The sequence below is a fragment of the Pseudomonas sp. BIGb0176 genome (assembly GCF_024810175.1).
GTDB lineage: Bacteria > Pseudomonadota > Gammaproteobacteria > Pseudomonadales > Pseudomonadaceae > Aquipseudomonas > Aquipseudomonas protegens.
Genome location: NZ_JANUEC010000001.1, coordinates 114,958 through 1,032,662, shown reverse-complemented (window position 1 = coordinate 1,032,662; position 917,705 = coordinate 114,958). Strand labels below are relative to the sequence as shown.

The window sequence follows — 917,705 nt, the reverse complement described above, 5'->3', positions numbered from 1 at the left end:
CTGGACATGCTGCTGCGCGACCGTGACGGCGTGCACCACCTGGAACTGGCGATCAAGCTGTACCTGGGCCCCCAGGCCGGCAATGGCCAGGACAGCGCCCAATGGCTGGGCCCCGGCTGCCATGACCGCCTGGACCGCAAGCTGGCGCACCTGGATGGGCACCAACTGCCGATTTCCGCCCGGGACGAAAGCCGCGAAGCCCTGGCGGCACTGGATATCCACCAGTTCAGCGCGCACCTGTGGCTGGGGGGCTACCTGCTGTACCCCTGGCCGGGTCGCGCCGAACCGCCCCAGGGCGCCCACCCGCAACACCTGTGCGGGCGCTGGCTGCATCAGCGCGACTGGCCGGCATTTTTCGCCCAGAGCGCCCCGGGGCGCTGGCAGCCCCTGCCCCGCCACGCCTGGCTGGCGCCGGCCCACTACCCGGCCGAGCAGGCCTGGACCGCCACGCAACTGCAGCAATGGCTGGCGGAACTTGCCCCCCAGGCCCCGGCGCAGTTGCTGGTACGCCTGGAGCAAACCCCTGAAGGCGGCTGGGAAGAAGCCGAACGCCTGTTCCTGGTGGCCGATCTCTGGCCCCACGTCCCCCCGCAGCCCTCCTGACAATCAGCCGCAGGAGCGGACTTGCCGGCGAAGACGCCCCTATGCGGCAAGCCGGCGCCTACATCAGAGACAGGCGCAGCGCCAGGGCCGCCAGGGTCGCCAGCAACACCGGCAGCGTCAGCACGATGCCGACCCGGAAGTAGTACCCCCAGCCAATGTGAATACCCTTGCGCTCCAGTACATGCAGCCAGAGCAGGGTCGCCAGGCTGCCGATGGGGGTGATCTTCGGCCCCAGGTCGCTGCCGATGACGTTGGCGTAGATCATCGCGTCCTTGACCACCCCAGTGGCCTGGCTGGCATCGATGGACAAGGCGCCGATCAGCACTGTCGGCAGATTGTTCATCAGCGATGACAAGCCCGCCGTGAGCAACCCGGTGCCCAGGGCCGCGCCCCAGATCCCGCCGCCGGCAAAGGCATCCAGCCAGCCGGCCAGGTACGCCGTGAGCCCGGCATTGCGCAGGCCGTACACCACCAGGTACATGCCCAGGGAAAAAATCACGATCTGCCAGGGCGCTTCCCTGAGCACCTTGCGCGTGGAGATCCGGTGCCCGCGGGCGGCAATCGCCAGCAGCAGCGCCGCGCACACCGCGGAAATAGCGCTGATGGGAATGCCCAGCGGCTCCAGGGCAAAACAGCCCAGCAGCAGGATCAGCAACACCCACCAGCCGGCCATGAAGGTCGCCCGGTCATGGATGGCGCTGGCGGGCTCGGCCAGTTGTCGGGGGTCGTAATCCAGCGGGATATCGCGGCGGAAGAACCACAGCAGCACCACCAGGGTGGCAGCCACGCTCACCAGGTTGACCGGCAGCATCACCAGCGCATAACGGTTGAAGCCAATCTTGAAGAAGTCCGCGGAGACGATGTTCACCAGGTTCGAAACCACCAGCGGCAGGCTCGCGGTGTCGGCAATGAACCCCGCGCCCATGACAAAGGCCAGGGTCGTGGCCGGTGAAAAGCGCAAGGCCAGGAGCATGGAAATGACGATGGGGGTCAGGATCAGCGCGGCGCCGTCATTGGCGAACAGCGCCGAGACCAGCGCCCCCAGCAATACCATGAAGGCAAACAGCCGCCTGCCCCGCCCTCGCCCCCAGCGCGCCACATGCAGCGCGGCCCAGGCAAAGAACCCGGCCTCGTCCAGCAGCAGGCTGATGATGATCAGCGCGACAAAGGTACCGGTGGCATTCCAGATGATCTGCCAGACCACCGGGATATCCGCCCATTGCACCACCCCGAACAACAGCGCCAGGGTTGCGCCGAACACGGCGCTCCAGCCAACGCCCAGGCCCTTGGGCTGCCAGATCACCAAGGTAATGGTCAGCAGGAAAATCGATACGGCAATCAACATGAGAGAGGGTCTTGAGTATGCAGGAGCCGGCTTGCCGGCGAAGGCGCCCCACGGGACTCAAGGGCCTCTTCGCCGGCAAGCCGGCTCCTGCGACAGCAGGGAATGGTGGGGAATCAGGCCTTGCGTTGCTGCTCGACCCACTGCCCGTAGGCGTTGATGAAGCCCTGCAGGAACGGCCGGGTTGCTTCGGACAGTTTGCCGGCCTCGTCGAATGCCGAGCCAGCGCCACCCAGGTAGGCCTCGGGCTGCTGCATGCAGGGCACATTGAGGAACACCAGGGACTGGCGCAGGTGGTGGTTGGCGCCAAAACCGCCAATGGCCCCCGGAGAAACGCTGATCACCGCCCCCGGCTTGCCGCTCCAGGCACTTTTACCGTAGGGCCGCGAGCCGACGTCGATGGCATTTTTCAGCGCCGCCGGTACCGAGCGGTTGTATTCCGGGGTAACGAACAGCACCGCGTCGGCGCCGCTGATCTGTTCGCGAAAACGGGTGTAGGCCGCCGGTGGCGTGGCATCGATGTCTTCGTTGTAGAGCGGCAGGTCACCGATCTCGACGATGTCCAGCTGGAGGCTGGCAGGCGCCAGCTCGGCCAGGGCCAGGGCGACCTTGCGGTTCAGGGACTGCTTTCTCAGGCTGCCGACCAGTACTGCGACCTTGTAGACATTGCTCATGGGAGTTTCCAACCGTTGGCGTAAAGAAGGTGTTAGTTATAGATGACCCGAGGTGATGTCTGCTACCCCACCCCGATAATTCCCAAGCCATGGCCTGTTGCCAGCGAGCCCGCGATAACGAGGCTGGCACCGGTAGCGGATTATTTTTTTCCCGGGGTAAAACTTCCCCTGGGGACACCGGGTCTACACCACCGAATTTGCGTGTTTTATCTCCAGAGGCTCTAAAGAATGGCAGCAGTACTTGTCGGACAATTCCATGCAAGAGATGCCGAGGGACGGGTGTACTCAGTGCACGAATTCCAGGAATCCATGCCCCCGGAGGACGGCGCGGCCGGATCGGAGCCCGTGACCACCTACCGCCTGGCCATCGGCGACCGGGTCAAGAAACTCGATGACAACCAGTTCCTGCTGGTGCAGTCGGATGTAACCATCGTGCGCGAGCCCGAGACCTATGTAGCTCAGTGATTCTTCGCGAGCATCATCGCCAGCTGTTGTGTCGCCATACTTGGGTTAGGATTCGTTGCTTGACCCCTCGACGGCTGGAGATGGACTTCAAGCATGCGTTTACGTCATATCGAAGTGATTCAGGCGCTCCTGCAAACCGCTCACCTGGGCACTGCCGCCGAACTGCTGCAACTTTCGGTGGCCGAGGTCGAGGCCCTGCTGCGCGACGCCGAGAGCCAATTGGGCTTCATGCTGTTCGCCAGTGTTCGCGGCCGTTTGCAGGCCACCCGTGAAGCCCGGGAGCTGCAGGGAGCCATCACCCGGGTGTATGACGCTTTCGAGCCCGTGCAGCGCCTGGCCGACAGCCTGAGGTTCCACCAGGCGCCACCGCTGCGCCTCGTCGGCATCCCGCCGCTGGTTCAGCAACTGCTACCCCAGTGCATCGCCGCCCTGCGCCGGCGCTTCGCCGACACCCCTTGCAGCCTGCTCGGCCAAAGCACCCGGGACATGGTCCACAGCCTGCTGCTGCGTGACTGCGATCTGGGCCTGAGCCTGCACGATCCGCAGCACCCGGACATCCACAGCCAGGCCCTGGCCCAGGGCAAGCTGTTTCTCCTGGCGCCCCACGGCTGGCTGCAACCCAAGCAGAAATACGTCGCCCTGCAGGATCTGGCCGGCCAGGCCATGGTCGGCCTGGAGGGCCAGGACCCGCTGAGCGTGATGCTCGCCAGCAAATTGCAGAACCTGCGCCCCAGCCCGGTGATCCAGACCCGGGTGCAGACCTATCAGATGATGCGCAGCCTGGTGGAAGCTGGCGAAGGTCTGGCCATCGTCGACCCCTTCACCGCCGTCGGCGCCCGCAGCGCCGGGCTCGATGTGTGCCCGCTGTCGCCCCCCATCAGCGTCACGCTGTACGCCTTGCGGCGCCACGGCAGCGACAGCTCGCCGCTGACCACTGCCCTGCTGGAGCTGCTCACGGAACAGGCCGAGGCCCTGCTGGCAGGTTAAAGCGCCGGCCCCTCCAGCTCATTGGCGAACAGCCGGTACCAGAAGATCGCCACCTCGGCGGTCTGCGGGTCGATACCGCGGTAACGCAGGTGGTCCACGCCCCCTACCACATAGCCGCATTGCTCGTAGAGGCGGCAGGCCCCCAGGTTGTTGTTCTGGGTTTCCAGCATCATCCCCGGCAGTTTTTTCCTGCGACTCCAGAACTGCGCCACATCCAGCAGCGCCCTGGCTACCCCGTGGCGCCGCGCCGGCGCATGCACCGCCAGCTCATCGATATGGGCGTAACCGTTCCAGTTGGTGCTGACCACCACATGGCCCACCGGCTGGTCGTCCAGATAGGCCATGAAGATCTCGCTGTCCGCGGCATTGCGGTAGCTGCTGAACTCCTCCGGGTCGATGCCATAGCATTTGCGATAGGGCACGATCCGTCGCAGGGCCCAGTCCGCCACCGGCACTTCGCGTTCGGCCACGGCATAGGCGCTGACCTCGAAGCTGAAGTCGCTGCCCCAGATATAAGCGGCAAAGCCCTCATCGGCGACTCGCACCGCCAGGCCCGGATAACGGGGATTCACAACAGGTTGCATGGCCGGGAAACTCCTCATGCCTTGATGCAATCGACGGTGTACTGGCGCCCGTCGCCCAGATCGTCATGCTGCAGCCCGTGCACATCGGCGACAAACCCCGGGAAGCTGCTGTCAAAGGCCCGGGCGAAGGCCAGGTAATCGATGATCGAACGGGTGGAATCGGTGAAACGCTCGCCCGGCATGATCAGCGGAATGCCCGGCGGATAGGGCACCAGCATCACCGCAGCGATACGCCCCTGCAACTGATCGATGGAAACCGCCTCGACCTCGCCCCGCACCAGATGGTCATAGGCATCGGCAGGCTTCATGGCCACCTCCGGCAGCACCGTGTACATGCGCTTGAGGTGCTTGGCCGTGGCGTTGCTGCGGTAGCAGGCGTGCAACTGGTCGCACAGGTCCTGCAGGCCCATGCCCTGGTAGCGCTGCGGGTCCTGCCCGGCCACGCTGGGCAGGCAGCTGGCCAGGCTGACATTGGCGTCGTAGTTGCGTTTGAACTCCAGCAGTTCGGTGAGCAGCGTGCTCCACTTGCCCTTGGTGATGCCCATGGAGAACAGCACCAGGAACGAATAGAGCCCGGTCTTTTCCACCACCAGCCCGCGCTCCCAGAGAAACTTGCTGACCACCGCCGCCGGGATCCCGTGCTCGCTCAGGGCGCCGCCCGCGGTCAGGCCGGGCATGACCAGGGTCACCTTGATCGGGTCCAGCAGCACATAGTCATCGGTGACCCCGGCAAAACCGTGCCACTCGCCCTCAGGTTCCAGCAGCCAGTCCTCGGTGCGCACCTGGTCGATGCCCTCGACCCGCTCCGGTTGCCACACCGAGAACCACCAGTCATCGGCGGCGATGTTCTGCCGCAGGTTGGCCAGGGCCCGGCGAAAGCTCAGGGCCTCGTCGAACATTTCCTGCAGCAGCGAGCGCCCTGCCGGCCCTTCCATCATCGCCGAAGCCACGTCCAGCGAGGCGATGATGCTGTACTGCGGCGAGGTGGAGATATGCATCATGAAGGCTTCGTTGAAGCGGTCGCGGTCCAGTTGCCGGGCGCCGCCATCCTGCACGTGAATCATCGAGGCCTGGCTGAAGGCCGCCAGCAGCTTGTGGGTGGAATGGGTGGTGAACACCAGCGGGCTGTCGGCGCTGCGGGACGTGCCCATGCCGTAGCGCCCGGCGAAGAACTCATGAAAGGCCGCATAGGCGTACCAGGCTTCGTCGAAGTGCAGCACCTCGACACTGTTGCCCAGGCTCTGCTTGATCAGCTCGGCGTTGTAGCACAGGCCGTCATAAGTGGAGTTGGTGACCACCGCCAGCTTGACCCTGGGCGGCCGGCCGCGGGTCAGCGGGCTGGCATCGATCTTGGCCTGGATCGACTCGGCGCTGAACTCGCTCAGGGGAATCGGCCCGATGATCCCCAGTTCGTTGCGCTCCGGGCACAGGTACAGGGGAATGGCCCCGGTCATGATGATCGAGTGCAGCACCGACTTGTGGCAGTTGCGGTCCACCAGCACCAGGTCATCGCGACCGACCATGGAATGCCAGACGATCTTGTTGGCGGTGGAGGTGCCATTGATCACGAAAAAGGTGTGATCGGCGCCAAAGTTGCGCGCGGCACGAGCCTCGGCTTCCGCCAGCGGGCCGGTGTGATCCAGCAGCGACCCCAGCTCCGGGACCGACACCGACAGGTCCGAACGCAAGGTGTTCTCGCCAAAGAACTGGTGAAACGCCTGCCCCACCGGGCTCTTGCGATAGGCCACGCCACCGCCGTGCCCCGGGGTGTGCCAGGAATAGTTGGAGTCGGCGGTGTGCTGTACCAGGGCCTTGAAGAACGGTGGCAGCAAGCCATCCAGGTAGCCCCGCGCGGCCCGGGCCACTTGCCGGGCCAGGAACGGCACCGTGTCCTCGAACAGGTAGAGAATGCCCCGCAGCTGGTTGAGTTCGCTCATGGCGTCGGCGGGGGCGTTTTCCAGGGTCACCTGCTCGCCCAGGGCAAAGATCGGCAGCAGCGGCGCACGTACCCGCGCCAGGCGGATCAGTTCCACCATGTTCTGCAACAGGTGCTTGTTTTCCCCGGCCCCTTCGGCGGCGATCAACATGCAGGCCAGGCCGTGATGGGTCGAAGCCACCAGCCGCCCTTCGGCATAGTCCACCGCAGAAAAGATGCTGAACCCGTCCTTTTCCAGTTCCCGGGCGATCCCCCTGACCCGGTCCCCCGCGACCGTATCGGCCTTGATGTCGCGATGCACGATCAGGATCGGAAACTGCAGGTCTTTATACATGGGGCTCAGTGTCCTGAAACGGCGGGCAGGCCCCGCCAATCAACTCAGGGTAGAAGCTGCGCACGCTTCGTGTCACCCCAGGCATGGGCTGGGTGTAACAAAACGTCGCTCTGGAACAATTGCCGGTCCATTCCCAGACACGCCCCAGTCACGCCTGTAGCCGCTGCTGAGCCTGCGAAGCTGCGAAAAGGACCGAAGGGCCTTGCCTGGCGATCTCCCGCCAGGCCCCTGCGGCCCTCAATATCGCGGCGCCTCCTACGGCGCCGTTAGCCGCCTGCGGCAGCGGCTACAGCAAAGGCTTACTGCTGGGTTTCGAGCAACTGGGTCCAGAGGGCCGGGGCGCCGGCGGACTTGGCGATGATTTCCAGGCGCACCTGGTGCTCGGCCAGTTCGGCCTCGCTGGCCTGGATGATCCGCCCGCGCGGGCGATCGGCCGGCAAGCGGCGGATTTCCGAAGCCTGGCCGGCCCCCTCGCCAGAGCCGTTGCCGTCCGAGGCATTGCCTGCCAGGGACAGGCTGGTCTGGCCACCGGTCATGGTCAGGTAGACGTCGGCCAGGATCTCCGAGTCGAGCAAGGCGCCGTGCAGTTCACGGCCGGAGTTGTCGACGCCGTAGCGTTTGCACAGGGCGTCGAGGCTGTTGCGCTGCCCCGGGTGCCGCTCGCGGGCCATCATCAGGGTGTCGAGGATGGTGCAGTGCTGGGTGATGTCGGCCCGTTCGTGCTGGCCCATCAAGGCGAATTCGTTGTTGATGAAGCCAACGTCGAACGCCGCGTTGTGGATGATCAGCTGCGCGCCCTGGATGAAGTCGAAGAACTCGTCGGCGACTTCGGCGAAACGCGGCTTGCCCACCAGGAATTCGTTGGTGATGCCGTGGACGCCGATGGCGCCCTCATCGCTCTCGCGATCCGGTTGCAGGTAAACGTGGAAGTGCCGGCCGGTCAGGCGCCGACCGATCAACTCGACGCAACCGATTTCAATGATCCGGTGGCCGTCGGTCACCGGCATGCCGGTGGTTTCGGTATCGAGTACAACAGATCTGTTGGCCATCAGGGGTCAGTTCTCAACGGTGGAAGTGTTTCAAAGCGCGGGATTTTAGCACGCTCTGGCGGCAGGACACCCATGGCGGATTCATCAGCCCCAGCCTGTGCAGTTTTTAACAATCCTTAGCAAAGCTGCTGCAGTTCGTTGCAACGCAAAGCGCTAGGGTGCCCGACGATATTTTCCGCCGGACCCAGCCCTGCCATGACCCCCAGCAAAACCCGACTGGCCTGCGTGCTCTGCGCCTGCCTGTTCGCCGACCTCGTCCAGGCCAGCGCCCTGGTGATCAGCACCGACATCAGCATGAGCCTGACCCTGAGCTCAACCGAGGGCAGCTCCAAAGCCAGCAGCTCATTCAAGGACGACAAACTTGTGCTCGCCGCCCAGAGCGATGCCGCGGCCTTCGTGGCCAGCGCCGGCGAGATCCGTGGCGCCCGGTTGGAAGCCGCCCTGATGCACATTCGCCAGGTGCTCGGCGCCCCGCCCTGTAGCGACCTGCAACTGGCCAGCGCCATGCTTGCGCTCTAAGCCCCCAGGCGCATCCGCAGCTAATTCATCGCGCGCCCCAGCCGTTCCTTTATGCGAACAAGGCTATTGCGTTACCGTGCGGCCTCACCCAGGCGCGCGGGTGCTGATACCCGGCGTTGCACTCACCCCACAGGAACCGCCCTCCCATGCTCAAGACTCGACAGATGCTCCCACTGCTGCTGGCCTTGGCCTGCATCAGTGGCTGCTCTTCCCTTGCGCACACCGACAGCGACAGCCGACAACGGCCGCTGATCGTTGCCCATCGCGGCGGCGCCGCGGACTTTCCCGAGAACACCCTGCTGGCCATCGACAACGCCCTGCGCAATAACGTCGACATGCTCTGGCTGACGGTGCAGCTCAGCCGCGATGGCGTACCGGTGCTGTACCGACCGGCCGACCTGAGCGCCAATACCCAGGCCACAGGCGCAGTCAACCAGCACACCCTGGCGCAGTTGCAGGCACTCAATGCCGGGTGGAATTTCAAGCAGACAGCAGCCGATGGCCAGGTGAGCTTTCCCTATCGCGCCCAGCCGGTGAGCCTGCCGTCGTTGCGTCAGGCGCTGATGGCGATCCCCGAGTGGGTGCCGGTGATTCTCGACATGAAGGCCCTGCCGGCTGCCCCCCAGGCCCAGGCCGTCGCCCGCTTGCTGGAACAGCTGCACGCCTGGAACCGGGTGCTGATCTATTCCACCGATGCCAGCTACCAGCAGGCTTTCGCGCCCTATCCCCAGGCCCGGCTGTTCGAATCCAGGGACAGTACCCGGGACCGGCTGGCCAGCGTCGCCCTCGCCCACCACTGCAACGCACCACCTGCACCCGGCAGTTGGGTGGCTTTCGAGTACCGGCGCCCGGTGCAACTGGTCGAGACCTTTACCCTGGGCGAGGCGCGCTCCCAGGTCGATGCCCGGCTGTGGACGCCCGCTGCGGTGGATTGCTTTCAGTCACGGGGCAAGGTGCGGATGCTGGCGATCGGCATCAATACGGCCGAGGACTACCAGGCGGCCACTTGCCTGAAGATGGATGCGGTGCTGGTGGATTCGCCCCGTGCGATGGGGGAAATGAAGCAGCGGCTCGAACGGCCGCTGCCTTGTCGCTGATTGGCCGCTCAGGGCATCAGGGCTGCTTGTAGCCGCGGACCTCGTCGACACCGCGGTTGGCCAACTGGTCGGCCCGCTCGTTGCCGTGATGGCCGGTGTGGCCGCGCACCCATTTCCAGGTGACGTTGTGGCGGTTGACCTGTTCGTCGAGCTGCTGCCACAGGTCGGCATTCTTCACCGGCTCCTTGGCGGCGGTCTTCCAGCCGCGCTTCTTCCAGTTGGCCATCCACTCGTTGATGCCCTTCATCACATACTGCGAGTCGGTGACCAGTTGCACATCGCACTGGCGCTTGAGCTCTTCCAGGCCGCGGATCGCCGCCATCAGCTCCATGCGGTTATTGGTGGTGTTGGCTTCGCCGCCCCAGAGCTCCTTTTCGACGCCCTTGCACACCAGCAGCGCGCCCCAGCCACCGGGGCCGGGATTGCCCTTGCAGGCACCGTCGGTAAAGATTTCTACGCTATCGCTCATCCACGCCTTCCATCAGAAAATTGCCATTGGCCCGCCGACCGCCATCGACCGGGCCCAGGGCCGGGCTACGCCGGCCGGGAGTGTATAAAAAGAGGGTTTCAACAGTTCATCAAGGCTCGCTGTTGCGGCGGTTGACCTTGGCCATGGGCAGCGGTACCAGCTTGCCCATCGGCTCGCGCCGCACCTGGCGCACCGGGCGCAGGCCCACGGCGATCTTGCGCGCCACCAACAGGTAGAAGCCGCCGCCGGACAGTTGCCAGTGCCCGGCCCTGCGCTCCCAGCCGGCCAGCCGCGCCTGCCATGCCGTTGAAGCAAGCGGCGGACGATAGCACCCGAAGCGGCGTTTCTCCAGCGCGAAGCCCAGCAGGTTGAGCCAGTCGCCGACCCGCGACGGGGAGATGCAGCGGGCCAGGCGCAACGCATCATGGGCGAACACATGGCGCAGGCCCCAGGTGCTCCAGGGGTTGATGCCGACAATCAGCAGATGCCCCCCAGGGCGCACGCTGCTGGCCGCCTCGCGCAGCAGGCCATGGGGCGACAGGCAGAAATCCAGGCCGTGCTGCAGCACCACCACATCGGCGGCGTGCTCGCTCAGGGGCCAGGCCTGCTCCTCGCAGACGATCTCCACCCCGGGCAAGGGCGCGCCGAGACGCACGTTGCGTTGCACCTGGGGCGCCGCCGGCGGGGTTTGCGCCGAGGGCCCGTAGTGCACCAGGTAGCCACCGAAGAAACGCCCCAGCTCCTCTTCGAGCATGCGCCGCTCTTCATCCAGCAGAAATTGCCCCAGGGGGCCGGACAGCCACTCCCGGGCCGCACTGATCAGGGCCAGCCAGTCGGGATCTGCCTGAGCGAAGGCTTTATCGGTCATTGCATTCTCCAACACGCCAAGAAGCTCTAAGATGCGCCATTGTTTTCCGCTTGGCGAATCCGAAGATGATACAGATCAGTGCCCTGCCCGCCTTCACCGATAACTACATCTGGTTGTTACAAGATCATCGCAGCCAGCGCTGCGCAGTCGTCGATCCGGGGGATGCGGCGCCGGTACTGGCCTGGCTGGAACAGCACCCGGGCTGGGTGCTCAGCGACATCCTGATCACCCACCATCACCACGATCACGTCGGCGGCGTCGAACGCCTCAAGCAGCACAGCGCGGCCACGGTCTATGGCCCGGCCCGGGAAAAGATCCCGGCCCGCGACATCGGCCTCGAAGACAACCAGCGGGTCAGCATCCTCGGCTGGGAGTTCGAGGTGTTCGCCGTGCCCGGCCACACCCTGGGGCATATCGCCTACTACCACCATGGCCTGCTGTTCTGTGGCGATACCCTGTTCGCGGCCGGTTGTGGCCGGCTGTTCGAGGGCACCCCGGAGCAGATGCACCACTCCCTCGGCCGCCTCGCCGCGCTGCCGGAAGACACCCTGATCTACTGCACCCACGAATACACCCTGAGCAACCTGCGCTTTGCCCAGGCGGTGGAACCGGCCAACCCGGACATCGCCGAACGCCTGGCGAAGGTCACGCAGATGCGTGAGCAAGGGCGCATGACCCTGCCCTCGACCCTGGCCCTGGAGAAATTGACCAACCCGTTCCTGCGTACCGGTGAAACATCCGTTAAACAAAAAGCGGACGAACGGAATGGCCAGGATAACCAGTCGCAGAGTGCGGTCTTTGCGGCTCTGAGGGCTTGGAAAGATAAGTTCTAAGCAGGCTATCGATTGGTACAAAAATTCTGAATGGTTGACCGCACCCCGGGTGCTTTCTAGAATCGCCCGACATTTTTGCCCGGAACTTACTTCCAGCCAATGTCGTCATCTATTCGTTATTCCATCAGTTCAGACGCATTGACGCGCTTGGCCCAGGCCATCGCGGTAGCTGTGTCAGCGACTCTTGCGGGCTGCCAAAGCACCGGCCATGCCCCGCAGAGCGACGCGACACACACACAGAATTTCAACGCCCGCATCAAGCAGAAACCCATCTGGCTGAGCAACCAGCCCAGCCCGCAAGTACCCCAGGACGTCTGGGAACGCATGCGCCAGGGGTTCCAATTGCAAGAAGGCCTGGGCGTCAACCCGCGTATTGAACAGCAGCGCCTGTGGTTCGCCAGCAACCCTTCCTTCCTGGAAAATGCCGGCGAGCGCGGCAGCCTTTATATCCACTACATCGTCGAGCGTCTCGAAGAGCGCAACATGCCGCTGGAACTGGCCCTGCTGCCGGTCATCGAAAGCGCCTACAACCCCCTGGCCTATTCCCGGGCCGATGCGGTGGGGCTGTGGCAGTTCGTCCCGGCCACCGGGCGCTACTTCAACCTGCGCCAGACCCGCTTCTACGATGGCCGCCGCGACATCACCGCGTCCACCACCGCGGCCATGGACTACCTGAGCCGCCTGCACGACATGTTCAACGGCGACTGGCTGCTGGCACTGGCCGCCTACAACGCCGGTGAAGGCACGGTGAGCCGGGCCATCGAGCGCAATGAAAAGCTCGGCCTGCCCACCGACTACTGGAACCTGCCGCTGCCGGCCGAGACTCAGGCCTATGTGCCCAAGCTGCTGGCCCTGTCCCAGGTGGTGCTGGCCCCACAGGCCTACGGCGTGAACCTCAACCCGATCGCCAACGAACCCTACTTCCAGGTGGTGGAGATCAACCAGCGCATGGACCTGTCCAAGGTCGCGGCGGTGGCCAACATCGACGAGGACGAGCTGTTCCAGCTCAACCCGGCGTTCAAGCAGCGCACCACCATCGACGGCCCCCAGCACCTGCTGGTGCCGACTTCCAAGGCACAGTTGCTGACCACCAGCCTGTCCACCATGAAACCCGAAGAACTGATCAGCAAGCGCTCCCTCAAACCGGTCTTCGACCGCGACGAAGGGCGTGATTCGCTGCGGGCCAAGCGCATCTACCGGGTCAAGAATGGCGACAACCTGACCCTCATTGCCAAGGCCAACAAGGTCAACGTCCAGGACCTGCAGCGCTGGAACAAGCTCAGCGGCAAGAACCTCAAGGTCGGCCAGACGCTGGTGATGCAGGACACCCGCAAGGTGGCCAGCAAGAAAACCAGCCTGGCCAGCAACAAGAAGAAGTCGACTCAGTACAAGGTCAAGCAGGGCGACTCGCTGTACATGGTGGCCAAGCGCTTCAATGTCGAGATGCAGCACCTCAAGCGCTGGAACCCCCGCGCGGCCCAGGCCCTCAAGCCCGGCCAGATGCTGACGGTGTACCTGCCGCACTGAAATCTGCCCTGTAGGAGCCGGCTTGCCGGCGAACAGCCTTCGCCGGCAAGCCGGCTCCTACAGGAAATTTCAATTGCACGAAGCGCGCGCCAGCGAGCTTTTTCCTGCTGATACAAGCTGTTACTGTACGGAGCACAAAGCCCAAGCCGCCTGGATCGGATCTCTGTCTCGATGCGTCCCCTGCTCCTGCTCTTCATCAGCCTGGCCTTGAGCTTTCCCGCAAGCGCGACGATCACCGAAAGTCACGGTTACGCGCAGTTTGGCACGCTCAAATACCCGGCAAAGTTCACCCATTTCGATTGGGTCAACCCCGCTGCGCCCAAAGGCGGCACCTTGCGGGTCATGGCCTTTGGCACCTTCGACACCCTCAACCCCTACACCTTCAAGGGCACCAGCCCGGTCGCCACGCCGAATTTCCTGCAATACGGGGTCAACGAGCTCAACGAACCCTTGATGGTGGGCACCGGCCTGTATGCGCCTTCCGGTGATGAGCCGACTTCCAGCTACGGCCTGATCGCCCGCTCGGTGGAATACGCCGAGGACCGCAGCTGGGTGGTGTTCAACCTGCGCCCCGAAGCACGCTTTCACGATGGCAAGCCGATCACCGCCTACGATGTGGCGTTCTCCTATCGCCTGTTGCTCAAGGAAGGCCACCCGCAATACCGCACCAACCTGCAGGAAGTGCAGCGGGTGGATATCCTCGGCCCGCAGCGCATCCGCTTCGTGTTCAAGCGTGCCGGCAACCCCTTGCTGATCCTGCGCCTGGGCGAACTGCCGGTGCTGCCTCAGCATTACTGGAAGGATCGCGACTTCAAGGCCACCACCTTCACCCCGCCCCTGGGCAGCGGCCCGTACCGCATCACCCAGGTACAGCCCGGGCGCCAGCTGGTGTTCGAACGGGTCAAGGACTACTGGGGCAAGGACCTGCCAGTCAACCGCGGCTTCAACAACTTCGACCGGGTCGAAGTGGAGTTCTACCGGGACAGCGACGTGGCCTTCGAAGCCTTCAAGGCCGGCGAGTTCGACATCTATATCGAGCACCAGGCCAAGAACTGGGCCAACGGCTACAACTTCCCGGCGGTCAACCGCGGTGAGGTGATCAAGGCCCAGGTGGCGCACCAGATCCCGACCCAGACCCAGGGCCTGTTCATGAACACCCGCCGTACCACTTTCGCCGACGTGCGGGTGCGCGAGGCGCTGGGCATGATGTTCGACTTCGAGTGGACCAACCGCACCCTGTTCAGCGGCGCCTACCAGCGCGCCCTGAGCTACTACCCCAACAGCGAGTTCTCCGCCACCGGGGTACCGCAGGGCCATGAATGGCTGCTGCTCTCGCCCTACCGCGAGCAACTACCCGCCAGCCTGTTCAGCCAGGCCTTCAGCCTGCCGCGCACCGACGGCCGCGGCATCCCTCGTGACACCCTGCGCAAGGCCCTGGGGCTGCTCGGCGAGGCGGGCTGGAAGCTCAATGGCCAGCGCCTGCAGAACAGTGCCGGGCAACCGCTGCGCTTCGAACTGATGCTGGTCAACCCCAACCTGGAACGGATTCTCCAGCCCTACGTGGAGAACCTCGCGAGCATCGGCATCGACGCCCGCCTGCGCACCGTGGACCGGGCGCAATACAAGCAGCGCCTGGACCAGTTCGACTACGACATGATCCTCATGACCCTCAACCAGACCCTGAGCCCGGGCCTGGAGCAATGGCAGTACTTCCACTCCAGCCAGGTCTCGGTCAAGGGCAGCAAGAACTACGCAGGCATCAACAACCCGGTGGTCGATCACCTGCTGGAACAGCTGCTGGCCGCCCAGACCCGCGACGACCAACTGGCCGCGGGCCGGGCCCTGGATCGGGTGCTGCTGTGGCAGCACTACATGATTCCCAACTGGTACCTCAACTATCACCGCCTGGCCTACCGTAACCGGTTCGCCTTCGTCACCACGCCGCCCTACACCCTGGGCCTCGGCGCCTGGTGGCTGAAGTCCATGGAGAACGCCCAATGATGCCCCTGCGTGCCCTGCTCCTGCGCACCAGCGGCCTGTTGTTCAGCGCCATCGCCTGCTATGCCCAGGCTGCGCCGCAACACGCCGTGACCCTGTACAACGAAGCGCCGAAATACCCGGCGAACTTCCAGCACTTCGACTTCGTCAATCCCGACGCGCCCAAGGGCGGCACCTTCCGCATGGCCGGCTTCGGCAGCTTCGACAGCCTCAACCCGTTCATCAGCAAGGGCGTGCCGGAGCTAAACATCGGCCTGGTCTACGACACCCTGATGGCCCAGAGCCTGGATGAGCCGTTCACCGAGTACGGCCTGGTGGCCAGCAAGATCGAGAAGGCCCCGGACAACAGCTGGGTGCGCTTCTATCTGCGCCCCGAGGCGCGCTTCAACGACGGCCAGCCGATCCACGCCGAAGACGTGGTGTTCAGCTTCCAGACCCTGATGAGCGCCGGCTCGCCGCTGTACCGCGGCTACTACGCTGACGTCGACCAGGTGATCGCCGAAGACCCGCAGCGGGTGCTGTTCAAGTTCAAGCACACCAACAACCGCGAGCTGCCGCTGATCCTCGGCCAGCTGACGATCCTGCCCAAGCACTGGTGGCAAAGCCGCGACTTTGCCAAGAGCAACCTGGAGATTCCCCTGGGCAGCGGCCCTTACAAGGTCACCGAGGTCAAGGCCGGGCGCTCGATCCGCTACGAGCGGGTCAAGGACTATTGGGCCAAGGACCTGCCGCTCAACCGCGGCTTCTACAATTTCGACGTGATCACCAGCGACTACTACCGCGACAACACCGTGGCCCTGGAAGCGCTCAAGGCCGGCCAGTTCGACTACTGGCTGGAAATGAGCGCGAAGAACTGGGCCAACGCCTACAACATTCCGGCCGTGGCCCAGGGCCGCCTGATCAAGGAGCAGATCGCCAACGGCAACCCCACCGGCATGCAGGGTTTTGTCTTCAACACCCGCAGGCCGATGTTCCAGGACGTGCGAGTGCGTCACGCGCTGAGCCTGCTGCTGGACTTCGAGTGGAGCAACAAGCAGCTGTTCAACGGTGCCTACACCCGCACCCGCAGCTACTTCGAGAACTCGGAAATGGCCGCCACCGGCCTGCCGGGGCCCGAGGAACTGGCCATCCTCGAACCGCTGCGGGGCAAGATCCCCCCGCAGGTATTCGACCAGGCCTTCTCCCCTTCGGTGTGCGACGGCAGCGGGATGATCCGCGCCCAGCAGCGCCAGGCCTACCAGCTGTTGCAGGAAGCCGGCTGGCGCATCGTCGACGACAAGATGGTCGACGCCCAGGGCAAGCCGGTGGTGATCGAGTTCCTGCTGGCCCAGACCGAGTTCGAGCGCGTACTGCTGCCGTTCAAGCGCAACCTGGCCGACCTGGGCATCGACCTGGTGATCCGCCGGGTCGACGTGTCCCAGTACATCACCCGGGTGCGCTCGCGGGACTTCGACATGATCGTCGGCAGCTTCCCCCAGTCCAACTCCCCGGGTAACGAGCAGCGCGAGTTCTGGATGTCCTCCAGTGCCGACAAGCCCGGCAGCCGCAACTACATCGGCCTCAAGGACCCGGCCATCGACAGCCTGGTGGAAAACCTGATCAACGCCGATTCCCGCGCCAGCCTGGTGGCCCACGCCAAGGCCCTGGACCGGGTCCTGCAATGGGGCTACTACGTGATTCCCAACTGGCACATCAAGACCTGGCGCGTGGCCTACTGGGACCATATCGGCCACCCCAAGGTCGCGCCCAAGTACGACATCGGCGTCAACACCTGGTGGATCAAGCCCGGTGCCAAGCCGGCCGTTGAACCGACCCCGGACAACCAGGCGGCCCCGGCCGAAGCGGTGTACTGACCATGCTGGCCTATATCTTTCGCCGCCTGCTGCTGATCATCCCCACGCTGCTGGGCATCCTGCTGATCAACTTCGTGATCATCCAGGCCGCACCCGGCGGCCCGGTGGAGCAGATGATCGCCAAGCTCGAAGGCTTCGACGGCGCCACCAGCCGCATCGCCGGCGGCGGCGCCGAAGTCTCGGTGGCCGGTTCCAGCTACCGCGGCGCCCAGGGCCTGGACCCGGCGCTGATCAAGGAAATCGAGCACATGTACGGCTTCGACAAGTCGGCGCCGGAACGCCTGTGGATCATGATCAAGAACTACGCCACCCTGGATTTCGGCAACAGCTTCTTCCGTGACGCCAAGGTGGTGGACCTGATCAAGGAGAAGATGCCGGTGTCCATCTCCCTCGGGTTGTGGAGCACCCTGATCATGTACCTGGTGTCGATCCCCCTGGGGATCGCCAAGGCCACCCGCCACGGCAGCCACTTCGATGTCTGGACCAGTTCGGCGATCATCGTCGGCTACGCGATCCCGGCCTTCCTGTTCGCCATCCTGCTGATCGTGGTGTTCGCCGGCGGCAGCTATTTCAACTGGTTCCCCCTGCGCGGCCTGACCTCCAACGACTTCGACCAGCTGAGCTGGGGCGGCAAGATCCTCGACTACTTCTGGCACCTGGCGCTGCCGGTCACCGCCCTGGTGATCGGCCACTTCGCCACCATGACCCTGCTGACCAAGAACAGCTTCCTCGACGAGATCAACAAGCAGTACGTGGTCACCGCCAAGGCCAAGGGCCTGACCCAGCGCCGGGTGCTCTACGGCCATGTGTTCCGCAACGCCATGCTGCTGGTGATCGCCGGCTTCCCCTCGGCCTTCATCGGCATCTTCTTCACCGGCTCCCTGCTGGTGGAAGTGATCTTCTCCCTCGACGGCCTGGGCCTGATGAGCTTCGAGGCAGCGATCAACCGCGACTACCCGGTGGTGTTCGGCACCCTGTTCATCTTCACCCTGCTGGGGCTGGTGGTGAAACTGATCGGCGACCTGACCTACACCCTGGTCGACCCTCGCATCGACTTCGACAGCCGGGAGCATTGAGATGAACCTGTCCCCCCTCAATCGCCGGCGCTTCGAGCGCTTCAAGGCCAACAAGCGCGGCTGGTGGTCGCTGTGGCTGTTCCTGGTGCTGTTCGTCCTCAGCCTGGGCGCCGAGCTGATCGCCAACGACAAGCCGCTGGTGGTGCACTACGAAGGCGGCTGGTACTTCCCGGCCCTCAAGCGCTACCCGGAAACCACCTTCGGCGGCGAATTCCCCCTGGAAGCCAACTACAAGAGCCCCTACATCCGCGAACTGCTGGCGCAGAAGGATGCCTGGGTACTCTGGGCACCGATCCCCTTCAGCTACCAGAGCATCAACTACGACCTGCGGGTGCCGGCCCCGGCGCCGCCCTCGGCGGACAACCTGCTGGGCACCGACGACCAGGGCCGCGACGTACTGGCCCGGGTCATCTACGGGTTCCGGGTGTCGGTGCTGTTCGCCCTGACCCTGACCATTCTCAGCTCCATCATCGGCGTCATCGCCGGCGCCCTGCAGGGCTTCTACGGCGGCTGGGTGGACCTGGTGGGCCAGCGCTTCCTGGAGATCTGGTCCGGCCTGCCGGTGCTCTACCTGCTGATCATCCTCGCCAGCTTCGTGCAACCCAACTTCTGGTGGCTGCTGGGGATCATGCTGCTGTTCTCCTGGATGAGCCTGGTGGACGTGGTGCGGGCCGAGTTCCTGCGCGGGCGCAACCTGGAGTACGTGCGCGCGGCCCGGGCCCTGGGCATGCAGAACGGCGCCATCATGTTCCGCCACATCCTGCCCAACGCCATGGTCTCCACCATGACCTTCATGCCCTTTATCCTCACCGGCGCCATCGGCACCCTCACCGCCCTGGACTTCCTCGGTTTCGGCCTGCCGCCGGGGGCGCCATCCCTCGGCGAGCTGGTGGCCCAGGGCAAGTCCAACCTGCAGGCGCCCTGGCTGGGCATGAGCGCCTTCGCCGTGCTGGCGATCATGCTCAGCCTGCTGGTGTTCATCGGCGAATCCGCCCGCGATGCCTTCGACCCGAGGAAATGACATGACCCAGGACAACCTGATCGAAGTCCGCGACCTGGCGGTGGAGTTCGTCACCGGCGAGCACCGCCAGCGGGTGGTGCAAGGCGTCAGCTTCGACATCAAGCGCGGCGAGACCCTGGCCCTGGTGGGCGAAAGCGGCTCGGGCAAATCGGTCACCGCCCACTCCATCCTGCGGCTGCTGCCCTACCCTCTGGCGCACCACCCCAGCGGCACCATCCAGTATGCCGGGCACGACCTGCTGACCCTGAAAGAGAAGACCATCCGCCATATCCGCGGCAACCGCATCGCGATGATCTTCCAGGAGCCCATGACCTCGCTGAACCCGCTGCACAGCATCGAGAAGCAGATCAACGAAGTGCTGGGCATCCACAAGGGCCTGACCGGCAAGGTCGCCACCCGGCGCACCCTGGAACTGCTGGAGCTGGTGGGCATCCCCGAACCGCACAAGCGTCTCAAGGCCCTGCCCCACGAGCTGTCTGGCGGCCAGCGGCAACGGGTGATGATCGCCATGGCCCTGGCCAACGAGCCGGAACTGCTGATCGCCGACGAGCCCACCACAGCCCTGGATGTCACCGTGCAGCTGAAGATCCTCGAGCTGCTCAAGGAACTGCAGGCGCGCCTGGGCATGGCGCTGCTGCTGATCAGCCACGACCTGAACCTGGTGCGGCGCATTGCCCACCGGGTCTGTGTCATGCAGAAGGGCTGCATCGTCGAACAGGCATCCTGCGAAGATCTGTTTCGCGCGCCGCAGCATCCCTACACCCGGGAACTGCTGGCCGCAGAACCCAGCGGCCTGCCGGCGGCCAACGAGATTGGCCCGCCGCTGCTGGAGGTTAACAACCTCAAGGTCTGGTTCCCGATCAAGAAAGGCCTGCTGCGCAGCACCGTGGATCACGTCAAGGCAGTGGACGGCATCCACTTCAGCCTGCCCCAGGGCCAGACCCTGGGCATCGTTGGGGAAAGCGGCTCGGGCAAGTCGACCCTGGGCCTGGCGATCCTGCGCCTGATTGCCAGCCAGGGCGGCATTCGCTTCGAGGGCCAGCAACTGGACAGCCTGACCCAACAACAGGTTCGGCCGCTGCGGCGGGAAATGCAGGTGGTGTTCCAGGACCCTTTCGGCAGCCTCAGCCCGCGCATGAGCGTGAGCCAGATCGTCGGCGAGGGCCTGCGCATCCACAAGATAGGCAGTGAACAGGAGCAGGAGCAGGCCATCATCGAAGCCCTCAAGGAGGTCGGCCTGGACCCGGACACGCGGCACCGCTACCCCCATGAGTTCTCCGGCGGGCAGCGCCAGCGCATCGCCATCGCCCGGGCCCTGGTGCTCAAGCCGCGGCTGATCCTGCTGGACGAACCGACTTCGGCCCTGGACCGCACGGTGCAGCGCCAGGTGGTGGAACTGCTGCGCACACTGCAAAGCAAGTACAACCTGACCTACTTGTTCATCAGCCACGACCTGGCGGTGGTCAAGGCCCTGAGCCACCAGTTGATGGTGATCAAGCACGGCCAGGTGGTGGAACAGGGGGACGCCGGGGGCATCTTCGACGCCCCGCAACACCCTTACACACGGCAATTGCTGGAAGCCGCCTTCCTGGCTCCGGCAAGCGCCGAATAACCTGAAACAGGAGTAGCAACATATGGGTTTTCTCGCTGGGAAGCGTGTCCTGATCGTTGGTGTCGCCAGCAAGCTGTCGATCGCCTCCGGCATCGCTGCCGCCATGCATCGTGAAGGCGCCGAGCTGGCCTTCACTTATCAGAACGAAAAACTCAAGGGCCGGGTCGAGGAGTTCGCCGCAGGCTGGGGCTCCAGCGCCGAGCTGTGCTTCCCTTGCGATGTGGCCAGTGACGAGCAGATCGCCCAGGTCTTCACCGCGCTGGGTAAAAAATGGGACGGCCTGGACTGCATCGTCCACTCCGTGGGCTTCGCCCCTGGCGACCAGCTCGAAGGCGACTTCACCGATGCCACCACCCGCGAGGGCTTTCGCATTGCCCACGACATCAGCGCCTACAGCTTCGTGGCCCTGGCCAAGGCCGGTCGGGAAATGATGAAGGGCCGCAACGGCAGCCTGCTGACCCTGTCCTACCTGGGCGCCGAACGCACCATGCCCAACTACAACGTGATGGGCATGGCCAAGGCCTCCCTGGAAGCCGGCGTGCGCTACCTGGCCGGCTCCCTGGGCCCGGAGGGCACCCGGGTCAACGCCGTTTCCGCCGGGCCGATCCGCACCCTGGCGGCCTCGGGGATCAAGAACTTCCGCAAGATGCTGGCGGCCAACGAGGCGCAAACCCCGCTGCGGCGCAACGTCACCATCGAAGAAGTCGGCAACGCCGGCGCCTTCCTCTGCTCGGACCTGGCCTCGGGCATCAGCGGCGAGATCATGTACGTGGACGGGGGTTTCAACACCACCGCCATGGGCAACCTCGACGAGTGATCTGCGGCGGTGGCGAGGGGGCTTGCGCCCTCGCCACCCTGCCCCTTCCTGCTCATTGGAAAGGCCAAACATGAAGCTGTGCTATCTGTTGCTCGCGCTGTTTCTAGCCGGCTGCGACAACACCCAAGATACCGCCTCGAATAAAACCCGGAGCAGCGTCGCACGCCTGCACATCTCCTTGGGCACACCGGTTGCCGAGTTCCTGGAAAAGAGCCCGGTGAGCTTTACCGCCGACTGCCTGGATGCGGTCCACCTATGTTGGTATGAGGCGGATCGTCAGGGAGCACTCCTTGACCTGAGCCTGGCCCAGCCCGAGGGCACGCTTGAACTGGATCAGGTGGCCGGGCTGCTGATTGCCGTTGATGGCAATACCTCAAACACCATCCAGGCATTGAACATCGACCTTCGCGGGCTGCCGGACAACAGCACTCACAAGGCCAACAAGGCGCTTGTCTATAACCTTCTCAGGACGTTGAAGAACGCTGGATGGCAAAAATACTACTTCCCTTCCGACCCCCGAATAGCCGCTGGCGAGTTGCACAAGCTGGACTGGAAGGAAAGCCTCCTGGGTACCCAGCCACTCAGCCACCCGCTGTTCGATGCCAACCATGAGATGAGCCTTGAGCAGTGGCTGGGCAACAACATGTTCTATGACTGGTATCTCTATCACGGCAACTACATTGCGCATGTCCGAGCCCTGCGCTACGACTCGAAAAGCGCCCCCCTGCAAAGCGCTGTCTACTTGATAAGCCTGAACCTGATGTCCCTGGACACGTTCTGGACCCGCGACTTTGCAGAGGCACAAAGAGCCCAATGGAGGACCCTGTTCCCTGCGCATTTGAAAGAACGGCTGCAACGTCGCTCAGAAGTTGAAAGCCGGGCCAGGGCGGCCGGGGTCGACATCGAGGAAAGCTATAGCCCACCGCTGATGGAGCGCGGCCAATAGCGCCCTGCCACTGACGCCCTTCCCTGCCCCGCGTCACCGGGCAGGGCTTGGCGGCAGCAACCCTCAGCGAGCCCGCTTGCTCGCCTGCTTGTGCAGGTACATGGCCTTGTCGGCGTCCGCCAGCAACGCCTCGATGTCGGGATGGCGTTCGGCGTCGTATTCGATCTGGCCGACGCTGAAGCGGATGTCATAACCCCGCTTCAAGGTGGCATTGCGCTCGTCGAGAATCTCCCGCAGGCGCGCCATGATCGCCGAAGTCTCGATATGGTCGGCAGCGGTCAGCAGGGCCACGAACTCATCGCCCCCCAGGCGGCCGATCACATCGCTCTCGCGAAAGGCGATGCGCAGCACGTCGGCGAAGGTCTTCAGGGCGCCGTCGCCTTCGGCATGGCCGTAGGTGTCATTGATCTGCTTGAAGTCGTTGAGGTCGAAGAACAGCAGGGTCGCCGGTTTTTCCAGGCGCTTGCACACCCCCAGGGCATGCCGGGCCAGGGCCTCGAAGCCGCGGCGATTGGACAGCAGGGTCAGCTCGTCCATGCTGGCCATCTGCACCGCCGCCAGTTCCTGCTCGGCCATGCGCGCCAGGTCCCGTAGCAGTGCCCGATCCTCGTCGTCCAGGTCGCGGGGCTTGATGTCGATCAGGCACAGAGTGCCGAGCTTGCTGCCATTGGTCACCGTCAGCGGGCAACCGGCATAGAAGCGGATGCCCGGCGCGCCCACCACCAGCGGGTTGTCGTGGAAGCGTTCGTCCAGGCCGGCGTCGGGCACGGTGAGGATCTGGTCGCCGAGGATCGCGTGGCCACAGAAGGAAATGTCCCGCGAGGTTTCGCTGACGTCGAGCCCCACGCAGGACTTGAACCATTGCCGGTCGGCATCCACCAGGCTGACCAGGGCAATGGGCACGTTGAACAGACGCTTGGCCAGCCGGGTCAGGCGGTCGAAACGCTCCTCCGGTGAGGTGTCGAGCACATTCAGCTCCCGCAGGGTCTGGATTCTCAAGGCCTCATTGTTGGGTTTGCTGGGATACAACATCGCTGACTCCATTCGCGGCTAAGATTCCAAGCGTAGTCCAGAATAACGACGGCTTATCATCTAAAGCGGCGCGGCAGGAGCCAGTGGGCAGGTGGCCCTCACAACCGGGGGGCCAACAGAATCCTCCCGTAGCCAGCCACGAACACGGCAAACGCCAGGCCTGCCAGCAGCGCTGAAAGGCCCAGCCCCAGGCTGCTGAACGGCACCAGCAGGACCCGGCACAGGGCCGCCAGGAACAGCAGCGCAAAGCCACCGGCCATGGCCCGCGAAGCCTGCAGGGGCCGGCCACTGTGGCCGAGGCTGACCCGCGCCACCATGCCCAGCACCAGCCCGCCCAGGCCACCCACCGCCAGGGCATGGGTCACCAGGCTCTGGGGTATCGACCAGCCCAGGTGCCAGAGGGCCATGCCCAGGGTTGCCAGGGCCAGCCACCCGTAGGCCAGGTACAGCGACCAGAGCAGCGGCACCCGCCACACCCCCGGCCGGTGCCAGCGCCACAAGCGCCAGCCTTGCAGCCCCGCCAGCAGGGCGAACAGCGGCGCCAGCCACCCGCGGGGAGCGTCACCGCCGCCCAGGGCCATGGACAACGCGGCCAGCAGGCTGCCCACCAGCAACACCCGGGTCGGCCAGGGCGATGTCGGCGCCTGGGGGGGCAGTTGCAGCCCGCGCTGGATGAAGAAGGGAATCACCCGGCCGCCGATCACCGTCATCAGGGTCGCCACCAGCCACAAGGCGCCCAGTTCGCCGCGCCGCTGCCAGCTGTCCTGGTGTTCCAACAGGCCCCACAGGGTCAGCCCCTGAAACAGCGCCAGCAGCCCCAGGACCAGGACCATGGGGTAGTTCTCGCGCTTGCCGGCGCACCACAGCTCGCGCCCGATCACCGCCGCCAGCAACGGCATGAACGCCAGTTGCACCACAACGAACAGCGGGCCCGGCAGCGGCAGCCACCAGGCCAGGCGCCCCGCCAGCCACAGCAGCCACAGCAACAGCAACGGCGTACGGCTCAGGCCCGGGCGGCCGGTCCAGTTGGCCACCGCCGTCAGCAGGAAGCCGGCAACGATCGCCACGGCAAAGCCGAAGAGCATTTCGTGACGGTGCCAGGCCAGCATCCCGGCTACCGGTTGCAGGCCCGCCAGCGCTCCATGCAGCCACAGGCCCCACCCCACCAGGGCAAGGCAGGCGAAGCCGGCGCCGGCGAGGAAGAACGGGCGGAACCCCAGGCTCCAGAGGGGCTGGCCGGTCCAGCGGTGCCAGGCTTCAGGCAAAGACACAGGCAGCCCTCCCCTGGCACTGGGCCATGCGCCGCTGGGCCAGCAGGCGCATGACATAACCGATCTTCAACAGGGTCGGCCCGATAATCACCAGGCTGTGCATCAGCACCAGGGTGGCGATAGGCAAATGGCCGGAATGGACATAGGCGGCGTACACCCCCAGGCCCAGCAACAGGCTGCCCGACCACAGCAGCGCATTGGACAGGTGCAATACATGCAGCGGCGAATCGAAGTAACGGCTCATGTCGACAACTCCTCGAACACACAATGGCATGACTGGCCCTTCACGTTTCATGCCAGCGCGCAGAGCCCATAAAACCGGGCCCTGCCACCTCAAGAGTCTTTATGACCAGATAAAGAAGAAGTCATAAAGACCGCCAACGCAGTCAATATGACTGCATTTTTCCCCGCTGCCCTTTTTCGCCGGCAAGGGCTGATTGCCCCTCTTGAGCCAATCCCCCCTCTGCAGGAGCGAGCTTGCTCGCGATGCATCGGAAAACGTCGCGCACTTCCTTTAGACCCGCGTTATCGTTGACGCCCATCGCGAGCTCGCTCGCTCCCATACAAGGATGTCGCCGATGCCCGAAGCTTCCTCCCCCGCATCCGAAAAGAGCCTGTCACGCCTGTTGCTGGAGTTGCTCTGGCAGTTGGCCGCCCTGCTCATCCCGATCTTCTTCGTCACCCTGCTGCCGCCCCCGGCGGCCCTGGGGGTGTTGCTCGGCTGCGCAGCGGCGATGACCCTGGCGGCGCGCCTGGGCTGGCCTAAAACCGCCCGCGGCCTGGCGCGGCTGATGATCAGCGCCGCGTTCGGCCTGGGCTTCAGCCTGGGCCGGGCCCTGCCGGCCTACTGGGATATCGCCGCCGCCTTCACCAGCATCTTTGCCGGGCTGGCAGCGGTCAGCCACCTGGAACGCCGCCTGGGGCTGGTGCAGCCGAGCCCCACACCGATCAGCGCCTGGGGCGGCAACGAACCGCAACAGACCCCGGAGGGCCAGCCGATCCGGGTGTTCAACCACGGCGAGATCGCCATGGGCGGGCCCACCTATTGCGACTACCTGTTCCCCGATGGGGTGCTGCTGCAAGGGCTGGGGTCCTCGGCGCGGTTTTCCAGTGACGGGCGCTACTTCGCCGCGCCGCTGCCTTCCAGGCAACACTGGGGGCTGGCCATCCTCGACCGTGAACAGCGCCGCCTGTACCGCTGCAACCGGGAACACTTCTGGGAGCTGGATGCCTTCAGCGCCGACACCCTCAGCGGCCGCCACAGCCCGCTGGTGGACAACGGCCAGCACCAGGCCAGCCTGAACAGCCTGCTGCAGGAGGCCGAATGCGTCGAACTGGTGGCGGTAGCCGATCTCTGGCTGGAGCCGGGCCAGTGGCTGGAGGCCCTGGCTCGCCAGGATTTCGAAGAAAGCGCACCCCACGGCAGCCACCGGCTGCACGCCAGCCTGGCGCTGCCGGCCAGCCTCAGGGCCCTGGAGCAACCCCTGGAACCCCTGCGCACGCCGCCCTATCGCATAAGTATCGACGGCCAGCCCAGCGGCTTGCTGCTGCGGGCGGACGCACCCCGCATCTGGCGCGACGACGGCCGGGCCCTGGCCTGCATCGCCCACGAGCAGGCGCAGCCTGAGGCCGCGTGCTGCTGGCTGTGGCAGGCCGACAAGGGCTGGCGGGCATTGCCCGCGCCCTGGGTCGCCAGCCATGCAGAACCATCCTTCTACCCTGGCCCGCTGCTCAGCCTGGATCGCCACTGGCTGGGCTACAGCGCATACCTGGACCTGGCCGAGGCGGACCACGGGCGCTACGGCTATCGCTTGCACAGTACCCACAGCGACAGCGAAACCGGCGTCGGCCATGACCGGCAAGGCTGCCTGCAAGTGGCGCCACTGCCGCTGACCCGCACCCAGTTGCTGCAGCCCCTGGACGGCAGCGGGGCCCGGGGCGAAAGCCGGATCCAGTCCCAGCCCCTGCTGGGCGAGCAGCGCGCGCTGTTCAGCTGGCTGACGGACAACCCCCGGGGCCTGGGTGCCTACCGATGCCAGATCGGCACCTGGCAACTGCCCGGGTGCTGGTTGCTGGACCATCGGGTTTCCGATTGCCAGCGCTACCTGGCCCTGCTGCCCTGGAGCGAGACCCTGGATCTGGCCCCCCAGGTGGTGGTGGTGGACCTGCAACAGCAGCGCCTGATCTACAGCCCGGCACTGCTGGCGGCGCGCCTGCTGGACTTTCGCCAGGGCCGCCTGAGCCTGGCCGTGCTGGTCGGGCGCCTCGACCCGGACCACGCCAGCAGCCCGCTGCAACGCTTCAACCGGCCGGCGCCCGCACCTGAACACGCCGCGGCATTCTGCACCGAAGGCCCGGCCTCGCAGCCCTGCTATGAGCGCCAGGACTGGCAGGTGATCGATGACCAATTGCAGCCCGTGGCGCCCTGGCGCCTGGTGGATCGGCCTCAGGCCGCGGTCGCCGAGGGTGACTTTATCCAGCCTGCCCCCGATGGCCGCGACGCCGCGTGGCTGTTTGGCAGCGAAACCGAGTACGCCGACAGCTGGCTGCGGGAAACCAGCCCGCGGCTCGGCGGCCACCTGCTCACCGCCTCCGGCTGTGCAGTAGGCGATCTGGCCCCGTCGCTGATCTGGTCCAGCGACGCCCGCTACCTGGCCTTGACCCGGCTCCGGCTCGGCGCCGGCGACCCGCAGCAGGGCTACCGCGTCTGGCAGTTGCTGCTGCTCGATGTGCAGGAACGCAGCCTGCGCATCGCCCCCGACTGGCTGCGCCACCGCCCGCTGTTCCAGCACTTCGATGCCCGGGGCCTGGCGCTGCAGCTGTTCGAGCGGGATTGGCAGGCGGCGGACGATCCCGATCCGGGCCGCAGCCTGGAGTGGGCACTGGAAGACCTGTTGCGCCTGCCTGCCGAACCCTTGCGTGAACACCAGGGGCTGTGGCTGAGCGCCACCGACTGGCCCCAGGCCCGGGCGTGGCAGGCGCTGCGCCGCCCGGCGCACCCGGCCTTCCGCGCCGAGGCTTGAGCCCCGGGGTCAATCGGCCTTCAGTGCCTGGGCGTCCCGCGCGCGCTGGCTGACGAAACCGGGGATCTGCTCCCCGGGCAGGGATTTGCTGTAGTACCAGCCCTGGATGGTCAGCTCGGCACTCGATTGCAGGAAATCCAGCTGCTCGCGGGTTTCCACCCCTTCCACCACCACTTTGAGCTTGAGGGTTTCGCAAAAACGCAGCAGGCCGTTCAACACCTGGGCGCCCTTGGGTTCACGCTGGGCGAGGACAAAGCTGCGGTCGATCTTGATCCCGTCCACCGGGAACTGGTGCAGGTAGCTCAGGGCGGAAAAGCCGGTGCCGAAGTCATCGATATAGACCCGGGCGCCCAGCGCATGGAGCTTGCCGATCCATTGCTGGGTCAGCAGCGCATCGCCCACCAGGGCATCCTCGGTAATCTCCACCGACACCTGGCCCTGGGCCCGGGCCAGAATCTCCAGCAGGCGCTGGCCATGTTCCCGGGAGGCCAGGGTGGCGCTGGAGATGTTGATGGTGATGGGCAGCTCGAAGCCGACCTTGCGCCACGCCAGGTGCTGGCGCACCGCCTGGGACGCCACCCAGAAATCCACCTCGGGCATCAGCTTGGCCTGGCCCAGCCACTGCAGCAGTTCCCAGGGCGACTGCACCTTGCCCTCGCGGTCACGGGCGCGGATCAGCGCTTCGCAACCGCTGCACAAGCCGCTGTCCTTGATCACCTGGGGCTGATACTCCAGGTGGAAGTCGTAGTCGCTCAACTGCTGGATACGGGCCAGTTGCAAGGACTGCTGGGCGGCCTGCTGGTAGGACGCCACCATCGGGTCCAGCTCGAACAGCCGGCCCCGCTCCTCCAGGCCATGGAAGGTGGTGTCGAAGGTTTTCAGGTAGACCTGGGCACTTTGCTCGCCCTGGCGCTGGATACTGCGCACATAGGGCATGTAGATCAGGATTCCGACCCCTAGCAGCAGCCCTTGCAGCAGCACCGCGCCCCAGTCGCCCTGGGTGCTGAGGTAGGCATTGAGCAGCACCGGCGAGGTAAAGGGCAGGCTCACCAGCGCCGGGCTCACCCACCCCAGTTGCACCACCAGCAGCGCCAGGCAGGCATTGACCATCGGCACCAGCATGAACGGTACCAGCAGGCGCGGGTTGAGGATGATCGGCACACCGAACAGCAGCAGTTCGTTGACGTTGAACAGCGACAGCGCCAGGCTCGCCAAGGCCAGCAGACGCATGGAGCGGTTGCGCGAGAAACCGAGGATCGCCAGCACCAGCGCCAGGGAACCGCCAGAGCCGCCAATGAAGGCAAAGCAGCCCAGCAGGCCGCTGTTCAAGGCATAGCGCAATGGCCGGCCAGCGGCCTGATCCGCGGCGTTGAGCGTCACGGCCTGGTCCATCACATCCATCAGCGGCTGCATGGCATGGGCGCCATGAATGCCGAAGAACCACAGCAGCGAATTGGTCGAGGTCAGGAAGATCGCGTTGAGGTAGGGGTTGTCCAGGTCGTCGATATCGATCGGCCGCTCGACGTAGGCAAAATCATGGAACTGCAGCAGCAGTTGCAACACGCAGACCAGCACCAAAGAGGTCACCATCCCCGGCAGCACCATGTTGATGGTGCCCTTGAGGTTGTGCCCCACCAGCCCCTCGTCCACCAGCCGGGTCCAGCGCTGGCGGTGCAGCCGGGCCATCAGCGGCACATTGACCAGGGGCGAGGCAATGGCGATGAACAGCACGAAGGTCGCCGCCGCCCGCGGGTAGTCGCGCAGCAGGTAGATGGCGATCACCACATGGGACAGGCAGAGGAAGGCCACCGGAAGTTGGGGCAGGCGGTATTTGATCGCCAGCATGTAGCCGATGGACGCCGCCACCAGCAGGGGAATGATCGAACTGATGCGGTTGTGCAGGCCGGTCAGCAGCTCCACCAATGCTGGCGGCGCACCCAACGCCTGGGCGCACTGGCCGAGGATCAGCAGCAGCGCCGAGACCAGCAGGCACGGCAGCAGCCACAACAGGCCTTCGCGGATCGAGCGTAATGACTCGGCACCCGCCAGGAGTGCCAGACGATGGGTGAAAAACAGCTTGAACCCCACGTTTCGCATAAGCCCCGCCCCTTTGCCGCTGCGCGTCCGATACCCCCCGGACGTTGCCGCCCGCCCCATGGATACGCAATGCAGCGCCAGGCCATGACAAGCGAATACCGGCGAAGATACCACTGAAGAAACCCCATTCAGCAAGCACTGAATGGCCCCGATCCCAGTCTTTTATCGTCCTGTTCGCGCCAGGCTTGACTGCCCGCGCGGCCACCCGCTCAAGCACGGTCGATTGCGCCAGGGCGCGGCGATATCGTTTGCAGGGGTCGATGGCTTTTGTTTTAATCGCGATCAATTCCCATTTACAACCAGATCGCCAGCGGACACGCCTCCTTGCCCTCCACGCCTCTCGCCAGCCCGGACTCGGTCCACAGCCTCTACGACGCCCATCACCGCTGGCTCTACGAGTTGTTGCGCCGGCGCCTGAATCACGCCTGGGACGCTGCCGACCTGGCCCACGACATCTTTGTCCGGGTGCTCAAGCGCCCGCCGGTGCTGCGTGACGAGGTCCACCAGCGTTCCTACCTGGCCACCGTGGCCCGGGGCTTGTGCATCGACCACTGGCGGCGCCGGCAACTGGAGCAGGCCTGGCTGCAGGCGCTGGCTGCACGCCCGCAGGCGGTGCAACCCTCGGCGGAGCAGCAGGCAATCATTGTCGAGACCCTGTACGAAGTGGACGCCATGCTCAGCCGCCTGCCGGCCAAGGTGCGCTCGGCCTTCATCCTCGCTCAACTGCACGGCCGGCCCTACCAGGCCATCGCCGATGAGCTGGGGGTATCGGAGCGCATGGTGAAGAAGTACTTGGCCCAGGCCCTGCTGCATTGCGCACTGCTGGAGGCCGAACTCGACGGCCTGCTGGTGGACTGAACCATGGACCCTCGACCCGGCGGCCGGCTCAGCCACGCCTGCCTGCAACAGGCCGCGCACTGGTACGTGCAACTGCAGGACCAGGGCAGCAGCGACGAACAGCGTCGCCAGTGGCAGGACTGGTTCGAGCAGAGCGCGGAACACCGCCAGGCCTGGAGCTATGTCGAGCGGGTCAGCCAGCGCCTGCTGCCATTGCAGGAGGCCAACACCCGCCCATCCGCCAGCCGCGCCCTGAGCGCCGCCCGACGTCCGGCCCTGGCACGGCGCCAGGTACTCGGTGCACTGCTGCTGGCTGGCCTGGGCTGGGGCACCTGGCGCAACAGCCCGCTGCCCCAGGCCCTGAGCCGCTGGCGTGCCGACTACGCCACCGGCACCGGGGAAGTCCGCGACACGCTGCTCAGCGACGGTACGCGCCTGTGGCTCAATGCCCTGAGCGCGGTGGATGTGCGCTACAGCACCGAGCAGCGGCTGCTGGCGTTGCACCTGGGGGAGATCCTCATCGACACCGCCAAGGACCCGCGCCGGCCATTCCTGGTGCAGACCGAACACGGCCGCCTGCGCGCCCTGGGCACGCGCTTCAGCGTGCGCTGCGGCGCCAGCGACAGCCTGCTCAACGTCTACGCCGGCGCGGTGGAGGTACGCAGCGCCAGTGGCTTGCAGGTGCAGGTGGTGAATGCCGGCCAGCAGCTGCGCTTCGATGGCCGCACCCTGGGGCCGCTGCAGGCCGCCAGTGCCGCCCGCGAAGCCTGGAGCCACGGCCTGCTGCTGGCCGACAACCTGCCCCTGGAGCAACTTCTGGAGGAACTGGGGCGCTATCGCAACGGCCACCTGGGTTGCGACCCGGCCATCGCCCAACTGCCGGTGATGGGCTCTTTCCCCTTGCACGACTCCGACCAGGCCCTGGCCCTGCTGGAAGCGGCGTTGCCGGTGCGGGTCAAGCGCCTGGCGTCCTGGTGGGTGACCCTGGAGCCACGTACCTGAAGCCGGAAAAATTTTTTCACCTGGCAGGTTCCCTTTTTCCGACGCCCTTCGGTTAACCCGGTAACAGTCCTCACATTGCCGACCCACAAGGGAACCCCATGCCATCACCCCGTCGTTCGCGCCTGCCCTTTCATACCCTGCCCCTGTGCACCGCACTGCTGTGCGGCGCCGCGCCCTGGGCCCACGCTGCTGCCGATGCGGGCCAGAACCAGCCCCAGGCTGAACGGCGCAGCTACAGCATCGGCCCCGGGCCGCTGGTCACGGTGCTCAACCGCTTCGCCGAGCAGAGCGCGGTGTTCATTGCCGGGCACAACGACCTGGCCGTCGGCAAGCAGAGCCCCGGCCTGAACGGCCGCTACAGCGTCGCAGAGGCCCTGCAACTGCTGCTGGCGAACTCCGGGCTGCAAGCCCAGGCGGTCAGCGGCGGCTATGTGCTCAAGGCACTTCCCGCCACCAGCGGCCCGCTGCAACTGGGCACCACGCAGATTTCCGCCCAGGGCCTGGGCAGCGTCACCGAAGGCAGCCAGAGCTACACCACCGGGGCCAGCGCCTCGGCCACCGGCCTCAACCTGTCGCTGCGCGAAACCCCGCAAACGGTGACGGTGATCACCCGCCAACAGATGGACGACCAGGGCGCCACCAGCATCGCCGACACCCTGCGCCGGGCCCCCGGGGTCAGCGTGCAGAACTACGACAGCGAGCGCTGGGAGTTCTCCAGCCGCGGCTTGCCCATCACCAATTTCCAGTACGACGGGGTCAACGCCACCTACGACGGGGTCTACGACTACGGCACCACCAGCACCGACATGGCGACCTTCGACCGGGTGGAAATCATCAAGGGCGCCACCGGCCTGATGACCGGCTCCGGTGACCCGTCGGCCACCGTCAACCTGATCCGCAAGCGGCCGACCAAGGAGTTCAAGGCCTCGGTCACCGGCACCGTCGGTTCCTGGGACAACTACCGCAGCGAAGGGGACATTTCCGGCCCGCTGACCGAAACCGGCAACCTGCGCGGGCGCTTTGTCGGGGTCTACCAGGACCGCAGCTCCTACCTCGACCACTACCAGAACACCAAGGACATCGCCTACGGCGTGCTGGAGGCCGACCTGACCCCCGACACTCTGCTGACCCTCGGCCTGGACCAGCAGAACACCCGCTCCCGGGGCGCCACCTGGACCGGCTTCCCGATGTACTTCAGCAACGGCTCGCGGACCCACTTCTCCCGCTCGTTCAACCCGGCCACCGACTGGAGCCGCCGCGACTTCAAGAACCAGACCCTGTTCACCTCCCTGGAACAGCAACTGGCCAATGACTGGACCCTGAAGGTCAGCTACGACCACCTGCGCCGCCAGCACGACACCCTGCTGGGCTCGGCCAGCGGCGGCAACCCGGACCAGGCCAGCGGCGACGGCATGTTCATGTACATGGGCAAGTTCAAGGGCGACCAGCGCCAGGACAACCTCGACATCAACCTGCACGGCCCCTTCAGCCTGTTCGGCCGCGAGCACGAGCTGATCGCCGGCTTCATGCTGATGAACGCCAGACAGGACATCCCGGTCCACGGTTCGGTGTACCCGCCAGTGGGCGGCAGCATCTACGACTGGCGCGGCGAGTTCGCCAAGCCGGACATCCCGAAGATCGGCGACAACGACATCCTCCAGCGCCAGACCGGCGCCTACCTGGCCACCCGCCTCAAGCCCACCGACGACCTGGCGGTGATCCTCGGCACCCGGGTCAGCGACTTCAAGGGCATCGACAACACCCGCTACCTCGACCCCAACAGCCCCGACGCACGCCAGCGCTACCAGCAGACCGGCGTGGTCACCCCCTATGCCGGGCTGGTCTACGACCTCAACGATAGCTACTCGCTGTACACCAGCTACACCAGCATCTACCAGCCGCAGATGAGTAAGGACATCGACGGCAAGATCCTCGACCCGGTGCAGGGCGACAGCTACGAAGCCGGGATCAAGGCCGAGTACCTGGATGGCCGGGTCAACGCCAGCTTCGCGGTGTTCCACACCGAGCAGGACAACGTCGCGCAACTGGTGGACGGCTGGGGCATCGACGCCATCTACCGCCCGACCAAAGGCGCGACCACCAAGGGTTTCGAGGTCGAGGTGGCTGGCGAGCTTAGCGAAGGCTGGAACCTGTCGGCCGGCTACAGCTACAACCACACCCGCGACGCCAATCACGACTACGTCTACGGCTCGGTGCTGCAGAGCACCGAACCGCAGCAGGTGGCGCGGCTGTTCAGCACCTACCACCTGCCCGGCGCCTGGGACCGCCTGACGGTGGGCGGCGGGGTCAACTGGCAGAGCCAGTTCTTCGGCAAGGTGTACCAGCCCGACCCGAGCGATACGGTCAATGGCGGGCATGACTCGCGCATCACCCAGGACGGCTACTTCCTGGTGGATGCCATGGCCCGCTACCAGTTCAGCCAGCACCTGAGCTCGACCCTGAACGTGAAGAACCTCTTCGACAAGAAGTACTACACCGGTATCGGCAACTTCAGCACCGGCTTCTACGGCGAGCCGCGCAGCCTGCAACTGGCCACCCGCTGGGACTTCTAGCCCCGCGCCGATCCACGGTAGCCCGCTCCGGCTGCGGGTTGACTACGCTTGTGCGAGCGTGCTCAACCCGCAGAGGAGCGCCCCCATGCAACGCATCCAGACCATCACCCCGTGCCTGTGGTTCGACCATCAGGCCCACGAGGCCGCACAGTTCTACTGCTCGATCTTCGAGCACTCGCGCATCACCCACGTCAGCCACTACGGCAAGGCCGGCTTCGAGTTCCATGGCCGCGCCGAAGGCTCGGTGATGAACGTGGCGTTCGAGCTTGACGGCCAGGGCTTCAGTGCCCTCAACGGCGGCCCGGCGTTCACCTTCAACGAAGCGGTGTCGCTGCAAGTGCACTGCCGCACCCAGGCCGAACTCGACCACTACTGGAATGCCCTGGGGTTTGGCGGCCCGAAACAGGCCCAGCAATGCGGCTGGCTCAAGGACCGCTTCGGGCTGTCCTGGCAGATCGTGCCGCAGACGCTCGCGCAGATGATGTGCGACCCCGACCCGGCCCGTTCCGAGCGAGTGATGCAGGCCCTGCTGGGGATGAAAAAACTCGATATCGCGACGCTGCAACGCGCCTTCGACGCGCGAAGCTAATACACTCGTGGCCGGTCCTTGAGCGATGGATATGGCCTTGACGAAAACCGCCCCGCCCTCTGCAGACGCCCCCCTCTTCTGGCGCGATGCGGCCCTGCCCTTCATCGAGGCCCGCTCCATCGCCGACGGGCGCAAGGTCTGCTATTGCGCTCATGCCCATGAGCAGTTCTCCATCGGCTGCATCACCGCAGGTGTCAGTACCTACGTCAGCGAGCAGACGCAAAGGCAGGTGGGCGCCGGCACCGTGGTGCTGATGAACCCCGGGGTGGTCCACGCCTGCAACCCCATCGACGACCAGCCCTGGTCGTACCGCATGCTGTACGTCGACACGCCCTGGCTGACCCGCCTGCAACGTGAACTGGGCGTGAGCCCCGAGTTGCAGTTCCAGCCCTTCGAAGAAACCAGCAGCGACGACCCGCAACTCTTCGCCGACCTCGAGCAGCTGTACCACGCCCTCGTGGACCCACAGGCCGAGACGCTGCACAAGCACAGCTGCGTGGTGGCGTTCTTCAGCGAGCTGCAACAGCGCCTGAACCCAGCCAAGACCCCGCCCCGGGAGAACAACCACAAGCTTGAGCGGGCCGCGCAGTTCATCCGCCAGCACTGTACCGAGCCCCTGGACCTGGAACAGATCTGCCAGGCTGCGCAGCTTTCGGCCTCCTACCTGATCCGCGCCTTCAAGCAGCAGTACGGCATGGCGCCCCATGCCTACCTGGTCAACCGGCGGGTGCAGTTCGCCCAGGCCCGCCTACGCCAGGGCGTGCCGATCGCCGAGGTGGCGCAGGCCGCGGGCTTCGCCGATCAGGCGCACTTGCAGCGCGCGTTCAAGCAGCATCTGGGGGCCACCCCGGGCCAGTACCAGGGGCCGCGACGGGCCAGGCGCGGCGAACCCCAGGCCCACTGACGCCCAGTTGCATTCAAAGCAGCAGGCAGGCCGCGCTGATTGCCAGCAAGGCGGCCATGGCCCGGTTGAACAGGCGCATGCCCGCCGGGTTGCCCAGGTAATGGCGCAAAAAACTGCCGGCATAGGCCCAACAGGCCACCGACAGGTAGCAGATGACTAGGTACACCGCCGCGAACAGCCACACCAGCCGCGCCTCGCCATCGGCGGCGAAGGCCCCCATGCCGGCCACGCAAGCCAGCCAGGCCTTGGGGTTGAGCCACTGCATCAGGGCGCCATACCAGGCCGACGGCGCCCGAGGCTGGCCCTCGGTATCCAGCCGGCCATCGTCCCGGGCCAGCTTCCAGGCCATGTACAGCAGGAAGGCCACGCCGGACAGGCGGATACCCTGGGTCAGGGCCGGCCACTGGCGCAGCAGTTCGTGCAGCCCCAGGCCGACCAGCACCAGCAACAGGACAAACCCCAGGGTGGCCCCGGCCACATGGCGCAGGCTGGCCCGGAAGCCGAACCGCGCACCGCTGCCCAGGGCGACGATGTTCACCGGCCCCGGGGTAATGGAGGCCGCCAGGGCAAAGGCCGCCATGGAAAACACTACGCTCATCACTTGCCTCTTTGTCTCTGTGGGTTGGAGCCGCACAGACTACGAGGCCGGGGTGAGGCGGTATTGAACAAAACTACCCTGCCGGTGACGGGCTGTCGTGACACCGCGCAGGCCGCGACGAACTTGTGGATCGCGCCCGGCAATCAACTATTGAATCGGGTCACCAGTGCATTGAGTTCATGGGCGGTGGACTCAAGGTCGCCACCAATGCTGCAGGAGTGCACGGCAATATCGGCATTCTGGTCCGAGACCCGGGCGATATTGCTGATCTGCTCGGAGATTTCCTCGGCCACATGGGCCTGCTGCTCCGACGCCGCGGCCATCTGCTGGCTCATCTGGTGAATGCGCTCCACCGCCGAGTTGATGCCGTCCAGCGCCTGCTGGGTGCTGACTACCTGGGTCACCCCGGAGCGCGCCTCCACGCTGCCCTGGCGCGCCACTTCCACGGCCTGGCCCGCCACCTGCTGCAGGCTCTGGATGATGCGCTGGATGCTCTGGGTCGATTCCCGGGTCTTCGACGCCAGGGCCCGCACCTCATCGGCGACCACGGCGAACCCCCGGCCCTGCTCGCCGGCCCGCGCCGCCTCGATGGCTGCATTCAAGGCCAGCAGGTTGGTCTGCTCAGCGATCGAATGGATCATGTTCGCCGCCACCTGGATCGACTGGGTTTCCTGCGCCAGGCCTTCCACCGACTGGCTAATCGCATCCACCGTATCCGCCAGTTTCTCGATCACCACCCGGGAACGGCGCGCCTCCTGGGAGCCCACCTGGGTCAGCTCGTTGACCTGGTCGGCCGCGGCGGCGGTGTCATGGATGTGCACTGAAACCTCGGCGATCGACGAAGCCATCTGGTTCATCGCCGTGGCCGCCATGTCGGCTTCGTCGCGCTGCTTGCCCAGGGCCGACTCGGCCTGGCGCGACAGGTTCTGGCTGGTGGAAGCCAGTGACGCCGCCTGGTTGGCGTAGTCCCCCAGGCGGCTGAGGGCGGTACGGATCTTCGCCGCCTCGCTGATCAGGATCATCTGCAGGCGTGCCACCGGGCCTCGCTCATCGGTATAGGTGCGGGCAATCAGCTCGCTGTCGAAACTGCCCAGGGACACCGCGCTGATGCGCCCCAGCAACTGCCCGGTGCGGTAGGCGCCGTGGGCCTGCACGGCAAAGAGCCCGAGCAGCGCCACTCCCAGCCCGGCCCAGGGCCCGGCCAGCCAGCCGGCCATGGCGCTGGCCAGTACCGCCAGCAGCGGCGGCAGCACAAACACCCCGGCGCCCAGCAGCCGATGGCGCCAGGGCGTGGCCAGGCGGGTGCTGCGCAGGTGCGAGTACAGGGCGGCGGCGCGCTCCACCTGCTGGCGCTCGGGCTTGACCCGCACCGATTCGTAGCCGGCAATCACGCCCTGGCTGAATATCGGTGTGACATAGGCGTTGACCCAGTAATGATCACCGTTCTGGCAACGGTTCTTGACGATGCCCATCCAGCTCTTGCCGTCCTTGAGGTAGGACCACATATGGCCGAACACCGCTTCGGGCATGTCCGGATGGCGCACGATGTTGTGCGGGCTGCCAATCAGCTGTTCGCGGCTGAAACCGCTGACCGCAACGAACTCGTCATTGCAGTAAGTGATCTTGCCATGGGTATCGGTGGCGGAAATAAGCCGTTGTTCGGCAGGAAACACCCGCTCACGCTGCGTCACCGGGAGATTGTTTTTCATTTGAAAAACCTCGCAGGAAGTCTGGTAATTGCTCGTCATGATCAAACAGCAACTGGCGCATCCTGCGATTACCCGAAGACTTCTTCTGCGTACCTGCAGAACTTTCCCGAGCCTGATGAGCAATCCACTACAACAACTGCCCAGCGCCCGACCGAATCGAGTTTAGATAGCACTTTTAATCGCGCTATTGCCTCCAGGGAAATAACTTCCCTGGCAACGGAACTAGATTCAACACTCTTGACCTGGATCAATACTTAGCCTGGCAAGCAATGCCCCGGCCGCCCCTGGTTGAGAACCGATGGCCCATCACCTACCTTCTCCAGGCCCCTAAGCCATAGAGCCGCGCCAATGCCTGCCTCCTGCCAAGAAACTGCCCGCCTGCTACTGCGCGCCCCGACCCTGGACGACCTGCCCCAGGCCTGTGCCATCCATGGCGACCCGCAGACCAACCGCTTCAACCCCAACGGCCCGATCAACGCTGCCGCCTGCGCCGACAAGCTGCACGGCTGGATCGAACACTGGCAGCAGCACGGTTTCGGCTACTGGGCCATCGCCCTGCGCAGCGACCCGCAACGGCTGATCGGCTTCGGCGGGATCATGCAGGGCTTCTTCGGCCACGAGCCGGGGCTGAACCTGTACTTTCGCTTGCGCCCCGAGGCCTGGGGCCAGGACTATGCCGCGGAAATGGCCCGGGCCGCCCTGCACCTGGCGTTCAGCGAACTGCATGCACCGCGGGTCACCGGCCTGGTGCGCCCCGACAACCTGCCCTCGCGGCGCGCCCTGGAGCGCCTGGGGCTGAGCCTGGACGGCGAACTGGATGATTTTCCCGGCCAGGCGCCGAGCCTGCTGTACCGCATCAGCGCGCCGGACAACCCAGGCCCGGGCTAAGCCTCAGGGCAGGCACCCTGACAGCCTGCGCGGCGGATTCAACGGATTCGAGGATTGACAAAGCGGTCGCCGGCTTTTAAAACTGGGCGCCTGATTCTTGAGCCTGCAGCGACCATGTCCCCAGCCACGCCCTTCATCCTTCGCACCATTGGCCTGTCGGCCAAGGTCGAGGCGCGCGTGGCCTGCAGCTCTAAATCGAAGAAACAGTCGCTCATGTGACCGGGGCGCTGTGTCCCGTCAGATGAGCTGACAGGACCTCAAGCGCTACGGACACCCTCCCCCTGCTTACCGCCCTTCTACTCTTCTGACGACGACCCGACGGTCAACCATCAGGAGAACACGCATGTCATCGTTTCAAGGTATCTGGGTCCCTATCGTCACCCCTTTCATCGACGGTGCCGTCGATTTCGCCGCCCTGGGGCGCTTGACCACTCACCTGCTGGAAAGCGGCGTAGCCGGGCTGGTGGTTTGCGGCACCACCGGCGAGGCCGCGGCCCTGGACAAGGACGAGCAGTTCGCGGTGCTCGATGCGGTGCTGGAGCGAGCCCCCGCCGGGAAGGTGATCATGGGGCTGGCGGGCAATAACCTGAAGTCGCTGCTGAGCCTGCAGGAACAGATCCTCGAGCGTGCGGTGGCCGCCTTGCTGGTGCCCGCGCCCTACTACATCCGGCCGTCGCAAGCAGCCCTGGAGAGCTTCTTCGCCACCGTGGCCGACGCCTCCAGCGTGCCGCTGATTGTCTACGACATTCCCTACCGCACCGGGGTGAGCCTGGACACCGCTACTTTGCTGAACATCGTGGCCCATCCACGGATCGCGGCGGTCAAGGACTGTGGCGGCAACCTGGAAAAGACCCTGGCGCTACTGGCCTGCGGGCAGATCGAAGTGCTGTGCGGCGAGGACCTGCAATTGTTCAACGCCTTGTGCCTGGGCGCCCATGGGGCCATTGCGGCCTCGGCGCATATCCACCCGCAACGGTTCGTCGCCTTGCTGCAACAGGTCCGGGCACAGCAACTGGACGCGGCCCGGAGCACCTTCATGCAACTGGTGCCGCTGATCAAGGCGCTGTTCGCCGAACCCAACCCGGCGCCGGTCAAGGCACTGCTGGCCCACCAGGGGTTGATCGGAACGCAGTTGCGAGCACCGATGCAAGATTGCAGCCGCGCTCTGCAAACCCTGCTCCGCACCCTGTAGGAGCGGGCTTGCCGGCGAAGAGGCCGCCACGGCTTGCACCCGCCCCAGGTAGGCTTTCGCGGGCAAGCCAGCTCCTACAGCGATGCGACATCGGTGGGGTTCTTGCAGGTGCCTTCAGCGGATGGGCGGAATGCGGATCTGCCCGGCGCGGCACTGGTTCTTCACGCCTTTGCCGCAGGCGCCGAACTCCAGGTCCTTGGTCAGGCAAACACGAACTTCGGACAGCTCGGGGCCGCTGCACAGAATGGCGATGCCGTTCTCGGCAATCCCCGGGTTGCTCTGGCGAAACTGCTGGGCAATCTGGCTGGCCTCGAAATAGCGCACCGTGGTCGAAGGCTGCAGCGCCTCGGGAATCTGTACCCTGGCCAGGGCCTTGTCCGCGGCATCCAGGTACCCCATGGGCCCCAGGCCGCTGCAGGAGCCGTGCTTGCTCCATTCATGATTCATCAGCTTGGCGGTGGGAAACAGGGTCAGGCCCTTGGCCCGTTCCTGGGCATTGAGCTGGGTCAGGGGTGGGCAGGACTCGGGCCAGCCACCCTTGGCGTATTGCGGCCACAGGCCGTGCAGGACAAAACCGTAGCCCTTGCCGGTGCACTGCTCGTTTTCCGGGTGCATCAGGCAGAAGGTCGGCGACCAGGACAGGGTCAGCAGGTAGTAGTCGAAGGTACCCGCCACCGAGTCGCGCTGCTGCTTGGGCTGACGTGCGTCGCTGATGCCCACCATCCCCAGGGTCAGCACCAGGGCTGCCATCAGGGTAAAAAACTTTCTCATCGTGACCTTCTCCTTGGGGAAGCGCATCGTCCTGGCCCCGCCATCGGGGTGGAACGGATTGAAAACAACCTGATCTTTCTGGCAGGCCGGCGTTGCCGGAACATGACAGCAATTGCCCGGTGTCCCGCAGAAGCCGGTCAGGCAGCGGCCCGGAGAATACCCGCCAATGCCCTAGGCGGCAGCGCCCTCACTGCGCCGATACAGGCCGACACCCAGCGCCAGCACCGCCAGCAGGCCGGCACAACTGCGGTTGATCCAGCCCATGACCCGGGCGGAAAAGCGCGCCATGGCCCGCCGGCCACCCACGGCATAGAGGCTCATCATCAGGCAGTCCACCAGGGCGCTGACCACGGCCAGGATCAGGTACTGCTCGGCCACCGGCTGCTCCGGGCGCACGAACTGCGGCACGAAGGCGGAGAAAAACAGCAGGCCCTTGGGGTTTGACAGCCCCACCAGCAACGCCCGGCGAAACGCCGACCAGCCGCTGGCCGAGGCCCCGCCCGCCGTACAGGCCAGGGCACGGGTCGGCGCTCGCCACAAGCCCCAGGCCAGATACAGCAGATAGGCCGCGCCGCAGCTCTTGACCACCACGAACAGCTCTTGCGAGGCCTGCAGCAACGCCCCCAGGCCGCAGCCCACCGCGCCGATCAGCAGCAGGTCGGACAACGCCGCGCCGGCGATGCCCCAGCCAGCCACCCGCATGCCATGCACCGCGCCATTGTTCAAGGCCAGCAACATCGAGGGGCCGGGGGTAATCATCACCGCGCTGACGGTGACGATGTACAGCAGCAGGGTTGGTATATCCATGGGTTCGCTCCAGGGTCATCCGCCGCGATCCGAAATCGCCCGGAGCACCTCAGGGCGCCCACTACGCGGGGGGCAAAATATGACGGATCACTGCGGCACCGGGCAAGCACGACGGACCGCACACGCCACTCAGGCGTCGGGAACGCTGACGAAGATGCTGTAGCGGGCCCCTTCCATGGCTTCGAAGGCGATCAGTTTCTGCACCAGCGGTTCGCTGAGCACCTTGCCGGCATTGAGCAGCAACATGCCGTTGTCGGCATTCAGGTTGCGCCGCAGGACCATCCCGGCCTGCAGCTCCCGGGTTCCCAGGACCCTGACCGTCGGATCATCGACGGTGACATCGCTCTGGTAGGCGGCACAGACCTGGACAAAGTCTTCCACCAGATTCGGGTCGTACAGGCGGCCCGCGTACTTGCGAATGAACAGCAGGGCTTCATCGCTGTTCATGTGCCGCTCCAGAATCAGCCCGCACTGCAACTCGATGAAATCCACCGCCAGCTTCAACAGCCGGGAGCCCCAGGGAATCGCCTCGCCCTTGAGGCGCTGGGGAAAGCCGCTGCCGTCCCAGCGCTCCTGGTGATGAAGGATCAGCCGCGCGGCATCCTGCATCGGTTCCAGTGCCATCAGCACCGATTCGCTCTGCTCGGGGTAGGCGCGGTAGCGCGCCTGATCGGTATGGCGCAACAAGTCCGCCGGCGCCAGCAGCATGGCATCGCTCCAGCTCAACTTGCCGATGTTGTACAGGGCCGCCGCCATGGTCAGGTCGCGGCTGCTGGCCTCGTCCAGGCCGTGCCTTTTGCAGCAGGCACGCACCAGTTCGATGATCTTGCGGTTGGTTTGCTTGTCCGCGGGCAGCCGCAGGTTGGCCAGCAGCGAAAACACCTCGGTGGCGGTCACATAGCTGTGCTTGAGTTCTTCGTAGGCCAGGTCGAGCATGTCGGCAGTCTGCTGCAGCTCCGCGGTCCGCGAAGCCACATGCCGTTCCAGGCTGGCGTTGCTGGCCTTGAGTTGCTGGTTCTGCTCCAGGACCAACTGCTGCAAACGCTTGAGCTCACGCTCGGCGAGCTGGTGCTCCAGGGTCTGGCGCAGAATCAGCAGCAGCTCTTCGTCATTCCAGGGCTTGCTCAGGTACTGGTGGATCTGCCCGTCGTTGACGGCCTTGATGATGGTGTTCAGATCGGCATAACCGGTGAGCAGGATTCGCCGCACCGCCGGGTACTTCTCCCGCACCCGGGCCAACAGGGCCGCGCCGTCCATGCCGGGCATGCGCGCGTCGCTCATCACCAGGTCGACGGGGCCTTCGGCGAGGATCTCCAGCGCTCTGGCGCCGCTGTTGGCCAGCAGCACTTCATAGGGCTCGGGACGCAGCAGGCGCTTGAGACTGTTGAGAATCGACTCCTCGTCGTCCACCAGCAACACACGTGGACGCCTACCTGGCTCAACCGGCTGCGGATCTTCCATGGGGCTCTCCCTGTGCGGCATAGGCTGCCCCGCTCCGTGCTCACGGACGGCTCGGCAGCGGCGGTTTTTCCCAGACAATCCTAGATGAGTTTTTTATTTTCACGCCATTGCCCCCCGCGAAATAAATTCGTCAACCGCGGCACTGCGCAATGACTATGCTGACAACGTTGCAAGGCGGGCTCAGGGTACTAGGGAAGGTCTATGGACGCTGGCAGTGACGCACAGACAAAGGCACAAGACGCCTCGGACCAGCCCCCAGGGCGGGCCAACCGACGGATCCTGATTGTCGATGACAGCCCGGCAATCCATGAGGACTTCCACAAGATCCTGGCCCCGCGCCAGGCCCCGGACCTGAGCCTGGCCGAGCAACAGTTGTTCGGCCACGCCACGATGCCAGCGCAGCAAGCGCCCTTCTGCCTCGATTCGGCGTTCCAGGGCCAAGAGGCCCTGGCCCGGGTCGAAGCGTCCCTGGCCATGGGCCTGCCCTATGCCATGGCGTTCATCGACATGCGCATGCCCCCCGGCTGGGATGGCCTGGAAACCATCGAGCGCTTGTGGAACGCCGACCCGGACCTGCAGATCGCCCTGTGCACCGCCTATTCCGACTATTCCTGGGAAGCCATGGCGCAACGCCTGGCATTCGGCGACCAGTTGCTGATCCTGAAAAAGCCCTTCGACAGCCTGGAAATCCGCCAGATGGCCAGCGCGCTGACCTGGAAGTGGCAGATGGCACAGGACGCCCGGCAGAAACTCGACGACCTGCAACAGACCATCGAAAGACGGGTGGCCGAACTGCTCAAGGTCTCCCACCTGCTGCACTACGACGTGCTCACCGGCCTGCCCTCCAGCACCTTGCTGGGAGACCGCCTGGGCCAGGCCATGACGCGGGCCCGCCGTTATGAGCAGCGGCTGGCGGTGATGTTCTTCGGCCTGGACCGGTTCAAGCGGATCAACCATGCCCTGGGATACCCGGCCGGGGACGAGTTGCTCAAGAGAATCGCCCGGCGCCTGGAACAAGGCATGCGCGAGTCGGACTCGCTGTTTCGCTACGGCTCCGACGAGTTCGTGGTGGTGCTCCATGACCAGCAGCATCCGGCGCAGATACGCGCGCTTGCGCAAAAGCTGCTGGCCACCGTGAGCCAGTTCGATGACATCGCCGGGCACGACCTGCAGGTGACGGCCAGCCTGGGCATCAGCCTGTACCCCGAGGATGGCCAGGATGCCCTGGCGCTGATCAAGAAAGCCGAGATGGCCATGCGCACCAGCAAGGAGCAGGCACCGGGCAGCTACTGTTTCTTCACCGATGACATGACGCACCGGGCCCGGGAGCAGCAATACCTGGAGTCGGGGATTCTCCAGGCCCTGGAACGCCGGGAGTTCCACCTGCATTACCAGCCGAAAATCCACCTGGCCTCGGGCAATGTGGTAGGCGCTGAAGCGCTGATTCGCTGGCAACGCCCGCAACAGGGCTGGATCAGCCCCGAGCTGTTCATTCCAGTGGCCGAAGACAGCGGCTTGATCACCCGCATCAGCCAATGGGTCCTGGGGGAAGCCACTCGCCAGTGCCGGGCCTGGCAGAACGCCGGCCTGCCCCCTGTGCCGTTGTCCATCAACCTGTCGGCGGCTGACTTCAGGCAGCCGCAACTGCTCCAGCAACTGCGCGACGCGCTCAGCGACAACGCCCTGGACCCGGCCTGGCTGGAACTGGAAATCACCGAAGGCGTACTGCTGCAGAACGTCGAGGTCACGCTGGCTACCCTGCTGGCGATCAAGGCCCTGGGCGTGCGCCTGGCCGTCGATGATTTCGGTACCGGCTATTCGAGCCTGAGCTACCTGCGCAAGTTTCCCGTGGATGTGCTCAAGATCGACCAATCCTTCATCCACGGCCTGAGCCACGAACACAAGGACGCCGTACTGGTCAGCGCCATCATCAACCTGGGGCGCAGCCTGAACCTGAAGGTCATCGCCGAAGGGGTGGAGACGCACCAGCAACTGACCTTTCTCCAGCAGCAAGGCTGCGAGGAAGCCCAGGGCTACTACTTCAGCAAGGCCCTGCCCGCCGAAGACTTCGCTCGCCTGCTGGGCAAGCACAGGCCGCAGTTCCAGGTGACGGACCATGACCACTGAACAACCGCGCCAGCCGCTGCGCCGCCGCGCACGGGTACTGCTCCTGCTGCTCTGGGCAGGGCTGGGCGCCACCAGCCCGAGCGCTTTCGCCGCGCCCCTGGACGAACCGCTCAAGCCGTTGCCCGCACCGCCGGCACTCGACCCCCAGCGGGTCGAGCTCGGGCGCCAGCTGTTCAACGAACCGCGCCTGTCCCAGGACCACAGCCTGTCCTGTGCCAGCTGCCACCGGCTGGACCAGGGCGGGGCCGACTCCCAGGCAAAATCGTCGGGTTTCAAGGGGCAACCCACCCGGGTCAACACCCCCAGCGTGTTCAATGCCGCGCTGAATTTCCGGCAGTTCTGGGACGGGCGCGTCGAATCCCTGGAAGCGCAGATCGACAGCGTCGTGCAAAGCCCCAGCGAGATGGGCAACACCTGGTCGGCGCTGATCCGCACCTTGAGCGATGACAGCGCCTACCAGAAGTCCTTCGGTGCCCTGTACCCGGACGGCATCACCGCAGCCAACGTGCAAAATGCCCTGGCCACCTATGAAAAGACCTTGCTCAGCGCCAACTCGCGGTTCGACCAGTACCTGCAAGGCAATACCGACATCCTCAGCCTGGAAGAAAAATACGGTTACCAGCGCTTCAAGGATTACGGCTGCATCGCCTGCCACCAGGGGGTCAATATCGGCGGCAACATGTTTCAGAAGTTCGGCGTGATGGGCGACTACTTCGCTGCCCGGGGCAACCCCATTGACGCCGACCTGGGGCGCTTCCTGGTCACCGGCGACGAACAGGACCGCAACGTGTTCAAGGTGCCCAGCCTGCGCAATGTCGCAGTGACTGCGCCCTACTTCCATGACGGTTCGGCGCCGACCCTGGAGCAGGCAGTGGAAGTCATGTTCAAGTATCAGCTGGGGCGCCCGCCCAATACCCAGGACATCAGCCTGATCGTCAAGTTTCTCAAGACCCTGACCGGCGAATGGCAGGGCAAGCCCTTATGAAGCTGTCCCGACGCGTGCCGATCATGCTGCTGTCGCTACTGACCCTGAGCCTGGTGCTGGGGCTGGCCTTTCTCTACTTCAAGACGGTGATCGGCCAGCCCTCGAACTACGTACTGGCGCGGGACCTGATCAGCCATATCAAGCAGTTGAATGCCCAATGGGAAACCGAGGTGCTCAAGGCTCGGATCGCCATCACCCACGACTACGATCCACTGGTCATGCCGGTGCAAGAGATCAACCAGCTGTGGAACCGCTTCGATCAGCTTTCACAACAGAACCACAATGACCCGGCCGCCTGGACGGCCGGCCACCAGGCGTTCATCGAGGCCTTCCAGGAAAAGGCCGGCCTGGTGGAGCGTTTCAAGACCCACAACGCGGTGCTGCGCAACTCCCTGGCGTTCCTGCCCACTGCCGAAGACGATATCCAGCGCCGCCTGGCCGGCCTTGACGACCAGGCGCGGCTGTCAGAGCAGACCATTGCCATCGATACCTATGACCTGCTGCTCAGCAGCCTGGAGTTCGCCCAGGTTTCCAGCGACGACCGGGCCGCAGACATCCTGGTGGGGCTGAACAAACTGGCGGTCAACAAGGAGCGCCTGCCCGAACCCATGCATGAGCCGGTGGAGATCCTCAGCAACCACGTCTCGGTGATTCTGCGGGAGCAGCCGGTGGTCAACGACCTGCTGGAGCGCATCACCTCGATCCCCATCGCCCAGCGCCTGGACGACATCACCCATCTGCTCAACGCCGATCAGTCGCAGGCCGACCTGCAGGACCAGAAGGCCCACCAGTACCTGCTGCTCTTTGCCGCCTTGCTGGTGATACTGATTCTCTACCTGGCCGTCAGGCTGGTACGCAGCTACGCGGTCATCCGCCGGGTGAACACGGCCCTGCAGAGCGCCAACGAGCACCTGGAACACCGGGTCGAGGAACGCACCCGGGAGCTCAAGGAAGCCCAGAGCGAACTCATGGACAGCGCCCGCCAGGCGGGCATGGCGGAAATTGCGACCAACGTCCTGCACAACGTCGGCAACGTGCTCAACAGCGTGAATATCTGCAGCGAAATGCTCAGCCGCACCCTGCGCTCCAGCAAGGCACAAGGGCTGGGCAAGGCCATGCAGTTGATCAACCAGCACCAGGATGACCTGGGGCGTTTTTTCACCGAAGACGACAAAGGCAAGCTGCTCCCCGGCTACCTCAATCAATTGGTCGAAGCCATAGCCACCGAGCAGCAGGGCATGGGCGAAGAACTGGCTCAGTTGGCCCGCAGCGTCGACCACATCAAGGAAATCGTCGCCACCCAGCAATCCTATGCCGGAGCCTCTCGGCTGATAGAACCCCTGCGGGTCGCCGAGCTGATCGAAGACGCCCTGCGCATGAACTCCGGCGCCCTGGCCCGGCATCAGGTCACGGTGGTCAAGGACTATGGCCCGTTGCCTCCGGTGATGGGCGACAAGCACCGCATGCTGCTGATCCTGATCAACCTGATCAGCAACGCCAAGTACGCCATGTCCAACCTCGATGATCATTCACGGACCCTGACCCTGAGCGCCAGAGTGCTGGACGGCCAGACCCTGAGCATCAGCGTCAAGGATGAAGGCGAAGGCATCCCCGCGGAGAACCTGACGCGGATTTTTTCCCACGGCTTCACCACCCGCAAGGACGGCCACGGCTTCGGCTTGCATAGCTGCGCCCTGGCGGCCATGGAGATGGGTGGACAATTGAATGTGCACAGTGATGGCCCCGGCCTGGGCGCCACCTTCACTCTGGACATCCCGCTGATCAGCGCAGAGGACCCATGATGGACCAGTTGAACAATCGCCGGATCCTGCTGATCGACGATACCCCGTCGATCCACGAGGACTTTCGCAAGATCCTCACCCCGCCCGAGGCAGACGACAACGGCCTGGATGACCTGGAGGCACAGCTGTTCGGCGCCACGGCCAAGCCCCGGCAACAGCCTTTCGAACTGGATTCGGCCTACGGCGGCGAGGAAGGCCTGGCCATGGTCTGCCAGGCCCAAGAGCGGCAGCGTCCCTATGCCCTGGCGTTTGTCGACATGCGCATGCCCCAGGGCTGGGACGGCGCGCAGACCATCGAACGCCTCTGGCAACAGGACCCGCGGCTACAGGTGGTGGTGTGCACCGCCTACTCCGACTATTCCTGGGAAGAGCTGCTGGAGCGCCTGCAGGGTCATCACCGCCTGCTGATCCTGAAGAAGCCCTTTGACAACATCGAAGTCCAGCAGATGGCCAACACCCTGACCAGCAAGTGGGAAATGACCGCCCGCGCGCTTTTGCAAATGCATCACCTGGAGCACCTGGTGCAGCAGCGCACCGAAGACCTGAGGCAGGCCGGGGCGGCGCTGCAACTGGAGATCGACGAACGCAAGCAGTTGGAAAACCAGCTGGTGCAATCGGAAAAACTGGCCTCCCTCGGGCAACTGGCCGCCGGGGTCGCCCACGAAATCAACAACCCCATCGGTTTCGTGTCCTCCAACCTCGGCAGCCTGGCAGGCTACCTGCAGCAGCTCGACCAGATGCTCAGCGCCTATCGCCAGGCCGAAGAAGCCATCGCCGCGCCGGAACTGCGCAAGCACCTGCAGAGCCTGCGCGAGAGCATCGACCTGGACTTCCTCCAGCAGGACATTCCGGTACTGATCAGGGAGTCCAAGGAAGGCATCGGCCGGGTGGCGCAGATCGTCAAGGACCTGAAGAACTTCTCCCGGGTCGACAGCGACCAGCAATGGCAGCTGGCGAGCCTGCAACAGGGCATCGACTCGACCCTGAACATTGTTGCCAACGAACTCAAGTACAAGGCCGACCTGGTCACCGACTACCAGCCGTTGCCGGAAATCGAATGCCTGCCCTCCCAACTCAATCAAGTGGTGATGAACCTGGTGGTCAACGCGGCGCAGGCCATAGGCCCCGAGCGCGGCACCATTACCCTGCGCAACGGCGTGGACGGCGAGCGGGTCTGGCTGGAGGTCAGCGACAGCGGCTGCGGCATCGACCAGGAGCACCTGGCCAAGATCTTCGACCCCTTCTTCACCACCAAGCCGGTGGGCCAGGGGACCGGCCTGGGCCTGTCGCTGTCCTACGGCATCGTCAAGAAGCACGGCGGGCAGATCAGCGTGCAGAGCCAGCCGGGCGTCGGCAGCACCTTTCGCGTGGAACTGCCGATCCGGCAGGCGCGTCAGGAGTTGCCCGCACAACCCTAGCCAAACCGCCCCCCTACCGCTAAGGCCTGGCACAGGAGCTGTCCATGAACCGCCCCGACGATTCGATCAAGCTCGGCAAGCAAGCCCGCAAGGACTGCCCCCGCAGCTCCCATTCCGATCCCGGGCAGATCAAGCGCGACCCCTTGCCGTTGATCGAGGCCTCCAGCCAGGGCCGGGTCCAGTCCCTGGTGGCACTGCGCTACGGGCGCATGCTGGTGTCGCCCTTCACCTTCTACCGTGGCAACGCCCTGCTCCAGGCCCACGACCTGGCCAGCACCCCGGACATGGGCCTGCGCTCGACCATCTGTGGCGACTGCCACCTGATGAACTTCGGCGGCTTTGCCACCCCCGAGCGCAACCTGCTGTTCAGCGTCAACGACTTCGACGAGGTCCATCCCGGCCCCTGGGAGTGGGACCTCAAGCGCCTGGTGGCGAGCTTCCTGATTGCCGCCCGGCACCTGCGCCACGGCCCGGGGGTCGAAGAGGCCCTGTGCCGCGAACTGGTGGGCGCCTATCAGCGCAGCATGGCCACCTGCGCCGGGCAAAGCGCCCTGGAGATCTGGTACGACGCCCTGACCTACGAAGACCTGCTGCACCAGGCGCGCTCCAACAGCGACACCCTGGAGCATGTGCAACGGGCCATCGACAAGGCCGCCCGGCGCACCCATGCCGAGCTCCTGCCCAAGATCAGCGAACGCGACGCCCGGGGCCGCCTGCTGATTCGCGACGACCTGCCGGAAATCTTCCACCTGCACAACACCACCAGCCTGCTGGACCCCGACGATGACTGGATGCGCCTGGAAGACTGGCGGCCGCTGTACGACACCTTCATGCGCGACTACCGCGGCACCCTGCAGGCCGACCGCCGCGACCTGCTGGCACGGTTCCAGCCCAGCGACCTGGCCTTCAAGGTGGTGGGGGTTGGCAGCGTCGGCACCCGCTGCCTGGTGGCGCTGCTCACCGACGCCCAGCAGCGGCCACTGTTCCTGCAATTCAAGGAAGCCCGGCGCTCGGTGCTCGCCGACTATGTGCGCGAACGCTCAAAGCCAAGGCACAACGGCCAGCGGGTGGTGGAAGGCCAGCGCCTGATGCAGTCCGCCAGCGATCTGTTCCTGGGCTGGACCACCGGCCCCAACGGCCGTCATTTCTATGTGCGCCAACTGCGCGACATGAAGGTCTCGGCGGAACTTGAGACCTTCGACGAGGACACCTTCGCCGCCTATGCCAGGATCTGCGGCCGGGCCCTGGCCCGGGCCCACGCCAAGGCCTCGGGCCAGGCCGCGCGGATCAGCGGCTACATCGGCAAGAGCGAAACCCTGGCCGAAGCCCTGTGGCACTACGCCCAGGCCTATGCCACGCAGAACGAACGGGATTTCGAGCGTTTCCAGCAGGCCTGCCGCAAAGGCCGCCTGCAAGCGCGCTCGGAGGCCGACTTCGCCGCCGACCACCTGCCCTGAAACACAGGCTCAGGTGATCGGGCGCGAGGCCCGGGCGGCTTCGCCATAGAGTTTCAGCAGGGCCTCCTGGTCCAGCGGCGGGCTCAGGTGCGGGCCCTGCACCTCATCGCACTGAATGTCGCGCAAGACCCCGAACTGCTCTGCGGCCTGCACCCCCTCGGCGACCACCCGCAAGGACAATGCATGCCCCAGGTCGACAATCGCCTCGACAATGGAGCGCCCGGCATCGTTGTGGTTGAGCCGGGCGATGAAGCTGCTGTCGATCTTCAGGCCATCCAGGGGGAAGGTCTGCAGGTACTGCAGCGCCGAGTAGCCGGTGCCGAAATCGTCGATCAGCAACTGCACCCCCAGCGCCTTGAGCCCCTGCATGATGGTGAGCACGTGGCGGCTGTCGTCCAGCAGCACCTTGTCGGTCATTTCCAGCTCCAGGCGTGACGGCTCCAGGCCGCTCTGCTTGAGCACCGCCGCGATCCGCGCCACCAGCTGGCCGCGCAGGAATTCCGCCGGCGACAGCTTGACCGCCAGCAGTCGGCCTTCCGGCCAGGCTCGCGCCGCACGACAGGCTGCGTGCAGTACCCAGTTGCTCAGCGGCAGGATCAACCCGGTGTCCTCGGCAATCGGCACGAACACGTCCGGCCCCAGCAAGCCATGCTGGGGATGCTGCCAGCGCACCAGGGCCTCGGCGCCCATCAATTGGCCATCGAGCACGCGGTAGCGCGGCTGGAAATGCAGGAGCAGCTGGTCCTGCTCGATGGCATGGCGCAGGTCACGCTCCAGGCGCCGCCGTTCGATGATCCGCACATTCATGTAGGGCGCATAGAAACGCCAGGTGCTGCGCCCCGCCGCTTTCGCCTCGTACAGGGCGATGTCGGCAAAGCGCATCAGTTCTTCGGCCTGGGAGGCGTCGCCCGGGGCCCGGGCAATGCCGATGCTGGCGCTGATGAAGACCTCGTGCCCGGCGATATAGAACGGTTCCTCGATCCGCTCGATCAGCCGCCGGCACAAGCCTTCGATCTCGTGGCCAGCCACCTGGCCGGTGACCACCAGGACAAACTCGTCGCCGCCGACCCGGGCCACCAGGTCCTCGCTGCGCAGGCATTGGGCCAGGCGCTGGGACACCTCGTGCAGCACCTGGTCGCCAGCGGCGTGCCCCAGCAGGTCGTTCACCGGTTTGAAACGGTCCAGGTCGACGCTGAGCATCAGCAGGGGTTCCTGCAGGGTCGGCGGGGCCTGCAGCCGGCCTTCGAGAAACTCCTGCATGCGGGTGCGGTTGGCAAGGCCGGTCAAGGCATCGTGCTGGGACAGGTACTCGACCCGCCTTCGAGCCGCGACCTCCTCGGTGATATCACTGGCGGTGCCGCGAAAGCCCCCGGCGGCCATGGCCCGCACCGACAGGCGACAGACTCGCGCCTGCCCCTGGCCATCCCGGTACAGGCACTGCTGGATCGCCTGGGAACGCCGCTCCGGGGCCGCCAGCCACTGGCCCAGCGAACCCTGTTCGCAGCTCAGCAGCTCGGTCATCGGCCGCCCCAGGGTCGACTCCCGGGTCAACCCGGTGACCGCCTCGAAACGTTCGGACAGGTAGGTAAAGCACAGCTGCCCGTCGACTTCCCAGATCCAGTCGGACGCAGCTTCAGCCACATCGCGAAAGCGCTCCTCGCTCGCGGCCAGGGCCCAGCGGTTGGCGCGCAGCGCCTGGACCTGCCGGTCCATGACCTGCGCTGCAGCATCGGCGCGGCGCAACAGGAACGCCGCCATCAGGCCCACCAGCAGGCCGGCCAGCAGCAACAGCGGCATCACCAGCACCAGCAACTGGTGCCCGGGGCGCGCCGGCCGCCATTGCAGGGTTCCGGCGCCGTCGGGCAAGTCCAGGGTCGGCAAGCTCTGGTCCGTGGCGGCACGGGCCACCTGCAGATGCTCGATGTCCAGGCCTTGGCCCAGGGCCAGTAACCGCGCCGGGTCGAAACGGGCGACGAAGATCAGCACCGACTGCGGCCCGGCATCAGGGCGCACTTGCGGGTCGTTGCCCGGGCCTATGACAGCGGCGAGCACCAGCGCCGGGGTGCCGGCAATCGACTGGTAACGGTCCACCACCTTGCCGCCGGCCTCGCGCGCTGCGCTGACCAGGGGCGGCAACGCCTCGCCCAGCCAGTCGCGGGCATCCATCTCGCTGAGGTCGCCGGCCACCAGGGAGTACACGGTGTGGCCGGCCGGGTTGATCACGAACACCCCGTCAAAGCCCAGGTCGCGGTACAGCGTGGGGCCGAAATTCTGCCGGTTGAAGGCCCAGTCCAGGTCGACCTTAAGGTGCAGGTGCTGGTAGGCATCGCCCCAGAGGGCGTAGTCCTTGAGGGTGGTGCGGGCATTGCCGGCAAAGGATTGCAGGGCCTTGTCGATGTCCAGGCGGTTGTGCTGCTCGGCCTCGAGGTTCTGGTCGAGGGCGATGTATACCAGCAACACACCGGTGAAGAGAAACAGCGCCAGCAGCAGCCCCGAGCACCCCAGCAAGGTGGCGCGGGTCAGCGCCTGATTGGAGGTGCTGCGCCCTTGAGACGGATCAAGACCGAAGTTTTCCATAGTGCTCCAGGCGCCATAACGACAAACCGACCGGTGCGACCCTCCCTCACGCGGCCTTCGACGAAGCTCCCGCTTGCCTATTGACGATAGACAGTTTTTCCCCGCAGGGCCTGAAGAAAAGCCCCTGGCGGGGCCTGTGCGGGTATTCCTCCGGCGCCGATTGCCGGCGCCGGGGCATCCTGGAGCGGCGCGTCAGCCTGTGCCGCCGGGCACCACCGGCAGTTGCTCCACCCGGTGATAGAGGGCCAGGCCCAGGCGCTGGCCGATCTCGACCATGGCATCGCAGCCCGCCGACGGCCCGCCGATGCGCAGCACCGCATCGCAGCGTTCCAGCAGGCGCTCGGCGTAGGCATGAAAGCGCTGGTTGTAGATCCCGTCGCCCACCGCCCGGGAACCCGCCAGCCGGGTCATGGGCAACGCCACCCATTCCCCCAGTACCGGAAAGTGCCCCGCCGCCAGGACCTGCGCCGCGCAGTGCTCCATGGCCTCGACATTGCGCGCCAGCAGCGCCGGGTCATCGTCGGTACCAGAGCGATAAGGGCCGGCCACCAGCACCATCAGGCTGCGGGGCTTGAGCACATGCAGTTGCAGGTATTGCAGGAGCATGATGGTCTTGCCGTCGGCGATCTCCCCGCTCTTGATCATGCCCAGGGCCTGGTCGATATCCAGTTCCAGGACCTCGATGTCCTCGCCCTCGTGCTCCAGCCCGCCGCCTGCGTCGATCCGGTCTTCGGCCTGGTAATGGCCAATGAAGAAATGCACCCGCTCGGTCACCGAACCCGGGCTCATGAAGGCATCGAAGACCTTCTGCACCTCGCCGACCCGGTAGCCGGTTTCCTCCTGGGCTTCCTGGCGGATGCGCACCTCGGGGCTGGCGTTGTCCAGGAGCCCGGCAGCGGTCTCGATCAGGTAGCCGCTGTGGCCGTTGACGAAGGCCGGCATGCGGAACTGCCGGGTCAGCAGCACCGTGCGCCGTTGCAGGTTGTACAGCAGGATGGTTGCGCCATTGCCCCGGTCGTAGACCTCGCGGTCCTGGGCCTGCCAGCTGCCGTCGCGGCGGCGCAGCTCGAAACTGTACTTCTTCAGCACGTACCAGTTGTCGGAGAGGGTCTGTTCGGCGGTGATGCGGATGGTTTCCTCGCTCATGGCTGCTCCTGGGCGTGAAGGGGTGCGGGGCGAAACCCGGCCAGTTGTTCCAGCAATTGCGCCTGGTAGGCCGGGGCCAGGGCGAACCCGCCCGCCGCCTGCCGCAGTTGGCCGCCTGCCAGGCGGTTACGGAACCAGTCGCGGATGAAGTCCGGGGCGTAGCCGCCGGTGCCGAAGCCCCTGGCGAAGGCGATCATGTCCTGATAGACCTGCAGGTACGCCTCTTTGTCGGGGACCGGGTAGCGATTCTGGTACAGCCAGAACTGCAGGTCATAGAGCAGTTGCGACAGTGGATCGGCATGCAGGGCGAAGTAGCGCTTCTCATGGACGATGCGCAAGGCGATCTGGCGGATCAGCGGCCCCAGGTCGGGGACTGCGCTGAAATGGCCGAGCAGTTCCTCCAGCAGGGGCGAGAACGGCGCGTGGGCGACCTTGTCCAGATCATCCAGGTAATCCTGTTCCGAGGTGTCGTAGACCTCGGGCGACACCAGCCCGCGGACAAAGGCCTCGAAATCCGCTGCCAGCACTGTCACCGCGTAGTCGGCCTCCTGGTCCACATGCACCACCCGCGGCTCGCCCTCGGGCCCGCACTCGCTGTAGTCCAGGGCAACCATGTCATGGCCGGCGGAGGGGCAATCGCAGATGTACACCCCCAGGTCCGGGTAGCCCCACTCCTCGATCATGAAACGGCTGCCCAGGCCACCGCCCAGGGAATAGTCGCCATCGCAGCCGATGCTCAGAAAGCTGTCGATCGCGCAGTGGTCCTCGGCCCAGGAGGTGCCCTGCTCGGTGGGGAAACAGCTGAGGTGCGGGCGCCCGCCGTTGTAGCGGTTCATGAAGGCCACGTAGGACAGCGGCAGGCGATAGCCCAGTTGCGCCTGCAACTGGGCTATGACGCCAGGGCTGGCGGGGGGCTGGTTGATCTTGCTGCTGGTGGCCCGGTCCCAGAACGCGTCCAGGTCGATATCGTGGGGAAATTCGCTCATCCGATGCATCCGTTGCGGTTGAAGGTCGGCCGGTGCCGAAAGCTGCACAGGCTACCGCAAACGGCCCTCAGAACCACCAGCGCAGGAGGAAAAAGAACCCCATGCTCAACAGCATGCTGAGCAGGGTGTTGCGGGTGTAGATCACCAGCGCAATGGCCACCAGGGAGCTGAGCAGGTAGGGGTTGCTCCAGTGCAGGTTCAGCTCGTGGTCGGGCATGAACACGATGGGGCCGCAGATCGCCGTGAGCATGCCCGGCACCGCAAAGCCGAGGAACTGCCGGGCATTGCTGCTCAAGCGCAACGGCAGGCGCGGTTCGAGAAACACGTAGCGATTGAGAAAGACCAACAGGCCCATGCCGAAGATGACTGCCCAGACCATCATGCTTGCCCCCGATAGAGTTTGTTGCAGACAAAACCTGCGGTCATGCCCGCCAGCCCCGACAGCACCAGCGCCGATCCCCAGTGCCAGTAGCTGAACAGCACCGAGCAGAACAGCGATACGGCAACGCAGACCACGGTGGGCACATTGCGCACCAGTGGCGTGATCAGGGCGATGAAGGTGGCGGCGATGGAGAAGTCCAGGCCCAGGTGCTCAAGGCCGGGAATGCTCTTGCCCAGCACGATGCCCAGCAGGGTGAAGAGGTTCCAGGCCACGTAGAAGGTCAGGCCCACGCCCAGGGCGTACCAGCGGTCGAACTGCTGCTTGTCGTGGGCGCTGGTCAAGGCGAACAGCTCGTCGGTGAGCAGAAAGCCCAGGCCCACCCGCCAGCGGCCCGGCAAGGGCGAGATCACCGAGCGCATGCTCATGCCGTAGAGCAAGTGCTGGGACGTGAGCAGCAAGGTGGTGAGCAGGATCGAGAAGATCCCCGCCCCGCCCTTGAGCATGCCGATGGCCACCAATTGCGCGGCCCCGGCGAAAACGATGCTCGACAGGCCCTGGCCCTGCAGCGGCGTGAGATTGGCCTCGATGGCCATGGAACCGGCCAGCAGCCCCCAGGGCGCGGTGGCCAGGGACAGCGGCATGATGGCGATGGCGCCACGGATGAACGCGGCACGGGGTAGGAGAACGCTGGACATAGAACCCTGCACACAAGTAACGGACGCTGACTGTGCCATCTGCCGGCGCCCCTGGCTTGAACGATCTTGCGCAATTGCCCCGCCCCGCCCTCGTAGGAGCTGGCTTGCCAGCGAAGGCGCCTCCAAGCACAAGACCTGCGGGCCTCTTCGCCAGCAAGCTGGCTCCTACGGGAAATAGGGGGATGCAAACGACAGCGCCCCTCACGAGGGAGGGGCGCTGGCTGATGCTACGAGCGGATTACAGCTGGATCAGGTTGCTGATCTTCACGTCCGGATCGACGTCGGCTTCGTAGTCGACACCTTCGATCTCGAAACCGAACAGGCGCAGGAACTCTTGCTTGTAACCGACGAAATCGGTCATCTCGTAGAGGTTCTCGCTGGTCACCTGGTCCCACAGCTGCTTGACCCGGTCCTGGACCGCCGGTTGCAGTTCCTTGTAGTCGGCACGCAGGCGGCCTTCCTGGTCGATCACCGGCTCGCTGTTGTACAGGCTATCCTTGTACAGGCCGTAGACCTGTTCGATGCAACCTTCGTGGCTGCCCTGCTCCTTCATCACCTTGAACAGCAGCGACAGGTACAGCGGCATGATCGGGATCGCCGAGCTGGCCTGGGTCACCACGGCCTTGAGCACCGACACCCGGGCGTCGCCGCCCAGGCCGGCCAGTTGCTGGCGCATGCCGATGACTTTCTGGTCCAGGTCCTTCTTGGCTTCGCCAATGGAACCGTTCCAGTAGATGTCGTGGGTCAGCTTCTCGCCCAGGTAGGTGAAGGCGGTGGTCTTGGCGCCTTCGGCCAGGACACCGGCTTCGTGCAGCGCGTCGATCCACATCTGCCAGTCTTCGCCGCCCATCACCGCCACGGTGCCGTCGATCTCTTCCTGGGTCGCTGGCTGCAGGGTGGTTTCCTTGACGATTTCCTTGTCGGTGTCGACACCGCGCAGGGTCACGGACTTGCCCAGTGGCTTGAGGGTCGAGCTCAGCACTTCACCGGTCTTGGGGTGGGTGCGGCGCGGTGCGGCCAGGCTGTAGACCACCAGGTCGATCTTGCCCAGGTCGCGCTTGATGGTCTCGATGGTCTCGGCCTTGACCGCATCGGAGAAGGCATCGCCGTTGATGCTCTTGGCGTACAGGCCCTTTTCTTCGGCGAACTTGTGGAACGCCGCGGTGTTGTACCAGCCGGCGGTGCCCAGCTTGCCGTCAACGCTGCCGCGCTCGAAGAACACCCCGAGGGTGTTGGCGCCACAGCCGAACGCTGCGGTGATCCGCGCTGCCAGGCCGTAGCCGGTGGAAGCGCCGAGTACCAGTACGTTCTTCGGCCCTGCGTCGATGGCGCCCTGCTGGGTGACGTAATCGATCTGTTGCTTGACGTTGGCTTCACAGCCGACCGGGTGGGTCGTCACACAGATAAAGCCGCGAACGCGGGGTTTGATGACCATACATACTCTCCCAATTTCAAAGTGCCAGGCGCCGATGACGGCGGCGGCAGTGTCACTTGCACTAGTCGTAGACGCTCATATTCGCTTCGCGTCACCAACCTGAGGAATTTGCCCGTCAGGCCCCGGTTCCAGGGGGCACGGCGGTGGTGTTGCGCGCCCGCCAAGCGCGATTGCGCACAGCCCGGGGCGAGACTCTAGCAGGTGCGCCGACGCTGTTGCCTGTCCGTCCGGCGAAATCTCTTGCGCGCCCTGCCCCTGGCCGCTCGCCGCGCCGGCTCAGGGCATCATGTCCAGCGGCAGCTGCTTGTCCTTGCTGCGCGCTTCATACCAGCTCTGCACCACATCCGGCAGGCTGTGCTTCCACTCAGGCTCGGTGGTGTAGTAACGCACCCGCACTTCATCCTTGGGCCCTGCCACCACCAACAGCGCGACCCACAACTGGCCCTGGGTACCGCGCACGAAAATCGCCGCATTGGTGGTGGCCAGGCCCGGCAGCCACATATCGGTGACCTCGGCGCCCTTGAGTTCGGCCGAGGTATCCGCGGAGAACGACGAGCCACTGTCGAGCAGGGTCTGATAGTCCTTCTTCAGCAGTTTCCGGGCGCGCCGGTCTTCTTCCTCGGTGCGCACCAGCGCCGTGGACAGCAGGTCGTAATGGCTCTCCAGGGCTTGCTTGGAAGCCACATAGAGCCCGTCGTAATACACCCCTGAACCGGCGCCGCAGGCAAAGGAGTCGCCCTCCTGGCTCACCTGCAACAGGCCGTTGCGCTGCGTGAAGCGCAGGTTGCAGCCCTCGACGCTGTAGCTGGCCTCACCGCCCTTGATCTGCGCCTTGCCCGCGAGCGAGCCGGAGTTGGCGCCGCCCATGGCCGACAGATCGAAGCTCAGGCGATCCTCGCCAGTGCGCCGGATCACCAGATCACCGGTGTAGAACGGGCTGACCGAGACCCGCTGCCAGGTTCCCTGCCACTCGAACGGCACATTCACATAACGCAACGCGACCAGGCGGCTCAGGTATTTGCTGCGCAGGCAACCCAGGTCGGCTGCGCACTGATCCCGCTCCTTGAGCCATTCACGCTGGTCCAGGCGCAGCGCCTTGGGGTCCTTGGCCTTGGCCAGGGTCGCCTTCCAGGCATTGCCCAGCTGGCTGTCCAGCGAGGCGGTATAGGGGTCGGCACACAGAGCCTTTTCACTGCTGCTGGCGGCCTTGGTGCAGTCGAAACTGCTGGCCTGCACGCCCTGGGAACAGGCCAGGACCGCGAACAGCAAGCCAGTGGCTCGCAAGGGACGAACAAGGGGAGCGAACATGGGGCGATTCCATTCTGAAAAGGCGGCGCAAGAATAACTGCAGTGGAGTGTTTTCAGCGATATCCCGACGAAAAAAGCCCCCGGGCAACCCCCTCTGAAGCCTGGCACGGAGCCGGCAGCTTTTATCGCGACAGGCGGCAACCAGTCGTACTAAGCTCTGCGTTTTCAAACTCCAAGGGCACTGCATGAAATGGATGCTGCAGGCACTGTTGCCGCTATTGAGCCTTGCGGCCCACGCTGGCGAGTTGCGCATGCTGACCGACAACCACCCGCCGCTACACTTCCAGCAGGGCGAGCGGATGGTGGGGTTTGGTGTCGATGTGGTGCAGGCCCTGGCGCAGCGCAGCGGCGACACGGTGAACGTGCAGCTGCGGCCGATGCTGCGGGCCCTGCGCGATGCCGGAAGCGATGACGACACGGCGGTGTTCACCATACTGCGCACCGCCGAGCGCGAGTCGCGCTACCAGTGGGTAGGCCCGTTGATGCGCACCGAAACCGCCCTCTATACCCGCAATGGCGACAGCACACCGGTCACCGACCTGCACCAGACCCGGGGCCAGATTGCCGTGCCGCGCAAATGGCTGGTCTACAGCTACCTCAAACAGCAGGGGCTGGACAACCTGTGGGGCGTCGACAGCCCGGAAATCATGATGCGCCTGCTGCAGGTCGGCCGCGTGCAATACGTGGTGGCCGACACCATGAGCGTCGGCACCTTCGCCGCCGAAGAGGGCCTGGCCCTCGACCAGTTGCGCTACCAGATGGCACTGATGCACCAGGACGCCTACATCGCCTTTTCGCCCAAGGTCGATGCGGCCCAGGTGGCCCGCTGGCAGCAGGCCCTGGACGGCATGAAGCGCGATGGCAGCCTGCAGCAGCTCAAGCAACGCTGGCATATCGACCAGGCCACGCCACAGGTAGATTGATTCACCCATGACCAGCCTTGCCCCCTGGAGCCCCATGCCCCATCAGTTGGCGCTCAGTTGCCCGCAGTGCGCAGGCCAGGCCTGCTTCGACTTCGTCGTGGCCAGGCCCATCGAACGCAAGGCCGATGTGCCGTTCTTCCAGGCCCACCCGCTGCTGGAGTACTGGAAAGAGCAGGACAACTGCGGCCACTATCACCACTACGCCCTGTACTTTCCCGGCCTGCATGGCGACCCGATGCAGAGCCTGGGTCCGTTGCCCGATGGCTACAGCCCCAGCCACTGGCAGCGTTCAGCCTACTGGTACCGCGATCACGGCCTGGACCTGGGGTCGGTACGCTGCGAGCACTGCCACTACGCGGCGCGCCACCATCTGAACTGGCCAGGCGAAGCCTATTTTTCCGTACTCTACAAAGGCCAGATGCTCTGGGCCTTCAACCGCGAATCGGCCCTGGCCCTGCATGATTACCTGGGTTCCGCGGAGCGCAATCCCGGTGGCTACCCCTGGCGCAGTTTCCTGCGGCACATCCCAGGGCCGTTCAAGAGCCGCAAGGCACGCCAGCCGCTGACCCGCTCGCTCAAGCGCCTGTTGACCCCGGGCTGAGGCCCCTGACCTGGAGTTCCCCTATGCCGACCTTTACCCCTGCCCGCCCTTTGTATCGCCTCAATTGCACCGGCTGCGGCTGGGACCTGGCAGTACTCGGCCAGAACGATGCCACCGTGCGCAAATGCCCCTGGTGCGGCTGCAATGAATTCAGCGAGCAACAGCCGAACCGCAGCGGCGCCGGGCAGATCCTGGAATGCAGGCACCATGGCCCGGTGGTGGTACAGGTGCTGGACGCCAACATCGACAGCCAGGACTTTCTCGACAATCTGTATTGCCCCTTCTGCCCCTGACCGATGGCCATGCTTTCCTGACTTGCACACGGCACTAAATCTCGTCCGCGGCGGCTACTTTCGCTACTATGGCGTGCCGATTCCTGCCTTTGCCGACCCGCCAGACCGGAGCTTCAATGCCTACCCCCAAGGACCTTGCCAGTGACAGCGGCGCACCGATGATTCCCGAACAGCGCCGCGAGCAGATCCTGCGCCAGTTGCGCAAGCACCAGGTGCTCAGCGTGCATCAGTTGATGGAGATGTTCGACTGCTCGCACATGACCGTGCGCCGGGATATCGCCCTGCTGGAGCAGGAAGGCCGCGCCCACTCGGTCACCGGCGGGGTGCGCATCGCCAGCCAGTTGCACAGCGAGCCCAGCCATCAGTCCAAGGCTGTGGTGGAGCTGCCGCAGAAGCAGGCCATGGCCAAGCTGGCGGCGAGCCTGCTGCACGCGGACATGACCGTCTACCTGGACGCCGGCACCAGCACCCTGGAAATCGTGCCCTACATCAAGGCGCTGTCGGGGATGACCGTGGTGACCAACGATTTCGGCGTGGCCCAGGCCCTGATGGACGCGCCCCAGGTGACGGTGATCCATACCGGCGGGCAATTGGACCACTCCAACCACTCCTGTGTCGGCGGGCTGGCGGTGGCCACCCTGCGCCAGGTGGTGACCGACGTGGCCTTTATCTCCACCAGTTCCTGGGACCTGCGCCGGGGCATCACCACGCCATCGGCGCTGAAGGTCGAGGTCAAACAGGTGGCGATGCAGTCGGCGACCCAGGTGGTGCTGGTGGCCAGCAGCTCCAAGTACGGCACCTTCAGCATGTACAAGATCGCCGGGCTGGAACAGTTCGACATCATCATCAGCGACGCTGCACTGGCCCCTGCGGCAGCGGACGGGATCCGCAAGCACGGTGTGGAACTGCTGCTGCCGGCGCAAGCCTGAGCCAGCTATAGCCCCCTGTGGCGAGGGAGCTTGCTTCCGCTCGTCTGCGCAACAGGCGCAATCCCTGCCCCCCATCACTCCCTGAAACACCGCGCCGTCCGAGTTTGGAGCGGCGCGCCGCCCAGCCGGGGCTTGCTCCCTCGCCACCAAGAGCGCGCAGTGGCCGCTAGCGGTTTTTCTCGGTGTCGGCCATGAACTGCCCCAGCTCGCGGGCGTAGAACCGGGCCATGCCGGTGGTGCCGTGGCCACGGGTTTCGGCGCTGGCGGGAATCAGCAGCAGGCGGGCATTTTTCACCTGTTTGAGCGCCGCTTGCAGGGTGCCGGTTTCCGGCGGGTTGCGCTCGTCGTCCGCGGCGTTGATCACCAGCACCGGCGCCTGGATCCTGCCCAGCCCCGGCATGGCGTTGTAGTCCGCCGAGGACTGCCACTGGTAGATGAAGTCATTGGCATCGGCGCCCTGGCTGGCCTTGAGGCGCTCCTGCACCAGCTGATCAGCCTGGGCCCGGGTCGGCGCCAGGGCCTGATAGGCCAGGGTGCCGCCGCTGGTGCCGGTGGCGAACAGCGCGTTGGCCAGGCGCAGCGACGGCGGCTGTTGCCGGTAGTTGCCCTGCTCCCAGGCCGGGTCCTGCTTGATCGACTCCACCAGCAGGCGGCGCATCATCCAGTTGCGCGAAGACATTTCCCCCGGCTGGGAGGCCATGGGCACCAGGGCGTCCATCATCTGCGGCCACTTCTGGCCCCAGATCCAGGCCTGCATGCCGCCCATGGAATTGCCGATGATCAGCCGCAGGTGCTTGACCCCCAGCCCTTCGGTCAGCAGCCGGTACTGGGCCTGGACCATGTCCTCGTAGTTGTACTGGGGGAACCGCGCCCGCAGGCCGTCCGAAGGCTTGCTCGACTGGCCGACGCCGATGCCGTCGGTGGCGATGATGTAGTACTTGCTGGCATCCAGGGGTTGCCCGGGGCCGAACAGTTCACCGCCAAAATCCTTGCTCAACAGGTCGCTGGCCGGCCGATAGGTGCCATGCAGATAGAGGATCGCCGGGTGCTTGGGGTCCCCCAGGGTGATGTAGTGCAGCTTCAGGTTGGCCAGCTGCTCACCGTTGTGGAAGGTGAATTGCGGGGCCACCCAATCCCCCTCGGTGGCCGGCGGCAAGCTCGCGGCCGCGGCCAGGGACATACCGCCCAGGGACAAAATCAGGCCGAGCGCGGCCCGGCAGGCAAAACGCTGCATGGGAAAACTCCTGTGTTTATCGCTACGTATCATCGCGAGCCGTTCGCGGCCTTCGCATCATCTGTAGCCGCTGCCGCAGGCTGCGCAAGGCACCGCAGGGGCCTCGACGGCCGGGGAGTCGCTGCGAGCCTGCGGCTCGTTCGCAGCCTGCGGCAGCGGCTACATAAAGCGATGCGCGAAGGCCCCCAGGGCCTTGCGCGACGCTCCCCAGATACCTTTTGCTTCGCAACCTGCAGTGGCGGCTACACCGCCGAGCCTTAGCGCGCCTGCCAGTCCCGCAGCCACTGCAGGCCGGCGGAGGTGTTGCCGCGCGGGCGGTATTCACAACCGACCCAGCCGTCGTAGCCAAGGTCGTCCATCAGCTGGAACAGGTAGGGATAGTTCAGTTCGCCCAGGTCCGGCTCGTGACGATCCGGCACCCCGGCGATCTGGATGTGGCCGATCCCGGCCAGGTCGCGGCGCAGTTTCACCGCCAGGTCGCCTTCGACGATCTGGCAGTGATAGCAGTCGAACTGCACCTTGAGGTTGGCCGCGCCGACTTCCTTGCAGATGGCCTGGGCCTGGTCCTGGCGGTTGAGGAAGAACCCCGGCATGTCCCGGGTGTTGATCGGCTCCAGCAGCACCGTGACCCCGACCTTGGCCGCCTGGGCCGTGGCGTGGGCCAGGTTCTCCAGGTAGACGCCGTGGTGCCGCGGGCGATCGTTCTCGGACGGCAGCAGGCCGGCCATCACGTGGACCCGCGAGTTGCCCAGCACCGCGGCGTATTCCAGGGCTTTGTCGAACCCCTGGCGGAACTCCTGCTCGCGCCCGGGCAGGGAAACGATGCCCCGCTCCCCCGCCGCCCAGTCGCCGGGCGGAGCGTTGAACAAGGCCTGTTGCAGGCCGTGGTCGTCCAGGCGCTGTTTCAGCTCCTGGGGGCTGTAGTCGTAGGGAAACAGATATTCCACGGCCGTGAAGCCGTCGGCCGCCGCGGCGGCGAAACGTTCGAGAAAGTCATGTTCCGGGTAGAGCATGCTGAGGTTGGCAGCAAAACGAGGCATGGGAACTCCTGGGACAAAGGGTCAGACAAATGGCCAGATCAGCAGGGTAATACAGAACCCCAAGGTGCCGAGCAAGGTGGTGATCACGGTCCAGGTACGCAGGCCGTCCGCGACGTTGAGGCCGGCCAGCTTGGTGAAGATCCAGTACCCGGCGTCATTGATATGGGACATGGCCAGCCCGCCACCGCCCATGGCCAGGCACAGCAGGGCCATGTGGTTGGGGCTCAGGTTGAGGGTGGCGATCAGCGGCGCGATGATCCCGGCGGTGGTCACCAGGGCCACGGTGGTGGAGCCCTGCACGGCGCGCAGCAGCATGGTCAGCAGAAAACCCAGGGCCAGCACCGGCAGGCCGGTGGTGCGCAGCAGGTCGGAGACCACGGCACCGATCCCGGTATCTACCAGCACCTTGCCGAACACCCCCCCGGCCCCGGCGATCAGGATCACCATGGCCACCCCGGGCAGCGCTGAGCCGATCACGTCGGACACCTGGCTGCGGCTCCAGCCGCGGCGCGAGCCCAGCAGCCAGGCACACAGCAAGGTGTCCAGCAGCAGCGCCACCAGCGGCGCGCCAAGTACGGTCAGCACCCCGCGCAGGGTGGACTCCAGGGGCAGCAAGGAAGTAGCCAGGGTGCCCAGCAGGATCAGCACGATGGGCAGCAGGATCAGGCTGACGATCAGGCCGAACCCCGGTGGTGGTGCCGGTGGCAGTTTCGCCGCCAGGCTGCCGGTGGATTCTTCCAGGCCCATGTGCGCCACAGCGGCCACCGCCTGGGGGCTGGCAGGCTGCTCGGAACCGTTGTTCCAGGCGGCGAGGTCTTCATTGGTGACGTGCGGGCCGTAGACTTCGGCGCGGATGTCATCGGTCATCGGGTAGTTGCGCCGGGTCATGCGCCCCGCCACGCGGTAGCCCACGTAGCACAGCAGCGCGGTCAGCGGCAGGCCGAACATCAGCACCCGGCCCAGGTCCGCGCCCAGCTGGCTGGCCGCGGCCACCGCTCCAGGGTGCGGCGGCAGGAAGGCGTGCACGGTGAGCAGCGCGGCGCACATCGGCAAGGCGAACACCAGCAGCGGCTTGCGCGCACTGCGGGCCACGCCATAGGCCAGGGGCATGAGGATGATCACCCCGACCTCGAAGAACACCGGCACGCCGATGATGAATCCGGCCATGGTCAGTGCCAGGGGCGTGCGCCGGTTGCCGAAGCGCTCGATCAGGGTCTTGGCCAGCGCCTCGGCGCCGCCGGAAAGCTCGATGATGCGGCCGATCATCGCGCCCAGGGCGATGATGATGGCGATGTGGCCGAGGGTCTTGCCCATGCCGCCCTCGATGGTGGCCACCAGCTCCGCCGGTTTCACTCCGGCCACCAGCGCCACCAGGATGCTTACCAGCATCAGCGCAACAAAGGGCTGGAACTTGTACTTGAGCACCAGGAACAGCAACAGGGCGATACCGGCCCCGGCGGTGATCATCAGAATCAGCGGGCTCATTGCACAAGCCCTCCACCCAGTGGCTGGCAGGGGGTGCTGGTGGTGCGGGAACCCGTAAAGCAAATGCAGTCATTCATCTCGGGAAATCCTGTTGTTATTGTTTTTCAACGGCAAGCCGCTCCCCGCGAAAGCCTCATGAAGGCTTCCGTGGACTGGCGTGCATGAAACGCTGGCAGTGTCGCGGGCTTACCAGGTGGCGCCGAAAGCGTCCCGCAGCTCATCCAGGGCGGCCTGATCCAGAGGTGCCGGGCGCGGCTGGCTCATCAGCCACAGGCGCGCGGTTTCCTCCAGCTCTTCCAGGGCGTAGCTGGCCTTGGACACACTGCTTTCCCAGACCACCGGGCCCAGGCGTTCGAGCATCACCCCACGCACCTGGTTGGCCAGTTGCGCCACCTGCTCGGCGACCTTGGGCGAACCCGGGCGCTGGTAGCCGATCAGCGGGATGTGCCCGACCTTCATCACCTGGTACGGGGTCAGCGGCGGCAGGATGTCGTCCTCGCGCCAGACCCCGGCCAGGGTCAAGGCCACCAGGTGGGTGGAATGGGTATGCACCACCCCGCCCACCCCGGGATTGCGGTCATACACCTGGCGATGCAGGGCCAGGGTCTTGGACGGTTTGTCGCCGCTGACCCACTCCCCCGCCAGGTTTACCTTGGCGATGGCTGCAGGGTCGAGCCGGCCCAGGCAGATGTCGGTGGGGGTGATCAGCCAGCCATCATCGAGCCGCGCACTGATGTTGCCGGCGCTGCCCACGGTGTAGCCGCGCTGATAGAGGCTGCGGCCGACATCACAGATTTCTTCGCGCAGAGCGTTTTCCCGGCTCATGCCTGACCTCCCGCCAGTTGACCCAGGGCCTTGCTGAAAAAGTCGCGACCACCGAAGTTGCCGGACTTCAGCGCCAGGGCCAGGGGCTCGCCGCCACTGCTGACGGTGGCCGGGACCCCGGGATCGATCTGCGCGCCGATCTGCAGCAGGCGCACGTCCAGGGCCTTGACCACGGCGCCGGAGGTTTCCCCGCCAGCCACCACAAAGCGCCGCACGCCGCTGTCGCGCAGGCCCCGGGCGATCTCGCCCAGGGCATTCTCCACCAGCGCTCCGGCACGTTCGGCACCGAGCTGACGCTGCACCGCCTTGACCTCTTCCGGCGTGCTGGTGGCGTAGATCAGCACCGTGCCCTGCTGCTCCCGGGCAAAGGCCAGGGCCTGTTCCACCACCGCCTCGCCGGCCGCCAGGGCCAGCGGGTCGATGCGCCAGGCCGGGCGCTCGGCTTCCAGCCAGGCATCGACCTGAGCATTGGTGGCCAGGGAGGCACTGCCGGCCAGCACCACTTCGCCACCGGCTACCTTGGGCAGGCTTGCAGCGTCGAGGTCGCGCAGCTTGCCGGCGCGACGGAAGTTTTCCGGCAGGCCCAGGGCCAGCCCGGAACCGCCAGTGAGCAGCGGCAGGTCGGCGCAGGCGGCGCCGAGGGTATAGAGGTCGGCATCGGACAGCGCGTCGGCAATCGCCAGGGCAACACCCTGCCCGCGCAGTTCGGCGATCCTGCTGCGCACCGCCTCCACGCCCTGGGCGATGCTGTCGTAGCGCAGCAGGCCCACCGGCAGCCGGGTCTGGGATTGCAGGACCCGCACCAGGTTGGCATCGGTCATCGGCGTCAGCGGGTGATGCTGCATGCCCGATTCGCTGAGCAACTGGTCCTGGACGAACAGGTGGCCACGGAAAATGGTCCGGCCGTTCTCCGGGAACGCCGGGCAGGCCAGGGTGAAATCGCTGCCCAGGGCCTCGAGCAAGGCCTCGCTGACCTGACCGATGTTGCCCGCCGCGGTGGAATCGAAGGTCGAGCAGTATTTGAAGAAGATCTGCTCGCAGCCCTGGTCCCGCAGCCATTGCAGGGCGGCCAGGGATTCGGCCACTGCTTCGCTGGCCGCAGTGGTGCGCGACTTCAGCGCGATCACCACGGCGTCGGCGTCCAGCCCGGCAGCCACTTCAGCGCTGGGAATGCCGATGCTCTGCACAGTGCGCATGCCACCGCGAACCAGCATGTTGGCCAGGTCCGTGGCCCCGGTGAAATCGTCGGCGATGCAGCCCAGCAACGGGCGTGGATTGGAAATCGTCATCACGGGCTCCTCACTCGGCATCGGGCTTGGCCACGGGCAGGTCGATGCCCGGGAAGATCTTGATCACCGCCGAGTCGTCCTCGCGGCCAAAACCGGCGCTGGAGGCCTGCATGAACATCTGGTGCGCGGTGGCCGACAGCGGCAGCGGGAATTTGCTGGCCCGGGCGGTATCCAGCACCAGCCCCAGGTCCTTGACGAAAATGTCCACCGCGGACAGCGGTGTGTAGTCGGCCTTGAGGATATGCGGAACGCGGTTCTCGAACATCCAGGAGTTGCCCGCGCTGTGGGTGATCACCTCATACAGGGCATCGGCGTCCACCCCTTCGCGCAGTCCCAGGGCCATGGCTTCGGCAGAGGCGGCAATGTGCACCCCGGCCAGCAACTGGTTGATGATCTTGACCTTGGAGCCCAGGCCATGGGCATCCCCCAGGCGATAGACCTTGCCGGCCATGCCCCCCAGAATCGCCTCGGCCCTGGCGTAAGCGGTGGCCGGGCCGGAGGTCATCATGGTCATCTCGCCGGCGGCAGCCTTGGCCGCGCCCCCGGAGATCGGTGCATCCAGGTAGAGCAGGCCCAGGGCCTCCAGGCGCTGGCCCAGGTCCACGGCGTAGGTCGGGGCCACGGTGGCGCAGCCGATCACCAGGCTGCCGGGACGCAGTGCCGCTGCCGCCCCGCCCTCACCGAACAGCACACTTTCGGTCTGCTCGGCATTGACCACCACGGTGACAATCACATCGCATTCGCCGGCCAGTTGCGCCGCCGAGGCGCAAGCCACGCCGCCTTCGCTGGCGAACTGCTCGGTGACCGCAGCACGGACGTCACAGGCATGCACCTTGAAACCGCTGCGCAGCAACGACCGGGCGATGCCCAGGCCCATGGCGCCAAGACCGATGACACCGACATTGTTGTTATTCATGGGGGACTCCAGAAATAGACCAGGACTGTGCCGCGCCAGACAGGCGCCGGGCAAGAACCGGGCAGGACAGGGAAATCCGGATTGCAGGTCCGGCAAATGCAACACAGGCAGCAACAGGCGCAGCGCCAGACGGCAAGCCCGGAAGGTGCATGGCACCGTGGGCAGGTGCCGAGAGAGGCAGGAGCGAATCGATCATCATGGCCATCCTGTTGCTGTTGTTATCAGGTTGAGCTTTGGCTGTGAACGATCATCCACCAATGAACGGATTATGTGAAGAAGTTTTTCAATCTAACATTTTTTAACATCACCTTGAGCGCCCGGCCCCGGCCAGCCACTGGTCGGAAGCCGACGGCCGGTGCCCCGTGGGCTGCTACAACCCTTCACAGCCCTGATCTGGATCAGCATGGCCCGGGGTGACCTGGCCGAGGCTGAATGAACGAGGGCTGCTGACTGGCGGTAGCACCCTTCATCGCAACCCCGTTGACGCTCCCCCTGGCGGAGAGCTCAATGGCCTGTCTGGTTATGCTTGGATAAGGATGATTCAACATGGCAAAGATTGAGGTTTTATCAGGTGATTTCCTGCAAGGCGCCGGCGAGTACCGGCACGGCACCTTCAGGCTCAAGACGGTATTCAACAGCAACGGCGTCGAGGTCAAGGCATCGGCCTTCAAGACACTGGAGATCGCCAGCGAAAGCCCCATCACCAACAAGGACGCCCTGGGCTACGGCATTGCCGGCGCCATGCTGTTGGGCCCGGTGGGCGCCCTGGCCGGGTACCTGATGGCGGGTACGGAAAACGAAGTGACCTTCATCGGCACCCTCAAGGATGGCCGGCAGTTGATGGCGGCCACCGATAGCGCGACCTACAAGGATATCTCCCAGCACTTGCTGCACTGATAATCCTCGTCGCTATATTCAGTGCTCATGACATCCCCATCTGTCATGGGCACTTTCTTTATATGAAACTTATATATATCCGCCTCTCGCATCAGCTAATTCCCACCCTTAGCTGAACCTCACCTGAAACTTCGTAACTGACCAATGATTCAGGGCAATTTAACCTTGACTCCAGCACCCCTCCTGAGTAAATTGCGCGGGCCGGTAATTACGGCCCTTTGTTTAACTCACTAAAGAAGCCAATGGACACAGTATCTAGACGCTGTCTGGTCACTGCCGCTGCGCAGAGCCAGGCACTTAACCCTGAAAATGACGGGACTCGACTACGCGGTCGGGTAAGCTGCGCTAGGGCTTGACGCTCCAACGTAACTTGCCTCCCCCGGAACCAGTCCGGTCGCGAGGCAAATGTTATGCACTTCACTTCCTCTGTAATGCCAGGCGTTCGCGCCTTCGCCGCCACCATGCGGGTCAAGCTGTGCCGTGAGCCCAAGGTTCTGGCGCGCTCGCCGTTTTCTCGTGCCGCCCCCACCCCCTCGACTGCCCTGCGAGCCAATTGGCGCGTCTGCCCGATGACCGGGCAGTTGCAGCAACGCTGGTGCTTCGACGATAGCCAGGACCCGCAGAGTCGGGGCGCTGCCCTGCTCCTGCAGCAGGCCGGACTGATCTTCGGCCTGTACCTCGGGGCACGCAGCTCAGCCTGAACCAGCGGTAACTTTCCGTTGTTTGCAAACGAACTTTAAAAGTTGAAGTTCGGCGGCGCGCTAGTGCCTGTCAGTTAATAAAGTTACTGGAGAAAGTTATGGAAGAGGCCAGTAGTAGGTTCGCTGCCCATACAACTTCATTGTTTGGGCAGCGAACGTTAAAACCTGAAAAACGCCAAGATCAAAATCGATCGCTAACCTGCGGCTCGACATGTTTTCGCTCGCCTTTAATTAGTTGAGTGTTGCTGTGTCGTGCCGCAAGCAGGCGGCAGGAGCACAGACCATGACTGTAAAAACCCCAACTTCCCGCAACACCAGCGCCACCAGTGACAGCAACAAGCTGTCGATGCGTGCCGCCCGCGAAGCCCAGAACGGCCTGGCCGTCACCCTGGCCAACGTCAACTCCACCACCGCCGGCCTCACTGAACTGGATGCCGAGGGCCGCCTGCAACGGGACGGCCACAACGAGGTCGCCCACGACCGTCCGCCACACGCTCTGGTGCAGTTGCTCCAGGCTTTCAACAACCCTTTCATCTATGTGCTGATGACCCTGACCGGTATCAGTTTCTTCACCGACTTCTGGCTGCCGCTGCAGGCCGGCGAAGAAACCGATCTCACCGGGGTCATCATCGTCCTGGTGATGGTGCTGGCCAGCGGCCTGATGCGTTTCTGGCAGGAACACCGCTCGGCCAAGGCCGCCGAAGCGCTCAAGGCCATGGTACGGACCACCGCCGCCGTACTGCGCCGCGAGCAGATGGGCATGCAGGCCCGGGTGCGTGAAGTGCCGATGCGCGACCTGGTGGTGGGCGACATCATCCAGCTGTCCGCCGGTGACATGATCCCTGCCGACATCCGCCTGATCGAATCCCGCGACCTGTTCATCAGCCAGGCGGTGCTCACCGGCGAAGCCTTGCCGGTTGAAAAGTACGACACCCTGGGCGCCGTCCAGGAAAAGTCCGCCACCGCCCAGGCCGCCGATCAGCAAGACCTGCTGGACCTGCCGAACATCTGCTTCATGGGCACCAACGTGGTCAGCGGCACGGCCACCGCCGTGGTCGTGGCCACCGGCTCGCGCACCTACTTCGGTTCCCTGGCCCGCTCCATCGTCGGCTCGCGCACCCAGACCGCCTTCGACCGCGGGGTCAACAGCGTCAGCTGGCTGCTGATCCGCTTCATGCTGGTGATGGTGCCCATCGTTCTGCTGATCAACGGATTCGCCAAGGGCGACTGGGCCGAAGCCTTCATGTTCGCCCTGGCAGTGGCCGTCGGCCTGACCCCGGAAATGCTGCCGATGATCGTCAGCGCCAACCTGGCCAAGGGCGCCTCGGCCATGGCCAAGCGCAAGGTGGTGGTCAAGCGCCTCAACGCGATCCAGAACTTCGGCGCCATGGACGTGCTCTGCACCGACAAGACCGGCACCCTGACCCAGGACCGGATCATCCTCGAACATCACGTCGACATCAGCGGCAGCCGCTGCGATGAAGTGCTGCAACTGGCCTGGCTCAACAGCTACCACCAGAGCGGCATGAAGAACCTGATGGACCGCGCAGTGGTCAGCTTCGCCGAGGAGAACCCGCACTTCACCCCGCCTGCCGCCTGGCGCAAGGTGGATGAGCTACCGTTCGACTTCGTCCGGCGGCGCCTGTCGGTCATCCTCGCCGATGCCCGCGGCCACCACCTGCTGGTGTGCAAGGGCGCGGTGGAAGAAATGCTGGAAACCGCCACTCGGGTCCGCAAGAACGGTGTCACCCATACCATCGACGCTGCCCTGCGTGCCGAGTTGCTGCAACTGGCCGAAGACTACAACCGCGACGGTTTCCGCGTGCTGCTGGTGGGCACCCGTGACATCGCCCGGGACCAGATCAAGAACCAGTACAGCGCCAGCGACGAACGCGAGCTGGTGATCGAAGGCTTCCTGACCTTCCTCGATCCGCCGAAGGAAACCGCCGGCCCGGCGATTGCCGCCCTGCGCGACAACGGGGTCACCGTGAAGGTACTGACCGGTGACAACGCCATCGTCACCGCGAAGATCTGCCGCGAGGTCGGCCTGGAGGTCGGCGAGCCGCTGCTGGGTCGTGACATCGAGCGCATGGACGACGAAGTGCTGGGGCGCCTGGTGGAAGAGCGCACGGTATTTGCCAAGCTCACCCCGCTGCAGAAGTCCCGGGTGCTCAAGGCATTGCAGGCCAACGGCCACACCGTGGGCTTTCTCGGCGACGGCATCAACGACGCTCCGGCGCTGCGCGATGCCGATGTCGGCATCTCGGTGGACAGCGGCACCGACATTGCCAAGGAATCGGCGGACATCATCCTCCTGGAAAAGAGCCTGATGGTGCTGGAGGAAGGGGTGATCAAGGGTCGCGAGACCTTCGGCAACATCATGAAGTACCTGAACATGACCGCCAGCTCCAACTTCGGCAACGTGTTCTCGGTGCTGGTGGCCAGTGCCTTCATTCCGTTCCTGCCGATGCTGGCGATCCACCTGCTGCTGCAGAACCTGATGTACGACTTCTCCCAGCTGGCCCTGCCGTGGGACAAGATGGACAAGGAATACCTGAGCAAGCCACGCAAGTGGGACGCCAAGAACATCGGGCGCTTCATGCTGTGGATCGGGCCGACCTCGTCGATCTTCGACATCACCACCTTTGCCCTGATGTGGTACGTGTTTGCCGCCAACAGCGTGGAAATGGCCGCCCTGTTCCAGTCCGGCTGGTTCATCGAAGGCCTGCTCTCCCAGACCCTGGTGGTGCACATGCTGCGCACCCGCAAGATCCCGTTCATCCAGAGCACCGCGGCACTGCCGGTCATGCTCGCCACGGGCCTGGTGATGGCACTGGGTATCTATGTGCCCTTCTCGCCTCTGGGCAGCATGGTCGGCCTGGTGCCGCTGCCATGGGAATACTTCCCTTGGCTGGTGGGTACCCTGCTCAGCTACTGCGTGGTCGCCCAGACCATGAAGACCCTGTACATCCGCCGCTTCAAGCAGTGGTTCTAAGGGCCTGAGCCCGGTGCGACCGCCCCAGGGCGGTCGCACCAGATACAGCAAACCAACGATGCCACCGTCGGCGCGGCCAGCGCCCTGTCGACGGCGACGCTGTTCGCCCGAAAGGAGCATCGCCATGTTTTTCAAAGCTTTTTCGCTGTTGCAACGCGGCCTGAAGGCCTTGCTGGTCTGCGGCCTGTGCGCCTGCGCCAGGCTGCTCGCCCGCCTGAGCATCCGCCTCTATGTGCGGGGCCTGCTGAGCGCCGTTGAAATGCGTTTCCTGCTGGGGTTCAGCGCCGCCATCACCCGCGCCTCGCTGCGCCTGGCGATTGCCTGAAACCTGTCACAGTCCCGGGAGAATACTCATGTCGGGCACTACTCTTCTGATCAACCTGGCCGGCGCCATCGCGCTGTTGCTGTGGGGCTCGCAGATGATCTGCGGCTCACTCCTGCGGGGCTTCGGCAGCCCGCTGCGGCACTGGCTCGGGCAACACCTGAACAACCGCTGGCTGGCGCTGCTGTGCGGCGTCGGCATCACCGGCGTGGTGCAAAGCAGCACTGCGGTGAGCCTGATGGCCAGCTCCTTCACCGCCGCCGGCACCCTGGGCCTGGCCCCGGCGCTGGCGGTGATGCTGGGGGCCAATATCGGCTCGACCCTGGTGGTCCATCTGCTCAGCCTCGACCTCTCGCTGGCGGCACCTGTGGCATTGCTGGCGGGCTTCCTGTGCTTTCGCCTGCGGGACGATTCGCGCTTTGAAAGCATCGGCTGCGCACTGATCGGCCTGGGCCTGATGCTGCTGGCCCTGGGCATGCTCGGCGCGACCCTGGGGGCGGTGGAAGGCACCCCGGTGTTCCAGCTGGTGATGACCAGCCTCGACGGCGACCTGCTGCTGGCCCTGCTGGTGGCGCTGCTGCTGACCTGGATGTGCCACTCCAGCGTTGCCGTGGTGCTGCTGATCGCCTCGCTGGCCGGCACTGGGCTGCTGTCGCCGGCCACCAGCATGGCCCTGGTGCTGGGGGTCAACCTCGGCAGCACCCTGCCCTCGCTGCTCAGCGCCAGCGGCAACGTGGCCCGGCGCCTGCCCCTGGGCAACCTGCTGGTGCGCCTGTCGGGAGCGGCGCTGCTGATGCCCTGGATCGCCACCCTGGGCCAGTGGCACGTCATCGAGCAACTGCCTCCGGCACTGCTGGTGGTGGCCCTGCACACCGCCTTCAGTCTGGTGCTGGCGCTGCTGTTCATCGGTTTCACCGGGCCAATGGCCAAGCTGCTGACCCGGCTGCTGCCGGCCCCGGCCGCGGTGACCGACCCGGGCATGCCGCTGTACCTGGACGAAGCCGGCCTGGAAGTGGCCAATATCGGCCTGTCCAACGCCGCCCGCGAAGCCTTGCGCATGGCCGACATGCTCTCGGGCATGCTCGACCGGGTGCTGCAGCTGTTTCGCACCGCCAACCAGGCCAATGCCGATCAGGTGCGCCATATCGATCAGTCCCTGGACCTGCTCAGCGCGGCGATCCGCGCCTACCTGGCGGATATCGGCAAGGAAGGCATCAGCGACCAGGATGCCGACCGCTCCCAGGAAATCCTGCTGCTGGTGATCAACCTGGAACATGCCGGGGACATTCTCGCCACCAGCCTGGCGCACCTGGCCGCGCGGCGCTTGCGCCGTGGCGAGCCGTTTTCCGAGTTCGAGCTGAGCACCCTGTACCCGCTGCACCAGGAACTGCTGGACAGCCTGAGCCTGGCCATCACCGTGTTCCTGCGCGAAGACCTGCCCACCGCCCACCAACTGGTGGCGCGCAAGGAAAACGTACGGCGCCTGGAAGCCGCCGCCAGCCGCGAGCACTTTCGCAAGTTGCGCGAAGACCGTGGCGCCTGGGCCGAATCCGGGGACATTTTCCAGCGCTTGCTGCGCGACTACCGGCGGGTTCACCACCACATCGCCGCCCTGGCCTACCCGGCCCTGGAGCGCGCCGGTGAACGGGACATCGAGCACGCTTACCTCAACGAACCGCTGCCCGGCGAGACCAGCATCAGCCCGGTAAAGGAGAACAGCCCATGCGCGTCCTGATCTGCGCCGGCCGCTACTACGCCGACGACCGCCGGTGCCGCCAGGTCCTCGACGCCTTTCAGCGCCTGCATGAAACCCGCGTGGTGATTCATGGCGGCAGCCAGTTCCTCGGCGCCCATATCGAGGACTGGGCCCGGGACATCGGCGCCGACATCGTCCGCTACCCGCCCAACTGGCAACGCCATGGCAAGCACGCCGAACGCCTGCGCAACGCCTTCATGCTGGCCGACAGCCGCCCCGACATCGTCCTCGCCCTGCCCGGTGGGGAAGACACCGAAGAACTGCTGGCCCAGGCCCGGGCCCGGCAGATCCAGGTTCTGTCGATGGCCGACCAGTAAGCCTCCCAAGCCGCCACCCTCTGCACCGGCCCGCACGCCAGATGCACCGGTGCCCCAACCCAGAACGAGATCCGCCATGTCCAAGCACACCCCACATCGCCCCTCGCGTTCCAGCGCCTTTGGCCACCCTCTGCCTGCCGCGAAAAGCCGCATGCTCAAGCGCAACCTGCTGTTCCTCGCCCTCACCGCCAGCGCGACCGCCACCCTGGCCCTGTGCTCCAAGGCTCAGGCCGCCGGCGGCGCCTACGTGGTGGACGACGGCGCCATCAACGCTCCCGGGGAATGCAATGTCGATGTCTGGTACCAGAGCACCCGCCACCAGGGCTCCAGCCACACCAGCGTGGTGGCCCCGGCCTGCACCTTCAGCCAACTGCCCTGGGTGCAACTGGGGGCCGCGATGCAGCGCCAGCAGGCCGACGGCCAGGGCGAGACCCAGCTCAGCCCCCAGGTCAAGCTGGCCCTGCTGGACCGTGAAGACCTGGGCCTGCAACTGGCCCTGGCCGGCTCCGCCCACTGGGCCCTGAACCGCAGCCACAGCTTCGACGGTGGCGACCTCGCCCTGCCACTGACCTTCAGCCCTGTTGCCAGCCTGCGCCTGAACCTGAATGCCGGCTGGGCCCACGCCTATGACGACGGCGACCAGAGCCACCGCTGGGCCTGGGGCAGCGGGCTGGAGTACGACCTGGCCCAGAGCCTGACCCTGATTGCCGAGCGCTACGGCCAACGCGGCGGCGAACAGGGCTGGCAGGCCGGCCCGCGCCTGCACCTGGGCCAGCACCTGGACCTGGACCTGATCGTTGGCCAGCACCTGACCGAAGACCGCGATCGCTGGCTGACCACCGGCGCGACCCTGCGCTTCTAACCCCCGAAAGCGCCCCACCTCTGTAGGAGCTGGCTTGCCAGCGAAAGCGTCGGCAAGGGCGATGGAAGACTCAAGGGCCTCTTCGCCGGCAAGCCGGCTCCTACAGGGCCAGGAGTTGCGCGGTGCACTGGGCGATGCGGCGGCAGGCTTCGGCCAGCCGTTCGCGGTCCAGCACCAGAGCAATGCGGATGTGCCCGACCACGCTGGGGCCGAAGGCTTCGCCCGCCAGCACCGAAACCCCATAACCCTCCAGCAGTCGCTCGGCGAACGCCTGGGCGCCCAGCCCGGTGCGGCGTACGTCGACCATGACGAACATGCCGCCATCGGGCAGCACTGGCCGCAAGCCCGGGCACTGCCCGAGCAGCGTGCACACCAGGTCGCGGCGCTGGCGGTACTCCTCGCGCATCCGTGGCAGTTCCGGCAGTTCACGGGTCAGCGCCACCACCGCCGCATTCTGGATGAAGTCCGGCAGGCCATAGAGCATGCACAGGGCCAGATTGCTCAGGTGCCCGGCCAGCACCGGCGGAGCGATCACCCAACCCACCCGCCAGCCGCTCATGGCATGGGACTTGGACAGGCTGTTGATGGTGGCGGTGCGCCCGCCCATTCGCGGCAGACCGCCCGGGCTCAGGTGCTGGCCTTCGTACAGCAGGTCGCCGTAGACCTCGTCGGAAACCAGCCACAGGTCATGCTCCATGCACAACCGCGCCAGGACCTGCCAGTCATCAAGGGACAGGCTGGCCCCGGAGGGGTTGTTGGGGCTGTTGATGAGCATGGCCCGGGTCCGCGGGCTGATGCGCGCCGCCACTTCCTGCGGGTCCAGGCGAAAGCCCTGTTCGGCCCGTACCGGCACCGGCACCACGGTGGCGCCACAGGCACCGAACACCCCTTCGTAGGTGACGTACATGGGCTCGGCCACCAGCACCTCGTCCCCAGGGCCCAGCAGGCACTGGGCCACGGAGAACACCGCACACTGCGCCCCCGGCAGCACCACCACGTGCTCGGCATCGACGATCTGCCCGGTGCGCTGGTGGTGGCAACGGGCGATGCAACTGCGCAACGCCAGGTTGCCGCGCACGTCCGAATAGTGGGTGTCACCGGCCAGCAGGCTGTCGATGGCCGCCTGGACCACCGGCCGGGGGGTGTCGAAATCCGGATCGCCGATGGTCAGCAACAGCACATCGCGCCCCTGCTCGCGCAAGGCCAAAGCTCGGTAATGGATATCCCAGGCGGCGGAACCTTCTCCGGCAATCCGTTGGGTCAGGGCTGAATAGCGCATCGCTTTCTCCATGAAAGATGCTTCAGCCAGAACCCTAGGTGCTGGCGCGGCACTCGTCGAGCGAGCGCCAGCGCCGTTGGACGCTTAGATCACAAAACGCGCCACCAGAGCGTTCAGGTCCACCGCCAGGCGCGACAACTCATGGCTGGCGGCGCTGGTCTGGTTGGCCCCGGCCGCCGACTGGGTGGCCAGGTCGCGGATGTTCACCAGGTTGCGGTCCACCTCGCGGGACACCTGCGCCTGCTCTTCGGAGGCGCTGGCGATCACCAGGTTGCGCTCGTTGATCTGGTTGATGGATTCGGCAATCTGCTCCAGGGCCACGCCCGCGGCACGGGCCAGTTCCAGGGTGCTCTGGGTACGCTGGTTGCTCTGCTGCATCGACTCCACGGCGTCGCCCGTGCCGTTCTGGATGCCGGCCACCATCTTCTCGATTTCCTGGGTCGACTGGGCGGTGCGATGGGCCAGGGCCCGCACCTCGTCGGCCACCACCGCAAAGCCGCGCCCGGCCTCGCCGGCACGGGCCGCTTCGATGGCCGCGTTGAGGGCCAGCAGGTTGGTCTGCTCGGCGATGGCCCGGATCACGTCCAGCACCTTGCCGATATCCCGGCCCTGGGTCGCCAGGCCTTCGATCATCACCGAGGTGCTCTGCACATCGTGGGTCATGGTCTGGATCGCGTCCACGGTTTCCACCACCCGGTCGCGACCTTCGCGAGCGGCCTGGGTCGACTGCCGGGAAGCCTCGGAAGTGGACACCGCGTTGCGTGCCACCTCCTCCACCGCGGCGGTCATTTCGTTGACCGCGGTGGCCGCCTGTTCGATCTCGTTGTTCTGCTGCTGCAAGCCGCGGGAAGCCTCTTCAGTGACCGCGCTGAGTTCTTCCGAGGCCGAGGCCAGCTGGGTCGCCGAGCCGGCGATCTGCTCGATGGTGCGGCGCAGGCTGGCCTGCATCTCGGCCAGGGCCTGCAACAGCCGCGCCGGCTCGTCCTTGCCATCGACCTCGATGGCCTGGCGCAGGTTGCCGCCGGCGATCACCTGCGCGGCATTCAGGGCCTTGTTCAGGGGGGTGACGATGCTGCGGGTGAGCAACAGCGCCAGAACAATGGTCAGCAGCGCGGCAAGCACAGCCACCGCCACAATCCCGGCGATGGCGCTGCTGTAGTGCTCGCCGGCAGCCTTGGAAGCGCTCCTGGCATCAGCAGCGTTGATCGCGATCAGTTGGTTCAACTGCTCGCCCATCTGGTCTGTGCCTTCCTTGATCCGCGAATTGATCAGGCTGCGCATTTCATCCAGCTTGTTCTGGCGCGAAAGTTCGAGCATCTCGTTCTGCGCCTGCAGGTAGTTGTCCAGGGTCGTAGCGAAGGTCTTGTACAGCGCCGCCTCCTGCGGCCCCGCCGGCAAGGCCGCATAGCTGGCCTGGGCCTTCCTGGCGTTGTCCACCAGCACGCCGATGCGCGTCTGGGCTTCTGCCAGGCCTGCCGGCTCGCGGTTCACCAGCACACGAAAGGAAAGAATCCGCAGGCGCAGCACGTTCTCGGTGAGGTTGCCGAGAAAGCCGACACTGGGCAGCTGGTTGCTTTCCATGTCCACCGAGGCTTCGCGGATCACCGCCATGCGATTGACCGCAAACACCCCCAGCACCACGACCAGCAAGGCAATGAAGGCAAAACCGAGGAAAGCACGAGGGGCGATATTCAGGTTACGCAAGGACATAGGACGACTCTCGAGGGAGAACGGGCGACGGGCATCCATGCCGTTGAGCCGTCGGCGCATCAGGGGCTGTGCCGACGTGGGGCGCCGCGCTGTTGGAAGTCCGCGGGCCTGTCAGAGATATCGGCCGAACTTGAGCTTTCATATGGCTGATTGTTAAAAATATTTCTGAATGTGACCGGTGTATCACTGCTGATACAACACAACGAGAAGTGAATCGATAAAGCGCTCCAGCATCGTCCTCAGCCACCGTTTTCGACCCTCGCTCCGGCCACCCGCCTCCCTATGAAAAGTGCAATTCATTCGCCGGAAAAGCCATTTAGTCCATTCCCGCGGCTGCCCATCATGGCCCCAGTCAATAAAAACAACGCTGAGACTGGATATGAAACCTGAAGACTTTCGTGCCGCAACCGACCGCCCGCTGACCGGTGCCGAATACCTGGCCAGCCTGCGCGACGACCGTGAAATCTACATCTATGGCGACCGGGTCAAGGACGTCACCACCCACCCGGCCTTCCGCAACTCCGCGGCCTCCATGGCCCGCCTGTACGACGCCCTGCACGACCCGGCCACCAAGGAGCAACTGTGCTGGGACACCGACACCGGCAACGGCGGCTACACCCACAAGTTCTTCCGTTCGGCGAAAAGCCCCGATGAACTGCGCCAGCAGCGCGACGCCATCGCCGACTGGTCGCGCCTGACCTATGGCTGGATGGGCCGCAGCCCCGACTACAAGGCCGCCTTCGGCAGCGCCCTGGGGGCCAACCCGGAGTTCTACGGGCGCTTCGCAGACAACGCCCGCACCTGGTACAAGCGCATCCAGGAAGCCTGCCTCTACCTCAACCACGCCATCGTCAACCCACCCATCGACCGCGACAAACCGGTGGATCAGGTCAAGGACGTGTTCATCTCGGTGGACGAGGAAGTCGAGGGCGGGATCATCGTCAGCGGCGCCAAGGTGGTGGCCACCAACTCGGCCCTGACCCACTACAACTTCGTCGGCCAGGGCTCGGCCCAGTTGCTGGGGGACAACACCGATTTCGCCCTGATGTTCATCGCGCCGATGAACACCCGGGGCATGAAGCTGATCTGCCGCCCTTCCTATGAACTGCAGGCCGGCATGACCGGCTCGCCCTTCGACTACCCGCTGTCCAGCCGCTTCGACGAGAACGACGCGATCCTGATCATGGACAAGGTGTTCATCCCCTGGGAAAACGTGCTGATCTACCGCGATTTCGAGCGCTGCCGCCAATGGTTCCCCCAGGGCGGGTTCGGCCGCCTGTTCCCGATGCAGGGCTGCACCCGGCTGGCGGTCAAGCTGGATTTCATCACTGGCCTGCTGGTCAAGGCCCTGCAATGCACCGGTTCCCTGGAGTTTCGCGGGGTCCAGGCGCAGGTTGGCGAAGTGGTGGCCTGGCGCAACCTGTTCTGGTCCCTGACCGACGCCATGCATGGCAACGCCAGTGAATGGATGAACGGTGTCTACTTGCCCAGCACCCAGGCGCTGCAGGCTTACCGGGTGCTGGCGCCCCAGGCCTACACCGACATCAAGAAGATCATCGAGCAGGTGGTGGCCAGCGGCCTGATCTACCTGCCCTCCGGCTCCCGCGACCTCAAGGACCCGGTGCTCAACCAGTACCTCGGCACCTACTGCCGGGGCTCCGGGGGCATGGGCCACGAGGAGCGGATCAAGATCCTCAAGCTTCTGTGGGACGCCATCGGCACCGAATTCGGCGGCCGCCACGAGTTGTACGAGATCAACTACGCCGGCAGCCAGGACGAGATCCGCATGCAGTGCCTGCGCCACGCCCAGGCCAGCGGCTCAATGAAAGCCATGACCGACCTGGTGGACAAGTGCCTGGGGGACTACGACCTCGACGGCTGGACCGTGCCGCACCTGAGCAACCCGGATGACATCAACATGCTGGACCGCATCCGCCAATAGCCCACGCCACATGCAGGAGCGGGCTTGTGCAGGCGCTGGCTTGCCAGCGAAAACGCCCGCCAGAACGCCACAAGGCCCAGGCCCCTTCGTCGGCAAGCCGGCTCCTGCAGCGCAATGCCCTGCGTCCACGAGGAATTCGTCATGTCTGTACTCGATCCCAAGCAACTCGCCTTTCGCAACGCCATGGCGCACATGACCGCAGCGGTCAACGTCATCACCAGCAACGGCCCCGCCGGCCGCTGCGGCATCACCGCCACGGCGGTCTGCTCGGTCACCGACAGCCCGCCGACCCTGATGGTCTGCGTCAACCGCAACAGCGCCCTGAACCCGGTGTTCAAGGGCAACGGGCGGTTGTGCGTCAACGTCCTCAGCGGCGAACACGAAGAAGTGGCCCGGCACTTTGCCGGCATGACCGGCGTGGCCATGGACCAGCGCTTCGGCCTGCACCCCTGGCGCGACGGCCTGCAGGCCCTGCCGGTGCTGGAGGGCGCCCTGGCCAGCCTGCAGGGGCGCATCACCGAGGTCCAGGAAATCGGCACACACTCGGTAATGCTGGTGGAACTGGATGAAATCGGCGTGCTGGAGCACGGCGACTCACTGGTGTACTTCAGCCGTTGCTTCCATCGCCTGGCCCACCCTTGCCGGGCGGCCTGACCCCTTCCCTCCTGGCCGTCATTTCCCGCGCCTGGATGCCCGCCGGCATCCGGGCCAAGGGCCACCTCCTGCATCTGTAGGATGGCGCGGCTCTTCCAAGCCATCGATACTCGAACCAGGCCCTGCCCACGTCCCCTGACGTACCGGTCCCAAACCCCTTCCGTGACGAAAACAATAACAACGTCGCACAGAGGTACAGACCCATGAACCACCCCGAGCGTGCCCCGGCCAGCCTGTTGCAGGCCTTTAGCGAACTGACCCTTGAACTGCAGCAACTGGCGCAGAACAGGGACATCGAAAACCTGCACCAGCATGCACTGGCGCGCATCAGCAGGCTCCTGCCCTTCGACAGCGCCTGGTGGGGCCGTGCCGCACTGGTGGATGGCCTGCCGGATGAACACAGCTGCTACCTGTACCGCCTGCCACCGAGCTACCTGCCGGATTGGCAATCGATCCGCCACATCGATGTCACGGTGAGCCGGGTCCATGAGGTGCCGGGCCGGGCGGTGATCGTCGACATGGCCGATCCGGACAACGGCCCCGGCCTCAACTGGCTGGGCCGCCAGTACAACATCGGCGAACTGCTGTGCGTGGTGCACATCGACCCCCACACCCACCTGAACAATCACCTGGCGCTGTACCGCGCCCCGGGAGCGCCGCGCTTCAACCAGGGCGACTGCCACCTGCTGAACAACCTGATGCTGCACCTGGTGGCCGCAGTGTCGGCCAACCAGATCCGCACCCTGGTGGCCATGCGCGAGAAACTCACCGGCCCGCGCAACCTGGCCCTGGCCGTGTGCGACCAGCGCGGCGTGCTGCAATGCGCCGAACGCGGCTTCGTCGACCTGCTGCTGCATGAATGGCCGCAGTGGAGCGGCCCGCAACTGCCCATGGCGCTGGACCCCGGCGGCTTCGAAGGCAAGTCCCTGCAGGTGGAATCCTCGGCGGTAGGCGACCTCTGCCTCCTGGCGGCCCGCAGCCGCAACCTGCTGCCCCGGCTCAGCCCACGGGAAAATGCCGTCGCCCAGTGCTTCGGCGAAGGCAAGACCTACAAGGAAGTGGCCCGGGACCTGGGCATGTCGCCCAACACCGTGCGCCATCACATTCGGGCCATCTACAGCAAGCTCGGGGTCAAGGACAAGGCCCGCATCGCCCAGTTGCTGCATGCCCCTCCCGGCTGATTCCGCCCCCTGACCACCCTTGACCAGTGCCGTCGAATGTGACGGCCACGGGCAGCCTTTGCCCTTTTTCCAGCCCCTGCCGTGTGCCGGCGAGCCGTTCGCCGAACAACAACTCCCACAAGAGACGCACCGCCCATGACCACGCCCGTGCCCCGCATCACCCTGGCCCTGACGGCTACCCTGGCCAGCCTTTCACTGAACGCCGCCGACCTCAATGCCCGGGACTTCTTCGCCGCCCCAGCGGGCACCAGCCTGGGCGTGCTGTACCTGCCCGCCACCCGCGCCGGTGATTTCCACGGCCCGGCCGACAGCACGGGCAAGGCCGAGCTGCGAGTCAATGCCATGGCCTACCGTCAAGTGTTCTTCAGCGACCTGTGCGGCACCCTCTGTACCCCGCAGTTCATCGTGCCCTTCGCCGATATCGACGCGCGCCTGCCCGGCGCCGAACGCCACACCGGCGAAAGCGGCTTTGGCGACCCCCAGGTGGGCGGCACGCTGTTCTTCATCAACCAGCCGCAAACCCGCACCTACAGCGGCCTGCTGACCCTGATCACGCTGCCCGTGGGCGAGTACCACGGGCGCAACCCCGACGTCTCCCCCGGGGCCAACCGCTGGGGCGCGACCTTTGTCTACAACTACACCCAGGGCCTGGGGGAAAAGTGGGTGCTGGAGGCCAACCTGGAAGCCCAGCTCTATGGCACCAACGACGACTACTTCGGCAGCGACCTCAAGCAGGACCCGCTCTACCGCCTGCAGGCCTTCGCCTCTTACGACTTCACCCCCGCCACCTATGGTGCCCTGCGCCTGATCCACGCCGATGGCGGCGAACTGCGGATCAACGACCGGCGCATCGACGACACCCACAAGCGCTACACCCAGGTCGGGTTCGAGCTCGGCCACTGGCTGGACAAGCAGAACCAGCTGATGTTCGGCCTGTCGCAGAACGTCGCCACCCAGAACGGCTTTGCCGGCACCGACGCCCTGCTGCGCCTGGTCCATGTGTTCTGACCCCCTTGCCTTAGGAGCCTGTCCATGAACACCCAGAACCCCGCCTTGAGCCAGAACCCGCCGATCACCCGCCAGCCCCTCGGGCTCCAGGCGGCCATCGTGCTGTTCGCCGCCATCACCCCCGCGGTGCTGCTGACGGCCCCGGCCATTGCCGCGCAACTGGCCAGCCAGTGGCAACTGAGCCCCTCCCAGATCGGCGACCTGTTTTCCGCCGAGCTGGGGGCCATGAGCCTGGCCACCCTGCCCGCCATCTGGTGGCTGAAACACATCGACTGGCGCCGCGCGGCGCTGTGCAGCGCCCTGCTGTTCATTCTCGCCAACCTGCTGTCGATGCTCGCCAACGACTATTCGCTGCTGCTGATCGCACGCTCGTGCAGTGCCCTGGCCGGCGGCTCGCTGATGATCATCTGCCTGGCCAGCGCCGCCGCCAGCCCCAACCCCAGTCGCGCCTACGGCTTCTGGGTGATGGGCCAACTGGTGCTGGGGGCCATCGGCCTGAGCCTGCTGCCCATGCTCTTCGAGCGCTTCGGCCTGGGTGCCTGTTACCTGATCATGGCGCTGCTGATGCTGCTGTGCCTGCCCCTGGCTCGCAGCTTTCCAGCGGGCGCGGCGAAGGCGGCCAGCCATGAAGCCAAGGCCCCGCCGGTTTCCAGGGCCAAGGCCACCCTGGGGATTCTCGGCATCCTGACCTTCTACATCAGCCTCAGCGGGGTCTGGACCTTCATCGGCGCCATCGGTGGCCAGTCCGGCCTTTCGGCACAGACCAGCGGCGACGTGCTGGCCATCGCCACCCTGATGGGCATTGCCGGCGCCCTGTGCGCCACCCTGTTCGGCGATCGCCTGCCCCGTAGCGCCCTGCTCCTGCTGGGCTACGGCCTGATGGCCGGCTCGGTGCTGCTGCTTCTGGGCCAGCCGCAACTGGCGCGCTTTGCCCTGGCGGCGCTGGTGTTCAAGTTCACCTGGACCTTCATCCTGCCGCTGATCCTCGCGCGCATGGCCGAAATGGACCGCAGCGGCCGCCTGATGAACGCCTCCAACCTGGTGATCAGCGCCGGCCTGGCCATAGGCCCGACCATCGCCGGGCGGCTGATCGAAGGCAGCGGCGGCTTCCGCGGGCTGCTGCTGGCGGGCGCCGCAATCACCCTGCTGTCCATGGCCCTGGTACTCAGTTGCCGGCCTGCACGCTAACGCTCTCGGTGCCCTGGTGCCCCTGGCACCGAGGGCCTGGGCCAGCCGCTGTCGCGTTGTAAATTCCACCCTGAAAAATGGATATCACCATGACCTGTAAAAGCGCGTTTTTCTTCGACGAACTCAGCCTGTGGCACAGCGGCGGCCCCCACGTCCTGACCCTGCCGGTGGGGGGCTGGGTACAGCCGCCAGCCGCCGCCGGGCACGCCGAATCACCGGAAACCAAACGCCGTTTGAAAAGCCTGATGGATGTCTCCGGCCTGACCCGACAGTTGCACCTGCGCAGCGCCGCAGCGGCCACCGAAGACGACCTGCTGCGGGTCCACAGTGCTGCCTACCTGCAGCGTTTCAAGGCCTTGAGCGACGCCGGTGGCGGTCACCTCGGCGACGAGGCGCCGGTGGGCCCGGGCAGCTATGAAATCGCCCAGCTGTCCGCCGGGCTGGCCATGGCCGCCGTGGACGCCGTGCTCAGCGGCGAAGCCGATAACGCCTATTCCCTGTCCCGTCCACCGGGACACCACTGCACCCGCGACCAGGCCATGGGCTTCTGTTTCCTGGCCAACATCGCCATCGCCATCGAGGCCGCCAAGGCCCGTCATGGACTGGGCAAGGTAGCGGTCATCGACTGGGACGTGCACCACGGCAACGGCACCCAGTCGATCTTCGAGGAGCGGGCCGACGTGCTGACCCTGTCCCTGCACCAGGACGGTTGCTTCCCTCCGGGCTATGGCGGTGAACAGGACCGCGGGCGCGGCGCCGGCCTGGGCTGCAACATCAATATCCCGCTGCTGCCGGGCAGTGGCCACGACGCCTACCTGTACGCCATGCAGCGCATCGTGATACCGGCCCTGGAGCGCTTCGAGCCGGAACTGATCATTGTCGCCTGTGGCTATGACGCCAACGCCGTGGACCCCCTGGCGCGGATGCTGCTGCACAGTGACTCGTTCCGCGAGATGACCCAGTGCCTGAAGGATGCTGCCGAGCGCCTGTGCCGAGGGCGCCTGGTGCTGGTGCATGAAGGCGGCTACTCCGAGGCCTACGTACCGTTTTGCGGGCTGGCCACCCTGGAGGCGCTGTCGGGAATCCGCACCGCCGTCGCCGACCCGATGCTGGAGTTCGTACGCCTGCAACAGCCCAAGGAGCCATTCGTGACCTTTCAACGCCAGTTGCTCGACCTTCAAGCCCAAGCCATGGAGGCTGCCGGGCGCTGACCCCCGCTCTGGTGCCGGAACGGGCAAGCCCCGCCACCCGAGCGGCGGCATCCACCAACGGCGTTCCCCGGAGCCCGGGCTCCAGCCAGCGGAACGCCGCTCTGCCCAACCGGCCATCCTTCCCCCGCTCCCCTGGGCTACTTGCTGCAACAGTGTGGCCCGGGTGGGTCAGTTGTCTTGCTCCAGGCCCCGGAGATTGTCGCCACAGGCGTGACCGACGCTTTCGGCTGCCGGGCTTGCCAGGGTTGCGGCTAACCCCAGGGCGCGTGCCTCACTGGGAGTTTGCTGGAAGCGGCTCTTGAAGGCCCGGGCAAAATGCGCCTGGCTGGCAAAGCCGTGCCGGTAGGCGATCTCGCTGATATCCAGGCCCGCTCCCTGGCTGCTGCACAGCAGTTGACGGGCCTGTTGCAGGCGTTTTTCCAGGATGAAGCGGCTGGGTAGCGTTTCTTCCAGGGCGAACAGCCGGGCCAGGTGCCGGGTGGAAATGCCGGTCTGGGCCGCCACCCGCTCGCAGCTCAGGGTCGGGTCGGCCAGCTGTTCATGGATGCATTGCTTGGCCGCCAGCAGGTAGGAGGCGCTCAGGGCGTTGATTGGCCGTTCCCCCACATGCCCGGCAATGATGCTGGCCAGAAGCTCGAAGGCCTGCTCCTGATAAGCCTCGGCCTCGGCGCACAGGGGTTGCTGGAAAAAGCCCCGGGTACGTTCGCCCAGGGTGCGCAGCAACAGGCGCTGGACCCCGCTTTCGACGCTGATCCGCAAAGGCCGGTCGAAGCGTTTCAGGCAGCGTTCGGCGAACTGCTGCTGGGGAATGTCGAAGATGAACTGGCGCATGGCCCCGGAAAAGCCGAACAGATAGGGCTTGTCGGTGCGGTAGACCACCAGCTCCCCCGGCTCCAGCACCTGGCAGGCGCCATCCTGGTAGAAGAACGAGCCGCTGCCGGTGACCAGGGACACGAAGATCGACTCCTTGGGCACGCCGCGGATCATCGAGGTGTCGCGCTCCACCACGTGTTCGTTGCCGACGATGCGGGCCAGGCGCATGGCGCTCAATTGCAGGTTGTCCTGGCTGGCGGCGAAACCGCCCTCGGCGTAGGAGTTGCACTTGAGCCCCACCAGGGTGCTGGCGTTGTAGTCCTCCCAGAAGGCCAGGCGTTGGTCCAGGTCGACGGCCTGGGTGCTGGCATGCCGGGTTTCGAGCAAGGCGCATGGAGACATTGTTGTTCTTCTCATGGCGGCGGGATGTTCCCCGGACGGCAAGGCAGTGTCCGGACACCTGGGGCCGCAGGCACTGCGGGCTGCGGCCATTCATTAACATCTGAACTATATAGCCTGTCAACTTGAAACGCAGTGGGGCCCGGTCGCTTTGAGTGCGTCATCGGCTCTCTATCGGCCGTAGGAAAAAAGCCGTCCGAAACAGACAAACAACCAGTCCGATCCGTGCAAACCCTTGCCCCGCTCCCGACCTAAAGTCTGCGCCGTACCCCCATGGCCGCCCTGCCCGGCTGCCCAGGCTCCTCCCATAACAACAACCGAGGCCCACCATGCCCGAAGCCGCCCACCGTGAATTCTGGAAAGACCTGCAACCGATCGCCAACTGCTTCAAGCCCGACGCCAAGCCGGAGGTCTACCTGCCCGACGCCGCCAGCGACGACCTGAGCCTGTACGTGCCCTTCACCGAGACCGTGTCCTCACGGCCACTGTGGATCTCCCCCAGCGAAAACCGCTGGTGCGACATTCTCCTGGCCCGCAGCGCCGGGCTGGTGAACCGCCACTACCACCCCCACGAAGTCTTCGCCTACACCCTGTCCGGCAAATGGGGCTACCTGGAGCACGAGTGGACCGCCACCGCCGGGGACTTCGTCTACGAGACCCCGGGCGAAGGCCACACCCTGGTGGCCTATGAGCATGAGCAGCCGATGCGGGTGTTCTTCATCGTCAAGGGCCCGCTGATCTGGCTCGACGAACAGGGCGAGCCCGACGGCTACTTCGACGTGCACTCCTACATCGCCATGTGCCGCGCCCACTACGAAAAGATCGGCCTGGGCGCCGCCCATATCGACACCCTGTTCCGCTGACCGGCGCTGCCCACGCCTCCTTCGGAGAACCACCATGGCTTATAAAAACAACAAGGCCGGTTACGAGAACACCTTGCTGGGGGTGCTGTTCCTGACCTTCGGTTTCGTCTTTTTCGATCGTCTGGCGCTGTCCTTCCTGTTCCCCTTCATGGCTGACGAGTTGCAACTGAGCAACAGCCACCTGGGCATGCTGTCGTCGATCCTGGCCCTGTCCTGGGCGGTGTCCGGGGCCCTGGTGGGTGCCTGGTCGGACCGCCGGGGCGTGCGCAAGCCGTTGCTGATCGTCGCGGTGATCCTGTTTTCCCTGTGCTCGGCGCTGTCCGGGCTGGTCACCGGCTTTCTCAGCCTTTTGCTGTTCCGCGCCATCATGGGGCTGGCCGAGGGGCCGATCCTGCCGCTCTCCCAATCGCTGATGGTGGAAGCCTCCTCGCCCCATCGCCGGGGCCTGAACATGGGCCTGCTGCAAGGGTCGGCGGCGGGCCTGTTGGGCGCGGTGATCGGCCCGCCGGTGCTGATCGCCCTGGCCGAAGCCTACGGCTGGCGCCACGCCTTCATCATTTCGCTGATTCCCGGGCTACTGATCGCCCTGCTGATCTGGCGCTACGTGCAGCCCGACCCACCGCGACACGAACCGCGAGCGCACACCCCGTCCAGCCCGGGTGGCAGCCATCGCCTGGCCCTGCTCAAGAGCCGCAACATCGTGCTCTGCACCCTCATCAGCTGCGTGTTCCTGACCTGGTTCATCATCCTGATTTCCTTCACCCCGACCTTCCTGGTCAAGGTTCGCGACTACAGCCCGGCCAGCATGGGCACGGTGATGAGCTGCCTGGGAGGCGCCTGGGTGCTCTGGGGCTTCGGCGTGCCGGCAATCTCCGACCGCCTCGGCCGGCGCCCGACCCTGGTGCTGTTCTCGCTGATTGCCGCTTGCTGTCCCATCGCCCTGCTCTACGCCTCGTCGCCCTGGATGCTCGGGGTGCTGATGCTGCTGACCTACACCGGCCTGGGCTGCTTCACCCTGTTCATGGCCACCATCCCCGCGGAAACCGTGCCCCGCGAAGTCATGGCCACGGCCCTGGGCATGATCATGGGTATCGGCGAGCTGGTGGGCGGCTTCATCGCTCCGACCATTGCCGGCTTCGCCGCCGACCGCTTCGGCCTGTCGATCGTCATGTGGATGTCCTGCGGCGGCGCATTGCTGGCCGCCGTGCTGGCCCTGTTCCTCAAGGAAACCGCCCCCGCGGTACTGGCCCGCCAACAACGCCGGCACCCCGGCCCCAACCCTGCACCCAGCCCGAGCCTGGGAGGAAACCCATGATCAAAGCACTGCAATGGCATGCCGCCCGCGACCTGCGCCTGACTCAGCTGGAACCGCGCCAGCCCGGCCCCGGCGAGGTGTTGCTGCAAGTCGCCTACTGCGGCATCTGCGGCAGCGACCTGCATGAGTACGTCGATGGCCCTCACTCCATACCTCAGCAGGTGGCTCACCCGCTGTCCGGTTGCCGGGCGCCGCTGACCCTGGGCCACGAGTTCTGCGGCCAGGTAGTAGCCCTGGGCCAGGGCGTGGATGCACGGCTATTGGGCCAGCGGGTTGCGGTGGAACCCGAATACCGCTGCGGCGAGTGCTCGTACTGCCAGATGGGCCAGTACAACCTCTGTGAATCCATGGGCTTTATCGGCCTGATGGGCGACGGCGGCTTTGCCGAACAGGCGGTGGTACCGGCCTACATGCTGCACCTGCTGCCGGACAGCGTCAGCTTCAAGCAGGCGGCCGTGCTGGAGCCGGCAGCGGTGGCCTACCACGCCTTGAACCAGAGCAGCCTGATGGCCGGCGACAGTTGCGCGGTGTTCGGCCTGGGGCCCATCGGCCTGCTGCTGGTGCTACTGGCACGGTTGCGAGGGGTGGAACGGATCTACGCCGTGGACCTGGACCCCGAGCGCCGGCGCCTGGCCCTGGAGTTCGGCGCCTCTGAGGCCCTGGACGGCGCCGACCCGCAACTGCAGGCACGCCTGCGGCAGCTGAGCGCCGGTGGTATCGACAGCGCCTTTGAGGCCGCCGGCAGCCAGCAGACCCTGAGCCATGCCCTGCACTGCCTGCGCAAGGGCGGCGAAGCGGTGCTGGTGGGCTTGATGGGCGACGTGCAGTTCGATGCCTTCCACCTGGTGAACAACGAGTTGCGCCTGCTCGGCAGCGTCGGCTACCGCCACGTCTACCCCGAACTGATCCAGCTGCTGGCCAGCGGGCGCCTGGACCTGAGCCGGGCGGTCACCCGCTGCGTGGCCCTGGAACAGGCGGTGGAGCAAGGCTTCCAGGCGCTGTTGCAAGACAAGAGCCAGATCAAGGTGCTGGTCAACCCGACCCCGGCCCTGGCCCTGGCCGATGCCTGAACAAACGATGTGCAACCGACACTCAAGACAAAAACAACAAGAAACGAGTACCCGACATGAATGCAACCTATGCGCTGTGCCCGCTGCTGGCCGCCTTGCTGCTGCCCCTTGATTGCCTTGCCCAGACGCCGCCCACGCCGCGTACCGGCCCGCTGTCCGGCCTGGGGGACTACCTGGCCGACCGTGGCATCACGCCCCATGTGCAGTTCCTCAGCCTGGCCATGAAGAACCTGGACACGGGCCCCCGGCCCCACAGTTTCGGCAACAGCGGCGACCTGTTCGTCGGCGCCGACATCGATCTGGGGACCTTCGCCGGCCTCGACGGCGCGACCCTGCACTTCGAGCAGACGCTGTTCATCCTCGACCACGAGACCGGCGTGCCCACCTCGCGCAACTGGCAGGGCGCCGCCGGCAGCTACTTCGGCGGCGCGCCGATCCACAACGACCTCACCAGCAACCAGTTGAGCCTGCTGACCTACCAGCAGACCTGGCTCGACGGCCGGGTCGACCTGAGCCTGGGGCGGACCAACGCCCGGCGCTACTTCTATATCTACAACTGCGAAAGCACGGTGACCTGCAACGACCCGATCATCGACTCTTCCACCGGCATCCTGCCGCCGCCCTACGGCAGCTGGGGCGGCTACCTGAAATACCAGCTGACGCCCCAGTGGTACGTACATGGCGGCGCCTTCGAGTCCAACCCGGTGGACTACCTGAAGGAGCGCAAGGGCCTGGATTTCAGTACCGACGACGCCAGCGGCACCAGCCTGCTGCTGGGCATCGGCAGCCAGAACCGCGATGCCTACAGCTCCCACTACGAGCTCAACGGCTACTACAACACCTCCAAGCAGATGGACCCGCTGACCGGGGCCATGGACTTCGGCACCGGCGGTGCCTTCTTCAAGTTCCAGCAGGCACTGTGGCGTGCCGACGCCGGTACCGGCAGTGCGCCCCAGGCCCTGCTGCTGTTCGGTTCGCTGTCGGCGGCGGCCGATGACAAGCAGCCCTTCAGCCAGTTCGCCGAGGCCGGGCTGACCTACCTCGCGCCCTTCGACCGGCCCCAGGACAAGCTCAACCTCAAGGCCAGCTACCTGCGCCTCAACGACCACCAGCTGCGCTTCCAGCAGCAGGCCCGCATCGCCAACGGCGGCGACCCGCGCCTGGGCGAACGCAATGTCTACGCACTGGAAGCCAACGCCCATATCGCCCTGACCCGGCAACTGGCCCTGGAGCCCAGCGTCCAGTACCTGGTCAACCCGGACAACTTCTACAACCCCGAAGCCCGCGAGCTGAGCGGCAACGGCTTTGTCGTCGGCCTGCAAGTGACCCTCGACGTTGGCTCGCTGCTGGGGCTCTGAGATGGATTTCTGTGACTGCCCAAGAGGTATCCCCCATGAGTGAAAACACCACGCAGACCTTCGACTACATCGTGGTGGGCGCCGGTTCCGCCGGTTGCGTGCTGGCCAACCGGCTGTCCGCCGATCCCAAGGTCCAGGTGTGCCTGATCGAAGCCGGGCCCAGTGACCGCACCTTGCTGCCCGCCGCCTATGTGCGCACTCCGGCGGGGATCATCCGCCTGATCGCCAACCCGCGCTGGAACTGGATGCACCAGTTCAGCCCACAGGCCAGCAGTGGCGACGTGCCGATCCCCTGCCCCCGGGGTCGGGTCTGGGGCGGCTCCAGCGCGATCAACGGCATGATCTATATCCGCGGCCATCGCCTGGACTTCGACCGCTGGGCCGCCGCCGGCAACCAGGGCTGGAGCCATGACGAACTGCTGCCCTACTTCAAGCGCTCGGAGCATTTCGAACCCGGCACCTCGCCGTGGCACGGCCAGCACGGCGAGCTCAACGTCGCCGAGCAGCGCAGCCCGAGCCCGGTCAATCAGGTGTTCTACCAGGCCGCCACCGAGCTGGGCTGGAGCTACAACCCGGACTTCAATGGCCCGGAGCAGGAAGGCTTCGGGCCCTTCCATGTCACCCAGATCAACGGCGAGCGCTGCAGCGCGGCACGGGCCTTCCTGCACCCGATCCTGCACCGGCAGAACCTGACGGTACTGAGCAGCACCCTGACCCACCGGGTGTTGCTGCAAGGCACTCGTGCCAGCGGTGTGGAAATCAGCCAGGACGGCCGGGTCTGGCAACTGCAGGCACGCCGGGAAGTGATCCTGTGCGCCGGGGCGATCAACTCGCCGCAACTGCTGTTGCTCTCCGGCATCGGCCCGGCCGAGGAGCTTGCGCGCCACGGGATCGTTTCCCGCCACCCGCTGCCAGGGGTCGGGCTCAACCTGCAGGATCACCAGGACATCGTGCTGATGTACCGCAGCGACCCCGAGCTGGGCTACGGCATTTCCGCCAAGGGCCTGCTGCCCCTGGCCCGCTCACCCTGGCAGTACCTGACCCGGCGCCAGGGCCCGCTGACCTCCAATACCGTCGAGTCCGGAGCCTTCCTGCGCCTTGCGCCCGAGGACCCGGTGCCGGAACTGGGGCTGATCGTCGCCCCGGCCCTGAAGAACCAGCCCCAGCGCCTGATCCCCGTGGGCCACGGCATCAGCCTGCATGTGGCGGTGATGCACCCGCAGAGCCGCGGCCGGGTGCGCCTGAATTCCGCCGACCCGCACGACAAGCCGCTGATCGACGCCAACTTCCTCAGCCACCCCGAAGACCTGCGCAAGCTGGTGGCCGGCTTGCGCCTGGTGCGCCAGCTGGCAGCGACCCGGGCCTTCTCCCAACGCCTCAAGGGTGAGCTGGTACCCGGGCCGCAGGTGCAGAGCCAGGAGCAGATCGAGCAATGGATCCGCCAGCACCTGGGCACGGTGTTTCACCCGGTGGGCAGCTGCAAGATGGGCCACGACGAACTGGCGGTGGTGGACGACCAGTTGCGGGTCCACGGCCTCCAGGGGCTGCGGGTGGCGGACGCCTCGATCATGCCGAGCCTGATCACCGGCAACACCAATGCGGCGGCAATCATGATCGGCGAAAAGGCCGCGGACCTGGTGCTGGGCACGGCACCGGCGCAACCGAGCAACGTGCTTCAAGGCGAAGCTTGCACCTGATGCCGGGGCTCAGGGGCGCTTGGGTGCCTCGGCGCTCCAGAGCACCGGCCAGTCTTCGTAGCCCAGGCCGCTGCAGGTGGGCATGCGCCGATAATCGGTGAGCTGGAAGGCCTGGCCATCGAAGTGCCAACTGGCCATTTCACCGCAGTCGCCTATCCCGCGGCCCATGAGGAAACTGCTGAGCTCGCCGGTCTCGGGGTAATAGTTGAGGCCCCCGGCATGGTCGACGCTGCCGGCCGGCAACGCCTGCATCTGCAGGGGCTGCAGCGCATAGGGCGCCGTGCGCGAGCGGCTGCTGATATCGAACAGGCAGATGTAGGCACCGCAATCGGAGAACTCGAAGACCAGCGCCTGCTGCGCGGTCAGGGGATAGACCTCGATCCTCGGTGGCATGACGTAGTCATCGGCATCTTCGGTCTTTGCCGGCGGCAAGGTTTTGCGCACCGCCGCCAGCAGCCCGGTGCGCTCTCGGGCGCCGAGGGGCTTCACCCCGGGATAGGGGCGCAATGCCGCGGCCGGCTGCACCCCGGGCACCGCGCTGGCCGGCTGTTCGCCGAGTGCCGCCAGGGCGCTGACCGTGCCCAGGCGTTGCTGCACCTGGTCCACCCGTTGCAGCAAATCCGGCAGCCCCTTGAGCAGCACCTGGGCCGGCTCCTCTCCCGGCAGTTCCAGCACCTGCGCGGTGCGCAGGCGCGCCAGCCATTGCCGGGCCAGGGGCTGGTCATCAACCCGGTAGTACTGTTGTTCACGGGTGCTGTCGGGGGCTTCCACTTCCTGGACCAGCGCCGCCAGCAAGCCGGGCTCCAGCGGCTGGCCATCCAGGCGCAATGCACCGAGTTCCAATGGCGCGCCCTGGTGCTCCAGTTGCAGTTGCAACAGGCCTTCGGGGCCGGCCTGGCTGCGGATTTTCAGGGTCAGGTGGTTGACCCGTTCGGCAAAATCGATGTTCGGCGCGTAGAGCAGTTGGCAGTCGCGGCGGTTGTCGCACGCGCCGATCCAGCCCTCCTGTTGCAACCACAGCGGCGTCAGCTCCGGCAGCTCCCGGGCCAGGCACGGCAAGGCGCCAAACACCAGCAGGGGCAACACAACGGTACGCAGCATGACGACGCTCCTTGTCGGGCAAAGGCGCGGATTCTGCCACGCCCGCCAGACGGCGAATACCGCCAGGGTCAGTTGCCTGGGCGCGGCTCCATGGCATCAGCCCTGCCCCAGGGATCAGGCACCCGGCGCATTTGCGCCAGGGGCAGGCGCCTGCCCCTGGCGCAAGCGGTATTCCCCCGGCGCGGTCTTGGCGTAACGCTGGAAAAACCGGCTGAAATAGGCCGGGTCCTTGAAGCCCAGCTGGTAGCAGATTTCGTTGATCGAGCTGCCGGTGAACAGCAGCAGGCGCTTGGACTCCTGCATCACCCGTTCATGCACCAGGCGCTTGGACGGCAGGTCGGCGATGCGCCGGCAGACATCATTGAGGCGCGCCTCGGTCACTCCCAGGCTGCTGGCGTAGCGGCCCAGGGGCCAGTGCTCCAGGTAGCGGGCCTCGATCAGCTCGTTGAAGCGGTGGAAGATCTGCAGGTCTTCATGGCGTGCCGGGCGCGCCGTCAGGGAGTTGGCCGACAACCGCAGCAGGCTGATCATCAGCAGCCGGGTCAGGGCTTCCAGCGCCGGCTCGCGCCCCGGGCCCTGCCCGGCAATCTCCCGCTGCAATTCATGGAACAGGCCCTCCAGGCGTCGTACTTCGCCGGCGAACTGCGGCCCCAGGCGCGCCAGGGCCACGCACACCGGCGGCACCTGGGGCGCCGGGGCCAGTGCCGGGTCGGCGCCGATCAACTCCCACACCAGTTGCTGGCGCACGGTCAGCACATGGCCTTCGCTGTCGGCCTCGGTGACGAAGGCGTGGGGAATGGTCGGCGGGGTCAGGAAGAACATCGGCCCCGACTCCAGATACTGCTGATCGTCGAGGTAGACCCGCACCGCGCCGCTCTGCACGTAATGCACCTGGAAGAAACGGTCGTGGCGATGCACCGGCATGTTGCGACCGAAGAAGCCGGCCAGGTTGCTGAGCTTGTCGTAGTGCACCTGGGCATCGGCGTAACGCTGGTCGTAGACCTGGCCGATGTTGATGTTGGGAATCGGTTGGCGTGGGTTCATGGCGCCCTTCTGTTTTTATTTTGATCCACGCGGACCCTGCGCATCCTGCGTGATTCGCGGCTTGCCCGCCACTGCGGGATGGAAGCGGGCAGTCCATCGCTTGACGATCGTTAACATATTAAATATAACGTTAACACATTAACGAAATCGACCCGCCAGCGGCAAGCCGCTACGGGTACGGACACCAGGAGAGCCCGATGAGCCGTGCACTGAACGATCACGCCGGCGGCACCCTGTTCGGCGTTGCGCTGAACTACCAGGGGCTGCTGCAGAGCCATCTGCAGAGCTTCACCCAGCCGCCCTACCAGAAGCCGCCGGTGAAGCCGGTGCTGTTCATCAAGACCCCCAACACCCGCAACAGCCATGAGGCGCCGGTGGTGTTTCCCCAGGGTGTGGAGCGCCTGCAGCCCGGCCCGGCCCTGGGCGTGGTGATCGGCAAGCGCGCCAGCCGGGTGCGCCTGGAAGACGCCCTGGAACACGTGGCCGGCTACACCATCGTCAACGAATTCAGCCTGCCGGAAGACAGCTACTACCGCCCCGCGGTCAAGGCCAAGTGCCGGGACGGCTTCTGCGCCCTGGGCCCGGAGCTGGTACCGGCCGCCGAGGTGCCCGACCCCCATGCCCTGAGCCTGGAGCTGTGGGTCAACGGCGAGCGGGTGCAGCACAACAGCACCGCCAACCTGGTGCGCAGCATTCCCCAGCTGATTGCCGAGATCAGCGAGTTCATGACCCTGCACCCCGGTGACGTGCTGATCACCGGCACTCCGGAAGGCCGGGTCGATGTACGCCCCGGCGATCGGGTCGAAGTGCAGATCAGCGGCCTGGGCCGCCTCGCCAACACCATCGTGGCCGAATAAGGAACCGACATGAAACATGCACGCATTCGTTATCAGGGCCAGGTCCACCAGGCCCTGGTCACCGGCCCCAACACCCTGCAACTGGAAGACGGCCGGGTCCTGGCCGAAGACCAGGTGCAGTGGCTGCCGCCGGCCACCGGGACCATGTTCGCCCTGGGCCTGAACTATGCCGACCACGCCGCCGAGCTGGCCTTCAAGCCGCCCACCGAACCGCTGGTGTTCATCAAGTCTCCCGGCACCTACACCGGCCACAAACAGGTGACCTGGCGCCCGGACAACGTCGCCTACATGCACTACGAGTGCGAGCTGGTGGCGGTGATCGGCAAGACCGCGCGCAACGTCAAGCGCGAGGATGCCCTGGACTACCTGGCCGGCTACACCCTGTGCAACGACTATGCGATCCGCGACTATCTGGAGAACTACTACCGGCCCAACCTGCGGGTGAAGAACCGCGATGCCACCACCCCGGTAGGCCCGTGGATCATCGACGCGGCGCAGGTACCCGAACCCAACAACCTGACCCTGCGCACCTGGGTCAACGGCGAGTTGCGCCAGCAAGGCAGCACCGCCGACATGATCTTCGACATCCCCTACCTGATCGAATACCTGTCCGGCTTCATGACCCTGCAACCGGGGGACATGATCGCCACCGGCACCCCCGAAGGCCTGTCCGACGTGGTGCCCGGCGATGAGGTGGTGGTGGAAATCGAAGGCATCGGCCGGCTGGTCAACCGCATCGTCAGCGAAAGCGAATTCTTCACCCATCACGCCCACCCGGAGCCCACTGCCGTGGCCAAGGAGCACGCATAAATGATCAAGCACTGGATCAACGGCCGCGAAGTCGAAAGCCGCGAAGTGTTCACCAACTACAACCCCGCCACCGGTGAAGCCATTGGCGAGGTGGCCAGCGGCGGCGCCGAGGAAATCGCCCAGGCGGTAGCGGCGGCCAAGGACGCCTTTCCGAAATGGGCCAATACCCCGGCATCGGTGCGCGCGCGGCTGATGCGCCGCCTGGGTGCGCTGATCGAAGAGAACGTGCCGCACCTGGCGGAGCTGGAAACCCTGGACACCGGCCTGCCGATCCACCAGACCCGCAACGTGCTGATTCCCCGGGCCTCCCACAACTTCGATTTCTTCGCCGAGGTCTGCACCCGCATGGATGGCCACAGCTATCCGGTGGACGACCAGATGCTCAACTACACCCTGTACCAGCCGGTGGGCGTCTGCGCCCTGGTGTCGCCATGGAACGTGCCGTTCATGACCGCCACCTGGAAGACCGCGCCGTGCCTGGCCCTGGGCAATACCGCGGTGCTGAAGATGAGCGAACTGTCGCCGCTGACCGCCAATGAGCTGGGCCGGCTGGCGGTGGAAGCCGGGATTCCCGCCGGGGTGCTGAACATCGTCCAGGGCTACGGTGCCACCGCCGGCGATGCCCTGGTGCGCCACCCGGACGTGCGGGCGATTTCCTTCACCGGCGGCACCGCCACCGGCAAGAAGATCATGCAGACCGCGGGCCTGAAGAAGTACTCCATGGAACTGGGCGGCAAGTCGCCGGTGCTGATCTTCGAGGACGCCGACCTGGAACGGGCCCTGGACGCCGCGCTGTTCACCATCTTTTCCCTGAACGGCGAGCGCTGCACCGCCGGCAGCCGGATCTTCATCCAGGAAAGCGTCTACCCGCAGTTCGTCAAGGAGTTCGCCGCCCGGGCCAGGCGCCTGATCGTCGGTGACCCGCAGGACCCCAAGACCCAGGTCGGCTCGATGATCACCCAGGCCCACTACGACAAGGTCACCGGCTATATCCGCATCGGCCTGGAAGAAGGCGCAACCCTGCTGGCCGGCGGCCTGGAACGCCCGGCCAACCTGCCGGCGCACCTGGCCCGCGGGCAGTTCATCCAGCCCACGGTGTTCGCCGACGTGGACAACAAGATGCGCATCGCCCAGGAAGAGATCTTCGGCCCGGTGGTGTGCCTGATCCCGTTCAAGGACGAGGCCCAGGCCCTGCAACTGGCCAACGACACCGAGTACGGCCTGGCCTCCTACATCTGGACCCAGGACATCGGCAAGGCCCATCGCCTGGCCCGTGGCATCGAGGCCGGCATGGTGTTCATCAACAGCCAGAACGTGCGCGACCTGCGCCAGCCCTTCGGCGGTATCAAGGGTTCGGGCACCGGTCGCGAAGGCGGCGAATACAGCTTCGAGGTCTTTGCCGAGATCAAGAACGTCTGCCTCTCCATGGGCAGCCACCACATACCGCGCTGGGGCGTGTAAGGTTCAGAACCGTCCCGGATCACCCCAACAAGAAGATGTTTCAGGAGAAGCACCATGGGCGAAGTCGTCATGGCCGCCAAGGTCTGCCACGTACCATCGATGTACCTGTCCGAACTGCCGGGCAAACACCACGGCTGCCGTGAGGCGGCCATTGCCGGGCACAAGGAGATCGCCCGCCGGGCCCGGGAGCTGGGGGCCGACACCGCGGTGGTGTTCGATGTGCACTGGCTGGTCAACAGCGGGTACCACATCAACTGCGGCGAGGCGTTCAACGGCACCTACACCAGCAACGAGCTGCCGCACTTCATCAAGAACATGACCTACGACTACCAGGGCTGCCCGGAGCTGGGTGAGCTGATCGCCGCCGAGGCCAATGCCGCCGACGTGCGCACCCTGGCCCACAACATCCCCAGCCTGGAACTGGAGTACGGCACCCTGGTGCCCATGCGCTACATGCACATGGACGTGCCCGCTGCCGAGCACTTGAAGGTAGTGTCCATCGCCGCCTGGTGCGCCTGGCACCGCCTCGAAGACAGCTTCACCTTTGGCGCCGCGGTGCGCCGGGCCATCGAGAAGAGCGATCGCAAGGTCCTGGTGCTGGCGTCGGGTTCCCTCTCCCACCGTTTCTCCAACGACCGCGAGGCCGAGGCCAACATCCACAACTGGACCCGGGAATTCGACAAGCAGGTGGACCAGCGGGTGGTGGAGCTGTGGCAGCAGGGCCGCTTCCGCGAGTTCTGCGCCATGCTCCCGGACTACGCCAGCAGCTGTCATGGCGAGGGCGGAATGCACGATACGGCCATGCTCCTGGGGCTGTTGGGCGGGCCTGAATACAACCGCCCAGCGGAAATCGTCACTCCGCTGTTCGGCAGCTCCGGCACCGGCCAGATCAACGCCATCTTCCCTGTCTAGGCCCAGCTGCCACCCTGACTCGCAAGCGGCCGGGTTCCCGCCGGCCACTTGCGAAGGAGTTCCCCATGCCGCATTTCATCGCTGAATACACCGACAACATCGAACAGGCCGCCGACCTGCCGGGGCTGTTCGAAAAGGTCCATGACTACCTGGGCGCCACTGGCGTGTTCCCCCTGGGAGGCATCCGCAGCCGCGGGGTGCGCCTGGACACCTGGCGCATGGCCGACGGCAAGCACGACTACGCCTTCGTCCACATGCGCCTGCAAGTGGGAGCCGGCCGCGACCTGGCCACACGACGCCAGGTCGCCGAAGGCCTGTTCGAGATCATCAAGGCGCACTTCGCCGAGCTTCAGGGCCAGCGCCTCTTGGCCCTGTCGTTCGAAATGAGCGAGCTGGATGCCGAGCTGAACTTCAAGCACAACAACGTGCACGAGTTCCTGCGCGGACAAGCCTGAGGGTAGCCGCCGGTAGGAACCGGCTCGCCAGCGAAGCGGCCCTCAGGCCTTGTGCCAGCCCCGGATCCGCCTTCGCCGGCAAGCCGGCTCCTGCAGGCCGGCCACCCACACAAGAACAATAACGAGATCATTGCCATGCCCCACTCAACCCTTGCCACGGCGCCGGTCGCCGAGGTCGATGACTGCTATCGCAAGATCACCTGGCGGCTGATGCCGCTGTTGTTCGTCTGCTACATCTTTGCTCACCTGGATCGCATCAACATCGGTTTCGCCAAGCTGCAGATGACCCAGGACCTGGGCTTCAGCGACAGCGTCTATGGCCTGGGTGCCGGGCTGTTCTTCGTCGCCTACGCGCTGTTCGGGGTGCCCAGCAACCTGGCCCTGGACCGGGTCGGCCCACGGCGCTGGATCGCCTTCCTGATGCTGGTCTGGGGCCTGCTGTCCAGCGCCCTGATGCTGGTGGACAGCGCCTGGGGCTTCTATGTTTTGCGCTTTCTGCTGGGGGTCGCCGAGGCCGGCTTCTTCCCCGGCATCCTGGTGCTGCTCAACCGCTGGTTCCCGGCCAGCCGCCGCGGCCAGGTCACCGCCCTGTTCGCCATCGCCGTGCCCATGGCCGGAGTCATTGGCGGCCCCCTCTCCGGGTGGATCCTGGAAAGCTTCCACGACTTCGGCGGCCTGCGCGGCTGGCAGTGGATGTTCCTCATCGAAGGCCTGCCGGTGGTGCTGCTGGGCCTGGTGGTGCTCAAGGCCCTGCCGGAAAGCATCGAACAGGTGGGCTGGCTGACCCCGGCGCAGAAGACCTGGCTGCTGCAGGCCCTGCAACAGGAAGAACAGCACAAGTCCATCACCCGTTTCAGCGGCATCCTCAGGGACCGCCACGTCTGGCTGCTGGTGTGCATCTACTTCGCGGTGATGCTGGCGGTGAACACCATCGCCTTCTGGATGCCGACCCTGATCCACCACGCCGGCATCGCCCGGGACAGCAATGTCGGCCTGCTCAGTGCCCTGCCCTACCTGGCAGGCTGCCTGTTCATGCTCGGCGTCGGCCGCTCCTCGGACCGCCTGCGTGAACGCCGCTGGCACCTGGGGGTGCCGCTGCTGATGTCCAGCCTGGGGCTGATCCTCACCGGGCTGGCCCCGGACAACCCCTGGCTGGTGATGTTCGGCCTGCTGGTGGCGGGCATGGGCGCCAGCGCCGCCTTGCCGATGTTCTGGCAGTTGCCGCCGGCCTTTCTCGCCAGCAGCACCCAGGCCGCGGGTATCGCCCTGATCAGTTCCTTCGGCAGCGTCGCCGCGTTCCTTGCCCCTTACCTGATCGGCGTGGTGCGCGACGCCACCCAAAGCGCCAGCCTGGCCCTCTACGCCCTGGCCCTGCTGATTGCCTGCGGCGCCTGGCTGGTGCTCCAGGTACCGGCTCATATCGTCAACCCTCGGGAGAAATAACCATGCTCAGCCCCTCGGATATCCAGGAAGCCGCCGCGCGCCTCAACGCCGCCGAGCGCAGCCGTGAACAGATCGGCCAGCTGTCCCTGCAATACCCCGCTATCAGCATCGAAGATGCCTACGCCATCCAGCGCAGCTGGGTGGAACAGAAAATCCGCGACGGGCGCAAGCTGGTGGGCCACAAGATTGGCCTGACCTCACGGGCCATGCAGGTTTCCTCGAACATCACCGAGCCGGATTTCGGCGCCCTGCTGGACGACATGCTGTTCGATGAAGGCAGCGACATTCCCTTCCAGCGCTTCATCGTGCCCCGGGTCGAGGTGGAACTGGCGTTCATCCTCGGCAAGCCGCTCAAGGGGCCGCACTGCACCCTGTTCGATGTGCTGGACGCCACCGACTGGGTGATCCCGGCGCTGGAGATCATCGATGCGCGCATCCAGCAGGTGGACCCGCAGACCCAGGCCACCCGCAAGGTCTTCGACACCATCTCGGACAATGCCGCCAACGCCGGGGTGGTGATGGGTGGCCGCGCCGTGCGTCCAGGGGATGTGGATTTGCGCAAGGTGCCGGCGGTGCTCTACCGCAATGGCGTGATCGAGGAGTCCGGGGTCTCTGCCGCGGTACTCAACCACCCGGCCAAGGGCGTGGCCTGGCTGGCCAACAAGCTCGCGGCCTATGACGTCGGTCTGGAGGCCGGGCAGATCATCCTCGGGGGATCTTTCACCCGGCCGGTGGCGGCGCGGCCCGGGGATGTCTTCCACGTGGACTACGACCAGTTGGGCAGCATCGCCTGCCGTTTCGTCTGAGGAGAAGCACATGCACATGCCGCAGAACCTGTTCAAGCAACGCCTGCAACAGCGCGAACCGCAGATTGGCCTGTGGCTGGGCCTGGCGGATGCCTACTGCGCCGAACTGGCGGCCAATGCCGGTTTCGACTGGCTGCTGCTGGACGGCGAACACGCGCCCAACGATCTGCGCAGCCTGCTGGCGCAGTTGCAGGCCATTGCCCCTTACCCAGCCCAAGGCATCATCCGCCCGCCCATTGGCGATACCGCGCTGATCAAGCAATTGCTGGACATCGGCGCCCAGACCCTGTTGATCCCCATGGTGGAAAGCGCCGAGCAGGCACGCCAGCTGGTGCGCGCCATGCGCTATCCGCCACTGGGGGTTCGTGGTGTAGGCAGCGCCCTGGCCCGGGCGTCGCGCTGGAACAGCATCGCCGGCTACCTGGATCAGGCGGACGAGCAGATGTGCCTGCTGGTGCAGATCGAGAACCTCGAAGGCCTGCGCAACCTGGATGAGATTCTCGCGGTGGACGGGGTCGACGGGGTGTTTATCGGCCCGGCGGACCTGTCGGCGGCCATGGGCCAGCGGGGCAACCCCGGGCACCCGGACGTGGTGGCCGCGATTGAAGACGCCATCGTGCGGATTCGTCGGGCGGGCAAGGCCGCAGGGATTCTCAGTGCCGATCAGCGACTGGCGCGGCGTTGCATCGAGTTGGGGGCAAATTTTGTCGCGGTGGGCGTGGATACCACCGTCCTGATGAAGGGCCTGCAGAGCCTGGCCGGCCAGTACAAAACCCTGGACGCCCCCACCAGCGAGGGTGGGGTTTACTGACGGGCGATTGCCGTAGGAGCCGGCTTGCCGGCGAAAGCGTTCTTGCGCGCGGCAAGGCTTGGCGGACTCTTCGCTGGCAAGCCAGCTCCTACACGGCGTTGCGGGCCAGGCGCCAGAGGCGGGCGATGTCGGCGGCGCGTTCGCGCAGCAGGCGCGGAGCTTCGCGGCAGGCCTGTTCCAGGCTCATGGGGCCTGAGGTCAGGGCGAAGGCCGCATCCACGCCGTGGGCGTACATCTGCTGGTAACCCTCGCCCAGGGTGCCGGCAATAACAATCACCGGAACCCCCTGCTCACGGGCGATGCGCGCCACGCCAAAGGGGGTCTTGCCGCGCAAGGTCTGGGCGTCGAAGCGACCTTCACCGGTGATCACCAGATCTGCACCGCGCACCGCCTGTTCCAGGCCCACCAGTTCCGCCACCACTTCCACCCCGGGACGAAATTGCGCGCCGAGAAACGCCTTGGCGGCAAACCCCAGGCCACCGGCCGCGCCGCTGCCGGGTTCATCACGCACATCCTTGGGCAGTACCTGGGCGCACAGGTCGGCGAAGTGTCCCAGGGCCTGGTCCAGTTGCTGCACCTGCTGCGCCGAGGCGCCTTTCTGCGGGCCGAAGATGGCTGAAGCGCCGTGCTCGCCGCACAGGGGGTTGTTGACGTCGGCGGCGATGTCGAAGCGCACCTGGGCCAGGCGCGGGTCCATGGCATCCAGCTCGATGTGGGCGAGGTCGGCCAGGGCCAGGCCGCCGCGAGGCAGTATCCGGCCCTGGCGGTCCAGCAGTTTGCCCCCCAGCGCCTGCAGGGCCCCCGCGCCGCCGTCGTTGGTGGCGCTGCCGCCGATGGCCAGGATGATGCGCCGGGCACCGGCCTCCAGAGCGGCCTGGATCAGCTCCCCGGTGCCGAAGGTGCTGCTGTTGCACGCATCGCGCTGCTCCAGCGCCAGCAGTTGCAGGCCACTGGCCTCGGCCATTTCGATGATTGCCGTGTGGCTCTGGGGCAGCCAGCCCCAGCGCGCCTCCACGATCGCTCCCAGCGGCCCCTGGACCCGGTTGCTGCGCAGTTGCCCGTCACAGGCGGCGAGAATCGATTCCACCGTCCCTTCGCCACCGTCGGCCATGGGGCATTGGCACAGCTCGGCGTCGGGCCACACATCCGCCAGTCCCTGGGCAATGGCCTGGGCCACGCCTTCGGCACTCAGGCTGTCCTTGAACGAGTCGGGGGCGATGATGATCTTCATGGGTTTTCTCCGGTTCTTGTGCCGCCATGCTGCCATCTGGCGCAGGCGCTGACCCCGGGCCACTGCACAAGTCCGAGGGCGCTTTATTGTTCATTGCTACAACCGCGCAACCTCGCCTAGCGTTGAAACCGCTGCCGCAGGCTGCGAACGGGCGCGTAGCGCTCGCGAAGGTCTTGGAAGCGATACAGGTTTAGCTGGAGATTGCCAAGCAAGGCCCTGCGGGCCTTTGCGCAGCCTCGCCAAGGCTCGGCAGCGGCTACCACCCCTGTTGGATCGGGATAGGCGATGGTGGAGATCGGCGCGATAAATCAGGCCGGCTCGCTGCGGTGGGGCAGCAGCTGGACGCCAAGATAAAGAGCCAGCATGCCGTCCAGGCGCAAGGGGTCGACGCCGCTGAGCTCGGCTATCCGTTCCATGCGGTAGCGCAGGCTGTTGCGGTGGATGCCCAGGGCATCGGCGCAGGCCTGGCTCTGGCCGTCGTGGTCGCACCAGCTGCGCAGGGTCGCCAGCAACTGGCCGTTGCTGTCCTTGGCCAGGACCTTGCGCAACGGCGTCAGCAGTTCGTCCAGGGCGTCATCGTTGCGGTGGCGCCAGAGCATCACCGGCAGGCGGTAGCGGTTGAGGGTGAGCAATCGCGCATCCGGCAGGATATCCCGGCCGTAGGCCAGCAGGTCGCCGACCCGGCGGTAGCAGCGGCGCAATCCGGCCAGGCCCTCGGCCTGCCCGCCCACCGCCACCCGCAGGATGTTCCAGCCCTGACCGTCGAGCTTTTCCAGCAGCCGCGGGTTGTCCAGGCTCAGGCTCGCCGGGCGGCACCAGAGCAGGGAACTCTTCGACGAGCTGACGCACCAGCTGTCCGGATAGCGGCTCAGCAACCAACTGCTGAGGCTATCCACGCCCTGCCCCGAGGCCGGTTCCTGGGCCAGTTCGAACAGATAGGGCGTACGCGCCAGCTGTGGCTTGAGGCCCATCTGCTGGGCTTCATCCACCAGCCGTGGTGAGTCGCCGCCGTCGCTCAGCAGCAGGGCCAGCAGGTCGTCGCAGCGCTGGCGCCGCCATTGCTGCTCGGCCTGCTGGTGGCGCTGGCCCACCAGCATCTCGGCGGTCATGCGCACCAGTTCGGCATAGGTGCGCAACTGCGCCGGGTCGCCGGTAATGCCCAGCACCCCGATCAGCCGCTGGTCATGCAGCAACGGCAGGTTGATGCCCGGCTGCACGCCCTTGAGCTGGCGCGCGGTGGGTTCGTCGATCTCCACCACCCGGCCGTTGGCCAGCACCAGTTGCGCGCCTTCGTGCCGGGTGTTGATACGCTCCGGCTCGCCGCTGCCAAGGATCAGGCCCTGGCTGTCCATGACGTTGACGTTGTAGGGCAGGATCGCCATCGTGCGGTCGACGATATCCTGCGCCAGGTCATGATCCAGTTCGAACATGGGGGGATGATCCTTGACGGCTACAGCTGCGGGGACGGGCCGCGGGGTACGCGGCGTTGTTCAGTGGCACAGGGCCCGGGGCCAATCGCTGTGCGCCGGCACAAAGACAGGCCCGCGCCGGTGACCGAGACTCTCAGGGCGGTCAACGTTACCCTTGCACCGCAAAAAATCATAATAAAGAGAGACACACCATGTCACAGAGCGCCGCTGCCCCACTGGCCCAGGCTGACGACAAGAACGCCGTCTACAAGCGCATCACCCTGCGCCTGATCCCCTTCATCTTCGTCTGCTACCTGTTCAACTACCTGGACCGGGTCAACGTTGGCTTCGCCAAGTTGCAGATGCTCGATGCCCTGAAATTCAGCGAAACGGTCTACGGCCTGGGTGCCGGGATTTTCTTCATCGGCTACGTGCTGTGCGGCGTGCCGAGCAACCTGGCACTGAACCGGTTCGGCCCGCGGCGCTGGATCGCGCTGATGATGATCACCTGGGGCACCTTGTCCACCTGCCTGCTGTTCGTCACCACGCCGACCCAGTTCTACACCCTGCGCCTGTTCACCGGGGCCGCCGAAGCCGGCTTCTTCCCCGGCGTGGTGCTGTACCTCTCGCAGTGGTTCCCGACCTTCCGCCGTGGCCGGATCATGGCCCTGTTCATGTCGGCGATCCCGGTGTCCGGCCTGCTGGGCAGCCCGTTTTCCGGCTGGATCCTCAACCACTTCGCCGCCGGCCAGGGCGGCCTCGCCGGCTGGCAGTGGATGTTCCTGCTGCAGGGCATTCCTACCGTGATCCTCGGCGCCCTGGCGTTCTTCCTGCTCAGCGACAGCTTCGCCCATGCCAAGTGGCTGACCCCGACTGAACGCGCAGTGCTGGAGGCCGACCAGGCCAGCGACCTCGCCAACCAGCCCAAGACCGCCAGCGACTCCCTGGCCGCGGTGTTCAAGAACCCGGCGATCTGGGCCTTCGGCCTGATCTACTTCTGCATCCAGAGCGGGGTCTACGCGATCAACTTCTGGCTGCCGTCGATCATCAAGAACCTGGGGTTTGCCGACAATCTGGTGATCGGCTGGCTGAGCGCCATTCCCTACCTGCTGGCGGCGGTGTTCATGCTGCTGGTGGGGCGCTCGGCGGACCTGCGCAAGGAGCGCCGCTGGCACCTTGTAGTGCCGATGTTGATGGGCGCCGTGGGGCTGCTGATCGCGGTTAACTTCGCCGCCAACCCGGCCATCGCCATTCTCGGCCTGACCCTCGCCACCATGGGTGCCCTCACCGGCCTGCCGATGTTCTGGCCGGTGCCCACTGCCCTGCTCAGCGCCGGTGCAGCTGCCGGTGGCCTGGCGCTGATCAACTCCATGGGCCAGATGGCCGGTTTCCTCAGCCCCTATATCGTCGGCTGGGTCAAGGACAGCACCGGTTCCACCGACGCCGCGCTGTACCTGCTGGCCGGGGTGATTGTCGGCGGCAGCCTGCTGGCGCTGCGCATGACCCGCACCCTGAACCGCTAAGCCGCGGCACTACACGGCCCCGGCCACGACAAAAGCCCGTTCGAACCTCGGCTCCAACGGGCTTTTTCATGGCTGGGCTCAGGCCGGTGCCCCACCTTGTCGGGCGTAGTCGTGATTGATGCTCAACGCCCCCATCGCCGGAGCATCCAACTCCAGCACCAGGCCGCCGGGCAAGCGGACGAAGATCTGCCAGATGCCGTCTTCCGGCACCTGCGCCACTTGATGCTCCAGGCCACTGGCCTGCACCCGGCGCAACACGGCTTCGGCTGCCTCCTGGGTACTGAAGGCGATGTGGCTCAGTTGCGGCTCAGGGCAATGGGCCTGTTCGATGACGTGCACCAGCGCCGCCTCGCCCTGGTACAACCAGCGCCCGGGAAAGGGAAACGGCGGCCGCCGGCCCGTTTGCAGGCCCAGCAGATCGGCGAAGGCCTGCTGCAACGCCTCGCCCTCGGCGCAGTTGAACGCCAGGTGATCGAAGCGCCAGTTCATAGCAAGCCTCCACCATCGACATCGATCAGGCTCCCGCTGATAAAGCCGTTCTCCATGGCCAGGATAAAGGCCGCCGCCACCTCATCCGGCTGGCCGACGCGGCCCACCGGCAGGTTGGCACCGGTGCGGGCGAACATGGCTTCGCGGGCGTCCTCGGGCATCCCGGCATAGGCTTCGGTGGCGGTGACCCCGGGGCTGATGACATTCACCCGGCGTGGCGCCAGCTCCTTGGCCAGGTGCTTGCCCAGGGCTTCGAGGGCGGCGTTGAGGGTGGTCTTGAGCACTTGCCCGGGGACCATTTTGCGCGACAGCAGGCCCGAGGTCAGGCTGATGCTGCCTTGCGGCGCGAGTGTCGGCAGCGCCGCCTGGACCGCGCGCCACACGCCCCAGAACTTCACCTCAAAAGCCCGCTGGGCATCCAGCAGATCGGTGTCGGCCAGGGGCTTGGCGGCAATGGCCGGACCGGCGCTGATCACCAGGTGATCGAAGGCCCCCACCCTGGCGAACAAGGCCTGGAGACTGGCGGTATCGGTAATGTCCACGGCGATGCTGCAGGCCGATTCCGGCAGCTGTGCCTGCTGGCGCTGCAAGGCCTCGAGGCTGCGCCCCGCCAGTACCACCCGAGCACCTCGGGCCGCGGCCTGGCGCGTCACCGCAGCGCCGATGCCGCTGCCGGCGCCAATCACCACCAAGGTTTGCCGGGCCAGGCTTGAGTTGGAAAGAGTCATTGCGATCACCTGCTGCGATTGAAAGTGATTGCATCTTCCCAGCTTGCCAATCGAGGAAAAATCCAGCTAAAACGCAAAGATCTTTAAAGGATTTTTATTAATGAGCTCGATACTGGACCTGGAAATCTTCGTACGCACCGCCGATGCCGGGAGCATTTCCGCCGCGGCCCGCTCCCTGGGCCTGACCGCCGCAGCCGCCAGCATCGCCCTCAAGCGCCTGGAAACCCGCCTCGGCAGCCGTCTGCTGGCGCGTTCCACCCGCAGCATGAGGCTCACCGAGGAAGGCCGCCGCTACCTGGAAAGCGTGCGCCTGGCCCTGGCCACCCTGGAGGACGGCGAGCTGGCGCTCAAGCAGCAGAGCCAGGGCCTGGCCGGGGTGCTGCAGTTGTCGGCGCCCTCGGACTTCGGGCGCAATGCCCTGCTTCCCTGGCTCGATGAATTCAAGGCCGAGCACCCGCAACTGCGCCTGCAACTGCGGCTCGATGATCGCCACGCCGACCTGTTCCGCGACGCTGTGGATGTGGCCCTGCGCTTTGGCGTGCCCGAGGATTCCAGCCTGGTGGCCTTGCCGATTCTCCCCGGGCACCGGCGCATCGCCTGCGCCAGCCCGGCCTACCTGGCCCGTTGCGGGGTGCCGCAAAACCCCGAGGCGCTGGCCGGGCACAGCGCCCTGCTGTACCTGCGCAATGGCCAGCCCTATGACCGCTGGCGTTTCAGCCGCGACAGCGAAACCCGCGAAGTCCTGGTGCGTGGCGATTACCTGTGCGACGACGGTGAGGTGGCCCGGCGCTGGGCCCTGGCCGGCCACGGCATTGTCTACAAGGCCCGGCTGGATGTGGCCGAGGACATCCGCGCCGGGCGCCTGGTGCCGCTGCTCGGCGACTGGCAAGGGGAACCGGCCCCCTTCAACTTGCTGTGCCCCCATCGCCTGCAGGTTTCCCAGCGGGTGCGCCTGCTGCACAGCTTTGTGTTGCAACGCTGCCGGGCGCTGTGTCCCTGACCCGGTGCGGCCCCGGGGCGGTTGGCCGCTGCGCGGTTCGCCGGCAAGCCGGCTCCTACGGAACCTCCTTGCAGGAGCTGGCTTGCCAGCGAAGGCGACCTCACGGGCACCTATGCCGGCAAGGAGGCGCCATTCAGGCATTGCAGAGGCCCGGGGTTGTGGTATTTGATGGTCGCCCCAATGGCCGGAAATGCCCTGGCCAGCCCTCTAGCACAAGGATTCCGCCCATGAGCTATCGCATCCTCGGCCATTCCGGTCTCAAGGTTTCCAGCCTGACCCTGGGCACCATGATGTTCGGCGAGCAGACCAGTACCGAAGACTCGCTGCGTATCATCGACAAGGCCTGGGACCAGGGGATCAACTTCATCGACACCGCCGACGTCTATACCCAGGGCCGCTCCGAGGAGATCGTCGGCGAAGCCATTGCCAGCCACCGCCATGAGTGGGTGCTGGCGTCCAAGGTCGGCTTCGGTCCGGTGGACGGCGTGCCCAACCGCAGCGGCCTGAGCCGCAAGCACATCTTCAACGGCATCGAGGCCAGCCTGACCCGCCTGGGCACCGATTACCTGGACATCTACTACCTGCACCGCGAAGACCACAACACACCTCTGGAAGTGAGCATCTCGGCCATCGGCGACCTGTTGCGCCAGGGCAAGATCCGCTACTGGGGCCTGTCCAATTATCGGGGCTGGCGGATTGCCGAGGCGATTCGAGTCGCCGACCAGTTGGGGGTGGACCGCCCGGTGATCAGCCAGCCGCTGTACAACATCGTCAACCGCCAGGCCGAGGGCGAGCAGATCACCGCCGCCCGCGCCTATGGCCTGGGCGTGGTGCCCTACAGCCCCCTGGCCCGTGGTGTGCTCAGCGGCAAGTATGCGCCGGACGTCACCCCGGACGCCGCCAGCCGCGCCGGGCGCCAGGACAAGCGCATCCTGGAGACCGAATGGCGGGTCGAATCCCTGCGCATCGCCCAGCAGATCCAGGAATACGCCCAGGAGCGCGGGGCCGGGATCGTCGAGTTCGCCATTGCCTGGGTACTGAACAACCAGGCGGTGAGCTCGGCCATTGTCGGCCCGCGCACTGAAGCCCAGTGGGACGCCTACACCCGGGCCCTGGAGGTGAAGATCAGCCCTGAGGACGAAGCCTTCATCGACGCGCTGGTGACCCCGGGGCACGCCTCGACACCCGGTTTCAATGATGTCGGCCATTTTGTCTCCGGACGTTTTGCGCATCTGGGCTAAACACGGCCCCTGGCCGCGCAAACCCAGCGGCCATCGCAGTCCGGCCTTTCCCTGGAAGGCCGGGCCGCGCCACAAACGAGAAATTTTCCCGCCGGGGTGTCGCAAACAGAGCAAAAATCCCGGGGCAAACCCTCTATATTCCCCCTCGCTCCACTCTCCCCTTCTTTTTGTGCATCCCGAGCGTTCGGGTTCTACGAGGACTGCGTGTCTAAAGGTATTGCGTTATCGGTTCTGGCGTCGGTGCTGTTTGCCGTCATGTATTTCTACACCTCGCTGCTGACGCCCCTGACCGGGGTGGAGATCTTCGGCTGGCGAATGTTGCTGACCCTGCCCTGCATGACCCTGTTCATGCTGCTGGCCGGTGAATGGCACCGGGTCGACGAAGTGCTGCGACGGGTGCGCAGCAAGCCCGTGCTGGGCCCGGCGCTGCTGCTGTCGTCGGCGCTGGTCGGGGTGCAGCTCTGGCTGTTCATGTGGGCACCGCTCAACGGCCACAGCCTGGATGTATCCCAGGGCTATTTCCTGCTGCCGCTGACCATGGTCCTGACCGGGCGCATCGTCTATGGCGAACGTCTGTCGCGGCTGCAGAAGCTGGCAGCGGTGCTGGCCTGCATCGGCGTGCTCAACGAGCTGTACCAGGTGGGCAGTTTTTCCTGGGCGACCCTGGTGGTGGCCCTGGGCTACCCGCTGTATTTCGTCTTGCGCAAGCGCCTGGGCACCGACCACCTGGGCGGCCTGTGGGTGGACATGGCCCTGCTAATGCCGGTGGCGCTGTGGGTGGTGCAGAGCGGCGAACAGGGCATTGCCGTGGTCGCGGCCCAACCCTGGCTGTACCTGCTGATTCCCGTGCTGGGGGTGATCAGTGCCTCGGCGCTGGTGTGCTACATCATTGCCAGCCGCTTGCTGGCCTTCAGCCTGTTCGGCCTGCTCAGCTATGTGGAACCGGTACTGCTGCTGTTGGTGGCGCTGCTGCTGGGGGAAAGCATCAAGGCCGGGGAATGGCTGACCTACGTGCCGATCTGGCTGGCGGTGCTGGTCCTGGTGCTCGAAGGCGTGCGCCATCTGCTGCGCCAGCGCCGGGGCTGAGCCCGGCTGCGGAGGTATCTCGCGTGCATCAAGGCCTGCAGTACGGGCTCAGGGCTTGATCTGCTTCAGTTCGTTGAGCAGGGCCAGCAAGGCTTGCATCTTGTCTTCGCCGAACTGCTGCTGGATCTTCTGGTAGTTGATTTCCATGTCGCCGCTCATGGATTCGAAACAGGCCTGGCCCTTGTCGGTCAGGGTGATGAACAGGCGGCGCTGGTCTTCCGGAGACTTGCGCCGGCTGACGTACTGGTCGCGCTCCAGGCGGGTCAGCACGCCGGTCATGCTCGGCGGCAGGATGCAGGCCATCTTCGCCAGCTGATGGCTCTCCAGCTCGCCGTTCTGGCGCAGGATGCGGATCACCCGCCATTGCTGTTCGGTCAGGTCGTGCTGGTTCAGCGAGGGACGGAAAAACGCCATGGCGGCCTCACGGGCCTGCAGCAGGGTCAAGGTCAGGGAAGGTCTGGGTGTGTTCATCGAGGCATCGGTCAGGGGCTGGGAATCGGGGGCGAAACATTAACACATTCACAATCGCCAACCGACAGGCAAAATAAAGCCCGACCAGAAACCTCCTGATCGGGCCTTGGACTCAAGCGTGCCGGGGCTTACTCGGTGGCGAGTACGCCACGACGCACCTGGTCGCGTTCGATCGATTCGAACAGTGCCTTGAAGTTGCCCTCGCCGAAGCCATCGTCGCCCTTGCGCTGGATGAATTCGAAGAACACCGGGCCCATCAGGGTTTCCGAGAAGATCTGCAGCAGCAGGCGCTTGTCGCCGGCTTCCGAAGAACCGTCCAGCAGGATGCCCCGCGATTGCAGCTCGTTGACCGGCTCGCCGTGGTTCGGCAGGCGCCCTTCAAGCATTTCGTAGTAGGTGTCCGGTGGCGCGGTCATGAAGCGCATGCCGATCTTCTTCAGGGCGTCCCAGGTCTTGACCAGGTCGTCGGTGAGGAAGGCCACGTGCTGGATGCCCTCGCCATTGAACTGCATCAGGAACTCCTCGATCTGCCCGGCGCCCTTGGACGATTCCTCGTTCAGCGGGATGCGGATCATGCCATCCGGAGCGGTCATGGCCTTGGAAGTCAGGCCGGTGTACTCGCCCTTGATGTCGAAGTAGCGGATCTCGCGGAAGTTGAACAGCTTCTCGTAGAAGCCGGCCCAGTAGGCCATGCGCCCGCGGTACACGTTGTGGGTCAGGTGGTCGATGATCTTCAGGCCCGCGCCCTTGGGGTTGCGGTCCACGCCTTCGAGGAACACGAAGTCGATGTCGTAGATCGAGCTGCCCTCGCCGAAACGGTCGATCAGGTACAGCGGCGCGCCGCCAATGCCCTTGATCGCCGGCAGGTTCAGTTCCATCGGGCCGGTCTCAATGTGAATCGGCTGGGCGCCCAGTTCCAGGGCGCGGTTGTAGGCCTTTTGCGAATCCTTGACCCGGAACGCCATGCCGCACACCGACGGGCCGTGCTCGGCCGCGAAGTAGGAAGCGACGCTATGGGGTTCGTTGTTGAGGATCAGGTTGATCGCACCCTGGCGATACAGATGCACGTCTTTGGAACGATGGGTCGCGACTTTGGTGAAACCCATGATCTCGAAGATCGGTTCGAGGGTGTTGGGGGTAGGCGATGCGAATTCGATGAATTCAAAGCCCATCAGGCCCATTGGGTTTTCGAAGATATCTGCCATGGTTGGCGCCTCATCATATTTTTAGAATTAACGGATCGTTAGTTGCTAGCAATGCTGAGGAGGGACGGTGGCGCACAGGAGATACCGCGCACGCTGCGGGCGAGGAAGTCACCATAGATCAGTTGAAACCCGAGAATCTTCATTTCGACCCTGTCTTGCAGGCTGGGGGGCGAGGCTTCTGCTGCCAGAAGACTTTATTATTGTATGCGTAACCGGATTCTACACAGCGTAAAAGCCTTTGTCCGCATTCTCTATAAAATCGCCTTTTTTGCCCCGCCCGCAAGGGGTTTGTTGCACTGGTAGATACCGCCGAGAATCAGCGCCCCGCCCACCCCCATCACCGGGCTCAACTGTTCTCCCAGCACGAGCGCGCCGAGGATCACCGCCGTCAGCGGATTGAGGGCGATGAATACACCGCAACGGGTGGCACCGATCCGCCGCAAGCCGTCGTAATACCAGATATAGGCCAGCGCCGAACCCAGCACGCCCAGGTACAACAGGCTCAAGCCCTGGGCCAGGTTCAGGCGAGCCACCGCCTGCAGGTCGAACTCGCCACGGATCAGGGTGGCGGCGCAGAGCATCAGGGTGCCCAGGAGGATCGAGCAGGTCACGGTTTGCAATGAGCCCAGGCTGTGGTTCAGCCCCCTGGAGAACAGCGAGTACACGCCCCAGCCCAGCACGCAGCCAAGAATCAGCAGGTCGCCTTGCCAGCTCCCGGCCTGCGCCGCCAGGGCCGAAGGGTCACGGCTGCAGATCACCAGGGCCGCGCCACAGAGGCACAGGGCAATGCCCAACAGCTTGCGCCGGCCCAGGCGCTCCTTGAATAGCGCCCAGGACGCCAGGGCAATCACCGCCGGGTTCAGGGCCACGATCAACGATGCCCGAGAAGCCTTGACCTGCTCCAGGCCGAGGAAGAAACACAGGTTGTAGAAGAAGATCCCGAAGAACCCCAATAGTGCCAGTTGGCCAAACTGCCTGAGGCTGGGCCGCACCAGGGGAATGCGCGCCACGGCCATGAAGCCGAGCAAGGCCAGGCTGGCCAGCAGGAACCGCAGGCTGGCGGCCAGCAAGGGCGAGAGCCCGCCGGCCAGGTAGCGCCCGGCAACGAAGGTGCCGCCCCAGATCATGGTGACTGTCGCCAGGCGGCCATACACCGCCAGGTCCCGGTATTCGCCCGCCAGGGGGCCGCTGATATTGCTTTCACTCATGGTCAAGACGCTCTGAGGCAATGGGTTTGTACTGCACGACCATTTTTTGTCTAATGCCTGATCATCGTAAAATGAGCTTTTACTCATGACCCTGACCCAGCTGGAGATCTTTTCCCTGGTGGCCGAACTCCAGGGCTTTACCAGCGCCGCCACGCGCCTGGGCATCACCCAGTCGGCGGTGTCTCATGCCATCAAGTCACTGGAGCAGGAGCTGCAGGTGGACCTGTTTCGCCGGCACCAGGCCCAGGTCGAACTCACCGACATCGGCACCCAGTTGCTGCTGCGCGCCCGGGCCATGCTCGGCCTGGCGGCGACCCTGGCCCAGGAGGCCGCGGATGCCCGGGGCATGAAGCGCGGCACCTTGCGCATCGGCTCGTTCGGCCCCACCTCGTCGATCCGCCTCCTGCCCCGGATTCTTCACGACTACCGCCGCGAATATCCGGACATCGAAGTGCATATCGACGAAGGCCCCGATCGCCAGGTCCTGCAATGGCTGGAAGAACGACGGGTGGACCTGGGCTTCGTGGTGTTGCCCCAGGAGCGCTTCGACACCGTGCCTGTGGTCGAGGACCAGTTGCTGGCATTGATTCCAGCCAGCCACGCCCTGGCCAGTGAAGCGCAACTGCGCCTGGACCAACTGTGCCATGACCCCTTCGTGCTCACCGAAGCCGGCTCGGCGGAGCTGGTGTCACGCCTGTTCATCGGTGCCGGCCTGCGGCCCAATATCCGCTACCGCAGCACCCAACTGCTGAGCACCCTGGAAACCGTGGCCCGCGGCGATGCCTTGAGCATCGTTGCCGAGTTGTCCCTGCCCCAGTCCGCGGACCCGCGCTACACCAGCCGCCCCCTGGAGCCTGCCGTGCGCCGCCAAGTGGGGATCGCGGTGCTCGACCGACGCCAGGCGTCGCCGGCGGCCCTGGCCTTCATCCAGCACGCGCAGCGCCTTTATCGCCGGTAAAAGCCGGCTATCCTGCGATGATCAAGACAGCCGCAGGGGCCATGCCCCCCGGTGCCATCCTCCCCCTCGCCCGCGCACAGGTCCGATCCATGCCCCTGACCGCCAAAGGTCCATTGAAGCGCTCTACCCGTACCTTCTGGACATTGCTGGCCATGCTTCTTCCCATCGGGCTCGGCGCCCTCATCCTCTACGCCCAGGCCGAACGAACACTGATGCACAGCAGCCTGGAAACCGCCGAAGAGGCCATCCGCCAGTTCGACCTGATGCTCGATAACACCGACATCGCCGCCAGGGCGCTGCTGCCCCAGGTGGGCCGCGATTGTGATGAAGTCCGGCAACTGGCCCTGCGCGAACAGGTCACCCGCCGGCCGTTCGTGCGCTCGACCAACCTGGTGTGGCGCAACAACAACTATTGCAGCTCCCTGCTCGGCAGTTTCGCAGTCCCGCTCAACCCCCTGGACTACGTGGACGGCCGCCTCTGGCTGATGAGCGGCAACCCTGTCACCCCCGATACGGCCCTGCTGGTCTATCGCTGGAGCGAGGGCGATCGCGCCGCCCTGGCCACCATCGACGGCTATCACCTGACCAATGCCCTGCGCCTGATCAGCCGCTTCGCCGACCTGCAATTGCAGGTCGGCGGGCATTGGCTGTCCAGCGACGGCCGTGTCCACGAGGGCAGCCCGCCACTGGCGGCCGTGGCCAGCCAGCAACTGAGCTCATCGCGCTATCCCTACAGCGTCAGCTCAGGGTTTCCCGAGGGCGACGTGTGGAACTACATGAAGAGCCAGTACCCGGCGCTGTTCAGCCTGCTGGTGTTTTTCGGCGCGGCGGCGGGCGTACTTGCCCACTGGCTGCAAAAGCGCTCCGCCTCCCCCACCCACGAGCTGCAACGGGCGCTGGGGGCCCAGGAGTTCATTCCGTACTTTCAGCCGGTGGTGCGCGGGGACACCCTGGCGTGGGCCGGCATCGAAGTCCTGATGCGCTGGCAGCATCCGAAAGAGGGGCTGGTGCGCCCGGACCTGTTCATCCCCTTCGCCGAGCATTCGGGGCTGATCGTGCCCATGACCCGCTCGCTGATGCAGCAGACCCAACAAGCCCTGGCGCCCCATGCCGCGCACTTTACCGACGGTTTCCATATAGGTATCAACATCACCGCCAGCCATTGCCACGACCTGCAGTTGCTGGAGGACTGCCGGGAGTTCCTCGCCGGCTTCCCCCCAGGCAAGGTGATCCTGGTGCTGGAGTTGACCGAACGCGAACTGATCGAGCCCACGACCACCACCCACCAGCTGTTTGCCGCCCTGCACGAACTGGGTGTGATGATCGCCATCGACGACTTCGGTACCGGGCATTCCAGCCTGGGTTATCTGCGCCAGTTCAATGTGGATTATTTGAAGATCGATCAGAGTTTCGTCGCCATGATCGGTGCCGACGCACTGTCCCTGCATATACTCGACAGCATTATCGAACTCTCGGCCAAACTCGATCTGGGCATTGTCGCCGAAGGTATTGAAACTGCAGAACAGCGGGATTATCTAGCAGCTAAAGGGGTGGATTTCCTGCAAGGTTATTTATTCGGACGGCCCATGCCCAGTGCCGAATTTGTTGCAGCCCTGGCGCGCCATTAAATAGCCATACCCGAACAAAAAGTGCTGGATCTAACAACTCGGGGCTTGCACCAATTTGAATCAATTGATCAATTTCGCATTTGACAAGAACAACCTGATTTACTCTTGATGCATTAACTACTACAATTTTTCCCGCCTGTACAAGATTCACAGGTAGGCCACTTAATCGAGCCTTAATCGGCTCATGGCTTATAGCTTTGTTTGTGGTTTGTATCAGCCAAATAGACTATTGGAGTGAAGATATTGTCCAGACTTGCTGAGTTTCGTGCTGCAGAAAAAGCACTTCAAGAACAGCTCGCGCAGCTTGAATCCCTGAAAAACGACGCCGGGCTCAAGAAGGAAATCGAGTTCGAAGAAAAGCTCCAGGCCCTGATGAAGTCCTACGACAAGAGCCTGCGTGACATCATCGCCATCCTTGATCCCAACCAGGGCAAGGCCGGCCTGCCACAGGCCAACGCCCCCAAGCAGCGCCGTGCCCGCGTGGTCAAGGTCTACCAGAACCCGCACACCGGCGAACTGATCGAAACCAAAGGCGGCAATCACCGCGGCCTGAAGGCCTGGAAAGAACAGTACGGTGCCACCACTGTGGATTCCTGGCTGCGCGCTTGAACAAAGCCGCACCCCGAAAAAGGCCCTGCATATGTAGGGCCTTTTACATTGAATAAGAAAATTCTTATTACGACTTGCATCTAAGGGAAGAGCCGAGCGAGATCCCCCCCCTCTCCCTAGCTGATACATCGTGCAATAACGTCTGATTCCCAAGCAACTTCAGGCTTAATGCCTTTTCGCTAACGAACGGGTAACCCGCAGAAAGCGAACCGATTGGTTCAGATTTTTCCTTAAAGTTTAAGGCCGTTTCGTACAGCGAGTATTTCATCCTGGCTCTCGGCAAAAGCCGCAGCCTGGCCAGCGTATGAAAGTACATAAGCCTTATCCCCATTCAGTGCCGCCACCAATGTTTGCGAGAGCACATGCCGGCCATTCTGGGTAATGGTGCAAGTAGTCTCCAGCGCCTCGAGACGACTCAACTGCGCGGCATGAATCTTGTTACAGACACTCTGATAACCGCCCTGGGCAAAGTCCTTTTGCACCGACTTGCGCATCTCCAGCAATACCCCCTGCAGATTGACTACATGCCCACTGTCCACCTGAGTCATGGTCAACTCCATGACCATGAGTGGATTGCCAGCGGTATCGCTCTTGACCGCTCTCTGCCGGGACACCTTGGCGGCCTCTTCGCCTTCTTGGGCCGGCAGCGGTTCCACCGTCCAGCCCTGGGGCCAGGTCACTTGCGGCTCGGCCTCTGCAACACCGGCCAGCGCCAGTAGCAACAGAGCTGCGGCGCGGAACTTAAAAGACTCGATCATGCGTTTGCACACTGAGGTAAAGGGGCCTGGAAGTCTGAGCCCGGCGCCAGGAATGGGCAATAGATCAGGAGCTTTGGGTTTGGCGCCAGCCGACCCACTTGCGTATCATTGCCCGATCCCAAGGATGTCCGAACCATTGCCAGCCAAGGCTGCTTGCCCCGGCAAGCAGTCTTGGCCGCACTTTCTTCTGGAGGGCCCATGAGCCTCAACGAACTCAATACCTTTCCCGGCGTGACCGCCCAACCGGATGCGGCCACTGCCCGTTTCGTGTTCAACCACACCATGTTGCGCGTCAAGGACATCACTCGCTCCCTGGACTTCTACACCCGGGTCCTGGGCTTTTCCCTGGTGGAAAAACGCGACTTCCCTGAAGCCGAGTTCAGCCTGTACTTCCTGGCCCTGGTGGACAAGGCACAGATCCCGGCAGACGCTGGCGCACGAACCGAGTGGATGAAGTCGATTCCCGGCATTCTCGAACTGACCCACAACCACGGCACCGAGAACGATCCAGCCTTCGCCTACCACAACGGCAACAGCGACCCGCGCGGCTTCGGCCACATCTGTATCTCGGTGCCGGACATCGTCGCCGCCTGCGAGCGCTTCGAAGCCCTGGGCTGCGATTTCCAGAAGCGCCTGAACGATGGCCGGATGAAAAGCCTGGCCTTCATCAAGGACCCGGACGGCTACTGGGTCGAGATCATCCAGCCAGCACCGCTGTAAACCTATGCAGGTGCGAAGCCGGCCTGTGTAGAAGCTGGATTGTCAGCACTTCCTTTCTCAAGGGCGGCGCAAGACCCAGCGGCCACTTCAGCGACAAGCCGGTGCCTGCCGGCACAGCAATAAAAAACCCCATGAGCCAGGCTCATGGGGTTTTGTTTTTCTAAGCGACCGATCAAGCCGGTGCTGAGGTACGGATCAAGTGATCGAATGCACTGAGGGAAGCCTTGGCGCCCTCGCCCACGGCTATCACGATCTGCTTGTAGGGCACCGTGGTGACGTCACCTGCAGCAAATACCCCAGGCAGCGAAGTCTCGCCGCGGGCATCGACGATGATCTCGCCACGAGGCGACAGCTCGACGGTGCCCTTGAGCCAATCGGTGTTGGGCAACAGGCCGATCTGCACAAAGATGCCTTCCAGGTCCACCGTGTGGAACTCGCCCGAATCACGGTCCTTGTAGGCCAGGCCGGTGACCTTCTGGCCGTCACCCTTCACTTCGCTGGTCAAGGCGCTGGTGATGACTTTGACGTTGGGCAGGCTGAAGAGCTTGCGCTGCAACACCGCATCCGCCCGCAGCTTGCTGTCGAACTCCAGCAGGGTCACGTGGCTGACGATACCCGCCAGGTCGATGGCCGCTTCGACACCGGAGTTGCCGCCGCCAATCACCGCCACACGCTTGCCCTTGAACAGCGGGCCGTCGCAGTGCGGGCAGAAGCACACGCCCTTGGCCTTGTATTCCTGCTCACCCGGCACGCCCATCTCGCGCCAGCGGGCACCGGTAGCCAGGATCACCGACTTGGCCTTGAGGCTGGCGCCGCTTTCGAACTGGATCTCGTGCAAGCCGCCGACTTCCTTGGCCGGCACCAGGGCACTGGCCCGCTGCAGGTTCATGATGTCCACGTCGTACTGCTTGACGTGCTCTTCCAGGGCGGCGGCCAGCTTCGGCCCTTCAGTTGCCTGCACCGAGATGAAGTTCTCGATCGCCATGGTGTCCAGCACCTGGCCACCGAAACGCTCGGCAGCCACACCGGTACGGATGCCTTTGCGAGCGGCATAGATGGCTGCCGAAGCACCCGCTGGACCACCGCCGACCACCAGCACGTCGAAGGCTTCCTTGGCGTTGAGTTTCTGCGCCTGCTTCTCCACCGCACCGGTGTCGAGCTTGGCGAGGATTTCCTCCAGCCCCATGCGCCCCTGGCCGAAGTTCACGCCATTGAGGTAGACACTGGGCACCGCCATGACCTTGCGTTCATCGACTTCGGCCTGGAACAGCGCGCCATCGATGGCCACGTGACGGATGTTGGGGTTGAGCACCGCCATCAGGTTCAGCGCCTGGACCACGTCCGGGCAGTTCTGGCAGGACAGCGAGAAGTAGGTTTCGAAATTGAACTCGCCCTTGAGCGAGCGGATCTGCTCGATCACCTCGGCACTGGCCTTGGATGGATGGCCACCCACTTGCAGCAGGGCCAGCACCAGGGAAGTGAATTCGTGGCCCATGGGAATACCGGCGAAACGCAAGCTGATATCACTTCCCGGGCGATTCAACGAGAACGAAGGCTTGCGCGCGTCGCTGCCGTTATCGAGCAAGGTAATCTGATTGGAAAGACTGACAATGTCTTTGAGTAACGCGAGCATTTCCTGGGATTTCGCACCGTCGTCGAGGGAGGCTACGATCTCGATCGGCTGGGTGACCCGTTCCAGGTAAGACTTCAACTGAGCTTTAAGATTGGCGTCCAACATACGGGCGATCTCCTGTTTTGATTCGGTAGAAAAAACAACGCCCGAGCGAATCTCGCCCGGGCGTTGTTTGAGGGCGGTGCAGCTGACTTAAGTGCGGATCACCGCCCTTGGGTAATGCATGGACTTAGATCTTGCCGACCAGGTCCAGGGACGGAGCCAGGGTGGCCTCGCCTTCTTTCCACTTGGCTGGGCAGACTTCGCCTGGGTGAGCAGCGACGTACTGAGCGGCCTTGATCTTGCGCAGCAGCTCGGAAGCGTCACGGCCTACACCGCCGTCGTTGATTTCAACGATCTTGATCTGCCCTTCAGGGTTGATCACGAAGGTGCCGCGGTCAGCCAGACCGGCTTCTTCGATCAGCACATCGAAGTTGCGGGAGATGGCCAGGGTCGGGTCGCCGATCATGGTGTACTGGATCTTGCCGATGGCTGGCGAAGTGTTGTGCCAGGCAGCGTGGGCGAAGTGGGTGTCGGTGGAAACGCTGTAGATCTCGACGCCCAGCTTCTGGAATTCGGCGTAGTTGTCGGCCAGGTCTTCCAGCTCGGTTGGGCACACGAAGGTGAAGTCAGCCGGGTAGAAGAACACGACAGACCATTTGCCTTTCAGATCGGCGTCCGACACTTCGACGAATGCGCCGTTTTTGAATGCGGTAGCTTTGAAGGGTTTAACTTGGCTGTTGATGATAGGCATCGTTGACTCTCCATCAGTGGTTGAGAACATTGGGTGAAAACTTGATGGGGAGAATCCTAACCAATGAATCGCCCCTTGGCTCATTGGCAAACCTGATGCTGCCGATTGGTTTTGACTATCAGCCAACAGTATTAATAGAAGAAACCTTAATCTACTGCTGTACCGGCTTCTCGCCGATGCGCGCCATGCCCATGAACGGGTTGGCCTCGACGTAGCGCATGGCGGACTGCATGTCCTTCCAGCCGACATAGCTCATCAGTGATTTCAGATCCCAACCGCTGCGGTGCGCCCAGGTGGCGAAGCCCCGGCGCAGGGAATGGCTGGTGTAGTGTTCGCCAGCGATACCGGCACGCTCCAGGGCTTGGCGCAGCAACGCGATCACGCTATTGGCATGCAACCCCTGCTCGCTCAGGCGCCCCCAGCGGTTGATGCCGCGAAACACCGGCCCGCGCACCAGCGCCGCGCTGTTGATCCACTCGATATAGGCCTGCACCGGGCACAGGCGCAGCAAGGCCGGGGTGTGAAAGGTCCGCCCAAGGTTGTCACGGTCACTCTTGCTGCGGGGCAGGTAGAGGCTGATGCCCGACCCGGCCATCGCTTGCACATGCTCGATCTGCAAGCGGCACAGCTCATCACTGCGAAAGCCGCGCCAGAAGCCCAGCAAGATCAGCGCCCGATCACGCCGGGCACGTAACAGATCCCCCTGGCGCTGTTCAGTTGCGGCACTCGCGACCTCCTCATCTAGCCAGGCGACGACCTGTTCCAGGTGCTGCAGCTCCAAGGGTTGCGCCTGTTTTTCCTGTACCGGGTGCAGCGCACGGATGCCCTTGAACACCTGGCGCACCACCGGTGCCTTGGTCGGGTCGGCAAAGCCCTGGCTGCTGTGCCACTGGGCCAGGGCCGACAGGCGCAACCGCAGGGTATTGATCGACAGCTCACCGGCATAGGCGGCCAGGTAGCGGGCCACGCTTTCGGCCGTAGCCGGAAGGAAACCGCCCCACTGCACTTCGAAATGCTCGATGGCCGCCCGATAGCTGCGACGGGTGTTGTCGCGGGTGGCGGCTTGCAGATAACGATCCAGCTCGCTCATGGCAGCTCAACTCAGGCAAATGTACGGCGATGGCTGGCGAAAACCGCCCTCAGCGCCTATCACACGGGGTAATACCATAATATCCCATGTCAGTTTCAGGCTTTTGATAAATTCACATCTGCTGTACAATTCCATGTAATTACATACTACGTAACACAGTACCAAATCGTCGGAGGATGCATGGCTCGCGGAGGCATAAACAAGGCGGTGGTGAAGAAAGCGCGTCAGGCGATTCTTGCCCGCGGCGAACACCCCAGCATCGACGCAGTACGCATCGAAATGGGTAATACCGGCTCGAAAACCACCATCCACCGCTATCTCAAGGAGCTGGATGACGGCGCCAGCCGGCGTGACAGCGGCCCTGCGCCCCTGGACCAAGAACTGGGCGAACTGGTGGGGCGCCTGGCGCAACGTCTGCAGGAGCAGGCCCAGGAACCCCTGGAGCAAGCCCTCGCCCACTTCGAAGAACAGAAGCAGGTGCTGGAACACCAGATGAACGAAGCCCACCAGCTTCAGGAGCAGTTGCAACAGCAGTTGCAGATTCAGGCCAGCGCCCTGGCCGGGGAAAGCGCCGCCCTGCAAGACACTCGCTCCATGCTGCAGAGCGAACAGACCCGCAACGCCGAACTCAACCAGGCACTCAAGGGCCTTGAGCTGCGGCTGGAGGACAAGGAGCGGCAGATCCACTCCCTGGAGGAAAAGCACCTGCATGCCAGGGACGCCCTGGAGCACTACCGCGCGGCCAGCAAGGAACAGCGCGAACAGGAGCAGCGCCGCCACGAAGGGCAGTTGCAACAGATCCAGATGGAGCTGCGCCAGGCCCAACAGAGCGCGCTGGTACGCCAGGACGAGATCACCCAACTGCATCGCGATAACGAGCGCCTGCTCAGCGAACAGCGCGCCATCCAAAAAGAGCTCAAGCAAGCCCAGGATGCCGCCAGCAAGAACTCGGCGCTACAGGCCCGCCTGAGCGAACAGGTCGCCCGCCAGGACAGCGAAAGCACCCTGCTCCAGGAACGCCTGCGCGTTGCCCAGGAAGAAGTTCAGGCACTCAAGGAACAAACCAGGAAACAGGCTCGATCGAGCAAGGAGATGGAGTTGCGCGCCACCAAGGCCGAGGCCGGCCTGGAGGCGTTGCGCCTGGCTGCTGCCACCAAGGCCCAGCCAGACGCACCTGCGAAGGCTTGATCAGCCCGCGACAGGCGTACGCATGGTGACGAACTCTTCGGCGGCCGTCGGGTGCACGCCGATGGTTTCGTCGAAGTCGCGCTTGGTCGCCCCCGCCTTCAGGGCAATTGCCAGGCCCTGGACGATTTCACCGGCATCCGGGCCGACCATGTGGCAACCCAGGACCTTGTCGCTGTCGGCGTCCACCACCAGCTTCATCAGGGTGCGTTCCTGGCAGTCGGTCAGGGTCAGTTTCATCGGCCGGAAGCGGCTCTCGAAAATCTGCACCTTATGCCCCGCTTCTCGCGCCTGCTCTTCGGTGAGGCCGACGGTACCGATGTTCGGCAGGCTGAACACCGCCGTAGGAATCATCTGGTAATCCACGGGACGGTACTGCTCGGGCTTGAACAGGCGCCGAGCCACGGCCATGCCCTCGGCCAGGGCCACCGGCGTCAGTTGCACGCGGCCGATGACATCGCCAATCGCCAGGATCGACGGCTCACTGCTCTGATACTGCTCGTCCACTTCGATGAAACCGCGCTTGTCGAGCTTCACGCCGGTATTCTCCAGCCCCAGGTTGTCCAGCATCGGCCGGCGCCCGGTGGCATAGAACACACAATCGGCGGCCAGCTTGCGACCATCCTTGAGGGTGACCTCAAGACTGCCGTCGGCCTGCTTGTCGATGCGCTCGATGTCGGCATTGAACTGCAGGCCCAAACCACGCTTGGTCAGTTCCTCCTGCAAGTGCTTGCGCACTGCGCCGTCGAAACCGCGCAGGAACAGCTCACCGCGATACAACAGCTGGGTATCGGCGCCCAGACCATGGAAGATCCCGGCAAACTCCACCGCGATGTAGCCACCGCCCACCACCAGCACGCGCTTGGGCAGCTCCTTGAGGAAGAAGGCCTCGTTGGAACTGATGGCATGCTCACGCCCCGGGATATCCGGGATCTGTGGCCAGCCGCCGGTGGCAATGAGGATGTGCTTGGCGCTGTAGCGTTGGCCGTTGACCTCTACCTGCTGCGGATCGATCAGCTTGGCGTGGCCTTCATGCAGTGTCACGCCGCTGTTGACCAGCAGATTGCGGTAGATGCCGTTGAGGCGATTGATTTCGCGATCCTTGTTGGCGATCAGGGTCGCCCAATCGAAATTCGCCTCACCCAGGGACCAGCCGAAACCCGAGGCCTGCTCGAAGTCTTCGGCGAAGTGCGCGCCGTACACCAGCAGCTTTTTCGGCACGCAGCCGACGTTGACACAGGTACCGCCCAGATAGCGGCTTTCAGCGACCGCGACCTTCGCGCCAAAACCCGCCGCGAATCGCGCGCAGCGCACACCGCCGGAACCGGCACCAATTACATAAAGATCAAAATCGTAGGCCATTTCACTCTCCCAGGCAGGCTGACAAGCATAACCGCAGATGGCGATCGGGTCAGCGCAGAGGTCTACATAAGGGCGACAAATGAAAAAGCCACCCGAAGGTGGCTTTTCCGAAAAACCCGTGCAGCGGCTATCAGTAAGCCTTGCCGGTCTTGTAGAAGTTCTCGAAGCAGAAGTTGGTTGCGTCGATGTAGCCTTCGGCACCACCGCAGTCGAAACGCTTGCCCTTGAACTTGTAGGCCATCACGCAACCGTTCTGCGCCTGTTTCATCAGGGCATCGGTGATCTGGATCTCGCCACCCTTGCCCGGCTCGGTCTGCTCGATCAGGTCAAAGATGTCCGGAGTCAGGATGTAACGACCGATGATCGCCAGGTTCGACGGTGCGTCTTCCGGCTTTGGCTTCTCGACCATGCTGTGAACGCGGTAGATGTCGTCACGGATCATCTCGCCAGCAATCACGCCGTACTTGTTGGTTTCCTGCGGATCGACTTCCTGGATGGCCACGATCGAGCAGCGGAACTGCTTGTACAGCTTGACCATCTGGGTCAGTACGCCGTCGCCTTCGAGGTTGACGCACAGGTCGTCCGCCAGTACCACGGCGAAGGGTTCGTCACCGATCAGCGGGCGGCCAGTCAGAATGGCGTGGCCCAGGCCTTTCATTTCGGTCTGGCGAGTGTAGGAGAACGAGCACTCGTCCAGCAGCTTGCGGATACCGACCAGGTATTTCTCCTTGTCGGTGCCCTTGATCTGGTTTTCCAGCTCGTAACTGATGTCGAAGTGGTCTTCGAGGGCGCGCTTGCCGCGGCCGGTCACGATGGAGATTTCATTCAATCCGGCATCCAGCGCTTCTTCAACGCCGTACTGGATCAGTGGCTTGTTCACCACCGGCAGCATTTCTTTAGGCATGGCTTTAGTCGCTGGCAGGAAGCGAGTACCGTAACCGGCTGCTGGGAACAAGCATTTCTTGATCATATGAGTCCTTAAAAAGGCTGTGTGTACGAGTTTCGGCGCAGTCTAATGAGGGCGCGAGCGCCTTACAATGCCCCGCGCTGGCTAACCGCTGCCATCATAGAGAAATAAAGTGCCAGATAGTTCCGCAGCATCCTCCAGATAGCCTGCCAGGTAAACCTCCATCACCGCGCAGCGCTTGTAAACCGGCACCTGCACAGGGTTGCCGGAATGCCCCAGGCATCGGCCAGGCACACCCTCGACTCAACGGCCAAGGCGGGCCATCCGGACTCCATGATGGCACCGTTTTCGCCCTGGCGATGTTCACCCGCAGGCACCACAACCCCCTCACCCAGAGGGGCTGCGGCACTTTTGCAGGCCCGCGGAGGACTAAGGTGACGTGCTGTACCGAAATGGCCATTAGCTATAGCATCGCCACTGGCATGCACGGCCACTTCACCCCCTCCCCCTCAGATGACGAAATCCCCCATGAACAGACTTTTCACTGTCACCGCAGTACTGGCCCTGAGTGGATGTGCCACCGCCTCCAATACCTACCTGGCCAATGGCGAACAAGGCCTGAGCATCGATTGCTCTGGCGAGGCCAGCTCCTGGGCCAGCTGTTACGAGAAAGCCGAGGCGTCCTGCGCCGGCACCGGCTATCGGATCGTCAGCACTGTCGGCACGCCCGCCACCAAGGAAAGCGACAAGACCCTCGGCGTCGATGTTGGCAACTATAAAAGCCGCAGCGTGGTGGTGGTCTGCAAGTAGAAGGCGCACGCCCTCTACATATGAATTTCGGCGAACTTGATGCCCAGGCCACGAATGGTTTCGATCAGGTCGTCGAGACGGCAGAAAGATTCCACCTCGTCGCTGTCGTCCACCAGAAAATAGCTGCGCCCGGCGCTCTTCTTGAAAAACACAATCCATTCCCCTGAATTGGCCGGGTTCTGGATCACGTGGGTGGCAGAGATCAAGCCCTCTGCATGCTTTGCCCTGACATCTTCCCGCTTCATGCTTTCTCCCAAAAAATCGATGCCGCCCAGGCGTGAGCCCGGGCGGCACCGGCAACAATGGGCGCTAGTTTATCGGATGCCCTGGCCTATCAGCACGCCTTCTACCGTCTGACCGTACAAATTCACCCCGTCATTGGCGTGGAACTTGACCCGGGTCTTCTCGATGGAGCCCTCTACCAGGCGCGGGTCCTGCGGCCGCTCGTGGCTGTTGACGAACGCCGCCACGTCCCAGGCCTGCTGATCGCTCAGGCTGCCGCCCTTGCCCAGAGGCATGTTGTGCTTGATGAAGGACGCCGCAGTATTGATCCGGTGCATCCCTGCACCCCAGTTGTAGGAATCCTTGCCCCAGAGTGGCGGCATCACGTAATCCGCACCGGCCTTCTGGCCCTGGCCGTTGTCACCGTGGCAAACCGCACACTGCGCCTGATACACCGCCGCACCCTGCTTGAGGTCGTAGCCTTTGGCGGGCTGCGCCACGTCGGGATACCCGCGCCCGGGCAGCTCGACGCCCAGCGGCGCCTTGCTCGCCAGCCAGTAGGCATACACCGACAGCGCGGTAATCTGCGGACTGTCCGCCGCCGGCGGCTTGCCACCGTTCATGCTGAACTGAAAACAGCCTTGCAGGCGCTCGGCAAAGGTATTCACCTTGTCGTTCTTCTTGCGATAGGCCGGGTACATCGGGTACGCGCCCCACAGTGGCGCCGAGTTGGCCAGGCGCCCCTGGTCAAGGTGGCAATTGCTGCAATTGAGGCCGTTGCCAACGAACTGCGGCGCCAGGCGCTTGGTATCGACGAACAGGGCGTAGCCTTCGCGTACCAGCTTGCCGTAGGCGTTGTCCGGCAGCTCGCTTTCAGCCGGCGGCTTGAAGTACTCGACATGGGCGGAAGCGCTCGGCGCCGGGATCTGCGACTGGTCCTCCATGGCGATGGTGGCCGCCTGGACCTGGATCGCGAGCAGGCTCAGCAGCGCCCCTGGAATCAATAGTTTCATGGGCGCGCCTCCTGGGAGTTCAAGGTTGCAAAGTAGTCCGCCACGGCAGCCACTTCTTCGGCGCTCAGGGATTTGGCGATGTGCCCCATCAAGTCATTGGGGTCGTTGTGGCGGGTACCTTCACGCCAGGCGTTGAGCTGTGCCACCAGGTAGCTGGCAGGCTGCCCGGCCAGGGGTGGGAAGGCGGTACCGACGCCCACGCCACCCGGTCCGTGGCAACTGACGCACTCGGGCACTTGCCGTTCCCAGGCACCACGCAGGGCCAGGCGCTCACCGACACCGGTGGCCACCTGGCTACGGCTGACAGGAGCCAGCTTGGGCGCAGGCATGGCGGCCAGGGTCGTGGTGACCGCGGTGATTTCCTCTTCACTCAAGGCCTTGGCCAGCGGTTGCATCACAGGGCTGGTGCGGGCGCCGCTGCGAAAGTCGTGCAACTGCTTGCCCAGATATCCCGCTGGCAACCCGGCAAGGCGTGGAAACCCGGCCGGAGCCAGGCCCATGCCATCGGCGCCATGGCAGGCCAGGCAAGCCGTCGCCCCCGGCTGGGCGCCTCCCTGGGTAAAGACTTTCTGCCCCTCCACGGCATGGGCAGTTTGAACCAACAGCAGCATCAGGCCACTCAATAGCATTCGATCCAGTGGGATCATATGAACTCCATTATTCTAGTTATATGCTTAGACCTGCATGGCATAAGCACACAAATAGTAGGTCAATTGATCCACCGGGACAACGCGAAATTGCCCCGCGCCTATCGAATACCGAACAGCAAAACAAGGTTTTACCAGGCGAAAAAAAGCGGCTAATCGCCGCAGTGCAACAAGGCTTCTGCCCACGCAAAAGCAGCCCCGGGCGGCGCTTGGCGGCGCTACCCGGGGCCTGGGGCAAAGTCTGGAGAAGGGATGCAAGCGGGTAACCGGGGCCGGTCACCCGCAGGGAGCAACGGCTTAGCCGGAGATACAGTCTTCACCGGCCTTGCGCACATCCTGAGGGCGCAAGGGGTTGTTGCTCATCTGCTCGTGCAGCTTGATGCTGCTGCCACCGGAACGCGCCTCAATGTAGAACACTGCAGCCGGGGCCGGCGACAGGCTCTGGGGCACTAGTACCCGAAAGCCGTCCTTGTGCGGCTCGACCTGCAGCGCGCCGCGGCTGCCGGAGAGCTTGTCGGCCAGGCACTTGGCGTATTCCTGAGGCTTCTTGCCGGAAATCACGCTCAGGGTTGGCGGTGTCTGGTTGATGTCCGAGACGCTTGCGCAACCGCCGATGGCCAAGACCAGAACCCACACCCAGCGCTTCATATAAAAATCTCCAATAAAGTCCCTCCGACAGCAAAGGCGCCGTTTTTCTCCGGAGGCACGGCTTTATCGCCGATAAAAATCCAAATAACTGTTTTAAATTGTCAAAGCTCGACGCCGGGGCCGAATAATACTCCTTTGGGCCTGATAAACTGCGCCACCGCCCACGCAAACGTTTTTTGCTTTTGTAGCTATAGCCCTTCTGGAGGCGCCCATGAAATTCATCCACCAGCGCGAGCACCTGAACGAAGACGATATCGTCGTCATCGAATGCTCCCAGGTCTGTAACATTCGCCTGATGAGCGACGCCAACTTCCGCAGTTTCAAGAACGGCGGCCGTCATACCTATCACGGCGGCGCCTTCGACAAGTTCCCGGCAAAGATCACCGCCCCCAGCACTGGCTTCTGGAACATCACCATCGACACCGTCAACCGTCGGCCCATCAGCGTGACCCGCAAGCCGAACCTGACGCATTCGATCCGCATCATTCGCCGCTCCAGCTCGAAACTGCGCTAAGCCCTCCCCTCGCGACAACAGGTAGCCCCGTGCCCCAGACCACCAAGTACGTCATCAAATACAAGCTCAACGGTGAGCGCCGCTTCGAATTCGCCCAGTTGCAGACCGGCTCCGAGGAAGAAGCCCGGGCCGCCCTCGAGGCGCTGCATGGCCAGTCCGACGATGTCATCAGCGACGTCAGCGTCAGCAAGGCCTTGTAGAGCGCCGCTGCGCACCACCGATTCAAGCGCAAGCAACGGAGTGTTCCGCGGCCAACCGTGCCGCAGACTGACCGGGTTCCCTACCGCCCAGGACACTCCAGCCATGCCTGCCCCCTCGCTACACGATCGCCTGCAACAACTGGATTGGGCCCGCATCGAGCAGGCCCTCGACCAGGACGGCTGCGCCCGCCTCGAAGGCCTGTTGACCCCAGCGCAATGCCAGGCCCTGAGCCGGCTTTACCAGAGCCCCGAGTTGTTTCGCTCGAAAGTGATCATGGCCCGCCATGGTTTTGGCCGTGGCCAGTACCAGTATTTTGGCTATCCGCTGCCGGAGCCCGTGGCGCAATTGCGCCAGTTGCTCTACCCGCGCCTGGTGGACCAGGCCAACCGCTGGAACCGCCTGATGAACATCGACGTCCAATATCCGATGCAACACGCCGCCTTCATCCAGCGCTGCCACGACGCCGGGCAGATGCGCCCGACGCCCTTGCTGCTGCAATACGGCCCCGGGGACTACAACTGCCTGCACCAGGATCTGTACGGCGAGCATGTATTCCCCTTGCAAGTGGCCTTCCTGTTGTCGCAGCCGGGAAGCGACTTCAGCGGCGGTGAACTGGTGCTCACCGAACAGCGCCCACGCATGCAATCGCGGCCGCAGGTCATTGGTCTGAAGCAGGGTGATGGGCTGGTTTTCGCCGTGCATCATCGCCCGGTAGCCGGAGCGCGCGGGCACTATCGGGTGACCTTGCGCCACGGTGTCAGCCGCGTTCACAGTGGCCAGCGCCATACCCTTGGAGTGATTTTTCACGATGCACTGTAATGATGGCGGCCCAGCCACCCTCGGGCTGTTCAGTGACAGCGACCTGCAGCAGCCTGCCCGCGTCGAGGTCCTGGGCCCACAATCCCGGGTATTGCGCGGCTTCGCCCTGCCCTGGGTCGAAGCGCTGCTGCCGCAACTCGATGCCGTGCTCGCCGCCGCACCCTTTCGCCAGATGCAGACGCCCGGCGGCTTCACCATGTCGGTGGGCCTCAGCAGTTGCGGGCAACTGGGCTGGACCACCGACCGCAGCGGCTACCGCTACAGCCCCATCGACCCGCAAAGCCAGCGCCCCTGGCCAGCACTGCCCAAGGTATTCCAGGAGCTGGCCGAAGCCGCGGCCGAGGCGGCCGGCTTTCCCGGGTTCGCCCCGGACTCCTGCCTGATCAACTGCTACCGGCCGGGGGCAAAGATGTCACTGCATCAGGACAAGAACGAGCGCGACTACTCGGCCCCTATCGTGTCCCTGTCCCTGGGCCTGCCGGCGATCTTTCTCTTCGGCGGCCGGCAGCGCAGCGACAAGAGCCAGCGGGTCGCGCTGCTGCATGGCGATGTGGTGGTCTGGGGCGGCGTCGACCGCCTGCGCTATCACGGAGTGCTGGCCCTCAAGGACGGCTACCACCCGCTGTTGGGCCAGCAACGGATCAACCTGACCTTGCGCCGGGCCGGCTGACGTTGAGAATTCAAGCGCAAGGCCCGGAGTGCCGAACGGCCCCAGCTTGGTTAATCTGGCCGCCACCGCTTACCGAGTACCGACCATGACCGCCTTGTCGCGCAAGCACCGCATCGAACAGGACCCCCGCTGGCAAGCCGTGCTCAAGCGCGATGCCAGCGCCGACGCCAGCTTTGTCTACGCCGTGCGCACCACCGGCGTCTATTGCCGCCCCAGCAGCCTGTCGCGCTTGCCCAAGGCCGAGAATGTCGAATTCTTCGACAGCGCCGAGCAAGCCGAAGCCGCCGGCTACCGCCCGAGCAAGCGCCTGGCCAGTGACCAGACCCAGGTCGCGGCGCACCATGCCACGCTGGTGGCGCTGGCCTGCCGGCAGATCGAGGGCGCCGAAACACCGCCCAGCCTGGGCCAGCTGGCGCAGCAGGCCGGCATGAGCAGCTATCACTTTCACCGAGTGTTCAAGGCCGCCACCGGGCTGACCCCCCGGGCCTATGCCAACGCGCAACGCTCACGCAAGGTACGCTCCCACCTGGAACGCGGCCAGTCGGTCACCGAAGCCCTGTATGACGCCGGCTTCAACTCCAACAGCCGTTTCTACGAAGCGGCCGACCAGTTGCTGGGCATGACGCCCAGCGACTACCGCGCCGGCGGCCCCAACACCGATATCCGCTTCGCCCTCGGCCAGTGTTCCCTGGGGGCAATACTGGTGGCGCAAAGCGCGCGCGGTGTGTGTGCGATTCTCCTGGGGGATGAACCCGGCCCGCTGCTGGAGCAACTGCAGGACAAGTTCCCCCGGGCCAACCTGATCGGTGCCGACCGCGATTTCGAGCGCCTGGTCGCCCAGGTAGTGGGGTTTATCGAGGCCCCGGCCATTGGCCTGGACCTGCCCCTGGATCTGCAGGGCACGGTGTTCCAGGAGCGGGTATGGCAGGCCCTGAGGAGCATTCCTCTGGGCAGCACCGCCAGTTACGCCGAAATTGCCCAGCGCATTGGCGCGCCCAAGTCCATGCGCGCCGTGGCCCAGGCCTGCGCGGCCAACAGCCTGGCGGTGGCCATTCCCTGCCACCGGGTGGTACGCAGCGACGGCAGCCTTTCAGGCTACCGCTGGGGTGTGGAACGCAAGCGTCAGTTGCTGGAGCGCGAAGCGGCCTGCGAGGCCTCGATGCCGATGTAGATCGCCACCGAATCGGCACTGGTGTAGACCTCGAAATCCGTGGCGAAGGCGCGCCGGACCTGGGGGTTGTCCTGGAAGTAGGCCCAGATCAGCCCCCAGGTCTGGATCACGCAATCGGGCATCGCGCCCTTGGCACTGAACACCAGGTAGTCCCCGCCCTGGACAGCCACGCTCGGGTAGTCGGCGCAGGCACCTTCCAGCGCCACGCCGGCGGTCACGTCGAAGTGCCCGCTGGCATCGGACTCGTAGTTGGAATAGACGCCGTAGACGAACGAATCAGCCTGGCGAGGGCTGATCTTGTCGAACAGCCCCTCGACATAGAAGCGCTGCCACATCGGCCCGATCCGGGCGCTGTCGGCCTGTTGCTCGGCGGCGTTGAGGGTCCTTACTTGCAGGCCTGCAACGCTGAACGGCAGTACTTCACGCAGTTTTACATCCATGGCCAGCCTTCCTTGAGGGGTGCGATGAGGAAAAATATCCGCCGCAGTCTAGCGCCGGATCGACGCCGCCGACAGCCGTCGGCAGCGGCCGCTGTATCGGTTGCAAAGGCCTGGAATCGAGCCCCGTGGAAAAGTCAGCTGGCCTCGGGGCGCCATCTCCTGATAAAAACCACGGGCTGCATCGTCTAAACCTGCCGACGGAGAATTCCCGCAAATGAGCCAATGGACTGATCGCCGCCTCTTAGACCTGCTGGGTATCGCCCTGCCCATCATCCAAGCGCCCATGGCCGGCCCCTCCGGCTCCGCCATGGTGATCGGCGCCTCCCGGGCCGGTGCTCTGGGCTCCCTGCCCTGCGCCATGCTCGACGCCGGGCAGATCCGCCAGGAAGTACAGGTGATTCGCTCAGCCACGCAGAACCCATTGAACCTGAATTTCTTCTGCCACCAGGTGCAGCCCGTCGATGCCGAACACGAGCAACGCTGGAAGAACGCCCTGGAGCCCTACTATCGCGAGCTGGGCGCCGACTTCGATGCTCCGACCCCGGTCAGCAACCGCGCGCCCTTCGATGAGAGCACCTGCCAACTGGTGGAAGAGTTGCGCCCTGAAGTCGTGAGTTTCCACTTCGGCCTTCCAGAGCCTTCGTTGCTGGCCCGGGTCAAGGCCACCGGAGCCAAGGTGCTGTCCTCGGCCAGCACCGTCGATGAAGCGCTCTGGCTGGAGGAGCGCGGCTGCGACGCGATCATCGCCATGGGCTACGAAGCCGGCGGCCACCGGGCAATCTTCCTCGGCGACGATCTCAACAGCCAGGTCGGCACCATGGCCCTGGTGCCGCAGATCGTCGACGCGGTGCAACTGCCGGTGATTGCCGCCGGCGGCATCGGCGATGCCCGGGGCATCGTCGCGGCGCTGGCCCTGGGAGCCTCGGCGGTGCAACTGGGCACCGCTTACCTGTTCACCCCGGAAGCCAAGGTCAGCGCCGCCCACCACCATGCCCTGCGCCACGCCAAGGAAAGCGAAACCGCGTTGACCAACCTGTTCACCGGGCGCCCGGCCCGGGGCATCGTCAACCGCGTCATGCGCGAAATCGGCCCCATCAGCCCGTTGGCGCCGGCCTTCCCCCGGGCCGGCGGCGCCTTGATGCCGCTGCGTGCCAAGGACGAGGCGGACTTCGCCAACCTCTGGTCCGGCCAGGCCCTGCGCCTGGGGGTGGAACTGCCCGCCTACGAACTGACCCTGCGCCTGGCCGAACAAACCCTGGCACAACTGCGCAGACGCTGATTCACTAGAGCCGCGATCACATCGCGGCCCGGGCAACAAGCGCTGGCAACAGAGTTCCGTTCATCGACAAATCGCTATATATTCCGCTATATAGCGATTCCCCCTCGCCTTGGTGCAGGCCCCTTCCAATAACTCACTGCCCAACGCATCCGTCCCCCCAATGGAGCTGTTTGATGAACCTTCGCGCCTCAGGTTTTGCCCCGACTTGCCTCGCCGCCCTGCTCGCTGTCTTCGCCCTGGGTTCGGCCCAGGCCGATGAAGTCCAGGTCGCGGTGGCCGCCAACTTCACCGCACCGATCCAGGCGATTGCCGCCGACTTCGAGAAAGACACCGGGCACAAACTGGTGGCCGCCTACGGCGCTACCGGGCAGTTCTATACCCAGATCAAGAACGGCGCGCCTTTTGAAGTCTTCCTCTCCGCCGACGACAGCACCCCGCAAAAGCTCGAAAGCGAAGGCGACATCGTCAAGGGCTCGCGCTTCACCTACGCCATCGGCACCCTGGCCCTGTGGTCGGCCAAGGACGGCTACGTTGACGCCAAGGGCCAGGTGCTCAAGGACAACCAGTACCAGCATCTGTCCATCGCCAACCCGAAAGCCGCACCTTACGGCCTGGCCGCAACCCAGGTACTGGCCAAGCTGGGCCTGACCGACAAGGTCAAGGACAAGATCGTCGAAGGCCAGAACATCACCCAGGCCTATCAGTTCGTTTCCACCGGCAATGCCGAGCTGGGCTTCGTTGCCCTGTCGCAGATCTACAAGGACGGCAAGGTCACCAGCGGTTCGGCCTGGATCGTCCCGGCCCAGATGCACGACCCGATCAAGCAGGACGCGGTCATCCTCAACAAGGGCAAGGACAACCCGGCCGCCAAGGCACTGGTGGACTACCTCAAGGGGCCAAAAGCCGCCGCGGTGATCAAGTCCTACGGCTACCAACTGTAAATGAGCCTGTCGAGTGCCGATTTTTCCGCCATCTGGCTGACCCTCAAGCTGGCGTCCCTGACCACGCTGATCCTGCTGGTGGTCGGCACTCCGATAGCCCTGTGGCTGTCGCGCACCCGCTCCTGGCTGCGGGGGCCGATCGGCGCCGTGGTGGCTCTGCCCCTGGTGCTGCCACCCACGGTGATAGGTTTCTACCTGTTGCTGGCCCTGGGGCCGAACGGTTTCTTCGGCCAGTTCACCCAGTCCCTGGGGCTGGGCACCCTGACGTTCAGTTTTGCCGGCCTGGTGCTGGGCTCGGTGATCTACTCCATGCCCTTCGTGGTACAGCCGTTGCAAAATGCCTTTTCTGCCATTGGCAGCCGTCCCCTGGAAGTGGCCGCAACCCTGCGCGCCAACCCCTGGGACACCTTTTTCACGGTGATCCTGCCCCTGGCGCGGCCAGGCTTCATCACCGCCTCGATCCTCGGCTTTGCCCACACCGTCGGCGAGTTCGGCGTGGTGCTGATGATCGGCGGCAACATCCCCAACAAGACCCGGGTGGTTTCGGTGCAGATCTACGATCACGTCGAGGCCATGGAATACGCCCAGGCCCACTGGCTGGCCGGGGCCATGCTGGTGTTCTCGTTCCTGGTGCTGCTGGCGCTGTACTCCAGCCGCAAGACCAAAGCCGGCTGGAGCTGAGCCGATGAGCATTCACGTCAAGCTGCACCTGGGCTACCAGGACTTCGCCCTGGATCTCGACCTGCAACTGCCAGGGCGCGGGGTAACAGCCTTGTATGGACATTCGGGCTCGGGCAAGACCACCTGCCTGCGCTGCATCGCTGGCCTGGAAAAAGCCGGCCGCGGGCGCATCCAGATCAACGACGAAGTCTGGCAGGACAGCCAGCGCAAGCTGTTCGTCCCGCCCCACAAGCGCTCCCTGGGCTATGTGTTCCAGGAGGCCAGCCTGTTCGCCCACCTGTCCGTGCAAGCCAACCTGGAATTCGGCCTGCGGCGCATTGCCAAGGCACAACGCCGGGTGGACATGGCCCAGGCCAGTGAACTGCTGGGCATCGGCCACCTGCTGCAGCGCCACCCGCAGCACCTTTCCGGCGGCGAGCGCCAGCGCATCGGCATTGCCCGGGCACTGCTCACCAGCCCGCGGCTGCTGCTGATGGACGAGCCCCTGGCGGCCCTGGATTCGAAACGCAAAAGCGAGATCCTGCCCTACCTGGAACGCTTGCACGACGAGCTGGATATCCCGGTGCTGTATGTCAGCCACTCCCAGGATGAAGTGGCGCGCCTGGCCGACCATATCGTCCTGCTCAGCGATGGCCGGGCCCTGGCCAGCGGCCCCGTGGGCGAGACCCTGGCGCGCCTGGACCTGCCCCTGGCCCTGGGTGACGACGCGGGCGTGGTGGTGGAAGGCCGGGTCAGCCATTACGACCCGGACTACCAGTTGCTGACCCTGCAACTGCCCGGCAGCCAGCTGACTATCCGCGTGGCCCACGAGCCTCTGGCACTGGGCAAGGCCTTGCGGTTCAAGGTCCAGGCCCGGGACGTCAGCCTGAGCCTGCAGGACAGCGAGCACAGCAGCATCCTCAACCGCCTGCCGGTAACGGTGCGCGACGAAATCCCCGCGGACAACGCCGCCCATGTGCTGGTGCGTCTGGACGTGGCGGGCAGCCCGTTGCTGGCGCGCATCACCCGCTTCTCCCGGGACCAGTTGAGCCTGCACCCCGGGCAGCAACTCTGGGCACAGATCAAGGCAGTGGCCGTCCTGGCGTAAACCGCAGAGAAAATCGGCACCCTTGGCCGAGGCCGCGGTCCATGGTCTACCGGCCCGCACTTTGCCCAGGACCTGCCGCCATGCCCGACGCTTGCGATACCCCCGCCCTGCCCGCCGACCTGCACTACACCGACGACCGCCAGCCGGGCATCCGGCGGCGCAAGCTGCGGGGCAAGTTCGTCTACTACGACGCCCAGGGCCAGCGCCTTACCCAGGCCGCCGAGGTACAGCGGATCAACGCCCTGGCGATTCCCCCGGCCTACGCTGAGGTGTGGATCTGCCCCGACCCCAAGGGCCATCTGCAGGCCACCGGCCGCGACGCAAGGGGCCGCAAGCAGTACCGCTACCACCCGCGCTGGCGCGAAGTGCGCGACGGTGACAAGTACGCTCGCCTGCTGGCGTTCGGCAACGCCTTGCCCAAGCTGCGCCGGCAGTTGCAGGCGCAATTGGCGGTGCCCGGCTTCAGCCGGGAAAAGGTCATGGCCACCTTGATCCTGCTGCTGGATGAAACCCTCATCCGCGTGGGCAACAGCCAGTATGCCCGGGACAATCGCTCCTACGGCCTGACCACGTTGCGCAACCGCCATGTACAGGTCAGCGGCAGCGCCATCCACTTCCAGTTCCGTGGCAAGAGCGGGGTCGAGCACCAGATCACCGTCAAGGACCCGCGCCTGGCACGGGTGGTCAAGCGCTGCCTGGAGTTGCCTGGGCAGCAGCTGTTCCAGTACCTGGACGAAGACGGTCAACGGCACCACGTCAGCTCGTCGGACATCAACGCCTGCCTGCAGCAACTGACCGGAGCCGACTTCACCGCCAAGGACTACCGCACCTGGGCCGGCAGCGTCCTGGCCCTGGAGCGGTTGCGCCAGCAGCCTTGGGAGCCCCAGGCCGAGGCGAAGAGACACATAGTGGCAACGGTCAAGGAAGTGGCCCGGGAACTGGGTAACACTCCGGCGGTGTGCCGCAAGTGCTACATCCATCCGGCGCTGCTGGAGCGCTTCGTCCTCGGTGAGTTGGCGCAGCTGCCCAAGGCCCGGGCCCGCCAGGGCCTGAAGGCCGAGGAAGCGGGCCTGGCGAACTTTCTGCGGCGCCTGGCAAAGGAGGCCCAACCGGGCTGACGACGGCCACCTTCGAATTTGCGTACTTGTCAGCCAGAGAATTCTGAGGTTAGGCTACGCACCTTCTTTCCCGTCCAAGGACGATTGCCGACGTGAACAACTAAGCCTTCCAAAAATGTATCCGCGATGAGCACTGCTAGCGCTCATTGGCCTGTTGCCACATTTTCCGGAGGTGCTGATGACTCACGTCACCCGGCTGCCCGCACTGGTTTCCCTGAACCAGCTGACCTATCAATTCGCCAATGGCGAAACCCTGCTTGATGCCCTGAACCTGAGTTTCGATCGCCTGCCCACGGCCATCGTCGGGCGCAATGGCGTGGGCAAGTCCCTGCTGCTGCGCCTGATCGCCGGCGACCTGCAACCCTCCTCCGGGAGCATCAGCCACACTGCCAGCGTGGCCTATGTGCCTCAGGACCCGCAGGTACAGCCGGGGCAGAGCGTGGCCCAGGTCGCCGGCCTCGCCGAGACGCTGGGCGCCCTGCAGCGCCTGGCCGACGGCAGCGCCAGCCTGGAAGACCTGCACCGGGTGGATGATCGCTGGGACCTGGCCCAGCGCCTGCGCCTGGCCCTGGATGAAGCCGGCCTGGAGCACGTGGAACCGCAGGGCCCGGCGGACGTCCTCAGCGGCGGCCAACTGGCCCGGGTGGTGCTGATCGGCGCCCTGCTGGGCAACGCCGACCTGCTGCTGCTCGACGAGCCCAGCAATCACCTGGACCGCCACGGCCGGCGCTGGCTGACGGAACAACTGCAAGGCTGGCGTGGCGGGCTGATCCTGGTCAGCCATGACCGCCAGTTGCTCATGCAGGTGCAACGCATCGTCGAACTCGGCCCCCAGGGCGCCCAGGTCTATGGCGGCAACTATGCGCTGTACCAGGCGCAGCGCCAGGCCCACAGCGAGGCGGCGCAGGCGGCGCTGGACCATGCGCGTACCCAGCGCAGCCGCGAGCACAAGCGCCTGCAACGGGAACACGACACCATCCAGCGCCACGCCGCGGCCTCGCGCCGGCACGCCAAGACCGCCAACGTCTCAGGCTTCGAACGGGCCAAGCTGCTCGGCGCCGCGCGGGACATCATGGGCCAGGTACGCCACGCCCATCAGGGGCACAAGAGCGAGCTCGACGAGCAGGTGCGCGACGCCTTTGCCCGGGTCGGCGCGCAGTCACCGACCTTGCTCACTCTGCCCGCCACCACCTTGCAGGCCGGCCAGCCGGTATTCAGTCTACTGCAGGCGCAACTGCCCTGGCTGGACCCGCAAGCCCCGGCCAGCCGCCTCACCTGCAACGTCGTCGGCCCGGCACGCATCGCCCTGGTCGGCCCCAATGGCTGCGGCAAGTCCACCTTGCTGAAGCTGCTGGCCGGCCAGTTGCAGCCACTGAGCGGCGAATGCCGAGTGGCGGTAGCCAGTGCCTATCTGGATCAGCATCTGGCGCAACTCGATCCCGCACGCTCACTGCTCGAACAACTGGGCAACGCCGCCACGCCCCTGGAGGAAAGCGCCTTGCGTACCCGCCTGGCACGCCTGCAACTGGATGCCCGGCGGGTGCTGCAACCCTGCGCGCAACTGAGCGGCGGCGAGCGCCTGAAAGCCGCCCTGGCCCTGGCCCTGTGGGGCGGCAACCCAGCCCAACTGCTGTTGCTCGACGAACCCACCAACCACCTGGACCTGGAATCGGTGCAGGCCTTCGAATGCGCCCTGCGGGACTTTCCCGGGGCCCTGGTGGTGGCCTCCCACGATCAGGCCTTTCTCCAGGCCCTGGCGCCGACCCATGAGCTGCAATGCTCGGCCCTGGGCTGGCACCTCAGGGAGCAGCAGCCATGAAACAGCGGCTTACAACGACGGGCCCTGCGCAGCCGCAGGCCCGTGCTAGATTCGCCGCCTCACAATCCATGGACAGGAGCGTCACGCCATGCAGTTCGGATACACCATCATCTACGTACCCGAAGTCGAAGGTTCCTTGCGCTTTTTCGAGCAGGCCTTTGGTTTCAAGCGGCGGTTTCTCCACGAATCCGGCACCTATGGCGAGCTGGAAACCGGCAGCACTACCCTGGCCTTCGCCGACCATGACCTGGCAGAAATGAATTTCCCGGCCGGCCATGTGGCGGCTCACTCCTCGCCCAAGCCCCTGGGCATGGAACTGGGGCTGGTCACCGCAGACGTGCAGGCGGCCCATGCCCGGGCCCTGGAGCACGGTGCCCGGGAACTGGCGCCCCCCACAAGCAAGCCCTGGGGGCAGACGGTGTCCTATGTGCGCTGCCCGGACGGCACTTTAGTGGAGCTGTGCACCCCGGTCGCGCCCTGAACGCCCGGAGGCGTTGAACGCTACTTGAGCCTGACGGCGGTGCCGGTGGCGAAGACCACTACCATGCCACCGCGCCCTGCCGGCATGCTGATCTCGAAATCCACGCCGACCACCGCATCGGCGTTGCATTGCCGGGCGCGCTCCTTGATTTCATTGGTGGCCTGTATCCGCGCTTCCTTCAGGGCGCGCTCCAGGGTCTGGGAGCGGCCGCCGAAAAAGTCGCGCATGCCGGCGAACAGGTCACGGACCACGTTGATGCCGTGGACCGATTCAGCGCTGACGATGTCCAGGTAGCTGGCAATTTCCCGGCCTTCGATATGGGCGGTGGTGGTGACAATCATGTGTTTCTCCCTTGAACGGACCACTCGCCCCGGCGCTTCGGGGCGGCAAAACCGGGGATGGTAACAGAGCCCGCCCAAGGCTTTGCCACAAACGACAGCCCCGCTCTGGAGCGGGGCTGTGGGTCACGGTTTCAAGGGACGTTCTTCATCCAGTTCCGACAGGCTTTTGCCATCATCCGGATGCTTCCAGGTCTGCGGAGGCGGCTCCTTGTGTTCAACCTCGTAGGGTGCCGTCTCATCGCTGCGTTCCTGCTCGTAAGGGCGTTGCTGTTGCGTTGCCATGCCCACCTCTCTTCCTGAAGGGATTTTTCACTTGCTTTAGCAGGTTAGAACAGATCTGCCGGTGGCTCGGGGTTTGCCGACAAAACAACGAACGTCACCAGTGCCCTGCGGTCGTAAAAGTATGGAGACGCATCGAACACACGGCGCGTGCTCCGTACTCACTCCGAAGGAGAAACGCGATGGTTACTCACTTCAAGGTCGCCGGGCACCTGGCCTGCGGTCATCACGGCACCCAACTGGCCTCCACCGGCGAGCTGAACCGGGTCAAATGCCGCAGTTGCCGAAACACCGAGGTCTACAAGGAGGCCCGACGCAACCAGCGCAATGCCGCTCGTCGGGCTGCACGCAAGGCCAAGGCCAGCCATGGCGGCCAACTCTGGCGTAACGCCTGGACCGAACGCCTGACCGCCCTGCCGGGCCTGCAGCGTCTGCCACGGGGCTTTCACGGCCAGCCCTTCGTCTGAAACCGAAGCACGCCAGCGTGCCGGCCGAGTACGGGACTGGGCAAGGTGTGCGCCCCTGAGGCGCCAGATGAAACTTCTTTCACCCAGCATCGAAAAAGCGCTGTGTATAGTCGCCTCGCTCATTCAAGCAACTACGTTCGCCCGCACTCCCCGCGGGCTTTTTTTTGCCCGCGGGAAAGTGCGTTGGCGTTTTTTCAGTCCTGCTCGAGTTCCTTGCAGTCCTTGAGCAGGGTTTGCTCCGTGGCGGTGTGGTCCGCCTCCAGGAACGAGAGCACCCCCATCTTGCCCTTGGTGTGCCAGCGGAAGCTGTTCTGCTCGTCGTCCGCCACATACAGGGCGCCGGAAGCGGAACGCGCGATGTGCATGGGGATCAACTGGTCCTTGTAATACAGCGTGGCAAACGAGGAGCCGTTGTCGATGTTCAGGTAGGCGGCGTCGATGCGCACCTGCCCTTCACACTGGTAGCGTGCTACCTGGCTCTGGTAGGCCGGCTCGGCGGTAGTGGTCTGGGCAGCCTGTGCCAACAGCGCCTGGCTTGAAGCCAGAACCGCGGCGCAGAGCATTGCAGGATGAGTTTTCATGGTGTTCCCCCAGTCGTTCAAAGATGCCCAATGGGACTGGCAGGGGCTTTTTTAGTTCAGGCTGATCAAGCCCCTCGGACCATGGTGCGGCAAAGCTCGAGAGAGAACTGCGGGTCGGTGAGGAACGGGGTCGACAGTCACATCGGCACCGCGGTCTAGCGGCTCCGGGGGCGCTCCGGGAAACAGCTCCCGCTGATGCCGCGGTCCCGCAGCCGCGAGCATCGCCCTGGACGCTGGCCCACCGACCGCCCCGACAAGGAAACCTCCACATGCCGGTAGACATCAGCACACTCGACATCGCCACCCCACTGCCCACCTCGGCCAGCACCCCTCTGGCACTGGAGCTCAACGGCAACCTCGCCCTGGCCCAATGCCCGAGCGTGATCTCGCGCCTGGCAGATGGCTCGATACAACTGTGCGCGCCGACCCGGGGCGCGGCGAGCAAAAGCACCCATCGAACCCGCTGCGAGTGGAAGGAATCCCGCTACTGGGCCCTGAGCAGCGCCGCCGATCATTGGAACCGCCAGCAGATGACCCTGACCAAGGTCAACTCGGCGCAGAAAGTGGTGGTTGCGCAAATGCATGTACGCGATGACGTGAATCCGGCCGTCAAGGTGTTCTGGGACAAGGGCACCCTGACCTATGCCCTGCGCCAGAGCTTCAACGGCGCCGACCCCAGGCCGCTACCGCTGCTCGGCGGCGTCCCGCTCGACGCGCTGTTCCAGCTCAGCATCCACTGCACCTACGCTGGGCTGATCACCATCGGCGCCAGTTGCAATGGTCAGCAAGCCAGCTCTCCCCCGCACGCCCTGGACTCGACCTGGGATGGCCAGGTATTCGACTTTCATGGCGGGATCTACAACCAGATCGATTTCACCCCCAGCACTCCGGCGGAGGATGGCTCGGCCTGCATCATCAGCCAGCTGTCGCTCAGCCACGCCTAGCACCTGGCTGGGGGGGTTGCCTTGCGGTAGTCACGCCGTCCGGGTGCTCCTGGCACCTTGTCAGGAAGGTACCTGCTCCTCGCTGCGATCACGGGGCATCAGGGCCAGGTAGTCGGCCAGCGCATCCCCGGCCAAGGGCTTGATCATGATCCGCACCTGGTGCTGCAAGCGTCCCAGCTCGATCCCGTCACGGGTACGCACCTGAGCATAACCGCAGGCATTCCAGAAGCCCTGTGCCCGGGCATTGTCCTGGACCACGCTCAAGCGCAGCCAGCGTGCGCCCTCGCCCGCAGCCCAGGCCTCCAGCTCAGCGTGCAACTGCCGGGCAAGGGAGCTGCCATGACAGGGGGTAGCCAGCATGAACAGGCCTATGTGCCAGACCCCTTGTGCCAACAGGTCGGTGACAATGCTGACGAACGCCAGCAGGCGCCCTTCACTGTCGAAGTAACCGATTTTCCACTTGTGGGTGTAGGACCAGCCCGCTGGCAGTGCATCATCGATCTCGTCGCGCGCCTCGTCCGGCTGCGGCGCTGCACCGTGGACGATATGGAAATACTCCGGGTTCTCGACAAAGAAACGCTGCAACAGCGCTGCGTCATCCAGGGTGATTTCCCTGGGCGCGAGCCCGGTTGCTGATGACGGCAGTAGCCTTGATTGCATGCTGTGGAGCCCCTGGAAAACACTAGGCCGGCAGGTCGGCGACGGATCCTAGCGTCCGGTCAGGCCCTGAGGACAGAGTTTATTTGTTGGAAAAATGTGTACCGCCCAGCGCTCGCTTCACAGCGGGCCGCCCTCGCCGCTTTGTTATGATCGGCCCTCACCATGCCCAGCGTTTATCCAGCAGGCCCGCGCCTGCGTTACCCGCGGAACCCAGCCCATGTCCAATCCCTTGTCTTCCCCTGGCTACCAGCGGCTGCTGGCCCTGCAGCAACGCATCCATGAGTTCACTCGGGAGCAAGCCGCCGAGCACGACGACACTGGCGAAGACCCGGCCGGCCCATTGTGGGCCAGCGACTACAACTACCTGGCCCTGGCGCCGATGCGTGACGGCCTGCATCTGGAGTACTACGGCGAGCTATGGGACGAGCCCTTTGCCTGGACCCTGGAATGCCTGGCAGAGCAGAGCGTGGCGGACACCCTCAGCTCGCTGCTGTTTTCCGGTGCCGATGAAGGCGCGAACGGTACCCGCGAGTGGGAGTTCAGCCCCTTGCTGGACAGTGCTGTGCAATTTCCCCGCCTCAGGTCATTGGCGATTCGCCCCACCGAACCTCAGGACCATAACGCTTCGTTGATCCAGAAGGCCGGCACCATCATGGAAGAAGCCGGTGAAATCGCCCGCTGGGTAGCAAAGACCCCGTACCTCAGCGAACTGACCCTGCCCAATGCCCCCAACGCGGACTTCTTCCAGGTCGACCTGCCACACCTTGCGCAACTGCGTATCGGCGCCCATTTCGACACCCAGGGTTTTATCGACAACCTCGCAGGCTCCAGCAACCTGCCGCGGTTGAGCAGCCTGGATTTCAGCGAATCCAGCGCACTTCAGCAAAGCTGGGCAAAAGACCGCGAGGAGCACGCCATCACGTCTTTTGCCAGCTATGAAAGATTGTTTGCCAGCCACGCGTGCGACCCATTGCGGGCGCTGCGCTTGCGCAATACCTGCCTGAGCCTGGAACAACTCGAAGCCCTGCAGCGCCAGCGACCCAAACTGCCGATCATGGTGATCCAGGCCACCACTGGCGGTTACGTGAAGAATTTCGCCCGACAGGTATTTCCCTGGCAGCACCTGGTGCAGCCCGACCCGGGCAGCGATGAGCCTCAAGGCTAAAGCCAAGATTGATTGGCCACCGTCGCGGAGCAAGTGGCTCTTGGAACGCTATGCCAGCGCATATGAAGAACTCATCGAGTCTTTGAAATCACGTCACTCATGTATTGATTCAAATCGCGAAAATCCTTAACGCTCCAAGCATGCGGGGGCACCTTCACACCGTTCTCCCGCAAAGTTCTGGGAATCAAGTCTCCATTGGGGCGCAGTATTACCGACGACACAATCACACCCGGATACTCATTGAGTCGCTTTTTAAAAGCAGGGGTCGTCAGATCGGGTGTAGGAGGATTGCTCTTATTGGCCAGCGGCCCAGTTCCCTTGATATCGGCGCCGTGACACATGGCACATCGTTGCACATAGAGACTCTTGCCATTGGTGTTGTCCGCAAAGGAAAGCGTTGCTTGAATCAGCAAGAGCCCCCCCAGCGAAGCGATGAGCAATGCTTTTATTTTCATTTTTGCATCTGGCCTTGTTGTAGAAATCAGATCCCGGAGGCGGCGCAACAACGCTCTGGGTCACATCTGAACCGAGAGTGTTGGTCAGCAACAGGCATGTGTTTGCCGGAGGTGAACTTCAGCTCAAACGCAGTTCCGCATTTCCTATGCACCCGCGGAGTGGGAAAATACCCCCAAAAAAACTGTGTATGCAATCAGCGCTATCTGTGCGGCGCTCTATCTCTCCTGCACAGAAAGACCCAGACCCGCGCCAGGAAGAACAGCCTCCGCATCGCACACGCGGCCTGGAGCAATCGATGCCTGGCTTGTAGCGTCCAACAGACGAATACATCCGTTAAGTACTACTGGGGACTTCTCGAAGGTGCTCCTCCATAGGCTTAAACCGCTCCGCGAACCTTGATCTCGGCACCTTCGAGCCGGTACTCCCCAGCAGCAGACTCCACCAGCCCCAGTCATAAGGACTGGAGGGGCAATGGAACCGTGAACGCGTTGGAGGATTACTGTCGGAGGTTAGGCTGGGTGGGAATCAGGTCCTGAACTTGAGCGCAAGAGTAGGTGTTGGAGTAGTCATGGAAACGTGGTTTTATTTCGGCGCCATAGGTCACGCACTGGAACGCCGACGAACCTTTTTGCAAGATCAGAAAGTGCACCAGGCCGACCCGTGCTGGCGCCTGGTAGGCCGCCTTGACTTCATAGCCGCTACGCAGCAACTCGCTGACCGGAGTGGTGTCGTCCGCCAGGGAAAATGGGCTAGCGCCTACGAGGCCCAGCAGGGAGATGCTCAGAGAGATTTTTGCAATACGCTTGGTGATTGGCATGAATCCGTCATCCATGAATGGAAAACGCCAAGTTACCTAAATTCAGCAACCCCGTCACGATCCCGGCCCTACCGAATTGCAGAATTTGGCGACCTGAGGAGCAGTTTGAACAATCAGCACCCTATGAAACTCCATGCCTTCCAGAGAAGCGCCCTCGGCCAATCGATAGACGAACTCCTTGTGCCTCGCACACGACACTAAAATGGCCATCGCGGTCATAACTGGCGAGCACGTAAGGGCAGATACAAATGGTTTCGCTAAATGGCACCTGCACTTCGGCGGTCTTACGAGCGCGACGGGTGACCGTGAGGGGCGCAAGCCCTTCTCTGCCGCAAGAGCATGCCAAGTATTCGAGCGCTGAGTTGAATTACCCGCCTACTCGACAACGAGTGACAGTGTGATCTATCAATCAAGATCAAGTTGCCGACATGCTATCCGGCACACGCTCTTGATCGCCTGATCAAGTAGTAGGCGATCCCCAAGGCAATGATTGCGGGCCCCACGTTATCGAGCTTTGTAGCACCATCGGCCAAATGTCGCCCGGCCTGCACGACCATGAGGGCAGCACCGACATACAGGATCGCCACCTTAAAACGCTTCCAGCTCATTTAGTCCTCCCGTTTTGGAAGTGAACGTACCAGAACACCTTCACCCTTCTAAACGACCCATTAGTTTGCCGCCAGCACAAAAGGCTGCACCTGCATGGAAGATCACCACGAGCCACAACTGCGCATACGCCCGGTGCCACTTCCAAGTGCGTGTCGAAACTGATCGTGGCAGAAGATGCCCCCCGATGACGGAGGCGATGTTACGCAGGAGGTTTCATATGGCCAGAACGGCCACTGGAGTTGAAAAAGCCTACTCAAGATGCGCGTTTTGCGCGCCAAGGCTGGCAAAGACAACGCTGAATCGAGCGACAATATCATGCACGCCAAAGATCAACTTGGAGATACCACCGTAGTGATGACCCGAACAGTACACGCGCACCCGTAAAGGCAAGAAGGTCTCACCCTCAAAGTGAATTGCGGAGCAGTATTTGAAATTGCGGAGCAGTTCAGGATAAGGCTCACTCAAAAAAACCGTGCAAGCCCTTGAAATAGATGGTGCCCGAAGCCGGAATCGAACCGGCACGCCCTTACGAGCGGGGGATTTTAAGTCCCATGCGTCTACCAGTTTCGCCATTCGGGCGGTAGCGCGATAACGCGGCACTGGAACATTCAATCGGCATCAGGCCGTCCAGTGCTTGAAGCAGGGAGTGGAATATATACATCCAGTCCTTGTGAAGCAAGGTCGAAGCCGGCAAAAAAGCCCGGTTCCCGACTCACTATCGAGGGTAAAAAAACACGGTAAATCAGAGATCTACAGCGTCATTCCGAGGTTCAACCAGGGGCCGCACGGCCTCTCGCCAATTCCCTCCGCGGCGGCAAGACTAACATGGCGCCATAAGCCAACCAACTGATTTTTAAAGACTTATCCTGAAGTGACAGCCTCGGACGAAGCTCCTGCCAGCAATGTCCAGCAAGAGCTTCCTCCCCGGGCAGCCCTCAAGCTTGCGCGGAAAAACTCAAGGAGAGCTTGAGCGCGTCGTCCTTGGCGACCGCCTGCTCGGCCTCCAGATGCGCCGCGAACTCCTGCTCCACAGGCGCCTCGGGACCTTTGACTTGAGCAACCGAGCGGTTGTGTTCCAGTACTTTCGAGAGTTGGGCGTAGCTGTAGTTGGCGGGAGGCGTATTGCCGATGTTCATGAAGACCTTCCTTGAATGGGTAAAGACCAAGCCAGGTGCAGAAAGCCTCGAGCACCGCCCGAGTTGCGCACCCTTGGGTGAAAATGGCGAGGGAGGTTAACAGCTATAACCAGAAAGACGTACATCAAGCGCCTGTGGAGTTCGCCCAGTACAGATGACCTCGCCATCCATGAACCGGTAAAGAGTCATAGATACTGGGCGAACGCTGTAACGCTATGCCCTCGCAATGACATGTTCAACTGTCAGCAATACGCGCCTCCCCGCCCCCTCAGCCGGCGTAGTGGGTGAAGGCCCCGGCAAAGGCTCGGCGCCCTGCCCGCAATTCGGTACGCAGCTCGCCAATCAGATTGGAAATGTCGCGCACGCTGGTGAGTTCGGCAGTGGAGACACCGGTGAGCAGCAAGTCCACCCGGCCCGACTCTGCATCGTAGATCTTGATGGTCAGCGAGCCGTTGGGGTTCAGGGCGCAGGCGCAGGACAGCGGGAGAAAGCCGGACTCCAATATGTGGCAAAGCTCGCTGGTAGAGAGCATGGCTTCTCGCCTGTATGGGGGAGGTGAAGTTCGCCCGTTCAGGATAGGCCTGTATGCGCTTTTGTGTATCAGAAAAAACACAGAGAAATGTTAACTGCCCCGCAGTTATCGAATGCCTGCGCAATGCCTCAGCGCTTCGAAATGATGAAGGCTTGTGCATGGCCGGGCTGTTTTTTTTCGTGGCGACTCTGTAGTTTCCACAACATGAACCCGATCCCCCGGCCTGGCCTCGCAGCGATTATTACCCCCTTCATCAGCAAGGTGGGCTAGCGGCCGTCCAGGCTGTCAAGAACCCGCCTCGGAGGCGGGGTTGACCACCACTCTTCTGAGGCAACTACCCCAGGAGAAAACCATGAAGCACTCATCACCCGCCGTACTGCATTTACTGTGCGGCAAGATCGCCTCGGGCAAGTCCACCCTGTCCAGGCAGCTGGCAGAGGCGCACGGTAGCGTCCTGATCTCTGAAGACCAGTGGCTGGCAGGCCTGTATCCGGAGCAGATTCATTCGATCGCCGACTACCTGCTCCACGCCCAGCGCCTGGCAAGTGTGCTGGAACCACTGGTGATCGCCATGTTGCGCGCTGGAACCTGTGTCGTCCTGGACTTTCCCGCCAATACCGTCGCCCAGCGAACCTGGCTGCGAGCGCTGGCGGACCAGGCCGGCACCCCTCATCAATTGCATGTACTGGATGTGGATGAAGCCCAGTGCAAGGCAAGGCTGCGCGAGCGCAATCGTCTGGGCGATCACCCGTTTGCCGCCAGCGACGAGCAGTTCGAACGGATTAGCCGCTACTTCGTGCCGCCTCAGGAGGAGGAAGGGCTGCACATCGTCCGGCACTAGGCGTATCGGCAGTCACGGTCGGGTGAGCCAGGTGCCCGATCGTGAATCCTGTGCATCCAGCTCATGGGAAAAGTGGCCCGTGACAAATTCCAGGCAAAAAAAAGCCCAAGTAGCTGATGGACACTTGGGGCTAAAAATGCATAAACCGTGGTAGGTGAACGCAGGGCTATAGTAACGGAATCGTACATTCTGTAACAACATATTTTGAGAAAAAAACCACAAATAAAATCACCTAAGTCATTAAATATCCACACTTTTTTTGAGTCTTTGGATTTCAGGACAGATTTCTGGAAGGCCTCCATCAGTGTTGGAGCCGCGAAAAAAAGGTGCCAGCCATGCACCTGCAATGCTTCGTGAAGCATTCAACAAAATAGCGTTGAAAATTCACAGAATCGCAACAGACAGATAACAGCAGCCACCTTAAATTGCTGGCACCCGTCCGAATGGAATGTGCCGGTATGAATGAATTTCTTGATGCCCTGCCCTTGCTGCTCTGCCTGACGACCTTCGCCTGGTGCTGCTGGGGCTAGAACCAGCCCGATCTTCGACCGCGACCACCGCCCGCCCCCCTTCCCGCCCTCCCCCTCTGGATATGCCTGGCAAAGCCTTACACCGGCTCGGCGAGCCTGTGGGCGCTGAACAAGGCCTGCCCGATAGCCCGGGCCCTTTGCAGATTGGCGGCTTGGGCGCCGGACTCCGACTCGTACAGCAACTGCGACGTCAGCACACTGGCCCCGCAGTAATCGAAGATCCCGTGATCAATCTGAGCCTGCATCGCTTCGAGGTAGCGGTGACGCTCATAGGTACCGGCATCAGCCCCAGCCACCCCCACCAGATGCACCCGAAGGCGCCCCAGCTTTTTCACCAACCTGGCATCGGCCTGGAAATCAAACGCCCAGCCATTGCTGAACACCCGGTCGATCCACCCCTTGAGCAGCGCTGGCATGGACCACCAGTAGACCGGATAGACCAGTACCAGAGCATCAGCGCGATCGATCCGGGCCTGCTCGGCGAGAACGTCCACAGGAGGGGTGACCTGGGTTCTGTGTACCGCAATATCTGCAGCGCCGAAACGCGGCTCGAAGCCTTCGCTCCAGAGATCGGCAAGCTCGAAGGAGTGCTCCGCAGACTCGGCCAGGCCTTCGGCAATCTGCCGGGCAAGGCTGTGGGTCAGGGACCTGGGGTCGTGATGGGCAAAGACAAGAAGTGCGTGCATGGCGACTACTCTCACAAGCGCATTGCGCTGATTGCAGAGGATTTATATACTTTTAGTAAGTTACAACCAATAACCTACCTTTGGTATATAAGCATGTCAAGCCGCCAGAACACCGATACCTCACCGCGCCGCCGCCTGACACGGGAACAGCGCCTGCAGCAGTTGATGGGCGTGGCCTGGCAGATAGTTCGCGAACAAGGCACCGAGGCCCTGACACTGGGGCACCTGGCAGAACAGGCCGGTGTCACCAAACCCGTGGTCTACGATCATTTCGACACTCGGGCGGTACTCCTGGCGGCCCTCTACCAGGACTACGATCAGCGTCAGACCGCACTCATGGAGCAGGCGCTGGAGACTGCCAGCCCCACGCTGGCGGCTCGCGCCGATGTGATTGCCGCGTCCTATATGGATTGTGTGCAACGCCAGGGCCGCGAAATCCCTGGGGTGATCGCCGCCCTGGCCAGCTCGCCGGAGCTGGAACAGACCAAGCGTGAATACGAGGCCACCTTCCTGGAAACCTGTCGAGGTGCCCTTGAGCCCTTCGCGAACGGCGCCGTGATAGGCACCGCGGGCCTGCGGGCCATGCTCGGCGCCGCTAAAGCGCTGTCCCATGCCGCCACACTGGGAGAGATCAGCTTCGGCCAAGCCCAGGAAGAGCTCTGCGACACCATCGTAGCCATGGTCGAAAGAGCCCGCGCCAGGCAACGCACGCCGGCATCCGGCGCTTCCCGTTAATTGTGAACCGACTCTTGAAAACACCCCCCGAAGGGGTACCGCAAGGACGCTGCAATGCTATTGGCCCAACTGGAACTGCTGGACGAACTGCTGCAACGCTATCGCGGAGAGCTGGGCAAGGATTTCACCGGCTATCGCAACCATGTGTACCGGGTCATCAACTTCTGCCACCTGCTTACAGGCACTGATGCCCTGCAGTTGCAGAAACTCTCCATTGCCGGAGCCTTTCATGATCTGGGGATCTGGACCGCCGGGACCTTCGACTACCTGCCACCCTCGTTACACCTGGCCGAAGCCTATCTGGAGGAAATCGGCAGGCTGGAATGGGCAGCCGAGGTGCTGCCAATGATTGAACTGCACCACAAGATCACCCCTACTGCCGAGCAGCCGGGTAGCCTGGTGGAAGGCTTTCGCCGCGCCGACTGGATTGATGTCTCCCTGGGCATGCTGAGCTTTGGTCTATCGCGCCAGGATCGGCGTCGAGTGTTTGCCGCATTTCCCGATGCCGGCTTTCATCTGCGCCTGGTTCAATTGTCCGCCAGACAGCTGTTGACCCGTCCCTGGAACCCCCTTCCCATGCTGCGTCTGTAGACCTGTAGCAGAAGCATCCACTCGGAACGCGTAGACTGCAGCAATCCCAGGCAAAACCGGCTGCGTATCCACGGCCGCCATCAATGAGAACACCCATGCCGCCCCACCCGCCAACCGGCCCCCTCGCCCCCACGGGCTTGCCATCCCAGGCACCACAATCCGTAGCCCAGGCGCTTGCCCCGGACACCATCGGGATCAACCCCGATGCCAGCCAGGTGCTCTCGGTGTTCGATTTCGACGGCACCCTGACCCGCCATGACAGCTTCGTACCCTTTCTCAGGTTTGCCTTCGGCCACCGCCAGTTCAACCGGCGGATACTCGGCCTGGCCCTGCCCAGCCTAAGGTTCCTGGTACGCCGGGTCGATCGCGACCAGCTCAAGGCGCAACTGATCAGCACCTTCCTCACAGGCGTCGAGGCCGCCTGGCTCCAGCAGCGGGCAGAAGCTTTCTGCCAGCAGGCCTGGAGCCGACTGATGCGCCCGGCGGGCCTGCAGGCGGTGGCCCAGGAGCTGCGCTCAGGCGCCCTGGTAACCCTGTGCTCTGCCTCCCCGGCCCTGGTCCTGCAACCTTTCGCCACACGCCTGGGGATCAGCTTGATCGGCACCGAACTGGAGGTGGTCGACGGCATACTGAGCGGGCGTATCACCGGCAACAATTGCCGTTGCCAGAACAAGGTCCTGCGCCTGGAAAGCGTCTACGGTCCGCTGAACCAGTATCGGCTCCGGGCCTGGGGCGATACCCGCGGCGACCGTGAGCTGCTGGCTGCAGCCCAGGACGCCCACTGGCGGCACTTTCACCCTTCATGGCGGCGCGGGCAGCGAGCACGCTGAGACGCCGGCCAGCCTGCGGACGATAACGCCCTGGCAGCCACCAGCCAGAATCTGCTGGATACCCAGAACCTGGCCGCCGCACAGCAACCCGCCGCACCCGCGGCATCGAACCAGGCGCCAGGGCTCAGTCAGCCGTAGCCCCCAGGCGCTGGCGCATGCTGGCACTGGCCGCGGGCCCGGCTTGCACCGTGCACGCCTGCAATGCCACCAACCGGCCGCTGGCGACCTCCGCCATAACAGGCTGTACCGCAAGCCCGGTTTCCCGCTCGACAAGTTGCACGCTCTCACCTTCGGGAGCGTAGTGACGATTGCCCCAGGCCACGAAAGCCATGAGCACCACGCGAAAGTCCTCGCCCTTGGCCGTGGGCACATATTGATAGCGCAGAGGGCGCTGGCTGTAGGCCTCACGTACGAGCAACCCATCCTCCACCAGGGAATTGAGACGCCGGGTCAGCATGTTCGGGGCGATCTCCAGGCTGCGGGCAAACTCGTCGAAGCGCCGCAAGCCATGCAAGGCATCGCGCATGATCAAGATGCTCCACCACTCCCCCACCCGCTCCAGGCCTCGGGCGATCGGACACTCGGCTTCAATCAGACTCTTTCGTTGCATGGCTGGCTCCTGCACTGCACCTCGGTAATTATGGATTCGGATGTTACTTTCATGATGATAGTATCGTCCACGTTTCGTTGTTCCCCAATCACGTACGCTGAAGGAGCAGGATCCGCATGAGCAAACGCATCGTAGTCACCGGCATGGGCGCAATCACGCCACTGGGTTGTGGAGTCGAACAGGTATGGCGGCGCCTGCTGGCAGGCCAGTCCGGCATCCGCTCGTTACCGGAAGAACTCATCGGCGAGCTGTCGACCACCATCGGCGGCCAGGTGCCCGACTCGCTCCAGGACCCGGAGGCCGGCTTCGACCCGGACCAACTGCTGGCCCCCAAGGAACAGCGCAAGATGGATCGCTTCATCCTCTTCGCCCTGGCCGCGGCCGAGGAGGCTCTGGCCCAGGCCGGCTGGAAGCCGGATACGGCAGAAGCCCAGGAACGCACGGCCACCATCATCGCCTCCGGGGTGGGCGGCTTCCCGGCCATCGCCGAAGCGGTACGCACCACCGACAGCAAGGGCCCGCGCCGCCTGTCGCCGTTCACCATTCCCTCGTTCCTGAGCAACATGGCCGCCGGGCACGTGTCGATCCGCCATGGTCTCAAGGGCCCCCTGGGCGCGCCGGTGACCGCCTGTGCCGCCGGGGTCCAGGCGATTGGCGATGCCGCGCGGATGATCCGCGCCGGGGAAATCGACATCGCTGTGTGTGGCGGTGCAGAGGCGGCCATCCACCGGGTCAGCCTGGGCGGCTTCGCCGCAGCCCGCGCCTTGTCCAGCGAATTCAACGACACCCCGGAACGCGCTTCCCGTCCGTTCGACCAGGCTCGGGATGGTTTTGTCATGGGTGAAGGCGCCGGCCTGCTGGTCATCGAGGAACTGGAACATGCCCTGGCCCGCGGCGCCCGGCCCATCGCCGAGCTGGTGGGCTACGGCACCAGCGCCGACGCCTACCACATGACGGCCGGCCCGGAAGACGGCGACGGCGCCCGTCGCGCCATGCAGCAGGCCCTGCGCCAGGCCGGTATCCAGGCATCCCAGGTGCAGCACCTCAATGCCCACGCCACCTCCACCCCCGTGGGTGACAAAGGCGAGCTGGCTGCTATCAGAACGGTGTTCGGCACCAACAGTGGACTGGCCATTAGCGCCACCAAATCCGCCACTGGCCACCTGCTGGGTGCGGCCGGAGGAATCGAGGCGATCTTCACCATCCTCGCCCTGCGCGATCAGATCGCCCCGGCCACCCTCAACCTGGAAAACCCGGACAGCGCCGCCGCAGGGCTGGACCTGGTCAGGGGGCAGGCTCGCCAACTGGCCATGCAATACGCACTGTCCAATGGCTTCGGCTTTGGCGGGGTGAATGCCAGCGTGCTGTTCAAGCGCTGGGAATAGCCCTTCGGGCCAGGGCTCCCTGCCGGGGTTTGAGTTGCGATTGGCTGAAACCCCGGCAGCCCCATCAGTTCAACACGTCATTCAGCACTTCGTAGATGACCCCGCTGGCAATGGCCACCAGGATCAGGTCCGTACCGGCCTGCCGCCACTCATACCCCTCATAGCGTGGCAGTTGCCCGAGCAGCCGGCTGTCCAGCTTCTTGGCGATGCCTGGTGGAAGGGGCTTGCCACGGGCCAGGTTCTTCTGGATACCGGGAGGCAACGCCGGTCCCGGGCTCCAGTAATCACGGTGCCCACCCAAGATGCCGAGCACGTTGCCACGATCGATGCTCGGGCCATGGCTCCAATCGTCAGCAGCAGGTTTCTTGCCCTTGCCGTGGCCCTCCCGGTTGCCCTGGCCACGATCATCCTGGGCGCCCTGCTTGGAATGGCCTTGCCCCTTGCCCCCGCCCGGATCGGCCAGTACCAGGGGGGAAGCCACAGCCAGGAACAGGCAGGCAAGAACGGTAACAAGCGGACGCGATGTGTGCATGGTGGTTCTCCTCAGGCAGCGATTGCCAGAATCAACTCTAGACGGCCTTTCTATCCTGGGGTCGCCCCCGCCCCTGAGCACGGATCGGCCCGCCCACTCACCTGACCGTTCAGCCCAGCTGAACCTCGAGAATCAAAGGCTGCAACTGTGCTGGTATTCAAAGGGAAACATCAGCGTATCCACCACCCCGGAAAACGGCGCATCCAGCGCCAGAAACGGCCAGAGCACGCCGTTGTTTTCCTTTGCCAGGGCCCAGTCCATGCGCACGCCGATATAGGGACAGGTGTAGGGAGTGGTTCGGGTCATCAATGCCGTGCACCCGCTCAGCCCCAGGGTCAGCACCAGCCACAACAGACTACGCAACACGTAACGTCCTTATTACTTGCATCGGCAAGCACCATGGGTGCTGCATGACCAACGCTTCAGAGATCGAGATCAAGCCTTGTAGTCGCAATGGATCTGCAGGCTTTCGGTAGGGTTGCGATGAATCTGAAAACCGCACTGCCCCAGGGTGGCCTTGACCTCCTCCACTACCGCCGAGTAACGCGCCTTGCGCTGTTCCTGGCGGGCCGGCGAGGTAAACACACCCAAGGGCAGAAAGCGCAGGCGCTTGCCATCGAGGACGATGGACAGGTCGACATGAGTGCCGTCCACGTCATGGCCATTGGAGCCGAAAATATCCTCCAGCTCCTGCTTTCGCCGCGGGTAACACAGGCAGAAAAGCCGGATGCCCAGCCAGCGCGACAGGGTTCTGAAAAACCCCAGGCAACTGCTGTTGGGTTCGTAACCCCGGGTTACCAGCAGTTGCACGGAGCGAGGCAATCTCGACTGGACCTCAAGCAGTTGGGCAAAGACCCGGGCATCTATCGAGACCTCTGAAGACGGCCAGCGTGGCCCTATCCTCAAGCCTTGGTGATCACCCTTTTTCAAAATCAGCATGCAGATCAAATCTGGTTTCCAGGCGGACCAGAATGGTACACAGAGCGGCCCCTGAGCGCTGGAAAATCGCCGTACAAAAAACCCGCTCACCGGCGCAAATCCCCCCTTTTCTCCCCGTGACAGCCCACCGACGGTTTAGTTAAACTGCTAGTGGCTCATAGCCATTACCCTTCATCACAGTGACCGCAGGGGCTGTATGTACGACTTAACGAATCTGGTCATTGTCGATAGCCGCTTCGGCTTGAACGTCTTGCAGGTCACCGCGGACCTGGTTGCCGGCGCACTGGAAGAACTGCTGCAAAATTGCGCAAGCGGCGCGAACATCACCCAGAAACTGGATTACTCCATCCTGAGCATCTACCAGGACAAGCTTGAAGCGGCCATCCGCGATATGAGCCTCCCGGTCCTCCCCATGCTCAGTGCTGCCGACAGCCTTTGCTGACAAGCCGCCAACAGGGGATGGCCGGGCTGAGGTTTCCTGGCAACGCCTGAGCAAACCCTTTACATTGCCCGCCGGCCCCTCCTCTTGATTAAGGACAGATCAACATGAAGCTTGTTTACGCCCTCTCACTTGCAGCGCTGGCCCTGGTTGGATGCGACAAGAAACCCGAGCCGGTGGCAACCGGCCAGGCAGGCGCTGCCGCCCAGTGCTTCAAGGACACCGATTGCAAGGGTGATCGGATCTGCGAGACCGGCAAGTGTGTATCGCCACAGGCGGCTCCTGCCCTCGGCGAGCGCCCCGCCCCGACAGTCGCCACCCAACCGGCCCCAGAAGCGCCCCGGGTCAGCTACGTACCGCTGATCATCAGCGGCGACGACATCGGTGGCGTATTCACCACCAGCACCCGCGAAATGGGCGGTTCGGCCATCAACTATGTATCCCGCGCCGGTGTCGTCAACGTGATGGACTATGTGGTTGAAGACCCGGACCTCACAGGATACGTCGCCGTCGAGAAAGCCTATGCCTTCGGTGGCAAGTATCTGCTGGTGGTCTCCACCGGAGAAGGTGGCGCCAGCTGCCCCGCCACCACCTACGCCTTCACCTTTGACAGTGCCTCGGAATCGGTGACCGGCAAGATGGAAATCAACAACTGCTCGGAGCTGGTCGAAAGCCTGGCCGATGGCAACAAGCTGATCGTCAAGAAAGAAGACGTACAGCACGTTTTCTACAATGGCGATGTGAAGTAGGACCTGCACGGCTGGCTGGCCAACCTGGTGCGCTGAGAGGGCTGCTCGCCCCCTCTCAGCGCCGGAGCGCGTACGTCAGCCAGCACTCGCTTTCGATAGCGAGCGACCTGTTACAGACATCACCCTGGGAATGTTCAGGAAATTCCCGCATGGGCAGCCCATTTCGTCATGTCTTGAAGGGATATGTTCCCACCACAGACGACAAGACCAATAACCGCGTCGGCAGGCAGCCTGGGCGCGGTGGCAATGACCGCGGGCACAAGCGCGCCAGAAGCCAGCTCAACCCATTGCCTTGCCCCTTGCGCAAAGGACAGCATGCCCTTGATCGCCTCTTCGTCAGGGACCACAACCATGTCTTCGACATAGTGGCGAGCGTGGGCAAACATCAGCTCGTCGATAATCGGAACGCCAAGGGTGGAGACGATCGAACTGACGTCGATATCCACCGGCCTGCCCGCCTGCAAGGCCTGGCTCATGGAGTGTGCGCCGGCGGTCTCTACGCCCCAGACCCGGATCCCGGGCTTGATTGCCTTCAAGGCCGTGGCCACCCCCGCCAGCATCGCCCCGCCGCCGATCGCGACAAACACGTCGGTCAGGGACGGGCAGTCGGCAATGAACTCAAGGGCCAGTGTTCCATGCCCCTCGGCAATCAGCGTGTCGGCGCAATCGTCGATCACCACATAGCCCTCTGCCTCCAGGGTCTTGGCCCGGGCAAAGGCAGCATGCACATCCGCTTCGACAATGACCGTACTGCCGGAGGCGCGAATGCGCTCGACCGACGAAGACGGCGCGCTCTCGGGCATGATCACCGTCACCCTGGCGCCGAAGCGCTTGGCCGCCTCGCCGATGGCAATGCCGAAGTTACCCCCACTGACGGCGACGAAGTGGCTATCGCTCAGGCCCTCCTGCAACGCCGAGAACTTGTTGAGTACCCCGCGGGCCTTGAATGAACCACCGGTCTGCAGGTTTTCAAGCTTGAGAAAGACAGGTCGTTCAACCATGCCTGCCAGCATTGAACTTTCCACCGTCGGCGTACGAACTACCGATCCATCTATCCGCTGCGCTGCTGCAACGATGGATTTGAAATCAATCAGCTGAGTCATCTGGGGCCAATATCCTTGGTCTGAATGTGTGCAGGACTCCCAACGTCCGTGCCTGGCCAGCTTCGCCAGCCGCGATGAACGCTACAGGACAAACCGGGGAATGCGCCACCTATTCAAGAGTTATGGACAGCCGGTGAGCAACCTGGAGTAGCTCATGGATCATCGCTGCAAAAACAGCGTCGCCCAGTGGTAGGCTAGCGGCCCTCCACCACCAGGAAGCCTTCCCAGTGACGCCCATCATCTGCGCCAACGAGTTCGACATCTGTGTTTCCATGCCTGACTTCGTCACCTGGGCGCAGGACGAGCCTGTTCCCAACGCCGATCTGGCGGCGGCATTGAACACCCTGGGAATCGCTCTCGACATTCGCAAGCTGTACACCAGCTACTTCGACGAAACCCCGGTTGGCGCTGGCGACGTCCACATTTATCCGGGTACCGAAAGTGCAAGCCTACTGGTCATCGATCTCTACCGAGACCCCACCGACCAACTGGATATCGTCAGTATTTCGTTGAAGATAGAACCTCTGTTGCTGCCCTTGGTCCTGCCTCATCTACGAGGTTTTTTTGATGCTGCCAAGTGCCAGGTCGCCTTCAGGCAGTCCAGCCATTCACAGCAGTTGCGCGCGCTGATCGATGAAACCCGATACCCCGCCCCAGCCGATGAAAACGGCTATCGGCAGCAGCTGATTGCCCATCTTTGAAGAACCGGCCACAGGCCCTTCGGCACCTGCCGATCAAGCCCAAGGCAGAAGCAGGCCCGACCTGGGCCGGGCCTGCCATTGGCAACTAGCTCAAGGGCATTCGCAGGTGGACGGACCGAATACCGGGCCGCTGCACGGATCTTCGGACGGGCCGAACACCGGGCAAGAAGCCTGGGCCGTCAGGGTGAAGCCCCACAGCAGCAATACCGCCAACATCACTTTTTTCATTTGCGACCTCCTGGTCAGTCATCCAGTCACCCATGCCCCCTGACGAGGGCACGGACATTCATCAAGGGCATTCGCAGACCGTAGGCCCGAGCACCGGGCCAGCGCACGGATCCTCTCCCGGCCCCAGCACCGCGCAGTCGGCTTGCGCCGTCAGCGAAAACATCCACAGCAGCAGCGAAGCCGCCAGCATTTTCCTTTTCAACCTGACCTCCTTGGTCGAGACCTCGATAGTGTTCTGTGCCCTGCTCTGTCACCAGAGTCGGACACAGGCCCCCTGTATGGCATGACGCAGGCTCAGTCCGCGCGCCCTGCCGCCGGGCCCGAGACAGCAAAGACCACTGCCGGCGATTGCGCCAGTGTGGCGTGTTGTCGCGCCTGTATGGCCGGCGCAAATCAGCGCACGGCGACTCTTCAGCACAATCTTGCACTGGCCATGCCGATATTTTTCAGATTATCTTTTGCCGAAAATCCAGGAACACAAGGAATCTGTGTCATGCCTTCACTCAAGCTCGTATGCCTTGCCCTCACGGTTCTGACCATCAGCGCCTGTGCCATCCCAACAGCCAAGACCGAACCCAACGACGTCGAGATCGCCGCCCAGAAACTGGTGGGGCAGCCGGCCAAGAATGCGTTTCAACTGTTCGGCAGGCCCGACCAGGGCATGGGGCCTTCTTCCTACGGCAGTGGAGGTTTCTACCTGTGGAACCGGGTGCAGACCCATACCACGCCAGAGAAGGTCTTCGTGCAGACCGGCGTCGAGTACGTCGGCCAGAAGGAGACCTGGGTAGGCATTGGCGGTGGCGGAGTCGGCGGCATGATGCCGGTGGGGAGCGAAGCGGTCTATCGCAAGACCGGGTATGAGGAAAACCGGACAGTGCTCGATTACTTCTGCAGCATCACCCTGTACACCGATAGCCAGAACATCATCACCGATGCCAGCGTAATCGACTGCAACAGCAAGAAGTGATCGGGTGATCCAGCTAAACAGGGCCGCCACCCACTCTTGTGCCACCAGGGTTCACCCCGGGTGGCCGGCCTGCCCCCCTTAGCTGATATCATTCGGCAACTTACCCGCCGAGTCGCACACATGAATCGCCGCAAGAAAATCAACCAACTGCTGAAGGCCAACGCCAAGAAGGCCAGTGCCAAACTGGCACCGAAGAAGAAGTGCACCTACATCAGCAAGGCCGATCGCTTGAAGCTGGCGGCTGAAGCCGCTCAAGACCCGATCATCGCACCCGAAAACTGATCCAGCCCCCCCCAACAGCCTTGGCCGCCGTAGCACACTGCCCCCCTCCCTGAGCGGCCCTGGCCTTTACCTGAATTCACCCGGCCCCCTCGGGCCTGAGCGCTCCATCGACCTCCTGCGGCCTGCCCTGGGAAGCTGCCCGCCGCAGTTTCCGCGGCTCTGCTCGATAGCGGCAATACGCCATTAGCACATTTGCCCTAATCGACCCACGACGCCCGGCGCACCTATATTTCTACCCTTGAGCGGCCCACCTGCTGCCACGAACAAAAAACTCGAGGAGCGCCCTCTGGTCATGGCAGCCACTCACCAGAGTCCGCCCTGCCCATCGCCCGATACAGCCCCTGAGCTTGGCCACTCACTGTCTTGCCAACGGACTGAGTTGATTTTTCTTCACCCGCAAGCACCGCCTCCAGGTGCCCACCACAGCAAAGGATTGTTGCCCTATGCTCACCTCCCTCAGACCCTGGCTGCCCGCCTTGCTGCTGTGCAGCCCGCTGGCTGCACAAGCGGAAAGTGCCCCGGCCGGCGACTTCTGGATGATTCATCACCAGGGCAGCCTCAACAAGAACGAAGCCTTCATCGTCGACGGTGAACCTTCCAACATCTTCCTGCGCAAGGGCGGTGTCCGTTCGCTGGGCGTCTATCAGCTCTACGAAGAAGGCGGCAAGCCAACGATGACCGCGTATGACGTCGAAGTCGACTGCGCGAAGAACCGGGTGCGCCTGAACGGCGCGCAGAACTACAGCAAGTTCTTCAACGACTTGCGCCCGAAGAAGGTTTCCACTCAATGGCAAAAGCAGCCCGAGCCCTGGATAGCCCAGACCCGGGACTTCCTCTGTCATCCGGAGCAGCGCCAGGCGAAGCAGATGTATCCGCTCGGCAAGATGCCTACCTCGCAGATGATTTCGGCCGCTCCGGGGCTGTTCCAGTTAATGAATCACGAGCACACCAAGACGGCCATCCTGAAGATCGTCGACCAGGCATTCGATCAGATGCCCGCCAAATGAACGCACTATTTATGGAGAACGTGCGATGAAAAGACTGCTCGCACTGGGAATAGCCGCCATCCTGCTCAGCGGATGCTCGGCCATTCCGACCCTGCCCGAAGCCCAGGCTCGCAACTACTGGAAGAACCGCCCGGTTGGCGAGGCGATCGAGCACTTTGGCGTCCCCAACCAAGTCGCCACCGCCCCCGAAAAGGACTGGGTGGTACTGATCTATAAACGCGACACCTCGTACACCTCACGCGAAGCGCTCGGCACCTACACCGGCCCACAGAATGGCCAACTGGTACACGCTGAATACTGGGGCGACGTGACCAACTCAGCCAGCTGCGAAATCCGCGTCGCCATCAACCGCGCCAGGCAAGTGGACTACCTGCTGACTCGAGGCCGATGCGCCGGCATAAAGCTCAAGCCAGAAGCCTGACCCTCCTTGACCCGCCCCGGGTGGCCAGAGCCACGCCGGGCCAGGGGTCTGCTCCTGGCCCATGGCCAACCTCCATAGCGGCGGCACCAGATGATCTACTGGGCGGTATAGCTCGCGTGGCATCGAACAACCATTCCAAATTTGACCTGTCACCACTGCTACAGCACTATCCGCCTGCCGAAAAACGTGTAGGGGTCGTGCTCGATGGCAGGGCGGCGAATTACGCTGCCACGAGCTACTCCCGCAGGTTCAAATGGCGGGCTACCGGCTGATCAATCTGCAGTCACCCCGGACAGCGCAGGGGTGGCTCGCAAGACCCAAGGTTGGCTTGGCCAGTGTCGCCTTGCCCGGCACGGTAGCGGGCGAACACTGCAAATGATTGTTGGGAGCTGTACGTGGGCGACAGTTACCTGGCAACAGTTTTTATGACAAGTTGAGCCCCCTAGGCCCCAGGGTGTTCACGTACTAATCATTTATTTACGGTGCCTGGAGTCCGGGCATTTAGTGCCGAGGTATTTATGGGATTGCTTGATAGAGATTTTAGGTTGGACAGTGGTGAACGACTCACCGCATTGCACCCGGATGCACTCCCGCCCGATGCCATCGCTCGCTATGAATTCGCACGCGAGGTCCTCGCCGACCTGCCGGGGCCGCTGCTGGGCGCCGATATCTTTTGCGGCAATGGCTATGGCACTCATCTGCTGGCGCAATCCCTGCCCTGCTTCATGCACGGCATCGACGGCTCGGCCGAGTCCATTGACCTGGCTAACCGCAATTATGTCGATTTGAACGTACTGTTCAGCCAGAAATTTTTTCCGTTTTCACTGCCAGCCAACCACTTTGATTTCATTGTGTCGATCGAGTCCATCGAGCACGTCGAGCAGGGCGAAGCGTTCTTTGGGCTGATGGTCCATGCATTGAAGCCCGGCGGCCGATTGATTATCTCCGCACCCAACTCACAGGTTGTGGACCTGAGCAAAAACCCCTACGCGTGGCACTACAAGCACTACACCGTGGAAGAGTTCCTGAGCTTGGGCGAAAGGCATGGTTTGACCCTGATGACCTGGCTGGGGGCCGACTGCACGTTGGTCAATCCAAGTAGCGGAAAGGTGGTCTCGGGCAATTACTACAGCCCCCATAGCGGTGCTTTGACCGCAGGCCGTATCGGCGATACGCAAACTTTTTACTTCCAGAAACCACAGTGAGCCCGGCATGACTGTTCGCAAGAAACTCTACTTTATCGGTTGGGATTACAGTACGCCGCGATCAGTGCCCTTCAAGCGCGCGTTGCAGGATCGGGACTTCCCTTGGGAACCGGTGGCGTTGGTGCACGACAAGGTACTGATTGATGCCGTTGATGGCATTCAACTGATGACCACTGAAGACTTCCTGGCGCAATGCATTCCGGGACAGACGACAGCCCTGCTGTTCTCTCACGATGAGCAGCAACGCAGTCGGTGGCAACGCCGTGGTCGTGACCACGGTATTCAATGGGTCGACCAGGGCGAGTTGCTGATGGACTACGCCGCGCTGTTGAGCGACAGCGGGCGATCCCGGGATCTGGGGACGATGATCCTGCCGCAGGCATTCGACTCGGCAGCCCGTGACGCACTCAGGGCTTTTTGCGGGTGCTGGCCTGACGCGAAGTCCAACCAGACCTTCGAGGCGTATCTGAGCTTTCTTGATACCGGGTTGGCCACTCGGCTGTCCGAGGTCATGCAGCCCCTGAGTGAGCATCCGTTTTATCAGGCTGCCGCTCAAAGGCAGTCCATGCAGCCTTGCGAAACTGAAAACACCCTGGTTTGGGAGATAGCACCCAAGCGTACGGCCTTTCTTGAGCAAGCCGTATTGCAGTCCCCGAGCAAGCGCGTCAATTACGCATTCTCTGCCATGAATGCCGCAGGCATTGCCGGCGAGGCTGCCAGGCTTAAATTGCTACTGCAGGGCCTGGGTATTTCACCTGCTGCGTCCTCCGTTCACAGCGAGGGTGGGGAGCTGTTCCAGACAGGCGTCGACGGCTTCGATTTGCCGGATATCGCGGCGCCGCGCAAATGGCTGCATCTGCAGGTTGATGATCCCGCCACCCTGCTACAAGCGCTGTCTCAGCACACTCGCGAGTTGCTGGCACATGTGCGAGTAGGTCTGCGACCGACGCAACTGCTTCAATTGCTGGAGCGTCATCCCATCGGCAGCATGACATTGATCTGCGACAGGCCTGGCCCACTGGGATTACAGGTGACAATCAATATAAAGGGGCAGTGAGCGAACTCCCCGCTCTGTGCAAATCTCACCCACGGGTCGACAGTCACTATGGCTGTAATCGTCCGGCCTGATCCCAACGTTCAGGGAAATGGTGTCCACCTAATGAAGTGGGCACCATTTAGCCTGATTCAGACATACCTGACGGCTATTAATGAATGCTCAACGCTATCGCGCAGAGGGTTCAACGTACCGCACACCGGCTACCCTTCGAAAAGCGTTGTTCGCATTGGCCGTCTTATGGGGCACGACACGAGCACACTCATCACTGCTTGAGCAAATCACTCGGTTTCCAGCTCTGGTCAAAGAATGCCTGCTTGGGCCCGTAAAGCCGCACGATCACCAGGAAGCCCTTGTCCGGTACGGTCTTGATCCAGTTCTTGCCCTCGCCCGGAGATTTCGGGCCAAAGTAGATATCGGTGGAGCCGTCGCTGTTCTGCACCGGCTTATCCATCTGATTGAGAGACGGGAACGGCTGGCCGTTGTCCAGGCCCGAGGCGGTCAGGTTGTCGTAGGCGGTCACCGACCAGAACAACGCCGCAGGTACATTTGCCGGCAGGTTGAGCTTGTAGGTCTGGGCACCGTCGAGGAACTTGCCGTCGGCATCACGGGTGGTCGCGGGATACTTGGCACCGGCACCGACCATGTTCATGACCATGCCGGGGCTGTCCGAGTAGGCCGAAGTGAAGAACGCCACCCGCTGCTCAAGATTGGTGAAGCTGCCACTGGACTGAAACTCGGTGTTCTCCCCGGCGAAGGTATTCACGTATTGCCGATCTTTGTAGTACAAGCCGCCCGGTTCCTTGAGCAGCAAATGGCTGGTCACCACCTTGCTCATCTTGAACGCGGTGCGCGCCGCTTCATCGAGCAATTTGCGCCTTTGCGCATCCGGAGCGAAGGGCTTGCCCTTCTCGATGCCCAAGGTGTGCAGGAAGCCACGCATGTCCATGTCTGCCGGGTCCACCGCTTCGGCGTCAATGAAGCGCGACAGCATGTCGAAATAGCGACCATCCTCGGGAAACAGCATGTTGATCGGTGCGCCGGTGGCATCGGGGAATTGCATCGGCAGCGCCTCATCCTTTTTGCCCAGCGGATAGATCTTGGTGCGCTCGACTTCAGCCACCGGCACGCTGAGGTCTTTCGGATCCTTGAAAAAGGTGCGCCAGAACAGGAACACGTTGTTGGTGCGCGAACGATAGACGTATCCCTCGGTCGGCTCCGGCCCCTTGTAGTCCGGCGGCAACAGCACGTAGGTGCCGCCCTTGCCCTTGTCAGGGCCGGCCAGGCCGACGTCGCCGCGCCAGGTCTTGCCGTCGATGGTCGGGCCAACGATCGGGCGCTGGAAAAAATCGTCGAACATGCCCTGTACACCGGGCGGTGCTTCGACCACCAGGGGGCCGTACTTCTGCAGGTCCAGATAACTCATGGCGTAGACCAGATCGGAGTTCGGCGTGGTCACCAGCGTCTTGGCATTGATGCGCTTTTTCCAGGTGGGCAGGATGTTGTAGCCGGCGCCGAACTCCTTCTCCGAAGCCTCCTTCATCGACCAGATGTTGATCGCCGGCAAGGCCCACAGGTACGACTGCACAGCGCGCTGGAACACCAGCTCATCGATCAGGGTGCGTGCAGCTGTCTCAGTCGGGAAGCCCTTTTCAAAGGGCTGGTTGGCCAGTTCCTCATAACGCGTCGCAGCATTGGCCAGGCCGCTCAGGGTAATGGCTGCGGCCAGGGCCGTCAGGGAAGTGCGCAAACGGTTCATGGGCTGTCCTTATGAAACGCAGTTGGAAAATCGGTTCAGTTGACCTTGACCACCGCCGGTGGTGTCCACTGGCCGTTCATCGCAGCGGCTTCCGGCCAGTAGGCGCGAACGTATAGCGAGAAGTCGGCGCCCTGGGGCGCGGGGAGCCAGTTGCTTTCCTTGTCCGCGCCCGGCGAGTCGCTTTGCACATAGAGTGTCAGCGAGCCATCGGCATTGCTCTTGAGCGCTTTGTTCTTGGTGCCGAGGGAATAGCGTCCCAACGGGTTTTCGGCGAAGAAATGCTGTTGGTTGTACAGCGTCAACGACCAGAAGCCCTTGACCGGCGGCAGCGCACCTTTGGGGAAGGTCACGCTATAGCGCTGGGCGCCATTGAGCCGAGCACCGGTCTCGTCCAGGTCCTGGTAGAAATACTTGGTCTCGATCTGCTTGTTGACGAAGATATTCGACCGGGCGACTGCCGTGCGCAGGAAGTAATCGGTACCAAACGCCGCGCCGTTGCTGATGGTGCTCCAGTGATGCGGCAACTGCTGGCCGTAGTTGCGAAACTGCAACAGCGGCTTGACCACCTCGCTGTCAGCCTTTTGCGCTTCGTCGATCATGGCTTTTTTCAGCTCGGGGTCGCGCTGGGCGATTTGCGCCAGCACCGCCAATTGCGCATAGCGCGCCTCTTCACCCGGTAGCGGCCTGGCGTCCTTGAGAATCGCCGGCAGTTCATCAAAGAACTTTTCCGGGAGCACCCAGCGGGTCTCCTCGTCTCCCGATGCCTCGGCAGGGAATTTCGGCGACTTGCTCCAGTCACGCTGCTTGAGTTTGCCGTCGTACTTGGACAGCGGGTACATATCGATGCCTGACAGATAGGGCTGAATGGCCTTGCGATCTTCGGCGGTATCGTCCTGGAATACCCGCGGGATCACGAAACCGGTGTTGGTCTTGGCGCGAAACACCTGGGCAATGCCTTCCGGTACCTTGCCGTTCCAGTCCGGCCCCACCAGTAGATAGAAGCCCGGCTTGGTACCGTACATCTTGCCCAGTTCGGCGAAGCTGTCGGAGCGCAGGTCCACCAGTTGATACACCCAGAAACGGTCGCCGAAGTCCGGCACCTGAATCACCACAGGCTCGATATCCAGGGCAATGCTGCCCGCACCGTAGACCACATCCTGGTTCGGGCAGGCCACCAGCCGCTCGCCAGGGGAAATGTAATCGGTGAGCATCGACAGATGGTTGATCGGTGCTACGGGCACGATACCGCCCATCAGTCCCGGCTCCGGCAGGTCCTTGAACTTCTGCCGACGGTTGAAGATATTGGCCATCGGCCAACCCCAGAAATACGCTTCCCGCGCCATCATCCGTACGTAAGATTGCGTTACCTTCACATCGGCTTCAGGCCCGGAGACCTGCGCCATCGGCGAGGTTTGCGCCTGCACAAGCATCGCGGCGAGCATCACTGACGTAGCAATCAAGCCACTGATGAATACGGGGGCTTTCTTCATGCGGCTGCTTCCTTGCTTGAGTGTTTTTTTGGCGAGCGAATCTTTTGCGGCAAGATTGATCGTTGAAAAAAACTAGCAGAGGATCCGGGTTCTGCCAGAGAAACGGACAGCAATTCGGCCCCTCCCTGCCTCTACCTGCGCAGGTCGTTATGGGCCTGCGAAGTCGAATTCGCACAGCGTTCAGAGTTCGATATGTGAGGTGAATCACAGCGTATTCTTGCTCTTTGCGCATGCCATCGGACCGGCCTTCCTAAATATTGCGCTCTACCCTCAAACCATTAATATTGATGTTCAACACCTCCCGCCAACGCCCATCAAGGATTGATACATGAAACTGTTCCGGCAGCGCTCTGCCCTACCCGCCGCGTTGCTCCTCGCTCTTTCCCTCTCCGGTTGCGTCTCCGATCTCGATTCGGGTGCCTACGGCAGCATGGACGATCCGCGCTACGCGCAGCTGTTGGACCAGGTGGACGCAGCACTCAAGGCGAACATGGCGGTGGTGCTGGTGGCGGACGTGATGCCGCACAAGTCGCTGAGCGATGCGCTGACCATGACTCAATGGACGCCGACGGTGATCTGGGAATACGAGAAGGATCCGAAGGTGACCTTCGGCCGCAAGTTCCAGACCAACGCGCTGCAGAGGCCGCCTGGTGAAACCTATCTGTTCAAGGCCTTCGAGGTGCACATCCTGCCACCAGGCAAATACTTGCTGACCGGCGGCGACGACTACCAGATCCACGGCTTGCTCGACCAGGTCGGCGCCCGCAGCGGCCCACCCGGTTCGGGCCATGGCGCCAACGGGACTGCCTACCTGTCCCCCGAGCTGTATCGCGAGTACTACAGGGAAGAGGTCTGGAAGGACGCGACCTATGGCAGCGAGACCAAGACCGAAGGTGTCTGTACCGCCGTGCTCAGGGCTTCGGGTGCCTGCGTGAGCTGGGGTGAACAGCAATATACCCAGACGACGGCGCTCTCCCCGGGCGGCTATTACCAACAGACCGATTCTCGCGACGTTCCCGCGATCAAGGTCCAGGCACGCCTGCCGGTCGACAAGGCGCTTGCCAGTTTCACCATCCAGGGCGGCCAATTGCTGCTGGCCCCACGCATGCACCTGAAGACCCCTGGCTACAAGTACCAGCAGTCGAAGTGCCGGGCGATCGACCCGAAGAAAATCGAGTGCCCTCTCGACAACCTGACCGTCTATACCTGGCCGGCGCCCATGAGCTTTACGCAGAATCTCATCGAGCAGCGCAACCTGAGCGAGAAGCACCGGCAGTTGCTGTCCAGGCTCCAGCCCATGCAAATCACGCCGCTGGGCAAGCAAGGCATGGAAGATCCCATCTGGGGCGTGCCGTTGTCACTGGCCAAGTAAGACAAGTCCGGGGGTATGGGCGTCTCATCGAATACCGTGTCGAGCATGCGCTCGGGGGCCTGTTTGCCTGAATTCGGCACGCCCCCGGTGCAGGCCGGCCGACTGCCCACTTGCCCCTCCTGGCAATTGGAACGCTGCTATGAATAAACGTGTCCCCGCCCTGATTTTCTCATCCGCCTTGCTGGCCGCATGCGGCCCCAACAAAATTGTCTACGACCTGCCTTCACCCAGCGGGAAATATCATGTGCAAGTACGCCAGTGCCCGCAAAGCGGATCCATCACTTGGAGCGAGAAGCTCCAGGTCTCGGTACTGGAATCCGGCGTATCGGCAGCCTGCCAATCTGCGGTGCAAGCCTTAGCTCAGTTCGACGCCAATACGGCCGCAAGCCAGCTCCAGCTCGAATGGATTTCAGATACTGAACTCAGGGCCTGGCTGCCAGGCTTCAACCTCGACTACGGGCCATCATCGGCAACCTACAAACACGACAATCCGGTCAAGGTGACTTTCTCGCCCAAATAATGAGCGGTAGGTTTGCCAGGTATCGACTCACATCGAACGCTTCTCTACCCAACGTCGATATTGGCGGGGGCGAAAGGCCATGGCGAGTTGTTGCAGCACCAGCGCACGCAACGGCGACACGCTCGGATCGGAGGTCAACGCCGCGCCGATCCCCACCATATCCATGCCACTTTGGGCGGCCATTTCAGCGATCGGCCGTCGGCGCACTCCCCCGTTGACCATGACCGGCATCCTGGCGACGGTGCGGATGTCACGCGCAAACTCAACGAAATAGGCCTCGCGCGCCAGGGTACTACCGTCACGGACTTCGCCCTGCATGGCGGGCGCCGAGTAGCTGCCGCCTATGCAAAGGCACACTATGACGGGATCGTGGCGTTTTCTCAGACCGACTTCACCGAGGATTTGAAGAGCATAAAGATCCCCGTACTGGTGATGCACGGGGACGATGACCAGATCGTGCCCTATGAAAATGCCGGAGTTCTGTCCGCCAGACTTCTGCAAAACAGCACCCTGAAAATCTACCCCGGCTTCCCCCACGGAATGCCGACAACTAACGCCGATACGATTAACGCTGATCTACTGGCGTTCGTGCGTAACTAAACCACTGGGGCGGGTAAAGACCCGCCCTTGCTGGCTTAAAACCAGTAAATCGCCGGGGCAAAGACCGAGTCGCCGCCCTCGCACGCGAGCCACGCTCAATGAAGTTGCAAGGCAGCTAAATAGCCGCCCTCGGAAAACACTAGACTACGAAGCACCCGCCGAACGATTTAGCCAATCTGTTGCATCGACCGGTTGAATCCACAGCCAGAAGCGGTCACTGCATAAACTCGGCGCACGCGAACCGGCAAACCGGAACGCCTGCGGTGTCCACGCTCTGGAAAAAGACTCAGTTGCCCAAGCACTTTAACAACAGGGCCAACACCCAGTCTTCTTGCGAGGCTAATGCCGTGCTGATCTCCTCGCATCTCCCATTCAGAGACAGCAGGTTGCCAGCCAGTACTTCTCCACTGGACATGCACATATCCAAAACAATACTAAAAACCCCGTTACCTACCTGCTTGCTTTCAAAAACAAGCTCAACCTCTTTAGGGAAGATCGTCACGTAGACGAAGAGTATTCCATTCGCGTATGTGTAGTGGCCATGGTTTCTTTTGAGTAAAACATTCTGGCTTTTCGAAGCCTTCACATAAACATTATCTAGAAACCTTTGAAGGATGAGCAAAGGCTCTGGCTTTTCAGTGCTCATTGGGTTTCCTTGCGAGCAGTAGACTTCAACACGCCATTCTAACCAACATCGACGGCGCACGAGCTGCACGATGCGCAGGGGCGGCCATCTGCGGGTCATTGCCCTCTGTGATGAGTAGTTGTTCTTAGCTATCAGCTTACCAGCCCAGGGCCTCGCCCCCCCCAACAACCAGCTCGCCAAATGCAACCAGGGTAGGGAGAATAGGAACTCGAACCCCTACCTGAATCTGCACTGACCGCTTTCGGCCGATTGCTGCTGCAGGATAAGAGTAAAAGATGGAGCTGTATGATGATTGATAGCCTGGAGGTTCAAGAGTTCGATTACCTTGAACAGGCGTTACTTGAAGCAAACGTGCCTTTCGGTAAAATAACACGTCAGTACGCACGCTATTTGCTCAGTCTGATCGACGGCGGTGTACTTGCTAGCGTTTCCACCCCTAAGTTGAAAGTTCTGATTCCATATATCGAAAAAAGCATCCAGCGAGAACCTATAGAAAGCGATGGGGATCTCCGGAAAAGGCTTGCGCTAGAACTCTGGACGGTAGAGCAACAGCACCGTAAATCAGATGAAGACTTTGCGAACCTCATACGCTGTGTACTTTTTTGCTTTGCAACAGAAGAGTGCTGGATAGAGGAAGGCACTGGGGACGCGACGCCTATCTATCTTTATTTTCTGGCTCTAAAAAAAATACTACCTGGCACAAGAAAAGCCTTTATCAAAAGCTTTCAAGATTTTATTGCAGCCAACGGAAAATAAACGTTTCACGAATAGATTGGCCCGGCCGGGCATCTTTAGGTTCACTGCGCTGAAACGCCGCCAGACGGGCCTTGGCGGGCCGAAACTCTCGAAACCGCCCCAAAAGCGAGTTCGGCCACATGATCCAAAGCACTGAAACTGTTACGCCCGGTCATGCCAGGACATCCACATACATCTGATGGAGCAGCCTGCGGCGAACCTCTGGACCGGATCCTGGGGCAAAACGATGGTTTCCTCGAACACGCCGGGATGTTCGCCATTCCTCGCGGTATATCTTAAAATGCGCGGTTGCCGAAGAACCGTCATGACCATAGCCATGAAAGGCTTCCATTCTTTACAGATAAGTGTGGTCAAGATGAACAAGCCTTTCATTACACTGTGCCCTGAAATTACTCGGGCGCACGCGCTGACATTGATGGATTGGTTGGAGGATGAGCGCGTTACCTGCTTTCTGAGCGATTCGCGTCACGTCTCCCGCTCCATCGAACAAGTCATCGATCGGACTCAATTGCCGATCCTGACCCATCTATTCAACCGGGACGGCCGGTTCTTCATGGCCTATGACCGGCATGACGCCCCGGTGGGCTTTGTCCGTCTGGTCAAGACCGGCTCCAATTGCGAGATAGTCCTGGTCATCGGAGACAGCGACAAATGGGGCCGGAACCTGGGCGCCCGCACCATCCGCGAAGGCATGAAACTGGCCTTCCTCGACATGCGGGCCGAGAAGCTCATCGCCAAGATCCACCCGGACAACACGCGCTCGCTGAAAGCCTTTCAGCGCAGCGGCTTTGTGCTTGAAAGCGAAACGCCGACATTGAAATCATTTTCCATGACGGCCGAGCGCTATCTCCAGTTCTTGCGCGAAGGTACCGTTGTCGACTCCACCGAGATCTACATCACTGAAATCGACAAGGCCAGGCTCGAGAGCCTGATCGTGTTCGAGCAAGGCCCGACGATTGTTGAACTCGAACATGAGCTTGAGCGAGCCATTGTCGTCAAGCCCCAGCAGGTGGCGCGCAACGTCATCACGATGAACTCCAGGGCCTTGCTGCAACTGGACGACGAAGAGATCGAAGTGGCCTTGGTCTACCCTGAAGACGCGGACAGCACCGCAGGGAAGCATTCGGTGTATTCCGATATAGGCGCCGCCATCCTTGGCTATCAGGAGGGGGACACCATCGACTGGCGAATCTCTGATCGCACCCGCCGGATTGAAATCAGGAAAGTGCTTTACCAGCCGGAGGCTGCGGGGGATTTCCACCTGTAATTGCGAACTTTGCTTAGTGTTCGGCCATCAAGCGCGAGGATTCCCCAAAGGAGAGTGCCGCGCTTTTCGTGCTTGAGCGGCCCGCTGATTTGGTCAAATGCAGGAGGCGGTAGAACAGGTCTAGCCGGCTATCGGTGTTGATGACTCAACCAAAGATAAAATAAGCCGCCGCCGCGATCAGTCCCACACTCAACGAAACAAACGACACAAAAGACACCCATTGAAATGCCTTGGTGGTCTCCACCGTAGTGGAGAACGCCATGGGCACAAACGTCAGCGGATTGACCACGCCACCAAACATCACCAACGCAACGACCCAGTCGGGAAGCTGAGGATTGGCAAGCGCGGTGACCGCCATCACCGTCCCCATGATGATCCAGTCCAGATGCGCCTGCCGCACGCGCATCGGGTTGACCACACCTAGGGCACGGAGCTTAGCTGGGTAGTCGACGGAAGCCAGAACGGCAAAGCCGGAGAGTGCACCCAACATGATGGATAAGAGCGCTGTAGCCAAAAGTACATGAACCATGAGTTAGCCTTGATGATTCCGGGCCGGCCTATGCACGGCCACCCGGAATATAGGGTTGAGGAGATATTCAGTCGTCGCGCAGCGTTAAACCTGTACGTACGCGTCGATCAATCGAGAGCTCGAAGACATCCGGGCGCAAGTAATGACCTGCCACATCGAGGTCATGGTGCTGGGCATCGATCTGCGCAAGGTCGATGGTTGCCAGGACAATTCCAGGCTCCCCAAAGAGCGGTGCCGTCACCCAGGAACCATCTGGAGCGACCACACCAGATCCACCATTGAACAGTAAACGCTCCTCCAGTCCGTTGCCGCCAACCCCAAGGCGGTAAGCCGTCAGTAACTCGGCTGGCACATCAGCAACGTTCAGGTACTGGCCAGCGCAAAGCACAAAACAGCGCCCTTCGAAGGCATAGGAACGGGCAGCAACATGGTGCATTTCCGTCATGTCCGGCCATGCCGCCACATGAATCTGTTCGTCTTGTGCATGCAGGGCCTGGCGCGCCAGCGGGTGCCAGTGCTCCCAGCACACCAGCCCTCCCACGCGACCAACCGCGGTATCGACCACCCGTAGACCTGCGGCATCACCGTTGGCCCATACCGTGCGTTCGGTGTGGGTCGGCGTCAGTTTGCGGTGCACATTCAAAATGGTCCCCTCCGGGCCAATAGTGACTAGAGAGTTGTAGAGCGAGCCGCCGTGGCGCCGAGAGCGCTCGTTCATACCCATCACCACGGTGACTGCGTTAACACGCGCAGCCTCGCGAAGCACCGCAAGGTCATCGTCCATGTCGTCAGGCCGGCCAATAACCGGGCTGTCCGCCAGTAGCTTGGCGTACCAGAACTTGGCTTGCGCATCGTCCCAGCCCGCCATTCCAAATATCCATGCGGGGTAACAGCTCAACCACGTTTCCGGGAATACCACGAGTTGCGCCTCCTTGAGCGCAGCACTCTTGATATGTTCGGCTGCCAGGCGCATCGATTCGGCTCGATCAAGAAGAGCCGCAGGCATTTGCACAATAGCGACTGTTTTTTCGCATTTTCTGATCATCTAAAAACCTTTTTCTGATGGTCGTTTATCGGTGAGCGTTCAGCTGGCAATACCTTCAAGCACGAGCTGACTTTGGCGTTGCGCTGCGATCTCCGATGAGCGTTCGAGGTTGCGCGCCAACCCGAGATACAGGCCGCCGGAAATCAACAAGCCGGGGATGAATGCGATATCCGCACCGCCCAGTGCCGCAGCTACTGGGCCAACGAAAAACGGAAGCGAGAAGAACGGCACCATTGCGACAAAACCAACCAGATAGGCCAGTACACCTCGCCAGGCCCAACGGCCATATACGCCGTGCGGATTGAATATTTCGGCGATGGCGTATTCGCCTTTGCGAATCGCATAAAAGTCGACGAGGTTGACCGCCGTCCATGGGATGAGGAAGTACAGCATAAGCAGTACAAAGCCATTGAAGCTGGCCATATAGGCATCCGGTAGCGCCAAAGCGATCACCAGTGACAGCAGGCCCACTACGCTCAGGCCGATCACTCTCACGCGGACACCGGGGCGTACTGGATGGAAGCCGTCCACCGCGCTGATTCCAGTGAGCATGGCGCCATAGCTATTTATGCCGGTGACCGACAACTGCGCGACGGCCCCCACCAACGCGACGAATATGCCAAAGCCAGGGAAGAAATAATTACCGGTTTGCACCAGCGAAACGATGCCATCGGCGCCCGGTATATAGCTGGACAACACCGCTCCCAGCGACATCAGCCATATCGCCGACGCAGTCGCGCCCAAATACGTCCAGAAGATCAGCCGGGGGCTGGACGAGTCTTGAGGCAGGTAGCGCGAATAATCGGAGACATACACCGAATAGCTGATGTTGTACCCAGCAGCAAGTGACAACTGCACGAGAAACGCAGTGGTGTTCCAACCCGAGTTCACCGGTATTGGAGCTGCCGCGGGCAGTGCAGTAACAGCCATCAACGTCACGATGCCAAACACGGCAATTAGCAGATACGTGAGCCAACGTTGCACAAAGTGCAACAGGTCATATCCCACCAGTGCAATCACGATGCTGATCGCAATCAACATGGGGTACCAGAACCACGTCGAGCCCGGCAGAACCAGCTGTATGGCCTGAGTGACCAAAATGACGCCGAATACTATAAAACCGATGTAAACAAAGATGGTCGCCGCAAACGGCACAACGGCACCGCGGCTACCGAATTGCGCACGAGACTGAATCATCTGCGGCAAGCCCATCTTGGGGCCCTGGTTGGCGTGCAAGGCCATGAACACGGTGCCGAAGCCAGCACCTATTGCAATCGCCAGTACACTCCACATTATGCTGAGCCCCATGCTTGGCCCAACAAAGCCGACCATCATGGTGAGAAACACAAAGTTGCCGGTAAACCAGAACGGGCCTTGGTGCCAGACCTTCCCGTGCCGCTCTGCACGAGGCACATAATCGATTGAGCGAGCTTCAATGGCGGGCCTGCTCGATCCGCTACTTCGTTGAGTTGCCATACCGCACTCCGTAATCGTTATTTTTGTTCTGGGTGAAGTTTTGCTTGTGTGGGCCGCGGCAGTGGCTCCCCTCCCCGCAACACTGCCGACCAGCAGCACCGCGAGTATCGGAAGAAAAAAATGGCTGGTAAATCCTGCAGTACGGAACCTGACTTACTCGAAATCGCAACTAAAAAACGGCCTCTTTCGGTGCAGTTCAGTCGCATTGATTCGCAAGGTAAATTTGCTGGTATAAGGGCTGTCCCTATAGCGTTTGTGTCTCTGCATCGGAGGTTTTGATGCTCACTAATCTCTCAGACGTGGATCTGCGCAAACTGCGCATCTTTTGCACCATCGTCGAGGCTGGAGGCTTCACTGCCGCGCAGGTACGCTTAAATACCAGCCTGCCTCGCTTGAGCACATTGGTGCGAGATCTGGAAATTCGCCTCGGCTACTCCCTCTGCCGTCGTGGCAAGAGCGGCTTTCAACTTTCCGAACAAGGCGCCCAAACTTATGCGGCGGCGCAGGAGCTGTATGCTGATATCGACCGCTTTCATCGGCGGGTAGTCATGCTTAACGAAAAGTATCCAGAGTTCTTGCAGATTGGCAGCGTCGATAACCTGCTTTCGCTAGACCAGGCACCGCTGCCGCAGGCCCTCGCTTCCTTTCGCCTGGTTTCGCCCAGTACCCGCATCGACCTGCAGGTAATGCGTGCCGACGAGCTTGAGCAAGCCGTGCTCGAAGGGCGTCTGCACCTCGCCATCGGTTGTTTTAACCACCAGCTCTCAGGCCTGCATTACCAAGCGCTGTTCGAGGAAGAACAAAACCTGTATTGCGGGCGTGGTCATCCTTTCTTTGCACGTCCCGACGAGCATTTTACGGACGAGGAGATCGGTGCCGCAGATTACGTAGACCGTGGCTACATGCTCGAAAGCCGCCGGCCGCACAAATTGCGCTTCGGCAACTCGGTAAGCGCTTTCTCCATGGAAGCCATTGCCACACTGATCGCTTCCGGCACCTGCATCGGCTACCTACCGACCCACTACGCCGATATCTGGGTAGCACGTGGCATGTTGCGTGTAATTGCACCGCAGCGGCTGAGGTATAACGCAGCATTTCACAGCATCACCCGACAAGGGCAAGTCCCGACAGAGTCACTGGCCAAGCTGATGCAAGCGTTGCAGGCCGCAAAGCACTCGGTGACAGTGAAGTCGAGCACGCAAGTTTGAAAAATGACAAACAAACCCGTCCGTCGAAAGCACTTTTCCATACCCTAGGCAAATAGCTGTCGAATACAGCGCCCTTCATTCGCTCATGATTATTTCCTCCACTTAAGTGGAGGACTACAGAACAGTAATAAGTCCACGCAAAGCGGTACGTTGTGATCGGCTGCTTTTAGCCGAAAGCGGTCGTTCCTAAGAACCTAGCTTGAATTCCGCTTTGACTAGGGCTCAAAGCAGCTCATCGCAAAACGGCAAGTGTATTAGCCAATCTCCACCATCAACTCGTACCCAATGGAGCGAAAGGACTTTGTCAGTTCGATGCTAAAAACAAACGAATTGCGGAAGCGATCGCCCAAATCCCAGGCAATAAAAAACCCCGTAGACGTTAATCTACGGGGTTTTCAAGGGTGGAGGCCGAGGTCGGAATCGAACCGGCGTAGGCGGATTCCGTCCGGTACCAGTTGGTCGCAATACTGAGAGATCCGGTAGAGCTCCCACTTGTCCACCATCCACGGTTTGATGCGGCGGCCTAGACCGAAGCGGTCACTGACAGTGATGTCGTAGGTGATCCAGGTTGGGTTGTCAGTCCAGGCCAACTTGAAGCTACCGTCCCAGATACCGGAGTAGGTCCTAGCCACAGGGTTGTAGTTGGCCGGCACAAGGACCCTCTCAGCTTGGTCTCCACTGTGACGGCTGGGATGCTACGGAACTGCTCGGCCGAGAACTCGATGTAGAGCAGCGCGGTGTTCGGGTAGCGCAGCTTTGCATCGATGACCTCGGTGAAACCCGCGATCTGCATGATGTCGGCAATTTTGTTGTTGTTCTGGTTCGGGGTGATGCGGGTCACCCTGAGCAGCCAGCCGCTGGTAGCTGCCGGCAGATTGATGCGTAGGGTACCGAAGTCGGACAAATCGGTTAGCTCAAGCAGTGAGAGGGGAGGCACAGGCCTGTTCATTCGCTCACCTTCGCGATTCCTACATGACCTCAATGTGGCTCTTGAATGCAACCAATGCCGAGACGATCTGCTTACTGATCTCTGGGCTCCCTGCGATGTCCGCCTCATTCATTCCTTTTGCGAGCAGATTCACAGTTATCGACGCAGGCTCGACAACTATTGCGGACATGCTGTTCAGCACCAAACGAAGCGCCGCTTGGGCATGACTCGCACGAGGTGACGCGTTAAACAGTGCAACCGGCTTACCAGGAAATTCATGGCTGGCCACAAGCCAATCTAAGGCATTCTTGAAAGAACCAGGTATTCCACGAGCATACTCAGGGCACGAAATAAGGATGCCATCTACCTTACCCACCAAAGCCCGTAACTCTCTGACGCTCTGCGGCGGATCATCAGCCAGGTCCGGATCGAAGTGCGGCAATTGACCAACCGCCAGATAGTGCTTGATCGACACCCCCTCAGGGCTCAACACCTCAGCCGCACGTAGCAGTGCAGAGTTAGAAGATGCTGCGCGAATGCTTCCGGACACCGCTAACAATTGGACCATTTGTAAACATTCCATTCCCTAGTGAGATAGCACAGTGTCGCATACGTGAATCAGGGCGTTCACAGACATGACTGGAGCCCTCTCCGATACCAGGCCCTGGGCGGTGCGAATACTCATACCCTACAAGCAGGCAATCACGCACCAGACCCAGGCGGCACACCACATATCCTCGCGAATTCCAGTATTCGGCGCTCCACCCCACGCGAGTGCGAACGCCTCCAAGGCATGCCCGAGGACTACACCCTAATCCCCTGGCGCGGCAAGCCTGCCGGCGAATGCCCAGACGGCCCACGCTACAAGGCGATCGGTAACAGCAAGGCAGTCACCGTCGTCCGCTGGATCGGCCAGCGAATCCTGCAACAACTCTAAACACCCCACTCAACAATCGGAAAGCCTGCCGGCGATGGCGGGCAAAGCAACCCGCCCGCTGAAGTCCCCACCTGGAACTTTGATTTGTCGCGAGTGAGATGAAATGCGCCCAAGGAAGACCCATAGGTACATGCGCGACATCATCCCGAAAAAGTCGGAGCGCACTCAGAAGGACAACAAGGCCGAATTGAGGCAGCTAAGGCCAGTTTTTGACGAGATACCGGTGGATGCGATTACGCCATCGATGATTGCTGCCTATCGCGATAAGCGATCCGCGAAAACCAGAGCCAACAGAGAAATCGCCTTACTGTCTCACGTCTTCAATATTGCGCGCGAATGGGGTTTGACCAACAGAGAGAACCCCTGCCAGGGCGTTCGTAAGAACAAGGAAACGCCGCGCGACTATTACGCAAACGACGCGGTATGGAAGGCGGTCTACCAGAAAGGCGAAATTGAACTGCAGGAGGCAATGGATCTGGCCTACCTGACCGGCCAGCGCCCAGCCGATGTCCGACTAATGCGTGTCGATGATGTGGAGGGAGTGTATCTGCGCGTTGGCCAAGGCAAGACTTCCAAGAAGATCCGAATCCTCATGGAGGTCGATGGCCAGAAAAATAGCTTGGGCCTGCTCATCGAGAGAATTATTGCCAGACCGAAAAAAATAAACTCTGGCTATTTGATCGTGAGCAAGTCGGGGAAGAAGGTCTCCGAGCGCATGCTATGCCAGAGATGGGACGACGCCAGGTCAAAAGCCGTGGCTGAGGCTATCGAACAAGGCGACCAGGGCCTGGCTAAGAAAATCGCAGGGTTTCAGTTCCGTGATATCCGACCGAAGGTGGCATCTGAAATTCTCGACCTGGACGACGCGAGCCGGCTTCTCGGACACTCAAAACAGGAGACCACAAAGAAGATTTACGTTCGAGTTGGCGCCATCGCAAACCCGACGAAATAGGAAAGTTTTGGTACGCCAGCCTTAAAGTTTTGGTACGCCAGCACTTTCATACAGGCAATAAAAAACCCCGTAGACGTTAATCTACGGGGTTTTCAAGGGTGGAGGCCGAGGTCGGAATCGAACCGGCGTAGGCGGATTTGCAATCCAGATAAAATATCAATACTTTCAAATAGTTAATGATAGATCTGTTCCGCAAGCGCCATCTCTTAGAAAGCCTGCAACCCACAGCCTATGCGGGTCATTATTTTGATTGCGGAACTGACTTTACTGACGTCCCTAGCGGTTCAGAGCCCAGTGACAGTCGCAGTCCTCAAGGCTCCGCTACCCTTTCCTTCTGGACCCTGCAAGCTCAGTCGATCCGATGATGGATCGGGCATACTGAATAAAAAATTACTTATAAATCATTAAGTTAATGTAACTTAATTTTTTCTGTAGCAAAAAATAAGCAAGCTAATGAAAGCATCCCACCCTGACTGATGCCCAATCTCCTCTCAGAAAGCACAACGGATTGGGCTGCCTTTCCCGAAAGGCTTACATCATGCAGTCTCAGATCAGACAGCCTTCAGTAAAGAACGCCCGCCTCTTCTCTACCTCTATACCAAAAGCAAGCGCTTCAGTGGCATACTGGCATTTAGCCAACAAGTCATAGCAATGGATCGCCATGCATATAATCATCGAAAAAAATATTGAAGAACTGAAAAAAGAATACCAATACCCCAAAAAAACAGCCGAATCTAAACTATTTGAATACTTCTGTAATTATTGTATTACCTCAAAGCATTACCTCGGCAGATTCAACCCAAAAGACATCACCACAGATGAAGATGATGCCTCAATTGATGGCATTTCTATCATTATCGATGGTGACTTAATCACAACGCTAGATGACGCTCAGAAAATCTTTAAAACTCACAAAACAAACTTAAGCGCCGACATCATATTCTCTCAATGCAAAAGCGGCGAGGCTTTCAAGAAGTCAGAAATAAACAATTTCAGCGTTGGCCTTGAAGATTTTATTACTCTTAAACCTCAATACCCACAAGGCAAGCTCAACAACAACGCATTAAAAATCATCAAAGAAGTTTTTGACAATTTAAAAAAAATAAAAAATCGGCTCCCTAACTTCCATGCTTACTACTGCACCAGCGGAAACTACAAAGATGAACGAGAAATAAAGGCATCCTTTAAAGCACTTAAGATCAAAATTGAACAAACGGATCTTTTTGGAGAAGTGCATATAACGCCACTCGGGCGAGCCGAACTTCTAAAGTTATATGCGAATGCGACTGAGAAAAATGAAGCTACTCTTAGGCTAATCGATTACTTTGGCATGCCTAAGATATCTAACATCCCACAGTCATATATTGGAATTGCAAACGCAAAAGAGTTTGTAATCAATGTTCTATCAGATGCCGATGGAAATCTCAACCATCGAGTATTCGAAGAAAACGTTAGATCTTTTTTAGGCGAAAGCAATCAGGTCAATAACAAAATCAAGTCCACTCTTGATGATACCGAAAAAAAGAATTTGTTTTCCGTACTCAACAACGGAATTACGATCGTTGCACCCGAACTCACACTGACTCCTAACACCAAAGAAATCAGCTTAACAAACTACCAAGTTATCAACGGATGTCAAACCAGCAATACATTATTTATAAACAGCCATCTCCTGGACGACTCTGTAAATATAATCATAAAGTTTATCGAGTCAGCGAACACAGATGTCTCTGAAGATATAATTTCCGCCACCAACAACCAGACAGAAGTAAACACAGAGTCTTTCCATGGTTTAAAGGGCAAAGCAAAACTTGTTCAAAAGTATTTCGATGCAAAGAACACTAAGTCCGCACCAGAGAATAGAATTTACTTTGAACGCCGCGAGAGTGAATACAAACAAGCTGGCTATCAGTTCACGCGAATTTTCGACGTTCGAGAACTAGCTCGCTGTTATGCAGCGATGGTATTAAACCAACCGCATCATTCAGCCAGATACGTCAAGGAAATATTTTCAACTAGTGCAAAGGATCTTTTTTGCGACAACGACCATGAGTCGCTCTATTACGCTTCCGCCCTTGCCCTGTATAAATATAACACGCTAGTAAATGGCCGAAAAAACGGAGCTCAGAATTTCATAAAACTTCGCTGGCACATTATTCAAGTCTACAAATGGGTAGTACATGGAAAAACTGAAGTACCCGCTGCGTCCTCAAAAGCCGCCGAAGAATATGCGAACAAGATAATTCTGTCACTCACCGAGGAAGCGAAGCCATACATGGAGCACTTTATAACTTGCCAAGAAATTATCACTTCTACTGGCACTCCATCTACCGACTCTTTGAAGCGCGGAAAGTTCACTGCCGACCTAATTAACAAAGCTAATGAATATTTTGCGACAAAACTAACTCAAAAGTAAGCACTGACCAACACATACGCCAATTGCACTCGGGTACTAATGCAAAAAGCCCTACGACCTCGTACAACAAGGGCCGTAGGGCTTAGAGATGGCGCTGCCCGAAGTTAACTGACATAGATTGACGTACGATTTGCACCGTTTTCCCGTACGCCAGGTAACGAGGATAGGGATTCGTCCTACTTTTATCCTAAACATCCCAGCGCTTTCAGCTACGTATTTCTATCGGACTTGATCATCATCAGGCTAGCCTTGACAGGTAAAAATCGCCCCATGGCGGCCTTTCACAAATGCAGCTACCAGCCAATAGCAGTCACCCAAAATCTTTACAAGATCTGGGCTGTCTATAGTGACGCATTTTATTCTAGAGCAATCAGAAACCTACTATAAACAATGAGATATAAAAATGTTGAGCTTCAAGGAAAAAGTCAGAGCAAAACAAATTTCGGGGCCCACTGATCGAAAGTTTACATTGGCTTTGTGGCAGACGGCATGGGAAAACGAAAAAGCTCATAGCGCTGACGAACAGAGTTTTTTTGAGGCGGGTAAGGTCTTTCATAAAGTTTTCAGCGAAATTCGTACGGCACTTACATCGCTTTACAACGACAAGGCTCCAGCTATATCTCGAACAACACACCTAGAGTTGCTTTGCGCAATTTCCAATCGAGATATATCAGTATTAAAAAGCATACAACAAACAGATATCAGGGCGGGGCAGAGTATTCACAGTGCTTCGAGCAAAGCAAACCGACATGGGGCTGAAATATACCTAGAGGAAATTGCTCATGGTGCTGTTGATGGGCTTGAGCTCGCTATTTTTGAAAGCATTAAGGCCATCAAAAAAAGTCTTCTAATACCGCCTGGAGGAAATCCTATTTCCGTTCTGAGTTTCGCTCAAATGGAGGCTGATCTTTCCCAGCTCTACGGCATGTACGATCAGTATTGGAAAGCTCTCTTGTGGGGTGACTACGAATTTTTCGTGCAGGATACCGATTACAGTGTTTATGAGATCCGCCAGTTATCTACTGATAGAGAGATATCTTACGAACTAACAAATTTGCGCAAGAACAGACTTGGCATGCAGTCTATTATGATTCATAACGACCCAGCAATACTTGAACTCAACAACAACGGCTCATACATTAAGCCAGTCAGATCCGGAAAGAAAAAAACGCTTAAGACTTCTCTATTGAAACATGCCTCAGACGAAATCAGGTTCTTTAACTCAAAAATAAAAACCGATATACTTTTACTGAGTGATGAATTTCCAAGTAGTCTTATCGAAAGCCAACTACCTGCTGGTTTCTCAATCAAAGAAGCCTTAGATGTTTTTAGATTACTCATATTATTATCCAAGCAATTTCAAGATAAATACCCAGAAAACAATAGTGTCTACAACCACAAAAAACTCGCAGAATTTAGTTCCAAAACCAACAAACAGGACTTGTTGCTAGCCATAATCAAGGTTTCTGGAATAAAATACGCCAAAGCCAAGCTCATACTAGAATTTTTAATTTTCAACAACCAGGCTAGGGACTTATGGAGTCATCCGATTCTCGAAATATCACACGACAAATTGATATTTTTAACTAGCGCACTATCAAGCCCGGTTTTAGTTCGAGTTGTTGAGCATTGGCTTGTCGAGCTTGAAGTAGATCTCACGAGGAAAGGTACGCATTACGAAGAGATATCTTTAAGTGAGATAAATCAAGACTTGCTCTCTAACAAAATTTTGCCTCATCCTATTTCAGCATTTTCAAAGCGATTGAGGCTTAAATCAGGAGCAGAGGAGGAGATAGATCTAATTCTAAAACTTGGCAACGTGATTTTGATCGGAGAGGCTAAGTCCATTGTAACTACGGACTCATCCATCTCCTATTATCGTACATATAGTACGTTAAAAGGGGCTGCCGCCCAAGCCAAAAGAAAATCTCTTTTCTTCTCAAGTAATATCGCAGAAATATTTGATGTATTTGACTGGACTTATGACCCAAGCATCTCATACCAGCTTCTTCCAATAGTGCTAAACAGTAATAAAATTCATTCTGGATTCCCCATAAATGGCATTCCCGTTGTGGACGAACAGATCCTAGCCAGATACTTTAGCTCAAGTACATTTCCACTAATATCAATGAAGCATGACAACAAGTTTCATAATCTGGCGTGGTTTAACTTATACGACAACTACGAAGATCTACAAAAAAATATTAGCTCCTACCTGATGCATCCACCGCAACTTTCGGAAGGCCGAGAGATTCTTGTATATAAAACCATAAAGATACCACAACTGACCACACTCTCCCCAAAAATACAATACACCAGACTAGTCCCTGGAGACTTCCCTTTAGAGCGTAAATTATATAAAAATTATGAATTCCCCCTCCATGTAAGCGACGATATTATGAGCAAAATAATGGAAATGATTGCAGTCATTTAATGTTCCAAATAGAACCTCCCATTAACTGGAGCTGCTCGCCATTGGCGGAAGTGTTCAGTACTCGAAAATTGATTTATGAACGCCCCATACCTCCGTAATCGGGCGAAAGGAAAAACTCAAACGCCGATTGTGCTGGGGTATTAACGCAAAAAAGCCCTACAGCCCCGAATAACAAGGGCTGTAGGGCTTTTCCTACAGAGTAGGAAATCGCGCCGTTTGGCATTAAATGGCATTGATTGGCGTACAGATTGCCCCATTTTTGCCCCACGACATCCTCACGTCCAAAACTGAGCGCGCATCGAGAAAGTGGCCCATGGCCCGTTCTTTCGGCAGATTTGGCCGCATCGGGGTGAACTTCGCGTCTTCCAGCTTGCGGCTCTGCCGCCTTGATGTGTTCCTGGCCTATATGCGTAATCGAGGGTAAACCTGGGCGTGGATGCTGCCCTTTTCGATGGGCCAAGATAACTTTTCGCGGCCCTAATCGATAACGGCAATGGGCCACTAGCACATCCGTCCTATGTTGACCGCCGCAGCTGGCATACCCAAACTATTTTTCTGAACGACCTTACGCAGGCCAGGACACCAGCCCTTAAGACGATCAGCGTTTGGTGATACATCCCGGACCACGAGAAAACGCATCGGGCGAGGTAGTGCGCAAACATGAGCTCTGCGTGAAACTGAGGAGTATATGAAATTGTCTATGTTTGGCGCCGCACCGCTGCACTGGGCCAATTTGCTTTTGCTATTGGCTCTTGCCTTTCCGGCAATTGCAAATGCGGAGGGGAGATGTCCTGCTGGGCAATATCCCGTCGGCGATCAAGGGGTTGGCGGCTGCGCTCCGATTCCAGGCGCTGGCGGGAGCCCCCGCGAGCAGGAGCCCGCTGGGCAGTGGCATAAGACCTGGGGCGCAATCGCTTCATCTGGAGCAACCGCAGATGCAGGTGTTGCCGTCAACAGGCCCAGCAAGGAGAGTGCCGAGAAGTTTGCCTTGTCCGAGTGCAGCAGGCGGGGGGCAACTGATTGCAAAGTGATTTTTACGTATCGAAACCAATGTGTCGCATGGGTGGTTCCCAGCAGCAAGGATGGGCCGTCCCGCTCTGGCCTGGGCAGTGCCAAAGACCCTGAAGAAGCCCGCATGGTGGCTCAACAGTCATGTGTCGACACGGGAGGCAAAGCTTGCCAGGTGGTATACGAAGACTGCAGCAAACCCGTATATGAAGCATTTTGAGAGTGAGTAACTCGTGTTTACCGGTCCCCAGCTTTCGTGCTGGAACCGGAGATACAATCGAGCCAGTTCGTTTAGGTCAACATCCCCGCCCACTACTGCGGTATGAGTATTGGCGGGGATTGTCTGAAGGTGCATTTTGCCGGGTACAGCGGCTGGGTTAGATGTTGAGGCAACTGGCCCGACCGCTCTTTTTCACTTCGTTGAAACGATATCTTTGACGTAGCTCTGGCAGGCTGCCAAGGCGATCAATCCTTGATCGCCGTCACCGGTGATGCCGACAATTCGTTGAGCAGCCGCCGGGTCAAGCTCGGCTCGCGCGCTTCCATGAACCACGCCGCAGGTGCCGGCGGTGGCTGGCAACCCACCGCCACCACCCGAGGCGGCGGTGTTGAGTAGGACTGACAGCCGGAGATCAGCAGTAGCCAGCCGATCACGCAGGCGAGCTTGGTTCGTTTGAGCATCGCGCAATTCCTTGTAGTGGGTTTCGTCATTCGCCTGCAGGCGGTCCTCCAGGGCCCGACGGGCATCCTGTTGGGTTTCCTGCCAGTTGATCACCGCCGTGGCGGCCTGCTCGCGATCAGTGCTGTACGCCTCGGCCTGATCAGCGAGATCCTTGCCGTAGGCGTTGGCCTGCCACGTCCAGGCCAGCCAACCACCCAGGGCGAACCCCAGCACCAGGGCCAGGACCGGCAGCAGCCAGCCCGGGGCCTTCAAGGCAGCACCCTCAATGCACGCTCATACAACGCCTCGCGATCCGCCAGGCCGTTGGTTCCGCCGTTGATGCGCTTGGTGATGGTGAGGAAGTCGCCCTTATCGGCCAGGTTGTTCAACCCCGCCCGCTGCCAGAACCAACCCGCCGACAGCGCGGCATAGACCGGGGTTTCCAGCAGCTCCGGGGTGTTGAGCAGTCGAGCATCGCTGAACAGCGCTTCGCTACAGGCTTCATAGTTCGCCCGGCCCGTGACCTGAATCAGACCCCGCCCCCGGTACTTCTGGCCGTCGCCATCGGCCTCTGGAGTGTTGCCCAAGCGCTTGGCCAGTGGGCCGGTGTCGTACTTGCTCAGGTACTGGTCGCTACCCAACTCGCGTACATACTGCAGTTGCCCGGATTCGTGGCCGATCTGCGCGATGAACGCCGCGATTCGCAGCCGAGTGATGATCCCGTACTTGCTCATGGCCGCGTTGAGGGCCGGAACAAAAATGCCCGCTTGGCGGCGGGCGTTGGGAAGGATCTTAAGCAATTGCTGTTCTGTAATAGGCATAGAAAATCCTCAAGATTAGAAATGAAAACGCCCCGTCAGTGCGGGGCGTTTATTGGGTCTGCTCAGCGATCCAGGGCGGCGCTGCAGGGCGGTGCTGAACATCAGGGAAATCTGCAGACTGGGGCCAGTCTCGAAGCGCTTGCCGATACGCTTGCAACTCCTTGTACTGATCCCCTAGTAGCGTCGTTGTAGCTCCGGCCTCGACTTGATCGCGATGGCGCGCCACTACTCCATCCGTCGCGTACAACTCGGCGCTTCTCCATCCGCGCTCTGCTGCAGCTACGAATTCAGGATCAGGGACAGCTACGGGTGCTGGGCTTTTAACGAATGTATTGCCATCCCACGTCCAGAGACTGGATCGCTCCTGAGTAAGGTTGAACCAAGTTTTATGATCAACCGGCACCGCGCCGTCCGGAATTTTGTGAACACCCTCAATCAAACAAAGGTCCAGATCCCCTTGCGCGTCAAGAGTTGCAAAATATTTATCTGCCATAAATCCCCCATCAACAATCAATAACCAAAAAAGTACACACGCGGTTGACTGACACCGGAACCACTTGAAACAGGATTTGCCACCGTCACACCAACTTTTGAATTATTAAGCCCTGATGCCGATTCATAAGAGACAGTCGTCACCCCAGATATGTACTTGCTAGTAACGAGCCCACCCAAAACAGCATTGGGAAATGGAATAGGAAACTGTATATCTTGTGAAGTTAATCCGCCGCCGCTCACTGCCGCATTCACACCCGACGCCCACTGAACAACGAAACCTCCAAGCCACCATGGGAAAACTATATATCCATTATTGGCGAGCAGAATTCTAAAGCCCCCCGCAAGCGTTTTTGGAGTAACAAACGACTCACCGTCAACCCCAGAATTTACCGCACCTTGTGAAGCAACCTTTGCGGTTCCCCGACTATTCTCCGTGGCTTGGTTAACCAGAGCTGCATCTGCCTTGGTCGCAGGGTTAAAATTCCCGGAGTGCCATGCGGCATTATCGAAAAAATAAACAACCTTTTCTGGGACATTAACAACCATAGGAAAAGTCGTAACACCATTATAATTTGCAAACACCCTGAACCACCTGTTTGCAACATCCATAAAAACTTCAACCTCTGGCGTTTTCATGGCAAACTCAGGGGAGTCATTGGTCCCATTATTAAGATATATAGGGCCTGAAACCACACCGCCCGCCTTGGGCAATAACTGGCGCGCAAGGTCATCTACATAAGTCCTACTAGCACCATCCGTAATACCGTAGCCGCCGAGTGTAGTTGCCTTGTCTGCTTTTTTATTGAGGTCTTCTTTTGTAACACCGCTCCCAGCAATAATTTTAGTAATCGCTTCAGATAACTGATCAGTGCTTTGTTCATCGGGCTCTATTGAGGCTGCACTTAGAACATTAAGGATTTCAGAAGTAACCGCATTCCCCCAAGCCGCCGGAATCAGAGAGCCGACTTGCCCGGTGGTAGTGTTCTCGTCAACAAACTTGCCATTGACCAGGCCAACGTTAGGTACGCTTTTCGGATAGTCCATCTACACACCCACCCCATAATTGATTGTTTCCAGTGCATGCGCCGGGGCGCTGCGACGAATCACGCACTCCAAGGCGCCGCTCGGGTTGACCCCGAACCGTTCGCCCCAGTAGCTGGCACCGAAGCGCCGACCCAGGCGGCGGCGCGGGCCCGTGTTGAGCGTCCACATAAACTGCGCGGACCAGGTACCGAAGTGGGCTGCGCCAAATCGGGAGCGACCAAACCGCGGCGCCCGGCGTTCCGTGATGGTGGCCTCGGGGTAGCCGAGGCGCACCGCGATCTCGATGAAGTAGCCACAGGATTGCCCGCCGACAGCCGTCAGCCGTTGACGCACCGCCAGACGGCGGTCCTCAAATACCGGTTCAAGCCCAATGCAAGGATCTGGCAGCCCCATGACGCGCTCCCAGTCCGGCACCAGCTCATTCACGCCACCGGCATCCATCTCATTCAGCAAGGCGAAGGCCCGGGCTTCGATGCGCGCCAGCTCCTGCGACAAGCCAGTCAGCACTGACGCCAACTCAGGGACGCGCTCAGGCTCCCAGGCCGGCCCCGCTGGGAGCAGCGCCCTCAACTGAGCCCGGTATTGGTCCGCTGTTCTTAAGCCAGCCATAGGCAGCCCCCATACGTCAGCAGCTCGTTAGGTTCTGCCGCCACATCAGCAACCGGCGCCACCAGTTGGTGGTCCCGCTCACCAGCGGATCCACTGATGGCCTCGGCGATGTGAGTCAGCAAAAGGGGCTCACCCAGGGCCGCCTCTCGCGCATGCAGATCACGCAATTGCGCCTCGACTGCCGCCCGAACTGTAGAGGTATCCGGGTTCAGCCGGACGCTGTACACAACCGATTTGCGCGTGGGGGCCAAGACATACACCTCAGCCGTTACCGGTCGCCGGGGTTCGATGTACTGCTTCACCTCCGCCAGCTGTTCAACCGTTGGCACAGAATCGGCATCGTCATCGCGCATCACAAACACCGCCACGGTGCCCGGCCCCAGATACAGCCGCCGGGTCCAGGCCCGGGTAATTCCGGGGCACTCCAAGGCCCAGGTTTCATAGTCATCCGCTGAGCCGCCATGAGGTATCACGCGATAGGACTGAATGACCCGGGCCCGCAATGACTCAACGCTTTCCTGGGCCACACCGCCCAGCAGGCCGGGAGCTAGGACGGTGAACGAGTCCGCTACCCCCTGGACCGGCTGAACGAGGCTCAGTACCAGACCTGCGTCAGCGTTGCCCAGCGCTCCAGCGTCCACCGCTTCAAGCGCTGCGGTGTTGGTTCCGGCAACCGTGGTTACTCCTGCAGTGACGCGGTAGGCCCGGCCATCACTGGCTTGCAATACAGTGTCAGCGTCCAGCACAGCACCTGCAGCTGCGGTAAAACTGGCCATACCTTGGGCCGGCTGGGCAGCTTTCCTTGGCTGATTGAGGCGAAGGGAGGCGATCCGCTCCAGCGTTTCGACTTCAGCCGTGTCCGGCAGAATCTGCTCGGCGATCCAGCCCAGGTAACCGTACAGGCCGAAGGCAGCACCGCTCAGCGTTCGGGCTAACACCTGAGCATCGGAGCGCCGCAACGCATCGCCGGCCAGGTCGCTTTGCGTGCGATTGACCAGCACGGGAAGCGTGGGGGTTTCAAACGGCATAAATCACCTGCCATAGCTCTGTTGGGTGGATCTCCAGGCGCTCGCCCGTGGAGATGGTAAGAATCACACCGACGTTCAGGCGGCTGTCCGTGACCCGTTCGCTGCGGATCTCGATGCGAATGACCTCGCCATCGTCGAGCAGCCATTGCAGGGCCTCCCGAGCATAGAACTCGGCATCGAGCTGGGTTTCTCGGGTGAGCTTCACCCGGCGTAACAGCCAGAGGCGAGAGCCGATCCGGTCATCGACCACCGCCGGGAAGCTGTCGCCCCACCAGCCGAAGCGCTCGTCATCGTCAATCGGGTCATCTGTCGCGGCGCGACGCCAGGTAAACAGGCTGATCACCACAGCCCGAACAAGCGAGGTTTCAAGGGTTCCCGATATGATCATCGTCAGCCCCCTGGAACAGGCACAGCTGTCTGGCCCGGGCCCGGCATGACGCCGCCGTGAACGTGATTGATCTGGCTGACCCCACCGGCAATCTGGTCACCCTGTGAAACGATCTTCCCTGTCTGCGTGAGCAGCGGTGTATCGATGTTCACGGCGCTACTGGCGGTGATGTTCAGCGTCTCGGTGACAACCTCGATCACCCGTCCGCGCTTGAGGTGCACCTTGTCGCCTTCGTCGCTGTAGATCGCGACCTCGCCGGACTTCAACTCCTGCACGCGGTACCGGCGATCTGAAGCCACCAGTACCACCCCATGGGACCGATCCCCACCGAGGAACGCGGTCAACACTTCAGCCCCCGCCAGTGGGTTACTGGTGAGGCCATAGGGTTCGAAGTGTTCAACCTTGTCCTTCACCTCTCCAGCCGTCAGCCGCACCTGCAGGGTTTGCAGCTTCTTCGCCGCGTCGGCCAGTACCACCGTGCCGCGGGCAAGCATCTTCATCAGGCTCATTTTTTAGGCTCATAGTCAGCGGGAATCAGGTATTCGAAGTTGTCGCCCTTGCCGCCCTTTTTCAGCTTGCGGTTCTTGTGGGAGTCGTCCGGCTCGGGCTCGAAACCATCCGGCGGGCCAACCAACATTTTCGTGGTCATACCCTGGTCGCTCAGGCTGTAGGTGATCTCGGCGATCAGCATGTCGCGGTCGAAGCCAATGATCGGATCCAAAACACGGACGATCATGTTGTGCTTCCACAGCTGGCCGTTCGATTGCCGCCAGCCCTGCACCGTGTAGGTAGCGGAAAGCGCCTTGCCCATCCGCGTGCTGCGCTCCCAGTTGGCCCGGGCCTGGGCCAGCTCCTGGGTGACCTGTCCAGACTCCTGAATGATCTTCACGCGCCGTCGGGTCGTTCGCTCGTCCGTAACCTTGGCCGACACTTCCGCCGCTGCTTCACCGAACTCTTCGTCGGTACCGGTCTTTTGCCCCAGCACCTGGTACTCCGAGTACACCCCGGAGAAGTCGAGCGGAGCATCACCGGCTTTGATGTTCCCCCCTACAGCCAACGCATCGAAGGCCCGCCCCTCGCTGCCCGGTTTCGCGAGCACCGCCATACCGCGGGCATCATCCGTAGAGAACACCCGGAACAGCGTCAACAGCCGGTCAATGGACTCAAACGCCGACTCGCCGGGCTCGACGGTGTGGTCAGACAGCTTTGAGCTTTCAGGGATCTCGCTGCGCACGGCGATCTTGTAGGGCGCGGCCAGCGCCTTGACGATCGACAGCACGCCCTGGCTATTCCACTGCCCCGGCTTGTTCACCGCGGCGCAGTCCACCAGATCCGCCGGCAGCGACCGCCCGGTGACCGACCGAGTGATCTGCTTGTCGTCATAGCTGATCGGCGTACCGAACACCCAGCCGGTTAGCACCAGGTCATCACCGATGCTCACCTGACACTTTGCACCCTGTTTGATCGGCACCTCGATCTTCTGATCGCCCCACTTCCAGGTAATACCCAGGTTGAAGTCCCGGGCCTGGCGCTCCAGCCCTGCCGAGATCTCCACTGATTTCCAGCCGCTGTAATCCACACCGTCAACCGTGAGGCTGACGACGTTCTGTGTATCGAGCATGGGTTACTCCCGAGCGATCTTGAGCGGGACCGGCGGCACAAAGCCGGGGTGTTGAATGCGGTTGCGCTGCACCACCTCCCCCGCCCGCGTGGCGTCGCCGAAGCGCCGATAAGCCAGCACCAGGGCCGGCAGCGCTTCGGCGGGGGTGATCTCCACCAGGCGCACGCCAGAGTGGGCTACGGCGGTCAGGTGCTTCACCAGCGTCTGGCGTAGGTTGGTCAGGGCCTGATAGTGCTGCGGGTCCGCCTTGAGGGAGGCTTCATAGATCGCCTCGCTCAGGCTGTCCCGCAGCTCAATGACATCATCCGCCACGGGCACCTCGGGCCGTTCAACTGGCTGCACAGCCTGCTGATCAACCGATGGGGTGGAGTCGTTCGATACCGGCTGACTCGCCACCGGCATCTCGCTGACGATCAGCGCCACCTGTACCAGCAGCGCATCCTGCACCAGGTCAGCCGTAGCCTGTGCGGCAGCGTTCGTGTCAGCCCCTGCGGCCTGGCTCACCGTGTTGATACCCGTCACCGCCTCGCTGTGCTGCGTCGCGGAAGCAATGGAACCGCGATAACTGGATCCAGGGCTTGAGAAGTCCAGGCCGGTGAAGTCGCTGAAGTAGCTGGAGAACAGCGCCCCCAGCGCACCGGGCGAGTTGATCAGCGACTGCACAAAGCCACTGAGGTTCGTGAACAGACCCACCAGCGGCGCGAACTGCTGCTGAATCACGCTGTAGACGCTCGACAAGCTATTGCGCAAACCGATGATGCCCAGGCGGGCCTGGTCAACCTTCGCCATCGCCGCTTTGTACCGGGCCAGCGCGGAATCCAGCAGACCTTCCGACGACTTGACCACCTGCTGCTGGGTGTTGACCCGGGCCACCGGGAATTGCAGCGGCTTATCCGGATAAAACACCACGTCGAAGGCGACCAGGCCGCCCTCGCGCCGGCTGTGGTTCATCTCACATTCGCCGGCCTTGACCTGCATTCGCCCGAGCCAGGGGTGCACCAGCTCGCCAGCGCCCCGGGTCTGGACTGCCTCAAGAAACTTGTCACGCCGCTCGAAACAGTCGTCACCGATGATCCACACCGTCAGGGCGTGAACCTGCGACTGCCGGCCCAACTGCTCAAAGTACGGATCATCCCGCTGGGGGAATTCATGCAGCTGGCCTTTCATGCCCACCGGCACCGCGGCCCGGTCAACCAGAAAGCTGATGCCCCTGAATGACGCCGGCAGCAGTTCGTCGCGCCATGTCCTTTCCATTCTGCTACCTCTCTGCGCCGACAGTACGCCGCCCAACGTTCGGCTTGATGTTCAGGCCGCGCTGGTTGCTCTTCGACTCTTCGACAGTGGATCCGGGCGGCGCGCCGTTGAGGTTGATATCGATCTGGCCCTTCAGGCTTTGGGCGTTGGCTGCGGCAGTCTGCTGCAGCAGGCTACCCGGCGGCGGAACCTGGCCCGGCGCCCGCAACAGATCGCCGGCACTGGCCCCGCCCTGGGTCTTGTTCAAGAACGATTGCCGCTCTTGCATGACCTTCGCAGCGTCCGAGCGTAGGAAGTCACCGGTACCGCCGCCCTCCCCGGCATTGCGCTTGCGCTGTTCCTCAGCGAAGGCGTTGGCCTTATCGGTCGCGGTCTTGATGATTCCGTCGCCACCCTCCCCGGCGCCCATGAAGTTCAGGATCGGCTCAATGATGGGTTTGATTTTTTCCCACAACCCCTTGAACCAAGCGGTGATCGGCTCCCAGTTCTTGATGATGATCCCCAACGGGGACCAGTCGAACATGTGCTTTATGAGATCCCAGGCCGGGCCCGAGATCGCAACCAACACACCCCAGATGGCCTTGAAGAACTCGGTCAGCGGCCCCCAGTTTTCGATCACCAAGCCAAGCGGAGTGAAGGCGAAGGCTTGTTTAAACCAGCCCCACAACACCATGGCCGGGCCTTTGATCTTTTCCCACAGCGCCTGGAAATACGGCCCGACGGTGGACCAATTGGCGATCAACAACCCCGCTGCCAACGCAATCCCCCTCACGATCAGTCCCACGGGAGACATGGACGTAACGGCACCAAAGACCTTCATAGCGACCGTACTGGCCAACACCGCCAAGCGAAGGACACCAAAGGCAATACCCGCCCCGAGAACGCCCTTGATCACCTCGGGATGTTCCGCCGCCAGGGCGGACACCTGGGAAATCAGCGGGCCTATCACTTTCAAAGTATCGTTGAGCGGCGGCACCAACGCGCCACCGATCTCAATACCCAACCGGGTAGCGCGGTTCTGCAACTGAATGAGCGCGTTTTCAGTAGTCGCCGCCCTTGTCTTGAACTCCTGCTCCATCGATTTCGCATAGATCTTCGAATCCCCGACGGCAGCAAAGTTGACCTTGAGAATGTCGAGACTGGTGAGCAACTGAGAGATCGGCCGAATCGACTCTTTACCGAACAGTTGAGTAAGTAGGCCCGCCTGCTTTGAAGGATCGACCTTGGCAATGCGGTCCAGAACGTCTTCGATAGTGCCCTGTGCATCTTTCTGCATACCTTTGGCAAGTGCCTTGGTATCAAGCCGCAACGCCTTAAACGCTTGCTGCTGTTGCTTTGTCGCAGCCGCTCCGGCCGTCAAAGTCAACATGAAGTTCTGCAAGCCTGTACCAGCAACGTCCTGAGATACACCTACCTTGTCGAGCGTCGCCGCCATAGCCGCAACTTGCCCAGCGGCTAAACCGGCAACACCACCCAACGCACCGACAGAGGTAACAATATTGGCGACCGTACTTGCCTTGGCACCAGTATTGCCCAGGTAGTTAACCTGATCCGCCAGAGCAACAACCTCGGTCTGGTTCATCTTGAAGGCGGCTCGCCACTTAGCCATCATCTCGCCCGATTGCTCAGCGGTTTGATCAAACGCGATCCCCATCTTCACGGCATCGGCCGCGAACGCCATCAGTTCCGCACGCGGGATCTTCGACTGACCACCTGCAGCAACAATGGCAGCGATACCATCAGCAGCCATTGGCAACTGTTCAGACAGGTCAAGCACATCCTTAGTCATCTGCTTGAACTGCTCAGGTGTATCGAAGTCAACAACCTTGTTGACGTCGGCCATAGCTGACTCAAGCTTGATCGCAGCCCTGGCGCCTGCGATAAAAGGGGCAGCGAAAGCGCCACCCTGCAACAAGTCCTGAAAGTCAATCTTGCCCAGGCCGGAGCTTTCCATCTGTTTGCGAAAGCCCGCGACATTCTTGCGGATCCCGGTGAGCGTTGGCGACAGCTTGTCAACGCCCGTGATCAACGCCTTGAGCTGGAACTTGTCCGCCATCACTGCACCTGCTGGGTTTGGTTTATCCGCTGGGCGTGGCTCAGCGATTCAAGAATGAGATCCAGGGGCCTGGCCATCATCTGTTCGGGGTCGATCTTCCAGAACCAGGCCAGGTCGTAGGCCAGCGCGATCAGGTCGTCGATGGCGTGGACGCCGCAGTCATGAAAAAACTGGCCACCGCCCAGCTCAAAGCGTTCAGATCAACCAGATCCAACTGGTTGACCGACGAAGGTGGAATACCTGCGCACACCGCGATGTATTTGGCGGCGATATCCATGTCGAGGCCGACCTCTTCGCTTTTGTCGATCTTGTAGGGCAGCGCCTTGATGGCCCGCACCTCCTGCACCGTCGGGCGGCGCAGGGTCAGCTCGGCCAGCGTTTCACCGTGCGCCTCAATCGGCGCCTGCAGCTTGATTGCTTGACTCATTGCCAGGTCCCCTTGATGCCGTTGAATTCAAATTCGGCGGTACCGTCATCGCCCTTGTAGGAGGGCTCACCGACCAGATAGGCCCCCGCCAGCACGTACACCTTGCCGTTCTTGAACTCGCTGGTGACTGTCATGTCACGTCCGTTGGCGATCTTCTTGAAGTCCAAGTCCGGCGCCAGAACGGCAGTCACCTTCAGGTAGGCCGGCAAGTCTTCTTCCTTATAGAACCCCGGCACGACCGTCTCACGCTTCACCGCCATCAACGGGGCTTCCGCCCCACCGGTGACAGTTAGCTGTGCACCATCGACTTTGACGTAGACGGTACCCGCTACTAATTGACCCATGGTCTTCTCCCGAATGAAAAAGCCCGCTCATGGCGGGCTGTAGGTGCAATGGCTGCGTTACGCCGCAGCGTCGTACTGCAGGCGGAACTGATTGAGCAGCGCGAAGATACGCAGACCGTTGATGTAGTCCGGCGGGAACAGGACGTTCACGCGGCTCGGGTCACGCGAATCACGCTCGACCACCAGGTGTTCGGCAAACAGCTCGGCGTTTTCCACGTGCCCTTCCAGCTCCAGCTTGGCGTACTGGGCAATCAGCTCACCGCGAATAGTGCTCGGCGTGACAATCGGCTGGCCGGCGCCAAACTGGGTGCCGTCGTTCGCCAGCTTGTGGCGCCCATATTTACTGGTGATCACGCTTTGCATCCGGCGGATGATGAACGCCGACTGATGCATGGTTTCACTGTCCAGGTAGGAGTTATCCGCCTGGCCGTAGGCGTTCTTCTGGTAGGTGGTGATTGAGCGCTGAATGCGCACATAGCCCCCCTCGTAGTACGCCGTAGCGATCCCGTAGCTCAGCAGCGACTGACGCTCAGTGAGGGTGAAACGCTCACTGGCCGGGGCCGGATCCAAACCCGGCAGCGACCCGCTTTGCGTGGGGCGGCTGGCATCGGCGGAAATGAAGACTGACGTCCGTGCCGCCAGGGCCGCGGCCTGGACCCACACCGGCTGCGGCACACCGTTTTCCAGGGCCTGGATGGTGATGTGCTGATCGTTGCGCGCCTGACCGGCGGCCACCAGGGTACCGACGGTGCCCCGCTTCGCGCTGTACACATGACCGAACAACTGCTTGGCCCAGCTCCAGCGCCCCACGTTGTCATCCATGACCGCCTGCCACTGATTCAGCGTGGTGGTATCGGACCAAGGCACGCAGATAAATTCGAAGGGCTCATCACCCAACGCGGCAATGGCGTCTACCTGATCCGGAACGCCCGCGCCACCCAGCATCTGGGTCAGCTCAACGGTCAACCCCGCCGGGGTAAATTCGCCATTGGTCTTGCCCAGGCGGTTCAGGACGATGCTGATGTCGTTGCCGCTCTCACCCGACCATTTACAAGTGAGCGTCACAACGCCGCCAGCAGCGCTGGCAGTCACTGGTAGATCGGCGGCTGCGTTGATTTTTACCGCGAGTGCCGAGGCAGCCACCGCGGCAGTTGCTGCCGCTGTGACGGTGGACTGAACACGAACACCGCCTACATACAGGCTCAACAGACCGGCCTCGGTGGCAGTGCCGGACAGAGTGACCTTGGCCGCTGCCTTGACCCCCTCAGTGCTCAGCAGCGGCAAACACCAGATCTCGCCAATGGGATCTGCCTTGCGCCAGGTGTCGTACATCGCGGCGAGCATCGACCCTTGGCCGCCGATGCTTTTCGCCAATGCCACGCTGGGCACCAGCACCAGCTTGCCGGCACCTTCGCTGGGGGCGTTGTCGTTCACCTGGGCGACGATCAAGCGGCGCATGGCCGAGGCGGCAGTGTTTGCTGTGGAGTTGTCCATTTCCGCATAGAACAGCGGAACGCGGATATCCGCGGGGATGTTGCTGAATCCGATAGCCATTACTTCGGCCCCTCTTGAGTCGCCGCGGCGACAGCCTTGGCGGGTTTGGTTGGCTTGAGCGTCACGTCGTCATCCAACAGGCGACGGCGCCACCAAGCGTTATCCGGAACTTCCCGCCCCTCAGCCGGCAACAGATCGCCGGCTTCTGGGTCAGGCACTGCACGGCCCGGGGCCGGTACCACTGTGATGCGCTGGGTCATGGTGTTGCGTCTCCTGAAAATTTGACTTCAATGCGCCCATCCGGGCCGGGCTGGCGCAGGTTGGGATCCGCCGGATCGATGCAGTCCATATTGAAATTCGCCCCCTCAAACGGCACCAGGCCATCCGCCGCCAGCTCGGCCCAGGTTTCGGCAGGCTCATGGGATAGATTGCGGCCAAGCTGGAAGGCCGCGACGAAGGTCATCTGATACACGACCCGAGCGCGGCTGATGTGGAGCAAGGCGCCCTTGCCATACTCCAGGGGCGTGTACTCGGGCGCCGGCTTCCAGCCAATCAGCGAACGCCACAACTCGGCCCTGATGTCGTGCAACAGGTCGTTGGCTTCCTGCCCTCGTTCGTCCGTGGCCTCAAGAACGACAACAACAGCGAACTGGTCCGTGATTCGCTGAAGCACTGTGTTCTGTGCCTGGTTATCGTCTGCCGCATCGGCGGATGCGATCACGTAGGCGGCAGGCAAATCCAACTTCGCGCTTTCTGCCACGGCATCCCAATCAATACCGCCCGTGACCCTTTGGGCAAAGGTCGGACAGGTCGCCCGCAACTGGGCAACAACAGGGTTTAATTTCATTAGGGGTAAACTCCGCGCATAAAAAAGCCCCGCTTGTGCGAGGCTCTTTTAAAAAACTGTTATCGCCGTCCTGAAGAATCTGAAACCTCTCCTAAAGCATTCTCAGGATTGCTTACAGATTGAACGTCAACAGTCTGCGATGTTTTTTGAGTCTGTAAGAATTCCTTATCTTCAGGTTGCTGGTCACTCTCTTGGGGCTGTTTGGAATTAGCTCGGTATGAAACCAGTGCCATAAAAATCTTCATTGACTCCAGTCCTGCCATCCCTCCTGCCAACTCAACAGGCTGCGCATTACCATCTGGCGACTCCCGTTGTCGCTGTAAGCGCTCCTGAGCCTCCAACTGCCGAACGCCTTCGCGGTAAGCCTTATAATCAAGCGCATAAGGTGCCGCCATCATACAAACCAGCGTAGCTGCCACACCCGCAACTCCGCCCGCCAACAGATTTGCCCAAAAGATAGGAATGCGGCCACGGAAACGAATGACCAGCATTGTGACCAGAGCCCCAACCCAGACAAATAGAATAAATGGGATAGAAGCTATTACAAGTGACTCCCCCCACGCTTCCCAATTGAGCAAGACCCACAACGTCTGTAACACCGATATCTCTCCAGAATCTAGAAGCCAAAGAAACCCAGAGTCCGCTGGATTTCCTTTTCAACCGAGCAGCAAACTTCAGTAGACGTTCATCTCAAAGGGCACGTACTGGGTTTTGATCTTGTTGAAATAGAAGGCCATCTCAAATGGCTTTTGCTTCGACAAGGTCCACGCACGAGAAGAGCTTTTCAGCGCAGCTTCTGACGACTCAAGGTCAGGCTGCAAAGTCCGCATGACCGCGTAGGTCGAGCACATCATAAGACGAAGTTCGGGATCGTCCTTTGCTCCCTTGCTACCCAGGAACTTGGCATTACCTACCTTTCCAGCACTGTTGATTTCAACAAACATCTCCAGCTGGGCCCCCTTCAAGCTCAAGGTTTGGTAAATCACCTCACCATTCTTCATAGCTTGGGCCTTACCAAACGCAACGCCTGAACATTGCGGAACCTCCTTGAATCTCTTCCTCATGCCAGACTCAAGTTCCTTCGAAGTCAGTGGCAAGCCGCCGACAGGCTTAGCCTCATCCTTTTTTGAATCCCAGTCCTCCGGGATCAGATACTCAACCTCATCCTTGGCCGCGAATGCAGGCAACACTTGCATAGCCAGAAGAGCGCACACTACTAAACGACCGATCATTCCTTTTGACCTCCTTCCAATGGACCGCGGATCGTAGCGCATCTTCGGAGCAGGCATCACCCGCTTTCAGCGCAAGGCGCTAGCGAACGCCGCACTGAGAATCCCCCTCACATCAGAACTCGAGTCCTGCAGCGCATCAGCCATGTAGTTGTCACGCGGCTTGATACGCCACTCCCCCGCCGCACGTTCAGCTATAGCGGCCGCACGTGTACCAGCGGCTCGCCGGTTGGACTTTCCTTTGCCCTTCCCTGGCGCCAGCTTGCCCAGGCGCCTGCCGCGCTTCACCCCGTAGTGCAGGTAGGCTGGGTAAAACTCAGCCATGGCCGCAGTTTTCCGGGGTGCGATCTTCACCAGAAAGCCCGAGCGAGACACCTTGAAAGCAATCGACTCCAAGGTCGCCCCGGTACGATTGACCGGGTAGCCTTCCTGGCCCTTTCCTAGGGCGAGGTTCATCTGCGCTCGTTGGGTGACCAAGCGGCCAGCCTTGCGCATCCCGGCGCGGATCGCCTTCTTGTCGAAGGCATCACGCAGGAAGTTGTCGAAGCCTTCGAAGTGCAGGTAGCCCTCGACCGAGGCAGAGTTAGACATAGATGTTGCCTCCTGCCTGAGCCTCGCCCAGCTCCTCCACCTGCAGCAGCGTAAAGCGATGGCTGCCGTTCATATCGGCACTGCGCTTGACCCGGTAGAGGGTGCTGCCGTGTACTACCTCATGGTCACTGGTGACCCCCTTCAGGAACCGCAGGGTTATCCAGTGGGTGAATTTATTGTCGGTCTGGATGCCATCGACATACACACCCGTTCCTGCCGGAACGATCATCGCCCAGCGCCATTTGCTTTCGGAGAAAACAGAGTCGAGTCCAATATTGTCGGCGGGCAAATCCGACCGGCGACGGACGCGCACCCGCCGATTCAGCTCTCCCGCACCAGGTTCGCGTAAGGCCATATCAGATCCTCGGCGGAACGGTGATACCCGCCAGCAAGGTCAACAGGTAACGGTCTGGCAACTCGTTGAGGGTTTGCCCAAGTACCAGCAACTCGCGATGCCGGTAAGCCCAGGCGGCGGCCAGGAGTAGATAGTGCCGAACAGAGGGGTGGTCCTCTATCTCGATGCCCGCCTGATAGGTGACCATCAATCCCTGAGGGCAGCTACCCACCACATCCCGCCACGGCAGGCCCTGCTGGGTGTAAACAAACGACTCCTTACCGCCGTTGACCAGGTAGGCCGCAGCAGGATCAAGCAACGCCGCCCCCGCCGTGGCACCAAGGGCAATGCTCTGCAACTCGAAAGCCTGGCCCTTGGTGGCAGCAAAAGCACTGCCTGCGGGGACTTTCGGCAGATGTTCACGATACTGCCCCTTGCGGATCGCTGCACCGGTTGCCTCCTCTGCCAGTCCACGGGCCGCAGGGATAACAATCCGTTCGATCAGATCACGCTCGGCGGTGTCATCGTCGTCGGGATCCAGCCGGCACTGAGCGACCACATCGTCATACGTCAGCGGCTCCGGCCCGGTGTAGCTGATCAGCAGGGCCATGACTAGGGCTTCTCATCGTCGGCAGACTCATCCTTCTCAGGATCAGCATCGCCAGCGTTGTCAGCCCCGCCTGCCCCCTCATTACCAGACTCTGTACCGGGGGCTGCTGAGTCAGGAGCGCCTTCAAGCTTGTCCTTGGTCTGAGGCTTGGACTTCGCCGGGGCTTTGGCCCGAGTAGAAGACTTGCCACTGGCTGCGGGCGACCGACCCTCCGCGCCGGTATATTCCTCTGCAAAACCGCCCTGAATCAGCCCCTCGGCAGTCTCTTCATTGAAGCCGGCAATTTCGCCTGGGGCGTAGCCGCGCCAAGCTTTGATGAACAACACGATGATTAATGCTGCAACGGACATGAGCTGAACCTCGAATCGGGAAAAGGGTTGGCCCGGCACGCCGGGCCGAGAGGGTTAAAGGGTGCTGCCCCATTTGACCTTGGTCATGACCGCCACCGACTCGATATGGCGCGGGCCGAAGTCGTGCTTGGCAATCACACGCACCAGGGTCTGATCCCGCTGGAAGGCGCTCACCAAGTTGCCGCCGGCATCCTTGTAGGTAGCCTCCTTGCTGAAGTCGATGACCATCGCGTCATCCTCACCAATGAAGCAGTCGGCGAAATCAGCAAAATGGATTTCCGACTCATCACCACCAGCCCCCAGATTGATCGGCACTTGCGTGGTAGTCGCCACCGGGAAGCCCTTGAGCTTGCCTTCTTCCAGCTCCGGATAGGCTTTGGCGCCCTTGCCGTCGTCACCTACACGCAGCGCCGACAGCCAGCGCTTGGTACGAGGCGCCATCACAAACCCCGGCGCCAGCATGTTGGAGTTGGCGTTTTCCAGACGCAGGATCAGGGCAGAAAGCGCCAGCTCGACCGCAGCGACGGTCTGATCAGTGGGTGCATCAAACACGTTGAAAGCAGGCGCCCAGAACCGCAGCCCTTTGGGCAGGTTGCCGGTGCCAGCACCTCGCAGGAAAGAGAGATCCTCGGCCAGGCCCACGGCGCTGGTCAGGTCGTTCACCACCAGACGATCCACATTCGGGTTTACGCCCGAGTAGCTCAACAGGTCGTTGCTGATGGGCACCAACGCGGCCAGCTTTTTCGCCGACAGCTTGAGGTCATCGAACTGCATGCCGGTGGCGGGCATGTCCTCTTCACTGCCGATATAGCCGACGATTGCCCCGCCCTTGATGCGCGGAATAGTCAGGCTGCCGTTCTGCAGCGGTAGCGAAACCGCGCCCATGCTGCGCACCACCGACTTCGGTCGCAGCAGTTCGATCACCTCGCTGGAGAAGCCCTGCGGCACCAGTACACCGCCAGCCCCCGGAGTCACAGTGCTGAGGGCCATAGCAATTTCGGGGTTCATTCCGGAGTCGTGAGCCATCTTGGCCGCGGCGTGCTGATCGCCCCGAGTGGCGGCCAGTACCCGCACCATTTGCGCCATGTTGGCCCCAGGGACAGGCTTGGCTGCATAGGGGCCAGCGACACGGGGCGGGCCGTTGATGCCTTGAGCCCCCTCCTCGACCGGAGTCGCACTGGCCGCGGCGGCACGTTCGGCCGACTCGGCGCGAGCGATCTTGTCGCCCAGGGCATTGAATTCGGCCCCGAGCTGAGTGAACTGAGCAAGCTGCTCGACAGACAGCGAACCACCATCGGCTTCGATCTTGGCCAGCGCCTGAATCTCGCCGTTGAGCCGGGCGCGTTCGCTACGCAGTTGTGTGACTAAGGACATGCTGTTGCCTCCTGGGCAATAAAAAACCGCCGATTGGCGGTTGGGTATCACTGCCGCGAACGCGGTCAGAGTGAGTGAGACTCAAGCCTGGGCTTGGATTGCAAAAGCCGCGGCCTGTACGGCGATGCGTTGCCGCGCTTGGGCGACGGGCGAGCGCTGGGCACGGCTGAGCGCAACCGCACGGGCGATGCCATCCACCGCCATCTGCGGCGACTCCAGCCGGTCCGCAAGCCCGACCTCGACAGCGGCCTGCCCCCAATAGCAGGCGGCCTCAGTGGCAATAACCTGGGCCACGTCGAGGTTGCGGTACTGAGCAACCGCCCCCGTAAACAGTTGATAGTTTTCCTGCACGACGGCATTGAGAAACGCCAACGACTGCTCGCTCAGCGGCTCGTTGGGGTTCAGGTCGTTCTTGTGGGCGCCGGCATAAACCGTGGTCACTTTCACCCCAGCCCCTTCAAGCATTCGGGAGCGGTCCATGTGGCTGGCAATCACGCCAATCGAACCCACCCCCGAGGTCTGGCTCACCACCACCTCGGTGCAAGCCGCCGCAATGAAATAGGCCGCCGAGTACGCCGAGAAGTTGACCAGGCCCGTGATGGGTTTGATCAAGCTGGCAGCGCGGATATCAGCGGCCAACTCGAAACAGCCCACCGCACTGCCGCCAGGGCTGTCGATGTCCAGCACGATGCGCTCGACCATAGGGTCGGCAACTGCCTGCTTGATTGAGGCGCTCAGCCCGTCGTAGCTGGTCATGGTTTCGCACACGTTCAGGTGATTGGCGCGACTGACCAGAAAGCCGTGAACCGGAATCACCTCCACGCCGGTCTGAGCAACAGCGGAGCGCCGCTGCTCTTCAAGCCGCTCGGCAGGACTCGGCCCGTCGTCATCGTCGTAGAACCCTAGCTTCGGCCCCGGATCTGCTCCAGCTCCGGACAGGTTGAGGTTGACGATATTCAGGCTCATGGTTTGGTTGGCCCAGCGGACAGCCAGATCAAGCATGTCCGGGGTAATCAACAGCGGCTGATTGAACAGCAGACTGGCGGCGCGCAGATGTTGTTTCATGCGGCAAGCATCCTCACTATGTCGTCGCGCTGCTGTTCAAGCTGGGCACGGACGTCGGGGTTGTGCAGATTCGGCAGCCCGTGGGCCACGTCGGTCATGTTGAGCGGTTGCAGGTAGCTGTCACCGTTGGCCACTGGCGGCATGTTTTCCAGGCGGCGGATGTCGTTGATCGACAACCAGCCCCACTGGCGCCCCACAGCATAGGAGTCGTAACGACTCTTCTGGTCACCGCGCAGCAGGCCAGACAGGTTGTGTTCAATGAAGTATTCACGGCGCTCGGCCGGCAGCAGGAAGTCGCGCATCATTGCTTCCTCATGCCGCTTGACCCAGGGCAGCAAGGCGAAGATCACGTACTGGATCAGCAACTGCTCCAGGCTGTTGTAGCTGGCCTTTTCCAGGTCGTTGATCATGTGCGGGGGGATCTTGTAGATCCGCGCCAAGTCGGTGCCCGTCACCTTGAGGATGCCCAGCAGCTCGGCATCGACGTTGTTCATGGACACCGGTTTGAAGGTCATCCCCTCCTGAAGCATCGCGACCTTTTTGGCGTTGTCGATGCCAGAGAACTTGCTCCCCCATTGATCAAGAATGTGATCAATCGCGGCCTGACTCTTGATCGCCACGGCCTCCTTTGGCCGCTCGATCACACCGCTGACAGCCGTGCCGTTCTGGAAGGATTTGCCGGCGTACTGCCGTACTGCCTGGGCCAGCCCCACAGCATCAGCATGCAGCTCAATCGGCGACATGCCCGTGTAGTGGTTCTTGGTGTGCCAGCGAACATGGTGAATCAGCCGCATGGGCACCGGATCCTGCGCTCCGATCCGGTAATACGGCATCAAGTCAGCCCCTTTCAGCACGCTGACCTTATCGTTGTGCAGGGGGTAGAGCCCCTTCACCGATCCGTCGTCGTGCCGGTCGATGAAGCTATAGGCATTGCCCCGCAAACCCACCGCAAGCTGGCTGCACTCCCGGTATTCATAAGGCGTTTGCCAGGGGTTGGGCTGGTAGCGCAGCACGTCATACAGCGGATGATTCAAGGCGGCTTCACGCTTGCCCTCCCCCATGCGCCGGTACATCTCCAGCGGCAGCTGCGCCACACTCTCGGCCAACAGCGTGACGCAGTTCTGCAGGACGGTAATCGCCAGCGCGCTCTCCGCGGTGACCTTCACCCCCGCCGAAGACCGGACAGAGCCAATGAGGCTGCTCCACAATCCGGCACCGTCATTGACAGTAAGCCCGTCACGGGGCCCCAGTAGATTGCTGAAGAACATGATCAGCCACCTCCGGGGGATTGTTTGTTGTGTAAGGCCGCAGCGGCCTTATCAGCAATGTAGGCCCAGAACAGCAGGCAGAGCCCGGCCGCGATGAACGCCGCCGGAATGTGGATCAACGCGATACCGGCAATGAGCAGGCCAAAGCCCAGCACGCCAGCGAGCCACGCGGCCCATGCGATAAGAGTCAAATGCTTACTCCTTCGTCGTAGATGGATTTACCCGAGGAAGCCACAGGGACCGACCCACTGATGCCCGTCGCCATGATGCTGGCGACAATGCCGTCAATACGCCCGATGGCCTTGGACTTGTCCGCCTTGCGGTTGTTGGCCGGGTCGGCGGTGATGACAGCGTTGCTCGCGCACCAGGTCATGACCGGGTTGTCGTCGTGCCGGAGTGGCTCAACCAGATCGGCCACCGTGGCATCGCGGATCAACTCGGCGTCTTCGGCGTCCGGATCAAGCACAGGTGGCGCACGCTCGATGTTGCCCAGCAGACGCCGCTCGAACTCGTCCACCGCGGGGCCCATGTCCTTGTAGCCCTGACCAAAGGGCGCGATCTCCGGCAAGCAGATGTCGTGCTCATCCATCAGTTGCTGGAGATCCTCGATACGCCAGCGGTCATAGGCGATCTTGCGCACGTCGAAGTAGCCGCAGATGGTCTGCAACCGCCGCAGCACAAACAGCTTGCTGATGGCCTTGCCCGGCGTTGTTTCCAGCTCCTTGGCCTTGATCCAGGCCAGGTACGGCACCTTGTCGCGCTTCTCTCGATCAGCCAGCTGGAAATCCGGGATCCAGAAATACGGCAGCATCCGCCAGTGCGGATCCTCGTATGTGGGGAAGAACAGCAGCACAAAAGCCGTCAAGTCCGTGGTACTGGACAGGTCAAGTCCGCCCACACAAGGGCGGTTACGCAACACCGACATCCGCACCCGCTGCGCGGCCTGACTCCAGACGTCCCATGAAATCCAGGGCGCAGAGGCCTGTGTCCACTCGCAGAAATTGAGTCGCCGGACCACCGCCTCTTTCGAGGGCATTCCGCGGGCTTCGGCGACCTGTTCACGCAAGTACTTGCGACCCGGGATCCCATCGACCTGGCCGTCGAGGGCAAACTCCAGACTTGGGTTCACCTTGGGCCAACAGCTTTCGTCCTTGAACGGGTCGTCGCCCTTGTCCAGGCTGCAGATGAAGGCGAAGACACTGTCGTTTTCTTCCTTGCCCGCACAGATCCGCGAGCCCAGTTCGTGGTGCTCCCAGCAAACGCTGGTCTTGTCCGAGCCACTGTTGGTGATCATCACGATCAGCGCCTGCTTCCGGTGCTTGGTACCAGCGCGCAGCATGTTGATGACCGTCGCGGTCTTGTGCTCGTGCACCTCATCCAGCAACCCGATGTGCGGACGCGGGCCGGATTGGCCATCGTCGGCACTGATCGGTTTGAAGAACGACCCCGCGTTCGGGTAGTACAGGTTCCAAACCTTGTCCCCGGTACCCGACCGATGTAGCCGAGCGTTGAGGTGCGGCGACATGTCGACCATCGACACCGCGTCACGGAACAGGACCATGGCCTGATCCTTTTTCGTGGCTGCAGCGTAGATTTCAGCCCGGGCCTCGCCGTCCGCAACCAACCCATACAGACCGATGCCCGCCGCCAAGGGCGACTTGCCACTGCCTTTGGCCGTCTCGATGTAGGCGATCCGAAAACGCCGGTAGCCGTCCTCGGTCTTCCAGCCAAACAGGCTGCCCACGACGAAGGCTTGCCACGGGGCCAGGGTGAAGGGCAGCCCTTCATACTCGCCGCCGTTTAGGCAGAGGACCTCCTCAAAAAAGCCAATGGCCCGATTGGCTGACTCCAAGTCGAAGACCAAGCCACGCTTGTGCCCGCTACGCAGGTCGCGCATGTGCCGGCGACAGGCATTGCGAACATCGGGGCCAGCAACGATTTGCTTGGCAATGACCGCCCGAGCGAACTCGGTGGCGCGATCCAGATCAGCTGAAGTACTTGCTGGCGGCGTCTTTTGGCTCATTAGGGAACAGCTCACCTTGTGGCGCCGTGACTTTCAGATTGCGACGCGCCATAGGCGAGAATCCGAATTGCGCCCCGGCGGCGTTGGCACGTTTCTCGGCGTCGTTCGCCAACTGGCGCCAGATGGATATCTGCTTGGCTCCAGTGGCGAACGTTTGGATGTCGCCTTGTTCCAGGCCTGCGTGCTGAGCATTGACCTCTGCAATCCGGCGACGAAAGCCCTGCCAATCGGCGACGGCTTCGCAGTAACTGGCGAGCGCCATCATGTCGAGCTTGGTCACCAGTCCCAGGACCAGCAGGTCTGGAACCAGGCGTTCCCACTCGGCGACCGCACCATCAGAAAGGCAGTCAGGCATCGGCGGGGCCTGAACCGGAATCGCCGGGGATGTCAGGTCATCCATCAGGGCGCTGAAATTCTTCTTACTCTTGTTGCCGTCCAACACATGCAGCACTGTCGGTTTGGGCGTCCGACCTGAATTGCCGTTTCCAGCCATGTGAACCTCCTTGAAAATCGGACCTTAACCCCCGAACCTCTTCATCCCCCCCTTGCCATTTTTCCCGGCGTTGCACAGAGAGAGGGGCGAACGGTCTAGAACGTTTTCGGGAAAGGATTTTTTGCCCCCCCTCCCCAAAAAATGATTATTTTTTGCACAATTTTGGTGCGCGCTCACCGATTCCAGTGATGGCCCGGATCCAGGGGCTTTCCGCCCTGATCGCAGCCAACCTCGCGCCCGGATTTCTCCAGTCGCTGCTTGTAGGAGTTGTGGCAAGGGATGCAGAGCGACTGCCAGTTGTTGCGGTCCCAGAACAGGGTCATGTCACCGCGGTGAGGAACGATATGGTCAACCACACCGGCCGCCTCGACGATGCCGCGGCGCTCGCAATTGCTACACAGCGGATGCTTGCGCAGAAAACCTTCACGCGCTTGTTGCCACCGGTAGTTGTAGGGGCTGATGACCTTCGTTGGCATTGCAGGTGCGGGCATCAGTTCATCCTCCTTTACCAACTCAAGCCCGAAAGCCGCGGTTATGGACCACAGCGACGTTCAGACCGCTCCATCGCCGGAGGGCGGTTGCGAAACTCCAATCCGTCTAGCCGCCCAGCGCTCGTACAAGCCAATGGCAACATCCGCCCCAGCCATCGCCGTCAGGCAACCGAAGGCGCCCGCCGTCCAGATCGAAACCCCTGCACCAATCAGCAACATCATCGCCGCCATCCCGCAGGCGATGCAGGCACCGGAACGCAGCGCGAGACGCCGAACCAATGCCCAACCTCGCGCCCCTTCCTTGTCTGCCCGCCACATCTCCCCGGACACGCCGCCCACCAGGGCCAGGACGATCACTAACCAGATCGGCATCTCTGCCAGCGCTTGTTGCTCGTTCGTCATCGCCTGCCCCTTAAACGCAAAAACCCGGCGCAAAGGCCGGGTTTGGTGTGTGGGTGCCTGCCGCTCTCTGCGGTCGCACCTATCGAAGATGGCTACTTTTTACAGGTGGATTCCGGTGGCAGCAACCCTGTTTTAACGCCACCCGGTGAATGTCGGGTGAACGCCTAGGCAATGTCGGCGAATATCTTTATTTCGGCTTTCAGTGCCTTTGGCGCTGTCCTGCCTGTCCCACTGATAGTGAGTCAGGCAGGACAGCTACAGGCCCCGAAATACAAGGCTCTGCCCTACTGTCCTACCTTTATCTTTCCTTTCTCGCCTGTAAGAAGAAATTGAAAGACACGCGTGCGCGCCCACGGCGCGTAGTGTGTGCCCGCTGCGCTCATGTGTGCGCATGACGCGCTTAGAGGTTGGACAGTAGGACAGCCCAGGAATGACAAGGCCCGCGCTTGTCCTGCTGCGTTAAAACGCGGTCGGACAAGGCGAGCCAGTAGGACAGAGACAAGCGCACCGAGGGTAAGCGTCAAGCCACCTTCCCCATCAGCATGCCCTCGATGAACACATGCGCCTGGTGCAGGCGCTGGTAGTAAGTCTCACGACTGCAACCACAGTGCGCGTACTTCTGGGCCAAGAAGCTGTCGTGATTGCAGTAATGCTCCATCACCACCAGGGCCAGCTCGGGCGGCAGGTGCTTGTTGACGATCAACTCGATATCGGCCGATTCATCCAGCAGCACCCGGCTGCCCCGGGTGCCCCGTATCAGCTCGCCTTTGCACTCCATCAGCATGGCGATCATGTTGCCGCCACCCGCACTGCCGATGGCCAAGGTCGTGGGCATGTGCAGATCCTGGGCCCAGAGTTTGAGCATCTCGTCGATTCGCTTAATCAAAGCAAGGCTCCTCCTCCATCGACGCCACCTGCAAGGCAGAGCCGCGCCCCCAGTTGGTCGGCTTCTGATAGGCCCATGGCCGTATACCACTCTTGGCCAGTGCCGGCATACGCCTCTTGCGCCACCCCAGCCGATGCATGATCGCACCCACACGCATCTGCTCCGGCTTCCCCCAGTGACTGGGATCGATCTTCAGAACCTCGGACAGGATCTGACTGCCAGTGGTGGTCTCCCCCAAGTGCGACTCTTCCAGCCACTTCAGAATCGGCACCTCCCATTCATCCACCACAAAGCGCTCTTCCTGCGCCTCGGCGAACAACGGCGCTTCATCACGAATCACCCACCAGATATCGCCAGCCTGATAGCAGAACATCGCCTCGGCCCAGAGCTGGTCGCGGATCTGTCGCAGTTGCTCCAGGTCGACCTTGGTGCAGGCCACAGGCCAATAACGCCGGTTGCCGGTGGCGTCCTTGAGGTATTCATCCTGGTTGGTGGTGCCCACGAAAACACACTGGCGTGGCACATCCATGGTTCTGCGACCGTAGCTCTCGCGGTAGGTATCCACCGAGGCCGAGAAGAACTGTTTGGCCTTGGTCGATTCGGCTTTGTTGAAGCTGTCCAACTCGCCCAGCTCGATAATCCACTTGCCCCGGATCGCCTGGAACGCATCCTTGTCGCCCAGGGTAAACGGCGTGTCCATAAACCACGAACCGCCGAGAATACTCATGGCCGTTGACTTACCGGCGCCCTGGGCGCCTTCCAGAATCATCACCGAGTCCGCCTTGCAACCCGGCGCCATCACCCGGCCCACCGCCGAAACCATCCAGCGCTTACCGACCTTTGAGCTGTAGTCGGTCGGTTCCACGCCCATAATCTCGGTGAGCCAGGAGTCGAGGCGGGGCACGCGGTCCCACTCAAGGCCGCGCAGGTAATTGCGCACGGGGTGAAACGCTCGATAGTGCGCCACCACGCTCACTGCCTCGATCACGTTGCCGACCTTGACCCGCAGGTTGTACTGCTGCGCGAGCCACTTCATCACCAGCATGTCGTCGATGTCGGCCCAGTCGCCGGTGTCGCCGCCATAGGGCGGTACCCGCAGCTTGACGATCTTGGCGCTGAACGAACAGAAGCCAATCACCCCGGCCCAGCGCTCATCATTGCTCAGGATCAGTTCAACGTTCTGCATGTGCGCGATTAGCATGCCACTGTCGCTGCGGGCCAACAGATCCCGCCAGCCACCCGCAGCGGGTGGCCTGACCACCGCCAGCACCTGACGACGCACTGCCTCCAAACCTTCGGCGCAATGCAGGTCGTTGAAGTCGGTCCACTTGATCTCTCGCTCGCCGGAAAAGATCGGCGCCACCACCTGGCCGCCGACCACCGCCGCTGCGTTCTCCGCTCGTTCCTTGCCGGGATTCCAGGGTTCTCCGTTAGGACGCGTTGTCTTCCAGTCATCATCCCCACAGACAATGATCGGACGACCCGGAAAGCGCTCCCGCATCGCCTTGGACACCTGCATGAGGTTGCCGGCATCAAAGGCAATGGCCACAGTCAGCGAAGTCGCCATATGCAGGCTGACGCCGGTCGCGTACCCCTCACAAACCAGAATCGGCTCACCCGGCTCCGGGTGTGGACCGACCAAATGAAAGGCCCCATCCTTCGACATCCCGTAAGGCCAATAGGACTTGTCGCGGCCAGTGTTCTGCAGCTTCTCAGGATAGATAACCTGCAGGCCCACAATCTGGTCGCGCACGTTGCTCATGGGCACCAGAAACGCCCCCGAGCGCGGTGCATAGCGCACACCGAAACCAACGATCTGCTTTCGGTCCAGGTAAGCGCTTTTGCCCTTCTCCGGCATACGCTTGAACAACCCGGCGGCACGCCTTGCCGCACGACGCGCCGCATTGGCCGCCACTTCCGCCGCCCGGCGTTTCGCCTCTTCCTGCCGGGCGCGCATCACCTCACGCTCCTCAGCACTCATCCGCCCGGGTTTGACCTTAATCTTCTGCGTCACACCCGAACGCCAGTCGCCAAAACTACCGAAGATCAGGGTCTCGCCCTTCTCGGTGTAGTGCTCATGCACCACGTACCAGCCGTTTTTCTCCTTGCCCTTATCCTGCGCCGTCTTGCAGCGGGTGAGCTTGCCGAACACCAACGGCTGCGCGGGCTCCAGGCCGTAATCGGCGAACTGCACCAAGACCTCATCAAGCATGGCGGGCCCTCCGCACATCATCGATCTCCTGACAGGTCACACACATGGTGCAACCCGGCTGCGCCAAGCGGCGCGCTTCGGGAATAGGACCGTCACAGTCTTCGCAGATGAGGAAGGAATGCGCCGCCAGCTCAGGTCTCAGCAACTGACGCGCCGCAAGCGCTTGATCGAGGCGCTCTTGCACCAGATCGTTGGCAAAATCCGCAAGGTCAGCCATGGTCCGCCCCCCGAGTGGTCTGGTTGACGTAACTGGCGCGGTTAAACATGCCCAGCAGCCCCTGTATGCCGCGAAACACCTGCAGGCGGATTTCGGCCAACTCGGCATCACTTACCACGCCATCGCCGATGCTCTTGGCCCAGGTGTCGGCCAGGTCCGCAACCTGACGGAAATACACCGCAATGCCCGTGGTTAGCGTCTCCGGCATGTCATTGGTGTAAGCCTCGGCCAACTCCTGCCAGATCGTGTCCCCTACCAAGGCATGCACCGCATCGAGAATGCGCCGGTCCTTGGTCAGCTCCAGAATCTCGCCGAATTCTTGAATGTTGATGCTGTGGCTGGGATGGGTGGGAGACAGCTTGTGCTGCAGCGTGGTCGGGTTGCGGCCGGTGGTGGCGGCGATGGCAGCGGCGCCACCGGGATAGTCCCGGGCAGCATGGTAAAGCGCGAGATCGAGCGGCAAGACTTCCCGCTTGGCCCGCTCAACAGAGTTCAAAGCGATACGGCTCATGGCATTAATCCTTAAAAGTTGCCAGTGCCGCGCAGCATGCAGTGGTGATACATTTGCCGCGTGGCTTGAAAGGGCCCAAACGCCGGCTAGATCCGCAAGATCGACACCGGCACCGTGCCGAGGCGAACAATCCGTTGTTCACCTCTGGCGCAACAGCTGCCCTATCTGTGGTGGAGAAGGCAGCAACCCAAGGCTTCCGAGCCTTGAAAGCGCGGTTGAAGTAGACGTTTTTGCATGTGGTGTGCACGCCTACCTAAACCGCGACCCGGCGACACTGTGGTGGTGTGTGCTGGGAGGAACTGGGCGATCTTCGGATCGCCTTTTTTCTTTTTTATTTTGCAGCGGGTTTAATAGGTATTCCTGCTGTCAGTAACCAACCTGATTCAAGCGGAACCCCCTGCTTAAAGGCTGCACTAGCAAGAAGCTCTGCGTATTGTGTCTCGCCGGTATATTCGGTACGTGGCCAGCGGCCTGATTGACGCCACTTGCTAAGCGCCTGACTACTTCGTCCACAGATCTGTGCCGCAACGCCAATCCCACCAACAGCCTTAAACGCAAACGCAATAGCATTTTGCTCATAAATATGGTGCACGATCATGACCTCAAAAAATCAACGTTCAGTTGATATTAAAGATCAACTGACTATTGTGCAAGCTTTATGCAACCATCAACCAATGGTTGACAAGAACGATTTGCGATCCGCTTTTTCTGCACGCCTCCATGAGGCACTAAACGACGCTGGCGTTAGATCCAGAGGGCGGGGTGTGGACATCCACCGCCAACTACGGTACCTGGGCGTTCATAAAACACCTCAAGCGATCAGTAAGTGGCTGAACGGAGAAGCTATTCCAGAGGCCGACAGCATGGTCGTCCTGTGCTCTTGGCTGAATGTGAGAAGGGAATGGCTGGAATACGGGGTCGAACCGAAGTCCTACGTTAATCATTTACCTCTTTCAGAGGATCTGGTGGCCAATGCGCATCCGATTACCAAACCCTTTGAGAAGGTACCCCTGATTTCCTGGGTACAAGCTGGAGCGTGGTGTGAGGCCGCATCTAATGTTGACCATTATGATGCTGAAGCTTGGCTGTCTTGCCCCGTTGCAATCAGTAAAAATGGTTATGCGCTGAAAGTACATGGAGATTCGATGACGAATCCTGGGTCTGGTAGAAGTTATCCGACTGGTTGCATCATTTTTGTCGACCCAGAAGCAGAAGTGATAACTGGGGATCGAGTTATTGCAAGAATCCCCAGAACAAATGAAGCCACCTTTAAAATATTAGTAGAAGACGCTGGTAGTCTTTACCTTCGCCCTATAAACCCCCAGTACCCAATTATTCCTATTACTGAGGAAACTCAAATATGTGGAAAGGTGGTAGGAACCTTCGTCCCCGAATAATTCAAACCAACAACTCCCCTTTCTTGAAGTAACTATTTCCGCTCACTGATTCCCAAGTAGCAAAATAAACTTTAAATCCTTCTTTACCAAGATGACTCGAAAACTCCCTAAGCACATCTATAGAGTTTGAAAAGTCACCTAAACCGAAAATCTGACTACCTAGCGCCGTCACTTTATACCCCCTCAAGGTTGTAGTCTTTTGGGGGTCATCATGCTCTATGATTAAACCTTGACCATTGTAAAGAGCCATCCCTGAAACCCAACGATTTTGCTCGGCTGACCTCAACATCTGGCTCAGCCCACCTGTAACACCTGTCAACACCCCTAAGGCCTCAAGCTCAAGAAGCTGATTAAAATTAAGATCCATTTCTAGTAGCTTGCTATCTGCCCAAATCAACCCTTCAAAATTAAATTTAGAAAGCTGTTGAATTAGAGAAGCCTCAACTGAAGACAGGTTCCTGACAAAGTCTAAAAATCGCAAACTGAAAGCTCCCGGAGATTTTAGCTCTCCGGCCAATAACCGCCCCCAGAGAAGTTGAAGCTGTTCTTTCGACACTCCGCCGGCGTACTCTTTCCATCGAGCAAACCAGTCATCATCAACTTCACCATCCGGTTCACTCTCGGCGCCTTGAGAAAGGTCATCTTCAGCATGGAAGAGTGCTTTCGTAACATTGATCCCTCTACTCAACCTTTCACAACGCGCCTCATGATTTACATCTTCCATAATTGCAGAGAGATCGATAACTGGCTCGACTCTTTTACCAAGCAAATTTGGCCGCTGCTCGTCAGCAAAGCCTATCTTTAGACGGATATCAGATACGTTCTTCTGTCCCGATCTGATCTCCTCTGCCTCCCGCTCAGTCTGTGCCAGAAGTAACCGTTCACGGCGTTGGATCTCAGCTGTCGCCATACCTTCACGTCTCATTTGGTACGGCTTCCAAAACCCTCCTACTCCTTTTTCTGCGACGGTCTTCCATAAGGCAATGATGAGCTCCTCTCCTGGCACTTTCATGCTACGACCTCCTTGCTAGCTGACGAACGGTGAATTTAGCCATCCAATCTTCAAAGCGCAATATATAAACCATCAGTTGACATTGTGAAATCCATGGTTGATATTCCGCCTCACTCTCCCACCACAGAGCGAGGCAACACCATGCACACCACGGCATCCCTGCACGCCCACCCAGCAGCCGCAACCCCCCTGCGCATCTTCGAAATTCGCCGGCTTGCACAAGAATTCGGGTGCATCTTTGTCCCATCCAAGCCCAAACCTAAACGCTACGCAGCTCCTCCACCCGTCTATCCCAACGGCGGAGGTAACGCGGCATGAGCAAGTTCAGAGTCGACAACCGCACGCTGCAACTGCTCAAGGCCCAGGTCAACCTGAGCGAAACCTTCCACCACACCCTGCGCGATTTACCACAGCGCACGGCGTTGAAACTTCGGCTGAAGGTTGATCGCAACCCGACAGACACCACTTTTGTTGTCGAGGTCGGCAGCGAACGCCACACGCTGACCCTGGCCAACGACAAGAAAGCCCACTTGAAGCTGGCTGACTTCATCGAAGAAATCGCCAACGGCCCAATCGATCCTAACGCCGAGCTGGCTCCACCACGGCACGCCGAGCGCGTGTTCGGAGCCTTCAGCGCCCAACAGCGCGAACAGGTGTTTGGTGTGGTGTGCCTGGGTGGCTTCCTCGATCTGGATCTCGGGTTTGAACTGCCGATTCGTCTGGCCATGCACCGCACCCGAACGCGCAAGGACGTCACTGTTATCCTGAGCATCGGCATCAAAAGCCCACGGACCAAGTGCTTCACCGTCTCGGGCAGCGACGTGCAGATGTACCAGGATGTCTGCGAATCCATCCTTCACTTGGCAGCGCTGGCGACTCCCGCCGCGCACGCTGCTTAGGAGGCCACCATGGATCGCAACCTCAAGGAAACGGCCCGGTACTTCGGCATCACACGACCGCACCTGATCGGCCTGATGCAAGAGAAAGGCTTGCTCAACGCCGAGCGACTGCCGGCCTATCCAACGCGCGACCGTGAGTACCTGGGAACCAAGGAAGGCAAATGGTTCCACCCGGAGCTGGGCCTGCAATACAGCCAGTCAACGCGGGTTCGACAGGCCGGCATTCCCTGGCTCGCCGAGCAACTGGGCCTCGCCCTGCCCGCTATCCCGGCAGATCGCCGTGACGTGGCCTAGGGAGTACGCCCGCCAGATCATCGCCTTACGGACCAAAGAGGAGCGCAACGCTGCGCTCCTTGAGGTACCCGAGCATCTGCGCGAGCTGACCAAAGCCCACTGCCTGATTACCTGGAACCACCCGAAACGCCGCCAGCGCATGGAGAGCCAGCAAGCCAATGAGTAACGCCAACCAGACCCCGCTGCGCCTGATGCCAGCACCGGAAACCGCCACCGTCGAACTGCTGTATCGCACCTTCGGCGATGTATTGATCCCGCTGGAAAAGATCCGCGTGCAGTACTTCCGCAACCTCAACGAACAGTCGTTCGCCGCCGAGATCAGCAGCGGCCGCATTCAACTGCCCGTCACCACCCTGGACAGCAGTCGCAAGGCGCCGAAGTACGCACACATCCGCCACGTTGCCGCACTGATCGACATCCGCGCCTACCGGGCGGATGAAGAACACGCCAAGCAACTGGCCGACGCCAACGATCATGACCAATAACCCAACGGCTGCCACCACCAGCCAAACCCACCGGAGCACACCACATGACCCACATACAGATCATTGCCCTGATCGGCCTGATACTCACCGTCGCCCTGCTCTACTGGGCCGGCTACCTGATAGGCCGAAGCAATGGCCGAGCAGCCGGGATCGAGGAAGGCAAAGCCGTTGCCGAAGCGGACAACGCGAGAGCACTGCGCGAGTTGAAAACCGCCCTCAAGTTCGTTCGAGCCGATAACCAAAGGCTGGCTCAACTGCAAAAGCACCTGCAGGACAGCCAAGCCCTCAAGCCAGCACATCGCCAGACCTTACTGGCCATCGCGGATCTGCTGCGCATCGCCGCCGACACCTTCAGCGCCTTCAAAACCGGAAAAAAACTCGAAAGAGATTCGCGCTCGCTGCGCGATCAAGCCCTGGCCATGGCCGCCCTAGTGGAGCCAGTAGCAAAGGAGGAAGCGGCATGAGCCAGCAGATCGATGGACCAGCCCGCTATCAGAAACCGGAGGAAAGCGGCATGCCGCACGCTAAGCCCACCGCCCAAGCCATGACCGCTTTGCTCCGCAACGCCGCCAGCGTCGACGCGCAGAAAACAAAGAGCCTCTGCTGCGTAGCAGCAGGCATTACTGCTCTTGCCCGCAGAACCACCGAGGTACGTATACCCCACGCAAAGCTGCGCGGGGCAGCCACACCTGGAGCAACGCTGAACGCTCAGAGTGGGCCGCTCGCGCAGCTTGTGGAGGGGTACAAGTACCGTCCAAATTCAAAGCTATTAAATAATCAAAAATCCATTTTTCTCGCAGAAATCCTCAAGAAAACCATGTGTTTTAGAGAGCACATGCGCAATAGGAGTGCTATCCCCCTTAATACGAACCATCAAAGTTTTCGAATACTGAACAAGAGGCTCTCCTGCTCTGGTGATACCTGCCATGGCCGGCACAAAAGACTCGAACAAAGGCACGTCAGTCCGCACGCTAGTGTCTGTGTGCTGATCATCAGCGAAGTGCTTGAAGGAGTTTGCTATTTCTCTGCACACACCAAACTCGGGACATTGTGTTTTCAAGCCAACTTGAAATCGCGTTTTCCCCTTGGTCTTAGAGGCCGAAGGTGCCGCCAGCAGCCAGACATCCCTTTGTTGCGGCGTCCCGGCATGCCATATCCACTCGCAAAGATGAAAAGCCGTGATCGCAGCATTGATGGCGTGATAGCTCAAAGTCTCCACCGTATCGATGCTCTGAGAAAATTGAGCCTTTTGAAGTTGCTCGATCTCCCAATCAAGCTTTGCCAGCACATCGCTTACAGCTTTGATTTGGAACGTTCGAACGGTTTGAGGCGCAGTGGCACTACCATTGGGGCTTCTAGTCGTCATAAAGATTTTTTCCCTTTTCAATTGCACACGACTCCTTCTCTGCCCGTTAAATCCGGAAGGCAAGTACTGCAGCGTGCATCACTGCGAGGCTACCGGTATGAGTAAAAGAACAGGGTCTATCGAATCTGTCGCGCTGCCAAGCGAAACACTCAACCAGGAGGAGCTCGTCGCCATTACGGGCTATCAGATCCCCTCCCGACAAATCCAGTGGTTGACCCGCAACGGCTGGGAGTACGTTCTGACCGGGGCCAGACGCCCCATCGTTGGTCGTATTTATGCCCGTCTCAAATTGGCGGGCGTAAAAGCCTCAACGACAAACGCAGTCGCAGAGACCTGGACCCTCGACTTGTCGAAGGTAGGCTGACACATGCGCCATAGAACGCTAGAAAACCGGGACCTGCCGCCTCGAATGCTCAGGCGTACCCGTAAAAGAAAGAGCGGCAAGATCTGGGTCGGGTACTACTACTGCGGGCGCAATGCCGATGGCAAGCGCGTCGAGATTCCACTGGGTAGCGACCTTGATGAGGCAAGGATCGAATGGGCCAGGTTAGAGCGCACCGCGCCACCGAAACCTGCGCACCTGATGGGAGCTCTCTTCGACAAATACGAAGCGAAAATCATCCCCGGAAAAAAGCCACGGACTCAAAGCGACAACCTCAAGGAGCTCAAGCAACTGCGCAAAGCCTTCGAGAACGCTCCCATCGATGCGATCACGCCTCAGATCGTGGCTCAGTACCGCGACGCCCGCACCGCCAAGGTGAGGGCCAATCGGGAAATTGCACTGCTCTCCCACGTGTTCACCATCGCCAGAGAATGGGGCATGACTGATAAGGCCAACCCGTGCTTTGGTGTGCGCCGCAACAAGGAAACCCCGAGGGACTACTACGCGGGCGATATCGTCTGGGACGCCGTATATGCCCAGGCAGCGCAGGAGCTCAGAGACGCCATGGATCTTGCGTACCTCACCGGGCAGCGGCCCGCGGATGTACTGAAGGCCGCTACCACAGACATGAGCGAAGGTTTTCTGCGGATTGGCCAGGGCAAGACCGAGAAACGCTTGCGAATTCTTCTGGAGGACGCTGGCAAACAATCAGACTTGGCGGTCTTCCTGGAGAAACTAAAGGAACGACGCGCCATGAATCGCATCAAGACCTCGGTACTGATCACCAACGCCTCAGGCTTGCGCATGAGCCAGCAGATGCTGCGCAATCGCTGGGACGAGGCCCGGGAAAAGGCCGCTATCAAGGCAGCCGCCGATGGCGATAACGCTCTGGCAACGAGCATCCGGCAATTTCAGTTTCGTGACATACGACCAAAAGCCGCCAGCGAGATAGCCCTGGAGCATGCCAGCAGGCTGCTCGGCCACTCTTCCGAGGAGATCACCAAGAAGATCTACCGACGCGTCGGAGAGATCGTAAAACCCACGAAATAAGGAGGGGGTTACGGAACTGATTTCGCAGAAGCTTCCAGCGACCCGAAACCGAATTTCATAAGGATGTGCAACGAACAAGTAGTCGACACTACCTCCGGGACTGCAGCTAGCTCAATCGATCCGATCAAGGGATGGAAAGACGTACATCGACCTCCATGCTGAGAGCTGTATAGCGCCAAGCAATTCTTCATCGAATCCATCCCCATTTAAACAATGAAAATCATCTGCTTTTTGTAACCTTACAAATAGGAAACACGACCTGCAAAGGAGTAAAGCAGGAGACTAACCCATGATCACTGTAGAGCCTTCCAACGAATTGCCGTCATAACAGAGTGATAAACATTAAATATGAACGACTTAAGCTGAAGAAGTAAAAAAAACAGTCCCGCATATAAAAAAACATATGCCCCACCAACAAACCACTCACTAATTTTGCATGATATCGGCGAAAGCAAAATCACCTTATGAACCAACCCTCCCTTTACACCAAAAACAATTACAAACAAGCAAAACACCGTATACAGCAAATAATATATAAACACCCTCATAAATATGAAGAAATTATTCTTCAGATAGGAAAGTCCTGAAACCTCATGACGATGCGCCGACATAGCTACAAACATTTCCGGCTGACTAATTGTAGCAAATATTGTAAACCCTGCCAGCAGAAACCCCAATACAGAAACAACTATACCCATTGCAACCGAAGAGAACTCGCGCACTATCTTCAGCTTTTCATCAAGAGATATATCAAGCACGCAGTATTGAAGCACCACCAGCAAAGTCACAACAACAATCGACCAAAAATTAAACCCATTGAATGGAATTCTTCGAGCCTTTAGGTAAACAGCCCAAAGGCTTTTTTCTTCAGTTAAAGACTTAGGCGACAGATCATCATTATTCATGGTCGTCCTCTCGATAAGCTTCCAGTTTCGCACGAGCCTCGCGAGGCGGCGTACCCACACGGATCAAGCCATCACCGACAAGCTGGAGAAACTTACTAAACATTTTCCTAGCAATTCTAGCAGGTGTGTGACTATTAACCTCTACAGTTGTCTTTAACTGAAAGTCTCTATTATCACCTTTCACAGTAGTACCGGATGAATCCTTGCCCACCATAACTACCTTCTGAGTACCTTGCGCCGTAGCTGCTTGAACCTCACCGATCACAGTGTCTTTATCAAGCCCTTGTGTATTTGAATGCTTTACCGTTGTCGTCTTACTTCCAACCTCATCCTTCTGTTTTTGAATCGCTCGGAAAAACCCTTCATTATCCTGCTCATCATTCCTATCAGAAAACTTATAGGTGACCGAACTCAACACTTCATACTGCCTAACAAACTCCTCAACACTTCGAGCAGATGTTAGAGGAATCAAATCCAAAGTTGGAGGAAAGTGATCAATCATCAATTGCTTTTTTGTAATTCGCTCACCAGCCTCTTTACTTTCATCAGCGAGCCGATCAATAAACTCTTTATGCTTAACCTTTATAAAACTTTCAACAGTAGTTTTAAAACTATCAAGACTAGGAGCATGCGAAACTTCTTTCAGATAGATCAATCTATGAACATCTAAAACCAAAACAAAAATAGCAGAAGGAGAGGATTGCAGCTCTTCGTGATCCTCAATCAAACCTTTGGATTGACTATATACCTGCTCACGCTTAAGTAACGTATCCTTGATAAAACGCCCTACCAGAAGAACTCGACCCTCAACAGTAACAATCTCCACCTTATTAAAAAAATATGAAGTATCACTGTACCGCCTGACTAGCTTCTCATCGAAAAACGCTGGATAAACGACAGTATCAAAGTAATCAAGCAAATTCTTTGAACCAAACTTACAAACAAGATTTCCCATTTCGATTGGGCGCTGAACTTTTGACATAGATCCCTCTATATACACTGCTATACGATGGCTAAATGACACCCACAATAGCGACTCGTATTTTTTTTGTCACCACTTACGATAGTCTAAGGAACCTTCCCGACCTAGCTATGCAAGGAGACCGATTCAGGTCGACGCGTCGATTCTGCCCTGAATTTTCTCTCAGGCAGCGCAGGAGTTCAGAGACGCCATGGATCTTGGGCAGCGGCCCGCGGATGTGCTGAAGGCTGCGACCACAGACATGAGCGAAGGCTTTCTGCGGATTGGCCAGGGCAAGACCGAGAAACGCTTGCGAATTCTTCTGGAGGACGCTGGCAAACAATCGGACCTGGCGGTCTTCCTGGAGAAGCTAAAGGAACGACGCGCCATGAATCGCATCAAGACCTCGGTGCTCATCACCAACGCTTCAGGCTTGCGCATGAGCCAGCAGATGCTGCGCAATCGCTGGGATGAAGCCCGGGAAAAGGCCGCTATCAAGGCAGCTGCCGATGGCGATAACGCTCTGGCAACGAGCATCCGGCAATTTCAGTTTCGTGACATACGACCAAAAGCCGCTAGCGAGATAGCCCTGGAGCATGCCAGCAGACTGCTCGGCCACTCTTCCGAGGAGATCACCAAGAAGGTCTACCGACGTGTCGGAGAGATCGTAAAACCCACGAAATAAGGAGGGGGTTGCGGAACACATTCCAAAAGTTGCGGAACACCTGACAAATTTCAGGCAAGAAAAAAGCCCGTAGATCATTGATCTACGGGCTTTTTATAGTGGAGGCCGAGGTCGGAATCGAACCGGCGTAGGCGGATTTGCAATCCGCTGCATAACCATTTTGCTACTCGGCCCCAAATGCCCAATGCCTGAAACACAACACTGGACACGTACAAACTGGAACGGCTAACGAGATCAACTTCACCTCGTAACTCTTTGATTTCTAAAGAGTTTTTCCGTTTCCTCGCTGAGGAATGGTCGCAATTATGGACGTGTTTTCCATTCCTGGCAACTCCTATTCGAGATTTTTTCTGCCGGGCTGTTTCTACAGGTTTCCGGGCTGAGCCAATCCGTCGGGTGAACAGCCTGGTGTTCGCCAACGAGGCGGGATGATTGCACAAACCCATCCAGATAGCTGCCCCCTTCTGTGTTTGCCCACCTACCCGATCGGGTTATGGCGTGGGCCGGGGCGCTCGCGGACAGTTACGCCAACGGCTCGACCCGGGCTCCTTCCATCACGTTCAAGGCGGAATTGAAGTATGCGTACAGCTTTCCCTGCGATGTTTGGCGTGGTTCTGGCACTGACGGCGGCTTGGGCACAGGCCGGTGAGCCTGGAGACAAGACCCTGCGCCTGTACAACTGGTCGGACTATATCGGCGAGAACACCCTCGCCGGGTTCGAGAAGGCCACCGGGATCAAGGTGATCTACGACACCTTCGATTCCTATGAAACCGTCCAGGGCAAGCTGCTGCCGGGGCGCTCCGGCTACGACCTGGTGGTGCTCAACGCGGCCCTGGTACCGCCCTTGATCAAGGCGCGGGTGTTCCAGCCGCTGAACAAGGCCTTGCTGCCCAGTTGGCAGAATCTCGACCCGCAGGTGCTCAAGAGCCTGGAAAGCTACGACCCGGGTGTGCAGTACTCGGCGCCCTATACCTGGGGCAGCAATGGCGTGACCTATAACGTCGACAAGGTCCGCGAGCGCATGCCGGACGCGCCCATCGGTTCTCTGGCCATGCTCTTCGATCCCAAGGTGGTGTCGCGCTTCGCCGATTGCGGGGTGACGCTGCAGGATTCGCCCACCGACATTCTGCCGCTGGTGCTGGCTTACCTGGGGCGCAATCCCAACAGCGCCGCCCCCGAGGATTTGAAAGCGGCGCAGGATGCCTTGATGGCGGTGCGCCCCTATATCCGCAAGTTCGACTCCACCAGCTACCTCAATGGCCTGGCCAATGGCGACCTGTGCGTCAGCGCCACCTGGTCCGGCGACTACGCCACGGCCCAGGCCAGGGCCAACGAGGCCGGGGCACCGGTCAAGCTCGACTATTTCATTCCCAGGGAAGGCTCGCTGATCTGGTTCGACGATTTCTACATCCCCGCCGACGCGCCGAACGTGGCCAGCGCCCATGCCTTTATCCAGTACCTGCTGCAACCTAAGGTAATGGCCGAGGTCAGCGACTACATCCGCTACGCCAACGCCAACCTCAAGTCCACGCCACTGTTGAGCGCCGAGGTGCGGGACAACCCGGCGATCTACCCCGATGCCCAGACCCGCGAGCGGCTGTTCACCCAGAAGATCCAGACGCCCGCCAGCACCCGGCTGATCACCCGTACCTGGAACATGGTGAAGATCGGCAAGTGAGCCCCCCCCCCCGAACCCACAGACTTTCCACCCCATATTGCTACCCGAGGTGAAGCCCATGGCTATCCAACCCGACGCCTTCTTCCAGCAGTTCGACGATTCGAAACTGGTGGCCGCCGACAAGGCACACTACATGCACGGCTTCCATATGTTCGACGAACACCGCGAGCAGGGGTCGTTGAATATCGCTGCCGGCGACGGCGCCTACATCTATGACACCGCCGGCACCCGCTACCTGGATGCCGTAGGCGGCATGTGGTGCACCAACATCGGCCTGGGCCGCGAGGAAATGGCCGAAGCCATCGCCGACCAGGTGCGGCAACTGGCCTACTCCAACCCGTTCTGCGACATGGCCAATGTCAGCGCCATCGAGCTTTGCCAAAAGCTGGCAAGCCTGGCCCCAGGGGACCTGAACCACGTGTTCCTGACCACCGGCGGCTCCACCGCGGTGGACACCGCCTACCGCCTGGTGCAGTTCTATCAGAACAGTCGCGGCAAGCATGAGAAGAAGCACGTGATCTCGCGGCACAACGCGTACCACGGCTCCACCTTCCTGACCATGTCCATCGGTAACAAGGCCGCTGACCGCGCGCCTGAATTCGACTTCATGAGCGACCTGTTTCACCACATCTCCTGCCCCAACTACTACCGGGCGCCGGCCGGCATGAGTGAAGCGGACTTCCTCGAGTTCCTGGTAGCGGAATTCGAAGACAAGATCCTCACCCTGGGCCCGGACAAGGTGGCGGCGTTCTTCGCCGAACCCATCATGGGCTCCGGTGGGGTCATCATTCCTCCCGAGGGTTATCACCGGCGCATGTGGGAAATCTGCCAGCGCTACGACCTGCTGTATGTCGCCGACGAAGTGGTGACCTCCTTCGGCCGCCTGGGTGCTTTCTTCGCCTCCGAGGAAGTGTTCGGCATGCAGCCGGACATCATCACCACTGCCAAGGGCCTGACCTCGGGCTACCTGCCCCTGGGCGCGTGCATTTTCTCCGAGCGCATCTGGCAGGTCATCGGCGAGCCGGGCAAGGGTCGCTGCTTCACCCACGGTTTCACCTATAGCGGGCACCCGGTGAGTTGCGTCGCGGCGTTGAAGAACATCGAGATCATCGAGCGGGAAAACCTGCTGGCCCATGTCGAAGAGGTCGGCGTCTATATGGAGCAGCGCCTGCAGACCCTGGCCGAACTGCCCCTGGTGGGCAGCGTGCGCTGCAAGCGGCTGATGGCCTGCGTCGAATTCGTCGCCGACAAGCGCACCAAGGCGCTGCTGCCCGACGGGCTGAACATCGCCGAGCGCATCCATCTGCGGGCCCAGGCCAAAGGCTTGTTGGTGCGCCCCATCGGCCATCTCAATGTGATGTCGCCCCCCTTGATCATCACTCGCCAGCAGATCGACGAAATAGTCGCCACCTTGCGCGACTGCATCCTCGAAGCCGCCGCCGAACTGCGCCAGAACGGCCAGTACCTGGGCCAATGACCCCTAGCCGCTGGCAGCGCGAATATCGGCCCGGGGTCTTACCGGGCCTGCGCCCGACCGTTAGACTGCCGGGCATGAGCGCACCAGCAAACACTTCTACCGCCCCCCTCAGCCTCCCTGCCCTGCAGGCTTGGCACGCCTGCCTGGCCCAGGCCTTCGGCAGCGTGGACGATGGCACTTTCCTGCAGCACCTGGCGACGGCGCTGAACGCCCTGACGCCCATCGAATCGATGATGATCAGCCTGGAACGCAAGGGCCTGCCACCGCAATTGCTGCATGAACGGGGCATAGTCGGCGCCTACCGCGACGAGATCATCAACCGCTACTTTTCCCGCGGTTATCTGCTGGATCCGTTCTGCCTGGCGGTGGAAAACGGCCTGGCCGAAGGTTTCTATCACCTGTCGGAAATCGCCCCGGACGACTTCTTCAGCAGCGAGTACTACAAGACCTACTACCTCAAGACCGGGGGCGCGGAAGACAGTTACTACATCGTCGACCTCGATCCCCAGAGCAAGATTTCCCTGTGCATGTTCCAGGGCCTGAGCGGTGAGCGCTTCGCCAGCGAACCCCTGGCGCTGCTGCGGGCGGTGGAACCGCTGGTGCGCGAGCTGATCCGTCGTTTCGGCGGTAGCGGCCTGCAACCGCTGTTGCGCCAGGCCAGTCAGGACGCACTGCCCGCCCCGGCACCGGCCAACTTCAACCAGCAGATCGAAGCGGCGTTCATGAGCTTTGGCCAGCCACTGCTGACGGTTCGCGAGCGCGAAATTGCCCACCTGATCCTGCGGGGGCACTCGGTAAAATCCACGGCCAAGGTGCTGGAGATTTCCCCGGAAACCGTGCGCATGCACCGCAAGAACCTCTACACCAAGCTGACCATCAACTCCCAGGCCGAGCTGTTCGCGCTATTCATCGACTGGCTGACCCAGCCCCCACCCACCAGCCAAAGCCCCCTGTAGGAGCGGGCGTGCTCGCGATGCACAAAAAAACGCCGCGGTCACTGAGTGAACGCGGCGTTTTCGTTGACGATCTTCGCGAGCAAGCTCGCTCCTACGGCCTTTCCCTCAGCGAGCGGCCCAGGCGTTGAAACGCTGCTCCAGCTCCTCGCCATGATCGACCCAGAACCCCGCATCCACTGCCCTGGCGCCCCTCAAATTGGCCTCGAAGGTCGGCAGTTGCCGCTGCACCGCCTCAGGCAGCAATGGCAGCGCCTGACGATGCACCGGCCCGTAGGGGATGTTTTCAGAGAACACTTTCTGCGCCTGGGGCTGGCTGGCGAACAGAATGAAGGCTTCGGCCAGGGCCTTGTTCGGCGAGCCCTTGACCACCGCCCAGTACTCCGGGTCGTACAGGCTCTGGGGCCAGAGGATACTCAGTTGCATGCCCTCCTTCTGGGCCATGGCAATGCGCCCGTTGTAGGCTGCGCTCATCACCACGTCACCGGCCACCAGCCACTGCGGCGGCTGAGCCCCGGCTTCCCACCACTGGATGTAGGGCTTGATCTGGTCGAGCTTGGCAAAAGCCCGGGTCACGCCCTCGGGGGTGTTGAGCACCTGATACAACTGGGCAGGCGCCACACCGTCGGCCAGCAAGGCAATTTCCAGGGTGTACTTGGCGCTCTTGCGCAAGCCGCGCTTGCCGGGGAAGTCCTTGAGGTTCCAGAAATCCGCCCAGGACTGCGGCGCCTTCGCCAGCTTCTGCGGGGCAAAGGCCATGACCATCGACCACACATAAGTGGCGACCCCGCATTCGGTCAACGTGCCGGGCACGTACTGCGCCGGGTCGCCGAAACGGGCCAGGTCCAAGGGTTCGAACAGGCCCTCGTCACAGCCACGCAGCAGCTCCGGGCTCTCCACTTCGACCACATCCCAGCTGGTCTTGCCGACATCGACCATGGCCTTGATCTTCGACAGCTCGCCATTGTATTCGCCGGCCACTACCCGGGCCGCCCCGCTCTGGTTGAATGGCTGGAAGTAGGCCTGCTCCTGAGCCTGTTTGGTGGCTCCGCCAAAGGAAATGACCGTGAGGTTCTGCGGCTGGGCGTAAGCCCCGGTGCACAGCAAGACCCACGACAACGCAACGCCGCAACGCAAGGTGTTGGACATGAAACCCATCCTCAAGAAAGCCGGCTCGCCCGCACGAACCCGCACAACAAGAGCCTGGAAGCGACCGTATGCAACGGGCGGTACAGCACCAGGCACTACGAGTCTTGGTCAGCGGCGCAAGGGCTCGCGCGGCGCAGGCCGCGTAGCCGGATCATCACCGTTGCGGGCTCTGCGGCCCTGATCGTTTGGTGTAGTGGCGACCCGTCCGGAGCAACCGGCCGTGGTCATGCGCGAATGGCAGTTCATCGCTTGCTCCCTGTTGTTTTTGTAGGAAGAACAAATCGATCGGCAGTGCATCGCAGGAGCGCCCGTGGCAGTCGGGCAGGCGGATGCAGGGGTTCATTGTTTCCATAACCCGGGGCGTTGCGAAACGAGGTTTTTGTGAGGCACAGGCAAGGGAAAAGCTGCCTAGAGGACAGCCGGGGTAAAAAAGCCGCAACCGGGCCGGCCGGCATAACGCAAAACACCCCGCAGGCATATCACGCCTGCGGGGGTACCTTGGTCGATCAGGGCTTCAGTCCAGCAGCACCAGCAATCCCGAGATTACCCCGATGCCCAGCACCGCCGAGAGCAGCATGCTGCTGGACACCTCGGTTTCGTAGGTCTTGTAGCGCGAGGCCAGGATGAAGACGTTCACCGCCACCGGCAGCGCCCCCATGATCACTGCGATTTTGATCAGGAAGTCGCTGAGGTCGAACACATAACGGGCCGAAACGAACACCAGCACCGGCAGCAGCACCACCTTCAACAGCGCCAGGGCCAGGGAATCCCCCTGGATCAGGTTGTGGTTGCGGTGCACCGCGAAGGCCGCACCCAGGGCTACCAGGGCCAGCGGCCCGGTGGCGTTGGTCATCTGCGTGGCAAAGATCTGCAACGGGCCGGGCAACTGCCACTCCAGCAGGATGAACAAACCCGCAAGCGCCACCGCCAGGATCAGCGGGTTACTGACGATCGAGCGCAGGGTGGTGAGCAATACACGGGCCAGATCCGGCCGGGCCTGAACCTCCTGCTGGGCAGTGAGTTCCATGAGCAACGCCCCGCCTGCCAGGATCACCAGGTTGTCGGCCATGGTAATCATCAGGGTCGGCAGCGCCGCTGCGTCACCAAAGGCCATGACCATCAGCGGCAGGCCCATGTACCCCACCACCCCCGAGATCGAGGACAGCCCCCGCAGGCCCGCCACCCTGGCGTTGCCGCCCCAGATCAGCCGGCCACCGACGACGGCGATGATGAAGGTCACCAGGCAGGCCAAGTAGTAGGCGCTCAGCAGGCTCCAGTCCAGCTCGCCGTGGTCTCGGGTGCCCAGGGTCTTGATGAAGATGAAGCACGGCAGGAACAGCCAGAACACCACCCCCACCAGGCCGTTCACCGTGTCCTTGGCGATCACCCCGATCCGCACTATCCAGTAGCCGGCGAAGATCATGGCAAACAGCGGTATCACCACCGTAAAGACCTTATCCATGGGCCGCACGCCTGCGGAAAATGCGCTGCTCGGCATACACCGCCAGCTGGCGAGGGGTGTAGGTGGACGCGCGATAGAAGTCCATTACCCCGCCCATCACCTGCCGGTACTGGGACTCGATGTGGGGTATGGACGCCTGCATCTGGTTTTTCAGGCTGTCCACTATGGCCCACAGCTCCTGGTCGGCAATAGCCCCTACATCCAGCCCGGCCGAAGAATAGTTCTCCAGAGCCTGCCGTATAGTCTGCGGATGCAGGCCGACATAGTTGACGAAATAGCCCTTCTCATCATTGGTTTCGAGAAAGTCCGGAATATTCAGGACGCCGTAGTTGGAAAGCGTTTCAAATTTGCCACTCACCGCACGATAGACACTGGGTAATTGCAAAAACGCCTCTTCACACTGATGAGCGGCGCTGATCAGGCCCGGCAGATCAAGTTCCAGGGAGCCCAGTTTTATATTGTTGGCCTGGCACAACTTCACAACTTGTTCCAGTGGGGCAATACCGGAGCGATTGCCAAAGCCGGCCAATGACCCTTCAACCATCTGAAAGCCCGAATGAATGGCCTGCATGGTATTGGCCAGCGCCAGCCCGTTGTCATTGTGAGCATGCAGGCAGAACACCAGTTGAGGGAAATCCTTCACCAGCCTGGAACACAGCCATTGGGTCACGTGAGGCTGCAATGAGCCCACGGAATCGTTAATCCTGATGATCTCCACTCCCAGGCCGGCAGCCCAGTCAATCTGCCGGCAGATTTCCTGATAACTGCGGTTCGACACCCCATCACGGAAGTTGTTGAGCACACTGGCCTTGAACCTGACCGCGCCGATACTGCGAAAGGCCTCGATGGCCCGTTCGAACTCCCCGGTGCTCTGCCGATAGGTGATCATGCCGAAGCTGAACACGGTATCGGCGATCCACTGGCGATGGGCTTCCCGAGCCTTGAAATAGTCGAAAGCGGTTTCCCAGCAGTTGAGCAGAATAATGAAGGTGGCCCGGGTGTCGGCCGGCAGTTCACCAGCGTCCCGAGCCAAATGCAGACGGTCCCAGACCAGGGGTTCCTCAGGGCCGCAACCCACCACGAAATCCCTCAAGCCTGCCGCCACCATGGATTTGAGGATTGCGACCTTGGCCTCTACCGTGATCGGAAAGGCAGTACGTTCAATGCCTTCTCTAAGCGTTTCATCCACCAGATGCGGGACCGAGTAATCACAATAGCGAATTCCATTCTCAACCATCATTTTCATGCTCCTTGCTGATTGTTTTACTTGCCTGCTCATTGAGTTGAGACATCAAATTAAAACCCAACAACCAACACACGATATAGCAACAAACAAAAACTCGACCTAAGACAGTTCTTAAAAGACAAAACAAAAAATAATCACAAACAAACTACAAAAAACAATAAAGATCATTGACTGGATATTAACGAAAAAATAACTTCACAAATTAAACAAGCAACTAACTCAATGGCAGGCAACACATTGGAAAACTTCAGTATTCCACTCGCTGCCCGTCAACATCCGGCCACTGGCCTGCGAGCCCGCCCAAGAGCGCCTGCCGGTCAGCGCCAGGTGAGGCTAGAATCAGTTCCTTTCTCCCCCGCGACCCGACGAGATCCGTTCATGAGCTTCGATTTCGATACCCTGCACCCCCGTCATGGCACCGGCAGCACCAAATGGAGCCGCTACCCCGAGGATGTCCTGCCGATGTGGGTGGCGGACATGGATTTCGCCGTGGCCGATGGCATCCTCCAGGCCCTGCGCCAGCGTCTGGAGCACCCGCTGCTGGGCTATAGCGTGGCCCGGGACGAATTGCGCGAGGCGGTGGTCGCCGACCTGTGGGACAAATACGCCTGGCGCGTCAGGCCCGACGAGCTGATTTTCCTCCCCGGGGTCGAGCCCGGGTTCAACATGGCCCTGCACGCCTTCGTCCAGCCGCAGCAGAAGGTGGTGCTGCAAACCCCCAACTATCGCCCCCTGCGCCTGGCCCCGGGCAACTGGGGCCTGGACAAGGTCGAAGTGCCGTTCCAGCTCACCGTCGACGGCACCTACGACACCCCCATGGACGCCCTGCGCCAGGCCTTGCAAGGCGCCGGCGCGATGCTCCTGAGCAACCCGCACAACCCCCTGGGCAAGGTCTTCCCCCGGGACGAACTGCTGGCGGTGGCCACTGCCTGCCTGGACCAGGGCGCGTTGATCATTTCCGACGAGATCCATGCCGAGTTGTGCTTCGACGGCCGCCGGCACATCCCCACCGCCTCCCTGAGCCCGGAAATCGCCCGGCGTACCATCACCCTGATGTCGGCCAGCAAGGCCTACAACATCGCCGGGATGAAGACCTGCTTCGCCATCATCCAGGACCCTGCCACCCGCCTGGCCTTCAACAATGCCCGCGCCGGCATGGTGGACAGCGTCAGCCCCCTGGGCCTGGAAGCCACCCTGGCCGCCCTGACCCACGGCGGCCCCTGGCTCCAGGCCCTGCTGGGCTACCTGCAGGCCAACCGCGACTATCTGCTGCACGCCGTGCAGACCCGCTTGCCCGGCATCCGCATGCACGCGCCCCAGGGCACCTACCTGGCCTGGCTCGACTGCAGCGCCCTGGGCCTCGACGCCCCCCACGCCTTCTTCCTCGAGCAAGCCAAGGTCGGCCTCAGCGCCGGCCTGGAATTCGGAGACGACTGCGGGCAGTTCGTGCGCCTGAATTTCGGCTGCCCGCGGGCCTTGCTGGAAGACGGCATCCAGCGCCTGCAGGACAGCCTGCAACGGCGCTGATTCTCCCACCCACTTCGTCCCAGACACCGCAGCCGCCAGATCCCCCCTGGCGCTGCGGCCTGCCCACCAGCCTCGTCCCGCAACTGTCCACCGGCCCTTCGGCGCGCTGCGCCTTGACGCGCGAACAATGGATCCATAAACCCCTTCACTGGATCCAAACCCCCTATAGCAGCCGATTATCGAACACTAAATCAGCATATTTGTTTGACACCCCCAGAGCGCCAACCATTTAATGGATCCATTAAATAAAAACAACAAACGCCTGGAGAGACGTCATGTACCCCAAGAATGCCTGGTACGTTGCCTGCACCCCCGATGAATTGCAGGGCAAGCCCCTGGGCCGGCAGATCTGCGGCGAACACATGGTGTTCTACCGCGCCCATGAAGGTCGGGTAGCCGCCGTCGAGGATTTCTGCCCCCATCGCGGCGCGCCGCTGTCCCTGGGCTATGTCGAGAACGGCAACCTGGTATGCGGTTATCACGGCCTGGTGATGGGCTGCGACGGCAAGACCGTGGAAATGCCCGGCCAGCGGGTGCGCGGCTTCCCCTGCAACAAGACCTTCGCCGCGGTGGAGCGCTACGGTTTCATCTGGGTCTGGCCCGGCGACCAGGCCCTGGCCGACCCGGCGCTGATCCATCACCTGGAATGGGCCGACAACGATCAATGGGCCTATGGCGGCGGGTTGTTCCACATCCAGTGCGACTACCGGCTGATGATCGACAACCTGATGGACCTGACCCACGAAACCTACGTGCATGCCTCCAGCATCGGCCAGAAGGAAATCGACGAGGCGCCACCGCAGACCAAGGTAGACGGCGATCAGGTGGTCACCGCCCGGCACATGCACAACGTCATGCCGCCGCCCTTCTGGCGCATGGCCCTGCGCGGCAACCAGCTGGCCGACGACGTGCCGGTGGACCGCTGGCAGATCTGCCGCTTCAGCCCGCCCAGCCATGTGCTGATCGAAGTCGGCGTGGCCCATGCCGGCCACGGTGGCTACGACGCCCCTGCGCAGTACAAGGCGTCGAGCATCGTGGTGGATTTCATCACCCCAGAAAGTGACACCTCGATCTGGTACTTCTGGGGCATGGCGCGCAACTTCAACCCCCAGGACCCGGCGCTCACCGAGAGCATCCGCGAAGGCCAGGGCAAGATCTTCAGCGAAGACCTGGAGATGCTTGAGCGCCAGCAGCAGAACCTTCTCGCCCAGCCCCAGCGCAACCTGCTCAAGCTCAATATCGACGCCGGCGGCGTGCAGTCGCGCCGGGTCCTGGAGCGGCTGATCGCCCGGGAGCGCGAGCCCCGGGAACCCTTGATCGCCACAAGCCGTTAACCCCCCGAACCCGACAGGCTGGCGGCCCGGATGCGGCCACCGGCGAGGACCGATGATGATCGACGTACTGGTGGCCGCGCGCCACGACGAAGCCCTGGACATCTGCAGCTTCGAACTGGCCGCGGCCGACGCAAGCCCCCTGCCCGCCTTCAGCGCCGGCGCCCATATCGACGTGCATCTGGCCAACGGCCTGGTGCGCCAATACTCCCTGTGCAACCACCCCGCAGAGCGCCACCGCTACCTGATCGGCGTGCTCAAGGACCCTGCCTCCCGCGGTGGCTCCAGCAGCCTGCACCAGCAACTGGAGGTGGGCACGCGCCTGCGCATCAGCGAGCCACGCAACCTCTTTGCCCTGGAGCACGCAGCACGGCGCAGCCTGCTGTTCGCCGGCGGCATCGGCATTACCCCGCTCCTCAGCATGGCCGAACAGCTGGCCCACAGCGGCGCGGATTTCCAGCTGCACTACTGCGCCCGTTCGGCTCAGCGCGCGGCCTTCGTCCAGCGCTTGCAGGCCTCGCCCTTTGCCGAGCGGGTGAGCCTGCATTTCGACGAACAACCGGACACCGCCCTGGATATCGCCCAGGCCCTGGCCGGGCCCCGGGACGACGTGCACCTGTATGTCTGCGGCCCCGGCGGTTTCATGCAACACGTGCTGGACAACGCCCGGGCCCAGGGCTGGAAGGAGCAATGCCTGCACCGCGAATATTTCAGCGCTGCGCCCATCGACCACAGCGCCGACGCCAGCTTTGCGGTGAAGCTGGCCAGCAGCGGCCAGGTGTTCCAGGTACCGGCCGATCGCAGCGTGGTCCAGGTGCTGCAGGACCAGGGCATCGAAGTGCCGACTTCCTGCGAGCAAGGGATCTGCGGCACCTGCCTGACCCGGGTACTGGAAGGGGTACCGGAGCACCGCGACCTGTTCCTCACCGAGGACGAGCAGGCGCGCAACGATCAGTTCACGCCCTGCTGTTCCCGGGCCAGGAGCCCGCTGCTGGTGCTGGATCTGTAGAGCCTCACTGCGGGCGCAGGATCAGCCTCATGCGCTCGTCGGCCACGGCCGAGCCGAAGATCTCGGCATAGCGCAAGGTGGCGTTGGCATGCTCGCGCATCAGGGCCTCGGCCCGCGCGCCCTGGCCATTGACCAGGGCATCGAATATCGAGTGATGCTGCATGTGGGCATAGTTGAAGCGCCGGTATTCCCGGGCCATGTCCTGGCGGTCTACTGCCAGGGCGGTGACCGAGGCGAAAGGCAGGTGGTCGTTGCGCGCCAGGGCATCAGCGATCGCCGGGTTGCCGCTGCCCGCCACGATCACCTGGTGAAAACGCATGTTGAGGTCGTGATAGAGCTCCAGGTCCTCTTCGTTGACATAGCCCTTGTCGAACAGCGCATCGCCCTCGACCAGGCAGCGTTCGAGAATCGCCCGGCCCTCGGTCGACAGCCCGCGCTCGGCGGTCTGGCGCGCCGCCAGGCCTTCCAGCACCCCGCGCACCTCCACCGCCCCGGCGATGTCTTCGGCGCTCACCGAACGCACCTGAAACCCGCGACCGCCGAACCGCACCAGCAGGCCTTCCTGCTCCAGGGTGCGAAAGGCCATGCGCACCGGCATGCGTGACACCCCGAACAGCTCGGCGGTGGGCACTTCCATCAAGCGCTCGCCTGCCGCCAACTCGCCCGAGGCGATCATCTTGCGCAGCGCGACCAGCACCGTTTGACCGGGTTTGCTCATCCGGGCAGCTTCCTGAAAACGTGGGCGGCCATAGTAACGCAAGCCCCCCCGCAACACGCACCCCGAGATTGCCGTAGCCATACGAAGCAGCACGAAACAGCGGCTAACTTGTAGCCGCTGCCGAGCCTCGGCGAGGCTGGGCAAAGGTCCGCAGGACCTTGCCTGGCGATCTCCCGTCGGACCTCCAGCGCTCGTGGAATCGCTGCGTCTGCTGCGTCGGAATGCCGCCCAAGCCGTTCGCAGCCTTCGGCAGCGGCTACAGGGTTTTCAGAGCGACAGCGGGTAGCTGACAATCAGCCGGGTCTGGTCGAAGTCGCTGTTGAAGCTGCGTCGGTTGGTGGCGTTGTTCAGCCGCAGGCTGAGGTTCTTCAAGGTGCCGCTCTGCAGGGTGTAGCCGATCTCGGTATCGCGCTCCCACTCATGGCCGTCATTGCCCACCTTGGTGGTGGCGCTGTCGCCACGACCGTAGCGCACCATGGCCAGCAGCCCGGGAACCCCCGAGGCGGCGAAGTCATAGTCATAACGCACCTGCCACGAACGCTCGCCGGCGTTGCTGAAGTTGCCGTTGAACATGTCGTTGCCCAGGGTCCGGCCGCTGCTGCCGTAGACCGACATCCAGGGGCTGTCGCCGCTGACTTTCTGCAACCCCAGGTACAGCGTGTGCCCGGCCCGGGAGGCGGAGAACAGGCCATAGGCGGTGTGGCTGTCGACCCGGCCGATACGCGCGCTGCCATCGTCGCGGTCGATGAAGTAGCCCAGGTTCGCCCCCAGGGTCCAGTCCCCCAGCAGTTGCTTGTGCAGCAGGTTGAAGTAGCTCTGGCGGTAGATGTCTTCCAACTGCGAATGCCAGACCCCGAGCAAGGTGCGCTGCTGGTTGAAGCGGTATTCGGCACCGGCGTAGTTGAAGCCGTCGGACTTGACCCCGGGCGCGGCCCAGGCCGAAAGGTCCTGCATGTCCGAGGAGTTGCGCAGGCTGACGGCACGGTACTGCCCGGCCTGCAGCCCCAGGCCGCTGATCTCTCGGGAGACCAGCATGGCCCCGCGGAAGGTCTGCGGCAGCAGGCGGCCGTCGTCATAACGCAGCAGTGGAATGTCCGGCAGCAGCTCGCCGACCTTGAACTCGGTGGCGGAAATCCGCGCCTTGAGGGCCGCTCCGGCGCGACCGAAATTGTCCGCGGCGCGCCCGTCGTCGTGCACCGGCAGCAACTCCGAACCGCTGGCCTGGCGGCTGCTGTCGAGCTTGAGGCCGAACAGGCCGATGGCGTCCAGGCCAAAGCCCACGGTGCCCGGGGTGTAGCCGGAGCTGAACTTGAGGATAAAGCCCTGGGCCCACTCCTCGACCTGGCCCTTGGGCGCGTCATGGTCACGAAAATCCCGGTTGAAGTAGTAGTTGCGCAGCAGCAGGTCGGTCTTGCTCCCCTCGAAAAAACCGCTGTCGTCGGCGGCCCAGGCGGGCACGCACAGGCCCACGGACAAGCAAGCCCCCACCAGGGAACGGCACTGCATCGGATGACGGGTGTTCATTATTATTGTTCTCCGCTTTTCATAGGCGCAGCCGTGCCCGACAGGCCGACAAGGGCCCGCGCGCTCACGGATGCTCAAAAGCCCGGCCAGGGCGGCCGGGCGTTATTCAAAGGTGCCGGGTCAGAAGGGATACTGACGCGGCCGGTGCTGCAGGCTGATCCAGTGGTCCCGGGTGAATTCATCGATCGCCCAGTCGCCGTTGAAGCGCCCCAGGCCTGAGTTCTTCTCGCCACCGAAGGGCGCGTTGGCCTCGTCGTTCACCGGCACATCGTTGATGTGGGTCATGCCGGCGCGCACCTGCCGGGCGAAGTTCACCCCGCGCTCCAGGTTGCCGGTGAACACCGCACTGGCCAGGCCGAATTCGCTGTCGTTGGCCAGCTCCAGGGCATGGGCTTCGTCCCGGGCGCGCAGCAGCCCCACCAGCGGGCCGAAGATTTCATTGCGCGCCAGGTCCATGTCGGCACGCACTTCGCCGTACACATGGGGCGCCAGCAGGTTGCCGTTCTGCCCGCCCTCGTACAGTGGCTCGGCGCCCTGCTCGCGGGCCAGGGCGATCTTGTCCTGCAGGCCCTGCAACTGGCGGGCGTTGATCACCGGGCCAATCACTGTGTCCAGCGATTGCGGATCCCCCACCTTGAGCTGCTTGACCCGGGCCACGAAGCGCTGGGCGAAGGCGTCATAGAGGCGCTCGTCGACGATGATGCGGTTGATCGCCATGCAGATCTGCCCCTGGTGCAGGAACTTGCCGAACACCGCGGCGTTCACCGCCTGTTCCAGGTCGGCATCGTCCAGTACCACGAACGGGCTGTTGCCCCCCAATTCAAGCGCCACGTGCTTGAGGTGCTCGCCGCCACTGGCGATGCGGCCGATGCCGCGCCCCACCGGGGTCGAGCCGGTGAAGGTGATCAGCGCCGGCACCGGGTGCTCGACAAAGGCATCGCCGATCTCGCTACCGGCCCCCACCACCACGCTGAACACCCCGGCGGGCAGGCCCGCTTCCTCGAAGATTTTGGCCAGCAGCAGGCCGCCGCACACCGGCGTATCGCTGGCCGGCTTGACCACCACCGCGTTGCCCAGGGCCAGGGCCGGGGCGATGGAGCGCTGGGTCAGGTGCAGCGGGAAGTTCCACGGGCTGATCACTCCGACCACCCCCAGGGCGCTGCGGTACACCCGGCTTTCCTTGCCCGGCACATCGGATTCGACAATCCGCCCGTGGACCCGCGCCGGGAAGGACGCCGCCTCCAGGGTGATGGCCCGCGCCGCGCCCCACTCGGCCAGGGCCTTGATCCGTGTGCTGCCGGATTCGCGAATGATCCAGTCGACAATTTCCTCCTGGCGCCGGTCGAAGATCGCCACCGCCTGGTGCAGCACCGCCGCGCGCTGGGACGGGCCCAGGGCCGCCCATTGCGGCTGCACCTGGGCGGCCTTGGCGTAGGCCGCGTCCAGGTCGCTGCGGTTGGCCTGGGCCAGTTCCAGCAGCTGTGCACCGTCGAATGGATTGCTCACCACCAGGGTCTTGCCGGAGGCGCCGGCGCGCCACTGTCCGGCGATGGGTTGCAGGTGCAGATCGCGATAGACCGCGTTGGAATCACTCATGGAAAATCTCCTCATGGAACAGCATTCATAAACCGATGTGTCACACAAAAGCCGGCGTATGCAGGAGCTGGCTTGCCAGCGAAGGCGCCCGCCAGCGCCACACAAGCCCCAAGGCCCTCTTCGCCGGCAAGCCGGCTCCTACGAGGCGGCGCGCTTTTCGATCAGGCGCAGCAGGCCCAGCAGGGTTTCGGTGTGGGGCACAGGCACCCCCGCCTGCCGCGCCCGTTCCAGCACCTGGCCATTGATGGAGCCGATCTCCGTGGGCCGCCCTGCCAGCACGTCCTGCAACATCGAAGGCTTGTGGGTGCGGTGATGGGCAATGGCGAACGCCACACTGTCCAGGCAGCCCTGGGCATCCAGCTCTATTCCCTGGGACCTGGCCACCGCCACCACCTCCAGCACAATGGACCGGGCCAGGGCCACGCCTTCCGGCGCTGCGTCCAGCTGGCCCACGGTGCAGCCGGTGGCGGCGCACAGGCTGTTCAAGGCGGCGTTGAAGGCCACCTTCTCCCAGATAGAGGTCCAGACCTGCGGGTCCACCGCACAGTTCAGCCCGGCAGCGTCCAGCACCGCCGCCACCTCCTGGCTGGCGTTGCGCTCGCGGCTATCGAGGGCCAGCACCCGCACCATGCCCTGGCCGTGGGAATGCACCTGCCCCGGCCCGACCATGTCGGCGGGCCAGTTGGTCATGCCGATCAGCACCTGCTGCGGGGCCACATGCCGGGATAGCGCCTCGGCATTGCCCAGGCCGTTCTGCAGGGTCAGTACGAGGGTGTGGCCGGCGATATGCCCGGCGACACTGCGCAAGGCACTGTCGGTGTGCAGGGTCTTGGTGAAGACCAGCAACAGGTCGGGGTGCCCCGTGGCCTGCTCCGGACGGCAGGCGTGCAGGCCGGTAATGCGCCGCTCGCCGCTGTCGGTGGCCAGCAGCAGGCCGTCGCTGCGGATCGCCGCAAGGTGCCCGTCGTTGATGTCCAGCAGGGTTACCTGCTGGCCGCTTTGCGCCAGCAGGCCGCCAAACAGCGAACCCATGGCGCCCGCGCCAAGAATGGTGATGTTCATCGAACCTCCTGTTTGAGTGGCTGGTTCACGCACCGGGCCGCGTTCATGACTGGCCCGGCAGACGCCGGGGAATGTGCCGGCCCACGATCAGCAGCGCCAGCAGCGCCATGACCATCACCGAACCCAGCAGCGTGAGGTAGCCGTTGGCGCCGCCCTGGGTAATCACCAGGGCTCCGGCGAAGGCACTGAGGATCGCCCCCAGGCGCCCGAAGGCCAGGGCCGATGCGGTGCCCGTGGCGCGCACACTGGTGGGGTAGATAAAGGCGCACAGGGCAAACATGGTGGACTGCACGGCGTTGACGAACAGGCCGTGCACGCCGAAGCCGAAGATCAGCAGCCCGGTGTCCTGGTGGATGTCCACCACCTGCAACAGGAAGGCGCTGGCCGCGCCGCCGGCGCAGCAGATCAGCAGCGGCCAGAACGAACCCCAGCGAGTGATGGCCACCGCGCACACCAGTGCCCCGATCACCCCGCCCAGGTTGTAGGCGGTCAGCCCGGAACCGGCCACCGACAGCTCCAGGCCTTCGGACAGCAGCATGGTGGGCAGCCAGCTGAAGGCGCTGTAGACCGCGGTCAGGCACATGAAGAACGCCACCCAGAGGGCCAGGGTGTCACGCCCGTAGCCCAGGGCGAACAAGGCGCGGAAACCACCCTGCTTCTCGCTCTTCTGCTCCAGGGCATCGGTGTAGACCACCCCCGCCGCCATCGGCCGGCCCATGCGCCCGAGCAAGGTGCCCAGCTCGTTCCAGCGCTGGGGCCGGCGCGCCAGAAAGCGCGGCGACTCCGGCAGCGTCGCCAGCAAGGCAAAGCCCAGGACGATGGGCAGGCTGCCGCCGATGAAAAACAGGGTGCGCCAGCCGTACAGCGGCAACACATGGGAGGCGAACAACCCCGCCAGCATCCCGCCCAGGGGCACGCAGACAATGGTGGCCGTCACCGCCAGGGTACGCCGCCGCGCCGGGGTGAACTCGGCCGTCACCGTGGTGGCGCTGGGCAGCGCGCCACCGATGCCCAGCCCGGCGATAAAACGCAGGGCCGCCACCGCCAGCGCATTGGGCGCCAGGCCAATGGCGCAAGTGGCCGCACCGAACACGAAGACACTGGCAATGATCGCCATGCGCCGGCCGAACCGGTCGGCAAACAGACCGGCACAGGCACTGCCGATGCCCATGCCGATCAGCCCGGCCGCCACCGCCGGAGCGAACGCCTCGCGGGTGATGCCCCACTCCTTGATCATCAGCGGAATGGCAAAGCCGATCAGTTGGCCGTCGAAGCCGTCCATGACGATGGACAGCGCCGCCAGCAACACCACCAGCTTCTGCATGCCGGTGAAGGGGCCATGGTCGAGCAAGGTGCCGATGTCGGCGTGGGTGGAACCGGAACGCGCCGGCTGGGGCGCGTCATCTATCACAGCAGTGACCGAAGTCGTGTTCATAACCACCTCTTTTTATTCTTCTGGTGAGTCCGCAGGTTGCGGTTGGCAAGGCCGGGCTCGCGCCCGGCGACAAGGCAGCCCTCAGGGTTCGATGGTCAGGGTCGGCACCTCGATCAGTACCGGGCGGTCGCCCGCCAGGGCCTCACTCAGGGCCTGGGCGAACGCCTCGCGGGTGTTGGCCTGCACCGAGTGCACGCCATAGCCGCGGCCGATGGCGCAGAAGTCCAGGCCGGGCACGTCCAGGCCCGGGGCGTCGCTGACCTGCAGCACACCGGCGAACCAGCGCAGGGCGCCATAGGTGCCGTTCTTGAGGATGATGAACACCACCGGGATCTGGTACTGGGCGGCCGTCCACAGCGCGGTGATACCGTAGTTGGCCGAGCCGTCGCCAATGACCCCGATCACCCGCCGCTCCGGCCGGGCCAGTTGCACCCCCACCGCCGCTGGCAGGCCGAAGCCCAGGCCACCGGCGGCCGGGAAGTAGTAGCTGCCGGGTTCGCGCATTTCCACCCGCTGCCAGAAGGCGCCTACGGTGGAGGTGGACTCCTTGACGTAGATCGCATCCTTGGGCGCCAGCTCATCGATCACGTCGAACACGGTTTCCGGGCGCAGCAGGCCGCCCAGCTCCTCGACCGGAGCAGCCGGCGGCAAGGCCTGGGGCTGCGGCCGGTCGCAATCCGGCAGCGCCCAGACCAGGGCCTGCAGGGTCTCGGCGATGTCCCCCACCAGCGCATCGCCCATGGGCGCGCGCGCCGCTTCGCCGGGGTCGCAGGTGATGTGCAGCAGCTCGGTGCCCGCGGGCAGGTAGTCCCCCGGGGCGAACTGGTGGTAGCGGAATACCGGGGCCCCCACCACCAGGATCAGGTCGTGGTCCGCCAGGCAGCGGCTGATGCCGGCAATGGCTGCCGGCAGCACCCCGCGAAAGCTCGGGTGACGGGTGGGAAACGGGCAGCGCGAAGCGGACGGCGCGACCCAGGCCGGCATGCGCAGTTTCTCCGCCAGTTGCACGGCCAGGTGGTTGCTCTGGCTGCCATCCACATCCGGCCCCAGCACCAGCACCGGGTTGCGCGCTGCCGCCAGGCGCTGCACCAGCGAACGCAATTGCGCCGCCGAGGGCAGCCCGGCAGTGGCCACCTGGCGCCGGGCCAGATGCTCGACCCCGGCCGGCGCCGGGCGGGCCCAGTCGTCGTAGGGAATGGACAGGTACACCGGGCCCTTGGGCGCCTGGTTGGCCATGTGGATCGCCTGGCTCAGGGCCCGTGGCACGTCCTCGGCGCAGGCCGGCTCGGCGCTCCACTTGACCAGGGGCTTGGGCAGCTGCGGTGCATCGACGTTGGCCAGCATCGCCTCGACGCCGATCATCGAGCGCACCTGCTGGCCGGCGGTGATCACCAACGGGCTGTGGGAGTACCAGGCATTGGTCAGGGCGCCCATGCCATTGCCGGTGCCGGCCGCGGCGTGCAGGTTGACGAAGGCCGGCTGGCCGCTGGCCAGGGCGAAGCCGTCGGCCATGCCCACCACCGCGCCTTCATGCAGGCCGAGGATGTAGCGGAAGTCTTCGGGGAAGCCCTTGAGAAAGGGCAGCTCGTTGGAACCCGGGTTGCCGAACACGGTGGTCAGGCCTTGTTGCCGCAGGATGTCGTAGGAGGCGCTATGGACGGTTTTCATATGGACCTTTGCCGCTGTTTTTTAGAATTTGAGTTACTCTTGCAGCCGCCACGAAATTGATCAAATCGATACTATCTCTATTAAAAATAAGACCCGTCTATATCCATGAGGCAGCATGAGCCACATCGATCTGAACCTGATCCGCACCTTCGTCACCCTCTACGAAGCCCGCAGCGTGACCCTGGCCGCCGAGCGCCTGTTCGTCACCCAGCCCTCGGTCAGCTACGGCCTGGCGCGGCTGCGCGAGCTGTTCGACGACGGCCTGTTCAGCCGCACCCGGGACGGCATCCAGCCCAGCCAACTGGCCGATGAGCTGTACCCGGCCTTTCGCGAATCCCTGACGCGGATCGAGAACACCGTGCACAGCACCCGGCGCTTCGACCCGGCGACCACCGAACGGCGCTTTCGCATCGCCCTCTCCGACCTTGGCGAAATGGGCTTCCTGCCGCTGATCCTGGCGCGCCTGAACCAGCAGGCCCCCGAGGCTGAAGTCGAAGTCCTGCCGCTGCAGGTGGACCAGGCCGGCGAGTGGCTCAGCAGCGCCAAGGTCGACGCGCTGATCTGCCGCAAACCCTTGACCGGCACCCGCAGCCAGGTGCTGATCCGCGAGCGCTACGTGTGCCTGCTCAGCGACCGTCATCCGCGCATCGGCACCCAGCTGAGCCTGGAGCAGTTCCTCGCCGAGCGGCACATCGCCGTGACCCGCACCACCGGCCACGGCAGCGTCGAGGACGTGCTCAAGCAGATGGGCGCCCGGCGCCGCATCAGCCTGCACGTGCCGCACTTCTCGGTGCTGCCCAAAGTGCTGCCCGGCACCGACCTGCTGACCGTGCTGCCAGCGCAGATCGCCCGCCTGTTCACCCTCGAAGGCGGCCTGCGGCAACTGGAACTGCCGTTTTCCGTGGGGGAGTTCGAAGTCTCGCTGCACTGGCACCCCAACAGCGACAGCTCCGCCGCCCTGAGCTGGTTCCGCCAGGCCGTGGCCGCGGCGATCATCGACGGCCAGTCTTGAAACAGCGCCCGCCGCCTTATCCGGTTCCGCGGGCTAAGCCAGGGCCGCTTGCGCCTGCGACGGCGCCGGGCGTAGCAACAACAGGCAACCCGCCGCCAGCACGAAGACCACGGCAAACACTGCGTACAGGTGCAGCGGCTGCCAGCCGGCATCCAGCAACACCCCGGCCACCGTGGGCGAGACAATCGCGCCAATGCGCCCGATGCCGATCCCCCAGCCGACCCCGGTGGCCCGTACCGAAGCGTCGTAGACCACCGGTGACAGGGCGTAGAGCCCGGCCACGCAGCCGTTGGCGAACAGCCCGATCAGCAGCCCCAGGCCCAGGGCCGCGGCAATCGAGGAGGCCGAGCCGACGAACAGCACCAGCAGCCCGGCGGTCACCAGCATGAACAGCGACAGCACCCGGGTCAGCGGCCAGCGCGAGGACAAGCCGCCAACCAGCGCCGCGCCGAAGATCCCGCCGACACTCAGCAGCACCCCGCCGGTGATCCCCTGCTGCGCCGAGAGCCCGGCGGCCACCAGCAGTTTCGGGGTCCAGCTCATGACGAAGTAGAAACCGAACATCACCAGGAAAAACAGCAGCCAGATCAGCAGCGTGGTGCGCCGCATCGGCCCGGCGAACAGTTGGTCAAAACCGCTGCCGGCGCCCTGCTCGCGTACCGCTGCCGCGGGCATTTGCAGCAGTTGCGGATGGCCCAGGCGCCCGGCCAGGCGATTGATTCGCGCCAGGGCATCGGCCGGCCGCCGGGCCAGGAGAAAGTCCAGGGATTCGGGGAGCCAGAGCAGCACCAGGGGGATCACCAGCAAGGTGACGATGCCGCCGAACAGGAACACCGAGCGCCAGCCCCAATGAGTCAACAGCCACACCGCCAGCAGCCCGCCCAGGGTCGCGCCCAGGGCATAGCCGGTGGATTGCAGGCTGACCGCCAGGCCGCGCCAGCGGCGGCTGGAATACTCGGCGGCGATCACGTTGCTGCTGGCCAGGATGCCGCCGATGCCCAGGCCGGTCAGGCCGCGCAACAGCGCCAGTTGCAAAGGGCTCTGGCTGCCGGCCGAAAGCAGCATGCCGACACCCGACAGCAGCAGGCAGAACAGGATCAGCGGCCGGCGCCCGAAGCGGTCGGCCCAGGGCGCGATAAACAGCGAACCGGCGGCCATGCCGAACAGACCGGCACTGAGCAGCAGACCGATCTGCGCCCCGTTGAGTTGCCACTCGGCGGACACCGAAGCGGCGGTGAAGGCCATCACCAGTACATCGAAGCCGTCGATCATGTTGAGGACAATGCAGATACCGATCGCCAGGCACTGGAAGGAGCCCATCGGGCCTTGGTCGACCCGTTGCTTGAGATCGAGGTTCATGGGCGCACCTGCCATTCGGCCAGGACCCGAAGCGCAACACCCAAAGAACCTGTGCACACAGACAGCCAGCGCGCGCCAGCCAGGCGGCTGCACACCGTCGATAAGACATTCATGACGAAACCCTTATTGTTGTTTTTATTGCCGACGGTCAGGAGGGCTCCTGCCATCGCCAGGTCGCCAATAAAGCGCTTAATGGATCCAATAACAAGAGACGAACGGGCTGAAACGGCTGAGCAAAAGATCCCAGACCAACCAGGGTCGGGGTTAATTTCCATAGGGATCAAATGCTTAGGTGCCCGACAAGGCACCGGGATTAGCGGGCGATTATCGACCATCACCGTTCAGGCAGGCGACGAGCCCCACTACGAGGCTCACTGCTAAGCAAGCCTGTGGCGTGGTTCGCTTCGATATTGGATCCAATAGCCTGCATCGCCTCAGATAAAGGCCAGCGCCGCCCGGGCGCCGCGCACCGCCGTCATCCGCTGTTCGACCTGGGGCAACAGGTAGCTGAAAAAGAACCCCGCCGTCTCAAGCTTCGCCCCACGCAGCGGATCGCCCTCGGGCAAACTGTGCGAGACCCGCGCCGCCCGAGCCCAGGCCAGCGCCAGCAGGCTCAGGCCACACAACGCCAGAAAATCCCCGGCCGCGCGATACGGGTACTCGGCATCCTCCAGCGCCCACTGCTGCACCTGGGCAACCAGTGCCTGCAACGCCTCGGCCAGATCCGCCAACGACCGGGCGAACCCCACGCACTCGGGCACCTGGGCGCCGTGCCCGGCCTCATCGCGCAATTGCTCAAGCAACAGCGCGAAGCCCTGCCCGCCATCCCCCAGCACCTTGCGCAACAGCAGATCGTTGGCCTGAATCTCGTTGCTGCCTTCGTAGATCATGGCGATGCGGCTATCGCGCAGGGTCTGCTCGATGGCGAACTCGGCGACGTAGCCGTAGCCGCCGAAGACCTGCAAGGCGTTGCTGGCCTGACGAAAGCCCTGCTCGGTAAAGAACGCCTTGATGATCGGCGTCAACAGTTGCGCCAGCTGATCGGCCTGGCGCCGGACCTGGGGTTCAGGGTGATGCTCGGCCTGGTCCAGCAGGTGCGCGGCCCAGTAGCCGATGGCCCGCAGGCCTTCGCTGGTGGCGCGCAATTCCAGCAGCACGCGGCGCATGGCCGGGTGGTAGCGAATCGGGTCGGCGGCCTGGGCGGCGACACCGGCGGGGCGCAATGGCGCACGCATCTGTTGGCGTTCGCCAGCGTAGTCACGGGCGTTCTGCCACGCCGCTTCGACATGCCCCAGGCCTTGCAGGCCCACGTGCAGGCGCGCCGAATTCATCATCACGAACATCGCTGCCAGGCCGCGATGGGCCTCGCCCACTAGCCAGCCCTGGGCCGCCTCGAACACCAGGGAACAGGTGGCGCTGCCCTTGATCCCCATCTTGTGTTCGATGCCGTCGCAGCGCACGCCGTTGCCCTGGCCCTGCTGCAAGCGCTTGGGCACCAGGAACAGCGAGATTCCCCGGCTGCCCTCCGGCGCGCCCGGCAGCCGGGCCAGCACCAGATGCAGGATGTTGTCGGTGAGGTCATGCTCGCCGCCGGAAATGAACAGCTTGCTGCCGCTGAGGCGATAGCTGCCATCGGCCTGGGGCTCGGCACGACAGCGCAACAGGCCGACATCACTGCCGGCCTGGGGCTCGGTCAGGCACATGGTGGGCAGGCTCGCGCCGCTGATGATCTCGGGCAGGTAGCGCTCCTGGAGCCAGGGCGCGCCGTGGGTCTTGAGGCACAAGTAGGCGCCGTGGGCGATGCCGGTGTACATGGCCCAGGCGTGGTTGCTGGCATAGAGCATCTCTTGCAGCGCCGCGTCCAGCAGCTGCGGCAGGCCCTGGCCACCCAAAGCTTCGGCGCAGGCCAGGGCCGGCCAGCCGCCCTCGACATAGGCCCGATAGGCCTCGGCAAAACCCTGTGGGGTGCTGACCTGCCCGTCTGCCCACTGGCAACCCTGGCGATCGCCGCTGGCATTCAGCGGCGCCAGTACGTCCTGGCTGAAACGCGCGGCCTGCTCCAGCACCTGCAGCGCCAGGGGCAGGTCCAGCGCCTCGAACGCCGGGCTGCGACGCCACGCTTCGGGGGCCTCCAGCCAGTGCTCAAGGACAAATTGCATATCGCGCAGCGGCGCCTGGTAGCTCCACATGGGGACACCTCATCGAGTAGAAATAGAGTGGCCCGCCAGGGGCGGCGGGCCGGTCGGACTCAGCCGCGCCAGGCCGGGTTTTCGATCAACAGCGCCATGCCCTGGCCACCTCCCACGCAGGCGGCGGCGATCCCGTAGCGCAGGTTGTGCTCGCGCAGTTGCCGGGCCAGGGTCAGCACCAGGCGCAGGCCGCTGGCGGCCAGGGGATGACCCAGGGCCAGGGAGCCGCCCTGGACATTCAGGCGATCACTGTCCAGTTCCAACTCCCGGGCTACGGCCAGCACCTGGGCCGCCTGGGCCTCGTTGACTTCAAGGCGGCCAATCTGCGTCAGACTCAAGCCGCTGCGCTGCAGGAGCAGGCGGATCGCCGGGGCCGGACCGATACCCATGAGCTCCGGCGCCACCCCGACCACCGCACTGGCCCGCAACAGCGCCAGGGGCCTGTCCCTGCAAGCCGACGCCCGACCAACCAGGGCCGCCGCCGCGCCATCGACCACCGCGCAGCTGTTGCCGGCGGTCTGCACCCCGCCTTCGTGAATCGTCCGCAATCGCGCCAGGGCAGAAAGCTCACTGGGGCGCGGATGGCTGTCCTGGCTGACTGTCTCGACTCCACGCGGCAGGCAAATGCCGCGCGGTCGATAACCGTCGAGCTCGAAGGTCTGCTGGCTCACGGCGACGATTTCCGGCGCGAACCAGCCCGCCTGCTGGGCCGCCAGGGCCCGCTGATGGCTGGCGCAGGCATAGCCGTCCACGGCTTCGCGGGTCAGGCCGTAACGCCGGGCCAGGTTGTCGGCGGTGGCGATCATGTCCAGCCCCGGCGCCGGGTCGTACAGTGCCTCCCATAAAAAGTCCTTGAACTGCACCGCCGCCCCCAGGCGGAAGCCGCCGCGATGGGTGTAGGCGGCAATCGGGTTGCGCGACATCGATTCACTGGCCACGCACAACGCCAGTTGCACCTCGCCCCGCACCTGCTCGGCTGCCTGGCGCAGCAGCTCGAAACCGGTGGCGCAGATGCGCTGCACCCCCAGGGCCGGCACCGCTTGCCCGACACCGCTGTACAGGCCGATGTGCCGAGGCAGCAGGTAGGCGTCGAAACTGGCCTGGGCCATGGAACCGGCCAGCACGCTGTCCACCGCCCGGGCATCGATGCCGGCGCGCAGCAGTACCTCGCGCCCGACCTTGATCCCCAGATCGATCGGCGAGATCTCGGCCAGGTCCCCGCCAAGGTCGACCCAGGGCGTGCGCAACGCCTCAAGGATCGCCACATCGGCAAACCCGCTGTACTGCCCGGCGCCGTTCATGGCTTGGGCTCGGCGCGCAGGATCGACGGCTCGCGGCCGCGATACAGGTCCTCGACCTGTTCGGCGCGCCACTGCAACACCGCGCGCTGGTTGATCGAGCCCTTGTCGGTGATTTCCCCGCGGTCGATGGACGCCGGCTCTACCTGCAGGGCGATCCACTCCAGGCGGCTGGCATTGCCGCTGGCCTCGCGGTTCAGGCGCTGCAACCAGTCGCCGAACCACTGGCGCACCGGCGCGCTGGCCAGCACCTGGGCGTCGCTGGCCTCGGCGGCCAGCCCCGCCAGCCGCCGGCATTCATACAGCCGTGGGAACACCAGGGCGCCCAGGCACTCGCGGTCCGGTGCGGCCACCACCAGGTCCTGGACATAGGGCGAGCCTTCGAGCACCGCGCGATTGCGCAGCGGGCCAACGCTGACAAACACCCCGGACGACAACTTGAAATTCTCGGCGATGCGCCCGTCGAACATCAGCCCCAGCTGCGGGTCGTGGGGGTCGGCGAGCTTGAGCGCATCCCCCGAGCAGTAGAAGCCCAGGGCATCGAACACCTCGGCGGTCTGCTGCGCCGCGCGCCAGTAGCCGGGCATGATGTGCGGCCCGCGAAAACGCCCTTCGAGCTTGCCGTCCACCGGCACCAGGCGCACCTCGCAACCCGGCGCCGGCAGGCCGATGTAACCGGCCATCGACAGCGGCCCGGTGGTGAAGGTGCAAGACGGCGCGGCCTCGGTCATGCCGAGCCCGGCCATCATGCGGATACGTTCGCCGCAATGCTGCTCGGCGACCCGGTCCAGGCGGTCCCAGACACTTTGCGAAAGCCCGGCGGCGGCGAAGAAGAACAGGCTCATGCGCTTGAAAAAACACTCGCGCAGCTCGGCATCCTGCTCCAGGGCATTGACCAGCTCCTCCCAGCCCTTGGGCACGGTCAGGTAGGCGGTGGGCGAAATCTCCTTGAGGTTACGCAAGGTTTCGGCAAAGCCCTGGGCCGTGGGCTTGCCATCGTCCAGATAAAAACTGCCGCCGTTGTAGAGCACGATGCCGACGTTATGGCTGCCACCGAAGGTGTGGTTCCAGGGCAGCCAGTCCACCAGCACCGGCGGCTCTTCACCGAACACCGGGAAGGTCTGCAACAGCATCTGCTGGTTGGCGCAGAGCATGCGCTGGGTGGTGATCACCGCCTTGGGCAGCTTGGTCGAGCCCGAGGTGAAGAGAAACTTGGCGATGCTGTCCGGGCCGGTGGCGGCAAAGGCCGCATCGGCCTCGGCAGCACCGGGCTCGGCCAGCAGGCTGGCGAAGCTCGCCTGGCGCCGCCCCGGCACCTGGCCGCGCACGCAGATCAGCGGCGTCTCGGGCGGCAGCACCGCGTCGATGGCCCGCTGGTAAGCGCCAGCATCGCTGACAAACACCAGCCCCGGCTGCAACAGGTCGCAGACATGGCGCAGCTTGGCAAAGTCCTGGGACAGCAGCGAATAGGCCGGCGACACCGGACAATAGGGAATCCCGGCGTACATCGCGCCCAGGGCCAGTTGCAGGTGTTCGATGTCATTGCCCGAGAGCAGCGCCAGCGGCTTGTCGGCCGACAAACCGTAGCCGAGCAGGCCCTGGGCGATGGCGCGCACGCTGTCGAGCATCTGCCCGTAGCTGACCCGGCGCCAGTCGCCGCCGTCCTCGCGGGCGGCGATGAAGGTCTGCTCGGGACGCACCCGGGCCCAGTGCAACAGACGATCGAGCAAGCGCTGCGGCAAGGGCGCCAGGGGTTCCAGGGAACGCATATGCAGCACGCCCTGCTCTTCACTGACGGCAACTGCCGGCCGGCCAATGGACACCTGACGGTAACGCGGCGGCTCGGCCGCGGGTGGGGATGGCGCTCTGAATTGGCAACTCACGTACATGTCCTCCATCAAGGCACGCCTGCGCCGCGCACGCAGGGCGACGGCTGGCAAGCGTGGCAGCCGGTGGCTGCGGCCTTGTTATTGTTATGCCTGGCCTGCACACGGGCCGCGCGCTCAAGGCACCGCGCCCGTGGCGACGGATCAGATCGGGTAGTGCCGCGGGCCGTTCTGCAAGGTGACCCAGCGCAATTGGGTGAAGTGTTCGATCGAGGCCTTGGCGCCAAAACTGCCGTAGCCGCTGGACTTGACGCCGCCAAACGGCATCTGCGCCTCGTCATGCACGGTGGGCCCGTTGATATGGCAGATACCCGACTCGACCCGTTGCGCCAGGGCCAGGGCCCGCCCGGTGTCGCGGCTGAAAATCGCCGCCGACAGGCCGAACTCGGAATCGTTGGCCAGGCGCAACAGCTCTTCATCACCGTTGCCGCGCAGTACTACCGCCACCGGGCCGAAGGACTCCTCGCGGTACAGGCGCATCGACTCGGTCACGCCGTCGAGCAGGGTCGGCTGCAGAATGCTGCCGTCCAGTTGCCCGCCGACCACCCGCTGCGCGCCCTGCTCCAGGGCGTCGTCGATCAGCGCCTTGATGCGTGTCCCGGCGCTGGCATCCACCAGCGAGCCGAGCACCGAATCTGCGGCCGCCGGGTCGCCGGCGCGCAGGCTCTCGACCTTGGCCGCCAGCTTGGCGACGAAGGCATCGGCCACCTTGGCATCGACGATCAGGCGCTCGGTGGACATGCAGATCTGTCCCTGGTTGAAGTAGGCGCCAAACGCCGCGGCCGCGACGGCCGCGTCCAGGTCGGCATCGTCCAGCACCAGCAGCGGCGCCTTGCCGCCCAGCTCCAGCAAGGCCGGCTTGAGGTGGCGCGCCGCAAGCTCGCCGACAATCCGCCCGACATGGGTCGAACCGGTGAAGTTGACCCGGCGCACCGCCGGGTTGGCAATCAGGCGCTCGACAATCGCCGCGGCATCGGCCGGGGCATTGCTGATGACGTTGACCACGCCATCGCCCAGGCCGGCGTCCTGCAGCACCTGGCCGATCAGGCGATGCACCGCCGGGCTCAGTTCGGAAGCCTTGAGCACCACGCTGTTGCCACAGGCCAGGGGCATGGCGATGGCCCGGGTGGCGAGAATTACCGGGGCGTTCCACGGGGCGATGCCCAGCACCACGCCACAGGGTTGGCGCAAGGCCATGGCGAAACTGCCGGGGACATCCGAAGGGATGACTTCACCGGTGATCTGAGTGGTCATCGATGCCGCTTCACGCAGCATGTTGGCCGCCAGGCGCACGTTGAAGGCGTACCAGTTGGCCATGGCCCCGGTCTCGCCGGCGGCGGCGATGAATTCCTCGCTGCGGGCCTGCAATTGCTCGGCGGCCCTAAGCAGGCGGCTGCGGCGTTCGTTGGGGGCCAGGGCCGCCCAGGCGGGGAATGCGGCCTGGGCCGCGGCCACGGCGGCGTCGGCATCGTCCAGGGTCGCGGCGGCCACGCGCGATACCACCGCGCCGGTCACCGGGTTGCGGCGTTCGAAGGTTCGACCGTCGCCGGCGGGGCGCGACTGGCCACCGATCAGCAGGGGCACGTCCAGCATGGTGATTCCTCTTGTTGTCTTTGTCGGGAATGCAGCGCAGCGGTGTAACAGTAATGCCAGGGGCGCGGCGAACAGCGGGAGGTGCCCGCCGTTCGCCGGCCGGGCTCAGCGTTTATACGCCTGCAGGCCGGGCTTGATGCTCTTGTCGTCGAGGAACTGCTTCATGCCCTGCTCGCGGCCGCCTTCGGTGTCCAAAAGGCGCGACTGATCGAGCTTGGCGTACAGGTAGTCTTCGTTCTGCTCCCAGGTCAGCTCGCGGCAACGCTTGAAGCCGTGCTTGGCGGCACGCAGCACCACCGGGTTTTTCTCCAGCAGATTGCGCGCCAGCTCGATCGTGACTTCACGCAGTTGCGCCAGGGGCACGCTTTCATTGACCAGGCCCATCTCGGCGGCTTTCTGCCCGCCAAAGGTCTTGCCAGTCATGATGTAGTACAGCGACTGGCGATGACCGACGGTGTCGGCCATCGCCTTGCTCACCAGGTTGCCCGGCGGGATGCCCCAGTTGATTTCCGAGAGGCCGAAGGTCGCCTCATCGGCGCAGATCGCCAGGTCGCAGGCCACCAGCGGGCTGAAGCCGCCACCGAAGCACCAGCCGTTGACCATGGCGATGGTCGGCTTGGCGTACATGCGCAACATTTTCCACTGCCACTGGGAGGCTTCGCGACGGATTTTTTCCTGAAGAATCTCCGGGCCGGCATCCACCTCGCGAAAGTACTCCTTGAGGTCCATGCCGGCGGTCCAGGCTTCACCGGCGCCAGTCAGCACCAGCACGCCGGCGGCCGGGTCCTGCTCTAGGGTTTCCAGCACGTCGATCATTTCCCGGTTCAGGGTCGGGCTCATGGCGTTGCGCTTTTCCGGGCGATTGAGGATGACCCAGGCAATGCCCTCTTCGATTTCGACCTTGACCGTTGTCCAGCGACCTTCGTAGTTGCTCATGGCGATGCTCTCTTGTTCTGGCTTGAAGATGGGTCGAAATTAAACCGACAAATTAGTTATGTCAATTAACTATTAATTGAATTAACTATTTTCCCTGCCCCTGGATAAAATCCTTCTGCAGCCACTGCCAGCACAGGCAAACGTAGCTATCAGCGGCAGACCCCGGCAAACTGGATAGCCTTGTTAACCGACCCAGGATGTTTTTGTCATGGCCAAGCCCGCTCCCCTCGCCGACCCGCGCGAGGCCCCACCCGCCAACGCCGAGGTTCAGGCGCCGCTGGATTCGGCGCTGGACGAACTGATTGGCTACGCCATGCGTCGCGCCCAACTCAAGCTGTTCCAGAACCTGATCGGCCGGCTCTCGGCCCACGACCTGCGCCCCGCGCAGTTCTCGGCCCTGGCGATCATCGACAGCAACCCGGGGCTGATGCAGGCCGACCTGGCTCGCGCCCTCGCCATCGAGCCGCCGCAAGTGGTGCCCCTGCTCAATAAACTGGAAAGCCGCGCGCTGGCGGTGCGGGTGCGCTGCAAGCCGGACAAGCGCTCTTACGGGATTTTTCTGAGCAAGACCGGCGAAACCCTGCTCAAGGAGCTCAAGCAGATCGCCGCGCAAAGCGACGTCGACGCCACCTCGGCCTTGAGCGCCGGGGAGCGCGAAGAGCTGCTGCGCCTGCTGAAGAAGGTGTACCAGGACTGAACCCAAGGTGCCGGCACAGGGCCGGCACGCTGACGCAGCAAGGCGCTTGCGGGCCTACCAGATCGGCAAGGTGTAGAGCACCAGGAAGCGGGTCTGGTTTTCATCGCGGAACGCTGCGCCCGCCGGGAAATCATTGCGATAGATCGACTTGCGCGCCACCAGCCCGAGGTTCTTCAACGGGCCGCTCTGCAGCACGTACCCCAACTCCATTTGAAACTCGCGCTCCTTGCGCTCACTGGCATTGAACGCCGACAGCTCGATATTGCCGCCACGCACGTAACGCAGCCGACTCTTGAGCCCGGGCACACCGGCGGCGGCAAAGTCATAGTCGTAGATGGCTTGCCAGGTGCGCTCCTTGGCATTGAGAAAGTCCGAACTCATGGTCAGCTCGCTCATGCCCATCAACTCGGTGCCGGAGATGTAGGGCGTGGCCGTGTCGCCGCTGGAATGCATGTAGCCCAGGCTCACCCGGTGCCCGCCGAACTTGTAGCCAAACAGCGCCGAGAGGTTGCGGTTGTCGACCCGGCCGGCCTTGGCACTGCCGTCTTCCCGGCTGAAAAAACTGCGCAGGTCGCTGCTCAGCACGCCATCGCCCAGGGGCAGGTTGTGCAGCAGGGCCAGAGTGTCCTGCTGGTAGAGGTCGGCCACCTGCGCGTGATAGGCGCGCAGGCTGAGGTCCTTGTTGACCTGGTAGTCGCCCCCCAGGTACGCCAGGTGCGAGGTGCTGGCCGTGGCATTGAAACGCCGGTTGGGCGAGGCAATGGTCATGGCCTGGTAGTCAGTGGAGTCGCGCTTGCTGATGCGGTCGATGTAGCCGGTGTTGAGGGTCAGGCCGTCGATATCCCTGGAACTCAGGGTGGTGCCACGAAAGGTCTGCGGCAGCAGGCGCGACGGGCTGGCAAAGGCAAACGGCAGGAAGATCGAGACATCGCCGGTCTTCACCGTGGTCTGGGCAAAGCGCAGTTTGGCGGTGGGCGCCAGCCGCGAGTATTCATCGGCGGCGCGCTTGTCGCTGGCCGACACCGGCAGCAGTTCGGTGCCGCTGCGGTCCGGCGAGGAATCGAGCTTGACCCCCAGCAGCCCGCGCACATCCAGGCCGAAACCGACGCTGCCCTCGGTGAACCCCGACTCCATGTTCATGATGAAACCCTGCGCCCATTCCCGCGCGGCGGTCTTCGCCCCATCGTCCTTGTAGTCGCGATCCAGGTAGTAATTGCGCAGGGTCAGGGTGCCGTGGCTGTCATCGATAAAACCTGCTGCCCAGAGTGGGCCAGGCAACAGGCTCAAGCCCAGCAAGGCCAGAGCCAGCCGCGTGGGGCGACTGGGCACACAGGAAGCTGACGCCGCAGCAACGGCGTTGGTGGGGATATTTGGCATGTCCGATGTCCATTTTTTGTTGTTGTTTTAGGTGTCGAGCGAGGGCCTGGCAGCCGACGTCGCGGACAGAGAATGGAAACAGCCCAAGCCTTACGTCAATCACAAACGACCGATAATCGAACATTAATATTATTATCTATTTTTTAAAAAAATCCTCAGTGTCAGTTTATCTATCTGATTTAAATCACATTATTTGCATTTATTGTCCGAAATTAAGGCGCTATTCATTTTTTAGTTATCTTTGTTATCTTAATCACCAGCCACCAGCGCCGGCGCATTCAGGCTCGGCGTCCGGCTGGTCACCACAACAAAAACAACAATGAGGTTTGCCCATGGACAGTCCATCGCGTCGTTCGACGCTGACCATCGCTTTGTGTTTTATCGTTGCGCTGATCGAGGGGTTCGATCTGCAAGCGGCCGGCACCGCCGCTGCCGGATTGCGCCAGAGCTTCGCCCTGGACCCGAAGATGATGGGCTGGGTGTTCAGCGTCGGGATCATCGGCCTGCTGCCCGGGGCGTTCTTCGGCGGCTGGGTCGCCGACCGTATCGGGCGCAAGAAGATCCTGGTCGGCGCGGTGCTGCTGTTCGGCCTGTTCTCGCTATGCACGGCCTACGTCGAGAGTTATTCGAGCCTGCTGCTGGTGCGCTTCATGACCGGCCTCGGCCTGGGCGCGGCGCTGCCCAACCTGATCGCCCTCTGCGCCGAAGCGGTGAGTGAACGTCGCCGGGGGACGGCCATCAGCGTCATGTACTGCGGCGTGCCCCTGGGCGGCGCGCTGGCAGCGGTGGTGGCGATGTTCTCCAGCGAACATTGGCAGACCACTTTTATCATCGGCGGCCTGGTACCACTGCTGGTGGTGCCGCTGATGGCCTGGCTGCTGCCGGAATCCAGCGCCTTTCGCCAACACACTACCAGTGCCGGCACCCGCCGTGCCTCCACGACCCAGGCGCTGTTCGGCGAAGGTCGCGGGCGCACCACACTGGCCTTGTGGCTGAGTTATTTCTTCACCCTGACCGTGATGTACATGCTGCTCAACTGGCTGCCGTCACTGCTGCTCGAGCAAGGCTTTAGCAAACCCCAGGCGGGGCTGGTGCAGATGCTGTTCAACATAGGCGGCGCCCTTGGCTCGCTGCTCGGCGGCCTGCTGCTGGATCGCTGCAACGGGATCAAGGTGGTGCTGTTCGTGTACGCCGGGTTGCTGGCGGCGCTGGCCGGGGTCGGGCTGTCCGTGGGCATTGTTCCCATGACCGTGGCCGGTTTTGCTGCCGGGCTGTTCGTGATGGCCGCACAATTGGTGCTCTATGCCCTGGCGCCGCCCGCCTACCCGACCGCGGTGCGTGCCACCGGCGTCGGCGCTGCCGTGGCCATCGGCCGCCTGGGCTCGGTGGCCGGGCCCCTGGCCGCCGGGCAGATCCTCGCCGCCGGCGCCGGCACTGCGGGCGTGCTGCTGGCCACGTCCCCAGGGCTGGTCATCGCTGCGCTGTCGATCCTCACTGTCATCGCCCGGGCCAACGCCACGCCTGAGCTCAAGCCGGCGCATTGAGCCGAGGCGGCAATGCGGGCCAACGCCACACCTGGGCTGCGGCAACCCCGAGTCCAACCCGGGTGTCGCCGCGATCAACGCCTCAGAACGTCAGGCAGATTTTCCCCAGGTGCGCGCCCGAGGCTTCATGGGCGAAGGCCTTGGCGATATCCGCCAGGGGGAAGGTACTGTCGATGATCGGCTTGATGCCGGTGGCTTCCAGGCCCCGGACCATCTCGATCTGCTGCTGGCGGCTACCGACGATCAGCCCCTGCAGGCGCTGTTGCCTGGCCATCAGCGCCGCCGTCGGCACCGGTCCGGCCCAGCCGGTGAGCACGCCGATCAGGGCGATGTGCCCGCCAATGCGGCACGCGTTGATCGACTGCGGCAAGGTGCCCGGGCCACCGACTTCCACCACGTGATCGACGCCGCGGCCGCCGGTGAGCTTGAGCACTTCAGCACCCCACTCGGGGTGGGTGCGATAGTTGAGGGTATGGTCGGCCCCCAGCTCGCGCACCTTGGCCAGCTTGGCGTCCGAGGAGGAGGTGGCGATCACCGTGGCGCCCATGGCCTTGGCCAGTTGCAGGGCGAAGATCGACACCCCGCCGGTGCCCAGCACCAGCACGGTTTCCCCGGCCTTGAGCGCGCCGTCCACCACCAGTGCGCGCCAGGCAGTCAGGCCGGCGGTGGTCAGGGTCGCCGCCTCGGCATGGCTGTAGCCCTTGGGCGCATGGGTGAACCAGTGGCTGGGCTGGATCACCACTTCACGGGCGTAACCGTCGACGCCATCGCCCGGAGTGGTGCTGAAATCGGCGATCGCCGGGCCGCCATCGTGCCAATGGGGAAAGAAGCAGGACACCACCGCATCGCCCACCTTGAACTCGCTGACGCCCTCGCCCACCGCTTCCACGACCCCGGCGCCATCGGCCATGGGAATCCGCCCGTCGGCGGTAGGCAGCGCGCCGGTCACCACGGCGTAATCGTGGAAGTTCAAGGAACAGGCATGGATACGCACGCGGATCTGCCCGGCGCCGGGCTGGCCGGGGTCTGCCAGCTCCACGCGCTTCAGGTTGTCCAGGGATGCCGGCAGGCTGAGCTTGATGGCTTGCATGGGATGCTTCTCCACAGATCGATAATCATCAGGGGGCTAACCCTACCACCAGTACCGGCTATCTGTAGCCGCTGCACAAGGCTGCGAACGGCTTGGGCGGCATTCCGACGCAGCAGACGCAGGTTTTCAGGGCCGCCACAGGCTCGGCTCGAGACCGCCAAGCAAGGCCCTGCGGGCCTTTGCGCAGCTTCGCAGGCTCAGCAGCGGCTACAGCGCTCAGCGGATGGTGTCGCGCTGCGCCACCCTTGCTCGCACAAAACACTGCTCGGTCACTGGCGCGCCCCATTGCTCGCCCTCTTGCTCCTGCACCAGCACAAAGCCCTGTTCCTCATACAACGCGCGCGCCGCATCCAGGCCCTTGAAGGTCCACAGCCGGGTGGCGGCAAAACCCCACTGGTCACAAAAGCCCAGGGCCTCGGCCAGCAACCGCCGGCCCAGCCCCTGGCCGCGGGCGGCCTCATCGAGAATGAAGCAACGCAGGAGCGCCTCGCCGCCCTCGCCCTCCCCATCAATGGCGATGGAACCGACAATCCGTTCCCCCTGCAGCGCCACCCAGACTTCATTGCGCGGGTTGTGCAAACGCCCCATCAATTCGGCCATGTCCCGCGCCACCAGGCTTTCGAAGGGCTGGCCGAAACCCGCCAGATCCGCGTAGTAACGGGCGTGCATTTCGGCGATGCGGCCAATCACTCCGGGCCGGTAGCCACGGGCGATGGAGCAGCGCTCGGGCGGCTCGGGCACGTCTCCCAGCCGCACCGCACGCAATGCCCGGGCGTAGTCGGCGATGCCCGCACAGGCGCTGCGCTGCTGGGCCGGGCTCAGGTGGGCCAGGGCCGCGGCCACCTGGGCCTGGGCGAAACGGTCGATGCCGGCCAGGGTCTGGCGCCCCCGGGCGCTGAGCTGCAGCTTCTTGGAGCGGGCGTCCTGGTCATGGGCCTGCTCGCTGATCTCGCCGGCGTCCACCAGCTTGCGCACCAGGCGGCTGACGCTGGATTTCTCCAGGCCCAGCAGGGTCACCAGGTCACCGGCGGTCAGGGCATTGCCCTGGCCGATCTCCAGCAGTGCGTGCACCGCCGAGGGCGGGTAGTCGGTGGCGGCCAGGGTGGCCTGCATGAAGCCCAGCTCGCGGACCATCTGCCGGGAGGCCTGGCGCAGTGATGGGATAAGGGAAGCGGATGAACTCGGCATGGGCGTGACCTCGCAAGTGAGGCATTTAGTTGTACCTTGCAACCAATTAAACCTCAACCCTGCTCACTTTTCCGAGTGACAGTCAGCCCTGATGAACGACAATAAAAACTCAAGCACTCACTAATGAGAAGCATTACCATAAACGCCCATTTCACCCACCTCGACCTCGGAACCCTTATCGATGGTGCCCAACCCTTCGCTACAGCACGCCGTGGGCGAGCTCTACCTCCAGCATCACAACTGGGTGGTGCAACTGCTGCGACGCAAGCTCGGCAACCAGGACCAGGCCATGGACCTGGCGCAGGACACCTTTGTGCGCATCTTGCGCAGCGAGCGACTGCCGGTACTGCGCGAACCCCGGGCCTACCTCAACACCGTGGCCAGCCGCCTGTGCGGGCAGTATTTCCGGCGCCAGGCCCTGGAGCGCGCCTACCTGGAAACCCTGGCGCAGCTGGAGCCGCAGTACCAGCCCTCGCCGGAAACCCGGCTGCTGGTGCTTGAGGCCCTGGACGCCGTGGGCCAGGTGCTGGACGGCCTGGGCAGCCGGGTGCGCGAGGTGTTTCTGCTGTCCCAGCTCGAAGGCCTGACCTACCCGCAAATTGCCCAACGCCTGCAGCTCTCGGTCAACGTGGTGCAGAAAGCCATGCTCAAGGCCTACCGCCACTGCTACGCGGCGGTGTACCCGGGATGAACGCCTTCCAGCCAGTGGACGATCAGGGCGCCGTGGAGCAGCAGGTACTGGACCAGGCCCTGGAGTGGCTGGTGCTGCTGCAATCGGGCATCAGCCCCCCCGAGCAGCAGGCCGCCTGCCTGGCCTGGCGCCGGGCCGACCCGCAGCATGAGCTGGCCTGGCAGCGCCTGGCCGGCATCGGCCAGGACCTGCGCGACAGCACCCGCAGCCTGCCCGCGCCCCACGCCCGGCAACTGCTGCAGGCTCGCAGCCACCCCGGGCGGCGCACCCTGCTCAAGGGCATCGTCGGCCTGGGCGTGGTGGCCGCCAGCAGCTGGAGCGTGCGCGAACGGTTGCTGTTGCCGCAACTGTTCAGCGACTACCACACCGCCACCGGCGAGCGCCGCCAGCTGCAACTGGCCGCTGGCGCCAGCCTGCAACTGGACACCCGCACCAGCCTCGACCAGAAGGCCAGCCCCCAGGGCCTGCAACTGCGGCTCAACAGCGGCCGCCTGTTGCTGACCCTGGGCAACGCCGCGCCCGTGCAGGTCGCCACCACCGATGGGCAGATCCAGCTCGCCCCGCGCTCGCAGTTGATCCTCAGCGTCGGCTTGCCGGGCATCAACGGCACCCGGGTACAACTGCTCGCCGGCAGCGGCTCGGTGAGCACCGCCCATGCCCCTGCGCTAAGCCTGGACCCGGGCCAGCAAGTGGATATCGCCCAACAGCGGATCAGCGCCCTGGCCGCCGTGCCCACCACGGCCAATGCCTGGACCCAGGGCCTGCTGATCGCCGAGCGTCGCCCCCTGGGCGAGGTGATCGCCGAACTCGACCGCTATCGCCCCGGCCTGCTGCGCTGCTCCGCCGAAGTCGCCGGGTTGCGGGTTTCCGGCTCGTTCTCCCTGGACCAGCCGGACGCCAGCCTCGATTTGCTGGCCAGGACCCTGCCGATTCGCATCCGGCGGGTAATGGGGTACTGGGCCTCCGTGGACGCTGCCTGATTGTTTTCCTGTTTTTTTCAGGGCGGCGGCAGTTTTTTCAATCTCGTGCATCAAGACCAGGGAAGAAGCTGGAAAACAGCTCAGCGCCATCCCTTCCCAACCCACGGATTTTCCTTATGCACATTCGCCTTACGCCCCTTGCCGCGACCTTGCGCCCGGTCATCATCGGCCTGTCCATCGCCAGCACCAGCCTGCCGCTGCTGGCCACGGAAGCCGGCGCCGCCGTGACCGACCACCAGCAGCGCGACTACGCCATCGCCCCAGGCAACCTGGACCAGGTGCTGGGCATCTTCGGCCAGCAATCGGCAAGCATGATCGCCATCGACGCCAACCTCAGCGCCGGTAAGCGCAGCACCGGCCTGAATGGCCGTTTCAGCGTGGACGAAGGCCTGCAGCGCCTGCTCAAACCCCTGGGCCTGCAAGCCGTGGCCGAGGGCGCGGGCTATCGGGTAATACAGGCCAGCGGCGGTGAACGGGTCGAGCTGGGAGCAACCACGGTCACCACCAACCAGCTGGGCACCGTCACCGAAGGCAGCGGCTCCTACACGCCGGGCACCATCGCCACCGCCACCCGGCTAGTGCTGACACCGCGGGAAACCCCGCAGTCGATCTCGGTGGTGACCCGCCAGGCCATGGATGACTTTGGCCTCAACTCCATCGACGAGGTGATGCGCCATACCCCAGGCATCACCGTGGCCACCTACGACAGTGACCGCACCAGCTACTACTCCCGCGGTTTTGCCATTCAGAACTTCCAGTACGACGGGATTCCGATCCTGCAGGACGCACAGTACTCCTCGGGCCACACCCTCACCGACACGGTGATCTACGACCGCGTGGAAATACTCAAGGGTGCCACCGGCCTGCTCACCGGTGCCGGTGGCCCCGGCGGCACCATCAACATGGTGCGCAAGAAACCCACTGCCGAATTCGCCGGGCACATCGACCTGGGAGCCGGTTCCTGGGACAACTACCGTTCGCAGGTCGATGTCAGCGGCCCCCTGACCGACAGCGGCAATGTCCGCGGGCGGATGGTCGCCGCCTATCAGGACAAGAAATCCTTCCTTGACCACTACCAGCGCCAGACCAGCGTCTACTACGGCATCCTCGAGTTCGACCTGTCACCGGACACCCTGCTGACCGTCGGCGCCGACTATCAGGACAACGACCCCAAGGGTTCCAGCTGGTCGGGCAGCAGTTCGCTGTACGACTCCAAGGGCAACGCCATCAGCACCTCGCGCTCCTACAACAACGGCGCGAGCTGGAGCCGCTGGTCGCAATACACCCGCACCGTGTTCAGCACCCTGGAGCACAGCTTCGCCAACGGCTGGGTGGCCAAGGCCCAATACAACCACCAGATCAATGGCTACAACGCGCCCTTGGGTTCGCTGATGTCGCCCAATGCCGAGACCGGCATCGCCTCGCTGCTGACCCGCAAGTACACCGGCGAAACCGTCAGCGACAGCGGCGACCTCTACGCCACGGGCCCCTTCGACCTTCTGGGGCGCGAGCATCAGTTGGTGGTCGGTGCATCGATCTCCAACTCGCACTGGAAAGGCCGGGACTTCACCAGCGCCACCAATCACGACAATTTCTACGACTACTTCAACTGGGACGGGCACAGCCCCAAGCCCGATTGGGGCAGCATGACCAAGAAGAACGACGAGACCACCCGCCAGAGCGCCGGCTACATGACTGCGCGCTTTAGCCTCAACGATGATCTTTCGTTGCTGCTCGGCAGCCGGGTCAACAACTACGAGGTCAGCGGTACCAGCCGGACCAAGGACACCGGCAAGGTCATTCCCTATGCCGGGGTGGTCTACGACCTCGACCAGAACTTCTCCGTCTATGCCAGCTACACCGAGATCTACCTGCCCCAGGACGACTACCGCGACCGCAACGACAAGGTGCTCAAGCCCGACGAAGGCACCAACTACGAGGTGGGCCTCAAGGGCGAGTTCTTCGACGGCCGCCTGAACTCCAGCCTGGCCTATTTCGAAGTGCATGAAGAAAACCGGCCGGTGGATGACCTGGCCTACAACGCCAACCCCACCACCCCCGGGCTGGACTATGCGTCCAAGGGCATCAAGTCCAAGGCCAAGGGTTATGAAGCGGAAATCTCCGGAGAGGTCGCTCCCGGCTGGCAACTGCAGGCCGGCTACACCCACAAGATCATTCGCGACCAGAGCGGGGCCAAGGTCTCCACCTGGGAACCGGAAGATCAGGTCAACCTCTACACCAGCTACAAGCTGACCGGCAGCCTCGACAAGCTGACCCTGGGCAGCGGCGTGCGCTGGCAGGGCACTGGCTGGAAGATACTCAGCAACTACGGCAAGGGCACCGAGGAAAAATTCGCCCAGGACCCTTACTGGCTGGTGGACCTGATGGCCCGCTACCAGATCACCGAGAACGTCTCGGCCACCCTCAACGTCAACAACCTGTTCGACAAGAAGTACTTCACCAACATCGGTTTCTACAACTCGTCGTACTACGGCGACCCGCGGAATGTGATGCTCAGCACCCGCTGGAACTTCTAAAGCCCCACCGTCGTGGCCCGCCCCGGCAGCGGGTGGCCACGGCGCTTGCCGCCCCTCTCTGTAGCATTTGCTAACCCTTGCCGCCGACCGTTGCGCCGAAATTCCTGCAGCCGTCGCGGCACATCTGTTAAAACGCGTTTTCGACTGTCCTGCGGTGAAGCCTTCCATGTCCCCAACCCTGCCCCAGCGCCTGCGCCGTCGCTGGTTTTCCCTGCTGTGCATGGCCGCGCTGGTGGTCGGCCTGCCGGTGAGCTGCGCGGTGCTCGAACACAAGGAACGCCAACTGGTGTTTCGCATCGAGCCCGGCACCGCCGGCTGGTATCGCGGCCTGCCGAGCACGGTGCAGGAATTCGAACTCAAGCCGAAAAGCTTCAAGGCCGGGCAGAACATCCACGCCTGGTGGTGGCCGGCACAACGCGCCGATGCCCCGGCGATCCTCTACCTGCACGGGGTCCGCTGGAACCTCACTGGCCAGCTGTTTCGCATCGAGCAGCTGCACGCCCTGGGTTACTCGGTGCTGGCCATCGACTACCGCGGCTTTGGCCAGAGCCACGGCGACCTGCCCTCGGAAAGCAGCGTGTATGAAGACGCGCGCATCGCCTGGGAGCGGCTCAAGGTCTTGCAGCCCGACGCCAGCAAGCGCCTGATCTACGGCCATTCCCTGGGTGGCGCGGTGGCCATCGACCTGGCCGCCGAACTGGGGCGCCAGGCCGCCAGCGCCAAGGCGCCGACCGCCGCTCGCGGGCTGATCGTCGAATCCACCTTCACTACCCTGGCCGACGCTGCCGCGGCGGTGACCAAGACCTCCCTGCCGGTGCGCTGGGTGATGTCGCAGAAGTTCGACTCCATCGACAAGATCCGCGAGATCGGCATGCCGCTGCTGGTGGTGCACGGCCTGAAGGACGACTACGTGCCGCCGCGCCTGAGCAAGGAATTGTTCCAGGCCGCCCTGGAGCCGAAGAAACTGCTGCTGGTGCCCGGCGGCACCCACAACAACAGCATGAGCCTGGCGGGCAAGGGCTACGGCCAGGCCATCAACGCCCTGCTGCGGGCCAAGCCCGGCCAAAAATTCGCCGGCCCGCCCCCCACCGCCGCCCCCACCAGCTGAAGCTGGCTTGTATAGGAGCTGGCTTGCCAGCGAATGGGCCCGCGGCACCTGCAAAAAACCTGTCCCTAGACGTCCCTCACGCAGCCGGCTGAGCCACCACCATGACCACCACGGTCTTGGCCAGGAATGCCGGAGACTGCTGATTGATCGAATCGGCCAACTCCAGGGCCGCCGCCTTGACCGCAGGCGCCGCTTCGCGCAAGGCACGGACCATCTCCAGGCGCGCGGGCTCGCTGTTGAGCACCCGCATGAAAAGCGTCTGCGCCCACCTCGGGCTGTGTCCCTGCAAGCCGGGCAGCGCCGCCAGCAACGCCGGCACATACACAGCATCATCGAAATGCTCGGCGGCGTGAATCAGCGAAAACATCACCTCGTCATATTCGGCCTCATCGTCGAGCAACGACAACAGCGGGCCAATGCTGGCCGGGTCGGCCAACTGGGCCACCTCGGCGATGCAGGCGTCGATGCGCCGCACAAGGTTCTCGCCAGGGTCGTTGAAGGCGTTTTCGAGCTTTAGCAGGATGTCGGTCAACGCGTCGAATTTCATGGGTACTCGCCAGGGAGCTCGAAGGGAGGGAGGCGCAACGATACGCCATCGACACCATCCGCGAAATCGGCATGCCGCTGCGGGTGGTCCATGGCCTGAAGGACGACTACGTACCGCCGCGCCTGAGCCTGGCGGGCAAGGGCTCCGGTCAGGCCATCAACGCCCTGGTGCATTCCTTCGCCATGAACCGCGCCAACTGGCCGCTGCGCGGCTCGCCGGCAAGCCGGCTCCTACGGGTGCACACCCGCTCATCCGTAGGAGCTGGCTTGCCAGTGAAGAGGCCCGCAAGAGCGTCGCATTCCTTCGCCACGAACCGCGCCAACTGGCCGCTGCGCGGTTCGCCGGCAAGCCGGCTCCTACAGGGAGAGGCCGAGCTTTTCGTAGGTGGCGGCCGGTGGCGGGCGCAGGGCTTCGCCGATGGTGCGCAACTTCAGGCAGGTTTCCTGGTATTCGCTCGCAGGGTCCGACTCGCCGACGATGCCGCAGCCGGCAAACAGGTGCGCCTGGTTGCCGCGAATCAAGGCCGAGCGCAGGGCCACGGCAAACTCGCCATCGCCCTCGGCGTTCAGCCAGCCCACCGGGGCGGCGTACCAGCCACGGTCCAGTTGCTCATGCTCGCGGATATAGCCCAGGGCCTTGCCCCGAGGCAGGCCGCCCACCGCCGGGGTCGGGTGCAGGGCATCCACCACTTGCAGCAGATCGACCTGGGGCCGCAACCGCCCCAGCACCGGGGTCAGCAGGTGCTGGACGTGGGCCAGGCGGTGCAGTTGCGGCTGCGGGGGAATCTCCAGCATCGCGCAGTAGGGCTGCAGGGCTTCGCGCAGGGTCTGCACCACCAGGGCGTGTTCATGGCGGTCCTTGGCGCTGTCCATCAGGGCCTGGCCCAGTTCCGCGTCCTGCTGCTCATGCTGGCCGCGCGCGCAGGTGCCGGCCAGTGCCACGGTGTTGAGGGTGCCGCGGGCCAGGCGTACCAGGCGTTCCGGCGTGGCGCCGAGAAAGCAGCTGTCGCCACGGCTGAAGGCGAACAGGAAGGCCTGGGGATAGGCCGCCCTGAGGTTTTCCAGCAGCGGCCCGCAAGGAATGCTGCGGCTCGCCCGCAGGCAGACTTCCCGGGCCAGTACTACCTTGCTCAGCTCGCCGCCCTGGATCCGCGCGATGGCTCGGGCCACGCAGTCCTGCCAGCGGCCGGCGGCCTGGGTGTCATCCTCGGCCTGGGTGCCAACGGGCATCTGTGCCAAGGGGGCGTGGGTATAGCGCGCCTGCAACAGGGCCCACTCCGCCTCCAGGGCACCGGCGCACTGGGCCACGTCGGCGCCGGGCTCGACCCACAGGCTGAACAGCCAGTGCTGCTGCTCGCCTTCGCGCAGCAGCAGGATCCGCGGCAGCACCAGAGACGTGGCGGCGAACGACTGCCACTGGGCACTGCGCGGGCCCTGGGGGTCGAAGGCAAAGCCGCCGCACAGGTAGGCCCGCTTGGGCCCTACCTGATGGGCCTGCAGCAGCAACTGGCGCCAGGCCTGGGTACTGGCGGCAAAACGCTCGGCGGCCGGCGGGCTGATTTCTTCGGTGCAGCCGAACCCGGCCAGGGCCAGGGCGCCCTGGTCGCTGGACCAGAACAGGCTCTGGCCGAACACCTGGCGGTTGGCGGCAAACAGCCGCAGCGGCTCCAGGCGCTCGGCGGCCAGGCTGTACACCACCAGCACCGCCCGACCTCTGCGTCGGGCCAGGGATTCGCCCTTGCGCAGGGCCCGGGTCAAGCCGGACAGGCAGGATTCACTCATCTTGGGCTCCTTGATCCAGCCCGTGCTGACGGCGCCAGTGGCGCACTTGCTGGGCAATGTTCCAGTGGATGATCTGGGCAAACAGCGGCACCGCGAACATCGGGTCCAGGCTCGCCTGCTCGGCCCATTGCCGACGTTGCGGGAGCATCGCCGCAACCCGCTCCGGGGCGGCAATGCTGTCCTCGGTCGGCTTGAACTGCGCCGCCGCCTTGACGTAGGCCAGGCGCCGGCCCAGGGCCTGGATGATCTGCTGGTCCATGGCGTCGATACCGCAGCGGACGTCGTCCAGGCCGCTGCACTGCTCGGGTGTCTTCATGTCGGGGTCTACCAAGGGAAAATTCATGGGGTCGAGGGCCAGCACTGCCACGGCTGCTCGCCGAGGCCCGCCAGCAGCCGGGTCAGGTGGCGCAGCAGTTCGGCCTGTTGCTCGCGCAGGTAGAAGTGCCCGCCGGGGAAGGCCTGGAAGTCGGTGACCTGGGCGCTGACCTCGGCCCAGGCATAGGCTTCGTCCTGGTCCACCTCGGTGTCCCGGGCCCCCAGGCACACGCTCAGGGGCAGGTCCAGGGCGCGGCCGGGCGCACCGCGGTAGCACTCGATCAGCCGGTAGTCGTTGCGCAGCGCCGGCAGGTACAGGTCGCGCAGCGCCGGGTCATCCAGGGGCGACGACGCACCGTCCGACAGGCGCCGCACATCCGCCAGCAGGTCCTCGTCCGGGCCCAGGTGCAGTTCGCCGCTGCGCTGGCGATGGGGCGCGGGGTGCGCGGACACGATCAACCGTTGTGGCGCCGAGCCCTGCTGCTGCATGCGCGCCGCCACCTCATAGGCCAGGGCCGCGCCCATGCTGTGGCCGAACAGCACCAGGGGCCGGTCCACCAGGTCCGACAGGGCCCGGGTGATAGTGCCCGCCATCCACTCCAGGCTGCCGGGCCAGCTTTCGCTCAGGCGCTCTTCGCGCCCCGGGTACTGCACGCTGACCAGCTCGACATCCGCCGGCAACTGGCCACGCCAGTCGTTGAAAAAGCTCGCACTGCCACCGGCATGGGGCAGGCACACCAGGCGGCAGCGCGGCGGTTGCGGCTGCGGATAACGACGCAGCCAGGCACTGGGAACCTTTCTCACAGCACGCCCTCCTCTGGCTCGGCCAGCGCCACAGCGGCGAAGTCGGGCAGGTGCACCCGGGTATCCGGCAGCCAGCGCAGCAGTTGTTCCAGGCAGGCCGTCGCGTCCAGCACCTGGGCGGCGTAGTGCAGCCCCTCAGGCAGATGCGCCCACTGCAGTGCACAGAAGGCTGCGACGCTGCCGGTCAGGCGCGAGCCGTCGCTGGCCCGCAGCCAGGCGCTGGCCTGCTGCTGGCGGCCCTCGCGCAGGCCGTCGATTTCCACTGCCAGCAGTTGATAGGGCCGGCGCCCGGCCACATCCAGGGCGCTGGCCTGCACCAGCGCAGCGATGTTCTGCGCGCTGCTCCGCGCCTCTGGCGCCGAGCCCTGGATACGTTGCAGGGCCGCCGCCAGTTGGCCGCCCTCGAACAGGTTGAAACCCTGACCGTGGCGCACCGGTACATCACCGAACAGGCGCTGCTGCTCGGTGCTCAGGTACGGGTAGGCCTGCACCCCGGCCGGTGGCAGCCAGTCGCGTTGCAATGCCTGTTCGGCACTTGCCGTGCTGCGCACCACCTGCCCTTCGCACCAGCCGCACTGGGCCTGGCCGAAGCCGTTGCCCAGGCTCAGCAGGAAATCCTCGGCAGCCGTGGCGGACAAGCGCCCCAGCCCACCGGCATAGCAGCGCAAGGCATCGACCCGCTGGAAGGACTGCGCCAGCAGTTGCGGAAACAGCCCCGAGAGCCCCGGCAGCATGCCCGCCGACAACAGCACCCGGCGCCCCGCCGGCAACTGTCCCACCAGCCGCTCATGGAGTGGATCGTCGCCCCCCACATCCAGGTAGTCGGCGCCTGCGGCCAGGGCGGCCCGGGCCACCCGATCGAGAATCCGGTAGCTGGGCCCGGCGCAGTTGATCACCAGCGAACAACCAGCGCAGAAGTCCGCCAGGCTCTGTGGCTCCCACAGGTCCAGGGCGCGCACCTCGGCGCGCGCCCCCAACTGCTGGTTCAGTTGCTCGGCCTGCCGCGGATCGCGTCCACCCAGGCGCAGTGCCACCTTGCCGGCCAGCAACTGCGCGACCTGACGGCCGACGCTGCCGTAAGCGCCGACCAACCCCATCACCCCTGCCCTCATGCCGCCACCTCGGTGGGTGCATCGAAGGCCTGGGCCACGGCTTGCACCTGGGGCTGCTGCATGCAACTGAAATGATCCCCGGGCACATCCACTACCCGCAGCTCACCCAGGCACAGGGCCTGCCAGTAGGCGCTCATGTCACGGTGCATGCCGGGCAGCACCTGCACCTCGCCGCTCTGGCGAATGAACAGCATGTCGCCCTGGTACGGCGTGGCCTCGTGCAGGGCTACCGCGGCCAGGCTGTGGCGCAATACCTGCAACTGCTCGCGCAGCCAGTGCAGGTCGCTCAGTTGCGAACCGGCGTGGCGCATGGCCTCGGCAATGGCCTGCAGGCGCTGCTCCGGGGTCTTGTGTGCCAGACGCCGCAGGCAGGCCAGGGCCGGGGCGCACTGGGCATCCTCGCTCAAGGCCAGCAGCGAACCCTGGGGCACGCGCCCCGGAGTCTGCGCCAGCACCCGGGCGATGGTGCGTTCCATGGCCTGTTCATCCTCGGGGTAACCCAGGGCCAGCGGATCGGCCTGCATCACCCGGGCGAACACGTACTCGGCCAAGAGGTCGTCCTCGATCATGAACGGCACCCGGTAGCTGCTGATCACGCTCAGTTGCAGCACCTCGATGGAGCGCGCCGCCAGGCACGCCGCCAGCTCGGTGGCCAGCAGCCCGCCCAGGCAGTAGCCGACGATGCTCACCTGGCGCCGGCCTTCGGCCTGCAGAGTGTCGGCATAACGCTCGGCCAACTGGCGGATCGCCGTGGCCGGCTCCAGGGCCAGGTAGGCCGGCACATCGTTGAGCACCAGCCCTTCCAGGGGCGCTTCTTCCCCCAGGGCGGCAAACAGCGCGCGGTACGGCGCCAGGGTGCCGCTGCCGTCGTGGACGAAGATCCGCGTCGGGCCCTGGGCCTTGTCGCTGATGCGCACCAGCGGCGAATAGCCCTCCACGCCCTGGCCTCGCAGGTAATCGGCCAGGGCCGCCACCGTGGGCTGGTTGATCAACTGGCGCAGCAGGTCACTCCAGGGCAACTGCCGGGCCTGGGGCAAGGCTTCACGCAGGCGGCCCACCACCTGGGCCACCAGCAGCGAGTCGCCGCCAAGCTCGAAGAAGCCCTGGTCACGGCCCACCGCCGGCACCCGCAACAGGGTCTGCCAGACTTCGGCAATGCTGCGTTCCAGCTCATCCACGGGCGCCGCGCCGCTGCTGGCCTGCTGCTCGGGGCCGGCCACGCCGATCCGCGCCAGGGCCTGGCGGTCGACCTTGCCGTTGGCGGTCAGGGGCATTTCATCGAGGATCTGCCAGTGGCTCGGGATCATGTACTCCGGCAGGTGCCGGGCCAGATGGGCCCGCATCTGCTCGGGCTCCAGGGCCTGGCGCTCGCTCTTGAAGCGGGTGATGAACAGGTGCTGGCCGATCTGCGACATGGCGTCATCGGCCCCGGGCAGGCACAGCGGGGTCTCGCCTCCGGCCTCCAGCAGCAACTGCTGCCACTGCTCGCGGCGGATGAAGGTGGTATCCAGTTCGGCCCGGAAATCCTCGAAGGCGGTGAGGCCCTCCTTGAACTCCATGGACGCCATGATCTGGTAGGTGTCGCGAGTGGCCTCGATGAAGATCAGCCAGCCGCCCGGGGCCAGCATCTCCCGCAGCCGCGCCAGCACCCGGCTGGCGTGCCGCGAGTTGTGCAGCACGTTGGCGCAGAGGATCACGTCCAGGGAGTTGGCGGCCACGCCCTGGGCCCAATGGTCCTGGTTGAGGTCGAACAGCCCGTAGCTGACCCAGGGGTAAGCGGCGAAATGTTCCCGGGCCTCGTTGAGAAAGAACTGCGACAGGTCGGTGAACTGGTAGTCCACCGCCAGCCCGTCCAGGGCCGGGATCAGGTCGGCGCTGGTGCCGCCGACCCCGGCGCCGATTTCCAGCAGGCGCAGGCGCTGGCCGGCCGGACGCTGGCGGATGATCTCCTGCACCGCGGCGCACACCGCCTGGTTCAGGTACTGGCTGATCAGGTTCTTGCGGTAGGCGCCTTCGGCGGTGTCGGTGCGGCCCTGGGGAAACAGCAGGTGCAGCGGGTCCAGTTGGTCGCTCATCAGCGCCGGCAGTTGCTCCTGGCTTTCGCGCAGGTAGCGCAGCACTTCGGCGCCCCAGCCCACGGACGGTTCCAGGGCATCGATGCGCTGCCATTGCTGGCGGTATTCCTCGGCCGATACCTGCAGGCCCGAATAACACCCGGTGTGCAGGTCCCGGTGCACCAGGCCTTCCCGGGCCAGGGCTTGCAGCCAACGGCGGATCAAGCGCTGGTTGCGCGGCGCCACCTCACAAGCCGCGACAATCTCGTCCAGGGCATGGCTCTGCCCGGCGCTCTCGAACAAGCCGGGGCGTTGCAGGGCCAGGCCCATGGACAGCAGTGCGGCGCGCTCGACACAGGCCGACATCTCGCTCACCAGGGCATCGCTCAAGCCGCCGCGCACGGCTTCGGCCGCCGCCTGGGTGCGCGCCTGCAACTGCGCCGGCCAGGCGATCGGCGTGTCCCGCAGGCTGGCCCGCAGGCAGGCTTGCAAGTGCCGCTCGAAGGCACCCTCGCCCGCTGCCACCACCACCGCGGACTCCACATGGGGATGGCTGAGCAGCGCGCTTTCCACCTCCGCCAGTTCAATGCGGTGGCCACGGACCTTGACCTGGAAATCTTCGCGGCCGAGGAACTCGATCAGGCCGTCGTCCAGGTAGCGCCCCAGGTCGCCGGTGCGGTACAGGCGCTCGCCGCTGCGCGGATGGTCGACAAAGCGCTCGGCGGTTTTCTCGGCATCCCCCAGGTAACCCAGGGCCAGACCGCTACCGGCGATGTACAGCTCGCCGGCCACCCCTTGCGGGCGATCCCGGCCCTGCTCGTCGAGCACCATGAAGCGCTGATTGGCCAGGGGCATGCCGTAGGGAATGCTGCACCACTGGGGGTTGACCTGGGTAATCGGATAGTAGATCGACCAGATCGCCGCTTCGGTGGCGCCGCCGAGGCTGATCAGCCGCAGCCCGGGCAGTAGCTGGGCGGCCTCCGCCGGCAGGTTCAGGGGGATCCAGTCTCCAGACAGCAGCGCCAGGCGCAGGGAACCGGGGGCCATGGATGGCACGGCCTGCAGGTAGTGGGTGAGCATCTGCAATTGCGCCGGCACCGAGTTCCACAGGGTCACCCCGTGTTCCCGGACGCACTCGGCCCAATGCGAAGGGTCGGCGCGGCGTTGCGGGTCCGGCAGCACCAGCGCGCCGCCCACGGCCAGCAGGCCGAAGATGTCGTACACCGACAGATCGAAGCCCAGGCTGGCCAGGGCCAGTACCCGGTCTTGGGCCTCGATGGCAAAGCGCTGGTTGATGTCGACGATGGTATTGAGGGCCGCCTGATGGTTGATCATCACGCCCTTGGGCACCCCGGTGGAGCCCGAGGTGTAGATCACGTAGGCCAGTTGCTGCGGGTCGATGTCCAGGCTCGGCAACGCCCGTTGTGCCGCCCGCGGGCCCTGGTCCACCGCGATCACCTGGGTCACCCGCGCCGGCCAGCACAGACTGTCGCTCAGCCAGGACTGGCTGAGCACCCGGGCGACCTCGGCGTTGTCCAGGATCAACTGGCGCCGGGCCTCGGGCTGGTTGGTGTCCAGGGGCAGGTAGGCGGCCCCGGCCCGCAGGATGCCGAGCACCGCGATCACCTGTTCCAGGCCCTTGTCCATGCACACCGCGACCCGCTCTCCAGGCTGGCAGCCGGCGTCGAGCAAGGCTTCGGCCACGGCTTCGGCGCGCCCGGCCAGTTCGCCGTAGCTCAGTTGCGCGGCGCCCTGGATCAGCGCCACACGCTCGGGAGCAGCCGCGGCCTGGCGCCAGAACGGCTCATGCAGCAGGCCGGAGGGCAAAGGCGCGGCAGTCTGGTTCACCAGCTCGCGCTGCAGGCGCTGGGCCGCCGGCAACTCCAGGCAGTCATCCAGGGTCCAGGCCGAGGGCTCCCGGGCCAGGCGCTTGAGCAGGCGTTCGAAGGTGTCGAACAGCGCATCCAGCAGGATCTCGCTGAACACCCCTTCGCGGATGTCCCAGTTGATCGCCAAGCCGTCGTCACGCTCGCTGACCTGGCAGTCGATCAGCACCTGGGGCGTCTGGCTGATGCCGAACACCAGCTCGGCACCGGGCATGAAGGCCCCGCCGCCGCTCTCGCCGCCGGCCCCCAGGGTGCTGGTGAAGGCGTAGGGCATCAGCGCCGCGTCCTGGCCCTTGCGCCGCGCCAGCTCGCGCAGCACTTCGATGCCCGAACACAGGCGATGGTCCATGTCCTGCCACAGGCGCTCCTGCAGCTGCTGGCTGCGCTGGCCGAAGCTGCCGCCTTGCAGGGTCTGCACTTCCAGCAGTTCCACCGAGCTGAAGTCCCCCACCAGGCGATCCACCTGGGGGTGCAGAGACAGGCGATTGAGCAGGGTCAGGCTCAGGCAGAAGTGCCCGCGCCGGCTCCAGCGGCCCAGGGTTTCGGCATAGGCCGAGAGGATTGCCGCCGACACACCGACCCCGGCCGCCGCCGCGTTCAGGCGCAAGGCATTGCAGTCCCGGGCCTCCAGGCCCATGGCCCGGCGCTGGAAGCGCGGCCCGCTGGGCGGCCCCAGCAATGGCAGTTCCGGCGCACCCGGCAGGCTGTCGACCCGCGCCCACCAGTAGTCGCGATCACGCTGGTAGCGCGGCTGCTCGCGCAGGCGGCGCTCACCCAGCACATAGTCGCGAAAGCTGATCTGCGCCGGCGCCGGCAGGCTCTCGCCGCGGTACAGCTGCTGCAGTTCGGCCAGCAGCATGCGCACGCTCTGGTAGTCGCACACCAAGAGGTCCACTGACAGGTGCAAGCGCGAGGTGTCGCGGCCCTGGCTCACGCACAGCTCGATCAGCGGCCATTGCTGGGGCGGTGCACGGCGCAATTCCATGCGCTCGCGCAAGGCCTGCAAGGCGCTGCCGTCGTCCCGGCTCAGGTCGTGGCGGGCGATGGAGTAATGCGGCACCTGGGGCAGGATGCGCTGGTAGCCCTCCTCCAGGACCACGGCCCGCAGCATCTCGTGACGCGCGATCAACTGGTTCCAGGCCTGCTCCAGGCGCACCGGGTCCAGGTCCTTCTGGGCGAACTCCAGGTAGCCGTGGCAGGCCACGCCGCCGTAGCTGAAAGCCGTGGTGCGGCCCAGCAGGTAGGCGGCCTGCACGTCGGTCAGCGGGAAGGGTTCTTCCCGGGCCGAATGGTCGGCCTCCAGGGTCGGCATCTGCGCCGCTTGCAGCTCTTGCAGCAGCGCCTCCTTGTGTTCGCGCAGCTGTTGCAGGCGCGCCTCGTCCATGACCCCGGCCGGGGCCCGATAGCGCAAGCGGCCCTGTTCTTCCCAGAGCTCCACACCCAGTTGTTGCAGATCCTGTTGCAGTTGCTGCAGCGTCATAACACGCCCTCCACCATTGCGTTCTGATTGACGGGCCGCTGTTCCCGGCGCGAGGCAAGCAACTGCCCCTGCAGGGCCACGGTGGCCGCGTTGAAAAAATCCTTGAGCGACAGTTCCAGCTGGAACTGCCGGGCGATGCGTTCGATCAACCGGGCCGCCAGCAGGCTGTTGCCGCCCAGGGCAAAAAAGCCCTGGTGCCGGCCCACCTGCGGCACCTCCAGCAGCTCCTGCCAGAGCGCGGCCACGGCCTCTTCCCATTCCCCTTGCGGCGGCTCGGCACTCTGCGGCTGGATGCCCCGGCGCTGCTCCTGCAGCAGCCACAGCAAAGCCGCGCGATCGACCTTGCCGTTAGTGCTCAGGGGCAGTTCCGGCAGGCTCAGCCAGAGGTCCGGAAGCATGTGTTCGGGCAGCCATTGCCCCAGCCACTGGCGCAGGGCCTGGGGCTCGGGCAGCGGCTCCCGGGCCAGCAGCACCGCCGCCAGCTGCGCTTCGCTGCCGGGCAGCACCAGGCTCAGCGCGCGGTCGATGGCCGGGTGGCGCTCCAGGGCCACATCGATTTCTGCCAGCTCGATGCGAAAGCCGCGGACCTTGACCTGATGGTCCAGGCGCCCGAGAAACTCCAGGCTGGCGTCGGCCCAGTAGCGGCCCTGGTCGCCGGTGCGATACCAGCGCCGGCCCTCGTGCTCGACAAAGCGCTGGGCGCTGAGGGTCGGCAGGCCGCGATAGCCGGCGGCCACCCCGGCACCGCCGATCCACAGCTCGCCGGGCACCCAGTCCGGGCAGTCCCGGCCCTGGCTGTCCACCACCCGGAAGCACTGGTTGTCCAGGGGCCGCCCGTAGGGGATCGAACGCCAGTGCCCGGGCACCTGCGCCACGTCCTGGTAGTTGGACCAGATCGCCGCCTCGGTGGCGCCGCCCAGGGCCACGAACGGCACGCGGTGGCCCGCCGCCCGCTCCAGGCGCCGTGGCAGGTCGAGGCCGACCCAGTCACCGGAGACCATAGCCAGGCGCAAGGCTCCCAGGCCGCCGTCGTCGCGCACTTGCAGGGTCAGCATGTCCAGCAGCGCCGGCACCGAGTTCCACACACTCACCCGCTGCTCGCGGATCAGCCGCAGCCATTCCCGGGGCTCCTTGCGCAGCCCGTCCGCCGGCAGTACCAGGGCGCCGCCGACACTCAGCAGGCCGAACAGGTCGTACACCGACAGGTCGAAATCCAGGGCCGAGACCCCCAGCACCCGATCCTCGGCGCTCACCTGGTAGCGCCGGTTGATCGCGGTGACGGTGTTCATCGCCGCCCAATGGGACAGTTCCACGCCCTTGGGTTCGCCGGTGGTGCCCGAGGTGAAGATCACGTAGGCCAGGGCATCCGCCGCCATCTCCAGGGGTTGCCCCAGCGCCGGTGCGACCAGCGCCTGGGCCAGGGTCACCACCCGCAGTTCGGCGAGCCAGATACCGCCCTCGCGGTGGGCCTGATCGGTGATCACCACCCGCGCCCCGGCGCGCTGGTAGATCATGTCGCGGCGCGCCGGCGGCTGCTCGATGCCCACCGGCACATAGACCGCCCCGGCGGCAAGGGTCCCCAGCACCGCGACCACCTGGTCGCGGCCCTTGGGCAAGGTGATCGCCACCGCGTCACCCGGCTGCACGCCCCACTCGCCCAAGGCCCCGGCCAGTTGCAGGGCCTGCCGGGCGAGCTCGGCGTAGCTCAGGCTGCCCTGCTCGCAGATCAGCGCCACGGCCTCGGGGTTCAGGCGCGCCTGCTGGAAAAAGCCCTGGTGCAACAGCTGCGCCGGGGTCGCGTGTGCGGTGGCATTGACCTGCTGGCGGCGCTGCTGTTGCGCCGCCGGCAGCGGCAAGGGCGCCACCTGCTGCCAGTCGTTGGCGCACAGCCACAACAGCAAGGCGCGGTAGGCGTCGAACATCTCGTCCAGCAGGCCTTCGGGGAACAGCGCGTCCACCGCGTCCCAGTTCAGCAGCAGGCCGTCGGCCAGCGGGTAGCTCTGGTGGTCGAGCCAGACCTGGGGCGTCTGCGACAGCGCCCAGCCCGGTTCGCCCAGTTGCTCGCGGCAGGTGGCGTCGACAAAGGCCGGGCCCAGGTTGCAGGCGAACACCACCGGCGCGCCCTGGCCACCGCCCTGGCGCAGCCGCGCCCGCTCGCGCAGCACCTCGACCCCGGGCCAGGCGCTGTTGGCGATGTCGCGGTGCAATTGAGCCTGCAACGCCAGGGCCTGCTGGCTGAAGGGCGCGGGCTGGCGCTGGTCGACCTCCAGCAGCACCAGGTTGGAAAAGTCCGCCAGCAGATGAGGCACGCACGGGTGCAGTTCCTGGCGATTGAACAGCGGCACGTTGAGCAGGAAATGCTGGCTGGCGCTCCAGCGCCCCAGCACCTGGGCATAGGCGCAGGCCAGCACGCTGGCCAGGGTCAGCCCGTGCTGCCGGGCGCGCTGCTCCAGGGCCTGCAACTGCCCCTGGTCCAGACGCATGGCCAGGCGGCGAAAACGCGCAGTGCCGGCGTTCTGCGGTTCCTGGGCCAGGGGCAGTTGCGGGCCGTCCGGCAGCTCTTCCAGGCGCTCCAGCCAATACTCCCGGGCCGCCGCCAGCAGTGGCACGCGCGCCGCCTGTTCGGCCCGCAGGTAGTCGGCGAAGTTCCAGTCCAGGGTCGGCAGGCTGTGCTCCTGGCCGGCATGGATCAGCGCCAGGTCGCGCAGCAGGATGCCAATGCTGAGCACGTCAGCCACCAGCAGGTCGATGTTCAGGTGCAGGCGGCTACGACCTTCGGGCAGCAGGCTCAACTGCACATCGAATACCTGCCCGCGGCTGACCTCCAGGCACCGGTGCGAGAGGTTTTCGCGGATCTGTTCCAGGGCCTCGGCAGCCCCGACGCAGGAAGCCTGGCGCAGGTCGTGGACGGTCAGCCCGGGCCAGGGGCTCTGGGGCAGGATGCGCTGGCAGGTGTCGCTGATAAAGCACGCCCGCAGCATCGGATGGCGCTGGCACAGGCGGCGCAGGGCCTGCTCCAGGCGCTGGGGCTCCAGGCCATGGCCGTCCAGTTCCTGGTACAGGTGGCAGCCGACGCCGCCCAGGGGCATGCCCGGATCGCGGCCGAACCAGTAGGCCTGTTGCAGTGGGGTCAGGGCGAAATCGCTGTTGGCAGGAGCGCTGGCCACAGCCTGCAGGCGCGGCGCCGCGAGGCCACGACGAGCCTCGATCAGCGCCCACCAGGCGTCCAGGGTCGGTTGCTGGATCAGTTCGGCGAAGCTCAGGGCCACGCCTTCGGCGGCCAGCAGCGCCGGCAGGCGCATGATGCTCACCGAGTCGAGCCCCTGCTCGATCAGGGAGGCCTGGGGTTCAAGATCCTCGGCGCTGTAGCCGAGCAGCCGGGCAATGCCTTCGCAGAGTCCTTGGGGTGAATGACTCAGGCTGGCGTGCGCTGGATGAGCGCGTGCCAGTGCTGGGTTATCGGTCATGGTGGACGTTCCTTTGGGGTACGGAAGGGGGTTGGCGCAGGCGCCAGCGGTTGATCGCCTCGCGCTCGTGGAACAGCTCGCGATAACGGCCCGGGGCCGCCATCAGTTGGGCGTGGGTACCGCGCTGGGCCAGGTGGCCCTGCTCCAGCAGGAGAATCTGTCCGGCGCTGGGGGCCAGGGTCGGTTTGTGAGTCACCAGCAGCACCGTGTGCTTGCGCGCCAGTTGCAGCAGGCAACGGTTGACCCGGGCCTCGCTGATGGCATCGAGGGCCGCGGTGGGTTCGTCCAGCAGGATCAGGCTGGCGTCCTTGAGCAGCACCCGGGCCAGGGCCAGGCACTGGCGCTCGCCCCCGGAGAGGCTGACGCCGCCCTCGCCGACCCGGGTCTGCCAGCCCTGGGGCAGGCGCTGGGCCACAAGGTCCAGGCCGGTGGCGCGGGCGGCGTCCATCAGTTGGCTGTCGCTGGCCTCGGGGCCGCCCAGGCGCAGGTTGTCCAGCAGGCTCGCAGCCAGCGGCGGACAGTCCTGGAACATCAGGGCGATGGAACGATCGCGCTGCGCGGCGGACAGTTGGCGCAGGTCGACACCACCCAACAAAATGGCGCCGCTATCGACATCGCTGAACCGCGCCAGCAGGCGCAGCAGGCTCGATTTGCCGGAGCCGGAGGCGCCCACCAGCAGGTTCAGCGAGGCCGGCGCCAGCTCGAAGCTGATGCCCTGCAGGATCACCTGCTCCTGGCGCACCAGCCCCAGGTCGCGCACCTGCACCTGATGCCCCCGGGGTTCCTCGGGCAGGCTCGGCTCCGGCAGCGCCGGCAGGCGCAACAAGTGGCGCAAACGGTTCAGGCCATGGCGGGTCTGGCGCAAGGTCGTGCCGAGGTTGACCAGGGTGCCCATGGGCTCCACCAGACAGGTGGCGAGCACCGCCAGCGCCAGGTACTGGGCCACTCCCAGGCTGCCACCGAGCACTGCATACAGGCCGCACAGCAGCATCGCGGTGTAGCCGGCCTGGAGTACCACCGCCAGCCCCAGGGCCGCCGGAAAAGTCCGCCAGTGGGCCCGACGCTGGGCCCGGCGCTGTTGCTGCAAGGCCTCGGTGAGCAGGCTGAAGCCTTCGCCGGTGCGGCCACTGGCACGCAGCAGCGGCTGCTGGCGCAGGAACTCCAGGACCCGCGCCGCCGCCTCGTTGGCCGCCGCCTCACTGCGGCTTTCGGCCTGGCCGCCCCAGCGTACGCCCCAGTGGTAGAACACCAGCAGCAGGGGCACGCTGGCCAAGGCCGCCAGGGCCATGGTGCGGTCATAGAAGAACAGCGCCACAAGCAGCGCCAGGGGCGTCAGCAAGGCGTTGGCCATGGGCTGCAACAGGTGCGCCGGGGTGCTCATGATCTGCAGTACGGTGTGGGTCACCAGCCGATTGAGCTCGGCGCTGCGGCGCTCGACGAACCACTCCAGGGGCAGGCGCACCAGTTGTTCGCCGATGCGCAGGTTCAACGACTGGGCCGCCGCGGCGCCCGCGCGGTAGCCCGCCAGTTGCGCATGCCGGCGCAACCCCAGGCACAGCAGCGCGAAACCGGCAAAGGCCCCGGCCCATCGCCACGGCGCCTGCCCGGCAGCGGCATCGAACAGGCTGGCAAAGGCCATGGGCAACAGGGCCAGCGCCGCGCCCTGGGCCAGGGCACTGGCGGCCATGGCCAGCAAGGCCCGGCGCAGCAGGCTGGCTTCGGCCGGCTGCAAACTGCGTAACAGTGCGCCAATCATGCCTGCTCCCCCGCCGTTTCCACGGCGCAGAACTGCTGCGCCGCCCACAGCCCGGCATACACCCCCTGCTGCTCCAGCAGGGCCTGGTGCCGGCCGCATTCCACCAGTCGCCCGGCCTGCAGCACGGCAATCTGGTCGGCATCCTGGATACTGCTCAGGCGATGGGCGATCACCAGCACCGTGCGCCCCGCCGCCAGCCGCGACAACGCCTGCTGGATCGCCGCTTCGGACTCCGGGTCGCTGGCAGCGGTGGCTTCGTCCAGCACCAGGATCGGTGCCTGGCTGAGCATCGCCCGGGCAATGCCCAGGCGCTGCACTTCACCACCGGAGAGCTGCACGCCACTGCCCAGCTGGGTGTGATAACCCTGGGGCAAGGCGGCGATACGACTGTGGATCTGCGCCGCCCGGGCCGCCTCCTCGACCTCCGCCAGCGTGGCCTCGGGACGCCCCAGGCGCAGGTTGTCCAGAACGCTGCTGCGCAGCAGGCGCACGTCCTGGAAGACAAAGGCCACCTGGCGATAGAGAGTCGCGCTGTCCATGTCCCGCAGGTCGACGCCGCCGATGCGGATGGCCCCGGCGCTGACGTCGGCAAAGCGCGCCAGCAAGGTGGCCAGGGTCGACTTGCCAGCGCCCGAATCCCCCACCAGGGCGGTCAGGGTCCCCGGTTGCAGGCACAGGTCGATGCCGTGCAGCACCTGGGTGCCGTCGGGGTAGCTGAAAGCCACTTCATCAAAGATCACCTGATGCCCCTCGGGCTCCCGGGAAAATGCCGGCTGCGCCTGCACCGGGGTACTCAGCACGGTGCTGATGCGCTGCGCCGCCGCCCGGCCCTGGACCAGGGAATCGGCGCCATGCCCCAATGCCGCCACCGGCGCCGCCAGGGCCGGGCCAAGCAGGGCGAACGGCAACAGTTGCACCGGGTGCAGCCAGCCGGCCGCCGTCAGCGCCACCCCGGCCACCAGCACCAGGGCCAGCACCAGCAAGGGCGACAGCAGCACCTCGACACTCGCCCCCAGGCCCGCCCAGCGCTCCACCCACTGGGAGAAAAAACGCCCGAAACCCTGCACCGCGCTGACGAAATCCGCCTGCACCCGCTCGGCACGGCCGAACGACTTGACCATGGCGATGCTCTGCACAAAGTTCAGGGTCGCGGTGGACAGGTCGCCCAGGGCCGCCCCCAGGCGCTGGCGCTCGGCCTGATAGGCCGGGGTGCGCATGACCCGCAAGCGCCACAGCGCCAGCAATGGCGGCAGCAGCACCACCAGGGTCATGGGCAGGCTCACCGTGAGCAGGTAGACCAGGCTGGCCAGGGGCACCACCAGCGCCGCCACCAGGTTGTTGGGCAGGTGCGCCACCAACTGGTGCAGGGCGCCGACATCATCCAGCAAGGCCCGTTCGGCGGTCTCCCGCTGCTGGCCGAACCAGGCCAGAGGCACCCGTGCCAGGTGCGCGGCGATGCGCTGGCGCAACTGGCGTTGCAGGTCGCTGTCGGCCAGGTGGGTGATCTGCAATGCCGCCGCCAGCCCCAGCAGGCGCAGGAGCAAGGCGGCGGCGCCGGCCAGCAGCCAGAACTGCGCACGCTGCGCATCCAGCTCGCCGGCGAGCAGCAGCGGCGCCAGTTCGGCCACGGCAATGAACGGCAACAGCCCCACCAGCGCCGCCAGGGCCTGCAGCAGCATGGCCGCCAGCAGGCGCCCGCGCACCGGGTGCAACAGGTCGCAAAGTCCTTGTCGTTCAGCCACGGGCGCCACTTCCCTCCAGGGGTTCGGCCTGGGCGCCGAAGTACAGGGCCTGGATCGCCTCGCGCAGGTGCTTGCGGCTGACCTTGCCGACCCCGGTCTGGGGGAAGGCCGGGATGAACTCGAAGCGGTCCGGCAGCTTGAACGCCGCCAGGCCCTGGGCCCTTAGGTGACGCAGCAGTTCCGGGGCCCGGGGCGCGGTGCCGCGGGGGATGACGAAGGCGCAGGTGCGTTCGCCCAGGAAGGCATCAGGCATCGCCACCAGGGCGATGTCGGCCACCGCCGGGTGGCTGAGCAGCAGGTTTTCCACTTCTTCGGCAGCGATCTTTTCGCCCCCGCGGTTGATCAGGTCCTTGTCGCGCCCTTCCACCATCAGGTAGCCGTCGGCGGTGAGCATGACCCGGTCGCCGGTGCGGTAGAAACCATCGGCCGTGAAGGCCTGGGCGTTGTGCTCGGGGTAACGGTAGTAACCGCGGATGGTGTAGGGGCCGCGGGTCAGCAACTGCCCCACCTGCCCCACCGGCACCGGTTGCTCATGCTCGTCCACCACACGAATTTCGTCCGCCGGCGACAGCGGCCGGCCCTGGGTGTGCAGCACCCGCTGTGGCGGGTCCTCGGGGTCGGTGTAGCAGATCAGCCCCTCGGCCATGCCGAACACCTGCTGCAGGCGGCAGCCGAGCACCGGTTCGATGCGCCTTGCGGCCTCGTAGCTGAGTTTGGCGCCGCCCACTTGCAGCAGTTGCAACGGCGCCAGGCCACGCCCACGGGCCTGGGCCGCTTCCAGCCAGACCAGGGCCAGGGGCGGCACCAGCGCGGTGTGGGTCACCCCCTGGCGCTCGATCAGTTCGAAGCAGACTTCCGGGCTCGGCGAGGGGCTCAGCACCACCCGCCCGCCCACCGAAAAGGTGCCGATGAACCCTGGGCAGCACATGGGAAAGTTGTGCGCCATGGGCAGCGCCACCAGGTACACGCTGGCCTCGGACAGGCCACAGCGCTCGGCACTGGCCCGCAGGTTGTAGAGGTATTCGTGGTGCCGGCGCGGGATCAGCTTGGGCACCCCGGTGGAGCCGCCGGAGAGCTGGAAACAGGCCACCGCGTCGGCGCTGGGGGGCAGGAAGGTGCGCGCAGGCGCCGGCTCATACAGGCTGTGCAAGGCCGTGAATTCCTCGGCCTCGCCGGCGACTACCACCCACTCCAGCTGCGGGTTGCGGTCCTTGAGGTCGCGGGCCATGGCCCGATAGTCGAAGCTGGCGTCCCGGTCGGCGCAGAAGTAGGCCCGGGCCTGGGCGAACTCGCAGAAGCGGCCGATTTCCAGGTGCCGGTGGGCCGGCAGCGCGAAGATCGGCCGCACCCCGAGGCGGTAAAGGGCAAAGCAGACTTCGACGAAGGCCGCACTGTTGGGCAGTTGCAGCACCACGTTGTCGCCGGCCCGCAGCCCCAGCCGGTACAGGCCGGCGGCCAGTTGGTCGACCCGCAGGTCCAGTTGCCGGTAGCTCAGGTGCTGCTCGCCCTCGGTCAGTGCTTCACGCTCGGCAAAGGCCTGGGCGGCGCTGCGCAGCAGGTCGCCAAAGGTTTCGTCGCGCCAGTAGCCGGCCTGGCGGTAGCGCTGGGCGAAGTCTTCGGGCCAAGAGGGGCAATCCTTGAGGTCATCGAAAGTGGACATGCTGTCTCCTGATGTTTTTTACGCAAAAAGCGGCCCCGGACCTGAGAGATCAGGCCCCTGGAATGAGCTGGGAATCCGCCGTCAGGGGTGGCGGGAATGAAGAGTCGCCGGCGGTCCTGCGGCGCTGTCGAGCAAGGGGTCGTCCATGGGAGGCTGCCGTGCCTGGAAATGAGAGTGATTATTAATAGGCAATTTGCCGGACCCGGCAATCGGCAGGACATTCGTTTGCGCGGCTTTTTCTTTTGATTGCGCGGCGCGCCCCGGAAAGAGCGCGGCAGGACGGTGCTCGAAGGCTAAAGGATAATCATTCTTAATTACAGAAAGGCAATTTCCTGCTAGCGTATGGCCTCTTTTCAGGTCCACAGGGAGTTCGCCATGCTCAGCCCCAACGCTGCGCCGCAGCCTGTCAAAAGGGATTCCACCCTGCACTTTCCCAACCCGCAGCACACCGGGTCGGCCGCTGTAGTCCCGGAGGTCACCCTCTCCACCGGGACCGTGCTGATGGACAGCCAGATGTGGATGCAGGAGCCGCTCTGGGAAGGCCTGAAAATCATCCTGGTGCTCAGCGGCCAGCTCAATTGCCGGGTCGAAGGCCAGCCCGAAGTGGAGATCCGCGGGCCGACCCTGTGCGCCGTGGCCAACCAGGGCGAGCACTGCGGCGACCACCTGTTCGCCAGCGGCGTGCCGGTGCGCTACACCACGGTGCAGCTGGACTTCCCCTCGATCCGCAATGTCGGCCTGGAACCCGAGCGCCTGCTCGATCAGCGCGGCGGCGGCCCGATGCTGTTCTGCCAGCCGGCGAGCAAACCGCTGCTGGCCCTGGCGCAACAGATCTTCACCTGCCCGCTGCAGGGCCCGACCCGCTCCTTCTACCTGGGTGGCAAGGCCCTGGAACTCACCGCCCTGGGGGTCGAGGGGATTCTCGCCCAGGCCGAATCCAGGCCACTGCAGGACAGCCCATGCAGCTCGGCGGACATCGAGCGCATCCATGCCGCCCGTGACCTGCTGCTCAACTCATTGCAGGATTCGCCTTCGCTGTCGGAGCTGTCGCGCCAGGTGGGCCTGAACCCGCGCAAGCTCACCGCCGGTTTCCGTCAGGTGTTTGGCACCAGCGTCTATGCCTACCTGCAGGAGCAGCGCCTGGGCGCGGCCTATCGCTTGCTCGCCAGTGGCGAGACCAATGTCTCCAGCGCGGCTTATCGGGTCGGCTACAGCCCGGCGCATTTCTCCACGGCCTTTCGCAAGCGCTTCGGGGTGTCGCCCAAGTCCTTGCGTTGAGCCCGCTCCTGCTCGAGCCTGCTCCATCCAAAGCTGCGCCTGGTGATCCGGGCGCCCTCCCCGCGCCGTACCGCAAACGAAAGAAATGGTCGCTCAAGCCAAAGTTTTAGCCCGCAACCCAAGCTCACAAATGAGATACGTTTGCATTCTCATTTAATCCCCATCACGGAGTGAAGCATGGGTAGCCGCGTTGCGCACCGAAACACCTCAGGTTGTCCCGTCAATTGTGTGGTCTCGCGTCCGGCTCTGGGCCGCAACCCGCTGGCGTGCCTGATCCACGGCCTGGCCCTGGGCCTCTCGCTGACCCAGGCCGGCGCCGCGCTGGCCGCCGATGGCGATACCGACCAGGACCACGCCCTGACCCTGGACACCAGCGTGATCAGCGCCACCCAGCCCGACTCCGCCACCGGGCCGCAGGCCGGTTACGTGGCCAAGCGCAGCCTCAGCGGAACCAAGACCGATGCCAGCCTGAGCGAAATTCCCCAGTCGATTTCCGTGATCACCCGCGACCAGATGGATGCCCAGCAGGTGCAATCGGTGAACGAGGCGCTGCGCTACACCGCCGGGGTCCAGGCCAATACCACCGCCGCCAGCCAGCGCTTCGACACCCTCTCGATCCGCGGTTTCGACGTCACCACCGGCATGCTCCGCGATGGCCTCAAGGGCAATACCGCCCAGGCCTGGCCCAAGGTCGAAGCCTATGGCCTGGAGCGCATCGATGTGCTCAAGGGCCCGGCCTCGGTGCTGTTCGGGCAGAACTCGCCGGGGGGCGTGGTCAACCAGATCAGCAAGCGCCCGCTGGACAAGCCCTTCCATGAAGTGCAGATCCAGGGGGGCAGCTTCGACCGGGCCCAGGGCCAGTTCGACTTCAGCGGGCCGCTGGATGATGAAGGGCAATTCCTCTATCGCCTGGTGGGCCTGGAGCGCGACAGCGGCACCCAGTTCGATCACATCAAGGACGACAAACAGTACTTCGCGCCCTCCTTCACCTGGAAGCCCAACGACGACACCAGCCTGACCCTCCTGGCCGACTACACCCAGGACACGTTCGGCGCGCCGCGGGTGTTCCTGCCGGCCCAGGGCACCCTGCTTGGCAACCCCAATGGCAAGGTCAGGCACAACGTCTTCCTCGATGAACCGGGGCTGGACAACGACCGCACCCAGTACTCCCTGGGCTACCTGCTGGAGCACCGCCTGAATGACGTCTGGAGCCTCAATTCCAGCGCCCGCTACGGCCACGTCAACCTGCTGACCAACACCGCCAGCGGCATGTCCCTGGCCTCGGACCTGCGCACCCTGAACCGCGCGGCCTATCGCTTTCGCATCGTCGGCGACACCTACTCCCTGGACAACAATGCCCAGGCCCGCTGGAACCTGGGCAGCACGCAGATGGTGTCGCTTTTGGGGATCGACTACCGGCGCACCCGCGAGGATTACTACCTGCGCGGCGGCTCGGCTTCGCCCATCGACATCTATAACCCGGTGCACGGCGGCGTGTTCGACCCCAGCACCCCCTTCACCAACACCGTGCAGCGCGCCGATCAGGTCGGGGTCTACGCCCAGCAGCAGTTCACCTTCGATGAGCATTGGGTGCTCACCGTCGGCGGACGCCAGGACCGCTCCAGCGCCCGAACCGATAACCGCATGAACGACAGCGGCAGCAAGCAGGACGACGAAAAGTTCACCTACCGCACCGGGCTGGTGTACCTGGCGGACAACGGCCTGGCGCCCTACATCAGCTACGCCACCTCGTTCGATCCGGTGCTGGGCACCAACTTCTACGGCACGCCGTACAAGCCCACCAGCGCCAAGCAATCGGAAGTGGGGGTCAAGTACCAGCCGCCGGGCATCGACAGCTACATCACCCTGTCGCTGTTCGACCTGACCCAGGAAAACGTCCTGACCACCGACCCGGCCGAACGCCTGAACAAGATCCAGACCGGCGAGATCAACGTGCGCGGCATCGAGCTCGAAGGCAAGGCCAGCCTGGCCCGGGGCCTGGACCTGCTGGCGGCGCTGACCTACAACGACGCCGAGGTGAGCAAGAGCAACAACCCGCTGGAGAAGGGCAAACGCCCCACCGACACCCCGGAAAAAATGGCCTCGCTGTGGGCCGACTACACCTTGCCCGAAGGCCCCCTCAGCGGCCTGGGCTTTGGCGCCGGGGTGCGTTACATCGGCTCCACCGAGGCCGATGCCGCCAACACCCAGCGCGTGCCCTCCTACACCTTGCTGGACGCGGCGGTGCACTACGACTTCGACAAGCTGATCCCGGCGGCCAAGGGCCTGCGCCTGGCGGTGAATGCCACCAACCTCACCGACAAGCACTATTACGAAGGCTGCTCGCTGACCAATTGCAGCGCCGGTTATGACCGCAGTGTCATCGCCAGCCTGCGCTATCGCTGGTAAGCCGCCGATGCTGTCCATGCGTAATATCTGGCTCAGGCTGCACCGCTGGCTGGCCCTGTGCCTGGGGCTGTTCCTCGCGCTGCTGGGCCTCAGTGGTTCGCTGCTGGAGCTCAAGGGGCCGATCCTGCGCTGGGAGGTCGGTGCGCAGATGCTGCAACTGGCCCCTGGCGAGCATGGCACGCTGCTGCAACAGGACGCCTGGATCAGGGCCGCCTCCGACGCCTACCCGCAACTGCACAAGGTCTTCGGCGCAGCCCCACCGCGCCAGGGCTTTCTCGAATCGGACAATGTGATCGTCTTCGGGGCCCTCAAGGAGCGTCCCGGCACCGGCATCGCCATGATCGATCCTTATAGCGGCGAACCCCGGGGCTTCTTCGTCTTCGAGGACCTGTGGCTGGCCAAGCTGGTGGCGCTGCACCGCAGCCTGCTGCTGCCGCCAGCCTGGGGTTCGAACCTGGTGCTGCTCTGTGGCCTGGCGCTGCTGGGCTCCCTGGGCAGTGGCCTGTACCTGTGGTGGCCGGGCCGGCGCAGTTGGTGGAAGGCCGCCAGCCTGCGTCCCGGCAGCCGGGGCAACCGGCGCCTGCGGGAATGGCACAACGTGGCGGCGGCCTGGCTGTGCCTGCCGCTGCTGCTGATTGCCGGCAGCGGTGCCTGGCTGGCACGCCCGGACCTCTTCACCTGGCCCGGCGCCCAGCCGATGGCGATCAAGCCGCTGTTTTCCGCCGCCCATGGCCACTTGCTGCTGGGCACCCCCGGCGCCTGGCTGGCGTTTCTCTGCGGTATTTCGTTACCCCTTCTGTACCTCACCGGCCTGCTGCTGTGGTGGCGCAAGCGCGCTGCCCGCCGGGCCGTCCAATCGTTCAAGGAAACTAGCCATGACACACCGTGATTTCTTGCGCCGCGCCCAGCGCGGGCTCTTGCTCGCCCTGCTGCCCCTGGGCCTGTTATGGGCTGCCACGGCCAGCGCCGCGACCCTCACCGATCTGGCCGGACGCCAGGTCCAGGTGCCGGAGAAGGTCGAGCACATCCTCCTGGGTGAAGGCCGGATGATCTATTCCCTGTCGCTGCTCGAAGGCCAGAACCCGTTCGCCCGTCTCGCCGGTTGGCAAGGGGACTTTCGCGGCCTCGACGTGCAGGGCTACGAGGCCTATCACAAGGTCTTCCCCCAGGCCGACAAGGTGCCGCTGGTGGGCGGCACCTCGGCCGAGACCTTCAGCGTCGAAAAGGCCCTGGCGGTGCACCCGGACCTGGCGATCATGGCCCTGAGCGGCGGCCATGGGCCGAGCCCCGACAGCGAGGCGGTGAAACAGCTGGAGGCCGCCGGGGTGGCGGTGATCTTCGTCGACTTCAGCGACCATCCCCTGAGCAACACCGTGCCCAGCATGCGCCTGCTGGGCCAGGCCCTGGGCCGTGAGCAGCGGGCCGAGGAATTCATTGCCTTCTATCAACAGTCCCTGGCCAAGGTCACCCAGACCCTGGCCAAGGCCGGTACCGTCAAGCAGCCGAAGATCTTCATCGACATGCTCGCCGGGCTGCAGGACTGCTGCGGCTCGCCAGGCACCGGCAACTTCGGCGAGATGATCAAGCTGGCGGGCGGGCGCAACATTGCCGACGGGCGCATACCCGGGCCCATTGGTGTGCTCAACGTGGAGTACATTCTCTCCAGCGACCCGGACGTTTACGTGGCCACCGGGGTCTTTGCCGCCGGCCAGGGCGGCGTGACCCTGGGTTATTCCGCCACCTTGCAACAGGCCCGGGACAGCCTGCGCCAGGCCGCCAACCGCCCGCCGCTGAATGAACTGCGGGCGGTGCGCGAAGGCAATGTGCACGGCTTGTGGCACATCTTCTATGACTCGCCGGAACACCTGATCGCGGTCCAGGCCCTGGCCAAGTGGCTGCACCCGGAGCTGTTCAAGGACCTGGACCCGGACCAGACCCGCCGCGAGCTGTACCAGCGCTTCATGCCGATTCCCGCCAGCGGCGTGTTCGCCACGAGCCTGAAACCATGACCCAGGCTGCCACCGACGTGGCGGACAACCTTGCCGCCGGCCATTACCAGCGACGCCACGGGCGCCGAGTGCTGCTGTTGGGCGGGCTGGCCCTGGCCCTGCTGCTGTCCCTGGCCCTGGACATCACCACCGGACCTTCCGGGATGAGCCTCTCGCGCCTGCTGCAGGTGCTCTGGAACCCGGGCTCGATGCCCCGGGTGGAAGCGGTGATCGTGTGGAACGTGCGCCTGCCCTACGCGCTGATGGCGGTGCTGGTGGGGGCCGCCCTGGCCCTGGCCGGCGCCGAGATGCAGACCGTGCTCGATAACCCCCTGGCCAGCCCCTTCACCCTCGGTGTATCCGCCGCCGCGGCGTTCGGTGCAGCCCTGGCCATCGTCCTCGGCCTGGGCCTTCCCGGGGTGCCGGCGCAGTACCTGATCTCGGCCAACGCCTTCCTCTTCGCCCTGGCCTCAGTGGCCTTGCTGTACCTGCTGGCACGCTGGCGTGGCTTCGGCGTGGAAAGCCTGGTGCTGTTCGGCATCGCCCTGGTGTTCGCCTTCAACGCCCTGGTGGCGCTGCTGCAATTCGTCGCCACCCAGGACAGCCTGCAGCAACTGGTGTTCTGGACCCTGGGCAGCCTGGCCCGGGCCTCCTGGGAAAAGCTCGCGGTACTGGCCCTGGCGCTGTTGCTGTGCCTGCCCTTCTCCCTGCGCCAGAGCTGGGCCCTGACCGCCCTGACCCTGGGCGAGGAACGGGCCCGCAGCTTCGGCATCGACGTTGGCCGCCTGCGCCTGCTGTCGCTGCTGCGCATCAGCCTGCTGTCGGCCCTGGCGGTGTCCTTTGTCGGCACCATCGGCTTTATCGGCCTGATCGCCCCGCACATCGCCCGCCTGCTGGTGGGCGAAGACCATCGGCTGTTCCTGCCGGCCAGCGTGCTCAGCGGCGGGCTGATCCTGTCCATGGCCTCCATCGCCAGCAAGGCGCTGATCCCCGGGGTGCTGATTCCGGTGGGTATCGTCACCGCCCTGGTGGGCATTCCCTTCTTCATGGCCATCGTCATGCGCAACCGTCGAGGTGTCCTGTGAAGCCGCCTGTGTCCTCCAACGCCGGCCTGTGCACTGCTGGCCTGAACATGCACTACGGCAACCGCCAGGTGCTGTGCGACGTGGCCCTGCCGCCCCTGGCCGGGGGCAGCGTGACCGCGCTGATCGGCCCCAACGCGGCGGGCAAGTCGACCCTGCTGCGGGGCATCGCCGGGTTGCACAAGACCTCGGGCCAGGTACTGCTGGACGGCGTCGACCTCAACCGCCTGCCCCAGGTGGAACGGGCGCAGCACATCGTCTACCTGCCCCAGAGCCTGCCGGAACGTACCCGCCTGTGCGCCTTCGAAGCGGTGCTCAGCGCTGCCATGGCCGGGCATCGCACTGGCGGTTTCGCCCCTGGCCGGCCCAGCGCGGCGGTGTTGCACGGGGTCGAACAAGTGCTGCAGGACCTGGACCTCACCGCCCTGGCCGACCGCCCGATCGACGCCCTCTCCGGTGGCCAGCGCCAACTGGTGGGCCTGGCCCAGGCCCTGGTGCGCCAGCCCCGGGTGCTGCTGCTGGACGAACCCACCAGCGCCCTGGACCTGTACCACCAGTGCCAGGTAGTGGAAGCCATCACCCGGGCCACCCGCGAGCGCCAGTTGATCACCCTGGTGGTGGTCCACGACATCAACCTGGCCCTGGGTTTCAGCCAGCAGGTGGTGGTGCTGCACCATGGCCGCCTGGCCGCCGCCGGGCCGGCCCTGGAGGTGATCAACCCACAACTGCTGCGCGACGTCTACGGCGTCGACGCCAGCCTGGAACAGGTACGCGGTCGACCGCTGGTGATGGTCGACGGCCGCCTGCCCTCTCACTCAGCCCTGGGATAAACCATGACCAACGCTCAACAGCTGCCCCTCGACACCCTGGATACGCCCCAGGCCGCCCCGGCCTTCGACCTGCGCCCGCTGCTGGTGGCCAACCTGGCCTGCACCATGGCGATGATGGCGTTCGTTTCGCTGATCGGCCCCATTGCGCGGATTCTCGGCCTGGCCACCTGGCAGGCGGGGATGGCGGTGACCGTCTCCGGGGTGATCTGGATGCTCCTGGCCCGCCCCTGGGGCCGGGCCAGCGATCGCCTCGGTCGGCGGCGCATCCTGCTGCTGGGCACCGGCGGCTTCACCCTGGCCTTTCTCGCCCTCAGCCTGTTTATCGACGTGGCGCTGCACGCCCTGCCTTCGGCGCTGCTGGCGTTTGCCGGGTTGCTGCTGGGCCGCGGCCTGATCGGGGTGTTCTATGCGGCAATTCCGGTGGGCGGCTATGCGCTGATCGCCGACAACATCGAGCCCGAGCATCGCGCCCGGGCCATGGCGTCCCTGGGGGCGGCCAACGCCTGCGGGCTGGTCCTGGGGCCGGCGCTTGCCGCGCTGCTGGCGCGCCACAGCCTGAGCCTGCCGTTCTATGCGCTGGCGGTGCTGCCGCTGCTGGGCTTCGCCTTCCTCAAGGCACGGCTGCCGCGCCAGGAACTGCACCTCAAGCAGCCGCCCAAGCCGGTGAGCCTGGGCGACCCGCGCCTGCGCCGGCCGCTGGTGGTGGCGTTCGTCTCGATGCTGTGCGTGGCCATGGCGCAGATCACCGTGGGCTTCTTCGCCCTCGACCGCCTGGGCATGAGCCCGGCCGATGCGGCGCAGACCGCCGGCATTTCCCTGACCCTGGTGGGGGTGGCGCTGATCGCCTCGCAACTGGTGGTGCGCAAACTGGAATGGCCGCCGCTGCGGATGATCCGCATCGGCGCCCTGGTGGCGGCGCTGGGCTTTGTCACCAGCATTCTCGCGGCCCACGCCTGGGTGCTGTGGCTGGGGTTCTTTGTTTCGGCCGCCGGCATGGGCTGGATCTTCCCCTCCTTCGCCGCCCTGGCCAGCAACTCGGTGGACGCCGCCGAACAAGGCGCCACGGCCGGCTCCATCGGCGCGGCCCAGGGCCTGGGGGTAGTGGTCGGGCCCCTGGCCGGGACCCTGATCTACGGGCTGGAGCCACGCCTGCCCTACCTGCTGGCGGCGCTGCTGCTCGTACTGGTGGCCTGCTGGCCCGTAGCCCGACGCCGGTAACCTTCGGGCGAACGACGCGCATTATCGAAACCCTGCGGCCCTGTAGCCGCTGCCGAGCCTGCGGCGAGGCTGCGAAAAGGTCCGCAGGACCTTGCTTGACGATCGACCGCCGAACCTCTATCGGCCTCAAGAGCGCCGCGCCCCTGCGACGGAGTGCCGCCCAGACCGTTCGCAGCCTGCGGCAGCGGCTACACGCTGGTGCGGCTCATGCGGCCCAGGGCCAAGCTGTACAACAGCAAGGCCAGGGTCGCCAGGGCGCCACCCGCCAGGCCGACATAGGCAAAGCCCAGCTGCCCGCCGACCCAACTGCCCAGCAGTGCACCGCCGCCAATGCCGATGTTGTAGATGCCGGAGAACATCGCCATGGCCACGTCGGTGGCGTCCGGCGCCAGCACCAGTACCTTGGATTGCAGGGCCAGGCCGAAGCCCATGATCGCCATGCCCCAGAACACACTCAGGGCCACCAGCGACCAGACGTGGCCATTGAGCGGCAACAGCAGGCTCAGGCACAGCGCCAGCAGCGCCACCGCGGTCAGTAGAAACCCCTGGGGGCTGTGGCGGTGCAGCCAGCTGAACAGCAGCGAGCCGATGATCCCGGCGCCGCCGAACACCAACAGGACCAGGGTCACCACTTCGCCCCCCAGGCCCGCCGCCACCTTGATGAAGGGCTCGATGTAGCTGTAGGCGGTGAACTGCGCCGTCACCACCAGGGCGGTAAGCACATAGATCGCCACCAGCGCCGGGCGCTTGAACAGCAGCGGCAGGCTGCGCAGGGAACCGGAGTTCTGGCTCGGCAGCAGCGGCAAGGTGCGGATCAGCCACAGCACCAGCAGGCCGGCCATGGCCGCGATCACGCTGAACGTGGTGCGCCAGCCCAGGGCCTCGCCCAGCAAGCGGCCCAGGGGAATGCCCAGGACCATGGCCAGTGAGGTGCCGGTGGCCAGCAGCCCGAGGGCCTGCACCTGCTTGCCCGGCGGCGCCAGGCGCACCGCCAGGGACGCGGTGATGGACCAGAACAGTGCATGGGCCAGGGCCACGCCGATGCGGCTGAGCATCAGCAGGCCGAAGTTGCTGGCCAGGCTGGAGAACACATGGCTGACGATAAACAGCCCGAACAGCACCGTGAGCAGCTTGCGCCGTTCGATGTTGCGGGTCAGCAGCATCACCGGCAGCGAGGTCAGGGACACGATCCAGGCGTAGATGGTGAGCATCAGACCGACCCGCTCGGTGGGCAGGTCGAAGCTGGCGCCAATGGCGCTGAGCAGGCCCACCGGCACGAACTCGGTGGTGTTGAAGACAAAGGCCGCCAGCGCCAGCGCGATGACCGGCTGCCAGTTGCCTTGGGGTGTCGCCGCGGAATCACTCATGGGGGGGCGTCATACTCTTTCGATGATGGAACGGGTCCGGGACCCGCTGAAAAAATGCACAACCCGGGCCAGCATCGCTGCTCCCGGATTGCGGGCAAAGGCTCCCAGGCGGAGCCAGGGTGCAGCGCCGCTTCAATTCCCTTGGGCGGTTCGCGCAAAGACCTGCATGGCCAGCGCCACGCCCTGCAGCAGGCGCGCCGCACTGACGCCGTCGCGGGCTTGCACCGACAGCCCGTGGAGCACCGTAGAGTAATAATCGCCCAGGGAAGTTGCATCGCTGTGGCCGGGCAATTCACCCGCCTGCTGCGCGGCTTCCAGGCGCTGGATAATGCTTGCGGTACGCGCCCGGCGATGTTCGGCCAGCCATTCGCGCACGCTGTCGTTGTCGCTTGAGCAGTTCACCGCCGAGGCCACCACCATGCAGCCACGGGGGCCGTCGGCCCGGGTGTAGAGTGCCACCGCTTCTTGCAGCATGCGCTCGATGGCGACGTAGGCGCAGGGCTCTTGCAGGGCCAGGTCGGCGAAACCGCCTTCCTGGCTTTCGTACAGCTCGATGGCCTCGCGAAACAACGCCTCCTTGGAGCCGAAGGCGGCATAGATGCGCGCCGAGGCGATGCCCAGGGCCGCCACCAGGTCGGCCATGGAGGTGGTTTCGAAACCACGGCGCCAGAACAGTTCGAGCGCCTGGCGCAGTGCCTGGTGACGGTCGAATTCGCGGGGTCTTCCAGCCATGGGGGTCGGGTATCTCGTCGGGACAGGGAAGGCGTTCGGTTGAGCCCGAACAGCCGGTTGGCGCAGGGCGCCGGGACGAAATGATATTAGATTTGCGCCGGCCGCGGCCAATTTCCGTGGCCGCGGCCTTGCCTGCGCCCTGCCTCAGTCACGGCCCTCCTGCAGAAACGGCAGCAGCAGCGCGAGAAATTCCTCCGGTGCCTCTTCCATGATGAAGTGCCCGCAGTCCTCGACAATGGCCCCGCGCAGGTCATTGGCATGGCCCTGCAGGGTCAGCAGAGGTGCATCGTTGGTGGCGTGCTCGGCACCAATGGCCAGCACCGGCATGGTCAGCGGCCGCTGCGCGCGCAGCTGATTCTGGCGCACCGTCTCGGGGATCGCCCGGTAATAGGCGAAGCCTGCGCGCAAACCGCCCGGGGCAGCGTAGGCCTCGATGTAGACTTCGGCGGCCACCGCCTCGCGGCGATGGGACCAGTGGTCGAAGATGTAATTCAGATAGGCCCGCTCGCGCCCGGCGATCAAGGCTTCCGGCAAATCCCGCAGCTGGTTGAACATGAAGTGCCAGAGAAAGATGTTCTGCTGCGGCGCGACGAAAATCGGTGGTGCATCCGCCAGCCCGGGGATCACCGCCTCGGTCAGCGCCAGGCGCTCCACCGCCTGCGGATGGTCGCTGGCCAAGGCGTAGGCGATCCACATGCCGACGTCGTGGCCGACCACGCTGTAGCGCTCGAAACCCAACTGCCCCATCACCTGGTGCAGCACCCCGGCCACATGGCCGGTGTCGTAGCCGTGCTCAGGGCGGTCGGACTGGCCGCTGCCCGGCGGGTCCACGGCAATGGCCTGGAAGCCTTGGGCAGCCAGGGCCTGGATCACCTGACGCCAGGCGTACCAGGTCTGCGGCCAGCCGGGAATCAGCAGCACCGGCCGGCCCGTGCCGGCGGTGACACAGTGGATGCGCTGGCCATCGACGCGCACGTAACGGTGAACCAGGTCGAGGCTGTCGGCCTGGAGGTTGTCAGTCAAAGCATTCATGGTTTTTTCTCGATGAAGGGTTTCAGGCAATGCCGAGCATGGCGTTGATCTGTTGGCGGTCGATCTGCGCGCCGGCGAAGTCGTCGAAGATGCGCTGGGTGACCTGGATCATGTGCCGGTTGATGAACTCGACACCTTCCCGGGCGCCATCCTCCTGATCCTTGAGGCAGCACTCCCATTCCAGGGTCGCCCAGCCCGGGTAGTCGTATTGCGCCAGCTTGGAAAAGATCCCCTTGAAGTCCACCTGGCCATCGCCCAGGGAGCGGAAGCGCCCGGCGCGCTCGACCCAGGCGCTGTAGCCGCCGTAGATGCCCTGGCGGCCGCTGGGATTGAACTCGGCATCCTTGACATGAAACATGCGGATGCGCTCGTGGTAGATGTCCAGGTAACTCAGGTAGTCCAGCTGTTGCAGCACGAAGTGGCTGGGGTCGAAGAGGATGTTGCAACGCGGGTGATGGTCCACCAATTCATGGAAGCGTTCGAAGCTGGTGCCGTCGTGCAGGTCCTCGCTGGGGTGGATCTCGTAGCACAGGTTGACCCCCTGCTCGTCGCAGGCATCGAGGATCGGCCGCCAGCGCCGCGCCAGCTCGTCGAACGCTGTCTCGATCAGGCCTTCGGGGCGCTGGGGAAAGGGAAACAGATAGGGCCAGGCCAGGGACCCGGAAAAGGTCCCCAGCTCACTCAGCCCCAGGCGGCGCGAAGCCTTGGCCGCCAGCTTCATCTGCTCCATGGCCCAGGCCGTTCTGGCTTGCGGATTGCCCCGCAGCGCTGGCGGCGCGAAGTTGTCGCACATCGCGTCGTAGGCCGGGTGCACCGCCACCAGCTGGCCGAAGATATGGCTGGTCAGCTCGCTGATCTGCAGGCCCTTCTGCGCCAGCTGGCCCTTGAGTTCATCGCAGTAGTCCTGGCTCTCGGCCGCCGTGGCGACGTCGAACAACCGCGCATCCCAGGCAGGGATCTGCAGCGCCTTGAAACCCAGGTCGGCGGCCCATTGGGCAATCGCCGGCAAATTGTGGAACGGCGCCGTCTCGGCGCTGAATTGCGCCAGATGCAGGCTGGGCCCCTTGAGGGTTTTCATCGAACTGCTCCCTATTCTTTGTCGGTCGACAAAGAATAGGGATACGCTCTGGCCACGTCAATCATCGCCGTGCAGAAAAGTGTTTGGCCGTGAGGCCGTTCGCCCGTAGGCGCTGGCTTGCCAGCGAAGGCGTCGCAGTGGTCGACAAGGCAAAAAAAAGCCCGCGATGAATATCGCGGGCCCGGCCGGTATCCATGCAGCATCACGGCCGGCTATACACCTCACGCCCGGCAAAGTAGGTCTTGAGCACCTGGGTTTGCGCCAGTTGCTCCTGGGGCACCTGGAACACATCGCGGTCAAGAACGATCAGGTCGGCCTGCTTGCCCGGGGCCAGGCTGCCGATCTGCTGCTCCAGGCCAATGGCCCGCGCGGCGTTGCGGGTGTAGGCGTAGAACATGGTTTCCCGGTCGATGCCTTCGTCCTTGTTCAACACGCCCTTGGGCCCCTTGCGGCTGATGGCCTGGGCGATGGCCTTCCAGGGTTCCGGGGTGCTTACCGGCCAGTCGCTGGCCCCGGCGATGGTGGCGCCGTTCTTCAGCAGCGAGCGGGCCGGGTACATGAACTGGAACTGCATGGCGCTGATGTAGGGCTGGAGCAAATCGATGCTCAGCTCATCGGCGGCGGCCCAGTACAGCTGCATGGAGGCGATCACGTCCAGTGGCTTGAAGCGGGCGAACTCCTTGGGGTTGACCATCTGCAAGTGGGTGATGGAGTGCACCACCCCACTCTGGCGATCACGCCGCGCCTGCTCGATGCCGTAGAGGGATTCGCGCACCGCGCGGTCGCCAATGGCATGCACATGCACCAGCCAGCCACGGGCATCGGCGGCGCTGACCAGCTCGCCGAAATGCGCCGGGTCGATCAGCAGTTCGCCGTCCTTCTTCGAGTTCCTGTAGGGGGTCAGCAGGGAAGCGGTCTGCGCCGGAAACTCGGCGACACCGTCGGCGAAGATCTTGATCCCCGGCAGGCTCAGGTTCGGCACCCCGAGGAACTGCTGGCGCACCTGCTCCAGCACCTCCAGGTCCGCCGGGCGGCTCTTGGGATTGGCCACCATCAGGGCCGCGACCCGCAGGGTCAGCTCGCCCTTCTGCGCCAGCGCCTTGTACACCGGCAGCACACCGACGGTCTGGGCCGTGGGATGCATGGCGAACAGCGCGTCGCCCGGGGTGGCGTTGGCCGCCGGGTCCATCAGCGCGGTGATGCCCAGGCTCAGGTTGAGGTCGCGGGCGGCGCGCCCGGCGTCGAGCAACTGCTCGAAGCTCGGCGGCGGCAGCAGCGAGGTCAGGGCCGAGAGCCCGGCATCGGCGACAAAACCGTTGGGGCTGCTGTCCGGGTGATGGCCGATGGTGGCCTGGGCCTCGCCCTGCAGCGCCTTGACCCGCGCGGCGTCTATGCCGCCGCGCTTGAGCATGGCGCGGTTGGCCCAGCCGGTGTGGTAGTCCCAGCCAACGAACAGAATCGGTACATCGGCCCATTCGCCCTGGTTGAAGCGCTGTTCCAGGGCGTCCACCTGGCTCCAGTAGGTCGAGGGAAAACCGCTGACGCTGAGGATCTCGCCATGCCGCGCCTTGCCGTCATCGCGCCAGCCGCGCAGGCGCTGCTCCAGCTCGTCCAGGGGCAGTTGCTGGGTTTCCAGGTCGGCGGCCTTGAGCTTCAGGCCCCCGAAGATGGCATGACTGTGGCTGTCGATGAACCCCGGCATCAGCACCTTGCCCTGCAGGTCGATGACCTGGGTGCCCGGGGCCTTCAGCGCCAGCACCTGGGCATCGCTGCCGACCATGACGATACGCCCCTGCTCCACCGCCACCGCCTGTTGCAGGGGCTGGCCCTGCTCGGCGGTGAACACCTTGGCGTTGTGCAGCACCAGGTCCACCGCGGCCTGGCTGTGCAGCGAGACCAGGGCCAGGGCCGAGGCCAGCGTGATATTCAGCGTCTTTTTCATTGTTGTTCGCACCCTTGGCTCAGAATGCGCCAGAGACTAGCCAAGTCACCGGTGCTTAAGAATACTGCTTCGCGCAACCCATCCTTTCCAAAGAGGCAAGACTGCAATGGACCAGCTGGGCGCCATCACCATGTTCGTGACCACGGTCGATCAGGGCAGCTTCACCCGCGCCGCCGCGTGCCTGGGCAAGACCACCTCGGCCCTGACCAAGGCAGTGAGCCACCTGGAGAGCCAGCTCGGCACCCGCTTGCTGGAGCGCTCCACACGCCGGATCGCCCTCACCGAGGCCGGGCATATCTACCTGGCCAGCGCCCGGCAGGTATTGCGCCAACTGCAACAGGCCGGGGAAGACATCGAGCGCCTGCAGCAGGAAATGTGCGGCACCCTGCGCCTGGTGGCGCCGCCCTCCTTCGCCCCGGCCTTTCTCAATGGCGCCTGCTACGGCTTTCTTGAGCAGTACCCGCAGATGCGCCTGGACGTGGAGCTCACCGACGAATTCGTCGACCTGCAAAGTGGCGGCTATGACCTGGCCGTGCGCGACGGGCCGGTGGAGCTGCCGGACCTGATCGCCCGCCCGCTGACGGCCAACCGCATCCTGCTCTGCGCCAGCCCGCGCTATCTGCAGCGCCAGCCCTTACCGGTGACCCCGGCGCATTTTGCCGAGCATGACTGGCTGATCTTCCGTCACCCGGCACTGAACCCGCATTTCTGGCGCTTCACCTTGAATGGCGAGCAGCAGCGTGTGCCCCAGCCGGTGCCGCGGCTGGCCAGTGACAATTACGATTTCCTGTTCGGTGCCCTACTGGCCGGGCTGGGCCTGCAACTGTGCCCGCAGTGGAGCGCCGCGCCCTACCTGCGTCGCGGCGAGCTGGTGCAACTGCTGCCCGAGGCGCAGCTGGACCCGGAGCAGTTCGGCCCGAGGATCCATGTGATCTACCCCGCCCACCGGCGCCAGACCCGCAAGCACCAGGCGTTCATCGAATGCCTGAACCGCTACCTGGACGAGCAGCAATTGCATTGATGGGCCAGCTCCCGGCCCATCTGGCACTGGCGGCCCTGTCGAGTGCTGCCGCAGCCACCACGGGTCGGACTGCGCCAGAGCCCAGGCACACCCTCAACCAGTGGTTTGGCCGGGCAATGAATACTGGGGCAAATAGGCTTTTGCGATTGAGTGAATATCTCATCATGAATGTGACTAAAGACCTGGTGAAATCAATTCATTAGTACTCAATTAATAGCTCGACATAAGATGCGCCTCAATAATAGACAACATAAAGACTACCGAGCAAAAGCAGCCAGGAACAAAACTGGAAAGCACTGAAAGCCAACAAACAAGTTCAGGACTTATCTCGGAAATCAGGATGCCAGATCACAATGAACAACGATTTCACATTCACCATCAAGAGCATTTGCTTCGACGAAGATTATCACCCGTCCGAGAATACGCGCATCACCACCAACTTTGCCAACCTGGCCAGGGGCAAGAGTCGCCAAGAGAACTTGCGCAATACCTTGAGGATGATTGACAACCGCTTCAATGCCTTGGCGCATTGGGATAACCCCAAGGGCGATCGTTATGCAGTCGAGCTTGAAATCATCTCCGTGGAAATGGACATCGACACTCAAAGCAGTGGCCATGCCATCCCCCTGATTGAAATATTGAAAACCAATATTTTCGATCGAAAGACCAACGAACGCTTTGAGGGCGTTGTAGGAAACAACTTTTCCTCTTACGTACGGGACTACGACTTCAGCGTGCTGTTGCCGGAGCACAACAGGGAGCGACCAAAGTTCAGCATTCCGGAAAACTTCGGAGAGCTGCATGGAAAGCTATTCAAGCACTTCATCAACTCCAGCACTTACAAGGAAAACTTCAACAAGCCACCGGTGATCTGCCTGAGCGTTTCGAGCAGCAAGACCTACCATCGGACTGAAAACCAGCACCCTGTACTGGGCATTGAATACCAGCAGGACGAATATTCTCTAACAGATGAATACTTCAACAAGATGGGGTTGAAAGTTCGTTACTTCATGCCGTCCAACAGCGTTGCGCCTTTGGCTTTCTACTTTGCCGGCGATTTGCTCAGTGATTACACCAACCTGGAACTGATCAGCACCATCAGCACGATGGACACCTTCCAGAAGATTTACCGGCCAGAGATCTACAATGCCAACTCTGCAGCAGGCAAATCCTATCAACCGAGCCTGAAGCACCAGGACTATTCATTGACTCGAATTGTCTATGACCGAGAAGAACGTAGCCGCCTGGCGATTGAGCAAGGGCAGTTTGTCGAGAACAACTTCATCAAGCCATACCAGACCATTCTTGAGCAGTGGTCCGCCAATTACGCTCTTTGACTCATCAAAAATACAAGGTCACCCATGATGAAAAAGTTGTTACCCACTTCAACTGCCGGCAGCTTGCCTAAACCTTCCTGGCTTGCACAACCTGAAACACTCTGGTCGCCCTGGAAGTTGCAAGAGGAAGAACTGGTTGAAGGCAAGCAGGACGCCTTGCGCTTGTCACTGCAAGAACAACAGCAAGCAGGCATTGATATCGTCAGTGATGGCGAGCAGACACGTCAGCACTTTGTCACGACGTTCATCGAACACCTCAGCGGCGTTGATTTTGCAAAACGTGAAACCGTCAGGATTCGTGATCGCTATGATGCGAGCGTCCCCACGGTGGTGGGGGCTGTCAGTCGCCAGAAGCCGGTTTTCGTGGAAGATGCCAAGTTTCTGCGCCAGCAGACCGAGCAACCCATAAAGTGGGCGCTGCCAGGCCCGATGACGATGATCGACACGCTTTATGACAGCCATTACAAAAGCCGCGAAAAACTGGCCTGGGAATTCGCCAAGATCCTCAACCAGGAAGCCAGGGAGCTGGAGGCGGCCGGCGTGGATATCATCCAGTTTGATGAGCCCGCCTTTAACGTCTTCTTCGATGAAGTGAATGACTGGGGTGTGGCCACCCTGGAAAGAGCCATTGAAGGTCTTAAATGCGAAACGGCGGTGCACATTTGCTATGGCTATGGCATCAAGGCCAATACGGACTGGAAAAAGACCCTGGGCTCAGAGTGGCGGCAATATGAAGAGGCGTTCCCCAAGCTGCAGAAATCCAGTATCGATATCGTCTCGCTGGAATGTCACAACTCTCATGTCCCAATGGATCTCATTGAACTCATCAGAGGCAAGAAGGTGATGGTCGGGGCCATTGATGTGGCCTCCAACACCATTGAAACACCCGAGGAAGTGGCCGACACCTTGCGCAAGGCATTGCAGTTCGTGGATGCCGACAAGCTCTATCCCTGCACCAACTGTGGCATGGCGCCCTTATCCCGTGGCGTGGCAAGGGGCAAGCTGAAGGCTTTGAGTGCCGGCGCAGAAATCATCCGAAGAGAACTCTCGAACCTGCGCTGAGCTAAAGCCGCAAGTGGTGTGCCAGAGGGGTGAGGCAGTGGATTGAAAAGCCGCCGCTTCACCCCTCTGCGCGCTGTCGGACAGTACCCAATATTCAGGACCCGCCATGTCACTTCCCAGTACGGCTATCGAGCCAATGCGCTTTCGCGAAGCGCTCGGGCACTACGCATCCGGCATCACGGTGATTACCTCACAGGTTGATGGCGAGCCGCTCGGCTTCACGTGCCAGTCGTTCTATAGCGTGTCGATGAGCCCGCCGCTGGTGTCATTCAGCGTCATGTCCAGCTCGGCCAGCTACCCCAAGATTCGTCAGGCGGGCCGCTTCATGGTCAATATCCTCTCAGGCGAGCAGGTCAGGATTTCCAACCAGTTCGCAAGCAAAGGCACGGACAAGTGGCAGGGAGTTCAATGGCAGGAATCGCCGCTGGGCAACCCGATCATTGCCGGCAGCCTGCACTGGCTCGATTGTGAAATTCATGCCGAACACGTCGCCGGTGACCACCTGATCGTGATCGGTGAAGTCAAGGCGCTGAACCTGCAGCAAGCGGCGGCTGCGCAGCCATTGCTGTATTTCAAAGGGCAATATTGCAACCTCGCGGCCCCGGGCGCGGTGTGAACCCTGGCCGGCGCTCCTTCGCTGAGGGCCTGTTTCAGACAGCAAGGTTGCTTGTGAATCGCAGGGACGCTGGCGCTCACTCTTGTACCGGAATCTGCCGCAACGGCTTGACCGACTTGAAGGAAAAGCTCGAATAGATCTCCTTCACCGCCGGCAGGGTCTGCAACACTTCACGGGCGAATTCGCCGAAGGATTCCAGGTCCTTGGCCAGCACTTCGAGGAGAAAGTCGTAGCGCCCGGAGACGTTGTGGCAGGCGATGATTTCCGGGATCTCCAGCAGCCGCTGCTCGAAGGCCCGGGCGGTGTCCTGGGAGTGGGATTCCATCATCACGCTGACAAAGGCGGTGACCCCATAGCCCAGCGCCTTGGGCGAGAGGATCGCCTGGTAACCGGTAATCACCCCGCTCTCTTCGAGAATCTTTACCCGGCGCCAGCACGGCGAGGTGGTCAAGGCGACGCTGTCCGCCAGCTCGGCATTGGTCAGCCGGGCGTTGTCTTGCAGGGCGATCAGCAGGGCTTTGTCGATACGGTCCAGATCGAGGGGCATGTCTTACCTTTTTATCTTATTTTTATGGTTATTTATTCCAATTATTCGGTTTTAAAGGGCCGATATTGGAAATTATTGCGCCGGATTTGAGCATAGCATTAGAGTAAATCCGGGAGCGTTCACCATGAACAATAAAAACAGTGACCTTGGTTTTTCCACCCGTGCCATCCATCACGGCTACAACCCCCAGGAGCATCAGGGCGCGCTGATCCCGCCGATCTACCTGACCTCCACCTTCACCTTCGCCACCGCCGAATACGGCGCGGGCTGTTTTGCCGGTGAAGAACCCGGCTACTTCTATACCCGCATCGGCAACCCGACCCTGGCGTTGCTGGAAGCGCGCATGGCCGCCCTGGAAAACGGCGAAGCGGCCGTGGCGTTCGGCTCCGGCATGGGGGCGATTGCCGCGACCTTGTGGACCCTGCTGCGCCCGGGCGACGAGGTCATCGTCGGCCAGACTTTGTACGGCTGCACCTTTGCCCTGCTGCACCACGGCCTTGGCGAATTCGGCGTCAAGGTACGCCATGTCGACCTGACCGACCTGGGCGAGCTACGGGCGGCCATCGGCCCGGCCACGCGGATGATCTATTTCGAAACCCCGGCCAACCCCAACATGCAACTGGTGGACATCGCCGCCGTGGCCCAGGTGGCCCGCCAGCATCCCGGCCTGCTCGTGGCGGTGGACAACACCTACTGCACACCTTACCTGCAGCGCCCGCTGGAACTGGGCGCCGACCTGGTGCTGCATTCGGCCACCAAGTACCTCAGCGGCCATGGCGACATCACCGCCGGCATCGTGGTCACCGGCCAGGCCCTGGCCGAACGCATCCGCCTGCAGGGCCTGAAGGACCTGACCGGCGCGGTGCTCTCGCCCCAGGACGCTTTTCTCCTGATGCGCGGCCTCAAGACCCTGGCCCTGCGCATGGATCGCCATTGCGCCAACGCCCAGGCCGTCGCCCAGTTCCTCCAGGACCACCCCGCCGTGGCCTGGGTCGCCTACCCGGGGCTGGCATCCTTTGCCCAACACGCCCTGGCCGCAAGACAGATGAAGCTGCCCGGCGGCATGATCGCCTTCGAACTCAAGGGCGGGCTGGCCAGCGGGCGACGCTTCATGAACGCCCTGGGGCTGTTCAGCCGCGCGGTCAGCCTGGGGGATGCCGAATCCCTGGCCCAGCACCCGGCGAGCATGACCCATTCCACCTACACCCAGGAGGAACGGGCCGAACACGGCATCGCCGAGGGCCTGGTACGGCTGTCGGTGGGGCTGGAAGACATCGCCGACCTGCTGGCCGACATCGCCCAGGCCCTGGACGCCAGCGCCGAACCCGCGCGCCCCACCCTGGAGGCCGTGGGCCGGATCGGCAAGGCCCTGCCTTGAGCAGGATCAGCACATCTGGCGGCAAAGCCGACTACAACACCCTGCCGGCGCCCGGGCGCCGGCAGTCCAGGCAACACCCGCAACACCCTTAGAACCGTAACCCACAGGAGTGGAACAACCCATGAGTCGTATCAATAACAAAGCCACCCAACTGCTCAGCGCCATGATCCTTGCCGGCCTGGCCTGCCATTCCATGGCAGCCGACAGCATCCGGATCGGCATCGCCGGGGCCAAGACCGGCCCGGTGGCGCAATACGGTGACATGCAGTTCAGCGGCGCGCGCATGGCCATCGAGCAGATCAACGCCAAGGGTGGCGTCGACGGCAAGCAACTGGTGGCCGTGGAATACGACGATGCCTGCGACCCCAAGCAAGCGGTCGCCGTGGCCAACAAGGTGGTCAACGACGGCGTCAAGTTCGTGGTCGGACACCTGTGCTCCAGCTCCACCCAGCCCGCGTCGGACATCTACGAAGACGAAGGCATCGTGATGATCACCCCGGCCGCCACCAGCCCAGAGCTGACCGCCCGTGGCTACAAGATGGTGTTCCGCACCATCGGCCTGGACAACGCCCAGGGCCCGGCGGCGGCACGCTACATCGCCCAGCTCAAGCCGACCAATGTGGCGGTGCTGCACGACAAGCAACAGTACGGCGAAGGCATTGCCAGCTCGGTCAAGGACATCCTCGGCAAGGAAGGCATCAAGGTGGCGATGTTCGAAGGCATCAACGTCGGCGAACGCGACTACTCCTCGATCCTGGCCAAGCTCAAGCAGGCCAATGTGGATTTCGTCTACTTCGGCGGCTACCACCCGGAAATGGGCCTGCTGTTGCGCCAGGCCAAGGAAAAGGGCCTGACCGCACGCTTCATGGGGCCTGAAGGCGTGGGCAACGACTCGATCTCGCAGATCGCCAAGGACGCTTCCGAAGGCATGCTGGTGACCCTGCCCAAGTCCTTCGACCAGGACCCGGCCAACAAGGCCCTGGTGGAGGCCTTCGAAGCCAAGAAGGAAAACCCCAGCGGCCCATTCGTCCTGCCGTCCTACTCGGCCGTGGAAGTGATTGCCGGAGGCATCGCCGCAGCCAAGAGCGAAGACCCGGAAAAAGTCGCCGAGGCGATCCACAAGGGCACCTTCAAGACCCCCACCGGCGACCTGAGCTTCGACGAGAAAGGCGATCTCAAGGACTTCAAGTTCGTGGTCTATGAGTGGCACTACGGCAAGCCGAAAAGCGTAGCGGCGGAAAACGCCGGGCTCTAAGCCGGGCACCGGGTGCCGCCTGCCAGGGCAGCGGCGCCCTACCCGTTTCAGGTGCAAGGCCTGAAAGAAGCTCTGCACACCGTTTGAACAACGCCCTTCAAGCCAGACTTAAAGCACTAATTCCCGAGTATTCTAGTTGGGAACAACTTAAAGAACGGGTAACAACAAGGACCGCTTCGGGTAACACTTTCCAAAGCCCCTGCCTATACTCCAGAACCCTCCCCGTGGAAGCCGCCCATGCTTCCCGCCCAGGAAGATCGTTAGCCTGCCTTGTTTTCTTCTGAACTTTTCACTGCCGTCTTCCGCTCAACTAGAGCTCGTGATGAAAGGGCCTGAAAAGCCCGAACTAGAGGACTTTCGCGAGTAGCGCAATAACCCCCGCCCACCCGCCGCAAGCCAGCATTCGATAGCCCCAAGCCCCTTATCCTTAGTGCCAAGCCGCTAGGCATGAGGCTTACCGCGCTGCGCTTATGCCGCAACTAAAACGTTAAAGCAAAAGACTGTGACGCGCATCGAATGTTACCGATCAAGATGAACTTAATGTTACCGACCAAGTAAAAAAAGATAAGCCGCAAACCCACTAACACCGGGAAGTAGTTCCTCTTTTTTCATGGATAGAAATACTGTTTGCTAACTAAATTCGATTTTGTATATCGTGCGCAACATCAAATTGCCAGCTGCGGAAAGTACTTCTGCCAGGCCTCTTTTCAAGGAGCGAAGAACATGGAACCCTTTCTCGGCGAGATTCGTCTGTTCCCCTGGTCCTGGGCCCCGCAAGGCTGGCTTTTGTGCCAGGGACAGATCCTCGACGTCGCGAACTATACGGCGCTGGCCAGCCTGCTCGGCGATCGCTACGGCGGCGACGGTAGAACCACCTTCGGCCTGCCAGACCTTCGAGGCCGCGCAGCCCTGGGGGAAAACCCTGTCGCGTCGACCAGCCCTGTGCTGGGGGTACATGAACTGGGCAGCATGGACGGCGCCGAGTGGGTCGCACTGACCCTCAACAACCTGCCCGCCCACAACCATGTCGCCAATGTCGCGGTCACCGCCGGCACCGGCGGGCCGGCGGGAAATATTCCCGCCATCAGTTCGACGTCCAAAGGCGCCGTATCCAAGCCCACCTATGTCGCTTATGCCGACAAAGATCGCGTGACGATCAACCCGACCACAGTGGTGACCACCCTCGGCTATCCACTGCCGAACATGCAGCCGTCGATCGTCGGCAACTTCTGCATTGCCGTCACCGGCACCTACCCACCCCGGGCCTAACGACCAAGGATAGTGATATGTCTGATGCATACCTCGGAGAAATCCGCATGTTTGCCGGCAACTTTGCCCCCAGGGGCTGGGCCCTGTGTAACGGTGCGCAACTGTTGATCCGGAACTTTGAAGCCCTTTACTCCCTGATCGGCACGACCTACGGCGGTGATGGCAGCAACACCTTCTGCCTGCCTGACTACCGCGGCCGTACCCCCATCGGCCAGGGCAATGGGCCCGGCTTCACACCCCGGGCCCTGGGCCAGGCCGTAGGGACCGAGCAGGTCACCATGAGTGCGCTCAATACCCCACCGCACATCCATGGCTTCCAGGTCAGTTCCAGCGAGGTCACATCCGCCAACCCGCTCCCCGCCAACCAACCGGCCAATAGCTACACCTTTGGCAAGTTCAAGCTTGAAGGCAGCTTTACCGGCCTTTACAGCAAGGGTGACAGCACATCGGCGGTGGTCAGCATGAGCCCGAACTTTCTTAGCCCGGCTCTGGGTATCCCCAATAAAGCAGTCGAGCCACACAGCAACATGATGGGGTCCCTGGCGATCACCTACATCATCTGCCTGAACGGCTACTACCCACAAAAGCCCTAGTTTCTCTTAACTTCAGGAATGCTCGACCATGGACGCTTTTACTGGTGAAATCAGGCTCTTTCCCTTCAACTTCGCTCCCGATAACTGGGCCGTCTGCGACGGCAGCCCGTTGCTCGTGCAGAATTACCCCGCACTGTACTCCGTGATCGGCCTCACTTATGGCGGTACTGCCGGGACCAGTTTCAATCTGCCCAACCTCAAAAGTCGCGTCACCATCGGCACCGGCCAGGGCGCCAACCTGACCAATCGATCCCTGGGCCAGGCCGTGGGCGGCGATACAACGACCTTGTTGCCAGCACACTTTGCGCCCCATACCCATCACGTACTGGCCAAGGACGGCACCGACACCACTGGCGCACTGGACCTGGCCAATGGCACTGCCTACCTGGCACAACCACGGGGTGTGCGCTTGTACAACGGCACAGTGCCGCCCACCGCTGCTCCGGGACCAAGCCTGCATCCAAGTACGGTGACCACGAACGGTACGGAGGCGGCGAAGACAGGTTCGACGCGCGATGTGATGCAGCCTTTCCTGACCCTGCGCTATTGCATCTGCCTGAACGGCGAGTACCCACAGCAATCGTGACCAGATCATGCCTTGACTCTCTCCTGCAGGTCACGCTGCCGGCCGGCGCCAGGCTGCGTCCGCAGAGCGCTGACGACCTGGCCTTCCTGCGGGAGCTGTTCGTGTCCCGCCGTTGGGACGAGGTCAGTGCCGTTCCTGGCTGGAGCGACGCCCAACGACGGGCGTTCCTGCACAACCAGGCCGAGTTGCAACGCCAGCACTATGAGCGGCACTACCCCGAGGCGCAGTGGCTGATTGTCGAGCAGGCCGGCCAGCCCATCGGCCGCCTGTGCCTGCATCGGCACGCCACTGAGCAGCGCATCATCGATATCGCCCTGCTGCCCGCCTGGCATGGCCAAGGCCTGGGTACCCGACTGTTGCGGGCGATCCTGGCGCAGGCCGACGCCCAGGGGCACAACAGCAGCCTGAGCGTCGAAACCGCCAGCCGGGCCCGGCGCCTGTATCAGCGGCTGGGCTTTGAGCCCATTGAAGAGAATGGCCTGTACCTGCAAATGCAGCGGCCGGCACAACGACCGGTCCGTGAGGATCTGGACAACCCCTGAAGCCTGAATGCGTATTACTGACAGGACGCCCGAATCAGGCAGCCTGCGTATTTTCCACCTTCGTCCTTGACTCCCTTACACGCTGGATGCGACCCAACCAAGCAGGTCGCATGGCAGGAAGCCTTTATGAAAACATCACGCAGTTGTTTCCACGCTTGGCTGGCACGTCCGCTGGCCTTTCTCTTCCTGCTGTTGAACCTGGCCCTGGCTGCCCAGGCCCAGGCCGCAGCGCCAGTGATCACCAGCCCGGTATCGGGCACTACCCTGCCGTCAGTTGCGGTGGGCCAGTCGATGAGCATCTCGATCCTTTCCGTGGGCGGCGCAACACCCCTGGATCAATGGTTCCAGTGCGACATCGACGATCCGGGCTACGATGGCATTACCCCCTGCCTGCCGCCGGGGTTGATCCTCGACTCCTCGCCCCACAGTTCAGCCACCACCCTGCACGGCACACCGACCACCGCCGGCAACTATACCTTCAGCATTTCCCTGAATGACGGCGTTGGCCAGGCTGGAGTCGCCACCTACAACCTGGTGGTCACCAGTTCTGCGGTCCCAACCCTGACGTCGGTCAGCCCAAACAGCGGCAGCATCGCAGGCGCCACCGCCGTCACCCTCACCGGCAGCAATTTTACCGGCGCCACCTCGGTCAGCTTCGGCGGCACGGCGGCCCCCAGTTATACCGTCAACAACGCCACGACCATCACGGCCACCACACCGGCTCATGCCGCGGGCGCAGTGAACGTAACGATCATCACCCCTGGCGGCAGCGCGACCCTGACCAATGGCTATACCTACGCCGTGCCCGCCCCCACAGTCGGCCCGGTCAGCGCCACGGTGGCCGCCAACAGCAGCGCCAACTCGATCACTCTGAGCCTCAGTGGCGGCGCCGCCACCAGCGTCGCCGTGGCCAGCGCCGCCAGCCATGGGACTGCCACGGCCAGCGGCACCAGCATCAGCTACACCCCCACCGCCGGTTTCTCCGGCACCGACAGCTTCACCTATACCGCCACCAACGCCAGCGGCACTTCCAGCCCGGCTACGGTGACCATCACCGTCACCCCGCCCACCCTGGCGATAACACCGACAACTCTGCCCAACGGCACTCAAAGCACGGCCTACAGCCAGACCCTGAGCACCTCCGCGGGCACCGCCCCCTACAGCTACGCGATCACTGCCGGCAGCCTGCCGGCCGGCATGAGCCTGAACACCAGCACCGGTACACTCAGCGGCACCCCCACTGCCGGTGGTGCCTTCAACCTGACCATCACCGCCACCGACGCCTACAGCGCCACCGGCTCTCGCGCCTACACCTTGTTGATCAACGGCCTGCCACCAGTTGCCAACGCACTGAGCACCACGGTCGCGGCCAACAGCAGCGCCAACACGATTCCCTTGAACATCACCGGTGGTGCCGCCACCAGCGTCGCCGTGGCCAGCGCCCCCAGCCATGGCAGCGCCACGGCCAGCGGCACCAGCATCAGCTACACGCCTGCCGCCGGTTTCTCCGGTGCCGACAGTTTCACCTACACCGCCACCAACGCCAGCGGCACTTCCAGCCCGGCCACGGTGAGCATCACCGTCGGTGCCCCGAGCATCACCCTGAGCCCCGGCTCCCTGAGCAACGGCACCGCCGGCACGCCCTATAGCGCAACCCTCAGCGCCACCGGCGGCACTGTGCCCTACAGCTACAGCATCACATCCGGCAGCCTGCCGACCGGCCTCAGCCTGAACACCGGCACCGGTGCGATCAGCGGCATACCGAGCGCCGCTGGCACCTCCAACCTGACCATCACCGCCACCGATACCAACGGCGCCACCGGGTCCCAGGCCTACTCGATCACCATCAATATTCAGGCACCGGTTGCCAGCGCCGTCAGCGCCACGGTCGCGGCCAACAGCAGCGCCAACCCGATCCCTCTGAGCCTCAGTGGCGGCGCCGCCACCAGCGTCGCCGTGGCCAGCGCCGCCAGCCACGGTACTGCCACGGCCAGCGGCACCAGCATCAGCTACACCCCCACCGCCGGTTTCTCCGGCGCCGACAGTTTCACCTACACCGCCACCAACGCCAGCGGCACTTCCAGCCCGGCCACGGTGAGCATTACCGTCAGCGCGCCCAGCCTGGTACTGACCCCGGCGTCCCTGGGGGCCGGCACGGCAGGCAGCCCCTACAGCGCAACTCTCAGCGCTACCGGTGGCACCGTTCCCTACAGCTACAGCATCACCAGCGGTAGCCTGCCGACGGACCTGAACCTGAACACTGCCAGCGGTCTGATCAGCGGTACGCCGATTACCAGCGGCAGCAGCAACCTGGTCATCACCGCCACCGATGCCAACGGTGCCACGGGCTCACAGGCCTATTCGATCACCATCGCTGCCGTGGCGATCACCGTGCCCGCCTCCAGCCAGATCCTCGCAGCGGGCCAGTCGGCCACCGTCGACCTGACCCAGGGCGCCACCGGCGGCCCGTTCACCCACGCCACCCTGGGCACGGTGACCCCGGCCTCGGCCGGCCGGGCGATGATGATGGGCCCCTTCTCGATGCGCTTCGTGCCATCGGCGGCCTTCGCCGGTACGGCGGTCGTCAGCTTCAGCCTGCACAACCTCAGCGGTTCCAGCGCCTCCAGCACCATGAGCTTCATCATCCAGACCCGTGCGGACCCGACCAGGGACGCCGAGGTCATCGGCCTGCTCAACGCCCAGACCCGCGCCGCGGAACGCTTTGCCAGTACCCAGATGGACAACTTCAACCAGCGTATGGAGCAGCTGCACCAGATGCGCTGCGACCGCAATTCGTTCAACGCCAGCTTGCGCAAGGACGGCAGCAACGTACCGCTGGGCGAGGTCGCCAAGGTGATCAAGGAACAACTGGGAGATTCGGCCCACCAGACCGAGCAGGAAAAACGCGAGGCCGCCGCTGCCGCGCAGGACAACTGCAAGCAGGATGACCTGGCGTTCTGGAGCGACGGTTTCGTCAACACCGGCTCGACCCACGCCCGTGGCGCCCAGGGCAACAGTTTCACCACCCTGGGCCTGAGCGCCGGCGTCGACTATCGGCTGTCGCCCACGCTGATCGCCGGGGTCGGGATCGGCTACGGCAACGACCGCAGCGAGATCGGCAGCAACAAGACCCGCAGCGATGCGGACGCCATCGGCATCGCCACCTACCTGAGCCTGAACCTGGCGCCCCAGGTGTTTGTCGACGGCCTGCTGGGCTACAACCGCATCAGCTTCGACTCGCGTCGCTACATCACGGGCAGTAACGACGACTATGCCCGTGGCTCGCGCGATGCCGACCAGTTGTTCGCCTCGCTGACCGCCAGCTACGAGTACCGCCAGGGACCACTGTCGCTGACCCCCTACAGCCGCTTGAACGCCAGCGTCACACGCCTGGACGCCTTCAGTGAAAAAGGCGGAGGCATCTACGGGCTTTCCTATGACGAGCAAAACCAGCAGAACTTCACTTCCTACCTGGGCCTGCGCACCGGTTACGACCTGATGACCCGGGTCGGCGTGGTCACCCCCAAGGTCGGCCTGGCCTGGGGTCACAACTTCAGTAGCAGCAGCGACTACAAGATGCGCTATACCGACCAGGGCGATGAAGGCCTGCTCTACCGGCTCAAGCCCGATGCCCTGGACCGCGACTTCGCCAGCCTGGACATGGGTGTTGACTTCAACCTCGGGCGTGCCTGGCAAATGGGCTTCTCCTATAAGACCGCGCTGGGTTCGGATGAACGCAACGACAGCCTGCGCATCGGTTTGAACGGGAAGTTCTAGAGGCTGACCACAGGCTAACGCCCCATCACCGGGGCATGCAGAAGGAAATGCTTCCCCTGCCGAATGACAGGCAAAAAAAACCGCCGCAGCCAGGCTGCGGCGGGTGATGCCACTCAAGGGGGGGCGGGTCTGTGTCGCGCTTAGCTGCTCGGCAGGGTACCGGCCTCGATTTCCCCGGCGGTGCGTTCCACTGCGCGGCGGGTCTTGTCCACCAGCTCGTCAATGTCGCCACGGCTGGCCACCAGGGCCGGGGCCATGATCATCCGCCCGAAGGTCGAGCGAATGATCACCCCCTCTTCGAAGCCCAGGGTGCGGCAGCGCCAGGCGATGTCGTTCTCGTTGGCGAAACGCTTGCGGCTGGCCTTGTCCTCGGCGAACTGCAACGCCGCCACCAGCCCGGTGCCCTGGATCTCGCCGATCAGCGGGTGGTTGCCGAACACTTCCCGCAGGCACTGCTGCAGGTAGGGGCCGGTATCGTTCTTGACCTGGCTCACCACCCCTTCATCGCGCAGGGCCTTGAGGTTGGCGATGGCCACGGCCGCTGCCACCGGGTGCCCGGAATAGGTCAGGCCGTGGGCGAACACCCCGCCCTGCTCCACCAGTACCTGGGCAATGCGCTTGCTCAGCACCAGCCCGCCCATGGGGATGTAGCCGGAGGTCAGGCCCTTGGCGATGGACAGGGTGTCGGGCTCGAAACCGAAATGTTGGTGGGCGAACCACTCCCCGGTGCGACCGAAACCACCGATCACTTCGTCGGCACACAGCAGCACGTCGTACTGGCGGCAAATGCGCTGGATTTGTGGCCAGTAGCTTTCCGGCGGGAAGATCATGCCGCCCGCGCCCTGGAACGGCTCGGCGATGAAGCCGGCGACGTTCTCGGCCCCCAGTTCGAGGATCTTCTCCTCCAGCTGGCGGGCGCAGCGCAAGCCGAACTCGGCGGGTGTCAGGTTGCCTTCGTGGGCGAACCAGTAAGGCTCGTCGATATGCGCCACGTCCGGGATCAACCCGCCCATGTCATGCATGAACTTCATTCCGCCCAGGGCCGTGGCCGCCAGGGTCGAGCCGTGGTAGCCATTCCAGCGGCCGATCATCACCTTCTTCTGCGGCTGGCCGAGGATCTGCCAGTAGCGGCGCACGCTGCGGATCAGCACCTCGTTGGCCTCGGAACCGGAGTTGGTGTAGATGGCGTGGCTGTAGTGCCCGGGCAGCAGGCTGAACAGCAACTCGGACAGCTCCACCACCGCCGGGTGGGTGGTGTGGAAGAACATGTTGTAGTACGGCAATTGCTCCAGCTGGGCGCTGGCGGCAGCGGCCAGGTCCTTGCGGCCATAGCCCAGGTTGGTGCACCACAGGCCGGACATGCCGTCCAGGTAGCGCTTGCCGTCGTTGTCCCACAGGTGCAGGCCCTCACCACGGACGATCACCCGCGGGCCCTCGGCGTTCAGCGCCTTCTGGTCGAGGAAGGCATGGATATGGTGCGCGGCGTCGGCGGCCTGGTAATCCTGGGTGCTGCGGGGCGCGGCCGGCTGCGGCTGTTGGTTGGAGGTGCTCATGGTCATTCTCCTGCACGGTAGGCGGGTTCAAGGGAAGGTTGGGTTGCCAGGGTCGGTTCGCCGGGCAGCAGCGGTTCGGGAACGAACAGCGGCTTGCGCATCACCAGCTTGATCCAGACCACGGCGATCAGCGAAATCACCCCCAGCACCACGCCGGCACTGCCGAAGATCCGCGCGGTCATCTCGGGGGATGGGGAAACGTGGTAGATCGCAAACAGCATGCCGACGATACCCAGCACCTGGGGCCAGGGGTAGAACGGCGAGCGGAACGGCCGTGGCGCATCGGGGTAGCGGCGGCGCAGGGCGATCACGTCGATGTGCACGACGATATAGGCCAGCAGCCACGCCAGGGCGGCGGCCAACAGCAGCAGGCTGATGGAATCCGGGTCCTGGCCCAGCAGCAGGATCGGCAGCCCGGTCAGCGCCGCCACGAACAGCACCGCCACCCAGGGCGTACGGCCACGGGGGCTCAAGCGCTTGAACTGGGGAAAGGCCTGGCCGTTCTGGGCCATGCCGTAGAGCATCCGCGGCAGCGCCGCCAGGGACGAGTTGACCGTGCTGCAGGTGGCAGTGATCACCGCCCCCACCAGGAACAGCTTGCCGGCCTCGCCGAACACCGTGGTGGCGAACAGGAAATGCGGCAGCGGATCGCTGGCCAGTTGCGCCCGCGGCACACAGAGCAAGGCACCCAGGCAATAGAGGGTAATCACCAGGAAGATCACGCTCAGGCCGATGATCATCGAACGCGGGATATTGCGCTCCGGGTTGCGGGTTTCCTCCACCAGCGGGCAGACGAACTCGGCACCGACAAAGCCCCAGATGGCCATGGCCGCCAGCGCCAGGGCGCCGACTTGCAAGGGGTTCCAGCCCTGGTCCAGGGGCAGTTGCAGGTCGGCCTGGGCACTGCTCACGGCGCCCAGGCCCAGGGTCAGCAGGATCACCACCATCACCACCGCCAGCACCGTCTGCAGCTTGGCGAAGACGTCGATGCCCAACAGGTTGAGCAAGGTGAACACCCCGAGTACCCCATAGGCCACCAGCATCGGCGGCAACGCGCCGGGGTAGACCTTGCCGATGATCAGGTCCAGAAGCAGCAGCTCCGCGGACAGGGCGAACATCGCCACCACCATGTAGCCGGAGAAGGTCGCGAGGATCGCCGGGAAATGCCCGATGGCCACCTCGGTGTAGCTGCTCAGGCTGCCGGCCCGGGGCACCATCAGCGCCAGTTCGGAAAACGACAGGGCATAGGTCAGGGCCAGCAGGTAGGCCAGCAGCAGCGGGATGAAGAAGCCCAGCCCGGCCATCCCTGCCCCTTGCAGCATCAGCACCATCACCCCCTGGGACACCACCAGGCCGACAGCCACCGAGACCAGTGAACCCAGGCCCAGGACCCGGCGCAGGCCGCCCTTGTTGGTGGGGCTCAAGGCCCCCGTCGAGAGATTTGCAGTCATGGCACGCACTCCGTTCTTATTGTTGTTGTGGGCCTGCCGCCGGGGCGGCAGGTGCAGCGGCGCCAGCCCGGCGCCGCAGAGGGTTCACAGCGCTCAGCGCAGCTGGAACCAGGTGGTTTTCAGTTGGGTGTACTTGTCGAAGGCATGCAGCGACAGGTCGCGACCGAACCCCGACTGCCGGCCACCGCCAAACGGCACGGTGACGTCCAGGGCATCCACGGTATTGACCGACACCGTGCCGGCCCGCAAGCGCCCGGCGACCCGGTGGGCGCGGTTGAGGTCGTCGCTCCACAGCGAGGCGGCCAGGCCGTAGACGCTGTCATTGGCCAGCGTAATGGCCTGTTCCTCGTCGTCGAACGGCGTCACCGCCAGCACCGGGCCGAACACTTCTTCCCGGGCGATGGCCATCGCCGGGCCCACGCCGGTGAGGACGGTCGGCTCGATGTAGTTGTCGCTGCCATCGATGCTCAGTTGCCGGCCGCCACAGGCCAGCTGCGCACCCTGCTCCAGGGCCGCCGCGATATGCCCCATGACGCTGGCGGTCTGGCGCGCGTCGACCATGGCCCCGGCACGGCTGGCCGGGTCCAGCGGGTTGCCCGGCCGCCAGTCCCGGGCCTTGGCCTTGAGGCGTTCCACGAACTGTTCATGGATGCTGCGCTGCACCAGCAGCCGCGAGTTGGCGGAACACACCTCGCCCTGGTTGAAGAAGATGCCGAAGGCGGCCTTCTCTGCGGCCAGGTCCAGGTCCTGGCAGTCGTCGAACACCAGGTTCGGGCTCTTGCCACCGCATTCGAGCCAGACCTGCTTGAGGTTGGACTGCGCCGAATACTGCATGAAGAACTTGCCCACCTCGGTGGAGCCGGTGAACACCAGGCAATCCACATCCGGGTGCAGGCCCAGGGCCCGTCCGGCTTCGCTGCCCAGGCCCGGCACCACGTTGAGCACGCCTTCCGGCAAACCGGCCTCCAGGGCCAGTTCGGCCAGGCGCAGCGCCGAGAACGGCGACTGCTCGGCGGGCTTGAGCACCACCGAGTTGCCCACCGCCAGGGCCGGCGCCAGCTTCCAGGCGGCCATGTCCAGGGGGAAGTTCCAGGGCACCACCGCGCCGATCACCCCCAGGGGCACGCGGCTGATGCTGGCGTGGCTGTTGCGGGCGCCGGGGGCCACCTGATCGTAGAGCTTGTCGATGCTTTCGGCGTACCAGGCGAAGACATTGGCCGCGCCGGGCACGTCGATGTTCCAGGCGTCCATCACCGGCTTGCCCATGTTCAGGCTGTCCAGCAGGGCCAGTTCCTCGCGGTGGGCCAGCATCAGTTCGGCCAGGCGCAGCAGGACCTTCTTGCGCTCCACCGGGGCCATGCGCGCCCAGGGCCCGTGCTCGAAGGCCCGACGCGCGGCGGCCACCGCCAGGTCCACCTCGGCTGCGCCACAGGCGCTGACCCGGGCCAGCACCTGGCGGGTGGCCGGGTTGATGGCATCGAAGGTAGCGCCGGATTCGGCGGACAACCGCTGGCCGCCGATCAGCGCCTGGTCAATGAATGTTTGTCGGGCAGCCCGCTGCTGCCAGTAACCGAGATCGAACACGCTGCATTCCCTCATCGGCCGTTGCGACGGCCTGCTGGTTATTGGGTCCAGAGCGATGGTGCGTCACAGCGGGCCGGAGGAAAAATACTAAAAATATGTTCGAGTCCCATGAAAAAGCTCTGCAACCAGACGGCCTGGCGCCCCACGCAAAACGCCGCCATCCGGAGGTCCGGATGGCGGCGAATGGGCACTGTCCCGTGGCTAGGGCGCCTGGGTGGAGCGCATCCGGTTCAGGCCGGGTGCTCCAGCCAGTCGCCCAGGCGCAGCAACAGGGCGTCGCAGGCGTGCAGTTGCTCAAGGCTGATGAACTCGTCCGGCTTGTGGCCCTGGTCCATGCTGCCCGGGCCGCAGACCACCGTGGGAATCCCGGCCTGGTGGAACAGCCCGCCCTCGGTGCCGAAGGCCACGGTGCCGAACTCCCGCGAGCCGCTGAGCAGCGCCAGCAGGTCGGCGGCCTCGCTGTCGGCAGCGGTGGCCAGCCCCGGGTAGGCACTCAGAGGTTGCAGGGCGATCCCGGTGTCGGCCTGCACCGCCTGCATCTGCGGCAGCAGCTGGTCCCGGGCATAGCCTTGCAACTGGTCCACCACCGCCTGGGCGTCATAGCCCGGCAGGGTGCGCACCTCGAAATCGAACTGGCACTCGGCCGGCACAATGTTCAGGGCCCGACCGCCCTGGATGGTGCCGGTCTGCACCGTGGAGAACGGCGGATCGAAACGTGGGTCGTGGTGCTCGGGTTGCGCCAAGCGGCTGCCGATCTCCCCCAGCTTGCCGATCAGCCGCGCCGCGTACTCGATGGCATTGACCCCATAGGGCGCATAGGCGGAATGGCAGGCCGCGCCGCGCACCTGGCAGCGCATGGCCAGCTTGCCCTTGTGGCCGAGCACCGGGCGCAGCTCGGTGGGCTCGCCGATCAGGCACAGCAGCGGTTTGTGCGGCCGCTGCTGCATTCGCTCAAGCATCGGCCGCACCCCCAGGCACCCCACCTCCTCGTCATAGGAAAAGGCCAGGTGCACCGGCAGCCGCAAGCGGCGCCGGGTCAGGCCCGGCACCGCAGCCAGTACCGAGGCGATGAAACCTTTCATGTCGGCGGTACCGCGGCCGTACAGGCGCCCTTCGCGCTCGCTGAGGACAAAGGGCTCGACGCTCCAGGCCTGGCCGTCCACCGGCACCACGTCGGTGTGGCCGGACAGCACCACACCGCCACGATCCTCGGGGCCGATGCTGGCAAACAGGTTGGCCTTGGTCCGCTCCGGGTTGTAGATCAGCTCGCTGTGCACGCCATGGCTGGCCAGGTAATCGCGGATGAAGCCGATCAGCTCCAGGTTGGAGTCGCGGCTGACCGTGGCAAAGCCCACCAGCCGCGCCAACAACTCGCGGCTCGATTGTTCACTCATTGCCCGGCACTCCGTAGCTGGGCGCCGCCGTCGGGTCCAGGGCGCGAGTCAGGTAGTCCTGCATCTGCGGCCGGTAGGCCTGCCACAGGCCGGCGAGCTGGCCGATGGGGTCGGCGTCGGCCCAGTCCACCCGCAAGTCGACGATGGGCCAGGTCAGGTCGTCCACCACGCTCAGCGCCGCCGAATGCACCGGCCCCGCCTCGCCCCCCGCCGCCATCGCTGCCTGCATCGCCGCCAGCAGGCGCTCCACCAGCATGCCCGGGGTGTTTTCAAAGGCCTGGACCATGGCCTCGATCACCTGCGGGCCTGCCAGCAGGTTGCCGGCCGCCACGCACTGCTCCCCCGCCACCGCGTTGTGCTGGCCCAGGGCTTCCTGGCCGCTGAACAACGCGGTGCGGCCCTGGCTGTCGATCACCGTGACCTGGCGATACTGGCTCCAGCCGTTGCTGCCCAGGGCCCGGTCCAGGGCGCTGGCCGGGTCGAGCTTCTGGCCCTCCAGCAGGTCGAGGATCTGCGGGCCCAGGGCCGGCAAGGTGACGTTCTGGGTCGCCACCGCGCCCACTCCGGCCCGCACCCAGGGGCAGCGCGCGCCCACGGCGATGCTGGAAGAACTGATGGCGATGCCCATCTGGCCGGTTTCGGCGCAGCGTCCAACGATGGAAAAAGTCATGCAAACTCCCTGGCCCACAGGGCCTTGTGGCAAGCGCGGCACAAGGCCGCCGGAAACTTCGGCAACCCCCTCACTCGGGGATCACCGCGATCACGTCGATCTCCATCAGCCACTGCGGCTGGCCGAGGGCCGAGACCACCAGCCCGGTGGAGATCGGGAACACCCCCTTGAGCCACTTGCCTACCTCCTGGTAGACCGGCTCGCGGTAGCGCGGGTCGGTGAGGTAGGTGGTGGTCTTGACGATGTGGCTCAGATCGCTGCCGGCCTCTTCCAGCAGTTGCTTGACGTTTTTCATCGCCTGCTCGGCCTGGGCCCGCGGGTCGCCGAGGCCGACCAGCCGGCCGTCGAAGTCGGTGCCGACCTGGCCGCGCACATACACCGTGTTGCCGGCGCGCACGGCCTGGCACAGGTCGTTGTCCAGGGACTGGTTGGGGTAGGTGTCCTTGGTGTTGAACATGCGGATGCGAGTATGAGTAGGCATCAGTGGGCTCCCACGGGGCTGAGGTTGAGGGCCGGTGCTTCGGCGGTAGCCGCCGGCGGCCGGGCGTCGCTGTAGGCCTGGTACTTGCGCTGGGTGGCGATGTGGTCGGCGACATGCTTGGCGTCGTGCCACACCCCCCAGATAAACGACGAGCCACGGCGCGACAGCCAGGGCAGGCCGAGGAAGTAGACCCCCGGCTCGCGGGACACGCCGCGCTGGTGCAGGGGCTTGCCCTGTTCGCTGAAGGTGTCGACCTGCAGCCAGGAAAAGTCCACGGCGTAGCCGGTGGCCCAGATGATCGAGGTGATGCCGGCCTGTTGCAGGTCGAGTTCGAGGATCGGCTGCTTGACGCAGTCCGGGTCCGGCAGGCGCCGGCGGGCTTCGGGCTCCAGGGGCAGGTCGAGGCCGTTGCGGGCGATGTAGGCATCCGCCGCGTCCAGCAATGCCAGGTAGTTCTCGTCGCCCCGGGCCAGGTTGTCCAGCAGGTCGGCCTGGAAGGTCACGTGCTCGCCGGCAAAGGCCTTGGTCAGCCCCACCAGGGTGATGCCCTGGTGCGCCAGGGCGCGGAAGTCGATGGTCTGGCCGCCGCGGGCGCCGCTGACGGCAATGGTCACGTGCTCGCGCCCCGGCTTGGCGATCTCGGCGTCCCACTCTCCCAGCACCCCGAGCCACCAGCAGAAATCCCGGTTGCGATAGGAGCGCGGTGGCCGGTCGTGGGCCCCCACCGACAGGTAGACCCGGCGCCCCGCGCGCTGCAGCTCATCGGCGATCTGCACCCCGGACGACCCCGCGCCCACCACCAGCACCGCGCCCTCGGGCAGTTGCTGCGGGTTGCGGTACCCGGCGGAGTGGATCTGCGTCAGCCGGTCATTGGCCGGGGCAATCGGCGGGATCACCGGACGCTGGAACGGCCCGGTGGCGGCCACCACCCGTTGCGCCTGGATCAGCCCTTCGGAGGTTTCCACGGTGAAGCCCGGGCGGCCGACATTGCGCAGTACCTTGCGCACTTCCACGCCGGTGCGGATCGGCGCATTGAACTTGCGCGCATAGGCTTCGAAATAGTCCGCCACCTGGTCCTTGGCCGGGAAGGCATCGGCGGCGACATCGAATTCCATCCCGGGAAAGCGGTCGTGCCAGGCCGGCCCGTTGGCCACCAGGGAATCCCAGCGCCCGGTGCGCCAGGCCTCGGCCACCCGGCTGCGCTCCAGCACCAGGTGCGGCACCCCGAGCTTGCTCAGGTGCTCGCTCATGGCCACGCCGGCCTGGCCTGCGCCCACCACCAGGGTGTCCACTTGTATGGGTTGTTCTAAGGTCATATCTGTGTCCTTCTGCGAGACGAATGGCGCCAGCCGGAAGGCTGGGCGCACGCTGTTCAGAACCCGGGGGTAAGTCGGATGCCACAGATGGTGCGACAGACGCCTGCGAAGGAAAAATATTAAAAATGTGCTCGCTGGATAAGAAAAAGCGAGGCAGCGCGCGAGCATGCGAAGCGTGCAACTTCACAACACCGGCGCTGCATCGCAAGCACTCGGGCCCGCGGCCTGGAGCCCAGGCTCAGCTTCGCTCACTGACAAAGGTGTAGCGGCTCAGAGCCTCGGCCAGTCGCGAGGTTTCATCTGCGCAGCGATAGCTCGCCACCAGGCCTTGCCTGGCGCTCTGCACCACCCTCACCTCTTGCAGCTCGATGGCCAGCAAGGCGGCTTCCTGGCGTATGACTGTCTCGATTTCAGCCATGACCAGCGCGGGCTTGAAAATCTTGCCCACTCCGGTGACGGGTAGCGCGTCGGCCAGGATGATCGCCTTGGGCACCGCTGCGCGCTCGCTGATATGCCGCGTCGCGTAGTCCAGCAACTGGGCGCTGCTGATGGCACTCCCGGCGCGCACCTGCACATAGACCACCGGTACTTCCCCGGCATGCGCGTCGGGCCGGCCCACCGCTGCACACAACGCCACATCGGGGTGCGTGGCCAGCACCTCCTCGATGTATTTGGGCTCAATGTTGTGCCCCCCGCGGATGATCAGTTCCTTCTTGCGCCCGGTGAGCCAGAAGTAACCTTCGCCATCGCAGCGCCCAAGGTCCCCGGTGTTGAACCAGCGCTGTTCGGACACACCGTCGAGGGCGACAGTATCGAACCACGCCCCCTGATCATGGGCGCTGTCCAGATAGCCGATGAAGACATTGGGACCGCTGATGCAGATCGCCCCCACCTCATCGACTTGCGCATCACGCAACCAGGCACCTCGCTCATCGAGGATCATCACCCGCATGTCCTGCCAGGGTAGGCGCAGGCCGACCGAGCCAATGCGCGACTCACCGCGCGCCGGATTGACCGACGACGCGCAAGTGCCCTCGGTCAAGCCATAGCCTTCGAGAATGCGCTGGCCTGTCTGTTGCTCGAACTTGCGCAGCAAGTCCCTGGGCATCGGCGCCGCGCCGCAGATCGCCACCGTCAGCGAGCTTGTGTCATGCCCCGCGCAGGGCACCTGCAACAGGCCGGCGTAGACCGTGGGCACAGCTGAATAGCTGCTGACCTGATGGGTTTCGACTATCTCCCAGAACCGCGGCATGAATCCCGGCGTGCGAAACCCCGCCGGTGGTGCCAGCAGCACATGACCGCCCTGGGCAAATGCCGCCAGGCCACAACCGATCAGCGCATTGACGTGAAACAGCGGTAACGCGGTCAGCACGGTGCGTCCTGGCCGCAGGACCGGCGCGCCGATCACCGCATCCAGTTGCCCGCAGAAGATCACTTCATTGCGCTGGCTGTGACGGGCAATTTTCGGCAAGCCGGTGGTGCCGCCGGTGCAATAGTAGGCCGCCACGTCGTTCAGGCCCGGCGGGGCAAACCGCAGGCGCTCGCCTGGCTCGAGGGCCAGTTCGGCGAAAAAATCCAGGACCGGCACCCCGGCCACTTCCGCGGGCAGCGGCGCGCTCTGCCCATGGCCCGGCAGGTGCCGCATCGGGTCGACAGCCAATACGCCTTGCAGGCCGGGCAAGCGGGCAATCGCGCCCTCGACCCGCTGCCAGATCTGCGCATCCGGCTCGGGGCCTACCGTGACTATCCAGCGGACCTTGGCCGCCGCCAGCAGCTCGGCCATCTGCGTGCCGTCCAGCAAGACGTTGACCGCAAAGGCGATACCCGCGGTCTGCGCACCCCACATGGCGATATGGGTTTGCGGCAAGTTCGGCAGGATCAGCGCAACCACGTCGCCCCGCCGTACCCCCAAGCGCTCGAAGAGGTTGGCTGCGCGAGTGATGTCCGCCAGCAGTTGGGCGTATGTCCAGCGCACCGGTCGCGCATGATCCTCGACCCGCAGAAAGAAGCTCAGGGCCGGGGCCTGTGGCCATTGGCTCGCGCTGCGTTCGATCAACGCATAGGTGTTGTTGATATCGGCAAAGGGCTGAGGACCCGCCTCGATCTGCAGAACGTCCTGATAGTCGCAAAGCATTTCCAAGACCTCCAATCATGAATTTTCTTGACTTGAGATGCTGGCATGAGGCGAATTAGGTTACTTGGCATTTGATAACAAGAATTTGGCATTCGGGAACAAAATGAACCGTCCCCCCTTGTTTGTCAGGGCCCCTGCCCTGACCGGCTTCACCCGACTGGTCAGCGAGCATGGCGGTGACGCCCAGGCCCTGCTGGCCCGTGTCGGCATGACCCAGGCCCAGCTCGACGACGCCCATTTCAGCCTGCCCCTGGAGAAGGTCGCGCAGTTGCTGGAGATCACCTCGCAGGCCTTGTCGCTGGCGGATTTCGGCGCTCGCCTGGCGAACCTGCAGGACGTCTCCATCCTCGGGCCGCTGGCCCTCATCGTGCTCCACGCCAGCCACCTGGCCGATGCCCTGGAACGGGTCGCTCGCTACATGCCCTACCACTCCCCCGGGCTGAACCTGCGCCTGAGCGTCGAGGGCCAATATGCCGCCTGGCACCTGCAGCATGACCTGAGCGTAAGCAGGCTGGGCGACCGGCAATTGAGCGAGCTGGTCCATGGCATTGCCCTGGCTTTCCTGCGCCGGGTTACCCACCACACCGGCAAGCAATGGCAAATCAATTTCAGGCATGACAGCCCCCTCGACGCCAAGGCCTATCGCGCCCTGTATGGCTGCCAGGTACGCATCAACCAGGCTGAAAACGCCCTGCTCTTTCCCGCCAGCTTGCTCAGTACCCCGCTGGCCAGCGCCAGCCCGGCAATGCTTGAGACCACCGAGCGCATTGTCCGCCGCCTGATCCAGAGCCACCCCCTGGACCTGGGGCGCCAGGTGGAAATACTGGTGGAGCGCCTGCTGGTGACGGGCAACTGCACGCTGCCGGTCCTGGCCGGACAACTGGGCATGCCCCGGCATATGCTCCAGCGCCGCCTGCTAGCCCAAGGCTTGCGCGTGGAGGAAATCATCGATGACTTGCGCCGCAAGCGCCTTGAGTCGCTGCTGCCCCACCCGCAGATCGCCCTGACCGAAGTGGCGTTCCTGTTGGGCTACGGCGACCCCAGCTCGCTGACCCGCGCCTGCTATCGCTGGTTCGGCCAGAGCCCCAGCGCATGTCGCCAAAGGCACCTGGCGCAACCTTAGGCTCTGTACGAAAACTACCTGTGCTTCGATCAGACTGCGTTGAAGACAGGCTCGGCATGCTCATTCAGGCCGCTGGACTCGGCTTCCTCGCCTGCTTTTGCCTTGCCTGATCTTTGCTCGGCGAGTTTTCGTACAGACCTTTGGCGCGGCCGGTTGAGCCCCCCCGGCACCCGCGGTTCAAGCACCCGGGAATGTCGACAGCCCGGCACTCCCCGGGGCTTCGCTGACGATCATGTCCACGGCTTGCTGGGCAATCGGTGAAAGCGTGCGTCCGGCATGGGTCACCACGGCGTAGCGGATGGTCAGCACATCCGCCGGCCAGGGCGGCTGTATGAACGGTGCCAGGTCCACCAGCAACCCGTTGTGCAGGTCCTGGTCGAGCCACGAGCGCCAGGTCAGGAGCAACGAGTCGCTGCTCAGGGTGGTTTCGCGCAACAGGTTCAGATCGTTGGAGCTCAGGGTCCAGGGCAGCAAGGTGCCCGGCGCCAGATCGAACAGGGCATACAGCGAAGCTTCGTTGGACGGCGACACGCCACTCCACTGGTAGTCGAGGATCTGGGCACGGGCAATCGGACCTGCCTGGCGGGCCAGCGGGTGATCGCGGCGACAGAATACCGAGGCCGGCTGAGGCGGCAGATGGGTCACGGAAAAGCGCGGATCGATTTCCTCGCCCGACTTGAGGCTGGCGACCACGAAATCCAGTTGCTCGGTTTCCAGCAGGTGGCACAGCTGATTCCAGTACCCGACCTGGACATTGAGCACCAGCCTGGGGACCTGTTTGCGCAACCTGATGAGAATATCGACGGTGTTGAGCGTGGCCGCCATCGGGTTGATGCCCAGGCGCAGTTCCCCACCTTCGGCGCCGGCAATATCGATGGCTTGCGCCACCAGCTTCCTGGCGCAACCGAGCAGCTCATGAGCACGCCCGATCAACTGCTGCCCGGCAGCGGTGAGCATCACCGTGCGCGTATCACGATCGAAGAGCCGAACGCCCAGGTCCGCTTCCAGCGACTGGATGCTGCGGCTGAACGCCGTCTGCGACAGGTTGGCCCGAGCCGCAGCGCGGGAAAAATGCAGTTCCTCGCTCAGATAGACCAGATGGCGCACACGTTTCAGATCGATTAAGTCGTTCACTGCATTAATCCAGCCCTATCTTTGCATTGGACACTCTTAACACGCTCCCAGAAGATTCTCCACCACCAGCATCGCCCGGCAGACAACACGTACTGCCTCCAATAAAAAAAACGATGGGGAAGTTCTGTGGCGCACCAATTCCAGCTTGATCCATTCCGCTTACTGGGCCTGCCAACGCTGCTTGCACTGAGCATCAGCGCACCTGGCCAGGCCGCTACCTTCGACATCGGCGAGATCCAGGGGCAATTCGATTCTTCGTTGTCCATTGGCGCCAGCTGGGCACTGCGCAACCCGGACCGGGCCTTCATCGGCACGTGGAACGCAGGGCACGCTTCAAGCCAATCCTCCGACGACGGCCGGCTGAACTTTCGCAAGGGCGAAACCTTCTCGAAGATCTTCAAGGGCGTGCACGACCTGCAGCTCAGCTACGGCGACAGCGGAGTATTCCTGCGGGGCAAGTACTGGTACGACTTCGAGCTCAAGGACGAGAGCCGGCGCTATGTGCAGATCAGCGATGAGCATCGCAAGGAAGCCGCCAAGTCCTCGGGCGCGCAGCTGCTGGACGCCTTTGTCTATCACAACTATTTCATCGCCGATCAGCCCGGCAATGCGCGCCTGGGCAAACAGGTGGTCAGTTGGGGGGAAAGCACCTTCATCGGCAATGGCATCAACGTGATCAACCCGACGGATGTCGCCGCCTTCCGGCGCCCGGGAGCCGAAATCAAGGAAGGCCTGATTCCGGTCAACATGCTGTTTTTGTCCCAGGGGCTGAGCGAAAACCTCTCTGCCGAATTTTTCTATCAACTGGAATGGGACCAGACCGTCGTCGACAATTGCGGGACCTTTTTCGGCTCCGACGTGATGGCCGATGGATGCAATACCCGCATGGGTTTCTCGCCCCCCTGGGACCCCAATGGCCAATATCACTTCACCCGGGGTGGCGACCGCGACGCGCGGGACAGTGGCCAGTTCGGGATGGCCCTGCGCTGGCAGGTCGAGGCGCTGAACAACACCGAGTTCGGCCTGTATGCCCTGAACTACCACAGCCGCGCGCCTTTCCTCGGTGGCACGGTCGGCACGGCCCCCTTCGCGGTTAAGCCTGGGACCAGGGCATCGAGCGCCGAGTACTTCATCGAGTACCCGGAAGACATCCGCCTCTATGGCCTGAGCTTTGCCACCACCCTGGGCACCACTGCGATTTCCGGCGAACTGAGCTACCGGCCGAACATGCCGCTGTCACTCAACGGCAGCGACGTGACCATTGCCGCGCTCGCCGGCCCGATGGCGGCCGATCTCGGTGCGCCGATCTTCACCAGCGGCTTTGCGCAGCCAGTGCCAGGCGAGAGCTTCCACGGTTATGTGCGCAAGCCGGTGACCCAGGCGCAAATCACCCTCACCCATTTCATCGACCAGGTCTGGGCCGCCGAGCGCCTGAGCCTGATTACCGAGATCGGCTACAACCACCTGGGGGATATCAACAGCAACGCCTTGCGCTTCGGCCGGGACAGTATCTTCGGCAACGGCGAACTGCCCGACAACCGCAATTGCGCGCTGATGGCCAACCCGGTCAACCCGCAGAACTGCAACAACAAGGGCTTCTACAGCGCCAGTTCCTGGGGTTATCGCGGCCGCGCCATCCTCGACTATCAGAACGTGATCGCCGGGGTGAACCTCAAGCCCAGCCTGTCCTGGTCCCATGACGTGCAAGGCTACGGCCCCAACTTCAACCAAGGCAGCAAGGCCATCAGCCTCGCCCTGGATGCCGACCTTCGCAATACCTACTCGGCGAGTCTTTCCTACACCGATTTCTTCGGTGGCGCCTACAACACTTCGACTGATCGCGACTTCGTCGCCCTCAGCTTCGGCGTGAGCTTTTGAATCCACAATCAGCAATCGAACAGGACAGGGTGCGATGAACATTTCGAAGTCGTTTTTTCACGGCAGTGCGTTGTCGCTGCTGCTTTGCACGTCGGCCATGGCCGCAGTGTCGCCCGAAGAGGCGGCCAAGCTCGAGACCACGCTGACCCCGGTGGGTGCCGAGCGCGCCGGCAATGCCGACGGCACCATTCCGGCCTGGACCGGCGGCCTGGCGAAGAATGCCGGGACGGTCGACAGCGCAGGTTTTCTCGCCGACCCCTATGGCAGCGAACATGCGTTGTTCAGCATTACCTCGCAGAACGTCGAGCAGTACAAAAGCCGCCTGACCCCGGGCCAGGTCGCGATGTTCAAGCGCTACCCCGATTACCGGATGAACGTCTACCCCACTCACCGCAGCGCCAACGTACCGCCGAGCATCGTCGAGGCAGCCCGCAAGAACGCCCTGAACACCACCCTGGTTGCCGGCGGTAACGGCCTGGAGCACTTCACCAAGGCCTATCCGTTTCCGATTCCCGGGAATGGGCTGGAGGTGATCTGGAACCACATCACCCGTTATCGCGGTGACAGCGTGAAGCGCCAGATGGTGCAGATCGTGCCGGATGTCCAGGGCAACGGCACACCCGTGACCTTTGCCCACCAGTACGTGTTGCGCGAGAGCCTCGCCGACTACGATCCGGCCAAGCCGAGCAACGTGCTGTTCTACAACAAGCAGACCGTGGTCGCGCCAGCGCGCCTGGCCGGCAACGTGGAACTGGTTCACGAGACCCTCGATCAGGTCAAGGAACCGCGCCAGGCCTGGATCTACAACGCCGGCCAGCGCCGTGTGCGGCGGGCCCCGCAGGTGGCCTACGACGGGCCGGCCGCCAGTACCGACGGCCAGCGCGTGGTGGACAACTACGACATGTTCAACGGCGCGCCGGATCGCTATGACTGGCAACTGGTGGGCAAGCAGGAACTGTACATCCCCTACAACAGTTACAAGCTCGATTCGCCCACGCTCAAGTACGCCGAGATCACCAAGGCCGGGCACATCAACCAGGACCTGGCGCGCTATGAACTGCACCGTGTGTGGCACGTGGTCGCGACCTTGAAACCCGGCCAGCGCCATGTGTATGCCAAGCGCGATTTCTACATCGACGAGGACTCCTGGCAGGCCGCGGTCATCGATCACTACGACGGGCGCAATACCCTGTGGCGGGTTGCCGAAGCCCACCAGCTTTCCTACTACAACAGCCAGGTGCCCTGGTACACCGCCGAGACCCTGAATGACATGGTCAGCGGCCGCTACCTGGTGCTGGGCCTGAAGAACGAAGAGAAGAGCAACTATCAGTTCGGCGTCAAGGCGCTGGAGGCCGAGTTCACGCCCAACGCCTTGCGCCAGAGTGGGGTGCGCTGAACTCGGGTCACGACGGCTCGAACAACAGCGCCTTCGCCGAGGGGGCGCCAGGACCTCGTACTGGCGGTGGGCACAGCCTCTGTGCCAACCGCCACTCTTTGGAAAATGCCATGAAAAGCACCCCCGCTCCTTCGCTACCGCTTCAATACGCGCCGAGCACAGCACCGGCAATGCCCCGCGGCAACATGCGCCGGGTGGTCGTCGCCTCCTCCCTGGGCAATGCGCTGGAGATGTACGACTTCACCGTCTACAGCTTTTTCGCGGTGATCATCGGCCAGCTGTTCTTCCCCTCCGACTCCCCCCTGGCGTCGCTGATGATGTCGCTGGTGACCTTCGCCCTGGGGTTTGTCGTCCGCCCGCTAGGGGCGGTACTGATTGGCCGGGTGGCCGACCGCTACGGCCGCAAGCAGGCGCTGTCGCTGACCATTGCCTTGATGACCATCGGCACGGGCATCATTGCCTTTACCCCCACCTATTCCAGCATCGGGATCTTCGCCACCATCATGCTGGTGCTGGGGCGGATGCTGCAGGGCTTTTCCGCGGGCGGTGAGGTTGGCGCCGCGTCGGCCTTCCTGATGGAGTCCGGGCGCACCGACAACCGCTGCTTCATGGTCTGCTGGCAAGGCGCGAGCCAGGGCGCTGCCGCCCTGCTCGGGGCGCTTTCCGGGCTGGCGCTGACCAGTGTTCTGTCGGAGCAGGCGCTGCACAGCTGGGGCTGGCGCGTTCCGTTCATCATCGGCCTGCTGATAGGCCCGGTGGGCTGGTACATCCGCAAGCACCTGGATGAAACCCACCAGAACCCGGAGAACCCGACGCCGTTTCGCGACCTGTTGCGCAAGCACGCGCGCACCCTGGGGCTGGGCATACTGCTCATGGCCAGTTCGACGGTCACCTCCTACATGGTGGTGTTCTACATGCCGACCTACCTCACCCGGACCTTGCACTACTCCAGCAGCTTCGCCTTTTCGCTGGTGGCCTTCGCTTGCGTCCTGCTGACGGTCGTTCCCCCGCTGGCCTCGCGATGGGCTGACCGCATGCCACGGCGCAAGCCCTTGCTGTACTGGCTGTGCGGGCTGCAGATCATCCTGACCTACCCGGCCTTCATGCTGTTGGGCCTGCAAAGCACCCTGCTCTGCCTGGTGGCGGTGTCGATGCTGATCCTGCCGATGGCCATCAGCGGCGGCGCCGGCCTGGCGCTGCTGATGGAAGCCTTCGCCCGTGACGAGCGAGTCACCGGGCTGTCGATCGTCTACAGCTTCGGGGTCACCCTGTTCGGGGGGTTCTCGCCGCTGATCGTGACCTGGCTGATCGCCGTGACCGCAAGCCCGCTGGTACCTGCCTGGTATCTGTGCAGCGCCATCGTGCTCAGTGGCGTGGCCCTGCGTTTCTACCCGGAATATCCCGGCCGTCCCTGAATCCGACCTGCAACTGCCCCTCTACCTGGAACAAGGAATCCGTTGTGAACATGACCTCTCTGCAAGACCGACTGCAAGCCAGCACCGAGCGCTTCCTGAAGATCAGGCGCAACATCCACGCCCATCCGGAGCTGGGTGAAGACACCCTGGACACCGCAGCCCTGGTCACCGGCCTGCTCGAAGGCTGGGGTTATGAAGTCCACACCGGGGTGGGCGGCCATGGCGTGGTCGGCGTCCTGCGTCGCGGCTCGGGCACCAAGACCCTGGGCCTGCGGGCGGACATGGATGCCCTGCCGATCATCGAGCGCAACGGCTTGCCCTGGGCCAGCCAACACGCCGGGGTAATGCACGCCTGTGGTCATGACGGCCACACCGCCACCCTGCTGGCGGCGGCCGAACAACTGGCCCTGCACGGCGAGTTCGACGGCACGCTGAACCTGATCTTCCAACCGGATGAAGAAGGCCTGACCGGCGCCAGGAGCATGATGGCCGACGGGCTGTTCCGGCGCTTCCCCTGCGATGCGGTGTACGCCTTCCACAACATGCCGGGGTTTCCCGTGGGCTACGCGATCATCAAGAGCGGCGGGGTCATGGCCTCGTCCGAGCGGGTCGGCATTACCCTGACCGGCAAAGGCGGACACGGCGCCGTGCCGGAGCGCGCCGTCGATCCGATCCCGGCCCTGGCCGGCATCATCAGCGCCCTGCAAACCGTGGTCTCGCGCAACATCAGCGCCAACGATGCGGTGGTGATCAGTATCGGCAAGGTACAGGCCGGAACCGCCACCAACATCATTCCCGAATCGGCCATGCTGGAACTCAGCGTGCGCACGGTTGACCCGGCGATCCGCCAACAGGTCGAGCAGCGGATCCGCACCATCGTCGAGGGCCAGGCCGCAGCATTCGGGGTCACCGCCGAGATCGACTATCAGTTGCTGGCCCCGGTCCTGGTGAACACCGTCGCCGAGACGCAACAGATGCTCGACGCCGCGCGCAAGGCCCTGGGCAACGAGAACGTGGTGGAGCAAGTGTCATTCAGGGCCATGGGCAGCGAGGATTTTGCCTGGATGCTGGACGAAGTGCCCGGCTGCTATTTCGGCCTGGGCAATGGCACCGGGGAGTTCAACGGCTGCTCGGTGCACAACGATCACTACGACTTCAACGATCAATTGATTCCCCTGGGCGCAGCGTGCTGGGTGGAACTGGTCGAAGGCTACTTGCGCTGAGGCGCTTGGTTCTCGGGGTGCCCCGAGCTGGGCGCCCACACACTGTCTTGTGCAGGCCAGCCCTGCACCCGCCTATCAGGACACTGCCATGCCAAACGCTACCGCCATCGCCGACATGAGCGCCATCGAGCTGCTCGGTCATTACCGTGACAAGCAGCTGTCTCCCGTGGAGGTCACCCAGGACGCACTGGCCCGCATCGAGCGCTTCAACCCGCGGGTCAATGCCTTTTGCTACACCGATCCCGAAGGCGCGCTGAACACCGCACGCGAAGCTGAAAAGCGCTGGATGAAGGGCCAGCCCTGCGGCGCCCTCGACGGCCTGCCGACATCGATCAAGGAACTGACCCCGACCCGGGGCATGCCATCGCGCAAGGCATCACTGACGATTGGCGCGCAAGGCCCCTGGGACGTCGACGCGCCCGTCACCACTTTCATGCGGGAGGCCGGCGCCGTGGTGCTGGGCAAGACCACCAGCCCGGAGTTCGGCTGGAAAGGCGTGACCGACAGCCCGCTCTACGGCATCACCCGCAACCCCTGGGACACCCGCATGACCTGCGGCGGTTCCTCCGGCGGCGCAGCGGTGGCCGCGGCGCTCAATCTGGGCGTGCTGCATCAGGGCAGCGATGCCGGAGGCTCGATCCGCATCCCCGCCAGCTTTACCGGCACTTTCGGCTTCAAGCCCACCTTTGGCTACATCCCCCAGTACCCGGCCAGCGCGACGACCCTGGTGTCTCACCTGGGCCCCATGACCCGCACCGTGGAAGACGCCGTGCTGCTCCTGCAGGCCATCGCCCGCCCCGACCCGCGGGACGCGCTGATGGGAGCCCCGCGACACACCCCGTGGCTGCCCGACAGCACCCACCTCAACGGCCTGCGCATCGCCTACAGCGCAGACTTCGGCTATGTGCAGGTTGATCCGCAGGTCGCTCGCCAGGTGGCGCAGGCCGTGGCGCGGTTGGAACAACTGGGGGCGATCGTCGAAGCGGTCGACCCGGGATTCGACGACCCCCTGCAACTGTTCAAGAGCGTGATCTACGCCGGCGCACAGACGCTGGCCCGGCAACTGAGCACGGCCCAGAAAGCCATGCTCGATCCGGGCCTGTTGCGCTTTACCGAAGAATGCCGCCACACCACCCTCGCCGACTTCACCGCGGCCCAGGAAGCCCGAGCGGCCTTGATGGCCCACATGAACATGTTTCACAGCCGCTACGACCTGCTGGTCTGCCCGATGCTGCCGATCACCGCGTTCGAGGCCGGCCACGACACCCCGCCCGGCAGCGCAATCGATGACTGGATGAAGTGGTCGCCTTTCAGCTACCCCTTCAACCTGACCCAGCAACCTGCTGCCTCATTGCCCTGCGGGTTCTCGGAGGCGGGATTGCCCATCGGCCTGCAGGTGGTTGGCGCGCGATTTGCCGACGATCAGGTGCTGCGGGTATGCCGGGCTTACGAGCGTGCATTTCCCGCGCCCTTTCCACAGGCCCCCATGACCGGCGCGGCCATGGCCCAGCAGGTGTCGCCGGTGTAGGGTTTGCACCCTCTTGCCGTGCGCCGCAGTCAGCCCGCCGCAGACTGCGCCAGGACCTGGGCCAGGGCGTCCCTCAACTGCGCCTGGCTGAAGGGCTTGAAGATCCGTGGCAGCTCCGGCACCGGGCCGTCCTGGCGCTGGGCATAACCGCTGGCCAGGATGATCGGCAACTGCGGGTGCAGGCGCCGCACCGCTTCGGCCAACTGGCGGCCATCCATGTGTGGCATGGCCATGTCGCTGATCATCAGCTGGATGTCCCGGTGCTGCTCAAGACACTGCAGCGCCTGGGCCCCGCTGGCGGCGCGGATGACTCGATGGCCCAGGTCCTCCAGCAGCAGCGTGGTGCTGTCCAGGACCAGGCTGTCGTCATCCACCAGCAGCACGCACAGCGGCGGGTGGTCCGGGCCCGGGGCCGGCATGGCCTCACTGCCCGGCGAACCCTTGGCCGCGCTCGCCAGGGGCAGCCACAGCTCGGCGCGGGTGCCCTGGCCCAGGCGGCTCTGGAGCACCAGGCGCCCGCCCAGTTGCTCGGCCAGGCCGTGGACCATCGACAGGCCCAGGCCGGTGCCCTTGCCCAGGCCCTTGGTGGTGAAGAACGGATCGGCGGCGCAGGCCAGGGTCTGTTCGTCCATGCCCTGGCCATCGTCGATCACCGCCAGGCAGACGTACTGCCCCCGGGCCAGGTTGCCCGTGGCCCCGCGCAATTGCGCCTCGATCAGGATCGAACCGCCCTCGGGCATGGCATCCCGGGCATTGCTCACCAGGTTCAGCAGCGCCAGTTCCAGCTGGTTGAGATCAGCCTGCACCGCCGGCAGGTCCGGCGCCATCTCCACCCGCAGGGCAATCCTGGGCCCCACCGAACTGCACAGCAGGCCGCTGAGGCTGGCCACCAGTTGGCCCAGGTCCAGGGCCTGGGATTTCAACTCCTGGCGCCGGGCGAAGGCCAGCATGCGCTGGGTCAGGGTCACGCCGCGCTCGGTGCCCTGCAGCGCGTTGTCCAGCAGGCGCCGCAGCCTGGGGTCATCGCCGACCCGTTTGTGCAGCAGCTCCAGGTTGCCGCGGATCACCGTCAGCAGGTTGTTGAAGTCATGGGCGATGCCGCCGCTGAGCTGGCCGATGGCCTGGAGCTTCTGCGACTGGAACAGCGCTTCGCGGGCGACCTCCAGTTCCTTCTGCGCCTGGACCACCTCGGTGATGTCGCGGGTGATCTTGGCGAAACCGATGATGGCCCCGGAGTCGGCGCGGATCGGGTCGACAATCACATGGGCCAGGAACCGCGTACCGTCCTTGCGCAGGCGCCAGCCCTGCTTCTCGAAACGGCCTTCGCGGGCGGCGGCTTCCAGGGCCTTGCGCGGCTCGTCGCTGGCCCGGTCCTCGGCGGTATAGAACAGTGAAAAGTGCTGACCGATGACTTCCTCTGGGGCATAGCCCTTGATCCGCTGCGCCCCCAGGTTCCAGCTGCTGACCCGGCCCTGGGCATCGAGCATGTAGATCGCGTAGTCGGTCACGCTCTGCACCAGCAGGCGGAACTGCTGTTCGCTCTGTTTCAGGGTCTGCTCGGCGGCCCGTTGCTCGGTCATGTCCCGGGTGACCTTGGCAAAGCCGATCAGCCCGCCGGCGCTGTCGCGGATCGGGTCGATCACCACATGGCACCAGAACCGCGTGCCATCCTTGCGCAGGCGCCAGCCCTCGCCTTCGAAACGCCCGCACTGCGCGGCACTGTCCAGCGCCCTCTGGGGCAAACCGGCCTGGCGATCCTCGGGGGTATAGAAGCAGGAAAAGTGCCGGCCCAGCACTTCCTCCTGCCGGTAGCCCTTGAAGCGCCGGGCACCGCTGTTCCAACTGGCGACCCGGCCCTGGGCGTCGAGCATGTAGATCGCGTAGTCCACCACCGCATCGACCAGCAGGCGGAAGCGATCGTCAGTAAGAGGGTGGTACGGCTCGGGCAGATCAGGCATGGCAGTTTCCGTCGGGTATTTTTTTCATCGAATCGGCGAAACGTTGCAGCGCCGCAGCATTCATCGACCTGGGCTCGGGCCAGTGTGCACCGCCTGCAGCTGTCTGTGTGGAATCGCATGCCTGGCTCGACAACGCAAGGGACAGACGGTTGACCGTGGAAAATATATTTCCGAGCTTTCGATCTAGTGGCACTGCGGGCACAATGCGTACCTTTTTGGCTGGCCCTGCCGGAGACCCTGAAATGATCAAGACGCCGTACTACCTCATCGACAAGCAGAAGCTTTTGAGCAACATGCAGAAGATCGCCTACGTGCGCGAGCAGTCCGGCGCCAAGGCCCTGCTGGCCCTCAAGTGCTTCGCCACCTGGTCGGTATTCGACCTGATGCAGCAGTACATGGACGGCACCACCTCCTCGTCGCTCTACGAGCTCAAGCTCGGCCGGCAGAAGTTCGAAGGCGAGACCCACGCCTACAGCGTGGCCTGGGCCGACGACGAAATCGAGGAGATGCTCGCCAACTGCGACAAGATCATCTTCAACTCCATCAGCCAGCTGCAGCGCTTTGCCGACGCCAGCGCGGGCAAGGTGCGCGGCCTGCGGGTCAACCCCCAGGTCAGCAGTTCGGACTACCTGCTGGCCGACCCGGCGCGCCCGTTCAGCCGCCTGGGCGAGTGGGACCCGGCCAAGATCGAGCAGGTCATCGAGCAGATCTCCGGCTTCATGTTCCACAACAACTGCGAGAACGGCGACTTCGGCCTGTTCGACCAGATGCTGACCACCATCGAGGAACGCTTCGGCCACCTGCTGCACAAGGTCGAGTGGGTCAGCCTCGGCGGCGGCATCCACTTCACCGGCGAGGACTACGCCCTGGACGCCTTCTGTGCGCGCCTCAAGGCTTTCTCCCAGAAGTACGGCGTGCAGGTCTACCTGGAGCCGGGCGAAGCGGCGATCACCCAGAGCGCCTCCCTGGAAGTGACCGTGCTCGACACCCTGTACAACGGCAAGCACCTGGCCGTGGTGGACAGCTCCATCGAAGCCCACATGCTCGACCTGCTGATCTATCGCCTGAACGCCAAGCTGTCACCAAGCGCGGGCGAACATACCTACATGGTGTGCGGCAAGTCCTGCCTGGCCGGGGATATCTTCGGCGAATACCAATTTGATCGTCCGCTGGCCATCGGCGATCGACTGTCGTTCATTGATGCGGCGGGTTACACCATGGTCAAGAAAAACTGGTTCAACGGTCTGAAAATGCCGTCCATTGTCGTGAAACAACTCGATGGCAGCATCGAGGTGGTACGCGAGTTTGGTTTCGAAGACTACCTGTCCAGCCTTTCCTGAGCGGACAGGTCACGAGGAGAAGTAAATAAATTGAAGAAGAATGTTCTTATCATTGGTGCAGGAGGTGTCGCCAAGGTGGTGGCCCACAAGTGCGCGCAGCACAACGACGAACTCGGTCGTATTGCTATCGCGTCGCGCAACATCTCCAAATGCCAGGCCATCATCGACAGCGTCAAGGCCAAGGGCAGCCTCAAACGGCCCGCTGAAATAAAAGCCTATGCGCTCAACGCGCTGGACATCGAGGCAACCAAGGCGCTGATCCGCGAGACCGAGTCGCAGATCGTCATCAACGTCGGTTCCGCCTTCCTCAACATGTCGGTGCTGCGTGCCTGCATCGATACCGGTGTGGCCTACCTGGACACCGCGATCCACGAAGAACCGGGCAAGATCTGCGAGACCCCGCCCTGGTACGGCAACTACGAGTGGAAGCATCTCGAAGAGTGCCAGCAGAAGAACATCACCGCGATCCTCGGCGTCGGCTTCGACCCGGGCGTGGTCAACGCCTATGCGGCCCTGGCCCAGCAGGAACATTTCGACCGCATCGACTCGATCGACATTCTCGACGTCAATGCCGGTTCCCACGGCAAATATTTCGCCACCAATTTCGACCCGGAAATCAACTTCCGCGAATTCACCGGGCAGGTGTGGAGCTGGCAGGACAGCCAGTGGACCAGCAACACCATGTTCGAAGTCAAGCGTACCGACGACCTGCCTGTGGTCGGCTCGCAAAACCTGTACCTGACCGGCCACGATGAAGTGCACTCGCTGTCGAAGAACCTCGACGTGCCCAACGTGCGGTTCTGGATGAGCTTCGGCGAGCACTACATCAATGTGTTCACCGTGCTGCGCAACCTGGGCCTGCTCTCCGAGCAACCGGTGAAGACCGCCGAAGGCCTGGAAGTGGTGCCGCTCAAAGTGGTCAAGGCCGTGCTGCCTGACCCGGCCTCCCTGGCCCCGGGCTACACCGGCAAGACCTGCATCGGTGACCTGGTCAAGGGCAGCAAGAATGGCCAGCCGCGCGAAGTCTTCATCTACAACGTGGCCGACCACGAAGAAGCCTACGCCGAGACCGACAGCCAGGGCATTTCCTACACCGCCGGCGTACCGCCCGTGGCCGCCGCCCTGCTGGTGGCCCGTGGCGAGTGGGACGTGCAGCGCATGGCCAACGTCGAGGAACTGCCGGCCAAGCCGTTCCTCAAGGCGCTGGACCTGATGGGCCTGCCGACCCGCATCAAGGACGAACAGGGCGACCGCCCATGGGACGCCAAGGCTTGATGCACTAGCCACGACAGGAGGCGCCGATGCAGGCGCCTCCTGCCTGGATGAATGTTTCGTTTGTGCGTCGCTTTTGCGTTTCTGTGCGACAGATCCCACTTCAGGGGCTCCCGCCCTGCTCCTTCGCAGTGTTAGCTTGGCAAGGTTTCTGACTAACAGCTCAGATAATCCTTACCCCCTGCAAAGGAATGCCCTCCGCAATGGATTTTTCTCTCAAGCACCTGGCTGCGGCCACCCTGATGCTCGCCAGCCTGTCGTCCTACACCTCGATCGCCCAGGCCAACATTACCCCGCAACAAAGCGCGGCCATCCTCAAGACCTTCAATGACGCCACGGTCACGGATTTCCGCCAGTTCCTCGGCACCCTGGCCAAGAGCCCGCTGGCCAAGAGCGACCAGCTCGCCCCGACCATCGAGGCCTTCCTGGCCAACAAGACCCTGAACGCCGAACAGCAGAACGAGATCCACCGCCTGCTGGGCCTCTACGCCCGGATCAAGTACGGCAAGGCCGCCACCGAAACCCTGCGCGAGCTGGTGGCCATCCCCACCTTCAACATCGACGGCGTGCCGCAGTACAAGAACCCCGAGTTCCTCAAGATCGCCGCCAAGATCCAGGACCTGGCCAAGGCCTTCAACCTGAACTTTCGCAACATCGACAACCGGGTCTACGAGATCTCCCTGGAAGGCAGCGGCGATGAAGTCGTCGGCATCCACGCCCACGCCGACGTGGTACCGGTGACCCCGGAAAACTGGGTGCTCGAAGACGGCACCCGCCTCGACCCGTTCAAGGTCACCCTGATCGGCGACCGCATGTACGGCCGCGGCACCGAGGACGACAAGAACGGCATCGTGGTAGCGCTCTACGCGATGAAGATCATCAAGGAAGAGAAGCTGCCCCTGGCGCGCAACTTCAAGCTGCTGGTGGACACCACCGAGGAAACCAGCGGCGATGCCATTCCCTACTACTTCGAACACAACCCGACGCCCAACTACAACCTGGCGCTGGACGGCGGCTACCCGGTGGTGATCGCCGAGAAAGGCTACGGCACGGTGATGGCCAGCTTCGCCCGGCGCGCCGCCGAGGGCAAAGGGGCGGAGATCACCCACCTCACCGGTGGCCTGGCCACCAACCAGATCCCCTCGACCTCGGTAGCCACCCTGGTCACCGAGCAGCCCGCGGAACTGGCCGCCAGCCTGCAAAAGGCCGGCGCCGAATATGCCAAGCAGCACGGCGGCAACTTCCAGGTCGCGGCCAAGGTGGTGGGCAAGGATGTGCAACTGACGGTCACCGGCGTCTCGGCCCACTCCTCCGAGCCCGAGTCCGGGGTCAACCCGGTGGCGCGGATGCTGGACTTCATCAACAGCCAGGACGGCAAGATCGCCTTCAAGCACAACGCCTTCACCGATGGTGCCCGCTACGCCGCCGACAACTGGGGCCTGGACTACCTGGGCAACAAGCTGGGTATCGGCTTCTCCGACGACTTCATGGGGCCGCTGACTACCTCCCTGACCCAGGTCAGCGTGGATGACAAGACCTTCAAGCTGGCGGTCAACCTGCGGGTGCCCAAGGGCAAGACCCCGCAAGTGCTGAAGGGCGAAATCACCGACAAGCTGGCGGCCTGGAGCAAGAAGACCCAGGTAGCGGTGAACATCGACACCAAGATCGCCGAACCTATGTACCGCAACCCCGAGGGTGAATGGGTCAAGGCACTGCTGGCGGTGGCCAGCGAGAACCTGGGCATGGCGCACAAGTTCGGCACCTCCGCCGGCGCCACCTCGGTGCACGAGTTGCCCAACGGCGTGCAGTTCGGCCTGGCGCGGCCCGAGGTCAAGTACACCGGCCACACCGACAACGAGTTCAAGACCGTGGAGCAGTTCCTCCTGGACCTGCAGATCGTCACCGAGATGGTCGGCCGCATCGGCCAGTTGCCCAAGCTCTGACCGCCCTCACGGGCCCGCCACCCATGGCGGGCCCGTTCTCCCCTTCCTCCACGCCTCAGCGCGCCGCTGACGTCCAGTCGGGGTCGCTGACATCTCGCAGTACCCCGCCATACCCCTGGTAGAGGTTGCCCTCGGGCAGCAACTGCGCCGTGGCCAGTTGCCGGTGCAGGCCGCCCAGGTGGTAGAACGGCACACGCACATAGAGGTGATGCTCGATGTGGTAGTGGATGGCGTGGGGGCCGAACAGGAAGGTCTGCACGCTGGGCCGCACGATGCTGCGGGCGTTGCGGCTCTGGTCGGCGGCAGCCGGCAGGCCGGCATGCTCCATGATGGCTCGCACCCGGCCCAGCAAGGGCAGCAGGGTAATCGCCGGCAACAGCCACAACCCCAGGTACAGCCAGGGGTGGCCGCTCCAGGCCAGCAGGCCGAACAGCAGGCCGTTGCTGACCAGCATGGACAGCACTTCCGCCAGGGCCTGGCGCGGCGACTTGTCGACCCGGGGCATGATCGCGCGGTAGTCACCCCGGGCGAACCTCAAGGCACTGATGAAGTAGCCCGCCCCGCACAGGTCCGCCAGCAGGCGCAGGGCCAGCTTGCCCCGGGGCAAGGGGTAATCCCCCAGGCCGAAGACCGCCACCACCGGGTCGTCATGCTCCATCGGATGCAGGTGATGCTTGAGGTGGCCGGCGCGGTAGGTGCAGAGGGACAGGAACAGCGGGCCGGCGGCCAGCCACTGGCCCAGCCGATCATTGGCTTTCTGCCCGCGCAGCAGCAGGCCGTGGGCGCTCTCGTGCATCAGCACCGCCAGCGCCAACTGGCTGCGGGCGATCAGCAGCGCGGCCAGCAGGTAGATGACGGGGTGCGGCCAGAGCGCGGCGCAGGCGAATGCGGCGGCGATCAGCCCCCAGTCGGCCAGCAGCGCCAGGCCACCGATCCAGGGCTTGAGCAGGAACAGCCCGGCGTCGGGGGCAAAGGCACGCAGGGCCCGATTCTCTCCGGCACGGGGTTCAGGCTGGGACACGGGCAGGGTTTCCTTGTCGTTGGGTGGCCAGGGCACAGGCCAGGGCCAGGAACAGGCCGCCCGCCACATCGATCAGCGTGTGCTGCTTGAGGGTCAGGGTCGAGAGGCAGATCAGCAGGCCGATGACAGCGCTCAGCTCTTTGCAAGGGCGGCGCCAGAGCGCGCGACAGGCCAGGCAGGTCACTGCCACATGCAGGCTGGGAAAACCGTTGCAGGCCAGGTCCAGCTGCCACATCCGGCCCAGCCGCTGTTGCAGGAAGCCATTGTCGAGGGCGGCGATATCCGGCCTCGGCACATATTCGGGGAACAGCCAGAAGCACAGCAGCCCAACGGCGAAGGCCACGCCGGTGGCGTTGCGCAGGGCCCTGAAGCCCTCCTGGCTGGCATAGGCCGCCGCCAGCAGCACAAAGGGAAAGAACAGCACATAGACGAACCAGGACTGGGCGATAAAGGGGATCAGCTCATCCAATGGCGTGACCCAGTTGTAGCGCGGCGTCACCAGGCGCTGCAGCCCCATGAACGCGCCCAGCCCCAACAGCAGGGCGAACACCGCAGCCAGGGCCTGCCGAAGGTTGGCGGCGGCTATCAGGCGCTGCAAGGTGCCGGTCATGGCTGCTGGCCCGGTGCGGGCATGGAGCGGTGACGACTCACGGCCGCGCCCTCACAAGCCGAGCAAGCGGCCGGCCCAGGCATCGATCCGTGCCTGGGCCCGCTGGTTGCCCGAGATCACGTCGGGCGCTGGCGCCGCCGCGCTCAACTGCCGCGCCGCCTCGGCCACCTGACGGCGAAAATCGGCAGGGTCGCCGCGCCAGGTCACCACCCGGTGCAGCAACTGCAATTGCCGGGCCCGGGCGGCGTTGCTGGTCTGTTCCGGCTGGTCGCTCACCACCAGGATGATCGGCCGCTGGTAGACCCGGGCGATGGACAGCGCCGCCATGCCCGGTGCCGAGACCAGGAGTTGCGCCCGGGCAGCGCGGCTGGCCCAGAGCGGATCGACCTGCAGCCAGCCACTGCGCCCGGCATACCCCTCGCCCACGCGGTGAGCGTCCAGGCCCGCATCCTCCAGGCCACGGCTCAAGGCATCGGCCAGGTCGGGCTCACGAAAATGCGGGTTGAGGTACACCGCGGCGCCCACGGCGGCCTGTTCCGGCAAGGCTTCGGCCAGGGCCACCGGGGTCGGCAGGCGATACAGTGCCGGGGCCTGGGAATCGTCGACTTCATAGGCGAAATCGTGCTCGATGCGCGCCCGCGCCGTATCGATCTGGCGCCCGACAATCCAGCCGAACAGGCGCCCGAACTGGCGCGGCCACATGCCGGCAAAGTTGTTCAGCAGCGCCACCTTGAGGCTGGCCCCGTACACGTGCACCACCTGGCGCCGCCAGCCCGGGAGCATGCCCATGTAGAGCAGCGCCGGGTGGAAGGAATCGTTGATCACCAGGTCCACGCCGCGCAGCCGGCGCCGCAGTTGGAGGATGTCCCGCAGCATGCGCCCGGGGCGGAACAGGTAGTGGGCGACATTGCGGTTGGTGGCCTGGCGCAGCATGTTCTGCTGGCTGTCGAACTGCACCGCGTAATGCAGCGAGAGAATCTGCGCCGCAATGCCGAAGCGCTGCAGGAAGTCCTGCCCCTGCTGCGAGGTGGTCAGCACCTCGACCTCGGCCCCGGCCGCACGCAAGGCATGTACCAGCAGTTGGGCGCGCATCAGGTGCCCGCGGGCATCGGCGGTCGCCAGGTAAAGAATCCGTGCACTCATCGCCCCACTCGGCCCCGACCACCGAGCAGCCAGCCGGCACCATACATCGCCAGGGCACCGGTCACGCCAAAGCTCGCATCGACGCGGCGAATGTCCTTGAGCAGGCGCGCCAGATGGCCCGCCTCATGGGGCGCCACGATGCGCCGCAGGGTGTTCTCGCACAAGCGCACGTGGGCTTTCTCGTCGGCCAGCACCCGCGCCAGCAACGGATACAAGCCATGCCCGGCATCCAGCACCGCACAATGGCGGGTCAATACCCGCTCGGCCATCTGCTCGGCACACAACCCGGTGGCGTAGGCCGGCACCAGCAGGCCCTGTTCGAAATGCCCCGCATAACGACGGGCCAGGCGCTGCCAGCGCTGGATCTTGCGCCGGCTCAGCCAGTCCGGCTCCAGGCGGGCTTGAGCGTCGTCGCCCCGCTCGCGCAGGGCCTCGGCAAACAGGGTCACGTGGCGCTGCTCATCGGCCAGGTGCTGTGCTACCTGCCGTTCGAGCCAGGGTGGCGACTGCGGCAACAACTCATCGAGCAACGCACGCTCGGTGGCGTCTTCACCAGCCAGGTACATGCGCAACAGCAGGCGTTCGCCTCGCGGGCTGCGGTGCAGGCGCAACAAGGCGGCGCGTTTGATGCGGTCCACCAGCCGCGCCTGCAGCGCCCCCAGGCCCTGGGGCCGGGGCATGCTCAGGCAGTCGAAGTTGGCCTCGCCGGCAACCGCTTGCCCCGCATTCATTGCACGGACTGCGCGGCGCTGGCGGTGGCCGTCCTGGCCCCGTGCGAATGGCGCTGCCAGGCCAGGATCAGGCCGATAAAGCTGTCACGCATGAAGGCCGTGCCGCTGGCCGCAGCGCCGGGAAAGCTCTCCTCCTGGCCGTTATAGCGCAGGTAACCCTGGCCGTTGACCGCACCCAGCTCCAGGCTGTCGCCCTTGTTCAAGCCCCGCTGACGCACCTCCCTGAGCAACGGGCTGTCCTCCAGCGCAAAGACAAACAGCTGGCGCTGTACCACCCACAGCGGGATCTGCCCGCTCAGGGCCTGCAGGTCGAGGTTCCAGGTGCCCTGCTGCAGCACCTGCTCCAGCGCTTCGCTGCCCGGCTGCCTGGTACTGAAGCTGGCACGCATCAGCGACTTCGACACTCGGCCGACGCCCAGGCCGATGGTGATATCGCCCGCTGTCGGGTGCTGCGCATCGCTGGGGCGCACCACCACGAAATAACTGGCCAGGCGCGCCGCGATCGACGGCTGGGCCAATACGTTGCGCGCCTGTTCGGGGCTGAACAGCACGCGCTCACGGGTGCCTTCACGGACGCTGATCTGATAGGGATCGAGGCTGATGTCACGGAACTTGCCACGCACCGGTGCGTGCACATAGGTATCGGATTTCCACACCTTGCCCGAACGGCGCAGCAGCACCTGCAGGCTCAGGGGTACACGCTGGCCGTCGCTGGCGATGCCGCTGCCGTGCAGCAGAATGTCGCCGATCACGGTCTTGCTGTCGTGGTTGCTGTCGGCGTCGATGACGATGGCATGGGTTTGCCGGTCGACACTGGCCCGCGCATCACTCACGTCCAGGGCGATGCGGTTGCAGTCGAGGTTGCTGGAGGCGAACGTGGCGCAGCCACTGTCCGAAGCGAAGTGGTACACCCCGCGACCGGCGAACTCGCTGGGAGCGGCCTGGGCCTGGGCACCGAGTGCCAGCAAGGCCAGGCACGCCAGGGAACGGCCGAATGAGGCAAGAGAAGGGTTCTGCATGGGGACTTCCTCTGGGCACGCGAACGGCGTGCGACGATACGGCGCGACGCGGATCAATCCAGGTTGCGGTGGTAGGACAACGCTTCACTGTGCCGGGCACTGGAGCGGCCGATGGACAGCCCGCAGCCACGCACCACGGCGCCGGCAGTGTCGAGCAACGAGATGGCAGTGACCATGGCCATGGCCCCCAGGCGCCGGGCTCCGTGCAGGGGCGGCAGGTCCTGGTGGTTGAGGGCCCGCAGGCTGTAGCCCAGGCGCCCGACCATCACGCACAAAGGCCCCAGCGGCCCACTGCGCCCGAGCCATTGCAGCCAGCCCGGCATGTAGGCGCGCACCAGGTACGGGGTCAGGCCGACGCTGTCGCCGCCCCTGAGCCAGCGCAGCTTGAACACCTCGCCCTGGCTGTCGGGCAGCCGGTGCTCGGTGTGTGCCGCCGGCGCATAGGCCACCGCCACCCCCGCCGCTTGCAGGCGCAGGCCCATGACCTGGCAATGGGCACGATAGATGCCAGCCAGGGGTTCGTAGCGATACTGCTCGAAGGTGGCACAGCGAAAAGCCACGTTGTTGGCGTAGAAGTTACGCGTGGCGCCGTGGCGCAAGGGGCTGGGGAAATACATGAAGTCGATGGCGGTCAGCGCGCTGCCGGCGACGCTCGGCGCGTAGCTGGTGCGCCCGGCCACCGCCACGGGCGCCTCGGGTTGCACAAAGGGCAGCAGCAATTCTTCCAGCCAATGGGCATCGGGCAGGCAGTCGGCATCGGCGAATACCACGTACTGGCAGCGCGCCTGGTCGACGCCATCGAAACCGACATTCTTGGCATCGTAGTAACCGGTGCCGGCATCGATCTCGATGAACTCCAGCGCACAGCCGGCCAGGCTGCACAGCGCCTGGCGCGCCTCAAGGTCGAGGCCGTCATGGGTGATGATCCACTGGGCAAAAGCCTGGGGCGCCAGACTTTGCAGGGCCAGCCGGGCAATCAGCCGCTGGAGGCTGCTCAAGGCTTCGCCTGCATTCTTGCCGCCGCGCAGATTGTTGGTTTCCAACACCAGTGCGGTCTGGGCAGCAATCCCTTGCAGGCGCGTGGACAGGTCATCGCCGGGAGGCAACTGCGACATCCTGGCTGTCGTTTCTTGGCTATCCATTTCGCAGTGTCTCTGAAAAAAGCAGGGCCGCCCGGGGGCGTGACGGGCGCAATCACAGCATTATTCCGGGGATTATTCAAACACCGGCTGCGCCGGTTGTGATGCCCCGCGCAATCGCTTCTGGCCACCCATGTCATCCGCCAGGTAAGCCGCTCCCTGGCATCGCTGCAACGATTGGGGCTCTGACGGCAGAACTCGCTCCCCCCTAGAAGCGCGCCGCCAGCTGCTGATACAGCGCCATGGGCAAGCTGATTCCTTCTATTTGCGCCCGGGCCCAGGCCTGCTGCTTGGCCTGCCCCGGAGGGTGAACCCCCAGGGTGGCCAGGCGCTGCATCTGCCGCGCCAGTCGAGCCTCGAACTGCTCGTCGAGCAGGTGCGGGGCGATGGCGATCACCAGCAGGCCCGAACCCGGCGATTGTGCGCCGCTTCGAAAATCGGGCGCATCCAGCGACCAGTTGCCCCCGGCGACACCGCCGGCGAGCACTTCGACCAGCAAGGCGATGTTGGCCCCGCGACTGCCGCCGAACGCCAGCAAGGCACCGTGCATGGCCTCCCGGGCACTCAGGGTGGCTGCGCCCTGGGCATCCACTGCCCAGCCTTCGGGGATCGCCTCCCCGGCCTCGGCCGCCTTGAGGAGGTTGACGAAGGCCGTGGCGCTGCTGGCCTGGTCGATCAGCAGCAGGCGCCCGTCGCCGCAGGGAGCGGCGAAGGCCAGGGGGTTGGTGGAATAAATCGGCTGGCGCTGGCCGGCCACGGTCAACAGCGCCGGGCCGTTGCAAAACGCCAATGCCACCAGGCCTTCGGCGGCCAGGCGCCGGGTGTAGTAGCCCAGCTCGCCACAGGTAAACCCGTTGTGCAGGGCAAACAGGCTGATTCCCAACTGCCGGGCGCTGTCACACACAGCGCCAAAGGCCTGATCGAACCCCAGTTGCGCAATGCCCGCGCGCGCATCGCAACGGATCATCGCCGGGGCTACCTGGGTGATCAGTGGCTTGGCCAAGCCCGCTATGCGCCCGCTGGCAAACCCGTGCAGGTAATCGGCCAGATGCTCGAAACCCACACTGGCCAGGCCATGACCCTGGGCCGATACCGTGGCCTCGGCCAGAGCCTGGGCCACTTCCTGGCTGCTGCCCGCCTGCAGGCAGCAGCGCCGGGCAAGATCCCTGGCCTCTGCCAGCGACAGACACTTGAACGCTGCACTCTCTTGCATCGATTGCTCCCTGACGCTGCTGCACAACCGCCCTGACCACCGGGCCCGGGGCTGCGGGTCATTCCACCAGGCGTGGCGCCCCCACGTTGGCGGCTTGTTTATCCAGGCCGAACGAGCCGAGTATCTCGGCAATTTCGCCAGAAGCATGCAAGGCCTGGATGTTTTCATTGAGCGCCTCACTCAGCGCCGTATTGGCCTTGGTGTGGGGAAAACTGGTCTGCCCCGGCTCCAGGGTAGCCTTAACCCGCGGGTCGGGCTCCGAGACCTTGATGCTCATGCCCCGGTAGGCACCCTTCTGCTGCGAAGCCACACCCACCGCAAAGCTGTCGATGCCCAGCGCAATCCGCTTGGCCGCCAGGTCCTGGGCCATGGCCACCGGGTTGGGGTAGAGCACCAGATTGTCGCCAAAGGCCTTTTTCAAGTCGTCGACCCACAGGTAACCCTGCACCGTGCCGATGCGCTGGCCTTCGAGCTCGGAAATTTTCGAATAGCCCTCGCTGGAAATGATCCCCATCACGTCCAGGTACAGCGGCGCGGTCAGACCCAGGACCTTGCTGCGCTCGGCGGTACGGTACCAGTCGCCGATGCCGACGTCGGCCCGCCGTGCGATCACCGACTGGACCACCGCCGCCGGGTCCACCACTGTCAGCTTGATATCCAGGCACTCCCTGGCAGCGATGCGCTTGATGATTTCACCATCGACCCCGCTCAACTGGTTGCCCGGCCCGGGAATCGAGTACGGCGGGAAGACCCAGGCCGCGACGCTCAACACCCCAGGAGTCAGGGTTTCAAACGAGTGGGCCGGCTTGCAGTCGGCCAGAGCCTGGGGGGCACCGAGCAGCACCGAACCTCCCACCAGGGAGGAACAAAGGAACGCCCAACGAACAATGCGTTTGAATGAACGGATCATGGCTTCACCTGTGCATGGGTTGCATTAAGAGAATGGCAGCCGAAAGACGGCTCGAGCAGGTCATGCGTGCTGGCTGGGGGCCAGTTTTTTCTCCAGCGCCGCCACACCCAGGGTCGCGGGCGCACACACAGCGGCATACATCAGGCCGGCCAGGGTCAGCACCGGCATGTACTCGAAGGTGGATGAACCGATGGCCGAGGCGCGGCTGACGATCTCCGGGAGCGCGATGGTGAAACACAACGACGCGGCCTGGAACATCATGATCGAGAACCCCAGCAACGACGGCAGAGCCACCCGCAACGCCTGGGGCAAGATGATGAAGCGCAGTGCATCGAAGCGGTTCAGGCCGATCACCTCGGCCGCCTCGTTCTGCCCCTGGGCCACCGCCTCGATGCCGCCACGGATGATCTCGCTGGTGTAGGCCGCAGTGCAGTAGGCCAGCGCCAGGGCTGCCGCCCAGAAAGAACTCAGGGTCAGGCCCGCCGAAGGCAGGCCGAAATAGAAGTACTGCAACAGGATCAACGCCGGCGCGCCACGCCCCAGCTCGACAATCAGCAACGAGGGGTAGCGCACTGCCCGGCGGGGCGCCGACACACCCAGCGCCAGCAACAACCCAAGGACCACCCCCAGTGCCAGGCTGGCGGCGGTGACCTGAATTGACAGCACAAAGCCCTTCCACAGCTCGGGAAACCAGGCCAGCCACATCGTCAGGATCTCGTTCATCGGGCAATCCTCTGCTTCAGGGTGGCCGACAGCCAGCGCGAGAACAGCGCCACCGGTACGCTGAGAATCAGGTAGACCAGCGCCGCCACGCTGTACACCTCCAGCCCTTGAAAGGTTTGCTGGGACATCTGGTACGCCTGGAAGCTGACGTCACCGACACCGATGGTCGAGGCCACGGCCGAGTCCTTGAGCAAGCCAATGGCATAGGTGGCCGAGGTGGGAATGGCGATGCGCACCAGTTGCGGCAGCATCACATCGAAAAAGCGCTGGGGCGCCGACAGATTGAGCACCTGCGCCGCCTCGTACTGCCCCTGGGGGATCGCCGCAAAGGCACCGCGATATACCTCCGACATATGCGCCGCGGTGATCAGCCCCAGGCCCAGCACCGCGGCAGCGAACGGCGACAAGGCGATGTAGCCGCCTCCGATGCCGAAGAAGATGAAGAACAGCCAGACGATGGGCGGTATCGAACGCAGGGTCAGCACCAGGATCGCCGCCAGCCAGCGACACAGCTTCAGGTTCGACAGACGCAGGGCACAGAGTGGAAAGCCCAGCACCACGCCGATGCAGAAAGCGCCCAGGGTCACGCTCAGGGTCCAGGGCACGCCGCGCAACAGGACCAGCAGAATATCCGCCATCAGCGATTCCTCACGGCCTGGAGAAACTGCGCCACCCGCGCGTGCTGCGGCTCGCGCATCACCTGGGCGCTGGGCCCCTGCTCGATGATCCGCCCTTCGGCCATCACCACCACCCGGTCGGACACCGTCTCGGCAAAGTGCATCTCGTGGGTCACCACCAGCATCGACATGCCCTCGCGCGCCAGCTCCTTCATCACCGCCAGCACTTCCAGGCCCAGCTCGGGGTCCAGGGCCGAGGTCGGCTCATCGAACAGCATCAGCTCCGGATCCAGCGCCAGGGCCCGGGCGATGGCGATGCGTTGCTGCTGGCCGCCGGAGCAGCACGCCGGATAGGCGTTGGCCTTGTCCGCGAGCCCCACCCGGTCCAGCAACTGCAAAGAGCGGGCGTCAGCTTCCTCGGCGCTGCGGCCGAGGGTGCGGACCTGCGCCAGGCTGACGTTGCGCAGCACCGTAAGGTGCGGAAACAGGTTGAACGACTGGAACACCATGCCGATGCGCCGGCGCAGATTGAGCAGCTCGCTCCGGGGCAGCGGGCGCCCGGCTTCGATAGCCACCCCGCCCATGCTGACCCGCCCCCGGGTCGCGGGCTCCAGTTGGTTGATGCAACGCAGCAAGGTGCTTTTACCCGAGCCGCTGGGGCCGATGATCGCCACCACCTCACCCTTGGCCATCTCGAAACACACGTCGTGCAATACGGGGTAAGGCCCGAATTGCTTATGGATCGCCTCCAGTCGCAGGAAAGGTTCGGCGCTGGGTACCGGGGGCGGTGCCAGGGGGCTGGCGTTTTCGATCACGGTCATGCTGCTCATTGTTTTTCTCCGGACAGGGTAGACGCCGTGCCTGCAAGAATCAGGCAACAACCACTGCTATCGATCGCCGTCGACTAACGGGGTACGGGAAAGCTTGACCGCTCCAGCAGCGGTAATCAGCACCTGCTCTTCGAGCTTCACGCCTTCATGGCCGCCCCGCTCGCCGATGTAGCTCTCCACCGAGAGCACCATGTTTTCCTCGAAGTGGCCGTCATAGCCCCACTCGGCAAAGTCCACCGCGTAGGCCACGCTGGGGTACTCATCGACCAGGCCCACACCGTGCAGCATCATCATGTAGCGGTTGTGCTCGAACTGCCTGGGCACCGGCCAGCAGCCCTCGGCGAACTCGCGAAACGACAGCCCCGGGCGCAGCAGGTCGAGATTGAAACTGATTTGCTGCGAGGCGATGTCCAGCAGGTCGCGCTGGGCCGCCGTCGGCGCCTTGCCGGGGCAGATGAAGCTGCGGGAGATGTCCGAGAGATAACCGCCCGGGCCCACCATGTCGGTGTCGAAACAGACCATCTCCCCGGCCGCGATGAGCTTGTCCGAAGCGTCCTGGAACCAGGGGTTGGTGCGCGGCCCGGAGTTCAGCAGGCGGCTCTCGGCCCACTCCCCGCCCTGGGCCACGTTGGTCCCGTGCATGATGCTCCACAGCTGGTTTTCGGTGATGCCCGGCACCAGGCTGGCGCGCATGCGGGCAATCGCCAGGTCGCACACATCCATCGACACCCGGTGGCTGGCAATCTCCTGCACCGACTTGATCAGCCGCGCCTGCTCCATCAGCGGCTGGGCATCGAACAGCTGGATGCCCCTGGCCTTGAGCTTTTCCGCACCCCAGGGGTCGCAGCGGTCCACTGCCAGGCGACGATTGCCGGCGCCATGCCGGGTCAGCAGGTCGGCCACCTCCAGGGCCCAGCGTTCGGCCTTCTCCTCGACCCGTGGGCCGGCCAGGAAATACAGCCAGGGGATCGCCGGGCGAATTTCATCAATGGTCTCGATGTGCTCACTGTTGTGCCGGCTGCTGTCGAACTCGAACAGCACCACCGGGCCATCGGTGGCCACGAATACGTAACGGCTAGGGGAATGCATCACCCACAGGCCGAGGTTATTGGTATCGGTGGCGTAGCGGATATTGATCGGGTCGGCCAGCAGCACGCCGGCGTAATCCTGCTTGCGCAGTTGCTGGCGAATGCGCTCCAGGCGGTACTGGCGCAGCGCCGGCCGGTCGATCGCGGCATAGGCCGCCAGCAGGCCGTGGTCCACCGGGGCCAGGGCATGGCCGGTGACGCTGGCATCACTGCGATAGTGCAGGGGGCTTGGGGGAACGACATTGAGCAGCTCGGTGAAATCGGTATCCGTGTGCATGCAACAACCTCCGCTGGGAAGAGTTTGAGGTTTATCAAAACCAGTCAGACCAACGTTCGGGGCAGTGACTTGACGCTAGGGAAACGGATGACGGCTGTCTTTCTTATTGTGCAAAACAGGGCGCAAGCAGTGGCTAGAGGTCCTTGACCAGGCGCAGTGCGTCGTAAATGGCCGCGTGGGTATTGCGCGATGACACTGCATCGCCGATCCGGAACAACTGGAAACGCCCCTGAGGGTTGGTCACCAGGTTTTGCGCGGTGCCGGCAATCAGGTCCTTGTACTCCACGGCGCCTTCGTTGGTGGCCATGGGCTGCAGCTCGAAATACAGCTCGTCCAGGGGCCGGGTGCCGTGGTTGACCACGATCTGGTCCACCAGTCGGGTTTTCTCCAGGTCGCTGTAGTCGGTGCCGATGGTCGCCAGCAACTGCTCGCCCTGGCGCTCCACGGCCTTGAGCCGGTAAGTGACGGTAAAGGTGGTGTCCAACTGCTGCAGCGAGCGCATGTAAGGCACCAGGTTCATGCCCATCACCTCCGGCGCGAACGAGCGGTCGGGGGTCATGATCTCGGTCCTGGCGCCGCTGCGGGCGATGAACTCGGCAGCCTGCAAACCTGCGTGATCGCCGGCATCGTCGTACACCAGCACATTGCGCCCAGGCTTCACGTCGCCGGAGATGATGTCCCAGCTCGACACCAGCCACTGGTTGCCGCTGTGCAGGACTTCGGTATGGGGCAAGCCGCCGGTGGCGACGATCACCACGTCGGGGTTTTCATCGAGGACCATCGCCGCATCGGCCCAGGTGTTGAAACGAAACTTCACCCCCAGGCGCTCGCACTGCGCCATGCGCCAATCGATGATGCTGATCATCTCCTTGCGCCGCTCGGACTGCGCGGTCAGGCGCACCTGCCCGCCGGGCTGGTCGGCCACTTCCAGCACCAGCACTTCATGCCCGCGCTCGCCGGCGACCCGCGCCGCCTCCAGGCCACCGGGGCCGGCGCCGATGATCAGGACCTTGCGCGGGTGCGCGGCCTTGGGCACCTCGTGGGGCATGCTGGTTTCGCGGCCAGTGGCGGCATTGTGAATGCAGTAGGCGGCGCCGGCGTTGTAGATCCGGTCCAGGCAATAATTGGCGCCGACACAGGGGCGGATTTCATCTTCACGGTTCTCGATGATCTTGCGCACGATGTGCGGGTCGGTCATGTGCGCACGGGTCATGCCCACCATGTCCACCAGGCCCGAGGCAATAGCGTGGCGGGCGGTGGCGACATCGGGGATCTTCGCCGCATGGAAGGTGGGGAAACCGGTCAGGGCACGAATCTCCCCGGCAAAGTCCAGGTGCGGTGCATTGCGCATGCCCTGGATCGGGATGATGTCGGTCAACCCGGCATCGGTGGCGATATTGCCGCGAATCACGTTGAGAAAATCGACCATGCCGCTGTCTTTCAACAGCTGCGAGATGTGCAGCCCCTCCTCTTTCTCAAGGCCGCCGGCCAGCACCTCATCGCCGGTGTAGCGGATGCCGACGATAAACTCCGGGCCCACCCGCTGGCGAATCGCACTCAGCACCTCGAAGGTAAACCGCAGGCGGTTGTGCAATGAACCGCCGTAGGCGCCCTCCAGCTCGTTGGTCAATGGCGACCAGAACTGGTCCATCAGGTGGCCGTAGGCCTGCAGTTCGATACCATCCAGGCCGGCGGCCTGCATGCGTTCGGCGGCGTCGGCGTAATCGCGGATGATGCGTTCGATATCCCAGATTTCCAGCTTCTTGGGAAAGGCTCGGTGTGCCGGCTCCTGATTGTGCGAAGGCGACACCACCGGCAGCCAATCGCCCTTGTCCCAGCGAGTGCGGCGCCCCAGGTGGGTGAGCTGGATCATCACCGCCGCACCATGCTCGTGGCATTCGTCGGTGAGGTCTTTCATCCAGCCGACCACTTCGTCCTTGTACGCCAGGATGTTGTTGAACACCGGTGGGCTATCGCGGGAGATCGCCGCCGAGCCTGCAGTCATGGTCATGGCCACGCCGGCCTTGGCACGCTCGACGTGGTAGGCCCGGTACAATTTCTTCGGCATGCCCTCTTCGGGGTACGCCGGCTCGTGGGAGGTGGTGATAATGCGGTTGCGAAGTGTCAGGTGCTTGAGGCGATAGGGCTGAAGAAGCGGATCGTTATTCATATCGGTCTCGCATACTGGTCATCAGGCAAGGCAGACGATAGACCTCAATGTACACAAGTGTCAATGATGCCGACAGTGGTGTACATTCGCCCCGTCAAGGTTAAACGGACAAGGAAAAAATGCCCCATGAAAGCAACCAGCAACAATGTGGAAGCTGCCGGCCGCGGCTCTCTGGAAAGCTGGCTCAACGCGGCCTATGAGAGCCTCAAGGAATCGGGAGTGGATGCGGTGCGGGTGATGCCGCTGGCGAAGAAACTCAACCTGTCGCGCACCAGTTTCTACTGGTATTTCCAGGACCGCGAAGCCCTGCTCGAAGCCCTGGTTAATCTGTGGAAGAACAAGAACACCTTGAGCCTGGTGTCACAGTCCGAGGCCTATGCCGAATCCATCACCGAGGCGATTCTCAACGTCTTCGACTGCTGGCTGAACAGCGAACTGTTCGATTCACAGTTCGAGTTCGCCATGCGCAGCTGGGCCCTGCAATCCCCCGAAGTGGCGCACGAGATCCGCCAGGCCGATGCACAGCGGGTGCAGGCCCTGGCACAGATGTTCGACCGTTTCGGTTTCGCCCATGACGCCGCCGTCACCCGCGCGCGCTCGATCTACCTGACCCAGATCGGCTACATCAGCATGAACACCCAGGAACCGATGGCGCAGCGCATGCGCTACATCCCCGAGTACTTGAAGATCTTCACCGGCGTGGAGCCCCTGCCCCGGGAGCTGGACCGGTTCTTCCAGCGCAACGGTTTTTCAGCGGCCGAGCTTTAGAACTGAGGCGGGCCGCCGCTTGGCCCGCCGGCGTTGCTCAATACCCTGTTCAGCCTGGGCCGGTTCGGCTGGGGGCTGAACAATCTCGACCAGGCATCCCGAGACGCCCCCCACCCCCGTGTAAAAAACCACGCCTGCACGCATTGACAAGGCAGAGGCAAAAACTCAACATGCCATCACTTGTAGGACAACCAACAACCAACAACTAACAAGTGCCGCTTTTCAACCGTGATGACGCGCGAAAGGCTGTCGAGGGGATGAAATCCATGTCTCACTTGCGACCCGCCACCGACTCGCCGCCTTTGTGCGCGCCCCCTGGAGCAGAGGTCCGGGCCCCGAGCTTCGTAATGCCGGCCGGGGCATGCGACACCCATGCACACGTAATCTCCGGCGATCTTGAGCGCTATCCACTGGTACCCGACCGTAGCTACACCCCGCCTCCGGCACCTGAGGCGCTGTATCTGGAGGTGTTGCGGGCGATGGGGATGCAGCGAGGGGTTTTGGTGCAGCCGAGCGTCTATGGCACCGACAACCGGTACATGCTCGAAGTGTTGCAACGTCATCAGGAGCAACTGAGAGGGGTCGCGGTAGTAGACGAACACGTTGGCGACGACGAACTGGCGCATATGCATGCCTTGGGTGTGCGTGGTGTTCGCATCAACGTTCTGTTTCGAGGCGGAGTGAATCTGGACTTGATGGAGCACCTGGCCCATCGAATTGCCGACCTTGGCTGGCATATGCAGTTTCTGATTGATGTTCGGCTTCTAAGTGAGATTGAGGCTCGGATGGCCAAGTTGCCTTGCGCTGTCGTGATTGATCACTTCGGGCACTTCCCGGCCCATCTGGGCATTAAGGAACCGGGGTTTGAGTTGCTGCTGAGGAACGTGGCGGAGCACGGTTGGTGGGTCAAGTTGTCGGGCGCTTACCGCCTGAGTGATCAGCGTCCGGACTATGCCGATACAGATGCGCTCGCCCATGCCTTGCTGGCCGTTGCCCCGGAACGAATGGTGTGGGGCAGCGACTGGCCTCACGTAGCACTCGAAAGTACGCCCGACACAAGTTCATTGCTGGATCGCTTGCTTTCATGGGCGCCCAGCGAACGCCAACGACAGAGCATTCTGGTTGATAACCCTGGCGCCCTGTACGACTTCAAATAACAAAAACAATAACCAAGCAGAACTGCGGTGCTGCCCGGAGAATAATAATGAGTTGGTTTAGCGAACTTAATACCGTTGAAAAACGCACCTTCTATTCCGCATTTGGTGGCTGGGCCTTGGACGCCCTGGATTTCATGGTGTTCACCTTTGTCATCGCCTCGCTGATGACCCTTTGGCACATTGACAAGGGTTCAGTGGGGCTACTGAGTACCGTGACGTTACTTTTCTCGTCCATTGGCGGATGGGGAGCGGGCATTCTGGCAGACCGATACGGTCGTGTGCGGTTGCTGCAGATCAGTATTCTGTGGTTCTCGATCTGCACCGTATTGATCGGCTTTGCGCAAAACTTCGAACAGTTATTTGTCCTTCGGGCACTGCAGGGGCTCGGGTTCGGAGGTGAGTGGGCCGTGGGATCGGTACTGATCGGCGAAATGGTTCGAGCGCAACATCGCGGCAAAGCCGTGGGTATCGTGCAAAGCGGATGGGCCATTGGCTGGGGCGCCGCCGCACTGCTCTACACACTGTCTTTCAGCTTGCTTCCCGAAGATATTGCCTGGCGGTCGCTGTTTTGGATCGGCATCGTTCCGGCACTTCTGGTCCTCTACATTCGTAAATATGTACCAGAGCCCGAGGTATTCCTGCGGACTAAAAAGCACCAGAGCGAAACAGGCAACTCGGTTCCTTTCTGGCACATTTTCTCACCCTCGCTCCTGCGCACCACGCTGCTATCTGCCCTGCTCTGCATGGGCGTTCAAGGTGGCTACTACGCAATCACCACGTGGTTGCCGGCCTATCTGAAACTGGAAAAGGGCCTGTCGGTCTTTGGCACCGGTAGCTATCTGATGGTGGTCATCATCGGTTCATTCTTTGGCTATGTCTGCGGCGCCTTCCTGTCTGACCGCCTGGGGCGGCGCCCCAACTTCATCATCTTCGCCGTTCTGTCGGCCATCAGTGTGGTCTGCTACATGCAACTGAACTTGACCAACACTCAAATGCTGTTTCTCGGCTTTCCACTGGGCTTCGCAGCTTCAGGTATCTACAGCGGCATGGGCGCCTTTTTGACTGAGCTTTATCCTTCAGCAGTGAGGGCCAATGGCCAGGCATTCTCCTATAACTTTGGGCGAGCGGTAGGCGCTCTGTTTCCCGGACTCGTAGGCTTTATAAGCGCCAAATACAGCCTCGGCACCGCCATCGCGATCTTCGCGGGAGGAGCCTACTGCCTTGTCCTGGTGGTGACCTTCTTCCTCCCGGAAACCAAGGGCAAGCAATTACACTGAGCCAGCCATCATTTGTTAGAGTAACGCCCACGCAATGTTCGTTACGTGGGCGTTTGACGTTTCAAGCTTTTGAAACTGACATTTGATGACTGAGTAAAATGACTATAAAAGCAATTGGCCGACGCGATCACTTCTCGGTTGAAATTTTTCGTCACCTGGAAAGCGAAATACGTGAAGGTCGACTCCGCCCAGGTGATCGCATCCCCACGGAAAGCCGGTTGGCAGAGGCCTTTGCCGTTAGCCGAAATGTAGTGCGTGAAGCTGTCGCTCGGCTCAATTCGGCCGGCCTCGTCGTCAGTCGCCAGGGGCTTGGGGTATTTGTTGCAACCGAAGCCAACCAAAGCAGCTTCCGGATTACTCAAGAGGAGCTCACCGATAGCACCAAGCTGCGTCAACTGTATGAGCTGCGCCTGGACCTCGAAGTCGCCGCGGCCGCCATGGCCGCCAGGCGCCGGTCACTCAGTCAGTTGAACAAGATTGAAGCGGCACTGGACACCCTGCGCGCCAGTATCCAAAACCGTCAGGACATGGTGGAACACAGCCTGCAGTTCAAGCGCGCAATTGCCGATGCCACAGGCAATGAATACTTTCGCAACTTCATCATTTTTCTGTGCAGCCACGTCTACGAAGCGGCGTTACTGGAGAACCACCTGGTTCGCTCCAGCGACCTTGGCGAGACGCTACTGGCTGAGCATCAGGCGATCTTCGAAGCGATCAGGCTCGGCGATCCCGACCTTGCCAGACGAGTCACCTGGCAACAAATCATCAACTCCGCCGAACGCAACGGATTGCGAGGATTGCAAGGTTGGGAAATCACTCGGATGAGTTCGCTGGGAGAGACCTACGCACCGCAATGCGCAGGCCCGGACCCTGAACCTCGTACATTGCCACGCACCTTGCCTGACGGCGCGTGCGACTGCCACTTCCACGTTTTTGGTGACGAGAATGGCCAACCCTTCTCTCCTCACCGCTCCTACACGCCGCCGCCCGCTCCACTGGAGGCATTTCAACGCGTCCAAAAAACCCTGGGGCTAAGTCGCGGGGTCATCGTCCAACCCAGCGTCTATGGGGCGGACAACAGCACAACGCTCGCGGCACTGAAAGAAGCGGGCAGCGCATTCCGCGGCGTTGTGGTGATCGATGCCGATACCGATACAGAAACCTTGTGGGCAATGCATCGCCTCGGGGTGCGCGGCGTGCGCGTCAACCTGATCTTCAAAAGCGGTGTCGAGGTATCGGATGTTGCAGCGCTGGCAGAAAAAGTCGCGCCACTTGGCTGGCACCTACAGCTACTGATCGATATCACCGAGTTCGCCGACTTGTACGAGACCGTGGCCAGCCTGCCCGTCGCAGTCGTCATCGACCACATGGGGCACATGCCCACCAGTTGCGGGCTGGGCCATCCAGGATTCACCGACCTGCTGCGGCTGTTAAAAGAAGGTCGTGTGTGGGTCAAGCTTTCGGGGGCTTATCGCTTTACTGCATCGAAGGACTTCCCTTACGACGACGTAACGCCCTACGCTCGGGCGTTGATCGAAGCGAATCCAAACCGCTTACTGTGGGCGAGCGACTGGCCACATCCTTGTATACCGGTACCCATGCCCAACGATGCCAGTCTGCTGGAGATGCTGTTTAACTGGGTTGAAAACGATGACGCGCTCATCAAGCAGATTTTGGTTGATAACCCTGCAAAGCTCTATGGGTTCTGATACCGCTCGACGATCTGCGCACATCGGTTTTCGCTGGGCCGATGGCCTCCATTCAATACCTGGAGAAACGCGAGGCGGCCAAGCCGCCTCAGGCTCGCGCCAATCAGCATCCTGAAGATGGGGTGGCGGTGTCGCGCAGGAACCTCAGCAACGCCTGGAGCGGGTGCAGGACAAGCTGCCCGTCCTTGCGCTTGACCTGGCTTCGACACGAGTACCCATCCGCCAGCAGGCGCCCTGCCCCATTAAGACGGGCCACCAATGGCCCCCAGGACTGTCGGTAAATAACCTCGGACGTCTCGGCATTTTGTGTTTCGTGCCCGTAGGTTCCGGACATTCCACAACACCCACTGGCTTGCACCTGCAACCTCAAGCCGACTCGCGTATAGATCGTCTGCCACAGGCCCACACTGCCCGGCTCGTTGGTTTTCTCGGTGCAGTGCGGCAGGAAGTAGTAAGTACCTTCGTCGGCGCTCACCGCTGATTGCACAAGCACCTCCACAAGCCATTCCTGCGGCAGCAGGACCGCTGGGGCCTGGTCCTCACCCAGGGTCTTGACGTACTCCTGGCGGTAAACCAAGGTCATCGCTGGATCAAGCCCCACCAACGGAATCTGATATTGATGCAATTCGCGAAGCGATCGGGCGTTGAAATGCGCGGCTTGTTCGAATGCCTTTAGAAAGCCCTGAACCTGCAGCGGCTTGCCATTGGCCGCGAACGGCGCGATGTACACCTCAAACCCGAGCCTGGAAATCAACTCGATCCAGTCCGCGAGCAGCGGTGTCTCGAAATAACGGGTGAAGGCGTCCAGCACGAGAATAACGCTGCGTTTACGCTGCGCCTCGTCCAGCCCTTCAAGAAGCGCTGGCGACGCCACGCGCACCTTCCAGAGGCGGCAAACGTCATCAAAATTCAGCAAGCTCAGCAGCGGGCTGTCGACCATACCGGCAACGCGCCGAAGAAACGCCCCCACCATCCCAGAACCGATGATCCCGTTGTACAAGCGCGGCACACGGGCCAAGTAGGGAATCGTGTACTCCAGAGAACCGATGAGGTAATCCTTCAATGGGCGCAGATATCGGCTGTGGTATAGCTCGAGGAATCGCGAGCGAAAGTCGGGCACATTGACTTTCACCGGGCACTGACCCGCACAGGACTTGCAGGCGAGGCACCCTGCCATCGCCTCGTAGACTTCATGGGAAAAGTCTTTCTGGCCCATCTTGTGCGCAACCGTATTGGCAGCACGCCTGGCGAAGCTGATCACCGTGGCCGCTAAAGGGCGAGCCCCTTGTGAAACCAACACATCGACACCTTGCTGCCCCTGCAAGCGCAGCCACTCCCGGATCAGAGAAGCGCGCCCCTTGGGCGAGTGAATTCTATTTCGAGTGCCCTTCCAGGAAGGGCACATGGCGTCATCGGGGTCGAAGTTGTAGCAGGCGCCGTTGCCGTTGCAATGGACCGCGGCGTCGTAATGCAACCACACCCGCTCATCAATCGTACGATCCAGCTCGCCGCGCAACGTGACCTCATCAACTCGAGTCAACCGAGCGTCAGGTAGCGTGTGTGGCGTGGCGATTTTTCCCGGGTTGAGTTGGTTGTACGGGTCAAAAGCCGACTTGAGTTCCTGCAGCGCCGGATAGAGTTCGCCGAAGTAGTCCGGCACATATTGCGACCTCAACCCTTTGCCATGCTCCCCCCAGAGCAAGCCACCGTGCTTTTGCGTCAGCTCGGCGACGGCATCGGAAATGGGCTGGACTAAGGCCGCCTGGGCGGGGTCTTTCATATCCAGAATCGGCCGCACATGCAGGACCCCGGCGTCAACGTGGCCGAACATGCCATATTCCAAACCATGGCTATCCAAAAGCGCCCGAAATTGCGCAATGAAATCAGCCAGGTTCTCGGGAGGAACCGCAGTATCTTCAACGAACGGCTGGGGCCTGGCGGAACCTTTGACATTCCCCAGCAGCCCCACCGCACGCTTGCGCATCGCGTAAACCCGCTTCAATGCCTCTGCACCGATGGCAAGGGTGTGCCCCAATCGCACCACACTGGTGTCCTGCTGAAGGTGCCGGACAAACTCATGAACACGCAGCTGAACCACTTCCTCATCGTCGCCGCTGAACTCCACCAGGTTGATTCCCAGGGTTGGCACATCGGGGTCTTGGGGAAAGTACTCGGCGACTCCGTGCCAGACGATGTCGTTCATGGCCAGCCCGAGGACCTTGGAGTCGACCGTCTCGATGGACAATGGCTCGAGCTGCATCAACGCCTTGGCATCGCGCAATGCATCCATGAAGCCCGCGTAACGTACGTTGACAAGGATCGAGTACTTGGGAATGGGCAACACATTCAGCGTGGCTTCAACAATGAAACCCAGTGAGCCTTCGGACCCACACAGGACACTGTTCAGATTGAATCGGTCATTCGGCTCACGCAGATGCGCCAGGTCATATCCCGTCAAGCAACGGTTCAACTTGGGAAAGGTATGCTCGATGAGTTCGGCGTAATCATGGGCTATCTGCGAAGCACATCGATAAATTGCCCCAACCTTGTCGTCGCGATGCGCTTGCGCCTGCCAGCAATCTCGCTCCAGGACCGCACTATCGAGCAGCTCTCCGCCTATCAGAATGGTAGAAAGCGCCAGGACGTGGTCACGGGTTTTTCCGTAGGTACAGCTTCCCTGACCGCTTGCGTCGGTATTTATCATCCCGCCAATCGTGGCCCGATTCGACGTCGACAACTCCGGTGCAAAAAACAGTCCGTGCGGTTTCAACGCCGCATTGAGCTGGTCCTTGACCACACCGCTTTGCACGCGCACCCAGCGCTCCTCGACGTTGATCTCAAGGATGCCGTTCATATGACGCGACAGATCCACCACAACGCCGCTCGTCAACGATTGGCCATTGGTTCCGGTTCCGCCGCCACGCGGCGTGAGCACCACCGAACTGAACGACGCCAGCGCCGCAAGGCGGGCCAAGAGCTCAACATCTTGCACATTTCTGGGGAACACCGCGGCTTGAGGCAGACGCTGATAGATCGAGTTGTCGGTTGCCAGCACTGTCCTCACAGCATGATCGCGAGCAATTTCTCCCTGGAATCCTTCTTTCTCAAGGCGAGCCAGGAACAACTCACAGGGTTCGTTTTTAGTTTCGTGGGGAGGCAACCTGGCAATCATGGTGGAATTCCTAGCGGCGATACGGCTAATCTGAGCATTCTCGTTATGTATGCTTCCTAGCCCGAGGCCTGGCTCAGGACAAAGGCCTTTCCACCGATTTTGTGGGGACAAGACAATTCACACAAACGTAAAACCTGCAGCTTTTCCATGAGCTTTATGAATGAACCCACGAAGACTGACCCCCTCGATGTCCCTGCTGATCGCTTTCGAGGCAGCAGCCCGACATTGCAGCTTTACCAAAGCGGCAGACGAACTTGCCCTGACTCAAAGCGCTGTCAGTCGGCAAGTGCAGGCTCTGGAATCACAGCTTGAGGTCTCGCTGTTCAAACGTGAGGGAAGAAGAATCGAACTCACCGCTGCCGGCGCGCTTTACCAGCATGAACTCACTGCCGCACTGGGCCGAATTCGAAGCGCTACCCTGCAGACAATTGCCTTCAAGGAGGAAGAAGGCCCATTGAACCTCGCGGTACTGCCGACCTTCGGTTCAAAATGGCTGCTGCCCAAAATGCATGAATTTTATGCGCGTCATCCCAGGAGCCTGGTGCACGTCCACTCGAGGATCATTCACGCCGACAACCCATCCAGCGTGAGCGACATGCAGGCCATCATCTACGCGGGAAAAGGCGACTGGCCGGGCTACGTATCGCACCTTTTGCTACAAGAAAAACTGGTGGTTGTCGCCAGCCCCAAAGCGCTGCCGGACAGCCTTGAGATGTCGCTCAACGATGTCACCAATCATTTGTTGTTGAATGTCGTTTCTCGACCCAATAGCTGGTCTGATTGGTTTGACCTCAACAAGCTGGACCACCAGAAAATGCGGACAGGCCCAAGCTTTGAGCTCACGGCTCACCTTATACAGGCGGTATCCGCTGGCGTCGGCATTGGGCTGGTTCCCGATATTCTGGTGCAAGACGAAATCAAATCCGGGGCACTGGTAAAACTGTTTGGCCCTATGGAAAGCGGTCGCAATTACTATCTGACCTGCGCAGCGCGCTATCAGCATTATCCGGCGCTTGAAACATTCAGCGCCTGGCTGTTATCCGAGAGTGCCATCGTGAGTGCCTGAACAGGCCAGGGGCCGGATGTTCATCACCGCTCCAGCAACGAACCGATTCAGCGCTGCCCGGATTCAAGCCTTTTGAGAAGGACTCAATTCCTGGATTTGAAGGCGCTGGATGGTGCTGGATTTCAGTGAAGCCCGCAGAAACGAAAAAAGGACCCGAAGGTCCTTTTTTCGATCGCTGCAGAATTCGTGGAACTCTGCAGCGCTATGTTTGGAGCGGGAAACGAGACTCGAACTCGCGACCCCGACCTTGGCAAGGTCGTGCTCTACCAACTGAGCTATTCCCGCAACGTCTTGGTGTTGCGCATTCTATAGAAATCCGAATGCGCGTCAAGCCTTTGATTCAAAAAAACTTATTTTTTCTCGTTATCAGTTTTCAGGTGCGGCCAGGCGGCTCGCAGATACTGCAGCATGGACCACAGGGTCAGGCCCGCTGCCGCCAACAGCAACGCGTAACCTACCAGCACCCAGAAACTGAAGTCCGAGGGATTGGCCAGCAAAATCACCAGCGCCAGCATTTGCGCCGCCGTTTTCCACTTGCCCATGTTCGACACCGCCACCTGCGCGCGCGCGCCGAGCTCGGCCATCCACTCGCGCAGCGCCGAGATGACGATTTCACGACCGATGATCACCGCGGCGGGCAAGGTCAGCCACAGGTTGTGATGCTCCTGCACCAGCAGCACCAGGGCCACCGCCACCATCAGCTTGTCGGCCACCGGGTCGAGGAACGCACCGAACGGCGTGCTCTGCTGCAGGCGCCGCGCCAGGTAGCCGTCCAGCCAGTCGGTGGCGGCCGCGAAGGCAAACACTGAACTGGCGGCCATGTAGCTCCAGCTATAGGGCAAATAGAACAGCAAAATGAAAATCGGGATGAGCAGGACGCGTAGAACGGTGATCAGATTAGGGATATTCATCGGCACAACTGGCTACGAGGTGATTGGGCATTCTACTCGCTGTGCAGGTTTGCATAAATCAACTCTGCGAGCTTTTTACTGATTCCCGGTGCTTTGGCAATCTCGTCGATGCTTGCACGGGACAGTTCCTGCAATCCACCAAAATGTTTGAGAAGGTCCCGCCGACGCTTCGGCCCGACGCCCGCCACCCCTTCCAGGGTCGAGGTACGCCGGGTCTTGCCACGCCGTGCGCGGTGACCGGTGATCGCGAAGCGGTGAGCCTCATCGCGGATTTGCTGGATCAGGTGCAGCGCCGGCGAGTCACCCTTGAGGGTGAATTCGTGGGCTGCGTCGTTCAGGTACAGGGTTTCGAATCCGGCCTTGCGGGTCGCGCCCTTGGCCACGCCGAGCAGGATCAGGTCCGGCACCGCCAGCTCATTGAGCACATCCCGAGCCATGGACAGCTGGCCCTTGCCGCCGTCCACCAGAAGGATGTCCGGCAGCTTGCCCTCGCCGTCCTTGAGCTTGCTGAAGCGCCGGGTCAGGGCCTGGTGCATGGCGGCGTAGTCGTCGCCGGCGGTCACGCCTTCGATGTTGTAGCGCCGGTAGTCGGACTTCAGCGGCCCTTCCGGCCCGAATACCACGCAGGAGGCTACAGTGGCCTCGCCGCTGGAATGGCTGATGTCGTAGCACTCCAGGCGCTGCGGCGGCTCGTCCAGGTTCAGCACCTCGGCCAGGGCTTCGAAACGTGCGGCCACGTGCTGGCGGTTGGCCAGGCGCGCGCTCAGGGCCTGCTCGGCGTTGGTTACCGCCAGTTGCTGCCAGCGGGCGCGGGTACCGCGTACCCGGTGGCTGATGGTCAACTCGCGCCCGCGCAGCTCGTCGATGGCGGCGATCAGGGTTGGGAAGTCCTCATGGACCACGTTGACGATCAACTCGGAAGGCAGGTCGCGTTCCGGGCTGCTGACAAAATACTGGCCGAGGAACGCCGACATGACTTCGGCCACGTCCTCCTCGATACCCACCTGGGGAAAGAAGTTCTTGCTGCCCAATACCCGGCCGCCGCGCACGCTGATCAGGTGCACACAGGCGCCGCCCGGGTTGACGAAGGCCGCCACCACATCCACATCGCCCGTGCCACCTTCCATGCTCTGCTGGTCCTGGACCCGACGCAGCAGGGAGATCTGGTCCCGCAGTTCGGCGGCCTTTTCGAAATCCAGGGTGCTGGCGGCGGCTTCCATGGCGGTGGAGAGTTCGTCGGTCAGGGCATTGCTGCGCCCCTCCAGGAACATCACCGAGTGGCGCACGTCCTCGGCATAGATCTCAGGCTCCACCAGGCCGACGCAGGGCGCCTTGCAGCGTTTGATCTGGTACTGCAGGCAGGGCCGCGTACGGTTCTTGTAGTAGCTGTCCTCGCACTGGCGGACCATGAAGGTCTTCTGCAACAGGCTGAGGCTTTCGCGGATGGCGCCGGCGCTGGGATAAGGGCCGAAATACTTGCCCTTCTGCTTCTTCGCCCCGCGATGGATGCTGAAACGCGGAAAGTCGCCGTCCGAAAGAAACACGTAGGGGTAGGACTTATCGTCGCGCAGGAGAATGTTGTACGGCGGCCGCCACTCCTTGATCAGCGTCTGCTCCAGCAGCAGCGCTTCGGTTTCATTGGCGGTGATGGTGGTTTCGATCTGCGCGATGCGCGCCACCAGGGCGGCGGTCTTCGGCGCCTGGCCGGTCTTGCGGAAATAGCTGGAGAGCCGGTTCTTCAGGTTCTTGGCTTTACCGACGTAAAGCAGGCGTGCATCGCTGTCGAACATGCGATACACACCGGGGCGGCCACTGCAGGTAGAAAGAAAGGCACTGGGATCAAACTGTTCGGTCATTTCAGAGGCTGGCATCAACCATGCCGTGACGAACCGCCAATAGCGTCAACTCGACATCGCTGCTGATCGAGAGCTTCTCGAAAATGCGATAGCGGTAGGTATTCACGGTTTTCGGCGACAGGCACAGCTTGTCGGAGATGATCTGCACCTTCTGGCAGCCGACAATCATCAGCGCAATCTGGATCTCCCGTTCCGACAGGGCGTCGAACGGTGAATCACTGGAAGGCTGGAATGACTTGAACACCAATTGCTGAGCGATCTGCGGGCTGATATAGCGCTGGCCGGCAAATACCAGGCGGATGGCCTGGACCATTTCGTTCAGACCGGCGCCCTTGGTCAGATAGCCCGCCGCACCCGCTTGCAGCAAGCGGGTAGGAAAGGGATCTTCCTCGCAGACGGTGACCGCCACGACCTTGATGTCCGGATGACTGCGCAGCAGTTTGCGCGTGGCTTCGAGGCCGCCGATGCCTGGCATCTTGACGTCCATCAGGACCACATCGGGCTTCAGCTCCCGCGCCTTGAGCAGGGATTCTTCCCCTGACTCCGCCTGCCCGACTACTTGCAGGCCATCGATGTCAGCCAACATTCGTGTAATGCCCGTACGAACGAGATCATGGTCATCGACTACTAGCACCCTTATCAAGCAGACACCTCGCGATATGGTCTTTACAGGTTGCCCGACACCTTAGCAAAAAAGCGGCGTACAAACCTAATCACAAGCGCTATATAAAAAACATCCGGGCGCAATAACGGTCCTACCCCCGTGCACATCGAAAGAGGCCAGCGCCCCTCACTCTCGTACCTGGGCCTTGCGCCTCTCGCCCTGGCTTGCCGAAAGCTCGGCCAGGGTACTGGTCAGGCGGCAGATAGCATCCTGATCCTCCTTGAACAGCGCCCGATAGCAATCCAGGACCTTTTCCTCGGTCTGACTCAGCCCGCCGCTCTGGATCGGGATCCGGCTGCCGGTCAGCACATACAGCACATCCACCCCTTTTGCCGCCACCCGGGACAGATAATCCGCCTTGGGTGCACGATCACCACTTTCATATTTACCCTGGGCGTTGGCTTCAACCCCGCCTATTTCACCAAAAACTTTCTGCGACAGTCCCAGGCGTTCTCGCTCCTGCCTCAACCGCGAACCGATTCCACTCATTTGGATGTATGATCCCATCTGATACACCCCAAGGGGGTGTCATACTCTTCAAGCATTGAACAAATTTGAACGGTTTTGAACTATGCCCGGTATCCGCACTGCCGCACAAGCCAAGGCCTGGCTGGAACATCAAGGTAAATCGGTTCAACAATTTGCTCGTGAACACGGGGTTGACCCGGCCACTACCTATCAGGTGCTGGCAGGCCGCAAGAAAGGCAAACGAGGGGAAGCGCACAAGGTCGCGGTGCTACTGGGAATGAAGGACGGCATCATCCTCGAGGATGCGCCCGCGATAGATCCCAACGCACAGTAAAGCCTGCGGAACGGCGTTGCGCTCAGGCGTCGCCAAGCCTTCCGGCAAGCGAATCAGACAAGCGCTCCATGCGCCAGAAGCAATCATCCTCTCCCACCACCCGCAACCCCATCCGCTCATACAGCCGCTGTGCGGGATTGCCCTTGAACACAGTCAGGCGCAACAACCCTCGGCGCTCCTGGCGAGCCAGCTCCAGCACCTGCTCCAGCGTCCAGGCACCGGCGCCCTGCCCCCGGAAAGCCTCCAGCACATGCAATTCGCGGACATACAGCGCCTGCGCATCCCGGCTCAGGCTGACAAACCCCAGCACCCGGGCACCCTGGCAGATCAGCAGGTTCCTGCGGCCGGCCCAGGCCACATCGAAGGCTTCGTCCTGCCACAGCAAGTCGTTGCGAATGTAATAGCCGAGCATGGTGGAACGGGTCAGGTCGCGGGCGAACGCCAGGTCCGAATCAACCGCCGGGCGTAATGAAAAGCCGTCCATCAATGGCTCACCTCCAGCACCTGCGCCTGCCATTGCCCAGTACCACCCCGGACAATCAACAAAGCCTCGCCCACACCCTCGACGGTGCCCAGCAACCGGCCCCGGGCATCCCAGGCCGCGCTGCGTCCGGCGCAGGCCCAACCACCGCTGGGGCCACCGTGGTTGGCCATCAGCACCAGCATCCCGTGTTCCTGGGCGTATCCCTGGAGCTGCGCGCTATCGGCAGCGTAGCCACCTTCGCTGATCAAGACCCCGGCAGCATAGATCCCGGCGCCGGCATCGGCCGCCGCCTGCACATGGCTGGCGTGGCAGAAGTCCGCGCAGACCGCCAAAGCCACGGTTTCGCCACCGATAGGCAAAGGTGCGCCGCCCCGGCCTGCGACAAAAGCGCGCTCTTCTCCTGCATGCAGGTGCTGCTTGGTGTAGACCGCCAGCGAACCGTCGCCGCCCAGCACCAGAGCGCCAATCAGCACCGGCCCGTCAACAGACAGGCGGATCGGCATCCCCACCACCGCCGTCAGTTCCAGCTCCCGGGCCAGATCCCGCAGCGGCCGCAATTGCGGTGCATCCGGCATCAGCGCCAGTTCGGCCGCCAGTTGCGGTTCGTAGCCAGTCAGCGACAGCTCGGGAAACACCAGCAACTGCACGCCCTGCGCCGCTGCCAATTGCATCAACTGCTGATGCCGGGCCAGGTTGGCCGGTAGATCGCCCGCGATGGACGCCGTTTGGGCAGCAGCGAGGGTCAGCACGGACATGAACATTCCTTGGAGGGCGAACAGGCGGGAGCAGCGAGTGTGGCATAAATCCCCTGCAGGCTTAATCCATAGCCGCCGCGTGCTGCGCCGATAGAAATTACTGATTGAATCCCGGCACCAGCCTCTAGTAAGCTCGCCCCCACTTTACGGAGAAACCCATGTTGTCCAAGACCCCTTCCCTGCACCGCCACACTGCCAGCGCACTGCGCTCGGTCGCGGCTGCCTGGGTCAACGGCACTCGGGCTCCGGCCAGCTTTTATTTTGGGTATTGGTTTAGCCACTGGCGCGCCTGATACCCAAGCGGCGCCCACTTCAACGGGTCGCCTACCAGAGAATCTCAACCCCCGGTCGGCCTCCCGACCGGGGGTTTTGTTTTTTCCGGCACTGCATTTTCAACCACGACTTTCAGCGACACACCGAACTTACTGAGGATTGCTCCATGAACTACTCCACCTATTACCGTTACGACATGTTTTGCGCCTGGCGATTTAGCAGCCTCCGCTCGGGACAGCCTGCCGCCTCCGATCGGTCACCTACCGGTGGCAATTGCACACTTATGGCCAGTACGGCCAATTGTCGAACACCCCAGTAGGGCCGCGCGCGGGACATAACCCGCCGCCCGCCCAGGAAGACCGCACATGAACTCGTCCGTATCCGCCCTGCCCCTGTCCGCCCACGTCAGCGCCAATGAAACCCTGACCCAGCGCCTGCCCAGCTCCCTGGAACTCAAGCAGCAACTGCCGCTGTCCCTGGCCTTGAACCAACAAGTCGCCGCTCACCGCCAGGCGGTGCGCGCCATCCTCGAAGGTCGCGACCCACGCCTGCTGGTAGTCGTCGGCCCCTGCTCCATCCACGACCCGCAATCGGCCCTGGAATACGCCGCCAACCTGGCCCGCCTGGCCGATGAAGTGCGCGACCAGATGCTGCTGGTGATGCGCGCCTACGTGGAAAAGCCCCGTACCACCGTCGGCTGGAAAGGCCTGGCCTACGACCCCCGCCTGGATGGCAGCGACGACATGGCCGGCGGCCTGCACCTGTCCCGTGAACTGATGCGCGAGATGCTGCGCCTGGGCCTGCCGATTGCCACCGAACTGTTGCAGCCCATGGCCGCCGGCTACTTCGATGACCTGCTGAGCTGGGTCGCCATTGGTGCGCGCACCACCGAATCGCAGATCCACCGCGAGATGGCCAGCGGCCTGGACATGCCCGTGGGTTTCAAGAACGGCACCGACGGCGGTGTCGCTATCGCCTGTGACGCCATGCGCTCGGCGGCCCACCCGCACCGCCACTTCGGCGTCGACAGCCAGGGCCACCCGGCGGTCATCCAGACCCCAGGCAACCCCGACACCCATCTGGTGCTGCGCGGTGGCCATCGCGGGCCCAACTACGACCGCCAGAGCGTGGCCCAGGTCCAGCAGGACCTGCAGAAGCTGAAGATCCCGGCGCGGATCATGGTCGATTGCAGCCACGCCAACAGCGGCAAGGACCCGCTGCGTCAGCCGGCGGTGTTCAACGAGGTACTGGAGCAGCGCTTGCAGGGCGATACCTCGCTGATGGGGATGATGCTGGAAAGCCACCTGTTCGAAGGCTGCCAGCCCCTGAGCGCGAACCTGCGCTACGGCGTTTCGGTGACCGACGGCTGCCTGGGCTGGGACGCCACCGAACAATTGCTGCGCAATGGCGCGCAACAACTGCGACACGCAGGCAAGGCCGCAGCCGTCCCCGCCTGAGCAGCACCGCCCCCGCAGGAGCTGGCTTGCCAGCGAAGGCGTCCTCAAGAGCAGCGTCTCCTCCAAGGACCTCTTCGCCGGCAAGCCGGCCCCTACAGGACCCTCACCACTCGTCCCCCGCAGGCGCCAGGCGGCAATGCCTTGAAGGAACTTTGAGAAGAAATAGCCACCTGAATCCGGTAGGCTCTCAACTTTCTTGAAAGGAGCAACATCCATGGCCAAAGCCACTGCCCGTCACATCCTGGTTGCCAGCGAAGCCAAGTGCAACGAACTCAAAGCCGAAATCGAAGCCGGCGCCGACTTTGCCGAAGTCGCGAAAAAGAACTCCACCTGCCCTTCCAGCCGTGACGGCGGCAACCTGGGCTCCTTCGGCCCAGGCCAGATGGTCAAGGAATTCGACACCGTGGTGTTCAGCGCTCCGGTAAACGTGGTGCAAGGCCCGGTGAAAACCCAGTTCGGCTACCACCTGCTGGAAGTCACCAGCCGCCAGGACTGATCCCCAAGCGCCTGCGTCTGCTCAACGGCCCGCCTTTTGGTGGGCCGTTGCGCATGGGCGCCAGGCTCTGCCCAAAGCGGATGCGGCTGGCCAGTCACGCGCCGCTAGCGTACAAATCGTGGTCATCGATCACCCGGCTCCTAAGGCTGACAATGCGACTGCTTTCCTCCACCGTGCTTTTCACCGCCCTGCTGTTGGGCGCCGCGGGTGCCCAAGCCGCACCGCAACACGCCATGACCGTCTATGGCGAACCGGCCAAGTACCCCCAGGGTTTCAGCCACTTCGACTACGTCAATCCCCAGGCCCCCAAAGGCGGGACGTTGCGCCGCTCGGCCATCGAAATCGGCCGCTTCGACCACGTACTGCCCTATATCGACAAGGGCATCGGTGTCTCCCAGCTCGACGGCCTGGTCTATTCGCCCCTGGCCCAGCGCTCCCTGGACGAGCCCTACACCGTCTATGGCCTGGTGGCCGAAAAGATGGAGCGTGCCGAAGACGGCCTGTGGCTGCGCTTCTACCTCAACCCCAAGGCGCGCTTTGCCGACAACACGCCGATCACCGCCGAAGACGTGCGCTACAGCTACGACCTGCTGATGACCCAGGGCAGCATGCGCTACCGCACCCAGTTCGACGACGTCAAAGGCGTCACCGTGGAATCACCACGAGTGGTGCGCTTCGACTTCAAAAGCAACGAAAACCGCACCCTGCCCCTGGATATCGCGACCCTGCCGGTGTTCCCCGAACACTGGTGGAAGAGTCGCGACTTCGCCAATGGCGGCGGCTATGAAGCGCCCCTGGGCAGCGGCCCCTACCGCGTGGCCAAGGTCGACTCGGGCAACAGCATCACCTTCGCCCGCAACCCCGACTGGTGGGGCAAGGACCTGCCGGTGAGCCGCGGCCTGTACAACTTCGATCATTTCAGCGTCGAGTATTTCGGCGATATCGACGTCGCCCGCCAGGTGCTGCGCGGCGGCGCCTACGACTACAACCGCGAGTTTTCCGCCACCGGCTATTCCATCGGCTACGACAGCCCGGCGCTGAACGACGGCCGCCTGCAAAAGGCCCACCTGGCGCAATCGGCGCCGCAACCGGCCCAGGGCTATGTGTTCAACCTCGACCGGCCGGTGTTCCAGGACCGCCGGGTGCGCCAGGCCCTGGCCATGCTCTGGGATTTCGAATGGAGCAACCGGCAGATGATGCGCAACCTCTACATCCGCCAGCAGAGTTTCTTCTCCAACACCGCCCTGGCGGCCCGCAGCCTGCCGGATGCCGAGGAACTGAAGATCCTCGAACCGCTGCGCGGGCAGATCCCCGACGAGGTCTTCACCCAGGTTTTCGAGGCGCCGAAAACCGACGGCAGCGGCGTGATCCGCGACAAGCAACTGCAAGCCCTGGCCCTGCTGGAACAGGCCGGCTGGAAGCCCGAGGGCGACAAGCTGGTGAACGCCCAGGGCGAGCCCCTGAGCTTCACTTTCCTGATCACCCAGGGCTCCATCGAACGCCTGCTGCTGCCCTACAAGCGCAACCTGGCGCAGATCGGCATCAGCCTGAACATTCGCCGCATCGACTCCGCCCAGTACGTCAACCGCCTGATGGCCCGGGACTACGACATGATCGTCACCGGCTACCCGGTGACCACCTCGCCGGGCATGGAGCTGTACAACTACTTCGGCTCCGCCGCGGCCAACGACCCCGGTTCCAACAACTACATGGTGCTCAAGAACCCGGCCGTGGACAGCCTGGTCAATGGCCTGGTGAAGGCCACCAGCCAGCCGGAGATGCTGCGCTACGCCCATGCCCTGGACCGGGTGCTGCAGTGGAACTACTACTGGATTGCGAACTACTACCCGCCCGGCACCTCCACGGTGTGGTGGAACCGCTTCGGCATCCCCAAGGTGCCGGCGAGCAACGATGAAGCCATCGAAAGCTGGTGGGAAGTCAGCAGCAGCGCACTGACCGACGAACAAATGGCCGCCGAGCTGATCCGCCGTGGCAAACCCGGAGGGCGCCACTGATGCTGGCCTACATTCTGCGGCGCCTGCTGCTGATCATCCCGACCCTATTGATCATCCTCCTGGTGAACTTCGTCATCGTCCAGGCCGCCCCCGGCGGCCCGGTGGAACAGGCCATCGCCCGCCTGCAGGGCATCGGTGGCGGCGCCGCTGTCGGCGGCTCCGCCGATGCCATGAGCAGCAGCGGCTCCCGGGCCAGCCGCGGCCTGGACCCCAAGCTGATCCAGGACATCGAGAAACAGTACGGCTTCGACAAGCCGGCCCATGAACGCCTGTGGCTGATGCTCAAGAACTACGCCCAGCTGGACTTCGGCAAGAGCTTCTTTCGCGGCGCCACGGTCACCGACCTGATCCTGGAAAAGATGCCGGTGACCATTTCCCTGGGGCTCTGGGCGACCCTGATCACCTACCTGGTGTCGATCCCCCTGGGGATCCGCAAGGCGGTGCACCACGGCAGCCATTTCGACATCTGGAGCAGCACCGCGATCATCATCGGCTACGCCATGCCGGCCTTCCTGTTCGCCATGTTCCTGATCGTGCTGTTCGCCGGCGGCACCTCGCTGAACTGGTTCCCGGTGCGCGGCCTGGTCTCGGACAACTTCGAGCAGTTGAGCACCCTGGGCAAGGTCGCCGACTACTTCTGGCACCTGGTACTGCCGGTCAGCTCCCTGGTGATCGGCGGCTTCGCCACCCTGACCATCCTCACCAAGAACTCCTTCCTCAACGAGATCACCCGCCAGTACGTGGTCACCGCCCGGGCCAAGGGCCTGAGCGAGCGCCGGGTGCTGTATGGGCATGTGTTCCGCAACGCCATGCTGCTGGTGGTCTCGGGCATTCCCCAGGCCTTTATCAGCGTGTTCTTCGCCGGCTCCCTGCTGATCGAGGTGATCTTCTCCCTCGACGGCCTGGGGCGCATGAGCTATGAGGCCGCGGTGTCCAGGGACTACCCGGTGGTGTTCGGCTCGCTGTTCATCTTCACCCTGTTCGGCCTCTTGATAAAACTCATCGGCGACCTGTGCTACACCCTGGTCGACCCGCGCATCGACTTCGCCGCGAGGAACGCCTGATGCTCACGCTTTCTCCTCTGGCGCGCCGGCGCTTCGACCGTTTCAAGAAAAACCGCCGCGGCTGGTGGTCGCTGTGGCTGTTCATCGGCCTGTTCATCCTGACCCTGGGCGGCGAGCTGATCGCCAACGACAAGCCGCTGGTGGTCAGCTACCAGGGCTCGCTGTATTTCCCGGTGCTCAAGCGCTACACCGAACAGGAATTCGGCGGCCAGTTGCCGTTCCAGGCCGACTACCGCAGCGACTACGTGCAGCAACTGATCCGCAAGGACGGTGGCTGGCTGCTTTTCCCGCCGGTGCCCTTCAGCGAAGACACCCCCAACTACGACCTGACCCAGCCGGCCCCCAGCCCGCCGAGCAAGGTCAACTGGCTGGGTACTGACGACCAGGCCCGGGATGTGCTGGCACGGGTGATCTACGGCGCCCGGGTGTCAATCCTGTTCGCCCTGGCCCTGACCGCCATCAGCGCCCTGATCGGCATCGCCGCCGGCGCCCTGCAGGGCTACTACGGCGGCTGGGTCGACCTCCTGGGCCAGCGCTTGCTGGAGGTCTGGTCCGGGTTGCCGGTGCTCTACCTGCTGATCATCCTCTCGGGCTTCGTCGAGCCGAACTTCTGGTGGCTGCTGGGAATCATGGCGCTGTTTTCCTGGCTGGCCCTGGTGGACGTGGTGCGCGCCGAGTTCCTTCGCGGGCGCAACCTGGAATACGTCAAGGCCGCCCGGGCCCTGGGCCTGACCGACCGCAAGGTGATCCTGCGGCACATCCTGCCCAATGCGATGAACGCCACCCTGAGCTACCTGCCATTCATCCTCACCGGTGCCATCTCGACCCTCACTGCCCTGGACTTCCTCGGCTTCGGCATGCCCGCCGGCAGCGCCTCTCTCGGCGAACTGATCGGCCAGGGCAAGCAGAACCTGCAGGCACCGTGGCTGGGGCTGACGGCGTTTTTCACCCTGGCATTGATCCTCTCGCTGCTGGTGTTTATCGGCGAGGCGTTGCGCGATGCCTTTGATCCTCGATCTTGAAGCGGACTGTAGAAATGACTGAGAACCTGATCGAAATCCGCCAGCTCAACGTCGCCTTCGGCGAGCAGACCGTGGTTCGCGACCTGAGCCTGGACATCCGCCCCGGCGAATGCCTGGCCTTGGTGGGCGAGTCCGGCTCGGGCAAGTCGGTGACCGCCCACTCGATCCTGCAACTGCTGCCGCAGACCGGCTGCAGCAGCTCCGGCAGCGTGCGCTACCGCGGCCAGGAGCTGATCGGCGCCACGGCTGCGACCTTGCAAAAACTGCGGGGCAACCGCATCGCCATGATCTTCCAGGAGCCCATGACCTCCCTCAACCCGCTGCACAGCATCGAGAAGCAGATCGGCGAAACCCTGCTGCTGCATCGTGGCCTGGGGGGCAAGGAGGCTCAGGCGCGGATTCTCGAACTGCTGGAACTGGTGGGCATCCAGAAACCCAAGGAGCGACTCAAGGCCTACCCGCACCAGCTCTCCGGCGGCCAGCGCCAGCGGGTGATGATCGCCATGGCCCTGGCCTGCGAACCGGAACTGCTGATTGCCGACGAACCCACCACCGCCCTGGACGTGACCGTGCAGCGCAAGATCCTGCTGCTGCTCAAATCCCTGCAACAGCGCCTGGGCATGTCCCTGCTGCTGATCAGCCACGACCTCAACCTGGTGCGGCGCATCGCCCAGCGGGTGTGCGTGATGAAAGCCGGGGAAATCGTCGAGCAGGCCGACTGCGACACCCTGTTCAACGCCCCGCAACATCCATACAGCTGTGAACTGCTGCATGCCGAGCCCGAGGGCGAACCGCTGTGTCGCGACACCCGGGAAACCGTGTTGGAAGTGGACAATCTCAGCGTCGAATTCCAGATCGGCGGCGGCCTGTTCCGGCGCAAGGAGTACCTGCGGGCAGTGGACGGCATCAGCCTCAGCGTGCAGCAAGGCAAGACCCTGGGGATCGTCGGCGAGTCCGGTTCGGGCAAGTCCACCCTGGGCCAGGCGATCCTGCGGCTGCTGGATTCCGAAGGTGGCATCCGCTTCCAGGGCCAGGCCCTGGACGGCCTCAACCAGAAGCAACTGCGCCCCTGGCGCAAGCAGATGCAGGTGGTATTCCAGGACCCCTTCGGCAGCCTCAGCCCACGCATGTCGGTGGCGCAGATCATCAGCGAAGGCCTGGAAGTGCACAGCCAGTACGATGCCCGCCAGTGCGACGAACAGGTCATCCGCGCCCTGGAGGAGGTCGGCCTCGACCCCGACAGCCGCCACCGCTACCCCCACGAGTTCTCCGGCGGCCAGCGCCAGCGCATCGCCATCGCCCGGGCCCTGGTGCTGAAGCCGGCGCTGATTTTGCTGGACGAACCCACCTCGGCCCTGGACCGCACCGTGCAGAAGCAAGTGGTGGCCCTGCTGCGTCAGCTGCAGGAAAAGTACGGCCTGACCTACCTGTTCATCAGCCATGACCTGGCGGTGGTGCGAGCCCTGGCCCACGACATGATCGTGATCAAGGACGGCCAGGTCGTGGAGCGCGGCGCCAGCCACGAGGTGTTCGAAAACCCCCAGCACCCCTACACCCGGGAACTGCTGGCCGCCGCCCACCCCGGCTGACCTGCCGTCGATGCCCCTTTCTCGCAGCCTCGCAAGGCTCGACAGCAGCCAGCTTCGCGACCTGGTGTAGCCGCTGCCGCAGGCTGCGAACGGCTCCGCAGGAGACGCCGCCCTTGAGACCGCCGAAGGTCCTGCGGCCCTTTGCGCAGCCTCGCTGGCGCTCGGCAGCGGCTACAGCGCAACAACCGGGGCAGACTGCGGCATAATCGCTGCGCCCATTTCCAGGATGCCGCCATGAACGACAGCGAAAGCCTCAAGGACTACCAGCGCGTGCGCCAACTGGCGATCCGCTCGCTGTTCGAGATCATCGAGCAATCCAGCGAAGGCACGGTGATCGTCGACCGCGACGCCAATATCGTCTGGATGAACGAGCGTTATGCCCGGCGCTTCGGCCTGGAATCGGCGGCCTTCGCCATCGGCAAGCCCTGTGAAAGCGTGATCCCCGGCAGCCTGCTGCGGGAGGTGGTGCGCACCGGCCGCCCCATCCTGCTGGACATGCAGGACACCCCCAAGGAACCCCTGGTGGTGATGCGCCTGCCGATCCACGACGACGCCGGCACGGTGATCGGCGCCATCGGTTTTGCCCTGTTCGACGAACTGCGCAGCCTGTCGCCGATGCTCAAGCGCTACCTGAGCATGCAGGAAGAACTGGCCTCTACCCGCTCCCTGCTGCGGGCCCGGCAGACCAAATACAACTTCGCTCACTTCATCGGCACCAGTGCCGCCAGCCTGGAGGTCAAGCGCCGCGCCCGACGCGGGGCCAGCGCCGAGTCGCCGATCCTGCTGCAAGGCGAAACCGGCACCGGCAAGGAACTGCTGGCCCAGGCCATCCACGCCGCCTCGCCACGGGCGCACAAGCCCTTTGTCAGCATCAACAGCGCGGCGATTCCCGAGGCCCTGCTGGAGGCGGAATTCTTTGGCACCGCCCCCGGAGCCTTTACCGGCGCCGACCGCAAGGGCCGCCCGGGCAAGTTGCAGATCGCCCAGGGCGGCAGCCTGTTCCTCGATGAAATCGGCGACATGCCGCTGCCCCTGCAAAGCAAGCTGCTGCGGGTGCTGCAGGAAAAAGAGTTCGAGCCGGTGGGCTCCAACGAGGTGATCCACAGCGATGTGCGGATCATCGCCGCCACCTCCACGGACCTTGAAGCGGCGATCAAGCGCGGCGAGTTTCGCGCCGACCTGTACTACCGGTTGAATGTGCTGCCAATCCAGGTGCCAGCCTTGCGCGAACGCCTGGACGACCTGCCAGCCCTGAGCGAAGGGATTCTCGAAGAACTGCGCAGCCAGCATGAACTGGACCGCGATGCCCTGGCCCTGCTGGCGCAACATGCCTGGCCGGGGAACATCCGCGAGTTGCGCAACGTCCTGGAACGAGCGGCGCTGCTCAGCGACGACCTGATACTCAACGCCTCGGATATTCGCGCGGCGATTGGCAGCTTCAGCCCGGTGCAGCGTAACGAAGCCCTGGTGCCAGGCGATTCGCCAAACCAGGAAACCTTCGCCGCGGCCCGAGAGCGTTTCGACCGGCAACTGATCGGCGCCACCCTGGCCCAATGTGCCGGCAAGGTGGACGAAGCGGCCCGGCGCCTGGGGCTGGGGCGCTCCACGCTGTACAAGAAGATGGCGGCCCTGGGGATTGTCGAGTCTCCATAACGAGACATCAATCTCCGTTTTGAGAATTTACCGGCGCGCTGCGCGCTTTTCGCTGGCAAGCCAGCTCCTACGGCAGGCTGAACGATCTCTGTAGGAGCTGGCTTGCCAGCGAAGAGGCCGGTAAACCCAAAAAATTCTCCAAACAGAGACAATCAACGTCAATTCGCCCCCAGAAAAATAAAAATATCTATATATTTCAATAGCTTAATTAGATGGCACAGTTCTCGCTATAACGCTCTCCACACGCAACACCCGACAACAATAACAATCCTGGAGAGACACACCATGAGTGTGATCATTGCCTTGGCAGCCCTGGCGCTGCTGATGCTCGCTGCCTACCGTGGCTACAGCGTCATCCTCTTTGCCCCCATCGCCGCCCTCGGCGCGGTGCTGCTCACCGACCCGTCCGCCGTGGCGCCCGCCTTCACCGGCGTGTTCATGGAGAAGATGGTCGGCTTCATCAAGTTGTATTTCCCGGTGTTCCTGCTGGGCGCGGTGTTCGGCAAGCTGATCGAGCTGTCGGGCTTTTCCCGCTCCATCGTCGCGGCCGCCATCCGCCTGCTGGGCACCCGCCAGGCCATGCTGGTGATCGTACTGGTCTGCGCGCTGCTGACCTACGGCGGGGTCTCGCTGTTCGTGGTGGTGTTCGCGGTCTACCCCTTTGCCGCCGAGATGTTCCGCCAGAGCAACATCCCCAAGCGCCTGATCCCGGCGACCATCGCCCTGGGGGCGTTTTCCTTCACCATGGACGCCCTGCCCGGCACCCCGCAGATCCAGAACATCATCCCCAGCACCTTCTTCAATACCACCGCCTGGGCCGCGCCCTGGCTGGGGGTGATCGGCACCATCTTTGTGTTCTGCGCCGGCATGCTGTTCCTCCAGCGCCAGCGCAACAAGGCGCAGAAGGCCGGTGAAGGCTACGGCACCGAGCTGCGCAACGAGCCGGAAACCGCCGAAGACCTGGAGCTGCCCAACCCCTGGCTGGCGCTGTCGCCGTTGCTGCTGGTGGGCATCATGAACCTGCTGTTCACCCACTGGATTCCCCAGTGGTACGGCAAGACCCACAGCCTCAGCCTGCCGGGCATGGCGGCGCCGGTAACCAGCGAAATCGCCAAGCTGACCGCCATCTGGGCGGTGCAGGCGGCGTTGCTGGTAGGCATCCTGATGGTGCTGGTGTGCGGTTTCTCGGCGATTCGCAGCAAGCTCGCCGAGGGCAGCAAGAGCGCGGTCAGCGGCGCCCTGCTGGCGGCCATGAACACCGCCTCGGAATACGGCTTCGGTGCGGTGATCGCTTCCCTGCCGGGCTTCCTGGTGCTGGCCGACTGGCTCAAAAGCATCCCCAACCCGCTGGTCAACGAAGCCATTACCGTGACCCTGCTGGCGGGCATCACAGGTTCGGCCTCGGGCGGCATGAGCATCGCCCTGGCGGCCATGTCCGAAAGCTTCATCAGCGCCGCCCACGCTGCCAACATTCCCCTGGAAGTGCTGCACCGGGTGGCCGCCATGGCCAGCGGCGGCATGGACACCCTGCCCCACAACGGCGCGGTGATCACCCTGCTGGCGGTCACCGGGCTGACCCATCGCGAGGCCTACAAGGACATTTTCTGCATTACCCTGATCAAGACCCTGGCGGTCTTCGTCGTCATCGCCACTTTCTACGCCACCGGCATTGTGTGAGGTATTCATGACCACTCTTTCTGGCAAGACCGCCCTGGTCACCGGCTCCACCAGCGGCATCGGCCTGGGCATCGCCCTGGTGCTGGCCAAGGCCGGGGCCAAACTGATTCTCAACGGTTTTGGCGATGCCTCGAAGGCGATCGCCGAGGTCGCACAATTCGGCGGCCAGGTCGGCCATCACCCGGCGGATGTCAGCGACCCTGCGCAGATCGCCGAAATGTTCGCCTACGCCGAACGGGAGTTCGGCGGCGTCGACATCCTGGTCAACAACGCCGGCATCCAGCATGTGGCGGCGGTGGAGGAGTTCCCCGTGGAGCGCTGGGATTCGATCATCGCCATCAACCTGTCGTCGGTGTTCCACAGCACCCGCCTGGGGCTGCCGGGGATGCGCGCCAAGGGCTGGGGGCGGATCGTCAACATCGCCTCGGTGCACGGCCAGGTGGGCTCGGTGGGCAAGGCCGCCTATGTGGCGGCCAAGCACGGGGTGATCGGCCTGACCAAGGTGGTAGGCCTGGAAACCGCCACCAGCAACGTCACCTGCAACGCCATCTGCCCGGGCTGGGTGCTGACCCCGCTGGTGCAGAAGCAGATCGATGATCGCGTCGCGGCCGGCACCGACCCGCAACAGGCCCAGCATGATCTGCTGGCGGAAAAGCAGCCGTCCCTGGCGTTCGTCACCCCGTCGCAACTGGGGGAACTGGTGCTATTTTTGTGCAGCGAAGCCGGCGCCCAGGTGCGTGGTGCGGCGTGGAACATCGATGGCGGGTGGCTGGCGCAATGACGCGCGTCTCTGGCTGACGTCTTCGCCGGCAAGCCGGCTCCTACACGGCTGTGCTGGCCCGCGTAGGAGCTGGCTTGCCAGCGAACAACCCCCCAAAAAAACAACAATAAGAACACGAGGCCTTGCATGTCCGACCTACTCTGGCAACCCAGCGCCGAGCGCATCGGCAAGACGCGGATGGATGTCTTTCGCCGCTTCGTCAATCAGCGCCACGGCCTGAATCTTCACGACTACCCCGCCCTGCACCAGTGGAGCATCGACCAGCGAGAAAGCTTCTGGCAGGCGATCGTCGACTTCTTCGAGGTCAGCTTCCACCAGCCTGCTGAATGCGTGCTGCGCGAAGGGCCGCAGATGCCCAGCGCGCAGTGGTTTCCCGGCGCCACCCTGAACTTCGCCGAGCACCTGCTCAAGCGTCGGGATGACAGCGTCGCGGTGGTGGCGATCAACGAAAACGGCCAGCGCGAACAATTGACCCACGCCGAACTGGCGGCCCAGGTGGCCGGCCTGCAACGCAGCCTGAGGGCGGCCGGGGTCGGTCTCGGCGATCGGGTCGCGGCATGCATGCCCAACACCTGGCAGACCCTGGTGGGCATGCTCGCCAGCACCAGCCTCGGGGCCGTGTGGTCCAGCTGCTCGCCGGATTTCGGCACCCAGGGGGTGGTCGACCGCTTCGGCCAGATCGAGCCCAAGGTGCTGATCACCTGCGCCGGCTACCGCTACGCCGGCAAGGACATCGACCAGACGGCCAAGGTCAACCAGATCCTCGAGCGCCTGCCGTCCCTGGAGCAGTTGCTGATCGTGCCCTACGCCCGCTCGCAGGCCCGGGCCGAGGACTACCGCACCCCCGCCAGCGTCAGCCTGTGGGACGACTTCTACCGCCCCGGCGGCGAGCCCGAATTCACCCCGGTGCCCTTCGCCCATCCGCTGTACATCCTCTATTCCAGCGGCACCACCGGAGTGCCCAAGTGCATCGTCCACGGCACCGGCGGGGTGCTGCTGCAACACCTCAAGGAACACGGCCTGCACGCCGACCTGGGCCCCGGCGAGCGCCTGTTCTACTACACCACCTGCGGCTGGATGATGTGGAACTGGCTGGTCTCGGCCCTGGCCACCGGGGCCAGCCTGGTGCTCTACGATGGCTCGCCGTTCCATCCCGGCAACGAGCACCTGATGGACCTGATCGACCGCGAAGCCATCAGCGTCTTCGGCACCAGCCCCAAGTACCTGGCAGCTCTGGAAAAGGCCGGCAGCCGGCCGCGCCAGAGCCACCTCCTGGAGAGCCTGAAGACCCTGCTGTGCACCGGCTCGCCGCTGTCGCCGCAGAGCTACGACTACGTGTACCGCGAGATCAAGAGCGAGCTGTGCCTGGCCTCGATGTCCGGCGGCACCGATATCGTCGCCTGCTTCGTCGCCGGCAATCCGATACAACCGGTGCGCCGCGGCGAGATGCAAGGCAAGGGCCTGGGCATGGCCATCGAAGTGTGGAACGACCAGGGCCAGCCGGTGATCGGCGAGAAAGGCGAGCTGGTGTGCACCCGGCACTTCCCCAGCATTCCCGTGGGCCTGTGGCACGACCCGGACCAGAGCAAGCTCAAGGCCTCGTACTTCAGCCTGTTTCCCGGCGTTTGGGCCCAGGGCGACTACGCCGAACAACTGGCCGAGGGTGGCTGGCTGATCCATGGGCGTTCGGACGCCGTGCTCAACCCCGGCGGGGTGCGTATCGGCACCGCGGAAATCTACCGCCAGGTGGAAAAGCTGGAGCAGGTCCTGGAAAGCCTGGCCATCGGCCAGAGCTGGGAGCAGGACGTGCGGGTGGTGCTGTTCGTGCGCCTGCAAGACGGCGTGGAGCTCGATGAAGCCTTGCAGGAACACATTCGCCAGGTGATTCGCAGCAACACCACGCCGCGCCATGTGCCGGCGAAAATCCTCGCGGTCACGGACATTCCCCGCACCATCAGCGGCAAGATCGTCGAACTGGCAGTGCGCAACGTGGTGCACGGCCTGCCGGTGAAGAACACCGACGCCCTGGCCAACCCCGAGGCCCTGGAGCAGTTTCGCGACCGCGAGGAACTGCGCAGCTGACCCCGCCCCTTGCAGGAGCCGGCTTGCCGGCGAAGGCGTCGCCCAGGTCGGCGCGCTCGGCAATGGCCACTTCGCTGGCAAGCCGGCTCCTACGGGCTACCGCATCCCCAACGCATCACTCTGATAACCGTTCAGCCCCTCTAGACTGGTCATCCGCCGCAAAAGCGGGTGAAAATGTGCGCGCCGAAAACGCCTACAATCCATCCGTTTGAATATGCACCGCATGTCCATGCGACTTTTCGAGTGCGCGAGCCTGTGGCGTCGCCGCGTAATACCGCACCACCCAGGACACCTTCGACATGAATGGCCCCCACTCCGGCAGCGAAGCCGCCAACCTGATTGCCCGCCTGGACTGGTCGGCCACTCCCCTCGGAGAATCCGGCCACTGGCCCCAGAGCCTGCGCACCGCCGTGGACATCGTGATCCATTCGCCGATGCCGATGCTGCTGCTGTGGGGCGCCGAGCTGACGCAGATCTACAACGACGGCTTCGCCCTGCTGGCGGGCAACAAGCACCCCAGTGCCTTCGGCCACCCGGCGCACCTGACCTGGCCGGAACTGATGGACTTCACCGACCCGATCTACCGCGCTGTGCTCAACGGCCAGGTGCGCACCTTCAGCGAACAGCGCTTCAGCCTGCAACGCACCAACGGCAGCGAATACGACCTGTGGCTGGACCTGACCTACAGCCCGATCCGCAACGAACGCGGCGACGTCGCCGGAATCCTGGTCACCGCCATCGAGACCAACGAGCGCCGGCGCATCGCCCTGGAACTGCAGCAGCGCTCCGACGATAGCCTGCGCGCCCAGCACGAGACCGAAGAGCGCCTGCAACTGGCCCTGGCGGCCACCGACGCGGTGGGCACCTGGGATTGGGACATCGGCGAAGACCGCTTCATCGCCGACGCGCATTTCGCCCAGTTGCACAGCGTCGATCCGCAGCAGTCCCGGCAACTGCCCATCAGCGAATACCTCAAGGGCGTGCACCCGGAGGACCGCGGCATGGTGGCCCGGGGCATCAAGCATTGCATCACCCACGGCACCGAATACGCCGAGGAGTACCGCCTGCAACTGGCCGACGGCCAACTGCGCTGGGTGTTCGCCCGAGGCCGCTGCTACAAGGACCACCATGGCCGGCCGACGCGTTTTCTCGGCGCGGCCCTGGACCTCACCGAACGCAAGCAGATGGAACAGGCGCTGCGCCAGAGCCAGACCGAGCTGCAACTGATCATCAATGCCATGCCCGTGCTGATCGGCTATGTCGACCACGAGGAACGCTTTCGCCTGAACAACAGCGCCTACCTGGACTGGTACGGCCTGACCCCGCAAGAGCTGTACGGCAAGAGCATCCGCGAAGTGGTCGGCGACGAGATCTACGCCACTCGCGCCGAGAACATCAAGGCCGCACTGGCCGGCAAGCCGTGCAGCTTCGAGGCCAACTCGCCGCACCGCGACGGCCGGCCGCGCCATGCCCTGATGAAGTACCTGCCGCGTTACGGCGCCGACGGCGCGATCAATGGTTTCTACATCTTTGTCATCGACGAAACCGAGCGCCGGCAGACCGAAGAAGCCCTGCGCAATCTCAACGAAACCCTGGAGGAACGGGTCAACCAGCGGACCGAGGCCCTGGCCACTGCCAACCAGCGCCTGCAGAACGAAATGTTCGAGCGCGAACGCGCCGAAGACGCCCTGCGCCATGCGCAGAAGATGGAAGCCGTGGGCCAGCTCACCGGCGGCATCGCCCACGACTTCAACAACATGCTCACCGGCATCATCGGCAGCCTGGACCTGATGCAGCGCTATATCGACAACGGCCGCGGCGCCGAGATCGGCCGCTTCACCGAAGCGGCCATGTCCTCGGCCAAACGCGCGGCGTCCCTGACCCACCGCCTGCTGGCGTTCTCCCGGCGCCAGTCCCTGGACCGCCAGCCCCTAGACCCCAACCAGCTGGTGCGCTCGCTGCAAGAGCTGTTCAACCACACCAAGGGCGAGCACATCGAGCTGCAGATGCAATTGGCGGACGGCGTGTGGCCGGTGAACACCGACGCCAGCCAGCTGGAAAATGCCCTGCTCAACCTGGTGATCAACGCCCGCGACGCCATGCCCGACGGCGGCAGGCTGCTGATCGAAACCGCCAACAGCTACCTCGACGGCAGCGACATCAGCACCCTGGAACCGGTCAAGGCCGGAGACTACGTGATGCTCGGCGTCAGCGACAACGGCGCCGGCATGAGCCCGCGGATCCTGGCCAAGGCCTTCGACCCGTTCTTCACCACCAAGCCCATCGGCCAGGGCACGGGCCTGGGACTGTCGATGATCTACGGCTTCGCCCAGCAGTCCGGCGGCCACGTGACCATCAGCAGCGAACCGGACCAGGGCACCTGCGTGCGCCTGTACCTGCCAAGGCTGTTCGCCGCACCACTGGACAGCGCCGAACCCGCCACCCTCAACCAGGCGCCCCAGGCCATCGCCGGGGAAACCGTGGTGGTGGTGGAAGACGACCCGGCAGTGCGCATGCTGGTGCTCAATGTCCTCGCCGAACTGGGCTACCGCGCCTTCGAGGCCGAAGATGCGCGCAGCGCCCTGCCCTTGCTGGAATCGCCGATGCGCGTCGACCTGCTGGTGACCGATGTCGGCCTGCCGGGCATGAACGGCCGGCAACTGGCGGAGATCGCCCGCCAGCAGCGGCCCGGGCTCAAGGTGCTGTTCATGACCGGCTACGCGGAAAAGGCGGCCGAGCGCCAGGGCTTCCTGGAGCCGGGCATGGACCTGATGGCCAAGCCGTTTTCCATTGAGGAAATGGCCCAGAAGATTCGTCAGATGATCGGCCGCGCGTCCTGAATTCAGGCATAATCCGCGGCCGCCGATTTCCCGCTACAAGGTCACCCGCCCATGAAAGCCCAAGCCCGCCACATCCTGGTGAAAACCGCCGAAGAGGCTGAACAGCTCAAGCAGCGCATCGCCAAGGGTGAAGCCTTCGACGTACTGGCGAAGAAATACTCCACCTGCCCATCCGGCAAGCGCGGCGGCGACCTGGGGGAAGTGCGCCCGGGGCAGATGGTCGGTGCCATCGACCAGGTCATTTTCAAGAAGCCCCTGCGCACCGTGCATGGCCCGATCAAGAGCAAGTTCGGCTATCACCTGGTGCAAGTCTTCTTCCGCGACTGACCCCGGGCCCTGCAGGAGCTGGCTTGCCAGCGAAGGCGCCCGCAAGGTCAACGCACGGTTCAATGGCGGGGTATCAGGGCGCCGGGATGCTGGATGACCTGGCTCGCCAGGCGGTGCCCGGCCTCTGCCGCTTGCACCGGGCTGCCGCCCAGCAGGCGCCGGGCCAGATAGGCTGCGCTGAACGAATCCCCGGCCGCCGTGGTGTCCACTACCTGCTCCACCCGCTGGGCCGGCACCTCGAAAGCACCGCCCGCCACGCGAATCAGGCAGGGCTCGGCGCCCCGCTTGAGCACCACTTCCGGAATGCCCTGATACGCCGCGAACACCGCTTCGGCATCCGGATAGGCAAACAGCGCTTGCTCATCCTCCAGGGTCAGCAATGCCAGATCCACCTGGGGCAATACTTCGCGGTACGCCGCCCGGGCCTGTTCGACCGACGCCCACAGGCGCGGCCGGTAGTTGTTGTCGAAGACTATCAGCGCCTGGCGCTGGCGCGCCTCGGCCAGGGTCTGCAACAACTTCCCGCGCCCCACCTCCCCCAGCACCGCCAGGGTGATGCCGCTGAAATACAGCACATCGTAATGCTTCAGCGCTTCGAGGATCGGCCCGGCCGCCACCGTGGTGAAGCAGTCGCGCACTGCCGCCTCGTTGCGCCAGTAGAGAAAGCGCCGCTCGCCCCGGGCGTCGGTCTGGATGCAATACAGCCCAGGCAGGCGCCCCGGCAAGCGCTGCACCCGCTCCAGGCCGATGCCCTCCGCCGCCCACCCCTGGCACATGGCATCGCTGAAGCTGTCATCGCCCAGGGCAGTGACGTAATCCACCCGCCCGGCCTCGCCCATTTCCCGCGCGAGGTACACCGCGGCGTTCAGGGTGTCGCCGCCAAAGCTCTGTTGCAGGCTGCCGTCATGATGCTGCTGCAACTCGATCATGCATTCGCCGATGGCCGCGATGCGTTTCTTCCTGTCCATGTTCCTGACCTCCCCTCAAAGCACATTCCACCGGGTAGGAGCTGGCTTGCCAGCGAAGGCGCCCGCAAGGCCTGCGCACCATCCAGAGGCCTCTTCGCCGGCAAGCCGGCTCCTACAGACCCAACATCTCCCCAGCCCCGTAGGAGCTGGCTTGCCAGCGAAGGCGTCCGCACGGCCTGCGCACCATCCAGAGGCCTCTTCGCCGGCAAGCCGGCTCCTGCAGACCCTGCATATCCCCAGCTCCGGCGATCAGAAACAGGTTTCCAGGTTCTCGATCACCTGCAGGCGCTCATCCACCAGCAACCCGGTGCGCCATTTGTCGAAGGTCAGGCAGGGGTGCGAAGTACCGAAGGAAATGATGTCGCCAATGCGCAGCTCCACTCCCGGCGCCACCGTGAGAAACGCATGCTGGTCCATCACCGCAGTGACCTTGCACGCCCCCACGTCATCCCCGGCACTGGCCTGGGCCCCGGCGCGATAACGCCGCAGCGGTACCGGCAGGCCGGCGTCATAGGCCACATCGCGCTTGCCCAGGGCCACCACGGCAAAGCCCGGCTCCGGCAGCGATTGCACATGGGCCCAGACCTCCATGGCCGGGCGCAGGCCCTCCTCCAGGTCGGCGCGGCGATCCAGCACGCAGCACTGCGCCTCTTTATAGATGCCATGGTCATGAGCCACGTAACTGCCCGGACGCAGCACACTGAGGAAGCGGCCCTTGGCGTTGTGGGTCTCGAAGGATTCGGCAATCAGGTCATACCAGGCTGACCCCGAGGCAGTGATAATCGGCCGCTCGATGGCGAACAGCCCGTCGTTGTGCAGGTCCACCGCCAGGCGCACCAGGGAGTCGGCGAACTGGCGGATGCCGCTGATGGCCTGATCGCCATGGATCACCCCTTCATAACCTTCAATACCGCACAGCGCCAGGGCCGGCTGCGCCTGGATCGCCTTGGCCAGGGCCAGCACCTCTTGCTCGGTGCGGCAACCGCAACGCCCACCGACCACGCCGTACTCGATCATCACCTTGAGCGTGACCCCACGCTGGGCGAAAAACGCCCCCAGGTCGGCGACGCTGTCCGGGTGATCGACCATGCAATAGAAATCGAAATCCGGGTCCGCCAGCAGCTCGGCGATCAGCGCCATGTTCGGCGCCCCCACCAACTGGTTGGCCATCAACACCCGGCGCGCGCCATGGGCATAGGCAGCGCGAGTCTGTACCGCAGTGGCCAGGGTGATGCCCCAGGCGCCAGCGTCCAACTGCCGCTGAAACAGCGCGGGCATCATGCTGGTCTTGCCGTGGGGCGCCAGCTCGGCACCGCTGTCACTGACGAACTTCTGCATCCAGCGGATGTTGTGTTCCAGGGCCTCGCGATGCAGCACCAGGGCCGGCAGGCTGACGTCTTGCAACAGGCTCGCGCCCTGGGCAGCGGCGCCCTTTTCCACCAGTGGCAGGTTCAATACGGAAGACATCTTGGCACTCCTTATCAAGGCAGCTGCGCACAGCCGCGAAACAGTCATCAATCGTTGATACGCCGGGCCAGACGGTTGGCGCTGTCGATCAGCACCCGGCGATATTGCTGGTAATTGCGCTGGGCATCGGCCCTGGGCGCGACGATGCAGAGCGTGCAGATGCACACCCCGAGCTCATCGCGCACCGGTGCGGCAAAACAATGGGTAAAGGTGTCGGCCACGCTGTCGAAGGAAAAGAACCCATCCTCGGTGGCCTGGCGGATTTGCTTGAGAAACGTCGCCAAGGGCAGACGCTCACCGTCGGGCAGAACGAAGTCCCGTTCATCGATCAGGTCGACAATCTGCCCATCGCTCAAATGCCCCAATAGCAACCGCCCGGAAGCGGTCCAGGGAATCGGCGCGTTCTCGCCGATATTCGAGGAAATGCGGAAGTGCCGCTCGCCCTCCTTCATCAGCGCCACCGTGTATTTGCGCCCGTTGAGCAGGCACATCTGCGCGGTTTCCTGGGTCTGGCGGACGATTTCCTGCAAGGCCTGGTCGGCCTCGCGGCTCAGGTCGAAATGACGCAAATGGGCCTGGCCGAGAAAGTACAACTGGCGGCCCAGGTACACATGCCCCTCCTGGCCCACCGGTTCCAGTACCCGCCGCTCCAGCAGGGAAGCCACCAACTCATAGACCGTGGACTTGGGGCCGCCAATGCCCTTGGCGATATCGTTGGGCCGCAACGGCTGGCCGATCTCCTTGAGGAAATCGAGAATATCGAACGCCCGATCCAGGCCCTTGGCCCGACGCTTGATGTTGTCTTCGCTCATCTACCTGCGCCCCCTCTATCGACCCGTAGGAGCCGGCTTGCCGGCGAAGAGGCCCTCAAGCCTTGTGCCACCCTCAGGGGCGCCTTCGCTGGCAAGCCAGCTCCTACAGGCCAGCTCCTACAGACCGTGGCCATCAGGCCTTCTTCTTGTAGGCCACGCAATCGATCTCGACCTTGCAATCCACCATCATGCTGGCCTGCACACAGGCCCGGGCCGGCGCGTGTTCGGGCTTGAAGTACTCACCGAACACCTTGTTGAAACTCCAGAAATCCCGCGGGTCTTCCAGCCACACGCCAACCCGCACCACATCCTCCAGGCCATACCCGGCCTCTTCGAGAATGGCCACCAGATTGCGCAGCGTCTGATGCGTCTGCTCGACGATCCCACCGTGAATGATCTCGCCATCCAGCGCCGGCACCTGGCCGGACACATGCAGCCAGCCATCGGCCTCGACCGCGCGAGCGAAAGGACGCGGCTGGCCACCGCCTGCGGTGCTGCCGGTGCCGTAACGGGTGATGCTCATGAGAGGTTCTCCTGGTTGAAGGCTGGCCATCTGGCGGCGACGGCCTGGAAACCCAAAGATATCGAACAAATAATTCCGCTATAACGGAACAAAGAATGAAATAGCGGAAAAGACGCCCGAGTGTGCCATGGAGAACAAAGGAGACAACAGAGGGGGATAGCAAAACTTTTCGGAACCAGGAACGGAAGGATATTAGAAACAGCCGCCAGCCTATGTCAGGCATTTCTGTATTTGCTGAAGGCACACTCAAGTGGCTGGTGACGGTGCTCGCCACCTTCTACATTCCGTTGCGTCGCAGCAGTCCGCACCGCCCGGGACATGCTGGACAGCGTCACCGGCATGACCAGCCGCAACGCCGATCACCTCGACCTTGAGCGCTTCTCCAGCGTGGCGATCCTGTTGTTGCAGGGCAGCTGCGATGTGTTGCATGCAGTTGAGCAACGGGCAATGGATCTGCCCGGGGAGTAATGGTCAGGCTTCGCAAAAACAACACAAAAGTGTTGTACAGAAATATGAATGTTGTACCGTGCAGAAATCCAAGCCATGAGGCGAGGTGATGAAATTCAGCGAATTCAGACGGTGGTTGAAAGCTCAAGGCGTGGTCTTCGAGGCCGGTAAAGGCAGCCACTTCAAAGTCACGGCCCCAAACGGCAACAAGACCACCTTCGCGGATCACGGCAGCAAGGAAATGCCCGAACCCACCCGCAAGGCAATCATCAGGCAATTGGGGCTCTAGGACTCTCATCCATTCTCTGCATGCTGAAACGTCGCCTCCGAGGAGTGACCATGTACGACTACGCCATTCGCTTCGAGCAAGACCGTGCACCGGGAGTGGCGGTCTTCTGCCGCGATCTGCCCGAACTCAATAGCTTTGGCGATGATCCTGAGCACGCCATCAACCAGGCCATCGACGCGCTCGAAACCACGCTGTCCCTTTACGTCGACCAGCGCCGCGCCATTCCCCCAGCCTCTGAGCCGCTACCAGGGGAACAGGTCATTCATTTGCCAATGGTGACCGTGGCCAAGATAGCGCTGTGGAACACGATGATGGAGCGGGACATGCGCAAGGCCGATCTATGCCGACTGCTCGGAATCCACCAGGCCCAGGGAGATCGCCTGGTGGACTTTCTACACAGCTCCAAAATGGAACAGCTGGAAAATGCCCTCGCAGCCCTAGGTAAACGTCTTGCAGTATCAGTGGAGGCGGCATAGCCCAAAACGGATAGCCAGCACGATGGCCGAACGCAGGCATTGATCCGTGGGCAACCCGGCAGGACGCCGGGTTAGCCGCAGTGGGCCTCAATCAACATCAGCCACGCACAACACCCACCACAGATTCCGCGCCCCCTGGCAGGCGACATAGGCAGAAGAAATAGTCGAATTCCTGGTCAACTCACACCAATCAGGACTATCAAACCGATACACCACCAGCTCGGAAAACGGCGCCGGAAACACAGCATCCAGCGCTTCGAACACCACCTGGCGGGCATTGGCCATGGACCCTCCACGGGTGGACGGATGACACCCGCCCCGCAGCAGCGCCGCCAGCAACGAGCCCTCGAACTCGTATCGATTGAGCATGGAAAAGGGCCCGAACTCAGGCTCGATCTGCCCGATGGCCGTCGAGCTGGCGAGGCCGCTGAAACGCTCGAGAAACTCGGCCAGTCGCGGCCTCTCACCCAGCACCTTGATGACGGGGTCAGGTTTGAAGAAGCAGGACACCACCTCGCCACACTGAGCGAGCACCGCCAGAAGCTCGGCAAGGGGCTGCTTGTCGACGACAAACTCGCTGGCAGCGGTCAATGGCGCTACCGCATCGTGCTTCAGGTTTTCATCTTGATTCATGCTTAAGCACCCGAGGTTGATCACAAACAGGCAAGCACCCCAGCGGCTACCGCACCCTGGGCTTTTGCAACCGCAGATAACTGCAACGGCACCGCTCGGAGCGAACAGGCCGGGGGGGGCGACAATGTATCGGCCGCACAGTTGAACGGCAAACCCGAAAACCATCCCCCCACAGCCCCTTCGTGCCTACGCCTTGAAGGTCAAAATCGGCGAAAACCGCGCTATTACCGACACCGTGCCCTCTTCCACCTGGGACTGGATCACCTGGCCAATTTCCTTGTAGGCCCCCGGTGCTTCTTCGATCATCCGCTCTTCCTTGGTGGTGATGCACTCCACGCCCTGCAGGCCGAGGAAGGCCTTGTCCTTCTTGGCCTTGAACACCACCTCGCTGCGCGACATGGAGCGTCCGGCGCCGTGGCTGGCCGAGCGCAGCCAACGTTCGTTGCCCAGCCCGGTGAGCAGGTAGGAGTCATGCCCCATGCTCCCCGGAATCAGCAGCGGCTGCCCGGCATAGGCCGGTGTGGCGCCTTTGCGGTGGACGTTGCCGCCTTCCTCGCGCAGTACGATGTTGTGCGGTACATCGACAATCAGCGGCGCTTCGATGCCCGCGCCGAACACCTGCCGAGTGCGCTGGCGCACCATTTCGGCGATCAGTGCGCGGTTGGCGTCGGCGTAGTGCGCGGCGCTGTGCATGGCCAGCAGGTACTCATCGGCCATCTCGCCAAACAAGGCGAAGATCTTCGAATCGGGATGCTTGATCCCGGCCGGCCACAGGGCCTTGGCCTTGTCCATCCAGCGTCGGCCTACATAGAAGCCCACGTCGCGAGAGCCGGTGTGGATCATCATCACCACCTGCCCCACGGACAGGCCCTGGGCGAAACAGGCCTGGCGATCCACCAGTTCAGTGACCACCTGGATCTCGACAAAGTGATTACCACCTCCCAGGGAACCCAGGCCCGGGTCGCGAAGGATCTTGCGCGAAAGGTCTTGCAGGGCCTCCGGTGCATAGTCGGCGCTGCCGCGGGCAAAGGACGACTCATGCAGGCCCGAAAGCTCACGCTGCAACTGGGCGAAATCCGCCCCGGCAAACAGCCCGATCGGGTCCTGTTGCTGTACCTGAGCCCAGAAATCCCCCAGCCCCGAAGCAAACAGTGCGCTCATGGCCGTGGGGCTGGTGGGAATATTGCGCGTGCCTTCCAGCAGATCGCCACGCACCAGGGCGGTCCACTTGGCCTTTTGCGCCATGAACTGCTCGTAGTTCAGCCCCAGCTTGTGCAGGCGCATGCCGCAATTGATGTCGGTGCCGATAGCTTGCGGCACCACCATGTCGTGGCTGGTGACGATCACGCTGCCCACCGGAATCGGGCTGCCGGTATGGAAATCCGGCGTGGCGCAGGCGCACTTCACTTCGCCGCCATGGGGGTGGGCGACCTTGGCGAAATCCATCAGTTGCAGGATGGCTTTCTCTTCGATGGCAAAACTGTCGGGCAGCAGCAGATCCACCTTGAGGCCGGCGTCATTGGTGGACGAGATAGAGAGGGAATTGGAATTCAGGCGTTCGATGGCCACCCCGGAACGGGCGAGCTTGTGCTGAATTCTTTTCAGAGGAGTCTTGGTCATTTTTCAACTGCTTTTCTTGGACGCAACAAAACAACCACCCTTTTGGTGGCTGGAATTGTCTGGTCAGCAGCGAAACTTAGACGGCGCGAATAATGGGGGAATGACGCTGTGGATGTAAATAGCCGGGGAGAAATTATTTAAGGAGGCGCCTGGCGAGACGCCTTCGCCAGCAAGCGGGCTCCTACAGAGCTGCGTGGGGTCAGAAGTCGAAGCGCACGCCCTTGATCTGCACCTTCTGCGCCTGGCAGTTGGCGGCAGGTGGGCCAGGGTCTGCTGCCAGAGGAAGCGGCCCTGGGCATAGCTCTGGGTCTTGAGCCGTAGTAACTGCTGTTGCTCGGGGGGCAGACTTGGGGCGGGGAAAATCAGAGTGGCAGCCGGCCAGGGCCAAACTGCTTCTACCTGAACGAACCAGCAGGCGTTCGCTACAGGCCGGCGCGGATTATCCTTGCCCGCTACATGAGATGAAAAGGCCCCGGCGCATGCCGAGACCCTGAACGGCGAAACCGTTCAACGATAACTCATCGTCAAGGTCGCCATCCCACTGACCGTTCCTGGGGTGACTCGCGAAGCGGTCTGGACATAACGTGCGGTCAGTGGAATGTCGTAGCTCGAGACCCCAGCGGAGATATTCCCCGCCCACCATTGATTGACAGAGCCCGAACCGTAGCCGAGAACAGTCGCTCCCTTGAGGATCTGCACCCCCACTCCCGAGGCAGTCGACCCGGCGCTCAGCGACAAGGTGCTGCCCTGGTTAGCCCAGTTGTTCACATCTATGAACGAGACATAAGCCCCGATCGAAGCCCCGGCATCCCCTCCCGAACATGACAGGTTGATTTTGAAGGGCACCGCTTTGGAGGTACTCCCCACTCCGGAAAAGGTCATGTTCGATGTTCGCCCCAGGGGCACTGAAATCTGCGAGCTGGACACACTGCAGGTGGGCACCCTGAGCTGCACCGTCACTGCGCTTTTACCGCTGGTGTAGACCGTCCAGCCTTTGGAGTTGCAGATACCAACGCAGTTGAACGCAACGTTCACCAACCCGTTACCAGCCAAGGTCCCACTCTGGATGTCGCCGATCTTTATGATTTCCAGCCACATGGATTGCTTGTAGACATCACCCTTGACCCATCTGAGTTTTACGAGTGACTTTCCACTCCCCACCAGATACTGGCTGGACCCGGACTGATTTTCACGCCATCTCCATTTGGCGTTCCACCTGAATCCGACTCCAGGCACGTTGCTCAAGTAGACGTTGTAGTAACCGGGGGCCAGCGTAGCGCCTTGAAGCTTGTAGACCATGGGCTCGGAACTGAATATTTGCGGCCATGGATCCCTCATCATCGAGTCCACCTCTGCGGTGGTCGCAATGACGTCGCCATTCATGGTTCCTGCACTGATGTAAATGCTGGCAGGCAACTGAATGATCGATGACTCGGGAGAGAACTCCCCGCCGGCATACGCCGGGCCCCCACCCCATAGCGACAACAACAGGACAAGAGCCGAGAGCAGAAGGTTGCGCTTCATGAAAGTACGGTGCCTGTTCAAATGTCCACGACGTTTGGTGCTCTTTCCACTGAGGACGAGGCGACCCAAACTTCGACTTTAAGCCCCCCCGATCACGGCACCTATCAGCCCGAACACAGAACGTTGTCGATAAATCCTCAGGAGCCAAGGACTTATCCTACAAAGCGCTGTTGCAGGGGTCAGCAACACGCCAACGACAGCAGCCCTCCCCCCCTTGCCCAGCAACGAAATGTTCCATTGAGTCGCTGAAATCGGGCTATTCTGCGCGCCCTCCAATACTCATTCGCCTCAGCAAGGACAGCTGCCCATGACCCGCGCCATTACCCTTGTCTGCGACAATTTCGCCGACTGGGAAACCGCCCTGATCAACGCCACCGGCCGTGGCTACTATGGCTTCGACTGCCGTTACGCTTCCCCCAAGGGCGCCATCGTGACCTCCATGGGCGGCCTGCGGGTGACCCCGGACCTGGCGTTGGAAGATATTCGTCTGGATGAGGTGGACCTCTTGATGGTCTGCGGCGGGACGGTCTGGCAAAGCCCCCAGGCGCCGGATATCCGCGAACTGCTACGCGCGGCCAAGGAGAGCAAGCTGGTCCTCGCCGGCATCTGCGACGGCACCCGCGAACTGGCCCGGGCCGGGGTGCTGGACCAGCTCAAGCACACCTCCAATTCGGCGGACAACCTGCTGGCGGTGGGTTATGCCGGCGCCGCGCACTACCAGGATGTGCCCCACGCGGTAGCGGACCAGCGCGTGATCACCGCCCCGGGCAGCGCTCCAGTGAGTTTCATGGCACAGATTCTCGGCACCCTGGGCATCAGCGACGACAACCTGACCTTCTACCTGGGCCTGCACGCCGCCGAGCACCGCCAGCAAGCCTGACCCTCCCCTGTAGGAGCCGGCTTGCCGGCGAAGGCGATCTCCCGAACGCCTTGGCTGGCAAGCCAGCGCCTACGCAAGGTAGTGGGTGGGCGGCAGTGCGGGCGTGTAGCCGTGGATTATTTCACCAGTCGAAAATCCCGGTGGCCCAACCATGCCGCAAAGTCCGCAGCGCTGAAAATGCTCTCGCCCTCATGCTCGATGATCGCCAGCCCCGCCAGAAATTCGCTGTCCCGGGTGTAGGCATGGATGCTGGCGCCGAAGGCCAGCACACCATCCAGGTGACGGGCCAAGGTCAGCGCCGCCTGCCCTAGGCGCTGGTGATCCGCCTGGTCTTTATCCATGGCCGCCAGGCTCAGAATGCCTTCAGGGAGCCATCCCAGTTGCCCGGCCAGCCCGGCATATTCCGCCAGCTCCCCTGGATATTCGGCCCCCATCCCAAACAGCATGGGGCTACCGCCAATGAAGAACGAGCTCGTACCGGCCCAGGGTTGATCCGCAATTGCGGCCAGACAGGCCCGCACCCGGTTTTCGAGCAAGCCATCGATCTGGCGCGGTAAAAGCACCCTGACAGTCGGCCCGGCCATTGAGTCACCTCCTCCAGCGCACCGCATCCGCATCAGGGATAACAGGCGAGCCCTTGTTCGCTGCATCAGCAGGCATCAATGCTCAAGCCCGCTGCCGGTCAGTGCATTCACCGGACCGGGAGCATAAAAGCCCGTGGTGCAATAGCCAAGCTCAGCGCCTGGCACCATTGACCCCCAACACCTCTTCCAATCGCTTCGCCTCGCCCTCCGTCAACAAGGGCGCAGGCGGTTGAACAAGGCGCTGGCTGGACAGGGCGGGCACCGGGGCCGTTGGTTGGGCCGCCTTCGCAGTACGGCTGCGGCTCGCGCTGCTTTGCGGGTACAGCGCTTCATCCAGGCATTTGTCGCGCATGCCCTGGCTGGACAGGCCGTGGCAACCGGTGCCGTTGGACAGGGCGCGGGCGCCGCAGGTGGCCTTGCTGTCGGGGTCCTTGAGGTCGATGCAGCCCAGGGAACCAAAGCCATGGCCCAGTACCGAGGCGGGGTCTTCGGCGCAAGCTGCGCCGGCACACAGGAACAGGGAAGTCAGCACAAGTGCATTTCGCATAGGGGCGCGTCCATGGCTAGCGTAGGTCCCCCGACGCCTTTCCGGCCGCCGGGCAGGTCTGTCGAGGGAAAAAGCCGTTGTAGCAGATGAACATGACCGTTTCCCTTCCCCATAACCACCGCGGCTGCGTGACTAGCGGAAACGCCCCGCCAGGAAGGGTTGCAGGTTCACGCTCGGGGTCAGCCCGCTGGCCTGTTCCGCCACCAGTTGCCCACTGATGGCGGCCAGGGTCAGGCCAACGTGACCGTGGCCGAAGTTGTAGTGCACCTGGGGCAGCAGCCGCGACTGGCCGAGCACCGGTTTGCTGTCCGGCAGCGAGGGACGAAAGCCCATCCACCGGGAAACCGGTTCGTGGTGCAGGGTCAGGAAGCGTCGCGCCGCCCGGGCCAGGTAGTGATAGCGGCGCGGGTCCGGCGCGGCGTCGAGGCCGCCGAACTCCACCGTGCCCGCCACCCGCAGCCCTTGGGCCATGGGCGTCAGGTAGAAACCGCCGGCGCCCCAGCACACCGGGCGGCTGAGCAAGCCGCCAGCCTGATCGAACAGCACGTGATAACCGCGCTCGGTGTCCAGGGGAATCTCGTCCCCCAGGCTCTGCGCCAGGCGGCGGGACCAGGCGCCGCTGCACAACACCAGGCGTTCGGCGGGCAGTTGCTCGCCACTGCCGAGGCGGGCAAGCACCCGCTCGCCGTCCTGGGCGCTGCGCTCGACCCCCTGCAACTCATCGCGGCGAAACACTCCACCGCGCTCGATGAAGCACCGCAGCAAGCGCTGGCTCAATGCGAAGGGATCGAGGGTGCGGCTGACCTGGGGCAGTTCCAGCGCCAGGGCCGCACGGGCGTTGAGGGCCGACTCCATGGCCCGTAGCTCCGGCCCTTGCACCAGGCGCATTGGCACCTCGAACCCCTGGTGATAGGCCAGCATGTCGATAGCGCTCTGCCGCTCGTGGGCCTCGAAGATGTACAGCGAGCCGTCATGGCGCACCAGGTCGTTGGCCCCGGCATCGTCGAACAACGCCTGCCAGGCGCCCATGCAGGGCTTGAGCAGGCTGTGCAGGTCATGGCTGATGGCCTTGACCCGCGGCTCGCTGGAGCTTTGCAAAAAGCGCCATAGCCAGGGGGCGATCCGTGGCAGGTAACCCGGGCGGATCGCCAGCGGGCTGTCGCGCCGCAACAGCATGCCCGGGGCCTGGCGCCAGATGCCGGGGGTTGCCACTGGCTCCACGGCATAGGTGGCGAAGGTACAGGCATTGCCGAAGGAAGTGCCGCTGCCCGGCGGCTGGCGGTCCAGCAGGGTCACCCGCCAGCCCAGGCGCTGCAGCCACAGGGCGCTGGCCAGGCCCACCACCCCGGCCCCCACCACCACGGCGTGGCCGCGTTGTTGCTGACTTGCAATCATGCCGTGCTCCTCATGTGCCGCTGACGACCCGGGTCCACAGGCGAGTGCTCAGGCGCATGCCGGCCGGGGTCATGGTCTTGATCGGGAACAGCGTATCGAGCACCGACTGCGGCGGGTAGGCCGCCGGGTTGCTGCGCAACTGCGGTTCGATGTAGGGCAAGGACGCCGCATTGCCGTTGGCGTACTGCACGAAGTTGCTGATGTTGGCGATCACCTTGGGGTCCAGCAGGTAGTTCAGGTAGGCGTAGGCGTTGTCCAGGTGCGGGGCGTTCCTGGGAATCACCACCATGTCCATGGCCACGGTGGAGCCTTCCCTGGGGATGCTGTAGCCGAGGTTCACGCCGTTTTTTGCCTGCTGCGCGGTGGCCATGGCTTGCAGCACGTCGCCGCTGAAACCCACGGCCACGCAGATGTTGCCGTTGGCCAGGTCGCTGACGTACTTGGCCTGGTGGAAGTAGAGGATCGAGGGGCGGATCGCCTGCAGCGCCGCTTCGGCCTTTTTCAGGTCCGCCGGCTGTTCGCTGTGGGGGTCCAGGCCCAGGGCATTGAGGGTGATGGGCACCATCTGTGTCGGGTTGTCGAGAAAGGCCACGCCGCACTGCTTGAGCTTCTGGATGTTCTCCGGCTTGAACAGCAGCTGCCAGGACTGGGTGACATCGGTGTCGCCGAAAATCGCCTTGATCTTGTCGACGTTGTAGCCGATGCCCACGGTCACCCACATATAGGGAATGCCGTACCTATTGCCCGGGTCGCTGGTTTCCAGCAGCTTCATCAGCTTGGGATCGAGGTTGTTCCAGTTGGGCAGCTTGCTGCGATCCAGGGGCTGGATCGCCCCGGCCTGGATCAGCCGCGGCAGAAAGTGGTTGGACGGGCTGGCCAGGTCATAGCCGCTGCCGCCGGTCATCAGCTTGGCCTCGGTGGTCTCGTTGCTGTCGATCACGTCGTAGGTAGTCTGAATTGCGGTGCGCTGGGTGAACTGGGCCAGGGTGTCCGGAGCGATATAGCCGCTCCAGTTGGCGATGCTCACGGTCTCGGCCGCCTGGACGCTTGCGGCGCACAAGGCCAGGGATAACAGTGCCGTAGTGGTGCGATTGATCATGTTGCCGCCCTCTGTGCTCTTATTATTGCGGCGTTTCATTCGCCGCGACGGTTAACGTTCGTGTCGCGCGCGCTGCACTTCCCAGCCCATGCGCAAGCTTGCTCCAATGTCGAAAAACGGTCGGGGTGGCAGGTAGCCGGGCCGGGCCTGGGACAGCACGTCCCGCAGCAGCGAGGAGTCGCAGCCGGCGGCCATTTCCACCAGCAGCCTGCCCCACAGGGTGCCCCGCGCCACCCCCGAGCCGTTGCAGCCGGCCACCGCGTGCAGGCCTTCGGCGACCCGGCTGAAGTACGGCTCGCCGGAACGGGTGCCGCTCAGGTGCCCGGTCCAGGTGTATTGCAGGTCGGTATCGGTAATGCCGGGAAAGCGCTTTTGCAGGCCCCGCAGGTGTTCCTGGCGGCGCACCGCCAACTGCGCCGGGCCGAGATCGCGCTGGCGATACTCGACGGTGTTGCGCATCAGCAGGCGGCGCCCGGGCAACAGGCGCACCGTGGCCGCCCCGGGCAAGGTGGAGAGCACGCCCCAGCCCTGCTCATCCAGCAGCCGCTGCCAGTGATCTTCCTGCAGGGGCCGGGTGATGCTGGCGCTCAGCTCCAGGGGGAAGGTGCGGCTGTGCCGGACTCCGAGCCGGGGCAGAAAGGCACCGACACAGGCCAGCACCTGGGGCGCCTGGATCTCGCCCTCCCCGGTCACCGCCCGCCAGCCCCGGCCCGGCAGAGGCTGCAGGTCCTGCACCGGGCTGTTCTCGAACACCTCTACCCGCTCCGGCAGGCGCTCCAGCAGGCCCTTGACGTATTTGGCCGGCTGCAGCAGCGCGTTGCCACCGGCGCAGTGGATGGCCCGCTGGTAGAAGCCGCTGCCCAGGCGCTGCTGCAAGGCCGCGCCTTCCAGGTACTGGGCCTGGGCGCCCGCGGCATTCAGGGTGGCGACTCGGGCGCCGCTGTCCTGCAAGTGCTGCCCCTGGTGCACGGCGAAGTGATAGCCGCCAGCGTCGAACTCGCACTCGATGCCCAACTCGTCAATGCGCCGGCGCACCTCTTCACCGGCAGCGATGCCGATGCCGCAGGCAAGCTGATAGGCCGAGTGGCCGGGCCGGCCCAGCAACTCATCGGCGCCGGGCAATTCATGGCTGACCACAAACCCCGAGTTGCGCGCCGAAGCCCCCTGGGCCGCCCGCTGGCGATCCAGCAGGACGATGCGTTGCTGGGGCAACATCCGCGCCAGGGCATGGGCCGCCGAGAGGCCGGTGATGCCACCGCCAATGATCAGCCAATCGGCTTTCTGTAGGCCCTTGAGGGTTGGCCGCTGGGAAGTCTGCCCTGCCAGGGCGATCCAGCCACATACATTGTTCAAAGCCTGTCACTCCTGCACAATCCATGCGCCCGGAGCATTCAACAGAACACTCAACCCGGCGCCACATGCCTACAATCTATGGATATGACGGCTTTATTTCGAACGTTATTAATTCATCCATCTATTCGGAAAACGCATGGATAACCCTCTTCGACTGCCCTCGTTGCAGGCCCTGCAGACCCTGGTCAGCGTGGCCCAGACCCACAGCTTCACCGAGTCCGCGGCGCGCCTGCACCTGACCCAGAGCGCGGTGAGCCGGCAGATCCAGCAACTGGAGGAGCACTATGGAGTCAGCCTGTTCGAGCGCAGCAGCCGAAGGGTCTCGCTGACCGAACAGGGGCGCGATGTCTGCACGGTGGCCACTCAAGTCCTGAGGTCCCTCGGCTCCCTGCAGGATCGCCTGGCCCCGGCGCCCCTGGACCGGCCGTTTCGCATCCGCATCTTTGTCTCCCTGGCGGTGCGCTGGTTGCTGCCGCGGCTCAGCGGTTTCTACGCCGCCAACCCTGGGCTGTGCCTGTCGATCGAGACCGTGGGCGGAGCCACGGTAGACCCCGGCGGCGATTGCGACGCCTATGTGCTGTACCTGCCTGAAGGCCTGGACGAGCGGCCGCTGACCCCGCTGTTCGACGAATACCTGGTACCGGTGTGTGCCCCAACGCTCAGTGACGGGCAATTGCCGCCGCGCTCCCTGGAGGAACTGGCCGGGCACGCGCTGATCCACGGTTCTACCAGCCGCCAGGAATGGACCGCCTGGCTGCAGGCCCAGGACGACCAGACGCCCCACAGTTACAAGCATCTGCTGTTCAACCTCGACGACCTGGCCCTGGACGCCGCGGCCCGGGGGCTGGGGGTGGCCATGACGGACCTGATCCTGGCCCAGGACTCGATTGCCCGGGGCAGCCTGCTGATCCCCTTTGGCCAGGCGCTCAAGACCGGCGGGGTCTATGCCCTGTGGCTACGCGACAGCGGCGCCGCGCATCCGGCCTGCGAAACCGTATTGAACTGGTTCCAGGCTCAGGCAGCCGAACGGGATCTGCCCGCGGCACGAGGCCTGGCTGGGGCGATTGCAGCAGCCCTGCCCACCCTGGGTGGCAGTAAATCCCTGGCTGAATGACTGGACCAGGCCCTGCTGCTCATGGGCCTGGGCAAACAACATTGAAGGGCCGATGAACACTGCCCGGGAAAGCTCGAGCGCCGCCGGCGCTCAGCTGTAGAGCGTCACCATTGCCCAGGCAAAACACGCCAGCACCAGGGCCATCCCCACTACATACACCGCTAAAGCACGACCCACAGCATCACTCCACGAACCAGGCAGTCATCAACACACTCACTCTCGGGGTGAGTCATGGCGCGCATTCTAGCAGCGCGCGACGTCATTTTGACACGAGCCTCTAAGCCTGATTAAAAGCCTCCCGACAAATGGTATTGGCGTCAATTTAATGGCTTAAATCAGCCTGACTCTTCTTAACGGGCAGCCGAACTGCGCAACATCATCTTGCATTGCGCCCAGTGTTTTCTTTCCGCCGAGAAACCTGCTGCCTCCGGGATCAATGCAAGCCCCCTTTTCCCGCTAAACCGCGAACCTGAGCGCTATCAGCGCCTGCACTCCTGGTTGGACAAGAGTGATTCTCACTGCTTTGATCTCAACGCCAGGTCCGGTTTTCACAATCCCAGGGAGGGTCCATGTCGTTCAAGGTCATGATGGTTTTCGGTACACGTCCTGAGGCGATCAAGATGGCACCACTGGCTCGGGTTCTAAGGCACTGGCCAGGTATCGAGCTGCACATCTGTTCCACCGGCCAGCACCGGGAAATGCTCAAACAGGTACTCGACGCCTTTGAGCTCGAGGTCGATGTGGACCTGCAAGTGATGACCCAGGGCCAGACCCTCAACGGCTTGTCGCAGCAACTGCTGATCCACCTGGACACCAGCTACGAGCGCCTGAAACCGGACATCGTGCTGGTCCATGGCGACACCACCACCAGTTTTATCGCCGCCCTCGCTGCCTTCAACCGGCGGTTGCCCATTGGCCACGTCGAGGCCGGCCTGCGCACTGGCAACCTCCAGGCACCCTGGCCCGAAGAAGCCAACCGGCGCCTGACCGGGGTCATCGCCGACCTGCACTTCACCCCGACCGCCAGGTCCGCAACCAACCTGCTGCGGGAAAACGTGCCCGCTGAAAACATCGAGGTCACCGGCAACACGGTGATCGACGCGCTACTGTGGATGCGCAACCGGCAGAAGCACACCCACTGGCGCCCCGCGGCCAACTCGCCCCTGGCGGTGCTCGACGACAGCCGGCGCATGGTGCTGATCACCGGCCACCGCCGGGAGAACTTCGGTGACGGTTTCCGCGATATCTGCAAAGCCCTGGCAACCCTGGCCGAGCGCTACCCGGACGTGCAGTTCGTGTACCCGGTACACCTCAACCCCCAGGTGCAGAACGCGGTGTACGGCCTGCTCTCGAACAAGCCGAACATCTACCTGGTAGCGCCCCAGGACTATCAGCATTTTGTCTGGCTGATGGGACGTTCGCACTTCATCCTCAGCGACTCCGGCGGCGTCCAGGAAGAGGCCCCGGCCATCGGCAAGCCCTTGCTGGTGCTGCGCGAGGTCACCGAGCGGCCGTCGGTGCTGGAAGGCGGCACCGTGCTGCTGGTGGGCACCGATCGCGAGCGCATCGTGCACCACGCCAGCGAACTGCTGGACGATGCACAGCTGCATGCCCGCATGAGCCGCGTGTACAGCCCCTACGGTGACGGCCGCGCCAGCGAACACATCGCCCGCCGCCTGTGCACCTGGCTGGAGGCCCAAGCCCCCCGTACTCCGGCATGAGCCCGGGCAGCCTCCGCAGCCCGCAGTCGCAAAACGTCCAGTTGGCCATATGGCTCCACACTCTGTGCGAGAACTGGAAGCTACCGGTCACTGGCAGGTACCTGCCGATTGAACTGGACGACCTACACTTTCAAGCAGCGGATCGTCGCGCCCCCTCCAACCCCAGCGCGGTGTTCTCCCTGCGCTATCGCCCCTGGGGCAAGCCGCTGCTGGATCATCAGCTCACACCCAAGGCCCGCGATGTTCAGAACCCTTGAAGAACAAGTGCTCAAACAGGCCGCTCCGGCGGCCTTGAAGCTTGAATTCGCGCAACATGATTTCGAACGCCTGCGCAGCTTCTGCGTCCTGATCTACACCGCCAGCATCCTGATCTGGCTGATCTTCGACCTGATCGTCAGCTTTCCCGGGCAGCAGGGCTTCACCGCCTATTCGATGGTCTTTCTGAGCATTCTATCCTTCACCACCATCATCCTCGGCTTCACCCGCCAGGACCGGCACTTCCAGTGGATCAACCTGCTGTTCGTGCTGACCATCACCATCGGCGTACGCCTGGTGATCGAGGGGCTGCCCATCGACCAGCGCCCGGTCTGGCTGATTCTCGGGGCGTCGAGCATGCTCTACGGCGCCTCGGTGATGCCTCTGCGACGCTGGTCGTTCGTCAGCGCCATCTTCATCACCTGGCTGGTGCTCAATCCGTTCTGGCGCACCAGCACCACCCTGCAGGAACTCAAGGGGCTGCTGGTGCTGGTGTACGCGCTGTTTCTCAGCGCATTGACCCTCTACAGCTTCATCACCCTGCGCCAGGCCCGGCTGCACAACTACATCATGTCCAAGTTGCTGCTGGACCAGGCCTACCTCGACACCCTCACCGAGATCCCCAACCGCCGCTCGTTCATGGCCCGCGCCGGCCAGCGCCTGCAGGCTCTGCCCCGGGAGCACGACCATTACCTGGCGATGGTCGACATCGACAACTTCAAGAAGGTCAACGATGTGCACGGGCATGACATCGGCGACGAAGTGCTCAAGCGCATCGCCGCCGATATCAAGGGAGTGATGAGGGATTTCGACTATGCCCGCCTGGGCGGCGAGGAGTTCGCCATCTACCTGGCCGACGTGCCCCGCGCGGATGTGGAGGCGCTGGCCGCGCGGCTGTGCCAGGTGGTGCGCGACCAGCCGACCCGGCACCCAGTGACCATCAGCATGGGCCTGGCCCGGGTCGAGCCTGGCGAACCCCTGAACCAGGCCCTGATCAAGGCCGACCAGGCGCTGTACGAATCCAAGCACGGCGGCAAGGATCGCTACACCTTCCATCCAGCCGGCAGGCCCGCACCACCCGCGTAGGAGCTGGCTTGCCAGCGAAGAGGCCCCAGTGTCAGTCCACGCTCCTGCGCGACAGCAGCACCTGGGTTACCCGGCGCTCTTCCACTGCCCTGACCTGCAGGCTCCAGCCCGCCCACTCCACCCTATCGCCCTTGACCGGCAGGCGGTCCAGCAGGCTCATCACCAGACCGGCCAGGGTCTGGTAGTCCTCGGTGGGTTCAGCGCCGAAGCCGGTCCGCTGGCGTACCTGAGGCAGGTTCAGCGCACCATTGACCAGGAACCCGCCCTCTTCTTCGATCACATCCGGGCCTTCGATCTCGCTGGCATCCGGCAGCTCGCCGGCAATGGATTCGAGAATGTCGGTCATGGTCAGGATGCCCATGAAGTCACCGAATTCGTTGATCACAAAGGCAATGTGAGTGGACGCCTGGCGCATCTGTTCCAGGGCGTTGAGGATCGAAAAGCTGTCCAGCAGGTTGATGGTCTTGCGCGCCAGATGCTCAAGGTTCGGCTCGCTGCCCGCCAGGTACTCCTTGAGCAGTTCCTTCTTGTGCACGAAGCCCAAAGGCTCATCCACCGCGCCATCGCGAATCAGCGGCAGGCGCGAGTACGAAGAATGCATCAGCTTGGTACGAATACTCTCCGGGCTATCCGTAAGGTCGATGCAGTCGACCTCGGCACGCACCGTCATCAAGCTGCGGATCGGCCGCTCCGCCAGTTGCAGCACACCACTGATCATCACCCGCTCACGGCGGTCGAACAGCTCGCTGCTGGGGGCCTCATCAGTTTCCAGCAAGTCGGCAATTTCCTCGCCCACTTCTTCCGCCGCCAGCCTGCGCCCACCCAGCAGGCGCATCACCGCATAGGCCGTGCGCTCGCGCATCGGCCGCAGGCCCTGCATGGATTTCTTGCGCCGGGCCCGGGCGATCTGGTTAAACACCTCGATCAGGATCGAGAAGCCGATGGCCGCATACAGGTAACCCTTGGGAATATGGAAACCCAAGCCTTCCGCGGTCAGGCTGAAGCCGATCATCATCAAGAAGCCCAGGCACAGCATGATCACCGTCGGGTGCGCGTTGACGAAACGAGTCAGCGGCTTGCTGGCGACGATCATCACACCGATGGACACCACCACCGCGATCATCATCACCGACAGGTGCTCGACCATGCCCACCGCGGTGATCACCGCGTCCAGGGAGAACACCGCATCGAGCACCACGATCTGCGCCACGATCGGCCAGAACAAGGCGTAAGTGGTACTGCCGGTGCGCTGGCTGACATGACCCTCCAGGCGTTCATGCAACTCCATGGTGGCCTTGAACAGCAGGAACACACCACCGAACAGCATGATCAGGTCACGCCCCGAGAAGCTGTGCTCGAAGACCTCGAACAGCGGCTGGGTCAGGGTCACCATCCACGAGATGCTGGCCAGCAGGCCCAGGCGCATCAACAACGCCAGGGACAGGCCGATGATCCGCGCACGGTCGCGCTGCTCGGGCGGCAGCTTGTCCGCGAGGATGGCGATAAACACCAGGTTGTCGATGCCCAGCACCAGCTCCAGGACGATCAGGGTCAAAAGGCCAAGCCAGGCCGTGGGGTCTGCGATCCATTCCATAACGACGACTCAAGTGCTCCGGAAAATTCAAACGGCCAGGCGCGACGCAGCGCCAAGGTGCAGGGGCTGCAAAACCTCGGGTACGGGCGGATAAAGGCAGGAAGTGGCAAGTGCCAGGCAAGTGCAACCGGGAGAATGGCTGCCTGAGCGTCTGGGGCTCAGGGCCGCCGGATGGCGCGAGAAATCATGGGGTAAAGCGAGGAAAGAGCGCCGACTGGGGGGCTCCGAGAGCGTGTTCATGCAAGTCCTGAAGGAAAAAACGGACTTGGAGATTACAGGGAGGGCAAGGCGATTCCCCAGCGGGAAATCATTACAAGATTTTATCCGGCCCGCGTCTCTGACGCAGGCCGGCACCGCTACAACTGCTCGGAAATCTCGATCAGGTTCAGGTCCGGGTCCCGCAGGTACACCGAACGGATCGGGCCGGTGGCGCCGGTGCGCGGCACCGGCCCTTCGATGATCGGCCAGTTGGCCTGTTGCAGATGGGCAATCACCTGGTCCAGGGGCACGCTGGCGATGAAGCACAAATCCAGCGCCCCCGGCACCGGCAGGTGGGCCTTGGGTTCGAACTCCTGGCCGCGCACATGCAGGTTGATCTTCTGGTTGCCGTACTTGAAGGCCTTGCGCCCGCCGGCAAAGGTTTCCAGTTGCATGCCCAGCACGCGGACGTAGAAATCCTCGGCGGCAATCGGGTCGATGGTGGTCAGTACCAGGTGGTCAAGGTGGTCGATCATCGAAGACGCAGCTCCTGAAGCGAAAGGAAAGGCCCGGGGATTATGCGACCCGGGCCATCGCTTGAACATGCCCCATCAGGCTTTGCTGCGGTACTCGCGCCGTACCTGCTCGATGTAGCGCACCACCGCCGGTGCCTGCTCGAAACGCCGGTGGATCAGCGACAGCCAGGACGTCGCCGAGCTGCCGCCAATCGGCCGGTACAGCACATGGGGCAGGCTGATGTGGCCCACCACCGACTCCGGCACCACTGCCACGCCCTGCCCCAGGGACACCAGGGCCAGTACCGCCACCAGGCCGCCGGGCTGGGGGCCCAGCTTGGGGGCGTAGGCACCCTGGGCCGCCACCTGCAAGGTGCCGCTGATCTGCTCCGGAAGAATGAAGGTTTCATTGAGCAGGTGTTCGGAGGCGATCTGCGGCAGGCGGCACAGCCAGGATTCATCGGACAGCGCCAGGACAAAGCCCTCGGCGTCCAGGCGAATGGCCTCGACCCCTTCCGGCAATGTCATGGGCGAGCGAATGTAGCCCACGTCCAGGCGACCATCGGCAATCCGCGCCGGCAGCGTCGCCATCGGGCACTCCCGCACGTTGAGGCTGACGTCCGGGCAGTCGCGGCCAAAGCCCTGCACCTGTTTCTGCAACAGCCCGCAATACACCGCCGAGGCCACATAGCCCAGTTCGATATGGCCGATCTCGCCGCGCCCGGCACGCTGGGCATTGCGCTGGGCAAACTCGAACTGGCGCACCGTGGCCTCGGCTTCCAGCAGCAGGGTGGCGCCGGCCTCGGTCAGGCTGACCTCGCGTTGCTGGCGCAGGAACAGCCGGGTGCCAAGGGTGTTCTCCATGTCCTGGATCTGCCGGCTCAGGGTGGGCGGGGCAATCCCCAATTGCTCGGCGGCGCGGGTGAAATTGCGCTGCCGGGCCACCGCCAGGAAGTAGCGAAAGTGACGAATTTCCATAATGGGCATTAGCTCAAAGGTAATGAACTGGTCGCCAGCAGCTAACAAAGACCGCGAAAGGCCGGGATAAGCTGAGCGAACCTTCACAGTAGAGAGCCTCTACCATGCGCGTCAAACCCCTGTTTCTGGCAATGATCACCTGCTGCGTGCTGCAGACCGCGGCCGCCGAGGACAGCCGCCCCGTCGTTGCCCAAAAGGCAATCCTTACCCTGGACAACGCCCAGCGCCTGCTCAGGGCCGCCCAGCAAACCGCCCAGGCCAAGGGCTGGCCCTGCGCCGTGGCAATCGTCGACGACGGCGGCTGGCCGATACTCGGCGCGCGCATGGACGGCGCCCCAGTGGTGGCCGGAGTCGAGCTGGCCCAGGGCAAGGCACGCACCTCGGCATTGTTCAAGCGGCCCTCCGGGGATCTGGAAAACGCCGTCAATGGCGGCCGCCCCGCCGCCCTCAGCGCCGGCCTGGTGATGATGAAAGGCGCCCAGCCGATCATCGTCGACGGCCAGGTGATCGGCGCCATCGGGGTCAGTGCCGACACCCCGGCCCACGACGATGAAATCGCCCTGGCCGCCCTCGCCACCCTCAGTCGGCAGGCCACGCAATGAACCGCTCCGTCAACCCGCGCCTGACCCTGCTCACCGCATCCGGGGTCTGTTCGCTGATCGTTCTGGACACCAACATCGTCGCCGTGGCGCTGCCGAGCATCGCCCGTGACCTGGGGGCCAACTTCGCCGATATCGAGTGGGTGGTCAGCGCCTACATGCTGGCCTTCGCCGCCCTGCTGCTGCCCGCCGGCAGCCTGGCCGACCGCTTCGGCCGCAAGCGCACCCTGCTCTGCGGCCTGGGCCTGTTCATCCTCGCCTCCCTGGGCTGCGGCGCGGCGCCCAACGCCCTGCTGCTGGACATCGCCCGGGCGCTCAAGGGGGTGGGCGCGGCGCTGCTGCTGACCTCGGCCCTGGCCTCCATCGGCCATACCTTCCACGACGAAGTGGAACGGGCCAAGGCCTGGGCCTTCTGGGGTGCCTGCATGGGCATGGCCATGACTGCCGCGCCCACGGTCGGCGGGCTGATCACCGAGTACTTCGGCTGGCGCTGGATCTTCTACTTCAACCTGCCGGTGGGTGCGCTGCTGCTGTGGAGTGTGCTGCGCAACGTGCCGGAATCCCGGGATACCCAGGCGGCGCGCCTCGACCCCTGGGGCAGCCTGGCCTTCAGCGCCAGCCTGCTGTGCCTGATCTGGGGCCTGATCGAGGCCAACCGCATCGGCTGGAGCCACCCGGCCACCACCACCCGCCTGCTGGCAGGCGTGGCGCTGCTGGGGCTGTTCGTGCTGATCGAGCGGCTGCAAAGCCGGCCCATGGTGGACCTGCAACTGTTCCGCCACCCGCGCTTCATCGGCGCCCTGCTGGGCATGTTCGCCTACGCCGGCTGTGCCCAGGTGATGATGACGCTGCTGCCCTTCTACCTGCAGAACGGCCTGGGCTTCTCGGCCATCGCCTCGGGCCTGGGCATGCTGCCCTTCGCCCTGACCATGCTCATCTGCCCGCGGATCGGCGCACGCCTGGCCGGGCGCTATGCGCCGGCCACGCTGATGGCCGCAGGGCTGACCCTGGTGGGCTGCGGCAACCTGCTCAGCGCCTGGGCGGTACACGCCGGGGGCTACCTGAACTTCGCCCTGGCAATCGCCGTGACCGGCGCCGGGGCCGGCTTGCTCAATGGCGACACGCAGAAAAACATCATGGCCTGCGTGCCGCGGGAACGCACCGGCATGGCCTCGGGCATGAGCACCACCATGCGCTTCAGCGCCATCATGCTGGCCATCGGGGTGTTCGGTGCGCTGCTGGCCAGCCATACCCAGCAGCTCTTGCAGGGCAGCCTGCACGCCGTGCCCGGGCACTGGCTGGAGCAGGCACCGGAGATTGCCTCACGGGTGGTGGCCGGGGATATGCAGGGCGCGATGGCCGGCTTGCCGCCCGATGCCCGGGCCCTGGTCGAGCCCCTGGCCCGGCAGGCCTTTGTCGGTGGTTTCGGCCTGGTGCTGACGGTGGCCGGGATGCTCGCCCTGCTCGGCGCCCTGGTGGTGGGCCGACTGATGCGCAACCCGCTGCCCCAGGCATCGGGGCTGACGCTGAAGCTGCAATAGCCCAGGCACTGCACAAACCGCTGCCGCGCCTGCGGCAGCGGTCCTGGCCCGCCCGCTTGCAATTTCACAACACTCGTTCAATTGCTGGGGCAATCCGCCACGGTTAAGGTGCGCCCTTCGCAACGCCCCATTGAATGGATAACGAGGTGAGCGTGAAGCCTTCAAGCGTGATCGTGGTGGGCGCCGGGATTGTCGGCGCCGCCATTGCCTACCACCTGGCCCGCCAGGGCGCGCAGGTGACCGTGCTGGAACAGGACAGCCCGGGCTCGGGCGTCACCCGCCACTCCTTTGCCTGGATCAACCCCCACGGCGAGTTCCCGGCAGCCGCCCGCGCCCTGCGGGCCCAGGCGCTGGCAGACTACCGCCGCCTGCAGCACGAACTGCCGGCCTTGCAGATCCGCTGGTCCGGCGCGCTGACCTACGGCGCGGCCGACCAGCAAGCGCCAGATACCGACGAGCCAACCGCCGAGGCCTCGACCCGGTGGCTGGACCGGGCCGGGGTTGCCCAACTGGAACCCCACCTGCAAGTGCTGCCGGAGCGTGCCCGCTATGCATCCGGCGAAGGCAGCCTGGACCCGGTGGCAGCCACCCGCACCCTGCTCGATGCGGCCTGCACCCACGGCGCCCGGGTGTTCGACCAGACCCGGGTACTTGGCTTGCGGGTCGAAGGCCGGCGGGTACTCGGGGTAAACACCGCCGCCGGGCTCCACCGTGCCGACCAGGTGCTGCTCGCCAGCGGCTGCGCCACCCCGGCCCTGCTCGCGCCCCTGGGTATCCAATTGCCGGTGCAAGCCTCGCCGTCGATCCTGATCCGCATCAATGCGCCACCGGGCCTGGTCAAGACCCTGGTCTCCAACAGCCAATTGGAAATCCGCGAAGCGGCGGACGGCAGCCTGCTGCTGGCCGAGGACTATATCGATGCCCAGGGTCCACTGGGGCCCGAGGCCATCGCGCAACAGGCCCTGGCCAGCATCCGCCAGCTGTTCCGTGGCGCCCAGGCCATCACCTTGCGCAGCGTGGAAGTCGGCCTGCGGCCGATGCCCGGGGACCAACTGCCGATCATCGGCCCCAGCACCCGCTACCAGGGCCTGTACCTGGCGGTGATGCACGCCGGAGTGACCCTGGCCCCCACGGTGGCGCGCCTGATCAGCCAGGAACTGCTGCACGGGCAAACCTGCGCCGAACTGGCCGCCTGCCGACCGGCACGCTTCGCCTGAACACCAGCCCCTGTCGCCACACCGCGGCAGGGCCTGCAAGATTTCACGGAATCATCCGCCCTCGCCTGTTGTCCTCTTTTGATTGCACGACTTCTTAAGCGGACCGCAGGAGCTCTTCATGGCGAACATCACCATCGCCCAGCAACTGGCAACCACCCTTGAACAGGCCGGGGTCAAGCGTATCTGGGGGCTGACCGGCGACAGCCTCAACGGCCTCACCGACGCTCTGCACAGCATGCAGACCATCGAGTGGATGCATGTGCGCCACGAAGAGGTGGCCGCCTTTGCCGCCGGCGCCGAAGCCGCCGCCACCGGGCAACTGGCGGTGTGCGCCGGCAGTTGCGGGCCGGGCAACCTGCACCTGATCAATGGCCTGTTCGACTGTCACCGCAACCATGTGCCGGTACTGGCCATCGCCGCACAGATCCCCTCCTCGGAGATCGGCCTCGACTATTTTCAGGAAACCCACCCTCAGGAGCTGTTCAAGGAGTGCAGCCACTTCGTCGAACTGGTGAGCAACCCGGCGCAGATGCCCGAGGTGCTGCACCGGGCCATGCGCAGCGCGATCCTCAACCGCGGCGTGGCGGTGGTGGTGATCCCCGGCGACGTGGCCCTGCAACAGGTGCCCGCCGCCAGCAAGCCATGGCCGGCCCTGCACGCACCGCGCACCCTGCCCGCCCCCCACGACCTGGACAAGCTGGTGGAACTGCTGAGCCAGAGCAAGGCCGTGACCCTGCTCTGCGGCAGTGGCTGCGCCGGCGCCCACGATCAGGTGGTGGCCCTGGCCGACGCCCTCGGCGCACCGGTGGTGCACGCCCTGCGCGGCAAGGAGCACGTGGAGTGGGACAACCCCTTCGACGTCGGCATGACCGGCCTGATCGGCTTCAGCTCCGGCTACCACGCCATGCTCAACTGCGACACCCTGGTGATGCTCGGCACCGACTTTCCCTATCGCCAGTTCTACCCCAGCGACGCCTGCGTCATACAGATCGACCGCAACCCCCAGGCCCTGGGCCGGCGAGTGCCGCTGGACCTGGGGATCGCCGCCGACGTCGGCGAAACCCTCGCCGCACTGCTGCCGCGCCTGCCCTATAAGGGCGACCGCCGCTTTCTCGAAGAATCCCTCAAGCACTACGCCAAGGCGCGCCAGGGCCTGGACGACCTGGCCCAGCCCTCGCCCGCTGGCCGGCCGATCCACCCGCAGTACCTGACCCGGCTGCTCAGCGAACTGGCAGACCAAGACGCCATTTTCACTGCCGACGTCGGCACCCCCACGGTGTGGGCCGCGCGCTACCTGAAAATGAACGGCCAGCGGCGCCTGCTGGGCTCTTTCAACCACGGCTCCATGGCCAACGCCATGCCCCAGGCCATGGGCGCCCAGGCCGCCTTCCCCCAGCGCCAGGTGATCTCGCTGTCCGGCGATGGCGGCTTCAGCATGCTGATGGGCGACTTCATCTCCCTGGCCCAGCTCAAGCTGCCGGTGAAGATCGTGGTCTACGACAACGCCTCCCTGGGCTTCGTGGCCATGGAAATGAAGTCCGCCGGCTACCTGGACACCGGCACCGACCTGCACAACCCGGACTTTGCCGCCATGGCCAACGCCATGGGCATTCTCGGCCTGCGGGTGGAAAACTCCGAAGAACTGGAAGGCGCCCTGCGCACCGCCCTGGCCCATGACGGCCCGGTGCTGGTGGACGTGGTCACCGCCACCCAGGAACTGGCCATGCCGCCGGCCATCAAGCTGGAACAGGCCAAGGGCTTCAGCCTGTACATGCTCAAGGCGGTGATGAGCGGGCGTGGCGACGAGGTGATCGAACTGGCCAAGACCAATTGGCTCAAGGACAGTTGGTTCAAGATCACCTAGAAAGGCTCTACCCCCGGGCATGCCATCGCAGCCTCTAATGCACCCACATTAGAGGCCTGTGTCCATGAAAAGGGTGGCAGTAGCATCCATCGAGGGTGGCGTTGGGAAAACCACCACCTCCGCAGGCCTCGCCTCTTATCCATTAAGACAAGACGTTTCGACTGCACGCCAACGGATTGGCCGTAAGCACAAGCGGGACAAGAAAACCGTCGCGTTCCTTCAGTGATCCGATCATTTTTGAGCGGCTCGCCTCTTTCAAGATCGGCAGCGGATGAAGGCATGCCCAAACGTCAGCCCCCCCCTCAGCGGCCGACTGATCAGGCGCAAAAAACCTACGCAATATTTTCCTTTAGACCAAATGCCTTTGCTTTTTTGAATGCTAATTCGGAAACGGAAGGTGCATCGCTTTTCCGGCAGGCTAGAGTCTAAATCCGACAAGCACATTGATGTGCCTCTTGCACGGATGCACAGAGACTGGCGGCCTTCCCCTCCTCACAGACAGCCCGCCTCGAAACAGGGAGTGTTATGAACAAGCCGATCAAGAATATCGTCATCGTGGGCGGCGGCACCGCGGGCTGGATGGCCGCTTCGTACCTCGTCCGGGCGCTCCAACAGCAGGTAAACATCACGCTCATCGAGTCTGCGGCGATCCCCCGGATCGGCGTGGGCGAGGCGACCATCCCGAGTTTGCAGAAGGTGTTCTTCGACTTCCTCGGGATACCGGAGCGGGAGTGGATGCCCCAAGTGAACGGCGCCTTCAAGGCCGCGATCAAGTTCGTGAACTGGAGAAAATCTCCCGACCCATCGCGCGAAGATTACTTCTACCATTTGTTCGGCAGCGTGCCGAACTGCGACGGCGTGCCGCTTACCCACTACTGGCTGCGCAAGCGCGAACAGGGCTTCCAGCAACCGATGGCGTACGCGTGCTACCCGCAGCCCGGGGCCCTCGACGGCAAGCTGGCACCTTGCCTGGCCGACGGCACCCGCCAGATGTCCCACGCGTGGCACTTCGACGCGCACCTGGTGGCCGACTTCTTGAAGCGCTGGGCCGTCGAGCGCGGGGTGAATCGCGTGGTCGACGAGGTCGTGGAGGTTCAACTGAACGACCGCGGCTACATCTCCACCCTGTTAACCAAGGAAGGGCGGACGCTGGAGGCGGACCTGTTCATCGACTGCTCCGGCATGCGAGGGCTCCTGATCAATCAGGCCCTGAAGGAACCCTTCATCGACATGTCCGACTACCTGCTGTGCGACAGCGCGGTCGCCAGCGCCGTACCCAACGACGACGCGCGCGAGGGGGTCGAGCCTTACACCTCCGCGATTGCCATGAACTCGGGATGGACCTGGAAGATTCCGATGCTGGGCCGGTTCGGCAGCGGCTACGTCTTCTCGAGCAAGTTCACCTCGCGCGACCAGGCCACCGCCGACTTCCTCAAACTCTGGGGCCTCTCGGACAATCAGCAGCTCAACCAGATCAAGTTCCGGGTCGGGCGCAACAAGCGGGCGTGGGTCAACAACTGCGTCTCGATCGGGCTGTCGTCGTGCTTTCTGGAGCCCCTGGAATCGACGGGAATCTACTTCATCTACGCGGCGCTTTACCAACTCGTGAAGCACTTCCCCGACACCTCGTTCGACCCGCGGTTGCGCGACGCATTCAACGCCGAGATCGTCTACATGTTCGACGACTGCCGGGACTTCGTCCAGGCGCACTATTTCACTACGTCGCGCGAAGACACGCCGTTCTGGCTCGCGAACCGGCACGAACTGCGGCTCTCGGACGCCATCCAGGAGAAGGTTGAGCGCTACAAGGCCGGGCTGCCGCTGACCACCACCTCGTTCGACGATTCCACGTACTACGAGACCTTCGACTACGAATTCAAGAACTTCTGGTTGAACGGCAACTACTACTGCATCTTTGCCGGCCTGGGCATGCTGCCCGACCGGTCGCTGCCGCTCCTGCAGCACCGACCGGAGTCGATCCAGAAGGCCGAGGCAATGTTCGCCAGCATCCGGCGCGAAGCCGAGCGCCTGCGCACGAGCCTGCCGACGAACTACGACTACCTGCGGTCACTGCGTGACGGCGCGCAGCTGTCGCGCAACCAGCACGGGCCGACGCTCGCGGCGCAGGAACGCCAGTAGTGGAACGCACCTTGAACCGGGTATCCGCATTCGCGGCCACGCACGCTGCCGTGGCGGCCTGCGATCCGCTACAGGCGCGCGCGCTGGTTCTGCAGCTGCCGGCCCTGAACCGTGACAAGGACGTGCCCGGCATCGTCGGCTTGCTGCGCGAGTTCCTCCCGGTGCGCGGCGTGCCCTCCAGCTGGGGCTTCGTCGAAGCCGCCGCCGCGATGCGGGACATCGGTTTCTTCCTGGGGTCGCTCAAGCGGCACGGACATGAGCCCGTGGACCTGGTGCCCGGGCTTGAACGGGTGCTGCTCGACCTGGCACGGGTGACCGACTTGCCGCCGCGCGAGACACTCCTGCATGTGACGGTCTGGAACCCGGCGGCGGCCGATGCGCAGCGGAGCTACACCGGGCTGCCCGACGAAGCGCACCTGCTCGAGAGCGTGCGCATTTCGATGGCGGCCCTCGAGGCGGCCATCGCGTTGACCGTCGAGCTGTCCGATGTATCCCTGCGCTCGCCCGCGTTCGCGCAAGGGTGCGATGAGCTGGAAGCCTACCTGCAGAAAATGGTCGAATCGATCGTCTACGCGTACCGCTTCATCTCGCCCCAGGTCTTCTACGATGAGCTGCGCCCCTTCTACGAACCGATTCGAGTCGGGGGCCAGAGCTACCTCGGCCCCGGTGCCGTAGAAATGCCCCTCTTCGTGCTGGAGCACGTCCTGTGGGGCTCGCAATCGGACGACCCAGCTTATCGAGAATTCAAAGAGACGTACCTGCCCTACGTGCTTCCCGCGTACAGGGCGGTCTACGCTCGGTTCGCCACAGAGCCGGCGCTCATCGACCGCGCGCTCGACGAGGCGCGAGCGGTGGGTACGCAGGGCGAGCACGTCCGGGCTGGGCTGACGGCCCTCGAGCGGGTCTTCAAGGTCCTGCTGCGCTTCCGGGCGCCTCACCTCAAATTGGCGGAGCGGGCATACGAAGCCGGGCGCAGCGGCCCCACAACCGGCAGCGGGGGCTACGCGCCCAGCATGCTCGGCGATCTACTCACGCTCACCTGTGCCGCGCGGTCCCGCATCCGTGCCGCGCTCGATGAATCCTGATGCGCGCGACCCAGTGTTATCTCACAAGGAGAGTTTGCCCCCATGACTCAGAAGAGCCCCGCGAACGGACACGATAGCAACCACTTCGACGTAATCATCCTCGGTTCGGGCATGTCCGGTACCCAGATGGGGGCCATCCTGGCCAAACAACAGTTTCGCGTGCTGATCATCGAGCAGTCGTCGCACCCGCGGTTCACGATCGGCGAATCGTCGATCCCCGAAACGTCTCTCATGAACCGCATCATCGCTGATCGCTACGACATTCCGGAGCTCGGCCACATCACCTCGTTCTACTCGACGCAGCGTTACGTTTCGTCGAGCACGGGCATCAAGCGCAACTTCGGCTTCGTGTTCCACAAACCTGGCCAGGAGCACGACCCGAAGGAGTTCACGCAGTGCGTCATTCCCGAGCTGCCGTGGGGGCCGGAGAGCCATTATTACCGGCAGGACGTCGACGCCTATCTGTTGCAAGCGGCCATCAAATATGGCTGCACGGTCCGCCAGAAGACGAGCGTGACCGAATATCACGCGGACAAGGACGGCGTGGCGGTGACCACCGCCGAGGGCGAGCGGTTCACCGGCCGGTACATGATCGACTGCGGAGGACCCGGCGCGCCGCTGGCGACCAAGTTCGGGCTCCGCGAAGAGCCGTGTCGCTTCAAGACGCACTCGCGCAGCCTCTACACGCACATGCTCGGGGTCAAGCCGTTCGACGACATCTTCAAGGTCAAGGGGCAGCGCTGGCGCTGGCACGAAGGAACCCTGCACCACATGTTTACCGGCGGCTGGCTCTGGGTGATTCCGTTCAACAACCACCCGCGCTCGACCAATAACCTGGTGAGCGTCGGCCTGCAGCTCGACCCGCGTATCTACCCGAAAACCGACATTCCCGCGCAGCAGGAATTCGACGAGTTCCTCGCGCGGTTCCCGAGCATCGGCGCTCAGTTCCGGGACGCCGTGCCAGTGCGCGACTGGGTCAAGACCGACCGCCTGCAGTTCTCGTCGAACGCCTGCGTCGGCGACCGCTACTGCCTGATGCTGCACGCGAACGGGTTCATCGACCCGCTCTTCTCCCGGGGGCTCGAGAACACCGCGGTGACCATCCACGCGCTCGCGGCGCGCCTCATCAAGGCGCTACGCGACGACGACTTCTCCCCCGAGCGCTTCGAGTACATCGAGCGCCTGCAGCAAAAGCTTTTGGACCACAACGACGACTTCGTCAGCTGCTGCTACACGGCGTTCTCGGACTTCCGCCTATGGGACGCGTTCCACCGGCTGTGGGCGGTCGGCACTATCCTCGGGCAGTTCCGGCTGGTGCAAGCCCACGCGAGGTTTCGCGCGTCGCGTGACGAGGGCGACCTCGATCACCTCGACAACGACCCGCCGTACCTCGGGTACCTGTGCGCGGACATGGAGCAGTACTACCAGTTGTTCAACGACGCCAAAGCCGAGGTCGAGGCCGTGAGCGCCGGGCACAAGTCGGCCGAGGAGGCCGCGTTGCGGATTCACGCCCTCATCGACGAACGAGACTTCGCCAAGCCGATGTTCGGCTTCGGGTACTGCATCACCGGGGACAAGCCGCAGCTCAACAACTCGAAGTACAGCCTGATACCGGCGATGAAGCTGATGTACTGGACGCAAACCCGCGCGCCGGCAGAGGTGAAGAAGTACTTCGACTACAACCCGATGTTCGCGCTGCTCAAGGCGTACATCACCACCCGCATCGGCTTGGCTCTGAAGAAGTAGTCGGCCAAGGACGGCACACACGCGATGAACAACATTCAATTGGATCAAGCGAACGTCAAGAAGCATCCCCCGGGGGCGTACGACGCGACCACACGCGTGGCCGCGAGCTGGTACGTCGCGATGCGCTCGAACGACCTCAGGGACAAGCCGAAGGAGTTGACGCTTTTTGGCCGTCCGTACGTGGCGTGGCGCGCAGCGACGGGGCAGGCCGTGGTGATGGACCGCCACTGCTCGCACCTGGGCGCGAACCTGGCTGACGGGCGGATCAAGGACGGGTGCATCCAGTGCCCGTTTCACCACTGGCGCTACGACGAGCAAGGCAAGTGCGTTCACATCCCCGGCCACAGCGAGGTGGTGCGCCAGCTGGAGCCGGTGCCACGCGCGGCGCGCCAGCCGACGTTGGTCACCACCGAGCGATACGGCTACGTGTGGGTCTGGTACGGCTCCCCGCAGCCGCTGCACCCGCTGCCCGAAATCACCGCAGCCGACGTCGACAACGGCGACTTCATGCACCTGCACTTCGCGTTCGAGACGACGACGGCGGTTTTGCGGATCGTCGAGAACTTCTACGACGCACAGCACGCAACCCCCGTGCACGCGCTCCCGATCTCGGCCTTCGAGCTCAAGCTCTTCGACGACTGGAGCCGGTGGCCGGAGGTTGAGTCGCTGGCCCGGGCGGGCGCGTGGTTCGGTGCCGGGATCGACTTCCACGTGAACCGCTACTTCGGCCCCCTCGGCATGCTGTCGCGCGCGCTCGGCCTGAACATGTCGCAGATGAACCTGCACTTCGATGGCTACCCCGGCGGGTGCATCATGACCGTTGCCCTGGACGCAGACGTCAAATACAAACTGCTCCAGTGTGTGACACCGGTGAGCGACGGCAAGAACATCATGCACATGCTCATCTCGATCAAGAAGGTGGGCGGCGTCCTGCGCCGTGCGACCGACTTCGTGCTGTTCGGGCTGCAGACCAGACAGGCAGCGGGGTACGACGTCAAAATCTGGAACGGGATGAAGCCCGACGGCGGCGGCGCGTACAGCAAGTACGACAAGCTCGTGCTCAAGTACCGTGCGTTCTACCGCGGCTGGGTCGACCGTGTCGCGAGTGAGCAGTAATGCGTGAGGCCGAGCCGGTAGCGGTCGCGTCGCGCTGCCCGGCGCTTGCGAACCTTTCGAGCTGCGTCACGGAGATCACGGCGTACGGCGCGGCGGACCCGCTTGGGCTCGCGGCCACCCGCTTGGTGTCGGTGTCGCTCTTTGCGAGGTATTGATGACCATCTGGCTGTTGCAACTCGTGCTGGTGATCGCGCTCTGCAACCTCTGCGGCCGCCTTGCCGAACGGCTCGGCCAGTGCGCGGTGGTCGGCGAGATCGCGGCCGGCCTGCTGTTGGGGCCTTCGCTGTTCGGCGTGATCGCACCGAGTTTCTACGACCTGTTGTTCGGCCCACGTACGCTGTCAGCCATGGCGCAAGTCGGCGAAGTCGGCCTGATACTGCTGATGTTTCAGATCGGTCTGCATATGGAGTTGAGCGAGACGCTGCGCGGCAAGCGCTGGCGCATACCTGTCGCGATCGCGGCGGGCGGGCTCATCGCGCCGGCCGCGATCGGCATGATCGTCGCCATCGTCTCGAAAGATACGCTCGCCAGCGACGTGCCGGCGCTGCCCTACATACTCTTTTGCGGTGTCGCACTTGCGGTATCAGCGGTGCCGGTGATGGCGCGCATCATCGACGACCTGGCGCTCGGCGCCATGGTCGGCGCACGGCACGCAATGTCTGCCGCGATGCTGACGGATGCGCTCGGCTGGATGCTGCTGGCAACGATTGCCTCGCTATCGAGCGGGCCTGGCTGGGCATTTGCGCACATGCTCGTCAGCCTGCTCGTGTACCTGGTGCTATGCGCGCTCCTGGTGCGCTTCGTGGTGCGACCGGTGCTTGCGCGGCTCGCCTCGACTGCGCATGCGACGCGCGACCGCTTGGCCGTGTTGCTCTGCTTTGTAATAGCCTCGGCACTCGCGACGTCGCTGATCGGATTCCATAGTGCATTTGGCGCACTTGCGGCGGCGCTGTTCGTGCGGCGCGTGCCCGGCGTCGCGAAGGAGTGGCGCGATAACGTCGAAGGTTTCGTCAAGCTTGTACTGATGCCGGTGTTCTTCGCGTGTGCGGGGCTGCATGCGTCGGTCGGCACGATCGACGACGCGGCATCATGGATGTGGTGCGGGGTATTCCTCGTGGGCGGATTCATCGGCAAGTTCGGCGGCAGCTATCTGGGCGCGCGTGGCACTGGGCTGGCGCCGCACGATGCGATGCTGGTGAGCTCGTTGATGAATACGCGCGGGCTGATGGAGCTAATCGTCCTGTCAATCGGCCTGCAGATGCAGATTCTTCCGCCAAAGGTCTACACGATCCTCGTGGTGTTCGCGCTGGTGACGACGGCGCTGACCGCACCGCTGGTTCGATTCACGCTGCGCATGCAAACACGCGCAATGAGCCAACAGGCCGCCTGAGCCAGCTTGAGGGGAGAGCTCACCATGATTGCTGCCACCGAAACCAAAGTTCACGATTTGCTCGATGCCGAGGGCCGCGATGTCCGCGATGCCCGTGAACTGCGCAACGTGCTGGGACAGTTTGCTACCGGTGTGACCGTGATCACCACCCGCACCGCTGACGGCCGCAACGTCGGTGTGACGGCCAACTCGTTCTCCTCACTGTCGCTGTCACCGGCGCTGGTGCTCTGGAGCCTGGCACGCACGGCACCGAGCCTGAAGGCCTTTTGCTCCGCGAGCCACTTCGCCATCAACGTACTGGGCGCGCACCAGCACCACCTGTCGGAGCAGTTCGCACGGGCAGCAGCCGACAAGTTCGCTGGTGTAGCTCATTCCTATGGCAAGGCGGGAGCCCCGGTGCTGGACGATGTGGTGGCAGTGCTGGTGTGCCGCAACGTCACCCAGTACGAGGGCGGTGACCACCTGATCTTCATTGGCGAGATCGAACAATACCGCTACAGCGGCGCAGAACCGCTGGTCTTCCATGCAGGCCAGTACCGAGGTCTAGGGAGCAATAGAGCAGAAAGCGTCCTCAAGCACGAATAGCCCGGCTCATGTGATCTTTTGCCGGGAAGGGTCACTGATCCAGGTGCCCCTTGATGTGGCAGCAGCTCGACCTCAGTGGCTCAAGGGCAAGCGCCTCACCCAGGGCCCAGCGCGACCCGCTGGCCAGGCTGCGAGCAGCACTGCCTAGGGCAGAGGGTAGCTGCCCGGCAACAGAATGCTGTGATCCAGATGCTGCACATCGGTGTGCCCACACAGGGCCAGGGTCAGGTCCATTTCTCTGGCGATGATCTCCAGGGCCTTGGCCACCCCTGCCTCACCCATCGCCCCCAGGCCATACAGGTGCGCGCGCCCGAGCATGACCCCCTGGGCGCCCAGCGCCAGGGACTTGATCACGTCCTGCCCGCTGCGGATACCGCTGTCGAGCCAGACTTCGATCCGCTCGCCGACCGCCTCGACGATCGCCGGCAGCATGCTGATGCTGGAGGGCGCACCGTCCAGCTGGCGTCCGCCATGGTTGCTGACAATCAGGCCATCGGCGCCGCTGTCAGCCGCCAGGCGGGCATCCTCCACATCCAGGATGCCCTTGAGGATCAACCTGCCGCCCCAGCGTTCCTTGATCCATTGAATGTCGTCCCAGCTCAGGCAAGGGTCGAACTGCTGGTAGGTCCAGTCGGCCAGTTGACGCATGTCATCCACGCCTTTGACATGCCCCATGATGTTTCCGAAGTGGTGACGACGGGTACTCAACATCCCTTTGATCCAGCGCGGTTTGCCGAGGATGTTCAACAGGCTGGAGGGGTTCAGTCGCGGTGGAATGCTCAGGCCGTTTTTCAGGTCCTTGTGGCGCTGGCCGCTCAACTGCAGATCAAGGGTCAGGACCAGGGCATCACAACCAGCGGCCTTGGCCCGGTCGATGAGGCTGGCGACGAACTCGCGGTCACGCATGACGTAGAGCTGGAACCAGAAAGGTGCGACGGTGGCTTCGGCGATGTCCTCCAGGGAGCAAATGCTGACCGTCGACAAGGTGTAGCGAATGCCGGCAGCGGCGGCGGCGCGGGCAGCAAGGATCTCGCCGTCGGCGTGGATCATCCCCGCCAGGCCAGTGGGCGCAATGGCCAACGGCATGGCCATGTCGATGCCCATTCTGCGAGCGCTGAGCGAACGATGCTCGATGTTGCGCGCGACTCGCTGGCGCAGCTTGATCGTGCTGAAGTCGGCCTGGTTGGCTCGGTAGGTGCTCTCGGTCCAGGAGCCGCCATCGACATAGTCATGGAACATTCGCGGCACCCGTCGCTGGGCCATTGCACGCAGGTCTTCGATACAGGTGATGATGGGCATTGGCCCGCTCCCGATTGAGGTTCAGCGCGAGATTAACGGCCCGCCCGAGACGTCACCGGGAAAAGATTTCGCGCTTATCGGGCATAACTTTCCTACAGCGAATACTTCAAGCGTGCCTGCGCCTCAAGCACGGTTTCATGACAGACCCGAGTCAACCAGGTGCTGAAGGCTTCTGCCGCCGGCGATGGCTGCCGTACTCGCAGTTGATAGTGAAATGAGGGCTCGCTACGTACCTTGCCAATCGCCACCAACTGCCCATCGGCCAGCCACGCCTGTGCCAGTGAGGGCCGCGCCAGGACCACGCCCTGGGCTTTGGCTGCTGCCTCAAGCATCATGCCCAGGTCCAGCAGGGCCGGGCCCTGCCGCGGCTCGACGAGTTCCAGGCCGGCTTGCATGAACCAGGGCCGCCAGGGCTCCAGGGGTGAACGCAACAAGGGCAGGCGGGCGAAATCCCGCACCGGATCCAGGCCGGGGAAATGCGCCAGCAAAGCCGGTGCGGCCATGGGCTGCAGTTGTTCGTCGAGCAGCCGCTGACAAGGCGCGACCTCCGCGCTGTCGCCACTTATCAGCACATCGCAAGCTCCGCCATCGACACTGCCCATGGGCGCACTCAGCTGGATCTGCAGTTCGACTTCCGGGTAGGCCAGGCTGTGCTCCTGCAGACGCGGGATAAGAACCTGCCGGGCGAAGGTCGGCGGGCAAATGACCGTCAGGTGCTGCTTGCGCTGTACCGGACGCTGATGACCGGGGATTGCCAGCAACTGCGCGAGGATCGGGCTGACCTGCTCCAGGTAGACCTGCCCCTGCACAGTCAGCACCAGACTGCCGCCCTGGCGCTCGAACAACGATATGCCCAGCAGTTGCTCCAGGCCCGCTACGCGCTTGCGCAAGGCGCTGCCGGTGAGCGCCAGGGCATCGGCCGCGCGCTCGAAACTCTGCAATTGCGCGGCCGCCCGGAAGGCCAGCAGAGCATCCAGGGAAGGCAGTCGATAGTCTGTGAAGTTGTTCATCTCGGGGCTCCTGGGCGCACTACGACGACGGTCCGGGCACAGTGCCTGGTACAGCGCTACGCCAGTATCTGGATCTTACCCAGCCTGCTGGCGCCGGGGCGATATCTACAAAACGCCGTGAGAAAAACCCTCCCGTCAAGCGCGCCTTTTATTCCTAATGAGTTGCAGCCGTGCTGGCTAGGATGGTCCTCGCGACCGTTAAAACAACAACAAGAAGGAAGACCAGCCATGCTTAAAACTGCTCTCACCACCCTGACCCTGGCGCTATCCTGCTGCACCGTCCAGGCCGATACGCTGACCGTGGTTTCCGTCGGCGGCCTGAACAAGCAAGCCCAGCAACAGGCGTTCTACACCCCCTTCGAGCAGCAGCACTCGATTAGCGTTCGGGCCGGCGAGTACAACGGCGAAATCGGCATGATCAAGGCCATGGTCGAGACCGGGAGTGTCGGCTGGGATGTGGTCGAAGTGGATCATGCCGAAATACAGCGCGGCTGCGACGAGGGGTTGTTCGAACGGCTGCCGGCCATGCCTGGCGTGACCCAAAGCGACTTTATCGAGGGCGCCCTGAGTGAATGTGGAGTGGGCATCTTCATCTGGTCCACTGCCTTGGTCTACAACCCCAAGGCTGTGTCCAAGCCCCCAACCGGCTGGGCCGACCTTTGGGACCTGAAGACCTTTCCCGGCAAGCGAGCGCTGCACAAAGGCGCCAAGCTGACCCTGGAGATCGCCCTGATGGCCGACGGCGTGCCCCGCGATCAGGTGTACAAGGTGCTGCGTGAAGCCGATGGCGTGGACCGCGCGTTTCGCAAGCTGGACCAAATCAAGCAACAGATCCAGTGGTGGGAATCAGGGGCTCAGCCCTTGCAGTGGCTGGCAGCCGGGGATGTCAGCATGACCTCGGTCTACACCGCCCGCGCCATCAGTGCGCAACAGGCCGGCTATGACTTCCCGCTGGTGTGGGAAGGCAACCTCTACGACATGGACAGCTGGGGCATCGTCAAGGGCAGCCCGAATGTGCCGGCGGCGTTGAAGTTCATTGCTTTTGCCAGCTTGCCGGCGCAGCAGAAACAGTTCGCCGAAATCATGCACAACGGCCCGACCCACAAGCAAGCGCTGGCACTTGTCGCGCCCGAGACCCAGCGCAACTTCCCCACCGCCCAGCAGAATATGGCCCAGGCCCTGAAGGTCGACAGCGAATTCTGGATCGACCATGGGCATGAGCTGGAAGAGCGCTTCAACGCCTGGGCCGCGCGCTAGGCTTGCGAGCTAGGCGGCGCTCGCCACCGGTAATAGTTTAGTCCTGGACGATCCAAGGATCACGACTGCCCGATGTTCAGATCATGCCCCCCATGCCATGTTGGCAGGTGGAGCACGAACGCTGGCCCCCAGTCCAGCCTGAGCTCTGATTGTGCGGCTTCGCGACAGTCGCCCCGTTGTTCTGACCAACGCAGTCAGAACGATCCCGGTGTACCGGAATGTCTCGAAGACATCCTTGTAGCGTAGGAGATAATAATAATGATCAAAACTCTGAAGTTCACCGCCCTGGCCACAGGCTTGATGACCACCTCCCTTGGGCTTGCAGCCGACCTCACCATTGTTTCCTTCGGTGGCGCCAACAAGGACGCTCAAGTGAAGGCGTTCTATCAGCCATGGCAGCGAAGCAGTGGTGGCAAAATCATCGCTGGCGAATACAACGGCGAAATGGCCAAGGTCAAGGCGATGGTCGACACCGGCAGCGTCTCCTGGGACGTCGTCGAAGTTGAGTCCGCCGAATTAGCCAGAGGGTGCGATGAGGGGATGTTCGAAACACTGGACCCAGCTCAACTCGGCCTCGACAGCACAGAGTTCGTACCCGGTGCAATCCAGCCCTGCGGGATTGGTTTCCTGGTCTATTCAACAGTCCTGGCCTACAACACCAACAAGCTGGCGCGAGCACCCACCGGCTGGAAGGATTTCTGGGATGTGGAGAGATTCCCCGGCAAACGAGGCCTGCGCAAACTGGCCAAGTCGACCTTGGAGTTCGCGTTGATTGCCGATGGTGTCGAGTCTCATGACCTCTATTCAGTACTCGCCACCAAGGCAGGCCAGGACCGTGCGTTCGCCAAGCTGGATGAGATCAAGCCCCACGTTCAATGGTGGGAAGCCGGAGCCCAACCGCCCCAATACCTGGCAGCCGGGGACGTGGTGATGACCTCGGTGTACAACGGCCGCCTCTCGGCTGAGCAGCGCAAAAAATACGGCCTGGACATTGTATGGTCCGGTGGTCTCTACGAATTCGACTCTTGGGCCATCCCGCGCGGAGCCTCGCAAAAGGCCAAGGCTTACCAATTCATCAGTTTCTCCGTCTCGCCGGGGCAGCAGAAGCTTTTCTCCGAGCATATCGATTACGGCGCGGCCAATCTCGCCGCCATGGGTCTGCTCGACAAGGCGCGCATTGCCGAACTGCCTACTGCACCACAGAACCTCGCGCAACAGGTACCGGTTGATGCGGTGTTCTGGGCCGACCATGGCGAGCAACTGGAACAGCGCTTCAACGCCTGGGCGGCACGCTGAAGTCGCCAGCCCGGCGTCGAACTGACGCCGGGCTGCATCTGGCGTTCCAAGGCGTCCCGTAACGCCCGTCATTGCGACACTTGCCGGATCAAGGCTTGGCCAGGCTTGCTTTCTCCAAGGTGGCACCCACCTAAAGAGTTCGTAAAGACTGCCCGCCCGCCCCTCCCGGCACCTGGCGAATGCGCTTCAATAGCCTGCAAGCCAAGCCTGAAGCTCCCGGAGAAGCCCATGAGCAAAGTCGCCCGCTATCTGCAGGTCGAAGACATCCTCCTGGCGGTCAATGTCACGAACAAGCAGCGCCTGTTCGAGCAGGTCGGCCAGCACCTGCAAGAGACCCGGCAACTGCCGGCGGATTGGGTGGCCGCCAGCCTGTGGCGCCGGGAGCTGGCGGCCAGTACCGCCATCGGTGAAGGGGTCGCGGTGCCCCACGCGCGACTCGCCGAGCTCGATCGCATTCATGCGCTGTACCTGCGGCCGCAGACCGCCATGGCCTTTGCCGCCCCGGACCAGCAGCCGGTCAGCGATATCCTGGTGCTGCTGGTGCCCGCTCCCGCCGATCAGCAGCACCTGGACCTGCTGGCCGACACCGCCCGGCTGTTTACCAACCCGCGGTTTCGCCAGGCCCTGCTGCGCTGTACTGCGCCGATGCAGGTCAAACAGCTGTTCGATCACTGGTAGCTTGACCCAGACACCTGCTCCAGCACGCAATACCCATTTGCCGCTCCCCCGCGGCAAATGGGATAGCCCAAGCCCCACCGATCACCTTCCGGCACAAGATTTCATCTATTGGCGGTTAGCCGACTCATCCATTAACGTTCATTACACCTCGCGCAGCCCAGCGCTTGAGGGGGTGCCTGCCCTGCCGTCGCGCCGCTCTCCATATTCCTGTTGAACTCACTCACTGATTGCTCAATTAGAGAGAATATGAACAAGCCACAGCTGCTGCCTGTAGCCACTGGCGGCCGGCGTCCTCACAGGGACGAAGGTACCGGTCGAAAATCCTCTGGGCACCTGTCTCTTCTGTTGCTTGCCCGCTCGTCCCTGAACCTGATCTGCATCGCAGCCCTCGCCAGCTGCGCCGTGGGGCCGGATTTCAGCCGCCCGGAACTGAGCCGGGACGCCGGCTACAGCGCCACGCCCCTGCCGCCCGGCACCGTCACGGCGGGGGTCGCCGCCGGTGGCGCGGCGCAGCGACTGGTGAACGGCATGGACATTCCCGGGCAGTGGTGGACGCTGTTCCGCTCGCCGCAACTCGATGCCCTGGTGCAGGAAGCGCTGCAGGCCAACCCGGATATCGACGCCGCCCAGGCCGCGCTGCGCCAGGCCAATGAACTGCTGTACGCCGAACAGGCGTCGCTGTTTCCCTCCCTCAGCGCCTCGGCCTCGAAAACCCGCGAGAAGGTGTCCGCCGCCAGCGCCCTGGGCTCCAGCGGCGGTGCGGCAGCGGCCGGGGGCTCTGCGGCGCAGATCTTCACGGTCAACTCGGCGTCCCTGAGTGTGTCCTACGCCCCCGACGTGTTTGGCGGTACCCGCCGGCAGATCGAGGCCAGCGGTGCCCAGGCCGACTACCAGCGCTACCAGCTGGAGGCGACCTACCTGACCCTCACCGCCAACCTGGTGAACACCGCCATCAGCCTGGCCTCGATCCGTGACCAGATCGCCGCCACCGAAACCGTGATTCGCCTGCAGAGCGACCAGCTCGACCTGCTGCAGGCCCAGCGTCGACTGGGTGCCATCGGCGACAGCGATCTGCTGACCCAGCAAGCGACCCTGGCCCAGACCCGCGCCACCCTGCCGCCCTTGCAGAAACAGCTGGCCCAGACCCGCAACCAGTTGCAGGCCTACCTGGGTCGCTTCCCCAGCCAGGACCGTGGCGAACACTTCCAGCTGGCCTCCCTGCACCTGCCCGAGGAACTGCCCCTGAGCCTGCCTTCGGCCATCGTCGAGCAGCGGCCCGACGTGCGTTCCGCCGAGGCCCAGTTGCATCAGGCCAGCGCCGATATCGGCGTGGCCATCGCCAACCAGTTGCCGCAGTTCAGCATTACCGGTTCCCTGGGCTCCACGGCGCTGGCGGGCACCAAACTGTTTTCCTCCGGCACCGGGGTCTGGAGCCTGGCCGGCTCCATCGCCCAGCCGCTGTTCGACGCCGGCGCCCTGGAGCATCGCAAGCGCGCCGCGGTGGCCGCCTATGAGCAGGCCGCAGCGCGCTATCGCGGCACGGTGATCACCGCCTTCCAGGACGTAGCCAATGCCCTGCGTGCCCTGCAGGCCGACGCCGAGGCCCTGCAACAGCAAGTGCTGGCCGAGACCGCCGCGCGCCAGAGCCTGGACCTGGCCCAGGCCCAGTACCGCCTGGGCGCGGTGGGCTACCTGAACCTGCTGACCGCGCAGCAGACCTACCAGAACGCGATTGTCAGCCGGGTGCGGGCCCAGGCCGCCCGCTACAGCGACACCACGGCGCTGTTCCAGGCCCTGGGTGGCGGCTGCTGGCAGCGCCAGGATGTCGACCCCGACAGCCTCGGCAGCCCCGATCGTTTCGGCTGGCCGTCGCTCAAGGAGATGTACCCACCGCCCGCGGCCCAGCACCGCGAACAGGCTCAAGCCGGCCAGCCGGGCCGGCTCCAGGGGCCGGCAGCCGCCGCGCCGTCCACTCGACCTGCACCCTTGCCTTAAGTGAGATCCGCCATGGCCGATGTCCACTCCAGCCCCTCCCCTGCGCACCCCGGCACGGCCCCCCAGGCGCCGCGCAAGCGCCGGCTGCTGCGGCCGATGCTGATCATGCTCGGCGTGGTGCTGCTGATCGTCGCGGTGATCGGCGGGGTCAAGTTCGCGCAGATCTCCAAGCTGATCGCCCAGGCCAAGGTGCCCCTGCCGCCCGCGGTGGTTACCGCCATCAAGGCCCAGTACGAAGAGTGGCAGCCCAGCGTCTCCGCGGTGGGCTCGATGAAGACCGTGCGCGGGGTGGACGTGACCACCGAGGTCGGCGGCATCGTGCGCAGCATCGGCTTCAAGCCCGGCCAGGAAGTGGCCGCCGGCGACCTGCTGGTGCAGTTGAATGCCGACTCCGACATCGCCCAGTTGCACTCCCTGGAAGCCACCGCGGCCCTGGCCGGCACGGTGCTCAAGCGCGACCGGGCGCAACTGAAGGTGAGCGCGGTGTCCCAGGCCCTGGTCGAGGCCGACGAAGCCGACCTCAAGGCCAAACTGGCCGCTGCCGAACAGCAGCGCGCGCTGGTGGCGAAGAAGAGCATCCGCGCGCCCTTTGCCGGGCGCATCGGCATCACCGCGGTCAACCCCGGGCAATACCTCAACCCGGGGGACAAGATCGCCAACCTGCAGACCTTCGACCCGATCTACATCGACTTCAACGTGCCCCAGGCCCAGGTGCAGCAGGTGGCCCTGGGCCAGAGCGTCACGGTCAGCGCCGACGGCCTGCCCAAACAGACGTTCACCGGCCGGGTCAGCTCCATCGACACCCAGTTCGACCCCAACACCCGCAACGTCACGGTGGAAGCCACCATCGACAACCCCAAGCGCAGCCTGGTGCCCGGCATGTTCGCCCGGGCCGTGGTGGCCTCAGGCGGCACCCAGCGTTACCTGACCCTGCCCCAGACCGCGGTCACCTATAACCCCTACGGCACCACGGTGTTCATCGCCAGCCAGAAGAACAACGACCAGGGCGACGCAGTGCTCACCGCGCAGCAGACCTTCATCGAAACCGGCCCCAACCGTGGCGACCAGGTGGCGGTGCTGTCAGGGGTCAAGGAAGGCGACCTGGTGATCACCAGCGGCCAGATGAAACTCAAGAACGGCTCGCCGGTGAAAGTCGACAACAGCCACGCGCCGCGCAACGATCCTTCGCCGACGCCGCAAGAGCACTAGGGCCCGCCATGAACTTCACCGATACCTTTATCAAGCGTCCGGTCTGGGCCGTGGTGGTCTCGCTGTTCATCCTGATCCTGGGCCTGCGCTCGATCTTCGAGCTGCCGGTGAACCAGTGGCCGCGCACGGAAAACACCGTGGTCACCATCAGCACCTATTACTACGGGGCCGACGCCGCCACCGTGGCCGGTTTCATTACCCAGCCCCTGGAGGCCGCCATCGCCCAGGCCCAGGGCATCGACTATCTGTCGTCCACCAGCATCACCGGGCTCTCCACCATTACCGCGACCCTGCGCCTGAACTACGACTCCAGCAAGGCGCTGACCGAGATCAACACCCAGGTCAACTCGGTGAAGAACCAGTTGCCGGCCCAGTCCCAGGAACCGGTGCTGACAGTAGCGGTGGGCCAGACCACCGACGCCATGTACCTGGGGTTCTACAGCGACACCCTGGCCACCAACAACATCACCGACTACCTGGTGCGGGTGGTCAAGCCCAAGCTCGATTCCCTGGAAGGCGTGCAGACCGCAGAGATCCTCGGCGGCCGCCAGTTCGCCCTGCGGGCCTGGCTCGACCCGGACAAGCTGGCGGCCCACAACGTCACCGCCCAGGACGTGGCCACGGCCCTGGGCAACAACAACTACCTGTCCGCCGTGGGCTCCACCAAGGGGCAGATGATCACCGTGGACCTCACCGCCGGCACCGACCTGCACACGGTGGACGAATTCAAGCGCCTGGTGGTCAAGCACAACGGCGACGCCCTGGTGTACCTGGAGGACCTGGGCAACGTCACCCTGGGGGCGGAAAACTACGACAGCAGCGTGGCTTTCTCCGGCAAGCGCTCGGTGTTCATCGGCATCAAGGCAGCGCCCACCGCCAACATCCTCAACGTCGCCGACAACGTGCGCAAAGCCTTCCCCGAACTGCAATCGCAACTGCCGGCCGGGGTGCGCGGCGAGATCGTCTACGACTCCACGGCCTTCATCAACACCTCGATCTTCGAGGTGGTGAAGACCCTGGTGGAAGCCATGATCATCGTCTCGGTGGTGATCTACCTGTTCCTCGGTTCGTTCCGTGCGGTGATCGTGCCGCTGGTGGCGATCCCGCTGTCGCTGGTGGGCACCTTCTTCGTCATGTACCTGCTGGGTTATTCCATCAACCTGCTGACCCTGCTGGCCCTGGTGCTGGCCATCGGTCTTGTGGTGGACGACGCCATCATCGTGGTGGAAAACGTCGACCGGCATATCAAGGAGCAAGGCCGCGGCGTACTGGAGGCGGCGCTGCTGGCGGCCCGCGAGCTGGGCGGCCCGATCATCGCCATGACCGTGGTGCTGATCGCCGCCTACGTGCCCATCGGCCTGCGCAGCGGCCTGACCGGGGCGCTGTTCAAGGAGTTCTGTTTTTCCCTGGCCGGCGCAGTGACGGTGTCGGCGGTGATCGCCCTGACCCTGTCGCCAATGATGACCTCGCGGCTGTTCAAGAGCGGCCAGGAGGAAGGCCGGTTCGCCAAGCGCCTGGACCGCTACTTCGACTGGCTGCGGGGGCGCTACCACCGGGTGCTGGCGGCCGGGCTGGATAGCTGGCCGGTGCTGGTGACCTTCGGCTTCCTGCTGTTCGTGCTGGTGGCCGCCAGTGGCCTGACCGCCAAGAGCGAGCTGTCGCCCACCGAGGACCAGGGCCTGGTGTTCATGCAGATCAAGGGCGCGCCCACCGCCTCGCCGCAGCAGATGGAGTGGATTGCCGACCAGGCGTTCCAGATCGCCAACAAGGAGCCCGAGTACCTGCAGATGTTCCAGCTCACCGGCCTGCCCTCGCTGAACCAGGGCCTGGGCGGGGTGCTGCTCAAGTCCTGGGAGGATCGTGACCGCTCCCAGGCGCAGTTGATCCTCGACCTGCAACAGAAGTGGAACCAGGTGCCCGGCGCCACCATCGCCGCCTTCCCCCTGCCCTCGCTGCCCGGCGCCCAGGGCCTGCCGGTGCAGTTCGTGATCAGCACCACCGAGTCGGTGGCCAACCTCAACGAGGTGGCCCAAGCGGTACTGGCCGAGGCCACCAAGCAGCAGCTGTTCTGGTTTTCCGACCTGGACCTCAAGCTCGACAAGCCCCAGGCCAAGCTGGTGGTGGACCGGGAAAAGATCGCCGCCCTGGGCATGACCCAGGCCGACGTCGGCGCCGCGCTCTCGGCGGCCCTGGGGGGCAACTACGTGAACTACTTCTCCACCGCCGGGCGCTCCTACAAGGTGATCCCCCAGGTGCTGCAGGTGGACCGGCTGAACCCCGAACAGATCCTCGACTACTACATCCGTACCCCGTCGGGGGCGATGATTGCAGCGCGCACCGTGGCCCATATCGAAACCTCCACCGAGCCTGAGTCGGTCAACCACTTCCAGCAGCTCAACTCGGCGACCCTGTCCGGGGTCAGCGGCGTGTCCCAGGGCGAGTTGCTGGCCCGGCTCAAGGGCATTCTGGAACAGGTGGCGCCGTCCGGGTACTCCAGCGACTACGCCGGCGAATCACGGCAGTTCATCCAGGAATCGGGGGGGTTCGTCGGCCTGTTGCTGTTCTCGATCCTGATCGTCTACCTGGCCCTGGCGTTCCAGTTCGAGAGCTACCGCGACCCGGTGGTGATCCTGTTCTCGGTGCCGCCGGCGCTGTTCGGCGCCCTGGCCTTCATCACCATGGGGTTCGCCTCGATCAACGTCTACACCCAGGTCGGGCTGGTGACGCTGCTGGGGCTGATCACCAAGCACGGGATCCTCATCGTGCAGTTCGCCAACCAATTGCAGCGCGCCGGACACAATAAGCGCGAAGCCATCGAAGAAGCCGCCGCGGTGCGCCTGCGGCCGATCCTGATGACCACCGCGGCCATGGTCCTGGGGGTGGTGCCGCTGGTCTGGGCTTCCGGCGCCGGCGCGGCGGGCCGCCACGACATGGGCCTGGTGATCTTTGCCGGGCTGTCCATCGGCACCCTGCTGACCCTGTTCATGGTGCCGGCCATGTACCTGTTCATTGGCAGTACGCACTCTGCCGCAAGCATCGAGAACCCGGGGGCGCAGGCGGATGCCGGAGCTTCCGACAGCGCCTGAACCCCTGCTCGATCGAAACCGCCGGGTATCAGGCCGGCACGCCCAGGATGATGTGGGACGCCTTGATCACCGCCGTGGCGCTGACGCCCGGGGCCAGGCCCAGTTCGGTCACCGCATCGCGGGTGACGATGGAATACACCTGGCTGCCGCCGCTGAGCTCCAGCACCACTTCGGCGTTGACCGCACCATCGGTGACGCTGATCACCTTGCCCTGCAGGCAGTTGCGAGCGGACAGGCGGATGCCCTCGGCATCGGTCATGAGCATCACCCAGGGTGCCTTGACCAGGGCCAGGGCCTCGGTGCCCGGGGCGATGCCCAGGCTACGCAGGCTTTGCAGGGTCACCACCGCCACCAGTTGCTCGCCGCCCTCCAGGGACAGCACCACCTCGGCGTTGACCGAACCCTCTTCCACCTGGCTGACCCGGCCTTTGAACACGTTGCGTGCACTGACTTTCATGTTGCATTCCTTTTATTGACTGCGGGGTTAGGATCGCCCGGCATGATCCGGGCGCACGTTGTGGAGAAACAACCATAGCGCCCGCCACTCAAAGCCGGATATTTCTCGCAGGCCCCGGGTCAATCCTGCTCTTGCAGGTGTTCGATAAAGGTCGTGCCGCTATAGCGCTCGCGAAACAGCCCCGCCTCCACCAGCATCGGTATCACCTGTTCCAGGAAAATGTGCATCGAACGGATCGAGCCCCCCGGCGCGGCGATAAAGCCGTCCATGGCGCCGGCCTCGGCCCATTCGACGATCTGTGCAAATGCATCTTCGGCGGTGCCTATCACTTGCCAGTGGGCCGCGGAAATCACTTCCGGGCGCAGCAGCAGTTCGTCCAGGCGCAGGGTTTCGCGCTCGATCAACCGCCGCAGCAGGTTGGTGTGGGTGCGGCTGCCGGGGTTGTGCACCGGGGCCGGCAGGTCGGCGGCGCTCACCGGGCGGTCCAGGGGCCAGTCGCTTAAATCGAGGCCGATCATCTGCTGGATCGAGGCGAACTTGCGCGCGTTGTCCGGGCGCCCGTGGGTTTGCATGAACAGCTCGCGGGCCTGTTCCCGGGTCGGCGCCAGGTACAGGCTCAGGCCCGGCAGCAGGCGGATGTCCTCGGGGCGGCGGCCGTGGCGCCGGGCCCGTTGCGAGAGGTCGCGACGCAGTTCCAGGGCCGCATCCTTGTCCGGGGTCGGGGCGAACACCAGGTCGGCCACCGAGGCGGCAAAGTCGCGACCGGTGTCCGAGGCGCCGGCCTGGACCAGGGGAATCCGTGCCTTGCCGAACGCCGGCAGGTTGAGCGGGCCGCGCACCCGGAAGTACTCGCCGGCATGGTCCACCGGGTGCACCTGGCTGCGGTCGGCGTAACGGCCGTTCTCCCGGTCCAGTAGCAGCGCCTGGTTGGGGTAGCTGGCCCACAGGTCGTGCACCAGGCGGGTGAACTCTGCCGCCCGGGCATAGCGCTCATCCGCGCCGGGCATGGCCTCCAGGCCGAAGTTCTCGTGGCCCTGCAAGGCGGTGACGATGTTCCAGCCGGCGCGGCCGTTGCTCACCCAATGCAGCGACTGCAACTGGCGCGCCACCACATAGGGCGGGAAGAAGGTGGTGGAAACGGTGGACACCAGGCCGATGCGGGACGTCTCCCGGGCGATGCACGCCAGCAGCACCGTGGGATCGAGGCTGGCGAAACCCGAGCCGCTTTCCAGGCCGTCCATGTTCAGGCAACTGACGTCGGGGCGGAACACGAAATCCAGGTGCGCGGCCTCGGAACGCTTGGCGATGTCCACGGCGAAGTCGGCGCTGTAGATGCCTTCGATATTGCTGTCGGGCTGGCGCCAGGCATCGCCACTGAGCCAGGTGGGGGCCAGGGACATGCCGATATGCAGGCGTTTGCGGTTACTCATCTGTTGCCAATCTCCTGTGTACGAATGAACGCCGGCAGCGCCTCGAGGGGCGGCCGGCGACGGGTTCCCGGGGCCTCAGAACGCCCCTTTGACGCCGATGCCCAGGGTCCGTGGCTGGGTCATGCTGGCCTCGATGCCGCCGATGCCGCGGTTCTGCTGCATGTAGGTGGGCGAGCGGTCGTCGAAGACGTTCTTGACGTAGCCATAGAGCTGCACCTGGTCGTTGAAGCGGTAGCTCATGCGCGCATCGGTCAGGGTGTAGGGCTTGATCGAATAGGCCGAGGTGTTGGCGGTATCCGAGTAGTAGCCGTCCAGGTAGCGCACCTGGGCATTGAGGTTCAGGCGCTCGGTGATGTCCCAGCTGGGGCCGAAGCTCAGGGTGTAGCCCGGCGAGCGGGCAAACTCGTTGTGGGCGTAGTCGGCGTTGCTGGAAATCTTGTCGATGCGGGTGCGCAAGGTACCGGCGCTGGCCTTGAGCCGCAGGTTGTCCAGCAGGCGATAGTCCAGATCCAGCTCCAGGCCATAGGCGTGGGCCTTCTCGGCGTTGATGGTGTAGGACTGTGCCACCCCCGGGGAAATCACCACCGGGATGTTGTACTGGGCGTCCTTGAAATCCATGTAGAACAGGTTGGTGTTGATCAGCAGGCGGTCGTCGAGAAAGCTCGCGCGGCTGAACAGCTCATAGTTCCAGATCGACTCTTCCTTGAAATAGGCCCATTGCCGGGTCGTCAGGTTCAGCGACACACCGCCCGGGTTGTAGCCCCGGCTGACCAGGCCACCGACGGTCCAGTGCGGGGTGGCGGCGTAGGCCAGGGAAACCTTGGGCAGCACGGTGGAGAAGGTCTTGTCGTAGTTCAGCGCGCCGGGAGCCAGCACCGAGTTGCCCGTGCGCTCGATGTGGTCCTGCTGGTAGCGCAGGCCGGTGCTCAGGGTCCACAGGTCGGTGAGCCGGTAGTTGAGCTCGCCGAAGATCCCCAGGTTGGTCTTGGTGTCGTCGAAGGCCGAACGGCCCCGCAGGTTGAGGGTTTCGTCGGTGCGGGTGCGGGCGTAGTAGATCCCGCCCATGCCACTGAGCAGGTCCTCTTTCTCACCGAAGGTCAGGCGCGACTCGTTGGAGGCGTTCTTCTGGTGGATGTCGGCATCGCCCTCGCCCGCCGCCCCGGTCACCCGGTGCACCGACGACAGCGAATACTGCGCCTGGTTGAACAGCTTGAGGCCATTACCCAGCTCATAGGAGACGTCGAGGATGCTGGTGTTGGTGTCCTGTTCCCAGGACGGCATGGTGGTGGAGCTGTGCTCCAGCTTGTGGAACGGCGCCGAGGCGGCTTCCTGGGTCGGGCGGTTGCTGTCGTTGTGGGCGAAGGTGAACTGGCTTTCCAGCCCTGGAATGTCGGTGGGCAACCACAGCAGCTTGGCCCGGGCATTGAGGTTGCGAAAATCCTGGTCGGTCTTGCCGCCCTGGAACTTCGGGTTGTCGTAGTCGATGAAGGTGTCGCGGGCCGAATAGTCCACTGCCAGGCGCCCGGCAAAGTCCTGGGCCAGGGGCCCGGACACCGCCACCGAACTGCGCCGCGAGTGGTAGCTGCCGATCTCCGCCTGGTAGGCCGCCTCGGGGGTGAAGGTCGGGTTCTTGGTGTTGACGATGATCGCCCCGGCAATCGCATTGGCGCCCTGGGAGGTGGTCTGCGGGCCGCGGAACACCTCGATGCTGTCCAGGTCCCAGACCGAGGTCGCGCCGAAGAACATCTCGTTGTAGTTCAGGTAGTGGCCGTCCAGGTTGATGGTGGCCCGCGGCACCGTACCACCCCAGAACACGTTCTGCCCGTTGTTCGGGCCCTGGGTGTCCTGGCCGCGGATGATCGGCGCGCCCACCGAGTCGGTGTAGATCACGTTGGGGCTGCCGTTGATGACCTCCGACACCGACGCATCGCCGGTCTTGTTCTGGTCGATATCGCGGTCGGTGATGATCGACACCGAGGAGGCGGTGTCCTTCAGCTCGCGGTCGAGTTTCTCACCGGTGACCACCAGCGATTCCAGGGCCAGGCTGCCTTTCCCTGGCTTGTCCGGCTGCCTGCTGTCCTCGGCCATCAGCGGCGGGCTCGCCAGCAGGGTGGACAAGGTGAGAACGCCAATACCGTGACTGAATGTGCGGTGCGTAAGGGCCATCAAAACTTCCTTCCAAATGAGAATGATCCTCTTTCACGATTAGGCTATCACGCTGCCATGATATTCCTCAATACGGAATACGTTCTGCAAATTGGAATGATCTACACTTTTGGCCCGGGCGCATTCCCCCGTCCCAGGCAGGCGGTGGAACCGGTATCATGGCCGCCGCTAGCGCCAGCGCCGCGCAGGCCGTAGCCTGCGTACCCCACGCGGCCAGACATTGGTGAGGAGACCCAGCCGTTGAACAGTTCGCAGCCCCCGTTGGACGAGACCCTGGATGCACCGCCGGAAAAACGTTCCGGGGTGATCCAGTCGGTGTCGATCGCCGCGCGTTTTCTCAACACCCTGGCCAATGCCGAGGGCGAGCTGGCCCTGGGGGAAGTGGCCCGGCGCACCGGCACGGGTGGCTCCACCGCCCACCGCTACCTGCAAAGCCTGGTCAAGGAAGGGCTGGCCAAGCAGGATCCGCTCAGTGGCCTGTACGACCTGGGCCCGGCGGCCCTGAGCATCGGCATTGGCGCGCTCAAGCGCATCGATGCGGTGGACATCGCCGCCCAGCGCATGAAAGCCCTGGCCCAGCGGCATGCCGCCAGCGGGGGCGTGGCGATCTGGACCGACCGCGGGCCGACCCTGGTGCGCTGGTACCGCAGCGCCTATTTCTCCATCAACCCCCTGGCCCTGGGGGACATCCTGCCCATCGACAACACCGCCTGCGGCCTGGTGTTCCAGGCCTTTCTGCCCAAGGCCGTGATCGACGCGGCGCGCAAGCAGCAGCCGGCGCATTTTCGCGGCACCCCGCCCAGTGCCGCGGTGCTCGACGAGGTACGACGCCGGCATTGGGCCGAACTCACCAGCCACCTGCTGTCCAACGTCACCGGGCAGGCCGCGCCGGTATTCGACGCCCAGCAGGAGATCGTCTGCGTGATGACCACGGTCACTGACCTGGGGCAATTGCAGGCCCCGCAAGACCGCGATGCGCTGTTCCATGAAGCGGCCCAGGTCAATCAGGCCACCGGTGGCCAGCGCGTGCCCCAGGAAGCGTTGCCGGCGCGCCCCTGAGCCGTGGCTTCAGGCCGGGTCGATCCGGCCCTTGGGCACCATCAACGGCGTGCCGCTGACCGGGTCGCGGATGATCACCGAGGCCAGGCCGAACACCTGCTCCACCAGGGCCTCGGTGAAGATCGCCGCCGGCGCGCCCTGGGCGACGATGGCGCCGTCGCGCAGGGCGATCAGGTGGCTGGCATAGCGGCAAGCCTGGTTCAAGTCATGCAGCACCGCGACGATGGTCCGGCCCTGGCGGTTGAGCTCGGCCAAAAGCTCCAGCAGCTCGATCTGATGGACGATATCCAAGTAGGTGGTGGGCTCGTCCAGCAGCAGGATCGGCGTTTCCTGGGCCAGCACCATGGCGATCCACACCCGCTGGCGCTGGCCGCCGGACAACTCGTCCAGCAAGCGTTCGGCCAGCGCCTCGACCCGGGTCGCGGCCATCGCCCCGCGCACCGCCTGCTCATCCTCCTTCGACCACTGGCGCAGCAACGACTGGTGCGGATAGCGCCCGCGCGCCACCAGTTCGGCAACGCTGATGCCATCCGGCGCCATGGCGCTTTGCGGCAGCAGGCCCAGGCGCCGGGCCACTTCCCGGGCCGGCAGTTGGCGGATGTCCTTGCCATCGAGCACCACCCGCCCTTCAGCCGGTGCCAGTAGCCGGGACAACGCCGCCAGCAAGGTGGATTTGCCACAGGCGTTGGGCCCGACAATGACCGTGAACGAGCCGTCGGGAATGCTCAGGGACAGGCCCTGGGAAATGATTCGCGCGTCGTGGCGCAAGGTCACGGCATCGGCGTGCAAACGGTGAGTCATGGCGGGGTTTTCCTTGGGAGACAAGCGCTTGCAGTATTGCAATTGCGGAATGGATTCTACAATATGGAACGCATTGCATGAGAAGCATTATCATATGGTTCTGCTGTTCAGGCCCCTGCGCCCCACCCTTTACCGTCCGATGGATCGATGATGAACCCACGCCTTTGCGCCCGGCTGCTCAGTGCAGCGGTCCTGGCCCTGAGTTGCCAGCTGGCCCTCGGGGCAAGCACCACCCCCACCCGTATCGTCTCCACCAGCCCCAGCGTCACCGGGATCCTGCTGGCCATGGATGCGCCGCTGGTGGCCAGCGCCGCCACCACCCCCAGCCGCCTCACCGATGAGCGCGGGTTCTTTTCCCAGTGGGCAGAAGTGGCCAGGCAGCGCGGCGTAGCGGTGCTGTACCGCAACCTGCAATTCGATATTGAAGCGGTGATCGCCGCTGACCCGGACCTGCTGGTGGTGTCCGCCACCGGCGCCGACAGCGTGGTCGCCCACCGCAGCGAGCTGCAGGCCCAGGGCCTGGAGACCCTGGTGGTGGACTACTCGAACCAGAGCTGGCAAGACATCGCCACCGCCCTGGGCCAGCGCACCGGCCTGGAGCAACAGGCCCGGGCGGCGATCCAGCGCTTCGACCAGTACACCGCGCAAACCGCCGCCCGCATCACCCCGCCCCCGGGGCCGGTGAGCGTGGTGGGCTACAACATTGCCGGCAGCTATTCCATCGGCCGCCTGAACAGCCCCCAGGCCCGGCTGCTCGGCGCTCTTGGCTTCAAGGTCGCGGAGCTGCCCGAGGCGCTGGCGGGCAAGGTCACCCGGGCGTCGGACTTCCAGTTCATCTCCCGGGAAAACCTGCCGGCGGCGATCACCGGTGACAGCGTGTTCCTGCTCAGCGCCACGGACGGCGACGTGCAGGCGTTCCTCGCCGACCCGGTGCTGGCCAACCTGCCAGCGGTGATCAACCGGCGGGTGTATGCCCTGGGCCCGAGTTCGTTTCGCATCGACTATTACTCGGGACGGCAGATGATCGATGCCGTCGCCGCGCACTTTCGCTAAGCCATGAACCTCGTTGCCCAGCCCCTGGCCCGACCGCTGTCGCGCCCTCACCACCGCACCTGGGGCCTGCTGGCCGGGCTGCTGCTGTTGCTGGTGCTGGCCCTGCTGAGCCTGGCCATCGGCTCCCGGGCGATCCCCCTGAGCGTGACCTGGCAGGCGTTGCAGGCACCCGACCTGCACAACGACCAGCACCTGATCCTGCGTGAACTGCGCCTGCCCCGGACCCTGATTGCCCTGCTGGCCGGCCTCGCCCTGGGGGTGGCCGGCGCGGTGATGCAGGCGGTGACTCGCAACCCGTTGGCCGAACCGGGCCTGTTGGGCATCAATGCCGGCGCCGCCGTGGCGGTGATCGGCGGCGTGGCGCTGCTGCACTTGACCAGCCTGGCCGAGTACCTGTGGCTGGCGTTCGGCGGCGCCGGGCTGGCGGGAGTGGTGGTGTTCCTGCTGGGGCAGGCCCATGAGACCGGGACCAACCCGGTGCGCCTGGTGCTGGCCGGCGCCGGACTGTCAGTGATGCTGACTTCACTGACCGGGATCATCGTGCTCAACAGCCCACCCGAGGTCTTCGATCACTTTCGCCACTGGGCCGCGGGCTCGCTGTCCGGCAGCGGCTTCGCCCTGCTGCAGGTTCCGGCCCTGGCCATCGCGCTGGGCCTGGCCCTGGCCCTGGGGATCGCCGCCCAGCTCAACGCCCTGGCCCTGGGCCAGGACCTGGGGCGCGCCCTGGGAGTGAACCTGCGCCTGACCTGGCTACTGGCCTGCCTGGCGGTGATGCTGCTGGCCGGTGCCGCCACCGCCGTGGCCGGGCCGATCGGTTTTGTCGGGCTGGTGGCGCCCCATCTGGCGCGGATGCTGGTGGGCACCGACTACCGCTGGATCCTGCCCTACTCGGCGCTGCTGGCCGCCGGCCTGCTGCTGGGGGCGGACGTGCTCGGCCGGGTGGTGGCAGCGCCGGAAGAAATCGCCGCCGGCATCATCACCCTGCTGCTGGGTGGGCCGTGCTTCATCGTACTGGTCAGGCGCTTTCGCCTGAGCCGCCTGTGAAGGGACTCAAGGCCCTGCGCCTGGGCTCGCTCTCGCTGCGCTGGCAACCGCGCACGGCCCTGGTCTGCGCCGTGCTGCTGGTGGCGATGCTGCTGCTCTGGGCGCTGCTGCTGGGTACCGGCAGCCTGTCACTGGGCCCGGAACAGGTGCTGGCCAACCTGCTGGGCCAGGGCCAGGACCCCACCGCCCAGCGGGTGCTGCAACGCGTGCGCCTGCCCCGGGCCCTGACCGCGACCCTGGTGGGCGCGGCATTGGGCATGGCCGGGGCGATCTTCCAGTCGATCTCGCGCAATGCCCTGGGCTCGCCGGACGTGATCGGCTTCACCACCGGCGCCGCCAGCGGCGCCATCGTGCAGATCATGCTGTTCGATGCCGGCCCCCTGGCCACGTCCCTGGCGGCAGTGGCGGCCGGCCTGGGCACCGCCCTGCTGGTGTTGCTGCTGGCGCGAAACGGCCACAGCAGCGGGGGTTATCGCCTGGTACTGGTGGGCATCGGCGTGGGCGCCAGCCTGTCCGGCCTGAACAGCATCCTGCTGGTCAGCGGCAACCTCGACCAGGCGATGTTCGCCCAACTGTGGCTAGCCGGCTCGCTGAACACCCGCACCTGGTCCCATGTACTGCCGGCGGCCCTGGGCCTGCTGCTGATCGCCCCGATCGCCCTGTACCACGCCCGGCGCATCAACCTGCTGGAAATGGGCGACGCCACCGCCAGCCAACTGGGGGTCGCGGTGGAGCGCACCCGATTGATCATGGTCCTGGCCGCCGTCGGCCTCACTGCCATCGCCACCGCCGCTGCCGGGCCCATCGCCTTTATCGCCCTGGCCGGCCCGCAACTGGCCCGGCGCCTGACCCGCAGCGCCGACGTGCCGCTGGGGTCGGGCGCGCTGACGGGCGCGGTATTGCTCCTGGCCGCAGACCTGCTGAGCCAGCGCCTGGCGTTCCACGCCAACCTGCCCATCGGCCTGATGACCGGCCTGCTGGGAGGTTTCTACCTGTTGTGGTTGCTGGGCCGCAGCCGGCGGGTTTGAGCCTCGGCGTGTACCGCATAAAAAGACGCAGGCGAGCAATAGGCTCGCCTGCCCCAGGTGGTCCACCCGGCTCCAGCCATCAGGCCAGAGTGAAGGTCCCGGTGCCACTACCATGGAAATAGCCGTTGTAGTAGTGCCCCGGCAGCGAGTGCATCACCCCCAGCACCCGCCCCTGGTCGTAAAACGTCATGGTGACCGCCCCCGATGAAATCTCCAGGTTGAATGGCAACGTGTGATTGACCACGCTGTTGACATCCGGGAACACCCCACTCATGTAGACATCTGACAGGTTGATGCTGGCGTTCATCGGCCCGTTCGCGCTGCCGTTGAAATGCGCGGGCATGCCCTGATTTTGCGTCGGGCCGATGGTGGTCAGGTTCGAGCTGATGTAAAGGTAGCTGCTGCATCCACAGCCCTGGGTACTGAAGCAGTAGTAGCCGCACACATACTCCTGGCAGCCACAACCGCACAGCGACTGGGGATGCGGCTGCTGGCTCAGCGAGGAGGCCAGGCCGGGTTTGCCTGCGGCCATCTCGCCACGTTGGGCGACGGCGGCGTCATAGGCGACCTTGGACAGCACGAACAAGGCATTTTTTTGTTCTTCAGTCACTTTGTTGGCAGGGTTCGAGTTCATTTCAAAGTCCTTTTTTCCAGAGTTGGGTCATGGTTTTCTTGCCAGCTAAGTCGCTATGGCAACTTGCTGAAAACGACTATAAAGCGACCCAATCAAGCTGAAATTGGTACTTTTACCAAATCTTCCCCCCGCACTTTTCGAGACGGCCTACCGGTCCTCTTTTCGATAATCTTTCTGCATATCCAGAATGGCGTCTATAGCCAAACAAGTTGACTCCTTGCGCCCTCGTCCCGGGGCTCATTCGGCCCCGCTCAACGGTGCCCGCAAAATTCATCAGTACCCACTTCATAGAACCTGACAGAACAGTTCCGGCACTGATTCCAAGGAGTGTGCAGCGTCCCTTCGCAGCATTTTCAAACGCTCGTCAGCAACTACACTGGAACCTCCAAGGCAACTTGATCAAACACCACGAGGTGCGGATCAAGTCCCGGCTTGAGTTCGGAAAAGCGCACTTCTGGCCTTTCCCCACGCATTTTTCAGGCCGATTCTAAAGGAGTAGAAAATGGGACGTTATACGAGAAGATCGCCCGAGATAGAGTTCAAGAGAGTCAATATCCCGAGCAAGTTATGTGATGAGATCAGGACCGAGCTGGAACGAGAAACCAACCACACCGAGTTCTCTTTCATACTGCGCTCGGATCTGAAGTCCCACAGCAAAGTTGTCTACAACATCGATAGCTACAGCTACGCCTGGCGCCGGGACTACGAAGCGGAAAAATTCTGGACAGTGGACCCGATCCTGAAGATCCATTCTCCGACCCCCTACTTCCCGACGATATGGAGCGACGACTTCATCGAGAGCAAACTGTTTCTCCAGGCGGGCAAGGACTATGGCTTTCTTTCCGGGATGAGCATCGGCCTGCCCTGCAGCTTCGGCAACTACGGGGTGCTGTCGATCGCCTCGTTGAAGCAGGGTTCCCTGCAAGGCGTCGACCCCCTCGACTGGTCGGCTTGCGTCCTCAAGGTCTACGCCAAGCTGATCGACTACATCAACCGCCAACACTCCCTGCAGCGCATCTTCAACGATCATCAGCAAGCCCTGAATGATCGCGAGATCGATATCTTGCGCTACACCGCCGATGGCATGTCCTCCACCGATATCGCCATGCGCATGCACCTGAGCAAAAGCTCGATCGACTACCACATCGCCAAGATCCTGCAAAAACTCGATAGCCCCAACAAGCACCAGGCCCTGGCCCTGGCCATCAAGAAAGGCAAGATATGAAGCGCGTACAGACACCTGCGGCCTGCGTATCGTGCTATGGCGCAAAGACTTTCCCGAACCGCAGATTGCGCGCCACGCTGCTGGTCAGCACCGCGCCTTGCTCGGCAAAGCTGAGCACCCCCAGTTCCCCGGCGCTGAAACGCTCAGCGGTCAGGGGCTGCATCGGGTAGGTGTACAGGCCGATGCGTACATAAAGCTTGCCTTGCCGGGCATGGACCTTGAGCTGTCCGGGGCTGGTTTGCAGGGTATAGAGGCCGACGTAGGGGCGGATATCATCGGGCTTCCAGGGCGGGGCCAGGGCATAGGTCGAGGCCGGGTTGTTGAGCGCGATCCGCCCTCCCGAGGTCGCCGCGAGGTAGATCGGGGTGCCGTCGTTGTCCGCCACCAGCACCTCATCGCTCTGCCGGGTCAGCGGCAGGACGTCGGGGAAGGTTTCCAGGCTCCAACCCTTGCCGCTGCGCCGCAGCTGCAACTGATGGCCGCCATCGTCCAGGTAGGTGCCGGCCACCAGCGTTTTCAGCGAGGCCTTGGGCAGCACCCGGATGCTCGGGGGTGGCGGCGGAATGTCCGCTTCCCCGGACGGCGCCGGCGAGCCCAGCAGGGTATCGAGCAACTGGCGGCCGCGCTCCGAGGCACGGCCGTCATCCCTGTTGCACAGCACCACCGTGGCCACATCGAGCTTGGGGTACCAGGCCACGTCGGTGTTGAAACCGGCCCAGCCGCCGCTGTGGGACAGCTCTTGCAGCCCGCGGTAGCTGCGGTTGGCAAGGCCCATGCCGTAATAGCCGGGATCACCGTCGTTCAGGGGCTCGGTCAGGCGCATGTTCTCCACCAGCGCCTTGCCCCCGACCCGCCCGGTGGACAGGTTGCGCAACCACCGCATCAAGTCCGCCACATTGCTGTGCACCTGGCCGTCGCCGGTCTGCTCCCAGCGCGCATCCACCGCCACCTGGGCCTTGCCCTGCCCGCCCGGTTCATAGCCCCGGGCCAGGTTCGGCAACTGCACCGGGTACTGATCGACGATGCTTGAGTGATCCATGCCCAGGGGCAAAAAGATGTTCGCCCGGGAGTAGTGTTTCAGCGACAGGCCGCTGGCTCGCTCGACGATGCTCGACAGCAGGACGTAGCCGCTGTTGCTGTAGCTGAATTCGCTGCCGGGCGGGAACATCAGGCTGTTCTGGCGCACCAGCAGGTCCAGGGCCTGTTGCTGGGTAAAGCGCTGGCTCAGGGGAATCCCCGCCAGTTCGGCCAGCAGCATGTAGTCCTGCAGCCCTGAGGTGTGGTGCAACAGGTGACGGATCCTGATGCCCTGGGCATAGGCCGGCAGCTCCGGCAGAAAGCGCCGCACCGGGTCCTCCAGGCTCAGGCGACCCTGGGCTTGCAGTTGGAGGATGGCAAAGCCGGTGAACTGCTTGGACACCGACGCCAGGTTGAACAGGGTATCGGCCTGGATCGCCGCTCCGGTGGCTAGGTCGGCGGCGCCATAGCCTACGCTCCAGATCACTTTGCCGCCGCGCATCACCCCGGCGGCGCAGCCGGGCTGGTCGGCCGAAATATCCTCGAACACCTTGGAAAATGGCGCTGGTCCATCGGCACGAACCAGAGAGGCCGCCCCCAGGGTCGAGATCAGCACGGCGGTCAACAGTCTACGCATGGGGTTCTCCAGTCACGTCGGGCCTTGGCGCTCCGGCGGAGCAGGCGCCAGTATCCCCAGCAGCGGTGTTGGAATCTGTCGTGGGTCGGTGATTTTCTGTGAACAAAGGTGCAGGGATGTAATGAACGCCCGGGCCGAGAGGATTGCCCTGGAATGGGCAAAGGCCAGGTGTCGGACCGCAAGGAATGGCCAGCCCGGCGCTTTGCCGCGATGCTCGCCGGCGCCCTGTAGTAAGCCGCCTAGCGCAGCAAGCGGCGCAGCCCCGCTTCGAAAGCGCCCTCCAGCGCCTGCGCGCCCTCCCCGGCCAGGGCCAGCGCCAGGGCGTGGCCGTGGCTGTAGTCCACCAGCAGGTCGAACAGCGCCGGGTCTGCATCGAAGGCCCGTACTTCCTCGCGCAAGCGCTGGCTGAAGGTGGCCAGGGAGCCGCCGAACAGCTGCGGGTCACCGAGGACGCACAGGGTCAGCGCCGGATGGCGGCGGACCCGGGCCATGTACTCCCCCAGCAGCGCCTGGATTCTTGCCTCGGGTGGCCACTGCGTTGCCGGCTCGGCCAGCGGCTCGGCGTGCACCCGCTCCACCAGCAGGCGCATCAGGTTGCGCTGGTCGCCCACGTGGTAGGCCACCGACATCGGGGTAATCCCCAGCTGCCGCGCCAGGGCCCGGCCACCGAACCCCTGGGGCCCCAGCTCCTCCAGCAGCTCCAGGCCCACGTCGAGAACCTGGTCCAGGCTCAGTTCACGCCCTGCGGCAGGGCGGCCGCTGCGCTTGGGCCGGTCAGTCATGGACGGCGCCCCGCTCCACCCGGTAGCGGGTGCTCACCAGCCCATCCGGATACCGCCGGGAATCGACGCAGCGCAGGTGCAGGTCCCGGGGCAGTGCGCCGAACAGGGGGCGGCCCGTGCCCAGCAGCACCGGCACCCGAGTCAGGGTCATTTCATCGATCAGCCCGGCCTGGAGAAAGGCTTGAATCAGGGTGCCGCCATCGATGTAGGCGTTTCTCCAGCCCTCGGCCCGCAACTGCGCCACCAGCGCCACCGGTTGCAGCGCGCTGATGCGTACTTTGCCCTCCAGGCGCTGCGGCACGTCCTGCGTACTGAGGGTGCGGCTGAGCACCACCACCGGCTTGTCGAAAGGCCAGGGGGTGAAACCCAGCACGCTGTCGTAGGTAGCACGGCCCATGACAATTCCGTCCACCGACGCCATGAAGGCGCCGTAGCCGTAGTCCTCACCGGACTCGCCACTGGGCAGCCAGTCGATGGCACCGTCGTTGCGGGCGATGAAACCATCGACCGAGGTGGCGATGAATACCTTGCCGAATGCCATGGGCGTTGCCTCCTGGGGGCTTAAACATACAGCGTATGATAAACCGCTGCCGGGGCCACCTGGCAACCCTTGCCGACACCCTGGCGGTCAATCGCCCCCGGCATAGGCCGCCAGCCCCTGCACCAGCGCGGCGAAGGTCACCGCGCAGCGCGGGCTGTTGCGCAGGTCTTCATGCATCGCCACCCAGGCTTCCAGGCTCGGTGCGAACTGCTCCGCCAGGACCCGCACCAGGCGTGGATCAGCTTCGGCCAGGCGTACCTGGCAGGCACCAATGCCAAACCCCGCGCGCAATGCCGCCAACTGCGCCAGGTCACTGTCACTGCGCCAGGCGAAGGCGCCCCGGGCCAGCATCGGGTACTGCTGTTGCAGGCGGCGGATAAACGCGGTTTCACGGTCGAAGCCAATCAGGGCGTGCCCGGCCAACTGCTCCAGCGAGAGCGGCGTGCCCTGCTGCTGCAGATAGTCCCGGTGGGCATGCAGGCCCAGTTCGATGTCGGCGACCCGGCGCACCAGCAGCGCTTCCTGGGTCGGGCGGAACATCCGCACGGCAATATCGGCCTGGCGTTGCAGCAGGTCGTCGGCACGGTTGGACAGCACCAGCTCCACCACCAACTGCGGATGCTGCTGGCGCAAGGTGGCGAGAATCGGCGGCAACACCTCCACCCCGATGATTTCGCTGGCCGAGATCCGCACACTGCCCTGCACCCCGGCGCCATGGCTGCTGGCCACCCGGCGCAAGGCCGCCTCCCCCGCCGCCAGCTGCAGCAGGTAGGGCTTGAGCTCCAGCGCCGCTTCGGTGGCGGCGAATCCGTCGAAGGAACGGGTGAACAGCTTCAGGCCCAGGGCCGCTTCCAACTGGTCGATATGCCGGCCCACCGTGGGCTGGGTCAAACCCATGGCACGGCCGGCGGCAGACAGGGAGCCACTGTCCAGCACTGCGAGAAAGGTGCGGTACCAGTCCCAGTGGGGGGGAGTATCCGTGGGGCTATGCATTTTTTTATAGAAACCATCGAATTCTGGGCAATTTCCATTTAGCCGAGGAACTCGCACTCTGCAAGCTCTGTTCATCCACGAGGAACCCCGTCATGCCCCAAGTAGCCTTGTTCGGCGCCGTCGGCGCCATTGGCCAGAGCATTGCCCGGACCCTGCGCAGCCAGGGCCAGCCCTACCGCGTGGTGGGCCGCAGCCAGAGCAGCCTGCTAAAGGCCTATGGCGCCGACCCGTTGGCCGAGCCGGTCACCTGGGACCCCGACCAGCCCGCCTCGGTCGAGGCTGCCGCAGCCGGCATCGACACCCTGGTCTATCTGGTGGGGGTGGACTATTGGCGCTTCGAACTGCACCCGCAACTGATGCGCCAGACCCTGGACGGCGCCATCGCCGCCGGGGTGCGCCGGATCCTGCTGATCGGCACCGTCTATCCCTACGGCATGGCTCGCAGCAACCCGGTGGCGGAGCAGCATCCGAGCCAGCCCAACAGCTTCAAGGGCCGCATGCGCAAGGCCCAGGAAGACCTGCTATGGAAGGCCCATGCCGACGGCAAGATCCAGGCCACGGTGCTGCGCCTGCCGGACTTCTACGGGCCCGGGGTCGATAAAAGCCTGCTGCACGGCGCGTTCCAGGCCGCGGTCCAGGGCGGCACGGCGAACCTGGTAGGCCCCCTGGACCGGCCCCATGAGTTTGTCTTCGTTCCCGACGTGGGGCCGGTGGTCTGCCGCTTGATCCAGCAGCCCGAGGCCTTCGGCAAGACCTGGCACCTGGGCGGCGCCGGGGTCACCAGCCAGCGCGAGCTGCTGGAGCTGATCCGGCAGCACGGCGGTACCCGCTTCAAGCAGCGGGTGATCGGCAAGCCCCTGCTGCGCCTGCTGGGGCTGTTCGACCCGCTGCTGCGCGAGATGGTGGAGATGCATTACCTGATCAGCTCGCCGCTGATCCTCGACGACTCGGCCCTGCAAGCTCTGATCGGGCCGATCGCCAAGACGTCCTATGCCCAAGGGGTGCGCCAGACGCTCGCGGCGAGCGCCAGTGCCCCTCAGAACGTGAAGCGGTAACCGAGGTTGGCGGCCCAGGGCCGGTCGATGTTCGAGCCTTCGCTGGTCTCGACCTCGGCATACACCTGATGCTGGCGGCTCAGCTCACCGGTCACGCCAACCCCGGCATACCAGCCACCGCCGTTGCCATCGGGACGGCTGGCGATGCCGTTGGTGCGGACCTTGTTCTGCGCCGACAGATCCTCGACCCAGCCAGCCTTGAGGTAGGGCTGCAAGCGTGTGCCATCTTCCAGCTGCAGGTTGCGCCCGGCCCGGGCACCGGTGCGGATCTGGGTCGACAGCCCATCGCCGGGCTGCACCTGCAGGCCGTTGTCCAGGCGGTAGTTGTCGGAGCGGGCATAGAGCATGGAAACCTGCGCCTGGGGCTCGACGAACCAGCGGTTGCCCAGATCGATCTGCTTGCCGGCTTCCACCGACAGGCCCGCGCCCTTGCTGCGTGAATGCCCGGAGACCTTGGCGCCGTCGGTGCCCCATACATCCAGGCGGGTGGACCAGCGGTTCAGGGTCAGCAAGGTGTCGGTGTACCAGCCCGAGTCATCCAGGTAGGTGGCATAGCCGCCCAGGTGGTAGCTGTCGAGCTTGCCGCTGCCCTCGCCCTTGAAGTTGCGATCGGTCTGGCTGTAGCCGGCCAGCGCGCCAAGCACCAGGGTGCCACCGGCGGTGTCGAGCCGGGTGTCCATGCCCAGTTGCGTGCCCTGTACCTGTTGGGAAAACGTCCGGCCAACGCCGTTGTCCAGGGATTGCTGCTGGCCGAAACCACGGATCCACACACCCTGGCGGTCGGCCCCCTGGCGCAGGTCGCCGAGGCGCTGTACCAGGGTCGCCCGCTCGGCATCCCAGGTGGCCCGCAAGGTGGCGATGGCGCTGCTGTTGACCGCCGCGCTGGCGCCGGTGGAAAGGTTGTCCGGCCCCGGCGCCGGCTGGGTACGGCCGACGTTCACCAGGTTCCAGTTGCCCTGGGCATCGGCCGCAAGACCGTAGCGATAGGTCCCGGCATCCACTACCCCACCGCGGTTGGCCAGGCTGAACGAACCCGGGCCGCCGGCGCTTTGCACCAGGGTCAGGCTCTGGCCCTCGGCCCCCGGTTCGCTGCCGGAGTTGCGCACCAGAATGTCGTTGTTGCCGGTGACCTGGCCGCCGACGATCAACCGGTCACCCTGCTGCAGGCCCAGGTCGGTGTTCATGATGTAGTGGCCGTCGCCCTCGAGGTCGCCACTGACCTGCAACTGCTTGAAGGCCCCCGCCAGGCCGGGATCGGCGAACTCCACCACGCCGTTGTTGGCCAGGCGGGTGAGCTGGGAGTCGCCGCGCAGGGTCCAGACACTGCTGTCGTCCAGGCTCAGTTGGGTATCACGGCTGCCGCCCTTGATCGCCCCGTCCAGGCTGGAGTGGTCGGCCAGGGACAGTTGCAGGCTGCCGCCGTCCACCAGCACATCACCGAACAGGTTCGAGCGCACGGCGTCCAGTTGCACCGCACCGGCCAGCACCCCGCTGGCGCGGTCGGTGATCCACAGCGCGGTGCCCTGCTCGCCACCGCTGCGGCCCACCAGGCTACTGTCGGTAAAGCGCGTGGTCAGGCCTCCGCCGTTGACCAGGATGCCGGCGCCGTCTTCAGTCTGGATATGGCTGGACGTGACCTCCACATCGTTCACCACCCCGGCGCCGGTGGCGAAACTGACGATGCCATGGGCGTTGCTGCCGTTGGTGACCACGGTCGAGCCCTGGAAGCGGGTCGTGGCGTTGTTGCTGATGGCCAGGCCGTGAGCCTGCTCGCCGGCGGTCTGCACGTCGCTGTCCTGCAGCTCCACGCTGGCACCGCGGCCCGAGGCGAACAGGCCATAGCCCAGGTCGCCGTGGGTGACGACGCTGCTGTTGCTCAGGCTGATGCTCGCCCCCGCCATGCGGGCCAGCGCCCCCACGGAGCCCCGGCCGCTGGTTTCGATCAGCACGCGGCTGACGTTGAACACCGCACCGGGGCTGTTTGTGGTGTCCGGCGAGGCGTACAGGGCATGAGAGTTGTCGCCAAGGGTGCTGATGGAACCACCGTCCATGGTGAACACGCCGCCACGGTTGTCGATGGCCACCGCACTCTGGCCACGGGTTTGCAGAATGCTGTCCTTGACGTCCACCCGGGTGTTGCTGCCCGGCATCCAGATCGCCACGCCATAGTCGCCCAGGGCGGTGACCTGCACGCTGTCCAGATCGGCCGCGGCCTGGTCGGCGTTGACGTTGATACCGTTGCCATTCTGCGAGGTGATCCGGCTGTGGCTGACCACCGCCGTGCCACCCGGTTTCTGGTACAGGCTGCTCAAGGTGATGCCGTCGCCCTTGGCATTGATGCTGCCGTTGCGAAAGGTCAGGGCGGCGCTGGTCACACCGATGCCACGGCCATTCTCGGCGGTGATGTCGACGCCATCGGCGCTGAGGGAGGAGCCGACCCCTTCCACGGCCACCGCGCCAATGAAGCCGCTGGACTGGATGCTGACGCGCTGCAGTTCGATGGCCGCACCATCGGCGGCGCGGACCGCATTGACCGAGCCGGTCGAAGTGGCGGTCAGGGTCAGGTCCGAGGCCAGGATGCTGGAGCCCATGCCGGAGGCGGACAAGACATCGGCCTGGTTGCCCGAGGTGGTGATGGAGCCACCGGCCACCTGCACCTGGCCACCAGCGCTGGCCACCACGCCGCGGCTCTGGTTGCCGCTGGTGGTGATCTGCACATCGTTCAGGGTCAACTGGCTGCCGGCGCCGGTGGCCTGGGCCCCGGTGGCGAAATCCGAGCCGCCGGTGCTGATGGTCACGCCGCTCAGTTCGGCCTTGCCGCCGGCGTCCACCTGCACGCCCACCACCGCGCTGTTGGGGCTGTCCGCCGTGGCCCGGATATCGTAGCCCTGGCCCTGCAACTGGTTCTGAGCGCCGCTGACCCGCACCGCCGGCCCACGGCCGGTGTAATCGACAGACGCCTCATCCAGGGTCAGGGATTCACCTTCGGGCGAGGACAAGTCGATTTTTTCATAATCAGCAGCGGTTGCAGACTGAGCAACAAGCGTCATCAACGACAGCGCGGAGCTGACGGCGAGGCTTATCGTTTTCTTAACCAGAACCATAACTTTCAAACCTTTGCGTTAGAGCACAAGAGGATCGAAAGCCTGAAGTCAATAGGTGAACTAAAAAATGAGAATCTTCTTAAAGCCCCTGGCATTAAGAATATTCTGAAGAGGGATATAGATAGTTCTCCTTACTATGGGCCGATGCATACACAAGCCCACTTCCCTGCGTTTACCAGCCACTTCTCCGGGGCCTATATCCCGGTGGTCCTGCTGCGCCTTTTCATGTACAGCCTGCTGTCCTGCATCCTGATCATTGCCGGTTTCGTGGTCCACTGGTCACTTAATGAAACCCTCTCCAACTACCGCCGGCAAATGAACGCAGCGGCATTTAACGCACAACAATTCTTCAATCAACGGGAAAGCCTGTTGAAGGCCATTTCTTCTTCGGCCGTGCGCACTAGCGATGAGCGCCTTAGTTCAACGGCACGCAACTTTCTGGCAAGTAACGAGCAACTGCGGGTACTGCCATTCGGCAGTACTCCCTCCCGGCGCTGGGCCCTGGTGCTGACTGCCCGCGACCTGGTGGAAGTGGACAGCACCCACAGCCAGCTGCTGTACCTGGTGCCGGAACAGGGCCTGGTCAGCACTCTCTACGAGCCAGCGGCCACCGGCACCGGCCAGCCCCCCAGCAAGGCCGTGGACGCGCCCTGGCTGCGGCAGCTCGACCAGCGTGCGGTACAGGACCTGCTGGCCCGACACCCCGAGGCCCGGACCCTGTGGTACTGGGCCGGCATCGATGGCAACAAGCAGGTGTACCTGTTGCGCCCGGTGGACGAGCATCACGCCAGCGAGGGCTGGCTGGGCCTGGAGCTCACCGAGATCGACCTGGCCCTGGACCCCCTGGGCCTGCACCAGGGCAAATACCTGCTGTATGACGCCGACGGCGCACTGGTGCTGCACAGCGCCAACTGGCAAGTGCCCGGCAGCCTGTCGCGCCTGCAGGCCGACGAGGACTCCTTCGGCCTGCACCGCCTGGGCGGGCTGCCCGACTACATCGTGCTCAATAAATCCGTGGGCAACGCCGGCTGGCGCCTGGTGTACTACGCACCGGTCAGCCAACTGCTGCGCGACAGCCGTGGCCCGCTGTACACCACCCTGCTGGTGACCCTGCTTCTGTTCGCGGTGATCTTTCTCGGCGCGCGCTACATCCGCCTGCGCCTGGTGGAACCCGCAGTGCGCCACTACAGCGCCCTGGCAGACAGCGTGTCCCTCAACCGGCGCTTCATCGAGGTGGCGCCGGTGGGCCTGTGCCTGATGCGGCGCGACAACGGCCGGCTGATCCTGTGCAATGAATCCGGGCGCCGCTGGCTGGCCTCGGTGCCCGGCCTGCGCGAGCGCATCCTCGACGAGCCGCCTGCCCGGGTGCATGCCATCGAACATGCCCTTGACGACGGCACCTTCATCCAGCTGACCTGTGCCCCCACCGGCTACAACGGCGTGGCGGCGGTGCTGTGCTGCATCAGCGACGTGACCGACTTCAAGGTGGCCGAACAGTCGCTGCTGCAGGCCAAGCTGCTGTCGGACCAGGCCAACCACGAGAAGACCCTGTTCCTCAGCACCCTGAGCCACGAGATCCGCACGCCCATGTACGGCATCCTCGGCTCTCTGGAAATGCTCCGCACCACCGCCCTCAGCGCCCAGCAGGGCGACTACCTGGAAGCCACCCAGCAAGCATCCTCGGCGCTGATGCGAACCATCAACGACACCCTCGACATGTCACTGATCGAGTCCGGCCGCCTGAGCCTCACCAGCGCCCCCTTCTCCCCGGTGCGGCTGGTGGAAGAAGTGGCCTTCAGTTACTCGGCCCGGGCCCGCAGCAAGGGCCTGCGCCTGTACGTGACCCTGGACCCGAATGTCGCCGAGCGAGTGGTGGGCGACAGCGAACGCATTCGCCAGATCCTCAACAACCTGGTGAGCAACGCCATCAAGTTCACCGAGTCCGGCCATGTGGTGCTGCGCCTGCATGCCGAGGCGGGCCCGAGCCAGGCGCCCCGCCTGCGCTTTCAGGTGGTGGACAGCGGCCCGGGGATCGCCCCGGAGTTCCAGGCCAACCTGTTCGAACCCTATTACCGGGTGCCCAGCTGGCTGGGCCAGAAGGCGCCGGGCACCGGCCTGGGCCTGGCCATCTGCCAACGGCTGGCGACGATGATGCAGGGTCAGTTGAGCGCCATCAGCGAACCGGGCCTGGGCTCCAGCTTCAGCTTCAGCCTGGCCCTGGAACCCTGCACCGCCGCCCCGGCGCCGGACCTGCCGCGCCTGGGGGTGACCCCAGTGTATGTGCGCGGGGATATCCAGGAAGTGAATCTCAACCTCTGCCACTGGTTGCGCCGCTGGGGCGCCCTGGCCATTCCCTATGTGGCCGAACGCGACCCACCGACCCGCAAGGCGGTGCTGGTGGAAGCCTTTCTCGGCCCCTCGCGGCCAGTGGCCTGGAGCGGCCCGCGGGTGCTCATGCACGCCCCCGGCATGGGCCCGCCGCAGCGCCAGGCCGGCGACAGCTGGGTGGCCCGCACCTTCAGCCTCGACAGCCTGCGCAACGCCGTGGCCCAGGCCCAGTCCGGCATCGTCGCCGAACGGTGCTTCGCCTCCCCCGAAGCCCTGGCCCCGAGCCTGGACCTCAAGCTGCTGGCGGTGGACGACAGCCCCCTGTCGCTGCAGGTGATCTTTCAGCAGGGCCGCTACCTGGGCAACCGGATGGTGGCCTGCGCCAGCGCCGTCGATGCCTTGAAACGCACCGACCTGCTGTCCTTCGACGGCGTGCTGACCGACTTGCAGATGGAACACATGGACGGTCTGTCGTTTGCCCGCACCCTGCGCGAGCGGGGGTATTGCGGCCCCATCATCGGTATCACCGGTGAACTCTCCCCGGCGCTGCGCAGCCACTGCGAGTCGGCCGGAATCCGTCATTTGCTGATCAAGCCGGTACCCCTGGACGCCTTGAGCGAGGTACTGCAATCCATCAAGAGGAAAGTCATTTGAGCATGCTCAAGCCCCTGCGAGTCCTGGTGCTGGACGACCATCCGATCCACTGCCTGCAGGCCCGGCACCTGTTGCAGGCGGCCGGGTTCGGCCGGGTGGACAGCGCCCTCGATGCGCGCCAGGCCCTGGCCATGCTGCACCGGCAGGTCTACGACCTGGTGCTGGTGGACCTGCACATGCCGGAAATGGATGGGGTGCAGTTCATCCATGCCCTGACCGGTGTCGACCAGGTGCCGATCCTGGCCATCGTCTCGTCCTGCTCGCGGCGGTTGATGAACAGCGTCAGCCTGATGGCCAAGGAGAAGGGCCTGGCGGTACTCGGCACCTTCCCCAAGCCCCTGGAAGCGATCCACGTCGAGCAGATCAGCGCCATCATCGGCAACAGCCAGGACCCGGTGCTGGCAGCCCGGCCCGAGCACGAGGCGGTGTTCGACCGCCAGGTCCTGGAGCGGGCCATCGAACGCCGCGAGCTCAAGGCCCGGTTCCAGCCCCGGCGCTCGCTGAGCACTGGCCGGATCGTCGGCGCCGAGGCCCTGGTGCGCTGGAGCAGTCCGTCCTTCGGGCTGCTGATGCCGGACTCGTTCCTTGCCTCCATCAGCCGCTGCCAGCTGGACCATGCGCTGTTGCTGCTGATGCTCGACGACGCCCTCCAGGCGCAGCAGCACTGGCAACGCCTGGGCCACCGCCTCAGCGTATCGGTGAACCTGCCCACCGGACTGCTGGACGACCCCGGCCTGCCCGACCAGTTGCAGCAGATCACCCTCGCCTCGGGGCTGGCCACCAGCGATATCTGCTTCGAGCTGCTGGAAACCGAGCGGCCACTGTCCCCCGGGCAGTATCATATGGGCGCCAGCCGCCTGCGCCTCAAAGGCTTCGGCCTGGCACAGGACGACTTCGGCATGGGCTACAGTTCCATGTACAGCCTGATCTCCACGCCCTTTACCGAGATGAAGATCGACCGCCACTTCGTGCATGGCGCCGCAGCCGACGATGCCCGCGCCGCAGCCCTGGTGGCGGCGGTGCAACTGGGCCGGCAACTGGGCCTGGAAGTGGTGGCCGAGGGCGTGGAATCGGCCCGTGACCTGGAATTTCTGCGCCAGATTGGCTGCGACAGTGCCCAGGGGTATCTTATTTCCGCCGCATTGGAGCTGGACGCCTTCACACAACTGCTGGGATGCACTGTTACTCCACCCTTTTCGTCACCTACCCGGCCCGCCTCCTCTCTCCCATGCCAGACATCCCGCTACGCCGCATCGCGAAAAACTTCCGACGATTGAATCTCGTGCTGTTCCTCATTCTGCCGTTGCTGCTGGTCATGGGCGGCGCGCTGTTCTGGGGCGGCCAGCGGATCATCCGCCAGGAACAGGAACGGATTGCCGTGGACTTCCAACTGCTGACCCGCTACATGAGCGAGCAGCAAGCCCTGCTCCAGCGGCTGGCCGGCGAGAAGCGCCTGCAATACAAGGACGCGGACCAGGATCCGGCGCAGCTCTTCCACCTCATGGAGCAACAGGAGGCGGTGGGCGCGACCCTGTTCCAGGGTAACCCCTCCTCGGTGGAAACCCCCTTCACCCTGGTCTGCCAGGACCAGGCCCAATGCCCCCACCAGAGCGCCGCAGCAGCCGGCCTTGGGCGCTACCTGGCCGATCTCTACTCCAGCTTCTGGGTGCGCTCGAGCTTTCCCGCTTCGGCCCTGCTGGTGGTGGACGCCGGTGCCGGCAGCAGCTTTACCGTGCCCACCATCGGCAGCCGCTGGCCGCGGCTGACCACCCCCCTGGTCCTGGCAGGCCTGCATGCGGTGCGCGCCAGCGCTACCAGCAGCGACAGCGACGCGATCCGCTGGATCCGTCTCAAGGACTTTCCCCAGCACATGATCGCCTTCACCGCCCTGCACAACCTTGCCCCCGGCAGCGGCCTGCAGAGTTCCGGCACCTATGCTGCCTGCCTCACCTACAGGGACCGCATCAACGTCTTCACCACGCCGCAGCGGCGGCACTTCTACGACAAGTTCTGGCTGCAGGGCCGGCTCGACGGCCTGCTGCTGGGGGATGAACCGGCGCCCCTGGCGCTGCACGAGGGGGCCAACGTGCGCAGCGACGGCCTGCTGTTCCGGATCAACGACGCCAGTGGCCACTGGAGCGGTTACTACCTGTTGAGCTACCGCACCCTGTTCCTCGGCCACTCCTGGTCCCTGGCGGCGATCTTCCTGCTGCTGTTGCTCAGCCCCCTGGCCGCCAGGGTCTATGCGCGCTGGTACCAGCGCCGGGTCATAGCGCCGGCGCAACAGGCTCACGCCGAGCTGGTGGAAAACCATCAGTTCAGCCGCACCCTGCTGGAGACCACGCCAGTGGCCCTGTGCGTGCTCAGCCGCGAAGACCGGCGGATCGTCTTCGCCAACAACCTGGCCCTCAAATGGTTCACCACCCAGGTCGGCCAGAGCCTGGACGCCAGCGGTCTGGACCCGGCATTGCTGGAGCGCATCGCCCGGGCCCGGGAGCCGGGGGAGATCGAGAACTACCAGAGCTTCGACGGACGCTCGTTCTACATCGCCTTCGCCCCCACCCGCTACCGCAACCAGGATGTGCTGATCTGCGCCTTTGCCGACCTCAGTGCGCGGGCCCAGATGGAGCAGCAACTGACCCAGGCGAAACAGGCGGCCGACAAGGCCAACGGCGCCAAGTCGGTGTTCCTCGCCACCATGAGCCACGAGATCCGCACGCCGCTGTACGGGGTGCTCGGCTCCCTGGAACTGATGGGCCTGACCGACCTGGACCGCGAACAGCGCCAGTTGCTCGAACGCATCCAGGTGTCGTCCGGGCTGCTGCTGCAGATCATCAGCGACATCCTCGACATCACCCGCATCGAATCCGGCCAGCTGTCCCTGGGGGATCAGCTGTTCGATCCCAGGGCCCTGGTCCAGCGCTGCACCGCAAGCTTTGTCGACAGTGCCCGGAACAAGGGCCTGCTGCTGTTTTCCTGGGTCGATCCAGAACTGCCTCCAGCCCTGCTCGGCGATCCGGGGCGGATCAGCCAGATCCTCACCAACCTGATCAGCAACGCGGTCAAGTTCACCCACTCGGGCCAGGTGATAGTGCGCGCCCGGGCCGAGCCCGGCAGCCAGGGACGGGTGCTGCTGTCGCTGCAGGTGGCGGACACCGGTATCGGTATCGGCAAGGAAGAACAGCAGCAGCTGTTCATCCCCTTCTATCAGATCGACGCCCACTCCCACACAGTGCACGGCGCGGGGCTGGGCCTGTCGATCTGCGCCAAGCTGGCGGCGCTGATGGGCAGCCAGATCCACCTCACCAGCGAGCTGGGCCTGGGCAGCAGTTTCTCCATGCAGCTGGAACTGCCGGAGGCCAGCGACCCCGACGCCGAGCGCCAGCCCGACCTGGGCGGCGCGCGAATCTACGTGCAAAGCCCGCACCACGAACTCACCGACAACCTCTGCCAGTGGCTGCAGAAGTGGCACGCCCAGGCCACCCCCGTGGACGCTACGGCCCCACCTCCCCAGGGCCAGGGCGTTCTCCTGCGGCTGTTCGATGACCGCCCCGAAGCGTCCGAGGCCCTGCCCCCCGGGCTGCTGCGCATCGACCTGGGCGGCCAGCAACGCACCCCCGGTGCGGGCCTGGCCGAGGCCGGCGACTACTATGCCATCGGCCGCTTGCTGGAACGCACCCTGGGCGGCGCGCCCGACGCTCCTGCCGAACCGGAACTGCCGGCCCGGGACATCGCCACTCTGGCCCCCCTGGGCCTGAACGTGCTGGTGGCCGAGGACAACCCGATCAACCAGGCGACCCTGAGCCATCAGCTGCAGCAACTGGGCTGCCGCAATACCCTGGCCGCCGATGGCGCGGAAGCCCTGGACCTGTGGCGCATCGGCGACTACGACCTGTTGCTGACCGACGTCAACATGCCGCGCATGAACGGCTACGAACTCACTTGCATCCTGCGCGCCGCCGGGGACGACCGGCCGATCATCGGCATCACCGCCAATGCCATGTGCGACGAAGAGGCCCGCTGCCAGGCCTGCGGGATGGACGCCTGGCTGGTCAAGCCAGTGCCGTTGCAGACCCTGCGGGCCAGCCTGGCACGGCTCACCAGCCTCGCCCCGGAGCCGCTCGCCGATCCGGCAGCCGCGCCTGGCAACGCGCCAGTTGATGGCCTGCCGCCGAACCTGCGGGAACTGTTTGCCCGCACCATGGGCCAGGACGTGGAACACCTGCGCCAGGCCCTGGACGAGGAGGATTACGAGCGCATCTTCCAGTTGCTGCACCGGGTGCGTGGGTCGCTGGCGGTGGCTGGCCAGGAAGCGCTGATCCTGCAGGTCCACGACTTGGGGCAGAGCCTGCGCCAGAGCGGTTTGACGGCTACCACGCGCACGCATAGCCTGATGCTGCTGCACGCCTTGCAAGACATCAGCCAGCTCGAATGAACGCTCCTAGTACCCGCATTTCTGCGCATTCCCTTTTGACAATGGATCGTGTCCACCATGAAAAAAATACGCGTTGCCCTGGCCGACGATCATCCCCTGGTGCTCGCTGCCGTCAGCGACCTGTTGAAAAAGACCCGCCAGTACGAGGTGGTGGCGGCTGTCACCACCCCCAGTGCCCTGGTCCAGCAACTTTCGGATGACCCGCGGATCGACGTGGTCATCACCGACTACTTCATGGAGGGCGACCCGACCTTCGGCGATGGCATACGCCTGGTGACCTACCTGATCCGGCACTTCCCCAGGGTCCAGGTACTGGTGCTGACCATGATGTCCAACCCGATGATCGTGGCCGCGCTGTATGACATCGGCGTGCGCTCGGTACTGCCCAAGCGCCATGACATGAGCGAGCTGCTCAGCGCCCTGGAGAACGTCCGCCAGGGGCGCATCCACCACCCGCCGAGCCTGGTGCAGAACGAGCTCAACAGCAGCCCGCTGCGCTCCATGGCCGACGGCCTGAGCAGCCTTACGCCCAAGGAATACGAAGTGCTGCGGCATTTCGTGCGCGGCGAATCAATGATGCAGATCGCCGCCAACCTCAAGCGCAGCGTGAAGACCGTCAGTGCGCAGAAGATCTCGGCGATCCGCAAGCTCAACCTGGACAGCGACCAGGCCCTGGTCGCCTTCTGCCTGGAGTCCGGCGAATTTCAGTAGGCCCTGGGGCCGGGGCAGCGCCGCGGCCAGGCGCTGCTGCTTCTGCATCCATGGCCTGCTCAACACTGCTGTTGCCTGCCTCGCTGGAACGCGAGCGCACGACCGCGCCGAAAGTACCTGCAGGGCAATCATTGAATAGCCCGGCACAAAAAATCGGAAATCTGATGCCGCCCTACCTGGGTAGCGGCTGGGGAATCGCCAGGCGGCTGGTGGCCTTGACCTCGCGCAGCGCCAGGCTGGACTGGATCGAGGCAATGCCCGGCTGGCGCCTGAGCACGTGCTCGACAAAGTCGCTGTAGCTGTCCAGGTCACGGGCCAGCACCTGCAGCAGGTAGTCGGCGTCGCCGGTGATCTTGTGGCAGGCCTGGACCTCGGGCAGGCGCATGATCACCGTCTCGAAATCGTCCGGGGTCTGGTCGGAGTGGGTGGCGAACCGCACATGGACGAAGGCCAGGATGTCCAGCCCCAGCAGGCGCCGGTCGAGGTTGGCCTGGTAGTCCCTGATCACCCCCTCCTCCTCCAGGCGCTTGCGCCGCCGCCAGCAGGGGGTAAGGCTCAGGGACAGGCGCTCGCTGAGCTCGGCGTTGGAAATGCTCGCGTCCTGCTGCAACAGCGCAAGAATCGCCAGGTCGGTGTCGTCGAGGTTAACGCTGCGAGTCATTTTTTTCACAATCAGCCACCAACGGGGAAAATATTACCCAAAACTCTAATTGCACCCGAACAAAAAGCAAAGAATTCGCAGCCATGCCGGAACAAACTATTTGCACCGGACAATAACAATGGATGCGTTCAGCATGCTTACCGTCTTCAGCGAATCCCACCGCCTGCACCATGGCACCGAATTGAAGGATGGCGTGCTCAAGCCCTCCTTCGAGCAACCCAGCCGCGCCGACACGGTGCGAGACCGGGTGCGCCACGTGGGGCTTGGCGAGATCATCGGCCCGCGGCGCTTCGACCGCGCCTGCTACGTGGCCGCCCACAGCGAACGTTACGTCAGCTTCCTGGAAAACGCCTGGAGCGAATGGACCGCCACCGGCCGCAGCCACGACGCCCTGCCCCTGGTGTGGCCGGTGCGCGACCTGGCCAACCAGCAGGTGCCCGAATTCATCGACGGCAAGCTGGGTTTCTTCGCCATGGACGCCGGCTCGCCGATCACCGCCACCACCTGGGATGCGGTGCGCACCAGCGCCGATATCGCCCTCACTGCCCTGGCCCTGATCGATGAAGGCCAGGCCAGCGCCTTCGCCCTGTGCCGCCCGCCGGGGCATCACGCCGCACGGGAATACATGGGCGGCTACTGCTACCTGAACAACGCCGCCATCGCCGCGCAGCACGCCATCACCCGGGGCGCCAGGCGGGTGGCGGTGCTGGACGTGGACTTCCACCACGGCAATGGCACCCAGAACATTTTCTATGACCGTGGTGACGTGCTCTTCGTCTCGCTGCACGGCGACCCGGCCGTGTCCTACCCCTACTTCTCGGGCCATGCCAGCGAGCGCGGCAGCGGGGCCGGCGAAGGCTGCAACCTGAACCTGCCCCTGCCGAAGAACACCACCTGGCAGCACTACCGCCAAGCGCTGGAGCTGGCCTGCAAACAGTTGCGGGCCTTCGCTCCCGAACTGCTGGTGGTGTCCCTGGGCGTGGACACGTTCAAGGACGACCCCATCAGCCACTTCCTGCTGGAAAGCGAAGACTTTCTCGGCATGGGCCAGATCATCGCCACGGTGGGCACGCCCACCCTGTTCGTGATGGAAGGCGGCTACATGGTGGATGAGATCGGCCTCAATGCGGTCAATGTGCTGCACGGCCATGCCAACCGCTAGCGCGCGCCAGGCGCGCTCTCCCGCAGTGTTCAACGTTCCGACCGAGAGGGAAATCACCATGACCTTGTTTATCGATGTGGATCAGGCAGCGGCGCTGTACAAGCGCCTGGGTGTCGCCAGGGCGATCCGTGAAATGGCCGGTTATATCCAGGCCGACTACCTGCGCTGGCAAGCCTTCGAAAAGTCCCCGCGCACCGCCAACCACTCGCCCACCGGAGTCATCGAACTGATGCCCGCCGACGATGGCCAGCAGTACGCCTTCAAGTACGTCAACGGCCACCCTGGCAATCCGGCCCGGCAGTTGCTCACGGTCATGGCCTTCGGCGTGCTGGCCGAGGTGGACAGCGGCTACCCGGTGCTGCTCAGCGAACTGACCCTGACCACCGCGGTACGCACCGCCGCCACCTCGGCCCTGGTGGCCCGTGCCCTGGCGCGCCCGGACAGCCGAACCATGGCGCTGATCGGCAATGGCGCCCAGAGCGAGTTCCAGGCCATCGCCTTCCACGACATGCTCGGCATCGACGAGCTGCGGATCTTCGACATCGACCCGGCCTCCTCCCGCAAGCTCAAGCACAACCTGCAAGCCTGGCCGAGCCTGAAGGTGCGCATCGCCGAGTCGGTGGCCGATGCGGTCAAGGGCGCCGACATCGTCACCACGGTGACCGCGGACAAGGCCTACGCCACCATCCTCACCCCGGAGCTGATCGAGCCCGGCATGCACCTCAATGCGGTGGGCGGCGACTGCCCGGGCAAGACCGAGCTGCACGCAGAGATCCTGCGCAATGCCCGGGTGATCGTCGAGTTCGAGCCGCAAACGCGCATCGAGGGTGATATCCAGCAGTTGCCGGCGGACTTTGCGGTGACCGAATACTTCCGCATCGCCCAGGGCCTGGAACCGGGCCGCGAGCATGCCCGGCAGGTCACGGTGTTCGACTCGGTGGGCTTTGCCCTGGAGGACTTCTCGTCCCTGCGCTACCTGCACGACCAGGCGCGCGAACACGGCATTGGCGAGCGGATCCACCTGGTGCCGACCCCGGCCAACATCAAGGACCTGTACCAACTGATCGGCCAGGGCCCCGACGCCGCCACAGGCGCCCCGCGCCGGCTGGCCAGCGGCTGAGGCAATACCCCCATGGCCGCTGCACGGGAAAACGCCCCGTGCCCCTGTGCAGCGGCCCAACCCGAACCGGTTGCGCCACCCCGACCTACAACCACAGCGCGCAGCCCCAGCCACCCTGCACTGCCAAAACTCGACAACTATAAAATCAAGAGGTTTTGTGATGACTCCAGATACCCTCGGGGCCCCTGCGCGCCCCGTGCTGCAACGCACCCTGCATAACCGTCATATCCAGCTCATGGCCATGGGCGGCGCCATCGGCACCGGGCTGTTCATGGGCTCGGGCAAGATCATCGCCATGTCCGGTACCTCGATCATCCTGATCTACATGATCATCGGCCTGTTCGTGTACCTGGTGATGCGCGCCATGGGCGAGCTGCTGCTGTCGAACCTGCAATTCAAGAGCTTCGCCGACTTTGCCGGCGCCTACCTGGGGCCGCGCGCGGCGTTTTTTCTCGGCTGGTCCTACTGGCTGAGCTGGAGCGTGGCGGTGGTGGGCGACGCCGTGGTGGTGGGCGGTTTCTTCCAGTACTGGTTCCCCGGGGTGCCGGCCTGGATGCCCGCGGTCAGCATGATGCTGACGCTGTTCGCCCTCAACGTGCTCACGGTGCGGCTGTTCGGCGAAGTGGAGTTCTGGTTCGCCATCATCAAGATCATCGCCGTGGTCACCCTGATCGGCGTCAGCCTGGTGCTGATCGCCAGTTCGTTCGTCTCGCCCTCGGGCGTGACCGCCTCGCTGGGCCACCTGCTGGACCGGCAAGCGGCCTTTCCCCACGGCCTGCTGGGCTTCTTCGCCGGGTTCCAGATGGCGATCTTCTCCTTCGCCGGCACCGAGCTGATCGGCACCGCCGCCGCGGAAACCCGCGACCCTCACAGCACCCTGCCCAAGGCCATCAATGCCATACCGCTGCGGATCATCCTGTTCTACGTGCTGGCCCTGGCCTGCATCATCGCCGTGACCTCCTGGCAGCAGGTGTCGCCGAACAAGAGCCCGTTCGTCGAGCTGTTCCTGATTGCCGGCTTCCCGGCGGCGGCGGGCATCGTCAACTTCGTGGTGCTGACCTCCGCCGCTTCCTCGGCCAACAGCGGCGTGTTCTCGGCCAGCCGCATGCTCTTCGGCCTCGCCGACCAGGGCAATGCGCCGCGCCTGTTCAAGCGCCTGTCGGGCCAGAGCGTGCCGGTCATCAGCCTGAGCTTCACCACCCTGCTGATGCTGCTGGGGGTGTTGCTGCTGTACGTGGTTCCCGAGGTGATGACCGCCTTCACCCTGGTGTCCACGGTGTCGGCGATCCTGGTGATCTTCACCTGGTCGACCATCCTCGCGTCCTACATCGCCTACCGCAAAAAGCACCCGCAACTGCACGCCCGTTCGCACTACAAGATGCCTGGCGGCGTGCCCATGGCCTGGTTTGCCCTGGCCTTCCTGCTGTTTGTCCTGTGCCTGCTGGCCCTGCGCCCGGACACCCGCCTGGCGCTGTGCGTGATGCCGGCGTGGTTTGTCTGGCTGGGTATCGCCTATCGCCTGACGGCGGGGCGCAAGGGGCGGGTTCATGGCCGGGCGGTATACCCGCGATGATGCAGGAACGCGCCAGGGAGGGCGCGGTTGCCAGCGGGCCAGCGTGCAAAAGCATCGACACAGCCCATGAGGTCTTGCTCTACTCCCGCGCCATCAACGTCGCCAGGGAGTGCCCACATGCAAGTCGCAGGACCCGCCTTTGAAGAAGTGTTCAGGAGAAATTTCAAGCGCGTGCTCACGTACTGGGGACCGATCGGCACCCTCATCGGACTGGGCGCAGCCGGCCAGGGCCTGCTGAGCCTGTACCTGTACACCCGTGCAATAGGCCGCACCGACCTGTTCATGGCCGCCATTGATGCCAAATCGGCGCTGGCGGTGTGGCTGGTCATCGTGCTGGTACTGATGGTGCTCTATCTGATACTGCTGGCCACCACCACCTTGCTCTTCGGACTGGCGTGCAGCTTGTTCCACTCAACGCCCGAACACCTGAAGAACGTCGTGGTATGGCTGACCCTGCCGGTCCTGGCGGGCTTTGGCGGCTTCATTCTGATCAGCTACTACCTCAGCGAATGGCTTGATCCGGGCCTGGCCATACTGCTGGTGGTGACACTGGTGCTGCTCGCCTGCTGGGGGGTGCTCTCGCGCCCGGCCTTCAAGGAGGTGCTCGACAGCAACGTGAACAAACCAGGCAAGGCGACACGGGCCTCAAGGATCGGCTTTACCTACCTCATCACCTTCTGCCTGACCAGCACGGTGATATCGGGAGTCTTTCCCAGCCTGTTGCTGCTCAATGCCTATAGCAACGAGGTGCTGAGTGAAGCTCCCCATTTCCCGGCAATCCTGAACCTGCTGGTGCTGGCCTTTACCCTGCTACCCGTCGTGATTTTCTACTGCCTCAACGCGGACCTCTACAAACGCATCGCCTACTCGGTAGCCTGCGCACTGTTGATGGCCTGCACCTTCCTGCTGATGCTGCCCGGGGCCATGAGCCAGATCACCTACAAGGCCGCAGGCGGCCTGGAGGTTCGCCAGGGAGCCGTGGAACGCTACTCGGTGCAGCAGGAGTTTGAGCTACAGGACCTCGACCCGCTGATGTGGAAAACCCGACTCAGCCCTCAGGGCCGCCTGGAGATCCAGGGATTCCAGCAGTTCTTGTTCGGTGATGCACTGCTGATCTGCCCCCAGGACCTGATCGACGTCAGCCTCAACCAGATCCGCAACTACACCCGCTACTGCATCAAGGTGCGCGACAGCAAAGTGACCCACAAGCCGCCAAAGCCATTGCTCGCTCATAAACCCTTCTACGTTGGCATGTGCCAGGAACCGGGGTACTGGAGAGTGGCCCGCAGACTGGACTGGGGGCCCCTGGGCGCTACGCCGGCACTCTGAACGCCGGCGTGGCCGGAACCCCTTACACCCTCACGGCCTGCAACACCGAGGCGTAGTTGGCCACCGCCATGCCGCCCATGTTGAACAGCAGGCCGAACTCCGGCGAGCGCGCGGCGAGGCCAATGGGCTCGCCGGTCAACTGGCGAAAGCCCAGGGCATGCATCGACACACCGGTGGCGCCCACCGGATGCCCCTTGGCCTTGAGCCCGCCGGAGAGGTTCACCGGCAGGCGTCCGTCGGCATTCACCCAGCCTTCGTCCAGGGCTCGATGGCCTTCGCCCTTGGGCGCCAGGCCCATGGCTTCATAGATCAGCAGTTCGGCGATGGTGAAGCAGTCGTGGACTTCGGCGAACGCCAGGTCGTCCAGGCCCAGGCCGGCCTCGTGCAAGGCGCCCTGGATCGCCAGTTGCGGGCCTTCGAAGGCCAGCACGTCGCGGCGCGCCATGGGCAGGAAGTCGTTCACCTGGCTCAGGGCGCGGATCGCCACTTCACGGCGGAACTCCCGGGCCCGGCGCGGCGACGCGAGGAGGATCGCCGCCGCGCCGTCGCTGATCAGCGAACAGTCAGTCAGGCGCAGGGGCTCGGCGATCAGCGGGTTGCCGGGCGAAACGCTGTTGCAGTGGGCAAAATCCATGGCCCGATGCATCTGCGCCAGGGGGTTGGCCATGGCGTTGGCGTGGTTCTTCACGGCAATCGCCGCCATGGCAGCCAGGGGGCTCTGGTAGCGCTCGGTGTAGCGCTGGGCCACTTGGCCGAACAGTTGGGCAAAGCTCAGGCCGGCCTCTTGCGGGTCGTTCTGGTAGCCGGCCCCGGCCAGGGCCCGGGTGACCTCGGCGGTGCTGTTGCCGGTCATCTTTTCCGCCCCCACCACCAGCACCAGTTCGGCGGCGCCGCTGCGGATCGCGTTGATCCCGGCCTGGATCGCCGCCGAGCCGGAGGCACAAGCGTTTTCGCAGCGGGTGGCCGGCTTGAAGCGCAACTGCGGGTCGGCCTGGAGCATCAGGGACGCGGGAAAACCATCAGGCACCAGCCCGGAGTTGAACTGGCCGAGAAACAGCGCATCGATCGCCCCGGCGTCAATGGCGGCGTCCACCAGCACGTCGCGGGTGACCTGGACAATCAGGTCTTCCAGGCTGCCATCGAGGCGGCCAAAGCGGGTGTGGGCCGCCGCGACGATGCAAACGGATTCATGGTTCATGGGGGTTCTCCTGTACTGAAGGCGGGTGGTCCCGGCCAGCGGCCCGCATACGCAAGGGTTCTCGGCCGGGGTGACTGCCCATCAGTGTAGGTAGTGTTGCGCCAGGTGCTCAGGTCAGCGCGGCCTGGGCATCCAGGCGCAGCAGCTGCAAGGGTTCCAGAGTGGAGCCCTGCAAAGATTCCCCGGCATACAGCGCCTCGTTGGCCATGGCCATTTCAGCGCTGCGGCCAGCCACCATTTCGTAGGTCTTGCGCGGCAGGACCTCGCTCCAGCCGTTTTCAAAGGTGTTGTAGGCCAGGGTCAGCGCGGCGGTAAAATAGTGCTGGTCGGCCACTGGAACCCGGACCTCCTCACCCTTCTCATCCAGGGCGATGAAGTGGTTGGGCAGGTGTTTCACCCCCAGGCGCTTGAGCACGATCCAGGCCAGGGCCGATGGCACGAAGGCGTTGAGTTTTTCCGCGGCGATGGCCGAGTAGCCACGCGCCTGCAGCAGTTGGACGATGTCGTCTTCACTGGCCTCGGGGTGGCCGGCCATCAATTCCAGGGTATCGAGCACACCCTGATGGGCACTGGCATGATCCAGGCAGCAACTGCAGTCCGGCGAATGTGAATCGTCATGCATGATCGGTCGATGATCCCTATCGGTCTTGGTGAGGGGGCGCAGGATAAACCCTGCGCCTGCCTCGCCACCAGCAAACAGCGGTTACTTGATGACGATGGGGTTCACCGGCGCTCCGCTGCCGCCGACGATCTTCAGCGGCGCGGCGGTGTAGAGGAAGGTCCACTGGCCATCGGCGGCGCAATCCTCGGCCAGTTCTTCAAGCAGCACGATCTCGGTGAAGGCGATCCCCAGGTTGCGCATCAGCGCGCAATGCAGCGGAATCTGCACCCCGGACACCGGGTCGGTGATCACCTCGTTGGCGATGGTGTCGGTGACCAGATTGGGGATCTCCATCTGGTTGAACCAGTCCACCAGTTCCCGGCTGTAGGTCAGCCCGGGTTCCACCAGGTCCTTGAAGAACTCGGTCTTGCCGTACTCGTAGAAGGCGCCCATGGAACCGGTGCGGATGATGAGGATGTCGCGCTTCTCGATGGCCACGCCCTGGGCCTGGGCAGCGGCCAGCAGGTCCAGGTGGTTGAAGGTCTCGCCGCGCCCCAGGTACTTCTTGCCGCGGTGCCGGGCCATGTCGATCAGCACCGCACGGCCCACCACGCCGCGCTCGGCAATCGGCAACACACTGGCCTTGGCCATGCCGCCGACAGTGCTGCTGGCGTCGTAGCCGTTCCACAGCTGGTTGTCGTACCAGGCATGGCCCAGGGCGTCGTACTGGGTCGAGCCCTGCAGCTGCATGAAGATCACGTCGTCGCAGTACTCGGCGCCACCGGTCATGGAGGGCTGCTTGCCGGCCTGATAGTGGCTGCGGTCCAGGGTATTGAAACGCATCGACGGGTTGCGTGCCGGCCACATCGGGTCGCCGCCGGGATGGCCGATCTGCACTTGCAGGGTGAAGGTCTTGCCCTGGCGCACGGCCGCCACGCCCCGCAGTACCTCGGCCTGTTGCAGGTAGTTGAGGGCACCGACTTCGTCGTCCGGGCCCCACTTGCCCCAGTTCTTTGGCAGGCCTTCAAGCAGTTGCTTGGTATTGGGGTGACTAGTGTTGTTATCGATCCCACACATGTCGACTGCACTCCGTAGCTGGGTTTGGATTTAGCCAAAGGGCTTTCTACAGATCATCAGACGCAGCGTCCACCATCCACTTCCAGGCAGGTGCCGGTGATAAAGGCCGCCTCATCGGAGGCCAGGTACAGGCAGGCGTTGGCCACATCCTGGGGGGTGGAGAAGCGCCCCAGGGGAATGGTGGCCATGAACTTCTGGCGGTTTTCCGGGGTGTCCGGCACCCCCATGAACTCGCTGAGCAGGGCCGTGGCGCCCACCACCGGGTTGACGCAGTTGACGCGGATGTTGTCCGGCCCCAGCTCGGCGGCCATGGTCTTGCTCATCACCACCACCGCGCCCTTGCTGCCGTTGTACCAGACCAGCCCCGGACGCGGCCGGATCGCCGCCGTGGAGGCGATGTTGATGAACACCCCGCCGCCCTGGCCACGGAAATGCGGCACGAAGTGCTTGGCGCTGAGGAAGATGCTTTTGACGTTGACCGCGAACACCCGGTCGAACTCGGCCTCGTCCACTTCCAGCATCGGCCGGTTGCGGTGGGTGGTGCCGGCGTTGTTGACCACGATGTCCAGGCCGCCGTATTGCTCCAGGGTGTTGCGCAGCAGCGCGGCAACGCTGGCGTCCTGGGCCACGTTGACCTCGATGAAGTGGGCCTGGCCGCCGGCATCGCGGATTTCCTGCGCCACCCGCTGGCCGCCCGTGGCGTTCATGTCGGCGATTACAACCCGGGCGCCCTGCTGGGCGAAGGTCTTGGCGATGCCTTCACCAAAGCCGGAACCGGCGCCGGTGACGATGGCAGTTTTATGGGCTAGACGCATGCTAGTGACTCCTGTTTTTGTTGTTATTGGCCGCCGTAGTGGCGGCCCTCAGTCGTGACGAATGGCGATGGTCTTCAAGGCGGTAAAACCCAGCAGCGCCTCGAAGCCCTTCTCGCGCCCGTAGCCGCTGGCCTTGACTCCGCCGAAGGGCAGTTCGACGCCGCCACCGGCGCCGTAGTTGTTGATGAACACCTGGCCACAGCGCAGCTTGTGAGCCATGCGCAACTGACGCGCACCGTCCCGGGTCCAGACCCCGGCCACCAGGCCGAAGGCGCTGTCGTTGGCCAGGCCAATGGCCTCGGCCTCGTCCTCGAAGGGCATCACCGCCAGCACCGGGCCGAACACTTCCTCCCGGGCCAGGCGACTGTCTGGCGGCACATCGCGAAACAGCACCGCTTCGTGGAAGTAGCCGCCGCTGCCGGCCTCGGCCACCACCTGCCCACGCGCCGCCACCCGGATACCGGCGGCCTCGGCCTCGCGGACGAACTCCCGGACCTGGCGCAGCTGTTTCTGGTTGATCAGCGGGCCCATGTCCAGGTCCAGCTCCGAGGGCCCGGCGCGCAGTTGGCCAAAGCACTGGGCCAGGCGTTCCAGCAGCGGTTCATACAGGCTGCGCTGCACCAGCAGGCGGCTGCCGGCGGAACAGGTCTGGCCGCAGTTCTGCACGATGGCGTTGATCAGCACGGGCAGCGCCCGCTCCACATCGGCATCGGCGAAGACGATCTGCGGCGACTTGCCGCCCAGCTCCAGGGTTACCGGGCAATGCCGTTCGGCCGCCGCCTTGGCCACCAGGGCGCCGGTGCCGGTGGAACCGGTGAACGAGATATGCGCGACGCCAGGATGGGCGCACAACGCGGCACCGGCTTCGTGGCCATAGCCGCTGACCACATTCAGGCTGCCCGCCGGGAAGCCGACCTGGGCCGCCAGCTCCGCCAGCCGCAGCAGCGACAGGCTGGCGTCCTCGGCGGGCTTGACCACGCAGGCATTGCCCGCCGCCAGGGCGGCGCCGACGCTGCGGCCGAAGATCTGCATCGGGTAGTTCCAGGGAATGATGTGCCCGGTAACGCCATGGGGCTCGCGCACCGTGAGCACGGTGTAACCGGCCTGATAGGGCAAGGTCTCGCCGTGGAGCTTGTCGGCGGCCCCGGCGTAGTACTCGAAATAGCGCGCCAGGGCGGTGGCGTCGGCGCGGGCCACCTTGAGTGCCTTGCCGGTGTCCCGGGCTTCGATCTGCGCCAGCTCTTCATGGTGCTCCAGCACCGCCTGGCCCAGGCGGGCCAGCAGGCGCCCACGCTCCAGGGCGCAAAGGCTGCCCCAGGGCCCGTCGAAGTTGTCCCCCAGGGCCCGTTGCGCGGCCTGCACCGCCAGGTCGATGTCCTCGGCGGTGCCCCGGGCGATACGCGCATAGCTGATGCCGGTACTGGGGTCCTGCACCGGAATGTCTTCGGCCCAGGATGAGGCTTGCCATTGGTTGTCGATGTAGTGTTCGAGGGTCATCTGTTCAGCTCCTGTTTCCAGCCAGACACTCGGCAATCGCCCGCCCCACTTCCACGGTACTGGCATTGCCGCCCATTTCCCGGGTGCGCGGCCCTTCGGCGAGCACCGTCTCGATGCTTTCGACAATCGCCGCCGCGGCTCGCTGGTAAAGTTCGTCGCCCTGCCCCAGGTGTTCGATCATCAGGGCCGCCGACCAGATCTGGCCGATCGGATTGGCCACGCCGAGACCGGCGATATCCGGCGCCGAACCATGCACCGGCTCGAACAGCGAGGGGTACAGGCGCTCCGGGTTGAGGTTGGCCGAGGGCGCAATGCCGATGGTGCCGGTGCAGGCCGGGCCCAGGTCGGAGAGGATGTCGCCGAACAGGTTGGAGGCCACCACCACGTCGAACCAGTCCGGGTGCTGGACGAAGTGCGCGCAGAGAATGTCGATGTGGAACTTGCGGGTCGCGACCTGAGGGTAGGCCTGGGCCAGCGCCTCCACCCGTTCGTCCCAGAACGGCATGGTGATGGCGATGCCGTTGGACTTGGTGGCCGCCACCAGGTTGCGCCGGGGCCGGCGGCTGGCGAGTTCGAAGGCGTAGTTCACCACCCGGTCCACACCATGGCGGGAAAACACCGACTCCTGCAGGGCAATCTCCCGCGGGGTGCCCTCCCACATGCGCCCGCCGACGCTGGAATACTCGCCCTCGGTGTTTTCCCGCACCACGATGAAATCGATGTCCCCCGGCGCCCGCCCGGCCAGCGGGCACGGCACCCCGGGCATCAGCCGCACCGGGCGGATGTTCACGTACTGGTCGAACTGGCGGCGGATCTTCAGCAGCGAATCCCAGACCGCAATATGGTCGGGCACGATCTCCGGCGCGCCCACGGCGCCGAAGAAGATCGCCTCGTGGCCACCGATCTGCTGCGCCCAGTCGTCGGGCATCATGCTGCCATGGGCCTGGTAGTGCTCGCTGCACCAGTTGAAATGATCGAATTGCAAGGCGATGCCGAAGCGCCGGCTGACGGCTTCCAGCACACGCAGGCCTTCGGGGACCACTTCGCGGCCGATGCCGTCACCGGCGATCACCGCAATGCGATGGGGAGGTTTTACAGCGGGATTGATCCTGGACAAGCCGTCTCTCCTGGTCTGACGTGTTGTTGTTATGGAGGCAGGTCAAGCGCACGGGCGAGCCCATTCTGGCCACAGCGCGGGGCCAGTGGGAATTGCTCATTATGGAAACCGCCTTCGCAAAATTCGAAGGCACGCGGGAAGAGTCCTGCTATGACCGGCGGCTAGCCCGCGGCTGCCGCGGCCTGCTCGCAACCGACCAGGTAGTCGAACAGCTCGCGGCTGGCCAGGGACGGCTGTTCCTGGCGCCGGCAGAGGTACATCTGGCGGTCAGCCCAGGGGTCGTCGATTTCGATAAAACGCAAGGCCATCTCCTTGCGAAAGATCTGCACCGCCCCCTGGGGCAGCACCCCCACGCCCTGCCCTGCGGCGATCAGCCGGCACACGGCCTCGAAGCTGCGCACCTGCACCCGCAGGCGCAAGGGCATGCTCACCGCCGCGGCCGCCTCGCTGATCAGGGGAGTGATCGCGGCGTTGTCCTCCAGGCCGACGAAGTCATAGCCCAACAGGTCCTGAAAGCGCGCGTGGCTCATCTTGAACGGGTGGTCCTGGGGCACGATCAGGCACAACCGGTCGCGGCAATAAGGGATGAAATGCAGGTCCTGGCCCCGTGGCCGGGTGGTGACGATGCCCACATCGGCCACGCCGTCACGCACCGCCAGGAGGATCTCGCGGCTGCGCTCCTCGCGGATGTCCACGCGAATGCCCGGGTGCAGGTCGCTCCACTGGGTCAATTGCCGGGGCAGTTCCTGGCTCATGGCCGAACTGTTGGCGTACAGGCTGACCCGGCCGGTGGCGCCCTTGGCGAAGTCGGCCAGGTCGGCGTGCATCACATCCACCGCCCGCAACAGCGAGCGGGCGTGCTCGGCCAGGGCCTGCCCCGCCGCCGTCGGCAATACCCCGGTGGAGGTGCGGGTCAGCAGCGCCACCTTGAAATGCTGCTCCAGCAGCGACAGGCGCCGGCTGGCGGCGGACAGCGACAGGTGCGACTGCTCGGCGGCCCGGGACAGGTTGCCCAGGGTCAGGGCCTTGAGAAACAGCTCGATGGAGGTCAGGTCCGGGGCCATGGCAGGGTCCTTGTGCGCGGTCCGTGAAAACTACCCAGTCGGGCGCGCCCTGTCCAACCTTGTGGCGGCTGCTCGCAGCCCCGGTCAGCGCCCGGAAAAACGCAGCCGCGACAGCTGGCGCAGATCCCCTTCCAGGTAGTAGGCGTTGCTCCAGCTGTCGTCCACCGCCAGGGGCTGGACCTGCTTGAGGGCCAGTTGCCTGGCGAAGTAGCGGAAGCGGTAGTGTTCGTAGAACCGCAGCAGCTCCAGGCCGTAGCGGTCCGCCAGGTCGATGTCGCCGCGGATGATCAGGAAGTTCTCGTCATTGCTCTGGCTCGCGCCGACGCTGAGGTTGTGACTGCCGCTGATGATCACCGGCGCCTCGCTGGTGAAGTCGGTGACGATGGCCTTGGTGTGCACCAGCAGGTTGCCCTTCTGGCCTTTGAGCCCCTCCTTGAGCCAGCCCTCCAGGCCATTGTTGAGCAAGGCGGTGGCGGCGAACTCGGCCGTGCGGTCGGCGTGAAAACCGGTGATGCGGCTGGCGGTGTTCTGCAGACCGTAGCGCAACACATCGTCGTGGGGCTGGCCGAGCAAGGCATCGAGAATGCTGTCGGGCAAGGCGAAGGCGGTGACGAACAGCAGGTCGCGGCGGGCGCCGTTGATGATATCGACGAACTCCGCGAGGTCGCCCTGGCCGCTGCGCGGGGAAAACCCGGCGAACAGCGGCGCCTGCGGCTGCATCGGGTTGTTCCGGGTCAGCCAGGTGCGCGTGGCGCCGACATCCGCCGGCGTCGCCCAGACCTGCTCGAACACCTCCAGGTAGCGCGTGGCGATGTCCACGTGGTCGAGGCTGTGCAACACGTTGGCCTGACGGTAGACACCATTGGCGGTGAAGTTGGTGCTGCCGCACAGCACCGATTGCGGCTGGCGCTGGCCGGCGGCGTCGAGGCGGCCGAGGACGATGAACTTGTCGTGGAAGATCGCGTGGGTCACCCGCCCGCACTTATTGGCCTCGGGCAGGTGCTGCAGGCTGGCCTGGTTCATCGTGGTGTCGGCATCGCCGGGGGCGGCGTGGTACAGCACCCGCACCTGTACGCCGCGGTCGAAAGCCGCGTTGACGGCATCGATGATCGCCTGCAACTGGTACTCGTAGATGGCGATGTCCAGGCTCCAGCTGGCGTCCGTGGCGCGCTGAATGAACCCCAGCAGCGCCTCCAGCAGGCCGTTTTCCAGCCACTGGCGGGGCGCGTCCGGCCACTTTTCGATGGGCAGGTTCTTGTTGGCGCTGAGCAACGCATCGAGCTCGGGAAACTTGCGCGAGAACGCCTGGCTGGCAGCCACCGCACGGTTGAAGATCACCCGCTGGCCGGGAGGCTGGCCGTTGTCGGCGGTGATGCTCAACTGCAGGGACTCGCCCAGTTGCGGCGCGTCCGGGCTGCCATAGGCCAGGTGCACCCGGTAGTTGAGGGTGGCACCGGGGTTGACCGCGTAGTCGGCCCAGCGGAATTTCTGCAGGGGCGCCTGATCGCTGGGGGTGGCGTTGTATTGGGGGAAGGTATGGGCCTTGCCGGGGAAAGTCAGGCTGTTGAACAGAAACAGCCAGGGCTTGCTGCCGGTCTGTTTTTCGATGGCAAAACCCAACAGGCCCTGGCGCCGCGACGCATCCAGGTCCATGGCCAGCAGCACCCCGTTGGTTCCGGCATAGGCCTTGACCCGGAAATCGTCCTTGTCGTTACGCACCAGTACCCGCATGAAGTCACTCCTGTGAAAGACAGCGCAAAGCGTAGCCGCTTCCCGCTCCGGCATGCCAAGGCAAATCCCTGTAGGAGCCGGCTTGCCGGCGAAGAGGCCCGTGTGACTTGCACCGCCAGGCCGGACGCTTTCGCTGGCAAGCCAGCTCCTACGGGGGATGTGCGGTGTGTCGGGGAGGTAGTCAGTCGATATGCTGGTAGGCAGCGTTGAGGAGAGTCGCCAGTTCGCGGGCGCGGCCCAGGCGGATCGGGCCTCGTTCGATGTCGAGCAGCAAGGTCGGGCAGTTCAGGGACCTGGGCGGTGGCAGGTTCTTCAGCCGGCCATCGGTGATCAGCAGCACGCGCTGCTGCTCCGCCGGCAGGCGCCGTTGGCGTTGTTCCAGCCACTGGGCCGCTTCGTTCAGGGCTTGGGGCAAGGGCGTGCCGCCGCCGGCACCCAGGCCGTCGAGCCAGTGCCGCAGGTCCCTGGAGGCCTTCAGGCCCTGGACCTGCCAGCTCGGCGCACGGCCGCTGGCAGTGAGCAGGGCCAGGCGTGCACGCTGGCGGTAGGCGTCGTCGAACAGTTGCGCCAGCAGGCCCTTGGCATCGCTCAGGGCGCTGTGCCGGCGGGTCGAGGCCGACGCGTCGACTATCACCAGCCACAGCTCATGGGGCGAGCGGCTGCGCAAGCGAAACAGCAGGTCTGCACGCAACCGTGGACGGCCTTTGAGCAAGGTGCCGGGCCAGTTGACCGAACCGGCGCTGGCCTCGCGGCTTTTGCCTTGCCGGCCGTGATCCAGGTGCCCCGCCCGGGGCTTGGCATCCGCCCCCCGGTCAGTGCGGGGGCGGATGCCTAGGGCTTTTTTGGCCAGCTGGGCACTTCACGACGGGCGCCGGTGGGCAGGGCCTGGGCCGGCATTTCGCCCCATTGGCCCTGGCCTTCGCTGGGGTTGGCGTTGGCTGGCGCCGGTGCCTGGGGGCTTTGCCCGGACTGTGGCGCGCTGGGCGGTGTCTCCCGCCGCCGGTGTCGCAAGGCGAACTCGGCCACGGCGTCGATATCCTCCTCGGCAATCGCCGGGGCGCCACGCCAGGCGGCATGGGCGCGGGCCGCGCGCAGCCAGACCAGGTCGGCGCGCAGGCCGTCCACGGCAGCAGCAAAGCAGCGCTCGGTAATCAGCGCCAGGGCCTGGTCGTCCAGCGGGATGCTGGCCAGGGCGGCCCGCGCCTGTTGGCAGCGCTCGCGCAATGCCGCCTGGGGTTCGGCCCACTGGGCGCAGAAGCCCTGGGGATCGCTGTCGAAATCCAGGCGGCGGCGAATGATCTGCCCGCGCTCCTGGGGCGCGGGCTGGCCGCTGAGGGCGACGTTGAGGCCAAAACGGTCCAGCAGTTGCGGACGCAGTTCGCCCTCCTCCGGGTTCATGGTGCCGATCAGCACGAACTTCGCCGAATGGCGGTGGGAAATACCGTCGCGCTCGATCAGATTGGTGCCGCTGGCGGCCACGTCCAGCAACAGGTCCACCAAGTGGTCAGGCAGCAGGTTGACTTCATCGACGTAGAGCACGCCGCCGTCGGCCTTGGCCAGTACCCCCGGAGAAAATTGCGCCCGGCCCTGGCCCAGGGCGGCGTCCAGGTCCAGGGTGCCCACCAGGCGCTCTTCGGTGGCGCCCAGGGGCAAGGTGACGAACTGCCCGCAGGCCAACAGGTCCGCCAGGCCCCGGGCCAGGGTCGACTTGGCCATGCCCCGTGGGCCTTCGATCAGCACGCCGCCGATCTTCGGGTCGATGGCGGTCAGGCACAGGGCCAGTTTCAGTGCTTCGGCGCCGACCACGGCGGACAGCGGGAAATGTGGGGTGTCGCTCATGTCAGGGTCTCGCTTGGGTCGGGGGGTGTCCGCAGGACGCTTTCGCGAGCAAGCTCGCTCCTACAACGGCAATGCCAGCCCTGTAGGAGCGAGCTTGCTGGCGATCGAGTGCGCAGCACTCGCCGCCTCAGGAATCTTCTTCTATATCCAGCAGCAGGTGTTCCAGGGCTTCACGATAATCGCCAGGCTCTTGCCACAGGCCACGCTGCTGAGCTTCCAGCAGGCGCTCGGTCATGTCCCGCAGGGCGTGGGGATTATGCTGACGGACGAACTCGCGGGTCGAGCCATCGAGCAGATAGGCATCGGCCAGCAAGGCGTACTGGTGATCGTCGATCAGTTCGGTGGTGGCGTCGAAGGCGAACAGGTTGTCCAGGGTCGCGGCCATTTCGAAGGCGCCCTTGTAGCCATGGCGCTTGACCCCTTCGATCCACTTCGGGTTGGCCGCCCGGGAACGGATGACCCGGTTCAGTTCTTCCTTGAGGGTACGGATCTTCGGCAGGTCCGGCTGGCTGTGGTCGCCGTGGTAGCTGGCGGCCTGGTTGCCGCTGAGGCTTTCCACCGCCGCCAGCATGCCGCCCTGGAACTGGTAGTAGTCGTTGGAGTCCAGCAGGTCGTGCTCGCGGTTGTCCTGGTTCTGCAGCACCGCCTGCACCCGGCTCAGACGGGTGGCGAACTGCTCGCGGGCGGCAGTGCCTTCGTCGCTGCCACCATAGGCGTAGCCACCCCAGTTCAGGTAGACCTCGGCCAGGTCCTCGCGGCTCTGCCACAGGCGGCCGTCGATGGCGCCCTGGACCCCGGCGCCATAGGCCCCCGGCTTGGCGCCGAAGATCCGCCAGCCGGCCTGGCGCGCGGCGGCGTCGGCATCCAGCCCCGACGCCTCCAGGGCCGCGCGCTCGGCACGCACCCTGGCCGCCAGCGGGTTCAAGTCCTCGGGTTCATCGAGAGCCGCTACCGCCTGCACCGCCGCATCGAACAGGCGGATCAGGTTGGCGAAGGCATCGCGGAAGAACCCGGACACCCGCAGGGTTACGTCGACCCGCGGCCGGTCCAGCAGGCTCAGGGGCAGGATCTCGAAGTCATCGACCCGCTGGCTGCCGGTGGCCCACACCGGGCGTACCCCCATCAGGGCCATGGCCTGGGCGATGTCGTCGCCACCGGTGCGCATGGTGGCGGTGCCCCAGACCGACAGGCCCAATTGCAGCAGGTGGTCGCCGTGATCCTGCAAGTGGCGTTCGAGAATCAGGTTGGCCGACTGGAAACCGATGCGCCAGGCGGTGGTGGTGGGCAGGTTGCGCACATCCACCGAGTAGAAGTTGCGCCCGGTGGGCAGCACGTCCAGGCGCCCGCGGCTTGGCGCGCCACTGGGGCCGGCAGGCACGAAACGCCCGTTCAGGGCGTCCAGCAGGCCGCGCATTTCCGCCGGGCCACAGGCGTCCAGACGCGGTGCGACCACCTCGCGCAGGCCGTCGATGATGCTCTGCACCGGCTCCCAGCCGGGTTCGTCCAGCTGTGGGACGGGCCCTTGCAGCGCCGCTTCGATCAACCCGGCGGCGTAGAGCTCCAGGCGCTCGCGAACGTCACCGGCGGTGCGCCACAGCGCCTCGCTCAACTGTTGCAGCACGGGCGGGCGGCGCCCGGTCCAGGGCTCGGACAGGGCACAGTCCAGGGGGTCGAAACCCAGGCCGAAAGCCTTGGCCAGGGCCCGCAGCAGGCTGGCATGGGCGCCTTTGCCGTCGCCCCGGGGAATGCGTAGCAGGGCCAACAGGGTGTCGATGCGCAAGCGCCCCTCGGGGGACTCGCCGAACAGGTGCAGGCCATCGCGGATCTGCGATTCCTTGAGGTCGCACAGGTAGGTGTCCAGGCGCGGCAGCCAGAGCGCGGCGTCGGCGTCGCTGTCGAGCTGTTCGCCCAATTGCAGCTCGCGGTCGATATGGGTCTCGCGCACCAGCTTGAGAATGTCCCGCTGCAGCTCCCGGGCCCGGCGCGGGTCCAGCAACTGGGCTTCGTAGTATTCGTCCGCCAGCAGTTCCAGGTTGCGCAGCGGGCCATAGGTCTCGGCGCGGGTCAGGGGCGGCATCAGGTGATCGATGATCACCGCCTGGGTGCGGCGCTTGGCCTGGGCGCCCTCCCCCGGGTCGTTGACGATGAACGGGTAGATGTTCGGCAACGGCCCCAGCAGCGCATCCGGCCAGCATTGCTCGGAAAGGCCCACGCCCTTGCCCGGCAGCCATTCCAGGTTGCCGTGCTTGCCGACATGGATCAGCGCGTGGGCGCCGTAGGCCTGGCGCAGCCAGAAGTAGAACGCCAGGTAGCCATGGGGCGGCACCAGGTCCGGGTCGTGGTAGACCGCGCTGGGGTCCACCTGGTAACCCCGGGCCGGCTGGATACCGACGAAGGTCAGGCCAAAGCGCAGGCCGGCGATCATCATCCGCCCGTTGCGGCACATCGGGTCCTGCTGCGGCGTGCCCCAGCGCGCCAGCACCGCTTGGCGGTTGGCTTCGGGCAGGGCCTGGAACAGCGTCAGGTAGTCGGCCATGGCCAGGCTTTGCTGGCAGGGGCGCTGGTCGAGGCTGTCCAGGTCGTTGCTCACCCCACCCAGCAACTGCTGGATCAACTCGGTGCCGCTGGCCGGCAGTTCGGCCGGCAGCGGATAGCCTTCGGCGTGCAGTGCCTTGAGGATGTTCAGCGCCGCCGCCGGGGTGTCCAGGCCCACGCCGTTGCCGATGCGCCCGTCCCGGGTCGGGTAGTTGGCCAGTACCAGGGCCACGCGTTTGTGGCCGTTGTCCAGGCGCCCCAGTTCGACCCAGCGCCGGGCCAGTTCGGCGACGAAATCCATGCGTTCGGGCTGGCCGCGATAGCAGACCACGTCCGACTGGCTGAGCTCGCTGCGCCAGGCCAGGTCCTTGAAGCTGATGGGCCGGCTGATGATGCGCCCGTCCAGTTCCGGCAAGGCGATGTGCATGGCCAGGTCCCGCGGCCCCAGGCCCTGCTCGCTGTCACGCCAGCCCGGTTCGTTGTCCTGGGCGCAGATCGCCTGGATCACCGGGATATTGCGGCGGAACGGCCGCAGGTGCGGGGCTTCGGGGCTGGACTGGGCAAAGCCGGTGGTGTTGAGGATCACCCCGGCCGCGGTTTCATCCAGCCAGTCTTCCACCTGGCTCAGGCAGCCCGGTTCCTTGAGGCTGGCCACCGCTATCGGCAAGGGGTTGAGGCCCGCCGCCAGCAAGCGCTGGCAGAACAGGTCGATAAAGCCGGTGTTGGCCGCCTGCAGGTGGGAGCGGTAGAACAGCAGCGCTGCCACGGCTTGCCCCGGCTGCCAGTCGGCCTGCCAGTCACTGAGGGCAGCCTGGCTTTTGTGCGGGTGGTAGATCGCCGTGCGTGGCAGGGCCTGCGGTTCGCTCCAGGGGTAGTCGCGCCCCAACAGGCCGCTGGCCAGGCAGCGGTAGAAGTTCAAGGCGTTATCGCGGCCGCCCTGGCGCAGGTATTGCCACAGGCGATCACGCTCGATGGGGCCCACGGTGCTCAGGTCGCCGAGTTCCGGGTCGGGGCGGTCGTCCCCCGGCACCAGGATCAACTGCACCCCGCGCTGGGACAGCTCCACCAGCCGCTCGACGCCGTAGCGCCAGTAGGCGATGCCACCGTGCAGGGAAATCAGGATGACCTTGGCGTGGCGCAGCACCTGGTCCACATACAGGTCCACCGAGGCGTGGTTCTGCACCTGCATCGGATTGGCCAGGCGAAAGCTCGGGTAGTCCTCGGGCAATTGCTCGGCGGCGTCCGCCAGCAGCGCCAGGCTGGAATCGCCGCTGCACAGGATCACCAGCTCGGCGGGGGTTTGTCCCAGGTCGGCAATGTTGTCATCCGACACGAAACCGCCGGGCTGGGTCCTGAGCAGGTGCATGGCTTAGACGCTGAGTGCGGCGCGCAGTTGCGCTTCGAGCTGGGCGGCGTCCAGTTCCTGGCCGATCAGCACCAGGCGCGTGGTACGGGCCTCGTCGGCGCCCCACTTGCGGTCGAAGTGCTTGTCGAAGCGCGTGCCCACGCCCTGGATCAGCAGGCGCATCGGCTTGTTGGGGATGGCGGCGAAACCCTTGACCCGCAGGATGCCGTGCTTGACCACCAGTTGGGTCAGGGCGTCCAGCAGCAGGCTTTCGTCGGCCTGGGGCAGCTCGATGGAGATGGAATCGAAGGCGTCGTGATCGTGGTCGTCGTGATCGTCATCGCCGTCATGGTGATGGTCGTGGTGGCTGTGGCGGCCGTCGATGTGTTCCTCGGAACCGGCACCCAGGCCCAGCAGCACATCCAGGGGCAGGCGACCGCTGCTGGCTTCGATGACCTTGACCGCCGGCGGCAGCTCCTCGGCCACTTCCAGGCGCACCTTGGCCAGGTCTTCGGGGCTGATCAGGTCGGTCTTGTTGAGGATCACCAGGTCTGCGCTGGACAGCTGGTCGGCGAACAGCTCATGCAGCGGCGATTCGTGGTCCAGGTTGGGGTCGAGCTTGCGCTGGGCGTCCACTTGATCGGGGAAGGCGGCGAAGGTGCCGGCGGCCACGGCCGGGCTGTCGACCACGGTGATCACCGCATCGACGGTGCAGGCACTGCGGATTTCCGGCCACTGGAAGGCCTGGACCAGAGGCTTGGGCAGCGCCAGGCCGGAAGTCTCGATGAGGATGTGGTCCAGGTCGCCGCGGCGCGCCACCAGTTCGCGCATCACCGGGAAGAACTCCTCCTGCACGGTGCAGCACAGGCAACCGTTGGCCAGCTCGTAGACTCGGCCGCTGGCCTCTTCCTCGGTGCAGCCGATGGCGCATTGCTTGAGGATTTCGCCGTCGATGCCCAGCTCGCCGAATTCGTTGACGATCACCGCAATGCGCCGGCCCTGGGCGTTGTCCAGCATGTGCCGGAGCAAGGTGGTCTTACCCGAGCCAAGGAAGCCGGTGACGATGGTGACGGGAAGTTTGGCCAGTGTTTTCATCGGATGCCCTTTGGCAAAAGGAGGCGGGCAAACGGGACGAGAACCGCAACGCCGGGCGCGCGGAGATTTCGCCACCGGATCACCCCGCCCGGTTGTAGTGAGAATCTTGGATCGAGGCAGGTCTCCTGGCTGAGGGCTTGCCAGTCGTCGGACCGGCGATTGCTGCGCCTTCCCACCGGCGTCGTCGACGCCCATGCAGTGGCCTTGCAGCAATCGAACCCTTCACAGTTGCGGGGGCAGCCGCGGCATCGACCGCGTTCCCTTCTTAGCTTCGACCCGTGGCCGAAGAACCTCGAAAGCGCAAGGCTACGCAGAGCCAGGGGGACGGTCAATCGACAATGCGCCCGTAGCAGCCGGCTTGCCGGCGAAAGAGCCATTGAACCTTGCACGAGCGCGGCGCACACCTGCGCAGCGGTTACGGCAATTGACGCCCCTGCCCCGCCCATGATCTCCTACACACCTTGTTACGGGTGCCCCTTACAGGGTGAAACGGGAAACCGGTGAATCACGTGCTTAACTAAAAAGCCGTGGCCAGTCCGGTGCTGCCCCCGCAACGGTAAGCGAGCGAAGTGTCAGATCCACTGTGCCAAGGCATGGGAAGGCGACACTTGCTGGCACGGCATGATACAGCCCTGCCCCTCGCAAGCCCGGAGACCGGCCCGCAACACTTACATAACAACCCGCGGTGGGCGGGCGCTGTTGCAAACCCTGCGTGGCCATCACGCGGGGTTTTCCTGCGCCTCTACCCCGCTGACACTCCAGAGGGAAGCGCCATGTCGATCATCAGCAGCACCAGCCACTCCGCCAGCACGACCTCCACCCTGAGCCAGCGCCTGGTGGCCGCCATCGGCGCCTCGATCCTCGGCGCGTGCCTGGTGTACTTCGCCGGCTTCTCCCACATCGAGGCGGTGCACAACGCGGCTCACGACACCCGCCACAGCGCCGCCTTCCCTTGCCATTGAGACCTGCCGACATGATCAAGCGTATCGCGCAAACCGCAGGTTTCACCGGCCTCTTGGCCGCCCTGCTGCTGACCCTGCTGCAAAGCTTCTGGGTCGCCCCGTTGATCCTGCAGGCGGAAACCTATGAAAAGGCCCCCGCGGCCGAAGTCCATGAGCACGCCGAAGGCGCCATGGCCGCCCACAGCCACGATGCCGAAGCCTGGGAGCCGGAAGACGGCTGGCAGCGCGTGCTGTCCACCACCGGAGGCAACCTGGTGGTGGCCGTGGGCTTCGCCCTGATGCTGGCCGGCCTCTACACCCTGCGCGCGCCGAACCGCACGTCCCAGGGCCTGCTCTGGGGCCTGGCCGGCTATGCCACCTTCTGCCTGGCGCCGACCCTGGGCCTGCCGCCGGAACTGCCGGGCACCGCCGCAGCCGACCTGGCACAGCGGCAGATCTGGTGGGTCGGCACCGCCGCCTCCACCGCTGTGGGCATTGCCCTGATCGTGTTCGCCCGCAACTGGCTGCTGAAGATCCTGGGCGCGGCCATCATCGCCGTACCCCACGTGATCGGCGCGCCGCAGCCGGAAGTGCATTCGATGCTGGCCCCGGAAGAACTGGAAGCGCAATTCAAGATCGCCTCGCAGCTGACCAATGCGGCCTTCTGGCTGGCCCTCGGGCTGATCAGCGCCTGGTTGTTCCGGCGCAAGAGCGCGGGCCAGTACTCGGCATGATCGAAGTGAGCGCAGCGCCGACCATGGTGGTCGGCCTGGGCTGCCAGAAAGGCTGCCCGGTGACCACGCTGCGCGCCTTGCTCGACCAGGTCCTGGCGGCGCACCAGTGGCAGGCCCGGCAGGTCCTGGCCCTGGCCAGCATCGACCTCAAGCGCAACGAACCCGGCCTGCTGCAACTGGCGGAGCAACTGGAACTGCCGCTGACCTGTTTCAGCAGCGGCCAGCTCGCCCCCTTTGCCCTGCGCCTGAGCCACCGCTCGCAAATCGCCTTCGAACGTACCGGCTGCTACGGCGTGGCCGAAAGTGCCGCCCTGGCCCTGGCCGAACAGCTGTCACCCGGCCCGGCCACACTGCTTGTTCCCCGGCAAAAATACGCCCAGGCCACCCTGGCATTGGTCGCCGCCCGGTAGAATCCCCGATAATTCCCGCCTTCGATCATGAGCAATCTTCATCTGAAGCACGGCTCCCGACCTTTTTTCACAGGACACAGCCATGACTGTCTATTTCATCGGCGCCGGCCCCGGCGACCCGGAACTGATCACCGTCAAGGGCCAGCGCCTGATCCATCGTTGCCCGGTGATCATCTACGCCGGCTCCCTGGTCCCCCAGGCAGTGCTCGACGGGCACCGCGCGGAGCGGGTGATCAATAGCGCCGAACTGCACCTGGAGCAGATCATCGAGGCCATCAAGCAGGCCCATGCCCGGGGCCAGGACGTGGCCCGGGTGCATTCCGGCGACCCGAGCCTGTATGGCGCCATCGGCGAGCAGATCCGCTGCCTGCGGGAGCTGGGCATCCCCTTCGAGATCATCCCCGGGGTCACCGCCACCGCCGCCTGCGCTGCCCTGCTGGGGGCCGAACTGACCCTGCCGGACGTCTCCCAAAGCGTGATTCTTACCCGCTACGCGGACAAGACCGCGATGCCTGCCGGCGAGGATTTCGCCAGCCTGGCGGCCCACGGCGCCACCATGGCCATCCACCTGGGGGTCAATCACCTATCGAAGATCGTTGCCGAGTTGCTGCCCCACTACGGCGCAGACTGCCCGATTGCAGTGGTGCACCGCGCCACCTGGCCGGATCAGGACTGGGCCCTGGGAACCCTGGCGGACATCGTCGATCAGGTGGCGGCCAAGGGTTTTCGGCGCACGGCACTGATCCTGGTGGGCCGGGTGCTGGCCACGGATGCATTCAGCGAATCGTCGCTGTACCGCGCCGGGCACGCACACCTCTACCGCCCTTGACACACACCCTGTGTAGGAGCTGGCTTGCCAGCGAAGGCGATCTTGGCATCGTGCAAGGCTTGAGGGCCCATTCGCCGGCAAGCCGGCTCCTACGAGGTGGGAGTTCCTATGTTGCCGCGCTGGACGCTTTGTAGGAGCTGGCTTGGGGGCATAAAAAAACGGCGCTCACGGGGCGCCGTTTTTTCAAGTCGCAGCGAACGCCTTAGTAGTAGGCGTTTTCTTTCTGCGTGTGGTCGGTGACGTCACGTACGCCCTTGAGCTCCGGAATGCGCTCGAGCAGGGTGCGCTCGATGCCTTCCTTCAAGGTCACGTCGGCCTGGCCGCAGCCCTGGCAACCGCCGCCGAACTGCAACACGGCAATGCCGTCCTCGACCACGTCAATCAGGCTGACCTGGCCGCCGTGGCTGGCCAGCCCCGGGTTGATCTCGGTTTGCAGGTAGTAGTTGATGCGCTCGTTGACCGGGCTGTCGGCATTGACCATCGGCACCTTGGCGTTGGGCGCCTTGATGGTCAGCTGGCCGCCCATGCGGTCGGTGGCGTAGTCGACCACCGCATCATCGAGGAAACCTTCGCTGAAGGCGTCGATGTAGGCGGTGAAGCTTTTCAGGCCCAGGGCCTTGTCTTCGGGTTTCTCTTCGCCCGGCTTGCAATAGGCGATGCAGGTCTCGGCGTACTGAGTCCCTGGCTGGGTGATGAAGATGCGGATGCCAATCCCCGGGGTGTTCTGCTTGGATAGCAGATCAGCCAGATAATCGTGGGCGGCGTCGGTAATGGTTATGGCGCTCATGGTGGTTCCTCGCAGACGTGGGCGCAGTTTACGCCAATCCAAGCCGCTGACAAAGTCCTAGTATTTTTGTCGGGATAGACTTTGGTATAGAGCGTCCCCGGGCCGCGCCAAGGCGCAGTCCGGGGGCGATGACAGCTCTATGTCAGAGGTTTTCGTAACGGTTCATGTCCAGGACCCCGGCTTCCACCGGGTCGGTTTCCTGCAGGTAGCGGGTCTGGTCATGGAAGTACTGCCAGAACTGCGGATGGCTGCGGCGGATGCCCCAGCGCTCGACGATCTTCTCGAAGCTGGCGGCGTCCCGGGCCGCCTGCATGGCGTCGACGAACTCCGGCACTTGCCCGGCCGGTACGTTGAACATGAAGTTCGGATAGCTGCTGAGAATCCCCGGGAATATGGTCAGGGTGTCCAGCCCCGGCTGGTAGCGCAGCGACTCGCCGAGCATGAAGGCCACGTTACTGTGGGCGCGGTTGCGCAGCATGCTGTAGAACTCGCGCTTGCCGCTGGCGGTCTGGACACGCAGCAGGGTCGCTTCCGGCAACTGTTCGATGACCTTGAGGCCCGCCGCCGGGCGCGATGCCAGGCGGCTCAGGGCCTGCTCGGCATCCTGCAGCGCCGGGTCGATGTTCGGGCGTGAGCAGTAGGCGCTGTCACAGCGGTTGATCGGATCCGGCTTGGCGTTGAGGTCGCCATAGCGGGCCAGCAACTGGTTGGCGAAGTCCTTTTTCGGGTCCTTGAGGTCGAGCTTCAGCGCGCTGCGCTTGTCGTCGTCGATGGACTCGTAATCCAGCCACATCTTGAACTTGCCGCTGTTCTGGTACCAATCGTCGAGGAAATCCTCGCGGGTGCCGGCGGGCATCAGGCGCAGGAAGTTCTGCTCCGCGCCATTGCGGATCAGGTCGAAGTACAACCGGGTCTGGGCCTGGTGGGAGACGTTGCCGAACACGTCGAAGTTCACCGCCAATTGATAGTAGGTGCGCTCCAGCAGCGGGTAGTCGAACAGCCACATCGTCTGTGGCACTTCGCCGATCAGGCCCTTGGTCACCGAGGCGCTGTCGAAGTGGCGGAAGATGCTCAGCAGCGCGTTGTCGTTGCCGGCCCACAGGGTCGACCAGCTGGGCGCCGGCGAATCGGCATAGGAATCGCGGCGCAGGGCCTCGTACTCGTTGCGCTTGTCGCGATAGGCCAGCCACAGGCTGAGCACGCTGCCGACGTCGTCGTTCTGCCCGGGCATGGCCAGCAACGGCGTGGCCTGGCCGCGATAGGCCGGGTCGGTGATGTACAGGTCATGTTCGGGGGCCTGGAACAGCGCCCAGAAGTTGTCGCGAATCACGTCGGTGGCGATCTGCCCGCGGCACACCGGGCCACGGATAAAGGTGCGCACGAAGTATTCGGCGTTATCCAGCATGAACTGGTAGCGGGCCTTGGCCGGAATCGCCTCGAAGGTCTCGAACGGGTTGGCCCGGCGCGCCGGCCCGTAGCCCGGCAGGGCCGTGACCTGCCAGTCGCCGCTGTAGAACAGGGTCTTGACCCGGGCCATCTTCGCCGCGCTCAGCGGGTAGGTGATATGGGTCTTGTGCACGATCACCCCTTGCACCGGCCACAGGCGGTAGTACACCTGGGTGCCCGGGTCGTCGTTGGGGCGACGGGTGTTGATCAGGTCGATGGGCTGGCCACTGGGGGTACGGGAACGCACCCACTGGAAGAAATGCCCCGGCTCGCCGCCTTCAAAATAGAGATGGGCGAGGAACAAGTGTTCATAGAGCCAGCGCGCCACCAGGCTCTCCCGGGCGCCAGGGGCGTTGAGCAGGTTTTCCCACTGAGCCACTTGCAGGCTTTCCCGGGCACTGGGGGCCAGGCCTTGCTCGTCGATGGGCGCGCCCGAGGCCAGCCAGCGTTGCAGGGTCAGGTATTGCTGATCGGTCAGGCCGGTGACCGCCAGGGGCATGCCTTCCTTGGGGTGAGCCCCGGCATAGGCGTCGAACTCCGCCGGCTGCGGGCACATGTTCTCGCGGCTCAGGCCCAGGGCGATCTCGCTGGGCAACTTGGCGTTGGGTTGCAGCGGGGTGCGATGGCCCAGTTCCAGCATGCGCGCCATCAGCGCCGCCTGGCTGCCCTGGGCGTCAAGCACCGAATAGAAGCCCTTCTGCTGCCAGGCACGCTGGCCAGTGGCGTCATAGAACAGCCGCGTAGGCGCTTGGGCCTTGCTGCGCTCGCCGTCGTACACCGGAATCTTCGAAGCACCGCGGCTGGCCCCTTCGCCACTGCCCAGGTTGAGCTGACAGGCGGAGTCGTAACAGGCATGACAGGCCACGCATTTCTCGGTAAAGATCGGCTGGATGTCGCGGGTATAGGAAATCGCCGGCGCCGGACCTTGTGCCAGGCACACTGAACTCAGAAGCAGCAGCGCGCTGCTGACGATAAAACGAAACGGCATGTCCCTGGTCCCGAAAGAAAAAAACGCCGCGATTCTACCGGTCTCACTCCTCGACCAACATGAGCGATATTCATGCAAAAACCACGCATGCCGCAAAACCATGCAGGTTTGCTATGATCGCCGCCCTTCGTAATGGCCTTACCAGGTAGTTCTCATGTCCGATCGCAGTGCTCGCCTCCACGCCCTCCAGCAAGCCCTCAAAGAGCGCATTCTGATTCTCGATGGCGGCATGGGCACCATGATCCAGAGCTACAAGCTCGAAGAACATGACTACCGTGGCAAGCGCTTCGCCGACTGGCCCAGCGACGTCAAGGGCAACAACGACCTGTTGGTGATCACCCGTCCGGACGTGATCGGTGGCATCGAAAAAGCCTATCTGGATGCCGGCGCCGACATCCTGGAAACCAACACCTTCAACGCCACGCGCATTTCCATGGCCGATTACGGCATGGAAGAACTGGCCTACGAATTAAACGTAGAGGGCGCACGCCTGGCGCGCAAGATCGCCGACGCCAAGACCCAGGAGACCCCGGACAAGCCACGTTTCGTCGCCGGCGTCCTGGGACCGACCAGCCGTACCTGCTCGCTGTCGCCCGACGTCAACAACCCCGGCTACCGCAACGTCACCTTCGATGAACTGGTGGAAAACTACACCGAGGCCACCAAGGGCCTGATCGAAGGCGGTGCCGACCTGATCCTGATCGAGACCATCTTCGACACCTTGAACGCCAAGGCGGCGATCTTCGCCGTACAGGGCGTGTTCGAAGAACTGGGCGTCGAGCTGCCGATCATGATTTCCGGGACCATCACCGATGCCTCCGGTCGTACCCTGTCGGGCCAGACCACCGAGGCCTTCTGGAACTCCGTGGCCCACGCCAAGCCGATCTCGGTGGGCCTGAACTGCGCCCTGGGCGCCAGCGAACTGCGCCCGTACCTGGAAGAGCTGTCGAACAAGGCCAGCACCCACGTCTCGGCGCACCCCAATGCCGGCCTGCCCAACGAATTCGGCGAATACGACGAACTGCCGGAACAAACCGCCAAGGTCATCGAGGAATTCGCCCAGAGCGGCTTCCTGAATATCGTCGGCGGCTGCTGCGGCACCACCCCGGGGCATATCGGCGCCATCGCCAAAGCCGTGGCCGGTTATGCCCCGCGACAGATCCCGGACATTCCCAAGGCCTGCCGCCTGTCGGGCCTGGAGCCCTTCACCATCGATCGCAGCTCGCTGTTCGTGAACGTCGGTGAACGCACCAACATCACCGGCTCGGCCAAGTTCGCCCGGCTGATCCGCGAGGACAACTACACCGAGGCCCTGGAAGTCGCCCTGCAGCAGGTGGAAGCCGGCGCCCAGGTGATCGACATCAACATGGATGAAGGGATGCTGGATTCGAAGAAGGCCATGGTGACCTTCCTCAATCTGATCGCCGGCGAGCCGGACATCTCCCGCGTACCGATCATGATCGACTCCTCCAAGTGGGAAGTGATCGAAGCCGGCCTCAAGTGCATCCAGGGCAAGGGCATCGTCAACTCCATCAGCATGAAGGAAGGCGTCGAGCAGTTCATTCACCACGCCAAACTGTGCAAGCGCTACGGCGCCGCCGTGGTGGTAATGGCCTTCGACGAGGTCGGCCAGGCCGACACCGAGGCGCGCAAGAAGGAAATCTGCAAGCGCTCCTACGACATCCTGGTCAATGAAGTGGGCTTCCCGCCGGAAGACATCATCTTCGACCCGAACATCTTCGCCGTAGCCACCGGCATCGAGGAACACAACAACTACGCCGTTGATTTCATCAACGCCTGCGCCTATATCCGCGACGAGCTGCCCTATGCCCTGAGCTCCGGCGGTGTGTCCAACGTGTCGTTCTCGTTCCGCGGCAACAACCCGGTGCGTGAAGCGATCCACTCGGTGTTCCTGCTGTACGCGATCCGCAACGGCCTGACCATGGGCATCGTCAACGCCGGCCAGCTGGAGATCTACGACCAGATTCCGCAACAGCTGCGCGACGCCGTGGAAGACGTGGTGCTCAACCGCACGCCCAACGGCACCGACGCGCTGCTGGCCATCGCCGACCAGTTCAAGGGCGACGGTAGCGTCAAGGAAGCGGAAACCGAGGAATGGCGCGGCTGGGAAGTCAACAAGCGCCTGGAACACGCGCTGGTCAAGGGCATCACCACCCATATCGTCGAAGACACCGAAGAGTCGCGCCAGAGCTTCAGCCGCCCGATCGAGGTGATCGAAGGCCCGCTGATGTCCGGCATGAACGTGGTCGGCGACCTGTTCGGCGCCGGCAAGATGTTCCTGCCCCAGGTGGTTAAATCCGCCCGGGTCATGAAACAGGCGGTAGCCCACCTGATTCCCTTCATCGAGCTGGAAAAAGGCGACAAGCCGGAAGCCAAGGGCAAGATCCTCATGGCCACGGTCAAGGGCGACGTGCACGACATCGGCAAGAACATCGTCGGCGTGGTCCTGGGCTGCAACGGCTACGACATCGTCGACCTCGGGGTGATGGTGCCGGCGGAGAAGATCCTCCAGGTGGCCAAGGAGCAGAAGTGCGACATCATCGGCCTGTCCGGGCTGATCACCCCGTCCCTGGACGAGATGGTCCACGTCGCCCGCGAGATGCAGCGCCAGGATTTCCACCTGCCGCTGATGATCGGTGGCGCCACCACCTCCAAGGCCCACACCGCGGTGAAGATCGAGCCCAAGTACAGCAATGACGCGGTGGTCTACGTCACCGACGCCTCCCGCGCGGTGGGCGTGGCCACCCAGCTGCTGTCCAAGGAGCTCAAGGCCGGCTTCGTGCAGAAGACCCGCGAGGAATACGTGGAAGTGCGCGAGCGCACCGCCAACCGCAGCGCCCGCACCGAGCGCCTGAGCTACCCGGCGGCCATCGCCAAGAAGCCGCAGTTCGACTGGAGCAGCTACCAGCCGGTCAAACCGACCTTCACCGGCGCCCGGGTGCTGGACAACATCGACCTCAAGGTGCTGGCCGAATACATCGACTGGACGCCGTTCTTCATCTCCTGGGACCTGGCCGGCAAGTTCCCGCGCATCCTCGAAGACGAAGTGGTGGGCGAAGCTGCCACCGCGCTGTACAAGGACGCCCGGGAGATGCTCGACAAGCTGATCAACGAAAAGCTGATCAGCGCCCGCGCCGTGTTCGGCTTCTGGCCGGCCAACCAGGTGCAGGACGACGACCTGGAAGTCTACGGCGATGACGGCCAGCCCCTGGCGCGCCTGCACCACCTGCGCCAGCAGATCATCAAGACCGATGGCAAGCCGAACTTCTCCCTGGCCGACTTCGTCGCGCCCAAGGACAGCGGCGTCACCGACTACGTCGGCGGCTTCATCACCACCGCCGGAATCGGCGCCGAAGAAGTGGCCAAGGCCTACCAGGATGCCGGCGACGACTACAACTCGATCATGGTCAAGGCCCTGGCCGATCGCCTGGCCGAAGCCTGCGCCGAGTGGCTGCACCAGCAGGTGCGCAAGGAGTACTGGGGTTATGCCAAGGACGAACAACTGGACAACGAGGCACTGATCAAGGAGCAGTACAGCGGTATCCGCCCTGCCCCCGGCTACCCGGCCTGCCCGGACCACACCGAGAAGAGCACCCTGTTCGCCCTGCTCGACCCCGAGGCCAGCGAAGGCCGTGCCGGCCGTAGCGGCGTGTTCCTTACCGAGCACTTCGCCATGTTCCCGGCGGCCGCCGTCAGCGGCTGGTACTTCGCTCACCCGCAGGCGCAGTACTTCGCCGTGGGCAAGGTCGACCAGGACCAGGTCCAGAGCTACACCGAACGCAAGGGCCAGGACCTGGCCGTGAGCGAACGCTGGCTGGCACCCAACCTGGGCTACGACAACTGACCCACGTTGTGCAGGAGCCGGCTTGCCGGCGAAGGCGGTCCCCGGGGCCTCTTCGCTGGCAAGCCCATTCCTGCAACCGCCCGCCACCCCGGGCGGCATTGTCTATGCTCTGTTGACACCCAATCGTGTCGAGGGATTTATGGACGATCCAAGCAAGGACAATCAGCCTCCGACCTTCCTGCAGATGCTGCAAAGCGTGCTGGCCGCCGCCTTCGGCGTACAGAGCGGGAAGAACCGCGCCCGCGACTTCAGCCACGGCAAGCCCAGCCACTTCATCGTGCTGGGCATTCTGTTCACCACCCTGTTTGTTCTGGTGCTGCTGGGCATCGCCAACCTGGCGATGCACCTGGCGGGGGTCTGAAGCGGCGTCAGCGCAGCAACAGCTGCAAACCGAAGGGATAGCGGTAGCTGTCCGGCTTGCCTTGGGCGGACAGCCCGCGAAAATCGACCCTGGTGCCCACCTGATCCCCCAGGCGCAACAACTGCCGGGCCTGGGCCGGGGTCAATGCCTGGAACAGCGACAGCTGCCAATCCGGCCCGCCCAGGCGCCGGGCGTCCAGCCCCAGGGCATCATCGTGCAACGCCACCAGGGCCCAGCCCCCCAGGGTGAAGTGCCCCGCCTCCAGCACCGACAACTTGCCGTCGATCAGGGCCTGCAAGGCCTCGGGCGAACTGTTGACTCCACTGAACAGCAGATCCGTTCCCGGCTTGCGGCCCAGTTCCCGGGCCGCTTGCATGGCCCCCAGGGCCATTTCGTCATTGGCCGACCAGACCAGTTGGGTTTTCGGATAGCGCTTGAGCAACTGTTGCGCCTGGCGGTAGGCGCGCTCCCGGTTCCATTCGCCATAGACCAACTGACGCAAATGCACCTGCGGATGTTCGGCCAGGGCCCGGCGCAAGCCGCGCTCGCGCAACTGCGCCGCAGGCGTGACCTTGAGCCCGGAAAATGCAAGCAGTTCGATGCCGTGCCCTGCCGGGACCGGCCCAAGCTTGTGCAGCAGCTCCTTGAGCATGCGGTAGCCGGCTTCCTCATCGTCGCCCACCATGCTGCCGATCCAGTCCGAATAGTTCTGCCGGCTCTGCCCGATCAGTTCCCGCTGGTCCAGGGTCAAAGGGCTGTTGACGATAAACAGCTTGATCCCGGAACCCTGGGACAGACGCAGGATCTGCGGAGCCACGTACTGTTCGTTCACCAGCATCAGGTAATCGGGTTTGTCGCGGCCCTGGAACAGCTCCCGGGCCTGCTGCAGAGTGTTCTGCGGATCGCGCTCGGCATAGAGGATACGCAGGTCAAGCCCCAGGTCCCGGGCCGCGGCCTGCATGAACTGCGAATAACTGACCCAGAAGGTCTCCGTGGAATTGCCGGGATTGAGAAACACCACCGATGTGGCATGAGCGACCGCCCAGAACGGCAGACTCAGGCACAACAGCCACTTGCACAGACGCTTGAACATTACGAGAAGAGCCCCAGAATTTCGCCCAGGCAGTATAACTGGCAAAGTGCTGGCCAACGGCGGCAAATTGTCATGATTGTCCGACAATTCAGGCTCTTTTTTATCGCTCGACTACTGGTGGCTGACCCAGAACACGGCCGTACCCACGACCAGTATGATCAGAAAGAGAATGGCCCAAGCATCAACGCTACTGTCACTTTTCCTTACTTTGGTTGGATGGCTCATAGCATCGCCTCTAGTAGATTTTGTCGGTGACTGCTCAAAGACTCGTCCACAGTTAAGACCAGGATTGCCCCTACCACAAATGGGGTTACTCTCACGCCCCTACCGTTAGTCGTTTTGGTTCTGTGCATATACTCAAACATCACTTTTGCGCATAACCGCAAACTGGTATCGTTCGGCGGCTCCGTTGGGAGTGCGCGGCCGTGCGCGCAGATTTGCTTACATGGGTGGCGTGAAGCGTGAACGAAGGCAAGACGAGGTGAGACCGGCGAAAACCGCACTGGACGCCAGTCCGAGCAGCGTACCGAAGCCGTTCACCGCAGTATTTGCCAAGTGCGCTTGAGCGCCGCCTGTAGCCTGAGAACTGGACCTATATGTACGTATACGACGAGTACGATCAGCGGATCATCGAGGACCGCGTCAAGCAGTTCCGTGATCAGACCCGACGCTATCTGGCAGGCGAGCTGAGCGAAGAAGAATTCCGCCCCCTGCGCCTGCAGAATGGCCTTTATATCCAACGTTTTGCCCCGATGCTGCGGGTCGCCGTGCCTTACGGCCAACTGACCTCGCGCCAAGCGCGGATGATGGCCAAGATTGCCCGCGACTACGACAAGGGCTACGCGCACATCAGCACCCGGCAGAACGTGCAGTTCAACTGGCCGGCCCTGGAAGACATCCCGGACATCCTCGCCGAACTGGCCACCGTGCAGATGCACGCGATCCAGACCAGCGGCAACTGCCTGCGCAACGTCACCACCGACCAGTTCGCCGGTGTCGCCGCCGACGAGCTGATCGACCCGCGGCCCTGGTGCGAGATCGTCCGCCAGTGGACCACCTTCCACCCGGAATTTGCCTACCTGCCGCGCAAGTTCAAGATCGCCATCAACGGCTCGACCTCTGACCGCGCGGCCATCGAAGTCCATGACATCGGCCTTGAGCCTGTGTACAACGCCGCCGGTGAGCTGGGTTTCCGCGTGCTGGTGGGTGGCGGCCTGGGCCGTACCCCGGTGGTCGGTGCCTTCATCAACGAGTTCCTGCCCTGGCAGGACCTGCTGAGCTACCTCGACGCCATCCTGCGGGTCTACAACCGCTACGGCCGGCGTGACAACAAGTACAAGGCGCGGATCAAGATCCTGGTCAAGGCCCTGACCCCTGAAGTGTTCGCCGAGAAGGTCGAGGCCGAGATGGCCCACCTGCGCGGCGGCCAGACCACCCTGACCGATGCCGAAGTGCATCGCGTGGCCAAGCACTTCGTCGACCCGGACTACAAGACCCTGAGCAACCAGGACGCCGAACTGGCCGCCCTGGACCAGCAGCACCCGGGCTTTGCCCGCTGGCGCACGCGCAACACCCTGGCCCACAAGAAGCCGGGCTACGTGGCCGTGACCCTGTCGCTCAAGCCCACCGGCATAGCGCCGGGAGACGTTACCGACAAGCAGTTCGACGCCATCGCCGACCTGGCCGACCGTTACAGTTTCGGCCAGCTGCGCACCTCCCACGAGCAGAACATCATTCTCGCCGACGTCGAGCAGAGCCAACTGTTCACCCTGTGGGGCGAGTTGCGGGAGAACGGCTTCGCCACGCCGAACATCGGCCTCTTGACCGACATCATCTGCTGCCCGGGCGGCGACTTCTGCTCCCTGGCCAACGCCAAGTCGATCCCGATCGCCGAATCCATCCAGCGCCGTTTCGACGACCTGGACTACCTGTTCGACATCGGCGAACTGGACCTGAACATCTCCGGTTGCATGAACGCCTGCGGCCACCACCACGTGGGCCATATCGGCATCCTCGGGGTGGACAAGAAAGGCGAGGAGTTCTACCAGGTGTCCCTGGGTGGCAGCGCCAGCCGCGACGCCAGCCTGGGCAAGATCCTCGGCCCGTCCTTCGCCCAGGACGACATGCCCGACGTGATCTCGAAGCTGATCGACGTGTACGTGGAACAACGTACCGAAGACGAACGCTTCATCGACACCTATCAACGTATTGGCATCGACCTCTTCAAGGAGCGCGTCTATGCAGCGAATCATTAAGAACAACGAGGTCATCGACGAAACCTGGCACCTGCTGCCCAAGGACGCGACCCTCGACGGCATTTCCAACTGCGACGACCTGATCGTGCCACTGGCCCTGTGGCGCGAGCATGCTCACGCCCTCAAGGCCCGCGATGGCGGCCTGGGCGTATGGCTGGATGCGGACGAAGAAGCCGAGGAAATCGGTGACGACGTCGAGCAGTTCCAGGTGATTGCCCTGAACTTCCCGGCCTTCACCGATGGCCGCAACTACTCCAACGCCCGCCTGCTGCGTGACCGCTACGGCTACAAGGGCGAGTTGCGAGCGATTGGCGACGTGTTGCGCGACCAGCTGTTCTACCTGCACCGCTGCGGCTTCGATGCCTATGCACTGCGGGCCGACAAGGACCCCTACGAAGCCTTGGAAAGCCTCAAGGACTTCTCCGTGACCTACCAGGCCGCCACCGACGAACCGCTACCGCTGTTCCGTCGCCGCTAAGCCCTGGCGCCAACAAAAAGCCCTGGAACGGTTTCCCGCTCCAGGGCTTTTTTGTTTCCGCGCCTCCCACCTACCGCAGGAACCGGCTTGCCGGCGAAGAGGCCCTCGGGCCTTGTGCAAAGCTTGCGACCGCCTTCGCTGGCAAGCCAGCTCCTACAAAGCCAGCTCCTACAAAAAGCCAGCGCCTACAAGGCCGGGGGGTTACCAGAAGCGCTGTTGGGTCAGGCGGCTCCACCAGGTCAGCAGCACGCGGTCGATGGAGCCGCTGGCCGCCAGCCCTACCCGCTCTTGCAGGCTCTTGCGCTCGGCATAGTGCAAGTGGAAGACCTCGGCACTCTTGGCCTTGTCCGCCAGGTATTCGTCACTGGTCTGCAACTCGTCCACCAGCAGTTTTTCCTGCGCCGCCACGCCCAGCCAGACTTCACCAGTGGCCACTTCATCAATGGCCAGTTGCGGGCGATAGCGGGAAACGAAGTTCTTGAACAGTTGATGGGTGACGTCCAGGTCTTCCTGGAATTTCTCCCGGCCCTTCTCGGTATTTTCGCCAAACACCGTCAAGGTGCGCTTGTACTCACCAGCGGTCAGCACTTCGAAATCGATGTCGTGCTTCTTCAGCAGGCGGTTGACGTTGGGCAACTGGGCCACCACGCCAATGGAACCGAGGATGGCGAACGGCGCGCTGATAATCTTTTCACCGATGCAGGCCATCATGTAGCCGCCGCTGGCCGCTACCTTGTCGATGCACACCGTCAGCGGCACGCCGGCCTGGCGGATACGCGCCAGCTGCGACGAAGCCAGCCCGTAGCTGTGGACCATGCCGCCACCGCTCTCCAGGCGCAGCACCACTTCATCCTTGGGCGTTGCCAGGCTCAGCAGGGCAGTGATTTCATGGCGCAGCCCTTCGGTGGCCGAAGCCTTGATGTCGCCATTGAAGTCCAGCACGAAGACCCGGGGCTTGGCCTCGGCCGGCTGTTTCTTGTGCTTCTTCTGGCTCTTTTCGCTCTTGCTCTTGGCCTTGCGCAGGGCCTTGAGCTGATCCTTGTCCAGCAGGCTCTGCTCCAGGCGCTCGCGCAGCTCCTTGTAGAAATCATTCAGCTTGCTGACCTGCAACTGCCCCACACCCTTGCGCCGCCCCTTGCTGCGCAGCGCAGCGGCGGTGATCAGCACCACCAGGATGGCGACCACCAGGGTCACGGTCTTGGCCAGGAAACTGGCATATTCGGCGATAAACTCCACAGGGACTCCTCAAACATGGACCGCTGCCAACGAGCGGCGTAATGGGCTAAAGCATACCGGCGCGACTGGTCGGCCACCAGTCGGGAAACCTTGTGTAACCAAGCTCCAACAATCATTTCAAACAAGCGTATGTTTTTTCATTGACAGCTCACCGGCATCCTCATAACCTCGCAAAACTTTCAACGTACCGGGATGACGCGGACGTGGGCAGCATCTACTTGATTCGACATGGCCAGGCCTCCTTCGGTGCAGACGACTACGACGTGCTGTCGGCCACTGGCGTGCGCCAGGCGGCGGTGCTCGGCGAACACCTGGCAGCGCTGGGCATCGGCTTCGATCGCTGCCTGTCCGGCGATCTGCGGCGCCAGCAGCACACCGCCCAGGCCGCTCTGGAACAGATGAGCGCCGCAGGCTTTGACAGCCCGGCCCTGGAAATAGATTCCGCCTTCAACGAATTCGATGCCGACGCCATCATCCGCGCCCTGCTGCCCGACCTGCTGCCCCAGGAACCCGAAGCCCTGAACATCCTGCGCAACGCCGCGCAGAACCGCGGTGAGTTCCAGCGCATCTTCGCCCTGATCATCCAGCGCTGGCTGGCCGGCACCTACGACCCGCCGGGCCTGGAAAGCTGGCTGGGTTTTGTCGAACGCGTCCAGGGCGGCCTGCAACGGATTCTCGAAGCAGCCAACAACCAGCAGAAGATCGCCGTGTTCACCTCCGGCGGCACCATAACCGCCCTGCTCCACCTGATTACCCGGATGCCCGCCCAGCAGGCTTTCGAACTCAATTGGCAAATCGTCAACACCTCGCTCAACCAGCTGAAGTTCCGCGGTCGCGAGGTGTCCCTGGCTTCCTTCAACGGTCATGCCCATCTGCAACTGTTGAAGGCCCCGGAGCTCATCACCTTCCGTTGAGCCCGGCTTACTGTGACCCTTGCTGTAACCACCCCATAAAAGGATCGAACCATGACCTCCGTAGCTGACGCCGTACAAGCCATGCAAGCCAAGTTCAACCCAGCTGCCGCTGCCGGCCTGGACCTGGTTTTCGGTTTCCGCATCGATGACTCCAAGCACTTCTCGCTGGTCGTCAAGGACAGCACCTGCGAACTCAAGGAAGGCGAGAACCCGGACGCCCAGGTCACCCTGGTGATGGACGGCGAGACCCTGGACGGCATCGTCAGCGGCGAGACCGACGGCATGCAAGCCTTCATGGGCGGCAAGCTGCGCGCCGAAGGCGACATGATGCTGGCCATGAAACTGAGCGAGCTGTTCCCAGCCTAAGACCGCGCAAGGTCCGGCTGTACCCGAATCCCGCCCCTGTGGCGGGATTCGTCGTTTCTGGCTGCCGCAACCGCTCTGGCCCGTGCCTTTGCCCTGAATCAATACCGCTGGGCGGCTGGCATTTCAGGCGAGACGCTTGATTGATCTCGGTCAGTTCCCACCCCGCAACGCCCCTCTACTCTTGCGCCTTCCATCGCGGCCAGGGACGGCTCAGCCGGAGCCACCTGCCATACCGCCATCACTCACGGAAGAGTCTGCATTATGCGATCACTGAAGATCATCCTGCTGTCTACCGCCTTCAACGGCCTGACCCAACGCGCCTGGCTCGACCTGCGCCAGGCCGGCCACCGCCCCAGCGTGGTGCTGTTCACCAGCGAAGAAGAGGTCTGCCGGCAGATCGAAGAGGCCGAGGCCGACCTGGTGATCTGCCCGTTCCTCAAGGACCGGGTCCCCCAGCAACTGTGGAGCCACCCCAAGCGCCCGGTGGTGATCATCCACCCCGGCATCGTCGGCGACCGCGGGGCCAGCGCCCTGGACTGGGCCATCAGCAAGGAACTCAAGCGCTGGGGCGTCACCGCGTTGCAGGCGGTGGAAGAAATGGACGCCGGGCCGATCTGGTCGACCCACGAATTCAACCTGCCCGCCGGGCTGCGCAAGTCCGAGCTGTACAACGGCCTGGTGAGCGACGCGGCGATTCACTGTATCCGCGACGTGGTGGAGAAATTCCGCAACGGCTACACCCCCCAGCCCCTGGACTACGACAAACCCTCGGTCCTCGGGCGCCTGCAACCGAACATGAAGCAATCCGACCGCACCTTCAGCTGGCACGACAGCGCCCAGTTCATCAAGCGCAGCATCGATGCCGCCGACGGTCAGCCCGGCGTCCTGGCCAGCCTCGCCGGCGGCCAGTACTACGTCTACGACGCCCACCTGGATTCACGCACCGGCATGCCCGGGCAACTGCTGGCGGTGCACGACGACGCAGTACTGGTGGCCTGTGGCGATCACAGCGTGTGGATCGGCTCCCTGCGCCAGAAGCCCCAGCCTGGCGAAGAAACCTTCAAGCGCCCCGCCCGCCACGTGCTCGGCGAGCGCCTGGCCGATGTCCCGGTGCTGGACTGGTCGGTGGCCAACAGCCCGTTCAGCACCGAGGCCTACCAACCTATCCGCTACCGCGAAACGGGCAAGGTCGGCGAACTGACCTTCGAGTTCTACAACGGCGCCATGAGCACCGAGCAGTGCCAGCGCCTGGTCAGCGCCCTGCGCTGGGCCAAGGCTCGGGACACCCAGGTGCTGCTGGTGCGTGGCGGCCGCGGCGCCTTCAGCAACGGCGTGCACCTCAACGTGATCCAGGCCGCCGAAGTACCGGGCCTGGAGGCCTGGGCCAATATCCAGGCCATCGACGACGTCTGCCTGGAACTGCTCACCGCCCGCCAACTGGTGGTCAGCGGCCTGACCGGCAATGCCGGCGCCGGCGGCCTGATGCTGGCCCTGGCCGCGGACGTGGTCCTGGCCCGCGCCGACACCGTGTACAACCCCCACTACAAGAGCATGGGCCTGTACGGCTCCGAGTACTGGACCTACAGCCTGCCCCGCACCGTCGGCCAGGCCATGGCCAAGCAGTTGACCGAAGCCTGCCTGCCCATCAGCGCCCTCCAGGCCCTGCAGATGGGCATGGTCCAGGAAATCGGCCCGCGCTGCCCGGACGAGTTCGGCCTGTGGCTGCTGCAACGGGCCAACGGCGTTCTCAACGACCCGCGCTACCAGCACCTGCGCCAGCGCAAGCTGGATGCCGACCCGCAACTGATGCAGCACTGCCGCAACGCCGAGCTGGAAGAGATGCACATGGACATGGTGCAGAACCGCAAGGGCTTCGCCGAGAAGTGCAGCAACTTCGTCTACAAGCGCAAGACCTGCTGCACCCCGGAGCGGTTGATCGAAGCCTGGGCGCTGCCGCAGCCCGCCACTTTGATCGTCCGATCAGCCTAGCCGTCGGATCTGCTCGTCCACTCACGCCACGCAGCCGCAAAGGCTGCGTGGCGTGCGGTCACATGAAACGCAACACAAACACCACCAGCAACAGCCAATGGTTCAGCGACTCTGATGCGCATTGAGCCCCATGATCTTGCGTAGCTATGCTAGCGTCTATCAACTTCCTTCTACCTGCTCAAAACTATGCCAACCCAAAACAAACTGCATTGGCTGCATCTGTCAGATATCCACTTTCATAAAAATACCGCCTGGTCCGATAACCACACCCACAGCAGGCTGCTGAGTTTCTTGGAGCGCAAGTTCCAAGCCAACGATCTGCCAAAGCCGCAGTTGATTTTCTGCACCGGCGATATCGCATTTGGGCAGACAGCGGATTGTCCAATGGCCGAGCAGTACCAGCCGGCAAAGCAGTTCTTCGATCAGTTGCTGGCTCTTTGCGGCCTGGAGCGGGATCGACTGTTCGTGGTACCCGGCAATCATGATGTGAACCGCAAGAAAGTACTCCAGGGCCAACAGCGTCACCTGTGGGAAATGGCCAAAAACCCCGTGCAGTACACCCGGGAAATCAGTTCCCGATTTGCCAGCCTGTCTGCAGAGTTCAAAGAGGACATGCGGCGAATGGAGGACTATGGCGTCTTTGTCGCCGAGTACCTGCCGCATCAGCATGATCCCGTGCGACACCTCTACGCGCGGCAGGTCACGGTGAATGGCATCACGGTCGGAATTGCAGGCTTCAACTCCGCATGGAGCTGCTTCAACGACAGCGATAAAGGGCAGATGTGGCTGGGAGCAGAATGGCAGTTCAACCACATGCATGGAGCCCTGGAAGGCGCAGACCTGAAAATCGGTCTAATTCATCATCCCCGAGACTGGTTCAATCAGGCCGAAACCCAGATCATCAAACAGCGCAAGGCCCATGACTTCCAGTTCTGGTTGCATGGACATAGCCATAATCCCTGGCTCGAGCCTGGGCAACGGTTGATCAAGCTGGAAGCAGGCGCCATTGGTGCCGATACCGATGACCAGTTCGGCTTCAATCTTGTCAGTCTCGACCTGCAACAGGGCAGCGGAGTCGCCCATCTGTTCGAATACAAGAACGGCTGGAAGGTACAAACGGTTGCCGATATGGCGGAAGACGGGCATTGGCACTTCAAGCATTCGGCCCTGGTAGCTCCGAGCTCAGAGGTTTCGGACAGCACGGAAACGCCGCCATTGCCCACCCCGGAAAATCCTCCAGCTGAAGAAGCTCCAAAGCCGACGGAGTTATTCGGTCGTGACAAGCTGATCGCCAGTCTCACCACAGCACTCAAGGAAAAGCCTTGCATTGCGCTGCACGGTCTTAGTGGTAACGGCAAGACCACGCTGATTAAAGCACTGCACCGGCAAGCAGCATTTCAAAGAACCGTTTTTGTAGATATTCATTCAAGCCGTCAGATGACCGCCGGCGAACTGTTTCGTCGTTTGCTGGACGCACTGAGTAACCGACGTGAAGATCCACAGCCACCCAGTGGAAGCGTCGAGGAACAGGCGAAAGAGCTCAAACGACTGTATCCCCATGCCCAGACTGCGTTCATCTGGATCAATGGCGCCCATTTGCTGTTTGAAAATGCGCAATGGCGTAACCCACAGATTCACACGCTGCTAGCAGCCTTGAGGCAAGCCTTTCCTGACTGGCGGTGGGCCTATGAGCTCAGCGAAAAGCCGGAAGAAGGCAGCTTCGGTCGCGATTGCACGATACAGGAAATACCAGGACTCGACCGGGCAGGTCTCGCAGCCCTTCTGGCAGCCAGGGCTCCCAATGAAAAAAAAGCCGAATGGACTTATACCGGCAATAACTTGAAAGCGCTCTACCAGTGGCTAGGTGGCGGTCAAGGAGGCACCGCCCATACCTTGGCAATCGAATTGCTCGCCACAATCGCGATAGAAAGGAAAAGCTCGCCCTTGGCGGTCTACCAAAACCTTCGCCAGGAAGTCATCGAGCGCCTGGATGAAAAGCTGCTGAGCATTATTCACGATGAAGTACTCAGTGGTGCCGAGCAGCAATTGCTGAAGGTACTAGCCCTCTACCGCAACTCAATTCCACAGGACCATGCCGACTATCTTGAAGACCGTCTTTGTATCAAAGACGCTTGGCAAAACTTGAGAAGGCGTGGCCTGCTTCCTCTCGACAACAACAAAGACCACTACCTTCATGGATTCATCGCCAGTTGGACGCGGCAAAAAAAAATGGCGATCAAAGACGCAGAGCTCACTCCCGACTACGCAGAAAACATTCCGGAGAATGTAGCGCAAATGCATCTATTGATCGCCCAATGCTGGCAACGTCAGATCGGTCGTCAGAAAGAGCAAATCAATTTCCAACGTGCCAATGAAACCTTTTACCACCTGCTATGTTGCAACGAACTGGGAAACATCGAGGAGTGGATCGATCACCTGGTCGGAAAGGATACAGGCTGGAGCAACGAAGCTCTTTGGGCCATCTACCACCGTCGTCGCAATGCCAATGAGTCGATTGAAAGGCAGCAGGAAGTCTTGCAGCTACTGACCAACATTCATCCTCGCGAACACATGGCACAGCGCTTCCTTGGCGAATGCCTGCAGAAGACCAAGGGCAAAAGCTGCAACGAAGCCTTACAGGCTTTCGAACGTGCGCTGGAGCTCAGCCCACAATTCCCGCCCTATCTGGCCAATCTCGGCAAACTCCTTCTGGGTCGAGGCAAAAGTGGCGCTGAGGAGTTCCTGCGACGCCTTGAGGAGCACCAAGAAGCCTACCCGGAAGCAATCGACCACCACGTTCAGTCCATCCAGAATCGCTGCCAGCAGCTGGTAGGGGATGAGAATGAGGCAGCACTTCAACGCCGCCAAGCCATAAACAATGGCAGCAAAAACCCAGCTTTCTACAACGAAGAAGCCAGATACCAGTTGGAACAATGCAATGATGCCAACGAGGCACTGCGCCTATTGGATCTTGCCGACAAACACCAGTGCTCCAACGATTACAGCATTACCCTTCGGGGCAAAGTGCTAGAGAAACTAGATCGTGCCGCAGAAGCCTCCGATCAACGTCGTCAGGTTATCGACAGTGGCAGCAAGAACACCGTGATCTATAACGACGAAGCCCAATACCAATTGGACCAATGCAATGACGCTGAAGAAGCTCTGCGCATTTTGGATCTTGCTAACAAACACCAGTGCATCCCTGATAACTACATCGAGAACATTCGTGGCAAGGTGCTTGAGAAATTGAATCGTGGCACAGAAGCTTCCTCGTTACGAATGACCAGAATCAAAGCAGGCACTCGCGATCCGGTGCTATACGCAGATGAAGCGAGCTACCAAATGGAGAAGCTGAACAATCCTGAGGAAGCCCTACGTCTGCTGGATCTAGCTTGCATGCACAACTGCGACAATCACGTCACTCAGAACATTCGGCGCACAGCATTGCTGCGTAAAAATCAGCGCTGAAGCAGCAACGCCACCAGCGCCGTCCAGCCGGTCTGGTGGCTAGCCCCCAGGCCGCGCCCGGTTTCGCCATGGAAGTATTCATGGAATAGCACCAGCTCGCGGTCCTCGGCCTCCACCTGCAACTGCGGGTAGCCGCTCATGGACGGCCTGCGCCCGTCCTCGTCCAGCAGAAACAGTCGCGTCAGGCGCTGGCTCAAGCCGTCGGCCACTTCCTCCAGGGACGCCAGATACCCGGAGCCCCGCGGGTACTCCACCGAGAAGTTGACGTCGTAATAGCGGTGAAACTCGCGCAGGGATTCGATCAGCATGTAGTTGATCGGCATCCACAACGGCCCGCGCCAGTTGGAGTTGCCGCCGTACAACCGTGAATCGGACTCCGCCGGCTCGTAGCGGGCGCACAACTGCTTGCCGTCCACCTGCATGGCGAACGGCTGCTCGAAGGCCTTGGACAGGGAGCGGATACCGAAGTCCGAGAGGAACTCGCTTTCATCGAGCATGCGCTTGAGCAGGTCCTTGGTGCGTTCGCCGCGCAACAGCGCCAGGAGCATGCGGTTGCCCTTGCCCGGCTCGTACCAGCGCGACACCAGGCTCGCCAGGTCCGGACGATGATGCAAAAAACCCAGCAGACGTTGAGCCAGTCCCAACAGGTTCTGGTGCTCGTGCTGCTCCAGCACCTGCACCGCGAACAGCGGCATCAGGCCGACGATGGAGCGCAGGCGCAGCGGCTCGTTCTGCCCATCAGGGCGGTGCAGCACGTCGTAGAAAAACTGGTCCTGTTCATCCCACAACCCTTCGGCGCTTTCATCCACCCGGTTGATGGCACCGGCGATATACAGGAAGTGCTCGAAGAACTTCACCGCAATGTCCACGTACACCCCATTGCGCTTGGCCAGCTCCAGGGCGATGCGCATCAGGTCCAGGGCATAGGCCGCGACCCAGGCCGTACCGTCGGCCTGATCCAGGGTGAAGCCATCAGGCAACGGTGCGGAACGATCGAACAGGGCAATATTGTCCAGGCCGAGAAAGCCGCCCTGGAACAGGTTGCGACCCTCGGCGTCCTTGCGGTTGACCCACCAGGAAAAATTCAGCAGCAACTTGTGGAAAATGCGTTCGAGAAAATCCAGGTCACCCACGCCAGTCAGGGACTTTTCCTGCTGATAGACCCGCCAGCAGGCCCAGGCGTGTACCGGCGGATTGGCGTCGTCGAAGCGCCACTCGTAGGCCGGCAACTGACCGTTGGGGTGCATGAAGCGGTCTTTCACCAGCAGCAATAACTGCTGCTTGGCAAAGCCGGGATCGATCAGGGCAAAGGCCACTGCCTGGAACCCCAGATCCCAGGAGGCATACCAGGGGTACTCCCAGGTATCGGGCATGGAAACGATGTCGCAGTTGGACAGATGGCGCCAATGGGTATTGCGCAGGTGCTCGCGCTCCGTCGGCGGTGCCGGCTGCCCGGGATCACCATCGAGCCACTGGTTGACGTCGAAGTAATACAGCTGCTTGGACCACAGCAGCCCGGCCAGGGCCTGACGCTGCACGTTGCGCGCATCAGCGCTTTCTATGCCCTGCTGCAGCGCCCCGTAGAACTCATCGGCCTCGCGCCGGCGCTGCTCGAACAGACGGCGGGCGCTGACCGGTTCGCTACCGGCCGGGGCAAAGCGCAGGAACAGGCGCTTGCTCTCGCCGCCCGCCAGATCCAGGACGAAGTGCGCCGCCACCCGGGTGCCGCCATCGAAACTCACCGCACTGGCCTGTCCATCCACCAGGTAATCGTTGAAACCATCCTTGAACGGCCCGGGTGACGCCAGCCCGTCCAGCTTGGGGAAATTGCTGTCGTTGTTGCAGAACAGCCACTGGCAGGGCTCGGCCCCCCAGGCGGTGATCTGCCGCTCGGGCAGTTGCCCATGCCGCGCCAGCACCTTGTCGCCCTCCAGGCGCAGGCTCGGCCGCGGTGCGTCGCCGCCCCAGCTCCAGGTGTTGCGCGCCCAGACCTGGGGCAGCACCCGCAGCCGCGCCGGCTGGTGGAAACGGTTGTGCACGGTGATGTGCATGAAAATGTCATCGGCCGTGTGCTTGGCGTATTCCACCGTCACGTCGAAGTAGCGGTTGTCCTCGAAAACCCCGGTATCGAGGATCTCGTACTCGGTGTCGTTCAGGCCGCGACGGGCGTTTTCCGCCACCAGGTCGGCATAGGGGAAAGCCGCATGGGGGTACTTGTAGAGCATGCGCATATAGGCATGGCTGGGCACGCCGTCGAGGTAGAAGTACAGCTCCTTGACGTCCTCGCCGTGGTTGCCCTCGGCATTGTTCAGGCCGAACAGACGCTCCTTGAGAATGCTGTCGTGTTCATTCCACAGCGCCAGCCCCAGGCACCAGTGCTGGGCCTTGTCGGAGAACCCGGCCAGCCCGTCCTCGCCCCAGCGGTAGGCACGGCTGCGGGCATGTTCGTGGGGGAAGTAGCTCCAGGCGTCGCCATCGGCGCTGTAGTCCTCGCGCACCGTGCCCCACTGCCGTTCACTCAGGTACGGCCCCCACTGGCGCCAGAGCTCGGCGTCGCTGCCCTGCAGGCGCCGGCCCTCAACCGTATCGAGAATGCTGGTGGTGGATTTTGCCGGCATCGGGGAGTGTCCTTGACCATGGAGGTGACTTGCAGTGTAGGAGCAGCCCGTCTCGCTGCCCCGTGACAAATGTTTCACGGTACGAAGGCCCGAGGTGCCTAAAAACCCACGAGGCATCCGGGCCAGAGCCATTACGGCTAAATTTTTCGCCCCTGGCTCGTTATAATCGGCAACCCTTTTATGGCAATGCGGATTCAATGATGTTCAGTTGCAAAGCGTTTTTCCCGGGCGCACTGCTCGCGGCAGCCTTCTCGACCCAGGCTGAAGGCCTTGACCTGAGCTACCCGCAGCCCCCGTTACCGGCCACCCCCATCCAGACCCCGGCGCCCCAGAGCGACATGCCCACCTTCAAACTGCAATTCAAGCCAGGCATCAGCTACGAGCACCATTGCAGCGGCCAATGCACCTACGAAACCAATATCGACCAGCTGCACGACCGCGAAGCCCGCCATAGTGCACGCGTCGGCTTCGACTGAGCCCGGCCATTAAACCTGCGGCGCGCTTGATCCACACTCGCGCTCCTGAGTCCTACAGCAAACTCAGGAAGTCCTGCCCTGCCGGCGAAGTGGCCCGCAGCCTTGTGCAAGCCTTGCGACCGCCTTCGCAGGCAAGCCAGCTCCTACACAAGCGTCCGGCATCGCGCAAAATTCCGTAGGGACCGGCCTGCAGGCGAAGAGGCCCTGAGGCCTTGTGCAAACCTTGAAGCCAGCTCCTGCGGGTTTCGTGAGGGTTGGACGGGGGTGGAGGCCGCTCGGTTGTCCAGCTACGACCCCTCAACACCAAAAACGACACCCCATTCCCTCAGGCGGTTGACGCGCCGCCCTCATCTCTATTTATTACTATTTATCCGCATTAATACGATAAATAGCCGCCCATGCTGAAACGCCCCGTTCGCCGCAAACGCCAGAAGCTTTCCGACGTGATTGTCGAGTCGGTGAAGCGTTCCATCGTCACCGATGCCCTGCGCCCCGGGGATCGCTTGCCCACCGAGAAGGAGTTGATGGAAAGCTTCCAATGCTCCAAAGGCTCGGCCCGGGAGGCGCTCAAGGCGCTGGAGGTGGAGGGGCTGGTCAACACTCGCACCGGGCCAAACGGCGGCGCCTACCTGAACCAGGCCGGCACCGAGCCGGCCAGCCGCGCGCTGCGCAACTACCTGCACTTTCAGCACATGGACGGCGAGCAGGTCTATCAGCTGCGCAAGGTGATCGAGGTGGAGCTGTCGGTGTCGGTGATCGGGCGCTTGAGCGAGGCAGATTTCAAGGCCCTGCAGGACAACATCGACTTCTGCAGCCACCCCGAGGACAGCGAGGCCGGTCAGCGCGAGCAGCGTATCGCCGAGCTGGAGTTCCACAATTTGCTGGGGCGGGCCTGCCCCAACCCGCTGCTGAGTTTCATGGCGCAGTTTCTCAACGATTTGCTGCGCGACCTGGTGGTGCTGAAGAAGGCCTACAAGCCCAAGCGCAAGCAGTTCGACGCCGCCAACCTGGATTACCACAAACGCTTGCTGCTGGCCTTGCGCGCCGAAGATGAACGCGCAGTACGCCAGCTGATGCACGAGCACATGTGCGACGCCGAGCACCACATGACCGCCCTGGAAGGCGAAGTCACCCAGCACTTCCTGCTGGAGTTCGACCACCACCGATAGCGCCCGCCGTCCACCGCTTTGCCAATAACAAGCCTGAACACAGGCTGCTACGTCGATTCGCCATTGCCACTCCTGCCAATAACTAAACCAGGGAGTTACCCCATGCAGCGTCGTACGTTGTTGAAAGCCGGTCTGGCCGTTAGCGGTGCCCTCAGCCTCGGGCTGGGGGTGCGCAACGCCTTTGCCGCCGAACCCTTTACCTTCTACGGTTTGAAGTCGATGTCCGGCGCCTTTGCCAGCTACGGCAAGTTCGCCGACATGGGCTCGCGCCTCGCAGTGGAGCAGTACCCGACCCTGCTGGGGCGACCGCTGCACTACAAGGTGATCGACACCGAGGGCAACGCCGGCAAGGCGGTGCGCCGGGTCCAGGAGGCGATTGCCCAGGACGGCGCGCGGTTCTTCCAGGGCTGCACCCTGTCGTCTTCGGCGCTGGCGGTGGCCAAGGAGGTGGGCAAGGTCGGCGGGGTGTTCATGACCCCGGTGGGCGCCGATGAGGTCACTGGCAAGGACTGCAATGCCTCGACCTTTCGCTGGTCGGTGCCAACCTACGGCGCCATCCGCGAAACCATGGTGCCGCTGATCAAGTTGCTGCCCGAGGCCAAGCGCTGGTACACCATCACCCCGCAATACGTGTTCGGCGAAGCCTTGCTGGAAGGGGCGAAGCAGGTGTGTGCCGAACACGGCATCGAGCACATCGGCAACAGCTACCACTCCTTGCAGGAGCAGGAGTTCTCCGGCTACCTGACCAACGCCATCGCCGCCCGCCCTGATGTGCTGGTGCTGTTGAACTTCGGCAGCCAGTCATCCAACGCCCTGCGCCAGGCGGTGAACTTCGGCATCAAGGAACGCATGAAGGTGCTGCTGGTATGGTCCGCCGGGCTCGACCAGTTCCAGGAGCTGGGCAGCGACGTCTTGGAAGGCGTCTACCTCGGCGCGCAGTACTGGCATCAGGTGGACACCCCGCTCAATCGCGAACTGGTGAAGCTGACCCAGGCCAAATACGGCATCAACCCCACCTACCCGCTGGCCGCCGACTACATCGGCAGCAAGATCATCCTCGACACCATTGCCGCCACCGGCAGTTTTGACGGCGCTACCGTGGCCAAGGCCATGCAGGGCCTGACCTACCAGGGCCCCACCGGCGAGGAGAGCATCCGCGCCGGCGACCATCAGGTGATCAAGGATTACTACCTGCTGGTGGGCAAGGCCGCCGCCACGATGCGCGACAAGGACGACCTGGCCGAAGTGCTCAGCGCCGGTCGCTCGTTCCCGGATGTCAGCACCACCGGCTGCGCCCTGGCCTGACGCTCGACACTTCTATCGCTGGCTACAGGCAGCGGGCTCCGTCCAAGGGCTCCCTGCCGAGGGTTCCTGCATGCTTAATTTGTACCTGTTCCAGATCCTCAACGGCCTCGGGCTGGGGATGATCTACTTCCTGATCGCGGTGGGCCTGACGATCATTTTCGGCCTGCTGAACTTCGTCAACTTCGCCCATGGCGCGTTCTTCGTGCTCGGCGCCTACATCTGCTACACCGCCGTCAGCCTGACCGGCAACTTCTGGCTGGCCCTGGTGCTCGCGCCCCTGGTGGTGGCGGCCCTGGCCTGGATCATCGAGCGCCTGTTGATCCAGCGCATCTACCACTTGCCGCACATGTTCCAGATCCTGGTGACCCTGGGCATCGCGCTGATCATCCAGGAAGCCAGCGTGATGATCTGGGGCCCGGTGGGCAAGGCCGTGGCGGTGCCGGAACTGCTGCGCGGGGTGCTGGTGATCGGCGACTTCGTCTACCCCTACTACCGCCTGTTCCTGATCCTGTTCTCGGCCCTGGTGGGGCTGGGCCTGTGGCTGCTGCTGGAGCGCACGCGCTTCGGTGCCCTGGTGCGGGCCGGCAGTGAAAGCACCGAGACCGTGTCGCTGCTGGGCACCAATATCTTTCGCCTGTTTTCCATGACCTTCGCCCTCGGCGTGGCCCTGGCCGGGATCGCCGGGGTGCTGTTCGCGCCCTTGCGCGGCGCCCAGCCCTTTGTCGGCCCGGAGATTCTCGGGGTGGCCTTCGTGGTGGTGGTGATCGGCGGCATGGGCTCGTTCGGCGGCGCCCTGGTGGGCGGCCTGCTGGTGGGGGTGGTGCAAAGCCTGATGACCAGCCTCTGGCCCCAGGGCGCCAGCCTGATGATCTACGGCGCCATGGCGGCAGTCATTCTGGTGCGTCCTTACGGCCTGTTCGGGAGAGCATGATCATGAGCGAGAAAAATCCCCTGCCCTTTGCCAAGACTCAATCGCGCGGCCTGCTGTGGCTGGTGATCGCGGTGCTGATCGGCCTGCCTCTGGTGCTGCCGTCGGCGACCCTGGCCAGCGAGATCCTGATCTTCGCCCTCGCCGCACTGGCCTGTAACCTGCTGCTGGGCTACACCGGGCTGCTGTCGTTCGGCCAGGGCATCTTCTTCGGCGCCGGTGCCTACTGCGCCGCCCTGTTGATGATCCATCTGCAGCTGGGGCTGTTCAGTGCCCTGCTCGGCGCGGCGCTGGTGGGAGCCTTGCTGGCACTGCTGGTGGGCGCCCTGGCGATCCGCCGTACCGGCATCTACTTCGTCATGCTGACCCTGGCCTTCAGCCAGATGGCCTACTTCATCGCCTACACCCTCAGCGACTGGACCGGCGGCGACAACGGCCTGCTCAGCGTGCCGCGCCCGGAGATCCGCATCGGTGACACAGTGCTGCTGTCCCTGGCCGACGCCCGCTATTTCTACGGCTTTGTCGCGGTGCTGTTCCTGCTGATCTTCATCGGTGCCCGGCGGGTGATCGCCTCGCCGTTCGGCAGCACCCTGATGGCCATCCGCGAGAACGAAACCCGCGCCGCCGCCATCGGCTACGACACCCGGCATTTCAAGATCCTGGTGTTCATGCTCTCCGGCGCGGTCACCGGGATTGCCGGGGCGCTGTACGCCATGCTCCTGCACTTCGTGCCGCTGTCGAACATCGACCTGGCGATGTCGGAAAACATCCTGATCATGACCATCGTCGGCGGCACCGGCTCGCTGTTCGGCTCCCTGCTCGGCGCCGGCGCCATCGTACTGCTGGGCGAGTTCCTCTCCGAGCTGTGGCCACGCTGGCTGATTCTGCTGGGGGTGATCCTGATCCTGGTGGTGGTGTTCATGCGCGGCGGTTTGTGGGGCGGTTTGTCGAGCCTGGTGGAACGCCTCAAAGGCTCACGCAAGACGGCCTTGCTGGCCGAGGAGAAACGCTCATGAGCAAGCCTGCGCAGTACCTGCTGGAAACCCAGAACCTGGAGCTGGCCTACGGTGCCTTCCACGCGGTCAACGGGGTCAACCTCAAGGTCGAGGCCGGCACCATCCACACCATCATCGGCCCCAACGGCGCCGGCAAGACCAGCCTGTTCCACTGCCTGACCGGCGAACGCCAGGCCACCGCTGGAGCCATCCGTTTCAACGGCAAGAACATCATCAAGAAACCCGCCCACGGCCGGGTCGGCCTGGGCATGGCGCGTTCCTTCCAGCTCACCAGCCTGTTCCAGAACCTCAGCGTGCGGGAGAACCTGCGCCTGGCCGCCCAGGGCCGAGACGGCCTGGGAGCGCTGAACTTCTGGCGCCACGTGGACAGCCGCCGCGAGCACCTGGAGGTGGCCGACCAGGTGCTGGAGCGCCTGCAACTCACGGCCCGGGCCCAGACCCTGGCCGGCGAGCTGTCCCACGGCCAGCAACGGGTGCTGGAAGTGGGCATGTCGATCTGTTCGAAGCCGCAATTGCTGATGCTCGACGAGCCCACCTCGGGCATGGGTATCGACGACATTCCGATCATGACCCAACTGATCAGCGACCTGGGCCGCGACCACACGGTGCTGCTGATCGAACACAACATGAGCATCGTCATGTCCATCAGCCAGCGCATCACCGTGATGAGCCACGGCCAGATCCTGGTCGAGGGCACGCCGGATGTGGTGCGCGCCGATGAGCGTGTGCGTGTCGCCTACCTGGGAGAAGCCGCCTGATGCTGACCGTCGAGAACATCCATTCCTACTACGACAAGAGCCACGTGCTCGAAGGCGTCTCGCTCAAGGTGGAGGCCGGTGAACTGGTGACCCTGCTGGGGCGCAACGGCGCGGGCAAGACCACCACCTTGCGCAGCATCCTGGGGATCATCTGCCCGCGCCAGGGCCAGATCCACTTCAACGGCCAGCAACTGGTGGGCCAGAAGATCTTCGAGATCGCCCGCCAGGGCTTGGCCCTGGTGCCGGAACACCGGGGCATCTTTCGCCTGCTCAGCGTCGAGGAAAACCTGCGCATCGCCCAGCGCAAGGCCAGCCGCTGGCAACTGGACGACATCTACCGAATGTTTCCTCGGCTCAAGGAACGCCGCAAGAACGCCGGCCACGCCCTGTCCGGCGGCGAACAGCAGATGCTGGCCATCGCCCGCGCCCTGCTCAATGACCCCAAGCTGCTGATCCTCGACGAACCCACCGAGGGCCTGGCGCCGGTGATCGTCGACGATCTGGTGAAGATCCTGCGCACCCTCAAGGAAGGCGGCCTTCCGGTGCTGCTGGTGGAACAGAACCTGATGGTCTGCGACAAGCTCGCCGACCGTCACTACGTGCTCGAACAGGGCCGCGTGGTCTACCAGGGCAGCGCCGCCGAGTTTCGCGCCGACCCGACCATCAAGAACCGCTACCTGGCCCTGAGCGCCTGACGGGAGAAACGCCATGAACAGTCGACTGGACCCACTGCAGTCCTTGCAAAGCAATGCCCCGCTGATCAACCGCGAGCGCCTCTGGCAGTCCTTGATGGACCTGGCCCGACTGGGCGCCACCGCCAAGGGCGGCGTATGCCGCCTGGCCCTCACCGACCTCGACCGCCAGGCCCGGGACCTGTTCGTGCGCTGGTGCGAAGAGGCCGGCTGCAGCGTCAGCGTGGACGGCATCGGCAATATCTTCGCCCGCCGCGCCGGGCGTGACCCGAACCGCGCCCCGGTGATGACCGGCAGCCATATCGACACCCAGCCCACCGGCGGCAAGTTCGACGGCTGCTACGGGGTGATGGCCGGGCTGGAGGTGATCCGCACTCTGAACGACCTGGGCCTGGAAACCCAGGCGCCGATCGAAGTGGTGGTCTGGACCAACGAGGAAGGCTCGCGCTTCCCGCCGTGCATGATGGGTTCGGGGGTGTTCGCCGGCAAGTTCGACCTCGCCGAGACCCTGGCCAAGCAGGACGAACAGGGCCTGTCGGTGGGCGCCGAGCTGCAGCGCATCGGCTATGCCGGTCCGCGTGCGGTACTCGGCCACCCGGTGGGCGCCTATTTCGAAGCGCATATCGAGCAAGGGCCGGTACTGGAAGACCGCCAGACCACCATTGGCGTGGTCATGGGCTGCCTGGGCCAGAAGTGGTTCGACCTGACCCTGAGCGGGGTCGAGGCCCACGCCGGGCCGACGCCGATGCACCTGCGCAAGGACGCCCTAGTGGGCGCGGCGCAAGTGGTCAGCGCGGTCAATCGCATCGCCCATGCCCATCAGCCCCATGCCTGCGGCACCGTGGGCTGCCTGAGCCTGCACCCGGGCTCGCGCAACGTGATCCCCGGGCAGGTGCAGATGACCCTCGACCTGCGCCACCTGCACGCCGACCGCTTGCAAGCCATGGTCGATGAAGTGCGCCAGGTGATCGAAGACAGCTGCCGCCAGCACGGCCTGACGTTCGAGCTGACCGCCACCGCCGATTTCCCGCCGCTGGACTTCGCCCCCGCCTGCGTGGCCGCCGTGCGCCAGGGCGCCGAGCACCTGGGGCTGAGCCATATGGACATCGTCAGCGGCGCCGGGCACGACGCGATCTTCATCGCCGAGCTGGGCCCGGCAGGGATGATCTTCGTGCCCTGCGAGGGCGGCATCAGCCACAACGAAATTGAAAACGCCGCGCCCCAGGACCTGGCCGACGGCTGCGCGGTCCTGCTGCGGGCCATGGTCAATGCCGCTCAAGGAGTTCAATCGCTATGAAGCAAGCCACTGACATCGCCGCCCTGAGCGGCGTCGAACTGCTGCGTCATTACCGTGACAAGCGCCTGTCACCGGTGGAGGTCACCGAGGATGCCCTGGCGCGTATCGAGCGCTTCAATCCGCTGGTCAACGCCTATTGCCATATCGACCACCAAGGGGCCCTGGACGCGGCACGAGCCTCCGAACAGCGCTGGCTCAAGGGCCAGCCCTGCGGCGCCCTGGACGGCTTGCCGGCGTCGATCAAGGACCTGACCCTGACCCGTGGCATGCCCACCCGCAAGGGCTCGAAAACTACCTTGGCCGCCGGCCCCTGGGAAGTCGACGCGCCCTTCTCCGGCTTCATGCGCGCGGCCGGCGCGGTGCTGCTGGGCAAGACCACCACCCCGGAATTCGGCTGGAAAGGCGTGACCGACAACCCGTTGTACGGCATCACTCGCAACCCCTGGGACACTCGCCTGACGGCCGGCGGCTCTTCCGGCGGCGCAGCGGCGGCGGCCTCGCTGAACCTCGGCGTGTTGCACCAGGGCAGCGATGCCGGCGGCTCGATCCGCATTCCCTGCGCCTTCACCGGCACCTTCGGCATCAAGCCGACCTTCGGCTACGTGCCGCAGTGGCCGGCCAGCGCGATGAACATCCTCTCGCACCTGGGGCCGATGACCCGCAGCGTCGATGACGCCGTGCTGATGCTGCAGACCGTGGCCCGTCCGGATGCCCGTGACGGCCTGCTCGGCGCCCCGCGCAGCACGCCCTGGTTACCGGAAAATGCCAGCCTCAAGGGCCTGCGCATCGCCTACAGCGCGGACTTCGGCTACGTCAAGGTCGACCCGCAAGTGGCGCGAGTGGTGGCCCGGGCCGTGGAGCGCCTGGCGCAACTGGGGGCACAGATCGAGCAGGTCAATCCCGGTTTCAGTGATCCCCTGGAGATGTTCAATACCCTGTGGTTCTCCGGGGCAGCGCGCCTGACCGCAGCCCTCAGCCCAGCCCAACGCGCCTTGCTGGACCCGGGCCTGCTGCGCATCGCCGAACAGGGCGAACGCATCAGCCTCAGCGACTACAGCGCCGCCCTGGAGGCGCGCGCCGCCCTGGTGGCCCACATGGCCGACTTCCATGAGCGCTACGACCTGCTGCTCTCGCCCATGCTGCCCCTGACTGCGTTCGCCGCCGGACACAACGTCCCACCGGGCTCGGGCCTGGGGGAATGGATGGAGTGGACGCCCTTCAGCTACCCCTTCAACCTGACCCAGCAACCGGCGGCTTCACTGCCCTGCGGCTTTGCCGACGACGGCCTGCCCGTGGGCCTGCACGTAGTGGGCGCACGCTTTGCCGACGAGCAAGTGCTGCGCTTGTGCCGGGCCTATGAGCAAGCGTTCCCCAGCCCCCACCCCCAAGCCCCCGTCCTGCGACACTGACCCGGGCGAAATCCCGTAGGAGCCGGCTTGCCGGCGAAGAGGCCCGCGGGCCTTGTGCAAACCCTGAGGCCGCCTTCGCGGGCAAGCTCGCTCCTACACCTGGTTCCGGCATCGTGCAGAATCCCGTAGGAGCCGGCTTGCCGGCGAAGAGGCTCGCGAGCCTTGGGCAAACCTTGAGGCCGCCTTCGCGGGCAAGCCCGCTCCTACAGAACGTCGCGATTGGGTGGGGCCGTATTCAATCGGGCCGAGGGATACGCCGCTGCAGTGCTCACAAAAACGCAACACCAGGCTGCGTCCTTTGTGATGGTTGGGCTAGGGTGGAAGCGATACAGTCGGGCCATCAGCAACCCGACTGACGCCCGACACAAGGATGCGTTCGATGACTGATTTGCACGATCTATCCACCACCCAGCTGCTGGCGCAATTCGCCAGCCGCACCCTCTCGCCACTGGACTACTACGAGCATCTGCTGGCCCATATCGGGCGCTGGGAGCCGCATATCCGTGCGCTCTACGCCTTCGATCCGGAACAGGTGCGCCTGCAGGCCCGGGCCGCCACCGAGCGCTGGAACAAGGGCGCGCCCAACGGCCCGCTGGACGGGATTCCAGTGACGATCAAGGAACTGATCGCCACCCAGGGCACGCCAATCCCGCTGGGCAGCGCGGCCACCACCTTGAAGCCGGCGTTGCAGGATGCACCGCCCGCAGCGCGGATGCGTGAGGCCGGGGCGATCATCCTGGCCAAGACCACGGTGCCGGATTTCGGCATGTTGTCCTCGGGGTTGTCGAGCTTCCACGGCATTACCCGCAACCCCTGGAACACCGCCTGCAATACCGGTGGCTCCAGTTCCGGCGCCGCTGCGGCCGCCGCGGCCGGTTACGGGCCGCTGCACATCGGCACCGATATCGGCGGCTCGGTGCGCCTGCCGGCCGCCTGGTGCGGGCTGGTGGGGTTCAAGCCGACCCTGGGGCGGATTCCCATCGACCCCTACTACACCGGACGCTGCGCCGGGCCCATGACCCGCAGCGTCGATGACGCGGTGCTGATGATGCGCTATCTGGCCAGACCCGATGCCCGGGACGCCACCAGCCTGCCGCCCTTGACCGGCGACTGGAGCGATGCGCCGGTGTCGGTCAACGGCTTGAAGATCGGCCTGATGCTGGAACCCGGCGCGGGGCTGCAGCCGGAAGGTTTTGTCTGCGCGGCGGTGGAACAGGCTGCGCGGCTGTTCGAAAGCCATGGCGCCCAGGTCCGCACCCTGGCACCGATCATGGACCGCGCTCAGCTGGACGGCCTCGACCGCTTCTGGCGTGCCCGACAATGGGCGGAACTCTCGGCCCTGGGCGCCGAGCAGTTTGCCAAGGTGCTGCCCTATATCCGCGACTGGGCGGCGCCGGGGGCCGACTTGTCCGGGGTCGAGGCGGTGCAGGGCTTCAACCAGACCTTCGAGATGCGCCGCCGCGCCGCCCAGGTGTTCAGCGAGTTCGACCTGGTGTTGTCACCCACCAACCAGATCAACCATTTTCCCGCCCAGTGGCCGTCACCGAGCAATGATCCGCAGCAGCCGTTCGAGCACATCGTCTTCACCCTGCCCTGGAACATGGGCGAACAACCGGCGCTGTCGATCAACTGCGGTTTTGCCGCCGATGGCCTGCCCATCGGCCTGCAGATGATCGCCCCGCGCTTTGCCGATCAATGGCTGCTGCAAGTGGCCAAGACCTATGAGAGCTGGCGTGGAGCGATCCACAACTGGCCGAACCCGCCGTCCCACTGATACACCGAAACTGCCACCTTCACCCCAGCCCCGGGCCTTGCCGCCCGGGGCCTGGGCAACCTATGAATAAAAATTCGAGGGGCCAGTATGCACAGCCAAGCGTCCAATCCATCCGCCACACCCGAGCCCGAAACGCCCAACGCGGCGGGAGGCAAGCGCAGCGTATTCGCGGTGATCCTCGGCAATGCCGTGGAGTTCTTCGATTTCGGGGTCTACGCCACCTTTGCGGTGATGATCGGCCACACCTTCTTTCCCTCCGACAGCGCCTTTGTCAGCCTGATGCTGTCGGTCACCGCCTTCGGTGTCGGTTTTATCGTGCGGCCCCTGGGGGCGGTGCTGATCGGCGCCTACGCCGACCGCGTCGGGCGCAAGCCGGCGATGCTCCTGACCCTGGTGATGATGGCCGTGGGCACCGGCAGCATCGCCATCCTGCCCAGCTATGAAAGCATCGGCATCGCCGCACCGATCCTGCTGGTGCTCACTCGGCTGATCCAGGGCCTGGCCTGGGGTGGCGAGGCCGGCCCCGCCACCACCTACATCCTCGAAGCCGCGCCAGCCCACAAGCGCGGCACCTACGCCTGCTGGCAGGTGGTGGCCCAGGGCGTGGCCGCCATGGCCGCCGGCACCGTGGGCTACACCCTGACCCAGGTGCTGTCCCCCGAGGACCTCAACAGCTGGGGCTGGCGCGTGCCCTTCGTGTTCGGCCTCTTGGTGCTGCCAATCGGCATCTACATCCGCCGCAACCTGGCGGAAACCTTCCACGGCCAGGGTGAGACAGCCAGCACCGGCAGCCTGGTGCGCCAGGTGTTCGGCGAGCATCGCCGGGCGCTGGTGCTGGGGCTGCTGATTCTCTCCGGCAGCACCATCACCCAGTACTTCATCAACTACATGACCACCTTCGCCCTCACCGAACTGAAACTGCCCACCAGCATCTCCATGCTCTCGACCCTGGTGGCCGGCGCAGCCATGGCGGTGTGCGCGATTGCCGGCGGCATGCTCTGCGACCGCTTCGGCCGCCGCACCATCCTCATGGCGCCGCGGGTGGTGCTGTTGCTGGTGCTGTTCCCGGCGTTGCAATTGATGACCGAGCACCCCAGCCCGACGACCTTCCTGCTGACCCTGGCGGTGCTCTCCGGGCTGCACGGCATGAGTGGCGCGGCGCTGATCGTGCTGCTGGTGGAGAGCTTTCCCAAGGCGGTGCGCTCCACCGGTTTCTCCATCGTCTACGCCTTTGGCGTGGCGGCTTTCGGCGGTACGGCGCAGATCATCATCACCTGGCTGATCGGCACCACCGGCAACCCGATGTCACCGGTGGGCTACCTGCTGGTGGCCAACCTGGTGTGCCTGACCGCCGCTTGGTTCGCCAAGGAAACCCGCCCGCAAGCACCCGGGCGCAGCAACCCCGGCCAACGGCTCGCAGAAGCCCGCGCCCGCTGAGCATTCGCCTCACTGCCCAAAACCCTTTTCCGGCATCGCGTCTTCCTCTACCCTGCCGGCCGCGCATGACCGCGGTCGGGCGGAGGTTCGACGCCTTTGATTTGTGGGGAAGCGACATGAAACAGCTTGTACTTTGCGTCCTGGCCATGAGCGCCAGCAGCACCCTCCTGGCCCAGGACAATCCGCGCCCGAGCCAACAGGATCAGGCGCCGGGGTTTATCCAGGGCAGCCACCTGGACCTCAACCTGCGTCACTACTATTCCAACCAGCACACCCAGCGCGACACCTACCTGTCGATCAAGAAGGCCGACGGCATCGAGCGCACCCGGGTGCGGGAAACCTGGGTACAGACCGGCATGCTCAAGTACAGCTCCGGCTACACCCAGGGGCTGGTGGGTTTTGGCGTCGACGCCGGGCTGTTCAGCGCGGTCAATCTTGAGCGTGGTCATGGCCGGGTGGCCAACGGCGGGGACCGAGTGCTGGTGGACAGCGACGGCGACGCCCTGCCCACCTGGAGCCGCCTGGGGATCGGCGATGTGCGCCTGCGCCTGTCCAACACTGAGCTCAAGGCCGGGCGCCTGATGACCGACAACCCGGTGCTGCGCTACAAGGACAACCGCGCCCTGCCCTCCAGCTTCCAGGGCGTGGGCCTGTACAGCAATGAAACCGACTGGCTGGCACTGCAGGCCGGCAGCTTCGACCGGGCCATCCCGCGTACCGGCACCGGCAGCGAACGCCTGACCACCACCTTCGGCAACCGCGCCTACAGCGGCGAGCGCATCAGCTACCTGGGGGCGACGGTAAAGCCCGGCCTGGGCCTGGAAGGCAGCCTTTATGCCTCGCGCTTCGAGAACATGTGGGACCAGTACTACCTGGGCCTGACCCACCGCGCCGGAGACAAAAGCCGGCTGGCGCTGAAGACCGCGTTCAACTACTACCACACCCGGGACCAGGGCCAGCAGCGCCTGGGCTACATCGACAACGACGCCTTCAGTCTGGCGCTGACCGGCAGCCATCAGGCCCACAGCCTGACCCTGGCCTGGCAGCAAGTGTTCGGCAACGAGTACTTCGACTACGTCTGGGAATCCACCGGCAACTACATGGCCAACTCCCTGTACTCGGACTACAACGGCCCCAATGAAAAGTCCTGGCAGTTGCGCTATGACCTGGATTTTGCCGCCTACGGCGTGCCGGGGCTGAGCGCCAGCCTGTGGCACGCCAAGGGCTGGGGCATCGACGGCACGCACTACGACGGTGATCGCGATGGCCGCAACCGCGGCTACAACGTGCGCGGCCTGGACGGCGCCAAGCACAACGAAAACGGCCTGATGCTAGCGTATGTGGTGCAGTCCGGGCGGCTCAAGGATGCGGTGCTGCGCACCATCGTCTACAACCACCGCGCCAGCGGTGGGCAGATCGATGGCAGCTACGACGAATTCCGCCTGGTGGGGAATTTCCCGTTCAACCTGTTCTGACCACCGCCCCTCCTCCGTAGGAGCCGGCTTGCCAGCGAAGAGGTCCGTAAGCCGTGCAGCGCTCTTGGAAACGCTTTCGCGGGCAAGCCCGCTCCTACGCCAGGCTATGGCGTTGCATCGCCCGGACAAGCATTTCCTGGCACCTGAGGGTCGCCACCGACAAGGGCCGGTTGCGCACCACGCACAGGTCCACCCGGATCCGCTCCAGGTATTGGTCGTCGATCGGCACGGCCACCAGCCCATCCCCCAGGTCCCGGGCCTCGGCATCCACCTGGGGCAGGATCAGCACTGCCGCACGTTGGCGGGCCAGGCTTTTCTGCACCTCCAGGGAGCTGGTGGTGAATACCGGAAGGATGTTCACTCCGCGCTTTTTCGCCGCGCCCTCCAGGGCCTGGCGCACGCCGTAGGCCGAGTCGGGAATCGCCAGGGGCTGGCCCTCCAGATCCTGCAGGCGAATGCTCGGGCACTGGGCAAACGGGTGCTCGGCGCTGACCAGTACCCGGTGCCACAGTTGGCAGTGGGCGGTTACCTCCACTTCGGCCCGTTCCGGCAGGTAGAACGCCAGGCCCAGGTCGGCCTCGCCGCTGCACAGGGCATCCAGAGTGGCGCCGGCACTGGCGATGACGATGTTGAAGGTGACTTTCGGATGGGCCCGGTTGAACGCCGCCAGCACCGGCGCCAGCACGCTGGAAACGATACTTTCCGACACATGGATGCTGACGTTACCCGCTACCTGGCTCTGCCGGCTGGCGATCACATCGCGCACCTGGTCGAAGCCGCGCAAGGTGGAGGTGACCTGCTCGGCCAGGCATTCACCCTCCACGGTCAGGCGAATGCCCCGGGGCCCGCGCTCGATCAGCGCGGTGCCGAAGAAGTGCTCCAGTTGCTCGATCTGCCGGCTGACTGCGGTGGGGGTCACGTACAGGCGCTCCGCCGCCTGACGCAGGGAGGCGCACCGGGCCACCTCGTGGAAGTAACGCAACGCTCGTAATTGCATGGCCGCGGGCCCCATCGTTGAACTGAGCCATGAGGCAGGCAATTACTGCGCCAGCCGCAGCGCCCCGGAGCCGTTCAACACGCGGTTTTCACACAAAAGATTGATCTGAACGATGCCCCTGCCTACCCTGCCAGGGCGCCGATGCCTCATTCGGCAAGAACCCTCCCCGCCCCCCTTGCCGTCTGCTTCCAAGGTTTTCCATGAGCACTCTGCCCCGCACCGCACCACTTGCCGCAACCCTCACCGCCCTGGCGCTGCTTGGCGCCTGCTCCAGCGTGACCCGGGAGATCAACCCGGAGCCCACCATCACTTCCGCCGGCATCCTGGCCTTTCGCGATATCTGCCTGAAGTCCGCGCCGTCCTTCGCCGGCGCCGAGACCGCCGCGCGCAACCATGGCATCAGTGACCTGACCGATGCCGGCTTCGCCAAGATGGGCATGAACGAGGACCAAAGCCTGGGCGTGCAGATACAGGCCAACAAGGAATGCGCGATCACCACCCCGACCCAGAACGACAGCTCGCTGACCCAGCAATTTCTCAGCGTGGCCGGCAAGTTCTCCAGCACCCCGGTGGCCCAGAGCGTACCGAGCAAGATCACCCTCAACGGGCAGACCTTCATCCTCATGCACGACCGTCGTGGCGGTGAAGCCTATGTGATGCTCAAGACGCAGTGACCGCGCTGCGTCCTAGCTCTGGCTGAGCTGTCGCTGCGGCGGCCGGCTCAACGTCAGGACCCGGACCAGGGCGGCCGCATTCATCGGTTTGTGAAACAGAAAGCCCTGGGCCGCATCGACACCCAGGCGCTGCAGGTGCGCACGTTGCTTTTCGGTCTCGATGCCTTCGGCCACCAGCTCCAGGTTCAGCGCACCGGCCATCCCCACGATGGCCTCGATGATCCGGGTTTCCTTGGGCCCCGTAGCGTTGGCGACAAATCCGGAGTCCAGCTTGAGCTGGCCAAAGGGAATGTCCGCCAGGCGCATGATCGAGGAATGCCCGGTGCCAAAATCATCCAGGGACAGACGCACGCCACTGTGCACCAGCACACTGATGTTCTCGATGCACTGCATGCTCAGGACCAGAGCCTGGCGCTCGGTGATCTCCAGGGTCACCTGGCGTGTGGGCACCTGCGCCTCGTCGATCTGTTGCAACACCCGCAAGGCGAATTGCGGATCGCTCAGCTGGCTGGCCTCAATGTTGTAGGAGAACATCAGGGCATCGCCGCTGGCGTGGCCCTGCAACTGCCGCTGCAACGCCAGGCCCTGCTGCAACAGGCAATCGAACAATTGGCGATGGCCCTGCGGGCTGTCGAACAGGTCGAGAAAGAACTGCGGCCCCAGCACCCCCTTGTGAGGATGCTGCCAACGGGCCAGGACTTCGGCGCCGGTGATGCGCCGGGTCTTCATGCAGACCTGGGGCTGGAAAAAAGCCACGATCTGCCGCTGTTCCAGGGCCTGGGAAACATCCAGTTCAGCCACCCAGTCGTTGTTGGCGCAACCAGCTCCCGCCGCCCCTGGAGCATCGTCACGTGCATGGCCTTTCACCGTACGCTTGATGGCCAGCGCCTTGAGCAGCAAGGCGCTGATCTGCAGCGTGTCCAGCTCGCTGTAACTGCCGACGCAGTACTTGCCGGAACGCACGCGAAAGTTCGCCAGCCCCCAACGGATCGGCGCTTGCAGCGCTTCGCATTCCATCATCGAGAAAAAGCCGTGGTGCTCGCAGAGCCTGCGCAGGTAGGGGATGGCGTTCAGGGAGTGCAGCGAGTCGCAGATCACCAGGTCCAGTTCATCCAGGGCGGGCGGGAACTGAGCGCCGTCGCAGTCATCGCTGATCACTTGTACCCGAGCAAAACCGCAAGACGCGAGAATTCTTGAAAAATGTCGAACCCGAAAAGCGTTCGAACACAACAACAGTACGCTCAGCGTCGACATCACCGCGGCTCCGGATAAAAAACCATGCTAGCCAAATTGAACTCAACTGAGTTCAAGACACTTCGCCAATGGAAGTAGGAAATTTCTGAGACTTGGCACTTTCTCAAGAAATTCCGGAGCCAGAGCTGGTCGGCCGAGGTCGGCCCCACCTGGGCAGCGCCCCGTTTACCCGGAGTGCATGGCGACTATGGAGCACTGGCAATGGCCGCAATCTCCCTGCGCAACCATTGCAGGCCCGGCGCCTGTTGCTGCTGGCGATGCCAGATCAGGCTGACCTGCACCGGCGCCGCCAGCAGCGGCAGGCTGGCGATGCGGATCGGCAGCAAGGCGCAGAAATGCTCCGCCAGGTAGCGTGGCACGGTGCCCAGCAGGTCGGACTGGGCAACGATCAGCGGAATGCTCAGGTAGTTGGGCACGAACACCTGCACCTGGCGCTGGACCTTGGCCGAGCCGAGAACGATTTCCAGGGGCGAGCCGCGCCCACCCCGATCGGGAATCGCCACGTGCAGGCAAGCCTGGTAGGCCTCCAGGCTCAGTTCCGGGGCAAAGGCCGGATGGTCGCGACGGCCGATCACCACCAGTTGCTCCTCAAGCAGCGGCTGGTAGCACAGGTCCGGGCTGTCGAAATACAGGTAGTCCACCGCCAGGTCGAGCATCCCGGCACCGAGCCAGGCGGCGATGGCGTCGGCGCTGTCGCTGCGCACCGCCAGCCGGACCCCGGGCGCTACCTGCTGCAGGCGTCGGGACAGAGCCGGCAGCAGGCGCGCCTGGGCGTAATCGTTCATCGACAAGGTGAACAGTTGCTGGGCCGCCGCCGGCTCGAACGCCGCAGCAGGATCGAGGCCCTGCTGCAACAGGTGCAGGGCCTGGCGCACGGCCACATGCAGGCTCAGGGCCCGGGAGGTGGGTTGCATGCCGCGGGCGGTGCGAATGAACAGCGGCTCGTCCAGGTGCCGGCGCAGGCGCGCCAGGGCATTGCTCACCGCCGGTTGGCTGAGGTTCAGGCGTACCGCGGCCCGGGACAGGTTCTGCTCCTGCATCAAGGCGTCGAACACCCGCAACAGGTTGAGGTCCAGGCGCTGCACATTGAGCTTCATGAATAATGCCCATTGAAATTATCCAGGGGCTGGATAATTCGCGGCGCCAGCCCCGGCTGTCAATAACGGCAGCCGGAGCAAGGGGTCAGTCAGCAACCCCTGGACCAGCATTGCTCTCGGGCAGGAAAAGGCTCGCCGCCAGCCAGCAGGTCAGGCAGGCAGCCACGAATAGCACCAGCATCTCCACCTGGTAGTCGGCGAACTGTGCCTTCTTCACGCCATGGACCACCAGGGCGATGAAGATCAGCGCCCATAGGCTGGCCACGCTTGCGCCCACCAGGGCCAGCACCGCACAGGCGCGCGGGCTGTGGTAGACCTTCATCAGCGTCACCCCCAGGGCGAAGACCAGGAACGGCAGCAGAAACGCCACCTGGGCCACCAGCGGTGCAAGCACCGGCATCAGCAGCAACTCGCCCCCCCGCACCTCCCCCAGCAATCGCGGGTTGCTGGCCAGGTGGGCCAGCAGCGTGACGAACTTGAAGGCGCCGAACACCAGCCCCAACACCAGCGGGCAGAAGAAAAACGCCATGAACACCCGGCGTCGCGGGTAAGCCGCCGCACTCATGGCGCACAGCCCTGGCTCTTGGAGTAGCCCAGCAATTTGCAGCCAAACTCCACCCGGGACTTGTAATCCAGAATATCCACGCCGCCATCCATTCCTTTTCGATCACCGATCATTATCTCGGGCATGATCGACGTATCGGTCACCAGCCCGGAAAGCCAGGTGAATGCACTCCGGTCGCCCATGTACTGCTCATGAATCGGCTGCAGGATAGTCTGTTCGCCTTTCAACTGCTTGATGTCCCAGGCGACCGGATCGCTGGTGGCCTTGTTGTAGAGGTTCTTGAAGTTCTCGAAGCCACCGGTGATCAGCGCATCCCCGGCTGCCTTGCGCCAGTCATAGACCGGCGCCATCAGCCGGCCGACACCAAAGGTTATGTACGAGAGGTTATCGTCGGCTCCCAGGCCGGTCCAACCGGCCCTGGACACCTCTTCCGCCCCACCGAACCACTTGGCACCAATCCCCATGTTCTGCTCGTAGACATGGCTGGCACCAAAGAAATTGGCCCGGTTGTCGATGGTGTTCAAGTAGGTCACCAGGCGCCCGGCAGCCCCTTCGGTGTTGTAGAGATAGTCGAAGGTGTTCTTCGAGGAACGGGTCACATCCTTGTTCATGATGTTCCAGGCATCCTTCATGGCCACGTACTTGATCGAGGCATTGACCGCCGCGCGGCAACTGTCGCTGGTCGGCGCCTTGTCGCAGAGGCTGCGCATTTCCGAGTCCAGCCACTCGCTGAGTTTCTCGGCCTTGGCCACCGCAGCCTTCTTCTGCTCATCGGTAGAGCAGGTACGTCCCGACAGGCAGTTGCCCACCTCGTCGAAGGCCTGGTGCGTCAGGTAGTTGTACTGAGTGCCATTGGCCGCCACCGCCGAGGCGATGCTCATGTCACCACCGGACGCCGACGCGCCGAGTACACCGACAATCTGCGACAGGGCCATCAGGTTGGCCTGGGCCTGGATGTACTCCGGCGAGCCGGGGATCAGGTTGTCCGGCAGCAGCTTGTCCCCCAGCACCCCCACCAGCAACTCGTTGGCACCACCGGCGATGGCGCCGGTGCGAAAATCACCGCCCATGGCTTCAGACAGCAGGCCGCCAAGCCCGGCATGCAGGGCGATTTTCGCCAGGCCGCCTTCGGTCAGGCCCAGGTCGCCGATCTTGCCGGCACCATAGGCCCCGCCAATGCTCGCCGCGGTGCCGGCAGCGGCGCTGGCCAGGTTGTCCTTGAAGCTGCCGCCATAGACCGCAGTCTTGATCAGGGCATCGGCCGTGACCTTGACCGCCACGGTCTGCAGGCTCTTGGCATCCAGGCCCATGGCGCTCGGGTTGTAGTTCAACCCCTGGGCCACTCCGGCGGTGGCTGCGGCCACTGTGTAGCCCTTGATGCTCTCCTTGGAGGTCACGTCCTTGAGGACCTTGCCCAGGTTGCCGCGGTTGTCGATGGTGCTGACCGTGGCCTTGGTGGCGACGTTCACCGCCACTGCCTGGAGCATGGTGTTCATCCCGGCCATCATCGGCCCCATCACCGCCGCCAGGGCGATGGCGATGATCAACTGCGCTGCCGGGCCCAGGCCCGAGTTGTTGTACTTGAAGGACTCGTGGATCTCCTTGACCTGGCGCCAGTCGACGTCGCCCCGGGCCTCGGCCTGTTTCAGCCAGGCCAGTTGCGGGTCGGCCTGGACCATGGCGTCGATGGCCTGGCTGACGCTTTTCTGGTCGATGTGCTTGATGTCGATCTTCAAGCCTTCCACGGCCTTGATGGTCAGGCTGCCGCCGGCCACCAGGCTGCTCTGGCGCAGGGTTTCATCGGTGTTGCCGCGGCCTTTGGAGGAATTCCAGAAGGCATTGTTGTTGCTCTTGGTGTGGCTTTCGTCGTGCAGGTCCTTGACCCCTTCGAAGGTGATCGCGCCGCCGCTGTCCAGGGTCAGGTCCTTGGCGCTTTCCAGCTTGGCCACCTGGTATTTCTGGTCGCCGCCGCTCTTGAGGGTCAGGTCGCCGCCAGTCGTGATCTCGCTGCCGATGTTGGTGACCTGGGTCACCTCGTCACGGCGGGTCTTCTTGCGGCCCCAACTGCCCTTCTTCTTCATGTCGTACAGCGAGTAGTCGCTGTCCTGGTCCGCCAGCAACTCCAGGTTGTCACCGGCCACCAGGTAGGCTTCGTTGCCGGCGCTGATACGGCTGGAGATCAGGCTCAGGTCCTTGCCGGCACTGAGGACCACATCGGCGCCGGCGGTCAGCGAAGTGCCGACCTGGCTGACATGGTCTTCCTGGCGGGTGACCTTCTTGGTCTTGGAGTAGCTGTGCTGCTCATCCGCCGCCGAGGCCAGGGTCAGGTCACCCGCCGCATCCATGGCGATGTTGCGCTTGGCCTCGATCTGGCTGGCGACTGCCGTCAGGTCGCGTCCGGCGCTGACCGCCAGATCCCTTCCGACGCTGACGCTTGAACCGTGCTGGGTGATGCTTTCGTTGAGGTAGCGGTCGCGGGTGAGCTTGTCGTGCTCCTGGGCCGATACCAGGTTGACGTCGCGCGCAGCGATCAGGGCCGTGTCGCCGCCACTGCTCAGCACCCCGCCGATGTTATTGATATCGCGACCGGCCCCGACATTCAGGTCGTTGCGGGCCTCGATCCGCCCGGCGTTGTCGGCGTAGTCCAGGCGCTGGGTGGTGGAGCCCGGGTTGCTCTGGAAGGTGGTGATGCTGCGCTCGTTGATCACGTCCCCGGCCAGGGCGCGGACCGTCACGTCACGCCCGGCGATAATACCGCCGGACTGGTTGACCACGTTGTCCCCGGCCAGCAGGTTCAGGCGATTGCCCGCCTCGATCAGGCCACCGTTGATCAGGTCAGTCCCCGCCGTGGCACTGAGGTTCTCACTGGCGCGCAAGGTCCCGGAGTTGACCAGGTCCTTGCCGGCGATCAGGGTCACGTCGCGGCCCTGGACCAGCGCGCCATTGGGCGCCAGACGGTTGTTGGCGTTGGCCAGGTACAGCACTGGCACCAGCACCTTCTCGCCGTTCACCTCCTGCTCTTCGAGCCAGACGATGTCGTGGGTCAGGGCCGCCACCTGCTGGGAGGTCAGGGTCACGCCCACTGCCAGGTTGAGCGAATCCTTGCTGGCGATGGCGTTGTTCATCAGGTACTTGAACATGCCCTCATCGCTGTTCTGGCCATCGAGGAAACGCTGGCCGGTACGGGCCGTGACCGCTTGCTGGATCAGGCGCTGCTCGTAAAAACCATCACCCAGGCGCTTGGCGCTCTGGTCCGGGTCGTAGCCCAGTTTCGACAGCAGATAGTCCGAACCCATGAACTGCTTGAGGTCGGTGAGCAGCGGGTTGGTCTCGATCAGGTACTTGTGCGGATTGCTGCGCACACTGCTGTCCGGCAGGCCCTGGACGCGGTTGACGCTCTGGTTGCCAGCACTGCCCGTGGGCAGCAGCACGCCCCCCGGCGAATCCCCGGCCACGGCGTTCACCTGCACCGTCGCTGCGCGGCCATCGATGCCCGTGGCCTGGTGATCAACCAGGTTCAGGTCGCGAGCGCCCAGGGCCACTTGCGGCAGCGGCCGGTTGCTCAGTTCCCGGGGCTGGACCGGCTCCGGACCGGCCTGGCGAGTGCTCAGTTCCAGGCTGGCGCCGCCCATGCTCCAGCTCTGCGCCGGGGCCGAGGGCTGCGCTGCGCCGCCCTGGCCGCTCAGGCGGAACAGGCCGTTCTGCCCGGATGGCAGGCTGAAGTTGGGCAGGCTCAGGGGGTTGACCTGCTGCTGCGCCAGGTCCGGCGGTAGCTGGGAGTGGAGCACTACCATCAGCGGCTTGCTGGAGGCGCCCACCGCCGTGTCGCGGGTGCTACCGCCCACGGCGATGGCATTCTTGACCACGCTGATATTGCTGATGTCGTTGGCTGCCGTGAGCCGGGCCTTGCCACCGGCCTGGATGATGGCCGGCGCCGCCGAAGAGCTCAGGGTCGAGGTCTCTACCGGCCGGTCGATGCCATAGAAGATCCCCGGGTTGAACTTGGCCACCAGGGCGGCGAAGTCCTCCTGGTTGAAGGCACTGCCCTGCGGGTGCGCCCGGTCATAGGCCTGCACGTCACGGGCCAGCTGGAAGAACAGCCCGCGATTGATCTTGACCCCGGCGCCGACTTCATAGCCGGAAGAACCGGACGCCACCAGGGAGGCCTGGTTGGTGATGGTGCCGCTGGTGATGCTCAGGTCATTGCCTGCCGACACGGTGCTGTAGCGGTTGAGGAAACTGGTGCTGTTGACCGTCAGGTTGCCCCCCGCGTTCAGGGTCGACTGCGGCGAGTCGCTGGTCACCACGCCTTCCACCGTCCGGTAGATAAACACCGGCCCCCGGACCCAACTGGCGCCACCGCCGCAGTGCTGGACGCAGCGGATGGTCATGCGGCCATCGGTGATCTGCTGGCTGGCTTCGTATTTTTCCCGGTCGTTGACCAGATCCAGTGCAGCGATATTGATATCGCCGCCACTCTGGATGTTGCCGGAGATGTTTCTCAGGTTTTGGGCCGAGGTGCCTGCCGCCATGCCGGCCACAGTCAGGCCGCCCAGGCTGTAGAACTCGCCATAGCTGTTGGTCAGGGTATTGACGTTGAAGCCGGCGTTCTGGCCGCTGAATACGAAACCGTGGTCGTTGACCAGGGTCGGGGTGGTCAGGTTCAGGCCCTGGGCGGCGCCCAGGGTGCCGGTGTTGAGCACGCCGCCGGCATTCACCGAGAGTCCGGCGTTGGAGGTCAGGCGCCCGGCGTTGTTCAGTTGCCCGGCGACCGTGACCTGGGTACCGCCGCCACCGGCGATGCTGCCCGCGGCACCAAGGTTGAGCTGGGCCGCGCCAAAGCCAAGGGTGCCCAGGCTGGATACCCGGCCATTACCGGAATAGGTGCCGCCGATTTGCAGGTCCAGGCTGCCATCGCTGGCCAGCAGCCCGTCGTTGTTCCAGTTGCCACCCCGGGCCTGCAAGTGCTGGCTGGCCAGCAACTGGCCAGCGGCGGTCTGGCTGAAGTGGTTGACGTCAAGGTTCAGGCGCCCGGCCTGGATCACGCTACTGTTGGTCCAGCTGTCGGCGGTCAGCGTCAGCCCGCCCCGGGTGACCAGGCTGCCGCCGGCATTGATCACGTTGCCGGTGGCGATATCGAAGTTGCCTTCGCCCAGGTGCAGCAGGCTGCCACCCTGATTGAGGAAACCCGACGCCGCCAGGGTCAGGTCGGTGTTGGCGGATTCCAGCAGGCCGTTGCGGTTGTCGAACAGCCCGCCGATCTGCAGGTCGGTCTTGCCGCCAGGGGCCAGGGCCCGCAGTTTGCCGCCCTGGTTGTCCAGGCTGGCGCCGCGCAGCGCCAGGCTCTCGCGGCTTTCAATCAGGCCGCCCTGGTTGACCAGGGAACCGTTGAAATCCAGGTCGATGTGCTGGCCGTTGATCTGCCCGGTGCTGTTGTCGAGCTGATTGCCGCTGGCCTTGACCCGCCCGCTGGCATACAGGCCGCCGTGGCTGTTATCCACCCCGGCGCTGCCGGCATTGAGCAGCAAGTCGCCACCCTTGGCCGCCATGCGTCCGGCGCCGTTGTCGAAACCGGCCAGGGCTTGCAGATCCAGGCGCTGGGCCTCGGCCTGGCCGCCTTGGTTGTTCAGCACCCCCGACATCCGGGCCTGGAACAGCCCCTTGAGGCTGGACAGCACACCCGCGCGGTTATCCAGGCTGGCGCCTTGAATGTCCAGGTCACCATCCTCGGCAATCAGCTTGCCGCCCTGGTTATCGATGCCCCCGGTCGCTGCCAGGGTCTGGGCCTTGGCGCTCTGGATCGCGCCCTTGGCATTGTTCAGGCTGCCGGCGCTCAGGCTCAGGCCGGCGTCGCGGCTGTAGATCAGGCCGTCATTCTGGTTGCGCACCTCGCCACTGACGTTGACCTGCAGCGCACCGTTGGCGGCCAGGGTGCCGCGGTTACTGTTGTCCAGGCTGTTGCTGAACAGAGTCATCAGGTTCTGGCTGACCAACTGCCCGTCCTGGTTGTCGATGCGGCTGGAACGCTTGAGCAGCAGCGGGCCGCTGGCGGCCAGCTTGCCCTGGGTGTTGACCAGGGCACCCAGAAGATCGAGGGTCACCGCGCCTTCACCGCGCAGGTTGCCACCCTGGTTGTTCAGGCTATTGCCGGTGAAGTTCAGGCCGCCCACGGCGCTGAGGCGGCCGCCCTGGTTGTCCAGGTCGCCGGCGCCGATGTCGAGGCTGGCGCTGCTTTCAATCAGCCCGCCCCGGGCGTTGTTCAAACCTCCACTGCCAAGGATCAGTTGCTGCTCGCCCTTGCTGGTGACGATGCCCTTGTCACTGTTGTCCAGGTTCGCGGCCTTGAGGGTCAGCTGACCCTGGCTGGCCAGCCCGCCTTGCGCACTGTTGAGCAAGGCGCCGCTGAGGTCGATATTCAGATCCCCCAGCAGGCTCGACAAGGTACCTTGCTGGCGGTTGTCCAGGCTGCCGCCGCTAACCTTGAGCCCCTGCCAGCCGGATATCAGGCCCTGCTGGTTGCCCAGGTTCACGGCCTCGACCCCAAGCTGCTGGTGGCTGATCAGCTTGCCGCCACTGTTGTCCAGGCTGCGCCCGGCCAGGTTGAAGCCCTGGGTGCTGGAGATTTCCCCGGCCTGGTTCTGCAGGTCCCGCAGCCCGGCAATGCTCAACACGCCCTGGGTGTTGATCAGGCCCTGGCGGTTGTCCAGGTCCGAGCCTTGGCCCCCCAGGTCGATGCCCACACGGGTGCCGCCGAGCAGGCGCCCACCCTGGTTGTCCAGGCCATTGGCGCTGATCTGCAGCGGCCCGGCGGCCTGGATCAGGCCCTGGTTGCGCAACGGGCCAGTGACCCGCAGGTCCAGTTCGCTGTCGCTGAGCAGCGAGCCGCTGTGGTCCAGGCTAGCGGCATCGATCTGCAACGCGGCGGCGGCGATCTTGCCCTTGAGCGCGGTCAGCGCGCCCTCGATGCGCAAGGTCAGGGCCTGGTTGCTGAGCAACTGCCCGGCGCTGTTGTCCAGGCTGCGGGCGGCCAGTTCGAAAGCCTGCTGGCTGGAGATTTCCCCCTGACGGTTGTCCACCGCGCCGAGGTTGCTCAGCAGTAGCACACCGGGGGCATTGATCAGGCCGCCCTGGTTGTTCAGGGTGCCATGGTTCAGGTCCAGGCTCAGGCGGCTCTTGCTGAACAGCTTGCCGCCCTGCTGCTGCAACCCGGTGACCGAGGCCGTCAGGGCCTTGGCGCTGCCGATGCTGCCCTGCTCGTTGTTGACCTGGGCAGCGTTCAGGCTCAGTTCATCACCGCTGTTGAGGTTGCCGCCCTGGCTGTTGTCCAGCGCTCCGGTAGTGAGTGACAGCCGCCCCTTGGCGCTGATGATGCCCTGCTGCTGGTTGTCCAGCCGGGCACTGGCCAGGGTCAGGCCCGCGTCGCTCAACAACTTGCCGCCCTGGTTGCTCAGGGCCTGCCCGGCGCTGACCTGCAAGGCACCACCACTGGACAGGCTGCCCCGGTCGTTGTTCAGGTTGCGGGCCTGGATCGCCAGGCGGCCTTCGCTGCTGATCCGGCCTTTGCGGTTGTCGAGGTCTTCACCCAGTTCCAGGTCCAGGCGCTGGGCCCCCACCAGTTGCCCGCCCCGGTTGTCCAGGCCGATGCCGCTGAGGCTCAGGCCCTGGTCCGCGGAAATCAGGCCCAGGTTCTGGTTGAGCACCCGGGCCACCTTCAGGGTCAGGTCACCACTGGCCAGCAGGCGGCCCTGGTCGCTGTTGTCCAGGCGCTCGCCGCTCAGGTCGATCTGCCGGCTCGACACTTCACCGCCGCGGTTATCCAGTTGCCCGACCTGCAGGTCCAGGGCGCGGGTGGCGCCCACCAGCCCCTCCTGGCGGTTGTCCAGGCTGGCGGCCTTGAGGGTCATCTGCCCTTCGGCCAGCAGTATTGCGCCCTGGTTGTTAGCGTGCCCGCTGACCTGCAGTTGGCTGTCGCCACGGCTGTGCAACTGGCCGTCGCGGTTGTCCAGACTGGCGCTGCGGCTGTCGATGGCTGCAGCCGAGATCAGCCCCTTGACGTTGGCCAGGGCCTGCTCGATGCGCAGGGTCAGGGCCTGATTGCTCAGGAGCTTGCCGGCACCGTTGTCCAGTTCCCGGGCGTTGAGGCTGAAGGCCTTGGCCCCGGAGATTTCACCGCTGCGGTTGTCCACCCGGTCGAGGTTGCGCAACAACAACTGCCCCGGGGTGTGCAGGTTGCCGCCCTGGTTGTCCAGCAGGCCATGGTTCAGGTCCAAGGTCAGGTCGGCGTTGCTGAACAGCTCGCCGCCCTGCTGCTGCAGACCAGTGATGCTGGCATTGAGGGCCTGGTCGCTGCCGATCCGGCCCTGGTTGTTGGTCAGTTGGGCAGTGGTCAGGGTCAACTGCCCGGCACTGGTCAGGCTGCCGCCCTGGCTGTTGTCGAAAGCGCCGGTGCCCAGGCGTGCATCGGCCTTGGCGCTGATCACGCCCTTGTCGCTGTTGTTCAGGCTGGTGCTGTCCAGGGTCAGCCCCTGCTCGGCGACGATCGAGCCACCCTGGTTGAGCAGCGCCCCGCGGCTGTCGAGGCTCAGGGCCCGGGCACCGGTCAGGCGTCCGCCGCGGTTGTCCAGGCTGCCAACCTTGAGGGTCAGCAGGTCTTCGCCGCTGATCAGGCCGCGCTGGTTGTCCAGGGTTGCGCTCAGGGTCAGCAGCAACGGCTTCTGGCTCACCAGCTGGCCGCCGCTGTTGTCCAGGCTGTCGCCACTCAGGGTCAGCCCTTGCTTGCTGAACAACAGCCCCTGGTTCTGGTTGATGACCCGGGCCACCTGGAGCAGCAGGCGCTGGTCCGCCAGGACCTTGCCGCCATCACTGTTGTTCAGCCCCTGGCCGTTGACCTGCACTTCCCCCTGGCCCGACAGTGCACCACCACGGTTATCCACCTCGACGACGTCCAGGGTCAGGGCCTTGAGGGAGGCCACCAGGCCCTGGTCCCGGTTATCCAGGGACTGGCCCTGCAGATGCAGAGCGCCTTCGGCCACCAGCTCGCCGCCATGCTGGGCAAGGCTGTCCACCTGGGCATGGAGTTCGCCTTTGCTGGCGATGCGGCCAGCGTGGTTGAGCACCTCGCCGCTGTTCAGCGTCAGGGTTGAAGTGGCGCTGAGCAGACCACCGCTGTTGTCCAGGCGGTTGCCTTCGACGGTGACGGCGGTCCGGCTTTCCAGGCGGCCCTTGTCGCGGTTATCCACGTCACGGCTGTGCAGGCCCAGGGCCTGATCGGCACGTATCACCCCACCGCGGTTGTCCGCACTCTCGCCGCGCACCACCAGGGTGTCGCTGCCGGAAATCCTGCCCTTGCGGTTGTCCAGTTGCCCGGCCTGTACTTCCATGGCCTGGGTAGCCTGAATCAAGCCCCTGTCCTGGTTGTCGAGACGCCCGGCGACCTGGACCTCCAGGCGCTCCTCGCTGCGCAGGTTACCGGCCTTGCTGTTGTCCAGGGATGCGGCCTGCACCTTCAGCAAGCGCTCCGCCCCCAGGGCACCGCCACGGTTGTCGATGGCCCCGCTGGCGTTGATATCCAGGGTTTCACCGGCCATCACCAGCCCGGCGACGTTGTCCAGCGCCGCCAGTTGCAGGCGAACCTGGCTCAGGCTGCTGAGCTCGCCGTGGCGATTGCCCAGGTGGCCGATCTCGGCCTTGAGTTGGCCGTCGCTGGTGATCAGGGCGTTGTGGTTCAGCACCTGGGTGGCCTGCAGTTCCAGGCTGTCGCTGCTCAGGACCCGGCCCTGGTTCTGGTTGTCCAGAGTGCCGGCGCTGACCTTCACCTGATGCTGGCCACTGAGGGTCCCGCCCCGGTTGTCCAGGGTCTGGGCCGTGTTCAGGGTCAGGTCGCGGCTGGCGACAATGCTCTTGCCGCGGTTGTCGAGATCCCGGGCGTTGAGGCTGATATCGCCGTTGGCGTTGCGAGAGTTATCGGCATTGACCCCGGCTTCGATGATGCCCTTGTTGCTCAGTTGGCCACCGCTGTCGAGGGTGATGCGGTCCCGGGCGGCGAGGGTTTTCTGGCTGCTCAGGTCGCCCCGGGTTTGCACCTTGAGATCGGTGCCGGCGTAGACCGCGCCCTGGGCCTCCAGGCTGCCGGCCTTGATCGCCACCGCGCCCTTCTCGGCAGTGGCGTCCGCCATGCGCAACTGGCCGTTGGCATCCAGTTGGATATCACCGCCACTGGCGATCAGCTTGCCGTCGAGCTTCACCCCCACTCCGGCCTCGGTGCCCACCAGCTTGATCGCTCCGGCATACATGCCGCCCAGGGCTGATGAGTCGATGGCCAGTTGCGGTGCATCCGCCGGGTTGGCGGTGCGGGCCGTAGCGTTCAAGGTCTTGGCGTCGACGTCGTTGGCCCCGGCGATCACCGCCAGGTGCCGGGCCTGGATCTCGGCGTTGATCTTGGCGCTGCGGGTGATGATTTCGAACTGGTCGATATTGCTCGCGTTGAGGCCCGCGCCCTCGATGGCGACGCTGCCCTGGTCCACCTGGTAACGCTGGACCTGGCCGTTCTCGATCACCGGCTTGCCGGTGGTCAGGGTGGCCTTGGGGGTGTTGATGAAGCCGCAGCCGTTGCAGGTCACGCCGTAGGGGTTGGCAACGATGACATGGGCCGCTTGCCCGGCCACTTCGGTGTAGCCCTTGAGCTGGCTGGGGCTGCCGCCGTTGACCTCGTTGAGGATCACATTGGCCGCGCGGCCACCCAGGTTGGAGTTGCCGAGGATGATCCCGCCCAGTTGGGTTTCCTGGGTACGACCGGTGGCGTTGTTGAGGATCAGCCCCTGCTGGCCGACGTTGTAGTCGCTGAACTTGTTGTGCGACAGGCCGCTGCCATTGGGCGTGGCAATGTTGACGATGGGCACCCCATTGCCGGCCTGCCCCAGGGTTGTACCGCTGCCGTTGACCACGATGCCGTCGGCCATCGCCACCAGCGGCTGCCAGAACATCATGTTGGCCAGGACGAACGCCAGGCTGCGCTTGGACAAGCCGCAGAACGAATCACGGGATTGCAGGACAGCAGAGGGTTGCTGGGCCAGGAAGGTGAAGTGGCGAACGTCCATGTCAGTCTCTTAGCAATGCAGGAGCACAAGCCCCTGGAGCCTTCATCCTGAAGGCCCATGGCGAGGAAAAATTGATTTCGGCAAGCAGGGTCGAACTGGCAGCCCCTCGATGCCTGACAGGCAAAACGGAACCAGAAAGGAGCAGAGTGCGAGCAGAAATGATATCAATTCAATATCAAAATACTAAATAGCCACTATTCTGGCGTCAATCTTTCATTCGCCTCGCTGTCGTTTCCCTGGGCTTTATCCGGGCATTTTCAGCCTGATGAATAATCCTCATTCCCACTATCCATTGGCTGGATAATTACCCGCCGGCTACGCTGCAGCCCATAAAAACAACAACGGGAATCGGGCCGTGCGAGAAACCACCCAGCACTTTCGTCAGCAATACCGAGCGGCGGTCAGTCCGCGCTACAACCCCTGGCTGCATGGCGGCTTTGTCCTGGCCTATGGCCTGCTGTGCATCGGCCTGCTATGCAGCACCCTGAGCCAGGTGCAGCCCCTGGAATGGCTGGCGGTGCCGCTGGCGCTGCTGTTCTTCAACCTGTGCATCTACGTGGTGCACCGCTGGCTGGGGCATCACAAGCAGCGCTTCGCGCGGATGTTCTATGCCCGCCATACCGGCGACCACCACAGCTTCTTCGCCCCCGGGCTGATGGCCTATGAAGGCTACCGGGACTGGCGGGTGATTCTGTTTCCGGCCTGGCTGATCGTGGTGCACAGCCTGCTCTTCGCCCTGCCCCTGTGGAGGCTGCTGCGCCTGTGGAATGGCAACGTGGCGGCGCTGTTCGCCAGTTGCACCCTGCTCGGCTACCTGGCCTACGAGGTGTTCCATGCCTGCGAGCACCTGCCCGCCAATCACCCCCTGGCGCGCCTGCCCTGGGTGCGGCAGATGCGCCGCCTGCACGAACTGCATCACCGCCGCGAGCTGATGCAGGAGCGCAACTTCAATATTGTCCTGCCGCTGATGGACTGGCTGTTCGGTACCCTGCACTGGCAACCGCAAGAGCCGCCAGCCGTCACTTCCACCCCTGACGAGGCCACGCCCATGACCCGCATGCAGCACCAGGTCGACATCCCCCGCAGCGCCGCCAGCACCCTGGCCTATGCCGCCAGCTCGCGGCTCTGGCCACAGTGGCACCCCTCCTCGCTCAAGGTCGAGGGCGACGAAGGCCCGCTGTTCGCCGGGCAAGGCTTCGAGGAAGACATCCATGCCGGCGGGCGCAGCGGCCACCTGAGCTGGACGGTCGAGGAGTACCTGCCCGGGCACCGCTGGCGTGCCAGCGCCCGGGGCGATCACGGCCTGCACCTGCAGGTGACCTACGAATGCCAGCCCCTGGGGGCGCAGCACACGCGCTTCGTACGGACCCTGGAGTACGGCTTTGACAACCTGCTGATGCGCCTGGGCAATCAGCTGTTATTCAAGCGACGGATAGAACGGGAATCCGCCGCCTCATTGCTGGCATTGTGCGAGATGGCCCAGCAAGCTATCCCGCTGCCCGCCACCGAGGCCCCCGGCCGCCCGTCCTGAGGCCGCCCCGACAGGAGTCATTGCATGAATCAGATTGCCCCCCGCCGCTTCAGCGGCCTGCGGATTGTCCTGCTGGTGCTGCTGGCCGTCCTGGCCTTCCTGCTGCTGATGCCGACCAGGGTCCAGCCGGTGGCCTGGAACCCGGCGCCGGCGCCGTCCCTGAGCCAGGGGCCGTTTGCCGAGAACCAGAAGCTCAAGGCCGTGCAGCCGGTGGGCGCCCGGGACATCGACGGCCCCGAAGCCCTGCTGCTGGAACACGAACAACTGCTCAGCGGCCTGCATGACGGCCGGGTGATCCAGAGCAGCCTCGACGGCAGTGCGCTCAAGGTGCTGGTCAATACAGGCGGCCGGCCCCTGGGCCTGGCCCGGCACCCGGACGGGCGCCTGATCATCGCCGATGCCATCAAGGGCCTGCTGGCCCTGGACAGCCAGGGCCAGTTGCAGACCCTGAGCACCGAGGCCAAGGGCCTGAAGTTCGGCTTTACCGACGATGTGGCGGTCGATGCCGCGGGGCGCTACGCCTACTTCAGCGACGCCACCAGCCGCTGGGGCTATGGCCATGACGGCGAAGCGGTGATCGAGCACGGCGCCGATGGCCGCCTGCTGCGCTACGACTTCCAGAGCGGCACCACCGAGGTGCTGCTGGACCGCCTGGAGTTCGCCAACGGCATTGCCCTGGGGCCGGACGAGGCCTATGTGCTGGTCAATGAAACCGGCGCCTACCGCATCAGCCGCTACTGGCTCAAGGGTGACAAGGCCGGCAGCCACGACCTGTTCATCGACAACCTGCCGGGGCTGCCGGACAACCTGAGCTTCAATGGCGCCGGGCGTTTCTGGGTGGCCCTGTACGCACCGCGCAACCCGTTGCTCGACGCCACCGCGCCCTACCCCTTCGTGCGCAAGATGCTGGTGCGGGCGATGACGGTATTGCCCAAGCCGGTGGAGAAACGCGGCTTCGTGCTGGGCCTGGATACCCAGGGCCGGGTGATCGCCAACCTGCAGGATGGCAGCAGCGGCAACTACTCGCCGATCACCACGGTGCGCGAATATGGCGATGCCTTGTACCTGGGGTCGCTGACGGCCAGGCACATGGCCCGGTTGTCGTTGAAGGAGGCGCTGGCGCCTTGAGGCTGGGTGCGTTGCAGTTTGGGGTGGGGACAGCCCGGCGGGCGTCTGGGCGGCTATGCCGCCCAGCGGGAGCAAGCTCCCTCGCCACAACAAGCTCCTTGCTACTGCGAGCGTCTTTGCTACAGGGGGGTCAGGAACCGGCGGTGAGTTTCCCAGCGATCTCATCCTTGATCAGCAGGCGTTTTTCCTTGAGTTTCTTCAGTTCGTCGTCTGCGGCAGCGGCAGCTTCGGCCTTGAGCACCTGATCGTCGATGCTGGTGTATTTGTCGAACAGCGCATTCAGGTGGGGGTCACTGGCCCGACGCTGTTGAATGTCTTCTTTACTGCAGCTCAGGTCCTGGTAAAGGTCGTGGGTCACCGGCATGGAACACCTCCGTGGTTGATCGGCAGCAAGGGCGTCATCACGCCCCTGCCGGTTATCAGAATGGCCTCGCCGGACCGGGTCTGTCGACCGCCAATCAGACCAGCGGTAACCGTTCGTCGCCACTTTTGCCCTGGATCAACGTCCGCCCAGCGCTTGGGCAAGAAAGGGCGCGGTGCGGCTAGTGCGCTGCTTTGCCACCTGGTGCGGGGTGCCGCAGGCCACCAGGGTGCCGCCCTGGTCGCCGGCACCTGGGCCGATATCGATCACCCAGTCGGCCTGGGCCACCACGCGCATTTCGTGCTCCACCACCACCAGGCTGTGCCCGGCGGCCACCAGTTTGTCCAGTTGCTCCAGCAGACGGTCCACATCCCGTGGGTGCAGGCCGGTGGTGGGCTCGTCCAGCACGTACAGGGTGGCGCCCCGGGCGGTGCGCTGCAGCTCGGTGGCCAGCTTGATACGCTGCGCCTCACCGCCGGACAGCTCGGTGGCCGGCTGGCCCAGGCGCAGGTAATCCAGGCCGATGTCGCGCAGCACTTCCAGGGCGCGGCGGATGCCCGGTTGTTCGGCAAACACCGGCAAGGCCTTCTCGACACTCAATTGCAGCACCTGGGCGATGTTCAGGCCCTGCCAGGTCACGGCCAGGGTCTGGGGGTTGTAGCGCGCGCCATGGCAGGTCGGGCACGGGGCGAACACGCTGGGCATGAACAGCAGCTCGACGCTGACAAAGCCCTCGCCCTCGCAGGCCGGGCAACGGCCCTTGGCCACGTTGAAGGAAAACTGCCCGGCGTCGAAGCCCCGCTCCCGGGCCTCGTCGGTGGCGGCGAACAGCTTGCGCACCTGATCGAACAGCCCGGTGTAGGTCGCGAGATTGGAACGCGGGGTGCGGCCGATGGGTTTCTGGTCCACCTGCACCAGGCGCTTGATCTGCTCCATGCCGGCCACCACCCGCCCGCCGCTGCTGACCGGTGCGTCGTCCGCCAGGTCCAGCTCCGGCGCCTCATCGCTGGCCGAAGCCTTGCCCAGGTGCGCGCCCACCAGTTCCAGCAGGGCCTGGCTCACCAGGCTCGACTTGCCGGAACCGGAAACCCCGGTCACCGCGGTAAAGCAGCCCAGCGGAAACTCGGCGTCCAGCTCCTTGAGGTTGTTGCGGCTGATACCTTCCAGCCGCAGCCAGCCCCGGGGCGGGCGCGGGGTACGCCGGGCAGGGGCCTGCTCGGGAAACAGGTAGGCCCGGGTCTGGGACTGCGCCACCTCGGCCAAGCCGGCCGGCGGGCCGCTGTACAGCACCTGGCCGCCACGCTCTCCCGCCGCCGGGCCCACGTCCACCAGCCAGTCGGCACGGCGCATGGTCTGCACATCGTGCTCCACCACGAACAGCGAGTTGCCGGCGGCCTTGAGCCGCTGCAAGGCCTCGAACAGTGCCTCGGCATCCGCCGGGTGCAGGCCTGCCGAGGGCTCGTCCAGCACATAGATCACCCCGAACAGCTGCGAGCCCAGCTGGGTCGCCAGGCGCAGGCGCTGCAACTCACCGGAAGACAGGCTCGGCGTGCTGCGCTCCAGGGCCAGGTAGCCCAGCCCCAGGTCGGTCAGGGTGCTGACCCGCTCCAGCAGGTCCTGGGCGATGCGCTGGGCGGCCAGGCGCTTTTCCAGGGACAGGTTCGGCGTATGCCGCACATCCGGCGCGCCACGATGCTCCGGGGCGCCCTGGGCATGGCGCTGCTGACGCGCGGCACGGGTCTGGGCGTGGCTCAGCACCGGATCATCGGCGGGCGCCTGCTCCAGGTAATCTGCCGCCGCCACCGGCCGCAGCACCTCGGCCAGTTGCAGCAGCGGCAGGCGCGCCAGCTCGCCGATATCCAGCCCGGCAAAGGTCACCGCCAGGGCCTCGCGCTTGAGCCGCTTGCCCTCGCACAGCGGGCACGGGCTGCCGCGCATGAACTGCGACACACGCTTTTTCATCAGCGCGCTCTGGGTGTGGGTGAAGGTGTGCAGCACATAGCGCCGGGCACCGCTGAAGGTACCCATGTAGCTGGGTTCCTGCTTGCGCTTGAGGGCTTCGCGGGTCTGTTCCGGGGTCAGCCCGGCGTACACCGGTACTGTGGGGGTTTCTTCGGTGAAGAGGATCCAGTCACGCTGCTTTTTCGGCAGTTGCTGCCAGGGGATGTCGACGTCGTAGCCCAGGGTCACCAGGATGTCCCGCAGGTTCTGTCCCTGCCAGGCCAGGGGCCAGGAGGCCACGGCGCGCTGGCGGATGGTCAGCGAAGGGTCGGGAACCATGCTCGCTTCGTCGACCTCATAGACCCGCCCCAGGCCATGGCATTCCGGGCAGGCGCCCTGGGGCGTGTTCGGCGAAAAGTCCTCGGCATACAGCATCGGCTGCCCCGGCGGGTAGCTACCGGCCCGGGAATAGAGCATGCGCACCAGGCTCGACAAGGTGGTCACGCTGCCCACCGAAGAGCGCGTGCTGGGAGTGCCGCGCTGCTGTTGCAGGGCCACCGCCGGCGGCAGGCCGTCGATGCGGTCGACATCCGGCACCCCCACCTGGTCGATCAGGCGCCGGGCATAGGGCGCCACCGATTCGAAGTAGCGACGCTGGGCCTCGGCATACAGGGTGGAGAATGCCAGGGACGACTTGCCCGAGCCCGACACCCCACTGAACACCACCAGCGCATCCCGGGGAATGTCCACGTCGACATTCTTCAGGTTGTGCTCGCGGGCGCCGCGCACCCGGACAAAACCGCTGGCTGGAAAGGACGAAGGGCTCGCCTGGGAAGCATCGGAGGGGCTACGGGAAGCAGTCATGAACCAGCCTTATGTCGAGAACCGCGAACAGTCGAAGCGCGATCATCACACAAGGTCCGAGGCCCGAGGCAAGCCCCGTGGAAGATCGACGCGCGTACCCGGGGTTCGAGCCTCGCCCCCGGCGCAATGTTCCCTGGCGCTTCAGCGACCGTGCTGGCGGCGGGCTTGCTGCTCGGTGCTCAGGCGGGTGTGCTGGAGGTCGTAGCGCAACTCGGCAATCAGCTCCGACAGCGCCCGGGAGCTGGTCAGGCCGCGGGTGGCGATGCCGGTGACCAACAGGTCGACGCGCCCGCTGGCGGGGTCGCAGATGCGCACAGTCATGGCCCCGTCGTGGCCGACGGTGCACTGGCAATGCAGGGGCAGGAAGCTGGTTTCAACGATTCTGCGCAGTTCAAGGGTGGAGATCACGGCGGAGCATCCAAAAAAGGTTGAGAAGAAAAACCGCGCAAGACGACGTTTGTTGTTATGGGATCAGGCGGTCGATGCCCCTGTCCTTGGTCAGCAGAAAAAACGTACAAGTTCATTCAACTTCATGCAGCGTAGAAGTTTGACGCCAGTTTGTCGTCGCTCCCTGGGGATTTTTATGCGCTGCTTCACACTTGGCGCCAGGCGCCGCTCAGGCCTCCAGCACCGAACGCACCATGGCGCTCAGGTCTGCAGGCCCGTAGGGCTTGCTCAGCAGGTGGGTGTCGGGGCTGAGCTGGTGGTTGCGCGAAATCATGTCGCGGGTGTGTCCCGAGGTGAACAGCACCGCGATCGGCGGTGCCTGGGTCTTGGCCCAGGTGGCCAGGTCCGTGCTCTTGATCAGACCGGGCATCACCACGTCGGTGAAGATCAGATCGACCTTGAGCCCGTCCAGCAGCAGTTGCATGGCAGCGTCACCATTGCTCGCGGTGCGCACCCGGTAGCCCTCGTGTTCGAGCATTTCCACCGCGGCGCTGCGCACCTCGGCGTTGTCCTCCACCACCAGGATGCTTTCCTCGCCACCACCCGCCCGCTGACCCGGGCGCGGCGCCTGCTGCAGCGTAGGTTCGGCACTGCGGGCAAAGTACATCTGCACCCGGGTGCCCTGCCCCGGGCTGCTGAAGATCTCGATATGGCCGCCGCTCTGCTTGACGAAACCGAACACCATGCTCAAGCCCAGGCCCGTGCCATGACCGTCGGCCTTGGTGGTGAAGAAGGGTTCGAAGGCCTGCTTGAGCACCTCGGCGGGCATGCCCGGGCCATCGTCAGCCACACTCAGGCACAGGTACTCGCCGGCAGCGATGCCCTTGCCGGCGCAGAAGCGCGAATCCAGCACCTGGTTCTCGGCGCTGATGAGGATCCGCCCCTCGCCGCCCAGGGCATCCCGGGCATTGATCGCCAGGTTGAGCACGGCGTTTTCCAACTGGTTGCGATCCACATGGATGCACCAGGGCTCGGCGGGCAATTGCACATCGATGCAAATGGTTTCGCCCAGGGCCCGCTGCAGCAACTCCCCCAGGCCCTCGTACAGGTGCCGCGGGTTGTAGCTGGCCGGTGACAGCGGCTGGCGCCGAGCAAAGGCCAGCAGTTGGTTCGACAGCTTGGCGCCGCGCTCCACCGCCGTCAGCGCGGCGGCCGTGCGCCGCTGCACATTGGCGTTGCCCGCTTCGTGGCGGGACAGCAGATGCAGGTTGCCGGCGATCACCTGCAGCAGGTTGTTGAAATCATGGGCCACGCCGCCGGTCAGGCCGCCAATGGCTTCGAGTTTCTGCACCTGGCGCAGTTGCTCCTCGGCGCTGAGCCGCGCGTTGACCTCCTCCAGCACCCGCTGCTCCAGGTTGCGGGTCAGTTGGCGCAGGGCTTCCTCGGCGATCTTGCGCTCCTGGATATCGATCAGCACCCCGGGGAAACGCAAGGCCTGGCCCGACTCGTCGAACTCGCAACGGCCACAGGCCAGCACCCAGGTGTAGCTGCCGTCCTCGCGGCGCACCCGGTATTCGGCGTTGTAGGGCCCGCCCTGGGTCACGCTGTACCGGGCCAGTTCCTTGATGCGCGGCAGGTCATCGGGGTGGATGCGGCTTTCGGTGATATCGATCGGCAGGTTGTCCAGGGGCTGGTCCGCCGGGTAGGAAAAGGTCCGGGCAAATCGCTCGTCGCAAGACAGCACGTCGGCCTGGACGTCCCAGACGAAGGAGCCCAGCAACGCACCGGCATTCAGCGCCAGCTGCACGCGCTCGTTCTCCGCCCGGTAGGCGGCCTCCGCGGCCTGGCGGCGGCGCTCGGAAATCACATGGGCGGTGGTTTCCACGACAATGGCGATGACCCCGGCCGGAGCCTGGTCGTCCCCCGCCACCGGGCTGTAGTAGAGGTCCATCCAGACGTCTTCCGGCACCCCGTTGCGCAGCAGCACCAGTTCCTTGTTGTGATAGGACAGGGTGCCGCCGCTGAGGCAGGTGTTCACCACCCCGCGGTTGAACTCGGCAACCTCCGGCCAGCCCATCTCCACGGCGCAGCCCAGCAGGTAGGGATGGCGGCCGCCGGCGAACTCGGCATAGGCATCGTTGTAGATCATGTAGCCCAGGGGGCCCCAGAGCATCACCATCGGCAGCGGCGAGCCGAGCATCAGCTGCACTGTGCTGCACAGGCTGTGGCTCCAGTGCTGCAACGCCCCGAGGCTGGTGGCGGACCAGTCGAAGGCACGGATGCGCTCGGCCATCTCGCCCTTCCACCCCTGGCACCCGTGATGATCAGATAAGAACGGCATGAACGGACTCTACGAAAAACGTGGCACAGCGTGGGTTTTCAAGAGGCAGCAACGCAGCCTCCAGAGCCTTTGAGCACGGTGCACGCGGATGGTTTCACCAGGGCCTGGATCGGCTTCGCCACTGGTCGGCCATGCCGCCGGGCAACGCCCTTCGCGCGACTGAAAAAACAGAATAGGCGATGGCCCGGGTTCCAGGCGGACGCCGACAGGCGCCGCCTGAAAAAGAGCGGATTGCCCGCTCCCTGCCCCTCAGTCGGTGCCGTATTTCGGCGAACGCGGACCGTACAGCAAGCCGGTGCGTTGCCCGGCCGACAGCAGGCGCTGGCTGGTGATGCCGGCAATCGGATGGCCGGCGTCGGTGCTGGTGTTGATGATCTGCTTCACCGCAGCGGTGATCAGCATGCCCACCAGGCCACCGTTGTTGCCGTTGTTGCCTTCCTCACTGGAGGCGCGGGCGCTGCCGGTCCACAACGTGGTGCCGGTCTTCAGGTCCACCAGGGTGGCGCTGGCGGTGACCACGGTGGCACTGCTGATCAGCATGTAGCTGGTGCCGTATTCCTTGACCGTGATGTACAGGCCGGCATCGGCGCCGAAGATCTCGTTGAGCTTGGCCGGCGCCAGGCCGTGGATGTCCGCCGGGTTGGTCAGGCCGTTGTGGCGGAAGGTTTCATCCACCACCGCGATCGGCATCACGTAGTAACCGGCTTCGGCCAGGGGAAAGGTCACCTGGGACAGCATGCTGTAGGTGGCCTTGATGTCCGGCGATTCATTGAGCGGCGGCAGCACCAGGATCGACTTCGGCCGGGCCTGCTTGTAGGCCGAGTAGTCCACGCTCCTGGGCGCGGCGCAGCCCACCAGCAGGCTCACGGCCAACAGGCCCAGCAGGTTGCGCAGGGTCATCAGGCTCATTGGGCGGCTCCCTTCTTGGCGTTCTTGAGCAGGAAGTCCATGTACGAGGCGGATTCGGGGAACAGCGCCTTCTCGGTATTGAACTGCTGCACCATCTGGTCATCCTTGCCCAGGCTCGCGTAGAGCATGCCCAGGTGGGCGTGGTAGCCCGGCGGCACGGCCTTGCCGGTGGACTTGATCTTCTGCAGGTCGCGCTCCAGGGCCTCGACCTGGGCCTCCCGGGCCTCCTCGCCCTTGAAGTACTCGTAGGTCTGGGCCTGGTAGGTTTCCCACTGGTACAGCGTCTTCGGCCCGCTGCAACCGGCCAGCAGCACACAGCCCAGCAAGGCGCCGGCCATCATTGGCCGCGCCATCATCGTCTTCGACATGCTTGCACTTCTCCCTGTCAGCTGTGTGATCAGCGGCCCGGTTTCCAGGCGCCGGCGTCGATGGCCTCGACCATGCGGTTGACCGCCTCGCGCATGGCCAGGTCGAGGACCTTGCCGTTGAGGGTCGAATCGTAGGCAGCGGTGCCGCCGAAGCCGATCACTTCACGGTTGGACAAGGCGTACTCGCCAGCGCCCTGGGTCGAATAGACCACTTCGGAGGTGCTGATGTTGACGATGTTCAACGCCACCTTGGCGTAGGCCACCTGGGTCTTGCCGCGGCCGAGGATGCCGAACAGCTGGTGGTCGCCGGTTTCCTTGCGACCGAACTCGGTGACATCGCCGGTGACCACGAAGTCCGCGCCCTTGAGCTTCTGCGCCTGGCCCTTGATGGCCGCTTCCTGCTGGATCTCGCCCATGTTGTCGCGGTCCAGCACGCTGAAGCGGTTGGTCTGCTGCAGGTGGGTGATGAGGATGGTCTTGGCCTGGCCGCCGAGGCGGTCGACGCCATCGGAGAAGATTCCGCGCATGTAGCTGGAGCGGTTGTCGAACTTGCCCACGGCCATCGGCACCCGGGCTCCGGTCCATACCTGGCTGGCGCTCTGGACCTTCTCCACCGGCAAGGCCCGGGAGCTTTCCGTGGCGCAACCGCTCATGCCCGCCAGCACCGCCAGTGCTACAGCGGACAACATCAACTTCGAGATCACTCTCACTCTATGTTCCTTCTTGAGTATCCATTTGGGTGCACTGTCTAGATGCACTTGCGCCCTGCCGCACGTCTGCGGCCCCAGTCTGTGCAGGCTCGAAAGTCGTCGGCCGAGCGTTCTGAAACTTGATGCAGGGGGCATCATCGGCGGCGATTATGCCAAAGCGCCATCAGTGCGAAAAGGAATAAAAAACCTTGGCGTCATTCTGTAACCATTGCCACAGACTCGGGATAGCAAAGCGGCAGGCCACTGCCGATCCGCGTTTCGTGTAGCCGCTGCCGCAGGCTCGGGCCGCGGTCGGACGAACGGCTTGGGCGGCATTGCGACGCAGCAGACGCGGCGGTCTTGAGGACGCCGGGGTTCCGGCGGGAGACCGCCAAGCAAGGCCCTGCGGGCCTTTTCGCAGCATCGCCCGGGCTCGGCAGCGGCTACATCAGCGAAAGTCGCGGCTGCGTACGTGAATGCCATCCAGCAGCGGGCTCAGGTCACTCAGGCGCCCGGCAATCAGGTGGCGCACCTCGCCCTCGGTTTCCAGGGTGCCGTCGACCTTGAGCAACTGCGCACCCACCAGCACCCGGCGCTGGCGCTCGGCCAGGTCGCGCCAGACCACCACATTGACGTTGCCGAACTCGTCTTCCAGGGTCACGAAGGTCACCCCGCTGGCGGTGCCCGGCCGCTGGCGCCCGGTGACCAGCCCGGCCACGCTCACCGAACGCCCGTGCTCCACCGCCAGCAAGTCGCGCGAGCTGCGGCAGCGCCGGGCCGCAAGCTGCGGGCGCAGCAGCGCCAGGGGGTGCGGCCCGAGGGTGGTGCCCAGGCTGTGGTAATCCGCCTGCAGGTCTTCGCCGACACTGGGCCGGGGCAACGCTACCGGCGCTTCCTCCTGGCTCGGCAGGCCGGCGAACAGCCCCAGCTGTCTTTCCACCCCGGCCACTTCCCAGCGTGCCCGGTAGCGATCCCCGACCAGCGCCTGCAAAGCGCCGGCATCGGCCAGCAATTCCTGGGCGCGGACATCCAGGCGGGCCCGCTCGCCCAGGTCGGCGATATCGACAAAGGCCCGTTGCCGGCGGGCACGTTCGATGCGCCGGGCATCGTCCTCGCGAAAGCCCTTGATCATCCGCAGCCCCAGGCGCAGGGCCGGCTGCCCGGGGGGGCCATTTCCAGCGCGTGCAGGCTGGACAGGAATCGGCTCCAGGCTGCAGTCCCAGTCACTGGCGCCCACATCCACCGCAAGAACCTGCAAACCATGGCGCCGGGCGTCCTGGAGGATCTGGTCGGGGCTGTAGAAGCCCATGGGCCAGCTGTTGATCAGGGCACAGGCGAAGGCCGCCGGTTCGTGGCACTTGAGCCAGCAACTGGCGTAGGTCAGCAAGGCAAAGCTGGCGGCATGGGATTCGGGAAAGCCGTAGCTGCCAAAGCCCTTGATCTGCTCGAAGATCTGCGCCGCGAACTCGTCGCTGTAGCCGTTCTTGCGCATGCCTTTGCGCAGCCGTTCGCGGTGCGGTTCCAGGCCGCCGTGGCGCTTCCAGGCGGCCATGGAGCGGCGCAACTGGTCGGCCTCCCCCGGCGTGTAGTCGGCGGCGACAATGGCGATCTGCATCACCTGTTCCTGAAACAGCGGCACTCCCAGGGTGCGCTTGAGCACGCCCTCCAGCTCCGGAGACGGATAGGTTTCCGGCTCCTGGCGGTTACGCCGGCGCAGGTAGGGATGGACCATGCCGCCCTGGATCGGCCCGGGCCGGACGATGGCCACCTCGATCACCAGGTCGTAGAAGTTCTGCGGCTTGAGCCGGGGCAGCATCGACATCTGCGCCCGGGATTCGATCTGGAACACGCCGATGGTGTCGGCGCGGCCGATCATTTCGTAGGTGGCGGGGTCTTCAGGCGGAATGCTGGCGAGGCTGTAGCGCTGGCCGCGGTAGCCGTGGATCAGGTCGAAGCAACGGCGGATGGCGCTGAGCATGCCCAGGGCGAGGATATCCACCTTGAGCAGGCCGACCATGTCCAGGTCGTCCTTGTCCCACTGGATCACCGTACGCTCGGCCATCGTCGCGTTCTCCACCGGCACCAGGTGGTCCAGGGGCTGCTCGGAAATCACGAAACCGCCGGGGTGCTGGGACAGGTGCCGGGGAAAGCCGATCAACTGCCCGGTCAGGCTCAGGACCCGGCGCAGCACCGGGCTCTGGGGATCGAACCCGGCCTCCTGCAGGCGCTCGACGCTGGGCGGCGTGTCACTCCAGTGGCCGCAGCAGTCGGCCAGGGCATTGACCTGATCCGGCGGCAAGCCCAGGGCCTTGGCCACATCCCGCACCGCCCCGGCGCCGTGGTAGGTGCTGACCACCGCGGTCAGCGCCGCGCGGTGCCGGCCATAGCGCTGGAACACATACTGCAGCACCTCTTCGCGGCGCTCGTGCTCGAAGTCGACGTCGATGTCCGGCGGCTCGTTGCGTTCACGCGACAGGAAACGCTCGAACAGCAAGGTCGAGCGGTCCGGGTCGATCTCGGTGATGCCGAGGGCGAAACACACCACCGAGTTGGCCGCCGAGCCCCGGCCCTGGCAGAGGATGTGCTGGCGCCGGGCGAAGTCGACGATGTCGTGCACCGTGAGGAAATAACTCTCGTAGCCCAGGTCGCAGATCAGCGTGAGCTCCTTGTCGATCTGCTTCAGTACCTCGGCCCGGGCACCAGCGGGCCAGCGGCGCACGATGCCGCGCTGGGTCAGCACCCGCAGCCAGGAGCCAGCGTCGTGGCCCTCGGGCACCAGCTCCCGGGGGTATTGGTAGCGCAGTTGGCCGAGGTCGAAAGCGCAGCGCCCGGCGATGGCCAGCGACTCGCCGAGCAGGGCCTGGGGGTACAGGCCTTGCAGCACTTCGACGGGCCGCAGGTGGCGCTCGCCGTTGGCGAACAGGCGTTGCCCGGCCTCGGCCACCGGCAGGTGATGACGGATCGCGGTCATGGTGTCCTGCAGCGCCCGGCGCCCGCGCACGTGCATGTGCACATCGCCACAGGCCACGGCCGGCAGCCCCAGTTGCCGGGCCAGGGCCAGTTGCTGTTGCAGGTGCCGGGCATCGTCCTGGCCGCAATGCAGCTCCAGCGCCAGCCACAGGCGCTGGGGGAACACCTGCTGCAACCAGCGGCCCTGGACCAGCGGCTCGCCGGCGCCCGTCAGCCACAGGGCCAGCAGCCCCGGCAAGGGTTCGGCGAAGTCCTCGCGCAGCAGGCGATAGCTGCCCTTCTCGGCTCGGCGCCGGGCCCGGGTGATCAACCGGCACAGGCCCTGGTAACCCGCCAGGTCTTCCACCAGCAGCACCAGCCGCGGGCCGTCCTCGATCTGCATTTCACTGCCGACGATCAGCTTGAGGCCCGTATCGCGTGAGGCCTGCCAGGCGCGGACAATCCCCGCCAGGGTGCACTCGTCGGTGATCGCCAGGGCCTGGTAGCCCAGGGCCTTGGCACGCTGGAACAATTCGGCGGCACTGGAGGCGCCGCGCTGGAAGCTGAAGTTGGACAGGCAGTGCAGCTCGGCGTAGGCGCTCATGCGAACCAGCCCTGCAACAGTAGCGGCCCGGGCTCGCCCACCTGACGATAGGCCCAGCCTTGCTGGCCGGCGGCGGTTTCGATCAGGTAGTAGTCGCGGCGCACATCGGCACCGTCCCACCAGCCGGACTCGATCCGCTCCGGGCCCATGAGGATGCGCACCGAGCCCTCGCCCAGCACCTGGGGTTCGGTGAACAGCCAGCCGGGGCGGCGCAGCCCGGGGGTGGCCGGGCACGGGCGCGAATCGGTCTGCGCCTGCCAACTGCGCTCCGGGCGGTGATCGGCGCGATGCCCCAGGCCCTGCACCGCGTCATCCCCCAGGCGCGCCCGCAGGCGTTCGCGCAACTGCTCCCAGGGCAGGTTCTGCTGCGGGCGCTCGTCGAACAGCTCGCTGTGCTGGGGCACGAACAGCGGCAGGTCCTCGGCCACCAGCCGCAGGTTGCGCACCGGCGCCGGCACCTGGATCTGTTCCAGGCGCCCGCGGGCCAGTTCGAACAGCATCGCCGGGTCGCGCTCGGCGCTGAGCAGCCCCACCGGAATCAGGGTGTCGGCGCCTTCGGCGTGCTCCAGGTGCAGGGCAAAGCGCTGCACGCCACTGTCGCGACCACAGAGAAAGGCCGCCAGGTCGGCGGTGAGCCGGCGCAGGGGAAACAGCAGCGCTTGATGGGACTGCACATCGAAATTCAGCTCGATGCGCAGGTCGAAGCGGTCCGGCGGCTGATAGAAGGCCAGCCCCAGCGGGCGCTCGCCGAGCAGGGTATCCAGGTGCTTGAGCAAGCTGCCGTCAAAACGCCGGGCCAGGCTGGGCCGGGGCAGCTCCCGCAGTTGCTGGAAGCTGCGCACCCCCATGCGCGACAGGGCCGTGGCCTGCTCCGGGGCCAGCCCCAGACGCTCGATGGGCATGGCCCCCAGGGCCTGGGCCAGGGCCTCGCAGTCGGCCACCGCCAAGCCGTCATAGGCATTGGCCAGGGCTCGGGCCGCCGCCGGATTGGGCGCGGCGACGATCCGGTGGCGAAAGCCCAGGGCCTGCAATTCACGGCGCAGGCGCGCTTCCAACTGCGGCCAGGGGCCGAACAGGCCCAGGCTGGATTCGATCTCCAGCACCAGGGTGCGCGGGTAGGCGACGCTGACCTGGGAGCTGAAGCCATAGGCCCAGGCCGCAAGAAACTGCTGCCAGTGCTCGATCTGCCGGGGGTCGTATTCGGCGCTGGCAAAGGCCTTGGTCAGGGCCTGGGCGGCGGTCAGCGATTGCCCGGGGCGCAGGCCCAGTTCGCGAGCGGCGGCGTTCACCGCCTGGATCACCCGGCGCTGCGGGGTGCCACTGAGCAGCGCCAGGGGCGCTTCGGGCTCGGCGCGCTGACGCAAGACTGCGTCCAGCGCCAATTGCGGGAACAGGATGCACACCCAACGCATGCCAACCTCAGTGCCCGGCGGGCCAGGCGATAGGCGCCGGATGGGCCAGCCCGCCCCGGCACTTGAGCACCCGCAACTGCCCGGGACGGCCTTGCACGGCAATTCGCAAGGCCGCCGGCGAGGGGTTGCGCGCCGTCTCCAGGGGGCGGTAGGCAAAGGCCAGGGTCTGGCCGCTTTCAGCCGCCACCTGCAGGCGCCGCAGGGCGCGATCGTCGGCTTGCTGCGGCCAGCACAGCACCGCGCCGCAACTGCCGGAACGCAGGCACTGCTCGGCGGCCCACAGGGCATCACGCTCCCCGGCCTGGATGATCGACAACTGGCGCACATCCACCCCGGCGTTCTGCCAGGCCTGGGGATAGGGCACGAACGGCGGCGCCACCAGCACGATGCGCTCCCCCGCCGCGCTCAGCCGCGCCAGGCTCGGCCACAGCAGTTGCAGCTCGCCCAGACCCTGGGCGGCAATGAGGATTTCGGTCAGTGCCGCTTCCGGCCAGCCGCCCGTGGGCAGCACCGCATCCAGGGCGGCATGCCCCGTGGGCTGCGGGCTGGCAGGCGCGGCGGCCGGGCGGCCTTTCCACACCCGCCCGGCATTGAACAGCGAATCCAGTGCGACCACGGCGCCCATCAGCCTTGCCTCACCAGACCGCAGAACACGCCTTCGATAAACAGTTCGTGGTCGGCCGTGACCTCGATCGGCTGGTAGGCCGGGTTGCGCGGCAACAGGCGAATGCCCTGCCCCTTGCGCTCGAAACGCTTGATGGTCACCTCACCGTCGAGGCGGGCGATCACGGTCTGGCCGTTGCGCGCCTCACTGCTGCGGCGCACTGCCACCAGATCACCGTCGAAGATGCCGTCGTCGATCATCGAATCGCCCTGGACCCGCAGCAGGTAATCCGGAGTGCGGGAGAACATCCCCGGGTCCAGCAGCAACTGGCCGTGTATGTCGGCATCGACGCCAATCGGCGCACCGGCGGCCACCCGCCCCAGCACCGGAATTTCCAGCAGCTCGGGGCGCCGTGGCTGGTTGAGCAGGCGAATGCCCCGGGCCTGATGCGGGTTGACCTCGATAAACCCGGCCTCGGTCAACGCCAGCACATGCTTGCGCGCCACGCTGCGCGAGGCGAAACCGAACGCCTGGCTGATTTCAGCAAGGCTCGGGGGCTGGCCGTGATCGGCGATGCGCTCGCGGATAAAGGTCAGGATGGCAGTGCGGCGGGGAGATAAAGTCGTCATGGAGTACATTTGTACTCCTCTCGGATTTATCTGACAAGAACCGCCAATCAGTCCAGGCCACGGCTGGCCAGGAAGCCGCTGACATAGTCGATGAATGCCTGCACCTTGGCGGTCGCTCGCCGGTGGCTGGGGTAGACCGCGAGGATGTGCGGCCCGAAGCTGTCCGGGTCGATCGCGTAGTCGGCCATCACCCGCACCAGGCGCCCGTCGGCCAGGTACGGTGCGGCGCTCCATAGCGGCGTGTGCAACAGGCCGCGCCCGGCCAGGGCATTGGCCAGCAGCAGGTCGTAATTGTCACTGCGCAGGCGTGGTGCCTGGGGCTGGGGCAGGCTCAGGCGCTGGCCGTCGCGCTCGGCCCACCAGAACTCCCGGCTGAGCAAGGGGTGGCGATACAACAGCCATTCATGTTCTTCGAGGGTCTGCGGGGTCACCGGCCGGCCCTTGCGCGCCAGGTAGGCCGGGCTGGCGCACAGGGCCAGGCGGTTGCTTCCGACCACCCGGGCAATCAGCCCCGGCAGGTCGTCATGGCCTTCGCGCAGGGCCAGGTCGTAGCCGCTTTCCAGCAGGTTGACGAACTCGTCGCACAGGTCCACTTGCAGATTGATCTGCGGGTACTGCTCAAGAAAACCACCACACACCTGATCCAGAAACGCCTGGCCGTAGGCCAGCGGCGCGGTGACCTTGAGGTTGCCGCGCAGACCGTGCTGCAGCTGCTCCACCTCCTCGCCCACCTCTTCCAGCCGCTGCAGCACCTGGCGCGCGGTCTCCAGGTAGAGCCGGCCGATTTCGGTGAGCACGATGCGCCGGGTACTGCGCTCGAACAGGCGCGAACCCAGCTCGGCCTCCAGGTGGTTGACCGCCTTGGTCAGGGCCGAGGGGGTCTTGCCCAACTGCTCCGCCGCCCGGCTGAAACTGCCCAGCTGGGCGGTGACCACGAACATCTTCAAGGCATTCAACTTGTCCATGGTTTTTCCACCCAGGCAAAAATGTTTTTCGTGAAGCAGCCGTTCTGCCCGCTGCGGGCAGTCCCTAAGCTGGCGATCAGACGCAATAACAAGGAAATGTTCAATGAAAAGATTGACCCCCACGCTGTTACTGGCCGCCATGAGTTTTGCCTCGTTGGAAGCCATGGCCGCCGCCGACCTGGTGCTGCTCAACGGCCAGGTGTTCACCGCCGACCGCGCCCAGCCCAAGGTCCAGGCCCTGGCGGTGGAGAACGGCAAGGTCCTGCAAGCCGGCAGCGATGCGCAGATCAAGGCACTGATCGACAGCCACACCCGGGTCGTCGACCTGGGCGGCAAGACCCTGATGCCGGGCCTGATCGACACCCACTCCCACGCGATCTTCGGTGGCCTGGAAATGACCGGCGCCAACCTGCAGGACGAGGTGGTCAGCCTCGACGAACTGGAAAAACGCCTGCGCGCCTGGCGTGACGACGGCAGCGCCCGGCATGCCGACGTGCTCAGCATCGCCGGCATGAGCTCGGCCTACTGGGCCCAGGCCCAGGCCCTGGGCCAGCGCTTCAACCAGGGTGAATGGGCCAGCGTACCGGTGGTGTTCACCGGCAGCGATCACCATACCGCCTGGGCCAATGACTTCATGCTCCAGCGCGCCGGCATCGACGCCGCCCTGCTCAAGAGCCTGCCCGAGGCCGAGCGCGGCACCATCGGCCAACTGCCCGACGGCCGCCCCAACGGTTTCCTGGTGGACGCTGGCTGGGACCGGGTGGCCGCGAAAATGCCGGTGCCGGGGCCCGAGCAGATGCTGCGCGCCGCGCAGTCGGCCCTGCATTACAACAACAGCCTGGGGATTACCGCCTGGATGGACCCGGCCGCCAACGCCGCCCCCGGCGAAGCGGTGTTCGCCCTCAAGCCCACCGAGCACACCGTCGGCGTGCTGCCGGCCTACAAGGCCCTGGCCGAGAGCGGCGGGATGACCGCCCATGTCGCCGCCCTGCTGGTGGCCAACCCCCGCAGCCGGCCGGCCGACCTCGACACCCTGGACAAGGTGCGCCAGCAGTTCCAGGGCATTCCCAACCTGACCCTGCCGGGCATCAAGATCTTCGCCGACGGGGTGATCGAATACCCGGCGCAGAGCGCAGCGATGCTCGAGCCTTACAGCAACTCGCACAAACCCGGCGAACTGCTGATCGACCCGGCGCATTTTGGCGAACTGGTCAGCGCCATCGACCAGCGCGGCTGGCTGGTGCACATCCACGCCATCGGCGACCGTGCGGTGCGTGAGTCGCTGAACGGCATCGAGCAGGCGCGCAAGGATCGCCAGAGCGGCATCAGCCACTCCATCACCCACCTGCAGATGGTCAACCCCAAGGAGTTCGCCCGCTTCAAGCCGCTCAACGTGATTGCCTCGATGCAACTGCTCTGGGCCTCGGCCGACGACTACACCCTGGACATGATCAAGCCCTACGTCAGTGCCCTGGCGTTCCGCTACCAGTACCCGGCGCACTCGCTGCTCAAGCAGGGCGCGACCCTCGCCGGCGCCAGCGACTGGCCGGTGTCGTCGCCCAACCCGTGGAACGCCATGGCCCAGGCCATCACCCGCCAGGGGCCACTGGGGGTGCTCAACGCCGACGAACACCTGGACCGCGAAACCCTGTTCTATGCCTACACCCAGAATGCCGCGCGCACATTGGGCCTGGAACAGCAGATCGGCTCGCTGACGGCCGGCAAGCAGGCCGACTTCATCGTCCTCGACCGCGACGTGTTTACCGTGGACGAAAAGGCCCTGCATGAAACCCAGGTGCTGCAGACCTGGTTCGCCGGCCGCGAGATCTACAGCCGCCCACTCTGACCCCGCGCCACCGTTGCACCGCCTGCCCCGCGCCCTGGTGACGCCGGGGTACGGCCCCGCCTTGCCCGCTCCCCCATAACAATCACAACAACGGGATACCCATGAAGACTCTCACCCTGCTCACCCTGGGCGCCGTGTGCCTGCTGCCGCAGGCCGGCCACGCCCTGCCCCTGACCGACGACCTGGCCGTGGAGCTGGAGCTGACCCTGGCCAGCGACTACCGCACCCGCGGCATCTCCCAGACCCAGAACGACCCCGCGGCCCAGGCGGCCGTGACCCTGCTGCACAGCAGCGGCCTGTACCTGGGCACCTGGAGCTCCAACGTCGATTTCGGCGGTGGCCTGAAGACCCGCCAGGAAGTCGACTACTACGGCGGCTGGCTGTGGCAGGCCAGCGCAGACATCAGCCTGGACCTGGGCTACCTGAAGTACAGCTACCCCCGGGAAGCCCAGTTCAACCAGAGCGAGGTGTACGGCATCCTCAGCGTCTACGGGGTCAAGCTGGGGGCCTATTACTCCGACGATGCCCCCGGCATCGACAGCCAGCAGAGCACCCTGTACCGCTACCTTGGCTACGAGACCCGACTGCCCCTGGAGCTGGGGCTGCAACTGCGCTACGGCCAGATGGACTTCAAGGACCCGCGGCTGATCCGCGCTTCGGGCCAGGGCGAGGACAGCTACCACGAATGGGAAGCCAAACTGACCCGGGAAATGGCCGGTCTGGAACTGGGCCTGAGCTACATCGACACCGACCTGTCCCGCAGCCAGTGCACCAGCAACTACGGCTTCAGCGACCTGTGCGGAGCGACCTGGGTGGCCAGCGTCAAGAAGACCTTCTGAGCGACCAGCCGCCCGCCCCCGTAGGAGCCGGCTTGCCGGCGAAGGGGCCCGAACGACTGGCACCCGCCTCAAGGCCGCCTTCGCTGGCAAGCCAGCGCCTACAAAAGCCCGCTGGAACAGGCCGGCAATGCGCCCCACAAACCCCGTAGAAGCCGGCTTGCCGACGAAGAGGCCCGACAGGCATGCGCCCTGGGATCAGCCGCGCTGCAGGATGCGGTCCATCACCCGGTCGGTCTTCAGGGCTTCGCTGGCCAGGGCCGGGTGCCGGATCTGGCCGCGGATATGGGCGTTCATGCCCTGCACGTGATGCCACTGGATGTGCGCGGGGTTGTCGATGAACAGGTTCAGGGTCTCTTCGGCTTCGAGTTGCAGCGGATGCTCGTCGAACACGGAAAAAGTGATGCGCCCCTGGCTGCCGACGATTTCCACCCGGTCTACCCGGCGGTCGGCGACGAAGTTCCAGGCGCCGCTGCCCAGCGCCCCACAGGCGAAGCGCCAACTGGCGCTGACCGCATCCTCGGCGGCATACAGCCCGGCCTGGCGGGTGCAGAAGCCGGCCACCTCGACGATATCGCCCAGCAGGTACTGGAACAGGTCCAGGCCATGGCTGGCCAAATCGGCGAAATAGCCGCCGCCGGCCACTTGCGGGTCGGTACGCCAGTTGGCCGCGCCGCTGCGGTCGGCCTCGGAGGCAGCCTTGCTCAGGCTCCAGTGCAGGTGCCGGACCTCCCCGATGCGCCCATCCGCCAGCCATTGCCGCACCTGCGCAAAGCGCGGCAAGGAGCGCCGGTAATAGGAGACGAACAGATGCAGCCCGGCCTGCTCGAAGGCCTGCTGCATGGCCAGGCTTTGCCCGGCATGCAGGGCCATGGGTTTTTCCACGCAGCAATGCTTGCCGGCGGCGGCCACTTGCAGGCTGTAGGCGTAATGGCTGTCGGGGGGCGTGGCGATGTACACCGCGTCCACCTCGGGGTCGTCGATCAGGGCCTGGGCATCGGTGTACCAGCGGGCAATGCCGTGGCGCTGTGCATAGTCGCGCACCGCCTCGGCCCGGCGCCCCATCACCGCCACCAGCGCCGACCCCGGAACCTTGTAGAAGGCCGGGCCACTCTTGCGCTCGGTGACACTGCCGCAACCGATCATGCCCCAGCGCACGGTCTGCAGCGGCTCGGCCCCGGTGTTCATTTCGACGCTTGCAGCGCGCGCAGGTCGAGCTGGCCGTTGTGCAGCGGCGGGCACCAGTAGTAGCCCCCGGTGATCGGCCGGCTCATGCGGTACAGGCCGTCGGTGATGCCGTCTTCCAGGCCGCTCATGCGCCGCAGTTGGGCTTCGAAGGCGTTCAGGGTGCGGCCAAAGGCAAGGAACATCAGGCCACCCTTGTCACCTTCGATCCACGGCATCGAGCGACGCACGAGAAAGGCTTCCGGGGCGAAGCTTTCCTGGGCGGTGCGCTTGACGTGGGCCGAGACCGGCGCGTCGTCCAGTTCTTCGTTGTCGCTCAGCCGCCGGCCCATGATGTGGTCGCGCTCTTGCTGCTGCATCGCGGCAAAGCCCTTGAAGTCGTGCTGCCATTGCTGGATCGCGGCAAAACTGCCACCGCGCAGGCCGTCTTCGCCCTCGGCCAGTGCCGCGGCCACGGCGGCTTCGTCCTGAGGGTTTTCGGTGCCGTCTTCATAACCGGTGAGGTCGTGGCCGGTCTTGTGGCGGAAGGTCTCGTTCATGCCGACCAGGCGCAAGGCCGGGGCCAGGGCGGCCGCCAGCTCGTTGCTGCGGTGCAGCAGCTCGCCGCGATCATCACCGTGCAGCCAGACCCACAGCGCGTGCTGGGTCGAAGGGTTGTCCACGCCCACGCCGGTCAGCGCCGGGAACGCCTTGAGCCCCTGCACTCGCGCGCCCAGGGCCTTGACCAGCGACGCGCCAAAACCTGCCACCGCCGTTGCGCCATCCACCCGTGCCAGCAACTGGTCGAGGGCCTGGGGCAACGCCTCGATGGACTCAAGGGCAAAGAACAGGTGGCGGGCCTGGGACGGAACGGGTGCAGCAAGGATGCCGGGCTGGTAGTAACTCATGGGAACTCCTGAATAAAGGCGCAGGAGTTTACCGCCATGGGCTGCCGGCGTCAGCGTCGAAACAGGCAAGGCTTGTCGCCGCTTGCGCGGCGACGTTGCAAGGCCGTGGTGAAAAGACCGGGCCGGGGTTGGCTGAGAACGGCATGGGCGGCATTGCGACGCAGCAGACGCGGGGATCTTGAGGCCGCTCAAGGTTCGACGGGAGATCGCCAAGCAAGGCCCTGCGGGCCTTTGCGCAGCCTCGCGGGCTCGGCAGCGGCTACAGGGCGGCCTTCAATGCAGCGCCGCCTCTTCGCGAAAGGCGCTGGGGCTCAGGCCGGTCCAGCGCTTGAAGGCCCGGCGGAAGCTGCGCACGTCGCTGTAGCCGACCTCTTCGGTGATGCGTTCGATGGACAGCTCCGGGTTGCCCAAGAGGTTCAGGGTTCGCGCCTGGCGCACCCGTTCCAGCAGCGCCTCGAAGGTCAGGCCGTGTTCGGTCAGGCGCCGGCGCAGGGTGCGCCCGCTCATGTTCAAATCCCCCGCCACCTGCTCGATGTGGCTGCCGGCCCGCAGGTCCCGGCTCAGGGCGCGCTCCACCGCCTGGATCAGGTCCATCTTCTGGTGCACCTGGGCGCTTTCCAGTTCCAGCAGCTTGAGCGCCTGGCGCAGCGCCACCGGATGATGGTTGGGCAGCGGCGCCTGCAACCAGCGGGCCTCGATCACCATGCGCGCCTGCAGACAGCCGAACTGCACGTGGGGGCCCAGCAACCGGGTATAGAGCTCGGCATAGGCCGGCGCGGCGTGCATGAACTCCACCCGTAGGGCCTGGAAATCCGCGCTGACCAGGGCCCGGCCATAGATCAGCAGGCTGGCGAAGAACTCTTCCGCAGCAAAGATCTGCACCTCGCCGTAGGGCAGGCGGCATTGCAGCTCGACAAAGAACTCTTCGCCCTGGCGCCCGACATCGGCGCTGACGATGGTGCCGGAGGTGTGCTGATGGCGGATGCCCAGCTCGAAGGCGTCGCCCAGGGTCCGGCACAACGACAACGCATGCCCCAGCAGGCCCAGGGTGCCCAGCACATTGCGGCTGCCGACCCAGAGCCCCAGGCCCTGCTGCGGCAATGCCGCCAGGGCACGTTCGATCATCGCCACCGCCTGGCGATAGGAGATGCGCAGGGTCGGGTCCTGCAGGTCGTCCAGGGTAAAGCCCAGGCCGCGACACAGGCGCTCGGCGCTGACGCCCTTGGCTTCGGCGACATCCGCCAGGGTCTGCAGCAGGAAGGGTGAAACCAGGGCCAGCTGGTCGTGGGCATCGGCGGCTTTGATCTGCATGGGAGTGGGCTTCCGGGCCGCTTGAGCGGCTGTTTTTATTGTCGGTCAGGCACCGGCGCCAAGGCTTCACCGGCGGTTCAAGCATATCCCGTTGCCTGGGGTTTTACGGGGGAATGTAACAAAGCATTGCAAAGTGTCCGACAAAGTCCCCCTCCCTGTCCGCCAATACCCTGCCCCGCGCCCGGCCCAGGGCTTATTTCTATGGGGCGGGCGGCGTGCCTGCCGCCGCGCCCCCACTAACAATAAGAATGAGCCCAACCATGCACCCGACCCGCCTCACTCGCTCCCTGCACCTGGGCGTGGCCCTGGCCGCCTGCGCCAGCCTGAATGCCCAGGCCACCGAATCCGGGGTCGACAATATCGGCCCCGGCACGGACGGCTTCTACGTGCTGCCCCTGAGCCCCGACCAGCTCCCGGAGCACATGTTCGCCTTCAACCTCTACTACAACCATTACCAGGCCAGGAAGCTCGACATCAGCTCCTTTGGCGGCAAGGTCCAGGAGGTCAGGATCACCTCCGACGCGATCATCCCGCGCCTGGACTACCTGAGCCCGCTGCGGGTCCTGGGCGGGCGCCTGGGGGGCTACGTGGCCCAGCCCTACCTACGCCAGCAGGTGTCGCTGTACGGCCAGAGCGACCGCCGCGAAAGCATGGGCGATACCACCTTCGCGCCGATCATCCTGTGGGACATGGGCCCCGACCTGACCCTGGGCGCGGCCTTGGAAGTGACCCTGCCCACCGGGCAGTACGATGCCGACCGGCTGGCCAACACCAGCAACAACTTCACCACCTACAAGCCGCTGTTCTCCATGACCTGGCTGCCCAGCGAGCGTACCGAGCTGTCGTTCAAGAGCACCTACAGCTTCAACCAGGAAAACCACGCCACCCACTACCGTTCCGGGCAGATCTTGCACTTCGACTATTCGGCCAGCTACCGCCTGACCGACGACCTGAGCCTGGGGCTCAACGGCTACTACCTGAAGCAGACCACCGACGACAAACAGAACGGCAAGACCGTGACCTTCATGGGCGAGGACGTGAGTGACGGGGTACGCGGGCAAGTGCTCGCCATCGGCCCGGCGCTGCACCTGCGTTTTCTCAAGTACGCCAGCGCCGAGATCCGCTGGGCCAAGGAGTTCGATGTGGAAAACCGCCCCGAGGGCGACATGCTCTGGGCCAAGCTGACCATTCCCTTTGCCCTGTGAAACCCGCGGCAGCCTTGAAGCTGCTGCGGGCTCGGCGGGAGATCGCCAGGCAAGGCCCTGCGGGCCTTTGCGCAGCATCGCCGGAGCTCGGCAGCGGCTACAGGCGGTTGCCGGGACGCGTTTCGTGTAGCCGCTGCCGCAGGCTGCGAACGGCCCGTAGGGACGCGGCGTTCTTAAGGCCGACAGCGCTCCGACGGAGGATCGCCAGGCAAGGGCTATACGTGGGATCAGTACACCGGCCAGCGTTCGACGATGCGCCCGCCGCGCAGGGCCAGCAGGTCGCCAAACTGCAGCAGTACCGCTTCGCTCTGCTGCGGGCGCAGGAAGACCTGGTCGTCCACTTGCAAGCCCACGGCGCGGGAGCCGTTGACCATCTCCTGGTTGGAGCTGCGACCGAACAGCTCGTTGCTCTGCAGACCCGCCGGCGATTCGAAATCCGCCAGCCAGTGGCCGCCATAGATGAAGAAGGTCTGGCGCTGGTTGCGGTCCCACCAGGAGAACAGCCGCGACTTGTCGTCCAGGGCCGGGATCCGCACCGGCCCGGTACTCTTGAGCACCGGGGTGGCGATAAAGGCGGCCGGCACGTGCTGCTCCAGGGACGCCAGGTCGTAGTGGCTGGGCTTGAGCAGTGCGGTGCCCACCGACACTTCGCTGCTCAGGGATTCCTGCTCGTGGCGACGGTAGCTGGGGCTGCCGGCGGTATTGAGGGTCAGGCCGGCGTGCCACAGCGCCGGGTACTGCTGGCGGGTGAAGTCGACAAAACCGTTGTAGAGCGCCATGACCTGGTCGAACAGGCTTTGCGGCGAGCCCAGAATCCCCGGCACGCCCATGTCGACAAAGGGGTCGTAGCCCATGAACCCGGCAAACTCCAGGTGCCGGGGGTGGGCGCTGATCAGCGCCAGCATCTGCCCGAGCACGGCATGGTCCGCCACGCCGCCACGGTGCAGTCCCACATCCAGTTCGATGTTGATGCGCATCCGCGTGCCCAGGCCCTGGGCCAGCGCTAGGTACTGCTGCAGGCGTTCGGGGGTATCGAGCAGCCATTGCAGTTGCCGGCGCGGGTCGAACGGCCCCTTGAGCTGCTGGTAGAACAGCTCGACGGCGCGGATCGGCAGGGGTTTACCGAGGAGGATATCGGCGTCGGCAAATACCTCGGCGTCGTGGTTGAGAAACGGCTGGTGGAAGGACATCAGGCGCCGGGTACCGGCGCGCTGGGCGATGTAGGCCAGGAGCCCGGGCGATGGCAGGGATTTTTCCACCAGGCGCAGGTGCTTGCCACCGCGCTGCACCGACTGCATGACCACATCGATGTTGTGGTCCAGGCGATCCAGGTCGATCAGCATCACCGGTTGCATCGGCCCGTGGGCCTTGAGCTCGCGATTGAGCTCGGCGAAGTACGGGCTGTAGGGCAGGCCCCGGTCGCCGGGCCGCAGCCAGGCGCCGACACCGGCCAGCAAGACTCCGGCCCCCAGGGTGCCGGCCATGAAATGACGACGGTTCATTGTGCGCATCTCCTGTTCACGCCACACCCAGCACAGAGGCCAGGTGGGCGTTGATGAATTTGCCTTGCGGGTCCAGTGCCTGGCGCACCCTGGCGAAGGCTGCCCATTGCGGGTACAGCCCCTGCAGGGTGCGGGCGTTGAGGCTGTGGTGCTTGCCCCAGTGCGGGCGCCCCTGGTACTTCCAGAAGATCGGCTCCACGGCGGCGAAGAAGTTGTGGTGGTCCATGCTGTAGTGCTGGTGCACCGAGATCGAACAGCTGTCGCGACCTTCGAACATGCTCAGGGGAATGTCGTCGGCCTTGACGTAGCGGTACTCGATGGGAAACCAGGTGCGCAGGTCCTTGTCGCGGATCAGCGCGAGGATCTCGCGCAGGCACGCCGGCCCCAGGTGCGCCGGCACCGAGTACTCCATTTCGTTGAAGCGCACGCTGCGCACGTTAGCGTAGATCTGGTAGGAATCCCCCACCCGCTCATCGAAGCGCGCCAGCCAGCGCAGGCTATTGAGCAGGTGGCGGCGGGTCTCGGGGAAGTCGCTGACGTACTTGTCGAGGTTTTCGATCAGGTTGACGAACTCGTTGCCGCCCTCCTCGGCCGGGTCCCTGGGCGGGGTCGGCGGTTCCGTGGTTTCGTTCAGGGCCACCGCCAGGGCGTAGTCGGAGTGGGTGACCACGAGCATTTCCCAGTGCTGGTTGTCGCGGGTCAGGTTGTCCATGTCCTCCAGCAGTTCCTCGGTCTTGCCGATCCACTGTTTTTCCCGCAGGCGATAAGCCTCGCGGTTCTGCAGGCGCACCCGGGTCGCCACCCCCAGCGCGCCGAGGGACACCCGGGCGGCGTGGAACACCTCGGCGTTGCGCCGGGGGTCGCAGTCCAGCACTTCGCCGCTGGCGGTCACCAGTTGCAGCCCGCAGACCCGGGACGAATAGGAACCGAAGCCGACCCCGGTGCCGTGGGTGGAAGTGGCAATCGCCCCGGCCAGGGTCTGGTAGTCGATATCCGCCATGTTCCACAGCGCCTGCCCCACCTCCTTGAGCGCCGGGCCCATCAGCGACATGGGCGTGCCGGCGGCGAATTCGGCTTGCAAGGTCTTGGGGTCGTGGTCCAGCAGGCCGTTGAAATAGGCCAGGGACAGCAAGGTGCCGTCGGTGGGCACCAGGGCGCTGAAGGAGTGCCCGGCACCCACCGGGCGGATCTTGCCCGGGGCCTGGCGGACCACCTGGCGCAGTTCATCCAGGTCCTTGGGCGCCAGCCGCGCCTGGGGCAGGCAGCTTTGCGCGCCGGACCAGTTGCGCCAGGGAATCAGCCGCGGGGCGCGGGCCAGTTCGGCCAGCAGCGGGTTGCTGCACAGCGCGCTGAACGCGCCGAGGGCGCCGGCCCCTTGCAGCAGCCGGCGTCGGGAAAGGTGCATGACCATGAAGGGGGAACCTGTGCTTTTTATTGGAATGAATGGCCGGACATGAAGCTGATCAGGGCCAGGAACTGCTCTTCGCTGCACTGCATGCACTGGCCCATGGGCGGCATGCCCTGGTAGCCGTTGATGCTGTGGTCCAGCAGGGTGTCGGCGCCCTGGGCCAGGCGCGGCGCCCAGGCCTTGGCATCGCCGGCCAGGGGGGCGCCGGAGGCCGGGTTGGCATGGCACAGCTGGCAGCTGCTGGCGTAGACCTGGGCCAGGGCCGGGTCGGCCGGGCTCTGGCGGGCGGCGTCGAGGCGCACGGCAGCAGGCGGTTCAGCCTCGCCGCAGGCGCTCAGCAGCAGACCCAGGGCCAGGCCCAGGGCGCTACGAATCGGTAGCCAAGAGTGGCGCCGCAACGGGCGCAAACAGGCGGGGGTGACAGTGGGCATCGGCGGTCCTCAGTGCGGCCAGGGCAAGGGGCCCGCCCCGGCGACAGCGGCGGACCACACCCGGCCACACTAAGACACCCGCGCCCCGGGGTTGAGGGCATTGGCGGCCAGCCAAGGGGACAGGCTCGGCCAGCCAGGGCGCGCACGGTCAGCCAGAGGCTGCCTGCATGGCAACGGGCCCATGCCTGCCCCGCGCCTTACTTGATCCGGTAGTGGAAGGTGTTGCGCACCGCCGGCACCGTTACCGCCTGGCCGTCGATCAGCCGCGGCTGATAACGGAAGGTCGCCACCGCTGCCAGGGACGGGCGCATGAACAGGGGGTGGCAACCGTCGATGACCTTGGGGTTCTCCACCCGCCCCTGGGGGTTGACGCTGTATTCCACGGTGCAGTCGCCTTCCAGATTCTTGTCCAGGGCCCGTTGCGGGTAGTCCGGGGCCTCCTTGCTCAGGGGCTGGTACTGGCGACTGTCGGCCGCCGCCTGGGCCGCCTGCTGGCGCGTGCGCTCGGCAGCCAGCCGCGACTGTTCGGCACGCTGGGCCTGCGCTTGTTCCTGGGCCACACGTTGCTCGGTATCGCGCTGGCGCTGCTCGGCCTCCAGGCGCTCGCGCTGCTGGCGCTGCTGCTCCTGCACCTGCTCACGTTTCTTGTCTTCCACCCGCTTGCGCGCCAGGGCCGCCTGCTCCAGCTTCTGCGCCTGTACCTGGGGGTCAACCCGGGGCCTGGCCGGCTCCGGCGCAGCCGCGGGCGGTGGCGTTGACGGTGGCTGTGGCGCCACCTCGGCCACCGCCGGCAGCGGTTCCGCGGGGGCGGCAGGCGGCGCCAGCATCACCAGTTGGGTGGTCAGTACCGGCGGCGTCTCGACCTGCGGCTTGTCCACCGACCAGCCCAGCGCCAGCGCCCCCAGCACTCCGGCGTGCAGGGCCAGGGCCAGGCTGGCCGCCAGGCTGTTGCGCCAGAAGCCGGACGCCTCGGGCCGCAGGGGCATCGCGGTGGGGTTGTGCATGATCATCGCCGTCATTGCGGGGCCTCGGTCACCAGCCCCAGGTTGTGTACCCCACCCTGCTGCAACGCGGCCATGGCCGCCACCACGCTGGAATAGGCGGCGTCCTGGTCGGCGCGGATATACACCTGGGTGTCGCCGCGCCGGGCAATCACCTGGGCCACCTTGGCGCGCATCTGCTCAAGGTCCACAGCGCTGTCGGTCTGATTGCGGGTGTCCAGTTCGCTGCCCAGGTTCCAGTAGTAGCCGCCACCGGCCTGCACCGACAGGGTGAGGATCTGCTGGCGGCTGTCGGTGGCCAGGGCTTCGCTGGCGACCTTGGGCAATTCGATCTTCACCCCCTGGGTGAGCATCGGCGCGGTGACCATGAAGATCACCAGCAGCACCAGCATCACGTCGATGTAGGGCACCACGTTCATTTCCGCCTTGGGTCCGTGCTTGCGTTGCGGCCGGGTCAACATCGGCTTGCTCCTTCTCTCAGGCGGCCACGGCCAGGTGGCTCGGGGCGCCCTGCAAGGTGCGATGCAGGCGTACTTGCAGTTCATTGCCAAAGGCGTAGTAGCGGGTCAGCAGGGTCTGGCTGCGGGCCGAAAAGCGGTTGTAGGCAATCACCGCGGGAATGGCCGCGAACAGGCCGATGGCGGTGGCGATCAGCGCCTCGGCAATGCCCGGGGCCACGGTGGAAAGGGTCGCTTGCTGCACCTGGGACAGGCCGAGGAAGGAATTCATGATCCCCCACACGGTGCCGAACAGGCCGATATAGGGGCTTACCGAACCCACAGTGGCGAGAAACTGCAGGCCCTTTTCCAGGCGGGTTTCCTGCTCGCTGATGGCCACGTACAAGGCCCGTTCCACACCCTCCAGCACCCCTTCTCCGGCACCGCCGGGCTGGCCGCGCAGGTGGCTGAACTCCTGGTAGCCGGCGGCAAAGATCGGCTCCACGCCGCCTTCGGCGTCGCTGCCCTTGGCCACTTCGCGGTACAGCGGCAGCAGCTCGGGGGCGGCGCGAAAACGCTGGATGAAAGCCTGGAAGCGCAGCTCACGACCGCGCAGCACGGCGCCACGCTGGATGATCAGGTACCAGCTGAGCAAGGACGCCAGGAGCAAGGTCAGCATCACCGCCTTGACCAACAGGCTGGCATCGCTGATCAGCCCCCAGATGCTCATGTGTTCGAGTGTGGCCTGCATGGTGGAACTCCTTCTCGGGTGCCCGCCTGGGCTGGCGGGGCTATTCGATGACATTCAAATGACAAGGTGATGACCGCCGGCTCAGGGCAGCTTCAGGGCCTGGGTGACCTCGGCCCAGGGCACGAACTTGAAGTTCTGGGTCTGCTCGGGCATGCGCTTGCGCCCGTCCTGGACCACCAGCAGGCCCTGGCTCCAGGGCCCGCCGAGGTTGGCCGAGGTGACTTCCAGGCCATCGGTTTCCGAGGCGCCGTCGATCCCCGCACGGGCGTTGAGGCTGACCCGGAAGGCGCCATGGGAAGCGAACGGCGGTTCGGCATCCAGCACCAGGTAGCTGTCGTTGCCCTGGCTGGAAATCACCAGGTAGTCGCGGGCGTTGCTCTGGTACAGGGCCAGGCCCTCGACATCGGCCTGCAACAGGCCGCCGACCTTGATCACGCTGTGCAGGGTCGCCGGCTGCTCGGGCCGGGCATCCACCGCCCACACGCCAACGTCCTCTTCACCGAGGAACAGGCGCTGGCGCTGGTCATCGGCGACACAGCCCTCGGGCTGGCTGGCCACCTTGAACCGGCGCACCAGCTCGCCCTGGGCGGTACCGCCGGGGGCGCTCAGGCGGTACTGGACGAAGGTGCCGTCCTTGTCGTTGGCAATGGCGTAGATCTCGCCACTGGCCGGCTGGAACAGGCAGATGCCGTAGATTTCCTTGAGCGGCGTGGGCACCTCCCCGGCCTCGCTCAGCTCGCCGCTGGCGCGGTCGATGGAGAACAGGCTGAGGCTGTTGCGGTCGCGGTTACTGGCCACGGCCAGGTCCACACGGCGCTCGCCGAGCTGGAAGTTGGGCCGCACGTCGACGTTGTTCAGGCGCCCCACTGCCAGCTCCTGCAACAGCTTGCCCTGCAGGTCGTAGGCCAGCAGGCCCTGCTTCTTGTTGGTGCCCAGCACCCGGCTCAGGGAGGGCTGCTGCGGGTGGACCCAGATCGCCGGGTCATCGGCGGCATCGCCCTGGCGCCCCACCGGCTCGCTCTGTGCCGCCGCCTGTACGGTGGGCAATACCGGCGGCAGGGCCAGCGAGGTGGCCTGCCAGTTCAACTGGCCCTGGTACAGGCGCCCGTCCTCGTCATCGCGCAGCAAGACCTGCAGGCCTTTGTCGCTGGCGCGCAGGGCGATGTTTTCCGGTTCCTTGAGGCCGGCCAGGGGCAACGTGGCCTGGGCCACCCAGCCTTTTTCCTGCTGCTGATAGAGATGCAGTTGCGCGGCCTTCGGGTCCAGGCCCAGCACCCCGCCCGGCACCAGGGCCATGGCCCCGGCGCTTTTCCTGATGTCGCCAAAGGGCGCGCGCAGGGCCACCGGCTGGCGCGCGGTGTCGGCTTCGGCATGGGCCGGGTAGGCCCACCAGCCGACATTCTGTTCATTGACCAGCAGTTGCTGGGCGGCGTCGTCCACCTGGCAGAACTTGGCCTCCGGCGGCAGGGGCAGGCCACGTACCCGCTGCGGCTCGGCGCTCAGTTGCGCGCCGTGGCCCACCAGCCACTGCTCGCCCTTGCCCTCCTCGCCCACCAGGAACAGGAACAGGTTGCTGGCCTCGTCGCGGTACAGGCACAGGCCGTTGACCGGGTAGTCCCGAGTGGGCAGGTACAACGGCTGGCCCCAGGTGCGGCTGGCCGGGTCGAGGCTCACCAGCAGTGCCTGCTGGCGCTGGTTGTCGAGGCTGGCCACCAGCAGTTGCCCACCGGCGGCGCGGCTGTCCAGGCCGTTGAACGAGCCCTTGAAGCGGGCCAGCTGGCGGCCCTGTTCGTCCACCAGCAACAGGCCTTCGCGCTCGCTGGCCAGCAGCCGGTCGGCGCCTGTGCCGGCGGGCACGAAACCCAGGCCGGTAACGCCCGGGGTCTGCTCGGCCCAGGGCTTGAGGTTCAGGCCGGGCATGCTGGGGGCAGCCAGGGCGGCGCCACAGGTCAAGCCAATGCACAGGGCCAGCAGGCCATTTCTTGCGGTCGATACAGTGCTCATCACAATCCTTGGGTGTGCGGTCGGGCAAGGGCCCGCTACTTAGAAATGGGTGAAGGTCAGGCCGAGCTTGTAGGTCGGGCCGTATTCCTCGTACTGGGCGTTGTAAGAGCGGTTGCCGGTGTAGACGAAGTACGGCTGGTCGGTGAGGTTCTGCGCCTCGAAGCTCAGTTGCAGGTTCTTGGTCAGGGAGTACTTGGCGCTGAAATCGACGAAGGTCTGGGCATCCACATGCAGGTCGTGGGCCTTGTCGCTGATGGAGGCCAGCTCAAACAGGTAGGCCGATTTGTAGTTGGCCGACAGGCGCAGGCTGAGCTTGTCGTCTTCCCAACCGAGCATCAGGTTGCCCACGGTGTCCGACTGGTTGGGCAGGTCGATGTCGCGCTTGCGGTTGACCCCGGCCTTCTGGTCGAAGCCCTCGATGCTCGCACTGGAGCGGCTGAAGGTGCTGTTGGCGCCCAACAGCAGGCCGTTCCACGGCGCCGGCAGCCAGTCGAATTTCTGCGAATAGGCCAGTTCCAGGCCGTACAGCTTGGCGCTGTCGCCGTTGGCGAAGGTGTGCGCCTCGGAGAACCCGCTCCAGGCGCCGGTGCCGGCCAGGTCGGTGTTGTAGACGAAGTTCTGGATGTCCTTGTAGAAAACGAAGGCCGAGACGGTGCCGGCATGGCCCATGTAGTGCTCGATGCCCAGGTCCAGGTTGCTCGACTCCAGGGGCTTGAGGTCGGGGTTGCCGAAGGTCGCCTCGTCGCCGTCGATGACAAAGCCCGGGGCCAGTTGGCCGAAGGTCGGGCGCACCACGCTCTTGGTCCAGGCCGCGCGGACCTGGGTGTTCTTGTCCAGCTGGTAGCGCGCATGCAGCCCCGGCAGCCAGTGCTGGTAGCGGCGTTGGGTGTCGGTGGCGGTAAAGGCGCCGTCGGTGACCCCGGTGCCCTTGGCCTCGAACTCGGTACCCTCGTAGCGCAGGCCGGCGATGAAGCGCCAGTCGTCGATGTCCAGGGTGTTCATGAAGTAGCCGGCGTTGATGTCTTCGCGGATCTTGAAGTCGTTGACCCGGGATTCTTCCTCGTCGTAGAAGGCCGCCTGATTCAGGCCGCCGATCAGTTGCTTGATGGCGCCGCCACTGATGCCCGGGCCGAAGCGGCCAAGGGAATAGTCCACGTTGCCCTTCTGGAACTGCCCGAGGTTGAGCTGCTGGTCGGTAAAGCCCAGGGTGTCGAAGTCCTTGTAGACCCAGGCTTCCAGATCGTTGTCCTTGTTGCGCCGGCTGACTTTGCCGCCGAACTTGAACTGCGCGGCGTAGCCACTCAGGTCATAGTCCCGGGCCAGGTCCAGGCGCAGGTTCTTCTCGGTGTCGGTGGTGTTCTGCTTTTCCCAGTCGACCTTGTCCAGGGTGAAGTTGGCCGGGTCATAGAAACCGGCGCCGATCACCGGGCGCGGCTTGCCGTTGTCGTAGAAGCCGCTGTCGGAAAAATCGCTGTTGCCCTTGAAGGTGGCCCCGGCGATATGCGCCGGGCTGTCTTCGCTGGAACGGCTGTAGCCGGTCTGGCCGCTGAGGGTCCACAGGCCGAGCTGGCGCTCGCCGCCGAACACGTAGGACTGGATATCCTGGGTTTCCTCGCGCTGCTTGAGCTTGCGCGAGGCTTCGGCGTCGCCGCGCTCGCCGGCCGCCAGGGGATCGGCGAACTCGATGCTGGTGGAGTTGCGGGTCTCGCTGTCCTTGTAGCGGCTGTACAGGGTGCGCAGGTAGTAGCTGCTGCTGTCGTCGGGCTTGTAGTCGAAGTTCAGGCCGCCACCGGCGCGCTCGCGGCTGATGGCGTAGTCGCGCTGCTCGAATTCCTGCAGCTTGGCGCCTTGTTCGAAGTCCCAGGCGCCACCGGTCTCGACGTTGTCGGAGCCGAAATCGCGCTTCTGCCAGCTCAGGGCCGCGGCCACGCCGAAGTTGTCGACGCCGTCGCCGAGGCTGAAGCGGTTGCTCGCCGCTCCGGAGAATTTCGGGCTGGTCTGGCGGGTGTTCTGGTCGTAGCTGGCCTCGCTGCTGCCGGTGTAGAACAGGCCCTTGTGGTCGAAGGCCGAGAGGCTTTTCACATCCACGGTGCCGCCCAGGGAGTTGGCGTCCATGTCTGGGGTCAGGGTCTTGATCACTGACAGCGACTGCACCAGTTCCGAGGGCAGTACATCCAGGGCCACGGCTCGGCGGGCGCTTTCCGGCGAGGGCACCAGGGTGCCGTTGATGGTCACGCTGTTGAGGTCCGGGCCCAGGCCGCGCACGCTGACAAAGCGCCCTTCGCCCTGGTCGCGCTCGATGCTGATGCCCGGCAGGCGCTGCGCCGCCTCGGCGACGTTCTGGTCCGGCAATTGGGCCACGCCGTCGGCGTGCACCACGCTTTCGATGCTGTCCGAGCGCCGCTGCTCCTTGAGCGCCTGGTCGATGCTGGCGGCCTGGCCCACCACTTCCACATGCTCGGTGGCCGCAGGTTCCGCAGCGCTCAAGCGTTCACTGGCGATGGCCATGGCCAGCGCGGTCAAGGTAAAGCTGACAAGCCCGGGACTGCTGCGCTTGTACATGTTGGTCCTCCCCCAAGAGTCCGCTAACGCCGGGCAAGAGGCCCGGCAACTGGGAGGGCACGCTAGGGTCGGCGAATGACGGTTCTGTGACAGGCCTGGGCGGCAACGGGCCAAAACGCCCCATTGCCCGGCTTTCGCCCCGGCAAATGAGCTGAATTGACCCCTATCCCCCGCCAGGCGCAGGTCTTGCGGGCCTCTTCGCCGGCAAGCCGGCTCCTACAGATCCGTGGTGCGTCCGCCGCCCCGTAGGAGCGGGCTTGCCCGCGAACGCCATTCCCCGTCGGGCGCAGGTCTTGCGGGCCTCTTCGCCGGCAAGCCGGCTCCTACAGATCCGTGGTGCACCCGCCGCCCCGTAGGAGCGGGCTTACCCGCGAAAGCCATCCCCCGTCGGGCGCAGGTCTTGCGGGCCCCTTCGCCGGCAAGCCGGCTCCTGCGGGCCGAAAAAAAACGCGTTCGCCGTGAGCTGATTCGACCTCACGCCGGGTTTCCCCAGCGTCACCCCACTGTCACAAACATCTGCTGTGCTGGCGCCCTCTCACTCCTGGCAAAAAGGATCGCGGCCATGTTCTCCGTGCTCAAACCCCACCGCTGGAAACTCGCCGCGCTGTTGCTGGCGGCCAATGCCGGGCTGCTGCTGCACCTGGCCTGCGGCAGCCTGAAATCGGTCAGCGAGTGGCAGTGGCTGGACATCATCGGCGAAGGCGGCTCGGCGCTCCTGGCCCTGGTCTGGCTCGGGCTGGTGCTCAAGAGCCGCCCCGCCGGGCGGGTCACCAACTACCTGGCCCTGGGCCTGAGCTGCATTTTCTTTTCCTGGTGGATCGACAGCCTCGACGAGTTCATCCGCCTGCCCGACAGCATCACCTGGGACCACTGGCTGGAGTCCGGGCCGATGCCCATCGGCATGATCCTGCTGACCATCGGCATCTACCACTGGCACCGCGAACAGCTGGCCATCAGCGCGCAGATGGAAAAGAAGGAGCGACTGTTTCGCGAGCATCGCCAGTTCGACAAGCTCACCCCCCTGGCCGGCGCCGACTACCTCAAGCGCGAGCTGGCCAGCAGCCTGCAAGACAGCCGCCGCCAGCAGCAGCCGCTGTCGCTGCTGGCCCTGGACCTGGACCACTTCGCGGCGATCAACCAGGACTACGGCCATGCCGAAGGCGATGCGGTGCTGCAGGCCCTGAGCCATGTGCTGCTGCTCAACCTGCGGCGCCAGGACCTGCTGTGCCGGCTGGCCGGCGACCGCTTCGTGGTGCTGCTGCCCAACACCGGGGAAAGCCAGGCACGGCTGCTGGCCCTGGAGCTGCAACAGGCGGTGCAGGGCCTGGCACACAAGACCCGACAACACGGCGAGCGCCTGCACCTGGCGGCCAGCACTGCGGTGGTGATGGCCCTGGAGGAAACCCCGGAGGGGCTGCTCAAGCGCCTCAACCTGGCCCTGGCCCGGGCCAAGCAGCCCCTGGCAAAAACCGCCTGAGGCGCCGTCATGACCGTGAAGACCAGCTGGTACGAAGCCGATACGCGGTTTATCCCCGGGCACTATCAACCGGCGGCGCTGATCGACCTGGCGCTGTCCCGGGACATCGACAGCCACCGCCTGCTGCGCGGCACCGGGCTGTTCCACGAGGACATCCTGGCCGGCCAGACCCGCCTCAGCCCGCAGCAGTTCCTGGCGCTGATCGGCAACGGCCGGCGCCTGCTGGATGCCGACGACAGCAGTTTCCTGTTTGGCCAGCGCCTGCTGCCCGGGCACTACGGCGCCGCCAGCCATGCCCTGCGCCATGCGCAGAACCTGCACCAGGCCCTGGACGCCCTGGTGCAGCAGCAGGCGCTGCTCAGCCCCCTGGCCAGCCCGCGCCTGGTGCTGGACGAGCACCACGCCTACTGCTACTGGCTGGACAGCTGCGGCGCCGGCGAGCACTGGCGGTTCCTCCTGGAAGCCAGCATGACCTCGCTGGTGGCCATGAGTCAGTGGCTGGCCGGCCAGCGCCTGCCCTGGGAATGCAGCTTCAGCCACAGCGAGCCGCGCTACGTCGAGCAGTACTGGGTGCACCTGGGGGAACAGACCCAGTTCCAGCGGCCCCTGGACCTGATGCGCATCCCCCGGCAATACCTGACCCGGCCCTGGCCCGGGGCCTCGGCCACCGCCGGCCAGGTGGCGCGCCTGGAGGCCGGCGAGCACCTGCGCCAACTGGGGTTTGCCAGCAGTTTCCTCGACACCCTGTACCGCTACCTGAAAACCCAGGTACGCCACACCCCGAGCCTGGAGCAGGCGGCCCAGGATTTCGCCATGAGCCCGGCCACCCTCAAGCGCAAGCTGAGCAAGCACCACAGCGGCTACCAGCAACAGGTGGACCGGGTGCACAAGCACGTGGCGCTGTACCTGTACCAGATCAAGGGCTGGAGCAACGAGGCGGTGGCCGAGTACCTGAACTTCAATGACCCGGCCAACTTCCGCCGGTCATTCAAGCGCTGGACCGGCAGCACCCCGAGCTTGATCCGGCAGTTGCTGGGCAGCGGCTGAAACGTTTAATCTCGAACCACGACCGCTGACGCGCCGCGGGCCCGCACAGGGGCGCCGCGGGCCGTCGCGCTCGGGCGCCCGGTGGAAAAACCGCTAAAGCGCCGGGCCATTAAGGCGTATAAACCATGGAGCGATGCCGTCGCTGTCACCGCGCCGGAGCCATTTCCAACACGGGGTAGAGTCATGACCACAGCCAATCTATTGAGCCACCTGTTTCCTGCCGCCGCCGACATCCCCGAAGCCTTTCGCCTGCCCGACCCGGTGGAGCAGCGCGACTACCTGGTGGACGGTGAACTGCGCACCTGGAACGGCCCCCTGGCCCAGGTCCGCAGCCCGATCTACCTGAGCGGCGCCGACGGCGATACCCAGGTGATTCTCGGCAGCACCCCGCTGCTGGACGCCGACACCGCCCTCACCGCCCTGGACGCCGCGGTGCGCGCCTACGATCGCGGCCAGGGCGCCTGGCCAACGATGCGCGTGGCCGAGCGCATCCAGCACGTGGAAGCCTTCCTGGCGCGCATGCGCGAACAGCGCACGGCGGTGGTCAAGTTGCTGATGTGGGAAATCGGCAAGAACCTCAAGGACTCGGAGAAGGAGTTCGACCGTACCTGCGACTACATCGTCGACACCATCGGCGCGCTCAAGGAACTGGACCGGCGCTCCAGCCGCTTCGAACTGGAGCAGGACACCCTCGGCCAGATCCGCCGCGTGCCCCTGGGCGTGGCCCTGTGCATGGGCCCCTACAACTACCCGCTGAACGAGACCTTCACCACCCTGATCCCGGCGCTGATCATGGGCAACACCGTAGTGTTCAAGCCAGCCAAGCTCGGCGTGCTGCTGATCCGCCCGCTGCTCGAAGCCTTCCGCGACAGCTTCCCGGCCGGGGTGATCAACGTCATCTACGGCAGCGGCCGCGAGACCGTCAGCGCGCTGATGGCCAGCGGCAAGATCGACATCTTTGCCTTCATCGGCACCAACAAGGCCGCCAGCGACCTGAAGAAACTCCACCCCAAGCCCCACCGCCTGCGCGCGGCCCTGGGCCTGGACGCGAAGAACCCGGGGATCGTGCTGCCCGATGCCGACCTGGACAACGCGGTCAGCGAAGCCCTCACCGGCTCGCTGTCGTTCAACGGCCAGCGCTGCACCGCGCTGAAGATCCTGTTCGTCCACGAAGCCGTGGTGGAACGCTTCATCGAGCAGTTCAACGCCAAGCTGCAAGCCCTCAAGCCGGGCATGCCCTGGGAACCGGGGGTGGCCCTGACGCCGCTGCCGGAGAACACCAAGGTCGACTACCTGCACGCCCTGGTGGCCGACGCCCAGGCCCACGGCGCCAAGGTGGTGAACGCCCACGGCGGCGAGGCCCGGGCTTCGTTCTTCTACCCGGCGGTGCTGTACCCGGTGACCCCGCAGATGCGCGTCTACCACGAGGAGCAGTTCGGCCCGGTGGTGCCCATCGTGCCCTACCGCGACCTGGACACCGTGATCGACTATGTCCTGGAATCGGACTTCGGCCAGCAACTGAGCCTGTTCGGCAGCGACCCGGCCGAGATCGGCCGGCTGGTGGACGCCTTTGCCAACCAGGTCGGGCGGATCAATATCAACGCCCAGTGCCAGCGCGGCCCGGATACCTTCCCCTTCAACGGCCGCAAGAACTCCGCCGAGGGTACGCTGTCGGTACATGACGCACTGCGCACCTTCTCGATCCGCACCCTGGTGGCGACCAAGTTCCAGGAGCGCAACAAGCAATTGATCAGCGACATCATCCGTAATCGCGAGTCGAGCTTCCTGACCACCGACTACATTTTCTGAGGGAGCCCCGAGCGTTCGCCCTGGCGCGAACGCCCGGCCCCTGCCGCCAACCGGAGGAACCGATCTGGGCCCGTTAAAACACCTGCGGGGCATCACCCTGCCACCTTTGCTGCGCCGCCTGCTGCGTCCCGTGCTCGACCCGTACCGGCGCTACCGTCACGCCCGGCTGATCCACGCGGTGCGGGTCGCCCTCGGCCTGATCGCCACCATCCTCCTGACCACCGGCCTCAACCTGCCCCATGGCGAGTGGGCCTCGGTGACCATGCTGGTGGTGATCGGTGGCCTGCAGCACCACGGCAACATCGGCAAGAAGGCCGCGGAACGGGCCATCGGCACCCTGGTGGGCGCCGGGGTCGGGCTGGTGCTGGTGGTGCAGCAGGCCTACTTCGGCCACCCCTGGCTGACCTACCTGGGCATGTCGGTGGTGTGCGGCTACTTTTCCTATCACGCCATCGGCAAGGGCGGCTACACCGCGCTGCTGGCGGCGATCACCGTGTTCATCGTCGCCGGCCACGGTGACAACCAGGTCAGCGACGGCCTGTGGCGGGCGGTGGACATCCTCATCGGCATTGCCCTGGCCCTGGCGTTTTCCTTCGCCATTCCGCTGTATGCGGTGTACTCCTGGCGCTACAACCTGGCCAGCGCCCTGCGCGACTGCGCGCAGTTGTACGGGCGGATCATCAAGGGCCAGTCGGTGACCGACGACGAGCACCTCAAGCTCCTGGGCCGGGTCAACAGCGCCATGCTGCAACTGCGTTCGCTGATGCCTTCGGTGTCCAAGGAAGTACGGATTTCCATGACCGAGCTGGACGCCATCCAGCGCAACCTGCGCATGTGCATCAGCACCCTGGAGATCCTCGGCAACACCCGCCCCGATGCCAGCGACCCGCAGGCCATGGCGCAGATGCAACTGGCGCTCAAGGCAGAGCACCGGCAGATCCGCGTCCAACTGATCGGCATGGCCCGGGCCCTGCAATCGGGGGTCACCCAGCGCCTGGAGAAATCCGTGGAAGGCCACCCCGAAAACGCTCTGGAGGCCCCGGTGTATTCGGCCCTGGATGGTTACCGGCTGCTGACCCGGCAACTGGCCGCGACCCTCGGCGAGATGCACCAGCGCCTGGCCAAGAGCGCCCGGCACTGGAAGATCTAGAACAGCTCGCTGAAAGGAATGAAGGGCGCCCGATCCCCTGCCTGCAAGGTCCGGCCCTCGACGATTTCCACCAGGCCATCGGCCCAGGAAGCCCCCAGCAACACCCCGGAACTCTGGTTCGGATAAAGCACGGCGCGGCCGTTCTCCAGGCGCGCTCGCAGGTACTCGCGGCGCTTGCCGGCCTTGGGCCAAGCGAAGGCCACAGGCACCTCGACGCTCAGCGGCGCCACCTCCTGTACCCCCTGCAGCCGCAGCAGGTAGGCCCGGGCCAACAGGCCGAAGGTCACCAGTGCCGAGGCCGGGTTGCCCGGCAGGCCGATCACCGGCACCTGTCCGAAGTAACCCACGGTCAGGGGCTTGCCGGGCTTGATGGCGAGTTTCCAGAACAGCGGCCGGCCACTGTCCCTGAGCACCTGCCCGAGGCAGTCGGCATCCCCGGCGGAAACGCCGCCGGTGGTCAGGATCAGGTCCGCGCCATGCTGCAACTGCTCCAGCCTGAGGCGGGTGTGCTGCGGCCGGTCGGGCAGGATCCCGGCGTCGATCACCTCGCAGCCCAGGGCGTCCAGCCAGTGCCTGAGCAGGGTACGGTTGCTGTTGTAGATGCAGCCGGGGCGCATGGGCGTGCCCGGCTCCAGCAATTCATCGCCGGTGGACAGCAGCGCCACGCGCGGGCGGCGCACCACCTGCAACTCGGTGCAGCCCTGGGCGGCGGCCACCGCCAGTTCGAAGGGGCCGAGGCGCTTGCCGGCCTGCAGCAACACCTCGCCGGCGCGGTTCTCCTGGCCCTGGGGGCGAATGTTCTGTCCCGTTTTCAGGGCCTGGGTAAAACGCACCCGGCCGTCTTCCAGCAGCTCGACGTTCTCTTGCATCTCGACGCAGTCGGCGCCTTCGGGCACCGGGGCGCCGGTGAAGATCCGCGCACAGCTGCCCGGTTGCAGGGGCGCACCGGGCTGCCCGGCGAACACGGTCTGCGCTACCGGCAACGGTGCACCGTCCCAGTGCTGCAGGTTCAGGGCGTAGCCGTCCATGGCACTGTTGGGCCAGGGCGGCAGGTCCAGGGTCGCCACCAGGTCGGTGGCCAGCACCCGTTGCCGAGCCTGATCCACGGCCAGGGTTTCGCTCTCCGGCAGGCGCTGGGCGTCGGCCATGGCCAGCAGGCTGGCCAATGCCTCTTCCACCGGCATCAGTGGGTTCTGGCTCATCCCCGGCTCTCGCAGGCCTGCACCGGCTTGAGGTGCGGCACGAAGTTGCATGGCCGGTGTCGGGCATCCAGCTGCTCGGCGAGGATGCCTTCCCAGGCGGTGCGGCAGGCCCCGGTGGAGCCCGGCAGGCAGCACACCAGGGTGCCGTTGGCCAGCCCGGCCAGGGCCCGGCTCTGCACCGTGGAGGTGCCGATATCGAGAATCGAGATGGCGCGAAACAGCTCGCCGAAACCGTCGATGTGCTTGTCCAGCAGGCAGCCCACGGCTTCCGGGGTGCTGTCGCGGCCGGTAAAGCCGGTGCCACCGGTGATCAGCACCACCTGGATGCGCTCGTCGGCGATCCAGGCCGCCACCTGGGCGCGGATCTTGTACAGGTCATCCTTGAGCAGGTTGCGCTCGGCCAGGCTGTGGCCGGCCTCCAGCAGGCGGCTGACCAGCAGTTGCCCGGAGGTGTCAGTGGCATATTCCCGGGTATCGCTGACCGTCAGCACGGCCATGTTCAAGGGTACAAACAACGCATCCGACTTCACGCTCATGTCATTCTCCGACCGGCAGGCTAAAAATCATGAACCCAGGCTAAAGGCCCGCCGACGCGGCTGTCTAATCGTTCTGGCTGACCGGATTATCGATGCGCTCTATCATCCTGCCGGGCCCTGCCAGGGGGCCGATAAAGCCCGTCAATCGGCCATTCAACACTTCCGATTGGACGTACCCGAAGGACAATGCCATCGTTTGCGCCACCTACTTGATATGCGTCCTGCCATGACCCCGACCCAGCCCGCCCCCGCCTGTTCCCTGCCCTGCTCGATCCTGCTGCTGGCCGGTGGCCGCGGCTCGCGCATGGGCGGCCAGGACAAGGGCCTGGTGGCCTGGCGCGGCCAGCCGCTGATTGCCCATGTGCAGGCGGTGGTGCGGCCCTTGAGCGATGACCTGATCATTTCCTGCAACCGCAACGCCGAGCGCTACCGGGCCTATGCCGACCGCTTGGTGGAGGACGGGCAGAAGGATTTCCCCGGGCCCCTGGCCGGAGTCCTGGCCGGCCTCGCAACGGCCCGCCACCCCTGGTTGCTGGTGCTGGCCTGCGATGCGCCGCAGATCGACGCGGCGCTGATCCAGGCCCTGCTGGATGCCCGCGGCAACGACGCCAGGCCGGTGATGGTGCAGCAGGCCGGGCAATGGCAACCCATGTTCAGCCTGATCCCCACGGCGCTGCTGGGCGACCTGCGCCAGGCCTGGGACAACGGCGAGCGCAGCCTGCTGCGGGCCCTGGCCGCCCATGGGCTGAGGCCCCTGCCCTGCGCCGCGGACGATCCGCGGCTGAGCAACTTCAATACCCCTGAACTACTGTCTGAAGCAGGCCCCAAGCCCCTGGCCTGAACACCGCCGGAGGTGCCCAAGGGCGCGACCGGGCAAGGCCCCAGGCCTTTTCATGGGCGCAACACCTGCGTTATTACTGAACCCGACTTTTCCCACAACAGGTGCCACCGTGGACATCAAGCAACTCAAGTTTCTGATCGCCCTGGAGCAGACCCGGCACTTTGGCCAGGCCGCCGCGCGCTGCCATATCACCCAGCCGACCCTGTCCATGCGCCTGCGCAATCTTGAGGATGAACTGGACCTGATCCTGGTCACCCGTGGCCAGCGCTTCGAAGGCTTCACCGAAGCCGGCGAGCGGGTGCTGGCCTGGGCCAAGACCCTGCTGGCAGCCCATGACGGGCTGTTCGCCGAAGCCGCTGCCTGCCGCGGGCAACTGGTGGGCAAGCTGCGCCTGGGGCTGGTACCGCTGAGCGGCTTCAACCCCATCAGCTACGTGCAACAGCTATCGTCGAGCTTCCCGGAACTGCAGTTCAGCCTGTCGTCCATGAGCTCCGACCGGATCATCGAGGACATCGGCAACAACCAGCTGGACCTGGGGGTCTGCTACCTGGACCACGTCAACCCCAACTACCTGGACTTCTTCGAGATCGGCGAGACCCGGGTCGGCCTGCTCTACGACACCCGGCACTTTCATTTCGAAGGCACCGAGATGAGCTGGGAGGACGCCGCCGAACTGCCGCTGGGCATGCTCAGCACCGGCATGCACTATCGCAAGTCCATCGACCTGAGCTTTCGCAGCCGCGGCCTGAACCCGCAGCCGATCCTGGAAAGCGACTCCACCTACCAACTGTTCCAGGCGATCCACGAAGGCTTCTGCTGCTCGATCATGCCCCTGGACAGCGGCCTGGATTCGCCCATCGAGAACCTGGCCTTTATCCAACTGCCGGATGCCAGCGTGCTGGCGCCACTGGGGCTGGTGATGCGCAAGACCGAGCCGCGCTCGGCGATTGCCGAAAAGTGCTTCGCCGAAGCCAAGAAGCTGTTTGCGATCAAAGAGTGAATCAATGCCCCAGGGCCGCCCATGGCCCTGGGCAAATCGAATGCAACGAGGTGTGGTCATGGTTTGCCGGATCGAACAAACGGAGCAACAACCCGAGGCCAATGCGCCGGCGCCGGCGCCGCAGCGGGTGGCCTATCGCGAGTACAGCGCCGACGGCCCGATGGCCGAGGCGCCGCTGGCCGCCGAGATCGCCCTGGCGATCACCTACAACGGCCTGAGCCAGGCGGTGATGATGGTGTCTCCGGGCAACCTGGAAGACTTCATTCGCGGCTTCAGCATCACCAACGACATCGTCAATGACCTCGGCGAAATCTACGACATCCGCCTCAGCCACTTCCCCCAGGCCTGCCAGGCCGACGTGGAAATTTCCAGCCGGGCGTTCTGGGCCCTCAAGGACCATCGCCGGCAAATGGCCGGCACCAGCGGCTGTGGCCTGTGCGGAGTGGAGGCCCTGGAACAGGCGCTGCCGCAACTGCAGATCCTCGAACCCGCGGCCCTGCCACCTGCCGAACACCTGCAGGGCCTGCGCGAGCGCATCGAACAGGCCCAGCACATGGCCCGCAGCAGCGGCGCCCTGCACGCGGCGCTGTACTTCGACGAACAGGGCGAGGTGCGCCTGTGCCAGGAAGACATCGGCCGCCACAACGCCCTGGACAAGCTGATTGGCGCGCTGCTGCAGGCCGGGATCGATGGCAGCCAGGGCTTTACCGTGGTCACCAGCCGTTGCAGCCTGGAACTGATCCACAAGGCCGTGCGCGCCCGCCTCGGCACCCTGGTCAGCCTATCGGCGCCGACCGCACTCACCGTGCAATGGGCCAACAAGCATCGCCTGAACCTGATCCACGTCCCCCACCGCAACGCCCCACGGATCTACAGCCCGGTGTAAATGCACCACGCCGGATGACATGCATCCGGCGTGGTTAGCCCCTTCCCTCAAGCCTCTGTCAGCGGCATAAGCTCAACGTTCTACACCCCAACGTTCGGCCGCCTGCCGGTCGCTCTCGCGGCCGTCGATCCAGCGTTCGCCGGTCGGGGTGACTTCGCGCTTCCAGAACGGGGCGCGGGTCTTGAGGTAATCCATGATGAAGGCGCAAGCCTCGAAGGCCGCTTGGCGATGGGCGCTGGCCACCCCGACAAAGACGATGGGCTCACCCACCTGCAGCACCCCCACCCGGTGCACCAGGCTCACCCGGTTCAGCGGCCAGCGCGCCTGGGCCTGCTCCACGATGCGCTGCAGCGAGCGCTCGGTCATGCCCGGGTAGTGTTCAAGAAACAGGCTGTGCACCGCCTCCCCCAGGTTGAGATCGCGCACATAACCGATAAAGGTCACCACGCCGCCGACGCTGGCGTCGCCGGCCTGCAAGCCGGCATTCAACTGGTCGAGGCTCAACGCCTGGGTCTGCACCTGGATGCTCATGCTCAGCCTCCGGTCACTTGCGGAAAAAAGGCGATTTCATCGAAGTCCTCGATGGCCGCATCGAGCTTGCACAGTTCCTGGTTCAGCGCGCACATCAGGCTGTTCTCCCCCAGCACCTGCGCCCAGGTTTCACCCCGGGCCATCAGCCGCTGGCGCAGGTCCTCGACGGTGCGCAGGCTGGCATCCAGGGGCAGTTTCTCGCCACCGCAGCCCAGTTGCTCACGGTAGCGGGCAAAGTAGTTGACCAGAATCATCGGGCCTCTCCTGCGATAAAGGTGCCGGACTTGCCGCCCTGCTTCTTCAGCAGGTGCAGCCCTTCGATGACCATGGCGCGGTCCACCGCCTTGCACATGTCATAGATCGTCAGCGCCGCCACGCTGGCGGCGGTCATGGCTTCCAGCTCGACCCCGGTGGCGCCGTTGAGCCGGCAGCAACTGGTGATCTGCACCCGGTCCGGCGGCAGTGCCTGCAGTTCGATGTGGATCCCGGTGAGCAGCAACGGGTGGCACAGGGGGATCAGTTCGTGGGTCTTCTTTGCCGCCATGATCCCGGCGATGCGCGCCACGGCGAACACATCGCCCTTGGGATGACCCTGGTCCTGGATCAGTTGCAGGGTGGCCGGGAGCATGCGTACCCAGGCCCGAGCCTGGGCCTCGCGCTCGGTAGCGGCCTTGCAGGTGACATCCACCATGCTGGCCCGGCCCTGGTCGTCCAGGTGAGTGAGTTCATTCATGTAAAACCTCAGATAACAACAGTGGATCAGCTCAGGACATAGTCCACCGGCTCCAGCGCCGGCGGCAGTTCGGTGGCCCCCAGGGCTTCGAGAATCTCGCGCTCGATGTTGCGCACGATGGCGCTCAGCGGCAGGTCGTTCTCGTCGTGGCCGAAGGGGTCTTCCAGCTCGTCGCCAATGGCGTCCAGGCCGAAGAAGGTGTAGCTGACGATGGCGGTGAAGATCGGCGTCAGCCAGCCCAGGGGCTCGGCCATGGCAAAGGGCAGGAGGATGCAGAACATGTAGCTGGTGCGGTGCAGCAGCAACGTGTAGGGAAACGGCAGCGGCGTGGCCTTGATCCGCTCGCAGGTGGATTGCGCGCCGGTGATGGCCGCCAGTTGATTGGCCAGCAGCAGGTAGCGCCATTCGCTGAGCCGCCCCGCCTGGGCCTGGTCCGAACACTGGCGCGCGATCTGGCGCAGCAGGCTGTCCGGCAGGTTGCTGGTGCTTGCCGGCGGCAACTGGCTGAGCCAGGTTTCGGCAGCGCTCAGTTCATCTTCGCGGCGCAGCCGGGCCTTGAGGGCATGGGCGAAACCGCACAGGTCACGCAGGATCGCGCTGCGCGCCCGGGTGTCTTCAAGCACCTGGGTTTCGCGGATCATCGAGCGCACCTCGGTCACCACCGTGCCCAGGGCCTTGCGCGCTTCGTACCAGCGGTCGTAGCAGGCGTTGTTGCGAAAGCTCATGAAGATCGACAGCGACAGGCCGAGCAAGGTGAACGGGGTGGCATTGACCTTGGAGAAATACGCCGGGTGCAAGGTCTCGATCAGCACGATGGCCGAGGCCAGCAGGGTCACCAGCAGGCTGCGCAGGGCGATGCGCTTGGCAATCGACCCCTTGAGGGAAATCAGCACGCTGATCAGGTTGGGTTTGGATCTGACGATCATCGGGGTAGAACCTTTGCACAATGAAAAGCCGTGATGAGCAGCGGTTCAGCCGCCGGTCATGTTCATGAAGCGCACCACCTGCACCTCGTCGTTGAGTTCGAAGTGATGGCTGTAGGGCTTGAGCTTCATCGCCTCGACTATGGCCCGCTGCAGGCGCCCGGTATCGCCGGGGTGAGCGCGCAGCACGGCCTTGAGGTCCACCGAGTGCTCGTTGCCCAGGCACAGCAGCAAGCGGCCTTCGACGGTCAGGCGCACGCGGTTGCAGGTGCCGCAGAAGTTGTGGCTGTGGGGCGAGATGAACCCCAGGCGAATGTGCGGCGCCTCGGCCAGGCGCCAGTAGCGCGACGGGCCCTGGGTCGACTCGGCGGACTCGATCAGGGTGTAGCGCTCGGCGATCCGCTCGCGAACCCGGGCACTGGAAAAGAACGCATCGCTGCGGCTGTGTTCGCTGATGGTGCCCAGGGGCATTTCCTCGATAAAGGAGATGTCCAGGCCGCGGTCGATGGCAAAGGCCACCAGTTCGTTGATCTGCTGGTCGTTGCGCCCCTTCATCACCACACAGTTGAGCTTGGTGCGCTCAAAGCCGGCGGCAATCGCCGCGTCGATGCCGGCAACCACCTGGCCCAGCTCGCCGGTGCGGGTCAGCTGCCGAAACAGGGTCGGGTCCAGGCTGTCGAGGCTGATGTTCAGGCGCTTGACCCCGGCGTCGAACAGCGGCGCGGCCAGCTTGCCCAGTTGCGAGCCGTTGGTGGTCATGCACAGCTCCCGCAGCCCGGGCAGCCGGGCAATGTCCCGGCACAGCTGGACCACCCCGGGGCGGATCAGCGGCTCGCCGCCAGTGAGGCGGATCTTGCGGGTGCCCAGGGCCACGAAACGTTCGGCCAGCTGGTACAGCTCTTCCAGGGTAAGAATGCGTTGGCGCGGCAGGAACTGCATGTCCTCGGCCATGCAATACACACAGCGGAAATCGCAGCGGTCGGTCACCGACATGCGCAGATAGTCGACCCGCCGAGCGAAGCCATCGAGCAATACCTGATCTGACATCCGAGCCTCTTTCGACGGTGGGAATCCATCGCGATTAGTTGAAGTTCTTCCACACAAGCACATGCAGAAGGTGTTATTGGCGGCAAGATTAAAAGCCATTAAAAGCCCCGTCCAATCGCTATTAACAACTGGCTGATCAATACAATCTATCGCTCCTCAAATCGCTTCCCACAAAGACCGAAACAAACAATCAACCATTTGATATATATAGGTTTTTAACGGTGATAGAGGCTTTCGATCAGCCGGTCATTAATTGCGATTAGACAGCGGCCACGGGTGACGAATAGGCTTTATTCGTGGCCCATATAACGAGCCCTGAAAGTTACTCCACGCCAATAAGCAATACCGAACTCAAACAAGTTCACAACAACCGCATTTAGCCTGTGCAGTCAAACAATCACTGACATCGATTCAATGTCGGCCGGTTGCCTGCGTGCGCTGTATTGGAGAAATATCATGAGCGAAGTTGATCGATACAAACCCTACAAGGGCGCCGCTGCCGGTTGGGGGGCGCTGATCGCAGTGACCAAGAACTGGCTGGGCAGCGAGAATGCCTTCAAGAACATCCGCGCCATGCTCAAGACCAACCAGAACGGCGGCTTCGACTGCCCCGGCTGCGCCTGGGGCGAGTCGCCGGAAAACGGCATGGTCAAGTTCTGCGAGAACGGCGCCAAGGCGGTCAACTGGGAAGCCACCGGGCGCCTGGTGAACCCGGCCTTTTTCAACAAATACACGGTCTCGGCCCTGGCCGCGCAGAGCGACTACTGGCTCGAGTACCAGGGCCGCCTGACCCACCCCATGCGCTATGACGCCACCCAGGACCGCTATGTGGAAACCACCTGGGACGAAGCCTTCGACCTGATTGCCAGCCACCTCAAGGGCCTGGACTCGCCCAACCAGGCGGAGTTCTACACCTCCGGCCGGGCCAGCAACGAGGCGGCCTACCTGTACCAACTGTTCGTGCGCGCCTATGGCACCAACAACTTCCCCGACTGCTCCAACATGTGCCACGAGGCCAGTGCCGTGGGTATGTTCGAAAGCGTCGGCGTGGGCAAGGGCACGGTGGTGTTCCATGACCTGGAACAGGCCGACGCGATCTTCGTCATCGGCCAGAACCCCGGCACCAACCACCCGCGGATGCTCGAGCCACTGCGCGAGGCGGTGAAACGCGGTGCCCAGGTGATCTGCTTCAACCCGCTCAAGGAACGTGGCCTGGAGCGTTTCCAGCATCCGCAGCACCCGCTGGAGATGCTCACCAACGGCTCCGAGCCCACCTCCTCGGCCTACTTCCGCCCGGCCCTGGGCGGCGACATGGCGGCCTTTCGCGGCATAGCCAAGTTCCTCCTGCGCTGGGAGCGCGAAGCCCTGGCCAACAATGGCGAAGCGGTGTTCGACCGGGCCTTCATCGCCGAACACACCTCGGGCCTGGACAGCTACCTGGCCGAAGTCGATGCCACGTCCTGGAACCACATCGTCGAGCAGTCCGGCCTGAGCCTGGCCGACATCGAGCTGGCCGCGCGCATGTACCGCAAGGCCAAGCGCGCGATCATGTGCTGGGCCATGGGCCTGACCCAGCACACCCACTCGGTGCCAACCATCCAGGAAGTGATCAACGTGCTGTTGCTGCGGGGCAATATCGGCCGTCCCGGCGCCGGCCTGTCGCCGGTGCGCGGCCACAGCAACGTGCAGGGCGATCGCACCATGGGCATCAACGAACTGGCGCCCACCGAGCTGCTGGATGCCCTTGAGGCGCGCTTCGGCTTCAAGCCGCCCCGGGAGCACGGGCACAACACGGTGATGGCGATCTCGGCCATGGAACAGGGCCGGGCCAAGGTGTTCATCGGCCTGGGGGGCAACTTTGCCCAGGCCACCCCGGACACCCCGCGCACCCACGCTGCCCTGCGCAACTGCGAGCTCACCGTGCACATCGCCACCAAGCTCAACCGCAGCCACCTGGTGACCGGGCGCGAGGCGCTGATCCTGCCGTGCCTGGGCCGCACCGATATCGACATCCAGGCCAACGGCCCGCAAGGCATCACCGTGGAAGACACCTTCAGCATGGTGCATATCTCCCACGGCCAGCTCAAACCCAAGTCGCCGCACCTGCGTTCGGAACCGGCGATCATCGCCGGCATCGCCAACGCCACCCTGGGCCAGCACCCCATCGACTGGCTGTGGGCGATCGAAGACTACGGGCGCATCCGCGACCTGATCGCCGACACCATCCCCGGTTTTTCCGACTTCAACCTCAAGCTGCTCAACCCCGGCGGCTTCCACCTGGGCAACGACGCCAGCCAACGGCGCTGGAACACCGCCACCGGCAAGGCGCGGTTCATCCCCAGCGAGCTGCCGGAACACCTGGTCAGCGCCGGGGTGCGCAAGCTCAAGGTCAAGCCCGACCTGATCCTGCAGACCATGCGTTCCCACGACCAGTACAACACCACCCTGTATGGCCTGGACGACCGCTATCGCGGGGTCTACGGCATGCGCGAGGTGCTGTTCGCCAACGAGGACGACATCCGCCGGCTGGGCTACGAGCCGGGGCAGAAGGTCGACATCGTGTCGCTGTGGGATGACGGCCGGGAACGCCGGGTCAGCGGTTTCACCCTGATCGCCTACGACATTCCCGCCGGCCAGTCGGCCGCCTACTACCCGGAGACCAACCCCCTGGTGCCCCTGGAAAGCTACGGCGACCGCACCTACACGCCGACCTCCAAGTTCATCGCCATCCGCCTGGAGCCGGCGGCGGCCAGCAACCTGATCCAGTCCGTCGGCGTTTGACCCGGCCGGAGCGGCCAAGGCGCCGCTCCAGCCTACCCCGCGCAGCCTTTTGCCGTACGCCGCGAACCCGGGTTCACGGCGGCCGGAAGGCGCCTGCGCGGGCCCCCAGCCATTACGAGGGTTTCGTCATGTTTCATCTACAGGCACTCGACCTGGCGCGCATCCAGTTCGCGTTCACGGTCTCGTTCCACATCATCTTTCCCGCCATCACCATCGGCCTGGCCAGTTTCCTGGCGGTGCTCGAAGGCTTGTGGCTCAAGACCCACAACAGCACCTACAAGGACCTGTACCACTTCTGGTCGAAGATTTTCGCCGTCAACTTCGGCATGGGCGTGGTTTCCGGGCTGGTCATGGCCTACGAGTTCGGCACCAACTGGAGCCGCTTCTCGGACTTCGCCGGGAGTATCACCGGCCCTCTGCTGACCTATGAAGTGCTGACCGCGTTCTTCCTCGAAGCGGGCTTTCTCGGGGTCATGCTGTTCGGCTGGAACCGGGTGGGTCGCGGGCTGCACTTTTTCGCCACGGTGATGGTGGCCATCGGCACCCTGATCTCGACCTTCTGGATCCTCGCCTCCAACAGCTGGATGCAGACGCCCCAGGGCTTCTCCATCGTCGATGGGCGGATCATGCCCATGGACTGGCTGGCGATCGTCTTCAACCCGTCCTTCCCCTTCCGCCTGATGCACATGGCGATTGCCGCATTCGTCGCCACGGCGTTCTTCGTCGGATCGAGCGCCGCCTGGCACCTGCTGCGGGGCAACGACACGCCGCCGGTGCGCAAGATGCTGTCGATGGCGCTGTGGATGGCGCTGATCGTGGCACCGATCCAGGCGGTGGTCGGTGACGCCCATGGCCTGAACACCCTGGAGCACCAGCCGGCGAAGATCGCTGCCATCGAAGGCCACTGGGAAAACCACGGCAGCGAACCCTCGCCCCTGGTGCTGTTCGGCATTCCCAACATGGACGGCGAGAAAACCGACTACGCCGTGGAAGTGCCCTACCTGGGCAGCCTGATCCTGACCCACAGCCTGGATAAGCAGATCCCGGCGCTCAAGAGCTTCCCCAAGGAAGACCGTCCCAACTCGGCCATCGTGTTCTTCAGCTTCCGCATCATGGCCGGCCTGGGCATGTTGATGATCCTCACCGGGTTGCTGGGCCTGCTGCTGCGACGCAACGGCGCGCTGTACCGCAACCGCCTGTTCCTGCGCCTGGTGCTGTGGATGGGCCCCACCGGCCTGATCGCCATGCTGGCGGGCTGGATCACCACCGAAGTCGGGCGCCAGCCCTGGGTGGTGTACGGCCTGCTGCGCACCAGCGACGCCGCCTCCAACCACAGCGTGGCGCAACTGAGCATCTCCCTGGCGCTGTTCGTGGTGATCTACTTCTCGGTGTTCGCCGTGGGCATCGGCTACATGATGAAGCTGGTGCGCAAGGGCCCGCAGCCCCACCACGAGCATCCGCCCAGCACTGCGCCCGGCCAGGAGCCGACTCCGCGCCGGCCGCTGTCGGCCATCCCCGAGACCTTCGCCACCGGCGACCACCACCTCTGAAACAAGGGCAACCAACATGACGATTCAAGGCATAGACCTGTCATTGATCTGGGGCGTGATCATCGCCTTCGGGGTGATGATGTACGTGATCATGGACGGCTTCGACCTGGGGCTGGGGATCCTCTTTCCGCTGATCCCCGATGCCCGGGAGCGGGACGTGATGATGAACACCGTGGCCCCGGTGTGGGACGGTAACGAGACCTGGCTGATCCTCGGTGGCGCGGCGCTGTACGGCGCCTTTCCCCTGGCCTATTCGGTGATCCTGGAGGCCCTGTACCTGCCGCTGATCTTCATGCTCGCAGGGCTGATCTTCCGCGGCGTGGCCTTCGAGTTCCGCTTCAAGGCCAGCCCCGAGAAACGGCACATCTGGGATTGGGCGTTCATCGGCGGCTCACTGCTGGCGACCCTGTGCCAGGGCATCGTGATCGGCACCTATATCAGCGGCATCCCGGTGGTCGATCGGCAGTTCGCCGGCGGCACCCTGGACTGGCTGGCGCCCTTCCCGCTGTTCTGCGGCCTGGGGCTGATCGTGGCCTATGCGCTGCTGGGCAGCACCTGGCTACTGGTCAAGACCGAAGGCATGCTCGAAGCGCGCATGCGCCACTACACCCGGCCCCTGGCGTTCGCGCTGACCGCGGTGGTGGCGGTGCTCTGCGTGTGGACCGCGCTGCTGCACCCGGAGATCGCCAACCGCTGGTTCAGCCATGCCCATATCGTGATCTTCGGTGCGCTGCTAGTGCTGGGGCTGGCGGCACTGTGCGGGCTCCTGGGCACTTTGCGCCAGCACCATTCCCACTGGCCGTTCGTGTTCACCCTGGTGCTGGTGTTCCTCGGCTACATCGGCCTGGCGTTCAGCATCTGGCCGAACATAGTGCCGCCGTCCATCAGCCTGTGGGAGGCGGCTTCACCGCTGTCCAGCCAGCTGTTCATCCTGATCGGCACCCTGTTCATCCTGCCGGTCATCCTGATGTACACCTGCTGGAGCTACTACGTGTTCCGCGGCAAAGTGAGGATTGGCGATGGCTACCATTGATCGAGCTACACCCCTGCCCTGGCACAAGGCTGTGGCGCAACTGAGCCTGCTGTTCATCGGCGCACTGCTGATGCTCGCCTGCAGCGGCGCACTGATGCTGGAGCTGGCGCATGGATAGGCTATCGACGCGGCCGGCATCCACCTGGCAGCGGTTGCTGTGGATGGGGGGTATCTGGCTGGCCAGTGTGGTGGGCCTGGGGCTGGTGGCCGGCGTGTTGCGGCTGCTGATGCAAGCCGCCGGCATGCACAGCCACTGAGCAGGGGCGATAACGCCTGCAACCCCGGCCCGCAATAGCGGGCCGGTTTTTTTTGCGCCTACAGGCCGGTGGGCGCGCGCTCGGCCAGGTCTTCCAGCAGGTCGGCGGAGGGCACGAAGAACAGCCCGCCGGTGACCGCGGTGCTGAAGTCCAGCAGGCGATCGTAGTTGCCTGCAGGGCGGCCGACGAACATGTTCTCCAGCATCTGCTCCACCGGCCGTGGCGAGCGGGCGTAGCCGATGAAATAGGTGCCGAATTCCCCGGCGCCCGGGCGGCCGAACGGCATGTTGTCGCGCAGGATCTTCACCTCCTCGCCGTTCTCTTCCAGGGTGGTCAGGGAGCTGTGTGAGCAGCTGGGTTTCACTGCATCGTCGAGTTCGATATCCGACAGTTTGGTGCGGCCGATGATGCGCTCCTGGGCCTCCACCGTCAGTTCGTTCCAGGCGGTCATGTTGTGCAGGTACTTCTGCACCAGCACGTAGCTGCCATTGCAGAACTGCGGGTCCTCGTCCCCCACCAGGGTGAAATCCACCGCCTCGCGGCCTTCCGGGTTCTCGGTGCCGTCGACGAAGCCGACCATGCTGCGCATGTCGAAATAGCGGAAGCCCTGGACCTCGTCCACCACCTTGATCGAATCCCCCAGGGGCTTGAGCAACTGCGTGGCCAACTCGAAGCACAGGTCCATCTGTTCGGCACGGATGTGCAGCAGCAGGTCGCCGGGAGTCGATGGCGCGCGGCGCCCCTCCACGCCCACCTCGATGAACGGGTGCAGCGACGCCGGGCGCGGGCCACCGAACAGACGGTCCCAGGCGCTGGAGCCAAAACCGCAGACACAGGACAGATTGCCCCCCGGGACGCGCTTGCCCACCGAACGGGTTAAGGCGGCGATATCGGCGCACCAGTCGCGCACGGTTTGCGCGGCAGCGGCGCCGGGCGCCAGGGTGGCGACGATGAAGATCGCGCTACGGGTGATGGGATTGCAGATGGCTTGGGGCTCGGGCTTGCGCTCGGCCAGGGAGGACGGCTGGGTCATTATGGGTTCCACAGGCTGCGGTCGGAAAAATCACCGACAGGAAAATAGCAGATTGTGACCGTGGCAAGGGAGATTGCTCCCCCTGGAAGGTGCCGCCCTCCCATTCACCGAATCCCCGGGCCATCAAGCATCTCTGGCCTCCCACAGCGCACGACCCTGTAGCCGCTGCCGCAGGCTGCGAGGCTGCGCAAAGGACCGCAGGGCCTTGCTTGGCGATCTACCGCCGGGCATCAGCGTTTTCCGGATCGCCGCGGCCGCTACGCGACCGTGCGCAGCCTGCGGCAGCGGCTGCACGAGTCGCGAGGCGCTGTGGCTCCGCTCAAGCGGGGCTTGAGCGCAACACTCGCACCGGCACCGATTTGTAGGACGGCGTGCCGCTGTCCACGTCCAGGTAGTCCAGGGGCACCAGGCGGTTGGCTTCGGGGTAGTAGGCGCCCACCGTGCCATTGGCGATCTTGTATTCGATGGCGGTGATCTTCTCGTAGCGCAGCCGGCGCCCGCCGATCACCGTTTCGATGTCCACCAGGTCGCCATGGGCCAGGCCCCGGGCGGCCAGGTCCGCCGGGCTGATGAACAGTACGTCGCGGCGGCCGAACACCCCGCGATAGCGGTCGTCCAGGGCGTAGATGGTGGTGTTGTACTGGTCGTGGCTGCGCAGGGTGATCAGCCGCAGCACATCGGCGCCGTCCACTTCCTTGTCCTCATGCAGCCCGGGAAAGACGAAGAATTCGGCCTTGCCCGAGGGCGTCAGCCACTGCCGCTCGGCTGCCGCCAGGGGCATGCGGAAACCACCCGGCACGCGAATGCGGGCGTTGTAGTCGTCAAAGCCGGGCACGGTCTGTTCGATCAGGTCGCGGATCTTGTCGTAGTCGGCCACCAGCTCCAGCCAGGGCACGCGGCTGCCCGGCAGGGTGGCCCGGGCCATGCCGGCGACGATCGCCGGTTCCGACAGCAAAAACTCGGAGGCCGGCGCCAGCTTGCCGGCCGAGGCATGCACCATGGACATCGAGTCTTCGACGGTGATCGCCTGACGCAGGCCGTCCTGCATATCCAGCTCGGTACGGCCCAGGCAGGGAAAGAGGAAGGTTTCCCGGGCCACCAGCAGGTGGCTGCGGTTGAGCTTGGTGGCGATGTGCACGCTCAGGTCCAGCTTGCCCATGGCCGGGAAGCACTGGCCCGGGTCCGGCAGGGCCACGGCAAAGTTGCCCCCCAGACACAGCAGGGCCTTGGCGCTGCCGGCGATCATCGCCTGCATGGCTTGCACCGCATCGTGACCGTGATGCGCCGGCGGGGTGAAGCCGAAGGTCTGCTGCAGCTTGTCGAGAAAGGCCGGGGAAGGCTTCTCGGTAATGCCCACGGTGCGGTTGCCCTGCACGTTGGAGTGGCCGCGCAACGGGCAGATCCCCGCCCCCGGCTTGCCCAGGTTGCCCCGCAGCATCAGCAGGTCGCAGATCAGCCGGACATTGGCCGTGCCTTCGTTGTGCTGGGTGATGCCCATGCCGTAGGTGACGATGGTGGCGTTGGACTTGGCATAGGCCGCGGCGACCATTTCCAGGTCCGCCTGGTGCAGGCCGCTGGCCTGCTCGATGTCTGCCCAGGCGGTGGCATGCAGGTCCGCCGCCAGGGCCTCGAAGCCCTGGGTGTGCTCGGCGATGAATGCCTGGTCCAGGACTTGCCCCAGGCTGTCCTCCAGGGCCAGCAGCGCCTTCATGATGCCCTTGATCGCCGCCGCGTCGCCGCCGGCCTTGACCTGGAAGTACGACGAGGCGATGCGGGTGGAACCGTAGGTGGCCATCTCCACCATGTTCTGCGGGTCGGCGAACCGCTCCAGGGCGCGCTCGCGCAAAGGGTTGAAGACCATGATCGGCACCTTGCGCCGCGAAGCTTCATGCAGGGTGCCCATCATCCGCGGGTGGTTGGTGCCGGGGTTGTGGCCGATGGAGATGATCAGCTCGCAGAGGTCGAAGTCCTCCAGCGACACCGTGCCCTTGCCGATGCCAATGGACCGCGGCAGGCCGACGCTGGTGGGCTCGTGGCACATGTTCGAGCAGTCGGGAAAGTTGTTGCAGCCGTATTCCCGGGCGAACAGCTGGTACAGGTAGGCCGCTTCGTTGGACGCGCGCCCGGAGGTGTAGAACTCCACCTGCTCGGGCTGCAGGCTGCGCAGGATCTCGCCGATGCGGGCAAAGGCGTCCTGCCATGCCACAGGCTTGAAGGTGTCGCTGGCGCGGTCGTAGACCAGGGGCTCGGTCAGGCGCCCGAGGTCTTCGAGTTCGTAGTCCGAACGCTGCAGCAATGAGGTCACCGGATGCTGGGCGAAGAACGCCGGGGTTACCCGCTTGTTGGTGGCCTCCCAGGTCACCGCCTTGGCGCCGTTTTCACAGAACTGGAAGGTCGACTTGTGCTCCTTGTCCGGCCAGGCGCAGCCCGGGCAGTCGAAGCCGTCGGGCTGGTTGGTGCGCATCAGGGTCAGCGGCGCCTTGAGGGTGTCCATCTGCTCGCGCACCGCGGTCGCAGTGGCCTTGAGCGCGCCCCAGCCACCGGCGGGACCATCGTAGTTGCGGATTCCGGGAACCTTGCGTCGAGTACTCATGAGCGCTCCAGGGCCGGCCCGGCGCTGCACGACGCGAACCGGTGGTTGCGGGTGACCGAGGCGCGCCAGGGCAGGATGCCCAGGGGCCTGGATCAAGGGGCAAGCGCGCTGGAAAAGCCTCAGCGCAGGGTAAAATCTAGCCCTGCGGGTTGGCCTGTCAAGGCCAGGCGCCGACCGGTACAGGGCCCATGCCAGGGCCCCGGCCAGGCCCGAGGGAGCCTATTGCAGGCCCCCGCCAGAACCTGTAGCGCCTACTGCAAAACGCTGCGCCGGCGCTTGAGGGTCCAGCCCTGCTGCATGCCGGCCGCGGCCAGCAGGATCGCCCCCACGCCCACCCATTGCAGCAGCCCCAGGCGGTGCCCGAAGGCCACCCAGTCGACCAGGATCGCCGCAATCGGGTAGATGAACGACAAGGCGCCGGTCAGGGCCGTCGGCAGTTTCTGGATCGCCCCGTACAGCAGCACGTACATCACCCCGGTATGGAGAATGCCCAGGGTCAGCAGGCTGGCCCAGGCGCTGGCCTGCTGGGGTGGCGCGCCGAGGTTGGCCCAGGGCGCCAGCAACAGCACCCCGGTGCAGACCTGGATCAGGGCGATCAGGTGCGGCGGCGTGCTGCTCAGGCGCTTGATCAGCAGCGCGGCGAAGGCGTACAGCGCCGCCGCGCCCAGGGCCAGGGCAATGCCCAACAGGTAGTCGCCACCCTCCTCGCCCTGGCTGCCGTGGGCACTGACGATGGCCAGCATTCCGGCGAACGACAGGCCCAGCCAGAACAGCTTCTGCGGGGTGATCTTTTCTCCCAGGAACAACGCCCCGAGGGCCACCAGGATGAACGGCTGAACGTTGTACACCGCGGTGCCGATGGCGATCGAAGCCCGGGAGTAGGAACCGAACAGCAGCACCCAGTTGCCGACAATGGCCACGCCACTGAGCACCGCGAGGATCAAGGCGCGCTTGCTCAGAATGTTCTTACGCAAAAAGCCGAAAGCTCCACAAATCAGCAGCAAGGTCCCGGCGCCGAACAGGCACCTCCAGAACACCACATCCAGCACCGGTTGCCCGGACACCAGGACGAACCAGCCAATGGTTCCGGAAATCAGCATGGCAGCGGTCATTTCCAATGATCCGCGTCGGGTTTGTGCATCCATCATCAGGCTCCTTTGCAAGTGGGCAAATTATGCCCAGCCAGCAGAGCCCATCGCCAGATCAAAACCTGGGCTAGAATCGATTCAGACCTTTTTTATCAAGGCCAAAGAGCCCATTCACCTAACGAGATCGCCATGCTGGATGCCATCGACCAAACCCTGATCAGCGCCCTGATGCAAGACTCGCGACGCTCCCTCAAAGCCCTGGCGCAGATCAGCGGGCTGTCCGCTCCCAGCGTCTCGGAGCGCTTGCGCCGGCTGGAAGAACGCGGCGTGATCAGCGCCTATACCCTGGAGATCGACCCCAGGTTTCTCGGTTACCAGTTGCAGGCCATCGTCCGCATCCGCCCCTTGCCGGGCAAGTTGCAGGAGGTCGAACGGCAGATCCTCGCGATTGCCGAGTTCACCGAATGCGACAAGGTCACCGGCGACGACTGCTTCATTGCCCGTCTCCAGGTGCGCTCCATGGAACAACTGGACAGCCTGCTGGACCACCTCAATCACTACGCCGAAACCAACACCGCGATTGTCAAGAAATCGCCGATCAAACGGCGCCTGCCCCCTCTGGAATGAGCCCCATCCCGAAAGCGCCTTCAGGATTGAAAAACGCCAGAAACGAAGCAGAAAAGCACCGCTGAGAGCCCAATCTAGAGGCGTTTCACACTACAAATCAGCTACACATCCTACATATTTACAGGACATTTCTTAGCAAACATAAGACGATTCTTAAAAGCGCCTCAGCAGCTTTTTGACGCCAATTTCAGTGATACCCTGCGAAACCTCTGACGAACCCACTAGCAAAATGCCTACTCCAACCAAAGGAAGCCGGCGCTTTGCTGGGTGCTCATGCCTGTCGAAAAGCCGAGTAGCGAAAAACGATGTCGATCCGCGTCCAGATAGCCGATGACCATCCCCTGACCCTGATTGGGATACACACCCTGCTGGAGAACCGCGCCAACCTGGACGTGGTCGCCCAGGCCCACAGTGTTGAAGCCCTGCTGGAGAACCTGCAGCGTCACCCCTGCGACCTGCTGTTGACGGATCTGATGATGCCCGGCGGCGAGCAGGTGGACGGTATCCGCCTGATCCGCCGCTTGCGCACGCTGTACCCGCAGCTGGCGATCGTGGTGGTCACCATGCTCGACAACCCGGCGCTGATCAGCAGCGTGCTCAAGCTGGGCATCCAGGGCCTGGTGAGCAAGCGCGGCCTGCTCAACGACCTGCCCAAGGCCGTGGCGGCCAGCCCGCGTGCGCCTTTCGTCTCCGCGTCGATCCAGCACCTGCTGGATTCCAGCGCCGCGTTGCACGGCAAGCCGTTGCTGCAACCGGAGCAACTCTCGGCCCGGGAAGTCGAAGTACTACGCCTGTACGGCACCGGCATGAGCATCGGTGCCATTGCCCTGCATCTGTCCCGGAGCAAGCAGACCATCAGCACGCAAAAAAGCAGCGCCATGCGCAAGCTCGGCCTGGACACCTCTGCCAGCCTGTTCCTGTACATCCAGGAGCACGGCCTTTCCTGAGCTGCAAGCGCGGCACATCCCGGAGTCCCCCCTCTATGTATCTCTTTTCGCTTTCCTTCGTGCGCCGGAGGATGCAGCGCTTTTGCCTGCTGCTTATCCCGCTGGCCAGCCTGCCAACCCTGGCCACAGCCCACGCCGACAACCTGCCGCCAGCCACCCGGGACAGCAACCTGCCGCTGAACAAACTGTTGCAGCTGCGCGACAGTCTGCCGCGCAAGCGCCTCAAGGTGGCGCGGATCGTACCGCCGGATCGGCCCATGGAGAGCGCCGGCAATCAGGTCTTGAAGGCCATCTCCGACCAGTACCTGCAACTCATCGGTGAACAACTGGACCTGCACTTCGAAAACGTCGAGCTGCCTTCGCCCCAGGCGGCGGTGGATGCGCTGCTGGAGCAGCGGATCGACCTGCTGCCGAGGGCCAGCGATTTTGAAGCAGCCAATCCGGAGCTGCGCCTGAGCCTGCCCTATTTGCGCAACCAGCCCATCATTGTCGGCCGCTCCAGTGACCGCAGCCTGCCCCTGGACCTGCGAGGCAAGCAGGTGCTGGTGCTAAAGAACTACCTGGACAGCAATCGGGTCCGCAAGGCCTACCCCCTGAGCATACTGCGCGAGGTCAGTACCACGGCGCTGGCCTTCGAGCAGTTGGCCCGGGGCGAAGCGGACGCCTTCATCGGCGACCAGTTCCGCTCCGACTTGTACCTCCAGGCACGTACGGACCTGGCTCTGCACAACAAGTTTTCCGCACAACTGCCCGACACCGGCTTCGCCTTCGCCGTGCGCCGTGATGAACTCACCCTGCTGACCCTGCTCAACCATGCGCTGCAGAGCATTCCCGAGGCCCAGAAGCTCAAGCTCCAACAGCAGGCCAGCCACGGGCCGTTCCCCTACTCCCCGATCGACACGTTCATGCTCAGCCCCCAGGAACTGGGGTGGTTACAGGACCACGGGCAAATCAACTTGCTAGCCCATGAAGCGCCGCCATACCTGTATCGCACCAGCGACGGGCGCTGGTCCGGTCGCAGCGTCGAGCTGCTGCAGACCCTCGCCGATGCCTTTCGCCTGGAACTGAACATCGAGTCGAGCCAGTCCCGGTCCCACGACCTGGAGCAACTGGCCAGAGGCCACGTCGACCTGGCCAGCCGCCCGCGGGCGATTGCCGACGGCTCCCGCGGGATACGTTTCAGCCAGCCCTATGTCACCCGCAACTGGGCCTTCATCATCCGCAACGGAGACAGCTCCCCCAGTTCCCTGGAGGCCATGGAGGGGCACACCCTTTCGCTGCCGCGCCAGCACCCGCTGCTTGAACACTTGCGCCTGCGCTATCCGCAGATCCAACTGATGCTTACCGACAACTTCCAACAGGCCCTTGACCTGGTGCGCCTGCGTCGGGCCGACGCGACCCTGGACAGCCCCGCTAGCGACCCGATGCAGCCTGGCCCCGGCCTGCAATACGGCCTGTCGATCAAGGCCACGCCCAGCCCCCACCAGTTCGCCGTGGCCCAAGGCTCCGGCGAGTTGCTGGGTATCCTCGACAAGCTGCTGGACTCGTTGTCCCGCGCACCGCTGAGTGATATCCAGGTGGTGGCCGAACGCCCCCGGGAGAATTTCTGGGAATGGGCCGCAGAGCAGGCCTGGCACGTCGGCGTCGGGGCTCTGGTGATCTTCGCCCTGTTCCTGGTGTGGAACTGGCGGCTGAAGATCCAGGTCAAGGAACGGATCTGCGCCCAGACCCGGCTGCAGGACAAGCTGGCATTCCAATTTTCCCTGCTCAACGGTCTGCCGACGCCACTCTACGTCTGCGACCTGCATGGTCGCCTGAGCACCTGCAACCGCGCCTACGAGGAGTTCTTCAGCACCTCCCAGGAACAGGTAGAAGGCTGCCTGCCCACCGAACAACTGAACATGCCAGCGGAGTTCGCCCAGGTCCTGCAAGACGAGCACCAGCAACTGCTGCACAACCACCGGCCGCGCTTTCTCGACACCAGCCTGGTGATCAAGGGTGAACAACATTACCTGTACCAATGGCTGGTCCCCTTCTACAGCGCCCGGGGCCTGCTACAGGGACTGCTCGGCGGCTGGCTGGACATCTCCGAGCGCAAACACCTGGAAATCAAGTTGCGCGAAGCCAAGCAGGTGGCACTCAAGGCCAGCGCGGCCAAGAGCGAATTCCTGGCGTCCATGAGCCACGAGCTGCGCACTCCGCTCAACGCTCTGGTGGGCCTGCTGGAGCTGGAAACCAGCAGCCGCACCTTGCCATCGCACAACCTGCGGGTGGCCCAACAATCGGCGACTTCGATGATCGACCTGATCGGCAACATCCTCGACCTGGACAAGATCGAGAGCGGCCTGATGCAGCTGGCTGCGCACCCTACCGCGCTGGAGCCGTTGCTGACCAACAGCCTCGGCCTGTTTGCCGCCCAGGCGCGGGAGAAAAACCTGCAACTGCACTTCGACTACCATGCCGACCGCCAGCGCCTGTACTGGGTCGACTCGCTGCGCGTGCAGCAGATCTTCCATAACCTGATCAGCAATGCGCTGAAGTTCACCGACCAGGGCGGCATCCATGTCCGAGTCAGCGAAAGTGTCCTACGCGAAGGCGTCAGCCTGCTGACCCTGAGCGTCAGCGATACCGGGATCGGCATTCCCCTGGCCTTGCAGCCACTGATCTTCGAGCCCTATCGCCAGGCCAGCGCGCGCACCGCCCACCTCTACGGCGGCTCGGGCCTGGGCCTGAGCATCTGCAATCAGTTGACCCAGTTGATGGATGGGCATATCTGGCTGGAAAGCCAGCCCGGCCAGGGCTGCTGCGTGAGCGTGGAACTGCCCCTGAGCTGGCAATTGGCCCCAGGGCCAGTGGACGAGCCCCTGTTACCCGACCAGCAGGAGGCCAAGGCCCTGCGAGTCCTGGTGGTGGACGATGTGTCGACCAACGGCCTGGTGCTGACTCTGCAACTGGGTCGCCTGGGGCATCAGGCAGAACATGTGTGCAGCGGCGAACAGGCGTTGCTGGCCCTGAGCGAATCCACCTACGACGTGCTGATCAGCGACTGCAACATGCCGGGCATGGATGGCTACGCCCTGGCTCGCACCGTGCGCCAGGATGAACGGCGCCTGGGGCTGCCCCAGCGGCTGATCATCGGCTACACCGCCAGTGCCCTGAGCAATGAAGCCACCCAGTGCTCCAACGCCGGGATGAACGACCTGATGATCAAGCCGGTGACCTTGGCACGCCTGCAGGAAGTCCTGAACAACTACGCGCCGGTCGAGGAAGAGCCTCGGGATATTCGCGCCTTCAGCCTCGACCACCTGGATGAAGCAGGCCGGAACAGTTCGATCCTGCGCCGGCGCATTCTCCTTGAGCTGACCAAAAACCTGCAGCAAGAGATCCAGCAGATACGCGACACCGACCTGGCCGCCATGACGGAGACCATCGGTGACCTGAGCCACCGCCTGACCGGCGTGGCCTGTCTGATCGATGCCAGCGAAATGGCCGCGGCCTGCCAGGCCCTGCGCCAGGTCAACGTGCGTCAGCCACAGGCAGTCCGCCGTTGCCAGGCCGACCTGTTGCACAGCATGGAGCGCATCTTCGAACAGGCCAAGGCCGACCTGGCGGCCCTGCGCCAGCCCCTCCGGCCCTGGTCCAGGGGCATTGCTCGCGCGCCGCTGACTGACTCTCGTACTTGTCCCATGTGAAGTGGCGCCCGCCCTTCCTACCCTTGCGCTTGCTTTCGGGGGGCGCAAGACAGGGGTGCCAGCTGCACATCCTTCCCCACGATCGCGTGTTGAATCCAATAATTCCCAACTAAGGATCAATCGATGATCACGTTGCACCGAGCCCGTTCATTCCTCAAGCTTCCGCTGGCCATGGCCATCGGCATGGCTGCGCTCGCGGCTCAACAAGCCAGCGCTCACGGTTATATCGAGAGCCCGAAATCCCGCGCCTTCATGTGCCATACCAATGGTGGCAAGCTCAACGCCAACTGCGGCGCCGTGACCTATGAGCCACAAAGCACCGAGTACATCGGCCGCCCGGGGGAAGGGTCCATCTCGCACTTCCCAAGCAGCGCCCAGGCCTGCACTGGGGACTTCACCAAGTGCGGCCCGGCCAACGGCACCATCCCTGCCGGCGGCCTGGCGCGTTTCTCGGAGCTCAACGAGCAGACCGCCACGCGCTGGAGCAAGAACACCATCAAGCCGGGCCCGCAGACCTTTACCTGGCACTACACGGCGGCCCACTCCACCCGCTACTGGCAGTTCTACATCACCAAGAAAAACTGGAACCCCAACCAGCCACTGACCCGTGATTCGTTCGAAAGCACACCTCTGCTGGACGAGCCATGGCCAGCCCTGAACGCCCCGACCGCGGCGGGCGGCAAGACCAGGCACACCGTGAACATCCCGTCCGACCGCAGCGGTTACCACGTGCTGCTGGCGACCTGGAAAGTCCACGACACCGACGCCACTTTCTATCAGGTGGTCGACCTGAACATCGACAATGGCGCCACCATTCCGTCGACCTGGACCACTGTCGGCGCAGTTCAGCCTGAAGCCTTGAGCATCGGCGACAAGGTCAAGACCCGGGTGTTCAATGCCCAGGGCGAACAGGCCGCCAAGCAGATCGTGCTGCAAATCAGCTCCGCCGAACTGGCCAAGGCCGACGTCTGGCCGCACGAACTGGCCAAGAAGGTCAACGCTGCCAAGCAGGGCTACCAGATGGGCCTGCTCAACGACAAGGACGAAGTGCTACCCAACTTCGGCAAGAACGACATCCTGGTCAAGAAAGGCAGCGACATCGTCAACGTGATGATCGACAAGGAGCAGGCTGCCAAGCCGGGCGAACTGTCCATCACTGGCATGCAGTCCGAATACACCCTCAAGGACGGCAAGGTCGACCTGCACTTCAATGCCATCGCCAAGGGCGGCGACTACACCGTGAAAGCCACGGTGTACAACGCCAAGGGTGAAAGCGTGGCGTTCCAACAGGCTCCAGCCGGCAATACCCCGCACTTCTCCATGACGCTGACCGGTCAGAGCGCCGGCAAATACGACCTGGTCGTGGTAGCCACGTCGAAGAAAGGCGAAGTGCTGCAGCAGACTGCCAGCTTCTCCCTGAAACAGGAGGAAAGCGGCGGTGGCGGTGAGGGAGGCGGCAAGTACGATCACGTCTTCCCCCAAGGCTTGAGCACCTACAAGGCCGGCACCCTGGTGCTGCAACCCAAGGACGGCAATACCTACAAGTGCAAGCCCTTCCCCTACAGCGGCTACTGCGTGCAGTGGAAGGCCGGAGCGACGCATTACGAGCCAGGTACCGGTAGTCACTGGACCATGGCCTGGGATCGCCAGTAACCATCAGTGGTGAAGGTTTCACCTTGGAGCGTGGCATGTGAATGCCACGCTTTTTCTGCGTACAAAGCACGCTCCGTACCAGTGCTGGCAATCGCGCAAAAACGCGCGACAACGCCCGGCACGCCTGGCCCTTGCTGCCCAACAGCGCTAGCTGGCGACTCTCGTACTCGTCCCATGTCCCCTCCCAGACCCTGCCGCGTAGCCTGTGGTTGTTCCCAGGGCAGCTCTGGCACGGATGCCAACCGTCCCCTCAGATCGGTCCCCAGTGGCGCCCCCGAGAACTCCTGCATTTCCTTCTATCTGCTCAAGGATCTAACAATGATCAAATCCAACCGAGTTCGCTCGTTCTTCAAGCTGCCTCTGGTCCTGGCCATGAGCGTTGCCGGCGTTGCTGCTCAGCAAGCTTGCGCTCACGGCTACATCGAGAGCCCCAAGTCCCGTGCCTACATGTGCAACGAGAAAGGCCTGAACCAGAACAGCAACTGCGGAGCGGTGGCTTACGAGCCACAGAGCACCGAGTACATCGGCCGCAAGTTCGAAGGCGGCTTCTCGCACTTCCCAAGCGCCGCCCAGGCCTGTACCGGTGACTTCACCAAGTGCGGCCCGGCCAACGGCACCATTCCTGCCGGCGGCCTGGATCGTTTCTCCGCGATCAACGAACAAAGCAGTACTCGCTGGACCAAAAATACCATCAAGCCAGGCCCGCAGACCTTCGCCTGGAAGTACGCCGCTCCCCACGCCACTCGCTACTGGCAGTTCTACATCACCAAGAAAGACTGGAACCCCAACCAGCCACTGACCCGTGATTCCTTCGAAAGCACCCCACTGCTGGATGAGCCATGGCCAGCCCTCAACGTTCCGGCGAAAGCTGGAGAGACCACCAAGCACACCGTGAACATTCCGTCCGACCGCAGCGGCTACCACGTCGTGCTGGCGACCTGGAAAGTCCACGACACCGACGCCACCTTCTATCAAGTGGTCGACCTGAACATCGACAACGGTGCAGTCATTCCTTCGGGCTGGACCACTGTCGGCCAGGTCAACCCGGAAGCCTTGAGCATCGGCGACAAGGTCAAGACCCGGGTGTTCAATGCCCAGGGCGAACAGGCCGCCAAGCAGATCGTGCTGCAAATCAGCTCCGCCGAACTGGCCAAGGCCGACGTCTGGCCGCACGAACTGGCCAAGAAGGTCAACGCTGCCAAGCAGGGCTACCAGATGGGCCTGCTCAACGACAAGGACGAAGTGCTACCCAACTTCGGCAAGAACGACATCCTGGTCAAGAAAGGCAGCGACATCGTCAACGTGATGATCGACAAGGAGCAGGCTGCCAAGCCGGGCGAATTGTCCATCACTGGCATGCAGTCCGAATACACCCTCAAGGACGGCAAGGTCGACCTGCACTTCAACGCCATCGCCAAGGGCGGCGACTACACCGTGAAAGCCACTGTGTTCAACGCCAGAGGTGAAAGCGTCCTGTTCCAGGAAGCTCCAGCCGGCAACAACCCGCATTTCAGCATGACCCTCACCGGTCAGGGCGCCGGTCAGTACGACCTGGTCGTGGTTGCTACTTCGAAGAAAGGCGAAGTGCTGCAACAGACCGCCAGCTTCGCCCTGAAAGCCGAAAACGGCGGCGGCGAGCCAGGCCAGTACGACCACGTGTTCCCGCAAAGCCTGAAGTCCTACAAGGCTGGCACAGTGGTGCTGCAGCCCAAAGATGGCAACACCTACAAGTGCAAGACCGGCCCTGTTGCCGGCTGGTGCACCATCTGGACCAGCACTAACAACGCCTATGAACCAGGCGTAGGTTTCGCCTGGCAGCAGGCGTGGGACAAGAACTAAGCCACACCTTCGTTAACCCGAGCGTGGCGCTTGGCGCCACGCTTCCTTTTGCCAGTCATGCCCCCTATGTCTACTCGCAATTACTCCAGGCTTCATGTGCTGCTGCACTGGACCTTCGCCACCATCATCATCTGGGCAACGCTCAGTGGCTTCGGCAACGCCCTGCTCAACCTGCCCACCGTGATCGCCGACGGGATCAACTTCATCAACGTGTCGTTGACCTTCCTGCTGATTCCGCTGCTTGGCCTGCGAGTTGTGTGTGCCCTGGACCGCCAGGAACCGGCCTCCCCCCATCGGCTCGCCCGCCTGCTGGCCAAGGGCGGACACCTGGCGCTCTACCTCACGACCGGCCTGGTGCTGGCCACTGGCGTATTGATGATGGAACGCCCGATCAATGTCTTCGGCCTGCTGTCACTGCCCCAGCCGCTGCAGGAACCGCTGCTCACCGCCTTCTTCAATAGGGTGCACAAGTACGCCTGCGTCGTGCTGGCGCTGCTGGTGGTCGGGCATGTGGCAGCGGTGGTGATCCATCACTGGCGCGGTGAAAAACTCCTGCGGCACATGAGCCTATGAACCTCCTGCGCCGATGCCCACGCGCCGTTCTACAGATCGGCGCGTTGTCGTTGCTGGTGACCTGGCTGGGCTGGCTCGCCTACAACAGCTTCCTGTTCGCCCAGCGTCTGGACGAGACCGTGCGCCCAGGGCCCCTGGCCGTCAGCGAACCGCCGCGCCTGCCGCCGAACAACGCGGCCATAGCCCAACTGTTCGGTGTGCTGCCCCAGGAAGCCACCGGCAACCTGCCAAGAGTGCCGCTGACGCTGCTGGCCAGCCTGGTGGAACGTCGCCCGGAACTGTCCAGGGCGCTGATTGAATCCCCTGAGGGCAGCCGTTTCTATGGCATTGGCGAGCCCCTTCCCGGAGGTGGCAGCCTGCGCGAGATCAGCACCCAACAGGTGCGCATACAACGCTTTGGCGAAGACCAGTCGCTGTCTCTGGCCCACCACTCGACTCCCCTGCTGATGCCGTTGCCCATGGCCCCCGAAATGCCTCAAAGCACTGCTGTGCGGGCAGAAACCCACAACCTCGTTCAACCCTCTTTGTGACCCCCCAAGACATCATGAAACGAACATTCATTGCAGGCTCCCTACTGGCCCTTAGCACCTTGATCGGCCCCGTCCAGGCCGCTGAAAAACCTCCCCAGGGACAACAGTGGACCTTGAACATGAAGGACGCAGAACTACGCGACCTGATCAACGAGGTCGGGCAGATCACCGGCAAGACCATGATCCTCGACCCGCGCCTGAACGGTAAGGTCACGGTCCAGTCCACCACCGCCATGGACCAGAAAGGCATTTACTCGCTGTTTCTCACCGCCTTGCGCAGCCAGGGCTACGTGGCCATGGACCAGGGCGACCGGGTACTGATCCTGCCGGTAGCCGAGGCCAAGACCAAAGCCTACGCCCAACCCGACGAGGGCAGCGAAGAGTTCATCACCGAAGTCATCGAACTGCACAGCGTCAACGCCAGCGAAGTGGTCTCCGCCGTCCGCCCTCTGGTCGCCTCCGACGCCTACATGGCAGCTTCCACCACATCCAACTCATTGATCGTTTCCGACAGCGCCAACAACGTGCAACGCGTGCGCCAGGTGATCGGAGAACTGGATAACGCCGGCGGGCGTCAGTTCAACATTCTCCAGCTCAAGCATGCCTGGGCCAACGACGTGGCCAAGACCTTGAGCGAAAGCCTGACCGATAACAGCAGTGGCCAGAGCAGCGCCAAGGCTATCGGCGATTCGCGCAGCAACCGCCTGATCCTGGTCGGCCCGGCACCGATTCGCCAACAGATGCAGCGCCTGGCCCTGAGCCTCGACGTGCCGAACAATGTCGGCGAGAACGCCCGAGTGCGACGCCTCAATCACAGCGATGCGAAGAAGCTCGAAGAACTGCTCAGCGGGATCGGCAAGCGCCTGGAAGCGGGAAGCCGCGGTAGCGACAATCAGAGACAGGAAAGCCCGGTGCTGGTGAGCGCCGACGAAAGCCAGAATGCCCTGGTGCTGATGGCCTCACCGGCACAACTGGCGACCTTCGAAAGCATCATCGACGAACTCGACCAGCCCCGCGCCCAGGTGCTGGTGGAAGCGGCCATCGTCGAAGTCAGTGGCGACATCAACCAGGCCCTCGGCGTGCAGTGGGCCGCAGGCCGGGGCAAATGGGGCGCCGTCAGCAACTTCAACAGCGCCGGCATGACTATCGGCACCCTGCTGGGCAACCTGGAGAGCGGCAAGAGCCCGACCCTCCCGGACGGAGCCGTGATAGGCATCGGCAGTAGCAACTTCGGCGCGCTGATCACCGCCCTGTCCAGCGACTCCAACAACAACCTGCTGTCCACCCCGAGCCTGCTGACCCTGGACAATGAGCAGGCGGAAATTCTCGTCGGCCAGAACGTGCCATTCCAGACCGGCTCCTACACCACCGACACAGCAGGGGCCAGCAACCCCTTCACCACCGTCGAGCGCAAGGACGTGGGGATCACCCTCAAGGTCACTCCGCATATAAATGAAGGCAACTTTCTGCGCCTTAAAGTCGAACAGGAAAGCTCCGAGCTGGCCGCGGCACCACCCGGCATCAGCACCAGCGATGTGATCACCAACAAGCGCTCGGTCAAGAGCACCATCCTGGCCAACGACGGGCAGATCATCGTGCTTGGCGGCCTGATCAAGGACAACATCAAGGTCCAGGTGAGCAAGGTGCCGTTGCTCGGTGATATCCCTTGGCTCGGCAAGCTGTTCAGCAGCAGCAAGGAGGTCAACGAGAAGACCAACCTGATGGTGTTCCTGCGTCCGACCCTGCTGCGCAATACGGCCAATGCCGACAAGCTGAGCACCCAGAAATACAACAACCTGCGCTCCCTGCGCACCCTGGATGGCAAGACCCGCGGCCAGCTTCCGCACAATCCGCATCAGTTGTTCGATGCCAACAGTGACGGCGACCAGGGCCTGATCGACATGCGTACCCAAGGGATTGCACCGCAGCCATGATCAGTCCCAACCCAAGCCCGCGCCTGGCGTTCGCCTATGCCCGCCGTCACGGCGTGGTCCTGGAGCACCAGGCCCAGGGCCCGGTGCTCTATTGCCGCGCCAATACCCCCTGGTCGGTGATCGCCGAGGTGCGCCGCTTCAACGGTGCGCCACTGCGCAGCGAAATCCTCGATGAACAGGCCTTCGCCCAGCGCATGGCTGCCCACTACCGCGACGGCCAGGACGGTGCCAAGCAGGTGGCCGATGGCCTGGGCGAACAGTTCGATGAAGAGTTCGACCTCTCCAGCCTCGCCGAGCAGTTGCCGAAAACCACCGACCTGATGGAGCAGGAAGACGACGCCCCGATCATTCGCCTGATCAACGCGATCCTCAGCGAAGCGGTCAAAAGCAAGGCCTCCGACGTGCACCTGGAGGCGTTCGAGGAACACCTTTCGGTACGCCTGCGGGTCGACGGCCTGCTGCGCGAAGTGCTGCGCCCGCGGCGTGAACTGGCGACCCTGCTGGTGTCACGGATCAAGGTCATGGCCAAGCTCGACATCGCCGAGAAACGCATCCCCCAGGACGGTCGCATTGCCTTGCGCATCGCCGGGCATGAAGTGGATGTCCGGGTCTCGACCCTGCCTTCCAGCCACGGCGAGCGGGTAGTGATGCGCCTGCTCGACAAACAGGCCGGGCGCCTGGACCTGGCGCACCTGGGCATGAACCCGGCGGTACGCCAGCGCCTGGAAACCGCCCTGCACAAACCCCACGGCATCCTCCTGGTGACCGGCCCCACCGGCTCCGGCAAGACCACCACGCTGTACGCCGGGCTGGCCAGCCTCAACAGCCTGGAGCGCAACATCCTGACCATCGAGGACCCGGTGGAGTACCACCTCACCGGTATTGGCCAGACCCAGGTCAACGCCAAGGTCGACATGACTTTCGCCCGTGGCTTGCGGGCCATCCTGCGCCAGGACCCGGACGTGGTGATGGTGGGTGAAATCCGCGACCGCGAGACCGCGGAAATCGCCGTGCAAGCCTCCCTCACCGGGCACCTGGTGCTCTCGACCCTGCACACCAACAGCGCCATCGGTGCTGTGACCCGCCTGGTGGACATGGGCATCGAGCCGTTCCTGCTTTGCACGTCGCTGCTGGGCGTACTGGCCCAGCGCCTGGTACGTCTTTTGTGTCCCGAATGCAAGGAGCCCCATGACGCCGATCCCGCCGCCTGCGAACGGTTGGGCGTGGGCCCGGATAGCGCGCCACAACTGTACCGGCCAGTGGGTTGCCCGAACTGCCAGCACTCGGGCTATCGCGGCCGCCGCGGGATCTACGAGCTGGTGCTGTTCGACGACGTCCTACGCCAGTTGATCCACACCGGCGCCGGAGAACATGAATTGGTCAGCCACGCCCGGCAACACAGCCCAAGCCTGTTCGACGATGGCCAGGTCATGGTGCTACAGGGGCTCACCAGCCTTGAAGAGTTGCTGCGGGTTACCCAGAGGGACTGAAGATGGCCGCCTACGAATACCTGGCCATGTGCGCCGCCGGCAAGAAATCCAGCGGTGTACTGGAGGCCGACAGCCCGCGCCAGGCCCGCCAAATGCTGCGCGAACGCCAGCTGATCGCTCTGAAAATCACCACCAGCCAGGGCCATCGCAGCACCGTCCTGGGCGAGGTCAAGACGGCTGGCGGCGGCCTCAGCAGCGCCGAGCTGGCCCTGCTGACCCGGCAACTGGCAACCCTGGTGCAAGCCTCGCTGCCCCTGGAGGAAGTGCTCGCTGCCGTGGCCGCACAGTGCGAAAAGCAGCGGGTAAAAAGCATGCTGCTGGCGCTTCGTGCTCGGGTCCTCGAAGGCTACAGCCTGGCCGTGGCCTTGGCCGCCTACCCCAAGGCCTTTCCCGACCTGTACCGGGCCACGGTGGCCGCCGGCGAACATTCAGGGCACCTGGACCAGGTGCTGATGAACCTCGCCGACTACACCGAAGCCAGCCAGGCCGCACGCCAGCAGATCCATCTGGCCATGCTCTATCCAAGCATTCTCATGGTGGCAGCCATCAGCATCGTCGGCTTCCTCCTGGGCTTCGTGGTGCCGGACGTGATCAAGGTATTCATCGACAGTGGCCAGGAGCTGCCGTTGCTGACCCGCGGGCTGATCGCCACCAGCGGCTTCCTGCGGGACTTCGGCCTGCTGTTGTTGATCCTGATCGGCGCCGCAGTGACGGCCCTGCGCATGCTCCTGAAACAGCCGGCCAACCGTGAACGCTGGCATGCGCTGGTGCTGCGCCTGCCAATCATTGGCGGGCTGGTCAGGGCCAGCAACTGCACGCGCTTCGTCAGCACCCTGGCGATTCTCGGGCGCAGTGGCGTGCCGCTGCTGGACGCTCTGGCGATCGCCAGTGAGGTCGTTGCCAATCAGAAAATTCGTACCGGTCTGAAAGACATCGTCCGTGGCGTACGCGAAGGTATCAGCCTGACCCGAGCGCTTGAGCTCAACGGCAGTTTCCCTCCGATGATGCTGTACATGATCGCCAGCGGTGAACGCTCCGGGGAGCTGGACAGCATGCTCGAACGCGCGTCCAAGCAGCAGGAAGCACAGCTGGCCAACCGCATCGCCCTGCTGGTGGGCCTGTTCGAGCCGGCCATGCTGGTGTTCATGGGCGCGTCCGTGCTGGTCATCGTCCTGGCGATCCTGATGCCGATCCTCAGCTTGAACCAACTGATCACCTGAATGTGGAATCCCCCAACGTGCACACACGAAACAAGCAACGCGGTTTTACCCTGATCGAAATCATGGTGGTGGTAGTCATTCTCGGTGTTCTCGCCGCCCTGGTAGTACCGCAGATCATGAGCCGCCCCGATCAGGCCAAGGCCACCGCCGCCCAGAGCGACATCCATGCCATTGCCATGGCCCTGGACATCTATCGCCTCGACAACCACCAGTACCCCAGCAGCCAGCAAGGCCTTCAGGCGCTGGTGAGCAAGCCCAGTGGCAGCCCGGCGGCCCGCAACTGGAACCCCGACGGTTACCTCAAGCGCCTGCCGGTCGATCCCTGGGGTAATGGCTACCAGTACCGGGTGCCCGGCACCAAGGGTGGCGCCTACGACCTGTTTTCCTTTGGCGCCGACGGCAAGCTCGGCGGCGAAGGCGTGAACAGCGATATTGGCAACTGGGAACAATAGACCGTGCAGCGCCACCGTACCCGGGGCTTCACCCTGCTTGAACTGCTGGTGGTGATTCTGCTGATCGCCCTGACCGCGGGCCTGGTCGGCATCGTACGCCCGGACTCCGGTGGCCGCCAGGCGCACCAGGAAGCACAGCGCCTACTGGGCCTGTTGCAGCTGCTGCGCCAGGAAGCGCTGCTCAACTACAGCGACTACGGCGTGCGAATCGAGCCCGACGGCTACTGGGTGCTGCGCCTGGACCAGCAGGGTCGCTGGATCGAGGACAGGGATTTGCGTACGCATGCACTACCCGCCAAATTGCGCCTGCGCCTGGACGTACCCGAGGCCGGCGCGGCCCTGGGTACCAGTGACAGCCGCACTGGCCTGCCGCAATTGCTGGTGCTTTCCAGCGATGAAACCAGCGCCTTCACCTTGTGGTTCGAATACCGCGACCAGGCACTGCTGAGCCTTTCCAGCGATGGCATACAGGATGCGCAAATTGAAACCCGGAACTGAACAGGGCTTTACCCTGCTGGAGGTCATGGTCGCTCTGGCGATCTTTGCCACCCTGTCGATCGCCCTGTTCAGTGCGGTGCAGCATGTGGCCATGAACAGCGCAAACCTCACCGAGCGCACCCAGGCGCTGTGGATCGCCGACAACCGCATGAATGAACTGCGCATCGGCCTGCGAGAGCCGCAGAGCCAACGCAGTGCGGAACAGATCGAGTTCGGCGGCCGCCTCTGGTGGCTGTTCAGTGATATCCAGAGCGCACCCGACAGCCGTCTGCTCAAGGTCCAGTTGCGCGTCTCCGTCGAAACCACCCAGCAACGCGCACGCCAGTACAGCCGTGCACAACTGCTTGGCTACATCGAGGCCCGGCCATGAACCAGCGCGGTTTCACTTTGCTCGAAGTGATCGTGGCCATGGCCATTTTCAGCCTGTTGGGCCTGGCCACCTATCAGATGCTCGACAGGGTGCTGCGCAGCGATCAGCGCATTGGCCTGCATGAGCAGCAATTGCGTCAACTGCAACGGGCCATGAGTGTGCTGGAGCGTGACCTGGTGCAAGCCCGTCGACACCCGCTGGCGGACGACCCCAGCCAAAGCCAGGCACTGATCAGCCAGCCTGACGGCATTCGCCTGGTACGCGGTGGCTGGCGCAACCCGCTGGAGTACCCGCGCAGCAACCTGCTACAAGTCAGCCACCGTTGGGAAGGCGGCAGCTGGGTACGCGACACCCTGTCCCTGTCCCAACCCCTGGCCGCCCCCGGGGCGGCACAGCCTCCACCCGCCCCCATCAGCCAGAACCAGCAACTGCTGGCTGGCGTGGAGCTGACTCGCCTGCGCTTTATCGATGCCCGCGGCCAGGCCCACGAACACTGGCCGGCAGGGACCGAGAGCCTGAGCCTGCCGGCGGCCCTGGAAATCGAACTGGATGCCCCCGGCTACCCTCAGGTACGCCGGCTGATACTGCTGCCCGGCGGCCTCGATGCCCAGGAACCCGACGAGGCCGCTCTGCATGAATAACCTGGCCCGGCAACGAGGCGTGGCCCTGCTCAGCGTATTGCTGATCACCGCCCTGGTGACCATGGTGGTAAGCAATATGCTCGCCCGCCAGCGGCTCAACCTGCACGCCAGCAGCAACCTGATAGAACAACAGCAGCTCTGGCAACTGGCGCTGAGCGGTGAAGCCTGGGCCCGTCAACAATTGCTCGAAGACACTCGCAGCAAGGACGGCCTGCTGGTGACCCACCTGGGGCAGCACTGGGCGCAACCGGCGCCAGCGTTCAAGATCGGCGATGGACGCATTCATGTCCAACTGCAAGACCTCGGTGCCCGGCTCAACCTCAACAGCCTGCGCCAGCGCAGCGATCTGAACCTGCGGGCCCGCTACCAGCGCCTGCTGGCCTTGGAAGGCATCCGGGCCCACGATCCGGCACTCCTGGTCGGCCAGAACAACCGTGATGGCCTACCGCTGCCCTTTAGCGACCTCAGTGAACTGCGCCAACTGCCCGGGGTGGACAGCCAGACCCTGCAACAGCTTGAGCCGCTAGTGGGGGTATTCGGCAACAGCCCGATCAACGTCAACACCACCCGCGCCGAGGTCCTGGCCAGTGTTGAAGGCATCGATCTACCCACGGCTCGCATTCTGGTCAGTTCCCGTCCGGAAGGTGGCTATCCCGATATCACCCGTTTTCTTTCCAACCCGGTGCTCCAGGGCCGGGACATCAAACCTCAGGGGCTAGGCGTCAGCAGTCGGCAGTTCCGCGCCACCATCGATGTCGAACAGGGCCGGCAACGCCTGCGCCTGGTGAGCGACCTGCGAGTCATGGATAGGGAAAAGGTCCGGGTGCAGCAGCGCACGCTGATGCCCGCTCCTCCTGAACAACCGAAGACCGAGTAGACCGACATGAGGCAGTGGCTTTATCTATCTCCCCGTGCCACCGGCAACATGCCTTGGCAATGCTTCTGGTGGCAGGCCGGTGGCCAGTTGCACCAGGGCGACCTGCAGCAGGCTGCGGCCGCGCTGGGCAACCAGCCCCTGAGCCTGCTGCTTCCCATGGAAATGGCCAGCCACCATCAGGTCAGCGTGCCCGCCCGCAGTGGACGCTGGCTGCGCCAGGCATTGCACAGCGCGCTGGAAGAACAACTGATCGATGAACTGGACAACCTGCACCTGGCCCACGGGCCACTCAAGGACAAACGCCATTGCGCGGTGTTGGCGGTCAATCGTCAGCACCTGAACCAGTGCCTTGGACAACTGGCCGAACTGGGGTTGCAGCCTTCGCATATTCATGTCGACGCCGATTGCCTGCCCCCAGACCAGCCCCGGGCCCTAACCTGGGACGGTCGCTGGCTGCTGGGAGGCAGCGCGCCGATGCGCCTGGCCCTGTACCCGTGCGAACTGGCGGACCTGGCCCCCCTGCTTCCGGCAGACTTGCACTGGCAGGGGCCGCAACCACCGGGCCTGGAAAGTTTCGACCAGCATCACTGGCAGGCCGATGAACGTCCCTGGGAATGCTTGAGCCAGGGCGCGCAGCAGGCCATCGACCTGCGCCAGGGCGAATTCCTGCAGCGCCCCCGGCAAACGGCCCCCTGGCGCCTGGCCCTGCTCCTAGTGGTGGTGGCCGCAGGCTCCCACTTGCTGCAGAGCATGGGCCATCGCTGGTACCTGGAGCAGCAGAGCGAGCAGGTCCAGGCGCAGAACCAGGCGTTGTGGCAGGCCCATTCGGGTACTGAGGAGCCTGTGACCGACCTCGCCGCCCAGGTACACGCCAAGCAACAGCAAAAGGTCGAGAAAAGCTCCGGTAGCGCCCACAAACTGTCACTGCTGGCCGAGCAATGGAGCGCCAGTTACGGCGCCCTGGCCCAGGTACAGCGCCTCGACTACCAAAGCGGCGAAGGCTGGAACCTGCAGATCAGTGCACCAGCGTTCTCCGATCTTCAACAACTGCGCGAAGGCCTGATTGCCCAGGGCCTGGATGCCAGTACCGATTCTTCCGTCCGCGATGCCCGAGGGGTCAGCGCACGGTTGCAGATCAAGGAGTGAGGCATGAGCCTGCCGTTACTGAAAAAACCACTGTCCGCCCTGCTCCACCCACCCCTGGGGCACTGGCATCGCCTGGCGAAACGCGAACAGCGAGCCCTTAAAGGGCTGACCCTATTCAGTGCCCTGACCGGCGCCTACCTTTTGCTCTGGCAGCCACAACAACAAGCCCTGCAGCTTGCCGAACAACGCTTTATCGAGGCCACACAATTGCAGCGCCTGATACTCCAACTGCATGCTGGCAAACCTGCCAGCCCCGTCACGGCAATCTCGGCCGAAGCCCTGCCCGGCATGCTGGCCCGTTCCAGCAGCCAGGCCGGCATCAGCCTGGAGCGCATGGACAACGAAGCGCCCGGTCGGGTCAGCCTGGCCCTGGAGGGCCCGCTCACCGGGGTGATCGCTTGGGTTGATGAGCTTGAACAGAAACAGGTGGACGTGCTGGCGTTTTCCATCGAGGTCAACAAAGACGCGATCGCCACCGCGCGAATGCAGGTACAGGCACGTTGAAAAACTGAACGTCCCAAGGAGTCCAGGACAAAAAAAAACCCGCCGAAGCGGGCTTTTTTCAATGGCTCAGCACCTGTGATCAGTCATCGCGACCCATGATGCCGAACAGTTGCAGCAGGCTGACGAACAGGTTGTAGATCGATACATACAGGCTGATGGTGGCCATGATGTAGTTACGTTCGCCGCCGTGGATGATGGCGCTGGTCTGGAACAGGATGCACACCGAGGAGAACAGCACGAAGCCGGCGCTGATCGCCAGTTGCAGGCCGCTGATCTGGAAGAACAGGCTGGCCAGCACGGCGCCCATCAGGACGAAGAAACCGGCGGTGATGAAACCGCCGAGGAAGCTCATGTCCTTGCGGGTGATCAGCACATAGGCCGACAGACCGCCGAATACCAGTGCCGTCATGGCAAAGGCCGAGCTGACCACTTCGGCGCCGCCCTGCATGCCCAGGTAGCGGTTGAGAATCGGGCCGAGCAGAAAGCCCATGAAACCGGTCAAGGCGAAAGCCGACACCAGGCCCCAGGCCGAGTCACGGAGTTTGTTGGTGAGGAAGAACAGACCGTAGAAGCCGATCAGCACCACGAAGATGTTCGGATAACCGACACGCATCTGCTGTGCCACATAGGCCATCACCCCACTGAACGCGAGGGTCAGGGCCAGCAGGCCGTAAGTGTTGCGCAGGACGCGGCTAACCTCTAGCTGCTCGGCCTGCACGCCGTTGTTAACTGCGTAATCCTGTTCGCGCATGGCGACACTCCTGTTGGGGGAAACATTTAGTGGCATGGATGATAACAGAGGCTCTGTAACTCGCGACGCAGAGAGTTTGACAGTGTGTTTCATTCGGGTATTATGGCGCCCGCAATGCGATCTGGAGGTGTGGCCGAGTGGTTTAAGGCAGCGGTCTTGAAAACCGCCGACTGTAACAGGTCCTAGAGTTCGAATCTCTACGCCTCCGCCAAATCTCAACGAGAAAGCCCTGATTTTTCAGGGCTTTTTTGTTTCTGCTGCTCACGGACGCTTACCGTCGGCAACTGACCGTTTCCGCATCATTTCTTTAGTTTCCGCAACGCCCCTCCTACGGCACATTGCCGACAGAACGCCAGAACCTGTGGCCCGACCTGGATGCTGTCCTGTATTTTCCTAACCTCAGGATGACCGATTCTTGCCACACACCATGGCCTGCAGTTACTGGACGGGAGTAATTGCTGCATCGCCCCGATGATGGATTGGACACACAAACGCTGTAAGCCTTAATTTTAAAGACCTCCGTTGATCAACATCAGACTGTGTACCAATTTTTTACCACTTCACCTGGTAGCTCTAAGCTGTCACCTGCCACTTTTCGTTCAGAGATCGACAGTGAAAGGTGCGACTAAAATTTGAGAACAGGCGCCACTACGAGACGGTGGTACGGAGGTCCATCCTCAGGACAACCATTTGTGAATACTCGGCTTTGACTTGACGAGAAAAATTCTTACTTCCTATCTCTGAAAAGCCCCACTTGAGATAGGCGTTTCTTGCATTTACTGCAGACGCCATTACATCCAGCCATACGTGCGTCAGCCCTAACTCTTTCGCGTGCTCGATTGCTGCAGACACAAGTCGAAACCCTAACCCCGACTTCTGACTGCCCGGTAGAAGATAGATCCTAGAAATCTCCGCTCCCCCACATTCGTGCGTGATCGGGTTTCGAGAGTCAACCATCATGGTTAAGAATCCAACCGCAACCCCAGCAACCTCGGCTACCCAAAGCCTTGATTCAGCTTGTCGCAGCAGCATCAAAAATGCTGATGTACTAAAGGTATCCAGTTGATTGGCTAAAGCTACGCAGTCATTCCATAGGTAATGATAGGACGCTGCATAAGCAGCAGGACCAATCACTCCTAACACCTCAGCATCGTCTACACATGCTCTGCGGATTTTTACCACTCCGTCCACACTTGGGCCTCGCGCAATTCCAATGGGTCACCCAAGAGTCTACCCCCTCAGATCTGCGTCTGCTTTGCTCGACTGCTGCCAGGGATGCAGAAATTAGCCCCCAAATCCGTGATGGATTGGGGGACGTTCCCTGAAAGCCTATAGCATCAAGGCTTCAAAACGGCAGACTAAGTTTCGGTACCAATTTTGTACCACACCCTTTTGATCATCCTCGCCACTTGAGGCGCAGCTCTATTCGATCAGTCGGCGTAGAACCTTCCACTTTCACTGCCAAAAAACTACAACAATCCACCCACCTACTCTATAAAGCTGTTGCAGGAGTCTTATAGGTAAGAGAACGCCATTTGGGAGGTCACAGTGCATGTCAGTCACCGTTGAGATGGTTGCGGAATTCATGTTCGCCTACACACGGCGGTATCGTAACGAGTACCGCAGAGCCACCACACCTCTACCAGATGGTCCTGGATATCCGAATCTAGTTCAGTCCCCTTATCTAGACGCCAAAAAACTTCAGGTCTACGTTGCTCAAGACGGCGTTGTGATTTCCATTGAAAACGAACCACCACACCAGTGGTACATTGCTGGCGGCCCTGCGCTTAAAGTGGATTATGAGCCAACCAGAACTCCCAAAGATGTCACCCAATTCTTAGCCGACAACCAACTACAAGGGAAGGACATCGGCATTTATAGAATAGTATCGAAAACTCCCCTAGCCTCCTGTATATGGCGCGGCCGAGTACAGGGCATAGAGAGAGAGCTGCAAATCTCAGACCCTGAACTTGAACTAACACTATCCCTAAAACAAATAAATTTACCATATAAAAAACTAGTCAACACACTGACATTTGGTGCATATGGCTCGGTGCTTGATCCAAAATTTGATGATGCCGCTGATTTTGGCAGGTCTCACATCACTAAGAATTTAGGATTTTTCCCGGCAGACCTAAACAATAGAAGATTTTTTGAGTATATCGAGGTAGTTAGTCATGCCGATGAGGCAGCGTGGGACAAGCGACTGATAACCCTACGCGTCCAGCAAGATATCCGCCGAGATATCGGCTCAGCCTTAGCCACATACGGGCGTGAGCCTCTAGGAGGTTCTATATCGTTCGGTAGCGAACCGGAATGGCTTGATTCTTACAATAATCGCCTTGACTCATTAAAGATTGCCATTTCTACCTTAGGAGAGGCTTTAAGGTTTCAGCCAGACGGCATTGAGTCTATATTTCACGCTATCTTAGAGAAACATCCAGTACTGCTAGATGTTTACGGCTCATGCGAAAGCAAGCCCGAACTAATCTATCCAAATGGTCAGACTTCACCCATCGGTAAAACAAAACTTCAGCCAGACTTCATCATTAAATACCCCGACCAATCTTACAAATTAATTGAAATCGAACGCCCCGCAAAAAAACTAGCCACAACGCAGGGACAACCACGAGCAGAAGTCAGTCAAGCCGTATTCCAAACAGCTGAATGGAAGCACTATATAAAAACCCACTATTCGTTAGTCGCTTCACGCTATCCAGGTATTCAATCGAAATGCAAAACGTCCGTAATCATGAGTCGATTTACTCAGCAAAATTTTAAGAACGTGTCAGATGCACGCGAATACATGGGACTGATGATAGACCAATACAACATCGATGAGTTCCTCACATTCGACGATCTCCTTGAAAGAGCAATTTCCGCTTACACAATGCTCTCAAGTTTTCCTCCGACATAAACAGCCATAAGGATAGGGATTCGAACCCGACCATAATCAACCGCAGTCCGCTCAAGGCCACGAAATTAGAGTATGTAGCACCTGAGTTAAGGCCTATATAGGCCTAAAGCGGTATCCGCTATGCCCTAAAAATGCCCTAAGATCATCTGCGCTTCGAGCCAACAACCTGTTCGGCATCTGCAAACCAGGGTAGCGAGGATAACGCGTCCGAGGTGTGCCAAGTGATCAGCCACTCGGTGTGGATCAAATCCGGCAGGCTGATCCCGTTTTGTGGGAACGCGTCACCCATGCGCCTTTCGCCACCATATTTCCACTCAAGCGGTCCGAAGCCGTCTGCCATACTTCGGCCCGAGAGGCTGTCATGGCCAACTCTGTATCATTCGTAATAAGTTCAGCGTCTCGCAGGGCCTGCGTGTAGCCGATTGCATTATGGTAGGCGCGAACACCAGAAGCCCAGTCGCTCGATTTATGTACTGAGTTCAACCGCAAAAGCCAGGCTGTTTGGACTCTGCGCTCGGCAAACCGGGCTGATCGCTAATCGTTAATACGCTGATGCCTGGCATGCCCCAATCCCCCAAATTAAGCGCTGCTTATACGCTTACCAGCACGACCGATACCAGTAGCCAAATGTAGGGGGCATGGTTACCACGACCACTAAAAAGGCCCACATCCCTGCCAGGTGAGGGGCCTTTTTTTTGAACCGTCGAAACCAACATCCCCTAGACGAGCAGGCCAGTCCCACCTCGGCTGGCCTTCGCCTAATCAACCCTTGTTCGCAATAACCCTCTTTGCCAAGGTTGATCAACAGGGACATCTCTTCCAACGGAACTCATCTGCTCCGTTTGTGCGTGGTGGGTGTTTCACCAAACCTTGAAGTCCTTTCCAGGGTTTCTTCAAGCGCTCGAACTAGTACATTTGTGCTAGTTGACTCCCCCCCTCCTACGGGGATCATAGTCCCGACTAGTGCTGCCATTCTGAGATTTCAGTCAATCGGACATTTCGACTAGTCGCGCAGTATCACAAGGGACGTTTGGCTGGGTAGTTTAACGCTCGAAGTTGATGATAATCGATGAAATGTGTTATTTACTTTTTGATTGCAACGAAGCTAATTTGCTTCTTAATTTAGTCGCCAGACGCTACGAGCATGGCAGCGTGTGCTGGCCAGCAAATATCACTGACTCGAGATACTCAGTTGAGAAATTCTATTTTTTAGCGTGCTTGTTTGGCTTGATTAATTTAATGTAAATGGATAACAAATTCATATTCAAGGAGGCACGACACAGCATGCCAGAGTTTTTGAAATTAAATAAATACGTCATACCAATTACTTTACTACTTGCTGCCTCCACTTCAGCGATAGCTGACAAAGCGAACCCCATTGGCGATTGGTGGCGTGTCTATAGCATAGGCACGGGCAAAAACAACATAGTGTTTGTCGCTGATCTCACGTCCATGACGCCACGGAGTCAAGCGGCGGGTGGGCTTCAGTCAGTAGACGTAAACCAAGTCTTCGCTGACCCATCCAAGCCATTGGCGGATGTCTATTCAGTTGAAGTCCAGTGCTCCAAGCACAGAGCCCGCTTTCTTAAAGGAACATCAATAGAACGAACGAGCTACGCACGCCGGGATTTGAAAGTCTCCAATGAGTGGCATACGTTGGATGACAAGGCGCTTTTATATACATTTGCCTTTGTATGTAATCCCCAAGATCGAGTCTTCAACGGCATGTTGTCACTGGGTAAATTTGATCAGATGAAAATGCTCGGGATCATCACGGAGGTACAAGCACCGCCGAAGAGCCCAATGGAAGAGCTGGATGAAATGTTAAACAACAAAAACCCTGAAAAGTCCAGGTAAGGTAAACTCCATGATATATCAATGGATGAAAACGTTTTCTTTAATGCTAGCAGTGTCAGGCATAATGGTAAGCAGCGGCTGTTCCTTAATTGCTCAAAGTCGTTGGGAAGGTCGCGATGCCCAAGAGGCGCTGAATCTGTTTGGCAGGCCCGATACGATGAAAGCAACTCAAGATCCTGATGCAGGTACACTTGTCGTAATGACGTGGTACAAATCCTCTCAGTGGTCGACAACTGAGGCAGCCGGAACATCCATGACACAAGGCAGTAATGGTTTGACCCATACCGAGTATTACGAGAACGTCGGTCATAGCTCCGACTGCAAGATTGAAGCAACGGTGAACAAAGCAAAAAAAATAGTGCTTTTCAAAATTCAGAATGGAGAAGTATTTCATGGCAAGTGCCAAAATATTCCTTATGTTCCCGGTTATATTCCCCCAGGCTTTTAGCATCTTCTATAAGTACTGAAGGGATAACTGATTAGGGGATTCACGGCAGTTATTTTTTCGAAACAGTCCCTCAGACCGCCTAGTATTACACCCTCGGATTTTTTCCTAATCCTAATAATGGTCTGAAGGGACGCTCCAAAGTTTTGCCCAGTTTTGAAACGAAAACACCAAGACCCGACAACTGCAACATTTTCAGTTTATTGACGTTGGGTCAACGACTCATGCCTCCCTTGCTTTGCTCCTTGGGCTGAAGAGTTGAATGAACAAATGCTGCTGATGAAGGCACTCAAGAAAAATCCAGGATCCTCCAAACTCGTTGCCTAGGTTAATTTTAGACGTAAACAATAATAAGCCCGGACTATCGCCGGGCCTCTTCATTCTGACTACTCTTTGCTCGCTTGCAGCCCCCGCACATACTCCTGACACGCAGCCAACGCGATCAGTCCCTGGTCACCGTCTCCGGCGATGGCGATAATTCGTTGAGCATGCGCTGGGTCAAGTTCGGCTCGCGCTTCTCCATGATCCACGCCAGCGCCGCCGGTGTCGGCTGGCAGCCCACCGCCACCACCCGGGGCGGCGAGTAGGACTGACAGCCGCACATCAGCAGTAGCCAGCCGGTCACGCAGGCGAGCCTGCTCGGTTTGAGCATTTCGCAGTTCCTTGTAGTGGGTTTCGTCATTCACCTGCAGCCGATCCTCCAGCGCTCGGCGCTCAACCTGCTGGCGTTCCTGCCAATCGATCACCGCCACCGCCGCCTGCTCGCGAGAGCGCTGATTCGCCTCGGCCTGGGCGGCCAGTTGCTCGCCGTAGCGGTTGGCTTGCCAGGCCCAAGCAGCCCAGGCGCCGAGGGCAAGCCCCAGTACCAGGGCGCCAATCAGTCCACGTGCACCCAGCGCGCTCACGGCAGCACCTTCAGCACACGCTTATACAGCGCCTCGCGGTCGGACAAGCCATTGGTGCCGCCGTTGATACGGCGAGTGATAGTGAGAAAGTCACCCTGGTCGGCCAGGGTATTGAGGCCTGCCCGCTGCCAATACCAACCGGCCGACATCGAGGCACACACCGGGTGCTCAAGCAACTCCGGGGTGTTGAGCAATCGCGCATCACCAAACAGAGCCTCGCTGCAAGCCGCATAGTTGGCCCGGCCGGTGACCTGAATTAGCCCCCTGCCCCGATACTTCTGGCCGTCGCCATCCGCTTCGGGAGTGTTGCCCAGGTGCTTGGCCAAGGTCCCGGTGTCGTACTTGCTCAAGTACTGGTCGCTGCCCAGCTCGCGAACCCACTGCAACTGGCCTGACTCGTGGCCGATCTGGGCGATAAACGCCGCGATACGCAGCCGGGTGACGATGGCGTACTTGCGCAATGACACAAAGGAGGTTGAGCATATTTCGATGCAATGGAAACCCATTACTGACGAGCACCGCATGAGTCATGCTCTACAAGCTTAGGCGTCGGGCCAGTTCAGCCCGCACTCAAGCACGCACTTCACTTAAGGATGAGCAGCATGAACGATGATTTGAAGCAGTCAGGCTCTACTACAACCTCTCAGACCACCACCTCGCTGGAGCAGGTGAAAACCGGAAGGGTCTTGGATTTCACCTGGGTACCTAACGCCAACACCACGACCACCACCGTATCAGCGGACTTTGTCGACTACCGGGTCGATACAGCCCAAGGCAGCCCTACGGGGAACAGCCACTCCATAGCACGCTTTACCTATGTCCAGGGCAAAGGTGGCAGCCAGATCAGCCAGCTGTTTCTCGAGGAGATGCGTGCCGGTGTACGGGCCAACACCCAGATCGGGCTGATGGTCGGACGCAAGTGGGTTCTGGACCCCAACGGCGAGGTCTCGGGCAGCATCGGCACCTATGTGGTCGAACAATTCGATGACATGCGCGCCAGTGTCAATTATGTCGGTTCCTTCGCCCGGGTCTTCGTCGACCCCAGGATGGTCAGCTACCACGCCGGGGGCCATGTGCACCCCAATGTCTCGATCACCGGCAGCAGGCCTCTGACCATGGCGGATTCAGGCAAGTCGATCCTGGTCATTAGTGACACCGACGTCACGCTGACGATTGGTGACGATGTGACTGAAGGGTTCAAGGCCACGCTAATCCAGACCGCCGCCGGCAAGATCAACATCGCGGTGTCGAGCAGCCACATGATCTACAGCAACGCAGGGGGCCGCACGCGCACGCTCAACCCCCTGGATGAATTGGAAGTCAGCACCTTGCCATTCGGCCCGGTGTACCTGGCCTTCCGTGTCAGACCTACTGCATAACGATCTGTCGCGCGCCGGCTGAGCCTTCACTCAACGCCGGCGTCGAACTCACATCCGAGCCACCGACAAACCTGGTCGACGATACTGGCCAGCGGCATCGAAGAGCTAGGCCATGGCCAAGACCAACGCGGAATTGCAACAGCAGAAACGCGCCAAGGAGAGGGCGTTGCTCGAGCGGATCGGCGCTGAGCAGCCTACAGCAACTACTGAGCAGCCGAGGTAGTAGAGGTAGTGGATGAATTCGATTAACGCTCCACGGTTGCCACTAGCAACACTGCCAAGATCAGCCATAGGCGCCAAGCAAGCGTTGTGGGCGACAACACTTCCCCAGGACCGGAATCTGCTGAGCGCTCCGGCTTCGAGATAACTACGTCTATTGACAGGTACCGAAGTAGTTCTTGTTGCCCTGCTTCTTATATGAGAAAGCGTGGCATGACTTAGAGGGCCTCGCGCTGGTGGGTTTATCATAAATATAAACAGTCACATGCACATCCTCCGAAAAAGGAACTGAACCCCCTTTATGCCATAGGTCTTTCTTGAGGTAGAGATTTTTACCTTTCGGATCCTTAGTCTTGTAAGCACTGGAAATTTCTGTCCTTACTGAATTCTCCAGGGTCGCCTTAATAGTGGTTTTATTAATATCTGGAGACTTTATATTACGTTGATCTTCTGTGAGTGGAGTCGGCTCCCAAGTATTACAAGGATCGGATGTACAAAGGTATACATCCGCTAGAGCACAACTAGAAAGAACAGATAGACTCAGCGCCGAGACAAGTGGAATCAAACAGGCTGGTAGTTTTTTCATTGGTATCCCTCCCAATGGGAATTTGCTAGATATAACTGTGAAAAGTGGCCGATTCCTACCCTGCACTGAATCCCTCCTGGCACGCTGAAGTAAGAACTGAGATAGACCTTAGACCGGTCAGAGAAATTAGCAAGGTAGCAATCGCAGCGTCCACTGTAGTGGCCGAATAAAACCGGACACCTGCAATCTGAACCTATTTCACTGCCCGCCAGCATTTCCAGGGGCAACTAACTCTCTTCAGTTATCCCTTTTGAGAGAGCACGCTGAGCGAGCGCTGAAGGCAGGTGTCCCACCGGCTTCTGCCGTATCCCCCCCTGGAGCTCGGCATCGGTATTGGCAATATCAAGACCAAGACCAATGCCACTACCACCTTGCCCGGCATCAGCAGTAACGTGTTGCCCCTCTCATAGACAAGGAGCGGTGATGTCAATCAGAAGCCTCAGGAAAAACCTTCCCGCTGACCCAGACAACAACGGCTGGGTACTCGGCTGGGCAGTGATGAGGGACGTTCCCGGATCATGGCAATTCATCGATATCTACGCAGATAAACCTACCGCCGAAGCGCAGGCTAGACGTCTTGGTGGGTGGTACGTCGTCGAATACGGTGCCCACCAGCCTGGTACTGAAAAATTCATTGGCGGCTCTGCACCTCCGCAATAACGGGCCGATTCTCCTCGGCCAATCCCCTGCGGCACGAACCAGGCCCCGGTTCAGCAGTGAGCCCGGCTTTACCCTTTTGTGCCGCCAATCAGCACCTCGGATCTCGCGCCCGCATCCACCCTCGATGCCGTGCTTGCGGTCCCTATCCTGCAGGTGGTGCATCTGCATCAGCCGTGCAACGGCGCACTGACGCGCTGCAAGCCTGTCGCACCCGCTGCTTCAGGTGCAGGTTCGCGCTCTGCCCCGCCAGCCATCCTTCTGCTCGGGGATAGTGCATGCCGAATTGATCACCGCCAGGTAGTTACGCCCCGCAAGACGTCTAGCAGTAGAGAGGCCCACCCTTTATAACCATCAACAGCTTGATTGCTAAAAACATCCTGTTTTTATCGTATTCCCGAATGCCCCGTTTAATAGGGACAACTATTAAACCCAACTCAAAACTACACCCACATTAAAAATATGCTTGCTACAGTGTAAGTAGCCAAAGCGCAGCAACCGCCATTCAACCTTTACATAAAATTGAATCACCCTATCGGCAACAACGCTCGTTCCTGCTGTGATATTTGGCCCGCGACAGCTGTTGCAATTGTTTCAACAAGCTTCACCCCAACCCACGAAAACAGACCCAGCATCAAGCAGCATCGATTGGCATGCCACACAACCCACATGCCATTCAACAGCACTAAGGAAAGCAGACAAGAATAATTGCTTTATACATCCCTAGTTCAACACTTGTCGAACAAGAAACAAGGCATCCACCCGCCAATGGTGGATATCGAATTATCTTGATTGAAAACTTTTCCCCTAACAGGAGATTACTATGAGACCGGTCCAGAAAATCACCGTTAACAACAAAGGCGGCTACGTATTCAACTTCTCGGTCCAATGGCTGGGCAGCGACGGCAGGTGGGTGACTTCCGAATGGAATAGCGGCAACTATCCCGTGGCGACCTCGCGGACAACTCCCGATCTGAACACCATTGGGGTTCCGGCCAATGCGCTGGCGGTCACGGTCTATGGACACGCAGTAGCCGGGACTTCCGGCCAGGGAACGCCGTTTGTCGCGTTCGCGGCTAACGGTCAGATCGCCACCTATGACGCTGTCGGTACCACGTTCATTGGCTTTGCAATCAACTTGATCGAGTAGACCGCAACCCTTGTCCCGATGATGCCTGGCGCCAATGCTCCATGGAGGGTTGGCGCCAGCGCATTTAATCGACCGCATGTTTCATGCCGCCACCACCCAACTGGACATCACCATGAGAAAAGTCGAGCGCATTGGCTGCCTTAACAATGGCATCTTCATCATGAACTTTTCGATTCAGTGGTTTGATTCGAAGGGAAGCTGGCATACCTCAGCCTGGAACAGCGGCAACTTCAACAACGGCCTGTACAAGGTAAGCCCGGCACTTTCGTCGCTCGGAGTTCCAGCCGATGCGATCGGGGTGGCCCCTTATGTTTGTGCAGTGCTTGGAACAAGTAGTCGAGGGACGCCCCTGGTGCAGTCGGCAGATAACGGCAGGCTGGCAGCTTACGAAGTGACAGGAACGACCCTGGACTTCAAGGTCCAGCCTCTGCCGTGGAGGAACTGGGCTCAGAACATCGTTCATACAATGTCGATCGATGGGGAATATTACTTCTCGCCGACGAACCTGGTTGAACTCCAGGCCATCGTCAGTCAAGCCGTACTGGCTGGCGCGACTGTCCGCGTTTCCGGCCAGCGGCACGCGCAGCCGGCCCTGGTGGCCGAAGACAATCGCCTCGCGCCGAACCCGGCGCGCTGGCTGATCGACCTCTCCTGCTACAAGGACCTGGGGCCCGAGGGCAATCAGTCCATCGTGCTGCACCCCTCCGAAACCAAGGTCACGGTGAACACGGGTGTACGCGAGGATGCACTGGATGCGTTTCTGACGGGCCACGACATGATGCTCAAGACCGTGACCGCCGGCGGTTTTTTCAGCCTTGGCGGGATGACCGCGGTGGACGTGCACGGTGCCACCATCAACGCGCCGATCTTCGCGGAAACGGTCTCGGCGTTCAGCATCATGGGCCCGGATGGCCAGGTAAGGACCCTCGACACACAGACCCCAGCGGTGGATGGCTGGTCGCCCCTGCAGTTCGCCCGCGTCTCTCTGGGGGCCCTGGGAATCGTCACCTCGGTCACCGTTGAGGTGATGCCACGCCCCTGGGCCACGACCTTGAAATCGGGCAAGGAGGGCAACATCACCTGTAACGATCAGCAGGCGTTCATTGCCCAATTCAAGACCCTGCTCGCGAGCCATGACCGCGTTGAGTCCTTCGTCAATCCGTACACCCACAACTTCCTCATCCTGTGGTGGGACCTGGTTTCGTCCCCAACGACGAAGATTCCGAACCTGAAGGCAAGCGTTCCCGATGCCTGCGCCCTGGCGCAAGAAAACATCTTCGGCGCGCCCTATTTGATACCGATGGAGCCGATCCTCGAACCGCCCCTGATTGCGGCGCAGTATCTTGGAAACAAAACGGCGGCCAACGCGATCATCGATGCGGGCTACCTCACCATCGAAACGCTCTTCGATCAGGCTGCGGCTGTCTACTCCGACTTGTGGCTGACCCGGGCGTCGCGGGTGATCTTCATGTCTTATTTCATCGAACTCCCGGCACTCGATGACTCAGGGCTGGGCAAGGCCTGGCAGGGTCTTGACGCGGTCATGGAGCGCCTCAAGCGTTCCAGCGACTTCCTGCTGGTTGCCCCCATGGAGTTCCGCTTCGTCCGTGGCGGCGACAGCGTACTGGCCGGAACCTACACCGAAACCCCCAACGCGACCTTCGTCAATCTGGACCTGATCGGTTACGTACCGGCCGTCGCGGGGGCTGAATACCCCCAGCTCCTGCTGCACTTCTTCGCCGACATCGAGCGCGCCTGGGTGGCCCTGGGAGGAATGCCGCACACCGGCAAGATGTTCGGTTTCTACGACCCGAGTCGCCCCGCTGGAACATTTTCGCCACCGTTCAACCCGGCGTTCCTCAAGGATCTGGCGACGCGGCGCGGTGCCAGAATCAAGGCCTTCGATTCCTACCGCAGAAGCTGCGATCCACAGGGTGTGTTCCACAACCGTTTCGTAGCGGCGCTGTTGGGAGACACACCCCAGTAGAGCTGCCCCGCCAAGGAAAGCGTCCGGTGCCTGATCTACAGTTGAAGCAGGCATTGAGGACATGACCATGTGCGGGCGCCTTTCCCAGTACCGTGGCATTCATGATTTCGTGGCGGCCTTGAGCATGCCCGGGGCCCTGGTCGACAACCTGGGCGAGCAGCCTCTGGGACACTACAACGGCGCAACGAGCATGCAACTGGCCCTGTTCCATGTCACCGCTGGCAGGCTTTACGCCGACCCGGTGCGCTGGGGCTGGAGGCCGCACTGGGCCAAGGATCGAGCCCCACCGATCAATGCCAGGGCCGAGAACGTGGCCCACGGCCCGTTCTTCCGGCAAATCTGGCCACACCGCGCTATCTGCCCGATCGACAACTGGTTTGAATGGGTGGACGAAGGCGGCCCGAAGAAGCAGCCTTACCTGATCCGGCACCGGGACGGCTCGCCGATTCTCTGCGCTTCGATCGGACAACTTCCGAATCCAGACGAAGGCCACGGGGAGCACGAAGGCTTTGTGATCATCACCGCCGACAGCGCCGGCGGCATGGTCGATATTCACGACCGCCGACCTGTGGTCCTTGCGCCTGAACTGGCCCGGGAGTGGCTCGACCCGGCCACGCCGAAGGAACGCGCCGAGCAGATGGCCCTGCACCAGGGTGAGCCCGCCAGCGCCTTCGAATGGTTCAGGGTAAGCACCGCAGTCGGCAACGTCAGGAATCACGGCCCGGAACTGATCGAGCCCACTACCAAGCCCGCCGGCGGCGATGCGGTAAACAACGGCTGATCACTGGCAAGCCTCCACCGCGGCAACCAGAACTCGCTCATATCCGACCCGCTGCCGGCGCTCCGCCAGCAGCGCCCGCACCTTCAGTTCCAAGCTATCGGTCTTCTTGAGGCTGCCCGTGGCCCAGGCTGGCACAGGCACCACAGGCGCCCTGCACGGCACCTGCACTGGCACCTCCACCCGCACCGTGCGCACCTCGGGCTCCCGGGCTGCGCACCCCGTCAGCACCAACGCAAAAGCGCAAATGCCCGCCAGGCCAGGCCCACGGCCAACCCAGGCTGCAAGCCTTGTAAATAGCGGCCTGTGGACTTTAAAAACCCCAATTTCACCCAGGTTTAGGCCCAGGTGGCCGCCGGGGTACCACCTGCACTTTTTCGCAGGTCCTGCACTACCTGCGCCTTTTTGCTGGTCCTGCACGCTCATAACCCCAGCTCCTGATCAATGATCGATTCCGCCGCCGGCGCCGGGTCACCGCCGGTACGTTCCTGCAGGAGACGATTCGCCGCGGAGTAGTCATGTTTGGCCAGCTCCCGGGCGCCAGCCTGGGCCTGGGCAGCGAGGCGCTCACGCTCCTGACCTGCCAGCACCAGGTCACCCAGTTTCCGGCCCTGCTCACCCGCCAGGGCTTCCAGGTTGTCGCGACCGGCCTTTGCCGTGGCCAAGTCGCCCAGGGCAGTGTCGAGCAGCGGCCGGTAATGCTTGGAGGCCATCCATGCCCCCAGAGCAGCGCCGGCGAACAGCACCAGGACAGCGGTCAGTAGGACGCCAGCCACCCGCCAGGCGCCGGCGCTCACTTCAGGGCCCTGCGCAGGCCTTCCTCAACCACAGCAGCCGGGTAAGGGTTGCCACCGTTTTCGTGCACGATGATGCCCAGCACGGTCTCGCGCAGCGTCTTGAGGTCGGCCATGTTGATCGAATCGCGTACGCCGACGCCCAGGCGCTTGGCAATCGCTGCAGCGTATGCCTGGGTGTTGTTCTCGTTGCTGGGCGCCCATCGGCTGATGAACTCCAGGGGCGTGTCGATACCGGGCTTGCCCACGCCGGGCATGCCGTCCTTGCCGCGATAGTTGAGCAGCAGCTTGCCCAGGGCACGGATGCCGTTCTCGGCGGTATCGAAGATGGCGAAGCGGCCGTTCGGCTCCTTGCCGAGTTGGCCCTCCCACTGGTTGCGTGGGTTGCAGTCTATGTTTCCAGGGTTGCGGTTGCGGACACCGAGGGCGTTCTGAATGGTCATTGTCAAACTCCAGGCACAAAAAAGCCCGCAACAGGGCGGGCGTTCGGGAGGATCTGCAGCAACTGCTGCTCGGTGATCGGCATTTAATTTTCTCCAGGCAATAAAAAACCCGCTCAGGGCGGGCGCATTCGGACGCTTCAGTTACAGCTGTGGATTGAACGGGTACTGCTGTAACCCGCCTCCGGCGTTCTGCCGACCCAGCCCCCCCTACAGTTCGTCGGCGCAAATCGCGCCGTGCTCAAGTTTCGAATACTGTATATATATACAGCAGCCAACTCGAGTCAGCACCGCACACACTGGAGGCACCGCAACAGCCGATTGTCTGCTTCCCCTCACGCCCCTGGAGCGCGGCAGGAACTCCATACGTATCAAGCGAGACAGCACGGCTTTTCAGGAAAAGTGGCGATATGGCGGCGGTCATATGCCTCGGGCCATTTCGGCCCGCACTCAAGCACGCACTTCACTTAAGGATGAGCAGCATGAACGATGATTTGAAGCAGTCAGGCTCTACTACAACCTCTCAGACCACCACCTCGCTGGAGCAGGTGAAAACCGGAAGGGTCTTGGATTTCACCTGGGCACCTAACGCCAACACCACGACCACCACGGTATCAGCGGACTTTGTCGACTACCGAGTCGATACAGCCCAAGGCAGCCCTACCGGGGACAGCCACTCCATAGCACGCTTTACCTATGTCCAGGGCAAAGGCGGCGGCCAGATCAGCCAGCTGTTTCTCGAGGAGATGCGTGCCGGTGTACGAGCCAACACCCAGATCGGGCTGATGGTCGGACGCAAATGGGTCATGGACCCCAACGGCGAAGTCTCGGGCAGCATCGGTACCTATGTGGTCGAACAATTCGATGACATGCGCGCCAGTGTCAATTATGTCGGCTCCTTCGCCCGCGTCTTCGCCGACCCCAGGATGGTCAGCTACCACGCTGGGGGCCATGTGCACCCCAATGTCTCGATCACCGGCAGCAGGCCCCTGACCATGGCGGATTCAGGCAAGTCGATCCTGGTCATTAGCGACACCGACGTCACGCTCACGATAGGTGACGATGTGACTGAAGGGTTCAAGGCCACTCTGATCCAGGCTGCGGCAGGCAAGATCAACATCGCGGTATCGAGCAGCCACATGATCTACAGCAACGCAGGGGGCCGCACGCGCACGCTCAATCCCCTGGATGAGCTGGAAGTCAGTACTTTCCCATTCGGCCCGGTGTTCCTGGCCTTCCGCGTCAGGCCTACGGCCTGACGATTAATCGGGAGCTCCGATCTCCTCCATGAATCCGTCCAGGAAATCCTTCAGGCGCGCATGCCTGACTGCCGCCAACCGCGCCCCTTCGACCGTCTGAAATCCGGAGGCAAGGGAGAGTAGCTTGGTGTGGAAGTGCTCAATGGTAAAACGCTTGTCTTGATAGGGCCTGCCGATGGCGGTGGGGTTTGTGATGTCGTACAGCGCGGAGCCCATTCGCCCAGCGATGTAGAAACAACGGGCGACTCCGATCATGCCGATGGCGTCCAGGCGGTCGCTGTCCTGAAGGATCCTGGCTTCCAGGGTGAGGGGTTCGACGCCCGCGGAGAAGCTATGAGCCTGGACCGCGTGGGCAACAAGCTCAATACGCGGGGCAGGCCAGCCCATGCGCTGCAGAATAGACGCTGCTTTATTGGCCGAAAGAGTGGATGCCTGCGACCGCAATGGCGAGTTTTTCTCGACGGCCACGCAATCGTGCAAGAGGGTTGCGGCAAGCAACGCCTCCAGGTCCCCACCTTCCTTGTCCTGCAGGCGCCGAACATTCATCCAGACCCGATGAATATGAGAAAGATCGTGAGAGCCGTCCGTGCTGTCCTCAGGCAGGAAAGCGAGCAAGTCGGACGCCAGGCTCTGGTAAGGAAAAAACGGTTCTTCAAGCATTTCGTGGCTCCATGGAAGTACTGATCCTGCAGCGTCGGCGAAACGACTCGAGCAGATATCTCGGCGCTATAGAGAATCGGCGGCTAAGCAGAGAAGTACTTGAGCCAATAAGCATCCCGGCATTCATTGGTGAAGCTGATGTGAGCAGGGCGGATGATTTTGTCGAGAGGTTGGCGAACCACCTCATGGTAGATCCAGCCTTCGGCGCAGGCTGCATCGCTGGGAAACCGCCCTGCTCTGCTAGCCGCTTGATGAGAGCCCTGTCATCGTCGGCGGTGACGGTGTCCCCCTGATCGAGCCGGCTTTACTGACTCGCGTTGTCAAGTAGCGCGGTGCGAGGCGATGCAACTCCCAGGCTCGCACTGACGTAGCAGGCATGAACCATGGACTGTGTCCGCAGGTGGATAAGGACGACTGACAAGCACGCTGACGACGCGCTGGGACTTTACCGATAAGACGAGCCAATCGACAACCCTGGCCAATGCCACACGCTGTATCCGTTGCTCACCTGTAGCAGGAACCTTTTTCCGGAATGGCAATCAGTGCTGCACGCTTTCCGATCAATCATTCAGTGGGCACCGGCATGATCTTGAGAAAAACGGCTCTATACATGGCCTTGGTAATGGCAGGCGTTCTTATCGGCTACAGCATCAAGCCCAGCAATGGGCTCCAGGTAACCGCAGGGCAACTTATAAGCTGCGGCAAGACCACCATTCCAACCATCGAGATGTGAGGGCAGCGCTACAGCGCGCCCTCCCTGATTACACCCAGCCCTCATATAAACCGGCACTGGCCGCCCAGGCCGATCCCACGAACCTCCAGCACCTCCCGACACCTGCAGCAAGCTTGCTGGCCGAATAATCTCTAGTCTGAAAGAATCTTCGCGCCTGAAGATCGCACCTCAGGCTCGCCTCCAATCCAGGACCCTCCCATGCAGCTCATTCCTTTGCTTGCTAGCAGCCCCACCGTTCAAGCTCAAGTGCGCGCGCTGCGCAACCAGCAGGAGGTGCGCAAGTACATGTACACCTCCCATGAAATCAGCGAACAGGAACATGCAAACTGGCTGAGCGGCCTTCAAGGTAACCGGCGTCAGGAGGTGTTTGTCGCGGTCGATGCCGGGCAAGCCTTGGGGGTCGTGTCCCTGAATGCCATCAATGCCCTGCAGAAAACTGCCGACTGGGCGTTCTACCTGGACGCCGAGCTTCAAGGCAAAGGCCTGGGCAGTCTCATGGAGTTCTGGTTGCTCGACTATGCCTTCAATCAAGCCGCTCTGGACAAACTCAACTGCGAGGTGCTCGCAAGCAACACAGCGGTGATCAGGCTGCACCTGAAATTTGGCTTCGTACAGGAAGGCCTGCGGCGCCAGAACATTCTGAAAGACGGCGAGCGAATCGACGTAGTGCTGCTAGGCATTACTCGCCAGGAGTGGCAGGACAAGCGTCCGGCCCTTGAAAGTTTGATCGCGCGGCTCGGTCAGCGAGAGTCCTAGGCATAGGCAGCAACCCTGCCCCTCAGACAAAAGAAAACCGGCGAATGATCGCCGGTTCCTGTCACTCGCCGTTCAGCAGTGGGGAGGCCAGAACGGCCCCTGCACTGCCGTCGGATCAATGCGCTGCGTTGAGGGTCAGGCGCATCTGGCGGTTCACATCCTTGTACAGCAGGTAGCGGAAACGACCCGGGCCGCCGGAGTAGCAGGCCTGTGGGCAGAAGGCGCGCAGCCACATGAAGTCACCGGCCTCGACCTCGACCCAATCCTGGTTCAGGCGATACACCGCCTTGCCTTCCAGGACGTACAGGCCGTGCTCCATGACATGGGTCTCGGCGAACGGAATCACGCCGCCCGGCTCGAAGTTGACGATGTTGACGTGCATGTCATGGCGCATGTCGCTCATGTCGACAAAACGCGTGGTGCTCCAGCGGCCTTCGGTATCGGGCATGACCCGCGGCTCGATGTCCTGCTCGTTGGTGACGAAAGCGTCCGGGTATGGCACGCCATCGACTTTCTGGTAGTGCTTGCGGATCCAGTGGAAACGCGCCTCGGTGCCGCTGGTGTTGCGCAGCTTCCAGTCGGCAGCCGGTGGGATAAAGGCATAGCCGCCGGGCTTGAGGACGTGCACCTGGCCTTGCAGGGTCAGGTTGACCTCGCCTTCGACGACGAACAGTACCGCTTCGGCGTTGGGGTCCTGCTCGGGCTTGTCGCTACCGCCATTGGCGCCGACTTCAACGATGTACTGGGAAAAGGTTTCAGCGAAACCCGACAGCGGACGAGCGATGACCCACATGCGCATGTTGTCCCAGTGCGGCAGGTGGCTGGTGACGATGTCGCGCATCACGCCCTTGGGGATCACGGCGTAGGCTTCGGTAAACATTGCGCGATCGGTGAGCAGTTCGGTCTGTGCCGGGTGCCCGCCGTGAGGCGCGTAATAGGTAGTTTTGGACATGGAGACTCTCCTCATTGTTGTTTTGCTGCCCCGCGCGGCAACGCCGCCAGGGTGAACAAACCTGCGGGGCGACGCGCCAGGGAAGCGGCGCGGACCGCTGCTGGCCACCACGATATCCAGCGTTACGCACATGCACAAATTAAATACTGGAATCCGCCATATTCATTTATCGAATGCCGCGCGACTTCAGCCCTGAGTGTCCTGGGCCAGCACCCGCGACAAGACTCGCGCCAGCTCCTTGACCATTGGATCTGCCGCCGGGCGGTGCAGCAACGCCACCTCGAACACGTCCACCGAGGGCAGCCCGGTGCCTTTGGACAGGACCTGGTGGCCAGCCGTGACCGCACGCAATGGCAGCAGGCCTATGCCCATGCCATCGGCAATGGCCGACTGCAGGCCGCTGAGGCTGGAGCTGGTGAAGCTGATATGCCAGCGCCGGCCCACCGCCTCCAGGGCATTGATCATGGCATCGCGGTACACCCCGCGCGGCGGGAAGGTAACGATAGGCAGCGGGTCGAGATCGATGCAGGGGTTTTTCGCGCTATCCACCCATCGGGTCTTCTCCGGCCAGCAGGCCAGTGCCTCGCGGCTGTTGCGCAGTTGCTTGAGCACCACCAGGTCCAGTTCGCCACGGTCATAACTGGCGTTGAGGTCGCGACTCATGCCGCTGGTGACCTCCAGCTTGACCTGGGGATAGCGCCGGTTGAACGCAGCCAGTTGCTCGGTGGTGCGGCCGGCAGCGAAGTCGTCCGGCACGCCGATACGCACCGTCAGCACCACCGTGGCCCCGGACAGCGCCTCGAACATTTCATCGTTCAGTGCCAGCAGGCGCCGGGCATATCCCAGCAGGGTCTCGCCGGCATCGGTAGGCAACACATCGCGATTGCCGCGCTCAAGCAGGCGCTGCCCGACCATCTCCTCCAGGCGGCGAATCTTCTGGCTGATGGTGGATTGGGTGGAATGCAGGCGGGTGGCGGCCGTGGTGAAACTGCCGCAGTCGGCCACCGTGACAATGGCCCGCAGCAAGTCGAGGTCGAACAGGCGGCTATTGGGTTTCTCAATGTCGCTCATGCTGGTATCTGTTTTCTGAATGCGTTGCGCCTTTCTACCGGGTCTGGCCCGAGGACACAATTGCCCCCGCGGCGCTGAGCAGCCCCGTGCCAAGGCGGCATCCTGAATGCACGGCAGATATTTTTTCCGGGCCCGCCTGATTGGCAATGTGTATCGACATGTAACGGCGTAGGATGAGGCTCCGGTTCGCTCTATCCCTGACCCTGCTCTGGAGATGCTGAAAATGAAGTTGAACTGCCTCAAGGTGTTGCTGATCGGCGCCACCCTTCTACTGGGCGCCTGCTCCAGCGCGACCACCCACCCCTGCTATTCGGACAAGTGCCGGCTTGGCGGTGGCGTGAGCAATCTGAATCTCAACGGCAACAGCGCATTGGGCAACAGCTTCAACGAGTACGGCTCGACCCTGCTGCACGACTGAAAAACCTGCCCCCCATGCCTGGGTGCTGTCGGGAGTGGCTCGCTCCAGCAGCGCCTTGTCACTCCCGACCGCCCCCGCACTCACCCCTTGTTCCGGTTCTTCGCCCCGCCCTGGCGAGCCTTGAAGCGCGGATTGGATTTGCAGATCACATAGATGCGACCGCGACGCTTGACGATCTGGCAGTCGCGGTGACGATTCTTGGCTTCTTTGAGGGACGACAGGACTTTCATGGCAACGCTTCCTTGGGACTGGAATTAATGTAATAACATATCATATTCACCAATGAGAATTATTATCAACCATCAATTTCCGCCACCCTGACCGCTCAACGATTCTCTGCGCCGCCATCGGCCCGTTGCCCGGTCCCGCAGGGTTGGGAGAGCAGGACGGCTGCGTGATCATTACCGCGCCCAGCCTCACCAACTGCCCGACGCCCCGCCGCCGCCACTGGAACCGCCGCCCCCGGAGAAACCGCCACCCGAGCTTGAGCGGCCGCCACTGCTGCTGCCACCGCCACTGCTCCAGCGAAAGCCACTGCCGCCGGCAAACAGTATGAAACTCAGGAAATAGGCGAACGGCACGACCCTCAGCCAACGCTGAGCCGCCTGCCAGGCATCCACACCCAGGCCCATCAGTAGAACCAGCGTCAGCAACACGGCAAAGCGCCATAAAAAGCCCCGGGGGCTCTTGCGCCAGCTGTTGCGCATCATCCAGTACAGCAGCCAATGGCCGCCCAGCACCAGCAGCACCCCCGCCGGCCAGGCCAGGCCGTAGAGGAAAGTCAAACGGCCCAGATACTGGCTGACCAGGGTCAGCAGGCCGATGTACAGCAGCAGCCCCAGCACCCCGTAGAACACCCGCCGCGCCTGCCACAGCCCGGCGAAGGTCGCACCGCCGATCAACATGCACAGCGGCACCAGGAACAACTGCGCCAGCCACTCATGGCCGCCCACGGCTCCCACCAGCACCGCCATCAGCACCACTGCGCCCCCCAGCACCCGGCGCCAGTTCCAGCCGGCGGCCAGCATCACCCCCGCCACCGAGCCGAAAACGAACGCCAGCAGCAAGGCATAGGCTTCGAGCGGCACCGCCTGCCCCGCAGGCTCGGGCAACGAGCCCCCGTCCACCAGCAGGATCAAGTCATCCAGGGCACGGTCGATACCGCCGGCAAAGTCGCCCTGACGAAAGGCCGGGGTCAGGTCCTGGGCGATGATCTGCCCGGCCAGCAGGTCGGTGACCACCGGTTCCAGGCCATAACCGACCTCGATCCGCACCTTGTGGTCGTTCTTCGCCACCAGCAGCAGGATGCCGTCGTCTACCCCCTTGCGCCCCAGCTTCCAGGCGCGAAACAACTGGTTGCTCAGGGCCTCGATGCTCTGCTGGCCCAGGTTGGGCAGCAGCATCACCGCGATCTGCGCGCCGCGGCGCTGCTCCAGCGCCTCCAGCTTGTGCACCATCCGCTCCTGGGTGGCGCTATCCAGGGTCGCGGTCAGGTCGATCACCCGCCGGTCCAGGGGCACCTTCACCAGCCCCGGCGGCGCCTCTTCGGCGTGCACCAGGGCCGGCGACAGCAGCCCGAGAAACAGCGCCAGCCACAGGCCACGCCCTTGTTGCAACCACACCTTGATCATCGGCCCGCTTCCCGAATCGTTCATCCTGAAGCGGCGAACTTTACCACTGCCCGTACCGCGACCGATTCACCGCACCTCACCGCCAGCAAAAAAACACCGGGCAGGTGACCAAACCTGCCCGGTGCCCGGCGACCTGTCGTGTTGCTGCAATCAGCCTCAGCCCAGGCGGTTGAGGCACACCACCTTGGGCTGGGTCATTTCCTCATAGGCGAAACGCACCCCTTCTCGGCCCAGGCTGCCGTACTTGAAGCCGCCAAAGGGCATGGCATCGAAACGGTAATCGGAAGAGTCGTTGATCATCACCCCACCCGCCTCGATCCGCCGCGCAGCGTCCATAGCGATACGCAGGTCATTGGTGAAGATCCCTGCATGCAGGCTGTATTCGGGCTGATTGGCCAAAGCGATGGCCTGATCCAGATCGTCGAACGGTTGCAAGACCACCACTGGCGCAAAGACCTCGTCCTGCCACAGGCGACTGCCGTGGTCGACATTCTCCAGCACCGTGGCGGCGTAACAGGAACCCCGGCGCTGATGCCCACAGAGCAAACGCGCGCCCTGTTGCAGCGCTTCATCCACGACCTTCTGCGCGTTCTGCGCCGCCTGCAGGCTGATCATCGGCCCGATGTCCGTGCTGCTGGCCAGCGGGTCGCCACTGACCTGCTCCCGAGCCAGGCGCACAAAAGCCTCTCGAAACGCCTCATAGATCGAGGCCTGGACCAGCAGGCGCTGGGTGCCGATGCAGTTCTGCCCCGCCGCCCAGAAGGCCCCGGACACGCAGCTTTCCACCGTCGCCGCCAGGTCGCAGTCGGTCATCACGATCACCGGCGCATTGCCTCCCAGGTCCATGACCAGCTTTTTCAACCCGGCGCTGCGGGCGATCTGCTCACCGGTGACGAAGCCGCCGGTGAACGACACCATGCGCACCTCACGGGCTTCCACCAGGGCTTTGCCCAGGTCCGCACCACCAGTGGCCAGGGTCACCACCGAGGTCGGCAGGCCGGCATCGCGCAAGTAGTCCACCAGCTTGATCGCCGACAGCGGCGCCAGCTCCGAGGGCTTGAGAATCACCCCGTTGCCCCCGGCGATGGCCGGGCCCAGCTTGTGCGCCACCAGGTTCAACGGATCGTTGTAAGGCGTGATCGCCAGGATCAGCCCCAAGGGCTCGCGCGAAAACCAGCCCTGGCGGTTTTCCGAACCTTCATAGGCATCAAACGGCAGCACCTCGCCGGCATTGCGCTTGGCCTCTTCGGCCGACAGCTTGAGGGTGTTGATGCAGCGCTTGACCTCTTTCTGCGCCTGTTTCAGGGTCTTGCCCGCTTCATCGACGATCAACCGGGCGAAATGTTCGGCGTCGCGCTCGATGTTCAGGGCCGCCCGCTCCAGAATCCGTGCCCGCTGATAGCGCGGCAGCGCCGCGCAGTCGCTGACACCCTGGCGGGCTTGCTGCAACAGGTAGGGCACGGCACAGGCCTCAAGGCGTGGCACTGTCCCGATCAGCCGACCATCGAAGGGGCTGCAGACATCAATCGAATCGGCGGCCAGCGCCAGACGTGACAGGTTCATGGGCATGCTCCTAGCGGGCCAAGCGCGACTGGTGGATGTGAATGATGTCCGAGAGCAAGGCAAAGGCGGTCTCGATGCGCCCAGCGCCCGGCCCGGACACCGTCACCGCGCCCAGCAGTTCGGTGTTGAACGACACCGCGTTGATCGCCCCGCCAATGCCCGCCAGCGGATGGGCCAGGGGCAACAGGCGCGGCTCGACACTGGCTTGCAGCGAGCCATCGGCCAGGCGTTGGGCCGAACCGATCAGCTTCCAGCGCGCGCCCTCGGCACGGGCCTGCTCCAGGTCCTTGGCCGTCAGGCCGGAGATACCCCGGCAACTGACATCACTGACGGTCAACTGCGCGTCGAGCAATTCGTTGGCCAGGATCACCACCTTCAAACGCACGTCAAAGCCTTCGACATCCGCGCTCGGATCGGCCTCGGCATACCCCAGGGCCTGGGCCTCGGCCACCGCTTCGGCAAAGCCCAGGCCGGCCTCCATGCGGGTCAGCACAAAGTTGGAGGTGCCATTGAGAATGCCCTCGAACCCCAGTAGCCCACTGCCGGCCAGGGACTGCTTGGCCATGCGGATCACCGGGGTGCCGCTCATCACCGCGCCTTCGTATTCGAAGGCCGCCAGATTGCGCTGGGCCAGGGCCTTGAGCTCGGCGCTGTGCAGGGCAATGGGGCCCTTGTTGGTGGTCACCACGTGCTTGCCCTGCTCCAGGGCCCAACGGCAGAAGGTACTCGCTGGCTCGCCGTCCACCGGGTTGGTGAAAGTGGCCTCGGCAATGATGTCGGCGCCGGAGTCCTTGATCACCTGTTCGTTGAGCGCCTCCACCTGGCCGCCCGGCAGTTGCGCCAAGGCGCCCTTGGTTGCCGGCAGCTTGCTCAGCAGACCGGCATCCAGCCCCTGGGGAGCGACGATGGAGCCCAGGAACAGATCGCTGATGCCAACGATCTTCAAGCTGAAACCCAGTTGTTTTTTCCACGTCTGATTGCGCTCGGCAATCAGTTGCGCCAGGGCCCGGTTGACCCCGCCGAAGCCCACCAGGGCGATGTTGTATTCAGTCATTTTTGTTGTGTTCCATCCGGGTTGAGAAGCTGATGGACACAAGGTTAGGGGTCGGGACCGGGCAGTGAAATATGCCGTTTTGCTGTATTTGCTGAGCATTTTGCCCAGCGCCGGTGACCACTGCCGAAGGCTGCGCTCACAGGCGCTGGCTACGCAAAACCCGCAACCAAGACTGCCCCTGTAGCCGCTGCCGAAGGCTGCACCCGGCTCCGCAGGAGACGCTAACCCTGGCGGTGCGGTCCAACAGGACACCACACAGGGTTCCATTCATCGCAACATGCTGATTGACCGCGCAGGAAGGTCCTTCGGCCCTTTTCGCAGCCTCGCCAAAGGCTCGGCAGCGGCTACAGAAGGCCAGAAGATCCGGCTCTGCGCTCAGGCCACAGAGGACAAGACAAAGGACGTCACGGTGTTTTCCACCCCGGGCAAGGCGGCGATGTCATTCCACACCCGGTGCACCCGCTCTACGCTGGCTGCGCTGACCCGCACCAGCACATCGAACTCGCCGCTGAGCACTTCGCACTGGATGATCTCCGGCATCGCGCGCAGCGCCTGCAATACATCGGCCCCGCGCATGCGGTCGTAGCGGTAGACGAAGATCAGCGCGTTGATCCGGGTATCCGCCCCACGCCCTTCGCCCAGGCGAATGGTGTAGCCCTGGATCGCTCCGTCGCGCTCCAGGCGTTCGATGCGCTGGCGCACCGCGTTGCGCGACAGGTTGACCTTGGCCGCCAGCTCGGCATGAGCCGCCCGGGCATTGCGGGTCAGCTCGGCGATGATGCATTCGTCCAGTGGATCCAGGATCCGCTTCATGAAGCCTCCTTCGCGGTGCCCATCACAGTGCCTTCAGGCAGTGCAGTACGGCGGCAAAATCATCCGCCGCCAGTGCCTGCCACTGCGCCGTGGAAGGCGCCGCGAGTGGCTGCGGTGCCAGCCCGGGAATACCCAGCGAGCCCAGCAACCGAGCCGACTTGGCCGGCGCGATCTCCCCCAGGGTGACCATGGGCGCCACCAGGCTGCGGCGGTACAGGCGCGCCGCCAGGACACCGATGGCAGCATGGGGGTCGATGATGTAGCCGGTGTCCCGATAGAGGCTGCTGATCTCCTTGCCGGTCTCTTCATCGCTCACCGAGTAGGAGTCGATGATCATCCGCGCCTGCAGCCAGAACTCGTTGCCCAGGGTCATCTCGCCACTGCCTTCAAAGCGCTGCATCAGGCCCGCCACCGCATGCGGGTCCTGGCCATAGAGCTCCCAGACAAAGCGCTCCAGGTTGGCGAACAGCGACAGGTCCATGGCCGGCGACAGGCTCTGGCTGGCCTCGGCGCGACAATAGCGGTTCTTCAGGAACAGCTGGTGCAGGGCGTCGTTGCGGTTGGTGGCGACAATCATCTGGGTGATGGGCAGGCCCATCTTCTGCACGATATAGCCGGCATAGACCTCGGCGAAGCTGGCCGCCGGCACGCTGAAACCGATGGGCCGCTGGCCGCCCCCCAGTTGCAGCACGGCATGGAAATACAGCACCAGCTGGGCCATGACCCCGACCCAATTGCTGGAGTTGAAGCCGATCACCTCGCGCTCGGCCAGGGGCCATTGGCGCAGCAGGCGGGCCACCAGGGTCTGGCAGTCGTCGAAGCTGCCCTGCACGGCAAAGCGCCACAGCCCGGGGTTGTGTGCCGCCTGCAACTGCTGCCCTTGCTGCTCGGGCACGCCGTGCTGCGGATAGAACACCAGCACCTGGGTCTGCGGGCAGTCCTTGAAGGCGTCGATGGCCGCCAGCGCGGTATCGCCGTTGCTGGCCCCCACCAGCACCCCGTGGCGCTGCCGGCGCTGGAGGAAATAGCCCACCAGTTGCGCCTGCAACCGCGCGGCAAAATCCTTGGCCGAGCCTGTGGGCCCATGGAACAGTTCCAGCACCCATTCATTGCGGTCGATCTGTCGCAGGGGCGCCACCGCGCGGTGGCCAAAGCCGCTGTAGGCGCGGCTGAGCAAGGCCTTGAAGTCCGCCTCGGGCAGGCAGTCGCCCACAAAGGGGCTGAGCACCCGGAAGGCCAGTTCGGGGTAATCCAGGGTCGACCAATTGGCGATTTCCTGGGGGCTGAAGCGTGGCAGCTCGGCAGGCACGTACAGCCCGCCATCGGCGGCCACGCCGGATAACACCACGCTTTCGAAATCCACCTGCTCGGCGGTACTGCGGGTACTCACATAACGCATGTTTGGCTCCGGCCAGTCATTTATGGCGATGGGCCTGCTCCACCAGCCAGGTGGAAAATTCCAGCGCATCGGGGTGTGGATCGGCCCCGGCGCCACGCACCAGGTAAAAGGATTCGCTGGCCTCGATGCGCTGACTGAAAGGCTCCAGCAAGCGCCCGTCGGCGAGCATCTGGTCGACCATGGAGGAACGGGCCAGGGCCACGCCCAGGCCCAGTTCGGCCATGCGCAAGGTGGAAATCAGGGTGTCGAACTGCATCCCCCGGGACGAATCCACTTGCTCGGCGCCGGCCCGCTGCAGCCAGTAGCCCCAGCCCTCTTCGTAGCCCAGCACATGCAGCAGCGGGTGCCGGGCCAGGTCCGCCGGCACCTCTAGCGGCGCCTTGTCCAGCAAGGCCGGGGCGCACACCGGGAACAGCGTGTCCCAAGTCAGGCGCTGGGCCACCAGCCCCGGCCAGTGGCCGTGGCCCCAACGAATTTCCAGGTCGTCTTCGCCGTCCAGCTCCTTGACCCAGATATTGCTGATGTAGCGGATATCCACCAGCGGGTGCCTGTGCTGAAAATCCGCCAGCTTGGGCGCCAGCCAGTGGACGAAAAACGCCAGGCTGCCGCGCACCTTGATCGGCCGGCGCTTGTGCTGGCCGAAAATTTCGTTGGTGCCCACCGCCAACCGGGTGATCGCGTCCTGCACCACCGGCAGGTAGGAGCGGCCCTCCTCGGTCAGGTCCAGGCCGCGGGGCAGGCGCTTGAACAGCGCCACCCCGAGGTGGCTTTCCAGCTGGCGGATCTGTTGGCTGACCGCGCCCTGGGTGAGGAACAGTTCCTCGGCGGCGTGGGTGAAGTTAAGGCAACGGGCGGACACCTCGAAGGCGCGCAGCCAGTTCAGCGGGGGCAAGCTTTTCTGCTTCATGGCCTGGCTCTCATGGACACCCTGGGCGCCGGGCGCACCCGTCAACCCTGCAGGGCATCGGAGGGCCGAGCCAGGGCTGCCAGGGACAGGCGCCGCTGGCGGCTACTGCGGGTAATGTAATACACCAGGTAGCACCAGGCGATGAAGGGCAGGCCGAAGTACAGGGCCACGCGCTGCTCGGGGTCGAAACCGATGCCGACACAGGCCAGGGCGCAGCACAACAGCGCCCCCAACGGCACCCAGGGGTAGCCACGAACACGGAATTTCAAGTCGCGCACGTCACCGCCGTTGGCCACGAAGTGCCGGCGAAAGGCGATCTGGCTGGCGGCGATGCTCATCCACACCACCACCACCGCCAGCCCGGAAATCGACACCAGGGCCAGGTAGATGGTGTCCGGGGCGAACACGCTGCTGAGCAGCGAGGCGGCGCCACCGGCCATGCTCACGATGATCGCGTTGAGCGGCGTGCCCATGCGGGTCAGGGCCGAGAACTGCTTGGGCAGGTGGCCCTGGTCGCTCAGGGTCCAGAGCATCCGCGAGGCGGCGTACAGCCCGGAGTTGGCGGCGGACAGCAACGCGCTGATGATCACGAAGTTCATGATGTCGGCCGAGTACGGAATGCCGATGTAGGTGAACACCGTGACGAACGGGCTTTCCACCAGGCCGGCCTGCTCCCGGGGCAACAGGGTGGCGAGGACGAAGATGGTGCCGACGAAGAAGATCGCCAGGCGCAGCACCGTGGTGCGGATCGCCCGTGGCACATTGCGTTGCGGGTCACGGGTTTCGCCAGCGGCGATGCCGATCAGTTCGGTGCCGGAGAAAGCGAAGGCCACCGCCAGTAGGGTCATGGCGATCGGCATGAAGCCGGTGGGGAATAGCCCCTCACGGGTGAAGTTGCTCAGGCCGATGCTGTGGGCCTGGTCGATGTGCAGAAGACCGAGAATCGCCCCGCCGCCCACCACCAGGAATGCCAGCACGGTGATCACCTTGACCAGCGACAGCCAGAACTCGGTCTCGGCGAACAGCCGCACCGACACCACGTTGGACAAGAACACCACCATGGCGAACAACGCGCTCCAGATCCACACCGGGGTCTCGGGGAACCAGCGGGCCATGAGGATCCCGGCGGCGGTGAATTCCGAGCCGATGGCCACGGTCCAGGTCAGCCAGTACAGCCAGGCCACGGTGTAGCCGGTACCGGGGCCGAGAAAGCGCGTGGCGTAGGTGCTGAAGGAGCCGGTCTCGGGCATCTGCACCGCCAGCTCGCCGAGGCACATCATCACCAGGTACACCATCAGCGCGCCGATGATGTAGGCGATCACCGCGCCCAGCGGGCCGGCCTGGTTCACCGTGTAGCCGGACGTGAGGAACAGCCCGGTGCCTATCACCCCGCCCAGGGCGAGCATGACAATGTGCCGGGTCTGCATTTCTTGCTTGAAGCCGCCGCGCAAGTCGGTCTGTTGTTCTTGTAGGGACATGATGGTTCTCATGAAAGTTGTCAGGGCAAGTCTCAATTTCTGCGACTGTGGAAATGGGCAGAAAACAAATCGGATGCCACCAGGTTTTTATTGTTATTCCTCTTCATGAAGCCCCCACTGGCTACCTTGCTGTGGGGGTGTTGCGCGCTCTTTTCAGTGGGCGACCTCGGCCCGCGGGTCCAGGGATGGGATGGCGCCAGGCGCCGCATTCTGCTTGAGGGATTGGCGCAGCCAGGCGAAGGCCTGCTGCAGGTCGGCCAGCAGGTCATCGGTGTCTTCGATGCCCACCGAAATCCGCACCAGGCCTTCGGAAATGCCCAGGGCCTGGCGCTCTTCCAGGGTGTTCTCCACATGGCTGGTAGTGCGCGCCGGGCCGTAGATGGTTTCCACCGCCCCCAGGTTGCCGGCGCAGTGGGCATAGCGCAGGCGTGGCAACAGCTGCTTGACGCTGTCCATGCCACCCACCAGGACAAAGCTGACGATGGCGCCGAAACCGCGCATCTGCGCACAGGCCACGGCGTGGTTCGGGTGGTTGGGCAGGCCCGGGTAGTTCACGGCTTCCACCAACGGCTCGTTGAGCAGGAACTGCGCCAGCTGCGCGGCGCTGTGCTGTTGCTGGCGCATGCGCAGCGCCAGGGTCTTGATCCCGCGAATGATCAGGTAGGCCGAGAACGGATCGAGGCTGGCACCGTTGATTTCCCGGTAGTGACGCACCTGGCTCATCAGCGCTTCGCTGCCGCAGGCCACGCCACCCAGCACATCGCCGTGACCGCTGAGGAACTTGGTAGCGCTGTGGATCACCACATCCACGCCCAGCGCCAGGGGGTTCTGGTTCAGCGGCGTAGCGAAGGTGTTGTCCGCCACCACCAGGGCGCCGACCTGTTTCGCCGCGGCGACCAGACGCTGGATATCGACGATCTTCAGGGTCGGGTTGGTCGGCGTCTCCAGGTACAGCAGGTCGCAGCCCTTGGCGATCTCGGCCTCGATCTGCTGCTGGTCGAAGGTTTCGCAGAGGGTCACGGCCACGCCCATGCGCGGCAGGAATTCCTCGAAGATCTTGTTGGTACCACCGTAGCTGTCCTTGGTCGACACCACCCGCTGGCCGTGGCTCAGGAAGCTGTAGAGTACGCCGCTGATGGCTGCCATGCCGCTGCTGAAGGCCACCGCCGATTCGGCGTTTTCCAGGTCCTGCAGCTTGGCTTCCAGGGTTTGCACCGTGGGGTTGCTCATGCGGCTGTAGATAAAGCCCGGGGCCTTGCCCAGGGCCACGTCGTACCACTGGTCGATGTCGTCGTAGCCATAGGCGGCGCTGGCGACAATCGGGGGTTGCGTGGCGTTGTAGGGATGACGGACTTGCTCTCCGCCCCAGACCACCCGGGTAGCGGTTCCGGGGTTTTCCAGCCCTGTGCGTTCAGGTTTTTTATTCATTGCAACGGCTCACCATAAAGGGTGCGCGGCCTGTTGCCGCGCTGGATCTGGTGGCCAATATAGAGAAAAGCCCAAGCCCCGAGAAACGATGTTATCGGGGCCAAAGGGGCGGTTTTTTTAATGGCTGCACAGCCCTGCAAACGGCCTGCGCACGAGGCTTTTGTGACGCCTCTTGCATTGCGGCACCGGGGCTTGCGAAGCTGCTGCGCGCCAGCCCGCAAACCCCGACAGGAACCGCAATGAACCGCACCGAGCACCTGGGCCTGATGGCTCGCTACAACCAGTGGATGAACAGCAAGCTGTACAGCGCCGCCATGGGCCTGTCCGATGCGCAACTGGCTCTGGACCGGCAGGCCTTTTTCGGCTCGATCCTCGGCACCCTCAATCATTTGCTGGCCGGCGACACCATCTGGCTCAAGCGCTTTGCCCAGCACCCGGCGCGGTTTGCGGCCCTGGCGCCGCTGCAGCAGGTGGCCCTGCCACAGGACCTCAAGACCCTGCTGTTCCCAAACCTGGGCGGGCTCTGGCAGCAGCGTCAGTGGCTGGACCAGTTGATCCTCGATTTCAGCCAGTCCCTGAGCGACGCAGACCTGGACAGCAGCCTGCATTACGCCAACACCCGGGGCGTGGTCGCCGAGCGCGATTTCTATAGCCTGCTGGTGCATTTCTTCAACCACCAGACCCACCACCGCGGCCAGGCCAGCACCCTGCTGACCCAGGCCGGGGTGGATATCGGCGATACCGACCTGCTTATGCTGATACCCAGCGATATCTGATCAGGCTCGAGCCCAACGGGCGCACAACAGGGGCAGGCCGCGCTCGTGCCAGAAGCCCATGGAAATCCCGCCGCTGGACATGCCGCCATGGGCAAAGGCCTCGACGAAGAAGTGCCCTGCCGAGCTCCAGGCCCTGCCGGTCAGTTGCTCGAAGGCCTGGACGATCAGGGCTTCCAACTGCTGCGCCGTGGCCGGCCAGGGCGTGTGGGCCAGATGCGTGGCCATGGCTCGCCACAAATAGGGGTCCCCCCGCAGCCCCCAGGACAGCGGTTCCTCGGCGAACAGCCGTGCGACGCTGCGCTCTCCCTCCATCGAACCCTCCCGGCACTGCGCCCAGTATTTATTCAGCGCCCAATCTAGCGTCTGCATCGGGCTTCTGCGACCATGCGCGCGGAAAAACCCGCTTGCTAAGGAATGGCGCCATCAAAGCCCTCAATGCTCTGTTCGTTGTGTCCCTGCTGTCCCTGGTGGGCTGCGGCACCCTGATCGCCCGCACCCCCAATTCCCATACCAGCTACGACTACTACAAAGGCACCCAGGCCAATATCGAACTGCTGACCATGCGCGGAGCCAGCGGCTACGACGGCTACGTCACGCTGTTCTGCTGGATGAGCATTGTCTGCCCGGTGGTGGCCATCGTCAGCCTGCCGGTGGACGCCGTGGCCGACACCGCGCTGCTGCCCTATGACGCGATGAAGCCCTGAGCCGCGCCCCCCCCTGCCAATGGCCTGAATGGAAGAGCGATCATCCGAATCATCAATTACCTGTTGCTGCTCAACACCCTGCTGCTGTCCGGCTGCGGCACCTACATGACTCGCGGCAATGCCCTGGACTTTCGCGACGACCGTTACTACCGCAGCGTCAAGACCAACGCCCAAGTGCTCACCGGCTACGACATGGGCTACGCACGCATGATCACCGGCGGCTGCTGGGTGATGGTGGTGTGCCCGATCCTGATGATCGCCAGCCTGCCCCTGGACGCGGCGCTCGACACCGTGCTGCTGCCCTACGACGCGCTCCAGCCGGAGCGGCCCAAGCGCAACATGCGCGTGGATATGAAGGAGATTCCCGAGCAAGACCTGCAGGCATTGCCCATCAGTGCCGAGGTGCAAGACCCGACGGCCCACACCCCGCCCATCACCCCGCAGGCTGATTGAATCCCTTCAGGCGGGCATGCACCCGGGCTACGCCTGATCCGGCGTGCACAGCTGGGGCACCCGCTGCGCCAGGCGGCAACGTCGCCCCAGGCGATCCACCTGGGGGCGGCCGAACAGGTAGCCCTGCCCCCACTCGCCACCACAGGCCGTGGCCAGGCCCTGGTCGGTGGCAGTCTCCACCCCTTCGATGATCACGCAGGGCGCCAGGGTCTTGCACAGTTGCACCAGGTGGCTGAGGGTCTGGGCGCTGTTGAGTTCGCTGCGGGCGCGCTGGATGTAGCCCTTGTCGATCTTGACGATGTCCGGCCGGGTCTGGCGGATGAACTCCAGGGTGCCCAGGCCCGCGCCGAAATCGTCGATGGCCACCCGGCAGCCCAGTTCGCGCAGGCACAGGACAAACTCGCTGGCCGCCTCGATGCTCGGTGGCGTGGCGCTTTCGGTGATCTCGATGACCAGCCGCGCGGCCACGCCGGGAAAGTCCCGCAACTGCTGGACAATGGGGTACCAGAATGAATCGATGATCGCGCTCTGGGCCGAGATATTGCACCCCAGGCGCAGGCGTTCGTCCCGTTGCAGGCTGTCGATCACACAGAGCACCACACTGCGGTCCAGCTCGCGCATCACCTGGTGCTTTTCCAGCAGCGCCAGGGGGTAGACATCCCCGCCCTGGGCATCGACATGGCGCAGCAACCCTTCGTGGTAGAGCACCCGGCTGCTGTCGGGCAGCCACACCACCGGCTGGAATGCCAGCATCAAATGGCCCTCGGCCAATTCACGATAAAAGTCTTTGATGCTTTGCATGACAGATCCATAGGCAAGCCAACGACGCACCCTCGAACGTGGCACGACGAGCCCGCCGCCGCACTCGCCCAAGGGTCCCTGCCCAACCATGATCGACCCTGCCCGGGCCACCCGGAAGTGTTCCCGGATACCTTTCGCTTGTCCTCGGAAACCTGGGCCGGTGCTTATTCGTCTGTGGCCTTTTGTTTATTGCAATCATGCAAAAGGCCTCATCGATATCATTTAGCCACTAGTCCAGGAAGACCTATGCACAGAATGACCAGCGCCAGCTTTCGGGTGCTTGCCGATGTCATGAGAGAAGGCGGCGCGAATGTCGACGCCCTGCTCAGAACCTTCGGCAGCAGCATCCAGGACGTTGAGGAAAATCCCAAGGGCGTGAGGCTGGAACTGGTCTATCAAGTAATGCGCGAAGCCACCCGCCGCACCGGCAACCCGGACCTCGGGCTGCTGGCCTACAGCAAGGCCCACCCGGCCAACCTGGAGGCCCTGGGCTATGCGGTGATGTCTTGCGCGACCCTGGGGGCAGCGCTGCAGCGCCTGGTGGATTACCAGGCGCTGACCAGCAACGGCTTCTGCATGTGCCTGGAACGCAAGCCCGACGCGTTACAACTGATCGGCTTCGACGTCACCGCCGAGCCTTCGCTGATCCCCCGGGCGGTGATCGACGCCGGCGCCGCCCAGACCCTGGGCCTGCTGCACTGGCTGCTGCCCCAGCACAAGCCGCGGCCGCTGGTGGCGGCCTTCACCTACCCCGAGCCTGCGGACACGCGCATGCTGCGCCGGCTGATGGGCGACAACCTGCAGTTCTGCGCGCCCCACAACAGCCTGACCTTCAGCAGCCAGGACTGCGCCATCGCCCTGCCCACCGCCGACCCGGCGCTGGATGTGCTGCACATGGAATACGCCCGCAACCGCCTCAATGTGCTGCTCAGCGGCTCGATGACTGCACGGGTGCGCCGCGCCCTGTCCGAATCCCTGGCCCAGGGCGCGCCCAGCGACCTGCCGCATATCGCCCAGGCAGTGGGGGTCAGCACCCGCAGCCTGCAACGCAGCCTGGGCCATGAAGACGTGCACTTCTCGGCGCTGCAGGACGAGGCGCGGCTGATGCTGGCTCACAGTTTTCTGCGCAACTCCATGCGCAGCGTCAAGTACATCGGCGCCCTGTTGGGCTTTCGCGACCAGAGCAGCTTTCACAAGGCCTGCCTGCGCTGGTTCGGCATGACCCCGGGGCGCTACCGCGAGCAGTGACAGCAACGCCGAGCAAAGGCTCAGCGCAAGGCGACAGGAGCCTGGATCAGTGGCTGGCTTGCAACTGCGGCTGCACTTGCGGCATGGCCGAAGAGTGGTGGTTGAGGATTTTCCACTGCCCGCCCAGGCGCTCGTAGAGAAAGGTGTAACGGGCCTGGACCTGCTGTTTCTTGCCGTCGGCGGCAGTCAGGGTGAAGGTGTAGACGCCGCTGTCCATGGCCGCATCCGGGCCAAGGTGACGAATCTCCCGGTAGTTGATCTGGCCCACCGGCCGCGAGGCCATGAAGTGCTCGAAGTAGTCCTGAATCTGCGCGTGGGTGCTGCGCACCTGGTTGGAGACCGTGGGTTGCAGCACTGCATTGGCCGCATAGAGGCTGACCACGGCTTGCGGGTTGCCGGTCTGCAGGGCGCTGTTCCAGCGGTCGAAGAGACCGGCGATTTCCCGGTCCTGCAGGTTCTGCGGCTGCTCGGCCACGGTGCGGTACACGTAAGGGGTGGCTTCCAGGGCCTGAGCCAGTGGCGTGCTCAGCACGAAGAACAGGGCCAGGGCGGTGCTTTTCAGTTTCATTCACGGACTCCAGTGGGTTTCAATGAGCCCCACTGTGCCCCGGGCCGTCGCCCCTGCCATCGGCCAACTGGAGCCTGCGGCCTATGCCATTTGGCAGATAGGCGCGATACCGGGCACGGGGGTCTAATACCCTGCCCCGAGCCACTGCACCGCCCCCACCCTGGAGTTTCCCGATGCCCAGCCCGCCCCTCGATCCCGCCAGCGCCCTGGCCCTGCGCAGCCAGTACCGGCAGTCGCAAAGCCGCGCCGCGCGCCTGCGGCTGCTGGTGGACACCGGCCAGGAGCTGCTGCAACTGCCCCCCGGACAGATGCGCCAGCGGGTGGTGCAGCGGGCCTGCGCCTTTGTCGCCATGGACCAGGGGCTGTTGCTGGAATGGAGCAGCGACGGCGTGGCCCACGCCAGCGCCGAACAGGGCCACGGCGAATGCCTGCAAGCCCTGCGCGCCGTGGCCGGGCAGGCCCAGTGGCTGGAGCGCCCGCTTGCGCAAACCGGGGTGCTGCGCGTACTGCTGCACCGCGCCGACGGCCAGCCCTTCGGCGCCCTGCTGCTGGCCAACAGTGTGCCCATCAGCGCGCCGGACAGCGAAGACCTGGAATCCCTGCAACTGCTGGCCACGCTGTTGGCCACGCACCTGGAAAACCAGCGCCTGCTGCAGGACCTGCAAGCCCGGGAGCGCAGTATGTCGGAGCTGGTGCAGCGCCTGTTCAGCGCCCAGGAGGATGAGCGCAAGCGCGTCGCCTACGACCTGCACGACGGCCTGGCGCAAACCCTGGCCGGGTTGCACCAGCGCCTGCAGGGTTTCGCCGGGCGCTGCCCGCCGCTGCCGGAGCACCTGCACGATGAACTGCAGACCATCCTGCAACTGGCCCAGGGCTGCGTCGGCGAAGGCCGGCAACTGATCGGCGGCCTGCGCCCCCATGTGCTGGACGACTTCGGCCTGTTGCGGGCCATCGACCGCGAGGCCGACCGCCTGCGCGACGCCGGGCTGGCGGTGCACTGGCAGCAGCGCTACCCGGAGCGCCTGCCGGCGGCCCTGGAAATCGCCCTGTTCCGCATCGCCCAGGAAGCCATCAACAACATCCTCAAGCATGCCCGGGCCCACAGCGTCAGCCTGAACCTGGCCCTGGAAGCAGGCCAGGCGGTGCTCGGCATCAGCGACGACGGCGCAGGTTTCCAGCCGGCATCCGGCCAGGGCATCGAACAGTTGGGCCAGGTGGCCATGCAGGAACGCGCCCATTTGCTGGGCGGGCGTTTCACCTGCCACAGCCGGCCCGGCAGCGGCACGCGGATTCTCGCCCGCGTCCCCGTCCCCTCCCTGGAGCACGCGGTATGACAGCGGTGATACGCCTGGTCCTGGCGGACGATCATGAAGTCACCCGCACCGGCTTCATCGCCCTGCTGGCGGGCAACCCGGAGTTCGAGGTGGTGGGGCAAGCCAGGGATGGCGAGCAAGCCCTGGCCCTGTGCGAGCAACTGCGCCCGGACCTGGCCATCCTCGATATCCGCATGCCCCTGCTCAACGGCCTGGGGGCCGCGCGCCTGCTGCAACAGCGCCAGCCCGAGGTCAAGGTGGTGATCTTCACCATGGACGACAGCCCCGATCACCTGGAAGCCGCCATGGCCGCCGGCGCCGTGGGCTACCTGCTCAAGGACGCCAGCCGCGAAGAGGTGCTCGACGCCCTGCAGCGCGTGGCCCGCGGCGAAGAGGCGCTCAACAGTGCGGTCAGCGCCCGCCTGCTGCGGCGCATGAGCGAGCGCGGCAACGGCCAGGCGCCCCAGGCTCAGGCCCTGACTGCCCGCGAGCGCCAGGTGCTGGGGCTGGTGGCCGGCGGCTTCAGCAACCGCGAGATCGGTGAAAAGCTGGGCATCACCACCGGCACCGCCAAGGCCCACGTGGAACGGGTGATCGGCAAGCTCGGCGCCGCCGACCGCACCCAGGCCGCGGTGCGCGGCATGGCCCTGGGGCTGGTGGCGCAACCTGCCGGGCAGTGGCCGTGAACCTGCTCAGCGCCCGGCGCTGGGCCGACCTGCCGCTGCGGGGCAAGGCGCTGGTGGTGATCTCCCTGCCGCTGGTGATCCTGCTGCTGTCGCTGGTGCTGATCTACAGCACCGAGCGCCAGACCGCCCGCGCCGAGGAGGACGTGCGCCGGGTGCTGCTGGTGCAGGGCGATATCCAGGCGGTGCACACCCTCCTGGCCGAGGCCGCCGCCAGCGTGCGTGGCTACCTGCTGACCCGGCGCGAGGACTTTTTGCCCGCCTACCTCCAGGCCCGGCCGCAGATCGAGGCCGCGCTGCAACGCCTGGACCAGAATGTCCAGGATCCGCGCATGCGCGACTACCTGCAGACCATCACCCCGCTGATCCGCACCAAGCTCGACGGCCTGGTGGCCCTGCGCAACGGCAGCCGCGACGACGCCGCCACGGTGACCGCGATCCTGATCGACAACAAGCAGGTACTGGACGTGCTGCGCGAGCAGATCAGCGCCATGCGCGTGCGCGAGGATGCGCTGCTGGCCGAACGTAGCGCAGCCGCCGCGGCAACCCGCATGCGCCTGCTGTTCGCCACCTTGCTGGCCGCCGGCTGCGGGCTGTTCGGCGCCATCGTCGCGGTGCTGTTGCTGTCCCGGGGCATCGTCACCCGGGTGCAGCAGGTACAGGGCAATGCCCAGCGCCTGGCCCTGGGCCAGCCGCTGCGCCCGCAAGCGCCGGAACAGGATGAAATCGGCCAGCTGGGCACGCGCCTGGTGGAGGCCGGGCAACTGCTGGCCGAGCGCGAACGGGCCCTGCGCGACAACGAGGAACGCCTGCGGCTGATCATCGACGGGGTCAAGGACTACGGGATCTTCGCCCTGGACACCGCAGGCCGGGTTACCACCTGGAACGTCGGCGCGGAACGGATCAAGGGCTACAGCGAGCAGGAAATCATCGGCCGGCATTTTTCCCTGTTCTACCTGCCCGAAGAGTGCCCCCAGCACCCGGACATGGCCCTGCGCGAGGCCACCGCCCACGGCCACTACATGGAAGAGGCCTGGCGCTGTCGCAAGGACGGCAGCCGCTTCTGGGCCAGCGTGGTGATCACCGCGCAGTACGACGCCAGCGGCGCCCTGCGCGGCTTTTCCAAGATCACCCGGGACATCACCGATCGCCGTGCCGCGGAAATCGCCCTGGGCACCGCCCGCGAGGAAGCGGAAAGCGCCAGCCGCGCCAAGAGCGAATTCCTCTCGCGCATGAGCCACGAACTGCGCACGCCGCTGAACGCCATCCTCGGCTTCGCCCAACTGCTGGACATGGATTCCAGTGCCGGCCAGCGGCCCCAGGTCGGGCATATCCTGCGGGCCGGGCAGCACCTGCTGGGGCTGATCAACGAGGTGCTGGACATTGCCCGTATCGAGGCCGGGCGCCTGCCGCTGAACGTCGAGCCCATGGCCCTGGCGGCGGTGCTGCACGAAGCCCTGACCCTGGTGTCACCCATGGCCGCGGACGCCGGCATCACCCTGGCGCCGCTACCGGAACTGGCGGCGGACAGCGGCGTGATCGCCGACCGCCAGCGCCTGATCCAGGTGCTGCTCAACCTGCTGTCCAACGCCATCAAGTACAACCGCGCGGGTGGCCGGGTCAGCATCGACGTGGCGATCGAGGCATCGCGCCTGCGCCTGAGCGTGCTCGACACCGGCGCCGGCATCACCGCCGAGCGCCTGGAGCGCCTGTTCAAGCCCTTCGAACGCCTGGACGCCGACCCCAGGGTCGAAGGCACCGGCCTGGGACTGGCCCTGAGCAGGAGCCTGCTGGAAATGATGGACGGCAGCCTGGGCGTACAGAGCACCCCGGGCAGCGGCAGTTGCTTCACCCTGGAGCTGCCCTTCGTGCGCCTGGCCGCTGCAGCCGCCGTGGCGCCCTGCAACGCCCCGGCGCTGAACGTGCCGGCGCCACTGCCCGCAAGCCGCTACCAGGGCAAGGTGCTGTGCATCGAAGACAACCTGCAAAGCCTGGCGCTGATCGAAACCCTGCTGCAACGGCGCCCGGGCATCCAGCTGCTGTCGAGCATGCAAGGCCAGATGGGCCTGGACCTGGCCCGCCAGCACGCGCCGCAGATGATCCTGCTGGACGTCAGCCTGCCGGACCTGCCCGGCCTGGAGGTGCTGCAACGCCTGCGGGCCTCCAGCGCCACGGCCGACACCCCGATCCTGATGATCACCGCCGACGCCAGCGAACCGACCCGGCGCGCCCTGCTCGACGCCGGGGCCACGGCGATCCTGACCAAGCCCATCCACATCCCGGTGTTCTTCGCCCACCTCGATGCCTGTCTCCCGGAGCTCCCATGACTGCCGATCTGCGCATCCTCATCATCGATGACCAGCGCCCCAACCTCGACCTGATGGAACAGCTGCTGGCCCGCGAAGGGCTGCACAACGTCCTCAGCAGCACCCAGCCGCTGCGCAGCCTGGAGCTGTTCAACAGCTTCGAGCCGGACCTGGTGATCCTCGACCTGCACATGCCCGAGTTCGATGGCTTTGCGGTACTGGAACAGCTCAACCGACGGATCCCGGCCAACGACTACCTGCCGATCCTGGTACTCACCGCCGACGCCACCCGCGACACCCGCCTGCGGGCGCTGGCCCTGGGCGCCCGGGACTTCATCAGCAAACCCCTGGATGCCCTGGAAACCCTGCTGCGGATCTGGAACCTGCTGGAGACCCGGGCCCTGTACAAGACCCTGCGCACCCTGGTGCCGCCGGAGCGGATCGAACTGCTGCGCCCACCAAGAACCTGACCCGCCGCACCTATCGCACCTGGCCCCACCACCGCCCCCTGTAGCCGCTGCCGCAGGCTGCGAACGGTCGCGCAGCGACCGCCGGACGGGCGCCACGGTGTGCCAGGAACCCAGTTCGGGTCTGCTGCGCAGCCCATCGCAGCCTGCGGCAGCGGCTACAGGAAGCTCGGGGTGTCAGAGGTCGCGGAAGAACTCCCCCGGGGTGGCGTCGAACTGCTGGCGAAAGGCGGCGATAAATGCCGAGGTCGAGTCATAACCACAGGCCAGCGCCACATCGGTGACCCGCTCGCCCTGCTCCAGGGGAGTCAGGGCGCCCAGCAGGCGCAGGCGCTGGCGCCAGGCACGGAAGGTCAGCCCGGTGTCCTTGAGGAACAGGCGGCTGAGGGTCTTCTCCGTCACCCCGAGCTTCTGGCTCCACTGGCCCAGCGTCGTGGCCTGCTCCGGGTGCGCCTGCAGGCTGCGGTAGATCGCCCGCAGGCGCACGTCGTGGGGCAGCGGCAGCATCAGGTCCAACTGCGGCGCGGCGGCCAACTGGTCCAGCAGCACCTGGGCCAGGCGCCCGTCGGCGCTGTCCTCGACATATTCCACCGGCAATTCACTGAAGGCGCGGATCAACTCCCGCAGCAGGCTGCTGACCGCCAGCACCTGGCAGCTGTCCGGCGCCGCCCAGGTGGTAACGCTGCAATCGAGGTACAGGCTGCGCATCTCGGTGCGCGGCGAGCTGAACACCCGGTGCGGCACCCCGGCGGGAATCCACACCGCCCGTTGCGGCGGGGCGATAAAGCGCCCGCCGCTGGTCTGGATCTCCAGCACCCCGGCAATGGCGTAGGACAATTGCACCCACGGGTGGCTGTGGCGCCGGGTCAAGGCGCGATTGGGCAAGGATTCGGTGCGCCCGTACACCGGCCGCGGCAGGCTGGGCAAACCGGGAATACTGCGCCGGACGATCTTTTCATGTCCTTTAGGCGGCATTAACTGGCTCCTTGGCGTTAGTCGGTAAAACGCAGCCACGTTAGAGTCGCCCCACCGCACTTGGCAACCCCCGGATGATCCCGCTATGACTCGCTCGCGTCTTTTGCCCGACAACTTCACCCTGACCCTGATCGGCGTGGTGCTGCTGGCCAGTTTCCTTCCGGCCAGCGGCCAGGTGGCCATAGGTTTCGGCTGGCTGACCAACATCGCCATCGGCCTGCTGTTCTTCCTCCACGGCGCCAAGCTGTCGCGCGAGGCGATCATTGCCGGGGCCGGCCACTGGCGCCTGCACCTGCTGGTGTTCAGCCTGACCTTCATCCTCTTTCCCGTGTTGGGCCTGGCGCTCAAGCCGCTGCTGTCACCGCTGGTGGGCAACGACCTGTACATGGGCATGCTGTATCTGTGCGCCCTGCCGGCCACGGTGCAATCGGCGATCGCCTTCACCTCCCTGGCCCGGGGCAACATCCCGGCAGCCATCTGCAGCGCTGCGGCGTCGAGCCTGTTCGGGATCTTCCTCACCCCGCTCTTGGTGACCCTGCTGCTGAACGTGCACGGCGAAGGCGGCTCGACCCTGGACGCCATCCTCAAGATCAGCGTGCAGTTGCTGCTGCCCTTTATCGCCGGGCAGATCGCCCGACGCTGGATCGGCGCCTGGGTCGGGCGCAACAAGAACTGGCTGCGCTTCGTCGACCAGGGCTCGATCCTGCTGGTGGTCTACGGCGCCTTCAGCGAAGCGGTGAACGAAGGCATCTGGCACCAGATCCCGCTGTGGGAACTGGCCGGCCTGGTGGTGGCCTGCTGCGTCCTCCTGGCGCTGGTGCTGCTGGCGTCGAGCTTTCTCGGCAAGCTGTTCGGCTTCGACCAGGAAGACCGCATCACCATCCTCTTCTGCGGCTCGAAAAAGAGCCTGGCCACCGGCGTGCCCATGGCCCAGGTGCTGTTTGCCGGCAGCACCATGGGCGTGCTGATTCTGCCCCTGATGCTGTTCCACCAGATCCAGCTGATGGTCTGCGCGGTGCTGGCCCAGCGCTACGCCAAGCGCCCGGAATCGGTGGCCGAGCTGATGGGCCAGGTCGACCCGTAGCCTTTCCTGCAAGGCGGCCCGGCGGCTGGCCGGGCCTGCGCGCAGATGGCGGTGAAGATCGCGCAATGGCATGATGCCGCGGCGAAAATCATCAAGGACCGCTGATGTTTCCCCATCGAATTCAAGCCCCCAGCCAGGCCGACCTGGAACTGCAGGTTAGCGCCCGGCTGGAGGCCGATGACCAGGCCCAGGTCATCGTCCAGTTCGCCAAGGCCGAACAGTACGACGGCGAACTGCTGAGTCAGCTCGACACGCTCTGCGCCCGTTTCGGCGAGCGCCTCAATGTGCGTTTCTACAGCCATTATCCGGGCAGCGCGTTCGATGCCCGGGTGTTGCTGGCCCTGCCCCATGTGCAGTCCCTGAGCCTGGACTGCCTCGACACCCTGGATCACTACGAGGCCATCGGCCGCCTGCCCCTGCTTCGGGAGTTTGCCCTGCAGGTGATCAGCGCCGACCTGCCTGAACTGCTCAGCATGCCCAATCTGGAGCAACTGCGCAGCCTGCGGCTGTCCATGGACAATGGGCCGGCGATTGAACTGGCGCCGATTGGCTGGATGCCCGAGTTGCACAGCCTGAGCATCAGCGTGCAGAGCCATCAGCTGGATGTGCTGAGCCAGTGCCCGAGCATCAGGCACCTGAGCCTGCATCGCCTGCCGGCCAAGACCACCCTGGGCATGGTGGCCGGCATGGCCGGGCTGCGCAGCCTGGCGCTGAGTTTTGGCAGCCGCGAGAGCATGCCGGAGTTGCGCAACCCCCAGGTCACGGATCTGGAGATCCTGCGGGTGCGCGGCCTCCACCAACTGCAACTGGATGGCTTTCCACAGCTTGAGGTACTGAAGATCGAAGACCAGGCGCAACTGCGCCGGCTGGATTTCGCCGGGCTGGCGCGGCTGCACCAGCTGAGCCTGATCAACCTCAAGAGCCTGGGGGAACTCAGCGGCCTGCAAACCTCGAACATCGCTGATCTGCGCATCATCAAGGCCCCACAGATGGATCTGCTGACACTGATCGACAGCCAGCTACCGCCCAGCGTGCAGCACCTCAAGCTCATCAGTGGCAAACGCGCCGTGGACAAACAGCTCGACGCCCGGCAACAGCAGCTGGGCATTCCTGAACCCCGCGGCCCCTATTGACCGCCGCCCTCTCGTAGGAGCGAGCTTGCTCGCGAAGGACGTCAACGATAACGCGCACTTGCAGGGAACAGGCGGCGCTTTGGAAATCATCGCGAGCAAGCTCGCTCCTACAGATCGGTGTTATTCCTTGGAGATCCCATGTCCTTTGTCCGTGAATTTGCCCCGTTCCTGCTAAACCACCTAAAAGAAGAGCGCCAGCACATCCTCAAGTCCATCGCAGTCAGCGTCGCTGCCGAGCTATGGCTGAGCCTGGAGTCAGCGGCGCTGCTGGATATCAACCGCGACCAGTTCGGCCTCGGCGGCCAGCTGGATGAACGCCGCAACGTACCTCGCTGGCTGATCGCTGCCGAACGCCGCAAGGTGGATATCTGGGTTGAAGACAGCTACGGCGAACATCCCTCCACCGCTATCGAATTCAAAGTGATACACAACAACAAGAATGCGTATGACAAGATTCGGCAAATTCGCAAGGACCTGATCAAGCCCATTCCCCACACCGCGCCTGACGAACACATCGAACGCTGGGGCATCGTGCTGCTGACCTACTCGCGCTTCTACAGCGACCAACGAGGCAACTATGTCTACGGCAAGTTCGCCAACCGTGATGCCTTTCTCCAAGCCTTCAGGCATGCACTGAGCGATGACGCTGACCGTTACACGGGTACCCCTGAGCTGGAGCTGGCGATGGAGCCGATTCAGGTCGCCGATCTGGAAGGCGCCCACTACGTCGAACCGAAGAAAGAGGCCGGGGTGTATCTGGCGCTGGTCAAGCGCAAAGGCTGAATGCCCTTTGCAAGCGCCACCTGAAAGCGGTTCCCGGCGGTCGACGATAGTGGCACTATGCCGCCCCCGTTTATCCCGCATTCATGGAGTGACTGTGACTCATCTGTTTTCCCCGCCTGGGGTCTGCGCCCCTGAGCGTTCTACCTACCGGTTCTTTCCCAGGGTCGGCCTGTTTATTCTGGCCACCCTGTTATACATCCTGGCGGGAATACCCGGCATCCTGCTGGTGCCGCCACAGATGCAAACCTATCTGATATTCATCAGCACCCAGGGCCTGGGCATGCTGCTCTTGCTCGGCCTGTTCTGGCTGCAGTACCGCCAGCATTTCAGCGCCGCCTGGCGCGGACGGGTAATACGCCATCCTCTGGGCATAGGCGCTGCATGCATGGTGGCCGCCTATGTGCTGTGCGGGGTCGCCATCCTCATGCTCGGATCTCCTGAAGAGGCGTTCATGGCCGAATTGCTGGCGGGCCTGAACGGCTGGCAAACCCTGATCAAGATCGCCTCACTGATGGTGCTGCCCCCCATCGTTGAGGAGTTGTTTTTCCGCCATTACCTGCTGCGCCTGTTTCCGTATGAAAACAGCCAAGTCTGGAAATGGATCGCCGTTATCGTCAGTGCGGCCATCTTCGCCGGGCTTCACACCCAGTACGGCAACGGCACGACAATGGCCCTGATCTTTGCCAGTGGCTGCATTTTCGCGGTCGCCAGAATAGTCAGTGGCGGCCTTCTGGTTCCGATCCTCCTGCATTCAATGGCCGAGGTTCTCGGGATGTCCCTGGACACGCTGTTCAGAATGGCAGGGCTGTTCGGCTGAGGAGCCGCAGTGTCAGGACGAATGATCATTCGTCCTGATGGCCCAAGGCCAGAAACTGCCTCAAGCAATTAGCACCGACCTTCCTTTGTCCTACCCGCCCTCAGGCAAACCCAATGACACGCAAAATCGAAGACCTGGCTAGGCACTACCTGCTCAATCAGTTCACCCATGCCGATTATCGCTTTCATCCCAAGGAGCCGGGAGACCGTGGCTTTGATCTGTGGCTGGAACAGAACGGCGAACCCCGGCAAAAGGTCGAACTCAAGGCCACCAAAGCCAGGTACCTCAGACCCAGTAACATCTTCGCGCAGCTGGTGTTCAACGCCAAAATCGAAAGGCAGTTGTTCGAAAGTGGCGAAACAGTGATTGTCAGGGTCTTTATGGGCTCCTCGCCACCGCAGGTTTTCATTGTCACCAACGCTGTTCTCTCCAGCGGAGCACGGTTGAAGGAAGAGGCCAGGTACGTACTGTGTGGCAAGCTCAACTATGAGGACTCGATTACCAGCCTCGGTTGAGTATCCAGTGTACGAGCGCAGCATCAGGCCCTCAGGCCACTTACCGGTCCCTTTTTAACCTGTGCCCCTAACTCCGGAGCCCCCATGTCCATCACTGAGAATCTCCTGGCCTTCACCCTGGCCGCCACGCTGCTGACCTTGACCCCGGGCCTGGACACCGCCCTGGTGCTGCGCACCGCCACGGTGGAAGGCCGGCGGCAGGCGCTGCGCGCGGCGTTGGGCATCAATGCCGGCTGCCTGATCTGGGGCGCGGCTGTGGCCTTCGGCCTGGGGGCCTTGATAGCGGTGTCGGAACTGGCCTTCAACCTGTTGAAGTACTGCGGCGCCGCCTACCTCGCCTGGCTGGGACTGAACATGCTGCTGCGCCCGCGCCACTCGTTTGCTCCCACAGGCGCGAACAGCGACCCCGGCACCAACTGGTTTCTCAAGGGCATGCTGGGCAATGTGCTCAACCCCAAGGTGGGAGTGTTCTACGTGTCCTTTCTGCCGCAGTTCATTCCCCAGGGCCAGCCGTTGGTGGCCTGGACCTTCGGCCTGGTGAGCATTCACGTGGTGCTGGGGCTGGTCTGGTCGCTACTGCTGATCGCCGCCACCCGGCCCCTGGCCGGTGTGCTGCAGCGGGAAAAGGTGATCCAGTGGATGGACCGCACCACAGGGATGATCTTCGTACTGTTTGCCGCTCGATTGGCCTTGAGCAGGCGCTGAGAAGCCGCTCCCAGCCACTGCCAACGCCCCCGACAAACTCACGAGATCACGCCAAGGCCGCCACTCAGGCTTGCGCCTCGCTCCTAAACTGTTGCCACTGTTCCCAGCAGTTCTCGGCCACCAGATCGCGGTAACCCCGCTGGTTTTCCATGCTCAGCGCCACGGCCACCGGCAACGCGATACAGGCGGCGTTATCACGAATCTCCAGCACTTCGGCCTCGGTCAGGGGCATGCCCTTGGTGTTTTCGGCATTCAGCAGCAAGGCCACCAACGCAGGTACGAATACCAGGCAAAGCTGATCGGTCATGGCTCAGTGTCCAGGGGTTAGGCAAGGGCCGAAAAGCCTACACACATCGGCCCTGCGCAGCCATTGCACAAGGACATTAATGGCTGCCGGGGGCGCTTTCGCACACAACGGCTGGACAGCACAGGCGATCTGCCCGCCCCCGCCATTCACCCCTCGGCCAGCACCACGCCCCGCGCTTCCAGCAGCTTCACGAAACTGCTCAGGCTTTGCGACACGGTGCCGCGCCGCCAGACCAGCCAGGTGCGCAGGAAGCGAAAACGCGGGGACAACGGCCAGACGCTGACCGTGGCGCAGCCGGGCATGCTTTCCAACATGCTGCGGGGCATCAGCGCCAGCCCGGCGCCGGCGCTGACGCAGGCCAGCATGCCGTGGTAGGACTCCATTTCATGGATCTTGCCCGGCACCGCGGCGTCCTGGGTGAACCAGCTTTCAAAGTGATGACGGTAGGAGCAGTTGGCGCGAAAGGCATAGATGCTTTCGCCGTTGACCTCCCGCGCCCGGGTAATCGGCGCATGCCCCAGCGGGGCGATCAGCACCATTTCCTCCTCGAACACCGGCAGCCCTTCCAGAGCCGGGTGGCGCACCGGGCCGTCGACGAAGGCGGCCACCAGGCGGCCGGACAGCACGCCGTCGATCATGGTCCCGGAGGGTCCGGTGGACAGGTCCAGTTCCACCTTGGCGTACTGCTGGTTGTAGGCCGCGAGCAGCGCCGGGATGCGTACCGCCGCCGTGCTTTCCAGCGAGCCCAGGGCGAACGGTCCCTGAGGCTCCTCGCCGGCCACGGTCAGACGCGCCTCGGCCACCAGGTCGAGAATGCGCCGGGCGTAGTCGAGGAAATTCCAGCCGGCGGGGGACAGGCGCATGCGGCTCTTCTCGCGGATAAACAGCTCCACCCCCAGGTCCTGCTCCAGTTGCTTGATCCTGGTGGTCAGGTTCGACGGCACCCGGTGGATCAGTTGCGCGGCGGCGCTGATGCTGCCCTGCTCGGCAACGGCCTTGAAAATTTCCAGCTGGACCAGATCCACGGCATTCTCCAAACGTGAACGACTTGCTCAATATTATTCAGTTTTCAGCAAAGATCCAGCACCGTAACCTGCCGCCATTCCCACCCGAGCAGGACGGTGCCATGAGCCTTGTTTCCAGCCACACCCACGCCTTGTCGATCAACCCCGCCACTGGCGAGCAGATCGGCGCCTACCCCTACCAGTCCGAGGCTGAGCAGGACGCCGCGCTGAGCCGTGCCGCCGCTGGTTTCGCCCAGTGGAAACGCCAGAGCATCGCCGAGCGCGCCAGCCGCCTGAACGCACTGGCCCAGGCCCTGCGGGACAACAGCGAGGCCATGGCCCGCATGATCAGCCTGGAAATGGGCAAGCCCCTGCCCCAGGCCCGCGGTGAAATCGAGAAGTGCGCCCAGCTGTGCCTGTGGTACGCCGAGCACGGCCCAGCCATGCTGGCCCCGGAAGCGACCCTGGTAGAGAACAACAAGGCACGCATCGAGTACCGGCCACTGGGCCCGATCCTGGCGGTGATGCCGTGGAACTTCCCGATCTGGCAGGTGCTGCGCGGCGCGGTGCCGGCGCTGCTGGCGGGCAACACCTATGTGCTCAAGCACGCCCCGAATGTCATGGGTAGCGCCTACCTGCTGCTGGACGCCATGCAGCGCGCCGGTTTCCCTGAAGGGGTGTTCGAGCTGCTCCACGTCACCCCGGACGGCGTATCCAGCGCCATCGCCGACCGCCGCATCGCCGCCGTGACCCTGACCGGCAGCGTGCGCGCCGGCATCGCCATCGGCGCCCAGGCCGGCGCCGCGCTGAAGAAGTGCGTGCTGGAACTGGGCGGTTCCGACCCCTTTATCGTGCTCAACGACGCCGACCTCGACGAAGCGGTCAAGGCCGCGGTGATCGGCCGCTACCAGAACACCGGCCAGGTCTGCGCCGCCGCCAAGCGCCTGATCATCGAGCAAGGGGTGGTCGCGGAGTTCACCCGCAAATTCGTCGAAGCCACCCGCGCCCTGGTCATGGGCGACCCGCTGGCCAGCGACACCTACATCGGCCCCATGGCCCGCTTCGACCTGCGTGACGAGCTGGACCAGCAAGTCCAGGCGACCCTGGCCGAAGGCGCCACCCTGCTGCTGGGCGGCGACAAGGTCGAAGGCGCCGGCAACTATTACCAACCCACGGTGCTAGCCAACGTCACCGAGCAGATGACCGCCTTCAGGCAGGAACTGTTCGGCCCGGTGGCCGCCATCATCAGCGCCCGGGATGCGCAGCACGCCCTGGAACTGGCCAACGACAGCGAGTTCGGCCTCACCGCCACGATCTTCACCCAGGACCTGGAACGGGCCCGGCAGATGACCGACGAGCTGGAAACCGGCGGCGTGTTCATCAATGGCTACAGCGCCAGCGACCCCCGGGTGACCTTCGGCGGAGTGAAAAAAAGCGGCTTCGGGCGCGAGCTGTCGCACTTTGGCGTGCGCGAGTTCTGCAATGCGCAGACGGTGTGGCTGGATCGCCGGTAAGACCGGGCGGCCACCCAAGGGCGCAATGCCCGGATGAAAAAACGGACCTGGATCAGGTCCGTTTTCTGGAGGGCTCAAATGGTGTTCAGCACAAAATACAGCAGCAATATCCCGGCGATCACCAGCCCCTCATGATCATGGGTAAACCCCCACCAAGCGCCATAGAACGCGGCCCCTACGCCTAGAGCCGTCAGCAGAGCAAAACCATACATCCTGGCCCTGAACCAGAATGATGGACGCTCGCACAGATCGGCCCCTGTCGGAGCAGACAGCAAGGGGGTCGCGATATGCGAGGCCAGCACATAGTTGACGATATTCGGCTGGTTCGGCCGTTGCAGGGGTTTGCCGTGATCGCCCTTGAACCACAGGGTCTGAGGCTGGGTCGGCAAATCACGCAGTTCGTCGAAGCCATCGACGCCACCGGTTCCCACGTCACGAAAGCCGATCAAGTGCAGGCCCCGGCACAACCCGCCTACGGGCCAGTCCTCGGAACTGCACTGGTTCGCCACAGTCGCCACCTGACGCCGCAACATCATCCGCTGCCATGGAAACTCCCGAGGCAGTACGCTGCCCGCCAGGTACACCCGATCGAACTTCAGTGACGACACCTCAAGCAGGCTGGTGCCAAGGATATAGGTGCCATTACTGTGGCCGACAAAGTGGAACTGCACGTCTGGATTGCGCGCCACGTGGTAGCTGTAACGGTCGAGAAACCAGGCCAGGTTGCCGCGACGCACCCACGGCAAGGCAAACTTGATTGCGGAAAACCAGCCATAAGTGGAGCGATCCACCAACACCGGCGACTCATGACCCGAGCAGGCAGCGGCCAGTGGCTTGCCCTGCCCGTCGGACTTGGCCTGTTGCTCTATGGCTTCGGCAATGTCGGTGACCCAGCCCGAATTGCCGTCACGGATACCGTGGAGTACGAACACCACTCGCCCAGGTCCGGTGGCTGGCAACTCGCCAGCCTGCTCGGGCTCGTGTAGTTGAGGGTCCGGGTTCCGGAACACCTCCATTATCCGCATAAACCCCGCGGCCCCAGGAGGCGCCGCCGGATCGAATAGGTTGCTGTGATCGGCCCCCTCGATGGTCACCGTGTAGGAGTTGGCAAACGCTTCGGTATCGCGCACATCCTCACGGGCCACCACACCATCGATATCACCGAGAAACTGCACGACAAAAGGTCGGTGTTCATCGTCCCGTTCATGGAAATGACGCATCCAGGACAAGCGCAGGTCGGTAACAAAAAAAGAGCCCTTTTCCAACTCCATGAGCCAGCCCAGGGTAAACCAGGAGGGAGGCTTGAGCAGCAGCCACTGCAGCGAAACCAGCTTCATCAGCGCCATGCCCAAGGCCCAGGTAGCGGTTGCGTAAGGGCGAAAGCCGCGGTTGATGGAGGCAAACAACAGCACCGACTCGACCTTGCTCCACCATGCCCCTCGCGACGGCTGATCCAGGTAGGCACCTGCCGCCAGCAGATAGGCATCACGCACAATCATGCCGCCAGCGCTGTGCCCCAGCAGAATGATTCGGCTGTATTGCGGGGCCAACGCATCGATTTTCGCCATCAGTTCCAACGAGAGATCCCGCACCCGAGCCGCACGAAAGAGGTTTCTCACACCGCGAGTATCGTGATGATGCCAATGGCCAGTGATCCCCTGCTCGCGCAGCCGATCCTCAAGCCGCCTCCAGGCCCCATCGTGATTACCCAAGCCACCAACCACGACAATGAGCGGTTCTACGCGCATGGAGCACCTCCCTGTGGATTGCCTTGCGCCACCTGCGAACGGTGCTGGCGTCGCGCCACCTTAGGTATAGGTTCTTTTGCAGGTCCTGCGCGCAAGCCCCCCACCTTTTTCGCAGCAGGCTCAGGGCCAGCACCTTTTGGCCTCCCCGGACATTGCCAAGTCCCATCCGATTGTTGCACCAGCCGGCAAAACTGCTACAAATGCGCCGCTCCTGATTCAGTCCGCCCCCCAGGACTGCACCCTCTTTCGCCAAGGGACTTGCCGATGCCGACCCTGACTCCGAATATTCAATTCAGATTTGATCAAGTCGATACCCGACTCGGTGCCCCGGATTTCTGGTCGTGGGCGTTCTCCAACGCACGAGACCCGTTCCTGCGCGGCGTCTTGATCGAATACCTGCTATGCCAGCACCTGATCTCCCATGCGGAGGAAATTGCCGGCAAGCTGGTGGAGCACTTCACTTTTCAGAACCCTTACCCCGACAACCTGAGCAAAAGCCTGAGAAAGAGTTTCGAGTTCCAGCATCAAGGCGATGTATTCGATCTGCAACTGACCTGGGGGTTGACCATCGAAATCAAAAGCACCGCCTCGCCCAAGCATTGGCGTATCAACAAGACCTCATACTGGAACCTGCTGCTGGACAAGAATCTCAAGAGAAAAGGCTTCCAGGCTCACTACTACGTTCTCGCCGAACTCACTCAGAGCCCGCGGACCGACCAGGGCGCCCTGACCTTTGAAAACATTCGCTTCCACCTACTGTCGAGGGATGATGTGGAGGCCTTGGCCGGTACCAAGAACCATGTGACTTTCGATCAATTCTCGTCGCTGTCCCTGGCCCAAAAACAGACATGCGACTATCAGCAACTGCCTTTCAGGCTCAAGGCACTGGTGAATCGTCGATTTGCCCTAAGCCTCAACCAGATCGAGCGGGGTTGGAAAATCCCCCTGCCCCGGGTCCGGGGCGCCTTCCCGCTGGCAGTGGAGAAAGACGGGGTGATTCACGCCGGATATTACTGTGGCACTAGCAAGAAGCCTCTGAATCGCTTCGATGTTCCTTGGCGCAAAGGCTTCACTCCCACCTGGAAAGACTGGGAATCCGTGGGGCTGCGCTTCGTGCCGGAGCGATGATCGAAAGCACATCACAATACCCACCAGAGGCCGCCCGCACGGCTGAACCTGCCCCTAGGGCAAGGCCGAGAGTGCCTGGGCTTGAGCGCTAGTGCCTTCAGATATTTCATTCTTTTAAGAATTTTCTTGAAGCAAGCAAGCCTGCCTCATTCTTATGATGCTGCTCTTTGGCATTACTCTGAGGTCCGCTATGTGCTCCTCCCTGCAAAAGTTCATCGTTCGTCTTCCAGGCGACCTGCACAACCAGCTCAAACACATTGCCAAACGAGAAAACCGCAGCATGAACAATGAAATCGTCGACCGCCTGGAAAAGTCCCTGGTCGTCGATGAAACCCGTGAGATGAATGAGAAACTCATCAGCCTGCTGCTGCGCAAGGTCGATTCCATGGAGGAGCGGATCAAGTACCTGCAGATGGGCCACCCGGAGCCCGAGCAGGATTGCCCACGGCCTTGTTACGCAAGGACTTGAAGCGGCCACTCCCGCCACGCGATCTTCTGCCTCTTCCGCCTTTACCCCCTCGCTGCAGCTTGTATGATGGCGCCTGCCCGACAGTACCCAGCGGCAACCGCCAGGCCCTGACCTGATGCTCGCAGGGCTCCCCCGCTGTTCCTCACTACACACGCAGGTCGACGCTCCTAGCCTTCCCAGGAACCTCCCCCGGCTTCTGCCATGGGGCCGCGTCGCCTTCTAGGATTGTTCATGAGCCGGATTCACCCGACTGCCCCCGCGCGCACCTGCAGCTCAGCTTTGCCCCTCAACCGCCTGACCCTGGGCCTGCTGCTGGCCGGCAGCAGCGCCGTGGCCAACGCCGCGGGCACCCAGTTGCCGACCCAGACCGTCAGCGGCGAAGAGCCCTACGGCTATCGCGTCGACAGCGCCTCGGTGGGTGGTTTCAGCGAAGCGCCCTTGCTGGATACCCCGGCCTCCATCAGCGTGATCAATGAAGACATGATCCTCGACCAGCAGGCCCGCCTGCTCAGCGACGTGCTGAAGAACGATGCCTCGGTGGGCCAGAGCTACGCGCCGGTGGGCTATTACGAAAACTTCGAGGTGCGCGGCTTCTCGCTGAATGCCGCCAGCAGCTACAAGATCAACAACCGCACCATCACCGGCGAACAGAACGTCGCCCTGGAAAACAAGCAGCGGGTGGAATTGCTCAAGGGCCTTTCCGGCCTGCAAAGCGGGGTCAGCGAGCCCGGCGGACTGATCAACTATGTGACCAAGCGGCCCACGGACATTCGTTCGGTGACCGTTTCCACCGACGACCGCGGCAGCGGCTACCTGGCCACCGATGTCGGCGGCTGGTTCGGCAGCGAACAGCAGTTCGGCCTGCGTGCCAACCTGGCCCATGAAGACCTGCACTCCTACGTCGAGCACACCAATGGCCAGCGCGACTTCGCCTCCCTGGCCCTGGACTGGAACATCAGCCCCGACGCCCTGCTGCAACTGGACATCGAATACCAGAACAAGCAGCAGCGCTCGGCACCGGGCTATCAACTGCTGGGGGGCTCCAGCCTGCCCCACCACGCCTCGCCGAAAAGACTCCTGGGGCACCAGAGCGGGTCAAAGCCGGTGACCAATGAATCGCTGAACATCGGCGGCAACTTCGAGTACCGCTTCAACGATGACTGGAAGGGCAACCTCAGTGCGTCGCGCAGCAAGGTGGTGATCGATGACTACAGTTCGTTTGCCTGGGGCGGCTGTACCACCGGCTGCATCAATGCCAACGGCAACTACTTCAGCCCCGAAGGCAACTACGACATCTACGACTTCCGCAGCCCCGACGACACCCGGCGCAACGATGAAGTGCAGGCGGTGCTCAATGGTCGTTTCGACACCGCAGGCCTGGGCCATGAGTTGAGCGTGGGAACCAGTGCGTTTCGCCGTGTAGTGGACCGGCGCGAGTCCATCAATCAATGGATTGGCACGGGCAATATCCAGAGCGAGCCTGAGAACTTCGGCCGCTACGACGGCGCCCTCAACGACACCCACAAACGCCTGGACAGCCGCCAATACGGCCTGTTCCTCAGCGACCGCATCAGCTTCAACGAACAGTGGCAGACCGTCCTCGGCGGGCGCGAAGTACGCCTGGACGAAGAGAGCTTCGACAAGGACGGCGTGCGCGATCGCCACACCCAACGCTATGTGTTCCTGCCCCAGGCCGCATTGATCTACAAACCGCTCAACAACATTTCGCTGTACACCCAATACAGCAAGGGCCTGAGCCTGGGTGGCCAGGCACCCTGGTTCGCCAGCAACAATGGCGACACCCTGGCCCCCACCGTCTCCCGCCAAATCGAAGCCGGGGTCAAGTACGACTGGCAGCGCATGAGCTTTACCGCCGCCCTGTTCCAGATGCGCCAGGCCTACCAGTACTCGCGCCCCGATGCCTCCGGGGGGTTCACCTACGTCCAGCAGGGCCAGCAAAAGAACACTGGCCTGGAGCTCTCCGCCAACGGTTGGGCCACCCAACGCCTGCAGATTGCCGCCAGCGTCGCGGCGATCCGCTCCCGGGTCGAGGGCACCGGTACCCCGGCCTACGAGGGGCACCAGACCCTCAACGTCCCGCGCCTGCGGGCCAGCCTGCAGGGCGACTACGCCCTGCCCTGGCTCGACGGCCTGGCCCTGCTGGGCGGCATGCAATACAGCGGCAGCCAATACGCCGACCACCAGGGCAACGTCGCCACCGGCGCCTACGCCATCTTCAACATCGGCAGCCGCTACAGCACCCGCATCGATGGCTACGACACCGTGTTCCGCCTGACCGTGGACAACCTGTTCGACAAGCGCTACTGGCGCGACACCGGGGAATACATGGGCGACGACTACCTGTTCCAGGGCGCGCCGCTGACGGCTCGGTTGAGTGCTTCGGTGAATTTCTGATGCAGCGCCAACCGCCCAGCGAGAATACGCCTCTCAAGTTAGCCGCTGTATTGTAGGAGCCGGCTTGCCGGCGAAGGCGGTCTCAAGGACACCTTCGCTGGCAAACCAGTGACTATGCGAATCTGTCAGGCATGCACAAAAAAGCCGGTCATCAAGACCGACTTGTCAGCGCCTGGTCTACTCGCCATCAAACCGGCTGCAAAGCCCGCAAGGCTTCAGGGTACTGGCTGGCCACACGCAGCAGCGTTTGAGCCGCGCCTGTCGGCTGGCGCCGGCCTTGCTCCCAATCCTGCAGTGTACGCAGGCTGACCCCCAACAGCGTGGCAAACGCACTCTGAGAGAGCCCCACCTTAGCCCGGGCCTCTGCCGCCCCGGACAGTTTTACCACCGTTGCACGCGCCGCCTTGCCGGCTTTCATCTGGCCCACCGAAGTCAGCAAATCCTTCTGAAACTGCTGCAGTTCATGGTCCATGACTGATTCCCTCTTTCAATTGATTCAGAAAGCCGATGGGCAGATTGTTTAACTTCGCCTTGGTGTAGACGATCAGCAACCAAATAAGACCTTCCGAAAGCAGGTTGTAGTAGATGACTCGTGTGCCGCCGCGCTTGCCGATGCCACTGCAAGACCAGCGCACCTTGCGCAGCCCTCCGGTACCGGGGATGACGTCTCCAACCCATGGGTCTGCGACCAACCAGGTGATGAATTCCAAGCGCTCGGCGTCATTCCAGATAGGCTCGGCGTAGCGCTTGAAGACCTCGGTTTCGATAACGGTATACATGGCTCCACCATCTACGGCAAGGCCGTACAGACGAACAGACAGGCATTCGTCCGACACAACCTGCTGGCGCTGGAAAGACCAATACCCCTGCCGCAACCAGGCATCGCAAGGGGTGGACGTTTGATCTACTCATCACCGAGGGTGGTCGCAATCATCGAGGGCAGCCACTGCTTACCGAAAATACAGATTTGCCTTACAGGCTCGGAGCCGATTTACCGGCGAAGGTGTCCTCAAGAGAGCCGTGGTAAACCAAGGCGCGTCACTCTGCAATGACTCGAAGCTGCCAACCTGCTTGATCGGTTACTTGGTCGGTTACTTGGTCGCTCTGGCGGCAGCCCCAAGGAGGATCACACGTCCAACCACCAGTTCAACAGCGTCTCATCCTCATCGTCGTCGAGGTTTTTATAGACATTGGCGTAGTACCACTCAATCCCGGTTCTCTCGCGGAAGCGATCGAACACCGCATTGATACGGTCCATGCCATTCCTCGCAGGAACAGCGAATGAAAGGTTCCCCTCGAACAGCCCATCCAGTGTTCCGCCCAGCTCACCAGCGACCTCGTTTTCAAGCGCACTGATCACCGCCGGATCAATGTAGTCGGCATAGATCTGAATGCAGAAATTGCCGCCCCGCTTCAGCACTTGCGCCGGCGCATCGGGATTGCGGATGGAAACGATATCGCCCCGCGCCAGGTTCTGCGCCAGCCCCGGCGAGGAGAGCAACTCGTAGGTATCCTCATCGATGCGCCGCGCCAGCAACTCCTCGCGAACGGCGCCATCGTCATCGGCCATGTACACCTGAATCAGCACAGGCGATTGCTTGTCATCCATACGGGGCTCCACAGTTTCCACGCTCAACACCTGACCCTTGTTCTGCTACCCAACGCTTCCATCCCCTGCCTCAAGGCAACGGCTCAAACCGCCCACTGCCCGCATTCCACGCAAACCCCGGCAACCTGCAGTCCTGAAAGCCAATCCGCAGCTGCTCCCCCTCAGCCTGCACCTGCAAGGTATCCACCCCCAGGTTGCGACACCCCGGCGCTTCAACCGCGAGCGTCTGCAGCAACTTGCCACTGGCCTTGTCCATCACCTCCACCGTCGTGATCCGCTGATCATTGCCCGGCATCGGCACCTGGAAATACCAGCGTTTAGTGGAAGCACTCTGCAACAGCGTGGTGACCGGCTGCGGCCACGAGCGATCCGAATCCACCAGGCCCACCAGCTTCAGCGCAATGGGCAAGGACTTGCCCGTGCGATAACTGGTCCAAGTGCCGCGCACCTGCTCCTGCTGGCGGGAGTTCAGCAAGTCATTGAACTGCAGACGCGCCACCGGCAAGCCCTGCTCGTCCAGCTCATCCATGGCCAGCACCTTGTTGCTGTAACTGAAGGTCGGCTTGAGGCGGATCGGCGTGCGATAGCGCTGATAGGCATAGGTGCCCTGGTAGACCGCATTCTGGCTACCCAGGGTCAAGACAATCGCCTGCTTGCCCAACGTCCCCTCATACACCCCATGGGACGCCTGCGCCGGCAACAGCCACAGCGCCAACACCAGCACCACCAGCCCCCGAGCAACATCAAACCCACGCATCAGAAACGCTCCTCGCCCGACGACAGATATTCCAGCCGATCAGGGCTGATCACCCGGTAATAATCCCAACGCCGAGTGCGCTGGTCGTAATTGATAAAGTCCTGCTTGCTGAACTCCATCTGGCCACTGGGGGAAAAGCGCAACGTACCGTCCAACGCGAACTGCTCCAACTGCGCGTGGCGCAGATACTTCCTGCCTTCACGGTTGTACAGATAATACTGAGTGGGCGAACACCACAGCCGGCCATCCTCCTCGGCCACGCGATAGCTCTGGGCCTGGAAATCGATCCGCGCCTCATCCTGAAAATGCCCGAAGGTCAGGGTCTTGGTCCCCACCGAAGATAGGCACCACTGCCCACTGATCTCCTGCACCCGCCGCCCGGTGGTGCGGCTCATGACTCGAATACTGTCCACCCGCGCCACCTCCTCCCCGGCCTTGCGCGCGGCATGCACACTGAAATAGAAATCCCGATCGAACACCGGCTGCAGCAACTCCCCCTCAAACGCCTCCCGCTGACTGCCACCAAAGCGCGTCACCCGCTGCAACTGCAACGGCTGCTGCGTGCCCGTGCGCAGATCCACCAGACTGCCCTGCAACGCCTGCGCCCCCTCGGCGAACGGCTGCAACGACACCGCCGTCGCCGGCAGAGTCGGGTTGTCCATGATGTTGATCAAGAGCGCGGAGCCGGGATGGAAAGGCGTGGACTCCAACGCCATGGGCAGGCGCTCGGATTCGGAGAACCAGTAGCCGGACATACCGCCGCCGTATTGGGAGTCGTAGGTGAGCGCCAGTTCAACCGGAGTGTCGCCGAGGGTGCCGCGGTAGGTGGTGGTGGGGTTGGCTTGGGCGGCTGGGGTGAGGAGCCCGAGGCCGAGCAAGAGTGCGGCGGTCAGGCGGAACAGGAGGTGTTGCAGGTGACGCTGTTGGCCAGCCCTTGTTTGTGGACTGCTGCCAATGGGCTGGGGCATGCCTGCGCTCCTTGCGGTGGGGAAAAGGGGGCGCAGGATAGCAAAATCGCTGGGAGACAGAGGGTATTGCTGATGCGGCTCGCCTCTAATGCAGCGGATATGAAATCTTCAGGAAACTCAGCCTGTCCCTACCTGGAAGAGAGACCGTTCCTACAGGGCTGCCATTGCCCCTGATTGACCGCGTCCCTATAGTTTTCTCGTCCGCTGAATGTTGTCAGCGGCAGGGTTTCGCAGCCCAAAAGAAAGAATCAAACAACACAGTCCATGTCAACTCAGGCAAACTTCGCCTGCGTTTCGTTTATGGCAGCTGTGCGTGGGAGACCTTCGGGTCTGCCGGGTTTGTTTCTTTCCTCGGTCTGCGAACCCGCGTACAGCTGCCACCCAGTTGATTCGCAGCAACAGGTGGCGATTTTTCATTTTCTTGGAAGAAACGACACCATGAATACTCAAGATCCATCCGAACGATTTATTCCCATGACCCCAATCGCCAGCGATGGGCCAGTGCTGTTTATCGACAGCCAGGCGCCGTTGGTGGATTTGCATGCGTGTGCGAGTGAGCGGTTGGTGACTGCGCTTGATTATCTGAATCTGATGGCCTGCGCTACGTTGCGAGATGCGAGCGACAAGGACCTTGGCACCGTGTCCAACACCGTTCGATTATTACTTCAGGACGTGCGGGAAGTGTTGGCGGTGATTCAAACGCGGGCTTTTAGCCTTTAACACAATGAAAAAGCCCGCATTGCGGGCTTTTTATTGGAAGCTAAGCATTTAAGGAAGATACCATTCGACCATACTCCTAATATACATAGGAGCATCATAAATTGTACTTTTAAAGAGTATATCTGACTCCGAGATAGTACGAATATAAGGAGTAATTTCAGCAACTTCCTCAGGAGGGAATCCATAGCGCATTAACAACATATGCATTGCGTCATTGGTGCCAAACCGCAGAAGCTCAATCATTTTATCTGCGCGACCATCAGAGCTCTCCGCCTTATATATTTTGAAAGCTGCGATAAAAACATCAGATAGAGAAAACGAAATAACCTGATCCATATAGTCATAGGTATCAAAAACAATTGCATCATAGCTAACCTCTCGAGCAGGGGTACCCAACTTATATAATGAGAAGGTATTTTTCAGGCTGCTATCGGGTAACTTATTTGCCGGCTGAGAGAATTCAGCCTCCCCTCTGCGACCTTCACTGCGGCGAGAAATATAGCTGTAACGGATACCTACAACTTCCTTAAATGATCGGCCCTGAAAGGTCTGCAGTAGAATTCCTATGGCGTTCTGAAATACTGCCATTTCCCCATTAAACAGAGGCCGCCCTAGTGCCCCCTCGAAAATAACCAGAAAATAATTATTTAATTTCTTTTTGTTATCAGAATTTTCCGCACCATAAAGCACATCCTTGAAAGACACTCCAGGTCTGTAGAGAATATTCAGTATACTAACAACCGCATCAAGAACACCCGCAGAAGACAGGCGATCTATTTTAGACCTAGGCAAATGAAGCTCATCATCAAAAGTTCCATCTTTAATAGAGTCCAGCAGTTCAGCTGCATCATCATCCTCATCGTACGGCAAGTCAACTACGGACTTTTCATTCAATTTAAAGCTGTGATTAATTCTCTCAATAAAAAGCTGGGGATTTCGCGTAAACACATAACCGTAGTCAAACTTTGCCTTGTTTGACAGCCGCCCTGCTCTTCCAATTAGATTCTTGAAGGACAATGATTTTTCCTCATCCCCCTCACCTTGAAAGCGCATATTATCCAGCCAAACAATATCAAAGGGCATATTTACCCCTTGAGCTAATGTACTAGTTGCAAAGCAAATTTTTGCAAACCCCGCACGAATAAAATCCTCAACCATAAATCGAACTTCAAGCGGGACCGACCCATGATGGATTACAACGCCCTTCCAAAGCAGCTCAACCATTCTAGAGCGATGATCTTCTTTATTAGCCCCGAGTAGATTCTCTACTGCACCAATTATTTTTTTAGCTTCCGAATTCTTTATCGTGGGGAAGCTTGCTACATACTCCTCATATCCATCCAGAAATGTTCCGTTGTAGATCGATGCTTTCGAAACATATATTAATATTGAATGATCACCATTAAATGCAAAACGATTGAATCCTCCACCAAATTCTACGCACCCTCTAATCCTATGACCATTTTCATCGAAAGGTGAGAAAACATAATCCCGGCCATTCTGATGCTGAAAAACACAGACCTTTCCCACTGTTCCGTGTGTATAAGATCTAGCGTAACCATTCTCCAAAGGTATTCCATGCTTTTTAAATTGTGCATCTGGGTTATCAACAAAGGGATGCGCAAAAATTAGCCTAGCAACTGGAAATGTTTTTTGAATGCGCCGAACCAACACATCAAACACAATGCCCCGGGCGCGATCCTCAGAGACATGAGCCTCATCGAAGAAAAAAACACCAACATTTAGCTTAGCGCTCGAGACGAACAAGTCTCTTGCTCGCTCCGGTGTAAGCACAAATATTCTTCGTAATTCACGACTAGTAAAAACAGCATCAACAAAAGGAGTAATCATGACTCTTTTATCACCATGAAAACGCTCTTTCATAGTATTAATATATTCAGCAATCAATGCCCTAGAAGGAACCACTACAACAGCATCCCCCTCTTGCTCCGCAATAAAGTCTCGAATCGAATACGACTTGCCGGCGCTAGTTGGAGCAGAAATAGAAACAAATTGCTTATCATCAACGGCGCGCCTAACACTTGCCTGGACCGGAGTCAAATACTTTCCATATAAGCTTTTGTGAGCCTCACCAATCGAACCTAAGAGGAATGAGTAAAGATTCTCCGGACTTACAACTTTATAAAATAACCCTAGAGCTGAAATTATCCGTTCTTCGAGCAAGCTAAAATCTTCGGGGTGATAAACACAATAACAGCTTAGCGTTTCGAGAATATCTGAACTTATCGGACCATGGCGATGAAGCTCATCAAGCACAGAAACCAGGTCTCCATATGGGTCACTACTGTCCCTGATTTTTCTAATTTTCATGAGTCACCCCAACCATATATACAAAACCGACTTTTCTTTCTCTAGCGAATTTAACAGCCCTCTTCAACGCATTCTTGTAAACAGTTAGCGGGTCTTCCGCATGAATTGAAAATGCTGCAACGACACCATGAAGATTGCTATTCAAATTCTGAATACTGGCCGGCGACGCCAAGTTAACCAAGTGCACCCAATCTCTTTTATGTTTCTTAGCTGTCAAAAACTCCCCTGCCTGATCTAGAGCACGACCATAAGAGGTGCTCCCTGACGAATACTTCGCCTCACCAAAATTTAGATAATCGGCACTACACACACTATGAAAATCAAAACCCTCATTTTGTTTCGCTTGAGGCTTCCACAATTCAGCAATAGGAATTAGTGTATGTTTAAACAAAACTTCTAAAGACTTAGCTGCCCCCATAGACACCATGAGCTCACCAAACTCATCTATAACACTACCAGCCTCTTCCGCCGCTTTAAAAATGTTGATCAGCAGATCCGCAGTTTCTTGCACTGTGTATTCATAAGCCTCTCTAGCCCCCTCATCCAACTCCACCATCCAAGACGTATCCACAACAGAAGAGGCAAGCATTTTTGATATCTGAGATATCTGTAAAACATGAACATGACAGAGCTTGACAAACTGCACCCCCGCCGAATCGAGCACTTCGGTAAATTCACATCCCCAAGACGCATCAGGAATCGCTTGTCCGTAACTTATGGCCATATAAACACCTTCAAACAAAACTATAGCCGGATGAATATACCCAACTATTTCTGATCAGATGGTTTTCTAGATATAAGGCAAGGAGAAAGGAACGAAAACTAAAGAGAAATTCGCACCAAGCAGCAGAGATGCTAGAGAAGAAAGAAGAGCTTGCGCATTGTTTATGTGAAGCTTCCGGAACACCGATCATCCCGACCACGATTGCTAATCCTTGCATTGGCACATTGCCAGTAGTGGGTAAAAGCTAACGCGTGTCGTGCGTCACGTAAATAGGGAAAGTGATTAGATCGCTAGTTTTTCTTGAGCGTGAGGGGGATAAATAGCTGAACGCTCCATTTTATGGGCTTCTCAGGTTTACGGAGCACTACACAGACGATGAATAGTGCTTAGGATTTATCTGCTACAAACCGGTCTTTGCCTAGCAATCCGGCAACGGAGGAATGCGGTATGAGATCACCTCGATTCGCTAGTTTGCACAGCAGACACTGAGTGTACCGATCTCCGAAACACCACCATCATGAACCTCAGTCACCTGCTGGAGAAAAATCAGCTCGCGGCAGGTACCTGGCCTTCAACGACAAACTTTGAGACAAGGATCTGTTGCTACGCCAAGGTACAATTTTCGTTACCACACTAATTTTCACGGCAAGCTCAACCAAGAATTAAACTGAGTGAGGGCGCATAGTCGGTGTGAAACGACTAGCATCCGCCTTTTTTGAAGCGCCCTAAAAACAACTACTTGGCAAAAGATATGAACAACCAAACTAAAGACACAAAAACTCCTGAAATAGAAAAGGTAGACCTCCACACCTGTTCAGCCTAAACCTACTAACTTCCCTGGCTCAAACCCATGAGCACTCAGATGCCAGTCGAAATACTTCTGGCTCTTCGTCGCCCACTCCTTTACTTCTCTTCCAACCACACTCTCCACATAACTCGCCGTTGCAGCAGTCATCTCCCGAGAAGGGTGTTTGATCACCTTGCCGTCCTTGACGGAGAGATAACCATGCTCGAACAAAGGATCACAACCGAGTCGGCACATAGGAACAGCGATATTCTTGATATCAAGCTTTTCCTTCTGACTGCAAACCGAGCGTTTTTTAATATGTGCGGCAACTAGTAGATGGCGAGGATACTCATTAAGGCAAATACAGCAACGGCCAGTGAGTTTGCCCTGGAATAAGTGGCGAACGATGTATTTGTGCTCAAGACGCGTAGGTCTGTTGGCCATTCCGTCTGTTGATTGATCCTCGATATCCTTTTGCGCCTCTTCAAGGCTCACTTCGTTATCGGCGTAGTCGTGATCGAGACTGGGAAAGCGCTCCAGGATCGCGGCGCTTTGAGCGTCATCGTAACGATAGAAAGACCTGTCATGTCGACTGTTGATATGCGCCTGAATAGCTTTGAAACGGATAGCCTGGTGGCGTACGTCGGTGACGAAGTAGATATTCTCCCAGGTGCTTTCATTTTCTTTATCCGCCCAGCCCCAGAGCTTCAACGCCAGATCGCGGTTGTGAGTTCGATGGGTAAAGCAGGCACTAACAGTAATGACCGTCTTGGTATTGAAGATCACCGTGTCTCCTGGCTCTGCGGCGAGCCAGGTATTTCTGGTTCGAGGCGAAGCAAGTCCCCAGATAAACAATTTGCCATCCGGGAAGGCTGCGAGGAGTTCAGCTTGCAGTTCAGGCTCAAGTAAATCTGCAATTTCGCTGAACAGCACAGGGTTAAGGATCGTGGTCTGCAGGTTCTTGCGTGCGACATCATCCGAGCAAGGCTGGTAAATCACTCGAGCCGTCATTTGCCTCTCCTCGAATATTTGACGGCGTTCCCCTTGGCCTCTGCCACTGGGTACTTCTCTGCGTTGAGCTGCAACTTCACCTGCGCAATGGCTCCAAGATCGACATTGAGTCGATCAGCGAGCCGTACCAGATACAACAGCACATCGGCCATTTCTTCTTCGATAGCCTGCAAAGCTTCGCTCGATAGGGCGTTGAACTCGCTTTGCTCGGGAGTCAGCCACTGGAAACGCTCAAGGAGTTCTCCGGCTTCACCGGACAAGGCCATGGCCAAGTTCTTGGGGGTGTGGAATTGGTCCCAGTCACGTTCAGCAGCGAAGGTGGCTAGTTCCGTCTGCAGAGATTTCAAGACGTCCATGAGAGGAAAATCGCGTGTATAGCTGTAGGAAGCGTGACGGTAGCTTGTAAGGATTTTCCTGTCCATATTCGGTCAGTGACGGCCCCCTTGTAGAGACCGCTACTAATGTCATGGCTGCTTTGGACGTTCTTTTTTGAGATCGATAGAGCTTAGGCAGCCGCCTTCGCTGGCAAGCCAGCTCCTACACGGGCTGGCGTCAACCGATGACTACGCGGTGTCACCGCACATTGCGATACAACATCAACCGCGCCCCCTCATGCATCCCCCGCGTCAACTCCAACAACCGTTCAAACTCCTGCGGATGCTCCTGCGCCACATCCTCACGCGGTGTGTTTGACGCTAGGTCATGCAAGGTCGCCCCACTGCCGTCGTGCTGCATCTGCAACAAAAAGTCCTTGGTCACGCCGCCAATCACCGGAAAGGTCCCTTCCCTCAATACCAGCGGCACCACCCGCTCCCCCTCCGGCGCTGGCTGCTGAATGTCCCGCCCCATGGCGCCATTGGTGAAGGGCATCCCGGCCATGCCGGCTACGGTGGGCAGCAGGTCGGCGAGGCCGACGGCTTCTACGATCACCTTGGGCTGCAACATTCCCGGGGCATGGATCAGCAGCGGTACGTTGTTGCTTTCCAGCCCAAGCTGTTCAAACGCGGGGGCCATGTGGGGGATCTGGCTGATGCGGGTATTGTGGTCGCCGAAGAACACGAAAATCGTGTTGTCGTAGTAGCCGCCCGCTTTGGCGATGTCCATCAGGCGGCCGATGTTGAAGTCCAGCAGGTGCATGGCGTTGTATGGCTCCAGGCTGCGGGAACCGGCGGCCTGGGCTTGTTCCAGCAGGTCGAGGTCGGAGATGCCCCAGACGTCCACCTGGGGCGATTGCCAGTGGCTTTCGTCGTACAGGCGGACGTTGTCGATGCTTCGGCAGATCAGGCCGTTGATGTTGGCCCAGCCGGCGTTGCCGCCGATCAGGTAGAGCTTGTGGTACTCGATATTGCTTAAGCACTCTCAATGATCTGCCACACCCGTGGCCGCGTAGTGAGAGCATCCCGTCCCTCCCCTGCTCGCCTCCCTTTCCTACTCACTGCTGAACTCCCAAACCTGTTGGGAAAAGAATATCCTTACGGCCTCTTACGCTGTGTCGTACAGCGAATCGGGAAACCTACGGATAGCTCCCGCATGCCCCCTGCACCTACCCGCAATCAATCCAACCCTGCTTGCAGCCGCGACGGGCTCGTTCTTGCTCTGAACCTGTGTCTACTTCACCGCAACGGTTTACCCGGTAAGCGCCAACCTGATTTGAAGATGGATACCTGCCCATCGTTACCGCCTGACGCCGACGTTGCTCGCTTGGTGCTCCGGTGCTGGCTTTCCAGCAACCCATTAGAGAAATCCATATGAACCCCAATCCGACAATCGATAACGTATTACGCGTCGCCTTGGTTACAGGATCCACTTCCGGTATCGGCGCAGCCATTGCACGTGTACTAAGCCAGGCAGGCTATGCGGTGGTGATCCATTCGCGAAATTCTGCGGATACGGGACGCGCTATGGCTGCCGAAATGCAGCAGGCTATTTACGTGCAAGCTGATCTTGCTGTCGAAGCTGACAGGGTCAGGCTTATTAACGAGGCGATCGCCGCGTGGGGGCAACTCGACGTATTGGTCAATAACGCCGGTATTAGCAAAGTGATTCCCCACGGCGACCTTGCCTCGGCCAACTCGACGGTGTGGCACGAACTTAACGAGGTGAATGTCGTGGCGCCGTTCCATCTCGTCACTTTGGCCGAGTCGGCATTGCGCGATGCCGCCCGTTACCGTCGAGCAGGTTGCGTCGTAAATATTAGTTCCCATGCTGGTATTCGTCCTAAAGGTGCATCGATTCCCTATGCGGTCAGTAAAGCCGCGCTTAATCACATGACCCGCTTGCTCGCGTTATCCCTGGGGCCAGATATTCGCGTAAACGCTGTGGCGCCTGGCTTGGTCGACACGCCTATGACCGCAGAGTGGACGGGTGCCCAAGAGCTATGGCGAACTCGCGCCCCTATGCGCAGGGCCGCTAGCCCAGACGACATCGCAAAAGCTGTTGTAATGCTGGTCGAGTCGGACTACTTGACCGGCGAGATACTCCTCTCAGACGGCGGGTTGAATCTGACCTAGGTTCAGCGTGCTCCGGTGTAGCAGGTGAGTAGGCGAGTCACTCTGTTTCACCGACTCGCCCAAAGGACGGACACCAAAGTTTTCAGAGCGGGCTAGAGGACACCGGCAGGCGGATACCCTATCGATTTAAGTGCGGCGGATGACCCGGTTTTTTTGCGAAGCAGAGGAAGGCAAAGTGCTGACCCGGGTGCATCGGGTACGGGAAAGAGACAAGAAAATCGTTAAGCGCAAATCAGAGTGGCTGGTTGGAAGCTTTGGTGGCGATCTCGCGGACGCCTTCGCCGGCAAGCCGGCTCCTAGACACGAAATGACAATCAGGGAGACACCCATGGCCATGCCGGAACGGCTGAAACCAACCCCCGCGACGCCAAAAATACGGGCGTTGATGAAGGCCTTGCTCAAGCAGATCCTCGATCAGATCTGGGACAACCAGGAACGGGAAAGCCCCGAGATCAGTGCGCTGATCCAGCAGTGGAACAGCCACGCCGGCCGACCTTTCGAGTTCCACGAATTTCGCGATATGCACAGCCATACCAGCGCGGCGAACTTTCTGCGCACGGCCTTTCATCAGGAGCGCTACGTTGACGACCTGAGCTTCGCCGAGGCCTGCGCCCTGGCGGATTTCATCTGCCAGTGCGAGGGCACGGAATCTGATACGGACTACGCCCTGAACCTGCTGGAAACCAACTTCCCCGAGGCCAATGCCTCGGACCTGATCTTCTGGCCCAACGAGTGGTTTGGCGATCAAGATATGTTGCATATCGAGCTGAGCTCGGCGCAGATCATCGGTTATCTGATGGCGCAGTCTTCGCGGCAACTGCAGGATGCACCGCCGATCACCTTGCCCTACCCCATTCCACCGCAGCCATAGAGGCCATCGGGCTGGCCAGCTGCATAAGCACCGCCGTGGCCAGCTACAGGTAAGGGCGTCCAGTTCGCCCCTCGTTCAGCCCTGATCGCCGCCGCCCACCGGCAGCACCGTGCCGGTGATATAGGAGGCTTCGTCGGAGGCCAGGAACAGGATCGCCGCCGCCTGCTCGTCAACGCTGCCGTAGCGGTGCATCAGGCTGCTATCCAGGGTCTGGTCGACGATCTGCTGGTACCAGGCCTGCTCTTCGGTACTGGGCTCGGCGCTGTTGCGCGGAATGCGCCGCGGCGGTGCCTCGGTGCCGCCGGGGGCGGTGGCGTTGACCCGCACGCCGCGGCCGGCGGTTTCAAACGCCAGGCACGCAGTCAGCGCGTTGATGCCGCCCTTGGCCGCGCCGTAGGGTACGCGGTTGAGGCTGCGGGTGGCGATGGACGAGACGTTGACGATGGCGCCGCGGCCCTGCTCCAGCATCTGCGGCAAGGCGGCGTGGCAGCACCACAGGGTGGGGAACAATGAGCGACGCACTTCGGCTTCGATCTGCGCCGGCTCGTAGTGCTCGAAAGGCTTGGCCCAGATGGTGCCGCCGACGTTGTTGATGAGGATGTCGAGGCGGCCGAAGTGGGCGATGGCGGCGGCCATGATCCGGCTGCATTCGCTGTACTGCTCTAGGTCGGCGGTGAGGGCCAGGATCGGGTAGCGGGGGTCGAGTTCAGCGGCCAGTTCGAAGACCAGTTCCGAGCGGTCCACCAGCACCACGCGGGCGCCCTCTTCGGCCAGGCGTTCGGCAACGCGACGGCCGATGCCCTGGGCGGCGCCGGTGACCAGGGCGACTTGGTTGTGGAAACGGTTCATGGAAACCTCGTGAATGCAAAAAGATAGGGAGAACACCACCCAACGTAGGAGCCGGCTTGCCGGCGAAGAGGCCCTTGAGCCTAGCAGCGCTCTTGTGGACGCCTTCGCTGGCAAGCCAGCTCCTACAGCAGCGAGGCGCTCTTCAGGCGGCGCTGGCGGCGAATTTCTCGTAGTAGAAGTTCGCCGGGGCGATGCCCTGTTCGCGGATGAACTGGCTCACCGCCTCCACCATTGGCGGCGGCCCGCACAGGTAGACATCCACATCGCCCTGGTTGAGGTGCGCCGGTTCGATGTGCTGGGTCACGTAGCCCTTGCGCGGGTACTGGCTCTCGGGGTTGGCCACGCAGGCGCTGAAGCTGAACTGGGGGATGCGCGCGGCAAAGTCTTCCAGGCGCTCCAGTTCCACCAGGTCGAAATCGTTGGTCACGCCGTAGATCAGATGCAACGGGTGCTCGCTGCCCTGCTCGGCAATCTTCTCCAGCATGGCGGTGAACGGCGCCAGCCCGGTGCCGCCGGCCAGCAACAGCAAGGGCCGGCGGATGTCCCGCAGGTAGAAGCTGCCCAGGGGCCCGGCCAGGGTCATGCTGTCGCCGGCTTTGGCGAGACTGGTGAGGAAGCTGCTCATCAGGCCGCCGGGCACATTGCGGATCAGGAAACTGACTTCGCCATCGCGCTGCAGGGAGCTGAAGGAATAGGCGCGGGTCTGCTCGCTGCCAGGCACGCCAAGGTTGACGTACTGCCCCGGCAGGAACGCCAGCTGGTTCAGGGCCTCGCCCTTGATCGACAGGGCGATGGTGCTGGCGGACAACTGGCGCACCGCGCTGATGCTGGCCTGGAAGGTGGCCTGCCCGGCCCGGCAGACCTGGGACGAGGCCGGCACCCGTACCACGCAATCACCGAGGGCGCGCATCTGGCAGGTGAGGACAAAACCCTGCTCGGCCTCGTCGGCGCTCAGGGCGTCTTCGATGTAGTCCTCCCCCAGCTCGTAGAGCCCCGCCTCGGCAAAACACTTGCAGGTGCCGCAGGCGCCGTCGCGGCAGTCCAGGGGAATATTGATGCCCTGGCGGTAGGCGGCGTCAGCCACGGTTTCGCCCGGGTTGGCGTTGACGAAACGGGTCACGCCGTCTTCGAAATTGAGTGCGATTTGATGGCTCATGGCAGTCGCCTCAGAGGTGGTAGATATCGACGACCTGGCGAACGTAGTCGTTCTTCAGGATGACTTTCTTGGCCAGGATCAGCGGGTTTTCGCCCCGCAGGTCGAGGGTGTAGAAGCTGCAGCCGAAGTAGCTGTCCACGGTCTTGTAGCGAAAGCTCAGCGTGTGCCAGTTGAAGCGCAGCTTGCACTGGCCGTCGCCCTGCTCCAGCAGCTCGATATTGCTCAGGTTGTGGGAGGTGCGGGTGTCGGGAATGCTGGCGCTGGAGCGCTCGGTCTTGATGCGGAACACCCGGTCTTCCAGGCCGCTGCGGTTGCCGTACCAGATCAGCGAGATTTCCCGCTGCGGGTCTTCGGTCAACTGGTCGCTGTCGTCCCAGGAGGGCATCCAGAAGGTGGCGTCCGGGGCGTAGAGTTCCAGCCAGCTGTCCCAGTCCTTGTCGTCCAGGTAGCGGGCTTCGCGGTACAGGAAATCGCGCACGGCGTCGTAGGAAATGGTCATTGCACGGCCTCCACGTCGATCCGGCGAGAGGCTTCAAGCTCCAGAGCCGCGAGCATGGTTTGCTGCCAGTACTTGTGCTGCATCACGAACAGGCCCTCGTCCTCGGTGCGCACCCCGCTGAGGATCGGTTGCAGGTCGATTTCTTTCGCTGCGTCGTCCGCCCCCTGGACCCAATGCTCGGCGCCGCGGGACATGTCGTTCCAGGCCGTGATGCTGCCCTGGTAGCCGAGCTGGCAGGAGCGGAATTCCTCCAGGTCGTCGGGGGTGGCCATGCCGCTGACGTTGAAGAAGTCTTCGTACTGGCGGATGCGCCGGGCCCGGGCTTCGTCGCTCTCGCCCTTGGGGGCGATGCAGTAGATGGTGATTTCGGTGCGGTCCACGGAGATCGGCCGGGCGATGCGGATCTGCGAGCTGAACTGGTCCATCAGGTAGAGGTTGGGGTACAGGCACAGGTTGCGCGAGTTCTCGATCATCCAATCGGCGCGGGCCTGGCCAAAGTCCTGGGCCAGTTCGTCGCGGCGCTCGTAGAGCGGGCGGTCTTCGGGGTTGGACCAGCGGGTCCAGAGCAGCATGTGGCCCTTGTCAAAGGAGTAGAAACCGCCGCCCTGCTTGGCCCAGGTGCCGGCGCTCATGGTGCGGATGTCTTCCCCGGCCTCGCGCTGCTTGCGCTGGTTCTGGGTGGCGGCGTAGTTCCAGTGCACCGAGCTGACGTGGTAGCCGTCGGCGCCGTTCTCGGCGGTGAGCTTCCAGTTGCCTTCGTAGATGTAGCTGGAAGAACCGCGCAGCACCTCCAGGCCGTCGGCGGACTGGTCGACGATCATGTCGATGATCTTCGCCGACTCCCCCAGGTGCTCCACCAGGGGCAGCACGTCGGGGTTGAGGCTGCCGAACAGGAAACCGCGGTAGGACTCGAAGCGCGCGACGCGGGTCAGGTCGTGGGAGCCTTCGCAGTTGAAGCTGGCCGGGTAGCCGGCGGCGGCCGGGTCCTTGACCTTGAGCAGCTTGCCGGTGTTGTTGAAGGTCCAGCCGTGGAACGGGCAGGTGAAGGAGGCCTTGTTGCCGGTCTTGTGCCGGCAAAGCATGGCGCCGCGATGGCTGCAGGCGTTGATGAAGGCATTGAGTTCGCCGTTCTTGTTGCGCGCGATGAACACCGGCTGCCGGCCCATGGTGGTGCTGTAGTAGTCGTTGGGGTTGGGGATCTGGCTTTCGTGGGCCAGGTACAGCCAGTTGCCTTCGAAGATGTGCTGCATCTCCAGGTCGAACAGCCGGGGGTCGGTGAACATCTCCCGCTTGCAGCGGTAGACGCCCTGGTCGGGGTCTTCTTCAAGCAGGGAATGCAGGTATTCGGGTCGCAGGGACATGGCCGCCGCCTCCATTGTTTTTATTCAGGCAGGGCCATGCTAGGGCGGGCTTGGAACGGGCAATAGCCAATGCCTGCAGACCTGTATCCGTTTTCTGCAAAAGCGCCGACGTGGCCTGTGTAGGAGCCGGCTTGCCGGCGAAAAGGCCCTTGGATGGGGTGCTGAGCCTGCAGGCCTCTTCGCTGGCAAGCCAGCTCCTACAAGAAACCGATGCCAGAGGATCAGTGCCGACGCTTGAGGGTGTCGGAGGGCAGTTCGCCGTATTGCTGGCGGTAGCTTTGGGCAAAACGCCCAAGGTGCAGGAAGCCGAAATCCAGGGCCAGTTCGGTGACGTTGCGCACCGGGCTGTGCGGGTCGCTGAGGCAGGCGTGCACCCGTTGCAGTTTCTGCTGGCGGATGTAGTTCTTCGGCGTGGTGCGGGCGTTGCGCTCGAACAGCGCGTACAGCGAGCGCAGGCTCATGCGCGCCTGTTGCGCCAGTTCTTCGCAGCCGATGTCGTGCTTGAGGTTGCGTTCGATGTAGTCGGCAATCCGTTCGAAGGTCGCCGCCGAGGCGCCCAGGGCACCGCGCTGCACGTTGGTCTGCATCAGCCCCAGCAGTTTGCCCACCAGGATGTGCGCGTAGTGCTCCTGGACCTTGGGCATGCTTTCCAGGGCTTCGGCTTCCTGGCACAGCAGGCTCAGCAAGGGCACGAAGCCTTCCAGTTCCTGCAGTTGGTAGCGCTGGCGCAGAAAGCGCACGCCCTGCCCCGGGTACTGCCAGCGCTGTTCCTGGCAGGCGTTTTCCAGCAGGCGGGTGGGAATCTTGATGATGAATTTTTCGCAGTCGTCGGAATAGGTCAGGTCCACCGGGTCGTCGGGGTTGATCAGCAGCAGTTCCCCCGGGGCGAAGTAGTGCTCCTGGCCCGGGCCACGCCACCGGCAGTGGCCCCGCAGCAGTACTTGCAAGTGGTAGATGCTTTCCAGGGCCGGCGAGGTGACGCGCACACTGGCGCCGTAGCTGATGCTGCACAAATCCAGGCTGGCCAGGGCCCGGTGCTGCAGGCTGGCCTGGGGATGGCCGGCCCGGGGCAGGCGGATGCAGTGGCTGCCCACGTGCTGATTGACGTAACCGGATACGGCATAGGGATCGGCTTGAACAAACACGCTGCTGCGCTCACTCAACAGATGCATCTGCATGATCGGGTCACTCTGATGGTTCTTATTGGGTCTGCGCTTCAGGCACGCAGCGCAGTCTCGTCAGGCCCGGCATAACGGCAAAAGCCACGGGCACCTGGGTCGGTGCTCCGTGGCCGGGCCAGGCACGGTCGGCGCTTCAGTCCTCCAGGGCGCGGACCCGCTCGTGGCGCTGCTGCTCTTGCGGCTGGGCCGAAGACTGCAGGGTGAAGTCGAACTCGATCTCGGCAAAGCGCCCGCTGACCCCCAGGGCCTTGGCCCGGGCCTGGTCTTCGCTGAAGGTGATCTGGGCGATCAGCTCGTCGCGGGTGGCGTAGGCGAAGTCGTCGTGCAGGTACTGGTCGCCATCCAGGTTGATCTGGGTGGTCAGGTGGCGATGGTCATCGGCCGAGATGAAGAAGTGGATGTGCGCCGGGCGCTGGCCGTGACGCCCCAGTTGATCCAGCAGTTGCTGGGTCGGGCCATCCGGTGGGCAGCCGTAGCCGGACGGCACGATGCTGCGAAAACGGTAGCGACCCTCGGCGTCGGTGACGATGCGCCGGCGCAGGTTGAATTCCGACTGGCTGCCGTCGAAGTAGGAATAGGTGCCGCCGGTGTTGGCGTGCCAGACATCGACGATGGCCCCGGCCAGTGGCTCGCCGGCGGTGTTGCGGACCTGCCCCTGCATGAACAGCACCACCCCCGGGTCGACGCCGTCGTCCAGGCGCGCTTCGCCCTGGCTCAGCGGTGCACCGGCCACGTACAGCGGGCCTTCGATGGTGCGCGGGGTGCCGCCGGTCTTGCCCACCTGTTCGTCGGCGGCGTCCATCAGCAGGTCCAGGTAATGCTCCAGGCCCAGGCCCGCGGCCAGTAGCCCGGCTTCCTGGCGGGCGCCGAGAACGTTGAGGTAATTGACGGCCTTCCAGAACTCTTCCGGGGTGATCTCCAGGTCTTCGATGATGTTCACCGAATCCCGCAGGATGCGGTAGATGATGGCCTTGGCCCGGGGGTTGCCGCCCTCGGTGAACTGGCCGCTGGCTTCTTCAAGAAACTGCTGGGCGCTGGCAGTGTGGGAAATTCTGACGTTCATGATTAATCCTCATCTTGTATTTATTAGAGTGGTGAACGGGCTGGCACGGGCTCAGCGGTCATCCTCATGAATGGACGAAGGATGCCTGCACATGGCGTCAACTTCGATGGCCATGTAGGGGTACAGCGGCAATTGCATCAGGGTGTCGTGCAATTCCTGCACGCTGTCGACGTCGAACACGCTGTAGTTGGCGTACAGCCCGGCGATGCGCCACAGGTGGCGCCACTTGCCTTCGGCCTGCAGGCGTTGGGCCAGGGCCTTTTCGTCGGCTTTCAGCTGCGCGGCGCGCTCGGGGTTCATGTCGACCGGCAGGTTCACGGTCATTTTCACGTGGAATAGCATGCAGCCCTCCTCAGGTGTGATGCAGCACGGGGGTGGTTTTGTCGCGACGGAAGAACGCCAGGCGCTCTTCGTCCAGGCTCAGGCCAAGGCCCGGTGCCTTTGAGACATGCAGGTGGAAATCCCGGTACACCGGCGGCTCGGCGAGGATGTCCTCGGTCAGCAGCAGCGGGCCGAACAGTTCGGTGTCCCAGCTCAGTTTGTTCAGGGTCAGGAAGGCGTGGGCCGAGGCCAGGGTGCCGATGCCGCCCTCGAGCATGGTGCCGCCGTACAGGCCGATGCCCGCCGCCTCGGCAATCGCCGCGGTGCGCAGGGTGGCGCGAGGGCCGCCGTTCTTGGCGATCTTCAGGGCGAACACCGAAGCCGCCCCTTCCCGGGCCAGGTTGAAGGCGTCTTCCACGCACTCGATGGATTCGTCGGCCATGATCGGCGCCGGGCTGCTGGCATTCAGGCGCACCATGCCGGCGCGGTTGTTGCGCGAAATCGGTTGTTCGATCAGGTCGATGCCATTGCCGCCGAGGATGCGGCAGGCGCGCAGGGCCACGGCTTCGTCCCAGGCCTGGTTGACGTCGACCCGCACGCTGGCGCTGTCGCCTAGGGCCTTCTTGATGGCGATCACGTGGGCCAGGTCGCGGTCCACTTCACCGGCGCCGATCTTCAGCTTGAAGATGCGGTGGCGGCGCAGGTCGAGCATCTTCTGCGCTTCGGCGATGTCCTTGGCGGTGTCGCCGCTGGCCAGGGTCCAGGCCACCGGCAGGGCATCGCGCACCCGGCCGCCCAGCAGTTCGCTGACCGGCAGCCCGAGGCGCTTGCCCTGGGCGTCGAGCAAGGCGCTTTCGATACCGGATTTGGCGAAGGTGTTGCCGCGGATGCTCTGCTCCAGGCGCAGCATGGCGGCGTTGATGTTGCTGGCGTCCTGGCCGATCAGCAGCGGCGCGACGAAACGGTCGATATTGGTCTTGATGCTGTCCGGGCTTTCATTGCCATAGGCCAGGCCACCGATGGTGGTGGATTCCCCCAGGCCTTCGATGCCGTCGGCGCAGCGCAGGCGGATCAGCACCAGGGTCTGGTTCTGCATGGTGTGCATGGCCAGCTTGTGGGGGCGGATGGTCGGCAGATCGACGATGATCGTCTCGATCGATTCAATGGCAAAAGCGTGCATTTCCATACCCATCAGGTTCTTGAAGTTCTGCCAGCGATTCTGTCCCGGCTTTTTCCGGGGTTCCAATATAGAATTGGTCTGGCTTGATACCTTTAAGGTATGCACTTCACCACTGGGGAGCTGTCATGGAACTGCGTCATCTGCGCTATTTCCAGGTGCTGGGGGAAACCCTCAATTTCACCCGCGCCGCCGAGCGCCTGCACATCGCCCAGCCGCCGTTGAGCCGGCAGATCCAGCAACTGGAAGACGAGTTAGGGGTGCTGCTGCTGGAGCGTGGCCGACCGCTGCGCCTGACCGCCGCCGGGCGGTTTTTCTACGAGCACTCCAACCGGGTACTGGAGCAGTTGGGCAAGGTCTGCGACAACACCCGGCGCATCGGCCTGGGGCACAAGACCTGGCTGGGCATCGGCTTTGCCCCCTCGACCCTGTACGGCGTGCTGCCGCAACTGATCCGCCGCCTGCGCAGCAACGGCACCCTGGAACTGGAACTGGGCCTGTCGGAGATGACTACCCTGCAGCAGGTGGAAGCCTTGAAGGCCGGGCGCATCGACATCGGCTTCGGGCGTATCCATATCGACGACCCGGCCATCGTGCAGAAGGTGCTGACCGAAGACCGCCTGGTGGTCGCCCTGCCCGCCGGCCACCCGCTGCTGGGGCAACCGGTGAGCCTGGCGCAACTGGCGGACGAGCCTTTCGTGCTGTACCCGGCCAACCCGCGCCCGAGCTACGCCGACCATGTGATCGCGCTGTTCAGTGCCCGGGGCCTGAACCTGAAGATCGCCCAGTGGACCAACGAATTGCAGACCGCCATCGGCCTGGTGGGCGCCGGCATCGGCATTACCCTGGTACCGGCCTCGGTGCAGGTGCTGCACCGTGACGACATCGGCTTCTGCCCGCTACTGGAGGCCGAGGCCACCTCGCCGATCATCCTCAGCCGCCGCATCGGCGAGCCCTCGCCGGGCCTCACCCACTGCCTGCACCTGATCGCCCAGTTGCGCAGCGAGATCGGCCGCGAACACCCCATCGTCAGTTGAAAGCACAACCGCCGGCCCCATCGAAAGACGGGCACCGGCGGCTCTCATGCAGCTTGAAACGGGCGGCGGCCCTTAGAAGGTCAGGCCCACCTTGAAGCCATACTCGTTACGCTTGAGCTTGGTGTTGTCAGCCACAGGCGTATCTTCGTCCAGCTTGTACTCGGAGCGGGTGTAATAGACCCCGGCCATGACCGGCAGCGAGCCGTTCTGGTTCATCAAGAAATTCACCTCGGCGTAAGGGTTGGTGCGGTCCTTGAGGTCCACGGTGTCGCTGCCGACGTCATCCACCTTGAGCCGCGCCTTGCCGTTGATGGTGTGGCGCGCACCCAGCTCGACGCGCATGGTCAGGTCGTCGAACTGGTGGTTGTAGCCCAGGGCAGCCTTGGCGAAGGGCGACTTGTTGGTGAGCTTCATGTCGTAGTCGCCGGTGTCCGGCTCGTAGCGGGTCCAGGTGTAGCCACCCCCCACCAGCACATCGACAAAGTTGCGTGCATCCAGGGCGGCGCGCCAGCCCAGGTCGAGGTCGGCCTGGCCTTCCTTGAGCTTGTTGTCGTGCTTCTTGCCGAACTTGGCCTCGACCCCGGCCTGGTAGATCAGGCCCGATTCGGCGGTCATCTTGTTGCCGAAGTTGTAGAACACACCCCCTTCACCCAGGTGCTCCTTGTCGCTTTCACTACCGCCTTCGAGCTTGAAGTCGTTGTAGCTACCGAGGATACCCAGGGTGGAAATCGGCCCGGTGGCCGGGGCGGCCATGGCGCTGCTGGAAAGGGCCAGCAAGGTGGCTGCAGAGGTGCTGGCCAGAAGGGTTGCGAATACCTTTGACATCGTGTGTAGATCTCCCTGTTTGAATAAGGCAAATGCTGCAGGAGCCTTTTCGAGGGAAGTCGAAAGCAAAAGGTTCTAATTATTTTTCACGTTTTTTTCACATCCCTGTGAAGCCTCGCCCCCGCAGGGGCTTTAGGCCTTACAATAGCGCGCTCAATACAGGGCGTAGTCTTTGGGGCAGTGCATGGAAGTATCGAGAGCCGGCCTGATCATCCGGCGCATTCTGGCTTATCTGGTCGACGGCCTGCTGGTACTGCTGCTGTGGTTTGTCCTGTGCCGACTGGCCGAACGCCTCCAATACCCGGATATGGAGCAATTTTCCACCTGGTGCCTGCTGGCCACCTGGTGCCTGTATTTTCCCCTCAACGAATACCTGTGGCGTGGCTACACCGCCGGCAAGGCCCTTTGCGGCCTGCAAGTGATCAATGGCATCGGCCAGCCCCCCTCGCTGTTGCAGATATTGATCCGCTCGGCGACCCGTCCCTTCGAAGCGGCCATCAGCCCGGTGACCCTGCTGATCTGCTGCGAATCAAGCCGCGGCCAGCGCATCGGCGACCGGCTGGCGCGCACCTATGTCATCCCGTGCAAGGATCTGGCGCGGCTGCGTGGCTTGATGACCGCTCAGCCGAACCTGCCTTGAGCATCCGGCCGTAACCCATTCAGTCTTGCGCCCTGGCGTGGCGCTTTTTCCGGGAGTCTTCATGGCAATCGATCAACACCCGCATGAACAGGCCTTGGTCACGTTCCTCGAACAGCGCCCCGAGCTGCGCGAACAGCTGGACAACCTCAACCCCCTGGAAGCCCGGGCCCGGGGCGAAACCCCGGCGCAGTATCGCGCCGAGCGCCTGCATGAAGCCTTCGAGGCCGAAGCCGAACGCCTTGGGCTGTTCGCCTGGGAACTGAGCCTGCAACTGACCGCTGCCAGCCCCGAGGAATTCCACGTCCAGCGCCTTGAGGTGCACCGGGAAGTGGCGGAGATGGCCGGCATGCCGTGGGACGAGTACTGCACCCTGCACCACCTTGACCCTCGGCCTTGACCCGCACGCGCCCCTCGCAGTCCCTGTTCAGGAGAACCGACGATGTTGCCTTCGACTTCCACGCAATCGGCCAGCGCAGCCCTGCAGCACACGCAGAAATGGCGCGGACGGGTCGGCCTCGGGCTGGTGGCCTGCCTTTCGGTGCTGGCGGGGATGACCGACGCAATCGGCTTCATGGCCACCGGGGATTTCGTTTCCTTCATGAGCGGCAACACCACGCGCATGGCCGTAGCCATCAGCGATGGCGAACCGGGCCTGGTGCTGCGCCTGCTGCTCCTGGTGGCGACCTTTATCGTCGGTAACGCCCTGGGCGTGGTGGTCAGTCGCCTGGCCGGGCACCGTGCCCTGCCCTTGCTGCTGAGCATCGGCGCGTTGCTCTGCGCCTCTGCCGCCTGGCCTTTCGAGCAGCAACTGCCGGCCCTGCTGGCGGCCATCATTGCCATGGGCATGCTCAACGCCGCGGTGGAGGAAGTGAACGGCCTGCCCATCGGCCTGACCTACGTCACCGGCGCCCTCTCACGCTTTGGCCGCGGCCTGGGGCGCTGGATGCTCGGCGACCGGCGCAACGGCTGGCGGGTGCAACTGGTGCCCTGGAGCGGCATGTTCGCCGGGGCGGTGCTGGGCGCCTTGCTGGAACAGCACCTGGGGCTCAAGGCACTGTATGTCAGCGGGTTGTTTGCCGTGCTGCTGGGTGTGGCGTCATTGAAGATCCCTCGCCGCTGGCAACTGGGCTACAAGAACCGCTGACATTGAGCATGGCTATCAGCTGAACAGGCCGCCGCTGTCGGTATCGATCACGATCGACGACAGGCTGATATGCCGCGGCCGGGTCAGGGCGAAGATCACGGCCTCCACCACATCGCGGTTGGTGCCCTGCTCGCCCTTCTGCCGCGCCGGAATCTGCTGCCAGGCCTCATCCAGCGGCGAGACATCTTCCAGGTACGGCGGGTGCACGCACAGCGAGCGCACCGGCGTGCCCTTGAGCATCTGCCGCAGGCCATCGGCCAGGGCCAGCTGCCCGTGCTTGGCCGCATAGAACGGCAGCGACACGCTGTGCAGCGGTGCATTGGGCAAGCCGCTGATGGAGCCGATGGTGACGATGTCCGGGCGCTTGGAAGCCTTGAGCACCGGCAGCAGGCCCTGGGTCAGGAGGAAGGTGCCGCTCAGTGCAGCGTCGATCACCCCGGTGACTTCAGCGGCGCTGTGGGGCTGCTCGCTGGCCTCCAGCCACATGGCGCCGTTGTTGATCAGGATGTCCACTTGCGGGTGGCGGACGTGGATCTCAGCCAGGGCGGCCTTGACGCTGTCGCTGCTGGCCAGGTCCACCACCACCTGATCGGCGGGGCTGCCGGTACGCGCCTTGATGGCCGCGCTGACCTGCGCCAGGGCCTCGGGGTTGCGCCCACAGAGAATCAGCTTGCAGCCCTGGTCCGCCAGGCTGATGGCCAGCGCGGCCCCCAAGCCTCTTCCGGCCCCCGTGACCACTACCACCGCCGAATTCAAATCCATCATCCCTTGCTCCTTGTCCCCGGTTGAATGAAGGCGCGAGTCTATCCCTCGCTTCGCGGTTTGGGGCCGGGCAAAGCTTTACCCGATATGTCCTGCATGCCTGGAACCAGAGCCCCAGGGGCGAAACGGGTTTAGCCGATGTTCGGAGAAAGCTTTATCATGGCCGCAGTTTTATCCATCGAGTCCGTCATGAAGTTCGCCATCGCCCTGTTCTCTGCCGCCCACGCGCCTTCCTCGCGCCGCGCCCTGCTGTTCGCCCAGGCGGCGCTGGCGGGCGGGCATGAAATTGTCCGGCTGTTTTTCTACCAGGACGGCGTGTACAACGCCGCCAACAGCATCGTCACGCCCCAGGACGAACAGGACCTGCCTCGGGAATGGCGCGAGTTTGTCGGCCAGCATCAACTGGACGGCGTGGTGTGCATCGCCGCGGCCCTGCGTCGGGGTGTGTTGAATGCCGACGAAGCCCAGCGCTACCAACGCACGTCGGTGAGCGTAGAGGCCCCCTGGGAGCTGTCGGGGCTCGGGCAATTGCATGACGCGGTACAGGCCGCCGACCGCCTGATCTGTTTTGGAGGGGCGTGAGATGGCCAAATCCCTGTTGTTGATCAGCCGTCAGGCGCCGTGGTCCGGCCCCGGCGCCCGGGAAGCCCTGGATATCGTCCTGGCCGGCGGGGCCTTCGACCTGCCCATCGGCCTGCTGTTTCTCGATGATGGCGTGCTGCAACTGGCGCCCGGGCAACAGGCCTCGCTGCTGCGCCAGAAAGACCTGAGCGCCAACCTGCAGGCGCTGTCGCTGTTCGGCGTCGACGAACTGTTTGCCTGCAGCGCCAGCCTCGCTGCCCGCGGCCTCGACCCGGCGAGCTTGAGTCTTGACGATGTACAGCTGCTGGACGCCCCGGAACTGGCCGGGATCATCGACCGTTTTGACCAGGTGATTACCCTCTGATGTCGACCTTGCATGTGTTGTCCCACTCGCCCTTTACCGACACTCGCCTGAGCAGTTGCCTGCGTCTGCTGGGCAGCGCCGATGGCCTGCTGCTGTGTGGCGACGCCGCCTATGCCTTGCAGCCGGGCACCACTCTTTACGGCGAACTGGGCGCCCGTAGCGGCCTGAATCTGTATGTGCTGGAAGAGGACTTGCAAGCCCGGGGCCTGGAGCTGCCGGCCTGGGCCCGCGCGGTGGATTACCCGGGCTTCGTCGAACTGTCGATCCAGCATGACAAGGTCAACACCTGGCTATGAGTACCCTGACCTTGGGCGCTCGCGCCATCGAACTGGACAAGGACGGCTACCTGGTCAACCTCGACGACTGGTCCGCCGACGTGGCGCAAGCCCTGGCCGCCAACGAAGAGCTTGAGCTGAGCGCGGAACACTGGGAAATCCTCGAACTGCTCCAGGGCTTCTATAGGGAATTCCAGCTGTCCCCGGCCACCCGCCCGCTGATCAAGTACACCGCCCTCAAGCTGGGCCCGGACAAGGGCAACAGCCTGCACCTGAACCGACTGTTCAAAGGTACTCCCGCCAAACTTGCCGCCAAGCTGGCGGGCCTGCCCAAGCCGACCAATTGCCTATGAACGATTTCGCCCCCCTGCTCACCCAGACCCCGGAAGAACACCCTTTCGCCCAATTCGTGCGGATTCTCGGCAAGGGCAAGCGCGGCGCGCGCAACCTGACTCGCGAGGAAGCCCGGGAAGCCATGGGCATGCTGCTGGACGGCAAGGTCGAGGACACCCAACTGGGCGCCTTCCTCATGCTGCTGCGGCACAAGGAAGAAAGCCCGCAAGAGCTGGCGGGCTTCACCGAAGCCTTGCGCGAACGCCTGAACGCCCCGGCGATTGCCCTGGACCTCGACTGGCCGACCTACGCCGGCAAGAAGCGCCACCTGCCCTGGTACCTGCTGGCGGCCAAGTGCCTGGCACAGAACGGCGTGCGCATCCTGCTCCACGGTGGCGGCGCCCACACCGCCGGGCGCTTGTACACCGAACAATTGCTGGAACCCCTGGGGATTCCCCTGTGCCGTGACTGGCAGGCGGTCGGCCAGGCACTGGACCAGGGCAACCTGGCCTTCATGCCCCTGGGGGACTGGGCGCCGCAACTGCAGCGCATGATCGACCTGCGCAACATCCTCGGCCTGCGCTCACCGATCCATTCCCTGGCGCGAATCCTCAACCCCCTGGGCGCCCGCTGCGGCCTGCAGAGCATCTTCCACCCCGGCTACCAGGCAGTGCACCGCGATGCCAGCGGCCTGCTGGGGGACAACGTCATCGTGATCAAGGGCGATGGCGGCGAGATCGAGATCAACCCGGACACCGCCAGCCATCTGTACGGCAGCACCGGTGGCGTCAGTTGGGACGAGGAATGGCCGGCACTGTCGGCACAACGCCATGTAAAACCTGCGAGCCTGGAACCCGAGCACCTCAAGGCGCTGTGGCGCGGCGATGTAGAAGACAGCTACCCGCAACTGGCCCTGCTGGCCACCATGGCCCTGGCCTTGCGCGGCCTGGGCACGCCCCGGGAGCAAGCCTTCGCCCTGGCCCAGCAGTACTGGGATGCCCGGGACAGATCGATTTAATCGATCAAAACCGCCCATGCTTTGCGCTTTTTGTTCGAACCCAGGAGCATAGACTGCACTCCAACGCAAAACAGCCGAGGAGCATTTCATGGGTCTGCTGATCGAAGGGCGCTGGCATGACCAGTGGTACGAAAGCGGCAAGGACGGCGCCTTCCAACGAGAACAGGCGCAACGTCGCAACTGGGTCACCGCCGATGGCCGCCCCGGCCCCAGCGGTGAAGGCGGCTTCGCCGCCGAGGCCGGGCGCTACCACCTTTATGTGTCCCTGGCCTGCCCCTGGGCCCACCGCACGCTGATCCTGCGCAAGCTCAAGGGTCTGGAAAAGCTGATCGACGTCTCGGTGGTCAGCTGGCTGATGCGCGAGAACGGCTGGACCTTCGACACCGCCTACGGCTCCAGCGGCGACCCCCTGGACCACTTCGACTTCATGCACCAGCGCTACACCGCCGACACCGCGGACTACACCGGCCGCGTCACCGTACCGGTGCTGTGGGACAAACAGCGCCAATGCATCGTCAGCAATGAATCGGCGGAGATCATCCGCATGTTCAACAGCGCCTTCGACGGCTTGACGGGCAATACCCTGGACTTCTATCCGCAACCCTTGCGCAGCAAGGTCGATGAGCTCAACGGGCGCATCTATCCGGCACTGAACAACGGTGTGTACCGCGCCGGGTTCGCCACCTCGCAAAAGGCTTATGAGACGGCGTTCGATGATGTCTTCGCCGAACTGGATGCGCTGGAGGCCCTGCTCGGCACGCAGCGCTACCTGGCCGGCGAGTACCTGACCGAAGCCGATGTGCGGCTGTTCACCACGCTGATCCGCTTCGATGCGGTGTACTACAGCCACTTCAAGTGCAACCTGCGACGGATTGCCGATTACCCGAACCTGTCGAACTGGCTGCGGGAGCTGTACCAGTGGCCGGGGATTGCCCAGACCGTGGACTTTACCCACATCAAGGGGCACTACTACGCCAGCCACACCACCATCAATCCGACAGGGATTGTGCCGAAGGGGCCGTTACAGGACTTCAGCCGCGCACATGATCGGCAGCGGTTGAGTGGGCAAGGGGTTTGGTGCAGGGGTTGAGGACGCTTTCGCCGGCAAGCCGGCTCCTACAACAGCGGGATGTGTAGGAGCCGGCTTGCTGGCGAAGCTTTTCAGACCTCGGACTGAGCGCCTTCGAACCAGGCCAGCTTCTCGCGTAGCTGGACCACTTCGCCAACGATCACCAAGGTTGGCGCGTGCACTTCATGCTCGGCCACCAGCGCAGGCAGGTTGCCCAGGGTGCCGGTGAAGACACGCTGGTTGCTGGTGGTGCCCTGCTGAACCAGCGCCGCCGGGGTGTCGGCGCCGCGACCGTGCTTGATCAGTTGCTCGCAGATGGTCGGCAAGCCCACCAGGCCCATGTAGAACACCAGGGTCTGGGCCGGCGCCACCAGGTCGCTCCAGGGCAGGTTGCTGGTGCCGTCCTTGAGATGGCCGGTGACGAAGCGCACCGACTGGGCGTAGTCACGGTGAGTCAGGGGAATCCCGGCATAGGCCGAGCAACCACTGGCCGCGGTAATCCCCGGCACCACCTGGAACGGAATGCCGTGGGCCGCCAGCTCTTCAATCTCTTCGCCACCACGGCCGAAGATGAACGGATCGCCACCCTTGAGACGCACTACACGCTTGCCTTGCTGGGCCAGGGTCACCAATTGCTGGTTGATCTGTTCCTGGGGCACGGCGTGATCGGCGCGACGCTTGCCGACATAGATGCGTTCGGCGTCGCGACGGCACAGTTCGAGAATCGCCGGCGCCACCAGGCGGTCGTAGAGCACCACATCGGCCTGCTGCATCAGGCGCAGGGCACGGAAGGTCAGCAGGTCCGGATCACCCGGGCCTGCCCCCACCAGATACACCTCGCCCGGCGCATGGGGCGCCTTGCCGGCGATCTTGGCCTGCAACAGACGTTCGGCTTCCGCGCCCTGCCCCGCCAGTTGGCGATCGGCAATGGGCCCTTGGAACACGTCCTCCCAGAACGCCCGGCGTTGCTGCACATCCGGAAACAGGCTTTTGACCTGGGCGCGGAAACGCGCCGCCAACCCGGCCAGTTGGCCGTAGGTGGAAGGAATCCAGGTTTCCAGCTTGGCCCGGATCAGCCGCGCCAGCACCGGCGCATCGCCGCCACTGGAGACTGCGATGACCAACGGCGAACGGTCGACGATAGCCGGGAAGATCACGCTGCACAGGGCCGGCGCGTCCACCACATTGACAGGGACGCAACGCCGATGGGCATCGGCGGAGACCTGGGCATTGAGGGATTCGTCGTCGGTGGCGGCGATGATCAGGGTGCAGCCGTCGAGGTCGGCCTCGACATACCCGCGCAACAGGGACTCACCGCCGCTGGCGACGATCAGTTCCTGCAATTGCGCTTCTATTTCAGGTGCGACCACTCGCAGCTGCGCACCGGCATCGGCCAGCAGACGGGATTTGCGCAAGGCAATCTCCCCTCCGCCGACCACCAACACACGACTGCCGCGAAGGTTGTGAAACAGCGGCAGATATTCCATTTAGCCGATGACCTCAAGGCCACCCATGTACGGCTTCAGCACATCCGGCACACGGATCGAACCGTCGGCCTGCTGGTAGTTCTCCAGCACCGCCACCAGGGTGCGGCCCACGGCCAGGCCGGAACCGTTGAGGGTGTGCACCAGCTCAGGCTTGCCGGTTTCCGGGTTACGGAAGCGCGCCTGCATGCGGCGGGCCTGGAAGTCGCCACAGTTGGAGCACGAGGAGATCTCGCGGTACTTGTCTTGGCTCGGCACCCAGACTTCGAGGTCGTAGGTCTTGACCGCGCTGAAGCCCATGTCGCCGGTGCACAGGGCCAGTACGCGGTACGGCAGTTGCAGCAGTTGCAGGACTTTTTCAGCGTTGGCGGTCAGGCCTTCCAGGGCTTCCATGGAGGTCGACGGCTCGACCACTTGGACCATCTCGACCTTGTCGAACTGGTGCTGACGGATCATGCCGCGGGTATCGCGACCCGAAGCACCGGCCTCACTGCGAAAGCACGGCGTGTGGGCGACGAACTTCAGCGGCAGTTGCTTGGCGTCGAGAATCTCGCCAGCGACGATGTTGGTCAGGGACACTTCGGCGGTCGGGATCAGGTACAGATCGGCTTCGCCTTCGCGAGTGATCTTGAACAGGTCTTCCTCGAACTTCGGCAACTGGCTGGTGCCCACCAGCGCCGGAGCCTGCACCAGGTACGGGGTGTAGGCCTCTTCGTAGCCGTGCTCACCGGTGTGCAGGTTGATCATGAACTGCGCCAGGGCGCGGTGCAGACGGGCGATCGGGCCGCGCAACAGGGCAAAACGCGCGCCGGACAGCTTGGCGGCGGTTTCAAAGTCCAGCCAGCCGTGGGTTTCGCCCAGGGCCACGTGGTCCTTGATCGGGAAATCGAAGGCGGTCGGGGTGCCCCAGCGGCGCACTTCGACGTTGCCGTCTTCGTCTTCGCCCACCGGCACCGACTCGTGGGGCAGGTTGGGAATGCCGAACAGGATCGAATCCAGTTCGCTCTGGATGTTTTCCAGCTCCGCCTTGCCGGAGCTCAGCTCGTTCCCCATGCGCTCAACGTCGGCCATCAGCGGGGCGATGTCTTCGCCGCGTTGCTTGGCCTGGCCGATGGACTTGGAGCGCGCGTTACGTTCAGCCTGCAGTTGCTCGGTGCGGGTCTGCACGGTCTTGCGCTGTTCTTCCAGCGCTTCGATGCGTGCCACATCCAGGGCAAAGCCGCGGGATGCCAGACGATCCGCTACGTCCTGAAGGTTGCTACGTAACAGTTTGGAATCGAGCATGTCGTTCTCTCGTTTATCAAAGTTTGGTCAAGGACAGGCCGGCCCAGGTAGCAAGCAGCCCGCCGAATACACTCAGTGCCGCGTAGCCCAGGGCCAGCGCCACTTGTCCGCTTTCCAGCAGACGCACGGTATCCAGTGAAAAGGATGAAAAAGTCGTCAGGCCACCGAGGAAGCCCACTATCAATCCGGCACGCACTTCGATCGGCACTTCCGGACGGACCAGGAACAGCCCGTATAACACGCCGATCAGCAGGCAGCCCACGATATTAACGGCCAGCGTCGCGGTATAGAAGTGCCGCGGCCAATTGGCGTTGATCCAGTTGCCCGTGGTGAAACGCAACAGGGTACCGGCCACGCCACCGGCGGAGACTGCGAGGATCAGGGGGATCACGGTTTTCTCCGCTGCAAGGGGCTGGCCCGGTCCAGGGCGGCCAGGTGCTTGAGCTTCTCGCCGATCTTCAGTTCCAGGCCACGGGGCACCGGTTGATAGAGCGGCAAGGGTTCGAGTTCTTCGGGGAAATAGTCTTCACCGGCGGCGTAGGCATCCGGCTCGTCATGGGCGTAGCGGTATTCGTCGCCGTAGCCCAGCTGCTTCATCAGCTTGGTCGGGGCATTGCGCAGGTGGATCGGCACTTCCAGCGAGCCGTGCTCGGCAGCAGCGCGCATGGCGGCCTTGAAGCCCATGTACACGGCGTTGCTCTTCGGCGCACAGGCCAGGTAGGTGATGGCCTGGGCCACTGCCAGCTCGCCTTCGGGGCTGCCCAGGCGCTCCTGTACATCCCAGGCCGCCAGGCACAGGCTCAGGGCCCGCGGGTCGGCGTTGCCAATGTCTTCGCTGGCCATGCGCACCACGCGCCGGGCCAGGTACAACGGGTCGCAGCCGCCGTCGAGCATGCGCGCGAACCAGTACAGGGCCCCGTCGGGATTGGAGCCGCGCACGGATTTGTGCAACGCGGAAATCTGGTCGTAGAAGGCTTCGCCACCCTTGTCGAAACGCCGGCGGGTGTCACCCAGCAGGCTTTGCAACAGATCGACACTGATCTCGCCACCGTCTTCCGCCAGGTCCGAGGCGTTTTCCAGCAGGTTGAGCATGCGCCGGCCATCGCCATCGGCGGCCGACAGCAGCATCTGGAAGCCTTCATCGCTGAGGCTCAGCTGGCGCTTGCCCAGCCCCCGCTCCTCGGTCAGGGCGCGCTGTACCAGGGTGCCCAGGGCCGCTTCATCCAGGCTCTTGAGCACATAGACTCGCGCTCGGGAGAGCAAGGCGTTGTTGAGCTCGAAGGACGGGTTTTCCGTGGTGGCACCGATAAAGATCAGCGTGCCGTCTTCCACGTAGGGCAGGAAAGCATCCTGCTGGGACTTGTTGAAGCGATGCACTTCATCGACGAACAGAATGGTTCGCCGACCGTATTGCCCGGCCTGCTGCTTGGCGATTTCCACCGCCTGGCGGATCTCCTTGACCCCGGCCAGCACCGCCGAGACGGTTTCGAAGTGGGCGTCCGAGACTTCCGCCAACAGCCGCGCCAGGGTGGTCTTGCCGACCCCGGGCGGGCCCCAGAAGATCATCGAATGCAGCGCGCCCTGCTCCAGGGCCTCGCGCAGCGGCTTGCCCCGGGCCAACAGGTGCTGCTGGCCAACGTACTCGTCCAGGTTGGTCGCACGCAGGCGTGCGGCCAGTGGCTGGGCAATCGGGGCACTACGAAACAGGTCCATGGACTACCTTCGAAACCTTGCGGTTGCGGCTGCTTACTCTTGGATCACATCGGCACCCTTGGGGATGTCGAACTTGAACTTGGACGCCGGGATGGCTTCGTTGGCCTTGACCCCGGTGAACAGAATATTGGTGCGCTGGCCAACGCTGTCAATCAACTGCATGTCGTTGATCATGCCGTTGCGAAACGACAGGCGCAGGCTGTCGAACAGGGTGTCGCGGGTTTTCGGCTTGAGGGTGAAGTCCATCACGCCGCCGGCTTCCTTGGAGGTGATGTCGAAGCTTTCGCTGATTTTCGACACGTCACCGGAGAGCAACAGGGCCGGGGTCTGGGTCAGGCGCTGGTCAAGCTTCTTGATGGTCACCTGCTCCAGGTCCGGGTCCCACAGGGAGACTTTCTGGCCGTCGGAAACCATCAGCTGTTCTTGTGGCGCATCGGTGTGCCAGTAGAACAGGCCCGGGCGCTGCAGGGACATCTCGCCGGCGGTTTCCTGCAACTGGGTGCCGCTGCCATCCAGGGTCAGCTGGGAGAAACGCGCGGTCAGGGTCTGGGACTTTTCCAGCAACTGGGTCAGGCGCGCCACGTCTTTGGGGTCGGCGTGGGCCGACAAGGTGGTCACAGCCAATACCGGCAGCAGCAACATGCGAATCAGGCGCATGGAATTCCTCATTAATTGGATGGGTATACGAGCGGCGTGACTTCACGCCGCTGCAAGCGAAACAGGGATCAGTCGCGCGTCGGGCCCGGCGCCAGCACTTCGCGGGAGCCGTTGGTGTTCATCGCCGTCACCACCCCGGCCATTTCCATGGCTTCGATCATCCGGGCGGCGCGGTTATAGCCAATCTTCAGCTTGCGCTGTACCGCAGAGATCGAGGCCCGGCGGCTTTCCAGGACGAACTGCACGGCTTCGTCGTAGAGCGCGTCGGCTTCCGGATCATCGCCGTCACCCCCGCCGCTGCTACCTTCGAAACCACTGCCCGCCTCTTCGACACCGTTGAGGATGTCGTCGTTGTATTCCGGCGCACCGCGCAGCTTCCAGGCCTCCACCACGCGGTGCACTTCATCATCAGAAACGAAGGCGCCGTGGACGCGGATCGGCAGGCTGGTGCCCGGCGGCATGTAGAGCATGTCACCGTGGCCCAGCAATTGTTCGGCACCGCCCTGGTCGATGATGGTCCGCGAGTCGATCTTGCTCGACACCTGGAACGCCATGCGGGTCGGGATGTTGGCCTTGATCAGGCCGGTGATCACGTCTACCGATGGGCGCTGGGTGGCGAGAATCAGGTGGATACCGGCGGCACGGGCCTTCTGGGCGATACGGGCGATCAGTTCCTCAACCTTCTTGCCGACGATCATCATCATGTCGGCGAATTCGTCCACCACCACCACGATGGTCGGCAGCTTGGTCAGCAGCGGCGCTTCGTCGTGGATGCTTTCGCGGTTGTACAGCGGGTCGGCCAGCGGGGTACCTGCTTCAATCGCTTCCTTGACCTTGGCGTTGAAGCCCGAGAGGTTGCGCACGCCCATCTTGGCCATGAGCTTGTAGCGCCGCTCCATCTCCGCCACGCTCCAGCGCAGGGCGTTGGCCGCGTCCTTCATGTCGGTCACCACCGGGCACAGCAGATGCGGAATGCCCTCGTAGATCGACAGTTCGAGCATCTTCGGGTCGATCATGATCAGCTTGGCGTCTTCCGGGCCGGACTTGAACAGGATCGACAGGATCATCGCGTTGACCCCCACCGACTTACCGGAACCGGTGGTACCGGCCACCAGCAGGTGAGGCATTTTTGCAAGGTCGGTGATGATCGGCTTGCCGCCGATATCGTGGCCCAGGGCCAGGGTGACCGGGGATTTGAAGTTGTCGTATTCAGGGGTCGAGAGCACTTCGGAGAAGCGCACGATCTGCCGGTCTTCGTTGGGAATCTCGATGCCCACGGTGGTCTTGCCGGGAATCACTTCCACTACGCGAACACTGGTCACGGCCAGGGAACGCGCCAGGTCCTTGGCCAGGTTGGCGATCCGGCTGACCTTCACCCCTGCCGCCGGCTGGATTTCGTAACGGGTAATCACCGGCCCCGGGTGGATCGAATCCACCGAGACTTCGACGCCGAACTCCTTGAGCTTGATTTCCAGCAGGTGGCCAACCGCCGCCAGGGATTCGGGGGAATAGTTCAGCTGTTTCTTTTCTGCCGGGTCGAGGATCGAGATCGGTGGCAAGGTGCCTTCCACCGCGCTGTCGACGAACAGCGGCACCTGTTTCTCTTTCTGCACGCGCTTGCTGGGCTCCGGCGCCTTGGTGGCGATCGGTGTGATCACTGGCGGCACCTGCTTTTCGCGCTCGGACATGTGCTTGCTCAGGGCCTGCTCGCGCTCGATAAGGCGCTCCTTGACCTTGGCCTGCTCGCGCTTGTCGGCCACGTTCGGGGCCACGACTTCATCGACCCGGGCATCCACTTCGCGCAATTGCGCCACCAGTTGCTTGCGCTCCACGCGCGCATCCCACCAGCGGTTGGCGGCGCCCTGGAACAGTTCGAACAGGTCGAGGGTGATCTTGCCGGTCACGTCCATCACCTTGAACCACGACAGGTCGGTGAACACCGTCAGGCCGAACAGGAACAGGGCAATGAACATCAGGGTGCTGCCCTGCACGTTCAGGGCGTTCTTGGCCAGGTCGCCCAGGCTTTCGCCCAGGGCGCCACCGGCACCGGCCGGCAGGCCCGTGGCGGCATGGAAATGGATATGGGCCAGCGCGGCGCCCGACAGCACCAGGAACACCAGGCCGATCAGCCGCCAGGAAAACAGCCAGCCGCTCCACTGCCAGGGCTCATGGCGCTGGCGGAAGATCTGGTATGTCTTGATCGCCAACAGCAGCGGGAAGATATAGGCGAAGTAACCCAACACCATAAACAGGATATCGGCGCTGTAGGAACCGGCCGGGCCACCGAAGTTCTGCACGTCTTCAATCTTGCTGTTATGACTCCAGCCCGGATCATCTTTCCCATAGGTCAGAAGTGCCATCATCAAGAACAGGCACAGGGCGCCAATGGCGATCAACGCACCCTCCTTGAGCCGGTAGTGCAATTGTTGACGCCAGAGCGGAACAACAGGTTTAGGTGCTGCGGTGGATTTCTTCAAAACGCGTCTTTTCCTGCGCCAAGGGCGCGTCCAACGGGTGATTGACTACAAGATACTGCTCAATCCGAGCAGGTAAATAAAGTTGACCGGCGTAACTGGGGCTACTTTTAACACTCTGCCCCTTGCTTCTGAAACAGTGCAATTCTGAATAAACCCGGTACAGCGTCGTATTGTACGGGTTTGTTCACGCCATGCCACGTCGGAACCCTCCGACCAGCATAGTCAACGGCCTGTTACGCACTGTTCAATTGGAGCATGCATTCTCTTTTGTGACAAAGGCTTATGAGGTGTTTTTATGAACGATGCGAAGCATTCACGCCTGATCATTCTGGGCTCTGGCCCTGCCGGTTACAGCGCTGCCGTCTATGCCGCTCGGGCCAACCTCAAACCGACGGTGATCACCGGTTTGCAAGCCGGCGGCCAACTGACCACCACCACCGAAGTCGACAACTGGCCCGGCGATGTCGAAGGCTTGACCGGCCCGGTGCTGATGGAGCGGATGCAGAGACACGCCGAACGCTTCGACACCGAGATCGTCTATGACCACATCCACACCGCACAGTTGCAGCAGCGGCCGTTTATCCTCATCGGCGACAGCGGCACCTACAGTTGCGACGCGCTGATCATCGCCACTGGCGCCTCGGCGCAATACCTGGGCCTGCCCTCCGAAGAGGCCTTTGCCGGCAAGGGGGTTTCCGCCTGCGCCACCTGCGATGGCTTCTTCTACCGCAATCAGGTGGTGGCCGTGGTGGGCGGCGGCAACACCGCCGTGGAGGAAGCACTGTACCTGTCGAACATCGCCAAAGAAGTGCACCTGGTGCATCGCCGCGACAAGCTGCGAGCCGAGAAGATCCTCCAGGACAAGCTGTTCGACAAGGCCGCCAATGGCAATATCCGCCTGCACTGGAACCAGCACCTGGAGGAAGTGCTGGGCGATGCCAGCGGCGTGACCGGCGCCCGCCTCAAGGACAGCCACAGCGGAGAAACCAAGGATCTGGCACTGGCCGGGGTGTTTATCGCCATCGGCCACAAGCCCAATACCGATCTGTTCCAGGGCCAGCTGGAGATGCGCGACGGCTACCTGCTGGTGCGTGGCGGCAGCGAAGGCAATGCCACGGCCACCGGCATCCAGGGGGTATTTGCCGCCGGCGACGTGGCCGACCACGTCTATCGCCAGGCCATCACTTCGGCCGGCGCCGGCTGCATGGCAGCGCTGGATGCGGAAAAATTCCTCGACGACAACTAAGCCCTCGCCCTACGCTTGTGGCGGGCCCGCAATGGCTCGCCACCGCCCTCCCCTGCCGCAAGTCTGGATACCATGCTGACCTGGTTACAACGCAACACACTCGACTTCCCGCCGCTGGAAAAGGCCATGCGCGAGCCCAATGGCTTGCTGGCCGCGGGCGGAGACTTGTCTGCCGACCGCCTGATCCAGGCCTATCGTCACGGCTGCTTTCCCTGGTTTTCCGAAGGCCAGCCGATTCTCTGGTGGTCCCCCGATCCGCGCACGGTGTTATTCCCGGACGAACTGCATGTCTCCCGCAGCCTGGGCAAACTGTTGCGCAAACAACGCTATCAGGTGACCTTCGATCAGGACTTTGCCGCAGTCATCAGCGCCTGTGCAGCGCCTCGCGCCTATGCCGACGGCACCTGGATCAGCGAAGCGATGCAACGCGCCTACCTGCAACTGCATCAACGCGGCTACGCCCATTCGGTGGAAGTCTGGGATCAGGGAGTGCTGGTGGGCGGCTTGTATGGACTGGCCATGGGGCAGCTGTTTTTCGGCGAGTCGATGTTCAGCCGCGCCGACAATGCCTCGAAATTCGGCTTTGCCACTCTGGTGGAACGCTTGAAGGCGTGGGGATTTGTGCTGATCGACTGCCAGATGCCCACCGAACACCTGCACAGCCTCGGCGCCCGATCCATTTCCCGGCCAGAGTTCGCGAATTACCTGAAACACCACCTGGACCTGCCGAGCCGCGCCATATGGGTTTCCTAGGCGGGTTTGCCGGGGGTGGCTTACACTTAATTGCAAAGCTTATTCCGAGGGTTGACTCATGACCGAGTTGGCGCGCCTGAAGTTCTATGCCACCCAACCCCACTCTTGCAGCTACCTGCCCGACGAACAGGCGACCACTCTGTTCCTCGATCCCAGCCAGCCCATGGACGTGCATGTCTACGCGGATCTGTCGGAAATGGGCTTTCGGCGCAGCGGCGATCATCTGTATCGCCCCCACTGCCAGAACTGCAACGCCTGCGTGCCGGCGCGCATTCCTGCTACACAGTTCCTGCCCAGCCGCCAGCAAAAGCGCATTCTCAAACGCAACAGCGACCTGACCGTACACGCGGCCAAACCCTGCTTCAGCGAAGAGTATTTCGACCTCTACCAGCGCTACATCGAGCAACGCCACGCCGATGGCGACATGTTCCCCCCAAGCCGCGACCAGTTCTCGACCTTTCTGGTTCGAGACCTGCCCTTCTCGCGCTTCTACGAGTTCCGCCTGGACGGCCGCCTGCTGGCCGTGGCGGTCACAGACCTGCTGCCCAATGGCCTGTCAGCGGTCTACACCTTCTATGAACCCGACGAAGAGCGCCGCAGCCTCGGGCGCTTTGCAATCCTTTGGCAAATCGGCGAAACCCTGCGCCTGGGGCTGGATGCGGTGTACCTCGGCTACTGGATCAAGAACTGCAAAAAGATGAACTACAAGACCCAATATCGCCCCATAGAGCTGCTGGTTAACCAGAGATGGGTGATCCTCAACTAGAAGGTCTTGGCTTAAACCCCACTTTTCGGGCACAATGCACGCCGCTTTTGCCTGGCGCAGTTGCACCGGGCCATTCATTGGACACCGAGGGCTTTACTGCATGTCGAAAGAAGACAGCTTCGAAATGGAAGGCACTGTCGTCGACACCCTGCCCAACACCATGTTTCGTGTGGAGTTGGAAAATGGGCACGTCGTAACCGCGCATATTTCCGGCAAGATGCGCAAGAACTACATTCGTATTCTTACCGGTGACAAAGTGCGCGTCGAGCTGACGCCCTATGACTTGAGCAAAGGGCGCATCACTTACCGCGCTCGCTAAGCAAGTCAATACAAGACGCCCGGTTATGCCGGGCGTTTTTGTTCGTCTGCAAAAAAACGTTTCAAACGCCAGATAGCACAAAGGCACCTCCCGGTGCCTTTGGCTGTACTGCTGTGTTATGCGGCGATCAAGCCATTTCCGCCGTGGTCTCGAAATCGAAGGTCAGCTCGCCATCCTTGATGTCGATGTGGACCACACCGCCATGGTCGGACAACTCGCCAAACAGGATCTCCTCGGCCAGGGGACGCTTGATCTTGTCCTGGATCAAGCGCGCCATCGGACGGGCGCCCATGGTCACGTCGTAACCACCGGCGGCCAGCCAGCTGCGAGCGGCATCGGTCACTTCCAGCTGCACGCGCTTGTCTTCCAGCTGCGCCTGAAGCTCGGTAAGGAACTTGTCCACCACGCTCTTGATCACTTCGTGGCTCAGGCGACCGAACTGGATAATGGTATCCAGACGGTTGCGGAACTCCGGCGTGAAGCTCTTCTTGATCACTTCCATGGCATCGGAAGAGTGATCCTGATGCGTGAAGCCGATGGAGGCTCGCGCCGCAGTTTCAGCACCGGCGTTGGTGGTCATGATGACGATCACATTGCGGAAATCCGCCTTGCGCCCGTTGTTGTCGGTCAGGGTCCCGTGGTCCATCACCTGCAGCAGCAGGTTGAAGACTTCCGGGTGGGCCTTCTCGATTTCATCGAGCAGCAATACGCAATGCGGCTGCTTGGTGATGGCCTCGGTCAGCAAGCCACCCTGGTCGAAACCGACATAGCCGGGAGGCGCACCAATCAAGCGCGAGACGGTGTGCCGCTCCATGTACTCGGACATGTCGAAGCGCACCAGCTCGATCCCCATGGCCTTGGCCAACTGCCGCGCCGCTTCGGTCTTGCCGACACCGGTAGGACCGGCGAACAGGAAGGAACCGACCGGTTTGTCCGGCGATTTCAGGCCTGCACGGGACAGCTTGATCGCGGTGGACAGCGAATCGATCGCCGCATCCTGACCAAACACCGTCAGCTTGAGATCGCGCTCGAGATTGCGCAGCAGCTCTTTATCGGAACTGGTGACGTGTTTTGGTGGAATCCGCGCGATTTTCGCCACGATGTCTTCGACCTGGGCCACTTCGATGCGCTTCACGCGCTTCTCCGCCGGCTGCAGGCGCTGATAGGCCCCTGCCTCGTCGATGACGTCGATGGCCTTGTCCGGCATATGCCGGTCATTGATATAGCGAGAGGCCAATTCTGCAGCGGCACGCAGGGCTTCATCACTGTATTCGATACTGTGATGCTGCTCGAAACGCCCCTTGAGGCCGCGCAGGATGCCAATGGTGTCTTCAACCGAGGGCTCGGACACATCGACTTTCTGGAAGCGCCGCGCCAAGGCCCGGTCCTTCTCGAAAATGCCACGGAACTCCTGGAAGGTAGTCGAGCCGATGCAACGGATATCACCCGAGGACAGCAGCGGCTTGAGCAGGTTCGAGGCGTCCATCACCCCACCGGAGGCCGCACCGGCACCGATGATGGTGTGGATTTCGTCGATGAACAGGATCGCCTGAGGGCGTTTTTTCAGTTCGCCCAGCAGCGCCTTGAAGCGCTTCTCGAAATCGCCGCGGTATTTGGTACCGGCCAGCAACGCCCCGAGATCCAGCGAGTAGACGACGCTGTTGACCAGCAGGTCCGGCACTTGATTGTCGACGATGCGCTTGGCCAGGCCCTCGGCAATCGCGGTCTTGCCCACGCCTGCCTCACCCACCAGCAGCGGGTTGTTCTTGCGCCGGCGCGCCAGGATCTGCGCTACGCGCTCGACTTCCTGCTCGCGCCCTACCAACGGATCAATGCGGCCCTGACGGGCCAACTCATTGAGGTTGCTGGCATAGGCATCCAGAGGATTGCCCGAAGAAGACGACTCACCACCCTCTTCGTCCTGCATATCCTGTTCACCTTCAGAATGATCGCCATGCCCGGGCACCTTGGAGATGCCATGGGCGATGTAGTTGACCACGTCGATACGGGCAACGCTCTGCTGTTTCAGCAGGAACACCGCCTGGCTCTCTTGCTCACTGAAGATTGCCACCAGCACATTGGCACCGGTGACTTCACGCTTGCCCGAGCTCTGTACGTGAAAGACAGCACGTTGCAATACACGCTGGAAACCCAGGGTTGGCTGAGTTTCGCGATCCTCGTCGTGCACGGGAATCAGCGGCGTTGTGGAGTCGATGAACTCCTGCAGGTCGTGCTTGAGTTTGTCGAGGTTTGCTCCGCAGGCACGTAAAACGGTGGCGGCGGCCTCATTATCCAAAAGAGCCAACAGGAGATGCTCGACGGTCATGAACTCATGACGCTTCGAACGGGCCTCCTTGAAGGCGAGATTGAGGGTGACTTCGAGCTCGCGGTTTAACATAGCTTCACCTCATACCCAAGTGGTCGGCGTTAACCGTCCTTCTCGATTTCACAGAGTAGCGGATGCTGGCTTTCCCGGGCGTACTGGTTGACCTGCATGGCCTTGGTCTCGGCGATGTCGCGGGTAAACAATCCACACACTGCCCGCCCTTCGGTATGGACGGCCAGCATGACCTTGGTCGCCAGCTCGCGATTCAGGTTAAAAAACATCTCGAGCACTTCGACGACGAAATCCATCGGCGTGTAGTCATCGTTGAACAAAACCACCTTGTACATCGGCGGCGCCTGGAGAGCAGGCTTAGCCTCCTGTACTGCCAAGCCAGCGGAATCGTCGTCGTGCAAGTCCGGGCGATCCTGATTGAATGTTAGTCGAATCTGGCTGATTGCATGCATGGAAAGAAAGGTTCGTCAGTTGTGCAAATACAGTGGTGGGGGCGCCCTGGAAGGATTTCAACTCCGACCGCCGGGTCAACTTGACTATCGGCAAAACGGTGTTACAACCAATAGGGCCCACATTGGGTAATAAACGTCCGCGGCGTCAACCTTTTTACCAAGCTTGGCGGCGGATGAACTGGATGATACTCCAGTGATGGAGTCTGTTGCAGAGGGATATGAGTATGGCTAGCGGTAAGGTCAAGTGGTTCAACAACGCCAAGGGTTATGGCTTTATTAATGAGGAGGGCAAGACTGACGATCTGTTTGCCCATTACTCGGCCATCGATATGGATGGCTACAAGACCTTGAAAGCCGGACAGGCTGTGAGCTTCGAGATCATCCAAGGGCCCAAGGGCCTGCATGCGATCAAAATCAGCGCGTTGAAGGTGCCCGGCGAAATCGTCACCGCCGAGGCCCAGCCCGAAAGTGCCCTGAGCTGATCCAACCAACATCCAGTCATAAAAAAACCGGCCGACTCAAGGGATTGAGTCGGCCGGTTTGCTTTGGGCGCCGTACAGCTTACATGTGCGAGATCAGCGCATCGCCGAAGGCCGAGGAAGACAACAGGGTTGCACCGTCCATCAGGCGTTCGAAGTCATAGGTCACGGTCTTGGCCGAGATTGCGCCATTGGTGCCCTTGATGATCAGGTCGGCCGCTTCGGTCCAGCCCATGTGGCGCAGCATCATCTCTGCGGAGAGGATCAGCGAACCCGGGTTGACCTGGTCCTTGCCGGCATACTTGGGCGCGGTACCGTGGGTGGCTTCGAACATGGCCACGGTATCGGACAGGTTGGCGCCTGGTGCAATGCCGATGCCGCCCACTTCCGCCGCCAGGGCGTCGGACAGGTAGTCACCGTTGAGGTTGAGGGTCGCGATCACATCGTATTCGGCCGGGCGCAGCAGGATCTGCTGGAGCATGGCGTCGGCGATGGCATCCTTGACGATGACGTTCTTGCCGGTTTTCGGGTTCTTGAACTGCATCCAGGGACCGCCGTCCAGCAGGGTCGCGCCGAACTCTTCGGCCGCCACTTCGTAGGCCCATTCCTTGAAGGCACCTTCGGTGAACTTCATGATGTTGCCTTTGTGCACGATGGTCAGCGAGTCGCGGTCGTTATCCACTACATATTGCAGCGCCTTGCGCGCCAGACGCTTGGTGCCCTGCAGGGAAACCGGCTTGACGCCGATGCCGCAGTTTTCGTCGAAACGGATCTTGGTGACACCCATTTCCTCCTTGAGGAACTTGATGACCTTGGTGGCTTCTGCCGAGCCGGCTTTCCACTCGATGCCGGCGTAAATGTCTTCGGAGTTTTCACGGAAGATGGTCATGTCCACGTCACCCGGCTTCTTCACCGGGCTGGGCACGCCTTCGAACCAGCGCACAGGGCGCAGGCATACATAAAGATCGAGTTGCTGACGCAGGGCCACGTTCAGGGAACGGATGCCACCACCGACCGGAGTGGTCAGCGGGCCCTTGATGGAAACCACGTAATCCTTCACTGCGTCCAGGGTTTCCTGAGGAAGCCAGGTGTCCTGGTCGTACACTTGAGTCGCTTTTTCCCCGGCATACACTTCCATCCAGGAAATCTTGCGTTCGCCGCCGTAAGCCTTCTTAACCGCAGCATCGACAACCTTGATCATGACCGGGCTGATATCAACACCAATACCGTCGCCTTCGATGAAAGGAATAATCGGGTTGTTAGGAACATTGAGAGAATGGTCTGCGTTGACGGTGATTTTGTCGCCGACTGCTGGAACCTGAATCTTCTTGTATCCCATGCTGAACTCCGTTGTGTGGATTGAACATCTGGCTGCGTTCGAGCGTACCCCAGTTGAATCTGGACGGGAACCTCATGTTCCACCCATATGCCGTGAAAGCTGCACAGTTCGCGGCCTACAAGCCTGAAAGCAAAGGGAAAAGTGCCAAAGTAAAGCACCCCGAGCGACTCTACGCCTGCACCCTGCCTGCGACCTTTAGACCAATGGACGAGAACGGGCGCCTATGAAGCATCGGCGTTTTGCTAGCTACCTATGTATAATGCCGCCGCTGACCACAGAGTCACGACGGCCGAACGCTCTGCTACCGACAAAACAAGCCGAGAATGGCCGCCCAAAGCCGGGTTGTTACCGCAGCCCACCCGCTTGACGCTCGACTGATGCACCCAACATCACCGCGAAGAAACCTCGACATTCGGCTCATGGATGACCTTTGAACGAAAGCGCTTACCCGGCGCACCTCGAGTTTCTGCGCACGCTTTAGCAAAGAAGAGAGTTAATCCGAATATGCCCACCCGCTCGAAGATCATCTACACCTTCACCGACGAAGCCCCGGCCCTCGCCACCTATTCCCTGCTGCCTATCGTAGAAGCCTTCACCGCTTCGGCTGATATCGCCGTGGAAACCCGCGACATCTCCCTGGCCGGCCGCATCCTCGCCAGCTTCCCTGAGCAGTTGGGTACCAAAGCGGTGCCGGACCACCTTGCCGAACTGGGCGAGCTGGCGGTCACCCCAGAAGCCAACATCATCAAGCTGCCGAACATCAGCGCCTCGGTCCCGCAACTGCAAGCCGCGATCAAAGAGCTGCAGGCCCAGGGCTATGCGCTGCCGGACTACCCAGAAACCGTGACCTGCGACGCCGACAAAGACGCCAAGGCGCGTTACGACAAGGTCAAGGGCAGCGCCGTGAACCCGGTCCTGCGTGAAGGCAACTCCGACCGCCGCGCTCCGCTGTCGGTGAAGAACTATGCGCGCAAGCACCCGCACAAGATGGGCGCCTGGGCCAAGGACTCCAAGTCCCACGTTGCCCACATGAGCAACGGCGACTTCTACGGCAGCGAAAAAGCGGCCCTGATCGAAGCAGCCGACAGCGTCAAGATCGAACTGATCGCCCAGGACGGCACTGCCACCGTCCTGAAGGAAAAGACCGCCGTGCAAGCCGGCGAGATCCTCGACTGCGCCGTAATGAGCAAAAAGGCCCTGCGCGCCTTCATCGCCGCTGAAATCGAAGACGCCAAGAAGCAAGGCGTACTGCTTTCGGTACACCTCAAGGCCACCATGATGAAGGTCTCCGACCCGATCATGTTCGGCCAGATCGTTGCCGAGTTCTATCAGGATGCCCTGAGCAAGCACGCCACCGTGCTGCAGGAAATCGGCTTCAACCTGAACAACGGCATCGGCGACCTGTACGCCCGCATCAAGGCCCTGTCGGCCGACCAGCAAGCTGCGATCGAAGCCGACATCCAGGCCGTCTACGCAGCCCGCCCTGCCCTGGCCATGGTCAACTCCGACAAAGGCATCACCAACCTGCACGTGCCGAGCGACGTGATCGTCGACGCCTCGATGCCTGCCATGATCCGTGACTCTGGCAAGATGTGGGGCACCGACGGCCAGCTGCACGACACCAAGGCCGTGATCCCGGACCGTTGCTACGCCACCATCTACCAGGCCGTGATCGAAGACTGCAAAGCCAATGGTGCGTTCGATCCGACCACCATGGGCAGCGTGCCGAACGTTGGCCTGATGGCGAAAAAAGCCGAAGAATACGGTTCCCACGACAAGACTTTCGAAATCAAGGCTGACGGCGTGGTTCGCGTCACCGACAGCAAAGGCAGCCTGCTGCTGGAGCAGAAAGTCGAAGCCGGCGACATCTTCCGCATGTGCCAGACCAAAGACGCGCCGATCCAGGACTGGGTCAAACTGGCGGTCAACCGTGCTCGCGCCAGCAGCACCCCGGCCATTTTCTGGCTGGACCCGATGCGGGCCCACGACGGCGTGATGATCGAGAAAGTTCAGGTCTACCTGAAGGATCACGACACCAGCGACCTGGACATCCGCATCATGTCCCCGGTTGAAGCCATGAAGTTCACCCTGGCCCGCACCCGCGACGGCAAGGACACCATCTCGGTGACCGGCAACGTACTGCGCGACTACCTGACCGACCTGTTCCCGATCATGGAACTGGGCACCAGCGCCAAGATGCTGTCGATCGTGCCGCTGATGAACGGTGGCGGCCTGTTCGAAACCGGCGCCGGCGGCTCGGCTCCCAAACACGTACAGCAGCTGCTGGAAGAGAACTTCCTGCGCTGGGACTCCCTGGGTGAGTTCCTGGCCCTGGCAGCCTCCCTGGAGCACCTGGGCAACACCTACAACAACCCGAAAGCCCTGGTGCTGGCCAAGACCCTGGACCAGGCGACCGGCCAGTTCCTCGACAACAACAAGTCGCCATCGCGCAAGGTCGGCAACATCGACAACCGCGGCAGCCACTTCTACCTAGCGCTGTACTGGGCTCAAGCCCTGGCCGCCCAGACCGAGGACGCTGCCCTGCAAGCGCAGTTCAGCACCCTGGCCAAGACCCTGACCGAGAACGAAGCGACCATCGTCGCCGAGCTCAACGCCGTACAGGGCAAGCCCGTGGACATCGGTGGCTACTACAGCGCCAACCCCGAGCTGGTGAGCAAGGCCATGCGCCCGAGCGCCACCCTCAACGCGGCCATCGCTGCGCTGGTGTAAGCACGAGCGAACACACAAACCCCGGCCCCGCGCCGGGGTTTGTGCTTCTGGCGCCCGCAGCAACCGGCCTGTCGGCGAAACAGACAGCGCTCGCTTCGCCGGCAAGCCGGCTCCTACAATGCCCACCCTTTATGAAAGGAGTGCCTTTATGGAATGGCAACCGCATATTACTGTCGCCACCATCGTCGAGGACCAGGGCAGCTTCCTGTTCGTCGAGGAATACCAGGGCGAACAAGCCGTGCTCAACCAGCCCGCCGGGCACCTGGATGCCAATGAAAGCCTGCTCCAGGCGGCCGTACGCGAAACCCTGGAGGAAACCGGCTGGGATGTGGAGTTGACCGGCGTGGTCGGCATCTACCTCTACACCGCCCCCAGCAACGGCGTGACCTACCAGCGCGTGTGCTTTGCCGCCAAGCCACTGCGCCATCATCCGGACTATCAGTTGGATGACGGCATCATCGGCCCGCGCTGGCTGAGCCGCGAGCAACTGCTGGAGCAACGGGCCAACTGGCGCAGCGAGCTGATCCTGCAGTGCCTGGACGATTACCTGGATGGCCAGTTGCACAGCCTGGCACTGATCCGACCAATGCTTTAACCGCAGTTTTAGCCTTGCAGGCCTCAGCCTGTTAGAATCGCGTCCTTTTTCAAGACACCCGTTGAATTCCTATGCGTGATCCAGCCCCTTCTGATAACCAAAAGAAGCGCGTCATTGTCGGCATGTCCGGCGGCGTGGATTCTTCCGTTTCCGCCCTCCTGCTGATGGAGCAGGGTTACCAGGTGGAAGGCCTGTTCATGAAGAACTGGGAGGAAGACGACGGAACCGAATACTGCACCGCCATGGACGACCTGGCCGACGCCCAGGCCGTGTGCGACAAGATTGGCATCAAGCTGCACACCGCCAACTTCGCCGCCGAATACTGGGACAACGTGTTCGAGCACTTCCTGGCCGAATACAAGGCCGGCCGCACGCCGAACCCGGATATCCTCTGCAACCGCGAAATCAAGTTCAAGGCCTTCCTCGACTACGCCATGATGCTCGGCGCCGACCTGATCGCCACCGGCCACTATGTGCGCCGCCGCGACATCGACGGCCGCACCGAACTGCTCAAGGGCCTGGACCCGAACAAGGACCAGAGCTACTTCCTCCACGCCGTTGGCGGCGAGCAGATCGCCAAGACCCTGTTCCCGGTAGGCGAGCTGGAAAAGCCCGAAGTGCGCGCCATTGCCGAAAAACACGACCTGGCCACGGCGAAGAAGAAAGACTCCACCGGCATCTGCTTTATCGGTGAGCGGCGCTTCAGCGACTTCCTCAAGCAATACCTGCCGGCCCAGCCCGGCGAGATCAAGACCACCGAAGGTGAAGTCATCGGCCGCCATCACGGCTTGATGTACCACACCATCGGCCAGCGTCAGGGCCTGGGCATCGGCGGCCTGAAAGACGCCGGCGAAGAGCCGTGGTACGTGCTGATCAAGGACCTGGAGCACAACGAGCTGATCGTGGGCCAGGGCAATGATCACCCCTGGCTGTTCTCCCGCGCCCTGCTGGCCTCCGACATCTATTGGGTCAACCCCATCGACCTGAGCCAGCCGCGACGCCTGACCGCCAAGGTACGCTACCGCCAGAGCGACCAGCCCTGCACCCTGGAAAAGACCGCCAACGGCTACCGCGCCACCTTCGACGACCCACAGCGCGCCGTCACTCCCGGCCAGTCCGTGGTGTTCTACGACGGCGAGATCTGCCTCGGTGGCGGCGTGATCGAAGTGGCCGAACCCTGGAGCAGCAAGGACGCCCGTCCATGAGCCCGATTCAGGAACAACTGACGGCGCTGGGCGGTGTATTCCTGGCCGCCGTACTGGTGGACCGGATCGCCAAGACCGGCCAGGTCAGCGAAGCGGCCTTGAGCTGCATGCTCGGCAGCCTGCTGATCCGCGACCCGAAAGACACCCTGGAAGTCTACGGCGGCGACGACATCAACCTGCGCGAGGGTTACCGGGCCCTGATCGGCGCCCTGGAGCGCGACCCCAGCACCCTGCAGCGCGAACCGCTGCGCTACGCTTTGTCGATGCTCGGCCTGGAGCGCCAGCTGGCCAAGCGCGACGACCTGCTGGAGACCATCGGCAAACGCCTGCCGCAGATCCAGTCCCAGGTAGAACATTTCGGTCCAGCCCACGAAAACGTCATCGCCGCGTGCGGCGGGCTGTACCAGGACACCCTGAGCACCCTGCGCCAGCGCATTCAGGTGCACGGCGACATGCGCAACCTGCAGCAGCCCAGCAATGCCTCGAAGATCCGCGCCCTGCTGCTGGCCGGCATCCGCTCGGCACGCCTGTGGCGACAGTTGGGCGGCCATCGCTGGCAACTGGTGATCAGCCGGCGCAAATTGCTCAAAGAGCTTTATCCGTTGATGCGCAGCAGCTGAGCTGCGCCTGATTTTTCAAGAGCTGCGCGTAAGACGCTGGTCAGTTGGCAACGGACCGGTGGATATTTTCATGTATGATACGCGCCCCATTTCGTTGCCCGACTGTCCGAGAACACCCCATGCAGCTCTCTTCGCTCACTGCGGTTTCCCCTGTTGACGGCCGCTACGCCGGCAAAACCCAGGCCCTGCGCCCCATTTTCAGCGAATACGGTCTGATCCGTGCTCGCGTCCTCGTTGAAGTGCGCTGGCTCCAGCGCCTGGCCGCCCATAGCGCCATCAGCGAAGTGCCGGCGTTCTCCGCCGAAGCCAACGCCGTGCTCAATGCCCTGGCAGAGAACTTCTCGCTGGAGCACGCCGAGCGCGTCAAAGAGATCGAGCGCACCACCAACCACGACGTTAAGGCCATCGAGTACCTGCTCAAGGAGCAAGCTGCCAAGTTGCCTGAACTGGCCAACGTCAGTGAGTTCATCCACTTCGCCTGCACCAGCGAGGACATCAACAACCTGTCCCACGCCCTGATGCTGCGCGAAGGCCGTGATGAAGTGATGCTGCCGCTGATGCGCCAGACCGCCAACGCCATCCGCGAACTGGCGATCCGTTTCGCTGAAGTGCCGATGCTGTCGCGCACCCACGGCCAGCCGGCCTCGCCGACCACCCTGGGCAAGGAGCTGGCCAACGTCGTGTACCGCCTGGAGCGCCAGATCGCCCAGGTCGCTGCCGTGCCGCTGCTGGGCAAGATCAACGGCGCCGTGGGCAACTACAACGCCCACCTCTCGGCCTACCCGGACATCGACTGGGAAGCCAACGCCCGCGCCTTCATCGAAGACGAGCTGGGCCTGGCCTTCAACCCCTACACCACGCAGATCGAGCCGCACGACTACATCGCCGAGCTGTTCGACGCCATCGCCCGCTTCAACACCATCCTGATCGACTTCGATCGCGATATCTGGGGCTACATCTCCCTGGGCTACTTCAAGCAGCGCACCATTGCCGGCGAAATCGGTTCCTCGACCATGCCGCACAAGGTCAACCCGATCGACTTCGAAAACTCCGAAGGCAACCTGGGCATCGCCAACGCCCTGTTCCAGCACCTGGCGAGCAAGCTGCCGATCTCCCGCTGGCAGCGCGACCTGACTGACTCCACCGTATTGCGCAACCTGGGCGTGGGCTTTGCTCACAGCGTGATTGCCTACGAGGCCAGCCTCAAGGGCATCAGCAAACTGGAGCTCAACGCCCAGAAAATCGCCGAAGACCTGGACGCCTGCTGGGAAGTCCTGGCCGAGCCGATCCAGACCGTGATGCGCCGCTACAACATCGAAAACCCCTACGAAAAGCTCAAGGAACTGACGCGCGGCAAGGGCATCAGCCCAGAAGCGCTGCAGACTTTCATCGACGGGCTGGACATGCCCGCCGCGGCCAAGGCCGAGCTGAAACAGCTCACCCCGGCCAGCTACATCGGTAATGCCGCAGCCCAGGCCAAGCGCATCTGACCGATTGCTCGACCTTTTGACGCCCGGCCGCGCCGGGCGTTTTTATTCCTGCTAGAAAAGTACACTTTTTCAATAGGTTACACATGAATCCTGATATTCCTCTTCAACTTCTGGGCGGCATCACTGCACGGGAATTTCTGCGTGACTACTGGCAGAAGAAACCCCTGCTGATCCGTCAGGCCCTGCCTGACTTCGAAAGCCCGATCGAACCTGACGAACTGGCCGGCCTGGCCCTGGAAGAAGAAGTCGAATCGCGCCTGGTGATCGAAAACGGCGAGCGCCCATGGGAACTGCGCCGCGGGCCCTTCGCCGAAGACGAGTTCAGCAAGCTGCCGGAACGCGACTGGACCCTGCTGGTCCAGGCCGTGGACCAGTTCGTCCCGGAAGTCGCCGAGCTGCTGGAGCACTTCCGCTTCCTGCCGAGCTGGCGCATCGATGACGTGATGATCAGCTTCGCCGCACCTGGCGGTAACGTCGGCCCGCACTTCGACAACTACGACGTGTTCCTGCTGCAAGGCTTTGGTAAGCGCAACTGGAAGATCGGCCAGATGTGCGACTCCGAAAGCCCGCTGCTGCAGCACGCAGACCTGCGCATCCTCGCCGAGTTCGAAGAAACCGAAAGCTGGGTCCTGGAGCCCGGCGACATGCTCTATCTGCCACCGCGCCTGGCCCACTATGGCGTTGCGGTGAACGATTGCATGACCTATTCGGTCGGTTTCCGCGCCCCGAGTGCCGCCGAAGTCCTGACCCACTTCACCGACTTCCTCGGCCAGTTCCTGCCGGACGAAGACCGCTACACCGACGCCGACGTACAGCCGGCCAGCGACCCGCACCAGATCCAGCAGGACGCCCTCGACCGGCTCAAGGGCCTGCTGGCCGAGCACATGAGCGATGAACGCCTGCTGCTGACCTGGTTCGGCCAGTTCATGACCGAACCACGCTACCCGGAACTGGTGACCGGACCCGAACTGGAAGAAGAAGACCTGCTGGGCAGCCTGGAACAGGGCGCGATCCTGATCCGCAACCCGAGCGCGCGCCTGGCCTGGTCGGAAGTGGATGAAGACCTGCTACTGTTCGCCAGCGGCCAAAGCCGCCTGCTTCCCGGTAAGCTGCGCGAACTGCTGAAAATGATTTGCGCCGCCGATGCCCTGCATATCGACAACCTCGGCCAGTGGCTGGCGGATGACGATGGGCGCGGCCTGTTGTGTGAACTGGTCAAGCAAGGGAGCCTGGGGTTTGCCGATGAATAAGATTCACGTACGTGTCGCAGACTGGCAAAAGGACAACGCCGAGATCCGGCGCATCCGTGAAGCCGTATTCATTGCCGAGCAATCGGTGCCGCCCGAACTGGAGTGGGATGCCGACGACGACAGCGCCGTGCACTTCCTGGCCTTCGAGGGCGACTTCCCCATCGGCACCGCGCGCCTGCTGCCCGACGGCCATGTGGGCCGGGTTTCGGTGCTCAAGGACTGGCGCGGCCTGAAGGTTGGCGACGCGCTGATGCGCGCGGTGATCGATGAAGCCGAAAAACGCGGCCTGAAGCAGCAGATGCTCAGTGCCCAGGTCCAGGCCACGGCGTTCTATGAGCGCCTTGGCTTCTCCATCGTCAGCGAGGAATTCCTCGAAGCGGGCATTCCCCACGTCGACATGGTTCGCGGCGCCTGACCGACACGCCGCTCGCGGCAACGGCCAGCCAAAACGCCCCGCCATCCCTCCTCCGGCAACTAAGCTGGAGACCAGGATGCCGGGGCGTTTTGCCGTGCGCGATTCAACTTGCCCCACCCAAAGCCGACAAAGTGTCAAACTCAAGGCTTTACGCCAGCTACTCGCGGAGATAACGGATATGTCCCTACGCACCCTGCTCACGACGCTGCTGCTGACCTTCAGCTGTTCGGTCATGGCCGCCACCGAGATCGTGCCCCTCAACAACCGCACCAGTGCCGACCTGCTGCCGGTGGCGCAGAACTTCCTCGGCAAGGACGGCAAGGTCAGCGCCTATGGCAACCAGCTGATCGTCAACGCCGAGTCGGGCAAGATCGCCGAACTGCGAGCCTTTATCGCCCAACTGGACACCGCGGCCAAACGCCTGCTGATCACCGTCGACACCAACGAAAACAACCTGCAGGACAACCAGGGCTATTCGGTCAACGGCGTACCGCAGACGCGGATCATCAACCGCAGCACCGAGAGCCGCGACGGCGGTATCCAGCAGATCCAGGCCAGCGAAGGCGTGCCAGCGCTGATCCAGGTCGGCCAGAGCGTGCCGTTGACCACCACCCAGACCGACCCCTACGGGCGCCTGCAGAACCAGACCCAGTACCGCAACGTCACCCAGGGCTTCTATGTCACCGCCAGCGTTACCGGTGAAACCGTGCACCTGAGCATCAGCACCAACCGTGACCGCATGAGCCAGGAGCGTCCCGATGTAGTGAACGTGCAAAGCACCGACACAACTGTCAGTGGGCGCCTGGGCGAATGGATCACCCTGGCCGGAGTCAATCGCCAGACCCAGGCCGATAAACAGGGCCCGGGCCGCAGCTACTCGACTCAAGGCCAGGACGACATGACCCTGCGGGTCAAGGTCGATGCCTTGGACTAAAGCACCAAAAACTGACTGATTAGTCGTATTAGACCAAAGATGTAGTGCCGCAAAAAAAGCACTACAAAACATTTGACGAGCCAAAAAACCGCGGGCATGATGGCCTCGCTCCCGCTAATCAGGGGCCCTGGCAAGGGCCTTCGGATCGCCGCTCTAACCTACCCACCTGAGCCGATTCGTGTCTGTACCGCCCACAAGGTGTGTTTGACGAGATTGCGACTGGAACGAAGTTGTCCCGAGGGACGGAAGCGTAATTAGGTAGATCGGCAACACACTGATGGAACGCACCAAGGCCCACGACGCCGGCATGCGCCCCGCAGCTCGCCTTCACCTGCTCACTTTCCCCTCGAGCCCATCGTTCACCCGTCGCCATCCCCGCCAGACCCGACTTGACCGCCATAAGCTTCCTGGTCAGCGAGCAGCCTTTTACGCAGCGTTATGAAGCGTGATCGGCGGAGCCGGAACTCTCCAACCAAGAACGACTTTTTACACAAGACGCGACGAGGTTTATCTCCATGGCACTGACACGCGAACAGCAAATTGCAGCCCTTGAAAAAGACTGGGCTGAAAACCCGCGCTGGAAAGGCGTGACTCGCACCTACTCCGCTGCCGACGTGGTCCGTCTGCGTGGCTCGGTTCAACCCGAGCACACCCTGGCACGCATGGGCGCCGAGAAGCTCTGGAACCTGGTCACCCAAGGTGCCAAGCCGTCCTTCCGTCCTGATAAAGATTTCGTCAACTGCATGGGCGCCCTGACCGGCGGCCAGGCTGTACAACAGGTTAAAGCCGGTATCCAGGCGATCTACCTGTCGGGTTGGCAAGTGGCTGCGGACAACAACTCCGCCGAATCCATGTACCCCGACCAGTCGCTGTACCCGGTGGACTCGGTTCCAACCGTAGTCAAGCGCATCAACAACTCGTTCCGTCGCGCCGACCAGATCCAGTGGAAAGCCGGCAAGAACCCGGGCGACGACGGCTACATCGACTACTTCGCACCGATCGTGGCCGACGCTGAAGCCGGTTTCGGCGGCGTACTGAACGCCTACGAGCTGATGAAGAGCATGATCGAAGCAGGCGCCGCCGGCGTTCACTTCGAAGACCAGCTGGCTTCCGTGAAGAAGTGCGGCCACATGGGCGGCAAGGTACTGGTTCCAACCCAGGAAGCCGTACAGAAGCTGACCGCTGCCCGTCTGGCGGCCGACGTTGCCGGTGTACCGACCATCATCCTGGCCCGTACCGACGCCAACGCTGCCGACCTGTTGACTTCCGACTGCGACCCATACGACCAGCCATTCGTGACTGGCACCCGCACCCAGGAAGGCTTCTACAAAGTGAAAGCCGGCCTGGACCAGGCAATCGCCCGCGGCCTGGCTTACGCTCCGTACGCCGACCTGATCTGGTGCGAAACCGCCAAGCCGGACCTGGACGAAGCCCGTCGCTTCGCCGAGGCGATCAAGAAGGAATACCCGGACCAGATCCTGTCGTACAACTGCTCGCCTTCCTTCAACTGGAAGAAGAACCTGGACGACGCGACCATCGCCAAGTTCCAGCGCGAACTGTCCGCCATGGGCTACAAGCACCAGTTCATCACCCTGGCCGGCATCCACAACATGTGGCACAGCATGTTCAACCTGGCGCACGACTACGCCCGCAACGACATGACCGCCTACGTGAAACTGCAAGAGCAAGAGTTCGCTGACGCCGCCAAGGGCTACACCTTCGTGGCTCACCAGCAGGAAGTGGGCACCGGCTACTTCGACGACATGACCACCGTGATCCAGGGTGGCTCGTCCTCGGTAACCGCGCTGACCGGCTCCACCGAAGAAGAACAGTTCCACTGATTTAGGCCTCACGGCTTGATCGAGCGGCCAATGCAGACCCGGTAAAAACAACTGCATTGCTGTACAGCTGACGCCCCGACTGGTTCGGGGCGTTTTTTTTTGCCCACCCCTCCTGTAGGAGCCGGCTTGCCGGCGAACCTCTACCCTGCGCGCCCTCCTCAAAAGCCTCGCCATGCCCGCCCCTGCAAAAAAGCTGGCCAAACATTGATCCAGGGCGGTGTTAGCAAGGGCGAAAGAGGTTAAAAGGTGCGCCCCTGCTACTTGCAGTAACAGGGATATAACAAGCAACTTTCCCACTCCCCGAAGGAAAGCAGATTAAAACAGCCTCCAAATAATATTGATTATCATTTAGCAGTTGTAACTTTCGTTACAGCAGCTACAAAACATAATTAACAAAACCTCCCCTAATGCCCGCAGGCCGCGGCTTACGGGGCTACCGGGGTGAGCTATGTCCTTATTACGATAAACAATTTCGCTTTAGAAATTTTACTTGCCCGGTGTTTAGCCATAAAATCAGCGCGATTGATTGCGCTGCGACATATCGTCACTGCTTTATTTCTTTATCAAGCTCAGAGACTCTTGCTCTCTGTTAAGGATTACCAGCATGCCCGAAGCGACAGGACTCATGGCCCACAACTGGGGCTTTGCCATTTTCCTTCTGGGCGTTGTCGGCCTTTGCGCCTTCATGCTCGGCGTCTCCAGCCTCCTCGGGTCAAAAGCCTGGGGCCGCAGCAAAAACGAACCGTTCGAGTCCGGCATGCTACCTACCGGTGGCGCCCGCTTGCGGCTCTCAGCCAAATTCTATCTGGTCGCGATGCTCTTCGTGATCTTCGATATCGAAGCCCTCTTTCTCTTTGCCTGGTCTGTGTCCGTCCGCGAAAGCGGCTGGACCGGATTCGTCGAAGCTCTCGTTTTCATAGCAATTCTGTTGGCAGGTCTTGTCTACCTTTGGCGGGTGGGGGCTCTTGACTGGGCTCCGGAAGGTCGTCGTAAGCGGCAGGCGAAGCTAAAACAATGAGGCTTTGGCGATGCAATACAATCTCACCCGGATCGACCCCGATGCTCCTAACGATCAGTATCCGATCGGCGAACGGGAAACCGTTTCCGATCCGTTAGAGGATCAGGTCCACAAAAACATCTTCATGGGCAAGCTCGAAGACGTGCTGAGCGGCGCGGTCAACTGGGGGCGTAAGAACTCCCTGTGGCCGTACAACTTCGGCCTTTCCTGCTGCTACGTGGAAATGACCACCGCCTTCACGGCGCCCCACGACATCGCGCGCTTTGGCGCCGAGGTTATCCGGGCATCGCCGCGTCAGGCGGACTTCATGGTTATCGCCGGGACCTGCTTCATCAAGATGGCGCCGATCATCCAGCGTCTCTATGAGCAAATGCTCGAGCCAAAATGGGTTATCTCCATGGGTTCGTGCGCCAACTCCGGCGGCATGTACGACATCTACTCGGTAGTCCAGGGGGTGGACAAGTTCCTGCCCGTGGACGTCTACGTACCTGGCTGCCCGCCCCGTCCCGAAGCGTTCCTGCAAGGCCTGATGCTCTTGCAGGAATCCATTGGCCAGGAGCGTCGCCCACTTTCCTGGGTCGTCGGCGACCAAGGCGTGTATCGCGCCGAGATGCCGTCGCAAAAGGAACAGCGCCGCGAACAGCGTATACAGGTCACCAACCTGCGCAGCCCTGACGAAGTCTGATCCAGTTCTGTTCTTACAAAGAAACGAACCTGGCTTCACTCTTTACGTTGACCGAAAGCGATAAAAAACCATGACTACAGGCAGTGCTCTGTACATCCCGCCTTATAAGGCTGACGACCAGGATGTGGTCGTCGAACTCAATAACCGTTTTGGCCCTGAGGCGTTCACCGCCCAAGCCACCCGCACCGGCATGCCGGTGCTGTGGGTTACCCGCTCCAAGCTCGTTGAAGTCCTGACCTTCCTGCGCAACCTGCCCAAGCCGTACGTCATGCTGTATGACCTGCACGGCGTGGACGAGCGCCTGCGCACCAAGCGCCAGGGCCTGCCAGGCGCCGACTTCAGCGTGTTCTACCACTTGCTGTCGATCGAACGTAACAGCGACGTGATGATCAAGGTGGCCCTGTCCGAAGGCGACCTCAGCCTGCCCACCGTGACCGGTATCTGGCCTAACGCCAACTGGTACGAGCGTGAAGTCTGGGACATGTTCGGCATCGACTTTGCCGGCCACCCTCACCTCTCGCGCATCATGATGCCGCCGACCTGGGAAGGTCACCCGCTGCGCAAGGACTTCCCGGCCCGCGCCACCGAGTTCGACCCGTTCAGCCTTAACCTGGCCAAGCAGCAGCTGGAAGAGGAAGCCGCGCGCTTCCGTCCGGAAGACTGGGGCATGAAGCGTTCCGGTGCCAACGAGGACTACATGTTCCTCAATCTGGGCCCGAACCACCCTTCGGCCCACGGTGCCTTCCGCATCATCCTGCAGCTGGACGGTGAAGAGATCGTCGACTGCGTACCGGACATCGGCTACCACCACCGTGGTGCCGAGAAGATGGCCGAGCGTCAGTCCTGGCACAGCTTCATCCCTTACACCGACCGTATCGACTACCTCGGCGGGGTGATGAACAACCTGCCGTACGTGCTTTCGGTCGAGAAACTGGCCGGCATCAAGGTGCCGGAGAAGGTCGACGTCATCCGCATCATGATGGCCGAGTTCTTCCGGATCACCAGCCACTTGCTGTTCCTGGGTACCTACATCCAGGACGTCGGCGCCATGACCCCGGTGTTCTTCACCTTCACCGACCGTCAGCGCGCCTACACGGTGATCGAAGCCATCACCGGCTTCCGCCTGCACCCGGCCTGGTACCGCATCGGTGGCGTCGCCCACGACCTGCCGCGTGGCTGGGAGAAGCTGGTCAAGGACTTCGTCGAATGGCTGCCCAAGCGCCTCGACGAATACACCAAGGCTGCCCTGCAGAACAGCATCCTCAAGGGCCGGACCATCGGCGTTGCCGCCTACAACACCAAGGAAGCCCTGGAATGGGGCGTCACCGGTGCCGGCCTGCGCTCCACCGGTTGCGATTTCGACCTGCGCAAGGCCCGTCCTTACTCCGGCTACGAGAACTTCGAGTTCGAAGTCCCGCTGGCCGCCAACGGTGACGCCTATGACCGCTGCATGGTTCGCGTCGAGGAAATGCGCCAGAGCATCAAGATCATCGACCAGTGCCTGCGCAACATGCCGGAAGGCCCGTACAAAGCGGATCACCCGCTGACCACGCCGCCACCCAAAGAGCGCACCCTGCAGCACATCGAAACCTTGATCACGCACTTCCTGCAAGTTTCGTGGGGCCCGGTGATGCCGGCCAACGAATCCTTCCAGATGATCGAAGCGACCAAGGGCATCAACAGTTATTACCTGACGAGCGATGGCGGCACCATGAGCTACCGCACCCGGATCCGTACCCCAAGCTTCGCCCACCTGCAGCAGATCCCTTCGGTGATCCGCGGCAGCATGGTCGCGGACTTGATCGCGTACCTGGGTAGTATCGACTTCGTTATGGCCGACGTGGACCGCTAAGCATGAACAGCACGCTTATCCAGACAGACCGTTTCGCCCTGAGCGAAACCGAGCGCTCGGCCATCGAGCACGAGATGCATCACTACGAGGACCCGCGCGCGGCGTCCATCGAAGCCCTGAAGATCGTCCAGAAGGAACGTGGCTGGGTGCCTGACGGCGCGGTCTACGCCATCGGCGAGATCCTCGGCATTCCTGCCAGCGACGTTGAAGGCGTGGCGACGTTCTACAGCCAGATCTTCCGCCAGCCAGTGGGCCGCCACATCATTCGCGTCTGCGACAGCATGGTCTGCTACATCGGCGGCCACGAGTCCGTGGTCAGCCAGATCCAGAGCGAGCTGGGCATCGGCCTCGGCCAGACCACCGCCGACGGCCGCTTCACCCTGCTGCCGGTGTGCTGCCTGGGCAACTGCGACAAGGCACCGGCGCTGATGATCGACGACGACACTTTCGGCGACGTGCAGCCTGCTGGCGTGGCCAAACTGTTGGAGGGCTACGTATGACCCTGACCTCTTTCGGTCCTGCGAACCGCATTGCGCGCACCGCAGAAACCCATCCCCTGACCTGGCGCCTGCGCGACGACGGCGAGCCGGTCTGGTTCGACGAGTACCAGGCCAAGAACGGTTACGCGGCGGCCCGCAAGGCCTTCGCCGACCTGTCCCAGGACGACATCGTGCAGACCGTCAAGGATGCCGGCCTCAAGGGTCGCGGCGGTGCGGGCTTCCCCACCGGTGTGAAGTGGGGCCTGATGCCCAAAGACGAATCCATGAACATCCGCTACCTGCTGTGCAACGCGGACGAAATGGAGCCCAACACCTGGAAAGACCGCATGCTGATGGAGCAACTGCCCCATCTGCTGATCGAAGGCATGCTGATCAGTGCTCGCGCACTCAAGACCTACCGCGGCTACATCTTCCTGCGCGGCGAGTACACCACCGCCGCCAAGCACCTGCGTCGTGCCGTGGAAGAAGCCAAGGCCGCAGGCCTTCTGGGCAAGAACATCCTGGGCAGCGGTTTCGATTTCGAGCTGTTCGTCCACACCGGCGCCGGGCGTTACATCTGCGGTGAAGAAACCGCACTGATCAACTCCCTGGAAGGCCGTCGCGCCAACCCGCGCTCCAAGCCGCCCTTCCCTGCCGCCGTGGGCGTGTGGGGCAAGCCGACCTGCGTGAACAACGTCGAGACCCTGTGCAACGTGCCGGCGATCATCGGCGACGGCGTGGAATGGTACAAATCCCTGGCCCGCGAAGGCAGCGAAGACCACGGCACCAAGCTGATGGGCTTTTCCGGCAAAGTGAAGAACCCCGGCCTGTGGGAGCTGCCCTTCGGCGTGACCGCGCGCGAGCTGTTCGAAGACTACGCCGGCGGCATGCGCGACGGCTTCAAGCTCAAGTGCTGGCAGCCAGGCGGCGCCGGTACCGGCTTCCTGTTGCCCGAGCACCTGGACGCCCAGATGTATGCCGGCGGCATCGCCAAAGTGGGCACCCGCATGGGTACCGGCCTGGCCATGGCGGTGGACGACAGCATCAACATGGTGTCCCTGCTGCGCAACATGGAGCAGTTCTTCGCCCGTGAATCCTGCGGCTTCTGCACCCCTTGCCGCGACGGCCTGCCCTGGAGCGTCAAGCTGCTGATGGCCCTGGAAAAAGGCCAGGGCCAGCAAGGGGACATCGAGACCCTGCTGGGCCTGGTGGGTTTCCTCGGCCCAGGCAAGACCTTCTGTGCTCACGCACCGGGTGCCGTGGAGCCTTTGGGCAGCGCCATCAAGTATTTCCGTCCAGAGTTCGAAGCCGGCATCGCGCCCACCAGCGCCGCCGTCCCGCCTCTGGCCCGACCGATCGTAGTCGGCGCGTAACGCTTAAATGAGGGCGCCGGGTCCGTGCCCTGCGCTCGACGTGCGATGACGCCGTGAACGGCTGTGTTGATTCGCACGCATAACAAGATTCCATTAGCCACGCCCGCTGACACCGGGCCAACGAAGAACTTTGAACCATGGCCACTATCCACGTAGACGGCAAAGCGCTCGAAGTCGATGGGGCGGACAACCTGTTACAGGCTTGTCTGTCACTAGGCCTCGACATCCCTTATTTCTGCTGGCACCCCGCTCTCGGTAGCGTCGGTGCCTGTCGCCAGTGCGCGGTCAAGCAGTACACCGACGAGAACGACACCCGTGGTCGTATCGTCATGTCCTGCATGACCCCGGCCACCGACAACACCTGGATCTCCATCGACGATGAAGAATCCAAGGCGTTCCGCGCCAGTGTCGTCGAGTGGCTGATGACCAACCATCCCCACGACTGCCCGGTCTGTGAGGAAGGCGGTCACTGCCACCTGCAGGACATGACGGTGATGACCGGCCACAACGAGCGCCGTTATCGCTTCACCAAGCGTACCCACCAGAACCAGGACCTCGGCCCGTTCATTTCCCACGAGATGAACCGCTGCATCGCCTGCTATCGCTGCGTGCGCTTCTACAAGGACTACGCCGGCGGCACCGACCTGGGCGTCTACGGCGCCCACGACAACGTGTACTTCGGTCGCGTTGAAGACGGCACCCTGGAAAGCGAGTTCTCCGGCAACCTCACCGAGGTCTGCCCGACCGGTGTGTTCACCGACAAGACTCACTCCGAGCGCTACAACCGCAAGTGGGACATGCAGTTCTCGCCGAGCATCTGCCATGGCTGCTCCAGCGGTTGCAACATCTCCCCGGGCGAGCGCTACGGCGAGCTGCGCCGCATCGAGAACCGCTACAACGGTTCGGTGAACCAGTACTTCCTCTGCGACCGTGGCCGCTTCGGCTATGGCTACGTCAACCGCAAGGACCGTCCACGCCAGCCACGCCTGGCCGATGGCACCAAGCTGACCCTGGACCAGGCACTGGATCAGGCCGCAGACCTGCTGCGCGGCCGTAACATCGTCGGTATCGGTTCGCCCCGCGCCAGCCTGGAAAGCAACTACGCGTTGCAGGAACTGGTCGGTGCCGAGCACTTCTACTCCGGTATCGAAGCCTCCGAGCTGGAGCGCATCCGCCTGGTTCTGCAGGTCCTGAACGACAGCCCGCTGCCGGTTCCGAACATGCGCGACATCGAAGACCACGACGCCGTCTTCGTCCTCGGTGAAGACCTGACCCAGACCGCCGCACGCATGGCCCTGGCCCTGCGCCAGTCGGTCAAGGGCAAGGCCGAGGAAATGGCCGATGCCATGCGCGTCCAGCCTTGGCTCGACGCGGCAGTGAAGAACATCGGCCAGCACGCGCTGAACCCGCTGTTCATCGCCAGCCTGGCTGAAACCAAGCTCGACGACGTGGCCGAGGAGTGTGTACACGCCGCTCCAGACGACCTGGCGCGCATCGGTTTTGCCGTGGCCCATGCCATCGACGCCAGCGCCCCTGCCGTGGAAGGCCTGGACAGCGAAGCCCTGGAACTGGCCAAGCGCATCGCCGATGCCCTGCTGGCAGCCAAGCGTCCACTGATCATTTCCGGTACCTCCCTGGGTTCCAAGGCACTGATCGAAGCGGCGGCGAACATCGCCAAAGCCTTGAAGCTGCGCGAGAAAGCCGGCTCCATCAGTCTGATCGTGCCAGAGGCCAACAGCCTCGGCCTGGCCATGCTTGGTGGCGAATCCGTGGACGCGGCCCTGCAGGCGGTGATCGACGGTAAGGCCGACGCTATCGTGGTGCTGGAAAACGACCTGTACACCCGCACCGATGCAGCCAAGGTGGATGCCGCACTGAACGCAGCGAAGGTGGTGATCGTTGCCGATCATCAACAAACCGCGACCGTCGAGCGCGCGCACCTGGTGCTGTCGGCGGCGAGCTTTGCCGAAGGCGACGGTACCCTGGTCAGCCAGGAAGGTCGCGCCCAGCGCTTCTTCCAGGTCTTCGATCCGACCTACCTGGACGCCAGCATCATGGTCCACGAAGGCTGGCGCTGGTTGCACGCCCTGCGCAGCACCCTGCTGAACAAGCCGGTGGACTGGACCCAACTGGACCACGTGACCGCCGCCTGCGCCGCGAGCACGGCGCCACTGGCCAGCATCGTCGATGCCGCACCTTCCGCGGCGTTCCGCATCAAGGGCCTGAAACTGGCGCGCGAACCGCTGCGCTACAGTGGCCGTACCGCCATGCGCGCCAACCAGAGCGTGCACGAGCCACGTACCCCGCAAGATCCGGATACCGCCTTCGCCTACTCCATGGAAGGTTACTCGGGCTCCGTTGAACCGCGCTCGCAAGTGCCGTTCGCCTGGTCTCCGGGCTGGAACTCGCCACAGGCCTGGAACAAGTTCCAGGACGAAGTCGGTGGCCACCTGCGCGCCGGTGACCCGGGCACTCGCCTGATCGAAACCCAGGGCGACCGCCTCAACTGGTTCGCCAGCGTGCCGCGAGCCTTCTCCCCGGCCCCGGGCACCTGGCAGGCCGTGCCGTTCTACCACCTGTTCGGCAGCGAGGAAAACTCTTCGAAAGCCGCTCCGGTGCAGGAGCGCATCCCGGCTCCGTACGTTGCTCTGGCCAAATCCGAAGCGGATCGCCTGGGTGTCAACGACGGTGCCCTGCTCGCGGTGAATGTGGCTGGCCAGACCCTGCGTCTGCCGCTGCGCATCAACGAAGAGCTGGGTGCTGGCCTGGTGGGCCTGCCTGCCGGCCTGGCGGGCATTCCTCCGGCGATCGCTGGCATTTCCGTTGATGGTCTGCAGGAGGCGGCACAATGAGTTGGTTTACCCCTGAAGTGATCGACGTGATCCTGACGGTCGTCAAGGCCATCGTCATCCTGCTGGCCGTAGTGATCGCCGGGGCGCTGCTGAGCTTCGTCGAACGTCGCCTGCTGGGCTGGTGGCAGGACCGTTACGGTCCGAACCGTGTTGGCCCGTTCGGCATGTTCCAGATCGCAGCCGACATGCTGAAGATGTTCTTCAAGGAAGACTGGACTCCGCCGTTTGCCGACAAGGTGATCTTCACACTGGCACCGGTGGTGGCCATGTCCGCCCTGCTGATCGCCTTCGCGATCATCCCGATCACCCCTACCTGGGGCGTGGCGGATCTGAACATCGGCCTGCTGTTCTTCTTCGCCATGGCCGGTCTGTCGGTCTACGCGGTACTGTTCGCCGGCTGGTCGAGCAACAACAAGTTCGCCCTGCTCGGCAGCTTGCGTGCCTCGGCGCAGACCGTGTCCTACGAAGTGTTCATGGGCCTGGCCCTGATGGGCATCGTGGTACAGGTCGGCTCGTTCAACATGCGCGACATCGTCGAGTACCAGGCGCAGAACCTGTGGTTCATCATTCCGCAGTTCTTCGGCTTCTGTACCTTCTTCATCGCTGGCGTGGCCGTGACTCACCGTCACCCCTTCGACCAGCCGGAAGCGGAGCAGGAACTGGCCGACGGCTACCACATTGAATACGCCGGTATGAAATGGGGCATGTTCTTCGTCGGTGAATACATCGGCATCATCCTGATCTCGGCGCTGCTGGTCACCCTGTTCTTCGGTGGCTGGCACGGTCCGTTCGGCATCCTGCCGCAACTGTCCTTCGTCTGGTTCGCACTGAAGACCGCGTTCTTCATCATGCTGTTCATCCTGCTGCGCGCTTCCATCCCGCGTCCGCGTTATGACCAGGTGATGGACTTCAGCTGGAAATTCTGCCTGCCACTGACCCTGATCAATTTGCTGATAACCGCTGCGGTTGTGTTGTGGAACACACCTGCGGTTGCGGTTCAGTGAGGATTTGACCCATGTTCAAATATATTGGCGACATCGTTAAGGGTACTGGTACCCAGTTGCGCAGCCTGGTCATGGTCTTCGGCCATGGCTTTCGCAAGCGCGACACCTTGCAATACCCGGAAGAGCCGGTCTACCTGCCGCCACGCTACCGTGGCCGCATCGTCCTGACCCGCGACCCCGATGGCGAAGAGCGTTGCGTAGCCTGCAACCTGTGCGCCGTGGCCTGCCCCGTGGGTTGCATCTCGCTGCAGAAAGCTGAAACCGAAGACGGTCGCTGGTACCCGGACTTCTTCCGCATCAACTTCTCGCGCTGCATTTTCTGTGGCCTCTGCGAGGAAGCCTGCCCGACCACCGCGATCCAGCTGACACCGGATTTCGAGATGGCCGAGTTCAAACGTCAGGACCTGGTTTACGAGAAAGAAGATCTGCTGATCTCCGGTCCCGGAAAGAACCCTGACTACAACTTCTATCGTGTTGCAGGTATGGCCATTGCCGGTAAGCCAAAAGGCTCCGCGCAAAACGAAGCCGAGCCGATCAACGTGAAGAGCTTGCTGCCTTAAGGAAGAACGATGGAATTCGCTTTCTATTTCGCATCAGGTGTTGCCGTTGTTTCCACGCTACGCGTGGTCACCAACACCAACCCTGTGCACGCCCTGCTCTACCTGATCATTTCGCTGATCGCCGTGGCCATGACCTTCTTCAGCCTTGGCGCGCCGTTCGCCGGCGCCCTGGAAGTGATTGCCTACGCTGGCGCCATCATGGTGCTGTTCGTGTTCGTGGTGATGATGCTGAACCTCGGCCCGGCCGCGGCTCAGCAAGAGCGCATCTGGCTCACGCCCGGCATCTGGATCGGCCCGGTCATCCTGGCCGCGCTGCTGCTGGCTGAACTGCTGTACGTACTGTTCAGCCATCAGAGCGGTGCCGGTATCGGTCAAACCACCGTCAGCGCCAAGGCCGTGGGCATCAGCCTGTTCGGCCCTTACCTGCTGGTGGTCGAACTCGCCTCGATGCTGCTGCTTGCCGCGGCCGTCACGGCGTTCCACTTGGGCCGCAACGAGGCGAAGGAGTAATACGATGCCTACTATCTCTCTCGGTACTATCCCGATGGAACATGGCCTGGCGGTTGCCGGCATCCTGTTCTGCCTCGGTCTGGTCGGCCTGATGGTCCGCCGTAACATCCTCTTCGTGTTGATGAGCCTGGAAGTGATGATGAACGCCTCTGCACTGGCCTTCATCGTTGCGGGCGCCCGCTGGGCGCAGCCGGATGGACAAGTGATGTTCATCCTGGTGATCAGCCTGGCAGCCGCCGAGGCCAGTATCGGCCTGGCGATCCTGCTACAGCTGTACCGCCGCTTCCACACTCTCGATATCGATGCAGCCAGCGAGATGCGCGGATGAACCTTCTCTTTCTGACTTTCGTATTCCCCCTGATCGGTTTCCTGCTGCTGTCGTTCTCCCGTGGACGCCTCTCGGAAAACCTCTCGGCCCTGATCGGTGTCGGCTCCATTGGCCTGTCGGCCATCGTTGCTGCCTACGTGATCTGGCAATTCAACGTCGCGCCGCCCGAGGGTGGCCACTACACCCAGGTGCTGTGGCAGTGGATGTCGGTGGACGGTTTCGCGCCGAACTTCGCCCTGTACCTGGATGGTCTGTCCGTGACCATGCTGGGCGTGGTGGTGGGCGTGGGCTTTTTGATCCACTTGTTCGCGTCCTGGTACATGCGTGGTGAAGCCGGCTACTCGCGTTTCTTCGCCTACACCAACCTGTTTATCGCCAGCATGCTGTTCCTGGTACTGGGCGATAACCTGCTGTTCCTGTACTTCGGCTGGGAAGGCGTGGGCCTGTGCTCCTACCTGTTGATCGGTTTCTACTACAGCAACCGCAACAACGGTAACGCCGCACTCAAGGCCTTCATCGTTACCCGCATCGGCGACGTGTTCATGGCCATCGGCCTGTTCATCCTGTTCCAACAGGTGGGCACGCTGAACGTCCAAGAACTGCTGGTGCTGGCCCCGCAGAAATTCCAGGCCGGCGACTTCTGGATCACCCTGGCAACCCTGATGCTGCTGGGTGGCGCCGTGGGTAAATCTGCCCAGTTGCCACTGCAGACCTGGCTGGCGGACGCGATGGCCGGCCCGACCCCGGTTTCGGCACTGATCCACGCCGCAACCATGGTCACCGCCGGCGTCTACCTGATCGCCCGTACCCACGGCCTGTTCACCCTGGCGCCGGAAATCCTGCACCTGGTGGGTCTGGTCGGTGGCGTGACCCTGGTACTGGCCGGTTTCGCCGCGCTGGTGCAGACCGACATCAAGCGGATCCTCGCCTACTCCACCATGAGCCAGATCGGCTACATGTTCCTGGCCCTGGGCGTTGGCGCCTGGGACGGCGCGATTTTCCACCTGATGACCCATGCCTTCTTCAAGGCCCTGCTGTTCCTTGCTTCCGGTGCGGTGATCGTTGCCTGCCACCACGAGCAGAACATCTTCAAGATGGGCGGCCTGTGGAAGAAACTGCCTCTGGCCTACGCCAGCTTCATCGTCGGCGGCGCGGCCCTGGCGGCCCTGCCTCTGGTGACCGCAGGCTTCTACTCCAAGGACGAGATCCTCTGGGAAGCCTTCGCCAGCGGCAACCATGGCCTGCTGTACGCCGGCCTGGTGGGTGCGTTCATGACCTCGCTGTACACCTTCCGCCTGATCTTCATCACCTTCCACGGTGAAGCCAAGACCGAAGCCCACGCCGGCCACGGGATCTCCCACTGGCTGCCGCTGGTGGTACTGATCGTGCTTTCCACCGGGATCGGCGCGATGATCACCCCGCCCCTGCATGGTGTACTGCCGCTGAGCGCCGGTCATGCCGGTGGCGAAGCCAAGCACAGCCTGGAAATCGCCTCGGGCGCCATCGCCCTGGCCGGTATCCTGCTGGCCGCCCTGTTGTTCCTTGGCAAGCGTCGCGTTGTGACCGCCATCGCCAACAGCGGCATTGGGCGTCTGCTCTCGGCCTGGTGGTTCGCCGCCTGGGGCTTCGACTGGATCTACGACAAACTGTTCGTCAAGCCATACCTGGCCATCAGCCACGTACTGCGCAAGGACCCGCTCGATCAGACCATCGGTTTGATCCCGCGTATGGCCAAAGGGGGTCACAACTCCCTGAGCCGTACCGAGACCGGTCAACTGCGTTGGTACGCCGCCTCGATGGCAGCCGGTGCCGTGCTGGTCATCGGCGCCATTGTGCTGGTAGCGGTCTGATATGAACCTTGCGAACTTGCGAAAGGAATTGAGCCCGTCATGATTCTGCCTTGGCTAATCCTGATCCCCTTCATCGGCGGCCTGCTGTGCTGGCTGGGTGAGCGCTTCGGCGCCACCCTCCCCCGCTGGATTGCGCTGTTGACCATGACCCTGGAACTCGCCCTCGGCCTCTGGCTGTGGGCCCACGGTAACTATTCATTTGCTCCGGCGCCTGGCGCCGATCCAACTTGGGCCATCGAGTTCAAGCATGTCTGGATCGAGCGCTTCGGCATCAACGTGCACCTGGCGCTGGACGGCCTGTCGCTGTTGATGATCCTGCTGACCGGCCTGCTGGGTATCCTCTCGGTACTCTGCTCCTGGAAAGAGATCCAGCGCCACGTGGGCTTCTTCCACCTGAACCTGATGTGGATCCTGGGCGGCGTGGTCGGCGTGTTCCTGGCGCTGGACCTGTTCATGTTCTTCTTCTTCTGGGAAATGATGCTGGTGCCGATGTACTTCCTCATCGCGCTCTGGGGTCACAGCTCGGCAGACGGCAAGAAAACCCGGATTTACGCAGCGACCAAGTTCTTCATCTTCACTCAGGCTTCCGGCCTGATCATGCTGGTGGCGATCCTGGGCCTGGTGCTGGTGAACTTCAACAACACCGGGGTTATCACCTTCGATTACGCCCAGTTGCTGAAGACCAAGATGTCCACCGCCACCGAGTACATCCTGATGCTCGGCTTCTTCATCGCCTTCGCGGTGAAGCTGCCCGTGGTGCCATTCCACTCCTGGCTGCCTGACGCTCACGCCCAGGCACCGACCGCCGGTTCCGTGGACCTGGCGGGCATCCTGCTGAAGACGGCGGCCTACGGCCTGCTGCGTTTCGCCCTGCCACTGTTCCCCAACGCCTCGGCAGAGTTCGCACCGATCGCCATGACCCTGGGTCTGGTCGGGATCTTCTACGGCGCCTTCCTGGCCTTCGCCCAGACCGACATCAAGCGTCTGATCGCCTTCTCCAGCGTTTCCCACATGGGCTTCGTGCTGATCGGTATCTACTCCGGCAGCCAGCAGGCTCTGCAGGGCGCGGTGATCCAGATGCTGGCCCACGGTGTTTCGGCAGCCGCGCTGTTTATCCTCAGCGGCCAGTTGTACGAACGCACCCATACCCGCGACATGCGTGAAATGGGCGGCCTGTGGTCGCGTATCGCCTACCTGCCGGCCATCAGCCTGTTCTTTGCGGCCGCCTCCCTGGGCCTGCCAGGCACCGGTAACTTCGTCGGCGAGTTCCTGATCCTGATCGGCACCTTCGTCAGTGCGCCATGGATCACCGCGATCGCGACGTCCGGCCTGGTGTTCGGCTCGGTCTACTCGCTGATCATGATCCACCGTGCCTACTTCGGCCCGTCCAAATCGGACGCGGTACTGCACGGCATGGATGCTCGCGAACTGATCATGGTGCTGGGACTGGCGGTCCTGCTGATCTACATCGGCGTGTACCCGCAACCGTTCCTCGATACCTCTGCCGCCACCATGCATGGCGTGCAGCAATGGCTCAGCACCGCCTTCACTCAACTCGCTTCGGCCCGGTAAGAGCGCTATGGACTTTACGATTCAACACTTTATAGCCCTGGCGCCGCTGCTGATCACCAGCGCCACCCTTGTGGTGGTGATGCTGGCGATCGCCTGGCGGCGCAACCACGCCCAGACCTTCCTGCTGTCGGTGGCCGGTCTGAACCTGGCATTGCTGTCGATCTTCCCGGTGCTGAAAGTGGCACCGCTGGCAGTGACCCCGCTGTTGCAGATCGACCAGTTCGCCTGCCTCTACATGGCCCTGATCCTGGTGGCCACCCTGGCCTGCGTCACCCTGGCCCACGCCTACCTGGGCGATGGCAGTAGCGGTTACCCGGGCAACCGTGAAGAGCTGTACCTGCTGATCCTGCTGGCCGCCGCTGGTGGACTGGTATTGGTCAGCGCGCAGAACCTGGCCGGCCTGTTCATCGGCCTGGAACTGCTCTCGGTACCGGTCTACGGCCTGGTGGCCTATGCCTTCTTCAACAAGCGCTCCCTGGAGGCCGGCATCAAGTACATGGTGCTGTCGGCCGCCGGTTCGGGCTTCCTGTTGTTCGGCATGGCCCTGCTCTACGCAGAAGCCGGCAGCCTCAGCTTCAGCGGTATCGGCCAGGCCCTGGCCGCCACTGGGCTGCCAAGCCCGCTGGCGCAACTGGGCCTGGGCATGATGCTGATCGGCCTGGCCTTCAAACTGTCGCTGGTGCCTTTCCACCTGTGGACTCCGGACGTCTACGAAGGCGCCCCGGCCCCGGTCGCCGCCTTCCTGGCCACCGCCAGCAAGGTGGCGGTGTTCGCGGTGCTGGTGCGTCTGTTCCAGCTCTCGCCAGTGGCCAGCAGCGGTGTCCTGAGCAACGTGCTGACCGTGATCGCCATCGCCTCGATCCTGGTGGGCAACCTGTTGGCGCTGACCCAGAGCAACCTCAAGCGTCTGCTGGGTTACTCCTCCATCGCCCACTTCGGTTACCTGCTGATCGCCCTGGTGGCGAGCAAGGGCCTGGCCATGGAAGCCATCGGCGTGTACCTGGTCACCTACGTGATCACCAGCCTGGGCGCCTTCGGCGTGATCACCCTGATGTCCTCGCCGTACAAGGGCCGTGACGCCGACGCACTGTACGAGTACCGCGGCCTGTTCTGGCGCCGTCCGTACCTGACGGCCGTCCTCACCGTGATGATGCTGTCCCTGGCCGGTATCCCGCTGACCGCAGGCTTCATCGGCAAGTTCTACATCATCGCTACCGGTGTCGAAGCGCACCAATGGTGGCTGGTCGGTTCCCTGGTCATGGGCAGCGCCATCGGCGTCTTCTACTACCTGCGAGTGATGGTCACCCTGTACCTGATCGAGCCGAACCTGCGTCGCGTCGATGCCCAACTGCACTGGGAACAGAAAGCCGGTGGCGTCATGCTGCTGGCCATCGCGCTCCTGGCGTTCTTCCTCGGCGTATACCCACAGCCGCTGCTGACCCTGGTCCAGCATTCGGGCCTGGCAGGTTGATCGCTTAAGCTTCAGCGCAACACACAGAACGGCACCTTCGGGTGCCGTTTTGCATTTCAGGGCCCTGCCCTCCCCTCTTCCCGGCGAAACTCGGAATCGCCCTTCCTGTCACGTCGGCCCGGTCCGACATTCAGCCCACTGCCGCAGGCATAGACTGTTGCCAGATCAAACGCGGCGCTCAGCGGGCCTTGACCAAAGCTGCAGCGTCATCCAGCCTATACGTAGGAAGCGTATGAAATGAATGCTCTGTTTATTGAACTACCGGCATTTGCGCGATACCGAAAAGGCTTCCTTGACGACGAATTGTTCTGCGAACTGCAGATCGAGTTGCTGCGCCACCCGCACGCGGGTGTTCTGATTCAGGGCACTGGCGGCTTGCGCAAGATGCGTTTCATCGATGAGCGACGTAACAAGGGCAGGCGTGGCGGGCTGAGGGTGATTTATTACTGGTGGTCCGGAGGAGCACAGTTCTGGCTCTTCACCCTGTTCGACAAGGAGCAGATGGACGACCTGCTACCGCAGCAGCGACACCAACTCAAACAACTGCTGGAACGTGAAATCGAGGCCAGACGACATGATCAAACGTGACATCTTTTCCGAACTGGTAGAAGGCATCGACGCCCTCACCCAGGAACGCCAGGGCAAGATCACCTTACGCAGCCATAAAGTGAAGCTCGAAAAGCTGCCGCCCATCACCGCCGCTGAGGTGATGAACATCCGCCAGCAACTCAACCTCTCGCGCTCGGTATTCGCCATGTACCTGCGCACCAACACCCGCACCCTGGAGAACTGGGAACAGGGCCGCGCCATACCCAACGCCCAGGCCACGACCCTGATGCGCCTGGTGGAACGCTACCCCGACACGGTGGAGCGCCTCGCTTCGCTGGCCTGAGCAAGCAGATACTGTTTTACGGGCAACAAAAAACCCGCGCCAGGCGGGTTTCTTGTTGCTGCGAACGTAGGCTTAGTCAGCCAGGCGCCAGGTAGTACCGCCCTTACCGTCTTCCAGGATCACGCCCATGGCGGTGATCTGATCGCGAATACGGTCGGACTCCGCCCAGTCCTTGTTGGCACGGGCTGCCAGACGGGCCTGGATCAGCGCCTCGACCTGTGCCCCATCGACCCGGCCTTCGGCACCGGCCTGCAGGAAGTCGTCGGCTTCCAGTTGCAGCACACCCAGCACGCTGGCCAGCTCTTTCAGACGTGCTGCAAGACCCGCCGCCGCATCGATATCGCTCTCACGCAGGCGGTTGATCTCGCGCACCATCTCGAACAGCACGGCACAGGCTTCCGGAGTACCGAAGTCGTCGTTCATCACCTGGGTGAAACGCTCGACGAAGGCTTCGCCACCGGCCGGCGCCACTTTCGGCAGGCCCTTGAGCGCATGGTAGAAACGCTCCAGCGCGCCCTTGGCGTCCTTGAGGTTGTCTTCCGAGTAGTTGATGGCGCTGCGGTAGTGGCTGGCCACCAGCAGGTAACGCACCACTTCCGGATGGTACTTGTCGAGCACGTCACGAATGGTGAAGAAGTTGTTCAAGGACTTGGACATCTTCTCGCCATTGATGCGGATCATGCCGCAGTGCATCCAGGCGTTGGCGTAGGTCTTGCCGGTAGCCGCCTCGCTCTGGGCGATCTCGTTCTCGTGGTGCGGGAACTCCAAGTCGCTGCCGCCGCCATGAATGTCGAAGGTCTCGCCCAGGCAGCAGGTGGACATCACCGAGCACTCGATGTGCCAGCCCGGACGACCGTCACCCCAAGGCGATGGCCAGCTTGGCTCGCCCGGCTTGGTGCCTTTCCACAGAACGAAGTCCAGTGGGTCCTGCTTCGACTCGTCGACTTCGATCCGCGCGCCGATGCGCAGGTCTTCGATCTTCTTGCGCGACAGCTTGCCGTAGCCCATGAACTTGCCGACGCGGTAGTACACGTCGCCATTGCCCGGGGCATAAGCGTAACCCTTGTCGATCAGGGTCTGGATCATCTTCAGCATGCCCGGAATATGATCCGTGGCACGCGGCTCCATGTCCGGCTTGAGGATGTTGAGGCGTGCTTCATCCTCGTGCATCGCCGTGATCATGCGTTCGGTCAGGACATTGAACGGCTCACCGTTCTCCTTGGCCCGGTTGATGATCTTGTCTTCGATGTCGGTGATGTTGCGCACATACGTCAGGTCATACCCGCTGAAACGCAGCCAGCGGGTAATCAGGTCGAAGGCCACCATGCTGCGGCCATGGCCCAGGTGGCAGTAGTCGTACACGGTCATGCCGCACACGTACATGCGCACCTTGTTGCCATCCAGAGGCTTGAAGACTTCTTTGCTCTTGGTGAGCGTGTTGTAGATCGTTAGCACGTTAGTTCCTTGACTGAATCACTGACCCCAGGAGTCGCGCAGGGTCACAGTACGGTTGAATACCGGAGCACCTGGTTTCGAGTCCTTGATATCCGCGCAGAAGTAACCTTCGCGCTCGAACTGGAAACGGTCTTCCGGCTGTGCGTTGCCCAACGAGGGTTCAGCACGACAACCAGTGAGCACTTGCAGGGAGTCAGGGTTGATGTTGTCCAGGAAACTCGCGCTGTCTTCGGCCTTCTCAGGGTTCGGAGAGCGGAACAGGCGATCGTACAGACGCACTTCGCACTCGACGCTGGCGGCAGCCGGCACCCAGTGGACCACGCCCTTGACCTTGCGGCCTTCAGGGTTCTTGCCCAGGGTGTCCGGGTCGTAGGAGCAACGCAGCTCGACGATATTGCCCTCGGCGTCCTTGATCGCCTCAAGGGCACGGATCACGTAGCTGCCACGCAGGCGTACTTCGCCGTTCGGCTCCAGGCGCTTGTAGCCCTTTGGCGGCTCTTCCATGAAGTCGTCACGGTCGATGTAGATTTCACGGGCGAACGGCAGCTGGCGCACGCCGAGTTCTTCTTTCTGCGGATGACGCGGCAGTTCGAGGTTCTCGACCTGGCCTTCCGGGTAGTTGGTGATCACGACTTTCAACGGACGCAGCACGCACATGGCGCGCGGGGCATTCGCGTCGAGGTCCTGGCGGATGCTGAATTCCAGCATGCCGTAGTCGACCACGCCGTCGGAGCGGTTGGTGCCAACCATCTCGCAGAAATTGCGGATCGATGCAGGGGTGTAGCCGCGGCGGCGGAAGCCCGACAGAGTCGACATGCGCGGGTCGTCCCAACCATTCACATGCTTCTCATCCACCAGTTGCTTGAGCTTGCGCTTGCTGGTGATGGTGTAGTTCAGGTTCAGACGGCTGAACTCGTACTGGCGCGGGTTGGCCGGTACTGGCAGGTGCTCGAGGAACCACTCGTACAGCGGACGGTGGCTTTCGAATTCCAGGGTGCAGATCGAATGGGTGATGCCTTCAATGGCGTCCGACTGACCGTGGGTGAAGTCGTAGTTGGGGTAGATGCACCACTTGTCACCGGTCTGGTGGTGGTGAGCGTGACGGATGCGATACATGATCGGGTCGCGCAGGTTCATGTTCGGCGAGGCCATGTCGATCTTGGCCCGCAGTACCCGTGCACCATCCGGGAACTCACCGGCGCGCATGCGAGCGAACCAGTCCAGGTTCTCTTCCACCGAACGCTCGCGGAACGGGCTGTTCTTGCCCGGCTCGGTGAGGCTGCCACGGTATTCCTTGGCTTGCTCGGGAGTCAGGTCGCAGACATAAGCCTTGCCTGCCTTGATCAGTTCCACGGCCCAGTCGTGCAGCTGGTCGAAATACTGCGAGGCGTAGCGCACTTCACCGGACCACTCAAAGCCCAGCCACTTGACGTCGCTTTCGATGGCGTCGATGTATTCCTGGTCTTCCTTGGCCGGGTTGGTGTCGTCGAAGCGCAGGTGGGTGACACCACCGAACTCCTGGGCCAGACCGAAGTTCACGCAGATCGACTTGGCGTGACCGATGTGCAGGTAACCGTTGGGCTCCGGAGGGAAGCGGGTCACGATCTGTGTGTGCTTACCCGAGTCCAGGTCCGCCTGGATGATCGGGCGCAGGAAGTTGACCGGTACGGCCGGTCCAGTCTTGGAATTCGAGGTAGGGTCGACAGTGGGCTTGCTCATAGGATCCTTGAACGTACAAGTGCGCGGCCAGGTGCGGCCTGATAAATCAAAACGGATATCATAGCCGATGCTGTCAAGTGCCTGACAGAGCGCAGCTTTAAAACTGCGGCTATTAATGGCACCCAAGTGAAAAAACAGCCTCGAAATTCGTGGCGGTCACGCTAAACTGCGCTCCTTGGCTGCAGGATGGCCAAATCGGTGCGGACCCCATGCGTGCCCCGCCACCCAGGATTTTCTTGAAAACGCTTCTCCTTATAAAGAGTACCGACCATGACCCAAGTCAAACTGACCACCAACCACGGCGAGATCGTGCTGGAACTGAACGCCGAGAAAGCCCCGTTGACCGTGGCCAACTTCGTCGAATACGTGAAAGCCGGTCACTATGAAAACACCGTTTTTCACCGCGTCATCGGTAACTTCATGATCCAGGGCGGCGGCTTCGAACCTGGCATGAAAGAAAAGAAAGACAAGCGTCCAAGCATCCAGAACGAAGCGGACAACGGCCTTTCCAACGACAAGTACACCGTGGCCATGGCCCGTACCATGGAGCCGCATTCGGCTTCCGCGCAGTTCTTCATCAACGTTGCCGACAACAGCTTCCTCAACCACAGCGGCAAGACCGTGCAGGGCTGGGGCTACGCCGTATTCGGCAAAGTGATCGCCGGCACCGAAGTGGTCGACAAGATCAAGGGCGTGGCCACCACCATGAAGTCCGGCCACCAGGACGTACCCGCAGACGACGTGATCATCGAGAAAGCCGAGATCATTGAGTGATACTGCTGATTTCAGATCTGCATCTGGAAGAGGAGCGCCCGGACATCACCCGGGCGTTTCTGGATTTACTCGGTGGACGCGCCCGCGCCGCCGAGGCGCTGTACATCCTCGGGGACTTTTTCGAGGTATGGATCGGCGACGATGCCATGACCCCCTACCAGCTTTCCATTTGCCAGGCATTGCGCGAGCTCAGCGACAGCGGCACGCAGATCTTCCTGATGCATGGCAATCGCGACTTCATGCTCGGCAAGGCCTTCTGCAAGGCGGCCGGCGCCACCCTGCTCAAGGATCCCAGTGTCGTCGACTTCTACGGCGAGCCGGTATTGCTGATGCACGGTGACAGCCTGTGCACCCGTGACGAAGCCTACATGCGTATGCGCCGCTACCTGCGCAACCCGCTGAGCCTGTGGATTCTGCGCCACCTGCCCCTGGGCACCCGGCGCAAGCTGGCGCGCAAGCTGCGCAACGAAAGCCGGGCCCAGACCCGCATGAAGGCCAACGACATTGTCGATGTGACCCCGGACCAGGTACCGCAGGTCATGCAGGAACACGGGGTGCGCACCCTGGTTCACGGCCACACCCATCGCCCGGCGATCCACAAGCTGCAGATCGGCGAACAAGCCGCCAAGCGCATTGTGCTGGGGGACTGGGACCGTCAGGGCTGGGCGCTGCAGGTGGATGAGCAGGGTTTCCAACTGGCGGCGTTCGATTTCGTACCGACGCAACTGGCGCTGCCCGGTTCGCCCTGAGCGGACGTCCTCGCTGCCGTAGGAGCCGGCTTGCCGGCGAAGGGAACAGCAAGCCTTGCATGGCCCTGTCGGGCGCCTTCCCTGTCAAGCCCGCTCCTACAACAGATGCCCTACCGTAGGAGCCGGCTTGCCGGCGAAGGGGCCAGCAAGCCTTGCATGACCCTTTCGGACGCCAGCGCCTGCGACGAAAGGCATCAATGCCCCGCCGCGGCTGGGCCGGCCTTGGCAGCGAACGGCGGCTTGGCCAGCCAGACCAGCAGAATCAGGCCCATGAAGCCCCAGCCCAGCAAGGTGAAGTAGTCCACGGTCGAGAGCATGTATGCCTGGCTGGTCAGGACTTGATCCAGCTGCGCGTAAGCCTTGGTGCTCGCGCCTCCGAGATTGCTCAGCGCATCCCGGGTGACCGGGTCGAAGATGCTCATGCTTTCGCTCATGTAAGCGTGATGCTGGTCTGCCCGGCGAATCCAGATCCAGGTGGTCAGCGACGCCGCAAAACTACCCCCCAGAGTCCGCAGGAAGGTTGCCAGGCCAGCGCCGTCGGCGATCTGGTGCGGTGGCAGGTCGGACATCAGGATGCTCAGGGTCGGCATGAAGAACAGCGCCACGCCGATGCCCATGAACAATTGCACCAGGGCGATGTGCTGGAAGTCCACTTCATTGGTGAAACCGGCACGCATGAAGCAGCTCAGGCCAATGGCCAGGAATGCCAGCCCGGCCAGCAGGCGCAGGTCGAACTTGTTCGCGTACTTGCCAACAAAGGGTGACAACAGCACCGGCAGGATGCCGATCGGTGCCACCGCCAGCCCCGCCCATGTCGCGGTGTAGCCCATCTGGGTCTGCAACCATTGCGGCAGGATCAGGTTAATACCGAAGAACCCGGCGTAACCCAGCACCAGCACTATCGTGCCAATGCGGAAGTTGCGGTGCGCGAACAGCCGCAGGTTGACCACCGGATGCTGGTCGGTCATTTCCCAGATGATGAACACCGCCAGCGCGATCACCGAAATCGCCGCACCGATGATGATGAAGTTCGACTCGAACCAGTCCAGGTCATTGCCCTTGTCGAGGATCACCTGCAACGCGCCGACGCCAATGACCAGCGAAATCAGCCCGACGTAGTCCATCGGCTGACGGCTGGTGACCACCGGGCGCTTGGCCAGCTGCGAACGCACCACCATCACCGCAAAAATGCCGATCGGAACGTTGATGAAGAAAATCCACGGCCAGCTGTAACTGTCGGTGATCCAGCCGCCAAGAATGGGACCAGCAATCGGCGCCACCACCGTGACCATTGCCAGCAATGCCAGGGCCATGCCGCGCCTGGCGGGTGGATAAACGGCGATCAGCAGGGTTTGCGTCATCGGGTACAACGGCCCGGCCACCAGGCCTTGCAGCACACGAAAGCCGATCAGCTCAGGCATCGAGGTCGAGATGCCGCAGAGAAACGAGGCCAGCACAAACAGCATCGTCGCCCAGAGAAACAGTTTTACCTCGCCAAAGCGCCGGCTGAGCCAGCCGGTCAGCGGCAACGCAATCGCATTGCTCACGGCGAACGAGGTAATCACCCACGTGCCCTGCTCCGAACTCACACCAAGGTTGCCGGAAATCGTCGGCAACGCCACGTTGGCGATGGTGGTGTCGAGCACCTGCATGAAGGTCGCCAGCGACAGGCCGATGGTGCTGAGCAACAGGCTGGGCGGCGTGAAAGAAGCGTTATTGCTCATCGCGAATCCTTTGGAACCGGGGTGGCGCTGCGCCCCTGTGGGGCGAGCATGCTCGCACCCACAGGGTCAGTGGCGAATCAGCGTTGCGCGGTTTTGCTGACCACAGCGCTGTTGTCATGGATCAGCTGAGCGATCATCGCGTCGGCTTCGGCCAACTGCCGGTCGTAGACGTTGGTGCTGAACGAGGCCTTTTGCTGCGGTTGCTGCGCCAGTACCGGGCCGCTCTGGTCATGCAGGTTCACTTCAACATTGGTCGACAGCCCAACCCGCAGTGGGTGCTTGGCCAGCTCTTCGGCATTGATGTGAATCCGCACCGGCACACGCTGCACGATCTTGATCCAGTTGCCGGTGGCGTTTTGCGCGGGCAACAGAGCAAACGCGCTGCCGGTGCCGGCGCCGAGGCTGTCGACGGTGCCACTGTATTTCACGCTGCTGCCGTAGATGTCGGACTCGATGTCCACGGGCTGGCCGATGCGCATATCACGCAGTTGGGTTTCCTTGAAGTTGGCATCGATCCACAGTTGATCCAGCGGGATCACCGCCATCAACGCCGTACCCGGTTGCACTCGCTGGCCGAGCTGCACGGTGCGTTTGGCAACGTAACCGGTGACCGGCGCGATCAGGGTGCTGCGCGCATTGGTCAGGTAGGCCTGGCGCAGATCCGCAGCCGCCGACATCACGTCCGGGTGCGACGAGACCACGGTGTCATCGACCAGCGCACTGGTGGTTTTCAACTGCTGCTTGGCGTTGGCCAGGGCGTTTTGCGCCGAGGTCAGGTCGTCGCGGGCGTGGGACAGTTCTTCCTGGGAAATCGCGCCGCCAGCGGCAAGGTTTTTCCGGCGGTTGAAGTTGTCCTGAGCCTTCTGCACTTCGGCCTGTTGCGCGTTGACCTGGGCTTTCATGCCGTCGACATTGCTGTACAAGCCGCGAACCTGACGCACGGTACGCGCCAGTTTCGCCTGGGCACTTTGCAGACCGACTTCGGCATCGTTGGGGTCGAAGTTGATCAGCACCTGACCTTCGTGGACCAGGTCACCATCGTCGGCGCCGATGCTGACCACGGTACCGGTCACCAGCGGAGTGATTTCAACGACGTTGCCGTTGACGTAGGCGTCATCGGTGCTCTCATTCCAGCGCCCGATGAATTCGTGATAAGCCCAGACACCGGCAGCGGTGAGGGCTACAACGATGGCCAGCACCAGCAGCATCACTTTGCGCTTGCGCGGATTGCCGGTGTCTTGCGAGTTGTCTTGAGCTTGGGTGTTTTCGGCAGTGGCCATGACAAATACCTGAATTAGTTGTGCGGCGTGGCTGGAATGGCGTTGGCTGCGCTCAGGGTCTCGCCCTGAAAGCCCCCGCCCAGCGCTTGCATCAGTTGAATCGACAGATCGATCTGCTCGGCATTGAGGTTGGCCAACTGACGTTGGGCCTGCAGCAGTTGCTGCTCGATGCTGAGCACGTCCAGGTAGTTGCCGATGCCGGAACCGTAACGCTGGACCACGGTGTTATAGGAATCCTGAGCAATGTCGGTGGCGTGCTGTTGCGCGCCGATTTGCCGGCCGATGTCACGCAACTGGTTGATCGTGTCGCTGACATCACCCAGCGCTTTCACCAGGCTTTTGTTGTACTGCGCCACCGCCAGATCGTAATCGGCGTCACGCGAATCGAGGTTGGCGCGCAGGCGCCCACCATCGAAGATCGGCAGCGAAATGGTCGGGGCGATGCTGAAGAAGCGACTGGCCGAACCAAACATTGCGTCACCCAACAAGGATTCGGCACCGGCGGACGCCGTAAGGTTCAGGTTGGGATAGAAGCGGGTTTTCGCCGAATCGATGTCTTTGCTCGCGGCCTCTACACGCCAGCGGGCGGCGACCAGGTCCGGGCGACGGCCAAGCAGCTCTGCCGGAAGAACCGAGGGCACTGCCACGGCGCTGGCTTGCAATACTTTGGGCCGGGCGATTTCACTGCCGCGATCCGGGCCTTTGCCGAGCAGCACGGCCAGGGCGATTTTCGCACTGCTCAGGCGTTTTTCGGCGTCGATCAGGCTGGCTTCGGAACTGGCTTCCAGGCTCTGGGTTTGCTGGAGCTGGTACTGGCTGTCGATCCCGGCGCTCAAGCGACGCTGGCTCAGATCGAGCATTTGCCTGGTGCGCTTGAGATCGTCGCTGGCCAGGTCATAGACGATGTGCGCCTGCCCCAGATCGCTGTAGGCCCGGGCCACATCGGCGGCGAGGGTCAATTGCGCGGCCTGACGGTCGACTTCAGCAGCACGAGCCTGGCCGAGTGCGGCTTCCCAGGCATCACGCTGGCCGCCCCACAGGTCGAAGTTGTAATTGAAGCCGGCGCTGATGTTACGCACGGTGGCGTAGGCATCGCCCTGCCCCAGCGGATCCTGATCCTTGGCCAGGCGCGAACGGCTGATGCCGGCGCTGGCGTCGAGGGTCGGATAGCGTTCGGCATCGGCGGCATACGCGGCGGCGCTGGCCTGATGGGCACGGGCGGCGGCGATCTGCATGTCCGGACTGTCGCGCAGGGCTTCGCGGATCAGACCGTCGAGCTGTGGATCGCCAAGGCTGGTCCACCAGTCGCTTTTCGGCCATGCCGCAGGCGACAGGGTCACACCGTTGAGGGATTGGCCGGCCTTCAGGCTTTTCGCGTCGAGATTTTTGCCTTGGGTATCGAGGCCGCTGTAATTGGCGCATCCGGCAAGGATCATCGCCGACAGCACCAGCGTCAGGCTGCTGCGCAAGGTCTTACTGCTCATTGTGTTCACCTAAGCGCTGGATGGTGATCGGGTCACCGGCGGCCAGCAGGATTTTCTTGAGGATGTATTCCAGGGTCTTCAACTCGTCCGGGGAGATCGCGCCAGCCAGTTCATTCATCGCGTCGGCGCCGATCTGCGGCAGCCGATCCGTCAGCTGCTGGCCCTGTTCGGTCAGGGTCAGTTGCACTTGGCGGCGATCACCTTCGCTGCGTTGGCGAGCCAGGAAGCCCTTCTGCTCCAGACGATCGAGCATGCGTGTCATCGAACCGCTGTCCAGCGACAGGTGCCGGCACAGCTCGGCCGGGGTATCGACGCCGAACTGGGCCATGATGATCAACACTTTGAACTGCGCGGCAGTGATGCCGTGGGGTTCCATGTGGGTGTCGATGATCCGGTCCTTGAGCAATGCGGCGCGGCCCAGCAACAGGCCGAGATGGCAGGTTTTGAATTCGTCCGGGGTGAAATGCTTCATGTGCTCACCTAATAACTGCCTAGGCAGTGAATATATGTCGAGATGTTACTGCCTAGGCAGCGAATGTCAACGCAATAGTTAGGTTGCTTTGTAATTAGTTGACCAATGGACTGGGTCTTTATGCTGAACAGGCGGGCGTCATCGCCAACCTGCTGGCGATTAGTAGTCTTCATGCCTCTGCCTACCGCCTGTGAGTCAACGGGATTGCCCTATTCCACGATGACTTCGACAAAGGCCATGGATCGCACGTGCACCCGGCATCCCCCCCCTTGAGCGAATTGGAGATCGACCGCATACAGGTGCACGACTGCAGCGCCAACGAGGTACTGACGCAGGCGCCAACCTGCGTTGCCCGGCTCGGTCCCCCGTTGGTCTAACGGTGGTGACGGGAAGCTTGGAGACCGCGCAAGAACTTGATCTGTTGCGTAAAATCGACTGCACTCAGATTCAGGGTTTCCTGATCTTTCACGCCATATTCTTCGGATCAATTCCAGCCGTTGCTGTCCCATGACGGGCCGACAAACGCGTATGGATTGGCAAGCGGGTGTCGAGGCCCGTCACTTGCCATCGAGGTCACTGTGTCCAACGGCTCTCTCATCACTGCTGCCCAGGCCCTCTAATGCCACATCCCAATGCCCTTCTGGAGAAACTCGCCAGCAGTTCCTCGCGCCTGAACAAGAGCCTGCTGGTGCTCGGAGCCCTGTTGTTGCTGTTGCTGGGCATCAGCTATGTGGGGGTGACGCGCATGATCGAAGAGCGGCGCGAAACCTTGCAGTTTCACTTCGCCCGGCTGATGGAGAATGTCCACGAACAGGAAGTGTTCCTGCAGGATATCGCCCGGGAAAGCGTCAAGAGCGAACGGCTGCCCAGTCTCATGTTGCCACCCTACTCACAAAAACCCCTGCCCGAGGAAGGGCCGAATATTTACGAGGGCCGCGGCCTGCCGTTTTCGCTGCCCTATAGCTTGAAGATCAATACGGACAGGATTGCCCCCAGCCAATACCCGAAGATCTTTGCGCTGGGTACTCATTTGGCGGCCTATTACAGCGCATTCTGGTCGGCCTCGCACTATCAGTCGCCCCAAGTCGCCCTGATCAATGGCCCCGACAATTTTGACCTTGCCGTACCCTCCACCGGGCGTTTGCGCGGTCCGGGACGGATACCGATGCCTATGGGCGATCTGATCGATGCGATGACCCGCTTGAACAAGCGCCTGCGCGGGCAGAACTCACCATTGCCAGATTTTCAGGTGCACTGGGAACCCTATGTCTCTTCCAATGACGACAAGAGCGCCCCCACCCTGCTGGCATACGTGAGTATCAACCTGGCGAAAACCGCATTGACCGTCGAGGGCGCCGATACCTGGGTGGTGCTGGGCTCGCTGATGAACCTGTCTCAGGTCAACAACATCGAGCGGTTGATGCAGTGGTCGATCTACGATGACTTCACCTTGATCACCCCTCGTGGCGTGGTATTGACCGGAGCTCTGAAACCCGGCGAGGTGCTGGATGAAGGGGTGAACTTCAACCGCGACGGCCTGGTGTTCAAACTGAGCAGCCCCGGGGACCATCACTGGACGGCGATCTACGTCATCAGCCTGCGCAGCTTCCTCGATTACGCGCTGTGGCCATTGCTTGGCCTGGTCGCGCTGGTGCTTGCGCTGCTCGGTTGCAGTCGGGCGATCAATCGCTGGTACCAGGCCCGGGTCATCCTGCCCGCGCAGAGGGCGCACGCCAGCATCGCTGAAAGCGAGGCGTTCAGCCGCACGGTGATCGATACGGCGCCGACCGGCCTGTGCGTGATTCGCCGCAGCGATCACCAGGTGCTGCTGGAAAACCAGCGCGCCCAGCAATGGCACCACAACGGCCAACTGATGAGCTTGCTCACGCCCCTTACGGGCCCCGGTCACGCCGATCTTGAAATCAATGGGCGCCACCTGCACGTCGCCTTTGTGCCCACCCGCTATCAGGGCCAGGACGCCTGGTTATGTGCGTTGCATGACGTGACCCGGCATGTCGAAGATGCAGCGGCGCTGGAAGAAGCGCGCCAGGCCGCCGACTCGGCAAACCAGGCCAAAAGCCGTTTCCTCGCCACCATGAGCCACGAGATCCGTACTCCCCTGTACGGCGTGCTGGGAACTCTGGAGCTGCTTGGCCTGACCTCGCTCGCCCCGCGCCAGCAGGATTACCTGCACACCATCCAGCGCTCCTCCGCCACGTTGTTCCAACTGGTCAGCGATGTACTGGATGTGTCGAAAATCGAAGCCGGACAGATGACCCTCGAACTTGAGGATTTCTGCCCGCTGGAGCTGACCGAAGACACCGTGCGCACCTACAGCGCCTTCGCCCGATCCAAGGGCGTGCTGCTCTATGCCTGCATCGACCCGGCGCTGCCGGACCGGTTGCGCGGTGACCCGATACGGATTCGCCAGATCCTCAACAACCTGCTGAGCAACGCCATCAAGTTCACCGATAACGGTCGCGTGGTGCTGCGGGTTCAGCTGCTGGAAAGCGGCGACGGCCGCGCCCATGTGCAATGGCAAGTCAGCGATTCGGGAAAGGGGATTACCCAGGCGCAACAACAGCAACTGTTCGACCCTTTCTATCAGGTCAACGACGCCAACGCGCAAGCCGGTGCCGGATTGGGACTGGCCATTTGCAAATGGCTGTGCGAGTTGATGGCGGGCCAGTTGAACGTGGTCAGCGAGCCCGGGCTCGGCAGCAGTTTCATCCTTCAACTCTCGCTGGAACACGCACCCGGTGAGCTGGCCGATTGCCCTGTGTTCGGCCCCGGCAGCGCCGCCGTCTATGTGCGTGCAAAGGTCGCTGAACAGGCACAACACCTGATGGCCTGGCTCAAGCGTTTTGGCCTCGACTGTCACCCATTGACGGCCGGTACACCAGTGTCATCGGCACTGCTGGTAGAGCTTTGCTCGCTGGCCAATACCGCGGCCTGGCCGGGTCCGAAGGTCGTCGCCACGGCGGATGGCCCCAACCCTTCGCAATTACGCGGTACCGTCCGAGAAGTCGACGCCCATGATGTCCGCGCGATCGCCTGGGCGATTTACCAGGCCCAGCACGGCGCCAGCACCGACAGCCAACCTTCGTCGCCGGATACCCCCCGGCAGTTGAATCTGCAAGTGCTGGTGGCGGAAGACAATGCGATCAACTCGGCGATCATCAAGGAGCAACTGGAAGTGCTGGGCTGCTCGGTGGTCGTCGCGGCCAATGGCGAGCTTGCCCTGGCGCAGTGGTCGCCCGGACGCTTCGATCTGCTGCTGACCGACGTCAATATGCCGGTCATGAACGGCTACCAATTGACCACGGCGTTGCGACAACTGGATCAGGCCTTGCCGATTATCGGCGTCACCGCCAACGCCTTGCGCGAAGAAGGCGAGCGCTGCACTAGCGTCGGCATGAACGCCTGGATGGTCAAGCCACTGAACCTCGCCACCCTGCGCGCGCACCTGGAAAGACATTGCAAAATCGCCCTACCAGCGACCAGCGTTGCGCCTCTAAAGCTGTCACCGAACATGCGCGAACTCTTTGTCACGACGCTACGCCAGGACATGCAGGTCACGCTGACGGCACTGGACAACGCCGATGCCAATCGCGTGGCGCAACAGCTGCACAGCATGGCCGGTGCATTGGGTGCGGTACAGCTCGAGGAACTGGCCACAACCTTCGTCGAGCTGGAGTGTCGCTTGAACGGCATGAGCGTGACCAGCGCCCTGGACCTGGAGGTGCGCCAGAATCTGGCTCGATTGAAAGACCTGCTGGACACCCTTGAATAATTTCAATGCGGATAATCAGCCATGGAAACCCTCAAGGTTGCCATTGCCAATGACCACCCCATCGTCCTGGGGGGGGTACGAGAGCTGGTTGAGCGTGGCCAATGCTTGCGCGCTGATGGAATACCTGACGCGGCACTTCCCCAACGTGCTGGTGCTGACGATGATTTCCAACCCGCTGATCCTGACGCGCCTGCAAGAGATCGTGGCAAGCCGGTGCGCAGCAGTGCCGAGCGTTTTACTCACATGTTGCTAAAGGAACATAAAATAGTGCGTTGATTTGTTCCGGGAGTGGGAGTCAGCAACGATTGACTTAAGAGCGCAAAGATAACAAGCATTCAAAAAAATTCTCGCCACGAGCAAACTTGACGCCAACAGCAACCATACACTTCTGGATTACTAACATAACTAGAAAAACTCAAACTAACAGACAACTACATTCCAGCTGCAATTAACTTCTAGGAATCGTCTGATGTACCACCAAAAAATCGCGTTATATCGTGTTGTTGTTTTAAACCTAACCACTGGAAAACAACATGAAAAAGCTAACTCGCGCACTTCTCGCCCTTTCAATCATCGCCGCCGCTGGCAACGCCCTGGCAGATGACCCCGTCCAGGCCGGTAGTGGCACTATCAACTTCACCGGCACCATCAACAACGATGCCTGCTCCGTTGAAGGCGCTGGCAAGGGTAAAACCATAGCGGTCGACATGGGCGAAGTGTCGATCAAAGACATGGGCACTCCCAGCGCGCCTAAAGGCAACGGCACCCTGAACGTCGAAAACTTCAGCATGAAGATCAACTGCAACGCCGGTACTAAGGTCGCAATGATCTTCAAACCAACCTCGGGCGCAGGTTCGGGTCTTGTGCCCGGTACCAAGGTGCTTCGTCTGATTGACGGTCTGGGGGCTGCGAAAGGTATCGGCATTGCGCTGCTTGACTCCAATGGCGAGGTGATCGACCTCCGCACGGCAAGCACCGCAAAGATCGAAAACTCTCTGCAAGACAGCAACGCCACCCTCAAATTCTCCGCAGCCTACGTAACCACCGGCACTCCGGCACAGGCTGTTGCCGGTCGTGGCGACGCCACCCTACCGTTCACGCTGCAATACGAATAATCCGCGCGAGCACACAAGCCCGGTGCGGGGCCGGTCGGCCCCGCATCCTCATTCACTTGCGCGGTAGCCCTCATGTTTTATCGTCACTCACTATCCTTTTGTGCAGGCCTGCTGAGCCTGTTCATGGTCAATCAGGCCATGGCCGGAATTTCCTTGAGCAGCACCCGGCTGATTTTCGACGGCCAGCACAAGGAGGCCGGAATCACCGTGCGCAACAGCGGTGAAGACGTGTTGATCCAGTCGTGGATCGACACCGACTCCAGCGAAACCGCAGCAGTACCCTTTGCCGTCACGCCGCCACTGGTGCGCGTCAGCGGCGACGAACAGCAAATATTGCGGGTGATCTACGAAGGCACGGGCATGCCATCCGACCGCGAGTCGGTGGTGTGGCTCAATGTGCAAGAGATCCCTCAAGCGGCGAAATCCAAGAACACCTTGCAACTGGCCGTGCGTCAGCGCATCAAGGTGTTCTTCCGCCCGCCAGGCCTGAAAAACAACGCCTATCTGGCACCGAGCGAACTGACCTGGCGCCTGACAGAACAAGCCGGCAAGCACCTGTTGGTGGTGAATAACCCTGGCCGGTATCACGTGTCGATTGCCGAAATCACACTTCAATCCGGCACCGTCAGTGAGCAACCCGTTGAATCAATGATGATTGCCCCCGGCGAGCAAAAAAGCTTCCCCCTTAAACAACTTCACAACGCCAATACAGCCCGTCTTTTATTCAAAAGCATTAATGATTATGGCGCACAAGATCGTTATGGAGCACAAATTTCCAACAGTGCCGATACCCGAGCCAGTTTGAATAAACAAACCCCATAACTTAAGCGCCGCTGTGACGGCTGAACTTCCACTGTATTTCTCTTCGCTCCGTTAGTTCGTATCGGAGGTGATATGGGGTTCCTGTATGTTTTTACTCAAGCGCGACAGATGGGCGCCATTTTCGATTGTTCTGTTATTCAGCACCACCTGCGTGGCCGATGACGATGAACAGTTCAATACCTCGTTTCTCCTAGGCGCACCATCTTCTGTGGATCTGCAACCATTGCTCGCCAGCAGTCGTGTGCTGCCCGGCATCTATCGGGTGGACCTGTACGGCAACGAAACGCTGGTCGGCCGCCGCGACATCGATTTTCGTCGCCCTCCCGGCACGAGCAAGGTCGAGGCCTGCCTGACTCTGGAAATAGTGCAGCAACTGGGGGTCGACATCGGCAAGCTGCAAGCCAGCGGCAAACTGAGCAGCGATGATCCCGATGCCTGCCTGGACTTGCCCGCCTTGATCGATCACGCCAGCGTGCGTTACGACGTACCCCGTCTGCGCTTGATCGTCAGTGTTCCGCAAAGCGCCATGGTGCGTGGCCGACGTGGTTATGTCGACTCGGCCCTATGGGACGAAGGCGTTCCCGCCGCATTCATCAACTATCAGTTGAGCAGCAGCCGCAACGGCACTCGGGGTGAAAATACCCTGTCCAACAACGTCGGCCTGCGCAACGGCATCAACCTCGGCGCCTGGCGCTTGCGTAACGAATCGAACTTCAGCAGCAGCACCGGCCGCCCCAGCACATTCAAAAGTAACCGCAGCTATCTGCAACATGACGTGACTGCCCTGAAGGGCCAGTTCAGCGCCGGGGATATCTTTTCAGATGCCGACCTGTTCGACAGCGTGCGCTATCGCGGCCTGAAACTGGCGTCCGACGACGGCATGCGTGCCGACAGCGAGCGCGGTTATGCGCCAATCATTCGCGGCATTGCGCAGTCCAGCGCCACCGTGGAGATCCGCCAGGACAGCTACCTCCTCTACACCGCCAACGTGCCGCCGGGGCCATTCGAGATCAGCGATATCTACCCCAGCGGCTCCAACGGCGACCTGGAAGTGACGATTATCGAAGCCGATGGCCGCCGCCGGGTGACGGTGCAGGCATTTTCCAGCCTGCCGATCATGGTCCGTGAGGGCCAGTTGAAGTACAGCGTCTCGGCCGGCCGGTACAACAGCAACAGCGTTGACCAGAAGTCACCGCAATTTGTCAGCAGCACCCTGGCATACGGCATCAGCAGTAACTTGTCCGGGATCGTCGGGGTGCAGGCCTCGGAAAACTTCAAGGCGCTGTCCGTGGGAGCTGGCCGCAATACAACTATCGGTGCCGTCTCACTGGACTTGACCCACTCCATGAGCAGCACTTTCGGCAAAACCATCACCGGCAACAGCCTGCGCGCGCTGTATGCGAAGACGTTCACCGGCACCGACACCAACTTCACCCTCGCCGCCTATCGCTACTCGACCGAGGGCTATCGCACCCTCACCGAGCACGTCGAGGAACTGAGCAACGACGGCCAGAAGCGTATCGGCAACTCGAAAACCCGTACCGACCTGACCGTCAACCAGAGCCTGGGCCGAAACCAGCGATACGGCAGCGTCTACATCAACGCCAGCGACCAGCGTTACTGGGGACGCGGTGGCTCGCAAAGCCTGTCGGCGGGTTACAGCAACTATTGGGGCGATGTGAACTACAACCTCGGCGCCACCTACTCCAAGGATGTCGGCAACTACGGGCCGGCGAACAATGACACACTGGTGAACCTGTCCATATCGTTCCCGCTGGGCTCCAAGCCTCGTGCACCCCGCGCCTTCGTCTCGGCCAGCACGCAGAAATCCAGCGATACCACGCAAATGGGCCTCAACGGCTATCTGGCGCAAGACAGCGACACCTATTACTCGGTGCAAGCCGGCAACAGCAGCAACGGCGGCAGCTCCGGCTCAGTCAACCTCAGCACCCGCACCTCATTTATGGATATCAGCGCCGGTTACAGCCAGGGGCGCGGCTACAACTCGCAAAACCTTAACCTGTCGGGTTCGATCGTCGGCCATGGCGGCGGAATCAACCTGGGACAAACCGTGGGCGAAACGTTCGCGCTGGCGCAGGTCGAAGGCGTGGAAGGGGTGAAAATCGGCAGCTTCTCCGGAGCCAGGACCGGCAGCAACGGCTTCGCCGTGATCCCCAATGCGCAGCCCTATCGCGTGAACTGGATCAACCTCGACACTCGAGATCTGGGTGCCGATATCGAGATCGACAGTGGGACCCGGCAAGTGGTGCCACGTCGTGGTGCCGTGGTGCTGGCGCGTTACACCAGCAAGACCGGACGGCGAGTGCAGTTCGCGCTGTTCGACGCCAGGCACCAGCCGATTCCGTTTGGCGCGTCGCTCGAAGACAGCGCCGGCAAACAGTTGGCGATCTCTGACCCTGGTGGCAAGGCTCTGGCGCTGGTTGAAGCCGACGCCGGTACCCTGACCATCAACTGGCAGGGCCAGCGCTGTGAAGCGCCTTATGCGTTGCCCGAACGCAACACCGCGCTGAACTATGAGCGGGCGACACTGGTGTGCCGCCCCTGATTCCTCAGAAATCGCGCTTGTAAAAGATATCCAGGGAGCTGGCGAAACCGCTCGCCGCTTCCAGATAGACCTTCTTGCTCAGCTTGTAACGCAGAGCGATGGTACTGGCCGGCTCAAAGACCCCGACGCCATAGCGCAGGCTGAGCCTTTCGGAAATGGCGCCGCTGGCCACCACGCTGGTGTTGTTGCCGCTGCCCTGGGTATCGAGTTGGAAGTCCTGAATGCCCAGGTTCTTGGCAATGCCGCCGGTCAGTTCCGAGCTGCCCATCAGCCCCAGCCCGAGAGCCGCCTGGGCCAGCATGTTGTTGTCTTCACCGGTGGACGTCAGCGGGCGCCCCAGGACCAGATAGGACAGCGCCTGTTCCTGGCTCATGGCCGGCTCCGAGAAGATCTGCGTCGCCGGTTGCTCGGCGCTGCCACTCAGGCGGATGCCGGCAATCACGTCGTCAGTCTGGCGCACGGCCTCAATGTCCAGGTAAGGCTGGTCGATGGGGCCGGCAAACAGCAGCCGCGCACGACGCACGGTCAAGCGCTGGCCGTAGGCCCGATAGCGGCCGTCGTTGAGCCACAGCTCACCGCGGGTATCCATGTTGTCACCAATGTGCACGTGCCCCTGCAGGTTGGCAGTCAGGCCGAAACCGCTGAAGGCCAGCTTGTCCTGGCCCACCTCCACATCGATGTTCATGGCCATGGCCATGGGCTTTTTGCCGTCGTCGGTCTGCTGGCCGACGATCACCGTGTCGTCGGAGACCTTGACCGTCGAGGGCGGCAATTCGCGCACGGTGATCTGACCCTTGGGGATCAGCACCTTGCCGGCAATCGCCAGCTTTTCCTCTTGCAGCGAGATCTTCAGGTCCGGCGCCACCTCCAGCGCTGCATAGGGCTCCACCGTCACCGGCAGTTGGGTGCCCTTGAGGCTCAGGTCCACCAATAGCGCCCGGCCCCAAGCGATGTTGCCATTGAGGCTGCCCTGCCCGGCCTTGCCGCTTTTCCAGCCGCCGTCGAGCTGCACGCTCTCGCCAGCGATCTGCGCGCTCAGTTGCAGGTCTTCAAGGCTGATGGGCAACTCGGAGCCGGACACCTCGCCCCCGGACAACTGCACGTTGCCGTTGACCTGAGGCGCCAGCAGGCCGCCAGACAAACGACCGCTGCCATTGAGGCTGCCGCTGAGCTTTTCCACCATGGGCACGAACGGCCGCGCCACGGACAGATCCAGGCCACTGAGGCGGAAATCACCGGACAGCGGTTTGCTTTTCGGCAACGGATTGATCTGCGCCTGGAGCATCAGCTCACCCAGTTTGCCGCCGTCGAACTGCAACTGTGTGTCGATGCGCCGCGGGGTGAGGCGGGTATTGAGCTTCAACGCCTGATAGGGGAAATCCAGCCACTGGTCCTTTTCCTTGACCCGCAGGGTGCCACCGCTGGCGTCCAGCATGATCTGGCCCTGGGGCCCGCTGGCCGGCAAGTCCAGTTGCACATCGGCATTGAGCATGCCCTTCCAGGCGAAATCCTTGGGCAGCCACTGCGCCAGGCTGTCGAGGGGAAAACGCTTGAGGTGATAACGCAGTTTCGGGTCCGGCATCAGCCGCTGGTCTTCACCGCACAGGCTGGCATCGCCGCTGGCCCAGCAGTGGGCAGCGAAGTTCAGCGTGCCGTTGGCCAGCCGCTCAAGCCGGGCCGGGCTCTGCAGCTTCCAGTCCTGGCCGCCGGTCTGTACATCACCGCTGGCCAGGCGCCCGCGCCAGTTGCCCTGGTCCAGGGCGCCATCCAGGCCCAGGGCCAGTTTCAACAGCGGTCCTTGCAGGTCCAGTTGCAGTTTCTGTTTCTTGATGTCGCCCTGGCCGGCCAGGGTCAGGGTCCCCAACTGCGTGTCGCCCAGCTGAATCCCGCTGCCCTTGAGGTCCACCTGGGCCTTTTGCGCACCATCCAGAGTGGCGTCCAACTTGAGGTTCTGCAGGCGGTTTTCGGCAAAGGCCAGTTGCTGCCCGGCCAGGTCCAGCTTGCCCTGTGGCGCCTTGAGGGTGCCGGCCAGGTCCAGCCGACCGTTGAGCTGCCCACGCAACTCGGGCCAGAGCTGACCCAGGCGCGGCATCTTGATCTCCAGCTGGCCGGCGATCTTCTGTTGCAGGCTGCCGGAGCCGTTGATCCGGTTGTCTCCCAGGCGGATGTCCAGCGCGCCCAGAGTCCATTGCTCGCCCGCTCCGTCGGCCTTGGCCTGGAGAACCGCCGGCTGTCCGCGCAAGCGTCCCTTGAGGTCGAGGTTGGCATTGAGCTTGAGTTGCTGGTTCTTCATTTCGCCTTGGCTGCGCAGGGGGCCGGCCAGGGTTCCGGGCAGCTCCGCCACCCAGTACGCGGGGTTGATGGCCGACAGATCCAGGGCGGTATCCCAGGCAATGCCGTCGGCGAACTGCAGGTTCAGGTGGCCCTCGGCCTTGCCCTGGCCCGCCGCCAGCTTGAACTGCGGTAGATAGATTTTCGTCAGGTCGCCGCTGAACGGGCTGCTCAGGCTGAACGCGCCTGCCGGGCCGTCCAGGTCGCCCTTGAAGTTGCCCAGGTAGTTACCGTCACGGTAAGCCACTTCGGCATCAAAACTGCGGACCCGCACCGCCGGCTCGTCAATCAGCGGATACAGGCGGTGCCAGGGGAAGTCCAGCCAGGCCAGCTTGGCCTCGGCGGCGAAACCTTCGCTCCAGTCCAGTTGCCCACTGAGCTTGAGGTGTTGCTTGTCGTTGGCGCTCAGGTCCAGAGCGGCAATCTGTGCGCCCTTGGCGTCGACCTTGCCTTGCAGCAACAGGGCCACCGGGCCCTGCTCCGCCGGCAGGCTGGCCTTGCCGGCGAGCTGGTAGCCGCTTTTCAGGTCGCCCTGGCCAGTCAGTTCCAGCTGATCCAGTTGCAGGGTGTCCGGCAGATCGGCGCTGGCCTTGAACCCATCGGCAGTGATTCGCAACTGGGCCGGCAGGTTCTCCACCAGGGGCTGCAACTGGCCGCTCAATTGCCCTTGCAGGTAGCCACTGCTGTCGGCATTGAGCTGCAGAGTCTTGAGCAGGTCGCCTTCAACCTTCAACGCCAGGGACCAGGGGCCACCGCCGGGAGCGGGCAAGCCGAGGTTGCCCTGGGCGGTCAGGGGCCAGTCGCCACTGGGTTGCAGCAGCCCGGAAAGGTCCAGACTCAGGTCATCGCGCTTTAGGTGCAAAGAGTCGATCTGCAGGCCTTGGGCAGTCCAGTGCGCCGCCAGCTGCAGGGTCTTGAGTTCTTCACTGCCATTGAACAGCAGCCTGCCCACACGCACTTGCCCCAACTCGATGGCCAACGGCAGCTTCAGTTCCGGCAGGCTGATGGGCTCCGAACTGGTTTCGGTTTCGCCGCTCGGAGGGAACAGCAGGCTGACCTGATCGGCTTCCAACTGCTCGATGCACAGGGTCATGCGCAGCAGGCAGCCGGGCGACCAGGTGAACTGCACGGCGTTGAGCTCGACCCGGTTGCCCTCCTGTTGCCAGAGCAAATGATCGGCGCTCCAGTGCCCGCCAAGGCGGCCCTCGAAATTGTCCAGGGTCAGCCCCGGCACTCGCGCCAGGGCCCAGCGGCTGCCAGCCTGGGTTCCGAGTACGCTGGCCAAGGCCAGAATGATCAGGATCACCAGCGCAACAATCGCCAGCAGCGTTATCTTCAAACCACGCTTCAAAGCTCTGGCCCCATGGAAAAGTGCAAACGAATACCGCCGTCGTCATTCATCGCGTGGGCCAGGTCGACCCGGATCGGTCCCACTGGCGAAACCCAGCGTACGCCGACGCCCACCCCGGTCTTGAGGTTAGGCAGCTCCAGCTTGTTGAAAGAGTTGCCCTGGTCGACAAAGGTCGCGATCCGCCATTTCTCGGCGATCGAATACTGGTACTCGACGCTACCGGCCACCATGTAGCGGCCGCCGATGCGATCGCCTTCGGAGTTTTCCGGTGACAGGGTCTGATAGTCGTAGCCCCGAACGCTCTGGTCGCCACCGGCAAAGAAGCGCAAGGACGGCGGAATCGACTTGTAGCCATTGGTGGCACTGCCACCGAACTGCACTCGCCCGAGAAAGCGGTGGTTGTCCCAGACCGTGGTCAGGCCCTTGAGCAGCACCGTGCCATACAGCAGGTTGGTGTCGGAACCGACCCCTTCCTTGGCCAGCTTGGTGTCGAACTGAATGCGATAGCCGTTATGCGGGTCGATGCGATTGTCGCTGCGCAGGTAGGAATAAGTCAGGCCAGGCATCAGCAGATTACTCAGGCCCGAGTCGTCCCCGAGGCGATATTCCTCTCGCTGATACTTCAGCGACAGCACCCGCTGCCAGCCGCTGGGCAACTTGCTGTGCCACTCGGGACCGATGGTGAGCAACTTACTCAGGGTATCGGTGCCGGCAATCTCTTCATTCTGGTAACCACCGGCGAACCGCAGCTTGTCGGTCAGAGGCGGGTCCAGGGGAATGTCGTACCACAGGCCGACGTTCTGCCGCGGGGCAGAAACTTCCGCCTCCCAGCCGTAACTGTGGCCCTGGGGGTTGACCCAGTGCCGGGTCCAGTTGGCCTTGACCCGCGGCCCTACGTCGGTGGAATAGCCGAGGCCGAGGCCCATGGTCCGGGGCTTGCGGGTTTCCAGCTGGACCGCCACCGGAATCACCTCGTGCTCGGCGGCAGTAGGCGCGGCGTCCACCCGCACGCCCTCGAAGTAGCCGCTCGACTGCAGGGCCTGGTTGAGTTCGGCAATCAGTTCGGAGTCATAGGGCGCGCCGGCCTTGAACGGCACCATGCGCCGCAACAGGTCTTCATCGAACAGGGAGTCGCCGCTAAAGCTGACCTTGCCCAGCGCGTAGCGCGGGCCGCTGTCATAGACCAGGTCGATGTCCGCGACACCTGCCTGGGGGTCCACCGACAGTTTCTGCTGGGTAAAGCGCCCGCTGAAAAAGCCATAGCGCGAAGCCTGGTTCTGGATCAGGCGCTTGGCGTCTTCGTAATGGCCATGATTGAGCACGGCACCCGGCTTGAGCTGGTCGCCGTCGGGAAGGCGAAACGACTTGAGGGAGGCCGCCGGGCCTTCGACCCGGACTGTCACGTTGCGCAGGTGCACCGGTTCGCCGGGGTCGATCCGCAACGTCAGGCGCGGTTTGTCACCGCCACGCACCTCACTCTGGATATGCGGTTGGTAGTAGCCCAGGGCCTGGGCGGCTTTCTTCGCCTGCTCCTCGGCGCCCCGGCTGAACCGCAGCAAGGCTTCTTCATCGCGATCGCCGACACTGCCAATGTAACCTTCCACATTGGCCTTCAACTCGTCATTGGCGGGCTTGACCCTGACATCCAATTCGCTCTGCGCCAGCGCCGCACAGCTTGTGAACAACAGCAAAAAGCCGCTGGTAAATCTTCCTGGAAACTTCATAGGCGCGGATGCTATCACGAGCTTGGGAGGGCGATAGAGCGCTCAGGTGCACGGAAAGTTCTATATCAGGCTGTTGCTCTTTGTAAGTGCTGCGGGCTGGGGTGAAAAAATACGTGCTCACGCACCGGCCCCACCGCAATCTCACCGATCTCTTCATAGCCCTGACGCTTGTAGAACTCCAGGTAACGCGGATTGCCGGTGTCCAGCACCACACCCTGGGAATGCTCGTCCACGGCGCACCAGTTGTGCACCGCCGCCAGCAATTGCTCGCCGAAATGCTGGCCCTGAAACTGCGGATGCACCCCCAGCAGCGGCAGCACATGCACCGCATCATTGGGCAGGCAGGCCTGCACCGCCTGGTGATACTCCAGATAGCGCTGGGTGCAGCGAAACCCGGTGCTGAGCACCATGCGCAGGCGCCATGCCCAACTTTCGGTGATGCCCAGGCGCCGTTGCGGCGGCGCGATCAGGGCGATACCGATCAGCCGGTCATTGACCAGCAGGCCGATGGCCGGCAGGTCCTGAAGAAAATGCTGCTTCACCAATTCGCGCACTGTGGCTCGTACCCGCTGTTCGTAGCCGGGGCGATCGGCTTCGAAAATGAAACCGAAGGTCGGCTCATGGCGGTAGGCCTGGTACAGCAGCGACCGCGCTTCGCGGGAATAGCCGCTGTCGAGCTGGTGAATATCGGCGATGACATTGGAGGAATCAGGCATGACGGTCACTCTCCCCTGGACCCGGCTCAAATGGCCGCGTTCTTGTTAGTACGAGCCCTGCGCGCCGCTGATCGTTCCCGCGCCCCTGGGACATTAGCAGCGCATCCGCCACGCCGCCACGCTGGCCGGCCCGGGCGTTGTCAGCTAGCATCGCTGTTTTGCCAGGACCGCCGACCATGAAAATCGTCTCGTTCAATATCAACGGGCTGCGTGCCCGCCCCCATCAGCTGGCGGCGCTGATCGACAAACACCAGCCGGATGTGATCGGCCTGCAGGAAACCAAGGTCGCCGACGAACAGTTCCCCCTTGCCGACATCCAGGCCCTGGGCTACCACGTGCATTACCACGGCCAGAAAGGCCATTACGGCGTAGCCCTGCTCTCGCGCCAGGCACCGTTGGCCCTGCATAAAGGCTTTGAAGGTGACGACGAGGACGCCCAGCGGCGCTTTATCTGGGGCACCTTCGCCGATGCCAACGGCACCCCGGTGACCATCATGAACGGCTACTTCCCCCAGGGCGAAAGCCGCGACCATCCCACCAAATTCCCGGCCAAAGCGCGCTTCTACCAGGATCTGCAGCACCTGCTGGAAAGCCGTTTCAGCAATGACCAGCCCCTGGTGGTGATGGGCGATGTGAACATTTCCCCGGAAGATTGCGACATTGGCATCGGCGCCGAGAACGCCAAACGCTGGCTGAAGACCGGCAAGTGCAGCTTCCTGCCAGAAGAGCGCGAGTGGATGGCCCGCCTGAAGAACTGGGGCCTGGTGGACAGCTTTCGTCACCTGAACCCCGAGGTGAACGACCGCTTCAGCTGGTTCGACTACCGCAGCCGCGGCTTCGAGGATGAGCCCAAGCGCGGCCTGCGCATCGACCTGATCATGGCTTCCCAGGGGTTGTTGCCACGGGTCAAGGACGCTGGGGTCGACTATGAACTGCGGGGCATGGAAAAACCTTCGGACCATGCGCCGATCTGGCTCGAACTGGGCTGATCGACAGGCACAAAAAAGCCCATCTGCCGATGGGCTTTTTTTTTGCGGTTACAGCTGTATGTGCTCGACCCGCTCCGTGGTACCGGCACTGGCGATAGCGCTGATGGCGCTCTCGAGGGTGGCTTCCGAATCGTACAAGTGGCTGACCAGAATCACTTCCTTACCGGACTTGAGCTTGAAAAAAGGTTTGCCGCCCGACGAAATTTTCTTGACGTAGCGTTCCGGGGAAGCGCAGTGTGCGCGGAACAGGCCGAGAGCCGCCTCGGCACTGTCCCGGCAAGGGTAGCGGTCGCTTTGAAGCATGGTCTGCGCCTCCTTTGTCTTCAGCAAGAATCTGCATGCACCACTGCCATACTGCTTCAGCTCGAACCAGGCACTCATTTGTAACTCCTTTGCACACTACGAAATAGCAGCTCAACACTGCCGAGGCATCCGCGGGGGATGACGCGTTGGCAGTCGCCCCAATCCCCGCCAGACAAAGTTGCCCACTCTACGCGCCGTTCCGAGGTTGGTCTTTAGGACAAATCTCAAAAAATCTAGAGAAAACAGCTATTTATGATGTAGGACTTTCGCCATTTCTCTGCAAATAGCCCCGTCCGTCACATCCCTGTCACCTCCCTGACTTAATGTCCCCAGCACTTACCTCCTCCCTCTATATAGAAGGCCAGTGCCGCCATGCCCCGCGCTTCCACCGTCAGCGAACGAGATATCTGGTGCCGGACCATCAGCCTGTTTCTGATCGGTTTCGTTTGCTACGCCCTGCCCTGGTCGGTATTCGCCGCCCTGCCCCCAGCCCCGGACAATGCGCCGGTCCTGCGCATCCAAGGCTCCAATACCATCGGCGCCCGGCTGGGCCCGGCCCTGGTCAAGGGCCTGATGGAAGAACAGGGCCTGCGCGATATCAGGATCACCGCCAGTGGCAAAGACAATGAACAACAGGTGGTGGGGCAAACCGCCCAGGGCCGAGCGGTGCGGGTGGAAGTGGCCGCCCACGGTTCGAGTACCGGCTTTGCCGCTCTGAAAACCGCCCGGGCCGACCTGGCCGCCGCTTCACGGCCGATCAAGGACAGCGAGCTGGTGGACCTTGAAAGCCTGGGGGACCTGAAAAGCCCCAGCGCCGAACAGGTGATCGCCATCGACGGGCTGGCAATCATCCTGCATCCGCACAACCCGCTGAACCAACTGAACACCGAGCAACTGGCCCGGCTGTTCAGCGGCGAAGCCAGGACCTGGGAAGAACTGGGTGGCATTGGCGGCGCGGTACATCTCTATGCCCGGGATGACCAGTCCGGCACCTACGACACCTTCAAGGAGCTGGTACTCAGCCGTCGCGGCAAGACCCTGGGCCCCGGCGCAAAACGTTTCGAATCCAGCGAGCAGTTGTCCGACGCAGTCAGCCATGACCCCCAGGGCATAGGTTTCATCGGTCTGCCCTATGTGCGCCAGGCCAAGGCGGTGGCCATTGTCGACGGCGACTCACAGCCGATGCTGCCGCTCAACAGCCTGATCGCCACCGAGGATTACCCGCTGTCACGGCGCCTGTATCTGTACCTGCCGCCCAATGGGCAGAACCCCTGGGCCGATGCCCTGGTGAGCTTTGCCCAGGGCAGCAAGGGCCAGGCCATCGTCGCCGCCAACGGCTTTATCGCCCAGACCGTGCAGGCCATGCGTGTCGCTCCCGGCCCGCAGATGCCGGAGGCTTATCAGGCGCTCACCCGCCAGGCACAGCGCCTGACGGTCAACTTTCGTTTTGAGGAGGGCAGCGCCAGCCTGGACAACAAGGCCCGCCAGGACCTCAATCGGGTACTGGATTACCTGCGCCAGCACGGCAAGATGAACCGCCAGGTGACCCTGGCCGGCTTCGGTGACGCCAAGAACGATCCGGCCCGCGCGGCCCTGCTGTCCAAGCTGCGGGCCATGGCGGTACGCCGGGAACTGGTGAAGAGCGGCGTGGTGTTTCGCGAGATTCGCGGCTTTGGCGCCGAGCTGCCGGTAGCAGCCAACAGTGCCGACGAAGGGCGGATCAAGAACCGCCGCGTGGAGGTGTGGGTGTACTGAACTCCCAGCGGCCGGCCTTTCGACAGGCCGGCCGCATCGCCCTCAATGCCCGCTGCGCATCAGCTCCTTGGGTACATACTTGCCGATTTCATACTTGCCGATCGCCGCGCGGTGCACCTCATCCGGGCCGTCGGCCAGGCGCAAGGTACGCTGCATCGCATACATGTAGGCCAGCGGGAAGTCGTTGGAGACCCCGGCCCCGCCGTGGATCTGGATCGCCCGGTCGATCACCCGCAGGGCCACGTTCGGCGCCACGACCTTGATCTGGGCAATCTCGCTCTTGGCCACCTTGTTGCCCACGGTGTCCATCATGTACGCGGCCTTCAGCGTCAGCAGCCGGGCCATGTCGATCTCCATTCGCGAGTCGGCGATCTTGTCGATGTTGCCTCCCAGGCGCGCCAGCGGCTTGCCAAAGGCAGTACGGTTCACCGAACGCTTGCACATCAGTTCCAGCGCCCGCTCCGCCATGCCGATGGAACGCATGCAGTGGTGGATCCGGCCCGGGCCAAGGCGGCCCTGGGCAATCTCGAAACCACGGCCCTCACCCAGCAGCACGTTCTCGTAAGGCACCCGGACATTGTCGAACAGCACTTCGGCGTGGCCATGGGGCGCGTCGTCGTAGCCGAACACCGGCAACGGGCGAACAATCTTCACCCCGGGGGTATCCACCGGCACTAGGATCATCGAGTGCTGTTGATGGCGCGGCGCATCCGGGTTGCTCAGGCCCATGAATACCAGGATCTTGCAGCGTGGGTCGCAGGCGCCCGAGGTCCACCATTTCTTGCCGTTGATCAGCCACTGGTCGCCGTCGCGTACCGCACGGGCCGCCATGTTGGTGGCATCGGAGGACGCCACGTCCGGCTCGGTCATGGCGAACGCGGAACGGATCTCGCCGCGCAGCAATGGCTCCAGCCAGCGCTGTTTCTGCTCTTCGTTGGCGTAGCGCACCAGCACTTCCATGTTGCCGGTATCCGGTGCCGAGCAGTTGAAGGGTTCCGGGCCCAACAACGACCGCCCCATGATTTCCGCCAGCGGCGCGTACTCAAGGTTGGTCAGGCCTGCCCCCAACTCCGACTCAGGCAGAAACAAATTCCATAGCCCGGCCTCCTTGGCCTTGAGTTTCAGCTCTTCCATGATGGCGGTCGGCTGCCAGCGATCGCCTTCGGCAACCTGACGCTCGAAGACCGCTTCAGCCGGATAAACATAGGCATCCATGAACGCGGTGACACGCTCACGCAGTTCCTGAACCTTGGGGGAATAGGCGAATTCCATGGGCAGCTCTACCTTTGTGACGATCGGGTGTTGGAGGACTGAAATCGATGCTAGATCAGCTACGAAAATTTACCTAGCCTATTCTCGGCGTGTATTAACATTCATCACCGATATATGATCGGCTGATCCGACAGGCTTCCGAGCCCTCCCACAGGCCCTAACAATAAGAGTGCAGCGCAATGAATCTGAGCAAGGTCGATCTCAACCTCTTCATCGTTTTCGATGCGATCTACACCGAAGCCAACCTGACCCGTGCCGGGCAGATCGTCGGCATCACCCAACCGGCGGTATCCAACGCCCTGGCACGCCTGCGCGAGACCTTCAATGACCCGCTCTTCGTGCGTACCGCCCAGGGCATGGTGCCCACACCCATGGCGCAGAACATCATCGGGCCAGTGCGCAATGCCCTGTCGCTGCTGCGGGTTTCGGTCCAGGAAAGTCGCATTTTCAACCCCCTGCAAGCGGTCAAGACCTACCGCATCAGCATGACCGACCTCACCGAAGCGGTGATCCTGCCACCACTGTTCCAGCGCCTGCGGCGCCTGGCGCCGGCGGTGATCATCGAAAGCTTTCTCTCCAAGCGTCGGGAAACCACCAAGGAGCTGGCAGCCGGGCGCCTGGACTTTGCCGTCGACGCACCGCTCAATACCGACCCCCAGGTGCGTCACGTCAAGCTGATGGAAGACCGCTATGTGTGCGCCATGCGCAAGGGCCACCCGCTGGTGGGCAAGGAAAAATTCAGCCTGGACGATTACCTGTCCCTGACCCACATCCATATCTCCAGCCGCCGCAGCGGCCTCGGGCATGTCGACCTGGCCCTGGGCAAGATGGGTATCCAGCGCAAGATCGCCCTGCGCTCCCAGCATTACCTGATGGCTTCCCAGGTGCTGCAGCAGACCGACATGGTGATGACCGTACCGGAGCGCTTTGCCCGTCGCCATGAACTGCACGCGTTCAACCTGCCGGTCAATGATGTCCCGCCGGTGGAAACCCACCTGTACTGGCACGAGAGCACCGACCAGGACCCGGCCAACCGCTGGATGCGCGAGCAGATGATCGAGCTCTGCCAGCAGGTCACGGCCTACGAAAAGAAGCTCGACCAGCAGACCGCCTGAGCCCTTTCGCCGGCAAGCCCTCACTGCAGGAGCCGGCTTGCCGGCGAACGGGATCGGCTCGGACTGCTTGACGTATACGTCAACCTGCCTTTAGCTTAGCGCCAAGCCCCCTCTTGAGCGCCTCCATGAGCAGCCAGACCTACAGCATTTCCGACCTCGCCCGCGAGCTCGACATCACCACCCGGGCCATCCGCTTCTATGAAGAGCAGGGCCTGCTGGCTCCCGAACGCCGTGGCCAGGAGCGCATCTATTCGCCCCGGGACAAGGTCAGCCTGAAACTTATCCTGCGGGGCAAGCGCATCGGCTTTTCCCTGGCCGAGTGCCGCGAACTGATCGAGCTCTACGACCCGAGCAGCGGCAACCTGAAGCAGCTGCACAGCATGCTGGCGAAAATCGCCGAGCGTCGCGAACAGCTCGAACAGCAATTGCTCGACATCGAACAGATGAAGCTGGAACTGGACACCGCCGAAGAGCGCTGCACCCAGGCGCTGGAGCAGACCATCCTGAACCAGAAAAGCACCGCCCGATAATCATCGGCACACCTGCGCCCGGGCGCCGGTATCCGCCACTCCCTATAAGAAGGTGAACCTCTATGTCACTCCCCAGCCATGTACGCCTGATCGAAGTCGGCCCCCGCGACGGCCTGCAGAACGAAGCCCAGCCCATCAGCGTCGAAGACAAGGTGCAATTGGTGGATGCCCTCACCGCCGCCGGCCTGGGCTACATAGAAGTCGGCAGTTTCGTGTCTCCCAAATGGGTGCCGCAGATGGCCGGTTCAGCCGAGGTCTTCGCCCGTATCCAGCGCAAGCCCGGGGTTGTCTATGGCGCACTGGCGCCCAACCTGCGGGGGTTCGAAGATGCCCTGGCGGCTGGGGTCAAGGAAGTGGCGGTGTTCGCCGCGGCCTCGCAAGCCTTCTCCCAGCGCAACATCAACTGCTCCATCAGCGAAAGCCTGGAACGCTTCGTGCCGATCATGGACGCGGCCAAGCAGCACGGCATCAGCGTGCGCGGTTACGTGTCGTGCGTGCTGGGCTGCCCTTATGAAGGTGAAGTGGCCCCGGAACAGGTGGCCATGGTCGCCCGCGAACTGCATGACATGGGCTGTTACGAGGTCTCTCTGGGCGACACCATTGGTACCGGCACCGCCGGTGCCACCCGGCGCATGTTCGAGGTGGTGGGCGCCCAGGTACCACGGGAAAAACTCGCCGGGCACTTCCACGACACCTACGGCCAGGCCCTGGCCAATGTCTACGCCAGCCTGCTGGAAGGCATCGCGGTGTTCGACAGCTCGATCGCCGGCCTCGGCGGCTGCCCCTATGCCAAGGGCGCCAGCGGAAACGTCGCCACCGAAGACGTGCTCTACCTGCTCAATGGCCTGGGCATCCATACCGGTATCGACATGGACCGCCTGATCGACGCCGGCCGGCAGATCTGTAACGTGCTGGGGCGCCCCACCGGCTCCCGCGTGGCCAAGGCGCGTAACGCCAGCTGAGGCATTGTGCGGCCGGGTGTTACCGGCCACTCCGATCTGGGGCGGGAACGAGTAACACGGAAACAGTTTGTCGAATTTGTTGCGGTACAGATTGTCCTACAAAATTATCAAGCCATTGATTTTAAAAGACTTTAAAAAGTTGGCACGGCTTCTGCTATCTCTATGGCATAACAAGAATAAAAAGCAGCAAACCTAATAAAAATAAGACGTAACGACTCTGAGATAACAAAAACAACACGGCAGAGACGCAGCTAACAGATTTTTTTGGAGAGGATGCACTGTGCAGGAGGGCTTGCAAGAGCCACCCGCAACCGGTCAGAGAACAATAAAACTACCCTGAGGTAGCTCCCGAACTGGTTGGATCGCCCTGGCGACACATTGAATCAGCGCTCAAAAAAATACGTTTGCTCTTGATCCCGGATGGGGATCGCCAAAAACAGCAGTAAAGGGCAACGGTTGCCAAAAACAACAATAGACCGCCCCTCAATAATAAAAAAAGAGCACGCAACGAAAAAATTAAAGGGGAGCTTCGGCTCCCCTTTGTGCTTTCTGCGATCCCTCTTTGCTGCCCATAAAGCGTGCACCGGCGCCGATGCACGCTCCATCCGGGTTCACCCCTTGTTCATGCGCTCACGCAGCTCCTCGATGCTGATTTCGCGCATGCGGAACTTCTGGATCTTACCGGTCACGGTCATGGGAAACTCTTCAACGAACTTGAAGTAACGCGGCGTCTTGAAGTGCGCGATACGCTCCTTGCACCAGGTCTGCAGCTCCAGCTCATTGGCCGAATGGCCGGGGTGGAACTTGATCCAGGCGACGATCTCCTCGCCGTACCTGTCGCAGGGGATGCCGATTACCTGCACATCGGCCACCGCAGGATGGGTGAAGAAGAACTCTTCCAGCTCTCGCGGATAAATGTTCTCGCCACCGCGAATGATCATGTCCTTGTTGCGCCCGGCAATGCACACGTACCCCTGCTGGTTCATGGTGGCCAGGTCACCGGTATGCATCCAGCCGGCCTGATCGATGGACTCGCGGGTGCCCTCAGGGTTGTTCCAGTAACCGAGCATGACGCTGTAGCCCCGGGTGCACAGCTCACCGATGGTGCCGCGGGGCACCACATTGCCGGCCTCGTCGATGATCTTGCTCTCCAGGTGCGGCTGGGTCCGGCCCACGGTGGTCACCCGCAGTTCCAGGTCGTCGTCCGGCCCGGTCTGCAGCGACACCGGGCTGGTTTCGGTCATGCCGTAGGCGATCTGCACTTCGCTCATGTGCATTTCGCTGATCACCCGGCGCATCACCTCGATCGGGCAGGTGGCCCCGGCCATGATCCCGGTCCGCAGGCTCGACAGGTCGAACTCGCTGCGTCGGGGCTGATCGAGCACAGCGATAAACATCGTGGGTACGCCGTACAGGCCGGTGGCGCGCTCTTCGGCCACCGCGGTCAAGGTCAGCAGCGGGTCAAAGGCGTCATTGGGATAGATCATGGTGGTGCCGTGGGTGATGCACCCCAGGTTGCCCATGACCATGCCGAAACAGTGGTACAGCGGCACCGGGATCACCAGCCGGTCGGCAGCAGTCAGGCCCAGGCTCTCCCCCACCATGTAACCGTTGTTGAGGATGTTGTAGTGGCTCAGGGTCGCGCCCTTGGGGAAACCGGTGGTGCCGGAGGTGTACTGGATATTCACCGGCTGGTCGAAATCCAGGCTGTCCTGGCGCGCCTGCAACTGCTCGGCCGTGGCCCCCGCCCCCAGCGCCGATAGCTGCGACCAGGGCAGGAAACCCGACGGCGGCTGCGCATCCAGGCTGATCACCCCGCGCAGCTCGGGTAACCGCTCGCTGTGCAATTGGCCGATGGACTGTTCCGCCAGCTCGGGCACCAGGCCCTGGAGCATGCCGTGGTAATCGGATGTCTTGAAGGCTCCGGCGCAGATCAGCCACTGGCAGCCGGACTGCCTGAGCACATACTCCAGCTCGGAACTGCGGTAGGCCGGATTGATGTTCACCAGAATCGCGCCGATCTTGGCGCTGGCGAACTGGGCGATGCACCACTGGGCGCAGTTGGGGGCCCAGATCCCCAGGCGATCGCCGGTCTTGAGCCCCAGGGCCAGCAGCGCCCGGGCATGCAGGTCGACCGCCTCGCGCAGTTGCTGCCAGGTGTAGCGCAGCTGCTGGTGGCGCACCACCAGAGCCTCGCCCTGGGGATAGGCGGCGACGGTGTTATCGAAAGCCTGGCCGATGGTCAACGCCAGCAGCGGCTGGTCTTGCGTACCACGGGTGTAACTGCGATCCGGCTGGAAACCCGAGTGTTCCATGACGACCCCTATTGTCTTTATTAGTGGGTGTGCAGGAGCCAGGCGAAAGGTGCAAAACAGCCTGGCTCCAATCGAAAGCCTCGCTACTCTGGCGCAAGTTGACGTTTACGTAAAGGGCGATTGACAGCCACCGATCACAGGTTTACGTTAACGTAAAGGTGAGAGCCAGGCCGCGCCGCTCTCGACATCCTATTCCCTCAATAAAAACAAGTTTGAAGGTGCCCCGCCATGAGTTACCCGACCCTGAACTTCGCCCTCGGTGAAACCATCGACATGCTGCGCCAACAGGTCCAGGCCTTCGTCAAGGCGGAGCTGGCACCCCGGGCAGCGCAGATCGATGTCGACAACCTGTTCCCCGCCGACATGTGGCGCAAATTCGGCGACATGGGCCTCTTGGGCATCACCGTGGCGGAAGAATACGGTGGCGCCGGCCTGGGTTACTTGGCGCATGTGGTGGCCATGGAGGAGATCAGCCGCGGCTCGGCCTCGGTGGCGCTGTCCTACGGCGCGCACTCCAACCTCTGCGTGAACCAGATCAACCGCAACGGCAACCACGAACAGAAGAGCAAATACCTGCCCAAGCTGATCAGCGGCGAACACATCGGCGCCCTGGCCATGAGCGAACCCAATGCCGGCTCCGACGTGGTGTCGATGAAGCTGCGGGCCGACAAACGCGGCGACCATTTCGTGCTCAACGGCAGCAAGACCTGGATCACCAACGGCCCCGATGCCAACACCTACGTGATCTACGCCAAGACCGACCTGGAGAAAGGCCCCCACGGCATCACCGCGTTCATCGTCGAGCGCGACTGGAAAGGCTTCAGCCGCAGCAACAAGTTCGACAAGCTGGGCATGCGCGGCTCCAACACCTGCGAGCTGTTCTTCGATGACGTGGAAGTGCCGGAGGAAAACATCCTCGGCGTGCTCAATGGTGGCGTCAAAGTGCTGATGAGCGGCCTCGACTACGAGCGCGTGGTGCTCTCCGGCGGCCCCACCGGGATCATGCAGGCCTGCATGGACCTGGTGGTGCCCTACATCCACGACCGCAAGCAGTTCGGCCAGAGCATCGGCGAATTCCAGCTGATCCAGGGCAAGATCGCCGACATGTACACCCAGCTCAACGCCAGCCGCGCCTACCTGTATGCGGTGGCCCAAGCCTGCGAGCGCGGCGAAACCACCCGCAAGGATGCCGCCGGAGTGATCCTCTACAGCGCCGAGCGCGCGACCCAGATGGCCCTCGACGCAATCCAGATCCTCGGCGGCAACGGCTACATCAATGAATTCCCCGCCGGCCGCCTGCTGCGCGACGCCAAGCTCTACGAGATCGGCGCCGGCACCAGCGAGATCCGCCGCATGCTGATCGGTCGCGAACTGTTCAACGAAACCCGCTAACGGAGCTGTCCATGGCTATCTTGCATACCCAGCTCAACCCGCGCTCAGCGGAGTTCGTGGCCAACAGCGAGGCGATGCTGGCCCAGGTCGACGCCTTGCACAGCCTGCTCGCCCAGGTCCAGCAAGGCGGCGGCGCCAAGGCCCAGGAGCGCCACACTTCGCGGGGCAAGCTGCTGCCCCGCGAGCGCATCAACCGCCTGCTCGACCCCGGCTCGCCGTTCCTGGAAATCAGCGCCCTGGCCGCCTATGAGGTCTACGGCGAAGACGTACCCGCCGCAGGCGTGATTGCCGGTATCGGCCGGGTGGAAGGCGTCGAATGCATGATCGTGGCCAACGACGCCACGGTGAAAGGCGGTTCCTATTACCCGCTGACGGTGAAAAAGCACCTGCGGGCGCAGACCATCGCCCAGCAGAACCGCCTGCCGTGCATCTACCTGGTGGACTCCGGCGGCGCCAACCTGCCGCGCCAGGATGAAGTGTTCCCGGACCGCGAGCACTTCGGGCGGATCTTCTTCAACCAGGCCAACATGAGCGCTCAGGGCATCCCGCAGATCGCCGTGGTGATGGGCTCCTGCACCGCCGGGGGTGCCTATGTTCCGGCCATGGCCGACGAAGCCATCATGGTCCGTGAACAAGCCACTATCTTTCTCGCCGGCCCGCCCCTGGTGAAAGCCGCTACCGGCGAAGTGGTAAGTGCCGAGGACCTGGGCGGCGCCGATGTGCATTGCAAGATTTCCGGGGTCGCCGACCACTATGCCGAGAGCGACGAACACGCCCTGGCCCTGGCCCGGCGCAGCGTGGCCAACCTCAACTGGCATAAACAGGGCCAATTGCAACAACGCACGCCGATCGCTCCGCTGTATGCCCGCGACGAACTCTATGGCGTGGTCCCGGCCGATCCCAAGCAGCCGTTCGATGTACGTGAAGTCATCGCCCGGCTGGTGGACGGTTCGGTATTCGATGAGTTCAAGGCCCTGTTCGGCACCACCCTGGTCTGCGGCTTCGCCCACCTGCACGGCTACCCGGTGGCCATCCTCGCCAACAACGGCATCCTCTTCGCCGAAGCCGCGCAAAAAGGCGCGCACTTCATCGAACTGGCCTGCCAGCGCGGGATTCCGCTGCTGTTCCTGCAGAACATCACCGGTTTCATGGTGGGGCAGAAATATGAGGCTGGCGGCATCGCCAAGCACGGCGCCAAGCTGGTGACCGCAGTGGCCTGCGCCCAGGTACCGAAGTTCACGGTGATCATCGGCGGCAGTTTCGGTGCCGGCAACTACGGCATGTGCGGCCGGGCCTATGACCCGCGCTTCCTGTGGATGTGGCCCAACGCGCGCATCGGCGTGATGGGGGCCGAGCAGGCCGCCGGAGTCCTGGTGCAGGTCAAGCGCGAACAGGCCGAGCGCGGCGGGCAAAGCTTCGACGCCGCCCAGGAAGCCCAGATCAAGCAGCCGATCCTCGACCAGTACGAGCATCAGGGGCACCCCTACTACTCCAGCGCACGGCTCTGGGATGACGGCGTCATCGACCCGGCGCAAACCCGTGACGTACTGGCCCTGGCCCTGTCTGCGGCCCTCAACGCCCCCATCGAACAGAGCCGCTTCGGCGTGTTCCGCATGTAATCCTGCGCGAGAAGAACATGAGCGACTTCAATACCCTGGAACTGCTGCGTGACCCTCGAGGCTTCGCCACCCTGTGGCTCAGCCGCGAAGACAAGAACAACGCCTTCAACGCCGAAATGATCCGTGAACTGATCCTCGCCCTGGATCAGGTGCAGGGCGACCCGAGCCTGCGCTTCCTGCTGCTGCGCGGGCGCGGCCGGCATTTCAGCGCCGGCGCCGACCTGGCCTGGATGCAGCAATCGGCCGAGCTCGACTACCACACCAACCTCGACGACGCCCGGGAACTGGCGGAGCTGATGTACAACCTGGCCAAGCTGAAGATCCCGACCCTGGCGGTGGTGCAAGGCGCGGCCTTTGGCGGGGCCCTGGGCCTGATCAGTTGCTGCGACATGGCCATTGGCAGTGACGAGGCGCAGTTCTGCCTCTCCGAAGTGCGCATCGGCCTGGCACCAGCGGTCATCAGCCCGTTCGTGGTCCAGGCCATCGGCGAACGCGCTGCCCGCCGCTATGCCCTCACCGCAGAACGCTTTGGCGGCCAGCGGGCGCGGGAAATCGGTCTCCTGGCAGAAAGCTATCCCGCCGCAGAGCTGGATCAACAGGTCCAGCAGTGGGTCGACAATCTGCTGCTCAACAGTCCCCAGGCGATGCGCGCCAGCAAGGACCTGTTGCGGGAAGTGGGCAACGGCGCGCTGACCACCGCCCTGCGTCGCTATTGCGAAAACGCCATCGCCCGCATCCGGGTCAGCGCCGAAGGCCAGGAAGGCCTGCGCGCATTCCTGGAAAAACGCCCGCCCAGCTGGCAGTCCGAGACCACGTCCAAGGAGTCCCGTTGATGAGCGCCCCTGTTCTAGACACCCTGCTGGTGGCCAACCGCGGCGAGATCGCCTGCCGGGTGATGCGCACCGCCAAGGCCCTGGGCCTGACCACCGTGGCCGTGCACAGCGCTACCGACCGCGACGCCCGGCACAGCCGTGAAGCGGATATCCGCGTGGACCTGGGCGGCAGCAAGGCTGCCGACAGCTACCTGCAGATCGACAAGCTGATTGCCGCCGCCCGGGCCAGCGGCGCCCAGGCCATCCATCCCGGGTATGGATTTCTCTCGGAGAACGCCGGTTTTGCCCGAGCCATCGAAGCCGCCGGGCTGATTTTCCTCGGCCCGCCTGCCGCGGCCATCGACGCCATGGGCAGCAAGTCGGCAGCCAAGGCGCTGATGGAAACCGCCGGGGTGCCCCTGGTTCCGGGTTACCACGGTGAAGCCCAGGACCTGGAAACCTTCCGCAATGCCGCCGAACGCATCGGCTACCCGGTGCTGCTCAAGGCCACCGCGGGCGGTGGCGGCAAGGGCATGAAAGTCGTCGAGGACGTCAGCCAACTGGCCGAAGCCCTGGCCTCGGCCCAGCGCGAAGCCCAGTCGTCCTTCGGCGATTCGCGGATGCTGGTGGAAAAGTACCTGCTCAAGCCACGGCACGTGGAGATCCAGGTGTTTGCCGACCAGCACGGCAACTGCCTGTACCTCAACGAACGCGACTGTTCGATCCAGCGCCGCCACCAGAAAGTGGTCGAGGAAGCTCCGGCCCCGGGCCTCAGCCCCGAACTGCGCAAGGCCATGGGCGAAGCCGCGGTGCGCGCGGCCCAGGCCATTGGCTACGTGGGCGCGGGCACCGTGGAGTTTCTCCTGGATGCCCGTGGCGAGTTCTTCTTCATGGAGATGAACACCCGATTGCAGGTGGAACACCCGGTCACCGAGGCCATCACCGGCCTGGACCTGGTGGCCTGGCAGATCCGCGTGGCCCGCGGCGAAACCCTGCCCATCAGCCAGGAGCAGGTGCCACTGCGCGGGCATGCGATCGAAGTACGGCTGTATGCCGAAGACCCGGCCAACGACTTTCTTCCGGCCACCGGGCGCCTGGAGCTGTACCGCGAATCGGTTGCAGGCCCCGGTCGGCGGGTGGACAGCGGTGTCGAGGAAGGCGACAGCGTTTCGCCCTTCTACGACCCGATGCTGGGCAAGCTCATTGCCTGGGGCGAAGACCGCGAGCAGGCGCGCCTGCGGTTGCTGAGCATGCTGGACGAGTTCGTCATCGGCGGCCTGAAGACCAACCTGGCGTTTCTGCGGCGCATCATTGCCCACCCGGCCTTTGCCGAAGCGCAGCTGGATACCGGCTTTATCCCTCGCTATCAGGAGCAGTTGCTGCCAGCCGCAGGCGAGCTGAGTGCAGACTTCTGGCAAGCGGCCGCCCACGCCTTCAGCCAGAGCCAGCCGCCACGCACACGAAGCGATGATCCCGACTCGCCATGGTCCGCCATCAACGGCTGGCGCAACGGCCTGCCAGCGCAAACCAGCCTGCACCTGAGCTGCGCCGGCCAGGATCAGGCCATCAGCCTTGGCGCTCGCACTGCGGCCTTTGAGCTGCAGGGCGAGCACCTATGGACAGAGCAACAGGGACTGCGCCGCGAGCACCGGGCCATCCGTCGCGGCGACACCCTGTACCTGAACTGGCAGGGCGACACACATGCCGTCAGCGCCTATGACCCGATTGCCGCGGCCGAAGCCAGCCATAGCCAGCAAGGCGGGCTGACTGCGCCGATGAATGGCAGCATCGTTCGGATATTGGTCAGCCCGGGGCAAAGCGTCGAGGCCGGTGCACAACTGGTAGTGCTGGAAGCCATGAAGATGGAACACAGCATTCGTGCCCCCCAGGCCGGGGTCATCAAGGCGCTGTATTGCCAGGAAGGCGAAATGGTCAGCGAAGGCAGTGCATTGGTGGAGTTGGAATAACTCCCAAGTAAGAAAGCCCCTTCCTGTTTGCAGGAAGGGGCTTCTAGGGAAAGTTAAAACTTCGCAGTAGCTTGTACGACTACACCAATAATCCGGCACTTGTCGCTGTAGAGCATCTTCGGATAAGTAGGATTGAGCGGAACCAGGTAACGCAAACCACCCTCTTGCACCAACTTGCGGAAGATCGCCTCGTCACTACCAGGACACTGTACAACCACCAACTTCCCGGGTTCGGCGCCAATCGCCGGGTCCACCAGGATCAGCATGTCCTGGCTGATGCTCAGACCGCTGGGAGCGATCATCGCGTCGCCGACCACCACCAGCCAGAATGCCGCGCCCCGGGCCTGATAGTCGGAAAGCTCGTAGCGCTCCGGCACGTAAGCAGGCTGCCCGTCTTCGCGAACCTCGCCGGCCACCCGCCAATCGCTCACCGGGTAACGGAAGTACGGGTTGTACTTGTTGAGCAGCGCAGGCCCGTCTGCCAGGGACTCGCCATCGTCTCCTAGCAAGGGTTTCTCGCGGACCACCAGGGCCACTTCGAGAAAGCCCATGCCGATCTCTTCCAGCACCCGGTTCATGTCTTCGATCTTCGGTTGGCGGCGCTTGCTCAACCAGTGACCGATACCCCCTTGAGACATGCCCAGGCGCTCGGCGAGCTTTTCCTGTGTGACCTTGCGGCCTTTCATGTTGGCTTTGACCAACTCGATCCATTTGTCCATGGGCCGAACAATACGTTGTGTATTTCCAGCCTCAACACACAACTTGTAGTATTTGAAATCCCGTCACAATTACAATGTGTATTAACATCGACCTACCCCTATTTCCTTTCTCAGACAGGGCAGAACACTTCATGAACACAAGCAGCAAGGACGTGCCGGAACTCGATACAGAGACCACATTAAGCTCACTCAAGGACAGCCAGGCTGCCCGACGCGCAATGGACTATTACTTGAAGCCGGCCATTACCGAGTCAGACAAGGAAGAGAAGTTCTTCGAAATCAGGCGCAGCCTGAGCAGCGAGGAAGCCATGATCCACGCTTCCGACCTGCTGCGCTGTGCAGCGGCCACCGCCTACGATGCAGCGGACAATCTGCGGGGAGCCAATCGCGACCTGGCGTTTTCAGTGGTGCACATGATCGATCTGGCCAAGGCCCTGGTGGACAAATCACTGGAAAGCCAGCGCGTTGAGTCGAACTGAAGCCCTGCGTACGGCTGGACGTGAAGCCAGCGACGGGAAAAAATGGAAGTGGAAAAATATTTTCCGGAAGGCGGGGAAAAACATTTGACTTGCAAATGATAATGATTATTATTGCAAGCAACTGGTCGCGAGATCAGTCGATAGCCCAAAGGACCTTAGGTCGGACCTTTGGATTATCTCCTCATCAGGCTAATCACGGTTTTTGACCCGGCTTTTTGCCGGGTCTTTTTTTTTGCCAGTTTTTCTGGCTTGGCTTCAGGCTAATGAAGACTGTAGGTGTCGCAAAAAATAATGGCGGCGATGATAGCAAAAGAATGTCCTTTTGCAAGCAAACGCCCGTCGTAAAAGCCTCGCAAATCAAAAAGTAGCGCTTGAGAATCAATCGCATAGCCACTAAGCTTCGTCTGCGTCAAGGACGACGCCCCCCTTCTTTTACCCCCCCTTCTGTGTAGAGTAGCGCTCATAACAATCCTGATAAGGAATCGATTATGACCGTGGGCAATCACACTTCTTTTGATATTTGCGCTGATTTCGACAGTGGCAACATCGACGTACTGGATATCAGCAACCCGTTGCAGGCACTGCTGGCCATCCGCCCGGATACCCGCAGCCCGCACTTCCAGTGGTTTCATTTCAAGGTCAGCGGCCTGCATGTCGGCCAGGAACACTGGTTTCGCCTGACCAACGCCAGCCAGTCCTCCTACAACAAAGCCTGGACCGGCTACCAGGCAGTGGCCTCCTACGACCATGTGAACTGGTTTCGCGTACCGACGATCTTCGAAGGCGACGCCTTGCGCTTCAACCTGGAAGCCACCCAGACCCATGCCTGGTTCGCCTACTTCGAACCCTACAGCCGTGGCCGCCACGACTGGCTGATCGACCAGGCCCTGACCAAGGCCGGCACCGAGTTGCTGGCCGTGGGTAAAAGCGTCGAAGGCCGGGACATCCAGTTGCTGCGCAAAGGCAGCGGCGCGCCAGGCCAACGCAAGATCTGGATCATCGCCCAGCAGCATCCCGGTGAGCACATGGCCGAATGGTTCATGGAGGGCGTGATCGAGCGCCTGTTCCGTCACGATGATGCGGAGCTCAACGCGCTACTGGCCAAGGCCGACCTGTACCTGGTGCCGAACATGAACCCCGACGGCGCATTCCACGGCCACTTGCGCACCAACGCCCAGGGCCAGGACCTGAACCGTGCCTGGCAGACCGCCAGCCAGGAACTCAGCCCGGAAGTGCTGTTCGTCCAGCAGCAGATGGAACAATACGGCGTCGACCTGTTTCTCGATGTGCACGGCGATGAAGAGATTCCCCACGTGTTCACCGCCGGCTGCGAAGGCAACCCGGGCTATACCCCGCGACTGGAGAAGCTCGAGGAGCATTTCCGCAGCCACCTGAAACGCCAGACCCGGGACTTCCAGACCACCCACGGCTACACCCGGGACAAACCCGGCCAGGCCAACATGGCCCTGGCCTGCAATGCCGTCGGGGAAAAGTACGACTGCCTGGCCCTGACCCTGGAAATGCCCTTCAAGGACCACGATGACAACCCCAACCCGCTCACCGGCTGGTCGGGCAAACGCTCCATGCAACTGGGCAAGGATGTGCTGAGCACCCTGGCCGACCTGGTGGATCACCTGCGCTGAACCCGACTGAGGGCTGCCCCCCCGTTGCGCAGCCCTCAGTCACCCTCCCCGACCGCCACCCGCCGGCAATCCTCCGGCCCCAGCAAGCGCCCGTCCGCCGAGCGCAGTTCCAGCGCGCGCAACGGCTGCCCGGTCTGCCGGTCGACCATCCGTGAATGCGCTTCCCCTTCCTGATAGAAAAACGCTTCGCCCCATTGGCGCAAGCCGATGATCAGGGGAAACAGCCCCCTGCCCTTTTCCGTCAGCACGTACTCCTGGTAGGCACTGCCATCGGACGCCGGGACAACCTCGAACACCCCATGTTCCACCAGGGTCCGCAGGCGTGTGGCCAGGATGTTCTTGGCCATGCCGAGGTTGCGCTGGAACTCGCCAAAACGGCGGATTCCGTCAAAGGCATCCCGCACGATCAGCAGCGACCACCAGTCGCCAATGGCGTCCAGTGAGCGGGCAACCGGGCACTCGGCATCTTGCAGGCTGGTGCGCTTGACCATGCAGGGCATTCTCCGATCAGGCCAAAGGAAAGTGGTTGCAATATAAAACCACGATCTTTACCGTACAACTGGTTTCATTATGAAACCAAAACCCGGAGCCCAACATGTCAGCCAATTCTTCCCCTCATGCCTCGCCTGCTCTTTCCACCAAAGTGGTGCTGCTATTCGCCATCGCCTGCGGTCTGGCGGTGGGTAACGTCTACTACGCCCAGCCACTGCTGGATGCCATGGCTCATACCTTCGACCTGGCGCCGGCCACCGTGGGCATCGTCATCACCCTGACCCAGGTCGGCTATGGCCTGGGCCTGCTGTTGCTGGTGCCCCTGGGGGACCTGTACAACCGGCGACGGCTGATCGTGACCCAGACCCTGCTCTCGGTGCTGGCCCTGCTCACCGTGGCCCTGGCCCCGAGCAGCGCCTGGCTGCTGCTGGGCATGGCCTGCATCGGCCTGCTGGCGGTGGTAACCCAGGTACTGGTGGCCTACGCCGCCAACCTGGCCCCGGCAGAGCAACGCGGCCGAACCGTGGGCATGGTCACCAGCGGCGTGGTGGTAGGCATCCTGCTGGCCCGTACCGTGGCCGGGACCATGGCCGACCTGGCGGGCTGGCGTTCGGTCTATCTGTTATCCGCCGGGCTGACCCTGGTGGTGGCCCTGGCCCTGTGGAAAACCCTGCCTACCCGCGAGCAACCCAAGGCCACCCAGGGTTACGGGCAATTGCTCGGTTCGCTGCTGCAACTGTTCAGGGAGGAAAAAGTGCTGCGGGACCGGGCGGTGCTGGCGATGCTGATCTTCGCCGCCGGCACCGTGCTGTGGACGCCATTGGTGTTGCCATTGAGTGCCCCGCCACTGTCCTTGTCCCACACCGAGATCGGCCTGTTCGGCCTCGCTGGCGCGGCAGGCGCCCTGGGCGCGGCACGGGCCGGGCACCTGGCCGACCGCGGCCTGGCGCAGTGGACCAGCGGCCTGGCACTGGGCCTGATGCTGCTGTCCTGGCTGCCCATTGCCTTCACTCAATCGTCCCTGTGGGCCCTGCTGTTCGGGGTAATCAGCTTCGACCTGGGCCTGCAGGCCGTGCACGTCACCAGCCAGAGCCTGATCTACAGCGTGCGCCCCGAGGCGCAGAGCCGACTGGCCGCCGGCTACATGCTGTTCTATTCCCTGGGCAGCGCCGCAGGCTCCATCGCCGCCACCGCCACCTATGCCTGGGCCGGCTGGACCGGGGTCTGCCTGCTGGGGGCCGGGATCAACGGCGTGGCGCTGATCTACTGGCTGTGGAGCCTGGCCCCGGGCAAAGCCGCGGCCAGGGTTCGTTGCGCCACTTGAGCCCGGCGCCGCCGGGTTCAATCAACCGCGGCCGCGCAACATGCTCTGCAGCACACCATCGCGACGTACCCAGCCATGGAACAGCGCCGCGGCCAGATGCAGCAGCACGGTGAAAAACAGCAGGTACGCCAGATAACCATGGGCCTTGCGCAACACCGCAAACAGCTGGGCATTGGCCGGCAGGATCGCCGGCAGTTGCAGCGAACTGCCGAGCATCACCGGGTCGCCGGCCGCCGAGATCATGCCCCAGCCCAGCAGCGGCAGGCTCAGCATCAAGGCGTACAGCAGCACATGGGAGGCCTTGGCCGCCAGCACCTGCCAGCCCGGCAGGTCTGCCGGCAACGGCGGTTGTCGGGTGTAGAAACGCACCCATAGGCGCACCAGCACCAACAGCAGGATGGCGATCCCCAGGGGCTTGTGCAGGTGGATCAGCCATTCATGACGCGCGGAAACCGAGGCCACCATGCCGGCGCCGATGAACAGCATGGCGATGATCAGCAACGCCATCAGCCAGTGCAGCAGGCGCGCCAGGGGAGCGAAATGTCGAGGTTGGCTATTCATGGACGTGGCTCCTGGGCGCCGGGCAATTGGCTGACTTCGCTGGTGCGACGCAGGTAGGAACTGGCGTAGGCCGCAGAGCGCGCTGCCAGCAGGGGGTCGTCGGACGCCTGGATGCCGCTGGGCAGGATCAGCGGGTCGTAATTGATGTCCCGACACTCGCCGCTGTTCTGCGCCTGGGTGCTTTGCAGCACCAGGGTCCCGGCGTTGATTACCGGCCGCTGCGCCGGCCAGGCCTTGCTGGCGTCATCCGTGGGGTCACCGGGCGCCGCCAGGGTGATCTGCAAGCGCCAGCGCAGCGGCCCTTGGGCCAGGCGCCGAACCAGGTCCTGCTCCAGGTAGTCGGCGCCTTGCGGGGCACTGCCTGCATCAGGCCCATCCCGGGTCTCGGGCACTACCCCCCAGCGCACTGCCTGGCGCTTGCCGCTGCCATCCACCAGGTAGAAGGCATTGATCCCGTTGTAGCTTTCACTGGCATAGCTGGCCGAAGGTTTGGCGCCCTTGACCCATTGCAGGAACGGCGTCGCCTCGGGATGGCTGGCGAAGAATGCCGGCACTTTGCTCGGGTCCGGCTTGCCCGTGGCCGGATCAGGGGAGCCGGCCTGTTGCAACTGATAGAAGGCTTCGGGAGTGCCCACCGGGAACACCGGCATGCTGTTCATCCCGGTCCGCCACTGCTGGCCGTTGGCCTGGAGGAAACGCAGCGCCAGGCTGCGGATCGGCACGCTGCTGTCCGGCGCATAGGGGTTGCCACTGGGCAGGGCAAAGCGCCCCACCACCGGCGTGCGTGCCTCATTGAACACCAGCGCCGTGGAGTAGGCCCGGGCCTCGCCGCTGCTTTCGAAGTAACCGATGACGCACACCCCTTTGGCGTGATTGCGGCGATACCCCGGGTGCACGCCATTGTTGGTTTCCAGCACATCCACCAGGGCCTTGGGGGTCAGGCGACCGGGATCGAGGCTGCCATGCACATAGGCCAGAGCCGCCGCAGCGACGGCCACCACCAGGGCGATTGCCCCCAGGCGCAGGGTCAGGCTGACAGGCCCCAGGGGTGGGCGGTCGGGCTTTGATGAAGGATCAACCATGGGACATCTCCAATACGCATAGCCATGAGGGCAAGGATCTGTCAGACGCAGCTCGCCCAGGGTTATTCCACGACCGGTATTTATTTTCCTGCGGCTGGAATAACCTGCTGTGCGGCGCGTCTTCCTAGCCTCAAGCCTAGTGACTGGCCCAGCATCCGCAGGATTTCATGAACGATCTCGACCAACAGCTACGCCCGCTGATTCCAAGGCTGCGCCGCTTTGCCCTGTCCCTGACGCGCCAGCCCAGCAGCGCCGACGATCTGGTGCAGGCCTGCCTGGAACGCGCCCTCGCCGGATGGACCGGGAAACGCCCCGAAGGCGACCTGCGGGCCTGGCTGTTCGCCATCCTCTACCGGCAGTTCCTCGATGCCCACCGGCGTTCCCGACGCTACGCGCGGATGCTGGAGTTCTTCACCGGCCGTGACGACAGCCAGCCCTCGGTGGAGCGCACGGTGATGGCGCAATCGACCCTGGAAGCCTTCGACCGCCTGAATGCCGAACAGCGCGCCCTGCTGCTCTGGGTGTCGGTGGAAGGCTTGAGCTACAAGGAGATCGCCGAGATTCTCCAGGTGCCCACCGGCACCGTGATGTCGCGCCTGTCCCGGGCCCGCCAGGCCCTGCGCCAACTCAGCGACGGCGAAATCAGCAGCCCTTCTCTACGGATACTCAAATGATCAGCCTGCCCCCCAGCGACAGCGACTTGCACGCTTATGTCGACCACCAACTCAGTGAGCAGGACCGCCGGCTGCTGGAGCACTACCTGGCCAGCCACCCGCAGGTGGCGGCCCGGGTCCAGGCCTGGCAGCAGGACGCCCAGCACCTGCGGGCGGCCCTGGGTGGTGCACTGCTGCAACCGGCCAACCCGGCGCTGGACCCGGTGCAGATCCGCGCGCGCCTGAAGCAACGTAGCCTGCGCCGCCTGGCCAGTGCCGCGGTGCTCCTGGTGGCGGTGGGCGTGGGCGGCCTGAGCGGCTGGCAGGCGCGGGAACTGACCCTGGCCGGCAGCAGCGTGCTGCCCATGACCGACGCCCTGCAGGCCTATCGTCTGTTTGCCGAGCAGGGCATGCTCCCCGCGGACTTCAAGGTACAGGGCAATCAGAGCATGCAGGCCTGGCTGGACCGTTACTTCACCCAGGCCAGCCCATTGCCGGATCTGCAGGGGGCCGGGTTCAGGGCCGTCAGCGGGCGCCTGCTGAGCACCGAGCAAGGCCCGGCGGCCATGGTGCTGTACGAGGATCGCGAGGGGCGCAAGGTCAGCTTCTACATCCGCCCGCCAGGGCCGCAGAACAAACTGCTGCCCCCGGGCAGCCGCCGCGAGGGCCCGTTGCAGGCGCAGTACTGGTCCGGCCAGGGCTACAACTACGCCATGGTCGGCCCGGCGGAAATTCCCCTGTAGCCCTCAGAAGCCCACGTCCAGCACCACGTTGTCGATATAGGTGCCGGCCGGCGGGGTGCTCTGGTCGGTGTAGATCCTGGCGTTGTAGTTGAAGATCTGGCTGCCGGTGCCCAGGCCGTTGCCGGGGTTCACCTCGGCATCGGTGCTGGAGCGCCGGGCACTGCCGACACTGCCCCAGCGGGTGCTACCGGCACTCTTGAAGATGTCGTAGGCCAGGTAGTTGCTGCCGGAAATCATCTGCCTGCGCCCCCCCGCACTCACCGGGTGCTGGCCGTCGCTCAGGCCCACGGTGTAGGCACTGCCCTTGGTGCAGGCCAGGTTGATGGTCTGCCCGGTCACCGTCGCGAAGGCGCTGATCACCGGCGCGCTGCCGAAACTGATGTTCGGCGCAGTGATCACGCAATCGTTGGACACCGTCATGTTCACGGTCAGGCTCTGGGTACCGCTGCCGACATCCCGGCCCAGACAGATCCCCAGGGCGCCGATTCCGGAGCAATAGTTCCAGCTCCAGAGAATGCTCAGGTTCTCGGTATAGACCCCCGCCGCCACGTTGCTGCCGATGAGGGTACCCAGGTAGATGGGCACCGTCTTGGCCACGGTCGGGCTGCCCAGCAGGCCCAGCAGGTCGATGATGGAATTGCGGGCGAAGTCGAACTGCACCCCGCGGGTGATCGGATAGCTGGTGCTGTTGTTGGCGTACAGGGTGTAGCTGATGACGTCGCCGGTAGGTCCCACCATGCCGCTGGTGGTGGAGGTGATGGTGGCGTAGAAATGATCGTTGCTGGCCAGAATGCTCAGCAGCGAGCCGGTACAGCTCAGCCCGGCATTGGTGGTGGAGGCCGGCTGCGAGGTGGTGCGCACCAGGATCGAGCTGACGGTACCGAAGCCTGCCGGCGCGGTCGGGACCGTCGTGCACAGTGCCTGGGCCGTGCACGACAGCACGCTTGCCAGCAGCCCCAGTATTGCCTGTTGCCATCCCTTGCCCGCATTCACACGCCACGCTCCTTGATCCGGTGATACCGCCGTTACTGACAGACCAGCGGGCCGATCAACGGCACCTGCTGCTGTTGCATGTCGATGTCGAACTGCGCCCGGCAGGTCTTGCCGTCGGCCAGTTCCACGTGCAGGGTGTTTTGGGCCGCGAGGTTTTCCAGATAGACCAGCCCATCCCAGCCGACCACCGTCCGCGCCCCGCTCTGCTCATGAGTAACGTTGCTGCCCAGGGGCAGCTCGCGCTGCTGGGCGTCCACCAGCACCACGCTGGCGGCAATGATCCGGGTCAGCGGAAACTCCAGCAGGTAGCCGCTGCCACGCCGCACCGCCACCCGCTGCTCGACATTCGGGCTCTGCACGTTGGCCGGCAGGTTCAGCGGATCGATCTCGTACTTGCCGCGGTAATAGGCGCTGCTCCAGGGCACCAGCAGATGGCCGTTCTTGTCGGTCTGGCCCACCAGCTGGTTTTCATAGCGCACCGGGATGTCCTTGTAGCCGTCGGTACTGACCACCACGAAGGCGTCGTCGATCTGGTTGGCGGCGAACACCTGGCGGTCCATCCACACCAGTGAACCGCTGGCATCGGCCCAGCGGGTCTCGGCATCGCTGGTGCCATAGACCCCGGCCTGCAGGCGCACCGACTGCAGGCGCCAGGTCACATCGGCCTGGCGATAGTCGGCGCCACTGCCGGTGGCGTAGCCAAGGTTGTAGCCAACCCCGCCTTCGATCGGCACCGAGCGGCTGAAGTTGACCCGCTGGCGGTTTTCCCCGGTCTTGCTGCGCTCGTTGCTCAGGCTCAGGCTGCCGTGCAGGTCGAAGGGGACCACCAGTTGTGCCTGCATGGCCCAGTGGCTGTCGCCGATCTCGCGGTTGGCCGACAGGTAGAAGCTGCTGCTGTGCCACAGCGGCTTGCTCCAGGTCAGGTTCAACAGCCGGGTACGGGTCGAGTCGGCGGCGCGCACGTCGAAATAACCGGCGCCCAGGCTGCCGAAGCGCTCCAGGTTGAGGCTCAGGGTCAGTTGCTCGCTACGCTGGCTGAGGCTGGTGTAGGGGCTGTCGACCACCGTCAGGTCGGCGTACTGATCACGCCGCTGCACCCGCTGGTAGGCGACGCTGTAGCGCTGGCTGCTGTACTGATAGCCAAGGCTCAACTGCTGGCCGCCGTCGCCGTCGAAACGGCTCTGGCTGACGGCGGTATTGATCACCCCGAACTGCCCCAGCCGCAGGTTGCCACCGACCCCGCCCAGGGTCAGGGAGTCCGAGGCTTCGGCATGGCCTTCCAGGGTCAGGCTGTCGCTCAGGCCGTAGCGCAGGCTGCCGGAAGTCACCCCCGGGCCATAGCCGAAGTCGCGCAGGGTGTAGTCCCGGCGCAAGGTACCCGCGGCCACCGAGAAGTCCGTCAGGCCCTTTTGCAGCAAGGTGCTGGTGACGTAGAACGGCACCGTGGTGGACACCTGCCGGCCAAGGGCATCGGTGGTGACCACCACCGCTTCGCCGGCGCCGTTGATGAAGGGAATGTTGGTCAGGGTGTAGGGGCCGGGCTGCAGGTCGGCGCTGCTGGATTTGTAGCCGTTGATGAACAGGTCCACCGAGGACGGCACCGCTGCTTCCCCGGCGAACTGCGGCAAGGGATAGGTCACCAGGTCCGGACGCACCGAGAAATCCCGGGACAGTTGCACCCCGCCCAGGCGCACCGAGTTGCTCCAGGGCAAGGCGCCACTGATCAGGTCACCGGCCTCGTAGGTCAGCAGGCGTTCATCGTCGGAAAAACGCCAGGTGGTGTCATAGCGTCGGTAACCGTTGTTCAGGGAGCTGTTCCCAACCCCCGACAGGGTCTGGCGGTACTGCCCGGTGTTGGACAGCGTGCCCCAGGAGTCGAACAGCCGCACCTCGTTCCAGGCCGCCAGGTAGGTGCCGCCGTCATCGGTGTCGTTGAGGTACAGGTCGTAGTTGAGCAACCCGCCGAAGCTGCTCAGGGCCGGGGTCCGTGGGTAAGCCTGGCGGCTGCCGATGAATTGCTCCGGCAGCCAGTCGGGCGGCACGTCCAGCAGCAGCCGCTGGCCCTGGCTGTCGTAGTCGCTGTGCAGGCCCGGCAGGCTGTCCAGGTCGACCTCGGCGCCCAGCCCCTCGGGCAGCTTGATCCCGGTTTCACGCAGGGTCTGCGCCGGCAGAAACAGCCGGCCGGAGCGCTGCTCCACCGCCACCACCTTCCCTGTGCTCATCTGATTGATCACCAGTTCCAGAAACAGCTGTGCATCGGCCATCGACTCCAGGCTGCTGGGCGGCGGCGGCAGTTCGCCCGCCGGCACCTCTGCGGCCAGCATCAGGCTACACAGGCCGGTCACCAGCCCTTGCCACCTGCGAAAACGCCGAGCCGGGTCCTGGCTCATTGCGGGCTCAAGTCCATCTATGGACATCTCCATCCCGGGGCGGATGCGCCACCGCGCTCACATCCGTCCGTACCTCTCCCCACCGGCCGTCCGACTGGCGGCCGCGTTGCGCCCGAGGCTCAGTGCGTAGGCGCCAGGTCCTGTACCTGCGGTGCTCCATTGACCCGCAGTTGCAGGGTCGACTCGGCCGCCAGGGTTTCCGGCACCGGCCAGCGCATCACCGCCCCGGGCAACACATAGCCCAGCAGCCCAGGCGCCACGGGCCGGGCCTGCCCGCCCTGCTTGAAGGCCACATCGGTCAGGCGGGCGTGCACCGCGCCCTGGTTGCGCAGCTCGAAAAACGTCTTGCCGTCCACTGCCACCTTGCGCCAGCTCAGGTCCGGCACGCCGGCCCCCTTGGGATCGCGTGGACGGGAGGTGTCTTCCTTGCTCCACAGCCCGGCGCCATAGGCGAACAAAGGCACCGAGTAGCGCATCTGGAAGCGGATCGCTGCCGCACTCTTGGCATCCCCTTCCGGGGTGATGGGCTTGGCCGAGGGAATCTCGTCGATGATGATCCGGTACGCCAGCTCCTGCCCCGGTGGCACCTCGCGGGTGCGGGTCAGGCGTACCAGTTGCTTCTGCCCCGGCTCGATCTTCGCCACCGGCGGGCTGCCGATGACATCGCGCTGGTTCTGGTACTGGTCGGCAAAGCCGCTCTGGCTCCAGGCAAACACCCGGATCTGCAGGTTGGCGGTCTCGGTACCGCGGTTCTCCAGCCACAACGCGCTGGCCTGCTGATCGGCCTCCAGTACCGGGTCGATCGGCCAGATCAGCACCGAACTGGCGGCCTGGACCCTGGGTACAACTGCCAACAGCCCCGCCAGGATCAGATAACCGGTCCCCCGCATGCCCTGCAAAGGTAAATGCATACTGCTACTCCTTGTCCGCCTGCCGGCTGGTTATGAATGCGCCCCATCACCACGACAGCTGCACCTGCAGCACATCGCTGTACGTCCCCCCAGGCTGATTGCCCGGCAACTGCACCTGCCCGTAGATCGGCAGGCTGATGTTATTGGCATCGCTGTAGGCCACGGCCACGCTCTGACCTATCCCCAGGCTCTGGCTGTAGCCCGCATCGCGAAACAACTGATAGGCCACCCGCGCACTGCCGCTATTGAGCTGCATGTGCCGGCCACTGCTGTTGTACTGGCCTCCGTCCACCGTCATGTTCAGGGTCACCCCCGGCGTGCACTGCAACTGCACGCCCCCGGTGAGCGCCACTCTGACCGTGCTGGTGGACAGCGCCGACTGGCTGCCGAAGGCCAGGCTGCCGTAGTTGCTGACGCCCCCCATCACCAGGCACCCGGCGGTGATGGTGGCGCTGACCTGGAAGCTCTGGCTGGTGGCCGCAGCGATCCACCCCGGCCAGGCACTCGCGCAGGCCAGGAGCAGCAGCGCACAAGCGTGGCTGGCCATGGCATCAGAAGGTCAGTTGCACGGACACCGTATCGGTGTAGGTGCCGGCCGGTAGCCCCGCCTTGCCCACCGCCTGGCCATAGAGGTTCACGGTTTGCGCCACCCCGGTGCTTGGCGCCAGGTTGATCACGCCGTTGATCGCGACGATCTGCGAATGCCCGGAGTCGGTGTACAGGTCATAGGGCACATAGTTGGCCACCCCGTCGAACAGGGCCCGGGTGCCACCGGTGGACTTGCCGTCATTGGCGCCGCCCTGGATGGTCAGGGTCGGCGTGGTGCCGGTGGAGCAGAGGATCGACAGCGCGCCGCCACCGCCGCCCAGCACTTGGCCGGTGGCGGTGGTGAACAGGCTGTTGGTGGTGCCGAAGTTCAGGGCACCGAAGTTCAGTCCGGTGCTGCCGCCGACGCCGTTGACCTGGCAACTGCTGGTGAGGATCAGGGTCGAGCTGATCTGCCCGGTGACCGTGGTGGCGGCATTGGCCGTTGAAGCCATGACCAGCCCCAACAGAGGCCAGCCGATTCTGGATACAAGCGCGTGCATGATGTGTGTCCTCTCATGGTTTACCAATCCAGCGTGATGGTCAGGGTGTCGGTGTAGAGCCCTGCCGGAACCGCGCGGGTATTCGCGACCACAGAGCCGAACACCGGGATGGGAATCCGTCTGCCGCTGCTCACTGCGAAATTGCGCTGCTGGCCGATGCTGTAGCTGTCGCTACCGGAAGCATCGACGAACAATCGATAGGGGATGGTCTGGCGACCATTGCTCAAGCGCCGGGTCGTGCCGTCGCCGTTGAGGCCGCCATTGATGGTCACGGTGAAGCCGGTGACCGAGGAGTTGCAGGCCACCTGCAGCTGGCCCTCGGCGCTGTTGGTGAGGCTGGCCTTGATCGGCGCGACCCAGGTCGGGCCCTGCTGGCCGAAGTTGAGCATGCCCGGGTCGCCGATCGGGCTGGCAGACGGATCGCCGCCGCTGCTGACCTGGCAGGCAGCGGTAATCACCAGGCGTGCCTGGATCTGCCCGCTGATTGCCGCCTGGGCGTCGTCCGCCAACAGGCACAACGAACCCAGGGCGACAATCGTCCAGGTCCTGCCTTTCATTGCAGCCATCCCAGTTCCATCAGGACTCCCACATGGGCCGTTCACCATGAACCGCCCTCCCTGCTCTGCCCCGTTACTGGTGGCAGCATTCATGCCCCGGCCCTACCAGGTCAGGGTCACTTTCAATACATCGGAATAACCGCCGGCCCGGGGGATCTCGGCCAAAGGTTCGATACGCCCGTACAAGGGCAGGTCCACCGTGCCGGAATCCGGCACCCGGCCACTGACCGGTACATTCACCGGCAGCGGAATCCGCCGGGCCGGGTCCTGGTAGAGGCGATAAGGAATGGGTTTGCCGGCCCGGGTGTTGCTGGCCAGGTAGCGCACTTCGCCGACACCACCGTGCAGGCCGCCGTCGATGCGCATCTGATAGGGGGTATCGGGGTTGCATTCCAGGCGCGGCTGGCGGCTGCCCGGCAGTGCCGCCGACAAGGGCCCGGCCGGGTCGTCCAGGCGTGCGGTGCTGCCGAAGTCCAGGGTACCGAGCTGTTCGATCCCCGCTTCGCGCTGCTGGCCGACCAACTGGCAGCCACGCAGCACATCGACCCGGACCTGCACCTGCAAGTCCGCGGCCCCTGCTGTCGCGCTGAGCAATGCGCTCATCACTGCCACACCCTTATATCCATTCAAGGCCTCAATCCTTATGAGGAGCATTCGCTGAAGTCAGGTTAGCAACCCGCGGGGAAACCGCCAGTTAGCGTATTAATTGCTCACGGCATGAGCGCTGCGCCGGCACGGCTGCAGCCATGCCTTTTCGAGATGACTGGCCGGGGCATTTTCTATTGGTTAAATTGGCGCGCCGCTCTTAAGGTGAGCGGCCTGGAACCATCGGGGTAATCAACATTGGCCGCTTTACCGCCAAAACCTGCACAGACTCGATCTCCCTGGCGTCGCCTGTTCGCCAGGCCCGCCCGCCGCCCGAGCGCCGCTGGCGCGCTGATCCATGACTACTTTCGCCATAAGGCCCAGGACCTGGGCTACACCCTGAGCCATGGCCAGTTGCAGGTGATCGAGCGCATGGGGCAACTGGCCGACGCCCTGGAGCAGGCCACCCCGCAGGCGCCGAGCCTGTACCTGTATGGCGCCGTGGGGCGGGGCAAGAGCTGGCTGCTGGACGGCTTCTTCCGCGCCCTGCCCATCGCCGAGAAACAGCGCCTGCATTTCCATGACTTCTTCGCCCAACTGCACCAGGGCATGTTTCGCCACCAACAGCAGGCCGATGCCCTGGAAACCACCCTGGACGAGCTGCTCCGCCAGTGCCGGGTACTGTGTTTCGATGAGTTCCATGTCCACGACATCGGCGACGCCATGCTCATCACCCGGCTGTTCAAGGCCCTGTTCAAGCGCGGCATCGTGCTGCTGGTGACCTCCAACTACGCTCCCGAAGGCCTGCTGCCCAACCCGCTGTACCATGCCCGCTTCAAACCGGTGATCGAACTGATCAACGCGCGCATGCAGGTCATGGAAGTCGGCGGTGCCGAGGATTACCGGACCCACGCGCAAACCCACGAGCAACAGGCCTTTACCCGGGGGCAGTATCTCTGGCCCGGCACCGCGGCCCAGCGCCAGGCGCTCAAGCTGCCCGAACGCCATGCCCCGGCAACGCTGCTGCAGGTCGGCAGCCGCCAGCTGACCACCCGCCAGCGCCAGCAGCGCAGCATCCGCTTCGAATTCAACGACCTGTGCCAGCAGCCCACGGCAGTCATGGACTACCTGGAACTGAGCCGCCAGTTCGACACCTGGATCATCGATGAACTGCCGCCACTGGCGGAGTGCTCGATCGCCGCCCAGCAGCGCTTCATCAATCTGATCGACGTGCTCTACGACCAGGACAAGCGCCTGCTGCTGATCGGCCAGCGCCCGCTGGCCGAAAGCCTGGGCGGCCACGCCATCGACCTGGCCCGCACCCGCAGCCGCCTCGGGCAATTGCAGGAAGTCGGCCCCGAGCACCCGCTTGAGCAGGTAGCCAGATGAGTTCGATCAGCTTTTGCGAGCTGGTGTGCCTGCACCTGCAAGATTCAACCCTCCAGCACTCCCGGCTATTTGGCCTGGAGAGTTTCTCGGCAGCCGAACTGGCGGCCAAAGGCTATGAGCGGGTCGGCGAGCCCCAGGACTTTCACCAGTATGAAAAAAGCTGCACGACCCGCTACCACCAGCGAACCCTGGAGGTGCTGTTCAAGTGCTACTTCCTTGACCGGCAACGGGTCGGCAGTGGCTTCAACCTGGCCCCCGGGGCCCGCCTGACGTCCGTGCTCAAGTACAGGAAACGCCTTGCAGCCCAGCAAAACCTACCCCCTTCACAGTTGGCGTTCCATTTCTCGGACGACAAGCAGGAAGGCGCGGTGATTCTGGATGACCGGCACGTCATGCGTTTCAACCAATGGAGCCGCCAGGGCGCCTACCTGCTTGCAACCCTGGAGAGCGACTTCGACCTGGAAAGCCCGCTGGGCAGAGCCGCCACCGGATCGGTAAAAAATACCCTGGAGCATCACAGCCTGGAGTCGATGCTGGCTGAAGCCGGGAACTCCAGGCACCCCGCGGCATTTCGCCGGCTGGCTGGAGCACTGCAAGATGCAAGCATTTGACCGCCAAGAGATTTACCGACTGGCAGAGGCACTCTTGCGCGCCATTGAACATGCCCAGCCAACAGCATTGGCGGCAGTTGGCGTGAGCCCGGCCATTTATGCAGAAATCCTCGAAGAGCTGGACAGCTCGGGAGAACAGGCCGGGGACCTGGCCCTTGCGCCCTATGATCGGGCATTCCAGCCGGACCGCAGCGGCCGGGTGGCCCTGGACCTTTACCCGCTGGGCACCGAGCCATCGACCATGAGAGTGGCCTGCCAGCTGTGGTCCAAAGGCCGCAAGACCGACCTGACCCTGATTGCCGACTACGTTCAAGGAGCGGGCGCGTTGGCCTTCAGGCTGCTGGAAACCCAATAGCCCCCATCCCATGGCCGCTCAGGCAGCAAAAACCGCCGAACTGCTTTATTCTGCCCGCCTTTTTCTTCTTTCGAGTGTTGACGCTGTTCATGGATACCCTTGCCCAACTGCGGGCTGGCCAACTGGCCGGCATCAAGCGCCTGGACCTGTCCTGCGGGCTGACCGAGTTCCCCCGGGAAATCTTCGATCTGGCCGACTCCCTGGAGATCCTCAACCTCAGTGGCAACGCCCTGAGCAGCCTGCCCGAGGACCTGCACCGGCTCACTCGCCTGCGCATCCTGTTCTGCTCGGACAACCGGTTCAGTGAAGTACCGGCCTGCCTCGGCCAATGCCTGCAACTGAGCATGATCGGCTTCAAGGCCAACCGCATCGAGCGGGTGCCGGCCGCCGCCCTGCCACCGCAACTGCGCTGGCTGATCCTCACCGATAACCGCATCGCTGAGCTGCCGGAAGAACTGGGCCAGCGCCCGCTGCTGCAAAAACTCATGCTCGCCGGCAACCGCCTGACCCGCCTGCCCGAAAGTCTGGGCCAGTGCCACCGCCTGGAACTGCTGCGGATTGCCGCCAACCGCCTGACCGAGCTGCCGCCGTTCCTCCTGGCCCTGCCGCGCCTGACCTGGCTGGCCTACGCCGGCAATCCGCTGGAGTCGGAAGCCGACGCCACGGCGCTGGCATCCACGCCAAGCATCCCCTGGAGCGAACTGACCCTGGAACAGCGCCTGGGCGAAGGCGCCTCGGGGGTGATTCACCAGGCGCAATGGCAGCCCGCCGGGCAACCGCCGCGAGCGGTGGCGGTCAAGCTGTACAAGGGCGAGATGACCAGCGACGGCTCGCCGCTGCATGAAATGAACGCCTGTATCAGCGCCGGGCTGCACCCGAACCTGATCCGCGTCGAAGGCCGCATCCTCGACCACCCCCAGGGCCAGAACGGCCTGGTGATGCAGTTGATCGACAAAAGTTTTGCCAACCTTGCAGCGCTGCCCAGCCTGGACTCCTGCTCCCGGGACATCTACCCGGACGACACCCGCTTCAACGCCGACGTAACCCTGGGCATCGCCCGGGGCATTGCTTCGGTGGGCGCGCACCTGCACGCCCAGGGCATCACCCATGGCGACCTCTATGGCCACAACACCTTGTGGAACGCCCAGGGCGACTGCCTGCTGGGGGATTTTGGCGCAGCGTCCTTCCATGCCCAGGACGACACCGTGCAAAGCCGGGCGCTGCAACGCCTGGAAGTACGGGCCTTCGGTATCTTGCTGGAGGAATTGCTGGAGCGCGGGGATGGCTCGCTGAGCCTGGGGCAACAGCAGAAACTGGCGGCGCTGGTGCAGCGCTGCTGCCAGCCGGAGGTACTGGCGCGACCGGGCTTTACCCAGGTCTGCGAGGAATTGGCGGGGCTTTAAAACAGCTTCGCCGGCCAGTCGGCTCCTACAGAGGAATGCAGGAGCCGGCTGGCCGGCGAATCGCCTTAGCCTGCCAGGCCGACGAACATGTCCTGCACGTCGTCATGGTTGTCCAGGCCTTCGAGGAACGCCTCGACTTCAGCCATCTGCTCATCGCTCAGGCCGCTGACCGGGTTCTTCGGCTGGTAGCCAAGCTTGGCCGAAAGCACGGTGAAACCTTGCTCGGGCAGGGCTTTCTGTACCGCATCCAGGTCCGCAGGCTCGGTCAGGAACAGGGTCGCGCCCTCTTCGCCCGGCTCGAAGTCCTGGGCACCGGCCTCGATGGCGGCCAGTTCCGGATCGGCGTCCGGGCTGTCCGGCGAGGCCTCGATCATGCCCACGTGGTTGAAATCCCAGGACACCGAACCCGAAGCGCCCAGTTGGCCCTTGCGGAACGCCACGCGGATTTCCGCCACGGTACGGTTGATGTTGTCGGTCACGCATTCAACGATCAGGGGTACCTGGTGCGGGGCAAAACCTTCGTAGGTCACGCGGTGGTACTGCACGGTCTCGCCCAGCTGGCCCGAGCCTTTCTTGATGGCACGCTCCAGGGTCTCGCGGGGCATCGAAGCCTTTTTCGCCTGTTCCACCACCAGCCGCAGGTGGGCGTTGGTGGCGGTGTCGGCGCCGTTACGTGCGGCGATGGTGATCTCTTTGACCAGCTTGCCGAAAATCTTGCCCTTGGCATTGGCTGCCGCTTCTTTGTGTTTAACCTTCCACTGTGCGCCCATTACTCACTCTCTTGATCTATGGCGTCGAGTTGGATTTGGCCGACGCGATGGGCAAGTTTATACGTCCTCAAGGCCCTGATCGACCAAAAAGTCAGTGGCTGGCAGGCTTCAGCCCTTGTCGGCCTTGCCGGCCGCCGCAGCGAAACGCGCCAGGCGCACATCCAGGTGCCGCGGCCGGCGCCCGTGGTCCTCGGCCCGTTCCTTGCGGCGGATGGCGTTGCGCACCACCAGCGAACCCAGGTAGCGGATCGGCTCCGGCGGGAAGTAGCCCAGGGGGCCATTGACCAGCGGCGAGCGAGTCCAGGGGTTGTCCAGCCCCTGCACCAGGGAGGCGAGGATCTGCCCGCCCATATGGCAGGGGCCGACGCCGCTGCCGGAATACCCGAAACCGTAGAACACATTGCCCGCGCGGCTCATCTGGCCGAAGAACGGCAAGCCGGTCACCGAGCGATCCGACGGGCCATTCCAGGTGGCCGCCACCGGCACGTCGGCAAAGGCCGGGAAGAACTGCCCCAGGCTGCGCTTGAGCAAGCCGGCGTAGGGCGACGGCTGGTCGAACACCGGCAGCATCCGCCCGCCATAGGCGAAGGTGTTGCCGCCCTTGCCGAGCATGATCCGACCGTCCGGGGTGTTGTGGTAGTAGTGCACGAAGATCCGCGAATCCAGCACCGTCACGCCGCTGGTCAGGCCGATCTGCTGCAGCAGTTGGGGCCGCGGCTCGGTGATCAGCATGTCGCTGGAAACAATCGCCACGCTGCGCTCGAATTGCGGGAAGGCTCGGGCCATCCAGGCATTCATCGCCAGTACCACGCGCTCGGCGCGGATCTGCCCCATGGGTGTGCGCAACAGCGCCGGGCGCCCCTCCTCCAGCCCGGTCATGGCGGTGTTCTCATGAATCCTCACGCCCAGTTGCAGGGCCACCCGGCGCAGCCCGCGCACCAGCAGGCCCGGCTGTACGCTGGCCGCCGCCGGCGAATACCAGCCCTCCAGATGCTGGCTGGAACCGGCCATGCGCTGCACGTCGGCCAGGGGTCGCTTGTCGAAGGAGTTGATGCCGCGGCGCTCCAGCGCAGCGATCACGCCATCGGTGGAGCCGACCTGGGCCGGGTTGGTGGCCGTGTACAAAGTGCCGTCGAGGCGGTACTGGGCATCCACCCCGTAGCGCTCGCAGAAGGCGCCGATGGCATAGATGCTCTGCTCGGATTCCTTGACCAGGCGCACGGCCTCCTCGACACCGAACAGCCGCTCCAGGGTGAAGTACTTGGCCGACCAGGACAGCGCACAGCCGCCGTTGCGCCCACTGGCACCGGCGCCGCAGATATCCGCCTCGATCAGCAGCACGTCCAGCCCGGGGTTCTGCTCCTTGAGCATGATGGCGGTCCACAGCCCGGTGTAGCCGCCGCCGACAATCGCCACCTGGCAGGTGGTATCGCCCGACAGTGGCGGGCACGCCGGTGAGGGTTGCTGTTGCAGGGCCTGTTCCAGCCAGAAAGGTCGCATGGTGAGTCTCCAGGTAAAAAACGGCGAGTGGGTTCGCTGGCAAGCCTGCTCCTACAAGCCTTCGTAGGAGCCGGTTTGCCGGCGAAGAGGCCCGAAAGTCAGGTACGCAGCGGTTTGATCAGCAAAGGTCCATTGGGAACGAGTGCGCGCACCGGCTCGAGCCCTTGGGGCCGGCTGTTCCAGTACGGCACCAGCACCAGGGCCGAGACCAGGGCGCAGGCGGCAAACACGATGAACACCGTGACCGTGTCGAAGTAACCCGGCAGCAGGCCACCCAGCACCGCGCCCACCGAGCCGCAGCCATTGACGAAACCGGCCGCGGTGGCCCCGGCCTTGGCCGAGCCGAAGTCGATGGCTGCAGCGCCACAGATCATCGAGTCCGGCCCGTACAGGGTCAGGCCCATGAAAAACAGCAGGGCCATCACCAGCACGACGCTGCCGGTATGCAGAGCGCCCATGAACAGCGCCAGGGACAGGGTCAGCGCCAGCAGGCTGATGACACAGGCCGGCATGCGCCGGGCGCCGAACAGCTTGTCCGAGGCCAGGCCGATCATCACCGGCCCCAGCAGCCCGGCCAGCTCGAAGCTGGTGGGCACGATCGCCGCCCCCACCTTGCCCACCGACGGCATCTGTTCGTAGACGATCACCGGCCCCCACAGCAGGATCGCGTAGCGCGCCGGCTTGAGCAGGAAGTACGACAGCCCGAGGATCAGCACCGTGCGGTTGCGCAGGATCTCGCGCAGCGGTTCCCAGACGCTCATGCGCCGTTCGGCGGCGTCTTCTTCGGCGCTCTGCGGGGGCAATGGCTCCACGGCCGGCAGGCCCACGTCCTCCGGGGTATTGCGCTGGAAGATGAAGAACAGCACCGCGGTCAGGCCCACCACCACCGCACTGGAAATGAACGCCGCGTGCCAGGTGCCGATCAGCGTATAGGCCCACCAGCCGGCAAAGGGCGAGGCCACCAGGCCGCCGAAGGCGTAGCAGGAACTCCACAGCCCCAGCACCCTGCCGCGCTGCCCGGCGGGAAAGAAACTGCCGATGTTCTTGCACAGCCCCGACCAGCCCGTGGACTGCGCCAGCCCCTGGACCAGCATGCAGGTGGCGAACACCGGCAAGGTGGCGAAGCTGCCCATCACCAGCGCCGCAGCGGCGGAAATCAGCAAGCCGCCCAGCAGCACCACCCGCGGGCCGAAGCGGTCGGCGAAGATGCCCCAGGTGAACTGCCCCACGGCGTAGGCCGCCAGGTAGATGGCGTCGAGGTTGGCCATGGCCATCTTGTCGAGGGTGAAGTCGGGATCGTCGGCGATCCCGAGCTTGGCGACGGAAAAGGCTTTGCGGGTGAAGTAGAACGCCGCGTAGGCGATCCAGGTGATGGCGAAAATCTGCACGCGCCAACGTTTGATGGTGCCGATCTGCTTGTTCATTGTGGTTCTGACCTCAGGGTGAGTGTGCCGGCAGGATGCGAAGCAAACGCCTGTGTTTTTTATTCTTGAGCACTGCAGCAGGGCCCTCGCGGCGGGCGCTGCTGGTCAGATGAGTCCTGTTGCCGGCCCGTTTCGGGGACCGAAGCTGCACGCACAGGCCTCAGGGCCCGGTGCCGGTCGACCGAACGGTCACTGGGCTTGCAGGGATGGAAGCAATTACTGACTAATAAATGAAATCGATTTATCGTATTTCAAATATAAGCTCAGCTTGTAAGAGGATTGGCCCATGTCGGTTTCCCACGCCCAATTGAAAGCCTTCCACGCCGTGGCGGTGCACGGCAGCTTCACCCGGGCGGCCGAACGCCTGTACCTGACGCAGCCGGCGATTTCCGACCAGGTGCGCAAGCTCGAAGAGCGCTTCGGGGTGCTGTTGTTTCATCGCAACAAGCGCTCGGTGCGCCTGACCGACCTGGGCGAGCGCCTGCTGGCCATCACCCAGCGCCTGTTCGTGGTGGAAGCCGAAGCCAAGGAGCTGCTGCAGGAGTCCCGGGCCTTGCAGACCGGCAGCCTGGTACTGGCGGTGGATGCCCCGGTGCATGTGCTGCCGCAGATCGCCCGGTTCTGCGAGCTGTACCCCGGGATCAATGTGAAGATCGAAACCGGCAACACCGATGAATCGCTGCTGCGCCTGTTCAATTACCAGGCCGACCTGGCTCTGCTGGGGCGGGCCGTGGACGACGAGCGCCTGCTGTCTCTGACCCTGCGCAACGACCCGATGGTGGCGTTCGTCTCCCGTCACCACCCCTGGGCCGGCCGCCAGTCCATCTGCCTCGCCGACCTGGACGACACGCCCCTGGTGCTGCGGGAGGTCGGTTCGGTAACCCGCCAGACCCTGGAAGAGGAAATGAACCGCGCCGGCCTGCGCATCCGCCCGACCATCCAGGTGGAAGGTCGCGAAGCCGCGCGCGAAGCGGTGGTGGTGGGCATTGGCGTGGGGGTGGTCTCGGCGGCGGAGTTCGGCGCCGACGCCCGGGTCTGCGCCCTGCCGATCGTCGACTGCCAGCGGCGCCTGACCGAAACCCTGGTGTGCCTGCGCGAACAGAGTTCACGACGGATCGTCGCCACCTTCCTCGACCTGGTACGCGAAAGCCTGGCCTCCCCCACCGCCCTGTAGGAGCCGGCTCGCCGGCGAAGGCGATCTCCAGGCACCCCTACCGTAGGAGCCGGCTTGCCGGCGAAAGCGATCCCCCAGACACCGCTACCGCAGGAGCCTGGCTTGCCGGCGAAGGCGATCTTTCGGGCCTCTTCGCCGGCAAGCCAGCTCCTACAAGAGTGGAGGTGGGCTCAGGCTGGAGCCAGGGCGAAAAACGCCTGGATCAAGCGCAGGTCCCGGCGCCGCTCCACGCAGCCGATCATGTGCCGGTTGACCAGCCCCGCACCGCGGATCGGCACCGTGCGCACCCGCGGGTCGTGGCCAACCTCCACCGAACTGACAATGCCCGCCCCCAGGTGCGCCGCCACCGCCTCGGTCACCGCTTCGCGGCTGTCCAGCTCCAGCAGCACCCGGGGCTGGACCTGGGCCAGCCCACAGGCCTCATCGAACGTCCGGCGGGTGATCGAACCCGGTTCGCGCAGCACCATGATCACCTGGTCCAACTGCTTGATGGCGACGCCCTCGGCCAGTTCCAGCCAAGGGTGCCCATCGGGCACCAGGGCACAGATCCGCGACTCGCCCAGGCTTTGCAGGTGCAGGCCCTTGCGCGGCTCGACCTCGGTCAGCACCGCCACGTCGGCATGCTCGGACAACAGCGCCGCCAGGGTTTCCTGGGCATTGCCCAGGCGCAGGTTGACCGTCACCCCCGGGTAGCGCGCCCGCAGGCTGGCCAGCATCGGCATGACCAGATGGGGGCCGTCCGCTGCCACTTCCAGGCGCCCGGTGAGCAATTGCCGGTTGGCCTCGAGCATGGCCTGGGCCTCTTCCGCCAGGCCGAACATGGCCCGGGTAATGGCCGCCAGCTTGATGCCCTCTTCGGTCAGTTCCACCCGGCGCGCAGTGCGCCGCAGCAAGGTGATCTGGTAATGCTCTTCCAGGGCCTTGATATGCCCGGTGACCGCCGGCTGGCTGATGAACAGCCGCCCGGCGGCCCGGGTAAAGCTGCCTTCCCGGGCCACGGCGTCGAATGCGCGGAGTTGAAACAGGTTCATAGCTATCGGCCTCACTGATGGCTGGCATAACAACAAACAATTTGATTGATGACAAGGCAAACTGCAATTTAGTCCCCGTAGCGTCATCCCCACCTTTTCGAGGACACAGCATGAGCATCGCCGAGCCAATCCTGCTTACCCCCGGCCCCCTGACCACCTCCGCCCGCACCCGCCAGGCAATGCTGGTGGACTGGGGTTCGTGGGATGACCGCTTCAACCAGCTGACCGCCAGCCTGTGCCAACAGCTGCTGGCCATCATCCAGGGCGCCGACAGCCATCACTGCGTGCCCCTGCAAGGCAGTGGCACCTTCGCCGTGGAAGCGGCCATCGGCACCCTGGTGCCCCGCGACGGCAAGGTCCTGGTGCTGATCAACGGTGCCTACGGCAAGCGCCTGGCGAAGATCTGCGAAGTGCTCGGCCGGGATTTCAGCACCTTCGAAACCGCCGAGGACCAGCCCACCACGGCCGCGGATGTCGAGCGCCTGCTCCAGGCCGACAGCAGCATCAGCCACGTGGCGCTGATCCACTGCGAAACCAGCACCGGCATCCTCAACCCGCTGCCGGAAATCGCCCAGGTGGTGGCCAGCCATGACAAGCGCCTGATCATCGACGCCATGAGTTCCTTCGGCGCGCTACCCATCGATGCCCGGGAAATCCCCTTCGATGCGCTGATCGCCGCCTCCGGCAAATGCCTGGAAGGCGTGCCCGGCATGGGCTTTGTCTTCGCTGCCAAGGCCTCCCTGGCCCAGGCCGGCGGCAATGCCCATTCCCTGGCCATGGACCTGCACGACCAGCACAGCTACATGGCCAAGACCGGCCAGTGGCGCTTCACCCCGCCGACCCACGTGGTCGCCGCGCTGCACGAAGCCCTGCTGCAATACGCCGAGGAAGGTGGCCTGCCGGCGCGCCACGCCCGCTACGCCGACAACTGCCAGACACTGCTCGACGGCATGGGCGAACTGGGCCTGCGCAGTTTTCTGCCGGAAGCGATCCAGGCACCGATCATCGTCACCTTCCACGCCCCGAAAGATCCCCGCTACCAGTTCAAGGATTTCTACGAGCGGGTCAAGGCCAAGGGTTTCATCCTCTACCCGGGCAAGCTGACCCAGGTCGAAACCTTCCGCGTGGGCTGCATCGGCCATGTCGACCGCCGCGGCATGCAGGCTGCCGTCACCGCCATCGCCGAGGTGCTGCGGGAGATGGAAGTCCTCGATATCTGACTCCCCACCGAGCCTGTAGGAGCGAGCTTGCTCGCGAATCAGGCGACGCGATACCGAACCTTTTTTGCGAGCAAGCTCGCTCCTACACAGGCATCGAAACCATGAACTACAGCAACCCTTCTCAGCTGCAAGCGGCGATCCTCGACTGGGCCGGCACCGTGGTCGACTTCGGCTCCTTTGCCCCGACCCAGATCTTTGTCGAAGCCTTCGCCGAGTTCGATGTGCAGGTGTCCATCGAAGAGGCCCGCGGCCCCATGGGCATGGGCAAGTGGGATCACATCCGCACCTTGTGCGACCTGCCGGAGGTGGCCGAGCGCTATCGCAAGGTCTTCGGCCGCACCCCGACTGACGCCGATGTGACCGCTATCTACGAACGCTTCATGCCGTTGCAGATCGAGAAGATCGCCGAGCACTCGGCGCTGATCCCCGGCGCCCTGGAGGTGATCGCCAAGCTGCGTGGACAGGGGATCAAGATCGGCTCCTGCTCCGGCTACCCCAAGCAGGTGATGGACAAGGTGGTAGCCCTGGCCGCCACCAACGGCTACACCGCCGACCACGTGGTGGCCACCGACGAAGTGCCCAACGGCCGCCCATGGCCAGCCCAGGCCCTGGCCAACGTGATCGCCCTGGGCATCGACGACGTGGCCGCCTGCGTGAAGATCGACGACACCGTACCGGGCATTCTCGAAGGCCGCCGCGCCGGCATGTGGACCGTGGCGCTGACCTGCTCGGGCAATGCCCTGGGCCTGACCTACGAAGGCTACCGGGCCCTGGCCAGCGACACCCTGGCCAGCGAGCGCAAGCGCATCCACAAGCTGTTCGAGGCTTCGCGCCCGCACTACCTGATCGACACCATCGCCGACCTGCCCCAGGTGATCGCCGACATCAACCAGCGCCTGGCCCGGGGGGAAATGCCCCAGGGCAACTGATTCAGGCACGGAGCAATATTAAAAAACGGCGGTGCCTTCGGGGCCGCCGTTTTTTTATACCCGCCCACCGCCCCGACGCTGCACAGGGGGGCGATAAAAGCCGCTACAGCTCCAGGCAGACCGGCATAAAGCGGATTACAGTTAAAGCACTCCGTCGCTCAAGAACGGAGGCTTCAGACCTGATGACCGAGGATGTCCCGTATGCCCTGGAAAAACACTGAGTCTCGCTACAGCACCATGACGATCGCCCTGCACTGGTTGATGCTGGTGCTACTGGCCGTGGTTTACGCCTGTATCGAATTTCGCGGCATCTTCCCCAAAGGCAGCGGTGGTCGCACGCTGATTGTCGAAGCCCACTTCATGCTCGGCCTGACAGTGTTTGCGCTGGTCTGGCTGCGCCTGTTCGCTCGTGCCCAGGGCGTAGCTCCGAAGATCCTGCCCACCCCGCCCCACTGGCAACGGCTGCTGTCGACCCTGATGCACTGGGCGCTGTACCTGTTCATGATCGCCATGCCGATCCTCGGCTGGCTGACCACCAGCGCCAAGGGCCACCAGGTGATGTTCTACGGCCTCGACCTGCCGCTGCTGCTGGCCGAGAACAAGCCACTGGCCAAGCAGCTCCAGGGCTGGCACGAACTGCTGGGTACGGTCGGCTACTGGCTGATCGGGCTGCACGCCCTGGCCGGGCTCTATCACCATTACGTGATGCGCGACAACACTCTGCAACGCATGTGGCGCAAGCGCGGTCAGGCCTGAGCCAACAGCCCGCGGCGGCCCTGCAGGCCGCCGGTATGCACAAAGATCAACCGGCAACCCGGGGCGAAACGCCCGGCCTGGACCTGTTCCTGCAAAGCCAGCAGGGCCTTGCCGGTGTACAAGGGTTCAAGCGGTAGAGCGCATTGTTGTTCAGTGAGCCGGATAAACCCGCTTAACACTTCATCGACCTTGGCAAAACCGCCGCGGCTGCTGTCCAGCAGCTGATAACCGCCGCAGCCCTGCCCGGCCTCTTGCAAGATCCCCTCGACCTGCTGCGCCACCCCGTGATCCTCGGGAACCGCCAGGGCGCCGTAGACCGGATGCGCTCCGGCCTCCGCCAGCACCAGCCCGGCCAGGGTAGTACCCGTGCCGGCGGCCAGCCACCAGCCGTGGTAGTCGCTCCAGCCCAGGCTCGGCAACTGCCGCCGCACCTGATCGCGCAGGGTCATGCAGCCCGCTGCGCCGGCCAGGCCACCGCCGCCTTCAGGCACCGGGTATAACTCCGGATACCGGGCCTGCCAGGGCGTCCAGAAACCCGCCTCGTGGCGCGCGCGATAACCGCCATAGCCCAGCCAGTGCAGGCGCATGCCGAAGGCTTGCAGGTCGAGCACCGTCGGTGTGTCCTGTGGATGGCCACGCAACAGACCCACGGTGGGAAAGGCAAAACGCCGGCCAGCAGCGGCCAGCGCATGCAGATGATTGGAATGGGCGCCCCCCAGGCTGATGATGCCGTGGGCACCGGCGGTACGTGCCGCCGCCAGGTGTTCGGTCAGCTTGAACCACTTGTTGCCACTGATCAGCGGGTCGATCAGGTCCAGGCGCAGCACCGCCACCTCGACCCCGGCCCGCGACAGCCAGTCCAGCTCCAGCCGTTGCAGCGGGGCGTGGGGTAACCAGTCGAAGGATTCGGGGAAGGACATCGGCAGCGGGGGTTCGGGGAAGAAGCTGCGCAGTCTATCAGCTCCAGGCCCAGGCTCATCCTTGTAGCCGCTGCCGCAGGCTGCGAACGGGTTCGCAGAACCCGCAAGACAGGCAACCGCGCTCGCTGGTTGCAGCGCGATTGCCCGCTGGGCGAGTCCTGCGGCCTCGTGCCCAGCCTACGGCAGCGGCTACAGGACGGCAGGCCGTTACAGCTCGGCCGCCAGACGCGAACCCTGGTTGATGGCGCGCTTGGCGTCCAGTTCGGCGGCCACATCGGCACCACCGATCAGGTGCACGTTCTGCCCTGCCGCCACCAGGCCGTCCTGCAGTTCACGCAGCGGATCCTGGCCGGCACAGATGACGATGTTGTCCACCGGCAGCACCTGGGGTTCGCCGGCCTCACCGATACGGATATGCAAGCCGGCATCGTCGATCTTCAGGTACTCGACGCTGTTGAGCATCTGCACCTGCTTGTTCTTCAGACCGGTGCGATGGATCCAGCCGGTGGTCTTGCCCAGGCCGTCGCCGACCTTGGTCTTCTTGCGCTGCAAGAGGAACACCTGCCGCGCTGGTGCATGGGGCTCGGGCTTGATCCCGGCCACACCGCCACGGGCCTGGAGCTGGGTGTCGATGCCCCATTCCTTCCAGAATGCCTGGCGATCCTGGCTGGTGGCCACACCCTGGTGCACGAGGAATTCGGAAACATCGAAGCCGATGCCGCCGGCACCGATCACCGCCACGCTCTTGCCCACCGGCTTGCGCTCGAGCAGCACGTCCAGGTAACTGAGGACCTTGGCGTGCTCCACCCCGGGAATCGCCGGCACGCGAGGGGCAATGCCGGTGGCCAGGATGATTTCGTCAAAGCCGCCGGCCACCAGTTGCTGCACATCGACGCGGGTGTTGAGGCACAGCTCGACATGGCTGGTCTGCAACTTGCGCTTGAAGTAGCGCAGGGTCTCGAAGAACTCTTCCTTGCCCGGCACTCGCTTGGCGATGTTGAACTGGCCGCCGATCTCGCTGGCGGAATCGAAAAGGGTCACCTGATGCCCACGCTCGGCAGCCACGGTAGCGGCGGACAGGCCCGCCGGGCCGGCACCGACCACGGCGATCTTCTTGATCTGCTTGACCGGCAGGTAGTTCAGCTCGGTCTCGTGGCAGGCGCGCGGGTTGACCAGGCAACTGGTGAGCTTGCCGCCGAACGTATGGTCCAGGCACGCCTGGTTGCAGCCGATGCAGGTATTGATTTCGTCAGCGCGGCCTTCGGCGGCCTTGTTGACGAAGTCCGGGTCGGCCAGGAATGGCCGCGCCATGGAGACCATGTCGGCATCGCCCTCGGCGAGGATCTGCTCGGCGACTTCCGGGGTGTTGATGCGGTTGGTGGTGATCAGGGGAATGCTCACCGAACCGCGCAGCTTGGCCGTCACCTTGCTGAATGCGGCACGCGGCACCTTGGTGGCGATGGTGGGAATCCGCGCTTCGTGCCAGCCGATCCCGGTGTTGATCAGGGTGGCGCCGGCCTGCTCGATGGCCTGGGCCAGTTGCACGATCTCTTCCCAGGTGCTGCCGCCTTCCACCAGGTCGAGCATCGACAGGCGGAAGATGATGATGAAGTTCGGGCCCACCGCCTCACGTACCCGACGGACGATTTCCACCGGCAGGCGCATGCGGTTTTCATAGCTGCCGCCCCAACGATCGGTGCGGTGGTTGGTGTGGGCGGCCAGGAACTGGTTAATGAAATAACCTTCCGAGCCCATGATCTCGACACCGTCGTACTCGGCCTTCTGGGCCAGGGTCGAGCAGGTGACGAAATCGCGGATCTGCTTCTCGATGCCTTCCTCGTCCAGCTCCTTTGGCTTGAACGGGTTGATCGGTGCCTGGATGGCGCTGGGAGCCACCTGCTTGGGGCTGTAGGCATAACGCCCGGCATGAAGGATCTGCATGCAGATCTTGCCGCCGGCCTCGTGCACCGCCCGGGTCACGATCTGGTGCTTGAGTGCCTCTTCTTCGGTGGTCAGCTTGGCGGCGCCGGAATACACCCCGCCCTCATCGTTGGGGCCGATGCCGCCGGTGACCATCAGGCCCACGCCGCCCCGGGCACGCTCGGCAAAGTACGCCGCCATGCGCTCGAAGCCGCCGGGCTTTTCTTCCAGACCGGTGTGCATCGACCCCATCAGGGTACGGTTGCGCAGGGTGGTGAAACCCAGGTCGAGGGGGGCCAGCAAATGCGGGTAAGGTGCTCCAGCCATGGTGTCACTCCAGATCGGGCAATCACGGAAAAATGCGGAAGCTCTGCGGCTTCCATCAGTAGTGCTGCACAGACTAAGAGCAGAACATCGGGCACTCAATGACCGTAACTGACAACTTAATGATCAGAACGCACACCCTTTTTCCATTCCCCCTTCCACTTAAAGTGCCGCGTAGGCCAGCGCGGCAAGTTGCTGCGGGCGGGGATCGATCATGGTGTGCCGGCCCGAGGTGGTGGTGACAAAGCCGAAGCTCACCTCGCGTTCGGGGTCGGCAAAACTGATCGGGCCGCCCAGGCCGATATGACCGAAAGTCTCGGGCCCCATGCCGAGGGAGGCAGCCGGATCGGCCGGTTGCTCCATCATGCAGCCCAGGCCATAGCGCATGGGGCGTCGCCAGATGCGATCCATGTCATTGCTGTGCTCGCGGGTGAACTCACTCAACAGGTCGGGCCCGATCAGGCGGCCCCCCAGCAATGCGCTGTAAAAGCCGGCCAGGCCATGGGCGGTGCTGTGGCCGTTGACCCCCGGCTGCCGATAGGCCCACCAGCGGGGGTCGCAGGTGCGCCGGGGGACCATGCCCGGGTTGGTAAAGGCCAGGGTCGCGACATGCTCCGGCTCGGCAATGATCACCTTGCGCAGGTCCTCCGAGTAGTAGTCGCCCACCCGCCCCTCGGCGGCATCGAAATGCGCGATACGCTCAAAATCCTGTTCCTCGACCCCCAGGTAAACCTCCAGGTCATGGGGCCGGGTGATCCGCTCGTGGATGAAGGTGCAAGGCTCTCGACCGTCGACCCGGCGAATCAACTCACCGATGACCCAGCCAAAGATAGTGGTGGCATACCCCAACCCGGTTCCTGGCTGCCACCACAATGGCTCGGCAGCCAGGATCTCAACCATGTGCTCCCAGTCATACATCATGGCGTTGTGATTGGGCCCGCGCAGCGCCGGTATGCCGGAGGTGTGGGTCATGACCTGGCGCACGGTGACCCGCCCCTTGCCGCCCTGGGCAAACTCGGGCCAGTAGCGGGCCACCGGCGCGTCGAGCTCCAGCCTGCCCTCCTCCACCAGCATCAGGGCAGCCACTGCGGCCAAGGGCTTGATGGTGCAGAAGGTATTGGCCAGGGTGCCGTGGTGCCACGGCTTGTTGCCCTCCAGGTCCGCCACGCCGGCCCACAGGTCGACCACGGTCTGGCCGCCGACCTGCACACAGAGCCCGGCGCCGCGCTCCTGGGGATCATCGAACATTGCCTCGAAGGCGTGCAGCACGGCTTCGAAACCCTTCGCACATGTTCCTTGCGCTTCCATTCTCAAAACTCCCATCCATCGTCATGCCGCCCTGGCGAGAGTCGGCCAGGGTCAGCATGAGTTAAAAACCGAAACCAAGAGGCCGGTTGCATTCGTCAATGGCAATGCAAACCTGTGATAACAAGAACAATAGAGGTGCAAAAGACCTTCAGCCTCTGGACTGAAAGTGGACCGTATCCAACTTGAAACGATTTGCGCGCTTGTAGGTACCGAAGTCATTGAAACGAACTCCGGCCTTCGCCATGACTTCATGGGCATAGGGCGCCGTCATCTGTCGAAGATAAAAAGGATCTTTCACGACAAAATGATGAATACTGTGAGTACTGCCAAAGTTGAAACAGAACAACTGGAACGGCCACAGCAGCCAATGGTTCATTACTTGGGTTTGTTGTAGAGCATTGCGTGGCGCAACATCACCGTAATAATGCATATTGGAACTGATGAAATACAGGCAGAACTGTCGAATCATATTCGGCGCAACAACAATGACCACTGCACAATCGATCACGTTCATCACTTGCAGCACTAACGACGAACTTGGTGGCGGCACTCCTGCCAGGCCGCCCAGCCAGGTAGACAAGTGATAACCCAGGAACACATACCAGCTGCCCCAGTACAGGAGCCCGAAAGGGGTATTGAGGCGAATGATCCTGGCCAGCAGTTTCATTTTCTGCCGCCAGCCCGGTGCGCAGACCGCATTCACAAAGCCGAACAGGAAGCCATCCATCAGCTTCAGCAGCCTGAGAATGCCCCAGGGGTTGCCGCTGGTGGTGATCCAGGCCTCGACATCGGTGGCGGTTCCGGATTCCTTGTGATGATGAAAGTGCAGGCCGCGCCTGAGCCAGGGGCTGGGCATTCCCGGGCGCGTCAGCCAGCACAGCAGCATCATGAAGTTATGGGCCAGAGGCTGTTTCCGGAAATACAGACGGTGAATCAGGTCATGTTCAAGTTCATGAATGATCGAGGTCGACAGCGCGTTTACCAAGATGCACAACCACGCGGGCATGATGCCCTTCACATACAACACACCAGTCACCACCATAACTGTCACCGAAACAGCCATGGCACTTGCACCCAGGGCGTTCTGATAGTTCAGGACAGGATAGCGTCTGCGTAGTTCGTTACCATGCTCGGTAATTTGGCGGGTGACTTCTTCGATCTTTTGCTGGTCAGTTACGGAACGACCGCAATCAAGTTCCTTTTCTATGGAGTTCATCACTTCATCCTTTGAAGAAAATGAGTGGAGGCGAACTTCAATAGAAAGACATACTTCGATAGCAAAACAACCAATTGGGCCGAAACGGCGGCTACAACTGATAAGTGGCCCCCTGGACCGCTGGTTTTTTTAACAACTGTTACGAATGACCCAGCAGTCCACTTTGGAACTATTAGTTCGCCACTACTGAACCTCTTCGGATAAGTCCCGAAGAACTTTCAAGATCGCTTCATTGTCGAACAACCCATCAACGTGCAAAACCTCAAACTTCGACGAAAGTAGGGGCAACTGCACTAAACCTGACGCGCTCGATGCAGGACCGCAGCACCCTGCCAGCCCTCTCCCCCCTGAGGCGACATCGCAGGCGCAGCCCAGGTAAAAGCCCGAAACGCCACGGAAAATGACCCATTTCATGCAAAAAACCGCTCTAACACACTGTTTTCCTGTACCTTTGGCCCAAATATCCGAGAAATGTCACGATCCAGCACACGGCCGCTGACTGTTTTCCCATGCGCAAACTTCTCTACATCACCCTCACCCTGGCCCTGCTTGCCGCCATCACCAGCTACGCCATCTGGACCCGTGATCGTCCAGGGGCGCACTACCTGTCGGACCTGCGTATCCAGCTCGCGGTGGATCAGGGTGTGCCTGCCGACCACGGCAACCTGCTGGCAATCCAGCCCGAGCTGTTCCCCACCGACTACCAGAGCATCGAGCGCCTGCATCGCAAGCTTGCGGCCTACATGCAGCAAGCCCGTGACAAGGGCCTGGTCAATGACAAGACCATCGTCGTGCTGCCCGAGCATGTCGGCACCTGGCTGATGGTCAGTGGTGAAAAGAATGAGCTGTATCAGGCCACCTCTCTGAAGGAGGCAATGAACTGGCTGGCGGTGAGCAACCCGCTGCCGTTTCTCAAGGCGCTGATCAGCGCCAGGGGTGACAGCCGCCTGGACGATGCGTACCTGCGCATGAAGGCCAAGAGGATGGCTCGGGACTATCAGTCGTTGTTCGGCGGCCTGGCCAAGGAGTTTCATGTGACCCTGGTGGCCGGCAGCATCATTCTTCCAGAACCCAGTGTCAGCCAGGGCAACCTGCAGATCGGCAGCGGCGCCCTGTACAACAGCAGCCTGGTGTTTGGCAGCGATGGCCTGCCCATGGGCCAGCCCCAGCGGCAGATCTACCCGACCTATGCCGAAAGCGGCTACGTGAAGGGCGATGCCGACAAAGCGCTGGAGGTTATCGACACCCCGGCCGGGCGCCTCGGTGTGCTGATCGGCAGCGACAGCTGGTACCCCGACAATTACCGCAAGCTCAATGACCAGCACGCCCAACTGGTGGCGGTCCCGGCCTTTGTCATGGGCCGTGATGGCTGGGACAAACCCTGGCGCGGATACAAGAGCATCGCCACCCCCAGCGAAGTCAGCCTCAAGCCCGAGGAAGTCAGCGAGGGTGAGGCCTGGCATCGCCTGACACTGACTGCGCGCGCACCCAGCAGCCTGGCCAGCGCCGGGGTCAGCGTGTTCCTGCGCGGTCAGTTCTGGGACCAACGCAGCAGTGGCCAGAGTTTCATCAACAGCAACGGCCAGACCTTTGCCGACGACGGCAACCGCGGCGCCCGCCTGCTGAACATCTGGTTGTAGGCCAATGAAAACCCCACCGATGCGCCTGGGCGACTTGTCGGTGGGCTTCGTCCATAGCCTGGTGGACGCGGTCCTCAGCTACGGGCAGGACCCCACCCCCCTGCTGGAACAGTACGCCCTGGACGCCGCACGCCTGGCCGAAGCCGGAGCGCGGCTGTCAATCCCGCGCTACATGCGCCTGGGCCACGGGGCGATCCAGCTGACCGGAGACCCGGCCCTGGGCTTGCGCATGGGCCGCCTGAGCCGGCTGAGCCAGGCCGGCCTGGCCGGAGTGACCGCAGCCCAGGCCCCCACCGTGCGCGAAGCAGCCCGCTGCCTGACCCGCTTCGAAGCTCTGTATGGCTCCAACTATCGCGGCCAGTCGAGCTTTCACGAGGATGCCAGCGGCGCCTGGCTGTGCTTCTACTCCATCAGCCCGTACAACGCCTACAACCGCTTCGTGGTGGACTCGATCATCTCCGGCTGGCTGCAGCAGTTGTCCAGCGTCGCCGACCAGGCGATCCACGCCGAACAGATCGATATCGAATTCCAGCGCCCGGACTACCACGAGGCCTATGCGGTGCTCGGCCCCACGCCTATCCAGTTCGGCGCCGAACAGAACCAGCTGCGCCTGAGCCAGGCCACCCTGGGCCTGCGCAACCCGCAGCATTGCCCGAGCACCTGGCGGCATCTGGTGCAGTTGTGCGAGAGAGAACTGGAACAACTGACCCGCACCCGCAGCCTGCGCGAACGCATCATTCAGATGCTGGGGCCTTTGCTCAATGGCGGTCGCGAGCCGGGCCTGGAAGAAGTGGCGATGCGCCTGAAGCTGCCGACCTGGACCCTGCGGCGCAAGCTGGCGGAAGAAGGGACGCAGTTCCGGGCAATTCTCAATGACACCCGCCGCGACCTGGCCATGACCTACATTCGCGATACTGAACTGGCGTTCGGGGAGATTGCCTATCTGCTGGGCTTTGCCTCAGCCGAGGCGTTTCAACGGGCCTTCAAGCGCTGGAATGGCCAGACCCCCGGGGATTTTCGCCGCAGCCACCGACAATTCGGCTAGAGAAACGGTAAAAAAAACGCCACCGGCGTTACAGCTCGGTGGCGTCTTCTGCAGGTTCCAGAGGATCCAGCTCGAAAGCCTGATACTCCAGCAGTTCCTCTTGGTATTCGTCCATGGCGGACTCCTTTTTCCGTTGTTGAAAGACCTTGTTCAATAGCCCTGTGCCTAATGACCATCGGGATCAGCATAAAGTGCCGGGATGACAGAAAAAATACTACCCCCCAGGTCAGGATTTCTATCATTAAAACGTAACAGCCCGTGAGGAATTTAACCCTCGAACACAGATGCAACTGCAACGATTGCAATTGCAATCATATTTGCCAATCCGTTAGGGTAGCCGCTCTCCCCCCTTGCGGACGGCGCCGAGCATGAACCCATCCTCACTTTTTCCCACTCGCCACAAGGCCCTCGCGCAACAGGCGGCCCAGGCCTGCCTGGACCTGCTCAGGAGCGCCCGCCCCCTGGCGGTTCGCCACTCAACACCGTGCTGGAGATGGCCAATACCCTGGAGCTGGACCGGCGCACCGCACGCCAGTCCTTTGTGGTGCGCAGCCACAGCGCACCACAAAGGAGTACCCGGATCAGCGCCTGGCCATTGTGGTTCTCCACCGACAGCGCGGAAAAACCCCTGCTCTATCTGCACCGCTGCAGTTCTTCGGCGCAGTTGTGCGCGGTCAGCGCCGAGACCGCGGCGCGGGGCATCCTGTGCAACGACAGTGAGACCCAAACCTCCCCATGGCCCAAGGGTGCCGACCCGTCACTGGCGTTGTGGCTGGCCCACAACCCGCACTGCCTGCCATTCGACCCGGCCACTGGCGCGGAGGCCGAGGCGATTATCCTGGAGGCCCTGCAACGCCTGTATATCGAGGGCCAGCCAGGCTTCTACTACCTGGCCCTGCATGACCATGAGCTGCAACTGGAACTGACGCCCGAGCAACGGCAAGCCGCATTGCAGGGGATGTACAAGGTGACGGACACCACTGCCCACCCAGCGGCGGGGCGCGTGCGACTGCTGGGCGCCGGCCGGGCGTTTGCCCAGGTCAGGGCCGCGGCGGATCTGCTGCAGCGTGATTGGAAGGTGGCCAGCCAGCTCTGGAGTTGCCCCAGCTACACCCGCCTGGCGCGGGAAGCGGCTGCGGCGCAGCATTGGAATCGCCTGCATCCTGGGCAGGAGAAGCGCGGCTCACACCTGCAGCGCTGCCTGGCGGATGACTCGGCGCCCGTGATTGCAGTGACTGGCTACGGCCAGGCGGTGGCCGAACAGCTACGCCCTCACCTCAAGGCCGAGCTGGTGGCCCTGGGCACCGACTCCTTCGATGCCGCCCGCGACCCGCGACGCGGCCGCTGCCCCGAGGCTCGCTGGATCGCCGTGCTGGCGCTCAAGAGCCTGGCAGACGCTGGGCAATTGCCCATGCAATGCGTGGAACAGGCCATGGCGACCTATGGCCTGCCCTGACGGTACCGGGCTCAGCCCCTAGAGCCTGTGTCGCCACCATTGGCCGCCGCCCGAGCCAGGGTCGCGGTGCGTTCCAGGGCATCGGCAAAGGCGTGTTTCTGCTCGCTGTCCAGTTGCGAGAGAAACAGCTCGGCCACTGTCGCCTCGTAGATTTTCCACATCTTCTTGCGCAGCTTTCGGCCTTCGTCGGTGATGCTGACAAAGGCCGCGCGACCATCGCCCTCACAGCGCGAGCGCTGCACCAGGCCGTCTTTTTCCAGGCGATCCACCAGGCGTGTGAGGTTGTAGCGCTCGATGGCCAGCACATCGGCCAATTCGTGCATGCGCCGGGTACCTTCGGCGCCGCTTTCCAGGCCCCAGAGGGCGTCGTACCAGGCGTACGCCGGCAAGCCGGCCTGGGCCAGGCGGCGCTCGATTTCGCGAATCACCGTCCGGTGAGCCCTGACAAAACGGAACCAGACATCGGGCTCTTTTGAAGACATGCCACACCATCCGAAGGTTTGAAGAAGGGTTGCAATAGTAGCGCATGCCGGGATAGATTCGGCCATGTAGTTGCAATTGCAATTACTTTTCCCGGCGCCGAATACCCTCCGATTCCACAAGAATCCGCGCGCTGGAACCCCGCCCAACACGGAGCCAGGTATGACCCAGAACAACAGTGCAACCCTCGATAACGATCCCCAGGAAACCCGCGAGTGGCTCGACTCTCTGGAGTCGGTGCTGACGGTGGAAGGTCGCCCGCGGGCCCATTACCTGATCGACCAGTTGCTGGATTTCGACGTGGCACGCCACGGCGACTTCCATGGCCGGGTGACCACGCCCTACATCAACACCATTGCCCCCGAGCGGCAGCTGCCCTACCCCGGCGACCTGGAGACCGAGCGCAAGCTCAACGCGATGATCCGCTGGAACGCCATGGCCATGGTGCTGCGCGCCGGCAAGCATTCGGGCGTGGGCGGCCACATCGCCACCTATGCTTCGGCAGCCGTGCTCTACGACGTGGGTTTCGATCATTTCTTCCGCGGCCGCAGCGACAGCTTCGACGGTGACATGGTGTACATCCAGGGCCACTCCTCCCCAGGCATCTACGGCCGCGCCTACCTGGAAGGCCGGATCAACGCCGCCCAGCTCGACAACTTCCGCCGCGAGGCCGATGGCCAGGGCATTTCCTCCTATCCGCACCCCAGGCTGATGCCGGACTTCTGGCAGTTCCCCACTGTATCCATGGGCCTGGGGCCGATCACCGCGGCCTATCAGGCGCGTTTCATGCGCTACCTGGAACTGCGCGGGCTCAAGCAGCACCAGGGGCGCAAGGTCTGGGCCTTCCTCGGCGACGGCGAAATGGACCAGCCCGAATCCCTGGCGGCGATTTCCCTGGCCGGGCGGGAGAAACTCGACAACCTGATCTTCGTCGTCAACTGCAACCTGCAACGCCTCGATGGCCCGGTACGGGGCAACGCCAAGGTCATCCAGGAGTTCGAAAGCCTGTATCGCGCCGCCGGCTGGAACGTGATCAAGGTGATCTGGGGCAGCGGCTGGGACGCGCTGCTGGAGAAGGACCGCAGCGGCCTGCTGCGCCAGCGCATGATGGAGTGCGTGGATGGCGACTATCAGAACTACAAGTCGCAGAACGGCGCCTATGTGCGCGAGCATTTCTTCGGCAAGTACCCGCAATTGCTGGAGCTGGTGGCCGATCTCTCGGACGAGCAGATCTGGAAGCTCTCCCGGGGCGGCCACGACCCGATCAAGGTCTACAACGCCTATGCCGCCGCAGTACGCCACAGCGGCCGTCCCACGGTGATCCTGGCGAAAACCGTCAAGGGCTTCGGCATGGGCGAGGCCGGCGAAGGCCAGAACATCAACCACCAGTTGAAGAAGATGGGGGCCGAGGCAGTGAAGGCCTTCCGTGATCGCTTCGAACTGCCGGTCAGCGATGAGCAACTGGCTGAAATGCCCTACCTCAAGCCCGCGGCGGACAGCACGGAAGGCCGTTACTTCGCAGCCTGTCGCAGCCGCCTGGGGGGCTATGTGCCGGCTCGCTACAACGACTGCGCACCGCTGCAGATCCCGGCCCTGGAAGCCTTCGCCACCCAGCTCAAGGACACCGGCGACCGGGCGATCTCCACCACCATGGCCTTCGTGCGCATCCTCGGCACCCTGCTCAAGGACCCGCAGATCGGCAAGCGGGTGGTGCCGATCGTGCCTGACGAGTCGCGCACCTTCGGCATGGAAAGCCTGTTCCGCCAGATCGGCATCCACTCGGCGGTGGGCCAGCTCTATACCCCACAGGATGCCGGGCAACTGAGCTACTACAAGGAGAGCAAGGACGGCCAGATCATGCAGGAGGGCCTGAACGAATCCGGGGCGATTTCCTCATGGATCGCCGCCAGTACCTCCTACAGCAACCACCAGGTCATGACCCTGCCCTTCTACATCTTCTATTCGATGTTCGGCTTCCAAAGGATTGGTGACCTGGCCTGGGCCGCCGGCGATGCGCGGGCCCGGGGCTTCCTGCTGGGCGCCACGTCCGGGCGCACCACGCTGATGGGCGAAGGCCTGCAGCACGACGACGGCCACAGCCATATCCTCGCCTCGGTGATCCCCTGCTGCATCTCCTACGACCCGACCTTCGCCTATGAACTGGCGGTGATCATCCATGAAGGCATGCAGCGCATGTATGTGCAGCAGGAGGATGTGTATTACTACATCACCCTGCTCAACGAAAACTACCCGCAACCGGCCATGCCCGAAGGTGCTCGCGAAGGCATTCTCAAGGGCTTGTACCGCTTCAGCTCAAGCACCGCCCAGGGCGCCAAAGCCCCGCGGGTGCAACTGATGGGCAGCGGCTCGATCCTGCGCGAGGTGATCGCCGCCGGGCAGCTGCTGGAGAAGGACTTCGGGGTGCAGAGCGACATCTGGAGTGCCACCAGCCTCACCGAACTGCGCCGCCAGGGCCTGGCGGCGGAGCGCTGGAACCTGCTGCATCCGCAGCAGCCTCGGCGAGCGGCCTATGTCGAGCAATGCCTGGAAGGCCATCAAGGCCCGCTGGTGGTGGCCACCGACTACATGAAACTGTTCGCCGACCAGATCCGCCCCTTCGTCGAGGGTCGGCGCTTCGTGGCCCTGGGCACCGACGGCTTCGGCCAGTCCGACACCCGGGAAAACCTGCGGCAGTTGTTCGAGGTGGACCGGCATTTCATCGCCCTGGCGGCGTTGAAAGCCCTGGCCGATGACGGGGAGATACCCTACAGCCAGGTCGGCGAAGCCTTGAGCCGCTATCGGATCGACGCTGAAAAAGTCGACCCGAGCTCGGTCTAGGTGCCTTAGTGCCCGCTGCTCGGCAGGGCCGGAATCGGCTCGCTGGGCGGCGGCAGGTTGCTGGCCGGTGGCGGCGTGACGGTTTGTGTGGCGGGCGCTGGCTCGCTGCTGGCTGCCGGCACTATCGGCGCCGCCTCGACCGGAGGAGCCAGGGGTTGCGAGACCGCAGGCTCAGGCTCGGTGGCGGGTGCCGGCGCGGCCACAGGGGCAGGCTCGACCACTGGCTGCGCCTTGGGCTCGGGTTTGGCTGGCGCCTCGGGCTTGTTCTCGGGAACCCCGAGGTCGGCCTTGGGTTTCTCTTCGATATGCGCCGCCTTCTTCGCTTCCTGGGGCAGGAACAACTCCACCAGGGCGAAATAGCGGTCATAGAACTTGGCCGAGGACACGGTTTCGCTGGCCACCTTGACCATCGAATCATCGGTAGAGCCGATCGGCATCGACACCGAGCCCAGCACGCCCACGCCGAGGCTGGCCGAGTTGTTGACCTTCTTCAGCGCATAGCGATCCTGCAGGGCGTTGGCGAACATCGTCGAACGCTGGTCGCCGCTGCCGTCCTGGGCACAAACCACGTTGAAGCTGATTTCCAGGTGGGTCTCGCCGGTCTGCTGGAAGCTCTTGTGGCCGCTGACCAGCTTCGGATCGTTGCTGGTGATGATGTAGCCCTGGCTGAGCAGGGCACGCCGCGCGGCCTCACAGGAGGCGGCATCGCTCACCGGGTAATTGCGCGAAAACGTGCCGGAATCATCGAAGCTTTCGTGCTCGTAGATGGCGGTCTTGTGCGACGAACAGCCGGCCACCGCAGACAGCAGCAACACCCCGGCCGTGGCGCGCAGATGAAATGATTTAAACATCGAGAATCCTGAGGAAAACGCTCCGGCGCGTATTGTGCAACAGATCAGCGTCCCGCAGCGCGGGTAATTGGTGCCTTAAATTTCTCATCAGTTTACTGACCACTGTTTGCCGGAAAAAGTCGCTCGCTCAAGTGCTCGATCAACACCCGCAGCTTGGCCGCTGCATGTCGGCTCGAGGGCCACAACACCCAGAAGGCGCCGTTGTGCTCCAAGTATGGGTCGAGCACGGTTTGCAACTCGCCACGGCGCACCGCGGCCTGGACCATGAAGTCCGGCAGGCAGGCAATGCCCAGCCCGCTGCGCGCCGCGTGCTCCACCGCCTCGATGGAGCTGCTGGTCAGGCGAGTGGGCAGCACCGGCTCCGGCGCATCCGCTTGAACCTTGAAGGGCCAGGCCTCGAGCTTGCCGGTGTGGTGAAAGGTATGCCGCAGGCAGGAGTGACTGCGCAATTCCTGCGGGGTCTGCGGCACGCCGCGCTGCTGGAAATAGCCGGGGCTGCCCACCAGCACCATGCGAAAGCGCCCCAGCTGCCGGGCCAGCAACCGCGAGTCCTTGGGGTTGCCGGTGCGCACTACCAGGTCGAAACCCTCTTCCACCACATCCACCATGCGATCGGAGAGGTCGATATCCAGCTCGATCTGCGGATAGCGTTGCATGAACTCGGCCAGTACCGGCATCAACAACCCATGGACCTGCGGCGCGCTGACCCGCAGCTTGCCCACCGGCGCGCTGGAAGAGTCACATAGCTGGAACTCCGCCGCCTCGACTTCGGCGGCGATCCTGCGGCAGCGTTCGAGGAATCCGGCGCCTTCGGCGGTGAGGCTGATGCTGCGGGTGGTGCGATGAAACAGACGAGTCTCCAGGCGCTCCTCCAGACGGGCAATACTTTTGCCAACCGCCGAGGAAGAGACTCCCAGAAGGCGCCCCGCTTCGGTGAAGCTGCGGGTTTCCGCCACCTGCATAAACACCGGGATACTGCCGAGCCAGTCCATCGCGTCGCTCCGAAATTAAGGACACCTGTGTCCGATAAGTTCGGAACCTTAGCCTATTTTTCCGCCATGAACAGCGCCCTACCCTAGGCCCCTCACTTCCGAACCCACCCATCGGGGCCTTTCCATGAGCAATTGCGTCAATGCCTGCGAACCCTTGCAAGTACCTGCCACAACCCACGAACGCCTGCCTGTCGGCGGCCTGCTGGCCCTGGCCACTGCCGGGTTCATCACCCTGATGACCGAAACCCTGCCCGCCGGCCTGCTACCGCAGATGAGTGCCGACCTGGGCGTGTCTGCAGCGCTGATCGGCCAACTGGTGACCGTCTACGCCCTGGGCTCACTGCTGGCGGCCATTCCGCTGATCCTCCTCACCCAGGGCTGGCGGCGCCGGCCCCTGCTGCTGATCGCCATCGGCGGTTTCGCCGTGGTCAACAGCATCACGGCCCTCTCCACCGAATACAGCCTGATCCTGGTGGCGCGCTTCTTTGCCGGAGTCTTCGCCGGCTTGCTCTGGGCCCTAGTGGCAGGTTATGCCAGCCGCATGGTGGCGCCACACTTGCAGGGCCGGGCGATTACCCTGGCCATGCTCGGCGCGCCGCTGGCGCTGTCGGTGGGCATGCCCGCCGGGACCTGGCTGGGCGCCCTGCTGGGCTGGCGCATGAGTTTCGCCGTGATGACTGTGCTGACCCTGGGCCTGATCGGCTGGGTACTGGTGCAAGTGCCGGACTTCCCCGGGCTGCGGGCGCAGAAGCGCCTGTCGCTGAGTCGTGTCCTGACCCTGCCGGGGATCCGGCCGGTGCTGTTCGTGACCTTCGCCTATGTGCTGGGCCACAACATTCTCTACACCTACATCGCGCCTTTTCTTGAGCCGGCCGGGCTTGGCGGGGAAATCGAGCGGGTGTTGCTGGTGTTCGGCCTGGCCGCCTTGCTGAGCATCTGGCTGGTGGGCCTGCTGATCGACCGCTGGCTGCGTGAGCTGGTACTGGCCAGCTGTCTGCTGTTTATCGGCTCGACCCTGCTGCTGGGCCTGCTCGGCGACCGGCCACTGGCAATCTATGGGGCAATCGCTATCTGGGGGCTGTCCTTTGGCGGCATGGCCACCTTGCTGCAGACTGCGCTGGCCAAGGCCGCCGGCGAGCACGCCGATACCGCGCAGTCGATGCTGGTGACCCTGTGGAACCTGGCAATCGCCGGTGGCGGCCTGGGCGGCGCGTTGCTGCTGCAGGGGCCGGGCGTGGCCACCTTCCCCTGGGTGATTGCCGCCCTGTTGCTGGTGACCCTGCTGGTGGCGATGAACGCCCGGCGCCAGGGCTTCCCTGCCCGAGCTTAAAATCCGGCTCCCGGCTCGGGTGGCCGGGGCTCCAGCACCAGGGCTCGTGAAAGAATGCCTAGCCTTGCGAAGCAGGGTTCGCCGGCAAGGCGCCCTCTACCTTCGCCCCTGCACTGGAGCGGGCTTTACGGCTGCGTACCAGCGGCCAGAACAACTCTTGCGTCCAGCTCACGGGTGCCAAGTGTTCGATGCCATAGGCAACGGGCCGGCGCCGAGTGATCTTCGCCGTACCAAACAGCACATCCCAGAGGAACAGCAGGTTGCCGAAGTTGCCCTTGTAATGGGTCACACCATCCTCGGCGCATAGGCCGTGGTGCGCCGAATGGGTGGACGGCGTAGAAACGACCCGCTCCAGCAACCACATCAGCGGCCGCAGAAAACCGATGCGGTACAGCTTGTCATCCCAGGCCACACTGCTGTGAGCGGCGAAGATCACCGTCATCTTGAGAATCAGGTAACCGTAGTAGACCGGCGCCAGCCCCAGATAAATCAGCACTCCCGAGAACCAGATGCCGGGCATCAGCAGGTAATAGAAGCTGTTGTTGCGGTAGACGATGCGAATGCTCATGTAGGGCGCCGAATGGTGCGCGCGATGCAACGCGTACAGCGCCGGTACGCGGTGGGTCAAGCGGTGCCACCAGTACTGGGTCATGTCATCGAAGACCAGGAACAGCAGCAGGCCGAGTACCCAGGGGATCTGTGCCAGTGCTCCCTTTGCTTCGGGTAGCGATAGCTGCATGAGCGCGCCGCTGGCCCACATCACCAGGGGAAAGGTCACACCGAGCAACAGGCTTGAGCCCACCGCCTCGATCAACACATCACGGCGCTGGCCGCGAGGTTGGCCAAAGGCCGAACAGGTGATTTCCAGGAGGATGAAAAACACAAAGATCGCCGAAACGATCAGCAGCGGGTTGTTGGTCAGCAGGTCGTGGTTCATGGCATTCTCGCTCTTATCCTTGTGGGCATCGCCCCACCATTAGAGATCAGCAAGGCAGCCCGCTCTATGCGCGAACTGGACAGAATTCCGCGAGATCCGGCCAAGGGCATGACCCCGCGTTTCCATCGCGGGCGCCTGGGTGAAGTCCTGCAACGCTTTCTCGATGACCAGAACACCGGCCCCCAGCAGGACTACAACCTGCTGCAGCTGGAGCAGCTGTGGCGCGCCGCGGCAGCGCTGGAGCCGGCCATCGGCCTCAAGCTGTTCGAACGCTTCACCCCCCAGGACTGGCACGTGATCGCCCACGCCAGCCTGTACTGTCCGGATGTCGCCGCGTCCATGGCGTTCTGGGTGCGCTACGCGCCCTTGGGTTCGGATACCGACCGGGTACAGCTGGTGGCGGATACCCGGGGGGCCGGTGTCGAGGTTGATATCGACACATCGGCGCCACTCGGCCGCTACCTGATCGAGCACTATGGCGTCATGTCCATCACTCAGTTGCGCCGTGGCACCGGCCTTGCGGTGCAGCCGGTACTGGCCTGCTTCAGCCATCCACGCCCGGCCTATCACGCGCAGTACCATCACTGGTTCGGCGAGCGGATCGAATTCGATTGCCCGGCCAACCGTTTCTACTTCGACCCGCAAACCCTGCAACTGCCGCTGCAAACCCGCCACGCCGGCATGCTGGAACTGCTGAGCGAGGAGCTGGATCGACGGGTGGCCCTGCACCGGCGACAGAGCGGTTGGGCCGCCAAGGTGGCAGCGGCTTGTCGCCGGGCCCTGGCCGCCGGCCACTCACCAACCCTGGAAAGCCTTTGCGCGCAACTGCATCAAACCCCGCGAACGCTTCGGCGACGCCTGGACGAACAGGGGTTGAGCTTTCGCGAATTGCTCGACCAGACCCGCGCCGAGCTGGAAATGCACCTGCAACTGCAAGGCGAATCCCGGGCCCAGATTGCCCTGCAGTTGGGCTACAACGATCAGGCGGCCTACCTGCATGCACGCAAACGCTGGAAGAACGCCCTTGGCTGAAGTTTTTTCCAGCCCAAAAAAAGACCCCGGCATTGCGGCCGGGGTCTTTTCAACACTGTGGGTCAGACATCAGTAACGCTTGATGTCCGCCTGGTTTTCCAGCTGCTTGCGGTAGGCGGCAAAGTCTTGCTGCCCTACCCGCGAGGCCAGGAAGCGACGGTATTGAGCCTTCTCTTCCTCGGTCGGCGCAGCGGCTTCGTTGACACCATTGAGCTGCAGCACCAACAGGTTGCCATTAGGCAGGGTCACGCTGGTGAAGGTCGGTTTGTCCTTGGACTCAGGCTTGGTCATGCGGAACAGCGCCTGCAGCACGGTCGGATCGATCCCTTCCTGGCCACGGGTCACGGCGTGCGCGACTTTCCAGTCCTGGCCATCCACCGGCTTGTTCAGCGCGGTCTTGCCGTCGCGCAGGCTGGCGATCAGCTCTTCAGCCTTGGTCTTGGCCGCGGCACTGGCGTGCTCTTTGGCCAATTGCGTGCGAATGGCACTGGCAACGCTTTCCAGTGGCAGTTGCTCAGGTTTGCGGTGCTCCTTGGCACGCAGCACTACCACGGTTTCCGGGTCCAGTTCGATGGCGGTGCTATTGGCACCCTCATCGAGGACTTCGGTGCTGAACGCCGCTTGTATCACGGCGCGGTTGGCTGCGATGCCGTCACCACCTTCACGGCCGAATGGCGCGGAGGTGTGGACAGTCAGCTTCAGGTCCTGGGCCGGTTGTGCCAGATCGGACGCTTCGAACGACGAGTCTTCCAGTTGCTTGGTGGCCTCGACGAAACGCTGCTCGACCTGCTGGGTCTTCAGATCCCGGGTCAGCTTGCCCTTGAGGCTGGCGAAGCTCGGCACTTCCGGCGCCTCGACACCCAGCAGCTTGATCAGGTGGAAACCGAAGTCGGTACGTACCGGCGCCGATACCTGGTCCTTGTTCAAGGCGTACAGGGCTTTCTCGAAGGTTGGGTCATAGACGCCAGGACCTGCGAAACCCAGGTCGCCGCCGTTGCTGGCCGAACCCGGGTCCTGGGAGAACTCCTTGGCCAATGCCTCGAAGCTTTCGCCCTTGGCCAGACGTGCCTGGATCTCTTCGATCTTGGCCTTGGCCTGGGCCTCATTCACCTTGTCATTGACTTCGATGAGGATGTGCGCGGCGCGGCGTTGCTCGGACAGGTTGGCAATTTCCTTCTGATACAGCGCTTGCAGGTCCTCGTCCTTGACGCTGACCTGATCGAAGAAGGCGGCCTTCTTCAATTCGATGTAATCAATCACCACCTGGTCCGGCGTCATGAACTCCTTGGCGTGCTGGTCGTAGTACGCCTTGACCTCGTCGTCGGTCAGCTTGACCGCTGCCGGGTCGGCCTTGATGGTCAGGGAAGCGAAGTCACGGGTCTGCTTTTCCAGACGGGCGAATGCCAGCACCTGGGCGTCGGTGACAAAACCGCTGCCTGCCAGACCGGCGCGTACCTGGCCGATCAGCATTTCCTGAGTCAGCATCTGGCGAAATTGCAGGCGGGTGTAACCCAGTTGACGGATCACCTGGTCGAAACGCTCGGGGCTGAACTTGCCATCAACCTGGAACTCCGGCGTTTGCAGAATGACCTGGTCCAGCGCACCTTCGGAGAACGCGAACTTGGAATCCTGCGCACCTTGCAGCAACAGCTTGCGGTCGATCAGCCCTTTGAGGGCAGCTTCGCGCAGCATCTTCTCGTCCAGCAGGGAGGCATCGAAGTCTTTGCCCAGCTGCTGCATCAACTGACGACGTTGCATGTCGACGGCCTGGCTCAACTCGTTCTGAGTGATTTCCTCACCGTTGACCTTGGCCGCGTCCTGATTGTGGGTAGTGGCCTTGAAAATGGCATCGAATCCCGTCAACGCCAACAGCGCGACGATAACCCCGATGATGGTTTTGGCAATCCAGCCTTGTGAATTGTCCCTGATATTCTGCAGCATGCGTCCCCCAGAAACGGTTGTACTTCAATTTGAGCAACCGTGGAGCGTGGGTAGAGTCCGGATAGAAGAAAGGCGCATCCGAGGATGCGCCTTCTCGTAACTGGCGGAGCGGACGAAGGTTAAACCCGCGACCCTCGGCGTGAACCGGTGGTAGACCGGTTGACTAGCGCCCCGCTGCCAGATCAGGCATGACCCCGACCCGGATGGGCAAAGACCCTGAAGAAACTTAGTTAACGGCTTCTTTCAGTGCTTTACCGGCTTTGAAACCTGGCTTTTTAGCAGCAGCGATTTCCAGAGTCTTACCGGTCTGTGGGTTACGACCGATACGCGCTGGACGATCAGTTACGGAGAAAGTACCGAAACCAACCAGCACCACAGAGTCACCGGCCTTCAGAGCGCCAGTAACGGATTCGATTACTGCGTCCAGCGCACGGCCAGCAGCAGCTTTCGGGAGATCAGCAGATGCAGCGATAGCATCAATCAGTTCCGACTTGTTCACTCTAAGTCCCCTTATATATCTATGAGTATGATTCTAAGTTTTTTGGTGAAAGCAAAAACGAGTGCTGAATGGCCTACAGACACTTAAGAGCCGCTTTATAACAAGGGCTCTAAAAAGCTGTCAAGGAAGCCCCCCAGGCTAATGCGTACTAATGCGTGCTAATTCTTTCCTTAGAGTCAGACTCGCGTTTTTCGTCCTTTGCGACTATCTCGGGAGCCACATCCGGCAAGGGCTCCGGCGCGTATTGCAGCGCAATTTGCAGGACTTCGTCAATCCATTTAACCGGTTTAATCTGCAGATCCTGCTTGATATTGTCAGGAATTTCTTTCAAATCGCGAACATTCTCTTCCGGAATGATCACTGTCTTGATTCCACCCCGATGAGCGGCGAGTAATTTCTCTTTCAACCCGCCGATAGCCAATACCTGACCACGCAGAGTGATCTCGCCCGTCATTGCCACATCAGCCCGCACCGGAATGCCGGTCAGCGCCGAAACCAGCGCCGTGCACATGCCTACACCCGCGCTGGGGCCGTCTTTCGGGGTCGCCCCTTCAGGCATGTGGATGTGGGTGTCGCGCTTCTCGTGGAAGTCCAGGGGAATGCCCAGGCTCTTGGCCCGGCTGCGCACCACGGTCAGTGCTGCAGTGATCGACTCGACCATCACATCGCCCAGGGAACCGGTCTTGATCAACTGGCCCTTGCCCGGAACCACAGCGGCTTCGATGGTCAGCAGTTCACCGCCCACTTGAGTCCATGCCAACCCGGTCACCTGACCGATCTGGTCTTGCTGCTCGGCCAGGCCGTAGCGGAATTTGCGCACGCCGAGGAAGTGCTCCAGCAGGTCGGAAGTGACCTTCACCGAGAAGCGCTTTTCCATCGCATGCTCTTTCACCGCCTTGCGGCAGACCTTGGCAATCTGCCGCTCCAGGCCGCGTACACCGGCCTCGCGGGTGTAGTAGCGAATGATGTCGCGGATCGCATCCGGCTCGAATTCCAGCTCGCCCTTCTTCAGGCCGTTGGCCTGAATCTGCTTGGGCGAGAGGTACTTGACCGCGATGTTGATCTTCTCGTCCTCGGTGTAGCCAGGCAGACGAATCACCTCCATCCGGTCCAGCAAGGCCGGCGGAATATTCATCGAGTTGGAGGTGCAGAGGAACATCACATCGGACAAGTCGTAATCGACTTCCAGGTAGTGATCGTTGAAATTATGGTTCTGCTCGGGGTCCAGCACCTCGAGCAATGCCGAGGCCGGATCACCGCGCATATCGCTGCCCATCTTGTCGATTTCGTCGAGCAAGAACAGTGGGTTGCGCACCCCCACCTTTGTCATCTTTTGAATCAATCTTCCTGGCATCGAACCGATGTAAGTCCGACGATGCCCACGAATCTCCGCCTCGTCACGCACGCCACCCAGGGCCATGCGTACGAACTTGCGGTTGGTAGCGTTGGCGATCGACTCCGCCAGGGAGGTTTTACCCACCCCAGGAGGCCCCACCAGGCACAGTACCGGGCCACGAATCTTTTTCACCCGCTTCTGTACGGCGAGGTATTCGAGAATCCGTTCCTTGACCTCTTCCAGGCCATAGTGGTCGGCATCGAGAATATCTTCGGCACGTGCCAGATCGAGACGAACCTTGCTCTGTGCCTTCCACGGCACCTGAACCAACCAGTCGATATAAGAGCGGACCACAGTCGCCTCGGCAGACATCGGCGACATCTGCTTGAGCTTGTTCAGTTCGGCCTGAGCCTTGGTCATGGCGTCTTTTGGCAGGCCTGCGGCATCGATACGCTTTTTCAGCTCCTCGATTTCGTTGTGCCCTTCGTCGCCATCACCCAGTTCTTTCTGAATGGCCTTCATCTGCTCATTCAGGTAGTACTCGCGCTGGCTGCGCTCCATTTGCTTCTTGACGCGACCACGGATGCGCTTTTCCACTTGCAGCAGATCGATCTCGGCGTCCAGCAATGCCAGGACATGCTCGACCCGAGCGGACAGATCGATGATCTCGAGGATTTCCTGCTTCTGCTCGATCTTCAACGCCATGTGCGCAGCCATGGTATCCACCAGGCGGCTTGGCTCATCGATGCTATTGAGGGACGACAGCACCTCGGCAGGGACTTTCTTGCCCAGTTGCACGTACTGCTCGAACTGGGACAGCAGACTGCGAACAAACACTTCCGACTCACGGTCAGGAGCATCGACTTCGTCAATCAGGGAGACTTCGGCACGGCAATGGCCATCAACTTCGCTGAAGCGCTCAACAGCACCACGCTGTTCGCCTTCAACCAATACCTTGACGGTGCCATCAGGCAATTTGAGCAACTGCAAGACAGTCGCAATGGTACCTACGCGATAGAGTGCATCTTCACCGGGATCGTCATCAGCAGGGTTTCTCTGCGCCAGCAAGAGAATCTGCTTGTCGCCCGTCATCGCTGCCTCGAGGGCTTCGATCGACTTCTCGCGCCCCACGAACAGCGGGATAACCATGTGCGGATAAACCACAACATCACGCAATGGCAGGAGAGGCAATTCGATGGTTGTCTTCATGATTTCGCCTCTACGGCGGCCGTAAGGCCGTAAACAGATGGAAGTAAGCTTGAAACCAAGATGGGGGCTGTCTGGAAAAAAAACAAGCTCAAAGACAGCACTTTAAGGCGCTAAAAACAAAGGGGCCCGAAGGCCCCTTCTTTCATTCCAACAGCGCGACGCTTACGCGTCTGGCGCCGCCTTGGCCGTCGGCTCACTGTTCTCATAGATGTACAGTGGCTGGGACTTGCCTTCAATAACGCTTTCGTCGATCACTACTTTACTCACCTCGGACTGCGAGGGGATTTCATACATAGTGTCGAGCAGAACACCTTCAAGAATGGAGCGCAGGCCACGAGCACCAGTCTTGCGTTCAAGGGCTCGCTTGGCGACGGACTTCAAGGCATCGGTACGGAACTCCAGGTCAACACCTTCCATCTCGAACAACTTGGCGTACTGCTTGGTCAAGGCGTTCTTCGGTTCGGTGAGGATCTGAATCAATGCCGCTTCGTCCAACTCATCCAAGGTCGCCAGGACAGGCAGACGACCGACGAATTCCGGGATCAGACCGAACTTGACCAGATCGTCAGGCTCGACTTCACGCAGGGATTCACCGACTTTCTTGCCTTCTTCCTTGCTGCGAACTTCTGCGTTGAAACCGATGCCGCCCTTGGTGGAACGGTTTTGAATAACCTTTTCCAGACCCGAGAACGCACCACCACAGATGAACAGGATGTTACGGGTATCGACCTGCAGGAATTCCTGCTGCGGATGCTTGCGACCACCTTGCGGAGGAACGGAGGCAACCGTGCCTTCAATCAACTTCAACAGGGCTTGCTGAACGCCTTCGCCGGAAACATCCCGGGTAATCGAAGGGTTGTCAGACTTGCGGGAAATCTTGTCGATCTCATCGATGTAGACAATGCCCATCTGGGCCTTCTCTACGTCGTAGTCGCACTTCTGCAGCAACTTCTGAATGATGTTCTCGACGTCTTCCCCCACATAACCGGCTTCGGTCAGGGTAGTGGCATCGGCGATGGTGAAAGGTACATTCAACAGGCGAGCCAGGGTTTCGGCCAACAGCGTCTTACCCGAACCTGTAGGGCCGATCAGCAAGATGTTGCTCTTGCCAAGTTCGACGTCGTCACTCTTCTTGTCACGCTGGTTCAGACGCTTGTAGTGGTTGTACACCGCTACTGCTAGAACCTTTTTTGCACGCTCCTGACCAATCACGTACTGATCAAGGATGCCGCTGATTTCTTTAGGCGAAGGCAATTTATGCGCGCTGCTCTCGGCCTGTGCTTCCTGCACCTCCTCACGGATGATGTCATTGCACAGGTCGACGCACTCGTCGCAGATAAAGACCGAGGGGCCGGCAATCAATTTGCGCACTTCATGCTGGCTTTTGCCACAGAAGGAGCAATAAAGCAGTTTGCCGTTGTCCTCGCCGTTGCGGGTGTCAGTCATTCGTTCGATCCAAATCCGATAGGCTTGCAACACAAGATGAAGGCTATTGCGGGCTTTTTCAAGCCCGCCACTGATCGGAACAACCGACCATGCCTATTTTGAGCTGCTTATTTTAAGCGGGGCGCTGGTTGATGACTTCGTCGATCAACCCGTACTCACGCGCAGCTTCGGCGCTCATGAAGTTATCGCGATTGGTATCGCGCTCGATTTCTTCCAGGGTGCGCCCGCTATGCTTGGCCATCAGCGTGTTGAGACGCTCACGGATGAAGAGGATTTCCTTGGCATGGATTTCAATATCCGATGCCTGGCCCTGGAAACCGCCCAGTGGCTGGTGAATCATCACTCGGGAGTTTGGCAGGCAGAAACGCTTGCCTGGAGCACCGGCTGTCAGCAAGAACGCGCCCATGCTGCATGCCTGGCCAATACAAGTGGTTGAAACATTAGGCTTGATGAACTGCATGGTGTCGTAGATCGACATGCCGGCTGTCACCGAACCGCCCGGGGAGTTGATATAGAGATGGATGTCCTTGTCCGGGTTTTCCGCTTCAAGGAACAGCAGTTGCGCACAGATCAGGTTGGCCATGTAGTCCTCTACAGGGCCCACCAGAAAGATCACTCGCTCCTTGAGGAGGCGCGAGTAGATGTCGTAGGCGCGCTCGCCACGAGCGGACTGCTCGACAACCATCGGGACCAGGCCGCCTGCGGCCTGGATATCAGAGTTCTGCTGAATATACGAATTACGGAACATGCTCTGCAGTCACTCCCAAATAGTCACGTCTTGAATACGCATAAGCCAGCGCGAAGGCTGGCTTATGGTGTGTGCTTCGAACGAGAAGAAAATCAGTCGGCTTGAGGTGCTTCTACCGGCTTGACCGCTTCTTCGTAGGAGACCGATTTGTCGGTCACGCTAGCTTTCTGCAGAACAGTATCCACAACTTGTTCTTCCAGCACAACCGAACGAACTTCGTTCAATTGCTGCTCGTTCTTGTAGTACCAGGACACGACCTGCTCAGGCTCCTGATAAGCCGAAGCCATTTCCTGGATCAGCTCGCGAACGCGGTCTTCATCAGGCTTCAGATCGAACTGCTTAACAACCTCGGCAACGATCAGACCCAGTACCACGCGACGCTTGGCCTGCTCTTCGAACAGCTCGGCTGGCAGTTGATCCGGCTTGATATTGCCACCGAATTGCTGGACAGCTTGAACGCGCAGACGGTTAACTTCGTTATCCAGCAGCGCCTTCGGCACTTCGATCGGGTTGGAGGCCAGCAGACCGTCCATGACCTGATTCTTCACTTTGGACTTGATGGCCTGACGCAGTTCGCGCTCCATGTTCTTGCGAACTTCAGCGCGGAAACCTTCCAGACCTGCTTCCTTGATACCGAACTGAGCGAAGAACTCCTCGGTCAGCTCTGGCAGCTTAGGCTCGGAAACGCTGTTGACAGTCACAGTGAACTCGGCGGCCTTGTTGGCCAGATCCAGGTTCTGATAGTTCTCAGGGAAGGTCAGATTCAGGACGCGCTCTTCACCCGCCTTGGCGCCTACCAGGCCTTCTTCGAAGCCAGGAATCATGCGACCCGAGCCCAGCACCAGCTGGGTACCCTTGGCCGAACCGCCAGCGAAGACTTCACCGTCGACCTTGCCAACGAAATCGATGTTCAGTTGATCGTCGTTCTGCGCAGCACGATCGGCCACTTCAAAACGCACGTTCTGCTTGCGCAGGATTTCCAGCATGTTATCCAGGTCGGCATCAGCCACATCAGCGCTCAGGCGCTCAACGGCGATGTTTTCGAAACCGGCAACGGTGAACTCTGGGAACACTTCAAAAGTGGCAACGTACTCCAGGTCCTTGCCCTTCTCCAGCACTTTAGGCTCGACCGAAGGAGCGCCGGCAGGGTTCAGTTTCTGCTCGACAACGGCTTCATAGAAGGAAGCCTGGATCACATCACCTACTGCTTCTTGACGCGCATCAGCCTCATAACGCTGACGGATCACGCTCATTGGAACCTTGCCAGGACGGAAGCCTGGAATCTTGGCCTTTTGGGCAGTCTGCTGCAGACGCTTGTTGACCTGGCTCTCGATGCGCTCAGCCGGCACGGTGATGCTCATGCGGCGCTCAAGAGCAGAAGTATTTTCAACAGAAACTTGCATGGATATTCCTCGTTGCACAGACGTTAGCCGGCCGTTTTCCGACCCCAGAATCAAGGGCATGCATTCTAGAGGGTCAAACTCAAGAAGTCACCCTACTGAAAACGGGTAAAAAACCGCCGGCAATGTGAAGGCGGGGACAAAGGATTGAGCCTCGCCATGAGAGCAAATATTGCGAACCAAACCAGGGCCTCTACTTCAACCCTTCTATATATAGAAGGAGTCGTTCAGCACACCCCTGAAAAACGCCAGCCAATAGCTGAAACCCGGAACCTTCAACGACCAAAGGACAACATTCTGCCACTCAACCAGCTCATCGGATGCAGCCACTTAGAGGTATCGAATCCAGAAACGAAAACGGCGCAGCCCTTTTCAGGTGCTGCGCCGTCATCTGCTATTAACTAGCTACTTTATTGGTGCGGACGAAGAGACTCGAACTCTTACACCTTGCGGCGCTGGAACCTAAATCCAGTGTGTCTACCAATTCCACCACGTCCGCTTAACAAGCTTTTAAAGCAAAGGCGCCAGACTATTAATCTGGCGCCTTCTTCGAATATGGGGTGGACGATGGGGATCGAACCCACGACAACAGGAGTCACAATCCTGTGCTCTACCAACTGAGCTACGCCCACCATATTGCGTTACTTGTGCCAAAGCTGCCTAATGGCGCACCCGGCAGGACTCGAACCTGCGACCATCCGCTTAGAAGGCGGATGCTCTATCCAGCTGAGCTACGGGCGCCTTATTAATCTGTATTCTTTAACGATTACAAACTAATTGCTTTCAGTCGTTACGAGTTAAACAACAACTCTGCCCGACCTTCTTAACCAGTGCTAGGCTGTGCCCGACAAGTGCGACGAATGTTATAGACGGTCCGTTAGGTCGTCAACTCTTTTTTGAAAAAAATTCATTTAATTAAAGGGCTTAGGGGAATTTGCAGACCAAGCGCCTTTGCCCTCACGTTCCGACATGCGAGAATGCGTTCTCTTTTTCTCACCCTCTCGATGGTTAATCACGCGTCATGACTGCACAACTAATCGACGGCAAGGCGATCGCCGCTAGCCTGCGCCAGCAGATCGCCAAACGCGTCGCCGAGCGTCGCCAGCAAGGCCTGCGTACTCCAGGCCTCGCGGTGATTCTGGTCGGCAGCGACCCGGCCTCTCAAGTTTATGTCTCGCACAAGCGTAAAGACTGCGAAGAGGTCGGCTTCCTTTCCCAAGCCTATGACTTGCCCGCCAACACCACTCAAGAGGACCTGGCCGGCTTGATCGACCGCCTCAACGATGACCCGAACATCGATGGCGTCCTGCTGCAGTTGCCGCTTCCCGAGCACCTGGACGCTTCTCTATTACTGGAGCGTATTCGCCCGGACAAAGACGTGGACGGTTTCCATCCTTATAACGTCGGTCGCCTGGCCCAGCGCATTCCACTACTGCGCCCTTGCACCCCCAAGGGCATCATGACCCTTCTGGAAAGCACCGGTGCCGATCTGTACGGCATGGATGCAGTGGTTGTCGGCGCTTCCAATATCGTTGGTCGCCCGATGGCCATGGAGTTGCTGCTGGCCGGTTGCACCGTGACCGTGACCCACCGCTTCACCAAGGATCTGGCTGGTCATGTCGGCCGTGCCGACCTGGTAGTCGTAGCCGCCGGCAAGCCGGGCCTGGTCAAGGGCGAGTGGATCAAGGAAGGCGCAATCGTCATCGACGTTGGCATCAATCGCCAGGACGACGGCAAGCTGGTGGGTGATGTGGTGTATGAAACCGCCCTGCCCCGCGCCGGCTGGATCACTCCAGTACCTGGTGGCGTCGGCCCCATGACCCGCGCCTGCCTGCTGGAAAACACGCTGTACGCAGCCGAATCGCTGCACAGCTGAGTTTGCTGCCCCGCAACAGAAAACCCGCCAATGGCGGGTTTTTTTATTCTGAAATTAAAGGCCACCCGGGCTCTTTATCACCCCTGACTCTTAGCCCACGCCCATTGCTGCGCAAAGCCCTACCGTTCAGGAAAAAAACGTGTTTTTTCTTTATTTTTAAGGGCTTTCGGCTGACCGTGGAAGAACAATCGACAGTTCTTCGGCCATACTCATAAAATGTAACGTTTTTCCCAGAAAGCCCGTTAGCCAACGGCATATCCATTCTTTATCGAGTCCGCCCGCGTGAAAATTCGTCTCTCCATTCTCAGCTTGTTGTTTGCTGTGTCCGGCACACTGATCGCGCACAGCGTCGACGCCAGCGAAACCACCGCGGCGCCAAGAGACACTTCACAATTGCATATCGCGTCCGGCAGCGCCCTGCTGCTGGATCTGCAGACCAACAAAGTCATCTATTCCAGCAACCCGGACGTGATAGTCCCCATCGCCTCGGTGACCAAGCTGATGACCGCCATGGTGGTCCTGGACGCCAAGCTGCCCCTGGACGAATACATCTCCATGAACATCAGCGATACCCCGGAAATGAAAGGGGTGTTCTCCCGGGTCAAGCTCAACAGTGAGCTGAGCCGCCGGGACACCCTGCTGATCGCCCTGATGTCTTCGGAAAACCGCGCTGCCGCCAGCCTGGCCCATCACTACCCGGGCGGCTACGCGGCGTTCATCGCAGCAATGAACGCCAAGGCCAAGTCCCTGGGCATGACCCACACCCGCTACGTGGAGCCTACAGGCCTGTCGATCCACAACGTTTCCACCGCCCGTGACCTGAGCAAGTTGCTGGTGGCTTCGCGCAAGTACCCGCTGCTCAGCGAACTGAGTACCACCAAGGAAAAGACCGTAGCCTTTCGCAAGCCCAACTACACCCTGGGCTTCCGTAATACCGACCATCTGGTGAACAAGGAAAAATGGGACATCAAGATCACCAAGACCGGCTTTACCAACCAGGCCGGCCACTGCCTGGTGCTGGTCACCAGCATGGGTAATCGCCCGGTAGCGCTGGTGATTCTCGATGCCTTCGGCAAATACACCCACTTCGCCGATGCCAGCCGCATCCGCAATTGGGTCGAGACCGGTAAGAGCGGCTCGGTACCGGACGTCGCCCTGCGCTACAAAGCGGACAAGAACCTGAAGAACCGTCAGGTCGCCGCTCCCCAGGCCTCACACTGATACCCGGCAAAAAACAACGGCGCCCTCAGGCGCCGTTGTTGTCTGTAGCACACTCAATGACTGTCGAGTGCCTTGCTCGCCCGGGCTGCCGCCTGCTCCTGGCCGGCCTGGGCCAATTCATTGACGGCTTTCAACCAACGCTGGCGATCCACCTTGGCCGGCAACTGGTTGGGAGCCTGGATCAGTACCGCAAAGCTGCCGGCATTCTTCCAGGATGACTCGAACTCGCTGAAGCTCATCAGTTGCCGACGGCTTTTCGCCCCACGCAACAGCACTGTCTGCTTGTCGCGGTTATAGCCGGCCAGCACGGCATAGCGCGGCTCAGCCCAGAATGTCGAACCCTCGGTAAAGCGTACAAGCACCGGGTAACCCGCCGCCACCTGCGTCAGCAACGCCGACAATTGGTTATCCAGGGGATAGACGACCATGCCGTATTCACGCGCCAGGTTCTGCATGTTCTGCTGCAACTGCGCCTCGGCACCCGGCAGATGCAATGGCTTGTCCAGCAGACCGGGCGTGATCACCACGCCCTGCTGCGACAGCATGCTGGCCAGTGCACCTGGGCCGCTCTGGTACATCTGGCCACGGAAAGACGGCACACTGTTGAGTTCGACACGTTCCGGCAGGCGCTGGATGTCAGGCTGCACGCTACCGGCACAACCGGCCAGGGCCAAGACACAGGCGCTGGCCAGCAGCGCCACTCGAAACCGAGGAAATACCCGCACCATCTTTGCTCTCTATTCAGACACCGGGCGACCCGCCTCCGGCTGGGGCCCTGATAATAGGGCGCCCGCGGGCAAGGGTATAGCGTTAGGCGCCAGTTAATTGAAAACCATAGAGCGAAGTGTTCGAAGACTCTCGACTATTGGTCAATAGCTTGAAACACATAGGCTACTAGACTGTCGATTGTTAAGAGTGTGTGCCCCGCACGGGGCATAAAGGAGGCACTTATGAGCCTGACAACGACCATCCTGATGCTGATCCTCGGCTGGCTGGCGGTAGCCGCCGCTATGCTCTGGGGCGTGCTGCGCATCACCCGCCGCCACCACCAGCCCCGGCAAGCAGCCCCCGCTATCAAGGCTGGAAAGAGCGCCCGGCGTCCTGCCGCTGCCCACTGATCAAGGTTTCCCCTACCCCTGAAACAAAGCGGCCGCCTGACTCCAAGGAGTACAGGCGGCCGCCAGTCATGGCTGCGGATCAAGCGTCGCTATGGGCCGCCTGACGCTTCTGCCGGGCCCGGCGGGCCAGCATGTTGAGACTCTCAATGGCCGCCGAGAAGGCCATCGCCGCATACACATAGCCCTTGGGCACATGGGCGCCGAAACCTTCGGCGATCAGGGTCATGCCGATCATGATCAAGAAGCCCAGGGCCAGCATCACCACGGTCGGGTTGTCATTGATGAACTTGGCCAGCGGTTCGGCCGCCAGCAGCATCACCAGCACCGACACCACCACGGCAATGATCATGATCGGCAAATGCTCGGTCATGCCGACTGCAGTAATGATGCTGTCGATGGAGAACACCATGTCCAGCAACAGGATCTGACCGATCGCTGCGGCAAAGCCGATAGCCACGCCCGGAGTCTCGTTCTTGGCCTGCTCAGGTTCAGGGTCCATGCTGTGGTGGATTTCCGTGGTGGCTTTCCACACCAGGAACAGGCCACCGGCAATCAGGATCATGTCCTTCCAGGAGAAACTCTGCCCCATCACTTCAATCACCGGCTCAGTGAGCTGGACGATGAACGCAATGGTACTGAGCAGCGCCAGGCGCAGGATCAAGGCCATGCCGATACCGATGCGCCGTGCCTTGGCCCGGTGCTTTTGCGGCAACTTGTTGGTGAGGATGGAGATAAAGATCAGGTTATCGATGCCAAGCACGATCTCCATCACCACCAGGGTGGCCAGGGCGACCCAGGCGGTGGGGCTTGCAGCGAGCTGTAAAAGGTAATCCATGGGTCAATCCTGACTCGGTTGTATGAAAGATCAGATTTCCTGGGACGCAGGCGCTGGTTTCTTCTCGCTGTCGTCCTCTGGCTTTTCCTTGCCGGTCACGCTCTGTGTCGCATCGCTGAGCGCCTGTTCTGCCGCTTTGTGGGTATCGTCGATGGCCTGCTTGGCCGACTCCGCCGCCTTGCCCAGCATCTGCTGCGCGCTTTTTTCCGCCTGGTCACAACCCGCCAGGGTCAGCATAGACAGGGCCAGCAGCGACGCTGCGCCCAAGGTTTTGAAAGACATGCCGTATTCCTCGATAGAACGGACGGGACCAAGTAGGGCCCCGGCGATAGCGAGGCATTCTAAGGAGAGTGATACTTCAGGAAAATTCGTTTTTTTAGCAGTTATACTTCGCTTTTTACGAACTGAATGTGCCCATGCTCAACTACCGCCAGCTGCATTATTTCTGGGTTGTGGCCAAGACCGGCAGCATCGTCCGCGCCTGCGACCAGTTGAACCTGACCCCGCAAACCATCAGCGGCCAGATCAGCCTGCTGGAACAGACTTACGGCATCGAATTGTTTCGCCGGGTTGGCCGCCAGTTGGAGCTGACCGAAGCCGGACGCCAGGCCCTGCCCTACGCCGAGCAGATGTTCCAGCTCGGGGGCGAGCTGGAAGCCATGCTCCGCGCCCGCCCCGACGAACAGCAGATCCAGTTCCGGGTCGGCGTGGCGGATGTGGTGCCCAAGTCCATCGTCTATCGCCTGATCGCCCCGACCATGGAGCTCAGCGAGCCGATCCGCCTGACCTGTCGCGAAGACAAGCTCGAACGCCTGCTGGCGGACCTAGCCATCCAGCGCCTGGACCTGGTGATTTCCGACAGCCCGATGCCCTCGCACCTGGACATCAAGGGCTACAGCCAGAAGCTCGGGGAATGCGGCATCAGTTTCTTCGCCACCGAGGAGCTGGCGCGGCGGCACGGCGCTGACTTCCCCCGGGGCCTGCACGGCGCGCCACTGCTGATTCCCGGGCAGGAAACCGTGGTCCGCAGCCGCCTGCTGCGCTGGTTCGCCGAGCAACAGTTGCAGCCACGGATCATCGGTGAATTCGACGACAGCGCCCTGATGCAGGCCTTTGGCCAATCCGGCAGTGGAATCTTCATCGCCCCCAGCGTGATTGCCGACGAGGTCATGCAACAGTACGGAGTGCAACTGATTGGCCAGACCGATGCCGTGGCCGAGTCGTTCTACGCCATTTCCGTGGAGCGCAAGGTCAAGCACCCCGGCATCGTGGCCATTACCGAAGGGGCGCGACGAGAATTGTTCACGCCCCTCAATCTCTGATCAGGAAACGCAGGCACTCGGCGCTTTGAGCTTCATCAGCAGCAGCGCCAGGGCGATCGACAGCAGAATGAAACCCGAGGCCGCGAACCCCAGGCTGCCCAGGCCCAGGGTATCGATCACCCGGCCGCCGACCATTGCCCCCAGGCCAATGCCCAGGTTGGCCCCGGCAATGTTCAACGAAGCGGCGAAGGCCGGCGCCTGGGGAGCCGCCTTGATCAAGCGCACATGGCTCACCAGGAACATCGCCGCCTGGGTCACGCCCCAGATGGCCATGGCCGCTGCCAACCCCAGGGTCGAATGAATGCTCGGCACCAGGGCTACCATGCCGCCAATCATCAGTGCGCAGAACACCATGGAGGCGATCAACGGGTGACGGTCCACCGCCCGGCCGCCCAGGGAATTGCCGATCAGGCCCACCGCGCCAAAGCCCATCAGGCACCAGCCCACCAGCGCACCGTCGAACCCGGCCAGGCGCTCGAGTATGTCCGCCAGGTAGGTGTAGGCAGTGAACATGCCGCTAAATACCAGGATCGACAGCAGCACATGCCCTTGCATCAGCGGGCTGCGCAGGATGCGAAACTGCGCCCGCAGGCTCACCTGCTCGTTGTGCTGGCGGGTTTGCGGCAGGTAGATAAACAGCAACAGGGCCTTGGCGAACGCCACCACCGCCAGGATGCCGAAGGCGCTGCGCCAGCCGAACGCATCGGCAATCAGGGTGCCCACGGGAATCCCGAACACCGTGGCGCAGACAATGCCGAAGCCGATCTTGGCAATCGCCCGCCCGGCGTAGTCCGGGCCGACGATGTCCACCGCCGTCTCGCTGGCCAGGGCCCAGAACACCGGCAACCCCAGGGCCGGCACCAGCCGCGCCAGGGACATCACCCAGATGTTCGGCGCCAGCGCCGCCAGGGTATTGGCCAGGCCGAACATCACCAGCACGCTGATAAACAGCTTCTTGCGGGGAAAACGCGCGAAGTAGGCGGTCAGAAATGGCCCGAAGGCAGCCACGGTAAAGGCGAACAGGGTCACCAGCAGCCCGGCCTGGGACACGCTGACCTGCAGGTCGCGGGCAATCGACGGCAACAGGCCGACGATGATGAACTCCGTGGTCAGCACGGTAAAACCGGCGGCCGACAACAGCAGGATGGGCAACAGCATGCAGAACTCCAGAAACAGCGACAGCAGCGACAGCCCGAAGGGCCCGCTGACTGGATAGAAAAAGGGGATGGCGAATCTTAACAGAGTGCGCCCGGCTCCGGGCAACCACCGCGTGCACGGCTCTGCAAGGGGCAAGTGGCAGATCGTCACATCGACGCGGTAACCCCGGCCTGCTGTGATAAAGTCCGCCCCCTGCTGAAAACAGGCCCTGTCGAGTTCGTCTACCCTTCAAACGTCTCGATCGCCCGTCGCCTTTTCAGACTGCGTCTGTGCCTGGCGGTTCAACCACCGGCGCTGGCGACCGGCAGGCTCCGCACATTAAAAAAAACAGAGATACCGCTATGAGCGCTTCACCCCCTTCCTTTCTGCATTCCCTCAAACGCCTGAGCCTGGTCACGCAGATCGTTATCGGCCTGATCGCCGGTATCGCCCTGGCACTCCTGGCACCGGAGGTGGCGAAATCCACCACCTTTATCGGCAAGGTATTCGTCTCGGCGCTCAAGGCCGTGGCCCCGATCCTGGTGTTCGTGCTGGTCATGGCCTCCATCGCCAACCACAAGCACGGCCAGGAAACCCATATCCGGCCGATCCTGGTGCTCTACCTGCTGGGCACCTTCGCCGCCGCCGTGGTGGCGGTGATCGCCAGCAGCCTGTTTCCTTCCGCCCTGGTGCTGTCCACCCACGACGTGGCCATCAGCGCGCCCGGCGGGATCACCGAAGTGCTGCAAAGCCTGCTGCTGAGCGTGGTGGACAACCCGGTCAGCGCCCTGATGAACGCCAACTTCATCGGCATCCTGGCCTGGGCCATTGGCATGGGCGTGGCCATCCGCCATGCCGGCGAGACCACCCGCACCGTGCTCGATGACCTGTCCAACGGGGTCACTGTCATCGTGCGCGTGGTGATCCGCTTCGCGCCCCTGGGGATCTTCGGCCTGGTGGCCTCGACCCTGGCCACCTCGGGCTTCAACGCCCTGCTCGGCTACCTGCACCTGCTGGCGGTCCTGATCGGCTGCATGCTGTTCGTGGCCCTGGTGATGAACCCGCTGATCGTGTTCTGGAAGATCCGCCGCAACCCCTTCCCGCTGGTGCTGACCTGCCTGCGCGAAAGTGGCATCACCGCCTTCTTCACCCGCAGCTCGGCGGCCAACATTCCAGTCAACCTGGAACTGAGCAAGCGCCTGGGCCTGCATGAAGACACCTACTCGGTGTCGATCCCGCTGGGCGCCACCATCAACATGGCCGGCGCGGCAATCACCATTACCGTGCTGACCCTGGCCGCCGTGCACACCCTCGGTATCGCCGTCGACCTGCCCACCGCCGTGCTGCTCAGCGTGGTCGCGGCCATCTGCGCCTGCGGTGCTTCCGGCGTGGCCGGCGGCTCGCTGCTGCTGATTCCCCTGGCCTGCAGCCTGTTCGGCATTCCCAGCGAAATCGCCATGCAGGTGGTGGCCGTAGGCTTCATCATCGGCGTGCTGCAGGATTCGGCGGAAACCGCGCTGAATTCCTCCACCGACGTACTCTTCACCGCCGCCGCGTGCATGGCCCAGGAAGACAAGGCGCAAGCCTCGGCCTGATGCGCACATCCCGGATCGGCATGGCCCTGTAGCCACTGCCGAACCCGCTCCCTGCGGACCGTTCGCAGCCTGCGGCAGCAGCCACAAAAAAGCCCGGCCAGGGTCAACCTGGCCGGGCTTTTTTGTGCGCTACGAGAACCTCGTAGCCAAACGCCTTAGAACGCGCCCATGTAGTCGCGCTTGCCCACTTCCACACCGTTGTGACGCAGGATTGCGTAGGTGGTGGTGACGTGGAAGAAGAACTGCGGCAGGCCGTAGGTCAGCAGGTAGGACTGGCCACTGAAGCGCTTCTCTTTCGGGGTGCCCGGACGGGTCACGATCTCGATGCCTTCCTTGCCATCGATCTGCGCCGGCTGGATGCCGTCGATAAAGGCCAGGACCTTGGCGATCAGCGCCTGCAGGTCGGCGAAGGTGGTTTCAGTGTCGTCGTACTTGGGCAGCTCGACTTCGGCCAGGCGCGCCGATACGCCCTTGGCGAAGTCCACGGCGATCTGCACCTGGCGCACCAGCGGGAACATGTCCGGGTACAGGCGCGCCTGCAGCAGGGCGTTGGGCTCGATGTTCTTCGCCGTGGCGTGGGCTTCGGCCTTGTGCAGCACGTCGCTCAAGGCATTGAGCATTTGCTTGAAGACAGGAACGGAAGCGGCGTACAGGGAAATAGTCATGACAGTCTCGACAGGGAATGGCGGGAATACAGCGAGCAGCGATTATAGCCACAGCACGCCAGCACGGGGCCTTTATCCGCAGCGCTCCTGGCGATACACGCTGGGGGCCACGCCGAACCAGCGCTTGAAGCTCTGGGAAAAACTCGACAGGTCACTGAAGCCAAGCCTTTCGGCAACCTGGGACAGGCTCAGCCGCGAATTGCCCAGCAACTCCAGGGCCCGGGCGCCTCGATGCCCGGCCAGTACCTGCCGATAGCAGGTGCCCTCCTCCTGCAAGCGTCGCTTCAAGGTCCGCACGCTGGTGCACAGCAGCCGGGCCATGGCCGGCAAGTCCGGTACGCTTGCCGCCGGCAGGGCATCCAGGTGCTGGCGGACCAGCGCGGCAACCCCCTGATGGGCCTGTCGCCGCTCCAGCAACTGCGCGCACATCTGCTCGCACATGGCCACCGTCAGCGGGTTGGCCTGGGGCAAGGGCCGGTGCAGGAAACGCCGGTCGAAGGCCAGGGTATTGGCGTCGGCCCGATAGTCGGCGGGCACCCCGAGAATCTGCGCCGGCTCGTCCCCTTCCAGCTCAGGGCTGACACTGCGACCGAAACGCAGCAGGCGAAAATCCGCACCGACTATTTCCTGCATCAGCGTCGCGGCGGCCGCCATGTCCCGCTGTAACAGGAACTGCGCCAACAAGGGGTCCGCCACCCGAGGCTCGGCAAAGGTCAGCACCCCGAGCCCCGGCTCCAGCCGGTAGCCGATCTCGGCAAAGGCATAGGTCAGCGGCAGGAAGCGCAAGGCCAGGGCCAGGGCATCCGCCGGGGTGGCGCTGCTGATCAGGCCGTAGCCGAACAGGCCATAGGTGGAGAAGTGATAACGCGCACCCACTGCATACCCCAGGCCCCGGGGCTGGCCGAGCAGCGCCAGCAGGTTACTGGCCAGGCGCAACTCCTGGGCCGCCGACAGCAGGCTGTTGGGGTTTTGCAACTGCTCCCGGGACAGCCCGCAACCGGCCAGCAACCGCGCTGGCGCCAAGCCCTTTTCGCAGCCGAAACCGAGCAGCAGCAAGGCGCTGGAAGGTCCCCGGGTGAACGACTGAGTGCTCATGGGCGCGGCTCGTGAAGAAAGGTGTTGGCCCAAATACTAAAGCACTTGTCCCGTTACAGCATGGGGTCCACGGTTTATTCCCCGCATGCTTCACTGATCGGGGCTGCACCGCAGAAACAAGGAAGTGGCCCCGGGAGCATCAACCCTGCGCCGCACAACAATAACAACGAGGTCGTCATGCCCGAATTCGCACCTGCTACACACCCCGCCCCCGACTCGGCCACACCGCTGGAGGCCATCATCATCGGCAGCGGCTTTGGCGGCCTGGGCATGGCCATCGCCCTGCGCAAGGCGGGCGTGCACCGTTTCGTCATTCTTGAAAAAGGCCAGGACGTGGGCGGCGTCTGGCGCGACAACAGCTATCCCGGCGCTGCCTGCGACGTGCCCTCGCACCTGTATTCGTTTTCCTTCGAACCCAACCCGCACTGGTCCCGGGTGTTCGCGCCCCAGGCAGAAATCCATGGTTACCTGCAACATTGTGCCGGCGTCTATGAGCTCACACCCCATATCCGCTTCGGCGCCGAGGTGCGCCATGCCGAATTCGATACCGCCAATGCCTGCTGGCATGTCACCTGCGCCGATGGCCAGCGCCATGCCGCCCGCCTGCTGATCAGCGCCACCGGCCAGTTGAGCCGCCCGGCCCCGCCCGACCTGCCGGGCATGGCCAGCTTCCGCGGCCGGGTCTTCCACTCCGCCCACTGGGATCATGACTATCCCCTGGCGGGCAAGCGGGTGGCGGTGATCGGCACCGGCGCCTCGGCCATCCAGTTCGTCCCGGAGGTTGCCAGGCAGGTGGCCGAACTCAAGGTCTTCCAACGCTCACCGGCCTACATCATGCCCAAGGCCGACCGCCCCTACAGTGCCGAGGAAAAGCAGCGCTTCCTGCGCCAACCCTGGAAGATGAAGCTGGTGCGTGCGGCCCACTACCTGCACTTCGAATCCCGGGCTTTGGGCTTCACGCGCCTGCAGGGCCTGACCAAATGGGTGGTCGGTGGCCCGTTCAAGAAGCTGCTGCACACCTCGGTCGCCAGCCCCGAACTGCGCCGCCAGATGACCCCGGACTACCCCATCGGCTGCAAGCGCATCCTGCTGTCCAACGACTACCTCAAGACCTTCGACCAGCCCCATGTGCACCTGCTGACCCGAGGCATCCGGCAGATCACCGAGCACGGCATCGAAACCCTGGACGGCGAGGAACACGCCGTGGACGCGATCATCTATGGCACCGGTTTCGCCGCCACCGAGTTCCTCTCGCCCATGCGCATCACCGGACGCGACGGGCTCGACCTGAACCAGGCCTGGCAAGGTGGCGCGGCGGCCTACCTGGGCATCAGCGTGCCGGGTTTTCCCAACTTCTTCATGCTCTACGGGCCCAACACCAACCTGGGCCACAACTCCATCATCCATATGCTGGAAAGCCAGATTTCCCACGTCATGCAGGCCCGCCAGGCCCTGCTGGACAGCGGCGCCAGCCATGTGGAAGTGGACGAGCAGCGCCACCAGCGCTTTCAACTGGGCATCCAGCGCCGCCTGGCCACTTCGGTGTGGAGCGGCTGCAAGAGCTGGTATGTCGACGAACGGGGGCACAACAGCACCAACTGGCCAGGCTTCACCTGGTCCTACCGCTGGCTGGCGCGCTATGCCGGGCTGGCGGCCTATCGCCTGTCCAGCCCGCTGGACACCCAATCCCCAGCCTGCGACGGGCAACGCATAGCCGCCCCCCGGGACTGGTTGGAGCGGGCCAACGCAGCCTTCCTGCGGGTTTTCCTGCGGGTCAGTTTCAGGGCCTTGATCGGCCCGCCCCGAGCCCTGGCCAGCCAGCGCAAGATCGTCGACCGGTTGTCATGGCTGATGCCCGGCTGCCTGGGCGTGAACCGCCGGAGCATGCAGCTGGACGGGCTCTCGTTGCAGATTGTCGAACCCGGAACCAGGGCGCCCAAGGGGGTGATTCTCTACCTGCACGGTGGCGCCTTCTGCCTGGGCAGCCCGCGCTCTCACTACAGCGTCACCAGCCGCCTGGCCAGGGACAGCGGCTGCGCGGTGTGGGTGCCGGACTACCGGCTGGCCCCGGAACACCCCTACCCCGCCGCGCTGGAGGATTGCCTGGCCTGCTACGACGCGATCCGCGCCCAGCTTTGCCCGGCGGACAAGCTGCTGATTGCCGGCGACTCCGCCGGCGGCGCCCTGGTGCTGGCCCTGGCCCTGGCCCTGAAGGAGCGTGGTGACGAGATTGCCGCCGGGCTGATGCTGCTGTCGCCGGTCACCGATCCGGACCTGGGCGGCGCCAGCATGCAATCGCGCCAGGAGGCCGACCCGATGATCCGCCGCGACTGGCTGGAGCAAGCCCTCAAGGCCTACGCAGCGCCCGTTCAAGCACTGAGCCACCGCCCCCTGGAAGCAGACCTGCGCGGCTTGCCACCGATGCTGATCCAGGTGGGCGACCAGGAACTGCTGCTGTCCGACTCCACGCGCCTGGCTGAGCGTGCCAGGCAGTCCGGGGTGGCTTGCCAGTTGGAAATCCACCAGGGCCGCTGGCACGTGTTCCAGTTGCAGGCGTTCTACCTGCGCTCCGCGAGAAACGCCCTGCTGGGCCTCGCCCGGTTTGCCCGCCAGTGCCTGGAGACCGCGGGCCAAACCCCGCAGGCAGCCGACTCACCCCGTACGACACAGCCTGCAACAGATCCGCAACCCAGCTGAACCGGCCGCCCTCGCCCAAAGCATGGTGGCGGGGGCGGCCCGGTCAACCGGCGCCGGCGCGGGCCGCGCCAAGTTCTGATGGCAAGATCCGGGTTCTGGAGGTAAAACAGAGCCCCTCGAAAGTGGCCGACCCGGCCACGCAGAAAACCCGGACGCTGTTCCAGCGCCCGGTGGCGTTTTTTTTCACGATCCATCCATCAGTGACCAAGGGACCAGCACTTATGAGCAGCGAGCACGACACACCCGGTGAAGCACTGCGCTTGAGCAGTACCGATATCCGCATCCTGGGTTCGTTGATCGAAAAGCAGGCCACCAGCCCGGAAACCTATCCCCTGACCCTCAACGCCCTGGTGATTGCCTGCAATCAGAAAACCAGCCGCGAACCGGTGATGAACCTGACCCAGGGCCAGGTCGGGCAAAGCCTGCGTGCCCTCGAAGCCCGGGGCTTCACCCGCCTGGTGATGGGCAGCCGCGCCGACCGCTGGGAACAGCGCCTGGACAAGGCCCTGGAACTGGTGCCGGCGCAACTGATCCTGTGCGGCCTGATGTTCCTGCGTGGCCCGCAGACGGTCAACGAACTGCTGACCCGTAGCGGGCGCATGCATGATTTCGAAGACAGCGAACAGGTCCTGCACCAGCTCGAACGCCTGATTGCCCGGGGCCTGGCCCTGCACATTCCGCGGCAGGCCGGCCAGCGCGAAGACCGTTATACCCACGCCCTGGGTGACCCGGCGGACATCGAGGCAATCCTCGCCGCCCGCAGCAACCCGGTTGAGCGCAGCGCCGGCGGCGCGGTTTCAGTGGAACGCATCGAAGAACTGGAAGCGCGGATCGCTGCCCTGGAAGAGCGCCTGGCCCAACTCGAAGGCTGAACCCCGGAGCCGCTGCCGCAGGCTGCGATCGACCTCGAAGGGGGCTTCAGGGCCCTGCGGGCCTTGTCGCGGCCTGCGGCAGCGGTGACAGGGCTTCGGGCTCAGGGGCGGGCGAAGGCCACGGCCTTCTGGAACTGCTCTTCGCTCGGGCGCACCCCGGTATAAAGCACGAACTGCTCCAGCGCCTGGATGGCAATCACTTCCAGCCCGGTGATGACCTGCTTGCCCTCGGCCCGGGCCCGCAGGATCAACGGCGTCTCCGGCGGCACCGCCACTACATCGAACACCGTCTGCGCCGCCTTTATCGCCTCGGCGTCGAACGCCAGCTGCTGCGCCTCTGGCCCGCCGCTCATGCCGATCGGGGTGACGTTGATCAGCATCTGCGGCCGCAGGCTGCCCAACTCGCCCTGCCACTCATAACCCAGGGAGCTGGCCAGGGCGCGCCCGGCCACTTCGTTGCGGGCCACGATCACCCCGTTGGCATAACCACCATCACGCAAGGCACTGGCCACGGCCTTGGCCATGCCGCCGCTGCCGCGCAGGGCAAAGCTCGACTCTCGAGGCACCCCGTGGCCCGCGAGCAATTGCGCCACGGCGATGTAGTCGGTGTTGTAGGCCTTGAGATGGCCGTTGGTGTTGACGATGGTATTGATCGAGGCAATGGCCCGGGCCGAGGCATCCAGCTCATCCACCAGGGCGATGCAGTCTTCCTTGAACGGCATGGACACCCCGCAACCGCGGATGCCCAGCGCCCGGATCCCGGCGACGGCGCCGGGCAGGTCCTGGCTGCTGAAGGCCTTGTAGTAGAAATTGAGACCCAACTGCTCATACAGGTGGTTGTGAAAACGCAGGCCGAAATTCCCCGGGCGCCCGGACAAGGACATGCACAACTGAGTGTCTTTGTTGGGGTTCATTTGCATATCGGTTTCCTCGCTCGGCACTTTCAGATGGACGGGATTGGTCTGGCGCGCCGCTTGGCCTGATCATATCGGCGCGTGTTCACCGGCCTTCGCCACCGCCCAGGGATGACGGTAAAGAGACCGGTACAGACCTTACACAATATTTACTCAGCGGCTGTGCAGATTTCGCAGGAACCGCTGTCTTAGAAGTATCCCCGCGTCAGTTCTTGAGTCTGGTGCAGACCATAAACGCTGGGGTTGAACCGAGGAATGACCATGATCTCCAAAATCCCCAAGATAGCCTTGCTCATTGGTGCACTCGCTGTCGCAGGCCAGGCTTCAGCCCACGGTGGTGGCTGGGTCGGGCCCGCCGCCTTGGGTGCTGTTGTCGGCGCTGCCGTAGTGGGTTCGGTGATCGCCAACCAGGATCGCCCGGTCTATGTGCAGCAAGCGCCGGTGTATGTCCAACCGCAGCCGGTCTATGCCGCACCGCCACCACCGGTCTACTACCAGCCGGCACCGGTCTATGTGCAGCAACCGGTCTACTACCGCCCGGCACCGGTGTACTACGGGCCACCTCGCGGTTACTACGGCCACCCGCATTACTACTACGGCCCGGGTCCCGGCCGCTGGTAAGCGCAAGCAGAATCAAACAACAGGCCCCGCCCCCAAAGCGGGGCTTGTTGCATTTTGCCACTATCCGAATGTCTGAATAATTCTCAAGCATGTCGTGACTGGAACAGTATTTGCGTTTAAATCCGGCAATAGTGTACTGATCCCACGGCTGCGGTGAGCGACATGCGACTGTCATGTTTGTGTCATTCAAGGACGACAAGATCGACACAGTCCGCTCGCCACAGGCCCATAACAACAAGGACGAATCCATGCCCACGCAAAACCCGCACCGCGTCGCCGGCCTCTGCACCTCCAGCCGGGTGTACGACGCCCTGACCGAACTCAAGCACCTGGAAGGCCACCGCAGCGCCAAGTTCCTCTCGCTGCTGGCCCAGAACCTGGTGCGCAAGGGCCTGCTCAACGAGCAGGAAGTGCTGCACATGCTCGACCAGGTGGTGGACTGAACTGCCGGCTGCGGTAGCACCGGCATCAATGTCCACTATCAGATTGGGTGATTTTTCGTAGCACTTGGGGCTTTGTAAGGTAACCCCCTCAGATCGAGGAGGTTGTCATGCCCAAGATTCAGATCATGTCCGTCATTGGCAGCGCGGTCCCCGCATCGCTCAGGGAACTGGGGTTGCTGGCTTGCTGGTACCTGGTGCGCGACGGCGAGATGGTCAGCGGCCCGCTGACCTCCCTGCCCGCCGCCCAGACCCTGTCCCGGCAACTGGCGCTGCGCATCGTCCAGCCCTAGGGCAACTGCACCCGGGGCCGGGTCTCGACGAACAGGGCCCAGCTGGACATGAACAGCGCGGCAATCAGGGGCCCGATGACAAAGCCGTTGAGGCCGAAGATCGCCAGCCCTCCCAGGGTCGAGATCAGGATCAGGTAGTCCGGCATCTTGGTGTCCTTGCCCACCAGGATCGGCCGCAGCAGGTTGTCCACCAGGCCGATCACGAACACCCCGAACAGCCCCAGCACCACCCCTTGCCAGATCGCTCCGCTGATCAGGAAGTAGGCCGCCACCGGCCCCCAGACAATCCCCGCCCCCACGGCCGGCAACAGTGACAGGAACGCCATCAGCACCGCCCAGAGCAAGGCGCTGGGAATGTCGAGGAACCAGAAGATCAAGCCCCCCAGGGCGCCCTGGGTCACCGCCACCAGCCCATTGCCCTTGACCGTGGCCCGCACCACTCGGTTGAACTTCAATTGCAGGCGGCGCTTCTGGTATTCCGCCAGGGGCACGGCGGTGCGGATCTTGCGCACCAGCTCCGGGCCGTCGCGCAGAAAGAAGAACAGCAGGTAGAGCATGATGAAGAAGCTCACCACGAACTCGAAGGTGCCCTGGCCGAAGCTGAAAGCCTGGGTCGCCAGGTACTGGCTGCCCTGCATCGCGCTCTTGACCACCTTCTCCTGCAGCCCCTTGAGTTCGCCCAGGCCGAAGCGGTCCAGCAGGTGCTGGAAGTACGGCGGCAGGCTGTGCTTGAACTGAGCCAGGTAGGCGGCGATATCCAGCTGGCCGCTTTCGATTTTCTTGTACAGCTCGGCCCCCTCCTGCACCAGCAGCACGCTGGTGATGATCACCGGCAGAATCGCGATCACCAGGCAGATCAACAGGGTGCACAGGGACGTCAAGTTGCGCTGCCAGCCGAAGCGGGCCTGCAGCCGACGCTGCAAGGGGGCGAAGACAATGCCCAGGATCACTGCCCAGAACAGCGCACCGTAGAACGGCAGCAGAATCCAGATAAAGGCCAGGGTCACCAGTGCCAGCAACAGCAGCAGGCTTTTGTTTTGCAGGTTGGTTTGGTTCATCTACAGGTCCAGGTCTGTCACGCGGAAAATCAGCGTCCTGAGGCTTAGTCCCCGGCCGCGGCGCCGAGTGCCGTTTTTTCTGCTGTCGGCATAGATCCAGATCAATGAATACCCTAGCGCACTGGCTTACCCTCGCGACCTTTTGCGACCGACAGCCCCATGACGCCCCTCGCCAAACCCGAACTCCTGGCCCCCGCCGGCACCCTGAAGAACATGCGCTACGCCTTCGCCTACGGCGCCGACGCGGTGTACGCCGGCCAGCCGCGCTACAGCCTGCGGGTACGCAACAACGAATTCGACCATGCCAACCTGGCCCTCGGTATCCGCGAGGCCCAGGCCCAGGGCAAGCGCTTCTACGTGGTGGTCAACATCGCCCCACACAATGCCAAGCTCAAGACCTTCCTCAAGGACCTGGCGCCGGTGATCGAGATGGCCCCGGATGCGCTGATCATGTCCGACCCGGGGCTGATCATGCTGGTACGCCGGCACTTCCCGCAGATGCCGATCCACCTCTCGGTGCAGGCCAACACGGTGAACTGGGCCAGCGTCGAGTTCTGGCTGCAGCAGGGCCTGACCCGGATCATCCTGTCCCGGGAACTGTCCCTGGAGGAGATCGAGGAAATCCGCCAGCAGGTGCCGGGCATGGAGCTGGAAGTCTTCGTCCACGGGGCGCTGTGCATGGCCTACTCCGGGCGTTGCCTGCTGTCGGGCTACATGAACAAGCGCGATGCCAACCAGGGCACCTGCACCAATGCCTGCCGCTGGAAATACAGCGCCCAGGCGGCCACCGAGAATGCCGTGGGCGACATCGTGCAGAGCTACCAGCCGGAGCCGACCCTGGGCCTGGGCGCCCCCACCGACCAGGTGTTCCTGCTGCAGGAAGCCAATCGCCCGGGCGAGCTGATGCCGGCCTTCGAGGACGAGCACGGCACCTACATCATGAACGCCAAGGACCTGCGGGCGGTGCAGCACGTGGAGCGCCTGACTCGCATGGGCGTGCACTCGCTGAAGATCGAGGGGCGCACCAAGTCGCACTTCTATTGCGCACGCACCACCCAGGTCTATCGCCGGGCCATCGACGATGCCGCCGCTGGCCGCGAGTTCGACCGCCAGTTGATGAGCGATCTGGAGTCCCTGGCCCAGCGCGGCTACACCGAGGGTTTCCTGCGCCGGCATGTGCATGACGAGTATCAGAACTACCAGAACGGCAGCTCGGTGTCGGAGCGCCAGCAGTTCGTCGGTGAACTGACCGGCGAACGCCGCGACCGCCTGGCCGAAGTGAAGGTGAAAAACCGTTTCGCCCTGGGCGATCACATGGAACTGATGACCCCTCGGGGCAATTTCCACTTCGACCTGCACCAGTTGCAGAACGCCAAGGGCGAAGCCATCGAAGTGGCGCCAGGTGACGGCCATACGGTGTACCTGCCGATCCCTGATCAGGTGGACCTGCGCTTTGGCCTGCTGATGCGCGATATCAGCGCCTGAGCCGTGCAGGTAACACCCTGATGTAGCTGCTGACGGGGGCGGTGGGACCTTCTGATGGGCTGCCTAAAGACCGCCACGCAAGGCCCTTCGGGCCTTTTCGCAGCCTCGCAGGCTTGGCAGCGGCTACACCAGCCACCGGCGCCCCGCCCTCAGATACGGAATTGTCCCACCAGCCGCCCCAGGCGCTGGCCCAGGTCCGCCAGGCTGCGGGAAGTCTGGGCGCCGCGCTGGGTTTCATCGGCCACACTGTCCACCGCCACTGCGATCTGATGCACGCTGCGATTGATCTCCTCGGCCACCGCGGTCTGTTCTTCCGCCGCACTGGCAATCTGCGCGTTCATCGAATTGATGGTGCCGATCAACTGGGCCATGGTGTCCAGCGACGCCCCGGCTTCGTTGGCCTTCACCGAGGTGCCGTCGCCGGCATCGCTGGAACGGCGCATGGCGTCCACCGCCACCCGGGTGCCCTGCTGCAGGCGGTCGATCATGCCCTGGATTTCCTGAGTGCTCTGCTGGGTGCGGCTGGCCAGGGCCCGTACTTCGTCGGCCACCACCGCAAAACCGCGCCCGGCCTCCCCGGCCCGAGCCGCTTCGATGGCGGCGTTCAGGGCCAGCAGGTTGGTCTGCTCGGCGATCGAGCGGATCACGTCCAACACGCTGACAATCGACGTCACGTCCTGCTGCAGGCTGTCCAGGGAAGTACCGCTGTTGCGGATATCGCTGACCAGCGCATGGATCTGCTGGATGCTGCCATCCACCACGCGCTTGGCCGCCTGGCCCTCTTCATCGGTCTGCTGGGCGGCAACGGCTGCGCCCTGGGCGCTGCGGGCCACCTCATGGGCTGCGGAAGACATTTCGTTGATCGCCGTGGCCACCTGATCGGTCTCGTGGCGCTGGCGCTCCATGGCCTGTTCCGAACGCTGGGCCTGATCCGAGACCTGGGTCACCAGCTCGGTGAGCTGGCCGGTCATCTCGGTGATCTGCCGCACCAGGCCGTGGATCTTGTCGACAAAGCGGTTGAACGAGCCGGCCAACTGCCCCAGTTCGTCCTGGCTGGTAATGGCCAGGCGCCGGGTCAGGTCGCCCTCGCCGGCGGCGATATCGTCGAGGTTGGCTTTCATCAGGTTCAGCGGGCGCAGCATGGTGTTGGCCACCAGCATGCCCAGGGCGGCGATCACCACCAGCACCACCGCGGCGATCCCGAGGATGCTCAGGACCATGCCTTCCATGCGCTGGTTGACGCTGCTCTGCACTGCGGCGACCTGGGCGTCGATGCCATCGAGGTTGACCGAGGTGCCCAGCACCATGTCCCACTTGGGCAGGTACTCGGTGTAGCCCAGCTTGGGCACCAGCACGTCGCTGCCCGGCTGGGTCGAGCTGTATTGCACATAGTGGCTGCCGTCCTTGCCGACCCGCACCAGCTCGCGGTTGACGTACACCCCATTGGGGTCGCGGTTGTCCTTGAAGCTCTTGCCCACGCCGTCCGGGCTGTTGCCCTTGAACAGGCGCACAGTCTCGGAGTCGTAGCCGAAGAAGTAGCCGTCCTTGCCATAGCTGATATTGGACAGCAGCTTGACCACTTCGGCCCGGGCGGCCTGATCGCCCTGCGCCGCCGCATCGTAGAGCGGCTTGACGGTAGTCAGCGCGACTTCCACATAACTCTGCAGGGTGGCCTTGGCTTCAGTCAGCAGCCGGTTGCGGGTTTCCTCGACTTCCTTCTGTGCCTGCTGGCGCAGCATGAGCACGGTGCTCAGGCTGATCACCAGGGCGAACAGCAGTACCGGGAGTACTGCCAGGGACAGGACTTTGGCCTTCAGGCTCAAGCGCATAGGGGGCTCACTCTTGGTTTTTTATTGGCGTGATATGCCGTTAACGGCACGCCAAAAAAAAAGTTGAGCCTGAACCCCTAGGAGCCGGCTTGCCGGCGAAGGGGCCCTCGAGCCTTGCACCGACCTTGCCGATGCCTTCGCTGGCAAGCCAGCTCTTACGACAACCCCCGGCTTCTACGAGAGCGAGATGATCAGAGGACCATGGCCGCCACCCAGCCGAAGGCCAGCAGCGGCAGGTTGTAGTGCAGGAAGGTCGGAACCACGGTGTCCCAGATGTGGTGGTGCTGGCCGTCGATATTCAGGCCCGAGGTCGGTCCCAGGGTCGAGTCCGAGGCCGGCGAACCGGCATCGCCCAGGGCACCGGCGGTGCCGACGATGCAGACGATGGCCAGCGGGCTGAAGCCCAGTTGCACACACAAAGGCACGAAGATCGCCGCGAGGATCGGCACCGTGGAGAACGACGAACCGATGCCCATGGTCACCAGCAGGCCCACCAGCAGCATCAGCAAGGCGCCCACGCCCTTGCTGTGGCCGATCCAGGCCGCCGAGGCCTGGACCAGGGAATTGACCTCGCCGGTGGCCTTCATCACTTCGGCGAACCCCGAGGCGGCGATCATGATGAAGCCGATCATGGCCATCATCTTCATGCCTTCGGTGAACAGGTCGTCGGTCTCGCGCCAGCGCACGATGCCCGACACCGAGAAAATCAGAAAACCGCACAAGGCACCGATAATCATCGAGTCCAGCAGCAGCTGGATCACGAACGCCGCGACTATGGCCGCCGCGGCCACCAGCAGGGTCCGCGGGTTGTACTGCACCGCCACCTGCTCGACCTTCTCGATGCGGTCCAGGTCATAGACGCGCTTCTTGCGGTAGCTGAAGAACGCCAGCAGCAAGCCGCAAAGCATGCCCAGGGCGGGAATGCCCATGGCGTGGGTGACGTTGACCTGGCTGATATCGACGCCGCTGCGGGCCACGTTGGCCAGGAGGATTTCGTTGAGGAAGATGTTGCCGAAACCCACCGGCAGGAACATGTAGGGGGTGATCAGGCCGAAGGTGATCACACAGGCGATCAGCCGGCGATCCAGTTGCAGCTTGGTCAGCACATACAGCAGCGGCGGCACCAGCAGCGGAATGAAGGCAATGTGGATCGGCAGGATGTTCTGCGAGGCAATCGCCACCACCCACAGCAGGCCGATCAGCAGCCACTTGACCTGGCCGCCGCCGTTGGCGTCCTGCCGGTCCACCAGCAGCAGGATCTTGTCCGCCAACGCATGGGCCAGCCCGGATTTGGCAATCGCCACGGCGAAAGCACCGAGCAAGGCGTAGGACATGGCCACGGTGGCACCGCCCCCCAGGCCGCTATTGAAGGCCTTGAGCGTGGCCTCGATGCCCAGGCCGCCGGCCAGGCCGCCCACCAGGGCGCCAATGATCAGGGCGATCACTACATGCACGCGGGACAGGCTGAGCACCAGCATTACGCCAACCGCGGCAATTACTGCGTTAATCATCGTTACCTCATTACTGCGCCGCTAAAAATGGCGCAAAAGCCTGTGACCGACCGGAAGGCAGCGGGCTGCCGACATCGAAATGAAAGAGGTTCTTATTAGGGGGGCGCACTTTGCAGCAGCCGACCCGGCTTGTCAAAACCCCGCACCCCGCCGCCCGCAGGAGCGAGCTTGCTGGTAAAGCCCCCAAGACCAACCCCGTACCCGTGGCGAGGGAGCTTGCTCGCACTGGGCTGCACAGCAGCCCCAGCGCCTCGCGGTTTATTTCGAACAAGCGTTTAAAGAACGCCATTGGTCGGCCGCTACAGTGCAAAGTCTCAGATATTTATCGAATAAAGGACGTCTCCATGTCGCTCAGACAACTTTCCATCCAATGGAAAATCACCTTGCTGGCCGGACTCTGCCTGTTGGGCATCGTGTCGCTGTTGGTGGGGCTTTCGCTGTATCGCATGGAGCACAGCTCCGAGCTGGTGAAGGCCTCGAGCATGGAGATGCTCAACGAAGCCGCCCAGGCGCGGATCGAGGCCCAGGGTGAAGTCCAGGCACTGGGCATTCGCCAGCAATTCATGGACGCCTATCAATACGGCCACGGCTTCTCGCGCCAGGTGCTGTTCCTGCGGGAACAGGCCGAGAAACGCTTCCTCGACGCCTTCGACCTGCGCGAGGACCTGACCCGCCAGGTCAAGTCGGCGCTGCAGGCCAACCCCGACTTGCTGGGCCTGTCCCTGGTGTTCGAAGCCAACGCCCTGGACGGCAAGGACGAGTTGTTCGGCGGCCAGAGCGAACTGGGCAGCAACGAAAAGGGCCGCTTCGCCCTGTACTGGTCCCAACCCACCCCGGGCAAGCTGACCTCCATGTCACTGCCCGAAAGCGACATGAGCGACACCCGCACCGGCCCCAGCGGCCAGCCGGCCAACGCCTGGTTCACCTGCCCGCGCAGCACCCTCAAGCCCTGCGTGATCGAACCCTACTTCTATGACATCGACGGCCAGAAGGTGCTGATGACCAGCATCGTCTTCCCGCTGATGGTGGACGGCAAAGTCATCGCTTCGCTGTCGGTGGACATCAACCTCAACAGCCTCCAGGCCATCAGCCAGAGCGCCAGCAAGCGCCTCTATGCCGGCCAGACCAACGTCAGCATCCTGAGCCCGGCGGGCCTGCTGGCCGGCTACAGCCCGGACGCCAGCAAGCTCAGCCAGCGCCTGGACAGCGTCGACACCACCAACGGCGCCGAGCTGATCCGCCTGCTGGCCAACAGCACCCAGACCCAGAGCCTGCACAGCAACCGTGAACTCAAGGTGCTGGCGCCCTTCACCCCGATCCCCGGTGGCAAGGCCTGGGGCGTACTGCTGGATGTGCCGGAAAAAGTCCTGGTAGGCCCGGCCGAAGCCCTGAAAAGCGAGCTGGATGCGCGCAACAACAGCGGCACCCTGATCGAGCTCGGCCTGGGCCTGCTGGCCGCGGTGGTGGGCCTGTTGCTGGTGTGGCTGATGGCCCGCAGCGTGACCCGGCCGATCCTCGGCGTGGCCCACATGCTCGAAGACATCGCCAGCGGCGAAGGCGACCTGACCCGGCGCCTGGCCTACGACAAGCCGGACGAACTGGGCCAACTGGCCGGCTGGTTCAACCGCTTCCTGGACAAGCTGCAGCCGATCATCGCCGAGGTAAAACGCTCGGTGCAGGACGCTCGCGGCACCGCCGACCAGTCCTCGGCCATCGCCACCCAGACCAGCGCCGGCATGGAGCAGCAGTATCGCCAGGTGGACCAGGTGGCCACCGCTTCCCATGAAATGAGCGCCACCGCCCAGGACGTGGCCCGCAGCGCGGCCCAGGCCGCCCAGGCCGCGCGGGATGCCGACCAGGCCACCCGCCAGGGCCTGAACGTGATCGACCACACCACCCGCAGCATCGACTTGCTGGCCGCCGACATGAGCGCCGCCATGACCCAGGTCGAAGGCCTGGCCGCCAACAGCGAGCAGATCGGTTCGGTGCTGGAAGTGATCCGCGCCATCGCCGAGCAGACCAACCTGCTGGCCTTGAACGCGGCCATCGAAGCCGCTCGCGCCGGGGAAGCCGGCCGCGGCTTCGCGGTGGTGGCCGATGAGGTGCGCAACCTGGCCCAGCGCACCCAGGAGTCGGTGGAAGAAACCCGCCAGGTGATCGAGCAACTGCAGAACGGCACGCGGGAGGTGGTGGGTTCGATGAACAACAGCCATCGCCAGGCCCAGGGCAGCGTCGAACAAGTGGGCCAGGCGGTCACCGCCCTGCGCCAGATCGGCGATGCGGTAACCGTGATCAGCGACATGAACCTGCAGATCGCCAGCGCCGCCGAACAGCAGAGCGCGGTGGCCGAAGAGATCAACAGCAACGTGGCGACCATTCGCGATGTCACCGAATCGCTGTCGGAGCAGGCCAATGAATCGGCGCGGGTCAGCCAGTCGCTCAACAGCCTGGCCAACCAGCAACAGAGCCTGATGGACCAGTTCCGCGTCTGACCCCGCTGCCGCAGGCTGCGATAGCCATCACGGGCGCCGAACCTGGCGCCCGGCAAGTTCAGCGTCTGGGCAGCTCGATCTCTACCCGCAAGCCGCCCCACTCGCTTTCCCCCAGGTTCAGGGTTCCACCGCAGGCGTCGACGATGTCGCGCACGATGCCCAGGCCCAGCCCGTGGCCGTGGGTCTGTTCATCCAGGCGCGTGCCCCGGCCGAATACCTCATCGCGCCGCGCTTCGGGAATGCCCGGGCCGTCGTCGTCCACCGCCAGGCAGAAGCCCTGCGGCCGCTCTTCCACGCTCAGGCGCACCTGGGCATCCGCCCATTTGCAGGCGTTGTCCAGCAGGTTGCCCAAGAGCTCCAGCAGGTCTTCCCGGTCCCAGGGCAGGCGCAGCCCCGGTGGCGCCTGGTAGCTCAGTTCCAGGTGCTGGCCATGGATCATGTTCAAGGTCGCCAGGAGCCCCGGCAGCTCGGCATCGCACTCGAACAGCACCCCGGGCAGCGCATCCCCCGCCAGCCGCGCGCGGTTGAGTTCGCGATTGAGGCGCTGCTGCACCTGCTCCAACTGTTCCTGGAGCATCCTGCGCACCTCGGGGTGGCCGTCGAGCCTGGGGCTCGACGCCAGGCTCAGGAGCACCGCCAACGGGGTCTTCAAGGCATGGCCCAGGTTGCCCAGGGCATTGCGGGAACGGTTGAGGCTGTCTTCGGTATGGGCCAGCAAGTGGTTGATCTGCGCCACCAGGGGCTCCAGTTCCACCGGCACCTGGGCATCCAGTTGCGAACGCTGGCCCTGTTGCAACTGGGCGATCTGCTCGCGGGCGGATTCCAGCGGGCGCAGGGCGCGGCGCACGGTCAGGCGTTGCAGCAGCAGGATCAGCAGCAGCCCGGCCAGCCCCAGCCCGAGGCCGATCTGGCGCATGCGCTGGAAGCTTTCACGCACCGGGGTGTAGTCCTGGGCCACGCTGATGGAGATCGACTGCCCGAGGCGCTTGTAGTCGCTGCGCAGCACCAGCAGTTGCTGGCCCTCCGGCCCCAGTTGCAGGTTGCCCTGCAGGCCGGCGCGCTCCAGTTGCGGCAGTTCCTGGTCCCACAGTGAGCGCGAGCGCCAGTGCACATCGGCAAAATCGATACGGAAATAGTGCCCGGAAAACGGCCGCTGGTAGGCCGGCGACAGACGCCGTTCATCCAGCTGCAGCCCCTGAGGGCCGCGCACCAGGGCCAGCAGCAGGCTCTCGCTGTCGTTGCGCAGGCCGGCTTCCAGGTAGCGTTGCAGGCCCACCTCGAACAGCCAGAGGCTGGTCTGCGCCAGCACCAGCCCGACCACCACCATCACCGTGATCAGGCCCAGGCTCAGGCGGCGCTGGATCGATCTCACGAAGTGGTTCCGCCGAACAGATAACCCTGGCCGCGGCGGGTTTCGATCACACTGCGACCCAGCTTGCGCCGCAGGTGGTTGACGTGAACTTCGAGGACGTTGGAATCGCGCTCGGTTTCACCGTCGTAGAGGTGTTCGGCCAGGTGGCTTTTGGACAGGATCTGCTGCGGGTGCAGCATGAAATAGCGCAACAGGCGGAACTCCGCAGCGGTCAGCAAGACATCCTGGCCGTCGCGGACCACACATTGCCGGCCCTCGTCCAGGTGCAGCCCGGCGGCCTGCAGGGTCTGCTGGTTGGCCTGGCCATGGGAGCGGCGCAGCAGGGCCTGGACCCGCAGGTGCAGCTCTTCGGGATGGAACGGTTTGCTCAGGTAATCGTCGGCGCCGGCCTTGAGCCCCTCGATGCGCTCGGCCCAGGAGCCGCGGGCGGTGAGGACCAGCACCGGCGTTGCCAGGCCATCGGCGCGCCACTTTCGCAGCACCTCCAGGCCCGGCACCCCGGGCAGGCCGAGGTCGAGGATGATCAGGTCATAGGGTTCGCTGGCGCCCTGGTACAGCGCGTCGCGGCCGTCGGCCAGCCAGTCCACGGCATAGCCCTGGCGGTTCAGGCCTTCAAGCAGTTCATCGGCCAGGGATACGTGGTCTTCCACCACAAGCAGGCGCATCAGTCGTCTTCCTCATCTTTCAACAAACGCCCGGTGGCGGCTTCCAGGTCCAGCTCGCGAACCACCCCGTCCACAGTCAACAGCTCGACTTCATAGATGTACACATCGTGCTTTTCTTCCAGCTCGGCCTCCAGCAGCTTGGCCCCGGGGTAACGGTCCATGGCCTGCTTGAGCAGTTGCTCCAGGGGCAGGATCACCCCTTGCTGGCGCAGGCGCAGGGCCTCGTCCTGGTCCAGGTCGCGGGCCATGGCCAGGGAGCAGAACAGCAGCAGCGCCAGGGCTGCACGGCTGCCGGCGGTGCGCAGAGTGCGGTTCATTAGGTGTCCTGATGATCCTTGAGTACCTGGCCGCTCACGGCGTCCAGTTCCAGGTCCCATTCCAGCCCCTGCGGGTCGCGCAGTTCAACCTGGTAGATGTACTTGCCGTACTCTTCTTCCAGCTCGGTTTCACTGATGCTCGCCCCAGGATGCCGGGACAGGGCCGTGGCATTGAGTTTTTCAAAGGACACAATGGTACCAGCGTCGCGCAGTCTCAGGGCTTCGTCCGGCCCCAGGTCGCGGGCGTGGGCCAGGCTGGCGGTCAGGGCGACAAGGCTGGCGCCGAACAGCGCGGCAAGGGTCTTCATGGCAGTTCTCCAAAGTCGGTGGCCAAAGGCCGATGCCGCAGACCATACCCAAGGCAACTTAATTGAAACTGAATGGCCAGCATGGGTCTGACACAGGTTTCACTCGGCCCGCGGCCCCAGGTGTCTCTATACTCGGCGGCTGATTCAAGAGTGAGCCCGGTATGACCGCCATCCATATCAAGTTTCCCGCCCTGACCCTCAAGGCCGGCCCCCGCGCCCTGGCCCGCATCCGCCAGCAAGGCCTGCACCCCCGTGAAGTCGGCACCTTGCCCGGCGCCGCCGGCGGCCCCAAGGCCCTGGGCATCCAGGGCCTGGACCTGGCGCTGTTCGGTGAATGGCTGCCATCGGCGCCCCGGGAACGCTCGCTGATCGGCGCCTCGGTGGGTTCCTGGCGCTTCGCCAGCGCCTGCCTGCCGGACGCCGCCGAAGGCATCCGCCGCCTCGGCCAGTTGTACAACGCCCAGAGTTTTGCCAAGGGCGTGACCATGGCGCAGATCAGCCAGAGCTCCCGGCGCATGCTCGAGGACCTGCTGGACGGCCGCGACGCTTCGATCCTCGACAACCCTCACTACCGGCTGAACATCATGGTGGTCAAAAGCCACGGCCTGCTCGCCGACGACCATCGCGGGCGCCTCGGCCTGGGGCTGTCCTCGGTGATCGCCGACAATCTGCGGGGCCGAGCGCGCCTGGCCCGGCACTTCGAGCGCCTGGTGCTGCACGACCCGCGCCTGGCCCCGCCCTTGCACGCCCTGGAAGACTTCCCCTCGCGCTTCGTGCCCCTGGACCGCGGCAACCTGCGCCAGGCGCTGCTGGCCTCGGGCTCGATCCCCATGGTCATGCAGGGCGTGCGCGAACTGCCCGGCGCCGGGGCCGGCACCTTCCGCGACGGCGGCCTGCTGGACTACCACCTGGACCTGCCCTACAGCGGCAGCGACATCGTGCTCTACCCGCACTTCACCGACCGGGTGATCCCCGGCTGGTTCGACAAGACCCTGCCCTGGCGCCGGGCCAGCCCGGAGCGCCTGCGCGACGTACTGCTGCTGGCGCCATCGAAGGAATACCTGGCGCGCCTGCCCTACGGCAAGCTGCCGGACCGCAACGACTTCAAGCGCTTCATGGGCGATGACGCCGGCCGGCAAAAATACTGGCGCAGCGCCATGGACGAAAGCCAGCGCCTGGGCGACGAATTCCGCGAACTGGCGGCGCAGAATCGCCTGGGCGAACGCCTGCAAAGCCTGTGAGGCTGCCCCAGGCCGCGCACTGACCCTTTAGTCAGGGTTTTTCCGCAAGCGCCGGGGCAAGCTGATAAACTCGCCGCCTGCCTCAACTCGCCCCCGGGCGATAGCCATCTGACAGAGCTGACCGACACTGTGGAAATCTTCAAAGAATTTACCTTCGAATCCGCCCACCGCCTGCCTTTCGTGCCCGAGGGCCACAAGTGCGGCCGCCTCCATGGCCACTCGTTCAAGGTGGCGATCCACCTCAGTGGCGAGGTCGACGCACACACCGGCTGGATCCGCGACTTCTCGGAAATCAAGGCGATCTTCAAGCCGCTGTACGAGCGCCTGGACCACAACTACCTGAACGACATTCCCGGCCTGGAAAACCCCACCAGCGAAGTCCTGGCCAAATGGATCTGGAATGAGCTCAAGCCCCTGCTGCCGGAGCTGAGTGCGATCCGCATCCACGAAACCTGCACCAGCGGCTGCATCTACCGCGGCGAATAAGCCCGCCGAAGAAACCACCCCACGGGGTGGTTTTTTTATGCCTATGATTGCCCCACCCCGCCGTTACCCGAGCACTCGCGCCCATGCCGCCGACCATTCGCCCCGCTGCCCTGCCCGACCTCGCCGCCATCGAAGGCATCGCCAAGCGCGCCTATGCGCCCTATATCGCGCGGATCGGCCGGGAACCGGCGCCCATGCTCGAAGACTATTCGTGCCTGGTGCTGGCCCGGCAGGTCTGGGTCCTGGAGGAGCAACAGGCAATCGCCGGTTTCGTTGTCCTGCTGGACGCCCATCAAGCCCTGCTGCTGGACAACCTGGCGGTCCACCCCGAGGCACAGGGCCGGGGCCATGGCCGGCAACTGCTGGCCTTTGCCGAACAACAGGCCGTGGCCGCCGGTCACAGTTGCGTGCGCCTGTACACCAACGCAGCCATGAGCGAGAACATCGCCCTGTACAGCCGCCACGGCTACGTGGAAACCCACCGCGCCGTGGAGCACGGCCTGCACCGGGTGTACATGAGCAAGCCACTGGACTGAACCCAGGAGCCCTCTCCATGCCTCCACGTATCTACCTCGCCGGCTTCGATGTGTTTCGCGCCGACGCCCCGGCCCATGGCGAATACCTCAAGCAACTGTGCAGCGCCCAGGGCCTGCACGGCCTGTTTCCCCTGGATAACCAGGCGCCACCTCGCCTCACGCCAGAAGCCACCGCGCAGTGGATCTACCGGCAGAACCTGCAGATGATCCGCGGCTGCGATGCATTGCTGGCCAACCTGAATGACTTTCGCGGCCTGGAGCCGGATTCCGGCACCGCCTTCGAAGTGGGCGCGGCGGTCGCCCTGGGCAAACCGGTGTGGGCCTACTTCGAAGGCCCCGCCACCCTGCGCCGGCAGGTGCCCCACGATCACGCCGGGCGCGACGCCCAGGGCTTTGCGGTGGAGGACTTCAACCTGCCGCGCAACCTGATGCTGGCCTGCAGCTGGAGCGGCCGCAGCAGCAGTGTGGAAGCCGCCATCTTCGACCTCGGGTGCTGGCTGAGCGCTTCCCCTCCATCGGGCTGAGATAGCCGGCAACGTCACTTTCTGCCGAAAACGACCACCCCGGACAAAAGCCTTGTCTTGTCGCGAAAGCCGATGTTATGTTTCTAACACGAGATACAAAAATGAAACACAAATAACATTTCCAGCGAACGCCCGGCGAGATGGTCATGGACAAGAACAGTTTCCAAGTCACCCTGGAACAGCAGTTTGCAAGCCTGACCCCCACCGGCAAGCGCATCGCCACCTACCTGCTGGCCAACCTCCAGCAGTTGCCCTTCGAGACCGCCGACAGCATCGCCCAGCAAGCCGGCACCACGGGGATTTCCGTGGGGCGCTTCCTGCGCTCGCTGGGCTATCGCAACCTGGATGACGTCAAGCAAGGCCTGCGCGGCGATGCCCCGGCCTCCTGGCTGATCACCGATCGGCTCGGCGCCTTTCGCAGCGAAGCCCATCAGGACGATGCCCTGGAGCGCTCGATGCATCGCGAGATCGAGGCCATCCAGCATGTCTATGGCCTGGCCCGCAGCCAGCACTTCGCCGCCATCGTGCAACAGATCGTCGAGGCCGACGCGGTGTTCATCATCGGCATCCAGTCGACCCGGGGCATCCTCAACGCCTTCCACAGCCACCTGGAATACATCCGGCCCAAGGTCTACTACGTGGACGGGCTTTCAGGCATCTACGCCGAGACCCTGAACTCCGGCTTTGCCAAGCCCTACGCGATCATCTCCGACTTTCGCGCCTACTCCAGCATCACCCAGACCTTCTGCGAAGTGGCCAATGCCAACGCCCTGCCCCTGGCCCTGGTCACCGACCTGCAGTGCCCCTGGGCCCGGGACTACCCGCTGGACCTGCTGCAACTGAAAACCGATGTCGGCCAGTTCTGGGATTCCCTCGCGCCCCTGACCTGCCTGTTCAACCTGATGGTGTCCGCCGTGGCCGAGGGCTATGGCGAGCGCCTGGACCAGCGCCTGGCCAAGAACCGACAGTTGCAGGAAGCCTTCGGCCAGTTCGAGTCCTGACCTTCAAGCGTTAACCCAGATGGAGTGAGTGAGTGAACAACAGCCCCCTTGTCGAAATCGACGCCCAGCGCCATCAGCTTCAGATCGACCTGATCTACGCCAGCGCCGACAACCTGGCCGGCCAGGTGATCTATCGCAACGCCCGCTGCCTGCTGCACAAGGACGCCGCCGCCTGCCTGTACAAGGCCAGCCAGCTGGCACGCATGGCCGGCCTGGGCCTGCGCATCTACGACGCCTACCGCCCGGCCTACGCCCAGCACCTGCTGTGGCAGGCCCTGCCCAACCCGGACTACGTGCGCGACCCGCGCCTGGGCTCGCACCACACCCGGGGCGTGGCCGTGGACCTGACCCTGGTGGATGAAACCGGCGAGCCGCTGGACATGGGCACCGCCTTCGACGCCATGGAGCCCAAGTCGCACCAGTTCTACAGCGACCTGCCGCCCCAGGTGCAGCGCAACCGCCTGATGCTGCTGGGGATCATGCTCAGCGCCGGCTTCGAGGCGATCCCCACCGAGTGGTGGCACTACGAGCTGCCCAACGCCGAGGACTTTCCCCTGATCCAGGAGCACGACCAGCCCTTCGAACACTGATTTCCCGTTCCCCACCGGCCACAACAACAGGCAGCTAACTGCCCCAAGCCGGTCCTACTGCAACACTGCTTCAGCAACAACTGCCCGGTTATAGCTTTTATAAAAAACCTGACGAACTTCCCAACATCGAATGATCAAGGAAACCGGCATGACCCCTAACCGCAATCACCCTGATGTGCGTCTGTCCACCCGTGTCGCCCTGTCCCTGCTGTGCGCCGCCCTGAGCCTGGGCGCGTGGCAGGCAGCCAGCGCCGCCGCGCCCAAGGACACCCTGATGATCGGCAAGGCCGCCGACCCGCAGACCCTCGACCCCGCCGTGACCATCGACAACAACGACTGGGCCGTGACCTACCCGGCCTACCAGAAGCTGGTGACCTACAAGGTCGAGAACGGCAAAGGCAGCACCGAAGTCCAGGGCGACCTGGCCGAGAGCTGGAGCACCTCCGCCGACAACCTGACCTGGGATTTCAAGCTCAAGCCGGGCAACAAGTTCGACGACGGCAAGCCGGTGGACGCCGCCGCGGTGAAGTTCTCCTTCGACCGCCTGATGCAACTCAAGCAAGGCCCGTCCGGCGCCTTCCCGGATGACATGAGCGTGGCCGTGGTCGACCCGCTGACCGTGCGCTTCACCCTGAAGAAACCCTACGCGCCCTTCCTCTACACCCTGGCCCACAACGGCGGCGGCATCATCAACCCGGACGTGGCCAACAAGGGCGAGGACGTCAACGCCTACCTCTCGACCCACACCGCCGGCTCCGGGGCCTTCCGCCTGAGCAACTGGCAGAAGGGCCAGGCGCTGACGCTGGAACCCAACAGCTATTACGCCGGCCCCAAGCCGAGCCTGAACAAGGTGGTGATCAAGATCATCAGCGAGGCCTCTGTGCGCCGCCTGCAACTGGAACGCGGCGACCTGGACATCATCGAGGACATGCCCGAAGACCAGCTCGGCACCCTGGCCGGCAAGCCAGGCATCGTGATCCAGACCTTCCCCTCGCTGCGGGTCAACTACCTGTACCTGAACAACAAGCGTGCGCCCCTGGACAACGTCGAAGCGCGCCAGGCACTGGTCCAGGCCATCGACTACAAGGGCATCGTCGACGGCATCCTCAAGGGCCAGGCCAAGCTGATGAACGGGCCGATCCCCGACGGCATGTGGGCCCACGACCCGAGCCTGCCGCTGATGCAGCAGAACCTCGACGGCGCCAAGGCCAGCCTGGCCAAGGTCCCGCAGAAAATCAGCAACCTGACCTACCTCTACTCGGACAAGGACGCCAACTGGGAGTCCATCGGCCTGACCCTGCAAGCGGGCCTGGCGCCCCTGGGCATCAACCTGAAGATGGAGAAACTGGCCAACGCCACCATGCGTGAACGGGTGGGCAAGGGCGACTACGACGTGGCCATCGGCTCCTGGAGCCCGGACTTCGCCGATCCCTACATGTTCATGAACTTCTGGTTCGACTCCAGCCTCCAGGGCCTGCCGGGCAACCGCTCGTTCTACAGCAACCCCGAGGTGGACAGCCTGATCCGCGAAGCGGCGGCCACCAACGACACCGCCAAGCGCATCGAGCTGTACCAGAAGGCGCAGAAGATCGTCCTCAAGGACAACGTCTACGCCTACCTGTACCAGAAGAACTACAGCCTGCCGATGCGCGATTCGGTGAAGGGCTACGTGTTCCACCCGATGCTGGAACAGGTGTTCAACATCGCCGAAATCAGCAAGTAGGACCGGCCCTGCGTTCCCCGTCGCCGGCCCCTGAAACGGGGTGGCGCCGGGTTGCCGTGTCCCCGGCGAGGGGCCGTCGTGCCCCCTGCCGTTCGTCAAGCGTTAACGAGGTTGCCTCATGGCCTTCCTGAATATGTTGCGCAAACGCCTGCTCGGCCTGTTGCTGGTCGTGGTCGGGGTTTCGCTGATTACCTTCACCATCTCGCACCTGATTCCCGGTGACCCGGCGCGGCTGATCGCCGGCGACCGGGCCAGCGATGCCATCGTGCAGAACATCCGCCACCAGCTGGGCCTGGACCTGCCGCTGTACCAGCAGTACGGGCGCTACATGCTCGACCTGCTGCACGGCGACCTGGGCACCTCGATCCGCACCAGCCGCCCGGTGCTGGAGGACCTGCAGAGCTTCTTCCCGGCAACCCTGGAGCTGGCCCTGGCCGCCCTGCTGCTGTCGGTGCTGGTGGGGGTGCCGCTGGGGGTGCTGTCGGCGGTCTATCACAACCGCTTCATCGACCAGATCGCCCGCACCCTGGCGGTCACCGGCATTTCCACCCCGGCGTTCTGGCTGGGGCTGGGGCTGATCGTGCTGTTCTACGGCCACCTCGGCTGGCTGCCCGGCAGCGGGCGCCTGGACGAAGGCCTGGAGCCGCCGCCCACGGTCAGCGGCTTCTACCTGATCGACTCGCTGCTGGCCGGGGACATCCCGCTGTTCCTCAATGCCCTGCAGCACCTGATCCTCCCGGCAGTGACCCTGGGCTTCGTCAACCTCGGGGTGGTGGCGCGGCAGATCCGCTCGGCCATGCTCGACCAACTCGGCGAGGACTACATCCGCACCGCCCGGGCCTACGGCCTGTCGCGCTGGGCGGTGATCCTGCGCCACGCCCTGCCCAACGCGCTGATCCCCTCGGTGACGGTGCTCGGCCTGACCCTGGGCGATTTGCTGTACGGCGCGGTGCTGACCGAAACGGTATTCGCCTGGCCGGGCATGGGCGCCTACGTGGTGAAGTCGATCCAGGCCCTGGATTTCCCGGCGGTGATGGGCTTCGCGATCCTGGTGTCGTTCATTTATGTGCTGCTGAACATGGCGATCGACCTGCTGTACCGGGTGATCGATCCGCGCATTGGCGAGGTAAGTTGAGATGTCCGCTCCCTTGAACATTCCCCTGCCACAACCCACCGCGCAGGCCAGCGGCTGGCGCACCCGCCTGGCCTACCTGGGCTACCGCGTGCGGCAAAGCCCGCTGACCATCGCCGGGCTGTGCATGACCCTGCTGGTGCTGCTGTGCATGGCCTTCGCCCCCTGGCTGTCGAGCCATGATCCCAATGCCCTGAACCTGGCCCAGCGCCTGGCCGCTCCCAGCGCCGCCCATTGGTTCGGCACCGACGAAGTGGGCCGCGACCTGTTCAGCCGGGTGCTCCACGGCAGCCGCCAGTCGGTGGGCGTGGGCCTGTTCGTGGCCTTCGCCTCGTGCCTGGCCGGGGGCCTGTTGGGCTGCCTGTCGGGGATCATCGGCGGGCGCTTCGACAGCCTGATCATGCGCCTGATGGACATCATGCTCTCGGTGCCATCGCTGGTGCTGATCATGGCCCTGGCCGCCGCCCTGGGCCCGAGCCTGTTCAACGCCATGCTGGCGATCACCCTGGTACGCATTCCGTTCTATGTGCGCCTGGCCCGGGGCCAGGCCCTGAGCATCCGCCAGATGGGCTACGTCAAGGCGGCCCAGACCTACGGCGCCGGGCGCTGGCACATCGTCAGCTGGCACGTGGGGCGCAACGCCATGCCGCCGCTGCTGGTGCAACTGAGCCTGGACATCGGCAGCGCCATCCTCATGGCCTCGGCCCTGGGCTTCATTGGCCTGGGTGCGCAGCAGCCCACCGCCGAATGGGGGGCGATGGTGGCCACCGGGCGCAACTTCATCCTCGACAACTGGTGGTACTCGACCTTTCCCGGGCTGGCGATCCTGTTCACCGCCACCGGTTTCAACCTGCTGGGTGACGGCATCCGTGACCTGCTCGACCCACGGCAACAGGGGAAATGACCATGAGCTCATCCGCCGTTCTCAACATCGACAACCTGAGCCTGGAATTCCCCGCCTACCGCAGCAATGTGCAGGCCCTCAACGGCGTGTCGCTGCACGTCAACCCGGGGGAAATCGTCGGCGTGGTCGGCGAATCCGGCTCGGGCAAGTCGGTGACCGCCATGCTCAGCCTGCGGCTGCTGCCCGAGCGCAGCTACCGCATCACCTCCGGCAGCCTGAGCCTGCTGGGCCGCGACATGCTCGCCACCCCGGAAAAACAGCTGCTGCAGATCCGCGGCCGCGATGCGGCGATGATCTTCCAGGAGCCGATGACTGCCCTCAACCCGACCCGGCGCATCGGCCGGCAGATGCTCGACGTGATCATCCATCACCAGCGCCTGAGCCAGGAACAGGCCCGGGCCAAGGCCATCGACCTGCTGCGCGACATGCACATCGCCGACCCCGAGCAGGTGCTGCAGGCCTACCCCTTCGAGCTGTCCGGTGGCATGCGCCAGCGGGTGATGATCGCCCTGGCGTTTTCCTGCGACCCGCAGTTGCTGATCGCCGATGAACCCACCACCGCCCTGGACGTGACCGTGCAGCGCCAGGTGCTGCTGTTGCTGCGCGAGAAAGCCCGGCAACGGGGCACCGCGATCCTGCTGATCACCCACGACATGGCGGTGGTCTCGCAGTTCTGCGACCGGGTCTATGTGATGTACACCGGCGCCGTGGTGGAGCAAGGCAGTACTGCCCAGGTCATGCTTGACCCGCAGCACCCCTACACCCGCGGCCTGCTCAGCGGCCTGCCGGAGCAAGTGCGCCCCGGCGAGCCGCTGCTGACCATTCCCGGGCAGGTGCCCAACCTTGCCCACCTGCCCGGCGGCTGCACCTTCCGCGAGCGCTGCAGCCAGGCCATGGCGGTGTGTGCCCAACGGCCGCCGCTGCATTCGATCAACGCCAGCCAGCAGCACAAGAGCGCCTGCTGGCTGGCTGCCCCGGAGTCCGCCCAATGAATGCTTCGCAACCCCGAGCCGGCAGCGAGCCGCTGCTGCGCCTCAACGATGTGCAGGTGCGCTTTCCCCTGAGCAACGACTGGCTGGGCCGGCCGCGGGCCTTCGCCCATGCCCTGAACGGCATCGACCTGGAACTGCGCCCCGGGGAAACCCTGGGCATCGTCGGCGAATCCGGCTGCGGCAAGAGCACCCTGGCGCAACTGCTCATGGGCCTGGTCAAGCCCAGCAGCGGCGACCTGCGCTGGGCCTACGCCAGCGACCGCGAGCGCCACAGCCACGTGCAGATCGTGTTCCAGGACCCGCAGTCGTCCCTCGACCCGCGCCTGCCGATCTGGAAGATCATCACCGAGCCGCTGTTCGCCCTGGGCAACACCCCGGTGGCGCAGATGCGCGAAATCGCCGCCAAGGTGGCGCAGCAGGTAGGCATCCGCGGCGAATACCTGGAGCGCTACCCGCACCAGTTCTCCGGCGGCCAACGCCAGCGCATCGCCATTGCCCGGGCCTTGGCGTCGAACCCGGACATCATCGTCCTCGACGAGCCGACCTCGGCCCTGGACATCTCGGTGCAGGCGCAGATCCTCAACCTGCTGGCGGACCTGCAACGCAGCCGCGGCCTGACCTTCGTGCTGATCTCCCACAACGTCTCGGTGGTCCGGCACATGGCCGACCGGGTGGCGGTGATGTACCTGGGGCAGATCGTCGAACTGGGCAGCGCCGAACAGGTGCTGGAGCGCCCGCGCCACCCCTATACCCAACTGCTGCTGGAGGCGGTGCCGCGCCTCGGTGCGCCCCTGGCGGACAGCCAGCTCTCGGCGCCCACCGAACTGCCGGGCAACCGCAAGCTGCCCGCCGGCTGTTTCTTCTTCGACCGCTGCAGCCGCCGCGGCCCGGGCTGCGAGCTGCCGCAACAGCTGCTGGGCGATGCGACGCAGCAAGTGCGTTGCCATCGGCAACAGCTCACCGGGTGATCCCACCGCGCCACGCCGCCGACCACGGCGTGGTGCTTGCTCCCAGCGCGCCCAGGGCTTAAAACAAGCGCCTTCTCTCTGACGTTGCAGGAACCTCTCTCATGGAAAGCAGCTGGCTGACCCACGCCAAACGCCTGCAAGCCATCGCCTCCACCGGCCTGCATTTTTGCCGCGACGTGCATGATCGCGAGCGCTACCAGGAAGTCGCCGAGATCGCCCACGACATGCTCGCGCAGCTGGGCAACGTGCCCCTGGAACGCATCAACGAACTGGTCTCGGACTTCGCCCAGCGCTACTCGACGCCGATGGTGGAAGTGCGCGGCGCGCTGATCGAGGACGGCAAGATCCTCCTGGTGCGCGAGCAGCACGACGGCCTCTGGGCCCTGCCCGGGGGCTACGCCGATGTGGGCCTGTCGGCGGCGCAGAACATCATCAAGGAAGTCCACGAAGAAGCCGGGCTGCAGGTTTCGGTGCGCCAGCTGTACGGCCTGCGGCACAAGGCCAAGGGGCCCTACAAGCCCGACCACCGGGACTTCTACAAGCTCTACTTCCTCTGCGAACGGCAAGACGCCGAGGCCCCGATGGCCGGCAGCGAAACCAGCGACGCGGCGTTCTTCGCCCCGGACCAGTTGCCGCCGCTGTCCCTGGGACGCACCGTGGAACGGGATATCCAGGAGGCCTTCGACTTCCACGAAGGCCGGCGCAGCGTGGCCCTCTTCGACTGAGCGTGACGGCGCCGATGTAAAGCACCCTTGACATGAAAAAGCGCCCCGCCTAATGTAAAGGACACTTTACTAAAAGGAGATCGCCCATGGGCACCAAACGCTATTTCAGGGAATTCGGCCTGGCCTTGCTGGCCTACATCGCTTGCGTGCTGCTGAGCAGCCACTGGCTGGCGGACATGAACCCGGGCCCGGGCAAGATCGCCCTGGCCCTGGTGCCGGTGATCCCCATGGTGGCCATGGCCCTGGCGGTGATGCGCCAGTTGCGACGCATGGACGAACTGGCCCGGCGCATCCAGCTCGAAGCCCTGGGCCTGTCCTTTGTCTGCACCGCGCTGATCACCTTCAGCTACGGCTTCCTGGAAACCGCCGGCCTGCCCCGGCTCTCGATGTTCTACGTATGGCCCGTGATGGGCCTGGTCTGGGCCCTGGCCACGGTGGCCGGCGTGCGGCGCTACCGATGAACAACCAACTGCGCGAACTGCGCACCCGGCAAGGCTGGTCCCAGGCCGAACTGGCCACCCGCCTCGAGGTGTCACGGCAGACGGTGAATGCCATCGAGACCGGGCGCTACGACCCCAGCCTGCCCCTGGCGTTCAAGATTGCCCGGGCCTTCCAGCTGCCCATCGAAAGCATTTTCAGCCCCGACGAGGACTGAACCGCCGGTGAACCAATCTGGCCCAAGGGTGCACCGCTTTCGCCCCCGGGCCACAGGCACCCGGTGCAGGGGCACGGGCATCGGCTATAACTGCTGGGGCGCCCGGCCCTGCCGTCAAGGATTGGCACGGCGCCTGCAACAGCGTGGCATCACTGCGACCAGGGACAGGCCCATGACCCAGCACGAACCCGGCAACGACTACCCCTTGAGCGAAGTTCCGCAGCACGCCCGCAAGGGCCTGGCCTCCATGGCCATGGTGCTGCTGGGCTTCACCTTCTTCACTGCCACCATGTTCGCCGGCGGCAAGCTGGGGGTGGCCTTCGACTTCACCACCCTGCTGGTGGTGATCCTCGTCGGCAACCTGCTGCTGGGGATCTACGCCGCCAGCCTCGGCTACATCGCCTTCAAGAGCGGGCTGAACACGGTGCTGATGGGGCGCTTCTGCTTCGGCGAACGGGGCAGCAAGCTCAGCGACCTGATCCTGGGTTTCACCCAGATCGGCTGGTACGCCTGGGGCACCGCCACCGCCGCGGTGGTGCTGGGCAAGTATTTCCAGCTGGATCCGGGTGCGGTACTGGGGCTGATGCTGCTGTTCGGCATGGCCTTCTGCGCCACCGCCTACATCGGTTATCGCGGCCTGGAGATCCTGTCCTGGATCGCGGTGCCGGCCATGGGCCTGCTGTTGCTGCTGTCGATGTGGGTGGCCACCCGGCAGATCGGCGGCCTCGACGGTTTGCTGGGGGTCACGCCTAGCGCCAGCCTGGACCTCTCCAGCGCCATCACCCTGGTGTTCGGCACCTTCGTCAGCGGCGCCACCCAGGCCACCAACTGGACCCGATTTTCCCGCTCGGCGCGGGTGGCGGTGAGCGCCAGCCTGATCGGCTTCTTTATCGGCAACGGCCTGATGGTGCTGATCGGTGCCTACGGCGCCATCGTCTACCAGCAGCCGGACGTGGTCGAAGTGCTGCTGCTCCAGGGTTTTGCCATGGCGGCCATGGCCATGCTGCTGTTGAACATCTGGAGCACCCAGGACAACACCATCTACAACTTCGCCGTGGCCGGCTGCAACCTGTTGCGCACCGACCGGCGCAAGACCGTGACCCTGGTGGGCGCGCTGATCGGCACCCTGCTGGCGATGCTCGGCATGTACGACCTGCTGGTGCCCTACCTGATCCTGTTGGGCACGGTGATTCCGCCGATTGGCGGGGTGATCATGGCGGACTTCTTCTACCGCTGGCGCGGCCGCTACCCGCGCCTGGCCGACAGCCAGTTGCCGGCCTGGAACTGGCCGGGCCTGGCCGCCTATGGCCTGGGCACCCTGGCGGCCTTCTGCTCGCCCTGGGTCGCGCCGTTGGTGGGCATCGGCGTAGCAAGCCTGAGCTATGTCCTGCTCAGCGCCTGGCTCGGCGCCCGCACCAGCGCCACCCTCGACGCCCGGGCCTGAACCCGGGCCTTGCCCTCCCGGCGCGTTCCGGGTCTATCATGACCCGCCCCGAACCACCTGCCTGCTTCGACCGGTACCGGTTGAAGCACAGCCCAATGACCGAGGGACAAGGGCCGCCGCCCGGATCCCACGGCTGAACCGCTGATTGCCCGACCCGAGGAACCGCTCCGATGCTGATCACCAACGCCCGCCTGCGCCACCGTGAAGGCCTGCACCAACTGCACCTGGAAAACGGCCGCATCGCCCGCATCGTCCAGCAGGGCCCGGACGCCCCCACCGCCGCGCCGGCCTTCGGCCCCGAGCACCTGGATGCCGGCGGCAACCTGGTGGTGCCGCCCTTCGTCGAACCGCACATTCACCTGGACGCCACCCTCACCGCGGGCGAGCCGCGCTGGAACATGAGCGGCACCCTGTTCGAAGGCATCGAGTGCTGGGGCGAACGCAAGGCCACCATCACCGCCGAAGACACCCGCGCCCGCGCCCACAAGACCATCCGCGCCCTGGCCGCCCACGGCATCCAGCATGTACGCACCCATGTCGACGTCACCGACCCGGACCTCACCGCCCTCAAGGCCATGCTCGAAGTGCGCGAGCAAAGCGCGCACCTGATCGACCTGCAGATCGTCGCCTTCCCCCAGGAAGGCATCGAATCGTTCCGCAACGGCCGCGAGCTGATGGAAGAGGCCATTGGCCTGGGCGCCGATGTGGTGGGCGGTATTCCGCACTTCGAATACACCCGGGACCAGGGCGTGAGCTCGGTGAAGTTCCTCATGGACCTGGCCGAACGCAGCGGGTGCCTGGTGGACGTGCACTGCGACGAAACCGATGACCCGCATTCGCGCTTTCTTGAAGTGCTGGCCGAAGAAGCGCGCAGCCGGGGCATGGGCTCCCGGGTCACCGCCAGCCACACCACCGCCATGGGCTCTTACGACAACGCCTACTGCGCCAAGCTGTTCCGCCTGCTGGGGCATTCGGGCATCAGCTTCGTCTCCTGCCCCACCGAAAGCATCCACCTGCAGGGGCGCTTCGACAGCTTCCCGAAACGCCGCGGCGTGACCCGGGTCAATGAGCTGCTGGAGGCCGGGATGAACGTGTGCTTCGGCCAGGACTCGATTGTCGACCCCTGGTACCCCCTGGGTAACGGCAACATCCTGCGGGTACTGGAAGCCGGCCTGCACATCTGCCACATGCTCGGCTACCGCAACTTGCAGAACGCCCTCGACCTGGTCACCGACAACAGCGCCAAGGCCCTGGCCCTGGGCGAGCGCTACGGCATCGAAGAAGGTCGCCCGGCGAACCTGCTGATCCTGTCTGCCGACAGCGATTACGAAATGATCCGCAGCCAGGGCCTGGCGCTGTACTCCATCCGCCACGGCAAAGTGCTGATGCAACGGCAGATGGCCCAGGTGCAACTGGCCGGCGACTGACCCGTGGCGATGCTTACTTGACCCGAAACGGCTGGGCCCCCATGAACGCCAGCGGCAACAGCGGCAGGGCGAGGATCGTCAATACACCGTCTGCGGTGAGGGTAACCGGCGTCAGCAACACCTGGCCGACCTTGCTCTTCTCCCGGTACGCCGAGAAATTCAGGGTGTAGGTGCTGTTCAACGCGTTGGCCGGATAGGCGCTGATATCCCGCTTGGACTCAAAGCGGCTTCCGCGAATGGCATAGCGGTGCAACAGGGCGTTTTGCGACCTTGCAACAACGAAGCCCAAAGCCTGGGCTGCATCGATCTGCTGGGCGTCGAGCTGGTCCAGCCCGGGTATCCTCAGGACCAGCTCACCCTCCAGGTTCTGCCACGCATTGACGAGGATCTGCGAAAACTCGGCCTGCATTTTCCCATGCAGGTCCGACTTGATGGCCTTCAGCAACTCAGGATCGACCATCACGAAGTAGTGATACTGCTTGCCAAGAATGACGAAGCTCTTCGCGTCCGCCGTGATGTAGAACTGGCTGACGGTTTCCGTATAGACCTCATTGCTGGCCCGGCTTTCGTACAGCCTGCTGGTCAGACAGCCGCCAAGGCTGCCAGCGACCGCAGCCCCCAGGGCCATAACCGTGCCTTTGAGCAAAGCTCGGCGAGGCGTTCTTTTTTGCATGTCGAGTCCTTTCGGTAAATGTGGGCTGTATCGAGCGACCAGCCGCAACTGCCGCCACGCTATAGAAACTCCAGCCGTTTTGCACTCCGCCACCGCGACTCCGGCGTCCTCACTCAGCCAGTGCCAGCGCCGTGCCGAACAGGCTCACCCGGGTCAACACCCCGTCGGTCTCTTGCAACATCAAGGGCGCGGTGCCGCCCGGCATCAGCACTTCGACCCGTCCGGCCTTGACCCAGCCCACCCGCCACGCCGCGCTGGCCACGGCGCTGGCGCTGGTGCCCGAAGAGGCGGTCGGCCCTTCGCCGCGTTCGAACACCCGGGCGACGATGCGCTGCGCCGATTCCCGCGCCGCCCATTGCAGGTTGACCCCCGCCGGGCAGGGTTCGCCGCTGCCCAGGGGCAAGGCAAAAGCAGTGGCCGTCAGCCCTTCGGCCAGTGGCGCTTCGAGCATCTGCGGGTTGCCGGGCAAGGCCTCGGCATCCTCCAGCAGGGTCACGCAGTGCGGGTTGCCGATGCGCACGAACTGGCTGTGCTCCCACCGCGGGTCGAGTGCCTGCAACGGTGCCACCCGGCTCAGCTCGCGACCGTTCAAGGTCACCGCCTCGACGCCAATGGCGGCCACCGCCTCGGGCCCGAAGGACGGCTGGCCGAGGTCCAGCCAGAACCCTGGCACCCCCGCCACCCGGGCCGGCTCCACCACGGTGGCCACCGGCGAGGTACCGGTGGGCTGGTCATGGTGCACCTGCAACAGGGTTGGCCCCTGCTCGGCCAGCAACCCCTGCTCGGCCAGGGCCTGGGAAAAGATCGTCAAACCATTGCCACTGCGCTCGGCCAGGGTGCCGTCGGTGTTGACGATCAGCAGATCGAAGGGCGCCACGTCCTGGAACGGCCCCACCAGCAGACCGTCGCTACGGTGGGCCTTGGCCCCCGGCGGGCGGGTGCCCGGAGCCCAGTCACAGAGGGCGGCGATGGCCTGCTCGCTCCACAAGCGCCGGTCCCGCGCGGCCTGCGCGGCGCTGCCGGGCAAGGCGACCCCCAGGCTGCGCAACCGCGCGGGTGTCACCACCCCATAGATGTTGCCCCGTGCATCGTAGAACGCCGCCATCACACCGCCTCCTGGAAAACCGAGCCGCTGACATTACGGAGAAACCGGCGGCTCGACCAGAGGACAACACCGGCTCAGGCCGGCAAGACGACCTGTGCGCGGTACCCCAGCCGACGCCACCTGCCACAGAAGCCCCTGGGTTCGTGGCTTTCTCGGGCAAGCCCCGCAGGCCCCCTGAACCTCAGCCGGCCGTGGGCACTTCCAGGCCGACCTTGACCCGGTTCATCGCCACCAGGGTCTTGAAGCGCTTGACGTTGGGGTTGTCGAAGAACAGTTCGCGGGTCAGCTGGGTGTACTGGGCCATGTTGCGCACGCAGAAAATCAGCACGAAATCGCACTCGCCGGCCACGTAGTAGCACTGCTGGACCTGGGGGCAGGCCTGGAAGTTGCGCTTGAGGGCGTCGATCTGGTCGATGCGCTCACTCTCCACTTGCACCTCGACGATGATGCTCAGTTCGTGCCCCAGGGCGTCCGGCGCGACGATGGCGCTGTAGCGCTCGATCACCCCCTCGTCGCAGAGGCGCTTGAGCCGCCGGTTGACCGCCGCGGTGGACAGGTTGACCCGCAGCCCCAGCTCGCTTTGCGCGGTGCTGGCGTCACGTTGCAGCTCGGCGAGCAGCTTCAGGTCGTAGGCGTCGAGGCTGGCATTCATGGGCAGGAAAACTCCGGGAAGGAACGGCACGCACTGCAACGTTTTTGTGCACAGCCGCCGATTATGCGAAACAAACCGCCGGCCTGCGCAAATTTATTTCACCCGCAACCCTGTGCAGAAGCACTGCGCTGCGGATTTCTGCAACCTTCGAGGGCCAGATTTGTCACAATCCCCACCCGGCCGCCATCACGCCATGGGGGCATCAGGCGGCCGGCAGCGAGTTCGATCGCCAAGGATTTTTATGACTGCCAGCAACACCCACTTCCAGGCCACCCCCGGCCGCCTCGAACAGATGTCCACGCGCATCGCCTTTTTCATCGCCGGCTTCGGCATTGCCGCCTGGGCCCCGCTGGTGCCCTACGCCAAGGCCCGGGCCGGGCTCGACGAAGGCACCCTGGGCCTGTTGCTGCTGTGCCTGGGGGTGGGTTCGATCCTTGCGATGCCGATTGCCGGCGCCCTGGCCGGGCGCTTCGGCTGCCGCAAAGTGATGGCCGGCGGCACCCTGCTGATCTGCCTGGCCCTGCCCTTGCTGGCCACCCTGACCTCGATTCCGCTGCTGATGGCCGCGCTGTTCATGTTCGGCGCCGGGCTGGGCGGCGTGGATTCCACGGTCAACCTGCAAGCGGTGATTGTCGAGCGGGCCAGCGGCAAGACCATGATGTCGGGCTTTCACGGGCTGTTCAGCCTGGGCGGGATCGTCGGCGCCGCGGGGGTCAGCGCCCTGCTCGGCCTGGGCCTGTCGCCACTGGGCGCGACCCTGGTGGTGATCGCCCTGATGCTGCTGGCGCTGCTCAAGGCCGCGCCGCACATGCTGCCCTATGGCAGCCAGAGCTCGGGCCCGGCCTTTGCCGTGCCCCATGGTGTGGTGCTGTTCATCGGCTGCCTGTGCTTCGTGGTGTTCCTCGCCGAAGGCGCGGTGCTGGACTGGAGCGCGGTCTTCCTCACCGCCGAGCGCGACCTGGATGCCGCCTACGCCGGCCTGGGCTACGCCGCCTTCGCCCTGACCATGACCCTGGGCCGCCTGACGGGCGATGCCATCGTCCATCGCCTGGGCGCGCGCCGGGTGATCATCATCGGCGGCACCACGGCCGCCGCTGGCCTGTTGCTGGCGACCCTGGCCCCGGCCTGGGAGGCGGCGCTGGTGGGTTATGCCCTGGTGGGCGCGGGTTGCTCGAACATAGTGCCGGTGCTCTACACCGCCGTGGGCAAGCAGAACGTCATGCCCGAAAGCATCGCCGTGCCGGCCATCACCACCCTGGGTTACGCCGGCATCCTGGCCGGGCCGGCGGTGATCGGCTTCATTGCCCATGGCAGCAGCCTGAGCGCGGCCTTCGGCCTGATCGCCGTCCTGCTGCTGGCAGTGGCCGCCAGCGGCAAGGTACTCAAGGTCTGAGCCACTGAAGCAGCCATGGGCCGAACTCTGCGTTGCGTCAGAGATTCGCCGGCAAGCCGGCTCCTACAGGCGCCATCGTCATGTAGGAGCTGGCTTGCCAGCGAAGGGGGTCAGAAGCCGACGCTGGCCTGGACAAAGAAGGTCCGGGGCGCGCCCACGTAGATCCCCGAGTTGTTGTCGCTGGAACGGGTGAAGTACTGGCGGTCGAAGACGTTCTTCACGCCGGCCCCCAGCTTCAGGTTCGACAACTGCGGCCCGAAGTCATAGCCACCACGGATGTTCCACAGCACATAGCCCGGCATGTCGCCGTACCGGCCATCGGCGCTGCCATCGGTGATGTAGTTGCCGTTGAAGCTGCCGTTGGCGTTCACCCCGGTGCCCGGCGAGTGCTGCTTGGACTGGGCGAAGGCGTCGATGTTGTAGGTCCAGCGGTCAATGTCGTAGCGCAGGCCGACAGTGGCCACCTGGCGCGAGTAGAACGGCAGGTCGCGGCCCTTGAAGCCGGGGATCTCGCCTTCATAGCTGGCGCGGGTGTAGGTGAAGCCGGCGTTGGCGGTCAGGCCGTCAAGGCTCGGGTCCAGGGCTGCCAGGTCGTAATGCATCGAGGCTTCCAGGCCCTGGTGCTTGGTGGCCCCCAGGTTGGTCCAGCCCACGTCGTTGCTGATGTATTGCAGCTCGTCGTCGAAGTCGATGTAGAACAGCGTCACTTCACCGCCCCACACATCATCGTTGTAGCGGGTGCCGATCTCGTAGGTCTTGGCCTTCTCCGGGCTCAGGCCGTTGGCCGTCTGGTCGCCCTTGCCGCCCTGGCCCAGCTGGAAGTACTGCAGGCTGCCAAAGGAAGTCTCGTAGTTGGCGAACAGCTTCCAGGCATCGGACAGGTGATACATCACGCTCAGGGCCGGCAGCGGTTCGTTGCTGTCGATGCTGCGGCGCTTCTCCTGCACTCGCACGCCGTTGGTGCCCGGGACCGGCCGGTCGTGCCAGTTGGTGCTGATGTCCTCGAAGCGGATGCCCGGGGTGATGGTCCAGTTGCCGACGTCGATCTTGTCGTCGATGTAGTAGGCATTGGCCTCGGTGCCGCCGGTACGGTCCTGGTAGACATGGCCGTCGGAATCCGCGGTGAGCACCGGCTGGTTGTTCACCAGGGCCACGCGGCTGGCCTGTTCATGCATGCCTTCCTTGAGGTAGCGATAACCCACGCTGACTTCCTGAGTGGTGGGCCCCAGGTCGAACACATGGGACACCCGCGGCTCGATGCCAAAGGTGTAGTAGGTGCGCGGGTAGGAGACCAGGGTCTTCTGGTCGCTGGCGGCAATGTTGCTGCCGCGGAAGCTGTCGGAGTAGTAGGTCAGCACTTCGAACTGGGTGCGGTCGTCGACCTGGCGCTGGTACTTGAAGGACACATCCTTGCGCCGGCCGCTGAAGTTGTCCCAGTCGCGATCGGAGTCGTAGGGCTTGGCGTCGTACTGCTTCTGGGTCAGGCCGCCGGGCATGTCGGCGGTGGCGTCGTAGTAATGCAGGTTGAACCAGAACTCGTCCTGCTCGGTGGGTGCCCAGTGGGTCTTGAGGATCACGTCGTCGATGTCGTTGCCGTTGTTGCCCTCGCGGTAGCCATTGCCGTTGACCCCGGAATACAGCAGCGCCACCCCCAGGCCGTTGTCCGCAGTGCCGCCAAGGAAAGCCGTGTCGATGTGCTTCCAGCCGCCCTGCCGTGAGGTTTCCAGGGTGGTGCCGATTTCCCCGGTGGCCTTTTCCGGAATCGCCCGGGTCACGAAGTTGATCACCCCGCCGACGTTCTGCGGCCCGTAGCGTACGGAACCGGCGCCGCGCACCACATCGATGCTGTCCAGGTTGCCGGAGGAAATCGGCGCCATGGACAACTGCGGCTGGCCATAGGGTGCAAAGGCCGCCGGCACGCCGTCGATCAGCACCGTGGAGCGCGGCGACAGGCGCGAGGTCAGGCCGCGCACGCCGACGTTCAGGGAAATATCGCTGCCACCGGTGCCGTTGGCATCCTGGACCTGCACCCCGGGCACCCGGCGCAGCACGTCGCCGACGTTCATCGCGCCCTGCTCCACCATGGCCTCACGGCGGATCACCGTACGTGCACCGGGGTGGTTCTGGACCTTTTGCACATCGGCATCGCCCAGCCAGTCGCCCACCACGCTGATGCTGCTGGTGCCCAGTTCCAGGGCACCGCCCGTGGCTGCCGGAGCCGGGCTCAGGGTCACCGAACCGCCGTCGATCCGGTATTGCAGGCCACTGCCCTGGAGCAACTGGCCCAGGGCCTGTTCCGGGGACAGGTTGCCGTCCACCGCCGGGGCCTGCTTGCCGGCCACCAGCTCGGGGCTGAAGAACACCTGCAACGAGGTCTGCAGGCCCAACTGGCTCAGGGCCTGGCCCAGCGGCTGGGCCTGGATGTGAATGGCGGCGGCTTGCCCGGCCTGGGCCTGGGGCAAGGCCGCACTGACCGCCAGGGCCAGGGCCAGGGGCAGCCAGCAGCGCGCGGGCAACGGGGATACGGCGGGAGAAACGGCTATTTTTTTCACGTCGGCGGCAGTCCTGTCGATCACACAAAGGTGCGTCTGTTAATGCAAACCAGTTGCAGTTGGACAAGAAGACGATGAACTGAAAAAAAACCTGAATCTAACGTGAAAAAATTTCCTGGCTACCGTCGGCAAGGGTCCGCACCTCCACCGGCAGGATGCTCGGCAGGGCCTTGAGCAGGGCCTGGGTGTCGTCGGACTTGAACACGCTGGTCAGGCGCAGCTCACCCACTGCGGCGCTGGCCACCCGCAGGGGCTGTTCGCGATAACGCGAGACTTCGGCCACCACCTCGGCCAGGGAGGCGTTGTTGAATACCAGCTTGCCGCTGCGCCAGGCCGTGAGCGCCTCGGGGTTCACCGCGTAGGCCTGAGCCACCTTGCCGTGCTCATCGACATGGGTGCCCTGGCCCGGGGTCAGGGCAATGAAATCATCCGCCGCGGCGTCGCGCCCCTGCACCTTGACCCGGCCCTGCTCCACCGCCACCCGGGTCTGGCGCTCATCGCGGCGCACATCGAAGCGGGTGCCGGTGACCGTGACCTTGCCCGCTCCCGCCGCCACCACGAAGGGCCGATCCGTGTCGTGCTCGACGTTGAACAGGGCTTCGCCTTCCACCAGCTTGATCAGCCGCTGGTTCCTGGCATAACGCACCTGCAGGTGGCTGCGGCTGTTCAGGTCGATCTGCGAGCCATCGGGCAAGGCCACATGGCGGCGCTCGCCCAGGGCGGTCACGAATTGCGCACTGTAGGAAACCGGCTGGTTGAGGCCACTGAACAGCCCCAGGCCCAAGGCCAGCGTCGCCACCCCGGCAGCCAGGGCAAAGCGCAGCAGCGGGCGCCGCCGGGCCTTGGCCGGCGGGGTGGCGCACAGCGCTTGCAGGCGCGCCCTGGGCACCAGGTCGGTGGCCGCCCACAGGGCTTCGAGCAACTGAAACTCGTGCCGGTGCTGCGGATCCTCGGCCAGCCACTGCTGGAACCGCAGTTGCTGCTCCGGGCTCACCTCGGGCTCCTGCAGCCGCGTGAACCAGGCCGCCGCCTCGTCACGAATCCTGGCCTGCGCGCTGGCGCAATCGCGGCTGTCCATCATGCAAATTCCTGTTTGGCAGAGGGTGAGAAATCGCCACGACTGATCATGGGGCCGACCCGTCCAGACGGTCGCGCAGATGCCGCAGGGTGCGGATCATATACTTTTCCACCATGTTCTTTGACAGCCCCAGGCGCTCGGCGATCTCGGCCTGGGTCAGGCCCTCGATCTTCTGCCAGACAAACACCTTGCGACAGTTGACCGGTAACTCGCCAAGCGCCCGTTCGATGGAATCGGCCAACTGGATCGCGTGCATGAAATGCTCCGGGTCGCCGCTGGGCGACACGCTGAGGTGGACCCCCTGTTCTTCCAGGGCACCGCGCCGGTCTTCTCGGCGAAAGGCATCCACGGCGATATTGCGCGCGGTCTGATGCAGGTAGGCGCGCGGCTGCTGCACCGTGGCGGCATCGGATTCCAGCACCCGGACAAAGGTGTCGTGGGCCAGGTCCTCGGCCTGCTGGCGATTGCGCAAGCGCCGGGTCCAGGTGCCGATCAACTCTTCGTAGTGCTCGAAAAAGCCTGGTCTGCGGGGCGGCTTGGCTGTCATCGCGGGGCGCTGGGGAAGTGGGGCGTGAATAGTAATGCTTCGCATTAATGCAGGCAATGGATTCACCGCCCACCTCCCGCCCGGCGGTCGGCCCTAGCGGCTGTACCAGCGCGGCGACTCGACAAACAGGTGAGTCTGCCCCGCCACCAGCCAGTCCCCCAGGCACTGTTGCAGGTGGGCCAGGCAATGCACGGCCAGGTAGATTTCGTGGTACGGAATGACCATCAGGCGCAGGCTCAGGCCCATGGGCCCGCCTTGTACAATCGGTTCATCTCGGCGCCCTTGTTTTATTTATACCGAACAATTAACCGATATAATGAACGGCTAAATTTATCTGCGTCAAGAGAATCAAGGATGATTTAATAGAGATATGAACGATAAAACGAACGACCCAACCTCCCTGTCGCCCATCGGCCTGCTGGCCATGGCCATCAAGCGCGAGCGCCTGAACGCTGGTTTCTCCGTTTCGGAACTGGCCAAGCGGGCTGCGGTGGCCAAGTCCACCCTGTCCCAGCTGGAAGCCGGGCTGGGCAACCCGAGCATCGAGACCCTGTGGGCCCTGGCCCAGGCCATGGGCTTGCAGGTGACGCGGTTTTTCCAGCAACCGGCGCATCAGCTGAAAGTCATCCGTGCCCACGAAGGCACCACCGCCCATGCCGAGGATGCCCACTACGCGGCGACCCTGCTCGATGACTGCCCGCCGGGGGCGCAGCGCGACCTGTATCGCCTGAAGGCGCAACCCGGCCAGGCGCGCCAGTCCAAGGCCCACCTGCCGGGCACCGTGGAACACCTGGTGATCTGCAGCGGGCGGGCCCTGGCCGGGCCTGCGGACAGCCCGGTGAGCCTGGAGGCCGGCGACTACATCCGCTACAGCGCCGACCTGCCCCACGTGTTCGAAGCCCTGGAGGCCGACACCACGGCGATCCTGATCATCGAACATCGCTAGAGCCCGGGCATTTATCTGCAGGGCCAAGTCTGGAATCATGGCCCCCCGCCTCAACAGGAGTGAGCATCAATGCCGTATTTCTCCCGCCGCGCGCCCCTCCTCGGCCTGCTGCTGGCCAGCCTTGCTGCCCAGGCCGCCCCCAAGCAGGACCAGGACCTTCACATCTACTACAGCATGGTGCCCGGCCAGTTCATGCTGATCGGCAAGGAGCCCGATGGCGGGCCGACCTACTCGGGCACCGCGGTGATCCGCTACGAGAACCAGGCCCTGACCCTGGTCAAGACCATCGACGGCAAGACCACCACCGCCACCGGCAAAGTGGAGCGGGCCACCATGGCCGAGGCCGATGTGCTGCGTTTCAGCTGGCCGGGGCACAACGCCACCTGCCTGGTGCGCGGCGACCTGGACAACTACTCCCGCTTGAGCTGCTACTGGACCCGGGACGGGGTGGACCACAAGGAGCCGGGGCTGGAGGCCTATTTCCCCACCGAAACCTGGCCCGGCCATCAGGACTGAAACCCGCCCTTCTGTGCTCCCACACTTTAACGAGCCACGCCATGATCCAGATCGTCGAATACAGCAACCCCCACCATCGCCAGCCCGTGATCGACCTGTGGAACCGCAGCTTCGGCTACGACACGGCCCACAACACCCCGAGCCTGGCCATCGACCGCAAGCTCGCGGTGGATGACGCTCTGTTCTTCGTCGCCCTGGACCAAGGACAGGTCATAGGCACCCTGATGGCCGGCTATGACGGCCACCGCGGCTGGCTCTACGCCCTGGCGGTGGACCCGCAACAGCGCCGGCTCGGCACTGGCCGGGCCCTGGTGCGCCATGGCGAACAAGCCCTGCAGGGCCGCGGCTGCCTGAAGATCAACCTGCAGATCCTCAGCAGCAACGCCGCCGTGCAAAGCTTCTACCAGGCCCTGGGCTATCAGGTCGAACCGCGGATCAGCATGGGCAAGGTGATCAGCGCCAACCTACCCGAACACCTGCGTGGCTAGGGGCCGCCGCCCCGCCCTCACCAGTTGTGCCGGTTGCTGCGCGGTGGCGCCAGCAGTTGCTGGGCCAGGCTGGCAGCCGCCAGCGGCGAGGCACTGTGCAACAGCGGATAACCCCAGAACTTTTCATAGGTATCGGCAAAGGCCTCGACCCCGGCCTGGGCCTCGGGCTCCGGGGCAATGACGATCATGGCCTTGATCCAGCGACGGATCGCCGCCTTGTTGCGTTTCATCCATAACGCCCCCTGCTTGAGCAATGCCTTGCTCTGCTCGGTGTTGCGCTGCGCAGGATCGGGCATGGCATCGCTCATCAGGACGAAGGCCTGACCGCGCTGCATCAACGCCTCCAACTGCTGGAACGGCTCGACTCCCGGCTGCCCGGCGCCTTTGGCGGGGCGCATCCAGACCAGGGGAAAATGCTGATGATCGAAGTACATGGGAACACCTCAAGAAAGCTGACAAACAAGAATGGTTATCATCTTCCCGTATAAACCTGTCCGCATCAGTCGAGATTGACAAATTATTGATCAATCCGGCCAAACGACCGCAGTGATGGAGGTAGCCGTGGCGGTTTTGCAGGCGCTGGTGTGCGTCAAGCAAGGCCCTGCGAGCCTTTGCGCAGCCTCGCGGGCGCGGCGGCTACAGGGGTAGGTCGTGTTCCAGGGCCTGGCGGCGTTCGGCAAAGAAGCGCCCCGGCGGCTGGCCTACGGCTTTCTTGAACATGCGGATAAAGGCGCTGGCGCTGTCATAGCCCAGGGTCAGCGCGACCCGTTCCACCGAGTCGCCCCGGCCCAATTGCTTGAGCCCCAGAAGAATGTGCAACTGGCGCTGCCAGCGGCCGAAGCTCAGGCCGGTCTCGGCCACAATCAGACGGCTCAGGCTGCGTTCGCTGAGGCCGATCTGCTCGGCCCATTGCCCAAGGCTCAGGCGGCGTTCCGGCTGTTCAAGGATCTGCCCGGCCAGGCGCCGCAGCTGTTCATGCCGGGGCATGGGCAGGTGGATCTGCTCCCGGGGCGCCGCCGCCAGCTCGTCCAGGGCCACGGCCATCAACCGCCCCTCGGCACCCTGCTGGTCATAGAGATAGGGCAATTGCGCGCAGCGTTGCAGCAGCTCCTGCAATAGGGGCGACACTGCCAGGGTGCAGCAGGCCTGCGGCAGTGAGCGGGCATGCTCGGGCTCGACGAACAGGCAATAGCCCAGGGCGTTCTCCAACCCCTGGACCCGATGGTCGGTGGCGCTGGGGATCCATACTGCGCATTGCGGCGGTGCCAGCCACAGGCCCTCGGCGCTCTCGCAACTGAGCACGCCGGACAATGGGAACAGCAGCTGGGCCTTGCGGTGGCTGTGCCACGGCCGCTCCCAGCGCTGTTCCTGAGTCGAGATGCGCAAGGCGCACACCGGGCGCGCAATCGCATCCGGATCCTGGGGCTGATCCTGTTCGTTCAAGACGGGCATCCACCTTCCTCCACGGCATCGGGGCATGCCCGCCATCCGTCTGACGGCCAGGCAAGCCCTGCAAGGTCGAGGATTGTGCCGGGCCCCTGGGGGTTAGCCAAGAACCGCGGGGCACGCGCTCTTAATCCCAGTGCCCTAGCGGTAATAGCCATAGCGATAGCAGCAGCCGTGGTAGTGCCCGGGGTAAACCACGCAACCGCCCAGGGAGAGCAGGGCGGCCATGACAATCAGCAGTGCAATGCGACGGGACATGGTGAATTCCTCATGGGTTCAGTGATACGACCGGCAAGCGCCGCTGGCGACCATCGCCAGCCGTGGCTGCACGGTTACTGATTCAACGGCGCAGCGCGCAGAGATCCGTCGCCGCCCCTGCACAAATATTTCCAGCCGCCGCTGCCAGCGCCCTGCCCCCGCCAGCTGAACCCGGGTTGAACCGGGCGCGGATAAAAATTTCATTTGCCCGCGACGGATTCCCAGCCCATCTATCGTTGAACCCATCAGCTGCGTTCATCAGTGAACGCAGGCCTGAAGGAGTCATCATGAAGCTTGTCCGTTCCCTGCTGCGTCTGCGCACATTGCTGCTGATCCCCCTGGCACTTGGTGCGCTGGCAAGCACGCCCTCCTATGCCGAAACCATCATCATCCAGCAGGCACCACCGCCCATGCGCTATGAGCCGATGCCGGTGGCCCGCCCCGGCTACGCCTGGGACCGCGGCAACTGGCGCTGGCGCGGGCACGGCTACGTCTGGGTGCCCGGCCACTGGCAACCGGTGATACAGCGCGGGCGCTGGATGCCCGGGCATTGGCAGGCCCATGGGCCGCGCTGGTACTGGGTCGAAGGCCGCTGGGTGCGCTGATGCCGTGATGCCCTGGACTACCCCGTTAGCGCACCGAGACTTGCCCACTTGAACGAAACCGACCCGGATCTGGAGTTGCTCAAACGCATCGGCAACAACGACGCGCAGGCCGTGAAGGAAATGGTCACGCGCAAGCTGCCACGCCTGCTGGCCCTGGCCAGCAGGCTGCTGGGGGATGCCGACGAAGCCCGGGACATCGCCCAGGAGAGCTTCCTGCGGATCTGGAAACAGGCCGCCAGTTGGCGCAGCGAACAGGCACGGTTCGACACCTGGTTGCACCGGGTGGCGCTGAACCTGTGCTACGACCGCCTGCGCCGGCGCAAGGAACATGTGCCGGTCGATAGCGAGCACGCCTGCGAGGCCCTGGACACCCGCCCGGCGCCCGATGAACAACTGGAGGCCAGCGCGCAGAGCCGGCGCATGGCCCAGGCCCTGGACCAGCTGCCGGATCGCCAGCGCGAGGCGATCGTCCTGCAGTACTACCAGGAACTGTCCAACACCGAGGCCGCGGCGCTGATGCAGATCAGCGTCGAAGCCCTGGAAAGCCTGCTGTCGCGGGCCCGGCGCAACCTGCGCAGCCACCTCGCCGAGGCCCCCGGCGCAGACCTCTCAGGAAGGAGAAAACCATGACCCACGAACGCTTCGTGCACCTGGCCGACGCCTATGGCGCCGACCTGCAACGCTGGCCCAGCGCTGAACGCGCCGCCGCCCAGGCCCTGCTCGACTGCGGTGATGCCCAGGCCGTGGCAGCCCTGCGCCAGGCGCACTGGCTCGACAGCCAGCTGGACCGCTACCAGGTGCCCGCACCGAGCCCGGCCCTGGCCCAGCGCATCATCGCCGCCGCGCAGCAGCCCGGCGCGCCGTTCTGGAGCCGCTACGCCGGCTGGCTGGCCTCCCTGGGCTGGGTCGGGGTCGGCCTTACCGGAGTCGCCGCCGGCATGCTTGCGGTGGCCCTGAGCCTGCCGCTGTCGACCTCCGCCGAGGCCCTGCCCAGCGTGTTCGACCAGAGCGATGCGGAATTCGTCCTGAGCATCAATGCCGAGGAGGCCGAACAGTGAGCCTGTCCATGCGTGCGCTGAAAACCTGCCTGGTGCTGTCGCTGCTGATCAACGTGTTCCTGATCGGCGGCGTGGCCGGCGGCCTCTATCAGTGGCTTGGCCACCCCAAGCCGGCCCAGGCCCTGGCGGTACCCCAGCACGGCCTGCGCCAGGCCATGGCGCAGATGCCGGAAGAGCGCCGGCGCCAGTTGCGCCAGTTGCTGCGCCAGACTCGCATCGATAGCCAGCCGCTGATCATCGCTGGGCGCGAGGCGCGCCAGGCGGTGGTGCGTGAACTGGGGGCCGAACCACTGGACCGCAATGCCCTGGATGCCCAACTGGGCAAGTCCCGGGATGCCGACATCGCCCTGCGGGCCCGGGTCGACGAGGTCCTGGCCGACTTTGCCGGCAGCCTGTCGCTCAAGGAGCGCCAGCAACTGGTGGACGCCATGTACCTGCGGGGCCCGGGGAAAAACCGCGCAGCCAATAGAGATTGAAGGCCCGGCGACGGATTTCGCCCCGGGCCACGTTCAACCCTCAACCGCCCGCGATGGCCGCGGGCCCACTGCCCCCCTCAGGAAACCGCCCATGCTTCGTACGATCCAAAGCATTCTCATCGCCACCTTGCTTGGCACCACCCTGGCAGGCTGCGTGGTGGCCCCGGCCCACCCTCGCCGGCCGCCACCGCCGCCGCCCATTGTCGAGGTGATTCCGATGGCGCCGGCGCCGAGCTATCACTGGGTTGCCGGGCATTACCGCTGGCACGCCGGCCAGTGGGTCTGGACACCGGGGCATTGGCGCTATTGATGGCTAGCCTGCCACCGCTTCCAGCAGCCAGGCCTTGAACGCGCCCATGGCCGGGGTTTCGGCCCGGGATTGCAGGCGGGTCAGCCAGTAGCTGCCGGTGACAATGCCGATGTCGAAGGGCTGCACCACCGCGCCACTGGCCAACTGGCGCTGGAACATCAAGGGCGGCGCCAGGGCCACGCCCAGGCCTTGCAGCGCCGCTTCGAGCATGCCCAGGGACGAGTCGAAGACCACGCTCTGGGGCAACAGGCTGTTGGCCCCCAGCCCCGCCGCCTGGAACCACTGCGGCCATTCGTCGGTGCGGTAGGAGCGCAGCAAGGTCTGCCCCAGCAGGTCCGCCGGGCTGTGCAACTGGCGGGCAAGTTCCGGCACGCACAAGACCGACAGTGGCGCCTGCAACAACGCCAGCGCCTCGATGCCGTGCCAGGCCCCGGTGCCAAAGCGGATGGCATAGTCCAGGCCCTCCGCCGCCACGTCCACCCGGTTATTGTTGGTGCTCAGGCGCAGGTCGACATAGGGATGGCGTGCCTGGAAGTCCTCCAGCCGCGGCAGCAGCCAGCCCACGGCGAAGGTGCCCACCGCGCCCACCGTCAGCACTTCACGATAGTGCCCACCCTCGAATCGTCCCAGGGTCTGGGCGATGCGGTCGAAGCATTCGCGCAGCACCGGCAGCAGGGTCTCGCCTTCGCTGGTGAGCATCAGGCCCCTGGGCAGGCGCTTGAACAGGGTGACGTTGAGCTGGGCCTCCAGGCTCTTGACCTGGTGGCTGACCGCCGCCTGGGTCACGCACAGCTCGATGGCCGCACGGGTGAAACTCAAGTGCCGGGCCGAGGCTTCGAAAGCCCGCAGCGCATTCAGTGGCAGATGGGGGCGGAGCATGGGCATTCCCTAGTTTTTCTAATGGCTCGTGCGAAATATGGTCGTTTGTCGATGCGCCGTAAACTGCCTACATTGGCCTCGCTCGCGCAGCACCGGCCACGCCCTCCTGAGCCAGGAAGGCTTCGCGGGCAGGCCGCCCGGAGCGTTCCCACGAAGAACGCCGAGGCCGCAAAGCCGCTGGGACAAACGCGGCGTACATAACCAGAACCCAGGGAAACCAACCAATCATGCGGCACACAACCTTGACCGGACTAAGCGTCATCAGCGCCTGCGCACTGCTACTGGGCGCCTCCAGCGCCTTCGCCGAGACCACCGCAGACAGCGCTCTGAAAACCACCGTGGACGCCACCATCCGCCCGCTGATGCACCAGCAGGGCATTCCCGGCATGGCGGTGGCGATCATCGCCAACGGCAAGCGACATTACTTTAACTACGGGGTTGCCTCCAAGGACAATCAACAGCCGGTGGACAACGACACCCTGTTCGAGGTGGGTTCGGTGAGCAAGACCTACACCGCCACCCTCGCCGGCTACGCTCAGGCCAGCGGCAAGCTGGCCCTTGAGGACCACGCCAGCCAGTACCTGCCGGCCCTGCGCGGCAGTGCCTTCGACGGCATCAGCCTGCTGCAGCTGGGCACCTACACCGCCGGCGGCCTGCCCTTGCAGTTCCCCGACGAGGTGCAGGGTGAAGACAAGACCCTGGACTACTACAACACCTGGAAACCCACCTTCAGCCCCGGCACCCAGCGCCAGTATTCCAACCCCAGCATCGGCCTGCTCGGCTACCTGGCCGCCCGCAGCCTGGGCCAGCCCTTCGACCGGTTGATGGAGCAGACGCTGTTTCCCAAATTCGGCCTCAAGCACAGCTACATCCATCTGCCCAAGGACCAACTGGGGCACTACGCCCAGGGCTACGACAAGCAGAACCGGCCGATCCGCCTCAGCCCCGGGCCGCTGGACGCCGAAGCCTACGGGGTCAAGACCAGCGCCCCGGACCTGCTGCAATTCATTGCCGGCAACCTGCAACCGGGCCAGTTCGACCGCCCCCTGCAACAAGCCATGGTGGCGACCCAGAGCGGCTACTACCAGGTTGGCGACATGACCCAGGGCCTGGGCTGGGAGCGCTACGCCTACCCGGTGCCCCTGGCGCGCCTGCTGGCGGGCAACTCATCGGCCATGGCCCTTGAGCCGCACCCGGTGCAATGGCTGACCCCGGCCGCAGCCCCCAAGGCCGACGCGCTGTACAACAAGACCGGTTCCACCAGCGGTTTCGGCGCCTATGTAGTGTTCGTGCCGAGCCAGCAGATCGGCATTGTCCTGCTGGCCAACAAGAACTACCCCAACGAGGAACGGATCAAGGCCGCCCACGCCATCCTCACGGCCCTGGAGACCGGGAAGTAATCAACCCGGCAGCCCCTCCGGTGCCTGCGCCTGCCCGCAACGCCACCTGATCTTCGGTCACGTGGCGTTTTTCCTGTTGCCTCGTCCAGAGTGGCGCCTAGACTCAAACCAGCCTCCTCGACCGCGCACTCGGGCCAGGCCAGCCACTGGCCCGGCGCTTGCAGCGCCGGGCCTGATTCAAGGTTCGCGCTGAACCTTCTGCCAGGCTTTCCGGTCGATAACTGCAACCTGGCCAGGCTTGCCGGCGCTGCTGCGCCGGACATCGCCCGGGCACCACAGCCGCTGGAGAAACGTCCGTGATATCGACCCTGCAGATTGCCAGAATCAAAGCCTGGGGCGCCCATGGCTTCACCGCCACCGGGGTGGTCAGTGCCTTGCTCGCCACCCTGGCACTGTTCGACAACCAGCCCAAGGCCTGCCTGCTATGGCTGGGGGTGGCGCTGCTGGTGGATGGCGTCGACGGCTCCCTGGCGCGCAAGGTCAAGACCAGCTCGGTGCTGCCCAACATCGACGGCTCCGTGCTGGACCTGGTGATCGACTACCTGACCTATGTGTTTATCCCGGCGCTGTTCATCTACCGCTACATTCCCCTGCCGGAATACAGCGCGCTGCTGGCCACCTCGCTGATCCTGCTGTCGTCGCTGCTGTGTTTCTGCAACGTCAACATGAAGAGCCACGACAACTACTTCCAGGGCTTTCCCGCGGCCTGGAACGTGGTCGCCCTGTGCTTCTACCTGATCGAGCCCGGCCCCTGGCTGAGCCTGCTGAGCATCTTCGCCCTGGCCCTGCTGACCGCCACCCGGGTGCAGTTCCTGCATCCGTTCCGGGTACGCAAGTGGATGGGGCTGAACATCATCGTGACCTTCGTCTGGCTGCTCAGCGGCGCGCTGCTGATCCTCAGCCACCCGCTGCACAGCCCGCCGATCATGGGCTTGTGGCTGGCAGCCTCGGCCTACTTTCTCGGCGTGTGCCTGTGGCGTTCGGCCCAGGAATGGTTCAGCAAGGCCAGCTGAACCCGGGCCGCACGAACCATTGCCGGGGCCCGGCAAGCATGCAAGACTCCTGCGCCCAAGCCTCTGCAGCAGAGGCTTGGCGACTATTTGCCCGCCGCCCGCCGCGAATGAGTACCAGGCCAGCCCCCCATGACCCACCTTCCCTTGATCGACCTCTACCCCATCAGCGACAGCCCTCCGGATGAGCGGGAACGGCTGTATCACGAGGCCGCGCTGAAGAACAACTGGCCAACCCGGCCCTTGCGCGTGCAACAGACCGTGCGTAACGCCAGGGACTTTGTGCTGCACACCCTGGGCCACTACGTCGGTTCGGGCGTGGTCAACGAATTCCGCCGCCAACTCCAAGTGCACCCCCAGCTCAGGCAAGCCAAGGCGGCCATGCCCTACCTCAAGGATTCCGCACCGCTCAAGGAGTATCAAAGAGCATCTGGCAAGTTCACTGCGGACACCTTGAATACCGAGGTCAGGCACTTCGGACGGTTTATCGCCCCCGGCCAGGTGCTGTTCCACGGTGGTTCCTGCCGCCCGAGCGAGGTAGCAACCTTCGTCACCAACAAACCGCTCTCGACCTCTTTGTGCCCGCAGATTGCCGCCTGGCATGCGTACAACGACCTGCTCCCGGCCCCCAACCCAGCCCCGGCGATCTGGATCCTCAGCGCGCCCTACGGCAACCGCAAGGCCGTGGTCTATCGCAAAGGCGGCGCCGGCATGGAACATGAACAGGAAGTGCTGATCGAAGCAGGCTCCACCATCAGCCCCACGCGTTGCTTTAACGTGCGCACCGCCAGCGCCAATGTCCTGGTGATCGAAGCCAGCCTGAGTTGAAACGGGTGCCTACGGCACCTCGGGCTGGCCGATCGCCGCGCTCAGGGCCAGGGCCAGTTCCGCCACCGAGTAGGGCTTTTGCAGGAACACGAATTCCCGGGTCTGGCCCTGGGCCAGGGCCGGGCTGTAGCCGCTGGTGAGGATGACCGGCAACCGCGGGTAGTCGCAACGGATCCGGCTGGCCAGTTCGATACCGCTCATGCCCGGCATCACCACATCGGAAAACACCGCCTGGAATCGGGTCCGCTCCTCGCCCAGGCGGCGCAGAGCCTCCGCCGCGCTGGTGGCCCATTCGGTCTGGTAGCCCAGCTCGTTCAGGGACTGGGCCAGCAGCACGCCGACTTCGGGATTGTCCTCCACCACCAGCAGGGTCATGCCCTGGCCGTCGATCATGGGCACCACCGCCTGGGTTGGCGTCGGCAAGCCGGCCAGGGCCTCCGCGCGCGGCAGGTACAGGGTAAAGCACGTGCCCTGCCCCGGCTGGCTGTGCACCGCCAGGCCGCCGCCCGATTGCTGGGCGAAACCGAACACCTGGGACAAGCCCAGGCCGGTGCCCTTGCCCACCTCCTTGGTGGTGAAGAAGGGTTCGAAGATCCGTTCGATCTGCTGGGGGTCGATGCCGGCGCCGGTATCAGTCAGGGATACCGCGACAAAGTCCCCGGCCTGGGCACCCTGGCTGGCACTGGGGGGAATCTGCGCCACCCGCCCCACAGCCACCACCAGCAAGCCTTCGCCCTGCATGGCATCCCGGGCATTGACCGCCATATTGATCAGCGCCGTGTCGAACTGGCCGGCATCGGCGTGGATGTAGCAAGGCTGCTGCGGCAACTCGATACGCAGTTCGATGCAGGCGCCGATCAGTGGATTGATCATCTGCGCCAGCAACTGCACGCTGGCGCCGACGTCGAAGGTCTCCGGGCGCAGGTTCTGCTGGCGGGCATACGCCAGGAGCTGGCCGGTGAGCTTGCTGGCGCGGTCGACGGTGTCGGAAATCGCCTTGATGTACAGCTGCCGGCGCTCTTCGCTGAGGTTGCGGCGCAACAGGTCGGTGGAAGAACGGATCACCGTCAGCAGGTTGTTGAAGTCGTGGGCCACGCCACCGGTCAGTTGCCCCACCGCCTCCATCTTCTGCGCCTGGCGCAGGATGTCCTCGGTCTTGCGCAGCGCCTGGGCGGCCTCGCGCTCGGCCTGCATGTCACGGCCCACGGCGTGAATGTGGTGCGGGTCCGGCACGGCGCTCCAGGCCATCCAGCGATAGGAACCGTCGCGGTGGCGAAAGCGGTTCTCGAAGCGCGAAAAGCTCTCGCCCCGGGACAGATCGGCCGCCGCCCCCGCTGCGGCCAGGCTGTCCTGGGGGTGGATGAAATCGTAGAAACTGCTGCCTTCCAGTTCCTCGCGCTGCCAGCCCAGGAGCTGGGTCCAGGCCGGGTTGACGGCGACGATGCGGCCATTGAAGTCCGCCACCAGCATCAGGTCCGTGGACAGCTGCCAGATCCGGTCGCGCTCCTGGGTACGCTCCTGGACCCGCTGCTCCAGAGACTCATTGAGCCGCCGCAGTTCCTCCTGCGCCTCGCGGGTGGCGCTGATGTCCCGGGAAATGCAGAGGATCTTCTCCGGCTGGCCGGCCGCGTCGAGCATCGGCGTAACCTGCACATCCCACCACTTGGTGCGCCCCTGGAGGGTATCGGCGGCGCCCTGGAACCGCGCCGAGCGACCCTGGCGCGCGGCAGCAATGGCATCCCGGGCCTCCTGGTGGCCCTGGCCCTGCCAGAAGTCCGGCCAGGGACAGCCCCGCACCGCATTGAAATCACTGACCTCCATGACCCGCAGGCCACCTTCGCTCATGAACGACAGCTGGCCATCGAGGTCCAGCACCTTGATGCAGTCGTTGCTGGCGGCCAGCACCCGGGTATTGAGCTCGCGGGTTTCGCGCAGATGCGCCTCGGTCTGCCGGGCGTGCCGGGCCAGCAGCACGCGATCGGTGGTCTCCACGGTGTGGCACAGCACTCCGAGCACCTGTTCGTCGTCCTCGTCATACACCGGGCTCATGGAGAACGACCACCAGGTCAGCTCTTCGCCAGGGTAGCGCTGCATGTTCACCGGCAGGTCTTCGTGGCGGCAGGAGTAACCGAGAAACGCCTGCTCCACCATCGGCTGGACATCCGGCCAGGCATCGGCCCAGAGGGTCTGGATGGTCTGCCCCAGGGCATTGGCCAGGCGCGGGCCGAGGACCGGGCGGTAGGCATCGTTGAAGAAGAACTGCATCTGCGGCCCCCACAGCAGGTACAGGCTCTCCGGGGACTCGAGCATCTGGCTCAAGGTACTGCGCAGCAGGCCGGACCAGCCTTCACGAGGGCCCACCGCGGTCTGCGACCAGTCGAAGCGACGGATTGCAGCACCGATCTCGCCGCCGCGGGAGGTCTTGGGCGCTGCACCACGAGGTGGAGAAGTAGTCATGAACACATCACAGAAAAGGAAAAAGGCAACACTGCCATCCAATGGCCAGCGCAGGATAACTGACCCCGTGGATCCGCAGAAGTTGGCAAACGGCAAAGCTGATTCGACAACGGCGGCCAAAGTGCCCGGCGAATGCCTTTAAACCCGCGCCGGCCTGGGGCATTCTGCACCGGCATTGCCACCTGCCCGCCGAGAACCGCTCGATGAATACCACCACCTTGCTGCTCTACACCTCCAGCTGTTTTATCGGTGCCCTGATTCCCGGGCCGACCTCACTCCTGGCCATGGCCAACGGCACCTCGCGCAATCGCCAACTGGTGGCGGTGGGCATGGCCGGTGCGGCGCTTTCGGATGTGCTGATCATCGCTGCCGTGGGCCTCGGGCTGGGGGCCATGCTGATGGCCTCGCAGCAGTTGTTCATGGCCTTGAAATGGCTCGGGGTGTGCTACCTGGCCTGGCTCGGCATCCAGCTCTGGCGCAGTGCGCCCCAGGCCCTCGGAGCCCAGCAGGTGCAGGCCGGGTCACGGCGCGTCGAGGTGTTCCGGCGCAGCTTCTCGGTGGCCATGACCAACCCCAAGGTGCTGCTGTTCTTCACCGCGTTCCTGCCGCAGTTCGTCGACCCCGCCCAGCCGGTCTTCATCCAGTACGCCACTCTGGCGCTGGTCACTGCGGGGGTGGAGGTGCTGGTGATGGGGCTGTACGCCGCGGGTGGCGTGCAGGCGGCGAAGTTCCTGACCGCCAGCGGCATGCGCCGGCTCAATCAATGCTGCGGTGCGGCGATGCTGGCGCTGGCGGGGTTTCTAGCGCTGTATCGGCGCAGCTGAAACGCCGCGCCAGGTTTCAGAAGGCCAGCTTGTAACCGATGGAAAACAGCATGACCGCCAGGCACGGGCGCAGGATCTCGTCGGAAATGCGCCCGGTCATGTGGCTGCCGATCCAGATCCCGGGCAACGAGCCCATCAGCAGGAAACTCAGCAGGTGCCAGTCCATGTTGCCCATGCTGGCGTGGCCCAGGCCTGCCACCAGGGTCAGGGGCACGGCGTGGGCGATTTCAGTGCCCACCAGGCGCTTGGTGGCCAGGAACGGATAGAGGATGAACAGCGCCACGGTGCCCAAAGCACCGGCGCCGATGGAGGTCAAGGCGACCATGGTGCCCAGGATCACCCCGGTGACCACGGTCAGGCCATTGAGCCCGCCGGGGCTGGGCTGGTAGTCGCTGCCATGGCGCTGGGCGAAGGCCATGAGTTTCTTCTTGAAGACAATGGCCAGGGCCGTGAGCAGCAGGACGAACCCCAGCCCCTGCTTGATCACCGCGTTCAGGGCCTGGGGGTCGGTGTCGAGATTCTTCAGGAACCACAGGGTCAGCGCCACCGCCGGCACGCTGCCCAGGGTCAGCCAGCCGGTGATGCGCCAGTCGATGTTGCGGTTCTTCTGGTGCACCAGCACCCCACCGGATTTGGTGATGGCCGCGTACAGCAGGTCGGTGCCTACGGCCGTGGCCGGGTTGATGCCGAACCAGAGCAGGATCGGGGTCATCAGCGAACCGCCCCCCACACCCGTCATGCCTACGATGAAACCCACTACCAGGCCCGCGACTACAAAACCGAAGTTACCCACATCCATCAATAAAGCCCTACAAATCACGCGGCCAGGTCAAAAACTGGCGGCAGCATAGCGGCTAAAGCTTATGTCCATTTATATGAATAAAATCTAACGTTATAACCAGGCCCATTTTTCTCATGCACAAGGCGCATGGCAGCCCCTGCGCAATTGCAGCCGCCACATGCCACGGCGCCCCTGGCACGCGGCTAAAAAAAACACTTGCCGACAGACGCCGAACGCTCTGCGCTGCACATCAGGGCCGCGGCATCCGGTATTCTGCCGGTCGCTTGCCGGGGCACCCGGCCTGGCACTCCCCCTGGCTCGTGCCCCACACCCGATTCCAAGGAAGGCCCATGACCTCTGCCGACACCTCGTACCAGATCGAGCACCAACGCATCCGCTTCAGGCGCCAGAGCCTGCAACAGGAAGCCCCCGAAACCGGCGCCCCCGGCCGGGGCAACTGGGGGCTGGCACTGTCCGGTGGCGGCATTCGCAGTGCAACCTTCGGCCTTGGGGTGCTGCAGGCCATGGCCCGGGCTCCGGCCCCCGCCGAGGCGCAACCACAGCCTGCGGGCGCGCGCGAACACAGCCTGCTGTCGCGCATCGACTACCTGTCCACGGTCAGCGGCGGTGGCTATATCGGCAGTTTCTTCAGCAGCCTGTTCCTCCCCGGGCGCCTGCAGCCGCAGGCTCCCCAGGACCCGGTGGCCCATGCCGCCCACAACGCCTACCAGGCCCTGCGCTTCGAGCCGCCGGGGCGCATCAGCACCGGCGTCGACTACGCCACCCGGCCACCGGGCCAGGGCCCCGCGGCCTGGCTGCGGGAAAACGGCCGCTACCTGACCCCCACCGGCTCCGGAGACATGCTCTACGCCCTGGCCATGACCTGGCGCAACTGGCTGTCGCTGCAGGCCATGATCGGCCTGCCCATCGTGCTGCTGCTCAGCCTGCTGAGCCTGTTCCAGGTCCTGAGCCAGGCCAGCCTGCTGCTCTGGCCGCTGATGGCCGGTGTGCTGTTCGCCCTGCCCTGCGCCGTGGCGTACTGGCTGGTCATTCCCCAGGGCGACCTGGACCGGCCGCCGAGCATGGGCAACGCGGCGTACCGGATCATGCTCGGCATAGTCATCGGCCTGTGGCTCAGCGGCGCCCTGGCCTACTGGCTGGCCCAGTGGCAGGCAGTGGGCGCCCTGACCCTGGGCTGTGCCCTGGTGGGCAGCTGCGCCTTGCTGATCACCCGGCAACTGGTGCGGCGCCTGGCCGACAACCGCGACCCGGCCAAGGACAACGCCTGCGCCAACAGCGTGCGCAACTATCGGGTGCAGATCACCCGCGCCCTGGGCCGGGCGATGGCCGCGGTGGCGGTGCTGGGTTTTCTCGCCCTGCTGGTGACTGCGGCCCAGGCGCTGTACAGCTACCTGCACGACCTGAGGGCCCTGGGCAGCCTGCTGTTGCTGGTGGGCCTGGTGTGGCTGGTGCGGCGCCTGGCCCTGCTCAAGGATGAAAAACGCCTGCCGGGCTGGATGCACAAGCTGCCGCTGGACGTGCTCGCGCTGATTGCCGGCGGCCTGCTGCTGAGCCTGCTGTGCCTGTGCTGGGGCTTGCTGGTGCAGTGGATCGCCCACGACGGCGGGGTGGTGTCCTGCGACCACGCGGTGGCCTGGCGGCTGGCGGCGCTGAGCCTGCTGGCGGCCGTGCTGACCCACATCAGCGGGCGCTTCATCGGCTTCCTCAATACCTCATCGCTGCAGGCCTTCTACTCGGCGCGGCTGATCCGCGCCTACCTGGGCGCCTCCAATGGCCGACGCTTCAACGGCCCGGCCGCACAGCGCCGCACCTACATGAGCGTGGCCGAGCCCATGTCCAGCGACGACTTGTCGCTGCAGCAGTACTACGCCAGCCCCAGTGCCGGCCCGGTGCACTTGATCAACGTCACCATGAACCTGACTGTCGACCCGGCCGAACAACTGGTGCAGCGCGACCGCAAGGGCAAGCCGCTGTGCATCGCGCCGAACTGGGCACCCGACAGCCCGGCCCCCAGCGCCGAATGCCCGGCAGAACGCTACATTCTCGATGGCACGGCCTATCGTCGCGACCTCGACCATGGCCCGGCCTCGGAGATCATGAGCCCGCTGACCCTGGGCCAGTGGATCGGCGTCTCCGGCGCCGCCTTCAGCACCGGCCTGGGTCGCGCCACCAGCCTCGGCATGTCGCTGGTGCTGGGGCTGGCCAACGTGCGCCTGGGCATCTGGTGGCCCAGCCACTTCCTCGACCCCGGGCAACAGCACTGGGTGCCCCGGGACCTCAAGCCCTGGACCCGCTACGGCACCCAGGCCTACCTGTTCTATGAACTGACCGCGCGCTTTCACGGCTACCGCCGCGACTACCAGTACCTGTCAGACGGCGGGCACTTCGAAAACACCGGTACCTACGAACTGCTGCGCAAGGAGCGCAAGGTGGAATTGATCGTCACCTGCGACGCCGGCTGCGACCCCGACTACCAGTTCGACGACCTGGCCAACCTGGTGCGCCTGGCGCGCATCGACCAGGCGCTGGAGATCCGCGAAGACCCGGGGGCTCTGAGCCATCCGCAGCTCAAGACGGTGTTTGCCAGCCTTGAGGAATTCCGCCAGCCACCGAGCGCCGAGAACCAGAAATGCGCCCTGCTGCTCAACGTCCATGCCCACTCCCCGGGCAGTGACGATGACCTGTGCCAGACGCCCCACTGCCGAATCCTGGTGCTCAAGCCCCGGCTGATCGCCGGACTGACGCCGGACGTGCTGAACTACGCCCGGACCAATCCGGGCTTTCCCAACCAGAGCACCGTGGATCAGTTTTTCGACGAGGCGCAGTTCGAGAGTTACCGGCAACTGGGCCTGAGCATTGGCCAGGCAGTCTTCGGCACCCAGTGCCAGCCCAGCGAGATTGCCCAGGCGTTGTGGCGGTATCTGCAATAGCCCCGGCAGCGCCGGGGCCTGCCGGTCAAGGGGTCTTGTGCCGCTTCACCGCTTCCAGCCATTGCGCTTCAAGGCGTTCCTGGTGCGGGTCGATGCCATGCTCGGCCAGCAGCGCCAGATGCCGCTCCACCTCACCGTGCATCTGCCCGTGGGCGCTGGAGTTGGCGTCCAGCTGGTGCATCTGGATCAGCCCCAGGTGATAGAAGCGCAGCAGCTTGAGGGCTGCAGGATCACCCGCCGCCACCCCGGCGGTGACCTGGTGCATGACGTTGGTCACCCGCATCAGGCTGCGCTTGAGGCGCCAGCCATAGACCGCCGCCGCCATCCACGGCTTGCTCCAGAACACACTGCGCAACAACGCCGCGCTGATCAGCAGGCCGGTGAACACACCTGCCGCGTTCCACAGCAGGTTGTCCCCGCCGGGCTGGCCGAACAGCGCCACCGCCGCGCTGGAAAACAGCATGGCCAGGGCAATGAACACCAGCGCGATGATCAAGGTGCTGCGCCGGGTTTGCCGACGGTAAGTCTCAGGGTCCTGCGGGGTGATGACGAACATGGGCGCGACGGGCTCCAATGGCTGAACGTGAGTGGCTGGCGCGCATTATCACCGCTGGACCGGCCGCCGGTGGGTTAAACGGGAAAAATATCCCATTAGGCTGATCCAGGTCGGTGTATTCCCCTGCCCCCGCGTCAACGCCGCTGCAACGACCGCCCCAGGCGCCGCCAGCCCAGCACCACCCCGCTGGCGCTGACCAGCAAACCTCCGGCGCTGAAGGCGATCATCCACAGATCCCACAACGGCCGGTTGGCCAGCAGCGGCAGCCAGTCCCAACTGTGCAGCAGGGCGAACAGCCAGCGCGAGGCGCGGCGCGGCTGGTCCAGTTGGCCGACGATGGCGCCGGTGTGCAGGTCCAGGTGCAGCCAGGTGTGCGCCGGGTCGTCGAAACGCACCCGCAGCACCGGCAGGCGCTGCTGCAGGTGGCCCATCATGCTTTGCGGTTCCCGGGCGTAGTAATAGAAGTCGTAGGCGGCAAGTTGCTCGACGAGCATCGGTTGCCCTGGCCGGATGGCCCAGGCCGCCTGCTGCAAGGTGCCGGGGTGGAACCGGCGCTGGACCCGATCCCCGGCCATGTCGAAGATCCGCGTACGCCCGGCGCCGTCATAGCCAATCACATACCCCTTGCCGGCGATCATCCGCCACTCCAGTTCCCGGGCCTGCAGGCCGTCATCGGCAAAGCGTTGCAGGACCTGCCCGGCATTCAGCGGGAAGGCCAGGGCGCCCAGTGGACCACCCTGGTACGCCGCCACCGACAAGGGCTGGGCGCTGCTGAAGAGCTTCCACGGGTTCATCGACATCAGGCCACTGAAGATCCAGGTGATCAGCAGCACGCCGAACAGCATGCCCCCCAGGTGATGCCAGCGGGCAAAACCCTGGTACGGCGAGTGCGAGCCGTTGCGGTAGGTGCGCTTGAAGCGCCAGCGCAGCACGCCCACCGCCAGGCCGAGCACCGCCATCAGGGTGGCGGCCAGGGACAGGTAGGTGACGATCGGCCCCCAGGCGCCATCGATGCCGATGCCCCGCAACGGGTACAGCCAGTGCAGCCAGGCGCCGATCCAGTTCCAGCCGCGTTCGCTGGCGGTAGCGTCACGCACCACCTCGCCGGTGGTGCCGGAGATATACAGCAGGCGCCGTTCGGCATCGGCAATGGCCACCCGGTGCAGCGGCCGGTCGGCATCCAGGGCCCGGGACAGGCTCCACATGTCTTCCTGCACGACGCCACGATCACGCGCCACCGCTTCGGGGGCGAACTGGCGGGCCGCGGCCAGGGCTTCGACCCTATCGGGGGGCGCCGCCGGCTGGCCGCTGTGGGAGTCGACCGCCACCTTGCGCGGCCCGGGGTATTCCAGGATGTAGCGCGGCTGCCCCGCCACCGTGGTCAGGCGGATGCGGGTGGGCGGCTGGTGCGGATCGGCGGCGTGCAGCACCTGCCCCAGGTCGGCTGGGGCCGGCTCCAGTTGCAGCACCGGCAGGTGGGCCAGGTGCTCGGCCGGGGTCAGCTTGGGGTAGCCGACATACAGCATCACCACCCCGGAGATAAACCACAGGGCCATGAACAGGCAGGCAACGATGCCCAGCCAACGGTGCCAGAGGTACAGGTAACGCTTCATCACGGGCAACTCGCAGATGCGCGGGGCGCCACCGGGCGCCCCGCTGGCTCAGGTTAAAAGCGCGTTTGCAGCGCCAGTTCGAAGGTCCGCGGCGCCCCCAGGTACAGCTGGCTCGGCGCGGTGGTGCGGGCGTAGACCTGATCGGTGAGGTTGCGCACCCGCCCGGTGATCCGCGTATCGGCGTTCACCTGATAGCCGACAAAGGCACCGAAGATCGTGTAGGCCGGCGCGTAGCGGCTGTTGGCCGCATTGGCGTACATCGAAGACACGTAGCGGGCGTCGCTGCCCACCTGCCAGGACGGCGCCAGGTCATAGGTCAGCCACAGGTTGCCGACCTTGTCCGGAGTGTTGGTAGGCCTGTTGCCCTTGCGCGATACCGGGCGCCCGCCGACGTTTTCATAGAACTCGTCGTATTGGGCATCGACGTAGGCGAAGTTGCCTTCGGCCAGCAGCCTGGGCGTCACCCGCAGCGATGCCGCCAGTTCCACGCCCCGGGAAGACTGCTGCCCCACCGGTTGGCTGCTGCCGGGGTTGCTCGGGTCGGCGGTGGACAGGTTCTTGCGCTCGATGCGGTAGGCGGCCAGGGTCGCCGAGCCGCGGCCGTCGAGGAAATCGAACTTGCTGCCGACCTCCCACTGGTTGCCGGTGCTCAGGTCGAAGTCGCGCACCTGGCCATAGCTGGCGGTGGTCAGGATGCCCGCCGGCGGGTCGGCGGCGGTGCTGTATTGCACGTACACGTTGGCCGCCGGGGTCAGCTCGTAGACCAGCCCCAGGCGCCCGGTGGTCGGGCGGTATTTACGCTGGAAAAACGCCGGGTTGGCCTCGGTGACGGCGCGGTAGTTGGTCACCTGCAGGTCGATCTGGTCGTGGCGCAGGCCGCTGAGCAGGGACAGGCGCTCGCTCAGTTGCAGGCGGTTTTCCAGGAACAGGGCCCAGGTGTCCACCTGGTTGCGGCGGTTCTTGTCGAAGCCGCGCTGCATGCCGGGCAAGTCCCAGAAGCTGCCCGGGTCGAAATCGCCCGGATCAACGCCGGGCAGTGAGCCCGACACCGAGCGCGGGAAGTTGCTCATCACGTTGTGGCTGTAGTCGATGCCCGCCGACCATTGGCTGTCCAGGCCGAACAGCGTGTTGTGATGCAGCAGCTCGAAGCGGTTGCCGTTGAGCTCCTGGGCGTGGCGCTGGAGCAGGATGCCGGAACGCACCACCTGGCTGTTGTCGCTGTTGTAGGCGTAGGTCTCCAGGTTGCGGTATTCGCGGTCGGCGTTGTAGTGGTACAGGGTGTTGCGCAGCGAAGTACGGTCATCGACCTGATAGTCGATGATCGAGCGCAACCACTGCACCCGCTGTTCGTAACGGCCATCACGGACGTTGTAGTTCTCGAAGCGCCGGCTCTTGTCCACCTCCATCTTGCCCCCCAACGGGTTCAGCGCCGGGGTGCCCCAGTAGGGGCTGTCGACGCGCTCGTCCTGGTACTCGTAGGCCAGGGTGTGGGACAGCTGGTCGTTGAAGTCCGTCAGCAGGGAGAAGGCCGTGGTCCAGGCGTCGCGCTGTTCACGGTCGACATAACCGTTGCTGGTGGTGTGGCTGAGGTCCAGGCGCGCGTAATGCCGCGGGCCGGCCCCCTCGTTCAGCGCGTGGTTGAAGCCGAAGGAGGTTTCAGTGCTGTCGTAGGAGCCATAGCTGACCCGCCCTTCATTGAACGACTCGGTGCGCGACGGCAGCTTGGTGATGTAGTTGATCGAACCGCCCACCGCGCCGGCGCCGTAGAGAAAGCTCGACGGCCCGCCGACGGCCTCGACCCGGTCGTAGATCCAGCTGTCCACCGGGCGCGCGGCGATGGAGTCGTACTGCACGCTGATGCCATTGAACAATTGGGTGATCTGCGCCCCTGAGAAGCCGCGATAGGACACGAAGCCCGGCACCCCGGGGGACGAGGCCGCGTTCATCCCCGGCACGCTGGCCAGGATGTCCTGGGTATTGGCGGCGCCGCGCTGCTCGATCTGCTGGCGGTTGACCACACTGATCGAAGCCGGGGTTTCCCGGGGCGTCAGGCCCAGGCGCGAACCGGTGCTGCCCTGGGTATCGAGTTGCAGGCCGACCTTGCGTTCTTCGTCGGTGCTGATGCGCATCTGCGGCAACTCCAGCGGGGAGTCGGCCAGGGCATTGAACGACAGGGCGCAGCACAGCGCCGCGCAGTGGGGGGAGCGATTGAGGTGTTTCATGGACTCGGACTCGAAAAAAAATCATCGAACAGCGTCCGGCAGCAGTCGCCGGAGCGACCGTGCAGCTAGTGCCGGAGGACGAGAAAGCGCGACCGCCGATGACGGTCGCCGGAGCGAGTCAGCCCAGAGGAGGTGCCCGGGGATTGAGCGCAGGCCAGCAAGAGCGCGGCGGTGCCTTGCTGCGCTGCTCGCCCCCCAGCCGTGGCGGGCGTTGGCGGCGCAGCATCCAGCCCAGGCAAAACAGCAGCGCGATGCCCAGGCTCACGGCCGAGCACAATGGGCACATGAACGTGCTCAACCCACCGGCGACGGCCTGATCGCTGAAGTCGCCGTCCAGGGCCGGGCCCGGGTTGCCCATGGCGGAACAGAATTGCCCGCCGACGCCATTGAGCTCCAGCCCGGCCATCTGCCCGTGGCCCAGGCCACAGACGAACACGTTGAACAGCACGCAGAAATACAGCGTCCAGGCAATGTGGGGGCGATGGGGGGAGGCATGGGTCATGGCGGCAAGATTAACAGTGAAAAAAGCGGCGGAAAATCACCCATGCAGGGCAAGCGAGACTCATGGGCCTGCCAGCGGTGAGGTTGTGGCGAGCTTTATAGCCGACTCCCGAAGAGTGCAGTGTCGGACCAGAACTAAAAAGAAGGCGCATCGCCTCACCTTCAAAGCAGCTCCCAGCCCATACGGTCCCTGTAGCCGCCGCAGGCTGCGAACGACTGCGAAGCAGGCGCCGCGCTTGAGAGCGCTGAAGGTCCTGCGGCCCTTGTCGCAGCCTCGCAAGCTCGGCAGCGGCTACAAGCAGCGTCACCCTTCATCCTTATCGCCAGGCTATGTGCCCCAGCGCACAGACAACCCTCGCCTCTGCCCGGCAACCTCAAGGTTGCAGATTTTTGCCTGACACGCTCGTCGCGACGGTGCCTCGATTTGACCGCACGCCCCGCTCCCGGCCCTCCCTCGCACCCCGTGCCGAGGGACGGCTCTGTTATGCCAAGGAAAACATGGACAGTCATTGGACCCACGCATTCCTGAGGTTCTGGCGGCTGCCCGCCGCCCGATACGGCCAATGGAAGGCCTCGCGCAACAGCGTCGAATACCAGGCGCCGCTGCGCTCGGAATTGTTCAGCACTGAACAGATGGCCCGCCACGGCACCCTGCTGGCGCAACAGCATCGCCTGAGCCCGAGCCGCACCCCGGACTGGCTGCTGGCCCGCCTGGCGGACAACGCCAGCGCCCTGGCCAGTTGCTGCAAGAGCCTGACCGCCGCCACCCACGCCTCACCCCGGGCCACCCCCGCCGCGGAATGGCTGCTGGACAACTACTACCTGCTGGAAGAACAGATCCGCATCACCCGCACCCACCTGCCCCGGGGCTACAGCCGGCAGTTGCCGCGCCTGGCCAACGGCCAGTCGGCGGGCCTGCCGCGGGTCTATGACATCGCCCTGGAAACCATTTCCCACGGCGACGGCCGGGTCGACACCGACAGCCTGGGGCGCTTCGTCGACAGCTACCAGAGCGTCACCCCGCTGATGCTCGGCGAGCTATGGGCAATCCCCATCATGCTGCGCCTGGCCCTGATCGAGAACCTGCGCCGGGTGGCCTTCCGGGTCATGGCCAACTGGAGCGAACGCAACCTGGCCAACGACTGGGCCGACCGCCTGATGGAAACCGCCGAGCAGGACGCCAAGAGCGTGGTGCTGGCGGTGGCCGACATGGCCCGCTCGGCACCGCCCATGACCGCCGCCTTCGTCGCCGAGCTGGCGCGTCGCCTGCAAGGACAGAACGCGGCCCTGGTGCTGCCCCTGGCGTGGATCGAGCAACTGCTGGGGGAAACCGGGCTGAACATCGAGCGCCTGGTGCAGCTCGACGCCCAGCAGCAGGCCGCCGACCAGGTCTCCATCAGCAACAGCATCTCCAGCCTGCGCCTGCTCTCGGCCAGCAACTGGCGCGAGTTCGTCGAGCTGATGAGCCGGGTCGAACAGGTACTGGAACAGGACCCCGCGGGGGTCTACCGACGCATGGATTTCGCCACCCGCGACCATTACCGCCATGTGCTCGAACGCCTGGCCCGGCACTGCCGCCACAGTGAAGAACAGGTGGCCCGCCAGTGCATCGAGCTGGCCCGCGCCCAGTACCGCGCCGAGGCGCCGGAAGCCGTGGCCGGCCACGTCGGTCACTACCTGATCGGCGCTGGCCGGCGCACCCTGGAACAGCAGATCGGCGCCCGAGTCCCCCTGGCTGAACGTGGCCGCCGCCTGCTGACCCAGGCGCCCCTGGGCTTTTTCCTGGTGCCGGTGATCCTGCTCTCGGCCCTGTTCGCCTGGCCCTTCCTCAGTGCCCTGTATCAGGAAGCGACTTCCGGCCACTACTGGCTGGGGCTGTTGGCGGTGCCGGCGCTGCTGCTCGCCAGCCGGCTGGCCCTCGGCCTGATCAACGGCCTGGTGACCCTGACCGTGGCCCCCGGCATCCTGCCGCGCCTGGACTACAGCGAAGGCATTGCTCCCCGAGCCCGGACCCTGGTGGCGGTGCCCTGCCTGATCGGCTGCACGGCGGATGTCGAGGAGCTGGTGGAAGGGCTGGAGGTGCGCTTCCTGGCCAACCGCGACGCCCAGCTGTATTTCGCCCTGCTCAGCGACTTTCTCGACGCCCCCAGCGAAACCCTGGACGCCGATGCCGGCCTGCTGATGCTGGCCCGGCAACGGATCGAGGCGCTGAACCTGAAGTACCCCGAAGAAGCCGTGGAGCGCTTCTACCTGCTGCACCGGCCACGCCTGTGGAACCCGGCGGAACATTGCTGGATGGGCCACGAACGCAAGCGCGGCAAGCTCGAAGACCTCAATGCCCTGCTGCGCGGCCGGGGTCGGGAGCGTTTTTCGCTGATCGTCGGCGATATCCAGGCACTGCCTGAAATCACCTACGTGATCACCCTGGACAGCGACACCCAGTTGCCCCGGGACGTGGCCCAGCAATGCGTGGGGGCCATGGACCATCCCCTGAACCGGCCCCTGGCCGACCCGTTGAGCGGGCGCATCGTCAGCGGCTACGGGATTCTCCAGCCGCGGGTCGGCATCAGCCTGTCGAGCACCGCCCGTTCGGCCTATGCCCGGCTGTTCGCCAGCGACGCCGGGATCGACCCCTATACCCGCGCCGTATCGGACGTCTATCAGGACCTGTTCCAGGAAGGCTCCTTCGTCGGCAAGGGCATCTATGCCGTAGACACCTTCGAGCAGACCCTGGGCGGGCGCTTCGCCGACAACCGGATCCTCAGCCATGACCTGATCGAGGGCTGCTACGCCCGCTCCGGGCTGCTCAGCGATGTGCAGCTGTTCGAGGAATACCCGGCCCGCTACAGCGCCGACGTCAAGCGCCGCCAGCGCTGGATCCGCGGTGACTGGCAACTGCTGCCGTGGCTCCTGCCCTGGTCGCCCAAGGCCGGTGGAGGCCTGGAAAGCAATCGCCTGAGCCCCCTGGCGCGCTGGAAGATCCTCGACAACCTGCGCCGCAGCCTGGAGCCCATGGCCCTGCTGGGCATGCTGCTGTGGGGCTGGCTGGGGGCCACCCACCCCGTGGCCTGGACCCTGGCGGTGCTGATTCTGCTGCTGGTGCTGCCGCTGTCGGCGGCCTTTCGCGAGCTGCTGGAAAAGACCCCGGATGTGCCCCTGCAACAACACCTGGTGGCCGCCTTGGGCACAGCCGGCCAGCACCTGTGCCGGGCGCTGCTGCCCCTGGCCTGGCTGCCCCATGAGGTGGCCTACAGCCTGGGTGCCCTGGGCCGCGCGCTATGGCGCATGAGCATCAGCAAGGAGTATCGCCTGCAATGGCAACCGTCCCGGGAAGCCGAACGCGGCCCCGATGACAGCCTGCTGGAGCTCTACCGGCGGATGTGGGTCGGCCCGGCCCTGGCGTTGCTCCTGGCCGGGCTGTCGTGGCCGCGCCCACAGTTGCTGGTGGCCGTGCCCCTGCTGCTGGCCTGGCTGGCCGGCCCGGCCCTGGCCTGGTGGCTGAGCCGCCCCGCCAGCCAGGTGGCCTTCGTGCCCAACACGGGCCAGCGGCGTTTCCTGCAGAGCCTGGCCCGCCGCACCTGGGCCTTTTTCGACCAGTACGTCGGCCCCCAGGACAACTGGCTGGCCCCGGACAACCTGCAGGAGCAACCCCAGCAGCGGGTAGCCCATCGCACGTCCCCCACCAACCTGGGCCTGGCCCTGCTGGCGCACCTGGCGGCCCATGACTTCGGCTACCTGAGCAGCAGCCGGCTGCTGCAGCGCCTGGAACGGATGCTCGCCAGCATGGGCCGGCTGGAGCGCTATCGCGGGCACTTCTACAACTGGTACGACACCCAGAGCCTGGAGCCCTTGCCACCGCGCTATGTGTCCACGGTGGACAGCGGCAACCTGGCCGGGATGCTGCTGACCCTGCGCCCGGGCTTGCAGGGCCTGATGGACAGCCCGCCGTCCCCGGTGCAGATCGCCAACGGCCTGCTGGACTGCCTCGACGTGCTCCAGGACGCCCTCACCGCAGCGGGTCAGGACACCGCGGCCGTGCTGCGCTGGCGCCTGGAAACCCGCGCCGTGCATGAACACCTGAGCCTGCATGCCGGGGTCAGCGCCGAGGGCCTGCTGGGCCTGTTGCAACGCATTGGCGAGAGCGCCGCCGACTCCCACGGCGAGGCATCCGATGACAGCGCCTTCTGGCACCAGGCGCTGACCGCGCAATGTCGCGACCTGCATGACGAATTGCTCTGGCGCACCCCACCGCCCATGGCCGACGGTCGCCGCTTCGGCCTCCTCAGTTGGCGCCAGCTGGCCGAGCTGGACACCGACTATTGGCTGCCCCGGCACCATGGGCGGATCGCCGCGCTACGGGAACTGGCGCTGGAACGCTGCACCGCGGTGAACCAGTTGCTGGAGCAAGTGACCGGCATGGCGCAGATGGATTTCGGCTTCCTCTACGACACCCGGCGCCACCTGCTGGTGATCGGCTACAACGCCGACGAGCACCGCCTGGATGCCGGCTACTACGACCTCTTGGCCTCGGAAGTGCGCCTGACCCATTTTGTCGCCATCGCCCAGGGGCAGTTGCCCCAGGAAAGCTGGTTTGCCCTCGGCCGCCTGCTCACCAGCAGCGCCGGTACCCCGGTGCTGCTGTCCTGGACCGGTTCGATGTTCGAATACCTGATGCCGATGCTGGTGATGCCCAGTTACCAGGGCACCCTGCTGGACCAGACCTGCCACGCCGCCGTGGCCCTGCAGATCGAGCACGGCCAGCAACTGGGCCTGCCCTGGGGCGTGTCCGAGTCGGGCTACAACACCCTCGACAGCCAGTTCAACTACCAGTACCGGGCGTTCGGCGTGCCGGGGCTGGGGCTCAAGCGTGGCCTCGGCGCGGAACGGGTAGTGGCGCCCTACGCCAGCGTCCTGGCGCTGATGGTGGCGCCCCAGGCAGCCTGCCAGAACCTGCAGCGCCTGGCCCAGTTGGGCCTGCAGGGCCGCTTCGGCCTCTATGAAGCCGTGGACTACACCGAATCGCGCCTGCCCCGGGGCCAGAACCATGCCGTGGTGCAATCGTTCATGGCCCACCACCAGGGCATGAGCCTGCTGTCCCTGGCGTGGCTGCTGCTGGACCAGCCCATGCAGCGGCGCTTCGAATCCGACCCGCAGTTCCAGGCCATCGCCCTGCTGTTGCAGGAACGAGTGCCGAAAACCGCCGCCCAGTACCTGCATGCCGCCGGTGCCCCGGCGGCCGACGAAGCCGCCCGGGCCCACGAGAACAAACTGCGGGTGTTCGCCGACCCGGACCGCAAGCGCCCGGCGGTGCAACTGCTTTCCAACGGCCACTACCACGTCATGCTCAGCAGCGCCGGCGGCGGCTACAGCCGCTGCAACGAGCTGGCGGTGACCCGCTGGCACGAAGACCCGACCCGCGATCACTGGGGCCAGTTCTGCTACCTGCGGGACGTGGCCAGCGGCACGTTCTGGTCCGCCGCCTACCAGCCGACCCGAGGCCGCCCTTCAAGCTTCGAGGCGATCTTCACCGACGCCCGGGCCGAATTCCGCGTGCGTGAACAGGACTTCGACAGCCACACGGAAATCGTCGTGTCCCCCGAAGACCCCATCGAGCTGCGCCGCCTGCACATCTGCAACCGCGCCCGGGTACGCCGCAGCATCGAGCTCACCAGCTACGCCGAAGTGGTGCTGGCCCCGGCTCCAAGCGATGCCGCCCACCCGGCCTTCAGCAACCTGTTCATCGAGACCGAACTGCTGCCCGATTGGCAGGCCATCGTCTGCAGCCGCCGGCCACGTTCCCAGGAGCAGCCGGTGCCCTGGATGTGCCACCTGCTGGCAGCCCACGGCGTGGACATCGACGCGATTTCCTACGAAACCGACCGCGCGCGCTTTATCGGCCGTGGCCGCGACCTGGCCGCGCCCCAGGCCCTGGACCCGCAGACCGAGCGGCTCTCGGGCAGCGCCGGGCCGGTGCTCGACCCGATCGTGGCGATCCGCTGCCGGATCACCCTCGACCCCGGCCAGAGCGCCACCATCGACCTGGTGACCGGGGTCGCCGAAAGCCGTGAACACTGCCTGCAACTGATCCACAAATACCGCGACCGGCACTTGGCGGACCGGGTCTTCGACCTGGCCTGGACCCACAGCCAGGTGCTGTTGCGCCAGCTCAACGCGTCCCTGGCCGAGGCCCGGCTGTTCCAGCAGATGGCAGCTTCGCTGCTCTACGCCAACGCCACCCTGCGCGCCGACAACAGTCTGCTGCAGGCCAACCGGCGCAGCCAATCCGGGCTCTGGGGCCAGGGCATTTCCGGCGACCTGCCGATCGTCCTGCTGCAAGTGGGCGACCTGGCCAACATTGCCCTGGTGCAGCAGTTGATCAAGGCCCACGCCTACTGGCGGCAAAAAGGCCTGGCGGTGGACCTGGTGATCTGGAACGAGGACCAGGCGGGTTACCGCCAGCAGCTCCAGGACCTGATCATGGGCCTGGTGACCTCCGGCAGCGAGGCCAGCCTGATCGACCGCCCGGGGGGCATCTTCGTGCGTCCGGCCCAGCAACTGTCCGGCGAGGACCGCACGCTGATGCTGGCGGTGGCGCGCCTGGTGGTCAGCGACAGCCGCGGCAGCCTCGCCGAGCAAGTCCACCGGCGCCGCGCCGACCCTTCGCTGCCGCGCCTGGAAGCGCCCCTGGGACACCTGCCACCACCCGCCAGCCGAGCCAGCACCGCTGCAGCGCCAGAGCTGATCCTGGAAACCCCCTACGGCGGTTTCAGCAGCGACGGCCGTGAATACCTGATCACCCTCAACCCCGGGCAGCCGACGCCCGCGCCCTGGGCCAACGTGCTCGCCAACCCGCTGTTCGGCACGGTGATTTCAGAAACCGGCGGCGCCTACAGCTGGCGTGAGAACGCCCACGAATACCGCCTCAGCCCGTGGCACGACGACCCGGTCAGTGACCCCAGCGGCGAGGCCCTGTACCTGCGCGACGAAGACAGCGGGCGGGTCTGGTCGCCCACTCCCCAGCCCTGCCCCGGAAGCGGCAGCTACCGCACCCGCCACGGCTTCGGCTACAGCGTCTTCGAGCATGAAGAGGACGGCATCCACAGCGAGCTCACGGTTTATGTGGCGCTGCAGGCGCCGATCAAGTTCTCGCGGCTGAAGATCCGCAACCTCAGCGGTCGGCCACGGCGCTTGTCGGCCACCTGCTATGTGGAATGGGTGCTGGGAGAGTCCCGCAGCCGCTCGGCCATGCACGTGGTCAGCGAAAGCGACCCGGTGAGCGGCGCACTGTTCGCCCGCAACCCCTACAACATGGAGTTTTCCGGGCACGTGGCGTTTCTCGATACGGACGCCGAGGTCAGCAGCTTCACCGGCGATCGCAGTGAGTTCATCGGCCGCAACGGCAGCCTCGCGGCGCCGGCAGCGTTGACTCGGGGGCGCCTGTCCGGGCGCTCCGGTGCCGGTTTCGACCCCTGCGCGGCGATGCAGGTGAGCCTGGAACTGGAGGACGGCCAGAGCCGGGAGGTGCTGTTCCGCCTGGGGGCCGAAGTGGATGCCAAGGCCGCCACCCGCCGGGTCCTGCAGTACCGCGGCAGCCAGATGGCGCAGGCCGAGCTTGCGGCCGTGCACCAGCATTGGCAGCGCAGCCTCGGCGCGGTACAGGTGCGCACACCGGACCCGGCCATCGACGTCATGGCCAACGGCTGGCTGATGTACCAGACCATTGCCTGCCGCTTCTGGGCCCGCAGCGGTTTCTACCAGTCCGGCGGTGCCATCGGCTTTCGCGACCAGTTGCAGGACAGCATGGCGATGATCCACGCCGAGCCGGCCCTGGCCCGCGAGCACCTGTTGCTGTGCGCCGCCCACCAGTATCCCGAGGGCGACGTCCAGCACTGGTGGCACCCGCCACAGAATCGCGGGGTGCGCACCGGCTGCTCCGATGATTTCCTGTGGCTGCCCCTGGCCACCAGCCGCTATGTACAGATCACCGGCGACCACAGCGTGCTGGAGGTCGAAGTGGGTTACCTGGAAGGCCGCCTGCTCAATTCCGGGGAAGAATCCTACTACGACCTGCCCCAGGCCAGCGGGCTGCGGGAAAGCCTCTACCTGCACTGCCGGCGCGCCATCGAGCACGGCCAGCGGCGCGGGGCCCACGGCTTGCCGCTAATGGGCACCGGGGACTGGAACGACGGCATGAACCGAGTCGGTGAACACGGCCTGGGGGAAAGCGTGTGGCTGGGCTTCTTCGGCCATGAAGTGCTGCAACGCTTTGCCGTCACCGCCGAGCAGCACCAGGACCCGGACTTCGCCCGGGAGTGCCGCGCCCAGGCCCTGGCCTTGCGCGCCGCCCTCGACAGCCAGGCCTGGGACGGCCAGTGGTATCGCCGCGCCTGGTTCGACGATGGCCAGATCCTGGGCAGCGCCAGCAACCAGGAGTGCCGCATCGACTCCATCGCCCAGAGCTGGTCGGTGCTGTCCGGCGCCGCCAGCGATGCCCGCCAGCACCAGGCCATGGCCTCCCTGGATCAGCACCTGGTGCGTCGCGACAGCGGCGTGGTGCTGCTGCTCGACCCACCTTTCGCCCACAGCTCCCTGGACCCGGGCTACATCAAGGGCTACGTGCCCGGGGTGCGGGAAAATGGCGGCCAGTACACTCATGCCGCGGTCTGGGCCAGCATGGCCTTCGCCCGCCTGGGGGACAGTGCCCGGGCCTGGGAGCTGCTGCACATGATCAACCCGGTAAGCCGGCGCAGTGCCGAACAGGTCGCCACCTACCGGGTCGAGCCCTACGTGATGGCCGCCGACGTCTATGGCGTGGCGCCCCACACCGGGCGCGGCGGCTGGAGCTGGTACACCGGTTCGGCGGGCTGGACTTACCGGCTGATCGTCGAGTCGCTGCTGGGCCTGCGCCGCGAAGGCCAGAGCCTGTACATCGAACCGGTGATCCCGGCGCATTGGCCGGGCTACAGCCTGGACTATCGGTTCGGCGAGACGCTCTACCGTATTGAAGTGCGGCAGAACCCCGGCGCCACCCTCAGCCTGAGCCTGGACGGCCGGCCGCTGGTGGGGCTGGCCATACCGCTGCTGGATGACGGCAGTACGCGCAGGGTGCTGCTCACCTGGCCCGCCGCCCTGCCCGCGCAGGCCGGGCATACCCCGACAGCGACCCATACGGAGCCGGCACCATGACAGACACCCGGCCACACCCTGGACTACCCTGAGTGAGCGCTGACGCCTTGCCATCCGGTGGTTCTGAGATGTTCGACAACCTTGGGCACGGGCCCAATCACTTGCTCAATGCACTGCCGGCGGCGGTGCAGGAGCGCCTGCTGCCCCACCTCAAGCCGGTGGCCCTGGGCCTGGGCCAGGTGCTCTACGAGTCCGGGGACATACCGCGCCACGTGTACTTCCCCACCGATGCAGTGGTGTCGTTGCTGTACCTGATGGAAAACGGCGCCTCGGCGGAAATCGCCGTGGTGGGCAACGAAGGGCTGGTGGGGGTGGCCCTGGTCATGGGCGGCGAAAGCACCACCAGCCGGGCCATCGTGCAGAGCGCCGGGCACGCCTTGCGCCTGCCCGGCCAGCGCCTCAAGGACGAGTTCAACCGCCACGGCGAAATGCTCCTGCTGATGCTGCGCTACACCCAGTCGCTGATCACCCAGATGGCCCAGACCGCGGTGTGCAACCGCCACCACTCCATCGACCAGCAACTGTGCCGCTGGCTGCTGCTGTCTTTGGACCGGCTGCCGGGCAACCAGCTGGTGATGACCCAGGAGCTGATCGCCAACATGCTCGGGGTGCGTCGCGAAGGCGTGACCGAAGCCGCGGGCAAACTGCAGCGCCAGGGCATCATCGAATACAGCCGCGGCCGGATCAATGTGCTTGACCGGCCGCGGCTGGAGCAGCACAGCTGCGAGTGCTATGGGGTGGTGCGCAAGGAAACCGAGCGCTTGCTGCCGTACCTGCCTGGCAGCAAGCGCGCCGATCCGGACTGAAACGGGCGTGGGTGTCAGGCCGCGCCAGACGCCTTCACCGCCAGGATGCTCCCCGGCATCGAGTACAAGGCGCGTTCGGTGGTGCTGCCGATCAAGCGGCCAAAGCCGGTGCGGTGCACCGTGCCCATCACCACCACGTCCACCAGGTATTCGTCGACGAACTGGGCGATGCCCGGCACCGGCGGGCCCATGATGAAGTGGCGGAATTCCTGGGGCACGTTGTGCTCATCCCCCAGGCGTTCGAATTCCTTGTGCAGGGAGTCGCGCAGCTCGTCCAGGCAGTTGACGCTCCAGGCGGTGGACGCCACCGGCGCCACGCCATCGAGCATCGGCATCAGGTCGTAGGCGTACAGCAGGTGCAACTGGGCGTCGCATTGCAGGGCCAGGGCGTGGGCGGTCTGGATGATCTGCGTATTGAGCCCGCGGATCTGGGTGTCGGACTGGGCCGGGTCCACCGCGGCGACAATCCGCCGGGGCAGCTTGTGCGGCGCGTCATTGACCAGGTGCACCGGCACCGGCGCCTCGCGCAGCAGGTGGCAATCCAGCGGGGTGACGAACACGCGCTTGAGGGCCGACTCCAGGGTCACGTCCTTGATCAGCAGGTCAGGTCGGAACTCGTCGATGTAGGCGAGCATGTCCTTGAGCACCTGGGTGCTCCAGATCACCTGGGTGGTGACCTGCACGCCCTCCTCGGCCATCCACTGCGCTTCCACCTGCAACCAGCGCTCGTGGCGCTGCAGGTAGGCTTCGCGCTCGCTGTCTTCCAGGTGTTCTTCCCACAGGTAGGTGCGCGCCGGCGGTTCGACGAACACCAGGGCGTGCAGCGCCGCGCCGCTGGCCCGGGCCAGGGCAACGGCACGGCGCGCCGCGGGGGATTGGTGCTGCTGTGGATCGGCGATCAGCAACAGACGCTGGTACTGGCTCATGGTGCTCCTCCTTGGGCGATACGTGAGCTTGAGTGTGGAATGCCGTGCTGCCGGGCGCCTTGATCGGTATCAAGGGCGCCCGGTGGCACGGGTCATGGGGTGATGGCGATCTTCATCACGCCGTCGCGCTGGCTGGCGAACAGCTCGTAGGCAGCCTCGATATCGTCGAGCTTGAAGCGGTGGGTCACCAGCGGCTTGAGGTCCACCTGGCCACTGGCGACCACCTCCATCAGCCGGCGCATGCGTTCCTTGCCGCCCGGGCACAGGGTGCTGAGGATGCTCAGGTCGCCCAGGCCGGCGGCATAGGCATCCAGGGGAATGCGCAGGTCGCTGGAATAGACCCCCAGGCTCGACAGCTTGCCCCCCGGGCGCAGCACCCGCAGCGCCGACTCGAAGGTGCCCTGGGTGCCCAGGGCCTCGATCGACACATCGACCCCGCGACCGTCGGTGAGGTCCATGATCTGCTTGACCACGTCGCCCTGCTTGAAGTCCACCACATGGGTCGCCCCCAGCCCGCGCGCCACGCTCATGCGCGCGGCCACGGTGTCGACGCCAATGATGGTGGTGGCACCCTTGAGCCTGGCTCCGGCCACCGCGCACAGGCCGATGGGGCCCAGGGCGAACACCGCCACGCTGTCGCCGATGTTCACCTCGGCACGCTCGGCGCCGGAGAAACCGGTGGACATGATGTCCGGGCACATCAGCACTTCTTCATCGCTCAGGCCGTCGGGGATCGGGCACAGGTTGGCCAGGGCGTCCGGCACACGCACGTATTCGGCCTGGCAGCCATCGATGGTGTTGCCGAACTTCCAGCCGCCCGTGGCGCGGAAGCCGTGGCGGGTGTCCGGGCCGTCCTGGGAGCCGCAGCCGCAGAGGCAGGCGTAGCTCTGGCCGCTGGGGGTGATGGCCCCGGCGATCACTCGCTGGCCCTCGTGGAAGCCGCGCACCTGGGAGCCCAGGCGCTCGATCACCCCCACCGGCTCGTGGCCGATGGTCAGGCCCTTGGCCACCGGGTATTCACCCCGCAGGATGTGCACGTCGGTGCCGCAGATGGTGGTGGTGGTGATCCGCACCAGGGCGTCCAGCGGACCGATTTCGGGGATGTCCTTGTCTTCCAGCACGATGCGGTTCTTCTCCACGAATACCGCTGCTTTCATCTTGGCCATGTTGCCGATCTCCATTGCCGGGAAGGGGTCTGCGCGAATCCGCAGGTCTGCTGACAGACTGCGCGGATACCCCGGGGAAGGGCTTGATCATGGTCAAACAATGGCCCCTTGGCGGCCGCTGGGGCGACCGTGTGTCGCAAACTCGCCCTTCAGCCCTGCTGCCGGCGCGGCACCAGGCACAACAACAGCGCCGCAACCCCGCACAGGCCCAGGGTCGGCCCCAGGGCCTGGCCCCAGCCCACCAGCAGCAACCCGACGCCAATCAGCAGGTAGTAGAACAGCCCGAACCCGGCCCCGGCGCTGCCCAGCCGGTCGCTGTAGGCCGCCAGCGCCGAGCCGAGGATATTGGGGATGGCCAGGCCGAAGCCCAGCACCACGCCGAGCATGGGCAGCAGCAACCACAGGCTGTGCCCAAGCGCGGTCACCCCGAGGCCACCCAGGGTCACCGCCAGGGCCGCCAGCCGCAGCAGGGTGTCACCGGACCAGCCCCGCCCCAGCAGCCGACGATTGAGCCAGGCCCCCAGCCCCGAAGCCAGGGCCAGGCCCGCACCGCTGTAACCAAAGCCCTGCTCGCCCCACCCCAGGTCGCGAAACAGGAACGGCCCGAGGCTGTAGTAGCTGAGCAAGGCCACATTGAACAGCGCCACCAGCAGCGCCGAGCGCCAGATGCCCGGGTCCCTGAGCATGTGCCACAAGGTCCCGGCCAGGGGCGCCAGGTGCGGCGCCGGCGCACGGGTTTCCGGCAAGGCCCGGGCGCACCAGCCGAGCAAGGCCAGGGCCAGCACCAGCAACCCGGCCAGCGCGCCCTGGTAGCCCCAGGCCCGCACCAGCCCGGCCCCACTGAACAGGCCAATGGCCGGGCTGGCCGCCAGGACCATGCCCACCAGGGAAAACACCCGCACCAGTTCACTGCCGCGAAACAGGTCGCGCAGCAGGGTCTGGGTCACCACCGAGCCCGCCGCCACGCCCAGGGCGGCGAGGGCCTGGCACAGCAACAGCGCGGTAAAACTCTGCACCTGCAATTGCAGCCCGATGGCCAGGACGTACAGCGTCAGGCCACCCAGCAAGGCCGGGCGCCGGCCCCAAAGATCGCTCAAGCGCCCCCACAGCAGCACCCCCGGGGCAAACCCCAGGACAAACACCGAAAGGCTCTGGGCCGCTTGCGCGGGGGCCACGCCAAAGGCCCGGCCAAGATCGGCCAGGGCCGGGCTGTAGAGGGTCTGGGCGAGCTGCGGGAACATCAGCAGGGCCAGGGCCAGGGGCAACAGGGAACGGGGATTCATCAGGCAGTGCTCGGCAAAAAAAACATGCCGGCGATTCTAGGCAGCGGCGCCTGGCGTATTATCGCAACCCTGCCAACAAACATCGGAAGTACGCCAATCATGGCCTGGCTCGAACCACAGGCACTCTTCGACCCCGACCGCTTCGACGCCCCCCTGCTGGGCATCGCCGCGACCCTCGGCGACCACGACTCCGGCCTGCACCGCCACCGCCGCGGGCAATTGCTGTACACCCGCCAGGGCTGCACGCGGATCACCCTGGACCATCGCCTGTGCCTGCTGCCGCCCTCGCGGGCGGCGTGGATTCCCCCGGGGGTCACGCACCGCGCGCAAATGCAGCAGAGCGTGGACTACCGTTCGCTGTACTTCAGCGCCGAACTGAGCCGGCGCCTGCCGGCCGAAGTGGCGGTGATCGAGGTCAGCCCGCTGCTCCAGGCCGTGCTGGAACCCATGGCCCAGGCCGCCTTCGACTGCGACTGGAGCCAGGGCCGCTACCCGCACCTGCTGGGCCTGTGCATCGAGGAAATCCGCCAGGCCCTGCACCAGCCCCTGTCGCTGCCCCTGCCCCGGGACAAACGCCTGCAACCGCTGCTGGCGGACCTGGAGCAACTGCCGCCGCAATTGCAGGTACTGGCCACCCGGGTCGGCGCCAGCAGCCGCACCATCGGCCGGATCTTCCAGCGTGAAACCGGCCTGAGCTACCAGCAATGGCGCCAGCAGTGGCGGCTGATGCGCGCCATCGAACTGCTCGCCACAGGCCGCGGCATCGGCTACAGCGCCTGCGCACTGGGCTTT

809 protein-coding genes, 7 tRNA genes, 12 pseudogenes and 2 riboswitches (2 of these 830 only partly in view) are annotated in these 917,705 nt (G+C 63.7%); of the genes and pseudogenes, 425 read left to right on the top strand and 403 right to left on the bottom strand.

Translation table 11 applies throughout. The features are described 5' to 3' along the window. A protein-coding gene (locus M2395_RS04475; protein WP_015635810.1) for a DUF1853 family protein crosses the window boundary here: on the top strand, positions 1-603 show its 3' portion. The gene continues 351 nt to the left of window position 1, outside the view; only the last 603 of its 954 coding nucleotides appear in the window; the start codon falls outside the window, past its left edge; it ends in the stop codon at positions 601-603. A gap of 58 nt (positions 604-661) precedes the next feature. Here M2395_RS04475 and M2395_RS04470 read toward each other — a convergent pair whose 3' ends face one another. Both M2395_RS04470 and M2395_RS04465 read right to left on the bottom strand, forming a co-directional pair. Further along, a complete protein-coding gene (locus M2395_RS04470; protein ID WP_011061570.1) occupies positions 662-1,948 on the bottom strand; it encodes an arsenic transporter in 1,287 nt (428 codons plus the stop codon). A gap of 113 nt (positions 1,949-2,061) precedes the next feature. Beyond that, the gene (locus M2395_RS04465; RefSeq protein WP_011061571.1) at positions 2,062-2,619 is read right to left on the bottom strand and encodes an NADPH-dependent FMN reductase; all 558 of its coding nucleotides are present in this window, start codon (positions 2,617-2,619) and stop codon (positions 2,062-2,064) included. Positions 2,620-2,847: 228 nt separating this feature from the next. Between M2395_RS04465 and M2395_RS04460 the strand changes: the two genes are divergently transcribed. Next, positions 2,848-3,084 carry a hypothetical protein gene (locus tag M2395_RS04460; protein ID WP_011061572.1) on the top strand — a complete coding sequence of 79 codons (237 nt, stop codon included), beginning with the start codon at positions 2,848-2,850 and terminating at the stop codon, positions 3,082-3,084. A 93-nt stretch (positions 3,085-3,177) separates the two neighbouring features. Then, the gene (locus M2395_RS04455; RefSeq protein WP_123430688.1) at positions 3,178-4,071 is read left to right on the top strand and encodes a LysR family transcriptional regulator; all 894 of its coding nucleotides are present in this window, start codon (positions 3,178-3,180) and stop codon (positions 4,069-4,071) included. On the opposite strand, the gene M2395_RS04450 is transcribed toward M2395_RS04455, so the two are convergent. From M2395_RS04450 to dnaQ, 3 genes are all read right to left on the bottom strand, one after another. Further along, entirely contained in the window at positions 4,068-4,655 is a 588-nt protein-coding gene (locus M2395_RS04450) for a GNAT family N-acetyltransferase (protein WP_015635812.1), read from the bottom strand. The genes M2395_RS04455 and M2395_RS04450 overlap by 4 nt on opposite strands. Positions 4,656-4,669: 14 nt before the next feature. Then, positions 4,670-6,925, bottom strand: coding sequence for an arginine/lysine/ornithine decarboxylase (locus M2395_RS04445; RefSeq protein ID WP_015635813.1), 2,256 nt, complete (start codon positions 6,923-6,925; stop codon positions 4,670-4,672). A gap of 299 nt (positions 6,926-7,224) precedes the next feature. Further along, positions 7,225-7,974, bottom strand: coding sequence for a DNA polymerase III subunit epsilon (dnaQ, locus tag M2395_RS04440; protein WP_015635815.1), 750 nt, complete (start codon positions 7,972-7,974; stop codon positions 7,225-7,227). 195 nt (positions 7,975-8,169) lie between these two features. Here dnaQ and M2395_RS04435 point away from each other — a divergent pair, with 195 nt between their 5' ends. Continuing rightward, positions 8,170-8,493 (top strand): DUF2388 domain-containing protein, encoded by a 324-nt coding sequence (locus M2395_RS04435; protein ID WP_077934210.1) that lies wholly within the window; start codon positions 8,170-8,172, stop codon positions 8,491-8,493. Positions 8,494-8,639: 146 nt separating this feature from the next. Beyond that, positions 8,640-9,590: a glycerophosphodiester phosphodiesterase family protein gene (locus M2395_RS04430; protein WP_123430687.1), complete on the top strand. Its 951-nt coding sequence runs from the start codon at positions 8,640-8,642 to the stop codon at positions 9,588-9,590. A 16-nt stretch (positions 9,591-9,606) separates the two neighbouring features. On the opposite strand, the gene rnhA is transcribed toward M2395_RS04430, so the two are convergent. Next, on the bottom strand, positions 9,607-10,059 hold the full coding sequence (gene rnhA, locus M2395_RS04425) for a ribonuclease HI (RefSeq protein WP_011061579.1): 453 nt from the start codon (positions 10,057-10,059) through the stop codon (positions 9,607-9,609). Positions 10,060-10,168: 109 nt separating this feature from the next. Beyond that, positions 10,169-10,927: a methyltransferase domain-containing protein gene (locus M2395_RS04420; RefSeq protein WP_015635818.1), complete on the bottom strand. Its 759-nt coding sequence runs from the start codon at positions 10,925-10,927 to the stop codon at positions 10,169-10,171. Between the two features lie 65 nt (positions 10,928-10,992). On the opposite strand from M2395_RS04420, the gene gloB reads away from it, so the two are divergent. From gloB to M2395_RS04375, 9 genes are all read left to right on the top strand, one after another. Then, the gene (gene gloB / locus M2395_RS04415; protein WP_123430686.1) at positions 10,993-11,760 is read left to right on the top strand and encodes a hydroxyacylglutathione hydrolase; all 768 of its coding nucleotides are present in this window, start codon (positions 10,993-10,995) and stop codon (positions 11,758-11,760) included. A gap of 99 nt (positions 11,761-11,859) precedes the next feature. Next, positions 11,860-13,287 (top strand): LysM peptidoglycan-binding domain-containing protein, encoded by a 1,428-nt coding sequence (locus M2395_RS04410; RefSeq protein ID WP_015635820.1) that lies wholly within the window; start codon positions 11,860-11,862, stop codon positions 13,285-13,287. Positions 13,288-13,458: 171 nt separating this feature from the next. Next, complete coding sequence (locus tag M2395_RS04405) at positions 13,459-15,288, top strand: extracellular solute-binding protein (RefSeq protein WP_123430685.1); 1,830 nt, start codon at positions 13,459-13,461, stop codon at positions 15,286-15,288. Beyond that, complete coding sequence (locus M2395_RS04400; protein ID WP_123430684.1) at positions 15,285-17,138, top strand: extracellular solute-binding protein; 1,854 nt, start codon at positions 15,285-15,287, stop codon at positions 17,136-17,138. Before M2395_RS04405 ends, M2395_RS04400 begins: the two co-directional genes overlap by 4 nt. Positions 17,139-17,140: 2 nt before the next feature. Further along, positions 17,141-18,214, top strand: a complete 1,074-nt coding sequence (locus M2395_RS04395) for a microcin C ABC transporter permease YejB (protein WP_011061585.1) — start codon at positions 17,141-17,143, stop codon at positions 18,212-18,214. 1 nt (position 18,215) lies between these two features. Continuing rightward, positions 18,216-19,235: an ABC transporter permease gene (locus tag M2395_RS04390; protein WP_011061586.1), complete on the top strand. Its 1,020-nt coding sequence runs from the start codon at positions 18,216-18,218 to the stop codon at positions 19,233-19,235. Between the two features lies 1 nt (position 19,236). Then, complete coding sequence (locus M2395_RS04385) at positions 19,237-20,847, top strand: ABC transporter ATP-binding protein (protein ID WP_011061587.1); 1,611 nt, start codon at positions 19,237-19,239, stop codon at positions 20,845-20,847. 22 nt (positions 20,848-20,869) lie between these two features. Then, positions 20,870-21,664: an enoyl-ACP reductase FabI gene (gene fabI / locus M2395_RS04380; protein WP_015635823.1), complete on the top strand. Its 795-nt coding sequence runs from the start codon at positions 20,870-20,872 to the stop codon at positions 21,662-21,664. Positions 21,665-21,734: 70 nt separating this feature from the next. Beyond that, positions 21,735-22,610 carry a hypothetical protein gene (locus M2395_RS04375; protein WP_019095502.1) on the top strand — a complete coding sequence of 292 codons (876 nt, stop codon included), beginning with the start codon at positions 21,735-21,737 and terminating at the stop codon, positions 22,608-22,610. Positions 22,611-22,673: 63 nt separating this feature from the next. On the opposite strand, the gene M2395_RS04370 is transcribed toward M2395_RS04375, so the two are convergent. The 3 genes from M2395_RS04370 to M2395_RS04360 all read right to left on the bottom strand — a co-directional run bounded on the left by M2395_RS04370 (position 22,674) and on the right by M2395_RS04360 (position 25,157). Then, complete coding sequence (locus M2395_RS04370; protein ID WP_019095501.1) at positions 22,674-23,642, bottom strand: sensor domain-containing diguanylate cyclase; 969 nt, start codon at positions 23,640-23,642, stop codon at positions 22,674-22,676. A gap of 98 nt (positions 23,643-23,740) precedes the next feature. Continuing rightward, positions 23,741-24,913 (bottom strand): NnrS family protein, encoded by a 1,173-nt coding sequence (locus M2395_RS04365; RefSeq protein ID WP_041752290.1) that lies wholly within the window; start codon positions 24,911-24,913, stop codon positions 23,741-23,743. Next, positions 24,900-25,157 carry a hypothetical protein gene (locus M2395_RS04360; protein WP_041118491.1) on the bottom strand — a complete coding sequence of 86 codons (258 nt, stop codon included), beginning with the start codon at positions 25,155-25,157 and terminating at the stop codon, positions 24,900-24,902. The genes M2395_RS04365 and M2395_RS04360 overlap by 14 nt, the downstream gene beginning before the upstream one ends. Before the next feature lie 334 nt (positions 25,158-25,491). Between M2395_RS04360 and M2395_RS04355 the strand changes: the two genes are divergently transcribed. Then, positions 25,492-27,936, top strand: a complete 2,445-nt coding sequence (locus tag M2395_RS04355; RefSeq protein ID WP_123430683.1) for a hypothetical protein — start codon at positions 25,492-25,494, stop codon at positions 27,934-27,936. Between the two features lie 9 nt (positions 27,937-27,945). On the opposite strand, the gene M2395_RS04350 is transcribed toward M2395_RS04355, so the two are convergent. After that, positions 27,946-30,033: an EAL domain-containing protein gene (locus tag M2395_RS04350; protein WP_011061594.1), complete on the bottom strand. Its 2,088-nt coding sequence runs from the start codon at positions 30,031-30,033 to the stop codon at positions 27,946-27,948. Positions 30,034-30,357: 324 nt separating this feature from the next. On the opposite strand from M2395_RS04350, the gene M2395_RS04345 reads away from it, so the two are divergent. The 5 genes from M2395_RS04345 (at position 30,358) to M2395_RS04325 (ending at position 35,938) form a co-directional block, all read left to right on the top strand. Further along, entirely contained in the window at positions 30,358-30,891 is a 534-nt protein-coding gene (locus tag M2395_RS04345) for a sigma-70 family RNA polymerase sigma factor (RefSeq protein WP_011061595.1), read from the top strand. Positions 30,892-30,894: 3 nt separating this feature from the next. Continuing rightward, complete coding sequence (locus tag M2395_RS04340; RefSeq protein WP_077934219.1) at positions 30,895-31,872, top strand: FecR domain-containing protein; 978 nt, start codon at positions 30,895-30,897, stop codon at positions 31,870-31,872. Between the two features lie 98 nt (positions 31,873-31,970). Further along, complete coding sequence (locus M2395_RS04335; RefSeq protein ID WP_123430682.1) at positions 31,971-34,445, top strand: TonB-dependent siderophore receptor; 2,475 nt, start codon at positions 31,971-31,973, stop codon at positions 34,443-34,445. A gap of 85 nt (positions 34,446-34,530) precedes the next feature. Then, positions 34,531-35,034, top strand: a complete 504-nt coding sequence (locus M2395_RS04330; protein WP_015635832.1) for a VOC family protein — start codon at positions 34,531-34,533, stop codon at positions 35,032-35,034. 25 nt (positions 35,035-35,059) lie between these two features. Then, positions 35,060-35,938 carry an AraC family transcriptional regulator gene (locus M2395_RS04325; protein ID WP_015635833.1) on the top strand — a complete coding sequence of 293 codons (879 nt, stop codon included), beginning with the start codon at positions 35,060-35,062 and terminating at the stop codon, positions 35,936-35,938. Between the two features lie 13 nt (positions 35,939-35,951). Here the strand turns inward: M2395_RS04325 and M2395_RS04320 are convergent, their stop codons facing one another. Continuing rightward, on the bottom strand, positions 35,952-36,536 hold the full coding sequence (locus M2395_RS04320) for a LysE family translocator (protein WP_015635834.1): 585 nt from the start codon (positions 36,534-36,536) through the stop codon (positions 35,952-35,954). Between the two features lie 143 nt (positions 36,537-36,679). Beyond that, complete coding sequence (locus M2395_RS04315) at positions 36,680-38,245, bottom strand: methyl-accepting chemotaxis protein (RefSeq protein ID WP_015635835.1); 1,566 nt, start codon at positions 38,243-38,245, stop codon at positions 36,680-36,682. A 348-nt stretch (positions 38,246-38,593) separates the two neighbouring features. Between M2395_RS04315 and M2395_RS04310 the strand changes: the two genes are divergently transcribed. Beyond that, on the top strand, positions 38,594-39,133 hold the full coding sequence (locus tag M2395_RS04310; protein ID WP_123430681.1) for a GNAT family N-acetyltransferase: 540 nt from the start codon (positions 38,594-38,596) through the stop codon (positions 39,131-39,133). A 343-nt stretch (positions 39,134-39,476) separates the two neighbouring features. Further along, positions 39,477-40,325 carry a 4-hydroxy-tetrahydrodipicolinate synthase gene (gene dapA / locus M2395_RS04305; protein ID WP_123430680.1) on the top strand — a complete coding sequence of 283 codons (849 nt, stop codon included), beginning with the start codon at positions 39,477-39,479 and terminating at the stop codon, positions 40,323-40,325. Positions 40,326-40,439: 114 nt separating this feature from the next. On the opposite strand, the gene M2395_RS04300 is transcribed toward dapA, so the two are convergent. From M2395_RS04300 to M2395_RS04290, 3 genes are all read right to left on the bottom strand, one after another. Then, on the bottom strand, positions 40,440-41,096 hold the full coding sequence (locus M2395_RS04300) for a ribonuclease T2 family protein (protein WP_123430679.1): 657 nt from the start codon (positions 41,094-41,096) through the stop codon (positions 40,440-40,442). A gap of 171 nt (positions 41,097-41,267) precedes the next feature. Then, the gene (locus tag M2395_RS04295) at positions 41,268-41,903 is read right to left on the bottom strand and encodes a LysE family translocator (RefSeq protein ID WP_123430678.1); all 636 of its coding nucleotides are present in this window, start codon (positions 41,901-41,903) and stop codon (positions 41,268-41,270) included. A 129-nt stretch (positions 41,904-42,032) separates the two neighbouring features. Then, entirely contained in the window at positions 42,033-43,364 is a 1,332-nt protein-coding gene (locus tag M2395_RS04290) for an HD domain-containing phosphohydrolase (protein WP_077934223.1), read from the bottom strand. A gap of 201 nt (positions 43,365-43,565) precedes the next feature. Here M2395_RS04290 and M2395_RS04285 point away from each other — a divergent pair, with 201 nt between their 5' ends. Genes M2395_RS04285 through M2395_RS04265 form a run of 5 tightly spaced genes read left to right on the top strand, consistent with a single transcriptional unit; the run spans position 43,566 to position 51,153 of the window. Further along, entirely contained in the window at positions 43,566-45,491 is a 1,926-nt protein-coding gene (locus M2395_RS04285; RefSeq protein WP_077934224.1) for a GGDEF and EAL domain-containing protein, read from the top strand. Then, positions 45,481-46,476 carry a cytochrome-c peroxidase gene (locus tag M2395_RS04280; protein WP_123430677.1) on the top strand — a complete coding sequence of 332 codons (996 nt, stop codon included), beginning with the start codon at positions 45,481-45,483 and terminating at the stop codon, positions 46,474-46,476. The genes M2395_RS04285 and M2395_RS04280 overlap by 11 nt, the downstream gene beginning before the upstream one ends. After that, entirely contained in the window at positions 46,473-48,278 is a 1,806-nt protein-coding gene (locus M2395_RS04275; protein WP_015635841.1) for a DAHL domain-containing protein, read from the top strand. The genes M2395_RS04280 and M2395_RS04275 overlap by 4 nt, the downstream gene beginning before the upstream one ends. Further along, on the top strand, positions 48,278-49,696 hold the full coding sequence (locus M2395_RS04270) for an ATP-binding protein (protein WP_011061610.1): 1,419 nt from the start codon (positions 48,278-48,280) through the stop codon (positions 49,694-49,696). The genes M2395_RS04275 and M2395_RS04270 overlap by 1 nt, the downstream gene beginning before the upstream one ends. 44 nt (positions 49,697-49,740) lie before the next feature. Next, a complete protein-coding gene (locus M2395_RS04265) occupies positions 49,741-51,153 on the top strand; it encodes a DUF2252 domain-containing protein (RefSeq protein WP_011061611.1) in 1,413 nt (470 codons plus the stop codon). Between the two features lie 9 nt (positions 51,154-51,162). Here M2395_RS04265 and M2395_RS04260 read toward each other — a convergent pair whose 3' ends face one another. The 7 genes from M2395_RS04260 to M2395_RS04230 all read right to left on the bottom strand — a co-directional run bounded on the left by M2395_RS04260 (position 51,163) and on the right by M2395_RS04230 (position 59,682). Next, positions 51,163-53,730 (bottom strand): EAL domain-containing protein, encoded by a 2,568-nt coding sequence (locus M2395_RS04260; RefSeq protein WP_123430676.1) that lies wholly within the window; start codon positions 53,728-53,730, stop codon positions 51,163-51,165. 192 nt (positions 53,731-53,922) lie between these two features. Beyond that, the gene (nudK, locus tag M2395_RS04255; RefSeq protein WP_053158892.1) at positions 53,923-54,876 is read right to left on the bottom strand and encodes a GDP-mannose pyrophosphatase NudK; all 954 of its coding nucleotides are present in this window, start codon (positions 54,874-54,876) and stop codon (positions 53,923-53,925) included. Further along, positions 54,873-55,862: an SMI1/KNR4 family protein gene (locus M2395_RS04250; RefSeq protein ID WP_077934229.1), complete on the bottom strand. Its 990-nt coding sequence runs from the start codon at positions 55,860-55,862 to the stop codon at positions 54,873-54,875. Before M2395_RS04250 ends, nudK begins: the two co-directional genes overlap by 4 nt. Positions 55,863-55,929: 67 nt before the next feature. Beyond that, on the bottom strand, positions 55,930-56,241 hold the full coding sequence (locus tag M2395_RS04245; protein ID WP_011061615.1) for an AzlD domain-containing protein: 312 nt from the start codon (positions 56,239-56,241) through the stop codon (positions 55,930-55,932). Further along, complete coding sequence (locus M2395_RS04240) at positions 56,241-56,939, bottom strand: AzlC family ABC transporter permease (protein WP_011061616.1); 699 nt, start codon at positions 56,937-56,939, stop codon at positions 56,241-56,243. The genes M2395_RS04245 and M2395_RS04240 overlap by 1 nt, the downstream gene beginning before the upstream one ends. Before the next feature lie 238 nt (positions 56,940-57,177). Beyond that, complete coding sequence (gene fabV, locus M2395_RS04235) at positions 57,178-58,374, bottom strand: enoyl-ACP reductase FabV (RefSeq protein WP_011061617.1); 1,197 nt, start codon at positions 58,372-58,374, stop codon at positions 57,178-57,180. Positions 58,375-58,650: 276 nt separating this feature from the next. Then, complete coding sequence (locus M2395_RS04230; RefSeq protein ID WP_077934230.1) at positions 58,651-59,682, bottom strand: lysozyme inhibitor LprI family protein; 1,032 nt, start codon at positions 59,680-59,682, stop codon at positions 58,651-58,653. Positions 59,683-59,867: 185 nt separating this feature from the next. On the opposite strand from M2395_RS04230, the gene M2395_RS04225 reads away from it, so the two are divergent. The 4 genes from M2395_RS04225 to M2395_RS04210 all read left to right on the top strand — a co-directional run bounded on the left by M2395_RS04225 (position 59,868) and on the right by M2395_RS04210 (position 62,428). Beyond that, entirely contained in the window at positions 59,868-60,605 is a 738-nt protein-coding gene (locus M2395_RS04225; protein WP_053151938.1) for an ABC transporter substrate-binding protein, read from the top strand. A 7-nt stretch (positions 60,606-60,612) separates the two neighbouring features. Next, on the top strand, positions 60,613-61,206 hold the full coding sequence (locus M2395_RS04220) for a hypothetical protein (RefSeq protein ID WP_019095487.1): 594 nt from the start codon (positions 60,613-60,615) through the stop codon (positions 61,204-61,206). A 23-nt stretch (positions 61,207-61,229) separates the two neighbouring features. Then, complete coding sequence (locus tag M2395_RS04215; RefSeq protein WP_053151940.1) at positions 61,230-61,499, top strand: hypothetical protein; 270 nt, start codon at positions 61,230-61,232, stop codon at positions 61,497-61,499. 116 nt (positions 61,500-61,615) lie between these two features. Next, positions 61,616-62,428, top strand: a complete 813-nt coding sequence (locus M2395_RS04210) for a DeoR/GlpR family DNA-binding transcription regulator (protein WP_123430675.1) — start codon at positions 61,616-61,618, stop codon at positions 62,426-62,428. A 166-nt stretch (positions 62,429-62,594) separates the two neighbouring features. Here M2395_RS04210 and M2395_RS04205 read toward each other — a convergent pair whose 3' ends face one another. The 6 genes from M2395_RS04205 to ltnD all read right to left on the bottom strand — a co-directional run bounded on the left by M2395_RS04205 (position 62,595) and on the right by ltnD (position 69,217). Beyond that, positions 62,595-63,662 (bottom strand): alpha/beta fold hydrolase, encoded by a 1,068-nt coding sequence (locus M2395_RS04205; protein WP_011061623.1) that lies wholly within the window; start codon positions 63,660-63,662, stop codon positions 62,595-62,597. Between the two features lie 257 nt (positions 63,663-63,919). Further along, the gene (otnI, locus tag M2395_RS04200; RefSeq protein ID WP_011061624.1) at positions 63,920-64,702 is read right to left on the bottom strand and encodes a 2-oxo-tetronate isomerase; all 783 of its coding nucleotides are present in this window, start codon (positions 64,700-64,702) and stop codon (positions 63,920-63,922) included. A 21-nt stretch (positions 64,703-64,723) separates the two neighbouring features. Further along, the gene (locus M2395_RS04195) at positions 64,724-66,187 is read right to left on the bottom strand and encodes a GntP family transporter (protein WP_011061625.1); all 1,464 of its coding nucleotides are present in this window, start codon (positions 66,185-66,187) and stop codon (positions 64,724-64,726) included. A 186-nt stretch (positions 66,188-66,373) separates the two neighbouring features. Next, on the bottom strand, positions 66,374-67,012 hold the full coding sequence (locus M2395_RS04190; RefSeq protein WP_011061626.1) for an aldolase: 639 nt from the start codon (positions 67,010-67,012) through the stop codon (positions 66,374-66,376). After that, positions 67,009-68,301 carry a 3-oxo-tetronate kinase gene (gene otnK / locus M2395_RS04185; protein WP_011061627.1) on the bottom strand — a complete coding sequence of 431 codons (1,293 nt, stop codon included), beginning with the start codon at positions 68,299-68,301 and terminating at the stop codon, positions 67,009-67,011. The genes M2395_RS04190 and otnK overlap by 4 nt, the downstream gene beginning before the upstream one ends. A gap of 10 nt (positions 68,302-68,311) precedes the next feature. Further along, positions 68,312-69,217, bottom strand: a complete 906-nt coding sequence (ltnD, locus tag M2395_RS04180) for an L-threonate dehydrogenase (protein ID WP_011061628.1) — start codon at positions 69,215-69,217, stop codon at positions 68,312-68,314. Positions 69,218-69,763: 546 nt separating this feature from the next. Between ltnD and M2395_RS04175 the strand changes: the two genes are divergently transcribed. The 7 genes from M2395_RS04175 to M2395_RS04145 all read left to right on the top strand — a co-directional run bounded on the left by M2395_RS04175 (position 69,764) and on the right by M2395_RS04145 (position 77,067). After that, entirely contained in the window at positions 69,764-70,114 is a 351-nt protein-coding gene (locus tag M2395_RS04175) for a hypothetical protein (protein ID WP_011061629.1), read from the top strand. A gap of 410 nt (positions 70,115-70,524) precedes the next feature. Further along, positions 70,525-70,815 (top strand): hypothetical protein, encoded by a 291-nt coding sequence (locus M2395_RS04170; protein ID WP_041118511.1) that lies wholly within the window; start codon positions 70,525-70,527, stop codon positions 70,813-70,815. 283 nt (positions 70,816-71,098) lie between these two features. Continuing rightward, positions 71,099-73,810: a magnesium-translocating P-type ATPase gene (gene mgtA, locus M2395_RS04165; protein WP_011061631.1), complete on the top strand. Its 2,712-nt coding sequence runs from the start codon at positions 71,099-71,101 to the stop codon at positions 73,808-73,810. Between the two features lie 124 nt (positions 73,811-73,934). Beyond that, positions 73,935-74,135, top strand: coding sequence for a hypothetical protein (locus tag M2395_RS04160; protein ID WP_015635857.1), 201 nt, complete (start codon positions 73,935-73,937; stop codon positions 74,133-74,135). A gap of 28 nt (positions 74,136-74,163) precedes the next feature. Continuing rightward, the gene (locus tag M2395_RS04155; protein WP_123430674.1) at positions 74,164-75,867 is read left to right on the top strand and encodes a Na/Pi cotransporter family protein; all 1,704 of its coding nucleotides are present in this window, start codon (positions 74,164-74,166) and stop codon (positions 75,865-75,867) included. Then, positions 75,855-76,205, top strand: coding sequence for a DUF2493 domain-containing protein (locus tag M2395_RS04150; RefSeq protein WP_041752297.1), 351 nt, complete (start codon positions 75,855-75,857; stop codon positions 76,203-76,205). The genes M2395_RS04155 and M2395_RS04150 overlap by 13 nt, the downstream gene beginning before the upstream one ends. A gap of 76 nt (positions 76,206-76,281) precedes the next feature. Beyond that, a complete protein-coding gene (locus tag M2395_RS04145; RefSeq protein WP_053158903.1) occupies positions 76,282-77,067 on the top strand; it encodes a hypothetical protein in 786 nt (261 codons plus the stop codon). A 100-nt stretch (positions 77,068-77,167) separates the two neighbouring features. Here the strand turns inward: M2395_RS04145 and M2395_RS04140 are convergent, their stop codons facing one another. The 3 genes and pseudogenes from M2395_RS04140 to M2395_RS31725 all read right to left on the bottom strand — a co-directional run. Further along, positions 77,168-78,346 (bottom strand): pyridoxal phosphate-dependent aminotransferase, encoded by a 1,179-nt coding sequence (locus M2395_RS04140; RefSeq protein WP_123430673.1) that lies wholly within the window; start codon positions 78,344-78,346, stop codon positions 77,168-77,170. A gap of 84 nt (positions 78,347-78,430) precedes the next feature. Beyond that, complete coding sequence (locus M2395_RS31730; protein ID WP_370059506.1) at positions 78,431-79,294, bottom strand: methyl-accepting chemotaxis protein; 864 nt, start codon at positions 79,292-79,294, stop codon at positions 78,431-78,433. Continuing rightward, positions 79,289-80,056: pseudogene (locus M2395_RS31725) on the bottom strand (MCP four helix bundle domain-containing protein); the annotation flags it as partial. The pseudogene M2395_RS31725 and the gene M2395_RS31730, both read right to left, overlap by 6 nt. 379 nt (positions 80,057-80,435) lie before the next feature. On the opposite strand from M2395_RS31725, the gene hpaB reads away from it, so the two are divergent. The 6 genes from hpaB to M2395_RS04105 all read left to right on the top strand — a co-directional run bounded on the left by hpaB (position 80,436) and on the right by M2395_RS04105 (position 87,240). After that, positions 80,436-81,998: a 4-hydroxyphenylacetate 3-monooxygenase, oxygenase component gene (hpaB, locus tag M2395_RS04130; protein ID WP_015635861.1), complete on the top strand. Its 1,563-nt coding sequence runs from the start codon at positions 80,436-80,438 to the stop codon at positions 81,996-81,998. 141 nt (positions 81,999-82,139) lie between these two features. Further along, a complete protein-coding gene (gene hpaC / locus M2395_RS04125) occupies positions 82,140-82,652 on the top strand; it encodes a 4-hydroxyphenylacetate 3-monooxygenase, reductase component (RefSeq protein ID WP_011061639.1) in 513 nt (170 codons plus the stop codon). 203 nt (positions 82,653-82,855) lie between these two features. After that, entirely contained in the window at positions 82,856-83,833 is a 978-nt protein-coding gene (locus M2395_RS04120; RefSeq protein ID WP_011061640.1) for a helix-turn-helix transcriptional regulator, read from the top strand. 135 nt (positions 83,834-83,968) lie between these two features. Then, the gene (locus M2395_RS04115; RefSeq protein WP_015635863.1) at positions 83,969-84,841 is read left to right on the top strand and encodes a transporter; all 873 of its coding nucleotides are present in this window, start codon (positions 83,969-83,971) and stop codon (positions 84,839-84,841) included. A gap of 24 nt (positions 84,842-84,865) precedes the next feature. After that, a complete protein-coding gene (locus tag M2395_RS04110) occupies positions 84,866-86,029 on the top strand; it encodes an MFS transporter (RefSeq protein WP_011061642.1) in 1,164 nt (387 codons plus the stop codon). A gap of 89 nt (positions 86,030-86,118) precedes the next feature. Then, positions 86,119-87,240, top strand: coding sequence for a class II histone deacetylase (locus M2395_RS04105; protein ID WP_026020252.1), 1,122 nt, complete (start codon positions 86,119-86,121; stop codon positions 87,238-87,240). Positions 87,241-87,408: 168 nt separating this feature from the next. On the opposite strand, the gene M2395_RS04100 is transcribed toward M2395_RS04105, so the two are convergent. Beyond that, positions 87,409-88,455: a helix-turn-helix domain-containing protein gene (locus M2395_RS04100; RefSeq protein WP_123430672.1), complete on the bottom strand. Its 1,047-nt coding sequence runs from the start codon at positions 88,453-88,455 to the stop codon at positions 87,409-87,411. Positions 88,456-88,781: 326 nt separating this feature from the next. On the opposite strand from M2395_RS04100, the gene M2395_RS04095 reads away from it, so the two are divergent. From M2395_RS04095 to M2395_RS04075, 5 genes are read left to right on the top strand one after another with little or no spacing between them, the layout of a single operon-like run. Beyond that, positions 88,782-89,315, top strand: coding sequence for a 2,4'-dihydroxyacetophenone dioxygenase family protein (locus M2395_RS04095; protein WP_011061645.1), 534 nt, complete (start codon positions 88,782-88,784; stop codon positions 89,313-89,315). Between the two features lie 34 nt (positions 89,316-89,349). Then, positions 89,350-90,630, top strand: coding sequence for an MFS transporter (locus M2395_RS04090; protein WP_123430671.1), 1,281 nt, complete (start codon positions 89,350-89,352; stop codon positions 90,628-90,630). Beyond that, positions 90,630-91,700: a 2,3-butanediol dehydrogenase gene (locus M2395_RS04085; protein ID WP_123430753.1), complete on the top strand. Its 1,071-nt coding sequence runs from the start codon at positions 90,630-90,632 to the stop codon at positions 91,698-91,700. Before M2395_RS04090 ends, M2395_RS04085 begins: the two co-directional genes overlap by 1 nt. 56 nt (positions 91,701-91,756) lie before the next feature. After that, positions 91,757-93,058, top strand: coding sequence for a carbohydrate porin (locus M2395_RS04080; protein ID WP_123430670.1), 1,302 nt, complete (start codon positions 91,757-91,759; stop codon positions 93,056-93,058). Positions 93,059-93,093: 35 nt separating this feature from the next. After that, entirely contained in the window at positions 93,094-94,755 is a 1,662-nt protein-coding gene (locus tag M2395_RS04075; protein ID WP_123430669.1) for a GMC family oxidoreductase, read from the top strand. Positions 94,756-94,764: 9 nt separating this feature from the next. Here M2395_RS04075 and M2395_RS04070 read toward each other — a convergent pair whose 3' ends face one another. Together M2395_RS04070 and hpaA are read right to left on the bottom strand one after the other, a co-directional pair. Beyond that, positions 94,765-95,856 carry a DUF1176 domain-containing protein gene (locus tag M2395_RS04070; protein WP_123430668.1) on the bottom strand — a complete coding sequence of 364 codons (1,092 nt, stop codon included), beginning with the start codon at positions 95,854-95,856 and terminating at the stop codon, positions 94,765-94,767. Positions 95,857-95,970: 114 nt separating this feature from the next. Next, positions 95,971-96,900, bottom strand: coding sequence for a 4-hydroxyphenylacetate catabolism regulatory protein HpaA (gene hpaA, locus M2395_RS04065; protein ID WP_011061651.1), 930 nt, complete (start codon positions 96,898-96,900; stop codon positions 95,971-95,973). Between the two features lie 197 nt (positions 96,901-97,097). Here hpaA and M2395_RS04060 point away from each other — a divergent pair, with 197 nt between their 5' ends. From M2395_RS04060 to hpaI, 8 genes are all read left to right on the top strand, one after another. Further along, complete coding sequence (locus M2395_RS04060) at positions 97,098-97,757, top strand: fumarylacetoacetate hydrolase family protein (RefSeq protein ID WP_053151968.1); 660 nt, start codon at positions 97,098-97,100, stop codon at positions 97,755-97,757. A gap of 9 nt (positions 97,758-97,766) precedes the next feature. Continuing rightward, on the top strand, positions 97,767-98,567 hold the full coding sequence (locus tag M2395_RS04055) for a fumarylacetoacetate hydrolase family protein (protein ID WP_019095470.1): 801 nt from the start codon (positions 97,767-97,769) through the stop codon (positions 98,565-98,567). Further along, positions 98,568-100,028 carry a 5-carboxymethyl-2-hydroxymuconate semialdehyde dehydrogenase gene (hpaE, locus tag M2395_RS04050; protein ID WP_015635872.1) on the top strand — a complete coding sequence of 487 codons (1,461 nt, stop codon included), beginning with the start codon at positions 98,568-98,570 and terminating at the stop codon, positions 100,026-100,028. It abuts the gene before it with no gap. Between the two features lie 54 nt (positions 100,029-100,082). Further along, on the top strand, positions 100,083-100,940 hold the full coding sequence (gene hpaD, locus M2395_RS04045; protein ID WP_041118526.1) for a 3,4-dihydroxyphenylacetate 2,3-dioxygenase: 858 nt from the start codon (positions 100,083-100,085) through the stop codon (positions 100,938-100,940). A gap of 65 nt (positions 100,941-101,005) precedes the next feature. Further along, entirely contained in the window at positions 101,006-101,395 is a 390-nt protein-coding gene (locus M2395_RS04040; protein ID WP_011061656.1) for a 5-carboxymethyl-2-hydroxymuconate Delta-isomerase, read from the top strand. Between the two features lie 135 nt (positions 101,396-101,530). Next, positions 101,531-102,838 (top strand): MFS transporter, encoded by a 1,308-nt coding sequence (locus M2395_RS04035; protein ID WP_011061657.1) that lies wholly within the window; start codon positions 101,531-101,533, stop codon positions 102,836-102,838. 2 nt (positions 102,839-102,840) lie between these two features. Then, positions 102,841-103,644 (top strand): 2-oxo-hept-4-ene-1,7-dioate hydratase, encoded by an 804-nt coding sequence (hpaH, locus tag M2395_RS04030; RefSeq protein ID WP_015635875.1) that lies wholly within the window; start codon positions 102,841-102,843, stop codon positions 103,642-103,644. 10 nt (positions 103,645-103,654) lie between these two features. Then, positions 103,655-104,455: a 4-hydroxy-2-oxoheptanedioate aldolase gene (gene hpaI, locus M2395_RS04025; RefSeq protein ID WP_123430667.1), complete on the top strand. Its 801-nt coding sequence runs from the start codon at positions 103,655-103,657 to the stop codon at positions 104,453-104,455. Positions 104,456-104,543: 88 nt separating this feature from the next. Here the strand turns inward: hpaI and M2395_RS04020 are convergent, their stop codons facing one another. Then, positions 104,544-105,686, bottom strand: coding sequence for a glycerate kinase (locus M2395_RS04020; protein ID WP_123430666.1), 1,143 nt, complete (start codon positions 105,684-105,686; stop codon positions 104,544-104,546). A gap of 308 nt (positions 105,687-105,994) precedes the next feature. Beyond that, a complete protein-coding gene (locus tag M2395_RS04015) occupies positions 105,995-107,116 on the bottom strand; it encodes a sugar diacid recognition domain-containing protein (protein ID WP_011061661.1) in 1,122 nt (373 codons plus the stop codon). A 191-nt stretch (positions 107,117-107,307) separates the two neighbouring features. On the opposite strand from M2395_RS04015, the gene M2395_RS04010 reads away from it, so the two are divergent. After that, positions 107,308-108,618 (top strand): MFS transporter, encoded by a 1,311-nt coding sequence (locus M2395_RS04010; protein ID WP_123430665.1) that lies wholly within the window; start codon positions 107,308-107,310, stop codon positions 108,616-108,618. Positions 108,619-108,696: 78 nt separating this feature from the next. Here the strand turns inward: M2395_RS04010 and M2395_RS04005 are convergent, their stop codons facing one another. After that, entirely contained in the window at positions 108,697-109,107 is a 411-nt protein-coding gene (locus M2395_RS04005; protein WP_015635877.1) for a hypothetical protein, read from the bottom strand. After that, positions 109,104-109,835, bottom strand: a complete 732-nt coding sequence (locus M2395_RS04000; protein WP_015635878.1) for an SDR family oxidoreductase — start codon at positions 109,833-109,835, stop codon at positions 109,104-109,106. Before M2395_RS04000 ends, M2395_RS04005 begins: the two co-directional genes overlap by 4 nt. A gap of 100 nt (positions 109,836-109,935) precedes the next feature. Here M2395_RS04000 and M2395_RS03995 point away from each other — a divergent pair, with 100 nt between their 5' ends. From M2395_RS03995 to rarD, 3 genes are all read left to right on the top strand, one after another. Continuing rightward, positions 109,936-110,835 (top strand): LysR family transcriptional regulator, encoded by a 900-nt coding sequence (locus M2395_RS03995; protein WP_015635879.1) that lies wholly within the window; start codon positions 109,936-109,938, stop codon positions 110,833-110,835. A gap of 227 nt (positions 110,836-111,062) precedes the next feature. After that, the gene (locus M2395_RS03990; protein ID WP_011061666.1) at positions 111,063-112,076 is read left to right on the top strand and encodes an aldo/keto reductase; all 1,014 of its coding nucleotides are present in this window, start codon (positions 111,063-111,065) and stop codon (positions 112,074-112,076) included. Between the two features lie 204 nt (positions 112,077-112,280). Further along, positions 112,281-113,162, top strand: a complete 882-nt coding sequence (gene rarD / locus M2395_RS03985; RefSeq protein WP_123430664.1) for an EamA family transporter RarD — start codon at positions 112,281-112,283, stop codon at positions 113,160-113,162. A 48-nt stretch (positions 113,163-113,210) separates the two neighbouring features. On the opposite strand, the gene hpaR is transcribed toward rarD, so the two are convergent. The 3 genes from hpaR to M2395_RS03970 form a co-directional block, all read right to left on the bottom strand. Further along, positions 113,211-113,633, bottom strand: coding sequence for a homoprotocatechuate degradation operon regulator HpaR (gene hpaR, locus M2395_RS03980; protein ID WP_011061668.1), 423 nt, complete (start codon positions 113,631-113,633; stop codon positions 113,211-113,213). 128 nt (positions 113,634-113,761) lie between these two features. Beyond that, a complete protein-coding gene (gene hppD / locus M2395_RS03975) occupies positions 113,762-114,838 on the bottom strand; it encodes a 4-hydroxyphenylpyruvate dioxygenase (RefSeq protein ID WP_011061669.1) in 1,077 nt (358 codons plus the stop codon). A gap of 251 nt (positions 114,839-115,089) precedes the next feature. Continuing rightward, positions 115,090-116,046, bottom strand: coding sequence for a DMT family transporter (locus tag M2395_RS03970; protein ID WP_077934244.1), 957 nt, complete (start codon positions 116,044-116,046; stop codon positions 115,090-115,092). 85 nt (positions 116,047-116,131) lie between these two features. Between M2395_RS03970 and M2395_RS03965 the strand changes: the two genes are divergently transcribed. From M2395_RS03965 to M2395_RS03955, 3 genes are all read left to right on the top strand, one after another. Beyond that, positions 116,132-117,004 (top strand): LysR family transcriptional regulator, encoded by an 873-nt coding sequence (locus M2395_RS03965; RefSeq protein WP_123430663.1) that lies wholly within the window; start codon positions 116,132-116,134, stop codon positions 117,002-117,004. 89 nt (positions 117,005-117,093) lie between these two features. Further along, positions 117,094-118,632, top strand: a complete 1,539-nt coding sequence (locus M2395_RS03960) for an EAL domain-containing protein (RefSeq protein ID WP_053151991.1) — start codon at positions 117,094-117,096, stop codon at positions 118,630-118,632. Positions 118,633-118,875: 243 nt separating this feature from the next. After that, positions 118,876-119,241, top strand: coding sequence for a histone-like nucleoid-structuring protein, MvaT/MvaU family (locus tag M2395_RS03955; protein WP_123430662.1), 366 nt, complete (start codon positions 118,876-118,878; stop codon positions 119,239-119,241). 230 nt (positions 119,242-119,471) lie between these two features. On the opposite strand, the gene M2395_RS03950 is transcribed toward M2395_RS03955, so the two are convergent. Then, on the bottom strand, positions 119,472-119,999 hold the full coding sequence (locus M2395_RS03950; protein ID WP_015635885.1) for a DUF4946 domain-containing protein: 528 nt from the start codon (positions 119,997-119,999) through the stop codon (positions 119,472-119,474). A 198-nt stretch (positions 120,000-120,197) separates the two neighbouring features. On the opposite strand from M2395_RS03950, the gene gloA reads away from it, so the two are divergent. After that, positions 120,198-120,719 (top strand): lactoylglutathione lyase, encoded by a 522-nt coding sequence (gloA, locus tag M2395_RS03945; RefSeq protein WP_011061675.1) that lies wholly within the window; start codon positions 120,198-120,200, stop codon positions 120,717-120,719. Positions 120,720-120,891: 172 nt separating this feature from the next. Here the strand turns inward: gloA and ahpF are convergent, their stop codons facing one another. From ahpF to M2395_RS03930, 3 genes are all read right to left on the bottom strand, one after another. Beyond that, a complete protein-coding gene (gene ahpF, locus M2395_RS03940; protein WP_011061676.1) occupies positions 120,892-122,457 on the bottom strand; it encodes an alkyl hydroperoxide reductase subunit F in 1,566 nt (521 codons plus the stop codon). Positions 122,458-122,581: 124 nt separating this feature from the next. Then, complete coding sequence (gene ahpC / locus M2395_RS03935) at positions 122,582-123,145, bottom strand: alkyl hydroperoxide reductase subunit C (RefSeq protein ID WP_011061677.1); 564 nt, start codon at positions 123,143-123,145, stop codon at positions 122,582-122,584. Between the two features lie 151 nt (positions 123,146-123,296). After that, positions 123,297-124,235 carry a site-specific integrase gene (locus tag M2395_RS03930; protein WP_123430661.1) on the bottom strand — a complete coding sequence of 313 codons (939 nt, stop codon included), beginning with the start codon at positions 124,233-124,235 and terminating at the stop codon, positions 123,297-123,299. Between the two features lie 180 nt (positions 124,236-124,415). On the opposite strand from M2395_RS03930, the gene M2395_RS03925 reads away from it, so the two are divergent. Next, on the top strand, positions 124,416-125,423 hold the full coding sequence (locus M2395_RS03925) for a DNA-binding protein (RefSeq protein WP_123430660.1): 1,008 nt from the start codon (positions 124,416-124,418) through the stop codon (positions 125,421-125,423). Here M2395_RS03925 and gorA read toward each other — a convergent pair whose 3' ends face one another. Together gorA and galU are read right to left on the bottom strand one after the other, a co-directional pair. Further along, positions 125,424-126,782, bottom strand: a complete 1,359-nt coding sequence (gene gorA / locus M2395_RS03920; protein ID WP_123430659.1) for a glutathione-disulfide reductase — start codon at positions 126,780-126,782, stop codon at positions 125,424-125,426. Positions 126,783-126,912: 130 nt separating this feature from the next. Continuing rightward, on the bottom strand, positions 126,913-127,752 hold the full coding sequence (gene galU, locus M2395_RS03915; protein WP_011061681.1) for a UTP--glucose-1-phosphate uridylyltransferase GalU: 840 nt from the start codon (positions 127,750-127,752) through the stop codon (positions 126,913-126,915). 465 nt (positions 127,753-128,217) lie between these two features. Between galU and M2395_RS03910 the strand changes: the two genes are divergently transcribed. Continuing rightward, positions 128,218-128,499, top strand: coding sequence for a hypothetical protein (locus tag M2395_RS03910; RefSeq protein ID WP_011061682.1), 282 nt, complete (start codon positions 128,218-128,220; stop codon positions 128,497-128,499). A gap of 14 nt (positions 128,500-128,513) precedes the next feature. Here the strand turns inward: M2395_RS03910 and M2395_RS03905 are convergent, their stop codons facing one another. The 4 genes from M2395_RS03905 to M2395_RS03890 all read right to left on the bottom strand — a co-directional run bounded on the left by M2395_RS03905 (position 128,514) and on the right by M2395_RS03890 (position 131,029). Then, positions 128,514-128,744, bottom strand: coding sequence for a hypothetical protein (locus M2395_RS03905; protein ID WP_011061683.1), 231 nt, complete (start codon positions 128,742-128,744; stop codon positions 128,514-128,516). Positions 128,745-128,813: 69 nt separating this feature from the next. Next, positions 128,814-129,665 (bottom strand): c-type cytochrome, encoded by an 852-nt coding sequence (locus M2395_RS03900; RefSeq protein WP_373366096.1) that lies wholly within the window; start codon positions 129,663-129,665, stop codon positions 128,814-128,816. Between the two features lie 65 nt (positions 129,666-129,730). Then, positions 129,731-130,381 (bottom strand): cytochrome c, encoded by a 651-nt coding sequence (locus M2395_RS03895; RefSeq protein ID WP_011061685.1) that lies wholly within the window; start codon positions 130,379-130,381, stop codon positions 129,731-129,733. A 297-nt stretch (positions 130,382-130,678) separates the two neighbouring features. Beyond that, the gene (locus M2395_RS03890; RefSeq protein ID WP_011061686.1) at positions 130,679-131,029 is read right to left on the bottom strand and encodes a hypothetical protein; all 351 of its coding nucleotides are present in this window, start codon (positions 131,027-131,029) and stop codon (positions 130,679-130,681) included. A gap of 211 nt (positions 131,030-131,240) precedes the next feature. On the opposite strand from M2395_RS03890, the gene M2395_RS03885 reads away from it, so the two are divergent. From M2395_RS03885 to ada, 5 genes are all read left to right on the top strand, one after another. After that, a complete protein-coding gene (locus M2395_RS03885; RefSeq protein WP_011061687.1) occupies positions 131,241-131,543 on the top strand; it encodes a DUF1883 domain-containing protein in 303 nt (100 codons plus the stop codon). A gap of 29 nt (positions 131,544-131,572) precedes the next feature. Next, positions 131,573-131,743, top strand: coding sequence for a hypothetical protein (locus M2395_RS03880; protein ID WP_015635890.1), 171 nt, complete (start codon positions 131,573-131,575; stop codon positions 131,741-131,743). Positions 131,744-131,846: 103 nt separating this feature from the next. Beyond that, positions 131,847-132,563 (top strand): 2OG-Fe(II) oxygenase, encoded by a 717-nt coding sequence (locus M2395_RS03875; protein WP_011061689.1) that lies wholly within the window; start codon positions 131,847-131,849, stop codon positions 132,561-132,563. Further along, entirely contained in the window at positions 132,553-133,233 is a 681-nt protein-coding gene (gene alkB / locus M2395_RS03870; RefSeq protein WP_123430658.1) for a DNA oxidative demethylase AlkB, read from the top strand. Before M2395_RS03875 ends, alkB begins: the two co-directional genes overlap by 11 nt. An 85-nt stretch (positions 133,234-133,318) precedes the next feature. Beyond that, positions 133,319-134,404 carry a bifunctional DNA-binding transcriptional regulator/O6-methylguanine-DNA methyltransferase Ada gene (ada, locus tag M2395_RS03865; protein ID WP_011061691.1) on the top strand — a complete coding sequence of 362 codons (1,086 nt, stop codon included), beginning with the start codon at positions 133,319-133,321 and terminating at the stop codon, positions 134,402-134,404. On the opposite strand, the gene M2395_RS03860 is transcribed toward ada, so the two are convergent. Continuing rightward, the gene (locus M2395_RS03860) at positions 134,356-134,844 is read right to left on the bottom strand and encodes a GyrI-like domain-containing protein (protein ID WP_011061692.1); all 489 of its coding nucleotides are present in this window, start codon (positions 134,842-134,844) and stop codon (positions 134,356-134,358) included. The two genes, ada and M2395_RS03860, sit on opposite strands and share 49 nt — an antisense overlap. A 214-nt stretch (positions 134,845-135,058) precedes the next feature. On the opposite strand from M2395_RS03860, the gene M2395_RS03855 reads away from it, so the two are divergent. The 7 genes from M2395_RS03855 to M2395_RS03825 all read left to right on the top strand — a co-directional run bounded on the left by M2395_RS03855 (position 135,059) and on the right by M2395_RS03825 (position 142,250). Continuing rightward, positions 135,059-136,123, top strand: coding sequence for a nitronate monooxygenase family protein (locus M2395_RS03855; RefSeq protein WP_015635893.1), 1,065 nt, complete (start codon positions 135,059-135,061; stop codon positions 136,121-136,123). Between the two features lie 173 nt (positions 136,124-136,296). Further along, complete coding sequence (gene modA / locus M2395_RS03850; protein ID WP_011061694.1) at positions 136,297-137,064, top strand: molybdate ABC transporter substrate-binding protein; 768 nt, start codon at positions 136,297-136,299, stop codon at positions 137,062-137,064. Continuing rightward, positions 137,065-137,745: a molybdate ABC transporter permease subunit gene (modB, locus tag M2395_RS03845; protein ID WP_015635894.1), complete on the top strand. Its 681-nt coding sequence runs from the start codon at positions 137,065-137,067 to the stop codon at positions 137,743-137,745. 4 nt (positions 137,746-137,749) lie between these two features. After that, positions 137,750-138,832, top strand: a complete 1,083-nt coding sequence (gene modC, locus M2395_RS03840; RefSeq protein ID WP_123430657.1) for a molybdenum ABC transporter ATP-binding protein — start codon at positions 137,750-137,752, stop codon at positions 138,830-138,832. A gap of 80 nt (positions 138,833-138,912) precedes the next feature. Further along, positions 138,913-139,950, top strand: coding sequence for a DNA topoisomerase IB (locus M2395_RS03835; RefSeq protein WP_123430656.1), 1,038 nt, complete (start codon positions 138,913-138,915; stop codon positions 139,948-139,950). Between the two features lie 178 nt (positions 139,951-140,128). Next, positions 140,129-141,769: an ABC-F family ATP-binding cassette domain-containing protein gene (locus M2395_RS03830; RefSeq protein WP_123430655.1), complete on the top strand. Its 1,641-nt coding sequence runs from the start codon at positions 140,129-140,131 to the stop codon at positions 141,767-141,769. Positions 141,770-141,857: 88 nt separating this feature from the next. Continuing rightward, positions 141,858-142,250 (top strand): VOC family protein, encoded by a 393-nt coding sequence (locus M2395_RS03825; RefSeq protein ID WP_011061699.1) that lies wholly within the window; start codon positions 141,858-141,860, stop codon positions 142,248-142,250. 20 nt (positions 142,251-142,270) lie between these two features. Here the strand turns inward: M2395_RS03825 and M2395_RS03820 are convergent, their stop codons facing one another. Both M2395_RS03820 and M2395_RS03815 read right to left on the bottom strand, forming a co-directional pair. Beyond that, the gene (locus tag M2395_RS03820) at positions 142,271-142,591 is read right to left on the bottom strand and encodes a YbjQ family protein (RefSeq protein ID WP_011061700.1); all 321 of its coding nucleotides are present in this window, start codon (positions 142,589-142,591) and stop codon (positions 142,271-142,273) included. Between the two features lie 123 nt (positions 142,592-142,714). Then, a complete protein-coding gene (locus M2395_RS03815) occupies positions 142,715-142,873 on the bottom strand; it encodes a hypothetical protein (RefSeq protein WP_011061701.1) in 159 nt (52 codons plus the stop codon). Positions 142,874-143,052: 179 nt separating this feature from the next. Here M2395_RS03815 and M2395_RS03810 point away from each other — a divergent pair, with 179 nt between their 5' ends. Then, positions 143,053-143,337 (top strand): hypothetical protein, encoded by a 285-nt coding sequence (locus M2395_RS03810; protein ID WP_015635899.1) that lies wholly within the window; start codon positions 143,053-143,055, stop codon positions 143,335-143,337. 194 nt (positions 143,338-143,531) lie between these two features. On the opposite strand, the gene M2395_RS03805 is transcribed toward M2395_RS03810, so the two are convergent. Further along, on the bottom strand, positions 143,532-143,918 hold the full coding sequence (locus tag M2395_RS03805; RefSeq protein ID WP_019094152.1) for an MliC family protein: 387 nt from the start codon (positions 143,916-143,918) through the stop codon (positions 143,532-143,534). Between the two features lie 269 nt (positions 143,919-144,187). On the opposite strand from M2395_RS03805, the gene M2395_RS03800 reads away from it, so the two are divergent. Then, positions 144,188-144,862: a polysaccharide lyase family 7 protein gene (locus M2395_RS03800; RefSeq protein ID WP_123430654.1), complete on the top strand. Its 675-nt coding sequence runs from the start codon at positions 144,188-144,190 to the stop codon at positions 144,860-144,862. Positions 144,863-144,922: 60 nt separating this feature from the next. Here the strand turns inward: M2395_RS03800 and M2395_RS03795 are convergent, their stop codons facing one another. Beyond that, positions 144,923-145,522: an N-acetyltransferase gene (locus M2395_RS03795; protein WP_011061704.1), complete on the bottom strand. Its 600-nt coding sequence runs from the start codon at positions 145,520-145,522 to the stop codon at positions 144,923-144,925. Positions 145,523-145,739: 217 nt separating this feature from the next. Between M2395_RS03795 and M2395_RS03790 the strand changes: the two genes are divergently transcribed. After that, positions 145,740-146,687, top strand: coding sequence for a hypothetical protein (locus M2395_RS03790; protein WP_041774280.1), 948 nt, complete (start codon positions 145,740-145,742; stop codon positions 146,685-146,687). A 71-nt stretch (positions 146,688-146,758) separates the two neighbouring features. Here the strand turns inward: M2395_RS03790 and M2395_RS03785 are convergent, their stop codons facing one another. From M2395_RS03785 to M2395_RS03760, 6 genes and pseudogenes are all read right to left on the bottom strand, one after another. Then, positions 146,759-147,142, bottom strand: coding sequence for a cytochrome c (locus M2395_RS03785; RefSeq protein WP_080774197.1), 384 nt, complete (start codon positions 147,140-147,142; stop codon positions 146,759-146,761). A 497-nt stretch (positions 147,143-147,639) separates the two neighbouring features. Continuing rightward, a complete protein-coding gene (locus M2395_RS03780) occupies positions 147,640-147,960 on the bottom strand; it encodes a hypothetical protein (RefSeq protein WP_041118554.1) in 321 nt (106 codons plus the stop codon). Positions 147,961-148,014: 54 nt separating this feature from the next. Further along, positions 148,015-148,279, bottom strand: a pseudogene (locus tag M2395_RS03775) (hypothetical protein); the annotation flags it as partial. A gap of 782 nt (positions 148,280-149,061) precedes the next feature. Continuing rightward, positions 149,062-149,148: transfer RNA gene (locus M2395_RS03770), tRNA-Leu, on the bottom strand. 356 nt (positions 149,149-149,504) lie between these two features. Further along, a complete protein-coding gene (locus tag M2395_RS03765) occupies positions 149,505-149,705 on the bottom strand; it encodes a hypothetical protein (protein WP_015635906.1) in 201 nt (66 codons plus the stop codon). Positions 149,706-149,973: 268 nt separating this feature from the next. Beyond that, entirely contained in the window at positions 149,974-150,237 is a 264-nt protein-coding gene (locus M2395_RS03760; protein ID WP_015635907.1) for a DUF1652 domain-containing protein, read from the bottom strand. Between the two features lie 352 nt (positions 150,238-150,589). Here M2395_RS03760 and M2395_RS03755 point away from each other — a divergent pair, with 352 nt between their 5' ends. Beyond that, complete coding sequence (locus tag M2395_RS03755; RefSeq protein ID WP_123430653.1) at positions 150,590-151,078, top strand: ATP-binding protein; 489 nt, start codon at positions 150,590-150,592, stop codon at positions 151,076-151,078. Between the two features lie 607 nt (positions 151,079-151,685). Here M2395_RS03755 and M2395_RS03750 read toward each other — a convergent pair. After that, a complete protein-coding gene (locus tag M2395_RS03750; protein ID WP_011061710.1) occupies positions 151,686-152,294 on the bottom strand; it encodes an NAD(P)H-dependent oxidoreductase in 609 nt (202 codons plus the stop codon). Positions 152,295-152,387: 93 nt separating this feature from the next. Between M2395_RS03750 and M2395_RS03745 the strand changes: the two genes are divergently transcribed. The 3 genes from M2395_RS03745 (at position 152,388) to M2395_RS03735 (ending at position 154,450) form a co-directional block, all read left to right on the top strand. Continuing rightward, positions 152,388-153,029: a TetR/AcrR family transcriptional regulator gene (locus M2395_RS03745; protein ID WP_011061711.1), complete on the top strand. Its 642-nt coding sequence runs from the start codon at positions 152,388-152,390 to the stop codon at positions 153,027-153,029. Between the two features lie 54 nt (positions 153,030-153,083). After that, complete coding sequence (locus M2395_RS03740) at positions 153,084-153,620, top strand: hypothetical protein (RefSeq protein ID WP_123430652.1); 537 nt, start codon at positions 153,084-153,086, stop codon at positions 153,618-153,620. 95 nt (positions 153,621-153,715) lie between these two features. Further along, positions 153,716-154,450 (top strand): HAD family hydrolase, encoded by a 735-nt coding sequence (locus M2395_RS03735; RefSeq protein ID WP_041752307.1) that lies wholly within the window; start codon positions 153,716-153,718, stop codon positions 154,448-154,450. Between the two features lie 124 nt (positions 154,451-154,574). Here the strand turns inward: M2395_RS03735 and M2395_RS03730 are convergent, their stop codons facing one another. After that, positions 154,575-155,060, bottom strand: a complete 486-nt coding sequence (locus M2395_RS03730; RefSeq protein WP_011061714.1) for a helix-turn-helix domain-containing protein — start codon at positions 155,058-155,060, stop codon at positions 154,575-154,577. A gap of 116 nt (positions 155,061-155,176) precedes the next feature. Here M2395_RS03730 and fabF point away from each other — a divergent pair, with 116 nt between their 5' ends. Continuing rightward, positions 155,177-156,445 carry a beta-ketoacyl-ACP synthase II gene (fabF, locus tag M2395_RS03725; protein ID WP_015635913.1) on the top strand — a complete coding sequence of 423 codons (1,269 nt, stop codon included), beginning with the start codon at positions 155,177-155,179 and terminating at the stop codon, positions 156,443-156,445. Positions 156,446-156,509: 64 nt separating this feature from the next. Here fabF and M2395_RS03720 read toward each other — a convergent pair whose 3' ends face one another. The 3 genes from M2395_RS03720 to M2395_RS03710 form a co-directional block, all read right to left on the bottom strand. Beyond that, entirely contained in the window at positions 156,510-156,977 is a 468-nt protein-coding gene (locus M2395_RS03720; protein ID WP_011061716.1) for an anti-virulence regulator CigR family protein, read from the bottom strand. A 132-nt stretch (positions 156,978-157,109) separates the two neighbouring features. Next, positions 157,110-157,343 (bottom strand): YceK/YidQ family lipoprotein, encoded by a 234-nt coding sequence (locus M2395_RS03715; RefSeq protein WP_011061717.1) that lies wholly within the window; start codon positions 157,341-157,343, stop codon positions 157,110-157,112. A gap of 69 nt (positions 157,344-157,412) precedes the next feature. Beyond that, positions 157,413-157,787 carry a hypothetical protein gene (locus M2395_RS03710; protein ID WP_105625670.1) on the bottom strand — a complete coding sequence of 125 codons (375 nt, stop codon included), beginning with the start codon at positions 157,785-157,787 and terminating at the stop codon, positions 157,413-157,415. A 325-nt stretch (positions 157,788-158,112) separates the two neighbouring features. On the opposite strand from M2395_RS03710, the gene M2395_RS03705 reads away from it, so the two are divergent. Next, positions 158,113-158,358: a hypothetical protein gene (locus M2395_RS03705; protein ID WP_011061719.1), complete on the top strand. Its 246-nt coding sequence runs from the start codon at positions 158,113-158,115 to the stop codon at positions 158,356-158,358. Between the two features lie 104 nt (positions 158,359-158,462). Next, complete coding sequence (locus M2395_RS03700; RefSeq protein ID WP_015635915.1) at positions 158,463-159,104, top strand: hypothetical protein; 642 nt, start codon at positions 158,463-158,465, stop codon at positions 159,102-159,104. 134 nt (positions 159,105-159,238) lie between these two features. Here M2395_RS03700 and M2395_RS03695 read toward each other — a convergent pair whose 3' ends face one another. Continuing rightward, positions 159,239-160,207: a threonine/serine dehydratase gene (locus M2395_RS03695; protein WP_077934277.1), complete on the bottom strand. Its 969-nt coding sequence runs from the start codon at positions 160,205-160,207 to the stop codon at positions 159,239-159,241. A gap of 227 nt (positions 160,208-160,434) precedes the next feature. Between M2395_RS03695 and M2395_RS03690 the strand changes: the two genes are divergently transcribed. Continuing rightward, on the top strand, positions 160,435-160,908 hold the full coding sequence (locus M2395_RS03690; RefSeq protein WP_123430651.1) for a hypothetical protein: 474 nt from the start codon (positions 160,435-160,437) through the stop codon (positions 160,906-160,908). A gap of 90 nt (positions 160,909-160,998) precedes the next feature. On the opposite strand, the gene M2395_RS03685 is transcribed toward M2395_RS03690, so the two are convergent. Then, positions 160,999-161,136, bottom strand: coding sequence for a hypothetical protein (locus M2395_RS03685; RefSeq protein ID WP_011061723.1), 138 nt, complete (start codon positions 161,134-161,136; stop codon positions 160,999-161,001). Positions 161,137-161,197: 61 nt separating this feature from the next. Continuing rightward, the gene (locus M2395_RS03680; protein WP_003083582.1) at positions 161,198-161,338 is read right to left on the bottom strand and encodes a hypothetical protein; all 141 of its coding nucleotides are present in this window, start codon (positions 161,336-161,338) and stop codon (positions 161,198-161,200) included. 291 nt (positions 161,339-161,629) lie between these two features. Here M2395_RS03680 and M2395_RS03675 point away from each other — a divergent pair, with 291 nt between their 5' ends. From M2395_RS03675 to M2395_RS03650, 6 genes are all read left to right on the top strand, one after another. After that, positions 161,630-162,103, top strand: coding sequence for a hypothetical protein (locus tag M2395_RS03675; protein WP_015635918.1), 474 nt, complete (start codon positions 161,630-161,632; stop codon positions 162,101-162,103). Between the two features lie 120 nt (positions 162,104-162,223). Then, positions 162,224-162,385 carry a DUF2986 domain-containing protein gene (locus tag M2395_RS03670; RefSeq protein WP_077934278.1) on the top strand — a complete coding sequence of 54 codons (162 nt, stop codon included), beginning with the start codon at positions 162,224-162,226 and terminating at the stop codon, positions 162,383-162,385. Between the two features lie 443 nt (positions 162,386-162,828). After that, entirely contained in the window at positions 162,829-163,392 is a 564-nt protein-coding gene (locus tag M2395_RS03665) for a hypothetical protein (protein WP_011061726.1), read from the top strand. 25 nt (positions 163,393-163,417) lie between these two features. Continuing rightward, positions 163,418-163,813: a hypothetical protein gene (locus M2395_RS03660; protein ID WP_011061727.1), complete on the top strand. Its 396-nt coding sequence runs from the start codon at positions 163,418-163,420 to the stop codon at positions 163,811-163,813. Between the two features lie 545 nt (positions 163,814-164,358). Further along, complete coding sequence (locus M2395_RS03655; protein ID WP_019093065.1) at positions 164,359-165,018, top strand: bifunctional 2-polyprenyl-6-hydroxyphenol methylase/3-demethylubiquinol 3-O-methyltransferase UbiG; 660 nt, start codon at positions 164,359-164,361, stop codon at positions 165,016-165,018. Positions 165,019-165,025: 7 nt separating this feature from the next. Next, positions 165,026-166,075 (top strand): hypothetical protein, encoded by a 1,050-nt coding sequence (locus tag M2395_RS03650; protein WP_123430650.1) that lies wholly within the window; start codon positions 165,026-165,028, stop codon positions 166,073-166,075. 262 nt (positions 166,076-166,337) lie between these two features. Here M2395_RS03650 and M2395_RS03645 read toward each other — a convergent pair whose 3' ends face one another. Together M2395_RS03645 and M2395_RS03640 are read right to left on the bottom strand one after the other, a co-directional pair. Beyond that, on the bottom strand, positions 166,338-167,831 hold the full coding sequence (locus M2395_RS03645; RefSeq protein ID WP_072441539.1) for a DUF1254 domain-containing protein: 1,494 nt from the start codon (positions 167,829-167,831) through the stop codon (positions 166,338-166,340). A 35-nt stretch (positions 167,832-167,866) separates the two neighbouring features. After that, entirely contained in the window at positions 167,867-169,321 is a 1,455-nt protein-coding gene (locus tag M2395_RS03640; RefSeq protein ID WP_077934280.1) for a DUF1254 domain-containing protein, read from the bottom strand. 328 nt (positions 169,322-169,649) lie between these two features. On the opposite strand from M2395_RS03640, the gene M2395_RS03635 reads away from it, so the two are divergent. After that, a complete protein-coding gene (locus M2395_RS03635; protein WP_011061732.1) occupies positions 169,650-170,693 on the top strand; it encodes a hypothetical protein in 1,044 nt (347 codons plus the stop codon). Positions 170,694-170,832: 139 nt separating this feature from the next. Beyond that, entirely contained in the window at positions 170,833-171,213 is a 381-nt protein-coding gene (locus M2395_RS03630) for a hypothetical protein (protein ID WP_077934281.1), read from the top strand. Positions 171,214-171,240: 27 nt separating this feature from the next. On the opposite strand, the pseudogene M2395_RS03625 reads toward M2395_RS03630, so the two are convergent. After that, a pseudogene (locus M2395_RS03625) lies at positions 171,241-171,555 on the bottom strand (2,4-dienoyl-CoA reductase); the annotation flags it as partial. A gap of 3 nt (positions 171,556-171,558) precedes the next feature. Between M2395_RS03625 and M2395_RS03620 the strand changes: the two are divergent. Beyond that, positions 171,559-171,813: pseudogene (locus M2395_RS03620) on the top strand (alpha/beta fold hydrolase); the annotation flags it as partial. A 286-nt stretch (positions 171,814-172,099) separates the two neighbouring features. Here the strand turns inward: M2395_RS03620 and M2395_RS03615 are convergent. Further along, positions 172,100-172,459: a hypothetical protein gene (locus tag M2395_RS03615; protein ID WP_041752309.1), complete on the bottom strand. Its 360-nt coding sequence runs from the start codon at positions 172,457-172,459 to the stop codon at positions 172,100-172,102. A gap of 288 nt (positions 172,460-172,747) precedes the next feature. Between M2395_RS03615 and M2395_RS03610 the strand changes: the two genes are divergently transcribed. Both M2395_RS03610 and M2395_RS03605 read left to right on the top strand, forming a co-directional pair. After that, on the top strand, positions 172,748-173,215 hold the full coding sequence (locus M2395_RS03610) for a hypothetical protein (protein ID WP_077934283.1): 468 nt from the start codon (positions 172,748-172,750) through the stop codon (positions 173,213-173,215). Positions 173,216-173,519: 304 nt separating this feature from the next. Beyond that, entirely contained in the window at positions 173,520-174,482 is a 963-nt protein-coding gene (locus tag M2395_RS03605) for a bifunctional GNAT family N-acetyltransferase/nucleoside diphosphate kinase regulator (protein WP_080644459.1), read from the top strand. Positions 174,483-174,627: 145 nt separating this feature from the next. Here M2395_RS03605 and M2395_RS03600 read toward each other — a convergent pair whose 3' ends face one another. The 3 genes from M2395_RS03600 to M2395_RS03590 form a co-directional block, all read right to left on the bottom strand. After that, complete coding sequence (locus tag M2395_RS03600) at positions 174,628-175,011, bottom strand: hypothetical protein (protein WP_011061741.1); 384 nt, start codon at positions 175,009-175,011, stop codon at positions 174,628-174,630. Positions 175,012-175,078: 67 nt separating this feature from the next. Next, complete coding sequence (locus M2395_RS03595) at positions 175,079-176,056, bottom strand: carbon-nitrogen hydrolase family protein (protein ID WP_123430649.1); 978 nt, start codon at positions 176,054-176,056, stop codon at positions 175,079-175,081. A gap of 39 nt (positions 176,057-176,095) precedes the next feature. Further along, positions 176,096-177,532 carry a cytosine permease gene (locus M2395_RS03590; RefSeq protein WP_123430648.1) on the bottom strand — a complete coding sequence of 479 codons (1,437 nt, stop codon included), beginning with the start codon at positions 177,530-177,532 and terminating at the stop codon, positions 176,096-176,098. Between the two features lie 278 nt (positions 177,533-177,810). Here M2395_RS03590 and M2395_RS03585 point away from each other — a divergent pair, with 278 nt between their 5' ends. After that, positions 177,811-178,740, top strand: coding sequence for a LysR family transcriptional regulator (locus M2395_RS03585; RefSeq protein ID WP_123430647.1), 930 nt, complete (start codon positions 177,811-177,813; stop codon positions 178,738-178,740). 440 nt (positions 178,741-179,180) lie between these two features. Here the strand turns inward: M2395_RS03585 and M2395_RS03580 are convergent. Both M2395_RS03580 and M2395_RS03575 read right to left on the bottom strand, forming a co-directional pair. After that, positions 179,181-179,629: pseudogene (locus M2395_RS03580) on the bottom strand (host specificity protein); the annotation flags it as partial. A 79-nt stretch (positions 179,630-179,708) separates the two neighbouring features. Further along, entirely contained in the window at positions 179,709-180,236 is a 528-nt protein-coding gene (locus M2395_RS03575) for an NADPH-dependent FMN reductase (RefSeq protein ID WP_123430646.1), read from the bottom strand. 117 nt (positions 180,237-180,353) lie between these two features. Here M2395_RS03575 and M2395_RS03570 point away from each other — a divergent pair. The 5 genes and pseudogenes from M2395_RS03570 to M2395_RS31720 form a co-directional block, all read left to right on the top strand. After that, a pseudogene (locus M2395_RS03570) lies at positions 180,354-180,605 on the top strand (DNA cytosine methyltransferase); the annotation flags it as partial. A 124-nt stretch (positions 180,606-180,729) separates the two neighbouring features. Beyond that, positions 180,730-181,557 (top strand): annotated as a pseudogene (locus M2395_RS03565) (tyrosine-type recombinase/integrase); the annotation flags it as partial. A gap of 661 nt (positions 181,558-182,218) precedes the next feature. Continuing rightward, complete coding sequence (locus M2395_RS03560) at positions 182,219-183,973, top strand: AIPR family protein (RefSeq protein WP_123430644.1); 1,755 nt, start codon at positions 182,219-182,221, stop codon at positions 183,971-183,973. Positions 183,974-184,376: 403 nt separating this feature from the next. Continuing rightward, entirely contained in the window at positions 184,377-186,407 is a 2,031-nt protein-coding gene (locus M2395_RS03555) for a hypothetical protein (RefSeq protein WP_148071259.1), read from the top strand. A 688-nt stretch (positions 186,408-187,095) separates the two neighbouring features. After that, complete coding sequence (locus M2395_RS31720; RefSeq protein ID WP_202602798.1) at positions 187,096-187,635, top strand: DUF4189 domain-containing protein; 540 nt, start codon at positions 187,096-187,098, stop codon at positions 187,633-187,635. A 192-nt stretch (positions 187,636-187,827) separates the two neighbouring features. On the opposite strand, the gene M2395_RS03550 is transcribed toward M2395_RS31720, so the two are convergent. The 35 genes from M2395_RS03550 to M2395_RS03380 all read right to left on the bottom strand — a co-directional run bounded on the left by M2395_RS03550 (position 187,828) and on the right by M2395_RS03380 (position 215,158). After that, entirely contained in the window at positions 187,828-188,349 is a 522-nt protein-coding gene (locus M2395_RS03550; RefSeq protein ID WP_123430642.1) for a lysis system i-spanin subunit Rz, read from the bottom strand. Next, positions 188,346-188,897, bottom strand: coding sequence for a glycoside hydrolase family 19 protein (locus M2395_RS03545; RefSeq protein ID WP_123430641.1), 552 nt, complete (start codon positions 188,895-188,897; stop codon positions 188,346-188,348). The genes M2395_RS03550 and M2395_RS03545 overlap by 4 nt, the downstream gene beginning before the upstream one ends. A 49-nt stretch (positions 188,898-188,946) precedes the next feature. Next, positions 188,947-189,390: a phage tail assembly chaperone gene (locus tag M2395_RS03540; protein WP_123430640.1), complete on the bottom strand. Its 444-nt coding sequence runs from the start codon at positions 189,388-189,390 to the stop codon at positions 188,947-188,949. Positions 189,391-189,407: 17 nt separating this feature from the next. Continuing rightward, positions 189,408-190,436 (bottom strand): hypothetical protein, encoded by a 1,029-nt coding sequence (locus tag M2395_RS03535; RefSeq protein ID WP_123430639.1) that lies wholly within the window; start codon positions 190,434-190,436, stop codon positions 189,408-189,410. Then, positions 190,437-191,045: a YmfQ family protein gene (locus M2395_RS03530; RefSeq protein ID WP_123430638.1), complete on the bottom strand. Its 609-nt coding sequence runs from the start codon at positions 191,043-191,045 to the stop codon at positions 190,437-190,439. Continuing rightward, positions 191,033-192,073, bottom strand: coding sequence for a baseplate J/gp47 family protein (locus M2395_RS03525; protein WP_123430637.1), 1,041 nt, complete (start codon positions 192,071-192,073; stop codon positions 191,033-191,035). Before M2395_RS03525 ends, M2395_RS03530 begins: the two co-directional genes overlap by 13 nt. After that, positions 192,063-192,461, bottom strand: a complete 399-nt coding sequence (locus M2395_RS03520; RefSeq protein ID WP_123430636.1) for a phage GP46 family protein — start codon at positions 192,459-192,461, stop codon at positions 192,063-192,065. The genes M2395_RS03525 and M2395_RS03520 overlap by 11 nt, the downstream gene beginning before the upstream one ends. A gap of 2 nt (positions 192,462-192,463) precedes the next feature. Beyond that, positions 192,464-192,970: a phage baseplate assembly protein V gene (locus tag M2395_RS03515; protein WP_123430635.1), complete on the bottom strand. Its 507-nt coding sequence runs from the start codon at positions 192,968-192,970 to the stop codon at positions 192,464-192,466. Continuing rightward, on the bottom strand, positions 192,967-194,082 hold the full coding sequence (locus tag M2395_RS03510; RefSeq protein ID WP_123430634.1) for a phage baseplate assembly protein: 1,116 nt from the start codon (positions 194,080-194,082) through the stop codon (positions 192,967-192,969). Before M2395_RS03510 ends, M2395_RS03515 begins: the two co-directional genes overlap by 4 nt. Positions 194,083-194,085: 3 nt before the next feature. After that, complete coding sequence (locus M2395_RS03505) at positions 194,086-195,336, bottom strand: DNA circularization protein (RefSeq protein ID WP_123430633.1); 1,251 nt, start codon at positions 195,334-195,336, stop codon at positions 194,086-194,088. 4 nt (positions 195,337-195,340) lie between these two features. After that, positions 195,341-197,392, bottom strand: coding sequence for a phage tail tape measure protein (locus M2395_RS03500; RefSeq protein WP_123430632.1), 2,052 nt, complete (start codon positions 197,390-197,392; stop codon positions 195,341-195,343). A 130-nt stretch (positions 197,393-197,522) separates the two neighbouring features. Beyond that, entirely contained in the window at positions 197,523-197,819 is a 297-nt protein-coding gene (locus tag M2395_RS03495) for a phage tail assembly protein (protein ID WP_123430631.1), read from the bottom strand. Further along, positions 197,816-198,163: a phage tail tube protein gene (locus M2395_RS03490; protein WP_123430630.1), complete on the bottom strand. Its 348-nt coding sequence runs from the start codon at positions 198,161-198,163 to the stop codon at positions 197,816-197,818. The genes M2395_RS03495 and M2395_RS03490 overlap by 4 nt, the downstream gene beginning before the upstream one ends. Positions 198,164-198,220: 57 nt before the next feature. Continuing rightward, positions 198,221-199,717 (bottom strand): phage tail sheath subtilisin-like domain-containing protein, encoded by a 1,497-nt coding sequence (locus M2395_RS03485; RefSeq protein ID WP_123430629.1) that lies wholly within the window; start codon positions 199,715-199,717, stop codon positions 198,221-198,223. Beyond that, the gene (locus M2395_RS03480) at positions 199,717-199,917 is read right to left on the bottom strand and encodes a DUF2635 domain-containing protein (protein WP_123430628.1); all 201 of its coding nucleotides are present in this window, start codon (positions 199,915-199,917) and stop codon (positions 199,717-199,719) included. Before M2395_RS03480 ends, M2395_RS03485 begins: the two co-directional genes overlap by 1 nt. Further along, positions 199,914-200,504 (bottom strand): hypothetical protein, encoded by a 591-nt coding sequence (locus M2395_RS03475; RefSeq protein WP_123430627.1) that lies wholly within the window; start codon positions 200,502-200,504, stop codon positions 199,914-199,916. The genes M2395_RS03480 and M2395_RS03475 overlap by 4 nt, the downstream gene beginning before the upstream one ends. Before the next feature lie 59 nt (positions 200,505-200,563). Beyond that, positions 200,564-201,103, bottom strand: coding sequence for a hypothetical protein (locus tag M2395_RS03470; protein ID WP_148057350.1), 540 nt, complete (start codon positions 201,101-201,103; stop codon positions 200,564-200,566). Positions 201,104-201,178: 75 nt separating this feature from the next. Beyond that, positions 201,179-201,736: a hypothetical protein gene (locus M2395_RS03465; RefSeq protein WP_123430626.1), complete on the bottom strand. Its 558-nt coding sequence runs from the start codon at positions 201,734-201,736 to the stop codon at positions 201,179-201,181. A gap of 66 nt (positions 201,737-201,802) precedes the next feature. Further along, entirely contained in the window at positions 201,803-202,324 is a 522-nt protein-coding gene (locus M2395_RS03460; protein ID WP_123430625.1) for a hypothetical protein, read from the bottom strand. Continuing rightward, positions 202,317-202,679 carry a head-tail adaptor protein gene (locus M2395_RS03455; RefSeq protein ID WP_093403686.1) on the bottom strand — a complete coding sequence of 121 codons (363 nt, stop codon included), beginning with the start codon at positions 202,677-202,679 and terminating at the stop codon, positions 202,317-202,319. Before M2395_RS03455 ends, M2395_RS03460 begins: the two co-directional genes overlap by 8 nt. 1 nt (position 202,680) lies before the next feature. Then, positions 202,681-203,268, bottom strand: a complete 588-nt coding sequence (locus tag M2395_RS03450) for a hypothetical protein (protein WP_093403688.1) — start codon at positions 203,266-203,268, stop codon at positions 202,681-202,683. 2 nt (positions 203,269-203,270) lie between these two features. Then, positions 203,271-203,618, bottom strand: a complete 348-nt coding sequence (locus M2395_RS03445) for a hypothetical protein (RefSeq protein WP_093403690.1) — start codon at positions 203,616-203,618, stop codon at positions 203,271-203,273. 54 nt (positions 203,619-203,672) lie between these two features. After that, positions 203,673-204,992, bottom strand: coding sequence for a phage major capsid protein (locus M2395_RS03440; RefSeq protein WP_093403692.1), 1,320 nt, complete (start codon positions 204,990-204,992; stop codon positions 203,673-203,675). An 81-nt stretch (positions 204,993-205,073) separates the two neighbouring features. Then, the gene (locus tag M2395_RS03435) at positions 205,074-206,057 is read right to left on the bottom strand and encodes a S49 family peptidase (protein WP_123430624.1); all 984 of its coding nucleotides are present in this window, start codon (positions 206,055-206,057) and stop codon (positions 205,074-205,076) included. Further along, a complete protein-coding gene (locus tag M2395_RS03430) occupies positions 206,054-207,325 on the bottom strand; it encodes a phage portal protein (RefSeq protein ID WP_123430623.1) in 1,272 nt (423 codons plus the stop codon). Before M2395_RS03430 ends, M2395_RS03435 begins: the two co-directional genes overlap by 4 nt. 2 nt (positions 207,326-207,327) lie before the next feature. Then, positions 207,328-207,516: a hypothetical protein gene (locus M2395_RS03425; RefSeq protein ID WP_123430622.1), complete on the bottom strand. Its 189-nt coding sequence runs from the start codon at positions 207,514-207,516 to the stop codon at positions 207,328-207,330. After that, positions 207,513-209,348 carry a terminase large subunit gene (locus tag M2395_RS03420; RefSeq protein WP_123430621.1) on the bottom strand — a complete coding sequence of 612 codons (1,836 nt, stop codon included), beginning with the start codon at positions 209,346-209,348 and terminating at the stop codon, positions 207,513-207,515. The genes M2395_RS03425 and M2395_RS03420 overlap by 4 nt, the downstream gene beginning before the upstream one ends. After that, positions 209,311-209,841 carry a P27 family phage terminase small subunit gene (locus M2395_RS03415; protein WP_102879058.1) on the bottom strand — a complete coding sequence of 177 codons (531 nt, stop codon included), beginning with the start codon at positions 209,839-209,841 and terminating at the stop codon, positions 209,311-209,313. Before M2395_RS03415 ends, M2395_RS03420 begins: the two co-directional genes overlap by 38 nt. 173 nt (positions 209,842-210,014) lie before the next feature. Further along, positions 210,015-210,332: an HNH endonuclease gene (locus M2395_RS03410; protein WP_185057776.1), complete on the bottom strand. Its 318-nt coding sequence runs from the start codon at positions 210,330-210,332 to the stop codon at positions 210,015-210,017. 60 nt (positions 210,333-210,392) lie between these two features. Continuing rightward, positions 210,393-210,734: a phage holin family protein gene (locus tag M2395_RS03405; RefSeq protein ID WP_123430619.1), complete on the bottom strand. Its 342-nt coding sequence runs from the start codon at positions 210,732-210,734 to the stop codon at positions 210,393-210,395. A 520-nt stretch (positions 210,735-211,254) separates the two neighbouring features. Beyond that, a complete protein-coding gene (locus M2395_RS03400; RefSeq protein ID WP_110722775.1) occupies positions 211,255-211,620 on the bottom strand; it encodes a hypothetical protein in 366 nt (121 codons plus the stop codon). Then, on the bottom strand, positions 211,613-213,832 hold the full coding sequence (locus tag M2395_RS03395; RefSeq protein ID WP_123430618.1) for a VapE domain-containing protein: 2,220 nt from the start codon (positions 213,830-213,832) through the stop codon (positions 211,613-211,615). The genes M2395_RS03400 and M2395_RS03395 overlap by 8 nt, the downstream gene beginning before the upstream one ends. Beyond that, positions 213,825-214,049 carry a TraR/DksA family transcriptional regulator gene (locus tag M2395_RS03390; protein WP_053152235.1) on the bottom strand — a complete coding sequence of 75 codons (225 nt, stop codon included), beginning with the start codon at positions 214,047-214,049 and terminating at the stop codon, positions 213,825-213,827. Before M2395_RS03390 ends, M2395_RS03395 begins: the two co-directional genes overlap by 8 nt. Further along, entirely contained in the window at positions 214,042-214,560 is a 519-nt protein-coding gene (locus M2395_RS03385) for a phage regulatory CII family protein (protein WP_047287319.1), read from the bottom strand. Before M2395_RS03385 ends, M2395_RS03390 begins: the two co-directional genes overlap by 8 nt. Before the next feature lie 331 nt (positions 214,561-214,891). Continuing rightward, complete coding sequence (locus M2395_RS03380) at positions 214,892-215,158, bottom strand: hypothetical protein (protein ID WP_123430617.1); 267 nt, start codon at positions 215,156-215,158, stop codon at positions 214,892-214,894. 76 nt (positions 215,159-215,234) lie between these two features. Here M2395_RS03380 and M2395_RS03375 point away from each other — a divergent pair, with 76 nt between their 5' ends. Then, a complete protein-coding gene (locus M2395_RS03375) occupies positions 215,235-215,957 on the top strand; it encodes a LexA family transcriptional regulator (RefSeq protein WP_123430616.1) in 723 nt (240 codons plus the stop codon). Position 215,958: 1 nt separating this feature from the next. Here M2395_RS03375 and M2395_RS03370 read toward each other — a convergent pair whose 3' ends face one another. After that, positions 215,959-216,969, bottom strand: a complete 1,011-nt coding sequence (locus M2395_RS03370) for a DUF2806 domain-containing protein (protein WP_123430615.1) — start codon at positions 216,967-216,969, stop codon at positions 215,959-215,961. Between the two features lie 314 nt (positions 216,970-217,283). Between M2395_RS03370 and M2395_RS03365 the strand changes: the two genes are divergently transcribed. From M2395_RS03365 to M2395_RS03335, 7 genes are all read left to right on the top strand, one after another. Then, positions 217,284-217,868: a hypothetical protein gene (locus M2395_RS03365; RefSeq protein WP_123430614.1), complete on the top strand. Its 585-nt coding sequence runs from the start codon at positions 217,284-217,286 to the stop codon at positions 217,866-217,868. 9 nt (positions 217,869-217,877) lie between these two features. Continuing rightward, positions 217,878-218,162 (top strand): DNA-binding protein, encoded by a 285-nt coding sequence (locus M2395_RS03360; protein WP_103739781.1) that lies wholly within the window; start codon positions 217,878-217,880, stop codon positions 218,160-218,162. Positions 218,163-218,320: 158 nt separating this feature from the next. Next, positions 218,321-218,647, top strand: a complete 327-nt coding sequence (locus tag M2395_RS03355; RefSeq protein WP_123430613.1) for a pyocin activator PrtN family protein — start codon at positions 218,321-218,323, stop codon at positions 218,645-218,647. 44 nt (positions 218,648-218,691) lie between these two features. After that, complete coding sequence (locus M2395_RS03350; RefSeq protein WP_123430612.1) at positions 218,692-219,111, top strand: hypothetical protein; 420 nt, start codon at positions 218,692-218,694, stop codon at positions 219,109-219,111. Next, positions 219,108-220,118 carry a hypothetical protein gene (locus tag M2395_RS03345; RefSeq protein WP_185057775.1) on the top strand — a complete coding sequence of 337 codons (1,011 nt, stop codon included), beginning with the start codon at positions 219,108-219,110 and terminating at the stop codon, positions 220,116-220,118. Before M2395_RS03350 ends, M2395_RS03345 begins: the two co-directional genes overlap by 4 nt. Next, positions 220,111-220,377, top strand: a complete 267-nt coding sequence (locus M2395_RS03340; protein WP_053152253.1) for a DUF4224 domain-containing protein — start codon at positions 220,111-220,113, stop codon at positions 220,375-220,377. Before M2395_RS03345 ends, M2395_RS03340 begins: the two co-directional genes overlap by 8 nt. Before the next feature lie 3 nt (positions 220,378-220,380). Further along, positions 220,381-221,445: a tyrosine-type recombinase/integrase gene (locus tag M2395_RS03335; protein ID WP_123430611.1), complete on the top strand. Its 1,065-nt coding sequence runs from the start codon at positions 220,381-220,383 to the stop codon at positions 221,443-221,445. A gap of 293 nt (positions 221,446-221,738) precedes the next feature. Here the strand turns inward: M2395_RS03335 and M2395_RS03330 are convergent, their stop codons facing one another. Both M2395_RS03330 and M2395_RS03325 read right to left on the bottom strand, forming a co-directional pair. After that, positions 221,739-222,350 (bottom strand): hypothetical protein, encoded by a 612-nt coding sequence (locus tag M2395_RS03330; RefSeq protein ID WP_148071258.1) that lies wholly within the window; start codon positions 222,348-222,350, stop codon positions 221,739-221,741. Continuing rightward, positions 222,343-223,332: a hypothetical protein gene (locus M2395_RS03325; protein WP_123430610.1), complete on the bottom strand. Its 990-nt coding sequence runs from the start codon at positions 223,330-223,332 to the stop codon at positions 222,343-222,345. Before M2395_RS03325 ends, M2395_RS03330 begins: the two co-directional genes overlap by 8 nt. 190 nt (positions 223,333-223,522) lie before the next feature. On the opposite strand from M2395_RS03325, the gene M2395_RS03320 reads away from it, so the two are divergent. Continuing rightward, complete coding sequence (locus M2395_RS03320; RefSeq protein ID WP_123430609.1) at positions 223,523-223,996, top strand: tyrosine-type recombinase/integrase; 474 nt, start codon at positions 223,523-223,525, stop codon at positions 223,994-223,996. Positions 223,997-224,095: 99 nt separating this feature from the next. On the opposite strand, the gene M2395_RS03315 is transcribed toward M2395_RS03320, so the two are convergent. Beyond that, positions 224,096-224,169: transfer RNA gene (locus M2395_RS03315), tRNA-Cys, on the bottom strand. Between the two features lie 405 nt (positions 224,170-224,574). On the opposite strand from M2395_RS03315, the gene M2395_RS03310 reads away from it, so the two are divergent. The 3 genes from M2395_RS03310 to M2395_RS03300 all read left to right on the top strand — a co-directional run bounded on the left by M2395_RS03310 (position 224,575) and on the right by M2395_RS03300 (position 228,108). After that, entirely contained in the window at positions 224,575-225,675 is a 1,101-nt protein-coding gene (locus M2395_RS03310) for a polyamine ABC transporter substrate-binding protein (RefSeq protein ID WP_011061746.1), read from the top strand. Positions 225,676-225,733: 58 nt separating this feature from the next. Next, complete coding sequence (locus tag M2395_RS03305) at positions 225,734-227,152, top strand: aminotransferase (protein ID WP_011061747.1); 1,419 nt, start codon at positions 225,734-225,736, stop codon at positions 227,150-227,152. A 74-nt stretch (positions 227,153-227,226) separates the two neighbouring features. After that, the gene (locus M2395_RS03300; protein ID WP_019094480.1) at positions 227,227-228,108 is read left to right on the top strand and encodes a LuxR C-terminal-related transcriptional regulator; all 882 of its coding nucleotides are present in this window, start codon (positions 227,227-227,229) and stop codon (positions 228,106-228,108) included. A gap of 105 nt (positions 228,109-228,213) precedes the next feature. Here M2395_RS03300 and M2395_RS03295 read toward each other — a convergent pair whose 3' ends face one another. The 3 genes from M2395_RS03295 to M2395_RS03285 form a co-directional block, all read right to left on the bottom strand. Further along, complete coding sequence (locus M2395_RS03295) at positions 228,214-229,254, bottom strand: ABC transporter substrate-binding protein (protein ID WP_123430608.1); 1,041 nt, start codon at positions 229,252-229,254, stop codon at positions 228,214-228,216. Between the two features lie 514 nt (positions 229,255-229,768). Then, the gene (locus tag M2395_RS03290; RefSeq protein ID WP_077934337.1) at positions 229,769-230,716 is read right to left on the bottom strand and encodes an AEC family transporter; all 948 of its coding nucleotides are present in this window, start codon (positions 230,714-230,716) and stop codon (positions 229,769-229,771) included. Further along, positions 230,709-231,956 carry a pyruvate carboxyltransferase gene (locus M2395_RS03285; RefSeq protein WP_053152260.1) on the bottom strand — a complete coding sequence of 416 codons (1,248 nt, stop codon included), beginning with the start codon at positions 231,954-231,956 and terminating at the stop codon, positions 230,709-230,711. The genes M2395_RS03290 and M2395_RS03285 overlap by 8 nt, the downstream gene beginning before the upstream one ends. A 384-nt stretch (positions 231,957-232,340) precedes the next feature. Between M2395_RS03285 and M2395_RS03280 the strand changes: the two genes are divergently transcribed. The 3 genes from M2395_RS03280 (at position 232,341) to M2395_RS03270 (ending at position 235,829) form a co-directional block, all read left to right on the top strand. Further along, complete coding sequence (locus M2395_RS03280; protein ID WP_053159112.1) at positions 232,341-233,489, top strand: MalY/PatB family protein; 1,149 nt, start codon at positions 232,341-232,343, stop codon at positions 233,487-233,489. A gap of 275 nt (positions 233,490-233,764) precedes the next feature. Continuing rightward, on the top strand, positions 233,765-234,823 hold the full coding sequence (locus tag M2395_RS03275) for an aromatic ring-hydroxylating dioxygenase subunit alpha (RefSeq protein WP_123430607.1): 1,059 nt from the start codon (positions 233,765-233,767) through the stop codon (positions 234,821-234,823). Positions 234,824-234,878: 55 nt separating this feature from the next. Next, complete coding sequence (locus tag M2395_RS03270; protein ID WP_123430606.1) at positions 234,879-235,829, top strand: PDR/VanB family oxidoreductase; 951 nt, start codon at positions 234,879-234,881, stop codon at positions 235,827-235,829. A 4-nt stretch (positions 235,830-235,833) separates the two neighbouring features. Here M2395_RS03270 and M2395_RS03265 read toward each other — a convergent pair whose 3' ends face one another. The 6 genes from M2395_RS03265 to mdlC all read right to left on the bottom strand — a co-directional run bounded on the left by M2395_RS03265 (position 235,834) and on the right by mdlC (position 243,832). Next, positions 235,834-236,547 carry a GntR family transcriptional regulator gene (locus M2395_RS03265; protein ID WP_123430605.1) on the bottom strand — a complete coding sequence of 238 codons (714 nt, stop codon included), beginning with the start codon at positions 236,545-236,547 and terminating at the stop codon, positions 235,834-235,836. A gap of 267 nt (positions 236,548-236,814) precedes the next feature. After that, complete coding sequence (locus tag M2395_RS03260; RefSeq protein WP_405046088.1) at positions 236,815-238,053, bottom strand: OprD family porin; 1,239 nt, start codon at positions 238,051-238,053, stop codon at positions 236,815-236,817. 138 nt (positions 238,054-238,191) lie between these two features. After that, complete coding sequence (locus tag M2395_RS03255) at positions 238,192-239,667, bottom strand: aldehyde dehydrogenase family protein (RefSeq protein ID WP_053159116.1); 1,476 nt, start codon at positions 239,665-239,667, stop codon at positions 238,192-238,194. 138 nt (positions 239,668-239,805) lie between these two features. After that, complete coding sequence (locus M2395_RS03250; protein WP_053152266.1) at positions 239,806-240,729, bottom strand: ketopantoate reductase family protein; 924 nt, start codon at positions 240,727-240,729, stop codon at positions 239,806-239,808. A 43-nt stretch (positions 240,730-240,772) separates the two neighbouring features. Next, on the bottom strand, positions 240,773-242,164 hold the full coding sequence (locus tag M2395_RS03245) for an MFS transporter (protein WP_015635941.1): 1,392 nt from the start codon (positions 242,162-242,164) through the stop codon (positions 240,773-240,775). An 81-nt stretch (positions 242,165-242,245) separates the two neighbouring features. Beyond that, positions 242,246-243,832, bottom strand: a complete 1,587-nt coding sequence (gene mdlC / locus M2395_RS03240; protein ID WP_015635942.1) for a benzoylformate decarboxylase — start codon at positions 243,830-243,832, stop codon at positions 242,246-242,248. Positions 243,833-243,947: 115 nt separating this feature from the next. On the opposite strand from mdlC, the gene M2395_RS03235 reads away from it, so the two are divergent. After that, the gene (locus M2395_RS03235; RefSeq protein WP_011061759.1) at positions 243,948-244,844 is read left to right on the top strand and encodes a LysR family transcriptional regulator; all 897 of its coding nucleotides are present in this window, start codon (positions 243,948-243,950) and stop codon (positions 244,842-244,844) included. 33 nt (positions 244,845-244,877) lie between these two features. On the opposite strand, the gene M2395_RS03230 is transcribed toward M2395_RS03235, so the two are convergent. The 7 genes from M2395_RS03230 to M2395_RS03200 form a co-directional block, all read right to left on the bottom strand. Next, on the bottom strand, positions 244,878-246,203 hold the full coding sequence (locus tag M2395_RS03230) for an MFS transporter (RefSeq protein WP_053159118.1): 1,326 nt from the start codon (positions 246,201-246,203) through the stop codon (positions 244,878-244,880). Then, positions 246,200-246,478, bottom strand: a complete 279-nt coding sequence (locus M2395_RS03225; RefSeq protein WP_134532605.1) for a hypothetical protein — start codon at positions 246,476-246,478, stop codon at positions 246,200-246,202. The genes M2395_RS03230 and M2395_RS03225 overlap by 4 nt, the downstream gene beginning before the upstream one ends. 159 nt (positions 246,479-246,637) lie before the next feature. Beyond that, a complete protein-coding gene (locus tag M2395_RS03220) occupies positions 246,638-248,392 on the bottom strand; it encodes an acyl-CoA dehydrogenase (protein ID WP_053159120.1) in 1,755 nt (584 codons plus the stop codon). A 59-nt stretch (positions 248,393-248,451) separates the two neighbouring features. Beyond that, positions 248,452-249,693, bottom strand: a complete 1,242-nt coding sequence (locus M2395_RS03215) for a thiolase family protein (protein WP_015635945.1) — start codon at positions 249,691-249,693, stop codon at positions 248,452-248,454. Further along, positions 249,690-251,573 (bottom strand): feruloyl-CoA synthase, encoded by a 1,884-nt coding sequence (locus M2395_RS03210; RefSeq protein ID WP_123430752.1) that lies wholly within the window; start codon positions 251,571-251,573, stop codon positions 249,690-249,692. Before M2395_RS03210 ends, M2395_RS03215 begins: the two co-directional genes overlap by 4 nt. 147 nt (positions 251,574-251,720) lie before the next feature. Continuing rightward, positions 251,721-253,169 (bottom strand): aldehyde dehydrogenase, encoded by a 1,449-nt coding sequence (locus M2395_RS03205; RefSeq protein WP_053159122.1) that lies wholly within the window; start codon positions 253,167-253,169, stop codon positions 251,721-251,723. Between the two features lie 105 nt (positions 253,170-253,274). Continuing rightward, positions 253,275-254,105, bottom strand: coding sequence for a p-hydroxycinnamoyl CoA hydratase/lyase (locus M2395_RS03200; protein WP_053159124.1), 831 nt, complete (start codon positions 254,103-254,105; stop codon positions 253,275-253,277). A gap of 208 nt (positions 254,106-254,313) precedes the next feature. Here M2395_RS03200 and M2395_RS03195 point away from each other — a divergent pair, with 208 nt between their 5' ends. Beyond that, positions 254,314-254,802 carry a MarR family winged helix-turn-helix transcriptional regulator gene (locus M2395_RS03195; protein ID WP_015635949.1) on the top strand — a complete coding sequence of 163 codons (489 nt, stop codon included), beginning with the start codon at positions 254,314-254,316 and terminating at the stop codon, positions 254,800-254,802. Between the two features lie 54 nt (positions 254,803-254,856). Here M2395_RS03195 and M2395_RS03190 read toward each other — a convergent pair whose 3' ends face one another. Beyond that, positions 254,857-256,179, bottom strand: a complete 1,323-nt coding sequence (locus tag M2395_RS03190) for an OprD family porin (protein WP_015635950.1) — start codon at positions 256,177-256,179, stop codon at positions 254,857-254,859. A gap of 332 nt (positions 256,180-256,511) precedes the next feature. Between M2395_RS03190 and mhpT the strand changes: the two genes are divergently transcribed. Beyond that, positions 256,512-257,723, top strand: coding sequence for a 3-(3-hydroxy-phenyl)propionate transporter MhpT (gene mhpT, locus M2395_RS03185; protein ID WP_053159126.1), 1,212 nt, complete (start codon positions 256,512-256,514; stop codon positions 257,721-257,723). Positions 257,724-257,805: 82 nt separating this feature from the next. On the opposite strand, the gene M2395_RS03180 is transcribed toward mhpT, so the two are convergent. Both M2395_RS03180 and M2395_RS03175 read right to left on the bottom strand, forming a co-directional pair. Next, the gene (locus M2395_RS03180; protein WP_053152280.1) at positions 257,806-258,813 is read right to left on the bottom strand and encodes an NAD(P)-dependent alcohol dehydrogenase; all 1,008 of its coding nucleotides are present in this window, start codon (positions 258,811-258,813) and stop codon (positions 257,806-257,808) included. Positions 258,814-259,029: 216 nt separating this feature from the next. Beyond that, a complete protein-coding gene (locus M2395_RS03175) occupies positions 259,030-260,001 on the bottom strand; it encodes a bifunctional helix-turn-helix transcriptional regulator/GNAT family N-acetyltransferase (RefSeq protein ID WP_011061762.1) in 972 nt (323 codons plus the stop codon). 181 nt (positions 260,002-260,182) lie between these two features. Here M2395_RS03175 and M2395_RS03170 point away from each other — a divergent pair, with 181 nt between their 5' ends. From M2395_RS03170 to M2395_RS03155, 4 genes are all read left to right on the top strand, one after another. Further along, positions 260,183-260,692, top strand: a complete 510-nt coding sequence (locus M2395_RS03170; RefSeq protein WP_011061763.1) for a sigma-70 family RNA polymerase sigma factor — start codon at positions 260,183-260,185, stop codon at positions 260,690-260,692. Then, complete coding sequence (locus M2395_RS03165) at positions 260,689-261,672, top strand: DUF4880 domain-containing protein (protein WP_123430604.1); 984 nt, start codon at positions 260,689-260,691, stop codon at positions 261,670-261,672. The genes M2395_RS03170 and M2395_RS03165 overlap by 4 nt, the downstream gene beginning before the upstream one ends. A 116-nt stretch (positions 261,673-261,788) precedes the next feature. Next, complete coding sequence (locus tag M2395_RS03160) at positions 261,789-264,209, top strand: TonB-dependent siderophore receptor (RefSeq protein ID WP_123430603.1); 2,421 nt, start codon at positions 261,789-261,791, stop codon at positions 264,207-264,209. A 166-nt stretch (positions 264,210-264,375) separates the two neighbouring features. After that, positions 264,376-265,317, top strand: a complete 942-nt coding sequence (locus tag M2395_RS03155; protein WP_123430602.1) for an alpha/beta hydrolase — start codon at positions 264,376-264,378, stop codon at positions 265,315-265,317. 76 nt (positions 265,318-265,393) lie between these two features. Here the strand turns inward: M2395_RS03155 and M2395_RS03150 are convergent, their stop codons facing one another. The 11 genes from M2395_RS03150 to M2395_RS03100 form a co-directional block, all read right to left on the bottom strand. Next, positions 265,394-265,864, bottom strand: a complete 471-nt coding sequence (locus M2395_RS03150) for an Imm30 family immunity protein (RefSeq protein ID WP_123430601.1) — start codon at positions 265,862-265,864, stop codon at positions 265,394-265,396. A 356-nt stretch (positions 265,865-266,220) separates the two neighbouring features. Beyond that, positions 266,221-267,645: an isochorismate synthase gene (locus M2395_RS03145; RefSeq protein WP_123430600.1), complete on the bottom strand. Its 1,425-nt coding sequence runs from the start codon at positions 267,643-267,645 to the stop codon at positions 266,221-266,223. Beyond that, the gene (locus tag M2395_RS03140; RefSeq protein WP_169891321.1) at positions 267,638-267,961 is read right to left on the bottom strand and encodes an isochorismate lyase; all 324 of its coding nucleotides are present in this window, start codon (positions 267,959-267,961) and stop codon (positions 267,638-267,640) included. Before M2395_RS03140 ends, M2395_RS03145 begins: the two co-directional genes overlap by 8 nt. Before the next feature lie 23 nt (positions 267,962-267,984). Further along, positions 267,985-268,764: a thioesterase II family protein gene (locus tag M2395_RS03135; protein ID WP_041118719.1), complete on the bottom strand. Its 780-nt coding sequence runs from the start codon at positions 268,762-268,764 to the stop codon at positions 267,985-267,987. Then, positions 268,761-269,861, bottom strand: coding sequence for a saccharopine dehydrogenase NADP-binding domain-containing protein (locus M2395_RS03130; RefSeq protein ID WP_041118721.1), 1,101 nt, complete (start codon positions 269,859-269,861; stop codon positions 268,761-268,763). The genes M2395_RS03135 and M2395_RS03130 overlap by 4 nt, the downstream gene beginning before the upstream one ends. An 11-nt stretch (positions 269,862-269,872) precedes the next feature. Beyond that, a complete protein-coding gene (locus tag M2395_RS03125; RefSeq protein WP_123430598.1) occupies positions 269,873-275,296 on the bottom strand; it encodes a non-ribosomal peptide synthetase in 5,424 nt (1,807 codons plus the stop codon). Further along, entirely contained in the window at positions 275,293-278,763 is a 3,471-nt protein-coding gene (locus M2395_RS03120; RefSeq protein WP_123430597.1) for a non-ribosomal peptide synthetase, read from the bottom strand. Before M2395_RS03120 ends, M2395_RS03125 begins: the two co-directional genes overlap by 4 nt. Further along, positions 278,753-280,519, bottom strand: a complete 1,767-nt coding sequence (locus M2395_RS03115) for an ABC transporter ATP-binding protein (RefSeq protein ID WP_123430596.1) — start codon at positions 280,517-280,519, stop codon at positions 278,753-278,755. The genes M2395_RS03120 and M2395_RS03115 overlap by 11 nt, the downstream gene beginning before the upstream one ends. Next, positions 280,516-282,261 (bottom strand): ABC transporter ATP-binding protein, encoded by a 1,746-nt coding sequence (locus tag M2395_RS03110; RefSeq protein WP_185057773.1) that lies wholly within the window; start codon positions 282,259-282,261, stop codon positions 280,516-280,518. Before M2395_RS03110 ends, M2395_RS03115 begins: the two co-directional genes overlap by 4 nt. Continuing rightward, a complete protein-coding gene (locus tag M2395_RS03105) occupies positions 282,254-283,921 on the bottom strand; it encodes a (2,3-dihydroxybenzoyl)adenylate synthase (RefSeq protein WP_015635964.1) in 1,668 nt (555 codons plus the stop codon). The genes M2395_RS03110 and M2395_RS03105 overlap by 8 nt, the downstream gene beginning before the upstream one ends. Before the next feature lie 81 nt (positions 283,922-284,002). Then, the gene (locus M2395_RS03100) at positions 284,003-284,284 is read right to left on the bottom strand and encodes a hypothetical protein (protein WP_148057353.1); all 282 of its coding nucleotides are present in this window, start codon (positions 284,282-284,284) and stop codon (positions 284,003-284,005) included. 12 nt (positions 284,285-284,296) lie between these two features. On the opposite strand from M2395_RS03100, the gene M2395_RS03095 reads away from it, so the two are divergent. The 7 genes from M2395_RS03095 to M2395_RS03065 all read left to right on the top strand — a co-directional run bounded on the left by M2395_RS03095 (position 284,297) and on the right by M2395_RS03065 (position 292,726). Continuing rightward, the gene (locus M2395_RS03095; protein ID WP_041752319.1) at positions 284,297-285,199 is read left to right on the top strand and encodes an AraC family transcriptional regulator; all 903 of its coding nucleotides are present in this window, start codon (positions 284,297-284,299) and stop codon (positions 285,197-285,199) included. A 177-nt stretch (positions 285,200-285,376) separates the two neighbouring features. Next, complete coding sequence (locus M2395_RS03090) at positions 285,377-287,608, top strand: TonB-dependent siderophore receptor (RefSeq protein ID WP_123430594.1); 2,232 nt, start codon at positions 285,377-285,379, stop codon at positions 287,606-287,608. 16 nt (positions 287,609-287,624) lie between these two features. Continuing rightward, positions 287,625-288,497: a PepSY-associated TM helix domain-containing protein gene (locus M2395_RS03085; protein WP_233447068.1), complete on the top strand. Its 873-nt coding sequence runs from the start codon at positions 287,625-287,627 to the stop codon at positions 288,495-288,497. Continuing rightward, the gene (locus M2395_RS03080) at positions 288,484-289,617 is read left to right on the top strand and encodes an ABC transporter substrate-binding protein (RefSeq protein ID WP_123430592.1); all 1,134 of its coding nucleotides are present in this window, start codon (positions 288,484-288,486) and stop codon (positions 289,615-289,617) included. The genes M2395_RS03085 and M2395_RS03080 overlap by 14 nt, the downstream gene beginning before the upstream one ends. Continuing rightward, positions 289,614-290,681 (top strand): iron ABC transporter permease, encoded by a 1,068-nt coding sequence (locus M2395_RS03075; RefSeq protein WP_077934363.1) that lies wholly within the window; start codon positions 289,614-289,616, stop codon positions 290,679-290,681. Before M2395_RS03080 ends, M2395_RS03075 begins: the two co-directional genes overlap by 4 nt. Positions 290,682-290,689: 8 nt before the next feature. Continuing rightward, entirely contained in the window at positions 290,690-291,508 is an 819-nt protein-coding gene (locus M2395_RS03070) for an ABC transporter ATP-binding protein (protein ID WP_011061782.1), read from the top strand. Positions 291,509-291,511: 3 nt separating this feature from the next. Continuing rightward, positions 291,512-292,726 (top strand): MFS transporter, encoded by a 1,215-nt coding sequence (locus M2395_RS03065; protein WP_019094505.1) that lies wholly within the window; start codon positions 291,512-291,514, stop codon positions 292,724-292,726. A 188-nt stretch (positions 292,727-292,914) separates the two neighbouring features. Here the strand turns inward: M2395_RS03065 and M2395_RS03060 are convergent, their stop codons facing one another. The 5 genes from M2395_RS03060 to M2395_RS03040 form a co-directional block, all read right to left on the bottom strand. Next, positions 292,915-294,093 (bottom strand): sugar transporter, encoded by a 1,179-nt coding sequence (locus M2395_RS03060; RefSeq protein WP_011061784.1) that lies wholly within the window; start codon positions 294,091-294,093, stop codon positions 292,915-292,917. A 132-nt stretch (positions 294,094-294,225) separates the two neighbouring features. Further along, a complete protein-coding gene (locus M2395_RS03055; RefSeq protein ID WP_011061785.1) occupies positions 294,226-294,825 on the bottom strand; it encodes a TetR/AcrR family transcriptional regulator in 600 nt (199 codons plus the stop codon). A gap of 144 nt (positions 294,826-294,969) precedes the next feature. Then, positions 294,970-295,857 (bottom strand): alpha/beta fold hydrolase, encoded by an 888-nt coding sequence (locus M2395_RS03050; RefSeq protein WP_019094506.1) that lies wholly within the window; start codon positions 295,855-295,857, stop codon positions 294,970-294,972. A gap of 22 nt (positions 295,858-295,879) precedes the next feature. Then, a complete protein-coding gene (locus tag M2395_RS03045; protein WP_011061787.1) occupies positions 295,880-296,935 on the bottom strand; it encodes a sugar phosphate isomerase/epimerase in 1,056 nt (351 codons plus the stop codon). A 202-nt stretch (positions 296,936-297,137) separates the two neighbouring features. Continuing rightward, a complete protein-coding gene (locus M2395_RS03040; protein ID WP_123430591.1) occupies positions 297,138-298,877 on the bottom strand; it encodes an amidohydrolase in 1,740 nt (579 codons plus the stop codon). A gap of 106 nt (positions 298,878-298,983) precedes the next feature. Between M2395_RS03040 and M2395_RS03035 the strand changes: the two genes are divergently transcribed. The 4 genes from M2395_RS03035 to M2395_RS03020 all read left to right on the top strand — a co-directional run bounded on the left by M2395_RS03035 (position 298,984) and on the right by M2395_RS03020 (position 302,913). Further along, on the top strand, positions 298,984-299,898 hold the full coding sequence (locus tag M2395_RS03035) for a LysR family transcriptional regulator (RefSeq protein ID WP_011061789.1): 915 nt from the start codon (positions 298,984-298,986) through the stop codon (positions 299,896-299,898). Positions 299,899-300,251: 353 nt separating this feature from the next. Then, the gene (locus M2395_RS03030) at positions 300,252-301,235 is read left to right on the top strand and encodes a DUF1852 domain-containing protein (RefSeq protein ID WP_103290081.1); all 984 of its coding nucleotides are present in this window, start codon (positions 300,252-300,254) and stop codon (positions 301,233-301,235) included. A 27-nt stretch (positions 301,236-301,262) separates the two neighbouring features. After that, positions 301,263-302,297, top strand: a complete 1,035-nt coding sequence (locus M2395_RS03025) for a methionine synthase (RefSeq protein WP_026020140.1) — start codon at positions 301,263-301,265, stop codon at positions 302,295-302,297. Between the two features lie 106 nt (positions 302,298-302,403). Continuing rightward, positions 302,404-302,913 carry a flavin reductase family protein gene (locus M2395_RS03020; protein WP_011061792.1) on the top strand — a complete coding sequence of 170 codons (510 nt, stop codon included), beginning with the start codon at positions 302,404-302,406 and terminating at the stop codon, positions 302,911-302,913. A gap of 76 nt (positions 302,914-302,989) precedes the next feature. Here M2395_RS03020 and M2395_RS03015 read toward each other — a convergent pair whose 3' ends face one another. Next, complete coding sequence (locus M2395_RS03015) at positions 302,990-303,460, bottom strand: Lrp/AsnC family transcriptional regulator (protein ID WP_011061793.1); 471 nt, start codon at positions 303,458-303,460, stop codon at positions 302,990-302,992. Positions 303,461-303,584: 124 nt separating this feature from the next. Between M2395_RS03015 and M2395_RS03010 the strand changes: the two genes are divergently transcribed. The 7 genes from M2395_RS03010 (at position 303,585) to M2395_RS02980 (ending at position 312,860) form a co-directional block, all read left to right on the top strand. Further along, positions 303,585-304,838, top strand: coding sequence for a methionine gamma-lyase (locus tag M2395_RS03010; protein WP_015635977.1), 1,254 nt, complete (start codon positions 303,585-303,587; stop codon positions 304,836-304,838). Positions 304,839-304,959: 121 nt separating this feature from the next. Further along, positions 304,960-306,093 carry a branched-chain amino acid ABC transporter substrate-binding protein gene (locus M2395_RS03005; RefSeq protein WP_011061795.1) on the top strand — a complete coding sequence of 378 codons (1,134 nt, stop codon included), beginning with the start codon at positions 304,960-304,962 and terminating at the stop codon, positions 306,091-306,093. Positions 306,094-306,816: 723 nt separating this feature from the next. Continuing rightward, positions 306,817-307,362, top strand: coding sequence for a phage tail protein (locus M2395_RS03000; RefSeq protein ID WP_123430590.1), 546 nt, complete (start codon positions 306,817-306,819; stop codon positions 307,360-307,362). A 17-nt stretch (positions 307,363-307,379) separates the two neighbouring features. Then, complete coding sequence (locus M2395_RS02995) at positions 307,380-307,955, top strand: phage tail protein (RefSeq protein WP_019094514.1); 576 nt, start codon at positions 307,380-307,382, stop codon at positions 307,953-307,955. 28 nt (positions 307,956-307,983) lie between these two features. Beyond that, a complete protein-coding gene (locus tag M2395_RS02990) occupies positions 307,984-308,541 on the top strand; it encodes a phage tail protein (protein WP_053152323.1) in 558 nt (185 codons plus the stop codon). Next, positions 308,538-309,083 (top strand): GNAT family N-acetyltransferase, encoded by a 546-nt coding sequence (locus M2395_RS02985; RefSeq protein ID WP_053152325.1) that lies wholly within the window; start codon positions 308,538-308,540, stop codon positions 309,081-309,083. The genes M2395_RS02990 and M2395_RS02985 overlap by 4 nt, the downstream gene beginning before the upstream one ends. Positions 309,084-309,209: 126 nt before the next feature. After that, entirely contained in the window at positions 309,210-312,860 is a 3,651-nt protein-coding gene (locus tag M2395_RS02980) for an autotransporter domain-containing protein (RefSeq protein WP_123430589.1), read from the top strand. A gap of 140 nt (positions 312,861-313,000) precedes the next feature. Here the strand turns inward: M2395_RS02980 and M2395_RS02975 are convergent, their stop codons facing one another. The 8 genes from M2395_RS02975 to M2395_RS02940 all read right to left on the bottom strand — a co-directional run bounded on the left by M2395_RS02975 (position 313,001) and on the right by M2395_RS02940 (position 323,443). Then, positions 313,001-314,413, bottom strand: a complete 1,413-nt coding sequence (locus tag M2395_RS02975; protein ID WP_011061801.1) for an aspartate aminotransferase family protein — start codon at positions 314,411-314,413, stop codon at positions 313,001-313,003. A 2-nt stretch (positions 314,414-314,415) separates the two neighbouring features. Then, entirely contained in the window at positions 314,416-315,864 is a 1,449-nt protein-coding gene (locus tag M2395_RS02970; RefSeq protein ID WP_072450079.1) for an APC family permease, read from the bottom strand. A 93-nt stretch (positions 315,865-315,957) separates the two neighbouring features. Next, positions 315,958-317,448 (bottom strand): aldehyde dehydrogenase, encoded by a 1,491-nt coding sequence (locus M2395_RS02965; protein WP_123430588.1) that lies wholly within the window; start codon positions 317,446-317,448, stop codon positions 315,958-315,960. 230 nt (positions 317,449-317,678) lie between these two features. After that, positions 317,679-318,842 (bottom strand): acetylornithine deacetylase, encoded by a 1,164-nt coding sequence (gene argE / locus M2395_RS02960; RefSeq protein WP_065364273.1) that lies wholly within the window; start codon positions 318,840-318,842, stop codon positions 317,679-317,681. Beyond that, on the bottom strand, positions 318,835-319,512 hold the full coding sequence (locus tag M2395_RS02955) for a DUF1028 domain-containing protein (RefSeq protein WP_123430587.1): 678 nt from the start codon (positions 319,510-319,512) through the stop codon (positions 318,835-318,837). Before M2395_RS02955 ends, argE begins: the two co-directional genes overlap by 8 nt. 70 nt (positions 319,513-319,582) lie before the next feature. Next, positions 319,583-319,993: a RidA family protein gene (locus M2395_RS02950; protein WP_011061806.1), complete on the bottom strand. Its 411-nt coding sequence runs from the start codon at positions 319,991-319,993 to the stop codon at positions 319,583-319,585. Further along, positions 319,993-321,309 carry an NAD(P)/FAD-dependent oxidoreductase gene (locus tag M2395_RS02945; RefSeq protein ID WP_123430586.1) on the bottom strand — a complete coding sequence of 439 codons (1,317 nt, stop codon included), beginning with the start codon at positions 321,307-321,309 and terminating at the stop codon, positions 319,993-319,995. The genes M2395_RS02950 and M2395_RS02945 overlap by 1 nt, the downstream gene beginning before the upstream one ends. A gap of 238 nt (positions 321,310-321,547) precedes the next feature. Continuing rightward, positions 321,548-323,443: an acyl-CoA synthetase gene (locus M2395_RS02940; RefSeq protein WP_123430585.1), complete on the bottom strand. Its 1,896-nt coding sequence runs from the start codon at positions 323,441-323,443 to the stop codon at positions 321,548-321,550. Between the two features lie 103 nt (positions 323,444-323,546). Here M2395_RS02940 and M2395_RS02935 point away from each other — a divergent pair, with 103 nt between their 5' ends. Beyond that, the gene (locus M2395_RS02935; RefSeq protein WP_123430584.1) at positions 323,547-324,566 is read left to right on the top strand and encodes an AraC family transcriptional regulator; all 1,020 of its coding nucleotides are present in this window, start codon (positions 323,547-323,549) and stop codon (positions 324,564-324,566) included. Positions 324,567-324,743: 177 nt separating this feature from the next. On the opposite strand, the gene M2395_RS02930 is transcribed toward M2395_RS02935, so the two are convergent. Next, on the bottom strand, positions 324,744-325,700 hold the full coding sequence (locus tag M2395_RS02930) for a LysR family transcriptional regulator (RefSeq protein ID WP_015635988.1): 957 nt from the start codon (positions 325,698-325,700) through the stop codon (positions 324,744-324,746). A 126-nt stretch (positions 325,701-325,826) separates the two neighbouring features. Between M2395_RS02930 and M2395_RS02925 the strand changes: the two genes are divergently transcribed. The 5 genes from M2395_RS02925 to M2395_RS02905 all read left to right on the top strand — a co-directional run bounded on the left by M2395_RS02925 (position 325,827) and on the right by M2395_RS02905 (position 333,140). Beyond that, the gene (locus M2395_RS02925; RefSeq protein WP_123430582.1) at positions 325,827-327,578 is read left to right on the top strand and encodes a DUF1302 domain-containing protein; all 1,752 of its coding nucleotides are present in this window, start codon (positions 325,827-325,829) and stop codon (positions 327,576-327,578) included. Between the two features lie 34 nt (positions 327,579-327,612). Further along, positions 327,613-328,974, top strand: coding sequence for a DUF1329 domain-containing protein (locus M2395_RS02920; RefSeq protein WP_015635990.1), 1,362 nt, complete (start codon positions 327,613-327,615; stop codon positions 328,972-328,974). Positions 328,975-329,084: 110 nt separating this feature from the next. Then, complete coding sequence (locus tag M2395_RS02915; protein WP_026022872.1) at positions 329,085-330,389, top strand: MFS transporter; 1,305 nt, start codon at positions 329,085-329,087, stop codon at positions 330,387-330,389. 50 nt (positions 330,390-330,439) lie between these two features. Continuing rightward, positions 330,440-331,612: an amidohydrolase gene (locus tag M2395_RS02910; protein ID WP_123430581.1), complete on the top strand. Its 1,173-nt coding sequence runs from the start codon at positions 330,440-330,442 to the stop codon at positions 331,610-331,612. An 88-nt stretch (positions 331,613-331,700) separates the two neighbouring features. After that, positions 331,701-333,140: an amidase gene (locus M2395_RS02905; RefSeq protein WP_011061815.1), complete on the top strand. Its 1,440-nt coding sequence runs from the start codon at positions 331,701-331,703 to the stop codon at positions 333,138-333,140. Between the two features lie 29 nt (positions 333,141-333,169). On the opposite strand, the gene M2395_RS02900 is transcribed toward M2395_RS02905, so the two are convergent. Beyond that, positions 333,170-335,098, bottom strand: a complete 1,929-nt coding sequence (locus M2395_RS02900; protein WP_053152337.1) for a PAS domain-containing sensor histidine kinase — start codon at positions 335,096-335,098, stop codon at positions 333,170-333,172. 242 nt (positions 335,099-335,340) lie between these two features. On the opposite strand from M2395_RS02900, the gene M2395_RS02895 reads away from it, so the two are divergent. From M2395_RS02895 to M2395_RS02885, 3 genes are all read left to right on the top strand, one after another. After that, on the top strand, positions 335,341-336,438 hold the full coding sequence (locus tag M2395_RS02895; protein ID WP_011061817.1) for a carboxynorspermidine decarboxylase: 1,098 nt from the start codon (positions 335,341-335,343) through the stop codon (positions 336,436-336,438). Between the two features lie 30 nt (positions 336,439-336,468). Further along, positions 336,469-337,713 (top strand): saccharopine dehydrogenase family protein, encoded by a 1,245-nt coding sequence (locus M2395_RS02890; RefSeq protein WP_123430580.1) that lies wholly within the window; start codon positions 336,469-336,471, stop codon positions 337,711-337,713. Between the two features lie 200 nt (positions 337,714-337,913). After that, positions 337,914-339,653, top strand: coding sequence for a dipeptidase (locus tag M2395_RS02885; protein ID WP_123430579.1), 1,740 nt, complete (start codon positions 337,914-337,916; stop codon positions 339,651-339,653). 55 nt (positions 339,654-339,708) lie between these two features. Here the strand turns inward: M2395_RS02885 and M2395_RS02880 are convergent, their stop codons facing one another. The 13 genes from M2395_RS02880 to M2395_RS02820 form a co-directional block, all read right to left on the bottom strand. Beyond that, the gene (locus M2395_RS02880) at positions 339,709-340,674 is read right to left on the bottom strand and encodes a fatty acid desaturase family protein (RefSeq protein ID WP_123430578.1); all 966 of its coding nucleotides are present in this window, start codon (positions 340,672-340,674) and stop codon (positions 339,709-339,711) included. Beyond that, positions 340,661-341,284, bottom strand: coding sequence for a phosphatase PAP2 family protein (locus M2395_RS02875; protein ID WP_123430577.1), 624 nt, complete (start codon positions 341,282-341,284; stop codon positions 340,661-340,663). The genes M2395_RS02880 and M2395_RS02875 overlap by 14 nt, the downstream gene beginning before the upstream one ends. Before the next feature lie 51 nt (positions 341,285-341,335). Continuing rightward, positions 341,336-342,427, bottom strand: a complete 1,092-nt coding sequence (locus M2395_RS02870; protein ID WP_123430576.1) for a hypothetical protein — start codon at positions 342,425-342,427, stop codon at positions 341,336-341,338. Continuing rightward, the gene (locus M2395_RS02865; protein ID WP_053159182.1) at positions 342,424-343,158 is read right to left on the bottom strand and encodes a diiron oxygenase; all 735 of its coding nucleotides are present in this window, start codon (positions 343,156-343,158) and stop codon (positions 342,424-342,426) included. The genes M2395_RS02870 and M2395_RS02865 overlap by 4 nt, the downstream gene beginning before the upstream one ends. After that, positions 343,155-344,177 carry a hypothetical protein gene (locus tag M2395_RS02860; RefSeq protein WP_123430575.1) on the bottom strand — a complete coding sequence of 341 codons (1,023 nt, stop codon included), beginning with the start codon at positions 344,175-344,177 and terminating at the stop codon, positions 343,155-343,157. The genes M2395_RS02865 and M2395_RS02860 overlap by 4 nt, the downstream gene beginning before the upstream one ends. A 53-nt stretch (positions 344,178-344,230) precedes the next feature. After that, a complete protein-coding gene (locus tag M2395_RS02855; protein ID WP_123430574.1) occupies positions 344,231-345,292 on the bottom strand; it encodes a glycosyltransferase family 2 protein in 1,062 nt (353 codons plus the stop codon). A gap of 232 nt (positions 345,293-345,524) precedes the next feature. Beyond that, positions 345,525-346,529: an Ldh family oxidoreductase gene (locus M2395_RS02850; protein WP_123430573.1), complete on the bottom strand. Its 1,005-nt coding sequence runs from the start codon at positions 346,527-346,529 to the stop codon at positions 345,525-345,527. A gap of 58 nt (positions 346,530-346,587) precedes the next feature. Beyond that, the gene (locus M2395_RS02845) at positions 346,588-347,439 is read right to left on the bottom strand and encodes an ABC transporter substrate-binding protein (RefSeq protein WP_103407363.1); all 852 of its coding nucleotides are present in this window, start codon (positions 347,437-347,439) and stop codon (positions 346,588-346,590) included. A gap of 60 nt (positions 347,440-347,499) precedes the next feature. Next, entirely contained in the window at positions 347,500-348,162 is a 663-nt protein-coding gene (locus M2395_RS02840; protein WP_015636003.1) for an amino acid ABC transporter permease, read from the bottom strand. Then, positions 348,159-348,800 carry an amino acid ABC transporter permease gene (locus tag M2395_RS02835; protein ID WP_011061829.1) on the bottom strand — a complete coding sequence of 214 codons (642 nt, stop codon included), beginning with the start codon at positions 348,798-348,800 and terminating at the stop codon, positions 348,159-348,161. The genes M2395_RS02840 and M2395_RS02835 overlap by 4 nt, the downstream gene beginning before the upstream one ends. Then, positions 348,800-349,609, bottom strand: coding sequence for an amino acid ABC transporter ATP-binding protein (locus tag M2395_RS02830; protein ID WP_123430572.1), 810 nt, complete (start codon positions 349,607-349,609; stop codon positions 348,800-348,802). Before M2395_RS02830 ends, M2395_RS02835 begins: the two co-directional genes overlap by 1 nt. 57 nt (positions 349,610-349,666) lie before the next feature. Then, the gene (locus tag M2395_RS02825) at positions 349,667-350,974 is read right to left on the bottom strand and encodes a Xaa-Pro peptidase family protein (RefSeq protein ID WP_011061831.1); all 1,308 of its coding nucleotides are present in this window, start codon (positions 350,972-350,974) and stop codon (positions 349,667-349,669) included. 133 nt (positions 350,975-351,107) lie between these two features. Next, entirely contained in the window at positions 351,108-353,144 is a 2,037-nt protein-coding gene (locus M2395_RS02820; protein ID WP_011061832.1) for an NADH:flavin oxidoreductase, read from the bottom strand. Positions 353,145-353,270: 126 nt separating this feature from the next. On the opposite strand from M2395_RS02820, the gene M2395_RS02815 reads away from it, so the two are divergent. From M2395_RS02815 to M2395_RS02800, 4 genes are all read left to right on the top strand, one after another. Beyond that, positions 353,271-353,912 carry a TetR/AcrR family transcriptional regulator gene (locus tag M2395_RS02815; RefSeq protein WP_011061833.1) on the top strand — a complete coding sequence of 214 codons (642 nt, stop codon included), beginning with the start codon at positions 353,271-353,273 and terminating at the stop codon, positions 353,910-353,912. Positions 353,913-354,259: 347 nt separating this feature from the next. Continuing rightward, positions 354,260-355,069 carry an amidohydrolase family protein gene (locus M2395_RS02810; protein WP_228102359.1) on the top strand — a complete coding sequence of 270 codons (810 nt, stop codon included), beginning with the start codon at positions 354,260-354,262 and terminating at the stop codon, positions 355,067-355,069. 47 nt (positions 355,070-355,116) lie between these two features. Then, on the top strand, positions 355,117-356,346 hold the full coding sequence (locus M2395_RS02805; protein WP_011061835.1) for an MFS transporter: 1,230 nt from the start codon (positions 355,117-355,119) through the stop codon (positions 356,344-356,346). 98 nt (positions 356,347-356,444) lie between these two features. Then, positions 356,445-358,055 carry an amidohydrolase family protein gene (locus M2395_RS02800; RefSeq protein WP_015636006.1) on the top strand — a complete coding sequence of 537 codons (1,611 nt, stop codon included), beginning with the start codon at positions 356,445-356,447 and terminating at the stop codon, positions 358,053-358,055. Between the two features lie 103 nt (positions 358,056-358,158). Here M2395_RS02800 and M2395_RS02795 read toward each other — a convergent pair whose 3' ends face one another. Then, on the bottom strand, positions 358,159-361,227 hold the full coding sequence (locus M2395_RS02795) for an FAD-binding and (Fe-S)-binding domain-containing protein (protein WP_123430571.1): 3,069 nt from the start codon (positions 361,225-361,227) through the stop codon (positions 358,159-358,161). A 160-nt stretch (positions 361,228-361,387) separates the two neighbouring features. Between M2395_RS02795 and M2395_RS02790 the strand changes: the two genes are divergently transcribed. Continuing rightward, the gene (locus M2395_RS02790) at positions 361,388-362,293 is read left to right on the top strand and encodes a LysR substrate-binding domain-containing protein (RefSeq protein WP_015636008.1); all 906 of its coding nucleotides are present in this window, start codon (positions 361,388-361,390) and stop codon (positions 362,291-362,293) included. Between the two features lie 209 nt (positions 362,294-362,502). On the opposite strand, the gene M2395_RS02785 is transcribed toward M2395_RS02790, so the two are convergent. The 5 genes from M2395_RS02785 to M2395_RS02765 form a co-directional block, all read right to left on the bottom strand. Further along, positions 362,503-362,578, bottom strand: a tRNA-Gly gene (locus M2395_RS02785). A 65-nt stretch (positions 362,579-362,643) separates the two neighbouring features. Beyond that, on the bottom strand, positions 362,644-363,204 hold the full coding sequence (gene pgsA, locus M2395_RS02780; protein ID WP_011061839.1) for a CDP-diacylglycerol--glycerol-3-phosphate 3-phosphatidyltransferase: 561 nt from the start codon (positions 363,202-363,204) through the stop codon (positions 362,644-362,646). Positions 363,205-363,236: 32 nt separating this feature from the next. Then, the gene (gene uvrC, locus M2395_RS02775; RefSeq protein WP_065364296.1) at positions 363,237-365,060 is read right to left on the bottom strand and encodes an excinuclease ABC subunit UvrC; all 1,824 of its coding nucleotides are present in this window, start codon (positions 365,058-365,060) and stop codon (positions 363,237-363,239) included. Between the two features lies 1 nt (position 365,061). Further along, complete coding sequence (uvrY, locus tag M2395_RS02770; RefSeq protein ID WP_011061841.1) at positions 365,062-365,703, bottom strand: UvrY/SirA/GacA family response regulator transcription factor; 642 nt, start codon at positions 365,701-365,703, stop codon at positions 365,062-365,064. Between the two features lie 147 nt (positions 365,704-365,850). Further along, the gene (locus tag M2395_RS02765; protein ID WP_011061842.1) at positions 365,851-366,213 is read right to left on the bottom strand and encodes a helix-turn-helix domain-containing protein; all 363 of its coding nucleotides are present in this window, start codon (positions 366,211-366,213) and stop codon (positions 365,851-365,853) included. An 82-nt stretch (positions 366,214-366,295) separates the two neighbouring features. On the opposite strand from M2395_RS02765, the gene M2395_RS02760 reads away from it, so the two are divergent. Beyond that, the gene (locus M2395_RS02760) at positions 366,296-366,526 is read left to right on the top strand and encodes a DNA-binding protein (RefSeq protein WP_011061843.1); all 231 of its coding nucleotides are present in this window, start codon (positions 366,296-366,298) and stop codon (positions 366,524-366,526) included. Between the two features lie 22 nt (positions 366,527-366,548). Here the strand turns inward: M2395_RS02760 and M2395_RS02755 are convergent, their stop codons facing one another. Then, on the bottom strand, positions 366,549-367,010 hold the full coding sequence (locus tag M2395_RS02755) for an N-acetyltransferase (protein WP_011061844.1): 462 nt from the start codon (positions 367,008-367,010) through the stop codon (positions 366,549-366,551). Beyond that, entirely contained in the window at positions 367,010-367,765 is a 756-nt protein-coding gene (locus M2395_RS02750; RefSeq protein ID WP_123430570.1) for a carbon-nitrogen hydrolase family protein, read from the bottom strand. The genes M2395_RS02755 and M2395_RS02750 overlap by 1 nt, the downstream gene beginning before the upstream one ends. Positions 367,766-368,403: 638 nt before the next feature. Between M2395_RS02750 and M2395_RS02745 the strand changes: the two genes are divergently transcribed. The 12 genes from M2395_RS02745 to M2395_RS02690 all read left to right on the top strand — a co-directional run bounded on the left by M2395_RS02745 (position 368,404) and on the right by M2395_RS02690 (position 385,041). Next, positions 368,404-369,495 (top strand): 3-deoxy-7-phosphoheptulonate synthase, encoded by a 1,092-nt coding sequence (locus M2395_RS02745; protein WP_015636012.1) that lies wholly within the window; start codon positions 368,404-368,406, stop codon positions 369,493-369,495. A gap of 214 nt (positions 369,496-369,709) precedes the next feature. Continuing rightward, positions 369,710-369,991 carry a peptidylprolyl isomerase gene (locus M2395_RS02740; protein WP_007924449.1) on the top strand — a complete coding sequence of 94 codons (282 nt, stop codon included), beginning with the start codon at positions 369,710-369,712 and terminating at the stop codon, positions 369,989-369,991. A gap of 152 nt (positions 369,992-370,143) precedes the next feature. Continuing rightward, the gene (locus M2395_RS02735; protein WP_053152398.1) at positions 370,144-372,006 is read left to right on the top strand and encodes an extracellular solute-binding protein; all 1,863 of its coding nucleotides are present in this window, start codon (positions 370,144-370,146) and stop codon (positions 372,004-372,006) included. After that, positions 372,006-373,070, top strand: coding sequence for a microcin C ABC transporter permease YejB (locus tag M2395_RS02730; protein WP_011061848.1), 1,065 nt, complete (start codon positions 372,006-372,008; stop codon positions 373,068-373,070). The genes M2395_RS02735 and M2395_RS02730 overlap by 1 nt, the downstream gene beginning before the upstream one ends. Continuing rightward, positions 373,070-374,092 carry an ABC transporter permease gene (locus M2395_RS02725; protein WP_015636015.1) on the top strand — a complete coding sequence of 341 codons (1,023 nt, stop codon included), beginning with the start codon at positions 373,070-373,072 and terminating at the stop codon, positions 374,090-374,092. Before M2395_RS02730 ends, M2395_RS02725 begins: the two co-directional genes overlap by 1 nt. A 14-nt stretch (positions 374,093-374,106) precedes the next feature. Next, positions 374,107-375,681 carry an ABC transporter ATP-binding protein gene (locus M2395_RS02720; RefSeq protein WP_123430569.1) on the top strand — a complete coding sequence of 525 codons (1,575 nt, stop codon included), beginning with the start codon at positions 374,107-374,109 and terminating at the stop codon, positions 375,679-375,681. Between the two features lie 234 nt (positions 375,682-375,915). Beyond that, complete coding sequence (locus M2395_RS02715; RefSeq protein ID WP_077934394.1) at positions 375,916-377,334, top strand: sigma-54-dependent Fis family transcriptional regulator; 1,419 nt, start codon at positions 375,916-375,918, stop codon at positions 377,332-377,334. A 285-nt stretch (positions 377,335-377,619) separates the two neighbouring features. Beyond that, a complete protein-coding gene (locus tag M2395_RS02710; protein WP_015636018.1) occupies positions 377,620-379,011 on the top strand; it encodes a GntP family permease in 1,392 nt (463 codons plus the stop codon). A 7-nt stretch (positions 379,012-379,018) separates the two neighbouring features. Further along, a complete protein-coding gene (gene hbdH / locus M2395_RS02705) occupies positions 379,019-379,792 on the top strand; it encodes a 3-hydroxybutyrate dehydrogenase (protein ID WP_015636019.1) in 774 nt (257 codons plus the stop codon). A 126-nt stretch (positions 379,793-379,918) separates the two neighbouring features. Next, positions 379,919-381,874, top strand: a complete 1,956-nt coding sequence (locus M2395_RS02700; RefSeq protein WP_123430568.1) for an acetoacetate--CoA ligase — start codon at positions 379,919-379,921, stop codon at positions 381,872-381,874. A gap of 299 nt (positions 381,875-382,173) precedes the next feature. Beyond that, the gene (locus M2395_RS02695) at positions 382,174-384,714 is read left to right on the top strand and encodes a PAS domain-containing protein (protein WP_011061855.1); all 2,541 of its coding nucleotides are present in this window, start codon (positions 382,174-382,176) and stop codon (positions 384,712-384,714) included. 51 nt (positions 384,715-384,765) lie between these two features. After that, on the top strand, positions 384,766-385,041 hold the full coding sequence (locus M2395_RS02690) for a peptidylprolyl isomerase (protein WP_011061856.1): 276 nt from the start codon (positions 384,766-384,768) through the stop codon (positions 385,039-385,041). Positions 385,042-385,100: 59 nt separating this feature from the next. On the opposite strand, the gene M2395_RS02685 is transcribed toward M2395_RS02690, so the two are convergent. The 4 genes from M2395_RS02685 to M2395_RS02670 form a co-directional block, all read right to left on the bottom strand. Further along, the gene (locus M2395_RS02685) at positions 385,101-386,009 is read right to left on the bottom strand and encodes a sugar kinase (protein WP_103290040.1); all 909 of its coding nucleotides are present in this window, start codon (positions 386,007-386,009) and stop codon (positions 385,101-385,103) included. Between the two features lie 249 nt (positions 386,010-386,258). Continuing rightward, positions 386,259-387,476, bottom strand: coding sequence for an amino acid deaminase (locus tag M2395_RS02680; RefSeq protein WP_019096140.1), 1,218 nt, complete (start codon positions 387,474-387,476; stop codon positions 386,259-386,261). A gap of 47 nt (positions 387,477-387,523) precedes the next feature. Next, positions 387,524-388,288 (bottom strand): IclR family transcriptional regulator, encoded by a 765-nt coding sequence (locus tag M2395_RS02675; protein WP_053159222.1) that lies wholly within the window; start codon positions 388,286-388,288, stop codon positions 387,524-387,526. A gap of 133 nt (positions 388,289-388,421) precedes the next feature. Then, positions 388,422-388,811, bottom strand: a complete 390-nt coding sequence (locus tag M2395_RS02670) for a RidA family protein (RefSeq protein WP_011061860.1) — start codon at positions 388,809-388,811, stop codon at positions 388,422-388,424. Between the two features lie 318 nt (positions 388,812-389,129). On the opposite strand from M2395_RS02670, the gene M2395_RS02665 reads away from it, so the two are divergent. From M2395_RS02665 to M2395_RS02655, 3 genes are all read left to right on the top strand, one after another. Further along, positions 389,130-389,279 (top strand): hypothetical protein, encoded by a 150-nt coding sequence (locus M2395_RS02665; protein WP_155494419.1) that lies wholly within the window; start codon positions 389,130-389,132, stop codon positions 389,277-389,279. An 88-nt stretch (positions 389,280-389,367) separates the two neighbouring features. Beyond that, the gene (locus M2395_RS02660; protein ID WP_053159224.1) at positions 389,368-389,547 is read left to right on the top strand and encodes a type II toxin-antitoxin system HicA family toxin; all 180 of its coding nucleotides are present in this window, start codon (positions 389,368-389,370) and stop codon (positions 389,545-389,547) included. 50 nt (positions 389,548-389,597) lie between these two features. Further along, on the top strand, positions 389,598-390,023 hold the full coding sequence (locus M2395_RS02655) for a type II toxin-antitoxin system HicB family antitoxin (protein ID WP_053159226.1): 426 nt from the start codon (positions 389,598-389,600) through the stop codon (positions 390,021-390,023). Between the two features lie 87 nt (positions 390,024-390,110). Here M2395_RS02655 and M2395_RS02650 read toward each other — a convergent pair whose 3' ends face one another. The 3 genes from M2395_RS02650 to M2395_RS02640 form a co-directional block, all read right to left on the bottom strand. Beyond that, entirely contained in the window at positions 390,111-390,656 is a 546-nt protein-coding gene (locus M2395_RS02650; protein ID WP_053159228.1) for a hypothetical protein, read from the bottom strand. 186 nt (positions 390,657-390,842) lie between these two features. Continuing rightward, the gene (locus M2395_RS02645) at positions 390,843-392,276 is read right to left on the bottom strand and encodes an RtcB family protein (protein WP_019095389.1); all 1,434 of its coding nucleotides are present in this window, start codon (positions 392,274-392,276) and stop codon (positions 390,843-390,845) included. Positions 392,277-392,783: 507 nt separating this feature from the next. After that, positions 392,784-393,800, bottom strand: coding sequence for a fimbrial protein (locus M2395_RS02640; RefSeq protein WP_123430566.1), 1,017 nt, complete (start codon positions 393,798-393,800; stop codon positions 392,784-392,786). 307 nt (positions 393,801-394,107) lie between these two features. Here M2395_RS02640 and M2395_RS02635 point away from each other — a divergent pair, with 307 nt between their 5' ends. Next, positions 394,108-394,680, top strand: coding sequence for a type 1 glutamine amidotransferase family protein (locus M2395_RS02635; RefSeq protein ID WP_123430565.1), 573 nt, complete (start codon positions 394,108-394,110; stop codon positions 394,678-394,680). Positions 394,681-394,796: 116 nt separating this feature from the next. Here M2395_RS02635 and M2395_RS02630 read toward each other — a convergent pair whose 3' ends face one another. The 5 genes from M2395_RS02630 to M2395_RS02610 all read right to left on the bottom strand — a co-directional run bounded on the left by M2395_RS02630 (position 394,797) and on the right by M2395_RS02610 (position 399,658). Next, the gene (locus M2395_RS02630; RefSeq protein ID WP_077934399.1) at positions 394,797-395,264 is read right to left on the bottom strand and encodes a DUF6368 family protein; all 468 of its coding nucleotides are present in this window, start codon (positions 395,262-395,264) and stop codon (positions 394,797-394,799) included. A gap of 151 nt (positions 395,265-395,415) precedes the next feature. Further along, the gene (locus M2395_RS02625; protein WP_123430564.1) at positions 395,416-395,811 is read right to left on the bottom strand and encodes a hypothetical protein; all 396 of its coding nucleotides are present in this window, start codon (positions 395,809-395,811) and stop codon (positions 395,416-395,418) included. Between the two features lie 132 nt (positions 395,812-395,943). Further along, positions 395,944-397,206: an FAD-binding oxidoreductase gene (locus M2395_RS02620; RefSeq protein ID WP_123430563.1), complete on the bottom strand. Its 1,263-nt coding sequence runs from the start codon at positions 397,204-397,206 to the stop codon at positions 395,944-395,946. A gap of 10 nt (positions 397,207-397,216) precedes the next feature. After that, the gene (locus M2395_RS02615; RefSeq protein ID WP_015636031.1) at positions 397,217-398,305 is read right to left on the bottom strand and encodes a polyamine ABC transporter substrate-binding protein; all 1,089 of its coding nucleotides are present in this window, start codon (positions 398,303-398,305) and stop codon (positions 397,217-397,219) included. Between the two features lie 51 nt (positions 398,306-398,356). Next, on the bottom strand, positions 398,357-399,658 hold the full coding sequence (locus M2395_RS02610; RefSeq protein WP_015636032.1) for an FAD-binding oxidoreductase: 1,302 nt from the start codon (positions 399,656-399,658) through the stop codon (positions 398,357-398,359). 136 nt (positions 399,659-399,794) lie between these two features. Here M2395_RS02610 and M2395_RS02605 point away from each other — a divergent pair, with 136 nt between their 5' ends. The 3 genes from M2395_RS02605 (at position 399,795) to M2395_RS02595 (ending at position 403,834) form a co-directional block, all read left to right on the top strand. Then, the gene (locus M2395_RS02605; protein WP_123430562.1) at positions 399,795-400,772 is read left to right on the top strand and encodes a LysR substrate-binding domain-containing protein; all 978 of its coding nucleotides are present in this window, start codon (positions 399,795-399,797) and stop codon (positions 400,770-400,772) included. A 569-nt stretch (positions 400,773-401,341) separates the two neighbouring features. Beyond that, entirely contained in the window at positions 401,342-402,493 is a 1,152-nt protein-coding gene (wecB, locus tag M2395_RS02600; RefSeq protein ID WP_123430561.1) for a non-hydrolyzing UDP-N-acetylglucosamine 2-epimerase, read from the top strand. Positions 402,494-402,733: 240 nt separating this feature from the next. Continuing rightward, positions 402,734-403,834 carry a GGDEF domain-containing protein gene (locus tag M2395_RS02595; protein WP_123430559.1) on the top strand — a complete coding sequence of 367 codons (1,101 nt, stop codon included), beginning with the start codon at positions 402,734-402,736 and terminating at the stop codon, positions 403,832-403,834. 31 nt (positions 403,835-403,865) lie between these two features. Here M2395_RS02595 and M2395_RS02590 read toward each other — a convergent pair whose 3' ends face one another. The 3 genes from M2395_RS02590 to M2395_RS02580 form a co-directional block, all read right to left on the bottom strand. Beyond that, entirely contained in the window at positions 403,866-405,428 is a 1,563-nt protein-coding gene (locus tag M2395_RS02590) for a TerC family protein (protein ID WP_047287607.1), read from the bottom strand. Between the two features lie 356 nt (positions 405,429-405,784). Next, on the bottom strand, positions 405,785-406,162 hold the full coding sequence (locus M2395_RS02585; RefSeq protein WP_041118828.1) for a VOC family protein: 378 nt from the start codon (positions 406,160-406,162) through the stop codon (positions 405,785-405,787). A gap of 75 nt (positions 406,163-406,237) precedes the next feature. After that, on the bottom strand, positions 406,238-407,119 hold the full coding sequence (locus tag M2395_RS02580) for a LysR family transcriptional regulator (protein ID WP_185057772.1): 882 nt from the start codon (positions 407,117-407,119) through the stop codon (positions 406,238-406,240). Positions 407,120-407,223: 104 nt separating this feature from the next. On the opposite strand from M2395_RS02580, the gene M2395_RS02575 reads away from it, so the two are divergent. The 10 genes from M2395_RS02575 (at position 407,224) to M2395_RS02530 (ending at position 420,401) form a co-directional block, all read left to right on the top strand. Next, positions 407,224-407,721, top strand: coding sequence for a heme-binding protein (locus tag M2395_RS02575; RefSeq protein ID WP_123430557.1), 498 nt, complete (start codon positions 407,224-407,226; stop codon positions 407,719-407,721). After that, positions 407,718-409,259: an MFS transporter gene (locus M2395_RS02570; protein ID WP_011061878.1), complete on the top strand. Its 1,542-nt coding sequence runs from the start codon at positions 407,718-407,720 to the stop codon at positions 409,257-409,259. Before M2395_RS02575 ends, M2395_RS02570 begins: the two co-directional genes overlap by 4 nt. A 152-nt stretch (positions 409,260-409,411) precedes the next feature. Continuing rightward, positions 409,412-410,476: an FAD-binding oxidoreductase gene (locus M2395_RS02565; RefSeq protein ID WP_233447066.1), complete on the top strand. Its 1,065-nt coding sequence runs from the start codon at positions 409,412-409,414 to the stop codon at positions 410,474-410,476. Between the two features lie 118 nt (positions 410,477-410,594). After that, positions 410,595-412,340 (top strand): ubiquinone-dependent pyruvate dehydrogenase, encoded by a 1,746-nt coding sequence (poxB, locus tag M2395_RS02560; RefSeq protein WP_047337157.1) that lies wholly within the window; start codon positions 410,595-410,597, stop codon positions 412,338-412,340. 525 nt (positions 412,341-412,865) lie between these two features. Next, positions 412,866-414,479 carry a tryptophan halogenase family protein gene (locus M2395_RS02555; RefSeq protein ID WP_011061881.1) on the top strand — a complete coding sequence of 538 codons (1,614 nt, stop codon included), beginning with the start codon at positions 412,866-412,868 and terminating at the stop codon, positions 414,477-414,479. Then, entirely contained in the window at positions 414,479-415,564 is a 1,086-nt protein-coding gene (locus M2395_RS02550; RefSeq protein WP_053159249.1) for a monodechloroaminopyrrolnitrin synthase PrnB family protein, read from the top strand. Before M2395_RS02555 ends, M2395_RS02550 begins: the two co-directional genes overlap by 1 nt. 42 nt (positions 415,565-415,606) lie before the next feature. Continuing rightward, entirely contained in the window at positions 415,607-417,310 is a 1,704-nt protein-coding gene (locus M2395_RS02545; RefSeq protein WP_065364322.1) for an NAD(P)/FAD-dependent oxidoreductase, read from the top strand. Between the two features lie 24 nt (positions 417,311-417,334). After that, the gene (locus M2395_RS02540; protein WP_123430555.1) at positions 417,335-418,426 is read left to right on the top strand and encodes a Rieske 2Fe-2S domain-containing protein; all 1,092 of its coding nucleotides are present in this window, start codon (positions 417,335-417,337) and stop codon (positions 418,424-418,426) included. Positions 418,427-418,580: 154 nt separating this feature from the next. Then, a complete protein-coding gene (locus M2395_RS02535; protein ID WP_019094363.1) occupies positions 418,581-419,816 on the top strand; it encodes a cation:proton antiporter in 1,236 nt (411 codons plus the stop codon). Positions 419,817-419,840: 24 nt separating this feature from the next. Continuing rightward, positions 419,841-420,401, top strand: a complete 561-nt coding sequence (locus M2395_RS02530; protein WP_015636044.1) for a flavin reductase family protein — start codon at positions 419,841-419,843, stop codon at positions 420,399-420,401. Positions 420,402-420,545: 144 nt separating this feature from the next. On the opposite strand, the gene M2395_RS02525 is transcribed toward M2395_RS02530, so the two are convergent. Then, positions 420,546-421,700: an alpha-hydroxy acid oxidase gene (locus tag M2395_RS02525; RefSeq protein WP_053159253.1), complete on the bottom strand. Its 1,155-nt coding sequence runs from the start codon at positions 421,698-421,700 to the stop codon at positions 420,546-420,548. A 92-nt stretch (positions 421,701-421,792) separates the two neighbouring features. Then, on the bottom strand, positions 421,793-422,710 hold the full coding sequence (locus M2395_RS02520) for a LysR substrate-binding domain-containing protein (RefSeq protein WP_053159255.1): 918 nt from the start codon (positions 422,708-422,710) through the stop codon (positions 421,793-421,795). A gap of 228 nt (positions 422,711-422,938) precedes the next feature. Here M2395_RS02520 and M2395_RS02515 point away from each other — a divergent pair, with 228 nt between their 5' ends. The 6 genes from M2395_RS02515 to M2395_RS02490 all read left to right on the top strand — a co-directional run bounded on the left by M2395_RS02515 (position 422,939) and on the right by M2395_RS02490 (position 432,231). Beyond that, complete coding sequence (locus M2395_RS02515; protein WP_053159257.1) at positions 422,939-423,967, top strand: ABC transporter substrate-binding protein; 1,029 nt, start codon at positions 422,939-422,941, stop codon at positions 423,965-423,967. 258 nt (positions 423,968-424,225) lie between these two features. Continuing rightward, positions 424,226-425,263: an ABC transporter substrate-binding protein gene (locus tag M2395_RS02510; RefSeq protein ID WP_053159259.1), complete on the top strand. Its 1,038-nt coding sequence runs from the start codon at positions 424,226-424,228 to the stop codon at positions 425,261-425,263. 228 nt (positions 425,264-425,491) lie between these two features. Then, positions 425,492-425,941: a PTS sugar transporter subunit IIA gene (locus M2395_RS02505; protein ID WP_015636047.1), complete on the top strand. Its 450-nt coding sequence runs from the start codon at positions 425,492-425,494 to the stop codon at positions 425,939-425,941. Positions 425,942-426,187: 246 nt separating this feature from the next. Continuing rightward, entirely contained in the window at positions 426,188-427,936 is a 1,749-nt protein-coding gene (locus tag M2395_RS02500) for an efflux transporter outer membrane subunit (protein WP_123430553.1), read from the top strand. Positions 427,937-428,032: 96 nt separating this feature from the next. Next, positions 428,033-429,145 (top strand): efflux RND transporter periplasmic adaptor subunit, encoded by a 1,113-nt coding sequence (locus M2395_RS02495; protein ID WP_011061893.1) that lies wholly within the window; start codon positions 428,033-428,035, stop codon positions 429,143-429,145. Between the two features lie 8 nt (positions 429,146-429,153). Continuing rightward, positions 429,154-432,231: an efflux RND transporter permease subunit gene (locus M2395_RS02490; RefSeq protein WP_011061894.1), complete on the top strand. Its 3,078-nt coding sequence runs from the start codon at positions 429,154-429,156 to the stop codon at positions 432,229-432,231. Between the two features lie 28 nt (positions 432,232-432,259). Here the strand turns inward: M2395_RS02490 and M2395_RS02485 are convergent, their stop codons facing one another. The 3 genes from M2395_RS02485 to M2395_RS02475 all read right to left on the bottom strand — a co-directional run bounded on the left by M2395_RS02485 (position 432,260) and on the right by M2395_RS02475 (position 436,287). Beyond that, on the bottom strand, positions 432,260-432,688 hold the full coding sequence (locus M2395_RS02485; RefSeq protein WP_015636050.1) for a molybdopterin-binding protein: 429 nt from the start codon (positions 432,686-432,688) through the stop codon (positions 432,260-432,262). A gap of 119 nt (positions 432,689-432,807) precedes the next feature. Next, positions 432,808-434,118 carry an NtaA/DmoA family FMN-dependent monooxygenase gene (locus M2395_RS02480; RefSeq protein ID WP_011061896.1) on the bottom strand — a complete coding sequence of 437 codons (1,311 nt, stop codon included), beginning with the start codon at positions 434,116-434,118 and terminating at the stop codon, positions 432,808-432,810. A gap of 75 nt (positions 434,119-434,193) precedes the next feature. After that, the gene (locus tag M2395_RS02475) at positions 434,194-436,287 is read right to left on the bottom strand and encodes a TonB-dependent receptor (protein ID WP_093403950.1); all 2,094 of its coding nucleotides are present in this window, start codon (positions 436,285-436,287) and stop codon (positions 434,194-434,196) included. Between the two features lie 270 nt (positions 436,288-436,557). Between M2395_RS02475 and M2395_RS02470 the strand changes: the two genes are divergently transcribed. Further along, complete coding sequence (locus M2395_RS02470; protein ID WP_169893601.1) at positions 436,558-437,343, top strand: IclR family transcriptional regulator; 786 nt, start codon at positions 436,558-436,560, stop codon at positions 437,341-437,343. A 9-nt stretch (positions 437,344-437,352) separates the two neighbouring features. Here the strand turns inward: M2395_RS02470 and M2395_RS02465 are convergent, their stop codons facing one another. Continuing rightward, positions 437,353-438,144 (bottom strand): ABC transporter ATP-binding protein, encoded by a 792-nt coding sequence (locus M2395_RS02465; RefSeq protein WP_011061899.1) that lies wholly within the window; start codon positions 438,142-438,144, stop codon positions 437,353-437,355. A gap of 147 nt (positions 438,145-438,291) precedes the next feature. Here M2395_RS02465 and fepB point away from each other — a divergent pair, with 147 nt between their 5' ends. The 3 genes from fepB to M2395_RS02450 are packed head-to-tail and all read left to right on the top strand — an operon-like array spanning position 438,292 to position 441,269. After that, the gene (gene fepB, locus M2395_RS02460) at positions 438,292-439,197 is read left to right on the top strand and encodes a Fe2+-enterobactin ABC transporter substrate-binding protein (RefSeq protein ID WP_011061900.1); all 906 of its coding nucleotides are present in this window, start codon (positions 438,292-438,294) and stop codon (positions 439,195-439,197) included. Positions 439,198-439,200: 3 nt separating this feature from the next. Next, positions 439,201-440,241, top strand: coding sequence for an iron ABC transporter permease (locus tag M2395_RS02455; protein WP_015636053.1), 1,041 nt, complete (start codon positions 439,201-439,203; stop codon positions 440,239-440,241). Then, positions 440,238-441,269: an iron chelate uptake ABC transporter family permease subunit gene (locus M2395_RS02450; RefSeq protein WP_123430551.1), complete on the top strand. Its 1,032-nt coding sequence runs from the start codon at positions 440,238-440,240 to the stop codon at positions 441,267-441,269. The genes M2395_RS02455 and M2395_RS02450 overlap by 4 nt, the downstream gene beginning before the upstream one ends. A gap of 79 nt (positions 441,270-441,348) precedes the next feature. Here M2395_RS02450 and M2395_RS02445 read toward each other — a convergent pair whose 3' ends face one another. Beyond that, a complete protein-coding gene (locus tag M2395_RS02445) occupies positions 441,349-441,903 on the bottom strand; it encodes a hypothetical protein (RefSeq protein WP_015636055.1) in 555 nt (184 codons plus the stop codon). 502 nt (positions 441,904-442,405) lie between these two features. On the opposite strand from M2395_RS02445, the gene M2395_RS02440 reads away from it, so the two are divergent. Beyond that, complete coding sequence (locus M2395_RS02440) at positions 442,406-443,128, top strand: LuxR C-terminal-related transcriptional regulator (protein WP_053152451.1); 723 nt, start codon at positions 442,406-442,408, stop codon at positions 443,126-443,128. A 34-nt stretch (positions 443,129-443,162) separates the two neighbouring features. Here the strand turns inward: M2395_RS02440 and M2395_RS02435 are convergent, their stop codons facing one another. The 4 genes from M2395_RS02435 to M2395_RS02420 all read right to left on the bottom strand — a co-directional run bounded on the left by M2395_RS02435 (position 443,163) and on the right by M2395_RS02420 (position 447,098). Then, positions 443,163-444,782, bottom strand: coding sequence for a serine hydrolase (locus M2395_RS02435; protein WP_123430550.1), 1,620 nt, complete (start codon positions 444,780-444,782; stop codon positions 443,163-443,165). Positions 444,783-445,021: 239 nt separating this feature from the next. Next, positions 445,022-445,564 carry a TetR/AcrR family transcriptional regulator gene (locus tag M2395_RS02430; protein ID WP_053152457.1) on the bottom strand — a complete coding sequence of 181 codons (543 nt, stop codon included), beginning with the start codon at positions 445,562-445,564 and terminating at the stop codon, positions 445,022-445,024. After that, positions 445,557-446,105, bottom strand: a complete 549-nt coding sequence (locus M2395_RS02425; RefSeq protein ID WP_053152458.1) for a dihydrofolate reductase family protein — start codon at positions 446,103-446,105, stop codon at positions 445,557-445,559. The genes M2395_RS02430 and M2395_RS02425 overlap by 8 nt, the downstream gene beginning before the upstream one ends. Positions 446,106-446,192: 87 nt before the next feature. Beyond that, complete coding sequence (locus M2395_RS02420) at positions 446,193-447,098, bottom strand: LysR family transcriptional regulator (protein ID WP_011061908.1); 906 nt, start codon at positions 447,096-447,098, stop codon at positions 446,193-446,195. A gap of 92 nt (positions 447,099-447,190) precedes the next feature. Here M2395_RS02420 and M2395_RS02415 point away from each other — a divergent pair, with 92 nt between their 5' ends. Then, positions 447,191-448,153: an SDR family oxidoreductase gene (locus M2395_RS02415; RefSeq protein WP_123430549.1), complete on the top strand. Its 963-nt coding sequence runs from the start codon at positions 447,191-447,193 to the stop codon at positions 448,151-448,153. On the opposite strand, the gene M2395_RS02410 is transcribed toward M2395_RS02415, so the two are convergent. Continuing rightward, on the bottom strand, positions 448,135-451,152 hold the full coding sequence (locus M2395_RS02410; RefSeq protein WP_123430548.1) for an autotransporter outer membrane beta-barrel domain-containing protein: 3,018 nt from the start codon (positions 451,150-451,152) through the stop codon (positions 448,135-448,137). The genes M2395_RS02415 and M2395_RS02410 overlap by 19 nt on opposite strands. A 249-nt stretch (positions 451,153-451,401) precedes the next feature. On the opposite strand from M2395_RS02410, the gene M2395_RS02405 reads away from it, so the two are divergent. The 4 genes from M2395_RS02405 to M2395_RS02390 are packed head-to-tail and all read left to right on the top strand — an operon-like array spanning position 451,402 to position 459,385. Then, entirely contained in the window at positions 451,402-454,239 is a 2,838-nt protein-coding gene (locus M2395_RS02405; protein ID WP_123430547.1) for a hybrid sensor histidine kinase/response regulator, read from the top strand. A 2-nt stretch (positions 454,240-454,241) separates the two neighbouring features. Continuing rightward, on the top strand, positions 454,242-455,516 hold the full coding sequence (locus tag M2395_RS02400) for an EAL domain-containing protein (RefSeq protein WP_123430546.1): 1,275 nt from the start codon (positions 454,242-454,244) through the stop codon (positions 455,514-455,516). 5 nt (positions 455,517-455,521) lie between these two features. Then, a complete protein-coding gene (locus M2395_RS02395) occupies positions 455,522-458,674 on the top strand; it encodes a hybrid sensor histidine kinase/response regulator (protein WP_233447065.1) in 3,153 nt (1,050 codons plus the stop codon). A gap of 57 nt (positions 458,675-458,731) precedes the next feature. Then, positions 458,732-459,385 carry a response regulator transcription factor gene (locus M2395_RS02390; protein WP_011061914.1) on the top strand — a complete coding sequence of 218 codons (654 nt, stop codon included), beginning with the start codon at positions 458,732-458,734 and terminating at the stop codon, positions 459,383-459,385. A 172-nt stretch (positions 459,386-459,557) separates the two neighbouring features. Here the strand turns inward: M2395_RS02390 and M2395_RS02385 are convergent, their stop codons facing one another. After that, positions 459,558-460,046 carry an Lrp/AsnC family transcriptional regulator gene (locus M2395_RS02385; RefSeq protein WP_202602947.1) on the bottom strand — a complete coding sequence of 163 codons (489 nt, stop codon included), beginning with the start codon at positions 460,044-460,046 and terminating at the stop codon, positions 459,558-459,560. Between the two features lie 133 nt (positions 460,047-460,179). Here M2395_RS02385 and M2395_RS02380 point away from each other — a divergent pair, with 133 nt between their 5' ends. From M2395_RS02380 to M2395_RS02365, 4 genes are all read left to right on the top strand, one after another. Further along, positions 460,180-461,208 carry a histone deacetylase family protein gene (locus M2395_RS02380; protein WP_174824028.1) on the top strand — a complete coding sequence of 343 codons (1,029 nt, stop codon included), beginning with the start codon at positions 460,180-460,182 and terminating at the stop codon, positions 461,206-461,208. 58 nt (positions 461,209-461,266) lie between these two features. Next, complete coding sequence (locus M2395_RS02375; protein WP_123430543.1) at positions 461,267-462,328, top strand: ornithine cyclodeaminase; 1,062 nt, start codon at positions 461,267-461,269, stop codon at positions 462,326-462,328. A 160-nt stretch (positions 462,329-462,488) separates the two neighbouring features. Next, positions 462,489-463,901, top strand: coding sequence for an amino acid permease (locus tag M2395_RS02370; RefSeq protein WP_011061918.1), 1,413 nt, complete (start codon positions 462,489-462,491; stop codon positions 463,899-463,901). A 117-nt stretch (positions 463,902-464,018) separates the two neighbouring features. Further along, positions 464,019-465,230: a hypothetical protein gene (locus M2395_RS02365; RefSeq protein ID WP_019094340.1), complete on the top strand. Its 1,212-nt coding sequence runs from the start codon at positions 464,019-464,021 to the stop codon at positions 465,228-465,230. A 22-nt stretch (positions 465,231-465,252) separates the two neighbouring features. Here M2395_RS02365 and M2395_RS02360 read toward each other — a convergent pair whose 3' ends face one another. The 12 genes from M2395_RS02360 to cobW form a co-directional block, all read right to left on the bottom strand. Continuing rightward, a complete protein-coding gene (locus M2395_RS02360; protein WP_015636069.1) occupies positions 465,253-466,428 on the bottom strand; it encodes an acetyl-CoA acetyltransferase in 1,176 nt (391 codons plus the stop codon). A 109-nt stretch (positions 466,429-466,537) separates the two neighbouring features. Then, positions 466,538-467,050, bottom strand: coding sequence for a hypothetical protein (locus M2395_RS02355; RefSeq protein ID WP_077934421.1), 513 nt, complete (start codon positions 467,048-467,050; stop codon positions 466,538-466,540). 81 nt (positions 467,051-467,131) lie between these two features. After that, positions 467,132-468,106 carry a cyclase family protein gene (locus M2395_RS02350; RefSeq protein ID WP_123430542.1) on the bottom strand — a complete coding sequence of 325 codons (975 nt, stop codon included), beginning with the start codon at positions 468,104-468,106 and terminating at the stop codon, positions 467,132-467,134. 56 nt (positions 468,107-468,162) lie between these two features. After that, positions 468,163-468,921: an SDR family oxidoreductase gene (locus M2395_RS02345; RefSeq protein ID WP_011061923.1), complete on the bottom strand. Its 759-nt coding sequence runs from the start codon at positions 468,919-468,921 to the stop codon at positions 468,163-468,165. Positions 468,922-468,969: 48 nt separating this feature from the next. Further along, positions 468,970-470,418, bottom strand: coding sequence for an aldehyde dehydrogenase family protein (locus tag M2395_RS02340; RefSeq protein WP_103290007.1), 1,449 nt, complete (start codon positions 470,416-470,418; stop codon positions 468,970-468,972). A gap of 4 nt (positions 470,419-470,422) precedes the next feature. Further along, positions 470,423-471,535, bottom strand: coding sequence for a tartrate dehydrogenase (locus tag M2395_RS02335; protein WP_053152479.1), 1,113 nt, complete (start codon positions 471,533-471,535; stop codon positions 470,423-470,425). Positions 471,536-471,696: 161 nt separating this feature from the next. Continuing rightward, positions 471,697-472,599, bottom strand: coding sequence for a LysR family transcriptional regulator (locus M2395_RS02330; RefSeq protein WP_077934424.1), 903 nt, complete (start codon positions 472,597-472,599; stop codon positions 471,697-471,699). An 84-nt stretch (positions 472,600-472,683) separates the two neighbouring features. Continuing rightward, the gene (locus M2395_RS02325) at positions 472,684-474,330 is read right to left on the bottom strand and encodes a phospholipase D-like domain-containing protein (protein ID WP_123430541.1); all 1,647 of its coding nucleotides are present in this window, start codon (positions 474,328-474,330) and stop codon (positions 472,684-472,686) included. A 181-nt stretch (positions 474,331-474,511) separates the two neighbouring features. Then, positions 474,512-475,108, bottom strand: a complete 597-nt coding sequence (locus tag M2395_RS02320; protein ID WP_123430540.1) for a VWA domain-containing protein — start codon at positions 475,106-475,108, stop codon at positions 474,512-474,514. A gap of 53 nt (positions 475,109-475,161) precedes the next feature. Next, positions 475,162-476,169 (bottom strand): ATP-binding protein, encoded by a 1,008-nt coding sequence (locus M2395_RS02315; protein ID WP_123430539.1) that lies wholly within the window; start codon positions 476,167-476,169, stop codon positions 475,162-475,164. 127 nt (positions 476,170-476,296) lie between these two features. Continuing rightward, a complete protein-coding gene (gene cobN / locus M2395_RS02310) occupies positions 476,297-480,070 on the bottom strand; it encodes a cobaltochelatase subunit CobN (protein ID WP_123430538.1) in 3,774 nt (1,257 codons plus the stop codon). Between the two features lie 3 nt (positions 480,071-480,073). Beyond that, entirely contained in the window at positions 480,074-481,144 is a 1,071-nt protein-coding gene (cobW, locus tag M2395_RS02305) for a cobalamin biosynthesis protein CobW (RefSeq protein ID WP_011061931.1), read from the bottom strand. Positions 481,145-481,241: 97 nt separating this feature from the next. Next, positions 481,242-481,454: riboswitch (cobalamin riboswitch) on the bottom strand. A 141-nt stretch (positions 481,455-481,595) separates the two neighbouring features. Beyond that, positions 481,596-481,822, top strand: a riboswitch (cobalamin riboswitch). Between the two features lie 95 nt (positions 481,823-481,917). Here cobW and M2395_RS02300 point away from each other — a divergent pair. The 4 genes from M2395_RS02300 to cobM all read left to right on the top strand — a co-directional run bounded on the left by M2395_RS02300 (position 481,918) and on the right by cobM (position 484,058). Next, positions 481,918-482,106, top strand: a complete 189-nt coding sequence (locus M2395_RS02300; protein ID WP_011061932.1) for a CbtB-domain containing protein — start codon at positions 481,918-481,920, stop codon at positions 482,104-482,106. Positions 482,107-482,117: 11 nt separating this feature from the next. After that, positions 482,118-482,819, top strand: coding sequence for a CbtA family protein (locus M2395_RS02295; protein WP_019094336.1), 702 nt, complete (start codon positions 482,118-482,120; stop codon positions 482,817-482,819). Then, on the top strand, positions 482,816-483,229 hold the full coding sequence (locus M2395_RS02290; protein WP_077934429.1) for a cobalamin biosynthesis protein: 414 nt from the start codon (positions 482,816-482,818) through the stop codon (positions 483,227-483,229). The genes M2395_RS02295 and M2395_RS02290 overlap by 4 nt, the downstream gene beginning before the upstream one ends. An 82-nt stretch (positions 483,230-483,311) precedes the next feature. Continuing rightward, on the top strand, positions 483,312-484,058 hold the full coding sequence (gene cobM, locus M2395_RS02285) for a precorrin-4 C(11)-methyltransferase (RefSeq protein ID WP_019094335.1): 747 nt from the start codon (positions 483,312-483,314) through the stop codon (positions 484,056-484,058). A gap of 202 nt (positions 484,059-484,260) precedes the next feature. On the opposite strand, the gene nfuA is transcribed toward cobM, so the two are convergent. Beyond that, entirely contained in the window at positions 484,261-484,845 is a 585-nt protein-coding gene (nfuA, locus tag M2395_RS02280) for a Fe-S biogenesis protein NfuA (protein WP_011061936.1), read from the bottom strand. Positions 484,846-484,987: 142 nt separating this feature from the next. Beyond that, the gene (locus M2395_RS02275; RefSeq protein ID WP_053152490.1) at positions 484,988-487,279 is read right to left on the bottom strand and encodes a fatty acid cis/trans isomerase; all 2,292 of its coding nucleotides are present in this window, start codon (positions 487,277-487,279) and stop codon (positions 484,988-484,990) included. Positions 487,280-487,433: 154 nt separating this feature from the next. Here M2395_RS02275 and metH point away from each other — a divergent pair, with 154 nt between their 5' ends. Both metH and M2395_RS02265 read left to right on the top strand, forming a co-directional pair. Next, entirely contained in the window at positions 487,434-491,144 is a 3,711-nt protein-coding gene (gene metH / locus M2395_RS02270) for a methionine synthase (RefSeq protein ID WP_053152492.1), read from the top strand. Positions 491,145-491,283: 139 nt separating this feature from the next. Beyond that, positions 491,284-491,505: a DUF2970 domain-containing protein gene (locus M2395_RS02265; protein WP_015636084.1), complete on the top strand. Its 222-nt coding sequence runs from the start codon at positions 491,284-491,286 to the stop codon at positions 491,503-491,505. A gap of 7 nt (positions 491,506-491,512) precedes the next feature. On the opposite strand, the gene M2395_RS02260 is transcribed toward M2395_RS02265, so the two are convergent. Continuing rightward, positions 491,513-492,598: an ABC transporter substrate-binding protein gene (locus M2395_RS02260; RefSeq protein WP_011061940.1), complete on the bottom strand. Its 1,086-nt coding sequence runs from the start codon at positions 492,596-492,598 to the stop codon at positions 491,513-491,515. Positions 492,599-493,194: 596 nt separating this feature from the next. Here M2395_RS02260 and M2395_RS02255 point away from each other — a divergent pair. Both M2395_RS02255 and M2395_RS02250 read left to right on the top strand, forming a co-directional pair. Beyond that, positions 493,195-494,853 carry a nitrite/sulfite reductase gene (locus M2395_RS02255; protein WP_053152496.1) on the top strand — a complete coding sequence of 553 codons (1,659 nt, stop codon included), beginning with the start codon at positions 493,195-493,197 and terminating at the stop codon, positions 494,851-494,853. Then, positions 494,837-495,331, top strand: a complete 495-nt coding sequence (locus M2395_RS02250; protein ID WP_011061942.1) for a DUF934 domain-containing protein — start codon at positions 494,837-494,839, stop codon at positions 495,329-495,331. Before M2395_RS02255 ends, M2395_RS02250 begins: the two co-directional genes overlap by 17 nt. Before the next feature lie 201 nt (positions 495,332-495,532). Here the strand turns inward: M2395_RS02250 and sohB are convergent, their stop codons facing one another. Beyond that, positions 495,533-496,567, bottom strand: coding sequence for a protease SohB (sohB, locus tag M2395_RS02245; protein WP_019094331.1), 1,035 nt, complete (start codon positions 496,565-496,567; stop codon positions 495,533-495,535). Between the two features lie 203 nt (positions 496,568-496,770). Here sohB and M2395_RS02240 point away from each other — a divergent pair, with 203 nt between their 5' ends. The 4 genes from M2395_RS02240 to M2395_RS02225 all read left to right on the top strand — a co-directional run bounded on the left by M2395_RS02240 (position 496,771) and on the right by M2395_RS02225 (position 503,304). Continuing rightward, the gene (locus M2395_RS02240; RefSeq protein ID WP_019094330.1) at positions 496,771-497,481 is read left to right on the top strand and encodes a histidine phosphatase family protein; all 711 of its coding nucleotides are present in this window, start codon (positions 496,771-496,773) and stop codon (positions 497,479-497,481) included. A gap of 51 nt (positions 497,482-497,532) precedes the next feature. Further along, entirely contained in the window at positions 497,533-497,847 is a 315-nt protein-coding gene (locus M2395_RS02235) for an SCP2 sterol-binding domain-containing protein (RefSeq protein WP_011061945.1), read from the top strand. 261 nt (positions 497,848-498,108) lie between these two features. After that, positions 498,109-499,836, top strand: coding sequence for a hydrogenase maturation protein (locus tag M2395_RS02230; protein ID WP_053152498.1), 1,728 nt, complete (start codon positions 498,109-498,111; stop codon positions 499,834-499,836). Between the two features lie 186 nt (positions 499,837-500,022). Further along, positions 500,023-503,304 carry an AAA family ATPase gene (locus M2395_RS02225; protein WP_053152500.1) on the top strand — a complete coding sequence of 1,094 codons (3,282 nt, stop codon included), beginning with the start codon at positions 500,023-500,025 and terminating at the stop codon, positions 503,302-503,304. Here M2395_RS02225 and M2395_RS02220 read toward each other — a convergent pair. Beyond that, positions 503,295-505,922, bottom strand: a complete 2,628-nt coding sequence (locus M2395_RS02220) for an MGH1-like glycoside hydrolase domain-containing protein (protein WP_123430537.1) — start codon at positions 505,920-505,922, stop codon at positions 503,295-503,297. The genes M2395_RS02225 and M2395_RS02220 overlap by 10 nt on opposite strands. Positions 505,923-506,122: 200 nt before the next feature. On the opposite strand from M2395_RS02220, the gene M2395_RS02215 reads away from it, so the two are divergent. From M2395_RS02215 to M2395_RS02160, 12 genes are all read left to right on the top strand, one after another. Next, positions 506,123-506,398 carry a hypothetical protein gene (locus tag M2395_RS02215; protein ID WP_185057771.1) on the top strand — a complete coding sequence of 92 codons (276 nt, stop codon included), beginning with the start codon at positions 506,123-506,125 and terminating at the stop codon, positions 506,396-506,398. 398 nt (positions 506,399-506,796) lie between these two features. Next, entirely contained in the window at positions 506,797-507,567 is a 771-nt protein-coding gene (locus M2395_RS02210) for a FadR/GntR family transcriptional regulator (RefSeq protein ID WP_123430535.1), read from the top strand. A 102-nt stretch (positions 507,568-507,669) separates the two neighbouring features. Next, the gene (locus M2395_RS02205) at positions 507,670-508,872 is read left to right on the top strand and encodes an ABC transporter substrate-binding protein (RefSeq protein WP_019094326.1); all 1,203 of its coding nucleotides are present in this window, start codon (positions 507,670-507,672) and stop codon (positions 508,870-508,872) included. Positions 508,873-508,942: 70 nt separating this feature from the next. Next, positions 508,943-509,803, top strand: a complete 861-nt coding sequence (locus M2395_RS02200) for a branched-chain amino acid ABC transporter permease (RefSeq protein WP_011061951.1) — start codon at positions 508,943-508,945, stop codon at positions 509,801-509,803. Positions 509,804-509,805: 2 nt separating this feature from the next. Beyond that, the gene (locus M2395_RS02195) at positions 509,806-510,816 is read left to right on the top strand and encodes a branched-chain amino acid ABC transporter permease (protein WP_041118906.1); all 1,011 of its coding nucleotides are present in this window, start codon (positions 509,806-509,808) and stop codon (positions 510,814-510,816) included. Further along, positions 510,813-511,574 (top strand): ABC transporter ATP-binding protein, encoded by a 762-nt coding sequence (locus M2395_RS02190; RefSeq protein WP_011061953.1) that lies wholly within the window; start codon positions 510,813-510,815, stop codon positions 511,572-511,574. The genes M2395_RS02195 and M2395_RS02190 overlap by 4 nt, the downstream gene beginning before the upstream one ends. Then, positions 511,574-512,269: an ABC transporter ATP-binding protein gene (locus M2395_RS02185; protein ID WP_123430534.1), complete on the top strand. Its 696-nt coding sequence runs from the start codon at positions 511,574-511,576 to the stop codon at positions 512,267-512,269. The genes M2395_RS02190 and M2395_RS02185 overlap by 1 nt, the downstream gene beginning before the upstream one ends. Before the next feature lie 13 nt (positions 512,270-512,282). Then, complete coding sequence (locus tag M2395_RS02180) at positions 512,283-513,563, top strand: Zn-dependent hydrolase (RefSeq protein WP_123430533.1); 1,281 nt, start codon at positions 512,283-512,285, stop codon at positions 513,561-513,563. After that, positions 513,560-514,972, top strand: coding sequence for an amidase (locus M2395_RS02175; protein ID WP_123430532.1), 1,413 nt, complete (start codon positions 513,560-513,562; stop codon positions 514,970-514,972). Before M2395_RS02180 ends, M2395_RS02175 begins: the two co-directional genes overlap by 4 nt. Before the next feature lie 379 nt (positions 514,973-515,351). Continuing rightward, complete coding sequence (locus M2395_RS02170; RefSeq protein WP_123430531.1) at positions 515,352-516,746, top strand: amidase; 1,395 nt, start codon at positions 515,352-515,354, stop codon at positions 516,744-516,746. Between the two features lie 87 nt (positions 516,747-516,833). Continuing rightward, positions 516,834-518,183, top strand: a complete 1,350-nt coding sequence (locus M2395_RS02165; protein WP_011061958.1) for a citrate-proton symporter — start codon at positions 516,834-516,836, stop codon at positions 518,181-518,183. A 116-nt stretch (positions 518,184-518,299) separates the two neighbouring features. Next, positions 518,300-519,658, top strand: coding sequence for an OprD family outer membrane porin (locus M2395_RS02160; RefSeq protein ID WP_123430530.1), 1,359 nt, complete (start codon positions 518,300-518,302; stop codon positions 519,656-519,658). 94 nt (positions 519,659-519,752) lie between these two features. Here M2395_RS02160 and M2395_RS02155 read toward each other — a convergent pair whose 3' ends face one another. Next, complete coding sequence (locus M2395_RS02155; protein ID WP_015636103.1) at positions 519,753-520,655, bottom strand: LysR family transcriptional regulator; 903 nt, start codon at positions 520,653-520,655, stop codon at positions 519,753-519,755. Between the two features lie 200 nt (positions 520,656-520,855). Here M2395_RS02155 and M2395_RS02150 point away from each other — a divergent pair, with 200 nt between their 5' ends. Next, positions 520,856-521,329 carry a hypothetical protein gene (locus M2395_RS02150; RefSeq protein WP_015636104.1) on the top strand — a complete coding sequence of 158 codons (474 nt, stop codon included), beginning with the start codon at positions 520,856-520,858 and terminating at the stop codon, positions 521,327-521,329. A 12-nt stretch (positions 521,330-521,341) separates the two neighbouring features. On the opposite strand, the gene M2395_RS02145 is transcribed toward M2395_RS02150, so the two are convergent. The 4 genes from M2395_RS02145 to M2395_RS02130 form a co-directional block, all read right to left on the bottom strand. Continuing rightward, positions 521,342-522,487: an EAL domain-containing protein gene (locus M2395_RS02145; RefSeq protein WP_123430529.1), complete on the bottom strand. Its 1,146-nt coding sequence runs from the start codon at positions 522,485-522,487 to the stop codon at positions 521,342-521,344. 281 nt (positions 522,488-522,768) lie between these two features. After that, positions 522,769-523,680, bottom strand: coding sequence for a LysR family transcriptional regulator (locus tag M2395_RS02140; RefSeq protein ID WP_011061963.1), 912 nt, complete (start codon positions 523,678-523,680; stop codon positions 522,769-522,771). A gap of 85 nt (positions 523,681-523,765) precedes the next feature. After that, positions 523,766-524,245: a hypothetical protein gene (locus tag M2395_RS02135; protein WP_228102387.1), complete on the bottom strand. Its 480-nt coding sequence runs from the start codon at positions 524,243-524,245 to the stop codon at positions 523,766-523,768. Further along, positions 524,242-535,341, bottom strand: coding sequence for a filamentous hemagglutinin N-terminal domain-containing protein (locus M2395_RS02130; RefSeq protein WP_123430528.1), 11,100 nt, complete (start codon positions 535,339-535,341; stop codon positions 524,242-524,244). The genes M2395_RS02135 and M2395_RS02130 overlap by 4 nt, the downstream gene beginning before the upstream one ends. 355 nt (positions 535,342-535,696) lie before the next feature. Here M2395_RS02130 and M2395_RS02125 point away from each other — a divergent pair, with 355 nt between their 5' ends. Both M2395_RS02125 and M2395_RS02120 read left to right on the top strand, forming a co-directional pair. After that, the gene (locus M2395_RS02125) at positions 535,697-536,872 is read left to right on the top strand and encodes an SRPBCC family protein (RefSeq protein ID WP_123430527.1); all 1,176 of its coding nucleotides are present in this window, start codon (positions 535,697-535,699) and stop codon (positions 536,870-536,872) included. A gap of 24 nt (positions 536,873-536,896) precedes the next feature. Continuing rightward, a complete protein-coding gene (locus M2395_RS02120; RefSeq protein WP_041118927.1) occupies positions 536,897-538,000 on the top strand; it encodes an SMP-30/gluconolactonase/LRE family protein in 1,104 nt (367 codons plus the stop codon). 130 nt (positions 538,001-538,130) lie between these two features. Here M2395_RS02120 and M2395_RS02115 read toward each other — a convergent pair whose 3' ends face one another. The 12 genes from M2395_RS02115 to M2395_RS02060 form a co-directional block, all read right to left on the bottom strand. Next, positions 538,131-538,364 (bottom strand): DUF465 domain-containing protein, encoded by a 234-nt coding sequence (locus tag M2395_RS02115; protein WP_015636110.1) that lies wholly within the window; start codon positions 538,362-538,364, stop codon positions 538,131-538,133. A 135-nt stretch (positions 538,365-538,499) separates the two neighbouring features. After that, a complete protein-coding gene (locus M2395_RS02110; protein WP_123430526.1) occupies positions 538,500-541,166 on the bottom strand; it encodes an excinuclease ABC subunit UvrA in 2,667 nt (888 codons plus the stop codon). A 141-nt stretch (positions 541,167-541,307) separates the two neighbouring features. Then, positions 541,308-541,574 carry a DUF1652 domain-containing protein gene (locus M2395_RS02105; protein ID WP_011061967.1) on the bottom strand — a complete coding sequence of 89 codons (267 nt, stop codon included), beginning with the start codon at positions 541,572-541,574 and terminating at the stop codon, positions 541,308-541,310. Between the two features lie 208 nt (positions 541,575-541,782). Continuing rightward, entirely contained in the window at positions 541,783-543,894 is a 2,112-nt protein-coding gene (locus tag M2395_RS02100; protein WP_041752358.1) for a PAS domain-containing sensor histidine kinase, read from the bottom strand. A gap of 249 nt (positions 543,895-544,143) precedes the next feature. Next, positions 544,144-544,794, bottom strand: coding sequence for a DUF799 domain-containing protein (locus M2395_RS02095; RefSeq protein WP_169893267.1), 651 nt, complete (start codon positions 544,792-544,794; stop codon positions 544,144-544,146). 5 nt (positions 544,795-544,799) lie between these two features. Beyond that, complete coding sequence (locus M2395_RS02090) at positions 544,800-545,171, bottom strand: DUF4810 domain-containing protein (protein WP_011061970.1); 372 nt, start codon at positions 545,169-545,171, stop codon at positions 544,800-544,802. A 29-nt stretch (positions 545,172-545,200) separates the two neighbouring features. After that, positions 545,201-545,860, bottom strand: coding sequence for a CsgG/HfaB family protein (locus M2395_RS02085; RefSeq protein ID WP_015636114.1), 660 nt, complete (start codon positions 545,858-545,860; stop codon positions 545,201-545,203). Positions 545,861-546,308: 448 nt separating this feature from the next. Then, a complete protein-coding gene (locus M2395_RS02080) occupies positions 546,309-549,413 on the bottom strand; it encodes an error-prone DNA polymerase (RefSeq protein WP_123430525.1) in 3,105 nt (1,034 codons plus the stop codon). Further along, complete coding sequence (locus M2395_RS02075; protein WP_019093760.1) at positions 549,410-550,825, bottom strand: DNA polymerase Y family protein; 1,416 nt, start codon at positions 550,823-550,825, stop codon at positions 549,410-549,412. The genes M2395_RS02080 and M2395_RS02075 overlap by 4 nt, the downstream gene beginning before the upstream one ends. Positions 550,826-550,832: 7 nt before the next feature. Then, positions 550,833-551,450 (bottom strand): translesion DNA synthesis-associated protein ImuA, encoded by a 618-nt coding sequence (imuA, locus tag M2395_RS02070; protein WP_011061974.1) that lies wholly within the window; start codon positions 551,448-551,450, stop codon positions 550,833-550,835. Continuing rightward, entirely contained in the window at positions 551,450-552,067 is a 618-nt protein-coding gene (gene lexA / locus M2395_RS02065) for a transcriptional repressor LexA (protein WP_015636117.1), read from the bottom strand. The genes imuA and lexA overlap by 1 nt, the downstream gene beginning before the upstream one ends. 38 nt (positions 552,068-552,105) lie before the next feature. Then, complete coding sequence (locus M2395_RS02060; RefSeq protein WP_123430524.1) at positions 552,106-553,023, bottom strand: LysR family transcriptional regulator; 918 nt, start codon at positions 553,021-553,023, stop codon at positions 552,106-552,108. 103 nt (positions 553,024-553,126) lie between these two features. Here M2395_RS02060 and M2395_RS02055 point away from each other — a divergent pair, with 103 nt between their 5' ends. After that, on the top strand, positions 553,127-554,869 hold the full coding sequence (locus M2395_RS02055; protein ID WP_123430523.1) for an amidohydrolase: 1,743 nt from the start codon (positions 553,127-553,129) through the stop codon (positions 554,867-554,869). A 101-nt stretch (positions 554,870-554,970) separates the two neighbouring features. Continuing rightward, positions 554,971-555,708, top strand: coding sequence for a TorF family putative porin (locus M2395_RS02050; RefSeq protein WP_047287778.1), 738 nt, complete (start codon positions 554,971-554,973; stop codon positions 555,706-555,708). A gap of 195 nt (positions 555,709-555,903) precedes the next feature. Here the strand turns inward: M2395_RS02050 and M2395_RS02045 are convergent, their stop codons facing one another. From M2395_RS02045 to M2395_RS02035, 3 genes are all read right to left on the bottom strand, one after another. Continuing rightward, positions 555,904-556,872: a Gfo/Idh/MocA family protein gene (locus tag M2395_RS02045; protein ID WP_185057782.1), complete on the bottom strand. Its 969-nt coding sequence runs from the start codon at positions 556,870-556,872 to the stop codon at positions 555,904-555,906. 17 nt (positions 556,873-556,889) lie between these two features. Next, the gene (locus M2395_RS02040; RefSeq protein WP_123430521.1) at positions 556,890-557,777 is read right to left on the bottom strand and encodes a Dyp-type peroxidase; all 888 of its coding nucleotides are present in this window, start codon (positions 557,775-557,777) and stop codon (positions 556,890-556,892) included. Between the two features lie 273 nt (positions 557,778-558,050). Next, entirely contained in the window at positions 558,051-559,088 is a 1,038-nt protein-coding gene (locus M2395_RS02035; protein ID WP_011061981.1) for an AraC family transcriptional regulator, read from the bottom strand. A gap of 260 nt (positions 559,089-559,348) precedes the next feature. On the opposite strand from M2395_RS02035, the gene M2395_RS02030 reads away from it, so the two are divergent. Next, positions 559,349-560,293, top strand: a complete 945-nt coding sequence (locus M2395_RS02030; RefSeq protein ID WP_123430520.1) for a transporter — start codon at positions 559,349-559,351, stop codon at positions 560,291-560,293. Between the two features lie 227 nt (positions 560,294-560,520). Here M2395_RS02030 and M2395_RS02025 read toward each other — a convergent pair whose 3' ends face one another. The 8 genes from M2395_RS02025 to M2395_RS01990 all read right to left on the bottom strand — a co-directional run bounded on the left by M2395_RS02025 (position 560,521) and on the right by M2395_RS01990 (position 570,389). Beyond that, positions 560,521-561,726 (bottom strand): DSD1 family PLP-dependent enzyme, encoded by a 1,206-nt coding sequence (locus M2395_RS02025; RefSeq protein ID WP_161467416.1) that lies wholly within the window; start codon positions 561,724-561,726, stop codon positions 560,521-560,523. Positions 561,727-561,811: 85 nt separating this feature from the next. Then, positions 561,812-563,140, bottom strand: coding sequence for a D-arabinono-1,4-lactone oxidase (locus M2395_RS02020; protein WP_185057781.1), 1,329 nt, complete (start codon positions 563,138-563,140; stop codon positions 561,812-561,814). Between the two features lie 86 nt (positions 563,141-563,226). Then, positions 563,227-563,634, bottom strand: a complete 408-nt coding sequence (locus tag M2395_RS02015; RefSeq protein ID WP_019093750.1) for a cytochrome c5 family protein — start codon at positions 563,632-563,634, stop codon at positions 563,227-563,229. A 197-nt stretch (positions 563,635-563,831) separates the two neighbouring features. Then, entirely contained in the window at positions 563,832-564,653 is an 822-nt protein-coding gene (locus M2395_RS02010) for an energy transducer TonB (protein WP_123430518.1), read from the bottom strand. Next, positions 564,650-565,096, bottom strand: coding sequence for a protein TolR (gene tolR / locus M2395_RS02005; RefSeq protein ID WP_053152573.1), 447 nt, complete (start codon positions 565,094-565,096; stop codon positions 564,650-564,652). The genes M2395_RS02010 and tolR overlap by 4 nt, the downstream gene beginning before the upstream one ends. 16 nt (positions 565,097-565,112) lie before the next feature. Next, positions 565,113-565,823, bottom strand: a complete 711-nt coding sequence (tolQ, locus tag M2395_RS02000; RefSeq protein WP_015636129.1) for a protein TolQ — start codon at positions 565,821-565,823, stop codon at positions 565,113-565,115. Between the two features lie 81 nt (positions 565,824-565,904). Continuing rightward, positions 565,905-567,827 (bottom strand): phytase, encoded by a 1,923-nt coding sequence (locus tag M2395_RS01995; protein WP_123430517.1) that lies wholly within the window; start codon positions 567,825-567,827, stop codon positions 565,905-565,907. Positions 567,828-567,866: 39 nt separating this feature from the next. After that, positions 567,867-570,389 (bottom strand): TonB-dependent receptor, encoded by a 2,523-nt coding sequence (locus M2395_RS01990; protein WP_123430516.1) that lies wholly within the window; start codon positions 570,387-570,389, stop codon positions 567,867-567,869. Between the two features lie 562 nt (positions 570,390-570,951). On the opposite strand from M2395_RS01990, the gene M2395_RS01985 reads away from it, so the two are divergent. The 4 genes from M2395_RS01985 to M2395_RS01970 all read left to right on the top strand — a co-directional run bounded on the left by M2395_RS01985 (position 570,952) and on the right by M2395_RS01970 (position 575,872). Further along, on the top strand, positions 570,952-571,866 hold the full coding sequence (locus M2395_RS01985; RefSeq protein ID WP_011061991.1) for a GGDEF domain-containing protein: 915 nt from the start codon (positions 570,952-570,954) through the stop codon (positions 571,864-571,866). 9 nt (positions 571,867-571,875) lie between these two features. Next, complete coding sequence (locus M2395_RS01980; RefSeq protein WP_011061992.1) at positions 571,876-572,913, top strand: AraC family transcriptional regulator; 1,038 nt, start codon at positions 571,876-571,878, stop codon at positions 572,911-572,913. Between the two features lie 183 nt (positions 572,914-573,096). After that, positions 573,097-574,722, top strand: a complete 1,626-nt coding sequence (locus tag M2395_RS01975; protein ID WP_065363311.1) for an NADP-dependent glyceraldehyde-3-phosphate dehydrogenase — start codon at positions 573,097-573,099, stop codon at positions 574,720-574,722. Positions 574,723-574,828: 106 nt separating this feature from the next. After that, entirely contained in the window at positions 574,829-575,872 is a 1,044-nt protein-coding gene (locus tag M2395_RS01970; RefSeq protein WP_011061994.1) for an FUSC family protein, read from the top strand. On the opposite strand, the gene glp is transcribed toward M2395_RS01970, so the two are convergent. Beyond that, positions 575,869-577,074, bottom strand: a complete 1,206-nt coding sequence (gene glp, locus M2395_RS01965) for a gephyrin-like molybdotransferase Glp (protein WP_011061995.1) — start codon at positions 577,072-577,074, stop codon at positions 575,869-575,871. The two genes, M2395_RS01970 and glp, sit on opposite strands and share 4 nt — an antisense overlap. Next, positions 577,071-577,610: a molybdenum cofactor biosynthesis protein B gene (gene moaB, locus M2395_RS01960; RefSeq protein WP_015636134.1), complete on the bottom strand. Its 540-nt coding sequence runs from the start codon at positions 577,608-577,610 to the stop codon at positions 577,071-577,073. Before moaB ends, glp begins: the two co-directional genes overlap by 4 nt. 226 nt (positions 577,611-577,836) lie before the next feature. On the opposite strand from moaB, the gene mobA reads away from it, so the two are divergent. From mobA to fdhD, 3 genes are all read left to right on the top strand, one after another. Then, entirely contained in the window at positions 577,837-578,451 is a 615-nt protein-coding gene (gene mobA / locus M2395_RS01955) for a molybdenum cofactor guanylyltransferase MobA (RefSeq protein ID WP_176707089.1), read from the top strand. Positions 578,452-578,560: 109 nt separating this feature from the next. Then, positions 578,561-579,451, top strand: a complete 891-nt coding sequence (locus M2395_RS01950; protein ID WP_011061998.1) for a LysR family transcriptional regulator — start codon at positions 578,561-578,563, stop codon at positions 579,449-579,451. A gap of 58 nt (positions 579,452-579,509) precedes the next feature. Continuing rightward, positions 579,510-580,337: a formate dehydrogenase accessory sulfurtransferase FdhD gene (gene fdhD / locus M2395_RS01945; protein ID WP_041118956.1), complete on the top strand. Its 828-nt coding sequence runs from the start codon at positions 579,510-579,512 to the stop codon at positions 580,335-580,337. A 72-nt stretch (positions 580,338-580,409) separates the two neighbouring features. Here the strand turns inward: fdhD and moaE are convergent, their stop codons facing one another. From moaE to moaA, 5 genes are read right to left on the bottom strand one after another with little or no spacing between them, the layout of a single operon-like run. Continuing rightward, a complete protein-coding gene (gene moaE / locus M2395_RS01940) occupies positions 580,410-580,868 on the bottom strand; it encodes a molybdopterin synthase catalytic subunit MoaE (RefSeq protein ID WP_123430515.1) in 459 nt (152 codons plus the stop codon). A 2-nt stretch (positions 580,869-580,870) separates the two neighbouring features. Then, positions 580,871-581,122 carry a molybdopterin converting factor subunit 1 gene (gene moaD / locus M2395_RS01935; protein ID WP_011062001.1) on the bottom strand — a complete coding sequence of 84 codons (252 nt, stop codon included), beginning with the start codon at positions 581,120-581,122 and terminating at the stop codon, positions 580,871-580,873. Next, positions 581,119-581,601 carry a cyclic pyranopterin monophosphate synthase MoaC gene (gene moaC, locus M2395_RS01930; RefSeq protein WP_036996513.1) on the bottom strand — a complete coding sequence of 161 codons (483 nt, stop codon included), beginning with the start codon at positions 581,599-581,601 and terminating at the stop codon, positions 581,119-581,121. The genes moaD and moaC overlap by 4 nt, the downstream gene beginning before the upstream one ends. Before the next feature lie 26 nt (positions 581,602-581,627). Continuing rightward, positions 581,628-582,527, bottom strand: a complete 900-nt coding sequence (locus M2395_RS01925) for a bestrophin family protein (RefSeq protein WP_011062003.1) — start codon at positions 582,525-582,527, stop codon at positions 581,628-581,630. A 45-nt stretch (positions 582,528-582,572) separates the two neighbouring features. After that, entirely contained in the window at positions 582,573-583,571 is a 999-nt protein-coding gene (gene moaA, locus M2395_RS01920) for a GTP 3',8-cyclase MoaA (protein WP_041752364.1), read from the bottom strand. A gap of 456 nt (positions 583,572-584,027) precedes the next feature. Here moaA and M2395_RS01915 point away from each other — a divergent pair, with 456 nt between their 5' ends. The 5 genes from M2395_RS01915 to M2395_RS01895 all read left to right on the top strand — a co-directional run bounded on the left by M2395_RS01915 (position 584,028) and on the right by M2395_RS01895 (position 589,192). After that, entirely contained in the window at positions 584,028-586,352 is a 2,325-nt protein-coding gene (locus M2395_RS01915) for an FdhF/YdeP family oxidoreductase (RefSeq protein ID WP_053152590.1), read from the top strand. A 128-nt stretch (positions 586,353-586,480) separates the two neighbouring features. Next, complete coding sequence (locus M2395_RS01910) at positions 586,481-587,902, top strand: cytochrome ubiquinol oxidase subunit I (RefSeq protein WP_053159353.1); 1,422 nt, start codon at positions 586,481-586,483, stop codon at positions 587,900-587,902. A gap of 16 nt (positions 587,903-587,918) precedes the next feature. After that, positions 587,919-588,935 (top strand): cytochrome d ubiquinol oxidase subunit II, encoded by a 1,017-nt coding sequence (gene cydB, locus M2395_RS01905; protein WP_015636145.1) that lies wholly within the window; start codon positions 587,919-587,921, stop codon positions 588,933-588,935. Continuing rightward, positions 588,922-589,053, top strand: a complete 132-nt coding sequence (locus tag M2395_RS01900; RefSeq protein ID WP_015636146.1) for a hypothetical protein — start codon at positions 588,922-588,924, stop codon at positions 589,051-589,053. The genes cydB and M2395_RS01900 overlap by 14 nt, the downstream gene beginning before the upstream one ends. Next, a complete protein-coding gene (locus M2395_RS01895; protein WP_011062008.1) occupies positions 589,046-589,192 on the top strand; it encodes a DUF2474 domain-containing protein in 147 nt (48 codons plus the stop codon). Before M2395_RS01900 ends, M2395_RS01895 begins: the two co-directional genes overlap by 8 nt. Before the next feature lie 58 nt (positions 589,193-589,250). On the opposite strand, the gene M2395_RS01890 is transcribed toward M2395_RS01895, so the two are convergent. From M2395_RS01890 to M2395_RS01880, 3 genes are all read right to left on the bottom strand, one after another. Then, a complete protein-coding gene (locus tag M2395_RS01890) occupies positions 589,251-590,225 on the bottom strand; it encodes a Dyp-type peroxidase (RefSeq protein ID WP_015636148.1) in 975 nt (324 codons plus the stop codon). Between the two features lie 319 nt (positions 590,226-590,544). Continuing rightward, a complete protein-coding gene (locus M2395_RS01885) occupies positions 590,545-592,818 on the bottom strand; it encodes an FdhF/YdeP family oxidoreductase (protein ID WP_011062010.1) in 2,274 nt (757 codons plus the stop codon). Between the two features lie 251 nt (positions 592,819-593,069). Continuing rightward, positions 593,070-593,963, bottom strand: coding sequence for a DMT family transporter (locus M2395_RS01880; protein WP_123430514.1), 894 nt, complete (start codon positions 593,961-593,963; stop codon positions 593,070-593,072). A gap of 132 nt (positions 593,964-594,095) precedes the next feature. On the opposite strand from M2395_RS01880, the gene M2395_RS01875 reads away from it, so the two are divergent. The 17 genes from M2395_RS01875 to gspM all read left to right on the top strand — a co-directional run bounded on the left by M2395_RS01875 (position 594,096) and on the right by gspM (position 612,899). Beyond that, complete coding sequence (locus M2395_RS01875; protein ID WP_011062012.1) at positions 594,096-594,533, top strand: Lrp/AsnC family transcriptional regulator; 438 nt, start codon at positions 594,096-594,098, stop codon at positions 594,531-594,533. 305 nt (positions 594,534-594,838) lie between these two features. Beyond that, on the top strand, positions 594,839-595,480 hold the full coding sequence (locus tag M2395_RS01870) for a response regulator (RefSeq protein ID WP_077934451.1): 642 nt from the start codon (positions 594,839-594,841) through the stop codon (positions 595,478-595,480). A gap of 35 nt (positions 595,481-595,515) precedes the next feature. Beyond that, on the top strand, positions 595,516-599,172 hold the full coding sequence (locus M2395_RS01865) for an ATP-binding protein (RefSeq protein WP_123430513.1): 3,657 nt from the start codon (positions 595,516-595,518) through the stop codon (positions 599,170-599,172). Between the two features lie 123 nt (positions 599,173-599,295). Then, a complete protein-coding gene (gene gbpA, locus M2395_RS01860; protein WP_072449898.1) occupies positions 599,296-600,825 on the top strand; it encodes an N-acetylglucosamine-binding protein GbpA in 1,530 nt (509 codons plus the stop codon). A gap of 318 nt (positions 600,826-601,143) precedes the next feature. After that, the gene (gbpA, locus tag M2395_RS01855; protein WP_123430512.1) at positions 601,144-602,664 is read left to right on the top strand and encodes an N-acetylglucosamine-binding protein GbpA; all 1,521 of its coding nucleotides are present in this window, start codon (positions 601,144-601,146) and stop codon (positions 602,662-602,664) included. A 66-nt stretch (positions 602,665-602,730) separates the two neighbouring features. Continuing rightward, on the top strand, positions 602,731-603,237 hold the full coding sequence (locus M2395_RS01850) for a cytochrome b (RefSeq protein ID WP_123430511.1): 507 nt from the start codon (positions 602,731-602,733) through the stop codon (positions 603,235-603,237). After that, complete coding sequence (locus M2395_RS01845; RefSeq protein ID WP_065363300.1) at positions 603,234-603,767, top strand: type II secretion system protein N; 534 nt, start codon at positions 603,234-603,236, stop codon at positions 603,765-603,767. Before M2395_RS01850 ends, M2395_RS01845 begins: the two co-directional genes overlap by 4 nt. A 14-nt stretch (positions 603,768-603,781) precedes the next feature. Beyond that, a complete protein-coding gene (gspD, locus tag M2395_RS01840; RefSeq protein ID WP_123430750.1) occupies positions 603,782-605,701 on the top strand; it encodes a type II secretion system secretin GspD in 1,920 nt (639 codons plus the stop codon). Further along, positions 605,698-607,191, top strand: a complete 1,494-nt coding sequence (gene gspE, locus M2395_RS01835) for a type II secretion system ATPase GspE (protein WP_065363299.1) — start codon at positions 605,698-605,700, stop codon at positions 607,189-607,191. The genes gspD and gspE overlap by 4 nt, the downstream gene beginning before the upstream one ends. Before the next feature lie 2 nt (positions 607,192-607,193). Next, positions 607,194-608,411, top strand: a complete 1,218-nt coding sequence (gene gspF, locus M2395_RS01830) for a type II secretion system inner membrane protein GspF (protein ID WP_065363298.1) — start codon at positions 607,194-607,196, stop codon at positions 608,409-608,411. A gap of 17 nt (positions 608,412-608,428) precedes the next feature. Beyond that, entirely contained in the window at positions 608,429-608,863 is a 435-nt protein-coding gene (gspG, locus tag M2395_RS01825; RefSeq protein ID WP_072450556.1) for a type II secretion system major pseudopilin GspG, read from the top strand. Positions 608,864-608,866: 3 nt separating this feature from the next. After that, a complete protein-coding gene (gene gspH, locus M2395_RS01820; protein WP_065363297.1) occupies positions 608,867-609,361 on the top strand; it encodes a type II secretion system minor pseudopilin GspH in 495 nt (164 codons plus the stop codon). After that, entirely contained in the window at positions 609,336-609,731 is a 396-nt protein-coding gene (gene gspI / locus M2395_RS01815) for a type II secretion system minor pseudopilin GspI (RefSeq protein WP_065363296.1), read from the top strand. The genes gspH and gspI overlap by 26 nt, the downstream gene beginning before the upstream one ends. Continuing rightward, a complete protein-coding gene (gene gspJ, locus M2395_RS01810; RefSeq protein ID WP_065363295.1) occupies positions 609,728-610,372 on the top strand; it encodes a type II secretion system minor pseudopilin GspJ in 645 nt (214 codons plus the stop codon). Before gspI ends, gspJ begins: the two co-directional genes overlap by 4 nt. Further along, positions 610,365-611,249 carry a type II secretion system minor pseudopilin GspK gene (gspK, locus tag M2395_RS01805; RefSeq protein WP_123430510.1) on the top strand — a complete coding sequence of 295 codons (885 nt, stop codon included), beginning with the start codon at positions 610,365-610,367 and terminating at the stop codon, positions 611,247-611,249. The genes gspJ and gspK overlap by 8 nt, the downstream gene beginning before the upstream one ends. Positions 611,250-611,255: 6 nt before the next feature. Beyond that, positions 611,256-612,395, top strand: a complete 1,140-nt coding sequence (gspL, locus tag M2395_RS01800) for a type II secretion system protein GspL (protein ID WP_123430509.1) — start codon at positions 611,256-611,258, stop codon at positions 612,393-612,395. Positions 612,396-612,398: 3 nt separating this feature from the next. Continuing rightward, on the top strand, positions 612,399-612,899 hold the full coding sequence (gene gspM, locus M2395_RS01795) for a type II secretion system protein GspM (RefSeq protein ID WP_123430508.1): 501 nt from the start codon (positions 612,399-612,401) through the stop codon (positions 612,897-612,899). 79 nt (positions 612,900-612,978) lie between these two features. Here gspM and M2395_RS01790 read toward each other — a convergent pair whose 3' ends face one another. Beyond that, positions 612,979-613,650, bottom strand: a complete 672-nt coding sequence (locus M2395_RS01790; protein ID WP_011062013.1) for a Bax inhibitor-1/YccA family protein — start codon at positions 613,648-613,650, stop codon at positions 612,979-612,981. A gap of 123 nt (positions 613,651-613,773) precedes the next feature. Here M2395_RS01790 and M2395_RS01785 point away from each other — a divergent pair. Next, positions 613,774-613,861 (top strand) — tRNA-Ser (locus M2395_RS01785). A 437-nt stretch (positions 613,862-614,298) separates the two neighbouring features. Here the strand turns inward: M2395_RS01785 and M2395_RS01780 are convergent. After that, entirely contained in the window at positions 614,299-614,784 is a 486-nt protein-coding gene (locus M2395_RS01780; RefSeq protein WP_134532620.1) for a GNAT family N-acetyltransferase, read from the bottom strand. Between the two features lie 418 nt (positions 614,785-615,202). On the opposite strand from M2395_RS01780, the gene M2395_RS01775 reads away from it, so the two are divergent. From M2395_RS01775 to M2395_RS01765, 4 genes are all read left to right on the top strand, one after another. Beyond that, the gene (locus tag M2395_RS01775; RefSeq protein ID WP_123430507.1) at positions 615,203-616,567 is read left to right on the top strand and encodes a Shedu anti-phage system protein SduA domain-containing protein; all 1,365 of its coding nucleotides are present in this window, start codon (positions 615,203-615,205) and stop codon (positions 616,565-616,567) included. A gap of 1,059 nt (positions 616,568-617,626) precedes the next feature. Further along, positions 617,627-617,812 carry an ATP-binding protein gene (locus M2395_RS31715; protein WP_077934458.1) on the top strand — a complete coding sequence of 62 codons (186 nt, stop codon included), beginning with the start codon at positions 617,627-617,629 and terminating at the stop codon, positions 617,810-617,812. Positions 617,813-617,851: 39 nt separating this feature from the next. Beyond that, positions 617,852-618,424, top strand: coding sequence for a hypothetical protein (locus M2395_RS01770; protein ID WP_041118967.1), 573 nt, complete (start codon positions 617,852-617,854; stop codon positions 618,422-618,424). Positions 618,425-618,434: 10 nt separating this feature from the next. Continuing rightward, a complete protein-coding gene (locus tag M2395_RS01765; protein ID WP_227454121.1) occupies positions 618,435-618,872 on the top strand; it encodes a hypothetical protein in 438 nt (145 codons plus the stop codon). Between the two features lie 383 nt (positions 618,873-619,255). On the opposite strand, the gene M2395_RS01760 is transcribed toward M2395_RS01765, so the two are convergent. Together M2395_RS01760 and M2395_RS01755 are read right to left on the bottom strand one after the other, a co-directional pair. Beyond that, the gene (locus M2395_RS01760; RefSeq protein WP_015636208.1) at positions 619,256-619,774 is read right to left on the bottom strand and encodes a lysis system i-spanin subunit Rz; all 519 of its coding nucleotides are present in this window, start codon (positions 619,772-619,774) and stop codon (positions 619,256-619,258) included. Beyond that, positions 619,771-620,280 (bottom strand): glycoside hydrolase family 19 protein, encoded by a 510-nt coding sequence (locus tag M2395_RS01755; protein ID WP_015636209.1) that lies wholly within the window; start codon positions 620,278-620,280, stop codon positions 619,771-619,773. Before M2395_RS01755 ends, M2395_RS01760 begins: the two co-directional genes overlap by 4 nt. Before the next feature lie 96 nt (positions 620,281-620,376). Here M2395_RS01755 and M2395_RS01750 point away from each other — a divergent pair, with 96 nt between their 5' ends. The 5 genes from M2395_RS01750 (at position 620,377) to M2395_RS01730 (ending at position 626,533) form a co-directional block, all read left to right on the top strand. Further along, the gene (locus M2395_RS01750) at positions 620,377-621,153 is read left to right on the top strand and encodes a hypothetical protein (protein WP_123430506.1); all 777 of its coding nucleotides are present in this window, start codon (positions 620,377-620,379) and stop codon (positions 621,151-621,153) included. Positions 621,154-622,381: 1,228 nt separating this feature from the next. Next, a complete protein-coding gene (locus M2395_RS01745) occupies positions 622,382-622,618 on the top strand; it encodes a hypothetical protein (RefSeq protein WP_041752391.1) in 237 nt (78 codons plus the stop codon). Positions 622,619-623,438: 820 nt separating this feature from the next. Continuing rightward, positions 623,439-623,765, top strand: coding sequence for a hypothetical protein (locus M2395_RS01740; RefSeq protein ID WP_015636211.1), 327 nt, complete (start codon positions 623,439-623,441; stop codon positions 623,763-623,765). A gap of 76 nt (positions 623,766-623,841) precedes the next feature. After that, positions 623,842-625,752, top strand: coding sequence for a D-arabinono-1,4-lactone oxidase (locus tag M2395_RS01735; protein ID WP_233447064.1), 1,911 nt, complete (start codon positions 623,842-623,844; stop codon positions 625,750-625,752). Positions 625,753-625,819: 67 nt separating this feature from the next. Then, entirely contained in the window at positions 625,820-626,533 is a 714-nt protein-coding gene (locus tag M2395_RS01730) for an SOS response-associated peptidase (RefSeq protein ID WP_123430504.1), read from the top strand. Here M2395_RS01730 and M2395_RS01725 read toward each other — a convergent pair whose 3' ends face one another. The 4 genes and pseudogenes from M2395_RS01725 to M2395_RS01710 form a co-directional block, all read right to left on the bottom strand. Beyond that, positions 626,534-626,788 carry a hypothetical protein gene (locus M2395_RS01725; protein WP_041120661.1) on the bottom strand — a complete coding sequence of 85 codons (255 nt, stop codon included), beginning with the start codon at positions 626,786-626,788 and terminating at the stop codon, positions 626,534-626,536. It abuts the gene before it with no gap. 164 nt (positions 626,789-626,952) lie between these two features. After that, complete coding sequence (locus M2395_RS01720) at positions 626,953-627,327, bottom strand: hypothetical protein (protein ID WP_053152598.1); 375 nt, start codon at positions 627,325-627,327, stop codon at positions 626,953-626,955. After that, positions 627,324-627,767, bottom strand: a complete 444-nt coding sequence (locus M2395_RS01715; protein WP_015636216.1) for a structural protein P5 — start codon at positions 627,765-627,767, stop codon at positions 627,324-627,326. Before M2395_RS01715 ends, M2395_RS01720 begins: the two co-directional genes overlap by 4 nt. Positions 627,768-627,778: 11 nt before the next feature. After that, positions 627,779-627,850, bottom strand: a pseudogene (locus M2395_RS01710) (glycoside hydrolase family 19 protein); the annotation flags it as partial. Between the two features lie 396 nt (positions 627,851-628,246). Between M2395_RS01710 and M2395_RS01705 the strand changes: the two are divergent. Continuing rightward, positions 628,247-629,023, top strand: a complete 777-nt coding sequence (locus tag M2395_RS01705; protein WP_232643403.1) for a hypothetical protein — start codon at positions 628,247-628,249, stop codon at positions 629,021-629,023. A gap of 3 nt (positions 629,024-629,026) precedes the next feature. Here the strand turns inward: M2395_RS01705 and M2395_RS01700 are convergent, their stop codons facing one another. Continuing rightward, positions 629,027-629,683, bottom strand: a complete 657-nt coding sequence (locus M2395_RS01700; protein ID WP_011062090.1) for an HD domain-containing protein — start codon at positions 629,681-629,683, stop codon at positions 629,027-629,029. Positions 629,684-630,215: 532 nt separating this feature from the next. Here M2395_RS01700 and M2395_RS01695 point away from each other — a divergent pair. After that, on the top strand, positions 630,216-630,416 hold the full coding sequence (locus M2395_RS01695; RefSeq protein WP_019094218.1) for a hypothetical protein: 201 nt from the start codon (positions 630,216-630,218) through the stop codon (positions 630,414-630,416). A 198-nt stretch (positions 630,417-630,614) separates the two neighbouring features. After that, positions 630,615-631,172, top strand: coding sequence for a UDP-4-amino-4,6-dideoxy-N-acetyl-beta-L-altrosamine N-acetyltransferase (pseH, locus tag M2395_RS01690; protein ID WP_123430502.1), 558 nt, complete (start codon positions 630,615-630,617; stop codon positions 631,170-631,172). 115 nt (positions 631,173-631,287) lie between these two features. Here pseH and M2395_RS01685 read toward each other — a convergent pair whose 3' ends face one another. Together M2395_RS01685 and M2395_RS01680 are read right to left on the bottom strand one after the other, a co-directional pair. Next, complete coding sequence (locus tag M2395_RS01685) at positions 631,288-632,124, bottom strand: bifunctional allantoicase/(S)-ureidoglycine aminohydrolase (RefSeq protein WP_011062092.1); 837 nt, start codon at positions 632,122-632,124, stop codon at positions 631,288-631,290. Positions 632,125-632,310: 186 nt separating this feature from the next. After that, positions 632,311-633,195 carry a LysR substrate-binding domain-containing protein gene (locus M2395_RS01680; protein WP_015636218.1) on the bottom strand — a complete coding sequence of 295 codons (885 nt, stop codon included), beginning with the start codon at positions 633,193-633,195 and terminating at the stop codon, positions 632,311-632,313. Positions 633,196-633,418: 223 nt separating this feature from the next. Between M2395_RS01680 and M2395_RS01675 the strand changes: the two genes are divergently transcribed. After that, positions 633,419-633,613 (top strand): hypothetical protein, encoded by a 195-nt coding sequence (locus M2395_RS01675; RefSeq protein ID WP_011062094.1) that lies wholly within the window; start codon positions 633,419-633,421, stop codon positions 633,611-633,613. An 80-nt stretch (positions 633,614-633,693) separates the two neighbouring features. Here M2395_RS01675 and ykgO read toward each other — a convergent pair whose 3' ends face one another. The 9 genes from ykgO to M2395_RS01630 all read right to left on the bottom strand — a co-directional run bounded on the left by ykgO (position 633,694) and on the right by M2395_RS01630 (position 643,886). Further along, entirely contained in the window at positions 633,694-633,843 is a 150-nt protein-coding gene (gene ykgO / locus M2395_RS01670; protein WP_011062095.1) for a type B 50S ribosomal protein L36, read from the bottom strand. Positions 633,844-634,029: 186 nt separating this feature from the next. Next, entirely contained in the window at positions 634,030-635,244 is a 1,215-nt protein-coding gene (locus M2395_RS01665) for a YgcG family protein (RefSeq protein WP_123430501.1), read from the bottom strand. 156 nt (positions 635,245-635,400) lie between these two features. Next, positions 635,401-636,807, bottom strand: a complete 1,407-nt coding sequence (locus tag M2395_RS01660; RefSeq protein ID WP_015636221.1) for an aldehyde dehydrogenase family protein — start codon at positions 636,805-636,807, stop codon at positions 635,401-635,403. 10 nt (positions 636,808-636,817) lie between these two features. Continuing rightward, positions 636,818-637,861 (bottom strand): homoserine dehydrogenase, encoded by a 1,044-nt coding sequence (locus tag M2395_RS01655; RefSeq protein ID WP_041752396.1) that lies wholly within the window; start codon positions 637,859-637,861, stop codon positions 636,818-636,820. A gap of 375 nt (positions 637,862-638,236) precedes the next feature. Further along, positions 638,237-638,674 (bottom strand): Lrp/AsnC family transcriptional regulator, encoded by a 438-nt coding sequence (locus tag M2395_RS01650; RefSeq protein ID WP_011062099.1) that lies wholly within the window; start codon positions 638,672-638,674, stop codon positions 638,237-638,239. 22 nt (positions 638,675-638,696) lie between these two features. Beyond that, complete coding sequence (gene thrC, locus M2395_RS01645) at positions 638,697-640,073, bottom strand: threonine synthase (protein ID WP_011062100.1); 1,377 nt, start codon at positions 640,071-640,073, stop codon at positions 638,697-638,699. 16 nt (positions 640,074-640,089) lie between these two features. Next, on the bottom strand, positions 640,090-640,980 hold the full coding sequence (locus M2395_RS01640; protein WP_011062101.1) for a LysR substrate-binding domain-containing protein: 891 nt from the start codon (positions 640,978-640,980) through the stop codon (positions 640,090-640,092). A 41-nt stretch (positions 640,981-641,021) separates the two neighbouring features. Beyond that, the gene (locus tag M2395_RS01635) at positions 641,022-642,458 is read right to left on the bottom strand and encodes an amino acid permease (protein ID WP_011062102.1); all 1,437 of its coding nucleotides are present in this window, start codon (positions 642,456-642,458) and stop codon (positions 641,022-641,024) included. A gap of 153 nt (positions 642,459-642,611) precedes the next feature. After that, positions 642,612-643,886, bottom strand: coding sequence for a cystathionine gamma-synthase family protein (locus M2395_RS01630; protein ID WP_123430500.1), 1,275 nt, complete (start codon positions 643,884-643,886; stop codon positions 642,612-642,614). Between the two features lie 239 nt (positions 643,887-644,125). On the opposite strand from M2395_RS01630, the gene M2395_RS01625 reads away from it, so the two are divergent. Next, on the top strand, positions 644,126-644,662 hold the full coding sequence (locus tag M2395_RS01625) for a DinB family protein (RefSeq protein WP_123430499.1): 537 nt from the start codon (positions 644,126-644,128) through the stop codon (positions 644,660-644,662). Here the strand turns inward: M2395_RS01625 and M2395_RS01620 are convergent, their stop codons facing one another. After that, the gene (locus M2395_RS01620; RefSeq protein WP_015636227.1) at positions 644,663-644,974 is read right to left on the bottom strand and encodes a hypothetical protein; all 312 of its coding nucleotides are present in this window, start codon (positions 644,972-644,974) and stop codon (positions 644,663-644,665) included. 92 nt (positions 644,975-645,066) lie between these two features. Between M2395_RS01620 and M2395_RS01615 the strand changes: the two genes are divergently transcribed. Beyond that, positions 645,067-645,366: a YceK/YidQ family lipoprotein gene (locus M2395_RS01615; protein ID WP_019094130.1), complete on the top strand. Its 300-nt coding sequence runs from the start codon at positions 645,067-645,069 to the stop codon at positions 645,364-645,366. 63 nt (positions 645,367-645,429) lie between these two features. Beyond that, positions 645,430-645,819: a YceK/YidQ family lipoprotein gene (locus M2395_RS01610; RefSeq protein ID WP_053152618.1), complete on the top strand. Its 390-nt coding sequence runs from the start codon at positions 645,430-645,432 to the stop codon at positions 645,817-645,819. 27 nt (positions 645,820-645,846) lie between these two features. Here M2395_RS01610 and M2395_RS01605 read toward each other — a convergent pair whose 3' ends face one another. After that, entirely contained in the window at positions 645,847-646,620 is a 774-nt protein-coding gene (locus M2395_RS01605; protein ID WP_011062108.1) for an EAL domain-containing protein, read from the bottom strand. A 246-nt stretch (positions 646,621-646,866) separates the two neighbouring features. Here M2395_RS01605 and M2395_RS01600 point away from each other — a divergent pair, with 246 nt between their 5' ends. Then, entirely contained in the window at positions 646,867-647,868 is a 1,002-nt protein-coding gene (locus M2395_RS01600; protein ID WP_011062109.1) for an AraC family transcriptional regulator, read from the top strand. A 46-nt stretch (positions 647,869-647,914) separates the two neighbouring features. Here the strand turns inward: M2395_RS01600 and M2395_RS01595 are convergent, their stop codons facing one another. Then, positions 647,915-648,436, bottom strand: a complete 522-nt coding sequence (locus M2395_RS01595; RefSeq protein WP_011062110.1) for an SgcJ/EcaC family oxidoreductase — start codon at positions 648,434-648,436, stop codon at positions 647,915-647,917. A 173-nt stretch (positions 648,437-648,609) separates the two neighbouring features. Here M2395_RS01595 and M2395_RS01590 point away from each other — a divergent pair, with 173 nt between their 5' ends. From M2395_RS01590 to M2395_RS01575, 4 genes are read left to right on the top strand one after another with little or no spacing between them, the layout of a single operon-like run. Then, positions 648,610-649,770, top strand: coding sequence for a sensor histidine kinase (locus M2395_RS01590; RefSeq protein WP_015636231.1), 1,161 nt, complete (start codon positions 648,610-648,612; stop codon positions 649,768-649,770). Beyond that, positions 649,767-650,435, top strand: coding sequence for a response regulator transcription factor (locus tag M2395_RS01585; protein WP_011062112.1), 669 nt, complete (start codon positions 649,767-649,769; stop codon positions 650,433-650,435). The genes M2395_RS01590 and M2395_RS01585 overlap by 4 nt, the downstream gene beginning before the upstream one ends. After that, the gene (locus M2395_RS01580; RefSeq protein WP_174824011.1) at positions 650,432-652,759 is read left to right on the top strand and encodes an ATP-binding protein; all 2,328 of its coding nucleotides are present in this window, start codon (positions 650,432-650,434) and stop codon (positions 652,757-652,759) included. Before M2395_RS01585 ends, M2395_RS01580 begins: the two co-directional genes overlap by 4 nt. Continuing rightward, positions 652,756-653,208, top strand: a complete 453-nt coding sequence (locus tag M2395_RS01575) for a response regulator (RefSeq protein WP_015636233.1) — start codon at positions 652,756-652,758, stop codon at positions 653,206-653,208. The genes M2395_RS01580 and M2395_RS01575 overlap by 4 nt, the downstream gene beginning before the upstream one ends. Before the next feature lie 174 nt (positions 653,209-653,382). Here M2395_RS01575 and M2395_RS01570 read toward each other — a convergent pair whose 3' ends face one another. Continuing rightward, positions 653,383-654,180, bottom strand: a complete 798-nt coding sequence (locus M2395_RS01570) for a helix-turn-helix transcriptional regulator (protein WP_015636234.1) — start codon at positions 654,178-654,180, stop codon at positions 653,383-653,385. Positions 654,181-654,265: 85 nt separating this feature from the next. Here M2395_RS01570 and M2395_RS01565 point away from each other — a divergent pair, with 85 nt between their 5' ends. The 6 genes from M2395_RS01565 (at position 654,266) to M2395_RS01540 (ending at position 659,217) form a co-directional block, all read left to right on the top strand. Then, positions 654,266-655,264 carry a bile acid:sodium symporter family protein gene (locus M2395_RS01565; RefSeq protein WP_015636235.1) on the top strand — a complete coding sequence of 333 codons (999 nt, stop codon included), beginning with the start codon at positions 654,266-654,268 and terminating at the stop codon, positions 655,262-655,264. A gap of 104 nt (positions 655,265-655,368) precedes the next feature. Next, positions 655,369-656,397, top strand: a complete 1,029-nt coding sequence (locus M2395_RS01560) for a hypothetical protein (protein WP_015636236.1) — start codon at positions 655,369-655,371, stop codon at positions 656,395-656,397. A gap of 138 nt (positions 656,398-656,535) precedes the next feature. Then, positions 656,536-657,180 carry a hypothetical protein gene (locus M2395_RS01555; protein ID WP_015636237.1) on the top strand — a complete coding sequence of 215 codons (645 nt, stop codon included), beginning with the start codon at positions 656,536-656,538 and terminating at the stop codon, positions 657,178-657,180. Positions 657,181-657,187: 7 nt separating this feature from the next. Then, positions 657,188-657,997, top strand: a complete 810-nt coding sequence (locus tag M2395_RS01550; protein ID WP_230493571.1) for a CPBP family intramembrane glutamic endopeptidase — start codon at positions 657,188-657,190, stop codon at positions 657,995-657,997. A gap of 113 nt (positions 657,998-658,110) precedes the next feature. Beyond that, a complete protein-coding gene (locus M2395_RS01545; RefSeq protein WP_015636239.1) occupies positions 658,111-658,512 on the top strand; it encodes a hypothetical protein in 402 nt (133 codons plus the stop codon). Between the two features lie 84 nt (positions 658,513-658,596). Next, positions 658,597-659,217 (top strand): LysE family translocator, encoded by a 621-nt coding sequence (locus tag M2395_RS01540; protein ID WP_011062117.1) that lies wholly within the window; start codon positions 658,597-658,599, stop codon positions 659,215-659,217. Between the two features lie 64 nt (positions 659,218-659,281). On the opposite strand, the gene M2395_RS01535 is transcribed toward M2395_RS01540, so the two are convergent. Further along, entirely contained in the window at positions 659,282-659,524 is a 243-nt protein-coding gene (locus M2395_RS01535) for a hypothetical protein (protein ID WP_015636241.1), read from the bottom strand. A gap of 146 nt (positions 659,525-659,670) precedes the next feature. Next, positions 659,671-660,549 carry a putrescine utilization regulator PtrR gene (locus M2395_RS01530; RefSeq protein WP_015636242.1) on the bottom strand — a complete coding sequence of 293 codons (879 nt, stop codon included), beginning with the start codon at positions 660,547-660,549 and terminating at the stop codon, positions 659,671-659,673. 101 nt (positions 660,550-660,650) lie between these two features. On the opposite strand from M2395_RS01530, the gene M2395_RS01525 reads away from it, so the two are divergent. After that, positions 660,651-662,042, top strand: coding sequence for an aldehyde dehydrogenase family protein (locus M2395_RS01525; RefSeq protein WP_053159393.1), 1,392 nt, complete (start codon positions 660,651-660,653; stop codon positions 662,040-662,042). Between the two features lie 74 nt (positions 662,043-662,116). Here the strand turns inward: M2395_RS01525 and M2395_RS01520 are convergent, their stop codons facing one another. Continuing rightward, complete coding sequence (locus M2395_RS01520; RefSeq protein WP_123430496.1) at positions 662,117-663,790, bottom strand: alpha/beta hydrolase; 1,674 nt, start codon at positions 663,788-663,790, stop codon at positions 662,117-662,119. A 264-nt stretch (positions 663,791-664,054) separates the two neighbouring features. Between M2395_RS01520 and M2395_RS01515 the strand changes: the two genes are divergently transcribed. From M2395_RS01515 to M2395_RS01505, 3 genes are all read left to right on the top strand, one after another. Further along, on the top strand, positions 664,055-664,918 hold the full coding sequence (locus M2395_RS01515; protein ID WP_053159395.1) for a hypothetical protein: 864 nt from the start codon (positions 664,055-664,057) through the stop codon (positions 664,916-664,918). 154 nt (positions 664,919-665,072) lie between these two features. Next, entirely contained in the window at positions 665,073-665,387 is a 315-nt protein-coding gene (locus tag M2395_RS01510) for an Arc family DNA-binding protein (protein WP_310505912.1), read from the top strand. 231 nt (positions 665,388-665,618) lie between these two features. Beyond that, a complete protein-coding gene (locus M2395_RS01505) occupies positions 665,619-667,802 on the top strand; it encodes a TonB-dependent siderophore receptor (RefSeq protein ID WP_123430495.1) in 2,184 nt (727 codons plus the stop codon). Positions 667,803-667,989: 187 nt separating this feature from the next. On the opposite strand, the gene M2395_RS01500 is transcribed toward M2395_RS01505, so the two are convergent. The 5 genes from M2395_RS01500 to M2395_RS01480 all read right to left on the bottom strand — a co-directional run bounded on the left by M2395_RS01500 (position 667,990) and on the right by M2395_RS01480 (position 671,136). Further along, positions 667,990-668,274, bottom strand: coding sequence for a DNA-binding transcriptional regulator (locus tag M2395_RS01500; RefSeq protein ID WP_015636246.1), 285 nt, complete (start codon positions 668,272-668,274; stop codon positions 667,990-667,992). Further along, positions 668,264-668,581 carry a transcriptional regulator gene (locus tag M2395_RS01495; RefSeq protein ID WP_123430749.1) on the bottom strand — a complete coding sequence of 106 codons (318 nt, stop codon included), beginning with the start codon at positions 668,579-668,581 and terminating at the stop codon, positions 668,264-668,266. The genes M2395_RS01500 and M2395_RS01495 overlap by 11 nt, the downstream gene beginning before the upstream one ends. A gap of 347 nt (positions 668,582-668,928) precedes the next feature. Continuing rightward, complete coding sequence (locus tag M2395_RS01490; protein ID WP_123430494.1) at positions 668,929-669,411, bottom strand: DUF4265 domain-containing protein; 483 nt, start codon at positions 669,409-669,411, stop codon at positions 668,929-668,931. Positions 669,412-669,481: 70 nt separating this feature from the next. Continuing rightward, a complete protein-coding gene (locus M2395_RS01485) occupies positions 669,482-670,168 on the bottom strand; it encodes a hypothetical protein (protein WP_123430493.1) in 687 nt (228 codons plus the stop codon). Next, complete coding sequence (locus M2395_RS01480) at positions 670,168-671,136, bottom strand: hypothetical protein (protein WP_123430492.1); 969 nt, start codon at positions 671,134-671,136, stop codon at positions 670,168-670,170. Before M2395_RS01480 ends, M2395_RS01485 begins: the two co-directional genes overlap by 1 nt. Before the next feature lie 438 nt (positions 671,137-671,574). Between M2395_RS01480 and M2395_RS01475 the strand changes: the two genes are divergently transcribed. After that, the gene (locus M2395_RS01475) at positions 671,575-671,856 is read left to right on the top strand and encodes a fructose-bisphosphate aldolase (RefSeq protein WP_123430491.1); all 282 of its coding nucleotides are present in this window, start codon (positions 671,575-671,577) and stop codon (positions 671,854-671,856) included. Positions 671,857-671,904: 48 nt separating this feature from the next. On the opposite strand, the gene M2395_RS01470 is transcribed toward M2395_RS01475, so the two are convergent. From M2395_RS01470 to M2395_RS01450, 5 genes and pseudogenes are all read right to left on the bottom strand, one after another. Beyond that, a complete protein-coding gene (locus M2395_RS01470) occupies positions 671,905-674,187 on the bottom strand; it encodes a DEAD/DEAH box helicase (protein ID WP_123430490.1) in 2,283 nt (760 codons plus the stop codon). Further along, on the bottom strand, positions 674,177-674,911 hold the full coding sequence (locus M2395_RS01465; RefSeq protein ID WP_123430489.1) for a hypothetical protein: 735 nt from the start codon (positions 674,909-674,911) through the stop codon (positions 674,177-674,179). Before M2395_RS01465 ends, M2395_RS01470 begins: the two co-directional genes overlap by 11 nt. A gap of 814 nt (positions 674,912-675,725) precedes the next feature. Beyond that, a complete protein-coding gene (locus tag M2395_RS01460) occupies positions 675,726-676,709 on the bottom strand; it encodes a hypothetical protein (RefSeq protein ID WP_123430488.1) in 984 nt (327 codons plus the stop codon). After that, positions 676,706-677,065: a nucleotide pyrophosphohydrolase gene (locus M2395_RS01455; protein WP_123430748.1), complete on the bottom strand. Its 360-nt coding sequence runs from the start codon at positions 677,063-677,065 to the stop codon at positions 676,706-676,708. Before M2395_RS01455 ends, M2395_RS01460 begins: the two co-directional genes overlap by 4 nt. Before the next feature lie 217 nt (positions 677,066-677,282). After that, a pseudogene (locus M2395_RS01450) lies at positions 677,283-678,047 on the bottom strand (LTA synthase family protein); the annotation flags it as partial. A 410-nt stretch (positions 678,048-678,457) separates the two neighbouring features. On the opposite strand from M2395_RS01450, the gene M2395_RS01445 reads away from it, so the two are divergent. Both M2395_RS01445 and M2395_RS01440 read left to right on the top strand, forming a co-directional pair. Next, complete coding sequence (locus M2395_RS01445; protein ID WP_123430487.1) at positions 678,458-679,219, top strand: SDR family NAD(P)-dependent oxidoreductase; 762 nt, start codon at positions 678,458-678,460, stop codon at positions 679,217-679,219. 328 nt (positions 679,220-679,547) lie between these two features. Next, on the top strand, positions 679,548-680,090 hold the full coding sequence (locus tag M2395_RS01440; protein ID WP_123430747.1) for a hypothetical protein: 543 nt from the start codon (positions 679,548-679,550) through the stop codon (positions 680,088-680,090). A gap of 75 nt (positions 680,091-680,165) precedes the next feature. On the opposite strand, the gene M2395_RS01435 is transcribed toward M2395_RS01440, so the two are convergent. The 8 genes from M2395_RS01435 to M2395_RS01400 all read right to left on the bottom strand — a co-directional run bounded on the left by M2395_RS01435 (position 680,166) and on the right by M2395_RS01400 (position 687,700). Beyond that, positions 680,166-680,939 (bottom strand): 1,6-dihydroxycyclohexa-2,4-diene-1-carboxylate dehydrogenase, encoded by a 774-nt coding sequence (locus M2395_RS01435; protein WP_123430486.1) that lies wholly within the window; start codon positions 680,937-680,939, stop codon positions 680,166-680,168. 142 nt (positions 680,940-681,081) lie between these two features. Next, entirely contained in the window at positions 681,082-682,095 is a 1,014-nt protein-coding gene (gene benC, locus M2395_RS01430) for a benzoate 1,2-dioxygenase electron transfer component BenC (RefSeq protein ID WP_041119025.1), read from the bottom strand. A gap of 10 nt (positions 682,096-682,105) precedes the next feature. Next, positions 682,106-682,594, bottom strand: coding sequence for a benzoate 1,2-dioxygenase small subunit (benB, locus tag M2395_RS01425; protein WP_011062145.1), 489 nt, complete (start codon positions 682,592-682,594; stop codon positions 682,106-682,108). After that, a complete protein-coding gene (gene benA / locus M2395_RS01420) occupies positions 682,591-683,955 on the bottom strand; it encodes a benzoate 1,2-dioxygenase large subunit (RefSeq protein WP_123430485.1) in 1,365 nt (454 codons plus the stop codon). Before benA ends, benB begins: the two co-directional genes overlap by 4 nt. A 221-nt stretch (positions 683,956-684,176) precedes the next feature. Continuing rightward, positions 684,177-685,133, bottom strand: coding sequence for an AraC family transcriptional regulator (locus M2395_RS01415; protein WP_015636271.1), 957 nt, complete (start codon positions 685,131-685,133; stop codon positions 684,177-684,179). 136 nt (positions 685,134-685,269) lie between these two features. Next, positions 685,270-686,199 carry a catechol 1,2-dioxygenase gene (gene catA, locus M2395_RS01410; RefSeq protein WP_011062148.1) on the bottom strand — a complete coding sequence of 310 codons (930 nt, stop codon included), beginning with the start codon at positions 686,197-686,199 and terminating at the stop codon, positions 685,270-685,272. Between the two features lie 51 nt (positions 686,200-686,250). After that, positions 686,251-686,541, bottom strand: coding sequence for a muconolactone Delta-isomerase (catC, locus tag M2395_RS01405; protein ID WP_011062149.1), 291 nt, complete (start codon positions 686,539-686,541; stop codon positions 686,251-686,253). A 10-nt stretch (positions 686,542-686,551) separates the two neighbouring features. After that, on the bottom strand, positions 686,552-687,700 hold the full coding sequence (locus M2395_RS01400) for a muconate cycloisomerase family protein (protein WP_185057780.1): 1,149 nt from the start codon (positions 687,698-687,700) through the stop codon (positions 686,552-686,554). A gap of 125 nt (positions 687,701-687,825) precedes the next feature. Here M2395_RS01400 and M2395_RS01395 point away from each other — a divergent pair, with 125 nt between their 5' ends. Then, complete coding sequence (locus M2395_RS01395) at positions 687,826-688,734, top strand: LysR family transcriptional regulator (RefSeq protein ID WP_011062151.1); 909 nt, start codon at positions 687,826-687,828, stop codon at positions 688,732-688,734. Between the two features lie 72 nt (positions 688,735-688,806). On the opposite strand, the gene M2395_RS01390 is transcribed toward M2395_RS01395, so the two are convergent. Continuing rightward, positions 688,807-689,559 (bottom strand): outer membrane beta-barrel protein, encoded by a 753-nt coding sequence (locus tag M2395_RS01390; protein WP_123430483.1) that lies wholly within the window; start codon positions 689,557-689,559, stop codon positions 688,807-688,809. Positions 689,560-689,743: 184 nt separating this feature from the next. On the opposite strand from M2395_RS01390, the gene M2395_RS01385 reads away from it, so the two are divergent. From M2395_RS01385 to M2395_RS01375, 3 genes are all read left to right on the top strand, one after another. After that, the gene (locus M2395_RS01385; protein WP_077934483.1) at positions 689,744-690,199 is read left to right on the top strand and encodes an RDD family protein; all 456 of its coding nucleotides are present in this window, start codon (positions 689,744-689,746) and stop codon (positions 690,197-690,199) included. A gap of 61 nt (positions 690,200-690,260) precedes the next feature. After that, positions 690,261-690,596, top strand: coding sequence for a DUF6388 family protein (locus M2395_RS01380; protein WP_015636275.1), 336 nt, complete (start codon positions 690,261-690,263; stop codon positions 690,594-690,596). Between the two features lie 42 nt (positions 690,597-690,638). After that, a complete protein-coding gene (locus tag M2395_RS01375) occupies positions 690,639-691,343 on the top strand; it encodes a YoaK family protein (RefSeq protein ID WP_011062155.1) in 705 nt (234 codons plus the stop codon). 15 nt (positions 691,344-691,358) lie between these two features. Here M2395_RS01375 and M2395_RS01370 read toward each other — a convergent pair whose 3' ends face one another. Then, complete coding sequence (locus M2395_RS01370) at positions 691,359-692,108, bottom strand: SDR family oxidoreductase (protein ID WP_053159425.1); 750 nt, start codon at positions 692,106-692,108, stop codon at positions 691,359-691,361. Positions 692,109-692,294: 186 nt separating this feature from the next. Between M2395_RS01370 and tusD the strand changes: the two genes are divergently transcribed. From tusD to M2395_RS01340, 6 genes are all read left to right on the top strand, one after another. Continuing rightward, positions 692,295-692,687 carry a sulfurtransferase complex subunit TusD gene (gene tusD, locus M2395_RS01365; RefSeq protein ID WP_019092899.1) on the top strand — a complete coding sequence of 131 codons (393 nt, stop codon included), beginning with the start codon at positions 692,295-692,297 and terminating at the stop codon, positions 692,685-692,687. A 1-nt stretch (position 692,688) separates the two neighbouring features. After that, positions 692,689-693,051, top strand: coding sequence for a sulfurtransferase complex subunit TusC (gene tusC, locus M2395_RS01360; protein ID WP_015636278.1), 363 nt, complete (start codon positions 692,689-692,691; stop codon positions 693,049-693,051). After that, on the top strand, positions 693,051-693,347 hold the full coding sequence (gene tusB / locus M2395_RS01355; RefSeq protein WP_123430482.1) for a sulfurtransferase complex subunit TusB: 297 nt from the start codon (positions 693,051-693,053) through the stop codon (positions 693,345-693,347). Before tusC ends, tusB begins: the two co-directional genes overlap by 1 nt. Continuing rightward, positions 693,344-693,679: a TusE/DsrC/DsvC family sulfur relay protein gene (locus tag M2395_RS01350; protein ID WP_077934485.1), complete on the top strand. Its 336-nt coding sequence runs from the start codon at positions 693,344-693,346 to the stop codon at positions 693,677-693,679. The genes tusB and M2395_RS01350 overlap by 4 nt, the downstream gene beginning before the upstream one ends. Beyond that, positions 693,676-694,677, top strand: coding sequence for a glycosyl transferase family protein (locus M2395_RS01345; RefSeq protein WP_011062161.1), 1,002 nt, complete (start codon positions 693,676-693,678; stop codon positions 694,675-694,677). Before M2395_RS01350 ends, M2395_RS01345 begins: the two co-directional genes overlap by 4 nt. An 88-nt stretch (positions 694,678-694,765) precedes the next feature. Then, positions 694,766-695,767 (top strand): glutathione S-transferase family protein, encoded by a 1,002-nt coding sequence (locus M2395_RS01340; protein WP_123430481.1) that lies wholly within the window; start codon positions 694,766-694,768, stop codon positions 695,765-695,767. Between the two features lie 71 nt (positions 695,768-695,838). Here the strand turns inward: M2395_RS01340 and cysG are convergent, their stop codons facing one another. The 6 genes from cysG to M2395_RS01310 all read right to left on the bottom strand — a co-directional run bounded on the left by cysG (position 695,839) and on the right by M2395_RS01310 (position 703,361). Continuing rightward, positions 695,839-697,233 carry a siroheme synthase CysG gene (cysG, locus tag M2395_RS01335; RefSeq protein WP_053152675.1) on the bottom strand — a complete coding sequence of 465 codons (1,395 nt, stop codon included), beginning with the start codon at positions 697,231-697,233 and terminating at the stop codon, positions 695,839-695,841. Continuing rightward, positions 697,234-698,514 (bottom strand): serine--tRNA ligase, encoded by a 1,281-nt coding sequence (gene serS, locus M2395_RS01330; RefSeq protein WP_011062164.1) that lies wholly within the window; start codon positions 698,512-698,514, stop codon positions 697,234-697,236. A gap of 16 nt (positions 698,515-698,530) precedes the next feature. Then, on the bottom strand, positions 698,531-698,905 hold the full coding sequence (crcB, locus tag M2395_RS01325) for a fluoride efflux transporter CrcB (RefSeq protein WP_041119048.1): 375 nt from the start codon (positions 698,903-698,905) through the stop codon (positions 698,531-698,533). Then, on the bottom strand, positions 698,902-700,227 hold the full coding sequence (locus M2395_RS01320) for a replication-associated recombination protein A (RefSeq protein WP_011062166.1): 1,326 nt from the start codon (positions 700,225-700,227) through the stop codon (positions 698,902-698,904). The genes crcB and M2395_RS01320 overlap by 4 nt, the downstream gene beginning before the upstream one ends. A 33-nt stretch (positions 700,228-700,260) precedes the next feature. Next, entirely contained in the window at positions 700,261-700,884 is a 624-nt protein-coding gene (lolA, locus tag M2395_RS01315) for an outer membrane lipoprotein chaperone LolA (protein WP_011062167.1), read from the bottom strand. Between the two features lie 68 nt (positions 700,885-700,952). Further along, complete coding sequence (locus M2395_RS01310) at positions 700,953-703,361, bottom strand: DNA translocase FtsK (protein ID WP_011062168.1); 2,409 nt, start codon at positions 703,359-703,361, stop codon at positions 700,953-700,955. Positions 703,362-703,656: 295 nt separating this feature from the next. On the opposite strand from M2395_RS01310, the gene trxB reads away from it, so the two are divergent. The 4 genes from trxB (at position 703,657) to infA (ending at position 706,445) form a co-directional block, all read left to right on the top strand. Then, positions 703,657-704,607: a thioredoxin-disulfide reductase gene (trxB, locus tag M2395_RS01305; protein WP_015636286.1), complete on the top strand. Its 951-nt coding sequence runs from the start codon at positions 703,657-703,659 to the stop codon at positions 704,605-704,607. Positions 704,608-704,679: 72 nt separating this feature from the next. Further along, positions 704,680-705,360 (top strand): leucyl/phenylalanyl-tRNA--protein transferase, encoded by a 681-nt coding sequence (aat, locus tag M2395_RS01300; protein ID WP_015636287.1) that lies wholly within the window; start codon positions 704,680-704,682, stop codon positions 705,358-705,360. A 58-nt stretch (positions 705,361-705,418) separates the two neighbouring features. Next, positions 705,419-706,126, top strand: coding sequence for an arginyltransferase (locus M2395_RS01295; RefSeq protein WP_015636288.1), 708 nt, complete (start codon positions 705,419-705,421; stop codon positions 706,124-706,126). Positions 706,127-706,226: 100 nt separating this feature from the next. After that, a complete protein-coding gene (gene infA, locus M2395_RS01290) occupies positions 706,227-706,445 on the top strand; it encodes a translation initiation factor IF-1 (protein WP_002553999.1) in 219 nt (72 codons plus the stop codon). Positions 706,446-706,572: 127 nt separating this feature from the next. Here infA and clpA read toward each other — a convergent pair whose 3' ends face one another. Beyond that, a complete protein-coding gene (gene clpA / locus M2395_RS01285) occupies positions 706,573-708,843 on the bottom strand; it encodes an ATP-dependent Clp protease ATP-binding subunit ClpA (RefSeq protein ID WP_011062172.1) in 2,271 nt (756 codons plus the stop codon). A gap of 29 nt (positions 708,844-708,872) precedes the next feature. Then, positions 708,873-709,235, bottom strand: coding sequence for an ATP-dependent Clp protease adapter ClpS (clpS, locus tag M2395_RS01280; RefSeq protein WP_011062173.1), 363 nt, complete (start codon positions 709,233-709,235; stop codon positions 708,873-708,875). A 218-nt stretch (positions 709,236-709,453) separates the two neighbouring features. On the opposite strand from clpS, the gene cspD reads away from it, so the two are divergent. Beyond that, positions 709,454-709,717, top strand: coding sequence for a cold shock domain-containing protein CspD (gene cspD, locus M2395_RS01275; protein ID WP_019092905.1), 264 nt, complete (start codon positions 709,454-709,456; stop codon positions 709,715-709,717). Between the two features lie 79 nt (positions 709,718-709,796). Here the strand turns inward: cspD and icd are convergent, their stop codons facing one another. Then, positions 709,797-711,053 carry an NADP-dependent isocitrate dehydrogenase gene (gene icd, locus M2395_RS01270; protein ID WP_011062175.1) on the bottom strand — a complete coding sequence of 419 codons (1,257 nt, stop codon included), beginning with the start codon at positions 711,051-711,053 and terminating at the stop codon, positions 709,797-709,799. Between the two features lie 504 nt (positions 711,054-711,557). Between icd and M2395_RS01265 the strand changes: the two genes are divergently transcribed. The 24 genes from M2395_RS01265 (at position 711,558) to M2395_RS01150 (ending at position 738,579) form a co-directional block, all read left to right on the top strand. Beyond that, positions 711,558-713,783 carry an NADP-dependent isocitrate dehydrogenase gene (locus tag M2395_RS01265; protein ID WP_123430480.1) on the top strand — a complete coding sequence of 742 codons (2,226 nt, stop codon included), beginning with the start codon at positions 711,558-711,560 and terminating at the stop codon, positions 713,781-713,783. A 148-nt stretch (positions 713,784-713,931) separates the two neighbouring features. Continuing rightward, a complete protein-coding gene (locus M2395_RS01260; RefSeq protein ID WP_053152686.1) occupies positions 713,932-714,378 on the top strand; it encodes an NUDIX hydrolase in 447 nt (148 codons plus the stop codon). A 71-nt stretch (positions 714,379-714,449) separates the two neighbouring features. Next, positions 714,450-715,583, top strand: coding sequence for a tRNA 2-thiouridine(34) synthase MnmA (mnmA, locus tag M2395_RS01255; RefSeq protein WP_015636291.1), 1,134 nt, complete (start codon positions 714,450-714,452; stop codon positions 715,581-715,583). Next, complete coding sequence (gene hflD, locus M2395_RS01250) at positions 715,580-716,203, top strand: high frequency lysogenization protein HflD (protein ID WP_011062179.1); 624 nt, start codon at positions 715,580-715,582, stop codon at positions 716,201-716,203. Before mnmA ends, hflD begins: the two co-directional genes overlap by 4 nt. A gap of 119 nt (positions 716,204-716,322) precedes the next feature. Further along, positions 716,323-717,693, top strand: a complete 1,371-nt coding sequence (gene purB, locus M2395_RS01245; RefSeq protein WP_019092906.1) for an adenylosuccinate lyase — start codon at positions 716,323-716,325, stop codon at positions 717,691-717,693. An 83-nt stretch (positions 717,694-717,776) separates the two neighbouring features. Continuing rightward, positions 717,777-718,943, top strand: coding sequence for a cupin domain-containing protein (locus M2395_RS01240; protein WP_015636294.1), 1,167 nt, complete (start codon positions 717,777-717,779; stop codon positions 718,941-718,943). Then, on the top strand, positions 718,936-719,358 hold the full coding sequence (locus M2395_RS01235) for a GNAT family N-acetyltransferase (RefSeq protein WP_011062182.1): 423 nt from the start codon (positions 718,936-718,938) through the stop codon (positions 719,356-719,358). Before M2395_RS01240 ends, M2395_RS01235 begins: the two co-directional genes overlap by 8 nt. Positions 719,359-719,536: 178 nt before the next feature. Then, positions 719,537-720,292: a secretin N-terminal domain-containing protein gene (locus M2395_RS01230; protein WP_123430479.1), complete on the top strand. Its 756-nt coding sequence runs from the start codon at positions 719,537-719,539 to the stop codon at positions 720,290-720,292. A 515-nt stretch (positions 720,293-720,807) separates the two neighbouring features. Next, positions 720,808-722,133, top strand: a complete 1,326-nt coding sequence (gene aceA, locus M2395_RS01225) for an isocitrate lyase (RefSeq protein ID WP_011062184.1) — start codon at positions 720,808-720,810, stop codon at positions 722,131-722,133. A gap of 604 nt (positions 722,134-722,737) precedes the next feature. Further along, positions 722,738-723,151, top strand: a complete 414-nt coding sequence (locus tag M2395_RS01220) for an NADH-quinone oxidoreductase subunit A (RefSeq protein WP_011062185.1) — start codon at positions 722,738-722,740, stop codon at positions 723,149-723,151. 10 nt (positions 723,152-723,161) lie between these two features. Further along, entirely contained in the window at positions 723,162-723,836 is a 675-nt protein-coding gene (locus M2395_RS01215) for an NADH-quinone oxidoreductase subunit B family protein (RefSeq protein WP_011062186.1), read from the top strand. 70 nt (positions 723,837-723,906) lie between these two features. Beyond that, positions 723,907-725,688: an NADH-quinone oxidoreductase subunit C/D gene (gene nuoC / locus M2395_RS01210; protein WP_011062187.1), complete on the top strand. Its 1,782-nt coding sequence runs from the start codon at positions 723,907-723,909 to the stop codon at positions 725,686-725,688. A 2-nt stretch (positions 725,689-725,690) separates the two neighbouring features. Then, a complete protein-coding gene (nuoE, locus tag M2395_RS01205; RefSeq protein ID WP_011062188.1) occupies positions 725,691-726,188 on the top strand; it encodes an NADH-quinone oxidoreductase subunit NuoE in 498 nt (165 codons plus the stop codon). Continuing rightward, complete coding sequence (gene nuoF, locus M2395_RS01200; RefSeq protein ID WP_011062189.1) at positions 726,185-727,540, top strand: NADH-quinone oxidoreductase subunit NuoF; 1,356 nt, start codon at positions 726,185-726,187, stop codon at positions 727,538-727,540. The genes nuoE and nuoF overlap by 4 nt, the downstream gene beginning before the upstream one ends. A gap of 137 nt (positions 727,541-727,677) precedes the next feature. Beyond that, positions 727,678-730,392, top strand: a complete 2,715-nt coding sequence (nuoG, locus tag M2395_RS01195; RefSeq protein WP_123430478.1) for an NADH-quinone oxidoreductase subunit NuoG — start codon at positions 727,678-727,680, stop codon at positions 730,390-730,392. After that, positions 730,389-731,396: an NADH-quinone oxidoreductase subunit NuoH gene (gene nuoH / locus M2395_RS01190; RefSeq protein ID WP_011062191.1), complete on the top strand. Its 1,008-nt coding sequence runs from the start codon at positions 730,389-730,391 to the stop codon at positions 731,394-731,396. The genes nuoG and nuoH overlap by 4 nt, the downstream gene beginning before the upstream one ends. 11 nt (positions 731,397-731,407) lie before the next feature. Further along, positions 731,408-731,956, top strand: a complete 549-nt coding sequence (nuoI, locus tag M2395_RS01185) for an NADH-quinone oxidoreductase subunit NuoI (RefSeq protein WP_003223795.1) — start codon at positions 731,408-731,410, stop codon at positions 731,954-731,956. A gap of 9 nt (positions 731,957-731,965) precedes the next feature. Next, a complete protein-coding gene (nuoJ, locus tag M2395_RS01180) occupies positions 731,966-732,466 on the top strand; it encodes an NADH-quinone oxidoreductase subunit J (protein WP_011062192.1) in 501 nt (166 codons plus the stop codon). Positions 732,467-732,470: 4 nt separating this feature from the next. Beyond that, positions 732,471-732,794 carry an NADH-quinone oxidoreductase subunit NuoK gene (nuoK, locus tag M2395_RS01175; RefSeq protein WP_011062193.1) on the top strand — a complete coding sequence of 108 codons (324 nt, stop codon included), beginning with the start codon at positions 732,471-732,473 and terminating at the stop codon, positions 732,792-732,794. Further along, positions 732,791-734,644, top strand: a complete 1,854-nt coding sequence (gene nuoL, locus M2395_RS01170) for an NADH-quinone oxidoreductase subunit L (protein WP_123430477.1) — start codon at positions 732,791-732,793, stop codon at positions 734,642-734,644. The genes nuoK and nuoL overlap by 4 nt, the downstream gene beginning before the upstream one ends. A 39-nt stretch (positions 734,645-734,683) precedes the next feature. Further along, positions 734,684-736,216, top strand: a complete 1,533-nt coding sequence (nuoM, locus tag M2395_RS01165) for an NADH-quinone oxidoreductase subunit M (protein WP_015636298.1) — start codon at positions 734,684-734,686, stop codon at positions 736,214-736,216. A gap of 7 nt (positions 736,217-736,223) precedes the next feature. Beyond that, positions 736,224-737,687, top strand: a complete 1,464-nt coding sequence (gene nuoN / locus M2395_RS01160; RefSeq protein ID WP_011062196.1) for an NADH-quinone oxidoreductase subunit NuoN — start codon at positions 736,224-736,226, stop codon at positions 737,685-737,687. A gap of 237 nt (positions 737,688-737,924) precedes the next feature. Then, positions 737,925-738,275 carry a toxin gene (locus M2395_RS01155; protein WP_123430476.1) on the top strand — a complete coding sequence of 117 codons (351 nt, stop codon included), beginning with the start codon at positions 737,925-737,927 and terminating at the stop codon, positions 738,273-738,275. Continuing rightward, a complete protein-coding gene (locus tag M2395_RS01150; protein WP_185057779.1) occupies positions 738,265-738,579 on the top strand; it encodes a DNA-binding transcriptional regulator in 315 nt (104 codons plus the stop codon). The genes M2395_RS01155 and M2395_RS01150 overlap by 11 nt, the downstream gene beginning before the upstream one ends. A gap of 72 nt (positions 738,580-738,651) precedes the next feature. On the opposite strand, the gene cysS is transcribed toward M2395_RS01150, so the two are convergent. Together cysS and M2395_RS01140 are read right to left on the bottom strand one after the other, a co-directional pair. Beyond that, positions 738,652-740,034: a cysteine--tRNA ligase gene (gene cysS / locus M2395_RS01145; RefSeq protein ID WP_123430474.1), complete on the bottom strand. Its 1,383-nt coding sequence runs from the start codon at positions 740,032-740,034 to the stop codon at positions 738,652-738,654. Between the two features lie 18 nt (positions 740,035-740,052). Next, positions 740,053-741,753, bottom strand: coding sequence for a glutamine--tRNA ligase/YqeY domain fusion protein (locus M2395_RS01140; RefSeq protein WP_015636302.1), 1,701 nt, complete (start codon positions 741,751-741,753; stop codon positions 740,053-740,055). Positions 741,754-742,023: 270 nt separating this feature from the next. Here M2395_RS01140 and M2395_RS01135 point away from each other — a divergent pair, with 270 nt between their 5' ends. Both M2395_RS01135 and lpxH read left to right on the top strand, forming a co-directional pair. After that, a complete protein-coding gene (locus M2395_RS01135) occupies positions 742,024-742,527 on the top strand; it encodes a peptidylprolyl isomerase (protein WP_011062201.1) in 504 nt (167 codons plus the stop codon). Beyond that, on the top strand, positions 742,524-743,276 hold the full coding sequence (gene lpxH / locus M2395_RS01130) for a UDP-2,3-diacylglucosamine diphosphatase (RefSeq protein WP_015636303.1): 753 nt from the start codon (positions 742,524-742,526) through the stop codon (positions 743,274-743,276). The genes M2395_RS01135 and lpxH overlap by 4 nt, the downstream gene beginning before the upstream one ends. Positions 743,277-743,470: 194 nt before the next feature. Here the strand turns inward: lpxH and M2395_RS01125 are convergent, their stop codons facing one another. The 4 genes from M2395_RS01125 to M2395_RS01110 form a co-directional block, all read right to left on the bottom strand. Next, a complete protein-coding gene (locus M2395_RS01125; protein WP_011062203.1) occupies positions 743,471-745,000 on the bottom strand; it encodes a DHA2 family efflux MFS transporter permease subunit in 1,530 nt (509 codons plus the stop codon). 77 nt (positions 745,001-745,077) lie between these two features. Continuing rightward, on the bottom strand, positions 745,078-746,280 hold the full coding sequence (locus tag M2395_RS01120) for an efflux RND transporter periplasmic adaptor subunit (RefSeq protein WP_077934493.1): 1,203 nt from the start codon (positions 746,278-746,280) through the stop codon (positions 745,078-745,080). Between the two features lie 14 nt (positions 746,281-746,294). Continuing rightward, complete coding sequence (locus tag M2395_RS01115) at positions 746,295-747,764, bottom strand: efflux transporter outer membrane subunit (protein ID WP_011062205.1); 1,470 nt, start codon at positions 747,762-747,764, stop codon at positions 746,295-746,297. Continuing rightward, entirely contained in the window at positions 747,754-748,236 is a 483-nt protein-coding gene (locus tag M2395_RS01110; RefSeq protein ID WP_011062206.1) for a MarR family winged helix-turn-helix transcriptional regulator, read from the bottom strand. The genes M2395_RS01115 and M2395_RS01110 overlap by 11 nt, the downstream gene beginning before the upstream one ends. A 619-nt stretch (positions 748,237-748,855) precedes the next feature. Between M2395_RS01110 and M2395_RS01105 the strand changes: the two genes are divergently transcribed. From M2395_RS01105 to M2395_RS01085, 5 genes and pseudogenes are all read left to right on the top strand, one after another. Continuing rightward, on the top strand, positions 748,856-752,029 hold the full coding sequence (locus M2395_RS01105; protein ID WP_123430473.1) for a hybrid sensor histidine kinase/response regulator: 3,174 nt from the start codon (positions 748,856-748,858) through the stop codon (positions 752,027-752,029). Between the two features lie 21 nt (positions 752,030-752,050). Then, positions 752,051-752,231, top strand: a pseudogene (locus tag M2395_RS01100) (DNA-binding response regulator); the annotation flags it as partial. A 331-nt stretch (positions 752,232-752,562) separates the two neighbouring features. After that, positions 752,563-753,144 carry a fimbrial protein gene (locus M2395_RS01095; RefSeq protein WP_123430472.1) on the top strand — a complete coding sequence of 194 codons (582 nt, stop codon included), beginning with the start codon at positions 752,563-752,565 and terminating at the stop codon, positions 753,142-753,144. A 72-nt stretch (positions 753,145-753,216) separates the two neighbouring features. Next, the gene (locus M2395_RS01090; protein ID WP_123430471.1) at positions 753,217-753,966 is read left to right on the top strand and encodes a molecular chaperone; all 750 of its coding nucleotides are present in this window, start codon (positions 753,217-753,219) and stop codon (positions 753,964-753,966) included. Between the two features lie 85 nt (positions 753,967-754,051). Next, the gene (locus tag M2395_RS01085) at positions 754,052-756,532 is read left to right on the top strand and encodes a fimbria/pilus outer membrane usher protein (protein WP_123430470.1); all 2,481 of its coding nucleotides are present in this window, start codon (positions 754,052-754,054) and stop codon (positions 756,530-756,532) included. A gap of 4 nt (positions 756,533-756,536) precedes the next feature. Here M2395_RS01085 and M2395_RS01080 read toward each other — a convergent pair whose 3' ends face one another. The 3 genes from M2395_RS01080 to M2395_RS01070 form a co-directional block, all read right to left on the bottom strand. After that, positions 756,537-760,214: a translocation/assembly module TamB domain-containing protein gene (locus M2395_RS01080; RefSeq protein WP_123430469.1), complete on the bottom strand. Its 3,678-nt coding sequence runs from the start codon at positions 760,212-760,214 to the stop codon at positions 756,537-756,539. After that, complete coding sequence (locus M2395_RS01075) at positions 760,211-761,938, bottom strand: autotransporter assembly complex family protein (protein ID WP_015636311.1); 1,728 nt, start codon at positions 761,936-761,938, stop codon at positions 760,211-760,213. Before M2395_RS01075 ends, M2395_RS01080 begins: the two co-directional genes overlap by 4 nt. A gap of 65 nt (positions 761,939-762,003) precedes the next feature. After that, positions 762,004-762,654 carry an N-acetyltransferase gene (locus tag M2395_RS01070; RefSeq protein WP_123430468.1) on the bottom strand — a complete coding sequence of 217 codons (651 nt, stop codon included), beginning with the start codon at positions 762,652-762,654 and terminating at the stop codon, positions 762,004-762,006. Between the two features lie 176 nt (positions 762,655-762,830). Here M2395_RS01070 and xthA point away from each other — a divergent pair, with 176 nt between their 5' ends. Next, positions 762,831-763,643 (top strand): exodeoxyribonuclease III, encoded by an 813-nt coding sequence (gene xthA, locus M2395_RS01065; protein ID WP_019092829.1) that lies wholly within the window; start codon positions 762,831-762,833, stop codon positions 763,641-763,643. Between the two features lie 48 nt (positions 763,644-763,691). On the opposite strand, the gene M2395_RS01060 is transcribed toward xthA, so the two are convergent. Then, complete coding sequence (locus M2395_RS01060; protein ID WP_011062216.1) at positions 763,692-764,024, bottom strand: YegP family protein; 333 nt, start codon at positions 764,022-764,024, stop codon at positions 763,692-763,694. A 294-nt stretch (positions 764,025-764,318) separates the two neighbouring features. Here M2395_RS01060 and M2395_RS01055 point away from each other — a divergent pair, with 294 nt between their 5' ends. Further along, entirely contained in the window at positions 764,319-765,701 is a 1,383-nt protein-coding gene (locus M2395_RS01055; RefSeq protein ID WP_019092828.1) for a substrate-binding domain-containing protein, read from the top strand. Positions 765,702-765,743: 42 nt separating this feature from the next. On the opposite strand, the gene M2395_RS01050 is transcribed toward M2395_RS01055, so the two are convergent. After that, complete coding sequence (locus tag M2395_RS01050; RefSeq protein ID WP_015636313.1) at positions 765,744-766,973, bottom strand: acyl-CoA dehydrogenase; 1,230 nt, start codon at positions 766,971-766,973, stop codon at positions 765,744-765,746. Positions 766,974-767,152: 179 nt separating this feature from the next. On the opposite strand from M2395_RS01050, the gene M2395_RS01045 reads away from it, so the two are divergent. The 3 genes from M2395_RS01045 to M2395_RS01035 all read left to right on the top strand — a co-directional run bounded on the left by M2395_RS01045 (position 767,153) and on the right by M2395_RS01035 (position 769,580). Beyond that, on the top strand, positions 767,153-768,088 hold the full coding sequence (locus tag M2395_RS01045; protein WP_123430467.1) for a LysR family transcriptional regulator: 936 nt from the start codon (positions 767,153-767,155) through the stop codon (positions 768,086-768,088). Between the two features lie 125 nt (positions 768,089-768,213). After that, positions 768,214-768,618, top strand: a complete 405-nt coding sequence (locus M2395_RS01040; protein ID WP_011062220.1) for a MerR family DNA-binding transcriptional regulator — start codon at positions 768,214-768,216, stop codon at positions 768,616-768,618. A gap of 62 nt (positions 768,619-768,680) precedes the next feature. Further along, on the top strand, positions 768,681-769,580 hold the full coding sequence (locus tag M2395_RS01035; protein WP_047337304.1) for a hydroxymethylglutaryl-CoA lyase: 900 nt from the start codon (positions 768,681-768,683) through the stop codon (positions 769,578-769,580). Between the two features lie 611 nt (positions 769,581-770,191). Here M2395_RS01035 and M2395_RS01030 read toward each other — a convergent pair. Then, the gene (locus tag M2395_RS01030; protein ID WP_015636315.1) at positions 770,192-771,895 is read right to left on the bottom strand and encodes an AMP-binding protein; all 1,704 of its coding nucleotides are present in this window, start codon (positions 771,893-771,895) and stop codon (positions 770,192-770,194) included. A 228-nt stretch (positions 771,896-772,123) separates the two neighbouring features. Between M2395_RS01030 and M2395_RS01025 the strand changes: the two genes are divergently transcribed. From M2395_RS01025 to M2395_RS01010, 4 genes are read left to right on the top strand one after another with little or no spacing between them, the layout of a single operon-like run. Then, complete coding sequence (locus M2395_RS01025) at positions 772,124-773,287, top strand: isovaleryl-CoA dehydrogenase (RefSeq protein WP_015636316.1); 1,164 nt, start codon at positions 772,124-772,126, stop codon at positions 773,285-773,287. 11 nt (positions 773,288-773,298) lie between these two features. After that, positions 773,299-774,906 (top strand): carboxyl transferase domain-containing protein, encoded by a 1,608-nt coding sequence (locus tag M2395_RS01020; protein WP_015636317.1) that lies wholly within the window; start codon positions 773,299-773,301, stop codon positions 774,904-774,906. Positions 774,907-774,923: 17 nt separating this feature from the next. Further along, a complete protein-coding gene (locus M2395_RS01015) occupies positions 774,924-775,739 on the top strand; it encodes a gamma-carboxygeranoyl-CoA hydratase (protein ID WP_011062225.1) in 816 nt (271 codons plus the stop codon). Further along, a complete protein-coding gene (locus M2395_RS01010; protein WP_065363225.1) occupies positions 775,739-777,685 on the top strand; it encodes an acetyl/propionyl/methylcrotonyl-CoA carboxylase subunit alpha in 1,947 nt (648 codons plus the stop codon). The genes M2395_RS01015 and M2395_RS01010 overlap by 1 nt, the downstream gene beginning before the upstream one ends. A gap of 53 nt (positions 777,686-777,738) precedes the next feature. Here the strand turns inward: M2395_RS01010 and M2395_RS01005 are convergent, their stop codons facing one another. Next, on the bottom strand, positions 777,739-778,404 hold the full coding sequence (locus M2395_RS01005) for a LexA family transcriptional regulator (RefSeq protein WP_123472543.1): 666 nt from the start codon (positions 778,402-778,404) through the stop codon (positions 777,739-777,741). A 131-nt stretch (positions 778,405-778,535) separates the two neighbouring features. Between M2395_RS01005 and M2395_RS01000 the strand changes: the two genes are divergently transcribed. Together M2395_RS01000 and M2395_RS00995 are read left to right on the top strand one after the other, a co-directional pair. After that, a complete protein-coding gene (locus tag M2395_RS01000) occupies positions 778,536-778,883 on the top strand; it encodes a DUF6124 family protein (RefSeq protein WP_015636319.1) in 348 nt (115 codons plus the stop codon). A 488-nt stretch (positions 778,884-779,371) separates the two neighbouring features. Next, positions 779,372-780,526: a M14-type cytosolic carboxypeptidase gene (locus tag M2395_RS00995; RefSeq protein WP_011062229.1), complete on the top strand. Its 1,155-nt coding sequence runs from the start codon at positions 779,372-779,374 to the stop codon at positions 780,524-780,526. A gap of 35 nt (positions 780,527-780,561) precedes the next feature. Here the strand turns inward: M2395_RS00995 and M2395_RS00990 are convergent, their stop codons facing one another. After that, the gene (locus M2395_RS00990; RefSeq protein ID WP_015636320.1) at positions 780,562-781,017 is read right to left on the bottom strand and encodes a helix-turn-helix domain-containing protein; all 456 of its coding nucleotides are present in this window, start codon (positions 781,015-781,017) and stop codon (positions 780,562-780,564) included. Positions 781,018-781,121: 104 nt separating this feature from the next. On the opposite strand from M2395_RS00990, the gene M2395_RS00985 reads away from it, so the two are divergent. Next, positions 781,122-782,342 carry an MFS transporter gene (locus tag M2395_RS00985; protein ID WP_053152715.1) on the top strand — a complete coding sequence of 407 codons (1,221 nt, stop codon included), beginning with the start codon at positions 781,122-781,124 and terminating at the stop codon, positions 782,340-782,342. Positions 782,343-782,363: 21 nt separating this feature from the next. On the opposite strand, the gene M2395_RS00980 is transcribed toward M2395_RS00985, so the two are convergent. After that, on the bottom strand, positions 782,364-782,903 hold the full coding sequence (locus tag M2395_RS00980) for a cytochrome b (protein WP_011062232.1): 540 nt from the start codon (positions 782,901-782,903) through the stop codon (positions 782,364-782,366). Then, entirely contained in the window at positions 782,900-783,985 is a 1,086-nt protein-coding gene (locus M2395_RS00975) for a catalase family peroxidase (RefSeq protein ID WP_053152717.1), read from the bottom strand. Before M2395_RS00975 ends, M2395_RS00980 begins: the two co-directional genes overlap by 4 nt. Before the next feature lie 167 nt (positions 783,986-784,152). Between M2395_RS00975 and M2395_RS00970 the strand changes: the two genes are divergently transcribed. Together M2395_RS00970 and M2395_RS00965 are read left to right on the top strand one after the other, a co-directional pair. Next, positions 784,153-784,659, top strand: coding sequence for an RNA polymerase sigma factor (locus M2395_RS00970; protein WP_053152719.1), 507 nt, complete (start codon positions 784,153-784,155; stop codon positions 784,657-784,659). After that, positions 784,656-785,381: an anti-sigma factor gene (locus M2395_RS00965; RefSeq protein ID WP_019095137.1), complete on the top strand. Its 726-nt coding sequence runs from the start codon at positions 784,656-784,658 to the stop codon at positions 785,379-785,381. The genes M2395_RS00970 and M2395_RS00965 overlap by 4 nt, the downstream gene beginning before the upstream one ends. Before the next feature lie 3 nt (positions 785,382-785,384). Here M2395_RS00965 and M2395_RS00960 read toward each other — a convergent pair whose 3' ends face one another. From M2395_RS00960 to M2395_RS00930, 7 genes are all read right to left on the bottom strand, one after another. Beyond that, positions 785,385-786,374, bottom strand: a complete 990-nt coding sequence (locus tag M2395_RS00960; protein WP_123430466.1) for a spore coat U domain-containing protein — start codon at positions 786,372-786,374, stop codon at positions 785,385-785,387. Positions 786,375-786,406: 32 nt separating this feature from the next. Then, positions 786,407-788,764 carry a fimbria/pilus outer membrane usher protein gene (locus M2395_RS00955; protein WP_123430465.1) on the bottom strand — a complete coding sequence of 786 codons (2,358 nt, stop codon included), beginning with the start codon at positions 788,762-788,764 and terminating at the stop codon, positions 786,407-786,409. A 119-nt stretch (positions 788,765-788,883) separates the two neighbouring features. Then, positions 788,884-789,675, bottom strand: a complete 792-nt coding sequence (locus M2395_RS00950; RefSeq protein WP_015636325.1) for a molecular chaperone — start codon at positions 789,673-789,675, stop codon at positions 788,884-788,886. A 46-nt stretch (positions 789,676-789,721) separates the two neighbouring features. After that, positions 789,722-790,222 (bottom strand): spore coat U domain-containing protein, encoded by a 501-nt coding sequence (locus tag M2395_RS00945; RefSeq protein WP_123430464.1) that lies wholly within the window; start codon positions 790,220-790,222, stop codon positions 789,722-789,724. Between the two features lie 4 nt (positions 790,223-790,226). After that, complete coding sequence (locus tag M2395_RS00940; protein ID WP_015636327.1) at positions 790,227-790,763, bottom strand: spore coat protein U domain-containing protein; 537 nt, start codon at positions 790,761-790,763, stop codon at positions 790,227-790,229. A 20-nt stretch (positions 790,764-790,783) separates the two neighbouring features. Beyond that, positions 790,784-791,320 carry a spore coat U domain-containing protein gene (locus tag M2395_RS00935; RefSeq protein WP_011062241.1) on the bottom strand — a complete coding sequence of 179 codons (537 nt, stop codon included), beginning with the start codon at positions 791,318-791,320 and terminating at the stop codon, positions 790,784-790,786. A 102-nt stretch (positions 791,321-791,422) separates the two neighbouring features. Beyond that, entirely contained in the window at positions 791,423-791,923 is a 501-nt protein-coding gene (locus M2395_RS00930) for a spore coat U domain-containing protein (protein WP_015636329.1), read from the bottom strand. Positions 791,924-792,163: 240 nt separating this feature from the next. Between M2395_RS00930 and zapE the strand changes: the two genes are divergently transcribed. From zapE to M2395_RS00910, 4 genes are all read left to right on the top strand, one after another. Then, the gene (gene zapE / locus M2395_RS00925) at positions 792,164-793,294 is read left to right on the top strand and encodes a cell division protein ZapE (RefSeq protein WP_053159484.1); all 1,131 of its coding nucleotides are present in this window, start codon (positions 792,164-792,166) and stop codon (positions 793,292-793,294) included. Continuing rightward, entirely contained in the window at positions 793,291-793,905 is a 615-nt protein-coding gene (locus M2395_RS00920) for a hypothetical protein (protein WP_077934507.1), read from the top strand. The genes zapE and M2395_RS00920 overlap by 4 nt, the downstream gene beginning before the upstream one ends. Next, positions 793,892-794,260 carry a hypothetical protein gene (locus M2395_RS00915; RefSeq protein WP_077934508.1) on the top strand — a complete coding sequence of 123 codons (369 nt, stop codon included), beginning with the start codon at positions 793,892-793,894 and terminating at the stop codon, positions 794,258-794,260. The genes M2395_RS00920 and M2395_RS00915 overlap by 14 nt, the downstream gene beginning before the upstream one ends. Before the next feature lie 89 nt (positions 794,261-794,349). Further along, positions 794,350-795,663: a leucine-rich repeat-containing protein kinase family protein gene (locus M2395_RS00910; protein ID WP_077934509.1), complete on the top strand. Its 1,314-nt coding sequence runs from the start codon at positions 794,350-794,352 to the stop codon at positions 795,661-795,663. 65 nt (positions 795,664-795,728) lie between these two features. Here M2395_RS00910 and M2395_RS00905 read toward each other — a convergent pair whose 3' ends face one another. The 3 genes from M2395_RS00905 to M2395_RS00895 all read right to left on the bottom strand — a co-directional run bounded on the left by M2395_RS00905 (position 795,729) and on the right by M2395_RS00895 (position 799,357). Beyond that, complete coding sequence (locus M2395_RS00905; protein WP_011062247.1) at positions 795,729-796,433, bottom strand: YebC/PmpR family DNA-binding transcriptional regulator; 705 nt, start codon at positions 796,431-796,433, stop codon at positions 795,729-795,731. Positions 796,434-796,541: 108 nt separating this feature from the next. Then, positions 796,542-797,933, bottom strand: coding sequence for an FAD-dependent oxidoreductase (locus tag M2395_RS00900; protein ID WP_047337316.1), 1,392 nt, complete (start codon positions 797,931-797,933; stop codon positions 796,542-796,544). Between the two features lie 98 nt (positions 797,934-798,031). After that, positions 798,032-799,357 carry an MFS transporter gene (locus M2395_RS00895; RefSeq protein WP_123430463.1) on the bottom strand — a complete coding sequence of 442 codons (1,326 nt, stop codon included), beginning with the start codon at positions 799,355-799,357 and terminating at the stop codon, positions 798,032-798,034. 286 nt (positions 799,358-799,643) lie between these two features. Here M2395_RS00895 and M2395_RS00890 point away from each other — a divergent pair, with 286 nt between their 5' ends. Further along, the gene (locus M2395_RS00890) at positions 799,644-800,531 is read left to right on the top strand and encodes a LysR substrate-binding domain-containing protein (RefSeq protein ID WP_011062250.1); all 888 of its coding nucleotides are present in this window, start codon (positions 799,644-799,646) and stop codon (positions 800,529-800,531) included. Positions 800,532-800,701: 170 nt separating this feature from the next. Here M2395_RS00890 and M2395_RS00885 read toward each other — a convergent pair whose 3' ends face one another. Further along, positions 800,702-801,562 carry a LysR substrate-binding domain-containing protein gene (locus M2395_RS00885; RefSeq protein ID WP_123430462.1) on the bottom strand — a complete coding sequence of 287 codons (861 nt, stop codon included), beginning with the start codon at positions 801,560-801,562 and terminating at the stop codon, positions 800,702-800,704. A gap of 110 nt (positions 801,563-801,672) precedes the next feature. Between M2395_RS00885 and M2395_RS00880 the strand changes: the two genes are divergently transcribed. From M2395_RS00880 to M2395_RS00870, 3 genes are all read left to right on the top strand, one after another. Continuing rightward, a complete protein-coding gene (locus tag M2395_RS00880) occupies positions 801,673-802,782 on the top strand; it encodes a 2-aminoethylphosphonate--pyruvate transaminase (protein WP_123430461.1) in 1,110 nt (369 codons plus the stop codon). Between the two features lie 101 nt (positions 802,783-802,883). After that, positions 802,884-803,711 (top strand): phosphonoacetaldehyde hydrolase, encoded by an 828-nt coding sequence (gene phnX / locus M2395_RS00875; RefSeq protein WP_015636337.1) that lies wholly within the window; start codon positions 802,884-802,886, stop codon positions 803,709-803,711. A 201-nt stretch (positions 803,712-803,912) separates the two neighbouring features. After that, complete coding sequence (locus M2395_RS00870; RefSeq protein ID WP_011062254.1) at positions 803,913-804,467, top strand: cytochrome b; 555 nt, start codon at positions 803,913-803,915, stop codon at positions 804,465-804,467. On the opposite strand, the gene M2395_RS00865 is transcribed toward M2395_RS00870, so the two are convergent. The 4 genes from M2395_RS00865 to M2395_RS00850 form a co-directional block, all read right to left on the bottom strand. Continuing rightward, positions 804,458-805,387 (bottom strand): 1-aminocyclopropane-1-carboxylate deaminase/D-cysteine desulfhydrase, encoded by a 930-nt coding sequence (locus M2395_RS00865; protein ID WP_011062255.1) that lies wholly within the window; start codon positions 805,385-805,387, stop codon positions 804,458-804,460. The two genes, M2395_RS00870 and M2395_RS00865, sit on opposite strands and share 10 nt — an antisense overlap. Positions 805,388-805,594: 207 nt before the next feature. Continuing rightward, positions 805,595-807,634 (bottom strand): NADPH-dependent 2,4-dienoyl-CoA reductase, encoded by a 2,040-nt coding sequence (locus M2395_RS00860; RefSeq protein ID WP_011062256.1) that lies wholly within the window; start codon positions 807,632-807,634, stop codon positions 805,595-805,597. Between the two features lie 159 nt (positions 807,635-807,793). Further along, positions 807,794-808,939, bottom strand: coding sequence for a serine hydrolase domain-containing protein (locus M2395_RS00855; RefSeq protein ID WP_123430460.1), 1,146 nt, complete (start codon positions 808,937-808,939; stop codon positions 807,794-807,796). Positions 808,940-809,087: 148 nt separating this feature from the next. Continuing rightward, the gene (locus M2395_RS00850) at positions 809,088-810,155 is read right to left on the bottom strand and encodes a fatty acid desaturase (protein WP_123430459.1); all 1,068 of its coding nucleotides are present in this window, start codon (positions 810,153-810,155) and stop codon (positions 809,088-809,090) included. 509 nt (positions 810,156-810,664) lie between these two features. On the opposite strand from M2395_RS00850, the gene M2395_RS00845 reads away from it, so the two are divergent. Together M2395_RS00845 and M2395_RS00840 are read left to right on the top strand one after the other, a co-directional pair. Then, entirely contained in the window at positions 810,665-811,795 is a 1,131-nt protein-coding gene (locus M2395_RS00845; protein WP_015636340.1) for a carbon-nitrogen hydrolase family protein, read from the top strand. Between the two features lie 4 nt (positions 811,796-811,799). After that, positions 811,800-812,840 (top strand): AraC family transcriptional regulator, encoded by a 1,041-nt coding sequence (locus M2395_RS00840; RefSeq protein ID WP_123430458.1) that lies wholly within the window; start codon positions 811,800-811,802, stop codon positions 812,838-812,840. 28 nt (positions 812,841-812,868) lie between these two features. Here M2395_RS00840 and M2395_RS00835 read toward each other — a convergent pair whose 3' ends face one another. Continuing rightward, positions 812,869-812,994 carry a hypothetical protein gene (locus tag M2395_RS00835; protein ID WP_011062261.1) on the bottom strand — a complete coding sequence of 42 codons (126 nt, stop codon included), beginning with the start codon at positions 812,992-812,994 and terminating at the stop codon, positions 812,869-812,871. Positions 812,995-813,208: 214 nt separating this feature from the next. Between M2395_RS00835 and M2395_RS00830 the strand changes: the two are divergent. Then, a pseudogene (locus M2395_RS00830) lies at positions 813,209-814,296 on the top strand (transketolase-like TK C-terminal-containing protein). Positions 814,297-814,307: 11 nt separating this feature from the next. Here the strand turns inward: M2395_RS00830 and M2395_RS00825 are convergent. After that, positions 814,308-814,778, bottom strand: a complete 471-nt coding sequence (locus M2395_RS00825; protein ID WP_053152753.1) for a MarR family winged helix-turn-helix transcriptional regulator — start codon at positions 814,776-814,778, stop codon at positions 814,308-814,310. 160 nt (positions 814,779-814,938) lie between these two features. On the opposite strand from M2395_RS00825, the gene aceE reads away from it, so the two are divergent. Next, positions 814,939-817,614, top strand: coding sequence for a pyruvate dehydrogenase (acetyl-transferring), homodimeric type (aceE, locus tag M2395_RS00820; protein ID WP_077934514.1), 2,676 nt, complete (start codon positions 814,939-814,941; stop codon positions 817,612-817,614). Positions 817,615-817,619: 5 nt separating this feature from the next. Here aceE and M2395_RS00815 read toward each other — a convergent pair whose 3' ends face one another. Then, a complete protein-coding gene (locus tag M2395_RS00815) occupies positions 817,620-818,465 on the bottom strand; it encodes a DUF2242 domain-containing protein (protein ID WP_015636345.1) in 846 nt (281 codons plus the stop codon). Between the two features lie 92 nt (positions 818,466-818,557). Then, the gene (locus tag M2395_RS00810) at positions 818,558-819,457 is read right to left on the bottom strand and encodes a LysR family transcriptional regulator (RefSeq protein WP_011062266.1); all 900 of its coding nucleotides are present in this window, start codon (positions 819,455-819,457) and stop codon (positions 818,558-818,560) included. Positions 819,458-819,581: 124 nt separating this feature from the next. Here M2395_RS00810 and M2395_RS00805 point away from each other — a divergent pair, with 124 nt between their 5' ends. After that, on the top strand, positions 819,582-820,787 hold the full coding sequence (locus tag M2395_RS00805) for an MFS transporter (RefSeq protein ID WP_047337323.1): 1,206 nt from the start codon (positions 819,582-819,584) through the stop codon (positions 820,785-820,787). Positions 820,788-820,845: 58 nt separating this feature from the next. Here M2395_RS00805 and M2395_RS00800 read toward each other — a convergent pair whose 3' ends face one another. Continuing rightward, positions 820,846-821,724: a sterol desaturase family protein gene (locus M2395_RS00800; RefSeq protein WP_123430457.1), complete on the bottom strand. Its 879-nt coding sequence runs from the start codon at positions 821,722-821,724 to the stop codon at positions 820,846-820,848. Between the two features lie 66 nt (positions 821,725-821,790). Here M2395_RS00800 and M2395_RS00795 point away from each other — a divergent pair, with 66 nt between their 5' ends. After that, a complete protein-coding gene (locus tag M2395_RS00795) occupies positions 821,791-822,756 on the top strand; it encodes an AraC family transcriptional regulator ligand-binding domain-containing protein (protein ID WP_053159507.1) in 966 nt (321 codons plus the stop codon). Between the two features lie 69 nt (positions 822,757-822,825). Here M2395_RS00795 and M2395_RS00790 read toward each other — a convergent pair whose 3' ends face one another. The 9 genes from M2395_RS00790 to M2395_RS00750 all read right to left on the bottom strand — a co-directional run bounded on the left by M2395_RS00790 (position 822,826) and on the right by M2395_RS00750 (position 832,076). Beyond that, complete coding sequence (locus tag M2395_RS00790; protein WP_015636349.1) at positions 822,826-824,697, bottom strand: SurA N-terminal domain-containing protein; 1,872 nt, start codon at positions 824,695-824,697, stop codon at positions 822,826-822,828. Positions 824,698-824,923: 226 nt separating this feature from the next. Further along, a complete protein-coding gene (locus M2395_RS00785) occupies positions 824,924-825,196 on the bottom strand; it encodes an HU family DNA-binding protein (protein WP_011062271.1) in 273 nt (90 codons plus the stop codon). A gap of 148 nt (positions 825,197-825,344) precedes the next feature. After that, positions 825,345-827,741, bottom strand: coding sequence for an endopeptidase La (gene lon, locus M2395_RS00780; protein ID WP_011062272.1), 2,397 nt, complete (start codon positions 827,739-827,741; stop codon positions 825,345-825,347). 162 nt (positions 827,742-827,903) lie between these two features. Next, positions 827,904-829,187: an ATP-dependent Clp protease ATP-binding subunit ClpX gene (clpX, locus tag M2395_RS00775; RefSeq protein ID WP_011062273.1), complete on the bottom strand. Its 1,284-nt coding sequence runs from the start codon at positions 829,185-829,187 to the stop codon at positions 827,904-827,906. 112 nt (positions 829,188-829,299) lie between these two features. Further along, a complete protein-coding gene (gene clpP / locus M2395_RS00770; RefSeq protein WP_011062274.1) occupies positions 829,300-829,935 on the bottom strand; it encodes an ATP-dependent Clp endopeptidase proteolytic subunit ClpP in 636 nt (211 codons plus the stop codon). Positions 829,936-830,027: 92 nt separating this feature from the next. Next, positions 830,028-831,338: a trigger factor gene (gene tig / locus M2395_RS00765; protein WP_011062275.1), complete on the bottom strand. Its 1,311-nt coding sequence runs from the start codon at positions 831,336-831,338 to the stop codon at positions 830,028-830,030. A 411-nt stretch (positions 831,339-831,749) separates the two neighbouring features. Beyond that, a tRNA-Leu gene (locus tag M2395_RS00760) sits at positions 831,750-831,834 on the bottom strand. A 57-nt stretch (positions 831,835-831,891) separates the two neighbouring features. Beyond that, positions 831,892-831,967: transfer RNA gene (locus M2395_RS00755), tRNA-His, on the bottom strand. A gap of 32 nt (positions 831,968-831,999) precedes the next feature. Further along, a tRNA-Arg gene (locus tag M2395_RS00750) sits at positions 832,000-832,076 on the bottom strand. Positions 832,077-832,356: 280 nt separating this feature from the next. Here M2395_RS00750 and folD point away from each other — a divergent pair. Both folD and pbpG read left to right on the top strand, forming a co-directional pair. Next, positions 832,357-833,211 (top strand): bifunctional methylenetetrahydrofolate dehydrogenase/methenyltetrahydrofolate cyclohydrolase FolD, encoded by an 855-nt coding sequence (gene folD, locus M2395_RS00745; protein ID WP_011062276.1) that lies wholly within the window; start codon positions 832,357-832,359, stop codon positions 833,209-833,211. A 282-nt stretch (positions 833,212-833,493) separates the two neighbouring features. Continuing rightward, positions 833,494-834,432 (top strand): D-alanyl-D-alanine endopeptidase, encoded by a 939-nt coding sequence (gene pbpG / locus M2395_RS00740; RefSeq protein ID WP_011062277.1) that lies wholly within the window; start codon positions 833,494-833,496, stop codon positions 834,430-834,432. Positions 834,433-834,485: 53 nt separating this feature from the next. Here pbpG and M2395_RS00735 read toward each other — a convergent pair whose 3' ends face one another. Next, complete coding sequence (locus M2395_RS00735) at positions 834,486-835,160, bottom strand: peptidase C39 family protein (RefSeq protein WP_053152763.1); 675 nt, start codon at positions 835,158-835,160, stop codon at positions 834,486-834,488. A 222-nt stretch (positions 835,161-835,382) separates the two neighbouring features. Between M2395_RS00735 and M2395_RS00730 the strand changes: the two genes are divergently transcribed. Further along, positions 835,383-835,550, top strand: a complete 168-nt coding sequence (locus M2395_RS00730; protein WP_174395590.1) for a hypothetical protein — start codon at positions 835,383-835,385, stop codon at positions 835,548-835,550. A 79-nt stretch (positions 835,551-835,629) separates the two neighbouring features. Here M2395_RS00730 and M2395_RS00725 read toward each other — a convergent pair whose 3' ends face one another. Both M2395_RS00725 and M2395_RS00720 read right to left on the bottom strand, forming a co-directional pair. Then, positions 835,630-836,385, bottom strand: a complete 756-nt coding sequence (locus M2395_RS00725; protein ID WP_011062280.1) for a TerC family protein — start codon at positions 836,383-836,385, stop codon at positions 835,630-835,632. A gap of 30 nt (positions 836,386-836,415) precedes the next feature. Beyond that, positions 836,416-836,667 carry a hypothetical protein gene (locus M2395_RS00720; RefSeq protein WP_011062281.1) on the bottom strand — a complete coding sequence of 84 codons (252 nt, stop codon included), beginning with the start codon at positions 836,665-836,667 and terminating at the stop codon, positions 836,416-836,418. A gap of 134 nt (positions 836,668-836,801) precedes the next feature. On the opposite strand from M2395_RS00720, the gene nhaR reads away from it, so the two are divergent. Continuing rightward, positions 836,802-837,707 (top strand): transcriptional activator NhaR, encoded by a 906-nt coding sequence (nhaR, locus tag M2395_RS00715; RefSeq protein WP_019092849.1) that lies wholly within the window; start codon positions 836,802-836,804, stop codon positions 837,705-837,707. Here the strand turns inward: nhaR and M2395_RS00710 are convergent, their stop codons facing one another. Further along, positions 837,708-838,865 (bottom strand): MFS transporter, encoded by a 1,158-nt coding sequence (locus M2395_RS00710; RefSeq protein WP_053152765.1) that lies wholly within the window; start codon positions 838,863-838,865, stop codon positions 837,708-837,710. A 341-nt stretch (positions 838,866-839,206) separates the two neighbouring features. Here M2395_RS00710 and sstT point away from each other — a divergent pair, with 341 nt between their 5' ends. Further along, a complete protein-coding gene (gene sstT, locus M2395_RS00705; protein WP_015636354.1) occupies positions 839,207-840,439 on the top strand; it encodes a serine/threonine transporter SstT in 1,233 nt (410 codons plus the stop codon). A gap of 155 nt (positions 840,440-840,594) precedes the next feature. Here the strand turns inward: sstT and M2395_RS00700 are convergent, their stop codons facing one another. Together M2395_RS00700 and M2395_RS00695 are read right to left on the bottom strand one after the other, a co-directional pair. Continuing rightward, entirely contained in the window at positions 840,595-841,104 is a 510-nt protein-coding gene (locus M2395_RS00700; protein ID WP_011062285.1) for a DUF1993 family protein, read from the bottom strand. A gap of 72 nt (positions 841,105-841,176) precedes the next feature. Continuing rightward, positions 841,177-842,199, bottom strand: coding sequence for an AraC family transcriptional regulator (locus tag M2395_RS00695; RefSeq protein WP_123430456.1), 1,023 nt, complete (start codon positions 842,197-842,199; stop codon positions 841,177-841,179). A gap of 177 nt (positions 842,200-842,376) precedes the next feature. Between M2395_RS00695 and M2395_RS00690 the strand changes: the two genes are divergently transcribed. Both M2395_RS00690 and M2395_RS00685 read left to right on the top strand, forming a co-directional pair. Continuing rightward, positions 842,377-844,896, top strand: a complete 2,520-nt coding sequence (locus tag M2395_RS00690) for an alpha/beta hydrolase fold domain-containing protein (RefSeq protein ID WP_123430455.1) — start codon at positions 842,377-842,379, stop codon at positions 844,894-844,896. Between the two features lie 221 nt (positions 844,897-845,117). Beyond that, on the top strand, positions 845,118-845,768 hold the full coding sequence (locus M2395_RS00685) for a YceH family protein (protein WP_011062288.1): 651 nt from the start codon (positions 845,118-845,120) through the stop codon (positions 845,766-845,768). 101 nt (positions 845,769-845,869) lie between these two features. Here the strand turns inward: M2395_RS00685 and M2395_RS00680 are convergent, their stop codons facing one another. After that, on the bottom strand, positions 845,870-846,688 hold the full coding sequence (locus tag M2395_RS00680) for a shikimate 5-dehydrogenase (protein ID WP_053159518.1): 819 nt from the start codon (positions 846,686-846,688) through the stop codon (positions 845,870-845,872). A gap of 249 nt (positions 846,689-846,937) precedes the next feature. Between M2395_RS00680 and M2395_RS00675 the strand changes: the two genes are divergently transcribed. The 3 genes from M2395_RS00675 to M2395_RS00665 all read left to right on the top strand — a co-directional run bounded on the left by M2395_RS00675 (position 846,938) and on the right by M2395_RS00665 (position 848,036). Further along, entirely contained in the window at positions 846,938-847,303 is a 366-nt protein-coding gene (locus tag M2395_RS00675) for a hypothetical protein (RefSeq protein WP_123430454.1), read from the top strand. 248 nt (positions 847,304-847,551) lie between these two features. Beyond that, on the top strand, positions 847,552-847,746 hold the full coding sequence (locus M2395_RS00670) for a hypothetical protein (protein WP_011062291.1): 195 nt from the start codon (positions 847,552-847,554) through the stop codon (positions 847,744-847,746). A gap of 107 nt (positions 847,747-847,853) precedes the next feature. Then, positions 847,854-848,036, top strand: a complete 183-nt coding sequence (locus M2395_RS00665; protein ID WP_011062292.1) for a hypothetical protein — start codon at positions 847,854-847,856, stop codon at positions 848,034-848,036. Here M2395_RS00665 and M2395_RS00660 read toward each other — a convergent pair. Continuing rightward, on the bottom strand, positions 848,033-849,094 hold the full coding sequence (locus tag M2395_RS00660; protein ID WP_123430453.1) for an AI-2E family transporter: 1,062 nt from the start codon (positions 849,092-849,094) through the stop codon (positions 848,033-848,035). The two genes, M2395_RS00665 and M2395_RS00660, sit on opposite strands and share 4 nt — an antisense overlap. Before the next feature lie 159 nt (positions 849,095-849,253). Here M2395_RS00660 and yegQ point away from each other — a divergent pair, with 159 nt between their 5' ends. Then, positions 849,254-850,579 carry a tRNA 5-hydroxyuridine modification protein YegQ gene (gene yegQ, locus M2395_RS00655; protein WP_072444584.1) on the top strand — a complete coding sequence of 442 codons (1,326 nt, stop codon included), beginning with the start codon at positions 849,254-849,256 and terminating at the stop codon, positions 850,577-850,579. A gap of 149 nt (positions 850,580-850,728) precedes the next feature. On the opposite strand, the gene M2395_RS00650 is transcribed toward yegQ, so the two are convergent. Further along, on the bottom strand, positions 850,729-852,408 hold the full coding sequence (locus M2395_RS00650; RefSeq protein WP_011062295.1) for a methyl-accepting chemotaxis protein: 1,680 nt from the start codon (positions 852,406-852,408) through the stop codon (positions 850,729-850,731). A gap of 191 nt (positions 852,409-852,599) precedes the next feature. Then, positions 852,600-853,916 carry a Na+/H+ antiporter family protein gene (locus M2395_RS00645; RefSeq protein WP_161466524.1) on the bottom strand — a complete coding sequence of 439 codons (1,317 nt, stop codon included), beginning with the start codon at positions 853,914-853,916 and terminating at the stop codon, positions 852,600-852,602. Between the two features lie 347 nt (positions 853,917-854,263). Between M2395_RS00645 and M2395_RS31710 the strand changes: the two are divergent. Together M2395_RS31710 and M2395_RS31705 are read left to right on the top strand one after the other, a co-directional pair. Beyond that, a pseudogene (locus tag M2395_RS31710) lies at positions 854,264-855,553 on the top strand (HAMP domain-containing protein); the annotation flags it as partial. A gap of 102 nt (positions 855,554-855,655) precedes the next feature. After that, positions 855,656-856,411 (top strand): methyl-accepting chemotaxis protein, encoded by a 756-nt coding sequence (locus M2395_RS31705; RefSeq protein ID WP_375538785.1) that lies wholly within the window; start codon positions 855,656-855,658, stop codon positions 856,409-856,411. A 58-nt stretch (positions 856,412-856,469) separates the two neighbouring features. Here the strand turns inward: M2395_RS31705 and M2395_RS00635 are convergent, their stop codons facing one another. The 4 genes from M2395_RS00635 to M2395_RS00620 are packed head-to-tail and all read right to left on the bottom strand — an operon-like array spanning position 856,470 to position 859,073. Further along, entirely contained in the window at positions 856,470-857,783 is a 1,314-nt protein-coding gene (locus M2395_RS00635; protein ID WP_123430451.1) for a sensor histidine kinase, read from the bottom strand. Continuing rightward, positions 857,780-858,448 carry a response regulator transcription factor gene (locus tag M2395_RS00630; protein WP_041119167.1) on the bottom strand — a complete coding sequence of 223 codons (669 nt, stop codon included), beginning with the start codon at positions 858,446-858,448 and terminating at the stop codon, positions 857,780-857,782. The genes M2395_RS00635 and M2395_RS00630 overlap by 4 nt, the downstream gene beginning before the upstream one ends. Then, positions 858,448-858,765, bottom strand: coding sequence for a PepSY domain-containing protein (locus tag M2395_RS00625; RefSeq protein ID WP_011062300.1), 318 nt, complete (start codon positions 858,763-858,765; stop codon positions 858,448-858,450). Before M2395_RS00625 ends, M2395_RS00630 begins: the two co-directional genes overlap by 1 nt. Further along, a complete protein-coding gene (locus M2395_RS00620) occupies positions 858,765-859,073 on the bottom strand; it encodes a PepSY domain-containing protein (protein WP_011062301.1) in 309 nt (102 codons plus the stop codon). The genes M2395_RS00625 and M2395_RS00620 overlap by 1 nt, the downstream gene beginning before the upstream one ends. Before the next feature lie 161 nt (positions 859,074-859,234). Here M2395_RS00620 and M2395_RS00615 point away from each other — a divergent pair, with 161 nt between their 5' ends. From M2395_RS00615 to codA, 16 genes are all read left to right on the top strand, one after another. Next, positions 859,235-860,314, top strand: coding sequence for a patatin-like phospholipase family protein (locus M2395_RS00615; protein WP_123430450.1), 1,080 nt, complete (start codon positions 859,235-859,237; stop codon positions 860,312-860,314). A 129-nt stretch (positions 860,315-860,443) separates the two neighbouring features. Next, complete coding sequence (gene queD, locus M2395_RS00610; RefSeq protein ID WP_011062303.1) at positions 860,444-860,800, top strand: 6-carboxytetrahydropterin synthase QueD; 357 nt, start codon at positions 860,444-860,446, stop codon at positions 860,798-860,800. An 83-nt stretch (positions 860,801-860,883) separates the two neighbouring features. Then, on the top strand, positions 860,884-861,336 hold the full coding sequence (locus M2395_RS00605; protein WP_015636367.1) for a GNAT family N-acetyltransferase: 453 nt from the start codon (positions 860,884-860,886) through the stop codon (positions 861,334-861,336). A gap of 17 nt (positions 861,337-861,353) precedes the next feature. Further along, positions 861,354-861,860: a nucleoside 2-deoxyribosyltransferase gene (locus M2395_RS00600; protein WP_011062305.1), complete on the top strand. Its 507-nt coding sequence runs from the start codon at positions 861,354-861,356 to the stop codon at positions 861,858-861,860. 140 nt (positions 861,861-862,000) lie between these two features. After that, positions 862,001-862,861 (top strand): MurR/RpiR family transcriptional regulator, encoded by an 861-nt coding sequence (locus tag M2395_RS00595; RefSeq protein ID WP_123430449.1) that lies wholly within the window; start codon positions 862,001-862,003, stop codon positions 862,859-862,861. A 32-nt stretch (positions 862,862-862,893) separates the two neighbouring features. After that, a complete protein-coding gene (gene ddpX / locus M2395_RS00590) occupies positions 862,894-863,451 on the top strand; it encodes a D-alanyl-D-alanine dipeptidase (protein ID WP_015636370.1) in 558 nt (185 codons plus the stop codon). A 148-nt stretch (positions 863,452-863,599) separates the two neighbouring features. Further along, the gene (locus tag M2395_RS00585) at positions 863,600-865,174 is read left to right on the top strand and encodes an ABC transporter substrate-binding protein (protein ID WP_019095855.1); all 1,575 of its coding nucleotides are present in this window, start codon (positions 863,600-863,602) and stop codon (positions 865,172-865,174) included. A 118-nt stretch (positions 865,175-865,292) separates the two neighbouring features. After that, positions 865,293-866,309, top strand: a complete 1,017-nt coding sequence (locus tag M2395_RS00580; RefSeq protein ID WP_011062309.1) for an ABC transporter permease — start codon at positions 865,293-865,295, stop codon at positions 866,307-866,309. Position 866,310: 1 nt separating this feature from the next. Further along, entirely contained in the window at positions 866,311-867,210 is a 900-nt protein-coding gene (gene ddpC / locus M2395_RS00575) for a D,D-dipeptide ABC transporter permease (protein WP_015636372.1), read from the top strand. Continuing rightward, the gene (locus M2395_RS00570) at positions 867,207-868,202 is read left to right on the top strand and encodes an ABC transporter ATP-binding protein (RefSeq protein ID WP_011062311.1); all 996 of its coding nucleotides are present in this window, start codon (positions 867,207-867,209) and stop codon (positions 868,200-868,202) included. Before ddpC ends, M2395_RS00570 begins: the two co-directional genes overlap by 4 nt. After that, entirely contained in the window at positions 868,199-869,170 is a 972-nt protein-coding gene (locus M2395_RS00565; RefSeq protein ID WP_015636374.1) for an oligopeptide/dipeptide ABC transporter ATP-binding protein, read from the top strand. Before M2395_RS00570 ends, M2395_RS00565 begins: the two co-directional genes overlap by 4 nt. 101 nt (positions 869,171-869,271) lie before the next feature. Next, positions 869,272-869,895 carry an NUDIX hydrolase gene (locus M2395_RS00560; RefSeq protein ID WP_015636375.1) on the top strand — a complete coding sequence of 208 codons (624 nt, stop codon included), beginning with the start codon at positions 869,272-869,274 and terminating at the stop codon, positions 869,893-869,895. Between the two features lie 86 nt (positions 869,896-869,981). Next, positions 869,982-870,356: a hypothetical protein gene (locus M2395_RS00555; RefSeq protein WP_015636376.1), complete on the top strand. Its 375-nt coding sequence runs from the start codon at positions 869,982-869,984 to the stop codon at positions 870,354-870,356. Next, positions 870,353-870,550 (top strand): helix-turn-helix transcriptional regulator, encoded by a 198-nt coding sequence (locus tag M2395_RS00550; protein ID WP_015636377.1) that lies wholly within the window; start codon positions 870,353-870,355, stop codon positions 870,548-870,550. The genes M2395_RS00555 and M2395_RS00550 overlap by 4 nt, the downstream gene beginning before the upstream one ends. 172 nt (positions 870,551-870,722) lie before the next feature. Further along, the gene (gene codB, locus M2395_RS00545; RefSeq protein WP_011062316.1) at positions 870,723-871,994 is read left to right on the top strand and encodes a cytosine permease; all 1,272 of its coding nucleotides are present in this window, start codon (positions 870,723-870,725) and stop codon (positions 871,992-871,994) included. Between the two features lie 170 nt (positions 871,995-872,164). Continuing rightward, entirely contained in the window at positions 872,165-873,421 is a 1,257-nt protein-coding gene (codA, locus tag M2395_RS00540) for a cytosine deaminase (RefSeq protein ID WP_053152795.1), read from the top strand. A 13-nt stretch (positions 873,422-873,434) separates the two neighbouring features. Here the strand turns inward: codA and M2395_RS00535 are convergent, their stop codons facing one another. The 3 genes from M2395_RS00535 to M2395_RS00525 all read right to left on the bottom strand — a co-directional run bounded on the left by M2395_RS00535 (position 873,435) and on the right by M2395_RS00525 (position 875,851). After that, a complete protein-coding gene (locus M2395_RS00535) occupies positions 873,435-874,094 on the bottom strand; it encodes a hypothetical protein (RefSeq protein ID WP_077934522.1) in 660 nt (219 codons plus the stop codon). A gap of 109 nt (positions 874,095-874,203) precedes the next feature. Then, positions 874,204-875,199 (bottom strand): DeoR family transcriptional regulator, encoded by a 996-nt coding sequence (locus M2395_RS00530; protein WP_053152801.1) that lies wholly within the window; start codon positions 875,197-875,199, stop codon positions 874,204-874,206. 181 nt (positions 875,200-875,380) lie between these two features. Continuing rightward, the gene (locus M2395_RS00525; protein ID WP_011062321.1) at positions 875,381-875,851 is read right to left on the bottom strand and encodes an Lrp/AsnC family transcriptional regulator; all 471 of its coding nucleotides are present in this window, start codon (positions 875,849-875,851) and stop codon (positions 875,381-875,383) included. A gap of 241 nt (positions 875,852-876,092) precedes the next feature. Between M2395_RS00525 and M2395_RS00520 the strand changes: the two genes are divergently transcribed. Next, complete coding sequence (locus M2395_RS00520) at positions 876,093-877,244, top strand: MFS transporter (protein ID WP_011062322.1); 1,152 nt, start codon at positions 876,093-876,095, stop codon at positions 877,242-877,244. Between the two features lie 110 nt (positions 877,245-877,354). On the opposite strand, the gene M2395_RS00515 is transcribed toward M2395_RS00520, so the two are convergent. From M2395_RS00515 to M2395_RS00500, 4 genes are all read right to left on the bottom strand, one after another. Beyond that, positions 877,355-879,796, bottom strand: coding sequence for a TonB-dependent receptor (locus M2395_RS00515; protein WP_077934523.1), 2,442 nt, complete (start codon positions 879,794-879,796; stop codon positions 877,355-877,357). Positions 879,797-879,893: 97 nt separating this feature from the next. Then, positions 879,894-880,877, bottom strand: coding sequence for a FecR family protein (locus M2395_RS00510; RefSeq protein ID WP_053159534.1), 984 nt, complete (start codon positions 880,875-880,877; stop codon positions 879,894-879,896). A gap of 43 nt (positions 880,878-880,920) precedes the next feature. Beyond that, on the bottom strand, positions 880,921-881,421 hold the full coding sequence (locus M2395_RS00505; protein WP_011062325.1) for a sigma-70 family RNA polymerase sigma factor: 501 nt from the start codon (positions 881,419-881,421) through the stop codon (positions 880,921-880,923). Positions 881,422-881,514: 93 nt separating this feature from the next. Continuing rightward, positions 881,515-881,667 carry a hypothetical protein gene (locus M2395_RS00500; RefSeq protein ID WP_011062326.1) on the bottom strand — a complete coding sequence of 51 codons (153 nt, stop codon included), beginning with the start codon at positions 881,665-881,667 and terminating at the stop codon, positions 881,515-881,517. A gap of 124 nt (positions 881,668-881,791) precedes the next feature. On the opposite strand from M2395_RS00500, the gene M2395_RS00495 reads away from it, so the two are divergent. The 3 genes from M2395_RS00495 (at position 881,792) to M2395_RS00485 (ending at position 883,371) form a co-directional block, all read left to right on the top strand. Then, a complete protein-coding gene (locus tag M2395_RS00495) occupies positions 881,792-882,367 on the top strand; it encodes a helix-turn-helix domain-containing protein (RefSeq protein ID WP_123430448.1) in 576 nt (191 codons plus the stop codon). Between the two features lie 69 nt (positions 882,368-882,436). Then, positions 882,437-882,883 (top strand): hypothetical protein, encoded by a 447-nt coding sequence (locus M2395_RS00490; RefSeq protein ID WP_015636386.1) that lies wholly within the window; start codon positions 882,437-882,439, stop codon positions 882,881-882,883. A 41-nt stretch (positions 882,884-882,924) separates the two neighbouring features. Further along, positions 882,925-883,371 (top strand): GNAT family acetyltransferase, encoded by a 447-nt coding sequence (locus M2395_RS00485; protein ID WP_011062328.1) that lies wholly within the window; start codon positions 882,925-882,927, stop codon positions 883,369-883,371. A 17-nt stretch (positions 883,372-883,388) separates the two neighbouring features. Here M2395_RS00485 and M2395_RS00480 read toward each other — a convergent pair whose 3' ends face one another. Then, complete coding sequence (locus M2395_RS00480) at positions 883,389-883,805, bottom strand: hypothetical protein (protein ID WP_011062329.1); 417 nt, start codon at positions 883,803-883,805, stop codon at positions 883,389-883,391. 202 nt (positions 883,806-884,007) lie between these two features. Beyond that, on the bottom strand, positions 884,008-884,823 hold the full coding sequence (locus M2395_RS00475) for a helix-turn-helix domain-containing protein (protein WP_011062330.1): 816 nt from the start codon (positions 884,821-884,823) through the stop codon (positions 884,008-884,010). Positions 884,824-885,362: 539 nt separating this feature from the next. Here M2395_RS00475 and M2395_RS00470 point away from each other — a divergent pair. The 5 genes from M2395_RS00470 (at position 885,363) to M2395_RS00450 (ending at position 887,524) form a co-directional block, all read left to right on the top strand. After that, positions 885,363-885,680, top strand: coding sequence for a YXWGXW repeat-containing protein (locus M2395_RS00470; RefSeq protein WP_123430447.1), 318 nt, complete (start codon positions 885,363-885,365; stop codon positions 885,678-885,680). A 48-nt stretch (positions 885,681-885,728) separates the two neighbouring features. Then, positions 885,729-886,310 carry an RNA polymerase sigma factor gene (locus M2395_RS00465; RefSeq protein WP_015636390.1) on the top strand — a complete coding sequence of 194 codons (582 nt, stop codon included), beginning with the start codon at positions 885,729-885,731 and terminating at the stop codon, positions 886,308-886,310. Continuing rightward, a complete protein-coding gene (locus M2395_RS00460; protein WP_053159540.1) occupies positions 886,307-886,738 on the top strand; it encodes a hypothetical protein in 432 nt (143 codons plus the stop codon). Before M2395_RS00465 ends, M2395_RS00460 begins: the two co-directional genes overlap by 4 nt. An 8-nt stretch (positions 886,739-886,746) precedes the next feature. Beyond that, positions 886,747-887,214 carry a periplasmic heavy metal sensor gene (locus M2395_RS00455; RefSeq protein WP_011062334.1) on the top strand — a complete coding sequence of 156 codons (468 nt, stop codon included), beginning with the start codon at positions 886,747-886,749 and terminating at the stop codon, positions 887,212-887,214. A 91-nt stretch (positions 887,215-887,305) separates the two neighbouring features. Continuing rightward, complete coding sequence (locus M2395_RS00450; RefSeq protein ID WP_011062335.1) at positions 887,306-887,524, top strand: YXWGXW repeat-containing protein; 219 nt, start codon at positions 887,306-887,308, stop codon at positions 887,522-887,524. 3 nt (positions 887,525-887,527) lie between these two features. Here M2395_RS00450 and gcvA read toward each other — a convergent pair whose 3' ends face one another. Next, entirely contained in the window at positions 887,528-888,403 is an 876-nt protein-coding gene (gene gcvA, locus M2395_RS00445; RefSeq protein ID WP_011062336.1) for a transcriptional regulator GcvA, read from the bottom strand. A 227-nt stretch (positions 888,404-888,630) separates the two neighbouring features. Between gcvA and ampC the strand changes: the two genes are divergently transcribed. From ampC to M2395_RS00430, 3 genes are all read left to right on the top strand, one after another. Then, positions 888,631-889,803 (top strand): class C beta-lactamase, encoded by a 1,173-nt coding sequence (ampC, locus tag M2395_RS00440; RefSeq protein WP_011062337.1) that lies wholly within the window; start codon positions 888,631-888,633, stop codon positions 889,801-889,803. A gap of 296 nt (positions 889,804-890,099) precedes the next feature. Next, positions 890,100-890,816 (top strand): phosphatidylcholine synthase, encoded by a 717-nt coding sequence (pcsA, locus tag M2395_RS00435; protein WP_011062338.1) that lies wholly within the window; start codon positions 890,100-890,102, stop codon positions 890,814-890,816. A gap of 129 nt (positions 890,817-890,945) precedes the next feature. Next, complete coding sequence (locus M2395_RS00430; RefSeq protein ID WP_011062339.1) at positions 890,946-891,641, top strand: hypothetical protein; 696 nt, start codon at positions 890,946-890,948, stop codon at positions 891,639-891,641. Between the two features lie 9 nt (positions 891,642-891,650). On the opposite strand, the gene M2395_RS00425 is transcribed toward M2395_RS00430, so the two are convergent. Continuing rightward, entirely contained in the window at positions 891,651-894,098 is a 2,448-nt protein-coding gene (locus M2395_RS00425) for a PAS domain-containing protein (protein ID WP_077934529.1), read from the bottom strand. Positions 894,099-894,301: 203 nt separating this feature from the next. Between M2395_RS00425 and M2395_RS00420 the strand changes: the two genes are divergently transcribed. Continuing rightward, the gene (locus tag M2395_RS00420) at positions 894,302-894,922 is read left to right on the top strand and encodes a LysE family translocator (RefSeq protein ID WP_077934530.1); all 621 of its coding nucleotides are present in this window, start codon (positions 894,302-894,304) and stop codon (positions 894,920-894,922) included. Positions 894,923-894,938: 16 nt separating this feature from the next. Here M2395_RS00420 and M2395_RS00415 read toward each other — a convergent pair whose 3' ends face one another. Then, on the bottom strand, positions 894,939-895,721 hold the full coding sequence (locus M2395_RS00415; protein ID WP_077934531.1) for a sulfite exporter TauE/SafE family protein: 783 nt from the start codon (positions 895,719-895,721) through the stop codon (positions 894,939-894,941). 332 nt (positions 895,722-896,053) lie between these two features. On the opposite strand from M2395_RS00415, the gene M2395_RS00410 reads away from it, so the two are divergent. Next, the gene (locus tag M2395_RS00410) at positions 896,054-898,654 is read left to right on the top strand and encodes a hypothetical protein (protein WP_123430446.1); all 2,601 of its coding nucleotides are present in this window, start codon (positions 896,054-896,056) and stop codon (positions 898,652-898,654) included. 25 nt (positions 898,655-898,679) lie between these two features. On the opposite strand, the gene M2395_RS00405 is transcribed toward M2395_RS00410, so the two are convergent. The 4 genes from M2395_RS00405 to M2395_RS00390 form a co-directional block, all read right to left on the bottom strand. Further along, positions 898,680-899,210 (bottom strand): DUF3087 domain-containing protein, encoded by a 531-nt coding sequence (locus tag M2395_RS00405; protein WP_011062343.1) that lies wholly within the window; start codon positions 899,208-899,210, stop codon positions 898,680-898,682. A 134-nt stretch (positions 899,211-899,344) separates the two neighbouring features. Further along, entirely contained in the window at positions 899,345-900,823 is a 1,479-nt protein-coding gene (locus M2395_RS00400) for a PepSY domain-containing protein (protein WP_077934534.1), read from the bottom strand. 53 nt (positions 900,824-900,876) lie between these two features. Beyond that, complete coding sequence (locus M2395_RS00395; RefSeq protein WP_123430445.1) at positions 900,877-903,045, bottom strand: TonB-dependent siderophore receptor; 2,169 nt, start codon at positions 903,043-903,045, stop codon at positions 900,877-900,879. A 118-nt stretch (positions 903,046-903,163) separates the two neighbouring features. Beyond that, positions 903,164-903,547, bottom strand: a complete 384-nt coding sequence (locus tag M2395_RS00390) for a DUF2946 family protein (RefSeq protein ID WP_015636398.1) — start codon at positions 903,545-903,547, stop codon at positions 903,164-903,166. 497 nt (positions 903,548-904,044) lie between these two features. Between M2395_RS00390 and M2395_RS00385 the strand changes: the two genes are divergently transcribed. Continuing rightward, positions 904,045-912,732, top strand: a complete 8,688-nt coding sequence (locus M2395_RS00385) for a glycoside hydrolase family 94 protein (RefSeq protein WP_123430444.1) — start codon at positions 904,045-904,047, stop codon at positions 912,730-912,732. A gap of 68 nt (positions 912,733-912,800) precedes the next feature. Then, positions 912,801-913,538 (top strand): Crp/Fnr family transcriptional regulator, encoded by a 738-nt coding sequence (locus tag M2395_RS00380; RefSeq protein ID WP_053159563.1) that lies wholly within the window; start codon positions 912,801-912,803, stop codon positions 913,536-913,538. A gap of 14 nt (positions 913,539-913,552) precedes the next feature. Here the strand turns inward: M2395_RS00380 and M2395_RS00375 are convergent, their stop codons facing one another. The 3 genes from M2395_RS00375 to M2395_RS00365 all read right to left on the bottom strand — a co-directional run bounded on the left by M2395_RS00375 (position 913,553) and on the right by M2395_RS00365 (position 916,913). After that, positions 913,553-914,464 carry a universal stress protein gene (locus M2395_RS00375; protein WP_011062349.1) on the bottom strand — a complete coding sequence of 304 codons (912 nt, stop codon included), beginning with the start codon at positions 914,462-914,464 and terminating at the stop codon, positions 913,553-913,555. A 92-nt stretch (positions 914,465-914,556) separates the two neighbouring features. Continuing rightward, positions 914,557-915,630, bottom strand: coding sequence for an NAD(P)-dependent alcohol dehydrogenase (locus tag M2395_RS00370; RefSeq protein ID WP_053152835.1), 1,074 nt, complete (start codon positions 915,628-915,630; stop codon positions 914,557-914,559). A 149-nt stretch (positions 915,631-915,779) separates the two neighbouring features. Beyond that, the gene (locus tag M2395_RS00365) at positions 915,780-916,913 is read right to left on the bottom strand and encodes an MFS transporter (RefSeq protein WP_123430443.1); all 1,134 of its coding nucleotides are present in this window, start codon (positions 916,911-916,913) and stop codon (positions 915,780-915,782) included. 99 nt (positions 916,914-917,012) lie between these two features. Here M2395_RS00365 and M2395_RS00360 point away from each other — a divergent pair, with 99 nt between their 5' ends. Further along, a protein-coding gene (locus M2395_RS00360; protein WP_041119235.1) for a helix-turn-helix transcriptional regulator crosses the window boundary here: on the top strand, positions 917,013-917,705 show its 5' portion. Its footprint extends 72 nt past the window's final position; 693 of the gene's 765 nt are visible here — the first part of the coding sequence; the start codon lies at positions 917,013-917,015; its stop codon lies beyond the right edge, outside the window.

What these genes read in the sequence shown, in the direction of transcription:
- M2395_RS02655 (WP_053159226.1), top strand. Translation starts at nt 389,598, where the DNA reads ATGTACGACTACGCCATTCGCTTCGAGCAAGACCGTGCACCGGGAGTG.
- M2395_RS04340 (WP_077934219.1), top strand. Translation starts at nt 30,895, where the DNA reads ATGGACCCTCGACCCGGCGGCCGGCTCAGCCACGCCTGCCTGCAACAG.
- cspD (WP_019092905.1), top strand. Translation starts at nt 709,454, where the DNA reads ATGAGTATGGCTAGCGGTAAGGTCAAGTGGTTCAACAACGCCAAGGGT.
- M2395_RS02865 (WP_053159182.1), bottom strand. Translation starts at nt 343,158, where the DNA reads ATGAATGCGGGGCAAGCGGTTGCCGGCGAGGCCAACTTCGACTGCCTG.
- M2395_RS03560 (WP_123430644.1), top strand. Translation starts at nt 182,219, where the DNA reads ATGCATATAATCATCGAAAAAAATATTGAAGAACTGAAAAAAGAATAC.
- M2395_RS00480 (WP_011062329.1), bottom strand. Translation starts at nt 883,805, where the DNA reads ATGTACTTCGATCATCAGCATTTTCCCCTGGTCTGGATGCGCCCCGCC.
- nhaR (WP_019092849.1), top strand. Translation starts at nt 836,802, where the DNA reads ATGCTCAACTACCGCCAGCTGCATTATTTCTGGGTTGTGGCCAAGACC.
- M2395_RS03165 (WP_123430604.1), top strand. Translation starts at nt 260,689, where the DNA reads ATGAACGCCTTCCAGCCAGTGGACGATCAGGGCGCCGTGGAGCAGCAG.
- nuoI (WP_003223795.1), top strand. Translation starts at nt 731,408, where the DNA reads ATGTTCAAATATATTGGCGACATCGTTAAGGGTACTGGTACCCAGTTG.
- M2395_RS00905 (WP_011062247.1), bottom strand. Translation starts at nt 796,433, where the DNA reads ATGGGCGCACAGTGGAAGGTTAAACACAAAGAAGCGGCAGCCAATGCC.
- M2395_RS01350 (WP_077934485.1), top strand. Translation starts at nt 693,344, where the DNA reads ATGAGTACCCTGACCTTGGGCGCTCGCGCCATCGAACTGGACAAGGAC.
- fabV (WP_011061617.1), bottom strand. Translation starts at nt 58,374, where the DNA reads ATGGTCATCAAACCCCGCGTTCGCGGCTTTATCTGTGTGACGACCCAC.
- M2395_RS02755 (WP_011061844.1), bottom strand. Translation starts at nt 367,010, where the DNA reads ATGGACGGCTTTTCATTACGCCCGGCGGTTGATTCGGACCTGGCGTTC.
- M2395_RS04190 (WP_011061626.1), bottom strand. Translation starts at nt 67,012, where the DNA reads ATGAGCCGGGAAAACGCTCTGCGCGAAGAAATCTGTGATGTCGGCCGC.
- M2395_RS01775 (WP_123430507.1), top strand. Translation starts at nt 615,203, where the DNA reads ATGTCAGTCACCGTTGAGATGGTTGCGGAATTCATGTTCGCCTACACA.
- M2395_RS03785 (WP_080774197.1), bottom strand. Translation starts at nt 147,142, where the DNA reads ATGAAAATAAAAGCATTGCTCATCGCTTCGCTGGGGGGGCTCTTGCTG.
- M2395_RS02215 (WP_185057771.1), top strand. Translation starts at nt 506,123, where the DNA reads ATGTTCAGTTGCAAAGCGTTTTTCCCGGGCGCACTGCTCGCGGCAGCC.
- M2395_RS04250 (WP_077934229.1), bottom strand. Translation starts at nt 55,862, where the DNA reads ATGAGCGAATTTCCCCACGATATCGACCTGGACGCGTTCTGGGACCGG.
- M2395_RS03310 (WP_011061746.1), top strand. Translation starts at nt 224,575, where the DNA reads ATGCGTACAGCTTTCCCTGCGATGTTTGGCGTGGTTCTGGCACTGACG.
- M2395_RS02840 (WP_015636003.1), bottom strand. Translation starts at nt 348,162, where the DNA reads ATGAACGAGATCCTGACGATGTGGCTGGCCTGGTTTCCCGAGCTGTGG.
- M2395_RS01765 (WP_227454121.1), top strand. Translation starts at nt 618,435, where the DNA reads ATGATATATCAATGGATGAAAACGTTTTCTTTAATGCTAGCAGTGTCA.
- M2395_RS00670 (WP_011062291.1), top strand. Translation starts at nt 847,552, where the DNA reads ATGCCCACGCAAAACCCGCACCGCGTCGCCGGCCTCTGCACCTCCAGC.
- M2395_RS02905 (WP_011061815.1), top strand. Translation starts at nt 331,701, where the DNA reads ATGCCAAACGCTACCGCCATCGCCGACATGAGCGCCATCGAGCTGCTC.
- M2395_RS02515 (WP_053159257.1), top strand. Translation starts at nt 422,939, where the DNA reads ATGCTTAAAACTGCTCTCACCACCCTGACCCTGGCGCTATCCTGCTGC.
- M2395_RS03895 (WP_011061685.1), bottom strand. Translation starts at nt 130,381, where the DNA reads ATGATCCCACTGGATCGAATGCTATTGAGTGGCCTGATGCTGCTGTTG.
- M2395_RS00385 (WP_123430444.1), top strand. Translation starts at nt 904,045, where the DNA reads ATGGACAGTCATTGGACCCACGCATTCCTGAGGTTCTGGCGGCTGCCC.
- M2395_RS03495 (WP_123430631.1), bottom strand. Translation starts at nt 197,819, where the DNA reads ATGAGTCAAGCAATCAAGCTGCAGGCGCCGATTGAGGCGCACGGTGAA.
- M2395_RS00800 (WP_123430457.1), bottom strand. Translation starts at nt 821,724, where the DNA reads ATGAACCACGACCTGCTGACCAACAACCCGCTGCTGATCGTTTCGGCG.
- M2395_RS03260 (WP_405046088.1), bottom strand. Translation starts at nt 238,053, where the DNA reads ATGCAGTGCCGTTCCCTGGTGGGGGCTTGCTTGTCCGTGGGCCTGTGC.
- M2395_RS01060 (WP_011062216.1), bottom strand. Translation starts at nt 764,024, where the DNA reads ATGAGTGCCTGGTTCGAGCTGAAGCAGTATGGCAGTGGTGCATGCAGA.
- M2395_RS00695 (WP_123430456.1), bottom strand. Translation starts at nt 842,199, where the DNA reads ATGAGCACTCAGTCGTTCACCCGGGGACCTTCCAGCGCCTTGCTGCTG.
- M2395_RS01515 (WP_053159395.1), top strand. Translation starts at nt 664,055, where the DNA reads ATGCCGACCCTGACTCCGAATATTCAATTCAGATTTGATCAAGTCGAT.
- M2395_RS03950 (WP_015635885.1), bottom strand. Translation starts at nt 119,999, where the DNA reads ATGATCGAGTCTTTTAAGTTCCGCGCCGCAGCTCTGTTGCTACTGGCG.
- M2395_RS03285 (WP_053152260.1), bottom strand. Translation starts at nt 231,956, where the DNA reads ATGATGGTTGAGAATGGAATTCGCTATTGTGATTACTCGGTCCCGCAT.
- M2395_RS00430 (WP_011062339.1), top strand. Translation starts at nt 890,946, where the DNA reads ATGACCCACCTTCCCTTGATCGACCTCTACCCCATCAGCGACAGCCCT.
- M2395_RS00795 (WP_053159507.1), top strand. Translation starts at nt 821,791, where the DNA reads ATGCGCGAACTGGACAGAATTCCGCGAGATCCGGCCAAGGGCATGACC.
- M2395_RS04155 (WP_123430674.1), top strand. Translation starts at nt 74,164, where the DNA reads ATGTCGGGCACTACTCTTCTGATCAACCTGGCCGGCGCCATCGCGCTG.
- M2395_RS02345 (WP_011061923.1), bottom strand. Translation starts at nt 468,921, where the DNA reads ATGCGTCTAGCCCATAAAACTGCCATCGTCACCGGCGCCGGTTCCGGC.
- M2395_RS02430 (WP_053152457.1), bottom strand. Translation starts at nt 445,564, where the DNA reads ATGACTGACCGGCCCAAGCGCAGCGGCCGCCCTGCCGCAGGGCGTGAA.
- M2395_RS03890 (WP_011061686.1), bottom strand. Translation starts at nt 131,029, where the DNA reads ATGAAGCGCTGGGTGTGGGTTCTGGTCTTGGCCATCGGCGGTTGCGCA.
- M2395_RS04455 (WP_123430688.1), top strand. Translation starts at nt 3,178, where the DNA reads ATGCGTTTACGTCATATCGAAGTGATTCAGGCGCTCCTGCAAACCGCT.
- dapA (WP_123430680.1), top strand. Translation starts at nt 39,477, where the DNA reads ATGTCATCGTTTCAAGGTATCTGGGTCCCTATCGTCACCCCTTTCATC.
- M2395_RS03545 (WP_123430641.1), bottom strand. Translation starts at nt 188,897, where the DNA reads ATGCCTATTACAGAACAGCAATTGCTTAAGATCCTTCCCAACGCCCGC.
- M2395_RS02035 (WP_011061981.1), bottom strand. Translation starts at nt 559,088, where the DNA reads ATGCAGATCAAAGCCGCCGATGCCCACGACCAGCTGGCCCTGGTTTCA.
- M2395_RS01020 (WP_015636317.1), top strand. Translation starts at nt 773,299, where the DNA reads ATGGCTATCTTGCATACCCAGCTCAACCCGCGCTCAGCGGAGTTCGTG.
- M2395_RS03990 (WP_011061666.1), top strand. Translation starts at nt 111,063, where the DNA reads ATGAGCTATCGCATCCTCGGCCATTCCGGTCTCAAGGTTTCCAGCCTG.
- M2395_RS03060 (WP_011061784.1), bottom strand. Translation starts at nt 294,093, where the DNA reads ATGAGTGATTCCGCGGCGACACCCCAAGGCAACTGGCAGCCGGTCATC.
- M2395_RS02265 (WP_015636084.1), top strand. Translation starts at nt 491,284, where the DNA reads ATGGACGATCCAAGCAAGGACAATCAGCCTCCGACCTTCCTGCAGATG.
- M2395_RS02360 (WP_015636069.1), bottom strand. Translation starts at nt 466,428, where the DNA reads ATGAACCATGAATCCGTTTGCATCGTCGCGGCGGCCCACACCCGCTTT.
- M2395_RS04245 (WP_011061615.1), bottom strand. Translation starts at nt 56,241, where the DNA reads ATGGTCTGGGCAGTCATCTTCGGCATGGGCCTGTTGGTCTTTCTCAAT.
- M2395_RS02615 (WP_015636031.1), bottom strand. Translation starts at nt 398,305, where the DNA reads ATGATCAATCGCACCACTACGGCACTGTTATCCCTGGCCTTGTGCGCC.
- M2395_RS02375 (WP_123430543.1), top strand. Translation starts at nt 461,267, where the DNA reads ATGACCTTGTTTATCGATGTGGATCAGGCAGCGGCGCTGTACAAGCGC.
- M2395_RS02535 (WP_019094363.1), top strand. Translation starts at nt 418,581, where the DNA reads ATGACCATCTGGCTGTTGCAACTCGTGCTGGTGATCGCGCTCTGCAAC.
- M2395_RS04205 (WP_011061623.1), bottom strand. Translation starts at nt 63,662, where the DNA reads ATGCAGCGTTTTGCCTGCCGGGCCGCGCTCGGCCTGATTTTGTCCCTG.
- moaA (WP_041752364.1), bottom strand. Translation starts at nt 583,571, where the DNA reads ATGTCAGATCAGGTATTGCTCGATGGCTTCGCTCGGCGGGTCGACTAT.
- M2395_RS03055 (WP_011061785.1), bottom strand. Translation starts at nt 294,825, where the DNA reads ATGGCTGGAAGACCCCGCGAATTCGACCGTCACCAGGCACTGCGCCAG.
- M2395_RS02235 (WP_011061945.1), top strand. Translation starts at nt 497,533, where the DNA reads ATGACCTCCGTAGCTGACGCCGTACAAGCCATGCAAGCCAAGTTCAAC.
- M2395_RS01470 (WP_123430490.1), bottom strand. Translation starts at nt 674,187, where the DNA reads ATGAAAATTAGAAAAATCAGGGACAGTAGTGACCCATATGGAGACCTG.
- M2395_RS03325 (WP_123430610.1), bottom strand. Translation starts at nt 223,332, where the DNA reads ATGTCAAAAGTTCAGCGCCCAATCGAAATGGGAAATCTTGTTTGTAAG.
- M2395_RS03290 (WP_077934337.1), bottom strand. Translation starts at nt 230,716, where the DNA reads ATGGATAAGGTCTTTACGGTGGTGATACCGCTGTTTGCCATGATCTTC.
- nuoH (WP_011062191.1), top strand. Translation starts at nt 730,389, where the DNA reads ATGAGTTGGTTTACCCCTGAAGTGATCGACGTGATCCTGACGGTCGTC.
- M2395_RS03205 (WP_053159122.1), bottom strand. Translation starts at nt 253,169, where the DNA reads ATGCTGGACGTGCCCCTGCTGATCGGTGGCCAGTCGCGCCCCGCCGGC.
- M2395_RS03130 (WP_041118721.1), bottom strand. Translation starts at nt 269,861, where the DNA reads ATGGGGTTGGTCGGCGCTTACGGCAGCGTCGGCCGTCAGGTCGCGCAG.
- M2395_RS03360 (WP_103739781.1), top strand. Translation starts at nt 217,878, where the DNA reads ATGGATCGCAACCTCAAGGAAACGGCCCGGTACTTCGGCATCACACGA.
- M2395_RS00390 (WP_015636398.1), bottom strand. Translation starts at nt 903,547, where the DNA reads ATGACCCATGCCTCCCCCCATCGCCCCCACATTGCCTGGACGCTGTAT.
- M2395_RS02090 (WP_011061970.1), bottom strand. Translation starts at nt 545,171, where the DNA reads ATGTCGAAGACGATGATGGCGCGGCCAATGATGGCCGGCGCCTTGCTG.
- M2395_RS02670 (WP_011061860.1), bottom strand. Translation starts at nt 388,811, where the DNA reads ATGAGCATCACCCGTTACGGCACCGGCAGCACCGCAGGCGGTGGCCAG.
- M2395_RS03530 (WP_123430638.1), bottom strand. Translation starts at nt 191,045, where the DNA reads ATGGCTGGCTTAAGAACAGCGGACCAATACCGGGCTCAGTTGAGGGCG.
- M2395_RS04080 (WP_123430670.1), top strand. Translation starts at nt 91,757, where the DNA reads ATGAATGCAACCTATGCGCTGTGCCCGCTGCTGGCCGCCTTGCTGCTG.
- M2395_RS00585 (WP_019095855.1), top strand. Translation starts at nt 863,600, where the DNA reads ATGACCCCTAACCGCAATCACCCTGATGTGCGTCTGTCCACCCGTGTC.
- gspJ (WP_065363295.1), top strand. Translation starts at nt 609,728, where the DNA reads ATGAACCAGCGCGGTTTCACTTTGCTCGAAGTGATCGTGGCCATGGCC.
- M2395_RS04005 (WP_015635877.1), bottom strand. Translation starts at nt 109,107, where the DNA reads ATGAACTGGCGCTTCGATCACCTGGCGTTCAACTGCGCCGAGGGCGAG.
- M2395_RS01025 (WP_015636316.1), top strand. Translation starts at nt 772,124, where the DNA reads ATGAGTTACCCGACCCTGAACTTCGCCCTCGGTGAAACCATCGACATG.
- M2395_RS02750 (WP_123430570.1), bottom strand. Translation starts at nt 367,765, where the DNA reads ATGTCCGTGCTGACCCTCGCTGCTGCCCAAACGGCGTCCATCGCGGGC.
- M2395_RS02745 (WP_015636012.1), top strand. Translation starts at nt 368,404, where the DNA reads ATGAACTCGTCCGTATCCGCCCTGCCCCTGTCCGCCCACGTCAGCGCC.
- M2395_RS02080 (WP_123430525.1), bottom strand. Translation starts at nt 549,413, where the DNA reads ATGAGCGCCTACGCCGAGCTGCACTGCCTGTCCAACTTCAGCTTCCAG.
- M2395_RS01030 (WP_015636315.1), bottom strand. Translation starts at nt 771,895, where the DNA reads ATGGAACACTCGGGTTTCCAGCCGGATCGCAGTTACACCCGTGGTACG.
- M2395_RS01070 (WP_123430468.1), bottom strand. Translation starts at nt 762,654, where the DNA reads ATGCCTGATTCCTCCAATGTCATCGCCGATATTCACCAGCTCGACAGC.
- M2395_RS00710 (WP_053152765.1), bottom strand. Translation starts at nt 838,865, where the DNA reads ATGCTGTTGCCCATCCTGCTGTTGTCGGCCGCCGGTTTTACCGTGCTG.
- M2395_RS04400 (WP_123430684.1), top strand. Translation starts at nt 15,285, where the DNA reads ATGATGCCCCTGCGTGCCCTGCTCCTGCGCACCAGCGGCCTGTTGTTC.
- M2395_RS02010 (WP_123430518.1), bottom strand. Translation starts at nt 564,653, where the DNA reads ATGACGGCGATGATCATGCACAACCCCACCGCGATGCCCCTGCGGCCC.
- M2395_RS04370 (WP_019095501.1), bottom strand. Translation starts at nt 23,642, where the DNA reads ATGTTGTATCCCAGCAAACCCAACAATGAGGCCTTGAGAATCCAGACC.
- M2395_RS03930 (WP_123430661.1), bottom strand. Translation starts at nt 124,235, where the DNA reads ATGAGCGAGCTGGATCGTTATCTGCAAGCCGCCACCCGCGACAACACC.
- M2395_RS04230 (WP_077934230.1), bottom strand. Translation starts at nt 59,682, where the DNA reads ATGTTCGCTCCCCTTGTTCGTCCCTTGCGAGCCACTGGCTTGCTGTTC.
- serS (WP_011062164.1), bottom strand. Translation starts at nt 698,514, where the DNA reads ATGCTCGATTCCAAACTGTTACGTAGCAACCTTCAGGACGTAGCGGAT.
- M2395_RS02900 (WP_053152337.1), bottom strand. Translation starts at nt 335,098, where the DNA reads ATGCCTGATCTGCCCGAGCCGTACCACCCTCTTACTGACGATCGCTTC.
- M2395_RS01600 (WP_011062109.1), top strand. Translation starts at nt 646,867, where the DNA reads ATGCACAGAATGACCAGCGCCAGCTTTCGGGTGCTTGCCGATGTCATG.
- M2395_RS01260 (WP_053152686.1), top strand. Translation starts at nt 713,932, where the DNA reads ATGGAATGGCAACCGCATATTACTGTCGCCACCATCGTCGAGGACCAG.
- M2395_RS03200 (WP_053159124.1), bottom strand. Translation starts at nt 254,105, where the DNA reads ATGAGCAACTACGAAGGTCGCTGGACAACGGTCAAGGTCGAAATCGAA.
- M2395_RS00510 (WP_053159534.1), bottom strand. Translation starts at nt 880,877, where the DNA reads ATGATGGACAGCCGCGATTGCGCCAGCGCGCAGGCCAGGATTCGTGAC.
- M2395_RS01875 (WP_011062012.1), top strand. Translation starts at nt 594,096, where the DNA reads ATGCTGGATGCCATCGACCAAACCCTGATCAGCGCCCTGATGCAAGAC.
- nuoK (WP_011062193.1), top strand. Translation starts at nt 732,471, where the DNA reads ATGCCTACTATCTCTCTCGGTACTATCCCGATGGAACATGGCCTGGCG.
- M2395_RS01665 (WP_123430501.1), bottom strand. Translation starts at nt 635,244, where the DNA reads ATGATCAAGGTGTGGTTGCAACAAGGGCGTGGCCTGTGGCTGGCGCTG.
- M2395_RS03855 (WP_015635893.1), top strand. Translation starts at nt 135,059, where the DNA reads ATGAGCCAATGGACTGATCGCCGCCTCTTAGACCTGCTGGGTATCGCC.
- M2395_RS00505 (WP_011062325.1), bottom strand. Translation starts at nt 881,421, where the DNA reads ATGACAGCCAAGCCGCCCCGCAGACCAGGCTTTTTCGAGCACTACGAA.
- M2395_RS00560 (WP_015636375.1), top strand. Translation starts at nt 869,272, where the DNA reads ATGGAAAGCAGCTGGCTGACCCACGCCAAACGCCTGCAAGCCATCGCC.
- M2395_RS03910 (WP_011061682.1), top strand. Translation starts at nt 128,218, where the DNA reads ATGAACAGACTTTTCACTGTCACCGCAGTACTGGCCCTGAGTGGATGT.
- M2395_RS01385 (WP_077934483.1), top strand. Translation starts at nt 689,744, where the DNA reads ATGGAAGTATCGAGAGCCGGCCTGATCATCCGGCGCATTCTGGCTTAT.
- mnmA (WP_015636291.1), top strand. Translation starts at nt 714,450, where the DNA reads ATGCGTGATCCAGCCCCTTCTGATAACCAAAAGAAGCGCGTCATTGTC.
- M2395_RS03670 (WP_077934278.1), top strand. Translation starts at nt 162,224, where the DNA reads ATGAATCGCCGCAAGAAAATCAACCAACTGCTGAAGGCCAACGCCAAG.
- M2395_RS02110 (WP_123430526.1), bottom strand. Translation starts at nt 541,166, where the DNA reads ATGACTGCTTCCCGTAGCCCCTCCGATGCTTCCCAGGCGAGCCCTTCG.
- M2395_RS01700 (WP_011062090.1), bottom strand. Translation starts at nt 629,683, where the DNA reads ATGCTTGAAGAACCGTTTTTTCCTTACCAGAGCCTGGCGTCCGACTTG.
- M2395_RS02055 (WP_123430523.1), top strand. Translation starts at nt 553,127, where the DNA reads ATGAAAAGATTGACCCCCACGCTGTTACTGGCCGCCATGAGTTTTGCC.
- M2395_RS00920 (WP_077934507.1), top strand. Translation starts at nt 793,291, where the DNA reads ATGAGTTCGATCAGCTTTTGCGAGCTGGTGTGCCTGCACCTGCAAGAT.
- M2395_RS01575 (WP_015636233.1), top strand. Translation starts at nt 652,756, where the DNA reads ATGACTGCCGATCTGCGCATCCTCATCATCGATGACCAGCGCCCCAAC.
- M2395_RS01740 (WP_015636211.1), top strand. Translation starts at nt 623,439, where the DNA reads ATGAGACCGGTCCAGAAAATCACCGTTAACAACAAAGGCGGCTACGTA.
- M2395_RS04465 (WP_011061571.1), bottom strand. Translation starts at nt 2,619, where the DNA reads ATGAGCAATGTCTACAAGGTCGCAGTACTGGTCGGCAGCCTGAGAAAG.
- aceE (WP_077934514.1), top strand. Translation starts at nt 814,939, where the DNA reads ATGACCCAGAACAACAGTGCAACCCTCGATAACGATCCCCAGGAAACC.
- M2395_RS03370 (WP_123430615.1), bottom strand. Translation starts at nt 216,969, where the DNA reads ATGAAAGTGCCAGGAGAGGAGCTCATCATTGCCTTATGGAAGACCGTC.
- hflD (WP_011062179.1), top strand. Translation starts at nt 715,580, where the DNA reads ATGAGCCCGATTCAGGAACAACTGACGGCGCTGGGCGGTGTATTCCTG.
- M2395_RS01560 (WP_015636236.1), top strand. Translation starts at nt 655,369, where the DNA reads ATGTTTCCCCATCGAATTCAAGCCCCCAGCCAGGCCGACCTGGAACTG.
- M2395_RS00870 (WP_011062254.1), top strand. Translation starts at nt 803,913, where the DNA reads ATGCCCTGGAAAAACACTGAGTCTCGCTACAGCACCATGACGATCGCC.
- gspF (WP_065363298.1), top strand. Translation starts at nt 607,194, where the DNA reads ATGGCCGCCTACGAATACCTGGCCATGTGCGCCGCCGGCAAGAAATCC.
- M2395_RS02455 (WP_015636053.1), top strand. Translation starts at nt 439,201, where the DNA reads ATGAACCTCGTTGCCCAGCCCCTGGCCCGACCGCTGTCGCGCCCTCAC.
- M2395_RS01215 (WP_011062186.1), top strand. Translation starts at nt 723,162, where the DNA reads ATGCAATACAATCTCACCCGGATCGACCCCGATGCTCCTAACGATCAG.
- M2395_RS03455 (WP_093403686.1), bottom strand. Translation starts at nt 202,679, where the DNA reads ATGGCCTTACGCGAACCTGGTGCGGGAGAGCTGAATCGGCGGGTGCGC.
- M2395_RS01085 (WP_123430470.1), top strand. Translation starts at nt 754,052, where the DNA reads ATGTTTTTACTCAAGCGCGACAGATGGGCGCCATTTTCGATTGTTCTG.
- M2395_RS03350 (WP_123430612.1), top strand. Translation starts at nt 218,692, where the DNA reads ATGACCCACATACAGATCATTGCCCTGATCGGCCTGATACTCACCGTC.
- M2395_RS02665 (WP_155494419.1), top strand. Translation starts at nt 389,130, where the DNA reads ATGCTGGACAGCGTCACCGGCATGACCAGCCGCAACGCCGATCACCTC.
- M2395_RS03965 (WP_123430663.1), top strand. Translation starts at nt 116,132, where the DNA reads ATGACCCTGACCCAGCTGGAGATCTTTTCCCTGGTGGCCGAACTCCAG.
- M2395_RS00615 (WP_123430450.1), top strand. Translation starts at nt 859,235, where the DNA reads ATGACCGCCATCCATATCAAGTTTCCCGCCCTGACCCTCAAGGCCGGC.
- M2395_RS03450 (WP_093403688.1), bottom strand. Translation starts at nt 203,268, where the DNA reads ATGGCCCTGCTGATCAGCTACACCGGGCCGGAGCCGCTGACGTATGAC.
- M2395_RS02155 (WP_015636103.1), bottom strand. Translation starts at nt 520,655, where the DNA reads ATGCAATTACGAGCGTTGCGTTACTTCCACGAGGTGGCCCGGTGCGCC.
- M2395_RS04145 (WP_053158903.1), top strand. Translation starts at nt 76,282, where the DNA reads ATGTCCAAGCACACCCCACATCGCCCCTCGCGTTCCAGCGCCTTTGGC.
- M2395_RS00450 (WP_011062335.1), top strand. Translation starts at nt 887,306, where the DNA reads ATGCTTCGTACGATCCAAAGCATTCTCATCGCCACCTTGCTTGGCACC.
- M2395_RS00725 (WP_011062280.1), bottom strand. Translation starts at nt 836,385, where the DNA reads ATGGATTACCTTTTACAGCTCGCTGCAAGCCCCACCGCCTGGGTCGCC.
- M2395_RS00945 (WP_123430464.1), bottom strand. Translation starts at nt 790,222, where the DNA reads ATGGCCAGCCACGCTTGTGCGCTGCTGCTCCTGGCCTGCGCGAGTGCC.
- M2395_RS00395 (WP_123430445.1), bottom strand. Translation starts at nt 903,045, where the DNA reads ATGAAACACCTCAATCGCTCCCCCCACTGCGCGGCGCTGTGCTGCGCC.
- rnhA (WP_011061579.1), bottom strand. Translation starts at nt 10,059, where the DNA reads ATGAGCGATAGCGTAGAAATCTTTACCGACGGTGCCTGCAAGGGCAAT.
- M2395_RS01640 (WP_011062101.1), bottom strand. Translation starts at nt 640,980, where the DNA reads ATGAAGCAGAAAAGCTTGCCCCCGCTGAACTGGCTGCGCGCCTTCGAG.
- M2395_RS03685 (WP_011061723.1), bottom strand. Translation starts at nt 161,136, where the DNA reads ATGAAAAAAGTGATGTTGGCGGTATTGCTGCTGTGGGGCTTCACCCTG.
- M2395_RS03005 (WP_011061795.1), top strand. Translation starts at nt 304,960, where the DNA reads ATGAGTCGTATCAATAACAAAGCCACCCAACTGCTCAGCGCCATGATC.
- clpX (WP_011062273.1), bottom strand. Translation starts at nt 829,187, where the DNA reads ATGACTGACACCCGCAACGGCGAGGACAACGGCAAACTGCTTTATTGC.
- M2395_RS02130 (WP_123430528.1), bottom strand. Translation starts at nt 535,341, where the DNA reads ATGGACGTTCGCCACTTCACCTTCCTGGCCCAGCAACCCTCTGCTGTC.
- M2395_RS02300 (WP_011061932.1), top strand. Translation starts at nt 481,918, where the DNA reads ATGTCGATCATCAGCAGCACCAGCCACTCCGCCAGCACGACCTCCACC.
- M2395_RS03525 (WP_123430637.1), bottom strand. Translation starts at nt 192,073, where the DNA reads ATGCCGTTTGAAACCCCCACGCTTCCCGTGCTGGTCAATCGCACGCAA.
- M2395_RS03050 (WP_019094506.1), bottom strand. Translation starts at nt 295,857, where the DNA reads ATGAATGCTTTGACTGACAACCTCCAGGCCGACAGCCTCGACCTGGTT.
- ahpF (WP_011061676.1), bottom strand. Translation starts at nt 122,457, where the DNA reads ATGTTGGACGCCAATCTTAAAGCTCAGTTGAAGTCTTACCTGGAACGG.
- M2395_RS02845 (WP_103407363.1), bottom strand. Translation starts at nt 347,439, where the DNA reads ATGATCCGTTCATTCAAACGCATTGTTCGTTGGGCGTTCCTTTGTTCC.
- M2395_RS04405 (WP_123430685.1), top strand. Translation starts at nt 13,459, where the DNA reads ATGCGTCCCCTGCTCCTGCTCTTCATCAGCCTGGCCTTGAGCTTTCCC.
- M2395_RS03640 (WP_077934280.1), bottom strand. Translation starts at nt 169,321, where the DNA reads ATGAAGAAAGCCCCCGTATTCATCAGTGGCTTGATTGCTACGTCAGTG.
- M2395_RS00940 (WP_015636327.1), bottom strand. Translation starts at nt 790,763, where the DNA reads ATGCACGCGCTTGTATCCAGAATCGGCTGGCCTCTGTTGGGGCTGGTC.
- gloA (WP_011061675.1), top strand. Translation starts at nt 120,198, where the DNA reads ATGAGCCTCAACGAACTCAATACCTTTCCCGGCGTGACCGCCCAACCG.
- M2395_RS04460 (WP_011061572.1), top strand. Translation starts at nt 2,848, where the DNA reads ATGGCAGCAGTACTTGTCGGACAATTCCATGCAAGAGATGCCGAGGGA.
- M2395_RS00580 (WP_011062309.1), top strand. Translation starts at nt 865,293, where the DNA reads ATGGCCTTCCTGAATATGTTGCGCAAACGCCTGCTCGGCCTGTTGCTG.
- cobM (WP_019094335.1), top strand. Translation starts at nt 483,312, where the DNA reads ATGACTGTCTATTTCATCGGCGCCGGCCCCGGCGACCCGGAACTGATC.
- M2395_RS00500 (WP_011062326.1), bottom strand. Translation starts at nt 881,667, where the DNA reads ATGGGCCTGAGCCTGCGCCTGATGGTCATTCCGTACCACGAAATCTAC.
- M2395_RS04220 (WP_019095487.1), top strand. Translation starts at nt 60,613, where the DNA reads ATGACCAGCCTTGCCCCCTGGAGCCCCATGCCCCATCAGTTGGCGCTC.
- M2395_RS00855 (WP_123430460.1), bottom strand. Translation starts at nt 808,939, where the DNA reads ATGGAAGCGCAAGGAACATGTGCGAAGGGTTTCGAAGCCGTGCTGCAC.
- M2395_RS02915 (WP_026022872.1), top strand. Translation starts at nt 329,085, where the DNA reads ATGAAAAGCACCCCCGCTCCTTCGCTACCGCTTCAATACGCGCCGAGC.
- modB (WP_015635894.1), top strand. Translation starts at nt 137,065, where the DNA reads ATGAGCCTGTCGAGTGCCGATTTTTCCGCCATCTGGCTGACCCTCAAG.
- M2395_RS01525 (WP_053159393.1), top strand. Translation starts at nt 660,651, where the DNA reads ATGAGCCTTGTTTCCAGCCACACCCACGCCTTGTCGATCAACCCCGCC.
- M2395_RS04040 (WP_011061656.1), top strand. Translation starts at nt 101,006, where the DNA reads ATGCCGCATTTCATCGCTGAATACACCGACAACATCGAACAGGCCGCC.
- M2395_RS02510 (WP_053159259.1), top strand. Translation starts at nt 424,226, where the DNA reads ATGATCAAAACTCTGAAGTTCACCGCCCTGGCCACAGGCTTGATGACC.
- M2395_RS02595 (WP_123430559.1), top strand. Translation starts at nt 402,734, where the DNA reads ATGTTCAGAACCCTTGAAGAACAAGTGCTCAAACAGGCCGCTCCGGCG.
- M2395_RS01440 (WP_123430747.1), top strand. Translation starts at nt 679,548, where the DNA reads ATGGCCATGCCGGAACGGCTGAAACCAACCCCCGCGACGCCAAAAATA.
- aat (WP_015636287.1), top strand. Translation starts at nt 704,680, where the DNA reads ATGCTGACCTGGTTACAACGCAACACACTCGACTTCCCGCCGCTGGAA.
- M2395_RS03405 (WP_123430619.1), bottom strand. Translation starts at nt 210,734, where the DNA reads ATGACGAACGAGCAACAAGCGCTGGCAGAGATGCCGATCTGGTTAGTG.
- M2395_RS02095 (WP_169893267.1), bottom strand. Translation starts at nt 544,794, where the DNA reads ATGACCCTGCGCAACCTGCTGGGCCTGTTGGCCGTGAGCCTGCTGGTG.
- sstT (WP_015636354.1), top strand. Translation starts at nt 839,207, where the DNA reads ATGAGCGCTTCACCCCCTTCCTTTCTGCATTCCCTCAAACGCCTGAGC.
- M2395_RS03745 (WP_011061711.1), top strand. Translation starts at nt 152,388, where the DNA reads ATGTCAAGCCGCCAGAACACCGATACCTCACCGCGCCGCCGCCTGACA.
- M2395_RS04090 (WP_123430671.1), top strand. Translation starts at nt 89,350, where the DNA reads ATGGCTTATAAAAACAACAAGGCCGGTTACGAGAACACCTTGCTGGGG.
- M2395_RS02255 (WP_053152496.1), top strand. Translation starts at nt 493,195, where the DNA reads ATGTACGTATACGACGAGTACGATCAGCGGATCATCGAGGACCGCGTC.
- M2395_RS00375 (WP_011062349.1), bottom strand. Translation starts at nt 914,464, where the DNA reads ATGAGCCAGTACCAGCGTCTGTTGCTGATCGCCGATCCACAGCAGCAC.
- M2395_RS02940 (WP_123430585.1), bottom strand. Translation starts at nt 323,443, where the DNA reads ATGCTTTGCGACTATCAGGACGTTCTGCAGATCGAGGCGGGTCCTCAG.
- fabI (WP_015635823.1), top strand. Translation starts at nt 20,870, where the DNA reads ATGGGTTTTCTCGCTGGGAAGCGTGTCCTGATCGTTGGTGTCGCCAGC.
- M2395_RS01565 (WP_015636235.1), top strand. Translation starts at nt 654,266, where the DNA reads ATGACTCGCTCGCGTCTTTTGCCCGACAACTTCACCCTGACCCTGATC.
- M2395_RS04280 (WP_123430677.1), top strand. Translation starts at nt 45,481, where the DNA reads ATGACCACTGAACAACCGCGCCAGCCGCTGCGCCGCCGCGCACGGGTA.
- M2395_RS01845 (WP_065363300.1), top strand. Translation starts at nt 603,234, where the DNA reads ATGAACCTCCTGCGCCGATGCCCACGCGCCGTTCTACAGATCGGCGCG.
- M2395_RS02650 (WP_053159228.1), bottom strand. Translation starts at nt 390,656, where the DNA reads ATGAATCAAGATGAAAACCTGAAGCACGATGCGGTAGCGCCATTGACC.
- M2395_RS03805 (WP_019094152.1), bottom strand. Translation starts at nt 143,918, where the DNA reads ATGAAAACTCATCCTGCAATGCTCTGCGCCGCGGTTCTGGCTTCAAGC.
- M2395_RS03010 (WP_015635977.1), top strand. Translation starts at nt 303,585, where the DNA reads ATGAACAATAAAAACAGTGACCTTGGTTTTTCCACCCGTGCCATCCAT.
- M2395_RS02605 (WP_123430562.1), top strand. Translation starts at nt 399,795, where the DNA reads ATGGATAACCCTCTTCGACTGCCCTCGTTGCAGGCCCTGCAGACCCTG.
- M2395_RS03395 (WP_123430618.1), bottom strand. Translation starts at nt 213,832, where the DNA reads ATGCTTGATGAGGTCTTGGTGCAGTTCGCCGATTACGGCCTGGAGCCC.
- M2395_RS02910 (WP_123430581.1), top strand. Translation starts at nt 330,440, where the DNA reads ATGACCTCTCTGCAAGACCGACTGCAAGCCAGCACCGAGCGCTTCCTG.
- M2395_RS03615 (WP_041752309.1), bottom strand. Translation starts at nt 172,459, where the DNA reads ATGAGCACTGAAAAGCCAGAGCCTTTGCTCATCCTTCAAAGGTTTCTA.
- hpaD (WP_041118526.1), top strand. Translation starts at nt 100,083, where the DNA reads ATGGGCGAAGTCGTCATGGCCGCCAAGGTCTGCCACGTACCATCGATG.
- lon (WP_011062272.1), bottom strand. Translation starts at nt 827,741, where the DNA reads ATGAAGACAACCATCGAATTGCCTCTCCTGCCATTGCGTGATGTTGTG.
- gspK (WP_123430510.1), top strand. Translation starts at nt 610,365, where the DNA reads ATGAATAACCTGGCCCGGCAACGAGGCGTGGCCCTGCTCAGCGTATTG.
- nudK (WP_053158892.1), bottom strand. Translation starts at nt 54,876, where the DNA reads ATGAGCGAGGAAACCATCCGCATCACCGCCGAACAGACCCTCTCCGAC.
- M2395_RS01050 (WP_015636313.1), bottom strand. Translation starts at nt 766,973, where the DNA reads ATGGAATTCGCCTATTCCCCCAAGGTTCAGGAACTGCGTGAGCGTGTC.
- poxB (WP_047337157.1), top strand. Translation starts at nt 410,595, where the DNA reads ATGGCGAACATCACCATCGCCCAGCAACTGGCAACCACCCTTGAACAG.
- trxB (WP_015636286.1), top strand. Translation starts at nt 703,657, where the DNA reads ATGAACGATGCGAAGCATTCACGCCTGATCATTCTGGGCTCTGGCCCT.
- M2395_RS03795 (WP_011061704.1), bottom strand. Translation starts at nt 145,522, where the DNA reads ATGCAATCAAGGCTACTGCCGTCATCAGCAACCGGGCTCGCGCCCAGG.
- M2395_RS00815 (WP_015636345.1), bottom strand. Translation starts at nt 818,465, where the DNA reads ATGTTTAAATCATTTCATCTGCGCGCCACGGCCGGGGTGTTGCTGCTG.
- M2395_RS02040 (WP_123430521.1), bottom strand. Translation starts at nt 557,777, where the DNA reads ATGAGTTACTACCAGCCCGGCATCCTTGCTGCACCCGTTCCGTCCCAG.
- clpP (WP_011062274.1), bottom strand. Translation starts at nt 829,935, where the DNA reads ATGTTCCGTAATTCGTATATTCAGCAGAACTCTGATATCCAGGCCGCA.
- M2395_RS01520 (WP_123430496.1), bottom strand. Translation starts at nt 663,790, where the DNA reads ATGCGCGTAGAACCGCTCATTGTCGTGGTTGGTGGCTTGGGTAATCAC.
- M2395_RS03120 (WP_123430597.1), bottom strand. Translation starts at nt 278,763, where the DNA reads ATGACCGATAACCCAGCACTGGCACGCGCTCATCCAGCGCACGCCAGC.
- M2395_RS02165 (WP_011061958.1), top strand. Translation starts at nt 516,834, where the DNA reads ATGCACAGCCAAGCGTCCAATCCATCCGCCACACCCGAGCCCGAAACG.
- M2395_RS02645 (WP_019095389.1), bottom strand. Translation starts at nt 392,276, where the DNA reads ATGACCAAGACTCCTCTGAAAAGAATTCAGCACAAGCTCGCCCGTTCC.
- nuoE (WP_011062188.1), top strand. Translation starts at nt 725,691, where the DNA reads ATGAACAGCACGCTTATCCAGACAGACCGTTTCGCCCTGAGCGAAACC.
- M2395_RS00620 (WP_011062301.1), bottom strand. Translation starts at nt 859,073, where the DNA reads ATGAAGACCCTTGCCGCGCTGTTCGGCGCCAGCCTTGTCGCCCTGACC.
- thrC (WP_011062100.1), bottom strand. Translation starts at nt 640,073, where the DNA reads ATGCGTTATGTGAGTACCCGCAGTACCGCCGAGCAGGTGGATTTCGAA.
- M2395_RS00495 (WP_123430448.1), top strand. Translation starts at nt 881,792, where the DNA reads ATGAACGATAAAACGAACGACCCAACCTCCCTGTCGCCCATCGGCCTG.
- M2395_RS04470 (WP_011061570.1), bottom strand. Translation starts at nt 1,948, where the DNA reads ATGTTGATTGCCGTATCGATTTTCCTGCTGACCATTACCTTGGTGATC.
- M2395_RS03515 (WP_123430635.1), bottom strand. Translation starts at nt 192,970, where the DNA reads ATGAGCCTGATGAAGATGCTTGCCCGCGGCACGGTGGTACTGGCCGAC.
- M2395_RS03000 (WP_123430590.1), top strand. Translation starts at nt 306,817, where the DNA reads ATGGAACCCTTTCTCGGCGAGATTCGTCTGTTCCCCTGGTCCTGGGCC.
- M2395_RS00660 (WP_123430453.1), bottom strand. Translation starts at nt 849,094, where the DNA reads ATGAACCAAACCAACCTGCAAAACAAAAGCCTGCTGCTGTTGCTGGCA.
- gspD (WP_123430750.1), top strand. Translation starts at nt 603,782, where the DNA reads ATGAAACGAACATTCATTGCAGGCTCCCTACTGGCCCTTAGCACCTTG.
- M2395_RS03255 (WP_053159116.1), bottom strand. Translation starts at nt 239,667, where the DNA reads ATGAGTGATTCCAACGCGGTCTATCGCGATCTGCACCTGCAACCCATC.
- M2395_RS00965 (WP_019095137.1), top strand. Translation starts at nt 784,656, where the DNA reads ATGATCAGCCTGCCCCCCAGCGACAGCGACTTGCACGCTTATGTCGAC.
- gbpA (WP_072449898.1), top strand. Translation starts at nt 599,296, where the DNA reads ATGATCACGTTGCACCGAGCCCGTTCATTCCTCAAGCTTCCGCTGGCC.
- M2395_RS01650 (WP_011062099.1), bottom strand. Translation starts at nt 638,674, where the DNA reads ATGAAGCGGATCCTGGATCCACTGGACGAATGCATCATCGCCGAGCTG.
- M2395_RS03155 (WP_123430602.1), top strand. Translation starts at nt 264,376, where the DNA reads ATGTCCCCAACCCTGCCCCAGCGCCTGCGCCGTCGCTGGTTTTCCCTG.
- M2395_RS00975 (WP_053152717.1), bottom strand. Translation starts at nt 783,985, where the DNA reads ATGGTTGATCCTTCATCAAAGCCCGACCGCCCACCCCTGGGGCCTGTC.
- M2395_RS02990 (WP_053152323.1), top strand. Translation starts at nt 307,984, where the DNA reads ATGGACGCTTTTACTGGTGAAATCAGGCTCTTTCCCTTCAACTTCGCT.
- M2395_RS00535 (WP_077934522.1), bottom strand. Translation starts at nt 874,094, where the DNA reads ATGCAAAAAAGAACGCCTCGCCGAGCTTTGCTCAAAGGCACGGTTATG.
- M2395_RS03035 (WP_011061789.1), top strand. Translation starts at nt 298,984, where the DNA reads ATGGACCAGCTGGGCGCCATCACCATGTTCGTGACCACGGTCGATCAG.
- M2395_RS02370 (WP_011061918.1), top strand. Translation starts at nt 462,489, where the DNA reads ATGACTCCAGATACCCTCGGGGCCCCTGCGCGCCCCGTGCTGCAACGC.
- M2395_RS04395 (WP_011061585.1), top strand. Translation starts at nt 17,141, where the DNA reads ATGCTGGCCTATATCTTTCGCCGCCTGCTGCTGATCATCCCCACGCTG.
- M2395_RS03600 (WP_011061741.1), bottom strand. Translation starts at nt 175,011, where the DNA reads ATGGTTCATGTACTTTTGGCTACAGCGCTCTTATCCATCATGTTGGGT.
- M2395_RS04295 (WP_123430678.1), bottom strand. Translation starts at nt 41,903, where the DNA reads ATGGATATACCAACCCTGCTGCTGTACATCGTCACCGTCAGCGCGGTG.
- M2395_RS01770 (WP_041118967.1), top strand. Translation starts at nt 617,852, where the DNA reads ATGCCAGAGTTTTTGAAATTAAATAAATACGTCATACCAATTACTTTA.
- M2395_RS00980 (WP_011062232.1), bottom strand. Translation starts at nt 782,903, where the DNA reads ATGAATAGCCAACCTCGACATTTCGCTCCCCTGGCGCGCCTGCTGCAC.
- M2395_RS04115 (WP_015635863.1), top strand. Translation starts at nt 83,969, where the DNA reads ATGACCACGCCCGTGCCCCGCATCACCCTGGCCCTGACGGCTACCCTG.
- codA (WP_053152795.1), top strand. Translation starts at nt 872,165, where the DNA reads ATGCTGATCACCAACGCCCGCCTGCGCCACCGTGAAGGCCTGCACCAA.
- M2395_RS04075 (WP_123430669.1), top strand. Translation starts at nt 93,094, where the DNA reads ATGAGTGAAAACACCACGCAGACCTTCGACTACATCGTGGTGGGCGCC.
- moaC (WP_036996513.1), bottom strand. Translation starts at nt 581,601, where the DNA reads ATGAATGAACTCACTCACCTGGACGACCAGGGCCGGGCCAGCATGGTG.
- M2395_RS02275 (WP_053152490.1), bottom strand. Translation starts at nt 487,279, where the DNA reads ATGCCGTTTCGTTTTATCGTCAGCAGCGCGCTGCTGCTTCTGAGTTCA.
- M2395_RS03590 (WP_123430648.1), bottom strand. Translation starts at nt 177,532, where the DNA reads ATGGCAACTCAACGAAGTAGCGGATCGAGCAGGCCCGCCATTGAAGCT.
- M2395_RS02355 (WP_077934421.1), bottom strand. Translation starts at nt 467,050, where the DNA reads ATGCATGACGATTCACATTCGCCGGACTGCAGTTGCTGCCTGGATCAT.
- M2395_RS03535 (WP_123430639.1), bottom strand. Translation starts at nt 190,436, where the DNA reads ATGGACTATCCGAAAAGCGTACCTAACGTTGGCCTGGTCAATGGCAAG.
- M2395_RS01510 (WP_310505912.1), top strand. Translation starts at nt 665,073, where the DNA reads ATGATGCTGCTCTTTGGCATTACTCTGAGGTCCGCTATGTGCTCCTCC.
- M2395_RS01445 (WP_123430487.1), top strand. Translation starts at nt 678,458, where the DNA reads ATGAACCCCAATCCGACAATCGATAACGTATTACGCGTCGCCTTGGTT.
- M2395_RS04095 (WP_011061645.1), top strand. Translation starts at nt 88,782, where the DNA reads ATGCCCGAAGCCGCCCACCGTGAATTCTGGAAAGACCTGCAACCGATC.
- yegQ (WP_072444584.1), top strand. Translation starts at nt 849,254, where the DNA reads ATGACGCCCCTCGCCAAACCCGAACTCCTGGCCCCCGCCGGCACCCTG.
- M2395_RS03430 (WP_123430623.1), bottom strand. Translation starts at nt 207,325, where the DNA reads ATGTTCTTCAGCAATCTACTGGGGCCCCGTGACGGGCTTACTGTCAAT.
- M2395_RS04120 (WP_011061640.1), top strand. Translation starts at nt 82,856, where the DNA reads ATGAACCACCCCGAGCGTGCCCCGGCCAGCCTGTTGCAGGCCTTTAGC.
- M2395_RS04010 (WP_123430665.1), top strand. Translation starts at nt 107,308, where the DNA reads ATGTCACAGAGCGCCGCTGCCCCACTGGCCCAGGCTGACGACAAGAAC.
- M2395_RS02935 (WP_123430584.1), top strand. Translation starts at nt 323,547, where the DNA reads ATGAACCGTCCCCCCTTGTTTGTCAGGGCCCCTGCCCTGACCGGCTTC.
- M2395_RS01465 (WP_123430489.1), bottom strand. Translation starts at nt 674,911, where the DNA reads ATGGCCATAAGTTACGGACAAGCGATTCCTGATGCGTCTTGGGGATGT.
- M2395_RS01380 (WP_015636275.1), top strand. Translation starts at nt 690,261, where the DNA reads ATGGCAATCGATCAACACCCGCATGAACAGGCCTTGGTCACGTTCCTC.
- M2395_RS02330 (WP_077934424.1), bottom strand. Translation starts at nt 472,599, where the DNA reads ATGGCCCCGGACCTGACCTCCATCGAGCTGTTTCTCAAGGCCCTGACC.
- mhpT (WP_053159126.1), top strand. Translation starts at nt 256,512, where the DNA reads ATGGACAGTCCATCGCGTCGTTCGACGCTGACCATCGCTTTGTGTTTT.
- M2395_RS03160 (WP_123430603.1), top strand. Translation starts at nt 261,789, where the DNA reads ATGCACATTCGCCTTACGCCCCTTGCCGCGACCTTGCGCCCGGTCATC.
- M2395_RS00845 (WP_015636340.1), top strand. Translation starts at nt 810,665, where the DNA reads ATGCGCAAACTTCTCTACATCACCCTCACCCTGGCCCTGCTTGCCGCC.
- tusD (WP_019092899.1), top strand. Translation starts at nt 692,295, where the DNA reads ATGAAGTTCGCCATCGCCCTGTTCTCTGCCGCCCACGCGCCTTCCTCG.
- M2395_RS03195 (WP_015635949.1), top strand. Translation starts at nt 254,314, where the DNA reads ATGGCCAAGCCCGCTCCCCTCGCCGACCCGCGCGAGGCCCCACCCGCC.
- M2395_RS03720 (WP_011061716.1), bottom strand. Translation starts at nt 156,977, where the DNA reads ATGCACACATCGCGTCCGCTTGTTACCGTTCTTGCCTGCCTGTTCCTG.
- M2395_RS02955 (WP_123430587.1), bottom strand. Translation starts at nt 319,512, where the DNA reads ATGACTTTTTCCATCGTTGGACGCTGCGCCGAAACCGGCCAGATGGGC.
- M2395_RS03095 (WP_041752319.1), top strand. Translation starts at nt 284,297, where the DNA reads ATGCTCAGCCCCAACGCTGCGCCGCAGCCTGTCAAAAGGGATTCCACC.
- M2395_RS02380 (WP_174824028.1), top strand. Translation starts at nt 460,180, where the DNA reads ATGCTTACCGTCTTCAGCGAATCCCACCGCCTGCACCATGGCACCGAA.
- M2395_RS04150 (WP_041752297.1), top strand. Translation starts at nt 75,855, where the DNA reads ATGCGCGTCCTGATCTGCGCCGGCCGCTACTACGCCGACGACCGCCGG.
- M2395_RS00895 (WP_123430463.1), bottom strand. Translation starts at nt 799,357, where the DNA reads ATGAACAAGCAGATCGGCACCATCAAACGTTGGCGCGTGCAGATTTTC.
- tig (WP_011062275.1), bottom strand. Translation starts at nt 831,338, where the DNA reads ATGCAAGTTTCTGTTGAAAATACTTCTGCTCTTGAGCGCCGCATGAGC.
- M2395_RS01715 (WP_015636216.1), bottom strand. Translation starts at nt 627,767, where the DNA reads ATGACCATTCAGAACGCCCTCGGTGTCCGCAACCGCAACCCTGGAAAC.
- M2395_RS00370 (WP_053152835.1), bottom strand. Translation starts at nt 915,630, where the DNA reads ATGGCCAAGATGAAAGCAGCGGTATTCGTGGAGAAGAACCGCATCGTG.
- M2395_RS02160 (WP_123430530.1), top strand. Translation starts at nt 518,300, where the DNA reads ATGAAACAGCTTGTACTTTGCGTCCTGGCCATGAGCGCCAGCAGCACC.
- M2395_RS02995 (WP_019094514.1), top strand. Translation starts at nt 307,380, where the DNA reads ATGTCTGATGCATACCTCGGAGAAATCCGCATGTTTGCCGGCAACTTT.
- M2395_RS01090 (WP_123430471.1), top strand. Translation starts at nt 753,217, where the DNA reads ATGTTTTATCGTCACTCACTATCCTTTTGTGCAGGCCTGCTGAGCCTG.
- M2395_RS03520 (WP_123430636.1), bottom strand. Translation starts at nt 192,461, where the DNA reads ATGATCATATCGGGAACCCTTGAAACCTCGCTTGTTCGGGCTGTGGTG.
- M2395_RS03760 (WP_015635907.1), bottom strand. Translation starts at nt 150,237, where the DNA reads ATGCTCTCTACCAGCGAGCTTTGCCACATATTGGAGTCCGGCTTTCTC.
- M2395_RS02190 (WP_011061953.1), top strand. Translation starts at nt 510,813, where the DNA reads ATGAGCAAGCCTGCGCAGTACCTGCTGGAAACCCAGAACCTGGAGCTG.
- M2395_RS04170 (WP_041118511.1), top strand. Translation starts at nt 70,525, where the DNA reads ATGCACTTCACTTCCTCTGTAATGCCAGGCGTTCGCGCCTTCGCCGCC.
- M2395_RS02365 (WP_019094340.1), top strand. Translation starts at nt 464,019, where the DNA reads ATGCAAGTCGCAGGACCCGCCTTTGAAGAAGTGTTCAGGAGAAATTTC.
- M2395_RS03835 (WP_123430656.1), top strand. Translation starts at nt 138,913, where the DNA reads ATGCCCGACGCTTGCGATACCCCCGCCCTGCCCGCCGACCTGCACTAC.
- M2395_RS03330 (WP_148071258.1), bottom strand. Translation starts at nt 222,350, where the DNA reads ATGAATAATGATGATCTGTCGCCTAAGTCTTTAACTGAAGAAAAAAGC.
- M2395_RS00890 (WP_011062250.1), top strand. Translation starts at nt 799,644, where the DNA reads ATGTCGGTTTCCCACGCCCAATTGAAAGCCTTCCACGCCGTGGCGGTG.
- M2395_RS02505 (WP_015636047.1), top strand. Translation starts at nt 425,492, where the DNA reads ATGAGCAAAGTCGCCCGCTATCTGCAGGTCGAAGACATCCTCCTGGCG.
- tolQ (WP_015636129.1), bottom strand. Translation starts at nt 565,823, where the DNA reads ATGCAGGCCACACTCGAACACATGAGCATCTGGGGGCTGATCAGCGAT.
- M2395_RS02350 (WP_123430542.1), bottom strand. Translation starts at nt 468,106, where the DNA reads ATGTGTGGGATCGATAACAACACTAGTCACCCCAATACCAAGCAACTG.
- M2395_RS04310 (WP_123430681.1), top strand. Translation starts at nt 38,594, where the DNA reads ATGCCTGCCTCCTGCCAAGAAACTGCCCGCCTGCTACTGCGCGCCCCG.
- M2395_RS01125 (WP_011062203.1), bottom strand. Translation starts at nt 745,000, where the DNA reads ATGAGCAATAACGCTTCTTTCACGCCGCCCAGCCTGTTGCTCAGCACC.
- M2395_RS04215 (WP_053151940.1), top strand. Translation starts at nt 61,230, where the DNA reads ATGCCGACCTTTACCCCTGCCCGCCCTTTGTATCGCCTCAATTGCACC.
- M2395_RS02970 (WP_072450079.1), bottom strand. Translation starts at nt 315,864, where the DNA reads ATGACTGCAAATCTCTCGACGGGGGCCTTGAGCCCCACCAACAAGGGC.
- M2395_RS04390 (WP_011061586.1), top strand. Translation starts at nt 18,216, where the DNA reads ATGAACCTGTCCCCCCTCAATCGCCGGCGCTTCGAGCGCTTCAAGGCC.
- benA (WP_123430485.1), bottom strand. Translation starts at nt 683,955, where the DNA reads ATGTCCCTGCGACCCGAATACCTGCATTCCCTGCTTGAAGAAGACCCC.
- M2395_RS04105 (WP_026020252.1), top strand. Translation starts at nt 86,119, where the DNA reads ATGACCTGTAAAAGCGCGTTTTTCTTCGACGAACTCAGCCTGTGGCAC.
- M2395_RS00470 (WP_123430447.1), top strand. Translation starts at nt 885,363, where the DNA reads ATGAAGCTTGTCCGTTCCCTGCTGCGTCTGCGCACATTGCTGCTGATC.
- M2395_RS02975 (WP_011061801.1), bottom strand. Translation starts at nt 314,413, where the DNA reads ATGAGCACCTCCAACCAACAGCCGCAGCCGGCCGCGCCCCGCAGCACC.
- M2395_RS01110 (WP_011062206.1), bottom strand. Translation starts at nt 748,236, where the DNA reads ATGAAGCATTTCACCCCGGACGAATTCAAAACCTGCCATCTCGGCCTG.
- M2395_RS02640 (WP_123430566.1), bottom strand. Translation starts at nt 393,800, where the DNA reads ATGAAGCGCAACCTTCTGCTCTCGGCTCTTGTCCTGTTGTTGTCGCTA.
- M2395_RS02525 (WP_053159253.1), bottom strand. Translation starts at nt 421,700, where the DNA reads ATGCCCATCATCACCTGTATCGAAGACCTGCGTGCAATGGCCCAGCGA.
- tolR (WP_053152573.1), bottom strand. Translation starts at nt 565,096, where the DNA reads ATGTTGACCCGGCCGCAACGCAAGCACGGACCCAAGGCGGAAATGAAC.
- M2395_RS31730 (WP_370059506.1), bottom strand. Translation starts at nt 79,294, where the DNA reads ATGCAGGCCAGCCTGCGCCGCACCATCGAGCAGATCGCCGGCTCGGCG.
- M2395_RS02855 (WP_123430574.1), bottom strand. Translation starts at nt 345,292, where the DNA reads ATGTCGCAGTTGCCTCCCGGCGATGACCTGTCCACGCGCCTGCAAGGG.
- M2395_RS03355 (WP_123430613.1), top strand. Translation starts at nt 218,321, where the DNA reads ATGAGTAACGCCAACCAGACCCCGCTGCGCCTGATGCCAGCACCGGAA.
- M2395_RS03235 (WP_011061759.1), top strand. Translation starts at nt 243,948, where the DNA reads ATGAGCCACATCGATCTGAACCTGATCCGCACCTTCGTCACCCTCTAC.
- M2395_RS00460 (WP_053159540.1), top strand. Translation starts at nt 886,307, where the DNA reads ATGACCCACGAACGCTTCGTGCACCTGGCCGACGCCTATGGCGCCGAC.
- M2395_RS02540 (WP_123430555.1), top strand. Translation starts at nt 417,335, where the DNA reads ATGAACAACATTCAATTGGATCAAGCGAACGTCAAGAAGCATCCCCCG.
- M2395_RS02140 (WP_011061963.1), bottom strand. Translation starts at nt 523,680, where the DNA reads ATGAAGCTCAATGTGCAGCGCCTGGACCTCAACCTGTTGCGGGTGTTC.
- M2395_RS01995 (WP_123430517.1), bottom strand. Translation starts at nt 567,827, where the DNA reads ATGAGCACTGTATCGACCGCAAGAAATGGCCTGCTGGCCCTGTGCATT.
- nuoJ (WP_011062192.1), top strand. Translation starts at nt 731,966, where the DNA reads ATGGAATTCGCTTTCTATTTCGCATCAGGTGTTGCCGTTGTTTCCACG.
- clpA (WP_011062172.1), bottom strand. Translation starts at nt 708,843, where the DNA reads ATGTTAAACCGCGAGCTCGAAGTCACCCTCAATCTCGCCTTCAAGGAG.
- imuA (WP_011061974.1), bottom strand. Translation starts at nt 551,450, where the DNA reads ATGGGCGCCGTGGTCGCACTGGATTCGCTGTTCAATGCCGGGCGGGTG.
- M2395_RS03480 (WP_123430628.1), bottom strand. Translation starts at nt 199,917, where the DNA reads ATGACCCAGCGCATCACAGTGGTACCGGCCCCGGGCCGTGCAGTGCCT.
- M2395_RS03040 (WP_123430591.1), bottom strand. Translation starts at nt 298,877, where the DNA reads ATGAAAAAGACGCTGAATATCACGCTGGCCTCGGCCCTGGCCCTGGTC.
- M2395_RS01495 (WP_123430749.1), bottom strand. Translation starts at nt 668,581, where the DNA reads ATGTATACCGTTATCGAAACCGAGGTCTTCAAGCGCTACGCCGAGCCT.
- M2395_RS01005 (WP_123472543.1), bottom strand. Translation starts at nt 778,404, where the DNA reads ATGGACAAATGGATCGAGTTGGTCAAAGCCAACATGAAAGGCCGCAAG.
- M2395_RS02225 (WP_053152500.1), top strand. Translation starts at nt 500,023, where the DNA reads ATGCCAACCCAAAACAAACTGCATTGGCTGCATCTGTCAGATATCCAC.
- M2395_RS02150 (WP_015636104.1), top strand. Translation starts at nt 520,856, where the DNA reads ATGAGCACTCTGCCCCGCACCGCACCACTTGCCGCAACCCTCACCGCC.
- M2395_RS02490 (WP_011061894.1), top strand. Translation starts at nt 429,154, where the DNA reads ATGAACTTCACCGATACCTTTATCAAGCGTCCGGTCTGGGCCGTGGTG.
- M2395_RS04385 (WP_011061587.1), top strand. Translation starts at nt 19,237, where the DNA reads ATGACCCAGGACAACCTGATCGAAGTCCGCGACCTGGCGGTGGAGTTC.
- M2395_RS03800 (WP_123430654.1), top strand. Translation starts at nt 144,188, where the DNA reads ATGCCGGTAGACATCAGCACACTCGACATCGCCACCCCACTGCCCACC.
- M2395_RS01400 (WP_185057780.1), bottom strand. Translation starts at nt 687,700, where the DNA reads ATGCACGCTTTTGCCATTGAATCGATCGAGACGATCATCGTCGATCTG.
- M2395_RS03225 (WP_134532605.1), bottom strand. Translation starts at nt 246,478, where the DNA reads ATGGAAATTAACCCCGACCCTGGTTGGTCTGGGATCTTTTGCTCAGCC.
- M2395_RS03730 (WP_011061714.1), bottom strand. Translation starts at nt 155,060, where the DNA reads ATGCAACGAAAGAGTCTGATTGAAGCCGAGTGTCCGATCGCCCGAGGC.
- M2395_RS00880 (WP_123430461.1), top strand. Translation starts at nt 801,673, where the DNA reads ATGAGCATCGCCGAGCCAATCCTGCTTACCCCCGGCCCCCTGACCACC.
- M2395_RS02815 (WP_011061833.1), top strand. Translation starts at nt 353,271, where the DNA reads ATGAAAGCAACCAGCAACAATGTGGAAGCTGCCGGCCGCGGCTCTCTG.
- argE (WP_065364273.1), bottom strand. Translation starts at nt 318,842, where the DNA reads ATGAGTGAACAATCGAGCCGCGAGTTGTTGGCGCGGCTGGTGGGCTTT.
- M2395_RS02115 (WP_015636110.1), bottom strand. Translation starts at nt 538,364, where the DNA reads ATGCCGGTGACCCACGACCTTTACCAGGACCTGAGCTGCAGTAAAGAA.
- M2395_RS00865 (WP_011062255.1), bottom strand. Translation starts at nt 805,387, where the DNA reads ATGTCCTTCCCCGAATCCTTCGACTGGTTACCCCACGCCCCGCTGCAA.
- M2395_RS03810 (WP_015635899.1), top strand. Translation starts at nt 143,053, where the DNA reads ATGGTTACTCACTTCAAGGTCGCCGGGCACCTGGCCTGCGGTCATCAC.
- M2395_RS03020 (WP_011061792.1), top strand. Translation starts at nt 302,404, where the DNA reads ATGTCACTTCCCAGTACGGCTATCGAGCCAATGCGCTTTCGCGAAGCG.
- M2395_RS03045 (WP_011061787.1), bottom strand. Translation starts at nt 296,935, where the DNA reads ATGAAAACCCTCAAGGGGCCCAGCCTGCATCTGGCGCAATTCAGCGCC.
- M2395_RS02920 (WP_015635990.1), top strand. Translation starts at nt 327,613, where the DNA reads ATGAACATTTCGAAGTCGTTTTTTCACGGCAGTGCGTTGTCGCTGCTG.
- M2395_RS01680 (WP_015636218.1), bottom strand. Translation starts at nt 633,195, where the DNA reads ATGAGCGACATTGAGAAACCCAATAGCCGCCTGTTCGACCTCGACTTG.
- M2395_RS00860 (WP_011062256.1), bottom strand. Translation starts at nt 807,634, where the DNA reads ATGGCTGGAGCACCTTACCCGCATTTGCTGGCCCCCCTCGACCTGGGT.
- wecB (WP_123430561.1), top strand. Translation starts at nt 401,342, where the DNA reads ATGTCGTTCAAGGTCATGATGGTTTTCGGTACACGTCCTGAGGCGATC.
- M2395_RS04375 (WP_019095502.1), top strand. Translation starts at nt 21,735, where the DNA reads ATGAAGCTGTGCTATCTGTTGCTCGCGCTGTTTCTAGCCGGCTGCGAC.
- M2395_RS04100 (WP_123430672.1), bottom strand. Translation starts at nt 88,455, where the DNA reads ATGTCTCCATGCGCCTTGCTCGAAACCCGGCATGCCAGCACCCAGGCC.
- M2395_RS00985 (WP_053152715.1), top strand. Translation starts at nt 781,122, where the DNA reads ATGTCAGCCAATTCTTCCCCTCATGCCTCGCCTGCTCTTTCCACCAAA.
- M2395_RS31720 (WP_202602798.1), top strand. Translation starts at nt 187,096, where the DNA reads ATGAAATTGTCTATGTTTGGCGCCGCACCGCTGCACTGGGCCAATTTG.
- alkB (WP_123430658.1), top strand. Translation starts at nt 132,553, where the DNA reads ATGCACTGTAATGATGGCGGCCCAGCCACCCTCGGGCTGTTCAGTGAC.
- M2395_RS02765 (WP_011061842.1), bottom strand. Translation starts at nt 366,213, where the DNA reads ATGAGTGGAATCGGTTCGCGGTTGAGGCAGGAGCGAGAACGCCTGGGA.
- M2395_RS03105 (WP_015635964.1), bottom strand. Translation starts at nt 283,921, where the DNA reads ATGTCCACTTTCGATGACCTCAAGGATTGCCCCTCTTGGCCCGAAGAC.
- M2395_RS02170 (WP_123430531.1), top strand. Translation starts at nt 515,352, where the DNA reads ATGACTGATTTGCACGATCTATCCACCACCCAGCTGCTGGCGCAATTC.
- M2395_RS04350 (WP_011061594.1), bottom strand. Translation starts at nt 30,033, where the DNA reads ATGCGAAACGTGGGGTTCAAGCTGTTTTTCACCCATCGTCTGGCACTC.
- gcvA (WP_011062336.1), bottom strand. Translation starts at nt 888,403, where the DNA reads ATGCTCCGCCCCCATCTGCCACTGAATGCGCTGCGGGCTTTCGAAGCC.
- M2395_RS04225 (WP_053151938.1), top strand. Translation starts at nt 59,868, where the DNA reads ATGAAATGGATGCTGCAGGCACTGTTGCCGCTATTGAGCCTTGCGGCC.
- M2395_RS02685 (WP_103290040.1), bottom strand. Translation starts at nt 386,009, where the DNA reads ATGGACAGGAAGAAACGCATCGCGGCCATCGGCGAATGCATGATCGAG.
- M2395_RS03755 (WP_123430653.1), top strand. Translation starts at nt 150,590, where the DNA reads ATGAAGCACTCATCACCCGCCGTACTGCATTTACTGTGCGGCAAGATC.
- M2395_RS02570 (WP_011061878.1), top strand. Translation starts at nt 407,718, where the DNA reads ATGAACCGCTCCGTCAACCCGCGCCTGACCCTGCTCACCGCATCCGGG.
- uvrC (WP_065364296.1), bottom strand. Translation starts at nt 365,060, where the DNA reads ATGACCGAACAGTTTGATCCCAGTGCCTTTCTTTCTACCTGCAGTGGC.
- M2395_RS04270 (WP_011061610.1), top strand. Translation starts at nt 48,278, where the DNA reads ATGGACCAGTTGAACAATCGCCGGATCCTGCTGATCGACGATACCCCG.
- fepB (WP_011061900.1), top strand. Translation starts at nt 438,292, where the DNA reads ATGATGAACCCACGCCTTTGCGCCCGGCTGCTCAGTGCAGCGGTCCTG.
- M2395_RS01340 (WP_123430481.1), top strand. Translation starts at nt 694,766, where the DNA reads ATGGGTCTGCTGATCGAAGGGCGCTGGCATGACCAGTGGTACGAAAGC.
- M2395_RS02830 (WP_123430572.1), bottom strand. Translation starts at nt 349,609, where the DNA reads ATGAGCAGCATGACCGTGATCGAAAACGCCAGCCCCCTGGCACCGCCC.
- codB (WP_011062316.1), top strand. Translation starts at nt 870,723, where the DNA reads ATGACCCAGCACGAACCCGGCAACGACTACCCCTTGAGCGAAGTTCCG.
- M2395_RS01635 (WP_011062102.1), bottom strand. Translation starts at nt 642,458, where the DNA reads ATGTCCCTACAAGAACAACAGACCGACTTGCGCGGCGGCTTCAAGCAA.
- gspI (WP_065363296.1), top strand. Translation starts at nt 609,336, where the DNA reads ATGCGCAAATTGAAACCCGGAACTGAACAGGGCTTTACCCTGCTGGAG.
- nuoL (WP_123430477.1), top strand. Translation starts at nt 732,791, where the DNA reads ATGAACCTTCTCTTTCTGACTTTCGTATTCCCCCTGATCGGTTTCCTG.
- M2395_RS00520 (WP_011062322.1), top strand. Translation starts at nt 876,093, where the DNA reads ATGACTGCCAGCAACACCCACTTCCAGGCCACCCCCGGCCGCCTCGAA.
- ahpC (WP_011061677.1), bottom strand. Translation starts at nt 123,145, where the DNA reads ATGCCTATCATCAACAGCCAAGTTAAACCCTTCAAAGCTACCGCATTC.
- M2395_RS00810 (WP_011062266.1), bottom strand. Translation starts at nt 819,457, where the DNA reads ATGGACTGGCTCGGCAGTATCCCGGTGTTTATGCAGGTGGCGGAAACC.
- M2395_RS02290 (WP_077934429.1), top strand. Translation starts at nt 482,816, where the DNA reads ATGATCGAAGTGAGCGCAGCGCCGACCATGGTGGTCGGCCTGGGCTGC.
- M2395_RS00685 (WP_011062288.1), top strand. Translation starts at nt 845,118, where the DNA reads ATGAGCAGCGAGCACGACACACCCGGTGAAGCACTGCGCTTGAGCAGT.
- M2395_RS03140 (WP_169891321.1), bottom strand. Translation starts at nt 267,961, where the DNA reads ATGAAGACACCCGAGCAGTGCAGCGGCCTGGACGACGTCCGCTGCGGT.
- M2395_RS02625 (WP_123430564.1), bottom strand. Translation starts at nt 395,811, where the DNA reads ATGCGAAATGCACTTGTGCTGACTTCCCTGTTCCTGTGTGCCGGCGCA.
- hpaE (WP_015635872.1), top strand. Translation starts at nt 98,568, where the DNA reads ATGATCAAGCACTGGATCAACGGCCGCGAAGTCGAAAGCCGCGAAGTG.
- M2395_RS04175 (WP_011061629.1), top strand. Translation starts at nt 69,764, where the DNA reads ATGGCAAAGATTGAGGTTTTATCAGGTGATTTCCTGCAAGGCGCCGGC.
- M2395_RS03830 (WP_123430655.1), top strand. Translation starts at nt 140,129, where the DNA reads ATGACTCACGTCACCCGGCTGCCCGCACTGGTTTCCCTGAACCAGCTG.
- M2395_RS02075 (WP_019093760.1), bottom strand. Translation starts at nt 550,825, where the DNA reads ATGCGTTGGGTGTGCATCCTGTTCCCGCAATTGGCGCTGGACGCAGTC.
- M2395_RS01155 (WP_123430476.1), top strand. Translation starts at nt 737,925, where the DNA reads ATGAATGCTCTGTTTATTGAACTACCGGCATTTGCGCGATACCGAAAA.
- M2395_RS00415 (WP_077934531.1), bottom strand. Translation starts at nt 895,721, where the DNA reads ATGGATGTGGGTAACTTCGGTTTTGTAGTCGCGGGCCTGGTAGTGGGT.
- M2395_RS03030 (WP_103290081.1), top strand. Translation starts at nt 300,252, where the DNA reads ATGAACAACGATTTCACATTCACCATCAAGAGCATTTGCTTCGACGAA.
- M2395_RS02185 (WP_123430534.1), top strand. Translation starts at nt 511,574, where the DNA reads ATGCTGACCGTCGAGAACATCCATTCCTACTACGACAAGAGCCACGTG.
- M2395_RS02205 (WP_019094326.1), top strand. Translation starts at nt 507,670, where the DNA reads ATGCAGCGTCGTACGTTGTTGAAAGCCGGTCTGGCCGTTAGCGGTGCC.
- M2395_RS03085 (WP_233447068.1), top strand. Translation starts at nt 287,625, where the DNA reads ATGCGTAATATCTGGCTCAGGCTGCACCGCTGGCTGGCCCTGTGCCTG.
- M2395_RS00730 (WP_174395590.1), top strand. Translation starts at nt 835,383, where the DNA reads ATGAGCCTGACAACGACCATCCTGATGCTGATCCTCGGCTGGCTGGCG.
- dnaQ (WP_015635815.1), bottom strand. Translation starts at nt 7,974, where the DNA reads ATGGCCAACAGATCTGTTGTACTCGATACCGAAACCACCGGCATGCCG.
- M2395_RS01010 (WP_065363225.1), top strand. Translation starts at nt 775,739, where the DNA reads ATGAGCGCCCCTGTTCTAGACACCCTGCTGGTGGCCAACCGCGGCGAG.
- M2395_RS02250 (WP_011061942.1), top strand. Translation starts at nt 494,837, where the DNA reads ATGCAGCGAATCATTAAGAACAACGAGGTCATCGACGAAACCTGGCAC.
- M2395_RS04240 (WP_011061616.1), bottom strand. Translation starts at nt 56,939, where the DNA reads ATGTCCAGCGTTCTCCTACCCCGTGCCGCGTTCATCCGTGGCGCCATC.
- M2395_RS02555 (WP_011061881.1), top strand. Translation starts at nt 412,866, where the DNA reads ATGAACAAGCCGATCAAGAATATCGTCATCGTGGGCGGCGGCACCGCG.
- M2395_RS02620 (WP_123430563.1), bottom strand. Translation starts at nt 397,206, where the DNA reads ATGATTGCAAGTCAGCAACAACGCGGCCACGCCGTGGTGGTGGGGGCC.
- M2395_RS00700 (WP_011062285.1), bottom strand. Translation starts at nt 841,104, where the DNA reads ATGACTATTTCCCTGTACGCCGCTTCCGTTCCTGTCTTCAAGCAAATG.
- hpaI (WP_123430667.1), top strand. Translation starts at nt 103,655, where the DNA reads ATGCACATGCCGCAGAACCTGTTCAAGCAACGCCTGCAACAGCGCGAA.
- icd (WP_011062175.1), bottom strand. Translation starts at nt 711,053, where the DNA reads ATGGGATACAAGAAGATTCAGGTTCCAGCAGTCGGCGACAAAATCACC.
- M2395_RS03605 (WP_080644459.1), top strand. Translation starts at nt 173,520, where the DNA reads ATGACCATAGCCATGAAAGGCTTCCATTCTTTACAGATAAGTGTGGTC.
- M2395_RS02050 (WP_047287778.1), top strand. Translation starts at nt 554,971, where the DNA reads ATGAAGACTCTCACCCTGCTCACCCTGGGCGCCGTGTGCCTGCTGCCG.
- M2395_RS03345 (WP_185057775.1), top strand. Translation starts at nt 219,108, where the DNA reads ATGAGCCAGCAGATCGATGGACCAGCCCGCTATCAGAAACCGGAGGAA.
- M2395_RS03410 (WP_185057776.1), bottom strand. Translation starts at nt 210,332, where the DNA reads ATGCCCGCACCTGCAATGCCAACGAAGGTCATCAGCCCCTACAACTAC.
- M2395_RS00475 (WP_011062330.1), bottom strand. Translation starts at nt 884,823, where the DNA reads ATGCCCGTCTTGAACGAACAGGATCAGCCCCAGGATCCGGATGCGATT.
- M2395_RS01370 (WP_053159425.1), bottom strand. Translation starts at nt 692,108, where the DNA reads ATGATGGATTTGAATTCGGCGGTGGTAGTGGTCACGGGGGCCGGAAGA.
- lolA (WP_011062167.1), bottom strand. Translation starts at nt 700,884, where the DNA reads ATGCGCCTGATTCGCATGTTGCTGCTGCCGGTATTGGCTGTGACCACC.
- M2395_RS02210 (WP_123430535.1), top strand. Translation starts at nt 506,797, where the DNA reads ATGCTGAAACGCCCCGTTCGCCGCAAACGCCAGAAGCTTTCCGACGTG.
- M2395_RS03555 (WP_148071259.1), top strand. Translation starts at nt 184,377, where the DNA reads ATGTTGAGCTTCAAGGAAAAAGTCAGAGCAAAACAAATTTCGGGGCCC.
- infA (WP_002553999.1), top strand. Translation starts at nt 706,227, where the DNA reads ATGTCGAAAGAAGACAGCTTCGAAATGGAAGGCACTGTCGTCGACACC.
- M2395_RS03025 (WP_026020140.1), top strand. Translation starts at nt 301,263, where the DNA reads ATGAAAAAGTTGTTACCCACTTCAACTGCCGGCAGCTTGCCTAAACCT.
- M2395_RS03735 (WP_041752307.1), top strand. Translation starts at nt 153,716, where the DNA reads ATGCCGCCCCACCCGCCAACCGGCCCCCTCGCCCCCACGGGCTTGCCA.
- M2395_RS02630 (WP_077934399.1), bottom strand. Translation starts at nt 395,264, where the DNA reads ATGGCCGGGCCGACTGTCAGGGTGCTTTTACCGCGCCAGATCGATGGC.
- moaD (WP_011062001.1), bottom strand. Translation starts at nt 581,122, where the DNA reads ATGATTCTGGTCAACTACTTTGCCCGCTACCGTGAGCAACTGGGCTGC.
- M2395_RS03115 (WP_123430596.1), bottom strand. Translation starts at nt 280,519, where the DNA reads ATGATTGGCGCACTGTTACGCAGTTTGCAGCCGGCCGAAGCCAGCCTG.
- M2395_RS01910 (WP_053159353.1), top strand. Translation starts at nt 586,481, where the DNA reads ATGTTTCATCTACAGGCACTCGACCTGGCGCGCATCCAGTTCGCGTTC.
- M2395_RS01570 (WP_015636234.1), bottom strand. Translation starts at nt 654,180, where the DNA reads ATGCCGCCTAAAGGACATGAAAAGATCGTCCGGCGCAGTATTCCCGGT.
- M2395_RS00365 (WP_123430443.1), bottom strand. Translation starts at nt 916,913, where the DNA reads ATGAATCCCCGTTCCCTGTTGCCCCTGGCCCTGGCCCTGCTGATGTTC.
- M2395_RS01745 (WP_041752391.1), top strand. Translation starts at nt 622,382, where the DNA reads ATGTCAATCAGAAGCCTCAGGAAAAACCTTCCCGCTGACCCAGACAAC.
- M2395_RS03090 (WP_123430594.1), top strand. Translation starts at nt 285,377, where the DNA reads ATGGGTAGCCGCGTTGCGCACCGAAACACCTCAGGTTGTCCCGTCAAT.
- hppD (WP_011061669.1), bottom strand. Translation starts at nt 114,838, where the DNA reads ATGGCAGATATCTTCGAAAACCCAATGGGCCTGATGGGCTTTGAATTC.
- M2395_RS02340 (WP_103290007.1), bottom strand. Translation starts at nt 470,418, where the DNA reads ATGACCCTCGAACACTACATCGACAACCAATGGCAAGCCTCATCCTGG.
- gspM (WP_123430508.1), top strand. Translation starts at nt 612,399, where the DNA reads ATGAGCCTGCCGTTACTGAAAAAACCACTGTCCGCCCTGCTCCACCCA.
- M2395_RS01000 (WP_015636319.1), top strand. Translation starts at nt 778,536, where the DNA reads ATGAACACAAGCAGCAAGGACGTGCCGGAACTCGATACAGAGACCACA.
- xthA (WP_019092829.1), top strand. Translation starts at nt 762,831, where the DNA reads ATGAAAATCGTCTCGTTCAATATCAACGGGCTGCGTGCCCGCCCCCAT.
- M2395_RS04020 (WP_123430666.1), bottom strand. Translation starts at nt 105,686, where the DNA reads ATGAAGATCATCATCGCCCCCGACTCGTTCAAGGACAGCCTGAGTGCC.
- M2395_RS04315 (WP_015635835.1), bottom strand. Translation starts at nt 38,245, where the DNA reads ATGAAAAACAATCTCCCGGTGACGCAGCGTGAGCGGGTGTTTCCTGCC.
- M2395_RS03790 (WP_041774280.1), top strand. Translation starts at nt 145,740, where the DNA reads ATGTCCAATCCCTTGTCTTCCCCTGGCTACCAGCGGCTGCTGGCCCTG.
- benC (WP_041119025.1), bottom strand. Translation starts at nt 682,095, where the DNA reads ATGAGCCATCAAATCGCACTCAATTTCGAAGACGGCGTGACCCGTTTC.
- M2395_RS02545 (WP_065364322.1), top strand. Translation starts at nt 415,607, where the DNA reads ATGACTCAGAAGAGCCCCGCGAACGGACACGATAGCAACCACTTCGAC.
- mgtA (WP_011061631.1), top strand. Translation starts at nt 71,099, where the DNA reads ATGACTGTAAAAACCCCAACTTCCCGCAACACCAGCGCCACCAGTGAC.
- M2395_RS02180 (WP_123430533.1), top strand. Translation starts at nt 512,283, where the DNA reads ATGAACAGTCGACTGGACCCACTGCAGTCCTTGCAAAGCAATGCCCCG.
- M2395_RS02805 (WP_011061835.1), top strand. Translation starts at nt 355,117, where the DNA reads ATGAGTTGGTTTAGCGAACTTAATACCGTTGAAAAACGCACCTTCTAT.
- M2395_RS04320 (WP_015635834.1), bottom strand. Translation starts at nt 36,536, where the DNA reads ATGAGCGTAGTGTTTTCCATGGCGGCCTTTGCCCTGGCGGCCTCCATT.
- M2395_RS00885 (WP_123430462.1), bottom strand. Translation starts at nt 801,562, where the DNA reads ATGAACCTGTTTCAACTCCGCGCATTCGACGCCGTGGCCCGGGAAGGC.
- M2395_RS03300 (WP_019094480.1), top strand. Translation starts at nt 227,227, where the DNA reads ATGAGCGCACCAGCAAACACTTCTACCGCCCCCCTCAGCCTCCCTGCC.
- M2395_RS00995 (WP_011062229.1), top strand. Translation starts at nt 779,372, where the DNA reads ATGACCGTGGGCAATCACACTTCTTTTGATATTTGCGCTGATTTCGAC.
- M2395_RS03125 (WP_123430598.1), bottom strand. Translation starts at nt 275,296, where the DNA reads ATGACGCTGCAGCAACTGCAACAGGATCTGCAACAACTGGGTGTGGAG.
- M2395_RS03150 (WP_123430601.1), bottom strand. Translation starts at nt 265,864, where the DNA reads ATGAAATTCGACGCGTTGACCGACATCCTGCTAAAGCTCGAAAACGCC.
- M2395_RS02810 (WP_228102359.1), top strand. Translation starts at nt 354,260, where the DNA reads ATGCCGGCCGGGGCATGCGACACCCATGCACACGTAATCTCCGGCGAT.
- M2395_RS01585 (WP_011062112.1), top strand. Translation starts at nt 649,767, where the DNA reads ATGACAGCGGTGATACGCCTGGTCCTGGCGGACGATCATGAAGTCACC.
- M2395_RS02950 (WP_011061806.1), bottom strand. Translation starts at nt 319,993, where the DNA reads ATGCCTACTCATACTCGCATCCGCATGTTCAACACCAAGGACACCTAC.
- M2395_RS03250 (WP_053152266.1), bottom strand. Translation starts at nt 240,729, where the DNA reads ATGAACATCACCATTCTTGGCGCGGGCGCCATGGGTTCGCTGTTTGGC.
- M2395_RS01990 (WP_123430516.1), bottom strand. Translation starts at nt 570,389, where the DNA reads ATGTACAAGCGCAGCAGTCCCGGGCTTGTCAGCTTTACCTTGACCGCG.
- M2395_RS02495 (WP_011061893.1), top strand. Translation starts at nt 428,033, where the DNA reads ATGCTGATCATGCTCGGCGTGGTGCTGCTGATCGTCGCGGTGATCGGC.
- M2395_RS01035 (WP_047337304.1), top strand. Translation starts at nt 768,681, where the DNA reads ATGTCACTCCCCAGCCATGTACGCCTGATCGAAGTCGGCCCCCGCGAC.
- M2395_RS03645 (WP_072441539.1), bottom strand. Translation starts at nt 167,831, where the DNA reads ATGAACCGTTTGCGCACTTCCCTGACGGCCCTGGCCGCAGCCATTACC.
- M2395_RS01415 (WP_015636271.1), bottom strand. Translation starts at nt 685,133, where the DNA reads ATGCAGATGCATCTGTTGAGTGAGCGCAGCAGCGTGTTTGTTCAAGCC.
- M2395_RS03660 (WP_011061727.1), top strand. Translation starts at nt 163,418, where the DNA reads ATGAAAAGACTGCTCGCACTGGGAATAGCCGCCATCCTGCTCAGCGGA.
- M2395_RS03765 (WP_015635906.1), bottom strand. Translation starts at nt 149,705, where the DNA reads ATGAACATCGGCAATACGCCTCCCGCCAACTACAGCTACGCCCAACTC.
- clpS (WP_011062173.1), bottom strand. Translation starts at nt 709,235, where the DNA reads ATGCATGCAATCAGCCAGATTCGACTAACATTCAATCAGGATCGCCCG.
- gspL (WP_123430509.1), top strand. Translation starts at nt 611,256, where the DNA reads ATGAGGCAGTGGCTTTATCTATCTCCCCGTGCCACCGGCAACATGCCT.
- M2395_RS04275 (WP_015635841.1), top strand. Translation starts at nt 46,473, where the DNA reads ATGAAGCTGTCCCGACGCGTGCCGATCATGCTGCTGTCGCTACTGACC.
- M2395_RS00565 (WP_015636374.1), top strand. Translation starts at nt 868,199, where the DNA reads ATGAATGCTTCGCAACCCCGAGCCGGCAGCGAGCCGCTGCTGCGCCTC.
- M2395_RS03815 (WP_011061701.1), bottom strand. Translation starts at nt 142,873, where the DNA reads ATGGCAACGCAACAGCAACGCCCTTACGAGCAGGAACGCAGCGATGAG.
- M2395_RS02500 (WP_123430553.1), top strand. Translation starts at nt 426,188, where the DNA reads ATGAACAAGCCACAGCTGCTGCCTGTAGCCACTGGCGGCCGGCGTCCT.
- M2395_RS02175 (WP_123430532.1), top strand. Translation starts at nt 513,560, where the DNA reads ATGAAGCAAGCCACTGACATCGCCGCCCTGAGCGGCGTCGAACTGCTG.
- M2395_RS04285 (WP_077934224.1), top strand. Translation starts at nt 43,566, where the DNA reads ATGGACGCTGGCAGTGACGCACAGACAAAGGCACAAGACGCCTCGGAC.
- M2395_RS01620 (WP_015636227.1), bottom strand. Translation starts at nt 644,974, where the DNA reads ATGGAGGGAGAGCGCAGCGTCGCACGGCTGTTCGCCGAGGAACCGCTG.
- M2395_RS03170 (WP_011061763.1), top strand. Translation starts at nt 260,183, where the DNA reads ATGGTGCCCAACCCTTCGCTACAGCACGCCGTGGGCGAGCTCTACCTC.
- M2395_RS01870 (WP_077934451.1), top strand. Translation starts at nt 594,839, where the DNA reads ATGTCGATCCGCGTCCAGATAGCCGATGACCATCCCCTGACCCTGATT.
- M2395_RS03375 (WP_123430616.1), top strand. Translation starts at nt 215,235, where the DNA reads ATGGTTGACAAGAACGATTTGCGATCCGCTTTTTCTGCACGCCTCCAT.
- M2395_RS00900 (WP_047337316.1), bottom strand. Translation starts at nt 797,933, where the DNA reads ATGCGACCTTTCTGGCTGGAACAGGCCCTGCAACAGCAACCCTCACCG.
- M2395_RS03220 (WP_053159120.1), bottom strand. Translation starts at nt 248,392, where the DNA reads ATGTGGAGCTACCAGGCGCCGCTGCGCGATATGCAATTTGTCCTTGAG.
- M2395_RS02030 (WP_123430520.1), top strand. Translation starts at nt 559,349, where the DNA reads ATGCACCCGACCCGCCTCACTCGCTCCCTGCACCTGGGCGTGGCCCTG.
- mdlC (WP_015635942.1), bottom strand. Translation starts at nt 243,832, where the DNA reads ATGAAAACCGTCCATAGCGCCTCCTACGACATCCTGCGGCAACAAGGC.
- M2395_RS04070 (WP_123430668.1), bottom strand. Translation starts at nt 95,856, where the DNA reads ATGCTGCGTACCGTTGTGTTGCCCCTGCTGGTGTTTGGCGCCTTGCCG.
- M2395_RS02715 (WP_077934394.1), top strand. Translation starts at nt 375,916, where the DNA reads ATGAACGACAGCGAAAGCCTCAAGGACTACCAGCGCGTGCGCCAACTG.
- M2395_RS03305 (WP_011061747.1), top strand. Translation starts at nt 225,734, where the DNA reads ATGGCTATCCAACCCGACGCCTTCTTCCAGCAGTTCGACGATTCGAAA.
- M2395_RS01480 (WP_123430492.1), bottom strand. Translation starts at nt 671,136, where the DNA reads ATGCCCCAGCCCATTGGCAGCAGTCCACAAACAAGGGCTGGCCAACAG.
- M2395_RS03780 (WP_041118554.1), bottom strand. Translation starts at nt 147,960, where the DNA reads ATGCCAATCACCAAGCGTATTGCAAAAATCTCTCTGAGCATCTCCCTG.
- M2395_RS02675 (WP_053159222.1), bottom strand. Translation starts at nt 388,288, where the DNA reads ATGAGCGAAGACAACATCAAGCGTCGGGCCAAGGGCCTGGATCGGGCG.
- M2395_RS01235 (WP_011062182.1), top strand. Translation starts at nt 718,936, where the DNA reads ATGAATAAGATTCACGTACGTGTCGCAGACTGGCAAAAGGACAACGCC.
- ddpC (WP_015636372.1), top strand. Translation starts at nt 866,311, where the DNA reads ATGTCCGCTCCCTTGAACATTCCCCTGCCACAACCCACCGCGCAGGCC.
- M2395_RS00665 (WP_011062292.1), top strand. Translation starts at nt 847,854, where the DNA reads ATGCCCAAGATTCAGATCATGTCCGTCATTGGCAGCGCGGTCCCCGCA.
- M2395_RS00850 (WP_123430459.1), bottom strand. Translation starts at nt 810,155, where the DNA reads ATGAACTCCATAGAAAAGGAACTTGATTGCGGTCGTTCCGTAACTGAC.
- M2395_RS03500 (WP_123430632.1), bottom strand. Translation starts at nt 197,392, where the DNA reads ATGGCGGACAAGTTCCAGCTCAAGGCGTTGATCACGGGCGTTGACAAG.
- M2395_RS02405 (WP_123430547.1), top strand. Translation starts at nt 451,402, where the DNA reads ATGCATACACAAGCCCACTTCCCTGCGTTTACCAGCCACTTCTCCGGG.
- M2395_RS04420 (WP_015635818.1), bottom strand. Translation starts at nt 10,927, where the DNA reads ATGACCGATAAAGCCTTCGCTCAGGCAGATCCCGACTGGCTGGCCCTG.
- M2395_RS01500 (WP_015636246.1), bottom strand. Translation starts at nt 668,274, where the DNA reads ATGGACCATGAACTGCAGCAGTTTCAGAAGGATTTGCTGACTTCGGTG.
- M2395_RS03435 (WP_123430624.1), bottom strand. Translation starts at nt 206,057, where the DNA reads ATGAAACAACATCTGCGCGCCGCCAGTCTGCTGTTCAATCAGCCGCTG.
- M2395_RS03505 (WP_123430633.1), bottom strand. Translation starts at nt 195,336, where the DNA reads ATGGAAAGGACATGGCGCGACGAACTGCTGCCGGCGTCATTCAGGGGC.
- M2395_RS04260 (WP_123430676.1), bottom strand. Translation starts at nt 53,730, where the DNA reads ATGGAAAACTTCGGTCTTGATCCGTCTCAAGGGCGCAGCACCTCCAAT.
- M2395_RS03270 (WP_123430606.1), top strand. Translation starts at nt 234,879, where the DNA reads ATGATCGACGTACTGGTGGCCGCGCGCCACGACGAAGCCCTGGACATC.
- M2395_RS02875 (WP_123430577.1), bottom strand. Translation starts at nt 341,284, where the DNA reads ATGACCGGCACCTTGCAGCGCCTGATAGCCGCCGCCAACCTTCGGCAG.
- M2395_RS03265 (WP_123430605.1), bottom strand. Translation starts at nt 236,547, where the DNA reads ATGAGCAAACCCGGTCAAACGGTGCTGGTCGCGCTGCGCAAGATGATC.
- M2395_RS03900 (WP_373366096.1), bottom strand. Translation starts at nt 129,665, where the DNA reads ATGGAGGACCAGTCGCAGATCCCGGCGCCGAGCGCTTCCGCCCATGTC.
- M2395_RS01320 (WP_011062166.1), bottom strand. Translation starts at nt 700,227, where the DNA reads ATGGACCTGTTTCGTAGTGCCCCGATTGCCCAGCCACTGGCCGCACGC.
- M2395_RS02725 (WP_015636015.1), top strand. Translation starts at nt 373,070, where the DNA reads ATGCTCACGCTTTCTCCTCTGGCGCGCCGGCGCTTCGACCGTTTCAAG.
- M2395_RS01915 (WP_053152590.1), top strand. Translation starts at nt 584,028, where the DNA reads ATGAGCGAAGTTGATCGATACAAACCCTACAAGGGCGCCGCTGCCGGT.
- M2395_RS03445 (WP_093403690.1), bottom strand. Translation starts at nt 203,618, where the DNA reads ATGTCCGTTGCAGCATTAATCATCGTGTTGTTCATCAAAGCTTGGCGC.
- M2395_RS02720 (WP_123430569.1), top strand. Translation starts at nt 374,107, where the DNA reads ATGACTGAGAACCTGATCGAAATCCGCCAGCTCAACGTCGCCTTCGGC.
- M2395_RS00935 (WP_011062241.1), bottom strand. Translation starts at nt 791,320, where the DNA reads ATGAAAGGCAGGACCTGGACGATTGTCGCCCTGGGTTCGTTGTGCCTG.
- M2395_RS01895 (WP_011062008.1), top strand. Translation starts at nt 589,046, where the DNA reads ATGGATAGGCTATCGACGCGGCCGGCATCCACCTGGCAGCGGTTGCTG.
- hpaA (WP_011061651.1), bottom strand. Translation starts at nt 96,900, where the DNA reads ATGAACCCACGCCAACCGATTCCCAACATCAACATCGGCCAGGTCTAC.
- M2395_RS03440 (WP_093403692.1), bottom strand. Translation starts at nt 204,992, where the DNA reads ATGTCCTTAGTCACACAACTGCGTAGCGAACGCGCCCGGCTCAACGGC.
- M2395_RS02820 (WP_011061832.1), bottom strand. Translation starts at nt 353,144, where the DNA reads ATGAATAACGATCCGCTTCTTCAGCCCTATCGCCTCAAGCACCTGACA.
- M2395_RS02480 (WP_011061896.1), bottom strand. Translation starts at nt 434,118, where the DNA reads ATGAGTAACCGCAAACGCCTGCATATCGGCATGTCCCTGGCCCCCACC.
- M2395_RS02730 (WP_011061848.1), top strand. Translation starts at nt 372,006, where the DNA reads ATGCTGGCCTACATTCTGCGGCGCCTGCTGCTGATCATCCCGACCCTA.
- M2395_RS02260 (WP_011061940.1), bottom strand. Translation starts at nt 492,598, where the DNA reads ATGTTCAAGCGTCTGTGCAAGTGGCTGTTGTGCCTGAGTCTGCCGTTC.
- M2395_RS02390 (WP_011061914.1), top strand. Translation starts at nt 458,732, where the DNA reads ATGAAAAAAATACGCGTTGCCCTGGCCGACGATCATCCCCTGGTGCTC.
- M2395_RS02315 (WP_123430539.1), bottom strand. Translation starts at nt 476,169, where the DNA reads ATGAGCGACACCCCACATTTCCCGCTGTCCGCCGTGGTCGGCGCCGAA.
- M2395_RS00735 (WP_053152763.1), bottom strand. Translation starts at nt 835,160, where the DNA reads ATGGTGCGGGTATTTCCTCGGTTTCGAGTGGCGCTGCTGGCCAGCGCC.
- M2395_RS01140 (WP_015636302.1), bottom strand. Translation starts at nt 741,753, where the DNA reads ATGAGCAAGCCCACTGTCGACCCTACCTCGAATTCCAAGACTGGACCG.
- M2395_RS04325 (WP_015635833.1), top strand. Translation starts at nt 35,060, where the DNA reads ATGGATATGGCCTTGACGAAAACCGCCCCGCCCTCTGCAGACGCCCCC.
- M2395_RS00600 (WP_011062305.1), top strand. Translation starts at nt 861,354, where the DNA reads ATGCCTCCACGTATCTACCTCGCCGGCTTCGATGTGTTTCGCGCCGAC.
- M2395_RS03075 (WP_077934363.1), top strand. Translation starts at nt 289,614, where the DNA reads ATGACCCAGGCTGCCACCGACGTGGCGGACAACCTTGCCGCCGGCCAT.
- M2395_RS03695 (WP_077934277.1), bottom strand. Translation starts at nt 160,207, where the DNA reads ATGACTCAGCTGATTGATTTCAAATCCATCGTTGCAGCAGCGCAGCGG.
- M2395_RS01115 (WP_011062205.1), bottom strand. Translation starts at nt 747,764, where the DNA reads ATGAGCAGTAAGACCTTGCGCAGCAGCCTGACGCTGGTGCTGTCGGCG.
- M2395_RS00490 (WP_015636386.1), top strand. Translation starts at nt 882,437, where the DNA reads ATGCCGTATTTCTCCCGCCGCGCGCCCCTCCTCGGCCTGCTGCTGGCC.
- M2395_RS02860 (WP_123430575.1), bottom strand. Translation starts at nt 344,177, where the DNA reads ATGCAGAACCCTTCTCTTGCCTCATTCGGCCGTTCCCTGGCGTGCCTG.
- M2395_RS01630 (WP_123430500.1), bottom strand. Translation starts at nt 643,886, where the DNA reads ATGAATAAAAAACCTGAACGCACAGGGCTGGAAAACCCCGGAACCGCT.
- M2395_RS03885 (WP_011061687.1), top strand. Translation starts at nt 131,241, where the DNA reads ATGAAATTCATCCACCAGCGCGAGCACCTGAACGAAGACGATATCGTC.
- M2395_RS01985 (WP_011061991.1), top strand. Translation starts at nt 570,952, where the DNA reads ATGTTCTCCGTGCTCAAACCCCACCGCTGGAAACTCGCCGCGCTGTTG.
- M2395_RS03320 (WP_123430609.1), top strand. Translation starts at nt 223,523, where the DNA reads ATGGATCTTGGGCAGCGGCCCGCGGATGTGCTGAAGGCTGCGACCACA.
- M2395_RS02850 (WP_123430573.1), bottom strand. Translation starts at nt 346,529, where the DNA reads ATGCAAGAGAGTGCAGCGTTCAAGTGTCTGTCGCTGGCAGAGGCCAGG.
- M2395_RS03145 (WP_123430600.1), bottom strand. Translation starts at nt 267,645, where the DNA reads ATGAGTGAATCCTGCCTGTCCGGCTTGACCCGGGCCCTGCGCAAGGGC.
- M2395_RS01540 (WP_011062117.1), top strand. Translation starts at nt 658,597, where the DNA reads ATGTCCATCACTGAGAATCTCCTGGCCTTCACCCTGGCCGCCACGCTG.
- M2395_RS02465 (WP_011061899.1), bottom strand. Translation starts at nt 438,144, where the DNA reads ATGACTCACCGTTTGCACGCCGATGCCGTGACCTTGCGCCACGACGCG.
- M2395_RS01750 (WP_123430506.1), top strand. Translation starts at nt 620,377, where the DNA reads ATGAACGATGATTTGAAGCAGTCAGGCTCTACTACAACCTCTCAGACC.
- M2395_RS00400 (WP_077934534.1), bottom strand. Translation starts at nt 900,823, where the DNA reads ATGAAGCGTTACCTGTACCTCTGGCACCGTTGGCTGGGCATCGTTGCC.
- M2395_RS01655 (WP_041752396.1), bottom strand. Translation starts at nt 637,861, where the DNA reads ATGACTGAATACAACATCGCCCTGGTGGGCTTCGGCGGGGTCAACCGG.
- M2395_RS02530 (WP_015636044.1), top strand. Translation starts at nt 419,841, where the DNA reads ATGATTGCTGCCACCGAAACCAAAGTTCACGATTTGCTCGATGCCGAG.
- M2395_RS03665 (WP_011061726.1), top strand. Translation starts at nt 162,829, where the DNA reads ATGCTCACCTCCCTCAGACCCTGGCTGCCCGCCTTGCTGCTGTGCAGC.
- M2395_RS03750 (WP_011061710.1), bottom strand. Translation starts at nt 152,294, where the DNA reads ATGCACGCACTTCTTGTCTTTGCCCATCACGACCCCAGGTCCCTGACC.
- nuoG (WP_123430478.1), top strand. Translation starts at nt 727,678, where the DNA reads ATGGCCACTATCCACGTAGACGGCAAAGCGCTCGAAGTCGATGGGGCG.
- M2395_RS04210 (WP_123430675.1), top strand. Translation starts at nt 61,616, where the DNA reads ATGCCTACCCCCAAGGACCTTGCCAGTGACAGCGGCGCACCGATGATT.
- M2395_RS02015 (WP_019093750.1), bottom strand. Translation starts at nt 563,634, where the DNA reads ATGCCCACTGTCACCCCCGCCTGTTTGCGCCCGTTGCGGCGCCACTCT.
- M2395_RS01390 (WP_123430483.1), bottom strand. Translation starts at nt 689,559, where the DNA reads ATGTCAAAGGTATTCGCAACCCTTCTGGCCAGCACCTCTGCAGCCACC.
- M2395_RS03475 (WP_123430627.1), bottom strand. Translation starts at nt 200,504, where the DNA reads ATGAAATTAAACCCTGTTGTTGCCCAGTTGCGGGCGACCTGTCCGACC.
- hpaB (WP_015635861.1), top strand. Translation starts at nt 80,436, where the DNA reads ATGAAACCTGAAGACTTTCGTGCCGCAACCGACCGCCCGCTGACCGGT.
- M2395_RS01535 (WP_015636241.1), bottom strand. Translation starts at nt 659,524, where the DNA reads ATGACCGATCAGCTTTGCCTGGTATTCGTACCTGCGTTGGTGGCCTTG.
- M2395_RS01040 (WP_011062220.1), top strand. Translation starts at nt 768,214, where the DNA reads ATGAGCAGCCAGACCTACAGCATTTCCGACCTCGCCCGCGAGCTCGAC.
- M2395_RS02800 (WP_015636006.1), top strand. Translation starts at nt 356,445, where the DNA reads ATGACTATAAAAGCAATTGGCCGACGCGATCACTTCTCGGTTGAAATT.
- M2395_RS01975 (WP_065363311.1), top strand. Translation starts at nt 573,097, where the DNA reads ATGACCACAGCCAATCTATTGAGCCACCTGTTTCCTGCCGCCGCCGAC.
- M2395_RS02795 (WP_123430571.1), bottom strand. Translation starts at nt 361,227, where the DNA reads ATGATTGCCAGGTTGCCTCCCCACGAAACTAAAAACGAACCCTGTGAG.
- M2395_RS03740 (WP_123430652.1), top strand. Translation starts at nt 153,084, where the DNA reads ATGCTATTGGCCCAACTGGAACTGCTGGACGAACTGCTGCAACGCTAT.
- M2395_RS03490 (WP_123430630.1), bottom strand. Translation starts at nt 198,163, where the DNA reads ATGGGTCAATTAGTAGCGGGTACCGTCTACGTCAAAGTCGATGGTGCA.
- M2395_RS01435 (WP_123430486.1), bottom strand. Translation starts at nt 680,939, where the DNA reads ATGAACCGTTTCCACAACCAAGTCGCCCTGGTCACCGGCGCCGCCCAG.
- M2395_RS00485 (WP_011062328.1), top strand. Translation starts at nt 882,925, where the DNA reads ATGATCCAGATCGTCGAATACAGCAACCCCCACCATCGCCAGCCCGTG.
- M2395_RS00930 (WP_015636329.1), bottom strand. Translation starts at nt 791,923, where the DNA reads ATGAGCGCATTGCTCAGCGCGACAGCAGGGGCCGCGGACTTGCAGGTG.
- ampC (WP_011062337.1), top strand. Translation starts at nt 888,631, where the DNA reads ATGCGGCACACAACCTTGACCGGACTAAGCGTCATCAGCGCCTGCGCA.
- M2395_RS02100 (WP_041752358.1), bottom strand. Translation starts at nt 543,894, where the DNA reads ATGCCGTTCTTATCTGATCATCACGGGTGCCAGGGGTGGAAGGGCGAG.
- M2395_RS01695 (WP_019094218.1), top strand. Translation starts at nt 630,216, where the DNA reads ATGGCAATCAGTGCTGCACGCTTTCCGATCAATCATTCAGTGGGCACC.
- M2395_RS01590 (WP_015636231.1), top strand. Translation starts at nt 648,610, where the DNA reads ATGCCCAGCCCGCCCCTCGATCCCGCCAGCGCCCTGGCCCTGCGCAGC.
- M2395_RS01755 (WP_015636209.1), bottom strand. Translation starts at nt 620,280, where the DNA reads ATGGGTTTCCATTGCATCGAAATATGCTCAACCTCCTTTGTGTCATTG.
- M2395_RS04445 (WP_015635813.1), bottom strand. Translation starts at nt 6,925, where the DNA reads ATGTATAAAGACCTGCAGTTTCCGATCCTGATCGTGCATCGCGACATC.
- nuoM (WP_015636298.1), top strand. Translation starts at nt 734,684, where the DNA reads ATGATTCTGCCTTGGCTAATCCTGATCCCCTTCATCGGCGGCCTGCTG.
- M2395_RS01880 (WP_123430514.1), bottom strand. Translation starts at nt 593,963, where the DNA reads ATGGATGCACAAACCCGACGCGGATCATTGGAAATGACCGCTGCCATG.
- M2395_RS01790 (WP_011062013.1), bottom strand. Translation starts at nt 613,650, where the DNA reads ATGCGCGAACAGGATTACGCAGTTAACAACGGCGTGCAGGCCGAGCAG.
- M2395_RS00555 (WP_015636376.1), top strand. Translation starts at nt 869,982, where the DNA reads ATGGGCACCAAACGCTATTTCAGGGAATTCGGCCTGGCCTTGCTGGCC.
- M2395_RS01240 (WP_015636294.1), top strand. Translation starts at nt 717,777, where the DNA reads ATGAATCCTGATATTCCTCTTCAACTTCTGGGCGGCATCACTGCACGG.
- fdhD (WP_041118956.1), top strand. Translation starts at nt 579,510, where the DNA reads ATGGTTTGCCGGATCGAACAAACGGAGCAACAACCCGAGGCCAATGCG.
- M2395_RS04410 (WP_015635820.1), top strand. Translation starts at nt 11,860, where the DNA reads ATGTCGTCATCTATTCGTTATTCCATCAGTTCAGACGCATTGACGCGC.
- M2395_RS01545 (WP_015636239.1), top strand. Translation starts at nt 658,111, where the DNA reads ATGACACGCAAAATCGAAGACCTGGCTAGGCACTACCTGCTCAATCAG.
- M2395_RS03925 (WP_123430660.1), top strand. Translation starts at nt 124,416, where the DNA reads ATGGCTCGCGGAGGCATAAACAAGGCGGTGGTGAAGAAAGCGCGTCAG.
- M2395_RS02835 (WP_011061829.1), bottom strand. Translation starts at nt 348,800, where the DNA reads ATGGCGGATATTCTGCTGGTCCTGTTGCGCGGCGTGCCCTGGACCCTG.
- M2395_RS01075 (WP_015636311.1), bottom strand. Translation starts at nt 761,938, where the DNA reads ATGAAGTTTCCAGGAAGATTTACCAGCGGCTTTTTGCTGTTGTTCACA.
- M2395_RS02660 (WP_053159224.1), top strand. Translation starts at nt 389,368, where the DNA reads ATGAAATTCAGCGAATTCAGACGGTGGTTGAAAGCTCAAGGCGTGGTC.
- M2395_RS02825 (WP_011061831.1), bottom strand. Translation starts at nt 350,974, where the DNA reads ATGCACACGGATACCGATTTCACCGAGCTGCTCAATGTCGTTCCCCCA.
- M2395_RS00595 (WP_123430449.1), top strand. Translation starts at nt 862,001, where the DNA reads ATGGTCATGGACAAGAACAGTTTCCAAGTCACCCTGGAACAGCAGTTT.
- M2395_RS03610 (WP_077934283.1), top strand. Translation starts at nt 172,748, where the DNA reads ATGATTGATAGCCTGGAGGTTCAAGAGTTCGATTACCTTGAACAGGCG.
- moaB (WP_015636134.1), bottom strand. Translation starts at nt 577,610, where the DNA reads ATGAGCGTGAAGTCGGATGCGTTGTTTGTACCCTTGAACATGGCCGTG.
- M2395_RS03065 (WP_019094505.1), top strand. Translation starts at nt 291,512, where the DNA reads ATGACCAACGCTCAACAGCTGCCCCTCGACACCCTGGATACGCCCCAG.
- M2395_RS03700 (WP_015635915.1), top strand. Translation starts at nt 158,463, where the DNA reads ATGAAGCTTGTTTACGCCCTCTCACTTGCAGCGCTGGCCCTGGTTGGA.
- M2395_RS01980 (WP_011061992.1), top strand. Translation starts at nt 571,876, where the DNA reads ATGACCGTGAAGACCAGCTGGTACGAAGCCGATACGCGGTTTATCCCC.
- cobN (WP_123430538.1), bottom strand. Translation starts at nt 480,070, where the DNA reads ATGCACCTGCTCAGGACCCAGCCCGGCGGTTTCGTGTCGGATGACAAC.
- M2395_RS02740 (WP_007924449.1), top strand. Translation starts at nt 369,710, where the DNA reads ATGGCCAAAGCCACTGCCCGTCACATCCTGGTTGCCAGCGAAGCCAAG.
- M2395_RS03230 (WP_053159118.1), bottom strand. Translation starts at nt 246,203, where the DNA reads ATGAACCTCGATCTCAAGCAACGGGTCGACCAAGGCCCGATGGGCTCC.
- M2395_RS03190 (WP_015635950.1), bottom strand. Translation starts at nt 256,179, where the DNA reads ATGCCAAATATCCCCACCAACGCCGTTGCTGCGGCGTCAGCTTCCTGT.
- galU (WP_011061681.1), bottom strand. Translation starts at nt 127,752, where the DNA reads ATGATCAAGAAATGCTTGTTCCCAGCAGCCGGTTACGGTACTCGCTTC.
- M2395_RS01685 (WP_011062092.1), bottom strand. Translation starts at nt 632,124, where the DNA reads ATGTCCAAAACTACCTATTACGCGCCTCACGGCGGGCACCCGGCACAG.
- M2395_RS02945 (WP_123430586.1), bottom strand. Translation starts at nt 321,309, where the DNA reads ATGACCTTAGAACAACCCATACAAGTGGACACCCTGGTGGTGGGCGCA.
- nfuA (WP_011061936.1), bottom strand. Translation starts at nt 484,845, where the DNA reads ATGAGCGCCATAACCATTACCGACGCCGCCCACGATTATCTGGCTGAT.
- M2395_RS02060 (WP_123430524.1), bottom strand. Translation starts at nt 553,023, where the DNA reads ATGGACAAGTTGAATGCCTTGAAGATGTTCGTGGTCACCGCCCAGCTG.
- M2395_RS01220 (WP_011062185.1), top strand. Translation starts at nt 722,738, where the DNA reads ATGCCCGAAGCGACAGGACTCATGGCCCACAACTGGGGCTTTGCCATT.
- M2395_RS02420 (WP_011061908.1), bottom strand. Translation starts at nt 447,098, where the DNA reads ATGCATAGCCCCACGGATACTCCCCCCCACTGGGACTGGTACCGCACC.
- M2395_RS03335 (WP_123430611.1), top strand. Translation starts at nt 220,381, where the DNA reads ATGCGCCATAGAACGCTAGAAAACCGGGACCTGCCGCCTCGAATGCTC.
- M2395_RS03650 (WP_123430650.1), top strand. Translation starts at nt 165,026, where the DNA reads ATGACTGTTCGCAAGAAACTCTACTTTATCGGTTGGGATTACAGTACG.
- M2395_RS02575 (WP_123430557.1), top strand. Translation starts at nt 407,224, where the DNA reads ATGCGCGTCAAACCCCTGTTTCTGGCAATGATCACCTGCTGCGTGCTG.
- M2395_RS02980 (WP_123430589.1), top strand. Translation starts at nt 309,210, where the DNA reads ATGAAAACATCACGCAGTTGTTTCCACGCTTGGCTGGCACGTCCGCTG.
- M2395_RS02585 (WP_041118828.1), bottom strand. Translation starts at nt 406,162, where the DNA reads ATGATCGACCACCTTGACCACCTGGTACTGACCACCATCGACCCGATT.
- M2395_RS01375 (WP_011062155.1), top strand. Translation starts at nt 690,639, where the DNA reads ATGTTGCCTTCGACTTCCACGCAATCGGCCAGCGCAGCCCTGCAGCAC.
- hpaC (WP_011061639.1), top strand. Translation starts at nt 82,140, where the DNA reads ATGTCTGTACTCGATCCCAAGCAACTCGCCTTTCGCAACGCCATGGCG.
- M2395_RS01230 (WP_123430479.1), top strand. Translation starts at nt 719,537, where the DNA reads ATGTCCCTACGCACCCTGCTCACGACGCTGCTGCTGACCTTCAGCTGT.
- M2395_RS02710 (WP_015636018.1), top strand. Translation starts at nt 377,620, where the DNA reads ATGAGTGTGATCATTGCCTTGGCAGCCCTGGCGCTGCTGATGCTCGCT.
- M2395_RS03875 (WP_011061689.1), top strand. Translation starts at nt 131,847, where the DNA reads ATGCCTGCCCCCTCGCTACACGATCGCCTGCAACAACTGGATTGGGCC.
- M2395_RS02445 (WP_015636055.1), bottom strand. Translation starts at nt 441,903, where the DNA reads ATGAACTCGAACCCTGCCAACAAAGTGACTGAAGAACAAAAAAATGCC.
- M2395_RS02220 (WP_123430537.1), bottom strand. Translation starts at nt 505,922, where the DNA reads ATGCCGGCAAAATCCACCACCAGCATTCTCGATACGGTTGAGGGCCGG.
- M2395_RS00690 (WP_123430455.1), top strand. Translation starts at nt 842,377, where the DNA reads ATGCCCGAATTCGCACCTGCTACACACCCCGCCCCCGACTCGGCCACA.
- M2395_RS03540 (WP_123430640.1), bottom strand. Translation starts at nt 189,390, where the DNA reads ATGGCAGATAAATATTTTGCAACTCTTGACGCGCAAGGGGATCTGGAC.
- tusB (WP_123430482.1), top strand. Translation starts at nt 693,051, where the DNA reads ATGTCGACCTTGCATGTGTTGTCCCACTCGCCCTTTACCGACACTCGC.
- M2395_RS02760 (WP_011061843.1), top strand. Translation starts at nt 366,296, where the DNA reads ATGCCCGGTATCCGCACTGCCGCACAAGCCAAGGCCTGGCTGGAACAT.
- M2395_RS01485 (WP_123430493.1), bottom strand. Translation starts at nt 670,168, where the DNA reads ATGCGTGGGTTTGATGTTGCTCGGGGGCTGGTGGTGCTGGTGTTGGCG.
- M2395_RS04435 (WP_077934210.1), top strand. Translation starts at nt 8,170, where the DNA reads ATGACCCCCAGCAAAACCCGACTGGCCTGCGTGCTCTGCGCCTGCCTG.
- M2395_RS01460 (WP_123430488.1), bottom strand. Translation starts at nt 676,709, where the DNA reads ATGACGGCTCGAGTGATTTACCAGCCTTGCTCGGATGATGTCGCACGC.
- M2395_RS04355 (WP_123430683.1), top strand. Translation starts at nt 25,492, where the DNA reads ATGCCCGAAGCTTCCTCCCCCGCATCCGAAAAGAGCCTGTCACGCCTG.
- M2395_RS01675 (WP_011062094.1), top strand. Translation starts at nt 633,419, where the DNA reads ATGAAGTTGAACTGCCTCAAGGTGTTGCTGATCGGCGCCACCCTTCTA.
- M2395_RS02590 (WP_047287607.1), bottom strand. Translation starts at nt 405,428, where the DNA reads ATGGAATGGATCGCAGACCCCACGGCCTGGCTTGGCCTTTTGACCCTG.
- M2395_RS03390 (WP_053152235.1), bottom strand. Translation starts at nt 214,049, where the DNA reads ATGGCTGACCTTGCGGATTTTGCCAACGATCTGGTGCAAGAGCGCCTC.
- M2395_RS02440 (WP_053152451.1), top strand. Translation starts at nt 442,406, where the DNA reads ATGGGACGTTATACGAGAAGATCGCCCGAGATAGAGTTCAAGAGAGTC.
- pgsA (WP_011061839.1), bottom strand. Translation starts at nt 363,204, where the DNA reads ATGAATATCCCTAATCTGATCACCGTTCTACGCGTCCTGCTCATCCCG.
- hbdH (WP_015636019.1), top strand. Translation starts at nt 379,019, where the DNA reads ATGACCACTCTTTCTGGCAAGACCGCCCTGGTCACCGGCTCCACCAGC.
- cysG (WP_053152675.1), bottom strand. Translation starts at nt 697,233, where the DNA reads ATGGAATATCTGCCGCTGTTTCACAACCTTCGCGGCAGTCGTGTGTTG.
- M2395_RS01135 (WP_011062201.1), top strand. Translation starts at nt 742,024, where the DNA reads ATGACCCAAGTCAAACTGACCACCAACCACGGCGAGATCGTGCTGGAA.
- M2395_RS01660 (WP_015636221.1), bottom strand. Translation starts at nt 636,807, where the DNA reads ATGAACCTGTCACGTCTGGCGCTGGCCGCCGATTCGATTGATGTCTGC.
- M2395_RS00405 (WP_011062343.1), bottom strand. Translation starts at nt 899,210, where the DNA reads ATGTTCGTCATCACCCCGCAGGACCCTGAGACTTACCGTCGGCAAACC.
- nuoC (WP_011062187.1), top strand. Translation starts at nt 723,907, where the DNA reads ATGACTACAGGCAGTGCTCTGTACATCCCGCCTTATAAGGCTGACGAC.
- M2395_RS03215 (WP_015635945.1), bottom strand. Translation starts at nt 249,693, where the DNA reads ATGAACGGCGCCGGGCAGTACAGCGGGTTTGCCGATGTGGCGATCCTT.
- M2395_RS00570 (WP_011062311.1), top strand. Translation starts at nt 867,207, where the DNA reads ATGACCATGAGCTCATCCGCCGTTCTCAACATCGACAACCTGAGCCTG.
- cobW (WP_011061931.1), bottom strand. Translation starts at nt 481,144, where the DNA reads ATGAAAACACTGGCCAAACTTCCCGTCACCATCGTCACCGGCTTCCTT.
- M2395_RS01105 (WP_123430473.1), top strand. Translation starts at nt 748,856, where the DNA reads ATGCCACATCCCAATGCCCTTCTGGAGAAACTCGCCAGCAGTTCCTCG.
- M2395_RS02580 (WP_185057772.1), bottom strand. Translation starts at nt 407,119, where the DNA reads ATGGAAATTCGTCACTTTCGCTACTTCCTGGCGGTGGCCCGGCAGCGC.
- M2395_RS03175 (WP_011061762.1), bottom strand. Translation starts at nt 260,001, where the DNA reads ATGCCGAGTTCATCCGCTTCCCTTATCCCATCACTGCGCCAGGCCTCC.
- M2395_RS00420 (WP_077934530.1), top strand. Translation starts at nt 894,302, where the DNA reads ATGAATACCACCACCTTGCTGCTCTACACCTCCAGCTGTTTTATCGGT.
- gspE (WP_065363299.1), top strand. Translation starts at nt 605,698, where the DNA reads ATGATCAGTCCCAACCCAAGCCCGCGCCTGGCGTTCGCCTATGCCCGC.
- glp (WP_011061995.1), bottom strand. Translation starts at nt 577,074, where the DNA reads ATGAGCCAGAACCCACTGATGCCGGTGGAAGAGGCATTGGCCAGCCTG.
- metH (WP_053152492.1), top strand. Translation starts at nt 487,434, where the DNA reads ATGTCCGATCGCAGTGCTCGCCTCCACGCCCTCCAGCAAGCCCTCAAA.
- M2395_RS00825 (WP_053152753.1), bottom strand. Translation starts at nt 814,778, where the DNA reads ATGTCTTCAAAAGAGCCCGATGTCTGGTTCCGTTTTGTCAGGGCTCAC.
- cydB (WP_015636145.1), top strand. Translation starts at nt 587,919, where the DNA reads ATGACGATTCAAGGCATAGACCTGTCATTGATCTGGGGCGTGATCATC.
- M2395_RS02635 (WP_123430565.1), top strand. Translation starts at nt 394,108, where the DNA reads ATGACCCGCGCCATTACCCTTGTCTGCGACAATTTCGCCGACTGGGAA.
- purB (WP_019092906.1), top strand. Translation starts at nt 716,323, where the DNA reads ATGCAGCTCTCTTCGCTCACTGCGGTTTCCCCTGTTGACGGCCGCTAC.
- otnK (WP_011061627.1), bottom strand. Translation starts at nt 68,301, where the DNA reads ATGACGATTTCCAATCCACGCCCGTTGCTGGGCTGCATCGCCGACGAT.
- M2395_RS04330 (WP_015635832.1), top strand. Translation starts at nt 34,531, where the DNA reads ATGCAACGCATCCAGACCATCACCCCGTGCCTGTGGTTCGACCATCAG.
- M2395_RS03485 (WP_123430629.1), bottom strand. Translation starts at nt 199,717, where the DNA reads ATGGCTATCGGATTCAGCAACATCCCCGCGGATATCCGCGTTCCGCTG.
- M2395_RS01490 (WP_123430494.1), bottom strand. Translation starts at nt 669,411, where the DNA reads ATGGATGACAAGCAATCGCCTGTGCTGATTCAGGTGTACATGGCCGAT.
- M2395_RS02895 (WP_011061817.1), top strand. Translation starts at nt 335,341, where the DNA reads ATGATCAAGACGCCGTACTACCTCATCGACAAGCAGAAGCTTTTGAGC.
- M2395_RS01505 (WP_123430495.1), top strand. Translation starts at nt 665,619, where the DNA reads ATGAGCCGGATTCACCCGACTGCCCCCGCGCGCACCTGCAGCTCAGCT.
- M2395_RS03860 (WP_011061692.1), bottom strand. Translation starts at nt 134,844, where the DNA reads ATGGATGTAAAACTGCGTGAAGTACTGCCGTTCAGCGTTGCAGGCCTG.
- M2395_RS03245 (WP_015635941.1), bottom strand. Translation starts at nt 242,164, where the DNA reads ATGAACACGACTTCGGTCACTGCTGTGATAGATGACGCGCCCCAGCCG.
- M2395_RS00805 (WP_047337323.1), top strand. Translation starts at nt 819,582, where the DNA reads ATGAGCAATTGCGTCAATGCCTGCGAACCCTTGCAAGTACCTGCCACA.
- M2395_RS04000 (WP_015635878.1), bottom strand. Translation starts at nt 109,835, where the DNA reads ATGACTCTTTCCAACTCAAGCCTGGCCCGGCAAACCTTGGTGGTGATT.
- M2395_RS00530 (WP_053152801.1), bottom strand. Translation starts at nt 875,199, where the DNA reads ATGGCGGCGTTCTACGATGCACGGGGCAACATCTATGGGGTGGTGACA.
- benB (WP_011062145.1), bottom strand. Translation starts at nt 682,594, where the DNA reads ATGACCATTTCCTACGACGCCGTGCGCGATTTCCTGTACCGCGAAGCC.
- moaE (WP_123430515.1), bottom strand. Translation starts at nt 580,868, where the DNA reads ATGAGCATCCAGGTGCAGACCCAGGCGTTGAGCCTCGACCAGTTGAAT.
- M2395_RS04015 (WP_011061661.1), bottom strand. Translation starts at nt 107,116, where the DNA reads ATGTTCGAACTGGATCATGACCTGGCGCAGGATATCGTCGACCGCACG.
- M2395_RS04430 (WP_123430687.1), top strand. Translation starts at nt 8,640, where the DNA reads ATGCTCAAGACTCGACAGATGCTCCCACTGCTGCTGGCCTTGGCCTGC.
- M2395_RS01625 (WP_123430499.1), top strand. Translation starts at nt 644,126, where the DNA reads ATGAACCGCACCGAGCACCTGGGCCTGATGGCTCGCTACAACCAGTGG.
- M2395_RS03275 (WP_123430607.1), top strand. Translation starts at nt 233,765, where the DNA reads ATGTACCCCAAGAATGCCTGGTACGTTGCCTGCACCCCCGATGAATTG.
- M2395_RS01045 (WP_123430467.1), top strand. Translation starts at nt 767,153, where the DNA reads ATGAATCTGAGCAAGGTCGATCTCAACCTCTTCATCGTTTTCGATGCG.
- M2395_RS02200 (WP_011061951.1), top strand. Translation starts at nt 508,943, where the DNA reads ATGCTTAATTTGTACCTGTTCCAGATCCTCAACGGCCTCGGGCTGGGG.
- M2395_RS02400 (WP_123430546.1), top strand. Translation starts at nt 454,242, where the DNA reads ATGCTCAAGCCCCTGCGAGTCCTGGTGCTGGACGACCATCCGATCCAC.
- M2395_RS02485 (WP_015636050.1), bottom strand. Translation starts at nt 432,688, where the DNA reads ATGAAAGTCAGTGCACGCAACGTGTTCAAAGGCCGGGTCAGCCAGGTG.
- nuoN (WP_011062196.1), top strand. Translation starts at nt 736,224, where the DNA reads ATGGACTTTACGATTCAACACTTTATAGCCCTGGCGCCGCTGCTGATC.
- M2395_RS01015 (WP_011062225.1), top strand. Translation starts at nt 774,924, where the DNA reads ATGAGCGACTTCAATACCCTGGAACTGCTGCGTGACCCTCGAGGCTTC.
- M2395_RS03380 (WP_123430617.1), bottom strand. Translation starts at nt 215,158, where the DNA reads ATGATCGTGCACCATATTTATGAGCAAAATGCTATTGCGTTTGCGTTT.
- M2395_RS03820 (WP_011061700.1), bottom strand. Translation starts at nt 142,591, where the DNA reads ATGATTGTCACCACCACCGCCCATATCGAAGGCCGGGAAATTGCCAGC.
- M2395_RS01885 (WP_011062010.1), bottom strand. Translation starts at nt 592,818, where the DNA reads ATGAGTACTCGACGCAAGGTTCCCGGAATCCGCAACTACGATGGTCCC.
- M2395_RS02230 (WP_053152498.1), top strand. Translation starts at nt 498,109, where the DNA reads ATGCGATCACTGAAGATCATCCTGCTGTCTACCGCCTTCAACGGCCTG.
- M2395_RS00550 (WP_015636377.1), top strand. Translation starts at nt 870,353, where the DNA reads ATGAACAACCAACTGCGCGAACTGCGCACCCGGCAAGGCTGGTCCCAG.
- modC (WP_123430657.1), top strand. Translation starts at nt 137,750, where the DNA reads ATGAGCATTCACGTCAAGCTGCACCTGGGCTACCAGGACTTCGCCCTG.
- M2395_RS31705 (WP_375538785.1), top strand. Translation starts at nt 855,656, where the DNA reads ATGGAGCAGCAGTATCGCCAGGTGGACCAGGTGGCCACCGCTTCCCAT.
- M2395_RS01095 (WP_123430472.1), top strand. Translation starts at nt 752,563, where the DNA reads ATGAAAAAGCTAACTCGCGCACTTCTCGCCCTTTCAATCATCGCCGCC.
- M2395_RS01475 (WP_123430491.1), top strand. Translation starts at nt 671,575, where the DNA reads ATGAATACTCAAGATCCATCCGAACGATTTATTCCCATGACCCCAATC.
- M2395_RS00915 (WP_077934508.1), top strand. Translation starts at nt 793,892, where the DNA reads ATGCAAGCATTTGACCGCCAAGAGATTTACCGACTGGCAGAGGCACTC.
- M2395_RS03510 (WP_123430634.1), bottom strand. Translation starts at nt 194,082, where the DNA reads ATGCTCGATACACAGAACGTCGTCAGCCTCACGGTTGACGGTGTGGAT.
- M2395_RS01345 (WP_011062161.1), top strand. Translation starts at nt 693,676, where the DNA reads ATGAACGATTTCGCCCCCCTGCTCACCCAGACCCCGGAAGAACACCCT.
- M2395_RS03905 (WP_011061683.1), bottom strand. Translation starts at nt 128,744, where the DNA reads ATGAAGCGGGAAGATGTCAGGGCAAAGCATGCAGAGGGCTTGATCTCT.
- M2395_RS02885 (WP_123430579.1), top strand. Translation starts at nt 337,914, where the DNA reads ATGGATTTTTCTCTCAAGCACCTGGCTGCGGCCACCCTGATGCTCGCC.
- M2395_RS04450 (WP_015635812.1), bottom strand. Translation starts at nt 4,655, where the DNA reads ATGCAACCTGTTGTGAATCCCCGTTATCCGGGCCTGGCGGTGCGAGTC.
- M2395_RS00950 (WP_015636325.1), bottom strand. Translation starts at nt 789,675, where the DNA reads ATGCATTTACCTTTGCAGGGCATGCGGGGGACCGGTTATCTGATCCTG.
- M2395_RS01265 (WP_123430480.1), top strand. Translation starts at nt 711,558, where the DNA reads ATGCCCACCCGCTCGAAGATCATCTACACCTTCACCGACGAAGCCCCG.
- hpaH (WP_015635875.1), top strand. Translation starts at nt 102,841, where the DNA reads ATGCTCAGCCCCTCGGATATCCAGGAAGCCGCCGCGCGCCTCAACGCC.
- M2395_RS01295 (WP_015636288.1), top strand. Translation starts at nt 705,419, where the DNA reads ATGACCGAGTTGGCGCGCCTGAAGTTCTATGCCACCCAACCCCACTCT.
- otnI (WP_011061624.1), bottom strand. Translation starts at nt 64,702, where the DNA reads ATGCCTCGTTTTGCTGCCAACCTCAGCATGCTCTACCCGGAACATGAC.
- M2395_RS01455 (WP_123430748.1), bottom strand. Translation starts at nt 677,065, where the DNA reads ATGGACGTCTTGAAATCTCTGCAGACGGAACTAGCCACCTTCGCTGCT.
- M2395_RS03705 (WP_011061719.1), top strand. Translation starts at nt 158,113, where the DNA reads ATGTACGACTTAACGAATCTGGTCATTGTCGATAGCCGCTTCGGCTTG.
- M2395_RS02680 (WP_019096140.1), bottom strand. Translation starts at nt 387,476, where the DNA reads ATGTCTTCCGTATTGAACCTGCCACTGGTGGAAAAGGGCGCCGCTGCC.
- M2395_RS00990 (WP_015636320.1), bottom strand. Translation starts at nt 781,017, where the DNA reads ATGGTCAAGCGCACCAGCCTGCAAGATGCCGAGTGCCCGGTTGCCCGC.
- M2395_RS03460 (WP_123430625.1), bottom strand. Translation starts at nt 202,324, where the DNA reads ATGTCTAACTCTGCCTCGGTCGAGGGCTACCTGCACTTCGAAGGCTTC.
- lexA (WP_015636117.1), bottom strand. Translation starts at nt 552,067, where the DNA reads ATGTACTCCATGACGACTTTATCTCCCCGCCGCACTGCCATCCTGACC.
- M2395_RS00790 (WP_015636349.1), bottom strand. Translation starts at nt 824,697, where the DNA reads ATGCTGCAGAATATCAGGGACAATTCACAAGGCTGGATTGCCAAAACC.
- M2395_RS03280 (WP_053159112.1), top strand. Translation starts at nt 232,341, where the DNA reads ATGAGCTTCGATTTCGATACCCTGCACCCCCGTCATGGCACCGGCAGC.
- M2395_RS03970 (WP_077934244.1), bottom strand. Translation starts at nt 116,046, where the DNA reads ATGAGTGAAAGCAATATCAGCGGCCCCCTGGCGGGCGAATACCGGGAC.
- M2395_RS01705 (WP_232643403.1), top strand. Translation starts at nt 628,247, where the DNA reads ATGAACGATGATTTGAAGCAGTCAGGCTCTACTACAACCTCTCAGACC.
- M2395_RS03825 (WP_011061699.1), top strand. Translation starts at nt 141,858, where the DNA reads ATGCAGTTCGGATACACCATCATCTACGTACCCGAAGTCGAAGGTTCC.
- M2395_RS02435 (WP_123430550.1), bottom strand. Translation starts at nt 444,782, where the DNA reads ATGCGTAGACTGTTGACCGCCGTGCTGATCTCGACCCTGGGGGCGGCC.
- M2395_RS02735 (WP_053152398.1), top strand. Translation starts at nt 370,144, where the DNA reads ATGCGACTGCTTTCCTCCACCGTGCTTTTCACCGCCCTGCTGTTGGGC.
- pseH (WP_123430502.1), top strand. Translation starts at nt 630,615, where the DNA reads ATGCAGCTCATTCCTTTGCTTGCTAGCAGCCCCACCGTTCAAGCTCAA.
- M2395_RS03995 (WP_015635879.1), top strand. Translation starts at nt 109,936, where the DNA reads ATGAGCTCGATACTGGACCTGGAAATCTTCGTACGCACCGCCGATGCC.
- modA (WP_011061694.1), top strand. Translation starts at nt 136,297, where the DNA reads ATGAACCTTCGCGCCTCAGGTTTTGCCCCGACTTGCCTCGCCGCCCTG.
- M2395_RS03675 (WP_015635918.1), top strand. Translation starts at nt 161,630, where the DNA reads ATGCCTTCACTCAAGCTCGTATGCCTTGCCCTCACGGTTCTGACCATC.
- M2395_RS00675 (WP_123430454.1), top strand. Translation starts at nt 846,938, where the DNA reads ATGACCATGATCTCCAAAATCCCCAAGATAGCCTTGCTCATTGGTGCA.
- M2395_RS02790 (WP_015636008.1), top strand. Translation starts at nt 361,388, where the DNA reads ATGAACCCACGAAGACTGACCCCCTCGATGTCCCTGCTGATCGCTTTC.
- M2395_RS00680 (WP_053159518.1), bottom strand. Translation starts at nt 846,688, where the DNA reads ATGCAAATGAACCCCAACAAAGACACTCAGTTGTGCATGTCCTTGTCC.
- M2395_RS03080 (WP_123430592.1), top strand. Translation starts at nt 288,484, where the DNA reads ATGACACACCGTGATTTCTTGCGCCGCGCCCAGCGCGGGCTCTTGCTC.
- M2395_RS00410 (WP_123430446.1), top strand. Translation starts at nt 896,054, where the DNA reads ATGACCTCTGCCGACACCTCGTACCAGATCGAGCACCAACGCATCCGC.
- M2395_RS03960 (WP_053151991.1), top strand. Translation starts at nt 117,094, where the DNA reads ATGCCCCTGACCGCCAAAGGTCCATTGAAGCGCTCTACCCGTACCTTC.
- folD (WP_011062276.1), top strand. Translation starts at nt 832,357, where the DNA reads ATGACTGCACAACTAATCGACGGCAAGGCGATCGCCGCTAGCCTGCGC.
- M2395_RS03635 (WP_011061732.1), top strand. Translation starts at nt 169,650, where the DNA reads ATGAAACTGTTCCGGCAGCGCTCTGCCCTACCCGCCGCGTTGCTCCTC.
- M2395_RS03575 (WP_123430646.1), bottom strand. Translation starts at nt 180,236, where the DNA reads ATGGTCCAATTGTTAGCGGTGTCCGGAAGCATTCGCGCAGCATCTTCT.
- M2395_RS04335 (WP_123430682.1), top strand. Translation starts at nt 31,971, where the DNA reads ATGCCATCACCCCGTCGTTCGCGCCTGCCCTTTCATACCCTGCCCCTG.
- M2395_RS00955 (WP_123430465.1), bottom strand. Translation starts at nt 788,764, where the DNA reads ATGAGCCAGGACCCGGCTCGGCGTTTTCGCAGGTGGCAAGGGCTGGTG.
- M2395_RS04055 (WP_019095470.1), top strand. Translation starts at nt 97,767, where the DNA reads ATGAAACATGCACGCATTCGTTATCAGGGCCAGGTCCACCAGGCCCTG.
- M2395_RS02520 (WP_053159255.1), bottom strand. Translation starts at nt 422,710, where the DNA reads ATGAACAACTTCACAGACTATCGACTGCCTTCCCTGGATGCTCTGCTG.
- M2395_RS02415 (WP_123430549.1), top strand. Translation starts at nt 447,191, where the DNA reads ATGCCCCAAGTAGCCTTGTTCGGCGCCGTCGGCGCCATTGGCCAGAGC.
- M2395_RS01900 (WP_015636146.1), top strand. Translation starts at nt 588,922, where the DNA reads ATGGCTACCATTGATCGAGCTACACCCCTGCCCTGGCACAAGGCTGTG.
- M2395_RS00650 (WP_011062295.1), bottom strand. Translation starts at nt 852,408, where the DNA reads ATGCGCTTGAGCCTGAAGGCCAAAGTCCTGTCCCTGGCAGTACTCCCG.
- nuoF (WP_011062189.1), top strand. Translation starts at nt 726,185, where the DNA reads ATGACCCTGACCTCTTTCGGTCCTGCGAACCGCATTGCGCGCACCGCA.
- M2395_RS00840 (WP_123430458.1), top strand. Translation starts at nt 811,800, where the DNA reads ATGAAAACCCCACCGATGCGCCTGGGCGACTTGTCGGTGGGCTTCGTC.
- catA (WP_011062148.1), bottom strand. Translation starts at nt 686,199, where the DNA reads ATGAACGTCAGAATTTCCCACACTGCCAGCGCCCAGCAGTTTCTTGAA.
- M2395_RS03630 (WP_077934281.1), top strand. Translation starts at nt 170,833, where the DNA reads ATGAATAAACGTGTCCCCGCCCTGATTTTCTCATCCGCCTTGCTGGCC.
- M2395_RS01730 (WP_123430504.1), top strand. Translation starts at nt 625,820, where the DNA reads ATGTGCGGGCGCCTTTCCCAGTACCGTGGCATTCATGATTTCGTGGCG.
- M2395_RS04195 (WP_011061625.1), bottom strand. Translation starts at nt 66,187, where the DNA reads ATGAGCCCGCTGATTCTGATGATCACCGCCGGGGCCGGTATCGCCCTG.
- M2395_RS02695 (WP_011061855.1), top strand. Translation starts at nt 382,174, where the DNA reads ATGAATGGCCCCCACTCCGGCAGCGAAGCCGCCAACCTGATTGCCCGC.
- M2395_RS03595 (WP_123430649.1), bottom strand. Translation starts at nt 176,056, where the DNA reads ATGATCAGAAAATGCGAAAAAACAGTCGCTATTGTGCAAATGCCTGCG.
- ykgO (WP_011062095.1), bottom strand. Translation starts at nt 633,843, where the DNA reads ATGAAAGTCCTGTCGTCCCTCAAAGAAGCCAAGAATCGTCACCGCGAC.
- gloB (WP_123430686.1), top strand. Translation starts at nt 10,993, where the DNA reads ATGATACAGATCAGTGCCCTGCCCGCCTTCACCGATAACTACATCTGG.
- M2395_RS02325 (WP_123430541.1), bottom strand. Translation starts at nt 474,330, where the DNA reads ATGCGGGTACTGGTGCGTAACGACAAGGACGATTTCCGGGTCAAGGCC.
- M2395_RS04035 (WP_011061657.1), top strand. Translation starts at nt 101,531, where the DNA reads ATGCCCCACTCAACCCTTGCCACGGCGCCGGTCGCCGAGGTCGATGAC.
- M2395_RS00380 (WP_053159563.1), top strand. Translation starts at nt 912,801, where the DNA reads ATGTTCGACAACCTTGGGCACGGGCCCAATCACTTGCTCAATGCACTG.
- M2395_RS04300 (WP_123430679.1), bottom strand. Translation starts at nt 41,096, where the DNA reads ATGAGAAAGTTTTTTACCCTGATGGCAGCCCTGGTGCTGACCCTGGGG.
- phnX (WP_015636337.1), top strand. Translation starts at nt 802,884, where the DNA reads ATGAACTACAGCAACCCTTCTCAGCTGCAAGCGGCGATCCTCGACTGG.
- M2395_RS01595 (WP_011062110.1), bottom strand. Translation starts at nt 648,436, where the DNA reads ATGAAACTGAAAAGCACCGCCCTGGCCCTGTTCTTCGTGCTGAGCACG.
- M2395_RS00630 (WP_041119167.1), bottom strand. Translation starts at nt 858,448, where the DNA reads ATGCGCCTGCTTGTGGTGGAAGACCACGTATCCCTGGCCGATGAACTG.
- M2395_RS00720 (WP_011062281.1), bottom strand. Translation starts at nt 836,667, where the DNA reads ATGTCTTTCAAAACCTTGGGCGCAGCGTCGCTGCTGGCCCTGTCTATG.
- M2395_RS02700 (WP_123430568.1), top strand. Translation starts at nt 379,919, where the DNA reads ATGTCCGACCTACTCTGGCAACCCAGCGCCGAGCGCATCGGCAAGACG.
- M2395_RS04360 (WP_041118491.1), bottom strand. Translation starts at nt 25,157, where the DNA reads ATGAGCCGTTACTTCGATTCGCCGCTGCATGTATTGCACCTGTCCAAT.
- M2395_RS01055 (WP_019092828.1), top strand. Translation starts at nt 764,319, where the DNA reads ATGCCCCGCGCTTCCACCGTCAGCGAACGAGATATCTGGTGCCGGACC.
- M2395_RS01555 (WP_015636237.1), top strand. Translation starts at nt 656,536, where the DNA reads ATGTCCTTTGTCCGTGAATTTGCCCCGTTCCTGCTAAACCACCTAAAA.
- M2395_RS03295 (WP_123430608.1), bottom strand. Translation starts at nt 229,254, where the DNA reads ATGTCCAACACCTTGCGTTGCGGCGTTGCGTTGTCGTGGGTCTTGCTG.
- M2395_RS03385 (WP_047287319.1), bottom strand. Translation starts at nt 214,560, where the DNA reads ATGAGCCGTATCGCTTTGAACTCTGTTGAGCGGGCCAAGCGGGAAGTC.
- M2395_RS00910 (WP_077934509.1), top strand. Translation starts at nt 794,350, where the DNA reads ATGGATACCCTTGCCCAACTGCGGGCTGGCCAACTGGCCGGCATCAAG.
- M2395_RS02135 (WP_228102387.1), bottom strand. Translation starts at nt 524,245, where the DNA reads ATGAGTGCGGCGGCTTACCCGCGACGCCGGGTGTTCATGGCGTTTTTC.
- M2395_RS04265 (WP_011061611.1), top strand. Translation starts at nt 49,741, where the DNA reads ATGAACCGCCCCGACGATTCGATCAAGCTCGGCAAGCAAGCCCGCAAG.
- M2395_RS00455 (WP_011062334.1), top strand. Translation starts at nt 886,747, where the DNA reads ATGCGTGCGCTGAAAACCTGCCTGGTGCTGTCGCTGCTGATCAACGTG.
- M2395_RS03340 (WP_053152253.1), top strand. Translation starts at nt 220,111, where the DNA reads ATGAGTAAAAGAACAGGGTCTATCGAATCTGTCGCGCTGCCAAGCGAA.
- gorA (WP_123430659.1), bottom strand. Translation starts at nt 126,782, where the DNA reads ATGGCCTACGATTTTGATCTTTATGTAATTGGTGCCGGTTCCGGCGGT.
- M2395_RS04160 (WP_015635857.1), top strand. Translation starts at nt 73,935, where the DNA reads ATGTTTTTCAAAGCTTTTTCGCTGTTGCAACGCGGCCTGAAGGCCTTG.
- M2395_RS01120 (WP_077934493.1), bottom strand. Translation starts at nt 746,280, where the DNA reads ATGGCCACTGCCGAAAACACCCAAGCTCAAGACAACTCGCAAGACACC.
- M2395_RS02385 (WP_202602947.1), bottom strand. Translation starts at nt 460,046, where the DNA reads ATGACTCGCAGCGTTAACCTCGACGACACCGACCTGGCGATTCTTGCG.
- M2395_RS03465 (WP_123430626.1), bottom strand. Translation starts at nt 201,736, where the DNA reads ATGATCGGTCGTTTAGTAGTGTGCGCTCTTCTGGCTATGCAAGTGTTG.
- M2395_RS00525 (WP_011062321.1), bottom strand. Translation starts at nt 875,851, where the DNA reads ATGAATGCCAGCCTCGACGCCTACGACCTGAAGCTGCTCGCCGAGCTG.
- M2395_RS01850 (WP_123430511.1), top strand. Translation starts at nt 602,731, where the DNA reads ATGTCTACTCGCAATTACTCCAGGCTTCATGTGCTGCTGCACTGGACC.
- hpaR (WP_011061668.1), bottom strand. Translation starts at nt 113,633, where the DNA reads ATGAACACACCCAGACCTTCCCTGACCTTGACCCTGCTGCAGGCCCGT.
- M2395_RS04060 (WP_053151968.1), top strand. Translation starts at nt 97,098, where the DNA reads ATGAGCCGTGCACTGAACGATCACGCCGGCGGCACCCTGTTCGGCGTT.
- M2395_RS01605 (WP_011062108.1), bottom strand. Translation starts at nt 646,620, where the DNA reads ATGCAAAGCATCAAAGACTTTTATCGTGAATTGGCCGAGGGCCATTTG.
- M2395_RS00625 (WP_011062300.1), bottom strand. Translation starts at nt 858,765, where the DNA reads ATGAACCGCACTCTGCGCACCGCCGGCAGCCGTGCAGCCCTGGCGCTG.
- catC (WP_011062149.1), bottom strand. Translation starts at nt 686,541, where the DNA reads ATGCTATTCCACGTGAAAATGACCGTGAACCTGCCGGTCGACATGAAC.
- aceA (WP_011062184.1), top strand. Translation starts at nt 720,808, where the DNA reads ATGGCACTGACACGCGAACAGCAAATTGCAGCCCTTGAAAAAGACTGG.
- M2395_RS04110 (WP_011061642.1), top strand. Translation starts at nt 84,866, where the DNA reads ATGAACACCCAGAACCCCGCCTTGAGCCAGAACCCGCCGATCACCCGC.
- M2395_RS03585 (WP_123430647.1), top strand. Translation starts at nt 177,811, where the DNA reads ATGCTCACTAATCTCTCAGACGTGGATCTGCGCAAACTGCGCATCTTT.
- M2395_RS02425 (WP_053152458.1), bottom strand. Translation starts at nt 446,105, where the DNA reads ATGGCATTCGGCAAGGTATTCATCGCCACCTCGGTCGATGGTTTCATC.
- M2395_RS03415 (WP_102879058.1), bottom strand. Translation starts at nt 209,841, where the DNA reads ATGGCTGGAAACGGCAATTCAGGTCGGACGCCCAAACCGACAGTGCTG.
- M2395_RS02690 (WP_011061856.1), top strand. Translation starts at nt 384,766, where the DNA reads ATGAAAGCCCAAGCCCGCCACATCCTGGTGAAAACCGCCGAAGAGGCT.
- M2395_RS01925 (WP_011062003.1), bottom strand. Translation starts at nt 582,527, where the DNA reads ATGATCGTCAGATCCAAACCCAACCTGATCAGCGTGCTGATTTCCCTC.
- tusC (WP_015636278.1), top strand. Translation starts at nt 692,689, where the DNA reads ATGGCCAAATCCCTGTTGTTGATCAGCCGTCAGGCGCCGTGGTCCGGC.
- M2395_RS03365 (WP_123430614.1), top strand. Translation starts at nt 217,284, where the DNA reads ATGAGCAAGTTCAGAGTCGACAACCGCACGCTGCAACTGCTCAAGGCC.
- M2395_RS00425 (WP_077934529.1), bottom strand. Translation starts at nt 894,098, where the DNA reads ATGACTACTTCTCCACCTCGTGGTGCAGCGCCCAAGACCTCCCGCGGC.
- M2395_RS01735 (WP_233447064.1), top strand. Translation starts at nt 623,842, where the DNA reads ATGTTTCATGCCGCCACCACCCAACTGGACATCACCATGAGAAAAGTC.
- mobA (WP_176707089.1), top strand. Translation starts at nt 577,837, where the DNA reads ATGACCCCGACCCAGCCCGCCCCCGCCTGTTCCCTGCCCTGCTCGATC.
- M2395_RS00970 (WP_053152719.1), top strand. Translation starts at nt 784,153, where the DNA reads ATGAACGATCTCGACCAACAGCTACGCCCGCTGATTCCAAGGCTGCGC.
- ltnD (WP_011061628.1), bottom strand. Translation starts at nt 69,217, where the DNA reads ATGAATAACAACAATGTCGGTGTCATCGGTCTTGGCGCCATGGGCCTG.
- fabF (WP_015635913.1), top strand. Translation starts at nt 155,177, where the DNA reads ATGAGCAAACGCATCGTAGTCACCGGCATGGGCGCAATCACGCCACTG.
- M2395_RS03420 (WP_123430621.1), bottom strand. Translation starts at nt 209,348, where the DNA reads ATGAGCCAAAAGACGCCGCCAGCAAGTACTTCAGCTGATCTGGATCGC.
- M2395_RS00605 (WP_015636367.1), top strand. Translation starts at nt 860,884, where the DNA reads ATGCCGCCGACCATTCGCCCCGCTGCCCTGCCCGACCTCGCCGCCATC.
- M2395_RS02295 (WP_019094336.1), top strand. Translation starts at nt 482,118, where the DNA reads ATGATCAAGCGTATCGCGCAAACCGCAGGTTTCACCGGCCTCTTGGCC.
- M2395_RS01890 (WP_015636148.1), bottom strand. Translation starts at nt 590,225, where the DNA reads ATGACCCAGCCGTCCTCCCTGGCCGAGCGCAAGCCCGAGCCCCAAGCC.
- M2395_RS01865 (WP_123430513.1), top strand. Translation starts at nt 595,516, where the DNA reads ATGTATCTCTTTTCGCTTTCCTTCGTGCGCCGGAGGATGCAGCGCTTT.
- M2395_RS03180 (WP_053152280.1), bottom strand. Translation starts at nt 258,813, where the DNA reads ATGCAAGCCATCAAGCTCAGCCTGCCGGCATCCCTGGACAACCTGAAG.
- M2395_RS01395 (WP_011062151.1), top strand. Translation starts at nt 687,826, where the DNA reads ATGGAACTGCGTCATCTGCGCTATTTCCAGGTGCTGGGGGAAACCCTC.
- M2395_RS02085 (WP_015636114.1), bottom strand. Translation starts at nt 545,860, where the DNA reads ATGTTGTCCGCTGTAGCACTGGCGGTGCTGGCGGGCATGAGCGGTTGC.
- M2395_RS04290 (WP_077934223.1), bottom strand. Translation starts at nt 43,364, where the DNA reads ATGGAAGATCCGCAGCCGGTTGAGCCAGGTAGGCGTCCACGTGTGTTG.
- M2395_RS02870 (WP_123430576.1), bottom strand. Translation starts at nt 342,427, where the DNA reads ATGAGTGCACGGATTCTTTACCTGGCGACCGCCGATGCCCGCGGGCAC.
- M2395_RS03015 (WP_011061793.1), bottom strand. Translation starts at nt 303,460, where the DNA reads ATGCCCCTCGATCTGGACCGTATCGACAAAGCCCTGCTGATCGCCCTG.
- ada (WP_011061691.1), top strand. Translation starts at nt 133,319, where the DNA reads ATGACCGCCTTGTCGCGCAAGCACCGCATCGAACAGGACCCCCGCTGG.
- gbpA (WP_123430512.1), top strand. Translation starts at nt 601,144, where the DNA reads ATGATCAAATCCAACCGAGTTCGCTCGTTCTTCAAGCTGCCTCTGGTC.
- M2395_RS31715 (WP_077934458.1), top strand. Translation starts at nt 617,627, where the DNA reads ATGATAATCGATGAAATGTGTTATTTACTTTTTGATTGCAACGAAGCT.
- M2395_RS04140 (WP_123430673.1), bottom strand. Translation starts at nt 78,346, where the DNA reads ATGCGCTATTCAGCCCTGACCCAACGGATTGCCGGAGAAGGTTCCGCC.
- M2395_RS02120 (WP_041118927.1), top strand. Translation starts at nt 536,897, where the DNA reads ATGAATCAGATTGCCCCCCGCCGCTTCAGCGGCCTGCGGATTGTCCTG.
- M2395_RS02195 (WP_041118906.1), top strand. Translation starts at nt 509,806, where the DNA reads ATGAGCGAGAAAAATCCCCTGCCCTTTGCCAAGACTCAATCGCGCGGC.